Source organism: Shewanella dokdonensis, from assembly GCF_018394335.1.
In the GTDB taxonomy this organism is placed as follows: Bacteria; Pseudomonadota; Gammaproteobacteria; order Enterobacterales; family Shewanellaceae; genus Shewanella; species Shewanella dokdonensis.
The window spans coordinates 2,363,098-3,285,843 of record NZ_CP074572.1 but is presented as its reverse complement, the minus strand read 5'-3'; the positions used below and the strand labels follow the sequence as shown (position 1 = coordinate 3,285,843).

Below are 922,746 nucleotides of genomic sequence, written 5' to 3'. Positions count from 1 at the left end.
CGTCTGTTAACAGCGTACCTTTGTCCCCAACCTGCCCGCCTGATTCGCCGTAAAACGGGGTATTGTCGAGAATAACCACCGCTTCTTGCCCAGCTAATACCGCATCGACTGGCTGACCATTCACATAAATGGCTTGTACTTTACCTTGGCCGTTTAGCGCCTCGTAACCACAGAAATGGCTATCGATATCGCTTTTAATACCGGCGTTATAATCAGCAGCGAACTGACCGGCAGCCTGCGCACGACTCCGCTGTGCTGCCATTGCCACATCAAAGCCTGCTTCATCCACCTTGATATTACGTTCACGGCAAACATCCGCCGTTAGATCCAGTGGGAAACCATAGGTGTCATAGAGTTTGAATGCAGTTTCGCCATCCAATATGTCACCTTTGATCTCCGCTAAGGCGCTATCAAGGATCCCCAGACCACGCTCCAGTGTACGGGCAAACTGTTCTTCTTCTGCTTTTAACGCATTTTCTACAATGCTCTGGGTAGCTTTGAGATCTTTGGCAGCCTCGCCCATCACTTCAATCAGTGTTGGCACAAGCTTGTAGAAAAAGGTATTGGTAGCGCCAAGCTTGTAACCGTGACGCACTGCTCGCCGAATAATACGGCGCAGTACATAACCACGGCCTTCATTAGAAGGCATCACCCCGTCTGCCACTAAGAATGCACAAGAGCGAATATGGTCAGCAATCACGCGTAAGGATTTATCTTCCAGATCTGTAACACCAATGATCTCAGCAGTCTTGGCAATCAGAGTTTTAAATACATCGATTTCATAATTGGAATGTACCTTCTGCATAATCGCGGCGATACGTTCCAGCCCCATGCCGGTATCAACAGAAGGCTTAGGCAACGGCAGCATGGTACCGTCAGCCTGACGGTTGAACTGCATAAAGACGATATTCCAGATCTCGATGAAGCGGTCACCATCTTCTTCTGGCGTTCCAGGACGTCCACCCCATATGTGGGCACCGTGATCGTAAAAATTTCAGTGCAAGGACCACAAGGACCAGTATCGCCCATCTGCCAGAAGTTGTCTGACGCATATGGTGCACCCTTGTTGTCACCAATACGGATAATGTCTTCTGCCGGGATACCGATTTCTTTATTCCAGATATTGAAGGCTTCGTCATCATTCTGATAAACGGTAACGCACAGTTTTTCCTTGGGCAGCTTTAGTTCTTCAGTGAGAAAAGTCCAGGCAAAACGAATGGCATCATGTTTGAAATAGTCACCGAAGCTGAAATTACCCAGCATTTCAAAAAATGTGTGGTGACGTGCGGTATAACCGACGTTATCCAAATCATTATGCTTACCGCCAGCTCGCACACAGCGCTGAGCAGTAGTGGCACGGCTGTAGCTGCGTTTTTCATTACCGAGGAACACATCTTTAAACTGGTTCATCCCGGCATTGGTAAACAGCAATGTCGGGTCATTGCCCGGCACTAAGGAACTGCTGTCTACGACCTGATGACCATTCTTTCGGAAAAACTCCAGAAAAGCACTTCGCAGTGCGGCGGTGGTCTGATACATGAAATCGTCCTGAATAACTTAAGCGGTAAACGACAAAAAATGGCCTGGAGCTAAGCTTCCGGCCACTGTTACATATAATATGCCTGCCATTATATGCGTGCGGGGAGAGAATACCAATTAGAATCACCGCCAGCACCTTTGCCGAGAACAACATACAGAGAAAGATCAATAGGAATGGAAGTCGTTATATCCAATGGAAAGGGCAAGTCCGGCAAGATAACAATCGTCCTGATGAAACATAACACAACATATATACAACTGCGTAAACGAAGAAATTAGGCGGGGAAAAACAGAAAACAAAGCATTCTAGGCGCCAATTCAGAGTTTAATCTCTGTTATGCCATTACTACGAAAATCTACTCGTAGGGATCATAATCCAAGGCGGCGGCAATCTGCTCATAGCTGAACCCCTGCCCCAGTAAATGGCGGATACGCCTAGCACGCTCCTTACTATCAAGGGGGTCATTAGTAACTGCATATTTTTTCTGCACTCGCTGCCGCGCCAGTGCTACCCAGTCACAATCGGCAACGTTTATTGCCGTATCAACACAGCTTTTAGATAAACCTTTCTGCAAACCACTCTGGCGGATCCGTGCAGGGCCATGCCCTTTAGCTATCTGCGAACGAACTAAAGTATTCGCATAACGTTTATCGTCGACAATGCCTTGCGCTTCCAGTTTATCGGCAAGCTGCTCTATCTCGGTTTTCGCAAATCCTTTAACTGCCAACCGGGAGCACAACTCGCCCCGGCTGTAATCGCGGCGCGCCAGTAACGCGACCGCGGTATCCATCAATGAATCGCTCAGAAGATTTCTCCAGTTTCCATATCGATATTATCTTCACCGGAGGTTTCGCTAGCAGCCGTGGCACCAATGCCACCTTTGTGTAGCAACATTTCACGCAACTGGGTATCAATCTCTTGAGCGATTTCAGGGTTATCTTGCAGGAATTTACCGGCATTGGCGCGACCCTGACCGATTTTATCGCCTTTATAACTGTACCAAGCACCTGATTTTTCGATGAGCTTATGAGCAACACCCAGATCGACTAATTCACCGACACGGTTAATGCCTTTACCATAAAGAATTTGAAAATCAGCCTGTTTAAAAGGTGCGGCAACTTTGTTCTTAACCACCTTAACGCGGGTCTCGTTACCCACAACTTCATCGCCTTCCTTAATAGAACCAGTACGACGAATATCCAGACGTACAGAGGCATAGAATTTCAGCGCATTACCACCAGTCGTGGTTTCTGGGTTACCGAACATTACCCCGATTTTCATACGGATCTGGTTGATAAAGATCAGCAAGGTGTTGGATTGTTTGAGGTTACCGGCAAGCTTACGCATCGCCTGGCTCATCATACGTGCGGCCAAGCCCATGTGAGAATCGCCGATTTCACCTTCAATCTCAGCCTTGGGTGTCAATGCGGCAACTGAATCCACAATAATGACATCCACAGCACCACTGCGTGTCAACGCATCACAGATTTCTAAGGCTTGTTCACCAGTATCGGGCTGAGAACACAGCAGATTATCAATATCGACACCTAATTTACGGGCGTAGATTGGATCCAGCGCATGCTCGGCATCAATAAAGGCGCACACCTTACCTTCGCGCTGAGCAGCGGCGATCACTTCTAGTGTAAGCGTGGTTTTACCTGAAGATTCAGGTCCGTAGATTTCGACGATACGTCCAAGTGGTAAACCACCTGCACCTAATGCGATATCCAGAGAAAGCGAACCAGTGGAAATTGTTGCCACATCCATGCTTCTGTCTTCACCCAATTTCATAATCGAGCCCTTACCAAATTGTTTTTCAATCTGGCCCAGCACGGCGTTTAACGCTTTCTCTTTGTTCGGATCAATCTTCATTCTGATTCCCTCTTACAACCGCCAAATGGTGGTCTGAAATGCCTGTCATCACCCGGACGGGTATCAATCGTTGTAACGTTTAGTCAGTAGTATACTGTACAATCATACAGTATCAAGCCCTGTGCATGATTAATTTATCCGTGGTGACAAAGCCAGCAGTAATCTTTGCCCATGTTGTATAACCAGAGATAAAATTTGCCACACTCAACGTCATCGCCCCCAAATACCTGTTAATATTGCCAGCCAGATTGCCAAGATAATCCCTCAAATAACTAATGGAAAACAGCGCAAGCTTATGATGCAAAACACAGCTGCCAGCCTAGATGACGATTTCGAAAAACATACGCCCATGATGCGTCAATACCTGTCGATGAAAGCCCAGCATAGCGATATGTTGTTGTTTTATCGGATGGGGGATTTTTACGAACTGTTTTATGACGATGCCCGCCGCGCTTCCGAGTTGCTCGGTATTTCGCTAACTGCTCGCGGAAAGAGCGGTGGCGAGCCCATTCCTATGGCTGGCATTCCATACCATGCGGTAGAAACCTATCTGGCCAAATTGGTACAACAGGGAGAATCGGTTGCCATCTGTGAGCAGATTGGCGATCCGGCATTGGCTAAGGGCCCGGTTGAACGCAAGGTGGTACGTATCGTCACACCAGGGACGTTAACCGATGAAGCGTTATTGCAAGAGCGACAGGACAACCTGCTCGCAGCGGTTTACGAAGGCAAAAACGGTTTTGGTTATGCCACGCTCGATGTAGCTTCTGGTCGCTTTATTATCACTGAACTGGAAGATCTTGAGAGCCTTGAAGCTGAACTGCAACGAACCAAACCTGCCGAACTGCTTTACAGTGAAGATTTTTCCCAGCTACAACTGCTAAATAGCATTAAAGGTAAACGTCGCCGTCCTGAATGGGAATTTGATTTTGATACGGCCATGCGCTTATTGCTGGATCAGTTCGGCACTAAAGATCTGCATGGTTTTGGGATTCAACAAGCTCGTTTATCACTGCAGGCCGCGGGCTGTTTAATGCAGTATGTGCGCGACACACAGCGCACCGCACTACCACATATTAATGCGATTCATCAGTTTAATCCCAGTGACAGCATAGTACTGGATGCCGCCACCAGGCGCAATTTGGAGCTGACCCAAAGCCTTTCCGGTGGCCGGGAGAATACCTTAGCCGCAGTGTTAGATGCCACAGCGACGCCGATGGGCAGTCGCATGTTACAACGCTGGCTCCATCAGCCGTTACGCAGCCGCGCTTTGATTGAAGCGCGACATCAGGCGGTGGCTGAATTACTGACATCAGGACAACACGAGTCGCTGCACCAGTTGCTTAAATCATTGGGCGATGTAGAACGAATTATTGCCCGTTTGGCAATCCGCAATGCCCGCCCACGGGATCTAGCGCGTTTACGTCAGGCATTGGAGCTGTTACCGGACATCCAACAACAATTATCGACGCTGCAACAGCGTCATCTACAACAACTCAGTGAACAGATCAGTGAGTTTCCAGAGGAATTGTCGCTGCTGCAACGTGCCATTGTGGATAACCCACCAGTGCTTATCCGCGATGGTGGTGTCATTCGTGAAGGTTACAACGCAGAACTCGATGAGTGGCGCAGCCTGAGCGATGGCGCGTCTGATTACCTGCAACAACTGGAAGTTCGTGAAAAAGAACGCACCGGAATTGCCACGTTGAAAGTGGGCTTCAACCGGGTTCACGGTTATTACATTGAAGTATCCCGTGGCCAGTCTGCGCTGGTGCCGCTGAGCTACCAACGACGGCAGACCCTCAAGAATACCGAGCGTTACATCATTCCCGAGCTGAAAGAGTACGAAGAAAAAGTGCTCTCTAGCCAGGGAAAAGCCCTCGCGCTAGAAAAGCAGTTATGGGACGAGTTATTCGATCTGCTACTGCCTAAACTGTACGCATTACAATGCTTTGCTATGGCTGCATCAGAATTGGACGTATTAAGCAACTTTGCCGAACGAGCCGAATCTTTCAACTACTGCCAGCCAGTATTAACTGACAATACGGGCATTGATATTGATGAAGGGCGGCATCCCGTTGTTGAACGCGTGAGTCAAACCCCGTTTATTGCCAACCCAGTGGTGCTTAACCCTAACCGCCGCATGTTGATTGTGACTGGCCCCAATATGGGCGGTAAGTCCACTTACATGCGGCAAGTGGCTTTGATCACCCTGATGGCTCATATTGGCAGTTTTGTCCCAGCATCCAGTGCGACTATCGGTCCGATTGACCGTATTTTTACCCGTATTGGCGCTTCGGATGACCTCGCATCCGGCCGTTCCACCTTCATGGTTGAAATGACAGAAACTGCGAATATTCTGCACAATGCGACCGCCAACAGCTTGGTGTTGATGGATGAAATTGGTCGTGGCACGTCAACCTACGACGGCATGTCATTGGCCTGGGCTGCGGCTGAATATCTCGCCCGTAAACTGGGGGCTCTGACATTATTCGCCACCCATTATTTTGAGTTGACACAATTATCTGAGTTGTTACCCCAAGTCATCAACGTTCATCTAGATGCGGTAGAGCATGCCGACACCATAGTGTTCATGCACGCAGTGCAGGAAGGCGCCGCCAGCAAGAGCTACGGCTTGCAGGTTGCTGCCCTTGCAGGGGTTCCAGCGCATGTGATTAAAGCTGCCAAAATGAAATTGCAGGAATTGGAAGCCAGAGATAGCCATTCGGGTAATCATACTGCTGCACCAGTACAGTCAAAGCTACCGTTTGAGAATGAAACTTCAGAAGTGGAGCTAGCACTACAACGGCTTAATCTGGATGAGCTTACACCTAAAGCCGCACTGGATTTGTTATATAAATTAAAGGCGTTAGCTAAATCTAACTAACGCCGAATGACGGTTTTGCGATCAACAAAGCGCACATAATCGTGCGCTTTGTGGCGTTTGGCTAAGCGTTACATCTTAAACAATGCTTCTACCGATAGTCCTTGGGCAGAAATCATGTCCCGTAACCGTTTTAACGCTTCTACCTGAATTTGCCGAACCCGTTCGCGGGTAAGGCCAATTTCCATCCCCACATCTTCCAGTGTTGCTGGCTCGTAACCTAGCAGTCCAAAGCGACGGGCCAAGACTTCCCGCTGTTTGGTACTCAACTCATTCAGCCACTTCACTACAGATTTGGAGATATCCTCATCCTGAACTTGTGCATCAGGGGTATAACTATCGTCATCAGGCAACACATCGAGCAATGCTTTCTCGTTGTCACCACCGATAGGAGTATCCACTGAGGTGATTTTTTCGTTCAACTTTAACATGCGACTGACATCGGCACTTGGCAAGTCGAGTTTTTCAGCAATCTCTTCGGCGGTGGGTTCATGATCCAGCTTATGCGCTAGTTCTCTGGCGGTACGCAGATAAACATTGAGTTCTTTGACAACATGGATAGGCAAACGAATGGTGCGAGTTTGATTCATGATGGCGCGTTCAATCGTCTGACGGATCCACCAAGTTGCATAGGTGGAGAAACGGAAACCACGTTCTGGATCAAACTTCTCAACCGCGCGGATTAAACCTAAATTGCCTTCTTCAATAAGATCCAGCAGCGCCAGACCACGATTGTTATAACGGCGGGCAATTTTAACCACTAATCTCAGATTGCTTTCAATCATTCGGTTACGCGATTTTTCGCAACCACGGAGAGCTTTACGCGAGAAGAAAACTTCCTCTTCGGCAGTCAATAAGGGAGAAAAACCAATTTCACTGAGATACAACTGCGTAGCATCAAGGTTTTTCTGTAAGTCGTCCTGCACCCGTTCAGCAAGTGCTTCAACCTGCTGCAACTCCATCTCAGTAGGAAAATCTGTATACTCTTGCACGGAAGCTTTGGTGTTATTTCGGCTCATAGTGTGCTCTCCCAAAAGTTTTTGACAACAATCTACATCTGGCGTTTTCCTCCAATGCCAAAGTGGCCCCAAACCATCAACGTTTGGGCAAATAATTCAGTGGGTCAACAGACTGTCCGTGGTAACGGATCTCAAAATGCAACATTACCCGGTCAGTGCCTGTACTTCCCATCTTGGCAATAGTTTGTCCAGCGGACACATTTTGTTTTTCCTTAACTAAGATCTTGTCAGCGTGTGCGTATGCACTCAGATAATCATCACTATGCTTGATAATGACGAGATTCCCATATCCTCGCAAAGCATTACCCGCATAAACAACCCGACCATCTGCTGCAGCTTTTATGATATCGCCACGATTACCCGCAATCTTAATTCCTCTATTGCCTTGTTCTGTACTGGAAAAAGTTGCTATCAGGGCGCCATTAGCTGGCCATAACCATTGACTGACGTTATCAGGTAAAACCACACCTGAGCCGCTGACAATTTCATTAACAACTTGTTTACCATTGGTTACAGAGTACGCAGAGTTATGAGCGGAATCAAGTGTTTTTTGTGACGTAGATCGTGCAGATTGAACTTTGACTATTTTCTTATTATCTGTTTGTTTTTTATTAATTTTATTGTCTATTTTTTTATATTCTTGTTTGGAGTATTTGCTCGATTCACGTTTGCTATGAGCGGAAGCGGTTGCCACCAGCTTTAAAACCTGTCCGGGATAAATGGTATAGGAGGCATCAAGTCGGTTGAGCTTTGCCAAATCGCGATAATCTTTATCAGCAGCCCACGCAATGGAATAAAGGGTATCGCCTTTATTGACTTTGTAAGTTCTCGCGGAAGTAAGATAGCCCTTCTCAATGATGGGACGGGAACCATTAACAGAATATACGGGGGCGGGACGGTGGGATTGAAAACTACACGCGGAGACGATTAACAGCGCTGCACCAAGCAGCACACCTTGGCGAACCCAATAGTGCAACACATGAACAACGAAATAACATGTTCCTTGGGACACTCCATTCCTCTCTGTTTGACGGGCAAAGCTACTCAGGCCAAAGCGCCGCTGACCAAAGGTACAAATCTAACCGCTTCAATCACATTAGAACTATATTTGTCCCCTTCACGGACAATTCGCAGCAGTTGTTGGTTGTCTTCACCTACTGGCACCACCAGAACGCCACCATCCGTCAATTGCTGTAAGAGTGCTTCGGGGATCTCTGCGGCCGCAGCGGTTACGACTATCGCATCAAACGGTGCCCGGTTTTCCCACCCCTGCCAACCATCTCCGTACTTGAACGAGACATTGTGCAAATCTAGGCGCTTGAGCCGTTGCCGAGCCTGGATTTGTAGGCTCTTGATCCGTTCTACGGTATATAACTGCGGCACCAGTTGCGCCAAAATTGCGGCCTGATAACCAGAGCCCGTACCAATTTCCAATACCTTGGCTGGGTTAGTCGCCAGTACCAGCTCCGTCATGCGCCCCACTATGTAAGGCTGAGAAATTGTCTGACCCGAGCCGATAGGTAGTGCGGTATTCTCATAGGCCTTATGTGCCAACGCGCCATCAACAAACAGTTCCCGCGGAGTAGCGGCCAAAGCCTGTAAGACCCCGGGATGAGAGATCCCTGCCTCACTGAGTTTACGGCTTAACTGCAATGCCGCTGATGCTGAAGCCACGCGACTCATAATTTCTCAATCCACTGTTGCAATTTTGATAGCTGTCGATAAGCGGTCAGGTCTACGGTTAACGGCGTAATAGACACATAGCCCTGAGCCACCGCGTAAAAATCGGTATCTTCCGCCACATCCAGCTCTATTCCCGGAGGACCAAGCCAGAAGATCTCTCGCCCGTGCGGATCCGTGGTACGCACCATATCCTCGGCTTTATGTCGGGTTCCCAAACGGGTCACCCGAATCCCCTGAATCTGATCCATGGGTAAATCCGGCACATTGATATTGAGGATCTGATCGGAAGCAATAGGGAATCGCTTCAGTCCTTCAATAATCTTCAGTGTATAGGCAGCGGCTGTTCCATAATGGGTTAATGTGCGTCCGGCCAAAGAGACAGCGACGGCCGGTAACCCGAGAAAACGCCCTTCCATCGCGGCCGCGACTGTCCCTGAATATAAGGTGTCATCTCCCATATTGGCGCCCGCGTTAATCCCCGAGACCACCATATCGGGTTCGCCATTACAGAGTTCGCGAATAGCCAGATGCACACAATCCGTAGGCGTACCGTTTACTGCGATATAACCGTTATCTAACTTATTAATCCTTAAAGGATTAGTCAAGGTTAACGAATTACTAGCACCAGAACAGTTGCGATCAGGGGCCACCGTCAGCACATCTGCCAGTTGTGACAAGGTTTCTGTCAGCACTTTAATTCCCGGAGCGGTCACACCATCGTCATTACTGACCAGAATTTTCATTGTTGCTTACCTGTCCTGTTGTGCTTCTTTTTCGGCGACAGCCCGTTGCCAACGAGCTTCGGCTACGTCGGTATAATCCAGAACTTCTCTGAGCACTGAGGTTGCGTAGGCACCTGCGGGCAACACAAAACTCACCCGTAAACCTTCAGGAATAACCGCCCAACTCATTGCCTGCGGACACAACATTAATGGCCGTCGTTCCTGCGACAATCCGGCATGTTCCAGAGCATCGAGATCTGCCGCATAATCTGCCAGCACGCTAGACTCAAACGCTAGCGCATCAGAGGTAGCCAGCGCTCGACCGCGGCCCCACAATGGCGCCGACAACTGAATATCCTGTGCGGCCAAGCGGTTTTTAAGCACCTCGTCCCACTGCTCAGCCACAAAAAAGCTGTTGCTGCCTGCCAGCATCACACAATCACCGGGCAACAGCGTTTCAGGATATTGCTGCAATCTGGCAGCGACCACAGTGTTAAACAACAGGGAACGCAATGCTGAAAGATATAGAGAACGCTTATTACGATCCTTGACCTTTTTACCAGCCAACATCTCCCGCGCTTTATCTATATTACCGCCATGATGACCAAACCGCTGCTCACCAAAATAGTTAGGAACACCATGCTCACGGATCTGCTGTAAACGCTGTTGCACATCGTCGATATCAGTAACATCTCGCAGAATGAGCGTAAAGCGATTACCGGTGAGTGCGCCTATTCGCAATTTTTTGCTATGCCGCTGGCTGCTGAGTATCTGTAGGTTGTCACTGTTCAACTGTTGCCAATCCGGGGTTTCTTTCCCGGGAATGCGTACGCCAAACCACTGCTCGGTCACCGCATTTTTGTCTTTTTGTCCGGCAAAAGTTACTTCTTTCGGATGTACACCGGCAAATTTTGCCAGTGATTCCGCGACAAAAGCAGTATTCAGGCCACGCTTACGGATATGCAGTAAGTGATGTTCCCCTTCTCCGGTTGCTACAAAGGGCAATAATTCCTGTACCAGAAAATCTTCGTTAACGGTACGCAAGTTACCGCGGCTAACGGGTTTTCCATAAAGATAATGCAGAGCTACCACGCAACTTGCTCCTCACCATAGGCTTGCAGTAACACCACGGCTTCAACCGCAATTCCCTCTTGCCGACCGGTAAAACCGAGTTTTTCTGTCGTCGTTGCTTTTACGTTAACAGCGTCCAGTTCTGCCTGTAAATCATTCGCCAATACTTCACGCATTGCCGCAATATGCGGTGCCATTTTCGGTGCTTGCGCAATAATGGTCACATCCAGATTTCCTAGGGCATAACCGCGCTGTTTGACCAGCTCAAAGCAATGGCGTAACAGTACCCGACTGTCGGCCCCTTTAAACTGGGGATCGGTATCTGGGAAGTGTTTGCCAATATCCCCCAGAGCCATAGCCCCCAACAAGGCATCTGCCACCGCATGCAACACGACATCACCATCAGAATGTGCAACCAGACCAGTCACATGAGGCACAACAACGCCCCCAAGCACTAGCGGTTGCTCGGCACCGAATTTATGGACATCAAACCCGTGTCCGATACGTATTTTCATCAATTTCTCCAATTGTGTTGCCCACGCAATGTTACTGCTGCTGATATTGCAGAAACAGCGCGGCCAACGGCAAATCTTCTGGATGTGTTACTTTAATATTATCGCTACGCCCGGCCACCAATCCTGGATGCACGCCGGCCCATTCCATTGCCGAAGCCTCGTCAGTGACCGGCACACCCGCTGCAATGGCCTGTGATAAGTTATGTCGCAATCGTTGCACCGGAAACAATTGTGGCGTCAGCGCATGCCACAAAGCCTCTCGGGATACGGTTTCACTGATACAGCCATCCGCGGCCGCGCGCTTCATGGTGTCACGCACTGGTGCCGCCAGAATGGCACCTTGTGGAAATTGTTGCCTTGCGGCCAGTAACTTATCGATATCAGCATGGGTGAGACAGGGCCTAGCAGCATCATGCACTAACGCCCAAGCATCCGCTTGGGAAAGTGTATTCAACGCCGCCAGCACTGAATCTGCCCGTTGTAAACCGCCAACAACGGTTACTATCTTGGGATGGTTGGCCTGCGGTAACTGGTTGAAATACTGATCTTGTGGGTGCAGCGCCACGACAACCTGCGATATGGCAGGGTGATCCAATAACAGCTGTAGTGTGTAACCAAGGATGCAACCATCCAGCAATGGCAGATACTGTTTGGGGCAATCGGCCCCCATGCGGCTACCAATGCCCGCGGCAGGGACAATTGCCACCACAGATTTAGACGCATACGGCATACGCTCAACCGGTAATTCAGATTGATTCATGGTGTCCTGCGTTAATGAAAATAACCAAGGTAAAAAGCTATCAGTTATTGGAAACTGTCATAGAGCGCTGCTCTCCGCCCACAACTCGATAAAAAGTCTCACCTTTTTTAATAAATCCCAGCTCATTTCTAGCCCGCTCTTCAATGGCTTCTTTACCGCTGCGCAAATCGAGGATCTCCTCCTTCAGCGCTTGATTCCGTGCATCGAGTTCATCGTTATTCTGCTGCTGTTCGGCAATTTGATGTTCCAGGTGAAAATACTCAGCAAGGCTATTCTCGCCCCACCACAGCCGATACTGCATCAGACCAAGCAACAGGCATCCTAACAAGAGCAAAGGTTTCATAGGCAGCGGATTACCATTCCAGGCAAAATGTTCTGCGACAGATAGTACAACAAAAAAGGCCACCAAGTGGCGGCCTTTTTGCGTCCGTTTGTAGCTGCTAGCTAAAAAACAGACTTAGGCCTGCCCTTTTATCGCAGATAAACCATGATAAGGGGCTTTTTCACCTAACTGCTCTTCAATACGCAGCAACTGATTATATTTGGCAATTCGGTCTGAACGGCACAGTGAACCGGTTTTAATCTGCCCAGCAGCCGTGCCCACCGCCAAATCGGCAATGGTGGCGTCTTCAGTTTCACCGCTGCGATGTGAAATCACTGCGGTATAGCCCGCGTCTTTTGCCATACGGATAGCCGCCAGTGTTTCGGTTAACGACCCAATCTGGTTGAACTTGATCAAAATAGAGTTACCGATGCCCTGCTCAATACCACGCGCCAGGATTTTGGTATTGGTCACAAACAGATCATCACCGACCAACTGGATCTTATCACCAAGGATCTTGGTCAGATAAGCCCAGCCGTCCCAGTCGGATTCATCCAGACCATCTTCAATAGAAACAATCGGGTATTGTTCGGTCAGTGACTTAAGGAAATCAGAGAACTCTGTTGCCGTGAAAACTTTACCTTCCCCGGCCAGATCGTATTTACCCGCTTTGTAGAACTCTGACGCTGCACAATCCAAAGCCAGAGTCACATCTGTGCCCAGCTTATAACCCGCCGCCGCAACCGCTTCTTTGATCACCGCCAACGCATCCGCATTGGATGACAAGTTAGGTGCAAAACCGCCTTCATCACCTACCGCAGTATTCAGCCCTTTGGCCTTGAGGACTTTTTTTAAGTTATGGAAAATTTCCGCGCCCATACGCAGTGCTTCGCGGAAGTTTTTAGCGCCTACCGGCTGAACCATAAACTCTTGAATATCAACGTTATTATCAGCATGTTCGCCGCCGTTGAGAATATTCATCATTGGCACTGGCATACTGTACTTGCCAGGAGTGCCATTCAGTTCAGCAATATGGGCATACAAAGGAATACCTTTAAATGCCGCTGCCGCCTTAGCCGCCGCTAGCGAGACCGCCAGAATTGCATTGGCACCGAGTTTATCTTTGTTATCGGTACCATCAAGCGCAATCATGATGCCATCAAGTTCAGCCTGAGCCGTTGCATCTTTCCCCAGCAAGGCGTTGCTGATAGGGCCATTGATGTTGGCCACCGCTTGCAATACCCCTTTACCTAGGTAGCGGCTTTTGTCACCATCTCGCAGTTCCAGCGCTTCACGGCTGCCTGTAGATGCCCCAGATGGCGCTGCTGCCATGCCAATAAATCCACCTTCCAGATGCACTTCCGCTTCTACAGTGGGGTTGCCACGCGAATCCATGATTTCGCGGCCAATGACTTTAACGATCTTAGCCATAATGTCCTCAGTTCAAAGATAAAATAAAAGAAAAACCCATACCCATATAGCGCCCAGAATATGGGTATAGGGCTCTCGCTCATGCAACGATGTCCCATCATACGACATTATCAGAGGTTTGATGAACCATCGCGGGAATAAAAAAGCCGGTGCAAAAGTGAATGCACCGGCTTGCTGTTTTAGCCTAATTTGCTTTTTTGGTAGACACTGGCGGCGGCCACAAATCCCTCAAACAATGGGTGTCCATCACGCGGCGTAGAGGTAAATTCCGGGTGGAACTGGCCCGCAACAAACCAAGGATGATCGGGTAATTCAATCATCTCGACCAACTTGCGATCAGAGGACAGGCCACTGAACACCAGTCCAGCTTGCTCCAGTCTAGGCACAAAGGTGTTGTTTACTTCGTAACGATGACGATGGCGCTCAACACACGTATCGCTACCGTAGGCAGCAGCGGCTTTGGTGCCAGGGATCAGATGACACAACTGAGCCCCTAAACGCATGGTACCGCCAAGATCTGAGGCTTCATCGCGGTGCTCTACGTGCCCTTCTTCATCAATCCACTCAGTGATCAACCCCACCACAGGGTAAGGCGTTTTAGGATCAAACTCGGTAGAATGCGCGCCTTCCATACCAGCTACATGACGGGCAAATTCAATCAAGGCTACCTGCATGCCCAGACAAATACCGAAATACGGCAGTTTATGTTCACGGGCATACTGGGCAGCCATCACCTTGCCTTCGATACCACGGGAACCAAAACCACCAGGCACCAGAATACCATCAAGCCCTTCAAGCACTTCTACGCCTTTGGCTTCGACGGTCTGTGAATCGATATACTTAATGTGCACTGAAACACGCGTTTTGATGCCCGCATGCTTCAAGGCTTCGTTAACTGACTTATAGGCATCTGGCAGTTCGGTATATTTACCCACCATGCCGATAGTGACTTCACCATTGGGATTGGCTTCCTGGTAAATCACATTTTCCCATTCAGACAGATCGGCTTCTGGGCATTGCAAGCCGAAACGTTTCACCACTAACTCATCCAAGCCCTGTGAACGCAGCAAGGCAGGAATTTTGTAGATGGAGTCGACATCACGCAAGGAGATAACGGCTTTTTCTTCAACATTACAAAACAGTGAAATTTTGGCGCGTTCAGTGGCGGGAATAGCCCGGTCACCACGACACACCAGAATATCCGGTGCAATCCCGATAGAACGCAGTTCTTTCACGGAATGTTGGGTGGGTTTGGTTTTCACTTCCTGAGCGGGGCCAATAAATGGCACTAAGGTCAGATGCATGAACATGCTGCGCTCACGGCCCAGTTCAACCCCTAACTGACGAATCGATTCAAGAAATGGCAACGACTCAATATCGCCTACGGTGCCACCGATTTCCACGATGGCAACGTCATGGCCTTCACCGCCTTCCAACACTTTTTCCTTAATGGCGTTAGTGATGTGCGGGATCACCTGAATGGTGGCTCCGAGATAATCACCACGGCGTTCCTTGCGCAGCACTTCTTCGTATATGCGGCCGGTAGTGAAGTTATTACGACGGCCCATCTTGGTGCGGATGAAACGTTCATAGTGCCCTAAATCCAGGTCAGTTTCGGCACCGTCTTCAGTGACAAACACTTCGCCGTGCTGGATTGGGCTCATAGTGCCAGGATCAACGTTGATATAAGGATCCAGCTTCATCATGGTCACATTGAGGCCCCGTGCCTCCAATATTGCAGCTAACGATGCTGCCGCAATGCCTTTGCCTAGTGATGAAACCACACCACCGGTTACGAAGATATACCTTGTAGTCATGCTGAACCTGAGAAAAAGAGTAAGAATTCAGCGCTTGGAATTAAGCGCCAGGACGGGGCGACAGTATATCAAAGGCCGCCTGATTTACCAAACCGCCAGCGACAGAAATTTGCCTGATTATGAGATTAATTGAAGCGGACTCAGCGTCGTTCTTGCTGTTTCACCTGTTCCCAAAACTGGTCCAACGAGGTCAAACTATGCTCTTTAAAGGATTTTCCTGATGTTTGCACGCATTGTTCTACACCACGAAAACGCCGCTCGAACTTATGGTTGGCCTGCCGCAAAGCTTCTTCTGGATTTACCCCCAGATGCCGTGCCAGATTAACCGTTGCGAATAGCAAATCGCCCATTTCTTCTTGTAATCTTGCCGGATTTTGCGGTGATAACAGGGCTTCTTCCAACACCTCGTCCAGTTCTTCACGTACTTTATCGACCACTGGCGGCAGTTCGCCCCAGTCAAAGCCCACTCGCGCAACCCGCTTTTGGATTTTCGCGGCGCGTGTTAATGCCGGTAGGGCATTAGGAATATCATCCAGAATGGAATCCAACTGCCGCGCTTGCCGTTCGCCCGCTTTGAGGTTTTCCCAATTTTCGTGCAGATCCTCAATCGCCGCATTGGCAAACACATGGGGATGCCGATGCAGCAGCTTGTCACAGATCCGTTCAACCACAGTCGAGAAATCAAACTGCTGTTGCTCTTTGCCCAATTGCGCATAAAACACGATTTGGAACAACAAGTCGCCTAATTCGCTGGGCAGTTCCTGCCAATCTTCCCGCTCAATGGCATCAGCAACTTCGTAGGCTTCCTCCAAAGTGAACGGAATAATAGAGGTAAAGGTCTGTGTTTTATCCCAAGGACATCCGCGCTGGGGATCGCGCAGTTGTGCCATTATGTCTAACAGGCGTTCAATATCAGGCTTACTCACAACCGTTACTACCTCAAAATTGGGTCTTCATCTTACTGGCATTTACAGACGCCGCGCTTCCAATACGCCATCGACGAGATTGAGTTTCGAAATCACCCGCGACAACCCTTCGACGTTGTAGAGTTCCATTTCTAATTCGATGGTAGCAGTCTGGGTTTTCACATCCGATGAGGTGTTCATCGCCAACACATTGGACTTTTCAGCGGCCAATACTGACGTCAAGTCACGCAGCAATCCGGTACGATCATTGGCCAGTACCCGCAACCGCACTTTATAACCACCGGAGTAATTTTCACCCCACACGACATCAACCACCCGCTCTGGGTGTGCCCGCATCAGCTCTTTTACTTGTTCGCAATCAGCACGATGCACTGAGATGCCGCGACCTTTGGTGATAAAACCAAAAATCTCATCTCCAGGAACCGGCTGGCAACAACGGGCCAGATGGCTCATCAGGTTACCAACGCCATTGACTTCAATCCGATCCTTGCCGCCAGCGGTGACTTTCTGGCCACCTTTTTTAACCAAATCTTCAATGGCATCCTCGGCTGATGGCACCTCTTGCCGGAACTGCCCCTGAATATAGTTCACCACCTGATTCAGCCGGACATCGCCGCCGCCAATGGCCGCCAGTAAATCCTCCATGTTGCCCAGATTAAAGCGTTCAACAGCAACAGTGGCATCTTTAATCGCGAGGCCAATACGCGCCAGTTCCGCTTCCAGCATTTCGCGGCCGGCAGCCAGATTCTTGTCGCGATCTTGTTGCTTCAACCAGTGCAAAATTTTGCTTCTGGCGCGCGAAGTCTTGATATAACCAAGGTTAGGGTTAAGCCAGTCACGTTTAGGATTCGGCGTTTTAGAGGTGATGATCTCTACCCGTTCACCGGTTTGCACCTGATAGGTAAACGGCACGATACGGCCATCAACTTTGGCACCGATACAACGATGGCCAATTTGCGAGTGGATATAATAGGCAAAGTCGAGCACCGTTGAACCACCGGGCAAATCCACCACTTCGCCGGTGGGGGTAAACACATAAACCCGGTCTTCAAATACTTGGGAACGGATCTCTTCAACCAAGTTGCCACTTTCGGCCACATCTTCTTGCCACTGCAAGATTTTACGCAGCCAGTTGATTTTTTCTTCATAACCGGTCTGTTTTCCGGCAGTACCTTCTTTGTACTTCCAGTGAGCCGCCACCCCCAGTTCAGCATCTTCGTGCATCTGTTGAGTTCGGATCTGGATTTCCACGGTTTTGCCTTCTGGCCCAACCACAACGGTATGAATTGACTGATAGCCGTTAGGCTTGGGGTTGGCAATGTAATCGTCAAATTCGCGCGGGATATGATGCCACAGGGTATGCACTACACCGAGGGCACCGTAGCAATCCTGTAAACGCTCGGTGACGACTCGCACGGCGCGCACATCAAATAATTCATCAAATTTCAGATGCTTACCGCGCATCTTGCGCCAGATAGAATAGATGTGCTTCGGGCGACCATAAACTTTAGCGCGGATCTGCTCGGTATCCAGCTTCTGCTGCAACTGCGCCACAAAATTATCAATGTAGACTTCGCGATCCAGCCGTTTGCCATCCAGTTGCCGGGCAATCTCTTTGTAGGTATCGGGATGCAGATAGCGAAAAGACAGATCTTCCAGTTCCCATTTGAGCTGGCCGATCCCTAAGCGGTTTGCTAAAGGCGCGTAAATGTCGGCAATTTCCCGTGCCAGTAACACCCGAGTTTCTTCGTCAGCGCCTTTTACCTGCCGTAGCAAATACACCCGTTCGGCCAGTTTGATCACCACTGCCCGCACATCTTCGACCATTGCTAGCAGCATTTTACGGATATTATCAATCTGCGATTCGGCGGTTCGGCTATCATGATTCAGTTGCAGATAGCCAATAGCATCCATGGTTTTTACACTGCGAACCAGCGCTGCCAACCCTGTAGAACATTGTTCCTGTAAATACACATCGTTGAGTAAGCCGGCCTCAAAGTAGACAAATAAGACCGATGCCAACAAGGTATCAATATCCATGTTCAGCGGTGCGAGGATCTCAATCAGCTCCCGCGACTTGGCCTGTAGCTCTGTCAGCGGGATGCGACACTTACCGAGTGGCAAACTCTCCACCTGCTGGAATAACACCAACAGCTTTTGAGCGTCCTCGGGTTGGGCGACATGGCGTTTTACCCAGTCGTCCAACGTAAAGTCCGGATCCTGAAAATGCGCTTCGCGAACAGATACCATCTTTGCTTCCTTTTGTTGGCCTGATAAACAGACGCGTCAAGACTCTCTATCTTGGGTATTGCTTACAGGAAGTCAAATCCCTTGTAGCGCTTTTTGGCAAATTAGCTGTAAAGCTGTCGTTTATTTGTGCGTAAACAAGGCGATAGCTTCAATATGATGCGTCTGAGGGAACATATCCAGCAATGCCAGTTTGTGCAGTTGATAGCCGTGCGCTACCAGCTTGGCGCTATCACGCGCCAGATTGGCTGGATTACAGGACACATAAACCAATGCACGGGGAGCCAGCAAGGGTAGCTGCGATAACAACTCCCAGGCACCAGCACGGCTCGGATCCAACAACAGTTTATCAACCGCTTGTAACCACGGTTGACCGTGCAGTTCACCATTTAGATCAGCACAGAAAAATTGGCAATTAGGCAGTCCAGCGGCGGCAGCATTACTGCTTGCCTGCTGCACCAGTTGTTGCACACCTTCCACACCGGTAACCTGCGCGCCAGAGGCCGCCAATGGCAAGCTGAAATTCCCCATACCACAAAACAGATCCAGAATATGTTCACCCGCTTTAGGGGCTAACCATTCGAGCGCTTTGGCCAGCATCAGGCGGTTCACGCCGCCATTCACCTGAATAAAATTACCTGGGTTAAAGTGCAGCGTCAGCGGCGGATTTAGCTGTGTAAATTGATAGAAAGGCTGAGCGCCGCGAAGATACTCATATTCATCTTCAGCGCTTTGTAATACGAGCTGACAGTCAAGATTTTCAGCCAAGCTTAGCAAGCGCTGCCGGTCTTTATCCGATAATTCTTTGGTTATACGCAGCACCACCAGCACGCCGCTATCGGCAGCGATTAACTCCACATGACCTAAACTAGCAACCCCTGCAACTGCGCCAATGCTGCGGCTAACGGTTTTATCAATGCGGATAATGCGGGCTGCAACACCGGACATTCGGTGATGGCAATCACTTTACTGCTTTCTTTGGCACGGAAACCCAAGAAAAAGCGCTTATTGGCTTTATCGTACCAAGTGGCTAACCGCGCCTTGCGCCGATATGCCAAAGGAGCATCACTTAACACTTCTATGGGCGGTAATTCAGCAATATCGGAAAATTTACTGAACAGCTCTCGTAACACCTGCTGCTTATATTGGCGCTGCTCCGTTATCTGCAAATGCTGTAAATCACAGCCGCCACAACTGCCATAATATGCGCATGCCGCCTCGCATCTATGGGCAGAAACCTGCTGTAGCTTCAGCAGTTGCGCCCTGGCATATTGCTTTTTGTCTTCGATCACTTTTACATCGGCGCTTTCACCTGGCAATAATCCAGGAACAAACAACACCTTGCCGTTAAACTGGGCCACGCCAGCGCCAAGATGATCCAGCGTATTGGCTGTCACTTGGATCTTTTGTTGACTCATTGCCGATGTTTTTGGTTTTGCTTTAAAAATTGTGCCATGCAGCTCTCTTGGGCAATAAAAATACTGGTAAAAGTGACGCCAAATCTGGCAGTCTAGTGTCGTTTAACTCTGTTGCGGAATAGCCTTTGTCGATGAAAAGTACCAACTATATGACCAAATACAGCCTGCGCTCCTGGGTGCTGGTGCTGGCGTTGGCACCGACAATACTGGTGGGTATCCTGCTGGGGGCTTATTTTACCATAAATCGTTTTTATGAGCTGGAAGATACGCTACGGGAACAAGGCAGCAATATCATTGAACCGTTAGCGATTGCCGGGGAAGCCAGTCTGATGAGCAATAACCGCGAAGCGGCCAAAAGATTGCTAGCAGCAGCGCAACTGAATAAATCAACGCTAGTGCAATCCATTGCCATTTTTGATGCCGACAACCAGCTGTTTGTTACTTCGCATTACCATAAAGATTTTGAGTTGATGCGTTATCAGCAGGATATTGCCAGTCTGAATCAAACCCAGTTTGAGCAAGTTGGTGACAGCCTAATTGTGCGCACCCCCATCTATGCGACCGGAAATCTGCTGACACTGGATGATGTACCAGGCGTCACGCAAGCCGACAAACCGGTTGGCTATGTGGCCATGCTGCTGAATAAGGAACGGGCGCTGTTAGAACAACACCGGGCGGCGTTAGCGGCTTTTATCATAGTGCTGATTGGGGTGCAGCTAAACCTGCTGTTTACCTTTCGCTTAGTGAAAAACGTCACCCAACCGATCACCGAGATGGTTCGAGTCGTGGCAAAAATTCGTGAAGGTAAACTCGATACTCGGGTCGGCGGTAATCTTATCGGTGAACTCGATCTGCTCAAACGTGGTATCAATGCCATGGCCGGCTCACTGTCAGAATATCACGATGAAATGCAGCAAAATATCGATCAAGCCACCTCAGATCTACGTGAAACCCTGGAACAGATTGAGATCCAGAACGTCGAGCTAGATATGGCCAAGAAACGGGCGCTGGAAGCCAGCCGGATCAAGTCCGAGTTTCTTGCCAATATGTCCCATGAATTACGCACACCGCTGAATGGTGTTATCGGCTTCGCCCGCCAGTTATTAAAAACGCCGCTACACGCCAGCCAGTTAGATTACATCCGCACCATTGAACGCAGTGCCAGTAATCTGCTCAGTATTATCAACGATATTCTCGACTTTTCTAAGCTGGAAGCGGGCAAAATGGTGCTGGAGAATATGCCGTTTTCACTGCGGGAAAACCTTGATGAAACAATGCTGTTACTATCCGTACCCGCCCATGAAAAACAACTGGAACTGGTGGTGGACGTTATGCCGGAAGTCCCAGATGCCGTCAGCGGTGATGCGATGCGTGTCAGCCAGATCATCACCAACCTGGTAGGCAATGCCATCAAATTTACCGACAAAGGCAGCATATTATTGAAGGTGGATGTCAACGGGCTGCAAGAAGACCGGGTGGAACTGCATTGCGAGGTTTCTGACACCGGGATTGGTATTGAAGAAGAGCAACAAGAGTTGCTGTTTCAGGCTTTTGGTCAGGCCGATTCATCGATTTCAAGACGCTTTGGCGGCACCGGACTTGGACTTATCATTACTAAACGCCTGATTAATCAGATGGGTGGACAGATAGGTTTTACATCACGCCCTGGGAAAGGCTCGACCTTCTGGTTTACCTTGCCACTGGCACAAAGCCCCTATCCACTCGGCGATCACTTACCCTTGCAGCAACTTTCTGGGAAACGGATACTGCTGTTTGAATCCAAATCCCTGTCGGCAACCGTGTTGCAACGGCGGTTGCAATACTGGCAAATGCGGGTTGAAACGGTCAGCAGCACCGCGGCGCTCAAAGCCTTACTGGCAGGCAATCCTTCCTATGATTTTATGCTGTTATCCTGTCACGATTATGATGATATCCCGGCCTTAGGGAAAATGCTGAGCGCGGCTCGGCGCTGTACCCAAGTGCTGATAGCGCTTACTGACAGTCACGACCAGCAGTTACTCAACAATGTTATCCGGCCACAGACCGATCTGGTATTGACCAATCCGGTTGGCGAATATGCCTTGGCGAGAAATCTGCTCGAATTACAGATAGCGCCAGCGCCGGTGATCATTACACCGTTGGCCCCTCCAGCCACAGCCAAGCTCCCAATGACGGTGCTAGCGGTTGACGATAATCCCGCCAATCTAAAACTGATCGATGCTTTGTTACGCGAATTAGTCAGTAATGTGCATACCGCCACTAACGGTGAGCAGGCAATAACACAAGCCAAAGCAACGGCATTTGATCTGATTTTCATGGATATTCAGATGCCGGGTATCGATGGCATCAAAGCCACGGCGGCGATTCGGGCTGACAGTGCCAATCGTAATACGCCTATCATTGCGGTGACCGCACATGCAATTAACGAAGAGCGCGAACGCATACTGAACAGCGGTATGGATGGTTACCTGCCAAAACCCATCGATGAGGTTGCACTCAAAGCCATACTCAACCGCTGGCACCATAATCTTGGGCCGGAAGGACATGACTCCCGCACATTGAATTGGGAACTGTGCCTGACACAAGCCAACAATAAAGCCACCCTAGCGCAGGAAATGTTGCAGATGCTGCTGGATTCAATACCTGAAACTCGCAGCAACATTGAGTCGGCACTAGAACAGCAACAACTGCTGCAATTACTGGCCGTTGTACACAAACTGCATGGCGCCTGCTGCTATTCGGGAGTGCCAACGTTACAGCAATTATGCCAAACCGTGGAGACGGCCCTTAAAAAAGGAGCTCAACTGCTGGATGTAGAACCCGAAATTCTAGAGTTGCTTGATGAGCTGACTAAGGTAGAATCAGCGGCCCAAAAGTTACTCTCCTCATTCGTAACGGACTGAACCATGAATGCAAAAGCGGGATTTTTTAAACGACTTAAAGCATTAAGCCTGCCGCAGAAAAAACTGTTTGCCATCGCACTATGCCAGCGCATGCTGCCCAACTATCAGTTGTTTGCTGAAGTTTGTCATTTTGGCAATCCGGCAATATTGGAGACACTGTTACAACTGCTGTGGCAGTCGCTCTATGACCCAAAACTCAAACTGAACATTGAGTTACAGTTAGCCAAGCTGGAAGAAAACACCCCAGAACCGGAAGATTTTGATGTTTATGGCGTCTACCCAGCGTTAGATGCCGTGGTAGCGCTGTCATCTTTACTTGGGGCGCTGGAGAGCAAAGTTGAAGACGATATGATCAATATCTCCAAATTATCCTCCGCCACTGTGGCCAATTATATTGAGGCCATAGCACCTGACGAGCTGACGGAACAACAGTTGGAAGATTTTGTTTTTGAGCATGCCGTCATGCAAGAAGAGCGGCAGGTACAAGAGTCGCTATTGGCTCTTGTTGAAGAACAACCGCAGGCGAATGCAGAGTTTATCAAAGAGTTGCGCAAAGAGATCGCCACTAGCGGTATTTCCAACATAGGTATTTCACTCAACTGACAGCGCAGGCTTTGTCTCTGCGACACGCCATTAGTAATGGGTTAAATATGAACAGGCCGGGGTTCCCGGCCTGTTCATACCCGATAATACGCATACATCTCAAGCATTCAACAACTCGCGCGCATTGGCTAAGGTGTTATCAGTAATAACATCGCCGCCCAATAAGCGCGCTAGCTCATGTACTCTCTGCTCATGATTTAACGGCACCATAGAGGTTTCAGTCATACCACCTTTACTCTGTTTGGCCACATACATATGTTGATGCCCATTACCGGCAACCTGTGGCAAATGCGTCACACACAAGACTTGGGTCGATTCGCCCAGCGAGCGCAACATACGCCCCACCACCGCGGCGGTTGGCCCGGAAATGCCCACATCCACTTCATCAAATATCAGTGTCGGCGTGGCCACTTTACGCGCGGTAATCACCTGAATGCCCAAACCAATACGTGACAACTCACCACCAGAGGCAACTTTCGCCATGTTTTCCAAGGGTTGCCCTGGGTTGGTACTGACGCGGAATTCCACCTCATCACAACCATGCAGAGACATCTGCTGCTGATTAAATTGCACGGCCACCACAAACTTGGCTTTGGGCATGTTGAGTTCTCGTACCGAATCGGTGACCAGTTTTTCCAGCTCTTTGGCGTAACGCTGCCGACTTTGGCTTAATTTCTGAGCCTGGACAAAATAGTTGTCACGACTGGCCGCCAATTGCTGTGCTATCTCTTCCAGTCGAGACTCATCAGCATCCAGTGTTGTCAGTTCCAATAATAATGACTGGTGATGCTGATACAACTCCGTAGGCGCTACATGGTGTTTGCGGCTCAGTTGCATCGCTTTTGACAGTCTTTCTTCAATCTGGGCAAAGACTTCTGGATCCAGTTCCAGCCGTTCCAGATACCGTTGCAATTCACCGCTGCTCTCTTGCACCTGGATCAAGGCGTCATTGAGCATATGCCCGATAGAGGCCAGCTTGGGGTCAAAGCCTTCCAGTTCCGCCGCAACATGCACGGCCTTATTCAGCAATGACTCGATATTCATCTCCTCACCATCACTGAGCAGATAAATGCCTTGTTGGCAGGCTTCCATCAAGGCGGTACCGTTAGCCAGCTTTTTATGTTCTTGCTCCAGCTCAGCAAACTCCTGTTCACCAAGGGCGAATTCGTTAAGCTCCTCCACCTGGTAACTCAGCAGTTGCTTACGGGAAATCCGCTGTTGTTGTGAATGCTGTAATTCCTGGAGTTGTTGCTCTGTCTGGCGAAAACGCTGGTAGGCGCTGCTGACAGCGTCTAACAAGAGTCTGTGGTTGGCATAACTATCGAGTAACAGCAGTTGCTGCTCACTCTTCAGCAACGCATGATGGGCATGCTGCCCATGAATACCAACCAATAGCGGCCCCAGTGCTTTAAGTTGAGCTAGAGGTACGGGATTGCCGTTGATATACGCACGTGAACGACCATCGTTACTGATTGTCCGGCGCAGGATACATTCATCGTCCAGCTCCAGATCATTATCTTCCAGCCAACGTTTGGCTTGCGGCACATCGGCAAGTGAAAAACGGGCGCTGACCTCGGCTTTGTCGGCACCTGGTCGCACGCTGCTGGCATCTGCCCGGTTACCCAGACATAATCCCAGCGCATCGATAGCAATAGACTTACCGGCGCCCGTTTCGCCAGTAATACTGGTCATGCCCGCGCGAAAATCCAGTTCCAAAAAACGCACAATGGCAAAATTGTTGATGCTGAGTTGGCAAAGCATAAAATATCCCCAAAGCACTGTATTAATGCACAGTATATACTGATTTTTTATACAGTAAATAGCTGTTGATTATTTATGCTATCACAGCAGATTAACGAGCCATGACGAGCTTCTCGTCATAGTGCTATTAAATTGTTCCCGCAATCCGCTATCATGAAGACTCAGTTTTAGTGAATGGTTTAACTCAGTAATCATATGCCGTCATCTCCAGAACTTCAGCTTATCTACTTGTTTGTGCATCTGGTAAATGCCGGCAGCTTCTCTGCCGCAGCGCGCCAGTTGCTTATGCCGGTAGCAACTGTCAGCCGTAAACTGGCACGATTGGAAGAACAGTTGAACCAACAGTTGCTGATGCGCAGCACCCGAAAACTGCGCCTTACCGAAGAAGGGCTGGCGTTATATCAAAAATATCAAGAAGTGGTTGCCCAATTTGATGCGCTCAGCCACAGCGGTAGCCCAGAAAAGCCTGAAGGTACCTTACGGCTGGCAGCACCGATTTCCATTATTGCCAATCTGCTTATTGGCTGCCTCACCGAGTTCTGTGAACTGTATCCAGACATCCAACTGCACATTGCTCAAAGTAATGAAGAGTTTGACTTAGTCGATAAGGCCATTGATGTCGCGATTGTTGGCGGCACTCAGCCGGACTCTTCATGGATCGCCTGCTCTCTTGGCGTTTTGGACTATCGCATGGTGGCATCCCCAGACTATCTGCGCCACGCTCCGGCATTACAACATCCACAGCAGTTGCATCGACATAAGATCATCAAAGCTTGGCCATTTTTTAACTGGACGCTACGCCATGCAAACGGTGATGCGTTTTACTATGATGGCCCGGCCAATCTTACGCTGACCGATCTGAATGGTGCCATCCGCGCGGCAGAACTTAACGGCGGAATTCTTTATGGCCCAGAACTGTTTGTAAAACAGCAGTTACGTGAAGGCAAACTGCAAGTGCTATTGCCGGAATGGCGCTGTGAGAAACGGCGGATTTCCTTGCTGTATCATCAACGCGGTCAACAGCCGTTAAAGGTCAGACTGTTTATTGAATTTATGCAGTCCAAAGCTGCAACGCTGTTTTCAATAAATGATGAAGCTGTGCCGTCCTAAGTATCCCGCCCTAAGATAGGCAAACGATAAAGCCCATCACCACAGCGACGGGCTTTATGGAGCAATCCACAACGCACTACAGCTGGATGCCGGCCTTGGCGAGATCTTTTTCTATCACGGTTTTTGGCAGCGGTACATAACCATCTTTTTCAACCACCTGTTGCCCCTGTTTTGACAGGATATAGCGCAGGAATTCGCGCTGCATGGGTGGCAACTCCTGATTAGGATGTTTGTTCACATAAACATACAGATAACGGGATAGTGGATAAGTACCTGTTGCTGCATTTTCCGCTGTGGCAGGGATGTAATCTTGCCCCTTTTTCGAGATAGCGACAGCTTTCACCCCGGCGGTTTTATAACCGATACCTGAATAGCCCACCGCATTTAGTGATTGCGACACTGACTGTACCACCGAGGCACTGCCGGGCTGTTCGTTAACACTCGGCTTAAAGTCACCTTTGCACAAGGCGTGTTCTTTGAAGAACCCATAAGTGCCAGACACTGAGTTACGGCCATACAGCTGAATATCTTTGCTCGCCCAGTTTCCCAACAAGCCCACATCGCCCCAGCGAGTCAAATCACTGGAACCACATTTGTGGGTTGAAGAGAAAATCCCATCGACTTGTTCAAGACTTAACCCTTTGATTGGATTGTCTTTATGCACAAACACAGCCAAAGCATCAATAGCGACCCGGATACGCGTAGGTTTGTAGCCATAATGTTTCTCAAAAGCTTCTTCTTCATTCGGCTTCATTGCGCGGCTCATAGGGCCAAACTGAGAAGTGCCTTCCGTTAATGCTGGCGGTGCAGTAGATGAACCTGCCGCTTGGATCTGCACATTGACGTTCGGATACATCTGTTTGAACTCTTCGGCCCACAACGTCATCATATTAGCCAGCGTATCTGAGCCCACCGAGGAAAAGTTACCGGAGACACCACTGGTTTTTTCGTAATTTGCTAATGTGGGATCAACGGCAGCCGTTGCAGCCGCTGAGAATAATCCGACGGTTAAGGCCATCGCGCCAACAAGCTGTTTCAGTTTCATGATTTGCTCCCGTTCAAGTGACCACACAGTTATCTGCGGTCAGTATTGGTCAATACAGTGAAAATTCTATGATCTTTTGATGACAGTTACATGACAGAGACCAAGCCAAGAAGAAAAAATAACGAGCAAAATCAACAATCAAGATTTTCAGTCATGGCAGCTAATTAGCATTTAATCGTCCGCGCCAGCTACTGTGCCAACAGATGTTGTGGGATCACAAAACTAAAGGTACTGCCTTTACCCGGCTCGCTCATCACCAACAACTCACTATGATGATGATTCAACGCGTGTTTCACAATGGCGAGACCAAGCCCAGAGCCACCCGTTTGCCGCGATCTGGCATTATCAACCCGGTAGAAACGTTCGGTCAGCCGGGCGATGTGCTGCGGCGGGATACCGATACCACTGTCACGAACACTGAACATGGCACCGGTAGCCACTTTCTTCCAACTGATGTCGATGGTGCCGCCAGGTTCCGTATAGCGAATTGCGTTAGAGATCAGATTGGAGCAAGCACTGCGCAGTTGCAGTTCATTGCCGTGGACATGCAGTTTGGTATCAAAGTCGAAATGCAGCTGGTAGCGTTCACGCGATAAAGCCTCTGCCTCGGTCCGCAGCACCGCCAGCATTTTGTTCATATCAACCACATTTTCGAGGTTAATCTCTGCTGAATCCTCAATTCTGGACAACATCAACAGTTGCTCGACCATCGACTGCATCCGCCCGGTCTGCTGCTGCATCAGTTGTAGCGCTTTGCGGTTAGGATCTGTGGCATCGGCCATGCTTTCCATCATTTCCAGATAGCCTTGCAACACCGTCAGTGGCGTCTTCAGTTCATGAGAAACATTTGCCACAAACTCTTTGCGCATGCCTTCCAGTTGCCGCACCCGGGTGATATCGCGAGCAATCAGCAGTAACTGACGATCGCCATAGGCCATTAAGCGCACTTCCAGCAGGCGTTTTTCCGAGACGGGAGAAGACAACTCTAACGGTTCCTGAAAGCGGCCTTTTTAAGATAAGCGGAAAAGTCGGGATGGCGAATAAGGTTATCAACCCGCTGGCCATTATCCTGAGGCCAAACGAGCCCCAACATCAGTTGCGCCAACTTATTGCACCACAGAATATTCAAACTGGAATCGAGCACCACTGCCGCATCAGGCAGCGCTTCTGCTCCCTGACGAAAGCGGCCTAACAATCCAGCCAACTGACTGATACGTTTACGGTTTTTCCCTTGAAGCCGATAAATACCGTTAAACACACCTTCCCAACTGCCACTGCCCTGAGGCGGGGTTAGACGGCGATCTTTCCATAACCAGTAATTGAGACGCATCAACTGCCGATAGTGCCAGGCGAGCATCAGAAAAGCACCAATGCATAACACCAGCAATACTTGACCAAATACCAGCCCAAGTAACACACAGCTCAGCAAATACAGTACCAGTCTGGAAAACAGCCGATAGCCAGAGTATGCGTCAAACATAAAAGAAAGCCCTGAATTCAGGCAGATGGGGCACAAGATAGCGCAAAATCGGCACTGTGCCCATCCCGGAATACTCAGCTACGAGTAGAGAAACGATAACCAGCACCGCGCACAGTTTGGATTAACCCGTCATGACCCGAGGGTTCGATGGCCTTACGCAAGCGGCGAATATGTACGTCAACAGTGCGGTCTTCCACATAAACATTGGTGCCCCACACATTATCCAGCAACTGTTCGCGACTGTAGACACGTTCAGGATGTGTCATAAAGAAGTGCAATAACCGGAACTCGGTTGGCCCCATATCCAGCACAGATTCACCGACTGAGACTCGATGACTGACGGGATCCAGTATCAACCCTTGCACTTCAATGGTGTCTTCCAGACGCGTTGGCGCCGCGCGGCGCAATACTGCTTTAATTCGCGCCACCAGTTCCTTCGGTGAAAAAGGCTTAGTGATATAGTCATCGGCACCCACTTCCAGCCCTTTGACCTTATCTTCCTCTTCACCTCTTGCCGTCAGCATGATGATAGGAATTTTACGGGTAAATTCGTCTTGCTTCAGCGACTTTGCGAACTGAATGCCACTGCCACCTGGGAACATCCAGTCCAGCAAAATCAGATCTGGATAAGGTTCCTTCAGTTGTGCCATGGCAGAATCAAAGTCTTCTGCGCCGCTGGCAGCAAAGCCATGTTGTTCCATTACAAAGGTGAGCATTTCCCGAATGGCAAGCTCATCTTCAACAATCAAAATCCTTGCGGTCATAAGCGTTTCTGTCAGTGAATTAACACGCAGCTATTATTGGTCAGATTTGTGACAAAATTATGAAACCGTGTCACACAGCCCCATTATTTGCCACCATTGTGTCACAAAAGTCGGCAAGAAGGCGCGGTTACCAGGAAAAATGTCACCCTGCGTCAGCATAGCCCGCAAGCTGCATCATGTAAGTGTCATAATACGATGGCGTCATTGCCAAGAAAAAGCCAGTCTAATGACTGGCTCGATAGCGTGCATTAATCTTAGAACTTGTGTTCCAGACCAACGCCAAAGTATTTGTCATCATCCGCGGCATCATCCATAGAGCGGCTGGTGTAGAAAGCGAATACTTTGGTTGGTTTAGCCAGCTTGTAATCAGCCCCTACTGACCATGAATCGCCAGTATCTTCCATATCCTGATACTGAGCTTTCAAAGTCACTTCTTTGATATCGTAGGCAGCGCTTACCAGGTAACCGTTGATGCTGTCGTTATCACCTTCAGATTTTTCCTGAGTCTGGTACATACCGCCCAGTTTGAAGTCGCCCAATTTAGCCTGCACAGAAGCACGCAGAACATCGTAGCCTTTTACTTGGGAATCATAAGCAATCGCTGCATATATTGGGGTTTTCTTGAGGTTTGCATCACCGTACATCAATGCAGTAGAAAAACCGTTGTCGCCAGCCTGGGCACTGTCAGCATCCGCGGCATAGGTCGCACCGAAACGGAAATCACCCATGGCAGGACTCAAATAAGTCACAGTCTGTGCCATACGGTTATCGCCCTTAAACAGGTGCTTAAGGTCACCAGACAAATCATTGAACTGATCAATTTTACCCTGAGAATTCTTCAGCATGGTATCGTTACGACCAACAGAAATCGCACCGAAATTACCTTTCAAGCCAACGAACTGGTTACGAGCGACGAAGTTGTTGCTGCTACTGCTGTCAGTGGCAACTTCATACTCAACGGTGTAAAAAGCAGACAGTGAATTACCGAGGTCGTAATCACCCTTAACGCCGAAACGAGAGGCGTTGCTTTGCACAGAGGTTACAGAATCTTCGCCGTTCTCATCGTTGTTCTGAACAGTGACGTTCAACTTACCGTAAACGGTCAACGGATCAGCCGCATGCGCAGAGGCAACAGAAGCAGCAGCGATGGCAGAAGCGAGTAGGGTTTTGCAAAATGCGTTCATCATTGTTTCCTTTCGACGTTCTCTCGTCTTGGTTATTGGTTTGGAACGAGCGCAAGTGTGCAATGAGCTTGTTGCAGTTTTATTTCATTTTTTCGCGGCTGTGTGACAGCGGTTTGGCGACGCGGTTGTCGCCGCTAAAAATCCCTTAATGGCGGGGTTTGTCAGGTTTTTCTGTACTTTATGACATTTTGGTTAAATCTGTTTTGTTCGTTAAAAGCTGTGCTACTGCCATGGTTTACCCCCGCTCAGGATGGCTTACACTGCGGCTTTATTTTTATCAGAGCCGTGGTTATGTGGTTTAAAAATCTCACCCTATATCGTTTCAACAAGCCTTTTGCCATCACCGCAGAAGCGCTGGAACAGGCACTTGTTGGTTATCCGTTTTCCCCTTGTTCCAGCCAGGACATCAGCAAATTTGGTTTCAGTAATGCGCTGGGAAAATTGGGGCAGGCCTTGGTACATGCTGCCAATAACAGTTATCTGATCTGTGCCACCAAAGAGGAAAAGATCCTGCCATCCCAAGTGATCCGTGAAGCGCTGGATGAGCAAGTGGCCAAACTGGAAGAGCAGGAACAGCGTAAGATCACCAAGAAAGAAAAAGAGTCACTCAAAGAAGATATCACCAGCACTTTACTGCCCAGAGCCTTCTCACGCCGCAGCCAGATCCACGCATTACTGCTGCCAGAGCAACAGTTATTGCTGGTAGACAGCTCCAGCGCCAATAAGGCCGAAGAGTTGCTGGCATTATTGCGCAAAGCCGTCGGGTCGCTGCCAGTGGTTCCCGTGAGTGTCAAAACGCCGATTGAAGTTCAACTGACAGAATGGCTGAAACAGGGCCATGCGCCAGCACCATTTGAAATTCAGGATGAAGCCGAGTTGAAGTCCGCCAGCGATGAAGGCGGTATTGTCAAATTCAAGCAGCAGGATCTCGCTGAAGAAGAAGTGCTGGCACACCTGGAAACCGGTAAGCAGGTACACAAGCTAGCACTGCATTTTGAACAATCAATTGCATTGCTGCTGCAATCTGATGCCAGTGTCAAACGGCTGAAATTTGCGGAAGAGTTCCGTGCCCAGACCGATGATGTGGCGGGTGAAGATCCCGCCGCCAAGGCCGATGCCGATTTCGCGCTGATGAGCAGTGAGCTGCAAGCCTTAGTGCTGGCTTTAATCAACGCGCTTGGTGGCTTGGACGACGCAGCGCTGTAGCTTAAGCACCAGGGAAAGGTGCCGCGACACCTTTCCTGCACCAACCGCGCTACCGAGCTGGCGCGATAATTCAGGCCTTAAAATTACCTTTGTTATCAAAGGGCCAATCGATTCCCAACCAAGCTTTAAAGAAGGCTTTTTGATGCCGGGAAACCTCTTTTACTGGCTGCAATTGCAGCGTTCCTGAGGGTTGCTGCCCCAACACCACTTGATGGCTGACCAAAGTATCATTGCTGAACAGCGTCAGGGTAATCGTCTCTCCCGCCTGAAAGTCATTGAGCCGCTTACCAAAACTTTCAGCAGTCACCTTGATACCATTCACGGCAATCAGTTCATCGCCAGCCCCAATCCCGGCCTGCCAGGCAGGACTATTACGTGCCACCCGTTTCAGGGTTAAACCATCACCTAGGCTAATGCCAAGATAGGGCTGCATTTTGCTGTCGTTACCATAGCTCAACTGTAACCCGGCTTGAGCCAGCAATGCCGCGAAATCCAAGCTCAAGGGTGAGTCCACATGCTGCTGCCACCAGTCATGATAATCGCGGCCACTCAGTTGTTGCAGGATCTGTAGTACATCTGCGACCTGGTAGCCTTTAGGCACTCGATAATCTTGATATAGGCGCTTATGCACCTCCCGGTAAGAAGCCTTCAACGCTGTGTCATGCAACAGGGAAAAATCCAGCGCCAAAGATGCCATATAACCTTCTGAGTAGATATTCACACTGTTATTGGCAGCATAGTCGCCCCCACCGCTAGTCCATTGATTCAGACTGGCCGCCGCCACTGACTGCACCTCGCGACCTGGCGTGTGCTGATTCGCTTCTATGCGTTTTGCCAGATCGTCCAAAAACTCTTTTGGCGTCATCACCCCTGCACGCAACAGCAACTGATTCTGGAAATAGCTGGTAGAACCTTCCGCAATCCACAACAGCGGGGTCATGTTCTCCTGTTGATAGCGATATGGCACCATCGCGGCTGGGCGGTAAGCTTTCACGTTCCAAGTATGGATAAATTCATGGGCCGCCGTGCTGATAAACCGCAGGTAGTCCTTGCGCTCGCGAAAATTAAACCGTGGCAACTGAATAATCGTCGAATTGATGTGTTCGGTGGCACCGCGAGCGCCACTGGTGGCATGCACCATAAACACGTAGTGATCGAATGGATAACCGTGCCAAATCGCTTGGGACTCGGCGGTAACCTTTTGTAGATCACTCACTATCTGCTCTAGGTTGTAGTTGCCTTCGCCCCAGACCACCAATTGATACGCTTTCCCATCCGCCTCAAAACTGCGCTGCTGGCTGATACCGCTTTCAATGGGAGAATCCACCAGCACATCATAATTTGCTGCACTAAATTGCTGCGCCCCGAGGCGGCCCATACCAGAATAACTTTGCCAATGGTCGGGAACACGCAAGGCAACTTGCACCGGTTCCTGACGAAATTCCGGGCTGTAGACCAAAGTACCACTGGCATCCAGAAACGCATGGGTGGCATCAATATGCCGTACCCGTTGTCCAAGTTCGTTAGCATACAGTTGATAAGAGATGGTAACCGCTGTCGGTTTGTCGAGTTGTACCTGCCACTCACCAACATCGGTTCGCTGCCAAGACAGTGCTTGCCCCGCGGCATCACGCGCTTCGAAATGCCGCACACCATCCGCCAGCGGCAACACTTGATAACGGCCAGTACGCCATATGGGCAGATTGACATGCAGTATATGACTATCGGTCTGAGGAAATAACGCCTGCACTTGGGCCAGATGGTGCTCTGGTGACGATAAATCTATCTGATACTGCACCTCGGCGGCGGCCTGAGACATCCCCCTAATGCAAGTAACGAGGTTAACGACAACATTGACAAACTGCTGATTTTCACTCGTAATTCCATCCTAATTCATTGTTATTGTTTAAGCGGCTGATTATATCAAGGGAAGAGTGCTGGCTCAGCTATTCCACATAAAAGCTAACAATTAAAATCCCTTTTCGCTTCGAGGCCTGTAACATGCGTTTTTGGACAGCAGCATTGCTGCTTTTTATGATGTGCTGGATACCACAAGCATCGGCTCAAACTGCTGATGAAACTGAGATAGCCCTGCGAGAAACGCCGCAGGCGCTCTACGAAAGCATCATTAAAGATTACCCTACGGATTTACAATTCAGTTCCCGCGCGCAATTGCAGCAACAAGCCAAGGCGCTACGGCTTGATCCTCAAACGCTGCTCAACAATATGATGCTGTTAGTGCGTCTCAACTTAGATGTTCAAGTCAAAAAAATAATAAACAGACTGAAGCGCGGCAACTCTTGGATCAACTGCAACTGGTTGTGCAGAGTGATGCTGAAAAAGCCATGCTGTTAAATCTTGAAGGTCGCTATCAAGGAAGGATAAAACAAGATTACAATCAAACGATTACATTAAATAACCAGGCACTATCGCTGCTACAAAACAAAGACGATCCCGCCTCCTTAGTGCTTAAATTTGTCGTTTACGAAGATCTCGGCGTTGTCAGCCTTATGCTCAAAAAGCAACAGGCAGCACTGAATAATCTGCTCCAACTAAAAAAGTTGCCGAACAACTTCACAGTCGTTATCTGATTGCGGAAGCTGAAACCAAACTGGGTAAATATTTCCGTTCCCAAGATAAGCTAGAGCAGGCATTAAAACACTATATAGCCGCTTACCAGTTATCTTCCCAAGAGAATTCGTTATACCAAAAGGCGGTGTTACAGCTCAATCTCGCCAAGCTTTACCGCGATCTGGAACAATGGGACGACGCGCTCAATTATAGTCATCAGGCCATAGATTCTTTTAAAAAGCTGAATTTTGACGCTTACTTGTCCAGTTGTATGACAGTGATTGCCACCGTTTATGCACACCAAGAAGAGTGGAATAAAGCCATTGATTATTACCTCAATGCCCAACAGATAGATGCTAAGTTACAAAATATCATCGCCCAAGGACTGAATTTTCATAATCTCGGTGAAGCCTACTTCAAACTGGGCAACCCTGAAAATGCGCTGGACTATCTGCATCAGGCTAACAAGATATTTCGTGAACGCCACAGCAATCACTATCTGGTGTACAACGAACTGCTGATCGCCCAGGTAGCAAATGCCAGTCACACCTGGGAATTAGTGCTAGATCATGCTCAAAAAGCCGAAGCGCTAGCGCAGCAACTGCACCTCGATGCTGAACTTGCCGAAGCCCTTGGTTACCAGGTTAACGCTTACAAAGCCAAAGGTGACAACCAAACCGTTGTGGCGCTACAGGATAAATTGCTCACGCTAAAGCAATCCCAAATTGCGCAACAGCAAGACCAGCAACAACAGCGTCAGAGCGGCGAGCTGAACGAGCAACAACTGACGCTAAAAGTCACCCAGTTACAGCAACAAAACCAGCGCCAGCAAGAGATACTCAATACCCGAGATTACTTTATTGGGGCGATTCTGCTGCTGTTAGTGGTCGCGGGCAGCTATTGTCTGTACCTGCTGCGAGAACAATATCGGCACAAACGCCAACTGGCAGTCATACGGCAATGCAATACCACGGACCCAATCACCGCCTTACCTGGGTTTCGTGGTTTCTGCGAGCAAATATATGAGAATTGCACAGCCATCGCGTTATTGGCAGTAAAGACAGAGTTTGCCGCAGATCTGGTTCGTGGTCACCATCAAGCCAGCAAACGGCAACAAACCCTGCTACACAAACTGCGCCACCTGAGCAAAGCCCAGGTATACAGCCTGCGGCCCGGACTCTATGGACTGGTCTTTGAAGAAGCACTCAATGCCAAACAATTACAACATCGCCTTGACGGACTGACCTTGGACGAACAGCCGCTAATGACCGACTTCGGCTTTATCCCCCACCCTTTGCTCGCCGATACCGATGTACAACTCCCGACGGCGATCCTCTATGAAACCCTGCAACTGGCGTTGTCTGCCAGTTTGAGTTTACCCTCGGCAGAAAGTCATTATGTGGCATTGTCGGCGTTGGATTTCACCCCTTCGGGGATCTTTTCGAACCCATTATATGAGCAATTAGAAAAAGGCATCGACCGTGGCTTTATCCGAATAGAGACCAACGGGAATAAGAGCGAGATCCACTGGCCGCCCACAGTAATGAGTGCCATATCAGACAATCACGATATTATTTGATCAACCTGTCAAAACCAAAGTGGCAAATATATTAGATCATTTGCAGCGGCAATGGTTTGCTATAACATTAGCGATAGGCGAAGCGCCACACGGTAGCGCCTGCATAACCAGCAGTATTTCCGATGCCTAGGGAACTCAACAGGAATGAATGACGACAGTTCGAGCGTGTCACAAGTTAGTCTGTTGAAACAGAAATTACAGGCTACCAAAGTGGCATTGGAAGAGATCAACGAAGACCGTAACAGCAAATTGATGGCGCTGGCACAGTTGATCACCCAAATGAGCCTTGCCTGTAAGGGGCACAATCTTGAACTGGACAATAAACTCGCCAAACTCCGCATCAATGTGGGCAATTTTGAGCATCTCGATGAAGTCTTGCCAGAGTTGCCAGAAATCGAGCGTTTGCTGAAAAATCAGTACCATTTAGTCACGGGAAAACTGGAACAGAGTCGCACCGGACTGACCAATTTTAGCCGTGAATTACAACGTATTGATAGTCTCCCTGAAAAGCTTTCCCGCGAGATCAGTATCTTCCGCCAAGAACTGAGTAAGCCGTTTCACAGTATCTGGGAATATATCCCAAAAGTAGAGCAACTCATCGGCTACTACGAACAGGTACTGTTAAAGCAGCAACAAGGGGAAGTGCTGGAACTCCTGCCTATCCATCGGCAGCTTTCCCATGAACTGGCACAGTTAATTACTGACATTGAATTTCCCAAACCACAGCGTGCACAGGTATTGCAACTGAAAGAGGTGCTTTCCAGCGACACCTTACAGGTTGAGGAACTACTGAGTGCCTATCAGACGATTCTCCGATTATTGCTGGAAAATATCGCGCGCGAGAAATCCACGTCTCAGGAGTTCTTGCAAACCCTCAATGATGCGCTCACCTCGGTGAGAGACATTGTCAGCGATTCATATAGCCAAACCCAGCACAGCCAACAGTCAAAGCAACGACTGAATCTTGAGATCAATAGCCAAGTCAACAATGTACTTGGCAGCATCAATGAGATTGATGAAATCTCACTGCTGAAGCAAAAAATTACCGAGCACCTGAGCGCCCTTCAAAACAGTCTGGCCCGCAAAGAGGCGCTGGAACAACGGGAAACCGCCTTGCTGCAGAAATCTGTCAATACCCTGCGTAAAGAGTTAGCGGATCTGTCAGCCGAAACCCTGTCTTATAAAGAGCGCCTGTTTGAACAGCAAAAAATTAACCAGCTTGATAGCCTGACCCAATTGCCCAACCGCGCGGCCTTGGATGAACGCATGGAGCAAGAGTTCCGTCGCTTCCAACATAACCAGAGTACACTGTGGATTGCCGTGGCCGACATCGACCATTTCAAGCTGATCAACGACAGTTTTGGTCACAGCACCGGCGACAAAACCTTGCAGGTGATTGCCATGGCGTTGAAAAATTCCCTGCGCGATACCGAATTTGTCGCCCGTTATGGCGGCGAAGAGTTTGTACTGTTGATCCCCGATGTTTCCGCCAATGACATTACCCAGTTATTAAACCGGGTACGCGAAAAAATTAAAAATATTCCGTTTAAATTTAAAAATCAGCGAATTACAGTTACATTATCTATCGGTGCAGCACAGGTGTTCAACGGTGAGCATATCTTGGACACCTTTGAACGTGCTGACGCTGCACTCTATAAAGCCAAACACGAAAGCCGGGACCGGGTCATTATCGACTAATCTTCATGAGGCCAGTCCGGCACAGGAGTCATGATGATTGTCAAAGTAAATCCCAGAGGCAGCATGGATCAGCTGTCGCAGCTGGAAGTCGATCTACTCAAGCAAAGCGCACAAAGTGAACTGTACCAGCTCTATCGCAACTGCTCATTGGCAGTGCTGGCCTCAGGCTCAGAAACCGACGATGCCCGCGCCCTCTTCAAACAGTTTGACGATTTTGACATCAACGTCGTCCGCCGCGAACGTGGAGTAAAGCTGGAGCTGCATAATCCTCCCGCGTGCGCGTTTGTCGATGACCAGATTATTGTGGGCATTCAGGAACATCTGTTTGCGGTACTGCGCGATATTATTTACGTCAGTAACAAATACAGTCATGTCACCCACTTGGACTTCAGCAATTCCAACCATATCACCAATGTGGTCTTCGATATCTTACGTAATGCCCGCGTGATCTCGCCGATGCTGGAGCCGAATGTCGTGGTGTGCTGGGGCGGACACAGCATCAGCGAATATGAATACAAATACACCAAAGAAGTGGGTTATCAGTTAGGACTGCGCAAACTGGATATCTGTACCGGTTGTGGCCCTGGCGCAATGAAAGGGCCAATGAAAGGTGCGGCTATCGGCCATGCCAAGCAACGCATCCACGATGCCCGTTACATCGGGCTGACAGAACCCGGGATCATTGCCGCTGAACCACCAAACCAGATTGTCAATGAATTGGTGATTATGCCGGACATTGAAAAACGGCTGGAAGCCTTTGTGCGGATGGGACACGGCATCATTATCTTCCCAGGTGGCCCCGGCACCGCAGAAGAGCTGCTATATCTACTGGGCATTTTGCTCAACGAGCAAAACAAGGACATCCCCTTCCCGCTGGTACTGACAGGTCCTGCTGGCAGCGCCGAATATTTTGCCGAAATTGACGCGTTTATTGGTGCAACCCTCGGCCAGGAAGCACAAAACCGCTATCGCATTATTATTGATGATCCCGAGGAAGCCGCACGGGTGATGCGCTTTGGTATGGAGGATGTCAAAGCCCATCGCAAGCTCACTGGTGATGCCTATCAATATCAGTGGGGCCTGAAAATCGATGCGGATTTTCAATTACCCTTTATTCCCACTCATGAGGCAATGGAAAATCTCGACCTGCATTTTCAGCAGGATAAAGCTAAGTTGGCGGCCAATCTGCGCAAAGCTTTTTCCGGCATTGTGGCCGGCAATGTCAAGAAAGACACCATTCTTAACATCGAACAACATGGTCCCTTCAATCTCAGTGGCGATGCCAAGTTAATGTCGATGATTGATAAGCTGCTCAACGCCTTTGTGCGCCAAGGCCGCATGAAATTACCCGGTAGTACTTATGTTCCCTGTTATCGGGTCTGCCAATGAACCGATTGTTGATCATTGATGGCATGAATCTGGTACGCCGTTTATATGCGGCGCAGCCAGATGAACAAGATCTGGCAGGACTGGCGCAACGCTCCATCAGCGCCTGTCGCAAACTCTGCCTGCACCATCAGCCGTCCCATCTGGCAATTGTCTGGGATGGCGAGCAAGAATCCTGGCGCAAAAAGTTATACCCGGACTACAAAAAGGTCGGAAACCGATGCCGCAACTGCTTGCCGACTATCTGCCGCAGTTAAAGCAACTGTTAGCCGCAGAAGGCATGGCATCGGTCAATGCCGACTCAGAAGCCGATGACGTAATAGCCACACTGGCCAGTAAAATCTGCCAACATGGTGGCGAAGCCGTGATTGTTTCAACCGATAAGGGCTTCAGTCAGCTACAGTTTAAAGGGTTGCAGCAGTGGGATCATTTCAGCAACGCGTGGCTGGATGTGGCGGCGCTGGAGCAAAAACTCGGGATCAGCCGCCATCAGTTACTGGATTTTATGGCACTAAGCGGTGACAGCGGCAACCGCATCCCTGGCATTCCCGGCATTGGCCCTAAATCAGCTGCAGAGTTGCTGAAAAGTTTTCGATCGCTGGCCAACATCTATAATGCACTAGATAAACTGGGTAGCAAACAGGCTGAAAAACTGCGCAACGGTTATGATATGGCACGCCTCAGTTACCGTTTAGCCAAACTGCGCACTGACTTGGATTTGCACATTAATCTCAGTGATTATCGCTGGCAGTCACAATAAATACCGGCTTACAAATCGCCGATTTACTTGTGAGATCTCGCGGTGTTTGATGATAAAGCTGTTATCTAAACGCATTTAAGGAAAGTACATGAAGAGCAAAATCCCGGTGGTTATCGGCACCTTATTTCTGGCTTATATCGCGTTTGTGGCCGTGGTGGTATTAGTTTACAAGCCCAACCCAGAAGATATGAGTTGGGAAGACCGCCAAATATATAACCAGGGAAATTGACTGAGCTTAAATTGGGGCAAAGTGGGGAAAGCGTGCTAGCGCTGATGGGGCGTCCCGACTTTAGTGAAGCCAAACTCAGCCAAGGGCAAACGCTAAACATTCTGTTTTATCGCACCCACCAGACCAAATCTGATGGCATCACCACCAAGGATGAATGTACCCCGCTGTTATTTCGTAACGATCAACTGATCGCGTGGGGGGATGACACCTATCAGCAATATCTGCAACAAGCGGTAGACAGCAAACCCACTCAAGATAATGCCGCGACCACCACAGCGAAATCGAGCGACAATCATTAGCTTCATTCGTCATATGGCTGTGGCAAACAACAGGGGCGAATTCGCCCCTGAGTTTATTGCATCTTAATCTTCTGCTGCCGGCTCGCGGTAGGCTTCGCCAGAGATCATCCACTGTGGTGCTTTGCGGCCTTTCAAGTAGTGATCAAAGAACTGTTTCATTCTGATCGTGTAATCCAGCTTATTGGGATATTGCTTCAGATGATGTGGTTCGTCCTTATATTGCAACATGATTACGTCCTTACCGGCACGCCGCATCGCCATATAGAGTTCAATCCCCTGCTCCCACGGTACCGCATCATCACGATCGCCAAACATGATCAGCAGCGGCGTATGAATGCGCTCCACATAAAATACCGGAGAATTCTCGATATATTTTTGTGGTGCCTGCATCAGGCTCTCGCCGATACGGCTTTGCCCAGTTTCATATTGGAACTGACGCGCCAGCCCAGTCCCCAGACGGATGCCACTGTAAGCACTAGTCATGTTGCTCACCGGCGCCCCGGCAACAGCAGCCTTAAAGATATTGGTCTGGGTAATATCAAAGGCGGTTTGATAACCACTCCAAGAGTGTCCCTGTAAACCAATAGCATCCGGATCGGCAATGCCCAATTCAATCAGCTTTTGTACTCCCGCGGTCAAAGCCTTAACCGAACTAATCCCGGGATAACCTACTTCAAAACGGATATCCGGCAAAAAAATCACGTAATCATCTGCCGCATACCAGGCAAAATTGGGACGGTGATTGATTTTCATATCCGGGAAAGCAAACAATCTGTCACTCATAAAGCGGTAGTAATAAACCAGCACCGGATAACGCTTGCTTGGCTGATAATGTGGCGGTTTGATCACCACACCATCCATTACCCGGCCATCGCCATCACGCCAATGCACCAGTTCCGCCTTGCCCCAAGGTAGTTGTTGCCGCTGCTTATCTAGCGTGGTCTGCTGCTCGGCGCGCTCTGGATGCAGCACCTCGGCAGTATAAAGATCGGGATAGAGATCATAACGCTGCTGGCTGAATACAAAGGTGGCCGCCGCATTGGCTCGCGCTAACACCTTGAGCTTTGCCGGGGCATCCAACAGCACTTTTACCCCGGCCTTACCGATTTCTGCCCGATAAAAAGCATCGGCTTTTGTACGTTCACTGTATCCTTGCAACAGCACTGACTCACCATCCTTCACCGTGGGAGCGAATGCGGCATCGGCTTGTGCCAACGCCTCCACCCGGAAGCTCCGCTGCTGTTTGCGCCCGGCTCCGGCGGTCAGCATGAAACCGTGATGGCTCGTCGTATCAAATTGCCAGATATCGTATTTGTCATACACCAAAATTGCTGAATCATCGGCTAGCCAAGGGCCAAAACCGTAACCAGGGGCCGCCGAAGGATAGTCATGATCTTCATCGGCAAACGGTGTTTTGATATCGCCACTTAACAGAGATTTTCGACCGTCAGCAATGTCATACAGGTAAATCTGTCCACGCTGATACCATGCCAGATATTTGCCAGCAGGCGAGTAAGTTGGTTCACTGTCGCGCGGTTGTTGCGCCAAAACTTGTGTTTTATGGCCAGTATTCACGTCCACCAGATAGAAATCCCGGAAAAAACCCGCCCAGGTAATCATTTTACGGTAAGGAATATCTGAACTCGCTAACAGGAACCGCTTGTGTTCTGATAGCTGCACATCCGGCACTGTGGTGTCGGCTAACTGCACCACATTACCCGATGATAAGTGCAACACGGCCAGATATGTCCGCTGTTGTTCCTTAGCGTACTGTTTGATTTCATTAGGTTTAATCAGTGGATCATCACCATGCCAAATATTCAGACCACGCTGATCCGTAATGAGCTGCTCGCGGTAAAGATCCGCTTCTTGAGTTACCTTGGGTAGATGAAACTGCTGGCTGATCTGCGGCACCCGTCCGAAAAACAGTCGTTGACCATCTGCCGAAAAATTCAGTTTGCTGTAGTGATTCAACCACCAGCCATCGGCACTTTTGTCGGCACTTTGAATTGCTGAAAACTTTCCGGTTTCCAGACTGTAAAGCGCTAAACGGTACGGACGTTCCGCAGCCACAACTGCCGCATTACCCGCAGTGTAAGCCAAATGCGCGGCGTCACGGCTCAGCGCCACGGCCCCTATCTGCTCAGATTGGCTGTTGACCAATTCTGCTTGCTTAAAACTGTCCAGTCGCAGTAAGAGCAATTTATGCAGCTCACTGGCGGTGTCGTTTTGCGCCAACGTCAGGTAGCGACTGTCATATGAGAATGCCCAATCGGTAACATTCGCAAAATGCTGCGACTTACCCGTTGCCAGATTAAGCACGGTGAACTGACTGCCAGCATCTTCCTTCGCGGTTTTCTGGCTGGCGTTACTGGCCGTTTCGGCCGCATTGTCACTGTGGTCGGCTTTATCGTCTTTTTTAGCATCTTCTGGCTCAAACCATAGCGCTAGAAACTTGCCATCTTCAGAAAACGCCTGGGCTTTTACTCGCTCAAACTGCTGCACTGCACCATTTTGATTATCCAGCAGTAACACGCCAGACTTGAGTTTTTTACGCGCTTTCGCCGTGGATTTTTCCAGCTCAAGTAATGACGGTTTAACCGTAAACAGGGTGAAACGACCATCATGACTGATGATAGGATCTGAGCCGCCCGCCGCGGTAAACAGCTGCCCGTCACTCAGGCGTTTAACAAAACCCTGACTATCACCACGATCTGGAGCGGTACTGTAAGCCAACACTTTGCCTTGAGCATCCAGCGTTTGCGCCGTGAGCGACTGGAAATGCATAATATCTTCCAGCGAGAGCGTCTTGTTGGGTTGCGCCTGTAGTGTCCCCGGCAGAATTGTCAGCAGCAGCAATGAAGCAAGAGTCGAAAACTTCAAGGTGTTCCTCTCGTTCTTGAAACGGCAATCAGTCGCAGTAATCTGCGCTGGCATGATTGCCTAATGAAAATTTTGTAACGTTTAGCCTACATAAAAAGGCGGGGCTTTGCTCACTAATTTCCTGTGAAAAGTGTTTAAAAGTGTTTAGAATAAAGGAGATCTATATCACAGAATTTTCTAACACTAACCGTGTTCACCACACGGTTGTTTATTCGCCTAAATGCTAACCCGTGGAAGGATTCTCCATGTCAAAAAGAACCATTACCGTGATCCCCGGCGACGGGATCGGTCCAAGTATTATTGAATCAGCACTACAGATTTTAGATAAAGCAGGATGTGATTTTGAGTACGAATTTGCCGATGCAGGTTTAGCGGCTCTGGAAAAACAAGGTGAGTTGTTACCGCAACGAACATTAGATCTCATCGAAAAAACCGCATCACCCTTAAAGGCCCGCTAACCACGCCTGTCGGCGAAGGCTTCACCTCCATCAACGTTACCCTGCGTAAGAAATTCAGCCTCTATGCTAATGTGCGCCCCGTCCTTTCTTTCAAAGGCACAAAAGCACGTTATCAGGATATCGATATCATCACTGTGCGTGAAAATACCGAAGGGATGTACTCAGGTTACGGCCAGAAAGTCTCTGAAGATGGTAGCACCGCCGAAGCCACCAGTATCATTACCCGCCATGGTGCCGAACAGATCACCACTTTCGCTTATGAACTGGCGCGCAAGGAAAACCGCAAAAAAGTCACTATCGTGCACAAAGCCAACATCATGAAATCTACTTCTGGGTTGTTTTTGAAAACTGCCCGCGAAGTCAGCCAGCGCTATCCAGATATCATCACCGAAGAGATGATTGTGGATGCCACTTGCATGAAGTTAGTGATGAATCCAGAAAACTTCGATGTCATTGTCACCACCAACCTGTTTGGTGACATCCTGTCGGATCTGTGTGCGGGCTTGGTTGGCGGTCTGGGGATGGCTCCCGGTGCTAATATTGGTAAAAATGCGGCCATTTTTGAAGCCGTACATGGCAGTGCGCCAGATATTGCCGGTAAGAATCTAGCCAACCCAACTTCCGTTATTCTGGCATCGGTACAGATGTTGGAATACCTGGGAATGTCAGATAAAGCGGCCCAAATCCGCAATGCCGTGGCCGCAGTGATTGCCGAAGGTGACCGAACCACTCACGATTTAGGTGGCAGTCATGGCACTACAGATTTCACCCAAGCAGTGCTAGAACGTCTGTAAATTGCCAACGGCTGAGACTGGGGCCATAAGGCCCCTTTTTTATGCAATGCTGCGGCTGACTTGATCTCGTGGACATAGACGCTCAAGATAAATACAGAGGTAATAGATCTTGGAGGCAACGTGTTTAAAGCCAGTCTTGCCAATCTCAGAGGCAGCAAACAAACAGTGCTTGAAAGGGAAATTGCCAAAGAGCAATCAACCGCACTGGGGAAAGCGGGCCGTCGTTTAAAAGCCACACTGGATGCTTATCAGACCGATAGCGCCTGCCAATTTCGCCGACATACCGAAGCATGGCACATCCAGCAACTCACGGACGCCGTCTATGCGCTGATGGTCACCCGTGAATTTCTAGGATTTGTTGATTGCAATCTGGAATGGATCTGCCAGCAATATCCTTTGCCACAAGCCGTGCTCGAAAACCTAGCACCAGCCAAGCAACTGGAATATTTGCAGCAGGAATGGCACTACCGTTAAGCCACCTGCTGCGGCAATTCTTAGGAATGACGCGGAGGACGTAAACACAGGTGTACCGTCACTTCATCACGATCATGGTACAAGTGTTTACAACGTAACTGAAACTGATGAAAACCATGTTGCTGCAGGACATCTGCCATCCGGCTAAGAATGGTAGTGACTTCTTTATAGCGACTCTTCATCGGCAGTTTCAGGTTGAAAATAGCCTCCTCAAACCAGCCGTTTACCGCCCACTGCTCCATCAACTCCGCCACTCGGGACGGTTTTTCCACCATATCACACACTAACCAGTAGATGTTCTTGCGCTTAGGTTCAAAACGAAAACCATCTTCCCGGTAATGCGTCACTTGCCCGGTTTGCATCAAGCTATCGGCCATGGGCCCATTATCAACGGCGGCCACGAACATGCCACGGCGTACGAGTTGATAAGTCCAACCGCCGGGACAAGCCCCCAGATCAACCGCATTCATACCACTGTGTAAGCGGCTTTCCTGTTCGTGTGGTGCAATAAAGTGGTTAAAGGCTTCGTCCAGCTTAAGCGTGGAACGACTCGGTGCCACTGATGGGAACTTCAGCCGCGGAATGCCCATAAAAAATGGTGAACTGTTATTGCTGTAGGAATAGCCAGCGTAGGCTTGCGTGGAGCCCAGAAAACACACATGCACAATAGGACGCCGTGCATTCTCGTTCGCCAGTAACACCCCTTGCTGCTTCAGTGCTGCGCGCAGCGGCACCGTGAATTTACGGCAGAATGTCAGCAACTCTTTGGCTTCGTTGGTATCTGGGGTTTCGACCCGCAGCTCGCCGCCATTTTCCAGAGAAGACAAGGCATCAACCACTGGCGTTACCCGATCGTCAACGGGCAAAGCACCGAGCAACTCGCCGCAGACAAACATCTGCCGGGCAAAAATCAAGGTATCCAGCGGTAGTTCACGCGCTAATTTATCCGCGTCACCTTCAGCAAAACACTGGAACACTACATAGGCATTATTTGCCGCTGCTTTCACAAAACCTGCAACACCTATCTCAGCGGCACGATCCTGAATTTCAGCGGCACACTCTTTCTCGTAACCTGCACGACAGAACAAAAACAGATTGTTCATGGATAATCCTGTAACCAGCTTTTCAGCAAAGGCGCCAAGTATATCAGAACTTAGCAGTTACAGATCGTCACTGCGATGACGCCACATTGAGGAGGCAAGTAATGCCCAACCGACCAAGAAACAGAAGCCACCAAACGGCGTGATGAGTCCCAGCATTTTGACACCGGACAAGGCGTACAGATAAAGCGAGCCAGAAAATAGAATAATCCCGATGATAAATAACCACGCAGCCCAGTTCAGCAAAGGCGACTTAACCCAATGCCCAGCCAGTGCTACCGCGATCAACGCGAAGGTGTGATAAAACTGATACTCAACCCCCACGTCAAAGATTTTAATCAAATCCGGGGTGGTCACCGCTTTCAAACCATGTGCGGCAAAAGCTCCCAGCGCCACAGCCAGAAAACCACTGATAGCGGCCAACATAAACAGGCCTTTTTTCATAACAAACTCCTGATATATAACAGTGAACCATGGATCACTGCGGTGAGGTTATCGTGCAACGTCACGCTAGCACTTTTCCTGGGCAGGAAACTGTGGTCACCATCGCTAACCCATTGCAATTGCACCGCCGCGGGCAGTGACCACTGTTGCAGTTGCTGCTGAGTACCAAAACTGTCGCGTTCACCTTGGTAAATCAGCACGGGCAAACGACAGTCCTGTAATGCGGCCAATCGCGGCGCAGTTTTTCCTTTTGGTAAAAACGGATAGCCCAGGCAGATAACGCCGCGCACCCGCGCAGGCAACACATCGGCAGCCAGCATAACAGCCATCCGACCGCCCATGGATTTGCCCATCAATATGATGTGAGCCGGCTGCAATAGTTCAATGGTCAATTGTAGTTGTTGCTGAAAATCCGCCAGCAACACCGGCGCACGATTGGGTGGTCGGCGCTTGCCGTCAAGTTGACTTTGCTGCATATAGGGAAAGTTAAAGCGGACAACGTCAACACCACCAGCAGCTAGGCCTTGGGCAATGGTCGCCATGAACGTATGTTGCATGTCGGCACCAGCACCGTGGGCAAACAACACCAAGGTGTTGCTCGCAACCTGGCTTTTATCGACGCACCAGTTATCCGGGTAACAACTCACTACGGGATTCCTCAGCAAACATATCCAGCATCCATTCGCGGAAAGCCACAATCTTGCCTAATTCTGCATGCTTTTGCTGACACACCAGATAGTAGGCATCTTTGCTGACCAGCACTTCCTGAAATGGACAAACCAGCCGTCCGGCCAGAATATCAGGACGCGCCAATACGCTGTAGCCCAGCGCCACCCCTGGCCATGCGCTGCCGCCTGCAACACCAGCGAGGAATGGCTGAATATAGGCCCCTGATTGACATTGATATCGGTCACGCCACATTGACGAAACCATGCCTGCCAATCGTGCCGGCTCATGTCATGCAGCAAGGTATGAAACTTCAGATCAGCAGGTTTTTCCAGCGGTTTGGGGCCTTTCAACAATAAAGGCGAACACACAGGAATCAACACTTCATTACGCAGCTTATCCGCACGTAACCCCGGCCAGTTGCCCTGGCCATAATAGATGGCCACATCAACATCATCCGACAGTGAATCAGTAGCACTATCAACCGCTTTGATACGGACATCGATATCCGGGTTTTTCTCACTGAATTTGGCCAAACGCGGCACCAACCATTGGATTGCAAAACTAGGTGGCATGCTGACAGTTAGCGAGCCAATGGCGCTGCGGGCCAACAACCTGTCCGTCGCATCAGCTAACTGTCCAAAAATATCTTTTATTTCAAGAAAATAACTTTGACCTTCTTCTGTCAGCAACAGCGAACGGTTCTTACGCCGAAAAAGTTTCAAGCCGAGAAAATCTTCCAGCGCCTTAATTTGATGGCTAACTGCTGCTTGCGTCACAAACAGCTCTTCTGCCGCACGGGTGAAACTGAGGTGGCGAGCAGCCGCTTCAAATGCTTTCACAGCATTGAGTGGAGGAAGTCGCTTAGACATGAGCATCCATTCCAATTTTATAATTAGTTTTTCTAATCCATATTGTTACATTTAATCATGTAACAGCGCCAGCAGTTTTATATGGCACAGGTTAAATCTGCTAGCAATAGCGGCTTTTTGCCACAACGGCGGCAAAATGGTTGGTTTGCGCCAATGTTGCAAAAATAAACGTTAATACCGAACTTGGCTGGCATGAGGTATTGGGGATATCGATTGAGGCCACCAAATGCATGTGGCATCAGCATATTCATAAAAAGCCCCGAGTATTGGCGGGTATACCATCACCAAAACTCAGGGCAATTTGCGCAATATTACACACGCTAGGCTAATTGTTCAGATGTTGCTGTAACGCCAGTTGATTTTTTTGATGTGCGCTGACATAACGACCATGCAAGAAATGGTACGACACTAGGCACATCAGCATGACTACCGCTAACAATTCATACATACCGGAAAACTGCAGCAGCGGGATCACTTTTCCCAAGAGCAATGGCCCTAATCCCACACCGAGATCCATAAAAATGAAAAAGGTTGAATTGGCTTTGCCTATGCTGTCTGCAGGTGACAGTTTAATCACTATCGCTTGTGAGCAAGACATAAAAGTACCAAAGCCCATGCCAATCAAGGCTCCGGATGCCAACACTGCGATATTGCTGTCAGAGAATCCCAACAAGCATAAGCCCGCCGCAAAAAGCACAAATGAGGGCACCATGACAATATTATCGCCTTTACGGTCGAACAATTTGCCCGTTAGAGGGCGACTGATCAGCGTAAAAATAGCATACATAATGAAGAAGAATTTACCGCCGGTCTCCAAGCCCTTACTCGCGGTATAAGGTGAAATAAAACTCAGCAATGACGCAAAACCGATAGAAACAAAAAAGGTGATAGCTGACAGCGGCAGTGCTTTCATTTCAAAGAAAGATGATAGCGAGAAGCCCATTTTTTGGTTGCTGCGGCAGTTGCTGGCAGCACACTTTTAGGGGGAACAAGCATAAAGGTCAGCACACAGCCAATCAGCAGTAATATTGATGACAACATGAGGTTAAGGCTCAAATCGCCATCTTGATACGCGTACAAACCAGCGAATGGGCCAATAGCGGTAGCCAAAGTAACAAACATCGAAAAGTAGCTGGTGCCTTCACCACGGCGTTCACTGGGAACCATCTGCGCCATGATAGTGGCGGTGGCGGTAGACGCCGCCCCAAACCCTACACCTTGAATAAATCGCACCAGGCATAGCAACACAATATTTTGTGTCCATAGGTTAGCAATCGCCGACAGTAAAAATACGAGCAACCCAACATACAAACACAGCTTGGTGCCAATTCGTTCAATAGAGCGCCCGACAAACAGCCTAGCGGCTAAAGCACCCAAAATAATAATGCCGCAAGCCAATCCCGCCACACTTAGCGAAGCATGCAATGTGTGCAGGGTGTAGTCAGTAATCACAACCATTGTCAGGTAGTAGGCCAGATTAATTAAAAAGCAGATAACACAATCAATAAGATAGTTTTTTGTCCATAGGACACTTTTGGTCGTAGTCATATTTATTACGTGATTTCGAAGAGAATAGAGGATTATTTGATGATCAGTACTGGGACTAAAGAATGCTGCACAACCGCATGGCTGACACTGCCGAGGAATTCGCGGATCCCGGTAAGGCCACGGCTGCCAAGAACGATAAGATTGCAATTGTGTTCTTCGGCAAAACGCAGCAGCACGTAGGAAACATTTTGCCCACGCAAACGATGCAGTTTTACCGTTTCCGCCGCGGCGACTTTGTCGCGTAGTTGATTGAAAATGGCATCGCGTTGGCGTTGTATATCTTCATCAACCACTTCAACCCCGGTGCGTAACGGCGCCACTTCCTCAACAAATACCACATCAACACTGATTTGCGGATTTTCCCGTAACTGCTGCAAGGCGGTATCCAGCGCTTTAGCAGAAAGCTCCGCGCCGTCATATGCCACTAAAATTCGTGTTCCTAACATAATTAATTCCAAGATTGTTGTTCTCAAGGCAACACGCCGCTCCCAGCAAAAGGCAAGCTTTACTGTATTTGTTATCGAAGGGATAGCCTTGAAAAGTGCTAAAAGAAGGTAACGCTGGGAGTTATATCATTGATATTTAATAATTAAAAATATATATTTTTAAATGTATTGATATACTTTTGGTTATTAAAAATGACGTTAACCCAATTAAGAGCATTTTTGGCTATTGCCGATATTGGCAATATGACCCGCGCCGCCGAACGCCTGCATGTCGCACAACCCGCGCTCAGTAAAACATTGGCAAATTTGGAACAAGAGTTGGGAGTAGCCTTGTTTGATCGACAAGGACGACGGCTGCAATTAAATGCCTTTGGCAAGGTATTGCTAGAGCGCAGCAAGCGGGTATTTAGCGAGTTAGAACAGGCCAAACAGCAGTTAACCGATATGGCAAGCAACAATGCGGGCCACGTCACCGTAGGGGTGACCACCTCGCAAATTCTGCCCAACATTTTTGTCGACTACCTATCGCAGCACACAGATGTAAAATTCAAACTGTTTCAGGTAGCTGGCCGCTATGAAATCGCGCGGCAGCTGCGCGATGGCGTGTTTGATCTGTGTATTACCTCCTGCCGATTACACAACTGTCGGGTAACAACACTGTCGCAGAACGAGAACTGTTCACCGAAGAGCTATTCTTAGCCGTACGCACGGATCATCCACTGGCAAAGCGGCAGCAGGTGGCACTTAGTGAGATCGCCCAAGAAAAACTCCTCAGCTATCCGCGGGAAGATGGCTTTCGTGAAATCACAGATAACTTCTGTCGGCAAGCAGGCTTTCGCGCCAATGTTGTCTTTGAAAGTTTCGATACTGCGGTTATTGCTGATTTAGTGCGTGCCGGCGCGGGAGTCGCAATTCTGCCAACGCTATGGTGGGATGTTGGCAACAGTCAGCAACTGGTCAAACTGCCGATCAGCAGCCCACACCTCAAACGCAGTATTCTGTTGTCGTGGATGGAAAATCGTTATCTGTCACCTGCTGCCCGCAATTTCGGCGACTTTGTGAGCCAATATCTGCAAGGCAAGCACAGCCAGCATTCATACAAATAAACGACTTAGCTGAGAACATCTTTTATCCGTTCCAAACAAGCAGCAAGCGGTAAGCGGCATAAAACAGTGCGGCGCCATAGCATAGACACCGCAACTGAGTATAAGAGGTTAATTGTGGCTGCTAATTTAACGGGCCACATCCACGGATGCGGCCATCAAACAACGCTTAAGGGCGATAAACCTTCACATTGTTATAGCCCTGCTCCAGCAGATACAGCGCTTGCAGTTTACTCATCACGCCGCGCTCGCAGTACAGCAGATAGGTTTTACTGTTATCAAGTTCAGCAAAGGCACTGGACAGCTTAAAGAATGGAATATGCTGCACTTCGGCCCCGGCCACTTGTAGCGGACGGCGTTCCTCTTCTTCTGGCGCACGAATATCCAGGACTACCTGTTCCGCAGTAACGCTGGAAACGGTTTCGGTTTCGGTGACTTTGATGTCCATAGCTTTTGGTATCTCCCGGATATCAATAACTTCCGCAGCCTCCAACACCTTATCCAGCAGATCCGGCGAAAACTTCAGCTCTTCGGCTTCCACTTTCGCTAATACCGCTTTAACCGTAGGACGCTGAGAGATCACTCCGCAGTACTCCGGCATTGACTTGGCAAAGTCCTCAGTACCGATTTTGCGGCTTTCATTGATGATATCTTGCTTATCCATAGTGATCAGCGGCCGTAAAATCAAGGTATCGGTACAACGATCTATCACGTTAAGATTAGTTAAGGTCTGGCTCGACACCTGTCCCAAGCTCTCGCCTGTCACCAAGGCTTGAACGCCCATGCGTTCTGCAACCCGGCTCGCCGCACGCATCATACAACGTTTAAGGATAACGCCCATCAGGCCATTGTCGATACGCTCAAGAATTTCTGTGACCACTGGCTCAAACGGGATGGTGATAAATTTCACCTTATGGGATTCACCATAGGTTTGCCATAAATGGTAAGCCACCTGCTTAACACCTATCTCGTGCTGAGCGCCACCAAGATTGAAGAAACAGTAGTGGGTACGGGCACCTTTTTTGATGAACTGGAAACTGGAAACCCCAGAATCAAACCCACCGGAAATCAGTGACAACACATCTTCTTGGGTGGCCATTGGGAAGCCACCGAGTCCAGGCACTTTTTCTCGACTAAATACAGTTTGTCATTATTGATTTCCAGATTGACGGTGATTTCCGGGTTCTTCAATTTAACCCCGGCAGCATCGGTATGCTGATTCAGTCCGCCACCCACGTATTTTTCGACATCGATAGAGGTAAAATCATGATGGCCACTACGTTTAACCCGCACACAAAAAGTCTTTCCCGCTAGCTCATCGCCAAATGCTTTCAGCGTGTGCAGGTAAATATCGTGCACTGTCTCGAACCCGTATTCATTCACCCGCGCCACCGTGGCAATGCCGGGAATACAGGTCAAGCGATCACCAACAAGATCCAGTAACTCAGGAGTATCTTGTGGCACGCCCACCATGATGCGATCCCACTGTCTTACGACCGTGACACCTTCATCAACTTTTTCAGGACATTCCGGATATTGGATTCCAACATTTTGGTGAAGCGCAACCGTACAGGTTTGCTCTTCATCATGATTTCGGGGTACAGCTTAACGATAAACTTCATGGATTTTCCGCAGCATAAAACATGGTCAAAAATGCAATCGCGGGATTATAGCAAAGTGCCGGGGTCAGTCCCAGCAAGGAGGTTAAAAACAGCAACCAGCACATTGGCTGGTTGCTTGCAGACGGGTATAGCTTAGCGGTTGGGAGTAACCTGCAGTTCGTCAGACTGTTTGGCTTTGCCCTGCTCAATGGCAATTTCTACCCGGCGGTTACGGGCGCGATGTTCGGCTGAATCATTGGCGACCAATGGATTGGTATCGGCTAGGCCAACTACTTTCATCCGTTCCGGGTCAAAACCTTTTACCCGAATAAGTTCATGTGCCACGGCAAGAGCCCGTTGTGCCGACAGATCCCAGTTTGACTGATACAGCTCATTGCTGATCTGCATATTATCGGTATTTCCAGAAACGGTGACAATACCGGGAACATCCTTAAGCAACTCGCCAATGGCGCGGATCACCGGTTTAAACTGCGGTTGCAAGAACCCTGACCCCGACGCAAATGAGCCTTTTTCGCGAATACGAATGATGATCTGCTGGCCGAGTGACTCAATCTCAATGGCACCGTCAACAATCTCTTTGTCGAGCTTCTCTGCCATTTTCTTAACTTGTTCATTAAGCTGTTGCTGGGTGGCTTCATTTTGCTGGGTGCGTTTATCTTCAGCCTGCTCCTGCGCGGTTGCCGCCGCATCACCGCCGCGCTGTTCCCCTTTTTGTTGCTGAATGCCACCCGAATTATCATCATCACCGGCTTGAAATGTCAGTGTGGGTTGCGTCATCTCATTGGTTTGCTGATTAATCACTTCAATGGGCGATGGATCGGGACGCCCCGGCCGGAACTCCAGTGCAATGACCGACGTCCCTTTCGGGATATCTTTCACTTCCACCTTGTTCTGTACCCCAAAAGCGTATTTCATCGACCCCGCGATCTGCTTGAACTTGAGTACGTCCATCTCTGAAAAAGACAGCAGTAACACAAAGAAACACATCAGCAGCGACATCAGATCAGAAAATGTCGCTAGCCATGGTGGCGCGGGTGGCGGGCAATCAGGACACTTTGGCTTGGCCATTGGCTATTCCCCACCAGTGGTGTCTATCTTGCGTTTTTTCTCAGCCAGATAGTTCTTCAAAAAGCTCTCAATCACCCGGGGATTTTGACCATCCTGAATCGCCAATACCGCATCCATGATCAGGTTACGGTTAAGCATCTCTTCGTTCATGCGTAGTGCCAGTTTGTCGGCAATCGGCAATGCCACTAGATTTGCCAGCAGTGACCCATAAAGGGTGGTTAACAATGCCACCGCCATCGCCGGGCCGATTGACTTAGGGTCATCCATGTTCGATAGCATGGCAACCAGACCGACCAGAGTCCCAATCATCCCCATGGCGGGGCCGACGTCGCCAAACGCTTTAAAAATCGCGATCCCTGATTTATGCCGTTCTTCGGTGAGCACAATATCTTTTTCCAGCGCTTCGCGTACCACGTCACCGTCGTGGCCATCCACCAGCATATCCACCGCTTTTTGCATAAAGGAATTCGAGATCTGCGCTTCTTCCAGCGCTAGAAAACCACCTTTACGGGCAGCATCCGCCATAGTGACCGACTGTTCGATGAGATCTTCTGGATTATCCAGCTTGAACATGAATGCTTTGGCGGCAATTTTCATGGCACCGAGGTATTGTTTGAGATTGAATTTCATCATCACCACAAAGAGGGAACCGATGAAAACAATCAATACTGAGGGGACGTCAACGTAGATAGAGATGCCGCCAGCACTGACCATGGCCCAGATCATCACACCAAACGCGCCAATAATGCCTATCAGGGTTGCTAAATCCACTCTTGCTCCTCAATTTTCTACAGTCGTGTCATCCATCAACGAACCGGAATGATGCGCTCTCCGGGGAACGGTTTGCGATGTTACCCTAGAAAAGGGAATGTTACGCTTTTCAACGGCTTCTATTTTGGTTTATCGGATCAAACTTAGGCAAGTTTAGAGGGATTTTAACCACGGAAGAAAATATTTTTGTGGCAAAGCGTGCTTTTGAGCAAATAACCAACGCCCACATTTGACCCATATCAACCGCTGCTATAACGTGTGTGCCAATATGGTTGCCGCCAGTCCTGCTCCGAACCCTCTGCTGACCCAGTCTCGATTCCCATTTCCGATCGCTGGTATACTCTGTCGCAGTGTAATCTCAAGGAAAACAACGTGGCTAAAAAACCTGAAAACCTCAGCTTTGAAGAGTCCCTGAACGAGTTAGAACAGATAGTAACCGAACTGGAACAGGGGGAAGTCTCTCTGGATGATGCACTGAAGCAGTTTGAACGCGGTATCGGTCTGGTACGCAGCAGCCAAAGCAAACTGGAACAGGCGCAACAAAAAGTTGCTATTTTGCTGGCAGATGATCCCCAGGCACCGCTGAGTCCATTTGATGTTGAGGAAGAATAATTGCTAACGGAAGCCATCAATCGTTGCCAGCAACGGATCAATCAGCATCTGGAGACGATTTTCGACGCCATTCCTGAAAACGAACCCAGATTAAAAGCCGCCATGCGCTATGGCGTGTTGCTTGGGGGCAAACGGGTTCGGCCATTTTTAGTGTATGCCGTGGGCGAAATGCTCGGACGCAAAGCCGAACAGCTAGATAACTGCGCGGCAGCCATTGAGTGCATTCATGCCTATTCATTGATCCACGATGATCTGCCCGCCATGGATAACGATGAATTACGCCGTGGGCAACCAACCGTACATATCGCCTTTGATGAAGCAACAGCGATTCTAGCCGGAGATGCATTGCAGACGCTGGCGTTTGAGCTGATCACTCAAAATAGTCAGGAACTGAGTGCCAAGCAACAGTTGCAAATGGTGCAGGCACTGGCAAAAGCTTCTGGTTATCAGGGCATGTGTGGTGGTCAGGCGTTGGATCTCGTGGCCACTGACAAAGAGATATCACTTACTGAGTTAACCCGGCTACACCAACTGAAAACGGGAGCGCTCATCCGTTGTGCGGTGGAGTTAGCGGTTATTGCGGCAGATATCGCTGATACCGAAAAACAACAGTTAATGACCTATGCCGAAGCCATTGGCTTAGCATTCCAGGTGCAGGACGATATTCTGGATATCACCGCCAGTACCGAAGAACTGGGGAAACCCCAAGGTTCAGATACCCGCGCCAATAAAAGTACGTATCCCAGATTACTGGGTCTAGAAGGGGCAAAAGCCACTGCCGAGAAACTGCTGCAAGAGGCACTATCGGCCATAGGTAATTTGCCCTACAATAGCCGACTAATTGCTGAATTCGCACGCTATATCATTGAGCGGCGAGTATAAAAAGAGACGAAGTAGCTCCCTATGAGTCTGGATATCACTCAATTTCCAGTATTGGCACAGGCTAATACACCCGATGAGTTGCGCCAGTTGCCACAGGCATTGTTGCCGCAACTAGCCGACGAACTCAGAGCTTTTTTGCTGCAATCTGTAGGACAGTCTAGTGGCCACTTTGCCTCTGGATTGGGCACTGTAGAGCTAACCGTAGCACTGCATTATGTGTACAACACGCCGTTTGACCGACTGGTGTGGGATGTGGGGCATCAAGCCTACCCGCATAAAATTCTGACCGGTCGCCGCGATCAGATGCACACTATCCGTCAGAAAGGTGGTTTGCACCCATTCCCTTGGCGTGGAGAAAGTGACTATGACACCTTCAGTGTCGGTCATTCCAGTACCTCCATCTCTGCCGCCTTGGGCATGGCCATTGCCGCCGACAAAGAACAAGCGGGTCGCCGGGTAGTTGCCGTGATAGGTGATGGTGCCATGACCGGTGGTATGGTGTTTGAAGCCATGAATCACGCAGGGGATTTGCACAAAGACATGTTGGTGGTACTCAACGATAACGAGATGTCTATCTCGGAAAACGTAGGTGCACTCAACAAGCATCTGGCACAGTTAATGTCTGGCCGCTTCTATTCCAGCATCCGCGAAGGCAGTAAAAAAGTGCTGCAAGGCATGCCGGTCATCAAAGAGATGGCGCGGCGTACTGAAGAACACCTTAAAGGTATGATGGTTCCCGGAACCCTGTTTGAAGAACTCGGTTTCAATTACATCGGTCCCATTGATGGCCATGACGTCAACGCTTTGGTAGAAACCCTGCGTAACATGCGCAGTCTCAGTGGTCCGCAGCTACTGCATATCATGACCAAAAAAGGCAAAGGTTATGAGCCAGCAGAAAAAGACCCTATCGGCTGGCATGCGGTACCCAAATTTGACCCCAGCCAATTCCGCAAACCCGCCACCAAGGCAGGCTTGCCTTCTTTCTCCGACGTATTCGGTAAATGGCTGTGCGACATTGCCGCCCAAGATGAAAAAGTTGTAGGTATTACTCCGGCAATGCGTGAAGGCTCAGGCATGGTGGAGTTTTCGCAGAAGTTTCCCGGACAGTATTTTGATGCGGCAATTGCCGAGCAACATGCGGTGACCTTGGGTGCTGGCCTTGCCTGTGAAGGTTATAAACCTGTAGTGGCCATTTACTCGACATTCCTGCAACGCGCTTATGATCAGGTGATCCACGATGTGGCCCTGCAAAAACTGCCGGTGCTGTTTGCTATTGATCGCGGCGGCATTGTAGGAGCCGATGGCCCGACCCACCAAGGGGCTTTCGATATGAGCTACCTGCGCTGTATCCCTAACATGGTGATCATGGCGCCTTCCGATGAGAATGAATGTCGGCAAATGCTCTACACTGGCTATTGTTATCAAGATGGCCCGGCGGCGGTACGTTACCCTCGAGGCAGTGCCACCGGCGCGCATCAGCAAGAGCAGATGACAGCCTTACCCATTGGCAAAGGGGTGTTAAAACGGCAAGGTAAAAAGCTGGCGATTATCAACTTTGGTACCACGCTGGCAACCGCGCTGGCAGTTGCAGAAACCTTGGATGCCACCGTTGCTGACATGCGCTTTGTTAAACCCTTAGATGAAGCCTTGTTACAACAACTGGCAACTTCACATGAAGTACTGGTAACACTCGAAGAAAATGCCATTATCGGTGGCGCTGGTAGCGGCGTACTGGAATATTTGGCCAGAAAACAGTTGCGCAATCCGGTGCTGCAACTGGGGTTACCCGATGAATTCATCAAACATGGCAGTCCGCAGGAGATCCTGGCAGAACTGCAATTGGATCAGCCGGGTGTACTCGCACAAATCAATAGCTTCATGACCCGTCTTGAAGGCTAGAATAGAAAAGCCAACCGACTAAAAAGGTTGGCTTTTTTATGTCCTCCGTCCACCTGTCCAGAAGCTTTAGCGCTATAGTTACACCATAAAGCATAATAATGCGTACGGCTAAGCAGGTGATGGGGAATGGCACTAAGGGAAAATTGTGCATTAATGTTAGGGGGCGGCGGTGCCCGAGCCGCTTATCAGGTGGGCGTGCTAAAAGCGCTGGTGCAGCTGTATCCCCGTAATCATGGTATTCCTTTTAACGTAATCTGCGGCACTTCTGCTGGCGCTATTAACGGCACCGCCATGGCAACGCATGCGTCCTGCTTTCACCTCGGGGTTAAAAAGCTCGAGTGGATCTGGCGTCATCTGCACACCAGCCGGATTTACAAGGCGTCCATTCCCGGAGTTCTGCAACACCTTGGCACTATGATGCTCAAAGGCATGCAAACGGATCTGGCCAATACCGATGCGGGCAGCTTGCTCGATAACGCCCCGCTGCGCGGCTTACTGAATGAACTGATCAACTTTGAACGTATCGACCGTAACATCCAGAACGGCTACCTCACGGCCATCAGCATTGATACATCCTGTTATAACACCTCGCAATCGGTGAGCTTTTTCAGGGCAGTCGTGACATGGAAAACTGGCAACGTGCACGGCGCAGTGGCCTACGTACCCGGCTGAATACCGAACACCTGATGGCCAGTGCCGCAATTCCCATGGTGTTTCCTTCAATCCGCTTAGGCAAGTGGTACTATGGCGATGGTTCCGTGCACCAGCTCGCACCTTTATCTTGCCCCATTCATCTCGGCGCAGATCGCATCATGGTGATAAATCTGGAGAGTCCACATAAGCAGCAACCCAAAGATCTGGAATATCATCCCAAGACAGCAACCATAGCGGGTCATCTGCTCGATACGATATTTTCTGACACCTTGAACAGCGACATGGAACGCCTGACCCGTGTTAACGGCACCCTGGCATTAATTCCCCCAGCAGCCGCGAGTTATTGAGTCTGCGTAACATAGATACCCTAGTGCTCAAACCCAGTGAAGATCTGAGCGAGATTGCGAAACGCTACTACATGGAAATGCCGTTTGCTATCCGTCGACTGTTGGGGTTGATTGGTATCAATAGCCAGTCAGACACCAGTATCGTGTCTTACCTGTTATTTGAAAAAGCCTATACCGGCACCTTGATTGACTTAGGCTATAAAGACGCCATGCACCAACTGCCAGAGATGAAAGCCTTTTTTAATATCGGCTAACGTGCCCGGTGGTCACAGTCAAATGACTGCACGCTGTCAAAATACTGGCACAACACTGACGACTAACGGCATCTAACGCCCGAAATCCCTTGTATTATCGATAAAAATAAAACAGGCACAGACTTTGCTTAACCACCGCTAGAATATGTCAGCAGCAGTGGAGTACTCCATTTGGCTTATATTGGTAATATCGGTGGTTATAGTGGCTCATTAGAGCAATGGCATGATGATGCGCACCATATCACCCACCAGCCTGATCCGTTACAACTGTTACAGAAGCTACATGCCAGCCTTGACCCGCGGACAGTATTTGCCTGTTATGGCAAACAACTGCAGCTATATTTGCCGCTATCAGGCATGTACTGCCAGTGTGATGAGTTGGAATTGCGTTGGGGGCGACTCAAGGGCGTTAAACTAGCACATGACGTGCAACTGGGAGATACCACAGCCAGTCTAGAATACTATCTGCCAATGCCGCTTAGCCTGGGTGAAACGCTGCATCTGCAACAAATGGAAGCCTTATTGCCGCAACCATTATTCAACGCCGTGCGCTATCAAAAGATGGCAGCACAGGCAATGTTCGATGCCTTAACCAACTTGGGAAATCGCCATTTTTTTGGTCAAGCCTTTCGCACGGTTCTGGCACGGGCACAGCGTTGCAACGACCAAGTTAGCCTCTTGCTGTTAGACCTGGATAACTTTAAGCAACTTAATGACCTGATGGGCCACCACTACGGGGATAAAGCCTTGGTACGCTTTAGCGAAATAATCCGCCGTAGCACCCGTCGCTGCGACCAGCCTTTCCGTCTTGGTGGCGATGAGTTTGCGGTGCTGGTGGAAGGTGATACCTCCGCTGCCGTCAGTATTGCCAATCGGGTATTACAGTTTTTGCAAACTGACGCCTTGTTAAGTCAGCATAATGTCGGCTGTAGTATGGGCATTGGTGGCTGGCTGCCCCACTTGAACCAAGATCAACTGTTCAACAACACCGATGCCGCCCTCTATCGAGCCAAAGCCGCTGGCCGTAATGGCTATGCGCTGGCAGAGTAGCGCTAAACATAAAGGCGCCAAAGGGCGCCTTTATCAAGCAATAAAGCCAATTACAATCCGCGCAACTGGATCCGCCGCAGGAACTCAGTCATGATACGGTCGTACAGCAGATCGCCATAAAACAGATCTTCAATACCATGATCAATACTTGGATTATCGTTGATTTCAATCACATAAGGCTGACCATCCACCTCTTTCAAATCCACGCCATAAAATCCAGAGCCAATCAGATTAGCGGATTTCAAAGCAGTATCGACTATCTGTGATGGCACACGTTTAAGATCCTGCGCATCGTAACTACCGCTACTGAATTTACCGTCTTTGTGGTGTTCATATATCTGCCAGTGACCACGGCTCATGTAGTAGCGACAAGCGTATATGGGCTGCCGATTCAGTATGCCGATACGCCAGTCAAACGGCGTTGGCAAATATTCCTGCGCCAGGATCAGGGTACTGTGTTCAAAAATCCGTTTGGCTTCGGCTCGTAAACTATCAATATCCTTAACCTTAACCACCCCGAGGGAAAATGCGCCATCCGGTACTTTGAGAACTGCCGGTAGTCCTATCTCCTCCAACAAGGTTTCTTCCCAGTGCGGATCTGATTCATTGAGGATCAAACTCTTAGGCACGGGGATCTTGTGGTTCAGCAACAATTCTGTCAAAAATACCTTGTTGGTACACTTCATGATGGATTCAGGATCATCCATCACCACTAACCCCATCTGCTCGGCATTTTTGGCAAAACGGTAGGTGAAATTACTGATGTTAGTGGTCGCACGGATAAAGAGCCCGTCAAATTCACCCAGACGACTCATATCACGACGCCCTAGTAACTGCATATCCATGCCAATACGGTTGGCAGCCCTAATGAAGCGTTTGATGGCACTATTGTTAGATGGTGGCATTTTTTCATGCTCATCTACTAGCATCGCCATCTCATACCGATAAGACTTTTTACGCTTAGGCGCACGCCACACTTTACGGGAAAAAGCTTCCAAGTAAATCGCAAACAGATCCTGCTCAGGATCCGTCAACTCTTGGAATGGAAAGGGGGCGATATGACTGACTTGCCATTTATCGCCCCCTTTAACCAACTCGACATCCAGCACTGGTACGTTAAAGCGTTCAAAAATTTTGTGTCCAATCCGTTCCAGTTCCTCACGCTCGCTGTGTCCAAAAACAGCTTAAATCGCAGACGAGTTTGTTCCGGCGACAGTCGATCCAGCCCCGACTGCGGCAAACTGAAGAATCTGTCCTGTGACAGATCATTAATCGTCATCACTGACGGGATCACTCGATGCCCACGGGCTTCCGCCATCAACGAGCAATAATACCCGGTAGTGAGGTAGTCGTAACTGCGGCACAAATTGAGTACCTGCACACTGTTGTTGTCGGTAAACGCCCCCATATTAAGATAGTCGTTTACCGTCACCATACTGTCGCTAGGCAGGTACGGTCGCCAATCACTGGCGTCGTCGGTTACGATAAGCAGTTGTGCCATAAATAATTGTTGCCTCCCATATTGGTTGGGGATTAAATATCAGAAGTTTGTCTTTTATCTAAATATCATGGAAATACGTGCCGCTACACAGGCCGAACTTTCAGCGCTCGATCAACTGGAACTCTCCGCCTTCAGCGGTGACCGCATCAGTCACCGCCAAATGAAACGTTTTATTCAATCACCTCATGCTCGGCTATTTGTCGCGATGGATGATGGCCTGCTCGCAGGTTATGCCCTGTTGCTATTTCACCGGGGAACTAACTTAGCGAGGTTATATTCCCTGGCAATTGATGCCAAATGGCGTGGTCAGGGGCTCGCTCAGCAACTGATGCACGAGTGTGAACAGGAGGCCATTCATAAAGGCTACATTACGTTACGCCTGGAGGTGCGCAATGACAATATTGGCGCTCGCCGACTGTATGAAAAATTAGGCTACAAGGTATTGAAAGCCCTGGTGCATTATTATGATGACCTGGCCGATGGGGTGCGAATGCACAAACGGCTAGATCCACCAGGCCCCAGTACCGTGCTCAAGATGCCCTTGTATGCGCAAACCACAGCATTCAGTTGCGGCCCTGCCAGCTTGTTAATGGCTTTTGCCGCGTTGAAGGTGGATGCAGTACCGAGCCGCATCGAAGAACTGCGACTGTGGCGTGAAGCCACCACTATCTTTATGACCAGTGGTCACGGCGGCTGTTCAGCACACGGCTTGGCGTTATCTGCACTAAGACGTGGTTTTGGGGTGAAGCTGTTCAGCCGTTCCGAATCTGTGCCCTTCATTGATGGGGTGCGTGATCGCAACAAAAAAGCCGTGATCCAACTGGTGCATGAAGATTTTTGTCAGCAACTGCAACAGCAAGGTGTCATCGCCCAAGCACGCGCGCCCTCCCCTGAAGAATTACGCCAATTTCTGGCGCAGGGAGCGGCAGTATTGCTGATGGTGAGTAGCTATCGCTTTAGTGGTGAAAAAGGCCCGCATTGGATTGTGCTGAGTGGCTGTAATAGTCAATTTTTCTTTTTCCACGATCCTAATGTAGAAAAGGCCCGCGATGCCATTGGTTCGACCTATGTTCCCATCAGTGATGGCGAGCTGTTACAGGTGATGCGTTATGGTCGCCAGAAACAACTGGCATGTGTGGTGGTATTTCCGTCGTTAGCGAAAGGCTAATGAACCACTGACTGACCATCGCAGTAAGTGATAACTAACTAAGCTCGAGGGTAATACCGGGCTGCTGTGCCGGTGCTAATGCCTGTTTGTCAACGAACAGGCCCGCTATCGCCAGCACAGCACCATCGGCAGCAGCCAGTGCTGGCAGCCGCGGCCGCAACCAGTAAGGTACGCGAGCTTCCTGCCAGATTTTCTTCAGTTCGCGCGCTTTGCTACGGTAATGCGGTTGGCATTTTAGGCTACCCGGCAACCCATAGCTGAGCATTAACGGCGCAGCCAATGCGGCGAGTGCCACACGGGGACCGGTATCAGTTAATTTGCCACTGAGGCTGTGCCAAGGCGCGGTTAACGGCAAGTCTAAATGACCTTGTAGCAATGCCTGCTGCTGTTCAACGGTAAGTGGGGTTGATAGTGGGAGCGCTGGCAGCTCGGTCATCGCATAGATGTAGTCATAAGCTCGGCGCAGTTCTAGCTCTGCAAACTGCAAATGCACTTTGGCATCATCATCGCTATGTAGCAGTTGCTGCAATGCTTCGTCCAACTGCACCATGGACGGTAATGGCAAATTTTGTTGCTCAATAAAAGCGCGCAATAACTGCCGCTGCCAACGCACAGGAAGTTGCCTTAAGCCTGCGATCGCCAGCATGGAAACGCCAGTAAACGGGCACGTCTGCACTAATGGTGACAGTTTTTCCTGCGTCACTTCGTCTAATAATTGCTGTTGTTCCGCACACAAAGCGGCACTGCGACTGACGGTAACGGGCAATTCCGGCCAACGCATCTTTAATTTTGGCACTATGTCTCGGCGCAGAAAATTGCGGTCATAACGGATATTGTCATTGCTCTCATCGTGCACATAGCTGAGGGCTAACGCACTTACCCGGCTGAGAATCTGTGCCCGGCTGACATGCAGCAACGGCCGTAATTGCCAGCAGTGTTCCGCAAACTGTTGGCAACTTCCCATGGCAGCTAAGCCTTTCGGCCCTTGCCCACGCTTGAGTGCCAGCAATACGGTTTCCAGTTGATCATCCTGATGGTGTGCCGTTAACAGCACATCCCCAGACGCCATCTGCGTTGCCAGCGCCTGATAACGCGCCCGACGGGCTTCGGCTTCGACACTGACCCGAGACCCGAGCTGTAATTGAATACGCAAGACCCGACATTCCAGCGCGGCTTTTTGTGCTGAATCACAGCAGTGCTGCGCCCAAAGATCGGCGTGTGGACTCAAACCATGATGCACGTGTAGCAGATGAATGCGTGCGCGCCATTGGGGAAACTGTGTGGCAAACAGGCCCAGAATATAGGCCAGATATTCGGAGTCAGCCCCACCACTGTAACCCAACCATATGTGACCGGGTAATTGTGGTAAAGCAGCTAACAGGCGCTGCAATTCAGCGATAGCGGCAGACTCCGAGAGTCTCATTGAAATAAGATCCTTACCTTATCGGTACCAAACAGAGTTTCCAGCGCCAGCATCAATTCATCAGAGGGATTCACCCGCCAATCGTCGGCAAGTCGCAACTTACCTCTGGCATCAGCCATAGTGTAGTTGATAAGCATTGGCACCGTACCATTACGCCAAGGAGCAACCGTGTCATACAACTGGCTCAGCCGTTCATCAGTTAACCCATCATGCGCTAAGGTTAGCTCCAGCGCTGAGGCAAAGTGACTACGCGCCTCGCCCATATCAATAATTTGCCGCGCCGTCATGCGGTTACCACCGGAAAAATCATCAAAGCTCACTTCCCCTTCACAGATGAGGATGCGATCTTTTTCCAGCAGGTGATGGTATTTCTCAAACGCCTCGGTAAACAACATCACTTCGAGGCGACCACTTTTATCATCCAGAGTAACCAACCCCATTTTAGAGCCGCGCTTAGTGGTCATCACCCGGCAAGCCACCACCAGCCCAGCGACTTTGACCGTTTTACCGCGCTCGGTAGGGTGAATGTCTTTCAGTCGCCCAGAAGTGTAGTGTTTCAATTCCGGCAAATATTGATTAATCGGATGACCGGTCAGGTACAAACCCAGCGTTTCGCGCTCGCCTTCGAGCCAGATTTTATCGGGCCACGGCGCACATTCAACAAACTGCTGGCGGCAATCTTGTGGGTCGTCATTGAGCAGACCAAACATATCATCCTGACCAATGGCGGCATCTTTGGCATGCTGCTCTGCGGCTTTCATCGCTTCGGGCAAAGTGGCCATCATGGAGGCGCGATGTGGCCCTAGCGTGTCGAGCGCGCCCGCGGTAATGAGTTTTTCCATTACCCGACGGTTAAGTTTCTTCAGATCCACCCGCGCACAGAAATCGAATAAGTCTTTAAATGAGCCAGATTTTCGCGCCTCAATAATCGCCTCGACTGGGCCCTCACCCACCCCTTTAATCGCGCCAATGCCATAAACGATGTTCTGCTGTTCATCTACGGTGAATTTAAACAGCCCTTTATTGACATCGGGGGCAGGATCTTACAGCCAATGCGCTCACACTCATCGACCAGCGTGACTATCTTATCGGTGTTATCCATATCCGCAGACATTACCGCCGCCATAAATTCTGACGGAAAATGCGCCTTCAGCCATAACGTGTGGTACGACACAATCGCGTAAGCGGCTGAGTGCGATTTATTAAAACCGTAACCGGCAAATTTCTCCACCAGGTCAAAGATCTTCATCGCCAGTTCAGGGTCAACCCCTGACTAATTGCGCCTTGGCGGAACACATCGCGCTGCTTGGCCATCTCTTCCGGCTTTTTCTTGCCCATGGCTCGACGCAACATGTCGGCCCCGCCGAGGGTATAGCCCGCCAGCGCCTGGGCAATCTGCATCACCTGTTCCTGGTAAACGATAACGCCATAGGTGGGTTCCAGGATCTCCTTTAGCGATTCATGTTCGAAGTCCGGATGCGGATACGCCACTTTTGCCTGACCATGTTTACGGGCGATAAAGTCATCCACCATGCCGGATTCCAGCGGCCCCGGGCGGAATAACGCCACTAACGCGATCATGTCTTCAATGTTGTCGGGTTGCAGGCGTTTGATCAGATCTTTCATACCACGGGATTCCAACTGGAACACCGCTGTCGTTTCGTAGCGTTTCAGTACCCGGAAAGATTCTGGATCATCCAATGGAATGCTAGCGGTATCGATGGGAGCTTTCCCCTCCCGCAGCATGCGTGGATTGATCATTTCCAGCGCCCACTGAATGATGGTAAGTGTTCGCAAACCCAGGAAGTCAAATTTCACCAGCCCGGCGTATTCCACATCGCCTTTATCGAACTGGGTCACTGGGTTCTTCCCTTCGGAATCACACAACAGTGGCGAAAAGTCGGTAATGGTGGTTGGTGATATCACCACCCCACCGGCATGTTTGCCCGAGTTACGGGTGACACCCTCAAGCTTGCGGCACATGTCGATAAGATCTTTTACTTCCTCATCGCTGTCGTAGGCTTCCTGCAACGCTGGTTCTGCGGCAAAAGCTTTCTCCAGCGTCATGCCGGGTTCTGCGGGCACCAGTTTGGAGATACGATCAACAAAACCGTAAGGATGGCCCAATACTCGCCCAACATCGCGGATGACCGCCTTGGCCGCCATGGTACCAAAAGTGATAATTTGCGATACCGCATCGCGACCATACATCTGCGCCACGTGTTCAATGACTTCATCCCGACGATCCATACAAATATCGACATCAAAGTCGGGCATGGACACACGTTCTGGGTTAAGAAACCGTTCAAACAGCAGGTCAAACTCCAATGGATCTAGATCGGTAATTCGAATGGAATACGCCACTAACGAACCGGCACCAGAACCTCGACCGGGGCCAATGGGAATACCGTTATCTTTAGCCCACTGGATAAATTCCATCACGATAAGAAAGTAACCCGGGAACCCCATCTGATTGATAATGCCGAGTTCATATTCAAGCCGGGCATCATAGGGCGGACGCTTGTCAGCGCGAACTTGTGGATCTGGATATAAAAACGCTAGCCTTTCCTCAAGACCCGTTTTGGCTTTGTGCACCAAAAAGTCAGCGGTGGACATATCCCCAGTGGGGAAATTAGGCAGAAAATACTCGTGCAAACGTACGGTGACATTACAGCGTTTGGCGATTTCAACGCTGTTGTCTAACGCCTCTGGAATATCAGCAAACAGCTCACACATCTCATCTTCAGATTTAAAATACTGCTGTTCGCTATATTTTTCGGGCGGCGGGGATCGGCAAGGGTAAAACCGTCATGAATAGCCACGCGGATTTCGTGCGCTTCAAAGTCGGCCTTGTTCATGAAGACCACTTGGTTGGTCGCCACCACAGGCAAAGCATTGGCAGCGGCATGGGCCACCGCCAGATGTAAATAGCGTTCTTCGTCTTGGCGCCCAGTACGGATCAATTCTAGGTAATAACGGTCAGCAAAGTTTTGCTGGTAAAACTGGGTCAGTTCTTCCACTTGCTGCTGATTGCCTTTGAGCAACGCCTTTCCCAGATCGCCTTCACGGCCACCCGATAACAACAAAATACCGGCGTTATGTTCCAGCAACCATTGCTGATCAATCGCTGGCCGATCGCGAATATAACCGCGTAAATAGGACTTACTCAGCAGTTGTGTGAGGTTCTGATAACCTTCGTTGTTCATCGCCAGAATAGTGAGATGGCAAAAATCATCTTCAAATCCTGGGACACACATCCACACATCAGCGCCGATTATCGGTTTGATGCCACTATCGTTGGCAGCGCTGTAAAACTTCACCAAACCACACATATTGCCTTGGTCAGTGATAGCGACTGCCGCCATGTTTTCGCTGACAGTTTTAGCAACAATCGGTTTGACCTTAGCCAGACCATCACTCATCGAAAAGTCAGTGTGAACACGCAGGTGTATAAAACGAGGTTCGGCCATAAGTTGGTTGTCTGTTTAACGATCGTCTGTGGAATAATTACCTTGCCGTTATGCTAAAACCTCACGGCGAGGACAACAAGTCTGTTTTATTCGAGTCCCAGTGCCTGTCGCACCGGGCGGAAGCTACGGCGGTGCTCTGGCAATACACCATATTGAGCAATTGCCGCAAAATGCGCTTTAGTCGGATAGCCTTTATGGGCCGAGAAACCATACTGTGGGAAACGACTGTCCAGCTCCACCATCTCCCGATCTCTGGTCACTTTAGCAATGATAGAGGCAGCGCTAATGGCAGCGATGAGCCCGTCACCTTTGATAACCGCATCGGCTGGGATGCCAAAATCTGGAGTGCGATTACCATCAACCAATACACGTTCGGGCCGCTTGCTCAAGCCGGCCACTGCCCGCTGCATTGCTAACATGGTGGCATGTAGAATGTTCAGTTGATCAATTTCAGCGGGGGTTGCGGCACCAATCGCGACACAGAGCGCATTGTCCATGATAAGTTCAAACAGCGCATCGCGTTTTTTCGCTGAGTTTTTTAGAGTCGTTCAGACCGACTATCGGCCGCAGAGGATCAAGGATCACCGCAGCGGTCACCACATTGCCGACTAAAGGCCCGCGGCCGACTTCATCGACCCCCGCAATGAGTCCCTGCCCCAGCGCCAAGGCGGCGTCCTTAGATAAATCACGGTAGATAGTCATCGGCCAGGTTCCTGTAATAACGCGGTCACCGCATCGGCGGCACGTTCGCTGGCATTTTGCCTGAGCATCTCATGTAATCGAGTAAATTCTGCCAGCAACGGCCGCGGATCTTGATTCAGTTGGAGGCTAACCGCATCGGCAAGTTTCTCTGGGGTGCAGTCATCCTGAATAAGTTCCGGCACCAGTGTTTTACCAGCGAGCAAATTCGGTAAGGAAAAGGTGCGGATTTTGACCAGCCATTTCGCCAATTGATAAGTCACCGGGCTCACCCGATAACCGACCACCATTGGCCGTTTCACCAGCATGGCTTCCAAAGTCGCGGTGCCTGAAGCCAGTAAGATACAATCAGCCGCGGCCATCACCTCACGGGAATGCCCCTCAACCAGGTGAATTTCCAAGTCTGGCGCGTACTGTTGCAACGCCGCCATAAACTGCTCACGGCGGTGAGCATTAACTAACGGTGTCACGAAGCGAATATCGGGAAAGCGCTGTTTGATAAGCATGGCCGCTTCAACAAACGGCTGCGCCAGCATTTTAAGCTCACCGCCACGGGAACCCGGCAAAATCGCCAGATATTCGGCTTCAGCATCCAGCCCTAATTCCAGTCGTGCGGACTGTTTATCGCTGTGCAGAGGAATCGTATCCGCCAAGGTATGGCCAACAAAGGTACAGGGCACCTGATAGCGATCGTAAAAAGCTTTCTCAAATGGCAATAACGCCAGCACCATATGGGTTGCCTTGGCAATCTTGAAGATCCGCTTAGGCCGCCAAGCCCAAACAGACGGGCTGACGTAGTGGACGGTGGTAATACCACGCTGTTTGAGTTGCAGCTCAACCCCAAGGTTAAAATCTGGCGCGTCAATGCCAATAAAGCAGTCAGGTTGCAGTTCACTGATTTGACGGATCAGTGATTTACGCAGTTTCAGTAACCGTGGCAAGTGCGCCAGCACTTCCACCAACCCCATCACCGCCAGCGCTTCCATGGCAAACAGGGATTCGAACCCCAATGCTTCCATGCGCGGCCCGCCAATGCCAATAAAACGGGCATCTGGGTAGCGCTGCTTGAGCGCAGCCACTAAACCTGCACCTAAAATATCGCCGGAGACTTCTCCGGCGACCATGGCAAAAATCCGTTGCGAGTGTTGCGTCATAGGCTCAATGGTCTCAGCGGATAATGCCCCGCTCTGAAGCAATCACAAAATCAAGGAACTGTTTTACTTTGGGCTGAGCGGCGGCATCTTCCGCGAGCGCTGCCACAGCCTCGGCAATCGTCATGCTGCTGCGATATAAGGTTTTATAGGCTCGCCGCAACGCTAACTGTTCATCTTTGGTGAAGCCTCGGCGTTTCAGCCCTTCAATGTTTAGCCCTCGCGGTGCAGCTGCTTGCCCTGAGGCCATCACAAAGGGTGGCACATCTTGCAGCACCAGTGAACAACCCGCGGTAAAGGCGTAAGCACCGATATGAACAAACTGGTGCACACCGGTCATGCCACCAAGAATGGCCCAGTCATCCACATGGCAGTGACCGGCAATAGAGGCATTGTTAGCCATAATGATGTTATCACCCAGCACACAATCGTGCGCTACATGCACATAGGCCATCAGCAGGTTGTTCGAGCCAATACGGGTGACCCCTTGATCCTGCACAGTACCGCGATGAATAGTCACCGATTCACGGATGATGTTGTTATCACCAATCTCCAGCCGGGTTGGTTCACCTGCGTATTTCTTATCCTGACAGTCTTCGCCAACAGAGGCAAACTGATAGATCTTATTGCCTTTGCCAATAACGCTTGGGCCCTTGAGCACCACATGCGAGCTGATCCAGCAGTCATCACCAATTTCGACGTTTGGGCCGACATAAGTCCATGGGCCAATGGTGACATTGTTGCCAATTTTGGCATCGGGATGAACAAAAGCTAATTTATCGATCACGAACGAATCTCTCTACGGGCACACATAATTTCTGCAGAGCAGGCCAACTCCCCATCGACCGTGGCTTCACCGTAAAACACGCCAATGCCACGGCGTTCCTTGATCATCTTGACCTCAAAGCGTAACTGATCCCCGGGGCCAACCACACGTTTAAAGCGAGCATTATCGATGCCTGCAAAAAAATACAGCACATTAGGTGAGGGAGTTTCACTCATGGTTTTAAACGCCAGTAAGCCAGTAGCTTGTGCCATAGCTTCTAGGATTAACACTCCCGGCATCACGGGTTGAATGGGGAAATGTCCCTGGAAAAAGGGTTCGTTAATCGTGACGTTTTTAATGGCTGTCAGCGTTTCACCTGGCGTAAAATCCAGTACGCGATCAACCAATAAAAATGGATATCTGTGTGGCAAAAATGCCAAAATTTCCTGGATATCCATGGTGTTCAATTCATTAGACACGGGCTCTTTTCCTCGCGCCGCTAGGCGGCGTTTATTCTTCTGTATCCAGCCGTTTCTCCAACTTTCTTACCCGTTGGAACAATTCATCCAACTGCCGGAAACGAACTGTATTTTTACGCCACAGACGATTATCCATGGCCACAGTGGCGGAAGAGTATAACCCAGGTTCCTTCACATCGTTAGTGATGTTGGTTGCACCAGACAGATGTACCCCATCAGTAATGGACAGATGTCCAGAAATTGCACAACTGCCGCCAATGATACAGTACTTACCGATAGTCACACTGCCCGCTAACACGGTACAACCGGCGATAGCGGTATGTGCCCCGATAATATCATTGTGCGCAATCTGCACTTGGTTATCGATAATCACACCATCATGGATTTCAGTATGCTCTAACGCGCCGCGATCCACAGTGGTATTGGCCCCAATTTCAACTTGGTTACCAATACGAACCCCACCGGTTTGCGGGATTTTGATCCAGTTACCACGCTCATTTGCATAACCGAAACCATCAGAGCCTAATATAACGCCAGAATGAATAATACAATTCATCCCTATGTGGACGTTATGGTACACAGTCACATTGGCCCACAGGCGGCTACCGGAACCGATAATCACATCAGGGCCAAGCACACTACCAGCGCCAATCTGGGTATTTTCACCAATCACTGTGTTGGCACCAATAACCACGTTCGCCGCGATGGCAACGCCTTCCCCAGTTTCACTGATGGATGGATCTGCGCTGAAGGATGGATCCCTTCGGCTGCATTAGGCGTACTGTCCAGCAACTGTGCGGTTCTGGCAAAACCGACATAAGGATCTTTCACAACTAAAGCATTGCCGGCATATCCTGCGGCCATTTCTGGAGTGAGGATAACGGCACTGGCAGCAGTCACATCTAACTGATGCCGCAATTTAGGATTGGACAAAAAGACACTTGTCCAGACACAGCTTTGTCGAGCGGTGCCACTGAGGAAACGACCTGTTCGGCATTTCCATGGAGTTCAGCACTCAGATGCTCGGCAAGCTGTTTAAGAGAAACACCATTCATTGATTACTGGCCTTTGCTCAGAGCGTCAACAACCTTGCTGCTGATGTCCTGCTCAGGCTTAACATAGATCACCGCGCCGCGCTGCAATACCATGTCATAGTTTTCTTTTTTGGCGATATCGTTGATAGCTTTCTGTACTTTTACTAACAGTTTGTTCTGTTCTTCACCCTGACGGCGACGTAAATCTTCATCCAGCGCCTTACCTTTTAACTGGTAGTCTGCTTTCAGTGATTCCATCTTGCGTACCAGATCAGTTTTCTGGGCATCGGTCATCAACTGGGCATCACGCTGCTGTTTTTCCAACAAACCTTTCAGCTCGTCCTGAAGTTTCTGTACTTCAGCCATACGATCACCAAATTCGCTTTTCAGCTGTTTGGTCACCTGTTCGCGCTGTGGGATCTGTTCGAACACGGCGCCCATATCAACTACAGCCAGCTTTTCCGCATAAGCAGCCATGGGTGCGCCTATTAACATCAGCGACACCAGTGCGCCGTTCATTAGCTTTTTCAAAGTAAAACTCCTTGTGTTGTGGTTCAGCAATGCTTGCCGAGTTTATGTGTTTTAGAATGTTTTGCCAATATTGAACGAGAAGATCTCAGTATCATCATCATCGAACTTCTTAATTGGCCAGGCAAGGCTGAACACCATGGGTCCCATGGGTGACAACCACTGCAAATTCAGCCCCCAAGACGATCTGATTCGTCCTGGATCACTGTAATCAGCCAGCTTAGCAAATTCCTCTGCTGGCAAAGTACGATAAGCATCGTAATTAAACTCTGTATCCCAGACGTTACCGGCATCGACAAAGAAACTGGTACGTACGGAGTTGGAATATGCTTCATCCAAGAATGGTGTTGGCACAATCAATTCCATACTGGCTGTTGCCAGCGCATTACCGCCAGAGGAACGGCCAGTACGGATATAAACTTGATTAATATCCCCTGGTAACGAACATCCATCACCGCTAGGATCTGGTGCACAGTTAGCGCTATCACGATACATGTAGAATGCTCGTGGGCCTACTGAGTTGGACTTGAAGCCACGCAGGTAAGAACTACCACCTGTGTAGTAGTTTTCCCAGAACGGCAATATCTGATCATTGTCATTGTACTTACCGTAACCGTTGCCATAAGCCAAGCGGGCACGGGTCAGGAATACAAAACTGTGTGAGCGATTCAACGGGAAATAGAAATTGGTTTCAAAATCTGTCTTGAAGAACTGCAGATCTGAACCCGGCACTGTCATACGGCCACTAAGGCGCTGTGATGAACCATCGGTTGGGAAAGTACCACGGTCCAGCGTACTACGCGACCAACCCAAGCTTATTTCAAAGTTATCAAAACTCAAGTCTGAATTCGCCGCATCCATATTGCGGTAGATATTATAAAAACGAACCGCTTGCTCAGATTCAGTGGCATCAGAAATGGTGTTATGGCGATACCCCACACCGAAATTGATACGGTTAGTTTCGTTAATGGGGAAGCCAAGGTTGGTCATGACACCGTAAGAATCATTCTTATAGCGTTCCAGATAGGCTGAGTTAGCATCGAATGCACTCCAGAACACGCTGCCACCCAGACTGATACCATCTTTAGTGAAGTAAGGATCGGTATAAGACAGGTTGATGCTCTTGGAATACTTATTGGTATTCAGGGTAATACCCGCTTGGTTACCCGTACCTAAGAAGTTGGACTGCGAGATACCAAACTGCAAGCTCAGACCAGAAGCGGTACCGTAACCAATACCAGCGTTAAATGACCCAGAAGGCTGTTCTTTCACCTTAAACAACACATCAACCAAATCGTCAGTACCGGCGACTTTTTCAGTTTCTGTGTCAACGGTTTCGAAATAACCTAGACGATTCAGACGTGTCTTGGACTGTTCTACCAAGGCGGAGTTCAGCCAAGCCCCTTCCATCTGTCGCAACTCACGTCGCATCACTTCATCTGCGGTAACGTTATTACCGGTAAAGTTAATAGAACGCACATAAACCCGCTTACCAGGATTGATATTGATGTTAAGGGTCACCTCCTTATTTGCATCATCAATCTCAGGCATGGTCTTCACTTCTGGATAAGCGTAGCCAAAGCGGCCGAGGAATTTGCTGTACATCTCCTCGGTGAACGTCACATCTGCACCGTTGTACTGCTCACCGGCTTTCAACGGCAGAATGGTTTTCAGCACATCCTCGCGACCCATCAAATCGCCGGTCAGATTTACCGCCTTCACTTTATATTGTTCACCTTCACTAACATTGATGGTGATATAAAGTCCCTTACGATCAGGGGTCATTGACACCTGGGTTGAGGTCACATCAAAGCGGATATAGCCGTGGTTGTGATAGAAGGTTTTGAGGGTTTCCAGGTCTGCTTGTAGTTTCTGTTTCTGGTAGCGGCGCTCACCAAAAGATTCCACCAAGCGACAAAGTCTTTCAATTCTAGCAGATTGGCTAACTCTTCATCACTGAAATGTGTGTTACCGACAAAGTTGATCTGGCGAATTTCCGCAGCCATCCCTTCGGTAAACTTAAACTTCAGTTCCACGCGGTTACGGGGCAAGTTAATGACCTGGGCATGCACCTTAGCGCCGTATTTACCCACGCCGTAATAGAAGTCCTGCAACGCCTTTTCGATATCAGACAGCATGGTGCGATCAAGGGACTCGCCCACTTTTACACCACTATCGTCCAGACTCTGCTTCAACTGTTCTTCTTTGATATCTTTATTACCATCAAAGGTAATGGCACTGATGGTTGGTCGCTCACGCACCTGGAGTACTAACACATCACCATCACGGGAAGCCTGAATATTTTCGAAGTTACCCGAGGCATACAGGCTCTTAATGGCCTGCTGCAATTTCAGTTCATCGACCGTATCCCCGACCTTGACCGGCAAATTCAGCAACGCGGCCCCCAAGGCGACCCGTTGTAAACCTTCGACTTGAATGTCTGTGACCTTAAAAGGTTTGAAAGTTTCGGCCCAACTATTCCCTGAAAAAGCGGCGCCGACCAGTAACATAGAGGCAAAAAGTTTATTTATTCGCATAGAGCACTTCTAATTATTTGTCAGTCCTTGCTCAGAGTCGGGCAAAATCATTGAAGAGGGCAATGCTCATCAATACCAGCAGCAACGCCGCCCCAAATCTGAATCCAATTTCCTGGATCCGTTCGGATACAGGCCTACGTGTAATAGCTTCAATCACGTAATACATCAGGTGTCCCCCATCCAGCACTGGCAACGGCACCAAATTAATGATGCCGAGGTTGACGCTGATTAACGCGAGGAACCCCAGAAAATATACCAATCCAAACGAGGCGGTATTACCTGCCCCTTGCGCAATCGAGATTGGTCCACTCAAACTCTTCAGGGAAACATCCCCGGTAAACAGTTTTCCTAACATCTTGACGCTAACAGCGGTGAGCTGCCAGGTCTTCTGTGCCGCCATAATGACAGATTCCAGCGGGCCGTACTGCAACTCCAGTTGCATATTATCTGGCCACTTAGGCGCAACAGGCGAAACGCCTAAATATCCCTCAATGGCACCATTGGCCCCTTTATGTTCAGCAGGCGTCACTGGTATTTGTAGCTGTTCACCATTACGGCGGATAGTCAGTTGTAGGGTTTTGTTAGCAGCCGCTTTTATCTGGGTCACAAAATTTTGCCAGTCTGGCAAGGTGTTGCCATCAACCGCAAGTAAAGTATCACCCACCTGTAAACCGGCCTGAGCCGCCGCGCCGCCACTGACAACTTCGGCCAGTACCGGCACCACTTTAGGGCGATAGATCTCAAGTCCAAGCGTAGTAATAGGCGATTCTTTATCAGGATCAAAATGCCAATGGCTGATATCTAATTGATAGGTTTTACCATTGAGACGACCTGCATCATCGGGGCTGCTGATATCACTCACAGGGGATAAGGTCAGAGACAAGGACTGTTCCCCGATATGGCTCACAAGGGCAAGGTTCACTTCTTCCCAGTTTCTAACGGTTTGTCCAGAAACGGCCACTATCTGCTGCGGTTGTTGCAATTGCATCACTGCGGCGGGACTAGCGGAACGAGTAGCATCGATAACGGGTTTTACCGCTGGCACGCCAATGAGATACATAAAATACAGGGCGATCACGGCAAAGATGAAATTGGCAATGGGGCCAGCGGCCACAATCGCCATACGTGCCCAAACACTCTTGCGGTTAAAGGATTCATGCAGTTGCTCTGGCGGCACCTCTTCTACGCGCTCATCCAGCATTTTAACGTAGCCACCGAGAGGGATCATCGCGACTACATATTCTGTACCGTCTTTACCAACGCGCTGCCAGATGGCTTTACCAAAGCCGATAGAAAAACGCTGCACTCGCACACCACAACGGCGGGCAACATAAAAATGGCCGAATTCATGGGCGGTGATCAAAATCCCTAGCGCAACAATAAATGCGCCGAGATTCCATAAAAAAGCTAACATCAGCCGTCAATTATCCTCAATAGCAAAGCGCCAGTCCCTTACGGGCACAGACGCGGGCTTCACTGTCTAGCGCAAGGATATCAGCAATCGAGTCAAGTGGCGATTGCACGACCTGTTCCAGACAAAATTCATTAATTTTTGCGATATCGGTAAAACGGATCGCCCCTTTCAGGAAATGCTCAACTGCCACTTCATTAGCAGCATTGAGCACTGTGGTCGCCTCTTGTCCGGCACGACATGCTGCCATCGCCAGCTTCAAACAAGGGAAACGCGTATAGTCCGGTTCGCAAAAGCTCAATTGTCCGACTTTGAAAAAGTCTAAAGGTTCCACACCGGAGACAATTCTAGCGGGATAGGCCATACAATGAGCAATAGGTGTACGCATATCAGGATTGCCTAACTGTGCGAGTACACTCCCGTCTTGATACTGCACCATTGAATGGATCACGCTTTGCGGGTGAATAACCACCTGTAACTGGTCAATGCCGGCATTGAATAACCAGCGAGCCTCCACATATTCCAAACCTTTGTTCATCATAGTGGCAGAGTCGACAGAAATCTTCGGCCCCATCGACCAATTAGGATGTTTAATCGCTTGCGCTGGAGTTACCGCGGGCAGACTGTGGAGATCGGCGTGGAGAAACGGCCCACCAGAACCGGTGAGTAATATTTTAGCAATACCGGCGGCTTGCAGGTCACAGCGACCTAACTGCTGCTGCGCTTCCCGCGGCAGGCATTGATAAATAGCGTTATGTTCACTATCAACCGGTAACAAGGTAGCGCCATATTGGGCGACGGCATCGATAAATAACCGGCCAGACATCACCAAGGCTTCTTTGTTGGCCAGCAGCACTCGCTTCCCCGCTTTAACGGCGGCTAACGTGGGTGCCATTCCAGCGGCACCAACAATGGCTGCCATCACTGAATCCACTTCTGGTCGAGACACTAAATCTGCCAGTTCAGACTCACCACTGGTAACTTCAATGTCCAAGTCAGCAATTTCTGCCTGCAATTGTTGGGCAGCATCAGCATCAACCATATGCGCGACTTTTGGGTGATGTTGGCGACATAATGCGACCATCTTGCCAACATTAGTATGGGCTACCAAGGCGAACACATTGAAGGCTTCGGGATTTTCCGCTATCACACTCAGCGTGCTGGTTCCGATTGAGCCGGTCGCGCCTAAAATAACCATATTTTGCATTTTCATTACATCCAGAAAGCAATATACAGGAGGGTAAACACTGGCAATGCCGCGGTCAGACTGTCAATACGATCGAGCACGCCACCATGGCCCGGCAGAATATTGCCAGAGTCTTTGATCTGCGCAACGCGTTTAAACATGCTTTCCGACAAGTCTCCCAGCGCAGAGGCTAACGCAGTAAATAGCACCACCCCCATCACCAGTCCTAACTCCTGCTCAGGAGAAAAATACATGACAATGCCGACAACTATGAGAGTGGTCAGCAAGCCACCGATAAAGCCTTCCAGCGTTTTGCCTGGGCTAACATGTGGCGCCAACTTTATCCGCCCCAGCGCCTTCCCGGCAAAATAAGCGCCGGAATCAGCGGCCCACACAATCAGCATCACCAGCAATACTAACACCCCGCCCCAATAGGGTTCAGTCGCGGTACTTAGCGATTTGAGCGCAATAAAGGAGGCAAATCCCGGTAACAATGTCAGTTGCCCAAACATGGATTTAAGCATGGGGCTGCCTTGCCACCAATTGGCGCTACGAGGATAGAACACGACCAACAACAATGATAGCAGCCACCAACAGGCTCCCACCAAAATCACGGCGAGTACAATAGGATGCAGATGGCCTCGGGTCCATACTGCGTCAGCGGGAACTAGCAGATTAAGCGCGATTAGCACCACGCCGAGCGTCACAGTGAAACTCCATTGGGTCACGGTACACGCTTTATCTATGATATGCCCCCACTCTTTGGCAGCAATCAAAAACACCGGGACTAGCACCCAAGAAAAATAGTTGGCAGGCAACAGAAAGATGGCGCCAAGCACCAGTGGGATCAGCCAAATTGCCGTTATTATTCGTTGTTTTAGCAAAAAAATTCCTCTTCCTGGGCTATATGTTGCGTATTTTTTCAATCTGGTTGCCAGTCAATCCAAAGCGTCGCTGACGACTGTTGAACATCTCTATCGCCTGACAAAACGCCTGTTCATCAAAATCGGGCCAGAGCGTATCCATAAACACCAACTCGGCATAGGCGGCCTGCCATAAAATAAAATTACTGATGCGATAGTCGCCGCCAGTGCGGATCATTAAATCAACTTCGCCCTGGTTTTGCATGCACAAATGCTGCGCCAAGGCAGCTTCGGTGAACTGACTGCTGGTCATTTCACCAGTTGCCACCTTTTCTGCCAGTGTTCTGGCCGCCTGCATGATGTCCCAACGGCCACCATAATTAGCCGCAACATTCAAGGTCAGCCCTTGGTTGTCGGCAGTATAGGCTTCAGCCGCACGGATCTGTTTCTGTAAACGTTCGGAAAAACGGCTGGTATCGCCAATGATGTTAAGCCGCACACCGTTGGAGTGCAGCACCTTGATCTCACGCCGGAGCACGGTAAAAAACAGCTCCATCAACAGGCTGACTTCCTGATCGGGTCGCCGCCAGTTTTCGCTAGAAAAGGCAAACAGGGTTAATGATTTGACCCCGAGTTTTCTGGCGGTACTGACCGCTCGCCGCACAGCTTTGACCCCCGCACGATGTCCCACCACCCGCGGTTTACCCTTGGCCTGAGCCCAACGCCCATTGCCATCCATGATAATAGCGACATGATTAGGGATCGACTGCTTCACCAAATCGGACAACTGCTCCGGTAAATGCTCCGATGTCTGACATTCCTTTGTTAAGTCATTAGACGGCGAAGCGGCGTCCATGTTGGATGACATCTGGTTACAACCCTTATAAATAGACAAACGCCGTGTAGTATAACGCTACACGGCGCTTCAACTCTAGTTTAACAAGCCAATATCAGACTTCCATCAATTCGGCTTCTTTTGCGGTCAGCAGCTCGTCAATCTTCTTGATGTGCAGGTCTGTCATCTTCTGGATCTCGTCTTCACTGCGACGCACATCATCTTCAGTACACGCTTTATCTTTTTCCAGCTTTTTCACTTCAGAGTTGGCATCACGGCGTACGTTACGCACGGCGACACGGCCATTTTCCGCTTCGGCACGAACGACTTTTACCAGATCTCGACGGCGCTCTTCAGTCAACGCTGGCAGAGGGATACGGATAACTGCGCCTGCTGACATAGGATTCAGGCCAAGATCAGAGGACATGATGGCCTTTTCTACCGCTTGGATCATGCTACGGTCAAAAACACTCACGGCTAACGTACGGCTGTCCTCGATAGAAATACTACCGACCTGCTTCAGTGGGGTCATAGTGCCGTAGTAAGAGACCTGAATCGAATCCAGCAAGGCGGGATGTGCACGCCCGGTACGAACCTTGGTCATCTGGGCTTTGGTCGCTTCCACACATTTTTCCATGCGGGACAGAGCATCTTTTTGAATGGTATCAATCACGTTAGAGTTCCTTTTAATGCAAATTCAGATCAAGCTTTTACCAGCGTACCTTCTGACTGATCGCCCATCACCACCCGCCGTAATGCGCCGGGTTTGTTCATGTTAAACACCATGATAGGCATATTGTAATCACGCGCCATGGTAAACGCCGCTAAGTCCATGACTTTCAGTTCTTTATCAAGTACTTCATTATAGCTGAGCGTCTCATACTTAGTAGCATCGGGATTTTTCATCGGATCATCCGAAAATATCCCGTCAACTTTAGTGCCTTTTAGCACGACTTCCGCTTCGATTTCAATCCCACGCAAGCAGGCTGCAGTATCGGTCGTAAAAAACGGATTCCCGGTTCCCGCAGATAGAATCACTACCCGGCCAGACTTCAACAAACTGATAGCTTCAGCCCAGTTGTAAGCATCACAAACACCGTTTAGCGGAATGGCTGACATCAGACGAGCATTAACATAGGCACGATGCAGCGCATCTCGCATTGCCAGACCGTTCATGACGGTCGCCAGCATACCCATGTGATCACCCACCACCCGATTCATACCGGCTTTGGCCAGACCTTCGCCACGGAACAGGTTACCACCGCCAATAACCACCCCGACCTGGATACCGAGTTCCACCAGTTCTTTGATCTCCTGGGCCATACGATCCAGTACTTTAGGGTCGATACCGAAACCTTCATCGCCCATCAGGGCTTCACCACTGAGTTTCAGCAAAATACGTCGAAATGCAGGTTTGGGATTGGTGCTCATGTTATTTATATCCTGGTCATAACAAGACCGCAGCGGTTGCTGCGGTCTTCAAGGTCACTGTGACAGTCGATTAAGCCTTTTTAGAAGCTGCAATCTGGGCAGCCACTTCAGCGGCGAAATCTTCTTCTTTCTTCTCAATACCTTCACCCACTTCAATACGGGTAAAGTTGATGACATCCGCGCCTTTCTGTTTCAGCAGATCAGCAACGTGTACAGAAGGATCTTTCACAAATGGCTGACCGGTCAGACTGACTTCACCGGTAAACTTGGCCATACGGCCAGCAACCATCTTCTCAGCAATCTCTTTCGGTTTGCCACTCTGCATCGCGATTTCGATCTGGATCTCTTTTTCCTTCTCAACAACCTCAGCAGGTACGTCTTGTGGTTTAACGTACTGAGGGTTAGAAGCCGCAACATGCATTGCCAAATCTTTAGCAAGCTCGTTGTCAGAACCAGTCAGTTCGGTGACCACACCGATACGACCGCTGTGGATGTAGACACCTAGGTTTTCGCCTTCGAAACGGAAGATACGGCGAACGTTGATGTTTTCACCGATTTTAGCAACCAGTGCAGCACGCGTATTTTCTACGGTGTCGCCGCCTAAATCAGTAGCCATCAAAGTTTCGATATCAGTGATATTGTTTGCCAGGGCCAACTCAACCACTTTGTTACCAAACGCCAGGAAGCTGGTATCACGGGCAACGAAGTCAGTTTCGCAGTTAACTTCCAGCAGTACAGTCACATTGCCAGCACTCTTTGTCAGGATCACGCCTTCAGCAGCGATACGGCCAGCTTTTTTAGCTGCTTTAACCGCGCCGTTTTTACGCATGTTCTCAATTGCCAGTTCGATGTCACCGTCAGTTTCGGTCAGCGCTTTTTGCAATCCATCATGCCAGCGCCAGTGCGTTCACGCAGTTCTTTAACTTGGGCAGCAGTAACAGCCATTGTTAAATCCTCAATTGATAATTCGACAAAAGTTACCAAGTTATCTTATAAAACAGGGGCCATATGACCCCTGTTAACCATCTGATACCTCGGTTAATAAGGGGATGTTGCCATCACGCCTTATTAATTACTCAGCTTCGATGAAACCTGCTTCTTCAGCTTGTACAGCCAGATCCTGACCGCGACCGCTGTTTACCGCTGCAGCAACTGAATCAGCGTACAGACGGATAGCACGCATAGCATCATCGTTGCCTGGGATAACATAGTTAACACCGTCAGGAGTAGAGTTGGTATCTACTACTGCAACAACTGGGATACCCAGGTTGTTGGCTTCTTTGATGGCGATGTGTTCATGGTCAGCGCCGATAACGAAGATGGCGTCAGGCAGGCCGCCCATGTTTTTGATACCGCCCAGAGATTTTTCCAGCTTGTCCAGCTCACGGCTGCGCATCAGAGCTTCTTTCTTGGTCAGTTTGTCAAAAGTACCGTCAACAGACTGAGTTTCCAGATCTTTCAGACGTTTGATTGACTGACGAACGGTTTTCCAGTTAGTCAGCATGCCGCCCAACCAACGTTTGTCGACATAAAACTGTTCACAAGAAATGGCCGCTTCCTTGATGGATTCGCTAGCAGCACGCTTAGTGCCTACGAACAGGATTTTACCTTTTTGGAAGCGATGTTGCTCACGAAAGCCAGCGCTTCGTTGAACATTGGCACGGTGTGCTCGAGGTTGATGATATGTACACCGTTGCGAGCACCAAAGATGAATGGCTTCATCTTAGGATTCCAGTAACGGGTCTGGTGACCGAAATGTACGCCGGCCTGGAGCATATCGCGCATAGAAACTGTAGTCATTTTCTCTACCTTAAGTAAAAGGGGTTATACCTCCACGAATCCCATATTCCCGACCCTGTGGGCACCCCGGGAAATGTGTCGACTCGTGTGTGATTTAGTATTTAAAAATTTGCCATGTATAATGGCCGTCAGCTTGTCTCAGGACGTGAAACACTTTCAGGCATCAGCCCGAAGTCACTGCCGCCCAAGAGTCAAACATAACGGCGCGCTTTATACCATAAAAGCCCGGAAAAGACAAACGCGAAAGGCCCTACAAACGCGGTCTTTTTAGATGAGTCAAACGAGCGTATTATTGTTCACATCCTGATGTTTTAACCTGATTTAACCGGTCGCCACTCTAGCTGGGGTCCCGGTGCTGAGAAATCGCTATGAGTATTACAATCAAAACTACTGAAGAAATTGAAAAAATGCGCGCTGCTGGCAAGCTGGCGGCAGAAGTGTTGGAAATGATTGAACCCTACGTTAAACCTGGGGTCACCACCAACGAACTGGATCGCCTTTGTGCCAAATTTACTGAAGACAATGGAGCAATTTCTGCACCACTGGATTATCACGGCTACCCCAAATCCATTTGTACCTCCATCAATGAAGTGATCTGTCATGGCATCCCCAATGATGAGCCGCTGCAAGACGGCGACATCATTAATTTAGATATCACAGTGATCAAAGATGGCTATCATGGCGACACCTCACAGATGTTTCTGGTGGGCGAAGTCAATCCCAAAGATCGCCGCCTGTGCCGCATTGCCCAGGAAAGCCTGTACGCCGCTATCCGTAAAGTACGCCCCGGCATGCAGTTAGGCGAAATTGGCACCATCATCGAAAAACTGGTGAAATCCAGTAAAAGTGGGGCAGACAAATTTTCTATCGTGCGTGACTATTGCGGTCATGGCATTGGTAAAGGCTTCCACGAAGAACCCCAGGTGGTACATTACCGCAACAATGATCGCACCATTCTCAAACCCGGGATGTGCTTTACCATCGAGCCGATGATCAACGCTGGTCGTTACCAAACCGTGCTTAATGAACAAGATGGCTGGACTGTCACCACTGTGGATGGTAAAAAATCGGCTCAGTGGGAACACACATTACTGATCACCAATACCGGCGTAGAAGTGCTGACGCTGCGCAGTAACGAAGATTTCCCACGGTTCATCAATCATGTGTGATGTCATCAACTAAGGACAATAATGGCCACTGCGCAAGCCGCCAAAGCCGCTCTTGGCGAAAACCTGCAGCACCTGCAACTCAGATTTGCCAATCGCGATAAGATTACCGAACTGGTGGCTGAGCGCAGCCGCTTTGTTGACCAACTGCTGGTACAGCACTGGCAACAGCTCGGGCTGAGTCATGCAGGAATTGCCCTGATCGCGGTGGGTGGCTACGGCCGCGCTGAGTTGCTGCCCCACTCTGATATTGATTTGCTGTTTCTGATGCCCGAGCATGCGGGCGCAGAAGCCGAAGCCAGACTCAGCGAGTTTATCGCGTTTCTGTGGGATACCGGGCTGGAGATAGGCCATAGCGTACGCACGCTGGCGCAAACACTGGAACAGGGCCGCGCCGACATCACGATTGCCACCAATCTGTTAGAAGCGCGCTTGCTAGCTGGGCCTGAAGCCGCCTTTGACTTGCTTTACGATAAGATCCGCGAGCAAGAATTCTGGCCTTCCAGTGAATTTTTCCGTGCCAAACGCGATGAGCAGCGGCTACGCCACGCCAAAGCCAACGCCTTTGATCTGGAACCCAACATCAAAACCTGTCCGGGTGGCCTACGTGACATTCAGACCATTGCCTGGGTTGCCATTCGGCACTTTAATGCGGCCAACCTGCGCGAGCTAGTCGATCATGAGTTCCTCGAACCCACGGAACTTGACGAATTACTGGAATCTCAGAATTTCCTGTGGGAACTCCGTTTTGCCTTGCATATCGCCACTGGCCGCGATGAAAACCCTGCTGTTTGATGTGCAGCGACAAGTCGCCGAGCTGATGGGCTATGAAGATGCCACGCAGCTCGCCGTTGAACAGATGATGAAGCGCTATTACCGCACGGTACGCCGGGTAATGGAGCTGAACGAAATGTTACTGCAACTGTTTAAACGTGCCACCTTGGGCGATGGTCGGGCACTGGAAATTCAACCCATTGACCAGCATTATCAACGCCGAGGCCCCTTTATCGAGGCGTTGCAGGCATCGCCGTTTCAGCATCCTGAAGAGTTGCTCAAACTGTTTCTTTACGTGGCACGCAACTCCAATATTCTCGGGATTTATGCGCCAACATTAAGAGCGCTGCGTAATGCCCGGCGCGACCTAGTGCAACCCTTAATGGAACACGAACTGTGCCGCGAAGCCTTTATGGAGATCCTGCGGCATCCCCGTGGCATAAAAGCACTGTCGCTAATGCACAAACATGGCATTTTGTCTGCTTATCTGCCAGCTTGGCGCAACATTGAAGGTCAAATGCAGTTTGACCTGTTTCATGCCTATACCGTGGATGAACATACCCATAGGTTACTGCTTAATATTGAGCACTTCTCGCAGCAGGAACAGCGTGATGAATTTCCGTTAGGTTCAATCTTAATCAACCAGTTGCCTAAAAAAGGTTTGTTGGTTCTGGCCGCGATTTTCCATGATATTGCCAAAGGCCGTGGTGGCGACCACAGTAAACTTGGCGCTACCGATGCGCTGGAATTCTGCAAACTACATGGTCTTAACAGTCATGATGGGCGGCTGGTCAGTTGGTTGGTAGAAAACCATCTGGTGATGTCTATTACGGCTCAGCGCCGCGATATCTCTGATCCAGAAGTGGTAGCCGCATTTGCGGATAAAGTCCGCGATGCCTCGCACCTTAGCTACCTTTATTGCCTGACGGTAGCTGATATCTGTGCCACCAATGAACACACCTGGAACAGTTGGAAAGGTTCATTGCTCAGGGATCTATATTTCTCGGCACAGCGGGTTCTGGCTCGGGGTAAAGAGAAACCGGTAGATATCCGCGCCAGGGTGAGAGAACACCAAGCCAAAGCTAAAAAAGAACTGTTGCGGCGGGGACTTAAAGAAAAATCCATCGAAAGTCTGTGGCAACGCTTTAAGGCCGATTATTTCCTGCGCTATCAGCCGAACCAAATAGCTTGGCATGCCGAAGCTATCCTCAAACATCGGCAGGATGAACCGCTGGTGCTGGTCTCCAAACATATGACCCGCGGTGGCACTGAGCTGTTTATCTATTGTAAAGACCGACCGCGCCTGTTCGCGACCGTTATGGCAGTGCTCGACAACAAAAATATCAACGTCCATGACGCGGGCATTATGACCACCAAAGACAACTTTGCCCTCGACAGCTTTGTGATCCTGGAACAAGATGGCACGGCGGTACAAGCCCTATCAAGGATCCAAAGTATCCGTAAAGCGTTGGAAAAAGCCTTGTCCGGCGATACCACCAAAATGCCCAAATTCCGTAAAATGGCACGCATTATGAGACCGTTTAGTGTGCCAACACAGGTCACTTTTCTGCCCAGCCAGAAGCACAGCACCAGCATGATGGAGCTGATTGCACTCGATGCGCCTGGACTGCTCGCCAAAATTGGTGACATTCTGTACCGTTGCGGCATCACGCTGCAATCCGCCAAAATTACCACCATAGGTGAACGCGCAGAAGATTTCTTTATCCTACAAACCACGGAAGGTCAGGCGCTGGACGAAGTCCGCCAACAACAGCTCAGGGAAGTGCTAATTAGTACCCTTTCCAATCAACAGACACAGTAAAGACGGGAGTAAGTTATGGAGGCTTTACGCCAACGTATTGAAGCGGCATTTGAAACCCGCGCACAGATAAGCCCAGCAACGGTAGATGCCGCCCTACGCGCGGATGTGGAACACGTCATCGATATGCTGGATCGCGGTGAAGTTCGTGTTGCCGAAAAAATCGATGGCGCTTGGCAGGTACATCAGTGGCTTAAAAAAGCCGTGTTACTGTCCTTCCGGATTTTCGATAACGGCATCATTGACGGCACTGAAACCCAATATTTTGATAAAGTGCCGATGAAGTTTGCCAGTTATGACGAGGCGCGTTTCCGCGCGGAAGGCATTCGCGTGGTACCACCAGCCGCCGCCCGTAAAGGCTCGTTTATTGCCAAAAATACCGTATTGATGCCCTCCTACGTGAATCTTGGGGCTTATGTCGATGAAGGCACTATGGTCGATACTTGGGCCACTGTGGGTTCATGTGCCCAGATTGGTAAAAATGTGCATCTCTCTGGCGGCGTAGGTATCGGTGGAGTGTTGGAACCGCTGCAAGCAGGCCCAACCATCATCGAAGATAACTGCTTTATCGGCGCGCGTTCTGAAATTGTAGAAGGAGTCGTCGTTGAAGAAGGTTCAGTGATTTCAATGGGCGTCTTTATTGGACAGAGTACCAAAATCTACGACCGTGAAACCGGAGAAATTCATTATGGCCGAGTACCTGCTGGCTCGGTCGTGGTTTCTGGCAGCTTGCCATCAAAGTGTGGCAACTATAGTTTGTATGCCGCCATTATCGTGAAAAAGTCGATGCCAAGACCCGTGGCAAAGTCGGCATCAACGAGCTGTTGCGTATTGTTGACTGAACAATAACCGCATAAAAAACTAAACCCGCTACCTGTGATATACCGTCACTTTGCAGCGGGTTTATTTTTCCGATAACACAACAACTCGGTATTATTTAAACACCAGCGTCTTGTTACCGTTGACCACCACCTGATTATTGACCACCAAAGCTAACGCCCGACTCAGCACGCTTTTTTCTACGTCACGCCCGGCCTTAGCCATATCCTCAGCACTGTAGCTGTGATCTACCGGGATCACGTCCTGTTTAATGATTGGCCCTTCATCGAGACTGTCATTCACAAAGTGCGCCGTAGCTCCGATAATTTTCACGCCACGTTCCCACGCCTGTCGATAGGGATTGGCACCGATGAACGCCGGCAGAAAGGAGTGATGAATATTGATGATCCGGCTCGGATAATGACTGACAAATCCAGGAGTCAGCACGCGCATGAATTTAGCCAAGACTACATAATCCGGCTGATAGGGTGTGAGCTGTTGTAGTAAAGCTTGCTCGTGTTCTTCGCGCGTCAAACCTTCATGCGATACGAAATGAAAAGGTACATCAAACTTGTCTGCTAATGGCGCCAACGTTTGATAATTACCAATCACCGCAGCGATATCGACCTCTAAGGCGCCGTAATAAGCCTTCATCAGTAAATCGCCAAGACAATGGGCTTCTTTGGTTACCAACACAACCACCCGCTTACGCCCAGCATCGATCAGCCGCATCTGATTTTTAGGTGGTAAAACTTGCTCAAGATCCGCAAGTAACTGCGCCTCGTGAAACTCACCTTCCAGTTCGGTTCGCATAAAAAAGCGTTGTTGCTGATTATCAACAAACTCGCTGTTTTTGATGATATTTAACTGATGTTTGAAACAGACACCAGTGATTTTAGCAATGAGGCCGTGCTCGTCGGCACAGTCCGTCATCAGGATTTTACGCTGCATTTCCTTCCCCAAAGAATATCTGGACTGAGGAATATGCCATACCAAGTCGAAAAATGCCGCACAAATCCTAATAAAAATTGATTATTATTATAAAAAATCTAACCAGTACGCTGATCCAAGTAACGTTGCATTATCTGGCGCATCGCTTCTGCCTTAGTGCCAAATACCACCTGAACGCCCAAGCCCATCACAATGACACCTTTAGCACCCAATGCTAACAGGCGAGATTTGTCCACCAGCAACGGGTCGATAACATTGAGCCGCAAGCGTGTCATGCAAGCGCCTAAATAGTGGATATTGGCAGCACCGCCCAAGGCGCTGATAAGCAGTTGCGGTGTGACATCGGTTGCTGACAGTTGCCGCGCTGACAAATTAGCGTGTGTTAACGGCTCTAGCCGCCCTGGCGTCTTCAGATTAAAAATCATGATGGCGGTACTGAAGATGGCGTAATAGAGCACTGCGGTTAATGGTCCCAGAATTAACAACCAACCCGCATTAGAGGAGTTGTGCCACATCAACACCAGATCCAAGGCCCCCTGAGAAAAACTGATACCATAATGAACCCCTAGCATCACACAGATCAGATAGGCCAGGCCACACAACAACGCGTGTAGCAGATAAAGCAAAGGAGCAACAAACAAGAAGGCAAATTCAATCGGCTCGGTGACACCGGTGAGCCAACTGGTCGCAGCGGCAGACAACATAATCCCCGCAACGCGGTTACGTTCACTTTTATCCGCGCAACGCCACATGGCAAAGGCTGCCGCTGGCAACCCCCACATTTTGATCAGATAGCCACCGGCGAGATTGCCAGCCTGAGGATCGCCTGCCAGATAACGGGCAATCTCACCCCGGATAATCTCACCGTTTGCGGGATACTGTCCGAACTCCAAAAAAACGGCGCATTCCAGATGTGATGGAGCCCGAGAGGCAACAATAGCCGTTCAACCGTGCCATACAGTGCAAACGCCCATTGCGGTTTTTGGTAAACCGCCCAATCGGAAAACTGTTGGATGTAATGTGCCAACGGGGGCCAGATATACGCAAACAACCATGCGAGTAGCAATGCTAACGGCAACATCAGCAGCGGGCCACTGCGCCGCCCTTCAAAAAATGATAAGACCGCGGGTAGCCTGACAAACTGACTCAAGTACATCGCCAAGCAGGTAGCGGCACCGAGCACCATGCCGCCGGCAATACCGGTATCGAGCGTATTTATTCCAAGGATCATGATGCCCGGCAGGTGTTTATCTGCAACCAACACCCCCAAGCCCGCCGTAAATACGCCGTAGCCAAATACCGCGCTGATAGCGGCCGCACCTTGCTCGCGGCAAAAGCCGACCGCAATCGCCACGGCAAACAGTAAGGGCATGATGGCAAAAATAAACTGTCCGACATTAGACAGCAGCTCAAAAAGCAATGCCGGCATGGCAAAAGTAAGGAGCCTGCCAGCCCGATCATCAACCCCGCGGCGGGCAAAATGGCAATAGGCGCTAATAACGCCTGACTAAGATTTTGGGCGAACTTAAACCAGTGTCTGTTGAGCCAGCTTATTGATCGACGGAAGTAGCCAGCGGTAGCCAAGTTTTGAGCCATTTTAGTGCCTCAGTTTCAGGTTCCATGGTTTCACAGGCATCAATTTCTAACCGTTCCCCAACACGCTTTGCGCCCAGTTCACTGAGCAGCGCATCCATCTGTTTACCGCCACCACAAAAGGTATCGTAGCTGGAGTCGCCAAGAACGATAACAGCGTAATGCAGTTGCGGTAAATAAGGCGCACTATCTTTCATCATCGCAAACCACGGCAAAATATTCTCGGGCAAATCACCATCGCCAGTGGTTGAAGTGACCACGAGTAACAGCTCATCTTCGGGTGGGATAAAAGCAGCTAGCTGTTCTGGTTGCCACAATTGCACTTGCCAGCCAGCTTCAGCTAACGCCGCATCCAAAGTTTCAGCAACATATTGCGCACTACCATAAACAGATCCGAACACTATATTGATTTTTTCATGCTATACTTCGCGACCGGGAAATCACCTTCCCAACATACTTTATCGACTGCCCCGCCTGCAAGTAGACCAAAGCAGCCGAACACTTTTAGTCCATAAAGGAACGCAGTAAATGCGCCAGAGTAGCCGCCAGAAATTGTTGAAACAGCACCAACGTATCACCCACACCCGCAAAATCTGTTACTTCAGAGCCGTACGCCAGCAGGATGAACATCATCATCACTTTACACTTGATGCCTACATGCCACTGCTGGACATGATGCAACAACGCAATAAGTAACTGCTTAGCACTATGTTCCGGCAAGCGTCCACGGTTTGCCGGAACATAGTTCATCATCGCCCCAGCCCAAGGCGGTAAATATTTGCTGCCATTCTGCTTCTGGTTCTGTCACAACAGATAGCTCAGCGCCAGTCACTGGATGTGTCAGTGACAGTTTTTGCGCCAGTAACCACATCCGATTTACGCCGAAATGTTCACGAAAAAAACGGTTCTGCTTACCATCACCATGGGCAGTATCGCCGATGATCGGATGTCTTAGATGATCCATATGGCGCCGTAACTGGTGTTTACGCCCGGTTAATGGCTGCAACCGCAATAAAGCAAACCGAGATGTCTGATAACGTCCTGATGGTACTGGAATTTCAGCATTGAGCAACGGTTCATAACGGGTAATAGCCGATTGGGCTTGCCGTGGCTGAGAGGCCATTTTGTCGGCCACATCATCCAGTTCTTCTTTTAATGGATAATCCAGCAGGCCAGCTTCCAACATATTGCCACGCACCAAAGCCAAATAGTATTTACGCACCTGGCGTGACTCAAACTGGACACACAATTGATGCGCAACAGCACTGCTTTTGGCAAACAACAACACGCCAGAGGTAGGCCGATCCAACCGATGCACCGGATAGACATGACACCCCACTAAATCACGGGTCATCTGCATGGCAAAATATTTTTCATGACGGGCAAGGTAGGTTTTATGCACCAATAAACCAGCCGGTTTATGGATAGCCACCAGATGCTCATCTTCAAACAACACTTGAATTTGTGGTGCAGTTTCTTCAACTAATGGCACATCATTTACCACTGAGCAGCTCATCCAACATCTCCAACACATTAATTAAGTCACGCATAACTGGCCGCTGTGCCCACACATAGTGCGCCATAGGGGCTATGGCAATTTCCGTAGGCAAAGGTAGTTGTTGTTCAACTAATACCTGCATCTTGGGCAGAAAAATAAACTGGAGCCAATGCTCAAATGGCAAGGTGTCACAGGCAAAAGGAGCTGTGCTGGCAAGCGCTACCGCCGATGGATGGGTGTCGCTCCACAGTTGCAAACGCTTAAGCTCATGTTCAATGGTTCGCAGATATTCTGCCGTCTGCCGGTAAGACATAATTTCCGCCGTTCCCTGAATAATTAAGGCCATATCATACCATCCGCAACCGCTTATCCCTATAATGCCCGGCAGTCTTAGCTGGCATCATGGATCTCTTATGCACACAATTTCTACGTTTGGCGAACTGTTAAACGCCGCCAACAGTCAATACCTGATCTACGATATGGGCCGGAGGGTTCAACCACTTGATGTTATGGCTTTTCGGCAAATTGAAGCCCTGGCCGCCCCCTACCCTTACCCGATACAGGGACATGCTTGCTTCGCACTGGTATTCTGGGAACAGCCTTCAGCACCTTTTATCTGGTTTCTGAAACTACCGTTAGATGAACAAGGCTTGCTGAATCCGGCGGGACGTAGCCAATTCATTGAAATGTTGCTTGCGGCGATGGGGAAAAACCTTCAGCAAGCGCTGACCGAAGCACAACAACAGCAACTGGCCAGCCACCCTTTCAGTTATCGGCCCGCCCAAGAGAAACTGGCATTGTTTAACGCCTTAGTGCGCCGTCAACTCGGGCAAGCCGCATCTAGCCAATATGAATATGCCTGCCAGTATCTGTCTGGAAAGGTAAACCGCGACCAATGGCAAGCCGTAGGACTTCAGGGATTGGCCGACATTTGTGCCAGAGCAGATCTACTGGATCATCCGGCGATGTTGTTAAATGCCATAGCTTCCACGGCAAAAGAAGTGCAAATCGCTTTATGTCAGTTATTGGAACACATCACCATTTCACCGCAACTGGCACAACACATTACCCAAGCGCTGCCACAGCAGGAAGACGCTGTCCAAGCCTATTTTTAAGAGCCTTAGCCTCCCAGCCACAATACTGCATCCGCGCAATAACCAGCATAGCCTCACAGCAAAAACTGAGTCAGGAGTGCTTGTTGGCAATTGCCGCACGCTGCTGGTTAGTGCTGAAACAAGCGCCATGCCGCAAAATTTTCCTAGAATCCCTGGCGCTGCAAACTCAGGACTTCTTTAACGGGATCTTTGCTGATATTGTGGCGATCCCGGCGATTCGTCCGCTGCTGTTAAGCGAGTTACGTAATCCAGATCGCAGTGTGCAACTCAGTGCCGCTATCGGCGGACTCTTCAGGAACACGCAGAAATGATGACTGATTTTCTTTTGATGGCAGGAGTGGTGGTAATTGCGGCATTTTTCTGGCAACTGCGCCAAATGGCTGAAATTTGTCGCCAATTTGCTGAACGTGAAGTACAGCGCCAACGCGTGCAGTTATTGTCTGTGGCTATGGCGTCGGCTCGTCCGAGTCTCGGCGGTGCGGGCTTAGGCTGGAAAGCCAGTTTTCAATTTGAATTCAGCACCGATGGAATTAATCAGTTTAAAGGGCATATCCACATGCTTGGGAAACGCATTCAAAAAATTGAGTGGCCGATATTTCCCGAACCAGACTGGAGCCAAGCACCAACTAATCGCGGTAAGGTCGGAGGCGGTTGCGGCGGCTGTAGTTCCGGCGGCTGCCACTAAGTAGCAACAGTTATCGCCCACACAAAAAGAATGGGCGCGACTCACCGAGTCGCGCCCTTCTATCACTTTGCTAAGCCTTCCCGCTATGCAATTGCTTCCCTGCTCCATCCTTGCGAATGAGATGCGTCCATTGCTCCCTTACCGTCCTGGTGAATCCCTGTACCCTAGTACCAGTCCCTTTCAGCCGATAGTTCCTTTTATCGGTCGTTGCTCTGTCCGTAAGCGTGTCCCATTTCATCCATGAGCATCCTGCGGCAACATCCTGTACTTTGTCCTGATAATGGCTTCGTCATGAAACCATTTTAACGTCCTTATTTACCTGACTTCATGTCAGCATACATTCCCTGTATCATCCTTGAACACTGCATCCTTTCAGTTGACCGTCATCCTGACAATCTCCTTTAAGTACCGTTCCTTGGACGCTTCAAATATTACCCTAAAGGGGTACAAAAATAGCGGCCAAACGGATTAACAACATCTGCCACATAACTGCAACACTCGAAAATAACAAGCTAATAGATTGATTTTTATTAACTTACATAAAAACAGGACGACATGTCAGCCGCAATTTTTCTGATATGTCTTACACACTTGTAAGACATATCTCACAAGCTGTCAGGCTATTATGGAAAGCCATATATAAGACACACCATATCGCTGATATGCCTTCGACTGGATATCAGTATAAAGAGTACCGCTAATTACTTTGGTGGTGGCGGGTGAACGGGCTAACAGTTGATATACTTTATTTATTGATTATCGAATGGAGCAAAATAATGGATACCAGTCTGAATACCATGGCGGCACTGTTCCAACAATTAGGGCTTGAAAGCAGCGATACCGCAATAAAAGATTTTTTAAACGCCATTATCTGCCCCAAAGCGTCCGGCTGGAGGATGCCCCATTCTGGACACCAGCACAAAGCGCCTTTTTAAGAGAGTCTTTGGATGCCGATGCCCAATGGGCGGAAGTGATCGATCACTTGGATACATCACTACGACGCTAAGCTTTAAAGCTGTTCGTACGCTTTGTCCCCCAGCCGAGCAGCTGCTGTTGCTTGAAAATGAGCGGCGTACACTCATCTTTTGTGGTCTTGCCATCACTGTGTACATGTCGAGTGCGGTAGTACAATACCTGTACTGCATCGCCATGGGCCATAAAGGCTTCGCTAAACTCTGCCGGACCCATAATCTCTTGTACTTTTTGTTGAGACATCCCGAGTGTTAATTGTGAAATCAACTGCTGATTCTTATGTTGCAGTGCTTTCCATGAACTATCATCATGCCAGTCTTCATCGCCGCCCACATTGACCACACAAGCACTTAAGCCTAAGCTGGCAAGCCCCAGCAGGGGTAATAATGCTTTATTCATTTATTCTCCTTGGTATCAGTTAATATTTCATCCACGAACCTCATAACAGGCAAATTACAGACCAATATTTTTATTGTTTATTTTCAATATGTTATATTTAATATCATTCTTGCTATGACTTTTTAGACTAATGAGTGAGGTTTTCAACCACTATGTCACATGAACTAACCCCAGTGATTGCCGCTGCAATTACCATCAGCCAAAATGGTCAAACACCTACATTAGCGCTGGTAAAAGCGAAGGTCGGCAGCAAGATGCCACTGCCAATATTGGTTGCGGGGTTGCAACGATTTAAAACCATGTCAGAGAGTGAAATCGCTAGTTTTTCAGCAATACCCAACATGACGCCGATTAATGCACCATCGTCACCATCGGCTATCGAACAACAAGTTGAAAACATGCAAAAACAGCTCATTAGCTTGCAAGAATACTGTCAACAATTGGGACAGCGACTGCAGCGACTAGAAAACGCACCGAGGGAGCAGAACTGATGTTTGTCTGTGAGTTGCGCTTTGATTGCTTTGCAGATACCACCATTTCACTGGCGGAACAGGCGATTAATCATCTGCTTGAAGCCTGGCGGGCTAACGGTCAAGTGCTGGGTAGAGAGTTCGCGGTGGCATTACATGAAGGTTCTTTTCGCGTACGATTGCTGTTACCAGAAGAACACAGTTTAGCGCATCGCCATAACAGCCCTTGGGCCAAACAGGCGCTTGCTCAGTTATCGAAGGCCAAACTACTAGCACCTCGGGAAAAAATCCTCGGTCAGGATATTAATTCAGAGATCAGTTGCAGCGAGCCACCATCCTGGCAATTGCTATACACCAGTTATGTCCATATGTGCTCGCCACTACGGAGCGGCGACTCCTTATTACCAATCCCTTTATATCAGTTACCCGCTACCTTCAATGGCGACCATAAACAACTCATCCGCTGGCAAACCGAATGGCAGGCTTGCGATGAACTGCAAATGGCGTCAGCCACCGCCGCTGAATTTGCCGCTTTACATGAGTTAAGTGATATCGACAGTGACCTATTCCGCCGGGGCTGGGATCTGCGTGGACGCATTGAATATCTTACAAAAATACCGACCTACTATTATTTATATCGGGTTGGAGGGAAAGTCGCGAACAGGAGTTACTGCGCCCCTGCCCTCGCTGCGGCAATCATCACTGGTACCAGCCCGAACCATTGCTGGAATTGTTTCACTTTCGTTGTGACAACTGCCGGATAGTCTCTAATCTTTCATGGGACTTTCAGTAAGTCTTAACGCTTACCCAACAAGTTATGCCACATACGTTTAAGGCTGTTAAAAATACCAGGATGCGCAGCATCCGATTGCGAAGCACCAAGTTCCTGATAACGTTCGGCTGGCGCCACACGCGGACTCAGTAGCGTTAAAAATACCGCCAGACTATCCGCGAGCCGCTCACTGGCCACTTCGCCAGGGCGTTCGCGCCATACAGAGCCATCCTGGTTATCTACCGTCAACATGTCATCTTGCTGATGCAATATTCCTACAAACCATGTGGGGGCCTGTTTGAGTTTCTGTTTCATCATCAGATGACCAATAATGTTCTCCTGCAGATACTCAAAGTCTTTTTCATTCCACACCTGCAGTAGTTCACCACTGCCAAACGGCGAGTCAAACTGAATTGGGCCGGCAAAAAAATGCCCATAAAAATGTTCAATATCTGGATGCAGAGGCAAGGATAACGCCTCACTGACATTGGCAAAGGATGCGGCTGGTTGCCGACTCACGGCCTGCCATTGCACAGGATCTTCTTGTTCCCCAGCTAAAATACAACGGGAGGCCTCACCTTCGGCGTAGTAACGAGGGAATTCCCCCAACACTGACTGATAACATTGCTGGTACCGCGCAAATAATTGTTCAAGAGCCTCTGTACAAGACACTTAAGACCTCGTGTAATTAAGGTATAATGTTTTAATATTTTGGCATGAAATCACCATTGATGACACAGAATCAACCCCTTATGACAACGCTGAGGCGCTGGCTAATCTGACTCTCGGCAAAGCGACCCGATATCAAGAACATTACTCACCAGCGTTGCTGCAACCTGTACCCCGCAAATTAAACCGGGATGCGCTGTCGCTATCAGAGCCTATGCCTTTTCACGGCGTAGATATCTGGAGCGCATATGAACTGTCTTGGTTAAATAGTAAAGGCAAACCTATGGTGGCCATAGCTGAAGTGCGCTTGGATGCCAACAGTCGCAATCTGGTGGAATCAAAATCGTTCAAGTTATATCTCAACAGCTTCAATCAGACCCAAATTGAATCGATTGAAAAACTCCAACAACTGTTAGAAGAAGATCTGTCCCGCTGCGCCGAGGGATCCGTCGAAGTGCATATCATAGAACCAAAACAGTTTGCTTCTTTGCGGATTAAAGAACTGCCAGGGACGTGTATTGATGATCAAGATATTGAAGTTGTTGAATATTCTTTTAATGCTGATTGGCTACGAAATAGCACTGACAGTAAACAGATGGTAGCGGAAACGCTTAATTCCAATCTGTTAAAATCCAACTGTTTGATCACCTCACAACCCGATTGGGGCAGTGTGATGATCCGTTATCAAGGGCCCAAAATAGACCGGGAAAAACTGCTGCGTTACTTGATCTCCTTTCGGCAGCACAATGAGTTCCATGAGCAGTGTGTAGAACGCATATTTACTGATCTTAAGCGCTACTGTAACTGCAGTAAACTAACGGTATATGCCCGTTATACTCGTCGTGGCGGCTTGGATATCAACCCGTTTCGCAGCGATTTTGAGCATGCTCCGGAAAGTAATCGTCTTGCTAGACAATAGCCTCTGGCACACTGGGAGCAAACTGCCACTGTTCAGGACCGAGTTGCTCCACCACAAAAATTTGCAACTCAGGCCCACTCCCGCTCGCCACAGGATGGGGCTCCCCAACCGTTAGCCCCACATGCCCGCTGCCCCAAGGGATATAAAAATGGCGCCACAAATAGTTATCATCCACCCCACGGCTATCGACCACTTCCCACTGAGGAACTGGTCGTTCGGCGGCGATGACCGGACTGAAATTGAAGGCGCTAAGAGCTTGGGTCAAACCGCGCCCAGTAGCTTTCACATATGACTCTTTCAATACCCATAAACGGTAAAAGGCAGCCGTAGCAGCTGTGCTTGCTAACGCTTGCAGCTGTGTCCATTCACTCTCAGCAAAACAGTGCCTAGCAATCTCCAGTGTATTACGTTTGGCCTTCGGCACTTCAACATCAACCCCGATTTGGGTCGAAGGCGCAGCCCTTCGGCAACCGCCAGCACTAGCCAATGCTGACTATGGCTTAAATTGAACTGTAATTTATAACGAAGCTGCTGCGCCATAATAAGTGCAGGCTTACCATAAGCGCCAACTTCAAACTGCCAATCTTGTGGTGTACCAGTGGTGTGATGAGAAAGGCACGCCCGTAAGAGTTGTTGCCTGAATGCTTTGCTAGCCGTTCCCGATGTCGTTACTCGCGCAGGGCAGCCAATTGCCACACGATAACAGTACAGGCTGATAACCATATAAAACACGCTTGAGACGATTACAGAGTAGCAAAGTGTAACACACTACCCTCGCGCAATAGGTCAGTGCATCACCATTGCCACAGCGGCAATTTACTATACTGAAAACGCATCCGCTAATGATTGTAAAACAGCCGAAGTCGCTTAGCTGCATCTAGTGTTCAGTGTTCAGTGTTCAGTGTTCAGTGTTCAGTGTTCAGTGTTCAGTGTTCAGTGTTCAGTGTTCAGTGTTCAGTGTTCAGTGGAGGTTAAGTATGTTCGACTTACGGTGTAAACCGTTTTAAATGTTTGTAAATACCTTTTTACAACACAGATGGTTTAAATGGAGAAACTCGATGACACACAGCAAACTTACAGTTCTAACGCCAGTCATTACCTCATTGATGCTGGCCGCTTGTGGTGGCAGTGATAGTCCCGCGTCCGTCAACACCGCGAAGGTGTCTTTTGCCGTATCCGATGCCCCAGTAGACAATGCCCAACAGGTAGTCATTGCCTTTGATAAAATTGAGCTGGTCAAAAATGGTCAGGATAATATCGTGCTTGATGTCACAGGCCCAAATGGCGCCAGCTATCGGCAGTTGGATCTGATGCAATATCAGGGGACTGACAGCAGTACGATCATCACAGATCAGAGCATTCCCACCGGTACTTATGACAACCTCATCTTACATATTCTTGATGAATCCACGGGCTCAGATCTGAGCTATGTCGTCGGTGAAAATGGTCAAATTCCGCTTAAACAACCCAGTCAAAAACTACAGCTAGGCAGCTTTACCGTCAGTCAAGATAGCGTGCAAAGCTTCACTATCGAGTTTGACCTCCGCCAATCCTTGGTTGAAAACCGTAATGGCGGACGTTACAACCTAAAACCCCACGGGGTGAAAATTCTCAATAATGCCGCCGTTGCAGCATTATCGGGCAATGTTGACGTGAACTTGTTCAATGCCGGCAGTTGCAACAACGACACCGGAAATTTTGTCTACCTCTACCCAGGGCACAATCTGGATCTGACCAAACTTGCAGACAACTATGATCCCGCAACCAATACCACCGTATTACCTGAGGGAATCATTGCCCCCTATGCCTCCACCGATGTCATGTGGATCTCGGGAAACTACGGTAGTTATAGCTTCGGTTATTTACCTACCGGAGATTATACGGTGGCATTTACGTGCAGCAGCGAAAATGATGATCCGGATCAGTTTGACGGCATCAGCATCCCAGATCCCACAACACAATTTCATGAAATCTCAATCACCGCAGGCCAAAACCTGCAACAGGATTTCAATGCCATCGTTCCCCAGCAATAGCCCTAGCATCTGGTAGTGACCGCAGGCGTGACAATTGTCGCGCCTGTTACTAATGTTGGCGAAAATACGACTAGCAAACATTCATCGCCCCCTTCTGAAGGGCAGTATTCCGCTATGGCTGATAGTTCTGCCACCCATTTAAATTGCTTACAATATAATTGTTCGCAATGTTATTATCTGGCTATACTTTGCTAAGACCAATAACTAGGCAACATCCATGTATAACAGCATTTATGACTTTGAAGTTACCGATATAACAGGCAATACCGTTAACCTTTCCCGCTATAAAGGCAAGGTATTGTTAATCGTCAATACCGCGAGCAAATGCGGATTTACACCTCAATATGCCGGACTGGAACAGCTATATCAAACATACGCCGCGCAGGGGCTGGTCATTCTGGGATTTCCCTGTAACCAGTTTGGCTCACAAGAACCGGGTAGCAATGAACAGATAAACCAGTTTTGCCAGTTAAACTATGGGGTTAGCTTTCCTATGTTTGCCAAAGTTGCTGTCAATGGGCCAGACACCCACCCGTTATATCAGTGGTTAAAACAGCAAGCACCCGGTTTTCTTGGGTCACAGGCAATAAAATGGAACTTCAGCAAATTTTTGATTACACGAGATGGCAAAGTTGCTGGTCGCTTTGCTCCCACCACCAAACCAGCAGCGATAGAGACACAACTCTCTGAATTATTAGCCTTAAAATAAAATTGATTTATTTTTAAATAATTTCTGGAACCTTTTCAGATTCAACGGTTCCAACTATGTGAGCAGAGATTATTTGTTCATCATTCTCCCTAGCGGGGCTTCTAGCGCAGCCCCAATTGATCCAGATGGATCAGAAGGCAATCCGATGTGATTGCCTTTTTTTATATTTTTTACTGCTTATGGAACTGACCATTAGCCCGACGGTCTTAATTACAGAACCGATAATTCCGGTGTTCCCTTTTAACCGGATGTCCCACTATCGGATTCTACTCCTTGTAAATTCCTTCTTTTTCGGCAACCGGATGGTTGCCGTTTTTTTCACTATCAACAATAACGAGAAAATTTTTATTTATACGGGAACTTTATTGCTAGCAACTTATCTTACTAAGTAAGACATGGTCTTGTGTTTCATCATCTCCCTTTTGGCAAGCATTGTTCTAGCGCACAGTGATTGTCTGTTCCAATGTGATTGAAGTTGCGGCAACCAAATGGTTGCCGTTTTTTTGGAACAGCGAAAACAAAACAAGAAATTTTTATATTAAAATCAATTAGTTAAATATTAATCGCTAAATATTCATTTTTTTATGCAAAAACACCCGATGGCGATGAACTATTTAAGATCCTGAGAGTCTTACTTTATGAAACGAATTTTCGTGTTCATCATTGTCTCCCTTGTAAGGTGTATGGTTCTAGCGCACTTTACACCTTTAGTTAAATTTTGTTGGCAACCCTTTGGGTTGCCATTTTTTTATGTGTCATTTACGAAGGATTAAAAGGCCGAAGTGCAGACTCGCGGAGCCTCTCAGCTATTTTTATAAATTAAAGTGCAGATATGGGAACTAATTTGGTAGGAAGGAATCATAACAACCGATAGGTTTTGATTTTCATCATATCCTCCCTTTTGAATAGCGCGATTTTCAGAATGTGTGTCTGAAATGTTAAGCGACCCGTTTGGGTCGCTCTTTTTTAGCTCAACTGTACATCAGCCCCAGAAGTTGTCTGAAGCCACAGCAGTGATTTTGCTAGCTTGTCCAGCAATGTGCGCACAGCCACGGGCAAACGTTGTAAATCAATAGCCAACAGTAGATTTTTCACTTCAAGGCCCAGTTCAGTATCACCTTCAATACACAAACGGCGCTGAAAAAACAACGTGTCAGGATCTTCCTTACCGGCTACAACCAGTAGCAAGTCACTGCTATTGGCACTAAAGGTCACTTTAGGGGATGTCACTGGTCGCACCGTAAAATGCTCATTAAAACTGACTTCAAATGACAGTTGCAGATCAGGGACTTCCACCGCAACCCAGTTTTCCACCAGAAAATCCAGTTCGCCATCGTTAATCTGCTCGGCCAACAGATGTTGCAATAGTTGTTGCAACACCTTGGCTTTCACGACAAAAGGAACAATACCCAGTGGCTTTGACGCTATTTTAGGTGCCATATTCAACAAGTCTTTGGCCATTTGAGACAATAGCTCACCACGCATTCTCTTTTCTCCATAAAGGGTTACCAACTTGGCATTTTAGCCAAAATTTATGATCTCAAACCTGTTTTACATCAATTCTTCAGGGATCAAACACCGATACACTTGCCCCTTTCATATTAGTTAAGGGAGCAGTTTAAGACATGGAACTTCTGTGCCCCGCAGGCAATCTAGCGTCGCTCAAAGCTGCACTGAATGCTGGGGCTGACGCGGTATATTTAGGCTTAAAAGATGATACCAATGCTCGTTCATTTGCCGGGCTCAACTTTACACCGCAAAAATTGCAAGAAGCCGCAAAACTGGTCAATAGTAGTAAACGCAAATTCTATTTAACCATTAATACCTTCCCGCAACCTGGTCAGGAAAAACGCTGGTATCAGGCCATTGATTTAGCGGCGGAAAGTGGTGCTCATGGCTTGATTGTGGCGGATATCTCATTACTGGATTACGCACACCAGCATTATCCAGAATTACCGTTACACCTTTCGGTGCAAGCCAGTGCAACTAACTTGGCAGCGCTCAGTTTTTACCGGGAGCAGTTCAATATTCGGCGTGCGGTGCTGCCCAGAGTATTATCAATCAAGCAGGTCAAAGACCTCGCAAAAGTCAGTCCGGTGGATCTTGAAGTCTTTGCCTTTGGCAGCCTCTGTATCATGGCAGAAGGCCGGTGCCAGTTATCCTCTTATGTAACAGGGGAATCCCCCAATTCTGGAGGGTCTTGTTCCCCAGCTCGCCATGTGCGTTGGCAAGAACAAGACGGCAAGCGACTGACTAGGCTCAATGACGTATTGATTGACTGCTCCGGCATTAAGGAACAGATGGGCTATCCGGTGGTCTGTAAAGGCCGATATCTCACCGAGGATACGACCAATCCGCAATTTTTGCTGGAGTCACCAACAAGCCTCAGCACGCTGGATCTTATCCCTGAACTCGCCGCTGCGGGTGTCGTGTCGCTAAAAATTGAGGGGCGGCAACGTAGCCCAGCCTATGTGGAACAAGTCACCAAAGTGTGGCGGGCCGCACTGGATAAATATCTTGCGGCACCAGAATGTTTTCAGGCACAAGCAGATTGGCAAGCAGCCTTAGCTAAAGTTTCCGAAGGGCAAACGACCACACTTGGAGCCTACGAACGTAGCTGGCAATAGGAAATATTTGATGCAAATTTCATTAGGGCCACTCATGTACTGCTGGCCTAAATCCAATGTATATGCTTTTTATGAAAAGGTCGCCGAGAGTGATATCCCTTTGGTTTATTTGGGCGAAACTGTCTGTACCCGACGCCGACAGGTAAAATGGAGTGACTATTTAGCACTCGCCAAACTGTTGCAAGCATCGGGCAAGCAGGTGATCCTCTCCACCCTTGCTCTCATTGAGAACAGCTCAGAACTCACCGAACTGCGCAAACAAATAGCGAATGGTGAGTTTATGATTGAGGCCAACGATATGGCCGCAGTCGCGATGGCCCGCGAACTGAAGTTACCTTTTGTCTGCGGCCCCAGTCTCAACAACTACAACCGCGCCACACTGGATAAAATGGCCACCTGGGGCATGCAGCGCTTTGTGATGCCGGTTGACCTATCTCGCGACTGGTTACGCCAAGTATCAACCCCAGCCACTGACTATGAAGTAGAAGTCATAGGTTATGGTCATTTACCGCTGGCGCATTCGGCTCGCTGTTTTACTGCTAGGCTAAAGGGATTAGCGAAAGATGGCTGCGACATGGCCTGTGTACAATATCCTCGCGGAGTATTGGCCCAGACCCAGGAGCATCAACCTTTGCTACGGCTAAATGGCATTCAGACGCAATCGGCGGCTTGTTGCGACTTACGCCAGCAGTTCTCAACGATGGCTACTATGGGCGTATCGTGGTTCAGAGTGTCTCCGTTCTCTGACGACTGCATTGCCGTTGCTAGCGCATTAATGGCGGGAGAAATTGGGGAGGTAACAACTGATGCATGTAACGGCTATTGGTATGGTGAGGCGGGAATGAAACTGTCTGTCCAACCCTAGTCGCTCATTCCCGCGAACGAAAACGCTCATATAGCAGTACCGCTAACCACAACAGAAAACAACCAAGACTGATCCATTGCAGCAGTGCCGGCCACCAGAGCGCCGGCCTTGTCCCTTCCAGCACCATCTCATGATAGAAAGGCCGATTGCCTTCGGTAACATCCAGTTCAAACAAAGGCAAAAACAGGAACATAGCGAAACTGATGCAGCTTAATAATGCTGGCAGGCAGCTCCAACGCATACCGCTTGGCGGTTGTGTTAACGTCTGATTCACCAAGTATACCAAGGCACTGATACAGCTGAAGATAAAGAACCATTTCAACATGAAGACATGCAAATGGTAGACATTGACCGGAAAGAGTCCGATACCGGCCAAGCTCATGCAACTCAGCGCTAGGGAAAAGAAGCTGATGGCACCAGTAAGACTGCGGGAAAGCTGCAACGAGTACAGGCTGAATAACACCAGACACAAGCTACCAAAGAACAGTCCACCGTTTAACGCAACAGCAAAAGGAGAATGGCCGTAATTACCCAACTCACTCATCGTATAATTGGTGAGATTAAAATGCTCATCACCCAAAGCATCGTATCCAATAATCGAGATTATCAGACCAAGTAATAGTCCCAGTAGTCCAATGACCCCGAACCCCAGCGCTAGTTTGATCAGACGCTGTTTTTTCCATCGTAATTATCGTCCCCACTATGCCAGTCAACAGTTTACGCCCCACACATATCACTGTTCCCGGGATATACCGGATAGCATCCACCAAAGGTACATTGTTACAAGCTGATATGCCACTTGGCAAAGTAACAATTCTTAGTGATCGTTGCATAAATGAGGACTTTTGCTCATTTATAGCAAAAAATATTGAAAACTTTTTGAATTACAAACAGCTGTCATCTCATCAATAGGAGATCTGCAGTCTATTCAACAACGCCGCCTTGGCGGCAGGTTTAATCACAATGCAACGCCTAAAATTCGCCGCCATGTGGTGAGATGTGAACGACAGCAACAGACAAATTTACATGTTCGGCAAGAGGCGGTAACCTTGTGTCTTTAATGCGAACATTTTGCATAATTTTGCAGGCCGACAGGCCAGATTTGAATAATAACAACAGGCCTTAACGTGACCGGATCCCAAACTCGTAGTCTGAAAACCGTCTTAACCTTTATCATCCCATCCCTCATCGGCGTCTTGCTGTTTATGACTCCCATGAGTTTTCAGGGGCTATTACAATCCCAGTCGCGATTCTGGCAAAGATGTTACAGCATCTGCTAAGCGACTGGTTAACGACCATCATTCTGACAATTTCACTGTTTATGGCGCTGGCCACACTACTCACTAAGCTGTTTCGGCCCAAAGTTATTCGTACCCGCCATTTTCTCAATACCTTGTTGAATATCAGTCCGTTCTGGCTGCTGGTCAGACTGACCGGAGCAGTATTTATCACCTTAACTTTTTTGGTATCGGTCCTGAAGCCATTCGCTCAGCAGATACTGGCGGACTGGTAATGAACGACCTGCTCCCCGTGTTATTTTGCGTGTTTTTCTTTGCCGGGTTGTTGCTGCCACTGTTACTGAATTTTGGCTTACTGGAATTATTCGGCACCTTGTTAACCACGGTTATGCGGCCATTATTCAATCTACCAGGGCGCAGCGCCATTGACTGTATGGCCTCCTGGTTAGGTGATGGCAGCGTTGGTATTCTCCTCACCAGCAAGCAATATGAAGACAACTTTTATACACAACGGGAAGCCGCCATTATTGGTACTACCTTCTCGGCGGTTTCAATCACATTCAGCTTGGTGGTTATCACCCAAGTGGGGTTGGAAGCGATGTTTGTGCCCTTTTATCTGACTGTGTGCCTAGCGGGTGTCGTAGCCGCTATTGTGGTACCGCGGTTGCCGCCGCTGTCGCTTAAAAAAGATCTGTATTTGAATGGAACGCCCCGAAAAAAGACGATGAAACGGTCCCTGCTGGTCACCATGCTTTGTCTTGGGGCATACATCTGGCACTCAATAAGGCGGCGCATATTGGTGGCCCCGCCAAAGTTGTGGAAGAAGGCATTAAAAATGTCATCGACATGGTTTTTGGCATCATCCCGGTCGTGATGGCTATCGGCACCATCGCGTTGATGATTGCTGAATATACCCCAGTTTTTGATTACCTCGGCATGCCATTTATTCCACTGCTAGAATGGCTACATATCCCAGAAGCTACCGCAGCATCGAAAACCATAGTGGTTGGATTTGCCGATATGTTTATTCCTTCCATTCTTGCCAGTAATGGTATTCACGCCGAAATAACTCGCTTTATTATCGCGGCGCTATCGGTCACACAACTTATTTACATGAGCGAAGTGGGCGCCTTACTTATTGGCAGTAAAATTCCAGTGAATGCCTGGGAACTATTCATTATTTTCCTATTACGCACTTTGGTTACATTACCGGTCATTGCCGGTATGGCTCATCTATTTTTCTAAACATGTCAAGGAGCAGCCAACCGTGGTTGCTCCTAAACTGCTTTAGCCTGTCATAAGACTGCCATTCCACCTTCATACGACGGTCACTATCTGTGCTTATTGTCTGACTGAATATGCCTGAGGTGTTTTTACTTCAGGGCACTCGACTCCTCAGTTTGGGACATCATCATGATATTTACTGTCGATAAAGTCATCGAAGACAATCTGCCGCAACTGAATAATGCTCCCTGGCTAGCAAAGCCGACAAAAGCGATGTTGCGGTATCTGCTCAATGAGCGACAGTGTAATGAAATAGCAACCCAGTTCAGCCACTTACAAGGTGTTGATTTCGTTGAACAGGTATTACAGACCTTCAATATCAGCTACACAGTTCCCGATGTACAACTGGAAAACATTCCCCCTCAAGGAAGAGTCGTCATTTTCGCCAACCACCCGATTGGCTCTCTTGATGCGCTAGTACTGATAAAACTATTAAGCGAAATACGTTCCGATCTGAAGGTGGTGGCGAATGAACTGCTGATGGCGTTAGAGCCATTGCACAATCTGCTGCTTCCCGTGCGCAATATGACAGGCGGAACCCCCAGACATTATCTGGAAAATATTCACGAACACCTGCTGAATGAAGGTGCGGTGTTAATTTTTCCTTCCGGTGAAGTTTCTCGATTGCGTCCAAATGGTGTGCGAGACACACGCTGGCACAGTGGCTTTCTGAGGATGGCGATCAACTGCGATGCCCCGCTACTTCCCATGTTTGTTGATGCGCGTAACTCACCGACCTTCTATGGTGCCTCCATGCTGTACAAACCTTTGGCCACACTGTTACTGGTCAAAGAGATGTTTAAGCAGACCAACCGTAATCTACCAATCCGGATTGGAGAACTGATCCCAGCTGAAGCGGTTAACGGTAACGATTTTCCACTTAAAACCAAAGTAACCTTGCTGAAAAATCACTTGTATCGCATTGGCAAGAATCGCCCTGGGCTGTTTCGTACGCAACGAGCCATTGCGCATCCAGAAGACAGATTAGCACTGCACAAGGCACTATCTGAGTGTGAGCTTTTAGGGGAAACACAAGACAACAAACAGATATATCTATATCGCCACCAAGGAAGCAATCCTATTATGCGGGAGATTGGCCGCTTGCGGGAGATTGCGTTTCGAGCCGTTGGTGAAGGTACGGGGGAGCGACGAGATACCGATCCGTATGATCCTCATTATTTGCATCTAGTATTGTGGGATCGCTCCGAAATGGAAATCGTTGGTGCCTACCGTTTTGCCAGCGCACAAGCACTTCATGATAATAATCAAACACTTTATAGTGAGTCACTGTTTCAATACCAACCGCAGTTTTCTGCATATTTCCGCGATGGTTTAGAGTTAGGCCGCAGTTTTGTACAACCTAAATATTGGGGCAAACGTAGCCTAGATTATCTGTGGTATGGCATTGGCGCATATCTCGCTAAAAATCCGCAGTACCGCTATCTGTTTGGTCCGGTGACCATCAGCAATCAGTTGCCAGCCCCCGCTAAAGAGATGCTGGTTCATTTCTATCTATCACAGTTTCCCGCGCAAGACCTCGCTGATTCGTTTCACCCTTATGTATTACCGCCAACCAGAAAGTGGGAATTAGACGAGATTTACCAAGGCATGGACTATGAACAGGCGTTTAAGCAACTAAAACAAACGCTAGCGAGCATGGGGGCTGCGGTGCCAACACTATATAAACAGTATGGTGAACTATGCCAACCTCACGGGGTACAATTCCTGGCATTTGGCATTGATGCTGATTTTGCTGACTGTATTGACGGGTTAGTATTAGTCGATCTTGAAAAATTAAAGGATAAAAAGCGTCAGCGTTATATTAATGCGCAGCAATTGTAGAGGCGGGAGCATGAGCTTACGCCTGCCACAACACTAACTCAACGCAGCGTTTGTTTATCTAACGCCTGAGCTTGTGCCGATGAAAACGCCTCGGATAAAAGTACGCATTCTTTTACATCCTTGATGTAGTATGTCTTACCTTGGTTATCTTTGCGCTTGGTCGCCACCAACGCAGCCTGTTTAGTCGGCAAGTCCGGTTCATTCCAGCGATAAAAGGCGATCTCCTCGCCTTCGGTGGTCAGCAGATAACACTTATAACTCTGCTTAGCTGCCTGCACCTGGGTACAGCCAAGAGCCAACAGCGTCCCTAAAAATATATTTATTCATTTCCAACACTCCGCAGAAGGGCCTTTTACCCCGGTATCGGTCAGCGTAATAGTAGGACATTTAGTATCTCGCGTCGCCTGAGAGCCTTGCGGGGTAGCCGTTAAGGTAAAACTGCTGGTACCAACCGAATCCACACGATATAACTTACTGTCGGTAAGATATGGATCTGCCCCTAGCCCTAATTTGGTCATATCTTCAGCATAAGTGCGATTGTCCAGATAATACTGTTCCTGCAGATTAGCTACGCGCAACAACGCCGCCTGCCCCTCTGAACGATTACTACGCGTCACATAATCAATGTATGATGGATAAGCAATTGCCGCCAAGATCCCAACAATCACCACCACTATCATCACTTCGATTAAAGTGAATCCGCTCATTTTGTTTGTACGCTTAATGCTCATTAACATGGTAATAAATCTTGTTTGTGGTTAATCCTTGGCCCAAATTCACCGTGCCGGTACACTGCCCGTCAACACAATTGCCTCTACCTATGATTAGCGATAGTGGAGGATTGTCAGTGCCGTCATTAGAAATTGGGGGAGTTATTAGCTTAGGTGGCTGCGGAATACAGTCCTCACAAATATCAATATACTCCTGGGAAGAACGTCCTCCCTTATGTAAATCAAAGATATAAAGGCGCCCTTCAGAAGAGATTTGACAAGTATTCTGCGGGTTATCTAAAGACGGTGTAAAGGAAGTGAAATACACTTTTCCTTTAAAGATTGTTGAAGGTGACAAACTTTTCTCGCCAACGCCACTGAAATTAAAATACCAGCCTAATTTGGTTCCAAAAGCCAAATTATCAGCGTCGGTTGTGGGTGATGCAGAAGTCACATCATACAAATTGGTCAACGTAATTGCGTCCGGGATCGCCGTTCCTCCAGTACCGAAGGTCTTGGTTACAACGTTACGATCTTGTAGCACAAAAAACATATCATCCGTCGAGGTACCGAGTGGTGACGCCCGATCACCACTTCCCAAAGTGACGGCGTCATATGGCACATTTTGAGAAGCAACGGTAGAGGTAGTTCCGCCGGATGCATCTGTGTAGGTAACGGTAGAAACGTTAGTAAACACCGTCTGCGCCAGTACGGGTTCATAGAAAAAACGTCTATTGTTTGTAAGTGAACCACCTAATGACGCAAATTTAAAGGCGCTCCATGAGCTAGTGTCAGTTGATGGCATATCGATACGCCAGACATTGCCACCTAAGTCAGCGGCGTACATTCTATCGGTAACACCATCACTATTACTGTCCAGCAGCGCTATCGAACCTGCAATACTATCGGTAATGCCAGGAAGAGCAGTTTGCCCACCAACACCGAAGGTGTATTGCAATGCACCAGTTGCCGCATCGACGATATAAACATTCCGTCCTATAGAGTTACTACCACTGCCTGAGTCATAGCCGATATTATATCCCCCGCCAAAGATAATAACTGGGTTGTCACTCCCTGGGACTTTAGTAACAACTGGGGTTGACCACGTCTGTCCAAGTTCAGATAAACCAGTTGAACTACTATCTATGTGCCACATAAGACTAGGAACATCTGGATTGGTAACATCTAGTGCATAATATGAACTTCCACCTCGGCGTAATCCTACAAATAACCAAGCTTTCTCTATTGTTCCATTTCCGGCTCTTTTAATATACGCCACCGGCGAACCATCGATTCCATATACATTATGACCATTAGAATAATTGTTATCTCTTAATGTTTGGATATTGGCTAGCATATTAAATGGCATAAAAGCCCAGCTTTCACTCACGGATGTGTCAGTGTCCTTAAATGCATGAAACATCCCTTCATTCGTCCCCACAAAAATATAAACACCTTTAGTGCCGCCATAATCAACCGCAAGTGGTTGAGAATGCATCGGGTCACCCATAATATCCCCACGGATACCATTATAATCGGTAGACATAGGTGCACCGTCACTATCAATATCGACATTAAACCCCTTTATCCACTCAAATGCTTTATCTAATTGAGCTGAAATAGTTGAATTAGGATTTTCACTCATATTCATTAACGAGAAGAGATTTGCATCGCCCCCGGCATAACTTGATGCTGTGGATTTATTTAATGGAGCTAATACCCCAGATGCTCCTATATTACTAAGAAGATTCCGGTGCTCGGGATCAATTTGACGCGCTGCCCCACCATCTTCAACATAAAAACCGTCAGGTTTAGGACTACAACTGCTCCAAAAACTACACGCGGTTTCTTTAATACCACCAGTTGCAGAAATGGCATTGTTACCATTTACATCAACCAAGGTGCCACTAGCATTAATTTTAAATTTCTTTAAATTACCCGCCCAACGAGGGCCATGATTAGGTTCAAACAACGCATAATATGCAGCATCTAGTGTCCGGGTTGGATCCGCATTACTATATGCAACCCCTGGAGCCGAAAATCGCTGACCTTCATAGGTAATTTGATCTAAGGCATTACTAATAGCACTTTGTAATGATGTAACATTATTGGCGGCATAATATTTACCGCCACCTCTTTTAGCAGTTTCAATTAATAATGGTTCAGCAACTGAATTATCATCTAAAGCAAATCCTATTGTATAGGTTTTCACTTGTTGAAAAGTATCTGTTGTTAAAACCTGATCATGCCAATACATATAACTGGCTAATGCTGGCATGTAGCTTTTTATTGCTTGCCCGTATTGGTTATAACTATATGTATAAGCTGAATAATCACCATTATCTGTTTTTTTATCCTGAGTTGTCTCTATACTTCGGCTACCCACAAGGCTTTGAATTCGCCTATCGGCGGACGTATCAAGCGTAGGCTCACCATCAGTGATATATATAATGTAGGCGATATCACTACAGTTACTCATGGGCGAAATATAACGGCCGCCAGATTCGACACTGGTATCGTAAGGTGGTTTATTCCCTTTATAGTTTAGGCTACTGTAATTACTATCAGCATGACCAAAGGTCACACTATTACCGCTAAAATAACTGTATGCCTCGTATAGTGTTTCACACAAGGGGGTATTGGTTTCAGCGGGCAAACCTTCAATGGTACTAATTAAACTCTGTTTTTCTGAAGCATTTCTAGGACGAATACCAGCAATAATACGTCCACCATCTCTATCCCCTTCATTGGGATAATCTAAATTAAATACCGCCAAACCAAAATCTACGGCTGACATACTGCTAATAACACCAGTAATCGCTTCTTTGGCTATATTTAATCGCGTAACATCAACCGCACCAGTATCTGTTCCATGATACCAACGTAAATAATTATCAGTGTATAAAGTGACTAATGGGCCACTGGCAAATTCGTCACTCAAATTTTGTTGGGATGGACTGCCCCAAGGATAATATGTTCGTGTTCCTCCCCATCCACCAGAACCGGTATAAACATTATCTTGGGGGAAACCATCATCATAGCCAGTTACTTCTTGATTATTACTAGAATTGTTAGCATCAATATCTTCAAAACATTCGACTGGATTATTCGTATTGGCGCCACTGTTATTTGCTAAAGGTTGCCAAGTTCCCCGGTTTCGACCAGAACTGTAATACTCTCTGACATATCCGGTAAAGCGTCCATAAGTCGCTAATGCTTCTTTAGCGGCAGCACAACCATTAAGTAATGCATTAAAACGGGTAGATTGGGATGGGCTGTCAGGGTTGGGAAGTGACATATTGTCTGTCCCTGTACCAACCGTCGCATAGATCATATTACTTTGATAGGAATGTGAACTGCCAATAGGAGGGTAAGTAATAGTTGGATCATAGCTACCTTTAATCTCGGTTTCTAAGGTTCCCATAGACGCGGAGTTATCAAAAATAATTAATACTTTTGATTTGCCATTATTAACCGGCGCTATCAAGTATAAATCGGTATCATCTGCCCAACTTGCGCCTGAAGTTACGATGAAAGCAACAAATAAAGCATAAATTACTTGCTTGAGTTTCATGATCCATTGCCCCCTAGAACTTCTTGCTCGATACCTTGAGTTACCTCAATGAACCCCATATTATCTCGGCCATAGGTAACAGAACTTTTTACTTCCGATCGCCGACACGGAAAGGTTGTGCCATTGGCAGGTTGTGTACGATGGCAGTCCACATTTACCGATGGAGCGCCTTCTGGAAGTGGGGTTAACACTTGTCGCCCACCAAATAGCGTACTGTTTTGTGCAGTCGATAGTGACCCCAAAGTTGCTGCAGTGGTTGCATTCATAACCGCCGCCAAACCGCCATCCGCAGCAGCCTTAGCTTCCATCCGTTCGGAACCCGCACCCGCCATCCGCAAAGATTGTCCGGCATTTACCGCTAGCGCGACACCTATCACCGTCATCACAACAAGTAAGATCAAAGCAAAAAAAGCACTACGCCGGATTGTCGCTTTAAACCTTTCATATCAATTCCTAATCAATACTGGGTTTTCGAGCACGATGGTGGTGGACAACACCTTGCGACGAAAATGGTCGTTAAAAGGGCCGAGTTCTTTGTCGCCAAGCTCATACTTAACGTCGTTGGTATAACTGTTATCCTGATCTACCGTACGCACTAACAAGAAAATCTTAACAGCAACAATGCGCTGAAATGATTGGTTATCCCACATCATATCTGTGACGTTTTCCACCGGTAAAAAACTATCAGCAGTATCATCACCATCATCATCGTAGCCGTACAGAATTCGCATATTTTCTATGCCTTCAACCAGTTGTTCCTCATTATTCATACCGCTTTCGGACAAGGCTTTACGGCTAAGCACCGGCACACCGTTTATATTTTGAATAAAATAAACATGGTGTTGATATTCCCAGACTCGCTCATTAATCAGTGCGGGATCCGCCGCAAGCCCAAAAACACGATCTCAGAGGAAGTGGTGGCAACACGAAAGCCCGAGGTTGCCCCAGCTGGCCCGACTAGCCGCTTTATCTGAATAACATCAGTCCCATTTACCGCATCATTCACGCAACTGACCGACTGCCCACTCACGCCCGCCTCATACCCCCAAATCCGCCGAAAATGTACTAATGGGTTGTTCGGCAGCGTAGCATTATTCAACCCGCCCCCAACACAATCTGCAGCAATGACACCAGTGACTGTAGTATTCGTGCCGGGGATGAAATCAGTCCCGGTCACATCCCCAAAAAAGGCCACTTGCTCGATATCCGGAGACATAATCGCTAACGCAATACGGCCATTTTCTTGTAATTGATTATACTGACCCGTAGTCGTGACATTGGTTGCCGACATGCTAAACATAGCAAAAACACCTAAGGTCAAAAACAAGCTGATGACCATAGCAACCATCAGCTCGACCAAAGAAAAACCAGCGACGTACCGCCCACTTATCATGGTGTATTATCCCTGCCCGACAACTGTACTTAATACGTAAAGACGCCGTTTTGCCCCAATTGCTGCACCACAGTTAGACGCCGTATTGGTCGTACCTGCGGTTCCCTGTATGCCTTTCCAGGCAATAGCAATTGAGATAATGTCGTTAACATCATCAACCGTAATACAGGCCGTAGTTGAGTCCAGTCCGCCAACATTAGCCCCTGCACTGTTGATTTCGGCACCGCCAGAAAACAACCAACGCCACTGATATATATCCCACAACGCCATTTCAGCGGGAGAACATGCAGCCCCCGCACCATCACACGAAGTTGGTGCGCTCTCGCCACCCAAAACGCCGTATTCACCAACATAACTATCTAATACTGTTCGATTTAACTTCATACGATTAAGAATATCGCTCGCCAGATAAGCCGCCTGTGTCTGCTCAAAAGATTCAAAACTGGCACGTTTGGCCACAATATGAAGATTAAATATCCCAATTAGGCCGATCACCAAAATAACCAACGCCACCATCACTTCGATGAGAGAGAGCCCTATCATCTTACTTTTCATTAACGTCAAATCTCCGGCGACTGCCAAACCCATGACAAGAATATTTATAAATATTCTTTATTTTTCTGTCAGTTATAGAGTGACACAACGATACCAGTTAATAATAGTTAATGAAATTGTGATTGGCTAGTAATAAAGATTAAGGGAAATCCAGCGATTTAGATAAAATAGAAATAACCACAGCAGCAGGTTTGTGGGCAGAAATCGGCGCTATCCAACTTCATATTAATAACTTAATGATTTTATTTGGTTAAAATCATAGTGTTTAAAGAAAATGCCGGGATATCCCGGCACCAGTACAGCTCTTTGTTATCAATGGCTAAATGCTGCGGCAGAGGAAGGCTCTACCGTCTGAATATATTGGCGTAACTCATCAAACACCTGATCATCACTGCTAAACAGTGGATCATCTATCAATTTCAAGGCGCAATTTTGCTCAATCTGCTGCCAATCGGCATCCGTCAGCTTGCGTTGTAATTTGGGGAAAATGTATTCCTCTTCATACAATAGATGCTGTTCCTGTAAGGTGACGTAGTCCCGCAGTTCTTGCACCAGCTTTTCCTTCGCGACCACAATATCATTGAGGATAAGGTTTAACGTGGACGCTAAAGCGGCTGAAGCAGCGGCAACCTTGAGGTGCTCATCGATCAGGCGTTTAGTTGATTCCTCTTTGGCAAATTTTCCTACATAGTACTCGTACACTATGTCTTCGACAGGATGATGACTGTGTTCGGCATATTCTTGCATATACTCAACCACATCGCGCACTAGGCAGAAATTGACCTGCTCCCCATCCGAAAGCTTTTGGTACTTTCCTTTAAGCAAATTGAGCAATACAGCTATATGCTTGTGATCATTCATTAATCTTTGCAGCATAGAGGCTCTCCTTCATTTTGGGGCCGTTTACTCAATAATAGCAGCAAACAATCCAACGAATTTTAATGGTAACCAGTGTTGTTTATTTAATACATGACAAAGATCAAGGAAAACCTGCTACAAATTGCATAAAGCACCGTGCAGAGTCACATAATTAATCAATTTTTTAGGCACAAATTGCTGTTTATTTAATCACTACAAAGTGTTAGCCGTGACGGATAACCAATCTCTTAAGTAAACTAACACAACATGACAGTTATGAGACAAACAAGATGCCACATTCACGATGGGTCGGGGCCCATGTCAGCGCACAGGGCGGCGTTGCTAATGCACCACTAAACGCCGCAACAATAGGGGCAACCGCTTTTGCCCTCTTTACTAAAAATCAGCGACGCTGGAATGCAGCACCATTAACGGCCGATGAAATCGCAAAATTTCGGCAAAATTGCAACGAACACCACTTCAGCCCGGCGCAGATCCTGCCTCACGATAGTTACTTGATTAATCTCGGGCATCCTGAGCCAGAAATGCTGGCTAAATCACGCGAAGCATTTTTAGACGAGATGCAGCGCTGTGAACTACTCGGGCTGGCATTGCTGAACTTTCATCCCGGCAGCCATTTACGCCAGATCAGTGAAACGCTATGCCTGCGTAACATTGCAGACTCTATCAACTGGGGACTGGAACAAACGTCTGGTGTGACAGCAGTACTGGAAAACACCGCGGGACAAGGGTCGAATCTTGGTCATCGTTTTGAACAACTAGCAGAAATAATTGCACGAGTTGAGGATAAATCACGAGTTGGCGTGTGCCTAGATACCTGCCATCTGTTTGCCGCTGGTTACGATTTGCGCACCCATGAAGCGGTAGCCAAGATGTTTACCGAATTTGAGCAGATAGTTGGCATAAAATATCTCAAAGGCATGCATCTCAATGACTGCAAAAGTGCCTTTGCCAGCCATGTTGACCGTCACGACTCCCTAGGTTATGGAACCATTGGCAAAACGGCTTTCAGCGCCATCATGGCACACCCAGCGACCATGCAGATACCACTCATATTGGAGACCATTAGGCCAGAAATCTGGCCTGACGAAATCGCATGGCTGCAGTCTCAGAGTTGCTGAAACCACATCCAGCCCCGTGACGAACGGGGCCAACCACACCCGCTAAAGACTATGACAGCTCGGCCAACATGTGCGCCTTCAGTGCCGCAAAATCTGCTGGCAATACCGCTGACAGCACAGGTTTTTCCTTCACCCGCTGCAACGCTGGTGGCAGGGGTAATGCGGTGCCCAGTTCCCGATCCACCACATCCTTGAATTTTGCAGGATGAGCTGTTGCCAGAAAAATCCCGCGTTCATCCTCTTTCAAACAAAGCTGGAGCGCTTCTGCCGCCACCGCTGCATGAGGTTCGGTCTGATACCCCAACGTTTGCAGCGATAACATAGATGCATGTGTTTGCTGCTCAGAAATCGCCAATCCGGTCAATTCGCTCAATGGCCATTTCATCTCACTGAAAATAGCTTCTACCCGCGGCCAGTTACTAGGTTCAGAAACATCCATCGCATTTGACATAGTCGCCATCGTTTGTCTCGGCGCCCAATCGCCAAAAGTGAGATAACGCGGCACCGTATCATTGCTGTTGGTCGCCGCAATAAAACGCTTCACAGGTAACCCCATGGCCTTTGCCAGCAAGCCTGCCGTCAAGTTACCAAAATTACCACTGGGTACGGCAATCACCGGAGAGTCGTGATATTGCTGGCGATAGCGCGTCACCGCTTCAAAGTAATAACAGATTTGCGCAAGTAGCCGGCTGATATTAATCGAGTTGGCAGAATTCAAACGTAGGCCATCACGAATGTCATGGTCTTCAAATGCTTGTTTCACTAATGTCTGGCAGTCATCAAAATCCGACTCAACAGCAACTGTGTGAATATTACCACCGAGAGTAGTGAACATTTTTTCCTGCAATTCACTGATCTTGCCTTTCGGGTATAACACCATCACCTGTACGTTATCTAACCCGTAAAAAGCATCGGCCACCGCTGCACCAGTATCCCCAGAAGTTGCGGTTAAAATAGTTAAGGGTTGATTGCCACCCAAGGCATTAAGGCATTGCGCCATAAAACGTGCGCCGAAATCCTTAAAAGCCAGCGTTGGGCCATGAAACAGTTCAAGACTGCTACGCTGCGCATCAACGGTAACTAGCGGCAACGGGAAGTTGAATGCTTTTTCAACCAAGTCATCCACCAGCGGCTGCCCCAATTCATCCGCCAACCAAGCCCCCAATACCCGTTTGCTACGCTCGATAAACGGCAGCGCCAGCAAAGCGTCAACATTTGCCAAACGGGGAATTCGAGCAGGGAAAAATAACCCGCGATCAAGCCCCAGACCTAACTTAAGTGCCTCTGAAAAATTCACCCTTTGCGCAGGATGTTTGAGATTGTACAGTTCCATATCAATTTGCCCTTGCTCTTAATCAGTATTGACCTTGTGGCAATACTCGCCCCCAAATTATCCAAGCGACAGATGTGACTAAAGCCACCCGCTTCCGTCAAATAGTGTTGTTCCAGCCAGTTTTTCGCCCGTTCAGCCGTTGGCAGATCCCGACACACCGAAAATAACGTTGGTCCGCTGCCAGAAATCCCCGTGGTCATCATGCCCAATTCTGCCAAGGTTGACCGAGCCTGTTCGTAACCAGGAATAGCAGGTGCGCGATAGGGTTCGGCCAGCACATCTTTAAGCACCGCTATCGCTAACGCTTCATCCTGACGATAGCTGGCATGCACAAATGCACTGAGATTGCGACCAAAATCGATGACCACAGGTCGCTCGTATTGCACTGGCATAAGTGCCCGCATTTTGGCAGTTGATAGTGAAATACCGGGATAAGCCACCACCCAATACCATTGTTCAAACGCAGGAATGGGTTCGCAGATCCGTTGTGGCAAATCCAACATCAACTGTATGCCACCCAAGTAACAAGGGGCGACATTGTCATAGTGTACAGCACCGCTGATACGGCCTTCGAATTCGCCCATCAATGCCAGCAACTGTTGAGGATTACAGGGCTTACCGAAAAATTCGTTAAGTGCCAACAGCGCTGCCACCACGGAACTGGCACTAGAACCAAGACCACTCCCCACGGGCAAGTTTTTGCTAAGCGTTAGTGAAACGCCACCTTTAATGGCAAAGCGTTGCAGAAAAATTCAGCACACTGAAAAACGATATTCTGTTGCGGTGAATCGGGCAACTTATGCGCCCAAACACCCTGCTGCTGTAAATGCACACCGGTATCAGCGTGGGTAATCGTGACCGTATCGCCCAACAAGCTACCATCAATAGGCGTTAATGCAGCGCCTAATAAATCAAAACCTACGCCAACATTGCCCATTGATGCCGGGGCATAAACGGTTAAAGACTCAGCCTGACTCATAGATCCACCTCACGAGTCCAGTTCAAGGTACGCAACAGATCAGCAAAAACACCGGCTGCCGTCACTTCCGTACCCGCGCCATAGCCTCGCAACACAAAGGGAATCGGCTGATAATAACGGCTATAAAATGCCAAGGCGTTTTCGCCCTCTTTAACCCGGTACAATGGATCATGCTCATCTACCGCGCGGATCCCGACCCGGCAACCTTCGGTGGTAATTTCACCAACGTAACGCAGCACTTTGCCTTGCGCCTGTGCCGCAGCAACTTTTGCTGCCATCCAGGCATCCGCACTACTCAAGCGCTGCATAAATGCGGCAACGTCACCGCTACTGTCAAACTCAGGAGGCAACACGGGTTCTACTACAATGTCTTGCAATTCCAGTGGCATTCCGGCCTCACGCGCCAAAATCAACACCTTACGCGCAACATCCATCCCATTCAAATCCTCTCGGGGATCGGGCTCAGTAAAATGCTTTTCTCGGGCATGGGTGGTTGCTTCTGATAGGCTCATTCCCTCTTCAAGTTTACCGAAGATATAGGACAACGAACCTGACAGAATTCCTTTAAAATGCAGTAACTTATCGCCAGCAAACATCAATTTTTTGAGATTATCTATCACGGGCAAACCAGCGCCGACATTCGTTTCATACAAAAACTGCCGGCGTTGCGCCAATGCACTTTGGCGTAACTGCCGATAAAAGGCCATATCACGGGTATTGGCTTTTTTGTTGGGAGTCACCACATGGAAACCAGCAGCCATCACTTCGGGATACTGTGAAGCAATCTCGTCCGAAGACGTACAGTCAACAAATACTGGCGTCAGTAACTGCTGCTCTTTGGCCCAAGCCAGCAGTTTTGGCAAATCAAATGCTTCACCAGCGCTCTCCAGCAAGGCTTGCCATTGATCCAACCCAATGCCAGCGGCTTGCAGCAGCATACGGTTAGAGTTGGCAATGCCACACACCCGGATGCTGATGTTCTGGCTGTACAATAGTTGCTGCTGATGGGCTATTTGTGCCAACAGCCCTGCACCTATGTTGCCAGCCCCCACCAGAAATACATCCAGATATTGCTGCACATCAAAGAATCCCTGATGACAGGCTTTGATAGCATGTGGCGTTTTACGTTGCTCAATAACGGCAGAGATAGAACGTTCAGAAGACCCTTGGGCGATAGCGATAATATTCACGCTCGCCTGTGCCAATGCTTGAAAGAACTTGGCCGCCACGCCTTTGTGTGTGCGCATACCATCGCCGATAAGAGACACAATGGCCAGTTGATGCCGCATCACCAAAGGCTCCAGCAGTTCACTTTTAAGCTCTAGCTCAAACTCCTGCTCTAACGCCCGTTTTACCCGTTTGGCTTCAACCGTTGGCACACAAAAACTGATGGAGTATTCACTGGAACTTTGGGTTATCAATGTCACCGAGACGCCACTGCGGGCGATAGAGGCCAGAATCCGAGAAGCCATGCCCACCATGCCTTTCATCCCTGGGCCAGAAACATCCACCATTGTCTGATTATCCAGGTTTGAAATTGCTTTTACCTGTAAGCCAGTTTGATCGGGATGGCTGGACACCAAAGTGCCCGGCGCCGCGGGATTAAAACTGTTTTTGATATAGCAGGGGATCTGGAACTGGGCGATTGGAGAAATAGTACGAGGATGCAATACCTTGGCACCAAAATAAGAAAGCTCCATTGCTTCCTGATAGCTTAATTGAGACAAGAGTTTCGCATCAGGCACCACTCGCGGATCGGTATTATAAATGCCGTCCACATCGGTCCAGATCTCGCAGCTTGACGCATCTAAACAGGCTGCCAATACCGCCGCGGAATAATCGGAACCATTACGGCCGAGAGTCACTACTTTCCCCTGCTCATCTGCGGCAGTAAACCCAGGCATTACCCATACCCGTTTTTCATCAAGCCCCAACAAGCGAAAACGCGGTTTGCTGACACCGATATCGACAGTGGACTCCATAGGCGTCCCGTGTGCCAGAAATAACGCTTTGGGATCCAAAAGCCCGGCACTAAGCCCTTTAGCTTCCATAACGTTGACCATGAGTGCCGCAGATAACTTTTCCCCGGCAACCACAATGTCGGCTCTGACACTGTCAGGACATTCGCCAAGCAGCATGATGCCTTGCAGTTTCTCAGACCAATAGCTTAACTGTGCATCCAGTAACTGCGTCAATGACTGTTGTGTTTCTTGGTGATTTAACACTGCAAATGCCGCCCCGTAAAGGCTACGAAAAACAGTTTCGACTTTACCTAGGGCGGCGGCCACATCACCTTTTTCCAGTGCGGTATCCACCATAGCTAACAGCCCGTTGGTCACTGTGGCTGGCGCCGATAATACGGTTGCAACGCTTTCTTCCTTGGCCGCATCCGCAATAATGCAAGCTGCCATATCAAACCGTTGCCAGTTTGCCAAAGATGTACCACCAAACTTCATCACCTTCATTGTCTATCTCCTGTACCCCGCCGCCCCAGAAACAAAAAAGCCCGCTCCTGGGTGGGAGCGGGCCTGATTTCTACACTTCCTTAAGGATGCGTCAGCCCGCCCCCACACCGGTAATGGTGGTGGTTGTAATAATGGTGGTAATCACAACGCTGACGTACATCATAAGGATTCTGTGTTTAGTGTTAATTGAATGTGTAAATAAGTATGTCGCACAGAATTGCTTTTTTCCTGCAACCTTGTCAAGCGCTTTTTGACATCTATATCAACAAAGCCGTCATTCACTTAAGAGAACATCATAAAATAGCCGACTTTATTAGATAATTATTAATGTCCGCCGCTCGTCATTTACGCAGCAATCGTTTTTATTCTTCAAAAAACCATCCACTCGCTGATGATGACAAGAGGAATTGAATGCCCTGAGTGCAAACAATGTGCAGCAGCTAGCATTCGCTAATAACAATGGTCGCCAGCCTTGCATTTACACGCTATCATGCGCCGACACGATTAACGGGAGGCGATATGCAAATCACCCAAAACCATGCGGTAACGATTCACTACCGCTTGACTGACGCCAAAGGCCAACTGCTTGAGAGCTCCTTTGACGCCGATCCACTAGTTTATCTTCATGGCATGGGCAACCTGATCCCAGGTCTTGAAAAAGCGCTGGAAGGCAAAACTCAGGGCGAACAGTTTGAAGTCACAATTGATTGCGAAGATGCTTACGGTCCTTACCATGATGGTCTGCGTCAAGAAGTACCTTTAGAAGCTTTTGGTGATATTCAGGATATCGTTCCCGGCATGCGCTTTATTGCTGAAACTGAAATGGGTCAGCGTCCGGTACAAGTAACCGAAGTACTGGAAAATGCTGTTATTGTTGATGGTAACCACCCACTGGCTGGCCAGTCATTGACATTTGCCGTAGAAATTCTCGACGTCCGTGAAGCGACTGCGGAAGAGTTGGCTCATGGCCATATTCACGCCGGTGGCCATGACCATGAAGGCGGCTGCTGTGGCGGGCATGATCATGAAGGCGGTTGCTGTGGTGGTGAACACCAGCACGGTGACGGCTGTTGTGGTGGTCACGACCACAAGGAAGAAGGTTGCTGCGGTGGTGGCGGTAACGGCGGCTGCGGTTGCCACGGCTAATCATAAGCCACTATCAATAATAAGAGCCCATTATGGGCTCTTATTATTTGGAGGCGGATAAAATCAGTTGTCTTATCTGTTCCCGTCGTTCTGGCGGCATATTTTTCAAGTAATTAGAACATCGGGTAATGGTCGCGATACTCACGCCATAGTCTGCGGCAATCTGACGTTGGCTCAATGAGCCATCAAGCAATAACTGAAACACCTTTAACCGTCCGGCAATCGCCTGACGTTCATCTTCCGTCAGTAACAATTCAAATAAGCAGTCCAATTGCTGTGGATTTTGCAGTACCAATTGCTGTACATCATGCCAAAGAGGCCGCATAAATAACCGTCTTCATGTAATGCTACGTGACGACAGTATATCCTGCACTGAAAGCGAAAAAAGCAGGTGAACCAAGTCGTTGCTGAAATACGCTAACAGGCTACTGATAACGCCTCCAATGTGTTGTCTCAGCAAAATTAATCGTTGGCAGACAGCGCCATCACAGATACCCAGCAACAAGTTCGCCCTATTTTCTTGCGGGACAACAGCACGGTGAGCCCGTGATACGGCGACTTAGGAATGGTCAATACTCACACTTTCGGCAGCAGATGCTTCTCTCAATTTATGCCACAAATTTGCCATTAGCCCACAGTGCTAACGACAAAGTATTCGCCTACGCTTAACTAACGGCAGAAGTAACTGACAAACGGACGTGGATCTGCAATCGCGGGAGTAATGTGGGGTAGCAACACCGGAGCCATTCCATCAAATATGACCAGTTGCGCGCTATGATTCAAGCTTTTTAACGCTTCCGTTGTTGATCTTGCATGGAGGATCAAACTTCTACCGTGAGGTTATTTTAGTAAAGATAATTATTGATCCAGGTCACATTTCAGCCTGGTGCAATTGGTAATCTGAAACCACGGAAATGAAAGAGGGTTAGACAATATGCTAAAAATTACCAGCAAAGAATTCAATGTCACCGACGCTATCCGCAACCGTATCGAAAGTCGGCTTGAGAAACTTGATCGTTACGATGTGCAATTAATTAACCCCCATGTCATCATCCTTACCGAAGGGCCTTTGTTTAAAATCGAAACTTCAATCAAATTAGGTAACGGCCAGTTATTTGCCCAGGCCAAGCACCAAAATCTCTACGCGGCCATCAACGCTATGGGGCAGAAACTGGAAAAGCAGCTGAATCGACTGACACACAAACCCGCCAAACGCACCCTGTTAAATGGGGAACCGGCAGAAGAATATGCCACTGAATATGCGGCCTAAAGTGAGTCAGCGTTCGAGCGCCCCTGCGGGGGCGCTTTTTTATGTTTGAAACAATGAGCGGATTTTTTCGTTGACAGGGTACGCCCTTCGTTTTAGTTTTAAGCCCATGCATACAGTAGACTCATTCTTTTTCACTTTCTTTTTTACACCTCAGCTCCGGAGGCGGTGTTAGCGTGTAACTATGATAGTGAAAAACACCAAGCCTCCCAAACGGGAGGCTTTTTTGTCTTTAGCCGCGACGACCATAAACAGAGGTTGGAATGAAAAAAGCGCCGCAACTTAACCAAATCCGCGAACAAATCACCAGCGTAGATAAATCGCTGTTGGAATTACTGTCGAAGCGGCGTCAACTCAGCTTAGAAGTGGCTCGCAGTAAAGAGATAGATGTGCGCCCTATCCGCGATACCCAACGTGAAAAAGAACTGTTATCGAGGTTAGTGAAACAAGGACGGGAACAAGGCCTTGATGCTCATTATGTGCTCAGTCTGTATCAAACCATTATTGAAGACTCGGTGCTCAACCAACAAGCCTACTTGCAGTTACGTGCCGATCAAGCAGGACGAAAACCAAACTACACCATCGCTTATCTAGGGGCTCGCGGTTCATATTCCTATCTTGCCGCCCACCGTTATTGCGAACGGCGGGAGATGGAGATGCAGGACATGGGTTGCCATAGCTTTGACGAAATAGCGAAAGCGGTGGAGTCTGGTCACGCCGATTATGGTTTTTTGCCAATTGAAAACACCTCGTCGGGCTCCATCAATGAAGTGTATGACCTGCTACAACACACCAATCTGTCGATTGTGGGTGAAACCACCATCGACGTTAGTCACTGCCTGCTGGTAAAACCGGGTACCAGCGCTGAGCAAATCACAGCTATTTATGCGCATCCTCAACCTATAAGTCAGTGCAGTCGTTACCTCGCTCGCCATCCCCAGGTAAAGCTACACTATTGCGCCAGCAGTGCCGAAGCAATGGAACTGGTCAGCCGAGGCAATAATACCATGGCTGCTATCGGTAGTGCCGAAGGTGGAACGCTCTACCAGTTGGAGCCGTTAGAGCAGGATCTAGCCAACCAAAAAATTAATCAAAGCCGTTTCATTGTTGTGGCGCGTAAAACGGTTGTTGTTCCAGAACAACTTCCCGCCAAAACCACTTTGATTATGGCCACAGCCCAAAAGCCTGGCGCACTGGTTGAAGCGCTCTTAGTGCTGAAAGCACATAATCTCAACATGAGTAAACTCGAATCTCGGCCGATTCCCGGCACGCCATGGGAGGAGATGTTTTACCTTGATATTGACGGTAATGTCAGTCATGAAGACGTGCAACAAGCCTTGCAGCAATTGGAACGGATCACCCGCTTTATCAAAGTTTTGGGCTGTTATGCATCGGAAAACGTTAAGCCTACTCGTCTGGAAAACAGCCAGTTAATGATTGAGCCCAACAGTTCCCGGCAAGCGCTAGTCAACGACTGTGACCAAGCTCGTTACTCCCGAGAATTTAAGACCAGTGTGACAGAAGTGCTCAGTGGCGAATTACATCTCGGTAATGGCAGCCTGACCGCTATTACGGCGATAAACGCTGAAACCTTATTGCCAAATCCCGGTCAACATGCGCACGCGCTACGTGAAGCCGGATTCCAAGCGGTGCTCATCAACTGCTTAGAACCGCTCGCTACAGATGAATTAATGCAACTCAAACAGCAGCTTAATAATGCGGGCTTACAATGTATTTTCAGCATACAGCAACCGGCAGACTTAACCATCTTACCAGCGTATGCCGATCTGTTATTGCTTTCAGGCAAACAGATGTTCAATAAAGAGTTACTCACCAAGATGGGGGCGTTGAATATACCGATTATTCTTGAGCGTAACACGATGGCGAGCGAACAAGACTGGTTGAATGCAGCAGACCTCCTCCTTGCCGGAGGTAACCAGCAACTGGTGCTGTGTGAAGCTGGGGTTCGCAGCTTCAGTCATCCAGAGGAGTTAACGCTCGATCTTGCCGCATTGGTCAATATTAAAGCCCGCAGTCATCTGCCGATAATGGTCAATCTGTGTAACATCGACGTGCAACAGCAAGCGCAACTCGCCTGTGCCGCCAATCAGTTACACACGGATGGGCTCGTGCTACCCGCAGCCGATCTTACGGCACAAAGACAACAACTGGCACAACTCTATCAGCAGCGCTGTCAATAGCATTGCCTAACACTTGTCTATGTCCCGTCCTAAGATAGGTTGACAGTTTTTCAGGACGGGACACTATTAAACAATAAAGCCCTGAAAGTTCAGGGCTTTAATTTACTTAAAAACAAGTTTTACATGGCTACACCATCTGTTAGGTTCAACCATCCTTTAAAAATCCGGTAGCTAAACCAGATAACCCCTAAGGCAAAAAAACTGAGGCTTAACCACAGTGCATTACTCCAGTATCCCAGCGCCATCAATAGCAATAATCCAAAAATACTGCGGCGCTGCCACCGCAAGTGGCTCCCCAATAACGATGTTGACACAATATGCCGTTGACTGAAATTGATCAGCAGACTCAATACGACTGGCAATAAAAACAGCGGAAAGGCACACATCAGCCCATACAGCAGATGTCCGAGGCTGCGGTCTTCAGCAAGTATCAATTGCGAGGGGGATCCGGTCATAGTTTTTCTCCAGCCAACGTCTGTGAAGAGAGGGCCACCAGTAGCCCCGTACCTTAACCATACTTTGTGATCACAGATTGTGCAATGCCCTAGGTTAAATCTTAGCGAACCGTTAGCTCACAATAGCAATTTAACATCGGACAATGGCCTACTGGAGCACGCCAGTACCATGCCCGCGGCAATTTCTTCCGCCGTCAGTGTCTGTTGGCTACTGGAAACCACCTCACCTTCCACCACCCGACATTTACAGGCACCACATACGCCACTGCGGCAAGCGGCAATAATAGGCAACTGCATCGCCTCAATGCCCTCAAGTAAGCTCTGCTCTGCTCGCAACTGGGTGGACTGCTCAGCCACGCTCAGAGAATAGAGTGCTGTTGTCGCATCAGCGGATGGCGCGGGCGTGACCATTCCAAAGTTTTCTTGATGATAACGCGCCATATCAAACCCAAGTGAATCAAACAGGCTTTTACAGGCTTTCATGAAACGTTCTGAGCCACACACATACACGGTGCGGTCATGGAAATCCGGGGCTAATTGTCGCAGCAATGGCTCATCCAGATAACCTTGAAACCAGCCATCAGCGGCCAATAATGAGGGTGTTGATTCATGTTGCAGTAAGATGCCCAGCGAAAGTCCGCCATAATGCTTTGCCATCGCTTGTAAACTGTCACGATAAATCACATCGTCCTGCGTTTTTGCACTGTGAATAAAACAGATATCCGCCTCTGGCCCAAGCGTATCGGTGAGATAACGCGTCATCGAATACATAGGTGTTATGCCACAGCCGGCGCTGAGGAACAGATAGCGCGGTGCTGGAATATCTACCAGGTTGAACTCACCAAACGGCCCCATAGCTAGCAGACTGTGGCCGGGTTGTAGGTTATCCAGCAGATAATTAGAGACCTTGCCCCCGCTAACCCGTTTAATGGTCACCATCAATGAATGCGGCCGAGAGGGCGAAGAAGATATTGTATATGAGCGATGCAATATCTCATCACCAATCGCCAACTGGAAGGTGATAAACTGGCCGGGTTTAAAACGAAATTTCAACGGCTCGGCCGCCCGGAAACGGAAGCTCACAACGTCTGGAGTTTCTTGCCAACGCGCAGTACAGATCAGCCGAAGCTGGCCTGACTGCCAGTCTTCAGCCACAAAGCGTGCGGTCGCGGCATCAAGCGTCTGGGCAGAAATAGTCATCAGACTCCTCCTTATCAAAAATGGGCGCCGCTAACCGCCACGCCCACATACGACAATTAAGCCGCGCCAAGAATACAATCGAGGTCTTCAGCGACTGTGCTGACGTTACGCAAACCAAATTTATCTTCGAGGATTTTCAGCAGGTTCGGCGTCAGGAACGCGGGAGGAGTTGGGCCTGTACGAATATTTTTGACCCCAAAGAAAGCAGTGTCAGCAAAATGACGATGGCTTTCTGCTCAAACCAAGATAACACCAGACTCAGCGGTAATTCATTTACGCTGCACTCAAATACTTCAGACAGCGCCAACGCCAACTGAATAGCTGAGTACGCATCGTTACACTGCCCAATATCTAACAGCCGGGGAATGCCATTGATATCACCGAACTCCAGCTTGTTAAACTTGTACTTACCGCACCCTAAGGTAAGGATCACGCTGTCTTTCGGCGCCGCCTTAGCAAAATCGGTAAAATAACTACGTTCCGCCTTATCACCATCGCAACCACCCACTAGGAAGAAATGACGAATACTGCCATTTTTCACGTTTTCAACCACAGCAGGCGCCGCATTCATCAAGGCGTTACGGGCAAAGCCTATGGTGATCAGATGAGGAATTTCATCGTACTTAAAGCCATCTAGCGCTAATGCTTTCGCTATCACCGGGCTGAAATCATCACCTTCCAGATGACACACGCCAGGCCAACCAACAATACTGCGGGTAAAGATACGGTCGGCATAATGGCCAACATTGGGGTTAATGATGCAGTTGGAGGTCATTACCACTGCGCCAGGGAAATTGGCAAACTCTTGCTGTTGGTTTTGCCAGGCACTGCCATAGTTGCCCACAAGATGTGGATATTTCTTTAACTGCGGATAAGCCAATGCTGGCAGCATCTCACCGTGGGTATAAACATTGATGCCTTTATCCTGTGTCTGTTGCAGGATGAGCTCTAGGTCTTTCATATCATGACCAGACACCAGAATCGCTTTGCCTTTCACGGGCTTGGTATTTACCTGAGTCGGCTCAGGATGACCAAATGCGGCAGTTTCACCGCTATCCAGCATGGCCATTACTTGATAGTTAAGCTGACCAATATCCATCGCCGTGGCAAATAGCTTGTCAGCATCTTCACTATCGGTTGCCAAAAAGCCCATGATTTCGTGGAATTTTCCCGCAATTTCGTGACTGGTTTGCCCCAGTACGCGTGCATGTTCCATATAAGCCGCCGCGCCTTTCAGGCCATAGAGGCATAACAGCCGCAAACCTAAAATGTCTTCATTAACTTCACCACGGTTAGGCAGCGCCTGTTTGGCTTGCGCCAATAATTCAGGCTTGGAAGTGGCCAATAACAAGCTAGCCGCGGCGGGAAACGCCTCGAAGGCGATGCCATTTTCGTGACACAGGGATTGATACTGCGCCTGTAATCGATCCCGTAACACTGCTGCAGTACGAGCGTATTCAACAATTCGCTCATCATCAAAGTTTACATTGGTCAACGTGGAGAAAAACGCTTTCGGTACAAAGGTATCCACTTCCGCATCGATAATGCCAAAAGGCCTTAAACGCGCGGCGTACAGGGAAACCCCTTGCAACATGTAAATCAATAAATCCTGTAAATCTGAAGTCGAAGCCAACTTGCCACACATTCCTTGGGAATAACTGCAGCCGTTACCCGCTGGCGTTCTGATAGTTTGCTCACACTGAATACAAAACACGGTTGTTCTCCTTATTTCATGTATTTATTTTACATGTTTTAATTTAGTGTACTGAACTCAGCCATCAGGCCAACAAAAGCTTTGTAAAAGGGAGAGGCAGATCACTTTACTTTTTCAACCACCCTCGATAAAAAAGTAATTAAGATTATGAAATTAAATAAAAAAATGTCCTTAATATCGGAATATTAAGGACAACTAAAGAACCAGGAAGGTTGGAAGAAATAAATTGTTTGTTCAGTGACTCTTCATATCGTTAACAGATTGCAGCATCGCTCGGCTCTCATGCTGAAACTGTGGTGCCAGATCGCCAAACCATTGGGCGACTTCGCGGAAACGTCGAATGAATTCATCGCGATTGCCGGACTCCAGTACCGTGAGTGCCTCAGCATAATTTGCCAGATAATCCGAGATGGCTTTGAGACTGTCTTTTTGCGCAAAGATAATGTCGGCATACAGCTCTGGACTCTGGGCAAACAACCGCCCGACCATAGCGAGTTCCAGCCGATAAATAGGCGAACTGAACTGCAACAGGCTCTGCATATCTGCCTGTTCCCGACATAGATTGAGGCCATAAACAAAAGTGGAGAAATGGCGCATCGCCTGTACCAGTTGCATCGCCTTGTCGTGTTTTATCGCTTCGGCTTCAACCAACCTGGCACCCCAGATTTTTATCTGTTCCAGCAACCAGTCATAGGCCGGCGCTTCCCGGCCATGGCACACTACCACCACCTGTTTGGCAAAACTGCCGACATCTGGACCAAACATGGGATGCAGTCCCACCACTGGCCCCCGGTGCGTCTCTAACATAGCCGTCATCGGTGCGGTTTTAATTGAAGTTAAATCAGCCAGAATGCAGGTCGCCGGCAATTGCGCCAGCTTCTCGCGAATAAGCTCGCAGGTGACGGCAATTGGCACTGTGACCAACACCAGTCCAGCCCCCACAAACATGGTGCTAGCCCGATGCCAATCGTCTTTATCTAACAGATGCACTTCATAGCCAGATAAGCTGAACATTTGGGCAAACAGTTGCCCTAACTGCCCCTTACCACCCACAATGACAATTTTGCCAAGATCTTCTTTAACTTGCTTAAATCCAACGTCTTTTTCATTGAGATAGGATTCGCGCATCAAACGCCGCAGCACATCTTCAATCAGTTGTGGCTGGATCCCCATGGTTTCAGCTTCTGCCCGGCGTTTAGCCAGCATGGCAGCTTCACGTTCCGGGGCATATATTGGCAAGCCAGCACTGTGCTTAACCGCCCCCACCTGCGCCACTAAATCTAGCCGTTTGCGTAGCAACAACAACAGTTGCTGATCCACACCATCAATAAGATCCCGGAGTTTTTCTAACTCGGCGGTGGTCTTCTCATTCATATCAAATCTTCCATCAGGCATTGGCAGCTCTGAGCATATCAAATCGGCCCGGCAGGATCGAAGCCAGTTGTGCTGCGCCCTGACATAACAATGACTCAGTTGCCGCCCAATCAATGCAGGCATCGGTCACGGAAACACCGTATTGCAGTTCAGCCAATGGCTTGTCACATTGCTGATTACCTTCAAACAGATGGCTTTCCAGCATGACGCCGATAATCGATTTATTGCCGTCAGTGATTTGCTGGAAAATATCCCGGCACACCAGCGGTTGACGTCGATGATCTTTACTGGAATTGCCATGACTGCAATCGATGATCAAACGCGCGGTCAATCCCGCTTTGTGCAAAGCCGCAGCACTTTGAGCCACACTGTCAGCGTCATAGTTGGGTTGAGCGCCACCGCGCAGGATCACGTGTCCATCGGGATTACCACGGGTTTGCAACAACGCCACTTGTCCCTGTTGGTTAATGCCCATGAACCTATGTTTACTTGCTGCTGATTTGAGCGCGTTAATGGCAACATCCAGATTGCCATCGGTGCCGTTCTTGAAACCGACGGGCATAGACAAACCTGATGCCATTTCACGATGCGTTTGCGACTCGGTGGTACGCGCACCAATCGCTGACCAGCTGATAAGTTCCGAAATATATTGTGGACTGATAGGATCCAGCGCTTCGGTTGCTACTGGCAGTTCCAACTCAGCCAAAAACAGCATCAACTCGCGAGCCTGGCGCAGACCTTTTTCCAAATCAAAAGACTCGTCCATGTCTGGGTCGTTGATCATGCCTTTCCAGCCCACTGTGGTACGCGGTTTTTCGAAGTACACCCTCATCAAAATGTAAAACTGATCCTGGAGTTCATCCCTTAATTTTTTGAGTTTTAACGCATATTCTTTCGCTGAGGCGAGATCATGGATAGAACAAGGCCCGGTAATCACCAGTAACCGACTGTCACGTTTATGGACAATATCGGCAACCGTCTTGCGGGCATTGAGGATGAACTGATGGGCCTTTTCTGAAAGCGGTAATTCCTGCTTCAGTTGTTCAGGAGTAAACAACACTTTTTCAGCATGGATCCGCACATTTTCCAGCGGATTGACTTGTACTAATTGCTCTGACACTGACTTCACCTAAGATCATTTATTCACAACGATAACTGTACCGCTGTAACGTTACACCATTACAATGACTGTCAGTTTGCCCGGTTCCAATTAAAGGATCAAGCTTTGTTTTTAATTTCCGCCAATAAAACAAAAACCCGCCATATAGGCGGGCTTCTGTGCGAACACTTGCGTTAACGGGGTAACTGGCTTATTTAGTGGCCAGTTTTTCACGGATACGTGCAGCTTTACCTGACAGATCACGCAGGTAGTACAGCTTAGCACGACGCACGCGACCACGGCGTTTAACTTCGATGCTGGCAACCAGAGGGCTGTGAGTCTGGAACACACGTTCAACGCCTTCACCGTTAGAGATCTTACGCACAGTGAATGCTGAGTGCAGGCCACGGTTACGCTTAGCGATAACCAAACCTTCGAACGCCTGCAAACGTTCTTTGTCACCTTCTTTAACACGTACCTGAACGACTACGGTATCACCGGCGCCAAAAGCTGGTACGTCTTGTTTCATTTGCTCATCGTTGAGCATTTTGATGATTTTGTTCATTTGTATCTCCGTTCTAGAATTAACTGAGCTTGACCACGCTTAGTCCATTTGCTCAACGAACTGCGCTAACAGAGTCTTTTGTTCGTCAGTCAGAGCTAGAGTTTCAAACAATTCCGGTCGTCGCTTAAGAGTTCTAATAAGACTCTGCTGCAAACGCCAGCGTCTAATTTGTTCGTGGTTGCCACTGAGCAACACTGTCGGAACATCATAACCTTCCAGCACTTCTGGCCGGGTGAAATGAGGACAATCGAGCAATCCGTCAGAGAAGGAGTCCTGCTCTGCCGAGGCTTGTTTTCCCAGCACACCGGGCACTAACCTAGAAACCGCATCGATTAAGGTCATAGCAGGTAACTCACCGCCCGAAAGCACGTAGTCTCCGACTGACCATTCCTCGTCAACTTCTGTTTTGATGATGCGCTCATCGATACCTTCGTAGCGACCACACACCAAAATCAATTTAGAAGCCTGAGCCAACTCAGCGACGCCTTGCTGTGTCAGTTTGCGTCCCTGAGGTGACAGATATATCACCTTAGCACCTTCGCCCGCTGCTGCCTTGGCGGCATGAATAGCTTCACGAAGTGGCTGTACCATCATCAACATTCCGGGGCCACCGCCATAAGGACGGTCATCCACAGTGTTGTGGCGGTCATACGTAAAATCACGAGGATTCCACGTGTTGAGTTCCAACAGGCCGTTTCTAACGGCGCGACCCGTAACACCAAAATCGGTTACTGCTCGAAACATCTCCGGGAACAGGGTGATGACCCCTAACCACATAAGCTGTTTCCTCGATTTAAAAGTCCGGATCCCAATCCACGGTTATCTGTTTTGCCGTCAGGTCCACCTGTTTGATGAACTGTTCGGTGACAAAGGGAACCATACGTTCCTCTTTGCCAAAGGCATCTTTGGCATTGGCCTTGATCAACAACACATCGTTGGATCCTGTTTCCACGATCTGATCAACTATGCCCATGTTGTAGCCTTGAGTGTTTATCACTTCACAGCCGATAAGATCACGCCAGTAGAATTCATCTTCCGGCAGCGACTTCATCTGCTGCGGCAGAATGCCGATGTCACAGTTAGTAAGCATCTGCGCCTGCTCGCGGGTTTCCACACCTTCCAGTAATGCAATCACTGTATTGCCATGAAAACGCCAGCGGTCAATCTTCACTTCACGCCATTCACCCTGTTGCTGGATCAGCCAGGGAGAATATTCAAAAATACCTTCAACAGCATCGGTATAGGCGGTGATTCTCAGCCAACCTTTTACACCATAACTGGAGCCAATTTTGCCCAGCACGACTGGTTCGGGGTTACTGCTCATCAATCTATACCTTTATTATGATCAAGCTGCTTTAGTTGCGTCTTTGATCAGTTTTGCAACACGTTCGCTAGTAGCTGCACCGTTAGCCAGCCAATGCTGAACACGGTCCATATCCAGACGCAGTGCTTCTTCCTGGCCACGAGCCAGTGGGTTGAAGAAGCCAACACGCTCGATGAAACGACCGTTGCGTGCGTTGCGGCTGTCTGCCACTACGATGTTGTAGAATGGACGCTTCTTAGCGCCACCACGAGATAAACGAATGGTAACCATGCGTTCTAGTTCCTCTGTTTGATTTGCTTGCCAGCAAAATAAAAACTGGAACCCTGTGTTCGCCAAGAGTCCCAGCATAGAAAGCCGGGGAATTTTACCTGACTTTTAGCCAATTGCAACCGCATCAAGCCAAAATAACCCCGTCAAAACCGTTATCCGCTGCGTGTTTAGCGCCCGGGAAAACGCATTCCTGGTGGCACCATTCCACCCAGGCCGCGCATCATCTTGCTGATGCCACCTTTACCCGACATTTTCTTCATCATTTTCTGCATTTGGGTAAACTGTTTCAGCAGGCGGTTAACATCTTGGATTTGGGTGCCGGAACCCACGGCAATACGGCGTTTGCGTGAGCCTTTGATAATATCGGGGTTGCGGCGTTCGCCCGGTGTCATGGAGTTAATAATAGCTTCCATTTGCCCGGTCAGCTTACCGCCTTGCAGTTGTGCCATGGCATCTGGCGGCAATTTCCCCACTCCGGGCATCTTTTCAATCATGCTCATCATGCCGCCCATGTTTTTCATCTGCTGTAGCTGCTCGCGGAAATCCTCGAGATCAAAACCACCGCCAGATTTCACTTTCTGCGCCAGTTTCAGCGCCTTTTCTTTATCAACTCCACGCTCAACTTGTTCAATCAGCGACAGCACATCGCCCATACCCAGAATGCGTGATGCGATACGATCGGGATAGAATGGCTCTAAAGCGTCAGTCTTTTCACCAACACCTAAAAATTTAATGGGCTTGCCAGTAATATGGCGAATGGATAGTGCAGCACCGCCACGGGCATCGCCATCGACTTTGGTGAGGATCACCCCGGTAAGCGGTAAGGCATCATTAAACGCTTTAGCCGTATTGGCCGCGTCCTGCCCGGTCATCGCATCCACAACAAACAGGGTTTCAATGGGATTGATGGTCGCATGCAGCGCTTTGATCTCGTCCATCATCGCTTCATCAACATGCAGACGACCCGCGGTATCCACGATGACCACATCGATAAATTTACGTTTGGCATGTGCGATCGCGGCACTGGCGATATCAACCGGCTTTTGGCTGACATCTGACGGGAAGAATTCTACTTCGACTTCCTGAGCCAAGGTTTCCAACTGTTTGATAGCGGCGGGACGATAAACGTCGGCACTAACGACCAACACCGATTTTTTCTGGCGGGTTCGCAGGAATTTCGCCAGTTTAGCCACACTGGTGGTTTTACCTGCCCCTTGCAGACCGGCCATCATCAACACGGCTGGCGGTTGTGTTGCCAGATTCAGTGCTTCATTGGCTTCGCCCATGGCTTTTTCAAGTTCGTTCTGGACGATCTTGATAAATACCTGCCCTGGGGTCAGGCTCTTAGTGACTTCCTGACCAACAGCGCGTTCTTTAACGCTATTAACAAACTCCCGCACCACAGGCAAAGCAACGTCGGCTTCCAGCAGTGCCATACGCACTTCGCGCAGGGTATCCTTGACGTTATCTTCGGTGAGACGACCACGGCCACTGATGTTTTTCAGCGTTCGGGAAAGGCGGTCAGAAAGATTCTCAAACATGGTGTGATCTGTTCCGTTTTTCAATTTCTGCAGTTGGGGCGTATTATAACTATGTCGAGGCAAGATGCCACCAAGCAAGCTGATCGCGATAGAAGTGTTAGCTAAAGATGGAACTTCTCGCGCTAATCCACTACTAAAGGTTGCGAGCAACTTAATTTTTGTTGTCTGTGTCACTGCCCAAGCATGTATCACTCATGTTATTCTTACGGCAACAATTTCTTGCGGTTTACCGCAGTAATTTTCATCAATAAAGGAATAGGTTAACGTCTGATGGTCATTCTTCCTGCTGTTGCAATGGTGTTTTACGCCGTGGCACTGATTCTGGTGACTAGTCGCCTTTTTCACCCCGAAGGCCCGAACAGGAAACTGGTGACAATTTTTGCAGCCATTGCGGTGGTGTTGCATGCCTTTGCCCTGTATCCCGCCATTTTCACCGATAACGGCCAGAACTTCAGTTTAACCAATGTGATTTCTATGGTGTGCTGGATAATTGCACTGACGTTTACCATAGTGATGTCGCACATTAAGGTGATAGTGCTGGTGCCGGTGGTGTTTGCCTGTTCCATTATTGGCGTAGCATTGTTATGGCTGGTACCACCACAATACATTTTGCACTTTGACCAACACCCGGAAGTGCTGGTGCATGTGGTGTTATCACTGATGGCCTATAGTGCGTTGCTAATTGCGGCGCTGTACGCTGTGCAGTTAATGTTCATCCAGAACAAACTGAAAAAGAAACAACCGCTGATGGCTCATGCCATTCCACCCTTGCTGACGGTTGAGAAGCAACTGTATCACTTGGTAATCATAGGCTTGATCCTGCTCAGCTTGTCGCTGGCGACAGGGTTTATCTTTATGGATAGCATGTTCTCTAGTGGTCAGGGACACAAAGCCGTACTGTCAATCATGGCTTGGTTTGTCTATATCGCCATGTTGTGGCAGCAGTACACTGTGGGTTGCCGCATCAAAACTGCGGTGATCTACACTATTTCAGGTGCGGTGCTGTTATCACTCGCCTATTTTGGCGCCCGTGCGGTAAAAGAGCTCATCCTCAACTGATTGAAAATGACCGGTGACAGTCAATCTGTTACCGGTTTTCTTGACACCTCAAATAAATCCCAGTATTTACTAGGCTTATTATTCCTTACGGAGCCCATTTTTGGACGCTATATCGACCGGCGCGCTGCTACTGATCCTGCTAGTCCTGATCCTAATTTCAGCTTATTTCTCCGGTTCAGAAACCGCTATGATGACCCTAAACCGTTACCGACTGCGCCATCTCGCCGGCAATGGTCACAGGGGAGCCCAACGGGCCTTAAAACTGCTGGAACGCCCTGACCGCCTGATTGGTCTGATCCTGATTGGTAACAATCTGGTCAACATTCTTGCTTCTGCTGTCGCCACCGTTTTAGGTATGCGCTTGTATGGTGATGCTGGCATTGCCATCGCTACCGGGGTACTAACCTTTGTTGTACTGGTATTTGCGGAAGTGACTCCAAAAACGCTCGCCGCCCTGCGCCCTGAGCCAGTGGCATTTCCTTCCAGCATTGTGCTGAAGGGGCTGTTGTGGATCATGCTGCCGTTAGTCAAGGTGATGAACTGGATCACCTCGTTCATTTTGAAGTTGATGGGCGTGAAGTCGGTCAAGCACAGTGATGCACTGAGTCAAGAAGAACTGGCAACTGTAGTGCATGAAGCTGGAGCACTGATCCCCCGCCGCAACCGCGATATGCTGTTATCGGTGTTGGATCTGGGCAATGTCTCAGTAGAAGATATTATGGTGCCGCGTAACGAGTTATACGCCATCAACATCAACGACGATTTTAAGAGCATCAATAAACAGATTATTCAAAGTCCGCATACTCGGGTTTTGCTCTACCGCGATAATATTGACGATACTGTGGGTTTTGTACATTTGCGAGACGCCCTACGGTTACAATCCAAAGGACAATTCAGCAAATCCTCTTTGCTGCGGGCAGTAAAAGAGATCTATTACGTCCCGGAAGGCACGCCGTTAAGTGTGCAATTGGCTAATTTCCAGAAAAACAAAGAACGTATTGGACTGGTGGTTGATGAATATGGCGACATCCAAGGATTGGTGACACTGGAAGATATTCTGGAAGAGATCGTTGGCGATTTCACTACCTCCATGATCCCAACGGCCAGCGAGGAAATTACCCCGCAGCAGGATGGCACTTTCTTAATAGATGCCACCATCAATATCCGCGATTTGAACAAAGAGAAACATTGGAATTTCCCCACCGATGGCCCCAAAACCCTTAATGGGCTGATCCTAGAGTATCTGGAAGATATTCCAGAAGCCAACACCGGACTGCGACTGGCGGGTTATCCGATGGAAATCATTGAAGTAGCTGATAATATGATAAAAACAGTCAGAGTCATGCCACAGTATTATCGGCCTCAATAAGCTATCAACACATAAACAAGTAAGGCATCTTAGGATGCTTTACTTGCCATAATTTTCAATCTATCACCCGCCTAGTTTTTATCTGTTCTAGCAGTAAACGCTTGTCTCTGGCTAACGGTGTAATACAGCGCTCCAAACTGCTCGCCCAACCTAACATGAAGTAGATTTCAGCCATCAGGAAAAATGGGCCAATAAATAACTGATTGATATCATCCAGAAAAGCAGGTTTAGCTTGCTCATAATGATGGCCAATAAACTGAAAAATCCACCCCACAATAAAGACCAGCAACGCTAGCCAAACAGATGCCGCTCCCATCTGCGAAAGCCATTCGGTACTGGCAACAACAGGCACCATAAAAACGGCCATGCCAATAGCCAGGCGCCAGTGCAATAACAGGTAATACAGCATGACTGGAACCAACAACAGCACACTGCCACCGATCTCAATGCCGACAACATCTATGCGCAGCAGCGACAACAACAGAAATATCGACCAGATAATCAACGGGATCCCCACAAAGTGGGTTTTTAGATTCGTGGAGTTAAGATGGACGCTTTTGTAGTTTGCAAGCTGTTCAATTGCGGATTTCATCCATTACCTGCCCATAAATTATTCATCCTTGATATATACCATAGCGCTATTTCAGCAGCACAGCCAAAATGAGAAATGAAATAATCTGCATAAGCTTTACCGGGCTGGACTGCATGTTAAACTGGCGGGCTGAACGATAGTTAGAGGTAATAGCAATGTGTGGTTCGCATTCCCACATTTTTTCACAATCGCCCGTCGCCGCAGTCAGTATTCACCTGCCAGATTGGGTAAATGAGTGGGTTGACTGGCAACATCCGTTATTAACGGATCAGGATAAGATGGCGCTAGCATTGGCACTGGCGCAAGAAAATGTTCAACGCAAAACCGGCGGCCCATTCGCCAGTATTATCGTACACCGGCAATCAGGGCTGTTACTGAGTGTTGGCGTGAATCAGGTGGTGCCACAAAATAATTCTACACTGCATGGTGAAGTCATGGCCATTATGCTGGGAGAACAACGTTTGCAGCAATTCAGCTTGGGGCTGGCAGATGAGTATGAATTATTTACCTCTTGTGAGCCCTGTGCCATGTGTATGGGCGCCGTATTGTGGTCAGGCGTAAAACGCTTAGTGTGCGCCGCCACTGGCGATGATGCCAGAGCCATAGGTTTTGATGAAGGGCCAGTTTTTGAAGCCTCATATGACTACTTGCAACAAGCGGGTATTCAAGTACAACGCCAAGTGTTACAACCACAAGGGCAAGCCGTACTCGCTGCATATATCGCGAACGGTGGGCAACTGTATAACGGCGCAGATTGATAGTGCCACCAAAGCGCTTTGTACTCTTTGGTGGTAAACGCTAACTCAATACCACAGTGGCAACAGCGTAATGCCGCTCATCAGCAATAGACAGCAATGCAGAGGTCGCACCGAGTGATTGCAACTGCGCCAGTGCCCCGTCAGATAAACTGAGCTGCGGCGCGCCAGCGTCATTGTTGGACACCTGCAGATGCTGAAATGAAACTCCGCGCCCAATACCAGTGCCCAACGCTTTAGCCGCCGCCTCTTTGGCGGCAAAACGTTTAGCAAGGAAACGCGCGGGTTGTTTGTGAGCACTGAATTGTTGCAACTCGACAGGCGTCAGCACCCGTGCAGCCAAACGCTGCAAAGCCGCTTCTGACATATCGCTGAAGCGGCTAATCTCGACGATATCTGTGCCTAACCCCAAGATGGCCATTACTCGCCCCGGCGCCCTTCCAACATCAGTTGTTTCATATCGGCAACAGCCTTAGCCAAACCATCGATTACGGCTCGGGCAATAATGGCATGGCCGATATTCAGCTCATACAATTCGGGGATAGCGGCAATTGGCTTCACATTGTGATAATGCAAGCCATGTCCGGCATTTACCAGTAAGCCTTTACTATGGGCATAAGCCGCCATGTCTCGGATCCGCTGTAGCTCGCTTTGGGCTTCTGCGGCTGTTTTCGCGTCAGCGTAATGCCCGGTATGGATCTCAATCACGGGGGCACCTACGGCAACCGCGGCATCTATCTGCCGTTGATCAGCATCGATAAACAGCGACACGCAGATCCCGGCATCCGTTAAACGCCGCACCGCATCAGTCATCTTGTGCTGTTGTCCAGCAACATCCAAACCACCTTCAGTCGTCAGTTCTTCACGTTTTTCTGGCACCAAGCAACAATGCGGCGGTTTAATATCACAAGCAATGGTCAGCATCTCTTCCGTCACCGCCATTTCAAGGTTCATGCGTGTTTGTAGCGTCTTTGCCAGCAAGTAGATATCACGATCTTTGATATGGCGGCGATCTTCCCGCAAATGTACCGTAATACCTTCAGCGCCAGCGTGTTCGGCAACAGCTGCGGCATGCACCGGATCGGGGAAATCTGTGCCACGAGCATTACGCAGTGTAGCGATATGATCGATATTGACGCCTAACAAAATTCTTCCCATAACCTCTTCACTCCAGCTGACGATGCTGTGCCATCAGCATCCTTTATTCTTGATTCTTTGGTGCTTCTCGGTTGCGAAACAGTTGCCGACTGAGCAATGGTCGCTCACCAACGACAGGTTGTAACAGTATGCGGGTAAGCCGTTTGGCGTGTGGCCAGTCAGCTTCCTCAAGCTCTCTAACCGCAAGCGCCAGCAATACTCGCCCAGGGAACACGCCATCGCCCGGCAAAAAACCCGCTTCGGGCAACCAACGATAGAGCTGTGTGGCATCTAATGCTGACCCATTGGCATCGTGCGTCAGTGATGGCATACAGCCAAGTTCTTCCAGTAAACTCAACTCAAAAAAACGTAGTGGTGTTTGGCTAAATTCGCGCGCCAGCGTCATCAGCGTCTGATGATAAGGCACAAATAGGGATTCACCGCTTTGTATCTGCGCCAACGCTCTCACTAGCAATTCGTTGAGATAGATAGCCGAATATAACGCGTCCCCGGTCAGCGGTACTGCCGGGGACGCACTTTCAATCTGGCTCAGGCTCCGGAGTTCACCGCGCCCGGATAGTTCAAACAATAAGGGTTGAAACGGCTGCACTATGCTCTTGAGTGAACGTTTGCCACTGCCGAGTCTAGCAACGGCATCGACGCGTCCCAAGCCATCTACCAACAGCTTTAACAATACGCTGTTTTCACGGTAGGGTTTAGCATGCAGCACATATCCCCGGTACATAACAGGTTAATCGTCACCATATCCCAAACTGCGCAGAGCCCGTTCATCATCCGCCCAACCGGACTTCACTTTCACCCACACTTCGAGAAACACTTTATTGTCGAAAAGTTTTTCCATATCTAAACGGGATTCGGTGGCAATAGTGCGGATACGTTCACCGTTTTTACCAATCACCATGCGCTTTTGCCCTTCCCGCTCGACCAAGATCAAGGCGTTAATCTGGTAGACCCCGTTTTCCATCATCTTGAACTGTTCGATTTCAACCGTAGCATCATAAGGCAGTTCATCCCCCAGATAACGCATCAGTTTCTCGCGCACAATCTCTGACGCCATAAACCGCTGGGAACGGTCGGTAATATAGTCTTCGGGGAAAAAGTGTACGCTTTCAGGCAAACTCTGGCGCGCCAGCGACATCAACTTGCCAACATTGGTACCTGACTTGGCAGAAATAGGCACTATGTCATCAAACGGGAATTTTTGTGCCAGTTCCTGCAAATGCGGGAACAGCGCTTCTTTGTCTTTAATGTGATCGACTTTGTTAACGGCCAGAATGGTTTTGCGCTCATTGGCACCACGCCGCAGTTTGTTCAGCACCATGTCATCATCGGCCGTCCAACTCAAACCATCGACGACAAAGATCACCATGCACACATCGGCAATCGAGCTAGCCGCCGCACGGTTCATCAAGCGGTTGATAGCCCGTTTCTCTTCCATATGCAGCCCAGGGGTATCGATAAACACCACCTGCGAATCGCCGTCGGTATAGATCCCCATAATCCGATGCCGCGTGGTTTGTGGTTTACGGGAAGTGATACTGACCTTCTGCCCCAGCAGCCGATTCAATAATGTTGATTTACCCACATTGGGACGGCCCACAATCGCCACCATACCGCAGTAGGTTTTGTCATAGTGCTGCGCCTGAGGCTGATTTAACTTGGCCAGTAAATCATCCAGACTCGGTTCCTGCGGTGGCATCTGTGGGGTTTTACTCATGTTTTATCAACTCCAGCACTTGTGCGGCAGCTTGTTGCTCAGCCTTGCGCCGTGAACTGCCCGTTCCGGTAACGACAGCAGCCAACTCAGCCACCCGACACTCCACGGTAAAGGTCTGATCGTGAGCTTCACCCTCAACCTTCAGCACCTGATATTCCGGTAACGGTTTTTTGTGGCCTTGCAACAATTCCTGCAACTGGGTTTTGGCATCCTTCTGCCCTTCGCCAGGTTTAATCATCTGTAAGCGCTGTTCGTACCAGTGCAGCAATAATCCTCGCACGACTTCGAGGTCTGAATCCAGATAGATGGCACCAATAATCGCCTCAACCGCGTCTGCCAGAATGGATTCGCGTCGGAAACCACCGCTTTTCAGTTCACCTGGCCCTAAGGTCAAATAATCGCCCAATTTGAACTCTTTCGCCATTTTGGCCAGCGTATCACCACGTACTAATGTGGCGCGCATACGGCTGAGATCACCTTCGGTTACTTTTGGAAACTGATGAAACAGCTTATCGGAAATAATCACGGACAGAATAGAATCACCTAAAAACTCTAGCCGTTCATTGTGCTTATTGGCAGCACTGCGATGTGTCAGTGCCTGCTCCAATAACGCCAGATCTTTAAATTCATAGCCAAGTGTCCGACATAACCTTGGAAGATTCTTAATAGGTTCCATCAATGTAACCCCCAACACGGTTGAAACGCACACCGGTCGGGATCCAGCTTGGCAAAAAGTCATCTGGTTTACGATCGAATTCAAAACTGATCCAGATACAAACAGCCCGGCCCACCAGATTTTTCTCAGGAACAAAGCCCCAAAAGCGGCTGTCGGTGCTGTTATCGCGATTATCGCCCATGGCAAAATATTCACCTTGAGGCACCACAAATTCACCTGCGGGCAAATCGTCCTGACGGAAGTAAAATGCCGTAGGTTCGCCGCGCGCCGGATCGATAAGAATATCATGGGTGACGTTTCCTAACAGTTCGCGGTAACGGATCTGCGGCACGCCATCAAGACTGAACTCCCCGGTTTACCTCGGCGCGGTCAACCAACCTCGGTTCAGGACACGGACTCTGCCCACGGCAGGCTTCCTGAATATACAGCTGTTTGTTGCGATAAATAATGCGGTCGCCAGGTAAACCAACGACCCGTTTGATGTAGTCAACAGCTTCATCTTTGGGATATTTGAAGACAATAATATCGCCGCGTTTTGGCTCGCCAGTGCTGATCATCTTGCTGCGAAAAACCGGATCTTTAAGACCATAGGCAAATTTCTCGACCAGAATAAAATCGCCCACCAGCAGTGTCGGCATCATGGAACCAGAGGGAATTTGGAAAGGCTCATACAGAAAAGAGCGCAAGATCATCACAAATGCGATCACCGGGAAAATCGATTTAGCGGTTTCAACAAATGCGGGTTCCTGCAGCATCTGTGCTTTAGCCGGTTCGGTCAGATCTCCCTGACCTTCGGCTAAGGCTAAACGTGCTCGGCGTTTGGGAGCCAGTAACCAAGCATCCAGCGCCCAAATAATACCAGTAACCAAAGTCACCAAAACCAGGAAAATCGAAAAGTAGGCTGCCATGGGTCAGTTATACTCCTGCCTTGAATTCAATAAATACACACTCTTCCTGTCAACTTTGGTTAGTGTACCCAGGTTAGGCATACTAACCAAAGCGCCGCAGATTGCGGCGCCAGGACAAATGCTACTATCAGCGCAACAACACTCAGATCACTCGTTGAGTTTTAATACCGCCAGGAAAGCTTCCTGAGGCACTTCAACGTTGCCCAACTGTTTCATCCGCTTTTTACCTTCTTTCTGCTTTTGCAGCAGTTTTTTCTTACGGGAAACGTCACCACCGTAACACTTGGCGGTCACATCTTTACGCAATGCTTTCACGGTTGAGCGAGCAACCACCTGACTCCCAACAGCGGCTTGAATGGCAATATCAAACATCTGCCGCGGGATCAGCTCTTTCATCTTGTCCACCAGCGCAATACCACGGTGACGAATGTTGGAGCGGTGCAGGATCATCGCCAATGCATCCACCCGGTCACCATTGATCAACACATCCAAGCGCACCATGTCCGCTGGCTGGAAATAGACAAAATTATATTCCAACGATGCATAACCACGACTGGTAGACTTCAGTTTATCAAAGAAATCCATCACCACTTCTGCCGCAGGGAGATGATAGGTCAACGCCACCTGATTACCGTGATAAACCATGTTTTTCTGCACCCCGCGTTTTTCCACACAGAGGGTGATCACATTGCCTAGGTAATCTTTTGGTACCAGAATATTAGCTTCGACAATAGGTTCGTGAATTTCTTCAATATTATTAATTGGTGGCAGCTCAGATGGGTTATCTACATAGACAGTTTCGCCATTGGTCAGCACCACTTCATACTCTACCGTTGGTGCAGTAGTGATCAGATCCAGATTATATTCACGTTCCAGACGTTCCTGGATGATCTCCATATGCAGCAGACCGAGATAACCGATACGGAAACCAAAGCCAAGGGCCGATGAGGTTTCTGGTTCAAACTGCAGTGACGCATCGTTAAGACTCAGTTTGTTTAACGCATCGCGGAAACTTTCATAGTCATCAGTCGATACGGTAAATACCCCGGCATACACTTGGGGTTTGACTTTTTTAAAGCCTGGCAATGGTTTGTCGGCGCCATTCTTGGCGTGAGTGAGGGTATCCCCCACCGGAGCGCCGTGGATCTCTTTAATACCCGCGACCACAAAACCTACTTCACCGGTTTGCAACTGATCTTTATCTGTCTGCTTGGGCGTAAAGATCCCAACCCGCTCAGCAATGTGATTTTGCCCCGTGGACATCACCTTGAACTTGTCGCCTTTCTTCAAGCTGCCGTTCTTGATACGTACCAAGGACACCACCCCGAGGTAGGAGTCAAACCAGGAGTCTATGATCAACGCCTGCAACGGTGCATCAGGATCGCCCTTAGGCGAAGGGATCTGCGCGACAATGGTTTCCAGCACTTCGTCTACGCCGACACCGGTTTTAGCCGAACAGCGCACGGCATTTTTGGCTTCGATACCGACAATATCTTCAATTTCAGCGGCAACACGCTCAGGATCGGCCTGCGGCAAATCGATTTTATTCAGCACGGGCACGACATCCAGATTCATATCCAGTGCGGTATAACAGTTTGCCAATGTCTGCGCTTCAACGCCTTGACCGGCGTCTACCACCAAGAGCGCGCCTTCACAGGCAGCCAAGGAGCGTGAAACTTCATAGGAAAAGTCCACGTGCCCGGGAGTATCAATGAAGTTGAGCTGGTAGGTTTCACCGTCTTTAGCCTTATATTCCAGCGTCACGCTCTGGGCTTTGATGGTGATCCCGCGTTCCCGCTCAAGATCCATTGAGTCCAAGACCTGTTCCGCCATTTCGCGGTCGGTCAGGCCGCCGCAAACTTGGATCAAACGGTCGGAAAGTGTGGACTTACCATGGTCAATGTGGGCAATAATCGAGAAGTTTCTGATGTGATTCATCATGCTGCAGTGACTAAGCTCTAGGTTAAATGTGTCAGTTAAAGGTGCGAAATTGTAACTGATCGCGGAGCTAATACCAATCAGAATCGGCGATGTCGCCTAGGGATATCAGGGATGACAACAGCCATTAGAGTCAACGTCTTCGGTGGTCAGCGAGCGGCCAAGATTGGCCAAGATCACCGGCTGGGCTGAAGCTTCCAGTAACCGCGCCTGACGCTTACCCAAAAACCAAGCACACAGAGCTACCAGCACGGCTAGCAACAAGCTTGTCGCATCGCTATTAACGTTGAGCACGCCCGCCAAGATATTGCCTAAAGTACCGCCCACAAACATACCGATCAGCGGTAACAAATAGACCAGTGCGGCAGCTTTCAGCACCACGCTCTCAGGTAACCCTAAGCGCAGCAAGGTACCTTTTGGGTAAGTTTCCGTCGCGGGTAATGAAAATTGCTGAAATTTACTGCTAAATGCTTTAGCAACCGCCGAGGTGCCACAACTTTCACCCTGTGAGCAATGGCTACAGGCGCTTTTCATCTCCACCTGCACAGTTACCCAACCGTCAGTGTCGGCACCAATGACTTTAGCAACCTGCTCCATCATAAGCGGATCCTCAATCGAGTCGTAATCCAGAAGCGATACGCACCAACGTCTGTGTTGGCACTTTACCCACGGCAACCACTTCCAAGTTTCCCACCCGTTCTGAGGCCATCGAGATACCATCACGAGTCATCAGCTCTTCTGGTATGGGGGCATCACCTGAGCGGGCAACGTATATCGAAATATTACTCAAGCCGTCAGTCAGTGCAATATATTCAACCGGTTCATGGGTTCCTATCAAACGGTGGTGATCTCGTACAATGACCTTGAACCCAGCAGGGAGCCAGTTAAATTGCCAGTTTTGCCCATCTTCACGCTCAGATGGACTCATCACCGGTGGCCATTCCTGTTTATAGGCTTCTTCCAGAATGGGCGCTGGCGTTTTACTTTCCACTAACTCAATAACCAGCAATTGCTCCAGCAACTGCTTGTCCTGCGACAACATGTCATAACGTAACGGCAAATAAGTGTCTGTATCGACCCACACTTGGAAGGCATAACGATATTCATCGTTCGGTACCAGACGGATCATCTGCCCGGTACGCCCAGCAATACGGGCACGGCCACCTAATACCAGGTTATATCCCTTTTCCAGTTCGGAGACATCATCGGCAAACGCCGCAGGAATAACCCCTTGAATACGGTTGGCCGTCATACTGTAAGCGGGTTGATCGTGTTCAATAAAGGTCACGGTATTACCAACACGCACAGCATTTTTGACCGGGCCGTTTAGGTGTTCAAGAAAGGCAACCTCTTTCCCTTCCACTTTGCCATGGATATAGATCAGCGGCCGAATACTATCGACCTGTAACTGGATAAGCGAAATTTTGAACTGTTTTTCGCGCAAAGCCTGACTCATATTTTCGAGCCAGGCCTTGGCAGAGAGTTGCTCCTGCGCAAACGCAGGCAGAGCAAAGGCCAGGAAAGCCAACAGGATGAGACGCAAAAGACTTCCTTATTGATTCAGCGGAACAGTAACGACCTCGTTATTGTTATCCATAACCACACCAGCATTCAATCTCTGTTGCAACATATGATCTTGGATATAACTGTTGATGCGGCGACGCTGTTCATTTAACTGCTCATTCGTGTAGCCAGGACGCTGTTGCTGAAACTCGCCTTCCTGATAACTGACAGGCGATGCGCCCCCAACCAATGGCCGAGTCATCAGCACTGGTGAAGCTGCACCATCACCGCTACCAGAATTTGAATAGTTCTGCACCCCAACAACAGCAACTAAGGCAACCGTAGCGGCAATCGCATACTGACCAAACTGCTTAAAGAAGGGGATCACATTCACGGGATGTGATACTGACTTCTGAGGCTGCTCAACTGGGGCCAAAATGGTGGGTTCCTGTTCCAGCGCTGCCGCAATACTGTCAGACAGGTCCAGTTGCAGTGTCTGCGGTAACTCGCCCCGCATGGCGTCACCAATAAGATGGTAGTTACGCCACTTATCATGAGAAGATTTATCACTGGCCAAATCTGCCAGAGCCTGAGGGCCGGCTTCACCGTCCACTGCAGCGGAAACCCACTCCTGACCTAATTTATCCATTACTCAACTCACCTGTTAGTTTAAGGGTCATCTTTCCAGCAACGGCTGGAGCTTTTTGTCGATGGCTTCACGAGCCCGGAAAATCCGCGATCTCACCGTACCGACCGGACAATCCATCACGTTCGCAATATCCTCATAACTCATACCATCGAGTTCCCGCAGAGAAATTGCCATCTTCAATTCTTCAGGTAGCGATTCCAATGTCTCGAATACGACCTTTTTGATCTCATCCGACAACATCAGCCGTTCCGGAGACGCAAACTCCTTTAACGCATCACTGCCATCATAATATTCTGCTTCATCGGCATCGACATCATTGGCTGGCGCTCTACGCCCTTGCGATACCAGATGATTCTTCGCCGTATTCACTGCTATGCGGTACAACCAAGTATAAAACGCACTTTCACCGCGGAAATTCGGTAACGCTCGATAGGCTTTAATAAAAGCTTCTTGCGCTACGTCTGCTACATCGGCCTGATTTCTCACATAGCGGGAAATCAGATTTATCACTTTCCCTTGGTACTTCTGCACCAAAAGGTTAAATGCGTTTTTATCGCCCCGTTGTACGCGCTCAACTAATTGTTGATCACTAGTCTGTCCACTCATCCGAGCCGACTTCTCCCAACTCTTATAATGCTGATTTTTAAGTCGCTCGAATCATATTCACGTATGTAGACCAGCGCCTTTATGAAAAGTTCTTAATGAAATTTTAAAATTTCACCATAAATGTGTTTTGGGTCAAAATTTATACCCAACATAGTGCAGTTGGTTTAGGATAAGCCCTCTACCAATCGGCCCATGATACCCTATGAAACAAGCAGTTGAACACCAAGCCGACATACTGATTATCGGCAGTGGTGCCGCAGGTCTGACATTGGCACTACATCTGGCCGCGCATAGCAATATTATCGTACTGTCTAAGGGCGCGCTCAGCGAAGGCTCAACCTATTATGCTCAGGGCGGCATTGCCTCTGTTTTCGATGCAGAGGATACCATAGAATCCCATGTCGCTGACACGCTGGTTGCCGGGGCGGGTCTTTGTGATGAAACCGCCGTCACCTTTACCGCCAAAAATGCCAAAGCGGCCATGAAATGGCTTATCGAATGCGGAGTTGCTTTTGATAAGGATGAGCTACCGGATGGCAGCATTGATGAATCCAGTTATCACCTGACCCGAGAAGGCGGTCATAGCCACCGCCGCATACTGCATGCCGCAGATGCGACGGGCAAAGAGGTGCAGACCACATTACAGCAGCAAGTGCTGGCGCATCCCAATATCACAGTGTTAGAGCGTTATAACGCGGTTGATCTGATCACCACCAGAAAACTCGGTCGGCCAGGGAATAGAGTGCTAGGCGCGTATGTCTGGAACCGCGCCCAGGAACAGGTGGAAACCATCAAAGCCCGCTTTGTTGCACTGGCAACCGGTGGCAGTTCCAAAGTATATCAATATACGTCTAATCCAGATGTGTCATCGGGTGATGGTATTGCCATGGCTTGGCGCGCCGGTTGCCGGGTTGCCAACATGGAATTCAATCAGTTTCATCCCACCTGTCTCTATCATGCCGAAGCCCGTAACTTTCTGCTGACCGAAGCACTTCGCGGCGAAGGCGCATTACTGAAACGGCCTGATGGCAGCCGATTTATGCCGGAATATGACGAACGCGCCGAACTGGCACCGCGAGATATTGTTGCTAGAGCTATCGACCATGAGATGAAAAAACTTGGGGCCGACTGTGTATTTCTGGATATTTCCCATAAAGCGCCAGAATTCATTATCAAACACTTCCCAACGATTTACCGCCGTTGCCTAGAACTGTCGATTGATATTACCAAGCAAGCGATACCCGTGGTGCCAGCTGCGCATTATACCTGTGGCGGCGTGATGACAGACTTGCACGGACAGACCGACCTCAACGGTTTGTACGCTATTGGCGAGGTAGCCTATACCGGTTTGCATGGTGCCAACCGTCTAGCATCAAATTCGCTGTTGGAATGTCTGGTGTTTGCCCGCGCAGCGGCCAGCGATATCGTCAGTCAACTGCATAAATTACAGCAGCCGGGCAGCATTCCTACGTGGGATGAAAGCCAGGTGTCTAATTCAGATGAAGAGGTCGTCATTGCCCATAACTGGCATGAACTCAGATTATTTATGTGGGACTATGTGGGCATTGTCCGCTCCGACAAACGTTTACAACGTGCGTTACGGCGCGTCTCAATGTTACAACAGGAAATTGAAGAGTATTACAGCAACTTCCGTGTCAGCAATAATCTGCTGGAGCTGCGTAATCTGGTACAGGTAGCTGAGTTGATCATTCGTTGTGCCATCAACCGTAAAGAGAGTCGCGGCTTACATTACAATATCGATTATCCCAATAAATTGCCGCAGCCTAAGCCCACCATTCTTCAGCCAGAATAAGGGCTGTCACGATGAAGTAACAGACGGCACAGATGGCGATAATCTGTGTCGTCAAACATATCGCGAAACAGATATAAACGGTGAAAGCCGTCCGTCTGTATGCAACTGAAGCTCACCAACCATGGGGTTACCAGTACAGGCGCGCCGACAGTAAACATCTGCTCAGCGCCAAACTGACCCTGACCATTATCACTGAGCCAGAAGCGTATCTTCCAAGTGCGTAAACGCCATAGTTGATAGCAAAAATAACAGGCCAGAACCCCGAATAAGCCCCAGCGGATAAACGGATAATAGCGATAATCCAGCGCTGGCCAAAAGCGGAAACTCAGTAAGCAGATAACAGCCAGCACCAATAACGCGAGGTACTGGCCAAAAGAGGATGTAACGGTAAAGCTATGGTGCCGCACGCCCACGAACCTTGGCAACCATGTCCGCTAACAACGGATCGGGACATTTCTCGTGCCCCATAAACCAAGCAAATAGCTGAGGGTCTTCACATTCCAACAAACGTACAAAGCAAGCTTTGTCTGTATCACTCAGATCTTGATAATACTTATCAACAAACAGCTGAAACAACACATCAAGTTCTAACATACCACGACGGCACGCCCATTTTACCCGGGCAAAATTCATTAAATCAGCCACCAGTTAACTCCCCAATAATAAATGCTGCGGCAAGTTTACCGCGTGCGCCAGTGGCTGTCGAATCACTAAAGTTTCTGAAGTCGCACATCCATTCCAGAAAAAAGCTCTTCAAAATCAGTATCCAGTAAACTCTTCACCGCGGGATGCTGGATCATCCGCTCCGCAAACATCACGTGATACTCTTCACGCACATCCAGCGTAGTTCCCAGCAAGCGCACATCATGGTTGAGAATATCCTGCTGATAAATGGAAGGGGCCACAAAAATACCACGGCCAAAGTAGCCAAACGCTTTCATCATGGCGGCATCATCAAATTCACCAAGAATGGTGACATTGAGATTTTTTCATCAAACCAGCGGTACAGCTGTTGTCCTAACGACGAACGCTTGCTTGGCAATAAGATGGGCGCTTCTGCCAAACATTCTGGAAACGCCTGTTGCAGCGGCATGGCCGAAAAAACGCTACCCCACATTCGCCGAGTTTTTTGAGAGGATTTCGGGATATTTCAGCGATTCACCGGCACAATCAGACAGGATCATGTCGAGTTTATGTTCCCGCAGCCGCGCCATTAAACTCTCGTGAGTCGCCTCATAACACGCAAGCTGCATCGTGCCATCACGAGGGATCACCGACATCAACACCCGGCTGGCCAGTGTTTTAGACAATGCATCGGCAATTCCCACTTCAAACAGCAGGCTGTTATCCTTGGTGTAATTGAGCACGTCCAACATTTCATACGATAAAGTAAACATCTTGTCGGCGTAACGAAAAACCAGTTCGCCTAATTCCGTGGCTTCCAAACGCCGACCATTACGTTTGAACAAATTGCCTTTTAGCCGTTCTTCAAAAGCCCGGATCTGGCCAGTGACCGTCTGCGGCGTTAAACACAAGGTTTCAGCCGCTTTGGTCACCGACCCTTTTTCTGTACCATCCAGAAATAATACAGGTGGTTATAGTTGAGATGGGACATGCGCGACAGGTTCTCCTATTGTAGGCGCTGGCAATCCAGTAAGCTAAATACTGCCTCCTGTAGACTGGCACTGTCGGTGACTTCGCCGCTACCAAACGCCTCGGTCAGGCCGTTCACCAGATGGCCTCTGTCTGGCAAGCGCTCTAAGCAATATTGACGATTAGCTTCTTGAAAACGTTTGCCACCACGGTATTTCAGCGCTCGCGACTGGTAATCGTTGCTTTCCAATCGCGCCCCGACCGCCCGAGGCTTATACATCAAAGCGCCATCAACAACACCTTCAAGGTAACTCTGACACATCGCATTTTCACTGGCTGCCCTACAGCTTTCAATTTGTGACGCATGTGCCACCGGCAGCAAACTCGCTAACAGAAAACTGGTTAAATACAGTGCCTTCATGCTTTTTCTCCTGTTTCCGGTAAAACCTTTGACAGCCACAAATACCCCAAGGTTGCTGCCATCATTGAGCCGAGCAAAATACCGAGCCGAGCCAAATCGCCATACAACACGCCACCGTGTTCAAACGCCAGCGATGCAATAAACATCGACATGGTGAAACCAATACCGCACATCACGGCGACCGGGGCGATATGACGCCAGCCTATGCCCGCCGGTAATTCCGCCAGACGAAGTTTGACCGCCATGTAGCTAAACAGCATCACCCCCAATGGTTTTCCCAGCAGCAGACCTAATGCGATGCCCATAGGTACTGGCGATACCAAGCTCTGTAACGACATTCCGCCGAGAGAAACACCCGCATTGGCGAAAGCAAATACCGGTAAGATCAGAAAGGTACTCCAAGGATGCAAGGCATGTTCAAGATGTCGGGAAGGCGAAGCGCCATCGGCAGCACGCAGCGGAATAGCAAAAGCAATAATCACCCCGGCTAATGTGGCATGTACGCCTGATTTAAGTACGGCCACCCACAAAATGGCCCCCACCACACCATAAGCACCTAGCGCAGTGACACCTTTACGGTTAAGCAGGATTAACCCTAATACCGCAAAAGCGGCCACCATCAGGCTGATAACAGACAAATCACTGCTATAAAACAGCGCGATGATGACGATAACCCCAAGGTCATCGATGATGGCCAACGCCAACAGAAAGACTTTTAACGCCACTGGCACTCGGCTGCCGAGCAACGCCATGATCCCCAGTGCGAACGCAATATCAGTTGCGGCGGGAATCGCCCAGCCACCAGATGTAATGGGATCGTGATAATTAAACAGTAAATAGATTGCCGCTGGCGCGATCATGCCGCCGATTGCCGCAAAAGTAGGGAGTGATGCTTTAGCGACGCTGGACAGCGCGCCTTCTACCAGTTCGCGTTTAACTTCCAAGCCAATAAGCAGAAAAAACAGCGCCATCAGGCCATCGTTAATCCAAAGTAATAACGGCTTATGGATATCCAGCGCCCCCACTCGTAACTGTAGCGGCATATCCAATAATCCCTGATAAATACCCAGCAATGGTGAATTGGCCAATACCATCGCCAACACCACAGCCACCAGCAGCAAAATACCACCGGCAGATTCCTGGCTCAGGAAATCCCGAATCACTTTCTCCATGACAAACTCCCAAAATCAGTAATTCGTCAAAGTGTAGGCGATGGTTTTAAGTAAGGAAAATCGAAAGTATCTGCCATCAAACTCGGAAATTCCGAATTTAATGGCAAAAACTAATCACATTAGATGGCAACAGGGGCCTTGATATGGGGATGAGGGTCATAGCCCGACAGTTCGAAATCTTCGAACTGATAATCCAATATGGATGCGGGTTTTCGGGTTATGGTCATGGTTGGCAACGGGCGTGGCTCACGCGTAAGCTGCAAACGGGCCTGTTCTAGGTGATTGGAATAGAGATGAGTATCGCCACCTGTCCAGACAAAATCGCCCAGTTCCAGCTCACATTGCTGTGCCACCATCATAGTCAACAATGCATAGCTGGCAATGTTGAATGGTAAGCCGAGAAAAATATCACAACTGCGCTGATACAATTGACAGGACAACTTACCATCAGCGACATAAAACTGGAAAAACGCATGGCAAGGCGCTAATGCCATTTTATCCAGTTCCGCAACATTCCAAGCCGAGACGATCAATCGCCGCGAATCTGGTTGCTGTTTGATCTGATTGATAACCTGACTGATCTGATCGATATGCTGCCCATCAGGCGTTGGCCAACTACGCCACTGCGCGCCATAAACAGGCCCAAGATTACCCTGTTCATCGGCCCATTCATCCCAAATAGAGACCTTGTTTTCCCGCAGGTAGGCCACATTGGTATCGCCTTTTAAAAACCACAATAACTCATGGATAATCGAGCGAAGATGACATTTCTTAGTGGTCACCAACGGGAAGCCCTTACTCAGGTCAAAGCGCATCTGGTAACCAAAGACCGACAAGGTGCCAGTACCCGTACGATCGGTTTTTTCTGTGCCGTTTTCCAACACATAGCGCATAAGGTCTAAATATTGCTGCATTACTGCTTTCCTTTCACCGGAGTATTCGCCGGCGCTTTACGAACCAGCAGGTAAATCCCAAAAACAATCATCGGAATCGATAAGATTTGCCCCATAGTAATATCACCGAGGAAAAATCCCAACTGCGGATCTGGCTGTCGTACCAGTTCCGCAACACAGCGGAAAATGCCATACCCCAGCAGGAACATACCTGACACAGCGCCACGTTTATCTGTTTTACGGCTATACCACTGCAATAGGATAAACAAGGCCACGCCTTCGAGTGCAAATTGATACAGCTGTGATGGATGACGCGGTAACGGCCCGCCGCTGGGGAACACCATGCCCCAAGGTAAATCGGTCACTCGGCCCCACAACTCCCCATTGATAAAGTTGCCGATACGCCCGGCACCAAGCCCGATAGGCACGACCGGAGCCACAATGTCGGCCACTGCAAAAAGCGTCGTTTTTGCTTATGAGCAATATAAAACATGGCCAAGATCACCCCAATAAGACCGCCGTGGAATGACATGCCGCCTTCAGTGATTTTAAACAGATATAAGGGATCGGCGAGGAAATAATCCAAGTGATACACCAACACATAGCCGATACGGCCGCCGAGGATCACCCCGAGAAAACCATAAAAAAGTAAGTCAGAAACCTGTTCACGGCTCCACAGCCCGTGAGATCTGTCGGCTTTGCGGTTAAGCAAAAACATCGCCGCCATAAAACCGAGTAAATACATAAAACCATACCAGCGCAGTGCTGGGTTGAATGTCTGGCCGAAAAGTTCAAATGGGCCGAAAGAAACGATTACCGGATCAATATCGGGGAATTGCAACGCCATAACAGAAGATTACATCCTGGAAATTATGATTATTGTTAGCTCAACATCAGCTTGAGACCCACCACAAGCAGCAGAGCCGCGAAAATTTTCTTTAATACGGGAGTCGGCCAAGTGCTAGCCGCCTTGGCGCCTACTGGAGCCAACAACATGGAAGTCACCACGATGCCGACCAGAGCAGGAAGATAGACATATCCAAGTGAACCCAAAGGCATTCCTTGAATGTTCCAACCGGCGATAACATACCCTAAACTGCCCCAAAGTGCGATGATCAGGCCATTAGCTGAAGAGAAACCGACCGCCTGTCGCATCTGCAACCCACACCAACATAAAAAAGGCACAGTCAAAGTGCCGCCACCGATTCCCATCAACCCTGAAATCACGGCAATCAATGCAGACACCAGAAACAGCAACGCCGCTGAAGGCAACTTTTTCTCTACCGCCGTGGGTTTGTAAGGGAAAGCCATGTTAACTGACATCAGTATCACAAATACGGCAAAACCACGTTTCAGATCTGCGCCAGGGATCAGTTCCGCAATAAAACCTGCGGCTAAGGCACCCAAGATAGTGCCTGGCAACATTGGCTTGAACAGCGACCAATCAATATTGCCGCGCTGATGATGCGCCCTAGCGGAAGAAAAAGAGGTCAGAATAATGGCCGCCAACGAGGTGGCAATGGCAACATGAGGCAAATAACCAACCGGAACATTCACCATAGGTAACAGATAAATCAATGCTGGCACGGCAATCAAGCCACCACCTATGCCCAATAATCCTGCCGAAAAGCCCACCACAATCCCTAATAACAAGCAGGCACCAAGCAACAGTAATAGGCTTTCCACTCTCGCCTCTCTTTAAATTGGTCTGGAAATACCGGCAGCTAGCCCTAGTTAAGGATGGCCGCCAGCTCTTTTTCTGCAAGATAGCTGCGTAACAGCTCTCGGACTTCGGCGCCACAACGCAAATTCAGCGCCTGTTGCAGCAATGCCTGCAGTTCGTCCATACGAACACGCCGCATCAGATAGTTGATCCGAGCCAACGCGCCCTGATTCATACTGAGCTCTCGGTATCCCATGGCGGACAACAACAAGGCTCCGGTGGGCTCACCAGCCATTTCACCACAGACACTGATCCCCAAGTCATACTGCTGGCAAAGCTCCAGAGCCGACTTTAAGTAACGCAGCACCCCGGGGTGATAGCTGTCAAACAACGAGCTAACTCTTGGATTATTGCGATCAACTGCTAGCAGATATTGAGTTAAATCATTAGAACCTACCGACACAAAATCCACCCGTTTGGCGACTTCATCCAACTGATAGAGCAAGGCCGGCACTTCTAACATCACCCCTAGCTGAGGCCGGGATAAATTTGGATTAACATCTGATTTCAGCTCATTATAGGCCTGTTCAAAGTACTCCAACGCATGGTCAATCTCTTCGATATTACTGACCATTGGCAGCAGGATCTTCAGTTGTTCACTATTACCATTCGCCTGCAACATTGCGCGAATTTGTACCAGAAACAGCTCAGGATGATCCAGCGACAACCGAATGCCACGCCATCCCAAGAAAGGGTTATCTTCTTTAATCGGGAAATAGGGCAAGGGTTTGTCGCCACCGACATCCAGCGTCCGCATCACCACCGGACGGCCAGCCACCAGATTGAAAACTTGTGCATAAACTTTGATCTGCTCGGATTCACTGGGAAAACGCTGCTGCAACATAAACGGGATTTCAGTACGATAAAGACCGACACCGTCAGCACCCTCCGCCAGCTCTGAAGCAAGGCCACTGAGCAACCCTGCATTGATAAACAGGTTGACCCGCTCACCATCCAGTGTTTGCGCCGGTAGTTGCACTTCCTGCATGTATTGTCGCTGTAGTGCTTTTTCGGCGTTAAGCAAACTGCGATATTCACTGATCACCGCCCCCGATGGCGACACCATCAGTTGTCCCCGGGTAGCGTTGAGTACCACCATTTTTTTATCAATGTTAGAAGCGAGTACTTGCTGTACCCCGGTCAATGCGGGTAATCCCAGCGCTCGAGCCAAAATTGCCGCATGGGAATTGACCCCACCCAATTCGGTCACTATCCCGGCCAGCTTAGCGCGCGGAAACTCGGCCAGTAAGGTGGTATCGGCTTCTCTTGTCACCAGGATCACTGGTTTGTCAGAATCCAGCACCCATTTATCAGGTTCAATTAGCTGGCGCAGCACTTTCTGTCCAAGATCCCGGATATCACTGGCGCGTTCTTTAATGTAGGGATCGTCCATCGACTGAAACTGTTCGATGTAACGTAGCGATACTCGGCTGATAGCGGATTCAGCACTCCAGCCCTGCTCGACTTCTCGCACATATTCACCACCGAGGCTGGAATCATCCAACAGCAGGGTTAACGCGGAAAAGATCGCGACAACTTCCTGATCCTGCTCCCGGTCAAAACGTTGTGACAGGTTGCCAAGATTATTGCGGCAGCGGCTGACCGCGGTGCTTAGACGTTCCAGTTCCACCTTAACATCGGCAGCCTTGCGATTAGGTTGCTGCAATGAAATCTCGCCACCGAGCACCAGCACATGGGCAATAGCAATACCGTTAGAAGTCGGTGTTCCCTGAAACAGGATCTGTTTTTCTCGCCCTTTTACACTGGCTTTTTGCTTCAAGCCCCGCACCGCCATTGCCAACTGGGCGGCCAGCGTCATCAAAAAGGCTTCTTCACCTTCACTGAACTGGCGAGCACTGGCCTGCTGCACCACAATGACGCCTAACAGTTGCTTTTGATAGATGATGGGAACGGCGAGAAAGGCACGATATTCTTCTTCTGCCGCTTCGGGGAACAGTTTGAAACGAGGGTGCTGACGGGCATCGGCCAAGTTGATAGCCTCTTCCCGCTGTGCCACCAGCCCAACTAACCCTTCGGTAATTGACATCCGCACATTACCGACAGCCGAGGGCTTTAGCCCATCGGTTGCAGACAAGATCAGTTCATCTTTATCCAGAATGTAAATGGAACAACACTCGGTTGCGATGGCAGTTTTGATCTGCTTAACCAGTAATTCCAGCGCTGTATCCAAATCTCCGGCACTGGCGACTGCCTGAGTAATATCCCTGAGAGTGTTTAACAACGCTTTCCTCCCACTTTATTCCTGTCAGCGAGACGGCCGATTACGGCCTTTACGGCGATAGGGTTCCCGTTGCTGCTGCAATGCCAACGTTGTTGCCGCAAATTCTTTCATTACCTTACGGTAGACATCACGTTTGAACGACACCACCTGCCGCACCGGATACCAATAACTGACCCAGCGCCAATCATCAAACTCAGGGTGGCCTGATGCGTTCAGATTTACCGCGCTATCTTGACTCTTCAACTGTAGCAGAAACCACTTTTGCTTCTGCCCGATACACACAGGTTGACTGTCCTGCCGTACCAACCTTTTGGGTAAGCGATACCTGAGCCAGGAGCGAGTAGAAATCAGGATCTGCACATGTTCAGGTTTCAGACCGACTTCTTCATAGAGTTCCCGGTACATGGCCTCTTCTACCGATTCGCCTTCATCCACGCCACCTTGTGGAAATTGCCATGAATGCTGGCCGAAACGACGGGCCCACATCACTTGCCCAATTTTATTACAGATGATTATGCCCACATTTGCGCGAAAGCCATCGCTGTCAATCACATGGACTCCGAAAACTTGAGAAATTTCAATGCATCGATTGTTTCACAAAGCTCGCGTGGCAGCAATTAGCAGTTATCAATGCTTATGTTATCTGTCGCCACTTTATGCACATTATTTTGCCCACTTTCGGTATCCGCCACACTGTCCACAATATCTGTGGACAAGTTTGTTAACTACCGGGAGAAAACGTTGGACAGTTGCTCGATACCAATTTTATTGCGCTGACACCATGCCAACTTAAAACTCTAACATATTAAAATTATTAAGATTAGTTTTATGACTGCTGGCTAATTAGGGAGTCTTAATACGACAGGTGAAAATTTCACCAGGCGTAACTTCGCGTATATTTCCAAGTGCTCTCAGCATAGTTACCGGACAATAAAATCAAAAACAAGATTAGAATTAAAAATATAACTATAAATACCGATTATAGCCATCCCAGAGAAATCGCTAGCTGAATTTATCCCATAAACCTGTGGATAAAGATGTTGGCAACTATGGAAAATCCAGCGGGTAAGTGGGGAAAAATCATTACCCACTTTAGTGCAAATCATAAAAATTGATATAAATTAATATGATAGATAAAAAACTCTGATATCTTGCTGCGGTTTTAACAACGCTGAACAGTTTTTGAACGCCATTGTCTCTAAGGCAAATTCAGGTAGAATTCGTCCAATGAACAGCATAATTCCCCCGCCAGAATCCATTGAGCAGCTACTGCAACGTGCCGAATCCCTTGCTGGACTGACACTTGGGCAAGTGGCGCTGTCGCTTGGACAGAAAGCACCGCCAAACCTGCGCCGAGATAAAGGCTGGCCAGGGCAATTGTTAGAAATAGCATTGGGGGCCAATGCCGGTTCCAAACCTCAGCAGGATTTTCTGCATTTGGGGTGGAACTCAAAAGCATTCCGGTGGATGCTCAGGGACTACCGCTGGAAACCACCTATGTTTGCGTGGCGCCACTCACGAATATTGCCGGGTTACGCTGGCAGCAGAGTCTGGTTTATCACAAGTTACAACAGGTGCTGTGGATACCAGTTCAAGGTGACAGAACGCTTGCGCCAGCAGACAGACGCATCGGCATGCCGATCCTCTGGCGCCCGGATGCTGAACAGCAACGCCTGTTGCAACAGGACTGGGAAGAGATCATGGAGTTGATCAGCCTCGGTAAAGTCGCCAGTATCAGTGCGCGTCATGGCGAAGTGTTGCAGTTACGCCCCAAAGCCGCCAACAGTCGGGCATTGACGGAAAGCATTGCGGCAGATGGCAGTCTGCAACTGACTAATCCGCGTGGCTTTTATCTGAAAACCGCCTTTACTCGCCAAATACTGCGACAATATTTTGGCTAACCACACAAAAGATGTGAGTTTGATTTGATATAGATCACATTTATCACTGGAATCGCCCTGTTGATATCGATAAACTACCGCCTCTTGTATAAGCCAATGTCATTGTAGGATCTGTCCCATTCTGTGAGAGCACGTGTACAGGCAAAAAAACTTCTGTTCGCCATTCTGGCTTGGACCGGAGCAATGTCAGCCTTCGTATTTTTCCGCTATTCCCAATCAACTGAATTGCCTCAGTGGGCTGTCGGTTCTGGGGATTTGGCTACGCTCGCAATCTATATGGGGATTATTTTCGGCAGCTTGCACTGGATGTCGAACCTGATTGCAGATTTCAGTGCCATCAACCGCCTGCCTTATATCTTTTCAGTCATCTTTAAAGGCTTATTCTTGCTGTTAGGTGCCACCACGTTGGCATACATGACCCAGTATCTGAATATGTGGGCGATTGAAAACCATATTGCCACCTTACGGCAGATGCTGACCATACATATTCTTTACAGTCCCTCCTTCCAGGCGTTAATGATTTACCTGGTGGTGGTGCGGGTTGGGCTGGCATTCATTGAACAGATGGCGCTGCTGGTTGGGCCACGCATTCTGTTGAATATTGGCATGGGGAAATACCATCGCCCCCGTTACGAACAGCGGTTGTTTTTGTATATCGATATGGTGGCATCCACCACCCATGCAGAATCGCTGGGTGATTATCGCTTCAGCCGCTTAATCCAAGACTGTTTCAGTTTATTGTCAGAAACCATCACCAATAACGATGCTGAAATTTATCGTTATATGGGCGATGCAGTACTGATCCATTGGCCCTTGCCACAAGGGATCATCAATGACCGCTGCATGAATGTATATTTTGAATTTAGCCAACAGCTCAACTGGCAGCGCCGCTATTTTGAAGAACAGTACGGTTTTGTGCCTAAGTTCAAGGCCGCAGCGCATTGCGGGCAAGTAGTTGCCGCCGTGGTTGGCGTTCAGAAACAAGAGATTAGCTTCTTTAGTGATGTGATCAACACGCTGGCCCGCTTGCAGGATCAATGTAATCCATTAGGACAGCGTATGTTGTTGTCTGGTGCGTTAGTGGCACGGCTGGAAAATGACCACAGCGAGTACCAACTCACCAATCTTGGCCCGGTAAAACTCAAGGGCAAACAACACTCTATCGAAGTTTTCGGGGTCAAACCCAAGCAAGGCTAGTGAGAAAAACGCTACATTTTCTGTTGCAGTAATTTCTGAACTTCCAGCCCCAGGGTTCTAAAGGTACGAATGCGGCTGGTTGTCTGTCGCCACACCAGACCAATTTCCCGAAACGGTGAGTCGCCTGGCGGTGCCAACACAGTCAAATCCGTATCATTGAGAATGCCAGCATCGATAGCCATTTGTGGTAAAAAAGTTGTCCCTAATTTGCTGTTTACCATCTGTACCAGCGTATGCAGGCTAGTGGCAGCAAACGGATTAACCTTACGGCTATCGCCCAACTGGCAGGCACTGATGGCATGGCCGGTAATACAGTGCTCAGTTTGCAGCAAAAAGATACTTTCATCAGGCAAGGTCTGATAATCCACAGGTTCATGCACTGTGTTGGCCAGATCCTTGTGGATCACCATCTTAAACGGATCTATCCCAACCTTCATGCTGTGGTAGCCCGTCACATCAGCAGGCAGCGCCAGCAATAACAGATCCAACTCGCCTTTCCCCAGAGAAGCGAGCAATCTTTCGGTCGTATCTTCTTTCAGCAACAAACTGAGTTGGGGATAATTTTCATGGCATTGCTTGAGCAAACGGCTCAACAAGAACGGCGCAATGGTAGGAATACATCCAAGGCGAATTTCACCGGTCATCGGCTCACCTTGATTTTTGACCAGTTCCACCAAGTCATCAACATCGGTAAGAATTTTCAGCGCTCGCTGCACAACTTCTTCACCAATGGCGGTAAACATGAATGATTTATGATCACGTTCAATCAGTTGATAACCGAGTTGTTCTTCCAAATTCTGGATGCCACTAGAGAGGGTCGATTGACTAACATGACAGATACCAGCGGCACGATTGAAATTCTGTTCCTGATGCAGATTTACCAAGTAATAAAGGTTTTTCAGACTAGGCAAAGGTTTCATCAATCCGTTTCCGACGAGTAATTTCTGAAGGAGATGTGTCCAAATTACCACAAAAGCACTGACGGGCAGTAGTCAATCTCAATGACCAAGGCTCAGAAACAGGCACCATCACACAACTGCACAAGCGGAATTGTCTATGATGCCCAGAGCTGCAACTAACTGTGTTAGGCTTTAGCTTCCAGAAATGCTTTCAGTTGTTGTAAATCCGCAGCCACGAGGGACAAGATCTGCTCAAGCCAGCCTTGATGCTGCCCATCCCATTCAGGATCTTCACCATGCTGTAATAACTCAGCGAAATGATGAATACGCTTCAGTCCCACTGAACCCGCCGCGCCTTTGAATTTATGAGCCTCAGAGCAAAGCAGTTCTTTATTGTTTGCTTCAGCGGCCTGCCGCAGATTACCCAGATACTCAGGTAACAACTGTTCGAACAACACCACACTTTTCAGCAGAGTCCCTGCGCCAATAGCGCTGCAATATTGTTCCAGCGTGTTAAGGTCCAGTATCGTTTCCAAATCCGGGGTAGCCATACAGGCGCTCCTTGACGTCTAAATTTACCACATCATACCCAGTAAAAAGCTGAGTGCAACTTAAAAGCCAGCAATTCCTGTTGAACAAACAGCTGTTAACAATATGCCGACAAAATCCATAAAAAATTTTAAAATCAGCGAGATAATGCAGTTCCTTGGCCACCCAAGCGTGCCAGATTATTGACCACTGCATTCAACCCTTTCCAGCGACTGCTACACCAGTCTGGCGCAAGTAGCACCGGCGGCTTAGCGTACGCCGTAACACGATGAAATATGACATCTTTAGGCGTATGACGGATTAATTCACCGGCACTGGCGGCGTACTGTTCCATGGTTGGCGGCAATAAGCGCCCACAGCGCCATGCCTTTGCCATGGTACTGCCATCTACAATATGTAACGGGTGCAGTTTTAGGCCATCAACCCCCACCGCCAGCACGCGCTGTAATGTCTGCAAGTGCATGGTGTTATCTTCACCAGGTAAACCGAGGATCAGATGGGTACACACTTTCAGCCCTCGCTGACGGGCACGCTCGACAGCATCTACATACGTAGCAAAATCGTGACCACGATTAATCCGTTTTAAAGTAGCATCGTGGGCACTTTGCAATCCCAGTTCTAGCCATACTTCGTGTCCCTGCTGCTGATACGTCAGCAATAGATCCAGCACCTTGTCGGGTAAACAATCCGGGCGACTCCCAACACATAGGCCGACCAGATCTGTGCTGGCTAACGCTTCATCATAGCGCTGTTGCAATATGGCGTACTCTTCATAGGTACTGGTATATGCTTGAAAATAAGCCAGAAATTTCGAGGCCTTAGCGCGGAGTCGCTGTTTCCCCTCAGACAACTGGGTTGCAATCGATTGCTCGCTACCGAGCACATAAGTAAACGATGCCACATTACAAAAAGTACAACCGCCACGACCTAATGTGCCATCACGGTTTGGACAGGTGAAATTGGCGTCTAGCGTCAGTTTCTGTACACCTTGACCAAAGCGCCGCTGACAATACATCGCAAATGTTGAGACAAAATCATCCAGTCCCATAAATTACTGTACTACTCTAAAAAGGCGGCAGCATAACAACCGTTGCCAAACCGCGCATTGCCCCACATCAAACTTCGCTGATATACGTTATGTATGCTACGCCTTAGCTCTTTTTGCATAGTTACTCACACAAATTGACTAATTAGTTATTATTTTTTTGACTAAAAAATCAGCAAACGCGTCTACAATTCCGCTACAATAGCGTGTTAACTTAACGTATCTATTTTTTTAATCATTTTATAAATTTCTTTTTATTCATAATGTTATACACGCAAAAATACAGTTGACGTTAACGGCATATGATTAGAAATTCTTTATAAAATACCGTTATTTTAATTCTATATATGCAATTTTTTGGTTTGACCTTTGAAGAGTCTCAGGATAATTTGGTTCGTTCGGGTGCATATCTATAGAATTTTGTTGCTATAGCGCAGTATGTGGACGTTTAGTTGGGGGTTTGTATGAGTTTGTATCATCCCAGTTTCGAGCGGGAAAACTGTGGATTTGGTCTGATTGCGCAGATGGATGGTGAAGCCAGCCATCGTATCGTGCGTACAGCCATTCATGGTCTTGACCGGATGAAACATCGAGGAGGGATCGCTGCTGATGGGCGCACCGGTGATGGGTGTGGTTTGCTTATGCAAATGCCTGTCAGTTTTTTGAAGCCGTTGCCGCAGAAGAAGGCTGGCATCTCAGCCGCAAATTTGCGGTGGGAATGTTATTTCTAAGTCAAGACGAAGAGCGGGCAGCAACCGCCAAATATCTGACCGAACGGGAACTGGAAAGAGAAACCCTCAGTATTGCAGGCTGGCGTAAAGTCCCAGTGAATAGTGATATTCTTGGGGAAATAGGAAAAGCCAGCATGCCACAGATCTGGCAGGTGCTGGTGAATGCTCCCGTCGGCTGGCGTATTGAAGATGTGGAACGTCGCCTGTATATGGCTCGGCGCCGTCTTGAGCAACAACTGCTTGATGACAAAGACTTCTATGTTGCCAGCTTGTCCGGTCAGGTGATGGTTTATAAAGGTCTGATGATGCCGGCCGACTTGCCGGCATTTTATTCGGATCTGGCAGATATGCGCTTACAAAGTGCCATCTGTTTATTTCACCAACGGTTCTCCACCAATACTTCCCCCAAATGGCCGTTGGCACAGCCCTTTCGTTTTCTTGCCCACAATGGTGAAATCAACACCATTACTGGTAACCGCCAATGGGCACGCGCCCGCGCTTACAAATTCAATTCCCCGTTATTGCCGGATCTACAACAAGCAGCGCCATTTGTGAATGAAACCGGCTCTGACTCATCGTCCCTCGACAATATGCTGGAAATGCTGCTCGCTGGCGGCATGGACTTGTATCGCGCCATGCGCCTATTGATCCCACCTGCCTGGCAAAGCAATCCAGAAATGGATGAAGAGTTAAAAGCGTTCTACGACTTTAACTCCATGCATATGGAGCCGTGGGATGGCCCTGCTGGTATTGTCATGACCGACGGCCGCCATGCCGCCTGTGCGGTAGACCGGAATGGCCTGCGTCCATCCCGATACGTCATCACCAAAGACCGCATCATTACCCTCTCTTCTGAAGTGGGGATCTGGGACTATGCGCCCGATGAAGTGGTTGAAAAAGGTCGAGTCGGCCCTGGTGAGTTACTGGTGTTGGACACGGTTCGCGGTCGTCTTTATCAGTCTTTTGAGATTGATAATGACCTTAAACGTCGCCACCCCTATAAAGAGTGGATGGCCAAAAACAGCCGGACCTTGATCCCCGCTGAAGACTTACCAGTTGAACAACTTGGCGTCAGTGAATTTGATGAAGCCACCCTGCTCAAGTACCAGAAGATGTTTGGCTACACACGGGAAGAGATGGAGCAGATCATTTGGGTTCTCGCCAGCAAGGGGAGGAAGCCCTTGGCTCCATGGGCGATGACACGCCAATGGCGGTGCTGTCACGCAAGCAGCGTACGCTCTATGATTACTTCCGGCAGAAATTTGCGCAGGTGACCAACCCGCCCATTGACCCGTTGCGTGAAAAGCACGTGATGTCTCTGGCAACCTGTATTGGTAAAGAGCAGAACCTGTTTAATGAAACCACTGGGCATGCCTATCGGGTAATGTTTAACTCGCCAGTGCTGCTTTACAGTGATTTCAATCAATTACTAGGGCTCGACAGTACCTACTATCGCGCCAATATCATTGATTTGGCTTACAGCCCGGATGAAGGGCTGCAAAATGCAACCAAACGTATCACTGATGAGGCAGAAAAACTGGCTCGCAGTGGCACAACACTGGTGGTGCTGTCTGACCGCAACATCAGTAAAGAAACGCTGATTATCCCTATGGTCATGGCGGTAGGCTCGGTCCAGCAGATGCTGGTCAACAAAAGCCTGCGTTGTGATACCAACATTATTGTTGAAACCGGCAGCGTACGTGATCCACACCATTTTGCGGTATTGCTTGGGTTTGGTGCCACCGCAATTTATCCATATCTGGTATATGAAACCATTGCTCAGCTAGCGAAACAGCACCAGCAGGACGAAATCATTACGGCCATGCTCAACTACCGCTATGGTATCGAGAAAGGACTGCGCAAAATCATCTCTAAAATGGGCATTTCGACAGTGGCATCATACCGTTGCAGCCAACTGTTCGAAGCCATAGGCCTAGCCGATGAAGTGATTGAACAGTGCTTTAAAGGCGTGGTCAGCCGTATCCAAGGGGTGGGTTTTGCCGGCATTGAGGCTGATGTCAAACAGCGCACCCAAGCGGCCTTCCGGGCTCATCAACCTGTAGCTCAAGGCGGCTTGCTGAAATATGTGGAAGGTGGTGAATACCATGCCTTCAACCCAGACGTGGTAAATACGCTGCAAACGGCGTTAAATCAGCAAGATTACGGACTGTACAAGCAGTTTGCCAAATTGGTAGATGAGCGGCCCGTAACCACTTTCCGCGATCTGATGCGCATTGAAGGCCAACAATCACCGCTAGCATTAGCGGAAGTTGAACCGGATAAAAATCTTTATCCTCGATTTGACACCGCAGCCATGAGTATCGGCGCACTGAGCCCAGAAGCTCACGAGGCATTGGCCATTGCCATGAACCGCCTCGGAGGCCGTTCCAACTCAGGAGAAGGTGGCGAAGACCCACGCCGTTTTAATACCGAGCGTAATTCCGCCATTAAACAGATTGCCTCAGGTCGTTTTGGGGTCACAGCTCACTATCTGATCAATGCTGACGTCTTGCAGATCAAAGTCGCGCAAGGTGCCAAGCCTGGCGAAGGCGGTCAGCTCCCCGGCCATAAAGTCAGTGTGGAAATTGCCACATTGCGCTATTCACGCCCTGGGGTAACGCTGATTTCACCGCCACCACATCATGATATCTACTCCATTGAAGATTTGGCGCAGTTGATTTTCGATCTGAAACAGATCAATCCCAAAGCAATGATCTCGGTAAAACTGGTCTCCGAACCCGGTATCGGCACCATTGCCACCGGGGTTGCCAAAGCCTACGCCGATATGATCACTGTTGCCGGATACGATGGTGGCACAGGTGCCAGCCCGCTGACGTCAGTGAAATATGCTGGCAGCCCGTGGGAATTGGGATTGTCAGAGGTTCATCAATCGTTAGTGCAAAATGGTCTACGCCACAAAATCCGCTTGCAAGTAGATGGCGGCCTTAAAACCGGTACTGACGTGATTAAAGCGGCGCTGCTGGGTGCCGAAAGCTTCGGTTTTGGGACTGTGCCAATGATTGCACTTGGCTGCCGTTATCTGCGGATCTGCCACCTCAATAACTGTGCGACTGGGGTCGCCACACAAGATCAGAAGTTGCGAGACAAACATTTCCACGGCTTGCCGGAACGCGTCATGACATATTTCCAGTTTGTCGCTGAGGAAGTTCGAGAATGGATGGCCAAACTGGGCGTCTCCCGCTTTGAAGATCTGGTAGGTCATACCGAATGGCTACAGCTGCTACCGGGTGACACAGATAAACAACGAGGCCTGGATTTATCACCGATTCTGTACCGGCCAGAAGTCCGTGCAACAACCGCCCTCACCTGGCAAGAACTGAATGAACCTGCGGATAAAGGCCTGCTGAATCAAGAGTTACTGGCTAAATGCAGCGAACTGGTAGATAACGGCGAAGGCTTTGATGCCTGCTTTACCATCAACAATACCGACCGTTCTGTGGGAGCCGCGCTGTCTGGCTATATTGCCAGCAAGTGGGGGCTGAAAGGCTGCCCACAACCGCTGCAAATCCGTTTTAATGGTAGTGCTGGCCAGAGTTTTGGCGTCTGGAACAGTCCAGGATTGGAACTATCACTGTGCGGCGATGCCAACGACTATGTGGGCAAAGGGATGTCAGGCGGCAAGCTAAGCATCTATCCACCTCACGGTAGCCCGTTTAAATCTGAACGCAGCGCAATTATTGGTAACACCTGTTTATATGGTGCTACTGGCGGTAAGTTATACGCCGCTGGTCGCGCGGGTGAACGTTTTGCGGTGCGCAATTCTGGTGCATTAGCTGTAGTTGAAGGCGTGGGTGACAACGGTTGCGAATACATGACAGGCGGTATCGTTGTGGTTTTAGGCACCACGGGGGTCAACTTCGGCGCCGGCATGACCGGTGGTTTTGCCTATGTCTTTGACCAGTTCGGCCGTTTTGGTCGGCGCGTCAACAAAGAGATGGTTGAATTATTGAAAGTGGATGCGCCTATCCATCAACAGCATCTTAAGAGCCTGATTGAAGAACATGTGGCAGAAACCGGCAGCGAGCATGCCAAAGCCATTTTGCATGACTTTGAAAACTGGCTGGATTGTTTTGTGCTGGTCAAACCCAAAAATATTGCAGCGGCAGATCTGCTTAAAGCAAATTCGCCCAGCCCTGAACTGGCAGTAAAAGCGGGGTAATGAGTCAAATGAGTAACAACTTTCAGTTTATTGAAGTAGACCGTGTCGACCCTGACAAGCAGCCAGTGGCACTGCGAAAGACACAGTTTATCGAGATTTACCAGCCATTTAGCCAGCAACAAGTGAGCCAACAGGCTGACCGCTGTCTGGATTGTGGTAATCCATACTGTGAATGGCGCTGCCCTTTGCATAATTACATTCCTAACTGGCTGGATCTCGCCAAACAGGGACGGATTATGGAAGCGGCTGAGCTGGTGCATGAAACCAATACCTTGCCGGAAGTCTGTGGCCGCGTCTGCCCACAAGATCGCCTCTGTGAAGGTTCTTGCACGCTCAATGCTGAATATGGCGCAGTGACCATAGGTAACGTTGAAAAATACATCACAGATACCGCACTGGCTCAAGGATGGCGCCCAGACATGAGCAAAGTAACGGCACGCAAGGAGCGTGTGGCCATTATTGGTGCGGGTCCGGCTGGCCTTGGCTGTGCCGATATTCTGGCACGTAACGGCGTAAAAGCCGTGGTTTATGACCGCTACCAGCAGATTGGCGGCTTGCTCACTTATGGTATTCCAGCCTTCAAACTGGACAAATCGGTCATGGATACCCGCCGCAAAGTGATGGAAGGCATGGGAATTGAATTCCAGCTTGGCACTGAAGTGGGCAAAGATGTGGCATTCAACGAGTTGCTGGATGAGTACGATGCAGTATTCCTTGGAATGGGCACCTACAGCGCCATGACCGCGGGGCTGCCGGGCGAAGACGCGCAAGGCGTTATTCAAGCGCTGCCCTACCTTATTGCCAACACTAAACAGTTGTTAGGTGAAACCGATCCACAGCAACCATACATCAGTCTGCAAGGGCAGAAAGTCGTGGTGCTCGGTGGTGGTGATACCGCTATGGACTGTGTGCGTACCGCTATCCGTCAGGGTGCCGAGTCTGTCACCTGTGCCTATCGCCGTGATGAAGCCAATATGCCAGGCTCTCGCCGTGAGGTGAAAAATGCCCGCGAAGAAGGGGTAGAGTTTCTGTTTAATCGGCAGCCCACCGCGATTAAAACTGTGGAGGGTAAAGTGGTTGGGATTGAATGCGTAGAAACCCGTATGGGCGATGCCGACAGCAGTGGTCGCCGCCGCGCCGAACCTATTCCCGGCAGTGAACAGTTGTTAGCAGCCGATGCCGTGATCATCGCCTTTGGGTTTCAACCTAGCCCAGCCAGCTGGTTTGCCGATTACGGCATCGAAGTCGATCAATGGCAACGAGTGAAAGCGCCAAAAGATAGCGATACGCCGTTTCAGACCAGCAACCCGAAAGTGTTTGCCGGTGGTGACATGGTACGCGGCTCAGATCTGGTGGTCACCGCCATCGCCGAAGGCCGTGAAGCCGCTCGCGGTATTCTCAACTTCTTCGATTAGTGATAAAGCCTATTTTTATACGCTGCTGCGCATCCGGGTTACCGCGATGCGCATTTTTTTGTGGGCGCCATTCACTATGGTATATTGAGCCGTTTTCTCTCTGAATTAATAAAGGTTTATCCATGAAAATTGGGATCATCGGCGCGATGGAGCCGGAAGTTGCACACCTAATTGCCGAACTGCAAAGCCGCCACTCAGTCACTATTGGTGCCGTGGAATTTATGAGTGGCCGTCTGGCAGACAAAGAAGTGGTTATCACCCGTTCGGGGATTGGCAAAGTAGCGGCAGCGATGGCAACTAGCCTGCTTATCGAAAAATTTGCCGTCGATGCCGTGATCAACACCGGCTCAGCCGGGGGCTTCGTGGATGAACTGCATATCGGCGACATCGTCATTTCCAGTGAGCTGCGGTATCACGATGTGGATGTCACTGCTTTCGGTTATGAGATTGGTCAAATGGCGCAGCAACCAGCGGCCTTCATTGCCGATGACAAACTGGTTAATGCCGCAAAACAAGCGATTGCGGGGTTAGGAGAAGTAAAAGCCGTCACAGGGCAGATCTGTACGGGGGATAGTTTTATCTGTGATCCTGAACGCACCGCCACCATGCGCCGCCATTTTCCCAAGATGGCCGCCTGTGAAATGGAAGGTGCCGCCGTTGCCCAAGTGTGCCATCAGTTTCAGGTGCCATTTGTGGTGATCCGTTCACTGTCTGACAACGCCAACAATGATTCTCCCGTCGATTTTGACGCTTATCTGGTGAAAGCCGGTAAGCATTCAGCATTGATGGTGCTCGGCATGTTGCACCACCTCTGAGCCATATCCATGCTGGCGACCTTTATCGACAAACTGCTGACCGAAGATGGCGAATTACTGCGGTATTTTGCCACTATGCTGCTGCCGCTACTGGCAGTAAAACTGTTACCACTCCCAGTACATTTACAACCACTGCTATGGCTGGGCGAGCTAGCAAATGCGCTTACAGCAAAAGTGCTGCACACCAATCGCGCCGCCAACCAGCAGGCGTTGGCGGGAATATTGGCGCTATTGCTACTGGTATTGCCATTTTGGGTCATTAGTTCGCTGCTGTTGTATCTGGCGGTGTATCCCTGGTTCTTTGAAATGTTGATCTTGTACTTTTGCCTGCAAGATCTGCGTTTTATCCGTATCGCCTCAGAGATAAGCCACACATTACAGGCTCAGGACAAAGCGCTTGCCAGACGCCGCTTATCATCCTGGGTCATCCGCGATACCCAAGAGTTGTCTGAGACCGGGATTGCCAAAACCACCATTGAGTTATTAGTAACTCTGCCCGCTTATCGACTGTTGGCCAATTTACTGGCTTATGTGTTATTAGGAGCCCCGCCTGCCTACTGCTTGCCATGCTGTGGCAGCTACAACAATGTTGGTGGTCTCAGGCGCCCAAATACCGTTATTTTAGCCAGGCATTGAGCTGGGCGAACCAACTCCTGTTTTGGCTACCTTTGTGGTTATGGCGGCTATCCTTAGCGATTAATGGTGGCTTCCTTGGTTGTTTAAGCGCTTTGTAATAGTGCAATATCCTGAGCTGACAGGTTATCAGCAACTGTGCGCCTTGAGTGCCGCCATGTTGCATATTGAGTTAGGTGGGCCACAGAAGTATGCCGGAAATAAGATCAACAGCAATCGCTATTGTTTTGGTAATTTGCCGTCGGCACCGGATATTGATCGGGCACTCAGTTTGGTAAAAGCTGCTATGGCATTTTGGTTGATCCTGCTCAGTGCAATTCCGGTGATTTGGATTGCATTACGCTGGTTTTACGCGCATTAAAAGCTTTTTATAATGCAAATTCGTGGCGCATGACTTGGGGAGCATATCGTGCTGGAACAAATGGCTATATCACTAACCACACCGGCGCTGTTATTCCCGGCCATCTCGCTGCTATTGTTGGCTTATACCAACCGTTTTTTCTCACTGGCAGCATTGATCCGTAGTCTGAGTGCCGCAGAAAAACCCGTTGCCAGTGAACAACTTAAAAATCTGCGCCGGCGGATTGTGATCATCAAACGCATGCAGGAAGCGGGAGTTTCTAGCTTTGCTTTATGCGTATTATGTATGATATTGATTTACCTTGGTTTCAATCAGACTGGCTCACTGGTGTTTGGCGGCAGTCTGCTATTGTTGCTGTACTCGTTGATCTTATCTGTGCTCGAAATTCGTATTTCGGTGGATGCGCTTAACATCCATTTACAGCAAATGGACGATCTTTAAACATCACAGATACAGTATTGTGGCAGTTTTCTCAGGATTGACCATTGGTTACATTTCCACGCGTACAGAGGCTTGATTAGCTTCGGAGCAAGAGGCATTATGCCAAAGCTCTCCGGGTTTTTCTGCTGACAGTATTTTTTATACAGCCCGGACGACACCACCCACAATGGCAGCTATGCCACAGCGTTTTGTATCATCAACATTTTATCTGGAAGAGATTATAGTTTGCGTTATCTGTGGTTGATTTTAGTCCTGATAGCTTACCCTTTGTTGGCGGATAATAGCGAAATGCCGCGAGAACAACAGATGGCAATGAGTTATATCGACGCCTATACCAGCCACGACTACCAGCAACTCGAAACCTTTTACAACCGAGACAGCGTATTTGTTGACGTTACCGCAGGGCGCAGCTACACCGGCGGCAGACATATCATAGAATTTTTGGAACGGGCCCACCGCGGCGTCCTGGAATACGAATTCAATATTGAACATATGTTCAACTCTGGCTCACTAGTCGTCATGATAGGTAACTATCACTTCAAAGGCCCCGGCGAACAGTTCGGGAAACCGGGGAAAATTATCGATATTGCGATTCCTGGAGTCACAACCCTCAATCTGGATTTGTTAAATCATCGGGTCACCAAACACCAGGATTTCATCGACTACCAGACCATGGCTGACCAATTAGCCGCACAGTAATGCCATTACCACGGAAGGAACTCCCACCCGCAACAACTGTCCCATTAAACAAAGGCCATAGCTCCCGCGTAGTATGCAAGAGGTGTTCATGGGGCGTTTTCTTACCATAGCAAGTATAGGCTGGTCGCTGCTTTATTGTGGCAGTGCGGCCGCCACATTAGAGACGGTTGCCAATCCTGCCCTGCCAGAGCCACCCATGGTACTTTCCTATGCCACGCAGCCGGTCAGTCATTTCAATAAAACGTTAGCGCAAGCCCAGCAACAGCAAAAAGCCTGGAGCCATGATCCTGAACTCATCAGCCAGCGATATGCTGGCGCTAGTTTTGAGCTGGTTAAATCAAAGAAATATCAGGGACAACTCATTACCTACAGTGTCCGTCCACCCAAACTTGGGCATCCGCAGATGTTACTGATCTTGGCTCTCGACAGAAAAAATGGGCGTTGGGAACTGCATAAAGCCCGCTTGAGTTGGCGCTGTGCTAAAGATGATTTCTTTAGCACCAACCACTGCAAAACCAGTGACATTCCTACCACCGGAGCCGCTGAATGAGGCAAATAACATCACTTTGAGTGGTTGCCAAAACGTCCGACTGACAGCACATTCACCGGCTAATGCTGACTTGAATGGTAACTCACCGGTTAGATGACATTGACAATTCACACTTGTGATTCATGGAGGTGAGCTTAAATGCTGGGACAGTTAAACCGGTTTTCTCATCCAGCGTAGTGCAAATGCCACCGGCGTTAACCATTGACGCTGCCATCAAGAACTTTCGGCCAGAGTGCCTATATAACACAACTCTGGCCGGGAGATACGTCATTACAATGGCAGGCTGAAACCTATACTGATAGTACGGCCCATCCCCTTGAAATACCGACTATTGCTTGGAACTGTTTGGGAATAGTAAGTGTAATAGTCTTTGTTCAGCAGGTTTTGCAGCCCCAACGACATTTCCCCCGAACAAGGGCAAAGCAAGGCTAGCGTCGACCGTTGTATAACCATCAAATTCGGCGTATCGGTCGCCATTTTTATCGGTAAAGTGACGATCCATAAAGTAGTTGGCCTGAATTCGGCTGCTCATCTCGTCTGAAAATCTGTGTTCCCAGTATAGGTTCAGTCGATTAGGCGCGATGTTTGAACCATCCAGATCGGTATCAGTACTACCATCTTTATCTGCATCATACTCGCCGCGCTGGAGCGCCAGTGAGCTACCAAGATCATCATCCTGCCCAAGGAAAATCCGCAGACTAGCTTCCAGTCCCTCAATGGCACTTTTTTCCCGGGCCACCGTATAAAATCCATCCGCATTGCGCGACAAACGAGCACCGTTATCTGAGGTGGAACGATAAAGTGCCAGTTTGCTGGCAAATAGGCTGCCTTGATAATCGACCCCAAACTCATAGTTGTCGGTCACTACTGGTGTCAACGTCAGCGAGCGATTAACCGAAGGAGCATCGCCGGGGAAACTATTACCATCACGCAGGATCCTACCAATATCGGCCATACTGAAACCTTGGTTAAAACTGCTATACAGTCGCAGTTCTTCGGTAAAGTTGTAGCTGATACCAATATTAAACAACGTCTTATTAAAATCAGGTTTGCCACCCGTAACCTGTTTATTACCTGAGGCCCAGAGAGTTGCAAAATCATTGATATCCAATTGCGCATATTCATAACGTAGCCCGCTAGAGAGATTCAGTGCTTTTATCGGCGAGTAACTCAGTTGCAGGTAAGGTGCAATATTGTTGTATTTGGTTTCTGGTACCCAGGATCTTCCAGTCTGCAGCAGATCCTGCTCGGTGGTATCACGAAAGAGATCTAATCCGTACGCCACATCTACCGCAGAATCCGCAATATTATTGGCAATGAGTGATGTCTTCAGCCCCCATTTGTTTGACTTGTTACGGGACTGCTCATAAAACAGCTGCTCACCATCGTTCCCCGCACCACAGCGGGTCAGATTGCTATCATTTGCATATGCCGGATCGTAAAAACTGGCAAAACAACCCCCGCCATAAACGCCTTTAAAATTCTGATTAAATAGCTGGATTTCTAATTGCTGTCCGGCAACAGCCAGATTTTTGTAACTCAAACTACTGGTGGTAACCTTATTGTTCGCGGCGTCCCACGGTTGTTTTTGTTTTACGGCGGCGGTAGGGATGTTATTGGTATAGTCGCCATTGACTGGCATCCAGTCACCATTATTAGCCATGTCATAATGGTTAATCATCAGTTGCAATTGCGAGCCGCCTAAGTCATACGCCAACTTGAGGAAGAAGTCTTTGCTCTGACTATCCATTGACTCACCCTGGGTGGTATCAACCCCTATCACTTTGCCGTCAGCATCGTAATAAACACCCGAACTCTGATATCCAACCGACCCCAACATGTCCAGCTTATCTGCGTGACCAGAAAAAGCGTAATTGGCACCATAGCTCAGTCCATCGGATTCATAATCGGTCGGCGCACTGACATTGAAACTCACCCTATGTTCATTGCTACCTTGAGGCTTTTTGGTGATGTAATTAATAATCCCGCCTTGAGCACCAAGACCGTGAAGCGCATTCGCGCCATGAATAATCTCAATCCGCTCAATCATCGCCGGATCTATGGTTTGCCCCGCGCGACCACCACTGCGTAATGGATTAGACTGGGGAACGCCATCAATCATGATAAGCGGCGTGCGGCCTCGCAAGGTTTCACCGGTATTGCTCATTTTCTGCCGACTAGGTGAAAAGCTGGGGGCGAGATTTCCCAGTATTGACGATAGATCCCGACTGGCAGCCAGTTGCTGTTTAAGCTGCTCTTGGTCAATAACTGTCACCGTATTGGGGATGGCACTTAAGGGTTTATCCATCCGGCTTGAGGTGATGATCAGTTTCTCAATCGGCTCATTCGCAGTGCTATTAGCAGTTTCGGCATGAAGCATGGGTGACACAAGTAACTGGACAACGGCGACAGCAGCATATGTGTAAACGGTATTCATGAGTTCTCTCTGGGGCAGATGGGAAATTAGGAGGGTTCGCGTGGCGATAAAATAGCTAAATGAATAGAGAATGTAAATTATTATTATTTACATAAACTAAAAATAACAGACAGGATAACAATATGAATACACCCAAAGTGGTGCTTATTACCGGTGGTGGCCGAGGTATTGGTGCAGCAACGGCACGACTCTTTGCTCGTCATCACTATGCCGAGTGTATTAACTATAAAACCAATTCAGAAACAGCAACTAAACTCGCTGATGACATCATCGCCAACGGCGGTAAATGCATTACGGTTAAAGCGGATGTTGCTCAGGAAACGAACGTTAGGCGTTTGTTTGACACCATTGACCAAACATTGGGCAGGTTATCTGTGCTGGTAAATAATGCCGGGATTATCAAGAAGCAGATGCGCTTAGAAGAGATGAATGCAGAGAGGATCAATACCATCTTCATCAACAATGTTACGAGTTACTTTCTTTGTTGCCGTGAGGCCATCAAACACATGTCCACCCGTCATGGCGGCGTAGGTGGTGTTATTGTCAATGTTTCATCTGGCGCTGCTCGTTCTGGTTCACCTAATGAGTACATCGATTATGCTGCATCAAAAGGCGCCATAGATACTCTGACTAAAGGCCTATCGTTGGAAGTTGCCGCAGAGGGTATTCGAGTAAACTGCGTGCGCCCTGGGCTCATTTATACCGACATGCATGCTGATGGTGGCGAACCGGGAAGAATTGAAAGGCTTAAAGATAAAATTCCGCTACAACGAGGAGGTTTAGCGGAAGAAGTTGCTGAAGCCATCTATTGGCTAGCAACGGAAAAATCCTCATTTTCGACAGGTAACTATATCGATGTTACCGGCGGCTTATAGAGCGTGATTCTTGTCTGCGGGGTTAAAGTAAAGAGTGTATTTTGGGTAGGCCACAATGCACCACTGCGGCGCTGCTAGAGATTCAAAGTCAATTGCTGCTCTTGCACTGATACACCAATTGTGGTGCTAGTATTCAGCCCTGCTGCAACACCCACTAAGCGAATGCCTCGCCCTTCCGCACGTTGCAGGGCTTGCACCAACAAGTTGTCTAACATCTGTACTGACAATGTTGAGGTGCGGCTTTCAATGGTGGTCTGACGAAAATCGGCAAACTTAAGCTTTACCACCAGTTTTCCTATTTGCCGTTCATGGGCATGCCGCTGCAACCTGGTCGCCAGTTCTTTTATCAGCCCCTGCATCACTTGTCGGCATTGTTCTAGGTTAAAGATGTCTCGAGCCAACGTTGTTTCAACCCCTACCGACTTACGGATACGATGAGGATTTAATTCCCGTTCATCAATACCAAACGCCCGTTGATACAAGATGTGACCAAATTTGCCAAATAATTCCACTAACTTATATTCAGGGAAACGCTGCACATCGGCACAAGTATGTAATTGCATCTGTGCCAAGCGGCTGGCGGTCACATGACCAACACCTGGAATTTTTGCTAATGGTAATTGAGCAATAAACACTGGCAACTGTGCCGGAGTAACAACAAACTGACCATTGGGCTTGTTCACTTCTGATGCCACTTTAGCCAGAAACTTCACTGGTGCAACCCCGCCGAAGCGGTCAGCCCGGTTTCCGCCAAAATGTCTCGCCGAATAGCGTCGGCAATCAGCGTTGCAGACCCTTGATACAGAAGCGATTCGGAAACGTCCAGAAAAGCCTCATCCAGCGACAATGGTTCAATTTTATCGGTATAACGCTGGAAAATAGCCCGGATCTGTTGCGAAATAGCTTTATACAATTCCATCCGCCCCGGCAGCAAAATCAGTTGAGGGCATAGCTTTAAGGCGTAACCCGTTGCCATAGCAGAATGTACACCAAATTTTCGGGCTTCGTAGTTACAGGTACTGATCACCCCTCGGCGCTCACGACTGCCACCTACCGCCAGCGGTTTCCCCCGATATTCAGGAAAATCACGCATTTCAACGGCTGCGTAATAGCAATCCATATCCACATGAATGATTTTCTTCATCGCGTTTTTACCTGAAGCTTACCGTCAAATAACTGTACAAATAAACAGTATATTTGTAAAGAAAGGCGGTAAAAAAGGAGCCGCAGCTCCTTTAATATTGTCAGTCAGGCGTCAACTAGTACGAAAACGACCGATATTGTCAGTCAATGCGTTACTGACAGAACGAAATGCCTTCATCTGTTCAACTAACTCCTCGCTGGCCGTGAGTGATTCATCCGAATGCTCACGCACCTCTTCAATATTGCGCGCCACTTCATCAGCCACTACCGCTTGTTGCCCAATTGCGGATGTCATTTCTGCAGTTTGCTGTTGGATCTCGTCAATTGCAGCCGTAATTTCAGCCAGTACGGCTTCGACCTTGACGGTCAGTTCTCTACCGTTATTAGCTTCTTCGACCCCGCTTTCCATCACCTGCTCAGCTTGCAATGCCTGAGATTGTAGCGTCTGAATAATATCCTGAATATTGCTGGTAGAATCCTGGGTTCTTGAGGCTAACGTGCGAACTTCATCGGCAACCACAGCGAAACCACGACCTTGTTCACCGGCTCTAGCCGCTTCAATTGCCGCATTAAGTGCCAACAGATTAGTCTGTTCTGCTATGGCACGGATCACGCTGAGAACCTCACCAATTTCTTCAGAGCTGTGCTTAAGCTCACGAATAACCGCCGCTGCGGAGTTAACTTGATTAGACAGGGTGTACATGCCACTAGCCGCTTTCTGTACTGTTTGGGCACCCGCTAAGGATTGCTTCTGCGCCGCATCGGCAGAATCGGCAGTACGCTGAGCACCTACCGCCATTTCCTGGCTGGTATGGGCCATTTCTGTTGCAGCGGTGGCAACTGATGCAATCTGCTGTTTCTGTGCCCGTACTGAGCTGAGGGCTTGCTCACAAACGGCTACCGAACCATCAACGCCACGATCAACCTCTTCAGTTAACTGACGGGTCTCTTTCAACATATCTTCAACTTTGGCGGCAAATTTATTGAAAGCCCCACTTAAGCGCCCTAGTTCATCTTCGCGTTTCATCTGGATCCGCCGAGACAAGTCTCCCTCGCCTTCTGCAATATCTTCTAAGGCGTGCAACAGCTCTTTCAGATGATGGCGGAATGGTTGTAATACCAGACTGATGACTAAACCCACGAGTAAAATAATGCCGATTGAGATCAAACTGGTCTGCCAGAATTTATGTTTAACGGGTGCCTGAAACACCGCATCTGGCAACATAAATCCTAAATACCAACGAACCTGCGGATAATCGCCACTGATATTGACATAGCTGACATGCTGTAACTGCCCTTGATAAGTCACCTCGGCCACACCAGTGCCTTGTGCTTGCATGGTCTGCTTTAGTGCCGAAAACCCATGATTGTCAGGGGAAAGTGCATCAACCTGTAGCAAATCTGTGCCCGGCGTAAAGGATTTATTAAAACCAGGGAAATACACCAGCTTCCCCTGTTCAGTCATCAAGAATGCTTGCCCTTCACCTTGGTATTTAATGGGTGACAACAAGTTTTTTCCAATGGTATCGATAAGAATATCCATGCCACCGATACCAATCAGCCGACCTGAACTATCTTTGACGACCGTTTTTACCGTGGCCGAGACAGTGCCATCGTTAGCATCAACAGCGGGATCGGCCACAAACAAGCCATTTTTATCAATAGCTTCCTGCCACCAGGGGCGCTTATTGGTGTAATAATCAGGATCACCATCATAACGGCCGTTCAAATCAAAGTATTCGAAGGTATTCGCCGACCCCAGAAATACAGATTTGATGTCCTTATCGCGTTCTGAGAAAAAATGGAAGTATTTGATCAATTCATGGTATTGGCTATCGTTCGTCAGATCTGCACCGCGTGCTTGGTAGTTCGAGAACCAATCAACCACCCATGGATTGGAAAAAATCGTATGGATGATCTGCCCTTTGGCATAAAAATAACTGCCGATTTCCTGGGCTTTTAGATCCAACATGGATGAAATATCGCTATCGATACGAGTACGGGTTTCATCACTGTCGGTCTTAACAATAAGAGCAGCAACTAAAGTCAGCAATATCGCCAAAGCGCCGGCGATTGTCATGACTAACTGTAGGCTTAATGAACGTCTAATTTGCAACATCAGGGCTCCTGCTTTTGCTTTTTTTATAGCGGAAGCCTCAATGTATCAAAAGCTGTAGCACACTTTTAGTTAAAATTTACGTAACAATGTATTTATATGTTAAATAAATGGTGTTTATCAGAATAAAGAAAAGATATAAGCCAGTTCTTCTTGGCTCACAATCGGCGGCTGAGGGGCGGGAGCTGTTGCCGTTTTTTTACAACAACTTTGCTGGCAACGGCATCATCCCGATGTCGATATTTAGCAGTATGCGCAGAGGAATGTCGGCGGCTTCGCAGTGCGTTCATAAGCAATTTCCTTCTGTTATTGGTTAAACAATATACAGAAACAACTGAATATGAACTGAACACCCACGTAAAACACCGGTCTAGCAATGTAAAGCCACAGCCAACATTCCGCTCATTAAAATTACATCTTCGACTGCAAGTAATTATGTAAACCAATTTTCTGGATCAAGCCCAGCTGTTTTTCCAACCAGTACATATGGTCATCTTCCGTATCTTCCAACAATACTTCCAATAATTCACGAGTCTGGTAATCGGCTAACTGCTCACATAATGCAATACCTTGGCGCAAAGATGCCGCAACCTTATATTCGTACTGCAGATCGTTATGCAGCATCTCTTCAACGTTGGCGCCAATAGTGAGCGCGTCCCGGCTTGCTATATCAGGTTTTCCTTCAAGGAATAGAATTCTGGAAATTAACTTAGCGGCGTGCCCTCTCGTCTAGCGATTCATGATTGATCCGTTCGTATAGTTCATGTAGCCCCCAATCCTCGTACATATGGGCATGAACAAAATACTGATCCATTGAAGAGAGCTCGCCAGTCAACTGTTTATTCAGCATCTCGATGATCTGTGGATGTCCTTTCATAGTGTCCTCTTAAGCTTCTTCTAGTTGAGATTGCAGATAATTCTGAATGCCGGTTAAGCGTATAAGTTCAAATTGAGATTCTAACCAGTCCAGGTGTTCTTCCTCGTCTTCCAAAAGATCTTCCAGAAGATCTCGGCTTACGTAGTCATGCTCAGCTTCACATAAGTGAATAGAATCGCGCAATAGCTGCAACTGAGCTTCGAGCATCAGTTTGTCACAAGACAACATCTCTTCGCTATGCTCGCCAATTCGCAATTTATCAAGCTGTTGCAAATTGGGCAGGCCTTCAAGAAACAACACCCGCTCAATCAGCTTATCGGCATGCTTCATATCCTGAATGGATTTTTTATAACTGCGATGATTCAGGCCTTCAAGCCCCCAGTTTTTAAACATTCTGGCGTGAAGAAAGTACTGATTTATAGCGGTAAGCTCACAAGTCAGCACTTTATTAAGTTGTGCGACTACTTTGGGTTGACCTTTCATAACACAGTTCCTTGTAGAAGATTGTTTGATCTATATCAATTTTTAAGAGTAACCTCAGCACTAAAAAATAGCAAATTACACTGTAATTTCATACAGTTAATAACAATAATTACTATTTACAATTAGATGAGCAATAACCGTTGCAACATTAGTCTTCAAAAACAAAAAAACGGCCACAAGGGCCGCCTTCGCAAACGATATCAACATCAGATGATACGGTGCTTAGCCAGATATTCCTGCCGTTTGGCTTCTTTTGCGTCTCTGGCCTTACGCCGATCGCAAGGTTCATCACAATCACAGGCTTTGGCAATGCCTAACGCCCCAAGTCCGCCACAACTTCCTTGCACAGTCTTACGCTTAAGCAAGTAGCCGATGGACATCAGCAGAAAAAACACCAGCAAAAATAGAAATGCAGCTATGAATGTACTCATCATGATTCCTCTTGCTTTAGGTATGATTAATTAAGCACACTGGCATTATACCTCAAAGCGACACATCATTTCATTGTCAGCGACAACGGCTAAAGCCACTTGTACCAACACACCCCACAAAAACGCTGAGTAAGCAGACCCATGACAACAGTAAAAAAGGCACAGCTAATGCTGTGCCCCATAACGATTTACTTAACCGCCGAAGTCATCCAGCAGAATATTATCGTCTTCAACACCAAGATCTTTCAACATGGCAATGACGGCAGCATTCATTACTGGAGGGCCACACATGTAGAACTCACAGTCCTCTGGCGCTTCATGACTTTTTAAATAGTTTTCATAAAGCACATTATGAATAAAGCCAGTGTAGCCATCCCAATCATCTTCCGGTTGCGGGTCTGACAGCGCGACATACCAGTTAAAGTTATCGTTTTCTTTCGCCAGCATATCGAAATCTTCCACATAGAACATTTCGCGTTTAGAGCGAGCGCCATACCAGAAACTCATCTTACGCTTGGTCTTGAGACGTTTGAGCTGATCAAAGATATGTGAACGCATTGGCGCCATACCAGCACCACCACCGATAAACACCATCTCAGCATCCGTTTTCTTAGCGAAGAACTCACCAAACGGACCAGAAATAGTCACTTTATCACCGGGTTTGAGACTCCAGATATAAGATGACATTTTGCCGCAAGGCAAACTCAGATTACGTGGTGGTGGCGTTGCGATACGGACGTTCAGCATGATAATGCCAAACTCTTCTGGGTAGTTCGCCATTGAATATGCACGGATTACCGGCTCATCAACTTTAGACTCCAGTTTGAAGAAGCCAAAATGATCCCAGTCCTTGCGGTACTTCTCTGGGATATCATAGTCCTTGTAGTAGACGTGATGGGCAGGAGCCTCAATCTGGATATAACCACCGGCACGGAACGGTACAGTTTCGCCGTCTGGGATCCCCAGTTTCAACTCTTTAATAAAGGTGGCTTTGTTGTCATTGGAGATAACCGTACATTCCCACTTCTTGACACCGAAGATAGATTCGTCCAGTTCAATGTCCATGTCAGATTTTACGTTGACCTGACATGACAGACGACAGCCCTCGCGAGCCTCACCTTTATTAATATGGTTGAGTTCTGTTGGCAGAATATCGCCGCCACCAGACTTCACCTTCACCCGGCACTGGCCACAGGAGCCACCGCCACCACACGCTGACGAAACGAAAATGCCATTATCCGCCAAAACGCCAAGCAACTTACCACCTGCCGCAGTCTTGATGGCTTTTTCCGGATCGCCATTGATAGAAATTGTAATATCACCGCTGGAGACCAGTCTGGATTTGGCGAATAGGATCACCAATACCAGCACCAGTACAATGGCGGTGAACATACTCACACCGAGGTAAACCTCAAGTGGAGTGGACTTAAAAATACCAAGAATATCCATTAACTTATCCTTAGAAGGTCCAATTCAGGAAGCCACTGGCCGCATCAGAGCGACACACCAGAGAACGACATGAAACCCAACGCCATCAGACCAGCGGTCAGGAAGGTGATCCCCAACCCGCGCAGCCCTGCTGGCACATCTGCATATTTGAGTTTCTCACGGATACCAGCCATCAACACAATAGCCAATGCCCAGCCTGCACCTGAACCGAAACCAAATACTGCACTTTCACCTAAGGTGTAATCACGCTCCACCATGAAGGATACCGCACCAAAAATTGCACAGTTCACGGTAATCAACGGCAGGAAGATACCCAAGGCGTTGTAAAGTGGCGGGAAGTATTTATCCAATGCCATTTCCAGGATCTGCACTAACGCCGCAATCACCCCAATAAAGGTAATGAACTTAAGGAAGCTCAGATCGGCATCAGGAAAACCGGCCCACGCCAAAGCGCCTGGAGCCAGCAGTCCCTGATAGATAACCTGGTTGGCGGGTACTGAAATGGTCATTACCACAATAACCGCAATTCCCAACCCCATGGCCGTTTTTACTTTTTAGACACCGCCAGGAAAGTACACATTCCCAAGAAAAAGGACAGCGCCATGTTTTCGATAAAGATCGAACGGATCAATAAACTCAGATAGTGTTCCATCATGCTTATCCTTTCGCTTCAACCTGTTCGGGTTTCTTAGTACGAATGACCCAAATCAGCATACCAATCAAGAAGAAGGCGCTGGGCGGTAACAGCAGCAAGCCATTGGGCTGATACCAACCGCCATCAGAAATCTTCTGCAGGATCTGTATACCAAACAGGGAACCACTACCGAAAAGCTCACGGAAGAAGCCTACGGTTAACAGCACGGCACCATAACCTAAGCCATTACCAATCCCATCCATAAAACTCATCAATGGTGGGGATTTCATAGCATAGGCTTCAGCGCGCCCCATAACGATACAGTTTGTGATAATGAGCCCCACAAATACTGATAACTGTTTGGAGACGTTATAGGCATAAGCTTGCAGTAATTGATCAACCACAATTACCAGCGAAGCGATAATCGTCATCTGTACGATAATACGAACACTGCTAGGGATATGATTACGGATCAACGAGATAAACAAGTTAGAAAACGCAGTTACCGCAGTGAGCGCCAGCGCCATCACTAATGCAGTTTCCAGCTTACTGGTGACCGCCAAGGCACTACAAACCCCCAACACCTGCAACGCGATTGGGTTATTATTGAGGATAGGTCCAGTCAGAACCTGTCTCAGTTCTTTGGTATCAGCCATTAGCTCAATCCTCCATTGCGTACTTTTTCAATGAAGTGGGCGAAACCTTCATTACCCAACCAGAATGTCAAGGTGTGTTGCACACCGTTACTGGTCAAGGTCGCGCCTGACAGCGCATCCACGCCATATTCAGATGCTGCCACGGTAGGGTTCTTGGTCACTTTAATCGCAATATTGCCATTTTCATCAAACAGCTTTTTGCCATCCCACTTCGCTTTCCATTTCGGATTCTGTACCTCGCCCCTAACCCTGGGGTTTCCCCTTGGTTGTAATAAACCAGATTTTGTACTGTGTTCATATCGGGTTTTACCGCGAGGAAAGCATACATAGTCGACCACAGGCCATAACCGTGTACTGGCAAGATAACCGTTGTGAGTTTTCCGGCTTCATCGTGCACCAGATATACCACCGCGTTATCAGCAACACGTTTAACAGAAGCGATATCGTGCTCCGGTACAAAAGATGTTGCAGGGTCACGCGAGGCTTTCTGCTGGTCATAAGTGTCGCCATCAATACCGGCTACCACATCACCCGTTTTCAGGTCTACGACCTTGGCTTCTACATACTTTTTATAGGTATTGAGGATCTCTTTCTTGCTCAGTTTAGCCTGAGAATCAATCAGTCCTGCTGCCTCAAGAATATACTTTTGTTTATCCAGCAACCTGTTTTCTTGTTGGGTCGGTTTCAGCAATACCGCCGCTGTCGATACAAAGATAGAGCAGATCAGACACAAACCGACAACGATAAACAGCGTCCTGGCAAATGAATCTTTGTTCTTAGCCACGAGCAATCCTCCGCTTGATATTCGCCTGTACCACAAAATGGTCAAATAACGGTGCAAACAGGTTGGCGAACAAGATTGCCAACATCATTCCTTCTGGGAACGCCGGATTGATAACCCGGATAAATACCGCCATGGCACCAATCAAGATACCGTATGCCCATTTGGCTTTATTGGTGAAGGAAGCCGATACCGGATCCGTGGCCATAAACATCATGCCGAAAGCAAAACCACCCAACACTAAATGCCAGTACCAAGGCATGGCAAACATAGGATTGGTGTCAGAGCCCACCGCATTCAACAACAGTGACACGGCAATCATACCGACCATCACGCCGCCCACAATGCGCCAAGACGCGATACGGGTGTAAATGATAATCAAGCCACCGATAAGAATTGCCAGTGTGGAAACTTCACCTGTGGAGCCGGGAATAAAGCCAAGAAATGCGTTCCACCAGCTCTGATCAAAGGCATAACTCAACTTACCTGCCGCCGCCTGACTCAACGCAGTCGCACCTGAATAACCATCAGCCACAACCCAAGAGGTATCACCAGACATATTGAGCGGATAGGCAAAGAACAGAAATGCACGGCCAGCCAACGCTGGGTTAAGGAAATTACGGCCAGTACCGCCGAAGACTTCTTTAGCCACCACAACACCGAAAGTGATACCTAACGCAACCATCCACAACGGAATAGTGGGCGGCAGGATCAGCGCAAACAGGATAGAAGTAACAAAGAAACCTTCGTTCACTTCATGTCCACGCACCATGGCAAATAACACTTCCCATATACCGCCGATGGCAAAAGTCACAGCATAGATAGGTAGGAAGAAACAGGCGCCATACCACATCAGTGTGGTCCAGCCCGCATTAGCGGTGAGTTGGGCACCAAACAACTGAAACAAACCAACCTGCCATACGTCTGGAGTCCCATGATCCGCAACTAAAGCCAGCTGTGCCTGCAAGCCGATATTGTACATGCCCACAAACATTGCCGGGAACGTACACGCCCACACGGTAATCATCATGCGCTTCAGATCCAGATTGTCGCGCACATGGGTTCGCCCAGTGTTCACCTTACCTGGCGTGTAAAGAATGGTCGCTGCGGCTTCATAGAGCGCATACCATTTTTCGTATTTACCGCCCTTTTCAAACTGCGGTTCAATACGCTCAAGAAAATCTTTCAAGCTCATAGGCCTTCCCTCTCAATGGTATCCAAGCAGTCACGCAGGTAGGAACCATAGTCATACTTACCAGGGCAAACGAAAGTGCAGAGCGCCAAGTCTTCTTCATCCAGTTCCAGCGCACCGAGCGCCATGGCGCTGTCAGTATCGCCAGACAGCAGATCCCGCAACAGCATGGTGGGCAGAATATCCAGCGGCATTACTCGTTCGTAGTTACCGATAGGCACCATTGCTCGTTCAGAACCGCCTGTACTGGTGGTCATATTGAATAAACGAGAAGGTGTTAAATGACTAAGGAAAGCACGAGTAATAGAGAACTTATCGGCACCAGGCATTACCCAGCCAAAAAACTCCTTCTCGGTTCCTTCTTCCACCAATGACAGTTGAGAGGTATAGCGTCCAAGATAAGCGTGAGGACCCGTTGCTGTTTCCCCGTACAACACAGATCCAGCAATGACACGTACCTGACCATCGGCTTTTTCATTAACCACCAGCTCATCAGTACTTGCCCCCAACAGAGTACGGATAAGACGGGGAGATTTAGCTTTAGGCCCGCCAATGGCGATAACACGCTGGCTGTTCAATTCACCGGTAGTGAATAACTGGCCAATGGCAATGACATCCTGATAACCAATATGCCAAACCGTACGTTTAGCAGAGGCTGGCATTAGGAAATGAATATGAGTCCCTGGTAACCCTGCGGGGTGAGGACCGGCAAACTCTTCTACCTGCGCATTAGCTGCAGGAATATCCGCCCCGGGCGCTTTACACAAAAACACCTTGTCGGTAAGTCTGGAGAGCACTTTCAAACCATTGGCAAAATCGTCTTTATGTTCAGCAATAATAACTTGAGGATCCGCCGCCAATGGCTGAGTATCAATGGCCGTAACGAAAATAGCGGAGGTGGAGGAATCTACTGCAGGAACCTTACTGAAAGGTCGAGTGCGAAATGCCGTCCATAAACCGGACTCAATCAGGTTTTCCCTAACTTGGGCAGGTTCCAGCGAGTCAATAGTCGTGGGATCATACTGAGCAAAAGAGACAGCTTCGTTCCCTTCTACTTCAATCACCACCGACTGTAACACTCGTCGGGCGCCGCGGTTGATATCTGCAACAGTGCCACTGGCAAAAGCGGTATATTTAACGCCGGGGTTCCTTTTATCCTCAAAAAGAACTTGGCCCTTCGCTACTTTGTCGCCCACCTTGATCTTCATCGTTGGACGTAAGCCAATATACTCTTCACCCAATGTAGCAACGTGTTTAATGGCTGGGCCATCATGGATAACTTGCTTTGGTTTACCTGCAAGAGGTAAGTCCAATCCTTTCTTGATTGTAATCATATCCACATGCACTACGGTTGAAGGAAAGACAATGCGCCGCGTTCCTGCCAATCCAGGGCATCACACAACAACTATGCCAAGCATTGAGTTAGCGCAGATTTATCTCAGAAATGCGATCGCAATCACGTTGTTCGGCGGGCATTCTACCCCAATTAAAATGCTATAGCCACGAAAATTGTAGTATTTTTGTGCCTGTAAGCATCACTAAAAAACCAATTTAAACAATAAATTCGCAACAAGTTACTTACAAACAAACACAACAGCCCGTCATTGCTGCATTTATGAGCTAACTCATTCTTTTAAAAATAGATAATTTTGTGATTTTAACCACTACAAAAAATTAAATTTGCCTTAGATCACAGTTAACAGATTTGAATACTCACCCACATCACAGCAAAAGAGCTTATAGACGAATAACGCAGCTTGAGCTGATACCGTACACCTTAGTGCAATTGGTATTACCATTACTATTACACTTTAGTAAGTAGGCGCTAAATTGGCAGAAAAAAACGGCATGAATTTACATCCATGCCGTTTCCCAAAATTTTATATTGATGTCGCTTATAGCGTCTTCAAAATAGTATCGCTTAGTTTCAGCTCTTCGTTGTGATTAACCCGAACACCGGCGGCAATCACATCCTTTGCTATCTGTTGCGCCTGCTCCAGTGAATGCATGGTATAGGTACCACACTGATATTGATTAAGTTCTGGGATAGCGGATTGATCTTTTACTTGCAACACATCCTGCATTGCCGCCAGCCAAGCATCTGCAACACGTTTTTCATCCGGAGTCCCGATCAGACTCATATAAAAACCGGTACGGCACCCCATGGGCGAAATATCAATAATCTCGACGCCGTTGCCATTCAAATGGTCACGCATAAAACCGGCAAATAAGTGTTCCAGCGTATGAATACCACGCTCGCTCAATATCGCTTTATTTGGCACGCAGAAACGTAAATCAAACACGGTGATCTTATCACCCTTGGGTGTGGTCATCTGTTTAGCGACCCGCACCGCTGGTGCCTGCATCCGGGTATGATCCACAGTAAAACTATCTAATAGTGGCATAACAGCCTCCCTCAATTCATGCTTTGATGACAAACCTCAATGTTGCCACCCAAAACGTTCAAACTAATCAATATCAACCGCGGCATTTAGGCGATGTGGGCACCTCTGCCAATGCCGCCCATTCTTCAGGGGTGTAAGTGTGCATAGATAACGCATGAACACCGTTGGCTAACTCATGGGCTAATGTTTCATTAACCTTTCGATGACGCGCCAACAACCGCAAGCCAGCAAATGCCTGACTAACCAGAACCACCTTGAAATGTGTCTCAGAATTTGGCGGTACATGATGATTATGACTTTCATTGAGCACTTCGATATGCTCTGGTAGCAAAGCTGCCTGTAATTTCTGTTGAATGATTTCAGCAACTGACATAAATAACGTCCCCTACGGGTGATAACTGCCGGCAGGTTACTTGCTCAGCATATAAAGATCAATCAACAAGCAATACGCTATTGGGGATCAATCACCGTGAAAGAAAGGGATTAACTGCCTGAAGGTAAAATTTAACCTAGGCTGACGCAATGTCAGTCGCTTTGGCACAGAATGCTGCCAAAACTGTTGCATTGGCCAGCGCATGATTAATAAATCACCGCTAGACAGTACCAGTCTTATTTTCTCCCCACTATGTCGATGACGAATATCAAAATCCCTCGCGGCGCCGATTGTCACTGATGCGATGTCACTTCCAGGTTGCAGTTCCGGTTCATCATCACTGTGCCAGCCCATACAATCGCGCCCATCTGCATAGTGATTAACCAGCACGCCATTGCTTGGCAACTGAAACTCACGCAACAATTTATGCCGTAGCCGTTCACAGTATTTGGGCCAAGGCAACGCCTTTACCATCAAGCCCGAATACAGATAATCGCACCCTGGATCGCCAAACCATACTTGCGTTCGAGGAATCGGGTGAGATTTACCAAAGACCTCCACTGTAGGCTTTTGCAGCGGATATTGCTGTGCTTCTGCCCACAGCGCCTGTTGCTGAGCTTGATTGAGGAATGCTCGAACCAACAACATCGGCGGTTGCAGATAAGAAGTTTTGCCCTGAGCAGGGTTACAGTCATGAGCAAGTAGTTCAGCTTGTGACGAAATATTCTGCATAAAAAATCAAACAGCCATTGGTGAAAGTCGCTATTACTGAAGGCTTCTGCGATAATCCGCCGCAGATTTTTCAGTTGACGCAACGCTATCATGACCCAGTTTGCCTTTGGAAACCATGTCCTCGAATTACATCGTTATCCTTCAGCACAGCAGACAAACCTGCAAGCATGGGATGCTGCTGACGAGTATCTGCTACAAGTATTGGAAGAAAAAACCATTCTTGGCAATGTACAAGTGATAAACGATAGCTTCGGCGCCTTATTATGTGCGTTAAAAGCTATACATCCACAGCTATGTTGTTTTTGGGTCTCAGATGCTGCTACGTCACATTTCGGTGCTCAACAAAATCTTAATCTAAACCAGCTCACCACCACTGATATTCATTGGTGCCAACAGCCATCAGCAGACGCGTCATCGGTGCAGTTAACCTTGATGAAACTGCCTAAAAACCTGAATTATTTTGCCTGGCAATTAACCCAGTTATCTGGATTGCTCCCCGCAGGTAGTGAATTACTTATCGGTGCCAAAGCAAAATCGATCAACGCATCGTTACTGCAATTAATTGCGCAACACTTTGGCCCAGCCAGTGCCAGCCTAGCTTGGAAGAAAACCCGAGTTATTAGCGCTACCGCCGATGGACACATAAGGCCTGAACCACAAGTTGAACAATGGGCAGTACCTGAATATCGCCTGCAACTAAGTAACCTGAGCAATGTGTTTGCCGCCAGCAAATTAGATATCGGTGCCCGCTTGATGCTGCAACATCTGCCCCAAGGCGAGTTTCATGATGTTATCGATTTGGGCTGTGGCAACGGCATTTTAGGTCTCAGAGCAGCACAACTGTACCCCAGCGCCGATATCCATTTTGTGGATGACTCCGCCCAGGCGATCACATCTGCCAAACAAAACTGGCAACAAAATACGGGTAACGACACCCAAGGACATTTTTACTGGGATGATTGCCTGAGCCATCTTCCCGCCGATATTGAAGCCGATTTAATTCTCTGTAACCCGCCATTTCACCAAGGTGAAGCGATTACCGATCATATTGCCTGGCAGATGTTTGTCGATGCCCGCCGCCGATTACAAGCTGCCGGTAAATTGCAGGTAGTAGGCAACCGCCATCTTGGCTACCACACCAAACTAAAACGTCTTTTTGGCAACTGTCACACGGTGGCGAGCAATCAGAAATTTGTCGTCCTACAGGCGATTAAATAATCCGCAGAACTATTAATGATGCTTTAATTGACGATATACACCACTAAAACAGATACAGCAGAGACAGAAATAATAAAACAACGGCTTGGTAATCCAGACCGTTGTTTTAGCAAAGGTTAACGTCGCCGCCAAGCCAACATCGCTAAGGCTAACACGCCAAACATAGACAAGCTGCCAGCGCTGACGGTTACGATTGCCCCGCCATTATCGTAATTATCGCGGTCACGGCTCTGCAACGGCAGTGCATAAAGGCTGTTAAGTTCATCGCTGCTGATGGTAGCCACAATATCACTGTAGCCAACTTCATAGAGATCGATTAATACATCATAGTGATCGCTGGGATAACCGGTTTCTAATGCGGTAGAAACCTGATAACTGTCATAAGAACTGTTACCTTGCAAATAAAACACATCCGTGGTGTATAAATGCAGCCAATCACCACCGTTGCGGCTCAGATATATCTCAGCGTACACCGGCACACTTTCTGTAGGTTCTGCGCCGTACACATCCGCATCAATATCCAGTGAAAAACTATGGAAAAAGCCATCATAGTTATCATCATCCAATAAATAAGTGGCCACATCGTAAAAGCTAAATTGATGATAGTAACTGTGAGCTGCAAACGATGAAACATTTTGCACCGCTTTGCTACCTGTCACCGTAGCCGCTTTAGTGGCTATTACCTGATCCCGAGTTTTCACAGGTAGCGTGAGGATATCGGCCCGTTGTAAGCGTTCACTTGCTTGCTGACGTAACTGTAGCTCATCTGTCGCTTGCGGCATTTGGTAATCAACAGATCGAGTGGTTGCAGCAAAACTGTGACTGTTCCATAGCAGTATCACCGCCCCGAAGGTAATGAAACTCAGCTTGTTCATAGAAGTTACCTCTTCATATCAATGCTGTTAGTCATTAAAACGATATATGGATGAATACAACATGAACGAAAATGGTCAGCCAACGTTCATCTTAACTTGCTGATAATGACGCTCTCGAAGAGGTGTTACTTTTTATCTGAAGCACAGGTTTGCACACCGAACAGGATCTTTTAAACTGGTCGCATTCATCCAGACAGGATTGCAGCATGAGTTTTAGCAAACGTCACCATCCCAGCAAAAAACGCCTAATAGCAAGTTTAATGGTGCTGTTGGGGTTGGCGTTATCAAGCCCCACGTTACTGGCCAAGCAACCACAGAATAATCGTCAGGACAAGCAACAGACGCAGTTAGTCGTGCGCAGTGGCAACCAAGCGGCGCAAATGGTGAAAAGCCGCTACGGTGGGAAAGTGTTGAAAGTCGACAACACCAGAGTCAATGGCGCGCCGGGTTATCGGGTGAAATTGCTGACTGAAAATGGCCGAATTATTTATGTTTCAGTCAACGCCAGCAACGGCCAGATTAACCACTGACAGGGAGAACTTTATGCGCTTATTATTGGTGGAAGATGACAGCGCGCTGCAAGCTAACCTGAAACAACATCTGGAAGAAGCGAATTTTGGTGTTGATTGTGCGGCCGATGGTGAAGAAGGTCTATTTTTAGCCAGTGAATATCCCTATGATGCGGCAATCATCGATGTGGGGCTACCTAAGCTCAATGGCATTGAATTGATTGAAGCGATGCGCAAACAGCAGTTTGATTATCCAGTATTAATTCTCACTGCGCGCGATAGCTGGCAGGACAAGGTTGAAGGGCTTGATGCCGGTGCCGACGATTACCTAACCAAACCTTTTCATCCTCAAGAACTCTTGGCTCGGGTTAAAGCATTGATCCGCCGCGCTGCCGGCAAGGCCAGCCCCTTACTCGAAAACGGTCCGCTGACGATAAATACCAGTGCGGCCGAAGTCCGGCTCGGCAATCAGCTAGTCAATCTAAGTGCTTCCGAATACCGTTTGCTTGAATACCTGATGCTACATCAGGGCGCAGTGCAAGCCAAAACTGTGCTGATAGAGCACCTTTACGATCAGGATTTCGATCTTGACTCTAATGTTATCGAAGTATTTATCCGCCGCCTGCGCCGCAAACTAGATCCTGATAACACCTTAGGATTAATAGAAACGCTTAGGGGTCAGGGATATCGCATGAATAGTGTTGGTAATAAGGCCAAAGCATGAATGATTCTGGCGTGGCCCGAAAGCATTGGTTATGGTTAACGGGCTCGCTAAAAGCGCGCCTCATAGCCAGTGCTATCTTGTTGAATCTAGTGTTACTGCCGTTAATCGGCATTACCCTGACAGATGCCTTTCGCGTACAACTCACCGAAGCGGTCAAAGACGAACTCAGCGCTACTTTGTATGGCATTCTGGCGTTAGCTGAAGTCGAGCAGGGAAAGTTGGCATTACCCCAGTTGCTACAGGACAGCCAGTTTAACGTGGATCAGTCCGGACTCTATGCCATTATCACCGATGATGATCAAGATGATGTGCTATGGCATTCCCAGTCGTTCATCGGCTTGCCGCTGCCCAAAAATCTGCCAGCTCCGCCGTTGGGCGAGAGTCAGTTCAGCCAGATAGTCATCAACGGTAAACCCCATTTTATCTACAGCTTCAGTGCCAGTTTTGCCTCAGCCTCACCGGGAGGCAGCGACCTGCCTTTTTGTGTTCATATCCTAAAATCTACTGACAGCTTTGAGGCAACATTACAGGAGTTTCGCCATCAGTTGTGGCAATGGTTGGCGCTGCTGATGCTGGCACTGCTACTGATCCAAGGTGGCTGGCTATGGTGGACACTAAAGCCTTTAGCGCGTTTTCGCAGTGAATTAGCCGCAGTACAGCTTGGCAAACAGCAACGTCTTGGAAGCCACTATCCTGCCGAACTAGAACAGGTGGCGTTGCAACTCAACACGTTGATAAGTAACGAACTCCGCCAGCGTCAGCGTTATCGTAATGCACTGGCAGACTTAGCGCATAGTCTGAAAACACCGCTGGCAGTATTGAGCAGTATCAAAGCTCTGCCGCCAGAAGCTCAGGAGCCGATCAACAGCATCAATAGCAGTATCAGTCGGCAATTGAAACGGGCGCAAGCCGCTGGCGATAGCGCTTGGCATCAAGGGCGAAAAGTACAACCCATCGCCGAAAAGCTGTTGCGAACGCTCAGAAAAATATACCAACAGAAAGCGTTGCAACTCACCGAACAGTTGGACGACCAAGCCATGTTTTTTGGGGATGAAGCCGACTTCAGTGAAATTCTTGGTAACCTGCTGGACAACGCTTTTAAGGCCGCAACACACAAGATTATAGTCAGCATCAGTAGTGATCATCAGCGTCTGCTGTTACAAATTGAAGATGATGGCCCCGGTGTAAATGACCAGCAACGCGAGCAGATTTTCCAGCGAGGGATCCGTGCTGATACTTATGAACAAGGCCACGGTATCGGCTTGGCGATAGTCAAAGACTTACTACAAAGTTATCAGGGTAGCTGGCAAATCGACACATCCCCAACCTTGGGTGGCGCCCGTTTTAGCATCACCCTACCCCATTATCGTCAGCCGCTGTAAATTAAAAAAACGCTTTCAGCTTATGTTCATCTTGTGTTCTATAAGCTGTACCTCAATAAATGGAGAAACCGGCAATACTTGCTGGTATCCGGCTTGAAAGCGGAGGCAGATATGAACACTCTCAGCCAACATGCAAAACGCATGGCAGCCCAGGGCATGTTACTGTTGTTATTGGTTTTGACCACCATTGGCTTTAGTGGTCGAGCATTTAGCGCCGAAGCGGGTAACGACAGATATTATACCGATGCCCAACTGGCACAAATGCTAGCCCCCATCGCCCTGTATCCAGATTCATTGTTAACACATGTTCTGATCGCCAGCACCTATCCGCTAGAAGTGGTAGAAGCCCAGCGCTGGCGTAAACAACATCAGGAGTGGAGTAGTAATCGGCTAACCAGTGAAGGGGCCAAACAAGGCTGGGATCCAAGCGTAGTGGCCCTGCTGGCGTTTCCCAATATCCTCGACAAAATGAGCCAGGATCTCAACTGGATCTCAGATTTAGGGGAAGCATTCGTGGCCGATGAAGGGCGAGTGATGGATAGCATCCAAGATCTTCGCCAGGCCGCTTATGATGCTGACAGTTTGCAGAATGTCAGTCAGATCCAAGCCAAACGGGAAAATGACCGCATCATCATAGTTCCGGCAGATCCTCAGGTGATCTGGGTGCCTTATTATGATCCACGTGTGGTATATGGCACTTGGCGCTGGAGCGCTTACCCACCCTTTTATTGGGATCCGTTTCCTGGCTACGTAGTTGCACCGCATTCACTGTTCTACTGGCATAACGGTGGCGTCCATATCTCATTTAACTTCTTTTTCAGTACGTTCCGCTGGCACGAACGCACGGTATGGGTCGATTATCGCCACAACCACTATCGTTATGTGCCTTATCGCCATTCAATTAGCAGTGGTGGACAACGCTGGATACATCGGCCGGAGCATCGCCGTGGTGCACATTATCGCCACGAAAGCTTGCAGCAACGCTATGAACCCAGCTATCGCCGTGACAATAACCGTTACCAGCAAGTGCAACACTCGCTGCAAAATCGCCCGCAACCACGCGATAACACTAAGATGAAACATCCGCAGGATTATCGGCAACATGGGCTAACCCGCGACAACAGAACACACAACAATGTACGGCCAACAGATGCTAAAAAATGGAACACTATCAACCACGGCCACAGCAGCAAGCGCTGAACAGTCAACATTTACCACAGCGCCATGAGATTCACCCTAGCAAGGGCTATGATACTCATAACCGCCAACTGCCTGCGGTCAATAGTGCTGATAGACGGCGCACAGAACCCTTGCCGACACGGCATCAGGGGACACCGGCAGTAAAACTGGCACCGCAGGTAAAAACTCAGCCGACAAGGATAGAACCACCCAAAAACCAAAATTTTTCGCATCAGCAACCACAGCGATCAACGCCGAGTTATTCGCATAACCCACCGCGGCAACGGATAGAACGTCAGGCACCAACCCGTTCATTGCAACACTCGGCCCCCGCCTCTCGCAGTAATAATGGTGTGAGACAGCGAGAAAAGTAACACTAAAAAAGCCGCCATTCGCTCAAAAACGAATGGCGGCTTTTTCGTCGTCGGTTACACCCTTATACGGCAATATCGTCATATAAGCGCACACGGGTTAGCGCGGCCACTTCATCAATATAGCGGCGAATATGGGGGCTAAATTCAATTCCCTTCACCATGGTTAGATTACGTAATCCAGGAAATAGCAGTACATCATCATAACTTAACTGGTTTCCAGCTGATGATGGCAGACGAATCGATTCCAACAACGGCCAACATTTATATAAACCTTCAAGATATGTCTTGGTATTGGCAAATGCTTCCTCAAAACTGATACCAATAATGGCCGATTTACTTTGAGTGAACCAATCAATTGCGGCCGCTGACGCAAATTCAGGTAATCCCAAACGCACATCTCGCGGAAAAAGTAAGCGGCTACTAGTGTAGGAAGATTCCGTCAGATAATCTTGAATGACTTGCTGCTGGGTCGCAGGCTGTAGTACGGGCTTAGCATCGACATGATCCAGATAAGCGACGATGTCCAGGCTTTCCGCCATATAGCTAGCATCATCTTTCTGTAAAATCGGCACCAAATTAGCACCGACTTTATCGACTCTTGACTGCACATCATCATTCTGCAAATAGACCCATTGCACATCCAGTTGTTTGAGTCCAATGAGCATCATGGCTCTGACACAAAAAGGACAATGATCGAAAAGAAACAGCTTCATTGGCGACTCCATGACGTCCAATTACGCACAAAAGGGAACCAGCTTAACCGAGTTTTTCGACAAGATCACCGTCTCGAAGGCTCACCAAACAGCAAAAAAGTCTTCTGCAATACCTGGTTGTTGCTTTACGGGTTGCTGTTGGCCCGCGCCATCACGTACCCAGCCATCAAACATACCGCGATAATGCCGCCTTAATATCCGATGGCGAATACCCCGCTGATACCACTGGAAATTACCGGTTGGGGTAAACCACAAATCCAGTTCTTCACGTTCTGACCAGATACGCCAGCGACCTTCATTCCCGTCATGATGATCGACATTGAAATGTACTGGGGTCAATAGATGCCGAGCACCAGCCTGCCACAATACATTCTGGCATGAACCGGTATCATTAATGCCACTCGCCAGATTTAACGCTATCGGTGCCGTGGCATAATCACCATTAACACAGATCCAGCGCCAACGACTTTGACCCGCGGTATAACCGGCCCAAAAACCATAACCACCACGAGCCCGTGCTAATGGCTGGGGTTCATGATTGATTGACAAATGACCTGAAAGTTTCAAGCCGCTATGTTGCTGCGCATAACTCCAGCCATTGTAACCACTGGGACAACATAAGCTCATAGGCAGGCTAAGTGCACCCGGTGTTAAAGTCAGTTCAGCGTCAATATCTAAGCCTTGTAGCGATAACGCCAGTATTAACTGCCATTGTCCCTGTTCGCGTTTAACGACAACGCCCTTTCCTTCACTACGGCCCTGCCAAGGCGAATGTGCCAAATGCGCTTTAAATGCGAACGGATGATGCCAATGCTGCTGGAACAGCTTGCCGGAAACCTGATCAAACAGGTAACAGTAACCGCTGTTGCTATAGCCGACATCCGTTAAACCTATTCCAAGCAGGTAGCGACTGCTGTGTATTGAGATAAATTCCTGTTGCTTGAAATGCAGACGCTGTTGCCAGCGTGGCAATGGTTTGTCCCGCTCATTAGTCAGATGAAACTGCTCCAGCCCAAGCGTTTTTACCACACCATCGAAGTGGCCAAACACAGGCATGCCCCCCATAACTAGCGACGTCGGGGCTTGCCGGGTAAACACGCCACTGGCAGGGTTCTTAACCGGAGTAATATCTTTAGACCACATGGGCAATACTCTTGCTTACTGCCATACACTTAGCGCCACTCTACCCTGCGGTTGCCAACATTAAAAGCAGTTGCCGTTTAGCAGACTTTTGCATCGCCGGAAATCTGTTATGCTGTTCGCCTGCGTCGATACAGATGAGTCTTGATATGAAAAGTATTATTGCTGCGCTGACCATCGGCATAATGTTGTCAGCATGTGCCAGTCAAGGACCGGATAAAATCGCCCTCGGGCCTGAGTCACCTCAAGTACAGGTACAAACCCAGCAGCCAACACCATTAGCGCTCAGTGCAAGCGATCTGCGCACGGTCAATTATGTGGTGCGCTTTGATGACGAAAAGTCACCCCGAGTCATTGGCACCATGCAGAATATGCGCGACCTGACTGAACAACTTTTTCGTAAAGGGTTCAGCAATGCTGGCTACCAGATAGATCCCGCCAGTGGCACCACGTTGGAGATGCGTTTAGAACAACTACAAACCGATGTGGACGAATCCATGTTGGGATTCGAAGCCGTCACCAACCTTGCCTTCAGCGTCCAGGCCAGTAATAGCCAACAGACGTTCAGCAAGCGTTATTCGGCAATCAGCCGGCTCAAGGGGCCACTCAATGCCGACTTTGCTACCCTGGAGTTAGACATCAACAAACTGATGACTAAACTATCGGCACAAATTATCAGTGATCCGGAACTGAACCAATTTCTGCAACAACATTAATCACTGCCCGACAAGGAATATGTAATGATCCGTTGGCTTATTGCTCTGCTATTGCTCGCCAGTTCCACCTCGGTACTGGCGCTGAATATTCAAAAAGACAACCTGTACCCCAAAGTAGAACTGGATACCAGTATGGGCAAAATCGTTGTAGAACTGGATCGCAGCCGGGCACCAATTACAGTGGACAACTTTCTGACTTACGTGGTCAGAGGGGATTATGACAATACAATTTTCCACCGTATTATCAAAGACTTTGTTGTCCAAGGTGGCGGTTATGACCCGCAACTCAAGCCACTGCCAGAAGACAAACCGATTTTTAATGAATCCGGTAATGGCCTGTCAAACGCGCTCGGCACCATAGGCATGGCGCGTGAGACAGACCCATATACAGCGACACGCCAGTTCTACTTTAACGTAGCGGACAATACCAAACTGGATCCCTCCCTAAACGTTGGGGCTATGCCGTTTTTGGTGAAGTCACTGAAGGGCTGGAGGTGTTGCAGAAGATGGCCCAAGTGCCAACCGGCGCCAATGCCGCCCTGCAATGGGAAGATGTGCCATTAAGCCCGATTATTCTCAAAAAAGCGACGCTGCTCCCAGCACCATAATCTGCGACGACCATGAGCAATAGCGGTGACTATACTCATAATAAAGATGATTATCAGGATAAGGATTGATGACAACGGATGACTTCATCCAGCTAAAGGCGCCCCAGCTTGCCGCCTACGGCGAAGGATTTTATCAGCAACAAATTTCCCTAACCGAGTTACGTTTGTATCTATGGGACACCTTAGAGGAATGGTTTGTACTCGGCAAAAATGGTGAAGCCCAATCAGATATTGAGCGGGTCTTTTGGTTTTTGCTGTACAGTTTTGAAAAATGGCCAGAGTGGGCGCTGCTGGGTAATCAATATTTAAGCCAACAGTTACGCCAATGCTGCGCCTTTCTTGCGGGCAATGGCGATTTGCCCGACGGCTGCGCCGGTGTGCGCCCCACGGCCAAAGTCAGCTAGCTTGTAGCGATTTCAAGTCCAAAAACCAATAATTGTGCGGCACCGGCTTGCAGTCACTGATGCAGGCTTTTAAGCTAGGGCCTTCATCTCCCAGCCGTATCATCATGCCCATTAGCCGCTTATCAACGCTCAAAAAGACGTTTGCCATCTATCTGCACCGCCGGGTGTTGGTTTTGCTGTTGCTAGGATTTTCCTCCGGGCTGCCGCTAATGCTGGTGTTTTCTACCCTATCTTTTTGGCTCAGAGAAGCGGGCGTCGATCGCGCCGAAATCGGCTATTTCAGCTGGATAGCGCTGATGTATGCCTTTAAATGGGCCTGGGCCCCCTGGTGGATCGGTTGCAATTACCGCTGCTTAGCCGTTGGTTTGGCCGCCGTCGCGGTTGGATGATGTTATCGCAACTGTTGCTGATTTTAGCCATTCTGGGGATGGCCAGCAGCGACCCGCGCAGCGACCTAACACACTTGGCAATATGTGCATTGGCGGTGGCCTTTGCCTCGGCAACACAGGATATTGTCATCGATGCATTTCGCATTGAATCGGCACCAGAAGGCATGCAGGCCGCCTTAGCTGCCGCTTATCAAGTGGGTTATCGCAGTGCCATGATCATCGCCACTGCTGGCGCGCTCACCATTGCGGCATGGGTGTCACCCACACCTGAGAGTTATGATCTCCAGAGCTGGCAAACGTCCTATTTAGTTATGGCGGGACTGATAGCGATTGGCTTAGTGACCAGTTTTTTTGCCAGTGAACCGCAAGTCGATGTGCGTCAAGCCTGTGGCGATGAAATCCGCATGAAACAGCATTTGCGCCAACAACATTCACGGCCAGTTGCCGGGCTGCTGGCCTGGTTATATGCCGCAGTAGCACTACCGTTTATTGACTTTTTCAACCGCTATGGCCGCCATGCCATTATTATTTTGCTGTTGATCGCCTGCTACCGTATCTCCGATATTGTAATGGGGATTATGGCCAATGTCTTTTATGTCGATATGGGGTTTTCCAAAGAAGAAATCGCCACGTTGAGCAAGGTGTATGGGCTGATCATGACATTGGTGGGTTCAGGGGTGGGCGGCTTATTGGTGGCGCGTTACGGCACCATGAAAATCCTCTATATCGGCGCATTTCTGGTGGCGATCACCAACCTGCTATTCGCCCTGCAAGCTTATGTCGGTTATAACGTGCCGTTGCTGACAGTGGCGATCTCTGCCGATAATTTCAGTGGTGGGCTAGCCACCGCCGCCTTTATTGCCTATCTGTCGAGCCTGACCGGCACCGGCTACAGTGCCACACAATATGCCTTACTATCGTCAATTATGCTGTTATTTCCGAAATTTGTGGCGGGCTTTTCCGGAGAGTGGGTCAATGCTTTCGGCTATGTAAATTTCTTTATCAGTGCCAGCATTATCGGCTTACCTGTGCTGTTACTGGTGAAACTGGCAGATCGCCAGCCTCCAGCCACAGCAAAGGCTGAGGCCACACCAGAGCAACAACCCGATGATTAATCGCGAAAATTGTTAAACTGAAACGGCTGACCAAGCTCAGCATTACGCGCCAGCGCCATCACCGCCTGTAAGTCATCGCGTTTTTTCCCGGTAACTCGCACCGAATCGCCTTGGATCTGCGCTTGTACTTTCAGCTTGCTGTCTTTAATCAACTTCACCAGTTTTTTAGCGGTTTCTGTCTCAATGCCCTGCTTGAAGCGTACTTTCATGGCAAAGCTTTTACCGGTGTGGACGATTTTTTCATCTACTTCCATCGCTTTAGGATCCACATTGCGTTTACTCAACTGTGTGCGCAAAATGTCGACCATCTGCTTGCACTGAAAATCTGATTCTGATGACAGAGTCACCACAAAATCTTTTAATTCAACGTCATATTCCACGCCACGGAAATCAAAGCGGGTATCCAGTTCTCGCCGACTGTTATCGGTGGCATTGCGCAGTTCCACGGCGTTAACTTCTGACACAATATCAAATGAAGGCATAATCTCGTCTTATTCCTGTCCCAATTTGGCCCTTAGTTTACTGCATGTTGAAGATCAGCTGAACTGATGTGCGTTTACGGATGACAGCTTGCGTGGCTTTTGCATATTATGAATAGCAGATTTCTCTGACATCGATGTGAACGTGATTAAACGACAGTTAGTTTTCCGCATAGCTTTACTGGCCGCAGTGTTGCTGATCAGCTATCTGGTATTCTCCAAACCCAGTTATCCGCAAAATATTCCTAACCTTGACAAGGTCGGCCATATTGGCAGTTTTTTCATACTGTCATGGTTGGCGTATCTGGCTTATCGGCCGCGCTGGTACTGGATTGTATTAGAGTTGGCGTTTTACGGCATAATGATTGAATTCATCCAGTCGTTTCTGCCCTATCGCAGCGCCGATGTGAAAGACTTTATGGCCGACATGGTAGGCGTAGCACTGTTTTATTTACTGCTGGGTATTTGGCATCTGGTGCGCCGCAAACCGAGTGGACACCGCGCATGAGCATTGCCATTCTCGGCGCAGGTGCTATTGGGCAATTGCTGGCACAGCAACTGGCAAATGGCGGCTGCCAGCCTGAATTCATCGTACGTCCAGACAAGAGCCTGCCACCACAGCAGCTCTTCACGCTGGAAACCACCACAGGTAGCTACAGCCGCCCCTTCTCATGTTTATCTACCGAAGCAGCGGCCGCTGAGTTCAGTCATCTCAGCTTAGTTATCGTCACCTTAAAAGCGTATCAGGTGGTGGCCGCCTTATCGGCATTGCTCCCGAAACTATCGTCTCACTGCCAGTTGCTATTGTTGCACAATGGTCTTGGCCCTCACCGCCAGATAATTCCACTGTTGGCTGGACGAGGATTATCCTTAGGCAGCACCAGCCAAGGCGCGCTGCGCTTAGGTGAACGTCAGATACGCCACACCGGCAGCGGTATTACCCAATTTGGTCATATAGCCGGGCCAACCATGCCTGATGAGTTGAAGTTATTGTTATTGCGGGCAATTCCTCACAGTGAATGGTGCGATGATATTATGCTGGCGCTATGGGGCAAACTTGCCGTAAACGCAGCAATTAACCCGCTGACAGCTATCGATAATATACCCAATGGCGCGCTGGCTGACGCACATTACCAACAACATATCCAGGCAGTGATTGCCGAACTGGTCGAAGTTGCCCAATGTGAAGGCTTAACCTTAGAGAACGAGGCTCTGCTACAGCGGGTAAACCAGGTGATTAAGCTTACCGCTAACAATTACTCGTCAATGCAACAGGATGTGCTATACCATCGTCCCACTGAAATCGATGCAATTAACGGCTATCTGCTGCAATTAGCGCAGCAGCATGATATTGAACTGCCCGTCAATCAAGCGCTAGTCACGCAGGTGAAACGCTTATAGATTCACCCAATCCTTTGTAGCCACTGGCCGCATGCCCAGGCGACAAAATTCGCCCAAGCATAGCCAAAAACCGCAATCAACACGGCCAATGGTACTAAAGCTTTGTTGTAGGCACTGGCAACTACGGGCGCAGAAGCCGCCCCACCAAGGTTACACTGGCTGGCTATTGCCATATAACTAAATGGCAACCGGAAATACCAAGTAGCCAATAACATTAACGCAATATGGATCAGTAGCCAGACCGCGCCTATCACAAAAAACCAAGGCAATAGCAGCAACATGGCAATATTCATTTTCAATCCCATGATGGCCAACATCAGATACAAGCAGACCGAGCCTAATTTATCTGCCCCATAAACGGCCAGTTTTCTGGCAGGGCTCAGCGATAACAGTACACTGCCGGTCGTAAGAATGACCACTCGCCACAAGAAAGGCGAATGCAGTTGATACTGACCAGCCGCCGGCCAGGCTACGACACACCACTGCGCTAGCGCCCCGGAAATCGCATGGGCCAAACCACCGAGACACAGAGGCAAGCACAGCAACAACATCAGATGGCGTAAATCGGCGATACGCTCGGGTTCATTAACGGTTGTGGTCACTGGTGTGACAGAAGCGCTTCGCAGCCAGCGATTGAGCTGTGCTTCATGGGGAGACAACAGCAGCAGTAACGACATCCAGATCCCCGACAGCAGCACATTGACCGTCACGAACACGCCAAAAATATCATCGCCGACATGAAATAACTGCTTGATAGCCATCTGATTAGCGGTGCCACCCACCCAGTTTCCCGCAAGTGTTGCCATACCGCGCCATAAACTGTTATCGCCTTGTTCCAGTAACATTTCTGGCCGAAAATAGGTCACCGACAGCAATGCCAATGGCCCACCGATGAAAACCCCAAAGCTGCCAACAAGGAATAACAGCAGTAGTTTACCGCCACTGCTAAATACCGCGCGGAGATCTAATCCCAATAGCAATAAGCAAAGACAGGCGGGCATCAGATAATCCCGCGCCAGGAAGGTCAAATGTGAATTGGAGATCTGGATAAGGTGGAAGGTATTCAGTAATGAAGGCAAAAAGTAACAAGCCACCATCACCGGCATGAGCTTGTATAACCCAACAAAAAGCGGTTCTTAAGCCCTGCGGTATAAAAGATGATGCCAAGGAAGAGACATATAATGCCAAACAACTGAAAGTCGGTGGTGATCTTTAGCATAGGTGCTGCAGCGTGCCGCAGTTGTCGCTGGCAAACTCCCTGAAATTACAACATGCAGGAGATAAGGTTTCATCCGCTCGACAGATCATCCAGTAATTACGTTCAAAATCCCAACCGGGTACGGATAACTCCACTAGGTCAGCACGCGCTAACTCCGCATCAATCGCCATATATGGTAATACGCTCACGCCATAGCCGGTGGCGGTAGCACGCTTAATGGCACCAAGCGTGGTCATCGTAATATTCTGGGATGGCACAATTCCACAACCGTGCAACAACTGAATAGCGCGCACTCGCGAGACGGTGGCAGACTCATCGAGATACCACACCTGCTGTGATAGAAGCGCTGTGGAAATAGGCTGTTGCGCCAACAGGTTATCGGCACCACACACGATACAGATGCGATCGCGCAACCACAGTTCACTGCAGACAGAGGCTAAACTGGGTTTGGCATCAACAAATGCCAAATCCACTTCCCGCTCCACCAGCATCCGTTCAATGCTATTAGAATCTTTGATGACCAGCCGCAGTTGTGTGGCAGGGAAGCGCATATGAAACAACGGCAACATCCGTGATAACACATAGTTGCCAGCCGTCTTACACGCGCCTATCGTCACACTGCCAACCACACCAGAAGCCGCGGCAGAAAAACCTGTTCCAGTTGCTCACCAGTTGTCAGCATCTCATTCGCATAAGGTAACAATAACTCGCCTTGCTGATTCAACAACAAGCCACTGCCGGTCCGTTCAAATAAGCGACTTTCCAAAATACTTTCCAGTTCTTTGAGTGCCATACTGACCGCAGGTACCGACATATGCAGCTGCTTTGCAGCCTTAGAGATCTGTCCCTCCTGATAGATAGTTTTAAAAACCAGCAACTGTTTTAAGGTGACTTTCATTAGCCAATTCCACATCGGTTTATTGGCAAATACTAACAACTAGGCAACCAACAAACCTTGATCAGTGCGACGAATACCCTTATACCCAAACTGCTGTTTTCTAAAAAATCTGTTTCAGGTAAACAGTAAACTGGCTGTCGTCATAATCCTGATAACCATTTTTATCAGTCACATCGCCATTGAGATAGCTGGCAATAATCCCTATGGTAGTCGCTTTGGATGGTGCATAATCCAACCCCAAGGACACCAAATAACTGCTGGCATCAGTTACGCTCTTCTTATCTGCCACATTGCTGGTGATCTTGCCTAGCCCTGATTGATCATACAGGTACTGCAATTTCAGTTGATACTGTTCAAATGGCCATGCCGCGCTCAACAAATAACTGTTACCACTGAGGTTTTCATACTTATCTGATTCAGCATGTTGGAACAATGCCCCCAATGTATGCCGGCTAATTTCACGCCACCCACAACACGATAAGCATCCATTTGGTTTAAACCATCAGCATATGCCAATGCCATATAATAGTTATTTTTCTTAAAGCGACTATCACCCAGCGTTGCACTCAACGCATAATTGCCAGAACTATTATCTACGTTGTCAGCAAATTGATAGCTGGAACCGAACTGAATACCTGACAATTTAGGAGAATAATAGGTAACAGAATCACCTAGACGATCATTACCTGCAATTAATTTAGCCATATCCGCAGAGGTAACATTAAATAGATCGACTCGCCCTTCTGTTTTCTTAAATACGGTATCATTGCGACCAAAGACTATTGAACCATAGGTTCCAGCCACACCAATATAAGTATTTCTTGGTTTAAATAGTTCTGATGTTTCATAATAACCTTCAGTACCCGCTTCAGCTACATAAATAATTTTTAAATTATCATTTAATTTCTCTTCTCCTCTTAGCCCGATGAAAGAAGCAAAATTTTCAAGCTGCGTGCCATTCTCTTTACGGTTAGAAAGTAACCCGTTATCTGAGTATGTTAGCCCCAGCCATGCTCGACCATAAAACTGTGCCTCACTGGCAAAAGCATGAGTAACTGGGGAAATCGCAGAGATAAGGCTAAGCGCTAGAATTGTTTTTTTCATTGAAAATCATTCCTGTAATGACTATAAAAATCGCGGCAAAGAATAGAGAAAATAGTCAAAAAAAGAATTACAACTTGATCACAATTAATTAGTCGAACCACCATGTTAACAATTTCAAAAACATTATTAAAAAATATTTAAAACCCGAATTAAGTTTTATTTAAACCTTGTTAAATATTAAATAAACCAAAAATAAAATAGATCTATTTCAACTTTTCAACAGGAAATATTCTGCACGCTATATAGCAAATTTTATCTGTACAATAAAAAAGGAACATCATGAAATTTGCAGTGTTAAGTGGGCTAATTCTGGCATGTCTGGCAAACGTGAGTATTGCCGAAGCTAAAGTAAACGATTTAGCTTCATTTCATAATGATAAAGGCAATGGCTGTAAAACTTGCCATAAAGTCGCGGGGAAAGTCGCTGACGATAGTGAGAGCTATATTAATCAACAGTGTAAAAGCTGTCATGGGGGGTATGACAAGCTCAAAAATCCACAATTAGCCATCGACCCACACAATTCACATCTGGGTGATATCAATTGCACCAGTTGCCATAAAGGCCATGAAAAACCAGTGTTCTATTGCAATGAGTGTCACTCATTTGATATCGGTGCAAAAATTCCTTTTGCCGATGCCAAAGCCAAGGAACCTTGGGACGCGAAATGGGATCAGGAAAAATCCAGCAAGCTATCGCCGCCGGTCCCAAAGAGCAGACGGATGTCATCGTTATCGGTGCCGGTAGCGCCGGCTATAACGCCGCCATTACCGCCAAACAAGCGGGCGCCAAAGTGATTCTGTTAGAAAAAGCGCCATTTTCCGGCGGCAATTCAATGCTAGCGGCGGGCGGAATGAATGCGGCGGGCACCGCTCAGCAAAAAGCACATCATATCAATGACTCGGTTCAATCATTTATCAATGACGCCATGAAAGGCGGCCGCTACGCCAATGACCCCAAGCTGGTAGAAATTCTGGCAAAACAGTCAGCTGATGGCATTAAATGGCTGGAATCCATGGGAGTAAACATGGATGACCTTAAGCGCTCAGGCGGAGCCAGTGTTGATAGAACTCACAGACCTCATGGCGGGCTAAGTGTTGGCCCCACCATTATTCAGCATTTACGCAAAGCCGCTGATAAATTTGGCGTTGAAACACGCCTCAATTCCCGTGCAGAAAAACTAGTTGTTGATGATAACCAGCAGATAGTCGGTGTTGTAGTGCACGGCAAACATTCCGGTTACTACCTGCTCGCAGCCAAATCAGTAGTGCTGTCAACTGGTGGCTACGGCTACAACAAACAGATGATTGCCTACTACCGTCCTACCTTCCAAGGCATGACCAGCTCCAACAATATTACCGCCACTGGCGATGGCATCACGCTGGCAAAAGCAATAGGCGCTAGCATGACAGATATTGACTGGATCCAAGCTCATCCAACCATCGGGGTCGACAGCCGCATCCTTATCTCTGAAACCGTCAGGGGTGTGGGTGCCATCATGGTGAACCAACAAGGCAGCCGTTTTATTAATGAGCTGACCACCCGTGACCGTGCATCCGATGCCATCCTTAAACAACCGGGACGATTTGCTTGGTTGGTGTTTGATAACCAACTGTATAAGAAAGCAAAAATGGTAAGAGGCTACGATCATCTGAAGATGCTGAAAAAAGCGGATTCAGTAGCGGAACTCGCCAAACTTACCGGTATGGTTCCCAACACATTGGAACAAACCGTAAGCAACTACAACAGCTATCAAAAGAGTGGCGATGACCAGGCATTCCACCGCGATAACATGCCGCTGAACCTAACACAGCCCCTTATTACGCGGTGAAGGTTGCCCCAGGGATCCATCACACAATGGGTGGCGTTGCCATTGATACCAAAGCCGAAGTGCTCAACTTACAGAGCTGGCCAATCAAGGGGCTTTATGCCGCCGGAGAAGTCACTGGCGGGGTACATGGCTATAACCGTCTTGGCGGTAACGCGATTGCCGACACTGTAGTGTTCGGTCGTATCGCGGGTGAAAACGCTGCCGCAAACGCGTTGAAAAAATAACGTCCCTAAGGCACTTAAGTGCCTACTCTCGCAGTCCGCTTTGGCGGACTGCACCTTGAACAACTAAGGATGACACTATGAAAGGTATTTTTTATCGTTTAGGGCCAGTATTGTTGGCTGCGATATTAAGCTTAGGTAGCTATGCTGCTGAAGCCGCAGTAAAACTTAAGGTCATCACCTCTGGTGGCTTTGCTGCCACACTCACGGCGATGGAACCACAACTGGAAAAAGATACAGGGCTAGATATCGATATTTCCTATGGTTCCTCTTCTGGTGGCGCCGTAGACTCAATTCCTGAGCGCCTCAAGCGTGGTGAACAATTTGATGTGTTAATCCTGTCCCGGAGTTCGCTGGATAAGCTGACCAATAAAGGCTTTGTCACCCCAGATAGCCGCACTGATCTGGTGCGTTCACGCATCGGCATGTGTGTTAAAAAAGGGGCTGCCAAACCCGATATCAGCACCCCAGAGTCATTTATCAAAGTGCTGCATGAGGCGAAGAGTATTGGCTATTCCGCGAGTGCCAGCGGTACTTATCTGTCCAACAAGCTCTGGCCTAAAATGGGTCTGTGGCAAATGATTGAACCTAAAAGTACCCGGGTATTAAGTAAACGCGTAGCCAGCTTAGTCGCTGATGGACAACTGGAAATTGGCTTTCAGCAGATCAGCGAAATCCTGCCCATTCAAGGTGCCGAGCTGGTTGGGCCGATTCCAGATAAATTTCAAAAAGTGACTACCTTCTCACTGGGTGTAACCAAGAGTAGCCTGCACCCGCAAGAAGCAGCGGCGTTGATCCACTATCTGGCATCTGATACACCTTACGTCATCAATAGTATTCGCCATGCGGGCCTAGACCCTGTCGTGGCTGAATAACTAATTCCACAGCACCAAAATGGCGGCCAATGCAATCAACAGCAGGCCGCCAATCTCCTTAACTCTGACTTTTTCCTTAAGCCAGAAGTAAGAGATAAACAACATGAAAAACACTTCCACCTGACCGAGCGTCTTAACATAAGGCACGGCGGTTAATGACATGGCGCTGAACCAGCCCAGAGACCCCATAAAACTGCTGACACTCGTCGCAAGGGTCAGCTTGGGTCGCTGCCAGAGCGCGTGTAAGGTATGGCGATCCGTCAACCACAACCACAGTAGCAATAGCAGCGTTTGCGTCAGGATCACCAGCAGTAACACCCAAGCCGCCCGATGAGGGAAAGGCAAGCCCAGCACCAGGCTGGCTTCGCGCACCCACAAGGAGGTCAACGCCAGGCCACTGCCACACGCCAGCCCCAGCAACACAGTGGACCAAGATATGCTGCGCCAACTGTCACCGACACTCAGCAGAAATACCGCCAGTGCCCCGATAAAGACACCAACCCACCCCAGAAAACTCAGGTGAGTACCGAAAATTAACGTTCCGAGGATAGCGGCAACCAACGCTTCGCTTTTTGCCAGTCCAGCACCGACCGCAAAGTTGTTAAGTTTGAACAGCTTTACCATCAGCGCGGTGGCAAGAATTTGCATCAAGGCCGCGCCCAAGATATATAGCCCCCGCTCCCCCAGAGTTTTGGCCAAGGCGCGGGGTGCCACAGATACAACATGCCCAGATAAAGTGCCGCTAGCGGACTGGCATATAGAAATCTTGCCAGCGTTACCCCGACAACTTTAACCTCACGACTTAGCCGACTTTGAAAAGCGTTGCGCCAAGCCTGCATAAACGCCGCCATCAGGGTAAACAGAATCCACATGATTTGATCCAGACAAGAATTTGAAAACTGACACAAAAATGCCCAGCAACTGCCGGGCATTTGAGCATATCACAGGTGGTGGTGACTGGCAGTTATTTACTGGTATCCAATACCGGGAAAGACTTCACTAAATCATCAACTGCTTTCATTTGGCTAAGATAGGCTTGCAACAGATGCAGTGGCAATGCACATGGGCCATCACATTTAGCGTTATCCGGATCTGGGTGCGCTTCAATAAACAAGCCAGCCAGCCCTAATGCCATACCACTACGCGCCAATTCGGTAGCCTGCGCCCGGCGGCCGCCTGCTGAATCGGCCCGTCCGCCTGGCCGTTGTAATGCGTGGGTAGCATCGAAGATAACCGGATAACCCGTTTGCTTCATCTCATCCATCCCCAGCATGTCCACCACCAGGTTATTGTAACCGAAGCAACTACCACGTTCGCACAACATGATTTCATCATTGCCAGCTTCATTAAACTTCTTGATGATGTGGCGCATTTCGTGCGGTGCAAGGAACTGTGGCTTCTTGACGTTGATAATCGCCCCAGTCTTGGCCATGGCGACCACCAGGTCAGTTTGCCGAGCCAGAAATGCTGGCAACTGAATAATATCCACCACTTCCGCCACTGGCGCACACTGATAAGGCTCATGCACATCGGTGATCAATGGCAAGTTAAAGGTATCTTTAATCTCCTGAAAGATCTTCAAGCCCGCTTCCATACCCGGGCCACGATAAGAGTTGATAGAGGAGCGATTTGCCTTGTCAAATGACGCCTTGAATACGTAGGGGATCCCCAGTTTCTGAGTGATTTCGGCATAGGTTTCCGCAATCTGCATGGCCAGATCCCGCGATTCCAGCACGTTCATGCCACCGAATAAGACAAACGGCTTATCGTTAGCTATCTCAATCTTACCGAGCTTGATGTTTTTAATGGTCATCACCGCATCTCTCTCAATGGCTGCCCTTGCAGCACATGAATGTTGATAAATTCTTCTATCAGTTCGCTACCACTTGTAACAGCTGACCACAGAGCCAAGCCATATACGTTCCCACGGCATAACCTAAGACCGCGAGTAATACCCCCACGGGGGCCAGGGCCGGATGAAAGGCCGCAGCGACCACAGGTGCCGAAGCCGCACCGCCCACATTGGCCTGACTGCCCACCGCCATGTAAAACAGTGGCGCTTTGATAAGCTTGGCGACCAGCAACATCAGCGCTGCGTGGACTATCATCCAGATGATGCCCAAGAGGAAATACTCCGGTGTATCCATTATCTTAGTCACATCCATATGCAGGCCAATGGTTGCCACCAACACATACAGAAATGCGGAGCCCACTTTGGAAGCGCCCGCGGCCTCATAATGCCTTAATGGCGTGAATGACAGCGCTAGGCCAATCGTTGTCACTATCACCACCAACCAGAAAAATGACGAGGTCAGGCTGTATTTTTCCGTCCAAGGGTAGTGTTCACTGAAGAAAGGCGCTAACCAGTCGGCGCACATGTGGGCAATGCCCGTTACCCCAAAGCCGATAGCGACTATCAGCATGAGATCCCGCAGGCTGGGGATCCGAGCATTTTCAGCATGGTACTGCTCCACTTTATGGCGCAAGGCATCAATCGCCCGAGTATCCGCCCCGGTCTTGCTATCGATTTGTTTGGCGTTGGAGGCCAAAAACAGTAGTACCGCCATCCAGATATTGGCAACAATGACGTCCACCGTCACCATCACCGAAAAGATATTGCCGCCCACTTCATAAACTTCTTTCATCGCCGCTTGGTTAGCGCCACCACCAATCCAGCTCCCCGCCAGGGTGGTCATGCCGCGCCATACCGCATCCGGGCCATGACCGCCAGTCAAAGACGGGTCTATCAGCGACATCAGCAGCAAGGCGACCGGCCCGCCAATGACAATCCCCAGCGTGCCCGTGAGAAACATCACTAAGGCTTTTGGGCCAAGGCTGAGAATCGCTTTCAGATCCACACTCAAGATCAGCAGCACCAGACACGCTGGTAACAGATAGCGAGAGGCGACGAAATAAAGTTTGGAGCTGTGACCATCGACAATACCAAAGGTATTCAGTAAGGACGGCAAAAAGTAGCAAAGGAGCAGCGCCGGGACAAAACGGTAAAATTTTTGCCAGAACGGATGTTCACTGCTGTTGGTGTAAAAAACAAACCCCAGTATGGCGGCCAAAATTCCCAGCGCGGTTGCGTCGTTGGTAACCAGAGCGGTCGTCATAAGGCAGAGCCTCTCCCTAAATTGTGATTATGTTCCGTGTAGATATCATAGTGTAATCGGCACAGTTGCCTTTGGATATCAGTGAAATACCTGGGTTTCTTCCCCAGTTCCTGTAACTGCATCTTCACCAGTTCAACAATCGGATCGTGCGGGTTGTTATCAATAAAATATTGCAGATCCGCCGTTGCCACTTGGATAGCGCCCAACTGCTGCGCAATAAAGGCGCGTTCACGGTGCAGGTTGAGATCATCGGGATACCAGTCCAAGATCAGGTTACAGCACTCCAACGCCGACTCAAATTTACGCTCAACAATACAACCGGCTTTCAGTTCATGCAGCATCCGGGTCAGTACCTGTTTCGCCGTAGCGGGCTTGAGGTAGTTATCCCGCATCGGAGCCGAGTTGCCCAGTTCGCCACGCACCAGCGCATGCAGTTGCTCGCGGTTAAGACGCTTACCGCTTAATGGGTCAATATAGTGGAGTTCACCGGCTAGCTGACAAGACATGACGGTCGTTCCCGGCAGCAAGATCAGTGCGGTTTTCAGATCCAGTTCTCGCCCGAGCAGCATCAGCGCCGTTGCAAGCGTGGTGCTGTTACCTTGACGGCTTTGCAGACAACGCCCTAGATCCGCTGCATCGCGGGAAAAGTATTCGGTTTTCTCACAGAAGCCTAAATCCTGGTAGAACCATTTCAGCAACGCAGCAAACCGCTGTTCTTCATCAAACAGATAATGGCTCAACACCGCCCCAGAAAGCTCATACCACGCCCACTGTACCTGTTTGAGGTCACTGAACCCCAGATACTGACACATCTCAAATGCGGTTTCCGGTAGGGAAAGCGCTTTGTCGTCTGAAGGAAATCTTTGCATTACCCAAAAATACCGCTTGTTTGATGTAAGCCACTTTGGCCGCAAATACCAGCCAACCTAAGGCACCAAGGAAAGCAAAGATGCGGAATAATTTACCGCGGAGCTTTTCATGGCAGCGGTGGCCAACACGATATATGCCACGACTGCCGCCAGTTTTTCAGTCATCCAGCTATCAACAAATGGATATTGCTTGATCATAAAGCACAGGATTACACCGGACAGTAGCAACAGGGTATCGATCACATGCGGAGCAATCCTTAACAGCTTTTTCTCCATCCATGCAGACTGCCCAAGCTTGAGCACAAAGCGCACACTGAGAAAGGTGACGCTAAGGCCAATCATCAGCAAGTGAAAGTACTTAATTCCCGAGTAAACACTGTAAAAATTATCCATTTGTAAACTGCCGTTACGAAAAGAAGGCGCCAGTTTACCCTATGGATGTCCCGCATCCAAACCGATTGTCTGGTTACGGGTTCCACAATCAAGTAGATGGTGGCTAAGTAGGCAGTTTTCAAGGGGCTACCGCTTAGCCCGGCCAAAAACCTAAGGTACAACGTTCATTGGAACCGAAGTCGCGCACGGTGGCCACTTGCAGATAACCCAGTTCATTGAGTTTTTCACGCAGGTGTCGCCCTTGGGTAAAACCATGCTCTAACAGCAGATAACCGCCCGGCAGTAAAAATTCGCGGGCGTGTTCGGCGATATGGAACAAGGCGGCAAACCCTTGCTGACCCGCGGTCAGCGCACTACGGGGTTCAAACCGCACATCGCCCTGCGCCAGATGTTCGTCGTTTTCTTCAATATAAGGGGGATTTGATACGATCAGCTGAAATTTACGCCCGCTCAGCTCGGCAAACCAGTCACTTTTAAGGATCTCAACCTGAGGCAACGCCAGATTCTCACGGTTAGCCTTCGCCAGCTCAACAGCAGCACCGACATTGTCTACCGCACACACCTGCCACTGAGGACGTTCATGCGCCAAGGCCAGCGCAATCGCGCCCGTACCAGTTCCCAAATCCAGTACTGCCGCGCTGTCAGCCAGTGGTAGATTTAAAGCCGTCTCCACCAAGATTTCGGTATCTGGTCGCGGGATTAAGGTAGACTCATTCACAATAAAGGGTAAAGACCAGAACTCGCGCTCACCCACAATATGCGCCACTGGCACACCTTGCGCCCGGCGCTCCACCATCTGTTGCAGTTGTTTGTACTGCTCGTCGGTTAACTGGCGTTCTGGCCAGGTATAGATAAAGCTGCGGTTTTTACCGAGGCAGTGCAGCAACAAGGCTTCAGCATCCACATGGGCGGATTCTGAACTGGCTAACAATACCGAGGAAGCCCATTGCAGGGCTTCTGCGATTGTGGTTCTGGTCACGACATCAGTCCTTATTCTTCGGAGAGTGCGGCCAACTGATCGGCTTGATATTCCTGAAGTAACGGGTCAATCAGTTGATCCAGATCGCCTTCCATTACTTCATTCAACCGGTACAACGTCAGGTTTATGCGGTGTTCACTGACACGCCCCTGAGGGAAATTATAGGTGCGAATACGTTCAGAACGATCACCGCTACCCACTAATGAACGGCGGGTCGAGGCTTCTTCGCTAGCACGCTTCTCATCTTCTCTCGCTTGCAGACGCGCCGCCAGTACACTCATGGCCCTCGCTTTGTTTTTATGCTGCGAACGTTCATCCTGACATTCCACCACTAACCCGGTCGGCAAGTGAGTAATGCGGATGGCAGAGTCGGTTTTGTTTACGTGCTGACCACCAGCACCGGAGGAGCGGAAAGTATCGATACGCAGATCAGCCGGATTGATTTCCACCGCTTCGGCTTCTGGTACTTCATGCATTACAGCGACCGTGCAGGCCGAAGTATGTACCCGCCCCTGCGACTCGGTTTCTGGTACCCGTTGTACCCGATGACCACCGGATTCAAACTTCAAGCGGCCATACACACCATCACCGCTGACTCGGGCAATCACTTCTTTAAAGCCACCGTGCTCGCCTTCATTAGCGCTGACCACTTCCACCTGCCAACGCTGGGCTTCGGCATAGCGGCTGTACATACGGAACAGATCGCCAGCAAACAACGCGGCTTCATCACCGCCAGTACCGGCGCGCACTTCTAAAAAGGCATTGGTGTCATCGTTGGGATCTTTGGGTAACAGCAGGATCTGCAATTCACCTTCAAGCTGTTCCAAACGGGCTTTGGCAGCTTTTAGTTCATCCTGCGCCATTTCGCGCATATCAGGATCGTCTTCCTGCAGCATATCTTCAGCAGTTTGCAGATCGGCCTGCGCCTGCTGAAAATCACGGAATCCCTTTACCACATCTTCGAGTTGCGAGTACTCGCGGGACAGGGTACGAAACCGCTCCTGATCGCTGATAACATCTGCTTCGCTGAGCAGTGCCTGCACTTCTTCATAACGCTCCTGCAAGCCTTCCAGCTTGCGGATAACGGAATCCTTCATTCAGTTGCTAACCTTAGTCTTTATCTAAACCGAGCGCGGTTCTTAACTGACCAAGTGCATTGAGATCACCGTGACGACTGGCGACAGTTAACGCCTGGGTCGGTGCATGAATAAGCCGGTTAGTGAGGCGGTTAGCCAGCTCGCGCATGACCTCTTCAGCATCCGCGCCCTGCCCCAACCGATTCATTGCTCTCTCTAACAGCTCGTCCTTAATATCCATGCAGTGGGTTCGATATTCTCGAATGCTGTCAACGGACTCTAGCGAGCGCACCCACTCCATAAACTGCAGTGATTGCTCTTCGGCGATAAGTTCCGCTTGCTCGGCGGCCTCACGTCGAGAGGCCATATTCTGTTCCACTATGCTTTGCAGATCGTCAACCGTGTACAGATAAGCCGCATCAAGATCGGCGACTTCTGCTTCAATATCACGGGGAACCGCAATATCAACCAGTAACATAGGTTGATGGCGGCGCTGCTTCAGCGCTTTTTCCACCAAGCCTTTCCCCAGTATAGGTAACGGGCTGGCGGTAGAGGATATCACGATATCGGCTTTAGGGAGAAAATCTGGGATCTGTTCTAAGGTGATAGCTTGGGCACCAAACTCTTCACACATGGCTTCGGCACGTGACAAGGTACGGTTTGCCACCACCATACTGGCAACCCCATTTTCTTTGAGATGGCGCGCCACCAGCTCGATGGTTTCACCGGCACCAATAAGCAAGGCTTTAGTGGTCGCCAATGACGAGAAAATATGTTTTGCCATGCTGACCGCAGCAAATGCGACAGACACAGCTGCAGTGCCGATTTCGGTTTCAGTGCGAACTTTCTTGGCGACCGAGAAGGTGTTCTGGAATAGGCGATCCATGGTCATGGCCACGGTACCAGACTCTTTAGCTTTGACAAAAGCCTGTTTCACCTGTCCGAGGATCTGGGGTTCACCCAACACCAGTGAATCTAGGCCAGAAGCAACCCGCATCAGGTGCTGAACTGCTTTCTGCCCTTCAAATTCGTAAAGACACGGTGCCACTTCGTCGTGGCTCAGAGCATGATACTGCTCCAACCAAGAAACCACCCGCGCCACATCCTGAGTGTTGCAGTAAAGCTCAGTACGGTTGCATGTGGACACTATCACCGCTTCACTCGAAGCCGTCTCTTGGGCGAGGCTTCTCATGGCTTCATGGATCTTGTCCGGGGCAAAGGCTACTTTTTCACGCAGGTCGACAGTGGCAGTTTTGTGGTTAATACCAATTGCTACAAGGCTCATCTGACTCGTTCTGGACTCTTGGCGTCTTGTTAAGATGCGGCCATTCTACTGAATTGCCCCAGCTAAAAACAGAATACGCTTAACAAAACCGAATAAAGGTTTATTAGTGAATAAAGGGTTAGTTTTATCAGACAATTACCACCGATAGCCCGGCAAACCGCGCTATAACAGCGATTGCTGATGAAAAGGCCATCACACACAGGTTGTGTCTGACCGCTAAGCCCCCGTATCATAGGCCATCATTTATGGTCGATGAGTGGCGAATATTTTGACCCACATCACAAATTGCACATCCTACCGCCTAACAGTACCGCTATTACTCTGGATTATCGTGAGCGTATTCATCAGCGGTTGCAGTAGTCTGGCCGATAACAACTGGGTCGCCACCCAAGTCAGTACCCCTGCTGCGGCCAGTGCCTGGGAACTGCAAGGGAAGCTGGCGGTAAAATCTCCCCAAGAAAGTTTCAGTACCAATTTATACTGGTTACATACGCCCGTTAACGACGAGCTAAAACTGACCACTATGCTTGGAACCAGTGTGCTAACACTCAGCAACCGTGAGGGTTATGCCAAACTGGAAGTCGATGGTCATAGCTACGAAGGTGATGATCCACAAACCTTGCTGAACCAACTCAGCAATTGGCAATTTCCGCTAACCCAACTGCCCCAATGGATCTTGGGAATCATCAGTGATGATTACCACGTCAGCCGCGATATTAAAGGCCGCCCGCTGCAACTCACCGATACCAGTGTTATGCCGCCCTGGCGTATTCAATATCAGGGCTGGCAGCCGCAAAGTGGCACCATGGTGCCTCGACTATTACGCCTTGACCGCGGCAATCTACAGTTAAAAATCCAACTGAATCAATGGCAGGCACTCACCAATGTGCAAGTGCCCATGGACAATCAGCGTTTATGACTCAAACACTTTCTTTAGGCTGGCCAGCACCCGCCAAACTCAACCTGTTTTTGCACATCAATGGCCGCAGAGATGATGGCTATCACGAATTACAAACGTTATTTCAATTTTTAGAATATGGCGATCTACTGGATTTTAAGATCACCACCGATGGCAAAATCGCTCTGCACTCCAACCTTAACAGCAGTATTGCAGATGCCGATAATCTGATAGTGAAAGCCGCCAGATTATTGCAGCAACACACAGCAACCAACCTAGGTGCAGAAATCTGGCTAGATAAAAAATTGCCGATGGGCGGTGGTGTTGGCGGCGGCTCCTCGGATGCGGCCACCACCATAGTGGCACTCAATGCGCTGTGGCAAACCGGGCTCGACCAGCAGCAATTAGCGGCATTGGGACTCAAGCTTGGGGCTGATGTGCCAATCTTTATTTACGGCAATAGCGCATTTGCCGAAGGGGTGGGTGAAAAACTTCAGGCCGTTGATATTCCGGAACACTGGTATCTGGTATTGGCACCAGATGCCCATGTTTCTACAGCAGAAATCTTCCAGCATCCTGATTTACCAAGAGATACACCGAAGGTTTCGCTGACAGAACTATTGTCCGCAAACTGGAAAAATGACTGTCAAGCACTGGTGTGCCACGCCTTTCCTCAAGTTGCCAAGGCGTTAGCGTGGCTGCTAGAATATGCCCCGTCAAGAATGACCGGAACAGGTGCTTGTGTGTTCGGGGAGTTCGAAACGCAGCAACAAGCGCTGGAATGTCTGGCAAAAATGCCAACATCATTCCGCGGATTTGTGGCAAAAGGAACAAATATTTCGCCGTTACAGCACCGCCTGATGCAGTGCTGAACAGTTTCTTCAGGGGCACAGCTTGTCACTTGTCCCTCCAGATCACAATAATGCAAACGCCTGAGGTTCATTAAAGTGCCCGACATAAAGCTCTTTGCTGGGAACGCTACCCCCAGTCTCGCTAAAAAGATAGCAGACCGTCTGTTTTGTAAATTAGGAGACGCCACGGTAGGCCGTTTCAGCGATGGAGAAATCAGTGTCCAGATCAACGAAAACGTTCGTGGTGCTGATGTCTTTATCATTCAATCCACCTGTGCCCCAACTAACGACAACCTGATGGAACTGGTTGTGATGGTGGATGCGTTGCGCCGTGCTTCTGCCGGTCGTATCACCGCAGTGGTTCCTTATTTCGGTTACGCCCGTCAGGACCGCCGAGTTCGCAGTGCCCGTGTGCCGATTACCGCCAAAGTCGTGGCTGACTTTTTGTCAAGCGTTGGTGTTGACCGCGTGTTGACCTGTGACCTTCACGCTGAACAGATCCAGGGCTTCTTCGATGTCCCAGTGGATAACGTGTTTGGTAGCCCAGTATTGTTAGAAGATATGCTCGACAAGAACCTGGAAACACCCGTGGTGGTATCACCAGACATTGGTGGTGTTGTGCGTGCCCGCGCGATTGCCAAACTGTTGGATGATACCGATCTGGCCATCATCGACAAACGCCGCCCACAGGCAAACGTTGCCCAGGTAATGCATATTATTGGTGATGTTCAAGGCCGTGATTGCATCATCGTTGACGACATGATCGATACTGGCGGCACCTTGTGTAAAGCGGCTGAAGCGCTGAAAGAACATGGCGCTAACCGGGTATTTGCTTATGCCACTCACCCAGTATTCTCCGGTTCTGCACTGCAAAACATCACCAGTTCCGTGATTGATGAAATCATCGTGACCGACACCATCCCACTACGGCCGGAAATTGCCGCAAGTGGCAAGGTAAAACAACTGACCATGTCCGGTATCCTCGCCGAAGCGATCCGCCGCGTCAGCAACGAAGAATCTATCTCCGCAATGTTCCACCAATAATTGCCTTGAGATAACAAAAAACGCACCTTGACTAAGGTGCGTTTTTTTATGGGCGAAATTAATTAACAATACTGCCGTTCAGAAAGCAAAAAGCCCGTCTTTATAGACGGGCTCATTGAACTGGCTGGGGTACCAGGATTCGAACCTGGGTGTGCCGGAATCAGAATCCGGTGCCTTACCGCTTGGCGATACCCCAAAAATCGGGTCATAAATATGGCTGGGGTACCAGGATTCGAACCTGGGGATGCCGAGATCAAAACCCGGTGCCTTACCGCTTGGCGATACCCCAAAAATCAGCGTAACACGTTTAAGTACCTAAACTTCACTGTAGGCACAATACAGTACAACATGGTGGCTATGGCGGGACTTGAACCTGCGACCCCAGCATTATGAGTGCTGTGCTCTAACCAGCTGAGCTACATAGCCATATTGGCTGGGGTACCAGGATTCGAACCTGGGTGTGCCGGAATCAGAATCCGGTGCCTTACCGCTTGGCGATACCCCAAGGTAATACAAAGAAAAATGGCTGGGGTACCAGGATTCGAACCTGGGAATGCCGAGATCAAAACCCGGTGCCTTACCGCTTGGCGATACCCCAACTGCAAGTTATCTCAATGGTTGCTTTCCATTAACTGGAAAGATGGTACGGGAGGAGAGACTTGAACTCTCACACCTTACGGCACCAGAACCTAAATCTGGCGTGTCTACCAATTTCACCACTCCCGCATTTTTCTCTTTTGACATCCGAGAAGGATGGTGGCTATGGCGGGACTTGAACCTGCGACCCCAGCATTATGAGTGCTGTGCTCTAACCAGCTGAGCTACATAGCCACGATAACTTTATGCCCCTCCACCGAGAGGACGGGGCGTATTATGCTTATTCAGCTATTACAGGTCAACAGCTTTTTCGGGCTGAAGCCCGGCACTACCGCCGTTCGCTTAGAATCTCACCAAACTGCACAGCAGATACGCAAATATCGGCAGTTTGGCGAATTTTTATGCATCTTAAACGTTGAACAGGAAATGCATCACATCACCATCTTGAACGATGTAGGTCTTACCTTCAACCCGCAATTTACCCGCTTCTTTCGCACCATTTTCGCCTTTAAACTGCACAAAGTCGTTGTAAGAAACCACCTGCGCACGAATGAAGCCACGTTCAAAATCGGTATGAATTTTCCCGGCGGCCTGAGGAGCTGATGCCCCCACGGGAATGGTCCAGGCCCGCACCTCTTTCACCCCAGCGGTGAAATAGGTTTGCAAATCCAGCAGCTCATAACCGGCGCGGATCACCCGATCAAGACCGGGTTCTTCTAGCCCCATATCGGTCATGAATTCCTGACGGTCTTCGTCATCCATTTCTGCCAATTCAGATTCGATAGCCGCACAGACAGGCACCACAACGGCTTTTTCCTTGGCGGCGATGGCGCGCACCACATCCAGATGCGGATTGTTTTCAAAACCATCTTCTGCCACGTTGGCGATGTACATGGTGGGTTTTAATGTCAGGAAATTTAGGTAAGCCACGGCTTCGAGCTCTTCTTTTGAGAGATCGAGAGTACGCAACATGTGGCCTTCATCCAATACTGGTTTGAGCTTTTCCAGCACTTCTACTTCAAACTTGGCTTCTTTATCGCCGCCTTTCGCGCGTTTTTGCTGCCGCAGTATGGCGCGTTCGCAACTGTCGAGATCCGCCAGTGCCAGTTCCGTATTGATCACCTCAATATCATGCGCAGGGTTCACCTTATTGGCAACGTGCACTATGTTGTCATTTTCAAAACAGCGCACCACATGACCAATGGCATCCGTTTCACGAATGTTAGCCAAGAATTTATTGCCAAGCCCTTCGCCTTTAGAGGCACCAGCGACCAGACCGGCAATATCCACAAACTCCATGGTAGTTGGCAGGACACGCTCTGGATGTACTATGTCAGCAAGCACTTGCAAGCGGGCGTCCGGTACCGGTACAACCCCAGTGTTTGGTTCAATGGTACAAAAGGGAAATTCGCCGCTTCGATACCGGCTTTGGTTAACGCATTAAACAGAGTCGACTTACCGACATTGGGCAAACCAACGATGCCGCATTTAAAACCCATGATAGTTACCTTATCTCACTGTAATTTCCGACATTGTTGCGCCGGACAGCCACTGGTGTGCCAGCGGCCTTATGTCATTGATCCGTTATTCGGCCTTGAATGCATGTAAGCGATTCATGGCTTTGGTTATATCTTCTGTGTACACAATATCGGTGGCACGTAAGGCTTCGTCAATGGCGGCATCAATGCGTTGTTGCTCTGCCTGAGGCGGCTTACCAAGTACGTAGCCACTGACCTTATTCTTGTCGCCTGGATGGCCGATGCCGATACGCAAGCGATAGAAATTTTTGTCGTTCCCGAGGCTGGCAATAATATCTTTCAGACCATTATGGCCGCCATGACCACCACCGAGTTTGAACTTAGCCACGCCGGGTGGCATATCTAATTCATCATGCGCGACTAAAATCTCGTCAGGCGCAATCCGGAAAAAACTGGCGAGAGCGCCCACCGCCTTACCACTGAGGTTCATATAAGTAGTGGGCACTAACAGCCGTACATCCCGGCCTTTGATGGTAATGCGGGCGGTAAGCCCAAAATATTTACTCTCTGGCACTAAGCTAGCGCCATAATTATGCGCCAGTTGTGCCACAAACCAAGCGCCGGCATTATGCCGGGTCTGGGCATACTCTGCACCAGGATTACCAAGCCCGACAATCAGTTTTATGGTGGTCATTTTTCCTGTTGTTCTCATTTAGCTATCGCGGAAAATAACAATGCCGCGACTCAAGCGCGGCATTTTAGCACTGCAATTACGCTGGCAACAAATTATCAGGACAAACCAAGGGCGTATCTGAGTACCTGCTGTTTCACTGGGGTATTGATATCGGCCAGTTTCAAGCCGAGATTACGCACCAGTTTTAGCGGTAGAATGTCATTGCTAAAACCGGCATAAAACAGATCCATACCCGTCATCATCAATTGGTTATCATACCAGCGCCGCCGCTGATAGCGCGCTAACACCACGCTGTCCCACCACGGGCAATTGCTGTCACTCAATGCCGAAGATACTTCCTCTAACAGCGTATCTACGTCTTTAAATCCGAGGTTAACCCCTTGTCCTGCCAGTGGATTAATGGTGTGAGCGGCATCGCCGAGCAGCACCAGATTGTCACGATAATACTGTTTGGCATGGCGTCTGGTTAATGGAAAGCTACCGCGATCCAGTACCTCAAAATCACGATTGAGCCGTTCGGGGAAATGGTTATCAATCGCCTGTTTCAACTGCTTGGGTGATAACTGCATCAATCCTTTAATGGTCTGAGCGTCATCATACCAAACCAGCGACGCGTGATGTCCCGGCAGTGGCAGTAATGAGCGCGGCCCATTGGGAGTAAATTGTTGCCAGGTGATATCTTGTTCTGCCTCGGCAGTTGCAATATTGATGAGCATGCAGGACTGGCTGTAATCCCAGCCAGCGACCCCAATCCCAGCCCACTGCCGCACCAGTGAATTAGCACCATCGGCGCCCACCAGCAGATGACTATCCAGCACCCGCCCATCATCCAGGCTGACTTCAATACCACTGCAACTGCGCACCATGCGGGTTACCCGCGCCGGACAACAAACAGTAAGATTGTCGTATTGCGCAAACTGTTGCCATAACGCCAGTTGCACCAAGCGGTTTTCGACAATATGACCAAGATGCGACAGTTTCAGTTGCTCGGCATGAAAACGGGTGATGCAACCTTCCATCTCCCAGGTTTCCAGGCCACGATAGGCCACCTGTCGCATCTGCAACAAACCTTCAAGTGCCCCCAGCCGCGCCAGCAGATTTTCTGATGCCAGCGACACTGCCGATACCCGCACATCCAGAGCTTGTTCTGGGTCATAAGCTTCCGGGGCAGATGCTTCCACCACGGCGACGTTCAATCCAAGTTGTGCCAGTCCCACAGCTGCGGCGGCACCCACCATGCCGCCACCGATAATGACAATATCCTGCTGCTGATGTTGTTTTGTCACTGTTGCATTCCTGCTGTTGTAATTTTGTTTGCTGCGACCACCGACTCGAATAGCGTCGACCGTTCCCCGAAAACGAAATAATTCACAATTTAATTCCAACCTAATGATGGCAATCAAGCGTCTTATTTTAGTAACGCCTGAGCAGTGCGGTACAGGTTCATCCCATGAATAACCCAGGAGAAAACTATGGCAATCGCATCCTTTGGCCGCTTTGCCGCAAGCGCCCTGATAGCTGTCGGCGCATGGTTACCACTGCCTAGCACAGCCGCAACAGCGCCGCAAAAATGGAAGTCATCACTGTAACCTACATAGGTTCGGTTAATTATGCCTTATATCAACAATTCGCGGAAACCATGAGTGAATTGCATTTTGCCTTAGTGGCAGATATTCATGACACCGCCAAAAACCATAACCAGCAGATGGCACAGCAATTTATGACCAACCATGCCACCTTGCTGGCAAAACGTGAAGCCACAATAGAAACAACAGCTTATGCCAACAACCAACGCTGGCGCGCCAGGTAATGCAGTTTTGCACCAGCAAACGTTGGCAAGCAGCGGTAACTGTAGGTAAAATAGCGCGCTATTTTCCTAGAGGTACGAGAGAGCGGCACAAAACTGATGAGTAAGAAACTCCATATCAAAACCTGGGGCTGTCAGATGAATGAGTATGACTCAGCCAAGATGGCCGATCTGTTGAACGAATTTCAGGGCTATACCCTGACAGAAGCAGCAGAAGATGCCGATGTGCTGCTGCTCAATACCTGTTCAATTCGTGAAAAAGCACAGGAGAAGGTGTTCCATCAGTTAGGTCGTTGGAAAGGTCTCAAGGATAAAAATCCCGATTTGATCATCGGCGTGGGTGGCTGTGTGGCGTCGCAAGAAGGCAAAGCCATCAAAGAACGAGCACCATGTGTTGATATTGTTTTTGGCCCGCAAACCTTGCATCGCTTGCCAGAGATGATCAATGAAGTGCATGGTGGCAGTCATGCGGTTATTGATGTTAGCTTCCCGGAAATCGAAAAATTTGACCGACTGCCCGAACCCCGTGCCGAAGGCCCCACCGCGTTCGTGTCTATCATGGAAGGTTGCAGCAAGTATTGTTCTTTCTGTGTTGTGCCTTATACCCGCGGTGAAGAAGTCAGTCGCCCAATGGATGATGTCATTCTGGAAGTGGCACAACTGGCACAGCAAGGGGTACGCGAAGTCAATTTGCTGGGGCAAAACGTTAATGCCTATCGCGGTGCCAAATTTGATGGCGACATCTGCTCCTTTGCCGAACTGTTGCGCTATGTTGCCGCCATTGATGGCATAGATCGCCTCCGCTTTACCACCAGCCACCCGATTGAATTCACACAAGATATTATTGATGTCTATGCCGATACACCGGAACTGGTGAGTTTCCTGCATCTGCCAGTACAGTCAGGCTCAGACCGCATTCTGACGCAAATGAAACGCGGGCATATGGCGCTTGAGTACAAGTCGATTATTCGCCGCCTGCGTAAAGCTCGGCCAGAGATCCAGATCAGCTCCGACTTTATTGTTGGTTTCCCCGGTGAAACCGCCGCAGATTTTGAAGACACCATGAAGCTGATTGAAGAAGTGAATTTCGACCATAGCTTCAGCTTTATTTACAGCGCCCGTCCCGGCACACCAGCGGCTGACTTGCCAGACGATGTGGATCTGGAAGAGAAGAAGCAACGTCTCGCCAGATTGCAAGACACCATCACCCATCAGGCGATGCGCTACAGCCGGCAGATGTTAGGCACAGTGCAGCGCATTTTGGTCGAAGGCCCATCGGTGAAAAATCCGCTGGAACTGCGTGGCCGCACGGAAAACAACCGCGTGGTTAACTTTGAAGGTCAACCACAACACATAGGTACCTTTGTCGATGTGGAGATCACCGATGTTTATCCTAACTCGCTGCGTGGCAAGTTCATTCGTGGTGAAGATCAGATGGATCTGCGGCGCAATCTGCGACCAGTGGATATTCTGGCTAAACACCAGAGTGCCGATGAACTTGGGGTAAAACGCTACCAACCATAGTGATGATAAAAAGGCGGCCACGGTCGCCTTTTAGCTTGCTGACCTATGACATTTTTCTCATGGCATTTCGCCAATGAGGCTCGTAAACTGAGCAATGTAGCGCAATTAGTATCGGAGTTTTATTTGTCCCATAAATTAACCGCCATGGATCTGTATCTGGAGCCAGCGGACAGTCGCCGACTGGCGTCCCTGTGTGGCCCATTTGATGACAACATCAAACAGCTCGAACGCCGTATTGGTGTCGAGATCAGTTACCGCAACAACCATTTCAAGATTGTCGGCCAACCACAAGGCTGTCTGACCGCCAGTAATCTGTTGCGTACTCTGTATGTGGAAACCGCCCCGCTCAAAGGCAGCACGCCAGATTTAGAACCAGAAAAAGTGCATATTGCCATTCAGGAAGCTATTTCGATAGAAGCCGACCATGACAGTGAGCAGCCACAAGAGCACTTTATCAAAACCCGCAAGGGCGTGATTAAACCGCGCAATCCGAACCAGAGTCAGTATGTGGTTAACATCGTCCGTCACGATATTGCATTTGGTATCGGCCCGGCGGGCACAGGCAAAACCTATCTGGCGGTGGCCGCAGCAGTAGATGCACTGGAACGCCAAGAAGTACGACGTATTCTGTTGACCCGCCCGGCAGTAGAAGCGGGCGAGAAACTCGGGTTTCTGCCCGGCGATCTGAGCCAGAAAGTCGACCCTTACTTGCGGCCTTTATATGATGCGTTATTTGAGATGTTAGGCTTTGAAAAAGTCGAACGTCTGATAGAACGCAGCGTGATTGAAATCGCCCCGCTGGCCTACATGCGTGGTCGTACCTTGAATGACGCCTTTATCATCCTTGATGAAAGCCAAAACACCACAGTAGAGCAGATGAAGATGTTCCTGACCCGTATCGGCTTTAATTCCAAGGCGGTCATTACCGGTGATATCACCCAAATTGACCTGCCGCGCCATGTGAAATCAGGCTTGCGCCACGCCATTGAAGTGCTTGGCGATGTGGATGAAATCAGCTTTAACTTCTTCCAGTCAAAAGATGTGGTGCGCCACCCGGTCGTGGCAAGAATCGTAGAAGCTTACGAGTCTTTTGAACAACGGCAACAAGCCGCCAGCGGCCGTCACGATAACCAGTACAAACTGGCCGAACCTTCTGATATTACGGAACCTTCCGAACATGAGTCTTGAGTTGACACTGGATTTACAGATTGCCTCTGAATCCACCCAATTACCGGCTGAAGCCGACTTTTTACGCTGGGCTACAACCGCCCTTGATGGCCGTCTGGATGAAGCCGAAATGACGATTCGGCTCGTAGATGAAGCCGAAAGTCACCAGCTGAATATGGATTATCGTGGCAAAGACAAGCCCACTAATGTGCTGTCTTTTCCCTTTGAAGCACCACCCGGCATTGAACTGCCACTGATCGGGGATCTTGTTATTTGTGCCCCGGTCGTTGAGAATGAAGCGCAGGAACAACATAAACCATTAGAAGCTCACTGGGCGCATATGGTTGTGCATGGGTGCCTGCATCTGCTAGGTTATGATCATATCGACGACGCCGAAGCTGAAGAAATGGAAGCCATTGAGACAGAACTCATTGAAAGCTTAGGTTTTTCTGACCCTTACAAGGAGCAATAAAAGTTCGTCTTCCACGAACTGTGACAGCACTATGAGTGATGATATCCCCCGAGTACAAGCGCCCACAAGAAGGGCTGGTTTGATCGTGTCAGCCAGTTGTTCATGGGCGAACCCCAGAATCGCGACGAATTAGTTGAGGTGATCCAGGACGCAGAGCAACGTGACCTTATCACCGAGGATACCCGCGAAATGATCAAGGGTGTGCTAGAAGTATCAGATCTGCGAGTCCGCGATATTATGATCCCACGGGCGCAGATTGTTGCCATTCAGTATAACGATTCTGTCGAAGATGTACTCAACACCGTTATCTCGTCAGCCCACTCCCGCTTCCCTGTGGTTAATGAAGACAAAGACCATATCGAAGGCATCTTGTTAGCTAAAGACCTAATTAAATACGGTTTTGATAACAGCGATGAACCGTTTTCGTTAGAAAAGGTCATCCGTCCTGCGGTAGTGGTGCCCGAAAGTAAACGTGTCGATGTGCTGCTCAAAGAGTTCCGTAGCCAGCGTTACCACATGGCGATTGTGGTTGACGAATACGGCGGCGTCTCTGGGCTTGTGACCATTGAAGATATTCTGGAAGAGATTGTCGGCGACATTGAAGACGAGTTTGACCATGATGCGGCCGAAGAACCGGATATTCGGAAAGTCGGCAGCAAGGTCTACATGGTCAAAGCACTGACGCATATTGAAGACTTCAACGAAAACTTCAACACCCACTTCAGTGATGAAGAGTTTGACACTGTTGGTGGCTTGGTCAGCCATGCGTTCGGCCATCTGCCGGAACGCAATGAGAAAGTCACCATCGAAGGGATTGAATTTAAGGTGATTAACGCAGATACTCGGCGCTTGCTGCAGTTACGCGTAAAACTGCCCGACGACAGTAACAACACTGAAGAAAACAACCCATAGTGATCTTATCTGCCAGCCGTATTCGGCAATCTCCTTGGCTTAATGCCGTACTTGCCTTTGTTGCTGGTGCGGCCACCAGCCTTTCCTTTGCGCCTTATGATCTGTGGCCTATTTATCCACTAGCATTGGCGTTAGTCCTGTGGTTAAGCTGCCGTGAGCAGCCCAAACGTGCTTTTTATCTGTGGCTCAGTTTTGGCTTTGGCAGCTTTGCCTTTGGCATCAGTTGGGTACATGTCAGCATCTATCAATATGGTGGCATGCCACTACCAGTATCTATGTTGTTGATGGCACTGCTGGCGTTGTACCTCGCGTTGTATCCAGCGCTGGCAGGAGCACTATGGGCTAAGTTAGCTTCCCGCTGGGCGTGGCACTGGAATGCGCTGGCATTGTTTCCGGCGCTGTGGGTACTCACCGAGTGGCTGCGTGGCTGGATGCTCACCGGGTTTCCTTGGTTGTGGGCGGGGTATAGTCAGAGTAGTGGCCCACTGCAACCGCTGGCAGCGTATATTGGCACCTTGGGCATCAGCCTGCTGTTGGCGATGTTCGCAGGCAGCTTGGTGTTGCTCTTGCGTAGACGTTGGATAAGTCTGCCAATACTCATGGCTCTGATGGCCTTAGCCGTGTGGCAAGCACCACGTCATAACGGCATTGAACGCACAGGCCAAACGGTCAGTGTTGCGCTGGTACAAGGCAATATTCCGCAAAGCATGAAGTGGGATCCCAATGCGCTGTGGCCTACGTTGCTGAAATATATGGATTTGTCGCGGCCACATTTTGATAAAGATATTATCATCTGGCCAGAAGCGGCAATCCCAGCGCCTGAATCTATGGTCGAACCATTTCTGGACAATGCCAATAAAGTTGCCAATCTTAACGACACCGCCATTATCTCCGGGATCGTGAGCCTTGACCAATCGGATTTCTATAACTCCTTGATAGTGCTCGGCAATGCCCATCAACATCAACAAACTGCTGGTGATTATCAAGTCAATGGCAGCAATCAGTACCGCAAACACCACCTGTTGCCTATCGGCGAATTTGTGCCGTTTGAGTCCCTGTTGCGGCCGCTAGCCCCTTTATTCAATCTGCCCATGTCCTCCTTCAGTCGCGGTGCCTATGTGCAGCCCAATTTACAAGCTGGAGGGTTCCGTTTAGCACCAGCTATCTGTTACGAAATCGCCTTTCCCGAACAACTGCGAGATAACGTAACCGCTGACACCCAACTGCTGCTGACGGTCTCCAATGATGCCTGGTTTGGTGCCTCTAACGGGCCATTGCAACATCTGGAAATTGCGCAAATGCGTGCAGCAGAACTGGGGCGTCCGTTACTGCGGGATACGAACAATGGCGTGACGGCAATTGTCGATGAACATGGCAATATCAGCGCTAAGCTGCCGCAGTTTCAAGACGGCGTGTTAACCGCTAACGTAGCCTTAGTCAGTGGGATTACCCCTTTCGCTAAATGGGGGCAATGGCCAGTATTAATATTCAGTCTGCTGCTGTTACTGTTCAGCCTTTTATTGATTGTTAACAGAAAACACAAATAAATTCATATAATTAATAAAATAGCGATCATTAATTAAATCTGAATTTCATAAGTATTCCTTAAGCTGACTCCGCTAGGGTGAATCATGAGATATCACCAGCGGAGTTCTCTTTATGTTCCAGCAATTGCCGCAAGTACCGTCGGTAGCCATAAATTCTGGCGCGCACTCCATACCCAACATAGGGCTGATTACCATCGCGCATCAACAGCGCCCAGCGGTAGAGCAATTTATTGCATCCAAATTCCAACAGGTGCATCACGCACAGCTCAACAGTTTTCTCCCCTGGCTCATAGACATCAGTTACCACGGCCGCACTGTCGGCGCCTACGGTTTGCGTCCCGGGCAATATCAACCATTATTTATTGAACAATATCTGCCTGCTGCAATCGAACAACTAGTGGCTGAAGTCGCCAAACGTCCGGTTGTGCGCGACAGCTTGATCGAGATAGGTAATCTGGCTTTAGAGACAAAAGCCTTCGGGCCGATGTTAATGGTTACCCTGGCGCAAATGCTGGCAAGTGCCGGTTATGAATGGATGGTATTTACCGCAACCGAACAGGTACAACATTTAATGCAACGTCTTGGGTTTGAACCTCACAGCCTGTGCTCTGCGGATCCAGCCAAACTTGCCAGGCGACTACAGTATCTGGGGCAGTTATTACCGCAATAATCCGAGCGTCATGATAGGAAATCTGCAGCGGGCAAGTGAAATCATCAATACTGACCCGCGCTTAGCAAAAATTGCTGCAACCTATAGTAACCAAACCGCCACTGTCGCTACTGCCATCCGTCGTAAATAAGAGGCAACATGAATAATATTGTAGAGTTTATGCGGCAAACGGCGCAGGGTTCGCCTGCCCAGATTGCGCTTGAAGACAGTCAACAACAGCTCAGCTATCAACAACTGGCGCAACGTGTTGAGGTTTTGGCAAATTGGCTGCAACAGCGACAGGTCTCCTGTGTCGCGCTGCACGGGGGCAACAGTGCCGATTGGGTCATCGTCGATTTAGCCTGCCATGTCGCCAATATCGTCTGCCTGCCATTACCGTTATTTTTTACCCCTCAGCAAATTCGTAACTGCCTTGAACAAGCGGGAGCGGAGCTGCTGCTCAGCGAAGAACTGCTACTGCCAGGACAATGTAAACTGGATCTGGAAGAGGCCTTACCTGGTGTCGCCGCCTGGGCGCTACCGGAACGTTTCCATTGCTGGGAGTTGCCCTTCAACAGCAGCAACCAGCTACCGGAAGGCACCCAAAAAATTACCTTTACCTCAGGTTCCACCGGTCATCCTAAAGGTGTTTGTCTCAGTCGCGATCACCAATGGCGCGTGGCACAGTCACTGGCTGATGAGATCGCGATTAAACAGCCAAGGCACCTGTGTCTGCTGCCACTAAGCACACTGTTAGAAAATATTGCAGGCGTCTACAGCCCGCTATTGTGCGGGGGAACCGTTGTGATACCGAGCGATGCACAGCGAGGCATGCTGGGCAGTTCCAATCTGGATAGCTGGCGGCTGTTGCAATGTATTAGCGAAATAAAACCGGATTCAATGATCCTGATCCCGCAACTGCTGCGCTTACTGTTAGCGGCCAGCCAACAGGGATGGCAAGCGCCCACCTCACTCAAATTCGTGGCAGTGGGCGGTGGCAGAGTCGATCCGCAGTTACTGAGCAAGGCCCGGCAACTGGGCTTACCGGTATACGAAGGCTATGGCTTGTCAGAATGTGGCTCGGTGGTTGCCCTCAACACACCTGCCAATCAACGCATTGGTGCAGCGGGGAAAATTCTGGCGCATTGTCAGGTTCGGATTGAAAAACAAGAAGTGGTCGTAAGTGGAGCCTGCCATCTTGGTTATGCGGGGATGCCCGACAGCTGGTATCCCCACGAAGTTTATACCGGCGATCTCGGCCATTGCGAAGAGGATTGGTTATTCATTGATGGTCGCAGTAAGAACCTGCTGATCTCCTCCTTTGGCCGCAACATCAGCCCCGAGTGGGTAGAGTCAGTGCTGATGTCTGAACCCTTGCTAAATCAATGTATGGTGGTCGGTGACGACAAACCTTATTTGTGCGCCTTGCTCAGCGCCTCATCCGCCGTGAATGAGCAACAAATTACCAATTGGATAAAAACGGCCAATGCCCAACTCCCAGACTATGCCCAGATCCGCCAATGGCTAAGGCTGGAAGATAAACAGTTATTACCCTATATAACCGCCAATGGGCGCCTGCAACGTCTAGCGCTGTTGCAAGCGTTTGATACACAGATTGATTCGCTGTATCAGTCCCATCCACAGACCAACTGAGACGAGATAGCTTATGGCTTTTTACGATGACTTACAGTTACACACCGCAGCCGGACGCCAATACCTGTTGGAGACGCCAATTATCAATCATTGTCTGGCAGGCAATGTCACCTTACCTGAGTATGTGGCATTTTTGCAGCAGGCCTATCACCACGTGAAGCATACCTCCCCGTTATTGATGGCGGTTGGCTCACGCTTACCGGAAAGCAAAGAGTGGCTGCGAGAGGCGGTAGCCGAATACATTGATGAAGAAAAAGGCCATCAAGAATGGGTGTTAAATGATATTGCCGCCTGTGGTTTTGACAAAGAAAAAGCTCGCCACAGTACCCCCAATTTTGCCACTGAGCTGATGGTAGCTTACGCCTGGGATATGGTCAGCCGTGTTAATCCGCTGGGATTTTTCGGGATGGTCAATGTCCTCGAAGGCACAAGCATCAATATGGCGTTGATGGCGGCCGACAAGATCCAGGCAAGTCTGGGTCTCCCCGAGAGTGCGTTCAGTTATCTGAAATCCCACGGTGAACTGGACAAAAAACATATGCAATTTTTTGAAGGTCTGATGAACCGCATCACAGATAGTGCCGAACAGCAGTTGATCATCCATGCGGCTAACAACTTTTACCGTTTGTACGGCAACGTATTCCGCGAACTCGATGCCAAACAAGCGGCAATGCTCGACAACAACACACTAGTCAGCAAAGCGGGATGAGGTGACACATGACATTACCTCGTAGACGAGTCGTCATTTCCGGTGCCAGTGGTGGCATCGGCAGTGCCATCGCCAAAGCCCTTGCCGTGCAAGGGCATGAACTGCTGCTCTGTGGTCGCAACAGCAGCAAACTCAACCAGCTCAAAGAAGAACTTGAGGGAACTGGCCATCAGTTGCTGACAGCCGATCTTACCACGGCGGCAGGGCTCAAAACCCTGTTGGCCGCGGCACAGGCATTTGATGCTGATACACTGATCAACTGCCTGGGTGTCAATCAGTTGCAAACGCTCAGCGCCACGAGTGCCGCCGATAGTGAGCGGATACTCAATACCAATCTGCTAGCGCCCATTAATATCTGCCGTACCTTGCTGCCGCTGTTTCAGCTGAAACCATCCACCATAGTAAATGTGGGGTCGATTCTTGGCAGTATCGGTTATGCGGGCTCGACCCTGTATTGCGCCAGCAAAGCTGGATTACATGGCTTTACCGAGGCGCTACGGCGAGAACTTGCGGACACCAAGATTTCCGTACTGTATTTGGCCCCACGCGCAACCGATACCGAACTCAATAACCAAGAAATGCAGCAAATGAATCAGCAACTTGGTAATAAAACCGACAGTCCAGAGTGGGTTGCCGAGCAATTGTGTCAAGCACTGGCACAGCGCCGCCAAGGGGATCTGTATCTTGGCTGGCCAGAATCGCTCTTTGTACGAATCAATGCCCTGTTACCACGTGTGGTAGACAAGTCACTGTTAAAACAATTGCCCATCATCAAACGTTTCTGCCAGGGAACAACCCCGGCACCGCAAACCGCAGGAGAACGCCATGAAGTATCTTAATCTGTTGTTAACGGCCTGCGTGGTGTTTGCCACCAGCGCCAATGCCAGCGAGGCCAGTGACCAAGCATTACAGCAGCTGCAACAGCAGTGGGCGGTCAATAATTACACGTTAAAAGGTGATGACCAAGAGAAAGCCTTTGATGAGCTACTGAAGCAAGCGGATAACGCGGTAAACACCTACCCAGACGACACTGCTATCGTCATCTGGCACGGTATCATCAACTCCACTTATGCCGGCGTCAGTGGCGGACTCGGGGCACTAAAATACGCCAAAATTGCCAAAGCCGATTTTGAAAAAGCAATTGCCAAAGACCCCGATACACTGCAAGGTTCGGCGTACACCAGCCTTGGCGTGCTTTATTTCAAAGTGCCTGGCTGGCCCATCGGTTTTGGTGACGATGACAAGGCTGAGGAACTGCTAAAGAAAGCCCTCACCATCAATCCCGATGGTATTGACGCCAACTATTTTTATGGCGAATTTCTGCTGGATGATGACCGTTACGCTGAAGCCGAAAAATACCTGCAAAAAGCGCTACAGGCAGCTCCGCGCCCAGGCCGGGAACTGGCAGATAGCGGCCGTAAGCAGGAGATAATCGCAGCACTAGATAAATTGAAAAAACAACAGAGTTAACCACAGCTAACAAACGCAGCCTTGGCTGCGTTTGTGTTATTGGTAAGTGGCGGCACTCAAGGCATCAGCGGTTCACGGGTAAACTCTGCGTGGTCGCACTCAGGGCAATCTGGGATCACATCAGTAAATTCAATGTCCATTTTATAACCGCAATGAGTACACGTCAGCGTGCCTTGGGTCACAATGTCACCACTGTGGTAAAGCCCTTTTTGACTGAACTGCTGCGCTAATTCATGCCACTCCACTTGGCTACGGTCACTGATCTCACCCAGCCAATGCCAAAGGGTATTTTCCAAGGTAATGGCAGTTGGGCTATAACTCAGATCATCTTCGGTTTGCGCCGCGATAAAACTGGCAATATCCCGCTGTAAAAACTCTTCCACCAGTTGCAGTTGTTCTTCATCAGCATGGCGCTTTAATGCCAAATACTCTTTACCTCGCTTAATGGTGCTGAGCAGGCTTTTAACAGTGAGAGAGCTATCCTGCTGATAGATTTCCTTCACTTTCTGAAACAAATCCCGATACAGCTGCAGCAATTCCTTACTTTTATCACTCATGGCGCTACTCCTTTAAGACGAGTCTTGGTGAATGACTCACTTCTGGTTTATTCTATGCGGATTTAAAATGCGCCGCATAGCGCGTATCTCTCAAATTTATGGGCGGCAATGCCGAAAAACCTGATGCAAGAGCAATACAATCCCTCAGAAATTGAGGCCCGGGTTCAACAGCACTGGGCAGACAACAAAACTTTTGAAGTCACCGAAGATAACAGCAAAGAGAAGTTTTACTGCCTCTCCATGTTTCCCTACCCTTCTGGTCGCCTACACATGGGCCATGTACGCAACTACACCATAGGTGATGTTGTCGCACGTTTCCAGCGTCTGCAAGGTAAGAATGTCCTGCAACCTATCGGTTGGGACGCCTTTGGTCTGCCAGCAGAAAATGCCGCCATCAAGAATAAATCAGCGCCAGCCCCTTGGACTTACGCCAACATTGATTACATGAAAAACCAGCTGAAAATGCTGGGATTTGGCTATGACTGGAGCCGTGAAATTGCCACTTGCACCCCGGAATATTATCGCTGGGAACAGTGGTTTTTCACCAAGCTGTATGACAAAGGCTTAGTTTACAAAAAGACCTCTTCCGTCAACTGGTGCCCGAACGACCAGACCGTACTGGCCAACGAACAGGTGGTAGACGGTTGCTGCTGGCGTTGCGATACCAAGGTTGAGCAGAAAGAGATCCCGCAGTGGTTCATCAAAATCACCGCGTATGCCGAAGAACTGCTCAACGAAATCGATAACCTGGACGGCTGGCCGGAACAGGTTAAAGCAATGCAGCGTAACTGGATTGGCCGCTCCGAAGGGGTGGAAATGACCTTCCAGGTCGCCGACAGTGACGACACCTTTGATATTTACACCACCCGTCCCGACACCGTCATGGGCGTTACCTATGTGGCAATTGCGGCAACGCATCCGCTGGCACTGCAAGCGGCAGCTAACAATCCCGCGCTGGCAGCATTTATTGAAGAATGTAAACAAAGCACTGCGTCTGAAGCTGACTTAGCCACCATGGAGAAAAAGGGGTGGCGACTGGCCTGTATGCCATCCATCCGCTGACCGGTGACAAAGTGCCGGTATGGGCAGCTAACTTTGTGCTGATGAACTATGGCACCGGGGCGGTGATGTCTGTGCCAGGACATGATCAACGCGACTACGAGTTTGCCACAAAGTATGGTCTACCTATCAAGGCAGTGATCAAAGCCGTTGATAGTGAACCAGATTTGAGCCAAGCCGCGTTTACCGATAAAGGCATTCTGTTTAATTCTGGTGAGTTTGACGGTTTGGCGTTTGACGCAGCCTTTAATGCGATTGCCGACACGCTTGTAAGCCAAGGCAAAGGCAAACGTCAGGTGAATTTCCGTTTGCGTGACTGGGGCGTAAGCCGTCAGCGCTACTGGGGTGCACCGATCCCTATGGTTACCATGCCTGATGGTAGCGTGATCCCAACCCCCGCCGAGCAATTGCCGGTCATTCTGCCAGAAGATGTGGTGATGGATGGCGTGCAGAGCCCGATTAAAGCTGACAAAGCGTGGGCCAAAACTACAGTGAACGGCCAGCCAGCACTGCGGGAAACCGATACCTTCGATACCTTCATGGAATCTAGCTGGTATTACGCCCGCTACTGTTCACCAAAAGCCATGCAGATGCTGGATACTGACAAGGCCAACTATTGGCTGCCGGTAGATCAGTACGTTGGCGGCATTGAACACGCCTGTATGCACCTGCTGTACTTCCGCTTTTTCCACAAATTACTACGGGATGCCGGACTGGTTAACAGCAACGAGCCCGCCAAACGGCTGCTGACCCAAGGCATGGTACTGGCCGATGCCTTCTACTACACCGATGAGAAAGGCGCGCGCGTCTGGGTATCACCACTGGATGCCGAAGTGCTGGAACGTGACGACAAAGGCCGTATCAGCAAGGCGGTGGACAAAGAAGGTCATGAACTGGTGTATACCGGCATGAGCAAGATGTCCAAATCCAAAAACAACGGCATCGATCCGCAGTTGATGGTGGAAAAATACGGTGCCGATACCGTGCGCTTGTTTATGATGTTTGCCGCGCCACCAGAAATGACCCTGGAATGGCAGGAATCTGGCGTTGAAGGCGCGCATCGTTTTATCAAACGTTTGTGGAAACTGGCCTCAGACCATATCAATGCTGGTGCAGCCGAAGCACTGGATGTCAGCCGTCTCAATGCCGAGCAGAAAACGCTGCGCCGTGAACTGCACAAAACCATCGCCAAAGTCACCGATGATATCGGCCGGCGGCAGATGTTTAATACCGCAGTTGCCGCGGTGATGGAGCTGATGAACAATCTGCAAAAAGCATCACTGGAAAGCGCTCAAGACCGTGCGCTGATGGCTGAAGCGCTGTCTGCCGTTGTGCGTTTACTGTACCCCATCACCCCACACCTGAGCTTCAGTTTGTGGCAAGCACTGGGTCACACCAGCGATATCGAAACGGCGGCTTGGCCAGAAGTAGATACTGCGGCGTTGGTTGAAGACAGTAAACTAGTCGTAGTGCAAGTTAACGGTAAACTGCGCGCTAAAATCACCGTTGCCGCCGATGCCGAACAGGCACAGGTGGAAGCACTGGCGCTGGCAGATGAACAGGTACAGAAACACACCGAAGGCAAGAGCGTTCGCAAGGTGATTTATGTACCTGGAAAACTGTTGAATATTGTAGCGAACTAACATAACTCATTGATGCACAGGACATTCATGCTGACACTTACTAAGTCTATGCGGCAATTGATGTTCTCGGCGCTGGCACTGGTGCTCATGACCAGTGCCGGTTGCGGATTTCATCTGCAAGGCAGTTACTCAATTCCGCCTGAGCTCAGAACGCTCAGCCTTACCACGCCAGACCAGTACAGTGAATTAAGCCGGCTGGTGCAAGATCGCCTACGGCTGCACAACATCAGCATCAAACCTGCGAGTGCCAAGTTACCGCGACTGACACTGATGAAAGACTCGCTGGAACGTTCTACCCTGTCAATTTACTCCACAGGTAATGTGGCAGAGTACGAACTGATCTACCGGGTGTTTTTCAGTGTCGCTATGCCAGATAAAGAAGCGCAGAGTTTCACGGCTGAAGTGCGCCGTGACTACCAAGACGATCCACGTACCGCGCTTGCCAAAAGCCGCGAAATGGATCTACTGGTAAAAGAGATGCGCATCCAGGCTGCGGATTACATTATTCAGACGCTGGCCGCCACCGAGGTGAAGTGATGCGGGTGTATCCGGATCAGTTTGCCCGGCAAATAACAGTGCTTAAGCCCTGTTATCTGCTATTTGGCGACGATCCTTGGCTACTGGATACCACTAAATCACAACTGTTGGCAGCAGCTCGTGCGCAAGGGTTTGAAGAGCGCGTTCAACTCGAGCAGGAAAACAGCTTCAACTGGCAGGATCTCTACAATGAGTGGCATGCCATGAGTCTGTTTGCCAGCCGCCGGATCATTGAGTTACAACTGCCGCAGGCTAAACCAGGAAGCGATGGCAGTGCCATGCTGCAAGCGCTATTGGCACAGCCTAATCCCGATACTGTGTTGCTACTCACTGGCCCCAAATTGGCACAAGAACAACAGCATAGCAAATGGTTTAAACTGCTGGATAGTAAAGGCATTTTCGTTCCCTGCACCACACCGGAAGGGCCGCAGTTTCAGCGCTGGTTAGATAGCCAAATCCAACACTACCAATTGCAGCTACAAGCCGATGCGCGGGCGATGCTCGCCAATCTGTATGAAGGCAACCTTTTGGCAGCAGACCAGGCACTGCAACTGCTACAACTACTGGCGGGACAGCGTCAGGTCAACGCAGCGGAGCTATCACACTATTTCGAAGATCAATCACGCTTCAGTGTGTTTCAGCTCACCGATGCCTTGCTCGCCAACCAACAGGACAAAGCCCAGCACATGCTGGTGCAACTGAAAGCAGAAGATACCGCGCTGCCAATCGTCCACTGGGCGCTACAAAAAGAGCTGACACAATTATGGCAGCTACAGTCAGCACTTTCGGCTGGACATAACCTTAATCAACTGTTTGGACAATACCGGATCTGGGATAAGCGTAAACCCCTTTATCAACAGGCACTAAAACGCTTATCACTGGCCGCGATAGAAAATATGCTTGGCGTCAGTTCTCAGCTGGAACTGGCACTTAAACAACAAGGGCGTGAGGACTGGATCGGCATCAGCCACCTGTGTCTGATGTTTGATGCTGAGGCTCATCGGCAGTTACAGCAATTTGAGTTAAGCTGATGCGAATAGGGATTTTAGGCGGGACATTCGATCCAGTACATTATGGTCACCTGCGACCAGCAGCGGAAGTATGGCAACAGCTCCAGCTCGATCAGCTGTGGCTGATGCCCAACAACATTCCCCCACACAAGCAGCAGGCCAGTGCCAGTGCAGAGCAGCGCTTAACAATGTTGCAACTAGCCGCGGCTCACTTCCCGCAATTGACCATCAATGCGGTGGAGCTGGAACGTACCACCTTGTCTTACAGCGTCACCACCTTACAACAGCTGCGGCAAAAACATCCGCAAGATATGTTTTATTTCGTCATGGGCACAGATTCACTGGTGTCGTTAACCAGTTGGCAAAGCTGGCATGAGCTGTTTAACTTATGCCACTTGGTGGTGTGCTATCGCGATGGTTGGCAACTGCAAGCCGACAACCCGCTTTATGGTGAATGGCAACAGCGACAACTAAGCCCGGCGCAGCATCTGGCCAATATCCGTCAAGGTCGCGGCAAAAACAGCGGCGACATCATTATGGTGGATGTGGCACCACAGCCCTACTCGTCAACCGCCTTGCGTAAAGCCATTGCCACCGATGACTGGCAACTATGCAAAGAAGCGGTTCCCACCGAAGTGCTGGATTACATCTTGGCGCAACAGCTTTACCGTAACTGAGGCTGATCCTGCCAGCAGTTTAGGTATATACTACGGCGCTTGAACATTTACCCCATGAGGAATAACAGCTTGCAGAGTGCGGAGTTGAAACAATTCGTTGTTGATAAGGTCGAAGACATCAAAGCCAAAGATATTGTGGTGCTTGATGTACAGCAAAAATCCAATATTACCGATTACATGGTGATATGTACCGGAACCTCAAATACCCATATCAGTGCCATTGCCCAACATGTGGTCAGCGAAGCCAAGCAAGCGGGTATGTTGCCATTGGGGGTCGAAGGCCGCGATGGCAGCGAATGGGTGTTGGTCGATCTTGGCGACGTGATTCTGCACGTTATGCTAGAGCAGGCTCGCGAGCATTATCAGCTGGAAAAACTCTGGACTGAAGTGTAGCGCTGATGAAGTTACAACTCATCGCGGTCGGCACCAAAATGCCAGACTGGGTCAGTAAAGGGTTTACCGAATACCAACGCCGTTTCCCGCGGGATATGGCGTTGGAACTGCTGGAAATCCCGGCGGGGAAACGCGGCAAAAATGCCGACATTGCGCGCATTTTGCAAAAAGAAGGTGAAGCCATGCTTGCCGCCGTAGCCAAGGGGAATCACATCGTTACGCTAGATCTACCGGGCAAGAACTGGACCACACCAGAGTTAGCTGAAAATCTGGCGAAATGGCAACTGGATGGTCGCGATGTCAGCCTGTTGGTGGGTGGGCCCGAAGGGTTAGCGCCAGCATGTAAGCAGGCGGCGGCACAAAGCTGGTGTCTGTCGGCACTGACATTACCACATCCACTGGTACGGGTCGTGGTTGCTGAAAGCCTGTACCGCGCCTGGAGCATTAACAACAACCATCCCTATCACCGGGAATAACCGCTGACGGAGATCCGCGAGTGCAGCAACGAAAGCGAATTACCATGCACGACCATGCCGCCGAGGCCGCTTTATTTCGGCGCCGTGCAATGTTCACTTTCATCTGTGTGGCAATTCTACTGCTGATCTTGGTAGGTAACCTTTATCACCTACAGATCACCTCATATAAAGACTATGCCACCCGCTCTAACGACAACCGCATCCGAGTGGTACCACTGCCGCCTAGCCGCGGGTTGATCTATGATCGTCATGGTAAACTTCTGGCAGAAAATCAACCGTTTTACTCGTTGGAAGTGATCCCGGAAAAAGTCAAAAACATGGACGCCATGCTGGATGAGCTCAGCAAGGTGGTGCCATTGTCAGATGACGAACGGCAAAGTTTTACTGATGCGCTGAAATTTCATCGCCGCTTTAAGCCATTAACACTGAAAAGCCATTTAACTGAGCCAGAGTTAGCCGCGTTCAGCGTCAATCAATATCGTTTTGAAGGCGTATCGGTAGAAGCGGGGCTGAACCGCTATTATCCTTATGGTGAGCTGCTGACCCATGTACTGGGTTACGTTGGTCGCATCAATAACCGCGATCAAAAGGCATTGGAGCTTTCCGGTGACTGGCCCGACTATGCCGCCACCAATGACATCGGCAAACAAGGCGTAGAAAAATTTTATGAGAGCCTGCTGCACGGCAAACCTGGGCACCTGGAGGAAGAGGTCAATAACCTAGGGCGCCACATCCGTACCCTGAAAGTTGAAGCCCCAGAACCCGGCCAGGATATCTACCTCACCATCGACCTGGCATTACAACAAAAAGCGATGGAACTGCTGGCGGGACGACGCGGCTCTATCGTCGCCATTGATCCACGCGATGGCGGGATTTTGGCAATGGCCTCCAGCCCCAGCTACGACCCCAATCAGTTTGTCCATGGTATCACGGCCAAAGCCTACAGCGATTTGCTAAATTCCCGTTCGCGGCCGTTGATCAACCGCGCCACCCAAGGGCAATATGCGCCAGCATCAACAGTTAAACCGTTCCTAGCCTTGATGGGGCTGGAAGATGGCATAGTCAATGAAAAGACCCGAGTATGGGATCCAGGTTTCTGGCAAATTCCCGGGGTAGAACGCAAATATCGTGACTGGAAACGTTGGGGACACGGTTGGGTCGATGTCTATGGCGCCATTATTAACTCCTGTGATACCTATTTTTACGATCTGGCCTACAAGAGCGGTGTTGACCGCATCTCTAATTTCATGACCCAGTTTGGTTTTGGTGAAAACACGGGTGTTGATATCTATGAAGAATCGGCCGGGAATATGCCCTCCCGCGATTGGAAACGGCTGCGCTATAACCAGCCGTGGTATATCGGCGACACTATTTCCGTGGGGATTGGCCAGGGTTACTGGACCACAACGCCACTCCAGTTAGCCACTGCCGTCACCATTCTCGCCAATAAAGGTCGGCGTTTACCGCCGCATCTGCTGAAATCCATCAAAGACAGCACATCGATGATCGATTCGCCCGTAGAAGAACGGCCACCACTAGAGCTGAAAAATCCCCATCATTGGGAAGTGATTGCCGATGCCATGCGCCAGACTGCACACAAGAGTCGTTTCAGCGATGCCAGTTATACTGCTGCGATGAAAACGGGTACGGGTCAGGTATTCAGTGTGGCCGAAGACGCCAAATACGATGCGGATACCATCGACGAACACCTGCGGGATAACGCCTTGATTGTGGCCTATGCGCCATTTGAAAATCCGAAAATCGTCCTGACGGTGATTCTCGAAAATGCCGGTTGGGGTGGGCAGAATGCGGGGCCGGTCGCCAGAGCGATGATGGATGAATATCTGCTGCGGGATAAATGGGAGTTGACTCATGCACAGCCATAAACCTACCTTCTGGCAGCGACTGCATCTGGATTTGCCACTATTGCTTGGCTTGCTGGCTCTGATGTGTTTTGGTCTTTTTATCATCTACTCGGCCAGTGGTGAAGACCCCGGGATGTTAGAGCGGCAGATGATCCGCATGGTACTGTCACTCGGGTTGATGTTCGTGCTGGCCCAAATAAACCCCGAAGTCTACCGCCGCTGGGCCTTGCCTATTTACCTCACGGGTGTGGTGTTTTTGGTCGCGGTACACTTTTTTGGTGAGATAAACAAAGGGGCACAACGCTGGTTAAATCTAGGGTTTATGGAATTTCAGCCATCGGAACTAATGAAGCTAGCATTTCCTATCACCATGGCTTGGTACATCAGTAAATTCCCCTTGCCGCCCAAGAAGCGTTATCTGGCAGGTGCCGCAGTGTTACTGGCAGTACCCACCTTATTGATTGCCAAACAACCAGATCTTGGCACCTCGATTCTGGTGGCCGCTTCTGGGGTATTTGTGCTATTTCTGTCGGGCATGAGCTGGACCATAGTCGGTGGCGTCATTGCCGCACTTCTGGCGTTTTTGCCAGTGTTATGGTTTTTTTGATGCACGATTATCAACGCAATCGGGTGCTGACACTGCTCAATCCAGAAGCCGATCCCCTCGGTACGGGTTACCACATTATCCAGTCAAAGATCGCGATTGGCTCTGGCGGACTCTGGGGCAAGGGCTGGCTAGACGGCACCCAATCACAGCTGGAATTTCTGCCAGAACGGCATACCGATTTTATCTTTGCGGTCATAGGTGAAGAGTTTGGCCTTATCGGCAGCCTGTTTTTATTAGCATTATATCTGTATGTGATTGGCCGCGGACTGGTGATTGCCTCTCGCGCCCAGACCAGTTTTGCCCGTTTGCTGGCAGGTTCAATCACCCTCACCTTCTTCGTATATGTGTTTGTTAATATCGGCATGGTGTCCGGTATTCTACCCGTGGTGGGAGTTCCTTTACCTTTAATCAGCTATGGCGGCACCTCCATGCTGACTTTGCTAGCGGGTTTTGGCATTCTAATGAGCATTCATACTCACCGACGCTTCATCGACAGATAGGAATACCTAGTTCATGCCGATATCAAAACAGTTGCTCGCGTTGCTACTGCTGGCAATAACGCCCCTGGCCAGCGCGGCTACCACGCCCACTTATGAGCAACTGCAACAACAGTTTATTGAAAAACAACAGCAGCAGGGCTTTACGGCTAAAGAAGTCACACAGTTTTTGGCGAACGCTCATAAAAACCAGCAGGTACTGGATGCGATAGCCAAACCTTGGGAAGCTAAACCTTGGTACCAGTATTATCCGCTGTTTTTGACCGACGAACGCTTACAGGCCGGGCTCAACTTCTGGCAACAGCATCAAGAAGCGATAAACCGCGCGGCCAAACAATATCAGATTGAACCCGAGATCATCGTTGCCATCATTGGCATAGAAACCTTCTACGGCAAGTTTCTGGGCAACTATCCGGTCGTGGATGCCCTTTACACGCTGGGGTTTTATTACCCGCCTCGCGCCGATTTCTTCCGTAGTGAACTGGGCAAACTGATGGTGTTATTGCGCCAAGAACAACTCGATGGCAGTAGCCTTAATGGCTCTTACGCCGGCGCCATGGGTTTTGGTCAGTTTATTCCCTCCAGTTACCTAGCCTATGCGGTGGATTTTGACCACGATGGTAAACGTGATCTGGTAGGCAGTGCGGTTGACGCCATTGGCAGTGTTGCCAATTATTTTCATCAGCACGGTTGGCAACAGGGGCAAGCGGTTGCGGTGCCACTCAATGTCACAGGCCAGCCCGCAGCGCATATCTGGCAACCGCAGGACAAACTGACACAAACTGCCGCCGATATTCTGGCACCAAATGTTGCCTTGGCCCAGTCGATGGATTTAGACATCTCGCAACCGGCCATGCTCATTCAGTTGCAACAGGCAGAAGCCAACGAATACTGGTTAGGGTTGAACAATTTCTATGTGATCACCCGCTATAACCGCAGCCCACTGTACGCCATGGTGGTATATCAGTTCAGTCAACAGTTGAGACAGCATCATGCTACGCATTAATTGGTTGCTTCCTTTGTGTGTGTTGCTATTACTGGGGGCTGTGCCAGCGAGCCAGCAAACCGCAATGATGGCCGCTACAGCATGAAACACGACCGACCGCCGGAAAATCCGCCAGACTTGTCGCAAGTTAAAGACGCGACGCCGCGTTATGAGCCCTATAGCAAACAAGGCAATAAAGACTATGAAGTGCTGGGGAAATCCTACGAGGTAATGCCTTCCGGCAAAGGCTTTGTGCAGGAAGGTTTAGCCTCTTGGTATGCGTCGAAATTTCATGGGCATAGCACCTCTAATGGCGAGATTTATGACATGTATTCCATGTCCGGTGCCCACAAGACCTTGCCCATTCCAAGTTACGTGCGAGTCACTAATCTAAATAATAATAAGAGTGTGATTGTACGTATCAATGATCGTGGCCCATTTCATTCCAACCGGATTATTGATGTGTCTTATGCCGCCGCCTATAAGCTGGATATGCTGAAAACCGGCACGGCGCCAGTGCGGTTGGAGGTTATCTATAACGATAGCCCCGAACATCAAGCCGTTGCGGCGATTAACAGTGGCAAAGCGGTTTATTACGTGCAGATTGTGGCGGCCAGTTCCAAAGAGAAACTCCAAGCGTTAGCCGTTGAACTGGAACAGAAATTTAAGATACAGAGCCGTATCACAGCGGCTGAAAACCTGTACCGTTTACAATTAGGGCCGATGGCCAATGAAGATCTCGCCAACCGCATGCTGGACACTATCCGCAGTGACGGGTACCCACAGAGCTATCTGGTGCGCGACGCGGCCACACAAGGCGGTTGATATTTGAGCGGTTCTTGTAAGATTAAGGAACCTTCACTGATATCGCTGGTCGACAAATGATATACTGGCTGTCTTTAGGCAGTTTCACTCCAACCATTAAAACGTATCCAGTCAATGATGAATTTCGCAAAAAAACCGCAACCGCACTATTCATGTTCACTGGCGTTGTCTGTGCAGGCGCGCTGGCTGACCCGGTTTCTCCAACGCCGATCCCCAATAATCCATCACCATCGTTAACCGCGCCCAGGCCAATGGTGATCCCTGATGCCCCCGAAGTGGCGGCGAAAGCCTACGTTTTAATGGATTACAACTCTGGTCAGATCATTGCAGAGAATAATGCCCATGAGCAACTGGACCCCGCCAGTCTCACCAAAATGATGACCAGTTATGTGATTGGACAAGAGATAAAACGTGGCAATGTCTCGCCCGATGACGAAGTCACCATCTCGCAAAATGCCTGGTCAAAGAATTTTCCAGATTCATCCAAGATGTTCATTGAAGTCGGGAAAAAGGTCAAAGTCTCCGACTTGAACCGCGGCATTATTATTCAGTCAGGTAATGATGCCTGCGTGGCAATGGCAGAACATATTGCCGGTACTGAAGGCGCATTTGTGGATCTGATGAACAGCTGGGCTAAACAGCTGGGCATGAAAGACAGCCACTTCGAAAATGCCCATGGCCTGCATGGCGAAAATCATAAAAGCACCGCCTATGATTTGGCATTGCTAGGCGCCGCGCTGATCCGTGACGTCCCCCATGAATACAAGATTTATGATGAGAAATCATTTACTTACAATGGCATAAAACAATACAACCGCAATGGCCTGTTATGGGATAACAGCCTCAATGTGGACGGGATCAAAACCGGTCATACCTCAGAAGCAGGCTACAACTTGGTAGCTTCGGCGACCAAAGACGGTATGCGCCTGATTTCCGTGGTATTGGGCACCAAGAGTGAATCAGCCCGTAAAGCAGAAAGTAAAAAACTGCTGGAATTTGGTTTCCGTTTCTTCGAAACCGTAACGCCATATAAAGCTGGCGACAGCTTTGTCACTCAGAAAATCTGGTACGGTGACAAACCAACCGTCAATTTGGGGGTGGTAACAGATACACCGCTTACCATTGCGCGTGGTCAGGCTAAAAACCTTAAAGCCAATTTCGAGCTGACGAAAGAGTTGACCGCTCCGATAGCCAAAGGTGAAACCGTGGGTCGGCTCTACTTCCAGTTAAACGGCAAAGACATTGCACAGTATCCACTGGTATCACTGGAAGAGGTCAAGGAAGGCAGTTGGTTCAGCAAGCTGATTGACTACTTTAAGCAGATGTTTTCCGGATGGTTTAACTAATCCGCTAAAAAGCCGCCTCCGGGCGGTTTTTTAATGCAGTAAGCCGTAGTTAGCGAACCTCATCCCCGGCTTGGTTACGGTTAACATTCCCTGGCCGCTGGATTTTTGCTATACTCCGCGGCCGCCTTGGTTCTGTAGCGCTAAAAGGCATTGGGCATCACGGCTTGAACACAGGAAACGTCACATGAAATTTGAATCTTACAGTTTTGCTCCCGAGATCATTCGCGCCGTCAGCGAATGCGGTTATGAGGAGATGACCCCGATTCAAAAACTGGCAATACCGCCGATCCGTCGCGGTCAAGATGTGTTAGCCAGTGCCCAGACCGGCACCGGGAAAACCGCCGCGTTCGTGTTACCGCTGCTACAGCGCATATTCGATAAACCCTGTGAATTACCCGCCAGCGTCATCCGCGTCTTGATCCTCGCCCCGACCCGTGAACTGGTGGCGCAAGTCGCCGACAATGCCAAGGCGTACAGCCGTTACCTTGATACCCGTGTGGTGTCGCTGTTTGGTGGGGTAAAGACCGCTGGCCAAGCCAATAAATTAAAAGCGGGCGTGGAACTGGTGGTGGCAACGCCAGGACGGCTACTGGAACATCTGCAAGCAGGTAACGTCAATCTATCGCAGGTTGAAGTGCTGGTACTGGATGAAGCCGATCGCATGCTAGATATGGGTTTTATCAAAGATATCCAGAAGATCCTGCAAGCCACCAACAAAGAACGGCAAACACTGATGTTTTCTGCCACCTTTTCTGGTGGGGTTAGGCAGCTTGCCGAACAGATCTTGCGACGACCGAAAGTGCTTGCCGCCGATCGCCAGAACACCACCGCATCTACCGTCAGCCAAGTGGTCTACCCGGTAGAACAGCGACGAAAACGGGAATTACTGGCCGAACTCATTGGCCGTAAAAACTGGCACCAGGTGCTGGTCTTCTCTGCTACCCGTGAAGACGCCGATCAACTGGCCGATGAACTGAATCAAGACGGCATCCCAACGGCGGCTGTACACAGTGAAAAAGCTCACGGCAAACGCCGCCGCTCACTCAAAGAGTTCACTGAAGGTAAAATTCGGGTACTGGTATCGACAGAAGTCGCCGCCCGTGGTCTGGATATCCCTGACCTCGATTACGTAGTGAATTATGACATGCCGTTTCTGGCGGAAGATTATGTACACCGCATAGGTCGTACCGGGCGAGCAGGCAAAACTGGCGTAGCGATTTCTTTCGTCAGCCGTGAAGAGGAACGGATCCTGGCCGATATCGAAAAACTCATTGGTCAACGCCTGAAACGCATCATGATGCCGGGTTATGAAGTGAGCAACCGCGATGTATTGCTCAAACAGTTGCAACGTCGCCGCTTTGGTAAACATAAACCAGACGCCAGCAGTGCCAGTGAACAAGTGGCGGCAGAAAAATCGATGTCAGGACGCCGCGTAAAGGTCAAAGTGGGCGGCAACCAGCAACACAAAAAACTCAAGTAATTCGTTATCCAGCACTGGCGCGCTCAGGATTCAAAACGAATGGCGCGCCAGATCATGCCCTCACGTTGCAACAACAACACGCGAGTGCCAGCTTCAAACGCCGTATTGTCTTCCTGAGGTTCCACCAGCACATAATGAATACGGTGTTGGTCATCGTGTACCAGCGCCTCTGCCGGACAGCCTTTAATCGCTTTGCCTAACGTCAAAATACCAATATTACCGCACAGATTGTCGTCCTCATCAGGTTCGACCACGGGCCAAGCAAGCCGTCGTCCCAGTAAGTGACAACTCAGCGCCGTGAGCGCAAATGCGGGCCACACAGAAATTTCCTGCGGCAACAGCGTGTCGGCCGAAAACCACACCAACAGATTCATCAGAAAACCACCGATGGCAAATGAAACCAGCGCCAGAATAAACCACAGTAAGACGGGAAGACGATCTAGCGCTAACCACGAAGCTAGGGACGGCTCTTCAGTAAACTCAGCCTCCTGGCGCTGTAACGCCAACGGCTCATCCATCAAGACACCAAGACTCCCACCTGCCACCCGCGCCATCGCTTCAACAACACCCAGCATAACCACCACGGTTGAACATACCACATATGGCAAGTTGTCATTGGCCAGAATGAAATCCAGCACTTTGCTCCTCCTTGAGGCAATCTGCATCCTGCAGTTGTCTCTATCCTTAATCCATTAACAACTGACTCTGTAAAATTTTAGACGGGGAGCCATCAACCCGCCAGCAGGGTTGTACGACATTCATGACCAATGGCAGTTGAGAACGCCAGGCAACCCCGCCAGCATGATAACAATATTGTGATTGCACAGGTCAAGTAATGAGCAGTAAATCCCTTGCCGCCTAGCGGTAACTCACTGACCATTTTCAGAAAATATCTCGTTTTTTAACTTGTTGCCGTCTTAGACGATTGGGCTCAGGCAACTATGATGCCGTCAGGCGGCAGTGATAACCGCGCTGCGCGCGGGCAACACTGGCCCGCCATATTTATACGCTGAAAAGCATTCTGGAACTAGCCGATGGGTTTTAATGAAGCACACATGGCACTGGCACCTTAGTACCCCAGGCAAGCCGTGTGCTCCTTATCCCTTTAATCCTGAACATCTGTCCCCACGCAACAGCGTTATCTGAGTTAATCCCGCCGAGAAACTGGTATACTGGTGGCACTCATCTCTCAGGTTGTGAATCATGCTTATTCGTGCCATCAAGACCGGTGACTGGCCGGCAATTGCGACAGTACAGCAACAAAGCTACCACGATATAGCACCGGAACCACTGGCAGTACTGCAAAACAAATGGCAACTGTCACCCGACAGTTGTTTTGTGATGGAACTGCGTGATCAAGTGCAGGGATATTGTCTCGCCCATCCATGGATTGAAGGCGATCCGCCAGCACTTTACAGCATGCTCGAACCCTGTCTCCATGCCGATACACTGTATCTGCACGATATAGCAGTAAGCCCGGCGGCGCGCGGTCATGGCTTTGCGACTCAGGCTTTTCGGCGCTTGGTACAGTTTGCCCTGCAACAACAGCTGGCCACCTTATCTTTGGTCGCAGTACAAGGCGCGGCTGATTACTGGCAAATGCTTGGATTTCGGCCCTGTGCCATCGAAAAATCCCTAGCCAGTTACACCGATGATGCCTGTTATATGCGTTACTCCTTGTCGCGGAATGTCTGAATGCAACCAACGCTTATCACTATTGGCCTGCTATGCCTGAGCAATATTTTTATGACGTTTGCTTGGTATGGTCATTTACGAATGCTCGGCAGCAAACCCTGGATCATTGCCGCACTCGTCAGTTGGGGCATTGCTCTGTTTGAGTATCTGTTGCAAGTACCAGCCAATCGTATTGGCTATAGCGTAATGAATGTGGGTCAGTTGAAGATCCTGCAAGAGGTGATCACACTCAGTATTTTCGTGCCCTTTTCTGTGTTTTTTTTGCGAGAGCCACTGAAACTCGATTATCTCTGGGCCGGGCTGTGCCGCTTGGCGCGGTATACTTTATTTTTCGCAGTAAGTTCTGACCGTTACAGGAGTCATTATGGCCAGATTGGTGAGCTACGAGTTTCGTGGCCAACAGAAAACCATCAATTTCGCTTTCGATAAATATCGCGATATTTTTGAAGCGGCCGCCGCTGCTGAAGGGGTTGATATCAGTGCGTTTCTGAAAATGGAACAACAAGTCGCACTGACCGCCAAAGGTGGTGGGGCGCTAAAAAGCTTTCGACTGCACGAGTTTGCCCGTATGGGTTTTAGCAATGTCCGCCTGTTAAAAACTGAAGACTGAATGACTGAAAAACACACGCCTAATTACCAGCTAGCAAACCTGCCGCGTGCCAGTTTAGGCAGGCGTCTAGGGGCGGCGCTTTATGATTTACTGTTAGCGCTGGCAATCTATAGCTTTGCCGGCATCATAGGTTTTGCACTATTTGCGTTGTGCCATAAGGTAGGCTTGTTCGTTATCCCAGAAGGAACACTGCTGGCAGACAATCTGCGCCAAAATGTGCTTTACCACGGTTTATATCAATGCTGGCTACTGTTGGCGGTTGTGGCGTTTTATAGCTATTTCTGGAGTCACGCTGGCCAAACCCTCGGGATGCAGGCATGGCGCTTAAGAGTACAACACCTCAATGGGCAAAACCTCAGCCTCATTACCGCCATCGCTAGGCTCTGCTGGTCATTGTTTGGCATTGGCAATCTATGGTTACTTGTCAGTAAGCAGCAATTGGCCTTACAAGATAGAGTTACCCACTCCGAAGTAGTGGTATTGCCAACGCATCGCCATAAAAGCTAACTGCCCTGCTAACAGGGCAGATTCACTTGCGAATATAGTAGATGGCCGCGCCCGTAAACAACAGACTCGGCATAATGGCCCCGACAACGGCAGGCATGTTGTAGACGATGCTCATCGGCCCAAAAATCTCGTTGCTGATATGAAATACAAAACCGGCAACCACCCCAAGCAGCACCCTCGCCCCCATGGTGACATTGCGTAGCGGCCCAAAAACAAACGATAGAGCCACCAGCATCATCACCGCCACGGTGACGGGCTGCATCAATTTGTGCCACAGTGCCAATTCATAGCGGCTGGCATCCTGGTTGTTGCCTTTCAGATATTCCATATATCCGGCCAACCCCTTGATTGGTAAAGAGTCAGGATCAACCGATACCACACTGAGTTTGTCCGGCGTGAGGCTGGAAGGCCAACGATCTTCGGCCAGATCATTAACGACTACCTGTTCATTTTTGATGCTGGTACGACGCACATTCTGTAACTGCCAGTAATCGTGTGCATAAAAGGCTGCGGCCGCATGCACCACACTTTGCAGACGTTGATTATCATCAAATTCATATAGCGTGACATCACTGAGATGTTCAATGGTTTCTATCTGGCCGATATTAACAAACAGATTGCCATCTTTGGCCCAAACACCACGGTGCGACTTGATAAGGTTACCACCAGAAATTTTAGTGGCCTTGAGTTCACTGGCTTTCATCTGTGCCACCGGGGCGCCCCATTCCCCCAGAGCCATCACCAGCAACATCAGCGGTACGGCGGTTTTCATCACTGATAAGGTAATTTGCAGCCTGGATAATCCTGACGCCTGCATCACTACCAATTCTGAATTGGACGCCAGCATTCCCATACCGATGAGGGCGCCTAACAGCACGGCCATCGGGAAAAAGGTTTCAATATCACGCGGCACTAGATACAGCACATAAACAGCGGCGTCCATCATGCTGTAGCTGCCGCGGCCCACTAAACGCAGTTGGTCAACCCATTTTATGATACCGGACAAGCCCGTCAGAATTAGCAAACACAGCGCCGAGGAACTCAGCAACGCACGGGCAATGTACCAATCGAGGATTTTCATCATGCTGCGGCTCCCCGACGTCTAAATAGCCCGGCGATGCGCGCGCCAATAGGACGTTCTTTACTTAACAACAAAATTCCCAATAACAATGCCGAGCCGTGGATCCACCACATCCCCAGCGACAACGGAATGATATTATCCTGCAATGCTTTGCGCCCAGCGACCAACAACCCAAAATAGCCCAGATAGAGCAGCACCGCGGGGAACAATTTGCCGAATTTGCCCTGGCGGACATTAACTCTGGCTAAAGGCACCGCAATCAGCGTCATCAACGGGATGGCAATAGGGATCGCCAAACGCCACTGCAATTCAGCAACCGCAGTGCTGTTATCCTGTTTTAGCAGCTCCTCGGTAGACAACGCCGACATACGCCGATCTGTCTCATCGATCTCCCGTTCCTTAATCTGTGTCTGATAGCTGCCAAATTCAATTATCTGTACATCCTTGCGATTAGCCGCGCCCTGATAACGCACGCCATTGTCGAGTTTCAGGCTTTCCGCACCACTGGCATCTTCGGTCACCCGACCATTTTTTGCTACCACCAGATTCGCCTGTCCTGACTCTTTTCCGGCCTCAGGCATTTGTGCTACAAACACTTTTTCCAGTTCGTTGTCTTTACTTATTTTTTCTACAAAAATAACCGCGCGGCCATTGGGACTGGTTTGAAAACGGCCTTGTACCAACGCCGCCAATCCGGCTTCAGATTTAGCCTTTTCCAGCACCAGTCGCTGTTGCTCCTCGGCCCAAGGTTTGCCATACATGGACAACCAGAAAGTGAACAGGCAGTTCACCAGCGCCAGCAACAAGACCACGCGCGTCACGTACCATTCACTAATGCCCACACCATGCAGAACCACCATCTCATTTTCGGCATACATACGGCCATGAGCCAGCAGGATGCCGAGAAATAAACTCAACGGCAAAATCAATACAATCAAACCGGGCAAGTTAAGCCCGATTAAGGTCATCACTAACGAAGAGGGAAATTCACCGTCGGAGGCATCGGCCAGAATTCGTACAAATTGTTGACTGACAAAAATGGCAAGCAGCACAGTCAACACGGCAATCTGCGTTTTGAGCACTTCACGGATTAAGTATCTGAATACAATCACAGGCTGGGTCCTGTATCTAAACTTATCTTTTTGCTGATATCAGAGTATCTTTTATGTAAACTGTCCACTTTTGACAGTTTTCTGTCCAAACTGGCGATGTCAACACTCATTAAGGTAGCCCATCGCTGCGGATAGGTGTTTCAGCACCCTCTGCTGCCGGATAAAAATCCGCCCCAAATGCAGACGGGCACGAGCTGGCATTATCCAATAAATCAAAAAGTTTGTCTTTAAAAGAATCTAGGAGAGCTCATGGAGTTTAGCGTAAAGAGCGGTAGTCCTGAGAAGCAGCGTTCCGCCTGTATCGTGGTTGGCGTATATGAACCGCGCCGCCTATCAGGTATTGCTGAACAGCTGGACAAAATTAGCGGTGGCTATATCAGTAACCTGTTAAGACGCGGTGATCTCGAAGGCAAAACCGGCCAAATGTTACTGTTGCACCACGTTGATAATGTTCTGAGTGAGCGGATACTGCTGGTCGGTTGTGGCAAAGAACGAGAGCTTGATGAACGCCAATACAAACAAATCATCGCCAAAACCATCAATACACTCAACGAAACTGGCTCAATGGAAGCAGTATGTTTCCTCACCGAGCTTCACGTAAAAGGCCGCGATACTTATTGGAAAGTGCGTCAAGCCGTGGAGACCACCAATGCCGCACTTTACTGCTTTGATGCGCTAAAGAGCCGTAAAGGCGAGGCTCGCCGGCCATTGCGTAAGTTAGTGTTTAATGTGCCAACCCGTCGCGAACTCACCTTAGGGGAACGGGCGATCACCCACGGTTTGGGCGTTTCAGCGGGCATAGAACTGTGCCGCAATGTGGCTAACATGCCGCCTAACATTTGTAATGCTGCCTATCTTGCGTCCCAGGCAAAACAGCTTGCTGAAGTGCACCACAATTTAAAAGTCTCCACTATTGGCGAAGAACAGATGGCACAGTTAGGCATGAATGCCTACCTGGCGGTGGGTCGTGGTAGTGCGAATGAATCGATCATGACCATCATGGAATATCGGGGCGCCGTTGATAATACGGCCAAACCTGTGGTGTTGGTTGGCAAAGGACTGACGTTTGACTCTGGTGGTATCTCCCTCAAACCTGGCGAAGCCATGGATGAGATGAAATACGACATGGGAGGCGCTGCCGGGGTTTTGGGTACCATGAAGGCCATTTGCGAACTGCAATTACCGATTAATGTCATCGGTGTTCTAGCAGGTTGCGAGAATATGCCATCAGGTAACGCCTATCGTCCTGGCGATATTCTCACAACCATGAGTGGTCAGACAGTAGAAGTGCTCAATACCGATGCCGAGGGCCGTTTAGTATTGTGTGATGCACTCACCTATGTGGAACGTTTTGATCCTGAGCTGGTTATCGATACCGCAACACTGACAGGTGCCTGTGTTATCGCCCTGGGTAAACACGCCTCAGGCCTATTCTCTAGCCATAATCCTTTGGCCCATGAAATATTGAATGCCGGAGAGCAAGCGGGCGATCGCGCTTGGCGTTTACCATTGTGGGAAGAGTATCAGGAACAACTGGAAAGCCCATTTGCCGATATGGCCAACATTGGCGGTCGTCCAGCAGGCTCAATCACCGCCGCCTGTTTTCTGTCACGTTTCACTAAGAAATATAACTGGGCCCATCTGGATATCGCGGGCACCGCCTGGACCAGTGGGGCGAACAAAGGCGCTACCGGACGCCCGGTGCCAATGTTGACACAGTTTATTATCAACCGTTCTGGCGTAGAACAGGGCGAGTAATCTAGTTGATAACCACCTCAAAAGCGAAGCTTAAAGCTTCGCTTTTTGTTTTTAGCGGGTTATGGCGGTGATACATCGTAAATGGTGATAAAGCTGCAATGTTCCGGCAGCAACGAAGATGTTTGCGCCGTAACGGTTAGCTTATCCGCTTGCCGCTCACCGGCCCACGTAGACACTGGCACGCGCACCAGTTTAAAACGCATCTGCGTGTTCTGGGTTGATAGCGTGCCGTTACCTTGTGCATTTAGACTGTAATTGCCTTTGAGCAAGGGATATTCATCCCCTCTATCGAGGGTGAAACTGTGAGTATCGGCATCGGTTTGCAACACCATATATTGACCAGCACAATTATCAGTCTGCATGACTACGGGCATATTGATACTAAATGATGAAGGCAGATACAGCCCCACATTATAGCCATTATAAAAGTGTTGTGCCGTCTGCATCGATATCACATCAACCGTAGCGTATCCCTGCTGCTGTATAGCACGCACAATGCCATTGATATAAGCGTCATCAAACAGCAATGGACTCTTAATCAGCAATGGCTGCGTTAATTTATAGGGTGGTGCCACATTGATGACAGTAACGTCATAGCCCTGCTGTTGTAATTGCTGTTGGAGCGCATCGATCTTGGCGGGAATGACCTGAGCACGTGACAAAAACACCTGCTGACTGCTGCATCCGCATAGCAGGCAAAGCCATAATGCCTGCCGCATTTTCTTCAAAATCACTAGGGTGCAACGAGGCATAAACATGCAAAATTCCATCGATTTTCGTATCTTAACAAACCAGATACAGCGTTAATTGACCTTGATGAGTAACATCCATCTAAAAATGTAATTTAAGTAAAAACAATAAATTAATCAAAAATCAAGGAAGCTCATGCCCCCAACCTCATACTTTGTTACTAAATCTTCACTGGACGCCGCCGAGTGAAACAAGTAACGTGCTGCCGTTATAACAGATTGTCCTGAATCGAGATGTTACGTCGAATATTACCGCAAAACAAAAAGTGGCTGTGGTTGCTGCTGGGCGTTTGGCTGACTGTATTGCAGTCGGTTGCGGTCGTGCATTCTGCGGAACATGGGTTGGTTCATGAACATTCCCACTGTCTACTCTGTAACTTCAGTAACCATCCGAGTAGCGGCCCCACAGCAGTATTGCCAGTTGCCGCGATTCAAGCCTTAGTCATTAAAGTCGCCGGGCCGTTATACATTCAACCCGCACTACCTTGGTTACGTACCCTTTCAACCCGTGCACCGCCCTATCTGTCCTGATAATTCTTTAAAAATTTATCTATTTTAATGCTTATCAAAAAGGACAGGCATAATGAAACTTAGCGCTTTATTTGTAGCACTGGCGTCCGTCGGTGTGAGCACTACGGCTTTGGCCGCACAATTACAGGGGAAAGTAACTGACAATCGAGGCAATCCTGTAGCGAATGCCTTGGTCAGTGTTGATGGTGGTAACCAAGTGACAACCGATGCCCAAGGGCAATATCGCTTACAGATCGCCGACAACAGCCATCTGCATCTGCATATCAGCAGTGACAAGTTCAAACACAGTGAACAGGATCTAAAAATCAGTCACGGCACTATTACTCAGGACTTTACCTTGAGCAGTAGCCAGATAGAGAACATTGTGGTGACCGCCTCACCTTTAGGCCGTTCTGCGCTGGAAAGTACAACGCCAGTTACCGTGCTTAGCGATGACCAACTGAAGCTCAATACCGAACCAACATTAGGCGATACGCTAGATAAACTACCCGGGGTGCAAGCCTCTCACTTTGGGGCTGGCGCCAGTCGTCCAATCATCCGCGGTATGGATGGTCCCCGAGTCAAGATCCTTGAAAATGGCTTATCTGTCGGTGACGCGTCTACAGTATCAGCAGATCATGCGGTAACTGCCGAAGCCGCTTCTGCCCAACAGATTGAAATTCTGCGCGGTCCAGGCACGCTACTCTATGGTAATGGCGCCATCGGTGGTGTGGTCAACGTGGTAGATAAACGCCTGCACGAACAACCTGTAGATAGCTTCAACGGTGAAGTAGGCGCGCGTTACGATAGTGCTAATGATGGCAAAACCCTAAATGCCGATTTGAATGGCGGTAACGGCCAGTATAACTGGCACCTTGATGGCACCCGCCGCCGCACCAATTCTTATGATATTCCGGGTAATGCCATTGCCGATGACACAACCACTCATGGCACGGTCGATAACAGCCAGCTACAACTGGATGAATATGCCGCTGGTGTAGGATATACCGGAGATAACGGTTTTATCGGTGTATCTGGCGCCCGCACAGAATCCAATTACGGCATTCCTGGCCGTGGTGAAGAAGGCGCGCCGGATATTACGATTGACCTAAAGAAAACCGCTTGGCAGTTGCATGGTGGCCTGTTAGATCCTTTTGCGGGTTTCTCCAAAGTGCGCCTGGATGCTGGATATACTGATTATCAGCATGCTGAAGAGGAAGATGGCGATGCCGATACTTTCTTCTATAACAAGCAGACAGAAGCCCGGCTGACGCTGAATAATAACCCTTGGGGTGAATGGCAAGGCGCTATGGGGCTGCACTTCATTCACCGTGATTTTTCGGTAGAGGGCGCTGAACAGCTAACCCCTAATAGCAATACCGATACCATTGCAGCGTTTATTATGCAGGAGCGCAAAGTGGATGATTTCCGCTTTGAACTGGGTGGGCGCATTGAGAGTTATCGCCTCAAACCTGAGGCCATGACGCTAGATACGCTGGCCGGAGAAGAAGCGTATCAACCGCAGAAACTGAGCGACGTGAATGGCACCCTATCAGCAGGTGTAGTATGGGACTTCGACCCGTCCTACAACTTGAGTGTGGCGTTAACTAGAGCAGAACGCTCAGCCACCGCCGAAGAACTTTACAGCTATGGCCCCCACGATGCGACCCAGAGCTTTGAGCTGGGTTCTGAATTCCGGGTAGAAAACGGCCAGATTATGGTCAATGCCGGGGATGCTGATAAAGAGATTGCCAATAACCTCGACCTGACCTTACGTAAGATAGAAGGTAGCTGGACGGGCTCATTGAGCATGGCCTATAACCGCGTTAATAACTTCTTCTACGAGGGTAATACTGGCCTTATCGCTTCTGACTTGGTTAACAGTGATGAAGAAGGCGATCTACCGGTTTATCAGTATGCTCAAGCAGATGCTGAGCTTTATTCGGTAGAGGCTCAGGCCAATATTCCGTTCAACGATCTTTGGTCATTGGCGCTGTTCAGTGATTATACTCGTGGCAAATTGGTGGATGGTGGCAATCTGCCGCGGATCTCGCCACTGCGCTTCGGCTCAACCCTGAATTTCGATCTGGATCAGTGGCATGCGGATGTCGGCATGATCGCCTACTCTCGGCAGAGCGATGTGGCTGACAATGAAACAGAAACCGCCGGATACACCCTCGTCAACGCTTCTGTCACCTATCGTCTGTTCAGTGATAATGGCGACATGCTAGTGTATCTGAAAGGTAGCAACCTGACCGATCAGCAAGCGCGCCCACACACCTCATTATTGAAAGATTATGCGCCTTTGATGGGACGTAATCTGATGCTAGGCGTCAGCTATTCATTCTAAAGTCAATTGTTTGATTTAGTATGGGATCAGCAAAAAGCGAAGCCAAATGGCTTCGCTTTTTTATTAAATGACTCGAATCATTGCACCTTTTAGGGACTCACTAGGGAAAACTATTGCATTATGGTGCAGGATTTGGCTCACTGTGATGCACCATAATACAACATAAAATTACATTGTTATAACATTCAATCAGTTAACGACTGGCATAGTTAATGCTCATGCAAACTGATAACAACTACCACAAGGAGCAAATTCAATGGCAGACAGCGACATAACTAACGTGCAGCGGCGCCAATTTTTAAAATTTTCTGGAGTGCTGATGGGTGGCGCAGCCGTAAGTGGTCTGAGTCAACCGGTACTGGCAAAAACCGAACTTAGCCCAACGTTCACCCCGCCCAGTGCTGATAACCCCATCCGTATCAACTTCAATGAAAACCCGCTGGGGATGTCACCAAAAGCTCAGGCTGTTGCCAAAGAAACCGTTGCCATCTCCAATCGTTACCCGATGGGAGAGATGTTTGAACTGCGTAAACAGCTGGCAGATCAATATGGCATGCCAGAAAAAGCGGTCATTCTTACCCTCGGGGCAACCGAAGGCATCCGCGTGGTAATAGAAGCACTGGCCGCAGCCAATGTACAGTTAGTTGCACCAGAACTGACCTTCAGCGCCGCTGAAGATTACGCCCGCAGCAATGGCATGAAAATTACTCGTGTACCCATGACCAAAACATGGGATATCGATTTAGCCGCCATGAAAAAGGCCGTTGCCGACTATAAAGGGCCGTCAGTGGTATATCTGGTCAACCCGAATAACCCGACGGGAGCCATTTGTAAAGCGGCAGAAGTAGAAGCCTGGATCAACAGTAAACCCGCGGATACGCTTTTCATGATGGATGAGGCTTATGCCGAATTTGCTGACGATCCAAATTTCCGCTCGGTTGCTCCATTGCTCAAAGCGGGTGCCGAAAATGTGATTCTGCTGAAAACCTTTTCCAAATTATTCGCCATGGCCGGGATGCGTGTAGGTTATGCGGTGGCCACACCGTCATTGATTGCCAAACTACAACCAAAAATCGGCGATAACCTGCTGAACTACTGTGGGATTAAGGCTGCCATGGTGTCATTGAAAGATGAAGCCTTCATCAAGTACAGCCGGGCAAGTAACGATACCTCGCGCAAAATTCTGCTACAGGCATTGAATGCACTGAAAATTTCCTATGTGCCCTCCAACACCAATTTCATTTTCCACAAACTCAACGTGCCGTTGGCAGAGTATCAGGAACATATGAAACAGGCGGGGATCTTGGTAGGCCGGGCATTTCCACCAGCAGATGATTATTGCCGGGTGTCCTTAGGAACACCGGAAGAGATGACTTACGTTGCCAAGGTCATGCTGGAATTTGGCAAAAAAGGCTGGATTTAAGCGGTCATAGAGAGACAAAAGCCAGTGCACTGCACTGGCTTTTCTTTAGGCATCAGCTATTAAGGTCTTGGAAGAATTTCTTCACACCGTCAAACCAGCCTTCGGCCTTGGGACTGTGCTTACCGCCACCACTGAGGGTGTCTTCAAATTCACGCAACAGCTCTTTCTGACGCTCAGACAGGTTTACCGGAGTTTCCATGACGACCTTACATAACAGGTCACCCACGGCATGGCTACGCACGGACTTCACCCCTTTGCCGCGTAAACGGAACATGCGCCCGGTCTGCGTTTCCGGTGGGATCTTCAGACTGACCTTGCCTTCGAGCGTTGGTACTTCGACTTCACCGCCCAATGCTGCTTTGGCAAAGGAGATCGGCACTTCGCAGTACAAGTTATTGCCATCACGCACAAAAATCGGATGCTCGCGCACCGTTACCTGGACATACAGGTCGCCCGCTGGCGCGCCGAATTCGCCGGCTTCGCCCTCGCCCGCCAGACGGATGCGGTCGCCGGTATCCACCCCGGCCGGGATTTTGACCGACAGGGTTTTGCTTTTCTCCATGCGGCCGTCGCCATGACATTTGCTGCAAGGCTCCTTGATAATCTTACCGCGACCATGACATGTCGGGCAGGTTTGCTGAACCGCAAAGAAACCCTGACGCATCTGTACCTGACCACTGCCATGACAAGTGCCACAAGTCGTAGCAGAGGTACCCTTTTTAGCACCTGAGCCACCACAAAGATCACACGTTGCCAGGGTGGGGATGCGCAATTCTCGGTTGATGCCGCGAACCGCTTCTTCCAGTGACAATTCGAGGTTATAGCGCAGGTCAGAACCGCGGGCCGGTTGTCTGTGTCCACCACGACGACCTCCGCCGAAGATATCCCCGAAGACATCACCGAAAATATCGCTGAAGTCTGCGCCATTCCCCCACCAAAACCTCCGGCACCACGGCTGGGATCGACCCCAGCATGACCGAACTGGTCATACGCGGCACGCTTGTCGGCATCGGTCAGGATTTCATAGGCTTCTTTGACTTCTTTGAATTTGGCTTCGGCTTCTTTATCGCCGGGATTGCGGTCCGGATGGTATTTCATCGCTAGGCGTTTATAGGCCTTTTTGATGTCCCGTTCACTGGCGTCCCGGGCGACGTCTAATACTTCGTAATAATCTCGCTTTGACATAATCTCTCACGCGTTCTTGGCTGGAGCAGAACGAGCGGGCGTTAGGGTCACCCCATAACGCCCGCCTAATTAATCAGGGAAGATAGCCTGATTATTTCTTGTCGTCTTTAACCTCTTCAAACTCAGCATCAACGACATCATCGGCAGTGGCGTTACTGTTGTTACCCTGATGGGCTGATTCAGCACCACCCTGAGCCTGTTGCGCCTGCGTTTGAGCCATTTCTACCAATTTACCAGAGGCTTCAATCAGTTCCTGAGTGGCTTTTTCGATAGCTTCTTTATCGCTGCCTTTTACCGCAGCTTCTACCTTGCTGATGGCAGCATCAATTTTCGCTTTATCGTCACTGCTCAGGGCTTCACCCGCTTCGGCTACCTGTTTCTTGGTAGCGTGCACCAGACCATCAGCCTGGTTACGGGCACTGACCAGTTCTTCAAACTTCTTGTCATCTTCTGCGTGAGCTTCAGCATCACGTACCATTTTTTCTACTTCATCGTCAGACAGACCAGAAGAAGCTTTAATGGTGATGGCCTGTTTCTTACCGGTTTTCTTATCGGTAGCAGACACATTCAGAATACCGTCAGCGTCGATATCAAAAGTCACTTCAATCTGTGGCATGCCGCGTGGTGACGGTTCAATACCTTCCAAGTTGAACTGACCTAGAGACTTGTTGGCACTGGCCTGTTTACGTTCACCCTGCAACACATGGATAGTCACAGCGTTCTGGTTATCTTCGGCTGTTGAGAACACCTGCTGCGCCTTGGTAGGAATAGTGGTGTTTTTCTCAATCAGCTTGGTCATTACCTGACCCATGGTTTCGATACCCAGAGACAGTGGTGTTACGTCCAGCAGCAGCACGTCTTTCACGTCGCCAGCCAACACCCCACCCTGAATTGCCGCACCAACCGCAACCGCTTCGTCAGGGTTCACGTCTTTACGTGGTTCCTTACCGAAGAAGTCAGCCACGGCTTGTTGTACTTTAGGCATACGAGTCTGACCACCCACCAAGATCACTTCGTTGATCTCAGAGACTGACAAACCTGCATCAGACAAGGCGACTTTCACAGGCTCCAGTGAGCGGGTGATCAGGTCTTCTACCAGCGATTCCAGTTTGGCACGGGTGATTTTCACCACTAAGTGCTTAGGACCGGTAGCATCTGCGGTGATATACGGCAGATTAACTTCAGTCTGAGTAGTACTAGACAGTTCAATCTTGGCTTTTTCAGCCGCTTCTTTCAGACGTTGCATCGCCAGCGGATCATTGCGCAAGTCGATGCCCTGTTCTTTCTTGAATTCGTCAGCCAGATAGTTGATCAAACGGTTATCGAAGTCTTCACCACCTAAGTGAGTATCACCGTTGGTTGCCAGCACTTCAAAAGTCTGATCGCCGTCATTGCTGTCAATTTCAATGACAGAGATATCGAAAGTACCACCACCAAGGTCGAACACGGCAATCACATTATCGCCCTGTTTCTTGTCGATACCGTACGCCAGTGCCGCAGCAGTAGGTTCGTTGATAATACGTTTTACTTCCAGACCGGCGATACGGCCAGCATCTTTAGTCGCCTGACGCTGAGAATCGTTGAAGTATGCAGGCACGGTAATAACCGCTTCGGTCACTGGTTCACCGAGGAAGTCTTCTGCAGTTTTCTTCATTTTCTTCAGCACTTCGGCTGACACCTGAGGAGGGGCCATTTTCTTGCCACGGCTTTCTACCCAGGCATCACCGTTGTCGGCTTTGATAATTTTGAACGGCATGATGCTTACATCACGCTGTACTTCATCGTCAGTAAAACGACGACCAATCAAACGCTTAATTGCGAAGAAGGTGTTGGCCGGGTTGGTCACTGCCTGACGTTTGGCCGGCTGACCTACCAGGGTCTCATCTTCGGTATAAGCAATGATTGAAGGAGTGGTGCGATCGCCTTCAGCATTTTCCAAAACCCGCGGTTTGCCACCTTCAAGAACGGCAACACAAGAGTTAGTTGTGCCTAAGTCGATACCAATAATTTTACCCATGAGGTCCTCCGAAAAATCTTTTCTTTCGAACTAAAATAATCATCTGCTATGGATCTGGGGGCAAAGTTGTTGATTTCAAGGCCTTTGCCAAACTACCCAAATCGCGCCTTAACCCCTATATAGGGGCGCGATTTTGCTTTACAAGGGCTCGGTTAAAAAAATTGATCTTAAACGCAACCTTTTTCATAAAGTGCCGCTAAAATACGCGCAACTTACCGCTAGCACTACAACCGTAGTGCGGCTTTTATCCCTGTGTTACTGAGTTGAGTAGACATCGTTGAAAACATCCTCCCTGGCTTTTGCCTATGGTCTAGGGGCAGTGCTGCTGTGGTCCACAGTTGCCACTGCGTTTAAAATTGCCCTGACTTTTTTACGCCACTGCAGTTGGTGTTTGTGGCCACCATTGTGTCCTCACTCTGCCTGTTATTAATTCTGGGACTGCAGCATAAACTGCCGCTGTTGTGGCAACAGTTTCGAGCCAGACCATTACTTTATTTACAGACAGGCATGCTCAGTCCGTTTCTTTACTATCTGGTACTGTTCAAAGCCTATGATATCTTGCCGGCACAACAGGCGCTGTCGCTGAACTACACCTGGGGCATTTTACTGCCGCTATTGTCGGTGCCCATGCTGAGTCAGAAACTGCGTGCCGCTGATATCATCGCCGCGCTCATTGCTTACTTTGGGGTACTGGTGATAGCGACTGAAGGCAATATCGCCACCATGCACTTTGAAAATCCGCTAGGGATTGGGCTGTGTTTTACTGGCACTTTGCTGTGGTGTCTGTATTGGATTGTTAACACTAAGGATAAAGGCGATCCTGTAGTCAGCCTGTTACTGAGTTTTCTGGTAGCATTGCCTTGTATCACCTTGATGCTGGTATCCACCCAGTCACTGCCACATTTAAGTGTAAAAGCACTTTTGGCAGGCACCTACGTGGGGTTGTTTGAAATGGGCATAACCTTTGTGCTGTGGTTAATGGCACTAAAAACGGCTACCCGTACCGCCAGCATCAGTAATCTGGTGTTTTTGTCACCGGTATTGTCGATGTGTTTTATTGCCGTGATCTTGGGTGAAACTATTCTGCCATCAACCCTTGCTGGACTCGGGCTGATTATCCTGGCGTTATTGCTGCAGCAGTTATTACCGCATCTGGGCAATCACCGTAAACCGCGGATCCGGCGTACCTTGTGACAAGCACCCTCTGTGTTAATTGGTTTAGGAGGTCTGTGTGACACCTGCAATCGATCTTGCCAATAAAGCCAAGATTAGCTTCAGCGTGCACGAATATCATCACGATAAAAATGCCGCATCTTATGGGGAAGAAGCTGCCAGCGCGCTTGGATTAAATCCGCAGCAAGTGTTTAAGACGCTACTGGTCAGCAGTGATGAAAAAGGCGCGCCATTAGCAGTAGCCTTGGTGCCAGTAAACCACCATTTGAGTCTGAAAGCCGCCGCTAAGGCACTGAAACAGAAAAAATTGGTGATGGCCGATCCACAACTGGCGCAAAAATCCTCGGGTTATCTGGTCGGCGGGATCAGCCCGTTAGCCCAGAAAAAACAGCTGCCAACCCTTATCGATAGTAGCGCCAAGGATTTTGCTGAAATCTATGTCAGCGCCGGACGTCGTGGTCTGGAAATCTGTCTGGCACCAGAAGCACTAGCGGCGTTATGTCGCGGCAGTTTTGCTGAGATCAAGAGCGAATAAACGGTTGTATTCATATATGATAAAGGCCCTTTTGCGGGCCTTTATCATAGTGTAATAGCAGTTACAGCATTAACTGCGGGAGGTGTAATCCCCGACCGCCAACCATTTGTAGGTGGTTAATGCTTCGAGCCCCATTGGACCACGCGCATGTAACTTCTGGGTGCTGACGGCAACCTCTGCCCCTAAACCAAACTGACCGCCATCAGTAAAGCGGGTGCTGGCATTAAGGTACACCGCCGCCGAATTCACTTCATTCATAAAGCGCGTCGCAGCGGTAATGTCATTGGTAAGAATCGCTTCGGAGTGACCACTGGAATACTGCCGGATATGGGCAATTGCTGCGTCCAAATTAGCCACCACTTTTATGCCAAGTGTTAAAGACAACCACTCGGTGTTGTAGGTTTCGTCACTCGCCGGACGCACCTCATAAGCCAGGCAGCAAACGTTGGGTGGTTTCACAGCCCACCAAACTCACCCCTTCGGCGGACAAAGCCGCAGCCAGTTGTGGCAGATAATGCTCGGCAATGGCTTCATGTACCAGCAAAGTATCCAGTGCATTACACACAGTTGGCCGCTGCACTTTAGCATTGATGATCACCGACGTTGAACGCGACAGATCAGCCGCTTTATCCAGATACAGATGGCAAATTCCTATGCCCCCAGAATAACGGGGATGGTTGCTTGCTCAGCACATAAACGCTGCAGTTTACTGCCGCCACGCGGCACTATCATGTCCACGTATTGATCCAGTTTTAGCAACCCGGTCACCAAAGTCCGATCTGGATTATCGATGAGCTGCACCGCATCTTCAGGCAAACCAAACTTTGCAATTCCAGCCCGGATAGCTTTTGCCAGTGCCAGATTAGAATTAACAGTCTCCTTACCACCTCGCAGGATCACTGCATTACCGGTTTTTAGCGCCAGCACGGCAATATCCACCGTGACATTGGGCCGAGCTTCGTAGATCACCCCGATAACGCCCAGAGGAACAGTGCGGCGACACAAGCGGATACCATTGTCGAGCAAGCGCGAATCGAACTCGCGGCCGATAGGATCTGGCAATGCGACCACGTTACTAATATCGGCAATCACGGCCGCCAGACGTTTATGATCCAGCAGTAAACGGTCAATCATCGCGGCATCTAAACCCGCAGCTTGAGCGGCGGCAACATCTTTGGCATTAGCCGCAACAATATCATTGCTCGCCAATTGCAGTGCATCAGCAATCGCTTGAAGTAACTTTCGTTTATCAGCAGCGGTGAGATTTGCCAAAGCGAAACTTGCCTCTTTCGCCCGCTGCCCTAGCTGTTGCAGGTATGTATCGCTCATAAAACCACCATATCGTTGCGGTGTACGATTGCGTCACCATGATCATAGCCCAGCAGCGGCTCAATATCGTCAGAATGTTTACCGGCAATAATACGCAGAGCCACCGCACTGTAGCGGCTGATACCCCGCGCAATTTTATGGCCGTTTTGATCCATGAGTTCCACGGTTGCCCCACGTTCAAAATTACCTTCGACAGCGGTAATGCCTTTAGACAGCAGACTACGGCCTTTTTCTGATACCGCCTTGACCGCGCCAGCATCCAGCAGCAAGCGTCCTTTAGTCTTAGGCCCGGCAAGGATCCATTGTTTGCGGCTTTCTAGCGGGTTTTCGGTGGGGCTGAAATGAGTCCCAACCGCTTGATGACTACTCACTTTGATAATAACGTCAGGATGATGACCCGACGCTATCACTACCTCGATCCCCGCACGTCTGGCGATATCCGCCGCCTGTAGCTTGGTTGCCATGCCGCCAGTACCGAGACCAGATACCGAGTCGCCCGCAATTTCTCGCAGATTGTCATCAATATTAGCCACTTCACTGATCAGGTGTGCCCCGGGATGCGTACGCGGATCGGCATCAAACAAGCCTTTCTGATCGGTCAATAACAGCAGCAAATCGGCATCGCACAGCAATGCCACCCGCGCTGACAGGTTGTCATTGTCGCCCACTTTGATCTCATTAGTGGCAACCGCATCGTTTTCATTAATGATGGGAATAATGTTCTGTGCCAGCAGTGCCGTTAGCGCATCCCGAGCATTCAGATAGCGCTCGCGATCGTGCAAGTCGGCACGGGTCAACAACAGTTGCCCAACATGCAGCCCGTAAATGCTGAAGAGTTGCGCCCACGCCAAGATCAACTGACTTTGCCCTACCGCAGCCAGCAACTGTTTATTAGCAATGGTATCGGGCAGATCTGGATAAAGCAGATGTTCACGTCCGGCCGCAATAGCCCCGGAAGTACATAACACCACTTCGACACCGCTACGCATTAAGGTCGCCATCTGTCGGGCTAATTCCACCATATGTGCTTTATCGAGCTTTTTACTGCCAGATGTCAGCACGCTGGTGCCCAGTTTTATCACTACCCGTTTGTAGCGGCAGTTTGAAAGGTCCATCGTCTACTGTAAAAAAATGTTTCAGGGACTCATCTTATACCCAATCCCCGCCAAGATTCCTAGCGGCTAAGGGCAGGAAATCGCTGAAATCCCCATAAAAAAAGCCGCCAGAGCGGCGGCTTTAGTGATTATGCAGTTCAGGCCCAGATAAATTTGCCAATAAATAACAACGCCAGCACGACTACCCCAACGTTGAGATCCTTGAAACGGCCACAGAGAATTTTGATTGCAGCGTAAGTGATAAAACCGCAAGCAATGCCGTTAGCAATCGAATAGGTAAACGGCATGATCAGCGCAGCCACTACCACAGGCGCAGCTTCTGTTAAATCTTCCCACTCCACATGCAGCAAGCTGGAGGTCATCAGGATCGCCACATAAAACAGCGTGCCCGCAGTGGCATATGCTGGAACCATGCCCGCCAACGGTGAAATAAACAACGCAGCCACAAACAGCAACCCCACCACGACCGCCGTCAATCCGGTACGGCCCCGGCACTGACACCCGCAGTACTTTCAATGTAACTAGTGGTGGTTGAGGTACCTAACGCCGCCCCCGCAATAGTGGCCAAACTGTCGGCGGTCAACGCCCGATTAAGCCGGGGTAAACGACCATTTTGGTCAAGAAAGCCGCCACGATGTGCCACCGCTACCAGAGTACCTGAGGTATCAAACAAATCCACAAACAGAAATGCAAAGACAATGGAGATCATACTGATGTCCAGTACGCCCGCCAGATCCATCTTCATAAAGGTAGGGGCAATCGATGGTGGCATAGAGACAATACCGGAATACTTCACATCACCAAACAGCAGCCCGAGTACGGTAATCGCCAGAATACTCATGATCACCGCCGCTTTATAACCACGGTGCACAAAAGCAATAATCAGCAGAAACCCGAGAACGGCCATCACAGCATGAAAAGAGGTCAAATCGCCTAAGCCAACTAAGGTGGCTGGATTATCCACAACAATCCCGGCACCGCGCAGACCTATCAACGCCAGAAACAAACCAATGCCCGCAGCAATCCCCATCCGCAATGACATAGGAATTGAATTCACCACCCACTCACGAATACGTACCAGTGATAAAATCAGGAAACAACAGCCCGACAGAAATACTGCGCCTAGCGCCGTTTCCCAGCTGTAGCCCATGTCGCCAACTACTGTGTAAGTGAAAAAAGCATTCAGGCCCATTCCCGGCGCCAAGGCAATTGGGTAATTCGCCAGTAAGCCCATCACCAAGCAGCCAACAGCCGCGGCAAGACAGGTGGCAACAAAAACCGCGCCCTGATCCATACCGGCATTTGCCAGCATGCTAGGGTTGACGAAAATAATGTAAGCCATAGTCAGAAAGGTGGTGATCCCCGCCAGCACTTCCTGCTTAAGCGATGTCTGATGTTGTTTAAGTTTGAATAGTTTTTCCAGCATGGAACCAGGTTCCTTGAATATTATGTTATGTAGGGTAAGGGTTAGTAACAGTTATTTAACAAAACTGTGTGGCAGCCGCCGATTATAAAAACTTTGCCCAAAGCACACCAGACAAAATAGCGGAAGAATTGACGATGTTATGCAATTGCCTGGCTGATCACAAAACCACCAGCCGAGATTTTGGGCAAAAAAACCTGCTCATAGGAGCAAAAAAAATGTTTTAAACGCCCATAGACTTGGGGACTATTTGCACAAACAGACTAGCTAGACAGAGGAATTCCCCTGCTATGAAATCTGTATCAACAAGCAACCACTAACGTGGCCAAATAGCGATGGGGATGATTTCAGAAAGATGGAGTGCTTTCTGAGCCCAGTCATATGCTTAGTCGAAAAGGTTTAACAGCATGCTGTTAACACGGTGGATTTTACGCTACCAGCCCAAGAATTGATTGGGGACGCTTCAAGAGTTGGAGCAATACACCGTGGACGACCACTCGGCCAACCAACAATGACATCATCGCTAACAGCTAAAAATAATACGCTTATGAAATTTAATTACAAGTTTACGCGCAAAATAATTTCATTTTGAAAGTTTTTTGTATTTTAGTTACAAATAATATTGTTTTTATGGTGTTAACATGCTGCCAATAAATCTAAATTTATTGAAATACTACTGATTTTAATCAATTTTCTATAATTCATAGCATTCAACGCGAATTGGAAAAAATCAACAAATAGAAGTCTTACGCTTAAACAATCCATCTCGGCCACAACATGCAGCAAGAATTGCCCCGAAGAAAATCAAATGCCGCAGACGTTGAGCCTCAACGCCGATTGAGATAACGCCACAGCGCCAGCAGCTGGGTTGCCGTAGGCTTACCATAATCGGGGTTGCCACTGATGGCTGCCCCGGCAATATCAAGATGGCTATAAGGTAATGGTATGTCAGCGTTGCCACCATGCGCCGCCAAACCTGAGGCTCGCAACATAAAGGCAGTCGCCAGTTGATGCCCGCGCACCACTTGCGAAGAAGCCACAGGTTTAGCCGAGCTCACATCCGCAGCGGCAGAGACATCTGCCACGTTGGCAAAATCCTCTTGTTGTCATGGTGATATTGCTGCCGCATCGGTCACCGCTACAAACGTTAACTGCACGGCTCCTTCGCGTTATTTTTCTAGCGTTATTGTCCTTGCTGATAGCATTTACCATGACAATTCCGTGCAACATTGCCGTGGTCAGAACAGGCACCCAGCAACAGATTATGGTAAACTCGCCCACAATCGTTACGCTGGTAATCCAGTGTCATTGTTCAGAAACATTTAAGTTCAGGAGTCTCACGTGTCCGATCTCAGCCAGTTAGCCCCCAGCCTCTGTGGCAATGGTTTGAAAAGATTTGTAGCTTCCCGCGTCCGTCTGGACATGAAGCCGCGCTCAGCCAGTTCATCCAAAACTGGGCCAGAGACAAACAGCTAGAAGTGATTGAAGAAAAAGTCGGTAATCTGATTATCCGCAAACCTGCCACCCCTGGTATGGAAAACCGTAAACCCGTTGTGCTCCAAGCGCATATGGATATGGTGCCACAAAAGAATGCTGATAAAGTACATGATTTTACTAAAGATCCTATTGAACCTTGGATCGATGGGGATTGGGTCAAAGCCCGCGGCACAACCCTAGGTGCCGACAACGGTATTGGGATGTGCTCAGCGCTGGCAATCTTACAAAGTGACGATATTGCGCATGGCCCGTTGGAAGTCTTGCTAACCGTGGATGAAGAATCTGGCATGACTGGAGCCTTTGGTTTGCAAGCAGGCGTATTACGTGGGCAAATTCTGATCAATACCGACTCAGAACAGGAAGGCGAAATCTACATGGGCTGCGCCGGTGGTGTAGATGCAGCATTAACCCTGCCGTTATCCCATCAACCTGCCAGTAAAGACAGCCACAGTTTCCGGCTGATGCTTGCCGGCCTCAAGGGCGGGCATTCCGGCGTAAATATCCATCTTGGACGAGGCAATGCCAATAAACTGCTGGCGCGCTTCCTGTTCGAACAGTCTGCTACACTCGGGCTGCAATTGATTGACTTCCAAGGTGGCACGCTGCGCAATGCCATTCCACGCGAAGCCGATGCCAGCTTCAATGTCGCGGCGTCCCAGATAGCCGCATTGCAGCAAGCCGTCAGTGAATATCAAGCCTTGTTACGCAGTGAATTGGCGATTGCGGATGCCGATGTCAAACTCACCCTCACCGAAATTCCTGCTGCTAATGAAGTGATGACCGCAGCCACGCAACATCAGTTGTTAGCACTGCTTAACGCCTGTCCTAACGGCGTTATCCGCATGAGTGACGAGGTTGAAGGCGTGACCGAAACCTCACTGAACCTTGGGGTTGTCTCCATGACGGAGCAGCAGATCACCGTACTGTGTCTGGTGCGTTCCCTCATTGATTCTGGCCGTGATTATGTGTGTGGCCAGTTATCAGCACTGGCTTCGTTAGCTGGCGCAGAAGTGAAATTCAGCGGCGCTTATCCTGGCTGGAAACCTGATAACAACTCACCAGTGATGGCCATTGTGCGTGACACCTATCAGGCGATTTACCATAAAGAACCGGTGATCATGGTGATCCACGCAGGTCTAGAGTGTGGACTGTTTAAAAAGCCTTATCCTGAAATGGATATGGTTTCCATCGGCCCCACTATTCGCTTCCCCCATAGCCCAGATGAAATGGTCAATATCACCACCGTAGGCCAATATTGGCAGTTATTGCTGGCAGTGTTGCAGCGCATTCCAGAAAACGTCTAAAAATCTCCATAACAATATAAAGCCATCGTCTGGTGGCTTTATATTGCTTTTTCAAAATCCTGCTACAATGATCTGGTCGTGATTTTTGAAACATCAAAAATGACACAATAGCTGCATGGATGCCTGCGACAGCCTAAATGCCGTATACCGTTGCAGCCATCAGATAACCGCCTTGCTGTTATCTCTCAGGCAACGGTTAATGGAAAAGGCCTAGACTCTTAATCATCAATCACCCGGAACGTTGCCAATGACATTTACTCTATTCAAGAAGTCACCAGACAACAAAGCAGTAAAACTCCAGCAAGAACAGCAAAAGCAGCTTGCCATTCTTGGTTCCATTAAGCAGCACATGGCCTGTATCTTTTTTGCCCTGGATGGCACCATCATCGAAGCCAACGCACTGTTTGCTGATGTTTCTGGCTATGACATCGACAAACTGCTGAATATGAAACATAAAGACTTATGTTTTCCTGAATATGTTGCTTCCCGTGAATACAGTACATTTTGGGAAAAGTTACGGCAGGGGAAAGTGTTCCGTGGCGTAGTGCCTCGGCGTAACGCTGCCGGGCAGCAAATATGGTTACAAAGCACTTACTTCCCGATTATTGAAAACAACCAATTAGTGGCGGTGATGAAAATCGCCGCCGATGTCACGGCCGATCACGACAGTAACCTCAACCAACGGGCGGTGACCGAAGCGCTCGGAAAATCTCAGGCGATTATTGAATTTGACCCGCAGGGGAAAATACTATATGCCAATGAGAATTTTCTTAGTGTCATGGGCTATAGCGCCAAAGAGATTGAAGGTAAGCATCATCGGATTTTCTGTGAAGATGCGTTCTACCGTGAAAACCCGAGTTTCTGGAATGATCTGGCTAAAGGTCAGTATAAGTCTGGGCTGTTTAAACGACTGGATAAATTTGGTCACGTGATCTGGTTGGAGGCATCGTACAATCCGGTACGGGATGCTTCCGGCAATATCTATAAAGTCATTAAATTTGCTAGCAATATTACGGAACGAATTCAAAAGTCTGAAGCTACCCGCGAAGCCGCCAGTATTGCGTTAGACTCCGCGATTAGTACTACTGACAAAGTGCAGCAGGCATCCGGTCTGCTAGAAACCGTTACACGCACCTCCAATGCCAATTTTGAACAGGTACAGAAAGCCACTAAAGCGATTGAAAAGCTGAACGAGCAATCCCGCAACATTGAGGCCATAGTGTCCACCATCAGCGGTATTGCGGATCAGACCAACCTGCTGGCACTGAATGCCGCCATTGAAGCGGCCCGCGCCGGTGAGCAGGGGCGCGGCTTTGCTGTGGTAGCGGATGAAGTTCGGCAACTGGCAGCGCGCACCAGTACATCGACCAAAGAGATTTCTGAGGTGGTAAAACAGAACGGCTTATTTACTGATGAAGCAACTAAAAGTATCTCATCCGTCGCCACGGCCACCCAGCAAGGTAAGGAACAGTTAGTTTTAGTCGAAGACGTCATGCAAGGGATTCTACAGGGCTCTCGCAATGTAGCGGATACCGTGTCTGCACTGACCACAGATAACCGCCGTTAATATCGGCGCTGTCGCCAAAGGGAGCATTGCTCCCTTTTTTGTTAGGCCACCCGCACACTTATACCGAGATACACAGGTATTTCAATTCCAGATATTCTTCGATGCCATATTTAGAACCTTCGCGCCCGAGTCCAGAGGCTTTTATACCGCCAAAAGGTGCTACTTCGTTGGAAATCAGACCGGTGTTAATGCCCACCATCCCGTATTCCAGTGCCTCAGCAACCCGCCAAACCCGAGATAAATTATTGGCATAGAAATATGCGGCCAGACCAAATTCGGTATCGTTCGCCATGGCGATAACTTCCGCTTCATCATGGAAACGAAATAGCGGCGCAATGGGGCCAAAGGTCTCCTCGCGGGCAACTTTCATCTGGCTGGTAACTTCGGTCAGCACTGCTGGCGTCATGAAATTGCCGGCTAACAGTTGCCCACCACACAGCAATTTTGCGCCCTTATCCAGCGCATCATGCAAGTGCGACTGCACTTTTTCCAAGGCTTTGCCATCAATCAACGGGCCGATAACTACGCCATCATTAATGCCGGCCCCCACTTTAAGCGCGGTAACTTTAGCGGCAAGTTTTTCAGCAAACGCCTGGTAAACCTTGTCGTGAACATAAAGGCGATTAGCACACACGCAGGTTTGACCAGCATTGCGGTATTTGGCAATGATGGCTCCGTCTACGGCCGCATCCAAATCTGCATCATCAAACACAATAAACGGAGCATTTCCGCCCAACTCCAGCGAGAGCTTTTTCAGGGTTGGAGCGCACTGCGCCATCAACTGTTTACCCACGGCGGTAGAGCCGGTAAACGACAGCTTACGCACTATCGGGCTGTCACATAACACCTGGCCGATGGCGATAGCATCGCCGGGAACCACACTGAATACGCCCGCCGGAATGCCCGCTTCTTCAGCCAGTTGTGCCAGCGCTAATGCCGTTAACGGCGTTTGTGGGGCGGGTTTGAGGATCATGGTGCAGCCGGCAGCTAATGCTGGAGCGGCTTTGCGAGTGATCATCGCTGCCGGGAAATTCCACGGCGTAATGGCAGCGGTAACCCCAACGGCTTGCTTTAATACTAACAGCCGCTTATCGGCGAGATGCCCAGGAATGGTATCACCATAAATTCGCTTAGCCTCTTCCGCAAACCACTCGATAAATGACGCGGCATAAGCGACTTCTCCACGCGCTTCGGCTAATGGTTTACCCTGTTCGCTGGTCATCAACAGTGCGAGATCGTCGGTATGCTGAATAATCAATTCAAACCAGCGCCGTAAAATGCTAGCACGCGCTTTCGCTGTCAGCGCCTGCCACTTAGGCAAGGCGGCTTGAGCGGCATCAATCGCGCGTTGGGTTTCGGCCGCCCCGAGTACCGCTACTTGGGCTAAGGCTTCACCGTTAGCCGGATTTGTCACAACTTGGCATTGACCATTATCAGCGTCACACCAACGGCCATTAATGTAAGCCTGTTGTCGCAACAACTGGGGATATTGCAGTTCCATGTTAACTCCTCGCCATTGGCAATACACAATTCAGCGGCATCTGAAATGGCAACCGATACGCTTGGTATCGCCTTATTTGAGATGGGTGCACGTTAACATAAACCGCCGTTTTTCCCCAAGCTAACCGCAGCTAAATAGATGTGATACGGATGTGATGTAAGCAGCAGTAAGCAGCGAGTTCTGTCGTTATATTCATCAAAGATTTCACTGAGTCACTGCATGCAAGGAGTCCAGTCATGGCCTATGCGCTGAAGATCCTGTTTATTGTCATTGCGCTGTTTATTATCTACAAACTGGTTTTTGCCGGGCGTCGAGGTTCGCGCACACTGTTTGAAATGAAGTTTAAGCAGGGGCGCTTGGTATCGCATTACGGCAAGATCCCAGAAAAATTTGCGCGGGAATGCCGTAACCTGGCGAAGTCATCCAAACTCACCTGTGTTATCCGCGCCGAACAAGTCAGTGATAAGGTGCAATTGCATGTATCTGCCAATGCTGGCGATCAGCATATTCAACGGCTGCAAGCCCTGTTTCCGCAGCAGTATTACACCCAAAATGCCCAATAGTGATGAGTGACGAAATACCGCGACCAAGATGACAATGGTCGCGGTTCCATCAGCCTTTTTCAGTACGGCTAACGCGGTTAAAGCGCGTACGCGCGCCGCGCTATGTTCCACTATTGGTGCCGGATAATGCTTGCCAACCAGGCGGTTGCCAGCCTGGGGCCGATGCAATTCTGCTAGCGGTACCGCGGCAAGTTCAGGGAGCCAGTGCCGAATAAAGCTGCCATCCGCATCAAACTTTTCACTCTGGCTGATGGGGTTAAAAATACGAAACCAGGGCTGAGCATCACACCCAGTGCCAGCCGACCACTGCCAGCCGCCATTATTTGCTGCCAGATCGCCGTCGAGCAATTGCTGACGAAAGTATTGCTCTCCCCAACGCCAATCAATCAGCAAGTGTTTACTGAGGAAACTGGCGACTATCATCCGCAAGCGATTATGCATCCAGCCGCTAGTGTTCAACTGCCTCATGGCGGCATCGACTATCGGGTAACCGGTTTTTCCGGCGCACCATGCTGCAAACTCGGCTGGGTGGTTACGCCAGACAATGGCATCTGCGAGCGGGTTAAAATTGCCACCTTTACTCAATTGTGGAAACGCCACCAGCAAATGCCGATAGAATTCCCGCCATATCAGTTCTGCTAACCAACAGCGTCCAGGGCTGGTATCATCATTAAGGACTTCCGGGAAGCGAGCCAATAATGCGGCAAAACATTGTCTTGGGCTAAGCACGCCCAAGGTCAGATATGGTGACAAACTGCTGGTCGCCGCCAAGGCGGGAAAATCCCTTTGCTGTTGGTAATCACTCACATCGTCCCGCATAAACTGCTGCAACCGCCGTTTAGCCTCACCTTCGCCAGCAGCCCAGGCGCGAGTGTCGGCCTCATTGGTAAGCGGTTGAAATAACTGTTCTATCCGCGCCAGAGTGGTCTCAAGCTGGGCATCATTCAATGCCGTAGCGATAGGCGTGGGTGCAGGTAATGGCACAATAGCAAAACGCCTCGCCTGTTCACGCCAGCGCCGCGAAAAAGGCGTGAATACACGATACATTTCACCGGTTTGATTCAGCACATGCAAAGGCGCTAACAAACAGTGCTCGTCAGTCAAATAGAGTGGCAGCCCCTGTTCCAACAACTGCTGATCGCGGCAGATTTCATTGAACTCCGGCTCTTTACCCGCATGGATTGCCACGCCATGTTGTTGCTGCAGTTGCTGCTGCCACAATGAGGCGACATCACGATAGCGAGCACAGTGCCAGAGTTCAAACTCCACCCCAAGCAGCGCTAAAGAACGCGCCAATAGATGAAGATGACGCCGGATAAAGTCCAGTTGTCTAACCCCAACATCATGCAAACGCCATTGTTCGGGTGTTACCAGATACACAGCTTTGACTTTGGCATTAAGGGCGCGGGCCTGCTCACAGGCAGCCGTTAATGCTTGGTTATCAGTTAGCCGCAAGTCGTTGCGAAACCACATGAAAACCGTAGTATCTGACCGGGAATTACCCATGACTCACTCCGCTAAGTTGTTGGAGTACCGTGCAAACATCGTCGTCAGCTTGCAGCAGATGAAATACGGCGGAGCTTGTTGACACCAAAGGTGCAAACTCGCCACCAAGCAATAGCGGACACGCGATTTCCTGCGCCAATTGGTTAAGTTGCGCTACAGTTTTGGCGCTACTGGATGCGGCAGGCAACAGCAATACCGCACAGAATGGTTGCCGTTCTCCCAGCAGTTGCAACGTTTCAACATTCACAATTTCCCCCAGCACATGCGGATAATAGCCTCCCAGCACCAAAGACAGCGTAAGCAACCACTCACTCCACTGAGGCTGCCCGCCCAATTGACACAGCAATACGCTAGGGGCTTTCTGGGTTAACAGTTTGGCGGCGCGCCACCACAGCCATTGCTGTAACTGATGGTGTAGCCAAGAGCTCAGCAGTTGCCCGTCAATCCGTGCAGCCAGCTGCTGGCGCAAAAGTGACAGCCATTGTTCAAGATGCTGCAGCAGCACCGCTTGTGGATACAGACTACTGGCTTCATCAAGACGCTGCTGCAATGCCGCGGCCTGCAGTTGCAGAGTTGCTTGGGTGAGTGCCTGTGCCAGTTTAGCCCAGTCGCTGTCAACTTCAGCAACAGGCGCTGCCTCAGCGTATGCGCTGCCTTCCAACAGCGGTTTCACCTTGCTAATGGCTACACCGCGTTCAAGCCAGTGGCGGATCTCCACTATCTGCTGCACTTGGGCCTCGCTGTATAACCTGTGTCCTTTGGGGGTACGCGCTGGCACTACCAGTCCAAACCGCCGCTGCCAAGCTCGCAGCGTAATAGGATTTACCCCGGTACGTCTGGCCACTTCACCAATAGAGAGATACGACATTTCATCAGTAGGCATAGCGTAACTTCAGCTCCTGCGGGTGAGGCTTAAGATAAACCTGTTTTGAGATGTAAGGACTGGGGAATTCCAGCAAGTAATGGTTAATCAAGGTCAAAGGAGCCAATAATGGCTGTAACCCCTTGCGATAATCCATAATCACCCGGCTCAATTCTGCTTTTTGTTGTTTATTCAGGAATTTTTTAAAGTAGCCTTGAATGTGCTGCAAAGCACTGGTGTGATTATTACGGCTGGCCTGATGACTTAACGCCGCCATGAAGGTTACGAAGTAACGCTCAGACACCAATGCCAACGGCAAGCTGGTATCGGCTAATAACGGCCCAAGCGCTCGGTACAGTTTTGGGCAATGAGCCAACAGCAGATATTTATAGCGCGCATGAAAGTCGGTGAGTTTATGGCGGCTAACACCTGACTGCTGCAGTATTTGCCAATCGTGATAAGCATAAACCCGGGTGAAAAAATTTTCCCGAATAAGCAGATCATTTAATCGCCCTTCTTCCTCTATTGGCAATTGCGGCCAGCGTTGCTGTAAAGCAGCAGCCAGCACGCCGACGCCAGATTTACTGCCGTTGTTAGTCCCATCCTTATAAACAGTGACCCGTTCCATGCCACAGGTGGGCGATTTGGCACAAAGAATATAACCACTCAAAAAATCTAGTGTGGCCACTTTCTGCTGGCAGTAACGCTGTAGCTCATCGGTAACATCCAGTTCCCCTTTCACATTCTGGATGCGGATCTGCTCGGCAACTTGTACTTGCCGGATGCTAGGTCTAGGAGCGCCGAGACCTATCGCCATTTCAGGGCAAACGGGGACAAACTCAAAATGACGCGTTAACTCACGACAATATAGCGAGCGTTTATGACCGCCATCAAAACGTACCTTTTCACCTAACAGGCAAGCACTGATGCCAAGTCGTATAGAATGAGGCTCAAACTTATACATATCTCTTGCTCCTGTATAACTTTATACAGCAAGTAAGACACAAACTTATACAGAATTCAAATATTGTATAAGTATATTTTGGCATAAACCTTCATGCCACATCCCCGACATCTATGGCCTTGGATGAATACATATATGAGACATGGGCTTATGTTCTGCCGCGGCCAGTATAGTGGCTCTTAAGGCCTGTAGGCCTTTCCTGTTAAAACCACATTAAAAGATCAACAAATCAACAATAGCAGTCAGCTCAAGTTGCTACAGAATTTGGCTTAGGGATATGAGACAAACCAACGCAGCAACTCCAAGCTCCCGTTTCTCCGCCAAAAGAGCAATTACTGGGACTCGACGAAAGCGCTAATGCCTGAGCACCCCTTTACATCCATTGATGTAGCAGTGAGATGAGCCGGCCTGGTGGTGGTGATTTGCTGGCGGATGTTTCCACCTCAATACTGCCGGTCATGCCCGCTGCCAACACTAGGTTTTGCGGGAGTTGCTCAAACGCAATCCGCACCGGAATTCGCTGCGCCAAACGCACCCAACTAAAGCTAGGCTCCACGCTCGGCAGTCCTTGGGCATCGACTTGCTGGTTGGCGTCAGTGATGCCGCGTCCGATACTGACCACTCGCCCCGGCAGCATCTGCTCAACGCCCATTAATCGGATCTGCGCAGCAGCCCCAGGGTGAATACTATGCAGTTTAGTTTCTTCAAAATAGCCGGTAATCCAGAAACTATTAGCGTCTATCAGTGCAATATTTGGCTCGCCGGCCACGGCATAATCCCCTTTATTTAAGCGCAGGCGTGTAATGTATCCATCAACAGGGGCATGCAAGACAGTATGTTCCATATCCAGTTTTGCCATCGCCACTGCGACCTGGGCGCTGCGTTGTTGAGCTTGGGCGATGGCCATGTCCTGCGTGGCACGCTGAATATCCTCTGCAGACACAAAACCTTCCATGCGACGGCGTCGCCTAGCATCCTCGGTTTTTTGGCGTAACGACGCGTTAGCGGCAGCTAACTGCGCTTCCGCTTGAGCCAACGATAGTTGAAAATGGGCGGGATCTATACGGTAGAGTACGTCGCCCTTTTTGACGAACTGATTATCAGAGACCGAAACATTCAATACCGTGCCAGACACTTCTGGCGCAATCCGCACAATCTGCGCACTCACGCGGCCATCGCGCGTCCAAGGGCTGAGGACGTATGCATCCCAAAGAGCGTTCAACAAAACGCCAGAGACAATAACCACTATCAATGTAACACCTGCGCGGACCACAGACTTTAATGGCAATAAGCGAGCAACCATAATGAATCAACACCTAAACATAAAGAACCAATATCGAGACTAAGCAAAGGGAAAGCGCAAACTCGAACAATCCCGGATGCCAGACCCAGCGAAACACACCAGCGCGCGCGAGCAGGAAACGCATGCCTAAGAAAATCGGCAACGCCACACACGCATAGACGAAAAAGGGTGGCAAGTAGATGCCAGCGATAGCAAACTCACTCAGCATTAGCGTGAACTCCGGGTCGTTGAGTAAAGTAATTTGCATGTTTTTCAAGTAATGTCGCAATATTGAGAAACACAATGACGAGGCGCTTTCCCTCATCTAGAGCGGAGTTCTCTTGCGACAGTAAACGTGACAACGACTTTGCCGCTCGGCGGGCATGCTTTGCGGCTAGCGCATACTCAGCAGCACGGCGACTGATGTAACGCCAAGCGGTGGTAATCAAGTGACGCGACTCCGACTCTAGGGCTGTTTGCCGCAACCAATGCCGTAAGCGCAATAGCTCCCGTCCCAAATGGATGCTGCCCATAGCATTCGCCACATCCCGCGCCATCAGCTCAGGTTGCGTTTTGAGCAGTGCCCCCAGTTGCGCTGTACGATGCTGTTGACGCCATTGCCAAGCACTGGCACCGATGGTTCGCTTACCTTTCAAGATGGCGAGGGTGTCATCGCGAATCGTAAGGCGCAAACGCGCTACATCGCGTGAAAAATTACGTGGCAGAATGATCTGAAACCCAAGCAGCGTAAAAGATGTCGCCAGAATCCAGGTCACTGCACCATTCAGAAATAGTGGAAAGTCATAGTGCATCGGGTTATCAGTTGCAGCCAGCGTCGTAAAGGCAACCAAATAAGTTACCCCAGCCAAGCCATAACGGGGCAAGGTCGTGGCGTAAATTCCTGGCAACCAAAACAGTCCCATGATCACCAACAGTAACGGCAACCCAGAGACATAAGGCAATACCAAAAAAGTACAGATAAATGCCATCACCACCGCAATCACGGTGCCTTTGATGAACTCAACAGCACCAAGCGCCGGATTGGGTGCCGTGGACAACAATGCGCAGGACGCCGCTAATCCGGCCAACATCAGATTACCGTACGACCAGCCAGTGACTATCCAGAATGCCCCGCCCAGCACTACCGTCAACAACGCACGCAGGCCATTTTGTAAGGCTGCCGACTTGTCACGACTGAACGGTACCGAAACTGATGTGGCTATCGGCCGCCATTGATGGAATCGGCTGATACCTTTAAGTGCTCCAAGATAGTCATCGAGCTGTTCAAGCAGTTGCTCGCCAACAATCACTAATGCGGCATACTCAGACTCATCATTGGGGATATGCTCAGTGAAGATGGTGCGCAGTTGCACCCGCAGTTCAGACAATAACTGCACAGCACGTTCTACGCCAGCAGCATCGGCGGGGTCTTTAAGGACATGGCTGACATGCTGCCAGGTCTGTTCCCATGTTGGCTGAAACGCCCTCAATGCCCATAAATTAGCAGTGTATTGCCACATTGGCGCACCACCAACCAAGGCGGAAAATAAAGACACCATCGCATGGCGAACGGTCGCGGCCCGTTGCGCCAAATCGGCGGATTCAGCTTTACCCTGCGCCAGCAGATCATCCACCCCATAGATTTCAACAATAAGCCGCAACCTGCCAGCATCTAGGGGTTGTTCCCTCCATCGCCTTTACAATGAAGTACGCTAAGATTGGTCGCTAGGATCTCGGCTGTGGCCGATGCCAACCGATGCAACTGAGTCTGCAGACGAGCGCGTATGCTACGAGCACTGAAGAGCGTGGAGACAACAGCAAGACTCATCACACCTATCAGCACGGAAGTACCGCGCCCCATGATTTGATCGAACGCCAATTCTGGATGTTGCATCGCGCCATAAGTCGCCAGCCCCACGGTGTATCCCGCGAGGGTTGCGCCGTAAGCTCGAAAATGACGTAACAGCGTCATTCCCATGACGCAGAGACCGAGCCAAAAACCAAAACCCAGCATAAACAACCACGGCATCTGACCAAATTCTGCAATCAGAATAAATGCTGCCAGCATGCCGATAAGGGTGCCGATGACCCGCCACACGCCCTTACCGATAACGGCACCTTGAACCGGGTTGATCACCAAAAGTACACTGGATGCCGCAGAATATGGTGCATCGATATCCAACCAATAGGCCAATACCAACGCCAGACAGGCAGCAAGAAGCGAGCGCATTACGTAAGTCGCACGCGGCGTTGTCAGATCTAGATATGGTAGACAACGAATGGCCTTTTCCCAACATCGACAAAGACTAGCGGAAGAAAAGCGGGTAACTGTGGATAACAGATTCACAGAACGCACATTTGCGGCCCTCTACAGTGAATTATTTCCACCACTGTAGATGAGGCAAATAGTTTCGAAAAGTGAACTTATCGCATCATTATGATTGCGTTTTACGCACTTATTGAAAAGCAAAATCTGTCATGGTGTTATCAACTTCTTCGCCGAAGTTTCATACTCGTTGCACAAAGAGTGAATGGTATTTCGCAGCCATTGATGGGCGGGATCGCTATCTAGGCGTGGATGCCATGCCTGCGTCAGCAACACAGTTTCCAGAGGCGTCGGTAGTTCAAACAAACGAATGTGCAGCCCTGCAGCAAGCGCGCTGCTGGCTAGGTGTTTTGGCAACGGCAGCAATAAGTCTGAATCCTGCAGTGCAAACAATGCGGTATAAGGGTTTGGTACAATCAAAGAGACATGTCGATGCACACCATATTTTTCTAACGCTGTATCGATTGGGCCTATGGATTTCCCGCGCCGTGACACATTGATATGCTCCCAACGAGTGATACGTTCAAGGGTAACGTCACCGTCGAAAATCGGATGATCCACTCGGGCGACACCAACAAAGGTGGTAGTGAACAGCGGCTGGACACGGATTTCCTGACCGAGTTTACGCGAACCGCTGATAAACAGATCGATACGTCCACTGCGCAACGCCTCTTCATCTACGTCATCTTCCTCTGGAGAAAAACGCAACATCGCTCGGGGCATATCTGTCGCCATAGCGCCCAAAAGCTGGCCCAGATAGATACTCAAGAACTCATCAGTCGCTCGAACATTAAAACGTCTATCCAGCGATTTCAGGTCAATCTCGCTATCAGACGCAAATACCTGTGTAGCCTGGGCCACTGCCTGTCGCACCTGTTCGCGAAGCGCTAAAGCCTTGGGGGTTGGCATCAGTTTGCGACCAACTTGTTCAAATACCGGGTCACCCAAAGCCTCCCGAATACGACTTAGCGTGCGACTCATTGCCGGAGGACTCAGATTCATCCGCCGCGCTGCGCCTATCACACTCCCTTCATCAAGCAGTACATCTAACGCCAACAGTAAATTAAGATCTGGACGCGCCATAATTGGTTCTCATCATTAATTAAAACGCAATCATATTTCACTATAAATAACATAAAAAGCATTAATTACTGGAGAACTGTAATACTGTCAGCTCCTCAACCAAAAACGAAACGGTTGTTTGGCTAGGTGCCAGGTTGAATCAGTGCTGATACTCAATGGTAACGACTTACTATGGTGGTAACGTGCGATCTTCGGTTTTGAGGTTGTCACTGGTTTTCCACGTCATCAAGCACAGCGCCTGTGTGCTGGCATAATGCCAGTAATGTTGTTATGTTTTACCTATAAAGCAGACCCCAAATCCCAGGTTGCCACGCTATCTTGCGTTGTTGGCTTACCACTCAAGTGCGCAGTGCGTCCAGTTGCTAATGGAGGTGGGTTAACCGGATTTGACCAACCTAGACTTAGAAACCTGTTGGAGCCCAGCGAATGGCGGTAATACGTTGTGTCGCAAAACGGCAGAAATTGACACCTCGGCACTTATCGCGAACAGTTTGCCCACTCGCTCGGGTGTCATCTAACGAAATCCAACAGAACCATATCGCATAAAAACGCCCGCAAGCGCTTTTAACACCCGCCAGATCATTTATGACGATTGCGACTGCCCAGATAATCCAAGGCTAATACCAACACAATAGCGGCAATGGCACAAACCAACGCCAATGCCAGTTGATGGGAATGACCCGTAAGCTGTTCATAAGTAAATGGCGACAGATCCTGTTGTTGCAATGCCACCTGTTCACCATGCGAGTTAGTACGCCAACTAAGCGTTTGTTTCCAAGGCCAGATTTTACCCAAAGTTCCTAGCATCAGACCGGTGAGAAATATCAGCGTGGCATCCCGGCAGCGCTTCAGTAACATCGACAATAGATGACTGAAACAGAGGATCCCCAACACTGCGCCCACCGCAAAACAGCCAAGAATATCCAACTGCAAGTTTTTGGCGGCACCAAGCACCGCAGGATAAAGCCCCAGTAACAACAGGATAAAGCTGCCAGAAATCCCCGGCAAAATCATGGCGCAGATAGCAATCGCACCACCCAAGAAGATATTCAGGTAACTGGCTTCCACCTGCCCAGGATTAATCACGGTAATCGCCCAGGCAATCACTACGCCGACGGCAAATAAACCGATGCGCGATAAGGAAAAACCGCCCCGCACCTGCCGCAGCATATGGTACACAGAAACCAAAATCAGCCCGAAAAAAATGACCATACCGGAATGGGATGTATTGCCAACAACCAGGAAATAAGTTTTGCCAGTGTAAAAATGCTGGTCAAAATACCGGCCAACAAGCTCACCAGAAAACCGCCATTGATGTGTGCGATAACCCCTGGTAATCCCTGCTGCCGAAACACTGACCACAGAGAGGGATTAATACGGCGGATACTTTCCAGCAGTTTGTCGTAAATCCCGGTAATAAAGGCAATGGTGCCGCCAGATACGCCGGGAACAACATCAGCCGCCCCCATGGCGAGCCCTTTTAGATAGGTCAACAGATAGTTCACACAATGTTCCTGATAACGTGAGTCTGAGGCGGATTATACGTAACTCAGTCAACAAAGCTAAGTGAAGCTTTCACTGCGAGCGCAATACTGCTATGGCGGGTCAAATTGCAACAAGTCATGTCATTTAGTCACAGAGTTTATATTTACGGCCATTCATCAAAAAACTTAAAATATTGAATAAATTTAATTTTATTAAAATTTACTGTTTTACACTGCGCCACAGAAGCATCCATGACATTTCCAGCAACAAGTCACAGGGTTTCACCTGCTGAGGATCTTTGTTACAACGAAACCACCTGTAATACCAAAACAATCATTGCAACGGAGTATTCCATGCGTCAATTACCTCTGGCCTCACTGTTGTGTGCCAGCTTATTGATGGCCGCCCCTTTATATTCCTATGAAGCGCTGGCAGCTGATCAAGCACAACCCACCCCATCGACTCAGAAAGCCGAACAACCGCAAGATAAAGCGGTCACGACTGAACACAGGATCAAAGTCAACGGTGACACACTGAAATATCAGGCGACCACCGGCAATATGATTATCAAAAATGATAAAAATCAACCGTCTGCCAGCGTGTTTTATGTTGCCTACACCATGGAGTCGAAGAAAGACCAACCACGGCCCATCACTTTTGTATTTAATGGTGGCCCGGGTTCATCTTCACTGTGGCTGCATATGGGCTCATTTGGCCCGGTACGCGTTGAAACCACCAATGCAGCACCGACACCACCCGCACCTTATAAATTGCTGGATAATCAGTACACCTTGCTAGACAGTACCGACTTAGTATTTATTGATGCGTTTGACACCGGATTCAGCCGCGGTATTGCCACTGCCGATGCCAAAGACAAGGCAGGCAAAGATGAAAACCCAGCGAAGAAATTTTTTGGCGTTGACGAAGATGCAGACGGTTTCGCGCGTTTTATCACCCGTTATGTAACCTCCAATAACCGCTGGAATTCACCTAAATATCTGCTGGGAGAATCCTACGGTACCGTGCGCGCACCTGTATTGGCAAATCAGTTACAACAGGACGGCATGGCATTCAATGGGGTGATTTTAGTGTCCAGCATTCTAAACTATGGTGCCAATGCGCCAGGTCTGGATCGTCAATATGTTGGCCTGCTGCCAACATTTGCTGCCGTGGCTTATTACCATAATAAACTACCGAATAAACCCGCCGAGCTGGCCCCTTTTCTACAGCAGGTACGCACCTTTGCCGAAGGTGATTTTGCCAAGGCGCTAGCTGCTGGTCACACTCTTCCAGCCGCTGAACTGGATAAGATTGCCGAGCAGTTACACCAGTACACCGGCTTGAGTACTGAATATTTGAAACATGCCAACTTACGCGTTGGCCAAGCACAGTTCCGCAAAGAATTACTGCGTGATGAAGAGCGAACCATGGGGCGTTATGATGGCCGATTCACCGGTATGGACAAAGACGCCATCGGTGAAACCCCAGATACCGATCCATCTGATACCGCGCCGTCTGCCGCATTTGTGGCGACCTTCAATGACTATCTGGCTAACCAGCTAAACTATCATCCCGATGATACTTACCGGGTCTTTAGCTTTGATGCATTCCGCAACTGGGATTGGCAACATCAAATCGGCCGAGGTTATAAGACTCGTTCCCCTTATGTGGTCGATGATCTCGGTAATGCCATACGCACCAACCCTAGCCTGGCAGGTATTTTCAGCCAATGGTTACTTCGATATGGCAACCCCTTCCATGCCACTGAATACGATTTGGCACATATGGAGTTAGACCCATCACTGATTGGCAATGTGCATTTTGGCTATTACCCGTCAGGCCACATGATTTATCTGAATCCAGAAGCGCTGCAATCACTGCATCAGGATTTGGAAAACTTTTATAAAAACACTCAGCACCAATAACTGATGCAGTGTCGTGTAAGCCCTGAACGCTAGCGATAGTATCAGGGCTTATTTATTGCGCTCATGCGCGAGTGCCAACGCGGGTTTGCGCCTTAATAACCACGCCATATAGCCAACAATCAACAGATTGACAGCCAAGGTCGCAATGCTCAGCCAGTTATGATGCACCACCACTTCATAAGCCTCAAACGGCAAGTAAATACCGCCGCTGACCAACGCAAACCATTCGGTCCACACCATGCTGTGCCACAATCCGTAAGCTTCAATAAAACGGATACAGGAATAGAGCAATGCGCCAACGGCAATGAGCGTCAGATTGATATTTCCCAGCGACTCGGCTGCATGCAGAAAAATCCCCGGGAGGTGACTGGCTGGATTCAGGTGCAGATGTGTCAATAACTGCTCACAAGCGTGTTTAAGATCTTTACCCGCTAAGGTATGGATCCCCAGTCCAACAATCAATGACAATACACCTTTTGTGGCTTCGAGTAGTGCCACTGCCCGTAACCCTTTGGCGGCTTTAACCATTGTCACCTCTTGAACCGTATTTTCTCACACAAGGACGCTAATACTGCCGTCAACACTAGCGGCTTTTCAAGTGTCGCTCGGTGATATTTTCTTCATCATGCGAGAGTCCGCAGGCTGACACGCCATTGCGAAAGGCAGTGACCCATACCAACGTAGAAACGTCAGCGAGTCATGCCCCGCAACCGATAGCAATAATTCGCCGCGGTGGATACCATTGGCACAGCGCATTTTTTCTAAGAACAGGACCCCATGCTAACAGCAACCGGCAGTGCCATAACCCCGCAGCCGCATCAAGCGGTTGCCAGAATCGCCAACATAGATGCCGTGCGAGGCCTGGCGGTGCTGGGCATTTTCTTTCTGAATATTTTTAGTATGGGTATTAGCAGCTATGAGTATGTGCCAACTGTGACGGCAACTGTGGGCGATAGCTTCGGTCAGGCCCTGTATTACCTGCTGCTAAGAGACCGTTTTATCACGCTGTTTTCAATACTGTTTGGCGCGGGGCTATACATTCAGTGGCAGAATTTCAGCGCCCAAGGCTTGGACGCAAGAGCCAAGGTGAAGTCACGCTTGTACTGGTTGATGCTGTTCGGCTTACTACATGGGCTTTTACTTTGGCCCGGTGACATCCTGCTAAGTTACGGTCTGTGTGGCCTGTTGCTATGGCGTTATCGGCAACTCCCGGTTGCTGAATTGCTACGTAAAGCACAACTGTTTATTGCCATTGGCCTGTTGGTCATGTTGCTGATGGCGTTAATTCCCATTGAGGTGTCGCCAATGGTGCGCGGTTCACCTGAGTATATGGCGGAATATCGGTTGTGGACGGGTGACTACGGTGTGCAATTGCAACAACAATTGCACACCGTTGTTATCAGCTTACTGGTATTTCCGATGACTTATCTGTGGATCCTCAGCGGGCTGATGTTGTTAGGCATCTATTTGCTACGCCAAGGTTGGTTCAACGGCCCGGTTTCCAGAGTTGGCTATTTATTCTGGGGATCATTGCTGCTGTCATTACTGGCCTATAGCTGCAGTTATGGTCACAGCCAACTACTGCAGAATCTAGCACTGGTGATCGTTGTCATAGCCGCCATTCCTATGGCATTGTGGTTTTTACAGTTGATAGTACGTTATTGTGGCAACCAACCACAGCGACTTAAATCACTACAGGCCGTAGGCCGAGTCGCCTTAACACTATACATATTACAGTCAGTAGTGGGCGTCAGCTTGTTTCGCCATATTGCACCAGAACTACTGCTGACCATGGATTTTATGGATTATCTGCTGCTGGCGGTTATCTGGTCAGCTATACAGTTGGCACTTGCCCGCTGCTATCTGCATTTTTTAAGCAAGGCCCGTTAGAATGGCTTTGGCGCAAGCTGGCCTACAACCAAGAAGGAAGCTAATTTTGCCACCAAAATCCGGCAAGCCTCGACGCATGTTGTACTGGCGACGATCACTATTTTGGCAAATTCCCAATGCTTATAAAGTAACGCTAGTATTTGCCGTGTATTTGCTGTTATTGGTCAGCAACCAAGTCTTATCTTGGTGGTTTATCATCTGGTATCTGTTACTGAGTTTGACGACTTACTGGCTATACGCCAATGATAAGCAGGCGGCGATTAAACACCTGCCGCGTACCTCCGAACGCAAATTACAGTTATTTGGGTTACTTGGCGGTTGGCCCGGTGCCTTGATAGCGCGTCATAGATTGCGTCACAAGACTATTAAGCTAAGTTTCCGAGTACTGTTTTGGAGTGGTGTGGTGATAAATCTGCTACTACTGCTCACCATAGCTCAGTATGCAAGGCCACTGTCTTTGGCTTATTGGTAATCGCTGTGAAGCCGCGGCGCAAACTGCTAATATACCGCGGCATCTGCAATTGCAGACGGAGATACAGGAAGGGTGAATGAAGACAATTATTGGCGTAATACTGGCATCAGCAGTGGCAATTGCCATGTACTTTTATCTGAACTCGTTGGCAAATCGTGGTATTGCAGAAGTTGCGGCTCAGGGAGATGCCTTTCTGGCGGCAAACAAGACTAAGCCAGGCGTGTTCACCACTGCCAGTGGTCTGCAATATGAATATCTCACCCACGGTAAGGAAGCGTACATCCCAGTGCCGAAGATACGGTTAAAGTCCATTATGAAGGTCGGCTCTTGGACGGCACGGTATTTGACAGTTCATTCAAGCGTGGCGAGCCTTTAAAGTTTCCGCTGAATCGGGTCATCAAAGGCTGGACTGAAGGTGTACAACTGATGGTGGAAGGCGACAAGGTGCGCTTTTTTATTCCCAATAATCTGGCCTATGGCAATCGTTCTGCGGGCCCAATTCCTCCCGGTGCGGCACTGATCTTTGATATTGAGTTGCTGCAAATCAATCCGTAGTCAGCATTTAATCTGCGCCAGTTAACATCGCCAGCAAGCCTCGGCATACCAGGGTTTCAGAATCATCGACCCGACTGATCTGACACAAACCAGACATTGCTGGCGAGACCATCTCCCGGATATTGGCAACACAACCTTTGTAATAATCGGCATTGGCTATGGTACTGCCTGCCAGCCATAAATGCTGCGGGTTGAACAGGTTGATTGCCCAGGCGATGCCCATTCCCAAATAAGCGCCAGAGCGATAAAGCTCCACCGGGTTACGCATACGCCGCTGGCGAATCGACTCACCGCTAGCCATCTGCTCTAGGGTAAATTCACCAGATTCGGTCATCACCCAACAATTGCCTAAATCGCCCGCTAACCCATTAGCACCAGTAAATACCTTGCCGTGACTGGCAAGTGCCAACCCCATGCCTTCAGAACACATGACTAATAGTTCACAGGCATATTTATCACTTGCCACAGCATGCATTGCCGCTTGTACATCATTGCTGACCACCGCCAGTTGACCACGGGTTTGTAACTTTTGCAGATTCTGCCCGGCCAGCCCCGGCAGATGCTTACAGGAAACCAAGGAATGATCTCGCACCATGCCGGGAAACGCTAAGGCTAGCTGGTAGTCCCGCAATTGGTAGTCATTCTCTAAATCAGCGATTTGCTGGTTTAGTTCTTCTAAGGAAAAGCCTTCTCCGGTAGGGATTTTGTACTGTTCAGTACTCCCCGCATCACTGAACAGAAACAGCGCCGTTTCCGAACCGACTTCAATTGTTAACTCTGCCATGCAATCCCCCGAAAGCTTTACCGCAGCACGCTATTCGCGGCAATAGTAGCACAGGCGCTAACCATGCGGCACTGTCAATAACTTAACATATTGCTTTTACGACAGTTCTAGTTGAATTATTGCACTCAAACAGCGGCAGCTTAGCGGCTAATCCGCTGAATTCGCCACAGCAAATGCTGCACCTGGCAAAGCTATTTACCGCTGTGAATAAGACTGACGCTTGCGGATCCGCTAAGCAGCTTGCGATAATCCAATCATCAATATTGCATAGCACCAGCACGCCATTCTGATAATGCTGGTATATAATGGAGTCCCTATGTCCAGTAACATTGCTGCCCGCCTTACCGCCGTCCGCGGTGAGATGGCTAAGCTTAATCTCGATGCTTTTATCCAACCCCGCGCCGATGAATATCTCGGTGAATACGTCCCGGCCCATAATGAGCGTCTGTTATGGCTCACGGGATTTACCGGTTCCGCGGGCATGGCCATTGTGATGAAAGATAGCGCCGCAGTGTTTGTTGATGGACGTTACGTCGTTCAGGTGCGTCAACAGGTGGACGCCAAGCTTTACCGCTATGAAAGCCTTACCGATATGCCACAGTATCAATGGCTGGCAGAACATCTGCCCAGCGGCAGCCGAGTTGGGGTTGACCCACGTTGCCATACACTCGCGTGGTTCAACGAGGCAGCAGCCACTTTAGATAAAGCGGGCATCGAACTTATCGCCTTGGACAACAATCCCGTCGATATTTGCTGGCACCCACGCCCAGCGCCCACCAAAGATCTGGCGCAGTTATTCAGTGATGCCGCAGCAGGTAAAACCAGCCTGCAAAAACGTAGCGAAATTGGTGAGCGGGTGCAAAAGGCCGGAGCCGATGTCGCACTGATCACTGCCCTTGATTCTTTCTGCTGGCTGCTCAATATCCGCGGCCAGGATATTCCCCGCATTCCGGTGATCCTTGGCACCGCGCTGCTATATGCCGATGGCGCGATGGTGCTATTTACTGACCTGGATAAACTGCCACCAGATATTGCAGCCCATGTAGGTGCCAATGTGAGTTTTAAGGCAGAAGCCGAACTCAATGGCGCGCTGGCATCACTGAAAGGCAAAAAATTACTGGCGGACCCCAACAGCGCCAACGCCGCCTGCCAGCTGCAAGCTAAAGCTGCTGGTGCCAAACTGATTGCTGGCGCTGATCCAGTCGCGATCCCCAAAGCCTGTAAAAATCCGGCAGAAATGCAGGGGATGATCGACAGTCATATCCGCGATGGGGTAGCCGTTAGTCGTTTCCTCGCTTGGTTAGATAACGAAGTTGCCAATGGCCGACTGTATGATGAAGCAGCGCTGGCTGAGAAACTGGAAGGTTTTCGCAAACAACATGCCCTGTACCGCGAACCCAGTTTTGACACCATTTCGGCCGCGGGTTCCAATGCCGCCATGTGCCATTACAACCATCTGAACGGTACCCCTAAAATGCTGGAAATGAACAGTATCTATCTAGTGGATTCCGGCGCGCAGTACCTTGATGGCACCACAGATGTTACCCGCACCATTGCCATTGGCGCGGTAACTGACGAGCAGAAAAAGCTAGTAACACTGGTACTTAAAGGTCACATTGCACTGGATCAGGCTCGGTTCCCCAAAGGAACCACCGGCCAACAACTGGATATTCTGGCGCGCCAATACCTGTGGCAGCAGGGCTTTGACTATGACCACGGCACAGGTCACGGCGTTGGCCATTATCTGAGCGTACACGAAGGCCCGCAACGCATTGGTAAAAACCATAATGCCGTACCGTTGGAGCCTGGCATGGTGCTGTCTAACGAACCCGGTTATTACCGTGAAAACGCCTTTGGTATCCGCTTGGAAAATTTGCTGACAGTAAAACCTTGTGCAGAACTCGCTGGGGCAGAACGGGAAAGCTATTGCTTTGAAGCCCTGACCCTCATCCCAATGGATAAGCGTTTGTTTGATAAAAAGCTCATGACCGATGCTGAAATCGACTGGGTAAACCGTTATCACCAACGCGTTTACACCACCTTGTCACCCATGCTGGCTGGCGCCGATTTAACCTGGCTACAGCAAGCCACATCGGCACTATAATCTAGGTATTACACGTCTTAAGGGGGAACAGATATTCCCCCTTCGTTTGTTCGCTACAGATCCTGCCCTTGAATTCAGTTATACTTGCCGCCATATAAGCGGCAGTAGCGTTTTTAGAGAGTCATGCAGATGTTAAATACTGAATTTGATAAATATCTGGAATTTCCTACGTCATTTCCGTTTAAAGTGGTAGGTGATTACAGTGAAGAACTGGCCGAGCAAGTTGTCATGGTGGTACAGAAACATGCCCCCGGTGATTACACAACGTCCTCCAAAACGTCCAGTAAAGGTAGTTACCTGTCGGTAACCATCAGGGTACAGGTAACCAGCAAAGAGCACATTGAAACCCTGTACACTGAACTTGCCGCCATCGAAGGGGTTCGACGGGTGTTATAACCCGTCAAGAAATGTGATCTAGATTACATTTTTACCAACTCTGGGTATAATGCCCAGCAGATCCACAGGGAGAGATGTTGCCCTTGTCTGAGAAAACCTTACACGTGTTCCATCTGGGTAAGATGGATTATGAAACGGTATGGCACGCCATGCAGCACTATACCGATATCCGTGACGATAATAGCCGTGACGAGCTATGGCTGGTGGAACATCCACCCGTTTTTACCCAAGGTCAGGCGGGTAAAGCCGAACATATTCTGGCGCCAGGAGATATCCCGGTGGTGCAAGTAGACCGCGGTGGTCAGGTGACCTATCACGGGCCAGGACAGATGGTTGCCTACCCACTGCTCAACGTGCGTAATCTAAAAATTGGCGTACGGCAGTTGGTTACCGATATTGAGCAATCCGTCGTTGGGGTACTGGCGCGTTTCCAAATAGAGGCTTACCCCAAAGCCGATGCACCTGGCGTCTACGTTGACGGTAAAAAGATTGCATCTTTAGGGCTGCGCATCCGCCGAGGCTGTTCCTTCCACGGCGTGGCATTTAATGTCGATATGGACTTGGAGCCGTTTCACCGTATCAACCCCTGTGGCTACGCCGGACTGGAGATGACACAGTGTAAAGATCTGGGTGGTCCCACCACGGTTGAGCAAGCCGCCAAACTCTTCAGCGAAATTTTCAGCCAGCGACTTGGCTATCAGCAATTACAGCATTACCAAGGATTACCAGAGTCATGAACAGGCCAGAAAGATTACAACCCGGCGTAAAATTGCGTGACGCCGACAAAGTTGCCCGCATTCCCGTAAAGGTTGTCCCGTCTGAACGTGACACTATGCTGCGTAAACCTGACTGGCTGCGAGTAAAACTGCCAGCGTCCAATCAGCGTATTCTGGATATCAAGCAGGCGTTGCGTAGCCACGGTTTACATTCGGTTTGTGAAGAAGCGTCCTGCCCAAACCTAGCGGAATGCTTTAACCACGGCACAGCCACCTTTATGATCCTCGGCGCTATCTGCACCCGCCGTTGCCCGTTTTGTGATGTTGCCCATGGTCGGCCACTGAAACCCGATCCCGAAGAGCCATTACAGCTAGCCCGTACCATTCGTGATATGAAGCTGAAATACGTGGTGATCACCTCAGTGGACCGCGATGATTTACGCGATGGCGGAGCGCAGCACTTTGCTGACTGTATCCGTGAAATTCGTAAACTCAGCCCTCATATCAAGATAGAGATTCTGGTACCGGATTTCCGCGGTCGTATTGAACAGGCGCTGGATATTCTGGCAACTGAGCCGCCGGATGTGTTCAACCATAATCTGGAAACAGCGCCAGCACATTACCGTAAGGCTCGTCCGGGAGCTAACTATCAATGGTCCTTGAACCTGTTACAACAGTTCAAGCAACGCCACCCAGATATCCCCACTAAATCCGGCTTGATGATGGGACTTGGCGAAACCAATGAAGAGATAGTCCAAGTATTAAAAGATCTGCGTAGCCATGGCGTGAACATGCTGACATTAGGACAATACCTGCAACCTTCCCGCTTCCATCTGCCGGTAGAACGCTATGTAACACCGCAGGAATTTGATGAACTACATGACATCGCCGTAGAGCTGGGATTCACGCATGCCGCATGCGGGCCACTGGTACGCTCCAGCTATCATGCTGATCTGCAAGCCCAGGGGAAAGAAGTGAAATAAGCTTGCTTAAATTAACAAAGCCGCCTGAGGGCGGCTTTGTTGTCTCAGGCGATCATGCCTGAATATCGCAATGTAGTCTTAGCTCCATCAAGATGGCATCTTCTCGCCCATTCGCCGTGTGATAATAATTTCTACGGCCGCCAGTTTCGATAAACCCCAGATGACGGTAAAGGCCGATGGCAGCGGTGTTACTGACTCTCACTTCTAACAATAACACCTCAACATTTTGCGCTTTTAACACTGCAATTGTCTGCTCCAACAACAGCTTGCCAAAACCCTTGCCTTGATGGCTAGGCATTACACAGATATTCATCAAGGTTGCTTCTTCAAACAAACATTGCAGAATGCTGAAACCTATTAGTTGTCCATCATCATCAAACAATCCGAGCTGCTGATAAAAACGACCGAAACAACTTTTTAGCGTCGCCGCATCCCACGGATAAGGATGCGCCTGCTGTTCTACTGCCAGCATTTGTGGCAATTGTTCTAGCGAAAGAGGTAGTACCTGAGCCATTACTGCACACCATCCAAATGAGGCCACAACTGCTGCCACAAGGCTCGTTTTGCCTGACTGCTTTGCTGTAACTCTGCCAGTGTTGGTGTCGATATCATCGCTTCAGCTGGCATCGCATTACCAAAGCACCATAACACCGGAGTAGCAGCGCTGGCATGAGCCGTCACTTGGCAAGTGTCTGGCGCAATCCCCAGTTGTGCTAACACAGTCGCCACGATTGGATGTTGTAGTAGCGTCTGATCATCATCAGCCAGCAATAACAACGTGGGAGCATCAGCCCTCGCCTTAAGACGCCATTGGCTAATCCCCATGGCATACAGAAATTTATTCATAAAAACACCTGATTATACCGTCACCACAGGATATCAGTTCTCAATTTTGCTGTCCCAACAACTATCAAATACCCATACTTTTTCAGTGTATATCGATTAAGGGTATCTGTTTTATCGACTTTCATCCTGCTATTAAGGCGCTATCATGGACCGGTAGCCAAAAAGGAGGGTTATATTATGAGTACAGTAATCAATATCGGTATCAATCAGGCAGATCGTGTGGAAATAGCCAACGGCTTGAATAACCTGTTGGCAGACACTTATAGCCTCTACCTCAAAACCCACAGTTTTCACTGGAACGTTACAGGCCCCATGTTCAACACCCTACACCTGATGTTTGAAACTCAATATACAGAGTTAGCCACAGCGGTAGATGTCATCGCTGAACGGGTGCGTGCACTAGGCGAGCGGGCACTGGGTTCTTATAGCGCCTACGCGAAAGTCACTGGCATCAAAGAAGATAATGGTGTCACCGATGCCAATCAGATGTTACAGGAGCTGCTGGAAGGCCAGGAAGTCGTTATTCGTCGTGCCAGAGCACTCTATCCATTGGTCAATCAAGCGGATGACGAAGCCACCGCAGACCTACTGACACAACGTATCCAACTGCACGAAAAAACTGCATGGATGCTCCGCAGTATGTTAGCAAAATAACCTTGTTGATATCTGAAAGCCGCCACTCAAGGCGGCTTTTATTTACCTGCTACAAAAAACCACGCTGTATTTTTAAATTATGCCGTCATTAATTTATTGAATCGAACTTAACGTGACAGACCTCTTGTTCATTCATATTTTAAATAACAGTTTTTTGACAAAGATTGTGAAAGTTATAACATCAATTTGTTAACACATTGATCTGGGGCATAAAATGGAATTTATCGAAAAACTGGAGCAAATCGCAAAGCGGATACCGGCAATTTCTGCAAATCTAACCACCGAAGAAGCCACTAAGAACGCGTTGATTATGCCGTTTCTTAATCAAGTTCTTGGATACGACATATTTAACCCGTTAGAAGTGGTGCCAGAGTTTACCGCAGACACACCAAACAAACGCAACGAAAAAGTAGATTATGCACTGATGATTGATGGCAAGGTGCAAGTACTTATCGAATGTAAGCGCTTTGATGAGCAATTAGCGATTAAGCACGCCGGGCAATTGTTCCGTTACTTCTCAACCACCAATGCCAGGATAGCTATCCTAACAAATGGTGTTGAATATCAATTTTTTACTGATATAGACGCACCTAACAAAATGGATGAAAAGCCATTTTTAAAGTTGGATTTGCTGAATATTGATAAACACGTCATAAGCGGCATAGCAAAACTCACCAAGGAAGCGTTTGACCTTGATTCAATAGTTAATACCGCTGGGGACTATAAGTATCTAAGTCAGATAAAGAAGCTCATTGAGGAACAAGTTAAAAATCCTGATGATGATTTTGTTCGCTTCTTTGCTGCAAGAGTATACGATGGCGCCATAACAGCAAAAGTAAAACAGCAATTCTCTGAGCTTACGATAAAAGCCTTCAGCCAATTCATCAATGACAGCATTAACGCCAGACTAAAAACAGCACTTCATAATGATGAAGCAAAACCAGATAGCGCCACTGCCGAAATAGATGACGATGAAAACAAGATCATCACCACTGAGGAAGAAATTGAAGGTTTCAACATCGTCAAAGCCATACTACGGCAAAAACTCGATGTAACCCGTATTGTGTCAAGAGATCAGCAAAGCTACTTCGGTATATTGCTAGATGACAATAACCGCAAACCTCTATGTCGACTCCACTTCAACACCAAACAAAAATACATTGGTACGTTTGATGAAAACAAAAAGGAAACACGCCACCCAATCGAATCGCTCGATGATCTCTTCAAATTTGCAGATCAATTATTGGCAACAGCTGCGCATTATTTAGCTTAGACTCGCGAAGAACGTGGAAGCATTTTCTGGAGGTATTACCAATAATCTTTGTGAGCAACAAGTCAGGCCGCGGCATGTTAACAGTTGTTGGCGTAGGGCTACGGATAGGATGACGGTTGAATACCCTGACATTGAACGCACATTTACGCTTCATGATATCAAGGCTAAAGGCATTTCGGATTTTGAAGGGACACTAAGTGAAAAACAGCAATTCAGTGGTCACAAAACGCTAGCGCAAGTTAACGATTATGACCGTCGCACAGCGGTGGTGCCCACCATTGGTAGCCGTAAGAAATGAATAGTTATTCAAAAAGATGTTTAGTCTTTTCTAACAACATTTCTAACCGAAACGAAAACGGCTCGCACATGATATGCAAGCCGTTGAAATTATTGGCAGGGGTGACAGGACTCGAACCCGTAACCGTCGGTTTTGGAGACCGCTGTTCTACCAATTGGAACTACACCCCTACGGAACGACGGGCATTATGCTAAAACCCTGGTAAAAGGTAAAGGACTTTTTGCCATAACAAGCGCTGACTGCAGTTTTTTCAGGCAAAGATTAGCTATTTTGCCATTCTAGCTAATGATCTACAGCGAAACGTCCATTTATCTATAAATAGACAGAAAAACTGTACGGATTTTATTAGAACAGAGTCATGATAATAAGCAGCAATCACCAAATAAATCATGCTGTTATTTAAAAAACTAGAAATTATAACTGAAAAGCAAAAAGGCCTCAGTATTCACTGAGGCCTTCGCTTTAAATAGGCGCTTGGCGATGACCTACTCTCACATGGGGAGACCCCACACTACCATCGGCGCGATTGTGTTTCACTTCTGAGTTCGGGATGGAGTCAGGTGGGACCACAATGCTATTGTCACCAAGCAAATTCTTACTGGTTAATTGTTCGTCTTACGGTATTGTTTCCTCGCTCCAGTACTCATGTACATCTGTACACTCTGTCCTTCACTCGTCACGGCTTTGTCAGCCAAACAATTCCCTGCGTCATTAACACGTTCATTTGGAAAGCTGTTGCTTCGATATTGGTGGTCGCTACTGGGTTCGAACCAGTGACCCCCTGCTTGTAAGGCAGGTGCTCTCCCAGCTGAGCTAAGCGACCTTATCTTGTCTGTAGTAGACAGTTCTCTTACTTCAATCAAGCCTTGTCATTCATTCAAGGTCCTTCGAAACCCATCTGGGTTGTATGGTTAAGCCTCTCGAGTCATTAGTACAGGTTAGCTAAACGCCTCACAACGCTTACACACCCTGCCTATCTACGTCCTGGTCTCGAACGGCTCTTTAGTGGACTTATGTCCAAGGGAAGACTCATCTCGGGGCTCGCTTCACGCTTAGATGCTTTCAGCGTTTATCAATTCCGAACATAGCTACCGGGCAATGCCATTGGCATGACAACCCGAACACCAGCGGTTCGTTCACTCCGGTCCTCTCGTACTAGGAGCAACCCCCTCAATCTTCCAACGCCCACGGCAGATAGGGACCGAACTGTCTCACGACGTTCTGAACCCAGCTCGCGTACCACTTTAAATGGCGAACAGCCATACCCTTGGGACCGACTTCAGCCCCAGGATGTGATGAGCCGACATCGAGGTGCCAAACACCGCCGTCGATATGAACTCTTGGGCGGTATCAGCCTGTTATCCCCGGAGTACCTTTTATCCGTTGAGCGATGGCCCTTCCATTCAGAACCACCGGATCACTATGACCTGCTTTCGCACCTGCTCGACGTGTCTGTCTCGCAGTTAAGCTGGCTTGTGCCATTACACTAACCGTACGATGTCCGACCGTACTTAGCCAACCTTCGTGCTCCTCCGTTACGCTTTAGGAGGAGACCGCCCCAGTCAAACTACCCACCAGGCACTGTCCCTAATCCCGTTCAGGGACCCAGGTTAGAACATCAACACTGCAAGGGTGGTATTTCAAGGTCGACTCCATCAGGACTGGCGTCCCAATTTCATAGTCTCCCACCTATCCTACACATGCAGGGTCAATGTTCAGTGCCAAGCTATAGTAAAGGTTCACGGGGTCTTTCCGTCTAGCCGCGGGTATACGGCATCTTCACCGCAATTTCAACTTCACTGAGTCTCGGCTGGAGACAGCCTGGCCATCATTACGCCATTCGTGCAGGTCGGAACTTACCCGACAAGGAATTTCGCTACCTTAGGACCGTTATAGTTACGGCCGCCGTTTACCGGGGCTTCGATCATGAGCTTCTCCTAAGATGACCCAATCAATTAACCTTCCGGCACCGGGGGCGTCACACCGTATACTTCCTCTTGCGAGTTCGCACAGTGCTGTGTTTTTGATAAACAGTTGCAGCCAGCTGGTATCTGCGACTGCCGTCAGCTCGGGGAGCAAGTCCCTCCACCAACAGCAGCGTACCTTCTCCCGAAGTTACGGTACCATTTTGCCTAGTTCCTTCAGCCGAGTTCTCTCAAGCGCCTTGGTATTCTCTACCCGACCACCTGTGTCGGTTTGGGGTACGATTCCTGCTAACCTGAAGCTTAGAAGATTTTCCTGGAAGCTTGGCATTAACCACTTCATCACCTTAGTGACTCGTCATCAGCCCTCAGTATTATGTGCCCGGATTTGCCTAAGCACACTACCTACAGCCTTAAACGCGGACGACCGACGCCGCGCTGGCCTAGCCTTCTCCGTCTCTCCATCGCAGTTAGCAGCAGTACGGGAATATTAACCCGTTTCCCATCGACTACGCCTTTCGGCCTCGCCTTAGGGGTCGACTCACCCTGCCCCGATTAACGTTGGACAGGAACCCTTGGTCTTTCGGCGTGGAGGTTTTTCACCCCCATTATCGTTACTCATGTCAGCATTCGCACTTCTGATACGTCCAGTGTGGGTTACCCCTTCACCTTCATCCGCTTACAGAACGCTCCTCTACCGCTCATCCATAGGATGAACCCGTAGCTTCGGTGAATTGCTTAGCCCCGTTACATCTTCCGCGCAGGCCGACTCGACTAGTGAGCTATTACGCTTTCTTTAAATGATGGCTGCTTCTAAGCCAACATCCTAGCTGTCTAAGCCTTCCCACATCGTTTCCCACTTAGCAATTACTTTGGGACCTTAGCTGACGGTCTGGGTTGTTTCCCTTTTGACGACGGACGTTAGCACCCGCCGTCTGTCTCCCGAGTAGTACTCATTGGTATTCGGAGTTTGCAAAGAGTTGGTAAGTCGGGATGACCCCTAGTCTTAACAGTGCTCTACCCCCAATGGTATTCGCTCGAGGCGCTACCTAAATAGCTTTCGAGGAGAACCAGATATCTCCCGGTTTGATTGGCCTTTCACCCCCAGCCACAGGTCATCACCGTCTTTTTCAACAGACGTGTGTTCGGTCCTCCAATTGATGTTACTCAATCTTCAACCTGCCCATGGCTAGATCACCGGGGTTCGGGTCTACACCTAGCAACTATTCGCGCAGTTAACACTCGGTTTCCCTACGGCTCCGCTATTCGCTTAACCTCGCTACTAAATGTAAGTCGCTGACCCATTATACAAAAGGTACGCAGTCACGGTCTCAAGAACCGCTCCCACTGCTTGTACGTATACGGTTTCAGGTTCTATTTCACTCCCCTCACTGGGGTTCTTTTCGCCTTTCCCTCACGGTACTGGTTCGCTATCGGTCAGTCAGGAGTATTTAGCCTTGGAGGATGGTCCCCCCATCTTCAGACAACATACCACGTGTGTCGCCTTACTCGTTTTCATCATCGGTTAGCTGTCGTGTACGGGACTATCACCCTGTACCGTGGTGCTTTCCAACACCTTCCACTAACACCCCAATGACTTAAGGGCTACTCCCCGTTCGCTCGCCGCTACTAGGGGAATCTCGGTTGATTTCTTTTCCTCGGGGTACTTAGATGTTTCAGTTCTCCCGGTTCGCCTCTGCATGCTATGTATTCACATACAGATAGTTGCTTATGCAACTGGGTTGCCCCATTCGGATATCTGTGGCTCAACGGGTTTTATCACCTCACCACAGCTTTTCGCAGATTAACACGTCCTTCATCGCCTCTGACTGCCAAGGCATCCACCGTATACGCTTAGTCGCTTAACCATACAACCCGGATGAGTTTCCTCTACCGAATCGTATCAACGACCCATATTGGTTTTTCTTTCGCCTTGATGTGTTTCATCGCTGAAACACTAGAATCACAAAACACTTGATTGAAGTATTTTGAGAACTCATTTCGATTAAATATCGCTATTTAATCTCTACTATCAGCTTTCCAAATTGTTAAAGAACAAACATCACTTCCGTAATGCCGGTTTGAGACAAACCTATCTGTGTGAACACTCACAACAAATTTCATCGTTTAGGTAAGGAGGTGATCCAGCCCCAGGTTCCCCTAGGGCTACCTTGTTACGACTTCACCCCAGTCATGATCCACAAAGTGGTAACCGCCCCCTAAGGTTAAGCTAGCTACTTCTTTTGCAAACCACTCCCATGGTGTGACGGGCGGTGTGTACAAGGCCCGGGAACGTATTCACCGTGGCATTCTGATCCACGATTACTAGCGATTCCGACTTCATGGAGTCGAGTTGCAGACTCCAATCCGGACTACGAACAGCTTTTTGGGTTCCGCTCCACGTCGCCGCTTTGCTTCCCTCTGTACTGTCCATTGTAGCACGTGTGTAGCCCTACTCGTAAGGGCCATGATGACTTGACGTCGTCCCCACCTTCCTCCGGTTTATCACCGGCAGTCTCCCTACAGTTCCCGGCATTACCCGCTGGCAAGTAAGGATAAGGGTTGCGCTCGTTGCGGGACTTAACCCAACATTTCACAACACGAGCTGACGACAGCCATGCAGCACCTGTCTCAGAGTTCCCGAAGGCACCAATCCATCTCTGGAAAGTTCTCTGGATGTCAAGAGTAGGTAAGGTTCTTCGCGTTGCATCGAATTAAACCACATGCTCCACCGCTTGTGCGGGCCCCCGTCAATTCATTTGAGTTTTAACCTTGCGGCCGTACTCCCCAGGCGGTCTACTTAATGCGTTAGCTTGAGAGCCCAGCGTTCTAGACGCCAAACTCCGAGTAGACATCGTTTACGGCGTGGACTACCAGGGTATCTAATCCTGTTTGCTCCCCACGCTTTCGTGCCTGAGCGTCAGTCTTCGTCCAGGGGCCGCCTTCGCCACCGGTATTCCTCCAGATCTCTACGCATTTCACCGCTACACCTGGAATTCTACCCCCTCTACGAGACTCTAGCTTGCCAGTTCGAAATGCGATTCCCAGGTTGAGCCCGGGGCTTTCACATCTCGCTTAACAAACCGCCTGCGCACGCTTTACGCCCAGTAATTCCGATTAACGCTCGCACCCTCCGTATTACCGCGGCTGCTGGCACGGAGTTAGCCGGTGCTTCTTCTGCAGTAACGTCAATTCGGTTACGTATTAAACCACCTTCCTCCTGCTGAAAGTGCTTTACAACCCGAAGGCCTTCTTCACACACGCGGCATGGCTGCATCAGGGTTTCCCCATTGTGCAATATTCCCCACTGCTGCCTCCCGTAGGAGTCTGGACCGTGTCTCAGTTCCAGTGTGGCTGATCATCCTCTCAGACCAGCTAGAGATCGTCGCCTTGGTGAGCCCTTACCTCACCAACTAGCTAATCCCACCTGGGCTTATCCATTCGCGCAAGGACCTAAGTTCCCCTGCTTTCCCCCTTAGGGCGTATGCGGTATTAGCAGTCGTTTCCAACTGTTACCCCCTCGAATGGGCAAATTCCCAGGCATTACTCACCCGTCCGCCGCTCGTCATCAAACTAGCAAGCTAGTTCATGTTACCGCTCGACTTGCATGTGTTATGCCGCCAGCGTTCAATCTGAGCCATGATCAAACTCTTCAATTAAAAGTTTTTGACTCTAATGAATGACTGTTCTATTTCGAACACTCTTCAGTGAGTTTTAAATCGTTTTGCGATTTCATTCACTGCGAGTGCCCACACAGATTTGCTTGTCTCATCAATTGTTAAAGAGCGTTGCTCGGGGTTCTCTCCGAGCAGGGAGGTGCATTCTACACCACCCCAACTTGGCGTCAAGTGGCTTGCGCCAATCTTTTTCGCCCAGACAAATCAGCGTCTCCGCCTTGCCTGCCGCACCGCCAGCGTGTCGCTGTTGCCGTGTCAGTGGGTGCGCATTATAGGGAGCTTAATCTTTTGTGCAAGAGGGAATTTCTATTTATTTTTTAATAGTTGGTTTTGCGAGCAAAACCATATAAAAAGCAACCATCCATATACACATTGATCACATTTGACCGGGTGTTAGCAGTAAAAGACCATAAAACGGTCTTTTACTGTTTCGCTTTTGGCAATTTACTTCTTCTGCGGCTCATCAGTAGCAGATGGGTGCTTATCCGCCTCGGCATCGGGGATGTCACTCTGAAATAGTTCAACTTCTTTGTCACCCACGACATCGGAAACTTTGAGCTGTTTAATATTACGCATGGTCATCACCGGGCCAGAGCAAGCATAGATGTAAAACAAACAGCAAAGGATTAAGGCGGGATCGACAGATACCACCACAAATACCGCAACGACTAGCAGAATGACCAGAAAATTGACTTTACCGCTCCAGTCTACTTGCTTAAACGAATGGTAGCGGAAATTACTAACCATCAATAAACCGGAACCGGCGGTAATTAACGCAAATAGCCAAGATACGCTGTTACCTGCAATGCCGTAGTCCTGCCCAAGCCAGACACTCCCCGCAATGATGGCCGCTGCGGGGCTTGCTAATCCTTGGAAATAGCGCTTATCGGCAACGCCAACTTGGGTATTGAAGCGCGCCAAGCGTAAGGCCGCCCCGGCACAATAGATAAAAGCCGCCAGCCAGCCAATTTTGCCGATATCGGCCAGCCCCCAATTGTAAGCAATCAGTGCGGGAGCCATTCCGAATGACACCATATCGGCCATCGAATCATATTCCGCACCAAAACTACTTTGGGTGTTAGTCAGCCTTGCTAATCGTCCATCCAGTCCATCGAAAATCATCGCGACAAAAACTGCGATGGCGGACGCCTCAAAGCGGCCATTCATTGATGCGATCACTGCATAGAAACCGGCAAACAACCCAGCAGTGGTCAATAGGTTAGGTAACAGGTAGATCCCTTTGGATTTAACTGTTGGCTTAGTGATATTTTGCATACACTTAACGAGTCCACATGTTTGCTTTAATGTGTTCAAAGATAACACAGTTGTGATAACCCTGAACCTCTGGCAGCAACGGAATTTGATTATGATACGGATTGGCCTGATATCTGCGATATTGGTAATACTTTACAGCCCGCTAGGGTTTGCCACCGACATCTATACATGGGTAGATGATAACGGCGTCACCCACTACAGCCAGCAACCACCTGCGGGTGAGCAGGCGAAGACGCTCAACAGTCAGGCTATTGAACCTGGGAAGATAGGCACAGTTGCGCCGGTACAGAGAGAAGAAAAACCGGAACTCAGCAACGCGGAACAAGATGCCGCCGCCATAAAGGCGCGGGATCAGGCTCAAGCACAGAAGCTATGTGACAGTGCCAAGTTTAACCTTGATGTGTTGCAAACCCATACCCGACTGCAACGTAACGATGACAAAACCGGAGAGCCAGTGCGCATGACGGAAGAGGAACGGCAAACCGCGATTAAAGAACAACAAGAACGCATTCGCTTGTTCTGCACTAAAAAATAACAGATATAAGAAAGGAGCGTTGGTACGCTCCTTTCTTTACTCAACCCATCTTAAGACGAGACAACCGTTACTGATGAAACGAGAGTTCATCCCCCTGTAAATCCACCTTGATAGGTTGCCCTGGCAGTAATTTACCTTGCAACAAGCGTTGGGCTAACGGATTTTCCACTTCCTGCTGAATAGTACGCTTCAACGGCCGCGCACCATAGACTGGGTCGAAACCAGCTCTGGCAATGTATTCCAGCGCTGCTTCACTGACCTGCAAGTCATATTCTTTTTCCAGCAAGCGCTTACGCAGCAGCTCAACCTGGATCCGCGCAATATTCTTGATATGCTCGGCACCCAACGGATGGAACACCACGGTTTCGTCAATTCGGTTAAGAAACTCCGGCCGGAAGTGATGCTGTACCACGCCCAAAACCAAGGCTTTCATTTCACTATAGCTGTGTTCAGCAAAGCCTTCCTGGATTAAATCAGACCCTAGATTAGAGGTCATGATCACCACAGTATTGCGGAAATCCACCGTACGCCCCTGACCATCAGTCAGTCGCCCATCGTCCAATACCTGCAACAGGATATTGAACACATCAGGATGCGCCTTTTCCACTTCATCCAGCAGGATGACAGAGTAAGGTTTACGGCGCACGGCCTCAGTCAGATAACCCCTTCTTCATAACCGACATATCCTGGAGGCGCACCGACCAACCGTGACACTGAGTGTTTTTCCATAAATTCTGACATATCGATACGCACCATGGCGCTTTCAGTGTCAAACAGGAATTTTGCCAGTGATTTACACAGTTCAGTTTTACCCACCCCGGTTGGCCCCAAGAACAGGAAAGAACCAATCGGCCGATTAGGATCAGCAAGGCCCGCGCGGCTACGACGAATGGCATTAGCGACCGCATCGACCGCTTCATTCTGGCCGATCACCCGTTCATGCAGCGCTTCTTCCATATGCAGCAGTTTTTCACGTTCACCTTCCAGCATCTTAGAAACCGGAATACCGGTAGCCTTTGACAACACTTCGGCAATTTCAACATCGGTAACCTTGTTACGCAGCAGTTTCATATCCTGCATTTCGGCCTGCGATGCTAGATCCAACTGTTTTTCCAGTTCGGGGATCCGCCCATATTGCAGCTCAGACATACGTGTTAGATCGCCAGCACGCCGTGCCACTTCCAAATCCAGTCGCGCCTGTTCCAGGTCAGCCTTAATATGTTGCGTACCCGCCAGCGCGGCTTTTTCGGTGTGCCAAACTTCGTTTAGCTCTGCCGCTTTTTCTTCCACCTCGCGCAACTCGCTGCGCAAGTGTTCCAAGCGTTTGCGACTGGCTTCATCGTTTTCTTTCGACAGCGCCTGTTCTTCCAGTTTCAACTGAATAGCTCGGCGTTCCAAGCGATCCAGTGGCTCAGGTTTTGAGTCAATCTGCAATCGGATGCTGGACGCCGCTTCATCGATCAGGTCGATAGCTTTATCTGGCAACTTACGGTCAGAAATATAACGGTGCGACAGCGTAGCCGCTGCCACAATGGCTGGGTCAGTAATTTCCACATGATGATGCAGTTCATAGCGTTCTTTCAGCCCACGCAGGATAGCAATGGTATCTTCAACGCTCGGTTCATCCACCAGCACTTTCTGGAAACGCCGTTCCAACGCGGCATCTTTTTCAATGTACTGCCGGTATTCATCCAAGGTTGTTGCACCAACGCAATGCAGTTCGCCACGTGCCAATGCCGGTTTAAGCATATTGCCCGCATCCATGGAACCTTCAGATTTACCCGCGCCAACCATAGTGTGCAGTTCGTCGATAAACAGGATCACCTGCCCTTCTTCCTGCGACAGCTCGTTCAGCACTGCTTTTAGCCGTTCTTCGAACTCACCACGATATTTGGCACCCGCAACCAGTGCGCCCATATCCAGTGACAATACCCGTTTGTTTTTAATGCCTTCCGGCACTTCACCATTAATGATACGTTGTGCCAAACCTTCAACGATGGCGGTTTTACCAACACCAGGCTCACCGATCAACACCGGGTTATTTTTACTGCGGCGCTGTAGCACCTGAATGGTACGGCGAATTTCATCGTCACGACCAATCACAGGGTCTAGCTTGCCTTGTTCGGCACGCTCCGTCAGATCAACGGTGTATTTCTTCAATGCTTGGCGCTGATCTTCAGCGTTTGGGTCATCCACGTTCTGCCCACCACGCATCTGCTCAATGGTTTTTTCCATCAATTCTTTAGTGGCACCGGCCTGTTTTAAACAGTTAGCCAGAGTGTCACTGCCTTCCAACGCTGCCAGAATAAACAGCTCGCTGGAGATATATTTGTCTTTACGCTTCTGCGCCAGTTTGTCGCAAAGGTTCAACAGCCGGATCAACGCCTGTGATAACTGCACGTCACCGCCAGTGCCTTCCACCTGTGGCAAACGTTCCAGCTCTTTGGTTAGCAACGAACGCAAGCTACTGACTTGGATCCCGGCCTGGGTCAATAAGGGATGAATCGAGCCAGAATCCTGATTCAACAAAGCCATCATCAGATGGATAGGTTCAATGAACTGATGATCACGTCCGAGCGCCAGTGATTGAGCATCTGAGATAGCAAGCTGAAATTTATTGGTCATACGATCAAGTCGCATACAGCCTCCTGAAAATCTCAAAATAAGGGGGAATAACTTTGTTACCTTAAAGATGGGGATAGCTGGCGCCAATTCAAGTAAAAACCACAGAAAAAGTGGTTAAAATTCACGCCAGATAAGTGAGGCCATACGCCCGGTGTCGCGCTCGCGACGATAAGAGAAAAACGTTGCGGCTGACTGTAGGTACAGGCAGATGCCGCATAAATCTGTGAGACACCCGCCGCCTGCAAACGCAAGCTTGCCAGCGCTTCCAACGAGGCCATAAATTTATCGCCATGTGGGGTAAAACAACTGGCGGCACCTGGCGTAGAAGCAATAAACGCCTCGCGCACTTCCTTCCCCACTTCAAATGCCTGTGGACCGATTGCGGGCCCGAGATAAGCCAGCAGTTGTGAGCCTTGGCGGAAATGGGCGATGCCCGCTTCTAACACCCCGGCATTCAAGCCGCGCCATCCAGCATGTAAAGCAGCAACTTGCGTCCCCTCACGGTCACATAGCAGCACCGGCAAACAATCAGCCGTCATGACAACGGCAACTTGTCCGGCAGAATCGGCATAACTGCCATCAGCAATACGGTTATCGTCCTGCCCCAGATGCACCACACGGGTGCCATGCACCTGCTCCAACCAAGCGGGTTCACTTGGTAATTGCAGTTGCTGCTGCAACAAGTGGCGATTGTGTTTTACTGCCACAGAATCATCACCGACATGCGTTCCCAGATTCAGGCTGTCGAAAGGCGGCAGACTGACGCCATCGAGCCGGTCAGTCATCGCTATTCTGATATTTGGGGGAAGTGGCCAGTGATGTTCCAATATCACAACATATCCTCGGGATGCTCTTCAGTATCTTTACGCAAGGCTTTGGTTAGTTGCACCATATCATCGGGGATCGGCGCTTGCCAGCTCATCACTTCACAGGTTAACGGATGCGCCAGTTCCAAACGCACCGCATGCAACGCCTGACGCTTGAAGTTTTTCAGAACTTCAATAAATTCGGCACTGGCCGCTTTTGGCGGACGTGGACGCCCACCATAAACCGGATCGCCCACCAGCACATGCCCAATATAAGCCATATGTACACGGATTTGGTGTGTCCGGCCAGTTTCCAAACGCAAACGTAACCGTGTATGCGCGCGGAATTTTTCTGCCACACGATAATGAGTCACCGCTGGCCGCCCAGAGTGCGTTACTGCCATATGCGTGCGTTTGGTGGCGTGACGGCCAATGGGTTCATCCACCGTGCCGCCCGCCGTCATGGTGCCTATGACAATAGCTTCATATTCACGGGTAATTTCACGCGCTTGCAAGGCAGTGACCAGATGCGTTTGCGCTTCAACGGTCTTGGCTACCACCATCAAGCCAGTGGTATCTTTATCCAAGCGATGCACAATGCCTGCACGTGGCACATGTTCAATCGCAGGGCAATGATGCAGCAAAGCATTCATCAATGTGCCATCGCTGTTACCTGCACCGGGATGAACGACCAGTCCGGCCTGTTTGTTGATGACGATGATAGAGTCGTCTTCATAGACAATATCTAAATCGATCGCTTGCGCTTCTGCTTGGGTTTCTTCTTCAATAGTGGCGTTTACTTCCACTAATTGAGACTCCAATACCTTCTCCCGGGGACGCGTAATCGCCACCCCATCAATAAAAACATTTCCCCCAAGATCCAGTCTTTGATGCGGGTTCTAGAGTAGTCAGGGAATAATTCTGCCACTGCTTGATCCAATCTCTGACCAGTTTGGGTTGCTGATATCTCGCTTTTTAGATTAATCTCTTGCGTCATAGGAACCGTCCCCAATTATTGGGGTCATAGAACTGTGTTATCGGTTTAACACGGAAATTTGCTAGTTTATCGTGAATTGGCGGATTTCTTAACTACAACTTTCAAAAAAGAACCTGATTCAAGTATGCATAAATTTGTCAAAGGCGCTGCAATAGCCTTTTTTCGCTGGCCATTGTAGCCTGTAGCAGCAAACCCGACGAAGAGGAATTACTTGCCGGCAAGCAGACTCCGGAAGAACTCTATTCTCAGGCCCGTAACTCCATGGAACTGGGAAACTTCGCGAAAGCCGTGAAGACCCTTGAGGCGCTGGATTCTAAGTATCCTTTTGGCCCTTACAAAACCCAGGTTCAATTAGATCTGATATACGCATACTACAAGCAGGACGATACCGCGAATGCGATTGCCAATATCGACCGATTTTTGAAGCTGAACCCCACGCATCCAGATGCGGATTATGTCACTTACATGCGTGGTCTGGTAAATATGCAAGCCGACAGTTATATGCTGCATTCGCTGCTGCATATTGACCGCACCGATCGTGATCCGCAGAACGCTAAAGACGCTTTCAAAGATTTCGCAAAATTACTGAAAGCCTATCCTGACAGCAAATATGCCGCCGATGCCCGGCAGCGGATGCAGTATCTGAAAAATCGTTTGGCCAGTTATGCCATCAAAGTTGCCGAGTATTATGTCAAAATGGATGCTTGGAGCGCTGCGGCAGTACGTGCCCAAACCGTGCTAGAAAGCTACTCCGATACGCCGTATGTGGAAAAGGCGCTGGAAATCATGGCGGAAGCTTACGGCAAATTAGGCCAAAATGAGCTGAAACAGCATGTGCTGATGGTGATGAAAACCAATTACCCAGATAACGACATGTTGAAACAGGATTGATTTTTTGACACGAAGCCCCGTATTGGGGCTTCATTGTTTTGGCCTTTCGAAGTGTTTTTCCGTTAAGCCGCAGATTCTGTCGTGACTCCCACCGTTGAACTGCCTGTCTGCCACAATTTAGCTGCAAGGACATTAGCGCTAACCCCTGTAATAGTGCGGTTTTCGAGCGATTGCTGCTCAATATCTGAGGTTACGAATAAAACTTGCACAAACGCGCGATGTTTTGAAATATTTAATAGAAAACTGTTGACTCAAATCAGCAAAAGCCGTTTAATGCACGCCGTTGCCCGAATAGCTCAGTCGGTAGAGCAGCGGATTGAAAATCCGCGTGTCCCTGGTTCGATTCCGGGTTCGGGCACCACCTTGATTTGTAAGGTGTTCAGCTAACAAAAATACGTAGCAGTACAGTGCAGGTGTGGTGGAATTGGTAGACACGCCAGCTTCAGGTGCTGGTGCCCTTACGGGCGTGGAAGTTCAAGTCTTCTCACCTGTACCAACTACGTAAATTGGGTTATGCTGAAATTCACTCTGTTATGTGCAGGTGTGGTGGAATTGGTAGACACGCCAGCTTCAGGTGCTGGTGCCCTTACGGGCGTGGAAGTTCAAGTCTTCTCACCTGTACCAATTCAGAGTGAACAATAAAATATATCGTGCAGGTGTGGTGGAATTGGTAGACACGCCAGCTTCAGGTGCTGGTGCCCTTACGGGCGTGGAAGTTCAAGTCTTCTCACCTGTACCAATCTTTAAAACCTCGTTTAAGCGAGGTTTTTTGTGCCCCAAATTGGCCGTCCACTGGCCAGTAAGCTCCCATCACTGGGGCTTAAACACGAAACTGTCCAACCACTTGTTGTAGCTCGTTGACTTTTTCTCGCACCTCTTCCGAAGCCGTGGCATTGGCCGCAGCGGCCTGAGCTGACAGCTCGGCAATATCCCGGATAGCAATCACATTGCGATTAACCTCGGCAGCCACAGTACTCTGTTCCTCAATTGCTGCGGCTATTTGGGTATTCATATCCATAATATCAGTGACATCGTGAGTAATTTTACCTAACAAGCCACCGGCGTTAGCGGCCTGCTGCGCGCTATCCCCACCCTGCCGCTGACTGAGTTCCATCGCCTTGACAATACTTTGAGTACGATTTTGTAATGTGGTGATAATGCCAGCAATCTCTTCGGTAGATTCTTGGGTACGCATGGCGAGACTGCGCACTTCATCCGCCACAACCGCAAAGCCTCGGCCTTGATCCCCGGCCCTTGCGGCTTCAATGGCAGCATTCAGCGCCAACAGGTTGGTTTGCTCCGCAATGCCCCGAATAACCGATAGCACATTACCTATGGTCTGACTGTCGGCTTCCAGTTGCTGCACCACCTCAGCGGATTGATTAAGCTGACCGGCCAAGGCTTGGATCTGGCGAATACTTTCTTCAACTTCCTGCTGACCTTTTTCAGCATTGAGGTGAGTGGACTCTGCCTTTGTGGCCGCCTCCTCGGTATTTTTGGCGATGCCGTCAATAGTTGTGCCCATTTCGGTGACCGCCGTTGCCACCTGATCAGTTTCTTCAAGTTGGCGACTCACACCATCAGATGCTTGTCTGGTGTTTTCGGCCAGCTCATGACAGGCACCGCTCATAGTATTAGTGGCGGCCATCACCTGCTTGATCACCTGCTGGAAACTTCCGACCATGTTGTTAAATGACTTACCAATCAATGCCAGTTCATCATCACTGAGCGTACTGCAACGAAGTGCCAAATCTTTGTGCTGGGCTATCTCGGTAATGGTATTGGTGATGTTTTCCACCGGGCGCATAATGCTGCGAATAATTAACCAAGTCGCCCAAGATACTGCGACAATGATGAGCGCAAAACATATCACCCCCACCAGAAGGTTGAGCGTTTTTCGGCATCAATACGGGCTTGGGTCTGAGCTAAAAGTTGCGCTGAGGCATCTTCGGTTGCAGCAACCGCGTTGCGCAATTCCGCCATATGGCCCGAGGTTTCATCCAGTCCCAGTTGCTGTTCGGCATCGACCAGCGCCAGAAATGAACCACGATATTCATCCATCAATTTGCTTATCTGTGACTGAACATCTGCGTTTAACCCCGACTGCGCCAACTCTTGCTGAAAAGCCTGAAAATTTTTCTGGTAGGTATCAACGTATTTGATTTCTCGTCGCAACATGAAATCCTTCTCGTTGCGCCGCAACTGCAACATGATCACCAGTAATGGGGCATTGTTATGTTGCTTCACTAGGCTTTCCACATTATGAACGGCATCACGCAACTTACCGTAAAGCCCCGACGTTGGTGTCAGTCCTATCTGTTGTTGTAGCGTCACCACCTTATGGAACAGTTGGCCGTAACTGTTCACCGCGCTATTCAGTGTGGCCACTGCGGTGCTGTCTATATCGTAATGGTTGAAAATACCTTTTAGCTGGTCAGCAACAGGCGACAAACTTTGTTCTGTTTGTTGATGCTGTTCGACATATTTCATGTCCAAACGGCTAAAAAATCCTTTTCATGTTTACGCAGGATCAGCACTTTATTTTCCAACTGCAGCACCAATTGTTGTCCTTGAGAAAGCTGTTCCTGCGCCGCAGCGGAATATTCCTTTAATATGAAGATGATAATCAGTGAGCCCACAGACACCGCTGCACTTAACAACAATTTATGACGGATCAGCATAGTGAGAAAATCTCCCCAAACAGGTTGACGCGGAGTAATTCAAAAATAGTGCATCAGCACTCACTGTGCTAGGCAATACCGACAATCTTATGCTCTGACACCACAAATCTATGGCAGATGTGATAACAGCGCGCTTTTTGCCATTTTTGATCTTTTACTCAAAAAGTTTACGCCGTCATTCAAACCTTTTGCTAACGTGGCTCTGTCATATAAGTAACTTTTAACAATAACGAGCAAGGAAGTGCCGTGGACGCCAGAAGCAATGGGGAACTGACAGCAGTTTCCACTGTGGATGAGACAGAAATGCAGTTGATCCAGCGTGCGCGTATCGGGGACAAACTGGCGTTTGCCGAAATCTATCGTCTGCATCACCAACGGGTATATGCACTATGTCTGCGTTTGGCTGGGCAATCTTCGCTGGCAGAAGAGATGACGCAAGACTGTTTTATCCGCCTTTGGGAAAAGCTCGATCAGTTTCGCGGTGAAAGTAAATTCAGTACCTGGCTGCATAGCCTTAGCGTTAATCAGGCGCTGACCAGTCTGAAGAAACATCGCAGCTTCTGGGCGCGCTTTCTGCCGCTATCGGACAGCAGCGCCGAGACATGCAGTGGCGGCACTGAAATCCCAGACACCTCGTTACTGGACAAGAAAATTATGCTGTTACCGGAAAGAGCAAGAATCGTCTTTGTGCTGTTTGCCATAGAAGGATACAGCCACGAAGAGATAGCCGCGCTGATGCATACCACCGAAGGCACCAGCAAAGCTCAGTACCACAGGGCGAAAGCGTTGCTTAAGGAGATGTTGTCATGAGCAAGCCATCACTTGATGAAATGATTGAACAGTTACCAAAAGAACTCACACCTCAACGCGATTTGTGGCCGACAATTGCCCGCCGGATTGAACAGGCACAGCCGCAGCGTAGCAGTTGGCAAGGCTCGTGGAAGCAGTTTGCCGTTGCCTGCAGTTTATTGCTGTTGGGTGGCTTTGGTTATCGTATGTGGTTTGCTGAGCCCCAAGCGGTCAATGACCCACAAATGTTGGCAATGATGGCGCAATTGCGGCAGCAACACGAGCAACAGGTAAATCTCATCGAAAAAAACAGTCATTTTAACCAATGGCAACATGCCAGTTTGACCGAGCCGTTAAGCCGTGGTGTTGATGAACTGCGCACCGCATCAGAACAGATATATCAAGCACTACAGAAAGATCCCAAAGATCAACAGTTGTGGCAGCTATGGCTTTGGGCTCAGCAACGAGAAATCGAATTATTGACCCAAGGGCAGCAACTGCCAGAAAAAATTTACGCTGATAAAAAAGGAACCCGCATATGAAACCGTCTTACTTAGCCATCACGCTACTTACGTTAGCCCTCACCAGCCCTTGGACAATAGCCGCGGAGCAAGTGGACAAGAGTGCGCAGTTGGCCCCTGGCAGTAAACTGGATATCCGTATTCAGCGTGGAGAGGTCAAGGTCCAGGGTTGGGATAAAGCCGAGGTAGCCATCAAAGGTACGCTGGATGAACTGAGCCAAGGGCTGGTATTTGCCCAGGATGGTGGCAGTTTTGTGATTGAAGATAAACTGCCGCGCAGTTACTCCAGCCACGATGAGAAAGGCTCAGAGCTACAGATTTATCTTCCCACCAAAGTAATTGTGAAAATGAAGGGGATCTCAGCCAATTACGCCTTAAACGGCATCAATGGTGAGGTAACCACTGGCATCATCAGCGGTGATGTTGACAGCGACGCGCTGCGGGGAGAACTGACGATAAAAACAGTGTCAGGCAACATCAACGCCCGTAACAACAGCGGTAATATCCGGCTGGAAACCGTCTCTGGCGATATTCATGATGAAGGCAGCAGCGGCACAGTCAGTTATCAGTTGGTCAGTGGCGATCTAACCGCCGACAGTCAGGCCACAAAAGTTGCCGCAGATTTGGTGTCTGGTTCTGCTGAATTGCAGTTACAGCAAGTGGACAGTCTCAGTCTGCGCAGCGTGAGTGGCGATTTAAAAGTGATGCTGAAATCGCTGGACACCAAAGCACAGTTGGACAGCGTCAATTCCGATATCGACCTGGTATTTGATGTGATGCCAGATGCCGAATTCAATATTAACGGTGGCCCTGGTGGCAAAATCTTTAACGCACTGACTGATGCCAAACCGGTGACCACCAAATATATGCGCAGTGAAATACTGAAATTTCAAACTGGCTCTGGCAAGGCCGATGTGAATATCACCACCATCAGCGGCGATATCAACATCAAGAAACATTAATGTTATCCACGGACAGAGGCGATCTCCGCCTCTGTCAATGCGCGCCACTCCCCCAATGCCAAGCTTGGGTCCAGCTCAATGTCACCCACAGCTTCCCGATGCAGCCCCACCACTTTATTGCCAAGCGCCGCAAACATACGTTTCACTTGGTGATATTTGCCTTCGCTAATGGTCAGTAACACTTCGGTTGCCGACAATCGTTGCAACAGCGCTGGCTGCGTTAGCTCGCGCTCGCCATGCAGTTGCACCCCGGCGGCAAACTGAGCCTCAGCCGTATCAATCAGCGGCTCGGCCAACTGTACCCGGTAACGTTTACCACAGATTTTTTAGGTGATGTTACACAGTGTGACCACTGGCCATCATCGGTCAGCAGCACCAGCCCCGTAGTATCGGCATCCAGACGCCCGGCGATATGCAACAACTCAGCGCGAGGAATATCCAGCAAGCTAAGCACGGACGGGTAATACTCATCGATAGTGGAGCATAAGGTATCTTGCGGTTTGTTCAGCATCAGATAACGAGTGCCGGGCAACGCCAATGGCTCCCCGCCAACGTCACCTGCATGCCGTCAGTCACTTTAAAGCCAGGGTCTTTTATAGAAATTGCATCGACTGCAATATCACCACGATGTAACGCCTTCTTTGCCAGAGACCGGGTTAATCCGGTGGCGTCACAAATGAATTTATCAAGCCGCACGATTGCTATCCTTACTACTGCTAAAAACGCCGCCATTATCGGTGATTGCCAGTGAGCAACCAAGCAATATTAGGTTACAGCAGCCGCACTATGTAAATTTTGCTTACACATCACTACCACATTAGACTGTGCTCCGGCTTGAGCGTATGTGTAAACAAGCTTTAACATAATCCGTCACGCTGCCACCATCAGCCTTGCAATGGTGAGTGGTAATAACAATGTCGGCATACCGACACCTATTAAGCACTCCAACAAATGAGAGTGAAAGGAATCCATATGAGAAAAATCCTCATTGGCGGCTTATGTGCCACCATGATCGCCGGTCTGGCCGCTTGTAACGACAAGCAGACTGAGACTAAGGCTGCCGCCGCCACAACACCACAAACCACCCAAACCGCCACTGCCGCAGCCGTTTCTAAAGCGCTGGGCTCCGGCATTGATTTTGCCAACTTCGATAAGTCTGTACGTCCACAGGACGATTTTTACAGCTACGTCAACGGCACCTGGATCAAGAATACTGAAATTCCAGCTGACCGCACCAGCACTGGCGCCTTCTATGATCTGCGCGAAAAATCCCGCGATGATATCAAAGCCATTATTGAAGAAGTTGCCGCACAGAAAGATCTGAAAGCGGGCACAGACGAACAAAAGGTTGCCGACCTGTATCGCGCCTTTATGGACACCACCACGCTGAATAAACTCGGCATTGAGCCACTGAAACCAGAGCTGGCAAAAATTGAAGCGCTCAGCAACAAAGAGCAGCTGATGGCTTATTTTGGTAGCAGCCAGATCATCGGTGGCGGCACACCTATGGCGTTTTATGTGGATGTTGACGCCAAGGATTCCACCCGTTATGCCACCCATCTCTGGCAATACGGTTTGAGTCTGCCAGAAAAAGATTACTACTTTAACGATGCCGAACGTTTCGTGAAAATCCGTGAAGCGTTTGTAGAGCACATGCGCAAGATGTTCAAACTGGCCGGTTTTGAACAGCCACGTAAGAGCGCTGAAGCGATCATGAAGTTGGAAACCGCTATCGCTAAAGATCACTGGGATGTAGTGGCGAGCCGCGACAGCACCAAAACCTATAATAAGTACGCCTTGAAAGACTTGGCTGAACTGGCCCCAGGCGTTGACTGGAATGCCTATCTGGCAGCTTTAGGCGCCGATAAACAAGCGGACATCATCATCAACCAGCCTAGCTATATCACAGGTCTGGCAAAAATCATCAATGACACAGATCTTGCCACTTGGAAGACCTACCTGCGTTGGCATCTGCTGACCAGCTATGCCGGTGATCTGGGTGAAACATTTGATCAAGAAAACTTCGATTTCTACTCTCGTATTCTTAACGGTCAGGAAGAGCAACAACCTCGCTGGAAACGTGGTGTGAGCAAGGTTAACGGCCTGCTGGGCGAAGTGGTTGGTAAAGTTTATGTGAAACGTCACTTTACCCCAGAAGCCAAAGCGCGCATGGAACAGCTGGTGGAAAATCTGCGCCAGGCATATGCCGATAGCGTAGACGAACTGGACTGGATGACCCCAGAAACCAAAACCGCTGCCAAAGCCAAACTGGCGAAGTTCAACCCAAAAATTGGTTACCCTAACAAGTGGGAAGATTACAGCCAACTGACAATTAGCGCTACCGACCTTGTGGGCGATGAAATGCGTGCTGGCGAAGTTGAGCACCAGAAAGATCTGAAAAAACTGACCAGCCCAATCGATCGCGACGAGTGGCATATGACCCCACAAACCGTGAACGCCTACTATAACCCGACCATGAACGAAATCGTGTTCCCGGCCGCAATCTTGCAACCGCCATTCTTCAACATGGAAGCTGACGACGCAGTTAACTACGGCGGTATCGGTGCAGTGATTGGTCATGAAATGGGACATGGCTTTGATGACCAGGGTGCCAAATTTGATGGCGATGGCAATATGCGTGACTGGTGGACTCAGAAAGATTTGGATGCCTTCCACGCTAAGACTAAGGCACTGGTAGCCCAATACAATGGTTACTATGTGTTCCCAGATCTGCACGTTAATGGCGAGCTGACCTTGGGTGAAAACATTGGCGACCTGTCAGGCGTTACCATCGCTTATAAAGCCTATAAGAAATCGCTGGAAGGCAAAGAAGCACCAGTGATTGATGGCCTGAGTGGCGATCAACGTTTCTTCATCGGTTTTGCGCAGATCTGGCGCGCCAAGGTGAAAGAGGAAGCGCTGCGTAACCGTGTTGCCACAGATCCACATTCACCGGCCAAGTTCCGCGCCATCGGTTCACTGGAAAACATGCCACAGTTCTACGCCACCTTTGATGTAAAACCGGGCGATGCTATGTATCTGGAACCCGCTAACCGCGTAAAAATCTGGTAAGTTTGCCAAGTCAATAGCTTAGGGCACCATGAGGTGCCCTATTTTTTAACTCATCCGCCCTTGTGCCAGCACGGTAAGCCGCTATACTCTCGCAGCATTGCCGCCTCGGTTTTATATCGCTTCGGAGATATGCCATGCATGACATTATTGAACAACTTCAGCAACTGAACCAGCCGGTGCCCGTGCCTTTAGAGCTGCCTGAATTTGATGATATTGTCGATGTGGAAGAACAACTGCTGTTACCACTACCTGCTGAACTCAAAGAATACCTGCTGGAAGCCAGCAATGTTGTTGTTGGCAGTCTGGAACCGGTTACTGCGGTAGATCCCAACTCCTATACCTATCTGCCAGAAGTTGCCGCCTACGCGTGGTCCATCGGCTTACCGCGCTATTTGGTGCCTATCTGCCAGCTAGGCGACAGTTTTTACTGCATGGATGAAGAAGGCTTAGTGTATTTCTGGGAAGACGGTCACCTAGATGAAGATGACTACTGGGAATCATTCTGGCAGTGGGTCGAAGAAGTATGGCTGCCAAGCTAATCCCCAGTTACCAAACCTGTTAATCCTACTCACGGAACCTATTTATGTCTGCTCACCCGTTAAATCCCACCGAATTTCGCGCTTTGCGCTGGTCGCTTGGTCTGAGTGAAGAACTGGCGGCACAACTGCTGAAAGTTAGCGTTGAAACCCTCAAACAATGGGAAGACGGTAGCTTGCCCGCCCCTGAATTAGCGCAAAAACAGCTGCTGGATATTGATGACATCATTGAAATGCAGGTACTCAATACCTGTGATGGCATTGAAGCGATGTTCAAGAAGGAACCCAAACGAAGACTAGCCTTTGTGGTATATCCTTCGCAAGCGATATACACCCAATACAACCCAGAATTTCTCAGCTCATTACCACTGACTGAGCTCTACACCACCGCCGCCTGGCGCATCAAAAAGAGTGTAAGCTGGTGCTAGAAGTTGAAATCGCGCTGGTGCCACTGGATGTTGAGTCCTACAAAGCTTTCCGCGAACAGGCTGGACTTGGCGAGAGCCGCGAAAGCCGTGCAAAATGGGCCGCCAGCCAACTGTCATAACCGAAAACAAAGCCGCAGTCGCTGTCCACGCCGTTATGATGTGTTGTTGCTGATAGCATTGTTGGCAGAAGTCCTGCTTTGGTGCATCGGCCTGGCTGCCAGGCATCAGGGATGGCGATAGCGGTTTCAAGCCAATATGATACGTGGCAAAAACCGGCTATCTGTGCTCAGATTTCTTAAATGGGTTGGTAATCATCCCATTCTTAATGGACGTTAGAAGTAGCCGGTTGCGTTATTAAAGCTTGTTTGCATATTTGAAAACTAATGCCCCTACTGCCATCGTTGAGCCACATGCAAACATATACCCTATTTGCTTAAAGACCATATCAAGCGTAGCTCCGTTTAGCTCCTTACTCATTTTCAATGTGACTCTCTACAATCAACACTTTGCAAAGGTGCGACTAACTATCACAAAACCCGAGAAAAACCATCGTAATCCCTAAAGTCAACCAAACCCAAAATGTCAAAGGTTAGCCGTCACTCTTAAGCAATTTGGTAGTAGCAAATCGCGCACGAAGCTCAAAGCCAAACAAAATTAGTGCACCAAAGCTAAAACTGAGGATATGCCCAAGCTTAGGAAGGTGGTGTTCACTAAAAATCAGATCCAAAGCAAATACAGGCAAAATAGTTAAGACCAAGACTAAAAGCGTAATTCGACCGACAACCTCCCCTTTCAGGAACTTAACTAACCCTGCTGCGGCCAAGCCCAAAACAGCTTGAGAACCACCTGTCCCCAAATTCCAAGGCTCTGGCACAGTGAACGTACTAGCAAATGTACCGATGGAGCCTGCCACCAACCAAATTGAGATAAAAGCCGCAGATCCTATTTTACGTTCGAATATAAACCCGATAGCAACGAGAGATAATACGTTGTAAATCATATGAGGCTGCTTTACATGAATTAACTGTGAAACAATTAATCTCCAAAACTCGTAGTTCAATACGTGCTCAAGCGTATAGCCACCATATGGTTCCAATTCGGGTACTTTGACTTTTCCAAAGAATGAGCCCGAGATCAAATAGTTCACGGCCAGTGATACTATAACCGTAGCGAGTGCCAATAGAATAGCCATGTACGGTAAACGACGGAATGTCACATTTGCCTCCCGCTCAAAGCAAGCGCGCGGTACGTGTCGCTTGCCTTTACTTGTTATAAACCACTTTTCTCACTTACTGTCGCCGACATCTTTTTTAAGCACCAGCACCGCCAGATAAACTAGACCAAACAGTGGAACAACAGAAAGCAACACTCCGAGCAAACCAGCCAAAATCGGAGTTTGTGTTTTACGACACCCCAGGTAGTAACAGACGGCGCCCATGATTATGGCGAACAATTGCGATGCCCAACTTACCGCAATGTGCCGTAAACACAAAACCGTTTGGAATTGGAAATGCCACGCGTTGGCTGTCTGCTTGAACCGATTGTTAACTGCCTGATCTATTTAGTAATGATAACGACATGACAGGATTGTTATTGCTTGATCGTCTACGGCGTAAACTAAGCGATTTTTATCGTCTATTCGCCGTGACCAAAAACCAGCTAAGTTCTCCTTTAGAGCCTCCGGTTTACCGATACCCTCAAAAGGAGCACGTTTAACATTTGTGATTAATTTATTGATCCGTTTTAAGGTTTTCTTATCTTGTGGTTGCCAATACTCATAGTCGTTCCAAGCTTCATCTGTCCAGGACAGTAAACGACTATTCATCAATCAAGTCCCGTAGTGTTGTTTGACCAGCTTTGTATTGGGCAATTGAACGATTCAAATGCTCGGCATTGGCTGGAGAACGCAACAAATGAACAGTTTCCATTAGGCTGTTGTAATAATCTAAGGACATAACTACAGCATCTTCAGCATCTCGGCGGGTAATAACTGTTGTGTCGACATCATTAACCACACCATCTAAGACACTTTTCAAACTATTACGAGCTTCAGTAAAAGATACGATTCTCATAATAACCTCCACATGTACAATTAACAGAACAAGTATATAGGTTCCATCTAAACATGTACAGATAACTGGACATATGAACGCTACCGCAGTTAACGCTTTCCTAAGGGGCTGCACCAAGCGCAGCTTAGGCTGTCTGTCGGAGAGTACTTGAGCAACCCTCGACGGCGTTAAGCGATATCAACTCGCGTCCCTAGACAGAGGCAAGGCTCCAACGGCGTAAACAAGTCATGCGGATAACCAAACCCGCGACTTTTATTGGCAATGAAGAGAGCAAGGTCAACCGCCGAAACTGATTTGCCAAAGATCACTCATTCAGGTTCTTTCTGGCCAGACAAGGCTTCTGGACAAGAAAGCTATGTGCCTATTGACTAAGGGAATCATATCAACGCCGCCATATGAGGCGCGAAAAAGCTTGGCTATAATTAGCGACGAAGGAGCGCAGCCAAGCTTTTTTGCGTCCCTTTATGATGGATTTATTAGGTATTTTGTATTTTACGATTAATTTCTAATAATTTGGATAGACAATCATTTACCAATTGATTAGTTTTATTAACAGGAGTAAACCCCGAACTAGTTGGTGTAAGTAAAACTGTATGCTCAATTGAGTCTATCGTGTAAACAATTTTAATAAAATTCAACTTAAAAGGTTTAGCTATGCGTGAGTAGTTAGACATCTCAATGTTTTTTATTTCATTATAGTTAATTGAATAATTAGATTTTGAGCCTACAAATTTTAAACCATCATCTGTGAGTGAAAGCTGACCTTTATCTGTGTATATATAAATATACTTACCGTAAAAAGTACTCTGATGCTCTGGCGTAGAAACATAGCAAAATTGATTTTTAAATTCCGAACTCACGTAATACTCCTTTACTTGTGAAAAGACCTAACAGTATTAGACGACAAAATGTCGGAATTTATCACGACATTTTGTCGTTTTTCATGATGAGTTATTGACCAATTTATGCGTTTATCTCTTTGAACACAATAGGGTAATAACTTAAAGGCAAGGTTTATGCTCCGCATGAAAAACGACATTAGAGGTAGAAATATGGGCAAAAAGCGACATTGATAAAATTCGGGGGCCGCCGTGAATTGAGGGCACGTTAATCATTGATACAGATGCTTAACCACTGACAGACTATGGTGCCCAAATGCCTGCATACTGCCATAACACAGCAGGCTAAACACGGCACATTCCAAGACGGCGCTGCCACTATCTGAAAGTTTTATGAGTTGGTCATACGACCAGCAAAGCCAACTGCCTAGTTTTGAAACTAAAAACTCACCAGCACCCACACTAAAACCTAACAAAGGTCACATTTCGTGCTACTCTATGGCGACCTGGATCACAGAATTCCAGCTAATCAAACAAGACGCCAATCGAAGGTTCGCTATGGACGATAAAAAACGCCCGCTGTATTTGCCATTTGCGGGTCCTGCACTTCTTGAAGCTCCACTCATTAACAAGGGCAGCGCTTTCACCGAAGAGGAACGGATGTTCTTCAATCTGGATGGATTGCTGCCCTACTACATTGAAACCATTGAGGAACAGGCATCTCGTGCCTACGACCAATTCCGCAGTTTCAATAACGATCTGGATAAGCACATTTATCTGCGCAATATTCAGGATACCAACGAAACCCTGTTCTATCGTCTGGTACAGAACCACATCAGTGAAATGATGCCGGTGATCTACACACCAACGGTGGGGCTGGCTTGTGAACGCTTTTCTAAGAACTGGCGCCGCAACCGTGGGTTGTTCCTGTCTTATCCTTATAAAGATCGTATCGACGATATCCTCAACAATTCCACCCGCCATAAGGTAAAAGTAATTGTAATGACCGATGGCGAACGGATCCTGGGTCTTGGGGACCAAGGGATTGGTGGCATGGGGATACCTATCGGTAAATTGTCGCTGTATACCAGTTGTGGCGGTATCAGCCCGGCTTATACCTTGCCAATTACACTGGATGTGGGTACAGACAATCCACATCTGCTGGAAGACCCAATGTATATGGGTTGGCGCCATAAACGTATTGGTGGCGACGAATACTACGAATTTGTTGAAGCCGTTATGCAGGCCATTCACCGCCGTTGGCCTGACACCTTGATCCAGTTTGAGGATTTTGCCCAGAAAAACGCAATGCCAATTCTGGAGCGCTACAAGGATAAGTACTGCTGTTTCAACGATGATATTCAGGGCACCGCCGCCGTGACAGTGGGTTCCCTGCTGGCCGCTTGTAAAGCCGCCCACAGTAAACTCAGCGAACAACGCATTGCCTTCTTAGGTGCAGGCAGTGCGGGTTGCGGTATTGCCGAAGCGATTGTGGCGCAGATGGTGTCGGAAGGCATCAGCGATGAACAAGCGCGGCAGCAGGTATTTATGGTGGATCGTTGGGGTCTGTTGCAGGATAACATGCCAAACCTGTTGTCGTTCCAGCAAAAACTGGCACAGAAACGGGATGACATTGAACACTGGCAGAATTTCTGTGACAACATCTCCTTGCTGGATGTGGTTAACAATGCCAAACCGACCGTGCTGATTGGGGTATCCGGTGCGCCAGGGTTGTTCACCGAAGAAATTATTCGCGCCATGCACAGCCACTGCGCGCGGCCGATTATCTTCCCGCTGTCCAACCCCACCAGCCGGGTTGAAGCAACACCAAAAGATATTCTGCATTGGACTTCGGGCCAGGCATTGGTTGCCACTGGCAGCCCGTTTGAACCAGTGGTAATTGACGGCCAAACCTATGAAATTGCCCAGTGTAACAACAGCTATATTTTCCCCGGTATTGGCCTAGGGGTGTTGGCAACGGGTGCCAGAAGAGTCACTAATGAGATGTTGATGGCATCCAGCCGAGCACTGGCGGCATGTTCACCACTGGCCATTAATGGCGAAGGCTCACTGTTGCCACGGCTGGAAGATATTCATAAAGTCAGTAAGCATATCGCCTTTATCGTTGGTAAAACCGCTATAGAACAAGGTTATGCCTTGCCAACCACCGATGAGTTATTGTTGCAATCCATCGACAATAACTTCTGGCGGCCAGAATATCGTCGCTACCATCGCACCTCATTCTGATCCCGCGTTATTGTAAGGGCAGAACATCCGTCACTTTTGACCGATGTTCTGCCTTTTTATTTTCACAACACCGCTAAATTAATTACCTGTTACTTAGAACTATAGTTGCAGGAAGTAAAATCAACGCTTTCAAACTGTTATATTAATTTTAACATTTAGCCGCTTCATAGTTATTGTTTTAAATATAGATAAGCTATTATTTAATTTACTTAAAATATTGTTTTTATTAAAAATAAATAAGAACAATCTCTTTTAGCCATTTAATTATTGGTTAGTTTATATGTAAATAATTTTGCAATATTTTCACAACATATCCTTGCTAGAGTCATTTACCATCCATAACATGCTTGGTTGCTTAATAAGCAAAATCAAATAAGGAGCAAGGATGAAACTCAACCCCTCAATTTCGGCCATTGTCTGGTCGTTGGTCAGTCTTTATACCGTAACGGCACACGCAGAAGTCCCCACGCTGTTTATTTCCGAATATCTCGAAGGTGCCAGTAATAACAAGGCGCTAGAACTTTATAACAATACCGACAGCAATCTGATACTGGATAACTACCGTATTGAAATCTATTTCAACGGTAATACATCGGCGGGTGCCACCATCAAATTAAGTGGTACGCTCGCCGCCGGGAAAACCTATGTTATTGCCCATTCATCTGCATCATTTGCCGATACTGCGGATAAAACTTCTGGGTCACTCAGCTTTAATGGTAATGACGCAGTAGTTCTGAAAAACGGTGACAGCATTCTTGATAGTATCGGGCAGATTGGCAGCAGTGATTACTGGAGCAACGGCAGCGGTACAGTAAGCACCCAGAATATGGATCTGCGCCGGTCAGCCACAGTTACAGACATAGATCCAACCGATGTGTTCGACCCAGGTGCCCAATGGACCGACTACTCGCTGGATGATTTTTCCGATCTTGGTATCTATGGTGCTGATGATGGCAGTAATGGCGACGACGGGGGTGATAATCCCCCATCACGGAACTCAGCTGTGATGATGCCACGCTTGCCATTGGCAGTGTGCAAGGTAATGGCTTAGCCACACCGCTAGCCGGGCAGCAAGTAGAGATTGGGGGAGTGGTAACTGCGGTATTCCCAGGCTTGAGTGGATTTTATGTGCAGGATGCTGGGGATGCGGATGACACAACCTCGGATGGTATTTTTATCTATGCGGGGGCAAAAACACTAGATAACGTTACCGTAGGCGATACATATGTAGTCAGCGGTATCGCCGCCGAGTATTACGATAATACCCAGCTGACCAACCCGGACTGGAAACAATGTGGTGTTGGGAGTTTGCCTGCGGCGGTGAACGTTACACTGCCTGTCAGTGACTTATCGACCCTAGAAGCACTGGAAGGCATGCTGGTGCATTTTGACAATCTCACCATTAATGATGTTGATGATCTGGCTAACTATGGCGAGATGACATTAAGCAACGGTCGGCGGATGACTCCGACTCAGGTTGCCGAATCCGGTGAGGCTGCTGCCGCAATTTACGATGAAAACCGCCGTAATGCAATTGTGTTGGATGAAGGGGTATCAGGCAAAATCAATGGCACAACACCGCCTTATCCATACCCTGGTTTCTCTGCCAATAACTCATTACGAGTTGGCGACACCGTCAGCAACATCACCGGGCCACTGTATTACTCGTTCAACCAGTATCATGTCTCACCGATTACACCAGTAACATTTGATAGCAGTGTTAACCCTCGCAGCGATTACCCCGAACTGCTGAATGAAGGCAATATACGGGTTGCCTCGTTTAACGTATTGAACTTCTTTAACGGTGATGGAGCAGGCGCCGGGTTTCCAACCTCGCGCGGCGCATCCACCTATGAAGATTTCCTGAAACAGAAAGCTAAAATTGTCGCCGCACTCAGCAATATGCAAGCCGATGTCATCGGCCTGCTAGAAATCGAAAATGATGGCTATGGTGCACAATCTGCTATTGCCGAACTGACCGAAGCGTTATCAGAAGCCAGTGGTCAGCATTGGGCATACATCAATCCGGGGTTGATCAGCTAGGTACCGATGTGATTACCAGTGCCTTTATCTATCGCCCTGATGTGGTCACGCCTATCGGTGCGGCTAAATATCTGGATAAAACCAACTCAATAGTGGACGAAAACGGTGTACCGCTGTTTAACAGTGACAAAATGCGCCCTACGCTGGGACAGACCTTCAAGCTCAACAATGAAAAGGCCATCTTGACCACAGTAATTAACCACCTGCGATCTAAAGGCGGTAGCTGTGGTGCTGGTGATGATGACAATAGTCTTGGCGGCTCCGGTGCCTGTAACGGCACGCGTAATCGTGCGGCAACAGCCATTGCCCAATGGGTGTCCGATAACTACGCTGATCAACCAGTGCTATTGATGGGTGACTTTAACGCTTACGCTAAGGAAGACCCGATCCTGACACTGGGAAATGCTGGTTTTGAACGCGTGAACGATATTGTGGGCAACAGCGATAGCTACAGTTATGTGTATGACGGGTTAAGCGGTCAACTGGATCATGCCCTTGCCAACGATGAACTAGCCTGTGCCGTGGTTGCAGTAACTGAATGGCACATCAATGCCGATGAAACCTCATCATTGGAATATGATAACAGCTACGCCGATGACAGCCTGTTCCGTTCCTCTGATCATGATCCTGTGGTGCTGGAACTGGCGCTACATAAACTCCACGGTGTAGGTCATTACCTGCGTGGTAATCACCATGGTCACGGCTATGGTTATGGTCATTTGAAAGGGAAAGGCAAAGGCCATCAGCAACGCGGTCATAGATTCTGAATCTAAACCAGCGATAGTGCATAATAAAATCAAGCCCCGTCATTGATGGGGCTTGTTATTACTGCGGCAAACCTACCACTTGTCGCATGCTATTGAGTAAGCGTCTGTCGGTTCGCGCTTTTTAAGTTTGCGCACGCTTTCCCGCAGTGCTTCTTTGGCAATCCGTGCATAAACTCCTGCGTATTCTTGCTCATCAATGCTTCGTTCACCTTCGGCCTGCTCGGCTAGCCGCTGTCCAATCATGCTCAGTTGTAGCCAGGCAGCCGCGATATAAAAGCCGTGGAAACAAGATTTGGGTAGCAGTTTGCTGGCACTCGCTGGCAGATTTACCCAAGCCTCAGCAAACTGGGCATCCTTATCTACCAGTAGTTCTTCAAACAGACTGTCATAGGCGTCTTTCAATCCTGCGGGTAACTTATCCATTGGTAGTACAGCAGCGCAGATATTGATGGCGGCGGTGTGGGCCTGTTCACGATACGCGGTATCGACTTGACTCATAAAAAACTCCGAAAACCAGAAAATGGGCGGCAGTATAGCACTCAAGTATCAGACAAAGCAGCGTTGCCGATTAGGCAGTCACTGCGAGTATTGGTATGATCATGCTCAGTCTTTTATCGCTGTCCAAATACCATGTCTGCCACCGCTATAGATCCTCACTGGTTAAATCAGCTGGCCCGGGATATCAAAACCTGGGGCCAACAGCTGGGTTTTGCCAAAGTGGGGATCTGTGATATCGATTTAAGCGCCGAAGAGCCCAAACTACAACAGTGGCTAGCTGCCGGATTTCACGGTGAAATGCAGTATATGGAGCAACATGGCATGATGCGGGCAAGGCCAGAGGAACTGCATCCCGGTACTGTCAGAGTGATCTCAGTACGTATGGATTACCTGCCGCCAGAGGCCGGGTTTGCCAGTAACCTGAGCAATCCAGAAATGGCCTATATCTCGCGCTACGCAGGTGGACGCGACTACCATAAATTATTGCGCAACCGCTTGAAAAAACTTGGAGAACGGATTGATGAAGCGCTGACAGCAGCCAATCTTGGCGACTGTGGTTTTCGGCCTTTTGTGGATTCTGCGCCAATATTAGAACGGCCACTGGCAGCCAAAGCCGGTATTGGTTGGACCGGCAAACATTCGCTATTACTGAGTCATGAAGCTGGCAGTTGGTTTTTCTGGGAGAGCTGCTCATCAACCTGCCCTTGCCGGTAGATATTCCGCTGGCAGAAGGCTGTGGCAGTTGTGTTGCCTGTATGACCAGTTGCCCAACCGGAGCCATCGTTGCCCCTTATACGGTAGATGCGCGCCGCTGTATTTCCTACCTGACCATTGAACTGGCAGGCGCGATCCCCGAAGAACTGCGCCCGTTGCTGGGCAACCGTATCTATGGCTGTGACGATTGTCAGTTAGTGTGTCCGGTAAATCGCCAAGCCCAGCTGACCCAAGAAACCGATTTTTATACGCGCACGCCGCTACAGCAACCACAATTACTGACGTTACTGGGTTGGGATGAAGCGACTTTTCTGAAAAATACTGAAGGCAGCGCTATCCGCCGTATCGGTTATGAGCGTTGGCAGCGCAATATTGCGGTGGCACTGGGCAATGCCCCGGCCAGTGAGCAGATTATTCAGGGGTTGCAACAGCGCTTGCAAGGGGCGAGCGAACTGCTGGCAGAACACCTGCTCTGGGCGTTGCAGCAACAGCAAGGGGTAAACGCCACAGACACCACGCAGCAACGCAAAACTCAGCGCTTGATACGCACTGTTCGCAAAGGGTTGCCACGAGACGCTTGAGCCAAGGGGTTAGTCATCAGCATCCAGAGTAAAGCCAATCTTTATGGTCACCTGCCAGTGTGCAATCACGCCGGCTTCCAGATGTCCTCGGGTTTCAGTCACTTCAAACCAACGCAGGTTGTGCAGCGATTGAGCCGCTGCCGCTATCGCATTTTTAACAGCCTCATCAGAGCTGATAGGTGACGTGCCCGTGAGTTCAATAATCTTGTAAACATGACTCATAACATCCTCCTGAACGTAAGCCGCTAGCAATGGCCTGACTTGAGTATAGCCACAAAAAAACCGTGACAGCGGTGGTTAGCCTTTTGTATATTTCTCAATAGGATAAATATGAAATGCAGGGAACAGGCATGACTCGACAACACTCTGGTTTAGGGATAAGTTCTTTCATCGTCAGTTTGGTGGCAGCCATCTTAATTTTTGTCACGCTGGTGATTGCCGGGAATCTGGCTAATACAACCCCGGAGGGCTGAATGAAGACAGCCGTGCCGCCATGGCCATCGGCTTTGCCATTATCGGTCTAGTGTTGTTGTCACTGGTAGCCTTAGGGCTGGGGATTGCCGGTTTGTTTCAGAACGATCGCCAGAAAGTATTTCCGATTCTGGGCACGATTTTTTCCAGTTTCACCATCCTTGGGACTATCGGCTTGATCCTGCTGGGCTTGTCGATGACCTAAACCGGCCATCGACAAAACATTTGTTAACCCAATTGCCGTCTGAGTTCTCTGGCGGCGGCCACCATATTCTGCAACGCGGGTTCTACTTCATCCCAACTGCGGGTTTTGAGACCACAATCTGGGTTCACCCATAACTGCCGCACGGGGATCCGCTTGGCCGCTTGCTGCATCAGTGCCACCATCTCAGCCACCGTTGGAATGTTCGGGGAATGAATATCATAAACCCCAGGGCCGATTTCGTTGGGATATTCAAATGCCTCGAATACGTCCAGCAGCTCCATATGGGAGCGAGATGTCTCGATGGTGATCACATCAGCATCCATCGCCGCAATGGCTTCAATGGTGTCGTTGAACTCGCTGTAGCACATATGGGTGTGGATCTGGGTGTCATCCTTAGCCACCGAGGCGCTGAGCCGAAACGCCGCTACCGCCCAACGTAAATACTCTTGCCAATCACACTGTTGCAGCGGCAAACCTTCACGGAACGCGGGTTCATCAATCTGGATAATAGTAATGCCCGCCTGTTGCAAATCGGCCACTTCATCGCGGATAGCCAACCCTAGTTGATAGGCAATGGTTTCTCTGGGTAAGTCTTCCCGCACAAACGACCAATGCAGAATCGTGACAGGCCCGGTCAGCATGCCTTTAACCGGTTTATCGGTGAGACTTTGCGCATACTCGGCCCATGCCAAGGTCATCGGTTGTGGCCGGCTGACATCCCCATAGATCAATGGCGGTTTAACACAACGCGAACCGTAACTTTGCACCCAGCCAAAGCGGGTAAACCCAACGCCATTGAGCTGTTCGCCAAAGTATTCCACCATATCGTTGCGCTCGGCTTCCCCATGCACCAGCACATCCAGCCCCAGTTTCAGTTGGCGCTCAATGGTGTCGCGGGTGATCTGTTGCAGTAAACGAGTGTATTCTGCTGCGGCCAGCTCACCACTGCGCCAACGGTTACGCAACTGCCGAATCGCCGCGGTCTGAGGGAAAGAACCGATAGTAGTGGTTGGCAATAAAGGCAAGCGGAACTTAGCCTGCTGTTGCACCTGCCGCTGAGGGAACTCACTGTGCCGTTTAAAGTCAGCGTCATTCAGTGCCGCCACTCGTGCGGCCACCTTAATATCTGCCGCGGCTGCCTGCTGTGCTCGCCGCTGCTGGCAACGGGTGGCAATCGCAAGTGCATCGGCACTGGTTGGATGTTGCAGCAACAGTTGCAACTGCTGTAGCTCCGCCAGCTTCTGCCGCGCAAACGCCAAACGGGATTTCAATTCAGGTGCTAGCTCGGTTTCCAGCGCTAAGTCCACCGGGCTATGCAGCAAAGAGCAAGACGGTGCTAACCACAAGCGCTCGCCTAATTGCTGGGCATAGGGTGCTAACGTTTGTGCCAGCAGATCCAGCTCTGCCGCCCAGACATTACGGCCATTGATCACCCCGGCCGACAACACCTGCTCGTCCCGTAACGCAGCAACAAACAGCGGCAATTGCTCAGGTGCTGTCACCAGATCCAAGTGCAAGCCCGCAACCGGTAATGCCGAGATCAGTGATTGATGATGTGCCACACTGCCATAGTAGCTCGCCAATAATAGTTTCACCGGAGCGGCTTGCAGCGTGGCATAGGCGGTTGCATAGGCCTGTTGCCAATCAGGCGCTAACGCCAGAGCCAAGGCTGGTTCATCCAGTTGCACCCACTCAACACCCAGTTCAGCAAACTGCGCCAGTAACTGTTGATAAGCCTGCAGTAACTGCGGCAACAGTTGTAGCTTATCAAACGCATTTCCTACGGTTTTGGCTAAGTGCAGAAAAGTGATTGGCCCAAGCAGCACGGGTTTTACCCGATGCCCCAGCGCCTGAGCTTCTTTCACTTCATCAAACAATTGTGGCCAACTGATGCTGAACTGCTGTTCACTGCTCAATTCCGGCACCAAATAATGGTAATTAGTATTGAAGTATTTCGTCATTTCCGCAGCGGCAGCAGGCTGACCACTTGGCGCACGGCCTCGTGCCACACGGAACAAAGTATCCAAATCGATGGCGCCTTGCTGATGCCGCGGCGGGATCACGCCTAAGGTTGCACTTAACGTCAGCACCTGGTCGTAATAAGCAAAGTCGCCCACTGGCAACAAATCAATTCCGGCATCTGCCTGCCACTGCCAGTGAGTGCGCCGCAGCTCGGCGGCCTGAGCCAGTAACTGCGGCTGCGTCAGTTCACCACGCCAATACTGCTCCAGGGCAAATTTCAATTCGCGGCGACGGCCGATACGGGGAAACCCCAGATTATGTAATGTCATGCTTAAACCTCATTGCTTGCGATAGACAAACGACGCCAGATTAAGCAAATCAATCTAGGCGTCTAGACGTCCAGAAGTTTATTGTGATAGTCTCTGGTTAAGCAAACGAATTGGCTTCAACACCAACATGAGCGGGATTCATACGGGATGAGCATGATAGAACTCAGACATTTGTGGACACTGTTAGCACTAAAAGAGAGCGGTAGCCTAGCGGCGGCGGCCAAAAAGCGCTTTGTGACACAATCAGCATTGTCTCATCAGATTAAAGAACTGGAGACCCGCATTAACTCTTCGGTATTCATCCGCAAGAGTAAACCGCTGGCGTTTACTGAAGAAGGCACCCGGCTATTGTTACTGGCGGAAGAGATCCTGCCAAAAGTACAAGAAACCGAAAACCTGCTAAGACAGGGTACTAATAGCATTCAAGGGCCATTGCGAGTAGGCATTGAGTGCCACTCCTGCTTTCGCTGGTTGATGCCCGCAATGGAAGCCTTTAAGCATAAATATCCAGAGTCACGACTGGATCTTTCCAGTCGTTATCTATTTGATTCATTAGAAGCTTTGGAAAACGATGAGTTAGATCTGGTGCTAACCTCAGATCCGGTTGCCAGCCATACCCTCGCCTATCAGCATCTGTTTGAATTTGAAGTTAAATTGGTGGTCAGCAAGGAACACCCACTGGCAAAATTTGACTATGTATTGCCGCAGCAATTGCTCAAACAACCCATTCTCAGCTATCCGGTGCCCTTAGAGCGGCTGGATCTGTTCCGCTATTTCCTGGAACCCGCAGGCATTGCCCCTGGGCCACAAAAAACCAGCGATTTGACCAATGTATTATTACAGCGGCTAGCTTGTAATGAAGGGGTGGCAGCATTGCCCAACTGGTCAATGCGCGAGGCACACGGACTGAGCCTAAAAGCACTACGACTTGGCAAAGATGGCCTGAAACGGCCACTGTTCGGCGCTTATCGGCGCAACGCCAGCAACAGTAAATTGATCCAGCATTGGCTGACACTGGTAGCGGCAGAAGCCGTCACCCCGCAAGATAGCCATTGACCACTCAGAGTGAATTTAGCAGCAGACCACGTTGTGCCAGAATGCGCCGTAACACCAGCCCCGGCGAGTTAGCATCGCGGGTCTGACGCAAATTATGGGCAATCATAAACTCATGCTGTAATTCATCATCCAGACCAAGCGCCTCAAAAGCACCTAGCGTCAGCGATTTCTGTTGGGTATCAATCAAACTCTTGATGATACTTAACGGAAAACACTGCTCCTGCTCGGCATTCAGGTAAGCAAACGCGGTCAGCGCAATAATCTGTCCAAACACGCTGAACAACGCCAGCGTCTGTACTTCATCGGCATCAATACTCACACCCTGCATCTGATGCAGACTGTCGACCGCGTCGGTCGCAATCGCCTCCGTCAACCGCCAGTAACCTTGTACCAGCTTCCGATAAGGCTGTGGCAGCTCATCCAGCTTTTCTTTGAGATAAAAGGTAAATGCGTAGCGGTAAATATTGACCTGTCCCAGACGTACCAACGCATCTTTGAGACTGCGATTAGGGTGCAGCGATGGCGCCATAGCACAGTTACTGCGCCACAGCAGATGTGCAGCTAATGCAGGATCAGTAGAAACGATATCAATGACATTGCGAATATCACCGTCAGCAATAATGGCTTTCTTTAGCGGCACCAAGGTAGCACGCCGACCAATCACCTGCTCCTCATTGGCAATAATTGCACGGACCTCTGAGAAAACCTGCTGCTCAAGATCTGTCATAGAAAATTAATCCGTTGTTATTAGGACGATCAGTCCATTTTTTACAAAAGATTTACCCACAAATGCCACCCAAGGGTCAAGCCCATTTCGATGATTTTAGACATGACTTCGCGGATCAGAAAGCGCCAGCCTCTTTAAGCTTGTGGTAGATCGCAGTTGCTAACTGCTGATAGCCTGGCGGCGTTTAGGTGCACAGCGTCAGATTTCAACGCTGGCGAAGACAATAACCCACGCAGCACATCGTCCATCAACAAGCTGTCATGCTGCTTTGCCAACGTCTTATAAAACGGTGCCGATTGCAGCAACACCTGCTTTTGCGGCACCGCAATCAACAGCACTGGCACCGCCATACTTTGAGCATCCAACAACATCTGCTGCAAATTATCCTGGATCTGCTGCGACGGCACGCCACGTAAAATATCGTTACCACCTTCCAGCAGGATCAGCAGATCTGGCTGCATTTCATCTAAAAGCGCCGGTAATCTTTTGCGACCCTCGGCCGTCTGTTCCCCCGAGATCCCGGCATTCACCACTTCGCACCCACACAGTTTAGCCAATTGTGCAGGATAATCCTCATCTCTGGCCGCCCCTTCCCTACGGTCAGACTGTCACCAAAAGCCAAAATGCGCCCATCAGGGCCAAGATAGGGTAATGATGGATCTGAGCAGGCGCTCAAGCCCAACAGCAAGAGAAAGGATAAGGCAACACGCGGTAACATAAGCATCTCCATTGCAACGATTGCCAGCATAACGTCATCATGCGCATAAAAAAACGGACAAGCAAGCCCATTTAGCCATCGGCATCAGCCATAGGCTTTAACGCATTTTGCTGTATGGATGCATTTCGGAGTTGGATTCGCGGTCGAATCGAGATAAATTATTGACATAATTGGGTGGCGAACAATATTATCCATAAAAATTAAATTGCTGGGATCAGTGGTTTTCTCAACGAGCTAACAGTATTTTTGCTGAGGATATATCCTCAGTAGCTCAACACGTTGCAGTATTTAGTCTATTTCCTTACATATTCAAAAGACATGAATAGCGTTGAGAAGATAGTGTCCACTTCCCATTAATGATGAAATTTAGTAGGTATTAATCCAATAAAAAGAGTTATAGTATGAAACCGTTAAGATTTTTGCACATACCGAAAACTGCAGGTACTACATTTACTGACGTTCTTAAACTTCAGTATTTTAGACAAAAGAAGTTTGAATTCTCTGGTAATAGAGTATTGGACATCAAGAAATTTGAGTCGTTACCGGAAAGTGATAGAGAAAAAATCGTATTGTTTTACGGACATGCACCAATTGTAACGGGGGTAAATCACGCTGATAATGCTACTATCATCACGTTCATTCGGGAACCTATAAATCGTGTAAAATCTTTTTGTCAACATGTTTCTGAAGGCAAAAGCTCATGTCTAATTGATGATTTTCCTCCAAAGACTTTTAATTTAGACACCTTTTTAGAAAGCGGATATGGAGAGCTATCCAACCTACAAACCCAGATGCTGATCAATCACTGGGGAAAATCTGAATCTTCGATCTCGATTAATAACATGCCAGCTTCGGAAGCAATAGATATGGCATTATATAATTTATTTAATAGAGTATCGTATTTTGGTCTTCAAGAGTATTTTGATGAAAGTTTAATAATGTTCAGTTCAGCTATGAATTGGAGACTACCCTTGTATAGTGCTGGGAACAAGAAAGATAGTAGAAAATTAATTCAATTTGAAAGTCGTCATATAGAAAGGATCGCAGAGTTGAACGCAATAGATATAGAAGTATATAAAATTGCTAAAGAGAGATTCTTATCTAACATTAATAGTGCTACATTCGATAATAAAAAATTGAAATCGTTTCAACTTATGAATATTCCCGCATCAGTTTTTATAAAAAGTGGGATAAAGATTATGCGACTAAGAAAAGATTTAAATCGTTCTTAAACATGAATTTATCTATTTTCCCTAAACTGACAAAAATATAAATGGATTGGGGGTGTTCAATATTCTGTGTCAGCTTAGTCACAGATCGATATGGGCGTCTAAGCGCGCCTCGAAGTGTATCGACAACCGTGACAGTGTTAGATTCCTGTTTTGCACTGGGTGCGTCCAACGCTCAGATGCCCGCAATATACCGGCATAAAGCAGCTTAAGCAAACTGTTTTCATTGGCAAATCCGCCCTTAGTTTTGGTCAGCTTACGGAACTGGCGATGCACAGCTTCTACCGCGTTGGTGGTGTAGATAGCGGTTCTAACGTAGTCCGGGTATTTAAAATAGGCTGACAGCGTCGGCCATTTATTACGCCAGGAGTTAATCACCTCTGGGTATTCCTCACCCCATTTGGCTTCAAGCTCGTCCAGCGCCAACTCTGCGGCGTTTAACGTCGTTGCATTGTACACGCACTTTAAATCGGCCATAAAGGCTTTCTGGTGCTTGCTAGCCACGTGCTTAAGTGAGTTACGTACTTGGTAGATAATGCAGTGCTGTATTTCAGTCTTGGGGGTAAATGTTCTCAATTGCTTCAGGAAAACCCTTGAGGCCGTCAACACAGGCTATCAAGATGTCTTTCACGCCACGGTTGTGCAGGTCTGTCAGCAAGCTTAGCCAATGATGGGCGCCTTCGTGTTCAGACAGCTACAGCCCCAGTAATTCCTTTTTACCTTCGACATTTACCGCCAGAATGCTGTAAATAGCTTTGCTGATGTAGCGGCCATTTTCTTTGATTTTGTAGTGAATAGCATCGAGCCACACGATGGGATAAATCGGGTCTAATTCCCGCTCACGCCACGCCTGCGACTCAGGTAGCAGCTTGTCGGTTACCGCATTAATGGTTCCGTTAGAGACGCTGATACCGTACATCTCTTCGATGTGTGCCCGAATATCCTGATAGCTGGTGCCAAGGGCAAACAAGCCGATGATATTACGCTCCAGCTCGTCGGTGAGTTGGGTCTGGTGCTTTTTGACAATTTGCGGCTCAAAGCTACCGGCACGGTCTCTGGGAGTATTTAATTCAAAGTTGCCAGAGGTGCTTTTCATGGTTTTGGCAGAGCTGCCATTTTTACGATTAGGGGTTCACCTCGCTCAAGGTGCTGCTCTAACTCAGCCTGCATTGCGGCTTCAATCAATTGTTTAATTAACGGAGTTAAGATACCGTCTTTGCCAGACAGGCCCTTGCCATCACGTAGCGCTTGAATGGCCGCTTGCATATCGCAAATAGGATTGGTCATGTGTCATCTTGTTTTCGTTTAGTTTAATGAAATGACACAGAATTTTGAACACTACCGATAATATCTAGAAGGTCTCTCGTTTTGGAGTATACAGTAAAAATCATGTCTATTTTCGTGTGAGTGAGTGACGAACCTTTACTAGCAATGCCTTCTTGAGAAAGCTATAAACCTCGCAGTGATCGACATTGACTCTAAGCCAAAACCATAGCAAGTACGCTCACCCTGCTATAAAATCTAAATTTAAACATATTGTTATGCAACCTACCAATACAAACCGGGCAATCAAGCCCGGTTTTTTATGGGTTACCGTTACTCAGTTTAGAAGCGGTAGCTGATGCTGGCTTTGATGTTGCGGCCGTCACCGACATAGTAGCCATTGCCCCAACTGCTGTAATAGCCGGAGCTGACGTAATCCTTGTCAAACAGATTGTCGATACGCAGGCTGGCTAGCCAGGCGTTACGGCGGTAGTTCAGCGCCAGATTACCCAGCCAGTAGCTGTCAATCTGTTTCCCTTCGTTGGCATCATCACCTTCCATATAACGTTTACCAAGATATTGCGCTTCTAGGTACAACTGCCAGTTACGGGTCATATCAACACTGGTGTAAGCACGGCCAGCATGTTTGGCAACCCAGGATAGCTGTTTACCATCGTTAGCCCCAGCGGTGAACTCAGCATCCACATAATGGTATTCGGCGCCCAGTTGCCACAGGCTGAACGGTTGCCAGTTCCATGACACATCGGCACCATAGCGGCGGGATTTATCGGCATTAACATTGGCACCATCGAACAGACCACCCACAGGTTTTTGGGCACTCATGTCATAGACAATTTCATCTTCCAACTTGAGCCGATACAGTTTCACCCCTAACTGTTGGGTACTTGCCTGCCAATCCCAACCTGCTTCAATAGAATTACCCGTTTGAGGTTTCAGGCCATTGACCCCTGGTGAGGTATAAGCCTGTTCATCCACTTTAGCGAAGCGGAAATTCTGATCCGCGCGCAGATAAAAACGCTGGCTGGTGGTGGGGCGGTAGTTGACCCCCAACTCCAGCGCATGAGCATGTTCATCCAGCACTGTGCCATTGGCATATACGGCGGCATCACGCAGTTCATCCTTCACCTTGGCATAGCGACCACCCACCACATATTCCAGTGTGGAAGTTAACGGAACTGTGGCTTGAGCATAAGCGCTGGTCATGGTCTGGGTGTTACTGCGGTTGGTGCTTGTGAGATCAAAATCGGCTTCGCCACGATGTAGATCGGCGCCTAACACCCATTTCAGATTGCCCGCATTAACCGCGTAATTTGCCAGGAATTTAGGGTTGAATTCCAGCAATGAGCGGCTGTTTTGGCCACGATTGCCATAGCTGACACTACTTACCTGCGAGTCACTGTAGTTGAGATCGGCGACCATCTGCCAATGTGTGTCCAACTGCTGTTGCAACTGGGCACGCCAAGCATCGGTCATTTCATGGATATAATCATCAGGCTGGTAGATTGACGCCTGCCGCGGGTTACGGTGCAATTGCTCTTCGGTCAGCGCACCGGGATTTTCACGTTTATTGTCGTAATAACTGCCTTCAACAAAAAATTGCCGTTCATCGGTACGGTATTGCAGCCGTCCTAACACTGAACCTGTGTTGTTGGTGTTGTGATCACGGTAATTATCACTGCGGTTATAGGCCGCAGCCAGATAGTAACGCCAGTTATCATTGATGCTGCCCGCCACATCGCCACGGCCTTCAGCTTTATGGAAACTACCTGCCGCTAATGTTACATTAGCGCCGCTCGCTTGTGGGGCTTTGGTGATGATATTAATCACCCCGCCCACGGCTTGGTCGCCATATAACACCCCGGCACTACCAGAGAGGATCTCGACCCTTTCTATCTGGTTGAGCGGAATGGCGCTGAGGCTGGCAGCCGCGATATCCATATTGTTGAGGCGACGCCCGTCCAGCAGGATCAAGGTATTATTTGCCGCTTGTGTACCGCTAAAACCACGCATTGCCAGCGTTGGCCCAGTATTGCTGTCTGATACCTGAATGCCACTGCGACCCCGCAGCAGTTCAGTCAGGGATGTCACACCGCTTTGCTCAATTTCGGCGGCATCAATCACAGTAACATTGGCGGCAATATCCAAAGGGGTTTCCGCCTGGCGGCCAATCACCACTATGGTGTCATCGACTTTCTGGGGTTCGGCATAGACGGTGCCGCAAATGGCGATGCTACAAAACATCGCCAGAGAAGAAGGTTTGAATCCCATTTCCTTAGCTCCTTAAGGGAACGGGGCAAGATGCCACGGCGAGTGCAATAGCCACTGCCGCATTTCGCGATATGCCCACCGAAATCAGCGAAATCCCTTCTGGGCCGGTCTCCGGACTTTGGCTATGCAGCAATGCTGCGCGACAAGCGACTTTAAACGTTTCCATTCAGCGGAAACGCGCCTTTGTCTCACCATTTACCGTTGCGGGGGCAGTGCCGGAATTACACCGGCTTCCCGATTATCCCAACCAGTAGTTGTTGGGCACCACAGAAAGTTGACGAGTATGTTATCCCTCAGTTGAGGGGACGGGCATTATAGACATCTAGGCGTATAAAAGTCTAACTAACCACCGTTTTCGCCCACAAAAAAGCAGACGCTGGTCTGCTTTCCTTTGGGTTTACTGTGGGCAGGAGACGTTATTCAAGCACCGCATCCATGGCTTTAGGGTTGCTGCCATATTCGTTATCACCGGCATCACTGTCTTGACACAGAAAAACGACCACTACAATCCAGCCAACAATCGGGATCAACCAGAGCAACTGCCACCAACCGCTGCGGCCCGTGTCATGCAGACGGCGCGCCGTTACCGCCAGAGATGGCAGCAGTAACACCAAGCCGTAAACGATACCCAACCAGTTGGAATTACTGGCGACATCGATGGCAGAAAGGATCAGCGAAATGATGTTGTAGATCAGCACATACATCCAGAAATTCCGGCGGCGAGTGCGCCCGGTAAAATCTGCATAACGCCGGATCGGCTCTAAAAAGTACTCCATAGTAACTCCTGTTTTAATGAAGACCTGACTCAGGCAAGTATTGCTCGGTTAAGCAATAAATATTAGCTAATTCAAATGGATATTTTTATTAGTGCAACCACTTTACCACAAGCAAAAATGTTTAAAATCTGTTAGCGGCAATTTTTTAATGAGCATAACACGCTGTACAGTAAAAAAGCCGCAACGGCGGCTTTAGTGCTAAAAGATGGTGAACCGTGGCTCAGTTGGAGGGTGAGCCCTGCTCATGGCGTTTTTCTTTGAGTTTTTCAGCAAACTCTTTTTGCAATTCGGTCATCTTAGGCAAAATGGCCCCCATAAACGACTGGGATACCGTCATGCTTTCCTGCATTACCTGCGGCATTTTAGCCACCATGGAGCGACCGCTTTCGCTGGCATAAAATGCCGCCATATCGGCGATTTCCTTGTCGGTGTAATGCTTAACATAGATATCCACCAGCGGCTGTTTCATCTTGTCCCAACTGAGTTCCTCGCGCATCATTTTGGTATATTTATGCGCAAACTCTTCAAACAAGGGCTTTTCATCTTCGCTGATATTGAGTTGCTGCTGCATATTCAGCAGCACCTGTTCCATCTGGTCATATAAACTGTTGAGCGTGGCATCCATGTGCATTTCCAGCAGCAACTGCTCTACCTGCGCCCGGCGATTATTCTCATCAGCGTGCGTCAGTGGTGCTAACAGCAAAGATGCCCCAAACAGCAGCACCGCCAAACTTTGATACGATTTCATCTTGCCTCCATGGCATATCTAAACTGCAAGCAATCTAGCACAATTTTACCGGTGTGAGCCAATCGGCAATACGCATTACCTGCGCCCAGCATTGGCATGATAAGAATTGAGTACCAACCAGTAAAAACGGAAACCACTGAGCACCAGTTGATTGGAGAAAATAGAAGGCGGGCCGCCGCTCCACAAATCTTCCAACATAGTGGGTTCCACATAAGCAGCCTGGCGCAGTTGCTCCAAATCAACCCGTTGCGGCTCGGCCGACAAGTTGGCAATCACCACCACTTTGTCGGACGGATTGGTGTAGTTGTAACGGACATACCCAAACACTGCATCGTTACCGAGTTCCAGTAAGTCACGATTGTTGAAATCAGCAAACGCATCGGTTTGCTGACGCAGACGGATCAGCCGCTGCATATCGCTGAAAATCTGGTTTTCCAGCGTGCCCGCTTGCTGGCGCCGCGCCATTTTCTGCCAGTCCAGTGTGGGGCGATGTAACCAGCGGCTGTCACTGGATTTATCGGTATCGCGTTCATAGTTGTAATCATTGAGGGTTGCCACTTCATCGCCGTAATACAGCAAGGGAATGCCCCCAAATGACATAATCAGACTGTGCAACATAATGATGTGTTTATGGCTGTTGCGAATGAGCTGTTCATCGCCCGTTTCAATCCCGGCCTGTAGCCCCACCAGCGACGCCAGCGAACCGGAGATCCGTGCATCACCCGTCTTGTCGTTTTTCCCAAACGGCCGACCGCGCGCCGAACTGTGATCAAAGTCGCCAGTAAAGTAATCCACCAGAAACTTGCGGTGCAATGCCGGGTTATAGCCAACACTGGCGATATCCCGGTCATCGAAGCCAAAGCCGATGTCATCATGGCAACGCAGATAGTTGAGCCAAGTGGCGCGCTCCAGTTTCATCGGCAGGCTCTTGAGTCCTTGATTCAGCAGTTTGGCATTTTTGGTGGCAACGGTTTCCCACAGCAGTGCCATAAATGTCGCGTTATAGGCAATGTCGCACTCTTTGGCGACCACCGCATCTTCACCGAAATATTTGATTATCTCCGAGGGCGACACAATGGCTTCGGCAATGAAAATCACCCCTGGAGCCACCACCTGACAACAATCTTTGAATAGCTGCAAGACCTTGTGGGCTTCGGCTTCATTCTGGCAGGCGCTGCCAATTTTCTTCCACAGAAACGCCACCGCATCCAAGCGCAGGATATCCACGCCTTGATTGGCCCAGTACAGGATCACATCCAGCATCTCGATAAATACTTCGGGATTGCTGTAATTCAGATCCCATTGGTAGTTATGAAACACCGTCATCACCCATTTCTGTGCCTGCTCATTCCAGCTAAAATTTCCTGGGTCGGTTTCTGGAAAGATCTCCGGCATGGTTTGCTCAAACATATCGGGAATGGTGCGGTCATCGAACATATAGAAATAGTTTTGGTAACGCGCATCACCAGCCATCGCCTGTTTCGCCCAGGCGTGTTGATCTGAGGTGTGATTGACCACAATATCCAGTGCAATCAAGGAAGATTGCCGATGCAGGCCATCGATTATTTGTTGTAATTGGGCATTAGTGCCCATGCGAGAATCCACTTTGCGAAAATTGCTGACCGCGTAACCTCCATCACTTTTGCCCAGTGGGCATTCACAGATAGGCAGAATGTGCACTAGGTTGACGCCCAGTTCGGCAAAATAGTCCACTTTGCCAACTAAATCGCTGAGATTTTTGGCAAAACCATTGGCATATAAGGCCATGCCCACCCAACGCTGATGCAAAAACCAGTTATGATCGGCTTCACGTTGGCGATCGACCTGTTTCAGCGCACTACTGCGCGCGATGTAGTTGCGCGCCATCACCGCCACCAGCGTGCCCAACTGTTGTTCAAAGTCGCGACGGTTGCCATACAAACGCTGAAATAACTTATAGATACCGTAAAAGTTGGCACCGAGACGACTGTAAAAGAACCGCAGATCTTTGGGTTCAATCGCGGGTTTGAGTTCATCCAATATCCGGTTCAGCAGGGTATGAGATACCTCTTCATACATAATCTTGCCCTCGTTGCTGGATTAAATCAGGCCCCACAGGCGTTTGAAATCGCAATAAATGGCGGGATTATCCGATAGCGCCCCCTGCTGCCCCACAATGAAACCGGCAAATTGCTGTGCCCGCTCAAGCGTGGTACGCCAATCCCACTGGTGCAACATGCCCAGCAACAATACCGCCGAAAAAGCATCGCCAGCACCCACGGTATCCACAATATTGCTGGTTTGTGGCGGCAGTTCTGGCGTTACCACATTGCCCGTTTCATCCACTAAAAGGCCCCTTCGGCCCCAAGCGTCACAATCAGGTGAGTGATGTTATTGGTCAGCCGGTAATTGAGTGCAAGTTCTTCAAGGGCGTGGCGTTCGCTGGGCGTATCATCAAGTTCAGCCAGTTGCGCCAGTTCATGTTGATTCAGTTTTACGCAGTAGGCACCATGCACTATCGAGCGTAGCCAGGCATGTTCCCACCAAGGTGCCCGCAGATTAACGTCGATAAACGTCTTTTGCCCCGGCGGCATGCAGGCTCTCTAGGGCTGCACGACTGCTGGGACAACGAGCCGCCAGAGAACCGTGATATAACAGGTGTTCACCGCTAATCTGTGGCAATTGTTGCTGCTGGATATGATCATAAGCCGCATTAAGCACAATATCGTAACTAGGTTCAGCCCCAATAATGGTGACATTCACCATCCCGGTTTGATGCTGCGGATCTTGCTGGATCTGCGCCGTATCCATGCCCCATTGCTGCATTTTCTGGCAAATATTTTTGCCCAAGGCATCATCACCAACCGCGCTGATCATCACTGGCGCGACACCAAAGGCTTGTAGATGCCAAGCCACATTGAAAGGCGCACCGCCTAACAGGGTTCGTTTTCAGGGAAGCAGTCGTATAACACTTCCCCGAACACATACACAGGTAATAATTCATCCATTGCCTTGCCTCTTCGCCGCCAACCAAGTTTTCAATTCAGGGAAAAAATGCCACAACCCTTCAACAATACCCGCACTGTAATTGCCATTAAGTCCTAGCTCCGGCAGCCCTTGTGCCAAATACAAACAGTGCTGAGTGCCCTGCGCCTGACTGCCTTGCAACGCGCTAGCCACCACATCAGTTGTCGCATTTTTTACCAGTGCAGTACGATAAGGGCTGATCAACACATCTAGATCATTACCGCTATCGCCACTAAAAAGATCTGCGATGCGGCCAATGAAAGCGACTGCACCAAAAAATCAATCGCCTGCCGCTTACCTGCGCGCTGAGGCAGTAAATCTACCAGCCCCATATTACTGGTTTCATCAATACTGCTAATCAGCCGCACATTGATTGCCATCGCTAACAGTTGCTGTTGCAGCAGCGCAATATCTTCTGCCATCGCGGTAGCCGGAACAATTTGATAACTCAACTTATATTGTTGCTGCTGTTGTGCTGGCTGCAATTTAAGGTGCGGCAGTTCTCCAATAGTGTGAGCTAAGCTCTGGCTGTTATGGCTACCCCAGTCTGCCGCAATATAATGCTGCCAGCCTGGTAGCGGCCGATAATGTTTGCCTTCTCGTCGATAAATCAGGCTGCCAACATCCGTAATAGCAAAGTCCGGCAAGGGTAAGTTGTATTCAACGATTGCCTGTTGCATCAACGCCAAGCTGCGACCACTGACATACGCCAGTTGCAACCCAGGATAATTGACCGCCTCAACAAACCACTGCCGAGCATTAGGCGATTCCGCCTGTAAGCCGTTCGGCAGTAAAGTGCGGTCAAGATCGGTACACAGCAATATTTCAGGCATCTGGCGCGGCTACCTCGACCCCGGGAATTTCATCAAAAAAATGGTAATGCTCAATCGCTTCCAGTATGCCCAAGGCATTCGGCTGGGTTGCAAAAACACATTATGCCCTTCTACTTGGTTTTCTAACGTTTCATGCTGGCGATTGTGCACCACCACAGATAAGGTGTTGCCAGTGATCATATCTTCGTCGGTACCCGCCCCGGCCGCCACCAACACCCGTTCTAACGGAATGCCCCAGATTTGTGCCACATAGCGCAAGGCTAACCCTTTGGAGACTCGCGCGGGGGTGATATCCAAATTTTGTCCAGCAGAAACAAACACATTGACGCTCTGTTCTTCCTGGCGCAGCAGTGACACGATTTTTTCCTTGGTGAGTATGCCCTGCTGTGAGGGATCAATATGAAAGGAGATTTTTAACTTACTTTGTTCCGAATCTTCCTGTAGCTCTAGCCCAGGGATATCACGCAAAATACGGCGGATAGCACGTGGATTCCAATCATGATCCACATGGGTTTCCCAGTCCGTGCTTACCTCCAGTTCGCGGCCATAATGAATTTGAGAGCCAAGACTGGAGATCAAGATATCCGGTTTGGGGATCCGATATTTTTTCAGCAGTTTCAGCACCGCATCTAGCCTTCTCGCGGTGGCAATCCCAAACGCCACCTGTTTGCGACGCTCCCGCAACATCTGGCAAAACTCCCGTAATCCGGTGGGATTACTCAGCAAGGTTTTATCCAGATCCGACACAATCAAACGGTCAGCAAAGCGGGAGGCGCGCAAAATAGCCGGCGAGTATTGCTGCGGTTTATGGGCGGCCACCAAGGGCCTTATCTGTTTCAGATAACTGCGCGCATGAGCATCCCATGAATATTTCAGGGCCACATTTTTGATGCCATTGGCTGAAAATTTGCGCCAGAGTTCACCGTCCAGCAGCAGCGTTTTCATGGCTTTACCAAGATCGTTAGCACTGAGCGGATCCACCAAAATGCCCGCTTCACAGTTTTCGACAATATCCTGTGGGCCGCCGTTTTCCGTGGCAATAAAGGGTAATCCGGTTGCCGCCGATTCCAGCAACGTCAGACCAAAAGGTTCGGTTAACGCCGGATTAATGAAAATGCCGCAAGCGCGCGCCGCCATCCGATAGATGGCAGGCACTTCACTGGGCAGATGTTTTTTCGGCAACGCCAATTTGCCATACAGATCGTAGTAATCGAGCAAGACCAAAAGCTCGGTCAATACTTCCTGAGCGCCGTCATTCATTTCCCGAATATCGTCACGATTCCCCGCCACAATAACCAGATTCGCCATCTCCCGCAGCTCAGGCGATTCGCCATAGGCTTGTACCAGGGTAGCAATATTCTTGCGTGGATCGGGCCGCGACAACGCCAGGATCATCGGTTTATCTGGCTCATCCAAAAACGGCGAATGGCACTGGCAATCTGGGTCGGCGCTTCACCCAACTGTGGCGGATGGAACTGGCTTAAATCGGTACCGGGTGGAATGACCCGCATACTCTCCGGGCAATAGTAATCGTATAACTCGTACTGGGATTCAATCTCCTGGCGAGTACTGGTGATCACCAGATTGGCATTTGCCAGCACCTGCTCTTCTGCTTCAATGCGGCGCTGCATATTGTATTTCTGTTCGACTTCAAAAGATGGCATTCCAGAGGCCATTAGGCGTTTACGTTTGTCGCGTCCTAAAGAGTGGCCAGTGTGCACCAGCGGCATGCCCGAAATATGACTGATTTGCGTGGCAACATAACCGGCATCCGCATAATGGCTGTGAAGCAGATCCGGCATCCGCTGTTGTTGCTGAAAGAACCGCAGCAGGTTGTCAGAAAAAGCATCGAGGTGTTCCCACAGTTTCTCTTTGGCAACGTATTGTTTGGGGCCACAATCAATACGGATGATCTGCGCGCCCGCTGCCTCTAATGGTTCGCGCTCTTCGCTGTAACTGCTATCGAGACGCTCATCGATGACCCGCCGGGTGATCAGATCGACCCGAGAAATCCCCGGTTGCCGCGCCAATGCATTCGCTAGATCCACTACATATTTGGTTTGCCCGCCAGTATCCGCATCACGGCCAAGTTCCAAATCGCGCCCCCGGATCAGCCCATGAATACTGATGAGTGCTATGTATAAACCATCAGCGGCGCTGTTGTTCAGATTTTGCTGCATAGACGTCTTCTCCGTAAGATTAGTCAATATGCGCTGCCTGGGCAGAAAGGAGCTTCGACTCCCCGAGAATGAAACAGGCATGCAGCCCGTTGTGACATCTGTTCCAAAAATAATGGCCGTGTTGAACGCTTTGATGGCGTTCGATTATCACCAAGAAAACAACTGAGGTAGCGCTGGTTAGCCACAGTCCGCCGTTAGCAGTCATGGCTGACAGATATGGTGAAAAAACCACCATAACTGTGGCTTTTTTCACCCTAACATAAACAATCTGGATTACCAAATAGCCTAGCGCCACTCGATGAGCCGCACGCAGAGACACAAATCAGGGAGCAACGGGAGAAGATTTAGAGCCGATAATGATATGAAATTTAATCAGTTATCATGATTAAATGGTGGCTGAGCAGCAGAGACAATCGCCGTTGCCTCTGCTACAGCTAGCGTTACTTGTTCGTTTCAAAAAATGGCAGAGTGCTGTTAGGCAACATGGTGCTTGGCAATTTGCCGTCCCAATTTTCCGCTTTTGTCAGTTCGATCAGATCTTTATTTTTTGCCAGCGCATCGGCACGGCTCTTGATGGCAGACGCTTCTGCCTCACCCTTAATACGAATGGCTTCGGCTTCAGCTTTTGCCCGTGCCAGTTGTGAATCAGCTTCCGCCTGGGCTTTGGTGACGGCAATCTGAGCACTTACCCGTTCTTTTTCCAGATTTTGTTTCTGAGTCTGAACTTCCACTTCAGCACGCATACGATCTTCAACTGACTTTTCGTAAGCAGATGAAAAATCAATATTTTCAACTTGTACTGACGTGATATCTATCGGGCCATGCACCGAATTTTTCAGTGCTTGGTTAACATCCATAACAAATTTTACGCGCTCTTGTACCGCAGAAATAGCCGTGTATTGCCCAAAGATATTCTCAATCTGTGTTGGCACTTGACGGTCAACGAGCCTATCGACCATACCGTCGATACTTTTAAAATCAGCATACACTTGTGTCACTTTATCTTCCGGCACGCGGAAAGTGACAGACACCCGAATGGTTGCGGGTTGCTGATCACGGCTATAGGCCTGTAACTTGGGATAACTGACGGTATGGGTCTGAGTGGAAATTTTAACTATCTTATCAAACAGAGGCAGCTTAAACCCCATGCCCGGCTCGGCAGTGCCGATCACTTTACCATTACGCAAGTGTACTCCGCGCTCCCCTTGGTCGACGGTAAACCAACTGCCAAACGCGGTGATAACCAGCAGAATAATCACCAATAATGGCACCAGCTTGGCCACACTAAAACTTGCAGGAGTATTATATTGAATCGCCATTACAGCTTCCTTTTTCTCTCGCAAGGCTTAGTCCCTGCGCCGATTATTAGATTGAATGCTTTAGCATATTCAGCCAACATAAATGTTAACCATATGAAATGAATTAACTATTTAACCACAACCCGGTTAACTTTGCGCTGCCTGTTTCACTTTTTCAGCACTATGGTGCGCTGCCCTAAGCGCCGCTTACGCAAGTGCGCAGTCTCAATCAAGAACCGCTCGGCAACTGCTGGCAAACTTAGCGCAGTTTCTGCAAAGGGAAAGACCATGAAAGCACTCAGTGAACGACATCAGCAAAGCATTCTGCGGGTATGTGAGTATATCCAACAGCATCTGGATGATGCGCTGGACGCCGAACAGCTGAGCGATGTTGCCGCCTGTTCCAGGTTTCACTTTCATCGGGTATTTATGGCGTTTATGGGCTTGAGTACCACCCGCTACATCCAGTTAGCTAAACTGCGCCGGGCGTCTTTTAGATTGGCGTTTGAACAACACAAGATCATCGATATTGCGTTGGAAGCAGGTTTCAGTAGTAGTGAAGCCTTCACGCGGGCGTTTAAAAACTGTTTTGTACAGACTCCTCCCAATTCAGGAACCAACCTAACTGGCAACACTGGCATAGCGTGTTGCAGTTACCGTCCATCCCTAGAGAGGAAATTATTTTGAACGTAAAAATTGTGGATTTTCCCACGAAGCAGATCGCGTATGTGCAACACTGTGGCGCACCGCAACAGGTACTGGACAGTGCCGCCAAGTTTATTGCCTGGCGTAAACAGACTGGCTTGTCTCCCATTGAAAGCAGTGAAACCTTTGGCATTCCCTACAGTGACCCCGATACTGTTGCCCCAGAAGCATTCCGATTGGATATCTGTGGCACCATCAGTCAAACCGCCATACCAAGCAACCCGTTTGGTGTTATAGCAGGCACGATTCCAGGTGGTCGCTGCGCGGTAGCACGGCATTATGGCAGCCATGACAATATCAGGGATACTGTCTATCAGCTGTATCGAGAATGGCTCCCGAACAGTGGTGAGGAGTTACGGGATTACCCTTGTTTCTTCCACTGGATAAACTTCATCCATGATGTGGATGAACGCGAGTTATTGACCGATGTCTATTTGCCCATTAAGTAATATACCGGAGGGGCCGCGAGCCCCTCTGACAATCACCAGCCGCGTTTCATTTTCTAGCGCGCAAGTGACGATAAGTTAACACCAACAAATGCAGCAGTAATAACCCAGAAAAAGCACAACAGAAAAACAGCAATGCAATGGAATTAACCGTACGCGGAGTTGTGTGATACAGCCAGTACCATAAGGGCCAGCAAGTAGCTGACAACCCGGCGAGCTGCCACATACAGGCCTTATAGCGCCCAAGCTTACGTCTAAAAATGGTGCCGAAGCATTCTTCACATGCCATATTGGGATATCCGTTGCCAAGCCAATCTTGCAACATATTACCCGCTGACAAGCCATAAATCTGTTAATCACCAGCACAATTATCTGCAACAACACCGCTAGTGTGCTCACAACTTTTAGCGGTTACCAGATGACGGCTGATGGCCAGTTTGTTACCAAAAAGCCTCACAAAACGCCAACTTAAAAGTGGATAACTTGGCAGGATCGGAGAATTTTTCCTAGACTGCAAAATGACGTTTAACCTGGATATGGATATCAAGTAGGCCAAGATGCGAATTCATTCAATCAGATTTAAAGTAATTCTGCCGATTGCGTTTCTGGCAGTGATTCTGGTGGGACTCTTCAGTTTTATGCTGTTGATGACCAAGCTACAGAACGAGGCAATCCGCAAACAAGCTGAGCACTATTTCGAAGCAGTGTCTGTGGTACTCAATGCCGACCGGGATCTGTATCAGGCGCGTATTGCCAGAGAAAAATTGCTGCACGGCGAAGGCAAAGCTGAAGACAACCTCAATGACTTTAACGAAAATGCACAGCAAGTACATGATCGTTTTAATAAATTCCGCGAATATTTGGCTGATGAACCAGAGGTCTTTCAACCGTTCCAACGCTTTGATGCCCTTTATGACAAATGGCTGAGTGCCAGTAAAACCCTATTACAATCCAGCCAGTTACAAATAGAACAAAACAATGGTTTGCAGCAACTGGAACAACAGTTTCAGGCTATCAGGGTCATGCTCAGTGATGCCGGGGATGCGCTCAGACAGCACACGCGCGATGCCCAAGTGCAACAGCAGCAGGATCTCAATCTCTATGTGGAAGCCATTTCAGAGGTACTCAATGCCGATCGCGATGCCTATCAAGCCCGGCTAGCGCTGCTAAAGCTGCTTAATGGCACCGGTTCTGCCAACGAAAATACCCAAGATTTTGAAGAAAATGCCGCGCAAGTCCTGCAACGTTTTCACAATTATCGCAGTTACCTTATCCGCGAACCGCAGTTAGTAGCACCGTATGAAAAATTCGACACTTTGCTGGATAACTGGTTGAACAATTGCCGCCAGTTGCTCAAAACCACCCATCACCAGCAGCAACAACTGAGCAATGAACAGCGGGAGGCTGATGTAAGTTTTGCCGATATCCGCCAAGTACTAGATGAGGCGGGTGAAGCGATACGCCAACATGCTAGAACCGCCAAAGAAGATGTGAAGCATACCATCGACAATTATCAGAAACTTGCCATGGTAATTATTGGTATTGCCTTCATTATTGCCTTGCTGTTTGGCTATTTTGTCCCGCTACGCCTGACCCAACAGGTTAATAACATGACGCTGCGGATCCGGGAAATTGCCGATGGTGATGGCGATTTGACCCAAAGGATCAACTCCACCGCCAAAGATGAACTGGGTGATTTGGCCAAAGAGTTTGATGGGTTTGTCGAACACCTGCGGAACATTATTCTCAATATTCAAACGCAATCTGCGGCACTGGGGAATACCACACAACTCTTGAATCAGGTGGCAGATCAGGCGGGCAATATCACCTCGGCGCTGGTAAATGCTTCCGACTCTATCGTCAGTGCTAGCAGTGAAATGAGCATGTCAAACCAGCAGATGGCAGAACTTGCCAAAGGCACTGCCGCTGAATCCGATAACTCCAGCCAACTGACAAATGACGGTATTAACGTGGTCAGCCAGGCGAACAATGCGATTGAAGCACTGGTCACCGATATTGAAACCGCTCAGCGCAGTGCTGCCGAACTGGAACAGAGTTCCGATGCCATTGCCTCAGTGCTGGAAGTGATCCGCAAGATTGCCGAGCAAACCAATTTGTTAGCTCTCAATGCCGCGATTGAAGCAGCCAGAGCGGGAGAACAGGGGCGCGGCTTTGCGGTCGTTTCTGACGAAGTTCGGGTACTCGCCACCCGAACCCAAGCCAGTACCGACGAGATTGAAAGCATGATTGAACGCCTGCGGCGCAGTGTCCAGCAATCGTCGCATACCATTCATAACAGCCGTGGCAATGCTGACAACACGGTTGAAAACTTCAGCGCGGTGATCCGCATTTTCAACACATTAAAATCCTCTTTTGACGAGGTTCAAGGCATGGCTGAGCAAACAGCACAGGCCACAGAAGAACAGTTCACCGTAGCCAACCATATCAACCAAAATCTGGTGTCACTGAAAGAACAAACCGACAGTGTTCGCACTATGTCAGCACAAGTGCAGCAGCAATCGAATCATCTTTCAGAGCTTTATCAACAACTTAGCAAGCAGGTAGAAAGTTTCCGAGTATAATATTGCCATAATGTGTACCATGGACGACTTGGGGAATAAAAAAGGGACAGTTATGAAAATCACAGTGATTGGTGCTGGCGGTGTTGGTGGTTACTTTGGCGGCAAGCTAGCGGCAGCAGCGAAGACGTCACCTTTGTTGCCAGAGGTGCACACCTGCAAGCAATGCAACAACATGGATTGAAAATTAACAGCCCATTGGGCAATGTCTGGTTACCTGAGGTTAATGCTGTCGATCATCCGGCCAAAGCGGCGGCCGCAGATCTCTACATTGTAGCGGTCAAATTGTGGGATACGGCTGATGTGGCAGCGCAGCTACAACCCCTGATAACAGGGGATACCGCTGTACTTTCGTTACAAAACGGGGTGCAGAAAGATGACATATTGCAACGCTACCTGCCGCAACAAAATATCATTGGTGGCGTTAGCTATATCGCGGCCGCCATCGCCGAGCCCGGAGTGATCCATCACGGTGGCAAACTGCAAAAACTGGCATTTGGCGAATATGGTCAGCCAACATCTGCACGTTGTGAAGCCTTCCAGCAAAGTTGCCAAAAAGCGGGCATTGAAACCGACTTCAGTGACGATATCGCCCTGCGGATCTGGGAAAAATTTATATTTCTGGTGGGATTTTCCGGCACGACTACGCTGTTTCGCAGTAACATCGGTCCGATCCGCAGTGACCCGGCTAAAAGGCAATTATTCCGGGACGCTATGCAGGAAGTCGCCGATGTGGCACAAGCCAAAGGTATCTCGGTTCGCCCTGATTTTGCTGAACAACTCTTACAATTTACCGATACCCTACCCGCTGATATGCCATCTTCCATGAAAACAGATCTGCAACGTGGCAAACGCCTAGAATTGCCGTGGCTCAGTGGCGCGGTGGTGGATATGGCAAAACAGCTGGGATTAGCAGTGCCAGCTAATCAACATATCGTGGAGCAACTGTTACCTTGGGCGATGGGGCCTGCCTCGCACTAACAAGCCAGCGGCCTCAACCAGAGGCCGCCGCTAATAGCACTTAATCGAGCCCAGCCGCCAACAATGCTGCGCCATAAGCGCCAATAAACTGTGGCTGAGGCGGCACCAATACTTGACGTTGCAGCGTTTCCGAAAGGAAATGCACCATGCAAGCATTGTTAGCAACACCGCCAGTGAACACAATATCGCCATCGTTTGAAACCCGATTGAGCATGGTTTTCACCCGTCGAATCACGCTCTGGTGCAAACCTCTAGCAATGGCCTGACGGTCTTGTCCACGGCCAATTAACGAGGTGACTTCCGACTCAGCAAACACAGTACACATGCTGGAAATATTGATATCACTGGTGGCCGCCAGAGCTTGTGCACTGAACTCCGCTAAACTGAACCCCAGTGCTTTTGCCATAATCTCCAGGAATTTCCCCGTCCCCGCCGCACAGCGATCATTCATTTCAAACTTTTTCACCCGACCGTTGGCAAACAGGGCTATTGCCTTACTGTCCTGCCCGCCAATATCCAGTACCGTTTCCGCCGTCGGGAAACAGGCCCTGGCCCCACGCGCATGAGCTTTTATTTCAGTCACTGTTGTCGCGTCAAACGAGATCTCAAACAGATTACGCCCGTAACCCGTCGCCATAATCTGCTGATACGACAACTGCGCCAACATGCGTTTAGCCTCGGCCATAGGGTCAAACCCGGTATCGGCCTGCAACTGTTGCAAGACCTCACCGTTGGCGTCCACCAGCACCAGTTCTATCGAACGCGAACCAATATCAATTCCGGCAAAACCACTCACGGCAGCCTCCGTTATTTCAGCTGTTCGATAAAGGCTTCAACGCGGGTTTTTAACTGGCCCATGTCCTCCATACTGTAATCGGTTTCAATGCGCAGACAGGGAATATGCTTTTGCTCCAACGCTTTCTGCACTGGTATGGACTCCATCAGATAGGGCGTACAGAACTGTAAACCGTAGTGGATAACGCCGTCAGCATGGTAGTCTTTTGCCATCTGTTCAATATGTTGCAAACGGTCACAGTTAGGCGTGAAGATGGCGCAGTCCACTTTGAAATAGCGCTCAACAATGGCGTCTAGCATTTCATCAAGGGTTGTGCCAGATTCATCCACCAGATTGCGCACCCCGCGTTCGCCCACGCAGGATTCTTCACCGACAATCACCGCACCAGAAGTTTCAATGATGGCGGGCAGTTTCCAATTAGGCATTGCCTGTGGGCAGCCAGAGACCAAAATCCGTGGCATTTTTGCCGGAAAGGCACCAGTGTTGTCCTTGATACGCTGTTCCAGCTCGTCACAGATCTTGTTCACCGATGCCGTGAAACGTTCAGGGTTATCGTAGAAAAACACCTGATTTGCCAGTAAGGCATCAAGACCAGAGATCGGCGCCGGATCGGCTGCCCGCAGTTGGTATAAGCGCAACATGGCGGCCCGTTTGGCATTCACTAACTTGATGGCGGCTTTCAGTGAGTCCACTGTAACACTCACACCGGTCAGTTGTTCCACCGCTGCCTTAAAGCGTACATATTCGGCTTTGAGCAATGCCTTGCCGTTAGCCGACTTCACCTGCGGCAAATCCATTACATACAGATTATTGATAATCTCGCTGAATGATTCATAAGCTTTCTTTTTCCATCACAGGTGTTTTCCCCAACGACCATGTCGGTGGTTTCCAGGTATGGGCACACCCGGCCGAGTTTAAAACCAAAGGCCGATTTAATCAGCGCGCAGGTATTACGCGGCAAGTATTTCTCTACTTCTTCCGTTGCGAAATCAGCACCAGTACACAAGCCAATCAAGGTGGCGTTAGCAGCCAGCGCAATCTCTTCTGGCACAAACACACAATAGGAGCCAATGATCTTGCGCCCAGCCGCTTTCTCATCCAAGAGTTCCTTGATACGCAGCCCATGAACTTCACTCATCACAAAATCAAAGTAACTCATGGCCTGTGGACGCTGATCCTGAGCCATAAAGATATTCTGGTAGGCTTCAGACAATACCCCCAACAAGGCGTCATGTGCCTTGAGGTCGAGGCCAAGTTCAGTCCACATCTGTTGATAGTTTTCGCTCATGACACACTCCAGTTATTGTTTTCATCCATTAATTACCGTGGCGCGACACCAACCTTAGCGTTGGCAGCGCCCAGCCGCATGACTGCAAAATCATCGGCGTACGCCTGGCAAAAGCGGATTAACGGAATGGAAAACTTGCGGATATGGGAAATCACCATGAGGCTTGCAAAATACTCAGACCAATACCCTAGCACCATCGGTTAACCGTTGGTTTGCCATCAGCTTGGTCCGGCATGTTCTGCTTTTGCTGTTTTACTGACGCATGCTGCCACTGAATTAAATAGGACAGAGATGCCATGCTGTTATCAACACGGATAACAAAAGTGCCAGTGCAAAAGAAGAACGAGTTCTCACAGACACAAAACTTCTGTCACAGAAGCTGCACCAGTCTACGCAGTTACCGTGATGGGATAATTGATATAGATAAAGGTTTTGTCCGATAACACTCACCGCAGCGATATGCTGTCCGACAGGGGCTATCACTAACGCTTGTAAAAATAACGTGAGCCCACAGAAGGACAGATAACAGCATAAATATTTCAAATATCACTTACAAATTGAAAATATTTTCTATCGCATCGCCATTATCCCTAATAAATAGCAAGGTTATTCTCCAGCGTTCCCGCTATCTTGATAGCAGTTGATTTTATGAGGTCATAGTGGATGCGCACTGATTTGTGGGAGCTGTTTATCAATACGGTTAAGGCTGAAGTGATCCCGGCCTTGGGGTGTACCGAGCCGGTTGCGGTAGGACTGGCAGCCGCCATTGCCCGTAGTAAATTGCAGGCATTACCGGAATCGATTCAAGTCGAAGTGTCACCGAACCTGATGAAAAATGGCATGGGTGTCAAAGTACCTGGCACCGGCATGACAGGTCTGGCAATTGCCGCGGCCGTGGGAGCCATTGGTGGTGATGCGACTGCGGGCCTGGAAGTGTTCCATAGCCTCAACGATGCCAAAGTCACCACAGCTAAACAGTTGTTAGAAACCGGCAAGGTAAAAGTTACCGTAGCCGACACCCAGCGGGTACTGTTAGCCAAAGTGGCCGTGTTTGCCCAGCAGCGTTGGGTACAGGTGACGATTGCCGATGAACACACTAACGTGGTGGCGGTGGAAGAAAATGGCGTCACAACCTTCATGCAGCAACCAGCCGTAGCCGGGAACCCTATAGCCAAACTGCCATCGCACACAACCGTGCAGGACATCTATCAATTTATTACCGAAGTGCCCGTTGCCCGATTGGCATTTATCGAACAGGCCAAACAGCTTAATGAGGCCCTGTCCCAAGAAGGACTCAGCGCTGACTACGGTTTACAAGTGGGCGCGACCTTGCAACGCCATGTCGCCCGAGGGCTTATCAGTGGCGGTTTGCTGACCGATGTGATCAGCCGTTCAGCCGCAGCATCGGATGCCCGTATGGGGGAGCCATGTTGCCCGCCATGAGCAACTCAGGCTCTGGCAATCAGGGCATTGCCGCCACTATGCCGGTGGTAGTCGCAGCGGAGTATCTGAAGTCTTCTCACGAACAGTTGTTACGGGCATTAATGTTGTCGCATCTGCTGGCAATTTACATCAAACACCAGCAACACAAGTTGTCAGCCTTGTGTACGGTAACCACTGCCGCCATGGGCTCGGCAGCCGGGATCACCTATCTGCTTGGTGGTGATTATCAGCAGATAAGCTACGCCGTCAGCAGCATGATTGGGGATGTGGCCGGGGTGATTTGTGATGGTGCTAAAAATGCCTGTGCTATGAAGGTGTCATCCTCTGCGGGAGCTGCGGTCAAGTCGAGCCTGATGGCGATTGATAATATTCATGTCACCGGCCAGGAAGGGATAGTGGCCGATGATGTAGACAGCTCCATTCGTAATCTGTCTGCTTTAGCTAACGGCGCTATGAGCCACACCGACCAGCAGATCCTCGACATCATGGTGCAAAAAGCGCTGTAACCTTATAACGGTAACGCTGTGGTGTATTTCAACGATTCCATGGCAAAAGTCGAGGTGACTTTCGAAATGCCCGCAACACTGTTGACGAGTTTTTTATAAAACTCGTCAAAGCTCTTCATATCCGCCACCTGCACTTTCATCATGTAATCGTATTCGCCCGCCATACGATAGAACTCCATGACCTCCGGAAATTCGGCGACCGCATTGACGAAGCGGACATACCATTCATGGGAATGATCGTTAATTTTCACCATCACAAAGGCGGTCAGCTCTAAGCCGATTTTTTCCGGATGCAGCAACACCACACGTTTATTGATAACGCCCGCATCTTCCAAGCGCTTCAAGCGTTTCCAGCAAGGGGTCGTCGTCAGATTGACGGCTTCAGCTAGCACGTTCAACGAGATAGTGGCATCCTGTTGCAGCATCTGTAGCAAGGTTTTGTCGGTTTTATCCAGTTCCATCTTGTCGGCCAACGCAGTACACATTGCTGCATCATAAGAATTTCATTTATCAGCGGCAATCTATAACGTTATTTTTATCACTCACATTTCTAGAGTGTAATTTTCTCTGTTATTTGCTTATCGACAAAAGATATAACTCTTAGCCATTTTCTTTAAGCACCACCACTTGAAAATACATGCAACAAATCTCATATAAGTAACAGCATGATTGGCAGCGTTTCGGGAGCAGACAGATGACGCAGACAGGCACAGTACAACTGGTATGCCCACATTGTGGCGTAATCAACCGTATACCTACCGACAGACTTAATCAGCAGCCTTTGTGTGGCAAATGCCACGATGCGCTGCTCAATGGTCATCCGGTTATGGTGAATGACAGTAACTTCCAGCGTTTTATTGATAAAAACGAGCTGCCGCTCGTCGTCGATTTTTGGGCACCTTGGTGTGCGCCATGCCGCCAATTTGCGCCGATATTCAGTGAAGTTGCTGCCGAAATGACATCACAGGCGACGTTCGCCAAACTGGATACTCAAGATAATCAGCTGACGGCCTCCCGGTTGCAGATCCGCTCGATCCCAACCTTGGCGGTGTATCATCATGGCCGGGAAATTGCCCGAATTTCTGGCGCCTTGCCCAAAGGTCAATTCAAACAATGGCTACAGCAGTATTTATAACGAACCTCGAGCAATAACGAGAAGTGTTGCAGGAGGCAAGTGTTTGGCAGCAAACACCACGCTTGCAGCCAAACATAGGCAAAACGACGCAGTCGCCCGCATGCTTCATATATTCATTCATGCGGGCAAACATTTCCCGTCATCCCCTCACGGTATAGCGCGAACTGACATTTATGCCTAAGCCGCAATATGGGGGTTGGAATGGTTTAGATGCCATCACCATCCCAAGCGCATAATGCCTGCCGGACAATGCTTTCCAGTTCGTCACGATTGGCTCCATCTCGCGCCTGTAGTGATATCCCCCTGAACCGCCAGGATAAAGCGTGCTAGCCCTGTTGCTTTTGCGGCAGGTAACTCACCTTCTGATACCGCACGTGCTAATCGCTCGTCCAAATGTTGTAAGGTCTGCGCCCGAGCATCCCGCACTATCTTACCGAGGATTGCATTACCTTCTTCGCCAACCGCTGACAAGGCCAACATACATCCGGCGGGATAATCCGCCGCTGCCGCACCACCAAAGAGCCTAACGGCATTCATAAGATACGCGGTAATCGCCTCACGGGCCGTTGCGGCCTCATCAAATCCAGCCCATAGTTTGTTGCCAAAACTTTGCCGATAGTGCGCTAACGCCTCAGCATAAAGCGTTTCTTTTGAACCGAAAGCGGCATAAAGACTGGGCGGAGAGATGCCCATTGAGGACGTCAGATCACTCAGTGATGTCGCAGAAAACCCTTTGCGCCAAAACAGTCGCATCGCCTGATCCAACGCCGCCTCTCGATCAAACAAGCGCGGTCTTCCCCTAACAGCCCCCGCCGCAACTGACTTTTCTGGCTGGTGAGTATTTTTCATCACATAAATCCTTTGATCTTTCAATCTAATCTGATTATATAGTGATTATGTAATGATCACTATATAATAAATACCAATAGCAAACACCCGTAATTGAAAAGGAAAATAACATATGAATCAACAAACCACGATCACCCATCATAGCGCGTATGTGAATGGTATCAGACTACGCTACGCCATTTGTGGTGCAGGCCCTGTAGTGGTGCTTATCCATGGTTTTCCCCAAAGTAGTCACGCTTGGCACAAATTGATGCCGTTACTGGCATCCCATTACACTGTTATCGCGCCCGATATGCGCGGTGCCGGTAATTCCGATAAACCCGGCTACGGTTATGATAAATGTACCATGGCCAAGGATATTAACGAGCTGGTACACCAGTTGGGGTTTGAAAAAGTACGTATTGTTGGTCATGACATCGGCATGATGGTGGCTTATGCCTACGCAGCAAACTATCCAGACGAAGTGGAGCAACTGGTGGTAATGGAGGCCAGCTTGCCGGGTCTTGGGCTGGAAATGTTATGGGACAATGCGGCCTTTCCTAAATTGTGGCATTTTGGCTTTTTCCGCGCGTCTGGTGTTGCCGAGGCGCTTATCACTGGCCGGGAACATATTTTCTTCAGCTATGCCATGAAAGAATTGGCGTACGATCCAAGTGCTATTAGTGAGAGTGATATTGCAATCTACAGCCAAATCATGGCTGCACCAGGCGCGCTTCAGGGAGGTTTTGGTTACTATCGCGCGATGGATCTCGATGCTCAGCATAACCAAGAGTTAGCCAAAACCAAGCTACGGATGCCGGTCTTGGCCATCGGCGGTAAATTCTCTACGGGCACTGAAGTGGGGCGAGTCATGGAACAAGTGGCTGAAAATGTACAAACCGTGGTGATGGAACGCTGTGGGCACTGGATTGTTGAGGAACAGCTTGAAGCGGCTACCGAGCTGCTCAGCAAATTTTTCCAGCGCTAGTTTATCCGCAACGAGGTGACTAAAAGGCCAGCTGTACCAGCCACTTAGTCACCTTGCTAGGTTTAGTTACCGCTACCAGCGAAATCGCCTGTTACGACTGACCACGCCAGCAAAACCAACTGAACAGTAACACCCAAATGGGCTGCTCACGAAGAGTGTGATCGCGCCTATACCCGCGGGATCTTACTTCTGCTATGCTTTGACTCGTTAATTTTGGCACTGAAAGGAGATATTGATGATTGTATTACTGACCCACCCGGCAAAGGTGTCCGAGTAGATATCGTTTAGTATTATCCTGCTGCTTGCCCCATTTGCCCGGTGTATTCTCAACCGGGAACAACAACCTGTCTTATTGCGGTTATTCAACAACCGCTAGCTTATAGTTCCCGCAACATTCGCTGATGTGCGCTCATCATTATGATGTGCGTAAGGAATGCATATGAGTTCAGCAATTTCAATTAACCGACTGGGATGGCAAGCTTTTTTCAACAACAGCTCAACCTAGAAGAACTGGAATACACAAACATTGCCAGAGTCTGTGGTCACCACAGAAATGGCTATCTGTTACACACAATACAAGGCACGTTGACGCTCCACGCTAATCCGGCATTGCCAGAAATGACACTAGGAGACTGGTTACTGCTTGATCAGCAACAGCATTTTGTACGTCTGCTGGAGCGTAAATCACTGTTCAAGCGCAAAGCAGCTGGCACGAAAGTCACCGAGCAGCTAATTGCCGCTAATGTCGATACCTTATTCATTGTCTGCTCGCTCAACCAAGATTTTAATCTGAGCAGAATTGAACGCTATCTAGCATTGGCACATGAGGCAGCCGTCACGCCGGTAGTGGTATTAACCAAAGCGGATTTATGTGCCGCTGCGGCGGAGAAATGCCAGGCGGTACAGGCACTCGACCCATTCTTAGCGGTAGCATCCGTCAATGCGCTTGATCAAGACAACTGTGCCGCGTTACTGAGTTGGTGTGGCACAGGGCAAACCCTGTCATTATTAGGTTCATCTGGTGTTGGTAAATCCACCTTGGTCAATAGCCTGTTGGGGCACGATATCCAGAAAACTGCGGCCATCCGCGAAGATGACAGCAAGGGCCGTCACACCACCACAGCGAGAACCATGCACTTTCTGCCAAGTGGCGCCGTGCTTATCGACACACCTGGGATGCGCGAGTTACAACTGGCTGAATGTGAAACAGGCGTCAGACGGACATTTGCCGATATCGAACAACTGGCGCAACAGTGCCGTTTTAGCGACTGTCAGCATCAAAGTGAACCTGGCTGTGCCATTCAACAGGCCATTAGCTCGGGAGCGCTGGAACCGAGACGATTGAGCAACTATCAGAAACTGCTTGCTGAGCAGGCGCGAAATAGTGCGTCGTTGCAACAACTGCATGCTCAGGATCGACAGTTTGGCCGCATGGTAAAAACGCTTAGCGCGGCATCGCGTAAATTGAAAAAAGGTTATTAACCTGTCATGCCGTCCCGGCAGCGTCTGCTGGGGCGGTATCATCTACGGTTCCAGTGACGGCTAACTGAACAAGCTCTTCATCCTTCAACCGAGTCGTTACTCGACCTTTCTGAATCAGGCTGTTAGCTGCGGTATAAAACATATCCATATGAAATTATTATCATTAAGTAGCAAAGCGTTATCCATACACAAAATTGGCTATGCTTAAAGCGCGAGATAACGAGGATGAAAGGAGGTTTTTATGCTCGCCACAGAGATACAACTTAAAATTGATGCCAATAGTGCCCAGATCAAAACTATTGCTAACCGCATTCAGCTGCTAGAAGAGGAGCATCTGGCCGAACCCGGTAATGCCGATTATGTCGAGTTAAGAACCCAGCATAAAAAACTGGTAGATGAAAATCGCCGGCTCATGGACAGCGCCACGTCAAAGTAATAGTTGGCACAATGATTTTATTCCGTAACCAACGTTAATGGCCGCTGTCTCACAGCAGCAAGCAACAATGTGGTTTATCCTATTGCAAGTGTGGTAAGGATAAATTGCTTGTTGCTTATCAGCGGCGCTTACTCTCCACCTCAAAACAGCATGTTAAAATGTTACAAAACGGTTTCATTAATTGCATGCTTACTTGAGAGTGTTTATCCTTCTCAGTCCTGTGAAAATCCGAGCGCGGCAGCCACAGGGAAACCCTAACGCCCATCACGCAATGAAAAGGTAATGTCTTATGCAGTTTGCGCGCACTTATCCTCTGCGCTTAGTCATAATATTGCCTTTTTCCTTTTTGTTCTTTGTCGCGGCGGTGGTCTTTTCTTTTATTTCTTATGAGAACAGCCAAGCACTCGCCCGCGCTATGGGGCAGAATTTTGCCCATGAACTAGCACACCGCATCAGTCAATATGTGCAACATCTGACCAAAGTGATGCCTGACATCACCGAAACCAATGCGAACCAACTGTTAAACGGCAATCTTTCGTCTACACAACTGGCACAAAATACTCCCTGGTTACTTGCACAGTTAAGGCAAAACCAGCAGTTAAGCTTTGTCAGTATGGCCTTTCCGGATGGGCGTTATATTGCTGCGGCGCGCCCGCCCAACAACCCTGAGCAGATTGAAATTGCGAGCAATGCGTTCAATCAACAACATCACCTTATTGGCTATCTGCCAGACGGTAGCGATCATCCCGGCAAAGCGATTGAACAGATAAAAATTGCCTACGATCCGCGGCAACGCCCTTTTATGCAGTGCGCTTTACAGCAACCACAACAGCCCTGCTGGGGCGAAGTTTATCGTTACGTAGAAAGCCAGATATACGGCATTAGCTTGTCAAAAGCGGTATTCGATCCACAAGGAAACATGATTGCGGTAGTGGCTGCAGATATTGCACTAAACCGGCTCAGTCACTTTATGACCCAACTCAACATTGGCTATGGTGGTGTGGCATTTTTAGTGGAGCAGCACAGTGGTAAGTTAATTGCGTCTTCCAACACTCAGCATATTCCAGTGAGCGCTGCTGACGGCAATCGTTATACCTTAAAAAATCATCCCTTAACCTGGTTACGAGATCTGCCCACTACACCGCCAGATAATCTGAACCAAGCGCCATTCCGGGCTGCTGGCGCCGCTTACTTATTGCAAACCAAGCAAATCCCCTGAGCGAACAACAAAGTTGGCAACTGATAGTGATACTGCCAACGCAGGAGATTGCCGCCCCAATTATTGCCCAAGTTTGGGATACCTTACTCATCACCCTATTGTTATTACTGCTGCTGATTTTTATTGGTGCCAAGTTGGCGAAGGAAATAGCCAGACCGATTGAAAAAATGGCGAAAAATGCCAGTAATAATTCATTAGAGCAGTTGGCTCAACAGGTTGAAAATCATCATCAATGTGTGGAAGTCGCTCATCTGTCACACAGTATGGCAACGCTTGCCAAAGCACAATTAGACTCAATTCATACGCTGGAACAACAAGTTCATCATCGTACGCTGGAGTTGCAAAAGGCCAACCAACGGCTGACCACATTGTCGGAACAAGATGCCTTAACAGGCATTGCCAACCGCCGGGCATTTGATAAACGGCTGCAATCAGCCTGGCAACAGGCGATCACCACAAACACGCCGTTAACCGTCATTATCTGTGATATCGACCATTTCAAATCGTTTAACGATTATTATGGCCATCAGGCGGGTGATAAAGCCCTGAAAACAGTAGCCCAGCACTTGCAAACGCATGTCCGCCAAGGCAGTGATTTACTGGCTCGGTATGGTGGGGAAGAGTTTGCACTGATCCTGCCAAATACTGACTTAATTCAAGCAGGAAAAGCTGCTGAACACCTACGCCAAAGCCTGTTTGCCACAGCGATTCCGCGAGAAGACATGGCCCCTTGGGTGATTTCGTTGAGTCTTGGCTACGCCAGCCTCTATCCGCAACACAACCAGCAAGTAGCAGAGTTAGTACAACAGGCAGATAAACAGCTGTATATGGCTAAAGCCAACGGCAGGAATCAGGTACAACCGCCAAGCGCCGCCAGCATATAAGTAACAGCGCTTGCCGTGATAACAGCACTCTATAACGTTGAGCCGCTATCAATACCCTTGTTGTTTGACAATATTCACAACTCTTAGGCTTTTTTCACAAACTCAGATTTAAGCTGCATTGCCCCAATGCCATCAATTTTGCAATCGATATTATGGTCGCCATCCACCAAACGGATGTTTTTCACTTTAGTGCCCACTTTAACCACCAATGAGCTGCCCTTCACTTTCAGATCCTTAATCACGGTGACCGCATCGCCATCACTTAACAGAGCACCATTGGCATCCTTAACCACAAGTCCATCGTCTGCTTCAACGACTTCGCCGGCTATCCATTCATGGCCACATTCTGGGCACACCAAGGTGCTGCCGTCTTCATAGGTATAGTTGGAGTTACAACTTGGACAATTGGGTAAATCACTCATCAATCAGTTCTCTATGTCTTTGGTAGCTAACAAAAAATAGACACCAAGCGACTGCTAAAATGGCTACCATTGCAGTTTTTTATTTTTGGAGTCATATAGTTAAGGCCGCATTTTACAAAATGTGTGGATGATTTACAAAAAACAATGGATAAGTACGATTTAATACAAATAAATGACAGATTACGGAGCAAGTTTACCGATATTAGTGTGATGAAAAGACAGTGATTACCTCACTTAACGAACTTACTCAACATCAGACAAGTTAACCGTTCAAACAAGCCTAGGTGTTGGCACTAAGGTTTAATTTTGTCATGCTCTGGTTTCAGTAAAAATAGATAGTTCGGAGAAACTAATGATCCCTAAATCTACCAAACTCAGAGTTGCCCGCCCAACCGATAACCTGGCAAAAATTACTGAAATGTATATCAACGGCCTGGGATTCAAATTACTTGGTGCTTTCGAAGGCCACAATGGTTTTGATGGCTCTATCATCGGTCATGAGAACCATAATTATCATCTGGAATTTACTCATCACAAAGGGACAACTGTTGGGAAGGCCCCGACTCAAGACAATTTGCTGGTTTTCTATTTACCGGAACATGATGAGTGGAGTCAGTGCTGTAAACAAATGGAGCAAGCAGGATTTGTTGTTGTCCCCTCCTACAATGACTACTGGGATGTTGTAGGCAAAACCTTTGAAGATATAGATGGTTATCGAGTAGTGCTGCAAAACCGTGAGTGGCTAGCTTGAGCTAGCGCCTGTCATTGCCGAACCCCAGAGGTCGTAGATTTCGACCTCTTTATTGCGCACCAGCCCAGTAGCCATTCTCACTCGGCTAGTTTTCAACATATCAACGGCAGTAACAACGCTAGTCAATGTCGTGATAACCACTCATTAACACCTGTAGTGATAAACTCAACATGGGCCACTAAAAACGAGAATCGCACCTCGAAAACCTTGTTTATCGGCCAGAATAGTCGCTATTCTTCCCTCCTCGCTTAACTGGATATTTTATGGATAGTAGATTGATCAATAAATATTTTTTAGCCTCGTTGCTTCTTGGCATAGGGTATCACTTCCCCGCTTGGGGTAAAACAATGCCCTTCCCTGCACCTCTTGCACAACAGTTGGCGACTATCGAGCAAAATAGCAACGGGCGCTTAGGCGTTGCATTGTTAGACACCAAAGATCATACGCTGTATCAGTACCGTGGCACCGAGCGGTTTCCGATGTGCAGCACCAGTAAGGTGATGGTGGCTGCCAATCTATTGCAGCGCAATGAACAACAACCGACCCTATTGCAACAGGCCATATTTATCCAACCAACCGATATTGTCAGCTACAGCCCAATAACAGAGAAACATCTGGGTAGCACTATGACGATTGCCGAACTCAGCGCCGCAGCATTGCAATACAGCGACAATACCGCCATGAACAAACTGCTACAGCAACTGGGTGGCCCAGCAAATGTAACTCAGTTTGCCAGAAGTATTGATGATAAGGATTTTCAGCTGAACAGAATGGAGCCCGAGCTGAATACGGCAATCCCCGATGATAAGCGGGATACAAGCACCCCGCAGGCAATGGCAACCAGCCTATATCGGCTAACCTTGGGTGATGTGTTGGCAAAAGAACAGCGAGCACAACTGGTGCAGTGGATGAAAGGCAATACCACCGGCAACGCCAGTATTAAAGCCGGTACACCCAGCAACTGGGTGGTTGCAGACAAAACCGGTAGCGGCAGTTATGGCACCACCAATGATATTGCAGTGCTATGGCCCGACAATCGCGCGCCATTAGTCTTAGTGGTCTATTTCACCCAGCGGCAGCAAACCGCAACCCCGAGAAAAGATATCCTGGCCGCAGCCACTAAAGCCGTGCTCCCGCTTAAATAATCATAGAGTTTTATTGGGTATAAATAGCAACTCGAGCAGCCTTGCTTGGCAACAGACATTAGCCATTATTGGCTGCTCGATGATTGGAAACTGCCAGATCTGCTCTAAGCTAGTACATATTATTACAATACACAAAATGAAAAGTTAGTTTTAAACTATATCACCTCGTAGACGTCTAAAACTAACTTTAAAATATCATTTCTTACTAATTATCAGCAAGCTGTTGGGTCTACCCTACAGATCTGACATATTCCATTATATAAAGCACAGGCTGATGAGTCAGGATCTTCAGCACAGATTTTTCCTAATGTTTCGCATGAACCTGCATCTGGGGCTGAGATTGCGTTATTAATACCGAAACCTAATGTAAGGCCAAATATAACTAAGAAAGCTTTTAATTTACTATTCATATAAAAATTCCTTTTTTGTAGTTACTTCAGTTTTGAGGTGATAACTCATTTAATTCAGAGCCGAGTAATTTTTCATCAAACCCGATAAGAACTTTTCCTTTAAGTACTATTACTGGTATTGCTTCCTTATTAATCGATGCATATAGTCTATCTATTTTTTCATCATGAATTTCAATATCTCTGTCTTCATAGGCAATCTTTTCACGATTGAGATATGCTCTAAGTTGCTTACAATACGGACACCATTGAGTAGTATATATAACAATTTTTTTATCCGTACCTAAAAAATGGGCGTCAGTATTTTTCTCAAAAACTTTGCTCGGTGTGTTATACCAAGCATAAGCTTGCTTTACACCATAACCAGAAAATATAGCTGCAATTAGAATTAAAAAATATAGCAAAAATTCCTTTATTAATTTGGTGTTCATATTATTACTGTCCTTAGCATTTGAACTTTACAGATTAATAAAAACAATCGTTCTAACTTCACATCTGTTTTGCTATGACACAAGTTTACGTTTGTAACATTTTGTAAATAATTTACACTATTAATTACACCATAAATGTAACAACAATACATATAAGACTATGAAGGAGAAAACGTTTCCCTCTCTGACTTAAGATTAAATGACAATAGGAGCAGCCATAACGAACCTATGAACCACTCATAAAATTTTGTGGTTGTCCTGATTTTCAACATTCCAAAGCCCATCCGGCAGTTGCTGTTGAATATAACTCGATTTGGCACGATAGTGCGTCACGTTAACCGTAGCAGTGACATCGTTTGCTCAAACGCGTATGTTACTCAATTCCACCATCAACATATTTCGTTGCTATCCGAACTTATGCCGAAGCAAACCTGTGTCAATATAGTTTTGTGTTCTCTCTTGCTGCTCACTGCGGGCTGTGTTGCTGCGCCCGATAGTGTGCCGTTATCCGATCGTGATTATTGCGCAGTGCAGCAAACTAGCACCACTCAGACGCTCTCTGAGTTTACCGCACCCTATGCCACTGAGATGCAGCAGAAGACCGGTGTTTATGTCTTGGAACAAGGCACAGAGGCGATGATGTCGCGGGCTTGGCTAGCCGAGCGGGCGGAGAAAAGCATCGACGTACAATACTTTATCTTTTCAATCGATAACGTGGGTTTGATAGCTACCGACTATTTAGTACGGGCGGCTGAGCGCGGCATAAAAGTGCGGGTGTTGGTGGACGACATCATGTTGGAAGCACGCGGCGACGAGCTGTTAATGTTAGATGCCCACAAGAATATTGAGATTAAAATCTACAACCCAAACGTCAACTTGGGTAAGAATATCGTACAAAAGGTTACCGCACTGCTGACCGATTTCCACGGCATCAACCAACGGATGCACAACAAAGTATTTCTGGTTGATCAGCAAATCGCCATTACCGGCGGCCGCAATATCGCCGATGAATATTTTGGTTTCGACCACGAATATAACTTTAGGGACCGCGATGTTTTTCTGGCCGGTAAAGCGGTTCAGTCAGTGGAAAACTCTTTTGAGCAGTATTGGCAAAGCAAGCTCAGTGTTTCTATCACCGATCTGTTCGATAAACTGCCATCCCCAGCCAATCCCGAATTTTCACGGCTACATTCCTACGCCTGCAACCCCGCCAATTTCAGCCCAGAGATTAGGGCAGAGATTGAAGACGTACCTGCCACCTTCAAACAGCTTGCAGATGAAGGTAAGTTTTTATTTATCAATAACGTGGAATATGTGGCCGACATGCCGGGCAAGAACGATCGCAGCCATTTCCTCGGCGGCGGCAGCATCACCCACGATAAATTGGTAGCACTGGCTGAAAGCGCCAGCGACAGCATAGTGATTCAAACGCCCTATTTGATTACCACCAAAAGCGACCGAGCATTCCTGCGTAAATTGGTTAAGCAAGGTATCAGCATTAAAATTCTCACCAACAGTCTGGCCTCCAACGACAACCTAGAAGCGTTTAGCGGTTATCAACGCAACCGAGCCGCATTGCTAGATACCGGCGTAGAAGTGTATGAATTCAGACCGGACGCCAAAATCAGGCAAAGGGTGATGTCGGAGCACATGTACAAACGCTCGCCAACCGTGCCGATATTCGGCCTGCATGCCAAAACCATGACCATTGATAACCACATCACCGTAATTGGCACCTACAACTTTGACCCGCGCAGCACCAACCTGAATACTGAAAGTATCACAGTGATCGACTCGCCAGCGATCACCCAAGAGGTAAAAGCCTCCATGCTAAAAGAGATGGAAGCCGACAACGCCTGGCAGATCACCAAAGACTTTAACCCCGACAGCGAGGAGAGTTTATCCAAGCGCATCGGAGTGAAATTACGCAGAATTGTACCGAAGAATATTTTGTAGATTTGGGGTTAGGCTGAGGTAGATAGCAACGGCAGGCAAAGTAAATCAACATCGGCTTCCGCTGATTTGTACCAGCCCAATTCGGTACGCACTGCGTCCCAATTGGGAAGATGAGATAAAAACTGCGCGTATTTCGCCCGAGCTTGTCGGTGCCGCTCATCTTCCACAATAAGGCGGAAAATTTTCCCAGTAGGTTTGCATCATGGCGCTATTAACTGCTTACACAGCCTTTTTGCGCCCTTGGGTAAGTAGAACACGGATTTAATGAGCAACGCGTTGAACGCTTGCGGTAAATCGTTACTCATTACGCTTCCTTCATTTCGCTATCAAATTCAAAACAGCCACGAATTAGCGACTTTTCAAACCTGTACTAACACATGTAAAGATCTCAATGCAAATATTCGCTAGAATCTCACACCAAAATCACGGCAAATACTTACAAAGTCATTCTTGAATGAATCAGATAGAATTCGACCATTAGCATTGGCACTATAATCAATGGCTGTAATGGCTCCATGCGTTTCATATTTGTCACTCGTATATTCTTCTTTTTTAAGAGTCGCAGATATAATAACCTGATTATCTAATGACTCAAAAGCGTCAATCATTTTCATTTCTTTTAGACTAGACAGTTCACGATCTCTAAATGAATCAATAACTATTGGAAACTCGTGTTTCATAACTAAAAGCAATGCGTAAACCCTTGAAAAATAGAACTCTTGCTCTTCACTACCAGAATAATTAACTGATCTTTTGGTAAACAAATCATGAAATGTTTGCAAACCATCCTCATCAATCACTCTATAAATTTTATTCATTACTTTAACTATTTCATCAATTAGTTTTCTTTGCTTTTCTGAAACCCCTTCTTTTTTGACATTTGATTCATTTATCTGCCTAGTAACTAACTCTATTTCCCTCTGTTTTTCTTGAAGTTCTTTATCTAACTTCCCAGTACCATTAAGCTCATCTCTAAACAAAATAACATCTCTTAATGTAGGAGAGACCTTACCTAAATTATCCGACATTTTTTCTTGTAAACTTGACAAATCATAATCTATTCTAGAAATAGCTTCCTTTTTATAATCTATAGTTCCTTTCAGAGATTTTAGAATGGATTTCCTAACCTCTAAATTGCTGATATCAAAAGTGATATCTTTTGACTTATATGTAATATTCTCACTACCACAATCCTCGCATGAAACACGCCCAAAAGAAATGGCTCGATTCAGAGAGTTAAGTTCCAACTCTAAATTAATATAGTTATTCAACCTAGAAACTTCAGAATATCTCTTCTTTCTGATTTCTGAAATTCTTCCATGCAGTTCTTTAAGGAATTTCTCTTGCTCTTGGAACTCTTTAAAACTTGCTGATTTTTTAACATTTTCAAGAACAGCTTTATTAATGTTAAAACGATCAATCTCTTTTACAAGTTTTCTCTCACTTATTCTTAACTGCTTCAATCTATCCTTAAGTTCAGTTATCTGTTCATTAGATAATTCACCGCCGTAAACCCCTTTCAAAGAAAATAACATATCTATGAAGTCTGATTTGTTATAATACCCACTATTAAAAATACTAGAAGTATCCCGCTTATCCTGACCGACAAAAAACATTTGTATGAAAAGACTTAAGTCAACTAACTTTGGTAATTCTCTATGAACAATTTCTGGCAGTTTATAAATATTTTCATCAAAAAAATATTTGAATTCAGATGTGGATTCAAAAATACTCAAACCATTCTCACTAATTATTGAGAATGTATTATTTTTCCTTAATATCCTAAATAAATTCCCATCATGAATAAATTCAATATAAAAATAGTAGTCTTTATAATCAAATCCAGCAGGGAATATTGGTTCATTCCCTAATGAAAACATCATCCCTTGCAATACCAATGTCTTACCTTTGTTATTGTCATCACTAAAGATAATATTTACGCGTTCGCTAAGCCTTGTTTCAATAAACGCTTCAATTTCATTTCCGAATGCAAACTTTTTAATTTTCAATTATCAAACCATCCCTTACTATTGCAACTAGAAACCTAGTTGAATCCATATCCATGTGCTCTGTACGTTCAATTAATTTTTCATCTAACTCATTAATTACCTGAGAAACTTTCTTCCGTGAATCTTCAGAAAATGATAGAAAAATACTTTCAAATAGTTTCCAAAAATTTTTCTGATTACTTTTATCAAAAAAAGCTTTGCTCAAAGATGCATTTTGTTTAAAAATATGATCCTCAATTTCCTCATCATCTAGCCCATTAACAAAGGAGCTATAACTTAATGGGATTGAGTTCCTTTTGAAAAAATATCACCACCAACCAACCTATTTAAAACAAAAACCTGTAAATCCTGACTAGTTAAATGCCTAGCTAATTTTAGAACTTCTTTCGGTCTAGCCACTTGGGTATTTTCAATATACGAATTCTTAAGAACTGTCTGTTTATCCCTTATTTCTTTGAACATTTCAGAGTAAAAGTTTTGATCATTTAATTTAGATGATTTAAATTTCATAATCCCTTTTATATATGTGCTTTCATTTGTTCTATCTTCAACAAAAAGCACTTTTTTAAAAAATCATCCATAACATGCTGTTTGGAAGAACAAACGGACAAAAGTCCTTGAGTAATTTTATCCTGATACTCATCCTTAAAATTATCAAAACCGTAACTCGACAAGGAGGAATCGAACAAATATCTCTCTTCAAGTTTAGGCATAAAGAAAATAAATTCCTTATAGAACTCGCTGAATTCTGACATGTGATTTTCATAGAGAGTAATTAAGTATTTACCAATTTTCATTGGTGTAAGATTCTTCTCTCCTTTAGCTTGTACATCCCACAATTCTTCAGTATCACTCATACCTGCCACATCATTAAAACAATCGATAGTCAATACGCTAATATCTTTGTATTTCTTATTAGATGATGCCAAAAACAAAAGAGACTTAGTCTCAAAGGTTGAAGCTTTTAAATTATTTCTCTCTGTTTTTGTAAAAGTATATACCATACCAAGTTCCAATTATCCAAGATGACACCTTGTATCATTATCTATGCTTAAACTAATGTTAACATTAAAATTATTCAACCTTATTTCTGTTTTGTAGCTATTCAGCAACGCAATCTATATCACATATTTGCCAATTGATAAAAAAGGCGAACCTTTCGGTTCGCCTTCAAAATATCCAATCTATGCAACCAAGCTAAATGCCGTGACTGCCGATGCAAACGCCATGTTAGCAAGGCTAAGTCGCCATGAACAGGCTACTTATAGTCTTCCATCGGCACACAGCTACAGAACAGGTTGCGGTCGCCGTACACGTCATCGATACGATTCACGGTCGGCCAGAACTTGTTGGCACGCACGGCATCGCATGGGAACACAGCCAATTCACGACTGTAAGGCCGTTCGTCAAACGCTGGGTCCATGATGTCAGCCATGGTGTGCGGTGCGTTGTGCAGCGGGTTATTGTCCGCTGGCCATTCACCGGCTGCAACTTTAGCGATTTCGCTACGGATAGACACCATGGCGTCGATGAAGCGATCCAGTTCCACTTTTGATTCAGATTCAGTTGGCTCAATCATCAGCGTACCCGCGACTGGGAAGCTCATGGTTGGCGCATGGAAACCGTAGTCGTTCAAGCGCTTAGCAATATCCATTTCAGTGACACCGGAAGCTTCCTTGAGCGGACGCAAATCGATGATACATTCGTGTGCCACGCGGTCGTTACGGCCACGGTACAATACGGGATAGTGCTCAGACAGCTTCTTCGCCAGATAGTTAGCGTTGAGCATGGCATTCTGAGTGGATAACCGCAGTCCTTTGGCGCCCAGCAGTTTGATGTACATCCAACTGATGGGCAGGATGCCAGCGCTACCGTACTGCGCCGCCGCAACCGCGCCATTGTTATCACAGGCTTTACCCAGTTTTACCACGCTGTGACCAGCAACGAACGGTGCCAGATGTGCTTTGACACCGATAGGGCCCATGCCTGGGCCGCCACCGCCGTGCGGGATAGCAAAGGTTTTATGCAGGTTGAGGTGTGACACGTCAGCGCCGATAAATCCGGGTGAGGTAATGCCCACCTGCGCGTTCATGTTGGCACCGTCGAGATACACCTGACCACCGTGCTGATGGATCACTTGGCAGATATCGCGGATGGTTTCTTCATACACACCGTGCGTTGAAGGGTAAGTGATCATGATGCAGGACAGATTGGCGGCCATATCACTCGCCTTGGCACGAAGGTCGTCCATGTCCACGTTACCCTGCTTGTCACACTCCACCACTACCACCTGCATGCCCGCCATGTGAGCGGATGCGGGGTTAGTGCCGTGGGCAGACTGCGGGATCAGACACACGTTACGGTGTGCTTCACCACGGGATTGATGGTATCGACGAATTGCCAGCAAGCCAGAGTACTCGCCTTGGGCGCCAGAGTTTGGCTGCATACATACGGCATCGTAACCGGTGATTTCCACCAGCCAGTCACTCAGGTTCTGTACCAGCTCGTGATAACCTTCAGCCTGAACCTGTGGGCAGAATGGATGCAGATTAGCAAATTCTGGCCAGCTGATCGGTTGCATTTCCACCGCGGCGTTGAGCTTCATGGTGCAAGAACCGAGGGAAATCATTGAATGGTTCAGCGCCAGATCTTTGTTTTCCAGGTGCTTGATGTAACGCATCATCTCGGTTTCGCTGTGATAGCGGTTAAACACCGGATGGGTAAGGATGGCGTCATCACGCAGTAGTGCAGCAGGAATCGAATTGCTGCCCGTCGCCACAATTGCGGTATCCAGCGCGGTGATATCCAGCCCGTGACCAGTACCGAGGATGATATCAAACAGCGTAGCAACATCGGCGCGAGTGGTGGTTTCATCCAGGCTCACACCCAGGGCACCATCGGCATCAATACGCAGGTTGCTTTGTGCCGCCAGCGCGCGGGCGATAACCGCGTCTTTGTCTGCCACCTTGAATGTTAAGGTATCGAACCAAGTGCTATTTAGCAGTGTTACGCCTTTGGCTTGCAGTCCGGCAGCCAAAATATCGGTCAGCCGATGAATGCGATTAGCGATGGTTTTCAGACCATCGGGGCCATGGTACACGGCGTAGAAAGATGCCATGTTGGCCAGCAGGATCTGCGCCGTACAGATATTGGAGTTAGCTTTTTCACGGCGGATATGCTGTTCACGGGTCTGCATTGCCATACGCAGTGCCACGTTACCGCGGGTATCTTTAGATACGCCAATGATGCGGCCAGGCATAGAGCGTTTATGTTCGTCTTTAGTGACGAAATACGCCGCGTGTGGGCCACCGTAACCCATAGGCACACCAAAGCGCTGGGTGTTACCAAAGGCGATATCTGCGCCCATGCTGCCAGGAGACTTCAACAGCACCAGCGACATGATGTCAGCAGCGACGGCAACAACGGCTTTCTGTTGGTGCAGTTGGGCAAACAGTGAGGTGTAATCACGGATAGCGCCCTGCTTATTGCTGTACTGGAACAGCGCGCCAAAAATTTCGTGGTTAACGGCTTCGTCAGCCGGGCCGACCAGCACCTCAAAACCAAAACATTCGGCACGGGTTTTCACCACGTCGAGTGTTTGTGGGAATACATCATCCGCCACATAAAAGATATTGGCTTTTTTGGCTTTGGAAATACGCTTAGCCATGGCCATAGCTTCGGCAGCGGCGGTGGCTTCATCCAGCAGTGAGGCGGAGGCCAGATCCAAACCGGTCAAATCCATCGACAGTTGCTGGAAGTTAAGAATGGCTTCCAAACGGCCTTGGGCAATTTCGGGTTGATACGGTGTGTAAGCGGTGTACCAACCGGGGTTTTCCAGCACGTTGCGCTGAATAACCGCTGGCACTTCAGTACCGTAGTAGCCCATACCGATATAACTTTTGAACACTTTGTTCTTAGCAGCAATCAGCTTGATTGACTCAGTACCGGCGGCTTCGCCACAAGCGTCATCCAGTGCCAGTTCCCGGTTCAGACGAATCGATCCTGGGACTATCTGCGCGGTCAAATCGTCCAAAGACTCGGCACCGACATAATCCAGCATCTGCTGTTGCTGGGTCTCATCGGAGCCAATATGGCGGCGGATAAAGAGATCGTGCTGCTCTAGCTGAGTGAGGGTTTGCTTGGTCATGATTAACCTTAGTTTCTGTAATCGCCGATATGTTGCCGTAGGGCGGCGCTGTATCGGTCTCTTTTTAAGCGCACGAAGCCCTTAAAAGGGCTTCGTTGACAGCAACGATTATTCTTCGTCGATGACAGCCTGATAGGCTTCTGCGTCCAGCAGGTTGTCCAGCTCAGACGCATCGGAAGGCTTGATGCGGAAGAACCAGCCATCACCGTAAGCATCACTGTTGACCAGCTCAGGGCTGTCTTCCAGTGCTTCGTTAACCGCAATCACTTCGCCAGACAATGGCGCATAGATGTCGGATGCGGCTTTTACAGATTCAGCCACGGCGCAATCATCACCGGCATCAATGGTATCGCCCACTTCTGGCAGCTCTACAAATACCATGTCGCCCAGCAGTTCCTGTGCGTGTTCAGTGATACCGATGGTGTAGCTGCCATCAGCTTCCTGGCGTACCCACTCGTGCGAAGATGTGTACAGTAATTCGTTAGGAATATCGCTCATTCTTATTGTTCCTTTCCCGTGTTTCAGAATGCTTGTTTGCCGTTGCGCACAAAGCTGGGCGCAATCACTTTAACTGCTACGCGTTTTTTACGCATTTCCACCTCGGCCGAATCCCCGATTGATGCAGGAACCCGTGCCATGGCAATAGAATAGCCTAATGTGGGCGAGAAGGAACCACTGGTGATCACGCCCTGCTGCTCGTTACCTGCCGCATCAGTGAAGAATACTGGCATGTCGTGGCGCAATACGCCTTTTTCTTCCATCACTAGACCCACTAATTTATCGCTGCCCTGCGCTTTAATGGCAGTCAGCGCGGCGCGGCCGATAAAGTCACGGTCGGCAGGTTCCCAAGCAATGGTCCAGCCCATATTGGCCGCCAGCGGATTGATGGTTTCGTCCATATCCTGACCGTAAAGATTCATCCCGGCTTCCAGACGCAGAGTATCACGCGCGCCTAAACCACAAGGTGCTACGCCAGCATCTTTCAGTGCTTGCCACAGTGCGGCGGCTTCGTTTTCTGGCACCATGATTTCGTAACCGGCTTCACCGGTGTAACCTGTGGTGGCAATAAACAGGTTCTCTGCCTGTACGCCAAAGAAAGGTTTCATGCCAGCAACGGCGGCTTTTTGGGCATCACTGAAAACCGTGGCCGCTTTGGCCTTGGCATTCGGGCCCTGCACGGCAATCATCGCCAACTGTGGCTGTTCGGTGATGGCAACGGCAAAAGCTTTGGCCTGAGCATTGATCCATGCCAGGTCTTTTTCACGAGTAGCGGAGTTCACCACCACCCGATAATAGGTGTCGCTCAGGTAATAAGTGATCAGGTCATCAATCACCCCGGCCTGTTGGTTCAGCATGCCGCTGTACAAGGCTTTACCAGGCTGTTGCAGTTTGGCCACATCATTGGCCAGCAAATAACGCAAAAAGTCACGGGCACCATTGCCAGTTACGTCTACCACTGTCATGTGGGAAACATCGAACATACCGGCGTCATTACGGACAGCGTGGTGTTCCTCAATCTGGGAACCATAATGCAGAGGCATGTCCCAACCGTGAAAATCAACCATCTTGGCATTGCTTTCAAGATGCTTGTTAAAGAGTACAGTTTTATTAGCCATTGTTATCCCTTTCTGTCGGGGCCTTCAGGTATTTAGCACACCTGACATCGGTTTGAAGTGCTGGAAAAGTATACCTTGCGTGATAAAGATGTATACATGGGAAATTTCTAATCCGAAAGTTTCGGATTAGTTTTTTTAATCAATAGCCTGAATATAATTCACCTAGATGCGCGGTTATAAACGAAAACAGCCCGGAAACTGTGATTTTCCGGGCTGTTTTTAAGGGGTTACTGAAATTTATTCAACTCTCTTGATCGACGCGACACAGCGGCGGTAAGTTGAATTTTTGTCCCATGGCCTGTTGCATGAACACTGTTTTCACAGGAGCAGTATTATTCACCAGATTGAGGCCGATATCGCGTAACGCTTTTTTCAGCGGATGACTACCACTGAACAACTGCTTCAGGCCTTCCATCGCACCAATCATCTGCATCGCATCGGCTTTACGCCAGCGCTCCAGTGATCGTAGGTTTTCATAGGCGCCGATATCTTTACCTGCATCGTGCAATTTGGCGACTGTGTCGATAATCGCCGCCGCATCCAAAAAGCCCAGATTCACGCCCTGTCCGGCCAGCGGGTGAATGGTATGCGCGGCATCTCCCGCCAGCAGCAATCGATGCCGGGCGAAATGGCGGGCATAACGCATCCGTAGCGGAAAACTCTGACGTTCACTAACCAGTTCACATAACCCCAGTTTGCCATCAAATGCGGCCGTTAGCTGTTGGCTGAACTGCGGTGGTGTTAACGCCAGTAGTTCATTGACCTGCTCCGGCGGCAGTGACCAAACGATAGAGCACAAATGCGCATCATATAACGGCAGAAATGCCAGCGGGCCTGCGGCTGAAAATACCTGACGGGCACAATTGCCATGCGGTAACTGGGTGCGGATAGTGGCCACTATGGCGTGGTGATCATAATCCCAGAACGTCAGCGGGATCTGACATTGCTGCCGCACCCAGGAATTGGCACCATCGGCGGCAACCACCAGTGTCGCTGACAGATTGTCGCCATTTTCTAACGTCAACCAGGCTTCGCGCTCGCCAAACGCCAACCGTTGCAGGCGCGTATTTTCCAGCAGTGTCAGACTGTCTAGCTCAGCGGCGCGCTGTGCCAAAGCATAATGGATAGCATCATTCTCGATAATGGCACCGAGACTATCGGCACTTAACTGTTCAGCATCAAACTGAATACTGCCCATGCCATCCTTGTCCCACACAGCTATCTTGCTATAGGGTGCCAATCGCGCCGTTGGCAGGTAACTCCAAGCGCCAAGATGCTCTAATAACGTGCGGCTAGCCGCGTTGATAGCGCTGACCCGCAGCTTAGGTTCACCGCTGACGGCTGTGGCTGCCGAGGCATCAATCACTAATACAGATAATCCGGCATCGGCCAAACCACAAGCGGTCGCCAGCCCCACCATGCCACCACCCACAATGGCCACATCATAGCTTTGCGATTTAAACATCATCGACTCCTTGCTGAGGCAATACAGGCTTCGCGGCCGTGCCAACCCATCGCCCGATGTGCCACGGGAACCTTTAATGGCGGCAACCAAGATAACAACCGCAAACCGAGATTACGACCAGCCACTAACGGCCAGTACTGGTTGGAAAAACCACGTACCAGAAATTCAATACTGTTAATGGTCTGCCGCCGATCATTTTCACGACAGGCCAGATATTGATGGATCACTGTCACCGCCCCCACATCACCGCCCTGTTGCAGCACGGGCGCCAGCACCGCCAGCAAGCCGCTGATATCTCTGAGTCCTAAGTTAAAACCCTGACCCGCAATGGGATGCAGCGTCTGCGCCGCATTACCAACATACAAGGTGCGATGAAACGCTGGCCGCGGCATATAACTTAATGCCAGCGGATAGCTATGACGGCTGCCAACGGCAGTAAACTGTCCGGCGCGATTGCCAAAAGCCTGCTGTAATGCGTCAAGAAAGTCGTTATCGGCTAATGCCAAGCGCTCCGCCACCGCCTGTTCCGGCATAGCCCACACTAGAGACAGTCGCGGCTGACCATTACTATCGGCCATCGGCAATAGTGCAATCGGGCCGTGTTCGGTAAAACGTTCCCAGGCCATGCCCTGATGTGGACGCTTGCTGGCAACATTGGCAATGATGGCACTCTGGCCAAACGCACTGATTTGCTGCGGCTGTTGTTGCAGTTGCCGTACCTTGGAATTAGCGCCATCGGCAGCCACCAGCAATTTACAGCGCAGTTGCTGACCATCGCTCAAGGTCAGGATATGCCCTTGTGTTTCGCTAGCGATGCTAGTGAGTTCCGCAGGACAAAAAACCGCAATATCTGTTTTTGCCAACGCAGCAAATAGCGTTTGCCCCACCCGTTCCAGCTCTACCACTGCGCCTAAGGCATCGAGGTTAAAACTGCGGCAGTTGATTTCGGTCATGCCGAAATGACCACGATCAGACACGTGGATATCATGAATTGGGGTAGCAAGATGTGCCAGTTTCGGCCAGATCCCCAGTTGTTGCAGGGTATGACGCGAGCCATGTGCCACCGCAATGGCGCGGGCATCAAATCCAGACTCGCCAGTGCCGGGTTGATGGCGTTCAATCAGTGCCAGTTTTAATGGTCGTTGTAGCTGACGGCCAAGATTATCCAACGCCAGTGCCAGCGAAGCGCCCACCATAGCGCCGCCAACAATGGCAATATCAACGTCAGTGGATTGCGGATTCATTCATCCTCACTGGGCCGCACAAGCGACCAGTATTAATGCAGTATGCCCTGCTCCTGAGACTCGGTATCTGTTTGTTGATGCAGTACAAATTCGGAATAACACAAAATAGCGGACATACGCACAAACTCCAGCAACTCCTGGAATGCCTGCTCACACTCATCGTCTTCAGTGACATTAAGATCGACCTGAGTGATCTCTGCCAGATCCTTGATCACTTCGCGCACATCTTCTGATGCCTGATTCAGTCCCGGCTGCGCGATGGCGATTCCGGTCAGAAAACTCTGGGTCCACAAAGACAAGGCTTCCAAACGCGTTGCTAAGGCTTCTTCCTCTTCTGGTAACAGCAGGGCAAAGCCAAATTCAGCATCTTGCAAGCGATTAACGGTATCTTGCGCCAACTCTTGGATCAGTCCAGCCAAATCCTGGGGCAACGGTTGCCCGTCATTCATTAATTCCAGCAATGGTTGATGCCAGTCCTGCGACTTTACCGCGCCGCCACAGATGATACCTACCAGCGCCCCATGCACCTCTACCGGATGCTGGCCGATTTCGGCGTTATCCAGTGCTGACTGGAGATTGTCAATGCGTAGTGAAGGAGGAGTTGCCATAACCAAATTGTCCAATAGGTAAATACCTTGCCATGCTATCAGAACTGTGACTTTGCACCAAGGGCAGCAAGGAAAACTGCGGTTATTAGCATGATTCTCAGCGACTGCTCAGGGAATCGGCAATCACGCGGCAACAGTGACAAACTGAGCCCAGGCAACTTGCACTTTAGCAGCGAGGCTTATATAGTCCGCCCCAAGAGCCTGACAAAAGGAAAGCCCCGCAACAATGAGTAACTGTGCCGTAGATATCACCCTAATGGGGCGCACATACTCGATTGCCTGTCCGAAAGGACAAGAGCAGGCCTTGCAGAGTGTTGCCCGACAATTAGAGCAGCAACTGGAACAGATTAAAGCCCGCACACCTAACCTTAGCCGTGAAGATATGGTGTTGATGGCGGCGCTCAATATTGGTCATGAACTCTATGTTGAGCAGCGTAAAAATCAGGATTATATGCAGCAGATGGATGACCGTATCCGTTTGTTACAACACACTCTGGAGCAAGCGCTAGTTGAGCGCAGCCACAGAGAAGACTAAACTGAGATTAAGGGTTAACCCCAACCGAATTTGCTCCCTGGGGTGTACGATAGTCGGTAATGTCCCTGTGCCGATATTTTTGAAAAAGGGCTACTTTCTTACTGACATTGCGCATGCTCGGCTTGACCGAGAAGCCTTAGGAGGTAACCAGCAGCCCGCCTTGAACTGTTAGGTTCAAGGGCTTACACCGACACCGGCATCGCCGGGGAGCATCCTAACTACAGCGCCTATGACTTCTTTGCCTACGGCCATCAGCCATCATGCCCAACATCAGGATTTATGGCCTGAGCGTGATGAGGCGTGTCTGCAACTCCGGCGTAATATCCGCAAACAACGGCGCGCGCTGAGCCATGAGTTTCAGCAACAGGCGGCCGCACAAGCACAGCAGCGGTTGTTGCAGTTGCTGGATGAACTGGCGCTGAGTGGACGAGCCGTCAGTACCATGTCGCTGTATTTCAGCTGTGATGGCGAACTGGATACCAGCGCATTATTTACCGCGCTGTGGCAACGCCAGATTCAAACCTATCTGCCAGTGCTGCATCCTTTCTCTCCTGGTAATTTGCTGTTTCTGCGTTATCAAGCTGACACCCCAATGTTCCGCAACCGTTTTGGTATTCCAGAACCCCGCTTGGATGTACGGCAACTCCTGTTACCGTCACAACTGGAGCTGCTACTCACGCCGTTAGTTGCCTTTGATAGCAAGGGCAATCGTATAGGCATGGGCGGTGGCTACTATGACCGCACCTTAGCCAATCCACAGCTGCAAGCATTGGCCGTGGGTTATGCGCACGATTGTCAGCAAGTTGCAACGCTACCATTAGCACCTTGGGATCAACAATTACCAATCATTGTTACGCCGACCCGCCTACTGGATAACCGCACTCCACTTTTGGTTGATTGCTGAACCTGTTATTTAAGGATAAGCTGAAAAGGTGTCATAGATCACACTTTTACGTATTATTTCACTGTGATTACATCGTTAACCAATGGAGAGGTTTATATGATCAGAAAATCAATTGTTACCCTCGGTTTGGCATCACTGCTGTGTTCTACTGCGACCATGGCCGCGGAGGCAGAAGTCAGTGTGTCCCTGCTCTCCGATAAAGGTAATACTCCTGTGGGTACCGTGACCTTGAGCGATTCTGCCTATGGGCTGGTACTGACACCCAATCTGCATGAGCTGACCCCGGGGTACATGGCTTCCATATTCATGCCAATGGCAGCTGTGATGCTTCAACTAAAGATGGCAAAACCGTGCTGGGTGGTGCGGCTGGCGGCCACTTTGATCCCGATAAAACTGGGAAACATGGTTACCCATGGACCGATGGCAATCACAAAGGTGATCTGCCACCGTTAGTCGTCACTGAAGATGGCAATGCCACAGTGCCTGTATTAGCGCCCCGATTGAAAGTGGCCGATGTCAAAGGGCATGCACTGATGATCCATGCTGGCGGTGATAATTTCTCCGACAATCCAAAACCATTGGGTGGTGGTGGTGCTCGCATGGCGTGTGGTGTCATCGAGTAAATTTGACCGTTCATAACAAACGCTGCTACGGCAGCGTTTGTTAGCCAAAATCTGACAAGTTATTTAGCGCTAAATTTGGCGCGTAACCCGCCCAGCACTGTCATCACGATTAACACTAAAGCTCCGGCTATCAGGCCATAGATAATTTGCAGCAGTAATGGCAATAGATGGGATAACAGCCCGCCATAGGTAGCCACTGCGGCTACGGCGTCTGTTAGGTGATGTTCCAATGCCGCCAATGGTGCAATGCCGTGAGCCAGGATACCGCCGCCGACCAGAAACATGGCAATAGTGCCAATCACCGTCAGAAACTTCATCAGCTTGGGTGCCGCGCTCACTAACGTCAATCCCAAACGTCGCAACAACGACATCAAAACCGAATGCCCTTTACGGCGACTGAGATAAAGCCCAACGTCATCCAGCTTCACAATGGCAGCAACGACGCCATAGACTCCGGCTGTCATCACCACGGCAATAATCACCAGCGTTGCCAATTGGGTAAAAACACTTGGTCGGCCACAATGCCGAGCGTCAGTACAATGATCTCCGCCGACAGGACAAAATCAGTCCTGATGGCACCTGTTACTTTTCGCGCTTCCCACGCTTGCAGATCTTTCACTTGTTCCAGAGCCTTTTCGGCTTTGGCTGCTTCGTCAGCACTGTTTTCTGTGGGGTGCGTCAACTTATGCCAGACCTTTTCAAACCCCTCGAAGCTCAGAAATAAGCCCCCTAACATCAACAACGGCAAAATTAACCAAGGCACCTCCGCGCTGATCAACAATGCCGCAGGCACCAAAATCGCTTTATTACGCAATGAACCTTTGGCCACAGCCCATACCACGGGTAATTCGCGGTCAGCGCTAAAGCCGGTCACCTGTTGTGCGTTCAGCGCTAAGTCATCACTCAGCATCCCGGCGGTTTTCTTGGCAGCCACTTTACTCATCACGGCCACATCGTCCAGAAGGGTAGCAATATCATCCAGCAACATCAGCAGACTTGCTCCTGCCATTAAAAACTCCCCGTTATTATTCAGTTTTATGCAATCTTGGCTCATGTTACCCAAGCGCCAAGATCCGCGCAGTATAAATCCACATTTATCGGTAAAAGCTGCCGCAATCTGTGCCCGGACAGTTTATAATGGCGGCAGCGAATTTCCTTCTCTAATGGATTGCAAACATGACCCAAGATGAACTGAAAAAAGCGGTCGGCTGGGCTGCCCTGAAATATGTAGAATCCGACAGTATTGTGGGTGTAGGTACCGGTTCCACCGTTAACCATTTCATTGATGCGCTGGCCACTATCAAGGCTGACATTGAAGGTGCGGTATCGAGCTCAGAAGCCTCTGCTGCCCGCCTGAAGGCCGCCGGCATTCCGGTATTTGACCTGAACAGTGTCGATTCACTGTCGGTTTATGTCGACGGTGCAGATGAGATCAATCATCACAAAGAGATGATCAAAGGTGGTGGTGCGGCGCTGACCCGCGAAAAAATCGTGGCAGCGGTTGCCAAAAAGTTTGTTTGTATCGTCGATGAAAGCAAACAGGTGGATATTCTTGGCGCATTTCCATTACCGGTGGAAGTGATCCCGATGGCACGTTCTTACGTGGCACGAGAACTGGTGAAACTGGGTGGCGATCCGGTATATCGTGAAGGTGTTATCACCGATAACGGCAACGTGATCCTGGATGTGTACAATCTGAAGATCCTTGATCCTAAAACGCTGGAAAAACAGATCAATAATATCGTGGGTGTGGTAACCGTTGGCCTGTTTGCAGCCCGTGGCGCCGATACCGTACTGGTCGGCACCCAGACTGGGGTCAATACCATAGAATAAGTGCAGCGCCTTGTTCATTAGCAAAACAGCCACAAATGTGGCTGTTTTTGTTGGATGAGCATAATGGTTGGCGCGTATTTATCGATAAAACACCGCCAGCCAGATGGTCAGTTGCTGCGGTGCCGTCCAACTAACCCGATGCCGACAATGCGCTGGTATATCGACACTATCACCCACATTAAGAATAACTTCGCTGCCATCTTGATACTGGATACGGCCCGCACCTTGTAGCACCAACACCCATTCGTGTTCAACTTGATCGTACCACTGCTCAGCGGGTGTCACTTGCCCGTAAGACAGAATACGTTCAACCCGGACGTTGGCTCTCGACAACAGCTCATCAAATTGCTCAGCCATCAGTTGTGCTGGCAATGATGCAAACAGATTCAACGTAACATCTCTGAGTTGCCCGCGGCTAAATCCGCTTTGCCGATATCCATCTCCCGATTATCAATCATGGTGATATAGCCGTTATCGGGATCCAGCATCAACTTCACTGTGTATTTGAAAGGCTGCGGCGGCGTATGTTTATCAAACACTACGTTGACATCGCAGTTATATTTTTGCCCTTTCAGCAGCGCCCTGCAACTTGACAAAATTCTGCTGGGCCTGAGGAGACAGCTCATACTGGTAGCGGGCACGCACCTGTGTGGTAAAAATCCAGCTTTTACGTACCGGCAGGATCTCTTTGGAAATCAGTTTTAGTGGGAATTCTAACTGCTGCACACCTTCGCTGGCGTTAATTTGCGCCTTCAAGGTAATGTCCTTGAGTTTAACAAAATCATCCACCACCAACCGCGCGCGGATCTGCCCGGGATCCAATGCAGCAAAGTCCTGCTCGTCAAAAGTGGCAAAATGCGTCAGTGTTGACAAGGGTACGGCAGAACAGCCAGATAACAACAGTAATACCACAAACAAATACTTCATTTAACTTTCATCTCCTCGCACCGATCCACCGCAGGATCGCACGGTCAACTCGCCCCTGAGACAATACACAGGATCTTGTGAGTGTTGTAAAGACGTAAACAAATTATTTACATCTTTTCTATTCTGTGAGGAATTATTGATGAAAATTGTGGTCTGAGTTCGGTTATAACCCCGAAAAAACGCGCTTTTTTGATCTTGATTAACTTTTAAGCGGTTCCAATTGCTCCACTAACAATTGCAAGCTGCTGTTGCCGCGAAATTCATTGACGTCCAGCTTGTACAACAATCTAACGCGCTCAATGCTAGCATCTGGCCAGATGTTTAAATCAACATTGAAAGCAATCGCATCCGCCATCACTGTGCCGCACTCGGTTTCTAAGACTAATTTCAGATGTTTCTCACCCACCAGTCGCTGTTGCAGTATTCGAAATGTGCCATCAAAACTTGGTTCGGGAAACGCTTGGCCCCAAGGCCCAGCATCACGCAATAGCTGGGCGGTATCCAAGGTGAAATATTCGGTTGCCAGTTCACCGTCTGACCACAGTTGCCCTTGCAGGTCTTCTTCCGCTAACAGCTCGCGTACCGTGTCGTCAAAAGCCCGCGCAAAGTCGCTGAATGCTGCTTTGGCTAAAGTGAGCCCGGCCGCCATAGCGTGTCCGCCAAATTTGATGATCATCCCCGGATGACGGCTGTTGATCAGTTCCAGCAAGTCACGCATGTGTAACCCGCTGATGGAACGCGCTGAACCTTTGATCTCGCTGTCAGAGGCTTCAGCAAAGGCAATCACCGGACGGTGGTAACGATCTTTGATACGCGATGCCAGAATACCAATTACGCCCTGATGCCAATCTGGCTGATATAAAGCGATGCCCCACGGCAGTTGCTGCTCAGCAAAATCCATCGCGCGAAGGAACTTCAACGCCTCTTGCTGCATTCCGGCTTCCAGCTCACGGCGCTCACTGTTCAGACCATCCAGTTCTGCCGCCATCCGCCGGGCTTGGTAAAGCTCATCACACAGTAAAGTGGCCACACCTAAGGCCATATCATCCAGTCGACCTGCGGCATTAAGCCGTGGCCCCACGGCAAAACCAAAATCTGCCGCAACCAGCCGTTGCGGTTCGCGCCGGGCCACTTCCAGCAGGGCGGTAATCCCCGGACGACACTGCCCGCTCCGTACCCGTTTAATCCCTGCTTCTACCATAATCCGGTTGTTGGTATCCAAAGCGACCACATCAGCTACCGTGCCCAAGGCCACTAAATCCAGCAATTGCCCAAGGTTAGGCATCTCTATGCCGTGGCTGGCAAAATACCCCCGGCCACGTAATTCAGCCCGTAACGCTGTCATCAGATAAAATGCGACGCCAACGCCCGCGATGGATTTCGACGCAAATTGGCACCCCGGCTGATTGGGATTAACGATGGCATCGGCGACCGGCAGTTGCTGCCCCGGCAGATGATGGTCAGTAATGATCACCGTCATACCCGCCGCTTTAGCCGCAGCGACACCTTCAATAGAGGAGATACCGTTATCTACGGTGACCAGCACTTCAGCCGCTTGCGCCGCAGCAACGGCAACTATCTCGGGGCTGAGTCCATAACCATAATCAAACCGGTTGGGGATCAGAAAATCACAGTGGCGAGCCCCCATCGCCCTTAATGCCAACAGGCAGACACTGGTGGACGTGGCACCATCAGCATCAAAATCCCCCACAATCACAATCCGCTGTTGTTGTATCAGGGCATCAGCCAACAGTTGCGCCGCATGGGTTAATCCCAGCATGGTCTCTGGCCGTAACAGCCGAGACAGCAGCAGTTCGCAATCCTCGGAACAAAGACCGCGACTCGCGTAAATCTGTTTCAAAAGTGGCGGCAAATAGGCGGGTAAATGACTGTCATCCACATGGGGACGGCGCACAATTTTCTGGTTCAAGGCGATTTCATTGGCTTACAAATGCTGTAGGCAAGATAGCAAAAAGGCGAGCATTTTGCTCGCCTTTTTGACCCGCCACTTTATTGCTTAGTGTGCACTCAAGCTTTGCAGTAACTGCTGCGGCGGCAGATATCCCGGAACCATTGAACCATCTTCCAAAATCATCGATGGAGTGCCAGTGATGCCCATTTTCTCGCCTAACTGATATTGCCCAGCAATATCGGCATCGCATTTGGCAACAGTAATGTTTTTACCCGCTTTGGCTTCATCCATGGCCTTTTTGGGATCTTTGGAGCACCAAACGGCTTCCATTTCATCGGCCACGGCGGATGGAACCCCCTGCCGCGGATAAGCTAAGTAACGAATGGTGATGCCCAAATCGTTATACTGCTGCATCTGACTGTGCAGTTTGCGGCAATAGCCACAGGTAACATCGGTAAACACGGTCACCACATGCTTCTGATCTTTGGCTTTATACACCAGCATCTTGTCTTCAAATGGCTTAAGCATTTGCAAACGCGGCCCGGCCATTGCTGCCTCGGTAAGGTTTGCCATGCCATTGTTCAGGTCATAGATATTGCCATGAAACAATTTGCTACCATCTTCACTGACATACAATACGCCATGGCTGGTAAGCACCTGCAATAGCCCAGGGATTGGCGCGGCAGTGAGCGATTGCACTTCAACCCCTAGCGCGCTAGTTAACTTTTGTTTCAGTTGCTCGGTCTGGCCCGAAGATTCAGCATGCACCAGAGGTGCCACCGCCAGCGCCAAACACAGAGAAAGTGTACGGGAAAACTTCATGATAATTCCTTGGTTATGGTCTGCAGTACACCTGTTATCACTTCAGACCGATTCATTGTGGGAAAGTTACAGCCAAGTGTGCAATAAAGCAACTCACTTAACCTCGCGGATGATGTGCCGTATGCAAAGCCTGTAAGCGTGCATTAGCAACATGGGTGTAAATTTGGGTAGTCGATAACGAACTGTGTCCCAGCAGCAACTGCACAACCCGTAAATCGGCACCGTGATTCAGCAGATGCGTAGCAAAAGCATGGCGCAGAGTGTGTGGTGATAACGCTTTGCTTATCCCGGCTCGCTGGGCATATAACTTGATGCGGTACCAAAAAGTCTGGCGGGTCATCATGCGGGCGCGATTAGAAGGAAAGACCACATCACTCTGACCATATGCCAGCAGTGCGGGGCGATTCTGTTGCAGATAACGCTCCAGTTCGCTAATAGCCATTTCCCCCATGGGCACCAAGCGCTCCTTGCCCCCTTTACCGGTAATTCGTACCAGCCCCTGTCGCAGACTTATCTGCTCCAAGGTTAATGCCACCAACTCACTCACACGTAAACCGGTGGCATACAGCAGCTCCAACATCGCTTTATCGCGCCCTTCCACTGTGTCTTCGTTGTTTGGTTCGGCCAGCAACGCTTCCACATCCGCTTCACTTAGGGTATCCGGCAGCTTGCGCGGCAGTTTAGGAGAGGCTATCAGCGCTAGCGGATCATCCGTAATCATCTGCTTGGTGAGCAAAAAGCCGTAAAAACGTCGCAGACTGGAGAGCAAACGGGCACTGGACGTACTGGCGGCACCTTGGTCAAAGCGCCAGCCAAGGTAATCTTGGATCACCTCGCGTCCCGCATCACGTAATGACACCTGACGTTGTTGCAGAAATTCATCAAAATGCTGCAAATCGCTGCGGTAAGCACTGAGAGTATTATCACTGAGCCCTCTGGCAGACCAGAGTTCATCAAGAAAACCCTCAATTAATGGATCAGGATAGTAAGATGGCTGTGCCATAAAATCAGAAACCTTCGCTGCGATAACGGCCAACAGCATAGCGCCGTCAACGCAGCGATACTATATCAGTGGTTAACGGCCGTTTTTTACCGAAGAAGAAACAGACTAGGATCACCAGCAGTGTCGGCACCAGCCAAGCCATCCCTTGATCATACAATGGCATCTTCGACATCACGGGTGAAACCGTTTCGACAAAATGCACCAGTGCGGTGGCAACTGAACTTTCTGATTTTACATCAAAGGACTGCAAGGATGCGGCCGCCACTTTAAGCCCATCAAAAATCCCAAAAATCAATGCCACAGTGAGTGCCACCCGGTGCGCCAACTGTGGGTTGCGGAACCAGTTGTTAACAAAGGTGACCAGCACTAAGGCAATGGCCACGGGATAAACCATCATCAATACCGGAATACTGATAGAGATCAACTGACTCAAACCAACGTTTGCCACAATGGCACAGACAACACTTAACAGTACCACTAACATGCGATACGTCAGTCCGGGGATCAAGGTGCTGAAAAAATCGGAACAGGCACTGACCAGCCCTACTGCCGTGGTCAAACAAGCTAGGCTGACCACCACAGACAAGGCAATCGTTCCAGCAAAGCCGAATTGATGGGTCACATAATTAGTTAAGATCTGACCGCCATTTTCTGTTCCCTTGGCCAAGTCACCGGCGGTAGCGCCCAGAATAAACAGCGACACGTAAACAAACGCTAGACCTGCGGCGGCAATAAATGCAGCGCGGATCAGATAGCGGGTTTGCAACTGGGTATCATGAATATCTTTTTGCCGCAGTAGGTCAATAATCAACACCCCAAACATCAGCGATGCCAATGTATCCATGGTGTTATACCCTTCCACAATCCCTTTACTCAGAGGATGTAACACATAATCTCCGGTGGCCGCAGGCATGGGATTGCCAATAAAGCCCACCACAGATAACGCTAACGCGACCAACAGCAGCAACAACACAGGCGTTAACACCTTGCCCACACTATCCATCAACCTGCCAGGAAAAGCGGCTAACAGCATTACCACCACAAAAAAGCCGCAGTGAAGTACAACTGTGCTTCATTGAGCACTAGCCCCCCAGCGTGAGCGTGCTTGCCACATCCGACAAAAAAGGCCGGGCACCGATTTCAAAAGCGACCAAGCTGGTACGTGGTGCAGCAAAAGCGGGGCCAATAATAATGTAGATGGCCGCCGCAAACAGCGTCGCAGCAGTGGCAGGCAACATGCGCATCACCCGCCCCTTAGCTTTGGCAACCGCAATCAATCCTGCCAGTGGCAATCCCACGGCGGTAGTCAGAAATCCCAGCATAGCGGTATAGCTGTGATCACCTGCCTGATAGCCAGCGAAAGGCGGAAAAATCAGATTACCTGCGCCCAGAAAAAGGCGAACGTCATGAATCCCAGGCCCAGGATGTCACCGACCGTCAATTGTTTATCTTGCAAAAGATGCCTCTGTCTTTTTATGTTCTTATATAAAGTTATGGTTATAAACGGCATGAATGTCAGCAGTTTGCCATCTGAAATCGGCTGAAAACATCATCAGCGAATTAACCTTCAGACAACAGACAAGCCTCAGAAAACTGACGGCCCCACAGCTGCTGACGCTGTTTTGTTTCATATATGTGTCTTTGCGGCTTTCACTATTACCAAAGCCAATCGACAGGGGCAAGAGCACCCAGATAAAAAAATCTGCTGTCGCGACTATGGCCGCTAGCGTTAGCCGCCGCATCAAACAGCAAAACATAGCCGTTGCGACTATCGCCGCAGGACAAAAATGTCATCACCGATTACAATGCGCTGCCGAAATTTTTGTGTTTCAGGATGTTAATCGTGGGCTTCAGTTTCAAACAATTCCATGTCGATGACAGCGGTTGTGGTATGCCAGTGAGTACCGATGGTGTACTACTGGGTGCTTGGGCACCACTGCAACACGCCCAAAAAGTGCTGGATATTGGTGCTGGCAGTGGTTTGCTGAGTCTGATGGCAGCGCAGCGCAGCCAAGCGCAGATTGACGCGGTAGAAATTGATCCTCAAGCCGCAAGCGTCTGCCTGAAAAATTTTGCGGCTAGCCCCTGGCATCATCGGCTACAACTGCATCTGTGTGGTATCCAGCAATTCACCGCATCGGCCTATGATCATATTTTGTGTAATCCGCCCTATTTCGAAAACGGCCCACAGGCGACAGCCGCCAGCCGCGCCAGTGCCCGCCACACCGATTATCTGAGTTATGCGGATCTGGCCGCCGCCCTAGCAAGGTTGTTACTACCGCTGGGGCAAGCCAGCCTGATCCTGCCCTGGGATCAAGTCGCGTCACTGAACCGCCAGTTACAACTCGTTGGTCTGCATCTAGCGCAACGACAAGATGTGAGCGGTCGCCCCGACAAAGCGCCTAATCGCAGCCTATTGCTGGTCAGCAAGCAAGCGGTTATTGAGCCACAGGCAATGCCAGTCATCTCGATCCGCGCTAGTGATGGCCGCTATTCCACCGCCATGCAGCAGCTCACCCGCGATTTTTATCTTAAGCTCTGACGTTAAACTGCACGGCTAAGCTATAAAGATCACTGGCGAGCAGGTATACTGCCGCGCGATATTCACAGAGAGTTCCTGCATGCAATTTGAAGAGTTCGAACTGGAGCCAGAACTGCTGGCATCCTTGAAAAACATGGGGCATAACACCCCGACAACGATTCAGCAACTGACCATTCCGTTGGCAATGGAGCAGCGTGATCTATTAGCCCATGCCCCTACAGGTACGGGTAAGACCGCCAGCTACTTGTTGCCAGCGTTACAACATCTGCTGGACTTTCCAAGACGGCATCCAGGTCAAGCGCGGGTATTGGTATTGACACCAACGCGGGAACTCGCCAGTCAGGTGCACCGTTATGCCAGCCATCTGGCAACCCATGTTGAGCTCACAATGGGCATAGTGACCGGAGGCGTTCCCTACGGGCCACAGGAACAGGCTTTGCGCGGTAATATCGATCTGATGGTCGCTACCCCTGGCCGCTTGCTGGATTACATGGATAAAGGGCTATTCAGCGCCACCGAAGTCGAAATACTGGTGATTGATGAAGCCGACCGCATGCTCGATATGGGCTTTGCTCAAGTGGTGAAATCCATTGTGATTGAAGCGCAAAAACGTAAGCAAACGTTACTGTTTTCTGCCACCTTGGAAGGAAATGGTGTCCGCAGTTTTGCTAACGAATTGCTGGAAGATCCCGTTTTTGTCGAAGCCGAACCGCCGCGCAGTGAAAAAGCTAAGATTCATCAGTGGGTGCACTTGGCCGATGACAAAGAGCATAAATTTGCGCTGCTGTGCCATATTCTCAAACAGGAAGACGTAAGCCGCGCCATTGTCTTTGCCAAAACCCGCGAAATAGTGGCAAGTCTTGAAGGCCAACTGCTACAGGCTGGTATTCCCACCGCCTTTATGCGCGGCGATATGGAACAGAAAAAACGCTTTCAAGCGCTGGGACGTTTTACCAAAGGTGAAGTCAAGGTATTGCTTGCCACCGATGTTGCCGCCCGCGGCATTGATGTGGACGATATCACCCATGTAATCAATTTTGATATGCCGCGTACCGCCGATATTTACGTGCACCGCATTGGTCGTACTGGCCGCGCGGGCAAGAAAGGCACGGCAATATCACTGGTCGAAGCCCACGATATGTTAGTGCTGAGTAAAATCGAGCGCTATACCGAGCAGAAACTGAAACGTCGCGTCATTGAAGCGCTGCGCCCCAAGCATAAAGAAGCGCGAGTGCCAGTGAAAAAGAAAGTGAACAAGGCTAATACAAAAAAACTAAATAAAAACAAAGCAAAAATTAGCAAGTCTTAATATATAAGTGAAAAAGGAACCTCTGGGTTCCTTTTTTCCAGGATGGTCATTATCCCACCAATGCGCCGTTAGTTTTTGATACATTTACTTTACAAAAACTCGTTTATCGGCCGTGGTGTCTCTGGTAATTTAGGCCGCAGATTCGCTGCCAATATGGACAGAAAAAGCGTATGAATATCTTTTTGAGACGAGTGCTCCCTCCTATTGCAATTATCCTAGTGGCGATTGTTGTAGTCGGTGTGTTGTTTGCCACTAAAAAACACCACCGCAAAAGCCGGAAGAAACCCCAATCCCGGTGGTGGATGTGTTAACGGTGAAGCCACAAACCGTATCACTGTCATTGCCATCCTATGGCACTGTTAATCCCAAGTTCAAAACGCAACTGGTCAGTGAAGTAAAAGGCCGTATCGTCACTATTGCGCCAAGCTTTGTTGCCGGTGGTATGGTCAAAGCTGGTGATGAACTAGCAGTGATCGAACCTTTTGATTATCAGGCCGACCTGCGTCAGGCAGAAGCCACGCTGGCACAAAACAAAGCGGCACTGGATGAAGAGATCGCCCGCGGTAAAGTGGCCAAAGTGGATTTTTCTGGCTTTAAAGGCGTCCCGCCGGAACTCGGCTTACGGGTACCGCAATTGAAAGAAGCCCAGGCGAATGTCAAATATGCGGAAGCCGCCCTGGATCGTGCCAAACGTAATCTGGAACGTACCGTTATCCGCGCGCCGTTTGATGGCTTGGTTCACAGCCGCAATGTGGATTTAGGCCAGTATGTCAGTGTGGGTAATGAACTGGGTGAACTGTATGACACCGCCATCGCCGAAGTGCGCTTGCCACTGGCGAACAAAGATCTGGCATATCTGGAATCCATCGATCATCCATTTACCGAAGTCACACTCAGCACTCAGCTTGGTGGCAAAACCCTCAACTGGCGCGCTACCGTGGTACGGAGTGAAGGGGTCATAGATCCAGACAATCGCATGGTGTATCTGGTTGCTGAAGTAAAAGATCCCTATCTGCGCCAATACCGTGAACCCGGACAACTGCCGCTGAAGTTTGGCAGTTTCGTCGATGCGGCAATTCAAGGGCGCTCCGTAGATGATGTTGTCAAACTGCCTAGCTATCTGGTGCGTAACAATCAAGTGGCCGTTATTGGCGCAGACAGCAAGGTGGAGATGCGTAAGGTCAATGTTGTCCGTACCGATCTGGACTCCGTCTATGTAAAAGACAGCTTGAAAGACGGTGAACGGGTATCGCTGACAACGCTCAACAATATGAGTACAGGTCAGTTGGTAAAGGTGGCGGGTCAAGATAAAGGCTCCTCCCATTCACCACAGGACGCACCGGATGAGCAGCGTCTAGCTAATGCCGGGGAACGCTGATGGAAAAGGAAACCGGAATTATTGCCTGGTTTGCCCGCAACAACGTTGCGGCCAACCTGTTGATGTGGATCCTCATTATTGGTGGTCTGGTATCAGCATTTACCATCAATAAAGAGGTGTTTCCCACTTTTGATCTCAACTATCTGCGGATTTCAGTAGCCTACCCAGGTGCCGCACCACAGGAGATTGAAGAAGGGATCACCATTAAGATTGAAGAAGCCTTGCGGGATGTGCCTGGCATCAAAAAAATCACCTCGGTTGCTGGTGATGGTGTAGGTAACGTCACCCTTGAAGTGCAGGATGGTTATGATCCCAAAGATGTTCTGGATGAAGCCAAACTGCGAGTGGATGCGATTTCCACCTTCCCGGCTGCCATTGAAAAACCCAACATCTATCGCATTCGGCCGGAAAATAACGTTATCTGGGTCTCTGTATATGGCGACTTAGCACCGCATGAGATGAAAGAGCTGGCCAAGACCATTCGTGATGAACTCACCAGTCTACCAGCGGTAACCCAGGCGAAAGTCACCGGGGTACGGGATTACGAAATCGGCATTGAAGTTTCTGAAGACAAGATGCGCGAATACGGGCTGACCTTTACTGAAGTGGCCCAGGCAGTACAGAACTCCTCTCTAGATTTACCCGGTGGCGCGATTCGTGCCGAAGATGGTGACATTCTGCTGCGTACCAAAGGGCAAGCTTATACCGCCGACGATTTTGCTAAAATCGTGGTAAAGACTCGGCCTGACGGCAGCCGCATCATGCTGCCCATGGTGGCAGAGATTAAAGATGGCTTTGAAGAACGGCTGGACTACACTCGTTTTGACCAGAAACCTGCGGCCATCATTGAAGTCACCAGCATTGACGATCAGAACGCGCTGACGATTGCTGATCAGGTGAAAGCCTACATTGCCAAACGCAAAGCCACCCTGCTGCTGGCGCGCAACTGGACTATTGGGGTGATTTAACCCATTACCTCAAAGGTCGCCTCAGCATGATGTTGTCCAATATGGCCTATGGGGCACTGTTGGTATTCATCATTTTGGCCTTGTTCCTCGATATCAAACTGGCCTTCTGGGTGATGATGGGATTGCCAGTCTGTTTCCTCGGGTCGCTGGCATTGATGCCGCTGGAGCCGTTTAATCTGTCGATTAACATGTTGACGCTATTTGCCTTTATTCTGGTGTTGGGGATTGTGGTAGACGATGCCATTGTTATCGGTGAAAGCGCCCATACCGAAGTGGAAGAGAAAGGTTTCTCAGTTGACAATGTTATCCGCGGCGCTAAAAAGTGGCGATGCCAGCAACCTTTGGGGTACTGACCACGATTGCGGCGTTTATCCCGATGCTGATGGTGCCAGGGCCGATGGGCATCATCTGGATCTCTATTGGCTTGATTGTCACCTTGTGTCTTAGCTTCTCGTTGATTGAGTCGAAATTCATTCTGCCAGCGCATCTGGCACACATGAAACAGAACCACGCCAAGCCAGGCTGGATGGGGCGCTTCCGCCAGGCATTCAATTCCAGAGTGCAGCACTTTATCAACCACAGTTACCGCAACTTTATGGAGCGGATGATCCCGCATCGCTACAGTGTGGTTGCGGTATTTATTGGTATTTTGCTGATCTCCATTGCCTTAGTGCAAACCGGCCATGTGCGCTGGGTGTTTTTTCCGGATATTCCTTCTGATTTCATTCAAGTACAGCTAGAAATGGATGAAGGCAGCTCCGAAACCAATACTCTGAAAGTGACGCAACAGGTAGAAGATGCGCTGTATGCCATGAATGACAAGATGGAAAAAGAGCTGGGCTACCCAGTGGTCAACCATAGTTTCATCAACATGGATAGCCGTACCTCTGCCTTCATTTTTGCCGAACTCACCAAGGCTGAAGACCGTGCCGTAGACGGTGTGGCGATTGCTGATGCTTGGCGAGCGCAACTGCCAGAAATGGTGGCGGTGAAAAACCTCAATATCAATGCCAGCACCAATGGTGGCGGTGGTGATATCTCTTTCCGGCTGATTTCAGCCAATCTGGAAGAGTTGTCAGCGGCGGCAGCGGAACTGAAACAGAAGCTCGCAACTTACGATGGTGTGTACGATATTGCCGATAATTTCTCTTCTGGCAGTCATGAAATCCGCTTGAAAATCCGCCCTGAAGCGGAAGCGCTGGGATTGACCTTGTCAGACCTTGCCCGCCAAGTACGTTACGGCTTTTATGGTTACGAAGCCCAACGTATTCTGCGCAACAAGGAAGAAGTGAAAGTGATGGTGCGCTATCCGCAGGAACAGCGCCGCACTGTGGGTTATCTGGAAAACATGTTGATCCGCACCGCCAATGGCAAATCTGTGCCGTTCAGCAGTGTGGCCGCCATTGAAATAGGTGACTCCTACAACTCGATTACCCGGGTGAATGGTCGCCGTGCAATCACCATTACCGCCAATGCTAACAAGCAAAAGGCTGAACCAGCCAAGATAGTCAGTGAGATCCAAGAGCAATTTATTCCGCAACTACAGAAAAAGTATCCCGATCTCGCTACTACCCTAGACGGTGCCAGCCAGGATGAACAGGACGCAGTTGTCGGTCTGGCCAAGGGCTTTATCTTCGCCATCTTCACCATTTATGCTCTGATGGCAATTCCGCTGCGCTCATACAGCCAACCGCTGATCATCATGTCAGTTATTCCGTTCGGCATGATTGGTGCGCTGTTTGGTCACCTGATACTTGGACTGTCGATGAGCGTGCTGAGTCTGTGTGGTATTGTGGCGCTGGCCGGGGTGGTGGTAAACGACTCACTGATTTTGGTGGACTTTGTCAACCGAGCAAGGGAAGAGGGCCACTCCACGCTGAAAGCGGCGATTAACTCAGGCTGTGAGCGGTTCCGGGCCATTATCCTGACGTCATTGACCACCTTTGTCGGGCTGGTTCCTATCATTATGGAAAAAAGCTTGCAGGCAAAAATCGTCATCCCCATGGCGGTGTCGCTGGCCTTCGGGATCCTGTTTTCTACCGTGGTAACACTGATCTTGGTGCCCATGCTCTATATTATTCTAGAGGACATTAAACGGGGGTTCCGCCGTTTCTATACTTGGTGGTGGAAACCCGCAGCCAAAGTCACAACACCTGTGACGGAAGAGCAATCCTAATGTAAATGCCGGTCCTTTGACCGGCATTTTTATCACCGCCTAGGAGAAACGCCATGCCAGCTCATGAGAAACTGAATTATCTGGAATTTCCAGCGGTTGCCCCCGAAGCCACCAAAGCCTTTTTTGCGGAAGTCTTTGGTTGGCGCTTTGTGGATTATGGGCCGGACTACTGCGCTTTTGACGGTGCCGGTATTGATGGCGGCTTTTACCGGGCACCAATGGCAGCCACCACCAGTAATGGCAGTATGCTACTGGTGTTTTATAGCCAAGATATTCTGGCAACACAGGCGAAAATTACTGAACATGGCGGCCGCATCATCAAACCGTTATTCAATTTTCCCGGTGGCTGCCGCTTTCATTTTCTGGAACCAAGCGGCAATGAGTTTGCGGTCTGGTCTGAAACCGTGGCTGAGTCCTGATTTTCTGATCCGGGTGACATTCACATCCAGCGAGAGGCACTACACTGCTGGCATCCATTTTTATTGCCGTTAACTATGAACACTCAAGCAAACAGTACCTTGGTCTATGATATCCGCCAAAGCCGTTATCTGAATATTACTGGCCGCTGCACCCTGCGCTGCACTTTCTGCCCGAAAAATAACGGCAGCAAGCAGCTCCACCAGTACCAACTGGCGTTAGACCATCAGCCATCGGCCAACGAAATCACGCCACTATTAGGTGATGTTAGCCAGTTCATTGAATATGTTTTCTGTGGCTATGGCGAACCAACACTCAATTTGCCAACCTTGTTGGCGGTCGCCAAGGAGATCAAACAACGCGGCGGTAGAGTGCGCGTCAACACCGATGGCTTGGGCAATCTGTTTCATCGACGCAATATTCTGCCGGAACTGAGCGAGTGGGTAGATGCCTTATCCATATCGCTCAATGCCCAGAACGAAGCCTTATACCAACTGCATTGCCAGCCAAAACTTAAAGGCAGTTGGCAAGCAGTGAATGCTTTTATGCAGCAAGCGCCACACTATATTGCCGACGTTCAAGTATCTGCCATTGATGGTCTGGAAGGGGTAGATATTCACGCTTGTCAGGCATTGGTAGAAGCTGCGGGCTGCCGTTTTAAATACCGCAAGTTAGGCGCGCTCGGTTGAGAGTATAAGCAGCACTGGCTGTTCGCCTTTTTCGTGTTAACATAACTGCCATCTCTGGTCGCCGTTCAAGCAGTTTGATGTTGAAAAAGAATCCCACTTCAGCGGACTCGCGATTGTTGTACCACCTTCGCGGTGTTCACTGGTCCCGTCAAAGGTTATTGGCTATTGCCAGTCAGCTGAGCATGCTGATCATCACCGTTTTTTTGATCACCAATGTGCTGATCACGCTAGGTGAACGCCGTTTGCAGGAAGAATGGGCGGTACAACGTTACAGTGAACTACAGACGGTTGGCACCCTGCTGGCTGACAAAATCTCCTTTCAGCAGTTTCGTACCCAGATGTTTTCACGCGCGGAGCCACTCAAACATTATCTCGATAATCCTGGCCATCAGGAAGAACAGCGGTTGCAGCAGAGCTGGCAGAGCCTAAAAAACAATATTCCAGAATTGATAGATATTGCCGTGTATGACGCCAACGGCAAATTGCGCCTTGCCAGCAGCGGTAATTTTAGCAACACCCCGTTATCAAAGACCTTGCTGGACAGTATCCGCAGTATGGGTGGCAATGATATTTACACCTCAACAGTGGAATTTGCGCCAGTTGAAGACAGATTAGAAGCCTATCAGATGCAGATGGCTTGGCTGGAAAATGCCGATCAGAGCATTCGCGGTTATCTGGTGACTTATAACTCTGTCAGCCAGATGCTACAGTCCATCAAGCCGGCATTTTCCAGCAACGACTCCCCGCTTTTATTGCTGGATGAACAGGGGCAGCTCTATGCTGGCGCCTCTAACCTCGACCCGTTGACAGGGATCCCAGATACACTCGGCAGTAGTCTGCGCCAGAGTTACCCACAGTTATGGCGGGATTTAGCCACCAATAATTTTGGTGAGTTTCATGGTGAACAAGCCACTTTTGTCTATCTGAAAATCCCTTTGGCATCCGCCAGCCAAAAAGACAGCGAATATATGTTGCTGTCTTATATTCGCAATGAAGATATCAGCGCCCGTTTTGCGCAGTGGCGCAACATTCTGCTAGTGACCGCAGTGGTCGTCACATTGCTGGCGGCGCTGGCGATGATCTTTATGCATCTGTTCCGCTTGGAGCAACGAGCCCGCCTCGGCAGTATTTTGCTGGCTGATGGACTGTTTCGTGCCGATTTTGGCTGTCTGCTGGTCAACGAAGGTGGCCGAATTATCTGTGCTAACGACCGGGCGACCGAGATCCTCAAACAGCGCCAGCAAGAGATTGAAAATCGCAGTCTGCAAAAATTATTAGAGCAAGATCAGCAGTGGTATGAGTCTGTGCGACAACAACTGCAACAGAACAAGGTCTGGCATGGTGAAGTCCAATTACAAGCCTTGGACAACATAGTGCTGCGCTTCAATATTCGGGTAGTAGGCGAAGGCCGCGATGGCTACGCGCTGATCTCCTTTGAAGATATCAGTGAACTCAAACAAGTACGTCAGGATGCCTTCCTCAATCAGTTGCTCAGCGATTCAGCCGTTGCTACCGCACTGCTCACCCCCACTGGCAAATTGGTACGCGTCAACGATACCTTCGATCAGTTGCTGCAACTCGACGGGAGCTTGCAACACACGCTCAGTGAATTGCTACAAAACGACCTAGATAATCAATGGCCACGCATCATGCAGCTAGTATCAACCCATGGACTGTGGCAGGGACAGATCCTCTGCCAAGAACACCGTCCCGGCTGCATACAGGCCACATTGAAGAGCTATCAGGACCGAGAAGGCGAGCTGAGTTATCTGATATGTACGCTTGAACGTGCCACCAATGTGCGGGAATTACCGGGCCCGCGCATTCCGCATCGCACCAAGGTGATGCCTGAACTGGAAGATCTGGAAAACTTCTTCAATGCCATGTCAGTGCCAGAGCAGCAACACAGTTGTCTGATGTTATTGGATATCAGTCCTGAAGCGCTGCTGAGCCATATGAGTGAGATTGAGTCGCTGGAAAGCCGCCAGCAGCAGGTGGAAATTCAGGTACTCAACGATTTGCCACGGGGCTATCAGATGGTGAACTGGCAGTTAGGCAAAATTGTGGTGCTGGTACCAGATACCGATGCGACCGCATGCCATCACTTTGCCGCCGCGACCTTGGAAAATCTTGCGCAGCACGGTTTGGCCGATGGCATCTGTATCGGCATTGCCGCCTATGTGACGGGGCAGACGTTGCAACAGTTCCTCAATAACGCTGAAATTGCCCTCAAACGCGCCAAACAGAGCGGCGAGCGCAATATCTGTCAGGCATTTACCCGTCAGGCTTGATGGCTATCTTTAGCGGCGCTATCACCATTTGCCGGGTAATCGCTGATGCGCGGCGCCGTACTATTATCCAGCCGGGTGGTTGCCGCCGGTAAAGTGGCTTCGTCCACCAGCTCATCAATCATAGGCAGTGTGTCGGGAATATCACTGAGACTTAAATCCACGATTTGCGACCAGTTCATGGTGATTTTGAAACGGGCATATTGTGGCGGTTGTTTCTCTTTCCGGCAGACCACCACCAAATTGATCTGATAACGCCGTTCCACCGCTTCTGAACTGATAGTGCCGTTGTCTTCCGAGTAGATTTTGTCCTTACCCCGTTCCAGATAGCGGGCAAACGGCACTAGGCTGAAGATCACCTGTTCCTGAATGGTGTTATATCCCGACAGAAAATCAGTATCTTCCACCTTGGTACTGATCCCATAATGCAGGATCTCCGCCTCAACTTTGTTCTGACTATGGCGCCGCCGCAGGATCTCCTGCACCGCCTCGGGTAAGTCCTTCTGGCGCATGAATTCGAGCCAAACCAACTGTTTGGCGATAAGATTCTGCGTGGTAGTGTCGCGCAGGATGCGGCTCCACCGTGGGCGCCCGCGCTGCACATAACGCCACATGGCATTACGCACATCATCTTTAAAGATTTCACGAGCGCCGTAGATCAGCGCTAACACCAACACCATCACCATGGTGACACCGTTAAAAACCCCTGCGCTTTGATGATAAGGGATGACACCACCAGCATCACCAAGGCCGTAGCCAAACCCGTAGTCAGTTTTTTCAGGCCAACGCCTAAGGGTTTGAGTTCCTCTTTAAGCACAACCCCTTGCTGGATTAAGCGCCGCAGCAACAACATCTTATTGGCGATGCGGTTAGGCTCGGTCATCGTCTGTGACGAGTTATATTTGTGATTTTCACGGTGATGCTGCTCCATGTGACACAGCGACAACACCTTGCCATGCACATGTTGGTATTGCTCCGGCTGCGGCGCATCTTTCAACAATTTCAGCAGTTGCTGCTCGCAAAACCAGGAAAGGTAGTTATCGGCATTCTCAAAGTAATGTTTCCATTTGGTATCGGCAGGCGCATTACGGCGGAAACGGCGCAATAATGTGGCACAGTGTACCGTCAGCTCATTGAGATCCTGATAAAACTGTGGTGTATCCGTCTGGCGCGACAGCTCCTTGGCATCATTTTCCATCGCCACCACAAACTGATAAGCGAACAGGTTCATGTACAGACGATACTCTTCCAGCGTGCGCTTTTTCTGACTGATGAAACGCGATTGCACCAGTGGCAGGTGTAGCCCTTGGGAATAATAAGAACGGCGCCCCAACACGGCACTGAAGTAATATTCTTCTTCGTCTAGGCTCTGCGGGCCAATCCCCATCTCTTTGGGCAACGAAAAGTACAGATCCAGCTTACGCCGTTCACCCACACCTAACAGATGGCTGAATTTAATGGAAAGCTGTTCTTCCTGCTTGATCCGTAGTTTTGACACGCTGCCTGACTTCTCCCACAAAATTCTTATGAATCATCATAATAGTTCAATAATGAGAGGAGAGAATAGCGGGTTTAGGGATGCAGTTAAAGGGTTATTGCTGTAGGCGACAAGCATAAACACCATTACCCGGCTGTACCCGCACCACGGCGTAATGTTGTTTGTCGTCAGCATCCAGCACTTCCAGCGTCATAGGATGTACTGCACGGTTTTTGAGGTTAAGACCACTGATATAGGACAGGTACTGCATGTGCTCAGGTGCTGGGCCATTAGCCTGCTGCTCCTGTTTATCACTCACCGCAATCTGATAGTTGATACCCGCCGCACCACGGGTGAGCTGGCCGTGCATCATCACACTGCCCGCGGCAGAACCATCGGTGTGAAAGTAGCGATAATTGACCAGCGCATCACGACCCGATGCCTGTAAGTCGAACAACAGAAAATACTGGGTCTGCTGCTGGTCATCATGATCATACAGCTCAGAACTGCAATTAAGCAGCAACTGACGCGGCTGACGCTGACCGCCATAATAAGTATTGGCTACCGCCACTAATGCCAATAACGCCAGCAGTAGCCAGGGCCAGGCTTTAGTCACAGAGATGAACCCCCTGGAGCCATTGTTGATTGATAAACCCCACTTGCCGACCGCTATCACCCGCCTTGATATTACGTAAGACTAAGTGACCATTACGCTCACCCTTGAGGCTGATATTCAGTATCTGCTTCTCATGGGAAATCGACAGATAGACCTGCTGCCAAGGTGATTGATGGCACTGGAGTAAGGCGGCAGAGACAGTATTGGCGGTGGCTTGCAGCAAGTGATTATTCACTCTGCTATTGGCAAACAGCAACAACTGCACTGATTGTCCAGATGGCAAAGTAACGGTTTGTTGTGCCAACGGCAATATCGCGTCACTGACCGGAAATTTCTTAATGAAATAGACGCTAATTCCGAGCATCAGCAGCAACAACATGATCACCACCACCATACGAGGTGCGGGATTGATTTGCTCACCCAACACATACTTTGGCGGTTGGGGCTGAGATAATGAGTTAAGCATAAATTTCGGGATCGTTTCCGTTATCAACATAAGGTTGCGGCAGCCACCCGTGTGATAGGTTTTTGCCATTGGCGCTCAGTATAGGCAGTGAAAACTAGCGGTACTGTGATCCTGGTAACCGGAAATCATGTGATTTACAGATCAATTTGCGAAATAGTGATCCATACCAAAGGTTGGTAATTTAGCTTGGGGAGCACTGGATTTAACAGACGTTGTGCGTCTCATGACAGGTGCAGCTATGACGCAGGAGAGTATTGCGGCATTGGCAACAACAAGCCGGATGCGCACTATGCTTAACTGACTGGGCTAACGCAGGCGTATCTGATGGATGATGCGACCACCAATCAGGCGTTTCTCTTGGCAGTTGCCAGAGCATAGTCATCACCAACAGCGCCATCGCAATAATAGCGCCATAGTGTTGCCACGAAATCCGCAAGCCACCGAAACCTCCGCTGTTAAGCCGCGGCTGCAGCTGTTGATGCAGGATATAGCCTTCTGTAGCAACGCGTTCCAACAGATGCCCCTGCGGATCCCCCAGCTTTTGCTGTAGTCGAACGATGCCGCGCACCAACAACTGCTCATTGGTGGACCCCAGACTCTGCATCAGCTGATAGCGAGATACCACTTGTTCCCGATGTTGCAGCAGGGCGTTCAATAAGCGCCGTTCAGCCAGCCGTAACCGCTGACATTCATTGCCAGCCAGAGAACGCAGTTCGCCCTGTTGTGCGGCATACCAATAGTTACCGAGTTGCATAACCCACCCGTGATTGTTAATGCCACGATTATAAAAAAGCAACGGCACCGAAACTGAGTGATCCAGCACGGTGCCGTCGCTTTATTCGAGAAGCGTGATCCACTTCTCAAGCTGTCGGACTGAGGCTAAAACTGCCGACAAGTTTTTGAAACAAGCAGTTAACTAAAACAGCCCACTGTTAAGCAGACGGTGCACTACAATACTCGCGATGTAGCCAAGTGCAATCACTGGTGTCCAACGCAGGTGTGAACCAAAGGTATAAATACCACGGGCTTGTCCCATCAGCGCTACCCCAGCAGCACTACCGATAGACAACAAGCTACCACCGACACCTGCGGTCATGGTCACCAACAACCACTGGCCAGTAGACATATCGGGGTTCATGGTCAAGACCGCGAACATCACCGGAATGTTATCGACCACAGATGACAGTACACCGATGGCAACGTTGGCATAGGTTGGATTCCAGTGACCATACAGAGCCTCTGAAACACTCGCCAGATAGCCAATAAAGCCTAGGCCACCGACACACATGATCACGCCATAGAAGAACAATAGTGTGTCCCACTCAGCGCGCGCGATACGGGAGAACACATCGAATGGCACCAGTTCACCCACATTTGCCAGACGTTTTTCATCGTGTGCACTTTCTGCTTCTTGGCGGATACGCGCCACCGCTTTATTAAAGTTACGACGCAGATAGAAACCAAAGCATTGTAACAGCCCCAAACCAGTCATCATCCCCAATACTGGCGGCATTCCCATGAAGGAGTGGGCACACACAGCTAAACAGATGGTGAACAGGAACAGCGCCACAATACGTCGAGCACCGGGTTTCATATGGACTTTCTCAACCATCGCAGAACTACCATGGTTAGAGATAAAGAAACTCATAATGGCGGCAGGGACAACAAAGTTCACCAGTGAGGGGATAAACAGATCAAAGAACTGCGAAAACTCAACAACACCTTTTTGCCATACCATCAAGGTAGTGATATCGCCAAAGGGGCTAAAGGCACCGCCAGCATTGGCGGCAACCACTATGTTGATACAGGCCACCGTAATAAAGCGTTTATCGTCGCCGGCCATTTTCATGACAACAGCACACATCAGCAGTGCGGTGGTCAGGTTGTCAGCGATAGGTGAAATAAAGAATGCCAGGAATCCGGTAATCCAAAATACCTGCCGCAGTGTAAAGCCTTTGCCCACCATCCAGGCACGCAAAGCATCAAACAATCGCCGCTCTTCCATTGCGTTGATATAGGTCATAGCCGCCAGCAGGAACAGGAACAGCTCGGCATACTCTTGTAAATCATCTTTGAACACGGTTTCCGCAATATGCGGCATGCCGTGCTGAGTATAGATAAAGCCGATAACACCCCAGATTAATCCCGCCGCCACAATCACTGGCTTGGATTTTCGGATGTGTAGTTTTTCCTCCATCATGACCATCAGGTAGGCCAGGACGAACATCGCGACTGCGAAATAGCCTACGCCGGAGTGGGTCAGTGACAACTGTGCCTCAGCTTCAGTACCTGCCAATACGGCGGGAGAAACCATGGCCAGCAAGCACGCCAGAACGACTGCAGGTCCTCGGTACATATGCTTCAACTTCATTTTTATCTCTCATATGGGAAGGGATTTTTATTAGAAACTACCATAGCCCCGCAGTGGTCGTGATGGATGATCAGTCAACTTCTGGTGACTCGGCATAGCAGATAATCTGTTATCCAGCCACGCGATCAACTGTTTTTTGTGGTCATGATCCCATGCTGAGACCAAGATCACAAAGGCACCCGAAGGTGCCTTTTAGTTGATCACAGAATAAGCGCCTGAACTCAGAAAGAGTACAGTAGCGTCATGTTGGTTTCTGTATCAGTGCTTTTCTTGTCATCCAGCGGATCACTGTTGTAGCGTACAACCACAGCAAATTTCATCGCCAGTGCGCCGATGATGTTAGCCGTGATGGAAGTTTCAGAACGGGCGTCCAGTTTATCACCATAATCGGCAACAAACATCTGCTTGAACTTGGAAGTTTCACTGATCTCAAGTTCATAGTTCAATACGCCGTGGGCCACCCAACTGGCTTCAGAGGTATAACCCAGTTCCTGGCGCTGCTCACTGTCCAAACGCTGATACTGATAGCCAGGACCGATTTCGCCATCAAGGAAACTGCCGTTGCCTTGATACAGACGGTAGCCGTAACCTGCCGCGGTATTGAATTTGTAGTCATAACCCGTAAAAGGGTCAACTTCGTAGCCACCCGTAGCAAACAGATAACTGCGGCCATCAAAGCGATAGTTGCCCTGGATACTGCCAAGATAACGTTTGGCAGTGACTTCGTCGGTGTCTTCCTTGTACAGACCTTCAATAAGATACTGATTTTCCCAGTTGCCGAGTTCTTGCTTCATTGCCAGTCGGCCTTTAACTGAGGTGGTATCAGTGTTACCTGTGGTCACTGTGGCACCTAACTCAGCTTCGCCGGCAAAGGTTGCATCGCCTTTCACAAAGTCGGACGCCGCATGGGTACAGGGGGCAATGGCTAACAACGCGGCCATCCCGAGCAGTGATTTCATATCATTCTCCAATTGTAAAACAGAAAGTTATCCCACTAAAAACGCCCGGATCTTAACATTCAACCGCAAAAATTGTGAAATAAACTGCAGTTATCCACAGCAAACCATGTATAACCGCAACATTATTTCAACACCCAAATAATTTTTAGCGGCAAACAGCTGGATTTATTTGCCAGTGAGTTACAATAACCGGGTCATGCCACACGCCGTCAGCACCTGTGCCCACAGGATGTTATGGGTGGCATGTTCGGATAGTTACTGCCGGGTTCCCGGTTATCTTGCGCTGGAAATTTTAATGCACACCCCACATCGTCAGGGGCCAGGCTCGCTGTTTATGCTGAGCTGGCCGCTATTTATTGATCTGTCGTTACACTTTCTCACTGGCGCTATCAACACCTTTATGGTCAGCCATATCTCCTATCGGGAAGTGGCAGCATTAGCCGTCGGCAACCAGGTGTTCAGTCTGGCTATCACCTTATTCAGCTTTGTCAGTATTGGCACCAGCGTGGTGATTACGCAGTATCTCGGGGCGGGTAACAGAACCAAGGCCCGTACGGTGATCCACACCGCAATCAGTTTCAATCTGGTGGTGGGGCTACTCGCAGCCATTGGGGTTATCAGTGGTGCGGCACCTATCTTGACCATGATGAACCTGCCACAGGATCTGCTGGCAGATGGTCGTTTATACCTGATGATTATCGGTTTGTGTCTGTTGCCAGAAGCCGCAGCGCTCTGTCTGGCAGCCACCTTGCGTGCCCACAGATATACCCGCGAGGCGATGTATGCGACCGCCTTGGTCAACTTGATCACCTTTGGCAGTAATCTGCTGCTGCTTTACGGCTGGTTTGGACTGCCGCAGCTGGGCGTTGCCGGTGTTGCCATCAGTACCGTTGCCGGACGCCTAGTTGGCTTGGTGCTATTAGTCTGGTTACTGCAACGCAATACCGGTATTCGTTTGTTGCCCGCAGAGCTGTTGCGCCCACGGCGCGAAATGCTTGCCAAAGTCTTGAAAATCGGTCTGCCCGCAGCCGGAGAGAATCTTTCCTGGTTACTGCAATTTATGGTGGTCACCTCATTTGTTGGCCTGATGGGCGATAAAGCACTGGCAACCCACTCTTACTATTTTCAGATCTGTACCTTTATCATGCTGTTCGGTTTATCCATTGGCATGGGTAATGAGATCATCATTGGTCACCTAGCCGGAGGCCGACTGTTTGAACTGGCCTATAGCAGATTATTAAAGACCCTCAAGCTCGGGCTGTTTGCCACTGTGATTATCGCATTATGTTTCGCGTTGAGTGGCCGTAGCATTATCGCCTTGTTTACTGGCGATGAGGGCGTGTTATCGCTGATCGCCCCACTGTTTGTGATCAGCGTATTCATGGAACCGGGCCGGACGTTTAACTTGATTGTGATCAACGCACTCAGAGCGACTGGTGATGCCCGTTTCCCGTTGATGATGGCACTGTTTTCCATGTGGGGCATTGCCGTACCGCTGGCTTGGTTACTGGGCATTCATTTGGGCTATGGCCTGGTGGGGATCTGGCTGGCATTGGCGTGTGATGAATGGGTGCGCGGTCTGGCCATGTACTGGCGCTGGCGCAGCCGCCGTTGGCAAAGCAAAGTGTTGGTAGAACCGCTACCATCGGCGGGTCATTGATCCCCAAAAAACAAAGCCCTGATAGGGCTGTCAGGGCTTTGTTAATCAGTGATGACCTGTGATTAGTGAGTGATTACCATTTCATCCACTAGGTTGTCGGCATGGTCAAGATACTTCATCACCCACAACATATAACGACTGTCGACATGGATTGAACGGTTGATGTTATCGTCATAATTCCAGTCGCCAATAATGCTTTCATACACCCCATCAAACAGTAGGCCAACCAGCTCAGCCCGGCCATTTAGTGTGGGCGAACCAGAGTTTCCGCCGGTAGTGTCCACGGTCGACAGGAAGTTAACTGGCACGGAATCCAATGATTTCACATAGAAATCCCCGTAAGCTTTGTCTTTGATGAGCTTCAACTCAGCCTTGGGCGCATCAAACGGCTCAACGCCGGTGTCTTTCTGGGTAATGCCCTGCAAACGGGTGAACGGTACTGCGTATAGACCATCTTTAGGCGAATAGCCTTTCACGTTCCCATAAGTGACCCGCAGGCTAGAGTTGGCATCGGCATACACAGGTTTGCCCAAGCTCTTATAGTAAGCAATGATTGCTGCCATATAGTGCGGCCGCACTTTCGTCAGTTCACCCTTTAACTGTTTGTCAGCATCACGCAACTGTTTGTTGGTGTCATACATGGCAACGGCAAAACGGATCATCGTTAAATAAAAGCCGGGCCGAACCCGACTTTAACACAAACATAACAGCTGCACTGTAGCCTGAAAAACTCGCTTACAAGACAGTGGCTATGGACAAACTTGCTTACAAAGCGCGTTAAGTTGCGGCATACAGTTGCGCCACGATGATCACTATGCCCAGCAACATCAGCAACCACAACGCCAGATTACCACCGCTTACCTGATAGCCCGCTGCCCCCTGTAACCGTTGTTTCATAGCAATAATGACAGGCAAAAAGATGGTTATCACCACCAGCGGTACGGCGGCGAACCCCAGCAAAGCGATAAAACCTTCCGGGACAAACAGCGCACAAGCCAGCGGCGGCATAAAGGTTAGTAACCAGGTTTGTGCCCTGCCACTCCAAGAGTCGCGGGCACGGATCAGCTCGGCGTTAAAATCAAACAAACTCATGGTGACACCGAGGAACGAGGTGATCAGCGCAAAATCGGCGAACAAACCAATAAATTTGCTGATCAACGGTTGTGAGGAGATCTCCTGCAAGGCACTGATAAGTTTCGATAACGATCCATTAAACCCGGCAATAGCTTCCCCCCACAGTTCCGAGCGTCACCAACAACCACAGTACATAGCAAAATAATGGGATGGTGGAACCAATCAGCAATACCTTGCGTAATGAAGCTACGTCACCGTCCAAGTAACGCACTAGCGTGGCAATACAGACATGGAAACCAAAAGATGTCACCACCACCGGGATAGCACTGAGCCAGACGGCGGTCAGAGAATTGGTTGCCGCCCGCTGTGCCAGAGCGCTAGGGCTGACCTCAGGTAACAGAAACACTAATACCAGCGCCAGCAGAACCACCATGGCAGAAAAAAGTGCCCGCGACAGTTTATCAATCCAGTGCACGCCCAATGCCGCAAAGCCACCCAGAACAAAGGTAAACAGTAACACCGCCGTTTGATTGCTTAACTCAACATCAAACCAGGCCTTAGCTTTTAGCGTCAGCAAATCCGCACCACCAGTGAGATACGCCGCCGTTAACGCAAACAGCAAACTCAGAAACGACAGACTCTGGATTATCTGGCCCTTACGCCCAAGAGATTTACCGGTAATCACGTGCAGATTGTCACCGGTACCGGAGCGTAAATTCACTTCCAGCATCAGCAACGAGGTATATGCCGAAATTGCCCAGACCACTATCATCAGCAGTAAAGCGGGCATTAGGCCCATGGCCGCAGTAGCCAATGGCAAGGCCAACATACCGGCACCAATGGCAGTACCGGCCACGATCGCAATCGATCCAACTATTTTAAGATTCACGGACTAGATCCTGTTGTCATTGTTATTTTTCTGATGGCCGGATTTTCCATAACGGAATGCAGTTAGAGTACGTGCTCAGAGCAAAAATGCCTGAATGCTATTCCGAAAAATCGACACGGTTTTGACATTATCAGAGCCATTTGCTGCGGGCAAGAACAGATTTACCTTTAAAATCGGAAAAAATATCGTCGATTATAAGAACAATCTGCAATTGATGATTGCCGCAGATAAATATCTGGATATAATGAGCGCCTCTCTAGTTCTTGGGGGAGTAGCCGCCTCACTGTTTGTGAGGGCATTCATCAACAAACTTGGCCACATGCCATGGTGAATGCAGCAAGTCTGACTTGCCTGGCAAGACCTGAGCACAGCGCACCATTTAACAGGGGTGAATGGCGTGTTGTGCCCGGTTAAAGGTCACCCCTGAGGATTGCATTTTGGAAGCGCTGTTCACGTCTGCTCTCTCTGTTGCTATTGCTGAAATTGGCGATAAGACCCAACTACTGGCACTGTTATTAGCCGCCAGATTCAAAAATAAAACGGCAATTATCGGCGGGATCTTGCTATCAACACTGGCAAATCATTTGTTGGCAGCGTGGTTTGGTCATTGGGCGATTACCTGGCTAACACCAGAACTCGCCCGTTATCTCGTGGCCTTTAGCTTCTTTGCCATCGCCTTATGGATACTCGTGCCAGATAAAGCTGACGCTGAAGACAGCCGCTTCTATCGCAATGGCCCATTTCTGGCAACCTTTGTCTTATTCTTCCTGGCCGAAATGGGCGACAAAACCCAAGTTGCCACTGTGGTGTTGGCGGCTAAGTATCAATCCTTAGCTTGGGTAATTGCCGGAACAACCTTAGGCATCTTGCTGGCCAATGTGCCAGTGGTGATAGCCGGCAGCATGGGCGCGGGTAAGTTACCAGTAACCCTTATTCATCGGATCTGTGCCGTGCTGTTTTTCTTGTTGGGTATAGCAACGCTGGTGTGGGCGTAAGTAAGCCTTACGGCCTGATTCGTTTGCAAAAAAGAGGCTTCCGAGCCTCTTTTTATTGATGCTGATGCTGCCTACATTTTTTATGAATGCTGCAACATTGCTTTGTTGCCCGGCAGCGATTACTTGCCTGGCCGCAGGCTTATGCACACGCATCCATGTGGCGCGCTGCAAGTACCTCCATGTAAGCTCGACGCCAGCATCCATGCTGGCGACAGCCACAAGTCCGCATGTGCTGGGAATTATCAGAGTACTTCTCCTAGATCAACTGTACTTGAACGTTAAGCTACTCCATTCACACAAATTGAAATTGCCATTACACAATAATGTGTATGTTAGTTGACCAAATTTTTTTATCGTCACATATTAACTATCAATTGAGGAATAACTGGAAAGGTAACAACAAGGAACGTTATGAATAACATTCTCGAAATTGATTTAGACAAGAAATTAGAAATAAAAATCAACAACCGAAACCCAGTAGCTCTTAAAGATCTTTCACTTTCACTACTTTCTTTTAATCATCAGTTTCATAAATTCATTGAATCTGAAACATCGAAAGAAACAGAAGTAAGTACAGAGCTCCTAATTAAGGAAGTACGAAAGGGATCAATAGTTATCGAACTTGTGTCTCAAGCAGCTCCTATTGTTCCTTTACTTTGGGAAGGGGAACGCTTTCGCAATGGTCAAATATTGTCCAAGGCATTTGTAACTGGTTACTGGGCAAGACCAACAATCCCCCAAAGAAGTCACAAAGCAAGACCTTCAAGAGTGGAATAAATTTGTTGAACCTGTCGCTAAAGATCATGGCTCGCAACTTAATATCATAGTTTCTGATGGTGGAACTGTAATTAACAACTTTACAATCAATTCAACCCAAGCTAATGCCATCCAGAATGAAATTAGTAAAAAAATTGAGCAAATAGATGAGCCAGAGGATCACATCCATCGTCGAAAAGTTATGTATTGGTATCAAGCAAAGTTTGACCCTAACTCAGAAACAGGTAATAGAGCCATCATTGATGATATTTCCAAAAAGAGCATGAAAGTGATTTTTGAGAATAATGCTGTAAAAAATGAAATGCTTCATCCGCCAGAACATCTAAAGAAGCAGTGGCATGAATTAGCTTATGTTGTCGATGTTGAAGTGGAAACGGTGAGAGGGGTTCCCAAAATTTATAAAGTGCTCCAGTACTACCCTGAATACACATTTGATCCAGAAGATGAGTAAAGTTAGCCAAAATCAAATTCAACAGGACTACACCATGATTCCTCAGCACAGATGAACCAGTGACCGTCCGAGGAATGGATTCCGAGGCCGAGCGCCCATGGATGGGTTCACAGCGTGTCACTGGAGCATCTGTGCATACGCCCGCGGCAGGCGATTTAGTGCGACTAGCTCTCAGCGAACTCAAATTGCGAAATGTAACCGCAGAAACAAGCCGCCGACTTCCCCGCATCGGCAGATGCAAAAAAGCCCAACGTTACCGTTGGGCTTTCTAATCCACCTTAGGCAGAGCTAAGTTACTTAGCTAATCCCGCCATTACACGAGCCCCATAGTCGGCATCGGCTTTAGTGAAATGCGCCACCATCTGCAATTGCACATCGCGGCTTGCTTGGCTCAAGGTGCCACAGATATTGCTGACCAGCCGCGCTTTTTCCGCTTCACTGAACAAGCGATACAGATTACCCGCCTGAGTGTAGTCATCCTGATCGTAACGGCTATAACGCGCCGCTTCCCCTCTAGCTGTAATGGCGGTTCACGGAACTCGGTAGCATCCTGCAAACTGTTGGCGCTGGAGTTCGGGCCGTAGTTAGCGCTACTATCCGCACCAGTCTGGCTGTGATGGTATGGGCACTGCGTTCCGGCCATCGCCCCGGCACGTTGATGATGGTTAGCAGTGGTCGCGTGTGGGCAATTCACGGGCAGTTGGTTGTAATTGGCGCCAACGCGATAACGCTGGGCATCGGCATAAGCAAACAGACGCGCTTGCAGCATTTTATCCGGTGACGCACCCACCCCTGGAACCATATTGCTCGGCGCAAAAGCCGCCTGGCTCCACTTCAGCAAAATAGTTCTGCGGCAAGCGGTTCAGCTCCATCACCCCGACTTCAATCAATGGGTAATCCTGGTGCGGCCACACCTTGGTCAGATCAAAAGGATTGATATGATAATGGTTAGCATCAGCTTCGGGCATGATCTGTACCTGCAATTTCCAGCGTGGGAAATGACCATCACTAATGGCGGCCACCATGTCACGCTGAGCATGATCGGGATCGATACCTTTCATTTTGGCGGCTTGTTCTTCGGTCAGGTTGGCAATGCCCTGCTCGCTCTTAAAGTGAAATTTCACCCAGAAGCGCTCACCTTTGGCATTCCAGAAAGAGTAGGTATGTGAACCGTAGCCGTGCATCTGCCGATAGTTTGCCGGAATACCCCGATCAGACATCAGCACAGTTACCTGATGCATCGCTTCTGGATTCAGTGCCCAGAAATCCCACATTGCCTGGCGGATCTTTAAGATTGGTGTGCGGATTACGCTTCTGTGTATGAATAAAATCTGGGAATTTGATGCCATCCCGCAGGAAAAACGTGGGGGTGTTATTACCGACAATATCGTGATTACCGCGGTTGGTGTAAAAGCGCACGGCAAAACCGCGAGGGTCACGCTCGGCATCGGCAGAGCCCATCTCACCACCCACAGTAGAAAAACGCACAAACACTTCGGTCTGTTTACCCACGCCGTTGAAATGCTCGGCAATGGTGTAACGGCTCATATCATTGGTCAGGGTGAAGGTACCATAAACCCCGGTGCCTTTGGCATGCACGACCCGCTCAGGGATCCGCTCGCGGTTAAAATGTGCCAGTTTTTCAATCAGATGAAAATCCTGTAACAACAATGGGCCACGTTCACCAACAGACAAAGAATTCTGATCATCGGCAACGGGGGCACCGTTCTGGCTGGTAATATAGTGCTGGGTCATCTTGCGCTCCTTACGATTTTTTCTGGTTTAACCAAAGTTCGATTAAATCAACGATTGTGGCCATACGGCCTCCCTAAACTGCGAGTTAAAGCATCAGGCGTTGAGAGCATGGTAGAGAAAGTCAAACAATCAATAAAACGATTAAAATTGATTACTACAATCCAATATTTGAATTAAAAACCAAAACTAATGGGCGCAGATAAGTTTAGAAGCGTGGGCGTGAAAGAGAGTAAAAATCTGTTGCTGGGCCACAATGACCGCATCCTAGGCTGCGGTCATTAGCTATCAATGCTGATTAGCCCGCATGTTTGCTGTCGGGACGGCGCACAACAGCGGCCGTCATTCGAGATATGCAGGTCAGTTCCCCAGCACTGTTGTAAATCTGGATCTCCCATACTGAGGTACGTTTTCCTAGATGAATGGGGCGAGCTACCGCCTTCAGTTCACCATGCCGGGCAGCGCGGATATGATTAGCGTTGATCTCCTGCCCGACGCAGTAATATTGTTCAAAATCCACAGCAAAGTTAGCCGCGTAACTGGCAACGGTTTCTGCCAGTACCACGTTGGCACCGCCATGTACCATACCGATGGGATTGTGAATAGCGGGTGTGGCCGGCATGGTCGCCACCAGATAATCGTCACCTATTTCAGTCACTTTGATGCCTAAGGTCTGCATCAGGGTACCTTTGCCGCCCTGCCCTAAATCTAGGCGGGCACAATCTGCAAGCGTGACATCTCTGAACCAGATACTCATATGTGTGCGTTTCCTTATGATAATGTCCCAGGCTAGTCTAGCGCCTGCTCAGCGCTTGGGTATCACCAATTTCGCTAATTGACGGTCATGAGTCGCCGACAGCGTCAATACCGCACAGATAGCGCCGATCAAGGCAAATAACATGTCAGACTGGGTATCCCAAACATAACCTTGAGTGCCCAGGAAGGCTTCGGCGCCATCGTTGGTTAACACCGCCACCCACCACTCCACCAGCTCATAAAACGCCGACAGCGCCAGGGCAAAACAGCAACAAAGAAAGCTACACCAGGCCCCCGGGCGTAGCACTTGTTTACGTAGTAATACTTCTCGCGCAATCATGGCCGGGATAAAACCTTGGGCAAAATGCCCTAATTTGTCGTAATTATTGCGGCCCCAGCCGAACCAGTCTGACAACCAGTCAAACAGCGGCACCTGCGCATAGGTATAGTGGGCACCAACAAACAACACACAGCAGTGCAACAGAATTAATAGTGACAGCAGTGGCGTTAATGGAAATACCCGCCGACACCATAACAGCAGTGGCACGGCGATTAATGCCGGGATAGCTTCCATCCACCAGGTAACACCATCATTTGGCTGCCATGCCGACCACAACAGCACCGCCCCATAAAATGCCAGCCAAATCAGTGGATTCTTCAATATCTGCCCCAAATTACGGATTGTTCATGATCTAAAATAAACACTTTAGCCATCCAGACCTCCACAGCAGCAAAAAAGGTGCTAACGTGAGCTGACAGCTTGGGGAAGCTTAACACACTACACTTTGTTCACTAGCAGATTCATAAATTGAGGGGTACCGATATCATGGCGAAACACTCGCTGGACAAGGATAAAATCAAGATCCTGTTGTTGGAAGGCGTTCATCAATCAGCCTTAGATGTGCTGAAAAACTCCGGTTATAACAATATTGAGTACCACAAGGGCTCGTTATCCGGTGATGAATTGGCAGCGGCCATTAAGGATGCACATTTTGTCGGTATTCGCTCTCGCACTCACCTCACCAAGGAAGTGCTGGATCAGGCTGAGAAACTGGTGGGTATCGGTTGCTTCTGTATTGGCACTAACCAGGTAGATCTTAAAGCCGCAGAGTTGCTGGGGATCCCGGTGTTCAACGCACCGTTTTCCAATACCCGCAGTGTTGCCGAACTGGTTATTGGCGAAATCATCATGCTGATGCGCGGCATTCCACAACGTAACGCATCTGCTCACAAAGGTGGCTGGATCAAGAGTGCCAAAGGCAGCTATGAAGTCCGCGGGAAAACCCTCGGGGTGATTGGTTATGGTCATATTGGCACCCAGCTCGGCATTCTGGCCGAGACTTTAGGCATGCGCGTGGTGTTCTACGACATTGAAGACAAGCTGCCACTGGGTAACGCGCACCAGTTGCGGTTTATGAACGAATTGCTGGCGCAAGCGGATGTGGTAAGCCTGCATGTACCGGAAACGCCCCAAACCAAGTTGATGTTTGGCGCAGCGCAGATTGAAGCCATGCGACCTGGCAGCTTTCTGATCAACGCCTCCCGCGGAACAGTCGTGGATATTGACGCGCTCGCCGCGGCACTGGAATCCAAGCATTTAGCAGGGGCAGCAATCGATGTGTTCCCGGTTGAACCTAAATCTAATGATGATGAATTCCAGACTCCACTGCGCGGTTTTGACAATGTCATCCTGACACCGCACGTGGGTGGTAGCACCGAAGAAGCCCAGGAAAACATCGGCATCGAAGTGGCAGGGAAACTGGCAAAATACTCCGACAACGGTTCGACAGTAACCGCCGTGAACTTCCCCGAAGTATCACTGCCACAGCAACACGGCACTTCACGCCTGCTGCATATCCACCGCAACCGCCCCGGCATACTGCTGAAGATCAACCAGGCGTTTTCCGAAAAAGGCATCAACATTGGCGGCCAATACCTGCAAACCACCGCTGACATAGGTTATGTGGTGATGGAAGTCCATACCGATCAGGCGGCAGAAGCCCTAGAAGAGCTGAAAAACATCGAAGGAACTATTCGTACCCGCTTGCTGTACTAAGTTGCGGCATCGGTGAATGTTTTGACGGGGCGCCCATTTGGCGCCCTGTTTATTTACGCCAAATCCGTTACAATCGAAGCACTTTTGCTGTTGTTAATATCAGGATGATCCTATGAGTCTCACCGCTCCTCAACTTTCCTGGGCACCCAATACCCAGTTACCGGAACTGCTGATCTCCCCTGTCTCATCTCGGCCTGATCCAGGTGACCGGCGAACAGAATCGTAGTTTTATTCACGGGCAGATTACTGCCGATGTTAATGCGCTCGCGGCTACCGACTGGTGTTGGGGCGCGCATTGCGACCCTAAAGGCAAGATGTTGTCAGCCTTTCGCCTGTTTGCGGTAGCAGACACATTAATGTTGCTGATGCCACGAGATACGGTTGCCAGCGACCTGCCAGAATTTCGTAAATATGCGGTATTTAGCAAAGCCGAACTCGATGATGTCTCAGACGCGTGGACGGTACTTGGTGTTACCGGAAACAACGCCGAATCATGGATTAAAGGCCATTTCCCAGCATTTAGCACTGCACATCAAGTATGTGCTTTGCCACAGGGCGTAGTGCTGAACGATAACGGACGTTTTCTGTTAGTGTTGCCAACAGCCATTGCCACCGAACTGCTGCAAGCGCAGTCACTGTATCATCACAGTGCTTGGCAGGCATTGGAGATGCTGGCGGGCTATCCTGGCTTATCGGCGGCGCATCGAGGCCAATTCGTACCGCAAATGTGTAACTTGCCAGGCACTAGACGGTATCAGCTTTACCAAAGGCTGTTACATGGGGCAGGAAACTGTGGCACGGATGAAATACCGTGGTGGTAATAAACGGGCACTGTATATTCTTAAAGGCCAAGCGAGCGTGTCGGTCACTCCTGAGTCCACGTTGGAACTGGCATTAGCCGAAGGTTTTCGTCCACAAGGTACGATTCTGGAAGCGGTGCAGATTGACGGTCAGTTGCTGCTGACAGCTGTGCTGCCAAACGACACGGCAGATGATGCAGTTTTCAGGATTGCCGAAGATCCGCAAAGTCAGTTGACGCTGCAACCCAGACCTTATGTGCTGGAAGAGTAATAACATAAAGGGCGTCAATGACGCCCTTTTCTTACCTCGCCAAGAGTGCGCTTGTGTCACCCACCACTGTGCAGCGCTGTTTCCGGATATTGATCTCGCACATCCGTCACCTGCGGCAGGATCTCACGGAACTGGCGCACCAATTCAGGATCGAAATGTTTGCCCGCCTGTTCCTCAATATAAGCCATGGCGTCAGCAGTGCTCCACGCCTGTTTGTAGGGTCTAACGGAAGTGAGGGCGTCAAACACATCGGCCACGGCCACAATCCGGCCTTCGATAGGGATCGCTTCGCCAGTCAATCCTTTAGGATAACCGCTACCATCCCACTTTTCGTGGTGCGTCAGGGCGATGCTACGCGACAGTTGCAATAGTGGATCTGGGTGCTCACCGATAATTTCTGCGCCAAATTCTGCATGGCGTTTCATGATGACCCACTCTTCGGCGTCCAGCTTGCCCGGTTTACGCAGTATCGCATCAGGAATGCCTATCTTACCGACGTCATGCATGGGCGCCGCGTTATACACCAGCTCGCAAAAACGTTCTGGCAACCCTAGTTGGATTGCCAGCAAACGGGCATAGTTACTCATGCGGATAACATGTAAGCCAGTTTCGTTATCCTTATACTCGGCAGCCCGCCCCAAGCGGCGGATAATTTCCAAACGGGTTTCCCGTAACTCGTGGGTACGTTCCTGTACCTGCTGTTCCAACAGCCTTTTTTGGTCATATAACGCCAGGTGATTTTTCACCCGCGCCTGCACAATGGGAGCACTGACCGGTTTGGTGATGTAATCCACCGCCCCTAACTGAAAGCCCAAGGTTTCATCGGCATCTTCCGACAAGGCCGTCACGAAAATCACCGGAACATGGGCGGTGAGCGGATCTTTTTTAACTCGCTGCAGACATCATAGCCGTTCATGCCTGGCATCATCACATCCAATAACACCAGATCTGGCGGATCACGCTTGGCCACGGCGAGAGCTTTCGGGCCATCAATGGCGACTTTGAGCTTGTAGTCATTACCGAGGATCCCCACCAGAATATCGATATTTTCTGGCGTATCATCCACCACTAAAATGGTCGCCTGTTCCATCCACGTCTCTCCTCCACCTGCTTGTCGGGCTCTCCGGCAAAGTATATTTTCCAAGTATCGGCTTACAGCTGCTGCAACAACGACTGCACCAGGGTCTGCGCCTCGTCAAAACGATAATTAGCCACCATGGTGTTGACTGGCTGTAACTGTTGCCACAGTTGCTTATCCACCCGACCATGAAGTTTTTGCAGCTGTGGCACAGCGCTAGCGTCCGCATCCTCCAGCAGCAATAACAGTTGTTCCAACTCCTGCTTTAATACCTCTGGAGCCAACAAATCTGCCGTGTTGGCATCTGGAACATCATTAAGTTGCAACCAATGTTCAATAGCCACCACCAGTTCATCCACCAACACCTGTGTCTGTTGTAAAATCGCTTCACAATCCTGTTGCTGTTGCAGTTGCGATTCCAAAGTCCGCGCCAACACCACCAGTGGTTCACAGCTCAGATTCCCGGCAACGCCTTTCAGAGTATGAGCCAGTCGCACTGCGGTTTCTTGTTCGCCCTGTGCCAACGCTTTACGGATCTTATCAACCACCTGCGCTTGCCCTTGGAGGAAGCGCTCGAAGATACGACGATACAATCGTTCAGAGTTCTGCACCAGTTGCAGACCGCGGTCGATATCCAGCAAGGGATGTTCCGGCCAGGCGATCACTACCGCGGCCGCAACGGATGGGGCTTCGAATGACGGCGAATCGTCCCCCAGATACTGCAACAGCATGTTGTACAGCAAACTCACCTCTATCGGTTTGGAAATATGGTCGTTCATTCCCGCTGCCAAGCATTTTTCGCGGTCGCCCGCCATCGCATTGGCCGTCATGGCTACCACTGGCAGTTGCTGTAAACCGTCAATTTTTCGCAGTTCCCTCGTGGCCTGATAACCATCCATAACCGGCATCTGACAATCCATCAGCACCAGATCGAAGCGCTGGCGTTGCAACTGTTCCAACGCTTGTTGGCCATTAGCCGCTAACGTCAGCACGATTCCCACTTGTTCGAGGAACTCGCAAGCCACTTCCTGGTTCATCTCATTGTCTTCTACCAACAGCACATGTTTGCCCTGCAACTGCTGCAACAGCTTACTGTCGAGATTACCAGGGCGACGCTTCACCGGCAGACGGCCACCCTTGCCCAGAGCCAACATAATGCTGTCCAGCAAGCGCGAAGCGCTGACAGGCTTCGCCACATAACCACTGATACCATAGCTGGGCAATTGCCTGATGAAATCGCCACTGGCATGGGCTGAAATCATGATGATCAGTGGGCTGTTATCCAGTTTGCTGAGCTGTTGTGCGGTGGCGATACCGTCCATTTCCGGCATTTTCCAATCCACCAGTGCCATACCGTAGCGTTTCTCGGAAAATTTCTGCAAGGCTTCGGCACCGCCACGCGCGGTATCAACCAGGAACCCCATACTCTCCAATGTAGTACGTAAAATATCGCGAGCGGTGGCGTTATCATCCACCACCAGCAATTGCATGCCTTCCAGCTCTTGCGCCACCTTAATGCCTGTATTATCAGAGACTTTCAGCTTTGCCGAGAAGAAAAAGGTGCTGCCATTGCCATACAGGCTCTCGACACCAATTTCACCGCCCATTAATTCCACCAACTGGCGACTTATCGCCAGCCCTAGACCGGTTCCACCATATTTACGGGTGGTAGAACTATCGGCCTGACTGAACGAATGGAATAATTTCTGCTGCTGCTCGCGGGTCAAGCCGATGCCGGTATCGCGCACGGCAAACCTTAAGGTCACCTCATCCCCTTGCTGTTGCAGCTGGTGGATAGATAACTCAACTTCGCCCTGTTCGGTGAATTTGATGGCGTTGCCGATAAGGTTGATCAGGATCTGATTCAGGCGCAGCGGATCGCCTTCCAGTAAGGTGGGAATATTGGGGGCGACTGAAAATAACAGTTCCAGTTGTTTGTCGGCGGCGCGTACGGCAAACATATCGGCCAGATCTTCCAGAATGGCATCCAACTGGAAGGGAACGGATTCCATTTGCAGTTTACCGGCCTCTATCTTAGAAAAATCGAGGATATCGTTGATGATCCCCAGCAGTGACTTCGATGCACGCTCAATTTTTTCAACATAGTCCCGCTGCTTATTATCTAATGCCGTCTGCAAGCATAATTGCGACATGCCGATAATGGCGTTCATCGGGGTACGGATCTCGTGCGACATATTGGCTAAGAAATCACTCTTGGCACGGCTGGCGGCATCGGCGGCATCTTTCGCATTCATTAATTCATCAGAGAGATGTTTCAGGTCACTAATGTTAGCCACCGCCAGCACTACCGAGTTGCCCCCATTCTGATGTTTCTGGAGCAACGTGGCATTCACCGCCGCCCACATCATTTCACCATTGGCATTCAACAGTCGCCATTCACCGGAAATGCTATCTTGCTGACCATTCACTAACGCATCAAACGTAGCAATCGCGTCCTGTCGCTGTTCCGGCAACAGCAGATCGCCGATAAGTTTACGTTTTAATACCTCTGGCGTGCTGGCCATGTAGTGACAGAAACAGTCATTGCAATCCACTATCATGCCCTGCTCGTCGAGATTGACGATGCCGATAGCGGCGTTGTCAAACAGTGCCCGGAAATGAGCTTCGCGCTGCGCCAATTCGCGTTCCATCTGTTTGCGGTCGCTGATATCCATCAGGTAACCATTCCACAGAATTCCCCCGCTTGAGCCAAACCGCGGGCACCGGCTTCCAGCCAACGCACCCCACCCGAAGGATATTGATAACGGAAGGTGGTATTCCACTGCAATCCTCGGCTTCCCCGCAGTAACTCCAGCAACTCTTGGCGTTCACTCTCGGGGATACGTTCGGCGGCAATGTTAAAGTTGTCCATAACCGCCTGTCTTGGCAATCCTAGAGTGACTACCGCAGCGCTAGAGAGAAAGGTAAAGCGGCGGTTGTCACTGTCACTCCACAACAATTGATAGACAGTGCTCGGCAAGGATTCGGTAATCGTTTCCAGTTGCTCTTGCGATTGTCGCAACCGCTCTTGTGACAACTTGCTGTCGGTTATGTCATTGAGACTGCCATCAAACCACTGCGCCTCGCCTTGTTCATCGTACGTGGCCTTGGCTTTTTCATGGATCCAGCGGATGCTGCCATCCCGGTGACGAATACGATATTCCACATCAATTGGGCGTTGTTCAACTAATGCGCCATTGATGGCATAAGCGCGTTTAGGCAAATCCTCTTCCACAATAATGGTGCGGTAGGCTCGACGCTTGTTTTCAATAAAGGTAGCTGCGGGGTAACCACTGATATCGGCGATATGATCACTGATATATTCGAGGATCCAATCCCCTTCAATACGGATGCGGTAAATGGCGCCGGGGATGTTGGCAACAAGGCCACGAAAGCGACTTTCACTGTCACGAATTTTTTCTCTACCGCCAATTGCGCAGTCATATCCCGGATAGAGGCTGCCGCTTGACGCTTGCCATCAATGGCTAGAGGTAAATGACTCAATGCTATTTGTGCCGGGAAGGTCTTACCGTTCGCCCGTTGCGCAGGGAATGTTCGGTCAAGGCCCATGGTTCGGCTATTGTCGCCGTTAACAAAGTTGTTATTGAGCCGTTTGTGACCTTCACGAAATTGTGGCGGCATCAGATCTTCCACTGATAATGCCAACATTTCGTCTGCGGTATAACCAAACAACTCCTGACAGCGGCTGTTGCTGTAAACTATGCGGCTATCTTCATCAACGATCAGCATCGCTTCTGGGGCGGCTTCTAGCACCGCCTTGGACCAGGCAGCGGCAGAAAACTGCTCGGTGACATCGTTGAACAGCATCTCCACCGACACCACCAGTCCATGTTCATCAATGAACGGCTGCATAAATACATCCAGACGCCGCAACTGCCCATTGGCGACCTGCATCTCCACCTGATGTGGTGGTACATTTTGCCCCTGCAATGCCTGGCTCCATGTATTGCCAGTTCTGCTCGTTAATGGCACTGCTGGAAAACAACCGCTGGTATTTACGTTTCAGGGTATCGGCATTGATGCCCAGCACCTTTTCCACCCCATCACTCACCTGGATTAACTGACCATCGGGCGCCATTGAGCAGTAAAATGACGTGTCGCTCATGCCATCAATCAGGCTAGCAAACCGATTGCCACGGGAATCCAGTAACGCTTGTTCCCGCTGTTGCAAGACATCCGCCAACTCGTTGAACTTTCTGCTGAGGCTGGCAACTTCCTGAACGGTTCGGCGGGTCGGCGGAGTTAAGCGGAGGAGTTTTCCCTGGCTGAAATCTTCGATGCCCTGAGCCAACTGCTCCAGTGGCTGAGTCAGCCGTCTGGCGGTATATAAGCTGCTGATCAGCAACAGCAAAATCACCCCCAGCAACACAAATGTCAGATAGGCAGAATCGCCTAATACGGCAGTTAACAGGTGCTGCTCCGGCGTCAACACCACCACATGCCATCCTAAAGGCTCAACAGGGGCAATACTGGCTAGATAAGCAACGTTATTCCTGTCCGTCAGCTGCATTTCATGGATCTGCGTGGTCGCCAAGGATGGCAGATCGGCAGTTGCATTTTTTGCCAACCAGTCTGTCAGGGCGATCTGTTCGGTGATGCTGGCGCCAGGCCGATAGATCAGCATACCGTTGTCATCCACCACCAGTAGCTTATCCGCCGCGACGCCAAGCCGCTGAGGCAATAATGACAACGCCAAATCGGTAGTGACAACCCCAAACCAATTGTCTTCATTGCCGAAAGGCTGTGAAAAAGTGATCATCAAGGTATTGCCAGCACCAGAATCAAAATACGGTGCCGTCCATACCCCGTTAGGGTGTTTTAACGCTTCACTCCACCACGCCCAGTTTCCATCGGTATAGTCATAAGCATCCATCCCAATATCCATGGTGACAATGCTGTTATCGCGCCGAAAAGCATAGGGGGCAAAACGTTTGTCATGACCAAAAAAGCCCTTGCGAAACGCAATGGCCGAACCATAAAACTGCGGATAACGCTCCAGCCGTTCCGTCAGCATGGCGTAGAGATAATTAGGCTGGATATCGCGACTTTTACCATCAAAATTGTCGAGACTGGAAGCCAACGTCTGCGTGTCAGCTTGCGCCAGCTTTAATGAAAATTGCAGTTTCTGCGCGGCGTTATGGGCGGTTGCCCGCAATTCAGCAAAATAAGCTTGCTGTTTTTCCTGATAGTTAATCCAGCCAGCAATCCCACATAGCAGGGTCATCATGATGATAAGCGGCAATGCCAAATGCGAAATAATACGGTGGCGAAACGTTTGAAAAGAGGCTAACTCAGGCATCTGGCAATTCCCTGTCTTGGCTGGGTCGCATTACCACGGGATGATGTGTTTTACAGATGACAACAGACGGCACATCACATCTGCGACAAACGGAATTTATTTAATCATCCAGTGGCTATTTGCGCAAGCAACTTGATGCGTAAAAACGCTAATAACTCAATGACAAAACAGCTTTTTCTTATAAATAATCGCGTTCAATTTTAGTGCGCAGACTCACAGCTAATAATCGTTTTTAACTTAACTGTTTTGCCCTCAGCAGATAAACTAGCGCCCAAGGATAGCTTGCCGCCACTGGCAATTGTTGTAAGGACAAAGAATGCCCATCGTCCCCCAGCCACCACTGGTGCAACTCTCACAGGTCTGTAAAGGGTTTAATGATGGAGATCAGTACCATAGGGTACTAGATTGCCTTGATCTGTTGATCCACCCAGCTGAAACCGTAGCCCTTACGGGCCCCAGCGGCAGTGGTAAGAGTACGCTACTCAATATTATCGGTGGTTTTGAATATCCTGACAGTGGTCAACTGTGGCTACAAGGTGCCGATTGCAGCCATTGGCACGATCCACAATGGAGCCGTTTTCGTCGCCAACATCTGGGAGTGATCTTCCAGCAATTCAACCTGCTGACACCACTGAATGTACATGACAATGTCCTGTTTCCGTTGTCGCTGCTCGGGCAAAAATGGAATGACTGGTGCGATTATCTGTTGCAAAAACTCAGCATCAGCGAACTGGCGCAGCGTCCGGTAGAACAGTTATCAGGTGGGCAACAGCAACGGGTTGCGATTGCTCGGGCGCTGGCACATCGCCCAGCACTGCTATTGGCCGATGAACCCACAGGTAATCTGGATGCTGACGCCGCAGAAGAAGTGATGCAGCTATTGTGCAAACTCGCCGCCGATGCTGGCAGCGCCATTTTGATGGTAACCCACAGTGATAGCGCCGCCGCCCACATGCAACGGCGCTGGCACCTGCAACAGGGTAAAGTCCATGAATGACTTATCCCTAGGCTGGCAAGCGCTAAGGGTGTATCTGGCGCATTATCGCCAGGCACCGTTGCAAGCAGGCGCTATTTTGCTGGGGGTAGTGTTAGCCGTAACTCTGCTTATTGGGGTTAAGGCAACAAACGATAATGCCATCCACAGTTATCAGCATGCGGGCGAGGCGTTGGCGCAACAGGCGAGCCTGTTTATCAGCGCAACCGGAAGAGATGCCACCCTTGATGAATCCCTGTATTTTGCGCTGAAACGCCAAGGCATAGCCGCGTTACCGATCGTCAGTGGTGTCATTGAAGACAGCCAAGGCCGGAAGTGGCAGATAGACGGCAGCGATATTATCGCGGCGTTGCACAGCTTGCCACAACACACGCCCAGTGATGGTGGTGAGTTACCGCTAACAGCATTGCTTAGTGGTCAGCCCTTAGTGCTGGTGAGTCACAGTCAGTATCGGGCAATGGGCTTTAGCGATAATGCCCCGGCACAACTTGCTCTTGGTGGTCAGTTATTACAGGTAAAGTCATTACCCGACAGCATGAATTTGGGAAATCGCTTGTATCTGGATATCTCAGTGGCACAACCGCTGCTGCAACTTTCCGGTCGTTTAAGTTATATCGCCTTGTTCGGTGATGCCGCACAACTAAAACACCAGTTGGCCCAAAGCCAGCTGCCGCTGAGCGGACTACAGCTCACCGAGCAAGATCAAGGCAAAGCGCTGACCGATCTCACCCGCAGTTTCCATCTAAATCTTAACGCCATGGGGATGCTGGCATTTCTGGTGGGTTTATTTATTGCCTACAACGGTGTGCGTTATAGCCTGATGAAACGGCAGCGCCTGCTACTACAACTGCTGCAACAAGGGCTCAGCCGCCGGGCACTGATGTTGTCGCTGCTACTGGAGCTGTTACTGTTGGTGGCCGTTGGTTCCTTTATCGGTTTTTTGTTGGCATTACAGCTCAGCCATTGGCTGCAACCTATGGTAGCCGTCACTCTTGAGCAACTTTATGGCGCCACCCTGTTACCCGGCAATTGGCAATGGTCTTGGCTGGCACAAGGTGCTGGACTAACGCTGATTGCCGCCTTGTTGGCTTGTGTGCCGTTATACCGGCAGTTGTGTCAACGTAGCATTGCCCAAGGCACCCAACGTTTTGCACAGCAGGAGCAGCATCGGCGGATTCATCGGCGACTGTTTATGTTGGGAACACTGCTACTGTTATTGACGGCGGCGCTCTATCCCTTCAGCCGTGAACATGCGCAGAGTCTAGCATTGATGGGGCTGCTCACCATTGCTATACCACTGCTGCTTCCGCAAATATTACAGACCAGTCTCAGCCTATTAACGCCCTTGGCTCCCGCAGGTTTGCCGCGTTATGCCATTGCGGAAACCCGCGAACTCACGGCGCCATTGGCGCTGGCAATGATGGCGTTGCTACTGGCGTTATGTGCCAACATTGCCATGAATACCCTAGTGGGCAGTTTTGATAGTACCCTGCGCAGTTGGCTCAATACCCGCTTGCACGCTGATCTGTATATTCGCCCTGGTAGCGGTGAAATGGCGGCATTGCAGCAATATCTCGATGTCAATGAGCCTAAACTAAAGCGTTACTACCAGTGGCCAGGCACCATATTATGTGGCCAGCGGCAATAGTGTGCAGGCACTCAACTTGCTGAGCCGCGACCCCACATCGATTGCACAAACCACGGTATTTAAGCAACCGGAGGGACGTTCACAACAGCAGCAAGCAGTGCAACAAGTCGGAGCTGGCGCCGGGATTTTTATCAGCGAACCGCTGGCGCTGAAACTGGCTGTACAGGTTGGAGATAAGGTTCGTTTGTGTCAGGACCGCCAATGTCAGCAGCCCCATCTAACACAAATAGCCGGGGTGTATTTTGACTATGGCAATCCCAAAGGTGAAGCGTTAGCGGCACAGACTTTATGGCAGCAACTGCAGTTGCCCGCACAACCCTATAGCTTGGCACTTGGAGGCATAGAGGGTGGACAACAAGCCATTGATAATCTTGGTCAGCAGATAGGTAATGCGTTGGGACTAAACCCGGCACAAATATACAGCCAGCAGAAGATCCGCACACAGGCGCTTAAGGTATTTAACAAGACCTTTAGTATCACGCTGGTGTTGAATACCCTGACATTACTGGTCGCCGCTGTAGGGCTATTCAGCGCAGTATTGATGCTGACCCAATCAAGACAAGCGCCATTGGCAATCTTGCGTAGCTTAGGGGTACCACAAAAACAGTTGTGGTTGATGCTGCTCTGCCAACTGCTGCTAGCCGTGTTGCTCACCTGTTTATTAGCATTGCCGTTAGGGGCGATTCTCGGCTATTTGCTGATCCATAAAGTCACCTTGCAAGCCTTTGGCTGGACCATTATGCAGCACTGGGACTGGCTGGCATATGGCCGAGTGGTTAGCTTGTCATTAGCATGCTGTCTGTTGGCAGTACTATTACCGCTTTACTGGCAAAGCCGCCGCTCGATGGTGTCAGCACTGCAACAGGAGGTACTATGAAGTTAACCCCTACTTATGGCTCTTATGTTTGCTGTTAACCGCCTGTAATCCTGCAGAAAAAAACACGCCAATGGGACAGGTTTTAGGCCGGACTGATAGCGGTTTTGCCCAAGTATTGCCGGGCAAAGCGCTGGTATTTCCAGAAGATCACCAGGCACATCCTAAGTTTCGTCAGGAATGGTGGTATCTCACCGCCAATCTACACACCGATGACGGCACGGCGCTAGGGTTACAGTGGACCCAGTTTCGCATAGCACTGTCGGCAGCATCGCCTGAAAATCCATCACCGTGGGCCAGTAACCAGTTATTTATGGCACACGCCGCACTGACATTTAAGACTCAGCATCTCACGGCAGAACGCTGGGGACGCGCAATGCACAACGCGCAAGCACCCGCACTGATCTCTGGGCCGCCATTATTGGTACGACTGGATGACTGGCAATGGCAGGCACAAATGGCACCCAATACGCCTAATAACGGCCTGCTACCTGCAACGCTTGCAGTAACTGACGCGCAATTTGCCTACCAACTACAACTTTCCGCTAGTGCGCCCTTGATTCTGCAAGGCGATCAAGGCTATAGCCGAAAAAGTGCCGATGGCAAGGTTGCATCCTATTACTACAGCCAGCCATTTATTCAGGTAGATGGCAAAGTGCGGCATCAGGGAGATTGGCAACATGTCAGTGGTGTTGCCTGGTTAGATAGGGAATGGAGTTCTGAATTTCTCAGTCGGCAACAGCAGGGCTGGGACTGGTTTGCGCTGCATCTTAACGATGGCTCAAGTCTGATGTTGTTCCAGCTAAGAGGAAGTGGCACAAACGATAAGCCGTTTTATAGCGGCAAACGTATGTTCCCTGATGGTCGCAGCCGACAACTCAGCGCCCAGGATATCAGTATGCAACCAACCGCTTGGCAGCAAACTGCTAGCGGCCGTTACCCGGTAGATTGGCATCTATCCTTGCCCTCAGAACAACTGGAACTCGATATTACCGCGCTTAATCGCAATGCGGTCATGCCGTTGTCGGTTGCTTACTGGGAAGGTCCCATCAGTATCAGCGGCAGCCAGCAAGGCGTCGGCTACTTGGAACTTACCGGCTACTGAGTTCAGCCACCGCACCACTTACATAGGACAGCGGCTTTCACTATGTTCAAGCGGGTCATAGTAACACTGGTCAGACTCATTGTTGACATTTTCGAGTTAAAGCCTTAACTCTAATTGTCTGTTTTGGATTAAATTTTCTATGGTTTAACGCCTCAAACACCGACGGCGCGTAGCAACAGCCGCGCGCTTTGACTTGTTATGTGTGGCCTCAGACTCATTGAATTAACCCATTCAATTGTTCAAACCAGCCATTCACTTCATCGTATGCTGACAAATCCTTAAGTAGATCGACTGTCATTAGTGGCGCTGCCTTACTGGAAAGGATTCGTTTTATTGAACTTTGCCCTTCGTCTGTAATTTCATTGTTACCATTTGCTTTAAGTTGCTTCAAGAATGAGGATAGTTCCTTCGGAATATTTTTAGAACTCCACTCTTCTTGCCACTCACCTTGTGTAGGAAAGAATTCTTCTTGAATATGGTAGACCTGAGATATCAGTGATGGATGAATATAGTTTTCCATTTCACACATATTGGTGAGTGTTCCCCAACCGTTACCTCTTGCATTCACTTCATCAATAGCCAATTGATATTTGGAAACATCGTTATCATAAATGTGAATTTCGGGCTTATTTAGCTTTGCTAGATAATTTTTATTTACCCAATGCATCAAAGTCCCACCACCCAAGCACAGAACTAGAACCCTGCCATCATTTTCTAGATCAATACCAAAAAGCTTGCCAATGTGATTAAAGAATTCAATATCAGAAGGCCCTTCAACACATAATATTGCTTTAATTCCGTTGCTTTCTAATGTAATTGAAACATTAGGAAGAAGCCCAAGAGTATCGGCGATAACTTGAAGATTATCGTTGCCACCTTTCTTGACTTTGATATCCTGCTCATTTTTGTATACAAACAATATATTATCTGGGCACACAAGCCCAGCTAAAGACGGGCTATGAGTTGTTATGAGCACTTGAGTGCTTGGATTTTCAGAAAGCTCAACAAGTGCATTAAACAACTCGACCTGCCAATCAGGATGTTGAGATGTTTCTGGCTCCTCAATTGCATATATTACGTTACGTTCCTCTGAGTTTTTTCTTTCTGCTTCAGCTCTGAAGTAGTTTAAAAGTATTAAACGCCGTACTCCGCTTCCTCGTTTGTTAATCGGAATACCATCATCACAATTAAACGAGAAGGAGAATAGAGAATCCCATGCTTTATTAGTCATTTGCGGAGTAAGGACTTCAGCGATTTCTGGGTTCATTTCCTTTAGTTTTTCTAAAGTTCTATTACCTAGATTTTCAGCTTTTATTCGTATTTGTTCTTTTACTTTCTCTAATTCTTGTTCGAGCTGACCAATTGCTGTTTTTGTTATAGCCTTTAATGGATCTTGAACTTTTTTATCGGAATCCTTATTGGCACGGTCAGATTGAAATATAAAGAACAAGGGGAGGTCAAGTTTAAGAGAATCCCATATTTTCTTCCCATCTTCTTTATCAATCGGAATGTCTCTAAGCGAAAATTCTGCCATATCCTCTACTTCATATATCGCTTGTCTAATAGATGAACTCTTATTCTTTTTAACCTCTTTAACATCCAGTTTATCCCCATAAGAATCTAGCATTTTCTTAAGGTCGGCAATTTTTAAAGATATTAAAGGCTCTTCGAATACTTTTGGGTAATTAGCAATTATATAAGTTTTTAATGATGTGGCAGTCAGTTTATCTTTCGAGCAATCCCAAGACTTCTTAATGGTTAGTTCACCGTTTTCATCGAGGAGATACTCTCTATGTAAATCGGTTGGCACAGTGTCTATGGTATATTGCTTATCGTCTGGGCTGAAAGAGACTTGAATAGACATCTCTGGGTCAGCCACATGAACATTGTGATCTCCTATGTCTATTTTTACTGTCTCGTTATTAAAGAATATTTCCAATGCTTCAAGGATTGTCGATTTACCGACATCATTCCTACCAATGATGACATTGAAATTATCATCAAATTTCACAAAAACATTGCTATAAGCTCGAAAGTTCTTAAGTGTTAAACTGGATATTTTCAATGTTCACTCTCCATTACTGAGTATCTATGGTTCGTCTAGCTGGACACATAACGCAACGGCGCGGTTTTCCGTGTCCGTTGCTGTGGCTTGTTTTGTGAGTGACAGATTACGTAGGAGATGTGCATGATGATGGGCTTTTTGACTTCCTTGTATCTGAACTCTCCGTATTCCGCCAACATTGAGAATGTTTGTTCCTCACTTGAAGCTGGCTGGCGGTGGCTGCGTGCAAGCTCTTTTCACCTGCGACGCTAACGCTTCAAGTGTGCCTGAAAACAAAAAGCTTGATCAACTTTGTCTCATTACTAAAATTTGGTCAATCATGGCGTGTAAAGGTTAGTCGAGAATCACACTGCTAAATCATCTTGGGGCATTTAGTTATCGCTTTTATCACCACGATTAATGAAATAGTAGATAGCAAATAAAACAATATTAACTATTATCACTCCCAATGCCCTAAAACCACCATCAATAGGTAACAACAGCAAAACAACAAAAAACAAATATCCACAAAGCATATAATTATTGATATTACGCATTCCTTTACCTTGAAGCTAAGTCCTTTCAATAAATCCAGTATAAAGATCTTGAACCATGTCACTTGATACACTATTCAGTTCATCAAAGGATAATTCTTTGAACTGCCGCCGATTCCATAACGACTTTGTATCATTACAAAAAGTTGAGCAACTTGTTGCTTACAGAGTGGGTTACCAGTCACACAAATTAAGCAGAATAGGGCAAAATTTAATTTGTAATTAGTGACCATGATATCGCCGATATCCACCTTTGAGTATGAGAGTTTAATCCCCAATAAGAGACTTCATCCCTCACCCACAATATATTTCAACCGCGTTGCGTAGCTGCCTTGCTCAGTCACGGGTATGTTTTAACAGCAGCCAGATTTTCTTGCGGATATTGTTGACCCGCACACCCCAACGTTGCCGTCCATCGTCCTTTTGTAGCGGATAACGTAATTTTAGTTCATTGATTTTACTGCAAATTGACTCAAGCAATGCAGCAGTATCTTTGCCGGCCCAGAATTGTAAGTCGGTGCCAGTCAGCGAGGGATCCGCAATAATAATCTCTCTTTTTAGCTGATTGAAATCAAAGCCTTCTTTCCTCAGCCGTTGGTATTCCTTGAGCGACAGCTGGTCGATCACCGCTGCCAAAGGAACCCCATCACGCCCCACCATTTCCAGATAAATCAGATTGTCTTTTAGTTCACCGAGCAAGGCACGCGTATCACCACGGGATTTTTTCCACCAATCGGTGATGGATTTAATCGCTTTACCCGCGCTGGATAATGACGACAGCAACGATGGGATCGAGAGAGTCATGGCAGTGAAATCCTTATACTTTTGCCAGTTACTGCAATAAGTTACCGCTGTTGACAATAACACAATCAACAAAGATTTCGAGATCATCAGTCGCTTTTTAGCCATTGGGAAATACTGCGGACAACCGTGCTGAGTAACCTCATTGTCATAAATCTTGCCTACCATCGCCCGTTAGCAATATCGATTCGATAAAAGGTGAACTCAGTGAAATACACGCTGTTAACAGCATTATTACTGCCGCTTTTGGCCTCGGCAGCCAACAACTCCGACTGGCTAAATCGCACAGCCAATGGTGACTTGACGCAAACGGGTGGAGCCCGGCGCTTACAACAAGATATTACGGCCAATCTTAAAGCCTCGCTCAGTGATGCTAAGGTAAAAAATGTCATTCTGCTGATTGGTGATGGCATGGGCGATTCAGAAATCACCATCGCCCGTAACTATGCGCAAGGTGCTGGCGGTTTTTTCAAAGGTATTGATGCGCTGCCACTCACCGGACAATACACCCATTATTCGCTGGACAGGCAGACCCATAAACCCAATTACGTAACAGATTCAGCGGCTTCTGCTAGCGCTTGGAGTACAGGGACGAAAACTTACAACGGTGCGCTGAGTGTTGATGTCTTTGGGGATGCCCATGTCACACTGCTGGAACTCGCTAAAATGGCGGGGCTGGCGACCGGTGATGTGTCAACAGCCGAAATTCAGGATGCCACCCCAGCCGCACAATATGCACATATCTCTTATCGCAAATGCTACGGCCCCAAGGTAACAGCGGAGAAATGTCCAGAAGCATTAGCAGCCAATAGCGGTTTGGGTTCCATCACCGAGCAGTTACTGAATGCCAGACCGGATGTCACACTGGGTGGCGGCCGAGCTAGCTTTGATGAGCTAGCCACCAGTGGTGACTGGCAGGGTAAAACGCTGCTGCAACAGGCCAATGCCCGAGGCTTTACCGTGGTCGAGAACCTGGCGGCGCTGCAACAGGTACCACAGGCCAATCAACAACAACCCTTGTTGGGGTTGTTCAGCCCGGGCAACATGCCGGTGCGCTGGCAGGGGCCCAAAGCCTCCTATCATGGCAATATCACGCAACCGCCAGTCACCTGCAAAGCCAACCCAGAGCGTAGCGCTGCACTACCGACGCTGGCACAGATGACGCAAAAAGCCATTGAACTGCTACAGGTGAACCCCAAAGGGTTTTTCCTGCAAGTAGAAGGGGCTTCTATCGATAAACAAGATCATGCCGCCAATCCTTGCGGACAGATCGGTGAAACCGTGGATTTGGACGAAGCGGTGCAGCAGGCGTTGGCCTTTGCCAAAGCCGATGGTCATACGCTAGTGATTGTAACGGCCGACCATGCGCATTCATCACAAATCATCTATCCAGATGCCAAAGCACCCGGTCTTACCGAGGCATTGCTTACCAAAGATGGCGCGGTGATGAGTGTCAGTTATGGCAATTCAGAAGAAAAGACCATGGGCCACACTGGCACCCAACTGCGCATTGCGGCCTATGGCCCGCAAGCCGCAAATGTCACCGGGCTAACAGATCAAACCGATCTGCACTTTACTATTGCCCGGGCTCTGGAGCTAAAACCGTAACGCTCAACCGTATTAAATACCAAGTAACGGCGCCCATACGCTGTTACTTGGCCAAGCAACCATTTAGCGGCTGTGTTGCTGCAAAAACTGCATAAACTGCGCTGCAGGCATGGGTCTAGCCACATAATAGCCTTGCACCTCATCGCACTGATATTGCTGCAACAATGCCATTGCCGCAGCAGTTTCCACGCCTTCGGCAATGGTTTTCAGCCCTAGGCTTTTAGCAATCTGTACTATCGCCCGCACAATGGCAGCATCGTCTTCATCTTCGCAAATATCACGTATAAACGATTGATCGATTTTGAGTTTATCGACATCGAACTGTTTAAGGTACTGTAGACTGGAATAGCCCGTACCAAAATCATCGATGGTGAATATAAAACCTTTTTGTTTTAACCGCTTAACTGTCGCCAATACCCGTTCGGTATTGTGGATCATGATTGACTCTGTCAGCTCAAGCTCCAACATCTGTGGCAAAATCCCAGCATCAGCCACCGCGTTGCTAATGGTCTGTTCAATGTTACCGCGAGCAAACTGTAGCGCCGATAGATTTACTGCCACAACCGGATGATGCATGCCAGCATCTCGCCACCGCGCGACCTCCCGACAAGCCTCTTGCAACACCCAGTCACCAATGGGAACAATTAACCCCGATGCCTCTGCTACCGGAATGAAATGCGCAGGTGATACCATGCCAAATTCGGGATGCTGCCAACGGATCAGTGCCTCAGCCCCCACCAGTTTGCCACTGATAATATCCAGTTGCGGCTGATAGAACAGTTGAAATTGATCCAACTCCAATGCCTTACGCAGCCCCACTCGGATATTGAGTTGTTCGGTGGCTTCGTAGTTCATCTCTTCGTTAAAAAAACGATAAGTATCACGCCCTTCCGATTTGGCACGATACATCGCCATATCGGCCTTTTTCAGTAGCGTTTCAAATTCATCACCATCCGCAGGACTAAGGGCGATGCCCACTGACACCGACAGCCGCAATTCGGTATCGGCCACAAAGTAAGGTTCAGCCAGCTTGGCCATCAGTCGGCTGACCACTGAAATACAGTCATCCGCATGGGATATTCCAGGCAACAACAGCAAAAATTCATCGCCGCCCTGGCGACTGACCGTATCAACATCACTGATTTCTTCAAGAATACGTGCGGCGGCCTGCACCAAAAGTTGATTACCAACACCATAGCCTAGAGAGTCATTGATGGTTTTAAAACGGTCGATATCGATCACCACCAATGCCACCTGTTGATGGCTGAGATTGGCTAAAAATATCGCCTGCGATAGTCGATCTCTGAGTAACTGATAATTGGGTAACTTAGTGAGTGAGTCATGGTGGGAAAGAAACAGGGCTTTGTCTTCCGCGAGTTTCAGCTCGTTGACATCGTTAAACATCCAAATACTGCCACGTTCTGGGTGTTTAGGTTCATAAAGCTGCCCCGTTAACTCACAGAGAAATTCTGAACCATCGGCGCGCCGTAGCATCACCCTGGCGGTATATTTGGCACCGTCTTTCATGGTGCGATACGCATCATCGCCAAGCGCCGTATAGGTGTCTTCTTCCTGGTACATAATGCGTGTACTTTTGCCAATTAAGCTCCCTGACGGATAACCCAACATCTCTTCAAAACGGCGATTACAGGACTCAAACAAGCGGTTGCGAACACTCACAATGCCCACTAAGGCGTTGTCCAACAATGCCGCCTTTTCTGACAGCAACTTGTTCATCAGTTCGTCATTACGCTTACGTTCCGTCACATCACGGCCAACCAACACACCGTAACTTTGCCGATCAACGCTGGCCATTTTGAAACTCAGCTCTAGCCATTTCGGGCTATTGGCATCGCCACCTTGCGAAATCAACGAATGGTTGCGGTGGTTGAAGTAGGCGTGGCTGTCCATATCCCCTTGTAGTAATGCCACAACGCGCTGGCAATCTTTGCAAAATGACAGCGACTTAAAGGGAGTACCGATGATGTCATCAAGGCTCATCGCCAGTAACTGGGCAAAAGCGGCATTAGCATCAGAAATTAAGCCATCAGGCATACTGATCAACACCACAAAATCCGAGGTATAGTTCAATAAGGTATGAAACCGCTGCAAACGCTCCATGTTCTGCCGTAACTGCGGATAATAACTTTTGCGAACCGAACGATCCCCTAGCCCGATAATGCTGGCCTTGCGTTGTTCTCGTAGCCGTTCTTCTTCAGAGCGCTTCGCCATAAATTACCTTGAGATCGTGAACAGAAGCGTGACGAGGATTGGTAACCAAACAGGCATCGCGTACCGCATGATGGGCCAGATCTGGGATATCGCCATATTTTACGCCCCAGTGACTCATCTTCTCAGTAAGCCCGAGCATTTTGCGTTTAGCTGCCAGCGCATTGGTTATCAGCACAGCACGTTGCGGCTCATTAAGATCCTGTACATTCAATCCCATGGCCGCTGCAATACGTTGATAACGGTCTGGGGCAGCTCGGATATTGAAGCGGATGACATGATCGAGCAGTAAGGCGTTACAAGCGCCATGCGGCAAGTCCAGATACCCGCCCAGTGAATGCGCCATCGCATGCACCGCCCCCAGACTGGCGTTAGAAAATGCTAGCCCCGCCTGCAAACTGCCAAGCAACATGCTTTCACGGGCAGATAAATCCGTGGGTAACATGACGGCGGTGTCTAAATTACGCCACAGCAGTTCAATCGCCGCTAAGGCATGAACATCAACTATTGGTGAATTTGCAGTAGAAACAAAGGCTTCAATAGCATGAGTCAGTGCATCGATACCCGTACAGGCCGTCAGGCAAGGATCCAGCGTCACTGTGGTTTCGGGGTCAACTAAGGCGACATCCGGCACCACACTCTTACTGATAATTGCCATTTTGTAGCGTTCTACCGAATTAACTATGATACAGAACTGCGAGATATCTGCCGATGTACCAGCAGTTGTGGGAATACAGATGAGCGGCGGGCCGGGAATATCCACATTATCGACCCCTTCAAAAACATGTACCTCGCAGTTGTTGGCATGCACAATGCCGATAGCTTTGGCACAGTCGATAACGCTACCGCCGCCTAATGCCACAATCACATCACAGGCATTTTCTTCGTAAAAGCGGGCCCCCGCCATGACTTCAACGTCTTTTGGATTGGATGTCAGTTGACTGAACACCGCATACTCAATCCCGACTTCCTGCAAGTCCTGCTCAATATCCTGCAACCATCCAGCAGCGATAACCCCCGCATCAGTCACAATAAGCACGCGCTGCGCCTGCATAATACGTGCATAAAAACCAACGCGGTGTCGCGCCCCCACCCCGAAAATAAATTCAGGTGCCACAAACTTTCGCATCTCATACAACGGCATTTTCACCTCGCCACTCAGCTTCAGCATGTACATACAATCAGTGTAGACCAGCCAACCGAAGTCAAAACTCAAAACCGTATTATTAATGCCGCAATAGCGAATGGCAGGAGTAACAGGAAGAAACGCCAGGATGGCCGCGTAATGAGCCATCAGAAGGAATGATCTACGAAGGGAAAGTAATCATGCTTGGGGAGTAACCCCTTTCCCCCAAGAAGCCTGTGACAGAATCGTTTTTACTATTCTTTCAACTTTTGTCGGTTGCGTATCTGCGGGAACATCACCATCCAGGCGGCCACCACGACCAGAGTTCCCACACCCCCAATGACGGTGGCACCAACAGCCCCCACCAGTGCCGCCAATACCCCGGATTCAAATTCACCCAGTTGATTAGAAGTATTGATAAATATCGAATTAACGGCGGTCACACGGCCACGCATCTCATCTGGCGTTTCCAATTGCACCAATGCGCCGCGGATCACCATACTGACCATATCAAAGGCGCCCAGTGCCGCCAATGCTACCAGAGACAACCACAAGTTAGTTGACAAGGCAAACACCAGCGTCGCCACCCCAAATCCGGCAACCGCACCAAACATGGTCATGCCCACCCGCTGTTGCAGCGTATGTCGCGCCAACCAGAACGACATCAACAATGCACCAACGGCAGGAGCAGCACGCAATAACCCCAGGCCCCAAGGGCCGGTATGCAGTATGTCGCGCGCAAATACAGGTAATAATGCCGTGGCACCACCGAGCAACACAGCAAACAGATCGAGTGAGATGACCCCGAGGATCACCGGCCGCGCCCGGATAAAACTCACACCGGCAAACAGGGTATTTAACGTCATGGGCTGACGCACGGCCGGCACATAGTGATATTGCAGTTTCAGCAGCACAGATAACGATACCAGATACAGCAGTGCCGAAAGTCCATAAGTCAGTACCGGGCCACCAATATATAGCAGCCCGCCGAGTGCCGGGCCGGCGATACTGGCCATCTGCATGCCAGAAGCATCCAGCGCCAAGGCTCTAGGCAGCAAACTTTCAGGTACCAGCGATGGCACCATAGATTTTAACGCCGGGAATTCAAACGCCTTAAAAGCACCGATGATAAATATCAGTGTCAGGATCAATCCTTCATTAAGAAACCCCTGCCAACTGCCAATCACCAATAACAGCAGCGCCAACCATTGGCAGCTTTGTGTTATTAACACAATTTTTCGCCGTGGGAATTGGTCCGCCACATGCCCAGCAGGCAATGCCAACAACACTGAAGGAACAAACTGTGCCAGACCAATCAGCCCGAGATCCAGCGGATCACGGGTGATGTCATACACCTGCCACCCCACGGCAACCGATAACACCTGAAATCCAAAAGATGACGCCAATCGCGCGCACCAGTAACGCATGAAGGCCGGATAAGCACGTAGCGACTGCAAGGCATCGGCCGTAGAGGGAGCACTCATAATAGGAAGTTGATGAAAGTCTTATAGAAGCTTGATGCTACCACAGGCAGAAATTGAGCTGCCAGTAGCAAATAGCGACACCACGGCAAACAGCTTTAACCAAGCGAGCAACGACCACATTTTCTAGGTTCTAGGATGTTGTCGAGCCAGGTTACGTTATGGTGTTATCCAAAGGATCGCCAGTGCTAGTCTGAACGAATACAGAACCGCTAGTTTCACAATTCGAGGGCATTCAGATTTATACAAAATTTCACTAATCTAAATTCTGTAAAAACTTCAAAGATAATTCTGATACAAGTGATAGCTAATTAACGCAATATCCATGCGTGAAGATAAGATACCGTTCAACGGTCAACCCAAGCGTTAAATTAACCGTATAGTTTCTTTATTGCCTTTGCCTAATGGTAAAGAAATTTTCTGTAGTCCGATCTGCTGAGCAAAACCGCCCACTTTAACGGAAAGAATAGCCCGTGCATTTGATTCAATCGATGCAGTAATTCTTGAAATACAAGCCATTGCTCGTCCTTGTTCAAAAATAAAATTACTTGAATGCATACCAGCAAGATATTTGGTTAAATAACATGCTAATGCACCACTGGCACTGCCGGTTGCAGACTCTTCGGGAATACCAACCAAGGGAGCAAAATTTCGGCAACTTGCTGTCAGTTCATGGTTGCCCTCACACAACTCAAATGCATGAAGACCCACAACCGCATGTTTTTTACAGAAGTCACTGAGCAAATATTCATTAACGTTGAGTTTATCTAGATACCCATATGGCACGGGAACTATGAGATCAGGCAAGCCTGTTGAAATAGCCTCAATAGGTAACTGAGTCAGTGCCAGAATGGTCGGCTCAATTCCAATTAATGCTGCTATCTCTTGGTAATTAAACCTTCCACAGTGTTCAGGTAACCGCTGCTCCATAACAACTTGACCGTTAGCCCCTACAGTTACGGCAAGTACACCAGCTTTCGTCCTTTGAACATATTGCCCTTCAGTAACAATTCCCTGCTGATACATTATGGAAAATGCTGCTAATGTTGCGTGACCACAGAAATCCACTTCCCCCGTGATAGTAAAAAAAGACAAGGCAAAGTCGACTTCATCATCTTGAGACACAAATGCAGTTTCAGAGTATCCCACCGCTTGAGCGATTGCTAATTTGTCCTCATCAGACAGATTATCTGCGTGCAACACTACGCCAGCAGGATTTCCTCCAGTACCATTTACAGTAAAAGAATTAACCAAAAAAGCTGTCACTTCCATCAATATCAATTTCTCTGTGTCTACGCCACCACACTCGGCGACAATAAGCGTTCGCGATATAGTAGCTGGTTATAGAGTTAAAATCTGTTAGTTAACGATTTCCTAATCATATATACCATCAAAGACTACACATGCCTAAACAGGTGCAACAATAAAATAGAAAATTGTTATCGCTAGAATGCCAAGAACTAACTAGCTGGTTCTCGTGACAATAACATTGCCAATCATTGCCTTTGACAGGATTAGATTAGGCAAACATTGGCACTCACCATGATGAAATGCCTTTTCACTGACTGATTTTTCGGAAATTAAAGTGCCGCAGCGAACATTGCCAATCACACAGTCGTCTAAACTTTATCAAGCAAACATTATTGTCTGTTACAGTCCCTGCGCACCACATTACTGAGTGGCAGAATTATTTCTACGTGATGAAATAACATCTGCAGTTAAACAGATTAAAATAATTTTGCAGCAGCTACTGGTGATTTCCCATATACTATATTATGTTTCAATAGGTTAATCACTCAGATGGCTTCTGGGAGATCATGTCAGCCTGAGCGAATACTGTTCAATTAAATGCTGTTAACAGGTACGCTATGTCATCGAGACTCAGTCGTAAAGAGAAGCTGTTCTTTTTGCTCTTCAGCCTCATATTTGCGCTGACATCAATAGTTATTGTCCGCACCATGACCCAGCTATTTATTGATAAGGAAATTGGCTTTAAAAAAGAGGAAGTGAGAAACCATCTCGCACTGGTACGCTCCAACATTGAAACGATTATCTATAAAGATACCTATCTGGCCGACAGCCTCGCAACAGTTGTGACTCTCGATCATACTTTTGCTACCAAGAACTGGTCAATGATTGCAGAAAAACTGCTGAAAAAGGCGTTATATGTGCGTAACGTTGGCTTAGCTCCTAATAATGTTATTACCCACATTTACCCAATCAAAGGTAACGAAAGTGCCATTGGTTTTGACTTTCGTACCCATCCAGAACAACTCAAAACCGTACAGCTAGCCGAAGAGTTGCAGGGCGTTTATATTGCCGGGCCGCTAGAGCTAGTACAAGGCGGTATTGCTCTTATTGCACGTTACCCAATTTTCTCTGATTATCCGCTTAACAAGGATTACTGGGGTACCGTCAGCGTGGTGATAGATTATCATCTGCTGTTGCAAAAATCCGGTATCAGTGATTTTCAAGGCGCTGATATTGCTATAAAAAAACAGTCACTCACCCCTGACACATTAGATAAAGTATTTTATGGCACTAGCGAAATATTCCAACAGGCGGATGCGCTGTATCCGATTAATCTACCTAACGGCAAGTGGTTGATGGCGGCCAAAATAGATCTGAACAGCATTGGCGATCTAACGCTCCACCGCCGCATACTTAATGCTCTGGGCACGATTACCGCTATCTTGGCATATCTTTCGGTGGTGCTGCTCTATCGAAACTATCAATATGCCCACACTGCATCATTACAGGATGAACTCACCAAACTGCCCAATCGCCGTTTTGTTATGGAACAGTTAAAACGAGCCATCAACAAACGAGACAATGATGCTGGTTTTACCCTGCTTAATATCGATCTTAATGATTTCAAACGAGTCAATGACGAACTCGGACATGAAGCCGGTGATGAGTTATTGCGCCATGTTGCTGATAAACTTTCCGATAATATCCGAGCCACAGACACGGTCGCCCGCATTGGTGGTGACGAGTTTTTAGTGATCCTGAACGGCATTACTGATGACACGCTAGCAACGCATATCGTGCAGAAATTACGCAATCGGGTAGAAGCCACAGCCATGCAATGGCAAAACGACCAGATTTTCCCCTCGCTCAGTATTGGCAAAGCCATTTATCTTGGGCAAAAAATCACGGTTAAGCAGCTACTTACAGCTGCTGACGAAGCCATGTATCAAGCAAAACAACAACGCAAACACGCCGACTGGACAATTTAACAGCTTGTTTCACAAAGAGCTTTTATCATAGTGATGGTTCGAAACTCCCCACCATAGAAACACTCTGTCACAAAGGTGGCAGTAATATCGTCATGCAAGCCATTATAATGGCCCACGAACTTATACCCGATTGGAGTCGTAATGCGTTTTCGTTTTTTATGTCTGTGTATGCTCGGGCTCAGCCTTAATGCCCATGCCGCCTTTTCCATTCCCGGATTTGAGCTAGTGCAAACTGCGCCAGTGGAGACCTCACTGAATAATCCCGATCTGGCAGATCCCGTGACTATCTGGTGCCAACAGTTCGATGCGGCCAAAACGACTATTGATATTGCCCAGTTTTATGTGACGGGTGAAGCCGGTGAACCGTTAGAGCCTGTCCTTGAGCATTTGCGCAAAGCGGGTGAACGCGGAGTAAAAATTCGTTTTCTGATGGATCAACATGGTCTGCGAATGTCCAATGAAGCGACCTTAACTGCCATCAAAAGCATCCCCAATCTGAACTTTCAACTGATTGATTTTGGCAAAATCGGCGGCGGCATTATCCATGCAAAATATATTGTGGTTGATGGCAAGAGTGCTTTTGTTGGCAGCCAGAACTTCGACTGGCGCGCGCTGAAACACATCCATGAAACTGGACTGCTGATCAGCGACAGCAAAGTCGCAGCTCAGGTACAAGCCATTTTTAATGTGGATTGGCAAGCGCAGCAACTGCTGGCCGAAGGTAAGCCAGTACCTGTGTTGAATCAGCAAGTGGTAGCGGCCGATGAATCCCAAAGTGCCTATTTGGTATCTAGCCCCAATGCCTACAATCCAGCAGGAGTCGGCGATTCTGAAACTGAGTTACCAAAACTTTTGGCGAAAGCGCAGCAGGAAGTCTATATCACTGTAATGACCTATGCACCGCTGTCTTACAGTGTTAAAAAACCCGCGCCCTACTATGCGGTCATCGATGATGCGCTACGCGCCGCCGCCCAACGTGGGGTGAAAATTCACCTGATGATCTCCGCCTGGAATACTGGCAAACCTTATATTGATTACCTAAAGAGCCTGCAAGTGCTGCCTAACATTGACGTGAAAGTGGTGACCATACCAGAAGCCAAGCAAGGCTTTATTCCGTTTGCCCGCACCTTGCACAGTAAAACGATGGAAATTGACGGCAAGATAGCCTGGATTGGTACCAGCAACTGGGAAGGCGGTTACATGAATACGTCTCGGAATCTGGAATTAGTCATTCAAAATCCAGCGATGGCGAAACGCTTGGGCGAGTTGCAACGGCAACTGTGGAATAGCCCTTACGCTGCGGCACTGGATATCAACAAAACATATCCGAAGCCACATCCGGCAACGGCAAAATAGCCAAGCGATAACACAAAAGCCGCTGAAATTCAGCGGCTTTTTAATTTACTATCAACTAGTTAGCTATTGGCAACTCAAGATTAGAAGAGTGGAATACACTCATGGTCGCCTTTTGATAATCCGCTGGCTTGGCATAGAAGATATTATCGACAAACGTCTGCGGGTTACGGTCATACAGCGGGAACAGGGTTGACTGCACCTGCACCATAATCTTATGCCCTGGCAGGAATACATGATCCACATTCGGCAAGCCAAAACGGTAGTGTTCCACCTTGCCTGGCGTCAGCGCCGCCGGTTTGTCAAAACCATGCACATAACGACCGCGGAAAATCTCAATGCCTATTGGTAATTCAAAGCCGGTCATTTCTGGGCCAACCGCGCCTTGTGCTGCACCTTCAGTCGTGCTGTTGGGATACACATCCACCAGCTTCACTACCCAGTCAGCATCGGTGCCAGAGGTAGCGGCAAATAGGTTCACCATAGGTGCGCCCATGATATGCACTGGCTTGTCTAGCACATCACTGCTATACACCAGCACATCCGGACGGCTGGAGGCAAAACGCTGATCCTGCACCAACCAAGGCTTCCATTGGAATGGGTCTTCCATATTGATCGGCCGAGGAATAAACGGCACAGGTTTGGCCGGGTCAGAAACATAATCATCGTGTGCCTTGGTATCGGCAGATGCGCTAAATGACAAGCCCATATTGGCGGTCATATAAAGCTTTTTGGGGGTTCCCATCGGCCATTTCGGTGATACGTTCCAATGGTTTTCACCTGTGGCATAGGTCAGCACTGGTGGCGTTTTTGGATCTGGCGCGCCTTTCAGATAGTGATCAAAAAATGGCTTCATGTATTTCACCCGGAACTCGCGGGCGGTATCGCCAGTGAAGGTCAAAGCGCCAAGATTATAACCATAATGATTCACGCCAGAGTGGCGCCACGGGCCAATCACCAGAGACACCTTATCGTTGTGTTTATCTTTAGGTTCCATCACCTTATATACCGCTGGGGCGCCGTATGAATCTTCTTGATCCCACTGTCCAACAACCAGCATAGTCGGCACTTTTAAAGGCTGCTGCGCCATGATTTTGTCAACGGCCTGCAACGACCAAAAATCACTATAAGCCGGGTTCTGCACCATTTTTTGAATAAACGGATAGTGTTCAAAGCCCCACTTTTTCAGATAGTCACCGGTAGAGCCAGCTTCCAGGAAACGGCTGTAATCATCACCTGCGCCTACCGCAATGCCGCTACTTTCCGCTTTGGCAGTGCCCTGCTCGACTGAGTAGCCAATATTAACGTTACGAAAAGCCCCGTTGTGGAACCAGTCATCGCCGATCCAGCCATCCACCATCGGGCTCTGAGGAACCGCAGCCTTCAGCGCTGGATGTGGGTTGATTTCCGCCATCAACGCAGTAAATCCCAAATAAGACGAGCCGACAATGCCAACATTGCCATTAGCTTCAGGCACATGTTTTACCAGCCAGTCGATGGTGTCATAAGCATCGGTAGATTCATCAATGCCGGTATTATTCAGCGGGCCAACCAAAGGGCGGTTAGTCACATAATCACCCTCAGAATTGTGCAGACCACGAATATCCTGATACACCCGAATGTAGTTATCTTCCACAAACTCTACATCCATGACATCCACTACTTCATGCATAGACTGGCTACCGCTGCGCTCAAAAGCGCCTTTGGCATCATACGGCGTACGGCTCAGTAAAATAGGCGCGTTCTTGGTGCCTTTTTTCATCAAGATAACGGTATAGAGCTTAGTGCCATCACGCATCGGTACCATCTCTACCCGCTTGATAAAATCGGCTTGCGGACGGATTTTCTCATAACTGGCAACACCATCGGGTGTCATCGGCGTGACCTTATCAGCAGCAAAAGCCACGGGAAATACTGTGCTTGCAGCAAGTGCCAGCATCAGGGGATGCAATCTCATTAATAACCTCATTGTTTTTATTAGATTAAGTGTAGGGAATCAAGCATACGCCTACAGTAGCGCGATAATTTAGCAACAGCAAAAAACAAAAATGTTACATGGCGTGAACACTGCCTAGCATCATGCCCAAAAACCGCTAGCTCAAGACAAAACGCCTCGGGGATAGCTCACGCGCCACGGTAATCTCACAGCACCCAAGCGCGAAAAGACTTGCCCTTAAGCTTACCTTTGGACAATTTTGCCGCTGCTGCTTTGCCCAATTGGCGTGTTACAGCCACATAGGACCAGATATCATGCACCTGAATTTTACCCACATCACTGCCACTGATATCGTTGCCAGCGGTTAGCGCGCCAAGAATGTCACCGGGTCGCAGCTTATGTTTTTTGCCGCCTTCGATACGAATGCAACTCATGTTGGCTGTCAATGGCGTGCGGTCGCTAACCTCGGGTAATTCGGCAAAAGTCAGTTGACCGTATCTGTCTTCTAATAGTGCCAGACGCATATCATCGTTGGCAGCCACCAAGCTCAGCGCCATCCCCTTGGCTCCGGCACGGCCGGTGCGACCAATACGGTGAACATGAGCTTCCGCTTCAAACGCCAGTTGATAGTTGATCACCAGATCCAATGCATCGATATCCAGCCCCCGCGCCGCCACATCGGTTGCCACCATCACCACTGCACTTTTCAGCGCAAAGGCCACCAGCGCCTGATCGCGTTGACGCTGATCCAAGTCACCATGTAGCGCTACTGCATCAAAGCCTTTATCACGCAGCAGATCGGCCACATCCTGCGTTTCCTGTTTGGTATTACAGAACACCACCGCGCTTTGTGGCCGCTGTTGCAACAGTAATAGATATACCGCTTGGCGGCGGCTTTCGGCATTAGTAATGCGGTAAAAACGTTGCAGGATATGGCTATGGTCATCAACGTCATCTACCTTAACTTCCACTGGCTGCTGCAACGTTTGTTTCGCTAACGCCAGAATAGCGTCTGGGAAAGTGGCGCTAAACAACAGATTTTGCCGCTGTTTTGGCAAGTAACTGCGGATCTGGTCTAAGGCCTCAGTAAAGCCCATTTCCAGCATGCGATCAGCTTCATCCAGCACCCACTGTTTTACTTCATCGAGATTTAAGCGCCCCTGTTGCAGATGTTCCAGCACCCGTCCTGGGGTGCCGACAATAATATGGGCACCGTGTTCCAAGGAGCCAATTTGCGGGCCAACCGGTGTACCACCACACAAGGTCAGAATTTTGATGTTATGAATACCACGCGCAAATTTACGCAGTTCACTCGCCACTTGATCCGCCAGTTCGCGGGTAGGACACAACACTAGCGATTGTACCCGGAAACGGCTCACCTGTAGCTGCTGTAAAATCCCCAAGCCAAAGGCACAGGTTTTACCAGAGCCAGTTTTTGCCTGCGCCAGCACATCCCGGCCTTGTAAAATGGCGGGCAAACTGCGCGCCTGAATAGGAGTCATTTGTACAAACCCCAAGTCGGCCATCGTGGCAATGAGTGAATCATTAAGTGGCAGAGCGTCAAAATTGGTGGCAATAGTTGTCAAAATCAAACCTGCTGAATACTGAGTAAGGGGCTATTAGTTACAGCAGTTATTGTACAGCATTTCCCAGCAGTACACCTTTCAACAACGATAATCACTGTGAACCATACTATGGATGAGCCATCATAGTTACCCTGTTACATCCAGTAATCATATGCTCGGTGAAAATTTCAACGAAGACTGCCGTGAATTTTAGCATCCCATCATTTCTGTCTCAGATGTATTTGACAAGTTATCACCTCAGTGATTATCCGATATTCATCTACTTTAGCTATCACTGTGCTACCAATAAGATGCCATTAAATAATCAGCTACAACAGTGTATTAAATAGATCACTATCCAATAGATCTGCTATCTCACTTTATATAAAATAATCACCTGAAAGCACATAGACGGTATATTTAAATTATTATATAATTCGCAAGACTTAAATTCACAGATATTAAAGGGATATACATCCATGAAAATAAGCAATAAAGTTTTACTTGTAGTTAGTTTGTTATGTTCATACTCGGCAGTTGCATCGGATTGGTTACAAGGTGTTTACATCAATAATGATAAAAATAGTGGCATGGATGAAGTTATCTTTTGTGATGCAGGTAAAGCATATGCGGGCATGGCCCACCGCCAATATACTATTGAAACTAAAGATGGTCAGCAGATTGTAGAATTATCATCCAACGGGAAATTTCATTTCATTGTGACAGATAATGGGGACAAATTATTACCTGCCGATAGTTTTACTAAAGACTGGTTTACCTCTTCCTCATTAACTAAAGACACTACCAGAACAGACACATGTAATTGGTGATCGATATTAGTTAACCTGGTCTTTAAAAGAGAATGCTTAATTAAGCATTCTCTACTCTTTTACATATAAAAATCACTCACTAAGCGCTACCCATTGATATAATGCCTTTCACATATTTTCTTATAGGAACAATCTTCTACGTCAGATGTTGATAAGCCAAATTTAGCTGATAACTCTTCCAACTCTTTTCTATATAGGGATAACTTGCTTTTATCATCTGTCATTATTGCAAACTCAGCAAAATGACCAATTCCGACTAACGTATCAACAGTGAGATGGTATTTATCTATAAAGTAAATACTCCGAATCTTTTTTACTTGGAGAACTTTATGATAGCCAAGCGTTTCCAACATGCTTTCAGCCTTTGCTGCATCAGTGATATTTGTTGCTTCACATCTATCATGCTCTGGCCCCTTTACTATCCACAACTTAATCCCAGAGGGTTCCATTGTGCGAATGCATAAACTTTTATTTTGAGCTGATAACGCATTATTCTCTGTATCAAAATACCAATCTGACTCTGTATTTTCTTCAAGCATAATCTCATAAGTTATGCGTTGAAGGTATTCCATGAATCTTGCTTTTGATTTTAATCTAAACTTCAACTCTACTTCATACTTTCCATTGAAATGTTCATTATTCATACAAATACATCACTTATTTTTCATATACTCACTATTATACTTTAATTCAGTCTTCTTTAAGTTACTGTGTCATAATACTCAAGATTCGCAATTTATTCTTGTAAGAATATACCTTACTGTGTAGCTATAACTGTTTTTGGAAAAGCATTAAAAGTGAGCAGTTCAATTATGCTTAAACTTCAATAAAAGACAGAATCTCTTTCACCTGAGCTGCCGGTTCCTCTTCAATCACGAGATGATCGGTATTAGGAATCTTAGTATCAGTTTAGCCTCTGTGATTTTACTTTGAACATATAAGCCTGCTCACATGCTATCCCAAAGAGTACCATGTACTAAAACCAAGGGGTCGCCCTTCCCTTTAATAGCATATTTGACTTTCTGCCATAAAACTCAAATAAGTAAGGAAGATTCCAATTTTTTCAAATCTACTCATTAAATATCATTTGCGACTTTTAACAGCATGAAATATTATGAGATAACTATTTCTAAATTTTCTATTAAATCAGAAATCACTATATTTTCACCATTCGCTGACGAAAAGAATACTTTATTTTTAGCGCCACTATTAATGTTAAATTCTTTCTTTAAACTTTCTGAAACCTCAGTTGCAATTACCATACTTTTAAAATTCCCGATGTGGTAATTACCACCAGCATACTCAGCGAATTCATTTTTAAGACGTTCAACCCAACCGCTAGTATCAAAATGATATTTAACAATGAAAATTGTAGGAAATACATCATTTTCTGCTATTGGCAAAGTTGTGTGAGCCTCACATGCTTCACCAACACGGTGATTTATTTTCGCCACATTCAACCTTTTTATGATCTCTTCTAAAGAGTCCATGGTTTTATAGGCAATACCACTAAACCCCTTAAATTTTGTATTTTTAATGCCAAATCTAAGTTTAAACTTTATGAATTCTATATTAATATCGCCAAAATTAACACCTATACTAGTGTATTCATCTTTTTCAACCAAAGGCCAAGCCAAGGGTAAAGCTAGCCGAGCTACGACATTATTAGCAGTTTCTAAGGGGTCATCAACTTCAATCATAAGATGATCTATTTTAAACATTTATTCCTTCCAATTAACATCTATCAGTAGGTAAAAAATCTGTATTGGGTAATGGGCTCAGTTACTCACCAATACAGAAATGTTTCACTGAAATCTAGCGAGGTTTCCACTCGCAATAGAGCTAACTCATGTAGAACTCACCGTCACATTGTAAATTTTCATAAAATATCAACATTATATTAAATATATAGTTGCTATTTTACATACTACCGCTTGTTATCGGTTATTGCCTGGCCAATGCAGATTTCACAACGCTAAAACCAATAGCACCTAAAATCACCCCAGTTATTTTATCGATGTAAAAAGCAACTTTGGTGAATTTTTTACGCACACTATCTCTAGATAACAAATAAATAATAGTAACGTCCCATAAAAAGACTACTAATGTCATCCATACACCCAGTATCAGTTTAAATTGAAAATTGATTTCTGGCGTCAGCGCAACTGTGAATAAGCTAAGATAAAACAGCAGATTTTTGGGGTTTAAAATGCCAGATAAAAATCCTGTCACAAACTCTTTTAGAAAAGAGAACGATGAAAGTATAGGCACATTTTCTGAGTCTACGATTAAGTTTTGGTAGGCATTTTTAGGTGCTTTTACCGCGTGAAAGGCTAGGTAGATGAGGAATAAACCGCCAATCACTTTAAGCGCAATCATTAACGAAACTGACGATGCCAGAATAGCGCCAACACCAATCAAGCATAAACCGATGTAAACCGCATTTGCGGTTGCAATGCCCAATGCAACACCGATTGCATTTTTACGATTACCTTTAAGTGCACTTTTTACAACGAGTATAAAATCCGGCCCGGGGCTGAGTAAGGCTAAAAAATGAGCGATAGCAACCGCTGCAAAAATGCTGACTAAACCGATCTCCATAATTTCCTCTTTCAATAACACATAGATAGTTTAAGAAAGAATAACACCGTACACTGTAGCAACTAAATAAGCACTGCTTTTGATGTCACAGAAACCGATAATAACGGCTGCTACCGCTTGTTTGTATGCGCATACCATCAACACACTCACTAGAGGTGTCAGGCTTGGAGCGACTGGTTATAACCGCTTCCCGTAAAGATAGTTAGAAATTAACTGCCAGCATTTTCTCGTAAAACCCTAACTCAATAAGCGTTTTCATATAACTCTCTGGCTTACGCTTCAGTTGATCTTTTAACAATAAAATAAACGCTTCAGCGAAATCTAGTCGCGGGTAAGTTGTGACAATTTCAGTGAGTGTCTTTGGATGTATATCTTTGTGCCACAAAGCCGCCACATCTAGCCCCGCGCCATAGTGGATTAGCGCCACTTCGGGTTCGTGAGCTTGAGCAACGCCGATAGAGTCATGTAAGGCGACCATCTCGTGAATGAGTTCGGCTTTGGGGATCTCGATACCTTGACTGATGGCAAAGTTATAGGCGCTTTTGGCACCGTCACATTCAAACGTGCCGCCATGATCATGTTCTTTGGTCAATCCAAGGTCATGCATTATCGAACCGAGGAATAAGACTTCCTTGTCATAGTTTTTCTTCACCTTATGTGACATGGCGACACCAAAGGCGTAGCTGCGAAAACCATGGTTCAGAAGGAACTCTGGACTACAGTCCCGTACTAACTCGATGGCCTTCATACATGCAGGCGTATCTGGAACCGCATAATTCTTCTTTGCGACGTACTGTAACGTTTTTCCATCCAGCCGACGCTTAACCCTTGCTAAACCATCATAGATTTCCCCTTTGACCATATGATGCAATAAACACAGCTTGGATGGTGGTGATTTCGTATTTGTTAATGACATGAGTTTCCTACTAAAGTATATTTTGTACATGCCAGTACAAAATATACTACAGCGTAATTTTATGCAAGATCGTACAAAAACAAAATCCACCCGAGGTAGGCCAAGAGCGTTCGATAAAGAACAAGCTTTGCAAGCGGCTACGCGCCTTTTTCAAGAACAGGGTTATAGCGGTACATCGCTGGATGAACTCGCCAATGTCATGGGGATTAAGCGCTCCAGTCTGAACAATACTTTTGGTAGTAAATCAGAATTGTATCAACAGACTTTGGCATTCTATGAACAGCGCATGGGCGCACAGCTAGAGCAAAGTCTCTTTGACGGTAATGGGTTGCAGACCTCATTGCGAAACTACTTCGCCAAGTTGCTCGAGATTTACTGTCAAGATGAGGGTCAGGGATGTTTTTTCAGTACATCCTTACCTTGTATTGTCCGAAACGAACCAGCATTTAAAGATGTTTTTCTGGAAAACCAGAATAAACTCGAATCCATGTTTTTGGCTCGGCTTGCACAAGAGGGTGGCGGTGATAAAACCGATCCAGTTACAGCGCAATTGTTGGTCGGATTGCAGCATACGCTGTCTTTACGTGCGCGGGCCGGCATCCCAGAAGCGATGTTACTTGAGCTTAGCCAGGCAGCCTTAGCACGAATTTTGCTGCCACACGCATGCCACCCCACGGAACAGCCCGGTGCTTAGGATGTTTAGATGGGTTTGATTGTTTACCCTAAATTGATGCGTTTGCTAGGGTTTGGGCAGCCATTGTCGGCAGTTTACGGCAGTGCTCATCTCTACCCATGCTGATTGCCGCCGTTTACGCTTATCGCTTTCCGGCTCATAGCTTTAGGAAACAACCAGGCTGTGGATATTGCTATCTTTCCCATCAGCAGCATTATCCGCAAAGCCGCCAAATCAAAGCGGTTGGCAGGCACTCATCAGCATAGCCCCTGTTGCCAACCCGCCTCAGGCGACGGTTTGCTGCGGCACTGTTTGCTGCGGCACTAAGCGTGACAAGGCTTTTTCTACTTCACTGTAATGGCACAGCTCCAACCGTCCATCACGATGTTCCAGTACCGCCGTGCAATTCTCAACCCAATCGCCAGTATTGATATACAGTTGCCCTTGCAGGTATTGCAGTTCTGGATGATGAATATGACCACATACCACTCCGGCCACCTGCGCCTGAGCGGCCCGTTGCAGTGCCGCAGTACGAAAACGCTGCATGGCTGACTCCGCTTTGCTAGAGCACAACTTTAAGGTACGCGCTACCGACTGGTAAGGCAGTCCAAATAATCGACGTCCAGCATTCCACACGCGATTCAGCAATAGCACCAAGTCGTAAGCATTATCACCTAACCAAGCATCAAAACGGCTGGCACACAGTTGGCGATCAAATTCATCACCGTGGATCAGCAGTAATTTACCGTGAGAGGGACTGTCGTAAATGTATTCACGGTGGACTTCTATTTTGTCTACCAAGCCGCCATCAAATCGCCGCATCGTGGCATCGTGATTGCCTGGTACATAAATCACTCGTGTACCGCTGCGGGCCTTATCCACCAGCAATTGAAACACCTGTTGATGGGCTGCTGGCCAGTACCAACGACGGTTAAGCGCCTGCATATCCACAACATCTCCGACTAAAAACAAAAAGTCACTTTGATGCTGTTTGAGGAAGGTCAATAGATAATCGGCGCGGCAGTGTTTTTCACCAAGATGAAGATCCGACAGCCAGATAGCCCGGCAATAGCGGTTGGTTGAAGTTGCGGCTGAGGTCATGGCTAGGTCCTGTACCTGACTGAAATTCAACGGGCACAGATTAGTCACTGGGTTTGACGCGCTTGTTACCGGGGCTTGATGCTTTTGTGACAATCACTGCAAATGGTGGGAGCCATCACGGTTGGCCAGAAGGAAATTGTTGCGACTGAACAACACTGCATTAAACACTAACGCGCAGTTGGGCTTGGCTGTCCACTCGCATTAAATGCAATCCGGTAACCAAACAGACCACGTTCACTATTGTCAGCCGGTATGCGGAACCAGAATCCCTGTTCGGGTGCAGAGACCTCAGGGCCACGGCCAAAATCATCCATAAACTGCTGTAATTGCTCTTTATTGTGGGATTCAAAATATCCCATACACAGATCGTCATTGCATGCCAATTGATAATCGCTGAGATAAAGGCTCTGAGGCCGTTGCTGCACAAACTCATGAAGTTGTGCTTCAAAAGCTCCAGCAGTAACGGATTTATGTGTATCAGCCAGATGCATGACCAGTTCGCTGTAACCTGACGATAGCAGCACCCGCTGCATCAGGCGGCTATCAACTCGCTGCCCACGATGAACCAGTTTGGCAAAGTTGAAGCGCCAAGGATTGATCTCTCGAGCACGCTCGGCCGCATCTGTCACAGGTGTGAGTGGCGGCTCATTCATCTTCTGAGTGTTAGCCGATTCAATGGCGGGCGGTTCGCTGTGATGGAACCAAGGAACCCTATCGCCGTTTTTCACCTTGATTAATACCACTATGAGTAACAAGGCGATAGCGATATAAGTAAGATCGTTAAACGGTTTCATCCACAATTCCTTTTGTCTGAAACATCTATCAGCCTTCTAAGGCGTTGCCCATGCCACTATTTTCCGGGAAATCACTTAAAACACAAGCCCAGTAGTTACGGTTAACCGCCGCCGTAACGACTGGGATGGCAGCGCTTAGCCGCCAAAATCGTCCAGTAAGATGTTGTCACGCTCCACCCCTAGACCTTCCAGCATGGAGATCACCGAGCTATTCATAATGGGCGGGCCACACATGTAATATTCGCAATCTTCTGGCGCTTTGTGCTGTTTGAGGAAATGTTCATACACCACGTTATGGATAAAGCCGGTATAGCCCTGCCAGTTATCTTCCGGCAAGGGTTCCGACAAGGCGATATGCCATTCAAAGTTAGGATGGGTACTCGCCAGTTCATCAAAATCTTCCTGATAAAACACTTCGCGCAGCGAGCGCGCGCCGTACCAGAAGGTCATCTTGCGTTGAGTTTGCCGCGATTTCAGTTGGTCAAAGATATGCGAACGCATGGGAGCCATGCCTGCACCACCGCCAATAAAGACCATTTCCGCCTGAGTGTCTTTGACGAAAAATTCACCGAATGGCCCCGAGATAGTCACGCTATCCCCCGGCTTCAGATTAAAGATGTAAGACGACATCTGCCCTGGAGGAATTTCAGGCTTAGGCGGTGTCGCAATGCGAACATTGAGCATGATGCGACCTTTTTCTGCTGGGTAATTCGCCATCGAGTAGGCGCGCATCACCGGAGCATCGACCTTAGATACCAGTTCAAACAATCCATGCTTCAGCCACTCATCACGGTATTTTTCATCAATATCAAAATCGCGGTAATGTATTTCGTGGACAGGCGCTTCAATCTGAATATAACCACCGGCTTTGAAGTTCACCTCTTCACCTTCCGGTAATTTCAGCAACAACTCTTTGATATAGGTGGCTGTATTACGGTTAGACAGCACCTGGCATTGCCATTTACGGACACCGAAGATCTCTTCTTCCAGCTCCAGTTCCATATCGTTTTTCACGGCCACCTGACAAGCAAGGCGACAGCCCAGTTTGGCGTCTTTTTTGCTGATATGCTCCATCTCTGTTGGCAAAATATCGCCGCCACCAGACTTGATAATCACCCGGCACTGGCCGCAAGTACCACCGCCACCACAGGCTGACGGCACAAAAATCTCCTTGGATGCCAGCGCCGCTAACAGCTTACCGCCCGCCGCCACGGTAACGCTTTTGCTGGCATCATCATTAATGGTCAACTGCACATCGCCGCTTTGTACCAAACGGCTTTTGGCAAATAGGATCAACGCCACCAGCAAACACACCACCAAGGTAAACATGCCGATGCCAATTAACATTTCCATCTGTATGCTCCTTTGCGGTTACAGCGTGATGCCAGCAAAGGCCATAAAGCCTAATGCCATCAAGCCAGTAGTGATAAATGTGATGCCAATGCCTTGCAGATTCTTAGGGATAGCATTGAATTTCAATCGTTCGCGGATGCCTGCCAGCAGTACAATCGCCAGCGCCCAACCACTACCGGCCCCAACACCAAACACAATGGATTCGCCAAAGTCGTAATCGCGGTTAGCCATAAAAATCACCCCGGCAAAAATAGCGCAGTTCACCGTCAGCAGTGGCAGAAAAATCCCCAAGGTCTGATACAGTACCGGCACATAGCGATCCAGCACCATTTCGAGGATCTGCACCAACGCCGCTATCACGCCGATAAAGGTGATCAGTTGCAGATAGCTCAAGTCCAGATTGGGTAATCCGGCCCAGGCTAACGCGCCCGGTTTTAGTACATAGCTGTAGATCAGTTGGTTCAGCGGCACCGCTAACACCATCACCACAATCACTGCGATGCCAAGGCCAAAAGCGGTCGACACCTTTTTCGATACCGCCAGAAAGGTACACATGCCGAGGAAAAACGACAGCGCCATGTTGTCGATGAAGGTCGCCTGAATAAACAGATTGAGATAGTGTTCCATAACGCCTCCTTAACGCTGCCGATTGCGGGCGATGTTGATCAACCAGATGATCACGCCGATCAGAAAAAATGCACTCGGAGGCAACTTAAACATCTCGTTTGGCAAGTACCAGCCACCATCAGCCACGGTTTGCAGCAGTTGTTTGCCAAACAATGTGCCCGCACTCAAGAGTTCGCGGACAAAGGCCACCGACAACAAAATAAAACCGTAACCGGCCGAGTTGCCGAGTGCATCCAGCACCGCTAGGTGCGGCGGTTCCTTCATGGCGAAGGCTTCGGCGCGCCCCATCACAATACAGTTGGTAATGATCAGCCCGACAAACACCGACAGCTGTTTTGACAGCTCAGGGGCTAAATCTTGCAGCACCATATCCACTACAATCACCAGCGAGGCGATGATGGTCATCTGCGCAATAATGCGCACGCTGTTGGGAATAAGGTGGCGGATAAGTGAAATAAACAGGTTGGAGCAGACCACCACGAAGGTCACCGCCAAGGTCATCACCAAGGCCGTCTGCATCGAGTTGCTTACCGCCAGCGCCGAACAAACGCCTAATACCTGCATCGCCACCGGATTATTGGCAAACACCGGCTGCCACAGCAGTTCCCGCGGGGTTAATGTTGCACTCATTTGGCGGCCTCCATCGTTTTTAACTGGTTAAGCAGTGGCGCAAACCCTTCATCACCAAACCAGAAACTGATCATATTCTGTACCCCGGCACCCGTTCGGGTGGCACCGCTAACACCATCTATGCCATTGAGATCGCCTGGCTTCGCACCACCCTTAACAATTTTCAGCGCGACCTTGCCATCAGCATCAAACAGCTGCTTACCGTGCCATTTCTGACGCCAGTCTTGGTGGCTAATGAAATCACCAATCCCCGGCGTTTCACCGTGTTCATAAAACACTACAGCTTCGATGGTATTGAGATCCGGCGTTAAGCCAATAAAACCGTAGATAATTGACCACAAACCTTTGCCATAAATCGGCAGTACCCAGCTCTGTAACTTGCCCTGTGCATCATGTACCCGAAAGATGCGGATCTGATTGGCGCGGGTCTTGATACGGGCGGTATCTTTGGCAATCTTGCTGGAATGCTCCGGATTGATAGCGGCCATGCGCTCGTCATAGTCCAGCAGATCATCTTGGGGAATCGTCTGTCCATCCGCCAGCGTTACCAGCATGGGTGTCACCCGGGTGCTGAACAGGGTTTTAAAGTTGCTGTTATCACTCGGAATATCGGCGGCCAGCAGTACATTCTGCATCAGCTCATTGCGCTGCTTTGCCAGCTTGCGTTCTTTCAGCACGCCCGCGGTGCCAGTGATCATAAAAGAGCACAGCAGACACAGTACGATGGTAAACAGGAAGGTACCGGCAACACTGTCTTTATTAAAGGCCATTGCGCTTGCTCCTCCGTCTGATGTTAAAACGCGCCACCAGCGAGTCCATCAACGGCGCCCACAGATTGGCAAACAGGATTGCCAGCATAATACCTTCCGGCATTTTGACGTTGGCAACGCGGATCACTACGGTCATAGCGCCTACCAGTAAGCCAAATAGCAATTTCCCGGGGCGGGTGTAAGCCGTGGTAACCGGATCCGTCGCCATAAACATCATCCCTAAGGCAAAACCGCCAGTGACCAGATGCCAAGTCCAGGGCATGGCGCTCCAAGCACTGCGACTGTTGCCAAAGTAATTGAACAGTAAGCTAGTGACGATCATGCCCAGCATCACCCCGGCCACAATGCGCCAATCCGCCAGCCGGGTCAGCAGCAACAGACCACCACCTAACAAGATTGCCAGCGTGCTAGTCTCACCGATGGCACCGATTTCGAAACCGAGAAATGCCTGCCACCAGTTGCTATCGCTAAACGCCTGATACCAAGCATAATCGCTGAAATGCAGTTTATTGGCCGCCACCTGTGCTAGCGTGGTAGCGCCAGAATAACCATCAACCGCCACCAACTGCGCGCTAGTCGTAACTTCAGAAGGATAGGCAAAGTAGATAAATGCCAGTCCCGCTAGGGCCGGATTGAGAAAGTTGTAGCCCATGCCGCCAAATAACTCTTTGGCCACCACCACCCCAAAACTGACGCCCAGCACCACCAACCACAGCGCAATGTGCGCGGGCATACACAGGCTAAACAGCAAGGCAGTAACGAAAAAACCTTCATGCAGTTCTTGTCTTCGCACCTTGGCAAACACCATTTCCCATAGCAAGGTGGTCAGCAAGGCACTGAAATAAATCGGTAGGAAAAAATCAAGCCATAGGTGAAGGTACTAAAAAACCAGACGCTACATTCAAAGGGCCAAACATTGATGTAAACAGCGATGCCTGGCCAGCCGCTAGCGGCGCTGGCTCCGGCAATTAACGCCAGCTTGGCTTGCAAGCCGGTGTTATAAATACCAAACAGAATAGCGGGCAACAGACACATTCCCACCAGCGTCATGGTACGTTTGACATCGATGGCGTCCCGCACATGGACAGTATCCTGGGTGCTGCCACCATGACCGATGAATAACGAGCGGAAAAAGTCGCGGATGGTTGAGCCCGGGGCATAATAGGCTTCCTGAATTCCCGGCTTGGATTTTTTCATCAGCCTTCCCTCTCAATAATGGTCAGGCAGGCACGTAATTCCTGACCGTAATCATATTTACTGGGGCAAACAAAGGTGCACAGCGCCAAGTCTTCCTCATCTAACTCCAGCGCTCCCAATAGTTGTGCTTCATCGGTATCCCGCACCACCAAGTCACGCACTAGCAGTGTCGGCAAGATATCCAGCGGCATCACCCGATCCAATTGTCCGAAGGCCAACATAGCACGTTTGCCCCCCCGATATGAGTAGTCATGGCAAACAGCTTGGGTGGCAGGAAGCGTGACAACACCGCGCCAGTGACCGAAAACAACGATTTGCCAGGTCGAACCCAAGGCAAGACGCTGGCACGGTGATCTTCTTTAAGCACGGAGATCTGCGGGCGGAAACGGCTGAGATAATCCAGTTCGGCCACCGCGGTAAAACCACCCAATACCGAGCCAGACACCACCCGGCAGAGTTCCGGTTGCAAGAGTTCTCCGCTCACCAGCTCACTGATGCAGACACCGCTGATGGTTCGCAGCAAGCGGGGATTAGCTACCTGTGGCCCGGCCAACGAAATCACCCGGCTGTTATCCAGTTCACCTGTGGTAAACAACTGCCCGATGGCAATCACATCCTGATAGCCGATATGCCAAACCTGCCGTTCACTACTGACGGGCAACAGATGGTGAATGTGAGTACCCACCAACCCGGCAGGATGCACGCCGGTGAAGTGCCAGTTTTCGACCTGCGCTAACTCTGCGCCCGGCAGTGGTTCTGGCTCGCCGTCCTGACATAAAAACAGTTTGCCATCCGTCAGATGTGTCAATACCTGTAAGCCAGCAACAAAATCATCGGCAGCGGCATTAATGATGGGGCGGGGATCTGGCGCCAACGGGTTGGTATCGGTAGCAGTGATAAAAATGGCAGCAGGCGTACTATCTGGTTTTGGTGCCCGTGAAAAAGGTCGCGTGCGCAACGCCACCCACAACCCGCTTTCCAGCAACTTTTGCTGCACCGCGTCACGGCTGAGCGCCGTTAAATCGGCTTCGGCACCGAAGTTAATATAGTCATCCCCATCCAGAGTTATCACCACCGATAGCAACACCCGCCGCTCACCACGATTAATGGCACTGACAATGCCACTGGCGGGCGCAGTAAAACGCACCCCGGGGTTACTCTTATCCTCAAATAGCGGCTGGCCTTTACGAACCCGTGCGCCCTCTTCTACCAACATGGTTGGTTTCAAGCCCACATATTCGTGCCCCAGCAAGGCAACCTTAGTCACAGGATTAGCGGCTTCTATCACTTGTTGTGGCGCACCAGCAATGGGCAAGTCCAGGCCCTTATTAATCGTGATAACACGCTCAGTTGCACTCGACATAGCGTTAGCTCTCATGATTTTTAATTAACTTGATGCTACAGAACCTGTGCCTAAATTACCGCCAACTGCATCACACTAGAACGATATATGTAATATAAATACGTAAATTTCACGCATCAACCCAGACATTACGCCTTAATCCAAGCTTAAAAAGTAATAAACTTACGTTGTTAATTTCCACAATATCTCATCAGCCAGGCACAGGCGCATCTCGCAGCCTTGACGCGCAAACCGTTGCCCTGTCTTATCGACAATAAACCACCGCGATGATGCTCTGATGTCAGTTGCTGGCGTTAACACCCGGCTTGCGCCATAGCAACTTTAACGCAGCGGTAATTACCGAAATTGCGAACAAGATCACTATGAAAACTATGATCCTGATCGCCTATCCTCTGGATTACCTCTTGCGGGGTATATCGCCCTAACTTTGCTAAGTTCTAGACTTTTTGCAAATACCGACCCTCTGGCAAATACCAACATCGGCAAGCCACGGCGCTACATTCAAAGCAGGTCGAATATGCAGCAAGCAACACCGCAGGAATACCACATCACCAGCCTGGTGATCCACGCCGAACCCGGTCATGTCCGCCAGGTTAGCACTGATATATCGCTATTATCTGGCACCGAAATCCATGCCTGTACTCATGAAGGCAAGCTGGTGATCACCATTGAAGGGGATGACCAAAAAACCGTGCTGGATCGCGTGGAAACCATTAACCGACTGCCGGGCGTGTTGTCCAGCAGCCTTGTCTATCACCAGGTTGAAACCTTCAGCCATTAATAACGATCATAAAAACGAGGAAACACTATGAGCATTAGTCGCCGCGAGTTTCTGAAAGCCAATGCCGCTGTAGCGGCGGCTTCGGCCATTGGCGCCACACTGCCAGTGAAAATTGTTGAAGCCGCGGAACACGGTGACGACATCAAATGGGATAAAGCCCCCTGCCGCTTCTGTGGTACCGGTTGCTCAGTACTGGTAGGCACCCGTGATGGCAAAGTTGTCGCTACCAAAGGGGACCCTGAAAGCCCAGTCAACCGTGGGTTGAACTGCATCAAGGGCTATTTCCTATCAAAAATTATGTACGGTAAAGATCGGCTGACCACGCCATTGCTGCGAATGAAAGATGGCAAGTACGACAAAGAAGGCGAATTTACCCCTATCAGTTGGGATAAAGCCTTTGATGTCATGGCTGAAAAGTGGAAACATGCAATCAACACCAAAGGCCCAACCAGTGTGGGTATGTTCGGCTCTGGCCAGTGGACCGTTTGGGAAGGTTATGCGGCCGTCAAACTGCATAAAGCGGGTTTTCTGACCAATAATATCGACCCTAACGCCCGCCACTGCATGGCCTCGGCGGTGGGGGATTTATGCGTACTTTCGGTATTGATGAACCCATGGGGTGCTATGACGATCTGGAAGCCGCTGACCACTTTGTGCTGTGGGGCGCCAATATGGCCGAGATGCACCCGGTACTGTGGGCGCGCTTATCTGACCGGCGACTGAGCAATCCCAACAGCCGAGTACATGTGCTGTCAACTTTCCAAAATCGTTCCTTCGATCTGGCGGATAACCCGATTGTATTTAAGCCGCAGACTGACCTTATCATCCTCAATTTTATCGCCAACTACATTATTCAGAATGGCGCGGTTAACCAAGATTTTGTCAGCAAACACACCAAGTTTGCCAAAGGTGTGACTGATATTGGTTACGGGTTGCGGCCAAATCATCCGCTGGAACAAAAAGCGAAAAACCCAGGCAGCGGCAAATCCAGCCCAATAAGCTTTGAAGAATATGCCAAGTTTGTTAGCAGCTACACACTAGAGTATGCCGCCAAGATGAGTGGCGTTGAGCCAGAAAAACTGTTGCAACTGGCAAAAGCTTATGCCGATCCTAACATCAAGGTGATCAGCCTGTGGACCATGGGCATCAACCAGCATGTGCGTGGCGTATGGGCAAACAATATGCTGTACAACCTGCATCTGCTGACTGGCAAAATCTCCACTCCCGGCAACAGTCCTTACTCCCTTACTGGTCAGCCTTCTGCCTGTGGCACCGCGCGCGAAGTGGGCACCTTTGCCCACCGCCTGCCCGCCGATATGGTGGTTGCCAATGACAAACACCGCGCCATTGCTGAAAAAATTTGGCAATTACCAGAAGGCACAATCCCCGCCAAACCGGGTTACCACGCAGTGCTGCAAAGCCGCATGTTGAAAGATGGCAAACTCAACTGCTACTGGACCATGTGTACCAACAATATGCAGGCGGGCCCTAATATCAACGAAGAGATTTACCCCGGTTTCCGCAATCCGGAAAACTTCATCGTAGTGTCCGATCCATATCCGACCGTGACCGCCATGACCGCCGATCTGATCCTGCCAACCGCTATGTGGGTGGAAAAAGAAGGTGCCTACGGCAATGCCGAACGCCGCACGCACATGTGGCACCAGCAGGTAAAAGCGCCACAAGGTGCCCAGTCCGATCTGTGGCAACTGATGGAATTTGCCAAACGTTTCAAAGTGACCGAAGTGTGGCCAGCCGAACTGGTGGCAAAGAAACCAGAATATGCTGACAAAACCCTGTTCGATGTACTGTTCGCTAACGGCGTGGTCAATAAATTCCCGGTCAGTGACTGCAAAGTATCACTCAATGATGAATCACAGCACTTTGGTTTTTACGTGCAAAAAGGCCTGTTTGAAGAATACGCCAGTTTCGGTCGTGGTCATGGTCATGACCTGGCCGACTTTGATGCTTACCACGCCAGCCGCGGTCTGCGTTGGCCGGTGGTTAATGGCAAGGAAACCCTGCGCCGCTTTGTGGAAGGCGCAGATCCTTATGTTAAAGCCGGCAGTGGCTACCAGTTCTACGGCAAGCCGGATGGCAAAGCGGTGATCTTCGCCCTGCCTTATGAACCTGCGGCAGAAGAACCAAACGCTGAATACGATCTGTGGATGAGTACCGGCCGCGTGCTGGAACACTGGCACACCGCCACCATGACTGCCCGAGTACCTGAGCTATATCGCGCCTACCCAGATGCACAGATTTTCATGCACCCGGAAGATGCCAGCGCCCGCGGACTGAAACGCGGCGATGAAGTCATGGTCGCCTCGCCTCGCGGTCAACTGAAAACCCGCGTTGAAACGAAAGGCCGTAATAAACCGCCTCGTGGGGTGGTGTTTATGCCGTTCTTTGACGCACGGCAGTTGGTGAATAAGTTGATGCTGGATGCCACCGATCCACTGTCCAAAGAAACCGACTTTAAAAAGTGTCCGGTTAAAGTCATGAAAGCTTGAATGACAGTACCGTCAATAACAGGAGACCGAAAATGTCCACGCAGTCGTCACAGCTTAAAGGGGTAAATCGCCGCCAGTTTCTGGCAACGACCGCCCGTTATGCCTGTGCTGCCGGATTGGTTGGCAGTGGTCTGGTGGCCATTGCCCGCGCCCAGCAATTGGGGCCGCAGGCATTGCGCCCCCGCGGCCTTGGCTGAAGCAGATTTTCTGTCAGCCTGTGTGCGTTGCGGCCTGTGTGTTGAAGCGTGCCCCTATGACACCTTGCAACTGGCGCGCTGGTTTACGCCAGTGCCCATGGGCACGCCTTGGTTTAGTGCGCGCGCAATCCCTTGCGAAATGTGTGATGACATCCCCTGTGTCAAAGCCTGTCCATCTGGCGCACTAGATCCTTCGCTGCATGATATCAATGACGCGAAAATGGGGGTTGCGGTCCTGATCGACGAACAAGAATGCCTGAATTTCAAGGGGCTGCGCTGTGATGTGTGCTACCGCGTTTGCCCGTTGCTGGATCAGGCTATCAGTATCGAAATGAGCCGCAACCATCACAGTGATCATCACGCCATGTTTATTCCAGTCGTGCACAGTGACAAGTGTACCGGTTGTGGTAAATGTGAACATGCTTGTGTACTGGATGTGCCAGCCATCAAGGTATTACCGCCCGCACTGGCCAAGGGAAAGCCGCCGCTCACGACGCGTATCAGGATACAGGTAGCGTGACGTTAGAGATGTTGAATGGAGGATTCAAGCCATGAGCCATCCGTCTAACCGTTTTGCCGCAGCGGCGATTGCCCGTCTGGGATTCTGGAAAGCGCACCGTTTTTGCTGCTGCGCCGAGCCAGCCAACTCACAGTGCTGACGCTGTTTGCCATCGGGCCGTGGGCCGGGATTTGGCTGCTACGCGGTAATCTTTCTGCCAGTCTGCTGCTCGATAGCGTGCCCTTGGCAGATCCTCTCACCACCTTGCAGGTATTGCTGGCCGGTCACCTGCCACAACCACACTTATTGCTGGGGGCGGTGTTGATTGGGCTGTTCTATGGTCTGCTGGGAGGACGGGTGTTTTGCAGTTGGGTTTGTCCGGTCAATATGGTCACGGATTTTGCCGCCTGGTTGCGGCGGCGTTTCAAGCTGCCGCGCACGCCAGAACTACCGGGGAAGTTCCGCTACTTTATGCTGGCACTGGTACTGCTGCTTCCGCTGCTAACAGGCCTGAGTGTCTGGGAATGGCTCAATCCAGTGCCGATCCTCTACCGCGCCTTACTGTTCGGTAATGTCACTGGTATCAGCATTATTGTTGCCATCTTTCTGGCCGATCTGCTGCTAGCCGAACGGTTATGGTGTTCCCATGTCTGCCCCACCGGCGCGCTATATGGCCTGCTAGGAAAACTAGCACCCGTGAAAATTGCCGCCGTCAAACGGCAAGCCTGTAACAACTGTATGGATTGTTTCAGCGTTTGCCCAGAACGACAGCTGCTAAAACCGGCACTCAAAGGCCAACAACTGCTGATCAACGATGCTGATTGCACCCTGTGTGGACGTTGTATCGATGTCTGCGCGGTTGAAGTCTTTCAATATAAAAACCGATTTAACAAAGAGTTCCAACGATTTGCCCACAAGGCGGAGAACGAGCAATGAAAAAACCTCACCTTAGCTGCACTATTGGTGGTTATCGCCGGTTGTAGCGGCCAACAAGCTGCCAGCGCAGCCAAACCTGTTAATGTTGCCTCACTTGGCGGCAAAGCCCCAGTAACCAGCAACGCTGCCGCTGACAGCGAAGCACAATTTCCAGCAAAAGGTAGTGCCATCCAGCGGAATTTTGCTGAGCAGCCGCCACTGATCCCCCACAACGCTAATTACCCCATCACCCTAAAACACAATAGTTGTCTTGGTTGCCATAGTTGGGATAGAGCCGCTAAAATGAAGGCCACTCCGGTGGCAAAATCTCATGTGCTTGATGCTAAAGGCACATTGAAAGGCGAGAATTACTTCTGTACCCAATGTCACGTACCACAGGCAGACAACAAACAACCGTTGGTTGGCAACAGTTTCAGCCAGCAGTAACTAGGCAAGAATCACCTTATCTGGTGTTCCTGGGATAAAGTGATCAGGCAGGGCTCCCACGGATTGGGAGCCACGTCTTTTGCAATCTAGGAAAGCATTGTTATCACCGCATCAGTCGCTATGTTTCTGCAATATCACCACCCGCCGTTCATCATGAAATAGCAAGGTCAGGCCAAAGTGTTCACAGATCCATTGAAACGTGTCGAGATGGAAAAAACTGCAATGGGTAGGGTCGCGGGTGTAGTGCCAGTCATAAAACTGTTCAGGCGTCTGCCAACGGTCTGTCATTATTCCAAGAATTCCACCAGCAGGCAGAAGATTACATAAGCGCTGTAATTCGATGGCGGGCTGGTGAAAATGTTCAAAGCATTCACTCGCCAGAATAAAATCATACTGAGTTTGTAAAGCGATAGGAAAAAACGCCGGATCATAGTCATCACAGGCAATGCCTTGACGTGCCAGTAACTGCGACATAGTGGGCCCAGGGCCACAGCCAAAGTCGAGTCCGTGCATGGCAGGTGACAGCCATGGCAAAACGGGCTGCAACAGGCGCATAAGAAACGCCACATAACCCGCATCATGGATGCTATTTTCATGGGTGGCGTAATAAGCGCGCTCGTCCACCAGCGTCAATCTATCGGTAGCGAGTAGCGAGATCAACCTGCAGTGGGCACAGCACTGATAGCGCCGGCCAACCCGCGCGGCAATCGGCTGTTGCTGCTCACTCGCACCACAAAGAGGGCAAATCTGCGCTGACAATATCACTCCGCTTCACCTGAGAAAAGGCGACACTTTACCATATTGGCAAACGCTTTTACGCAACGATTCTGCCTGTCAGCGCCATTTCAGTAACCCAGCTCCTGACAAAGGCGACTGAATCCCTCGGCAACCTCCTTGCTTTCAATCATCGCCAACAGCACCTCGGCGGCTTTGGCACCATCCAGCATCAGTCGTTTTCCCAAAAACAGCATGAAGGCCATTTTTCCTTCTTCAGAATCTTCATTGGTGGGCAGATCCTGCATCATTAACGTCTGGCAAAACGCCTGTGGATAGCCCCATAACGTCAGAATATAAGCACTCAGCAGGGTGGAGTCTTCAAAGTCACTGCGGCTTTCGGGCAGTTCTTCGGTTGCGGTCAGTTTCAAGGTTTCCAGCAACAGCTGACCGATAGCACTGAGCAAGGCCGCCGAAAACAACATGTCCCGTTGCCCCACCGACATACCGGCATACTGTGCCAAACGGCGACAGTAGTTGGCATGGATAAACGCCTGATCATTGATATGGTTGTGCACCGATGCTGGCAAACGATGTTTGATATCTTCACCTATCAGCAAAGTGGTGATGATCGATTCTGTCAGTTTGGCGCCCAGACGCACAATGGCTTCTTGCAATGAGGAGGTCTGGCGCGTATAGCCCAGCAACGCCGAGTTAGCACTTTGGATCAGCTTGCCACTGACCACCGGGTCATGCACCACCAGTTCAGCACAATCACTGAGATCTGATTCTGGATCGGCCAGCACCTGCCGCAGCTGCATGATCAGTTGCGGCATAATTGGCAACTGATTGATGCGCCCTACCCGCCGTCGATCCTCCAGCGTAAACGGCAGTTTCTGCAACCGTTCCGCACAATTGAACAGATGTTCCAGATCCGCTTCACGAAACGGTTTGGAGAACACAAAATGGCTATAAGACTCTAACTGCTGGAACACCTCGGAAGAGGCATCTGCCGTCAGTAACACGCGAATGGCCACCGGCAATTTATGGCTGGCCTGTTGGAGGATCTGATTGCCGTTAATGCCGGGCATCACGTAGTCACTGATCACAATATCAGCGCTCAGCTCTTGGCCGCCAGCACTACAGAATTCCAACCAACGGCTAGGCTGATCACACAGAATAAAATCCCACTCGGGTCGCAACCGTCTGGCCACCCGCAGCAATGCTTTGAGCATCAGCATATCATCGTCGATAAAAACGACTTTGAGTTGACTCATGTGCGGTTTCCCTCCTGCAGCGTAAGTCACTCGACTACCATAAAGGTTACGACACTATCTGTCGCCTATATTGTCAGATGCTCATATCACACTTTAGTTTTATCAGCGCCTGACCAACTTGCTAGTATTCATTTTAGATCATAAATTTAACTGGCAACAAACATGTGTACCAGCGACCGGGAGTAAGGAGCCTGCTGATGATAGAACTGGCTGATGATGCCCCAGCGACCATTCTGTGTGTTGACGATGAACCCTGTATCCTTAAAGCACTGCAAAGGTTATTCCTGGGTCAACCCTGCACCCTGCTGTTGGCCGAAAGTGGTGAGACCGCACTGGCACTGATGCAGCAGCATACCGTGGAAATTATTATCTGTGATATGCGCATGCCGCAAATGAACGGTGCTGAATTTCTGCAACAGGCCGCCAAGCTGCAACCCAATGCTTACCGTATTCTAATGACGGGCTACGCCGATTTGGCATCAACTATTGCCGCCGTCAATATTGGCCGGATCCACCGCTACATCCAGAAACCCTGGGATAATGCCGAACTGCTAGCCGCCGTAGATGAGGGGCTGGATTACCACCGTTTACTGCAAGCCAACAAACAGCTGACCGCCCAAGTTGAGCAACAAAATAAGCAACTGAAACAACTGAATCTGTCGCTAGAAGAACAGGTGCAGCAACGTACTCGGCAACTGCGGCAAAGCCTGCAACAGTTAAAGTCTTTGCTGGCGCAAAGAGAAAGTGAAAACGATGCCATTTTGCAGTTGTTGTATAACATCATCTCCATCAATCCTTACCTGAGTGGCGACTATGCCCGGCGTGTTAGCCAAACCTGTGGCGATCTGGCACAGGCATTGGGCTTAAGCCATGAACAACAACAGTTGATCAGCAATGCAGGGTTGTACAGTGAGGTAGGCAAGCTCGGTTTCAATGCTTCTTTGCTGGATAAACCCTTTCACACGCTGGGATCTACCGATCATCGGCTGTACCTGTTTCACCCACAACTCGCCGAAGAGATTATGGCTCCCGCGCTGCACCTGCAACCTATGGTTGAGATCATCCTGCATCAATATGAGCACTATAATGGAACTGGGGTACCTGATATGCAGAGCGGGCAGAACATTCCTTTAGGCTCACGCATATTGGCGGTTGCCCGCGACTTCTGGGCGCTGATGTTCAAGCGCCTCAGTGAAAACGTACATACGCATGAAGAAGCCATTGCATGGCTGCAACGGCAACAAGGCTCGGTTTACGATCCCCAACTTATCGGCACCATGGAAACACTGCTGCGGCAGCAACAACTGGATAACCCTACCGTCGATGACGTGCAAGGCGTGACCATAGATCAACTGCAACCTGGGATGCAATTAAGCCATAATTTGTACAATCGTAATCAGATGCTGTTACTGCCCAAAGGCCATGTGTTGACCCAACAATCGCTGGACAAACTGCGGGAATACCAGACCAAGCACAAAACCGTGCTACGGCTGCAACTGGAATCCGCTGACAAAGCCAAATCAGCCAATGCCTGAAGCCGTTAGCAACGGCAACAGGCAGGAGCAACTATGAATAATCATTCGCTGGCGTCACTGCTGGATAAACTGCCATTAGGGATCTGCATTGTTGACCGCAAATACCGCATCCTTTACATCAATCTGCGCTTCATCAAAGAACTGCAACTGCCGGCGGAAATCCGTCTAGGCGCCTCACTATTACAGCTATGCCAAGCACAGGCACCTTTGTTACAGCAGCATCTGGACAATGTTGCTGGCCGCACCGGTGACACCTTTCCATCTGACATCCATCCACCAGAAACATTTGAGTTTATCCCTGAAACCGACACGACAGTACCTGGGGTCTATGCAATACTGCATATGGAGATAGTCCCGCTGTCCATCAATGATGGTGAGGTCAAAACGCTATGCCTGCTGCTGGATGCGGGGAGCAGTTATACGCAGGCGAAACAGAAGATGGCGCAGGAACTGGCCGCTGAACATGAACAGCAACAGCAATTGCTGGACAAGCTGGAAACCGCCAGAGGCCAGCTGGTACAGGCCGAAAAAATGGCGTCCATCGGCCAACTGGCTGCCGGCATTGCCCATGAGATTAACAATCCTATCGGTTTTATCAGCTCAAACCTGCAAAGCCTGCAAGACTATGTTGGCCGGTTACTGAGCATAATTCACGATAGCGAAAGTCTGCTCAATGAACAGCAACGGCAACAGTTGCAGCAATTGATGGAACAACAGCAGTTCGGTTTTATTCGTGAAGATATCAAAGAGTTACTGGAAGAATCCCTCGATGGTGTCAACCGCGTGGCCACCATAGTCAACAGTCTGAAATCCTTCTCCCATGTGGATAACAGTGATTGGCAGTATGCTGATCTGATTGATGGGATGGAAAACACCCTGAAAATTATCCATAACCAGTTGAAGTACCGGATACAACTGCACAAGGATTATCAAGAAGGGTTACCACTGCTTTATTGCCAACCAATGCAGTTAAATCAGGTATTTATGAACCTGTTAATGAACGCAGCGCAAGCGATTGAAGGCGATGGTGATATCTGGATCTCCATCCATACCATGCCGCAAGATCAAGGCATGGAAATCCGCATCAAGGATAACGGCTGTGGTATTGAGCCGCAAAACCTCCATAAGATATTTGAACCCTTTTATACCACTAAACCCGTTGGTAGCGGCACTGGCTTAGGACTGTCACTGTCTTACAGCATCATCCAAAAACAGCACGGTAAAATCAGTGTCAACAGCAAAGTCGGCGAAGGCACTGAATTTGTGGTGAGACTGCCATTGCAAGGTGAACGCCGTCTGCGGCAATGAGTCCTAGCATTTAGCTTCTTGCATAAAAAATGGCGCTATCACCGCGCCATTTTCTTATGTCTCACGTTGTTACGGTTGCGCCAACCGATTCAATACATAGGTCAGCACGCCGCCAGCATGGTAATAAGCGATTTCCATCTCGGTATCCAGACGACACAACAAACTGATCTGCTTGCTGCTGCCAGCGGCATAGTGAATTACCGCCTGGATATCCTGATTGGGTTTAAGCGGTTCTGCCAAGCCGAGAATATCGAAATGTTCATCGCCACTGAGTTGCAGCGACTGGCGGTTGTCACCGTCTTTAAACTGCAATGGCAATACCCCCATGCCCACCAGATTGGAGCGGTGAATACGCTCAAAACTTTCGACGATTACCGCTTTTACCCCCAACAGCAAGGTGCCTTTGGCAGCCCAGTCACGGCTAGAGCCGGTGCCATACTCTTTACCGGCAACTACCACTGTGGGTATTTGCGCTTGTTGGTAAGCCATAGCCGCATCGTAGATAAACCGCACTTGCTGCTCACCACTCATGCGGGTTACCCCACCTGTGTGCCCAGGCACCATCTCGTTGCGGATACGAATATTGCCAAAAGTGCCGCGCATCATCACTTCATGATTACCACGGCGAGAACCGTAGGAGTTAAAGTCCTGCTCCGCGACACCGTGACTGCGCAAATACTGCGCCGCCGGACTGTCCTTAGGGATCACGCCCGCGGGGAGATATGATCTGTGGTCACTGAATCCCCTAGCAGCGCCAGAATAGCGGCACCGTTAATATCGGCCCGATTACCGGCATATGCGGCGTCAAAAAACGGCGGCTGCTGAATATAGGTGGAATTCACATCAAACTGGTAGGTACTGCCAGCCCCGGCATCAATCGCGCGCCAATTATCATCACCATGGAACACATCGGCGTATTGCTCGCGGAACTGTTGCCGAGTGATATCTGCCAGCAATGCCGCAATCTCGGCATTCGATGGCCAGATATCTTTGAGGTACACCGGATTACCCGCAGGATCCTGGCCGATAGCTTCCTGCGACAGATCAATGCGGGTGGTACCCGCCAGCGCAAATGCCACCACCAGTGGCGGCGAACACAACCAGTTGGATTCCACTAGCGGATGAATACGGCCTTCAAAGTTGCGATTGCCAGACAACACTGAAGATACATGAATTTTCTGCTCGCTGACCGCCTGAGTCACCTTCTCCGGCAGCGGCCCCGAGTTACCGATACAGGTGGTACAGCCATAACCCACCAGATTGAAGCCCAGCGCATCCAGTGCCGGTTGCAGTCCCGCTTTTGCCAGATACTGAGTCACCACTTTGGAGCCAGGAGCTAATGATGATTTCACCCAAGGTTTACGTGTCAAACCTTTCGCGAGAGCTTTTGCGCCAGTAACCCGGCCGCCAGCATTACCGCCGGATTAGAGGTGTTGGTACAGGAGGTGATGGCAGCAATCACCACATCACCGTGGTGCATCGGCAAATCAGTGCCTGCTAAGGTAAAGGGCTGTGACAGATCATCACGCCCAGAAAGTTTAATGGCATCTTCGGCGGCCTGTTTCATGGCCGATAATGGCACCCGATCCTGCGGCCGTTTCGGCCCCGCCAGGCTTGGGTCAACCGATGCCAGATCCAGACTCAAAGTTGCCGAGAACTGCGGTGCTGGCGCCCCGCTTTCACGCCACAATCCCTGCGCTTTGGTATAGGCTTCCACCAAGGCAATGGTGGTTTCATCGCGACCGCTTAAACGCAGATATTCCAAGGTGTTAGCATCAACAGGGAAGAAACCACAGGTGGCACCATATTCTGGCGCCATATTGGCAATGGTTGCCCGATCCGCCAGTGGAAGTTGATCCAGACCGTCACCATAGAACTCGACAAACTTACCCACTACCCCGTGTTGACGCAGCATCTGCACCACACGTAACACTAAGTCGGTAGCGGTAATGCCTTCATTAAGTTTGCCTTTAAGTTCAAACCCCACCACATCCGGCAACTGCATGGAGATCGGCTGTCCCAGCATCGCGGCTTCGGCTTCAATCCCCCCACGCCCCAGCCCAAAACGCCAAGCGCATTGATCATAGTGGTGTGACTATCCGTGCCCACCAGCGTATCAGGATAAACCAGGGTGCCAGCATCGGTTGTCTGGCTCCAGACACCTTTCGCCAGATATTCCAGATTCACCTGATGGCAGATGCCGGTGCCCGGCGGTACTACCGAAAAATTATCAAAAGCACCTTGGCCCCATTTCAGAAATTGATAGCGCTCTTGATTGCGTTGCATCTCAATTGCGACGTTCTCCTGATAGGCGCTGCTGCTGGCAAACTTTTCAATACTGACGGAATGGTCAATCACCAAGTCCACTTTCGACAGAGGATTGATTTTTTGCGGATCGCCACCACGGGCCACCAAGGCCGCGCGCATTGCCGCCAGATCGACAATAGCCGGCACGCCAGTGAAATCCTGCATCAATACTCGCGCTGGATGATAAGCAATCTCCTGGGAGCTGCCCTTGCCATGACTGTTGGCGACAGCTTCCAATGCCGTCAGCTCACAATGTTCGGTATGCAGATGTCGCAAAATGTTTTCCAATAGGATTTTGCTGCTAACGGGTAGCCTCGCGACATCGTGATAAGCCGCTAGCGGGCCATCGGTAACAGAATAATACAGGTAGGTGTTAGCGCCGACGTGCAACTGGCGTTTGGCTTGTGCCTGAAACTTGAGTTTGGACATTACTACTCTCCCTGAGTTGAGTTCGTCTGAATCCTCATGGTGTTTCCAGCATATGGGATCTCCCCAGCTATCTCAAGACACAATACAGTTTTAATAATTAAGAATATATTACGTAAAAGAATTTATAGATTAGAGTGGCTAAAAAAATCGCCCGCGATAGGCGAGCGATTCTGGGCTTTTGTAACTGGATGGATTAAGCTGCTTTAGCTTTTTTGTGGAAATGGAAACTGCCTTTCCACGAACCCTGGTTATTGACCTTGGCGGTTTTAGCCTTGGTTTCAGGGACTGCAGTAGTCGCAGCTTCGTAAAGGGCGCTTACCCAACCACACTGTGCGGATTTCATGGCAAATTCCTCTGTTCTTTATCTGTATACGACTTTAGTATTAGAACAGCTATAGGTAAAATGAATTAATTCCATAGGTAGGATTCCATAGAAGAATGAATATCCCAATCAAGACATTGCATTGCTTTTTACGACTGGTGGAGATCGGCAACTTTACCCGCGCCGCTGAACAGCTGTATCTGACCCAGCCAACACTGAGCAAAATGATCCAGCGACTGGAAGAAACCCTGGATCAGCAGTTGTTGATCCGTAGCAACCAGAAAGTGGAGCTGACCCAGGCCGGGCAGATCTTTCACGCCAGTGCCAGCCAGATCATCGGGCAATGGCATCGAATGGAACAGGATCTGGCAAATCTATCGGGGTTGAAGTCAGGCCATCTACGTTTGGGCGTATGTCCGATGATGAGCACGCTGACGATAGATCTGCTGACCAAGTTCCGTCAGACCTATCCCGGTGTTGAATTGCATATGCAGGAATACGGCGGTTTTGGTTGCGAGCAAGCGCTGCTGGCCGACTCACTGGACATCGCGTTTACCGCCCTACCCGTGACCAATTCTGAACAGCTTTCAGCGTCACCGCTACAGGGATATCCACTCAAAGTATGCCTGCCGAATGAGCACCCCTTGACGGCAAAAGAGCGCATTAACTGGCAGGATCTGGCGCAATATCCGTTCATTCTGTACAACGAAGATTTCTCGCTGGCCAAGTTGTTTGCCCGCCTGACGAAAGAAGCCGGAGTTACCCTCAACATCGCCTTTCGCAGTGGTCAATGGGATTTTCTCGGCGCAATGGTGGAAGAAGGCATGGGCCTAGCTATTTTGCCAGAACCCATCTGTAACAAGCTCGACAAAACACGACTGGTATTCCGGCCGATGGAAAAAGAGCTGTTCTGGCAGATTGGACTTATTTGGCGCAATAACCTGCCACTAACCCCCGCAGCAGAAGCGCTGCTGGCACTGAGTCGTCACCGACCTTAAACTGACATCAGCTACTGCTTGGGATCACCAACACATTACTACGGCTACGCTGTAAAATTTGTTCGGCAGTATTCCCAAGCATCCAGCCCATCAGTCCCTGACGTTGCCGAGCCCCCATGACCAGATAATCGCTCTTGAGCCGACAAGCCAATTGATACAGACACAAGTCTGGCTCACCGCTGAGAATGTGGATCTGTTCTTTGGGCAAGCCGATCTCGGTGAGTAGTTGTTGATGACGCCGATAAGCATTCTTCACCAACTGCTGAATATTTAATACTTCCAGATCGCGGATCAATCTGGGCACCCGCAATATATAAGCAAGATGCAGTTTGCCTCTGGTGGCCGCAGCGAGGGTTTTAGCATGTTGCAGCACCTGCCGATTTAATTGCTGTTTGTGCAGATTATCGGTATCCAGATCCAGCGCCATCAACACGCTATTGCCCCGTTGTAACGGATTCTGCGTCAGTAGCATCACCGGCACTTTAGTGGTACGCAATAATTGCCAATCGGTCGGCAGCATATGCTCGCTGGGGTGGATGCCCTTCACCACCAGATCAAAGCCTTCATTGGCGGCATATTCACAAGCATGTTCATACAGGTATTTACACCACACCACATGCACGGGCACATCGCCAGCCTCCAGTTGCTGCAAGCGTTCCATCAATTGCTGCTGCTTGTGTTGCAGCAGTTGTTGTTTGACCTCTTCATAGATGATCGGATCACCTGAAAAATACTCATAGCAGTAGGCAAAAATTTCGGGAGTTTTACCCAACATATTTGCCAGTTGCAGCCCCTCGGTGATGACATCGGTGTGCGCAGATTCGTGCGGTTCGACAATAAATAGTTTACCCATCTGATTTCTCCCGTATTTCTACTGGTGTTTAGGCAGAAATTGGACTCTACTCAATAGGTAGGGGACTAACGAAAACCCTGTTAATAAGTGTATCAAAGCGGGGGCAAAACGTGCCGATAGATGACCTGCTAATCGCGTTGTTTTTGATCTTGCTACTGTCCCGGTTACTGGGAGAAACCTGTCAGCGCTTTGGCTGGCCGGGAGTGGTCGGTGAAATTGCCGCTGGAGTATTGCTCGGGCCATCGGTGTTAGGTTGGCTCGCGCCAAATCCATTACTCGCCAATATTGCCGAGCTGGGGATCATTCTGCTGTTGTTCAGCATCGGCACTGAGACCTCCATCAAACGGCTATATCATGCGGGGACACAGGTTCTGCTGGTCGCCTTAAGTGGCATTGTCTTACCACTGTTGTTCACCGGACTGGCAGCGTTTTATTGGCTGTCACTGCCCCCGTTTGCCGCACTGTTTTACGGCTGTGCGCTGACCGCCACCAGTATTGGCATTTCGCTACGAGTGTTGAAAGATGCCGGGCAACAACAGCAACACAGCAGCCAGATTATTCTCGGCGCGGCGGTGGCGGATGATATCGCCGGGGTGATCTTGCTGAGTCTACTGTTTAGCAGTGCCACTGGCGCAGGCTTTGCGCCACTGCCACTGCTCAAACTGGTGCTGACCTTGTTGGTATTTCTGGTATTTGCCCCGCCGCTAGGCCGCTTGTTGATCTATCTGCTACGTTTTGCCAGTGGTCATGCCCGCAATGAAGGTTATGAAGCCGTGGTGATGCTGGCGCTGATCTGTTTGTTTGCCTGGCTGGCGCATCATGCGGGGGCGCCAGCGCTGCTCGGTGGTTTTTCTGCTGGCCTGGCATTATCGCGACAGTTTGTCTGGCCTTGGCAACGTTATCTGCAAAACCCGTTTGCCTTCACCAATAAGCTGGAACATGCCATGCAACCGCTCACTGAGGTGTTTGCGCCAGTATTTTTTGTTTATGTGGGCATTAGTATTGATGTCAGCCAACTGCAACTCAGCAGCACCGACTTACTGTGGTTAGCTGGCATAGTATTGTTGGCACTGGCAGGTAAACTACTGGCGGGCTTGGCAGTACAAGGCCCGTGGCGCGATAAGTGGTTAGTGGGCTGTGCCATGATCCCGCGCGGCGAAGTTGGGCTGGTATTTGCCCAACTCGGCTTGCAATTACAGATTATCACCACCGATATTTTTACCGGACTGGTATTGGTGATTGCAACCACCACCTTGTTGGGGCCGCTGCTGTTAAAAGCCTTGCTGCCCCATAACCACGTACAAAAAACGCCGCAGTAGCGGCGTTTTTGGTGACTGACCTTGTGGTTATTGCCGCTTGAACTGCCGCTCCAGAAAATCGGTCAGCGATTTATACAGATGCGTTTTGACCTTATTGCCACGCATGGAATGCTTGGCGCCCGGATAGTTGATCATTTCAAACAGCTTACCGTCATCTTGCAACGCCTTGTATACGCGAGTGCTGTTTTCAAACAGCACGTTGTCATCCGCCATGCCGTGATACATCAATAAACCACTTTGATAACTGCCGATATATGGCAGCACACTGCTTAAGCGATAGCCTTCGGCATTATCATGGGGATTGCCCAGATACCGTTCAGTGTAGTGGGTATCGTACAGCGACCAGTCGGTCACTGGTGCGCCGCTGATCGCCACCTTGAAGTAATCCGGTGCCTTCAACTTACACATCAGCGCCATGTAACCACCATAACTGTGACCATATACGGCAATCTTGTTAGCATCCACCCATGGCAAAGTCCGCAGATAATCAACGCCTTGCTTTTGATCGGCCACTTCGGCAACCGCCAAGTGTTGATAGATCACCTGTTCAAAGCGCAGACCGTGATGGCCAGAACCCCGATTATCCAACTGGAACACGGCAATGCCCTGTTGCAACAGATATTGGGTGAAGTAATCCTGACTGCTCCAGCTGTTCACCACCATCTGTGCATGTGGACCACCATACACCCGCACTAACACCGGATATTGCTTGTGCGCATCAAAATTAACGGGCTTGAACAACCGATAGTGCAAGGTCTGCCCATCTTCAGCCGTCAATGTGCCGAACTCGGGCAACTGCCACAGGCCAGCATATTGATATAAGGGGTGCCCTGGTTTGACGGCATTTTGTTCCACCCACGCCAGACGCTTACCCTCAGCATCATGCAAACTCACCTGCGGCGGCTGTGATAGCGAGTCAAAGTAATCCAGATAGACGGCTTTATTATCGGCAAATACCGCTTGGTGCATCCCATGTTGGGTTGATAAACGGGTCAAATCACTGCCATCAAAACGCACTTTATACAGCTGCTTCTCGACATCACTGTCTTTACGGCCGGTGAAATACACCCAGCCCTGTTTTTCATCCACATGGCTAATACTATCGACTGCCCAGTCTCCGTGAGTCAGTTGCTGTGTTACCTTGCCGTCGGCGGCAAACAGATAAATATGCTTAAAGCCGCTGCGCTCAGACGTCCACAGGAAGCCGCCCTGCTTGAGGAAATGCAGATCGTCATTGAGATTAATCCAGATGTTATTGCGTTCAGCGACCAGCGTTTGCGGCGCTTGGTTTGAGTGCACATCCACAACGCGCAGGTCTAACTGCTGCTGATTACGACTTTGCCACTGGAATGACAGATGACGGCTGTCGGGCAGCCATTTTACTCGCGGCAGGTAAAAGTCAGTGTCTTGGCCCAAATCAATCCATGTCACCGTTTGCTGCGGCAGTGCAATCACGCCCAATTTTATCTGCACGTTTGCAGTGCCCGCTGCCGGGTAACGTTGCTGAGTCAGCTTGATTCCATCGGCATAGATTTCATTACGGGTGACTTCTTCTACCGGTGATTCATCCACCCGGTTAAAGGCAATTGCCGATTCATCCGGCGCCCACCAGTAGCCGGTCATGCGCCCCATCTCTTCCTGCGCCACAAATTCGGCCATAGCGTTTTTAATCACGCCGCCACCGTCTTTAGTCAGTTGCGTGAGCTTGTCGTTCGCCAGTGTCAGTAGCCATAGATTCTGCCCGGCAACAAAAGTGACATAGTGCCCCTTGGGTGACAATTTGGCATCGGTGGCAAAACCATCGCCAGTTGGCAATAACCGCACTTTGCCATCGGCCAGCGTGTAATAATAGAGTTTACCGGATGACGGGATCAGCAGTGCCTTACCATCATCGGCCCAGGCATATTCCATGATGCCTTCACCATAAATCCGTTGCCGTTCGCGGCGGGCTTTTTCCTCATCGGATAATTCGCCCTGTTGCAGTTTGGAAGCATCCAGCAACATACTAACCTTGCCGCTGGCGACATCCATCTGCCATAAATCGTAAAAATGCAGATTATCCTTACGCCCCACCAAAAAAGTCGCGCGCGCGCCATCCGGTGACAACTTCAGTTGCCGCGGACTACTGCCTGCCAAATCCGGTGAATCGTAAAGTCTATCAACGGTGAGTGGTTCGCTACCACCGCTAAGGGTTTGCGCGCTGCTGGCCGCGCTGCCAAGTGAAAATGGGATTGCCATAAGTACCGAATAAATCCAGTGTCGGGTCATGTTATTGTTATTCCATCAGCTATGTATCAGAAACCGCCTGATAACTTCAGGGCTCCATTCTGCCTTATTTTTCCCGGTTGGACAAACCCGCCATGTAACCGCTGAAAACTGTGGATTTTTGCGCTATGATTGCCACCCAGGATCGGCTCCCGAATTCACATAAGGAAACAGCATGCAAACCCTGGCTCAAACCCTAGCCAATCAAGCTATTCCGGCATCGCTGGCGCAACTGCTCCAGACCCTCGCCTCGACCTCTGTCGCTATCAGCAACGCCGTGCGCCGTGGTGCATTGGCTGGAGTGCTCGGCAGCACTGACCACGAAAACGTGCAGGGTGAAACCCAGAAGAAACTGGACGTGATCACCAATGAAATGCTCAAAGAGGCATTGCGTGCCGACGGTACGGTGCGGGCATTGGCGTCTGAAGAGGAAGATTTCCCGGTAGTGCTTGGCGATCACGGTGATTATCTGGTGTGTTTTGACCCACTGGATGGTTCGTCCAATATCGACATCAACTCGCTGGTCGGCACTATTTTTTCAGTATTGCCAGCACCACAAGGTGAGGTGAGCGAGCAGAGTTTCCTGCAAAGTGGTCGCCATCAAGTGGCCGCCGGTTATGTATTGTATGGCCCGGCAACCATGCTGGCACTGACCACAGGCCACGGTGTGCAGCTGTATACCCTCGACCCACAAAACGGTGAATATCTGCTGACCAATCCAGCGGTCAGCATCCCTAAAGACACCGCCGAATTTGCCATTAACATGTCTAATCAGCAGTTCTGGGAAGCCCCAATGCAGACATACATTGGCGACCTGCTGCTGGGTAAAATCGGCCCACGTGAAAAATCTTTCAATATGCGCTGGATTGCCGCCATGGTGGGAGATGTGCACCGGGTGCTGAGTCGCGGTGGTATTTTTACCTACCCCACCGACAACAAAAATCCGCAAAAACCTTACAAACTGCGTTTGATGTACGAAGCCAATCCTATGTCATTGCTGGTGGAACAGGCGGGTGGTAAATCCAGTACCGGCTATCAGGATATTCTCGACATCCAACCACAAGCGATTCATCAACGGGTGGCGGTTATCCTAGGTTCTGCTAACGAAGTGGCGACCTGCCTGGAATACCATGCAGTCGACTACAGCGAAGAACCCGCGCTGTAATCGGTAAACTCTGGCGGTTTGCCAGCGTTGGCAAGCCGTCAAATCGCGTTATAATAGCCGCCACATGACGCTAATCGCGGCGATATCGCCAAGATTCCACTGAGAGTGAAAGGACAAATAAATGAGCTTACTTGCTGTGCCTGCGGGCAAATCCCTGCCAGACGATATCTATGTCGTGATCGAAATTCCTCAGAACCACGATCCCATCAAGTATGAAGTAGACAAAGACACTGGTGCCCTGTTTGTAGACCGCATGATGACTGCACCCATGTTTTACCCATGCAACTACGGCTACGTGAACCAGACCCTGAGCCTGGACGGTGACCCAGTTGACGTACTGGTGCCAACCCAGTACCCACTGCAACCCGGCAGCGTGATCCGTTGCCGCCCGGTTGGCGTGTTGAAGATGACCGACGAATCTGGCGAAGATGCCAAAATCGTGGCCGTACCACACGACAAAGTCTCTAAAGAATACAAACACATCCAAGATGTGAACGATCTGCCAGCACTGCTGAAAGCCCAGATCAAACAGTTCTTTGAACACTACAAAGATCTGGAAGAAGGCAAATGGGTAAAAGTTGACGGCTGGGAAGATGCCGCTTCTGCCCGTGCGGAAATTCTCACCAGTGCCGAACGTTACAATCAAGGTAAGTAATTTACCTTTGGTTGGCCGTTCGCTGGAAAAAGCCCGCCTTGCGGGCTTTTTTGTTTTTGTAGACTAACGGCAATGGCTTACGCCATACCAAGCTGCGCTTGGCAGAAGCTATCACTGCGTGATTGCAAACTGCGTTTGCGAAAGTCGTGAGCTGTCGCGCTCACACTACGAGACAAGGGGGCTGATCAGCCTCGAATAACATCCATGTTTAACGGCCAGCTCAATGAAAGGGACTCCTCCCCCTCTGCTAAGCTAGCAGATACGGTATCTAAGTACCCAAATTGGGCAGGAGGAGTCATGAGTAAGCTTAATGTCATTGGAATTGATTTGGCAAAGAACATTTTCCAAATTAGCTGCGTCGACAGCACTCAACGAACAGAAGTTCTCAACAAAGCCATTAAGCGAAAAGACCTGCTCAACTTTATGCGTAACCAGCGTAAAAGCCGAGTATTTATGGAAGCCTGTGGTGGTGCTCATTATTGGGCACGACAGATTCAACTGTTAGGGCATGAAGTTCATATGATTGCCCCACAGTTTGTTAAACCGTTTAGAAAAGGCCATAAGACAGATGCTAATGATGCGTTAGCCATTGCTGAGGCTGGTATGCGTGTCGATATGCGCTTTGTGCCGTTAAAAAACCTTGAACAACAAGATGTTCAAGCTATTCATCGAGTGCGAGAACGTCTGATAAAACAACGGACGCAAATCATTAATCAGACACATGCCATATTGCTCGAATTTGGCATCGCTAGTGCCAAAGGTCAGCCAGCACTGAGAAGAACGGTACAGCTAGCTTTAGAGAATGCTGAAAACGAGTTGTCGCCAGTGATGCGAGCATTACTAAGCGAAGAGATGCAGGAAATTAATGTATTGAACGAACGACTTAAACAGATGGACTTGCAGGTCTCGCAGCTTAGTCGCTCAATTAGTGCATGTGCTTTGATCTCCGAGCTAGAAGGTATTGGTCCAGTGACAGCCACCATGCTTTATAGTGCATTAGGTGATTGCAGAGCATTCAAGCGAGGCCGAGAAGCATCCGCCTACATCGGTGTAACGCCAAAACAATTTAGCAGTGGCGGTAAAGCTAACTTGATGGGGATTGGACGAACACGGCATGTGACGTTACGAGCAGCTTTAGTACGGGGAGCATTAGCCGTCATAAAAATGCTAGGTGATAAAGAAGATGCAAAAAGCCAATGGCTAAGAGAGCTAATCGCTCGGGCTGGCAAGAACAAAGCGGCGGTTGCTTTGGTAAATAAGACAGTTAGAACAGCCTGGGCATTGATGAGTAAGCAAGAAACCTACGATGCACATTATCGTGAAACTGTTGGTGCATAAGATACTGACAAACCAAGTTGTTGAGCAACAATCGATGAGAAAATAGGTTAGACCTTCCCATGTAAAACCTGTTGGATGACGTGGCAAGAAATGCCGAATTCTCGCTAAGGAACATGGGAGCGCGCCATTCATTAGGGTCAGGAGATCGCAACTCCAATAAAAGACCGACTATACGCACGCTCGACTTATTTTTATCAAAGATCGCTGTTCACAAACGGGAGGAGTCCCTATACGTCATCCATGACTCGATTGCTCAATGGCTGCCCAACACTCCCTCGCCACGCTCTAACTGCTTGTCGTCACAGCTGCCGCCTTAGCTCAATGTCGTATTTTCTGCAGCGCTTCTATCAGACAGTCGCTTTTCCACCGTCTTCTAGATCAATTTTTATACGTTTTTCTATTGTGTTCAGTGAGATATGCGCATAAGTTGAGCGGTATGGATGCGTGAAATGCGACATCGTGTCGTGATTAATTCCGACAGCATGTCGTCTAAATACTGTTATAGCGAAGGAGAGCTTATGGAACCACCATATATTGCTATAGATTCAACTTACAAAGTTTTAGAAAATGAGGCTGTTACATCAGAAGTTATTGATTCCTATATTCAAATGACCTCTATGAACATGCTTGATGTGGAGAAGAGGATTGAACATGTTTTAGAGTTGATTACCTATAGAATGGACTACTGGGAAAGGCTAATTGACGGCGCAGATTCACTTCTTTGGATCAAATCTAAAGGTCATGGCTGGGCAATGTACAAGCAAAATGTTGGCTGTGGTTATATTCGACTATACAGGCTGCAGCCTTCTCCTAAGATGGATCACCGTAGAGACTCTCCATGGACGAGAGGTAATTGGATAACGCTTAACTCAGAACGAGAGCTTTTTAATCTTATTGACTCTCAAGAAGCAAGTTATGTATTTAATGCATGGAAAGAACACAAATTAAAAGTACTAGAACAGCCCACTAAATTTGCTGAAGGAAGACTTGCCAACACTAGTGTTGAGCAAGTAATTGTTGCTTCCAAGGGGGATGGTTGCGCAATATGTGGAGACAAAGCTACACATAGAGCTGCGACTACCATGGGTGATGATTCGGCTGTAATGATTGAAATTTCATTGTGTAAATCTCATGAATATGACGTGAACGAACATTCGTGTGTGTTAGCCTTTTTCGGTACTCTATTTTTCTTAAACTTGGAAATCCCTGACCTCATAATGTTGGACCATATTCCTGATAAACTTATAGAGCCCATTTTTTCTATCATTTCATCAAACTTAGGAGCAACTTTCACACCTCCCCAAAAAGGTAATAATGGTTGGGAATCACGCTTTGTTATGGACGACGGTTGGTATTGGTTACTTCGATTAAACAATCTAAAAAGTTATGCTTACATGCTTTTCGATGACTCAAATAAACAGTTGCATAGAATCGACTCTGCGCCAGATCACCCTGACATCCCATTTGGACCAGATCACCAGCATATAAATCCAACAAAGAAAAATCACAAAATTGAACCTAGCTTTACTTATGGAATTCCCCTTTTGATTTCCCTTTATTACATAAAAGTAAGCGAATGCATCAAAATTCGCTATAACAATCAATTTAATAGGGATTCTCAACGCTTGGCATTTTTGGTTCTACTTCAAATTTAGTGTTTATGACACAATGCTTTAGGTGAGGTGGTAGCGTTGTTCACCCCTTAATTGGGCGTTAGGCTAAGTCGAGAAAATATATGACAAGATTTGGATTGTTTTTAATAGTGGCGGGTGTTATTGGCATCGTTTTTAACGGTTATACGTATCTTAAATTTCGTCAAATAAAGAAGGCCATAGAAAGTGACGGTGATTCCTTTGAGGGTTCCGCACCATTCATCGAATACAATGCCTCTATGTTCTGGATAGCTAGTGTTTGTGTTCCAGCCGGTTACTACTTGGCTTTTGTTAAAAGTGGTAATTGGCTAAACATTCTTGGGTTACTTTTCGGTTTATACGGAGTAAGTGGTTTTATCCAGTCGTTTCGCGTTCACGACACTATGAATGAAATAATAAAGGCTGGCCGTGAGCCGAATTCTTTACAGTCATCACTTTGGTCTACTCGTATTATAGGAATTATATGTATCTCAGTAGGTGCGTACCTATTTTTGTAAAGCCTAACAAAACCAGCTACAAACGCCAGCCAGCTGGACTCGCACCTATGGCGCTCGCCTGAGCTGGCGTCGTTAGACCAAATTTAATCAATGAGAATATGATGACACTAACTAAAGACATTCAAAGGAAAGAAGAAGAGCTTTCTTCGCGGCTTGAATGTATGCGCGAGGAAGCGTTGGTTCGCTTTTCCCAAATCGTTGGTTGCAAATCGAATGTTCATCAAATGCACGCTCACATTGGTAGAAATAACAACACCTTTGTAGACAGTGTGCGGATGCAATTTCACTCTCCAGAAGACTTTATCGCGCGGTGGCTTAATGGGCTTACAAAACAAATAATTGAGCGAAAAGAGGATATCGCCCGTCGTCGCCATTTCGGGGATCGCAAACGAACAGAAGAAATAATCCCAGAGATGCTTCAGAACGAGCTTCTCCGTGAATACATTCATCGATTTTTAGAGAGGAATTTCTACCGTAATTTTGAAGCACGAGTGAGAGCAAAACCCGATCAAAACCTTTGGCAAGTCTGGTTTGGTTCGGGGAAGCTGGTATGGGGGCTTTTGATCTCACCGACACATCGATTTGGCGAATGGACAAATGATAAGAGCCAGATGCGACGTGAAAATTATGCATACTGGACCATCGAACATGTTTTGGAGACTGGCTTGATAGCCCCAGAAAGTGAAGAGCCTGTGATATTTCCAGATATTCAGGCGTTCCTAACCTTTTACCAAACGGTATTGGCTCGTGTCTCTAATTCGGAGTATGAGCAAGCGATTTCAACGCGATATCTGGACTACATCAGGGAAAGCGACGCCCCAGAGTCTGTACCTTTGTTAATTCCAGAGCTTCGGTACGCAGGTAAAGAGGCCAAACACCTTTATCGCTTAGATTTTTCAGTACTTAACTCGTATACTATGAGAATGGTTGCTTTTGAAATAAGCCCGGCATCTTCGCATATGTCGATTGCTGGGAGTACTAAAAAACTCAAAAGACATTCAACGAAGAGCTTTCGGTGAAGTGGAGTAAAGAAGCAGATAAACGCAACGCTTATTTTGAAAAGTACGGTATAACAACCGTCACTTTTACCGACACAGATTTATCTGACGTAGATCAGTGTTGGGAGCATATAAAAGGTATCCTAGAGGAAAGGTCTTCTGGCCCATTGACGGTAGAAGGTGCTGAACGCGAGCTACAAGCTGCTTATGCTTTTGTGTCAATCTAACAAATGCGACAACGGGATCGATTTGTCCCTCTGTGCGCCACAAATTGGTCTAGTACGCAGTCGTTATATTTGTAATCAGATTTGGTGGAATTAATGAGTAGTGTCAATCAATATGCAACCTGGGAGCTGTTTTTAGGCGAAGTTTCTCGGAATATTAGCCCAAATAAAGAAGACATTGTTGCATCGTTATCGTTTCTGCAAGAGCGCCAACTTTGTTCAAAAGAGAGATTTGATGCAATAGTGGCTGTTCGGTATAGATGAACAAGCCATTAATGAGTATCTTCATCCTCCAATGGACTTTAAGCAAGCGAATATTAAAGCCGAGTTAATACACTTCGGTAGCGTTTTTGAGGGGTTGCTTGAGGTGTTGGTGGTTAATTTATACAAAAATAAAAAAATCACCCTAGAAAAGTACAATAATTGGATTTCTTCATCAAAAGCTAAAGAATTGGTTATCAATGGTGAGCGACTAGCCAAGAAAAATAATAGTGGTAGAGTTCAAGCCATGACCTTTAAAGCTGCCATAGATAGTTTAAAAGCATGGAATAAGCATGAAAATAATGAAAACTCAGATATAGCCGACCTAATTCGAGTGATTGATATGTTGCGACAAGAGCGTAACTCTGTGCACATTAATCAAATGGTAGAAACAAGTATTCAACATGAAGAGTACAGGTTAGTTGAAGTCCGAGAAAAGTGGCTTAAGTTTGTAAACATCGTAAACAAACAAATATAACAAAGCATTTAAGAGTGATTCGAAACGCTCCCCATTTTCGTTTCGTTCAAAGTATAGGCAATAGCCGCTCACGCCTTAATGCGGCGTTAATTGGAATGAAAACATTCACCTATTTTTCCGCGCTTAACACACTGAATTGTCAGACAACACCAATTCCCCTTGGCGCAGCGCAGGTGCGTTGGGCAGCCATTGAGCAATCGAGGCATGGATGCCGAAGAAGCCGCGCCGAGGAATGGATTCCGAGTTGGTGGCGATTTGTGAAAATGGCCAACCATAAGCCCGTAGTGTTTTGCGCCGTGGGGCGGTATGGGATTTATAAGGGCGAATACTCATCTACGATGAGTGCGCTTATGAGCGCGAGCCACGGATGGCGAGCTGGCCGTTTAACATGGATGTTATTCGAAGCCGTCTAGCCCTTTATCTCGCAGTGTGAGCGCGACAGCTCACGACTTTGCCAAGCGCAGCTTGGTAATGGCACCAGCCATCAAGCTTATCAAATGTGCAACGTTCAAACTAAACTCATACCTTTTGACTTCACTGGCCGGTTAAAATATTAAACATGGTAACTTTGCTAACCTCTAATTCAGTTTGGTAAATTGAAGGAATTGTTTTTTCTGAAGCTTTAAAGGCGCAAATTTGGTATGAGATTCGCTTAAAATCACCATTATTTTGCTCTAGTTTATCTTCTAGCTCTTCAGGCGATTTATTTAGTTGCTGTGATGATCTTATTTCTTTTAATAAACCATCTTTAATTCTTTCATAGCAAATATAAATGGTTAATTCCTGTGTTCCATATGCTCTAAAGAGTTTCAGATATCGGCCACGCAATGAGAATATCTTCTTACTCATCTCATTTGAAAGTTGCTTCAATTTATTATTGGAAATGCCTTTACTGCATGCCGCATTCAAGTATTCATCAGTAGCCGACTGAGCTTTATAATACGCATCCATATAATTTTGATAGATACCATTATCCAGTCCTAACCTTTGATAAAGAGGGGCAAGTTTTTCAATTGATTTTTGCTGTATATCTGAAACACCTTTTTTGAAGTCTGCAATGTCAGATCTGACATTTTTGTTGAATTCATTTAAGGCATTGGCTTTGCACGATAATGTTGCTGCCGAACTATTAACACTGAATAAAAGTGTAAGAATCAAGGATACTAAAATAAATATTCTATTTTGCACATTTACCTCCACTGTAGATGACATTCTATATGAGTAGTAGACATCAACTATATAACATATCTTTAACGATACAGTAAAAATGGAGACAGTCACTAATTTGAGATCAGCGAACACACTGACTTCTCGGACGACACCAATTCCCGTAGCATTTTGCGCCGTGGGGCGGTATGGGATTTAGAAGGGTGAATACTCATCTACGATGAGTGCGCTAATGGCGCTAGCCATCAAGCTTATCAAGCTCGAACAGTGCAACGTTCAAACGCTAAACGAGCTGGCAACACCAATTCCCCTTGGCGCAGCGCAGGTGCGTTGGGCAGCCATTGATCAATCGAGGCATGGATGCCGAAGAAGCCGCGCCGAGGAATGGATCCCGAGTTGGCGGCGATTTGCGAGAATGGCAAACCAGAAGCACCGCAGCGTTTTGCGCCGTGGGGCGGTATGGGATTTATAAGGGCGAATACTCATCTACGATGAGTGCGCTTATGAGCGCGAGCCACGGATGGCGAGCTGGCCGTTTAACATGGATGTTATTGATGGACGAGCATCGCCCCTTGGTCGCAGTGTGAGCGCGACAGCTCACGACTTCACCAAGCACAGCTTGGTATGGCGCAAGCCATCATGCTTATGCAGCAACCGCAGGTTGCAATCACGCAGTGATAAATCTTAGGCGCACCAGTTGGCAGGGCGCGGCCTACAAATCCAACCTTCGGCTGAAATCCCAAATTTCAGACAAAAAAAACCGGTGGGGGAACCACCGGCGTAAACGCAACATGAAAACCTGAGAGACTCAGGATTGATATGCCTGATTGGGGTTTCAGGCGACGATTACCAAATCCCAGAGGACGGTAATCAAACCGTGAGTCACCACCATTGGCAGTGACTGCAAAACATTATGAAAAAATCCACGCAAACACTGGCGCACCAATCACCATGGTGATGCCAGCAAATATCATAGTCAGGCTGGCAACCACGCCTTCTTGTTGGCCGATTTCAGTGGCCTTAGCAGTGCCAGAACCATGAGCCGAGGCGCCTAGTGCCACCCCTTTACCCAAGGAGGTGTGGATATGCGCCAAACGAAACAGCGGCTCACCGATTACCATGCCGATAATCCCGGTTAACATCACTAACATAGCAGTCAATTCGGGTACGCCACCAAAAGATGTGGTCGCCTGCATGGCAAACGGAGTAGACACCGAACGTACCAATACGCTGTGACTTAACTCGGCCGGTAGTGGTACCACTTGTACCAATAACCAAGTCGAGGTCAACCCAAAATCACCCCCGCCAGCACTCCGAAACTGATAGTGATGGGGTACTTACGGATCAATTGCCGCTCACGGTAGATAGGCAAGGCAAAAGCCACGGTGGCAGGTGCCAGTAAGGTCACCAACCAATGGGTATATTCAAAATAAGTAGGTAATGGAATAGACAGCATTACCACCATCACAATCACTACCACTGGCGCCATAATACTGGGCAGTAACCACCAGGTTTTATGACGACGATACAGAGCCTTGGCTGAATAATAACTGGCGACAGTTACCGCCAAACTTAACAGCGCCAACAATGTCGACTGGCTCATAAATTGATGTTACCTCGTGCTTTTTGCCGCGCCATCTGCCGTTTAAGGTTTAATTTCCGTTCAAAACGGAATACCCTGTCCACCACAAAACCGGTGCTGAGCAACACGCTGGCGGAGCCAACCACTAGGGTGAACAGAATGTTCAGGCCGTATTGCTCTAACAGATTTTCGTACTTCAACACTGAAATCATAGGTGGAATAAAGAACAGCAACAGGTCACCGATAAACCAAGCGGCACCGAGTTGCAGTGCTTTTTCCGGAATAATTTTAAGTGCCAGTGCCAGCAACACCACAAATAAGCCGATCACGCTGCCAGGGATTGGCGAGTGGATCGCGGTTGCAACGGCATGTGCACCCCAGGCCAATAAGCAGATAAAACCAATCTGCAATAACGCCGCACTGTAGTGCTTGCTTTGAGCAAGCAACAAACGGCAGCGATGACCGTGGGACGAACGAAGATAGCTTTGCATCACACCACCAAAAAATTCCTTATTGGCTGTTATTGTAGGGTGGTATTTTAGATAAAAAAATGAATATTAATAATAGATAGAATTCCTGTAGGTTATTGTATGGACCTCAAAGTTATTCGCTATTTTATTGAAATTGTCGATCACTGTGGTTTTGCCAAAGCCGCAGAGGCAATTCATATCACCCAGCCGGCCTTGTCTAAAGCGATCAATCAGCTGGAAGACGAGCTGGACTTAATCCTATTGGAACGCGGCAAACGCGGTAGCCAACTGAAACCTACTGCCTCTGGTGAAGTGGTATATCGCTACGGAATGCAGCTATTAAAAGTAAAACAGGAGATGCACCAGGAGCTGGAAGCTCAGCGCAGCCTCAACGCCGGAGAATTGCATCTGGGATTGGCACCGCTGGGCAGTGCCGAGATTTTTGCGCCAGTAATCGCCCGTTATCGCAGCCTATATCCTAAAATCGCCATGCAACTGTTCGTGCGTGGTGGCATAGAGCAAACAATAGCGTTGAAGAAACGCGAAGTAGAGCTGGCAACGGGCATCATCTCATTTGATGAAGAGTTTGAAGGTTTTTGTATTCGCCGTAATCCTATGGTGGTGGTAGTTCCCAAACAGCATCCGCTAGCGAGCCAGCCACAACTGACCCTGAAACAGTTGGAAGACACACCACAAATTCTGTTTGATGAAGAGTATGCCTTACATGAACTGGTGTTCAGCGGTTGTGTTAAAGCCGGGTTTATTCCTAAGGTTGCCACCAAGGTCAGCCATCCAGATTTTGGGATAACACTGGTGGCTGCGGGAACTGGCGTGATGATTATGCCGGGATTCATCGCGGAACGACATGCCGTTGCCGGTGTCAGCCGCGTACCATTATCCACAGACGACCTGATCTGGGAACTGTCATTGTTCTGGCGCAAAGGGCATCCGCTCTCTTTTGCGGCACAGGCGATGGTAGCCCTGATCCGTGAACAGTTAGCCGCCGAGCCCGTATGACAACGCCCCCAACGCTACATATTGGTATGGCCATGTGGTCTCACCACCGCTGGCAAGACAGTGTTTATGGCGGTAATGCGGCCACCACTGAGCGACTAGCACGTTATGCCCAAGTGTTTAACAGCGTTGAAGGTAACACCAGCTTTTATGCCACCCCACTGAAAACCGTTGCCGCAGATTGGGCAGCAGCGGTTCCCGCATCATTTAGGTTTACCTTTAAATTACCCCAGACCATTACTCATCAGTTGCAGTTACGCCATTGCCGTGATGAATTGCGCGCCTTTTTCGACGCCATGGCGCCGTTAATACCAATCACCGGGATGTGGCAAATTCAACTACCGGCGGCTTTTGGCCCAGAAGCGCTGCCACAACTGCAAGCTTTTTTGCCGTGGTTGCCACAAGGTTTGACGCTAGGCGTAGAGGTGCGCCACCCGGCATTTTTTGCCAAGGGCACGGCAGAAACCCAGTTAAACCGCTGGTTACTCAGCGAAGGCGTAAACCGTATCATCATGGACAGCCGTCCGCTATTTGCCGCCAAGGCAGATAACCCAGTGATCCTGGACGCACAGCGCAAAAAGCCCAGAGTGCCAGTACATGCCATTGCCACAGCCCAGCAACCCGTAGTGCGATTTATTGGGCAACTGGATCTGGATAACAGTGAACAACTATTCACGCCCTGGCTGGCAAAACTCAGTCAGTGGCTGGATGAAGGTCGTACACCCTACTTGTTTGTACATACCCCGGATAATATTGCGGCACCGCAACTGGCCGCCCGTTTATGGCAGCGTTTAATCGATTACCGTATGGCTCACGGCTTATCCACGCTCGAAGCACTGACTCTCACCCATACCACCCGACCACAACTCAAGCTGTTCAGTTGATCTCACAACTCTCAGTGATAGCGACATTTCCAATAGTAGTGGCTGATACTTAACACATTTCCCTAGCAACTGTGTAGGAGTGCATTAGACTGGTAATAACAGCCAACGATGGGGAGATGCAATGTTTTCGTTGATGCAGATGCAAGCAATGCTGGCAGCATTGCCAGATCCTGTATTCATTCTCACCCGCAGTGGTAAATATGCCTATATTTTTGGCGGAACAGATCAGCGTTACTACCACAATGGCGCCTGCCTGATTGGCCGTTTTTTCTCAGAAGTATTAGTCGCTGAAAAAGCCGATTGGTTTATGCAGCAGATAGCGCAGGTGTTGCAATCTGGCAAGATGATGATCGTGGAATACCAACTGGCGGGTGCTGATGTGCTGGGGTTAGAAGATGGGCCCGATGACGCAATTTGGTTTGAAGGTCGGGTACAACCGCTGGGATTTCAGATAGACGGCGAAGACGCGGTGTTATGGGTGGCCAGTAACATCAGCGCGCGGCATATGTTGCAGCAACGGCTGCAACACTTAAGTGAAGTCGATGAGCTGTCCCACCTGTACAACCGCCGCAAGCTACGCAGCCAGCTTAATCGTCAGCTCAGTCTGTTCCACCGTCACCACACCCGCTGTAGTTTATTGGTATTCGATCTCGACTTTTTCAAGCAACTCAATGATGCCTGCGGTCACCCAACGGGTGATAGTGTAATTGAAACCGTTGGCCGTATCTGCCTACAAACAGTACGCGAAGAAGATCTCGCGGCCCGCTACGGTGGTGATGAATTTGCGGTACTGATGCCACATACCGATACCCAACAAGCCTGGTGTCTGGCAGATCGCTTGCGCCGAAAAATCCAGCAGGTGTTGTTGCAGATGGATCTACCGCAGATCTGTACCAGCATCAGTGGGGGATCAGTGAATTTCTGCCACTGGATGACAAAGTTGAAGCCCTCGTTCAACGGGCAGATCGCGGGCTGTACATGGCGAAGAATCTGGGACGCAACCGCATCTGTTGTGAGCATCCCGACTAAATTCAGCCACAAAAAAGCCGACATATCGTCGGCTTCTGTGGCAATCAGTTCATCAGGCTTCTGGGCGCATTGCCGGAAACAAGATCACGTCGCGGATGGTGTGGCTGTTGGTGAACAGCATTACCAAGCGGTCGATACCAATGCCTTGACCTGCGGTTGGTGGCAAGCCGTGTTCCAGTGCGCGGATATAATCACCGTCATAGAACATCGCTTCATCGTCACCCGCATCCTTGGCCTCTACCTGCGCTTTAAAACGTCGGTCTTGATCTTCGGCATCGTTCAGCTCGCTAAAGCCGTTCGCCACTTCACGACCACCGATGAAAAATTCAAAACGGTCGGTGATGAAATCGTTGTCATCGCTACGGCGCGCCAGCGGTGAAATATCTGCCGGATAACCAGTGATAAAGGTTGGCTGCATCAGTTTTGGTTCAGCAGTTTCACCAAAGATCTCTTCCAGCAGTTGACCACAAGTCCAGAAAGATTCCAGTTCCACACCCACATCTTTCGCCAACTGCCGCATAAAGGCTAAGTCTTTGACGTTTTCGTAAGTCATCGCCTGAATGGTGGCGTTATTTGGGTTGTAGTGCTGAATCGCTTCCAGCATGCTCATGCGCGCATAGGGGCCACCAAAATCAATGGTGTGTTCGCCATAAGCCACTTTGGTGTCACCCAGCAGTTTACGTGCAATGGATGACAGCATCTCTTCGGTGAAATCCATCAGATCGCGGAAATCAGCGTACGCCATATAGAATTCCATCATGGTGAATTCTGGGTTATGGCGTGGTGACAAGCCTTCGTTACGGAAGTTACGGTTGATTTCGAACACCCGCTCAAAACCGCCCACCACCAGACGTTTCAGGTACAGTTCTGGGGCAATACGCAGGTACATATCGATATCCAGCGCATTGTGATGGGTGATAAACGGCCGGGCAGATGCGCCACCGGGGATCACGTGCATCATGGGGGTTTCCACTTCCATGAACTCTTTGCTTTCCATAAAGCTGCGGATAGCACCCACCACTTTAGAGCGCATTTTGAAGGTGTTGCGAGATTCTTCGTTAACGATCAGATCCACATAACGCTGGCGATAACGGGTTTCCTGATCGGTCAGGCCGTGGAATTTTTCTGGCAGCGGCCGCAGGGCTTTGGTCAGCAGTTGGTACTCTTCCATATTGACGAATAGGTCGCCTTTATTGGAACGGTGCAGTTCACCTTTAACACCAATGATATCGCCGAGATCCAGCCCCTGATATTTCTCTTTCAGATCTGCCTGAACCGCTTTATCAGCGTAAACTTGGATGCGACCGGAAACGTCCTGCAACACCATGAACGGGCCGCGTTTGGCCATCACCCGCCCTGCAATAGCGGTGTGAAAGCCCAAGGCTTCAATTCTTCCTTGCTCTTATCGCCGAACTGGCTTTCCAGCTCGCCGGATTTGTGCGTACGACGGAAGGTGTTAGGGTGACCATTGGCCGGGCCGGTTTCACGATAATGTTCCAGCTTGGCACGACGCTCGGCAATCAGCTTGTTTTCATCCAGTTGTTCAGTCATTTCAGTTTCTTCTCTACTTACAGCCCGGATTTAAGGCTGGCTTCAATAAATCTGTCTAAATCACCGTCAAGCACCGCTTGGGTGTTACGGGTTTCTACACCGGTACGCAAATCCTTGATGCGGGAATCATCCAGCACATAGGAACGGATCTGGCTGCCCCAGCCGATATCGGATTTCAGCTCTTCGGCGGCCTGTTTTTCGGCGTTTTTCTTTTTCAACTCCAACTCATACAGCTTGGCTTTCAACTGTTTCATGGCCGTTTCCTTGTTTTTATGCTGGGAACGGTCATTCTGACACTGGGTCACGGTATTAGTAGGAATGTGGGTGATACGCACCGCGGATTCGGTACGGTTTACGTGCTGACCACCGGCACCAGAGGCACGGTACACGTCAATCCGCAGATCGGCCGGATTAATATCAATATCAATCGAGTCATCAATTTCGGGGTAAACAAACACCGAACAGAACGAGGTATGACGGCGACCACCTGAGTCAAATGGTGACTTACGCACCAACCTATGCACCCCAGTTTCGGTACGCAACCAACCGTAAGCATATTCACCGCTGAACTTGATAGTCGCGCTCTTGATACCGGCGACTTCACCGTCCGAGACTTCAATCAGTTCTGGACTGAATTGGTGTTCTTCACCCCAGCGCAAGTACATACGTAAAACCATTTCGGCCCAGTCCTGCGCTTCGGTGCCACCGGAGCCGGACTGAATATCCAGGTAACAATCGGAAGCATCGCTGTCACCAGAAAACATCCGGCGGAACTCCAGTTCTGCCAGTTCCTTTTCCAGTTTGTCCAGCTCATGGCCAGTCTCGTTGAAGGTGTCTTCGTCATCTTCTTCAACCGCCAGTGCCAGCAGCTCTCCCACATCGTCAAGGCCCTGATCCAGATCATCGATAGTTTCGACCACCTTTTCGAGGGACACACGCTCTTTACCCAAGGTCTGTGCCCGTTCCGGGTCATTCCAGACATCGGCGCTTTCTAGCTCGCGGACAACTTCTTCTAGACGCTCTTTCTTGGCGTCATAGTCAAAGATACCCCTAAGGAGGTCGGTACGTTCCGCCAGTTCCTTGATTTTGTTTTTTACCGGATTTACTTCAAACATGTAGACTCTACTTTGCTTAATTTTAACGTTAACACTATATGCAAGCCGCGCATTTTAACCCAAGCGTCCGCTGAAACCTATCACGACAATCCAGATTGCCGAAAAAATCCCACTCTTTAGCTGGGACAAGCTCAGCAATACAAAAAAACAGCGCCCGCAGGCGCTGTGAATAGCTGGATTAACCGGTTAGACGCGGAACTGCCCGACCAACTTGCCAAGACGTTCGCCGCTGCCAGACACCATCTCACTCATGTGGGAAGCTTCTTCGCTGGACTGGGTCAGTTCAGAGACAATCTCTTGGATCTTATAGATATTGTGATTGATTTCCTCAGTTACCGAGCTCTGCTCAGTAGCCGCAGTGGCAATCTGGGTACTCATATCGTTAATCGCCGTGACCGATGAAGTTACCGCTCCCAGACTTTCGGAAATTAACCGTGAAGACTCAACGCTGCGTTTACAGTTCTGCTGGCTTTGATCCATCGCGGCAACCGCCTGACCAACCAGTGTATGCAGTTCACTGAGCATTTCATTGATCTCTAGCGTGCTGGATTGAGTACGGCTGGCCAGATTACGCACTTCGTCGGCCACCACCGCAAAACCACGCCCCTGTTCACCGGCGCGCGCAGCTTCGATAGCGGCGTTAAGTGCCAGCAAGTTAGTCTGCTCGGCAATGCCGCCGATAACGGTCAATACGCTGTTGATTTTCTGTGATTGCTCATTCAGTGCCTGAATATGCGCCGCCGCGTTATCAATCTCGCTCATTAAGCTCGACACTTCTGTCAACGAGGTATCGACACAATCCTGAGCTTTCGCCACCTCAGCAGTTGCTTCATGAGTAGCTTCAGCAACCTGATTGGTATTGCTGGCAACTTCCTGCGCAGTAGAGGACATTTCGGTAATCGCCGTCACCACTTGATCGGTTTCCTGATTGTGGTTAAACAGCTGCTGGGCAATGGCTTTGCTCTGGGCATTGATATGGTGCGCAGCATCATTCAGTTCGCGGGTACAGCTAGCCACATCCTGCATAATGCTTTGCAGCTTGTCGACAAACTGATTGAACGCTTTACCCAAATGGGCAATTTCATCGTTGCCGGTCACCTGCAGCCGTTTGGTCAGGTCGCCCTCACCTTTGGCAATATCATCCAGATTGCGCAGCATATTGATAATGGGGTTTACCATCCGGCCCGACAGCAAGTAGACGACTATGGCACTGGCAAACACTATCAAGGCGATGGCACCCAGTACCACCCAGATCTTGTTAATGATTGCTGCCTGTGCATCATCACGGTAACTGGCCACAGTGGCATCAATATCATCGATGTATGCCCCAGTGCCTAAGATCCAGTCAGTTCCTGGAACGGTGACAACATAACCTATTTTATCCACTAACCCGGTAGTGCCTGGTTTCTGATAATAAAAGTTTAAAAAGCCATCGCCACTACGAGCGGTTTTAAGCAGACCCTGCACGATTTTGATCCCTTTCGGATCGGTCATGTTTATCTGTTCGGTGCCTTCCAGTTTTGGCAAGAGTGCGTGGAACAGGTTTTTGCCTTGTCCATCATAAATATAGAAGTAACCCGCCTTGCCAAAACGTACATTACGTAATGCGGCGTTCACATCACCATTATGTTCACGCTGATAAGTAACAATCTCCTTCGCTACCTCAGTTACGTGCACTAATTCCTGACGGCGCTCATTAATCAGCTTGCCGCGGAATTCCTGCACCGTTTCGGTCAACGAAGCCGATTCCATTACATAAGAAAATATGGCAACTGCAATCCCCCCAACAGCAAAGGTAACAGCGCCAACAACAAAACCTTATTGCGTACACCTAGATTCATCACTGCAAAATCCCCGGTCACGGATGGAGTGATTGAAGTATAACGTATTAGAAAAATATGTTGTTAATACTTTGGTAAAAAGGTGCTGATTTTACTTAATTAATGTGATCAATATTGACACACTTATACAGCCTAAAATCAGGTAGACAATATGCAGTTTCCATAATCGCAACAGCAGCATACCGACAACAACCAGCGCCATTTGCCACGGCTGTTGCACCGCCGAAACAAACACTGGCTGGTATAGGGCACTCAGCAGTAATCCGACCACTGCGGCATTTATTCCCGCAATAGCCGCCGCAATGTTTGGACGTTGTTGTAATGCCTGCCAACCGCGGTTAAACGCCAGTACCAGTAAAAAACCCGGCAGAAAAATCGCGCAAGTTGCCAGTAGCGCCCCTATCAATGGTTGGCTTTGCCATAACTCGGCACCAAGAAATGCCGCCAGACTGAACATTGGCCCAGGGACGGCTTGTGCCAAAGCATAACCACTGAGGAACAGATCGGCATCCATGTTTCCAGCTACCCGACTTTGCAACAGCGGCAGCACCACATGACCACCACCAAACACCAAGGCGCCTGTCTGATAAAAGTCACTGCACAGCTGCCAAATACCGCTGCCACTGAATGACAACAGCAGCAGTACACCGAATAACCATAACGGCCACCAGCGAATATTGGCAGACGAAAACCCTGAACTGGCCGTATCAGTGCGGCAAGCTAAGCGCCCCAGTAATGCAGCCAGCAGCAATACCAGTAGCTGAACTACGGCAAATGGCAGCAACAGCACAATGGCTGCGGTTAACAAGGTAATAGTGGCCGTAACACGCTGCTGACAATACTGGCGCGCCATACTGATAACGGCATCAGCCACCACCACAACCGCCAGCAATTTTAACCCCTCGATTGCGGCGGCAACCAATGGTTGGCCACTAAGAACCAGACCAAAACGTGCCAGCAGATACATGAGTAAAAATGACGGCAGGGTAAATCCAATAAAGGCGGCGATTGCCCCAGGTAACCCACCGCGCAGATAGCCCAGCGAAAACCCTACCTGACTGGAACCCGGCCCCGGCAAAAATTGGCACAGCGCCACTGTCGCCGCATACTGCTGTTCGTCGAGCCAGTGCAGCTCTTCCACAAATACCCGCCGGAAATAACCGATATGGGCCGCCGGGCCGCCAAAACTGACCAGCCCCAACAATAGAAAGCGGATAAAGATCTGCCACATAGCATGACTCCCAAGAAGACCTGCTTTAGCATAGCCTCGATTGTGATAAATACTGTGGCAGAAAGATGACAGCGAATCTGTCAGGCAATACGGCTCAACAATGCCAACACTTCAAAATGCTCGGTATGGGGGAACATGTCGAACAGTTGCACCCGTTGTAAACGGTATCCGTCAATGACCGCCAGATCTTGGGCCAAGGTTTTTGGGTTACAACTGGAATACAGAATATGAGCTGGCGCAAACGCACTGAGCTGGCGGCATAACGTTTCACCAATGCCGCGCCTAGGGGGATTAACAATCACGACATCCGGGACGTCCAGCGCCGCGTTACCCAGCGCAAAGTCGGTAGAGTCTAATGCCTGAAAACTGACATCTGCTAGCCCCAATTCTGCGGCCGATAACTGTGCGCAGGCGATTGCCTCAGCCTCAATCTCAATACCAGTCAAATGGGTGCTTGCAGTAGCACAGTGCAACCCAAAGCCGCCCACGCCACAAAACAGATCCCAAATAGCCGTTGCCGCCAACGGTTGCAACCAGTCGCGGGCACTTTGATAAAGCGCCGCAGCAACTTGCGGATTAGTCTGAAAAAGCTTTTGGGACGAATGTACAGCGGCACATCGTTGAACACCTCCCGTAACCGTGGCGCGCCAGCCAGCCAGATCTCCTGCTCCCCTTCTAACCGCGCCATATGCACAGGTTGCAGATTTACCGTTACCACTTTGATAGCGGGAAACGCCTGCAACAATGTGGGCAATTGCTGTTCTATGCGGGCAATAGCATCGGCCGAACGCAGCACAAAACGCAGCATAAACTCACCACTGACTTGCGCTCGCGTCAGCAGGATATATTTCAGCTCACCTTTAGCCTTATCTACTCGGTAGGGCGGTATTCCGGCTTGTTTAACAAATAGTTGCAAGCGCTGCAGCAGTTGCTGCATATCTGCCGGGTACAAAGGGCAATCACACAGATTGACCGGTTCGCCATCAGGGCCGGGGATCCCAAGGACTGGCTGATGTGCCGCACCCAATACCACCATTTTGGCCTTGTTGCGAAAGCCACTATCCGCGCCACTGACGGGGGCAACCATTCGGCTGCCGCAAACGGTAATAACAACTGTTGTAATGACGCCTGTTTGGCCGCTAATTGCGCCGATATTGGTTGTTGTATATGGCGACAGGACAGACAACGCCCCGCTGAAAAATGATGGCAAATCACAATAAATCCCGAAGCTGAAAAGATATTTTGCCGCTGCAGATCGGCTCGCGGCACACTTTAGCGGCTTTAACCGCAAAAATCACCCCAACTGCAGATTATCCACATCGGCAACCCATTGCCGACGCCCGAGCTGTTGTTCAATCCGTAACAATGCCTGGCTTGGCCGTACTGCGAAAAGTGGTGAGCTTGCCACCATACAAAGACAGAATATGCGGATGTGACGGCTGGCTTAGGAACTGGACTTCACGTGTGCGAGAAAAAGCGGAACTGCTCCCGCACGGCAATACACGCATGCCACTAAAACTACTTATAATTTTGCTTTCCAGCGTGTCCGTCCCCCCGCCAGCGGGAAATAATGGCAATAAATGCCCAGCAGATAGTAGGTTTCTTCCTTGGTGAGTTGAGGCTCAGGCGTGTCACAATGCGTTTCGGTAGTGCCCAACAAGGTTTTGCCATGCCAAGGCATGACAAAGACCACCCGCTCATCAAAGCATGATTCCAGATACAATATTCCTGGAGGCGCGGGTAGGTCCAACAGCAGATGACTGCCCTGCACCCATTCAATGGCCGGGGCCGTCAGTGCTGGCTGCACGCGTGCTAATAGTTCATTGACCCACGCGCCAGTGGTATTGACCAGCATATGGCAATAGACCTCATGCGCCACGCCATGCTGCTGATATTGCACCAGACAACCTTTGGCATCGTGCTGAATTGCCGTGCATTCACTATGCTGCCAGACCTCAGCCCCCAACGCCGCAGCACTTGCCACCACGGCTTCGGTCAACCGTTTATCATCGGTCTGGGCATCCCAATACTGAAACAAATGGGTCATGCCTGCCAGTTTCAGACCTGGGAACTGCGTCCACGCCTGCGCTGGTATCGACTGAAAGCGACCAAGCGGATCTGGCTGGCTCAACATGCCATATAAACTCAGTCCCGCACGAATGGTAAACGCGCTACGCCGACTATCACGATAAATGGGAATGTAGAACTTAACTGGATGCACCAGCGAGGGCGCCAGTTGCAGTAATTCACGACGTGCCTTGAGCGCTTCGTAGACCAAAGGGAGCTGCCCGCTTTCCAAATAGCGCAGACCACCGTGGATCAGCTTGCTAGATTGTGAGGAAGTCCCCGCCGCGATAGTCGATTTGTCCAGCAACATCACAGAGTATCCCGCCGCGGCAGCCCGTTGGGCGATCCCCGCGCCATTAATTCCGGCACCAACAATCAGCAGATCCAGCACTTTCATCAACGGTTATTCCACTAACTGTGACCATAACTGGTCACATAACTGTTTAAGTTCGGTTAACTGCGCCGGTGCTAACCCGGTGCGACAAAACATCTGTCGCGGAATACTCATTGCCGATTCCCGTAACGCCAGTCCATCGGCTGTCAGTTCCAGCACTCGCATCCGTTCATCCTGTTGACTACGACCACGGCAAACCAGCCCTTTGGCTTCCAAACGTTTTAGTAGCGGTGTTAGCGTTCCAGAATCCAAATGTAGCTGTTCACCTAACAGTTTGACGCTGATGCCGTTTTGCTGCCACAGCACCATCATCGCCAAATATTGGGGGTAAGTCAGTTGCAACTGCTCTAAGTAGGGACGATAGGCACGCACCATGGCATTGGCGGCACTATACAGCGAGAAACACAGCTGATTTTCCAGACACAACGGATTTTCCGGCAATGGTTCACTCATACAGGCACACTCACAAAACCACATCGAATTGCACACAATATACTGGTATCTGCTGCAAATATCGATCTCCGACCATGAGCAGTAGCAACCCTGCAGTGAAACAGTTGGCTAAGCCATATTGGCTATCGCTGACTTAGATAACCGCAACAGGTCAAAAAACTGACAAGCCAACGGATAGCGGCAGGAATCCGACAAAGCGGTACATCCGCCAAATTATTGTCTAACATATTGTTTTTAATGATTATTTATTTAAATTTACAAGATCGGCAATTGCTTTTAAAGCAGCGATCAAGTAGTTTGCCTATATCTGGATGATTGGCCCAATGGGTTCCACAAGGAGGGGATAAATGCGTTGTTTGGCACTTGGCACAATCTTAAGTTGCTTGCTGTCAGGGCCGGTGATAGCCGCCTGCTCGGACGAGCAGAAACTAGGTCAAATCACTTACGCTAACAACAGCTCCTATTTTTCACCTGCTGATAGCCGCGATCTAGAGCAGATCAAACAGCAAGCTAGCGATAAAAAACAGGGCTATCTATTGTTGGAATTCAATCTGTTCCCTAGCGCTGATGATAAAAAGCTACAGCAATATAACCTGTGGTTGGCCAATCGTCGCATTGAACGGGTCAAAAACTACCTGTCTGCCGCTAATTTGCCACTGCCCATAATCACCCGCATTCGCACCGCCGCCCCTGAAGAGAGGCGGGATGTGGATATTTTGTGGTGCCCCAGCTCAACCTTGGCAACTAACGAGGGCACCGAAAAGCGCTGACACGCTTTACAAGCGGAAACGCCCGACTTCCTGTTGCAGTGACTGCGCCAGCTCCGCCAACATCTGCGCTTTATCTGCCGCAGTTACCGAAGAAGCAGACAAGTTTTCAGATACTTCCCGGATAGCCTCGGTGTTACGGTTGATTTCACTGGTCACCGATGTCTGTTCCTCTGCGGCGGTCGCTATCTGGCTCGCCATTTCAGAAATCTGGTTAATAGCGTTGGCAATCTGCTCCAGGCTGGCACTAGCAGTTTCGGCATCCATCACACTGGTCTCGGCCATCTGATGGCTGCTGTTCATGGAATCCACGGCTTTAGCGGCTGTCCGTTGCAGCGTTTCGATCATTGTCTGGATCTCCTGAGTCGAGTCATGGGTACGCTGTGACAGCACTCTGACCTCATCCGCCACCACTGCAAAACCTCGTCCTTGATCCCCCGCACGAGCCGCTTCAATCGCCGCATTCAGTGCCAACAAGTTGGTCTGCTCAGCAATGCCGCTAATAGTCAGCAATATGCTGTTAATCTTTTGCGAATGCTCATTGAGTTCACCGATAATGTGCCCGGCAGTGGCCACTTCGGTTGCCAGATTACGAATAGACGCTTGACTCTGCATGACCTGCTGTTGCCCACTATTGGTAAGATTCACCGAATCCTGAGCGGTGTGAGCTGTCAGTTCAGCGTTACTGGCTATTTCGCCAGTGGCACTGGACATTTCTGTTACTGCGGTGGCAACCATGGTGATCTCGTCCTGCTGCACCGCAATACTCTGACGATTGTTTTCCGCCGCATGACGCAGGTCGTCTGACTGTACCCCCAAGTTTTTCGCAATATCGCTCATGCGGGTGATCATATCGTGCAGCCGCACCACAAACTGGTTAAAACCTGTCGCTAACTGGCCAATTTCATCATGCTGATTCTTGGTGGAAATTCTTACGGTCAGATCCCCTTCCCCTTCGGCGATATCCTGCAATGCTGCCGCGACTTTCTCCAGATCGCGGAATTGAAGACGAAATACGACAAACAAAATGCCCGCAAATACCAGCAAGAAGACCAAGCCAGTACCAATCATAGACCAAGCCAATCCGGTTGCTTCGCTCATAATTTTTTGTTTATCAATCACAAACAGCAACATCCAGTTGGTGTGTGGCAATTCCGCAACATACAACAGCTTGTCGGCACCCTCGTAGGTCATCTGTTCAAGCTCGTCAGAATCGGCCCGTTTTTTTAACCAATTGCTGGTAAAACGGTTATCAGCCTGCGCAATGTTTTTACCATTCAATGCCGCATCTGGATGGCTGATGATCACCCCACTCTGTTCCAGCAAAATACCGTAACCATCACCGGGAAGTTTTAGTTTGCGCACCGAATTTGTGAGTTTATCGATCAAGAGATTGGCCGCAGCAACACCCCGCAATTGACCATCAACCTTTACTGGTTCAGCAATCGTCACCACCATGGCTTTCAGCGTTGCACTTTCAAACGGCGCCGTGACAAATAAACCGTCAGCGTCTTTGGCCCCTTTATACCAGGGACGGATGCGTGGATCGTACCCCGCCACGAATAGCGTGGGGTCTTGTCGTAACATCTCACCTTGTTCACTACCGTAATAGGTCAGCCCGAAGCTCAAGGCTTCATGGACTTCCAATAGATAGGGGTTGGATCTTCATTAATGTGGCGAGACAGTGTGGCGGCTAAACTCTTCACGGCATTTTGCCGGTCATACATCCACTGCCCTTTTTCAGCAGCAAAGGTGTTTGATAGTTCTCGCACCTCTCGTTCCGTGTTAGAAAAAGCACTATTACGTATTACATAAGACGACAGGCTAACCATTAACACCAGTATCAACAACACAGACAGCACACTGGCAGCAAGCAAACGGGTTTTCAGGGTAGTTTTCATGTTTATTGTCCATGGCGGTTTATCGTTATAAGTCTTGTTAAAACAGTAAGGTATATATAATTGTACGAGAAGCTGACCAAAAAAAGCACCACAGATCCTCTAGCCTCTCACTTTGACAACTTTTACGATGCCGCTAACAGATTTACCCTGCCGACGTTAAGCATGTGCTGTAGCTGTTGTACATTGAATATCGGTAAGTTTTCCTCTTTATTGAGGGAAACAGATTCTTTTAATTTTTCACATGAGCAGGATTTATATGTTCAGAACATTGATGCTCTGTCTACTGCTGAGTTGCGGTTTGGTGCTGAATAACGCAGCTGCTGCTGAAAATACCCTTGTGTGGCACAAAGTGGATGCGCAAGGACAACTGAAAATCCCCTTGTATTTTGTCTGGTCTAAGACCTGCCCACACTGCAAAGAAGCGCACCCGTTTATTGATTCACTGCCGCAGAAGTATCCGTGGATTGAATTACATACTTACATGGTAGGCGACGCTGGCACACAGGAGATGTGGCAGCAATTAGCTGACGCAACGAACACTCAAGCCCGCTCAGTGCCTTTTATGGCGGTTTGTGGAAAAACGGTCATCGGCTATTCCAGCCGAGAAGTTACCGGTGAATTTTTACTGAATCGTCTTAAAACCTGTTATCTGGAACAAGGTGGCAGCTTGGCTGCGGCAGAGATGCCTGATGCCAATGCGGCAAGTGCGCCGGCGGTGACTGCCGATGCTGAATCGCCATTTGGCACCTGCGCCAGCGATAGCGGCGATGGCACCTGTGATGCTACCGCTGTGACGGCCTCCGACATACAGCCCGTTGAGCTGCCGTTATTAGGTGTGGTGACACCCGATACCATGTCGATGCCAATTCTGACGCTGGTGTTGGCGGGTGTTGATGCGTTCAATCCCTGTGCTTTCTTCGTGCTGCTATTTTTATTGTCCATCATGGTAAACGCCAAGAGTCGCAGTCGCATGTTACTGGTTGGCGGTATTTTTGTGTTCTTTTCCGGCTTTATCTATCTGTTATTTATGAGTGCTTGGCTCAACGTGTTTGAACTGTTAGGCGCCAGTGATGGCAGCATGATTATTCTGATAGCCGGGTTGTTGGCGCTGGTCGCTGGCGCTATCAATATCAAGGATTACTTCTTTACTAAAGGTGAAGTCAGCCTGTCTATGTCTGCGGAAAACCGCACCAGCCTGATCAAACGCATGGGGAAACTGTCCAGCGCTTCAAGTCTGACCACCATGATCATAGGTACCACAGTGCTGGCGATTCTCGCCAATGCCTATGAGCTGTTGTGTACCGCTGGCTTCCCAATGATTTATACCAGCGTGTTATCAATGCATAACTTCCCCACAATGGAACGCTATATGTATCTGGTGTTTTACAATGTGGTGTACGTTATCCCATTGATTGCTATTGTGGTTGCCTTCAGTATGACGCTCGGCAAACGCAAACTTACTGAGAAAGAAGGCCAGACATTGAAACTGATGTCCGGGATAATGATGTTGGGATTAGGCGGCACGCTGGCAGTTGACCCGACCGCGTTACAGAATGTTACCGTTGCCATAGGTTTAATCCTTGGGGCAATCATAGTCACTATCATTATTGCGGTTACTCGAAAAATTTTAGAGAAGAAACAAAAAGCTAAGCGTATTTAAGTGTTGCTTTTAGATAAACCCAGCCTTAGCTGGGTTTATTTATTTTAGTATTCATACTAAAGTTACCCTCAGGAACTCAATAGCAGGAATCCTTAATGCCAGTGAATCTCAATGCACCACCAGCTTCAGGGGATATACAATCCTCCCTTGCCGTGAAAGTGGCACAATTAGCTAAACAGCAGATGCAGACTCAGGGACAGATTGCAGTTGATTTGGTCAATGCGAGTGCCGCACCACAGCAAAACGACACACTAGAAACATCCGGGCGAGTGGGAACTTTGGTAAATACCACCGCTTAATGCAGTCTCATCTACCTTGATAACGATATGACTAGCAATAAAAAAATCGGCAAATGCCGATTTTTTATTGTGTTGATGCTAGATCAAGCCGCTTTATCTTCAGCTGAGTGACGGATCAGATAATCAAAAGCACTCAATGCTGCCGTAGCGCCTGTCCCCATTGAGATAATGATCTGCTTGTAAGGCACAGTCGTTGCGTCTCCAGCGGCAAAGACACCGGGCATGGATGTCGCCCCTTTGGTATCAACTATCACCTCGCCAAAGCGGGTCAGTTCAATCTCGCTTTCTTTGAGGAAACCGGTGTTAGGCACCAAGCCTATCTGTACAAAAATCCCCGCCAAAGCCAGCTGTTTTTGCTCGCCACTGTTGCGATCTTGGTAAGCCAGTGCGGTGACTTTACTGCCATCACCAATCACTTCGGTGGTCTGGGCGCTGGTAATAATATCGATATTAGTCAGTGACTTTGCTTTTTTCACCAGCACATCATCAGCGCGCAATGTGTCGGCGAACTCCAGTACCGTCACATGTTCCACAATACCGGCCAGGTCGATAGCAGCTTCAATACCTGAGTTACCGCCGCCAATCACAGCGACTTTCTTACCTTTATAAAATGGGCCGTCACAGTGCGGGCAGTAAGCCACGCCTTTGGTACGGTATTGCGCTTCACCCGGCACGCCCAATTCACGCCAGCGTGCCCCAGTCGCCAGGATCACACTATTGCTTTTAAGGGTGGCACCGCTTTCTAATGCCACTGCAATAGTGCTATCGCGACTCACATTGGCAGCACGCTGCCCGGTAATGATATCCACGCCGTATTCTTTCACGTGCTGTTCCAGTGCCGCAGACAGTTTTGGCCCTTCGGTATAAGGCACAGAGATAAAATTCTCGATGCCGACAGTATCCATCACCTGACCACCAAAGCGTTCGGCAACCAGACCAGTACGAATGCCTTTACGTGCGGCATAAATTGCTGCGGCGGCCCCGCAGGGCCACCACCCACGACCAACACGTCATAAACCGGTTTGTCATTCAGTGCTGCCGTTTTTTGTTCAGCGGCACCGCTGTCAACTTTGCTGACAATCTCTTCCAGTGTCATACGCCCCTGACCGAAATGTTCACCATTGAGGAACACGGCAGGTACGGCCATCACGCCACGTTGATTGACCTCTTCTTGGAACAACGCGCCATCGATCATCACATGCGTGATATTCGGATTAAGGCTTGCCATCAAGTTCAATGCTTGTACCACATCGGGACAGTTGTGGCATGACAGCGAAATATAGGTTTCGAAATGATATTCACCCGGTAAATTGCGGATCTGCTCTAACAGTTCCGGAGCAGCTTTAGACGGATGGCCTCCAGCTTGTAACAGTGCTAATACCAGCGAGGTAAATTCGTGCCCCATCGGCACCCCGGCAAAGTTAACGCGAGGAGATTGCCCTTTGGGCGCCACTGCCATGCTTGGTACACGCGCATTGTTCACCTGTGTCAGCGAGATCTTGTCGGACATTGCCGCCAGTTCCTGTGCCAACTCCAATACTTCGCGAGATTTATCACTGTCGTCACTGGACACGCTAAGCGCAATCGGCTGCTTGATATACTGCAGATAGCTGTCCAGTTGTTTTTTCAAATTAGCGTCTAACATGAACGTGTCCTGTGAAAAGAAAAAGTATTAAAAGGGCCGGCCCGCCGCCGTAACGGTCGAGCCGGAAGGGACGCAAACTTAGATTTTGCCTACCAGGTCCAGAGATGGTGCCAGAGTGGCTTCACCTTCACGCCATTTTGCTGGGCAAACTTCACCTGGGTGAGCAGCAACATACTGAGCGGCTTTGATCTTACGCAGCAGGTCTTCAGCATCACGGCCGATACCTTCAGCGGTCACTTCGATGGCTTGAATAACGCCTTCTGGGTCAATCACGAAGGTAGCGCGATCTGCCAGGCCTTGGCCTTCACGCATCACACCAAAGTTGTTGCTGATGGTGCCAGTCTGGTCGCCTACCATGAAGTATTTGATCTTGGCGATAGTTTCAGAACTGTCATGCCAAGCTTTGTGAGTAAAGTGAGTGTCAGTAGACACTGAGTAAACTTCAACACCCAGTTTCTGTAACTGGTCGTAATGATCGGCCAGATCACCCAGCTCAGTTGGGCATACAAAAGTAAAATCTGCGGGGTAGAAGAACACGACAGACCATTTGCCGATCAGGCTCTGTTCGGTAACTTCAACGAATTCACCATTGTGGAATGCAGTAGCGGTAAAAGGTTTAACAGCAGTATTCAGTGACTGAACCATGTGAAAGCTCCCATATTTTTGGTTGGATACAGAGGACAACGTCCGTCGTTGCCCTTTTGCTTGGAGCCATAATAGTCAGTGGGGAGCAGAGAATAAAACAGATAAAAGCTATTGTTATAATCGATTTTTCAGAATCAGGTCTTTTGCCAACGTCCAAACCTGCTTAACGAGGGTTGCAACTCGAACCCCAACCGCTGCGAGAGCTGTGACGCTTGACGTTTCAATTCTGCCTGAGCCGTGGGCAATGGTTTGGCAGAGGCAAACACCACCCAGTTACCACTGCCAGTAAGACAAGCATAAACCTCTGGAAACAATGTTTGCAATTTAGCCAACAGTGCCGCATCTCGGCTGTGTTCTTTCCAGCAGTTCAGCACCAAGATACCATCAGCTTTCAGTTGCCGCTGGCAGTGTTGTAAGAAAGCTGTAGATAACGCACCGGCAGCGACGCCATGACTATCAAAGAGATCGCAGAACAGTAGATCGACACGCTTGTGTGGTGACTGAGCCAGATAAACCAGGGCATCGGCTTCTATCAGTGTGAGTTTTTCGACAGCGGTAGCCGGAAATAACGCTTACAAAAATCAATCACCAGCGGTCTTAACTCAACGGCGGTAATGCGGATGGCCGCATCAAATTGGCGTAAAGCATGGATGAGAACACCACCACCCAGTCCTAACACCATAACACTACGTGGCTTAGCAAACAGTAGCACCAGCAACATTGCCCGCAGGTAAGTATGTTTGGGAATGTGCGGCGTGGCTTTCAGCAGTTTGCTTTGTTCATCGTGCTCACCAAACGCCAGTAACCGCTGCTCGGCATCTTCCAGTACCGTTACGGTTCCCCATTGATCCTCAGCTTTGACCAGCGTCCGATATTCGCTCATTAGTGCATCACTCCGCTACAGCAAACTTTAAACAGGGGGCACAAAGCCGTTAACATGGAGGCACAGCATACAGGTTAATCTTAGGGGAGTCGAAACTCATGATGACCAATATCCTAATCGTCATTTTATATCTGACCGGCTTTGCCTTTATTCAGCGCCGACTGACCAAAGGCGTACGTGAATATGGTCAGCTTAAGCACATCAATACCGCTAGGGTTAGTCTGGTGAGCAAATTCATCACCCTGCTGCTGTTTTTCCTAACGCTGTCCTTGATGGCAATTTCGCTGGGATTGGGATATCAAGACGTATCCTTGTTTGTATCCTCCGCCTTTGCGGTATTGGGGGTAGCACTGTTTGCGCAGTGGTCGATTCTCAGCAATTTGACTGCCGGGGTTTTGATTTTCTTTGTTTTTCCCTACAAGGTGGGGGAACGCATTCGTATTGTGGACACCGATGAAGATATCAGTGGCATTCTGCAAGAAGTGGCGCTGTTTCATCTGTTGATCAAACGGGATAATGGCGACACCATCACCTATCCTAACAGCTTGGTATTACAGCGTGCAGTGCTGAAGTTAGCGCCTCAGCAAACCGCAGTTTCTGAGCCAAAGACATTGCAGGAAGAGGAACATCGCCAGGCTTAATGCCTGGCGAGTGGTACCGATATGCTCAGAACAATTCATTGTTACAGGGCTGACCATCAAGCACCTGCTGCACATTGTTGAGCGTGGTTTCCGCAATGTTCTCCAGCGCTTCACGGGTCAAAAAGGCCTGATGCCCGGTGAAAATCACGTTGTGGCCAGGCCGATAACCGACGAAATACATCATCGAGGATCACTTCATTGGATTTGTCTTCGAAAAACAGCTCTTTTTCATTTTCGTAAACATCCATACCCAAGGCGCCAACTTGCCCGAGTTTCAGCGCTTCCATGGCGTCTACAGCGTTCAGCAAACCGCCACGACTGGTATTAATCACCATCATGCCCGGTTTCATCCTGGCAAAACTGGCGGCATTGAGTAAATGGTGGTTATCCTTGGTGAGCGGACAATGCCAGGCTGATGATATCGCTTTGGCTAAACATGCTGTCCAGATCGGTATAAGCCGCGCCCAACTCGGCAACGATTGGGGTTGGATACGGATCAAAAGCCAACACTTTACAGCCAAAACCCCGCAGGATCTTGATGGTTGCCAGCCCAATTTTACCCGTGCCGATCACGCCAACCGTTTTACCGTACATATTAAATCCCACCAGCCCTTCCAGTGAGAAATTAGCATCACGAGTACGCTGATAAGCTTTATGAATTTTACGGTTCAGGGTGAGCATTAAGGCCACTGTGTGTTCGGCAACAGACTCTGGTGAGTAGGCGGGTACATTGACCACCTTTAAGCCCAAGCGTTTAGCCGCATCGAGATCCACATTATTGAACCCAGCACAACGCATGGCGATCACCCGAGTGCCGCTGTTATACAGTTCAGTTAGTGTATGCTCACACAAATCGTCGTTAACAAAGGCGCATATCACTTCAAAGCCCAACGCCAGCTTCACCGTCTGTTGACACAGTCGATAATCGAAGAACTCTATTTTTGCAGCCAACCCCAAGCGGGTATTCATGTCGGAAAAATGCTGAATGTCGTAACGTTTGGCGCTAAAAAAACCAATTCTCATCTGTTATTCCTATAGTGGCTGCTCAGTGCAGTGTATTGAAAAAATGGCCAGCTGTCTTGGGCAAGCTTGAGGCTCTTCAGAAAAAGTAAAAGCGGACAACTGACTGCCCGCTTTTAATGGTGGCGATGTTATTGCTAACCTCGCCATGTCGTACTAGCGCTTATCTTAGTTTGCTTTGACAAATTTTGCTGCGGAGGCTCCTGCAATTCGGCCAAAGGTCACAATATCAGAGATGGCATTACCGCCCAGACGGTTAGCGCCATGCACACCACCGGTAGCTTCGCCTGCGGCAAACAGACCTTTAATGGTCTTACCCTGTTTATTCAACACTTCAGCCTGAGTGTCAATTTTCACCCCGCCCATGCTGTGATGCACAGCTGGCTTAACCTCTATGGCATAGTAAGGTGCAGTGGCCAGTTCACGCGGCAGATTAGGACGGGCAAATTGGCTATCCTTACCCGCCTTAACAAAGCCATTATAGGACGCGATGGTTTTTCCAGTTCCGCGGCGGGCATGTTAAGTTGCGCTGCCAGATCGGCAAGGGTTTTACCTTCGTTCACGATCCCCAAGTGAATATAGTTCTCGATTTTTTCAGACTCTTACGTACTGAGTCATCAAATACCAAGAAGGCACTGGTACCGGTTTGTTGCAAAATAGCCGCAGACGCTTTATCGCGGGTAGTGATTTCGTTGACAAAGCGGTCGCCTTCACGATTGACCAAAATAGCCCCATTACCACGCACAGCTTCTGTTACCATAACTCCGCCCACAGGCGACCAAGTAGGATGAGCCTGGATATATTTCAAATCACGGGTATCGGCACCTGCTGCCATGGCGACATCCAAACCATCACCAGTGGCACCAGGATGGTTAGTTGCAGCAAAGCCTTTCAGTGCCGGATCGTACTTAGCAACACGTTTGTTATTCTTGGCAAATCCACCAGTGGCCATAATCACCGCTTTGGCCTTGATCACGTAGTAACCTGTGTACTTGCCTTCAACCAATACGCCAGTCACATTGCCCGCTGCGTCTTCCAGCACTCGCACTACTCGGCTATTAAAACGCATGTCGGTACCACTTTTTACCGCAGCGTTATACAACACTTGCGCAACGTGGGCCCCGACTCCGGCACCACCGGTTGGTCGATGTGAACGGTTAACACTGGCGCCACCCATACGGCCGACATCACTCATATCGGCCCCTAAAGCGGTCAACCAATCGATAGAATCTGAAGAGTCTTCTGCCAACACTTTCACCAACGCTGGATCATTAATGTTGTGACCGCCCTTCATGGTGTCATCAATCATGATGGAAACTTTGTCTTTAATGCCCAACTTGGCCTGGAACTTAGTTTCAGCAGCATTCATACCACCCGCCGCCAGCTTAGTATTACCGCCTGCTAAGGGTTCTTTTTCCAGCAGAATAACCTTGGCACCATTTTCATGCGCAGATACCGCCGCCGCTAGGCCAGCACCACCGGAACCGACAATCACGACATCTGTAGTGTCACGTGGTGCCGCCGCAATGGCTTTTTCCTGAGCGTCTTTATTCACATCGATAGGAACAAACTTACGTTGCCATTTGCCACCAAAAGGCATATCAAAACCAAAGCTGTGGCAGGCATCACAATAGGCAACAGACTTTTCATGGCCTTTATGGCAGCTGGTACAGGCAATATCACCAATCAGGTGAGATTTATGGGGAGAAACCTTTAGTTTCTTTTCAGCATCCTGTGCCGCCAAATCAGCTAGTGAGCCATGACAGCTAACGCACTGTTGATTCTCATGCGTTAGGTTGTCATCAGTCGGGCCTTTCTTGGAAACGTGACAAGTTGTGCAGTCGCCCATCTGTTGATGGAAATCTGCTAATACTTCCGGAGCTGCATATGCCGAGCCGACGAGAAAACCAGATAGCGCCACCGCTAAGCTGGTTCGTTTCAGAGTTGCCGAGAACATAAAATGTTCCTCCAAATAATCTCTAACGCAATAATAATAGTCACACCAAACAGGATTTGTTATTAGTTGAACGATATATCACCATTTGGCATATCTCCCGAAAAAACGATAGCATTTAGGCATAAATTGGTTATTTAACTTCATCACAAAAAGATCTGTGAAATACTTTCGTAAGTAATATTCGTGACGTACCAATTAAAATTTAAGATTCAATTCATTTTAAATCTTCAAAAAAATTACATATTTAACACATTAATTAATTTAAACTTAAACAATTCATGTAATTACGATATAATTAAATTAGTAATATCCATTAAAGCCTAGGATATAAAATGAGTACATACGACCCACATGCAGAGCGTTTCTTCCAGTTAAAACGTTTCACCAAAACCACACTGAGAGGATTACACATACTAGGCGTGGTGGGTGCAGGTGGTGGAATCCTGCTACAAGTTGCTGATAAACAATGGCTTAACTATTGGATCATGGCCATGGTCACGGGTTGTCTGCTGATGTTATGGGAAATCGTAAGAGACTGGCGCTGGCTTATTCAGATGAAAGGCGTACTCACATTAGTTAAATTAGGAATATTGATGTGTTTCACAATAATTCCTGAATATAAACCAGCGTTAGTCACAATTATTATTTTATTGTCAGTGTTCGTTACTCATGGTCCATCATCATTAAGACATTACTCAATTATTCATCGTCGTCAAATACACAGTAAGGAAGAAATAAAAGGATGAATACTGCTGATTTAATTACCACATTCCCATGGGATAATTATCCTCCATTAAACTCATTAAAGATTTTAGACCTTGCCTGTGGCTCTGGCCGCAACGGGCTATGGTTTGCAAAGAGAGGCGCAGATGTCACTTTTGTTGACAGAAATCCAGAAGCGTTTAGTTCATTACTCGAAGCGTTTCCTCACTGCCACTGTTTGCAGGTAGATCTGGAATCCGGCTCGCTGCCAGCGTTAGGACAATTTGATGTTGTGCTGGTGTTTAATTATCTACATCGCCCGTTGATGCCTTGGATTAACCAGCGACTAGCCAATGGAGGATTACTCTTTTATGAGACCTTTCATCAACGGCAAGCGGCATTGGGTAAACCAACTAACCCAGACTTCCTGTTGCAAGATACCGAGTTACTGCGCACATTTGCCAAACTAGAGACATTGCATTACTTTGAGGGAAAGCTAATACATAACAACACTCAGTCACAGGAAAAAGCGCAGCTGATTGCCCGCAATGCAGCTAAGTTCGATGACTGAAGATGTAAAGGATATCCGCATGTTTTTCCTTATCCAGAGCAGTATCGGCTAGCGCTTCCGCCGATAATTACCGCATTTATGGTGTTTTGGTCGCTCGTTGGACATGCCATTTTTGGTGATGCTAATCAGTTTGCACTCGCAATACTGCTGCTATTATTTCCATTGATCCTGGGACTGCACCTTTACCTTATCTGGGATGCTGGCGGACTCAAACGGCTGGATCAGGCATTCTACGGTTTTGTCCATGGCACATTGGCGTTTGTTGTATGGACCTTTTGCATCATGCATCTTGCCGGTAACAGTTTTGCCTGAATCTTGGAGAGATTAAGCCGTGATTGATGCCACTTGCATCAACTACGCCTGACGGGTACATTTGCTGTCCGTTTTGCGCGAGACCCGTCAGATGAGTGACTTTAGCTACCAACCACCACGCCTACCTTGGCTCGATATTCTGTATCAGGACAAGGATATTTTGGTACTCAACAAGCCTTCTGGGTTGTTATCCGTGCCAGGACGTGAAGCCAAACATCATGACAGTGCTTTCAGCCGAGTGCTACAACTGCAACCACTGGCGCAGGTAGTGCACCGTTTGGATATGGCAACTTCAGGGATTTTGCTGTTAGCGTTAAGACGCAATGCCGAACGCGAATTAAAGCGCCAGTTTCAAGAACGTGAAACCCATAAAGTCTACTTTGCACGGGTGTTTGGTCACCTTGAAGGTGAAGGTACGGTTGATTTGCCGCTCATCTGTGACTGGCCCAATCGCCCCCGGCAAAAAGTGGATTTTGAAGTAGGCAAACCCTCTGTCACGCATTATCAAGCAATCTCTTATGGCCAACAATCAACCTTGGTCAAGCTGATGCCGGTCACTGGCCGTTCACACCAACTGCGGGTACATATGATGGCGCTGGGTCATCCTATCCTTGGTGATGGTTTTTACGCCGACCCGCCCGCCAAAGCGCTCGCCCCCAGACTGTTACTGCATGCGGCAGAACTCAGCATCAAGCATCCCTATTCTGGCGAACCCATGACGTTTACAACTCGAGTTCCCTTTATGGAAGCCACATCTGCACAATAATCGTAGCATTATTTCTTTACATGACATCTGCCATAAAATTGCACTGTTAGCTGGTAAAATGACAATAAAAAACGTAAATTTGTGCCTGATAAAAAAAACAAAAGGCAAGTGATTGTGGATACATCATTTCAAAGAGACCAACTGGACAACCAGATCCTTGAAGCGCTGATGCAGGATGCTCGGACACCGTTCGCCGAATTAGCCAAACGTTTTAATGTCAGTGCTGGAACCATCCATGTGCGGGTGGAAAAAATGAAACAGGCAGGCATTATCACCGGGGCACAGATTACCGTGAATCCCAAAGCACTCGGTTATGATGTGTGTTGTTTTATCGGCATCAATCTTAAGAGTGCCGGTGACTACCCCGCCGCCATATCAAAATTAAATGCCCTTGAAGAAGTGGTAGAAGCCTATTACACCACTGGCAATTTCAGTATTTTTGTCAAAGTGATGTGTCAGTCGATTGAAGCGCTGCAGCATGTGTTGATCAATCGCATCCAGTCTATTGACGAAATTCAATCCACCGAAACCTTGATCAGCCTGCAAAATCCTATTGTGCGCGCGGTCAAGCCTTAACACTGGCTTAGCCAACAATAGGTTGCCACGCAACCTATTGTTACTCCTCATTATATTTTGGTTGCTCGGGTCATGATCTTATAGAGTTCAGTGCCTTGCTGCACCGCCGCCGAAGCAAAGTGCAAAATAGCAATTCCGCTCTCGGGGGCGGTCAATAGTTGCTCTTGTGCATCTTCTGATAAATCTAAACGCAGCAAGCGTACCAGCGGTTCTCCCTGCTTTACCTGACTGCCTGGCGCGACCAGATACTGCACCAGTCCAGCTTGCGGAGCATGGAACTTACGATAGTTGCTCAGCTTAGTGGCATATCGTGGCATAACTGCCGGAGCTAGCGATTCAGCCACTATCCCACGTTGGGAGAGAAAGGCCAAAATACCTTGAGCATCCTGTTGCGCCTGCGTCATATCAAGCAGTTCTTGATCCCCCAGCTCTAGCGTAAACGCGGCCACCGGCACCTCTAGTTGCCGCCCTTGTGATGCCAAATAATCGCTTAGTCGCCACCAAGGACAGAAAATAGCTTCATCCATGGCACCGCCAAACAGATTGGGGATAAGCAGCGTAAAGGGAATCGAAAATTCCGCTATTGCGTGCCTTTGATATTCAGGACAATACAGGTGGCGACAGGACTTAGGGCCGGTATGCAAATCCAGCACAATATCTGCCTCTGTTGCCAGTAACTGCAACGTATACGCTAGCCGCTGCCCAGTAGTAACGCCCCACGGACTCTGTAATCGCGTTTGTAGATTGGCCTTTAGCGCCTGCCGATAGGTGGCAATCAATTCAGCGTCGGGATAGTGTTGGCGCTCCGACAACCACTGCGGCAATGGCAACTGATTATCCAGATACTGCCGATTCCAATTTTCGCCAGTCACAGGGTCAAAGCGCCCCAAGGTAAACTCGCCGCTTTTTTGATTGATCCCCAGTGGGTTTGCCAATGGTACTAAGGTCACATCACCTTTAGGCGGATGCTGCCGCAAATACCGCAGCAATTGCAGTATTACGGCATTGCCCTGAACCTCAGCACCATGCACATTCGCTTGGATATACACTGAAGGTGCCGCAGGATCGCTCCCGATAAATTGATACACTGGCACCGTCAGTGTCTGTCCCGCAGCAAGTTCGCCGACGGCCAGCAGTTGCGGCTGCATCAGGCAGCCTCAGCGGTATTTTCAAAAAGGGCCCGATGTAATGCTGCCACCACATCAGCGGCTTCTGCTTCGTGTACCAGCACACACAAGTTATGAGGGCTAGCCCCTGACATATCAACCTGACGTTGTGCGGCGCAAGCACCCCGAACACCTGCTGACAAATACCAGGAGTTGACGCAATCCGGTTACCGATAATGGCTACCAGCGCCAACTTATCTTCAACCCGCACCCGACAGTGCTGCGATAATTCCTGCAATAAGGCTTCCGTCAACAAGCCCTGACCGCTGGACTCTGAACCGGTTTTGTCCAGTGTCAGCGACACGTTCACCTCTGACGTTGTAATCAGATCCACGGAAATTTTGTGGCGCGCCAAAGTCGCAAAGGTTTCGGCCAAGAAACCTTGCGCGTGCAGCATCTGTAAACTGTGCAGATTCAGCAGGGTTTGATCCCGTCTTAAGGCAACCGCCCGGTAGACCGGCGGGTTTTCGACCTGATGCCGGATCCAGGTTCCGCCTTTTTCTGGTTCCTTGCTGGAGCCAACAAAGACTTGGATCTGCTGCCTTACCGCCGGCAGAATAGTGGCGGGATGTAACACTTTAGCCCCGAACGTGGCCATTTCTGCCGCTTCATGGAAACTGATTTCAGCAATGGGTCTGGCGTTAGCTGCTAAACGGGGGTCCGTGGTATAGATCCCGGCAACATCCGTCCAGATTTCAACAGCATCAGCATCCAAGGCTTCCGCCAGCAGTGCTGCCGAATAGTCACTGCCGCCACGGCCAAGCGTCGTTGTCTGTCCCTGCTCATCAGCGCCAATAAAGCCCTGAGTGACCAGTAATTGCTGTGTTAGCTGAGGCAACAGCTGTGTTTGGGTTAGATGACGAATGTCTGCAATCTGTGGTTCCGCCTTACCAAAATGACTGTCGGTACGCAGTACCTGGCGCACATCAAAAGCACTGGCCAATGCGCCTTTTTCTCTTAAAACTGCGGCAAACAGTACCGAAGAACAGCGCTCGCCTAGTGAGAGTAACTCATCGACCAGCGCTTTATCTGACTGCTGTAGTAGTTGCTGGCTCAAAACATCAACCCGAGTCAATAAGGTATCAATCGTGGCAGCAACATCATCGCTACGGGGTAGCTGGTCAACAATGGCATATTGGATGGCGGCAATTTTTTTGAGCACGGCCAAGCGCTGTGGCTCAGTGATACCCGGTTGTGCCAGTTCTACCAACAGGTTCGTGACACCGCTGGAAGCACTGACCACCACTAACCGAGTAGCGGGGTTAGCAAGTACGATATCGGCACAGCGGCCCATGGCAAAGTAATCGGCGACGGATGTACCGCCAAATTTGGCAACGACTAAAGACATTACCGCACCTCCGCTAATGCGAGAGGTAATAAGAAAAACTGCGTTAAATTCATGATCAGCTCCGAACAAAATTCGTTCGAAGAGCCTGGCGCTGATACAAAGGCACCCTGAGAAGGGAAAAGTGATCCTCACCAGAAGCTCTCCACCAAAACAAGGTGACAGTCATCAGGATTCAGCCTGAACGACCGGCCAAAGGATCTGCCAATAATCCTGTAGCCTCGGCGCTAATCTCCCTCATGAACCTTCACCGGAGAATGGCCTCCTCGGGTTCACTACCTAGTTAACGCTCCTCTTCTGTTCCCACTGATAGCAGTGGGGATGCCGACATTAACAACAATCGCTGTTGGAAGTCAACGACATTTTAGCCCGCTGGAAATTTATCAACAGTAACCTGAAATTTAGTCACAGATTTCAGGTAACTCAGAGACAATCCGCACCCGCTGCCTGAAATCGCCGATTTGCTGTTCCTGCACGCCAGCCAAACAAGGCACCAGTGACAACACATTGTCTGCGACATAATAGAAGGCATTCTGCTGGTACTTTTTTGCCAGTTCAGCGGCTTGTACTTTACTGACAAATACTGCCCAACTCTTTTCCATATGACTGAGATCGGCAGCAGTGCCAATAATAATCCGATAAGGCACCAGCAGTTGCTCAATATCGCCTTGTAAGGCGCGGTCACGCAACCGGTTCTGACAAGGTTCCAGCACCTGTCCCAAAGGATTGTGGGCGGTAATAATCGCAAAAGGTAATGAAGAAGAAAGTGGCTGACTCAATAAAAAGCAGCTATCGAGATAGTGTTGCCAAAGCTGTGCAAATACGTCATCCATTAATCAGCAGCCTCTGAAGTAATCTGCGCTAGTTTAACAAAAGCTGGGCGACTCACCTAGTATCTGAAACATTGCGTTGTAAATTTGCTACTACTCTATGGTTTTTTGCTGTCTATTCGCTGAATCGCGTTGTCATTTGTTAACATTTCATTTGTTAACAAATGCACAATAAGAGTACAATGCTACCACTAATCACATTTCGGTCATGTTTGTGCTGACTGTCGGATACGACAGCCACAGTGTCTGACCAAAACGCTCTGAGTCATCATCTGGGTCTCGGAGACAAATAAACTGGATATCCATGAAAATCAGGAACTAAATTCATCTTGGGATATCTCAGTTAATACAATTCGCGTATCGGTAACAACCGTATGCCCAAATTCAACTAATCATGAAGTGCCGACGATGTAACTTGGTTTTTCACCAATACGCAGGTATGAAGCCGTTAGGATTCATAGAACAACAACTGGACATGAGCTCCGCTCGTGGTTAGAACCATCTGATTTATTAGGTAAATGATATGCAGAACCCACACATTCTTATCGTAGAAGACGAAGCCGTTACCCGTAACACGCTGAGAAGTATTTTCGAGGCTGAGGGATATGTTGTTACCGAAGCCAATGACGGCGCAGAAATGCACAAAGCCCTCCAAGACAACAAGATCAATCTGGTGGTTATGGATATCAATCTGCCTGGTAAAAATGGTCTGTTGCTTGCCAGAGAATTGAGAGAAATCAATAACATCGGTCTAATATTCCTGACCGGTCGTGATAACGAAGTAGATAAAATCCTGGGGCTGGAAATCGGTGCTGATGATTACATCACCAAGCCATTTAACCCACGCGAGCTAACTATTCGTGCCCGCAATCTGCTGACCCGTGTGACTACTGGTGGCGCTGAACCGGAAGAAAAATCTGCGGTTGAGAGTTATAAATTCAATGGCTGGAGTCTGGATATCAACAGCCGCTCACTGGTAAGCCCAGAAGGTGAATCCTACAAATTGCCACGAAGTGAATTCCGCGCCATGCTGCACTTTGTGGAAAATCCCGGCAAGATTTTAACCCGCGCCGACCTGCTACTAAAAATGACTGGCCGTGAACTAAAACAACATGACCGGACAGTTGATGTGACTATTCGTCGCATCCGTAAACATTTTGAAAGCCACCAGGATACCCCGGAAATCATTGCTACCATTCATGGTGAGGGTTATCGCTTCTGTGGACATTTAGACGACTAAATGCCATCATAGCTATAGAAAACCGGCCTTTCGCGCCGGTTTTTTTATGCGTATATTCTCAGCAATATGTGCATCTCTGTATGCGTCCCGGCGGGAGGAATAAGGCTAATATGGGCGCTACACTGCATCTTTGAAATCACCGTATCGAGTACTACTAGTCTTGAAGCGCTAATGCTCAATATCAAGCAAGACCGCTATACTTTAGCACCCACACAGGATTTAGCTTGCCCCAACAGTTGTTCAAGTTTCGCCCACATCGCATACCCAGAGGTGGGGTCTAGCGTCCGCCCCATGCGCTCAATGTTAGCTCGTTGCTGAGAAACTGCCGCTGAATAATTGATAGGAGTATTATCGATTTGCTCGCGTTCAGCACTGGTGAAGGGGACAAACTCACCATTGGGTCCCACCTTTCCCAAAGGGCCAATCATTTGCAAGCTAGTCATCGCATCGAAATCAATGGCACCACTCTTACGCATATCGGCAGAGATTGTCCGCATCTGTTTGGGAGTAAGATTAGTGAAATCGACATTGCGCCAGTTGGCTTGTGAGCTGTTATCAACGGACATATTTTTATCGGCGGCCATTTTCTTCTGCCCCTGCAGAATGTCAGCAAAATTTGCCGCTGATTTATTCGAGCTAGTGGCAGTAGCAGATGTTGAGGCAGATTGTGCTATCGGGGCATACACACTATTGATATTCATACGAAAGCTCTTAATGATAGATTTCGCCTAATACAGCATAAACCATACCAATCAAGTAGATAGCAGCATTGCGTCGCCTAACCCTGACGACACCACATGTAGCAGACTAAAACAGGCAAAGTTTTACCTAGCGCGGCAATTTTCTGCCTAAGCTAACTGCCCAAATCCTATAGCCTTGATGGAATAACTAAACAACCGTGCAGCATTCTTCTGTATTGTTACCAATCCATTTGGCCTTTATGTGACTGCCCGGCTACCAAGAACAAAACAAGAACACACTGCTCTATAGTGGGGTAACTGACATCATTATTTTATGGGCATAAAAAAGGCCCGTAAATACGGGCCTCTTCATCACACTAAGACTTACTTAGCCGCTTTTTTCGCTTTGGTTTCAGCAATCACTTTTTCTGAAACGTTAGCAGGACATGCTGCGTAGTGAGAGAACTCCATGGAGAACTGACCACGACCAGATGTCATAGTACGCAGGTTACCGATGTAACCGAACATTTCTGCCAATGGCACATCAGCCTTAACGCGCACGCCAGTCAGACCAGCTTCCTGATCCTTGATCATGCCGCGACGACGGTTCAAGTCACCGATCACGTCACCGACGTTAGCATCTGGTGTGAACACGTCAACCTTCATGATAGGTTCCAGCAACTGTGGGCCGGCTTTTGGCATACTTTGACGGAACGCCGCTTTAGCTGCAATTTCAAACGCGATAGCGGAAGAGTCAACTGCGTGGTAAGCACCATCAATCAGCTCAACTTCTACGTCCAGCACTGGGAAGCCTGCCAGTGGACCTTCTTTCATCATGGATTCAAAACCAGATTCAACGGCTGGCCAGAATTCACGAGGTACGTTTCCGCCCACAACTGAAGACACGAACTTGAAGCCAGTGTTGGCTTCACCTGGTTTGATGCGGTAATCAATCTTACCGTACTGACCAGAACCACCAGACTGTTTCTTGTGGGTGTAGCTATCTTCAACGGCTTTAGTGATAGTTTCACGATAAGCCACCTGTGGTGCACCAACGCTCAGTTCAACACCGTGAGTACGTTTCAGGATGTCAACTTTGATGTCCAGATGCAGTTCACCCATCCCTTTGAGGATGGTGTCGCCAGTTTCTTGGTCGGTTTCTACCTGGAATGATGGATCTTCAGCCACCATTTTACCCAGTGCGATACCCAGTTTTTCAGAAGCGCCTTTGTCCTTCGGAGTCACAGCGATAGAGATCACTGGATCTGGGAAGATCATAGGTTCCAAAGTACATTCGTGCTTAGGATCACACAGAGTATGACCGGTCTGAACGTTCTTCATACCTACTACAGCGATAATGTCACCCGCCTGTGCGTAATCGATTTCGCTACGGTCGTTTGCATGCATCATCACCATACGGCCGATACGTTCGGTCTTGCCAGTCGCACTGTTCAGTACTGTGTCACCCTTCTTCATCACACCTGAATAGATACGAACGAAGGTCAAGGCACCGAAACGGTCATCCATGATCTTGAATGCCAAAGCGCGCAGTGGTTCATCCACAGAAACAGTGGCAACTTCGCCAGTTTCTTCACCAGTTTCTGGGTCAGTCAGAGGCTGAGGCACAACTTCAGTTGGAGATGGCAGGTAATCAACTACCGCATCCAACAACAGCTGCATCCCTTTGTTTTTGAACGCAGAACCACAGTATGTGGGGAAGAATGCCAAGTTGATTGTACCTTTACGGATACAACGTTTGATGTCTTCAATAGAAGGTTCTTCACCTTCCATGTAGGCTTCCATCAGATCGTCATCCTGCTCAACGGCAGTTTCGATCATCTGTTCACGGTATTCTTCAACCAAGTCCACCATGTCGGCAGGCACGTCTGCCACTGTGTAGTTTTCTGGCAGACCTGAGTCGTCCCATATATAGGCTTTACGAGTCAATACATCGACTACGCCAGTGAATTCGTCTTCACGGCCGATAGGCAGAGTCATTACCAATGGAGTTGCCGCCAAAACACGTTTGATCTGACCAACAACACGCAGGAAGTCTGCACCCATACGGTCCAGTTTGTTTACGAAGATCAGACGAGCAACTTCTGATTCGTTCGCATAACGCCAGTTGGTTTCGGACTGAGGTTCTACACCGCCGCTACCACAGAACACACCAACACCGCCGTCCAATACTTTCAGAGAACGATATACTTCAACGGTGAAGTCAACGTGCCCAGGGGTGTCGATGATGTTGAAACGGTGATCTTTCCAGAAGCAGGTGGTCGCAGCTGACTGAATGGTAATACCACGTTCAGCTTCCTGATCCATGAAGTCCATGGTTGAAGCGCCATCATGTACTTCACCTATTTTATGGATCTTACCAGTGAGTTTCAGGATACGCTCGGTGGTGGTAGTCTTGCCCGCGTCAACGTGAGCGAAAATACCAATGTTTCTGTATTTCGATAAGTCAGTCATGATTCAACTTCATTATGAGTTAGTGAATAGGAGACGGAGTATGCCACTTCGTTGCTGCGACAGACGGAACCCCATAAATTAAGGCGCGTATTATAACACCGAAATCCCCGTATCCTGCAATGAGGAGTTTCAAATTTCGCCAGTGGCTTAAAGACTAGCCCTGACTTTACTCAGTAAACTATAAAAAATAGTTTATTTTTATATAGTTAGCTTTCTTTTTTAACATAGAAATACGGATGTCCTTACGGCCATATCCTATATTCCCGCAAATAACGGAAACTTTTATGACATTTTTTGCCAGAACGGCCGTAATCTATACAAACAAAAGAATGATGTCACCTGTCTTTAACAGGAAAATTGTAGCCGAGGGCTCCAGACAAAGAAGCCCGCGGCTGCGGGCTTCTTTAAAAACACTGTGGTTACTCGTCGACCGGTGACACAACAAATAACAGATCCCCTTGGGAAACCTGTTGGCCATTGCTGTTGAGGATCCGTTCAATACGGTATTTTTTATCTTCTGGATACAATACCGCACCTTTACGGTTGAAACCGGCCAGTGTCATCTGCGAGAACATCTTCATCGCCTCTGTCAGTGCCAATGTCTGTTCAACCGTCACTATGTCGCCTTCCTTGACAAAATCTGCTTCGCCAGGAGCCGGTGAGGTGTAGAAGATACCAGCGCCTTGAGCCAGCACTTTCAGCTCATTGGATTCGCCGACACGCAAAGAGGCAGTATCCACTTTCTGCGTTTCAGCGGCGGCTTCCATTTCTGCGATCAATGCCGGGATGTCCAGTTCGGCCATCAGGCGTGGCAGATAGTTGGTGTCGTACACACCATCACGGAAAGTACGGTCGCTCAAGATGCGTTTCAACAATGGGATATTGGTGGCAATTCCTTTGATCACTACGCGATCCAAGTAATCCAACATCTTATTGATGGTATCTTCACGGTCTTCACCATGGATAATGATTTGGGCGATCAGGCTGTCGTAGTAAGGTGAAACTTCTTTACCTTCAGCAGCAATAGCGATCACTTCCACATTATCTTGTGGTGGCAACACACACTCACTGATTAAACCTGGATTTGGCACTAGCTGTAATACGCCGTGGCTGTCCAGCGCCGCCTTTTCAGCTGTCACGCGCACTTCGATGGCATACCCCAGTTCTTTGGGCTGCAATTTCTCGATTGAACGCCCAGCGGCAATATCAAACTGCGCACTGACGATATCAATACCAGAAGTGACTTCGGTTACCGGATGTTCTACCTGCAACCGGGTATTCATCTCCATGAAATACACTGCGTTGGCATCCAGGTTATAGATGTATTCGACAGTACCGGCACCGGTGTAATCGGTCGCATTCCCCAAAGCTTCAGTGTATTTCATCACCTTCTGCTTCAGTTCTTCCGGCAACATGGTAGAACCGGATTCTTCAATCACCTTCTGGTTATTGCGCTGTACCGAACAGTCACGAATGCCCAACACCTTGGTGTTACCAAAGCGGTCACGCAACAACTGTACTTCGATGTGGCGCAGGGAAGTGACATATTTTTCCAGATACAGATCGCCGTTACCAAAGGCCGCAGCTGCTTCGGTAGATGTTTTCTGGAACAGACCAATCATTTCTTCAGGACGACGTACTACCTGAATGCCTTTACCGCCACCACCTTGTACGGCTTTCAGCAGCACCGGATAACCGATTTCGTTAGCCACATTTACCGCCTGCTCCGCATTAGTCAGAATACCGTGTGACCCAGGTACGACTGGCACGTTCTGCGACTGAGAGGTTTTAATGGCGTTAGACTTGTTACCCATGGTGGTCATGGAGTTAACGCTAGGGCCAACGAAGTTCACGCCGTTGTTGACACACAATGCGGCAAATTGCGGACTTTCAGAGAGGAAGCCAATCCCTGGATGCAACGCATCAACTTTCTCATAATCCGCCACACGCAATACGGAATACGCATTGAGGTAAGATTCGTCAGAGGTGTTACCACCAAGACATACCAGCTTATCGTTGTCATTCAACATTTCTGCCGGAACGGCTGTCATATCGGGATCGGACGCCACCAGCACCACGTTGATGTGGTTGTCGTGCGCTTTACGGATCAGTTTGACGGCCGTACAACCACGGGCATGGATCAATACCTTGTTGATAGGTTTCATCAAGGCTCGCGGATCATCCTGCACAATTTCATCGGCAGTTGTTTCGTGAGCGGTTGCCACCAGCGATGACAAAGCACCGGCAATGACTTCTTCGATACTTTCTGTTGGCATTGGCATCAAAGGATCAATGCTTTGCAACTGTTCATCGAGGCTATCGCTGAACGGATTCAGTACCAGACCATTCATTGCCTCGGGCACTTTCGACAGATAGTTAGACAAAGTGGCAGTGGATGGCAGATAAGCGGGCACTACCATTTGTCCGGCAAATGGCATGTTGGTGCCAGACATGTAATAGGTCTGCACCAGTGGATGTGTCACAAAAGAAGCCTGCGCGCCACCGGTACAATCACCGAAACCAAACATCAGCACGGGCAATTCGTTATCACGAATGAAACGAGTCAGACGGTCATTCACTACCGCCATAGAAAATAGTGCGGCAGCGCCTTCTTTGGTCTGCATCCCACCAGAACTGATAAAACAGATCACTGGCAGACGGCGTTTGGCGCATTCAATCAGCAGTGCCGAGAATTTCTCGGCGCTGGCCATATCAAAAGCCCCCGCCTGGAACGCGGTATTGGACACAGCAACACCCACGCGGATCTTTTTGCCATCGTGATTGAAATTCGCTATGCCGGTAATCAAGCCACAAGGACGAATACCTTTATCTAGCGCATCTTCGATAGATAAACGGAAACCTGGGAAATTCAGCGAGTTAGCTGTCATTTTATCACCGTTCAGTTCGTCAAACTTACTGAAGAACTTGTCGATGATGTTGTTCCAGGTCATCTTGCCCGCTTTCTTCTCTTCGCGTAGAACCTTCTGGATCAGCAGATCCTGATAACCCATGGTGAGGCGGTTCCAGAAGTCTTTGCGCCGACCAATACGCACGGGGTTAATCGCGCCAGTGTATTTGGTGTTGTCGTCTTCGCTATCGAAATATTCAGGCAGCAAGCGTTCGAAGAAATAAGTCAGGACCACAAACAAGCTGTCATTCAATTGTGGGAAGCCCACACTTTTCCACTGCTCGGTTTTGGTCAGCAACTCGGCACGATTGGACTGAGACATAAAATATTTCAGCCACTTATAGAACTTGCTCTTGTCGTTGGCGGTATCTTGGGTCGAAATCGCCCGGTCGATGGACTTATGCAGTAAACCGTCCACAGATGAACGCGACAGGCTCTTGTTCATCATGGCTTCTTTAGCAATAGAGGCTAGGTTGCCCACCACATTGTCATACAGCGCATTGAAGATCAGGATGTTGTAACACTGCCAGATAAAGTCTTCACGCAGCTCTTCATTCACCACCACATCCAGCAACGTCAGTTGGTTCAGTTCTGGCCAAGGTGTCTGGGTGACTTCCGCTGGCAGAGTTTCCAGATAATGGATCAACCCTTTGAAGTTATTAGCGGCGTTGCTCTTCCAGCGGTGATACAGACTCCAGCCAATATTGAACAACAGCGCCTTACGGGCTTTTTGTAGTTCTCTTTTGGCTCACCGAGGATCAAACGTGTCAGCATGTTACGTTCAGTGGCAATGCCATCACGCTTGGCAATGAAATTATTCCACAGTTTTGCCAGTTCTTCGTCATATACCAGTTTATCTGGGCTTGATAGCCAAGATTGGAACACCTTTTCCTGCTCTTTCTGGATACGCGCACGCAGATCGCCTTCCGGCACACTGACCTTAGACAGACGACCGTATTGCTCCATCGAAATCGAATGGATACGGCTACGCGCGGTAAGATAACGCAGATAACGATAAGCACTGCCGAACAGGTTCAGATGCATGGTCGGGCTGCTTGCCAGCGACATATGCACGGCATCTTCCAACGCTTGCAGATTTTTTGACGGATACAGGAAACGGTGCAGGCTGCGTTTATAGTGTTCACGCAAGTCTTCAGACTCTTTCACAAAAGCCACTGCCGCGCGTTCAACCGCTTCGATGCCGCTAATGATGGCGCGGCGCAAATTATGCTGACGTTCATCACGATCAGAAGGTGAGAAGTCAATAATGCCGTCAATGCAACCTGTGGTATATAGCTCTTCTGGCGACACACCCACTGATTTAGCGCATTCCTGCCAAGAAAGATTGTATTTGCGAGCGATACTCTGCAAACCTTGAGGCTGGATAGTATTAAAAATACCGTCACGCACCGATAGTAAAATATTGGCGGCGGCCAAGGGAATCGCGCCACCGGAATACCCGGCACCAATCACGATACCAATGGTTGGCACGTCCACGTTGGCGCTTTCGGCAATTGCCCGGGAGATTGAATGAGCCTGATTATGGCTGTTAGCCAGTTCACCAGCATCGGCCCCGGGAGTGTCGATGAAATACACAATGGGCATCGACAGTTCCGCAAAATGGCGGATAGCTTCACAACACATCAGGTGATGTTCTGGCATCCACGCCCCATTGGCGGTGCTACGCTCTTGGGCGATAAAACCAACACGGCGGCTGCGACCAGCAAAATTCAGTTCCACTTCTGCGGAATAGAAAGGCCCGTTGTGTTTTTCAACAATCATTTTGCCTTTCAGATCGGCAATGATGCGTTTAGCCCCTGGACGATTTTTATCCAAGGTAGGTTGAATCACTTTGGCAACGTAGCCATCCACGTCCAGTTGTGCCAATGCCTTGAGATTGCTTTGGATGTCGTCGTCATCCAATAGTCCGTTGATTTCTTCAGACAGACTTTGCTTACTATGCTCTGGAAATAGAGAGAAGTCCTTGGCCAGATGTTCTGCATGGAGAAACAATGGATCCGGCGCTTGGGCTTGAGTCGAGTTTTCGGGCTGCTTATTGGTGCTCATCAAAAAGATCCTCTGCTAAGCCTCTAAGTTATATATGTACAGCCGGTAAATATAACTTTGTTATCAGCTGAATTGCCATTAAACTGCCTTGGACGCTTTGTTCCATTTTTGAGACAGTTAGAAAAATATGCCAGATTTGAATGGGATGCTGCTATTTGCCGCAGTGGTCAGAGCAGAAGGATTCTCTCAGGCGGCGCGTGATACCGGGCAGCCTAAGTCCACCATCAGCCGAAAAATCGCCCAGCTTGAACAAGAGCTCGGCGTACGCCTACTGCAACGTAATACCCGCTCAATCAGTCTGACGCAGGTTGGTGCCCTATTCTACCAGCATTGCCAGACAATCTGTAATGAAGTTGATGCAGCACAGGCCACGATTGAAAATACCCACAATGATGTCTCAGGGTTGCTACGGATTGCGATTCCGGTGTCATTCAGTCAGGAAGTGATCGCGAATCTTTGCAGTGGCTTTATGCGACTGTACCCAGCCGTAGAACTGGATGTCCAATTCACCGATGGTGAGGTGGGCTTGGTTGGTGAAGGCTATGATATCGCCATCAAATATGGCCCACTGCAATCTTCGGATCTGGTGGCAAGACTATTATTTGAACGTCAGCCCATACTGGTTGCCAGTCCAGGTTACCTCAAAGCTCACGGCACCCCGGCGACCCCTAAAGATTTGGAACAACACGATGGCATTTTGATGGGAACCCTACGCTCGGCACCTATCTGGCCACTGGGTAAAGGCAGCCGTAAGACCATGGCCAGCTTTAGGCGTAGAGCCCGAGTTAACAGTGCCGTCATGGTAAAACAGCTGGCGCTGGATGATTTTGGGATTGCTATGGTCTCCCACGCCGTGTGTAAAAATGAGTTGGCGCGCGGTGCCTTAGTGCCACTTTTACAGGAATGGCCCATTGAATCGTTTAAAGTTTATGGGGTGTATTCCAGTCGTCGCCAACTGGCAACCAACATCAGCGTGTTCTTAGATTTCTTTACCAAACGTTTCAACAGTCAGGAGTCGCTACAGTCGTTAATGGTGTAAGCCTTTATTCAGTCTGGAAAATCTTGATGGTTTGTTGGCGCTCGACCGTGACTGGTGCATACTTAAGTTCAACGATTAGATCACTGACTTATAACAATGTTGTTCAAAGGAACTGTCATGTTGAAGCTCTGCCCCACCGCGGCGCTGCTAACCGCATTATTGTTGTCATGCTCGGCAACTGCTGGTGTTGAAGAAGATAGACTGCCCAAAGCCCAACAAGCCATGCCTGAGGTTGTCAGCCGCTATAGTGCCATTGTGGATGATTTAGGGACTAAATATCAGCGCCAGACAAATGAACTGCAAGTCACCCAGATGGTTGCCCACGAGGGACAACGACTGTGGCAACAAGCGGTCAGGGACGTCAGTTCCGGCCATTATGATGATCGCTCGTTGTACTGGAGCCGATTACAGATGCGCACATTGCTGCAACAGCAGCGTCCGGCATTCAATATTGCAGGCTGGCAAAAAGAGATCCTGACAAAAGCCGTTGAAAAAGCCTCGCGTGGGTTTAGTGACATCAATTACGCCGATGACGCCCAGATCCGAATTCTGCTTACCGGTTTTGATCCCTTCTTCCTCGATCGACATATCGAACAAAGCAACCCTTCGGGGATGGCGGCACTCGCACTGGATGGTTATCGTTTTCGAGTCAACGGCAAACAAGTACAGATAGAAACTGTGATGATCCCGGTGCGCTTTGCTGATTTTGATGCAGGCATTATCGAGTCACTGCTGACCCCGGTTTATCGAGATAATCAGGTTAACATGGTGATTACTGTCAGCATGGGACGCAGCGATTTTGATATCGAGCGTTTCCCTGGCCGAAACCGCTCCGCCAAAGCACCGGATAACCGCAACGTCATGACGGGTGCCGACAAAGAGCATCCGCTGCCGCCAAAACTGGATGGCAAAACCCTAAACGGGCCTGACTTTGTTGAATTTTCGCTGCCCGTTGCTGCCATCCAAGCGGTGAATGGCCCGTGGAAAATTCATGATAACCGCACAGTGACAACATTAAAGCGCGGCACATTTGCTGCCAGCAGCCTCAGCGAATTACAACATAGCACCGCGGTTGAAGGTTCTGGTGGTGGTTATCTTTCAAATGAAATTTCTTACCGCGCCATATTGTTACAACAACAGCTCGGTAGCCGCATTGCCACCGGCCATATTCATACCCCCAGGGTAGCCGGTTACGATGCTCAATCAGAACAGCAAATGGTAGATCAGCTCAAAGCCATGTTGACGGCAGCCGCTGCGACATTGTAGTTTGCCTCTCAAGCCGCGGGCACTTGCCCGCGAGAGGTTTAATTACGCAGTACAGATAAGTTTATGTGGCATCTCTTTTCCAATCGTTCACCGCAGGCGCTTGCTGCTACAAAAGTTACCAGGGTTTCACCGCTTGAACAGCAATTGCTGCAAGCGGTTGAGCACTGTTATCAAGTCGCGGAACAACACTTACAGCGCAGCTTTCCACGACCAGAAGTTAACTTCAAACTCAGAGGTAAAGCCGCAGGCACGGCCCATCTGCAACTAAACAAGCTAAGGTTTCACCCGGTCTTGCTCAGCGAAAATAGCAACACTTTTATTCGTGAAGTGGTGCCGCATGAGGTTTGTCATCTGCTGTGTCACCAGCTTTATGGCAAAGTTAAACCCCATGGTGCAGAGTGGAAGCAACTGATGCAGCAGCTATTCCAGTTGCCAGGCAACACAACTCACCAGTTTGACACCACCTCAGTCACGCCTAAAGGTAAACGCTATCGCTGTGCTTGTGGCGAGGTGGAACTAACACTGCGGCGACATAATAAAATTGTTCGCGGACAAGCACGCTATCGCTGCCGCCATTGTGGACAATGGTTGCAACCAGCAGCGTAACTATGACCCATTTGCCAAGCACCAGCGCTTCTTTTACTATCTGCGCACTATTACAAGCCAGAAACAATCACATCATAGGCTGGCATTACGTTGTAGCTTTAGGGGAACAGATTGATCGATTTATATCGCAGACACTTGTTGTTGTCTGCCCTGCTGTTATTTGTTTGCCAACCCGTTTTTGCCAAACGCGCCGATAATTTTAATCAAGCCAAACGACAGGCGCTGGCGTTATATGCTAAGCCAGGCAGTCAATCAGACGTTCTACTGCGGTTGCCGCATCGACAGTCAGCAGAAAAAATGGCAACCCGATTGGCATTCCTGTGGTTTTCAGCCACGAAAACAACCTGCCAGAGCCACCAGAATTGAATGGGAACATATCGTACCAGCCTGGGAATTTGGCCATCAACTGCAATGCTGGCAACAAGGTGGCCGCAAAAATTGCGAACATACCAGTAAACAGTTCAATCTGATGGAAGCCGATCTGCATAATCTGGTGCCCGCGATTGGTGAGGTAAACGGTGATCGTTCCAATTACCGCTTCAGCCAGTGGAACGCCAGTGCCGGACAATATGGTCAGTGTGAGATGGTAGTAGATTTTAAAGCACATAAAGTTCAGCCGCCTGAACGGGCCAGAGGTGCTATCGCCAGAACTTACCTCTATATGCACGATACTTATCAGCTCAAGTTAGCAGCGGCCCAACAAAAATTGTTCAGTGCCTGGGATCACAAGTATCCTGTCAGCCAAGACGAGTGCCGTCGGGACGAGGCTATTGCCAAAGTGCAGGGAAATCACAACATCTATGTACAATCACACTGTTTACGTGGTGCTATTTCCGGCAAAATAGCGCAGTAATTTACCAGGAACACACTATGAGAGTCCCGAGAGTCTATCACAGCGGTCACATTGGCAACGGCCAGCAATTGCAACTGGAAGAGGAAGCTGCGGCCCACATTGGCCGAGTGCTACGTATGAATGCCGGCGAGCAGATAACCCTGTTCAACGGTGATGGACAGGATTACCTGGCGCAGATCCAGTCGGCAGATAAAAAGTCCGTGGTGGTAACAATTCTTGCAGCACAGGTTAACGCGACTGAATCGCCACTGCATATTCATCTTGGGCAGGTGATATCCCGAGGCGATCGGATGGATTTCACATTGCAGAAATCTGTTGAATTAGGTGTAGATACTATCACCCCATTGTTTTCAGAACGTTGCGGCGTCAAACTGACGGGTGAACGGTTAGATAAAAAATCCAGCAATGGCAGAAAATCGTGATCAGTGCCTGTGAACAGTGTGGTCGCAGTAAGCTCCCCGAGGTACGCCCAGCGATGGAACTGGCAGATTGGTGTGCTGAAAATGATGGCGCCCTGAAACTGAACCTGCATCCGCGCGCCAGTCATGGTATTAATGGGCTGACGTTACCCAATCATAAAATCAGATTGTTGATTGGCCCTGAAGGTGGTTTATCTGCTCAAGAGATTGCCATGACCGAACAACAACATTTCACCGATGTGCTGTTAGGGCCAAGGGTGTTACGCACCGAAACCGCCGCCATGACAGCTATTACCGCACTGCAACTGCGTTTTGGTGATTTGGGTTAATCCCGATAAAGGAAAGCAAAATGATCAAACTCGGCATCCTGATGGATCCCATCAAAGATATTAACATCAAAAAAGACACCAGTTTTGCCATGCTGTTGGCGGCGCAAAAGCGCGGCTACCAGCTGTACTACATGGAAATGCAGGATCTGGCGATGATTTCTGGTACGCCGGTAGCAACTATGCGTACGGTCACTGTGCGTCAGGATCCACAGGATTGGTTCACCCTAGGCGAGCCTCAGGAATTACCGCTGAGCGAACTTGATGTGATCCTGATGCGCAAAGACCCGCCGTTTGATACCGAATACATCTACGCCACTTACATGCTGGAACGTGCCGAAGAAGCTGGCGTTCTCATAGTCAACAAACCCCAGAGCCTGCGCGATGCCAATGAAAAGCTGTTTACCGCATGGTTTAGCGAATTCACCCCGACAACCTTGGTGACCCGTGATGCCAAACGCATCCGCGAATTTCATCAGCAATATGGCGATATCATTCTCAAACCACTGGATGGCATGGGCGGCACCTCGATTTTCCGCGTAAAGCAAGATGATCCTAACGTAGGCGTGATCATTGAAACACTGACCCACTATGGCCATAACTATGCGATGGCGCAGGTCTACATTCCCGAAATTACCCAAGGTGATAAACGTATTTTGGTCATAGACGGCGAACCAGTACCTTATTGCCTAGCGCGGATTCCCAAACAGGGAGAAACCCGCGGTAATCTCGCTGCTGGTGGTTCTGGGGTTGCCCGGCCTCTGTCAGAAAGCGACTGGAAAATAGCCAAAGCCATTGGCCCAGAGTTGAAAAAACGCGGGCTGATCTTTGTCGGGCTCGACGTCATCGGCGATAAGCTGACAGAGATCAACGTGACCAGCCCAACCTGTGTTCGCGAAATTGAAGCAGCATTTACCGTGGATATTACCGGCATGCTGATGGATGCGATTGAGCGTAGGCTCGGCCAGCAATAACAAGGATTTAGCATGAAGTTCAAACAACTGTCTGTACTGGCACTGGCGCTGCTATTACCGTTTGCGGCGCTGGCTGAGGATATGTTAGCCCCATCGCTAGTACCTTCTCGCCCGAAAAATCTGATCATCATGATTGGCGATGGTATGGGCCCAGCTTATACCTCCGCCTATCGCTATTTTAAGGACAATCCAGATACCGAAGAGGTGGAACAGACAGTGTTTGACCGCTTGTTGGTCGGCATGGCCAGCACCTATCCGGCCAGAGTGAGTGGCTATGTCACCGACTCTGCCGCAGCGGCAACCGCATTGGCAACTGGCAGCAAGAGTTATAACGGCGCGATTTCGGTGGATACACAAAAGCAGCCACTAGAAACCATTATGGAAAAAGCCAAAAAACGTGGACTCAGCACGGGGGTTGCGGTCACCTGCCAGGTGAACCACGCCACGCCAGCGGCCTTTTTAAGCCATGATGAAAGCCGCAAAAACTATGATCAAATTGCCGCGAGTTATATCAACAGTAATGCTGACGTGATCCTTGGTGGTGGTCAGAAATACTTCACCCCGGCGATGCTGGATGCCTTTACCACCAAGGGCTATCAAGTGTTAAATGATTTCAGTCAGTTAGCCGCAGTGAATCAAACTAAAGTGCTGGGATTGTTTGGCGAGGTACAACTGCCATGGGCAGTGGATGAACCCGATGCACATCGGCTGAGTACCATGACCAATAAAGCCCTGACATTGTTATCACAAAACCCCCAAGGGTTTGTATTGATGGTGGAAGGTAGCCAGATTGATTGGGCCGGCCATGCCAATGATATTGTGGATGCCATGGGAGAAATGGACGAATTTGCCCATGCGGTTGAAGCGGTTGAGCAATACGTTCGCAGTCATCCTGACACGCTGATGGTTGTCACCGCAGATCACAATACCGGTGGCATGTCGATTGGGCGTGATGGCAAATACGCTTGGTATCCAGAAGTCATTAGAGCGGTGAAGGCCAGTCCCGAGACGCTGGCAGCCAAAGCCTTGGCTGATGACAACTGGCCACAACTGCTGGCCGATGGCTTAGGATTTACCCTGGATGATGATCTCAAAACGCGTTTTGAGCATGCCAGGATGCAAGGGAAAGAAGTGCTGGCACACGCCATAAAACATGAGATAGACCTGCGCTCGAACACCGGCTGGACCACTGGCGGTCATACCGGCGTTGACGTACAGGTATTTGCCACTGGCCCCGGTGCCGAGCTATTCATTGGAAATCAGGATAATACTGACATCGCCAATAAGCTGATTAGCTTACTGCCGAAACCCAAAAAGGCTACGGCGACCACTGTTCCGGTGCCGCAAGCCGCCCCAGCACCTACCACCGTTCCCGCGCAAGCCGCCCCAGCGCCTACCATTCCCGCGCAAGCCGACACGGCCATCAACGGCCATTAGTCATCAAGTGTTGTTAACAGAGCTGCCATTGGCGGCTCTGTTGCTATCACATTCCCATCGAGATAGCGCTTTGGCATAATAGCCGCCTTGCAATCAAAACAGGACTCTGTCAGTGCTGACCGCCCCATCGCAACTACTATTACGTAACAGTGAATATATCCACGGTAAGCTACTCTTGCTCAACCATGAAAATGACCTGGGCGCTGTCGAGTTGCAAGCACATGGCGATTCAGTGACCACACTGGCGCTGGATTTTAATCATTACCTAGCACTCAAGGCAGCCAGCCACCCCAAAGTGACTAGCTATTTTGGTCATCAACTGCCACAGCCAGACCTCTTTGATACTGTGGTGATCTACTATCCCAAAGCTAAAGCATTGATGGGATATTTGCTGCAACTGGCCGCGGTTTATCTCAGAGAAGGTGGGCAGGTATTAGTCATCGGCGAAAACAAGGGCGGGATCCGTTCTTTCGATAAGCAACATAGTGCTTGGTTTGAGCTTGCGCGCAAACGTGATAACGCACGCCATTGCTTACTATATACTGCCGAACGTAACGCCATCCCCGCACAAATAGACCTTGAACCTTTCTTCAGCCACTATCAACTCACTACCGCCAACGGCAATTTGACCATCTGTAATATGGTCGGCGTGTTCAGTGAAAAACAACTGGATCAAGGCACTGAATTGCTATTACAACATCTGCCGCCGCTCAATGGCCGCGTGTTGGATTTTGGCTGTGGTGCCGGGGTGATCAGCGCGGCATTATTGCAGCAAAACCCACAATTGCAGCTGGAATGTGTCGATATCAATGCCCTAGCATTGCTGGCTTGTGAACGCACCCTTGCCGCCAATGGCCTCACCGCCCGCGTATATCCATCTGATGGATTAGCCCAGGTTGAGGAGAGTTTACTGCAATTATCTCCAATCCACCGTTCCATGACGGACTCAACAGCACCACGGATATTGCCACCCGCTTTGTGGCAGACAGCCAGCAGCGACTCAAATCCGGTGGGCTATGGCAAATAGTCGCAAACCGTCATTTGCCTTATGCTGACGCCATCGCCCGCTATTTTGGGGAGGTCAATATCATTGCCGAGACCAATAAATACAAGGTGTACAGCAACCACAACTGAGCAAAAATACCGCAGTTTGCGACATTGACAGCAGAATTAATAGAGGGTTAGCTGTTTGTAAGTAAAAGGGTTCGTCGTCCAGTAAAGTGTTGATATACTCGGTCAGGATCACGTAAAACTATAATGAATTTACCCTGGATAACATCATGCTGACGCCAGAACTGCTCCACTTAAGCAGCGACAGTCAGTTCGCTGAGTTAAGGATTGTCCCCCAAAGTCACGGACCTATCACCGAGGAAGCCGTGCGGCAACTACTGAAGTTGCCGGAATTTGCTGCATTATTGCCGCTTGAACAAGCACTCAAAACGGCAGTTAAAGATGTCAATAACCTCTCGGGCAAGGACGAAGGGAGTCATGAACTTTTCTTTCGCATTGCCGAACGCCGCGATGGTCAAGTCACCCTAGAAACCACCAAAGATAAAATGCACGCCAGCATGACGCTCGTGGCACCTTGGGGTGGCAAGGCCGTTACCTTGCCAGAGGTTTTGCAGCAACTGAAGCAGCAGAACATCTGTATGGGGCTGTCGAAACAGAAAATTGAAGCGCTGTTACATGCTGCTGACAAGTTGCAACCGGGCGAGAGAGTCGAGGGCATCATCGCCGTTGGCAAATCGGCCATGAATGGCACCCACGCCAAACTTGAACGCAAAGTTCCCCTTGCGAGGGAACGCCTACTACAGCCGCAAGAGCGGGAAGATGGCACCGTAGACATGCGCAATCTAGGGTCTGTCGTCATGGTTCGTCCCAAAGATCTGTTGATGGTGAAAACACCGGCCACCGATGGCACTAACGGTTATAACGTCAACGGTGAAGTCATTCCGGCCAAAGCCGGTAAAGATATTGAACTCAAAGCCGGTGCCGGCACCGAAATCTCGCCCACCAACCCCAATATGCTACTGGCAGCAACAGCCGGGCAACCGGTGGAATTCCGTGGCGGTATGCAAGTTGATGATGTTCTACAAATCAAAGATGTCGATGTTGGCTATGGCAACGTGGATTTCAAAGGCAGCGTACTGATCAGTGGCGATGTTTGTGAAGGCATGCGAGTACGCAGTTCTGGTGACATCACCGTCATGGGCTTTGTGGAATCAGCTTATCTTGAAGCGGATGGTGATATCACTGTCAGTAAAGGGGTGCTAGGGCGTCAGTTGGGTGGCAATGACGTTTCAACCCATCTGCATGCTAAAGGGCAGATCTCTGCGCAATTCGTCCAATATTCACATCTAGAATGTACCGGCGATGTGTTGATAACCAAACAGCTATTGCACAGTCATACCATGACCGATACCAAACTTATGGTCAGCGACAGCAGTGGCCGCCGAGGCGATCTGGTCGGTGGTTGGGTTAAGGCCGAACAGGGTATTCAGGCGGTGACTATTGGCGCAACCGCCGATACCAAGACTGAGCTCTACTGTGCCATGCGATTGGACGAGCTGAAACTGAAACTCAAGGAACTGGATGAAAGTATCCGCCAACTGGTAGTTGCCAAGCTGGACATGGAATCACGTCTCAGAAAACTGCCCCCGAAAGCGGAATGGCAACAAGACGCCGTGATGGTCGAACAGGTCAAAATGATGTTGGAGCAGAAACACACCATTGAGACGGAATTGAAACGGGAAGAAACTGAAGCCGAACTCATGCGCGCCGACAGTGACAGTTATTATCATCGCAATCACATCGAAGTGAAACGCCACATGTACGCCAACGTGGAGATCCACATTGGTGGCACACAACACAAAACCCAGCGGGAACATGGGCCCTGTATTGTGGAAAATCAAGGGGCTGAAATTACCTTTGACTACAGTAACCGCAATTGAAGCAACTGAAGTAACATCAGCGCCCCACTGGCCGGCACTATTGCAGCAGCAAGGCGTTGATGAGTTGCTTTATCTGGAGAATAAACAAGCCTGGGCGCAGCAACTGACCGCGGCTTATTTGCTTAACCCCGGGGACAGATTACTCGATAGTACGGGAACAATCTGGGTGCTGACATTCCACCATAAACAACCGCAATGGCACATGTCCGGCACTATCCAATTGCATGAATTACAGCAACTAATACAAGCGCATGCAGTGGTTGACGGCAACTGCTGCATCAGCAAACTACAGCTCAGTTCTATTGCCGAAGCGCTGCAATTCGTCAAATCGCTACGGTAAACACTTCTGTTCTGGCGCATCAATGTGCATAATCGCCCTCAAGTTATCGGATGACGGAATGTCATGGAATTATTAAATATTGAATGCCTCGGGAAACCACTACGCTTGGAAGGTTCTCTGGCGGGTTGGCAGCAACTTTTTTGGGATGACCAACTGGTTTCACAAAAGGCAGCGAGCAGCGACAGTGAAGGGTTAAAAGTCCATGTATTTCAACTGCATCAGCAAGGTAAACCCCAGCCTTTAGAAGTGCGTCTTGAAACAGATGTACGCTGGCAACCCTTTGTGCTGGATTACCGATTGCAAGTTGACGATAACATCTGTGCCGAAGGCCGTCGTACAGAAAAAGATATGGAGCGCCAAACGCCACCGCCACAGGCTAAAGCCACCAAACCCGGCACCTTGGGTCTGCTGTCATTGTTATTTAAGCTGTTCAAAAGTGCCAAGGTGATTAAAGTGGTGCTGGCAGGCGCCAGCATTGCGGCATATTCCTGGTTATTCTCGTTCCAATTTGCCCTGGCGCTGCTGGCATGCCTGATGTTTCACGAGTATGGCCATATCCGGGCAATGAAATACTTTGGGATGAAAACCAAGGGCATCTACCTTATCCCCTTCATGGGGGCTGGCATTATCAGATGATAAGATCAACACCCGCTGGCAAGATGTGGTCATTTCGCTGATGGGGCCATTTTTCGGCTTGTTACTGTCACTGGCAGCGCTGGTGGTCTATCACCTGACCGCCAATCCATTTTTTGCAGCGTTGGCAGGTTTCAACGCATTGCTAAACCTGTTCAACCTGTTACCCGTGCTGCCGCTTGATGGGGGTCATGCCATCAAGAGCATCAGTTTTTCCCAAAATCGCATCATTGGTTTACTGATCTGTTGTGCGGGCCTAGTGCTAGGCGTTTACCTCAGTTACCGTTTGGGGCTGACGCTACTGGGATTCCTGCTAGCCATTGGTGGATTGGAGATCATTGCTGAGTGGAAACAACGGCTCAACAGCCATTTGATCCCGCTGGATCGCTATGGCCAGATTGTCTCGGCCACTTGGTATCTAGTTACCGTGATTGCGCTGGTTGGCGTTATTTGGCATTTAGCAGGCAGCGGTGATGACATGCTAGGATTGCCACTGCAAATTCTGCAAAGCTAGCCGTAACCGGAGTAACAAGACCAGAAATTCCGGTCTTGTTACTTTAGTCATCACACGATTTCACCAAACTGACCACTCTGATAATCGTTGATGGCCTGCATGATTTCTGCTTGGGTATTCATCACAAACGGCCCCATCTGTACCACTTTTTCACCAATGGCATTGCCCGCTAACAACAGCATGCCAGCGCTGGTATCAGCCGCACGCAACTGCAACGGCTCCTGAGGGTCTAGCAGTAACATATTACCGGCATTCACCGTGCCACCATTAGGGAGCTGCAACTGCCCTTGGTACAGATACAATGCCACAGTGCTGAATTGTGACAAATCGAGTTGAGACGATGCTCCTGCCGGTAATGTCAGATCGGCAATCGCAGCACCAGCAGCCAGCCCCATTAACGGCGCATCGGCTTGCTCGTTGCCATATTGCCAATGTCCCGCCAGCAAATACAGCTGCCCCTGACCATCAGAGAGCCTTGAGTGCTCACTAGTGCCTGAGTCTTGATACTGCGGATGACGCATCTTGTCCTTGGCTGGCATGTTGAGCCATATCTGGAAACCATGCAGCCCGCTATTAGCGTCAGCCAACGGCATTTCAGAATGGATCACACCACGCCCAGTGCTCATCCATTGCACTTTCCCGGCACGGATAGCCCGCACATTGCCCAGTTGATCCCGGTGTTCAAAACCCCTTTACGGATATAGGTAAAGGTTTCCATGCCACGGTGGGGATGCGGCGGAAAGCCACCGATATAATCTTTCGCATCGTCCGAGCGGATCTCATCCAACATCAAATAAGGATCCAGCGCTAACCGCTGGAAATCAGCAACCCGCATGATATTAACACCATCGCCATCGCGACTGGGCTGTGCCCGTAGCTGTTGTATGACTTTCATGAATGTCTCCTGATAGTGGTAACTGGCTACCAGCTTAGTCGTATGCAGATAGAACGAAAAGCGACATTTCCGACTAGAAACCTTCTATTTTATTGAATCATCAGCATATAGTACTGTAAATATAATCTTTTGAAGATCTATTTTAAATTAACGTGTTAATTCGACTTAATAATTGCTTACGAACCTAAGCTTATTTCTGTTGAGGATCCGACATTTTTAGAAATATTTACAATCTATTTCACCATTCTAACTGAGTCCACAAAAGGAACTTTCCTAGAAACGGTATTCACGTATACCATTTATCTCTTTTTTATTTGCAGATTACAAACGGATACCTCTAGCGTTAGCATTCTTTGGTATAGCTCTTCTCAAACGCGCTCCTTATCCGATGGATAATTTATAAGATGAGAAAAAACTCCCGTGTTATTACACAGGAGTTTTATTCAACAACGCGAGCCTAACTCAGCGCTCTCGTACGCTCTTCTTAACGGAAGGTATAGTTAATACCAGCAAAGAATGAGCGACCATTAGTATCATAATAACCATCGCTATTATCATAGGTGTATGGATTACGAGGTGGCTCTTGATCAAATACGTTCAACACCCCGAACCTAACCTGCAGATCATCATTTATCTGATACTTCGCTGACATATCCCATAATGTCTGAGACGGGATATTATTGTAACTAACGTCCTTAGCTGTATAGTCGTTATCTAAAACACCACTACCACGATAGCTAGCAATTGCGCTAACAGACCAATCGGCATAGTGCCAACCCGCTGTAAAACGTCCTTTCCAGCGAGGATCTGTATATTCACCGACGTAGACATCTAAATCGGAGGCGAATCCAGTTGGGTTATAACGCCAGTCATCCAAATAAGTGGCAATTAAGTTAAAGCTGAACAGACCCATAGATTCAGTATCATATGAGTAGTTAGCTTCAATATCTAGACCTTTAGTCTTATAGGTAGCTACGTTAATAGGACTCTGAACAAAGCTGACAATATCACCGCTCGCATCACGAGTGAACAACGAACAATATGGATTATCCAAACTTTCTGAGTCATAACAATACTTCACCGCTGTTCCCACACCAATAGATGTAATGGCATTAGCAATATCGAAACTCCACCAGTCAGCAGTCAAACTAAAGTTTTCAAGGAAGGATGGTGTATATACAAATCCCATCGTCCAAGCATCAGAGGTTTCTTCCTTCAGATCTGCATTACCAGCATTGTAACCAGGGTGGTTAGAATGGTACCAATCGTCGGAAGCACTCCAACCTTCTGGTAGCCCTACAGCCTGACAGTTCTGTTTGCGATATGGGGAATCACCAGCATCGATATTATTTGCGTCACACACATCGGTGAAACTTTCGTATGTCTGACCAGCAGCCTGATATAGTTCTTCCACTGACGGTGCACGAACAGATTTAGATTTGGTTGCACGCAACTTCAGATCATCTGTAACAGCCCAGTTCAAGCCCAGTTTCCACGCATCATTATTGCCAACGGAGGTGTAATCCATGTAACGATAGGCCATTTCAACACCAACCTGCTTCATCAGGAAAACATCTTCAACCAATGGTACAGAAACCTCAGCGGCCCATTCATTAACTTCATAGGCACCAGAGTATCCAAGTGACTGGTTACCGAAAATTCGTCCTTCTTGCATATTTGCATCTGGTTCTGTACTAGCTTCTTCACGACGCCACTCACCAGAAAGCGCAACATTCACGGGACCAGCTGGTAATTCATACACTGGACCAGTAAACGTAAAACCAGCATTTTTCTGCTTAGCATCAGCTTTACGGTATGCTGAAGCAGAAACCCAATCAATGGCAGCCTGACTTGCCTGACCTTCACCAAAGATATTTAGTGGTTGACAACCATTAGATTGATCTCGGCAGACAATGTTACCACTACCATCACTCACCGCATCAATTGCCAGGAGGTAGTTATCATCATACACCTGACCATACCAATGAGTATCCTGATCTAAGCGACCTTCTTGATAGAACACGCTGTAGTTCCAGTCACCGATATAACCATCAGCACCAATCAATGCGCGTTTAGTTTCACGTTTCTGATTGTAGGTACGATCACCAAACTCTGTATCCATACGGTATATGTAAGCACTTCCACCATCAGCATCAATGATGGCACGAGCTTCATCTGACAAGAATGGGTTTTCTGATGAAACTTCTACTCCCTGATGGAATACCGGACTAGAGATACCATCGGCAGTATAATGAGAATAGGTCAGTTCTGTGAATAATCTTAAATGATCATTGACTTGATAGTCTGCGTTAAGGTTATAAACCTGACGTTCCAATGGAATACGTAGCTGAGTGTAATTGACTGGATCATAGCCTTCACAGTCACCTGTACAATAGTTACCATTGGTTCCTGGGCCTTCTAATACCCCATCTCCCATATCAAACGGGTGGAAAGTCCCATTTTTATCCCATGAGTAAGTATCACCAGCATCATTCCAGAATACCCCCTTCACTAATCCAGTTCAGCTTACGGCGGCCAGTATACGTGATTCTGCGAGGTTCATCGTTATCTGCGGTGTACGCCGGGTTATACATGGTATAAACAGGATTTTTCGTGTAGTCACGATCAGTAGCCATAACACCTTTTTCTTTGGCAAATACTGCACTGAACATCACATGACCGCGCTCTTGCGCAAAATTGGTACCATAAGCAAATGAATATTGGGACTTCTCCCCACCACTTTGCTCAGGTTGAGTGTAGGATGCATCTAACTCAAGACCATCGGTCTCTTTTCGGGTAATTATGTTAACGACCCCAGCAATCGCATCAGAACCATACACAGCTGATGCACCACCAGTAACAATCTCAACTCGGTCAATCATGGTTGATGGAATGTTGTTAAGATCAACAGCTGTGTCCCCAGCACTCCCGCCAACAAATCTACGACCATTTAACAATACCAGAGTTCTTGATGAACCAAGCCCACGCAAATCTGTCTGGTTAAGACCACTTGCAAAGATAGTGCCGGTTGAACTTTCTGGTGATAAACCCACTGTTGATTGAGGCATCTTGTTTAACAAGTCTCCGACGTTAACAATCCCCATTGCAACAATTTGATCTTTGCCGATAACAGTAAGCGGTGTAGCAGAAATAGTCCCCATCGGGGGTAATTTAGAACCTGTTACTTCAATTTTTTCAATTTTATCAGATTCTTTCTGTGATTGATCATTTTGAGCAGCTTCATCAGCCGCAAATGACAGTGAGGTGAATGCTACACTCGATACAGCAGCAGCAAACAGACCTCGGCGTACAGCCTTGGCTGTTAAACTAACGGAAATCATACTTAGTCTCCCTTGACAATGTTATCTAAAAAATGCCTCTGTCGTTCCATTATTTTGTTCTATGGATTCACAATAATCGCATTTTCACAACGATAATCCAAAATGAGGTTAACATTGTCAACAATATAAATACTCAACAGGTAATAAGATAGTTGTCGACAAGCAAGATCAAAACTTAATGTATTGTTTTAATTGATTTTCAATTATTACATTTTGAAACAATTACATATACAAAACAGCGTTGTTGATCAAATAATTGCACGAGTTGCAACAGTCCCAAGCCATTGCACGGTTTAACGACTTACTCCCCGAGAAGGCATACCCAGGCTCAGCATTTTGTTCATTGCCTTTACGCCAGCCAAGGCTTCGCCAACCTGGGCATTGTAATCTTGCAGACTCAGTTTCGGGCTTATCAGTTGCTTGTAACGGTACATCGCGGTTTCTGCCAGTGACCTTTTCCCGTACTCATGTTGCTGCTTCCACTCCGATAGACAACCTGCTTTCAGTGCATCAACAGCTTCATTGCGGATATGCCCCTTCGGACCAGTACCTTGTATTCGACCTCGGGGGTATTACTGCCTTTATGCATCTATTTTTGAGTAGCTTATGGCAAGCTTTGGTGTCATACACGCCATCGGCAGACACTTGTTCGATGTGACGGCGAAGTGGCTTGAGTAAGGTGCCCAGCACTTCATTGTCGGCCACGCTTTCGAGGCTAACTTCTGCCGCAATAATGGCATGAGTCTTTGCATCGATGGCCCGGCGCTTTTCTTTGCCATGCTTACGGGGTTCCCACTCGCCTTCGCCAAAGACCTTAAGGGCTGTGGCATCGATAACAACATGGGCAACAGTGCCACAGCTTGGCAAGCGATAAGCCATGTTGACGGTTTTAGTTTAGCTCGCTTGCTGATGCAGCTATAGTCCGGTGAAGCCAAGGGAACATCCATTAATTGAAACAAGGAATTAATAAACCCTTCAGTGGCTCGCAGCGACAAGCTAAAAACGCTTTTCAGCATCAGAGCGGCTCAATCGCTTGGTCAGTAAACTGAAAGCCGCGTCCCTGACCACCATGATGCTGATGGCATAGCCAGCCTTTGATGGCTGCTTCATATCAATCCCAAAGGTTAATGAGCCGCGATTGTGCAAACTCTGGTTGTACTCAGGTTAGTGAGTGATGCGGTGCTTAGCTTTACCCATGATGCCTCTCTGTCAGTCTGTACTGAAAGATCTGATCACTGTTGGCTGAAATGGTTCAAAAGGATTTAGTCAACAACGCCATATAATTATCAAAAATGAGCATTCGATAGGATGTCCGTCAAATATTAGCTGCCATAAATACCCATATTAATATAAGTAATATATAATTTTAAAAAAATGTAATTACTAACCAATAGATACTTCACCAAAAAATAACCGCACAATTTAAATTATATATTTATCATATAATTACAATTTAAAAATAATATCTTACATAAGCTTTTATAAGTTACAAAACGAGTTAAAAGGCAAAAAACAAACAAAGTTACATATGAATTCCCCTCGCCAATTTTAATTTGGTTTTCAGTTAATGTTATTCCCGTAACTCAGGTAATAACCCACGACAAAAGTAATTTTTACCAAGTTAAACGCAATAATCCTATTAATTAAAATTGGTGCTTACCATGAATAAAAAAATCATCTCATGGCTAATAATCCTGGTTGTAGCCGTTGGTATCTGGCTGACGCCTGCGCCTGCCAGTGTTGATCCTAAGGCCTGGCATCTGTTGGCGATCTTCATTGCCACTGTGCTGGGACTGATCCTAGAACCTATTCCCATGGGGGCCGTGGCTATCTGCGGTATCACAGCTACCGCCGTCACTGGAACCTTATCCATTAAAGAAGCGATGACAGGCTTCTCTAATACCACTATTTGGCTGATTGTAATGGCGTTCTTTATTTCCAGAGCGTTCATTAAGAGCGGACTTGGGGCCCGCATCGGTTACATCTTTATGCGCCTGATGGGGAAACGTACCTTGACCCTGTCCTATGGCTTATTGATGACAGATTTTATTCTGGCACCAGCTATTCCATCCAATACCGCCCGTACCGGCGGCATTGTCTTCCCACTGGCAAATTCAGTGGCTGATGCTTACGGTTCCCGCGCCGAAGATGGTACTTCTGGCAAGCTTGGCAGCTTCCTGATGACGACTGTATTCCATGGCACCACCATTACTGGCGCTATGTTCCTGACCGGGATGGCAGCTAACCCGCTGGCAGCAAAACTCGCGGCCGATATGGGTATCGACATCAGTTGGGGTCAATGGGCCTTAGCCGCCATTGTTCCCGGTCTTGTTGGTCTGCTGCTAATGCCACTGTTCGCCTATATGCTGAACAAACCTTCGATCACCGCCACACCACAAGCGCCACAGATTGCCGCAAAAGCGCTGGCCGAGATGGGCAAGATGAAGATGTCTGAGTGGGTAACACTCGGTACTTTCATCGCCTTGATAGCACTGTGGATCGCCGGCCCCTCTTTTGGCCTGCATGGCACCACTGCCGCTATGATCGGTTTAGTACTGCTGGTGAATGCCAACGTGTTGACCTGGGATGACGTATTGAAAGAGAAAGGTGCCTGGAACACATTAACTTGGTTCTCAGCGCTGGTAATGATGGCCACCTTCCTCAATAAACTGGGGCTCATCAAGTGGTTCGGCAGCAGTATCGCCGCTAACCTCACCGGGCTCGACTGGCCGGTAGCGCTGCTGGCATTGGCACTGCTTTACTACTACATCCACTACGCTTTCGCCTCTTCCACTGCGCATGTTGCCGCCCTGTACTCAGTATTTCTGGCAGTTGCCGTGCAGATGGGCGCACCTGGCGTGATGGCAGCCATTATCTTCGGGGTAATTTCTAACCTGATGGGCGGCGTCACTCACTACGGTACTGGCCCCGCACCAATTCTGTTCGGTGCAGGCCACGTATCACTGCCTAAATGGTGGGGCTTGGGCTTCATCATGGGACTGCTGCAACTGGTCATCTGGGCCGTTGTCGGCGGGATCTGGTGGAAAGTAATCGGTCTTTATTAATCACCAACGGGCGTTACTGAAGAGCTAACGCCCGTATTTCATTGATAACAGCAAAGGGAACGCCATGACTATTATCAAAAAAGCGGACTTCATCGATAGTATCGAAGACGCACTGCAATATATCTCTTACTACCATCCGCTGGATTTCGTCAAAGCTATGGAGAAAGCCTACTACGCGGAAAAAACCAGGCGGCTAAAGATGCCATTGCGCAGATCCTGATCAACTCGCGTATGGCGGCCGAAGGTCATCGTCCAATCTGTCAGGATACCGGTATTGTGACCTGTTTCGTGAAGATCGGTATGAATGTCCAATGGGACAGCGATATGACCGTTCAACAGATGGTCGATGAGGGCACCAAACGTGCCTATAACAGCACCATTAACCCACTGCGTCAGTCTGTTGTTGCTGATCCAGCGGGCGCCCGTAAAAACACCAAAACTAACGCGCCAGCGGTAGTGCATGTGGAAATGGTTGCGGGTGATAAAGTTGACATCATGATCGCCGCCAAAGGCGGTGGTTCTGAAAACAAAACTAAAATGGCGATGCTGAATCCCTCTGATGATATCGCCGCTTGGGTAGAAAAACCGTACCGCTGATGGGTGCCGGCTGGTGTCCTCCAGGTATGCTGGGGATTGGTATCGGTGGTACTGCCGAAAAAGCCGCGCTGATGGCCAAAGAAGCGCTGATGGAACCGGTTGATATTCAGGAATTGCAGGAGAAAGGTGCCGAAACTGCTGAAGAAAAACTGCGTCTGGACATCTTTGACCGCGTCAACAAACTCGGTATTGGTGCTCAGGGTCTGGGTGGTGTGACTACCGTCGTCGACGTGAAAATCAAGACCGCGCCAACTCACGCGGCGTCCAAGCCAGTGTGCATCATTCCTAACTGCGCCGCCACCCGCCATGTGCATTTCACCCTGGACGGCAACGGCCCTGCCACACTGACACCGCCAAAACTGGCAGACTGGCCAGAAGTGACCTGGGAAGTGGGTAACAACGTACGCCGAGTTAACGTTAACGAACTGAAAAAGAAGATGTTGCTGCATGGAAAGCCGGTGAAACCGTGCTGCTGTCAGGCAAGATTCTTACTGGTCGTGACGCTGCCCATAAACGTATTCAGGACATGCTGGCAAAAGGCGAATCTTTCCCAGTAGATTTCCAAAATCGCTTTATTTACTACGTTGGCCCTGTTGATGCCGTTGGTGATGAAGTGGTTGGCCCTGCGGGCCCAACAACCTCTACCCGCATGGACAAGTTCTCTGACATGATGCTGGAACAGGCTGGCCTGATGGGCATGATCGGTAAAGCTGAACGTGGCCCGGCGACAGTAGCATCTATCAAGAAGAATAAGGCGGTATATCTGATGGCCGTCGGTGGTGCTGCGTATCTGGTCGCCAAAGCTATTAAAGCCGCGCGTACCGTTGCGTTTGCTGACTTAGGGATGGAAGCTATCTACGAATTTGATGTCGAAGATATGCCAGTCACCGTAGCCGTGGACAGTGAAGGTAACAACGTCCATCAAACTGGTCCAGAAATCTGGAAAATTAAAATTGCTGAAATGAATGCCTAATAAGGTCTTCATCCGCCGTCACTTTTATGTGTTCCTGAACTGCGGCGACTAGCAAAAAAGGACGGCCTGTAATGGAATACAGGCCGTCTTTTTATATGGCGGATGCGATACGCACCACAGCAACCCGACTTAAACCATCAATCCAGCAGATTGATATCTGTCAGCTGATATAACCGCCGCGGCCGACCACCGGTCTTATAATTGAGCACCATTTTCACCACGCCTTCCGACTCCAGATATTCCAGATAACGGCGCACCGTGATACGGCTGACATTCATGCGCTCGCTCATGTCATCCACGGAGAAATCCGTGAGTTTTTCCTCTTTGAGGATTTTCTTCAGACTATCGAGGGTGGTGACATCAATGCCCTTGGGCGTACGTCGAACCGGCGTAGAACTGCGTTTTCCTAGGATCTGATCGATGGCGCCTTGATCCACAGTTTCATGAGTGGCGAGTTTCTGCCGATACAACTTGTAATCATCCAGCGCTTGCCGCACCCGCGACATCCGCAGCGGTTTTACCAGATAATCGCTGATCCCCAGTTGTACTGCCTGCTCCACGGTTGACGCATCGCGTTCCGCTGTGGTCATGATGAAATAACAGTTAGCACCATCACGGCGCAGTTGTTGGATCACATCAATACCGTTGCCATCGGGCAAGGTAATATCCACAAATACCAGTTGTGGCTTATAAAGTTCATAGTGCATCAGTGCATCGGCGCAGGTTTCGCTGACGGCTACCACCTCAAAATCCGAGTGCTGGTTAATAGTCGATTCTAGAGCATAACTGGCCCGGGAATCGTCCTCAATAATCATGGTAGTGACTTTCTGCTTCATAGCGCTTGATTTCACTCTTATCTAGGTAGATGGAGAACAAGGTGGCATTATCCTCAGTGCGTTCCCAGTCAATACTGCCACGAAACTGTTTTACCAGTTCGTTAACTAAGTATAAACCCACGCCTGTCTGCTCCTGTTCCGCTTTACTGGTAACACCAAAATCGAGAATATTATCAGCGAGTTCCGATGCAACACCAGCGCCGGTATCCTGTACTTCAAGAATAACATGTTGACTGCGATCGCTAACATAGACATGTACCGCTGGCGGCACATTCTGCCGATTATTCCAAGCAGCGAGGATCGCGTTATCGATGAGATTACCCAGTATGGTCGCCAGTTTTTCTGACACCAGCTTACTGTAATCTTGCAGGATATTGTCATCGTCTAGTTCATACTTGATGCCTATCTCTGCCGCTTTGTTGTATTTAGCAAGCAACAGCGACGCCACTAGACTGTTCTGAATCGAACGCACCAAGTTGCCAATAATGTGCTGATGACCTTTGCTTTCACGATCGATGAACTCTATCGCGTCATCATAGTGTTTGAGCTGCAACATTCCGGATAACACATTGAGTTTATTAGAATATTCATGAGTTTTACTGCGCAGTAATTCGGCGTAGTTTTTATAATAAATCAGCTCTTTCCTGAGATCGTTGAGTTCCATATCCGCGAGGAAAAAATCACATAACCATGCTGTTCCTGCGCGGCCTGCAACGGATAGATACACACTCGGTAATCCAGTTTTCCCAGACGTAAATTGCCGGAATACGCCTGTCCATGCCCAGCTTTGGCAATCTTGTCCAAGGCGGACGAAAAACGAGACAAGGGCTGACCAAGGTAATCCTGCTTGCCCATACTGCCCATTGCCAGAATTTTGGTGGCGATATCGTTGATGGCGGTTATCAAAAAATGATTATCGATGGAGATAATGGGATCGCGGATGGCGTTAAAGATGCGGTCATGCTCCATCAGGCGATTAACCACCAGTTCGGGTTCCAGATCCTGCATGGTGCGTTTCAATTTGGACAGTACCACCACAATCAGCACCACGGTAATAATCAATACCAGCAGCACCAGCAATAACAGATGGGCATGCCGCTCGATAAACAGGTGGCTGACTTCCCCTTTCAGAATACCGACACAAACCGCCCCGACTACTTGACCGTTAACCATCACTGGCGCAAAACTGCGGATGGCTAATCCTAACGATCCCACAGCATAAGTGCTTTGTTTAATTCCTTGTTTCAGTACGGGTTTAATATCATCGCCAACGAATTTCTTACCCACTTTGGGGGCTGCCGGATGGCTTAAGCGGATAGCATCCTTGTTAACTACCACAATAAAAGATACTTCGGTTTCGGCCCGTAAATTTTCAATGTAAGAACGGATAGAAACCCCGGGCTCCCGGTTCGCACGCTCCACCGCTTCTATGACTACTGGATCTCGCGCCAAGATACTGGCCATTTCCAGCCCGCGCTGTTTCAGGCTTTCATCATGGGTGGATTTCAACAACTGGAACACCATTATCGCCATAATGGTGATGATCCATGCCATTGCCAGCAAGATACTAGTGATGAAATGCTTCTTGAAATTCATCGGCTTACGGAAGTGAAAACGCGGGAATACAGCCATAAATCATCCTGTAACGTCTGGAATAAGCCGTAACACATCTGTTGCTGTAAGCATAATGTAAGCCCCGGATTTTATAAACAAACAAGGGTGCCGCAGTGACGAAATGGATGATCCCGCCGCTTTGGCACCCTGAACTGGTAACGGTAATTAAGCCAGCATAGCCACCCAAATTACAGCTAACAGAGTTACCACGGCGGCAACCACATAACAGGCATATTTGCCAACAGCTCCCACATGAACTTGCAAGTCATGTAGTCCGTGATGCACCCGGTGCATGGCATGCCACATGGGCAGCGCTAGTGTCAGTACCGTGAAAATGGCTCCAACAGGCGAACTGACCAAATTGACCAGTTTGTCGTAGCTCAGATCGATAAGCCCCAAACCATGCAGCGGCAGCAAAATGCCCATCAACAACACAGTGACTGGCGTCAGGATAGCAAACCAGGTGCCACCAGCACCGAACAAGCCCCACCAAATCGGTTCATCAGAACGTTTAGGCGCATAATTCATCATAATCTTGTTCCTCTTACACCAATGCCAGGATGGCAACAGAGAGCACCAGCACCAATAACCATTGAACGGCCACAACAGTATGGTCCGAGACCTTTTTATCACCCACTTTGATGGGCAGCACTTTCGGCATCATGCTGAAGAAAGTCTTGGCATGATATAACGCACCCAACAGTGCTAAGACGTTGATAATCAGCATCAGCGGATGCGATGAGAATGCCACCCAGGTATTGAACGCACTCTGACCTGATACCAACGCAAACAACCCGGCGGTCAAATTCAGGGTGAAAATGATCAACGGCACAATGGTTAATTCACGTACCATGTACCAGCTGAAAAAGTTGTTTTCGGCAAACCAGGTACGCGGAATAGGCCGGACATAAGGTTTACGGTTTTGCATGTTAAGCCTCCTGTGGTCTCAGCATGGCGATCAGGAAGTCCTTAGAGGACTCTACCTTGCTCTGGTTTACGGCAGAGGCCGGGTCAACGTGTTTGGGACAAACTTCAGAGCAATAACCCACGAAAGTACAACCCCAGGCACCGTCTTTGCCGTTAATGAGCTTCATCCGTTCGGCTTTGCCGTGATCACGGCTATCCAAGTTATAACGGCGCGCTAACGTCAAGGCGGCTGGGCCGATAAACTCAGGGTTCAGACCAAATTGCGGACAAGCGGCATAACACAAACCGCAGTTGATACAACCAGCGAACTGTTTGTATTTCGCCATCTGTGCTGGTGTTTGCAGGTTAGGGCCATCTTCTGGCTTACGATCGTTACCGATAATGTATGGCTTGATCGCTTCCAGACGTTCGAGGAACGGGGTTTTATCCACCACCAAATCTTTCTCAATGGCAAAGTTTGCCAGTGGTTCCAACGTCAGACCTTCTGGATAATCACGCAGGAAAGTCTTGCAAGCCAGCTTGGGAACATTATTGACCATCACCCCGCAAGAACCACAGATCGCCATACGGCAAGACCAGCGGTAAGACAAGGATTTATCCAGATTGTCCTTAATGTAGGCCAGCGCATCCTGTACTGAGGTGGTGTCGTTGGCCGGTACCTTAAAGGTCTCCAGATAGGGTTGTTCATCTTTCGCGGGATCGTAGCGAAGGACGTTAACTGTTTGCAGCTTATCCATTACGCTTTCTCCTGTTGTTTAGCGGCATCACCATACAGGCGAGCTTTAGGTTGAGACTTGGTGATTTTCACGTCGCCATATTTGATGGCGGGCACTTTGCTGTCTTGATAGAACGCCAGTGAATGTTTCAGGAAATCCTGGTCATTACGTTCAGTGCAGCCGGCGTCGAGACGCTGATGCGCACCACGAGATTCACGACGTTGAATCGCGGAATGGGCCATCGCCGTTGCCACATCCAGACCAAAGCCCACTTCAATGGCGTACAGCAGATCGGTGTTGAACACCTTGCTCTTATCGGTTACCTGAATGCACTTATAGCGTTCATGCAGCTCGGCCAACTTGTCGACGGTGGCTTGCATACCTGCTTCATCGCGGTAGATACCACAGCCGGCTTCCATGCTCTTACACATGTCAGTGCGGATATCTGACCAGTTTTCAGTACCTTTCTGCTCCAGCAAGGCATTAACGCGGGCTTCGGCCGCTTCAGCCTGTTGTTCAATGGCTTGGAAATCCCAGCCCTGGAACTCGGCGGCACGCTGTGCGGCGGTTTCACCGGCAAGCCGACCAAAGACCACCAGCTCAGCTAGCGAGTTAGAACCCAACCGGTTAGCACCGTGTAGCCCCACAGAGGAACATTCACCAACCGCGAACAAACCTTTGATACTGGTTTCCGTGTTGCGGTCTGTTTCTAAGCCACCCATGGTGTAATGTGCAGTTGGGCGAATAGGGATAGGTTCTTTAACCGGGTCAACGTTCACATAGGCTTTGGCCAGTTCACAGATGAAGGGCAGACGTTCTTTGAGGTAATCCGCCCCCAGATGGCGCAGATCCAGATGCACGACATCACCCAGCGGATGCTTGATGGTGTTGCCTTTTTGCTGTTCATGCCAGAACGCCTGAGAAACCTTGTCACGAGGACCCAGTTCCATGTATTTGTTTTTCGGATGACCGACTGGCGTTTCCGGGCCGAGGCCGTAATCCTGCAAGTAACGGTAGCCATTCTTGTTGACCATGATACCGCCTTCACCACGGCAACCTTCGGTCATCAGAATGCCGGTGCCTGGCAGACCGGTTGGGTGGTATTGCACAAACTCCATATCCCGCAGTGCTACGCCGTGACGATAGGCAATGGCCATGCCGTCACCCGTCACGATGCCACCGTTGGTATTGAAGTGATAAACCCGCCCCGCACCACCGGTGGCCAAGATCACCGATTTTGCTTTGAAGCACACCAGTTCGCCTTCGGCAATAGACAGGGCGATGACCCCTTGAACTTCATTGTTAATCACTACCAGATCCAGCACGAAGTATTCGTCATAACGGACGATACTCTGGTACTTCATAGAGGTCTGAAACAACGTGTGTAACATATGAAAACCGGTTTTATCGGCCGCAAACCAGGTACGCTCGATTTTCATCCCACCGAAACGGCGCACGTTTACTTCACCGTTAGGTTTGCGGCTCCAAGGGCAGCCCCACAGCTCTAATTGGGTCATTTCGCGAGTCGCATTTTCGACGAAATATTCCACCACGTCCTGTTCGCACAACCAATCGCCACCAGACACAGTGTCATTGAAGTGGTTATCGAGACTGTCTTCTTCTTTGATAACGGCGGCAGAGCCACCTTCGGCTGCGACAGTGTGAGAACGCATTGGGTAAACTTTAGATATCAGAGCGATATTCAGTTCAGGGTTGGCTTCTGCCGCGGCGATTGCTGCACGAAGACCGGCACCACCCGCTCCGACAACCGCCACATCAGTGGTTATAGTTTTCAAAATCACCCCTCCAGCAGGAATTAAAAATCTGTGCGTCAAAGCGGCTGCTGATTTAGCCGAATTGCCGAAACTTATTCAGGTAGTTTCCCAGTAACATTGCTGTTCTGATTAAATTCGAGGCGAGTATAACAACGGCGAAAAATAGGAAAGCGGGGGTAGATTCAATCGAAACTAAGAAGCACTTTTGTAACTTATAGATCCTTTAACAACATATTTAATAACCATATATAACAATGAGTTATTAATTTACTATTCAATTTTCAGGGTATTAGCAGAAGTATAAACGCCATATCAAGTGGGGCCGACTTCACTATATGGCACACAACATCACAATATTTAATCTCGTCACCCATAGGCTAAAAACCAACAAAACAATAATGCATCACTCGACAGCAAGGTGAAGTTGCTCACCGAATCTGATTGCAACCCGTTAACTGATGGATTCGTACGCATGACAACCACCTGAGTGCCATATCCCAGCGCCAGCAAGGTTAATACTCAGTTTTCCAGCAGCAAGCATGGTATTAATCTCTAGATAACCTCATGAATTTAAATTGTAAGAATCCTAAAATCCAGCCGTTATCTCATGCAAATGACAGCGGTGCCTGTGATATGCTCGCACCCTATGAGTGTTTCTACATTTTTCAAAGAGTGGTCGAATGCAAGATCCAGAAAACGAACACGTATTTTTAGAAAGGGTTTTTGATGATCTTTTTCCCATTTGTCGTTCTATCACCGGGCCGGGACTGGAGAAGTCACTCGCGTATCTTGGCCAGTTCATGCCTTTATCTGTAACGAAAATTCCCTCTGGTACACCGGTTTTCGACTGGGTCACGCCACCTGAATGGCACTTTACTAGCGCTAAGTTATGGGGCCCTGATGGTCAATTGATATGTGACGCCGGTAAAAACAATCTGCACGTGGTTAACTACTCAGAACCCGTAGATACCGAAATCGCTTTAGAGGAACTTCAGCCATTTTTACATTCGTTGCCCGCATTACCTGATGCCATTCCCTATGTCACCAGCTATTACAATCGGACATGGGGATTTTGCTTGTCACATAAACAACGGCAAGCGCTCATGCCGGGTCACTATCGAGTAAAAATAGAGAGTTGTTTTAAAGAAGATGGTGGGGTTCCGTTCGCCCAGACGCTCTTACAAGGCGACAGTGAACGGGAAATTCTATTAAGCAGCTACTTATGTCATCCGTCTTTAGCGAACAATGAACTCAGCGGGCCGCTTGTATTACTTGGCCTGTACCGAAGATTGCTGAAGTGGCCCAAACGGAGATTTAGTTACCGTTTTGTATTAAACCCAGAAACGATTGGCTCACTATGTTTCCTGTCGGAGCATTACCAACATCTCAAACAACATTTGGAAGCCGGATTAATCCTAACCTGTTTAGGTGGGCCAGCCACCAAGCTTAGGTATAAAGCCAGTAAAAGAGCTGATTCACTGTTTGATCAATACATCAAAAGACTCGCCGAGCGGGACGCATGGGAGATGATCCCCTTCACGCCGTTAGGGGGTCTGACGAACGCCAATACTGTGCTCCAGGTTTTAACCTGCCGATGGGCCAAGTTGCCAGAACCGCATATGGAAGTTATCAGGGCTACCATACATCGCTGGACGATAAACAGTTTATGACGATAGAGGCAGTTGTGGATTCCATCGATCAACTGGAAAAGCTGTTGTTAGATATCGAAATTGCCGGGAAAGCACTTAACCTAAGGCCATTTGGTGAACCGCAGTTGGGGAAGAGAGGTCTGTATCCCAATATGAACTCGCCACTTAACCGTAAAACCTCGAGTGACAGTCTGTTAGATGGGCGCCAAGAACTCAACGCCATCCTTACGATTCTGAGCGATTCAGATGGCAAGACCACTATGATAGAGATAGCCGACAAACTCAATTTACCATTAAGTGCGCTACAAGAAGTAATTGAGAAATTAGAGGTTCATCAATTGGTTAGTTTTAATTCAGGAAGAACGTTATGAGCATAGTGTTTATCTGCGGCAACCATCCCCGTCACGCTTTCATTGCACGTTGTCTGGCTAAAACCGGCAAGCTGTCTTTTTTGATAATCGAAGAGCGCGAACAGTTTACCCCGCAACCACCGGCGAATCTGGACGAGCATTTAGCCGCTTTATTCACGTTCCATTTTAGTGAGCGAGAACGGATTGAATCACAGTTTTTTGGTACGGCAGAATGGCCCGAAGTGGCAACACTCAAGATCCAGGCTAGCGAACTCAACAGCCAAGCAGTGATTGATATCGTTAGCAAACATGCCACAGCTTTACTGATATCTTACGGTTGTCATAAGCTCAGTTCCCAATTACTGAATGCAGCGCCCAAACATAAATGGAACTGTCATGGAGGTTTGTCTCCGTGGTACAAAGGCGCAATCACACATTTTTGGCCGAGTTATCTGTTAGAACCGCAAATGACAGGCATGACAGTACACCAATTGTCGGAGCAACTTGATGCCGGAAACATTATCCATCAATGTTTAGCGCCGCTCGTCAGAGGTGACACGCTGCACATGTTGGCGGCAAGAGCGGTGATGGCATTAGGGGATGATTTACCGCGTTTGGCTGAACTGGCTATCGCACAAGAAAGCATTGCTTTCGCACCGCAGTCTAGTTCTGGCATGCTTTGGCGCTCCAGCCAATGGCAACCACATCATCTGCCAATGATTTATGACGTTTACCAAGATCGCATTGTAGATGCCTATCTGGATGGGAAACTACTCCACAAAGAACCGAACGTATTCAGGCAGTTCTGAGTTAGTACAATTCAGTCGTTGGTAAGTGATTGTCATAGGCTCGGTGATATTGCATAGCGTTGCTCCCTAAATCACATTAGTGAACAACGCCCTTACATAATGGCTTAAATATTAAACTATTTTATGGATTACCAGCGTACCGAACCCCATCAGCTTGCTAACACCTTGAGTACGGTGTATGTCGCCCATCTGGACGTTTATAACGTTTCGTACTCAAGGTCCTTGTAGCTGCTTTAGCTGGTATATCACCCGCTGAATCTCGGGTATGCCGATGATAGTTGTATATCTTCTCCACTTTATTTGAGCCATAAAGCTACTGCCCACTCACAGCTAAATTGATTCGCTCACCTTTCCCCCAATAACGCAGATCCCGCTTTGGACAGAGTCAGCATTGAGACGTGTTTTCATCTAATAGACAGACGTGTATCACGCTTTTGAATTGTAGGCAGCATTCCATATATGTTAATAATTTCCTAAAGATTTCGAAGCACATTAGATATCACTTTCCGGTATGTAGCAGCTATCGAGCAGTGGCATTAAAACAGCCTATCAATATCATGAATGTGACCACGACGGCTGCCAGTTATTAAAATCCAGATAAAGTTACGCTAAAGGAGTAAAGCCAAGAACAGATCGCGAGTTGTAGAGCCCCATACTCCTTAAGTTTGCGATACAAGGTTGCCAAACTCATCCCTAATTTTTCTGCGGTCTGAGTCTTGTTGTTATCCAGTTTTTCCAACACCGCTAAGATGTAGTCTTTCTCCACTTCATGTAACGCTCGAATATCACCTGCTGCTGACGGCAAGCACAAAGTATCTCGAATTTCGTGGGGTAGATCTTCCGGCATAATCTGCGGCCCAGCACTGAGAACTACGGCATGTTCGATAGCATTCACCAGTTCCCGAACATTTCCCGGCCAATTATGGCTCAGCAATAAGTCAGCGGTCTTATAATGAAATCCTGTATGAGACTTATCTAGCTCCTGATTGAATTTCATCAGGAAGTAACGGCTTAGAGGTAAAATATCTTCCGTTCGCTCACGTAACGGGGGAATATTAAGTTCAATCACCTTAAGACGATAGTACAGATCCTGTCGAAACTCGCCAGCGTCTACTGCCGCTTCCAAGCTTTTATTGGTAGCAGAGATGATCCGTACATCAACATTGATAGTCTCGGTATCACCGAGCCTGCGTACCTCTTTTTCTTGCAGTACCCGCAGTAATTTCACTTGAGTGGCAGGAGACAGTTCAGCCACTTCATCCAAAAATAAGGTACCACCATCAGCGGCCTCAATCAGACCGCTCTTACTGCAATCAGCCCCAGTAAATGCTCCGCGCACATGACCAAACAGCTCATTTTCAAGCAGCGTTTCATTGAGAGCTCCGCAGTTTATCGCCACGAGTGGCTTATTACTTCGTGGTGAATTTGTATGAATATATTGCACTAGCTTCTCTTTACCCACACCACTCTCACCAGTGATAAGCACCGAGGTGGGCACTTTGGCAACGTTCATCGCCATCTCCAGTAAGCTGCGCATTGCGTAGCTGTTGGAAACAGGATAACCGTCCTCAATAGCGGTCAGCTTTAATGACAAGTTAATCTTGTCCTGCATGTTGCGCGGCAACGCCTCATCCGAGCGCAGTACATCGGCTAATTGAGATGCCACGGTTTCGTTACAAATGCCATTGTAAACTGACAGATAAGGGGTAATTTCGTCACTCCACTGTTCCAGAAAATTTCCGCGCAAATGACAATAACTGTCGCCTTTGGCCTGACACTCATCCTCAATAAAGTACACAGTCCGACCTTCAAGATTAGAAACATAACCGCTGGCAAAACCTATCTGCTCCCAACATACGGGAACCTTGCTCAAACCATGCATCCGTAAATGCTGTTCCGCTTCGTACAGGCTAATAAAATAGGTTTCCACCAAGGGGGTAGTTTGAATACCATCCTGGCGCTGGCTGCTCAACACTTCACCGAAGCCATACATAGAGCAGAGCAATGGTCCGAGTTTACCTTTACGGGCTTCCGCCCATGCGTCGGGCATCTGCCGTTTTATGCGTTCGGCTACCAACCATCCTTTAGAAAAACCAGCACGAACGATGATTGATTGGGTGATTTCCGGCCCCAGCGTGCGACATAGCTCCATCTGCTGCAAACCATGCGAAAACAGATCGGTCAGATACATGCGCTGGCCAAGGAAACTAATGGCACCACCCCGGGGCTTAAAAGACAACAATTCCCTTAAATCAAGTTCTGAGGTATTCATGCTTATTTCCACGTCCGGATGGTGTATTGACAATATATGTCAGCCACAAAAAAAACGCCGTGACTGTCTTCAATTAATAATGTGTTAAAAATATCCCCGCCTGGGAGCAACCGGCGGGGATATTGACGACACCCTGTTCAGGGGTTAAGGCACTTTAAAATCAAACTCATGACAGTTGTTGCAATAATTTTCTGACACCTCGTGTTCGTGGTGGCAGTTATCACAATCCAACGTTGGTCCATAGTGTGGCGAATCATGTTTATCAGGAGCCCCACGATAATCGGTCTTCTTCTGGGGTAGCTGATGGCATTTCACACACTGCTCCGTCGATACCGCTTGAAATGGCGTTGTCACATGGCAACTATTGCATTTTAACCCGGCGGTTTGATGATGCGGTTTCATGGTATTACCTGCAAATGCCGGAGTTCCCAGAACTGCAGTCATGACCAATGCCGCTTTCAAGATCAATTTAAACATGGTTACTTACCCGTCTAAAGCAGCGATGATACTAAAATGAATACTTAATATAGGTCTGAAAGCGTGTCATATCGCCCTCATCTCCCGCCATATTTTCAACTTTGCCGGACATCACCCCAACGGCATATTGCAGCTGTTTGGTAATATCCCAGTAAAGATTGCTGTGCCAGGAAAAAGCTGTTTTATTGGCAATAGCGGTCAACGCGCCGATGTCATATCCCTCTTCATCCTGTTTTGAATAACCGGCGCCTACGGTCCAACTGACATCATCACTCAACGCCAGAATCACCCCGCCCATGATGCTTTTGAATTTCAAGGTTTCAATCTCATTCGCTGTTGTTAACCCAACCCCGGCATTAAAACCCAGTCCGGCATAACGACCGATACCATCACCATACATCATGCCGAGCACCGCTTTATGACCAGCACCGAATTTCACACTGGTGTTCAGAGCCAGACCATAGCCAAATGCAGATTGACCATCTATCTCAAACCGTCTTAACACTGCCCGAGGAGACACGGTAAAGGTCTTATTACCGTAAAAGTACTTAACAACCATGTCTGGCAGTTTATCTTCAGACGAACCACTATTAACAAACACTGCGGGTCCAGCGTTACAGAAACCTAATGATGGGTTTTCCAAACTGACGGACGCGTAGTTTCCTGGCGCAAAATCGTATTGGTAACGCACTTGAGACTGGCGAACAAAGGGATTACCTGCATCTGATGAAAAGTCCATCGATGGCATAATGCCGGCAAAATCCATAAAGTTGGACCAAGTCTGGCCAGCTAAAATGGACTGTTTGCCGTTTTGTAGTTTCATATAGGCGTGACGAATACGGAAACCGTTGCTGTTAGACCAGGTAGGACCATCGGCATCAATATCTGCAAAGAAGTCGCCCTCGATGTGAGAAGTCAGAGTACCATATTCAGTTTCTGTCGCCGTTTTCACAAACAGTCGGCTTTCTCTAGCAGTCATGTCCAGATCGGTTTTATCCGCATTAGCGGAGCCATCAATTGGCGTTGAGTAAACGCTGTAAAGGTCACCGTTATAAGGTGCAGTTACCGTACCGTCGGTATCATAAATCACCATCATTTTGGCATAACCACCAAAGGTGAGCTTAGTGCCATTGACATCAAAATCCAAAGCACTGGCACCGCTGCTGGCAAGTAACATAGTGGCACTAATGGCGAAGGCAACAGTCTTCATACGTAAATTACAGATAGTTGTTTTCATTTGTAAATTCCCCAAATCCAGAAGAATGCCCGGAGTTAATCCCGGGCAAAATGCCTTACGCCTTGACAACTTGCTGCCCGGCGATACGACCAAAAACAATGCAATCAGGTATCGCAACCGTACCTAAACGACAGGCACCATGAGTGCCACCGGTGATCTCACCTGCGGCGTAAAGGCCAGGAATAGGTTTGCGGGTTTCGATATTGACCACACGAGCCAGGGTATCGATTTCAATACCGCCCATGGTGTGGTGAGCTTTAGGCCAGAAACGCACACCGTAGAAAGGTGCTTGTCCCAGCAATTTCTGTCCCATATCGAATGGTTTGGAGAATTCACCGTCTTTGCCCTGTGCTACAAAACTGTTGTAGCGCTCAGCCTGAGCTAACAGTTCTGCTTCGGGGATCTTGTAGAATGCGGCCAGTTCCTGAAGAGTATTAAATTTATGTACTACCTCTCGTTCCAGCAATTTGCCCATCACATGCTTGGCTGGTTGCATCCCTACTTCATCGCAAATACCGACTGCTGGATGCCCCGTTTTGATGATGGCATCAGCACGAATTTTACGATCTGCAAGTTCGTTCACAAAGCGCTTACCTGTTGTCGGATCCACCATGATGCCGTTAGGGTAGGCTGCGTAGCCGGCAAAAATAGGTGCTAAGCCAAAACCCTTTTCATCTGGAGATGCCCATGGGCCTAATTGGATCCAAGAAAGCTGAACAGGATTACCACCTACACGGATCAACTCCTTGAGGCATTCGGCGGTAGCCCCTTTATGGTTGGTTGTATCTAGTTCAGCACTCAAACGTGGATCCTGAGTGGTACGATAGAGCACATCCGCAGCAAAGCCACCGGCGGCCATCACCACCCCTTTGTTAGCTTTGATGAACTTAACATTGCTAGCGTCTTCTTTCCCCTGACGATAGTTAGGGATCACTTCCAGTCCTACAACCCGTTCACCATCGACAATCAACCGTTTTACATAGACTTTTTCTGCAACTGCACGCCCAGTTGATCGCATTTTTGTAGCATTGGTTGCACGATGCCAGAACCGGATTGGATCGTGGTGGTATGTGTACGAGGAACCGCATGGCCACCAAAATGTGCCAGCGTATCTTTGAATTTCACGCCCAAATAGTCACGACACCACTCAAATGCTTCATTACTTCTCTCAGCCACCATCCGTGCCTGTTGTGGGTAATTAAGTCCCAGACCAGCTTTGTACATATCGGCCAGCATCAGATCTACGGAATCTTTAACACCATGAGCCTTTTGCACATCACTGCCAACGACTGCCATGCCACCACCATTGATGGTGGAGTTACCACCTGGCACGGGCATTTTCTCCAGCACGATAACGCTAACGCCAGCCTTTCTGGCCTCAATGGCTGCTGATAGGCCAGCAAAACCACTGCCAATAACCACCACATCACAGGTTTCATCCCAGTGTTTTGGTACACCGACATTCTGTGCAACAGTTTCAGTACTCAGTCCAGCTAAGAGTAAACCGGACGTCGCAGTAGCCGCGCCAGAAAACTTAAGAAATTTACGTCTGGATAAATCTGTTGTGTTTTTAATAATTTTCATACTCGCCTCATTATTTCATCTTTTATTAATTAATTAGTTATTCAATTTAATTTGTTTTTGAACAACCAAGTCTGGAGACAATTATGTAAAGGCAACAAACATGCCATATTTAAAAAACACAACTAATTGATAATTAATATTTAATTTTCAATTAATCAGAATAAAATTTTAATATTGAGAAAAGTTTTATTAAAATAAAAATGATTATAAGACATAAAAAAGTGAGTTAGATCTAGATATAATCCTGCTAATTTAAAATAAATAGCTGAATGACAAATATCACATAAAAAGTCATTTTATGAGCCACTTTTAATTTTGTTATATATTATCTAGCAAGAAATACTATTATATGAAATGATTAATTAATTACGTTAAATAAAGCTAATAAATTATCAGTATTGATAATGGTATCAATACAAAAAAATAAAGGGTGAAATCTCACCCTTTATTTTTGATAATCACGTTTGGCGTTTACCACACAGTGGCTACCAGCCCTTTCAGATAAAAGCCTTCTGGGAAAGCCGCGGCTATAGGATGATCGGACGCTTGACTCAAACGCTCGGTAAACTGCGCTTCGCGTTTGGCATCCAAAGCAGCATCTGCCACGATTTTCTGGAATAGATCGGCAGGCATCAAACCAGAGCAGGAAAATGTCAGCAAAGTGCCACCAGGCACCAGCAATTGCATCGCTAACATATTGATATCCTTATAGCCACGGCAAGCGCCCGGTAATTGCGCTTTGTTGTCGGCAAATTTGGGCGGGTCCAGTACCACAACATCAAATGTTCGCCCTTCGTCGCGGTACTGCCGCAATAGTTTGAAGACATCGGCTTCCGTATATTGCACCTGGCTATCATCGATGCCATTAAGCGTCATATTGGCTTTAGCCATTGTCAGCGCCAATGAAGAAACATCGACGTTTTCAATACTGGCGGCACCACCTTTGGCCGCATAAACGCCAAAGGTGCCGGTATAACAGAAGCAGTTAAGCACAGATTTGCCAGCGACGGAGCGCGCCGCAACCGCTCGGTTGTCACGTTGATCCAGATAAAATCCGGTCTTGTGCCCGGTGGTCACATCCACCGCAATCTTGACGCCATTTTCTTCAATCACCACCGGCATCGGCGGCAACTCGCCATGCAACAAACCAGTCGTCAGTGCTAGCCCTTCTTTTTCCGGGAGTCCACGTCCGAGCGTTCATAAATGGCACAGTCTGGATAAAGCTCCGCTAACACTGACACTAAGGTTTCTCGCCAATAATCGGCGCCAGCAGATAACAACTGACAGACAAGCACGTTAGCATAGCGATCTATGGTGATCCCCGGCAGTCCATCGGACTCGGCAGCAATCAAGCGATACCCGGTCAGACCTTGGCGGGCAATCAATGCCTCCCGTCCCAACTGCGCGCGTTGGATGCGTTGCAGAAAAAACGTCCGGTCTATCTCTTGTTCACGATCAAAAGTCCAGATACGCACCTGGATCTGCGATTCTGGCGACCAGGCACCACGGCCCAGCCAACGCCCATCATGCGCCACCACGTCGACAGTGGCTCCCGCAACTGGTTGCCCCTTAATGTTGTGAATACCGCTGGAGAATATCCAAGGATGATGGCGATCGAGCGATTTTTCGCGCCCTGGTTTAAGTTTGATCCTGTCCACTATGCGATGCCCTTTGGCTATGAAAATGAGCTGATACAGCGAGTAATAATGCGTTATCACCACAGCTGTTCAATGGCGCGCATCATACCTTAATTCTGTCTTGTCCGGCAGCGCTTCTTAAGGGTGTCGCAAACTGATGGTGGCGGTCACAGGTGTATGATCGCTGGCCATGACATCCAATTGATAATTTGGCCGCAGCAGATGATCGTCATAAACCCGGTACGCCTGCACCTGTCCCAAACTGTGCTGACTGGCGCCGTTGAATTCCTGACTCAGCAGAATATGATCAACGGCGCTGCCACTGGCACCATGAAAATGGCTCACCGGCCGTGTATCGGTAAGTTGCTGCTGCTGTTGCCATAATGCCCAGGCATCGTACAGCCGATAGCGGCCAATACGCTGTTGCAGTTGTAGCTCGTCTAATGCAGCCAAGCCTGCGGCCCGTAAGTCTGCCGCAAACAGGCGACTACTATCGGTCATTAACGCCCGCATCTCACTGCTGTCGATGGTGGCATTAAAGTCGCCCATCAGCACCATGGCGTGGCCGCTACGGCTGCGGCGTTGCAGCATGGCCTGATATAACAGTGCCGCTTCAGTCCCGCGTTTTACAATGGAAGCCCAGCGACCAAGGGCGCTACCCGCCAGCAATGCTGGCACTCCTTCGAGATGACTATCTTCAGCCGTTAACAGCGAACGTGGCGATTTAAAATGCACCACGTAAATATCGGTACTACCAATTCCGGGGAGCACGGCTGTTGCCCGCAGGAAACTGCGACTGGGCGCAAAATCGTCGGTCAACCCCATAGCTGCAATCAGTTGCCGGTCAATTTCAACTTCGCTGACGTCGGTTAACGGATAACTGCTGGCAAGTGCCACCACACTCTGATGCGCCACAAATCCTTCGATTTGCGGCTGGGCTATCGTAACAAAATAAGGTAACCCACATTGGTCACATAGGGTTTGCAACGCCTCTGGGCTAAACACTTCCTGCATTGCGAGTAGTTGCGGTTTCGCCGCGCGTACCCAACGGCTGATCCAATCACATTTTTGCCGCCATTGCTGCTGACTATAGATGTTATCAAACTGGTGGTAGGCCAATGGTGGCGCGGCAAAATTATAGAGATTGAGGGTCGCAAGCGTAAAATCGTCAAACATAATGCGGCTGTCAGCAAAAAAGGCTTTATTGGCATCTTATGCTGTCAGCCACATTTGTCCAGTTATGCGGATGACTAACGGTTAACTCTGAGCTGCCATCACCACTGTTGGTGTGCCGGCGAGCACATAACCCTGGCGTTGTCTGGCTGACACTTCGGTAAAGTTACTCGACAGGATAGTATCCACAAAGTACCAAGTTGCGGCTGCACGTTCAGCACTGAGATCCAATAGCAAGTAACCGCGTTGCAGCAAATTGGTGTATTGCAAATCAGCCACCATGCCAACCACCGCTTGTTCATAACTGTCGATTTGGCTGGGATCCAATGCCAAATAATCTTCCATCCCCGGCGATGTCACCGAACTGGTGGCAAATTCTACCGCTACCGCATTACCATCCTGATCCCGCAGATTGTTGGCCCATGCATTATGGGTGTCGCCTGCTAGCACCACAGTATTCTTACCCAGCGCCCGTATTGTCTGAAGTAATACTTCACGCTCATAACCGTAACCGTCCCAAGCATCCAGGTTGTAAGGAATATTGGGCAATTGCAGTAACGCTAACACCTCAGGGGTGAGTTTGGCCTGATTCGCCAGCAGATAATCCAATTCAGCCTGCGTCAGTGTTGGATCTCCGGCCTGGGCTCTTGCCGCCAATTGTGCCAGTTGCCCCAACTCAGCATAATCGCTGATGGACATCTGTTGGGTGGCCACGGCGGCAGGTAACAGCATCCGCCCCATCAGTACCTGTTGTCCGATAACTTGCCAAGTGGCGGTAGAGGTTTGCAACTGTTGCTGTAACCATGCCAGTTGCGTTTGCCCCAGCATGGTACGGCTGCTGTCCGTGAGTGCCGCCATCAACCCGGTTTGATCAAAGTTACCATTTGCATCCAGATAATCGGCGTAGTCCAACTGTTTGTCGCGAGCCAGTAAACGAGTATCCAGCATGTGCAGATCTAATAAATCACCGAAACTGAAACTGCGGTAGATATCCTGGTTATCGCCTGCCTGCCACGGCCGAATTGGCAACCATTCAAAATATGCCTGCATTGCTGCTTCTTTTCGCAGTTCAAAGTCACCTTCACCATCGTTATGGTTTTCGGCGCCCTCTTTCCAGGCATCATTGGCCACTTCATGATCGTCCCAGATGGTGATAAAGGGCACCTTGGCATGTATTTTCTGTAGGCTGGCATCACTGCGGTATTGCGCGTAGCGAGTACGATAGTCGCTGAGCGTCAGCAGTTCATTAGCTGGTAACACCTCGCGCCCCAGTTCTGCCGCATGTTCACTGGCGTACTGACCTCGGCCATATTCATAGATGTAATCCCCAAGATGCAGTAAAGCGTCCAGATCATCTCGCTGCGCCGCCAGCTCATACACATTGAAGTATCCGGCCGGATAATTGGAGCAAGACATCACCGCCAACTTCACTGACGCGACACTCCCTTCTGGCAGGGTTTTAGTGATACCGGTTGGCGACTGTTGCTCACCTACGGCAAAACGATAGTAGTAACGAGTGCCAGGCTTAAGCCCTACCGCATCGATTTTCACCGTGTAATCCCGTGCGCTATCGGTCAGCGTTTCACCATTGGTCACCAGTTGTGAGAAGGCGGCATCTGTCGCCACCTGCCAAGAAACTTTCACCTTAGCGTCAGCCACCGGAGTGACTCGAGTCCACAGGATCACGGCATCGCTCAGCGGATCGCCGCTGGCAACACCATGTTTGAAAGTGGCTGCTACGGTATCAGAGTCATCATCATTGCTGTTACAGCCCATCAGCCCATAAGAGACAACGGCAGCACCTATGCCTTTAGCTGAAAGTGCCAGAAAACGGCGGCGGGAAAACGAACGGGTCATGAATCATTCCTTATTTAGCTATCCTTGAATGACCCGAATTGTCAGCAGCGGCGGTTACTGATGTGTGAATTTATCATTAAGTTTATAAGAAACCGCTGATTATTCATTTATCTCCAGTGCTAGCGTATGATAGGACAACGGCCAACCAAGACCCAGGCCGACACTGAGACAAGGGAAACACCATGAAAGTACAGGACATAATGACAGCTAATGTGGTGTGTATCAGCGACGGCGCCACTATCAAGGATGCGCACCTGTTGATGCAAAGCCGCGGGGTACGCCACCTGCCAGTGATTTCAGAAGCCAATGGCACTTTAGTCGGCTTGTTGACTCACAAAAAAATGGTCACAACCGTCATAGGATTACTCAATCGTTACGGCACGGGAGCGCTGGATCGACACGAGCGCTATACCCCGCTGGCAGAACTGATGGAAACCGATTTCACGCCGTTGACCACCGACACCGCGCTGACCGATGTAGTGGACTACTTTATCAGCAATAAACATGGCTGCTTGCCGGTCGTCGATAGTGAACGCAAGGTGCTGGGAATTGTGACCTCGTCTGACTTTGTTAAATTGTGCAGTAAGTTGCTTAAAGGCTAGTAGCAACGATTCCTCGACCAGAAACAAAAAAGCGATGCCGAAACAGCATCGCTTTTTTGAATTCGTCTTGTTATGACGCTTTTTCGGGCTGATGGATCACGCCCGTATAGCCAGTCTTCGCAATCGCCTGTAGCAATTTATCGGTATCGAAGCCCGCTGGCACTATCACTACTGCCTGACGGGTTTTCAGTGACGACTTGGCTTTGATCACCCCATCGGTTTGCCGCAACACTTTATTGACCACAGTAACACACAACGGACAAGTCATGGCTTCCACGTCAATAATCACTGTTTCGTTGGCGGCCCAAACCGCCGGGCTGCATAGCAACAGTAACATCAGCATTAAACGTTTCATTCAAACTGCTCCAGAATCCAAGGCAATACATAAGGATAAAGCTGAAAAGCCAGCACCAATGGTACCGCCAGCCAGTACAGAATTAACATCTTGGTGCGACTAAAAGTGCCGCTGCACAAGGGCCGACGTGAAAAATACAGGCGCCAGAATCCCAGTGCAATTAACCCCACCGATAACAGCAGCATCGGGTAATGCAGCCAAGTCAGTTGTTCCACGCCAGACAGGCTGGCCGCCGAGATCCCAAATACCAGATATAACAAGGGCCCAATACAACACAGGCTAGAAGCAACGGCGGCAATGACCGCAGTTGCCACAGTAGCCACAAAGCCGCGCGTGCTTGGCTGGACGTTAGCGCTGCTCGGTTGACTGGTAGTCATAAGCAAACACTTTTGGATCGTAGAAATTCACCGGATCGCCATCAACTTCGGCATACGGATAGGCAAAATCATTGATTGGCGTCTGTTCCGCACTCGGATACAAGTCGAAATCACGGCCATAGTTAAAGGCTATCCAGTTCATTTCCCAGTTACCAAACAGATAGTCGTTGACGGCCTGAGAGGCGGGATCCTGTTTATCCTTTTTCTCAACCAGGCGCATTTTCGTCACATCCCCGGATCAGCTGGCAACCAACCGTAACCCGCCAGATAGAACATCGCCCGGCAATGCTGCCCACCACTGATTTTGGCAACGCCGTTATCATCGGCACTACCAAACGCTTTATGGGAATATTTCCCCATCTTAATGGCTTGTCCAACGCGGATACCGAACACTTCTTTCGCCGGGATCCCTGCCGCCCGTGCCAACGCCACAAAGACGGAGCTGATATCGGTACACTTGCCGCCCATGTTGCCGGTTTTCAGAATGGTTGCCACATCGCCAGTACCACAGCCGATAACATCGTTGTCGCGGAACATGTTATCCGTCACCCACAGGTAGAGTTTATGGGCTTTTTTCAGCGGGTTAGTTTCAGCGCCGACGATTTTATCAGCGGTCTGTTTTACTAAACCATCGACCGGAATATGGGATGTTGGCAGCAGATAAGGTTTAACTTCGGCTGGATACTGAATCACCTCAGGCACTTTATAGTTATCCAGCTCACCGTTTTTACGCGGTTCCCAATCCTGGGTTTCAATCACAAATTCCAAGGTTAGGGCCAGTTTATTTTTAGCATCTGGCCAGGTGGCAAACAGCGTTTTGGCACCATAAGCATTACCAGTTGTGATATAAGCATCTTGATAGTTGCCTTGGTATTGCAAACTGTCTACATGTTGAAACGTCATATCAACAGGCAATGGGATCCACAGTTTCACTACACCAGCGGAACCTTCCGGCGCTTTTACATCATAGTGTTGAGTGACAGTAAAACGACGGCGGCCTTCTGTTGCGGTGGCAGCCGGTTTAGCCTGTACCGAGGTTGCCAGCAAGGGGCTGATCACCCCCGCGGTAGATAACAGCGCAGCATTCTTTAAAAAATCACGTCTTTGCATCGTTGAATTCCTTTATGGTTCCTACGTCAAGAAGCAACCTAAGCCGTGCGCCGGCTACAGAGCCTTTCATCATGGCGCAACCAAGCAAACAAGTGCTTTCCGACATTAAATGGATTAGTTGAGACAACTCTCAGTGGCTGAGCATTACAATACACAGCCCACTGAAAATGAAAACAGTCATTATGTCCCGAGGAGAAAAGAATATTAGCGTTCGCTCACAAAACCTCAACGCAAGTGCAATACCCGCCGTCATCATGATGACAACAGGCATTTTATCCGCAGTAAATGTTTGCCGCTATCAGCGCAGCCCCACTTCGACGTCACGGATAATAAAATTACCGGAGTAAATGGGGTGAGCTTCGCCCAAAGGTTCTAGGTCAAAAAATTGTTTGTGTTCGTCGCTAAGCCCCTCAAAACCACCGATGACCTGGAACAACCAGCTTTCGGCATCCCATGGCAACTGTTGCGACTCAAGATACTGCAATGCCGACTGGTTACGACCGGAATCGATAACCGCACAGAAATACTCTTCTACCGCCTGTTTCAACGGATTATCTGGAATATCAAAGGCTTCAGCGGCAACTACAGCCACAGGTTGCGCCTGTTGTAGCGTATGCGTTGACGAGCTTTCACGGCTGATAGCTTTCACACTGGCAACCAGTTCCAGCAGTTGGGGTTCATGCTGCGGGTTATGCACATCCACCGCTGCCGGTGCCAGTAAGGATTGCGCTTGATTAAACAACTGTGGGATCTGCTTATGAGCCACATGGTCGGCCACTTCGTAATCCGGGTGCAGATCGGTATATAGCAACCAGCCCTTGAGCAAACGGGTGCGCCCCTGAATTTTACGAAAACGTCCCAACAGTTCCAGCAATCGCCCCTGTACCACGCTGAGTTCCTGGGCGCAGGAGCTAAGGGTTTCTTGCAAACTGGTGACCAGCAAACGCCGCAGTTCTCGGATATCCCCCGCCAATTCGCCCAGTTCGCTGAACTCAAACATTTCCAACCCGTTCAACAGCTCGGTGACTTGGCTCTGTGCCAGCTCGTTCTCACGGATTTTGGCACTGATCGAACCGACATAGCCAAACTCGTTATTGATACGGCCCCACAAGACACGGATGGAGTAACGCAGACTTTCGGTAAAGCTGTACACCTGCTCAGACAAATCCCCCAGATAAGCTTCAGCAGCGCTGTAATCGACACTGGCGCGCGCTTCGCGATAATGACTCGCCAGCGTTTTAATCGTTGCCAGCGCCGAACCAACGTTAGCGTTGATCTGGCGATTACGTTCATCTTTCAGGCCGTCTTCCAACAGTGCCCGCACATTGCGCGACAAACGCAGCTGTTCGCCGGGTTCTGGACGCCACAAGATGCCGCTTTCGGTGAGTTTTTTAACAGCTGCCGGTTCCAGCTTCTCTTCGTCGATGCTGCCACCCAGATAGGTGTCCATCACCAGTTCGGCATGGCGGCCAAGCAAGCGCAGTAACTTGACGCCAGCCTGATGCAGATTGCTGCTCATAGCAGTTCCCTCTGGCTGGCGGTTTCTGCCTGCGCCTCCAGGCTCAGGCTCTCGGTTTCGTCAATAAAACGGATCACTTCATACAAATAATCCAACTTGCCAGTGGCGAGATAAATCTGCTTTTCCGGGTTTGGTCGTAATAGATAACCCAGTTCCACCAGCCGTTTGAACACCAGTTTTATCTGTCCGTCAACGCTGCTAGAGCTGGAACCAAACAAGCGATATTGGCTCAGTTTAGCCAGTTGTTCCCGAAACGCCGGCGTATCTTCAATGCGGGTCTGCAACTCGGTTAAACGCACCGGTGCACCTTCTGTCAGTGGCGCGTCCTGACCGCTGGCTTCCTGCACCAGCACCAGCCATTCCACTAGCGGGATCAACGACTGGCAGATCTCACGGAACTGTGCCGAAATGATTTTGCGTTCATTGTCGCCAAGATTAACGTAGCCACAAAAGAACACCTCGCCTTCAGCAGCCTGGGCCACCGTGCGGTTAATCTGGTTTAGATAGGCTTCGACTCGGTCGCGGGTGGCCGGATTTTTTAAGGCACGCCAGCCGTCTTCAAAGCTGGTACGGCAGATAAATTCGCCCCGCAACAGGCGCTCAATCAGTTCACCGTTGGCTATGATTTCGCTCATTTACACCGCCTCCTTCGCCAGACGTTCACTGAGTTTTTTGGCAATCGGGTCCAGTTTCGGTTTCACCAGCTGTAAGCGCTTAGTCTGTTTATTGATGATGTAACGGTTAACGAACAGGTTGAGCACTTCCGATTCCGGATTCGGGAACGCCCCGAGCACGCAGATATTGTTGTTTTCACAGGCATCAAAAATCTTCTTCACGTTGCTGTGATGCAAGGTGCCCAGTTCATCAATCGGCCAGTGAATGGTTACATCAGCCTTGCCACGCAGCAGCCGGGTAAAGGCCAGCAGGAATTTACACAGAATTAGATAAGCCATGCCGTGACTGGAAGATTCATTGAGTTGACGATCGGTACGGATAATCAGGTCAGAGTTACCTTCTTTCAGGCGCAGTTCAATCTCCAGCAACTTGGCAATGCCACCGGTCAGTGCAGAGCGACCGATAATATCCAGCGCCCGGCGCATACTGTCGGTGTAGTGTTCATCCGGTAACTTGCTGAAACCATCGGCTTTCCAGGCGCGGAACGCTTTGACGAAGGTTTCCAGTTCCGGCCAGAATTCCAGTTCGCTGATACGGGAGCGGATCTTCACCGCCGAATCGGAAACCCCTTCGAGGAACAGCTCTTCGCCCACTTCACGGGTAATGCGCGCACTTTGCGAGGCAATGCGGCGGTCGATATCCGCCAGCACATCGTAAAACGCGGTGAGATCCACACCGAAAATACGCCCCTGTTCCCGTAAGGCGGTGACCGACTGCGGCACCATCACGTTTAACAGTTGCTCCAGTGCCGGCACCAGCTTGCGATAATCCAATAAGCGAATGCCCTTATCGGTAACATAGCTGGAATCTTCACGGGCCCGTTCCCAAGTTTCGGCCAGGCTGGAACCCGATTTGGCAGCAATGACTTGATCGAAATGATCCACATACTGTTTGACTGAGCCCAACAGGTAATCGCGTTTCAGTAATAACTCTTCGCCCTGTCGCAGTCGTTCGCTGATGCTGCCCGGGGTTTCTTCGTTATTTTTTGGCAGTTTCAATTCGCTCAGTTTACGCAACAAGCCGCGCAATTTACTGAGGTTTTCGGAGGCTTCCACCTGCGCTGCATGGGACTGACGCAAGCTTGTTTCCAACTGCTGCCGTTGCTGTTTTACTTCACTGGCACGGTTTTTTAGCTGTTGCTCCAACGCAGATAGCGCTTGTTTGACCTTCGCCAGTTCACTCACCAGCTTAGGTTTGCGCTGTAGCCAGGTGTGCTGATACCAGTCTTCGTAACGCAGCACTTCACTGCGACGTTGTTCGGCGCTGGCAATCTGGCTGTCCAGTTCGCGCATCTGCCGTTTCAGCGCCACGATTTCATCTTCGTTGATACCGCGAGACTTAAGTTCATTGCGATACCAGCTATCGCAAGCTTTTTGTTCCTCTTTGGCGCGCTCGCGGCGCTGTAAAATACTGTCGCGAATCGTCTGTAACTGCTGCTCGATAGCACCAATGACATCCTGCCAGTACACCTGATTTTCCATGCGCGCTTCTAGCGCCAGCGATTTTTGTTCCTCAACCCATTCGAGATGCTGGTTGTGCAGCTGTTTCATCTCATAGTCGAGCTGTGTTAACCGTTTGCCAGCTTCGGCTTTACGCGCTGCCAGCGCCTGATTGATGGCGGTTTGGGCATTACGCCGCTCTTCCATCAAACGCCGCAAATCTTCGCGCAGATTCTTGTAGCTGGTGCGCGCCATGGTCAGCTCACGCCCGAGACTATCCAGCGCGCTATTGGCGTCGACCAGTTGCTCTTCGGCGGCTTGTTTCAGTGCCTCGGCATGTTGCAGTGCATCTTCGGCCTGCGCCAAGCGCGCCCGCAGTTCCGGCTCACTGGCGGCGTAAGCCGGAATATCCAGTGCTGGCAAATCCAGCGTTAACCCATAAAAGTTGTCGCTTTCGCCCAGATAGCCGGGGTGCAGATCGCTGCGATGCAGCAGTTCCGGATTCACCACCTTGCCCAGATGTTGTTCCCAGCCCGGCAGTTCACGCCGCAAAAATTCCAGCAAGGTATGTGACTGCGGAAACAGCATTTGCCGGATATCATCCAGTTCACCTTGGCGCTCATTGACCCTCAGTGAGGCCAGTCGCAACGCTTCGGTCACCTGCTCGCGCTGCGCTTTGAGTTTGCGCTCTTCACTACCGAGGCGTTCCACCTTAACGTTAGCCGCTTCCTGTTCGGTATCGGCGCGTTCAATACGTTCATCAAACACCGCCAGCGCCAGCTTTTCCTCTTCGGTATAGCTGACGTTGTTCACCAACAGTTGCTGCTCAGCTGCCGCTAACTTCAGTTGGTATTGTTGTTCCTGAAACTTGGCTTTGCCCGCATCAATGCGCTCACGCCATTCATTATCAAGCTTGGCGGTGTCTTCACTGGCAAGTTGTTTTTGCTTATCTAGCTGTTCCCGCTGTTCATCCTGTTGTTGATGCAGTTTTTCCAGTTCGCGGTTGAGCTGCTCACCGATTTTGCTGCGCCGGGCGTTATAAGCGGCTTCAACGTCCTGATGTTTTTCGGTCAGCAGTTTATGACGCTCACTCAGGCTTTCCAGATCGGCGCGCCACAGTGGCAGTTGTTCCAGATGCGCTTTTGCCTGCTCGATATCGGCATCCAGATAGGCATTCTGCTGGTTTTCAATTGTGTCGAGTTCATCTTCCAGTTTGTTGGCATCGCCTTTAGCGGCCGACAGTTCCTGGTTGATCTCATCGCGCTGTTCTTTCCACTGTTCGTCCAGGGTTTTCAGGCGGAAATTACACTCTTGCGACAAGGTTTGTTGTTGCTCTTGCCGCTGACTTTCCAGCACTTCGTCATGCCGATAGCCCTGTGACAGGCTGGCTAAACGCAGCTCGGCGGCTTGCAGTTCATTGAATTCCTGATCCAGTTTGTCGAATTCTGGGCGAATTTTTTCAAAACCGGCAATCAACTGACTTTCGCGGATCCAGGATTCGACCCGTTGCGGATTGATGCTGGAGGTTGGCGGATTGACCCCGTCTTCTTCCAGAATGGCGGCAATCATCGACTTGACGGTTTCCATCTTGCCCTCTTTCGAGTGCACCGCCTTGGCCAGTTTTTCTATGTGCCGTAATGAATGGTCGGTCTCGCACAGCGAAAACTGCCGCGCGTAATTGCGCAGTTCACTGCGGTTGCTGCCGGTATTCAGCAAACTGCGATCATTCTGTATAATGGCGCGATATTCGCGGGTGTTGAGCAGATTGGTGTACGGTACGTTCAGCTTACTAAAAACATCCCTCAATTTGCCCATGGTGTGGCAGATAATAGTGTCACCATTCTGTGACTTGATGTAGTCAGCTAATTCAAAACCTTTGCCAATAAAGCGGTAGTTAACCCCTTTGCCATCCCCCGCCGAAGCCAGCACCGCCTGATACAGCAAGCCATCGGCTTTCTGGTATTCGTAAATGATGTAGCTGGACTCGCGTGGCAGATACCAGCGCTCGAAGCTGTCACGGGTCGATGGCACCACCCGGCTGGGGTATTCGCCGTAAAATACTGGCACCAAGCGCTGCAAGGTGGTTTTACCGGAGGCGTTAGTCCCACAAATATTGGTATGGCCGTCGAGGCGCAGTTCCACTACGCCCGGCAAGTGGGTGTCGATCAACAGAATTCGGATCAAGCTTGGCATATTTGTCCTTGTTATACAGAGAGAACGGCGGCTCACGGCAATACCGTTCACGCAGGCGGCTTCTGGCCGCTTTATCTTAGCTGGTTAAAGTAAAGGAAAGCCCTGATGTTGGCAATGTCAGGGCGGTAGCGGCGTGACCGAGATTATTCTGGCTTAAACAGGCCGATCACTTGCCCCTGTGCCTTATCGGCGACTTTGGCTTCCGTCTGTTGTTCATGGTAACCACATTCAGTACATTCGACCGTTTCTACGCCATTATCCTTATATAGGACGATGCTATCGAGCGCCTGACATTGGGGACAACGGGCTCCGGCAACAAAACGCTTTCTGGATTTGCTCATTTTTTACTCAACCACAGATAACATAACGGCTATTTTGCCACATTCTGCGGCGTTAACGTAAGTTTGCCGCATCTGCACTATAGCGGAAGCCGCAGCTTGTGGGCTATGATCGGCGTTTTCATTTGTATCACTATTGCGTTAGCCCATGATCACCATATCCCACGCGCAACTCATCCGCGGCAGTAAAGTACTGTTGGATGATGCTTCCGTCACCCTTTACCCCGGTCACAAAGTGGGGCTGGTCGGCGCCAACGGCACTGGCAAATCGTCACTGCTGGCACTGATCATGGGCAAACTGCACCTGGATAAAGGCGATATCAGCGTACCCGCGCAGTGGCGTATTGCCACTGTAGCCCAAGAGACTCCGGCGCTAGACATGGCGGCACTGGAATATGTGCTGGATGGCGACCGCGAATTTCGTGATTTAGAGAGCCAGTTAAAACTGGCAGAACAGCGCAACAACGGAAATAGCATTGCAGAACTGCACGGTAAGCTTGATGCCATTGGTGCTTATAGCATCCGCGCCAGAGCTGGCAGTCTGCTGGCAGGTCTGGGATTTAGCGAGCCCCAGCAAAGCCAGCCGGTAAAGAGTTTTTCCGGTGGTTGGCGTATGCGCCTCAACCTCGCCCAAGCATTGTTGTGCCGCTCAGAACTGTTGCTGCTGGATGAACCCACCAACCACTTAGATCTGGATACCATGTTCTGGTTGGAAGGTTGGCTCAAGAGCTATCAGGGCACGCTGGTGCTGATCAGCCACGACCGTGATTTCGTCGATGCCATCGTGGAAGAGATCATCCATGTCGAAAACCAGAAGCTGAATTTCTATCGCGGCAATTACACCGCCTTTGAAGCCATCCGTGCCGAACGCATGGCGCAGCAGCAAGTCGCTTATGAAAAACAGCAGCGCGAACGCTCACATATGCAGTCTTACGTCGACCGTTTCCGTTACAAGGCCAGTAAGGCCCGACAAGCGCAAAGCCGCCTTAAAGCACTGGAAAAAATGACGGAGTTGTTGCCAGCCGCAGTGGATAATCCGTTCCAGATGGAGTTTCGTCCACCTTCGGCACTGCCCAATCCGTTAGTGATGATGGAAAACGTGGCCGTTGGTTATGGCGATACCACTATCCTCAACTCGGTACATCTCAATCTGGTTCCGGGAGCCCGTATCGGTTTATTGGGGCGTAACGGTGCCGGTAAATCAACCTTCATTAAACTGCTTGCCGGACAACTTGAACCGCAACGCGGTAAATATCAGCCTAATCCCGGCCTCAATATCGGTTACTTTGCGCAGCATCAGGTGGAATATCTGCGCCTGGACGATACCCCATTACAACACCTACAACGGCTGGCACCAGAGCAACGGGAACAGGAGCTGCGAGACTTTCTCGGCGGTTTCGGTTTTCAGGGCGATATGGCACTGTCACCGGTGCGGCCATTCTCTGGTGGCGAAAAAGCCCGGTTGGTATTGGCGTTACTGGTGTGGCAGCGCCCAAATCTGTTGCTGTTGGACGAACCCACCAACCACTTGGATCTGGAGATGCGTCACGCGCTGACCGTGGCCTTACAGGATTTTGAAGGCGCAATGGTAATTGTGTCTCACGACCGCCATCTGTTACGCCTGACTTGCGATGATTATTATCTGGTCGATAGTGGCAAAGTCGAGCACTTTGCTGGCGATCTGGAGGATTACCATCAGTGGTTACTGGACGCGGCCAAAGCCGCCAAGCCACAATCGTCAACAGACAACAAACCCCAGCAAGACAAAAAGTTACAGAAACGTCAGGCCGCGGAACTGCGGCAAAAACTGTCGCCACTGAAAAAACAACAGAGTAAGCTGGAAGATGAACAACAACAGGTGACCGAACGCCTGGCCGAGCTAGAAAACCTGCTAGCCGATACCGAACTGTATGAAGAGCAACATAAGGCCAAACTGACCGACGTCTTAGCCGAACGCGCCAAACTCAACCAACAACTGGAACAGAGTGAATTGGGTTGGCTCGAATTACAGGAACAGATTGATGGTATAGAACAAGCCGCCTCAGCCTAACCCTGATGGATGAGCATAGTCAAAGCAAGGAGCACAACGTGTCATCACAAAGTATTTTTACGCCGTCATTGTGGCAGACATGTGAACAGTATTATCCCGCGATAGAAGTCACCGCACAGCAGTTACAAGATCAGCATGGTGTTATCATCAATCTGCTGTTACTGGCACTGGAGCTGGATCATCAACAATTGCACTTACCCAGCCAGCGCTGGCAGCAATTACACGAATTTATCGACCAATGGCAGCAACGTATCCTGGTGCCCTATCGGCAACTCAGGCGACTGGCCAAAACCCATATTGATAACGATGACTACCAGCAGATGTTGCAGTTAGAGTTGCAGTTGGAGCGTAAAAGCCAACTGGTTATTTTACAGCAGTTGAGACATGTAACGCCGGAGCCACAAATGGCGGATCAATCTAACTTGCAAGATTATCTGACGTTATTACAACTGGATCTGCGGGATTTTCCGGAACTCATACAGCAAGATAATTGCTGTGATAAACTCGCGATGAGTTTGTAATTCAAGAGTCGTTATGCAGCCGTTATTTGCACCGCCCTGGTGGGGCAGCAACCCACATCTCCAGACCATTCTGCCAGTACTGACAAAAGTCGCCAAAGTGGCCTTACAGCGCGAGCGGCTGGAACTGGCTGATGGCGATTTTATCGATCTCGACTGGTTATCACCGCCCCATGATGGTCAACCCTTGCTGGTACTGCTGCACGGTTTGGAAGGCAGTGCCAATTCGCATTATGCCAGGCGAATGCTAACAGCCTGTGCTCAGCAACAACTGGCCGCAGTGGTGCACCACCATCGCGGTTGTTCTGGGGAACCCAATCGGCTAGCACGCAGTTACCACAGTGGTGATACTGCGGATATCAGCCACACATTACAGTTGCTGCGGCAACGTTACCCACAATCACCATTACTGGCGGTAGGCTACAGCCTTGGGGGTAATGTTCTGGCAAAATATCAAGGGGAACAAGGAGATGCCAGCTTGCTCAGCCGTGCAGCAGTCGTTTCTGCGCCACTTGAGCTGGCCGGCTGTTCCCGCAAACTGGAACAGGGATTTTCCCGGTTATACCAGCGCTATTTGTTACGACAGTTACAACAAAAGATGCAGCATAAGAGAACTCAGACACCCACAACGCTGCCAGATAACAACGCGATTCGGCAACTGAACACTTTTTATAAATTTGATGACCAGCTTACCGGCCCGATGCACGGTTTCTCAGGCGCCGACGATTATTATCAGCAGGCTAGCGCGCTACCATTGCTTGGTAATATCCAACGGCCAACCTTGTTTATTCATGCCGCAGACGATCCGTTTATGAGCCGCTCAGTGATCCCGGATATCGACAGCTTGCCTAGCTGTGTACAATATGAGTTATATCACCACGGTGGTCATGTAGGTTTTATCAATGGTGGCACGCCATGGCAGCCCAAATATTTTCTAGAGCAACGTCTGTTGCAATACCTGCTGGAGGATGAGCATGCTGGTTCCCTATGAGGCGCTCTTGCAACTGTCCGCCGCTACTTTAGACAATTTAATCCGTGAATATTTGCTATCACAGATAGAAGATGGCAGTTTCAGTGACTTGGATGAAACCGCGGTTCAGCGGGCAAGCGAGCGATGCCGCCACGCGTTGCAAACCGGCGAATTGGTGGTGGAATATAGCGAAGAAGATGAATCTGTAGCTATCCGCTCCCGGGAACAGATTATTCAGCGAACCAGTACCAGCGAAGATTGACCGGACCGGCTCAGTGCCGTATAAGTAACTGCCTGCCGTTACAGTATCATAACATTTGGCCACCCAGTTCCGGCAAGTGACCGCTTCAGACACAGGTAGCAATCATGTCAGCAAAACATCCCATTATCGCCGTTACCGGCTCGTCCGGCGCCGGCACAACCACCACCACCACCGCCTTTAGTCATATCTTCCGGCAGTTAGGGATTAATGCGGCTATGGTAGAGGGCGATAGTTTTCATCACTATACCCGTGCCGAGATGGAAGTGATGATCCGCAAGGCCAAAGCGGAAAACCGTAACATCAGTTATTTCGGGCCAGAAGCTAACGACTTTGACCGTCTGGAAAAATGTTTTGCCGATTACTCAGCTAGCGGTCAAGGCGAAACCCGCTCCTACCTGCATACCTTTGACGAAGCGGTGCCTTACAATCAGATGCCGGGGACGTTTACCCAATGGCAACCGTTACCCGATAACACCGACATGCTTTATTACGAAGGCCTGCATGGCGCGGTGGTGACCCCGAAAACAACGTGGCACAACACGTAGATTTGCTGATTGGCATGGTGCCTATCGTCAACCTGGAGTGGATCCAGAAAATTATCCGAGACACCAGCGAACGCGGTCATACCAAAGAGAAAGTGATGGGTTCTATCGTGCGTTCGATGGAAGATTACATCAACCATATGACGCCCCAGTTTTCGCGCACCCATATCAACTTTCAGCGCGTTCCCACGGTAGACACATCGAACCCTTTCAGCGCCAAAGACATTCCCAGTCTGGATGAAAGCTTTGTGGTAATCCGTTTTCGCGGCGTAGATAACGTCGACTTTCCCTTCTATCTGCAGATGATCCAAGGTGCATTCATGTCTCGGGTAAACACGCTAGTGGTGCCTGGCGGCAAGATGTCATTGGCGATGGAATTGATCCTCACCCCATTGATTAAAGCCTTGATGGATAGGCGAATTGGCACCTTAGAACAGGAACTGGAATAATCGCTTTGCCAGTTAAATAGATTAAGTTTGCTTTAAGCCCTTACCGCTATATTGTCAGCTATCGGGCTTTCAGAGCAAATCTGAGTGCTGACCGCCAGGTGGGAGTGATTCCCCCTCAAGATCTGTTTGTTTCTACCCGGCTAAGTCGGTAGCCCGATTCATATGTGTGGATGACTTTTTCTCTCATATTTTTGCCCATTTTGGGCATTTTTTTTAGGTTTAATCCAAGGGTAATATTTCACGGTAGGGTTTGTGTTGCAGGTAATCCTGCAAACGCAATTGGAACTCGCTTTCCTTACCCTGGATTTTCCCTTTATCGGCCTGCAACGCAGCAATCGCCTGCCGCTGGGTTTTAACTGCGGCCGAGAAATTTCCTATCTCAGCATAAGCCGCGGCCAGATTATCCAGGTTGGTTGGATCCTGTTGGTCAGTTTTCAACAGATCCGTTGCCAGTTGTAGCGCTTTTTCGCCATTGCGATACTGTTTTTCTGGGCAAGTTGCGAGGATCCACGCGGCATTGCCCATAGATACCTTATCGCCGGCAGCCGTGAAATATTTCACCGCCTTACCACAATGGCGGTTGACGCCATCCCCGCCCGCCGCATAAATAAAACCGAGACGGAAACGCGCCCAGCGGTCATCATTGTCAGCCAGTCGCAGATACCAATGTTCTGCCAGCGACAGATCGCGTTTGATCAGTTTGCCCTCAAAAGCGAGATCCGCCAGCGTTTTCTGTGCATTAAGCTCGCCACCATCGGCGGCTTTCTTGAGCCAGGAGATCCCCAGAGTCTTGTCAGTCTTCACAAACCGCCCAGAGACATACATCAATCCCAGCAAATATTGTGCATTTACCTCACCGTCTTCGGCATTGAGCTGCACATAAGCCACTTTGCTGTCGATCAGCTCTTGCTGTGGCTGCGGAATAGAAAATGCCTCGGCGTCTGTCGCTAATGTCAGCGTCAGCCCCGAAACAAGCCCAAGTAATAAATGCGGATATCTCACAACAGTATCCCTGCGTATATCAAACCGACTTCAAAGTTAGCCAGAATTAACTAGCAAAGTCGAGCATTAAGCTACGGTAGCTGTATAAAAGATAAACGGTACAGCATACAGAGATTCGTCCCCATGCAAATCCAAGCTGCAAGTTGTGATTTGCCCTGCAAGACTGGCATCTGGTGCGCTGCTAAGCAGAGGTAATTATTGACTTATGTCACTAAAGTATCAGAATGTTGTAATTATTAAGCAGTTATTAATTTTTAAGGTGCGCAAGGATTGCAGCACGAAGTTGGTCACAGGATAGATTTGGGCCGATTGACTCAAGATCATTATTTAGCATACTCTAACTTTACACTAAACAATTGAGGAACAAAGGCATGGCTCTGATTGGTAAGCCAAAACCGGATCCGACTTTGGAATGGTTTTTATCTCACTGTCACATTCATAAATATCCAGCCAAGAGCACATTGATCCACGCCGGTGAAGGTTCTGATACCCTCTATTATATTGTGAAGGGTTCCGTCGCAGTTCTGATTAAAGACGACGAAGGCAAGGAGATGATCCTGTCTTATCTGAACCAAGGTGACTTTATTGGTGAATTAGGCTTGTTCGAGGAACAAGCGGAGCGTACTGCCTGGGTTCGAGCGAAACAAGCGTGTGAGATTGCCGAAATTTCCTATAAGAAATTCAAGCAATTGATCCAGGTAAACCCAGAAATTCTGATGAAGCTGGCAGCGCAGATGGCGCATCGTCTGCAAAACACCAGTCAGAAAGTCGGTAATCTGGCGTTTCTGGATGTGGCAGGCCGTATCGCCCAAACATTGCTGCATTTGGCTAAACAGCCCGATGCGATGACTCATCCAGACGGCATGCAGATCAAGATCACCCGTCAGGAAATTGGGCAGATTGTGGGCTGTTCCCGCGAAACCGTTGGCCGTATTCTCAAGATGCTGGAAGAGCAAAATCTTATTCAAGCACACGGTAAGACCATAGTGGTATACGGAACCCGTTAATCGCTGATTCAGATTGATTTAATCCTGATTTATTAAAGTGGCCGAGATGTAAATCTTGGTCACTTTTTCGTTTTTCAGGAGTGTTGATGAACCGGCTAAATCAACTGTGCTGGGCAGGTCTGTTACCTGTTATCGCCCACGCCAATGTAGCCAGTTTACACTTACAAGCGGATCACAATATTGCCAAGGAACTCGTGCGCAACGGCGAAATTCTCTCCCTCGATACCACCTTATCTAAGCTACAACATTTCTGTTACGGCCAATTGGTTGACGCGCATCTCTACCAGCAAGACAACAAATGGCGTTATGATTTACTGATTAGAATTGACCAAGACACCCTAGTGCGACTGGATCTGAATGCCAGCACTGGTGAACATGATGGTCAACCGTTACCTGAAGAGTGCCATCCTTATGAAACTGCTCCTCGTTGAAGACAATGATCTGCTGGTGACTGAATTGGTTAAGCAGTTGAAAGTTGCTGGCTATGTGACTGATGTTGCGGCCAAAGCAGTCGATGCTGACTATCTGATCAAAGAAACCCAGTATGATTGTGTGATCCTGGATATCGGTCTGCCTGATGGCAATGGTTTGGAACTTTTGCAGAGCTGGCGTCAGCGCGATATTAACACCCCCGTGATTATGCTAACGGCTCGCAGCCAATGGCACGAAAAGGTGGAAGGCTTTAATGCGGGTGCCGACGATTATCTCGGTAAACCATTCCATACCCAGGAACTGCTGGCGCGTTTACAGGCCGTAATCCACCGCACCCACGGTCGGGCAACCACCCCCAGCAAACAGTTGAGCTTTGGCGGCGTGGTTTTGGATGAAACCGAACAGACAGTGACGGTGAATGAGCAGTGTTTTGAACTGACCGCCATGGAATTTCGGCTGCTGCGGATATTTCTGATGTCGCCTAAGAAACTGTTATCCAAGGCACAACTGAGTGACAAGCTGTATCAGTTTGACGATGAAAAAGAGAGTAACGTCGTTGAAGTCTATGTAACGCACCTGCGTAAAAAATTGGGCAAAAGCGCCATAGAAACTCGCCGCGGCCAGGGCTATATCTTCCACGGTACGCAATTGTCATGATGTCGATAAAAACCAAGCTGACCTTGTGGCTAACAGCCTTAGTGCTGCTCAGTTCACTTATTGGGCTTGGTTTTATTGAATCAATGCTACGCCAGGCATTCCACGACTCCATCATTGACCGTCTGCACGAAGATTTAGAGCAGGTAATTCTCGCCAGCAATATCAGTAATGACGATGTCTTGGTCGACAAGAGCCAACTCTCCGGCTTCTATAATCCCGCCTACTCCGGCCGTTATTACCAGATCAACATAGGGGATATTGAAGTTCGCTCCCGCTCCCTATGGGATAAACATCTGAATATCACGCCACTGGCACCGGGAGAAAGCCGAGTATGGCAGACCAAAGGGCCACAACATCACGACATTCAGCTGTTATCTAAAGGATTAACGCCCATCGCGGGTCATGGCAATCCGACGATAACCGTAGCGCAGGATCTCAGTATTGGTCGCAAGGTCTTCACCGAAGTCTATGGAGCCAAGCTGACCGTTAATATGACAACGCTGCTGGTGATGATCCTCGGCATCTTTTTGATCCTGCGCCAGTCCTTTAAGCCGGTGACCAAAATGAAACACGCCTTAGCAAAACTACGGGAAGGCCAGAGTTCATCGTTATCGCTGGAAAGTGTTCCTGCCGAGATCAAGCCCTTAGCTGAGACTTACAACGAACTGCTGGAATATACCAGCAATCAAATTCAGCGTAGCCGTAATAACCTTGGCAATCTGAGTCATGGATTAAAAACACCGTTAGCTGTGATGCGCCAACAGGTAGAAGTCCTCGGGCTGAAAGACCCGGAAACGGCGGCGGCATTGGAGCAGCAACTGGATCAAATCCATAAAATGATCGAGCGTAAACTGGCTGCCGCTCGCATTACTGGAGATATGCTGCCCGCGGCACAGATGGTGATCCCGCGCGATTTAGACAGTTTATGTGTCACCATGGGCAAGGTGCACCACCATAAACAGGTCAAATATAAATTTGATATCAGTGAACAAGTCTCTCGGCTGCCAATCCACCGTGAAGATGGTATGGAACTCTTTGGCAACCTTTTAGATAACGCCTCCAAATGGGCCAACGAAACAGTGCTAATCCGCATCTGGCTACAACAGGGCGAGATTCAGATAACCATTGAAGATGATGGCCCAGGGGTACCGCAAGTAGAACTGCATAAACTCATGCGGCGCGGTAAACGCCTAGATGAAGAAGTTGCCGGGCATGGTCTGGGACTCTCTATCGTTAAAGATATTTGCGACCAGTACCAGCTGCAAATCAGCTTTGAAGCTAGCCCATCATTGGGCGGATTAAAGGTTTTATTACAGGTGCCCAAGCACTAAAAATCGTGGTTTCCACAGTTATTGACCCGCCAGCACTACCACCATTTTTTGATTAACACGGCCAAGCGTGATTAACAGAGCAAGGAGCGCCCCAAACAAGGCTCAGGCGCTAGCGAGTCAAAAAGCTCTCACCGGTCAGCCCCAAAGCCTTCTCAATAGAAAGCTCTCGCCTATACGCTGCTTAGCTTTTCGCATTGGTGCTTTCAAAAATCTTATCTGCTGACGCCGCCACAAACCCGGTATACAACTTGCCATCGGCTTTCGGATAACGCAGCGCAAATTCATAAAAGCAGCTGGGGATTTCCATCGTACGATCACCAAAGGACACCGGAATACGGTCAGCCATGGTAGACGATTGCTCCAGTAGTACCGCTGCCGAGCCTTTAATCTCGCCGCCAGCGCTATTCAACACAAAACCGGCGGTCTTTAGCGCCTCATTCACCGCTTGCAGCGTTGAGAAGCCAGCCAAATGATTCACCGACACCGTAAAATGGTTGGCGCGATAGCCAAAAGCGGCCACCCAAGCGGCATATTCGCTCTCTTCCAGCAACCGTGAATAGGTAGCGTAATCCATCGCCCAATGGCGACCAGAATAGAGAAAATCATCGGCAGTCGTGACATCCTCGGGGATCTGCGCCACCAGCTGCGCCACTGTCTGCTGCAACCAGGGTGAAAACTCGTCCACCAGCAGTTCGGAGATAAACACTTTGGGTTGAGTATCATCGGGATGTTCGAAGTGTTTAGCCCGCAGCTTTTTCTGTTCAAACACATAGTCGCCACAGGCCTGATATCCCAACGCTTCAAAATGCGCCGCCAGTACCTGCAACGCCACTTTGGGCAAATTGAACGTGCGTAGCGCAATATGATCGTTGATGATCGCCTTGCCATGGCCTAGCAACTGATGCACCTTGGCTGCCGAGGGTGTCATGGAGATGTAATCCTGCCACATGGCGGCAAATAGATTGTCGATGTCCTGATGCATATATCCTCCTGATGTTGACCAATTGCCGCTACATCGCGCCCCCGCAACGGCTATAAAAAGGGAAGCAGCAAATGGCTTCCCTGGCAAATTTACAGCGTTAAGCCTGGGCTCAGCGTTGCTGGCAGGCTCAAAGTATCAGATTCCATAGAAGCGACCGGATAAGCACAATAGTCCGCAGCATAGAAGGCGCTGGGGCGATGATTGCCGGAATCCCCGATACCGCCAAAGGTGCTGAACCGGCAGCACCGGTGATCTGTTTATTCCAGTTAACAATTCCCGCGCGGCTACGTGCAAAGAAATAGTCAAAATCGGCGCGGCTATCGGCCAGCAAGCCGGCAGACAACCCGTAACGAGTGTTATTGGCCATCGCTATCGCATCATCAAACTGTTGATAACGGATCAATTGCAATAACGGGCCGAAGTATTCTTCATCTGGCAATTCAGTTACTGCACTGACATCAATAAGCCCAGGTGACACCAGCCCGGTACCCGCTTGCAACTGCTGCATCACCACTAATGACTGACCGCCCAGTTGCTGTAACCGTTGCTGCGCCGCCAACATGCACAGTGCGGCCTTTTCTGACACCATAGCGCCCATAAAGGGCTGCGGTTCAGCATTCCACGGCCCAACTTTTATCGCGTTAACCGCTTTAACCAACGTAGCGATTAGCGCATCGCCCTGAGCGCCTTGCTGAACATACAGGCGGCGGGCACAGGTGCAACGTTGCCCCGATGAGATATAGGCTGACTGGATAATCTCGTGCACCGCCGCATTAATGTCGCTAACGTCTTTGACAATCAACGGATTATTGCCGCCCATCTCCAATGCCAAAATCTTACCTGGGCGTCCGCCAAACTGCTGATGCAACAATTGTCCTGTGCGGCTACTGCCGGTAAAGAACAAGCCATCAATATCATGGTGCCCAGCCAGCGCTTTGCCGGTTGCCACTTCCCCTTGCACCAGATTGATAACACCTGCTGGCAAACCGGATTGCTGCCACAACTGCAACATCAACTCCGCCACTTTTGGGGTCAGTTCTGAGGGCTTGAACACGACTGTGTTACCGGCCAGCAAGGCCGGCACGATATGGCCGTTGGGCAGATGTCCCGGGAAATTATACGGGCCAAACACCGCCACAACACCATGGGGCTTATGACGTAACACCGCCCGAGCCGCGGGTAACTCACTCTCGGTCATCCCGGTACGCTGTTGATAAGCCTTGGCTGATAGTGCGATTTTACCAATCATTGCCGCCGCTTCGGTGGCGGTTTCCCACAACGGTTTACCGGTTTCTTCGGCAATGGTATTGGCTAACCGTTCACGATTGGCTTCCAGCTGTGCACGGTAGGCTTCAATTTGTTGCAAACGCCCGTCGAACCCCAGCATGAACCAGTCAAACTGCGCGGCTCTGGCCGCAGCCACTGCCGCATCAACCTGTGTTGCTGAGGCCGCGTTGCCTTGCCAGAGTATCTCGCCGTTAGCTGGATTGTATGAAGTCATCTTATGACCATCACCTTCAATCCAGTGACCATTGATAAACTGCGTCATGGGTTTCCTCCTAAATAGGTAAGATCCGCACCTGCTGTCCAGACTGGACTCGTAATGCCTGAGCATATTGAGGCGACAAAGAAATTTGATTGCTTTCAGCCGTTAGCGTCAGCGGTAGTGCTGCCGCACGGAAATCAGCCACTTGAGTATTGGCAACTATGTATTTGTCGCCGCTTGCGGCCATCGGGCCAATGGTGACGGTCAGCAAACGGCTATCGCGTACAGCGCGGATCTCCTGCAGATTACATTCAACCGTTGGGCCACCATCAAAAATATCGACATAGCCACGGCAGCGAAAGCCTTCGGCTTGCAGTAGGCTCAACGCTGGCCGGGTATTGGTATGCACTTCACCAATCACTCGTTGTGCTGCCTCTGGCAACAGACAAACATACACTGGGCTGCGGGGCATCATCTCCGCCATAAAGGCTTTCTGTCCCAGCCCGGAAAGATAGTCCGCTTCAATAAAATCGATACCAAGAAAATGTTGCTGCAACCAGCCATAGAAAGGTGAGTGACCAGCGCTATCACTAACCCCCGCATCTCGGCAATCACAGTGTCACCAAAACGTGATGGATGCTGCGCCAAAAACAGAAAACGGCAACGTGAAAGCAGACGGCCATTCGAGCTCTTACGGTAATCCTTACGCAAAAATAGGGTGCACAATTCAGCCGCGCCGGTATAGTCGTGGCACAGGGTGAGTGTTTCCACTTCATTGCGCACACCAATCTGCGCCGAATGATACACTTCAGTGCCAATACGGTAGTGATAGAAGGCATCTTCCATCCCTACGGCGCCTTCAATACCACAAGTTCCCACCACTTCGCCGCTGTCAGTATCTTCCATGACAAACAGGTAACTTTCATCAAAAGGCTTGCTGACGGGCTTGCCGAATGATGCTTCAGCGCGACGGATTTTCGCCGCCAGCACCTCATCATTGACGGGCAAAGAGGTAAAGCCGTGGCCTGAAGCTTCGGCAATGTAACGCAGGGCAGTAAAATCAGCCTGGCAAATAGGCCGGATTATCAACATGGTTAACTCTCCTGTGTCCCCACTGAGTATCCGACGCCGTAGCGCCGGATACGGGGAAAAGCGTAAAGGTCAGGTACCACAGCTTCCTGAACGCTTTAAGCTGCAACTATCTGGGCGACAGCTTTTTCCAAGCGAGCCATGCCTTCAGCAATGTCTTCCTCGGGAATGATAAGTGAGGGGGCAAAACGCAGTACATTAGCACCAGCAACCAGTATCATCAGACCATTGTCGATTGCCGCCAACAGGAAATCGCGACTGCGTCCCTGATATTTTTCGTTCAGTACCCCGCCAATCAACAGCCCTTTACCACGCACCTGAGAAAACACATGGTATTTGTCGTTGATGCTATTAAGACCATCGCGGAACAACTGTTCACGGCGTTTAACCCCATCCAGCACTTCTGGGGTATTAACAATATCCATCACCGCGTTACCAATGGCGCAGGCCAATGGATTACCACCGTAGGTAGATCCGTGAGTGCCCACCTTAAAGTGTGCAGCAATTTCAGTGGTTGTTAACATGGCGGCAATCGGGAAACCGCCCCCAAGTGCTTTAGCGGTGGTGAGAATATCGGGCACTATGTCGGTGCCCATATAGGCATACAAATCACCAGTACGCCCCATGCCACTTTGCACTTCATCAAACACCACCAGGGCGTTGTATTTATCGGCTAATTCACGCACCTTGCGCAAAAATGCGGGGTCGCCGTTAATAATGCCACCTTCACCCTGCAATGGCTCCAGCATGATAGCGCAGGTCTTTTCTGACACTGTCGCTTCCAACGCGGCGATATCATTGTACGGAATGTGAGTAATCGCCTGAGGTTTAGGACCAAAACCATCAGAATAGGCCGCCTGACCGCCCACACTGACAGTGAAAAATGTGCGGCCGTGGAAAGCTTTATCAAAGGCAATGATCTCGTCTTTCTCTGGGCCATAGTTGTCTACTGCGTAACGACGAGCCAGTTTCAGTGCCGCTTCGTTGGCTTCTGCACCAGAGTTGGCAAAATAAACTTTTTCAGCAAATGTCGCATTAACCAACTTAGTTGCCAGCGCCAGTGCCGGTTCGTTGGTCATCACATTAGACAAGTGCCACAGCTTTTCGCCCTGTGCTTTCAGTGCCCCAACCAGCGCCGGATGACAATGTCCCAAACAAGTCACCGCAATACCACCGGCAAAGTCGACATACTCTTTATCTTGCTGATCCCACACCCGGCTGCCCTGACCACGCACAGGGATTACCGGAGATGGTGCATAATTAGGCACCATCACTTCATCAAACTGAGCACGGGTCAGATTCATTTTCACACTCATTCCTGAATATCCTTTATGATTTCAGACAGCGTTGTAACCGCTGTCCCTTCGCAGTTAATCTCTCTTTATCGTCTAGTATTACTGCGGTTCGGTGTTTTAGATATGTGACATTAATAGCGAAATTGTGATCAAAATACCAGATTGATCAGGGTCGGCGCTTAACTCTTCGAAGGGTAAGTGCATAAAGATCTGATTTTAGGAAGTAAAAAGGCAATTAGCCGATATTTCCAGGCATAATTAGTCACAAAAAAACCAGCCGAACCACAAACGGTTAACTATTCGTTTAAAGTGAATAGTTAACCAGAATAATAGCAGTAGTTGCGATTGGGTAGAAGCCGAGATTAGCTGAAAAAATAAAGAAATTTTGCTGACTTGTAACCCAGAGCGTCAACCCAGCTTGCCAGTCATTAGGACTATCAAAACAGCGTTAGTTTCCGGTAGTTCAGCCCTTGCAGCCGGATAAGCTCCTGTTCGCTCATTGCATAATAACTATACAGTAGTTGTTTATCGCGAAAACTTAATTGGTTTGCCTCTTCAAGCAGCAGGCTCTGTGCATAACAACTGGCTTTAGCGGCTAGTTGTGCCGTTAGTGGCATCTGTGCAAAGCCGTCACGATCCTGTAACACCTGTAACTGTGAGACCAGTTCACTGTCAGCAAAACCTAACCACTGTGGCAATTGCCAATTCAGTTGCATACAGTGCTCTGACACCAGTTGACAGATCTCAGCGGCCGGGAAGTCGCTAACCGCCACCGCATCATACAGCTCTTTATCCCGCGCTTTACTGGCTTCTCTCAACCAGTTACCACGCAGCTGTTCAAAAATAGTCGCGCCAATCCCCAAGATCACCGAGGTTCCCATTTGCCGCATCAGTGCCAAGCTATACAGCAAGGCGCCATCCTGTTCATGCAGCACAGCGAGAGCCCTGGCCGCTACGCCTTGGATCTGTGCATAACGCCACAACTTGCGGTTAATCCATAACAGGCTAGCATGTCCGAGCGGTAACCAGTGACGGCAAATATAAAACGGGATCAGCAACCGCAGATTATCCAAGCCGATATAACCGAGCACCAGTTTTAAGTCAGTCACCTGTAAGTCACTGTTTTGTGGCCTTCTGGCACCAAATACCGGACTATTGACCATATTGGTTAAATCCTGAACTAACCAAGTTTGGCTCGCGACAGCTAGCCGTAAACTACCGAGATCGAGTTTTGGGGAATTAAGTAACTCCAACAGTAATAGGTGTTTATCTGACACTGGACTTTGGCGTTGGATGACTGCGGCAGAGGCCAACTGGTTTGCCAGCTCGGTTTTCAGGCTCATATGCAGTTGGCTGTTAATCTGCTGTGCTAACTGCTTGTTCTGCTGCTTTTTAGCAATCCGCAGCAGTGCGGCTTCCCGTTCAACCTCTAATTTGAAGGCAACGGCTTCCAGCTCCGGTTCCGGGTCGTCCCACACCGGGGTATTAGTTGGCGTTCCCATAATCAACTGTTGCAGGAACTGCTGTTCCAGTGCTGCCACTGGTGCGGGTTTAAGCCCGCCGGAAACCGACGCTACCACCTGTGTAATTGCCCTCTTGGCTTGCAGCCAATGAAAATCTGCATCATTAATATATTTTATATGTACTCCTGCCAAGAAACGCCAGTGATATTGCGCTAACACCTGACATTAACTAAAAAACAGGCTCCATAAGGAGCCTGTTATCACGAGTACACGTTTATTTTATTGGTGCTTAAGATCCGTTTCGAACAACCGCAGGATACGGCGGTATTCATCCAGCCAACTGGATGGCTGACGGAAACCATGATGCTCGACCGGATAGTAAGCCATATCGAAGTGCGGGTTCTCTAACTCAATCAGATGCTGCACCATGCGCACGCTGTCCTGGAAGAACACATTATCGTCTTCAATCCCGCCCAATATGAGCAGATGATTTTTCAGCCCTTGCGCGTGTTCAATCGGCGAACTGCGGCTATAAGCTAGCGGATCATCATCGGGAGTGTTGAGGATATTGGAGGTGTAAGGCGCGTTGTAATGTGCCCAGTCGGCCACGGGTCTTAATGCCGCACCACATTGAAATAGATCCGGTGTAGTAAACAGCGACATAAAGGTCAGGAAGCCGCCGTAGGAACCACCGTAAGTGCCGACCCGTTTGGTATCAATATTGGCATGTTGTGCCATCCAGGCGACACCATCTTTAAGATCGTCAACTTCTGGGTGCCCCATATTGCGATAAATGGCAGTACGCCAGTCACGCCCATAGCCTTTAGAGCCTCGGTAGTCCATGTCCAGCACCACATAACCGCGCTGCGCCAACAAATTGTTGAACATGAACTCACGGAAGTAGTCGGAGAAACCATAATGCACTTCTTGCAGATAACCGGCGCCGTGGTTGAAAATCACCGCCGGGTATTTATCTGCCCGTTTAGCATCAAAGCCTTGTGGCAGATACAATCTTGCATAGACTTTACCAGCGCCATGACTGGAAGGAACTTCAATAATCTGTGGCGCTTGCCACGGATAGTCGGTAAACGCTTTACTGGTGTAATGTGTCAGCTGTTTTAGCTCACCGCCTATGGGTTGCAGATACAACTCTTCTGGGTGTGTCAGCGCTGAGGCCGTCAGCAGTAAGGCATCGCCCTTGGGACTCAATTGGTAATCCAACGTGCCCGTCCAGTGTGTCAGCTGCTCATCTTTACCGCTGTGCAGATTTACCCGGTAAATATTGTACTTGCCGGGATGTGCCTTATTGGCTTTGTAATATATGTACTGGCTGTCAGGGCTCAAGGTGATGTCGCTCACCACAAATTTACCTTGGGTAAGTGCCTGTTCCTTGCCGCCTAGAGGTTTCAGGTAAAGCTGAGAATACCCTGATTTTTCAGATAAATAATACAAGGTATCGGTGCCTGGCAACCAGCCATATTGATTGTGGTCATAGTTGATCCAGGCATCATCGTGCAGACGATCTTGGGTGTGAAACTGCCCTTTATTGAGATCGACGGTAGCCAGCCAGCGATCCTTGTTGTCGGTGGCTTCCAGCATCACCGCCAGGGTATTTTTATCGGTATGCCATTGAATGGCGCTTTGGTTCCAGCCCCAATCTTCCAGCACGCGGATATCACGTACTTTTTCTCGCTCTTATAATCCTTACCCTGGGCTTTGGCATTTTCTGCCTTCACCGCTGCCAACACATCCTCGTTATAGCCGTTTAGGCCTTCAAGCGTCACATCTTTCTGGCTGTGTGACTTAAGATCCAGCACGACAAATCGCTGTCCCGGCAGTTTATCTTCTGCCACCCGCGCGCGCACCGGCACCATACCGATATGGCCTTGAGGATCAAGATAATTAGGCATTACATCAGCATCAGTACGCCCTTGATAACTTTTATCCTGCAGCACTAAAAACAGATAGCGGCCATCGGGTGACACACTCAACTCTGCCAAGGTATCTTTTTCGCCCAGATAAAACGGCTTGGTCACCAATGTAGGATCTTGCTGTTGCAGTTGCTCTTGGTATTGTTCCAGCGCCTTAGCATTATCATGCTGTTTGGCGACGAATTTGATCAAACGCTGATTCTGTTTTGCCAAGAAAGTATCTGGGTCTTTCACGCCTTCGGGAGCCTTAGCAAACTGGATATTTGCCAGTTGTTCCACCATCCCGGAATCTTGGTGAATACGAAATACTTGGGCGCCCTGCCAGTACACTAAGTCACCGTTAGTGAGAAAACGTACGCCGTCTATGCTATTGCTTTGGCGAGTCAACTGCGTAATCTTGCCGCTATCAAGCTGCTTCACAAACAGGTTGTGCTGGTAAATATAGGCCTTACGGCTTTTATCCTCACTGAGTACGCCATCGCGCTGCGATGCCAGATGCAATTCACTGAGTTTCAGCTCTTTTGTCACCCCATCCGCAATTCCAAGACGATAATAGTTACGTAGAGGTGAGGCACTTGGCTGCCGATAAAACAGCGCCGATTTACCATCATCGCTCCAGTAAGCACCGGCAGCACTGACCCCCATCCAATCTGGATCAGCCATGATCTGTTCCAGTGTCAGCGCGCTATCGGCGCTAGGAGGCGCCAACAGCGGTTGGCTGACAACCGTATTAACCACCGGCACTGGCGCAGCCGTCTGAGTGGCCGCGCAGCCACTGAGTACTGCCAAGGTCAAGGCACTGAGCCCTAAATGACGCACGAGGGTTTTCATTCGCATTCCTTTTATTGTGAGATTTTCCGGCATAGGCAACCGGAGCAGGACTTGTTAACCAGGCCTGTTATACCATATCGAAGACGGTGAGTGAGCGCCGTGCGCGGGGAAACTTGTAAAGGCTTGTTAGCGAGCCGCATCATCCCGAGCCGCCACGGCTAAAAAATTTGCCAGCAACTCGTGCCCCTGCTGGGTCATAATCGATTCTGGATGAAATTGCACACCAAACAGCGCCTGCTGTGGATGACTGATCGCCATGATTTCCTGCCCCCACTGCGGGTCATCACACCAAGCATCCAGGGCAAAACCTGCAGGCAATGACTCCACCAGCAACGAGTGATAACGGGTTACCGTGAGCGGTTGCGCTAGCCCCTGAAACAAGCGTTGCCCATTGTGCTGAATAGTGGATGTTTTACCATGCATCACCCGTTTGGCTCGCACAACCTTTGCGCCAAACACCTGCGCAATGGCTTGATGACCAAGACAAACCCCCAGCAACGGAATTTTCCCCGCCAGTTGTTCAATTAATGCCAGAGAAATGCCCGCATCGTCAGGCGTGCAAGGGCCAGGAGAGATCACCAGCCGCGTTGGTTGCAATGCTAATGCCTCAGCCACAGTGAGTGCATCATTGCGATACACCACGGGGCGGCCCCTAACTGCTGAAAATACTGCACCAAGTTGTACGTGAATGAATCGTAATTATCGATAACCAGTAACATTTTAAATATAACAAATTGATTTTAAATGGATTAAATGTTTGAACAGCCATCATGTCTGTGACTGATAACAAACGGAGAGCAGTCGGCTTATTTATGCGGCGGTAATATTGTGCCAAGCCGGCCCGACTTGCGACTCAGGTGCAGCGAGTTGGAGGGCCGATCATAGCCAACAACCGGCGGTAAGTCAGCCACCAATGGTACTTGTCTTTACTACCGCAACGTCCATCCGCACCTTGGTAACGGCGGCAGGGTTGGCCGCACCACATGCCAGCAGAATTGACCGCTATCGACAGCCAGCAACATTAAGCCGCTTAACCTGCGCGAATACACCAGCGATAACCACAGCAGTTGGCTCAATGGCACAATTTTTCACCGAACATCACATAATTTTCACAGTTTGTTTGTAATTGATAATCAATATCATTTATATTTGCGCAAAATTCATGTTTAACTACGCCATGAGGCATTAAGGCTTATGTTCAAACTCAATACCATTACCGCAACCCTTCTGCTTTCAACCGCCATAGTGAGTACCTTTGCTAACGCCGATAGTGCAGATACAGACATTGAACGCATCAGTATTACGGGCACCCGTGACAATCGCGTTAGCGCCGGAGCCACAGGTCTGATGTTGGGGATACAAGATACACCTCAGTCCATCAGCTTGATTGATAACGATACTATGTCACTGTTTGGTGCCGATAATATCAATGATGCCTTGGATTTAGTTACCGGGGTGAGTGTTGAGCGTTGGGAAACCAACCGTACCAATTACCTGTCACGTGGATTTGAAATTAAAAGCACCCAGATTGATGGCGTAGGACTGCCCAATAGCTGGGGCATAGTGCAAGGTCAGGTCGACACCTATGGCTATGAACAAATTGAAGTGATCCGTGGCGCTAATGGCCTGTTAACCGGCGTAGGTAACAGTTCCGGCACTATCAACTATATTCGGAAACGTCCCACCAACGAACGCCAGGGGCAGATTGGCGTCAGTATAGGTTCTTATGCAAATTATCGCATCCAGGCAGACTACTCCACACCACTCACAGAAGACAAATCCTGGGCTGGCCGTGCGGTAGTTGCCGCAGAAAGCGCAAACTCTTATCTACGCGGCTATTCGTCTGATCGCCGCTACGCATACGGCACTGTAGATGGTCAATTAACGGAAAACAGCGATATTGCTTTCGGGTTCTCTTACCAGCGTGATAATACCGACGGCGCCATGTGGGGCGGCCTGACATTAGTCAACGCTGACGGCACTATGGCAGAGTTTGATGTCAGCGCCTCAACCGCCCAGGACTGGACGTACTGGGACACTGAAAATCTCAATGGATTCATTGAGTATAACTATCAACTATCCGCCGATTGGCAGCTGCAATTAAGCTACAACTATCGTGAAGCTAACACCGATAGCAAACTGCTGTTTGCCTATAGCTACACCGGACTAGATACAGAAACGGGGGAAGGTTTAGTGGGCTGGCCGGGGCGTTATCCAAGTAAAGGCAATGCCAATATCTTTGAAGCCAAAGTCACCGGATATTTTGATCTGTTTGGTTTTGAACACCAACTGCTGGCGGGTGCCTCCCGCGCCAAAAATACCAATGATGAGTATTACTACGAGGTAGATGCCGCCGAACCCGCCTTTGGCACATTACCCGCATTTCCTTACGACTTTGATTCAATCCCCGAACCTCAGTGGGGCGCCAAGGCGCTTGATACAACCACCGAAGACACACTTACCCGTTATTTTGTGGCAACACAGCTGAACTTCGGTGACTGGGGCTTTACCTTGGGGGCAAACGCCATTGAATATGAGCGCCATTCAACCTCGTTGGCAACCGCGTTGGATGAATCAGAGCTCAGTCCTTACGCCGGTATCGCCTACCATGTGACCCCCGACATTATGCTGTATACCAGCTATTCCGATATCTACGAACCACAAGATTACTACGATGAGCATGGTGATTTTCTAGCACCAACGAAAGGCGAGAACTACGAAGCTGGGATTAAAACCAGTTGGTTAGACAAACGCTTAGCGGCCAATTTTGCGGTGTTTAAAGCCAAACAGATAGGCTTAGGGATTTACGCGGGTCTGAATATGGAAACTGGCCAGTACTACTATGTGGGAGCCGATACTTACTCCGAAGGTGCCGAGCTGGAAATCACAGGCAAGCTTGATGAGCAAACCGTTGTCAATCTTGGTCTGACTTACACCGATATTGAAGATGAAGCGGGTGCCAGAAGCCACGCTTGGGTACCGCATACCGTGGTGAATTTTTCACTGCGTCACACCTTAGACGCACTACCACAATTGACATTTGGCCTGGCAGGTAAGTGGCAGAGTAAAACCTCCAAAGTAGAAAGCTACACCGGTTACACTGTGACCCAAGACAGCTATGCCAAACTCAACCTATTTGCCGCCTGGGAAGTGTCTGATAACGCTACGCTGCGTTTCAACGTTGATAACCTGACGGACAAGAAATACATCAGCAGCTTATGGGAAATCGGTTACTACGGTGCGCCACGCGAATATAAACTGAGCTTTGATTACCGTTTCTAAAATGAACAGTTATCACCCGGCAAGTATTTTGGCTACCGGGTGATAACCATCAAGTATGATCAAAATCAACTCAGGTAATAACATGTAAATTATATCTATGTATATTCAATATGATAACGATACATATAGATTTAAAATTAAAACAAATAATACTTTCATAATAATAATGTGATCCATCCGCTAGCAGCGGTATGACTTTTTAGAGAAAAATAACACCCAAGATTTTAAGCCATTTAACCAGAGACCATGGCTAAATTAATAACGTACATTTTTCTCTCATACTGCTTTTGGTTACTTATGGTTGTACCCAACCACCCGCCGCCGATCGCCTAACGATTAGCGGGCCATTTGAACCCATCAGTCTCGATCTCGCCAAAGCTGGCTACATCTTCAGTCGCTTACAGATTGTTGAAACGCTGGTAGATATCGATAACCAAGGTCAGTTACAAGCAGGGTTGGCAACTGCCTGGGACAGTAATCCGGATGCCAGCGTCTGGCGTTTTCACTTGAGAACCGATGTCAGCTTCCACAATGGTTCACCGCTGGACGCCAACGCCGTGGTAACAAGCTTGCGGATTGCCCTCAACAAACCCGCACCTTTTGATCAGCAAATCATCGCCAATGTTAAGGCTGTTGACGCCCATACGGTCGAGTTCCAGCTACACAGCAGTTATCGCCCATTTGCTGCGATCCTGACCAACTACACCACGGCCATTCTGGCTCCAGCATCATTTGGCAGCAACGACAGGATTGTCAGTTTAATTGGCACTGGGCCTTACCAACTGACAGAGTTTGACCCGCCCCACATGGTCAGCGTCAGCCGCTTTGATGGCTATTATGGTGCTAAAGCCTATATTCCTTACGTTGACTACATTACTGGACATCGTTCTGAAAGCCGGGCGCTGATGGTACAAGGTGGCAGTGCTGATATTGTTTACAATCTCGATCCCGCCAGCGTGCAGCTGTTACAACAGACAGCCAACGTCAAGGTCAACACCACGCCCATTCCCCGCACTATTCTTATCAAACTCAACTTGGCCGATCCGCTATTAGACTCGGTCAAAGTACGCCAGGCATTGAGTCTGGCGCTTGATCGCCAAGGCATTGCCGAAGGCATCATGCATCAACCGGGAGTAGAAGCTAACCAACTATTCGGGCCAGCGATGGGCATTTGGCACGTCAATTCCCTGCCGCCACCAAGGCTCAATCTCGACCGTGCACGCGCCCTGATGGCTGAAGCTGGTTGGCAGCCCGATAGCACCGGCATACTGCAAAAACAGGGCAAGCGCTTTACCCTGAGTATGGTGACATATGCCAATCGGCCAGAACTGATTGTGATTGCCACCGCTATCCAAGCCCAGTGGGCTCGGCTTGGGGTCGCCTTGGATGTGCAGATGGAAAATGCCAGTGCCATCCCGTTAGGCCACGTTGAAGGTTCACTACAAACTGCGCTGATGGCGCGTAATTTTGCCAATATTCCCGATCCGCTAACGGTACTGCTGGCTGATTTCAGCTCTCCGGCTGGAGGGGATTGGGGGCCAATGCACTGGCAAGACCCAGCATTTTTCGCCCAGCTTAAGCAAACCACACAAGCCACTGGTGCTGCCTATCAGCAAGATGTACAGCAACTCAGTCGCCATCTGGCCCAAAGCTTACCCATGATCCCGGTGCTGTATTACGTACAACAGTCAGCGGTGGCTGATCGAGTGCACGGTTTCAGTTTCGATCCCTACGAACGCTCGTTCCGCATCACGGATATGGTGTTGCAGCCATGAAAAACATCCTGATAAAACGCCTGCTGCAACTGTTGATGATGGTGTGGAGTGTCGGCAGTATCACCTTTGTACTGAGCCGCATGTTGCCAGGCGATATGGCATACCGCATCGCCGCCGGGCGCTATGGCGATGATGCAGTAAGCGCGGCGGCGGCCAATGCCGTGCGGCAAGAGTTAGGGCTGAATGATCCCGTGTGGCTGCAATATCTGCATTGGCTCGGTGAATTACTGCAATGCAATCTAGGCACCAGTCTGGTGAGTGGCAATCCAATCACGGCCGAGTTACAGCATCAGTTGGGTTACACCTTGCTGCTGGCCGCTGCCGCCATGTTTTTGTCGGCCGTCATTGCCATACCGTTAGGGTTGATTTGTGGTTTTCGGGCCAACAGCTGGCTCGATCGCGGCGGTTTACTGCTATCAACCTTGCTGCGCTCGCAGCCGGTATTCTGCTTGGGACTACTACTGATCTTGCTGTTTGCATTAAAACTTTCCTGGTTTCCAGTAGCAGGTTTTAACGCCTTAGCGCACCTATTCTTACCGGCATTAACGCTGGGGCTCAGTTTGGCGGCGCTCTCCAATCGCGTCATTCGCAACAGCACGTTGCGGGTGAGCCGTAGCGATTACTACCTGTTTGCCAAAATCAAAGGCTTAAGTGACTGGCAGACCTTTAAACGTCATGGCATCCGCAATATTGCCCTGCCTGTGGTTGCCTTCATGGGGATCCAACTCGTTGGACTCATTGAAGGGGTGATCATGGTCGAAAGCCTGTTTGCCTGGCCGGGGATCGGCCACGCCTTGTCACACGCCGTATTCTCCCGCGATATCCCGATGTTGCAGGGAACAGCACTCACCTGTGGGGTGCTGTTCGTGAGCATCAATACGCTAGTAGACGGCTGCTGTTATCTGTTGGATCCCAGGAGCAACCGCACATGCTAACACCTTTACCTAAGCTCAGTTATGGCCAATGGCTGGGGGCGGCAATTCTATCACTGCTACTGCTGTCGGCCTGGCTAGTGCCATTGTTAGGCCACCATCAACCGAACGTGCAGCATTTACAACACAGTTTTGCCCCTATCAGCACCGCACTGCCGCTGGGTTCCGATCAGTTTGGTCGCGATATGCTGGCGCGGTTGGCGGCTGCCGTCAGGTTGTCATTTGGACTGAGCCTGTTGTGTGTCACCTCTTCGGCGCTGATTGGCGTAGCCGCTGGCGTTATCGCCGCTTGGGGCGGTCGACGACTCGATGCTTTGATCAATTTTATTGCCAATACCGTAATGGCGTTGCCCGGACTAGTGCTGGTGTTGCTGATCGCCGGGATTGCGCCAGGCTCCTTTGCCATGCTGTATCTAGGCATTTCACTGACACTGTGGGTGGAATACTTCCGCGTGGTCAGAGCCAGTGTGCAACCGCTGCTCCAGGGGCCTGAGTTGCAGTCCTCTTTGATGCTGGGGTTTAGTCGCTGGTATCTGTTTCGGCGCCATATCTGGCCGGCCATTGCCAGCAATGTGCTAACACTGGCGGCATTTGGTGCCGCCACATCGGTACTGATGATGGCTTCCACCGGCTTTGTTTATGCCGGGCTTAAGCCACCTACAGCGGAACTTGGGCTGATGATCGTCGAACTATTCCCCTATTTTTCTGAAGCAAGTTGGGTGTTATTGCAGCCGCTATGTGTACTGCTGTTGATGGTACTGGGGTTTAATCTGCTGGCAGGACAAAAAGCATGAAGCCACTCATTACCATTAACGAATTAACGATTTGTGCCAGCACCACGACCTTGCTACATCCATTGTCGCTGAGCCTCCATCAAGGCGAACCACTGACGATTCTGGGGAAACCGGTTCCGGTAAAAGTCTGCTCGCACAGGCCATTATGGGCACCCTCCCCCCGAGCTGACGAGTCATGGCAGCATTGCCATCAATGGCCAGCCGCTTACGGCAACGCAACGGCGCAGCTTCTGGGGGCGTCAGCTAACCATGTTGCCACAGGAACCCTGGCAGTCACTGGATCCGGTCATGCCGAGTCTGCAACAGGTGGCCGAGGTCTATCATGAAGTATTAGCGCTCCCGGCAGCTCAGGCGCTGAAAACCGCCAAAGCCCAACTGACAGCACTGGGACTGAGCAACTGCCAGCAGCAGTTACCGTCACAGTTATCCGGCGGCATGGCACAACGCCTCGCCTTTGCTGCGGCAACCGCCGCCGGAGCCAGTATCGTCATCGCCGATGAGCCCACAAAAGGCTTAGATACCCGGCAGCGGGACAGCATAGTGCAGTTGTTGCAAACACAAACCCGCACAGGCGGACTACTGACCATTACCCACGATGTGGCGGTGGCGCAACAACTGGGTGGCCGCATTATGGTGATGCGTCAAGGTCAGGTGTTGGAGCAAGGTGCCGCAGCAGCGGTGCTGACACAGCCGACGCATCCTTATACCAAAGCGCTAATTGCCGCCGAGCCAAGTCACTGGCCGCCACTGACATCCAACAACCGCGGCGAACCCCTGCTAACCGTTCAGCAGTTGGCGCAGCAACGTCAAGGGAAAACGCTGTTTCGTGAGCTGTCATTTTCACTGCATCGCGGCGAAATCGTCGGGCTATTTGGTGACAGTGGCTGTGGTAAAAGCACCCTTGGCGATACGCTGCTGGGGTTGCTGCCCCCAGTGCTGGCAGCATTATCTGGCACACGCAAGTGCCAAGGCATCAGAAACTGAAACTCTATCAGGATCCGCCCAGCAGTTTTAGTGCCTCGGTATCGCTGCAAACCCTGCTCGATGACGTGCGGCAGCGGCACCATCTGACCTCGGCACCAATACCGCAATTACTATCACAGCTAGCGCTTGATCCTTCGCTGCTAAGGCGTAGCAGCCACAATGTCAGTGGCGGAGAACTACAACGGATTGCGTTACTGCGGGCGCTGTTACTGGCACCCAAATTGTTAGTTGCCGATGAACCAACATCAAGACTCGATCCCATCACCGCCAAACAGATCATTCAGCTGTTAGTGCACACTGCCCGCCAGCAGCAGTGTGCACTGCTGCTGATAAGTCACGATGAAATGCAACTTAGCAAAGTCTGCGACCACATTATCTACCTTCAGGATTATGCCCGTGAAAACGTTAATCGCCAGTTGGCGTGACCACACTTTATATGGCCAATTTACCGCACTCAGTAGCGCTTTATTGCTATGTTGCTGGCCCGGATGCAGCGCAGCAAATACTACCGAAGACAAGAATGCCGCAACTGCGGACACTAGCCAAAGCCGCGAGATTGAAAGGATTAGCGTGGTGTCACAACGCATGCCTTTTCGCGGTGATGTGCCGCTCAGCGCGCTGCCACAAGCCATTAATGTCATTACTAGCGACACGCTCAATGACCAAGGGCTCAGCGATTTTCAGAACACCATTGATTTAGCCAGTGGTATCTCCAGACAAAATACCTTAGGCGGATTATGGGACAGTTTTGCCATCCGTGGTTTTGCCGGGGATGAAAACCTTCCTGGCGGCTATCTCATCAACGGCTATAGCGCCGGGCGTGGCTACAGTGGCAAACGAGATACTGTGAATATCCAGAGCATCGAGGTGCTAAAAGGCCCAGGTTCAGCCTTATATGGTCGCAGTGAACCGGGTGGCACTATCAACATCATCACCAAAAAACCGCAGTTTTCACCCGCAGGTTATGTGCAGCTCTCGGCGGCGAGTTATGACCACTATCGAGCCGAAGCCGACTATACCAATGCTATAAATGAGCAACTGGCATTCCGGGTGAATGGCGCCTATGAAGATAACGGTAGTTTTCGCGACACGATTCATTCCAAGAAATGGTTTTTCTCGCCGTCAGTGGATTACCTTATCAACGACCGCAGTAAACTCAGTTATGAGTTGGAACTGCTGGATCAAAAGATCCCCTTCGACCGTGGCGTTGTGATCCAAGACAACCACTTCAAGCGGGCCAATATCCAGCGTTTCTATGGTGAACCTGCGGATGGGCCGATGCACGTGCAGGCTTCGGGGCACCAACTCACCTTGACCCATGAGCTAGGCTATAGCTGGCAACTGCTTGCAGGCCTAGGGTTTCGAGATTCGTCACTGGAAGGCTATTCTTCAGAAGCTGAACTTTCCAGCGCCAGACAACTGCTGTATCTGGATGGCACCACGCTGTCCAGACAACGGCGTTGGCGCGATTACGATGCCCAGGATCTGTCCGCCAAACTGGAAGTCAGCGGTGCCTTGCAGGCGCTGGTAACCCACCACATCTTATTGGGCGTTGACGGCTATCACTACCAATTGGACTCGCTGTTAAAACGCTGGCGAGTGACACCTGGAGACAATCGCTATAGCATAAACATCGAGCATCCCCGCTACGGCCAAACGGCCCCCGCACTGTCAATCACCAATGATGATCATGAAAAACAGCGGGCAACAGGTATTTATCTACAAGATCAACTTGACCTGTCCGCACGCTGGAAAGCGCTATTAGGTATGCGCTTTGATCACTTTGAGCAGCGGATTAACAGTAGCCTCACAGACCTCAGTACCCATCAGACGCAAAATACCCTTAATCCGCGCGCGGGGCTGGTATTCAAGCCGATGCTAACGTGAGCTTATATGTCAGTTATGCCGAAGGTTTCCGTCCTAATACAGGAACGGATGTGAACGGCATTGCGTTCGATCCAGAAAACAGTAAGTCTTGGGAAATCGGTACTAAATTTGCGCTATTTGACAACAACGTCAGCGGCACACTGGCGCTGTTTCGTGCCGAAAAATCTAATATTCTGGCAGCAGATCCCGTCAATACCGGTTACACCGCCGCCTTAGGCAAAGCCACCAGCAAGGGCATAGAGCTGGATCTTAATGCCTGGCTCACCGACAACACACAACTAGCGATTGCCTACGCCTACACCGATGCGGTCACCGCCAATGCCATTATCAATGCCGATTGGGGAGTGAATATCCCCAAAGGCAGCCCGCTCGTGAATATTCCCAAACATAAACTGAATCTGACCCTGACGCAGGACTTTGCATTATTTGGCCACAGTGCCAGAGCTGGCATTAACACCACCTATGTGGACCAACGCCTAGGCGACTCAGTGTCACCCGCTTACGAACTGCCGCAATACACCTTAGTGCGTATTTTTGCCACTCAGCACCTCGGGCAAAACTGGCAAGTGAATGCGTCAATCAACAACTTATTGGATAAGCGCTACTTTGTCAGTTCGTATGCCGCGCTATGGACACAACCTGGCGAGCCAAGAACGGCCACCATTAGCATCAAATATAACTTTTAAAACCCCCGTTCACAGACAATAGCAAAGCCGCCGCATCATCAGTCGGCGGCGGTTATTGACGCCGCGGCCAACATGACAGCGCTCATTGTTGTTTCACCATCGGGCAAAACCGCCATCCCTTGATTCGTAACTCAGCGCCAAACGGCAAGAGCCACGGCGGATCTTTATAGCGTATTGATGCGCCCATCCTTGCCAGACTGTTTTGCTCGTCCGCCAGTCATGAATCACTACCGCCATAAGACCTAACCAACACACTTTTGATACCTCAGATGCGATAACCCGGACAATGATCACAAATGATAATAATTATCATTAATATTTATTTAATATTGTGTATGATTTGCTCCTTGATAATTCAAGTGAATGAGCTGAATGCACATTTTGCTCTTTGATTGATTTGGATATGACCCCAGACGAAACAGGTAATGAAAGGAAAGTTCCGATGGATAAAACTTGTACTAAAACACCAGATGCTATGAGTCATCATTCTATTACATGCAAATGCCCCCATAAGCTTTCTCTTGTTTCGTTTGCCATTTCGCTATTGCTCAGCAGTAATCTGGCGGTTGGACAAGAGCCAGATAAGGAGCAACGGGAGGACAAAAAGAAAGATATTGAAGTGGTTCTGGTGGAAGGGAAATACATTGTTAATGATAAACTGGATACCGCTACCGGGTTAGGACTGACGCTACAGGAAACCCCACAGTCCGTCAGTATTATCACAGATCAACAGATTATTGATTTAGGACTGGGTTCACTCACCGATGTTATTAATAGTGCTGCCGGTGTTTCATCGCGAGCCTTTGACAGTTCCCGCAACTCCTTTTCCTCACGCGGTTTTGACATTGATAACTATCAAATTGATGGTATTCCGGTGAACTGGTCAGGAGGTTCAAGTGCAGGTGAAACCCAAACCGATACCGCACTTTATGAGCGAGTAGAAATTGTGCGTGGCGCCACCGGCTTGTTAACCGGTGCTGGGCAGCCGTCGGCATCAATCAACCTTGTCCGCAAACATGCCGATAGCGCAGTGTTTGATGGTTACGCCTCGGTCAGTGCCAGCCGTTGGAATACCTATCACGCGGAAGTAGATTTAAGTAATGCACTGAATGAATCCGGCTCCATTCGCGGCCGTACCGTTATGGTCTATGAAGACGGCGATTCTTACGTGGATTACGCCGGAAATAAAAAATCGGTGCTTTATGGGGTGGTGGATGCGGATATAACCGAGCAAACGCTGCTGAGCATCGGGGCCAGTTATCAAGATAACGATCCGACTGCATCACAATGGGGCGGCCTGCCGATTTTCTTTAGTGATGGCAGTCGTACCGATTGGGATCGCTCTAAAACCGTGGGGGCCAACTGGACCTCATGGGCAACCAAGCATAAAACCTACTTTGTAAATCTTAAACATCAATTCAATGACCATTGGGCCGCCCGCTTCAATTACAATCGCACGCAAAGTAGCTCAGATATGAAGCTGCTGTACCTGTATGGCTTACCAGACCGTGAAACCGGCATGGGGATGGGCGCAATGCCTGCCCGCTATGATAATAAACGCGTACAGGATGACTTTGGTGTCCGTTTAACCGGGCAATATGCACTCTTGGGGCGCGAGCACGAGCTGGTGTTGGGGAGCACCCACAGTAAGCAGGATTTTGATTACTACAATTACACTTACAGCAACGCGGCCGATGTGGGCAACTTTTTTGAATGGGATGGTAATTACGCGGAACCGAGTTGGGATAATCGTGCGCCTTATCAAGCGGAATCGACCAAGCAAACCGGATATTATTTAGCAACCAGGCTGTGGCTCACAGATGATTTCAAGGTCATTGCGGGAAGTCGTATCGCCGACTGGGAACGCGTTGATCATCTGGCAGATGACAGTTACGGCAACAATGGGGTGGTGGTGCCTTATTTTGGCGCGCTCTACGATTTGACGGAAAACTATACGCTGTACGCCAGTTACACCGAGATATTTCAACCGCAAAATGCCAAGGATGCCCAAGGCCGTTATCTTGATCCACTCACGGGCATTAACTACGAGGCCGGCGTTAAAAGTCAGTTTTTTGATGATGCCTTACATTTTACTGTCACGCTGTTTCGCACCGAGCAGGAAAATTACGCTGTCGAAGACACTGACTTTACCCCCACAAACGAACAACTCATTGCCTACCGAGCCGCCAAAGGTGTTACCAGTAAAGGCTTCGAGCTGGAGATGGTGGGCGATATCACCGACAACTGGAAAATCAGTGCTAACTATACCCAGTTTGACGCATCTGCAGAAAATGGCGATGGTGAATCCAATGCGGTAAACACGCGCTTTCCTAACAAACTATTCCGTTTATTTACGACCTACCACTGGCAAGGCTTAACTGTCGGCGGCGGTGTTAACTGGGAAGGTAAAAGCTATACCGATGTCACGAATGAAGGAAACGGAATGAACGAGCGCGTGACGCAAGGTGCTTATGCACTGGTAAATCTGATGGCGCGCTATGACATCAATTCGAATCTATCTGCACAGTTAAATATCGACAACCTGTTCGATAAAACCTATTACAGTCAGATAGGCTTCTATACCCAACTTGCCTACGCCGAGCCAAGGAATGTGACCTTGTCGCTCAAGTACAAGTTTTAACGGTTGATAATGCGCAGCTCGCTTTCTGACTGTGGGTAACCCATCCAGTGCGTCCAAGCATCAGATAGCGAACCGCAATGTGATGATAGTGATGGTGATTAAGTTAGGTTAATCACCATTCACGTCGAGATATTGGTGTTACTGCGGTAGCAGATTTGACAGGTTGCTCTTGTTTATCAGAGCCACCATAAATACCTCAAAGCGTATGTAAAAAGCGCTCTGGTCGTGGCAGATAGTAGTTATCGTAGTTCAGTGACATCACCACACTGCGGCTACGTCCAACAATCTCCTGTCGCGGCACAAAACCGATGACCCGAGAATCAGCACTGTTATCGCGGTTATCACCGAGTGCCAGATAATAGCCAGCTGGCACAGTCACCGCCGGAAAGCTAGAAAGTGTCGAGCCATTATTGTGAATGCGAATAAGATGTTTGATGCCCGCCAAGTCTTCTTGCACATCAGTGGTGTGGTTATCACCATTGAGCGCCTGATAACTGAGCGCCTTACCGTTAAGGTACACGCGGTTATGATCCATCGCGACTACATCCCCGGAATGGCAACCACGCGCTTAACCAGCTTTTTACCCGCGGCCGCCGAGTCAAACACAATAATGTCGCCACGCTGCGGGTCGGCCAGTTTTACCAGCGAGATATGGGTAAAGGGTAAACGGATATCATAAGCCGCTTTGTCCACCAGAATCCTATCACCCTCAACAATGGTGGGTTTCATTGAACCAGTAGGCACGGTATTCCAGTCAGCCACCGCGCTACGGAACACCGACATCAGCAAAATAAACAGCAGTAACGAGCGATTCTCGCGTAGCAATTTACCGACAAAATTGCGCATAGTGTAGTTCCTTCTGTCAATTGGCAGGCAGTACCATTAACGGTTGTTGAAGTGTCTGACCATTGGCTCGTGGCTGGGTTCAATCTGGCCTAGGATAAACTGTCTAGTGGCTGCCCCAAGCGGCAAGACAACTCGTGACACAACTGCTGGCGTTGGCGTTTAGACAAGCACAAGTAACCAAATTCCACCACACTGCCATCACCGAGTTTAAGTTGAAACTTTCGCGGCCAGAACAACCCCTGCTCGATGCGGTACGCTCGCAGTTCCGACCAGGCAATAAACTGCGACTCACCATAGTGGATAATACAGATACCGGCATTATCCAGACGCACGCCAAACTCTATCAGCTTGCCATCACCGCGGTTAAACAGCATCAGCCAGAGCGTGATGACGCCAAACAACACCAGCATGCTGGCTGCTGGAAGCACCCATGCTAGCAACAAAGACAGCGGATAATGCCAACACACGACAGTCACTGCCCCGAATAACATTAGCCAGAACTTTTCCAGCAGCCATGCACCGCGATAACAGATATTTTGCCAACGCGACTGCACCAGTAAGATTTCAGCTCCTAGCGTCTTTGACGGCACAGTAGTTAACATGGTATCGACTCCCTGATATTTTGTGCTGTAACAGCTTCTCTTGCTTAAACTATCGCTTCAATAGAAGAGATTCAATATGTTAGTTAATACCGATTCAATAATTGACGTGCAATCTGCTACAGTAGGCAGCAGTTACGACATCCACATTTTTAAGGAAAGAAAATGAGTTCTCTGCTCGTGTTAGTCATTTTGCTTGCAGCAGCAGTGCTGGCAGTTATCGTGATCCACAATAGTATTATTGGCCGTTATAACGCCACGCAGCGCGCCTGGAGCGATGTCATTGCGCAAGAGCGGCAAAAGAACAAGATCCTGCCATCGCTGGAGCAAGTGGCGGCGCAGTACAGTGAATATGAAAAAGGCTTGCTAGAAAAAGTCACCGCACTGCGCAGTGCCTTGGCAGCGCTTTCCAGCGACACCATCGACACTAAAAGCTTGGCTAAGGCTGAAGGCCATATGAGCGAGGTAGTTAAGGGCTTGAATATTGCTGTTGAGGCCTACCCGGAGTTAAAAGCCAATGAACTGTTCAGCAAACTGATGCATGAAATCACCGAGCAGCAAGAAAACATCGGCGCGGCAGTACGCATCTTCAACCGTAATGTTGAACTATTCAACACCGGTATTGAGGTGTTTCCCAACAGCATGATAAACAACATGTTTACGCACAAGCATCGGCTGGACACATTCGATGACAGCGAAGCATCAGCCGGATTCGAATATAAGCCCAACTTCTAATGGCATAACCGTGAACCACTGTCTTATGGCCAGCACCGTGCTGGCCAGTGTTTATCTCATCAGCAGGATAGGGCCACATGCCTGACAGATAGCCGTAATGACCACATCCAATAACCAAAAAATCGATCAGTTGCTGCGGCACATGAAGCAATCTCTCGCTGGCGTTCATGATGAAACCGGCCTGTATGCCTTGCTGCAACCCGCGTTGAATTTTCACGGGCCAATCCGTTACAACAATCGCTGGCCCTGGAGCATGACGCTTGGCGGACTGCTGCTCATTCTGCTGCTATGGCTGCTGGACAGTGGTCAGCTCAATGCCTTGCCGCCTGAAATGTTGAATAGCCTGTGGTGGCTCATTCGTCCACTATATCAGCTCCCCTTTGGCCCTTGGTCGCCATTTGTACTGCTAACGGTTATTGGCACCTGGTTGTTGCTCTCCCGCTATCAACGGCTCAAGGGACTGGTCGATGCCATCTGGCATAAAAATCTATTGTTGGATAATCAGTTACAAGAATTATCCTGTCAGCCAGAAACCAAAGCCCGTGAATTTGAGCGGCGTTTTTGTGAGTTCAATCGCGGCAACCATAAGCGCAGCATTGACTGGTTATGCCAAGGGCATTACCAGGGCGAACAGCATCAGTTTGACTATCAGCTGTTCGATTTTCATTACGTGGATAAACACACCACTACCACAACGGATAGCAAAGGCCGCAGCCACACCCGTACCACCTACACGCATTACCACCGATATGGCGTCATAATGTCCTTTGGTTTTACCCGCGATCTCAACATCCTCGGTTACAGCAATAGTGGCCAACGCGGCATAAAATGGGAACCAGCATCACTGGACTTTCGCAAACAATTCAAAGTGTTGGCCGGATCAGAAATGACAGCTGCCAAATTTTTCAAACCCGCCGTGGTCGAACAACTTCAGCAGTTGGGGCAAAAACTGCGCAAGCTCAATCTGGAGTTCAACTCACAAGCCGAGTTATGTCTAACAGTGGCCGACAGCGATTTTGCCAATGTCCCCTGCCCGCTGGGGCTTGAAGACGCGCAGGCATTTCTCAGCTTACTGCAACAGCAGACCCGTCTGGTAAAACTGGATGCGGCACTGCACACAATCCATCAATTACTGGTGTATAACGACAATAACTTCTGACGGTACATCGCACAAAAAAGCACAGCTAAAGCTGTGCTTTCATCGTTACCGCTATGGTTATCCGCCGTGATGCCCGCCATTCCCCATACCGCAACGATGGACGGTTTCGGTGCCGCCAGTTGTTCCGGCGTCTATGGTGACACTACCAGCATCGGCATACATGCTAAAGGAGCCGTTCGTCGTATCATCCACTTGTGGATCATCCAGATGGCCTAAACAGCTATAACCGACTCGGTAGGTTCCAGCGGGTAAAAAGCCCATGCCAAAGTACCAGTTGCCCTGGTCATCCTGCCGTAGCGGTGCCACCGCTATCGGCGCAGTACTGCCAGCCGCCGGGGTTGCAGACACATCAGCCATCTGACTCATGCTAGTTACAGTGGCCGGGTAAAGATATGCCAGATGGGTAAATACACTGCCCACTGGCGCCAATGCCGCATTGTCAGCCTCACATTGCGCCACCCATTGCGGATCCATCTCGCCTAACAGGTGCCCCATGGACATATTGTTTACCGCCCACATACCATCGTGGTTCAGGTTGTAGTCGTACTGGTTGTCATGTTGCAGCCCCAGATACAGATCCACTTCCATGGTGTAACCGTAGTGCTGACCGGCAGCCACACTAAAATCCATCAGTGGTAATTGGCCGTCTTGTACCTGTAAGGCATGACGGCCCTGTCCATCTTCCACATAACAGCCGTTATTGCCATCGCCCTGAACCACGGTCATGTAAACGTTATGGTAGCTGCCGACAGGCACATCCATATTATCAACGACTGTGTGACTGAGTTTGCCTGGATAATCCAGCAAATTCATGGTCATATCACCCAATGAATAACGGTGTTCCACGCCATTGCCGTCAGTCATCACCAATTCGTGCAGATGTAACCCAACGGCGGTTACGCCGCTCATTGGCGCATCAGAGACCGCTAATGATAACGTACCGGTTTCCGTGGGTTGTGGCGCTGGAGCAGGCTCATTGCTGCTACCGCCGCCACAAGCTGTCAGCAATGCACATGCTGACATGGTTAGCCAATGCCTATAACTCATGTTGTGTCCTCCACAGGCAGTTTCGCGTAACACAGATGTGAAGCTAGAGTCTTGCACGATAAATATGTCGCTTACCTGATTTGTATCAAGTTTGTTACATATTTAATTAGAAAAATACGATTGACTGAGTCGCCACTAACCGCCGCAATTTAGATAACAGTTAATCACGTGGTCGGTGCCACAAAGGTGATAGCACTTCATGCTGCTGAAACCAAGGCTGCTGTTTGAGTGCCTGTAAACGTAAGATCCGTTCGCGAGTCTGCGGATGGGTGCGCAATGCAGCTGGCAGTGATGTCACCTGCCCAGGCACAAGTAAGCGCCGCAGCCAGCTCTGCTGTTGCCGCTCAATTTTTGCAAGCGCGTTGGCAAGGCCATCGGCATCGCCGGTCAACTGCACCGCATTCAAATCCGCATCGTACTCACGGGTTCGGGACAAGGCCAGTTGCGCCAGCACACTGAGTGCCGGAGCCAACAACAGTAACAAGATTGCCCACCAGTTAATGCTGGCAAAACCCAGCATAATCAGGGGCAAGTTGAGCAGCAGTAATAGCTGTCCCATGGTTGACAGTAATGAAGTCCCACGGCTAAACATATCCGCCAGCGCCATCACTTGCAGATCATTGCTGCGAATATGGCTGATCTCATGCGCCAAAACTCCGGCTAATTCATGCCACTCAAGCTGCTGCAATGCGCCTTCCGTTATGGCAATTAATGGCCGTTGCTGGCTACCGATGCTAAACGCATTCAGTAGCGGCCCGGGGAGCAGAAACAGTTGCGGCAACTGCGTTAATCCGGCACGTTGAGACAACTGCTGCAACAACTGCCACAATGCCGGAAACTGGGCGGGCATTAACGGGCTCGCCCGGTACAGCCGCATTACGGTCAAAGGTGAGATCGAACGGCGAAGCCCCCACAGCAACAGGCCGCCAAGCAGTAATAGCAACAAGCCACCACTGCCCGCAAATAGCCAGCCCAGCAACGCCATAAACACTGCCATTCCCAACAACAAGAGTGCCGAATGCCAGCGATTGCGCCACGAATGTTGCTGCCAGCGCACTTGGTCAATCATCTTGGCCCTCCAGCCGCCGGATCCGCGCTCGCAGCTGTTGTAACTCATCTAGCAGATCCAGCGCCAACGCCGCCCCAGCAGTATTTAAGCCTAAATCCTGTTCAAGACGGCGTGCCCGATGGATGCGGGTCAATGCTACGCCACTGAAACGCCAGTGCGTTGGTCGCTTGCCACGAGGTTCAACAACGCCGTATTCCACCAGCTCGAAAATCTGTTCTGGGGCCAGATGGCTGGCGCGGCAAAGTTGCGCCAAGGTTAATTTACAATGCTCATCTAGCACTTCTGCCGCATATAGTGTCAGTAATTCCTTACTCATGCTCTGCCTCCCCAATTGGCCCGAGGATCAAAGTCCAGTGTTTCCTGGAAAGTGTGATAAGCCTGTTTAGCAGCAGCGCTGTTGGCTGCTGGCAATACCACACTCAGTTCCACATAAAAGTCACCGGAATCTTTGCCCGGGATCCCTTTGCCTTTTAAGCGCAAGCGCCGACCATTGGCCGAATTAGCCGGGATTTTTAGGTCGATACTGCCTTCCGGTAATGGCACAGTAACCGTTGCCCCCAACGCAGCTTCCCAAGGTGCTACCGGCAAGGTCAGGTACACATCGCGACCTTCGACTCGATACAAGGGATGGGGTCGGAAAGAGACTTCCAGCAACAGGTCACCGTTGGCACCGCTCCCCATGCCAGGATTGCCCTGGCCTGCCAGACGGATATGTTGCCCCGGCAGCACACCGCGAGGAATACGCACGTTCAAGGTGCGGGCCTGCCCACCGCTGTCACTGCCGAGAGTGATGCTACGGGTTGTGCCACGATAACTGTCTTCCAGATCGATCTGGATCCGCGCCCGCAGATCCTCGCCAGGAAAATCAAAATGAGCCCGAGAACGCTGACGGCCACCTTGAGTGTGTGCACGGCCACCAAACATTGATTGGAAAACATCATCAAAGTCGAACGGCTGCTCACCGGCGCTATTGCCCTGATATTGGTAGTGATGAAAGCCTTGCGATTCCGCCTGCTGCGCGTTCTGCCAATCGGCACCATATTGATCATAGGCCGCACGTTTCTGGACATCGTGCAACACATCGTAAGCTTCTTTTACCTCTTTGAAGCGCGACTCTGCATCGGTTTCCTTGCTGACATCTGGGTGAAATTTACGGGCAAGACGATGGTACGCCCGCTTGATGTCTTTATCTGTGGCGTCACGGGCGACGCCCAGGATCTGATAATAATCTTTGAACGCCATAATGCTCCAAGCCTGTTTTAAGTGAATAAACACAGTCAACTTCAATGATTGCGAAGACTGGCTGTCACTCTATAAATCTGGGCATTATTTGAGCGTTTTCAAGGACTGTAATGAAAATATTCGCGGGATTTGGCTCAACCTAGCGACTTAACGCGCGCCTGTTGCAAACGCTGCACCGTAATACGGCTCACTTCCCTATGACCATCTTCAATATGTTCACTGATATAGGCTTTTGCTGCCACCGTACGTCCTGCGGCGATGAGATCGAGCAAGGCCACATGTTCGTCATAGGTCTGGTAGATACGACGATCAAACTCAAAGTCTAACCGCCGCATAATACGGATGCGTGCGGTAATATTGCTTAAAATCGCCACTAACTCATCGTTACCAGCAGCGCGCACTAACTCCAGATGAAAATCTTCATCTAACGCAGCAGCTTGGCTAATATCCGTCACTTGCTCCGCTTTAGGTAAGCGCCATAACAACCCCAGTCGATCGATGACACCACGATCAACCCGGGCATCCGCCCCCAAACATAGCTGTTCTACGGCATGTACTTCTATCAAGGAACGGGTTTCGTACAGATTGGTGAACACGGTAAAGTCAATGGGGACAACTTCCCAGCCACTGCGAAAATAGCATTTCACCAGGTTCTCATTTTGTAACCGAGTTAGCGCTTCCCGCACCGGTGTGCGGGAACAACCGAGCTGTCTGGCAACATCGCTTTCAGTAAAACGATCGCCAGGCAGTAAGCGAAAAGCAAATACGGCTTCACGTAATTCACGGTACGCCCGCTCAGCCTGAGATAAGCTGCGCGGAGCGCTATCGGTCAAAGTGATCATAGAGTCGATCTTCCCTTATCTCACCATCTTAATGCTGATTAGCTTCTATAAAACGTTTGCGCCAGGGTTTCAGTACCCACAGCGCCAGCGCCGCGGTCAGGAAATCTGCGCCAATCGCCATGGAGAACACCAAGTTCCATCCGCCAGTGTGCTGATATACCATGGCGGCTAACGGCCCGCCCAAGAAAGAACCCACACCCTGCGCGGTATATAACCAGCCGTAATTGGCGGTGGCATAACGGGTACCAAAGGTATCGGTCAAGGTTGACGGGAACAGTGAAAAGATTTCGCCCCAGCCGAAAAATACCACGCCAGACAGTAACACGAACAGTAATGCATTGTCTTTACATACCAACCATAAGGTCATGGCACAACCTTCGAGGGCAAACGCAATAAACATGGTGTTTTCACGGCCAAATCTATCAGAGACAAAACCAAACAGTGGCCGAGTCAAGCCATTGGTAAACCGGTCAATTGTCATTGCTAATGGCAATGCCGCCATGCCCAATACAGTCACTTGAGTGATACCAAAATCAGCCGCGAAAGTCGCCATCTGCGATACCACCATAAGCCCTGAAGTCGACATCACCGCCATCATCAGAAACATCAGCCAGAATAACGGATGTTTCAGCATTTCTGTCGGCCGATAATGCCGTTTCCCCTGTAAGATGCGGGAGCTGTTATCGGCAGCAACATCATTGCTGTTTTCACTGGGCATCTTCAAGCCCTGGCTGGCAATGAACCCCACCACAGCAAACAAAATACCAAACATCCACAAGGTTTGTTCCAAGCCATTTTCTTTAAGACTGATAGAGATAGGAAAAGTCGTAACAATGGCACCCATACCGTAACCCGCCGCCACCATACCTGCGGCAAATCCCCGGCTATGAGGGAACCAGCGTACCATCAGCCCGACAACCCCCACGTAAACAATCCCGGTACCGAGCCCACCTACACAGCCGTAGACCAGATACAACATGCTGAGAGAATCCACCTGAGAGGTGAGGATCCAGCTCATACCGGACAATAGTGTGCCGATGGAGATCAGTAATCTTGGGCCAAAGTAATCAATTAATCGTCCCTGAAAGGGTGAAAAAATGTTTGTAAAATAATCAGCAGAGAAAACGTCACCTGCAATTCGGGCAAGGCGACACCTAACTTGGCCGCCATGGGTTTGGTCAGCAGGGTCCAGACATATTGTGGGCTGGAGATAGCTGCCATACAGACCAAGCCCAGAAACAGCTGGATCCACTTGGTACGCACTGAAGTGCTTACCGACAGATTCATTGTTGTCATGCTTAACTCCTCTTCAATCGCAGTTCCAATTGCCGTGTTACGCACGGGGAAGGAATCTGGTTAGTTGTTGCGGCTAACTCGCAGCCGCATTAATGGCCAACAAGGCCGGGTTCACATCATGCGAGTGCCACACCACCGTCACTGCGTGGGTCATAACCCGCCTCGACGGCTCCCGATGAGAAACGTCTGATCGCACCGGCGTGGCCCATCATGTCGTCATAGGGAGGGTAAATTTCGAGGTCGTGCCCCAGAGCACGAAGATGTTCTAGCGTGGAGGCTGCAACGCGGTTTTCCAGCTTCAGGGTGTCGCTGGTTTGTCCCCAAGTCCGTCCCAATAACCATCTTGGGGCTGCAATAGCGTCTTGAGGAGACATGCCGCGATTAATAATGCGTTCAAAAACAATAGCCTGAGTTTGTGGCTGACCATCGCCGCCCATACTGCCGTAAGGCATCACGCTACCATCGTTGAGTCGTGCCAGTGCGGGGTTAAGCGTATGGAAGGGTCTACGCCCCGGCATGAGCGGATTTAATGCCGCAGGATCTAACGAGAAACTGCTGCCACGGTTTTGCCAGGTAATACCGCTTTGCGGCAGTATCAAACCACTGCCAAATTCATGATAAATACTTTGAATGAAGCTGACGGCAACCCCATGGCGGTCAACCACGCCCATCCAGATAGTATCTGCCGGGCCTTTACCTTTATTCCACGGTCTGGCAGATGTCATTGAAATACGAGAGGCTAACTCGGCTAATGCGCTATGACTCAACAAGGATTGCGGCGCTACCGACATATAATCGGGATCAGTAATACAACGATCACGCACGTCAAATGCTTGTTTGGTTGCCTCAACCACTTGATGAATAAAAGCAGTTTCATCATCGCGACAACCACTCAGATGCGGTTGCGACAACAGCCCTAGGATCAACAGCGATACCAACCCCTGAGATGGCGGCGGTAGGTTGTAAACTGTGCCACTCGGCAGTTCAAGAGCTAACGGCACCACCTGGCGGGCATGAAACTGCTGCAAGTCGGCCAATCTTAACGGACTGCCGGCCTGTGCTAATTCAGTAGCAATTAACGCCGCCAGCTCGCCTCGATAAAAATCATCCAGACCATTTTGTGCCAATAAAGTGAGAGAGCGCGCTAACGCAGGCTGCTGGAACAGCGCCCCCGATGGCAACGGTTGTTGTTGCGGCATATATAGCTGAGAAAATGCCGAGAACTGACCAAGTTCCTGTTGTTTGGCCAGCAAGCAACGGGCTAACCCTGTTGTCACTGTGGAGCCCTGCTGGGCAAAACGAATGGCATCGTCCAGTAACCGCGCGAGCGATAAATTGCCATGCCCAGATAGCGACTGCTGAGAGTAATCCAGTGCTAATTGCCATCCAGAAACCGTGCCTGCCACGGTATTAGCGGCCAAAGGGCCACGCACTGGCACCTGTTTCAAACCCTGTTGCTGATAGAATTGAATGTCAGCTAATGCCGCCGCAACACCACAAGCTTCTATCGCAACAGGTGCTTGTCCGGGGGCGGCAATCAACCAAAAACCATCGCCGCCAATACTGTTCATATGCGGGTAGACCACCGCGATGGTCGCGGCGGCGGCCACCATAGCTTCGACCGCATTACCGCCATCTTGTAATACGCGCAGAGCACTGGCAGCGGCATCTTGGTGTGGTGCGACTGCGGCACCGTAATTCGGAATGGTTAAAACCTTTGATTGCACAGAAACCTCAACAGTCATCATCTTGTATACATGTTTGTAGACAAAACATATGCCACATATAAAAAACTAGAATATGACTTTGTATTTACAATATTTTTTGTAAGAAACCGGCATCTGACTCCAATACGTTTTAATCAATTGCTGTCTATTTTTGGTGCAAAAATGGGCTATTGTGGTGCAGAGTAAAGCCGGTGGTGGTGGTGTCGTATTGCAGGCAAACAACACGCTTGAGAGATAAGGTGTCTAACCTGATTAACAGGTTTTTTCGCTACCATGAATTGCCTGTAGTAACCTCTTACTACCACGGAAGCCAAAGAACTTGGTAAGTTGATGCAACTGCAACCGCAAGGAGAAAACAACATGGCTAAGGTATTGATTATTGCCGGTGACTTTGTAGAAGACTATGAACTTATGGTGCCATTTCAGGCGCTTAGCATGGTGGGACACCAGGTGAGTGTGGTGTGCCCCGACAAATCAGCCGGAGACAAAATAAAAACGGCCATCCACGATTTCGAAGGCGACCAGACCTACACCGAAAAACCGGGGCATCTGTTTACCCTGAATGCTGATTTTGCTGGCAGCAACGCCGATGATTTTGATGCACTATTACTACCCGGTGGCCGGGCCCCAGAATATCTGCGGCTCAATGCCCAAGTCATCGCGCTGGTACAGGCATTTGCTCAGCAGCAGAAACCGATTGCCGCCATCTGCCACGGGGCACAGTTACTGGCTGCGGCCAAGGTGATAAAAGACAAGAAAATCTCCGCCTATCCCGCTTGCGCACCAGAAGTAGCATTGGCTGGCGCCGAATATGCCGATATCGAAGTCGACCAGGCCGTTACTGACGGTTTATTTGTAACCGCGCCAGCTTGGCCCGCACATCCCGCCTGGCTAGCGCAGTTCAACAAACTGCTGGCTTAGACTAAAGAGGTAATGACATTTGCCGCCCCCGGATTAGGCTGGGACTACCAACCAGCGTGGGGGCGCAATATGTGTGAAATCTATTCCGGCACAGAAGCCGAACTGTTTGAACTGCAATCCCGCTCGGTGCGGATTGATGGCGTGGTCACCAGCATTCGCCTCGAAGCGGTCTTTTGGAAAGTGATTGAAGATATTGCCAAAGATGCCAGCATTTCGGTGGCGGAATTTCTCACCCGCATCCACCGTGAAGTGCTGCTAAAACGCGGCGACATAGGGAATTTCACCTCACTGTTGCGTGTTGCTTGCACCACTTATCTCAATGGTGGCAAACGGTTAACGCTATGATCAGGCTTTACGCTGCGTCACCCGAAACAAACGCCGCGGCAAACGTCCTTCGGTAAACTCCTCTACTGCCGCAGCCTGGTATCCCTGCGCCAGCAGCGCGACTTTATCGCGGCTGAAAAAGTGCACAATAAAACCATTGTTTTCATACATATCATCACCGCGATGGATGCCTTTTCCATAATCCGCATCGCCGGTGTGGCGCACGGTATAAATGTGCAAACCGCCAGGACGCAGCACCCGCAGTACTTCGCGGGATAACTGTTGCAGCTCCGCCGTCGTCAGCGCCATACAAAACAACATATGCGAAAAACATGCATCGACACTATTATCGGCTAACGGCAATGGCTGGCGCACATCATGACATGTCAGGTTAATCCGCGATGCCAACCCACTGTGCTCCGCTTTGGCTTGGATAGCCGCTAACCCACTCGAAGAGTAATCCAACACATTGACAACGAAGCCATTAGCCGCAAAAAATAAGGTGTCGCGCCCTTGACCTGCGCCCAGTTCCAATAACTGCGATTTGCCTTCTTGTTGCAAGCGTACCGCCGCCCATTGTGCAGGCGCGCTGGCAGCAGCACCGAACATATCGCCGTTATTACAAAAGCTGTTGTCCCAATGCTGTCGCTGCGCATTTAGAATAGTGTCCAACTGCCACCTCAGATATTTGTGCACCTTTCTGCTGTTAATCATCGGAAAAAAACAGCCGTTATACGTTGAGTTATCACAAATTTTGCAAAGACAACACGATAGACAACCGACTTTGACATGACTTTTCTCTGTACTGTTACATGTGGCTTGATGTTACCTGCTATTGGCAATTAACAACTTACAACAATTGAAAAGAAAAAACTGGCTACGTGAGACATGCTCACAACGGGTAAATTCACATAACTTATTCTTGATAAGCACTTTTTCGTTGCGTAAGCTAGCGCCGCGAAAAATTGTGACAATCACGCAAGTATTGTAATAAATGGATACCAGACTATTGTTTGGCAAAGGGAAAACAACAGAAGGTCAACATTCGCACAGTTTGTTGCTGAGGATAGCTTGCACCAGTACTTTCTGGCTAGAATATTAGCTTGTAGGTCAGTACAATATTTCAGATATATAGATGGAATAGGCCTTAAATAGTTGGTATTTTCTTGAAATAAATGATTAGCAATGACACATGATTGCTATTTTATATGGAGATAATTGTGAATAGTAAAGTTATTATTTGCTATGTTGCATATGGTAGAAAGCTTGAAATATGTCAGCAATTATATTTTTCAATATTATCTTTGCTAAAATATGATACAAATAAATTTGATATTCATATTTTGACAGACAGCCCAGAACATTTCTCCAGGCTTTCAAAATATTGTATTATTCATATGATAACTGCACAAAATATATCTGACTGGAAAGGGCAATATGATTATCACTTTCGTATCAAACTAAAAGCGTTAACGCTGTTAACTGAGAGATATCCTGAAAATGATATTCTTTTTGTTGATACAGATACCTTTCATTACGCCGCACCTGATCCTTTGATTACACTGCTTCAGCAAGGGGTAGCCGTTTTTCACTGCAATGAGGGGAAACTGGTAAAGAACCGTGACAATTCCCTTTGGGCCCCTCTTAAATATAAGGAATTTTCGGGTATTGAAATTAATCATAATACTTATATGTTCAATTCAGGAGTGATAGGATTACCTGCATCAAAAGCTAAAGAGATACTACAACATGCTATCAATGTATGTGATCAGATGTGCCCTGAATTGAAAATAAAGGGTGTAGTAGAACAGTTAGCCATTTCTGTTGTTGCCCAGGGAAAATTAGATTATCAATTTGCAGATAAGTCTATTTTACATTACTGGGGGAATAAATCGCAGTGGAATGAGTTGATCCGTGCGCATATGGCTGAGGTATTTTTAAAAGATTATGATATCACTAATGAATTATCTTTATTAGATAATTTCGATCCAATTAAGATTCCCATCTATAAAAGAACACAGATTAATAATCAGCGCTTAAAGTTCCTCGCCGATGTAATGTTTCCCAAAATACGAGCCAAGTATTTCTCACCTTTAAAGTAAACGAACTTAGCAAGCGGCCATTGCCAGCCCAAACCAGTGAAGAGGCGATACATAAACCGTCATCGGCATCGATGATAGGTACCGCCCCGAGCCACTGTCGGTTACTGCGGTGCTTTGGCAAACGACCAGTGTGTCTGAATGATCTGCCAGCCACTGGCTGTTTGTTGATAAACCTCAGTACAGTTCCAATAATGGCTACCTTTGGCATTGGTTGAGATGAAGTTAAACGTCAGCACGGCGGCAGTGCCAAGCAACTGCACTTTGGGATTGAGCATCTGATAATGATCTGCATGAATTTTGCCGCGTAGCGTTTCATAGTAAGCGGTCAGCGCCGCTTTACCATCCAGCCGCTGCGACAAGAAGGGGTCGAAGTACACCACATCGTCAGCCGCTAGTTGCAGGAATCCAGATGGATCGCCACTTTCCCATAAAGCCAGCGCCGCTTGTTCATGGGCGATAATGGTCGCTTCCGGTGTAACTGTCGCCGCCATTGCTGGACTTACCGTTGCCCAAAAAGCAGGCAGCCTGTTAACCAAGATTTCATATCGACGCCTTGTCATCATCAACCAATGTGCTAGCTAATCTAACGGTTTTTGCCTGATGATTTATTTAAAGAAGTCACGTTCTGCGGCTTAAGTGAGCACAGCTTCTGGCATAAGTAAACGAGACAGCCACTGTTTTTGCAGATACTTCTTGGCACGTTCATTATGGCGTTGCACCAATAGTGGCCATGCTTCATGAAAGGAGGCGATTTTAGCGGGTTTCATCTCGTTATACTGTACCAGATGAAAGCCCAGTTCCGTTTCGATGGGAGCACTCACTTCTCCTATCTGCAATAAAGGCAATACCGCTGCAATTTGTGGAAACAACTTGTCCTCTTCACACCAGCCCAGCAATCCCTGCTCCATGGCGCTGGGACATTCAGAATACCGCAGCGCCAGCTCGGCAAAATCCTGACTATCCGTCAGTTCGCGCACCTGGCAGATACGGCGATAAGCAACCTCTTGGCTATTTTCGGCGTAGTCGTTATTTACCGTGATCAAAATCTGCTTTAGATACCACAAGCGGCTGCGGCTAAACTGTTGCGGGTGCGTCAGGTAATATTCATAAGCTTGTTGGCGCGGCAACGGCGGCAAATCGGCAGTAACTTTATCCAAGATCGCCTCGCACAATAATTCATCATATAACGCACTGCGCAGCCCCGGTTCCGAGAGCCCCTGCTTTGCCAATGAAGCAGTAAATGCCGCAACGGATTCAAAACGCGCAGCACACTCAGCCACGGCAGTCTCCAGTTGTTGTGGCGCTAACACCACCTCGGCCGCTTCTGGCGCACCGATGATCGCCTGTTGTAAGCGCCCAAGTTGCTTTACCTGCAACTGCACCTCGGCCTGGCTGAGCGGCTGACAGAAATTCTGGATTCAGGTTGAAGCGCTCGGTGGCGACTTTGGCGGTCAGATAGCGTTGCTTTTGCGTCTCCATCGTAAATCCTCTGCGGTTGAATCCGGTTGTAACAGCGCCCGATCCGGCACAGTCACTTGCATGTTGTTATCCAGCAAAATGTCATAGCTGATGCTGCCGCTGTCGAGATCCCGCTGCGGCCACTGCACTTGAACCCTCGCCCCTTTTTGTGCCACCAGGTCACCATCAATACTCAACGATAACGCCAGTTGCGCCATATCCAGTGAGCGGAAACGGCACGGTTGCCATGGCAATGCCGCATCGATCACTTCCACATCACGCAAGCCAATCTGCCGACCATTATGAGGAAAGAACACCTCGTAGATGATCTGCTCCTGCAAAAACCAGCCAAAGCTGCGCACCATGCCTACGGCGCCTTCTTCCACCAGCAGTTCACCTTTTTCTAGGCCGTAGAAGCTGCCATCGTTACGCACATCGCGCACCACGCGTACTTCGCTACCCGCCGCAAAACGGTGCACTTCGCTGTCGATAATGGTGTCAAACATTGCCGGAGTTGCCATACGCGAGTTCCCGTCAGACGTTACAGCCGCTGCAATCGCCGCAGCCCATGTCAGCAAACGCTAACTCCTGCCCCATTGCTAATGAACCGTAAGCGATACGTACCGCTTTGCGATGATGCTCCTTGGTCAAGGGTGGATCGTAGCGTTCAAGAATGGCGTGATACAGCCGCAAAATCTGCACCCGTTTGATGCTGACTAATTCCGGGTCGTACTTGACGTTAAAGTAGTCCAGAAAATCCTCTGCCGTCAGTAAGGATTCCGGCAACACTGTTGCTGCTGGGCCGCGACGGTCATGCCAAGAGGCTGCCGGTTCTACCGTGATAGTTTCTGCCTGAATGGTTTCCATGAAGATCTCCTGAGTTAAGCATCGGCATAAAGAGCCTGCATCAATGGCTGCGCCAGCGCCCGCAAATCGGCTTCGCAAGGTGAGCATTTACGGCTTTCTGACCATTGCCGTAACTGACTGCGCAGCAACTCGCACTGCTGGTCATTAAGTTCAATTCCTAAGCGGTGATACACTTCCAGAATGGCACTGACGCCAGAATGTTTGCCAAGTACCAAGGTATGCTGGCGCCCCACTAATGCCGGCGCAAAGCCCTGATAGTTATTAACATCTTTCAGCAAGCCATCGATATGAATGCCAGATTCGTGGGTAAATACCGCCTCGCCGACAATGGCTTTCTGGGGTGACAACAGACGCCCAGAAGCTGCCAAGGCAAACTGGCAAATGGCGGGGAGTTGTTGGAGCGTAATTCCGCTATTGCCCTTGTTAAGCACTTGAAGTGCCACGACCACCTCCTCCAACGGTGCATTACCGGCCCGCTCCCCGAGACCGTTAACCGTGGTATTGACGGAGGTGGCCCCAGCATCAATAGCGGCCAGTGTGTTAGCGGTCGCTAACCCCAAGTCGTTGTGAGCATGCATTTCAATCTGTAAATCTGTGTGTTGTCTCAGACCGGTGATCATCTCGCGGGTGCGAAATGGTTCGAGGATCCCCAGCGTATCAGCAAAGCGTAAACGGCTAGCCCCAGCAGCTTGCGCAACGGCCGCCACCGAATGCAGCATATCGGCATCGGCGCGGGAAGCGTCTTCCATCCCGACACACACCTGAAACCCCAAATCCAGCGCCTGTTTAATGTAGCGATCACAACGGGCCAGTACCTGCTCTGGGCTGATGTTCAGTTTGTGGCTGAGCTGTTGCCGCGATACCGGGATCGACAAATCGACCCAGTCCAGCCCCAGATTCAGCGCCTGACTGATATCCAGTTCGCACATCCGGCACCAGGCCATGGTGCGGGTTTGTGTCAGCGACGAGGTGATAGCCGCAATTGCTTCCTGCTCCTGCGCCCCCATTGCCGGAATTCCCACTTCCAGCTCTGGCACGCCAGCCGCTTCCAGCAACTGCGCTAAGCGCACCTTTTCATCCGTGGTAAACGCCACCCCGGGTGACTGCTCGCCATCACGCAGCGTAGTATCGTTGATAATCACAGTTAGCGGCTTGATATCACCCATAGACACCTCAAGCATACGCCGGGGTAAACATTTCGGCAGAGCCGCAGTTATTGGCGTTATCCCAATAGGGGGACAACATCCGCAGCCGTTCGACAATCGGCGGCAACTGCGCCAGCACATAATCCACATCATCGTCGCTGGAGAAGCGCGACAACGAGAAGCGCAAGGTGCCGTGGGCGGCGGTGAACGGGATCTGCATCGCTTTCATCACATGCGAAGGTTCCAGCGAACCAGAGGTACAGGCCGAGCCGGATGAAGCGGCAATCCCCACTTGATTGAGCATCAGTAGCAATGCCTCGCCTTCAATATATTCGATGGCAATATTGCTGGTATTGGGCACCCGCTGCTGCGGATTGCCAGTCACAAAAGTGCTGGGGATCCGGGCGAGGATCCCCTGCTCTAATCGGTCACGCAGCATCGCCAAGCGGGTCATCTGTTGTGGCAAGGCTTGATACGCCAGTTCTGCCGCAACGCCCATGCCGATAATCGATGCGACATTTTCTGTGCCAGCACGACGGCCGCGTTCCTGATGCCCACCACGCAGCAATGGCCGGAAACGGGTGCCGCGGCGCAGATACAAAGCGCCAACACCTTTAGGCCCATGGAATTTATGACCAGAGATCGACAGCATGTCGATATCGCTATTCTGTACGTTGATCGGATACTTCCCGGCCACCTGCACCGCGTCGACATGAAACTGCGCGCCAACTTCTTTCGCCAGCTTTGCCAGCATTTCTATCGGAAACAAGGTGCCAGTTTCGTTATTGGCCCACATGATAGATACCAGCGCCACTTGCTCACTCAGCGCCCGGCGATAAGCCTCCACATCGAGCCGACCTTTACGGTCAACCCCAATCCAGTGCACCTTGTAACCTTTACGCTCCAGATGCTGGCACAACTGTAAGGTGGCCGGATGTTCCACAACTGAGGTGATGATTTCCCGCCGCTCCGGCATGGCCTCAACGGCCGACAAAATCGCGGTACTGGTGGCTTCGGTGGCGCAGGAAGTAAACACGATTTCGGTGCTGTATTCGGCACCTAGCAGCGTCTGGACTTTTTCGCGGGCATCTTCCAGTGCGTGACCGACCTTAGCCCCCAACTGGTGGATCGATGACGGGTTACCATAGTATTCCGCCAGAAACGGCCACATAGCTTCCAGCACTTGCGGATCTAGTTTGGTGGTGGCGTTATTGTCCAGATACACCATCTCAATAGCGCTTTCCGGTTTGCGGATGAATGCTTCAACAGTCATAAGTGGCCTCCTTTTTGGCAACGGGTGCAGTCTCCTGTACCGGGAAAACGGTGTAAGGCTCGCCTAAGGCTTTGGAGATTTTCACTTCCACATTGGCCAATGTCAGCCCAGACAAACCGCAACCGGTGCAAGCGCCCGACATGCTGACAAACACCAGATTATCTTCCACATCCACCAAGCGAATATCGCCGCCATCGGCCTGCACCGCCGGACGTACTTCGGCAATCACCTGTTCAATCACCGTGATTTTTTCGGCCAGCGCGGCATCAAATTCCATAGGAATGTCTTCTACTGGAATGTCTTGCACTACCGCAGATGCCTGCGCCGCGACTTGCAACGGTTTGGCCGATGCTTCACCCGCCATTTCCGCCAGACAGGCATCCAGTACCCATTCAATTTTTTCATGACAAGCGGTGCAGGCGCCGCCAGCCTTGGTGTAATTGATCACCTCAGCCACGGTGGAAAGGCCATTGGCTTTCACCACCCGTTTGATCATCAAATCATCGACTGCAAAGCATTTGCAGATTAGCTCACCCTCTTCATGGTCATCTTCTAGGCTTTCCCCGCGATAATTCGCCGCGGCGGCATGTAAGGCTTCCATGCCCATCACCGAGCAGTGCATCTTTTCCGGTGGCAAGCCATCAAGATAATCGGCGATATCCTGATTGGTGACTTGCAGCGCTTCATTGAGGGTTTTGCCGATAATGATTTCAGTCAGTGCCGAAGAGGAGGCGATGGCGCTGCCACAGCCAAAGGTCTGAAAACCGGCATCTTCAATCACTTCGCTGTCGGGATTGATCTTCAAACTCAGACTCAGTGCATCACCGCAACTGATGGAGCCCACATCGCCTCTGGCATTGGCATCACTGAGCAGTTTGGCATTTTTCGGATTGAAAAATGCTGCTTCACTTTTTCGGAATAATCCCACATATACACTCCTCGCGTTCTCCATCAGCAAGTGCTTGGCACTTGCCTTAGCAGAAGCCCTCAAATCCAGCTTGTGTATTAGGGATTGCAAATGTCACACCAGCAGTGTGTGATTTTTAAGCTATTGAAAAAGTGCGAGATTAGTCAAAATTTATGGTGATAATACAGAGGAGTTGTCGGTTGTGGCTGACATTTGTCGGAGGTTTGTATCAAAGATGACAATTTTGTCAGCCAGCGTTTTGTCGCACTCATAACAAAGCGACACCGCCATGACGCATGAGTGCTCGTCACAAGTAAAAGCCTGCCCGTTATTGGCGCAGGCTTGGGTTATCTGGCAACAACCTTGCGCTGTCTCGACGTCAGCCGCTTATTTTGAGAGCCATTGTCGCAGATCTGTCGAGAATTGCTGCAAATTGGCCGCCACTGTGTATGCCATGTGTCCGCCGGCGTAATAATGCAAATGCACCCGAGATGCAGGCCAGTCGTTCTGCTGTAACAGGTATTCGGTGGCGCCGGTGGTGGTCAGCGTGTCGTAATACCCCACGCCCAACACTAGTTGCATTGCTGGAAAACGCGTGAGTGCCGCGCTAATCCCTTCGGCATAAGGCCAATTACCAAAAGGCCCCGCTTTAGAGCCCCAGTCCCATTGCGCCAAACTCGATACCGGGGACGACACGACATAAGGCGCATCACTGTTAATTCCCAGCATGGTCTGTTTATAACTCGCAAAGGCGTTAAATATGGCGGGATAGATGGTCGCCGAGCCATCCGGCACATCGCCAGCACGCTCTGGCTTAGCGGTATAGCGGCCATCTGACGCGCCCAAGATCAAATTATCCGCTTTCAGCAATTCAACCCTGAACTGGTTTTTACTCATGCGCAGATGGTATTGCTGCTGCACCTTAGCAGGAACCCCGGTCAACGCGGCTAAACGGTCAGCAACGGCCTGGTTTTCAGCGGCAGATGCCCGATTTCCCGCGAGCAACACCTTGAGATAATCCCCTTCGGCGAACTGGCCGACTTCATCCATAAACGCCTTAAAACTGCGGCCGTTATGGGCAACTTTTCCGTGATACCAAGCTAAGGCTGCCAAGGTTTTTAGTGATACAACGTAAGTCATGATGTTGGCGGGGCGTTGCGCTGTTTCTACAATATTCAGAGCCTGACCAAACAGATAAATGCCTTTCAGATCCACCGGCTGCGCTTCGGCACTCAGTTGTTGCGCCACCGCAGCGGCGCGCATGGTGCCGTAGCTTTCTCCCAAAATATAGACGGGCGATGAGCTGCGCTGATGACGTTGTAGCCACGCATGCATAAAGGCAACAAACGCTTTGGCATCATTGGTGTTACCGAAATATTCGGCAGACTTTGCCGGAGCATCAAAGTGGCTGTAACCGGTGCCCGCTGGGTCGTAAAACACCAAATCTGCTTTATCCAAAGGGCTGTCTGGATTATCGGTCAGTTGAAAGCTGGCAGGATCGGCATGCAGATCATCGGGTATTGCCAGCCGTTTAGGGCCCAATGCCAGCATATGCAGATATACCGAGGGTGAAATCGGGCCACCGTTAAAAGCAAATAAGACAGGCCGCTGCGGGTTATTGCCGACCAGATAACTGCTACTGATAAGTGTCAGCGGGTTGCCTGGCAACGGTGTCAGCGTAAAGGCTTCCACGACTGAACGGTAAGACAGCGATTTGCCATTAAAGGTGCCGTGATGGTCTTTTACCAAGGGGGCTGGCAGCGTTAGCACTTCAGGCGACTGTGTTTGTGCCGCCAGTGTCAGCGGCAACGTCAGTGCCAGCAACATGACCCATTTTATGGAAAACGTCATAAGTACCTCAGCTCAGATATGACATGCCGCTGGGCCTTGTGGACTGAACTGCCATTGCCAGCCAGCCACCAATGGGCCACGGGGAAGATAGTGAAAAGACAAGGTCTTACCATGCCGACTGACACTGATAACCATCAGTTTACTGGCGTCACGTCTGAGTTCATCAAGAGCCGTCAGCTTGAGAATGGTGTCACCATTTTGCAGGCCAACTTTGGCGGCTTCGCTGTCTGGGCGCAGTTTCGTCACTTCCCCCAAACGCATCTCATCAAACCCTAAGTCAAATGGTCGATAACTGACTGGCTGAGCCTGTAAACAGTGAAAGGCCGTAGCGGGTGGCACCTGTACCTCGCCTTGAGTCATGGCATTAAAGTCGCTGACAGCGGCGTCACCCAGTTCACGCTTGAGTATCTCGCGCCATTGCGCCAGACCTATGATTTCGCCTTGTTGCTGTCGCCGATAAACCTCCAGCACCAGATCGTCCACGCTGCGCCGCCCTTGCGAGTATTGTAACAACTGTTGATTCAGCTTGAAGAAATACATAAAGCCACGGCCATAAGGCACTTTCTGCGCTCTGGCATCTTTCCAGAACAACCCACCCGCAGCGTGATTATTCAGATGCAAATAAGGGTTGGCATAGTAGGCAGTCGTCCGCAGATTAATCTGCCGCAACAGCTCTTCAGCGCTAGATATCCCCGCACGCTGTGACATCACAATGGCATAGTATTCAGCCGTACCTTCGGTGTACCAGGCAGTTTCTGCATGCGGTTCATCACCATTAAGAGTCGGCCAAGTATGGGACATTTCATGGGCTAGCAGAATTTGCACACCTTCGGCGATGGTCTGCCCTTCACTGCCGTAGCCAAACATAAACGAATGCGCCAACCCAGTACCACCGCCCGCTGGATAAGGATTCGAACGGGCAAAGACCCGGTAATCGTTTTGATCGCCAAAAAACTGTGCCATATAGCGATAGAATTTTGCGGTCTGCATTGGCAACTGCTGCATGTCAAACGGTGGTTTATCCAGCCAGTACATGCTGAAATGCGCCGCGTTATCCGACCATCGATGCAGTAAACCAGCAGCGTAGTAGGAAAAACGCAGTAACTCGGCCGGGGCTATCTGCTGCTGAGTATGTTCACCACCACTCCAAACGCCCAAACTGCCCTTGGGCATGGCACTCAGATCCCAACCAAGCTCAATCGAATAGGGTTGAGTCCCTGCGGGTAACGCCAAGAAATACACGCCAGCGCCCATCATCCCCTGTTGCTGACGTCGCAGGTCAAATAACGGGCCGTTGCGGGTAGTGGCATCCACCACTCTAGGGGCCGTGTGATAGTGATACTTGATAACGCCTTGAGTGGCCCGCGCCGCATAATAACGGCGATATTGCCCAGAAGGTGTTGCCGGGAGATCTTCACTTTGCAGTGGCAAACTCCCGCTGGCATCCGATGCGCTGATCTGCTCGGCGCTATAGGCAGCTGTCGGGGTAGACACCAGCGTGATAGGCATAGTTAACAGCGTTTCCCCAGCCGCCACTCTGGGACTTTCTACATTGAGGCTAACCGCCACATCTTCGATAGTACCGGCCACCATAGTTGGCGCTAGCTGTAGCCATAAATGCGGCGGCTGTCCGCTGGCAAATACCGGTTGGCACAAGCACCACAGCAAACACCCGGTGATACGCAACGCTCTCATTTGGCCTCCGCGGGGACATAAGCAATACATTCCATTTCAGCGGCGGCGCCAAGTGCTAAGCCACTAACCGCAAAAGCACTGCGGGCGGGAAGATGATCCGGTTTGAAATACGTCATGTAGATTTTATTGAATTGTGACCAGTTACCCATGTCATCCAGCATGACGGTACACTTCACCAAGTCATCCATTGAGAGACCCAAGGCGGCTGTACGAGCCTTGATATTTTCCAGCAACTGCTGGATTTGGCTGGCAAAATCACTGGGCAGCTTGCCATCGGCAGTAGCGCCAATCATTCCCGACAAATATAGAGTATCGCCCGCCCGCACCGCTTTCGAAAATGGGGCGCCAGGCGCGGGATAAAACACTGGCGAAGCAGCACTGGCACTGCAACTGCCAAGCAGTGCTAACATGGCGATGAGCGCCTTCATGACAATGCCTCAATCAGTTGTTCCACGTCATCTAGCGTGTTGTAAAAGGATGGCGAAATTCGGAAATAGTGGCGGTAGACAGTAACCTCAACTCCGGCAGCTTGCAGTTTCGGATAAATTTTGTCAGCCGCATGTTCATATTGAAACGAGATGATCGCGGACTTGGAATCAACTGGCGTCATGCTGGCAAACCCCAGCGGGGGCAAGGCTTCATGTAATCGTTTGAGTAATGGCTGGCGCCAGGCTTGGATATTGTCAATGCCGAGCTTTTTGAGATAGCCCAAGGAATAGGCTAAGGCCGATACCGCACCGTTCCCCAGCGTACCAACGCCGATAATTCCCGCCAGGCCTGAAGTTGCCTGCGTTTCAATTAACGGAGTGCCCGGCTTATCAAATGGCAAATAATGGGTCACCACTTGGCCTTCTTGGCGGAAACCTATCTGGCTGCGTTGTAACAAATGCTGGCGGTCTCGGCGTACATAAACCAGTCCAATACCAAAGTCACCCATCAGCCATTTGTAGGTGGAACAAGCCGCAAAATCGACGCCACTGCCATGCAGATCAATCGGGGTGTTACCCGCCGCTTGAATGATGTCCGCAAATACCAGCACGCCCTTGCTGTGGGCCATATCGCATACGGCTTTAAGATCGTGTTGAAAACCGCCCACGTTTGACACCAGCGTCAAGGCGATCAGCTTGGTTGCCGGGGTGATGGCGCGCTCCAGATCTTCGATATGAATACGGTTATCTCTGGCAGCTACCAGTGAGTATTGCAGCCCTTGTTTGGCAAACTCGTTGTACATGAACAGCGAACCGCTGAAATGGTAAACATCGGTCACCACATGGCCTTGCTGGTGCAGCCCCAAGCCTGAAACCACCAGATTTTCAGCCACTGTAGTACTGGGCACCCAGGTCAGCTCATCTGCATCGGCATGGAATAATTCACCAAACAGCGTTATCGCTTTATGACGATCACCGCCCATATCAACCTCGGCGGCGGCACTATTCATCAACCGTGCATTGAGATAATGCTTGATAGCATCTGCCGCACCAATAGTGACCGGATGCATATAGGCACCATTAAGGTAAGTCGATGCCAAGGCAAAATCATCACGCGACCCCATCAAGCCTTTACCTGTCAATGGCTTAACTGGATTACTGGCGAGCACATTACCAGCCATCATGGCTACTGGCATCGCCGCGATGCCGGTTAATAACTGGCGCCGGGAACAATCAAGTTGCCGTAAGTTATTGGGATTCTCTTTGCTCATCAGTAATTCCCCATCTCATCGGCGGGATAAAGTTCCACTTCCCCTTCGATTTCCACCGGGATCCCAAAGGGTAAGGAGGTCATGCCCACCGCTGTGCGACTGTGTTGTCCACGCTCTTGACCATATAACTCAATGATCAGATCAGAAAAACCATTAATCACGTTTGGCTGCCTGGCAAAATCACTGCTGGCGGCCACCATGCCAAAGATGCGCCCCCAGCGACTGACCCGATCCAAGCTGCCAAGTGTCCGTTTGAGGCTGCCTAAAATTGACAAAGCGGTCAAGCGCGCCGCCTGATACCCTTCAGCTTCCGTCAACTCGACACCAATTTTTCCAACATAGGCGGTCATCGTGCCATCAGCCGCCTGTGGCCCATGACCAGAAATCAATGCCCGGTTTCCCAGAACCCGCACCATAACAAACGGCAACACAATACCTGCCGGGGCTTGAATAGCAGGCGGCAAGCACAATCCGAGTTCCTTTAACCGCTGTTCAATTGAATCCATGTTTTTCCTCACATCAGAGTCAACAATTGCTGCCGGCAAAAGAACAAAGCAACCTGACTCTGAAAATGCTACAACGGCAGCAGGCCGGCCCCCTGCTACCAACATATTGTTTGTTATAATTTATTTGGTGGCAGGGCGAACGGGCTCACTCCCAATGCCTGATAGATCTCTGCCGGAAAGTAGTAACTGTCATCCTTGATCACCATCTGTGCGCTACGAATGTTGCTGATATTGTCTAGCGGGTTATCCCGCAGCAGTACCATATCCGCCCGTTTGCCGACCTCCAGACTACCCAATTGCTGCTCGCGGCCCAAATAGCGTTCGCAGTCGAGGGTTCCGGCACGCACAGCTTCGGCGGGTGTCATCCCAGCTTGCACATAGAGTTCTAACTCCCGCAATACCGTAAACCCAGTGGTGTCATCCGTTCCCGGCAACAGCTGGAGCTGCTTGTCATGCATCATGCCTAACAGCGCGATCATTTTGTTGAAGGCTGCGTGATACTGTTTATCCAATGCTGGAGTTAATCCCGGAACAAAGGTGCGCTGACGGTAACGTTGATAACCTATGGGCATGTGCGACAGGTACGGTTTATCCCCCGCCGTAACCGCGCCTGCACGGCTCAACATCAGCCGCTCCAAAATCACCGCAGTGGGGTCCAGCGGAATATGATGCTGCTGCATCAATGACAACGTGCGTTGCACTTGCTCGCTGTTAAGATCGAGATCAGCTGCGCGCACCATCGCGGTCAAACGTAAAGGTGTACGGGTGTCTTCATCGGCGTGCAACAACCAACCCAGCATCAATTGGTTAGCGTGAGTAATTTCATCATAACCCGCCGCAATCATCTGATCCGGCGAAGTAAACGCGGGGATATGGCCGGTAACTGTCATTCCCAAGCGGTGGGCTTCACGAGTAATGGCGGGCACCCATGCCGGATTCATGGAGTTGTAGATTTTGATCTGCCAGTAACCGTGTTTCTTGTACCAGCGCACCTTTGCCACGGCGTCTTGTTCACTGTCGACCACAAAGCCATCACGGGCAGAATAGGGACTACGCCCTTCCAGGAAGCCATTGCGCACAATGCGAGGGCCCGCAATTTCACCGCTATCAATTCTGGGGATCAAATCCAACAGAAACTGATTATCGTTGCCCATATCTCGGGTACTGGTAATCCCCGCTGCCAGATACCAAAGGCCGGAGTCCAGCGTAGAATGGGAGTGCATATCATGCAGGCCAGGGATCAGCGTGCCACCGTTAGCGTCGTATACCGTTTCACCGGGATAATGCTGACCGGCGTGCCAAGGTTCTATTGCACTGATCAAACCATTTTTGATTTGTAGCGACATCAAACCAGTGCGCTGCCCCTGTTGTACCTGTAACACATGTACATTGACCAATCGCAAGGGTTGCGCTGACGGCTGATGCGCCAGTTGCTGTTGCAGTTCTCGCATCCGCGATGTTTCTAAGTCTCCGGCCAGAGACTGCAACCATCCGGCTTGCGCTTCATAGCCCTGGCGCAGCGTCACACCAGTTGCTGAAAACACCGCAAACAACTGCTGTTGCTGATCTAACATCAAATACGATGGCTGCAACGACAATCCGGTTAAACGGTAAACCTGTAAGGTGAGTTGCTGCGCCCCCGTGCCCAACACCTGCTGCGGCAAAGACTGCAACGACAACTCACCGCTAGGGAGTACCTTGAGCCGATGCTGAGGCTGCGCCAATAAGGCTCTGGCGTAAACGCCCAACAACCAAGGATTACTGTCATTGACAATATATAGCCGAGGTGCCGTCAATGACTGCTTGCCACTATCCGCTTGGCTTTGCCATTCGGCCACGCCTTGATGATAACGGTAATGTTCTGCCACCTGACCGCCCATCAAAGAGGTGCCCGTTACCGACAGCGACAGCGGAATACCCGCGTCCCCGAGTTGCAGTTCAGTGGTCAGTTTAGGGCCGCGACCATTGTCATCGACGCGATAGACTATCTGGGTTTTGCCCTGCTGTTCGCTCACAACCACACTGCCTACCACTTCGCCATTGGCCACCACAGATAACGGCTCGGCGGCACGCAGGGCAGGGATCACCAACATGGTGGCGGTAATAAGTGGCAACAGATAACGCCAACTTTTCATTTCAAAAACTCCGTCAGTTGTGGCTGCAGTTGTTTCCGCACCGAGGGATCGGCAAAGATCGAATGCCCCGCAGGCAATATTTCATACTGCATCTGGGCGGGCGATACACCGGCATGAACCAAGGCATACCAAGCGGCTAATGCGGGCACGGCTAAGTCGTAATAACCACTGAGCACCATAATTTTCATCGTCGGCTGTTGCTGCTGCAATGCGGCGATATTGGGGTGGGATTGAAGTAGAAAATCGGCGTATTGAAACCCGGCGGACGTTTGTCCACATACTGCCAGTGAAAATTGACATTGAGGTTTAGCGCCAGATAATCGCGCGACATCTTAATCCCGGTCAGTTGCTGTAACTCATGAGCAATAGCTGGCGACTTGATCACTAAGCCACCTTTAAGCCCCAGCGCGGGATCATCAAGGGCGGAAGGACGATCTTTTTAGGCGTTGGCTTGGCGGCTAACACCCGACTGTCGAGCCGACCAAACACCTGGTTATCCTCCGCCAGCAGCATATTGCGAAAGTCTTCAGCGCTGATCCTCAAGTTATGTTGCAACCAAGTGCTCGCCGCTAACCCGGTATAACGGGCAAGCGCTTGTGCCAGTTGGGTTGCTTGCTCCGCGGGTATCGCATTGCCTAGCATCAACGCTGGCGCATACTGCGTTATGGCAAACTGCTTCGCCTGTTGAAATAGCTCGGCCACTGGCATCTTGGAGTATGCACCTTTGCCTTGGGTCGCGGCAGCAACCGCCAAAGACGGCAACGCCATCACAAAAGGCAAGTCATTACCTTTGGCGTCTTCCGCAGCGCTGCCATCCAGCAGCGGGGAAACCAGCAGTAGTCCCCCCATATTCAAGTCATCAAGCTGCCCAGCCAGCGTAGCCAAGCGATAACCACCATAACTTTCCCCGGCAATAAATACCTTGGCGTCTTGGCGCTGGTGTTGCGCTAACCATTGATGCATAAACTGATTAACGGCTTTGGCATCTCCGGCAGTCGACCAGTAAGCGGCTTGCGCCTGTTCATCTTGCGGGCTCTCGCTGAAACCCGTTCCCGGCGGATCGATAAACACCAAATCGGCAACCGCTAACAAGGTCTCTGGATTATCTTGCAGATGTTCCTCGCCCTGGGCATCGCGTGCTTTGAGTTTGGGCCCCACCCCGCAAAATGCAGTGACGATGAGGAAGCACCTGGCCCGCCGTTGAATAAAAACAGCACCGGACGCGGTTTTGCCTGTTGTGCCACATAAGCGGTGGCACTGATACTCGCGCCTTCCAGTGCTAACGCCTCAAAGCAGGGATGGTAACTGAGCTGGCCATCGGGCAGTTGCAACTCACGGCCACAGTGACTCGACCATGGGTTAGCCGTGGCGGCAACGGCAGAAGGCACCACGGCAACGGCCAATGCCAAGCTCAGCAGCGCACGCAAATGACAGGTTATTCGCGGCATTGTGCTTCCTTACCACTGACATCGGTTTTCAAGCGCCACTGATAGCCCTTGGTCAGCTTGCCGGTGGGCACAAACGCAATCGAGGTTGGTACGCCATTACGTTCCACTAGCAGAGTCAGTGGTGACGAGGGTTTTGACTGCTGTTCATCCAGTCCAACGGACTTCAACACCTTGTCACCTTCTCTAATGCCCGCTTTGGCGGCGGGTGAGTTAGGGTCAAGCCCATGAATAACTCGCGGAGTCTGCATCAGGCTGCTGATATCAAAACCGAGTTCAAACAGTGGCATAGTTACCTGCTCACGGGTAAAACAACGCCCGAAGGCTTCTGGTTCTGGCACTAAAAAACCACCGTTTTGCATCGCGGCATAATCGCTATCGGCAGCATCGCCAATGTAACGGCGCACCAGTGCTACCCAATCTGCCGCCGTAACGGCTTTACCCGCGCGTTCCTGTGCCAGAAAATCCACCAGCAGTTGGTCGAGATTATGTTTACCGGCAGACGCTTGGCGAATGCGCGAATCGGTCACTATGAAGTACAGCGCCCCGCGAAAATAAGGCTGCAAACGTGCCCGCGCATCGGTCCAGAATGCGGCGGTTGCGGCCTGCATATCCATGTCTTTACGCACATTACTGTAGTAAGTCAGCAGCGTGTTGTTGACCGCTTGCAGATAGGTGGCACTGTCGGTTAGCCCCAACGCATAAGGCGCCCGATTCTCATACATCACCGCTAAGCCTTCTTGAAACCAACTCGCGCCCTCCAAACCGTGCAGGTACACATGCACCATCTCGTGAGAGAGGATCTGCGTCATCTCTTTCAGCGAAATATCGTTATTGGCAGCGACCATCAAGGCATCCGGCAATTCGGTTCCACTTTTGGAGATCATTGGATTGCTACGGAAGGTCACAGTAAAAGGCGGCAATTCAGGAAGCCAAAGAAATCGCTGTATTTCACATAGGCATCATGTGCCCAGGTCAGCAGCGTTTCTTGGGTAAATTGATTGCTATCGGCAGTAGATGCGGCACGAAATGGCCCTTTGGTATCGCCATTGGCCGGATAACGGTGCAACTGCCCCGCCATATAATAAGTGGCGGCAATTCGTTGTGGTAACGCCACACCATCAAAGGGCAAACTGTCAATGGCGCTGGCACCTTGACCTAAGGCGGTCAGATCCCAGCTCAGTTGCACCTGATAAGGCTGAGTTACCTGCGGTAATAACAGGAAGGTGTTACCGGCGGCACTGATCCCGCGGGGTTCACTGCGCAGTTCCCAAGTCGGGCCAGGGGTAGTTTCTCGCGAAATATCCGCGCGATAACTTACGGTCACCGCCCCTTGGTCGCACGGTTGGTCTTCCAAGCGCGAGGGAGTTTACCCAGCGTATCAGGAATATCTGTGGTGGTCGGTTGGAGCATGACGGCTCCGGCCGCATCGCTAACCTTAATGCTATGAATACGCTGATCAATATGTTGCAGCGGCCCCAGTGTTTGCGCAATCGTCAATGGCGGTAACGTGCCGTCCAATTGATAGACTTCAGTGACATCCAGCGCAACGGCCTGACCATGTTCAACAACTGGGGTGAGTTTAATAAAAAGCTGCGGTTCCGCCGCCTGTGCTGCCATCGAACTTGCAAGTATCGCTGGGGCACACAGGGAAAGTACCGCGAAGGGAGAATATAACTTCATCATCACCTCTTGGGTAAACAGCCGCCCGCCATAACACCGGGCGGCTTAAAGGATTACATCTGCCAGGACAATGTCAGACCTACGGTCTGTGGTTGAATAACCACTGCGCCATAGTTAACGTCATCGGTGGCAGTAGCGGTACCACGGCGGTTAGCACTGATATAGCCTTCCTTATCAAACAGGTTGTTGGCGTACAGTGTCAGCGCCCAGTTGTCATAACTCAGTGTAGAACTGAGCCCAACAGTGGTATAGCTGGGTAGATGAATACGAGAGATAGCGGATGACTGGGTAAACTGCATGTAACGGTCGCCCATATAGGTTACGTTGCCACTGAAGGACAACAACATGCCATTACCTAGGTCGAAGTTGTGGCTCAGCGATGCTGTACCTGAATTTTTCGCTGAGAATGGCATGCGATCACCGTCTTTACCGTAAGCGGTAGAGCCGTCAACATACCCTGGGATATCCTCAGCCAATGAAGCATCGGTATAAGCGTAGCTGGCATTGAATTGCCAATCTTCCAGGAAGTTATAACCCAAGCTGAGCTCTAAGCCCTGACTGGCGGCTTTACCGGCATTGGTGGTGTAGTTGGAACCATAAGTCAAATCAACCTGGCTGATCTGCAAGTCTGACCAATCGATATAATAAGCGGTTGCATTCAATGTCAACGCACTGTCAAAGAACCCGCCCTTAAAGCCCAGCTCATAGCTGACCAGTTTGTCGGAATCATAACCCGCGGGAATACCTGGCACCAAGTTGCCGTTACTGCCACCAGCACGATAACCTGAGGCAATGCGAGCGTACATCATCATCTCTTCATCGAAGTGATAACGGCTGGATAACAGATAGGTAAATATGTTGTCATCGTAGCTTTCATAAGTTTCATCGGCATCGACCAACATGCCACCTGTGGTGCTATCACCGTCCATCTTGTATTTACTGAAACGACCACCGATAGTGACATCCAACTTATCGGTAATCTTGTAGGTGGTATTGCCAAATACCGCCGTTTCACGATAACGATCATCGCCCATAGAGATCAGCAATGGTGACGCCGCGAAGTAGTTGCCCGTCACATTGTCGCCCAGATAGAAGTTCTGGGTGCTGTTCACATCCTCACGGGTATAGAACAACCCCACCTGCCATTGCAGCCGCACATCATCTTTTGAAGACAGACGGAATTCCTGACTCAGCTTATCCTCGTCATAGCGGTTATCAATAAAAGCCCCGGCTTCTTCATAATCCAGGCCCATCATACCGGCAAACATTGGCGCCAAAATGCCAATAGAGGTATAGCCTACATCCTGCTTGGCCGCCGCCCGGTGCTCGGTATAGCCGGTAATGGAGTCCAGTGTTCCCCAGCCCAGATCGCCCGTGATCTTAGTGGTATAAAAACGCGTCTGACCTTCGTAACTATCAGTGCCCACCATCCGATTATGTTGATAATCGTCGTACACGGGTTGCAGTTCAGGGGTTACATCAACAGTGGCGGTATTATCCTGAGTGGTATTCTGGAACATCGCCGATGAGCGGATAGTGACTGTTTCTGACGGATACCAAATCATCGCCACCCGGCCACCTTTACTTTTAACACTGTTATCGGAACCATCACGGGTGTTGGTAACAAATGAAGGGTCTTCACGTTTGAAGGCGCTGGCACGCAGTGCAAAATCCTCCGAAACAGGCACATTGCCAGAGGCCCGGACACTGTAACCATTGCCACCATGAGCCACAGAAGAACCGCCGACTTCTAGCCGACCTGTGGCATAACTGGCGTTGGGATCAACAGAAACATACTTCACCAACCCGCCCATGCTGCTGGCACCATACAGCGTCCCTTGCGGGCCTCGTAGCACTTCAATCTGTTGGATATCAGACGGGTCTAAATCAGGAATTACCCCGGTATTGGTCGCTGAACCATAGGGCACGTCATCAATGGTCACACCTGAGGTGGGGCGAGTACCAATACCAGCATCGGTGCCAACACCACGCATTACAATCGTGCTGCTCATGGCACTGGACACATAACTCAGGCCAGGGATTTCAGCAAAATAGTCCGCAAGTTTATTCTTACCGTTTTCAGCCAGTTGCTTGGCATCCAACACTTCCATCGACAGCGGTACATCCTGCAAACGTTCATTACGTTTGGTTGCCGTCACAACAATCTTTTCAATACTTTTGTTATCGCTAGCGCTTGGGTCTTGGTCAGGCACGGCTTCATCGGCCAGCGCCTGAGTGGATAATGACAACGCCACTAGGCCAAGCGACAGACCGATTGCTTTGGCCAGAGGGCTTTTCTTTTCCAGAGATGAGGGTAAAGGCAGCATACACATTCTTCCAATTAACAATTTGTTGAATTTATTTAGAAAGATGTTAATTACATCTGTCCGCTTTGCATTTTTCTGGTCGCTTGAGTCTCAGCAATCCATGCAACAAACATCCACAAAGCTAGCAACCATTTATTTTTAATAGTTTTATAAAAAAAATTGCCACTATTATTGTTATATGACAGTTTTCATGTGACGCGCCCCCAGGCGAAACCAGCAGCTTTATCGCTCAACAATTTCTTAACGTCCGTTTATAAATTACACATTTTGTGTATGCGATCAACACTTTTATGTTGATTGGATAAACAATTTGTTTAAATTTGTAAAATAGGCCAATATAACAGGCATGATTTTTGGGGGTTTAAATCGGCCTAAAAAATACAAACAGCCTTGTTTTTAAACATTCACCTTAAGTGCTGTTTTATGGAAAAACTCAATGAATACAAAAACAAAAACTGAGCCACTGAACTTTCGAACGCAGTTTTGCCTTACCGAAAGACAGTTAGTGATCAATGTGTTGATGACAGTGGTTGATTTGTTGAATGAAGTGCTGAGCGATAATGTTGAGGTTGTGCTGCACGACATGACCCGTCCAGAAAATTCCGTGATCGCCATTACTCATGGACATGTGACCGGTCGCGGTGTTGGTGATTCAATCCTCGCCGGCCCCAAAGGTGATGCGGGGTTTGCGGCGGCTCGCGATGTTGCCGATGCCATTGGTGAACAAAACAGCATTATTGCTAGCTACAATACGGTGACTAAAAACGGGGTAACGCTGCACTCCTCTACCGCCATTTTCCGCGATAGCGATGGGATGCCATTTGCCGCCTTATGTTTTAACTCCGATATGACTATTCCCCATATGGCCCATGCCTGGTTAAGCCGCATGTTGGGCAAAGATATCAAGCAGCCAGCCCCGAGTGATCATCAGCCCGCCAAAGTCGGCAACCTGATGGATGACATAGTGGCAGGTTCCTTAACTACGCTGGGGAAACCAATCAATCTGTTGACCCGTGAAGAGAAAATTGCCGCAGTTGAACACATGCAAAGCAATGGGATGTTTGTGGTTCGTGGCGGCGTTAACCGGGCAGCCAAAGCGCTTGGGGTCACGCGCTATACCATTTACAACTACCTTGATGAGCTAAAAAAGCGCAACTTGACCGAATAACCGCTTACACACCTCACCCATGGATTGGGTGATAAAAATAGTAAAGTGATGGACTTAACGACCGTAGATTATAGGGTTATGAGCCAGTAAAAATGGCCGCGCCCCGGATAATGGCCCCAGGAATAATCGAGGTCGTTAACGCAACAACTGATAGCTTTTACATGGCAGCAATTGCACCAATAGTAGTGCAAACGGCTGCCTGCATGATGAGCTAGCCTTTCAGCCCAGGTTTGCTGGGCACATCAACTTTCAACTGCTCAAGCTTGTAATGCTTGTTGATCTGCTGGCCATCAGCCGACGTATCCACAATGGTCAACTTATCCTCATTGGCCGCAAAGGTAAGTTGCGCATCTTTACTGCTGGTTTTCCAGTGGCCTTTTTCAGTTGCCCAAATGGCTTTAGTGCCTTCAATTTTGCAACGGTAGATATCGTGCTTCCAGTTATCCTGTTCATGATAAGAGACATAAACAAGCTTACCGTTAACATCATCCACATTAAAAATTGACGGGTCTTTATGTAGCGCCGTAGCCACAGAAGCGCGGCAGATTTCGGCATCACTGAATTGGCCTTTGTTGTTACCACAACCGGCTAGAGAACCCGCCAGTAACAGCGATGGCAACACAACCAAAGTTGCACGGGTGAACATAACTCCTCCATAAAATACCACAATGAAGTGCGTCATTTCAGAGATGGCAGGCAGCAACCACATTGCAGCAAGAACATTGATTTTTTAGTCTCTACCTATCCGCCGTCAAAATAAATCAGAGAAACATGTCTTTTTGTTCATGTTTATGCCAGCTAAAGAATGCTCACCTGTATCGCCACACTCGTACTCACCCGCACCGGTTCTACTATCTAATAGAAGTGCTCACTCACTGCTTTATCACTCGATAGCTCGAAATGGGCACAGATGACAAGCATAAGAAGGTTGTCATAGCCGTTACTCACACAAAAAAGGCGCAAATGCTGCCACTTGCGCCCAGTAAACCACGGCCATTTAGCTTAGGAGCTTTTTAACTCTGACAACTTATATTGGTTGGTATGCTGCTGACCATTACCGCTGGTCTCAGTGATAGTGAGCTGATTGTAATTGGCTATAAAGGAGATTTGCCCTTCTGTTTGGTTTTGCCACTGCCCTTTGTTTGGCGCCCATAACACATGGTCACCATCGAGCCGACAACGATAAATATTTTGTGATGAATCAGTGGGATCAGTGTAAGACACGTAAACCAGCTTGCCGTTTTTATCCACCAGGCTAATGGTGGAAACATCATGCTGTAACGCCGTTGCCATAGTGGCTTTGCAGATCTCGGTGGCAGAAAACTTGTTTTGAGTCTGCACATTATCATCGCATCCGACCATCACCAGTGCGACCGTTAATGATGAAAGTGCAACCCAAATTTTACTTAGCGCCATATATCCTCCAGGAATCAGCAGCTGAACTCGCTAATAACATGAGAAATTGTCGTCAAATTAAGTACATTTGTGCCCACAGGCATAAACGACGGCGGCAACAAGCATTTCAGCAACACTCAGGCTTGTGCTAAATCACGCCATTAAGACGTCAACGCTATACAGCCGATACCAATGCCCACAACACAGCAATACTCCGAATACACACCACAACTTCCACATTTTGTGCATGCGTAGTGAACTAAGTTATAGACGCTCAAACCGCGAGGTTCATTACCTATAGACTAAGGGCTAATAGCCATTTTTTAAGAATTTGTGAACGAGGCGGTAAGAGATCTTGGATAAAATCAAGACTGAATTTTGTTACATTTGGATTGGTGAACAATGTGAAACTACCCAAACAAGAGTGATGTTCAACCTACTGCATCACAGGAGGAATTAGAATTATCTGTAATTCCATACCAACACTTTTCAGCGGATTAGAAGTTAACATCAAAATATGCAGCTAACTGCCACCCCACAAAACTTGACTAATCTTTTACAAAACTACATAGTGGAACACACAACTACTGCAATTTAAGGGAATGAATTAATGGGTGGTATCAGCATCTATAGCGTAATGCTTGTCACTGTTTTGGCTCCACTTCTGCTCACAGTATTTTCAAAACGAACCAAAGGCGCTGCAAAGCTTGGTTGGGCCATTTTAGTGATTGTTTTTTCGTGGGTAGGATATGCAATATTTCTAATCGCCACGACATACCTAAACAAAAATAGTAATCAACAAGCCTAATATCTATATACAGGGCATCTATTTAAAGCTTACTAGTGTTCCAATGGAGTAACAAACTTTAAAAAGATGCCCACTAATTATCATTCATTACATTTTCAATAATATAATCAAAAATAACTAATCATCAATCCAATAGATAAGTAACTCTTAGATTGTCAAAACTTAATTATGTAGACTCCAGTTATTTATGTTGTAATATTTCTTGTATTATTAACAGTAAAATACTGTCCAAATGTGCAGTTACCAGTATTCCCGTTCATTCAACTCAGAGAAAACAAAGACCCTTAACTCTTGACTTATAATGACAAAAACATTAAAAATTTAAGATTAAATAACATTAATAGGAAATAAGCATGACACTCAAACCATGGTGGATATTATGTATATTTTTTATCTTAACCAGCATAAAAACTCAAGCTTCAGAATTAACTGAAAGTTATATAGTCAATACATTTCATTTGCAAGGTTATGATGTAAAATACCAAAACATGAAAGGGGAGTATATCTCTGGGCAAGACTTTATTACGCATTTAAAACAAGACTATCTCGAAGCAGAAAAACAAGAAAAAACAATAAGTTTAAAAACCATCAAGGATGATAATAAGCATATTGCAGTAGTTAAGGTTGTTTTTGAAGAGAAACAGAAAGTAACCAATTTAAATCCTGGTGATTTAATTCCTTCAGTTAGTGGAGCTAATTTATTAGGGAATAGCATAGTTAATGATTTTTCGAAAAATAATTTTACGCTTATTACAACATTCTTTGCAGAATGCGTCGCCTGTATTCAAGAAATTCCTGCTATTAAAGATTTTATTAACCATCATCCAGATGTGAGCGTGTATTATATTACATTCGAAGGTCCTGCACAGACTCGAGATTTTGTTAAAAAATACCATATAAAAGCTAATTTCATTAGCAAGGCAAAACCTTGGTTAGATGATATTGGAGTAAAGACCTACCCGACAATTATGTTGGCGGATAATGCCGGAAAGCTACTAGTCGCCCGAACAGGTTATAACATGGATGAAGGTCTTAAATTTATCGACAAGTTCTTATCAGAGAAATAATTTTTATAATTTAGTCCCACTTCAAGTCTCCTGGCGAATATTGTGCTTAAGGACATCTCTGACACGTGCCAAACGATATACTTACGATTAGGGGCTGACCAATTACATGGATGTAATTAGCTGACGTCGAGTTTACCAAAATGTATTGCCCGGCAAGCCATAAAAACGTCGATGTATAAACATGCTGTAGGCAATTCATAGGTACAGAAATATCATAGCCGTCCACACGCCGTAAAATTGCTTAAGCGGCAACCGCGGCGAAGCTCTGGCAGCCTTTGGGACACACTTTGGCGCAGGATTGGCAGCCGATGCAATCACCACCATCGGCGATGTCCATCACCATCATCACCTCTTCGCCGTAGTCATCATCTTCTGGTTCGCGTTCCACCAGATCGAACACATTACGGGAACAGACTTTGAAGCAGCGGCCACAGCCGATGCAGTTCGCTTGATCCACAGCCTGAATAAATTGCGGCTCCCAGTTTTTACCGCCTCGGGTTGTGCCCACGATATTGCTCATCACGCCATCCTCTTATTATCATTAGTAAAAATGCTTACCACTCTTCATCCATTAATGCCTGCAACCGCTCACGGCCATCTTGTTGCGGCGGAGCCTCCAACTGTTTCAGTGAACGGGCCAGCCAGCCCATCGGGGTGCCGTTGAGTTCCTGACGGATATCTTCCAGCAGTTGATGAATGTCGCAGCCTTCTGCCACCTTGACCGGGTGAATGCCTTGATCCAGCAACTGCCGAATGGCCGAGGCGCCACAAGCGTTGCAGAAGATAGCTGCGCAGTGGCTCAGATCGCGGATACGCGCGGGCAGTCGGTCGTGGGTACGGCTGTCATCCTGTGGATATTCAATGGCTTCCAAAATGCTCCATTGCTCATGCCCGACACCGTATACCAGTACGCTACGAGCGCTGCCAAAGTGCTGATCCACATGGCGACGATCTAAGGTGGCAAAGGCAACTTTTATCTGAAATTTGGCATCGGGCAGCGGCTCCACATGCAGTTTGCGTTCACTGTTAGATTTGGGGAAAGTCGCACTCATGACGCACGCTCCTTAGGCTGCACTGCATCGGCGCCAAAGCGATAGGCGCTGATATGCGGTGCCACTTCATCGTGATGCTGCCGCAATTGCAGATTAGCAAGGGCAAACAGCCGCTCACGGCAGCCTTCGTAACCAAACTGGCGGATATCCATGTTGCCGAACTGGTCGTGACACGGATACCCCGCCCGCAGCACTGGCACTTGCGGTTCAAACATGGCGGCGGCGTGGCTGTTGCTGATAATGGTAGAAACCTGCCCGGCCACGGCATTCAAAGAGGCTAAATCACCAATCACCACTTCGGCGGCGCTGAGTTCGGCTAACCCCGGCGCATCGGCCGTGGTAACAATCCGCGGCAACCGAATGCCCATGCTGGCTAACAGCTTGCCATATCCGATGGCGAGATCAGGTTCTAGCGCGATGGCAATCTGTTCATTACTCAACACAAAATGGCAATCAAGCATGGCATCTTGCAAACGGCGGCGAGCGCGGTCAATCCAGTCTGGCACGGGCTTGCCGCTTAACTGTGACAAAGCCAGCACCAAGGCATCCATTTGCGCCATGTCCATGCCCATATCCAAACTGATCAGCGGAATGTCGAAGCGTTGCTGTAGCCAAGTTGCGGTGGGCAGTAATGAGCGCCCAAGCACCAGCGTGGCACAACTGTCGGCCATCAGTTCAATTTCTAAAATGGAGGTGCCGCCAGTGGAACAAGCCGCGTAATCACTGTCATCCAGATGCCCGTCGAGCGACAGCGATAAATCCGGCACCATAATGGCGTCCAGCTCAAAAGCTTCCAGATAACGTTTAAGGGTTTCAATATCTGCGGCGGTCATACCGATAGAGCACAACACATTGAGCTGTTGCCGTTTTTTCTGGCGGCCACTGGGGGCGAGTACCGTTTGCCGCACCACCGCATCGACACAACTGGCATAGCCAGTTTGCATCGAGCCGCTGAAATCCGGCGTACTCATATTGATGATGCGCGTTGCGGCATATTGTGGATATTGACTGCGAAAATCGTGAATTACCCGATAAGTATCGGTGCCCTGCATTTCGGTAAGGCCGGTGGTCATCACAGTGATTAACTGCGGCGCTTCTTTGTCGCAGAGAGTTTTCAGCGCGGCAAACAGGTTGTCGTCACCACCCATCACTGCCGCGACCTGATCGATAGCGGTGTTCTGCAATGGAATGGGTTCACGCAGGTGCTGAATAAGGTAAACCTTGGCAAAAGCGCCACAGCCTTGCGAGCCGTGCAGCAGCGGAATAGTTTTCTTCAGTCCCATGCTGGCAAGGGTCGCGCCGGTGGCCGGGCTGGTTTTCAGCGGCTGAGTCACCAGCGGCGTGTTCTGTTTAATGATGGTCGCCATAACCGCCTCCGCTTATTGACCGTAAAGTGCTGCGACTGGCTCAGCACCAGAATTTTGTTGCCAAGGCGCCTGACTGCGTACCGCGCCCCAAATCGGGCTATTGAGAGTACGCACCAATTCGGCTGCCAGAGTGATCATGCCTTCGTAGCCAGCATAGGCGTGGTGCCGTTCTTGGTTGATGTCGAGAAACGGCAAGCGGCCTTTCAGCGCGGTGTACATGTTGCGGCCACCAGCAATCATCAAGTCAGCGTTGTGCTGCCGACAGGTATTGAGCAGTAAGCGGGCACCACCTTCGTCCAGCATCAGCGCGTTTTCGCCCATGATCTCGGTGATACGTTGTTTATCGGCCTGGGTGGATTTTTTAGTGCCAGTAGCCACCACTTCAATGCCAAGTTCATTGAGCGCGGAAATCACTGACCAAGACTTAACGCCGCCGGTGTAGAGCAGCGCTTTTTTGCCTTCGAGTTGCTCGCGATATGGCCGTAACGCGGCGCGCACCCGGTCTTCTTCACGGGCGATCACTTGTTCAACATGAGCACTGAGTTGGTCGTCATGCAGTAACGCGGCAAAGTGACGCAGCGCAGCCGAGGTGTCGGATATACCGTAGAAGCTGCCCTCAAACCAAGGTACGCCCCACTGTTCTTGCAGCAGTCGTGCGACATTGATTTGCGCTCTGGAACACACCACCATCGCCGCATCGGCGCGGTGCATGGTCTGAATTTGGTGAAATTGAGTATCGCCCGCCATACAGCACAACACCCGCAACCCCAGTTCTTCCAACAGCGGCGACACATGCCAAAACTCGCCGGCGATGTTGTACTCACCAATCAACACTATGTCGTGCACATGGCGGCTGGGGTCATGTTTCATTAAGGGTTTGGCCGGAGGCTCGGCGGTGCCGATGACATATTTCATCATCACACTGCCAGCAATGCGGTTACCAAAATTTTTGTTGCCATAGAATCCGGCGGCATCGACCGGCACCACCGGAATGCCCCAACGTTCCTGCGCCAGTTTGCAGATAGCGGCAATATCGTTGCCCTCCATTGCGGGCACGCAGGTCATATACACAAATACTGCTGGCGGATTATGTTGTTCAATCAACTGCTTGATAGCGTGTAACAGGCGTTTTCGGCGCGGCCCATAATCACGTCTTGCTCATTGAGGTCAGTGGTAAAGCCTAAACGAAACAGGTTAGCACCGATGGCGCGAGTACCGCGGTTGTTCCAACTGTTACCGGCACAGGCGATAGGGCCGTGCACTATGTGGCCCACATCGGCAATCGGCAACAGGCTGATCTGCGCGCCATCAAAACAGCAACCACCGGATGTGGCACCGGGCTTGGGACGGGAACAACCACTCTTTTTACCACTGTTGTGTTCGCAGGCTGGCTCGTCCTGTAGCAGCCGGATCTCAGATAGTTTCATGCTCCCTCCCTACTCGGTTACCGTATCATCCGCACAGATTGTTAGTCGGATACGGGGTTACAGGTAACAGTGCAAATCCGAAGCCAATAACTAAGCCATTGTTTTATTTATGTTGTTAGTTTGTCAGCTAACCAACAAAAAACGCCTTTGTCGTATATGCGACAAAGGCGAACACTTACAGCCCAAAGCGACAATATGTCAGGCGCTATGTAGCGCAATCAAAATGCCAGAACACTGTTCCGGCCAGGGAGTGAGGCTGGCACAGCCGGTTGTTGACAGGCGTACCAGATGTAGATCGAAGCCATTGAAGCTGAGATAGGGCTCACGTTCGCCGGTGTCATCTTCACTGCATAAGGTGAAGCGCCACTGCGGGTAAGCGGCCCGCATCCGGCTCAGCAGTGCTTCATCAATGGCTGATTCTTGCGCAATACGTGAGCCAATGGTTTCTATTTCATGCTCAAGCGTCATCCCATTGCTCCTCGAATTGCAGTTCATTCTGGCTGGAGGTGATCCCCAACAGCTTGCAGATCCAAGGTGGCGGATTGTGGCTGAGCACCAGGCTCAGTTCCGTTAATGCTTCAGCGGCGGCGACTGGCATCATTTTTTTCACCGGGTGGATATTGGCACGGGTCACTTTGGCTGCGGCTGGGCCACCGATGGATAGGGTAAACAGCATCTGACACCCCTTGAGCTGGTTCAGCATATATTCGGCGCGGGCTTCGCCCTGCAAACCGCCATCAATATTGCGCACATCCACCAACTGATGAGCATAGGCATTCACTTCGTACACCAGCACCCGCATACAGGAGCCGTAATGACCGTTGATCATTTCCCCTGATTGGAGGTAATCGCCACCGTGAGCTTGGGGCCGACTAACGGCGGTAACAGCCGCAGTTGTGGCGCATCCAGTTCCTCCACCTCACTATTGGTAAGGATTGCCAACGCCGATGACACATCGCGGCGAGTGGGCGCTTCGCTAAGTGAAGACACCATCACCCGAAACGATTTAGGTGAAATAGCCGCCAGTTTTTCTGCCGATAAAGGTTCGCCCAGATGCTGCAACAGCAGATCCAACAGCGCGCCTAATCCCACATCCGGCAAGTTCCGTACTGCCAGGGCAATGCGCAGCGCGGCTTCATCGGAAATCAAAGGTTGTTGCATCATCGCCCATTCCTCCTTTACGCGGCTTGGAGCCGTTTGGCACGCACGGTAATCGGCAACCTTTCCGGTGCCGGGATGGGATCGATATAGTAAATAGCGCCGCCCGCCAGATGGACTTCTCCGCCCCATTGCTCGGCAGTGTCGAATTCAAAGTGGGTGATCGCTTCTTCCAAATCCTTTTTCGGCAGGTACAGACACAGCGCGCCCTGCTCGTTGTACTGGATCATCACATTTGCCATGGTGTTTTCCTCAAGCCGTTACCAGAAATATTGCCGGTGGCATCGCTGTCACCGGCGTTTTGCTTAACGCACCAGGTCAAAGGCAAAATCTGTTTTGCCCAGTTCCATCGTGTCGCGATCCAGCTTGGCCAGCACTTCGTTCACCAAGGTAGTGAGGATGTACATGGCTCCTTCGTAGCCCAGAGTCGATTGACGATGCAGGTGGTGACGGTCAAAGATCGGGAAGCCGATACGGACCAAGGGTACTTCAAACTCGGCCCCCTTGGCTTTGGTATCACGCTCGATGAATTTACCGTAGGAGTTGCCGATCATCAGATCCGGTTTTTCAGTAAACATCAGCGAACGGAAGTGCCACAAATCTTTGCCAGTAAACACCTGCGCATCTTGGCCGTAAGGGGTTTCCGCCAGCAGGGCTTCCATCTGCTTACGCCAGCGCTTGCTGCCGTTATGACACAGTACGTGTTTCACTTCGCAGCCCAACTCGGTGAGGAACTTGCACATCCCGGTGAGATAGTCTGGGTCACCAAACAGCGAGATAGTCACGCCGTGCAGCCAGGTGTGAGAATCGGTCATCATGTCCACCAGCCGGCCACGTTCCTTGGTGATGGACGCCGGAATGGGCTTGCCGGTCAACTCCGCCACTTTCATCACGAAGTTGTCCGTCCATTCCAGCCCCATTGGGATTTGCAGGTCTGGGACTTCCTGCTTCCAGGTGTCAGTGACAAACTTTTTGGTTTTTGACAACTGATCGGGTTGCAGCAACAACGTGGTAATGGCATTGGGTGCATCTTTCAGCTCAGCCAGCGGCGTGCCACCGGCATACATGCGATATTCGCCATCGGCAGGCGTATCTAGCACTTCTGAGGGGTCGCACAGGAAGGAGTAGTCCACATCCATCTCTTTCAGCATGCGATGGATGACGCGATAGTTGCCAAGATAGGTTTCAAAGCCCGGCACAATGTTGATTTTGCCGTTGCTACCGACCGTCTTGTCAGCCATCTCGTTGAGCGTGAAATAGCGTAGAAAACCTTCAAACATTCCATCCCAACCGGTGACATGGCTGCCCACAAAGCTTGGCGTATGGGCAAACGGGGTTGGCACGCTTTCCGGCAGATGACCTTCTTTCTTGGCGTTACCAATGAACGCATTAAGGTCATCACCAATCACTTCGGCCATGCAGGTGGTGGATACCGCGATCACTTCCGGCTTATAGAGCGCATAAGCGTTTTCGAGACCAGCAAACATGTTTTTCTGGCCGCCGAATACCGCAGCGTCTTCAGTCATGGAGTCGGAAACACAGGCGACCGGCTCTTTGAAGTGACGGTTGAAATAGGTTCTGAAGTAAGCCACACAACCCTGGGACCCATGCACATAGGGCAGAGTATTTTCAAATCCCAGGGCACAGAGTACCGCCCCCAATGGCTGACACGCCTTGGCGGGGTCGATGGTGATGTGCTTACGGTTAAAGTTAAGCTCTTGGTATTCCTTGGTTGTCGTCCAGTCAAACACCTCTTTGACTTTGTCGGCATCTACGCTTTCTTCAAAAGCATCCCGCTTACCCGCGAGTAGCTCCTGATATTCCGGTTGCCGGAACAGGGCATAACCGGTTTTGATATCTTCAACTTTTTGCGTCATGACTCTTCTCCTGCCGTGCCACTAATCCGTGAACCCCGGCTCGGTTATCCGGGCTGAACATAACTCAGCCTGTCTTATGCTGACTGTTGCAAACTGTCAGCTTCCGCCTTAACCCAAGGGGCCTGCATCTTGCTCCAGCATGGATTGTTGATGGTCAGATCCATATCGCGGGCGAAAATGGCAAAACCATCCACACCGTGGTAAGGGCCGGAATAATCCCAGCTGTGCATCTGGCGGAACGGAAAGCCCATTTTCTGGAACACATACTTTTCTTTAACGCCGGAACCCACTAAATCGGGTTTCAGCTTTTTGACGAAGGTTTCCAGTTCGTAAGCACTGGCATCGTCAAACAGTAAGGTAGCTTCCTTCAATTCAGGCGCGGTTTTGACATAGTCATCGTTGTGGGCAAATTCATAACCCGCACCGACGATTTCCATGCCCAGATCTTCATAGGCACCGATGATGTGACGTGGCCGTAAACCACCGACGTACAACATGACGGTTTTGCCTTCTAGACGTGGACGGTATTTGGCAATCACCTGATCCCACTGTGCCTGATAGCGCTTAATGACGGCCTCCGTTTGCGCCTTGATCTTGTCGTCAAAGAAGGTGGCAATCTTGCGCATCGATTCGGCAATTTTGGTGGGGCCAAACAGGTTGTATTCAATCCACGGAATACCGTTTTTCTCTTCCATGTAGCGCACGATATAGTTCATAGAACGATAGCAATGCACCAGGTTGAGTTTGACATGCGGGGTGTTTTCCATCTCGGCTAACGTACCGTCACCAGACCACTGCGCCACCACGCGTAACCCCATATCTTCCAGAATGATGCGGGAAGACCAAGCGTCACCGCCGATGTTGTAATCACCAATAATGGCAACGTCATAAGGCGTGGATTCAAACGCTTTGTCAGCGGATTTTTCCAACACGTGATCGCGGATGGTATCGTTGGCGATATGGTGCCCTAACGACTGCGATACTCCGCGGAAACCTTCGCAACGCACCGGCACAATGGTTTTGCCGATTTCAGCGCTTTTGGTTTTGGCCACCGCTTCGATATCGTCACCGATAAGCCCAACCGGACATTCAGATTGAACCGAAATGCCTTTAGACAGCGGGAACAGTTGTTCCAACTCATCAATGGCAGCGGCGAGTTTCTTGTCGCCACCGAACACGATGTCGCGTTCCTGAAAATCGGTAGTGAAGTTAAGGGTGCCGAAACTGTCTACCCCAGTAGTGCCAGAATAGTAGTTACGACGACCGGCGCGGGAATACTGACCGCAACCGATAGGCCCGTGAGAGATATGGATCATATCTTTTACTGGCCCCCAAACTACCCCTTTAGAACCGGCGTAAGAACAACCACGAATGGTCATCACCCCGGGCAGGGATTTACGGTTAGAGGTGACACATTTACTACCGGCTTGCTCTGGGTCGTTTACCGCCAAATGCTTAGCGCGATCCTTTTTCGCCGCCGCCGGATAAACTTCCAGTACCTCGTCAATCAAGGCCTGGGTTTCTGCTTTGCTCATCGACATCGCTGATTCCTCATTAACTGATGCAGGAGAGGCTGAAAACCACTGACCTTAGGCCGCGTTTTCTTCCGCCGCAGTTTTACCGATGATGGTTTCATCTTCCTCTTCGAGGATACCGAACTCCATCAGCAGATCTTCCAGTTCATCCATGGTGACCGGATTAGGTACCACGAACATTTTGTTATCGATGATCTTGCGCGCCAGCGTGCGATACTCATCCGCCTGCTTGCAGTTAGGATCGTATTCAATAACCGTCATACGGCGGATTTCAGCGCGCTGTACTATGTTGTCGCGCGGCACAAAATGGATCATCTGAGTGCCAATCTTGGCCGCCAGCGCCATGATCAGTTCATCTTCACGGTCAGTGTTACGAGAGTTACAGATAAGCCCTGCCAAGCGCACACCACCCGTGGCTGCGTACTTGCAGATACCTTTAGAGATGTTGTTAGCGGCATACATCGCCATCATCTCACCAGAGCAGACGATGTAGATTTCCTGCGCTTTGTTTTCACGGATGGGCATAGCGAAACCACCGCACACCACGTCACCCAACACGTCATAGAAAACAAAGTCCAAGTCGTCTTCATAAGCGCCCTCTTCTTCGAGGAAGTTAATCGCGGTGATTACCCCACGACCCGCACAACCAACACCTGGCTCTGGGCCACCTGATTCCACACAACGCACATCGCCGTAACCGATTTTCAGTACATCTTCCAATTCGATATCTTCTACCGAACCGGCTTCTGCTGCGGTTTCCATGATGGTGTTCTGCGCTTTGGAGTGCAGGATCAGACGAGTCGAGTCGGCTTTAGGGTCACAACCGATGATCATGACTTTCTTACCCAGTTCGGCCAGTGCCGCTACCAGGTTCTGGGTGGTGGTGGATTTGCCAATCCCCCTTTCCCGTAAATCGCACATTGACGAATTGCCATCTTGGTTCCTCCCATGTTGGATAAAAACAATTCGGCAACGGTTGTGCGAAAATTAAGCCAATTAACAAAATTTAAACATACTATTGAATTTAAAAGGTTTTATTTTTGTTAGTTAACGAACAATGGGAGTGGCAGACAACAAAACCCAAGGGAATTGTCGTGTTTGAAACAAGTTTGTTGGGTCTGCTGGGTCAGTTGAGTTTGCTTGTGCGGCGGACTTGTCACATTGGTGGGTGGATGACTCAGGTCATCCTGCGCGGAGTTTATCACTGCGTGATTGGATTGATGGCAAACTGCGTTTGCGAAAGTCGTGGAACTGCTCGTTCCACACCAGAGCCAAAGGGCGATGCTCGTCCCGCAACAACATCCATGTTTAACGGCCAGCTCGCCATCCATGGCTCGCGCTCATAAGCGCACTCATCGTAGATGAGTATTCGCCCTTATAACCCCGACGACGCCCCACGCCGCGAAACGCTACGGGCTTATGGTTTGCCATTTTCGCAAATCGCACCGATTCGCCCTCCATGGCTCAACGTTGCTTCTCGATATCTGCCGGGCAGGAAGCCCAAATGTCGCGAAGGACATGGATGTCCAAGAGCGGCCATATCTCGATTGCTCAATGGCTGCCCAACGCTCCTTCGCCGCGCCGAAGGGGGAATTGGCGTTGTCTGAAAATTCAGTATGTTAGCCGAGGTTAAATTGGTGGCTGTCCCCATTTTTCGCCAGTCCCATTTTTCGCCAGTTCCGTAAGCTGACCAAAACCAAGGGTGGATTTGCAAATGAAAACAGTTTGCTTAAGCTGCTTTATGCCGGTATCTTGCGGGCATCAGAGCATTGGCGCACCCAGTACAAAATCGGAATCTGTCACTGTTGTCGATACACTTCGGGGGCGCTTAGATCCTCATATCGATCTGTGACCAAGCTGACTCAGAATATTGAACACCCTCGGAATGGCTACTGGACTCGCAACTATTGGCACAACTTCTATGGCTGTAGCTCTCGGTGGTGCCGCCGCATTTACTGGTGGAGTGTTTGTAATAGCAGCTGTTGGTCTTTATTATCTGACACAAAAATAATTGGAGTAAACCATGGAATTGTTAACTTCTGAAGATTTGAACTGTGTATCTGGTGGTGAGATTAATGCCGAGAATACCATTAGTTTTATGGGGGCTGTTAGTGCATTAGGTGGTGCTTTTGCTAAATCAGCAGCGGCTCCGGCGTTAGCAGTTGCTGCTGCATTTACCTCGGGCTATTGGCTTGGTTCAGCAATGAATCAAATGGCAACTAAGTAATTGATATAATGTCCCCCCTCCTTGTGACGGAGTTTATGGTGAAATTTAGTGCTAGCATGTTGGATTTTATTTATATATTAGTTGTTTTCTTATGCTACATGATTTCTAGCAACATCATTTTTTCTTCGGCCTTTTTATTGGTGTATATGGCAATTGTTTTGGCTGGATTTAGAAAATCTTGGAAAATTGCTATGAATCTAATAGCTTTAGCTTTCTTATTTAAACTGATGTTTTTATGAGTTAGATAGTTTTTGCTAGATAAAACGCGGTAAAAATGAGGACAGCTAAAAATGAGGACAGCCACCAATTTAATCCAACTAACACACCGAATTTACAGGCAACACCAATTTCCCTTGGCGCGGCACAGGTGCGTTGGGCAAACATCGAGCAGTCGAGCCATTCGCCGTGTAATAACTAAGAACAACACAGACTTGGCAGGAGTACGCCGAGAATTCTAAACACGGAAACTTCAAGCAGCATTCGCAAACAGCGTTTGCGATAAAAGCTCGAAACCGTTTCGCGCCCCCAAACGGCCTTAGATGTGCTACACATCAATTTGCTCTGTGCTAACTATCTGCATACGATTGGAGCGTTGTCTAAAGCAATTGCTGACAACAGCTTTCATCTCTTCTGGCATATGCGAGTCATTGATAACTGACAGCACCTTGTCAGCCTCTTTAGGAAAATCTCGCTGAATAATGGCCAAAGCGAATTTCTCGCTTAAGCCGATGCCTTTGGCAAACTGCAAAAAGTCGATCCCGAGGTATTCGCCATAGGCAGTTTCAAACCCTGGCGCCAGTTGCTGCTCACCTTCTTCGATGGTTAAAAGTGGCAAAGCAAGGTAACCAGAAGCGAAGTAAGTGGGATATGGCGCAACACTGACAAAATCATAAACAGGAGCGAGTCTATTGAGCGCCACAATGCCGAAATTACGCAGGTGTAAGTCGTTATTACCCAGTAAATATGCGTAGGCCACCCGACGAAAGAAATCGCGCACATCGACCAAGGTTTTTATTACGTTGTGGTCTTTTAAAAATCGGCCAATGGTCTCATAGCTAACCATCTGCTTGCCCGCATCAATTCGGCCATATTTTTCCGCTATATTCATGGCCCCATCTAACTGCTCTTGATGAATTTTGCTGCCATCTGCGGCACGATCAAATCGCTTGATGACAAACGCATACTCAACTGCTTTGCCCGCCTCAGGCGCAAATTGCAACATACCAAACGGCGGCACAACAAACTTAAGTTGTTTCATCACCGACATAATGCAGTGCTCGTTCTCTGCCAAATAAGGAAATTCGGGTGGTGAGGGCTTAAGTATGAAGTCGCCTTGGCTGTCGATAATATCAAAGTGTCGCTTGGCGACATCGAGTGTTAACTGTAATTTGGGTTGCGCGCCAGAAATGCTCATGCCTTTCTGCTTCGCTGGTTTTTGTTGTACAAATTCGGCAGCGGTGAACGGCAGTTCAAAGCTAATACGGGATGCCCCCGCTAACGCCTTCATCCCCGCTTTGGAGAAGCCGGTTTTCTGCTCGGCGGGGGTCAACAACGTTTGCAGCGTAATGCGACAGTTAGACATGTCAGTACCCTTTTATCTGGATTGCACCCAAAAGGTTGTCACCGTTTTCCATCAATATGCCCAGCAAATCGTTTTCATCAATTTTTTGTTGGTTGCTATACACCCGGCGCAGCCATCCCTCAGGTGCTAAAGATGAAAAATAGGGATGCAGTGCCCCCTGTGAAACATAGGGTTCAGTTCTTACGGGCAGGCTGAGGGAAATGCGGGGGCCGGCGTAGTCGGCAAGATACTGAAATGAATACTGATCGTCCTGCTGGGTAAGATCTCCCGCATGAACGCCATGCAGCAACACCATCACTTTGCGATACATAATTTGCCTCCAAGCGCCTCGACAACCGTTAGCACCGTGGCGATGGATGTGCCTTTGGGATCATCAAGGATACGGGTAATCGTGCCTCTTGAAGCGTCTGACTGTAGCGCAAGATCTGACACTTCTATCCGCTCCTTGATGCGGAATTCTGCCAACAGTTTGCCAAGCTCCGATGTATTGGAAATCTCATAGAGCGATTGATACTTATGTTGATCAATGGAGCGGGTTAACTCTCGCTTCATTTCGTCCAACTGCTTCACAGACTCAAGCAACTGCCGCTGTAGCCTTTCAATATTCTCTAATGCGTCGTTATTCATGCTGTCCCCAACGTGCTGATTGAATGCCGCCGTCTGATGAATTGCTTGAACGCCTGTTTGTGACTAAAGCAGTAACAAGCAAGGTAGCTGCTCGTTCATATTAAGGCGCTTTCGTGCACAAAAAATGAACATATAACCAATATTTATCTTAAAATATATAAAATTATATACACAGATAGTCAAATGATAAATATTTTATACAAAAACATATAAATTTATTAATTTGTTCAAAATTATAAATTTTCAATATAAAAACATCAAAATTATATACATATATGATAATTATTAGTTTTTAAGCTCAAAATTATGAACGTAAAAGGGTAATAGAGAGCAATCCCTGGCTCTAAGAAGAATGGATATCCAAAGGCAAATCTGAGCGATTTATGGCGTTACTTATGACAAGAGAAAAGCGCGAAACCCTTTCGCGTACTCAAATGCCACCGTCTTTGATTGTCTCCAGCCGCAAAAACAAATTTCTCGCTCCATAAATCAATAAACCTACATTTTATGTCGCTAATATTAGTGTGAGCACTGCTGTATGCTGCTAAGCAGAGATTGCGACGAAATGAGGAGTACGGTGAGCGTCATCGCCAATTGCAGTCACTCACCACCTGATGAAGTAAGCCTATATACACCCGCTGATTTTACTGGGAAGGAACAATAACAATGGAACTGCATTTGCTGACCGAAAACCAAGTTTACCTTCGCTCGAAAATACGTTGGGCAATCATGTTGCCCTTACTCAGCAGCCTACTTACGGGTTGTGGTGGCGGTGATGATAACGCCGAGGTTGCACCGCAGCCCGCACCACCGGTGACAACACCGGAACCTGAACCGGGTGAGACGCCAGATCCTGAACCGGGTGATACACCGGTGACGCCAGTCCCCGAAGATGAAAATCTGCCGCCATTGGAGGCTCCAGCACTGACCAGCGCCGTACCCTTGCCTCGCGCAGATGCGCCCTCATTACCACCACCGCCCGCGAGCTTACGCTTGCCCGCCGACTTCCAAGTGGGTCAGCAGCGCCAAGCAGCTAAATCGACCCGCAGTGCGGTGATTGCCGCGACCGAGGCAGCGTTGATCACGCCAGTGGCAGCGACCTCTTCGGGCGATGAAAATGACACCAATACCGCCGCCAAAGCCATTGATGGCGACCTGCAAAGCCGATGGGAGAGTGCGTGGAATAACACCGCCATTGACCCTGACGCGGCGTGGTTACAGTTTGATTTTGGCAGTAAAACCGCGATTGGCTATATGAAGCTGCTGTGGGAACGCGCCCATGCAACGGAGTATGCCATCTACATCTCTGATGATGCCGAGACTTGGTATCAACTGCGTTATGTGGTCGATGCTCAAGGCGACACTGAGCAGTTCTACAATTTGGGCATTTATGCCCGTTATCTCCGTTTGCAGGGAATAAGCCGCGCCACGCAATATGGCTATTCGCTATTTGAGGCGGAGTTCCGCGCGCCTGCGGCCGATAATTCGCTGCTGCCGCTGGCAACCTCTGCGATAGCGTTTCCGATGTCTGGCGCGGGGCTAACGCCACTGCCGCAATTTGCTGAACCAATCGAATCAACACAGTTTTCGCTGCCTGATGGCCGTTTAGTGACGCGTTTTGGCATGGTGGGCCGCTCTCGTCATGCGCGGGAACGTGGTGAAGACTGGAACGAAATGGGCTATGGCGTGAATGATACCGTCGATGCAGCAGGTAATCCGCGCGATAAAGGGCCCGGGGCACATCTCAATTTTGTAGCTAACTATTTTCAGTTGCGCACTTGGGGCGTAGAGATCATCGACGACAGCAATGTCGCAGGTGTGCTCCATCCTAAGTTAGTGGTTAACCAATACTTTCAGCAACCGCAAAAGGTGGCGGACACGTGTTTGTCCGCGGTTTTGATAATCCCTATGTGACCGGATATGGCTGGATGAGCCCCGGTGATTTATTGGATGATTCCACCTATCTCACCGATGGCGCGCCCTGTCCGGTCGTTGCTAAGCCCGCCAATGGCGCACTGCTACGCCCTGACAGCGGCTACAACGATGTTATTGGCGCTAACGACGGTTGTAGCGTGTTGTTCGATACCTTTCCCGGCCACCGCGACAATTCGCCCGATGCCAACGGTGTCATGGCACCAAATGGCAACACCATTGACTCTCGCCCATTGGTCAAAGGCGATGTGTTGGAGTTCTCCAGTTCGTTTTTTACCACCCGTGAGATTATGGATGCGGCGGGTGACCGTCACGGCTATCGCTATTACACCAACGAAATGACCTACGTGATGGGCCAAGGATTGCGTCCTTGGTATGGCGTGCAGCCACGCCTGAAAAACCAACCATTACCAGTGGAAACCCTGCAAGGTGGCACGGGCTCCATCTCCTATGATTACGCCGATAACGCCGCATTTATGTTCCAACAACCGCACACCACCATTGCGATGGAAAACATGCAGCGCTTTGTTGAGGGGCGCCGCTGGATCCACACCAATTTATGGACTGGCGAACATAATGAGGCGGATAACGATCGCAATGATGCCGGCATGCAGCTGCAAGGACCACGCTTTAACCAATCGTCCTGTTTTGGCTGCCACATCAATAACGGCCGCAGTGCCGCGCCAACCGTAATCAATCAACGGCTCGATACCATGGCAGTGCGCACGGCTGAGTCAACCGCCGCTGGCACCTACTGGCCAGATAGCCATTATGGTGTTGCGGTGCAGATGAACGCCCGTTCGACCACTTCTGGCGCAGTCGAAAACTGGGGTAATGCGGTGTGGCTAGCGGGATTTGAGTATTCCTCCGCCGTACTGGGCGACGGTACTGTGGTAGAACTGCGTAAACCCAAAGTGGCGTTTGAAGGCCCCACCCCGGCGGTGTATTCGGTGCGTTCGGCGCAGCCGATGATCGGCATGGGGCTGTTGGAAGCTATCCCCGATGCGGAGATTTTATCCCGCGTGCGCAGCACGCCTGATGAAGATGGCGTGCAAGGTGTCGCCAACTATGGCTATGACCCAGAAACTGGCGCGGTACATCTTGGCCGTTATGGTTGGAAAGCCAGTAAAGTGAGCTTGCGCCATCAGGTCACCAATGCTGCACTACTGGATATGTCAGTCACCTCAGCGGCTTATCCTAATCGGCAATGTCTGGCAGGCTCGGCACATTGCAACGCCGCAGCCGGTACTGAAGTGGGTCTTTCTGCGGAAGCCGTAGAGCGTATGACGCAGTATTTGCAGCTGTTGGGGGTTCCAGCACAACGTAGCCTTGTTAGTGGTTTCCCCAAAGGCGTGGCGCCGCTGGCCTATCTGGATGTCAATCCAGAGTCGATTACCAAAGGGCAGCAACTGTTTAGTGATATCCGTTGTAACAGCTGCCACGTGGTGGAGCTACAAACCGGTGCCACGTCCGAGTTCGCCGAGGTGCGTAATCAAACCATCAAACCCTATACCGATCTGCTACTGCACGATATGGGTGACGAGCTAGCTGATGACTTTGAAGAAGGTTTGGCACGCGGCAACATGTGGCGTACCTCACCGTTGTGGGGGATCGGCTACACTGAATATGTCGCCGCGGGTACACCTGTGGGCTACTTGCACGACAGCCGCGCACGCAATCTCACCGAAGCGATCCTATGGCATGGCGGCGAGGGAGAAGCCAGTAAACAACGGTTCGCCGCGCTCACCGCACAGGAGCGACAAGACTTGCTGGCTTTCCTTAAATCTTTGTAATGGCTTCTTACGCTGGTCAGCCTTGCGTTGACCAGCGTTTTTGTAATCGCTGTGACTCAGAAGAAAAATGAGGACATCCACCAATTTAATCCCAAGTGGTTGAAGCATCTTTTATATCTAGGATTAGTGAGGTTAGTCAAAACCTCGTTTTGATCTTTTTGTTTATGGCTTGCAGCCATAAAGGTGTTGCCTTGACGATATGGCTATTACCAATATGCTCTGTCGTACTAAATCGCCTGCAGCGGGCGCATGCACAGATGATCCAGTGACACGCTGTGAACCCATCCATGGGCGCTCGATCCTCGGCGTCCTGCCTCGGACGGTCACTGGTTCATCTGTGCTGGGAATTACGCTATTTCCCTGAAAAATCTGATCAATGAAATGAGAATGAGCACAATTTCCCAGTTGAAGACTGAATTTGAAAGTACCACGAAAAAAGTTTTTATGCCCATTTGTTAAATTAAAACATACAGTAAGATTTAATATCAGCTGTTAGATATTCCAGTTCTGGAAATATTGTTGAATGATGAATGCCACACATCCTTAATTCATAAAGAATGTTTTCTTTAGATGTGGCTGGAATGGTATATGATTTTATCATTTCTGGACATGCTTCTTGAGCATCTACAGTGGGTATTAGATCGCGATTATAAATGTATTTTCCTGTATGTATAGTAAAGCATCCAGCCTGACTAATAAGTCTCTTATTAATCATTGGCGGTTGATATAAAAAGATAGAGTCATTTAATCTACTAATTGAATCGCCCACTTCAAAAGTTAGATTTACGGGATCGTCATTTGTACAATAATGATTCTCAAGACTGCCTTTAATTTTAACTATTTCGTCAAATTTTAAATCATTAAAGTATGTATGTATCTTACTATTTACCTTGTCTTCCTTGATTTGCAACTCAATTATCTTGTTAATTAGCATCTCTTTAGCACTAAGAAACGAAAATACAATTTCATTTCCATCTAATATTACTAAGGTTTCCCAGAAATCAATATTTGAAATTAAATATTCAAAGTTTTCAAATTTTCTTTTTTTAGAATCTAAAATAAATAGGTTGCCATCTTTGTGATTTTTAGATGAACATGCAAAATATAATGCAACTAAAAGGTTTTCTGTCCAGTCTAATAATCTTGTAGGTAGCCCATAATGCTGAGCATAAGTGAGAAGTTCTAGTATGTTATTATGCTTATCTTTAGCTTCTGGATTTCTTCTAATAAACTCCTTAATTAGCCTTGATTCATCATAGAGCTTTCCATCCATATTTCTTAACACACTTGGTATTAGCTTATAACTGATGTCTGAGTGTCCTCTAAACCATAAGTTACCACCTATGTTTTTCGTTACATCTATAGCATCTGAAAGACTATTAATTTCTACCATAAAAATCCATTTAAATTTCTATAGATATTAGAATTAATAACTATAGCATGGATAAATCACTTATTAATAACATAAAAAAATGGAGGCTAAAAAATGGGTGCGGCCACCAATTTAATTCCAGCTAACACACTGAATATTCAGGCAACACAAAATTCCCCTTGGCGCTGCCGCAAGCGTTGCAGAAAATGGCGTAGCCGAGACATGGATGTCGAGGCGCGAAGGTCGAACAAGGATGTGAGTCCTGAGCATAGCCAGATTTTCTGGCATAAGCTGGCGGAGTTTTCAGCGACGTGGGGCGTCGTCGGGTTTCCAAAGGGCGAGGGACGAGCATCGCCCTTTGGCTCAGGTGTGGAACGAGTAGTTCCACGACTTTCCGCAAACGCAGTTTGCACGTAGGCGCAGCCTATTTAGCCGTAGTGTGAGCACGCAAGCTCACGACTTTCACAAGCGCCAGCTTAGTGAGCAAAAGTGGGGACAGCCACTAATTTAATTCCAGCTAACACACTGAATATTCGGGCAACACAAAATTCCCCTTCGGCGCTGCCGCAAGCGTTGCTGAAAATGGCGTAGCCGAGACATGGATGTCGAGGCGCGAAGGTCGAACAAGGATGTGAGTCCTGAGCATAGCCAGATTTTCAGCATAAGCTGGCGGAGTTTTCAGCGACGTGGGGCGGCATGGGGTTTGACAAGGGGATGAGGCCGTCCAGTCCCCTTGTCCTCAGGTGTGGAACGAGTAGTTCCACGACTTTCCGCAAACGCAGTTTGCACGTAGGCGCAGCCTATTTAGCCGTAGTGTGAGCACGAAAGCTCACAACTTTCACAAACGCCAGCTTGGTATGGCGCAAGCCATCACGACTTTCCGCAAACGCAGTTTGCATAGGTGCAGCCTATTTAGTCGTTGCGTGAGCACACAAGCTCACAACACACACTCACTTTTGTGCTAACAGCTGCAACACTGCACCAGTGCCTGTGTGTTTAACACCTTCAATCACCTGCCGATCTAACGCTTGCAGATGCAAGATATTCAGCGCCGCTAATTCGCTAGCGACTTCATCTTTATCCAACAGCATTTCTACGGCCTTGGGGCCGCCAGTACCGAATTGTAATTGTCTGGCTGTATAGCCTTCCAACAGGAATACGCCGCCCGGTTTTAAGCTATCAATCACCTGCTGATGCACACGTTTACGTAGCGCAGCTGGCAGATGACAAAAAATAGAGACGATGCCATCCCACTGCTTGTTGCCAAAGCTAAAATCCGCCAGATCGGCCTGAATATAGTCAACATTGACCTCATATTGCGCCGCGAGTTTCTTCGCTTTAGCAATACCAACAGCGGACAGATCGACGGCGGTGACTTGGTAGCCTTGTCGTGCCAGATACACAGAGTTACGGCCTTCGCCATCACCAATACACAACACCCGCCCTTGGGGCAGATCGGCACTGTGCGCCCGCAAAAATTCGTTGGGTTCACTGCCATACACATAGTGTTCGGCATTGTAGACATCATCCCACATACTACTTCCTTGGTTTTTGTAACACTCATAACAAGGGTTACGACAACAACAGCGGCGGCCACCGCCGCCTTCTATAAATTTTTTCTAATGTATCATAAACCACGAACAAGCGCACAGGCTTAACGGTTAACGTCCACCAGCACCCGTCCCTGAACTTTACCGGCTAACAAATCACTGGCGGTGGCAATGGCTTCGCTCAGGCCAATTTCACGGGTGTTGTGATCGAGCATGGCTTTATTAGGCAACCACTGGGCTAACTGCTGCCAAGCGGCAATGCGCTCAGCCTTGGGACGGGTGACGCTGTTAATGCCCAGCAGGCTAACACCACGCAAAATAAACGGCGCGACCGTTGCCGGGAAATCCATGCCCTGCGCCAGACCACAGGCAGCCACGGCACCATCGGCTTTGGTAGCAGCACAGGCATTAGCCAGCGTGTGACTGCCGACCGAATCCACCGCCGCCGCCCAGCGTTCTTTGGCTAAAGGTTTCCCCGGTTGGCTCAGTTCACTGCGGTCTATGATGGCACTGGCACCTAAGGCTTGCAGAGAATCTGCCAGTTCAGGGCGCCCGGTGGCCGCCACCACCTGATAACCTTTGGCAGCCAGCAAGGCGATGGCAAAAGTACCGACACCGCCGTTGGCACCGGTCACCAGCACCTCACCTTTTTCGGGGTTAGCCCGTGTTTTTCTAGCGCCATGATACATAGCATGGCGGTGTAACCGGCGGTGCCAATCGCCATAGCATCGCGCGCCGAGAAAGCCTCTGGCAATGGGATCAGCCAATCGCCGTTAAGACGGGCAAACTGTGCTAAGCCGCCCCAGTAATTTTCACCAACGCCCCAGCCATTTAGCAGCACTTTGTCACCCGCCTGATAATCTGGGTGGGCACTTTCGATAACAGTCCCTGCGAGATCGATCCCCGGCACTAACGGGAATTTACGCACCACCGGCCCTTGGCCGGTAATCGCCAAGCCATCCTTGTAATTGAGTGTGCTGTAAGCCACTTGTACCAACACGTTTTCGGGGGCAATTGCGCGTCTGCAAGCTGTTGTAATTCACAGCGGTAACCTTGTTCATCTTTATTGATTATCAATGCGTTGAACATCTAGAACTCCCTGAACCAGGCGGTAAATGTGCCCAGCAGTGTAACCAGTTTTTTATGCAGAAATGAAGTTAGCGATTAGTCCCATCAAATCCGCCCCTCGCGCGTATGTGTTATAGACGACCACCGCGAGCCTTGTGCCTAAGACCGCCATTGATAAGGAATAAGGAGTGATTATTCAAGGTCGGCACGGGGTAAAACATGTTGGCATGTATTCCGTAATAGCGAACACAAAAATAATCCGGTGACTGCACCGGATTATCTAAGTTGTCGTTAACTGATAGAGACAGACGATAAACGCTTAACGGAACCAGTTAGTCTTGCTTAATTCGACAATTTCATCACCACGGCCATTGATAATGGCTTTCATCATATACAGGCTAAAACCTTTGGCATGTTCAAACTTGATCTGTGGCGGCATGGCCAGTTCCTGCTTGGCAGTATCCACTTCCACCACGACCGGCCCTTCATCATCGAAGGCATCCTGCAACGCTTGCGGCAAGGCTTTAGGATCGTCCACGTGAATACCGCGAACCCCGCAAGCTTCTGCAATCGCGGCAAAGCTGGGGTTTTGCAAGTCAGTGTCGTTGGAGAGGTAACCACCCGCCTTCATTTCCATCGCCACAAATCCTAGCGAACGGTTATTGAATACCACGATTTTCACTGGCAATTTCAACTGCCGCAGCGACAGTAAATCCCCCATCAGCATGGAGAAACCACCGTCACCACACATGGCAACCACTTGCCGTTGACGGTTTTCGGCCTGAGCGCCCATCGCTTGTGACAAGGCATTGGCCATTGAGCCGTGGTTAAAGGAACCTATCAGCCGCCGTTTGCCATTCATCTGTAGATAACGCGCAGCCCAAACCGTCGGCGTGCCCACATCGGCAGTGAACACCGCATCTTCGGCGGCAGTTTCACTGATCAGCCGTGCCAGATATTGTGGATGTATGAGGTTGTGGGAGGTTTTGCCACTGGCTAGGTCGTCCAGATCTTTTCTGGCTTCATGGTAGTTTTTCAAACACTGATCCAGATGGCTACGGGAGCGACCCTCATCGATCAGCGGCAACAATTCATCAATGGTGTGTTTGATATCGCCCAACACGCCGAAATCAATCTGGCAATGACGACCAAGCGATGCCGGGTTGTTATCCACCTGCAATATGCTGGCTTTTTCTGGATAAAATGCCCGATAAGGGAAGCTGGTGCCAAGCAACAGCACGGTCTCGGCCTGGCGCATCGCATGGTAACCGGAAGCGAAACCGATAAGCCCAGTCATGCCCACATCGTAGGGATTATCGTATTCCAGATATTCCTTACCGCGCAGCGCATGGACAATAGGCGCTTGCAGTTTGGCGGCCAGCGCCACTACTTCATCATGGGCATCAGCACAACCAGCACCACAAAGCAGCGTAATCTTGCTGCTGCCATTCAACCGCTGCGCCAGTGTTTCAATATCGGGCATAGCAGGAAGATAGGTGGCGGGCTTTGGCAAACTCCACTTGGGGTCAACCCCTTCCGGCATCGGTTTTAACGCTACATCGCCGGGCAGCACAATCACAGCTACGTCACGATGCAGTATCGCTTGTCGCATGGCGGTTTCCAGCAAGTAAGGCATCTGTTCTGGATTAGACACCAGTTCACAGAACACGCTGCATTCTTTAAATAATTCTTGCGGGTGGGTTTCTTGGAAATAGTTGGTGCCGATTTCAGCGGAAGGGATATGGGCGGCAATCGCTAGTACGGGAACGCGGTTGCGGTGACAGTCAAACAAGCCATTGATCAGATGTAAGTTACCCGGGCCGCAGGAACCGGCACAGACAGACAATTCACCGGAGATACTGGCTTCCGCCCCCGCAGCAAAGGCCGCTGTTTCTTCATGACGAGTACCAAGCCATTCGATGGTGCCGATTTTTCGCAAGCTATCGCTGATACCATTCAGCGAGTCGCCAGTAACACCCCACATGCGCTTGACACCCGCTTTACTCAGGGTGTCAGCGATGAAATACGCAATACTTTGCCCCATAACAATACACTCCACTGTTTTTAATCACTGATAGCAGTTTATTAATTCAGTGACTCGCTAATTTATAGCTGAATAAATTGAAATTTTCTTACAAAACATATCATCCCTCGCTTCAAAAATGTGCGCAAGATCAAATTTATGCACTATTAGGGCAAGTTTTTATATGGATATAGCTATGGATTCTATTAAGGCATAAAAAAGCCCTTCAAATGAAGGGCCGGAATGAACTTCTCAGAGATTGAGAAACTCAGGGTTCAGGACACGCAGTAACGACCAGGTTTGTGGTTAACTGCGAGTACAAAATTGGTGACCACGGCGCCAAACACTGACAGCGCTAGCAACCATGGACTGATAATAAAGAACGAGGCAATGACGATGGCACAATCCAGAACCATCTGTAACTTGCCAGCACGGATATTAAACTTGTCCTGCATATACAGGGCAAAAATGTTAAATCCGCCGAGACTGGATTTATGCCTGAACATAATCAGCAGTCCCATTCCCAACAGCAAGCCACCCACTAATGAAGCGTACAAGGTGTTGAGTTGAGTGAATCCCAGCACAGCCTCTAGGTGATCACTCATGACCGATACCACCACTATCGAGATAAAGGTCTTTAACGTAAAACTCCGCCCCATCTTGCGCCATGCCAGCCAGAAAAACGGCAAGTTCAGTAACACAAATAATTGCCCGAAAGACAAAGGGGTCAGATAAGTCAGCAGCAACGATAGACCCGCGGTTCCACCGGTGAGCAAACCTGCCTGACGTAAAAAACACGCCAAGCGACACAAAACAACTGCCGATAAACAGGGCAGTAATATCCTCGAGCAAGGAATGACCTTGCTTGGGAGCCGTAACAGATTCCATGAAAACACCGTTTATTATAATGATTAATTTTTCACTTTAAGTGCTATTTTAGTCACCACTTTGCATAAAAAGATAGCAACAGAATAAATCTGCGATCCGCGGTAGTGGCAAATTAACTGAACACTTTTGTAACATTATGGTGCGTTCAAGGAAAGTCCATATTTGAGAACAATGAGTTCAACAAGTCAAGATTTTTTCGCTATAAACCGCATCATTACGAAAAACAGTACATAAACAATACATTCCACATACGACTTTTCCAAAGATAGCACTGCGCTAAGCAAACTAATCAACCACAGTTGAATAGTTTTCATTGGGATATCACTGAGGGCAGATTTTGTTATCAGCACAGTTGCATAACCTGGGTAAAGATAAACACAAAAATGTTTAACTTTGCAGCAACATTAGTGTCATCTGAATCGCCCAGAATCGGCGCTGACCGACATGATTGTCGGCACAAAATCACAACAGGAATAACGCGAGGATAGCAATGAAAACCCTACCCCAGGTTCTGGCCGTGTTGACCACGGCTGTCGCAACCGCGTTGGTGAGCAGTGTGGCCAATGCCGCCGTTTTGCCCGCTTCACAAACGCAAAGCAGCTGGTTCACCGCCGGTGCGGAAGCTGTCGCGGCCAAAGTCGCCGAAGCACGTAATACTGGTACCGCTAAAAATATTATTTTCTTTGTTGGCGATGGTATGGGGGTATCAACCCTCACCGCAGCCCGTATCTATCAGGGACAGGTTGCCGGTAACAGCGGCGAAGAAAACCGTTTGAGTTTTGAGACCTTCCCCTACAGTGCATTGTCAAAAACTTACTCAGTGAATCAGCAGACTCCAGATTCTGCGCCAACCATGACCGCCATGATCACTGGCGTCAAAACGGAAGATGGCATGCTGTCGGTATCCTCCGAATCCATTCGCGGTAACTGCCTGTCCAGCAAAGGCAATGAGCTGAAAACCGCCTTGGAACTGGCAGAAGACTTGGGCAAATCCACTGGGATTATCTCTACCGCCCGGATCACCCACGCCACTCCCGCGGCAACCTATGCCCACACGCCAGAACGTGACTGGGAAGCCGACAGCAATCTCACCGCTGAAGCCGTTGCCAATGGTTGTCACGACATCGCCTACCAGTTGGTGATGGACGCGCCAGGTGATGGTCTGGAAGTCGCCTTGGGCGGTGGTCGCAGTTACTTCCTGCCCAATACCGTAATCGACGGTGAAGGTGCAAAAGGGCGCCGTGCCGATGGTAATGATCTAACAGCAGCCTGGGGTGAGAAATTCACCAATGCAGCATATGTCTGGAACAAAGAAGCCTTTGATGCGGTAGATGCCAGCACCACTGACCACTTGCTGGGGCTGTTTGAAGCGTCACATATGCAATATGAAGCCGATCGTGCTGACGATACCGCTGGCGAGCCATCACTGGCTGAAATGACCAGTAAGGCGATTGATATTCTTAAGAAAAATGACAAAGGTTATTTCCTAATGGTAGAAGGTGGCCGCATCGACCATGCGCACCATGCGGGTAATGCGGCGCGCGCACTGGCAGATACCGTTGCCTTGTCTGACGCCGTACAGGCCGCCATGGATAAAGTGGATTTGCAGGACACCTTGATCATTGTTTCTGCTGACCACAGCCATACCTTCACCATTGCCGGTTACCCAGCTCGCGGTAACCCAATCCTCGGGTTGGTGCATGAGCCTAATGACGAAACCATCAGCACCACACCTGCGATGGCTGCTGACAACCTGCCATACACCACGCTCGGTTACACCAATGGTCCTGGCGCCAAAACCGGAGCCAGAGACGACTTGACCGCAATAGATACCACCGAGGTGGATTTCCTGCAACAAGCACAAGTGCCTCTGAGCAGTGAAACCCATGCGGCCGAAGATGTCGCGATTTATGCCGCAGGTCCTGGGGCCTGGCTGTTCCAGGGTAGCGTTGAACAGAACGTCATTTTCCATGTCATGAACCAGGCAGGCGCTCTGGGTGGCAGCAAGTACTGATTTGAGGGATGCAAAGATGAAATTGAAAGCAATTGTACTAGCCATGATGACCTTGTCAGCGCTGACGTTAGTCGGCTGTGGCAGTGATGGCGATAAAGGTGATACGGGAGCCACCGGCCCTGCGGGAAGCGATGGCAGCAATGGCCAGAATGGCACTGATGGCCGTGATTACACGGCTGCTAACGAGTGGTTTATGGCCGGCCAAGCCGCCGTTGCCAACGCCAGCAAAAACAGTGTCAGTGACCCGGCAGGTAAAGCCAAAAACGTCATTTTGTTCGTAGGTGACGGCATGGGCATTTCTACCTTGACCGCCGCCCGCATCTATCAGGGGCAACAACAAGGCAACAGCGGTGAAGAAAACCGCCTGAGCTTTGAAACCTTCCCCTATTCTGGGCTGGTGAAGACGTATTCTGCCAACCAGCAGACACCTGACTCGGCACCAACCATGACCGCAATCGTCACGGGCGTGAAGACCAAAGATGGCATTATTTCGGTATCTGATGCCGCAGTCCGTGATGAGTGCAGTACCAGTTCTGGTCATGAAGTGATGACCGCGCTGGAACTGGCCGAAATCGCAGGGATGAGTACCGGGATTATTTCTACCGCCCGCCTGACGCATGCGACACCAGCGGCAACCTATTCCCATTCGGTTGAACGTAACTGGGAATCTGACAAGGAGATGTCACCAGCCGCCTTGAATGCCGGTTGTAAAGATATCGCCTCACAGCTTATCGACTTTCCTTACGGAGATGGGCCGGAAGTGGCCATGGGCGGCGGCCGGACTTACTTTATGCCAAATACTGCAACGGATCCTGAGTATGGTAGCGCCGGTCGCCGTAACGATGGCCGCGATCTCACCGCCGAATGGACCAGCAAATACAGCGATGGTGCTTACGTTTGGAACCGCGACCAGTTTATGAGCGTGGATACCAGCAGTGTCAAACATCTGTTAGGACTGTTCGAAAACAGCCATATGCAGTATGAAGCTGACCGCGTTGATGGCGATGGTGCTGGTGAACCTTCACTGGCAGAGATGACCAGCCGCGCCCTGGAAATGCTGAAGCAAAACGATAAAGGCTATTTCCTGATGGTGGAAGGTGGCCGTATCGACCACGCCCATCATGCCGGTAATGCCGCTCGGGCACTGGAAGATACAGTGGCATTGTCAGACGCTGTACGCGTTGCCATGGAAAAAGCCGATAAAGATACGCTGATCCTCGTGACCGCTGACCATAGCCATGTGTTCACCATTGCCGGTTATCCAGTACGCGGAAACCCGATTCTGGGGTTGGTACGTGGGGTTAATGAAAGTGGGGAACCCGCAACCACTTACAGCACCGACAGCAACGGTATGCCATACACCACTTTGGGCTATGCCAACGGCCCTGGTTTTGGATTTGATAGCGATCCAATTAACCAGGATAACCACCGCCCAGACCTGAACCTGTATAACGTCACCGATGTGGACTACCGTCAGGAAGCCACCGTGCCGTTAGGCAGTGAAACCCATGCTGGGGAAGACGTTGCTGTTTATGCGATGGGCCCTGGCGCGCAATTGGTTACGGGTTCAGTGGAACAGAACATGCTGTTCCATGTGATGAACTACGCAGCCAATCTGGTAGGTCGTGCAGAAGCGGCACAGACACAAAACTGATGCATCGGTAACGGAACAGCGGCGGTCAGCTGCTGTTCCTTTTATTCTTTGGAGTCTTATATGAAATTGCTTCCAATGCTGTTATTACTGCTGCCAACCATCGCCAGTGCCGCAGAATTTTGCCCCAGTAGTGCGCCATCCAACACTTGGGGCATACAGTACCAGCTCAGCGGCGAAAAACAGGGCACCTTGCTGTTACTGCGCCAGCGGTACAAACAGTCTTCTACAACCCGCAAAACCAAGTGGCCGAATGGTGGAACTTTGATAATCCGCAACATCCACAATTCAGCCGGGTATTTGGCGAGGCCAAGCGCCGCATCGATTACTACATGGGCGATCTGAGAACCCTAGGAGTGCAGGTATCGCAGACAGAGATTGAAAGCTTCGCCGCAGCGCATTTGCGTCAAGTATTAACCAAAGAGCCACAGTCAGCGTGCGCAGAGGCCGAAGCCTATGAAGGCGATTATCATCAAGTGCATTACCGCATGTTATGGAGCACCGCGCTGCAATTACCGCTGTCGTTAGAAACAACAGTACAGGGCAAAGTTAGCCGTTGGCAGGCACAACAATTTGTTGCTACTGACGATGTGACTCAGCATTTTCAGCAGTGGCAAACTTATAAAAGCACCGACTTTGCCGACGTTGGTGACAATGAACAGGATCCGTTCCTGGCGAAGATGATCAATCAGGGCTTTGTCGAGCATAGCGAGCACGCCGCCTATGATAGTCACGGTAATCCGCTGGGTAGCCATCACCATTGATAAATAAGGTTAAAAGGCCAATGCCCTGACATCGACCTTTTAACCTTTATAAACTAGAAATGATAAGTGACCGACGCGTAAAGCCGCCGATGTTCACCGGGGAATTGTCCAGTGCGATTGATCAGACCACTGACGGCATATTCCTTGTTAAACAAATTCTTGATGTTGAGCTGGAACTGCCAGTTTTGCCAGTGGCTCTGCCATGAGGCATCAAATACTGTGTAAGGTTTGATGCGGCCACCTTCTTGATCAAACTGCTCGCTGACATAGTCAGCACCAAAGGCAATGGCGGAATTGAGCGCGGTAATATCGTAACGACTCCACAAGCCTAACTGATGGCGCGGCGCGTTGGAAAAGCGATCGCTATACGCCCGGCTGATACCATTGGTGGCATCTTTTACCACGGTATCATTGTAGGCATAGCTTAGATTCAGTACCCAGTGCTCGGTCAGATCCCCCAGCACATCGAGTTCCAGTCCACGACTGCGCACCTTCCCCAAAGCCTCCAGTTTGTCGGTATCCGATGGATTGGTTTGCAGAATGTTTTCACGCACTATGTGATAGGCCGCAACATTGATATTTATCGCATTATCAAACCAGAAGCTACGAACCCCCGCTTCCGCCAACTTGCTTTCCTCTGGATCAAACGGCCCGCCCTTGCTGCTGAGCTGGCTGGCAGCATCCTGCGGCACAAAGCCCGTGGCCCAAGTCACGTACGGATGCAGATGTTCATTGATCTTGTAGGTGCTGCCAATGCGGTAACTGATACCGCTGTCATCATAGTCATCCCGGCTGACCTGGAGATTGTCGACCACTTTGTCATCAAAACCATCCAGACGCACCCCGGTCAGCACATCCCAAGCCTCGGTAATGCGCCATTGATCCTGGAAGTACACCCCATAACGTAACGCGGTGGTATCAGAGTCTGTATTCAGCTTTTGCTGATAACTGGCCACATCCGTTACACCATACTGCGGATCAGTGTAACTCAGCCCCAGCACCCCGCCGGATGCGGTGGCGCGCAGATAATAAAACCCTTCCTTCTGCCGGAACAGATCACCGCCGAGCAGTAAAGTATGTTGTCCTAATTCCGCCACCAAATTACCCGTCACCGATCCGGCCTTGGTGTCACGCGTCTGGTTGCGATACTGGCGAGCTGCCCAGTCTGCGACACCGTCAGCATCGGTATCTTCCATGCTCGTTGGCTCATGATATTTCTGCTCTTCGGTGTTTTCGAAATAACGCAGCGTCACATTACCACTGAGCCAACTGTTGATATCCTGCTCCAACCGTGCCTGATAAACAGTGGCATCCAGCCGCTGATAGTCGGATTTTTCATTGCTGTTCCAACGCATACTGGCGAGGAAATTCCCGGCGCGATCTGCTGGGATACCTCGTAACCGCGCACCACCATAATTCTGTTTTACATCCGTCAGTTGTAATGTCAGCGTAGTGCTATCACCTAAGTCAAACGCGTAGCCAGCATCGATAATACGGTTGCGCACATCGGTGTTGTAGCGATACGGATTTTCATGATCCTGATAAACGCCTAATCGATAACGTTGATCACCCTTCTCAGTCACCGGGCCAGTCAGCTCGACACTGCCATTGGTAAAATCATCATTGCCTAAGCCCAGCTTGATGCTGTTATTGTGCTGATATGCTGGTTTCTTGGTGACATAGTTGATCAAGCCACCAGGAGAACCCGCGCCATAAATAGCGCCACTAGGCCCTTTAAGCACCTGTACTTGTTGAATATTGAATAGTTGCGGGATGGCAAAACCATTAAACGGATCGCCACGCACACCATCGTAGAGGATCTCATCTTGACGAAATCCGCGAAACGTCACCGCCGAATAAGCATACTGGCTAACACCGCTAATAGAGCGGTATAAATCGGTGACTTCAAGTGCGGCCTGATCTTCAATCAGGCTTTCCGGCAAAATCTGGATTGATTGTGGGGTGCGTTCGATCGGCGTGTTGGTGCGGGTAGCCAACGAACCATCATTGCTACGATACAAAGACTGCGCCCGACCAACCACAGTAACACGTTCAATATTGTTATCAGACGCTTTGGCCATCTCATCAGCCAAACTAGGGGTAGCGTATAACGCACTGAGTACAGCAACAGAAATCAGTGAAGGAAACTGCATTTGACACCTTAAAAACAGCGGGGAAATGAAATTTTGCAAAATCGTAAATGATAGTAGTTATCATTTCAATTAATATCTTTGTTTTTGCTGTTTTATGCGATGCAAGCTAAACGGGCGTTAGATGTCACGTAAAACCTAAGGTTTTGCAACAAGATACTGTAAGCAAAAGGTTTCAGCAGTCACAGGTCGGGAAAACAAGTAGCCCTGATAACAATCGCAATGAAGATTGCGCAAGTAGACTTTTTCATCAATGGTTTCTATCCCCTCAGCCACTGTCTTTAAGCCCATGGTGATACTGAGTGAAATAATGGCGCTAACAATCCCCTGCTTCTTACGATTGTGGGTAATGTCACTGACAAACGCTTTGTCAATTTTAAGCGTATCGATAGGAAAATCATAAAGATATGCCAGACTTGAATAGCCAGTTCCAAAGTCATCAATAGAGATGCTGACGCCCACTTGTTTCAATGCCCGCAAGGTGCTGACGGTATAATCTAAATCGCCCATCGCCACTCGCTCGGTCACCTCTAATTCCAGTAATTCAGCCGGAACCTGATAACGCTCGAGCAAGTAGATCACCTCATCGACAAACTGAGGCCGCTGAAACATAGGCAGTGACAGGTTGAGTGCTATCGGCAACGGCTCAAACCCCGCCTGCATCCAGTCACTGAGTTGTCGAATAACCGCTTCCAGAACCCAGCGGTCGATCATCACGATCTGGCCGGATTCTTCAGCCAGCGGAATAAAGCTCCCAGGCGCCAACTCTCCCCGCTGCGGATGATGCCAGCGCACTAAGGCTTCGGCACCAATCAACACATCATCCTTGATATTGACCTTGGGTTGAAAATGCAGACACAGTTCATTGTTGTCTATCGCCAGCGCCAGATCATGTTTGAGGTTGAGTTTTTCCAGGGCATCGGTCTGCATGTCTGCCGAGAAAAAGCATAAGTGCCGCGGCCGGCACCTTTGGCGCGATACATGGCAGCATCAGCACTGCCCACCAGTTGATCTATGGTCAGGCCATCAGAGGGCGAAATGGCAATGCCAATACTACAACCGATATTGATCACCTTACCGCCAATGGTGAAAGTCTTGCTGACAGAAGCAATCAACGACTGTGCTAGCTCTATGGTGCCAACACTGTCATACGGCGATAACAGCAAAAACTCATCGCCGCTGAAACGGAACAAGGTGTCATCCAGATCTATCTGCTGTTGCAAACGGTCAGCAACCGCTTTTAACACTTCATCGCCAAACTGATGCCCCATGGCGTCGTTAACATGTTTAAAATCATCCAGATCGATGAACATTACCGCTAGCGAACGCCGTTGTTTCTCGGCCTGATTACTGCTTTTGAAAAACACATCATTGAGTTTATTGCGATTGGGCAACCCTGTAAGCGTGTCAAAATTTGCCAAGCGCCTGGCGTATTCTTCCGCCTGCTGCTGCCGGGTCACATCTTCCATCACCGCAATCAGATGTTTTACCTCGCCGCGCTGATCGGTCACGGTCGAGATAGTCCCGCGCTGCACGTATAGCTCGCCATTTTTGCGCTTGTTACAAAATTCACCTGACCAGCTGCCCTTTTCTAGCAAGGTCTGCCACATCTCGCGGTAAAACTCATCAGACTGCTTGTTAGATTTCAAGAGCCGCGGATTATGCCCCAGCGCTTCTTCTGCGCTGTAACCAGTAATGCGGCTGAAAGAGGGATTGACGTTGATAATATTACCTTGAGGGTCGGTGATGATAATGGCTTCCTGGCTGTATTCAAACGCTTCATACCCCAATTTCAACTGGATGTGATCATCCAAAGAGGTCAGCGCAAAGCTGATATCTTTCACCAAATCCTCAAACAAGCGGTGCATATCAGCATCAAAAATAAAACCGTTGCCATCGAATACCGTAAGCACGCCATGTATATGACCGGAACGATAGATAGGGAAGGATTTCATCGTTTCATATTGACGATACCAACCGCAGCCAGAGCAACAACCGCTGTGCTGTAACGCCTTGAAGCCATTGGCTTCGGAAATACGACTTAACTCTATCGGAAACACGCCGCTACCGTGAGAACAGTCATGTTCCGGGAACACATAGCGCCAGGCCACCTTGTAGGTATGGGGCGCATCCACACGCCCAGTATATGGCTGGAAAACCATCACGCAGGTCTGCTCCAACCCGATATCTTCGGTAATGATACGGCAGACTTTACTGAAGATTTCCTGTTCACTGCTGTCAAAGCCAATCAGGTTTTGATTCACACTGCTGAGCACTTCAAACATCTGACGACTACGGCGACTCTTATTAAACACCATCACTTTTTCGTTGATCAACACACAGACCGCCAATTTGACACTGAAGATGACAAAGATAAAAAACGCGAGCAATACAAAATCGTTGAGGCGCTGGTGTATATCATACTCGGCCGCCCGTAACTGCAACGACCAAAGCGCCACCAGACCGACGCTACAAAGTACCAAGCTATTAAATTTGATAGAAAAACTCACAGCGTACAAGGCAAGCATGAACACCAGTAACAAGCATTGCAGGGGATTTGATGTTCGCTGAAAGGAAACTGGCTGAAAGTCCAAGCGGTAACGGTCAACGCCAAAGCCCAATATAACAAGGACGGTAACGGTGCATCCTGTTTGGCAAAACGGTTACGCGGTAATACCACGCCATAAACAAACAGGGGAGTGAATAATAATGTCGACAGCCCGAGGTTACTGAGCCACCGCGACCAGCGCAGTACATATTCCTCGACACCGTTATAAGGCAGTAATGCGGGGATATGACTACAGATAAAGCAGGCAGAATGGCACCGATAAACAGCAACTTTATCATGCCTTCAAAACTGTTCAGTTCCTGTTGCTGGTGACCAAACCATGACAGTAACCAAGCACCAAGTAATCCTTGCATCACGACCGTTGCCGAAATCAGTGCCGCCTGCGGCAAAGGCTCACGATAGAATATAATATTTGCGATGATGCTTAACAGCAGTATGCCGATGATAAGCCAGAAATCAGCACCAACAGGCTTGGGTTTTACACATTTTAATGCCAAAACCAAGGCACCGGCCGCATCTAAATGCACCAGAAACAATGACTGTTGAAACAATATCCCCAAAGCTGCGGCCAGCATTCCATAGGCGAGCAGCCAAAGAATGCCTGGCAATTGCGCAGAGCTATCACTGAATTCCTTCAGTTGTTCCACCCAATGGCGAATCATGATTCATCCTTAATTTTGCCGTGGATTATGCGGTCAAAACTCCTTACTACGACTGCGGCTTGGTTGTCCATCGACACAGATAGCAAACGCTATTCAATTGAAAAACCATAACTTATTCATAGGTTTTAAACAGCAGCCTAACATGCCCGTTGAATATTCGCTATGGGGAATATTCAGGGTACGACCAGTGTCATAAATTTGTGGTTTTTCGGAGCAAGATAGCGCTTTCGTCAGTCGTTAGTCGCAGATCCAGTGGCGCAGATGTGGAACTAAACACGCATATTTTAGCAAGATGGCCTCGAATATCAGCATTATCGCAACTTTAAATATGCAACTAAGCTCACATTCAGTTACCTTGACATAAACCGTTATTTTAATAGCATACCGCTATATATAGAAGTATATAACGAAATGACTTCGGGACTGATAGGTTTTATGGATGTTCAGCGCCGTTTATTAATACAGGGACTGGCAGGATGTGGCGTTCTGGCAGCGTTTCCACAACTGGCAACTGCCGACCCGCAGTTGTTATTACCCTTTGGCAACATGCCTGCCCCTGGCAGCATACGCCAAGTGCTAAGCGCCGGGGCGCCAGCGGATATGTTGTTACTGGCGTTAGCGCCACAACTGCTTACCGGTTTTTCCAGCTTTGATCTGCGCCAAGGTGCACCATGGTTAGCACCATCGATAAGAAACCTGCCCAAACTAGGGCGACTTGCCGGACGGGCGAGTACCTTGTCGCTGGAGCAGTTACTGGCACTCAAACCCGACCTGATTATTGATTGTGGCAATATCAGCGATACCTTCCGTTCTGTCGCGCAACGGACAGTCGCGCAAACGGGCATCCCCTATCTGCTGGTCAGTGGCAAGCTGGCTGATTCGCCGGCACAACTGAAGCAAACGGGAGCCGTACTTGGCGTCGATTCCCAGGCAGCACAATTAGCAGCTACCGCAGAACAGATCCTCAGTGATGCCAGAACCTTCGCAGCCAGTACCGGAAAAAATCTGAGTTTCTATGCTGCGCGAGGCGCCAGAGGGCTGGAAACGGGCTTGACGGGCTCGCTGCACACGGAAGCGATTGAACTGCTGGGATTGCGAAATGTGGCCGGAGACAGTGATCGTAAAGGACTGGCACAAGTGTCATTGGAGCAATTGCTGCTGTGGCAACCGGATCTGATCATTACGCAAGACGAAGCTACTTGGCAGTATATCCGCCAATCACCACAATGGCAGGGAATTCAAGCAGTAAAACAACAACAGGTACTGTTATATCGACGCTTTCCGTTTGGTTGGCTCGATGCGCCACCGGGAGTGAATCGTCTGTTGGGGCTGAGAAGACTACAAGCCCATCTGGATAGTGGTTTGCGTCCGGCCTTTAAAGCAGAAATGCAGCAGTTTTTCCGGCAATTTTTCCATAGTACGCTCAGTGATGAGGATTATCAGACACTGGTAACCGCGATATGAAGTATTTTCCCATCGCCGCCGTTGTGGGGTTATTACTGCTGGCAGGCATGATATTAGCGCTGACAGCCGGTAAATATCCGCTGAGTCTAAGCGATATCAGCCAACTGCTATTGGGTAATCAGCCGCAAGATCCCCGCCTGTCGATTGTCTTTTGGCAAATCCGCATGCCACGCATGTTGGCCGCATTAGTCATTGGTGCAGGGTTAGCGGCAGCAGGTACCGCGTATCAAGGGATGTTCCGCAACCCCTTGGTATCACCGGATATTCTAGGGGTTGCCGCTGGCGCAGGTATGGGCGCAAGTATTGCGATACTGCTGGGATTATCCATGCTGTTTATTCAGGGATTAGCATTTGCCGGGGGCTTATTGGTGGTGACACTCGTTTGTGTTATCGCCCGTTTCACGCGGCGCCAAGATCCTGTGCTGTCGCTAGTGCTTATCGGTATCGCCATCGGTACTCTTTGCGGCGCCATGATCTCATTGATCAAAGTGCTGGCCGACCCTTATACCGAGCTACCGTCCATTACCTTTTGGCTGCTTGGTGGGCTCAATACCATTACCGCCAGTGACTTACAGATTGCCGCACCGCTGACACTATTAGGCATATTGCCGCTGTGGTTGCTGCGCTGGCGTATGAATCTGCTGAGTTTGCCAGATGAAGAAGCCAGTGCTATGGGGGTCAATGTCACTCGCTTGCGAGTCATTTTTATTGTCAGTGCCACCTTGGTCACCGCCAGTGCCGTCGCCATTGCGGGCATCATCGGCTGGGTGGGGCTGGTAGTGCCGCATATCTGTCGCATCATTACTGGTGCCAATAACCAACGGCTCTTACCTATGTCAATGGCAGTAGGTGCCATTCTGTTACTGGTGACCGATACCTTGGCGCGGACGGTAAGCACGGTAGAACTGCCACTGGGGATTATTACCGCCATGATCGGCGCCCCATTTTTCCTACTGCTATTGATGCGGAGGGAACGACTGTGACGCTAGTGCAGTTTGCCAATACGGCCATCGGTTACCCACAGCACCCGGTGCTACAGCAAATCTCGTTTAACATCGAAGCGGGTGAGGTCTGTTGTCTGCTGGGGGCTAACGGTTGCGGTAAAACCACCTTAATCCGCAGTTTGCTGGGACGGTTAGCACTGCAAGGCGGCAATATTCTGTTGCAGCGACGTCAGATAAGTGACTGGCGAGCACCTGAATTAGCGAAATGGATGGCTTATGTCCCGCAAGCACACGATGGGCCGTTTGCGTTCAGCGTATTGGATATGGTGCTAATGGGACGTAGCCCCCACCTGAACCTATTTGCCTCCCCGGCAGCAAAGGATCGGCGATTGGCACTGGAACTGCTGGAAAATCTAGGCATAGTGCATCTGGCGGCGAGGCAATATCCGTCACTCAGTGGCGGTGAACGACAATTGGTATTAATTGCCAGAGCACTGATCCAACAACCCAAGTTGCTAGTAATGGATGAACCCGCAGCGAGTCTCGATTTTGGTCACCAGATCACCCTGCTTGAGAAGGTGCGCCAGTTAAAAAGCGAAGGGATGACCTTGCTGATGTCCACGCATCACCCGCTACACGCCCGAGCAATCGCGGATCGGGTGGTGCTATTGTCGGCACAAGAGGGAGCACAACAAGGCAGCGCTGCGGCCATGCTCACAGGACAAAAACTGGCAGCGCTCTATGATGTACAGGAAGCCGATATCAGACACCATCTGGGAATCGAAATTTAAGATTATGAGGAATCACTAAATGGTACTGGACGAGTTAGACTTTGCCGAACTATATCGGCAACAGATGCAACAGGCCGGTCGCAGCACTAAAGCACCGGAACACTGGGATGCGCGCGCAGAAAAAATGGCAGAAGTATGTGCTAACCCGCAAGATCCCTACCTGCTGCAACTACAACAGAAAATGTCACTGCAAGGTGCTAGCACGCTGCTGGATATTGGCTGTGGTCCGGGTTCTGTATGTCTTAATCTGGCATCATCACTCACCCATGTGTATGGGGTGGACTATAGCCGCGGCATGCTAGAAGTAGCGGGCAAACGTGCCCATGGCATGGGGCTGAACAACGTCACGCTGATCAACAAATCTTGGGAAGATGACTGGTCAGAAATTCCAGAATGTGACATTGCTATCGCATCGCGTTCTACGCTGGTGGCAGATCTGCGTCAGGCGCTGGTCAAACTAAATAACCACACCCGGCTGCGCATTTATACCACCCATACGGTGGCAACATCTTTTGTGGATGTCGCCGTACAGCGCGCTATTGGCCGCCAGGTAGTAGAACTTCCCAATTACATTTTTGCTGTGAATATTCTGTATCAGCTGGGCATCAACCCTAAAGTTGACTATATCCGCGGCCCCAACTGCCAGAACAAGACAGATACGTTTGAACAGTTCGCCGATTCTGTCAGTTGGTCACTGGGAACATTGGATGAAGTAGAACAGCAACGTCTGTTTGATTTCTATCAGCACAAACGCCGCTTGGGAGAAACTATCGTGCCGCCGTCCAGAGACTGGGCGCTGGTTTATTGGGATAAAACCCAAACCCTGTAAAGCAATCCAGATCAGGCTTGCCGCAGGTTAGATAGCGGGCAAGCCACTATAAAAAGGCAATTTTCTAATTGCCACTGTGATAATCACCGCCTTTCAGCTCTCTGATAGGCAGCTTTTACTGCCATTCTTTGGCATAATCATCGTTATATAGTAAAGTATATAACGATATTGAGGTTCATTATGAAATTTAACAAACTATCGTTGATTATATTTATTGCTATCTGTGGTCAACAATATGCCATGGCGGATGACGACAGCAACACCGAACGCCTGACCATATGGGGCAGCCAGATTGCCGATACCAGCGCCAGAATTGATCAGCAAACCCTTGAACAACTAGGTAAAACCAATGTTGCCCAAGCATTAAGCGTGATCCCTGGGGTATCGCTGCAAAAGTCTGGCAGCCGTAATGAGTTACAAGTTAAGGTTCGTGGTTTTGATAGTCGGCAGGTGCCAGTGTTTTACGATGGTATCCCAATTTATGTCCCCTATGACGGCAACCTAGATCTTGGACGTTTCCTCACGTCCAATCTGGATTCTGTTGAGGTTTCCAAGGGGTATACCTCGCTGTTGCAGGGGCCCAACCAGATGGGGGTGCCATCAACCTCAACACCCATAAACCACAAGAGCCCTTTGAAGCTAGCGCCGCTTACCGGGGGTTCACCCGCAATAAGAGCAATGCCTACGACGCGAACCTGTCACTGGGAATGCGCAGTGACCTTGGTTATCTCCAGTTTACAGGCAGCCGCCTGAAACAAGATTATCTGGGATTACCTTATGGTACCGATAACGAAGTTGCAGGCAGCGATGGCAAGATGATCAACTCCGCCGCCGATGACAAACGCGGCATTATCAAGTTAGGGATCACACCTAATAGCACCGATGAATACACCTTCACCTACATCAAACAGGATGGAGAAAAACAAAATCCACCTTATGCGGGTAACAGTGGGCAGAGAGCACGTTACTGGCAATGGCCAGACTACAACAAAGAAAGTTACTACTATCAGGGATTTACTCGGTTAAATGACATTTTCACGTTAAAAAGTCGTGTTTATCATGATGTCTTTACCAACACCCTGATGATGTACAACTCGCTATCTGCGCTGCAACAGAAAAACGGTTTTTACAGCCGTTATGATGACTTCAGCAACGGTGCAGGTTTGCAACTCAGCGCCGATTTGCGACAGCGGGATCAACTGTCCTTTGCCGCACATTGGAAAGAAGATGTACACCGTGAAAAAGATGCGCCAGATGGCCTCTATGATCGCTATAAAGATCGCACAATCTCTCTGGCATCCGAATATCAATGGGCAATTTCTGAACAATTTGATGCAGTTGCCGGTATCAGCTACGACAAACGGAAAAGTCTGGAAGGGATGCAGCATGAGGATGATGGCAGTATCACCCAATATGACGATAACGATCAACACGCCTTCAACTGGCAGGCGCTGCTGAAATACCATGTCAACGACACGGATTCACTGGCATTTTCCGTCTCTGATCGCAGTCGATTCCCGACCTTAAAAGAACGCTATACCACCTCTAAACCGGCAACCGGCCAAGTGGCACTGGTAAACCCACAGCTGAAACCGGAACGGGCACGAACCTTCGATATCACTTATAGCGGTCTCATCAATGCGCAATGGAGCTATGAAGCCAGTGCCTATTACAACCGTGTGGATGACGCCATTCTTGCGATTAATATCGATGCTAACACCCTGCAAAACCGCAACAGTGGACAGGTTGATTACAGCGGGGTCGATCTCGGATTAAAAGGCAAGATCCTGGATATCGCCGAATTGGGTCTGAGCTATAGCTACACACACGCCGATGTGAAGCGTAAAGAGATTGGCGAGATCACCGGCTTACCGAAACAGATGGCGAATGCCTGGATCAAAGTTACCCCTTGGGAACCACTGAGCCTGACCTTGTCTGAAGAAATCCGTGACTCTAGTTACGGCAATAACGATGGTTCACAGATTGCTGCCGGATTCGCCCTCACTAATCTACGTGCCGACTACCAGCTACTTGAAGGACTCAGCCTGAACGCCTCGGTTAACAACCTGTTTGATCGCAGTTATGAATATTCTGAAGGCTTTATTGAACAAGGCCGAAACTTCTGGCTGGGGATTGAATATCGCCTGTAGTAAATACCGGTTGTAGCACAGCAACCTGTTACCTCGTCTGTTCATCTGTGCAAGCAAAAGCCGGTGATTACTGGTCATAATCACCGGCTTTTTTATGTCGATTATTAACGGTTATTTTTCAATGAAATAGCGGAAGACATAACACACCCATTATCCCTTCACTATCGTTATCGTGGCATGTTGAATATTTCAAACCAACATGAGCCCGCCCAAAACACCAATGCTTAATGTTATGACTACCAATGAGTCAAATCGCTTAAGGATATCTCGCAGGATGTGTTAATAATTTATTAATATTCACCCGTCACCATAGCGGCACAATACACGATAACAGTAGTCGGAATTCTCCAACGGATGAGTAACCGCCTAATCAATCAAGCAAAAAATACCTTAAGCCTGACCCCGCTGACATTCCTCGGTTTGACGTGTTTAGTGGCACTCATGCTAATAGCGGCACATTTGTGGCTACGGCCATTAATGCCAGTCGATGAAACCCGATACGTTTCGGTTGCTTGGGAAATGTGGCGCGATCATAACTGGCTAGTACCCCATCAGAATGGCGAGACTTATGCCCATAAACCACCACTACTGTTTTGGTTAATCAATCTGTTCTGGCTCATTTTTGGTGTTAACGAGTGGCCTGCGCGTCTATCGATTCCTTTGTTTTCCTGCCTTAATTTTGCTTTGCTCTATGTATTAGCCAGAAAATACTTTCCACAATCCGAAAATGCCGCCAGCTACGCGCCGGTACTGTTATTGGCATTGGCAGGTTGGAATTTTTATCTGCCGACTGTCATGTTTGATTTGGTACTGAGTGTCTTTGTGTTGCTATGGCTGCTCAGCACCTTAGGTTTTAGTTACACGGGTGCCAAGCGCTTTATGCTGCTTGGGGGCTGGCTATTGGGCTGGGGTTACTGACCAAAGGGCCCGTCATGCTGCTGTATGCAGTGCCATTTATGTTGCTGCGCCCTTGGTGGCAACCACATAACAGCATGACTAACGGCCAGTTTTTTCGGGGCAGTCTTATCGCGATATTATTGGGACTAGTGCTTTTGAGTTGCTGGGTTATACCAGCCGTAATCGCCGGTGGCGGAGCGTATGAGAACGAACTTATTTGGAAACAAACCGCTGGCCGAGTAGTAACTGCATTTGCTCACGCCCGGCCTTTTTACTGGTATCTCTATCTGCTGCCGGTGTTATTGCTGCCCATACCATTACTGGGTGGTATCTGGCGTAGCCGGATATTCCACTTACGCGATAACCGTGAGCAAGCACTGCTGTGCTACATCCTCATCATAGTGCTGTGTTTTAGCCTGATCAGTGGCAAACAGTTACATTATCTATGTCCGCTAATGCCGCTAATTGCGTTATTTTTTGCGGCCAAGCTCCAGCCAGAAAAATTTGCACCTAGCTATCTGCTGGCAGCACTCTGCGTAATGGTGATATTGCTGCTGGGGTCGTTGCCGCTATGGGCTGACAAAGTGTTCAAAAACCTAGATGATCCCAAGATTGCACTCTGGGTAATAGTGATCCCACTGTTACTGCTGTGGCTGTCACTATGGCGTTGCAAACAGCAAAGATTAGTGCCGTTTGTGCACTTGCTGGTGTTTCCGCTGTTAATAACCAGTATGCTCTTGGCGGTGAGACAACCGTTACATGAAGCCTATGATATAACCGCAGCGGCACAGCAAGTGCGACAGCTACAGGAGCAGGGAAACAAGTTGGCATTTTGGGATAAATACGACAACCAGTTTCAATTTGCCGGTCGATTACAGCAACCGATTGTGGAATTACAGGACGCAGACATCAGTAAGCGTCTGCATTGGTTGAAAGAACATCCACAGGCGATAGTGATCTACCCGGTCAAACAGCCTGCGGATGTTATGTTGAAACAAGCGCTCTATAGTCAGCCATACCGCGGTCGCGTCTTGTTACTGCTCAGAGCCGCTGATTTTGTACCGTTAATGTCTGTTGCACATTAATACGGTATTAAAAAGCGGCGTGGGTGAATGCCGCTTACTGCCATCAAAATTTAGCCATTGTCATCTGAAAAGTCTTAAAACCCCCAGTAAGGTTGCGCACCTTAAAGCCATGCTGGCGTAACATGCGGTAGGCGACATGTCCACGCAAACCCACCTGACAGGCGACCAGAATTTCCTTATCCTTTGGCAACTCACTTAAGCGTTGACGCAGTTGATCAACAGGAATGTTCAGCGCCTGAGGAAACGCCCCAACGTTAGTCAGTTCTGGTGGATTACGAACATCCAACACCAATTGCTCAGCAGAAGGATTAGCAACCTCATCAGCATGGCATACCTGCTCATCACCATCTAGCACGTTAGTCGCCACCATTCCCGCTTGATTTACCACATCGCGGGCCGAGCCAAACGGTGGCGCATAAGTCAGTTCCAGATCCTGCAGATCTCTGACGGTCATACCGGCACGCTGTGCTACCGCCAGCACATCAATACGCTTATCAATGCCATCCATGCCAACCGCTTGAGCGCCCAAAATTTTGCCATTGTTGGGATCAAATAACAGTTTTAGCGTGACCGGATGCGCCCCAGGGTAATAGCCTGCGTGACTGGCGGTATGCACATAGACCTTTTCATATGGTAATTGCAACCGCAGCAGGGTTTTCTCATTGAGGCCAGTGCTGGCAATCGCCAAATCAAACAGCTTGCAAATAGCCGTGCCTTGAGTACGCCGATATTGTTTATCCAACCCCAGCATATTATCGGCAGCAATGCGTCCCTGCCGATTTGCTGGCCCAGCTAATGGCACCAAAGCCGCATTGCCGGTGACAAAATCTGGCGTTTCGACAGCATCGCCAACGGCATAAATATCAGGATCTGAGGTGCGCATAGCCGCATCAACTTTAATGCCACCACGTTCCCCCAAAACTAAACCCGCGCTATTTGCCAATGACACTTCGGGTTTGACGCCAACCGCCATAATGACCATGTCAGTTATCAGGGTCTGCCCCGAAGACAGGGTTAATGCCAATGCAGAGTGATGGCTGGAAGGTTTATCGTAAACATCGGTAGCTTCTGGTTCTGATGGCAAACTGCTGTGGCTGTTGACCTCACTAAGCCCGGTACTTAACCGCAGCTCAATCCCTTTATTGAGTAATTCACGGTGTAGCACATTGGCCATTTCTGCATCTACCGGCGCCATAACCTGAGAGGCCAACTCCAGTAATGAAATACGAATACCGCGCTGATGCAAAGCTTCTACCATTTCCAAACCGATGAAGCCGCCACCGACCACGGTGGCATGTTGCGGTTTATGTGCCGCCAGCGCGGCAATAATGGTATCCATGTCGGCGATGTTGCGCAAGGTAAATACGTGGGGGTTATTGATGCCGGGAATAGGTGGTTTGACAGGCGCGGCTCCTGGACTCAATAACAGCTTGTCATAACTTTCTTCGTAGCTATCCCCCGTCAGCAGATTTTTTACCTGCAATTTTTTATGAGCAGAATCCACTGACAGCACTTCGTTGAATACCCGTACATCAACATCAAAACGTTTTTTAAAGCTTTCGGGCGTCTGCAGTAACAGCGCATCGCGGGCGGTAATGTCGCCACCGATATGGTACGGTAAGCCACAATTAGCAAACGACACAAATTCCCCGCGTTCCAGCATGATGATCTGTGCCGTTTCCGACATTCTCCTTGCTCGTGCGGCAGCCGATGCCCCACCGGCTACACCACCGACAATTACTATTTTAGTCATACCCACTCCTGTTCTTGCGCGACTAAGATTTCTGCAAAACGCATAAAAATTGTTAAATCAAATAGATAAATTATTTGCATCGTCAACAGTTAAGCATTGCTGTCATCTATAGCCACCTTCTACTCGCCAACACCTGACGATGTTGATTGGCTCAAAGCTGCCATCCATAAGAATAAACTTATGGACTAAATGCAACCCTTTTGCACAAAAAACGCGATCAAATGCGGTTATAAAAAGTAGAGGGCCATCGATAAGCGCTCGCCCCTTGGGAGATGTTTACAATTGGCAAAAAAAGCCACTCAATCTTTGAGTGGCCTTTAACAACAAACCGCAGTGCCAGATAGCCAGCCTATCGGCAGCGGCGCCTTTGTTACCTGGCCGCTTGATACTGACTTAAGTGCCGGTAATAAAAGTGCTGAGTCTCAACGACCAACCTTTCTCCTGTACGGCATAAAGAGGTTACACCACCGTTTGCATGGCCTATTTAGACCAGAGCAGTCACTCTGTAAGTAACTTAGGCATGCGCAACAGCCTCCACATGAGTGTGAGCTTGTTGATGGTTTGCCGCCAGCAGGGTGTAGATAGTGGGCAGCACAAACAGGGTAAACAAAGTACCAATCAGCATCCCCATCACCACTACAATGCCGATGGCAAAACGGCTGGCGGCACCAGCGCCAGCAGCAAACAGTAATGGCACGAGTCCTGCGACCATCGCCGCAGTGGTCATGAGCACTGGTCGCATCCGCACCGCGGCCGCATGTCGAATCGCCTCTAATTTGCTCATCTGTTCACGTAGCTGCATCTCATTGGCAAATGACACCATCAAGATCCCATGTTTGGATATCAACCCAATCAGCGTGACCAAGCCTATCTGGGTATAAATATTTAAAGTGGTAAACCCCAAATATAAAGGGACTAAGGCACCACACACCGCAAGCGGCACGGTTACGAGGATCACTAATGGATCGCGGAAACTTTCAAACTGTGCAGCTAAGACGAGGAAAATCACAATCAAGGCAAAGACGAATGATAGCGTCAGTCGGTTACCTTCATGCACAAACTGGCGACTGTTTGACAACCAGTCTACAGTAGCGCCATCAGGTAACGCTTGCTGTTCCAAGAAAGCCACCGCTTGCCCCATAGTTACCCCTGGCATCAATACCGCTGATAAAGTTACAGCATTCATCTGATTGAATTGCGGCAATTTATTGGGCTGAGGTTTAACATCAACTTTCACGACTGTTGCCAGTGGCACCAATTTCCCCGCCCCGGTGCGCACATAATAGTTACCGAGATTATTCGGGGTAAGACGATCATGTTGAGGTACCTGTGTTATCACATCATAGGAACGATCGAACCAGTTAAAGCGATTGATATAGTTTTCGCCCACCAAAATTGCCAGAGTGTCGGCAATCTCGGTCATGCTGATCCCCAGTTCGCCTGCTTTATTACGATCAATACTGAGATGCGCTTCTGCGCTGTCAAACGCCAAATCACTATCAACAAACGCAAACAACCCACTGCCCCAGGCTGCACCTTTTAACCCCATCAGTGTTTGGTAAAGTTCACTGAAATCCGCAGACGAGCGTATCACCATTTGTACTGGTAGACCGCCAGTAGATGCTGGTAAAGGGCTGGCCTGAAACAATGAGGTGTAAACCCCGGTGACCCCGGCGGTATAACCCGCCAGTTCCGCTTGTATTTGATCTGCATTACGGTGGCGTTCCGACCAATCTTTGAGGATCACGCCACCAAAACCTATGTTGGCATCATCGGCAGCAATGGAGAAAAAGCTGCGGTCAAATTCAGGCAATTTCTGAAAGATTTTATCGACTTGTCTACTGTAGTTCGCGGTGTAGTCAACATTGGCATATTGTGGCGCCTTGGTTTGTGCGAAGATATATCCCATGTCTTCGGCTGGCGCGAGTTCACGTTTAGCGCCACTGAACAGCACAGCAATTGCCACCAAAATAATCACGCCAGCTAACAGCACTGCGGGCCGCGACCTTAAAGTAATGTCGAGCAGACGAACATAGGTGCGGGTGAGTGCCTCCATGTCGTGTTCAATCCGTTGCGCTAACCGGGATTCAGACTGCCGCGAGTTAAGCAATTTACTGCTCATCATGGGGGATAGCGTCAAGGCGATGATGCCCGACACAATTACCGACCCGGCAAGAGTAAAGGCAAATTCTCGAAATAGTGCGCCAGTCAGCCCGCCCATCATGCCGATAGGCGCATAAACCGCCGCCAAGGTGATAGTCATGGCAACCACAGGCCCAACAATCTCACGAGCACCTTTCAGTGCGGCATTAAAAGGCGTAAGTCCTTCTTCTATGTGGCGATGAATGTTTTCCACAACCACAATCGCATCATCCACAACCAAACCAATTGCTAACACCATTGCCAGCAAGGTCAGCAAATTCAGTGAGAAACCAAATAATAGCATCAGCACGGCGGTTCCCAGCAGTGACAGTGGAATGGTCACAATTGGGATGATTACTGCGCGAAATGTACCAAGAAACAAAAAGATAACTATAACCACTATGATAATCGCCTCAACGAGAGTGTGTTTTACCTCGGCAATAGAGGCTTCCACAAAATGTGCGACGTCAAATTGGTTGAGCACTTCCAGCCCCGGCGGCGCAACCCGCTGCATCTCGCTCACCAACCCAGCGATCTGGCTGACAATATCCAGCGGATTACCGTCAGGTGTTGGTGAAATAGCGACAGACACCGCCTTACGGTTGGATGCCAGCATTCCCGAATCATAGTTCTCTCCACCCAGCTCTATGGTGGCGATATCCTGCAACCGCACTACCCCGTGCTGACCTTGCTTCACAATCATTTGCCGAAATGCGTCTATATCGCGCAAGTCGGTGGCGGCGGTTATATTCAGTGCAGTTTCACTGCCCTTTAACTGTCCAGGGAGGCTTGGATATTATTGCTGCGTAATGCACTAGCAATATCACTGGCAGTCAGCCCCCGTGCCGCAAGTTTTACAGGATCGACCCACACCCGCATCGCAAATGAGGAACCCCCGACAACCGTTGCCGAAGCAACCCCAGGAACCGAGGTGATCAATGGCTGGGCCACTCTGGAAATAAAATCGACAATCTGCGGAGGGCTAAGCGTATCGCTGATAAATGCCAAGTATTGAATTGCGGATGCACCATCGGTAATTTTCGCGATGACCGGATCCGTAACTCCCGCAGGTAACCGATATTTAACGGTTTGTACTTTTGCTAGGATTTCTGTCATGGCGCGATCAGCATCGGCATTTAACACCAGTTTGGCCGAAATATGACTTTTGCCTTGCTTCGAGGTCGAGGTGATATATTCGATACCGTTTGCCGTGGAGATTGCCTGCGCAATCGGCGTGGTAACAAACCCTTGCATCATATCCTGAGTAGCACCCGGCAACGATGTATCGATAGTGATCGTCGCACTTTCCATCTTAGGATATTGGCGAATGGGCAAGTTATAGGTGGCACTGAGACCGACGAGCAATATCATCAGGCTCACCACGGCTGACAATATGGGACGTCTAATAAACAGGTCAGTAAAAAGCATGCTAGTTACCCTCCGCTGGGACAAGCGACTGCACAATCACGTCAGCCCCTGGCTGTAAACGGTTTTGACCAACCGTGACCACCACGTCACCACTTTTCAAGCCATGCACAATCTGGATCTGGTTATTGCTCCGTTTGCCAATCTCTACACTGACAATCTCGGCGTTACCATGCTGCTCGGCATTTTTACCTTTAACCACCACCACGCTATAACCTTGTGCTGAAGTTTCCACCGCAGTGGCCGGCACTAAAATTGCGTCAGCTTGTGGCGGCAGAACCAGGGCAGCATTGACATACATGCCCGGTCGCAATTGATTGTTGGGATTGTCCAAGATCCCCTGGATCCGAATATTACGGGTTTCCGCATCAATCTGAGGTTCTATTGCCTGAACGGTTGCAGTAAAGCGGCTATCGGGATAAACATCTGAGCTGAATTCAACTTCGCTACCGATCTTAATCGCCGAGAATTGCTGCTGAGGTAGGGTAAATTCAACATAGAGCTTATTGAGCGCCGTAAGTGTTACCACTTCCTCCCCAGGATTCAGATATTGCCCAAGGTTAACCTGGCGGATACCAAGCTCACCCTCAAACGGGGCAATGAGCTGTTTTTGGCGGATCAGTGCTTGAACCTGTTTTACTTCCCCTTGCGCTTGCGCCAGTGCCGACTGGCGCGCTTGTAACACATCCAGCGATTCCGCGCCGGAAGGCGTTAATTGCCGAGAACGTGCTAACTGCTGTTCCGCGTAGTGAGCTTTGGCTTGAGCCGTTAACAATTGTGCTTGTTCCGGGCCGTCATTGAGTTGCAGCAAAAGCTGCGAGGCACTGACCTTCTGCCCCGAATGAAAGCTGAGCCCGGCCACCCGCCCCGCCACTTCAGCAGACAGAGTTACTTGCTGCACAGCCTTCAACACAGCAACGGCATTGAGATATTGTGGCAGTGTTTGAGGGACAACTGTCATTGCAGTGACAGGCACCGCCTGCGGTTGCCACGTGGCGGCATGGCTTTGAAGATATTGTTTCCATTGAAATAATCCGCCAAAAACTAGCAACAAGAAGATAACAGTCGCTAGCATTGTCAGTTTTAAGTGTCGATTGTCACGGGTTGGAGTTTCTGGTAACTGTACGCCTTTACTCATCGCGCCCTCCACGTATAACAAGCATGGATTGCGCTGGTAACTCGATAATCATATTGATGCTAGGGGGATAGAAACTATTGCGGATAACGCTATTCATGTCGGCTCCTGAGTGCGCTTGTCATAGGTTATCTATGACTTGAAAGTGACTGCCGACGCGAATAATATGACCTCAAGCTTACTTGAGGTCAATAAGATTTTTAACATATGAACAACTCAGCTTCTCTGTCAGTTGGCGAGGTAGCCAAACGCAGTGGTGTCGCGGTTTCCACCCTACATTTTTATGAAACTAAAGGCTTAATCAGCAGTTGGAGAAATGCGGGTAACCAGCGCCGTTATGAGCGTAATGTGTTGCGTCGAATCGCCATTATCAGAATCGCTCAGTCGGCAGGTTTACCTCTCATTGAAATCAAGCAGCATCTGGATAAGTTTCCCAATACCACCATTTCTACCAAAGAATGGCGCCAGTTAAGCAGTGAATGGCATACTATGCTGACCGAGAGGATCGCAACGCTGGTCACCTTACGCGATCATATGGAAGGTTGTATTGGCTGTGGCTGCTTATCGTTGCAGGACTGTCCGTTACGCAATCCTGATGATGTCCTCGCAGAAAAAGGCGCTGGCGCCCAATTACTATTTTCATCAACACAAGCTACTGATGAATAATAAAAACTGTTTATATATTCTTGAATTTATGCGCCGTTGATTAGATTTAGCCTGTATAAGCCATGCGCAGCATTGCCCAGCACCAAGCAAACAATACCGCGGCTTGCACCAATGAAAAAGGCTACCCATACGAACATCTTGAAGATACATCAACGCAATTCACATCGTTGATACAACTGCGGATTGTCGTATGGCGACGGATGGCGCATTTCACCTAACAGATAACGGAGTATCACCATGTCATGTGGGGTTAACATGTTAAAAACACTCGGCATTACGCTGAGTCTGCTGGCGCTCACAGCATGCAACACAGTTTCCATCAGCGCTTTGAATTTACAGCAAGCGCGCATTGCTCCCGCAACTGCGGTAGTGGACGAGCAGCTATATGTTATTGGCGGTCAGAACCTGCAAGGGCCCCAAGGCACCATCGAAAAAATTGATCTGCAAAAACAAACGGTCACGCCACTTGCCACGCAGTTGCTACCCCGAACTTATGCGGCGGCGGTCAACGACGGTAATGGTCTGATTTATGTGCTAGGGGGCATAACCCGTTATCGTTTACAAGGATATGAGACCAATCCCACTGTAGAAGTGTTCAATCCTCAAACCAATGAAATACTCTACAGTCGGCCGTTGCCCCATCCCAGACGCGCCGCCAGCGTAGTCCGGGTGGATGACAAGATATATGTAATTGGTGGCTCAACCATGGTTTCAAGGCCGCTATTCCGTATAGCTCCCAGTGCTAAAGTTGATATTCTCGATCTCAAGACACAAACCTGGTCAACCGGTGCTGATATGCCCCAAGCCGCAGAGACAAAAGCCGTTGTTTATAAAGGCCAAATCTATATTGTTGGCGGTTATAACTTTGTCCATACCTTACCGCTATTTGCGCGCTTTGATCCCCAGCGCAATACATGGCAGAAGCTGGAAAGTTTACCCTTTGGCATAAGTGCCGAGTCAGCCGTAGTTGTACAAGATAAGCTGTTAACTTTTGGCGATTATCGGAAGCTGGAACTGGTCATGGAGTATGACTTTAACAAGCAGCAATGGCAGCGGCTGGAAAATATTCCATTTCGCCCGTCACGCCACCAAGGAGTTGCAAGGGTCGATGACAATGTCGTGATAGTCGGTGGGACGATTTCTGGCAAAGATTACATGGATGATATTCAAATACTGCCGGAAGCGATTTTTAGTATTCACTAAAACTGTCGACACATCGTAAGCAAGGGCGAGCACTTACGCCCTGCCTTACCAAACACTACTCTAGTGGCTTTTCCTGACTCTCAGGCGTCATCATCAGCGCTTTACCGTGCATCAGACAATCGGTCATTTTGTAACGCGCAGATTTAACCAGATTAGCCAACGTCTGACGGGAAACCCCCATCTCTTGAGCCATGCTGCTGCTGCATTCCCTGAAAATCCACCAATCGCAATGCTTCAAATTCGTCAGAGGCCAAATAGACCCGAGGTAATTCCGTCATCGGGATACCATTGGGTTTAAAACATGAGTCTGCCGGTCTACCACAGATCCTGCGGGGAATTTTCGGACGCCCCATAGCTGCTCCTAAAAATTAAGGTTATTTTAATAGAGTAAGCATTCAGCCACATGAGTAAAGCGTTATCTTTCGGTACTATGACCTGTATCGACAGCCGCGGTCATCCAACAACATGGCATCCAATAAAAAACCAGTCATCACGACTGGTCTTTTAGAATAGGAAGCGTTTATTTGACGAGGGTAAGATGGGCACGACGCTTAGTCTTATCTGCCGCTGGAGTCTCCGGCGCATCGGCCTTGTCATCCACATCCGGCGCATCGGCCTTGTCATCCACATCCGGCGCAGAGTCCTCAACCACATTGAGAAACGACTCTTCACCCTCTTCCAGCAGATAGGCATCTTCCATGTCAAACACAGTGCCAGCACCATTTTCCCGGGCATATATCGCGACGATAGACGCCATCGGTAATATCACCTGTTGCGGAACTCCACCAAATCTCGCATGAAATTCCACAAAATCATTACTCATCTGCAAGTCGCCAACCGCAGAGGCCGCAATATTCAGCACTATCTGCCCATCTTTAACATACTGCAGCGGCACTTGTGTGCCTTGTACATTGGCATCGACCACCACATGTGGCGTCAGATGATTATCCATCAACCATTCATAATACGCCCGTAACAGATACGGGCGACTAGGGTTAAGCCTTTCATTACAAGCCCATGCGCATTTCGCGCTCTGCTTCAGTCAAGGATGCTTTGAACGAATCCCGTTCAAATACGCGAGTCATATACGCTTTAATATCCTTGGACGATTTACCGTCTAGCTCAATACCTAACGCAGGCAAACGCCATAATAATGGGCCAAGATAGCAGTCTGCCAGACCAAATTCTTCGCTCATAAAGAAAGGCATTTCAGCAAATACAGGGGCAATAGAAAGGATGCTTTCCAGCAACTCTTTACGTGCTTCATCAGCACGATCGCCCTTACGGATGCGGTTAACCAAACTGTACCAATCCCGATCGATACGGTGCATCATCAAACGTGTCTGTCCACGGGATACTGGATATACCGGCATTAAAGGTGGATGTGGGAAACGTTCATCCAGATATTCCATGATGATACGGCTTTCATACAACACCAGTTCCCGGTCAACCAAAGTCGGCACTGAGTTGTAAGGATTGAGTTCCAGCAGATCTTCCGGCAGATCATTTGGGTCAACCTGCAATACATCCACTGTCACCCCTTTTTCAGCCAACACAATACGTACTTGATGGCTATAGAGATCGTCAGCCCCAGAGAACAGGGTCATGATAGAGCGTTTATTGGCAGCGACAGCCATTGATACCCTCCAGAATCGAAAAAAACAAATGTAAACGAGGGGCTAAGCCCCCGTTTACATTATGCGGATGATATATTCTACCTTGTAACCGCAGTTAGTGTACATCTTTCCAATACTCTTTCTTGAGCATCCACGCCAGAAACAGGAATAACAGCAGGAAAGCCATCACCCATAGGCCAATATGTTGCCGTTGCTGTTTCATAGGTTCGGCGGTGTAAGCAAGGTAAGCCACAAGATCCCGAACCAAACGGTCATATTCTGCACTGGAAAGCTGACCACCTTGGGCAGCCGTCACGCCGACAACTTTTTGTTTACTGCGGCCATCAACCGTCTCGGTTTGATAGACAGGCTCTGCCAATCCCTGCAAATCCTGCAACACATGCGGCATAGCCACATAGGGGTACTGCACATTATTCACGCCAAATGGCCGTTTAGGATCATGGTAAAAACCGTGCAAAAAACGGTATAACCACGCGTCACCGCGCACTCGAGCGACTAAGGTAAGATCCGGCGGAGCCATACCAAACCAACGGGCAGCATCTTTCTTAGACATGGCATTTTCCATTAACTCAAATGGTTTAGCGTCTGTCATTGTAGATGACTGCAACTGAGCTTCTGACAGCTGTAAATCGGTAGCGACTTGGTTATAACGTTGATAGTGCATGCTATGGCAACCAGCGCAATAACGCTGAAAGGCGTAAAAACCACGTTGCAGCGCCGGGAGTTCGGCGCGTCCGAGATCCGTTGGTAATGGCGGCATAGCATCTGCTGCCTGTGCCCACATAGGCAACAACAATAACAAAGTCAGTAATGGCCTCATTTGAACGTCACCCTCTCTGGCACAGCTTTGGTCGGTTCTCGTTTGCTGTAAAACCACAGCGCCACAAAAAAGCCAAAATAACCAACGGTCAAAATACGGGCGAGCACTTTAAGTAACAAGGTCTCCGGCATCAAACCTATTACCCCTAATGCGATGAAACAACTCGCAAACTGGATGAGGTTAAGCTTGTGCCACCAACTACGGTAACGCACAGATTTCACCTTACAGCGATCCAGCCAGGGGATCACAAACAACATGCCGACAGCCATTGCCATTACCACCATGCCGCCTAATTTATCGGGTATGGCTCGCAACATGGCATAGAACGGGGTGAAGTACCATACAGGCGTGATATGTTCTGGTGTTTTCAGTGGATCAGCGGCTTCAAAATTGGCGCCCTCCAGCAACAGACCGCCACCTTGGGGCATGAAAAAATCAGGTAGCAGAACACCAACAAAAATCCGGCAATCCCCACTAGGTCCTTAACGGTATAGTAAGGATGGAACGGAATACCGTCCACCGGCCAGCCATCTTCATCTTTATACTTTTTAATCTCAATCCCATCGGGATTATTCGAACCGACTTCATGGAGCGCAATCAGGTGCAGAAAAACCAGTACTACCAGAATTAATGGCAGCGCAATCGCGTGTAATGCGAAAAAACGATTTAAGGTAGCGCCGGATACCACATAATCTCCACGCACCCACAACGCCAGATCATCACCAATAATCGGTATTGCCCCAAACAGTGAAATGATAACCTGCGCCCCCAATATGACATCTGCCCCCACGGCAACAGATAGCCCATAAAGGCTTCCATCATCAGCACTAGGAAAATCACCATGCCAAAGACCCACAGTAATTCTCGTGGTTTTTGGTAAGAACCATAAAGCAGGCTGCGGAACATATGCAGATAAACCACGAAAAAAACGCCGAGGCACCGGTAGAGTGCATATAACGCAACAACCAACCATACTGCACATCTCGCATAATGTATTCGATAGAAGCAAAAGCACCTTCTACGGTGGGGACATAACTCATGGTCAACCAGATCCCGGTAAGTAACTGATTCACCAAGACCAATAGTGACAAGGCGCCAAAAAGATACCAGAAATTGAAATTTTTAGGGGCGGGATACTGACCAATATGCCTTTTGTAGGTTGCACTCACCGGCAGGCGTTCATCGAGCCATTGTAGCAATCTATTCATCAGCCAACGTCCTCATCTACCCCGATGAGTACCCGCGCATCGTCCAGATAACGATGCGGCGGTATCACCAAATTCAGCGGCGCGGGCTGTCCTTGAAACACCCGCCCTGCCATGTCAAATCCAGAGCCATGACAAGGGCAAAGGAATCCTGCGGCAATACCGTCCATTTGCCCTGAAAAGCCGTCTCTTAGATAAGTAGGTGAGCATCCAAGATGAGTACAGATACCGACAGCAATAAAAATCTCCGGTTTAATCGAACGGGTGGCATTAGTGGCATAACGAGGCTGTTGCGGTTCTTGTGATAACGGATCGCGCAATCTGTCATTGTGGCGCGCTAAATCTTGCAGCATTTCCTGAGTACGGCGCACCACCCAAATAGGTTTTCCCCGCCACTCGACACGGATCATCTGCCCCGGTTCCAGCTTACTGATATTGACCTCAATTGGTAATCCCGATGCCTTTACCCGTAATGAGGGATTCCATGATTTGATAAATGGAATAGCGGCGGCCGCTACACCTGCACCACCAACGGCCGTAGTCGCTATAGCCAGAAAGCGGCGCCGACCGTTATCAGTTGCTGCATCACTCATCCATTATCTCCACAACGTCTTGGTATTCAGTTATTTTTCTTGGATTGTTAACGCCCGATTACCATGTAGGCAGATATGCGGCGCATTATAAAAAAATCTGATATAAATCATGAGAAATACACTAAAGGTCTGCGCTGCTTACTCTCGATTCAATGAGCAAACATGCGTTAGGCGCGCTTACGGATTGATTTATTTGATGTTGCCATAAAGAAGTCCTCGTTATGGCAACCTATTTCGGATCGGGCAATTGACATAAAAACGCCCAGTGTAGTCACCGGGCGTTTTCAAATAACAGCCTTTAAATAACAGCTTAGTTATCTTCTTTCTTCATATACTTGAAGAAATCGCTATCGGGCGCTAACACCATCACGTCAGATTTGCCGTTGAAGCTAGCACGGTAGGCATCCAAGCTCCGTAGGAATCGATAGAATTCCGGATCTTTTTTGTAAGCATCGGCATAGATCTTAGCAGCAACGGCATCGCCCTCACCGCGCACGACCTGCCCTTGGCGCCGAGCATTTGACAGTGTAACCACAACGTTAGCATCGGTACGAGCGCGGATTTTCTCCGCTTCTTCCTTACCTCGGGCACGATGTTCTTTTGCTACCGCCTGCCGTTCAGCGCGCATACGCTGATAAATACTGTTGCTCACATTCGCTGGCAGATTGATTTGCTTCACTCGCACATCAACCACTTCAATACCTAAATCTGACGCACTCTTGGCGGCATTTTCCAACGCCTGACGCTGCAGTTCGTCACGAGTACTACCTTCGCCCTGACGGCTGGCATCTTCACTGACCCCGGAAACAATTTCCTTGATGGTGCGTTTACCAAATTCCGTACGCAGATCGCTATTGATCTTGCGCTGTAATAGCGCTTCAGCGTTTGATTTAACACCACCATTGGTGGCGAGATAGTACATTTCAAAATCCTTGATACGCCACTTCACGTAAGAATCAACCATCAGGTCTTTCTTCTCTGAAGTCACGAAACGATCCGCCGCGCCATCCAATGTCTGGATACGGGCATCCAAATAACGGATCTTATCGATCATCGGGATCTTGATATGCAACCCTGGGGTGTATACCCGGGTCACCATTTTGCCATCAATATTGTCTTTGAGGACTTCACCGAAACGCGCCACAATGGCCCGTTCACCTTCATTCACCACCATCAGTGAAGACAGCACAATCCCGATACAGAAAACAGCAACTACCAATAAAATTCTGTTCATGGATTATTCCCTCCCCTGGCGAGTACGATCTTCACGGGGAAGCCGTCCAGAAATACTGGTATCGCTGTCACCAGCATTACGAGACTTCATACCGAAACTAGTGACTGGATCACCACCATGATTGTCGGTTGCGGCCGATGTTGGCGATGAAGTTGCAGCATGTTGTCCTGATAACAATTTATCCAGCGGTAGATACAACAAATTGCCATTGTTTTTAGTATCGACCAAAACTTTGCTGGTATGGCTGTAAACATCTTGCATCGCATCCAGATACATACGGTTACGAGTGACTTCTGGTGCCAGTTTATATTCAGGCAACAACTTCTCATACCGAGCCACAGCACCTTCGGCATCCTGCACTACCTGCTCTTTATAAGCACGCGCATCTTCACTGATACGCTGCACTTGACCACGCGCTTTAGGTTCGATTTCCCGTTCGTAGGCTTCAGCCTGACGAATGTAAGTCTGCTCATCTTCCTGTGCAGCGATGGCATCATCAAACGCTTCTTTTACTTCTTCCGGCGGTCTTGCCGGCAAAAAGTTTACGTCAACAATGGTCAACCCCAGATTGTAAGATTTAACAATCCGATCGATTTCCGCCCAGGTATCGTCACGGATCTGTGCCCGGCCAGTGGTCAGGATATCATCCATATTTGAGTGTCCCACAACGTAACGTAGGGCACTATCAGTCGCTTCGCTGAGACTGGAACGTGGATCTACCGCACTGAACAAGAACTGATAAGCATTAGTCACTTTGTACTGTACATCCAGCTCCACCTGCACCACGTTTTCATCGCCTGTCAGCATACTGCCAGATGCTGGCAGTGAACGAACAGTGGCAATATCCACTGGCATGACGCTATCGATGAATGTCGCTTTCCAGTGCAAGCCTGGACCAACATCGCCAATGTGCTGTCCAAAACGCAGTACTACACCGCGTTCAGCTTCCTTGATGGTGTAAAAACCAGAGAAGGCCCACACCGCGACGGCAATTGCCAACACAATCACGATGGCACCGAGGCTGAAACCAGAACCGCCACCTTTCCCGCCAAACCGTTTGGACAGATTACGGAACACTTCGTCCATATCTGGCGGCCCCTTATCATTGCCGCCCTTATTTCCCCAAGGATCATTACCCTTGTTACCGGGCTCATTCCAAGCCATTTAATACTCCGTTAAAGGATGAATTAAAGAGAATATTAACAGACAACATTATCTTCTTCAGGAATGTAGACCAAACGCATGATCTCGCCTTCACTCTGTTTGATAAGCCGCTGCCAATCCGCTTCAGGCAAACGCACGGACAAAATACAGTTCCCCAAGTCGTCATACGATTTCTGCTGTATCGCGTCCAGGTTATAAAATTGGCCAAGATAATGGCCTTTCGCGGCGGGGATTTTCAGCGTTGCACTGATAATAGCGTTACCAGTGATCTGCTCAATTGCCTGCTTCAACAGATCCAGTCCCACGCCTTTTTGTGCCGAAATCCAGACCCGATAGGGGCGGCCTTCAGCATCAGTATCTATTTTGGGTTCTACCTCTTCCAGCAAATCAATCTTATTACAAACAACCAGTTGTGGAATTTTATCGGCATCAATTTCATGCAAGACGTCCTGTACCTGGGCAAAATTGTCATCCATGTTGGCATCGGCACAGTCCACAACGTGCAACAATAAATCTGCTTGCCGCGTTTCCTGCAATGTTGCTTTAAATGCGGCCACCAGCTCATGAGGCAGATGGCGGATAAACCCCACGGTATCCGCTAAAAATACTGCGCCATGTTGCAGTTCCAGTTTACGTAATGTTGGATCTAACGTTGCAAATAACTGGTCTGCTGCATACACAGTAGACTCAGTCAACATATTGAAAAGTGTAGATTTACCCGCGTTGGTATAGCCCACCAACGAAACCGTGGCAAGATCGCTTCGCTGTCGGGAACGACGGCTTTGCTCACGTTGCTTATCCACTTTTTCCAGGCGGCGATTGATATACTTGATACGACCACGCAGCAAACGACGGTCGGTTTCCAACTGGGTTTCGCCGGGACCACGCAGACCGATCCCCCTTTTTGCCGTTCAAGGTGGGTCCAGCCACGTACCAAGCGCGTTGACATGTGGCGCAATTGCGCTAGCTCCACTTGCAACTTACCTTCGTGGGTACGGGCACGTTGGGCAAAAATGTCCAAGATTAGTGTGGTGCGATCCAACACACGGCACTGGCACAACATTTCCAGATTGCGCTCTTGAGCCGGGCTAAGTGCATGGTTAAAAATCACCACATTCGCACCAGTCGCCGCCACCATCGCGGCGAGTTCCTCGGCTTTGCCGGTCCCTACAAAATATTTGCGATCGGGTGCTTTCCTGCTCCCAGTGATCACCCCAACCGACCGAGCGCCGGCGGACTCCACCAGTAACTGCAGTTCCAGCAAATCTTCCCGACTATCTTCATCGGTAAACTCGATATGCACCAGAACGGCAGTTTCCCCGCTTCATAGCGTTCAAACAAGAAGCAACCCCTCGCTATTACTGCTCGCTACTGCTGTCATCAGTGCCGCTGGCGCTATAACCAGCTTGCCCGCCTTGATGACCACTCCCCATATTAAAAGGACGGGAAGGCACCACTGTTGAAATAGCGTGCTTGTACACCATCTGACTTACAGTGTTTTTCAGCAGAATGACAAATTGATCGAAAGACTCTACCTGCCCCTGCAACTTAATGCCGTTAACCAGATAGATTGAAACCGGAACACGCTCACGGCGTAACGCGTTCAAAAATGGGTCTTGTAAAGATTGCCCCTTAGCCATTTTTTATTTCCTTTTTGCTTTATATATATTAATCCAACAATGACACTTTCTTATTTAGTTTTAGTATTATACAGCAAGGGCCATTAAGCTAGCGGCATTGACGTATAAGTGTAACTAAATTTCCCGCTGCACCGCTTTCCAGCCAATTCAGCCCGGGCCACCCCGCAACCATGTTAATTGACGCTTAGCCAATTGCCTAGTGGCGGCAATGGCTTTTTCTACCATAGCGGTGTAATCATAATCACCGTCAAGATATTGCCAGCATTGGCGATATCCGACACATCGCATCGATGGCAAATCCAGATGCAGATCGCCCCGAGCTTTTAACTTAATCACTTCATCGATAAATCCAGCGGCTAACATCTGTTCAAAGCGCCAGACGATGTTTTGATGTAGCTGCGCCCGCTGGGCAGGCGCCACCGCAAATTGCACGATGTCATAAGGCAACGCATCGCCTTTTATCTGTGTCAGTTCAGTCAAGGTCTTACCACTAATACGGTAAACCTCTAATGCGCGTGACAAGCGCTGCGGATCGTTCGGATGGATCCGCGCAGCGGCCACTGGATCTATTTTGGTCAGCTCTTGGTGCAATGCCAACCAGCCTTTGCTGGCAACGTCTGCGGCAATCTCAGCCCGCACTTGGTCGTCAGCCCCAGGTAACGGCGATAATCCTTCCAAAAGAGATTTGAAATACATCATAGTGCCGCCCACAAGCAGTGGCGTTTTCCTTTTGCCAGAATCGCTTCAATCTCACGCAGACAATCTGCGCGAAAATCCGCCGCGGAATAGCTTTGCAACGGATCTAAAATATCAATCAAACGGTGCGGTGCCCGCTGTAGTTCTGCTGCTGAGGGTTTCGCCGTACCTATGTCCATCTGCCGATAAATCAGGGCAGAATCGACAGAAATGATTTCACAGTTATGCTGCTCTGCCAGCGCTAGCGCCAACGCCGTTTTTCCGGACGCTGTCGGCCCCATTAAGGTAATTACTCTGGGTAATGCCGTCTCACTCACGCTACTGTTCCAACCATTTACGCCAAGGCAATACCTTAGCTAACTTATAAATCTGTGCCTTAGAGGCTTCGTCTAACATCTCCAGCACTTGCCAGATAGCCGGTGCGGAAACAAAACCTTGCGTACTCTTTGTGGCCAACCATTGCGCTAATTCGCTATCTTCTGGAACGCCTTGCTGTAACCACTGCAACAATTCCGGCAGCAACTTCGCCAGTTGGGTGTCTCTGAGATATGGGGGTACTTTTTTGATTATCAACTGTTGATAGCGAATATTGAGCTCTAACCCCAAGCGTCTCAGTAACGCCTCCTGTTCCTGTAATAATGCTTTCCATTCATTGACGGCATCGATTGCAACAGGCATCAATAATGGTTGTGAAGGTAATCCTTGCGGCAACTTATCCGCTATTTGCTGAAATTTAAGCTGCTGAGCCACTGGCTTTACCGGCAACAACAACAGATTACCTGCATCAGTCAATACCCAGAATTCACCATCCAACAGCGGCGGCATTGCCGCAGCGACTTCTGAGACGTCATTGACCTGCCCAGGAGTGCTTAACAAGGCACCATAACTGTGTAACGCCGCTTTAGACGGTGTGGCTGACGTAGCCGCAACTTTCCCAGCCCCGGCATATGTCGCACTTGCTGTTGAAACCGCCGGTTGAGAAGGCGCGTAACCCTTGTGATTACTGCGTTGCGCCGCCAATTCCTGGGGCGGTTCACTATACGGATTCTCGCTTAATTGCGGCTTAATGGGAAATGGATCTGCTGGCAACAATGCCGCTGATTGTTCCAGTGCAGACGTGAGTGCCTGCAAAATAAAATCGTGTACATAACGTGCCTGATGGAAACGGACTTCGTGCTTGGCTGGATGTACATTCACATCGACCTGATGGGGATCTAGCTGCAACATCAGCACATAACCGGGTTGCTCTATCTCATCGAGATCAGCAAACGCCTGCCGCACGGCGTGGTTGACCAGCCGATCACGAACCAAACGCCCATTCACATAAAAATAATGGGTATCTTGGGGTTCTCGCTGCTGGGGGATTGCAGATAACCACTCAGGTACAGATCGTCATGATGGCATTCAACCTTGACGGCTTGCTCAGCAAAACTGCGGCCAGTGACCTGGGTTAAACGTTGCAGAAACTGGTTATCAGTATTGGCTGGACGATAATGCCGTACCTGCTTGCCATTATGTTTAAGGGTCAACTGAATATCTGGACGCACTAACGCCATGCGTTTCAGCCATTCATCAATATGGGTAAATTCGGTTTTATCACTCTTTAAAAAACGTCGACGAGCAGGCGTATTGAAAAATAGATCGGCCACTTCCATCGTGGTGCCCACTGGATGCGCAGCAGGTTGCAGTTTCACCGCCATTTCAGAACCTTCAGCGTAGGCCATCCAGGCTTCAGACTGTTCTTCAGTACGGGATGTCAGCGTCAAGCGCGAAACAGAACTGATGCTGGCCAGCGCCTCGCCGCGAAAACCAAAGCTGAGAATGGCTTCCAGATCATCCAGTGTATGTAGCTTTGAGGTGGCATGCCGCGACAGCGCCAAAGGTAAATCACTTTGTGCAATGCCACAGCCGTTATCTTGGATACGGATCAGCTTGGCACCGCCTTTCTCAATCTCAATATCGATGCGGGTAGCGCCAGCATCAAGACAGTTTTCCACTAACTCTTTAACCACCGAAGCCGGACGCTCCACCACTTCACCGGCCGCAATCTGGTTAGCCAATTGTGGCGGTAATATCTGAATAGCCATGTCAACCTCAGGCTCTGGGAATGATCAACTGCTGACCGATACGCACAACGTCAGATTTAAGATTATTGGCTTTCTTAATCGCCGCCACTGACACCTGATAGCGCTGCGCAATAATGGATAAAGACTCGCCACTGGCCACCTTATGTTTGATATTGCCGCGTTTTGCCAGCAAAGTACCTTCCGGTGGGTAACTCTCAAAATACTGGCGGATACCCTGCGCCACGGCATCAGCCAGTTGTTCCTGATGTTTCGGACTTTTTAGCAGTTTTTCTTCGGTCGGATTAGAGATAAATCCGGTCTCCACCAGCAGTGATGGAATATCTGGCGCCTTCAGTACCGCCAGACTGGCATATTCTGGACTCCGTTTATGTAAGCGGGTGACTTTTCCCAAATCATTCAGAATATTACTGGCGACTCGATAGCCGGTAGAGCGGGAATTATCCATTGACATATCGATCAATGTCCGCATCAAATACTGTTCGTTATCGGTATTTTGGACGATTTCACCAACGCCACCGAGCAGATCGGACACCTTCTCGCTTTGCTCCAGCAAACGTCCCATCTCACTGTTAGCCCGGCGGTTGGATAACACCCACACCGATGAGCCCCGAGGCTGCGGTGAGGTAAAAGCATCGGCGTGAATCGACACCAGCAGATCGGCTTTAGCTTCACGAGCCAGTTCTGAACGCCGATTGAGTTCCACAAAGTAATCGCCCGCGCGAATACGCACGGCCTTGATCCCTGCAACCGTATTCAATTTGGCAGCAACGCGATTCGCAATCTGTAGCGCCACTATTTTTTCATAGGTACCAGATGGGCCGATCGAACCGGGATCATCGCCGCCATGTCCCGCGTCTACGGCGATGATAACATCCCGATCGCCTTCGGCCCGATTATCCACTTCACGGGCGATGCTACTGGAACCGCCTTGTTCAAAGTCCACCACCAGCCGATCGCCATAGGGGCCAGTGGGGGCAAGGAAAACATGTTTGCTTTCGCCGGTTGGTTCAGATCGACCACCAAGCGTAATGTGCCTTTTGCCGGCGGCGAACTGAAACGAACACGTTTCACCAGTTTGCTGTTATTGCTGAGCTTTTCGAGGATTGACTTGGCGCCACGGGTATCGCTGAGATCAATCACCAGACGTTCAGGACTTTTCAGGGTAAAAGAGTCGTATCGAGGTTTCGCCGCAAGATCAAATACCACTCGCGTAGAATCTGGTGCCGCCCAGATCCGCACACTATTGAGGGTATTGGCCGCCGCGGCAGGAAAAACCACCGTAAAAAATAGGAAAAAAACTATGTATTTTAATAAGATGTTATTAGTTCTAGGCATCATTCTGTAATTTTTCTAATAGCATCCTTCCGGAATCCGAGCAGGCGCTGATGACAACTTCACGCTCAGTATTAACATACTTAATATGCAGCTGTATATCTGCTGGCGGCAAACAACCAATACCCCGTTCTGGCCACTCAACAATGCACACACTGCGGTCGTTGAAATAATCGCGGATCCCCATGTACTCCAATTCTTCAGCCGAACTCAGCCGATACAGATCGAAGTGATAGACATCCACATGTGCTAGCTCATAAGGCTCAACTAATGTGTAGGTCGGGCTTTTTACATTGCCTTTATGGCCGAGCCCCTGGATCAACCCACGACTGAATGTTGTTTTACCAGCCCCCAGCTCACCAGTGAGATAAATGACGAGAGGCGGTACCAATAATCCCGCCAGATGCTGCCCTAAAGCCACGGTTTGTTGTTCATCATTAAGGTGCAAAATCAATGATTGCTGGGTTGTCATTCTCTCAGGGATCCAAGCTAAGGGCCAATAGGCCCATGTTATTCAGTATTCACCAGACGGCGGATCCAAGGCATCAAATCACTTGCGAGCATCCCACGTTCACCATCGCGGGCGGCGAGATCTGCTGCCTCACCATGCACCACGACACCGGCAACCGTTGCCCGGCAGTTATCCAATCCTTGCGCCATCAGCGCGCCGATTATACCAGATAACACATCGCCACACCCACCACTGGCAAGGCCAGGATTGCCCACTGGCGCCACGTACAACATTTCGCCATCACAGATCAGTGTGCCGGCACCTTTCAGCAGTACGGTACCACCATATTTTTGCTGCAATTCACGTACAGCGGCAAATCTATCGGCCTCAACGGTTTGACCATCACAGCCGAGTAACCGAGCTGCTTCCCCGGGGTGAGGTGTCAACACCCACTTAGGTTGCTGTTCCGGTTCACTGCTAAGCAAGTTGAGTGCATCCGCATCCACAACCGCGCGTTTATCTGTCAAACCCACCGCTTTGAAAAGGTTATAACCCCAGTCCTGACGCCCAAGACCTGGCCCCAACACTAACACATCAGCCCAACCAAGACGCTGATAGACTTCCATATCAACCAGTTCACAGCCACGGAACATCAGTTCTGGGCGGCCATCGTTGATCGTCAACTGATGCTCAGGACGGCTAATCACAGTCACCAGACCGGCACCCGCTCGCAAACAGGCTTCACCAGCCAAACGAATAGCGCCCGCCATGCCGTGATCGCCGCCGATAACGGTCACCTTACCTGACTGTCCTTTATGACTGTCGCGTGGCCGCGCTTTAAAGCAGGCTGAGAGAAAATGACGATCCACCCGCAACACCTTAGATTCGGGCAAGTAGGGTGTCAGACCGATATCGGCAAACGACAACTCACCGCAACAATGACGGGCGCGCCCGGTAAGCAAACCTTGTTTGAGCGCGCCCATAATAAGGGTGATATCCGCCATGACCGCGGTACTGGTGGCAGCGCCGGTATCGGCCACAATGCCAGAAGGTAAGTCCAGACTAAGTACCCAAGCTTGACTACGATTGATGTGCTCGATCAGCGCGGCGACCTGTGGTCGCAGTTCGCCACGCACACCGGTTCCCAGCAAACCATCGACTATGATATCGGCTTGCGGCCAGTTGTCTGCACTAACCTGGGCGAACTCAAATGCCTGTAATTGCTGCCAAGCTAGCTGCCATTCTGCGGTAGGCTTGCTGGCAGGATGTAGCAGTAGCGCAGTATCAACGCCAGCTTGCAGCAGATGCCGCATACACACCAGCGCATCAGCGCCATTGTTACCTTGTCCAGCAACGACCAGCACTTTCTGAGTTAATTTAAGATGTTGCTTGAGCAGTTCAAAAGCCGCTTTACCGGCACGCTCAACCAGTTGATAAAGCTGCCCTTCACCCGCAGCAACCCAGGCAAATTCCGCCTGTCTGACCGCCGCGGCGCTATACAAATGGGAAGGTAATTGCGACAAGTCCTGTGCCATTGCTATTCTCCGAAACGCCCTGCATTGCCGAGATTATACGCTCTCTCAGCTTATTGCTGTTGCTATCTTAACCAGACTAGCAACCCTGTCATCAGCGGTTTATGACCTATATCAGAAGATCGTGCTATTACCATAAAAAAGCCCGGCAATATAACCGGGCGTGACAAAATGCTATTTACCAGCGGTAAGCATTTAAACTTAAATGTCTTCCATTCTGATAGTGCTGTGAACCAAACGGTGTTGATGAATTTTCTCCACCCGCACTAGGTCTTCCAGCGCACTTTTTACTTCCGTTGAAGTAGAAGAAGCAGCGGTTTTCTCAAGCAAGGCAATCAAAGCATTGTCGAGTTCCAGATGTAGCTCAAGCACATCATCTTCACTCATGTTGGCGGGCAACATCACATCCTGACAACGCTTTTTAAAATCTTCAAACACGAAATCTTTATACCAGGCATCCAAAATCTTTGACGGTGCCGCGTCGATATAGTCTTCCAGATGCTGGGCCACATCTTTCTGGTGTTTTTCAAAATATTCCAGCACCAGTTTCGCCCGGGAAGAATCAGCCTGATTGTGTAATCTGTGATACATCTTGGCCATGTCAAGACGGCATTCAGCGACATAATCCAGAAGTTCACGCAGTTGTTGGATACGCATCCGGCACCCTCCATTTTGGTAGCGATTTGCTGAGGTTGATTCGAATTGTGTTCATTATGAAAGCAAACGCCCACTGAATACATGACTGGTGTCATAATTTACAAGTAACGGTCAGCCGTATATTAGTAATTATGCAATAAACCTGCGGTGGATCACGAAATCCGTGCCATCATTCCAGAACACAGGCGTGGCAGTTCTGCACCAGTATCATCTGCTAAAAAAGAAAAGCCAATATATACAGCGAATAAGCAATTGCTATTGCCGCTGCCATGGCTAGCTAAATCGGGCTAGAAAGGGAAGATTGGAGCGACATACCGGGTTCGAACCGGTGACCTATACCTTGGCAAGGTATCGCTCTACCAACTGAGCTAATGTCGCAAAGAGAAAAGCACCCGAACTTGGAGCGACATACCGGGTTCGAACCGGTGACCTATACCTTGGCAAGGTATCGCTCTACCAACTGAGCTAATGTCGCATCTACTGTCAAAACAGTAACACTATTCGGGAGTTGGAGCGACATACCGGGTTCGAACCGGTGACCTATACCTTGGCAAGGTATCGCTCTACCAACTGAGCTAATGTCGCACCGCATTCCTACAGGTTTGTGAACCAGCAGGAAGGTGAGGCCGCATTATAGGCAAATTTCTACCCCTGCAACCCCCTGACCATAATTATCTGTCAAACGCTCAAATTTTAAATACCCGTTGCCGATAAAACTTTAACTCGGCGATAGACTCCTGAATATCCTGTAGTGCCTGATGGGTATTTTGCTTTTTGAAATCTTTCATAATTTCCGGCTGCCAGCGCCGTACCAGCTCTTTGATGGTACTGACGTCAATATTGCGGTAGTGGAAATAGTTTTCCAGCTCTGGCATGTATTTGTTCAGGAAGCGCCGATCCTGACCTATGCTGTTGCCACACATGGGAGACACACCTTGCGGCACATACTGCTGCAAAAATGCAATCGTTTCACGAATGGCATCCTGTTCACTGTAGTGGCTGGCCTGCACCCTGGCGATCAAGCCAGATTCGCCATGATGTTGCTGATTCCAGTCATCCATAGCAGCGAGCACTTCATCACGCTGATGAATGGCTATCACCGGGCCTTCCCCCACAATATTTAACTCTTTATCCGTCACCAAGGTGGCAATTTCAATCACTCGGTCGGTTTCCGGTTCCAATCCGGTCATTTCCAAGTCTACCCAGATGAGGTTTTCTGCATTGGCTGCCATAGTGCACCCTTCTCCCAGCTGCCATATTCAGGCTTTTTTATTCAAGACCGTGTATCATACTGCTTTTTTAAGCCAGTCAACAAACCAAGGTATCCGTGAGCAAAAAGAAGCTGACCCATGGCCAGTTGCGCCGTATGAAAGCAAATCATGAAAAACGTTTGCAACGCGGCAATAGCACTGAGACTACAGCCACTGAATTACAGGATAATCTGCTGGGGCCAGAACAGGAAGGCACGGTAATATCGCGCTTTGGCCAACATGCTGATGTGGAAACAGACAGCGGTGAGCTCGTACGCTGTAACCTGCGCCGTACTATTGGCAGTTTGGTGTGTGGTGACAAGGTGGTTTTTCGCCAAGCGATTGATGCTAATCACACAATTCCAGGGATCGTGGAAGCCGTGCATGAGCGCCACTCTAGCCTTACCCGCCCCGATCTTTATGACGGTGTGAAAGTGGTGGCGGCTAATATTGATCAGATCCTGATTGTCTCTTCCGTCGTCCCAGCATTTTCCAGCCAGATCATTGACCGTTACCTAGTTGCCGCTGAAGATTGTGGTATTCCGCCGGTGATAGTGCTCAACAAGATTGACTTGCTGACGGAAGAACAGGCTCCCGCAATTGATAAAGCGTTAGAGCAGTATCGCGCTATTGGTTACCATGTGTATGAAGCCAGTGGCCGCACTGGCGCTGGCATTGAAGAGTTAAAAGCTTTGCTGGATGACAAGGTCAGCATCTTTACCGGCCAGTCAGGCGTGGGGAAATCGTCACTGATCAATGCGGTGTTACCCAATGCTCAGCTGCTGATTGGCGATGTGTCAGACAACTCTGGGCTGGGTCAACATACCACGACAACATCAAAACTATTGCACCTGCCATCAGGTGGCGATCTGATTGATTCTCCCGGTGTCCGGGAATTTGCCCTGTGGCATCTTAATGCCGAGCGCGTTAGCTGGTGCTTTGTGGAATTTCGTGATTATCTCGGCGGCTGTAAATTCCGCGATTGTAAACATCTGGACGACCCCGGCTGCCGATTGCGAGAAGCCGTCGAGCAGGGCAAAATCGCCCGGGAGCGTTTTAACAACTACCACCGGATTATTGCCAGTCTTGATGAACAGCGTCATGCACGCCAGTTCCGCGCTGGTGTCGATGATTTTTAAACCTCGTAAAGAAGGAACTATACCTTGGACAAACTGAAGATTGCACTGCAATACCTGTTGCCCAAACATCTACTTTCAAGAGTGGTTGGCAAATTGGCGGCTGCGGAAGCAGGTGCGTTGACAACTAGCGCCATTCGCTGGTTTATCAAACATTACGGCATCAATATGGCCGAAGCGCAGATTACTGATGCCGAAGATTACCGCAGTTTCAATGCATTCTTTACCCGAGCGTTAACAGCGGGAGTCCGGCCACTGTGTGATGACCCACAGTATCTGGCCCATCCGGTAGACGGCACCGTTAGCCAATGTGGCGCCATTGTCGATGGCAGGATCATTCAGGCTAAGGGACACGACTACAGCGCGCTAGCCTTGCTGGGGGAAAGATGCAGTTGCCGCCCGTTTTGACGGCGGAGACTTCGCGACCATTTATCTTGCCCCCAAGGATTATCATCGCATTCACATGCCGATTGATGGCGTGCTGTCAAAGATGATCTATGTTCCCGGTGAACTGTTTTCCGTCAATCCACTGACCGCCCGCCATGTGCCAGGGCTGTTTGCCCGCAATGAACGGGTGGTCGCAATTTTTGAAACTCGCATTGGCCCGATGGCGATGGTGCTGGTAGGTGCTACCATAGTCGCTAGTATTGAGACCATCTGGGCTGGCACGGTTACACCACCGGCCGGTGATAAGGTGTTCGTCTGGGATTATGACACTCAGGGCGACGAAGCCATCACCCTGCGTAAGGGCGAAGAGATGGGGCGTTTTAAACTCGGTAGCACAGTGGTGTTGCTGTTTGCCAAAGATGCACTAGCAGAATTTGCCGAAGGTGTTGAAGCAGAAGCAGTTACCCGTATGGGAGCAGCATTTGCCAAGATTGCTGACAGCACTGAAATCTGAGCGGAAGTACTGTGATGTTGGGGCTATCGACATCACTATAAAAGGCTGATGTGGTTGTGAGAGGCTAATATGTTGGTTTTTGCACATCGTGGTGCCAGTGGCTATGCGCCAGAAAACACCCTCAAGGCGATGATGTTAGCAGCAGAGCTAGGTGCCGATGCGGTAGAGCTGGATGTACATAATGTGGAAGGTGAGCTGCTGGTGTTTCATGACCGGCAGTTGGCTCACAAAAGTAGTGGCAGTGGCCTCATCCACCGTAAAACACTGCAAGAGATTGCCGAGTTACGCGTAGGCGGTGAACCGATCCCGACACTCAAACAAGTGCTACAAGCGCTGAATCGCCGTTTGTTGGTCAATATTGAATTGAAAGGGATTGGTTGTGTGGCACCATTTCTGGCGCAATATCCTCAGTATCTTAACGAGCTCGGATATCGTCCTGAACAATTATTGGTTTCCTCCTTCAACCACCCTTACCTACGCCAGGTAAAGTTACAGTATCCAGAGGCCCATGTTGCACCATTGCTGGCCAGTATTCCTGAAGATCTGGCGGCCTGCGCCAGTGCCTTAGACGCTGTGGCACTGCATGTGGATATCAACTTTATCAGTCATCAACTGGTCACCGACACTCATAGGCGCGGTCTAAAGATACATGTTTATACCGTTGATGATGTAGAGGATATTCGCGCACTTAGACAGCTTGGTGTGGATGGCATTTTCAGTAATTTTCCGGATAAGGCCAAGCAAGTCCTTGCGGAGACTGGCGCAGAGAATTACAGCGATTGGTTTGAGTAAACTCAGCTTTGGTTATTACGCTGCGCCCAACTCCCCACCACAATGAAGGTGGCAACCACCAGTAAAAACATCCACATCGCTGGCATGTGGGCCAATTGTCTGGCAAGCCAAGGACTAGCAACAACAATTAACATGCCGTAGCCAAACGCGTTAAGCACAATGAAAATCAGCGTGCGCACAACAAAGTTGCGGGCACCTAGCTGACGCCGCAACCAACGGTTTACATCGGCACCAAACACCAGCACGATACATGCAACCATAGCGGTGGCAATTTCGCTCAGCCAAGGATGCAGCATAGCGCCAAGTTTGGTTAAATATTCAACAAGATAATGCATCTTATAACAAGCTCTGGTCGTAGATGGTTGCCAGCATATAGGTATCAGAAATGGTTCACAAGTTACTGTTGCTTACCCGTGAAAATTGCCACTATCAGACATTACTGCAACAACTGGCATTACCGGAGCTGATGTTACTGGATGACGCGCCTACCGCAATTTGCGAAGCTGATATCTGGTTAGCCGAACCTGCGCTAGCAGCGCCGTTATTACCTCTCGCCCACAAACTGCAGTGGCTGCAATCGACTTTTGCCGGGGTGGATAAATTGCTTACGTCCAAGAGTCGTCAAGATTATCAACTGAGCAATATCAAAGGGATTTTTGGCCCATTGATGAGTGAATACGTTTTTGGTTATCTGTTAGCACACTGTCGGCAACAGCAGTTGTACCGAGAGCAACAGCAGCAAGGGTTATGGGCACCGGCGGCATATCGGAGTTTGCAGAACCAAACCATGTTGCTGTTAGGCACCGGGTCTATCGGCAGTCACATTGCCACCACCGCGCAACATTTCGGTATGAAAACCATCGGCATGAATCGCAGTGGTCGCCCAACAGCATCGTTCCATCAAATCATTAGTGAAATTGAGCTAGCACAAGCGTTGGCAGACGCCGATGTGGTCGTCAATACCTTGCCAGCATCGGCTGCCACCACGGAAATACTCAGTGCAGAACGCCTTAATTGCCTGAAACAAGGCGCATTACTGTTTAATATCGGCAGAGGCAGTGCTATCAACTTACTTGCATTGCATGAATTGCTACTCAGCCGTCCTGATGTCACCGCTATCCTGGATGTATTTCCACAAGAGCCGCTGCCAGCCAATCACGACTTATGGCGGCAGAACAACGCAATCATTACACCGCATATTTCGGCACCGAGCTTTCCAAAACAAGTGGTGCAAATTTTTGCCGATAACTACCAGCGTTGGCGGTGCCAGCAACCACTGCAATACCTAGTTGATTTCAATCGCGGCTACTAATATTGCTGGCGGTAATGCGATTCCTGATAACAACAGCAACTGTAACATAATGAATTTTATGTAAATTTGATAACCTGACGTGATCTAGTTTGAAATTTAAACAAACAGTATTGTTATTGATAACTATTTTTATTTATAATAAAAGCAATTCCACTCTTCAGTGCTTCCGGAGTTCAGCAGTTATGTACGTTTGTCTGTGCCACGCCATTACGGATACTCAGATCAGACAGGCCGTCAGCCAAGGAGATACCAGCCTTAAAGAAGTTCGCCAGCGTTTAGGTGTTGGTGATCAGTGCGGTAAGTGTAGCCGTATGGCAATGCAGATCATCCAACAGCAACTAGATCTAGAACCTAACTACTACGAAGTCGCTTGACGTCAATTCTTAGTAATGAAAAAGCCGCAGAGAATGCGGCTTTTCGTTATGTTTCAGTCATTCTCTAGCGGAACATCGCTACTGGGATCTTCCACTGGTGCATCCTGATTGATATCAACACTGTCTACCCGCTGTAATCCTCTTGGCAATTTGGCACCACGGCGCCCACGTTCACCACGATAATATTCCAAATCGCTGCTCTTCAATGTCAACTTACGTTTGCCAGCCCACAAGGTCACGCTAGCGCCCTGTGGCACCAGAGACAGATGCGTCAACAGTTCTTCCCGCAGTTTTGCTCGCTCTGAGGGAATACCGATAATCTTGTTTCCCTTCCCTTTAGCCAGTTGTGGCAGCGCATCTACCGAGAACAACAACATTCGTCCTTCGTTGGTAATGGCCAGGATAGAATAATCCACACCGCTTTCCAGACGTTGCGGAGTTAATACCTTGGCATTAGCAGGCAAACTCAATAACGCTTTACCCGCTTTATTACGTGAAACCATCTCCTTGAATTCACAAATAAATCCATAGCCAGCATCACTGGCAAGGAGGAACTTGTTGTCATCATCACCGAGCAGTACATGTTCCATGGTTTCACCCGGCACTAAATTAAAGCGGGTGGTGATAGGCTCACCTTGGCTGCGGGCAGAGGGCAAGGTATGGGTCTCGGTAGAAAACGCTCGGCCAGCACTGTCAATAAACACTGACTGCTGATTGCTACGCCCCATAGCTGCACACAGGAAATTATCGCCAGCTTTATAGGAGAGCCCGGCGGCATCGATGTCGTGGCCTTTGGCGCAACGCACCCAGCCCTTTTCCGAAAGAATGACGGTAACAGACTCGGTAGGAACCAACTCCTGTTCAGACAAGGCTTTGGATTCTGCACGCACCACCAGCGGTGAACGTCGGTCATCACCGTAAGTATCAGCATCGGCTTGCAACTCTTTCTTGATCAAAGTCTTGAGACGACGTTCTGAACTCAGCAACAGTTGCAGATGTTCGCGCTCTTTTTCCAATTCGTCCTGTTCGGCACGAATTTTCATCTCTTCGAGTTTGGCCAAATGCCGCAGTTTCAATTCCAGAATGGCTTCTGCCTGTTTATCACTGAGGCTGAAACGGCGCATCAATTCTGCTTTGGGTTCCTCGTGAAAGCGAATGATCTCAATGACTTCATCAATATTGAGGAAGGCGATCATCAAGGCTTCGAGAATATGCAGTCTGGACAAAACTTTATCTAAACGAAATTCCAGACGTCGACGAACAGTGGCGGTACGGAAAGTCAACCATTCCGTCAGCAGTTGCTTCAGGCCCTTCACCTGTGGCCGGCCATCCAATCCTAAGACGTTAAGATTGATACGGTAGCTTTTTTCCAGATCGGTAGTGGCAAACAGATGTGCCATCAGTTGTGCACAGTCCACCCGGTTTGAACGTGGCACAATGACCAGTCGTACCGGATTTTCATGATCCGATTCATCACGCAGATCGGTCACCATCGGCAGTTTCTTGGCTTGCATCTGCGCCGCTATCTGTTCCAGCACTTTGCTGGAACTGGACTGATGCGGCAATGCGGTCACCACGATTTCACCATCTTCCACAACGTATACGGCGCGGGCTTTGATACTGCCACGACCAGATTCGTAGATTTTACTAATCTCATCCGGCGGAGTGATAATTTCAGCGGCGGTCGGGTAGTCGGGGCCGGGAACAAACTCCATCAACCGCGGCAGATCGGCGGCGGGATTGTCCAGTAGTTCAATACAAGCCAAGGCCAATTCGCGAGCATTATGGGGCGGAATATCGGTGGCCATGCCCACCGCAATACCGGTAATGCCATTTAGCAGAATATGTGGCAGACGCGCGGGTAACACCAAGGGTTCTTTCAGTGTTCCGTCAAAATTGCTGCCCCAATCCACAGTGCCTTGACCCAATTCACTGAGCAGCACTTCTGAAAAGCGCGACAAGCGCGCCTCGGTGTAACGCATCGCGGCGAAGGATTTAGGATCATCCGGCGCGCCCCAGTTCCCCTGCCCGTCCACCAGCGGATAACGATAAGTAAACGGCTGCGCCATCAGCACCATGGCTTCATAGCAGGCACCATCACCGTGAGGATGATATTTACCCAGAACATCACCCACAGTACGAGCAGACTTCTTATATTTAGCAGTGGCAGACAGCCCCAGTTCGCTCATCGCGTAGATAATGCGCCGCTGCACTGGTTTAAGGCCATCACCTATATGAGGCAGGGCGCGGTCCATAATGACGTACATGGAGTAATTGAGATAGGCATCTTCTGTGAAACGCCGCATTGGGATCTGTTCCACGCCATCCATACTCAGGGCCAACGGATCGCTCATGATAGTTTTCCTGTACCGTAGTTATGATTGTTATTCATCAGCTTCATCTGCACTATTGCCTTTATAAAACAGTCGATAGATGTTGCCTTTTAGATCGTCAGAAATATACACCGAGCCATCGGGAGCTAATGCCAAACCGTAAGGGCGTGCCACCGGGAACTCTCCATCAAGAAAACTCACCAGGGTAGAACGGCTGACCACCTTATCGCCGTCCATTTTTAACAGCACAATCTGGTAACCCACTTTACTGGAACGGTTCCAAGAACCATTTTCTGCGACCAGCATCTGCTGCTGGTATTCTTTGGGGAATTGCGTGCCGTTATAAAACAGTAATCCCATGGGGGCGACATGTGCCGGCAGCTCAAACACAGGCAGCTCAATCTTGAGGTTTTTCGGCTGGTTATAAGCGGGTTCTTTGATCGATTTACCGTGTATATATGGAAAGCCGAAATGCTCACCTGAGGCATCAATGCGATTAATCTCATCGGGCGGAATATTATCGCCCATCCATTCTCGGCTACTGTCAGCAAACCACAGTTTGTTATCGAGCGGATTCCAGTCGAAACCCACTACCTGACGAATACCAGTCGCAATCTGCTGCGATTCACCGGTATTTACATTCAGCGCAATGATGCTGCCAAAAGGCACGACAGGTTCGCATACATTGCAGGGCGCACTGATTGAAATATACAGCCGCCCATCAGGGCCAAATTTAATGCCACGAGTACTCTTACTGCCTTTACCAGGCAGGCGATCATAAATTTCCTTGGGTCGGCTTGGCCGCTTCAGTCGTTGTTCAATATTGTTAAACACGACGATACGATCATCCAGCGCGGCATATAGATCGCCATTATGAAATGCCAAGGCTTCTGGATATTCCATATTTTTTGCGATCAGATAGCGACGATCCACGCGGCCATCGTTATTACTGTCAACCAACGCGGTGATAGTGCCACTCTTGCGCGAGCCAACAAATAGCGTGCCTTGATCACCGACCGCAATCTGTTTGGCATCACCTAATTCGGTGGCATACAGGGAAACGCCAAAGCCCTTGGTAACGGTGATCATAACTGACTGAGCGGCATTAGCCGTCCCGTAGCCGAAAGTAGTTCCCAGCAGTAACAAACCTGCACCGGCCTTCCTGCCGATTCTGTTACAGAAATTCATCATAACCTTGCCTTTGCTCTTGGTTTCAGGCATTCGTGCACTCAAAACTCGGCCAGATCTCCCTTAGTCTCCAGCCAGGACTTGCGATCGCCAGCCCGCTTTTTGGATAACAACATGTCCATCATTGCCACAGTTTCCTCGACATCATCAATCGTCAGTTGTACCAATCTACGGGTATTGGGATCCATCGTGGTTTCCCGAAGCTGCAGTGGATTCATCTCACCCAGCCCTTTGAATCGAGTCACCTGCACTTTACCTTTTTTGTTATCTGCCGCAATACGGCTGAGGATGCTTTGTTTTTCTTCTTCATCCAGTGCGTAATGCACCTCTTTACCTATGTCGATACGGAAAAGTGGTGGCATCGCGATGTGAATATGTCCTTGTTCAACCAGGATTTTAAAATGTTTTAAGAATAATGCGCACAATAAGGTCGCAATGTGCAAACCATCAGAGTCGGCATCTGCCAACACGCAAATCTTGTCGTAGCGTAACTCAGAAATATCATCACTGTCTGGATCGCAACCTATAGCCACGGAAATGTCGTGCACTTCTTGCGAGCCCAATACCTGCGAACCGTCAACTTCCCAGGTATTAAGGATCTTACCGCGTAACGGCATGATGGCTTGAAACTCTTTATCCCGCGCTTGCTTAGCACTACCACCGGCCGAGTCACCTTCCACTAAAAACAGTTCTGTACGATGATTGTCCTGGCTGGTGCAGTCCGTCAGTTTTCCTGGTAATGCGGGCCCGGCGGTGACCTTCTTACGGGCAATTTTCTTAGCGGATTTCAAGCGTTTCTGTGCATTGCTGATACACATTTCAGCTAACAGTTCGGCTTGGTCAGTGTGGCTGTTAAGCCATAGACTAAAAGCATCACGCACAATGCCAGACACAAAAGCAGCACATTGACGGCTCGACAGCTTCTCTTTGGTTTGCCCAGCAAACTGCGGGTCTTGCATCTTGACCGACAGCACAAATGAGGCTTTATCCCAAATATCCTCTGGGCTCAGTTTCACGCCACGGGGGATCAGGTTCCGAAACTCGCAAAACTCACGCATGGATTCCAGCAACCCTTGCCGAAAGCCGTTCACGTGCGTACCGCCCAGCGGAGTGGGGATCAAATTGACATAACTTTCATTGAGACATTCGCCACCTTCAGGCAACCAGGTAATGGCCCAATCGGCAGCTTCAATCTTAGTGCTGATGCTGCCCACAAACGGCTCTTCCGGTAATGTAAGCGCATCTTTAATTGAATCTTTTAGGTAATCGGTAAGACCGGCTTCATAGAACCATTCTTGTTCTTCACCCGACTGTTTATTGACAAAACGAATGCGCAAACCGGGACACAACACCGCTTTAGCACGCAGCAAATGAGTCAGTTTGCTAATGGAATAATTAATAGAATCAAAATATTGCGCTTCTGGCCAGAACTGTACACGGGTGCCGGTATTACGGCGCCCACAGCTACCAGTGACATGCAAAGCTTCAACACGATCGCCATGCTCAAAGGCAATATCATAGACTTGACCATCGCGGCGAACGGTGACTTCAACCCGCTTTGACAGCGCATTGACCACTGAGATACCTACACCGTGTAACCCACCGGAAAATTGATAGTTTTTGTTGGAAAATTTACCACCGGCATGCAGTTTGGTGAGGATCAACTCAACCCCTGGGATGCCTTCTTCTGGGTGAATATCCACCGGCATCCCACGGCCATCATCGATGACTTCCAGGGAGTTGTCTGGATGCAAAATCACATCAATTTTACTGGCAAATCCCGCCAACGCTTCATCGACACTATTGTCGATCACTTCCTGTCCCAAATGGTTGGGCCGCGTGGTGTCCGTATACATGCCAGGACGACGTTTGACCGGATCTAGTCCGTTCAGCACTTCAATGGCATCGGAGGTGTATTGATTTGTCATAGCGTATACTTTTTTATTTTTCCGGCCATCGTGGGCCGCACAGATCTGATTGTCAAGGCAAGCACAAAAAGCGACTCACCACATCCAGCTTATCGCCATAGCCCATAAAGCTGTGATTGCCGCCAGCTTCCAGCAGCATCTCACAACAATGGTATTTCGCCAATGCCTGACGATAATCCAACACTTCATCGGCGGTTTGTAACAGTACCAAAAATCGCTCAGGATTGAGAATGACCTGTGTATCATATTGCCGCAACTGTTGCTGATGTTCCGGCAACAGTTGATAGTGTTCGCCGGTATAAGGGTTAAATTGAGGCCCGAGATAATCTTCAAATAATTCGTAGGGCTTTACTGCCGGATTAACCAGCACGGCTCGTCCACCATACTGCTGAACTAGCCAACTGGCAAAATAGCCGCCGAGTGATGAACCGATAACACACAGTTTTTCGCCAGCGGCCAGCGCTTGTTCCGTAATATTTTGCAGTAAGGCCATAGCAGGCTGTGGTGCACTGGGCAACTGTGGCGCCTCAATACGCAGTTCAGGAAACCGTTGCTGCATATACGCTTTGGTCACTCTCGCTTTATCGGAATCGGGAGAACTGTTAAAACCGTGAATGTAGAGCAGCATAGTTCCTCACACTGGCAGCCACGCTGAGGAACAGATCAGTAGCCACTCGCCTGAATATCTGGGGCAAAACGCTCGCCGGGGATTCGGTGCACATTGGTCAGCATGCTACCATCTGCTCGCAACTCCAGCAATCGGTAGCCAGGTTGCAGCACGTCCAGTGCAAAATAGGGCGATTGCGGTTTGAATTGGATGCAAGTGGACGGCGTTGCCATCAACGCAATTGGCTGATGCTCGCCTTGATAATGACTATCAAGCTGCTGATGCACATGCCCCCACAGCATGCCTTTCACCTGAGGTAATGTTGCCATCTGCTGCAAAAATTCATCACCGTTATCCATCCAGTGTTGATCGAGCCAGGCACAGTTCACTTTTATCGGATTGTGGTGCATCACCAGTAAGACGTGCAATTCAGGTGCAGTCTCAATAGCACTACGAATGATGGCAAACTCTTCTTCGGCCAAATGGCCGCCCGGCTTTCCCCGCACGGTCGAGTCCAGCAAAATAATCTGCCAATTACCCGCCAATATCCGTCGTTGGCCAAAAATCTGCTTTCCCTGCATATGCAGGTGCATTATGCGCGGGTCGTCATGGTTACCCGGCAGGTAATGACAGGGGAGATTGAGCGGCGAGATAGCTTTAACAAAATTGTGATAGGACTCGCCCGAAAAGTCCTGGCTGAGATCGCCCGTTGCCAGCAACAGATCTGCCGGATAACTGAGCGCCTTGATGGTATTGATAACCGCTTCAAAACTACTGGCAGTGTTGACACCCAACAAATGCCCTTCCGCATCGGCAAACAGGTGAGGATCGGTAATCTGCACTATGCGTACGCTATGATCCTTTGGAATACGATAAGTGATAGCCTCTTTCAGCACATTGATTACCCAATACTATGACTGACAAACAAGGCGCGCACGACAGTCGATTTTCAACAACTCCTCCAGAAAGGCGTTAACCTGATACTTTTCATTCCGATGATGCATATGCAGATTTGGATAATCGTACACTGGCTGCAGTCGGGAAATCTGTTGACTGCTTAACACTTCTGCTAATTTAGCATCATGATAAACTCTTACAGTAACTTGTGGCACTGGCACTATAGTGGCGCCAGCCATTGGCCGCGAAATACTCACCACCTGCGTATAGGGCGTGCTTTCCAATAAGCTGACATCCAAACAACCAAAATTCCCTTCCACTTGCCACTTTGCACCTGTGTGACAATCTTCGGGTAGCCAACGGGCGATATGGGCGTAATTACGCCCACACAACGCCAGAAAGCGGCTGACATCCGGTTGATACTTATCTTTTATTTTTTGCATCCGAATCCATCAGTTGTTGGTAATTAAGCTGCAACCATTGTAACCCTAAAACCGTCGACGCATTGTCAATACGCCCATCGGTGGTCATGGCATAAGCTTGCTGCCTGGGTAACACCATCACCCGAATATCTTCATGCTCGGAGGCTAAGCCATGTACCCCATTGGCCTGGCTGGCATCAACTGCCGCCCAATAAAAATAAAAACGTTCGGTACAGCCCCCGGACTGGAAAGAATACTGTTAACCAGTTGCATACTACTTGCCCGCAGGCCGCTTTCTTCCAGCAGTTCTCGATGGGCTACCTGCTCCGGGGTTTCACCGTGCTCAATCATACCGGCGACCAATTCTAGCAACCAAGGTGAATCAGTAGTCATTAGCGCGGGGAAGCGCAACTGTTCGATCAGCACGACCAGATCTGTCAGCGGATCGTAGGGTAATACCACTACCGCATGCCCACGTTCAAATACTTCGCGGCGCACCTCACCACTCCAACCACCAGCAAACAAGCGATGACGGAAGCGGTATTCTTCCATAGAAAAGAAGCCGGAATAAAGTGTTCTTTTGCCTAAAACCTCAATATCATTTTTGGAGAATTTTTCAGATTTCATTATTGCTCCGTTTCTGCCATAACTTATCTCCACTGCCACAGATCTTTCGTCACAATTGAGCTGCATCATTAATTCATAAAATCTGTTACACTTCGGAGTTGACTGGAAATCAGATGGTTTTTAGTATTTCTGCCAACAAGTTTTGCTGTATCGGGAAGCGTCGGGAAGCGCAAACCGCCTTTTTAAGGCATTAACAGTCTAACGAAGTTAAACCACCTGTACAGGGTGTTTGTCTATAAGGACAGCTAATGAAATTCAAGATCCGCACTTTATGCGCGGCGTTAACGCTCGCTGCTTCTGCACATTCAGCGCACGCCGACGATTTGCTTCAGATTTACCAGCAGGCACTCACTAATGATCCGGTGGTTTTGCAGGCTAAAGCGCAACGCGACCAGCTTTATGAAGCCATTGAAGAAAACCGTGCACCATTGCTGCCAAGTATCAGTGCTTCCGTCGGTTATGATAAAGCATGGCTAGATCCAGGTAATGATACTCGGGGTTTGACCGGTAGCGTCTCTCTGAGTCAAGTGATCTATAATCACTCCGCTTGGGTCGGTTTGAGTCTGGCTGAAAAAGCCGCCTCTCAGGCTGATGCCATTTATGCAACATCACTGCAAAGCCTTATCACTCGGGTGACCACGGCTTATTTCAACGTGTTGTTGGCTAACGATACCTACGCTTATCAGATTGCTGAACAGCGTGCGATTGAGCGGCAGTTGGAACAAACCAAACAGCGTTTTGCCGTTGGTTTGACCGCGATTACCGATGTCCATGAAGCACAAGCCCAGTATGACTTAGCAACAGCGTCTGTGATTTCAGCTAAGAACGAACTGACCAACAGTTACGAAGCATTGCGTGAAATCACCGGGCTAGATCACTCAGATCTGAAAGTACTGGATACCCAACGTTTTTCAGCTTCTATGCCAACGCCAAGTAAAACTGACGAATGGCAAAAAATTGCTGAAGATAGTTCACTGTCATTGCTGACAGACAGAATTGCCAAGGATATTGCCCAAGAAACAATTACACTGCGCAAAGCTGGTCATCTGCCATCTGTGAGTTTGAGTGCCGGTTACACTAAAGGGCTGGATCAAAACACCAATGGTGCTAGCCAACCTGACTACGATCAGAGCAGTGTGGGGTTGAATCTGAGCATCCCTATCTTTGAAGGTTTCAAAGTAACGTCTCAGGTCAAACAGGCACAGTTCGCTTATGTCGAAGCCAGCCAAGCACTGGAACAGACACACCGTCAGGTGATCAAGAGCGTGCGTAGCGACTTCAACGATGTTGCCGCTGCCATCAGTTCTATCAAGGCTTATGAACAGTCAGTGATCTCTTCTGAAAGTGCACTCAAGGCTACCCAAGCAGGGTTTGAAGTGGGTACACGTACGATTGTAGACGTACTGAACAGCACCAGAACGCTGTATAACGCCAAGCGTCAGCTTGCCAGCGCTCGTTACAGCTACATCAACTCAGTGATGGCGCTGAAACAAGCCGCAGGTACATTGAATGAAAACGATGTCGTTGGCATTAACAATGGCCTGACCGCTGAAGCACAGCCGCAGCAGTAAGCTCGCCGAATATAAAAAAACCGCCATTTGGCGGTTTTTTTATAACTTTAGTAGTGTTAAAAAACCACTTCAACACCGGCAAAAACACCATCAAACTTCATGTCAGCACTGGCGCCATCAAAATCATTAACATCAAAGTTGAAAGTACGATAGCCCGCATGAATTCGGGTATCCAACGCTATCCCATCAAACTGCCAACCAAGCCCTAGCTGATAGTCATAAACACTGGATTCATCAATGCCGGTCAGAATGTCTGCATAGGCAAACAGCCCGGAGCCCGGTAGTCCAAGTTCAGCATTGGCGTACCCCATAAACACCCCTTTACTCAACTCTAAAGTCGCCGATTTACTGCCCTGATAGACACGAATTGAGCCATCAAACTTCTTATATGCGGCGCCCACATCCAATGACAGAATGTCGTTATCCAGCAGCTCGTAATAGCCAATAAAATCGGTATTTCCCAAATCAACATTAGTGTAGGTTTCGCCGGTATAGTGAATACCACTAAATGACATATCGGCATCAGCTAACGTGCCATCTTCTTCCAGATGATTTTCGCGGATCTTCAGGTTTGGCAAAAATGGAATTGGATGTTCTATCGCCAGCCATAAACTGTAACGCGCTGAAGAATCATAGCCAAATTCCTGTTGTGGCTGACCTTTTTCTGCAAATGTACCACTGGCATCCGCATTCCAATAATCGCCACCGACCTTAAATCCCAGCACTGTGGCGGCCGGTACAGAGGTAGCCGTTAGAGATCCCAACACCGCCATTGCCATCAACGTTTTTTTCATCACTTAACCCTGTGAAAGTAAATTGGTTAAATCTATCACCGCCGCATTAGCGCGAGAGACATAGTTAGCCATCACTAACGAGTGATTAGCCACAAATCCAAAACCTGAGCCATTGAGGATAATGGGACTCCACACGGTTTGTTGGGTGGACTCCAACTCACGAATAATCTGCCGCAGGCTCACTTCGGCATTTTTCTTTTTCAATACATCGGCAAAATCGACTTCGATGGCCTTCATAAAATTCAGTAGCGCCCAAGTGGAGCCACGCGCCTCGTAAAACACATCGTCAATCTGCCACCAACTGGTTTTTACCTGCATTTGGGATTGCGCTGGTGTTGACTGCCGCGCCGCACTATCGCCCGCAAGATCGGTATTTAACCGCTCCTGACCGACACTGGCAGACAATTGTTGTGACAGGCTGCCTAGGCGTTTTTGTACCTCTTTCAACCACTCATTTAGATTGTCAGCACGCGCGTAGAACTGAGCATCTTTATTTTGCGAGTCAGCCATGCGGGCACGATACAGTTTCAGCAGTTTAACAGCATCGCGATATTCACTTTCAGCACTGGGAACTAACCAGCTAGTGTGATCGATATTGAGTTTAGAATGGGCTTCAAGCAGATCTTTATCGGCCGTTGACTGGGACTGAGAGCGGCTAAACTCTTTACGCATCACCAATGCTAAATCGCGGATTTGCTCCAGCGCACCAAACTCGAATGCTGGCATATTGTCCATCATCACCGAAGGCGGCATCACGTCATTGGACAACCAGCCACCCGGCTTATCTAGCAAAGTGTCGATGGTGTCGATCAGTGCTGTTGTCGTAGCGTAACCAATCACTGGCTGACCACTGCTATCGTTAAGCACCTGCGGTTCCAGCACGTCCGGCTCCACACTCCACCAGACACTCACTATATACAATACGGCTGCCAATAAAACGGCAGTTCCGGCAGCATATTTCCACTTTGCTTGCATCCTGTGCATTCTCCTTTATGTGACATGCGGCGATTGCTAGCGCTGATCGACACACGAAAGTACATCACTCGTTGATACCGCAAGAGAAAATCAAACAAGTGTTTGAATATCTAACGCCATGCCTTACACTGCGGATCAGGCAACCTAACTATCAGGGCAGATATTATGACCACTATCCAGGTTCACGACACTCAAGGAGTACGGGTTCTCAAGTTCAACCGCCCGGACAAACGTAATGCAATCGACCTCGGTATGTACCAGCAACTGACAGAATACCTGATCCAGGGGGACAGCGACAACGGCATCCATGCTTTCCTGCTATGTGGCAACAGCGATTGCTTCACTTCTGGCAACGATGTTGCTGAATTTCTGCAACATCCCGATCTAGGACCAGAACATCCCGCCGTCCGCTTCTTATATTGCCTTACCGAGCTAAAAAAACCGTTGTTGGCGGCAGTCAGTGGTGCAGCGATTGGCATAGGCACCACCTTGCTATTACATTGCGATCTGGTTTATGCCGATGAAACCGCCCGTTTTAAAATGCCATTTGTTGACTTAGCACTAGTGCCTGAAGCCGGAGCCAGTCTATTGTTACCACAGCTGGTGGGCTATCAGAAAGCGGCGGAGCTGCTGCTACTCAGTACCAGTTTTGACGCTGTCCAGGCACATCAGTTGGGACTCGTCAACCAGGTTGTCAACGCAAGCCAGCTATATGACTTTGCGTTAAGCCAAGCGGTAACAATTGCGGCGAAATCACCCAATGCCGTACAGCAAACTAAGGCGTTAATGCGCATTGGCAAGCAAGCCCTGCAACAGCAGATGCAACAAGAACTGGCATGTTTTGGCGAACGACTGCAAAGCCCGCAGGCTAGAGCAACATTCCTAAAATTTCTGCAGCGTTAGTCTTTAATTACCCATACGAACCAGGCTTGAGGTGGCTACTCTCGAAAAAGCGGCCAACTCAAGCTTGGTTGTCTGTCTGCAATGTTTTACCTACGCCCCAAGCGGCCAGCACCAATAACAACAGTGGCCATAACAGTGAAAAACCACTCAGCAACATCACGATTGCCACACCACTACAAATAACAACCACTAACGCCATCAAACTGAATGCAGCAAAGATCCACAACAATAACAACAGCGCGGTTAGCCCCACTAATAATAAGGTCCAGATACCATCATCCAACCATAATAGACCAGAGGGGTCGAATAACATGGTTGCGCCACTATGACCAAAGACCATTGCTAGCAAGATAAGCACACCGACAAAACCCCACACCAGAAATTGCGGGCGCCGCCGGTAACGCCGATAACGCTTCATCAGCTAACTCCTTATTTTGGGATAAACAATCCCACCTGCGATGTACAACACTACACCCCACAGCGGTGACAACAGTGTCATAACCACCCAAGCAAGTCGCAGCCAGAAAACAGACCATCCAAGGTCACTGGCTAATTGACCACACAAGCCACAGATCCACTTACTCGGATCACGCAAACGTTGTTCTAATCTCATTGGTTACTCCGAAATCCGTTGTAGCACAGCAAGTCCAACAGCGTTATTTCTTGGCAGTTAAATCGGCTACCGCAACGTTATTTGCGGGAGTTTCTGCAATGGTATCCAGTGTTTCTTGTACCAATTCATCAGTGACTGCCGCGATACTGTTACCTAATTCCCGCTGCAGCGAAGCCATGATTTCAGCTTTAGCGCTGTGCAATATTTCTTGGGCTTGTACGGTTAAAGTAGTGCTTACCGCTGATAATACGGCGTCTTGGCTAGGCAAATTGTCATCTGCCATGGCAGTGCTACACATCAGGCTCCCAGCCAGGACAGCAGTTACAGCAAATGTAGAAGTTAAGCGTTTCATGATTGTCATCCTTTTCCAGTTAAGCTGAATTGTTTCAGCGTTCGCAGGAGATAATTCAAGCTATGTGCCAACTTGAAAAATATTAAATAACATCATGTTTAATAACAGGTTTATTTTATTTTTTAGACTTAAAAATAAAACCCAAAGAGAAAGATAAGGATGGAATGGCGAGAATCACCAGATCTGTAGCAATTTTCGCCAAATTTTGTCGTTAGCGTTGATAAACACTATTCCTGGCCGCTAACAGCACCTCAATACCAGCATCAGCTTTATGAGCGTTTTCACTGAGATAACGGCGCCAACTGCGCCCCCAGCAACACCTTGATAAAGTCCGGTGAGATGCCGAGTAATATGGTTCAGACGACCACCGGACTGCAAATGTTGCTCAACATAGGGCAAAATCGCCTCCACCACCTCATCACGGTTCAGTGGCGCTTTATCACTGCCAAACAGCCGTTGATCAACTTCGGCTAACAAATAAGGGTTCTGGTAGGCTTCACGGCCGACCATTACACCATCGAGTTGTGACAGATGTTCGGCAATATCTTCCCAACGCTTAACTCCACCATTGATGCTGATATTCAGCGCCGGAAAATCTCGCTTCAGTTGATATACACGCGGGTAATCCAGCGGCGGAATTTCCCGATTTTCTTTCGGACTCAATCCCTGAAGCCAAGCTTTGCGGGCATGAATGATAAAAGTATCACAGCCAGCCTCACTTACTCGGCCGACAAAGTCGGTAAGAAACGAATAAGAATCTTGCTCATCAATACCAATACGGGTTTTCACCGTCACTGGAATGCTGACCTGTTGCCGCATCGCATTGACACAATCCGCCACCAACTGTGGCTCGGCCATCAAGCAAGCCCCGAAACGACCATTCTGCACTCGGTCTGAAGGACAACCCACATTCAGGTTGACCTCATCATAACCTCGTCCCTCGGCAAGTCGCGCGCATTGCGCCAGCGCTTGTGGATCACTGCCGCCCAACTGCAACGCCAACGGATGTTCCGCATCGTTATATGCCAGATAATCCCCTTTACCAAATAAAATGGCACCCGTTGTCACCATTTCGGTATACAGCAAGGCTTGCGATGACATCAATCGAGCAAAGTATCGATAGTGTCTATCAGTCCAATCCAGCATCGGTGCAATGCTGAACCGTCTATTCCGTGAAATATCAGTAATAATGCGGCTTTCAGCCTTATTTTCAGTGGTTTTCTGCAATGGTCAATTACTCACTTTTTGCGCTATTTTGCCATATTTTGCTACGTTTTCCGATGTAGTATGATCCACATATGATCCATAAAAAGTAGGACGATATGGCTAACTACACTATTCAACCCCGCAAAACCGCAAAGGGTGATACTCGTTATCGGTGCTTAGTTAGAGCTTCTGATGGTCGCAGCGAGTCCAAGACTTTTGGCAAGCATCAGATTGCTAAAGAGTGGGGCATTTTACGCTGTACAGCAATTGAAAACGAGGCCATTACAGAACAGCACAAAACTAGCACCATTTTTGAACTGCTGAATTTATTCTATGAGGATCATGATCTATGGAGTAATACCGGCAGAACAAAGCGTTACGTGATCCAGATGTTAATGGACTGCGATATTGCTCAAGTGCGCACTGATCAGCTCAAAGCGTCTGACATTATCCAGCACTGTAAAAATCGCCGAGAAGCTGGCGCGGGGCCTGCAACTATTTACCATGATGTGGCATATCTTCGCAGCGTGATGAAAAAAGCAAAAGCGGTTTGGGATATAGAGGCTAACTGGCAAGTTTTTGAAGAAGCAGTTCCCGTTCTAATAGACATGAAGCTCGTCGGCAAAAGCCAAAAACGTACCAGACGCCCGACCACTGATGAACTGAATAAATTACGAAAAGGCCTACGTCAACGTATGGGCAATGCTCACGGTGGCGCTATCCCTTTTGTCGATATTCTTGATTTCAGTATCTTAACCTGTATGCGCATTGGCGAAGTCTGCCGGATCACCTGGCGCGATTTAGATGAAAAGAATAAGACCGTGATCGTTCGTGATAGGAAAGACCCGCGCAAAAAAGATGGGAACCACATGGTAGTGCCATTGCTTGGTGACTCCTTCAAAATTATTAAACGGCAGCCTAAATCCGACGACCGGATATTCCCCTACAACGAAAAATCTGTCACTGCTGGATTTCAACGTGTCCGCAATGCCCTTGGCATCACTGATCTGCATTACCATGATCTACGGCGTGAAGGAGCCAGCCGATTGTTTGAAGCAGGTTATTCCATTGAGGAAGTCGCCCAGGTAACAGGGCATAGAAATTTAAATATTCTTTGGCAAGTCTACACCCAGCTCTACCCTCATAAGCTGCATGACAAGTTTAAGGCTGTCTGATCCTTTTCAGATCGTTTTTGCGTAGTTTTGCGTAGTTTTCCGCTTAGCGATCTTTCCGCTTGCCCCTGCTGCAGGCCTGAGTTTATCAAACTGAGTAACTGCGTTCTTTTCATTCGATAAAGCGCGCAGGCGCGGCGTGGGGTCGAGCGCGCGCGCTGGGGGTTGTCTGGGGTAAAATTGAGGCAAAAATAAAGCAGCCCAAGCTGCTTTATGTGAATATCTTTTGATAGAGAGAAGTATGGACAAAAACACAACCCGATATACTAAGGCCAAGCAAGGATCGCTGGAAGCCTAGGAGATGATACCTAACGATAAGCAGAAACAGCGCATATTGATTAGGATGTCAGCATCATAATGGGATGTTATGTCACGCTATCAAATAGCCGTACTCTGATGGGACATACCTACCTGTTAGTGTTTAGGGATAAACGCTGTCGTTTAAAAGAGATGCCATCCTTGGTGACTATCTTTTTCGAGAGACTGATCCACCATAATGTGCCGTTTTCGATAAAAACTTACACTGATATTTATCCAAGGGAAACGATTGATAAGTACATACAACTCATTTCTGAGTACCGCATCATCTACGCAAAATTTTACTTGTTGCTTCTGGCAATCACACTCATAGTCATACCAGTTATCGAGGTATTTAAACAGTACATCCTTGCACACTGAGGAGTCCTTTGGGTAACTTAAGGTCAATATCGCCATACTCAACTCCATCGTACCAGTGATACTTTGAGTATATGCAGATTTTTTACATCCTACATAATCGACAACTATCGAAAGATTTGAAACGCCCTATCATGTTCAAGTTGCTACACGCTGGCACCGCCCTGCACCAGCGTTTGCCAAGTGTTTAATCACTGACTGATGCCACCAGACTAAACGCCTTAAACCGGATAATCTCTTCCCCTGCCCAGTCATTGATACTGAGCAGGTTCTGGCGGATGCACTCGAGTTCGTTGGCATCGAACACCTTGGCGGCTTTTTCCACATCCCCAAAGCCGCCGGTGTTGTTGGGCATGATGCCCATCAGTTGTGGGGGTACCCGGTGGGCGCCCAACTGGTCATCGCGTGATACGTTCTTGATGGATAGAAACTCATCCTTGGCGGCCACTTCGGCTACGGGGATCAACTTCATGCCATCCTTATTACCCCCAGGCGAGTGCAAAAACAGGTTACGGAAGTTGCCGGGGCCTTTGCTTTCTTTCAGGCTCTTGCGCAGGGCGTCCACGTCCTGGTTGTTCACATTGGCGTCAGTCAGATACAGGATAAAGCCGGCGTGACTGCCGTTCTCATAGTAGCGGCGGCGAAACAGCGTGGCCGATTCATTCAGCAGGCTGGAATTCATACTGGCAACATAATCCGGCACGCCATAAATCTCCTGATTGATATCCGCTTCCATCAGGTGAAACAGCTCATGGGGCTGAAATGCCAGTTCATCGGCCAGGTTTGGTACCCACCAGTATTGGTTCGGCTTGACGCCCACGCGGGTGTATTTGGCGGGGCTCACCTGATAGCTGGCCGTGCCGCCGGTGCGGTTAGGGATGCGCTGCAGGTAGGCATTGGCAAAAATCAACAAATCCATCACCAGTTTGGTGAACTCATGCAGCGACAGTTTGGGATGCGGGATAAAACACGCCTTGAGAATGTTGCGCTTCACCTGAATGGCGGAGGCGTGATGCACCGCGGCGCGGTAGATGCGCGCCAGACCATTCATCGACAGCGGCGGTTCGTACCATTTGCCGTTGCTCATGGCTTCCAGGTAATCAAAAATCTCCCGTTGCGATAACACCGGCATCGGTTCCCCAAAGGTAAATACCTCAATGCGGTGATTGGGTTCGGTTGTTTCAAGTGTGTCGTTTGACATCAGTCGTAAATCTCCATCATTGAGGTGGCGTTGTCGCTTATATCGAGCGGTTCGTTATACAGCGCGTGAATGGTGGCCCAGGCAATATCGGCATGGCTGGTTTCTTCACTGCGCGAGGATTCATAGGTCACTTGCCGCTGTGAGGCGGTGAGGGTTTTGCGGATGGACATAAAGGCTTGTGCTAAATCCGTCCAACCGGCATCAAACTCCAGTCGGCCCTTGCTGATGACGTCATAGGCTTTGATGACCATCTGCGCTTTCAGTGACGGGGTATACAGGAACGGCGTGGCCGGGAAGAACTTCTTCACCAGTTGGTACACCGACTCGCCAAGGCCGGTGGTATCAATCCCGATAAAGGTAACGTTATAGCGCCGGGTCAGCTCACGGATTTGGTTGGCCTGCGCCTCAAAGTCCATCCCAGCCCAGCGGTGTTTTTCAATAATGCGGTGTTTGCCGCCCTTCACGGCCGGCGGGCAAATCACCGAGCAGCCAGCACTATCACCCTGCCCGCCTTTGGCCGGGTCATAGCCAATCCACACTTCACGCATGCCCATCGGCCTTGGCGCAAACGGTTTGTAATCGGTCCACACTTCCCAGGCATCTACCATGCAGCGCTGCATCATCTGCATCGGGAATACCGACTGCGAATCATCAATGAACTCGCACATCAACAGGTTCTGGTACTCTTCTGGGCTATATTCCAGGTGCAGGGTGTCCGGGTCAAACAGGTTACAGCCCTGGCGGATGGCATCATCCACGGTGACCACCTGGCGCCATTGGCTGTCCTCGCAGGCTCGGCCATTGGCTAACGCCGGGTGACTCACATCCAGGGTGATACGTTCGGCCTTGGGTCGGCCGCGGTTAAACAGCGCCCCGGACCAGAACGGGTACGCATCATGGTTCAGCGATGACGGGGTGGAGAAATAGGTCTGACGCCACTTCTTGTGCATCGCCATGCCGGAGGCCACTTTGCGAAACTCCTGGAACTTGTGGATCCAAAAGTATTCATCCAGGTACAGATTGCCGTGGTAGGACTGGGCGGTGCGGGCGTTGGTGCCGAGAAAATACAAAATGGCGCCGTTGGCGAGCACAATCGGGTCACCGCTCAGCTCCACTTCGGCCACATCCCGCGCAAACGCCAGAATGTACTGCTTGAACACATGCGCCTGCGCCTTACTGGCGGAGAGGAATATCTGGTTGCGCCCGGTATCAAGCGCATCCAGCAGCGCTTCATGGGCGAAATAATACGTCGCACCGATTTGCCGCGATTTGAGGATGTTGCGGATACGGTGACTTAAACCCGCCTGATACCAGGTGCGCTGATAATCAAACATCTGCGTATTGAAGGCGGACCACAACTTGTCGCGCTGTTCATCGGTGATAAGGTTTTTCACCGGCTTGCGCTTATCGCCGGCATTGCGGTGATGCACCTTGGGGTTCAAATCTGCTTCATTGCCGCCATTCTGGTAGCGGGTGATACGGGCAATGCGCTCGAGCTGCCGCCCAAGCAAATCCATCTCTTTAAAATCGCGCCCGTCTTTATCGGCTTTGGCAATAAGCTGCACCATGCGCATTTCCAGCGCCGCATCCACCCGGTCAATGGGCTTGGCGTCATCCCAGCCATCGCGTTTTTCCAGGAAGACACGGTGGTTTCTGGTACAGCTAAATGCTGGCTGATATCCCGCACATACCAGCCCTGCCAGTACAGGTGTTTGCTGCTGGCGCGGGCTGGTTTGCAGGAGCGACTCGGCGATATCGGGCATAACAACTCTGGGCAATCACACAATAGCGCCAGTGTAAAAGCGTGGCGGCCAGAGTTTGGCTCATGGGGGCGGTAGCTGCTGTGTGTCACCCTCCGGCTACGTTGACCCCTTTAGCCCCCTTCTGACCATAGCAACAGTCACGTCCGAGCCACTTATGCCAAAGGGTTATCATGAAAAAGTCCAAATTCTTCCGGGTGTTTACCGAAGGCGACACCACTGACGGTCGCGAAATCCAGCGCAACTGGATTGAAGAAATCGCCGAAAGCTACAACACCGCCAAATATGGCGCGCGTATCTGGCTGGAGCATATTCGCGGCATCCTGCCGGATTCACCGTTCAAGGCCTATGGCGATGTCACCGCCGTCAAGGCTGAAAAGGTCGAAGACGGCAAGCTGGCGCTGTTTGCGCAAATCTCCCCGACAGAAGACCTGCTGGCGATGAACAAGGCGCGCCAGAAAATCTATACCTCGGTGGAGATTGACCCCAACTTTGCCAAAACTGGCAAGTGCTACCTCACCGGGCTGGCGGTCACCGATTCGCCGGCTTCCTCGGTACCGAAATGCTGGCGTTCTCGGCCAAGAGTGAACACAACCCGCTGGCCTCGCGTAAGCAGAAACCTGACAACCTGTTTACGGCGGCGGTAGAAACCACGTTGGAGTTTGAAGACGACGAGCCGCAAACCTCGGGGCTGTTCAACCGCGTCAAGGCCCTGCTGGGAAAGCCAGCAAGGTGACCAGTGACGAATTTAGCGATGTGCATCAGGCGGTCGAAGCCATTGCCCAGACCACAGCCGATGTTGAAACCCGTTATGCCCAGCTGCAGCAGCAGTTTACCCGCCAGCAAACCACGCTCAGCCAAGTGACCACCGAGCTAGAGCAACTCACGGCCAACTTCAACACCCTGAAACAGCAGCTGGATAACGAACCCGGTCACCACAGCCAGCGCCAGCCTGCAAGCGGTGGCGATAACACAGTAAAAACCGATTGCTAGGAGTCTTCTACATGCGCAACGAAACCCGTCAACTGTTCAACGCCTATACCCACCAGTTGTGTGCCCTCAATGGCGTGGACAGCACTAACACCAAATTCACCGTCACCCCCAGCGTGCAGCAGACGCTGGAAACCCGGATGCAGGAAAGCTCCGAGTTCCTGACCCGCATCAACATTGTGCCGGTGAATGAAAAGAGCGGTGAAAAGCTGGGGCTAGGCATTAACAGCACCATTGCCAGCACCACCGACACCACCAAGCAGGACCGTCAGGCCATCGACCCGACCGATTTGGATGCGGCGGGTTATGACTGCACCCAGACCAACTTTGATACGGTGCTGCGTTACGCCAAAATCGATATGTGGGCCAAGTTTCCCGACTTTCAGGCGCGTATCCGTGACACCATTTTGAAACGCCAGGCACTAGACCGCATCATGATTGGCTTTAACGGCACCAGCCGCGCCGCCACCTCTGACCGTGGCACCAATCCCCTACTGCAGGATGTGAACAAGGGCTGGCTGCAGAAAATCCGTGAGTACGCACCGCAGCGCCACATGAAAGAAGTGGTCGCCGATTCCGGTAAAATCATCATCGGCACCGACTACGCCAACCTGGATGCGCTGGTGTTCGACATGGTCAACAACCTGATTGAACCCTGGTACCAGGACGACACCGAGTTAGTGGCTATCTGTGGCCGCAAGCTGCTGGCTGACAAGTATTTCCCTATCGTCAACAAGAACCACGAACCCACTGAAACCCTGGCGGCCGATTTGATTATCAGCCAGAAACGCCTCGGCGGCTTACCGGCCGTGCGCGTACCGAGTTTCCCGGCCAACGGCATTCTGGTGACCCGCATGGATAACCTCAGCCTGTACTGGCAGGAAGGCGCGCGCCGCCGGCACATCGTGGACAACCCGAAACGTGATCAGATTGAAAACTACGAATCCTCTAACGATGCCTACGTGGTGGAAGACTATGGCTGTGCTGCCTTTGCTGAAAACATCACCTTTACCCAGGGAGCCTAATCATGATGTCACCTGCCCAAGCGCATCGCGACCGGGTACTGGCGGCCAAGCGTGGCGGGGATAACCCCGCCCTCGACCAAAAGGCCCTCAACCAGTACGAACTGATGTTGATGCAGCTCACCGAGCACCGCCGCGCGCTGAAAACCTTGCAGTCCATCGACCGCAAAATTCAGGCGAAGCGCCAGTTTCTGCCGCAGTACACCCCGTATCTGGACGGGGTACTCAGCGCCAACCGCGGCCAGCAGGATGAAGTGCTGACTACAGTCATGCTGTGGCATATCGATGTGGGCGACATTGCCGCCGCCATCAGGCTTGGCCGTTATGCCATCCAGCATGACTTGACCATGCCGGACCGCTTCGAGCGCGGTCTGCCCTGCACCTTTGCCGAAGAGGTCGCCGATGTGGCAACGCGGCTGCTGGGCAGCGAGAACGCGGTCAGTAGCGCCCTCATTGCCGAGGTGATTGCAATGACCACCGACAGCGACATGTACGACGAAGTGCGCGCCAAACTCTATCGCGCCTATGGCGAAGCGCTGGAAGCGGAAGAACAACTGCAACCGGCTTTCGATGCGTACCAGACCGCACTCAAATACAACGACAAGGTAGGCGTGAAAAAGCTGATGGAAAAGCTTGGCCGCACCTTGGGCACCTCACAGCCAGACAGCGGTAGTCATACCGCCAGCTAACCGAGCGACCACGCGCACCGGACGGCGCCCGCCTGATGAATAGATAACGATTTCATGATGGCGGGCCCACCGTCCTCCCCTGACACGATAGCGGAGGCCACATGAGTTTTATTGCCACAGCACCGGCCAGTGAAGGCACTGTCACCAATGATGGCTTTTGGCCGGAGATTGATTTAGCCGCCCTGCAGCTCACCATGCGCCTGGATGGCACCGTCACCGCCGAGCGGCTGCAGCATGCCGCCATTAACGCGATGATTTTGGTCAACCGCGATTTGGCTCAATGGCAGCAGCGTCAGCAGGATAACGGCTATGCCTCAATGGACGCGGTACCGGCGCGCACTATCAACGGCAGCTCAGAGCGGCAATACCTCTACCTACGGGCGGTGTACTGCCTCACCAAAGCCAATCTGAGTGAGCGCTATAGCGATTACGACAGCACCGCTGCCAAGCAGGATGACGGCGACAACCTGCAGAGCACCATTGACGACCTTAGGCGCGATGCGGCCTATGCCATCCGCGATTTGATGGATATCCCCCATGTGACGGTGGAGCTGATTTGATGGGCATGACCGTCTACAGCCAGCAGGGCGATACCCTCGACTTATTGTGTCAGCGCCATCTGGGCACGACCCGCCGCGTCACCGAAAAGGCGCTGCAGCTCAACCCGCACCTGGCAGACAAAGGGCCGGTGTTGCCGCTGGGCACGGCGGTTCTGCTGCCAGCGCTCAGCGAAGCGCCCGCCATTACTTCACACATTCAGCTATGGGACTGAACATGAGCGAACCCGTTACCACCTCAACCGCCACTGCCTACGTTTTTACCGCCGGCCTGTTAACCCTGCTGCCCGGGGTGGACCCCGGCGTGGTCATTGGTGCCTTCACTGGCTCACTGCTGTTCATCATCAGTGATGACAGCTCCGGCCATTGGCGTAAGGCCAGCCTGTTTATCATCTCGTTTCTGGGTGGTTTGCTGTGTGCCCAGTGGGCCGCCAATCTGCTCAGCCTGGCACTGCCCAGCACCATTGCGGTCAATCCGGCCATGGCGTCCATTATTGCCGCCGCCAGTGTCGTCAGACTGCTGCAGAAGCTCACCAGCGAACCTGACACCTTGCTTGATTTCATTCGTTCATTCAGGGGGAAGAAATGACCACACTCAACGCCCTCATCTGTCTCGCCATTGCGCTGCGCCTGGCGCTCTTTGTCAAACGCCGTTATCGGCCGTGGATTTCGGTACTGGCCTATCTGTTGACGGTCGCCTGTGGCAGTCAGACCCTGCTGGCACTGCTGCATGTGGGCAACGCCACCCACTGGAGCGTATTACTGGCAAACGCGGTGTTAGCCGTGCTGGTGTTTAGCGCCAACGGCAATCTGGCGGAGCTGTTCAAGAGCAGCGCTGCCCACTCACGGTTGTCGAGCTGGTTACTGCATCAAAAACCCGTTAAGGAGAAAGCATGATGTTGCAATTGGGGGCCAAGGGGCACCAGGTCAAATGGCTGCAACAGCAGTTGCTGCAGCAAGGCACCGTGATTGCGGTGGACGGCGATTATGGCGAGGCCACCCGTCAGGCGGTCCTGCGTTATCAGTTGGACAACGACTTGCCACCCACTGGCAGTGTCGGCCCGCGCATGCTGGCACGGCTTGCGGGCAAGGCCAGACCGGAGTTGCTGACCCTGCGGGATTTGCAGCAGGCGGCAAACACGCTGGAGATTGCGCTGGCGACCATGGTGGCCCTCGCCAATGTGGAATCCCAAGGCAACGGCTTCTTTGATAACGGCAAGGCGGTGATTTTGTATGAGCGGCATATCTTCTATCGCCAGATTGCCGTTACCGACCAGGCCCAAGCAAATGTGCTGGCCGAGCGTTACCCGAATCTGTGTAACCCCAAGCCCGGTGGATACATCGGCGGCGCCAATGAATACAGCCGCCTGCGCGCAGCCTGCTCTCTCGATATGGACGCGGCCATTGAGGCGTGCAGCTGGGGCATGTTCCAGATAATGGGCATGCACTGGCAATCTCTGGGCTATGACTCAGCCATTGCCATGAGTCGCGCCATGGCCGCCAGTGAAGCCGAACAACTCAATGCCCTGGTCAAGTTCATCATGGCCGACAGCAAACTGCACCAGGCATTGCAGCAACGCAAATGGGGCGAGTTTGCCAAGCGCTACAACGGCCCCAACTATCAGGCCAACAATTATGACATCAAGCTGGCGCGCAGTTATCAGCAGCTCGATGTGCTGCTGAAGGAACAAGGTTATGAGTAAGGCGCTACTGGCAGGCATCGTCTATGCACTGCTGAGCCTGGGGGCCATGTACTGGCTCTATACCGATTTGCTGGATACCCGCGAGCGCGCCGGCAAGTTAGCGCTTGCGGTTGCACAGTCGCAGCGCAGTATCGATGCCATCCAGAAAACCGCCCAGCAGAACCAGGCAGCGCAGGCCGAACTGCGCCGCCGCCTCAATACTGCCAACAACCTTGCGGCCACCCAGTCGCAGCAACTGGAGCAACTGAAACATGAATACGCCGATGTTAAAGCCTGGGCTGATACTGCTCTGCCCGCTGCTATTATCCGCCTGCGCCAGCGACCAGCCCTTAGTGGCAGCGCCGCCTATCGACAATGGCTGTCCGCGCGTAGTGCCCTGCTCGCTCCCACCGGCGAACCCGAGAAGCAACGAGGGGCTCAGTCAGGAGATTGACCAGCTAGAGCCAGGCCTGGCACGCCTGCGCCGCCCAGGTCGACATGATAGTGGAATGCCAGCAACAGCAGGAGCAAAAGGCGCATGAATAAACCGCAGCAACTGCGCGAACTGCTGAGCCAAGCGGTACCGCATCTGCGCCATCATCCCGAGGCGCTGCATATCTTTGTCGAGAACGGCAATATCATCGCCACCGCCGCCAAGGGCAATCTCAGCTATGAGTACCAGTTCAACTGCATCATAGTGGTGACCGATTACCGTGCCCATGCCGATACCTTGATTGTGCCCATCTTGGGCTGGCTGGCGACCGAGCAGCCAGAACTTTTAAGCAATCCCGATAAACGCGCCAATGGTTTTAAGTTTCGGGCGGAGCTGATTAACCACACCACCTGCGACATTGAAATCACGCTGGCACTCACTGAACGGGTGAAAGTGAGCACGCAAGACGGCCAGCTCACCGCCGAACATCTGCCGGAGCCTCAGTTTGATGAAGCCGGCGATTACACCCTGTATGTCAATCAGGAACTGACCCCATGGCCGCCGATAGCTTAAGCCACCTTAACGACCAGTTTGACGGACTGATTGAGGCGCTATCACCACAAGCGCGTAAGCAACTTGCCAAACAGATCGCCGCCACCCTGCGCAAGTCTCAGGCGCAGCGTATCAAGGCCAACAAAAACCCGGATGGCAGCGCCTACATCCCACGCAAACCGCAACCGGGGCACATCAAACGCAAACTGATGTTCCAGAAACTCATCCGCAGCAAGTGGCTCAAGCAGCAAGCCACACCCAACGCCGCCACGGTCAGCTTTACACCGACCATTAGTCATATTGTGCGAGCGCACCAATACGGCCTTAGGGGAAGATTAAAAGGCTATATCGAGGTGCAGTACCCGCAGCGTGAGCTGCTGGGGTTCACGAAAGAAGAACTAGCAGCAGTGGAAGAACTGCTGCTGGATTGGCTGAATTCTTCAATACGGTAGTTTACTGCACCTACTTATCAACAATCTTTGGAATGTCCGGTCTACAATGATGAAGTCGACCAAATCTTCGTAATGGCATAAAGTGACTATTTAAGTGCTTAGATTTGCAGCAAGCGCATCTTAATGTGTTATTAGACGGTCAAGGGAGAAGATATGCCAGAATGGGTATCCATGGTTTTTGGTCAAGTGATCTTAGCAATCCTAACGGGCCTAGTATCCAGCGCGATGTTTTTCTTCTTTCTGTCCAGATTTAGGCCTCAGATTGAAATTTCCCCTGAAATTGCACGCGGCATCAGCACCAAAAATGGTGAAACAACCTATGTAATAAAAGTCATCAATAGAACAAGAGATGATATAACGGATATTAATGCTCAAATGCACCTGTTTAAGTGTCATCAAACAGCAACAGGGAAAATTTGGAAATCTGATGAAGTTGTATTGAAAAGATCTACGCCTATATGTATCGACAAATTTGACAAAAAAGATAAGAACGCAAATTACGCTTATCGATTCTTAACCTATGAAAATCTGGACGCAAGGTGGAGTGATGAAAACACCCAGTTTATTCGTTTTCGTATAATCGCTAGACATGCGACCTCTGGGTTTGGAGGGGCGTTCAAAAGAGATTACCGTATAAAACAGAAAACTATCGTAGATGGCACATTTTCAAAAGGAAACACATTTAAGATCGTATTGAAACAAACGCAAACTGATGAGCAGTAAAGGCCCCTACGCTGCTACAGATAGCTATACGCCGACCATCAGCCGCATGGCACGCGAACACCAATACGCGCTAAGAGGAAGATTGAAAGGTTATATCGAAGTGCAATATCTACGACGCGAACTGCTGGGGTTTACGAAAGAAGATCTAGCAACAGTGAAAGAACTGCTGTTGGAATGGGTAGGAGACTAATTTCGTCATTTATAAAGATGTACGAAACTATATTTAATCAATTATTTGCTTAATCTCACAGATTTCATTTTTTTGGTTCAACGATGCTTGAATGGTGAGTAATTAACTCCATAGAACATATGAGACGTTTCACTAAAGGTCTCATAACCATTGAAATGTAAAGAGGACAAAAATGTCGAATGAAGAAAAGGTCACTAAGTGGCTAAAAGAGAACACCGATCTGTCTTGGACTCGAACAGGCGGAGATTCGCCAGCAGTTAAAGAAGATCGTGAATACATAAACCGTAGCGAAGGCTATGAAATTCGGGACTTTATTCTTAAATATTACAAAGAGTGCGGCCTAGAACACAGTGATAGCAACTACGAAATAACTTTTAACAAAATCAATAATTTCAATCCCGGTAAAAAAGTGAAAACAGAAGATTTACTTGCTCACCTTTCTGCGAAACATAAATAGTTCAAAACAATACGAACAGATGCCATACCTCCGATAGAGAAATCGTGATGGTATGGCCCCTTCTAAATTAGAACACGATAAGAAAACAATTAACTAACGCTTATAAACCACTAAGTTTATCGAGTCCTAATCTAATAGCTGAATAAAACAACATTAAGTAAATCAGCCAAAAACACAGTGTCAACCCAAACTTATTAATTGTCGATATAGTTAATTCATTGATTGCTTTCCCTGCCTCAAAAGCAGAGCACAACCCATACCCCACAGCAAAAAAGGTTAACAACAACATAAAAAAATAAATTAATAGATGATTTGAATCCGGTGCTTTCAACCCAAAGCTGACAACAGCCGCAGCAACAAGCATAGTTACAGGCACAACAAGCCTTTTGATTGCAAGGTCAAAAATATCTAAGCCAGCTTTTAAATTATTATCCATACCCATACCCATAACGAAAAATTAACAAATTTACTTTTATATAGCGACATTACTGACCAAGAACATTAAAAGTCTAACCAATATCTAGCTGAATCCAGTCACCTCCTCAACCACTTGCCTCACTGATTTACTCCCTCGACCATGATGGCTATGAATGCCATCACCCTGTTGGCCGATCTTCGTCGGCGTATTGATAACCTGCTGCGCCTGGGCACTGTTGAAGCCGTCCGGGCCGGTGAGTGCCGGGTAAAATCCGGTGAACTGCTGACTGATTGGCGCCCGTATCTCACCCAACGTGCAGGCTCGGCCCGCAGCAGTTGGCGCCCCACCAAAGGTGAGCAGGTGTTGCTGCTGTCGCTTTCGGGCGATGTTACCAACGCCTATGTGTTGCCAGCACTGTATTGCGATGCGCTGCCCGAACCTGATGACCACCCGACCCGCAACCGCACTATCTATCCCGATGGTGCGGTGATTGAGTATGACCCCGAAGTTGGTGCCCTCACCGCCAAGGGTATCAAAACCGCACGGGTGCAGGCGTCCGAAAGGGTCACCATCGATACCCCCAACGCCGACTTTACGGGCAATGTCTCTATTGCCCAAAAGCTCACCGTTAACCAAGGCGTATCGGTTAAAGGCGCGATTGACCATCAGGGCCAGATGACCAACCAGGGCGGCGTCAGTATTGATGGCATTGCCTTCGGGACGCATAAACATGGCGGTGTAGATACCGGCAACGGCACCTCGGGAGGCCCACAGTGAATGTGACCACCGGCCAGCGCCTCAGTACCCGCGACCATATTGCCCAGAGCATCCGCGACATTTTGTGTACACCCATTGGTAGCCGGGTGATGCGCCGCGACTACGGCTCAGCGCTGTTTGAGTTAATCGACCAGCCACAGCATGGTGCCACCCGCTTGCGCTTGATGGCGGCGATTGTCGATGCCCTCACCCAATGGGAACCCCGGGTGCGCATTACCGCCGTTACTCTGGGCAACAGCGCCTTGGACGGCAAGCTCATTATCACGCTGGAAGTGCAACGCAGCGACACCCAGAGCAATGAGCAGTATCAAGTGAATTACGGGTAAGTGCGGCCACCGCACTGCCAAGCACCAATAGGGCTACATCATGAGTGTCATCAATTTAAACCAGCTGCCATCTCCCAACATTATTGAAGCCATTGATTATGAGACCATCCTCAGCGAGATGACATCATCCTTAATCGGCCTCGACCCGAGCCTGAGTGAGGTGCTGGCGCTTGACTCCGAGCCGCTCAACAAGCTGCTGCAGATTGTCAGCTACCGGGAAATGCTGCTGCGCCAGCGCGTCAACGAAGCGGCCAAGGCGGTCATGCTGGCCTATGCGCTCGATGCCGATCTGGATAACCTCGCCGCCCTGCTTGGGGTCAAACGCCTGGTGATTGATGCAGGTGACCCCACCGCCGCCACGCCCATTCCGCCGACCTATGAAGAAGATGAACCCTTCCGCCAGCGTATCCTGCTGTCACTGGATGGCTTATCGGTGGCCGGCCCCGCCCGCGCCTATATCTATCACGCGCTCAGTGCCGATGGCCGGGTGCTGGATGCCAGCGTGGAAAGTCCACAGTTCACCACCTACACCCTGCCGGAGGCATTGGCGGCACAGTTGCCCAGTAACGTCATGGTGCTGCAGTGTACCTATGATGCCGGGCTGCCCCATCCTCGGCCGGGCGATGTGGCAGTGACCGTGTTATCGCGTGAAGGTAACGGGGAACCCAGCAGCGAGCTGGTTGATACGGTCAACACCCGCCTGTCAGGCGAAGACTTGCGACCATTGACGGACAACGTCTATACCCGCAGTGCCACGATTGTGAATTACCGGGTGGATGCGCAGCTCTATACCTTCGCAGGTCCCGACCCTACGGTGGTGGTATCGTCCGCCATTACCGCAGTAAAAGCCTACATCAACGATAACCGCCGCCTCGGACGCAGTGTCACCCTGTCCGGGTTATATGCAGCGCTGCATGTGGGCGGTGTGCAGCGGGTTGAGCTGCGCTCACCCACCGCGGATGTGCATTGCAGTATCAACCAGGCGGCCTTCTGTGACGACATTCAGGTGGTCTATGGAGGTATCGCGCAATGAGTCATTCACTATTACCGCCCAATGCCACCGCGCTTGAGCGTCATCTGGAAACCGTGTTGCTGCGCGCCACCGAACTGCCGACCCCGCTGCGGGAGATATGGAACCCCGACACCTGCCCGGTGGCCTTGCTGCCCTGGCTGGCCTGGTCTCTTGGGGTGACCACCTGGAAGTCCTACTGGCCGGAGTCCGTGCGCCGCAGCATCCTGCGTAGCGCTATTGAAACCAAACGCCGACAGGGTACCGCCCAATCGGTGCGTACCGTGGTGGAGTCCTTTGGTGCGGCACTGGCACTGCGGGAAAGCCGTGAAGGCGCGCCCCATCACTTTGATATCACCATTAACGCCCCGGAAATGGACGGCGCCAGTATTACCGCCCAGTTTCAGCAGGACATCATTGATGAAGTGACGCGGGTGAAACCGGCGCGCTCATACATGACCGTCCAGGCTTCATTGACTGCCGACACCCGTTTATTGCTGGCCGGCGCGGTGCGCGCCGCCAATTACACCCGCTTGGAGTTAGCTGTATGAACCTCACCATCACCGCGGCGGGCCGCGCCGCCCTTATCAACGCCCAGAATACCGGCACCAACGCCATCACCATTACCGCGATTGGCCTGAGTGAAACCGCCTTTGACGCCACCCCCGACGTCACAACGCTGCCAAAGGAAATCAAACGCCTGGACACCTTTGCCGGCGAACTGGTCGATGATGACACGCTGCATGTGACCATCCGCGATGAATCTAATGATGCTTACCAGTTAATCGCCTTTGGCCTCTATAGCGATGATGACACCCTGTTCGCGGTGTATTCACAGCCGGAAGTCATTCTGGAGAAAACTCCGAGTGCCGTGGCCTTGCTGGCGGTGGATATCAAGCTGTCCGCTGCCGATGCCGCGCTTATCAATATCACCGGCGATACCAGCTTCATGCTACCGCCGGGCACTGAATCCGTACCGGGGCTGCTGCAGTTGACACAGGACAGCTCACCTCTGGATGACCGCCACCTGGCCGTCCACAGTGCGCGCGTAACCCAGATGATTAACCTGCGGTTTGCTGACAGCGGTCTGGACGATGTGGCCCACTGGAATGCCGCCTGGCACTGGGGCAATCATGCAGTGGCCGGCTATCGCTATGCTGGCACCGGTAACGAGCAGGTGCGCAATAACAGCCAGCTCGATGCCCGCTATGTGCAGCAGGCCAGCCGCGGGGTCGCTGGCGGCGTGGCAACCCTGGATGCCAACGCCAAAATCCCGCTCAATCAGATCAACGATTCAGTGTTAGGTCAGGTCGAATACAAGGGCGTGTGGGATGCGGCCAATAACGTGCCGGCGCTGCCCAGCGTGCCCGCCAAGAAAGGCGATTATTACATTGTCAAAGTGGCCGGCAGTCAGTTTGGCCTTACCTTCGAGCTAGGCGACTGGCTCATCTCCAATGGCAGCCAATGGGACAAGGTGGATAACACCGATGCGGTCTCTTCGGTGAATGGCCGTACCGGCCATGTGTCACTGAATGCCGCCGATGTGGGTGCTGCGCCCACCACACACAGCCACAGCTGGAGTCAGGTGTCCGGTATCCCTGCCACTGCCAGTCGCTGGCCGTCCTGGAGTGAAGTGAGCAGCAAACCTGCCAGCTTTCCCCATCCGGGCACAGCCACACGGAATTGGGTGGTAACAACTATATATCCGGGCTTGGCGGCGCCGTCCTTCTTTGGCTCGGGCAAACTGCGCTACCAGATGCTGGGCAATGGCAGTAATGGTCTGGGGGCGTTCCAGGTATAAGCTGGAGTGATTGCCTGTGGATCTCAGCTTACAGCGGCACCGATGTAAAGGTGTCCAACCTGCTGTGCATGGACAAATCGGGCGCGGGTCGCATCGGCTTCAGACAGCAGGCGTATGACGCCAGCACCTGGGGGCCGTTTAATGAGCTCTACCACACCGGGCACAAGCCCAGCTACGCAGAAGTCGGTGCCGCCCCCGCCACACACAGCCACAGTTGGAGTCAGGTAGCCAATATCCCGGTGACCGCCAGCCGCTGGCCCGCCTGGAGTGAAGTGAGCAGCAAGCCCGCCACTTTCCCCCCGGCGGCCCACACGCACGACTATGTCCCGACCGCCCGCAAGGTGAACGGCAAGCCCTTGACTGCCGATATCTCACTGTCTGCTGCCGATGTGGGTGCCGCGCCATCCTCGCACAGCCACAGCTGGAGTCAGGTGTCCGGTATTCCCGCCACCGCCAGCCGCTGGCCGTCCTGGAATGAAGTCAGCAGCAAACCGTCAAGTTTCACACCCTCGGCCCATAGCCACACCGGCAAGATGACCTTTACCCTGCTGTTAGGTTCTGCCGTTGCACAGGGAAACTTCACCCTGTCCGCGCCGTACTCCAGTTTTGATGGATTGGTGGTGATTGCCGGCGGTGATGACAGCTCCTATGCAGCCATGAGCTTTCTGCCCACCGACATGCTCAATGCGGTGAGGTCGCTGGGACTGGATGTGTGCCTGCTACAGTCTGATGGCATTCGTTTCCGGGGCTATTTCAGCAGTAACAACCAGACCTTTGTCACCACCTCGGAAAACGCCAAGGTACACCGCATTTATGGCTACAAATACACAGTGAGTTAACGCCGTCCATTACCCCGCGTGAGTCACCCCTCAAGCCTTTGCCTGGCTCCTGATGGGTTTGCAAGCTAACGCTGCTAATGCTGAGTTTGCAAACCTCATGGAGCCCACTTTATGTCTGATTACCACCATGGTGTGCGTGTCGTTGAAATCAACGAAGGCACCCGCACCATCCGAACTGTTGCCACATCGGTGATTGGGATTGTCGCCACTGGCGATGACGCCGATGTTGACCAATTTCCGCTGAACCAACCGGTGCTGCTGACCACCCCGAAAAATGCCATTGGCAAGGCCGGTAAAACGGGCACCTTGAAACAAACCCTGACGGCCATCACCAATGTGGTCAATACCATGGTGGTCGTAGTGCGGGTTGCCAGTGGTGCCGATGACGCAGAAACCTCTGCCAACGTGATTGGTACCGTCACCGAAGACGGCCAATACACCGGCATACAGGCGCTACTGGCAGCGCAGTCACAGCTTGGCGTGAAACCCCGTATTCTGGGGGTGCCGGGACTCGATACCCTGCCAGTGACCACCGCCTTGTGTACCGTTGCCAAGAAACTGCGCGCCTTTGTGTATGCCTATGCCCATGACTGCGCCACCAAAGAAGCGGTGGCCGCCTACCGTGAGAACTTTGGCGACCGCGAACTGATGCTCATTTGGCCGGAGTTTATCGAATTCAACACCGATACCGCACAAAGCAGCGCCGTGCCGGCGACCGCCTATGCTCTGGGCTTACGTGCTTACATTGACAAGACCGTGGGCTGGCACAAGACGCTGTCCAACGTCACCGTGCCGAACGTCACCGGTATTTCCAAGCAGGTATTCTGGGACTTGCAGGACCCCGATACCGATGCGGGTACCTCAACAGTCACGATATCACCACCCTCATCCGGCAGGACGGCTTTCGCTTCTGGGGCTCACGCACCTGCACCGATGACCCACTGTTTGCCTTTGAAAACTACACCCGCACCGCGCAGGTACTGGCCGACACCGTGGCCGATGCGCATCTGTGGGCCATCGATAAACCGCTGACACCCACACTGGTGAAAGACATTATCGAAGGCATCAATGCCAAGTTCCGCGAACTCAAGGGCCAGGGCTATATCGTTGATGGCAGCGCCTGGTACAACGAAGACCTCAACGAAGCCGCCACCCTCAAGGCGGGCAAGCTGTACATCGATTATGACTATACGCCGGTACCGCCGCTGGAAGATTTGACCTTCCAGCAGCGCATTACTGACACCTATCTGGCCGATTTTGCTGCCGCCGTGGCAGCGGCATAAGGAATTCCCATGGCATTACCCCGTAAGTTAAAACACCTCAACGTGTTCATTGATGGCGAAAGCTGGGTTGGTGAAGCAGAAGAATTCACCCCGGCCAAGCTGACCCGCAAGTTTGACCCCTATCGCGGTGGCGGTATGCCCGGTGCCGCCAATATCGATATGGGGCTGGATGATGCAGCCCTGGATATCGAGTTTGTGTTCGCTGGTTACAGTGAAGCCATCACCAAACGCCAGGGCGCCAGCAAGATTGATGGCGTACCGCTGCGCTTTGCCGGGTCATTCCAGCGCGATGACACGGGCGAGGTATCCACCGTCGAAATCGTCTGTCGCGGCCGCTTCAAGGAGATTGACCGCGGCACCTTCAAGAATGGTGAAAACAGCACCTCCAAAGCCAGCATGAGCTGCACCTATTACAAAGAGGTGCTGGATGGTCAGGTGCTGCATGAAATCGATGTCATCAACATGATTGAAATCGGCCCGGATGGTGTTGACCGCATGGCCGAGCACCGCAAAGCCATTGGCCTCTGATTGTTCCCGCCCCGTGCCCGCCTTGGGCATGGGGATTTTTAGCGTTTACCTTTGAGGAAATCCCATGAGCACTGAAACCGTCACGCTCGATAACCCTATTTCGCGCGGTGATACACAAATTACCGATATTACCCTACGCAAACCCAAAGCCGGCGAACTGCGCGGCCTGAACCTCAATGACATTCTCAACATGGATGTCAATTCCCTCACGATACTACTGCCACGTATCTCCAGTCCGATGCTCACCAAAGACGAAGCGCGCCAGTTGGAGCCGGAAGACCTGCTGCTGTTAGGGGTGCCGTTGCCAATTTTTTGTTGCCGAAGCAGCTGCGGGAACCCAGCTCCCCGGATGCGTAGATGAGCTGATGGCGGATATCGCCATCATCTTTCACTGGCCGCCCAGCGAAATGGCGGCCTTTACCCTGGATGAACTGCAGCACTGGCACACCCTGGCGGTGAGCCGCTGGAACCGAATGAATAGCGCCGAGAATGCCGATGAATAGATTACAGCTCCAGGTGATTTTAGCCGCCGTTGACAAGGTCACCGCCCCACTGAAAAAGATGCGCGGCGCCGGTTTAAAAACCCAAGAAGCTTTCAAAGAGACTCGCGCCAAGGTGAAGCAGCTGGAGCAGCAGACCCGGCAGGTACAAGGCTATCGCAACACCGCCAAGCAGCTAGGCATGACCTCGGTACAGCTTAAAGAAGCGCGGGACCAGATGGCCCGGCTGGCGCAGGAGATGAAGGCCAGCACCGCACCTAGTAAATCCCTGACCCGCAGTTATGCGGCCGCGCAGCACGAAGCGGTACGGCTCAAGACCCAGCAGCAACAGCTGGCAATTTCACAGCAGCGGCAGCGCACTGCCCTGCGTGAAGCGGGCATTGATACCCGTCACTTAAGCCGCTATCAGCGGGAACTTTCCGCGTCACTGGCACGTGCCAATGACCAGCTCCAGCAACAAAAAGACCGCTTAGAACAACTCTCTGCAAGGCAGAAAAAGCTCAATGCTGCGCGCCAGCAACTGACCAACAGCCGAGCCGTTGCCTCAACCCTCGCTGGCAAAGGCGCTACCGCCATGGCAACCGGTGGCGCCGGGCTTTATGCCGGGGCGCGCTTGCTGGCACCCGGGGTGGAATACCAGACCGCCCAGTCCAAGGTACAGGCGCTCACCCGCCTGGATGCCAACAGCCCACAGCTTAAAGCGCTACGCCAGCAGGCCCGGCAACTGGGGGCCGATACCAGTTTTACTGCCACTGATGTGTCCCGCGGTCAGGCGTTTCTCGCCATGGCCGGCTTTACCCCTGAGAGCATTCGGGCGGCCATGCCGTCCATGCTCGATTTGTCCAAAGCGGGCGATATTGACCTGGCCCGCACCGCCGATATCAGCTCTAACATCCTGTCCGCATTCAAGCTGCCAGCCAGTGAGATGACCCAGGTGGCCGATGTGCTGGCACTGACCATGACCACCTCTAACGTGGACTTGGAGATGCTGGCCGAAACCATGAAGTACATGGGGCCGATTGCACAAACGGCGGGCATGAAGCTTTCCGAAGCGGCCGCCGCGGCGGGCCTGCTCGGTAACATCGGCATCCAGGCATCCAACTCCGGTACCGCACTGCGCGCCATGCTCAACCGTCTGGCCGGTCCTACCAAACAGGCCAAGGCACTGTTTGAGGAACTAGGCGTCAACACCAAAGACGCCAAGGGCAATATGCGCAACATCATCACGGTGATGACCGATGTTGCCAAGGCCACTGAAAAGATGGGCTCCGCTGACCGCCTGAGCATCTACAAGACCCTGTTTGGTGAAGAAGCCGCCAGCGGCATGAATGAACTGATAGGCCAGGCCGGCAGCCAGGGCTTTGCCAAGTATGCCAGGCAGCTTGCCACCGAAAGCCGCGGCGTAGCCAAACAGATGTCGCAGGTGATGACCGATAACATCAAAGGCGATTTAGATACGCTTTATTCCGCCGTGGATGATGTGCGTATCCAGCTGTTTGAAGGCGATAGCGATAACCTCCGAGGCCTTGTCCGGGACATTACCGACGTGGTGCGTGCCATCGGCGGCTGGGTAAAAGCCAACCCGGCACTGGCGAGCGGCCTGCTCAAAGGGGCACTGGCTATCTCCACCCTGGCCGCGGCCGGCGGCGGGCTGGCGGTGATGATAGCCGGCTTGATCGGTCCCTTTGCCATGCTGCGCTACAGCACCAGTGTGCTCGGCATCAAGTCACTGCCCGCCCTTGGCCGTGGGCTGGGACTGGTCACCGGACTGTTCAAGGGCTTGCTGCTGGGGATACGGAGCCTGTCGCTGGCGCTGCTCACCACGCCGTTTGGCTGGATAGTGCTGGGGATTGCGGGGCTGGTGACCGCCGGCTACCTGCTAGTCACCCACTGGGACAGTGTTAAACAATACCTGCTGCAGTTCTGGGACGCCATCAAGCCCGGATTCGTGGCTGGCTGGAATGTTATCAAGCAGGTGTTTAGCTGGTCACCCATGGGATTTATTGCCAGTCACTTTGCCGACATCAAAGCCTTTCTGGGCAGCTTGCCGCAGCAGTTCAGCACCTTGGGCGGCCTTATCATGGATGGGCTGATCGCCGGCATCCAGGGCAAGTTTACCGGTCTCAAGGATTCACTGGGCAACATCATCAACGGCTCGGTGGCTTGGGTGAAAAACCTGCTGGGCATTCACTCGCCGAGCCGGGTATTTGCCGCCATTGGTGACTACACCATGCAGGGCTTATCGCTGGGGCTTGAGCGCTCGAGCGACACCCCGCTGCAATCGGTGGCAAGTCTCAGTAAAACCCTCAAGGCCACCACGCTATCGCTCGGTCTTGCCAGCACCCCGATGCTGGCAACCGCCAACGAGACGGACCAACCCACGCCCGGCGCGCAAGAAACATCACCACTGACCCTGACCCACGCGCGGGGTGCCAACCCTCGGCCGAGCCAACCCGCAGCGGTTTACATCGATGCTGGTATCAATGCGCCTATCACCATTCAGACGCAACCCGGCATGGATAACCAGGCCATCCTGACGCTATTGCATCAAGAGCTGGACCGCCGTGAACAACAGCAGCAGGCACGCCTTCGCAGTTGCCTGCAGGATTTGGAGTAACCACCATGATGATGACCCTGGGGTATTTTGTGTTTAGCCGTAAAACCGTGCCGTTTCAGAGCACCGAGCAGACCATGCTGTGGCGCCACCCCAGCAATGCCCGAGTCAATGCGAGACCAGTCAGCCAGTTCCTGGGACCCGGCGATGAAACCCTGACCCTCAGCGGGGTACTGGTACCGGAAATTACCGGCAATGACCTCACGCTGGGACTACTGGTGAAGATGGCCGACAAAGGCGCGCCCTACCCGCTGATTGATGGCACCGGCAAGGTCTATGGTCATTACGTCATTGAGAAAATCAGTCGCAGCCGTAGCGCCTTTTTTGATGATGGCGCACCGCGCAAGATTGAGTTTTCCATTGAGTTAAAACGGGTGGACGAGCAGGACCTGCCCGGTCTGCTACAACTGACCAGCAGCATTAACCTGCTGCGCGATTTGAGGAACCTGTAATGCAGCCGGATTACCGTATTGTGGTGGACGGCAAGGACATCAGCAGCAAACTCCGGCCACGGCTTATCAGCCTGACTCTGGAAGACAAACGGGGCTTTGAGGCAGATACCCTGGAGCTGCAACTGGATGACAGTGACGGCCAACTGCAGTTACCCCGAAAAGGGGCCAGCATGCAGGTACTGTTAGGCTGGCAGGGGAAGGACTGGTGGATAAAGGCCGCTACACCATTGATGAAATCAGCCACAGCGGTCCCCCGGATGTGCTTACCCTACGCGGCAATGCCGCCAATCTGCGTGGCAGTCTACAAAAATTGCAGGAGCAAAGCTGGCATGGTGTCACCGTGCAAACCCTGGTGGATACCATCGCCAACCGTCATACGCTCAAAGCGGTGGTGACCCAGGCTCTTGCCAGCGAACTGATCGACCACATTGACCAGGCCAGCGAATCCGATGCCGGCTTTCTCACCCGGCTGGCGCAGCAGTTTGATGCCATAGCTACTGTCAAAGCTGACAACCTGCTGTTTATCAAAGCCGGCCAGGCCCAAAGCGGCAGCGGGCAAGCGCTTCCGGTCAGCACCATTACCCGCAGCAGCGGCGACCGTCACAGCTTTAACGTGGCCGACCGCGAAAGCTATTCTGGGGTGATTGCCTACTGGCAGGACACCAGGGGCGCAAAACGCCAGAGCCTCACCGCAAAGCGACAATCAGCCAAGAATGACAAACAGGTACTGATTGGTGATGACGACAACGTAAAAATCCTGCGCCACATCTATGCCAGCAAAGAGAACGCCAAACGTGCCGCCCGGGCAGAATGGGACAAATTGCAGCGCGGTGTGGCGCGTCTGCAGTTAACGCTGGCAAAAGGGGATCCGGCGCTGTTTCCCGAATGTCCAGTGACGGTATCAGGCTTCAAGCAGGAGATTGACCAGCTCGGCTGGCTACTGGTCAATGTGCGGCATGAGGTCAGAGACTCAGGTTATACGAGTCAGTTGGAGTTTGAGGTAAGAAACAACTTATCAAATGACAGTAAAAACAATTCAAATTGATTTTTAAGACTTATTCACATGGTTGTTTTTTGATACAATATATAAATAAATTAACCAATTATCATGCGTTACAGATGTGCGCAGTAACAATGAGGACTTAGTAACATGAGCAAAGGTAACGGAAATGGTATGTACTGTCCTAACTGTGGGGGCCGGGCTCACTTGCGCCGAACTAAACAAATGAGTGACTGTACTCGTGAACGTTTGTACGTGTGCAGCAATATCGAAGGTGAAAAACCTTGTGGTATGTCGTTTGTTGCAATTGAAGAAGTGCAACGAATGGTAGTGCCACCGGCCATAAAAACCCCTGGCAAAGTAACACTACCTATGAGCCACTGCGCACAGCGGCTATATGGGAACAAAGACGCTTCCGCCTCAATTTAAGCTGCACTCTCACTATGCTCTTTACTACGTGCTAACTCGCGCATTGCTGCTATCTGCAAAAAGTTGCTGCGGCTTTTATATTCGGGCATCTGCTTAACGATATCATCAATGCGTTTTGTCACTAAAGTTGGTAACGTGACATTGATTTTCGCAGCCTTACCCATGTATGGCTCAATGTCTACGTCCACAACTGCCCACGCCCAGCCCTGATATTCAGGATCTTTCTGCCATGTTGCCAAATCACCTGCTTGAGGCGGTAATTTTCCACGTTCAGCCAAGTCTTCTAAATACATCTCCGCGGCTTCTTTAGCATTGGATAACGCCTCCTCTAAAGTGTCACCCGCAGAGAAGCAGCCAGCCAAATCAGGAAATGCCACACCATATGCCACGTCGGTATCGCCAATTTCAATTGCAATGGGATATAACATAACTTTGCTCCATTACTTACTTCTATCAGTTCAGTGAGGGATAAGGAGGGGCTTATAGCCCCGCCTGCCGTTTTAGCTTTTGAACCAATCCCTTACCTAAATCTTTCTTTGGGTGAGGAACTACCACAGGATCTTCGTAATCTGGATGTCTAAATTTATGGTGACTTCCTCTTACGCTGACAAGCTGCCATCCATTGGATTCCAAAAGCTTAATCAGGTCTGCACTCTTCACTAAACCTCCCACCTGTTTAATGTGGAGTTATAATAACCCCAATTGACCATATCGTCAAATCAGAATAACCCCAATAACTCTACTTCAATAACTATTTGATGATCATGGTTGACGAATAGCCGTTTTATAATGTTCCACAATCAACACAAAAAGGCTGATGGCTATATCTTTCTCTCTCTCAGTGGTAGCACTTTCCATGGCGCCAATTACGATATCCAATTGATCTATCAGCATGTGCATATTCACAACTCCGTCTGATTACTACGATCCGTTACATTTTGATATTAATACTTTTTCTCAGACACAAACCGCAAAAAGCTGCTGGCACTCCTTTTAATTTCGGTAAAATTCTACGGCTCAAAGTCATCCTTCACAGGAATGTGCGTAATATGGCAATCAGATTTGCTCTGATCGGGAAACGGATTAGCCATCATAGAAAGCGGCTTAAAATGACTCAGTTAGAGCTTGCAACAGAAATCGGAATTGGGGAACGAACAATGGGGAAAATCGAAGGCGGTTATGACATGCGTTTATCTGTTTTGCTGGCAATTGCTGATGTGCTCAACGTGCCGTTGGCTGAATTATTGGATTATGAGCAGACAGCTCCACTATCGCTGTCTGCTCAAGAACGACAAAAAATTATGTATCACCTAAAGGCCATTACTGACCTGTTGCCGTGACACTGCTTGGGCTCGTCGGTGTTTTCAATGAAAACTCCTTGCAAGGCGTAACTGATATTTCTGCAATTAATGCATTAGCAGCATTTTTATCACTCTCAGAAACGGCCGTATTCGCCATTAGTTCAGCCAGCAAACCGATCTGCTGTAGCTTCAAGCATATACACATAAGTACAACTCCTTACTTGTTCATTCGCCAAATGGCATAACCTATTATCCACAGATTTTTAATCGCGCAACTATGTGCATTTCAATCGCAAAAGAAGCTGCGTGTGGATATCTAAACATGTAAAAACAAGTTAATGATCGTTCGGCTGAAACGAGCTAATAAATACCGTTTTCATTGAAAACGATGTTCGTTTCAGTCGAAGGGTTGCACGGTCTAAAAAGTGTGGTATGGGGCGTTTAGTGCTTTCATTACGGTGAATATTGCGCTGTCCAGCTCGGTAGCTTTGCGCAATACTTCGCTAATCTCATGCCCGCCAGCTACGGTGTAATCTACAACTAGGTTACCGTTTTCTATACGCAAACTATCTGCAGTGACATTCATCCGCAGCCAAAACTGATTAAGCCTAGCGGTGGTAATGCGGTCTATCTCTTGCTGACTAATATTCACTTGAGTGGTAGCGGTGATGATCACTGGTTTACCTCCATTTGCAAATTGTTCTGAGTGAACCCATAACCTTTTCGTGCATTTTCTCGTTCGTTGATGCGGTACACGATCATTGCTTTGGCTTCTAATGTAGCTTTTGCGGTACCTAAGTTGCCTTTAGTTTGGCCGTTCAAGGCGGCAGCTGTGGTCAAGTTATGGCCGCGCACGTAGTAATCTACTAGGCCGCCTATAATGCCTTCGCTGGTAATATCAGTGAGGCTGATTAAATCCATGATCGTCGCTTCCTGTTCGATACCTCTGAGCAATGTTTGCATCATGTATTCATCTCCGCTTTTGCTCTGCGGCCATTTTTAATGTCGTTAAGTACCTGTCGGCAGCGTTCCCGTTCTGCTGGCTGCAGGCAGTCTAACCAGGCGATGATTTGCTGGCGTGATCTGCTGCTGTCGAGCATATTTCTACAGCGCTGGAAGCGCTCAAAGCACTGGCGGCTTTTAAGCTGCTCTGCGGCGTATCGGTCTCTGTCTTCTTGTTTGTTCATGTCATAAATGCAGCTAGAAGTCGGCATAGTCTTCAACGTCCTCCCAATATTGTTGCTGTGTTTGCTGGCGCTGGCGTTTGTTGTGCATTGCGGTTTCGATGCGCTCCAGTTCCAGCACGTCGGTAAGTTGTTCGATGGCGAGCTGCGATAGCTCAATGCTGCTCTGGTTGTTGATCCAGTCCTCTATGTCGCCGTCTTGGTGTTCTTCCATCAGCTTCCACGCTTCGCGGCGTAGGCGCTGGCGTTCTGTGGCGATGTATTGGCGCTGCTCGGCCTCGGTGATGGCGTCTAGATCATGAAAATCGGCGTTATTTTCTTCGGCGGCATCGGTTGCGCGGCTGACGATGAGCATTTCAGCCCCGGTTTGACCTGAGCGGCGCAGGCGAATTAAGGATCCCTCGGAATTGATAACGGCCCCCTGTCGCAGTAGCGCAAGATCACACGCTTCAACCCCCAGTTTTTTAAGTTCAGCGATCAATCGTTGATCCTTTTCTGGTGTTTTTGATCCTCGCGTACAGTTATTGTCAGAACTCCAAGCTGCGCGGCTGTCGCCGCTTTCAAAAGCAACAGCGGAGCCGTCTGTCTGCCCGAGTCCCTGCCGTGAAATCTCCCAGCCTTCAATTCTGGTGATCGCCCCTAACGTGGCGGACATGACACCGCGCAGGCGGGTGATATCTTCCCCGTACTGGTTTGCGGCTTCATCTATCGCTTTCATTAGCTTTACTGGGCGCAGGGCACGTGGCAGGCAAGCGCCGCCCATGGTTTCAATGAAGCGCTGCCAGTCGGCGTTATCGGCAGTTCGACGAATAGTTTCGAGAATGTCTTCACTGTTCAGGGGTTCGCGGATTCGGCGTAATTCACGCCATGCTGTGACAGATGGACCGCCAATTTGTTGAAACTGACGCAGCCCCCAAAGACTCGCCCAGGCGGCTACACCTTCGGCACCATGAATACCTGAGCTTTCAGCCTCAAAATCATCTGCAACATATGCACCGTCGATATTCTTGGCGATATATTTGGCAATGTAGCCCGTGGCGCTGCCACGCTCGGGGTCAATGGTTTTAAAGTCGAAGCGTGGGCGGTATCCCTGAAAGTTACGACCACGATGGCCCTTCGGTGGTGCTAGCTCAGCTTTGTCATGCTGTAGGGCATAGCGGCGCATAATGGAACGCAGCAAACGCAACTGCTCTGGTTTCACAAATAGAAGCAAGTGCCAATGTGGAGTGCCATCATGATGCGGCTCTACTACACGGAAACCGAAAAATTTAACCTCATTACGTGCCAGCGCAGCGCGACATTTAGCCCACTGGTGGCATAGGTAACGCTGGGTAACTCTTGGGCTGGCGCCCTGATAACGCTTGTTGGCGTGACTCGTTCCCTTTTACTTTTGACATAACTGTGGAATCGGCTCGGTGCCGTCCAGGTGTAGAACTCGCCAACGTAGTCATTATCCTTAGCGTATTCTTCAAAACCACGCATCCGCACCATGAGTTCATTACGGCGATTCTGAGGATTGGCAACACTGGTAGCCACAGCATCAGCTAACAACATCTCCAAGTCATGATCACGGTTGATCACAAAGTTGCCGTTCAACCATGCCTGCGCTATCTGTTTTCGCGCTTTGTAGTCGCGCAGTGACTTGTTAGAAACATAAGGCGAGACTCCTGAACGGACTTTACCAACGACAATGGCGGCATGTTCCTGATATCGGCGAAACATACGCTCAAGCTGACGAGTCCACCATTTATCGTCTGTCAGACGGCAAACAGCCCCTAGCACGGCATTATAGAAACTTGGATCGCGTTCAAACTCACCCGCTGCTTTACGCGCTTCATAGTCTTCAAATGATGGCAATGCCGGGCAGATACCCCACTGGTCAGCCGGTTGACGCACGGCAGAGATCAGCGCTTTTGCATCTACCTGCTTGTGTCCGTAGTCGGTCATTTGGTGCAGCAGCAACTGGCAGCGGTCGGCCCATTCCCGCGCCAATGCCGCTCGGCGAGTTTCGGTACTCATATGAAACAGTGGTACAGGAAACCGCTTGAGGATTTTGTGCATGGTTTCGCATCGAGTACGCAACCATATATTGGCGCTGCGCTCGTTGCGTTTATAACGGCTCAGGTAATCAACAAATAACGTGGTGGCAATGTCTTCCGGTAGCCATTCCAATTGCTGCAAGCACCAGCGCAGATCATCGCGCTGTTTGTAGTTAATAAAAATGGCCGAGGTAGCTAACCCGGCCTGGCGCTCAAATTTAGCGAGGTCCATCAATCTTCCTCGCCTGTGTCAGCAATGATACATGTGCCAGCGACAGGGGTAGCTGTTCTACTGCGCCAGTCTTGCCCGATATTGGCATCCAGATAGGCTTCCGCCTGCGCAGTTCGCTCTGCCAGATTGCGGCTTTCTATGTTTAGATGACAAATGACATAGTGCAGTAGCTCTGCTGCGTAGGTGGTCATAGGCCACCTACCTCGTCAATCATATCGTCAAAATAATGGCCTTTTGCTGGGCCGTTGGTAATACGTAGGGAAAATTCTTCATTGGTTTTCATACCATCCTCCGCACTTTTCAATCAGCTGCGCAAAGAACTGCTCCAGGCGGTTTACTTCATCGATAGAACGCTGCCAGTTATCAACGACAGTCTTATGCTCCCCATTTAAAGCTGCTCTATCGCGTATCTCTGAATAACGATTACTTTGTGTGACACACTGTATGCGTAAAAACTCGTATTCGATTGGTTTAACCTTTGGAATCAAAACACTTTCCAACACTGATGTGTCTTGGGTGGTTACAATCTCAGATAGCGGATTTTCTTCTGCCGGTTTTGCTACAGCTTTAATAGATTCCAAGTCGCCTGCATTGGCTAGCTTTGCGATGATGTCTATTATGTTATTGGCATCGATCAGGGAGTCGCAAAGTTCAATAACTAGAGGGTGTTTAGAAATATCTACCCGCAGGCGTTGTGCTGTTGTTGCTAGCTCATGGCGCTGTTTTGGTGTCAGCGCAATATTGATAATTGTACTCATAGTGCTATTTCCCCTAGTTCCCGAGGGCTGCAACCAAGTGATTGCGCGATAGCAATGCGCTCCTGATGGGCTTCAATGCGGCGACGAGCAGCAGCCTTACGGCGCTGCGCTTGGCTAACTTTGCGCGCGGGTTGTTTCTCACTGAAACAGGCCGCAAGGCTGATGGCAGAGTTGAATGACGGCCGCAAATGCAGCCGTTCTAATATTTCATAATGCTGGCTCATGCACTGGCCCTCATGTCACTAGCCCGCGCCTCACCTGCCCAGTGTTGTGTGTTCGACCGCTTACTGGCAATAAAGGCACGGTCATGCTGGTACATGTGTTCATGTACTTCGAGGCAGGCGTCAGCAGCCGCGTAATCCACTAATACCGCAGCACAAACGCGGCTTATACCTACGGCCATGCTCTGGTAAATCTGCGCTGACTCAACGCCCTGAGTGTGCAAACAGTTGGCATGTAACCCAACCAGCTCAGCCAGCAGTTTGCGCAGGCGGCGGTGTTGAATGTTGTTCATATCCAATTGCATAGTTACGCCCCCTGCTGGATCAACGGAACATGAATACGGTTGCGCAAGGCTATCAGCCTGACATTGATGTGCTTGGCTACCGTTGGCGCAATGCTGCTGGCAACGGCGAGCAGTGAATCCAGTGCGGCTTCAACGCTGTCGCGTGAGGCCGGTGTAGTGAAATACAGTGACCGGATCACGTCATTGGCTTCTCTTGCAATTGCCTGTTCCGGTGTTATGCTCTGCAGTGACATATGGTTACCTCCCATTTGTTGGCCGACTGTTGGCGCAGTCGGCACCTTTCTTACTAATTCGCGATAATTTCCCATACCTGACTTCATGCCCGTTTCCTCTGTGCTACATCTGCGGCTAACTCGGCAGCTAACTCACTGATATCGATTGTGTGATTGGTATTGGCCGGAGTGCTTGGCTTGATCTGCTTTGGCTTACGCTGAGGGTGTTCGGTAATAATCTGCTCACGCCCATTCGGGACACCTGCCATGGCATTGCCCAAACTGGCGATACTGATGATTGCCATACGTACCGCCTCACGCTGGGCCATAGGCAACTGCAACAGCGGTGTGTCTATGGCTGTTGACGGTTTGATGCGGGCAGCAAACAGCACGATGGCGCGCTGCTGACCCGTTAGCTTGTCGTAGGCGGCCGCCAAACTGGATTTGCCCAGTTGTTTGCGCATAGCGGCAATTGCCTGCTCTCCTGTCATTTTGAAACTGGATAGCGGCACCATGCCGTCGCGCGTCTTTACCGTTTGGCAACTGTTCATCTGATGTTCCCCTTAGCGTGCTGTATGGCGTCCCAGTCACGTTTCGCGGCGGCGTGACGGGCATCGATAAAAGCGGCCAGGTCTTCGATTTTGACCATGGTGGGTGCCTTACCCGAATCGCGCAGTTTGAATGTAGGTACTGGCAACTTTTGCGCGGCAGCGTGTTGCTCTGCGGTTTTGGCATTGATGCCAAAAAACTCCAGGCAGATTTTGCGCAGCTCCACGGCTGGCGTTTCAAAACGGGCGGCAAGTAAAAATGCGGTATTCATCTGGAGCCTCTTACGACAGGCCAGGCATTGGCATGCCTGCTTGAAATACATCGCTGGCAACTGACAGCACAGGTATGGACTGACAGCGGGATTCAATTTCGGACATAAAAACGGCTAAGGAACTCATGACCAGCGCAACCCTGCGCGCAGCCTCGTGCCTCATGCGGTTAGTAACACCGCGCTTTGTTTTGGCATCCAGTGCGATACTGCCCAGTTGTCCGGCATTAGCTGTTATCTCTAGAGCCCGGTCTGTCAGTGACATGTTCGCTGTGTCTTGCAGCTGCTTAATGCCCACTGACGGCGCACATTGCAGCTCCAGCAGAATGCCATCCACCAGACAGCGGTTGCCGCTTGCCAGCGTCACCTTTACCAGCTCGTGAATCGTCAACTGGTGAGGTTGTTCTGCTAACAGCTTGTTACGCAGAACCTGCGCTGACCGCAGCCCTGCCCGGTCTGCTATTTCATTAAGGTTTTCGGCATCAGCGAACTGGCGCATAGCACCCAGCACATGCGGCTGTCCTGCGCCTTTTTGTATATTCATCTGAGTTGCATACATGGCGGCTTTCTCCCTATTGCGCGATGCTGTAACTGTGTTATGCGGTGTGTTGATGTGCTGAAAGTGGATCAGCGACTGGCTTGGAACCCGCTTCCTTGTGCAGCGCAACAAGGTTGATCATGGGTTTTTCTTTGGGATTGTTTTTCTCCCGAACGGGCAAACGGCCGTCATAAACCATGCGTTTGACGGTGTTGTAAGGTAGCCCTGTGATCCGTGCAAATTCTTCATATGTCACATATGGAGTAGGCACTTGCAGCTGAATATCAGGGATTGTTTCTGACATTGTGATATCCTCGATTGTTAGCGCTCTGCATCTTGGCGGATTGTGGCGCTCGTTTATCAAACAAATGGATTGTTGATCATATGAATTTTAATTGCAATGATAAAACAAAAAATAATTCAATAGAATTAAAGTCGCCAGTTAGATGTGATGGTGGGAAGACGCTTATATCTCGACTTGTTCACTTGTTTAACTTGAGGGGTAGAGGCGATCTTAGTGAGTTAATCGGGGTAACACCCGGCACAATCTCAACATGGATGACAAGAGACAGCACTCCTTTCGAATTATTAATACGCATTCATTTGATTACAAATGTTCCAATGCAATACCTTTGTTTTGGAATCCAGTTAGATGGGATGCCAGATAAATATTCATTTGATGAAAAAGAGCGAAATCGACAGACACTTTCTCAGCCGATAAATGCGGATGGAGGTCGTACATTAATCAAGCGATTAATCCACTTGTTTAAAGTCAGAACACGAATTGAACTTGGCGAGTTGTTGGGGATAACGGCTGGTACATTTTCAACTTGGACGACAAGAAATACAGTGCCACATGAACTGCTAGTAAGAATTCATCTTATCACTGGCGTTAGTCTTAAATACTTGTGTTTTGGTCAAGGAAACGAGTTCCCTAGTGTATCCCCATCCACACCATCCGTAGTTGCGCCAGTGAGTTCAGAGGAACACCAACCGCAGACAAGCCTAAGCGTTTTCCATATTGAAAACGGTCAGTTGGTTCCCAGCCAGGACTATCACTTCAACCTAGAAGCAGTACAAGCTTTTGGCTTAAACCCCAAACACAAGGCGTTAGTGCTGCAATCAGCAAACAAGTTACTTTTCGTATCTTGCGCTGAAAAGACAGTCACAGAAGGCACATACCTGTACCGGATTAATGATGTTTACAAAATCGGCGAGATGCAGTTACTTCCAGATGGTAAAGTGTATCTACTCGACAACGGGGAACGTTACGCAGTTAACAGCGAAACCACCCACATTCACGGTAAGGTAGTGAGCGTTTTAGAACGCTGTTAACCACAAATGTTTCAGTTTAAGAGTTAGTCACTCTTTTTGGCACTGTTCGACTAACCTGGTATAAACAGGCTTTTCAGAAGGGGTAAGGTTTAATTGGTAGAGTTTCAGCACCCTAACGAATCTAGCTATGTACTGGCACTTATTCGCAGGAGGAACCCACTCATCAAGTCCTTTATCGCCTTTCTGACGATTAAGAGACGCTTCTACTGCCAGCAGATTTCTCTCATCATTGGCAAAACTTTCTCTTCGTGTATTACTCCACTCGCTGGCACCATGTTTCCAAGCCCATGAAAGTGGCACTACATGGTCAATATCAATTTCTGAGGCAGACATTATCACTTGCCCAGAGTACATCGATATCCACCGACCTTGTTTTACTTTTCCTGAAGGGCTCAGCAAAATCTGTCCTGTATTTTGCGAGATCAAGACTTCTTGACGTGTGTCTTGTCCATCGTGATCGGTATCACTCCAACCACTGCCAAACTTATCCCGCGAATATTCCTGATCCGAACTAACGCTGGTAGTAACAGCGATTCCTTTATAATTCTTCGGTAGCCGCCCACCGTCAGCCAGACAACTATCCAAATCCTTATATGATGTGTAATTCTTAACCCGAGAATAATACTGACTCCCAGAATTATGGCATATTCCACTATTAGACATCTTCACAACCTCGGCGTTAACGGCAAAGGTCATGAACATAAGTAGAATAACAAGTATCTTCTTCACACTATTTATCCTTCCATGAAATATCCATATGCTAACATATTAGAATATTTACAAAATCGGCGAAATACAGCAGCTTCCAGATGGTAAAGTGTATCTACTCGACAACGGGGGACATTAAGAATGTTAACGGGTATTACACTTCACTATCCTAAATAAAACGCCCTATGTGGAGCCGCATGCAGGAGTTGTGGGGGCTTGGGGCTAGATACCTCCGGCTACCATGTTATTAATCATTGCTGAAGTATTTGTTGTTAAGCAAAACAAAAGACCAAGCCAAAATTGCTACGCCGGTTACTCTACTAAATGGTACTTGGAAATCTACAAACTGTTCAGGAAATAGCCCGGCAAAACCCAATGGCATTATAAATACAGCGATAATTGGAGCAGCATCATCTCCGCTGAAAAGATAAATGCTTATATATGTCATGGTAAAAAATATGACGCCAGCGAGTAGAAAACCACCAAAAGCAACAGCTAGATAGGTCTCAACTAACCCTGCATTTCGCCAACTTTGATATGCAGGACCAAATTCAACTAATAACGAAGCAATCAGCGCAGGAATGAAAATTTTACCAGCAAGATCATCTATTGCTTTTGCGTAGGTAGTAGCGAACGATTCAGTCATCAATAAATCCTTTTAGATGGATAACGCCACATTCAGCGGCTTATCCGCTGCAATGCTTTGTTATGCCAAATAGCTAAGCAAAAAACTCTCTACGTCACGGATCATATTTTCTACATCTAGATCGATAAACTCTTCTGGCCTACCGTGCGCAGCGCTGTTCCGTATATCGGCGATTGCCGTTATGCGTTTTTGTTGAAGCCTGTTATAGACACCGGCTTTTGCTAGTTGCGCATTCATTGTGTCTAGCTTGCCGTGTGGAATTGCATTGCTGTCACATAGATCTCGTAAAGCAGTTTCTAGAACAACGCCACAAATAACAGCAGAAGCCAATTTATAACCACTAGAAAGCAGCTCTTTTGCTTGCTCTAATTCACTATCGAAAACCTCCGCTTGAACTAAATATTTGAGAGAAGCTAAATACCCACCATCAAAATCTTCTTTGGCAGCCAAGAATATAGCGCCAAGTCGTTTCTTAATGGAGTAATTTGACTCCATAGTGCCACGTTTCTCGCCTCTCTCGAAAGCAACAAAATGCTGTGAATTCTCGCCACAGGCGGTGGCCAATAAGTTCTTGACCTTTACTTTCCATCCGGTAAAAAGATCATAATCAATAGTTTCAGTGTCCCCGTATACTCCATTAACAGATTTCTTGGTTTTTTCAATTTCATCTAACTGAGCTTCTAGCTCAGAGAATCTTTGCTGTAGTTTTTTATTCACAAAGCACCTCTTAATGTAATTGGTCTTACACAGGCATAACGTCCCAGTGACTGGCCTTGTTAAGCAATTTTATCTCCAATGCGCCGCCACTCTTTATTATCAATTAGTGAGGACTTTCCGACTTTAACCTTCTCACAACCACTAATATTTTTGATGGTATCCTTTATGACTTTGAAGAAAGCATCTGGTGCCCATGGATTAACCGACACCTTTCTAATGATATCCATCGGTATTTGTATATGTTTGCAACCGATATCCCTACACGATGGATGAATAATCCTGTACTCAGACTCATCACTAAATGCGAATCTTTTCATAAATGGCAAATCTTCTATCCCTACGCCATATTTTCGCACTGTAGATAGCATCATATACTTAACGGGACCATGCATGATATTTTTTTGCGTGTCCAAATGAGCTTCTAATTTCTTTCTGTCAAAGACAATGCAGACACCATTTTCCCTAGATGTAAAGACACTCCAATGGTGATAAGTTTCATTTTTCTCAGTTAGACACAATGCTAACGTGCATTCCAGGGATTTCCTTTTTGTATAGAGCTTAAGATAATAGGAATCATTTCTATCATCCCAAGTCGCTGGATCTAGTAATGTAAGTTGCTTGTTTGTTAACATGCATAGTAACGAAGGTAGATTCGTGTACCTACGTAGCATTCCATTGTTCAATGACACCTCCATATTATATATGTGCCTCAATAATCGGTTGACTCGCCAAAACTTCAATAGATGACTTTTTGCTTCATTAAAATACTTAAGTTCAGACTCTAAAAAATATTATTAAGACATTTCTTTTTTTAAAATATATTCACCATCATTAAAAATTCTAATATTAGCGTTATCCAGATCATAATCTTCCAACTCTTTAGAACTTATACTAGTAGCGACAATTACTTGTCCTCCAATATCTATTAACGAACTGGATTTATTCAATAATGAAGCAAAGCTTGCTTTGTCAGTTTCATGTTGCCGAGGCTCGTCAAAGACAACAAAACCTCCATGTTTAACAGACTCGTGAACAATGCCTAACTCCAAAAGAGCTAGAGTATATGACCATATGATTCTGATATAATCACTTGCTGAAGAATCCGCAACAATATCAAACCCATCTAACTCCGGACGCAGTGTCTGCTCAGAAATTTGAATATATGTTTTATTAGCCGAATTATAGCCAAATTCGGATAAATTAGTAATCATCTTATTTTTTAGCTCATTACGAATTCTGAATGAAACATCCTCATTTTTCTTCTTAGTAATTTCAGTATATTCAGATGAGATATTAATCCAATCTTCATAATAGCCTTTCGCTCTATTATTTAATTCATTTTGTTTCAGCAGTAACTTTTTTAACTCTCTTATTTCATTTTCTAATTCTACTTTTCTCTTTAAATCTTGACCATATAGCTCAATAAATTGCGATTCATCAGACTTCAAATTAATAATTCTTGATTGAACATTATCCATGTAATTCTGATTTTCAATTAACTTTACTTCAATATCTTTGATATCATTTAATTGTTTATTATTAATGCCATTATAGAATTCAATTTGATTCTTTAAAAAATCTATGTTTTGCTCGACAGAAAGTGGTTTGGCTCGGACAGGAACTTTAGATAAGCTATCATAAAGATCAGATTCACAGATAGGGCATGAAGTAATTTCTGTTTGAAAATTTATTTCACTACCAACATCATGCAAACGTTTCAGTTGCTTATACTTATCCAACTCCTCTCTTAAATTCTCTATTTTTGCAGATGATCTATTTATAGAAATTAAAATCCCTTCTTGCTTTTGTTTTAATTCATCAAAAACTCTCAGCAAAGACCGTTTCTTTGCTGCCAATTCAGAGACTTCATTATATAAAGGCCAAGTCTTAATATTGCTTAAAATATCTGATAACCGCGATTCTAATCCATTTACGTATGATTCTAAATCCGTATATGAATCCTGATGAGGTACTTGAAATGAAACTAAAGGAAAGAAGCTCTCTTTTTCAAGGGTACAACCAAGTTGTAATTTCAGGCCACTAAACTCAGCTAATGAGGCTGCGCTCCCTATAATCTGATCCCAAGATTGCTTGATATCATTCTTTATCGCCATTAACTCAGCAAGTCTATTTTTCTGCTTATATGATTCTACTCCTAAACAAAATTCTAGCGCTGCTTTTTTTACGCCTTTTATTCCATAGTAAGTTGGGGTATTGGCCTGTATTTCTGACCATCCTCTCTTTTGCTCAATAAAAAAAGTGGGAAAATACATTCTAAATAGAGTCTAGTAGGTTTACCATCGTGAGTAACTAAGGTAGGCATCGTCCAACCGATAAATCTCTCTAGCCAATAGTGGAATCCTTTCTCGCTCTTTGCAGAACCAACAGAGCCCGCACTTCCCAAGAAAAAATCACTGACGTTATTACTATTATCATAGACAGTAACCTTCTCTGCATTACCCTCTACATCTCTTTTAAACTTAGCCCATCTGCCATTTTTATTTTCAACCTCTAGTTCGACAAAGGATCGTTTAACAATATGAGGAGTTGGATCTTCTTTAGATGCTTCCAAAAATTGGTGCATCGATCTAGGAAAAGGCTTTCTTCTACCGGGTCCTAAAACAGCATCTAAGCCCATTGCATAGGCTATTGAGTTAATACATGTGGACTTACCTGACGAGTTTTCTGCCCGTAAAATATTTAAACCTTTACTAAAATTTAATACTACAGAATATGTACCATCATTTGTTACAGAGGTTACCTTCAAACATTTTAATGTAAGTCCAAGCATTTTATTTCCCCCAAAGACTCTTAATATATTTATCGGTAACCTTATTTTTTATTGATTCAACAAATTCAACTTCATTTTTGAAGATATCAATCTCAGATATTAAATCTATTAGTCGATATCCTTCTGAATCTAGAACCAAAGAATCTGATTCCAACTTCACAAATCCTTTTGCAATTGCAATCTCAATAGCCACATCTGTGGATTTATCGGAAGACATTGAAAAAACAGATGAATTATATGCATGTAATGATTCATAGTAACCGTCCCACTTTTTTGGTCTAATCAACATCCATAGAAACACTCGTACTTTATTTAATTTTAAAGAGTTATCCGATCCAACTATGCTAATAGCTAAACACATCAAAGCTATGCGCCATATCGGCCTTAATTCTATCGGTAGAGGATACCCTGCATCACTAATAACAGGTTTAGCCTTTTTCTTACTGTCTATGTTACTGATATCAGTCATCTAAAATAAAATCCATCTTACATTGAGCTAACCATTGAGCTATAAATCCACTAGAAAAAAGCTCTATATTAGCACCAGATATAGTTTTCTCAATTTCTTTAAAAGTTTTTCGATTTTTTCTAACAAAGAAATCATTATTTTTCTGGGTTCTTCCTTGATAAAAAGATTTTGATTCCTAAGTTCATCCAAATTGACTAAGGCTATATTTGTAATTTCTGTATATAAATCTGGGAATTGATCTCGATAAGCATCCATCAAATCCTCTATTTGTATATACTTTTTAATAAGTTCTGTTCGGACACTGTCCAAGTTAGCATCGGTTATTTTAGCTGTTTTTCGACATAAGTTATCGAAAAAATAATTATTATTTTCTTTCCAGACATCTGTACTTTCAGCTTGAATTTCCTGAATCGGAATATTTATCTCTTCACCAATATAAGTTCTAGAGAACAACGACCCCTTTGGGAATGTATCATCTGTCTCAATTTTGACAGTTATTCCTGTTGGCGATGAAAATGAAAGAGTTGGAATCTGTTTTTCTTTAATTTTACAAAATTTTAGTAAGTCTCTTGATTTGATAAATGGAATTAATAAAATCCATGTGGATATTTTTACTTCGCCAAGCATATCTTGTATATCAAGTTCATATTTTTTAACTTACCAAGATCAGTGGTAATCTTTTTTCACATGATTTTTATAATCCGCCATAGAATAATTCGGATCAGGGTAATAACATTGAAAAATAACACCACAATTTGTAAAAAACTCAATGCCATGATCCCCCTATCGTAATGAGGGACACTAGTAAAGTTCTTCCATCCGAACTCATACCGAAGCATTCTTTCACAGAAACCTTCCCAAAGGTCTCCATCCATATTCAATTTGAAGCTCAATCTCGATCCTTGTGATTAATTCTGACTATATATCAACACCTTATTAAACATCAGATTGCTGAATATATCAATATATGATGGTTCACAGATGTGAGTCTGCACTATCTGCACTATCTGCACTATCTGCACTATCTGCACTATCTGCACTAGTGCTACTTTGAGATATTAGTAATACGTTGGTCAATATTACTTCGTTGAAGTGGGTCTCAGGTCACGCCAATACAACAGAATAGCCAAAAGTACTACTGAGCACAGTAGTTCGGCAAAATGTATAAAACATGATCCACAGTTATGCTAATGAACCATATATGATCCACAAATCCGGCTAATCTCCACTAAATCATTAAATCCGTCCAATCCAGCATCGGTGCAATGCTGAACTGTCGGTTTTTTGCCAAATCTATGATTTTTTCATAGGGTTATCTTTCATCTACTGGCCAAATACCTGGCATCATGAATACTTTCATTGTAAGGTGCCGTACAGCACGCAGTAAAAGCGTTACACTGCAGTATGCAGCTATAAAGCGTAAATTTTGCAGGGGCGCGATTATACACAAGAAGCGCAGAATAATCAGCCGTTGCAAATAGGTAATGGCGACATAAATAGCCGACACGGGAGTAAAAATGCAGGATAAACGGGCAGTACAGGTTGCTGTTATCATTGTGGTTACCTTGGTGATAGTGCTGGTGCTGTACTTTACCTCGACACCGAGTAAAGATAATTTCCGTCCTGCACCACCCAAAACGAGTGTTACTGCTGAAGTTCCCGCGATTGAATCCCGCCCTCCTGCGGTTGACATCAACCGCAGTTGGCCAACCCCGATTGCAGCGCTAGCTCGGCGGGCAATGTCTTATGAAGTATTGAGTTCAAAGATTGATACTGAGGCTGGTCGGCCACAACTGCGGGTAGTAATTACCTCGACTTACGCTAACAGCTATGAACAATACCTAGGTACGGCGATTAAGGTGGCGCGCACTATGGCCATCAACCGTGACGCAACTGTGGTGCATGTGATACTAGAACCCAACAAAGATTTGACGGGCAAAGGTTACCAATTGGCCGATGTGGTGTTATATACCGATGGCAAAGGCGATGATGGTAAAAGTTTTAATGGTGTGTATTGGCAAGCCTCGGCAGTGCAGGTGCCTTACTCACCACAACAGCTACAAGTGGCCAGTTTGTGGTTTCAACATCTGCATGAATACCAGACTGCAAACGGTAAAGTCGATGAAGCCGCACTCACCCGCTATATAGCCGCACAGCTGCATATTCCCGAGTTAGCAGTACAATTACCACAGCCTAAGCGGATACCACTGAAAGCCGATAATCAACTGGCTGATTGAGCCAACACATCGGCAATGGCGGCATATGTGAGCATCAGCTCTGCCAGCGAATCGACCTGCATCCCCCGCATTAAATTCGCTCGATGAATTTCCACCGTCCGTACAGCGATGAATAATTCATCGGCAATCTGCTGATTTTTATAACCTTTGGCGATCAGTTTCAGGATTTCTCGTTCTCGCGGCGTCAGCTTTTGATACGTCTGTAGTTGCTGCTGTCTTAGGGCGTTAGCCTGTGAGCTTTGCATCGCCTTGGTAACCGCTTGTGCCAGCATGGCGCCATCTGCCGGTTTCTGGAAAAATCCACGGCCCCCTGTTTTAACGCATCCACCGCCAGAGGCACATCGCCATGCCCGGTCAGATAGATCACTGCCAGTGGACTCTGATGTTGCCTCAGCAATTGATGCAGCTGTTGGCCACTCAGTCCAGGCATCCGCATATCGAGGATCACACAGCCAGTCTGTTGCCAAACCTCTGCGGCAATGAAAGCTTCTGCACTGACAAACTCATGCACCTGGAAATCGTAGCTTTCCAGCATGAAACTCAGTGAACGCAACACGGACGCATCGTCATCCACCAAATACACCGAGAGTTTATCTTCAACCATCCGCTTGTTCCTTTAAAGACAGAGTCAGCTGTACCAGGCAACCACCTGAATCGGCATTATTCATCGACAGCTTACCGCCGTGGCTTTCCACAATTTCGCGGCAAATCACCAATCCTAACCCCAACCCTTGGCGTTTGGTGCTGGTAAATGCCTGCATCAGTTCACTGGCATCACGGCTTAGCCCAGGGCCATTATCCTGGATCTGCACCATGACCTGCTGCGGCTGGCAGTAATCCAGCAACACCTCAATACGTTTATCTGTCTGTGGACATTCTGCCAGCGCATCAATGGCATTTTTCAGCAGATTAACTAGCAGTTGTTGGATGGCGACAGGTTCCAGCCATTGCCGCTGTTCTCGACCCAGCAACTGCCACTGCAACTGGATCTGCTGTTTATCCAGTTCGAATTGCAACAGTTCGACCGTATCCAGCACCAACGGTCGCAATAACTGCTGCTGTTTCGCGGCGGGCTGTTTTTTCAATAGACCGCGCAATCGTTGAATAATCGCCCGAGCGCGCCCAACTTCAGCATCTATCTGCTGTAATGCTTGCGGCAACTTTTCCAGTTGTCCTTGTTGCAAACGCACACTGGCACCGTGGCAATAATTACCAATGGCCGCCAGCGGTTGATTCAGTTCATGGGCCAGACTGGCGCCTAATTCACCGGCAACCGCTGCGCGCTGAGCGTGTTCCAGCAGTACCAGATTTTCACTGAGTTTACGTTGTGCCCGCGCCAATTGATGACCGCGGCGGTTGAAGCGATATTCCAGCCAGAAATGGTAAGCATTAAGCGAAATTAGCAGTAGCAGAATACTCCAACCCCACTGGCTGTGTTCTTTAAGCCACACCATCGCCCGTTGCCACCAAGGAGCCTGCAATGGATGCATGTCGAGATCTTTATACAATCGATCTATGGTCAGTTGGCTCACGGCGGTGGTCCAGCCGAGTGAATCCGCCGCAGTAGCCGCCGCACTCTGTTCCGGCAAAGCTAGCAATGCTTGCGTTACCTGTTTTGCCAGCTTCTGCCCGGCACGACTGGTCTTGGCCAATGACCAGTTAGGATACAGTGCAGTGGAAACCTTGCAGCCAAAACCCGCGGGAGTGTGGTCTTCCACTATTCGGTAATTATCGGCATTAAGTAAATGCTCAGCAGCCATCTGTTCTAGCTGACACACAGGCACCACAGCGGCATCGGCTTTACCATCGCGCAAGGCGTACAACAGATTGTCCAACGGGAATCCTATTGGCAGCAACTGCGCGACCGTATTAGGCAGATCAATCTGCTGTTTCCAAGCCGCATACACCAAAGTCAGATAGCCACCAAAGGCATGTGGGGAGACAATAGCTAAACGTTTATCTTTTAAATCCGCAAATGCTTGGATCGGCGAATCGCGCCGCACCACCAGCGCTGACCCCACCTGCATCGGCTGACCGCCGTTGAGGCGACTCTTCAATGTCGCCAGCCAGCTCAGTGAATACTGCCGCGCCAGCAATACCGACTGTCCAGGATTGGTGATCACAAAATCCAGATCCTGCGCGGCGACCGCATCAGACAGTTCATCTAGCGTCATCGGATGCAAACGGAAGTAAGTGCCAGGGATCTGCTGCTCCAGCCACTGCATGGTCGGTTGCCAGCGGTTGATACTATCGCGGTAACCGCGAATAGCCAGCACACCAACATCCACCAGTGCGTATTGGGTTTCATCCACCGGCAGCGTATCGGCTGTTACCGACGCGTTTACCGACAGTAATGGCACTAGCAACATCCAAAGACACAAGCAGCCCAGCTGAGTGGTTTTGCGCATAGCGGTGACGTTTTCCCAAAAATTTTACTCAGTTTGCCGGTCATTCTAGCGGGATTTTATTGTTCTGGATCAACCCTGCGCCCGGTATGTGGAAAACCACTATAGAGCCGTGCCTGTCACTCTGCCGAGAATATGCTCAAGGCGCCCGCTATGGTGCCGCCAACCAAGCTTCAAGGAGTGTGTAATGGATACTTCAAAACGCCGGTTACTGGGGCAGATTGCCGCCATTACCGCCGGTGCGGTGTTTATCCCATTGGCTGAGGCCAGTGGTGACGACACACCGACCAAAGGCAAGCGCTATGGGATGTTGATTGACCTGCGCCGCTGTGTGGGTTGTCAGGCTTGTACCGTCGCCTGCACTATTGAAAATCAACCACCGCTAGGCCAGTTTCGTACCACAGTGAATCAATATGAAGTAACTGAAGGTGACAACAGCGCCTTTATGATGCTGCCGCGCTTATGTAATCACTGCGAAAATCCGCCCTGCATTCCGGTCTGCCCCACGGGTGCCACCTTTCAGCGTCAAGACGGCATAGTAGTAGTCAACAACGACTGGTGTGTTGGCTGTGGCTATTGCGTACAAGCCTGCCCTTATGATGCGCGTTTTCTCAATCATGAAACTAACACCGCCGATAAATGTACCTTCTGCGCCCACCGTCTGGATGCCGGATTACTGCCTGCTTGCGTTGAAACCTGTGTCGGCGAAGCCAGAATCATCGGTGATCTTAACGATCCTGACAGCCGCATCAGCCAACTGCTGACACAACACCGCGATGATATCAAAGTACTGCGGCCCTCCATGGGCACCCAGCCCCGGGTGTTTTACCTTGGCATGAACCAAGCGTTTGCCGAACGTATCCGCGGTGAAGCACCAGTGCGGACGCTAATGACCGACACTGGCAAGGAGTTGCGTCATGGACATTAAAGAACTATTGACCCCGGACTTTGCTATCACCTGGCTGCCGTGGGCCGTGCAGTATTTTTTCTGATTGGGTTGGCCTACACCTCGGTATGGATTGCCGCCATTGCGGTGCTGTGGCCGGGGCAACGGCAACAACGCTTGTTAACGCTATGCGGCAGTCTGATTTTCAGTGCCGCGATTGTTGCGCCAGTGGCACTACTGGCTGATCTGCATCAGCCGCTGCGTGCTTGGCATTTCTACATGCAACTGCGCCCCGATTCCTGGATGTGGTTTGGCGCCTGGCTGTTACCGCTGTTTATGGGCTCAGGTTTATTGTTTGGCTATCTGTTGCTGCGGCCGTCACTGCCGACCACCGCCGATGACCGTTGGAGCCAGATTGGCTGTTGGTTGCGCTTTGGCCGTTGGTCAGAAAAACCCTTGTTAAAACCAGTAGCGGTATTGGCCTTTCTCAGCGCTTGCAGCATTGCCTTGTATACCGGCATGGAAACCATGGCGGTGCAGGCTCGACCACTGTGGCACAGTAACTGGTTGCCGCTACTGTTTGCTGCTAGTGCGTTGTTGGCTGGCAGCGGCATGCTGGTGTGGCTCAATTTTCTGTTTAAAGGCCATAACACCAATACCGATCGCTATTTGCTGTTGTGGTTGCGTGCCGCCTTTACCCTGTTTGGCCTATTACTTATCGGCTGGGCGCTGGCGGGCGGCAAAAGTGCCGCTGAAGCACGAATGCTGTTAAGCCACAGCCCGACTTGGCAACTGGCCGCAATCTGGGTCTTGAGCACGTTAGCGGTGCTGGCGCTATTGCTGGCTAGCCGTCGCCAACCACACTGGTTATTGCTGCTCGCAGGTTTTGCTGCCGTGCACCTCGCTTGGGGATTGCGCTGGCTGGTACTGATCCAAGCGCAGACCGACCCTAAATATGGCGCAGGTACCTATTTCTATCAGTTACCTTGGGGCCCCGAAGGCTTGCTGGGCATTCTTGGCACCTTCGGCCTGTGGCTAGCATTAATCACCCTGATTTCTGAGTTAGTACGTCAAACCTCGGTGACTCAGGAAGGAGCAGTATAATGGACAAGAGCAAACGCAGATTTATTAAAGGTGCGGCCATCACTGGCGGCGCCGGTTTATTTGTCGCCGGTTACAGCCATACGCTAGGGCAACTGGGCAAAGGTATTACTACCGGCAGCTCAGGCACAGTCACTGACTCGGCGATTCACGGTAATTCGTTAGCGCCTGAACTACAAATCGACCTGAAAACCGGCACCATGACCGCCAACGCCGAACAACGCTTGGCGAACTCTATGTGCCTTGGCTGCTGGACTCGCTGCGGCGTACGTACCCGCATTGACAATAAAACAGACAAGATCCTGCGCATTACCGGAAATCCTTACCATCCACTGTCCGCCAGAGACCATCTGGATTTTGACACCTCCATCAAAGACTCGCTGTTACATACCAGCGCCTATCAGGAGCAAGGGCTGGATGGCCGCTCTACCGCCTGTGCCCGCGGTAATGCCATGCTAGAACTGCTGGACAGCCCGCATCGGGTCACCCACTGTTTAAAACGTGTTGGCCCTCGTGGCAGTGGCAAGTGGCAAACCATTGCATTTGAACAACTGCTGCACGAAGTGGTGGAAGGCGGCAATCTGTTTGGCGAAGGCCACGTAGATGGCCTGCGGGCCATTCGTGACATCAAAACACCGCTGGATGCAGATAACCCAGAATATGGACCAAAGGCGAATCAGCTGTTAGTCACCAATGCCTCAGATGAAGGCCGCGATGTCTTTATCAAACGCTTCACCTTTAACAGTTTTGGTACCCGCAACTTTGCCAACCACGGCTCCTACTGTGGTTTTACCTATCGAGCGGGAGCCGGTGCTTTACTGGACGATCTGAAGAAATATTCCCATCTGAAACCTGACTGGGATAAAGCCGAGTTTTTACTGTTTATTGGTACTTCTCCGGCGCAATCTGGCAACCCCTTTAAACGGCAAGCTAGGCAACTGGCACACGACCGCACCGAGCGTAACTTCAGCTATGCGGTGGTATCGCCAATGCTGCCTAACAGCTCCAGCCTAGCTGCGGCACCGGATAACGTTTGGCTGCCCATTCGCCCTGCCACTGATGCCTCGCTAGCCATGGCGATGCTGCGCTGGATTATCGATAATAAGCGTTATGCGGCGGCCTTCCTTAGCGCACCTAATGCCAAAGCCGCTGCGGCGGCAGGCTACCGAGGCTTCAGCAATGCAACCTTCTTGATCCATAGCGATCAACAGGATCCGCGTTATGGCCAATATCTGCACGCCAGCGAACTCGGCTTACCCTTTAGCGGCGAAGCTTTCGGCAAAGAAGACCCAATACTGGTGCTGGATAATGACAGCGGCAAACCGGTGGAGGCAGGTAAAGGCAATCAGGCACGGCTAGAAGTGAATGAAATCATCAGCAACGGTACCATCAGAATCCGTTGCCAGAGCAGTTTCAGCCTGTTGGCAGCATCAGCCCGCAGCCAGACCATTGAGCAATACAGCGCCGAATGTGACATTCCGGTTGCTGACATTATTGCCTTAGCTGGCAAATTCACCAGTCATGGCACCAAAGCCGCAGTAATTACTCACGGCGGCACCATGAGCACTAACGGCTTTTACAGCGCTTGGGCGATCATGATGCTGAATGCCATGATAGGTAACATCAACCAGCCAGGCGGCGCGCTGGCCAAAGGCGGTGCCTATCCAGCTTTCGGCAACGGCCCACGTTACAATCTGGCGGAGTTTGACGGTATGGTACAACCTAAAGGGGTGTTTCTGTCCCGCTCAAAATTTCCTTATGAGAAAAGCTCTGAGTTCAAACGCAAAAAGGCCGCAGGTGAGTCACCTTACCCCGCGAAGGAGCCCTGGTTTCCGATCTCTTCGCCGCTACTCAGTGAACATCTGACCGCCGCCGTGGCAGGATATCCTTATCACCTGAAAGCCTGGATTAACCACATGGGTAATCCGCTATATGGACAGGCCGGATTAGTCACCGCCATTGGTGAGCAATTGAAAGATCCCAAAGTGCTGCCACTGTTGGTCAGCATTGACAGTTTCATCAACGAAACCTCAGCACTTTCTGACTATATAGTGCCCGATACGCTGACCTATGAATCCTGGGGCTGGACGTCTGCCTGGCATGGTACCATGACCAAAGTATCAACTGGGCGCTGGCCGGTAGTCACCCCCAGAGTAGAACACACCACCGATGGCGATCCTGTGTGTATGGAAAGCTTTCTCACCAACGTTGCCCTCAAATTGGGGTTGCCTGGGTTCGGTGAGCATACGGTACAGGCCGCTGATGGCTCGCTGCACCCATTGACTCACGCTGCCGACTACTCAGTTTACGGTGCTGCAAATGTGGCTTGGGCCGGTGAACCCGTACCCGATATTGATGACGAAGATCGGCGCTGGTCTGGAGTTGAGCGCATCATCCCCGAGCTCAAAGCACGGTTGCAACCCGAAGAAGTTGCCAAAACCGCCTATTTGTTTGCCCGTGGCGGTCGCTTTGAACCTATGGCAAAAGCACGCGATGCCGATGGCAACCCAACCCATGTCTGGCCCAAACCATTGATGTTATGGAATCCCGAAGTTGGCAGTCGTCGTAATAGTCAGAACGGTGAATTTCTCAGTGGTTGCCCACGCAGTTACGGGCCGCGACTGGCCAATGGTCAAGCCTTGCGTGAAGCCTTTAGTCACGAGCAATGGCCCTTGTTGCTGTCCAGCTACAAATCCCATGTGCAGAGCGCTATGAGTATCGGCTCTGATCGGTTACGGCAGGTGCATCCCAACAACCCGGTGCGAATTAACAAAACCACCGCTGAACGGCTTGGTATCCACACTGGCGATACCGTGCGTATCAGCACCCCTAACGGTAGTGTTATCGCGCTGGTAGAGTGTGTCGCTGGTGTGCATCCAGAATGTATTGCGATAGAACATGGTTTTGGGCATAAGGAGTTAGGCGCCCGAGATACCGTCATTGATGGCAAACTGATTGCGGCAAATCCGCTGATTCAGGTTGGCGTTAATCTGAATGACCTATCGATTCTGGACCCTAGCCGTCACGGCCGCTATCCACTCGTAGACTGGGCCAGTGGTTCTGCCGCACGTCAGGGATTACCCGCCAACATCGAAAAAATTACGATATAATTTTCTCTAAATAAATACTCATGATGTAAAAAGCCCAGCAGATGCTGGGCTTTCTTTAGGTTCAGATGACTGAATTAGAAGGTGTATTTAACACCCATTTTCAGATACCAAACTGACTGGTCATCATCAAATGAGTTATTTGGATCCCAATCCTTAATCGGACGATACACAACGGTGCCATCAGCAGTATAGTTAGAATTAATTAAATTCTTGTAACTATTGCTAACGTACTGCTGTCTACCCCATTCGTTATTTAACAAATTCAGGAAATTCTGAATGGTGACATAAAAAATACCTTTATGACCTTCCGCAAAACCAGGAACTTCCTGTTGGAAAGACACATCCATGGTAGTCACCCACGGTAAGCTATCAGACATTTTTGGTACAAAACCGCCGGCATATTTGCCTAGGCCAGCAGGAGTTACATATTGATCCATAAAGGTCTGATAAGTTAAACCATCGGCATATGTTACATTTGGATCATCTGGACCGGTTGGAATATATGGGGCATAGTTTCCATAAACACCGCTTTCATCACCAATGGCATAGGCATTTTGTTCAGCATTGGGAATGTAGCTACCATCTGCATTTTTATAGGAACTACCCAACAACCAGCTATATGGCAGACCCGAACGACGTTCAAAGAATGCATTAACTTTAGTTGCATAACCAGGGAAGAACTCATGAGAGTAACCCAAGGAGATCTTAAAGCTATGCTTAACTTCGTAGTATCCCGTACCAATCTGATCTTCGTTACGATTAATAACGTGGTTATATTTCCAGTTAGAAGCAGACTGAGAGCTAGTTCCAGGATTACCTTCATCAATATCTTGGTGGGTATAGGACATTGTCAAATCGATGCCATTATCCCACGCTTTATACAAACTGGTGGTGAAGATCTTGGATTTACCATCTTCATCAGCATTCGTTAGCATAATATCCGGTGATTGGTGGGTCGCATCAACTGGTGCATAAATGATACGTCCATCCGATGTAGTCTTGCCGGTATCGTTACGGTTTAGATCGCGCCAAGCCAAATCATCTTGCTTCTTGACGTAGATGAATTCGGCAGACCATGTGTAGTTGTCACCTAAGCTTGGGATATCAAACTTATAGTCATACCCTACACTGGCACGCCAATCAGAAGGGATCTTGAAGTTGGGATCAATAACATCCGTTTCGCCGTCACCAGTTGTTAAAGCGTCCTGATACTGCTGAGCAACAGATGTGATATCCGCGTCTTTAACATTTTTCCATGTTTTGTCTGATACAGTGACACCGTCTTTGCTGAAGGAGTTAGCCACCCATACGTTTGGTTTTCCGCCAGCAAAACGGCCCACACCACCGCGAACAGTCAAAGCATCAGTAGCGTACCAAGTTAAACCAACTCGAGGTAACCAGATATCCATACCGTCCATGTTTTCCTGGTTGGAGAAATCATAACGATCGTAGAACTTCTGGTTAAAGGCAGGAGTATCTTTGTTAAATACCCTTTCATAACGCACACCGTAGGCAATATCTACGCTGCTTGACAGTGACCATTCATCCTGAGCATAGGCTGCATATGTGCCCATGGTGAAATTCGCAGCGCCATCAGCCGCATTATTGGTAGTTGCATTACGATATAGATATTGATAAGCATCGCCACTTTTGAATTTATCGAAAGTATCGAATGTCCACACACCCAGCGAAGCGTCCACAAACAGATTGTAAATATCGATGCTTTCATACTGTACGCCAAAGCCTAGTTTGTGATCGCCCAGCAAATAATCAGCATCAAAGTTTACGGTATAAGTCTTGGTTTCCAGTTCGTTAGCATGGCGGTATTGGTCGGGACCAAATTCGATACTGTGCTCATCGGAACCAGCAAAGTTAGAAATTTTTACTGTCCCAATAGCTTTAGTCCCAGGAACCTGTCCGGTCTTAACCTCTTTATAAGCGACTGCAAATTGAGTTGAAAAATCGGGGGTCCAGTCAGAGAACAGCTGCAGGGAGTACGCTTCCATATCCTGAGTATTGTTATACCAGTTTGAGGAAGGTTTAAGAGGTTTCTTACTGGAAGTCATATTACGGATCTGATTACTTTCCACCTTGTTGTAGGTAAAAGCCGCCCGGTGATCCTGATTGATGTTCCAGTCCAGTTTGATCAGATATTTCTTGTCGGTTTCATCCGGTGCTGACGATGTATCACCGATATTAACGCCGTAAGTATCCTGAACATATTTCTGGATTTGCGTAAACTCATCTTGCGTCATATTTGTGGAGTTAGCAGCACCGGCCCCCTCTGGCCCCCAGTCAGAAACTACCGGTTTTTTGTAATCTTCATAGTTCACAAAGAAAAACAGTTTGTCTTTGATCAGCGGACCACCTAGATTCAGGCCCCAAGTATCACTGTCGATACCTTTAACTTTAGTTTTCTTATCAGTGAACGGATTTTTAGCTTTCCCTGCCCAAGAGTCATCAGTTCTTTCATAGAACACGCCGCCATGAAATTCATTAGTACCCGATTTAGTTACTGCATTTACACGAGCGCCACTAAAACCACCAAATTTTGCTTGGTATGGGTTAGTTTCAATGCTTACCTGATCCAGAGCATCTACAGAAATTGGCGCACGTTGAGTGGGATAACCATTAGAATTCAAGCCGAAGTCGTCATTAATACCGACACCATCAACACTGATACTGTTGAATTTAGGATTCTGACCCGCAACAGTCAGTGAATTATCAGAACCACCTAAGGTAGTTGCTAATGGGTTCTGGCGAATAATGTCTTTGATATCACGGTTAAATGACGGTGTATTCGCAATTGCATCAGCACCAAAATTGCTGGAACTACCAGCATTTGAGGTATAAGCAATCTGACTGCCGGTAACAGTAATGCGTTCTACGTTCTGGTTAGTCGTCAACTGTTCGTTGAAACGATAAGTCTGACCCAACTGCAGGAAGATATCTTCTTTCACTGCGTCTTGATAAGTGTCAGAGTCAATAATCACTTCATAAGGACCACCTACACGCAAACCTGACGCGCTGAAAGCACCGGAGTCGTTGGTAGTAACTTCAGTAACTGTACCTGAAGGTTGGTGAATAAGAGTGATTTTAGTGTTTGGCGCTGGTTTGCCATCTGGTCCGGTGATGGTACCACGCATAGAAGATGTGGTATCAGCAGCATAGGCCATTGAAGACGCACCGAGAGCCAATGCCATAGCGAGGGCCAGACGGCTTTTGGTAAATCCCTGAATCATCATTAGATCCCCTGAGTTTTATTATTTGATGTTCGTTGTCGAAACAGTTAAGTTCGTAACTAAACCGTTGGGCCGAAAAAAGCTGGTCCAACGAGCGCGTTTTATAGCACAAAAACGTTACACTTTTGTTTAACACACCCCCACTAAACACACAATTGTTTCTTTTTTGAGCGGCAAAATAACGTTACGCCTATTGCAGAATAAAAATTTCATACGGGGCATGGATGGTTTATCGTCATGGTCAAGCGTGGAAAAATATCTGTCTGTTTTGCATGATGTTTACAACAGGAACTGCGATGGCTGCTGAGTTAGACACTTTGAGAGTTGCAACGTTTAACGTCAGTATGGAAGGCGGAAACTATCTAACAGACGCCCAGAAAATCCCACAGCCAAATACCTTGTATAATTTGTTACAAAATAATGACAACCCACAGATCCGTAATATTGCAGAGATCCTGCAACGGGTACGGCCAGACATAGTATTACTCAATGAGTTTGACTATATCGCCGAGCCAAAACAAGGGGTTGAAGCTTTCACTAGACATTACTTAAACCAGTCACAACATGGTGCTGCGCCTATCGATTACCCCTATTACTATGTCGCGCCGGTAAATACTGGGGAGCCATCACCTTATGACTTGGATCATGATGGAGTGGCGTCAGGCAAAGGGGCTGATGCCTGGGGATTTGGCTGGTATCCCGGCCAGTATGGCATGGTATTACTCTCTCGTTTTCCGATAGACACCGCCAATGTCAGAACTTTTCAATTGCTAAAGTGGTCAGCAATGCCTGGTGCTCGCAGGCCAATAGACCCAACCACAGGCAAAAGCTGGTATAGCAATGAACAGTGGCTGGCGTTACGTTTATCTTCCAAATCCCACTGGGACATTCCCGTTAAGGTCAATGAACAGTGGCTGCACATACTGGCGTCACATCCAACGCCACCGGTATTTGATGGCCCCGAAAACCGCAATGGACTGCGCAACCACGATGAGATCCGCTTATGGGCTGACTATCTGAGTGCTGGTAATAACGCCGCGTATATTGTTGACGATGCAGGGCACCAAGGTGGACTAGCACCCAATGTGCGATTTGTGCTGCTGGGCGATATGAATTCCGGCCCACAAAAAACGGCCGAGCAAAGTGGCGCGGTACGCCAGTTGCTGGATCATCCCCGCGTTAACAGTCAATATGAACCCGTCAGTCTAGGCGGCGCAGAACACGCGCCCAATATTGCGGCAGCCAAAGCCTTTACTGCCTCTTGGAAGGAACGGGCCGATTACGTGCTCCCGTCAAAGCTAGGATTCACTATCAAAAGTGGCGGCGTATTCTGGCCAGCGAAACATCAACCGCTATATCGGCTGGTCGCAAGCCGTAGCGCATCATCTGACCACCGTTTAGTATGGCTGGATCTGCAATTACAACCGTTAAAGCAGTAGCTGTAGCCCACTCTCATTGCCGTCGATGAAAACCAAAAGAACCCCGAGTATCGACTACTGCGGGGTTCGGTTCACTGGTTTTTTCTAGCTCAAGCCGAGGTAAAAACTTACTGGCCGTTCCATGGTTTTAAGCTGTCGTTACGCAGCTGCGCTTTTTGTTCTTCGCTCAACTGGTAATAACCTTTTCCCAGTCCTGGTTCCCAATCACCATAGGAGGGATTGGGTAACAGAATGAAACGGCGGCCAAACTCCTGTTGATGCGCATCGGCAATCGCATTACGTTCAGTATTCAGCTGATGATAAGTTTTCAACTCGGGGAAATCATTCAAGTTATCGCCTAACAACAAGACCACCTTGTAACCATCGGCTTCAATAGCTTGTAACCGTGGCGCTTTGTCTGAAGTCTCTTGCTTAAGTCGCAGAGTTACTTTACTGACATTGGGGAAACCATCCTTGATCAGATTGGCTTTGGTTGCTTCAAAAGTTCGGTCAGAGCGGTTCGATACATAAAACATGGTGCCGCCATGCTCAGTCACATAGTTGGCAAAAGCCACCGCGCCGGGAAGCGCTGGAGTTTGCACCGCATTTACCCAGTTATTCCAACTAACGGTTTCATAGGATTTATGTTGCTGGATTTGCCAAGCAGCATAAGGGGAGTTATCCAGCATGGTTTCGTCTAGGTCTACCATCACCGCCAGTTTGCCCTGATGCTTGGCCTTAGCGAGGTCAAAAGCCATCATGGCAGTGTTATAAGCCTGATAACACAAGGCGCGATATTCACCAGCATTTTGCATCCATAAAACAGCCTGGGTATTCTGCACCGCCAGATCTGTCGTTGGTGGTGTGGTCTTCGCGAATGAGGTGGCAGCAACTAATAACAGCGGCAATACGGAGATCAAAGCTTTCATTATTTCCTCAATATAAATAATTAGGGGTTCAATACGGGTAGCAAAGGCGTAATGCTACCATCGATAGGATGAGTGATCGGCAACCTGAGAATATGGGCCACCAACGGATAGATGCTGACGTTATCAAACGGAGGCAACATCAGCCCTTGTTTGAATGCTGGGCCTTCCGCGACAAATAGCGCCCCCATATCTTTGATATAGCTGTAACCATGGTTGCCACCGCCATGACGTTCCGCCAGTGGTTTTTCGGTAAAATAACTCGGAGCATCGACTTCCAGAATAATATCGGCCACCCGCGGGCTACCAGTATAGTGCCGCGCTTGAAGGTACTCATCGGTCAACACCCGATAATGCCCAGCGGCCACCTTAGATAACTGTTGTCTTAGTGCCGCCACCTGCTGCGCACTGGTTGCTGGTTTGGCATAAATCAACAACCGAGTTGAGGCATTCACCACTTGAAATTGAGTTTCATCAATGGCTAATTCGCGAAAATCAAACGCCTTTTTATCATCAATGGCTGTCATGCCATGATCTGCCAGCACAATAAGATTCACCGGATAATCCAAGGTTTGAATCCCCGCTCGCAGACGGCCAATCATGGCATCGACCTTAGCAACCGCTTGTGCCACTTGCGCTGAATCCGGCCCAAATTCGTGTCCCATGGTATCCACCAACGAAAAATACCCGGCAACAAAGTGTGGTCGCGTGGCGGCAGGCATTTTCAGCCAGTCGATGATCTGGTCAATCCGTGCCTCGTAATTTGCCGGTTTTGAATAGTGGTAATAGTAGGATGGCGTCATGCCGTTGATCCGGGCATCTGATTCCGGCCAGAAATAAGTAGCGGCTTTTACGCCATTGATTTCAGCCAGATTCCATAACGGGATCCCCGATATCCAAGTGGAATCATCTTTGCCCATGCCCATCTTGTAGCATTGCTGACGTTCTTTATCACAAAAACGATTATCCACAATGCCATGATGTACCGGGTATAGACCGGTAATTAACGTCAAGTGATTGGGAAATGTCTTAGTGGGATACGCCGGACGCATCTGCTCAGCGCGCACGCCGTTGGCAGCAATGGCTTGCAAATGTGTGGCATGGTATTTCTCGATATAGTCCCAACGAAAACCATCTAGGGACATCATCACCACTGTTGGTTGTGGCGAGCGCGGAGCCGCGGCAGTCACAGGCAAAGTGAATGACAGCAACACCACAGACAATAAGCCCCATAAGGACAAACGGCATTTATTCATATTGATTAACTTATTATCAGAACAATAGGTCAACTTGGGCGAACAGTATAACCGCAAATCATGACAGAAATGAGCCCCTTATTTGTCAAAAAACATGTCTACGTCAGCAAGCTAGGCAAACTCGCCCTAAGGTGAGAACTGAGCTTGTCACCCCTAGGTCAAAATGAGAAGGCTAGATTGAGATGATTTTTGACACAAAAAAACCGGTGATCGACGAGGATGACCACCGGTTATATCACCAATAAAAGCTTAGAAGCGGTAATTAAAACTCAGGGTAAAACGGCTGTTATGTTAGTGACTGACTACGATGTTTCCCACGGTGACAAAGGCAAGTGTTTATATACCACGGTATTTCAACCTCGCAATTAACATTAAAACAAATTGGTAATAATTCTTATTTATATTCACATGTAAACAATGTTGATTGCGAATGAAAGTTGCTATTTTCTAGCCGAGATCAAATTTGTCGGTTTAATTGCCCATTAATTAATCAATATTGGTCGTCTGAGGTAGGAAACATGTTAGGTGCCAGCGCCAGAGTCGAAGCAAGTGCGGCACCCGATATCGCTTCACCTAGCAAACGATGTCGCATCATCCCCATTTGACATGGTGGTTGACTCAATGCCTGTGGTGTCACTCCCCAGCTTTTCATGGTAGGTTGCACTATCAATGCGCGATTGTAATAAGCGATTGGCTGAAAAGGATATTCAATGCAGTTTACCGTACACGTTACTTTTCGTATCGGCAGTCGTTGCCGTAGCCGCCATTACCAGACCGAGATAAGTGCTAAACGCGGTATCTATAAGTGGCTAGAGAAAAACCAGCATCAGCCGGATATCAGCGCCAGTTATTTTTCGCCAGAATCTGGGCATCAGTCATTTCAGCAGCTTGAACAACTCAGTGAATTTGCGCCCAAGCCAGTAGACAATTTCTATTTGTCTCGCGCCTGGTTGGATCTGCGTCATGAAGTGCTTAGCAGCCGTGAGCACCGCTGTAATCTGTGCCACCGCAGCGTTGCCGAACACGCGATTGCGCTGGAGGTAGATCATATTCTGCCGCGTTCTCGATATCCTGAATTAGCATTAGATATCAATAATCTGCAAATCCTCTGTTATGAATGCAATCGCGGTAAACGGGATAAGTAATCTGCGGCGGTAACACAGTTCGCCATCACCTCATTTTCAGTTAAATTTCAGAAACACTGGTTATAAAGGCCGCTTGCCTTGACGCCACCGCCGGCTAACTATTGCGTTTTGTACCCTTTGCGGGTTGTTACAAAAAGGTTGCTGCAAAGCTCAGCACTTTTCCTTAGCATGAGCCTCTGACATGCGGTGAATCGCTGATAGAGGTTCTCCGCGATGGCGTCATCCAATACTCAGTAACTATAACGACAAGGATATTCATGGCATCGACCTCCACCGGAAGCTGGCCGCGCCAGATCCCCTTTATCATTGCCAGCGAAGCCTGTGAACGCTTCAGTTTCTATGGCATGCGCAACATTCTGACCCCGTTTTTAATGACCGCGCTGTTGCTGTCAGTGCCGGAGGAACTGCGGCAAGGGCAAGCTAAAGACGTATTTCACTCATTTGTGATTGGGGTGTATTTCTTTCCCTTGCTGGGCGGCTGGATCGCTGACCGCTTTTTTGGCAAATATCATACAATCTTATGGCTCAGCATCGTTTATGTAATTGGTCATGCGTTTCTGGCGATTTTTGAAACCAGCAAAACCGGCTTTTATTCCGGGCTGTTTTTAATAGCCCTTGGCTCTGGTGGCATCAAACCTCTGGTGTCGTCATTCATGGGCGACCAGTTTGATCAAAGCAATAAGTCATTGGCGCAAAAAGCCTTCGACATGTTTTATTTCACTATCAACTTCGGTTCCTTTTTCGCCTCATTATCAATGCCGCTTATCCTCAAATTCTTTGGGCCAGCGGTGGCATTTGGTATCCCCGGCGTGCTGATGTTTATCGCAACGGTGTTTTTCTGGTATGGCCGTAACCGCTACGTGCATATTGAACCCAATGCCCACGACCCACACGGCTTTTTACCTGTGGTCAAAAGCGCAATTTTAACGCCGGTGCAGGGACAAGCGAATAAGGGCTTATGGCTTAGCATCACGGGCATCTTGCTGGCGCTGGTTGCGCTCAGCCAAGTTCCACTGCTAGGGCTGGTGACCAGTTTGTGCTTGGCCTTAGTGTTAGTGATGGGCTTTGTTGGGGTCGGCGCCTCAATGCAGTTACAACGCGCCTTAAGCCAACATCCCAGTGAAGCAGTTGAAGGGGTTAAATCGGTGTTTCGTATCTTGATCCTGTTCGCACTGGTCACACCGTTTTGGTCGCTGTTTGATCAGAAAGCCTCCACCTGGATCCTGCAAGCCAATCATATGGCAAAGCCGGAGTGGTTTGAGCCAGCCATGATGGCAGGCACTGAACCCATTGCTGGTAATGTTACTGATCCCCTTCAACAATTTTGTGTTGTATCCGGCATTGCAACGCGCTGGCGTAACACTGACAGCCCTTAGAAAAATGGGCGCCGGGATTGCCTTCTCTGGCCTGTCGTGGATTGTCATCGGCAGCCTCCAGTTAATCATGGATGGCGGCAGTGTCATCGCCATCACTTGGCAAGTATTGCCCTATGCGTTATTGACCTTTGGCGAAGTGCTGGTATCGGCAACCGGATTAGAATTTGCCTACAGCCAGGCGCCGAAATCTATGAAGGGTAGCATCATGAGTTTCTGGACGCTGTCAGTCACCGTTGGCAACTTGTGGGTACTGCTGGCCAATGCCAGTGTGAAAAGCGAGTCAGTCACCAATAAGATTGCCGAAACAGGCATCAGTGTTACCGCTTTCCAGATGTTCTTCTTTGCCGGATTTGCCCTGCTGGCAGCATTGGTTTTTGCTTTGTATGCCCGCTCTTACACTATGCAAGATCACTACCGTAGTACCACGCCATAGCGATGTTCAAGGCAGTTATCACATATTTGATAACTGCCTAATAAAAAACATGTTTTACTTAAACGGATCTAAGGGCAGCAATCTTGCCCCTTAAGTCGATAGCGGATGTTTACGCCCGCATAAAATCGACCATCACGGTCGCAATTGTCAGCCCATCATGGGGCTGCTGATAGCTGGCAAGCGCTTGCTGCGCCCGCAGCTCGCCAATATCCCCGCGGCGTTTCAGCAATAGGGCCTTACCATATTCGGGTGAAAACTCTGGATGCCCCTGAAACGCCAATACCAATTCGCCAATATTGAATGCCGCGATTGGGCAAAAGTCGTTACTCGCTAACAGTGTGGCACCTTCTGGTAGTTGTGTGACCTGATCGCGATGGCTACAGATCAGTCGGAAATCGGCATTGGCGGTACGCAACCACTGCGGTTGACTGCGCCACTGGTAATCCATCACACCGACACCCCAGCCATTTTCAGCCCGCTGCGCCCTACCGCCGAGCGCATGTGCCAACAACTGATGTCCAAAGCAGATCCCCAGCAACTTTTGCCCGGCGCTATAACGTTGCCGCAGATATTCTGACAAGGTATTAATCCATGGCAAGTCACTGAAAGCATCGGCTTTAGAGCCTGTCACCAGCATGGCATCGAACGCGTCGGTTTGAGCGGGATAGACACCCTCAACCACATTGAAAATTTCACTTTCCAACGCCATGCCAGCATTGGCAAACATCTGTTGAAACATGCAGCCATAACCCTGATATTGCGCTAAAAATTCAGGATGTAACACATCTGTTTGCAGTATTGCGAGTTTCACTTTTTACCCCTTAACTGAGCACCACTCATGATTCCGCTCATCGCTTGTCTTATTGTTTACATCGCATGGAGGCAGACCGGACTACCACACGGTTTTCATCTTGCCACCATCAATGGCTAACGTCACGCCAGTGATATAACTGGCCGCAGGCGACAACAAAAATGCGGCGGCATTGGCAAACTCCTTTGGTTCACCATAACGACGCATTGGCAGTTCCGCCTCCTGTTGTTGTTTCACGGCATCTGCAGTGATATTCAACACTTGTGCCCGTTTTAGATTCAACCCCTTAAGGCGATCGGTATTGATAAGACCCGGCATCAGGTTATTGAAACGGATGTTGTCCGCCGCATATTGCTGTGACAGGCTTTTCAACAGAGAAGTCACACCAGAGCGCATCACATTGGATAACAACAGAATATCTATCGGTTCTTTTACCGAGGAAGAGGTGACCGCAACCACGGAGCCGCTGCCCAAGGCTTGCATTGACGGCAACACGCCACGGATCAAGCGCACGGCACTCATCAGCGTTAATTCAAAAGCGGCCTGCCAGTCGGCATCACTGAACTGTTGAAACTGCCCAGGGGTGGTCCACCAGCATTGACCACTAGCCCGGAAACCGGGCCGAAATCCGTCAGGGTGGCTTGCACCCAGGCATCGATACTGTCCGCGGATTTGGCATCAAAACAATAGCCCTGTACCCGCGCGCCGGTCTGCTCGGCAATCTGCTTTGCCGCGGTGCTAATGGCATCTGGATCGCGGCTGGCCATCGACACGTTGGCGCCTTCGCGGGCGCATTGCAACGCAATCGCATAACCTATGCCCTTGCTGGCGGCCGCCACCATGACGGTTTTCCCCTGCAGCTGTAAATCCATAATCAGCATCTCCTGTTATTGGTTTTCAAAAACAGTAACACCTGTAACGTTGTGAGTCATGTCGCTTGCTGATGAAAATCATTAAACCAATAGCTCAGTGGTGTGATCGCTATCCAGCAAAAAGCCGGGGCTATTGGCTCCCGGCTGTTTTCTAGTGCTAAGCTCGCGCTCAGACAATCTCGACCAATACTTCGCCAGGGTTGATGCGGTCGCCCTTTTTCACATGGACAGCCGCCACTTCACCGGCAATTGGCGCGGTAACTTCGGACTCCATCTTCATCGCTTCGGTAACCAGCAACGCCTGACCAGCCGTCACTTTATCCCCGACTTTCACCAGAACATCCACAATATTGCCTGGCATAGAGGTGGTAACATCCCCCGGGGCACTGGCCTGCTTCCGCTTGCTATTATCGGCCACCAATTCGTTCAGCGGTTCAAACACCACTTCTTCGGGGAAACCATCAATAGACATGTAGAAATGCCGCTTGTTCGCACTCTTGATACCAACACCTGTGATATCGATGTGATAGGTTTCACCATGCACATCAATAACAAACTCGGTGGGAACCCCTTCTTTCTGTGGCATAGCGGCAGAAGCGGCACTGGCAATCGGCAGTAGCGGTTCCGGCTCCAGCGTACCTTCGGCGCGTTCACTGAGGAACTTACGGCCAATTTCGGGGAACATGGCAAACGTCAGCACATCTTCTTCCGATGTTGCCAAGGCTCCAATATCGGCGCGCAGTGCCTGCAATTCAGGTTTCAACAGATCGGCGGGGCGCACATCAATGATCTCTTCCTTGCCAATCGCCCGCTGTTGTAGCTCGCGGTTGATCTGACTTGGGGCTTTACCGTAACGACCTTGCAGGTACAGTTTGACTTCATTGGTGATGGTCTTGTAACGCTCGCCAGCCAACACGTTAAACACCGCCTGGGTGCCAACAATCTGCGAGGTTGGCGTTACCAGCGGCGGGAAACCTAAGTCCTCGCGCACTTTGGGGATCTCGGCAAACACTTCGTTGATGCGATCCAGCGCGCCTTGTTCTTTCAGTTGGTTTGCCAGGTTAGACATCATACCGCCCGGCACCTGATTCACTTGTACCCGTGTGTCTACACCGGTGTAAGCACTCTCAAACTGGTGGTATTTCTTACGTACTTCGTAGAAATAGCTGCTGATCTCTTGCAACTGCACCAAGTCCAAACCCGTGTCATATTCAGTGCCTCGCAAGGCCGCCACCATAGATTCAGTGCCCGGATGACTGGTGCCCCACGCCATGCTGCCGATAGCGGTATCAATGTTATCGGCGCCGTTCTCAATGGCTTTCAACTGACACATAGTCGCCACACCCGCGGTATCATGGGCGTGCACAAAGACTGGCAAATCAAAATTGTCTTTTAAGGCTTTGACTAATTCACCGGTGGCATAGGGAGTCAACAGACCCGCCATATCCTTCACCGCGATAGAATCAATGCCCAACGCCACCATCTCCCGCGCCTGTTGTACAAACTTCTCAGTGGTGTGTACCGGACTGGTGGTGTAACAGATAGTCCCCTGTGCATGTTTGCCAGAGAGTTTTACGGCTTCAATCGCGGTTTTCAGGTTCCGCACATCATTCATGGCGTCAAACACCCGGAAAACATCAATGCCGTTCTCCGCGGAGTGCTTAACAAAAGCCGCTACAACATCGTCACTGTAATGACGATAGCCCAGCAGGTTCTGCCCCCGCAGCAGCATCTGTAACCGGGTATTAGGCAAGGCTTTACGCAACTGCCGCAAACGTTCCCAAGGATCTTCTTTCAGAAAGCGCAGACAGGCGTCAAAGGTGGCGCCGCCCCACACTTCCAGCGACCAAAAGCCCACCTTATCTAGTTTGGGGCAGATAGGCAGCATATCTTCAGTTCGCATTCTGGTCGCCAGTAAAGACTGGTGGGCATCGCGCAATGCAGTTTCGGTAACAGTGATTCTCTTGCTCATGTGTTGTTCTTCCTGAGCTGGTTTCAAGTGACCAGCAATCATCAGTTATAACCCGGCGTTCGCCGCAATGGCGGCGGCAATGGCTAGCGCCAGTTGTTCTGGACGACGTTTTTCTGAGTAATCCAGCAGTTCCGGATGTGTCTCAACAAAACTGGTGTTGAACTGACCGGTACGAAATTCTGGATTACGTAAAATCTGCTGATAATAGGGCGCCGTGGTTTTCACCCCTTGCACTCGCATGTCATCCAACGCTCGCAGGCTGCGATCTAGCGCGTCTTCCCAGTTCAGAGCCCATACCACCAGTTTCAGGCACATGGAGTCGTAATAAGGCGGAATGACATAGCCGGTATAGATTGCCGTGTCGGTGCGCACACCTGGGCCACCTGGCGCGTAGTAACGAGTGATGCGGCCAAACGATGGGAAAAAATTGTTCTTGGGATCTTCAGCATTGATACGAAATTGCAGCGCAAAACCCCGGTGGCGGATATCTTCCTGTTTCACCGACAGCGCTTGACCGGAGGCGATGCGGATCTGCTCCCGCACAATATCAATCCCAGTGATCTGCTCGGTAATGGTGTGCTCCACCTGCACCCGGGTATTCATCTCCATGAAATAGATTTCATCGCCGGACAGCAGAAACTCCACCGTACCAGCGTTTTCATAGTTCACCGCTTGCGCGGCCCGCACTGCCATTTTGCCGATATAAGCCCGCTGTTCCGGTGTCAATTGGGTGCTGGGGGCAATCTCAATCAGTTTCTGATTACGCCGCTGGATAGAGCAATCACGCTCAAACAGATGCACTGTGTTACCAAAACTGTCAGCAAGGATCTGCGCTTCAATGTGTTTGGGATTGATAATGCACTTTTCCAGGAACACTTCCGCAGAGCCAAAAGCTTTGGTGGCTTCGGAGATAACCCGCGGAAACTGCTGTGTGAGTTCTTCCGGATTATTACAACGACGAATACCACGGCCACCGCCACCTGATGTGGCTTTCAGCATTACCGGATACCCAATCCGCGCGGCTTCACGCAGGGCTTCTGCCAGATTTTCCAGATTGCCTTCGGTGCCGGGCGTACAAGGCACACCCGCGGCCATCATGGTACGGCGCGCCTCGGTTTTATCACCCATACGGCGGATAATCTCAGCATTAGGGCCGACAAACTTCACACCACGCTCGGCACACAGCTCCGCCAGTTCTGGGTTTTCTGACAAAAAACCATAACCGGGATGCAATGCATCGCAACCGGTTTCAACCGCTAAGCTCACCAAACGTTGCGGGCTTAGATACCCCGCCAAAGGATCGTCCCCGAGGCTATAGGCCTCATCAGCACGTTTTACGTGCAGCGCATGGCGATCGGCATCTGAATACACCGCCACCGAACGAATACCCATTTCGGCACAGGCACGAATAATGCGCACCGCAATTTCACCGCGATTGGCGATGAGAATTTTTTGATCACAGAAAGTAACCTCTTTGTTACTAAATTGGATGATCCTTAGAAGAAGTAAGCTACTTCGATTTTAAAAATAATTAAAATTAATATTTATTTTGTCTATCATAAGGAATTATTTATACATGTGGAGATACTTGTGCAAAATTCCTACATGCGCATTACCCTGCGGCAATTACTGGTATTTCGTACCGTATGCGAACAACTCTCTTATAGCCGCGCCGCCGAACTGCTGGCCCTGACACAACCGGCCGTCAGCCTGCAAATCCGGCAACTGGAAGAATTACTGGAAGAACCTTTGTTTGATTATGTCGGCAAAAAGCTCTATCTCACTGAAGCAGCTGAATATTTACGGACAACGGCTAACGATGTTTTCCAACGTCTGGACGTGCTGGATATGCAGTTGTCCGAATTACGCGGCACCTTAAAGGGGAGTTACGCATTGCCGCAGAATCCAGCGCTAAGTATCTGCTACCGCATCTGTTAGCCGCATTTCAACAACGCCACCCCGACATTCATCCCATTCTTAACGTGTTTAATCGGTCACAACTGATCCGCCGTCTCAACGAAAATCGCGATGACTTAGTGATAATGACAGAAGTTCCCGATGAAATGGCGCTGGAATTTATGCCATTTCTTAATAATCCGATTGTAGCGGTCGTCCCCGCCGGACACCCTCTCGCCACAAGCCCGGCACCAGTACCGCTAAAATCGTTGCAGCAATACACGCTAGTCCGCCGCGAAAACGGCTCCGGCACCCGGCGGCCTGCGAGGCCTTTTTTGCCCAGAAACATATCCATTTTAACAATGTCGTAGAGTTCAATTCTCATGAGGCGCAGCGCGAAGGCGTTAGCGCTGGATTGGGACTGGCCTTTTTGCCGCGCTACTGTGTTTACCGTGAGTTACGGGATGGTTCCCTGCTGGAATTACCGATTAAAGAACTGCCAATTGTGCGGAGCTGGTGTTTGGTGCATCCCCGTAGCCGCCAGTTGTCCCCCGTAGCACAGGCGTTTGAAAATTTTATTCTGCAAGAGCGGCAGTTGATCAGTACCATTGCCGCCAAATTTGAAAGCACACCAACCGCAGTCACGACCCTTAGCTGATAACGGCTTGAGGCCAAAACTATTCGGCTGTTTAAAACAGCCTTGGCAGATAACGGCGGCATTAAACACAACTCACCCAGGCCAAGTATGGCTTGGGTTTCAAACCAAACATCAACAACGATGAAGCCAGTAATTTCCCTTATTCACTCAACCACCAACAAATAACATCCCAATAAAACACAAATTTTTGAGCTACATCACCTCTTTCCAAAATATGTGTCATGAACCTTACTTATCGTTTGAAATATTATTGATAGTGGTTATCATTTGCGTTCAATTTCTAACGCCTCTTGCAAATTCATACGTGGTATCGAGAGTGATGAAAAAATTTACTTATTCCCCATTAACACTAGCACTGATGACTAGTGTATTTTCGGCCCCTTTATGCTGCCCAACCGACCAATAAAGTAGATGAGGTTATCGTAGTCACCGCCAGTGGTATCGAGCAAAAAATAGTTGATACACCCGCATCCGTTTCAGTTATCAGCAATGAAGAGTTAGCGCAAAAAAATTATCATGATCTTGCCGAAGCCTTGAGCGGCGTAGAAGGCGTGGATATTCGTGGCGCTACCGGTAAAACCGGTGGATTGGATATCAGTATTCGCGGCATGCCCAGCAATTACACCTTGGTGCTCGTAGATGGCGTACGGCAATCAGCCAGTTCTGACACCACACCGAATGGATTTGGCAGCATGAACACTGGCTTTATGCCGCCGCTTAACGCTATCGATCACATTGAAGTGATACGCGGGCCGATGTCCACACTTTATGGTTCAGATGCCATTGGTGGCGTGGTCAACATCATCACTAAAAAATATGCGGATAAGTGGGCAGGAACGCTCAACCTTGGTCATGCCGTACAGGAAGACGATAAATGGGGCGACAGCTCATCCGTGGGATTTTATACCTCAGGGCCGCTGGTCGCGGATACGCTGAGCATGACTCTGCGCGGCAATCTTAAACATCGCCAAGGCACCAGTATGGAATCGCTGAGTGAAACCAGCGCAACCCGTACCCCGTTTCCAACCGAAACTGACAGTTATACCGTGGGCACCCGGGTAAACTATAAAGCCAGCGAGCAGCACCATTTTTGGCTCGACACTGAAGTGGCACAGCAGAAATTTGCTAACGACAATAGTCAGTTAGGCCCAGTCGGCACTTCTGGCGGTGGCTATAAGGACACGCTCTACTACCAACAACAAAAGTTTGTTTTGGGATATGACGCCGACTTAAGCTTTGCCAGTTGGAAATCAAACTTGCTGTACAGCACTACTGAAAATAAGGGTCGTTTACTCACAGGTTCCAGTCTACCGGCCGAGTTATCATCCCTCATCGGCGAAGACCGTGAACTTAAAAACCGCAATATCATCCTTAACAGCAAACTTATCGCACCATTAGGCGACACGCACCTGCTCACCACTGGGGTTGAATATTGGAACGCGCAGATGAAAGACGGCATTGTGCTGGCAAACAATGGCGGTAAGTTTAAGCAGGACAATTACTCACTCTATGCCGAAGATCAATGGCAACTGTGGCAGCCACTCACAGTTACTGTGGGTGCCCGCTATGAAAAACATGACGACTTTAGTGGCCATATCAGCCCTCGGATCTACGCGGTCTACGATTTGGCCGATAATTGGACGCTTAAAGGTGGCCTCAGTACGGGTTATAACACGCCGTCATTGAGCCAGTTACACAAAGGGATTAGCGGGATTACCGGTAACGGTACCATCAACACCGTGGGTAATCCGGATCTGGAACCTGAAACCTCGACCAACTATGAAGCCGGGCTATATTACGATAACAGCATGGATTTTCAGGCTAATATCACGGTGTTTTACAACAAGTTCAAAGACGCCATCGAATCATACACCATTAATAGTGATACCAATTCATACCGAAATGTTGGCCGGGCCCGTGTTGATGGGATTGAGTTTGCCACATCGTTTCCAGTCATTATTGATGATTTGAAATTTATGCTGAACTACACCTATAACAACAGTGAGCAACAAGGGGTGAAAACGATGGTGCGCCCTTCAATGCCACCGCCAAACACATGGCCAACGCTCGCTTACAATGGCAGATTAACGATGATTTTAGCGCCCGGATTTCTGCCGAATATCATGGCAAGATCCCCCGTTATACCAGTATCTACGATAACCTCACCGCAGTTCAGCAAGAGGTCTATGATGCACTAGGCAGCGAAATGAAGGCCTGGACGGTGGTAGATCTTGGAGCATCTTACAAGATGACTGACACTATCACGCTCAATGCCAGCATTAACAATCTGCTAGATAAGGACTTTTCTGAAGTACAGCTTTATGGCTCTGGTAGAAATACCGAATATGCCGGCGACTACTTTAGCACCTCCCGCTCAACCACCGGCTATGTCAACCCTGGCCGCAATTATTGGCTCTCAGTGACGCTCAGCTTCTAACGAAAGCACCCTAATCCAAAGGCGGGAAAATTCCCGCCTTTTTGCTAACACCCACCTATTCATGACCGTTTTATCTTCTACCATTTCTGGCTCTCGCCTGATAAAACCTTGCCTGTTACACTATTACTTTCATATTCACTAATACAGTTCATCATTGCTTATTGGAGCCCCCATGCGCCCACTTATCCGCTTATTTTTCTTTGTGTTACGCCGCCTGCTTATGCCCTTTATGTTGCTGTATGCCGCGCTCTCAAAACCCAAACCAGTTAACCGTGATGCCGCCGCGCAGGCACAGATTGACGCCGATTGCCAAGGGCTGACACTGTACCAGTTCAATACCTGTCCGTTTTGTATCAAGGTGAAAAAAGAGGTGCATCGGTTAGCGTTGCCAATCACCATGGCGAATATTCAGAAAGACAGCAACGCTAAGCAAAAATTGCAACAGGAAGGTGGTAAGTCACAAGTGCCCTGCCTGCATATCGTAGACAATAATGGCAATGAACAATGGCTGTATGAATCGGCCGAAATCAATCGCTATCTGCAACAGCGGTTTGCGGCTTAATCTAAGGGATTAACATTCAGGAACTAGCGGTGACGACCCCCGCGTAACCGCTAGCAAGTCTTCTGGAACGCTAACCTGGGTGAACCATCGCGGACGTAAATAACACCGCAGTAGCGATAGCCGTTTTTCTCCAGCACTCGCCGCATTGGCAGGTTGTTTTCGTGAGTATCAATGCGCATATTGCCCGTCTGGGCAAAACACCATTGTAGACAGAATGAAGCAACACCTTTTTTGCTGCTACGCACCGCAATGCGGTGTAATACGCCGTAAGGCAACTCATTGAGCCACTGGCCACCGTCAATGCGTTGATAGGTCGGCTCAGATTCCACCGCAAAATAGAAGGCTGCCACCACCTCCCCCGCATCCACGCCCAAGTAATAGTGGCGCTGTTCAATACCGCTAGCAATCAACTGAGGTTGCGGGTAACCATCCGCCCACTGCCCTGCATTGCCATTAGCGACCATAAACGCCTTGGCATGTTCATAGATTGACAAAATCACAGGTAAATCAGTTAACTGGGCAGACACTATTTGCACGGGTTGTTCCTATTTGGCCGCTAGCACTGCACGAGCGTAACTGGGTCAGCCACATAAGTCTAGGTTGCAGCAAAGTGTGGATACAGACTAATGGGCATAACGTTGTAACCACTGTGTTATCTGCTGCTGGCTACGGCCACCAAGGATTTTGGCGCGCCGTTGTAGCTCCTGCTGCCATGTGGCGTCGCTGACAGCTGCGGCGCTTGGAGGCGCGTCTCGACTGACATCCGCCAGATACAGATAGGCATCAGCAATAGCCGCCATAGCCGTGTCATCCTGTGCGGCAACGCGGCCAGTTAGCTGACGCAAGGGGATTTGTCCCAATGAGGAGCCCGCTAATGGCAATAAATAAGGGGCAGCATCCGCTATGGCAACTACCTGGTCGCCAGCCATGCGCGGCCAAATCACATAGATAAGATCTGGATAACTGCGGCACAAGCTAGCCACTAACGATGTAAACTTGTCGGCACTGCGACCACTGAGTTGCACTGGCTGTTTCATCAAATGAAAAGTGCCAAACAGCAAAATAGCACGATGTTTTTTGGCAATAACCTGCTGTTCAATCAGCCGTTGATAACCCGCTTCTCGTTCCGCCACATGTTGTTGCCATGCGGCAAGATCCAATGTCTGCCAGTCAAGCTCCGGTTCTGTCAGCACTAAGCGCACTTTATGTGAACGCTGCAAATTCCACTCATGCAACTGCACGACTAGCTGCTCATATACAGCATACTGCCAAGCCATAAAATACAAAGTATTACGCCAGATAGCGCGCACATCAGTCAGTGGTAACGCCTCGCCCTGCAAGATATAACGGTCAGCCAAAGCCTGATAACGCTGATTACCAAACTCTACCGCAATATCATCCACTTGCTGCCAGTTTACCTCATCCGCAAGAAAGTCCAGCAGTTGCTGCACCACGAAGGGGGAACCATGCACATCGCCAAGCGCCACCAGTCGACCTTGAGACAACTGCTGATGCATAGTGCGGTTCACTGATGTGACACCACTGACTGGGAAATAGTTTGCGCCAAAGCGCCTTGGGCACATAGCGCCAACAGTAGTGCAAGAGATTTAGCAAAGGCAGACAAGGGAATTTCCTACCGCTATCAACAACTGCCGCTCACCTTAACCCGTTTCTACAAGAGACTCAATGCGAATAAATCTTATTTACAATAAAATACCGCATAAAGTGCCCAGATCCTAAACAGGCTCGCATATTCTCAGAAACACCTTGGAACCAACGCGCACAGAAGACGGTTCAATACTGCGGATGAATATGCTGATGGCTAACGTCGACCAGCAACAACAAACAATTAGCCAGTTCCTGCTAAAAATAAAGCCGGACCACCACGATGAGAAAATCGCTGATTAGCGCCAGTTAATTATTTAATCTTTTTTATCACTACGCGTGTTTTTGCTGGGTAATTTGAGATCAACTTTATCATCGTCACCAATAGTGGTTTTCGCACCAATAGCAATATAGCCATTAGGGGTCTCTTGCCCAGTATGAGGATCAATTTTGGTTTCAGTACCGGATTCATGGTATGGCGTCCAATTGCTACATGCTGGAAGTAACGCCAGTAATAACAGCGGCAAAATTATTTTCATACAATAGCACCCTTGGTTAATTACGTTACGATGAACCAGTGTTAATGTATCCTAAACATCACGGCTTTGATATGACTTAACATTTACAATAAGAAACAGAGTGTTACGAAATATGATGGGATCTTCCAAAAATCACATCAATGGAAACCCACTTTAAAACTTGCTGATACAGCATTCAGGACGCCCTCGTTACGCAATTATGCCTGTGCAAAGGCCTCAAGTGCTTCCCCCGCTAAACGATAAATAACCCATTCGTCCTGGGCTTTGGCGCCGATGGACTCATAGAATGCAATCGCCGATTGATTCCAGTTCAACACGCACCATTCAAAACGCCCGCATCCGCGTGCAACCGCCAACTTCGCTAGATATTTTAGAATTGCTTTTCCTGCGCCAATGTTGCGATATTCCGGTGATACATATAAATCTTCAAGATAAAGACCTTGCTTACCTAACCATGTCGAATAATTGTAAAAATACACCGCAAAACCGATTGCTTCATTATTAATCGAGCAGATGATTGAGTGAGCGGTTGATTCGGTAGAAAAAGACTTTTTCTATATCTTCAATGGTTGCTTTTACTGCGTGTTCTGCCCTTTCATAACTCGCTAGTTCAGTGATAAATCTCAATATAGTAGAAGCATCATTTATCGTTGCTTCTCTGATCTCAACTGCCGCCATTGATTCTCCGTTTAATACATACGCACGTCAGTGAATAACGCTACACAAAAGTGCGAAACAACACCATAGATTGAATTGCATAGCCAATATAAGTACATGCTCGCTTTACATATTTTATTGATAGACAACCTGAAAATGCTCTAAAACCAACAGCATATCTTCATGAGGAATAATGCCTAATGCGGCGCATTCTTTTGAGAAAAACGCCCAGTGGCTTTCACGCCACCACGTTAACGTTCTATCCCCCTCGCCTTCCGCCGCCGCAAATTCTGCGGTTACGTCTTTGTATTTACACTCAGATACCGATGTGATTTCAACAATACAAACAGGTTCTCCGCTCCAATTGGTAACCACGAGGAGATGCCCCACTTTAGGCCGTTCTTCACCTTCATGGCTATACCAATATTCCATGCTGCATGACGCTTGTTTCTCTCCACGTAAAATTAAATCAGCGCATAAATTGGCATTGTATTCGTCGGCACAAAAATAGTCAGAGCTGAAAGAGGTGTACTTTTCAGCAACTTGAGATGGAATGGAACTCAAATACCTATTCAAATACGCTTTACTTCTTTCGTCCATCTAATCCTCGATTTTGCTTGAGACCTAATTCAGGGTTACATCTACACCGCACAGAAGTTTTAGGCTGTAGATGAGCGACGACAATTACTTCCCTCAAGAATTCATTCAATTACAGATAACAACGCTTCCCTTATAGATCCCATAAAATAGTGGACTTGTATAAAAACAAAGCCCCCGAACTTGCATTCGGGGGCTTCGTCAACGCTTTTGAGTGAGAACCAAAGCAAGCAATGCCTCAGTTCATCACAGGTGGGTGATGTAAATTAAATTACATCATCCCCCCATGCCACCCATACCGCCCATGCCACCCATATCAGGAGCAGCAGCTTCATCTTTTGGCAGTTCAGCCACCATAGCTTCAGTGGTGATCATCAGACCAGCGACAGACGCGGCAAATTGCAGTGCAGAACGGGTTACTTTGGTTGGATCCAGAATACCCATTTCCAGCATGTCGCCATAGGTGTCGTTACCAGCGTTGTAACCAAAGTTACCGCTACCATCTTTCACCTTGTTAGCCACAACAGAAGGTTCTTCACCCGCATTGGCTGCGATCTGGCGCAATGGCGCTTCCATAGCGCGCAGTGCGATAACCACACCGTGTTTCTGATCTTCGTTAAGTACTTCAACGTTGTGGATTTTAGAAGCTGCGCGAACCAGGGCGACACCACCACCGGCAACCACGCCTTCTTCAACCGCGGCGCGAGTAGCATGCAGCGCGTCTTCCACACGTGCTTTCTTCTCTTTCATTTCCACTTCGGTAGCGGCACCGACTTTGATCACTGCCACACCGCCGGCCAGTTTAGCCATACGTTCTTGCAGTTTTTCTTTGTCGTAATCAGAAGTAGATTCTTCGATTTGCTGCTTGATCTGTACCACACGAGCTTTAATCTGCTCTTCAGCACCGTTACCATCGATGATGGTGGTGTTGTCTTTGGTCAGCACCACGCGTTTAGCGGTACCCAGATCTTCCAGAGTGGCTTTTTCCAGTTCCAGACCGATTTCTTCAGCGATAACAGTACCGCCAGTCAGGATAGCAATATCCTGCAACATGGCTTTACGACGGTCGCCGAAACCTGGAGCCTTAACAGCAGCCACTTTCACGATACCGCGCATGTTGTTCACAACCAAAGTTGCCAGCGCTTCGCCTTCAACATCTTCGGCCACAATCAACAGTGGTTTTCCTGACTTAGCCAAGCCTTCCAGCACTGGCAGCAGTTCGCGGATGTTAGAGATTTTCTTGTCAACCAGCAGGATGTATGGGCTATCCAGTTCTACGCTGCCAGTTTCTGGTTTGTTGATGAAGTAAGGAGACAGGTAACCACGGTCGAACTGCATACCTTCTACAACATCCAGTTCGTTTTCCAGTGCCTGACCTTCTTCAACGGTGATAACACCTTCTTTGCCAACTTTTTCCATCGCTGTGGCGATGATCTGGCCGATAGATTCGTCAGAGTTAGCGGAGATGGTACCTACCTGAGCGATAGATTTGGCATCTGAACATGCCTGAGACAGGGATTTCAGTTCTTCAACAGCGGCCACGACTGCTTTGTCGATACCACGTTTCAGATCCATTGGGTTCATACCCGCAGCAACTGCTTTCAGACCTTCGTTAACAATGGCTTGAGCCAATACGGTAGCGGTAGTGGTACCGTCACCGGCGGCATCGTTGGCTTTGGAAGCAACTTCCTTCACCATCTGAGCGCCCATGTTTTCGAACTTGTCTTCCAGTTCAATCTCTTTGGCTACGGATACACCGTCTTTGGTGATCAGCGGAGCGCCGAAGCTCTTGTCCAGCACCACGTTACGACCTTTAGGGCCCAGAGTAACTTTTACTGCGTTAGCCAGAACGTTTACACCCGCCAGCATTTTTACGCGGGCATCATTGCCAAATTTTACTTCTTTAGCTGCCATGTTGATTATCCTTCGATTCTTTGTTGAGTTGGAATGTCGTAATGGGAAGCGTGGTTTATTCCATAATGGCCATCAGATCAGATTCAGACAAGATCAAGACTTCTTCGCCGTCGATCTTTTCTTTCTTGACGCCGTAGCCCTCATTGAAGATCACGACATCACCAACTTTCACATCCAGTGGCCGCACTTCGCCATTTTCCAGGATCCGGCCATTGCCTACTGCTAGCACTTCGCCGCGGGTAGACTTTTCGGCCGCGCTGCCGGTCAGTACGATGCCACCAGCTGAAGTGGATTCCACTTCCAGACGTTTGACGATCACGCGGTCATGTAATGGACGAATATTCATTTATGGATTCTCCTAATGACGTTTTGCCCAACATATTCAGGCGAGTTTACAGGTTAATAAATACGACAGCGGTTAATCACTGTCGCCAGATGTAGCTCTATATGGGGCTAATTTTCACAGTTCCAAGTGCGATCGAATAAAATTTTTAAAAATTTTTTGGGGCCAAGCGGTATTTGTACAATCCGGTTTTGCCGCTTGCCCGCTTCCTGTTAGAATCGCCGCGCAACAGCAATTCTAATTTCTTCGCTCATGGAGTCGTAGACGATGAGAGACAGACACGGGCTGCTGAGTCAGCCTATCGGTCGTGTGCTGCTCAACATGAGTCTGCCCAATATGCTGGGTATCCTGACCGTGCTCGGTTTTAATCTGGTTGATACCTTTTTTATCAGCCGACTGGGGACTGAAGCTCTGGCGGCCATTAGTTTTACCTTTCCGGTGACCTTGATCATCTCCAGTATTGCCATTGGTATAGGCGCTGGTGTGTCCACCAATCTTGGCCGATTGATCGGCGCGGGTCATGCGCCCCAAGCCAAGGTATTTCTGCACGATGCATTATTGCTAACATTTTTGCTGATCAGCGGCCTAGCAACACTTGGCAGTTTGTTCAACGATGGGTTATTCACCTTGATGGGCGCTGCCGATGGCATTCTGCCGCTAGTGCACCAGTACATGCAGATCTGGTATATCGGTGTGCCACTGCTGGTACTGCAAATGGTGGGCAATCAAGGCTTGAAAGCCACTGGCGATACCCGTCTGCCCGCGCAAATTCTGGCATTGGCGGCCGTGATTAATCTCATCCTCGACCCGCTACTCATTTTTGGTATTGGGCCATTTCCACGGTTGGAGTTACAAGGCGCGGCGATTGCCACTGTGGTGTCATGGGTGGTAGCGCTGTGTTTTTCCGGTTATCTGTTGGTATTAAAGCGGCATTTGTTGGTGGCAGCCCCCATCAGTATTAGCCGTTGCTGGGCCAACTGGAAGCAACTGGCCCATATCGCCCAACCAGCGGCAGTGATGAATCTGATGAACCCGCTGGCCAATGCGCTGATTATGGCGATGCTGGCGCGTATTGATCATGCCGCGGTGGCCGCCTTTGGCGCGGGAACCCGGCTGGAATCGGTGTTACTGATAGTCTCGATGGCGTTGTCATCCAGCGTAGTTCCGTTTGTGGCACAAAATTTAGGGGCTTGCCAGAAACTGCGCGCTCGGGCGGCGGTGATCCTATCGCTGCGATTCGTGTTAGTGTTTCAGACCTTGTTATACCTGCCATTGGCGCTATGGGCGCAGCCACTGGCGCGATTGTTTTCGGATGATCCGCTGGTACTGGAATGGCTGACGTTTTACATTCGGGTATTGCCACTCGCTTATGGGCCGCTCGGCGTGGTGATCATTGTGGCGACCGCATTAAACGCTTATCACCGCCCGATGGCGTCACTGATGCTTAACTTATGTCGGCTGTTTGTGTTGATGTTACCCTTGGCTGCATTAGGTGCTTGGGGCATGGGAGTTAAAGGTTTATTGCTGGCACTGCCCATAAGTAACTTACTGATGGGATTAGTGAGTTACCTTATCGCCTTGCGTATGAAAGAACCGGCTAACATGCCGCATCCCAGTTATTTTCAAGACAGCGATTGGAGCGGTAAGTAAATACAGCGCTGTCAGGCGCTATTTTCTCAGGTGTTGGCATGTAAGTTATTGCCGTTTGTCGTCGTCACCGTTGTGTAGCTGATGACTTTCGGGCCGTTTGTCTGATGGATCAGGTTTATGTTCGTATTCGCCGTCAATGACATCATCTTTACGCTGTCGCGGCGAGTTAAAAGGTGGTCGCCGATGCTGCGGTGCCATCACCACGCGTAGCTGCATGCGTTTATATAAAAATCCTGCAATGGGTGCCCGGCAGAAGGGGGTCAGTAACACAACACCGACAAAATCGGTCACAAAGCCGGGGATCACCAACAGTATTCCGGCAACGCCCAGCAGCATGCCTTCAACAATTTCCTGCCCGGGAGCTTCCCCTTGCGCCAATTTGCGTTGTACCGCCATCAGCGTATTCAATCCCTGGCTTTTCACCAGTGAAACACCGACCACTGCGGTCAGGATCACCAAGGCAACGGTGTTAAATGTTCCCAGAACATCACCGACCTGCATCAGCACCGACAGTTCTACCATCGGCAAAAATATCACTGCCACCAGTAAGATTAAAAAAGGCATCTAGATCTCGTTTACTTACTACTTGAAAAAACTTTATGGGGCCACCACGGTCTGAATTCAAGACCAGCATTGCTGCCAAAGTTCACTGTTTTAGCAACTGCTTAATGCAACAACAGGACAAACCACGTAAAGTAAGCGCTCGGACTGTCCTGCCGACGGCCATCCGTTAATTAACAGAGTGACACAGATGCACAGTATAACGCCAGAATTCCTGTTGGTATTCTGTAGTTGTCCCGATCATGACACGGCATTAGATCTTGCCAGATTGCTAGTGGATGAAAAGCTGGTGGCCTGTGCGCAGATTTCTGCGACGGTGACATCAGTATATCACTGGCAAGGGCAAAGCTGTGAAGCCACTGAGGTCAGCTTGCAACTAAAATGTCTGGCGGCGGTTTATCCGCAACTGCAGCAACGCGTGCTGCAACTACATCCCTATGAAGTACCGGAGCTGATTGCCGTGAATATCCAGCAAGGGCTACCGGCGTATCTGGACTGGATAAAAGACAACACAAGATTATGAAACGACTCATCACCCTGCTGTTTGCCTCATTGATGTTATTACCACTGGCACATGCCAGTGGCCTAAGTGATAAATTCCCTTTTCTCAAAAGCGAACCGGAACTGATGCCAGTGGATAAGGCGTTTGCCTTTGATGCGGTGCAGGATGGGCAGGTAGTGAAAGTCAGTTTTGTGATTGCTGATGGTTACTACATGTATCGCGACAAATTGCAGTTTGCGATAGAGGGCGGAGAATTAGGGGATATCGCCAAGCCTCGCGGTGAAAGTCATCACGATGATTATTTTGGCACCCAGGAAGTTTACCGCAGTTACGTGGAGATCCCGGTTGCCATCAAACAGGCGGGCACCGAAGCCACACTAAAAGTCACTTACATGGGTTGTGCTGAAGGAAAACTGTGTTTTCCCCGACCACCAGCGCTTTGGTGCTGAAACCGGTAGCCGAAAACGCGGGCACACTCGCGGCGGCGACTGCGCAGAGTGGCGATAACGCAGCAACGGCAGCCAGCGTTGATTCAAGCGCCAAGCAACCGCTGACCGAGCAGGATTCACTGCTGAATAAACTGCTGCACAGTGACAGTAAACTGCTGACATTGCTGACCTTCTTTGTACTGGGCATTGGGTTGGCACTCACCCCTGTGTGTTTCCTATGTATCCCATCCTGTCCGGCATCATTGTCGGGCAAGGGCAAAAAGTATCGACTGCACGCGCCTTCACGCTGTCAATGACCTATGTGCAAGGCATGGCACTCACCTATTCGATTCTCGGATTGGTAGTCGCATCAGCGGGCATGAAATATCAGGCCGCATTACAGAGTCCACCAGTGCTCATTGCCATTTCGTTGTTGTTTGTGCTGCTGAGTTTGTCCATGTTCGGCGTCTATGAACTACAGTTGCCCTCATCTTGGCAACAAAAGATGAATACGCTTTCTAATAAACAGCAGGGTGGCAAGCTCACTGGCGTATTTATGATGGGGGTGCTTTCCGGGTTGGTGGCTTCGCCTTGTACCACAGCGCCTCTGTCTGCAGTACTGGTTTACGTGGCCCAAAGTGGTGATCTGCTGCAAGGCTTTATCACACTCTATATTCTCAGTATGGGCATGGGGCTGCCATTGCTGCTGATTGGCACCACTGGCGGCAAACTGCTACCCCGAGCTGGCGCTTGGATGGAGATCATCAAACATATCTTCGGGTTCTTACTCATCATGGTGGCGATCATCATGCTGGGTCGTATCTGGCCCGGGTTGGTATCTGATCTGTTGTGGGCGCTGTGGGGCATTTGTCTGGCGGGTTATCTGATCCATGAAAACAAGACTACAGCATTCACTTGGAAACAAACCGTACGCGGCGTACTACTGCAACTACTGCTGATTGGTAGCTTTGCTTACGGAGTACAATCGGTAATGCTATCGCTAGGTTATGGTTACAGCAGCAATACTGTCAAAACAGGTGCGGTCGAATTTAAACACATCAGCACCTTGGCCGAATTTAAGAGTGAGATAGCCAAAGCCCAAGCTGAGAGCAAGCCAGTAATGTTGGATCTCTATGCCGATTGGTGTGTGGCCTGTAAAGAATTTGCCAATATCACTTTTAAGGACGCCGCCGTACAGCAGCGGATGTCACAAATGGTGCTGCTGACCGCCGATGTTACCGCCATGAATAAGCAGGACGAAGAACTGCTGAATGCCTACGATGTACTGGGGCTGCCAACCTTGTTGTTGATAGGTGCGGATGGGCAACTGCGCGATGATTTAAGGGTCACAGGTTTTATGGCACCAAGTGAATTTGCGCCGCATCTGGATCACTTGCTCAACTAAGCCGAACGTTTTACCAAAAAGGCGGCGTCTGCTACGAGCAACTCCGCCTTTTTATTTATGGTATTGAATGCCTTATAGTAGGGAGCAGGAACTCTACTTGCTTACGGTATCGCGTTACCATGGAACCCGCCATTCTTGTTATTACCCTCGCCTGTGGTCTGCTGGTCAGCCGGATCAATCTACCGCCATTAATCGGTTATCTCGCCGCTGGTTTTGTGCTTTACATCATGGGGATACAGAGCGACAGCCTGCCATTATTAAATGCCCTTGCCAGCCTTGGGGTGACACTGCTGCTGTTTGCTATTGGCCTAAAACTGGATATTCGCAGCCTGTTTAAAGCTGAAGTCTGGGCCGGCTCCGGACTACACCTACTCTTATCGATAGTGCTGTTTGTACCACTGTTGAAGATTTTGGGCATAGTCGGTCTGAGTCAGATCACCAGTCTTAGCGTGGGACAACTGACATTGCTGGCGTTCGCCTTGAGTTTTTCCAGTACGGTTTTTGCGGTAAAAGTGCTGGAAGATAAAGGTGATATGCAGACCCTTTATGGTCGGGTCGCCATTGGCATCCTGATCATGCAGGATATTTTTGCGGTATTGTTTCTTACCATTTCTAAGGGCAATTTCCCGTCGCCATGGGCATTGGCGTTGTTGTTACTGCCGCTGGCCAAGCCGCTGATTTACCGCGCCTTTGATCGGGTGGGCCATGGCGAACTACTGGTATTGTTCGGACTGGTGATGGCACTGGTAGTCGGAGCCTGGTTATTTGAAGCCGTAGGACTGAAACCGGATCTCGGCGCGCTGGTGATCGGGATTTTACTGGCAGGACACGCAAAAGCCTCAGAGCTAGCCAAGTCACTGTTTTACTTTAAGGAACTTTTCCTGGTCGCGTTTTTCCTCACCATAGGACTCAATGGCTTACCTAGCGCTAGCGATATTCTGCTCGCGCTGTTGCTGGCACTGTTGATCCCGCTGAAAATCCTGCTGTTTGTCTGGCTGCTGACGCGTTTCAAACTGCGCTCGCGCACCGCCATGCTCAGCGCCTTTAATCTGGGAAATTTCAGTGAATTTGGTTTGATAGTGGCGGCGGTCGCCGCAGCCAAGGGCTGGTTACCGGCACATTGGCTAGTGATCATTGCTGTGGCATTGAGTATCAGCTTTTTATTGGCGGCACCGCTCAATGCATTGGTGGGCAAAGTCTATCAGCGCTTTCAGAAAAAACTGGTGCGGCTGGAACGCAAGCCACTACATCCAGAAGATCGCCCGATCCCCATTGGTAATCCACGTTTTCTGATCCTCGGTATGGGGCGTATCGGCAGCGGCGCTTACGATGAGCTGAAAAACCGCTTTGGTGGTGAAATTCTCGGGATTGAACATAAACAGGAGTTGGTGGATTTCCATCGGCAGCACGGTCGTAATGTGGTCAAAGGCGATGCCGCCGATACCGACTTTTGGGAGAAACTCGACCGCGCCCCCAACCTGGAACTGGTGCTGCTGGCGATGCCGTATCATGCCGGTAATCTGTTTTCAGTACAGCAACTGAAGAAGCTGGATTATCAAGGCAAGATCAGCGCCATCATCCAATACGGCGAAGACGCCCAATCACTACGAGAGCTTGGGGTTCATAGCGTCTATAACCTGTATGAAGCAGCCGGTGCCGGTTTTGTCGACCATGTGGCAACTGAACTGCTGCCAATGGACGCGAATGCTGTGGATGATACGCCAGCCGCCTGACCGACAATGGCCTGAGGCGGGAGCCATAAATCCCGCTAACGTTAGCCGCCACAGTCGTGATATAACAGCAGAGTAAATAAGTCTGTGCCAGACTTTGATAATTAAGTTGTTTTTGTGGAATCACCTGGAAAATGTCGAACCCTGCACCCAGTGCCACCAAGCTGTTTGTAAAAACATTTGGTACTAAACCCGATGTCCTTTTCAGTGCCCCGGGTCGCGTCAATATTATTGGCGAGCACACCGATTATAACGATGGTTTTGTATTACCTGCGGCCATCAACTTCCATACCGTGATTGCGGTAAAAGTCCGTAATGACGACCAGTTTCGTGCGGTTGCCGATGAGTATCCAGACATCCGCCAATGGCGTTATGGTGCCGAAGGGCAGATGGCAGATGGTGATGGCTGGATCAACTATCTCAAGGGATTCAGCTCAGCAGTAGCACTGAGTGGCCTACCTGCTAAAGGGCTGGATCTGGCGGTAGTAGGCAATGTGCCCGCCGGAGCCGGGTTAGCATCATCCGCCTCACTGGAAATCGCTTTTGGTACGGCAATTAACGATACCAGCCAACTGCATCTGTCGCCGCTGGCGGTGGCACAGTTAGCACAACGGGGTGAAAATCATTATGTGGGCCATGCCTGTGGCATCATGGATCAGATCACCTGCGCTATGGCGGAAGAAGACTGCGCGCTGCTGATCGACTGCATGGATCTTGAGTGCCAACCTGTGCCCATCCCCGACAGTCTCAGCCTGTTGATCATCAACTCGGGTCTGCCTTCAGTACGCCACAGCGAAGAATTCAATGAACGACGCCAGCAATGTGAACAAGTGGCCGCCCATTTTGGGCTGGATACCTTGCGCCACCTGACACTGGCGCAACTGCAACAGCAGCAAGCACAACTGGATCCCGTCGCCTATCGCCGGGCACATCATGTAGTTACGGAAAACAATCGCACCCAAAGGGCAGTCCGGGCACTGACCAAAGGCGATATCGAGCGGATTTCGCAACTGATGGCAGAATCCCATGACTCGATGCGGGATGATTTTGCCATTGTGCCGGAAGCTATCGATACGCTGGTGCAGATTATCCGCCGCCCGCTTGGAACGCATGGTGGTGTGCGTATGACCGGCAAAGGTTTTGGTGGCTGTGTTATCGCCCTGGTTGAACACGAATATACCGACAAAGTGATCGCTGCCGTTGAGCAGGAATATCACCGCAGTACCGGCCTAGAGGCACAAATTTATCTGTGTAGCCCAACCGCTGGCGCCGCCAGAATAGGCAAGTAATCCAATATAGACAAGGCGTAAGGAATGAACCAAGGACAGAGCACAACGGTAAGATTCAGTGTACTTGAACCCTGGCAAGACCCGCGGGGGGCAGATAGAACGTATCCGCCTCGACAACGGCATTCTGGCACTGGAGGTGCTCAGCCTTGGTGGCATTATCCGCTCGCTGTGGAGCCCAGATCGCGAAGGCAACCGAGCCAATATCGTGCTGGGCACTGATTCAGCCGCCGCTTATTTAGCACAAACAGCCCATCTAGGCGCGGTGGCTGGCCGTTACAGCAATCGCATCGCAAACAGCCGTATCAGTTGGCAGGATCGTAGTTATCAGTTGGACGATAACTTTCACAGTCACTGCCTGCATGGCGGCCACGAAGGTTTCAGCCGCAAGTTATGGAACATCGGCACCTTACCCGATGGCCTGCGCCTGACTCTCAACAGCCCAGACGGTGATATGGGATTTCCCGGAAACTGTCAGGTCCAACTCGATTATCGCTTAGCCGGTAATAATCTCTATGTCGAGTTTGTCGCGGCAACCGATGCTCCGTGCCCGATCAGCCTGACTCAACACAGCTATTTCAATCTGGACGGCAGCCGCGATGTCCGTCAGCAGCAGGTGCAATTAATGGCCGATAAGGTACTGCTACCTGACGAACTCGGCATCCCGCACGGCACCATGGCAGTAGCAGATTCGGCTTTTGATCTGCAACGTCCCATCAGCATTGGCCAGCGCCTGCAACACCCAGAACTGGCCGCCACCAAAGGTTATGATCATTGCTACATCATTGATAATCCGCAACAAACATTGCAGCAGGTAGCATCCGTTTATAGTCCACTATCCGGGCGCCAATTAACGCTGCATACCAATCAGCCTGGCGTGCAGTTCTATACTGCCAATTTCTTGAGCGGCACCCCGGGGCGTCGAGACACTGTGCTACAGGATTATCAAGGCTGGTGTCTGGAGCCACAAATGCTGCCAGACTCCCCCAATCAGCCACTGTTACCGGGCAACCCTTGGGTACTGCCGGGACAGACTTATCACCATATCAGCCGCTACGAATTGACCACTCGTTGACATGAATCTGCATTTTAATAGTGAGGATTTGGGGCAGATCAGTATCGGCGCATTTGCACTGTCGGTACCGATTGCCTTTTCACAGGAAGCCTGGGATTTAGCCGCATCACTGCCGCTAGGGAATATGATCCTAGTGGTGTGCCTCAGCTTGGGATTTATTGCGTTATTTGCTTATCAGAGTGTGTTTCAAGCGCGGATCCGCACCCGTATAGCCGTCTTTTTATTGCGGATTGTGTTGGCCTACACCTTGACGCTTATCATCGTCAGCATCGTACTGCTGGCATTGGATAAGTGGCCGATTGTCACTGCGCCCTACTTGGCATTGAAACGGACATTACTGATTGCCATGCCCGCTTCAATGGGTGCCATCATAGTCGACAGTTTTGACAAAGAATAACTAGTGCAGATTACTCTTCGTAATCTTCATCTTCCCAGCTGTCATCACTATCTTCTTCAAAATCATCACCGATGATTTCGTCACCACCGCCTTCTTCATCATCGAGCTGCGGCTCAGGTTTCGCTTTGCGCACCGGAGCTGTGTCTTTGATGTTAGCCAGATTGATGCGGGCAGAATGTTTCTGCATAAATTCAGCGCGGGCAGATTTCCAAGCACCAGCGAACTCGCTTTCAGCAGTTTTTAACTGCTCATCACTCAGTTCGTAGAGGTTTGGCTTCACGATAGCTTCCACGTACTCGACGATAGCTTTACGCTGTGTATTGTACAGGTAAATACGGCCAGCAGAGGCCTCGGGTAACTGATTGTCATGGATGACGATGGCGTTTCCTCGCGCGGTTCTCAGTTCGCCATACCAAACTTGTTTTTTAGCAGTGTTATACATATATGCCAATACCCTTAAATCAACACATATACCAAATGAATAAACCAGAGATGCACACTTGAACCGATGTTTTCGTCCGCCACAGTGCACCGGTTATCGCCAGCGTTCAGCCAGAGCGTATTCTTGCAGAATCTTTTACAGAATCAACGGCAAAAAGGTGATATTTCAAGCAAAAATGCTGTTTTTTTCACCCGGTTTTTTCTGCTCTCTGGCGTCAGATGGGAATTTAGCCTAAAAAGCCGCTAACGCAAACGAATTTGTGCGAGAAAAATCTTTTAATTGCTATAAGCGGCGAATTTTCAGCTATTACTGCTGGAATAAAGACATCCAGTGTCACAATGTCAGCACCACTTTTCCCATATGCATGCCAGACTCCAGTAACTGATGAGCCGCAGCGGCCTGTTCCAGTGGTAAGATTTTATGGAGGGTAGGTTTCAGTTGTCCGCGTTCTAGCAAGGGCCACACCATCTGCCGCAGCTGGGCGGCAATCTCGGCTTTGGCGGCCACCGACTGCGGCCGTAATGTCGAGCCGGTCCAAAGAATGCGCTTAAACATCAGCAATGCCACATCCACTTCTGCCATCCGGCCCTCTCGGGTCGCAATAGAGAGCAAACGGCCATCCAACGCCAGCACTTTCAGATCGGCATTGATAGTCTTGCCGCCCGTAATATCCAGCACCACATCAACACCACGCCCTTCAGTAAAGGCCAGCGCAGGTTCCACAAAGGCCCCATTGTGATAATCAAATGCCGCATCAGCACCGAGCGCCAAACAGTAGTCACGTTTTTCCTCGGTGCCACTGGTAGCTATCACCCGGCAACCAAACGCCTTGGCCAACATGATGGCGGTTGAGCCAATTCCCCCAGAACCGCCATGCAGCAACACGGTTTCACCCCGTTTGAGGCCACCGCGCATAAACAGGTTACCCCACACGGTAAACAGCGTTTCAGGTAGAGCTGCCGCCTCTGTCATACTCCAGCCCTGCGGCAACGGCAGGCAATGCCCCGCCCAGGTCAATACATATTCACTGTAGCCGCCGCCCGGCACTAGGGCACACACGTAATCGCCCACTTGCCAGCGGGTTTCGTTTTCCGCCACCGCAACAATTTCACCCGCAACTTCGAGGCCAAGGATTGGTGATGCTTCTGGTGGCGGTGGATAAATGCCCTGACGCTGAAATAGATCCGGCCCATTCACGCCTGCCGCCGCGACTTTGATCAGCACCTGTCCGGTCATTGGCTGTGGCACCGGCGCGTCGGCCACATGCAACACCGAAGGTTCACCTGGGTTATCAAACTGTACCTGTCGCATCTCATATCCTTAATGTGCTATTAGCATTCAGCCCTACTGTAGCAGCGCCATTGTGGATACGTCAGTAACTTGCCATAAAAAAGCACCGCCATTGCGGTGCCAAGTCGTGTTCTACCAATAATCAGCCGTTAACGCTGGATCAGATAACGGATAGTCGGGCCGTTCTGCTCGATCTGCAGCACCTTGTAACCGTGATTTTTAGCGTCTAACGGAATGTTATTGATGGACTGAGGGCAATCGCTGATCACTTCGAGGATCTGCCCCGGCTGTAATTGCGGCATAGCTTCCAGTGTTGCTACGGCCGGGTATGGGCAGGGTTCACCCACCATATCCAATTGATAGTCAGGAATATATTGGGTCATTATGCAACCTCCGCAGCAATTTTGGCAGACATCCCGCCCTTACGACGGAAAAAACGTTTTTCCCAAAGCAACATAGCGGCAAATGCCAACGCCAACAGCAAGTAAGTCAACAACAAGCCACCTATCGGACCAAAGCTCTGTAACAGGTTTACCTTATCCCAACTGGTTGCCAACGGTGTTGCCAGATCATCCCAGTAATAGGCGAGGATGGTGGAGCCAATCACGTTGCCAATCCCCACAAACCAGAAGTGTACCTGTCCTTCGACGGCACGATACATCCAGCCAGTTTCACAGCCGCCCGCCAGCACAATGCCAAAACCAAACAACAAGCCACCGATAACGGCATTGGGGCCAGCCCACATAATTTTAGGTGACACACCAAGTTGCACGTAGCTGTAGATGCCGATGGCGCTTACTGCCATTCCTAGAATGATCGCTTTCGCCATGTGAGTTCTGCCGGTGATCCACATATCACGGAAAGCAGAGGTAAAACAGATTTGTGCCCGTTCAATCAATAGACCAAAGCCCACACCACATAACATCGCAATGCCGAGTTTGGGATGGTCAGCCATCGTCAGCAGCCCCCAACCGATCACCGCGACAAACACCAACATACCAATACGGAACCGCCGCTTAGCCTGCTGCTGATCTTGGGCAATGTTACTGGCTTTATCGACCTTCTTCAGTTTTAGCGGCACACGGAACATAGGTAGCAAAGAGAATTTGGCACCAAAGTAAGAACCCACAGCCGTTGCTAGCGCAAAGAACCAAGCATGTAAGGAAAATTGTGGGATCCCAGTAAAGAAAGCTGCCAAATTACAGCCCATCGCTAAACGAGCACCGAAACCGGCAATAATGCCACCCAGCAAAGCCTGAGCGATACGAATGCGGCTTTGTGGCAGCCGCAGCTTAACGTTATTGGCCCACAACGCTGCCGCAATACAACCGCCAAACATACCGATGATCATCATGCCGTCGATACGGTCAAGTGGGGTACCTTTCAGGCCAATAATCTTAAAATAACCCCAGTTGCTGGGATCTATCCCCACCAGTTGTAACAAGTGGCCGCCCCAGCGGGTAAATTCACCGGTTACCGCCCAGAAAGTGCCCGTTAGGCCAAAGTAATAAGTCGAAAGGATCCCCGCAGCAATCACCGCAGGCATAGGTGCCCAGAAGCGCACCAGATAATCTTGTTTAAACTGTTGCCAGGTCATAAATTGACTCCCAAAAAGTACAACACTCCCAAGGCAGCTGCGTTTATGCAGCTGCCCATACGGTTTCTCGACACGAGAATACGGATTGGATGGTTTTTACCGGGCGAGCGTGTTTTGTAGCCGGAAACTATGGCAGTAAACGTTGGCGCGGCCATTACGGCAAAAACCGACGAGGGTGATATTGCTCTTTTCTGCCAGATCCGCGGCCAGTGCAGTGACGGCCGACATGGCGAACAGGATTTGAATACCGGCACTGGCGGCCTTTTGCACCATTTCAAAACTTGCACGACTGGTTAACAACACAGCGACAGGCTTCTCCGCATTACGGCGGGAAAATGCCCCGATAAGTTTATCCATGGCAATATGTCTGCCAATGTCCTCGTATATATAGATAACTTCTCCTTGATTATTTAACCCTAAGGCAGCATGTGTTGCCCCAGTTAATTCAAAATTACTCTGTTTCTTTTTTGCCTTATCTAAAATAGATGGCAACAGTTCCATATTAAAAACTGCATCTGAATCAACAGTTTTAATTGGTTTTACCGCATCATCAAGTTGTGCAACACCACATAAGCCGCAGCCAGTACGCCCGGCCATACTACGCCGATGTTCTTTCAAATCAGCAAAGCAACGCTGAGTGATTTCGATGTAAATGATGATACCGCTCTCAACGTACTCAACATCAACACCTTTGATTTCATTGATATTTGAAACGATTCGTTCAGACAAAGTAAAGCCGATGGCGAACTCTTCCAAATCCTGTGGACTGGCAAGCATCACTGTGTGTGAAATGCCGTTGTAGACCAATGCCACCCGCACTTCATTCGCGAGTTTATCGGTAAATTCTGAACATTTATCACGTTCAAAAAGGGTGATATTTTTTCAACTACAACATCTGCGCAATTATCGTACATAAGCACCCCATGAACTACTGTTTAATTAAAAAGCTATGTGAAAAATATAAATGATTATCCCGATCACAAAGGATGTCTGAAAATAAAAGTTTCGTTGAATAATGTTCAATCATTATTTATTATCTCTGTGTCTTTCAGAGGAAGAACGTCGTCTCCGGTGAGGCGTCCGGACTTCAAATCCGGGTGGGGCTGCCAGCAGTCCCGGGTAGGTTCGACTCCTATGTTCTTCCGCCACTCACCTCGATCCCGAAATAATTCCCCATCCCGGATATCACGGCTGTTCGAACGATACTTGCGGCGAGTAAAGCCACTGCGATCAAAAAATTCCAGTAACTGAATCGCCACTTTGCGGCCAAGCCCTGCCAGCGCTTTAAACTCCGCAGTTTCCAAGGCGTCATGGTAACGGAAATGTTCACGGATGGAATCGGCGATCTCACACAATCGAAAATTAAGCATATAGCGGTCTTTGACGATGGCACTGATATAGCCTTGCTGTACCAACTGGATACACCAAGGGCGAATATGGTCTGAATCGACCGCAAGCGCATCGGCCATATCGGTTACCCACACGGGGCCAGATTGCTGCAACAACCACGGCAACAACTGCTGCCAAAAGGCCTCTGCGTCCGCGGATAACTGCTGTTTATGCTGCGGTAAATGCAGCATAGTGCCACGATTCAACAAACGTTCTTGGTGGATTAACTGTGCCACCAGGGTTTTAGCCACGTCATCGGGCAAGGTACAGTGGCACATCCGCAGCAACCGACTTAATCCCACCCCTAATTGATCGGGGGCCTGTTGGTGATATTCTGCCAATACCTCAATAAAGCGCGCAGCTTCCTGTTCCAGCAATGCGGGAGCAACCAGCCATTGCGCAATTTTTTGCAGTCCGGTCTGCGCCAGTAACTGCTGTAAGCCGTTTTCACTCAACTGCCAGCGCCAGATGACCTCATCCACAGGCAGTGCTGCGCTTGTCGCCAGTTGTTGCAAGGCGGTAACCGCATCGGTAGCTTGCGCCAATGCCCATAAGGATCCCAGCCGTTGCGGTGTCCGTTTGCGACGATTCGGCACGCTGAGCGCCAATACTCGGCCAGCGCCTAGTGTCTGCTTGCCATTAGCATGACGCAGGATCACCCGGTCGTTTTGACACAATAATAGCGGCTGTTCTAACACTAACTCCGCCAGTTGCTGACCTTGAGGGCCAGGTTCACCTAATAACGACAGGTGTGCCAGCGTATGTTCCGCACCATGATGGCAATGCACGCTCTGCCAATGCCCCACAGGTTCACGCGCATGGATCACCACCACTGGCCGTTCACTGGGGGCGGAACTGGGATACTGCTCAGCCAATCACCTCGCTGTGGCGGCCGATTGCTGTCAGTACCCGCTAAATTTAATGCAACCCGATTACCAGCTGTTGCCGACGGCGTTTCTTGTCCCTGGGCATGCACGGCTCGAACCCGCAGCGCACCTTGCTGCGCCGAGCTGTAAAGAGCATCCCCGACAGTAACCTGGCCGCTGATCAGCGTGCCTGTTACCACACAACCCGCGCCTTTCACGGTAAAAGCCCGGTCTAACGCCATCCGAAATAGCTGTTGTTCATCGGCTGGATCGGCCGATAAGCCATAAATATGCTGCCGCAGGTCATCAATACCATCGCCCGTCAGCGCCGAGACAGGAAACACACCAGCGGCTTCCAGTCCATGGGATTGCAGTAACAGTAAAGCATCGTTAAGCACCTGTGCCTGACGTGGCGGTTCCACCAGATCGATTTTGGTCAGCACCAACGTCAGACTCAGCAGCGGCAACAATGCCAAGATTTCCAGATGATCACGGGTTTGTGGCATCACCCCATCATCGCAAGCGATAACCAGCAAGGCATGACGCGCATGGCTGACGCCAACTAACATGTTATTGATAAACTTCTCATGCCCTGGCACATCGATAAATGCCAGCCGACTGCCATCTGGCATAGGTAAAAAAGCATAGCCAAGGTCGATGGTCATGCCACGGCGTTGCTCTTCTGGCAGCCGATCGGCATTCATGCCGGTAAGCGCCTGGATCACCGCGGTCTTACCATGATCCACATGGCCGGCAGTGACAATAATCATAAGGCTGTCCCCAGGGTTTGCAGGTCAGTCAGTAATTCATCAAAGTCATCGGCGCCACGCAGATCCAGCAACAACTGTTCATTGGCAATGCGGCCGATCACCGGGCGGGTTGCCGTTTTGAAATGTCGCTCTAGCGCTAGAATAGAACCGCCATCTGCTGCCTGAAAAGCTAATGCCACTGAGGGTAAAAAGGTATCTGGCTGTGAACCACTGCCCACTTGAGTGTGGCATTCCATGCTCTGCAGCTGGTAAACCGGAGCGTAAATGGGCGCAAGGGCCGCGAGCAGACGTTCAGCCTGAGATTGCAGTTGCACTTTGGTGCGCGCGAACTTCGCCATAATCGGCAACTCGCGATCTAGGGTTTCTGGGTTCAAATAGTGGCGTAATGTGGCTTCCAGTGCCGCCAGGATCAGCTTGTCGCAGCGCAATGCCCGCTTCAGTGGGTGACGCTGTAACTGGTCAAGCAGCGATTGTTTACCCACAATCAACCCAGATTGCGGCCCCCAAAAGTTTGTCGCCAGAGAAACTCAGCAAATCCACGCCATCTGCCAGCATCGCTTGTGGTGTTGGTTCCGGTTTCAGACCAAAGCGGCGCATATCCGTGAGCGCACCACTGCCGAGATCGGACAGCAGCGGCAAACCGCGCTCATGCGCCAATTTCGCTAGCGAGGCTTCATCCACCGCCGCCGTAAAGCCACTGATATGATAATTGCTGGTGTGTACCTTCATAATGGCACCAGTGTTTTCGGTAATGGCCGCTTCATAGTCACGCAGATGCGTACGGTTGGTGGTACCAACTTCCACCAGCGTACATCCGGCCTGACGCATAATGTCAGGAATACGAAATGCGCCGCCAATCTCCACCAGCTCACCACGGGAAACAATCACTTCCTTACCCGCAGCAACCGCCGACAGCATCAATAACACCGCCGCGGCATTGTTGTTGACGACACAGCAGCATCAGCGCCCGTCAGACGGTGGATAAGTTCGCTGACAGTGGTGTCACGATGCCCACGTTTACCCGCTTCCAGTTCAAATTCCAGCGGTGTGGGATAGCGCATCACTGAAACCACGGCGGCAATTGCGGCCTCAGACTGCTGCGAGCGCCCAAGATTGGTATGCAGTATCGTGCCGGTAAGGTTCCAAACCGGCTGTAAACTATGGCGATGGCTCGCCTGCAATTGATCAGCTAAATACTCGAAAATCTCCGTATCGTCACGCAACCACGCAGGTAATTGCTGGCACGCAGCAATCTGCGCCCGCGCCGCTACCAGCATCTGATTCAGTGCCTGTTTGAATGCCGCCTTACCATACTGCTGCAATAATGGTTGCAGCGCCGCCATGGTCAGCAAAGCATCCATAGAGGGCAATGCACGGTAGAGCTTTTCTGGAGTCTCAAATACTTGGGTCATCATCTGTCACAAATAGCAAAACAATAAAGGGAGGGCCAACGACCCTCCCGGGTATTCCAGGCTGCCGTGCCTACGACTCATGCGCCAGCAGTAATGGGTTCAATGTGGTAGCACTGTACCCTTTGTCACTCAGTTGGCTATCCAGTCCCAGCGAAGCCAGATCGTCTGCCACCACTTCCATACGCGGATCTTTGGCAACAAACAGCATCTTGGTATAACCATGGCAATGATCGCAGGTTTCGATGCGGATGTTTGCCTGGTGATCATCAAAGGCCCACAACGACAACTGCTTGGCGTCATCACAGTTAGTACACTGTGCGCGCACATAATGCCACTGTGTTTCGCATAAACTGCAATGCAGATAACGCAATCCTTCCCTTGGCTCCTCGCGGATCACACTGGCCACCGGATGACTACCACAAACCGGACAGAGTGCGGTCTGTTTGATAGCCGCTATATCCATCCGTGAAATCACCATAGGTGCCCAATGGGCCCAATAGGCTGACAAAGCTGCCCACAGAAACAGGCTGTACTGAGCAGGAACATCACTCAGATGCCCTTGGCGCAAGCTGTTACCATAGGCGGCTTGTTGCTCCGGTGTCAGCGCCATCAATTCGCGGATCACCCCGGCAACCGCTGCCGGTGCCAATGGCAACATCTCACTTAACAGTGATTGCAGTTGCACCAGCCAGTAGCGGTTATCGGCGGTATATTGCAGCGACAACGGCATGGGCTGCGTCATATCCAGCTCAGGTGCCGGACCGAATTCGTCCGCCTGAGCTAGCTTTAACTGAGTGGTCACTAACGACCGGCACAGCTTGAGATAGTCTGCCAGCGGCGACCCTCGGCTAATGTTTCCAGCCGTTCGGCGCGGTGACGATAAATGTCCTGTGGCTTGGCCGCCAACAGCGGCTTGAGTGCCAAGGGCGATTTATCACCCAGACTCAACGGGATCTCACTGGCAAATGTCATCTCTACTTCTCCTCTTCTTTAAAATCGTCCAACATCGCCGGATGATGTTTACGTGCCCAGGCTTTAGAAACCTTGCCGTACAACATGCCGGTAATGGAACCTTCGATCCAGGTCGCCATCCAGAAGTGCACCACGATGGCAATCAGCATCAGAATGGCGCAGGCCGCATGGATTAGCGTTGCCCAGTTAACAGTGGAGGCCTCAAACAGAGGTGCAAAGTACGGTTGCCACATGATCACGCCGGTCACGATAAAGGCGATCACAAAGATAACGAAAGCGCGGAACAACATCTTCTGTCCGGGGTTGTAATGTCCCACCGGCGGAATGTTTTCCTCTTTCTGCAACAGTACCCACACCACGGCTTTCATCCAAGGCCAGTCATACTTATCCCATTTGTTATGGTGGTAATAACGGATCAGTAGCAACCCCAGCAGCAAACACATCGCAATCCCAAAAACGGGTGCAGCACTTTGGCTAACTGCGGTGTTCCCACAATCCCACCAAGCCACTGAAACGACGGGTAGAAGAAGGAAAAGCCGGTAAGAAAGGTCACTAGCCCAACCACAACAATGGTCCAGTGACATAACCGGTCAAACAGCTTATGACGCACAATCATCTCTTGCTTGTTCATTTGCTGTCCTCCTCGTTCTCGGCCGCAGCATCAATGTAGCCCGGTTGATCTTCCTCCACGATATTGCGCCCCACGGTGATGCGGTGCATCAACGCAAAGGCGGCAGTAGCGATAAGCCCCGCGGTGCCTAATGGTTTGAGCCAGTCCTGACGGACTTCGGTTGCCAATGGCACTTGGGGATCTTTCGGCATGTAGTAGCTTTCAGGATCATTGATATCATGGAAGATCATCATCATCGCAGTGCCACCCACGCCTTCAGGGTTATACAATCCGGCATTTTTGTGGCCGCGCGCCTTGAGTTCCTCCACCCGTTTTTCCGCATAGAACAGCATGTCCTCGCGGGTACCATAACGCAGTGCGCCAGTGGTACAGGTCTTGACACAGGAAGGCTCCAGCCCAACAGCGGTGCGGTCGGAACACAAGGTACATTTGTAAGCCTTGTTGTCCTTGGCACTGATCTTCGGAATATCAAACGGACAAGCACTGGCACAGTAACCACAGCCAATGCATTTGTCCGAATCAAAATCCACCGTGCCGTTGGCGCGCTGAATAATCGCGCCAGCGGTAGAACAGGCCTTCAAACAAGCCGGATCGGCACAGTGCATACACGCCGAGTGAGTAAACTGCCAACGTAACTTGCCAGCCTCCTCAATCTCGTTGTACTTCATCAAGGTCCAGCATTCTGGCGACAGTGATGGTGGGTTCTGGTAAGAACCACTGAACTCACCAACCTCTTCACGTAGATCGTTCCATTCTGAACAGGCCACCTGGCAGGCTTTGCAGCCATTACACTTGGTCGCGTCGAACAGTTTGGCAACTTGCTTCACGCCGCCAACACGCGCCTGCGAGGCAGGCGTGATGTCGGTGGTGCCAGAGCGGCGAATGATATCTTGTTCAGCCATAATCAGATGCCCTCCGCCTTTTCTACGTTAACCAAGAACGCCTTGTACTCAGGTACGCCGGTGTTGGCATCCCCCATTTCGGTGGTCAGTACGTTACAGGTGTAAGCCTTCTTGATCAGTGCGTTGTGACTGCCATGACGCGGGATACCCAAAGTGTGCACTACCTGGCCGTTTACTTGCAGTGGCCGCAACCGTTTGGTCACCAGCGCTTTGGTGATGATATGACCCCGTTTGGAGCTAACCTTCACCCAGTCGCCATTCTTGATGCCCTTCTCGGCGGCCAGCACTTCATTCATTTCCACAAAAGTTTCCGGCATGGAAATCGCAGCCAGTCGGCAGTGTGTGGTCCAGAAGTTAAAGTGTTCGGTCAGCGAGTAGGTGGTACAGGCGTACGGGAACTCCTCTTTGGTGCCGATAGTCTCTTTAACCCCTTCAAACCAGCGTAACACTGGGCTGTGCACCACCTTAGGATGCAGCGGGTTAGTACCAATGGGAGACTCAACCGGTTCGTAGTGTTCCGGGAACGGTCCTTCTTTCAGCAGCTTCAGGGCGAACAGACGACCCACACCTTCAGGCTGCATAATGAATGGACTGGCGGTTTCTTGTGGGGTCAGCTTCATGTTGAAGTCACCCACGTCGATACCGTGCCACTTACCATCTTTCCATTCGACGATGGTACGTTCTGGATCCCACGGTTTACCATTGATATCACAAGAAGCGCGGTTGTAGAGTACCCGGCGATTCATCGGCCATGCGAAGGTCCATCCCGGCGTGATCCCTTTCCCTGATGGGTCATGGTTATCACGGCGCGCCATGTTATTACCTTCTTCGGTCCAGGAACCAGCATACAGCCAGCAACCACATGCGGTACTGCCATCGGCTTTCAGTTCACCAAAACCACTGACCTGACGGCGGCTAGCAACATCGTAACCGTTCAGCTCTTTGGTGAGTTCTTCTGAACTTGGATTATGCTCAACGGCATAGTGCCAGTTCACCGCTGCCACAGGTTCTGGCAGCACGCCAGCTTCGTCACGATAGAGCTTTTTCAGCTCCAACATGATGCCTGAGACGATTTCGGAGTCGGCCATCGCTTCACCCGGCGCATTAGCGCCTTTCCAGTGCCACTGCATCCAGCGACCGGAGTTAACGATGGAACCTTCTTCTTCAGCAAAACAGGTAGTTGGCAGACGGAACACTTCGGTCTGGATCTCCGCGGTGTTCACTTCGTTGAAGCCAGGTTCATTTTGCCAGAAGGTCGCAGTCTCAGATGACAGGTTATCCAGCACCACCAGATACTTCAGTTGGCTCAGAGCCTTCAGCGTCTTATTGCGGTTCGGCATGGAGTTAATGGCGTTAACCCCTTGCACCAGCAGCCCGTTAACCTGGCCGCGGTACATCATGTCGATGTGCTTACCGAAGTCATACATCTGATCCCATTTTGGCAACCAGTCGTAGCCAAAATCGTTCTCAGCAGTGGCGGCATCGCCCCAGAATGATTTCAGCAGTGACACGAAGAACTTCGGATAGTTTTGCCAGTAGTTGGTCTGGCCCGGACGTAAAGGTTTAGGCGTATGTGCGGTTAAATGCGCTGCCAGTGTCGGTTCTTTATCACTTGGCAGTTTCAGATAACCCGGCAGGCTTTGTGCCAGCAGCCCCATGTCAGTAGCGCCCTGCACGTTAGCGTGACCACGCAGCGCATTCACGCCGCCACCCAGCTGACCGATGTTGCCCAGCAACAGTTGCACCATCGCCATAGTACGGATGTTCTGTGCACCTTTGCTGTGATGGGTCCAGCCCAGCGCATACATAAAGGTGGCCACCCGATCTTTGGTGTGAGTGCTGCCGATCATTTCGCACACCGTCTGGTAATCATCTATCGGCGTTCCAGTAACGTTACTGACGGTCTTGAAGTCATAACGTGCCACATGCTGTTTCAGCAGGTTCCAGACGCAACGAGGATGTTGCAGGGTGTCATCGACTTTCGCGTAGCCCTGTTCATCCAGTTCGTAATACCAGGATTCGGTGTTGTAAGCGCCTTTTTCTTCATCAAAGCCGCTGAACAGACCATCATGGAAATCAAAGTCTTCGCGGATGATATAACTGGCGTTGGTATACGCTTTCACGTAGTCGTAGTTCACCTGTTTGGTGTCGATCAGATAACGGATAACCCCCAGCAGGAACGCGATGTCCGTACCGGAACGTATGGGTGCATAGTGATCGGCCAATGCGGCACTACGGTTAAAACGGGGATCGACCACGATTAATTTGGCATTATTGTGTTGCATCGCTTCTGTCACCCAGCCGAAACCGACAGGATGTGCTTCCGCAGCATTACCGCCCATAATCACGATCACATTGGAATTCTTGATATCGATCCAGTGGTTGGTCATGGCACCACGCCCAAATGTTGGAGCAAGACTTGCTACCGTTGGGGAGTGTCAGTTACGCGCAATAGTATCGATCGCGACCATGCCAAGAGCACGGGCGAATTTCTGGGTCGCAATACCGCTTTCGTTCGACATACCGGACGAAGTCATCATCCCGGTAGTGAGCCAACGGTTGACGGTGACACCCATAGCATCTTTCTGCAACAGGTTGGCATCGCGATCCTGCTTCATCAGGCGGGCAATGCGTTTGAACGCTTCATCCCAACTGATACGCTGCCATTTATTGCTACCGGCAGCACGATACTCTGGATATTGCAGACGGTGAGGACTGTTAACATAGTCCACCAGACCAGCACCTTTCGGGCATAATGCGCCACGACTTACTGGATGGTCTGAATCACCTTCGATATGGAAAATTGCATGTTCTGAGTTTTTGCCGCCGCTGTTTTGACTGTACATCAACAGGCCACAACCCACTGAGCAATAAGGGCAATTATTGCGGGTTTCTTTGGCTCTGAGCAGCTTGAACTCTCGCACTGCGGCATAGGCCTTGTCAGACATCAACCCCAGCGCAGAAATCGCTGAAGTTGCCGCCCCGGCTGCACACAGTTTGAAAAACTGTCGTCTGTTCATAGGAGATCTCACACTTGTTGTTATGAGTACGATTGGCAGTCCGCAGACCACCCGTTCGGAAAGCAGCCAATAGCGCCACTATCCGTGATCTAATTATCCGCAAATGGAAAATAGATAACAAATAACGACAAGTGACATTGATCACATATGATTTTTGACAGAATCAAACATAGATAAATAGTTTTATTTAAGAATATTAAACTGTTTATATCTTAATTTTAGATTTTAACTCCATTTATTAACAAATTTGCTATGAGTCATTTTGTCTTAGCTATAGTGGTAAAGATGTCGCATATTGATAAATGACTAATATTAAATGTGATATTGATCACTAAAAATGCCAATTCAACCGATATTCATAAACGCTCAACATCATTAGCATCGGCCAAAAAGTACTGATGGGACATTTTTACCCTAGCAGACGCCACACTGCATCATTATTGTCAGCAGGCGACAGGCACTGTCGACGACGAACAATCGCCAGCAACAGTACCGCCAAAGTCACCAGAGTCATCGCTGGAACATCTGTGGTTAGTGATTAGATAACTATCTGGTTAAAAGAAAAAGCAGCACCCATCGGCACTGCTTTTGGCGATTACTGTGTCCCGCTAGTGAGTGGGTTGCAACAGATATTTTTCGAAGAAGCGGGTCTTCAATGTTTGCAGGTGCAAGCTTGTCCCCTCACCTTCTTTAAGCGCGTGGGTGCGGTTTGGGTATGACATAAACTCAAACTGCTTGTTGTATTTCACCAGCTCGTTGATCAGCTCTTCAGTGCCCTGATAATGCACATTGTCATCACCGGTGCCGTGCACCAGCAGCAACTTGCCAGTGAGATTTTTGGCAAAGCTGATGGGTGAACTCTGGGTATAGCTTGCGGGATCTGTATTCGGATTGCCTGAGTAACGCTCCTGGTAAATTGAGTCATACAGCCGGATATCCGCCACTGGCGCAAATGCAGCGCCGACCTTAAATTTATCACCATGACGGAACAGCAAGTTCAGCGTTGAGCTACCACCACCGGAATGCCCCCAAACACCCACGCGCGCAGTATCGATTTGCGGCCAGCGTTTAGCCATGGCATCCAGCGCATCCACCTGATCGCGCACAGTCACTGTGCCAATTTTCTTATAGATGGATTTACGCCAATCACGGCCCTTAGGCGCACGGGTGCCACGGTTATCCACCGACACCATGATAAAACCATGCTGCGCCATCATGCTGGACCACAAATAGTTATCGCCGCCCCAGGCGTCTTGCACCGTTGAGCCCCAAGGTTCGCCGTAGACATAAAAAATAATCGGGTATTTTTTGGATTTATCCATATGCGGCGGCAACATCACCCAACCATCCAGCACCACGCCATCACGCGCTTTGACCTGGAAAAACTGATGTTGCGGTAGATCCAGTTTGGCGAGTTTAGCCTTTAGCTCTGCATTATCGGTCAGCGCTTTAATGGTTTTATGACCATCGACTTTGATGATTTCGCTGGAAGGCGGCACATCAAAGCGGCTGTGAGTGTGCATCGCTAGGCTGCCATCTTTGGCAATGTAGTAACGGTTATTGCCGCTAAATTGTTCTGGAGTAATGCGGGTCACTTGGCCGCTGCCATCGAGACTGGCCTTAAACAGATAGCGTGCTTCTGGATGATCGGGTGAGGCGGTGAAATAGAGACTGTTGGTGGCTTCATTTAAGGTCAGCAGTTCGACCACATCATAGTTACCCGGCGTTAAATCGACCACGCTTTTGCCGTCGCGGGAAACTCGATACAGGTGGCGCCAACCGTCACGTTCACTGTGCCAGATAAAATGACTGCCGTCTTTTTCCCACTCGGCTGGATAAAACCACTCCAAAAACGCCGCATCATGTTCGGTCATAATGGTGTGCAGTTGCTGCTTTTGCCAGTCAAACAAGCGCAATACATTGGTGTTCTGTGGCCGATTCACATCTTGGATCAACACCGCTTCACTGGTGCCAGCCCAACTAATGCGCGGCACATAGCGGTCACGGTTATCCCCCGGCAAAGGTGCCCAGCGGGTTTTGCCGTCCTTAACATTCACCACCCCAATACGCACGGCGGAATTCTGTTCACCGGCTTTCGGATAAGGGAACTGGGTAATCGTTGGATACAGCCCGGCGGTGTTGTTGATCATGGTGAATAACTTCACGCCGCTGCTATCGAGCTGCCAATAGGCGATATTCTGGCTGTCAGGGCTCCAGAGGAAACCATCCTTGATGCTGAATTCCTCTTCATAGACCCAATCAAAATGGCCGGTGATTAAGGTATCGCTGCCATCATGAGTGAGCTGCGTTACCTTGCTGCTGCCCAGCGCCTCTAGGTAGATATTGTTATCTTGAACATACGCCACGCGTTTACTGTCGGGCGAGAATTTAGCAAACATCAGCTTTTTAGCCGCGGGTTGTGCACCGCCCAATTGGTACAATGTGTTGCTCTTGAGATTTAACACCCAGAAATCACCGCGGGAACGGCTGCGCCATACCTTTTGTCCATTGGTGAACACCAGCAACCATTGACCATCATCTGACCACTGATAATCTTCAATGGTGAGCGCCTCTTTGGCCCCCTTTGGCGTTAATTGTTCCAGCGACACCAACACCTTTCGACCGCTACCATCGGCTTGATAAAACACGATGTCGCTACCTTTGACGCCGTGTTCTTCTTCAGCTACGTTGGGCTTGGCGTCGGCTTGTTTATCGCGGGGCTCCAGCACGGTATAACCACTGCCATCATCCAGCCAACGAAAGTAAGGCGCACGTTGCAGTTTGAATGCTTTATCTTGATAAATACGTTTGAGGGTGAGTGCAGCGCTGCTGTCTGTGGCAGTGCCAGAAGCGGCACAACCACCAAGACCCAGTAGCAAGGGCGCAACACATAGTAGAGATTTATAGATATTCATGAGTTTTGTTATTGAATTTATTACTGAAAGAATCAGCTATTCATTAACATAAATCACATATTTTATACAATATTTTGTCAGCTAAACTTCGTTAGCAGATGTGTACCGTCCTTGGTACTAACGCTTAATGACTATGAAAGAAAGGTGGTTTAGCAAACCAGATAATCACTATCAACCCCGCAAACATCCAGCCCAGCAGCGTGAAGTAGTCGATGGTTGACATCATTACCGCCTGCTGTTGCAGCAAGCGTTCAACTTGTGCCAGATTACTTTGGGTAACCCCGCCCAGCTGCTGTAAATAATGCTGTGCTTTATCATTTAACAAACTGATATTTTCGTTGAGCTGCGCCCGATGGAATATTTCGCGCCGATCCCACAACCAGATACTGAGCGACGAAGCAAAACTGCCCCCAACACCCGCAGGAAAGTGGCAAGCCCAGAACCATCGGCAATCTCATGGTGTTCCAGATTTGACATTAAAATGGTGGTCAGCGGCATGAAAAACAACACCACGCCGATGCCCATAAATAACTGCACTAACGCCACCGTGGCAAAATCCACCTGCAAATTAAAGCCGGCCCGCATAAAACTAGACGCCCCCATCACAATGAAGGACCCCGTCACCAGCAGCCGTAGATCAAACTTGTGCGCATATTTTCCCATCAGTGGCGACGTTAATAGCGGAATAACGCCCATTGGTGCTACCGCTAATCCCGCCCAGATGGCGGTATAGCCCATGTTGATTTGCAACCACTGAGGCAAGATAAGCGCGATAGCAAAAAAGGCCGCGTAGCCCAGCACCAGCGCAATGGTACCCGCAGTAAAGTTACGGTCACGGAACAGCGACAGATTCACAATAGGATGATCACTGGTGAGCTCCCAGATAACAAAAGCGACCAGCGACACCAGCGATATCAGTCCCAATGACACAATAAAATTGGACGAGAACCAATCGAGGTCATTGCCTTTATCCAACATGATCTGCAATGCTCCGACGCCAATGACCAGCAGCGACAGCCCGCCAAAATCGATGGGGTTGCGCACCGTGTCTTCTTGGCGACCACGGAGTTGAATAAACACCAGCAATGCAGCAAAAATCCCAATGGGAACATTGATATAAAAGATCCAGCGCCAAGAGTAATTATCGGTGATCCAGCCGCCGGTTATTGGCCCAACGATCGGCGCAACCACAGTCACCATGCCGATCAACGCTAGTGCTAACCCCCGCTTATCTCGCGGGAAAATCGCCATCATCAGCGTCTGTGACATCGGGAACAACGGCCCTGAGAAAAACCCCTGCAATGCCCGAAACAGGATCAGCTCATTCATTGACTGCGCGATACCACACAGGAACGAGGTAATCGCAAACATGATCACTGAGATAAGAAACAGCTTGGTTTCGCCAATCGTACGCGATACCCAGCCGGTCAACGGCAGCGCAATCGCATTACAGACCGCAAAAGAAGTGATCACCCAGGTACTTTGATCTGATGATACCCCGAGGTTACCCGCAATGGTGGGCAATGCCACGTTGGCAATGGTGGTATCCAGTACCTGCATGAAGGTCGCCAACGACAATCCCAGTGTCGCCAGCGCCAAACTCTGCGGCCGGAACTGATAGTTGCTCATCCGTTAGTTGCCCTTACTTTCAGCGGTGACGGCTACATCAAGGTTGATACCATTTTCCTGAAGGATCTGGTTAACCAGTTTATGGGCATGTTGCAGTTGATCGTCGTAAATATCGGTGCTGAAACGCGGCTTAGTCACTGGTGTTTGCGCCAGCAATGGACCATTTTCATCCTTGAGGTGCACAGTCACTAACGTTGACAGCCCAATACGCAACGGATGTTGCTTAAGCTGCTGCACATCATCCAGCACGACCCGCACCGGCAGACGCCGCACGATTTTGATCCAGTTGCCAGTGGCATTTTGTTCCGGTAACAACGCAAAGGCACTGCCGGTACCAAGCCCTAGGCTAGCGATATGCCCATTAAAATGCACATCATCACCATAGAGATCCGCCACGATATCCACCGGCTGACCAATGCGCATATCCGCCATCTGGCTTTCTTTAAAATTGGCGTCAATCCAAACCTGCTGCAATGGCACCACCACCAATAACGCATTGCCAACGGTCAACTGTTGCCCAACCTGCACCGCACGTTTGGCAATATAGCCAGACTCTGGTGCCTTAATCTGGGTGTACTGCAAGTTAAGATAGGCATTCTGCAACTGGGCAATCGCACTCTTAATCGCCGGATGATTGGCAATAGTGACACCTTCGGTGAGTGCCAGCTTAGCGTTCAGAGCCTGTTTTACCGCGGTTAACTGATTCTCGGCGGCTTTCAGGCTGTCATGGTAATGGATGACTTCTTCATCAGAGATCAGCTTACTTTTCGCCAGTTTAACCCGCCGCTGATAATCGGCTTGCGCCTGCCGGTAATTGACTTCCTGCACCTGCACCTGAGCCTGGTAGTTGTCGACATCGTTATACAAACCACGAGTCTGACGCACCACATTGGCTAGGCTTGCTTCGGCGCTGTCCAGTGCAATCCTAGCATCACTGGGATCCAGCTTTACCAGCGTCTGCCCTTTCTCCACATAATCCCCTTCGTCGGCAAAGACTTGAGTTACCGTCCCAGCAATTTTAGGGGCAATAGAGATAAGATTACCTTGGACATAAGCGTCATCAGTGTCCTCATAAAACCGGCCATATTCCTGATGGTAGACGTATGCCCCAATGCCTGTTGCGGCAGCAACCAGCAACAATCCCAACAGGTATGTCTTACGTTTGCTGGGTTTTGCCGAGGAAGGTGCTGCTGGCTGTTTGTCTGTTGTTTGCTCAACCATAAATGAAATGTCTCGTTCGATATTCAGATAAAGGGTTATTCCGGTTGCGGCTCCAGCACACCACCGGCGATAAGAATTTTGCGCAGCAAGTGTTCCAACTGTGCAATGTCTTGGTCATCCAGTCCCTGGGTGAATTCGTTCAACTCTTCGGCAATCACTTCTGGCATCTGCTGACACAAAGCATGGCCACTGTCGGTAAGTTGCAGTGCAATGCGTCGCCGGTCATCGTCATGTCGTACCCGCTGTAGTAGCTGTTTCTGTTCCAGCCGATCTAACATGCGAGTAATCGCGCCGCCATCAATAGAAAGACGCTGGCTCAGCACTTGGCAGCTTTCAACATGATCGCGGTGGAGCAACATCATCACTCTGAACTGTTGCGCCGTGATATCCAGCGGCAATAAGTGCCGGGTGAGTACCCGGTCTTTGTATTGGTTCACCAGATGCAACAGGTGACCCAGCGAAAATTGGGTTTGTTCTATCTTGTCGGCGGTAAAGTATGCCATGCGAATATTTGCCTAGGCAATTAAATAAAAACGAATATACGCCTACGCTGCTGCTGATGCAACTGCGATAACTCCGCACGCCCCTTACTGATGAGGAATATTGCCGCCTTGAGTCTGTTAAGGTGGTAGCGCAATGCCTGTCGCGCTACCCATCACGCTGACACCAAACTGGCATTACATTGCCACTGGCGCGGCAATCTGTTTAAAACGAAATGACCTAAAATGTGTGTATTGGAAAAGAAAAGAAGTAGATGACCTTGTTCTCGCGACATAAGGTCTATACAGCATGTATAACCCGCACACCACTGAGATAACCGCCGCCAATATTGAGAAATATTTCAAACATAGCATCATAGCTCCCAGTGGCAATGCAGCATCCCAGTTACAGGCACTGCCCCAAAGCTTACAAAACAAGGCCGAGGTGTAACTCGTATCTGTCTGCTCCCTAATGCTGTGGAGAATATGGATGCCCAAGCACGGCTTATCTCGACTACGGCATCTTTCAGTAAAAGCCTTGGCAATTCCGAAGAAGAAAAGGCGTTGTCTGTATTTTCGGAGTTGAATTCGCGGGTAGTGGTTCCTTAAAATTTACACGTCACCACATGTTTCGCCCCACCTTTCTAATGAGGTAAAATGATTGGTAGTGATAGATATCAGATATATTTGTTCAGTAATATTAACAAGGACTGAGAATTAGGTATTTACTTGCTAAAGAATGTTAGACAATGTTTAAAAACATGAAAATATATTATATATAAATAAGTTACAACCAAAAAACATTAAATTATTACACTATTTAACTTCACGAAAAGTTACAGTGTTAGATTTTCTCCATTTATATTTATTGCGAAATTGAATCGGAGTCATTTTTAAACTTATTTTAAAAGCATCATTAAAAGATCTAATACTATTAAAACCACTTTGTTCGGCAATGATTGGGATAGGTATTTGTGAACAGGCAAGTAAGTTTTGTGCTTTTTTCAACCTAACCTGGCGATACAGGTCAGTAAAAGTAGTGTTTAATTCATTCTTTATCCAGCGCTTTAATGTGGATTCACTCATGTTTAAGGCTTTAGCACAACTAGAAAGAGATTTCTCGTTTTGACCTTCTAAAAAATCAATCAGTTTTGTCACATTTCTGTGAGGATGGTACATAAAAACTTCATTGTACAGTTGAGTATCATTGAAAAATTTATTTAACACTGATAGTAGGGTTGTTACTCTTTCAAAAGATGAGGTTTTCTTTAATTTTATCAGTGGCTCGATATAACAATCATAATGAATACTTTTTTCTAGTGTTAGCGATACACCGTTATGTATATCATTTAGCCAATGCTTTAATGAGTACATTTCTGGAATATTGAGGTTTAATAATTCCTGACTAAATAAAATGATAACCACATGTTCGGCATTATAAGTTGAGTCCCAAGTATGAGGCATAAAAGGTGGGATAAGAATTAACTCGTCTTTACTGCTTTTGGACACATCATCACCAATGTAGCGATTACCTGAACCACCAATCAACATCAACAACTCAAAGCAATCGTGAGCATGCCAATCAAAGATGGGAGCCCTATCCCTTAGATGATGTACCCGAATCGAACTGTTAGGGGCAAACTTAGTAAGTTGAATTTTCGCCATTTGAGCTAATTCTTCTAGTAATCGAGCTAATACTGCCGATACTAACATGTTTTACATTTTAGTCTATAGCCAATCCTAAACACGACTTTCTTATTTAAGAAATTATAAGCAAGAATTTTGGATTTAACTTAATGGGTAAAATAAACATATGAAAGTAGCTTTAAATAATAAATTAAATATTGTTTTTGACTTGGATGGGACTGTAATAAAAAATGGCGTAAAAATGCATGATACGATTAGTGATTACATACTGAATTTATCAACATATTTTAACGTTTTTTTGCATCAGCTCGTCCGGTTAGAGATATGTTACCTTTAATTCCTAATACCTTACATAACACTATATTAGTTGGATGTAATGGCGGACAGGCATGGTATAACGGAAAAATAATTATTTCCAATCACTTTAAAAATGATGATGTAAATAAAATTTTAGAGTTATTGAATCATATTGATATGTCATATGTTCTAGACACTGACTGGAATTACTCATTTTCAACTAAAGCTCACGAATTCCACGACTATATACGTCAGCTTTCTTTAGGTGAGATAGAGGAAAGAGAAGCGATAAAGCTAGGTATCACTAAAATTCTTATATTAGATGGAAAATATAGCAATTTAATTAAAGAACATCTTGAAAATAATAAAATACTCAATGAGATTAATTTCCATAAAAATGAAGGAATTTTTGATATTACTCCCCAGCACACAGATAAAGAGAACACTCTTAAGTTATTAGGGATTGACTTTAACCATACAATATCATTAGGCAATGACAAAAACGATTTCAAAATGTTAGGAAGTTCATCAATTTCATTATTTGTTGGTGATAAAAAAGATTATAGCCATGCTACCTATTATTGTGATATGGATACATTGTTACCGACATTAAATCGTGCAATTAAAAATTTCGGCATTAATTATAATGGTTAATCGTTTTTATAATAATAAAGAAAGAATATTTAATAACAAGTGGAGAATTCAAGTCTGGCTTGAACGTCTGGATTTATATCGCTCAAAGGCTTTGCTGTGATGGACACCGCCTTTCAAGCCTTGCTGTAGCAAACTTTAGCTACCGTCAGAACAGGAGTAATCAAGGTAACGAGGAAAACGCGCATGTGCACTAATATAATGTTAGTGTATTTGCTTAACTACACACTTGGAGCGGGTGAAATCTATGATCGACCATATTTCAATACCAGTCAGAGATTTAAAACGTAGTGAAAACTTCTACTCAACCGTGCTCGCTGTATTGGGCTATACAGTACTAGAGAAAAAGACGGGCACGGTAGGATTCGGGAAAAATATCCAGAATTTTGGATTAATGAACGGAAAAATATCTCTACAGGTCAGGTTAGTGACGGGTTTCATGTGTGTCTGAGAGCTAAATCTATTGATATGGTTGATACATTTTACAAAATCGCAATGGAGCTTGGTGCAGTAGCAGATGGCGCACCTGGATATAGAGAGCAGTATGGTGCTAACTATTACGCTACATTTATTGGTGATTATGATGGTAATCGGATAGAAGTGGTTACGTTTGCATAGTTGTTTTGTAGCGATTATCCGTTTATGTACACAAACAATCCGATGCACGCATCGAGAATAAGTCGCTGGGCTATTACACTATTGACGTACACTACTGACGTACACGATTGACGAAGTCGCCTCAAAATCTGGATTGGCTTCAGCTCACATCTTACGGCTCGGTATATCTGGCGCAATTACTTCCCTATTATTGAGCATAAGCCTAAGACAGCTCGCATTTGCCCGAACGCAATTTAACAAGAAGAAAATGAGAAAAAATCATTTCCTACGCTTGTTGCTCACCAAATTAATGCCAAACAACAGCAATAGTTTTTCAATCACTATCGCCAGTACCGACAATACGACAATAAAGCTGTATAAACCTTCATCTGTTGCTGTCCAATGGCCGATAAATGAATTAGGTGCAAAGTACCGTGCGGTAGATGCCAGCAGCAAGCTCACCACAAATACAACACCAAATACCAGCCCATGTTTGGTAATGACGCTGGTAACAAACTCATTGGACGACGTTTTACTTAACTTCCGTCCCAGCATCAATCCTGGGACTAGCAATACCACGCCCAGTACCAAAGTCACCGCACCTACAACAAAAAATGCTTTCCAATCCATGTATACAGCTCCATGTTTTCATCGTCTACCAGCGCCACTGTGCCGATGATATAGCAATTTGACGTTGAAGGATTACATTACCCATGCCCGCATGCTGGGCCCGATTTAGCTATTGCGATATGCCACCCGCAAGCCATAAGAGCATGTATCTTAGTTAAAATTTCTTATATTTTCAGTGGGTAAATTTCAAAAATAGCAACATTATTGTTCAGGGAAGGCTGTCTTATATCGCAAATGTTGGCGGTTTTATTGCAGAGTCACCAATGATGCTCACCTGGGGCAAGGTAAACACAAAGATGCTGGTAACGGCATTGGCATTCGCACGCGATTTGCGTTAGTTTATGCGGCTTTGTTTGCGGCAATACGGGAATAACTGATGTTTATCGGGTTTGATTACGGCACTTCCAACTGCTCGGTCGCACATATGCAAGATGGCGAGCCACGGCTGTTACCACTGGAAAATGCCAGCTTCTATCTGCCATCAACGCTGGCAGCACCGACCCGCGATTCAGTCTCTGAGTACCTGTTGCGGCATTATCAGATCCAGCCGCTGGATGCCGTTGGTCAACAGTTGCTGCGCCGTGCCGTTGCAACCAACCGCGAAGAAGGTATCGACCTGCAAGCGGATGATCTGCTGTTTGGTCAGGCGGCATTGGACTTGTATCTGGCGCATCCGCAAGACTTATATTACGTCAAATCCCCTAAATCATTTCTCGGTGCGATGGGCTTGCATGAGGTTCAGCTAAGCTTTTTTGAAGATCTAGTGTGCGCCATGATGGCTAACATCAAACGGCGGGCGGAACAGGTTAGCCAGCAAGTCATCGACGATACCGTTATTGGTCGGCCAATTAACTTCCAAGGCAGCGGCGGCGAAGAGTCTAACCGCCAAGCAGAGAACATTTTGCGCCGAGCTGCCACTCGAGCCGGATTCCGGCAGATTGAATTTCAGTTTGAACCGGTCGCCGCCGGGCTGGAATATGAAGCCGGGTTGACGCAGCAACAAACCGTACTGGTGGTGGATATCGGTGGTGGTACGACCGACTGTTCCTTGCTGCAAATGGGGCCTAACTGGCGTAAACAAAAAGATCGCAGTGGCAGTTTGCTGGCACACAGTGGCCAACGTGTTGGCGGTAACGACTTGGATATTCATCTGGCGTTTCGGCAACTGATGCCATATTTCGGCTTGGGCAGTTTGCTGGACTCTGGGCTAGAAATGCCAATGAAACAGCTGTGGAATCCAGTAGCAATTAACGATCTGTCAGCACAAAACGATTTTTACGCTCAGCGCAATCTGGCAGAACTCAAACTGCTACACAAAGAAGCACAAGAACCACAAAAGCTGGCACGCCTGTTACAGGTGTATCACGACACCCTCGGTTATAGCCTGGTACGCCGCGCCGAAGAAGCTAAAATTGCGCTGTCACAACTGCCGGAATTTCACAGTACGCTGGAGTTGGCGACTGAAGCGCTACCACTCACCATCCATTACGATGAGATGCTGCAAGCGTTAGATGGCCCCAAACAGCAGATCATAAAACTGGTGCGAGAGGCCTTAACCTTAGGGGGCTGTACGCCAGATGTGATCTTTATGACCGGCGGTTCCGCGCGGTCACCCGTCCTGCGCCAAGCAGTAGCCGAAGTGTTACCACAGGTGCCTTTGGTGAGCGGTAACGACTTTGGCTCAGTCACCGCTGGGTTGGCGCGTTGGGCCGAGGTATGTTTCGGCTAGCGTGTCGCTAATGTATGGCTATGAAACCACATTGCTAGGCGTTCAATCAGCAAAGTTGCGGGGGCCCAAGGCCGCAATCAGGAAATCGATAAACGAACTAATCCGCGTAGACAATGCGGTATTGCGATAATACACCGCATTGATCGCTTGGCGAATTTCCAGCGTCTGCTCCTCAAATAACTCGACCAGCTGACCGGTTTGTCGGTCGTTACGCGTCATAAAATCCGACAGACACACAATCCCCACGCCTTGCAGCGCTAACTGCCGCAACGTCTCGCCATTGGACGATGCAATACTGGGAACAATCTTCAATAACTGCCCATCATCCCCCGGTAATGGCCATAAATTCAGTGAGTCCGGCTGGGTAAAGCCAAGCAAACAATGCTGTTGCAACTCACTTGGCTGCGTTGGCATTCCGGTGCTGGCTAGGTAGTCAGGACTGGCAAGAATGCGAATACGGCTACTGGCGATGGGCCGGGCATGCAGGGTTGAATCCTTAAGTTGGCCGATACGAAATGCAACATCAGTGCGCCGCTCCAGCAGATCGGTAATGCCTTCATTACTGTTCAGTTCTAGCACTACTTGCGGATACTGCTGTTGATAGTGTTTCACTAATGGCGTAATCACATGCAGCATAAACGGTGTCGCGGCATCCACTCGCAGTAAGCCTGATGGCTGGCCTTTTCGGAGGGCTAACATCTCTTCTGCGGCCTCTACTGCTTGTACAATCTGCCGCACTTCTGTCAGATATGCCGCGCCTTCTTCCGTCAGTTCCAACCGCCGAGTTGTGCGGTTAAGCAAGGTCGTGCCCAGCTTATTTTCCAATTTCGCTAAGGTACGGCTGGTTGCCGATACCGTCTGATCCAGTCGTTCAGCTGCGGCGCTGATAGTGCCGCTGTCTGCCACCGTTAGTAATACTTGCATTTCATCTAATGTAGCTTTCATTTGCACCTGTTATTTTTGACTTTTTATCAAATATGTTTGGATTAAATGTGACTTTTTAGAAAAGTATCTAGCAGGCAAACTCTTGTCAACTTTCATTAGATTTCAGGAATCAGCTTTATGCCTTTAGCTCTTTTAGCGCTGACACTGGCAGCATTTGCCATAGGCACCACAGAATTTGTGATTGTCGGTTTGCTGCCCACTATTGCAGCAGATCTGCAAGTAAGTTTGCCCGCTAGCGGTCTGCTGGTCAGCCTCTATGCCATTGGCGTTGCCGTTGGTGCACCATTATTGACGGCGGCGACAGGACGCATCCCCGGAAACCACTATTACTGGCGCTAATGCTACTGTTTACCTTGGGTAATCTGCTCGCATGGCAGGCGCCGGGTTACTACAGCCTGATTATGGCGCGGATCGTTACCGGGCTGGCACATGGTGTCTTTTTCTCCGTGGGATCAATCGTTGCGACCAGCCTTGTGCCAAAACATAAAGCAGCCAGCGCTATCGCCACCATGTTCAGTGGCATGACCGTTGCGTTTGTGGTGGGCATTCCACTCGGTACATTTATTGGGCAGCATTTTGGTTGGCGCGTCACCTTCCTGGTGGTTGCATTATTTGGCCTATTGGCGTTGTTGGGCACGTTATTACTGGTACCTAACCACATTGCCCATAAGCCACCGGCAGCGCTGCATCGCCAGCTTGGTAAATTGTTACACCCAAGATTACTGCTGGTGTATGCCATGACCGCAATCGGCTACGGTGGCTCACTCATCGCCTTCACTTTCCTTGCGCCAATCCTACAGCAGCATGGGGCTCAGTGACAATGCCATCAGTTTGGTGCTACTGGCCTACGGTATTTCGGTGGCGTTCGGCAATATCTGGGGCGGCAGACTGGCAGATCGTCATGGGCCAGTGAGTGCTTTAAACACCATATTCCTAGCGTTAGCCCTAGTGCTGTTAGTCCTAACATTTACCGCCACCAATCCGCTGCTAGTGGTACTGACGGTTTTGGTATGGGGCGCAGTGGCCTTTGGTAATGTACCGGGATTGCCAGGCTTATGTGGTACAGCAGGCAGAAAAGGTGGCACCACAAGCCGTCGATGTCGCTTCAGGCTTTAATATCGCCGCCTTTAATGTGGGGGTTGCCGCTGGTTCATGGGGTGGTTCGCTAGTGGTGGCCCATCTTGGCCTGACACATACCCCCTGGATTGCCGCAGTGGTGACATTGGTTGCCTTGTTGCTCACGCAACTTAGCGGTCGACTAGATCGGCGCAACAATCTGCAACTCGACAGTCAAGTGTCTTAATAATCACAGCAATTGGAGCATCTTAGTATGACCATTCCTCTTTTTGGTGTTGGTACTTTCCGCCTGAAAGACCAAGTAGTGATTGATTCAGTATCGACCGCTTTAGCGCTCGGTTACCGCGCCATTGATACTGCGCAGATTTACGGTAATGAAGCCGAGATTGGAACCGCAATTGCTGCCAGTGGTATCCCGCGGCAACAGCTGTTTCTTACGACCAAGATCTGGACGGAAAACTACCGCCACGACAAGTTGATTGCCAGTCTTGAAGAAAGCCTGCGCAAACTGGGGACTGATTATGTTGATCTGACGCTCATTCATTGGCCAGCCCCGGAAATGGCGTGGCACTTACCGAGTACATGACGGCATTGCAGCAAGCGCAAAACCTTGGTCTTACCCGACAGATTGGGGTTTCCAACTTCAATATTGCCTTGTTACAACAGGCGATTGATGTGGTTGGCCGTGAAACAATTGCGACCAATCAGATAGAACTGAGCCCCTACTTACAGAACCGCCAGTTAACGGCCTTTATGCAGCAACAGCAGATCCCAGTGACCTCATACATGACGCTGGCTTACGGCAAAGTGTTAGCCGATCCGCTATTAGCCGAGATTGCCCGTCAACATCAAGCAACCCCGGCGCAAATCGCGCTGGCTTGGGCGATGCAACTGGGATATGCCGTTATCCCATCCTCGACTAAACGCGCCAATCTAGCCAGTAACCTGCTAGCACAAAAACTGCGACTTACTGACCAGCAGATGGCACAGATTGCCACCCTTGAGCGCAATGGCCGCGAAGTCGACCCAGAAGATCTCGCCCCGCTTTGGGACTAACCCGTTAACTCATCATCCGCAGTGAATACCGCGATGCACTGCGGCCACACATCAATATATTTGGAGTAAATTATGCAGCAAGATCCCTTGTTTAGCCCTTTACAGTTCGGAGAATTACAACTGCCTAACCGGGTGGTAATGCCACCAATGACTCGTTCTCGATCCAGCCAGCCTGGAGATATCGCCAACGAGTTGATGGCCACTTACTATGCCCAACGTGCCAGCGCTGGATTGATCATCACCGAAGGCACTTATATTTCAGCATTAGCCAAAGGTTACGCCTGGACGCCAGGGATCTGTAGCGATGCGCAAATCGCTGGCTGGCGCAAAGTGGTTGATACTGTGCATGCCGCAGGGGGCGAATCTTCGCGCAATTATGGCATGTGGGTCGACTGAGTCACACTAGCCTGCTGGACGGTGAAGCACCTGTGTCTTCCTCAGCGATTCAGGCACCTGGAGTAAAAGTCTTTATTGATGACAATAGTACCAAAGGATTTGTAGAAGCTTCGATGCCCCGTGCGTTATCGGTGGCCGAAATTCAGCAGGTTATCAACCAATATGCACAGGCGGCACGCAATGCCATGGCAGCAGGTTTTGATGGTGTAGAGCTGCACGCGGCTAACGGTTATCTGGTAAACCAGTTCCTAGATTCCAACGCCAATAACCGCACCGATGAATATGGTGGCTCACTGGAAAACCGGCTGCGTTTTCTGGATGAAGTTGCACAGGCGCTGGTGGAGGCTACCGGCCAAGCCAATAAAGTTGGTGTGCGTTTAGCCCCATTGACTACGCTAAACGGTTGTGTGGATGCAGATCCACAAACCACGTATACGGCGGCAGCCAAACGCTTAGGGGAGATTGGTATCGGCTACTTGCACATTGCTGAGGCTGACTGGGATGACGCACCAGACATGCCGTTGGCATTTCGACAGACGCTACGCCAAGTATTTCCTGGGCTGATGATTTATGCCGGAAAATATACCGCCGAGCGTGCACGGCAGGCGCTAGAACAAGGCTGGGCCGATCTTATTGGCTTTGGTCGGCCATTTATTGCAAATCCAGATTTGCCACAGCGATTACAAACAGGGGCACCGCTCAATGAATATCAGCGCGAAACCTTGTTTGGCGGCGGTGCCGCAGGGCTGACCGACTACCCGACACTAGCACAAAGCGGATATTAAGACGCGGCACAACCACAGGTGCTTAAGCCATGCTATAGGCTTGAACTTGCTACCGACTTACTAACGGTGGCAAGTTCTTTACCGCCGGCATCACCGCGACTAAGGTTTGAAAAAATATTCTGCCAACACTTGCCGCTGCTGACCCCATTCATCGGTAACACCAATACCTAAGCCGATGATTTCACCGTTAGCACTCGGTACTTGCTGCTGCATCAACTGCTGGAATGTTGCCAGTTGTGGATTTTTCTCGGCGGCCAGCAACGTCAGATGTGGCTCAAAATTCTGGAACACATTAGGGCTGCCATAACGCTCAAATGCCGCCAGTTTACCGGGGTAAGCTTTCACCCATTCGGGCAACGCAGGATGGGGATCGCGCAGAGGTTCTAGTGCCAGCGTCACTTTATCAGCAAGCCGTTGCAGCTCTCGGCTGCGCGCCACATCAATAAATGCCCAGTTACCTTTGGTCACGGTAAATCCTTTGGCGCTAAGCGGCACGGGCTGATATTGCTGACTCAGTTGCTGCACCACCTGTTTGATGGCAGCGTCACTATCATCAGGGAAAGTCGTCAGATACAGCGTGATGTGTACCGGGCGCCCCTGCTGATAAAAACTCTGCATGCCATAAGTGGCTAATTGCTTGCTGGTGTCACTCACCAGTTGCACTATCGGTTTAGACGGAATGGCATATACATCCAGCGTCTGCGCCGCTTGCCCGCTAGCCGTAACCAGCCCGAATACCAACACGGCTAAACGGTGCCAGCGGTTAGTGTTACGCCTGCGACTTTGTAATCCGTTCACCTTACTCTCATCAATTGGCGGCTTATTTGCCGCGATTATAACGGGTTATCCCGTATGCTGATACTTACCTTACACCATCAATCACAGCAATAACCTCTGACAATATTGCGTTTGTCGCCAGGGATAAATGTCGTTAGCATCATTGCAACATCAATATGCTTTTATATAACAATCATGAAGATACCCAACCTGTTACCTCTAATACCGCTGGCTTTCGCCTTGCAGTTACCTGCCCAGGCCGCGCCACAGCCTTTGAGCCATGTACCTACCAGTATTGCCATGTGGCCCGGTGCCCAATACGACAGCCAGATCCCCACCATTGAACAGATACTTGGCTACAAGATTGGCGAGCGTATTACCAGTAATGAAGACATGCTGCGCTACTTCGACGCGCTGGCACAAGCCGCACCAGAGCGCATCAAAATCTTCAACTATGGTCAGAGCTGGGAAGGCCGCAAATTAATTTATGCGGTGATTGGCAAGCCAGAAACTATCGCCCACCTCGAACAATTTGCCGCAGATATGCAAACACTGGCCGATCCCCGCAAGCTTAATAACCAGCAAGCTAAAGCGCTGATCGATAAGTTGCCCTCCTCTGTGTGGCTGGAGCATAGTGTGCACGGCAATGAGATCAGCAGCACCGATGCCGCCATGATGACCACTTATCACCTGCTGGCAGCACAACACGACGCAGTGATAGATAAGATTTTTGCCAACACGCTGGTGTTTATTGACCCACTGCAAAACCCTGATGGCCGCAATCGTTTCGTAAACTATTACTATCAGAGTGTGGGAATGGTGCCGAGCAGCGACCGTCTGAGTGTTGAGCACAACGAGCCTTGGCCCGGTGGCCGCAGTAACCATTACCTGTTCGACATGAATCGTGACTGGCTGGCAATCACCCAGCCGGAAACCGCCGGACGAGTTAGTGCCCTGCTGCATTACAAACCCAATATTGTCATTGACTTACATGAAATGGGCGGTGATTCCAGTTACTTCTTTGTGCCCGCTGCCAACCCGTTTAATCCCCATATGAATCAGGCGCAGATCGCCAATAACACCTTAGTCGGCAAAAACAACGCCAAATACTTTGACCACTTCGGCTTTGATTACTTCACCCATGAAGTCTTCGATGCTTTTTATCCCGGATATGGTGATAGTTGGCCAACCTTTTATGGCGCTTCTGCCGCTACTTACGAGGTGGCTTCCGCCCGTGGCGATAGCTTCCGCACCGTTACCGGTAACACCATTACCTATCCGCAAACGGTACAAAAACACTTTGTTGCTGCTATTGCCACGGCCGAAATGGCAGCGGATAACCGCCAGAAACTACTGAGCGATTTTTATCAGTATCAGCAACAGGCGATTAGCGCTGGCAAAGATGACAGCAAGGAGCGCACCTTTATCATCCCCGCTGTGCGTGATGCGGCCGGCAGCTACAAGCTGGCAACGCTGATGGCAAAACATGGGGTAGAAGTGCAACAGGCTGACAAACCGTTCAGTGCCTGCGGTAAAGATTATGCGGCGGGCGCTTATATTATTGATACCGCTCAGCCACGCGGCCGCTTTGTTAAAACCACCTTTACCAAACAGGTGGATATGGCGCAGGATTTCTTGAAAGAGCAGGAACGGCGCCGCGCCCGCAAACTGGATGACGAAATCTATGATGTCACCGCCTGGTCGCTACCGCTGATGTTCAATATCGATACCGATGCCTGCGGCAAGGCCGTTGCCGTCAGCAGCCATCAACTGACCGCTGACACACCTTTGCTGGGCAAGGTCACCCACGCAGATGCCAAAGTTGCATATCTGGTACCGTGGGGCGATATGGCCGCGGGCCGTTTTCTAACGGCTGCCCTACAAGCAGGCTTAACCGTTAAAAGCGCCGATAAAGCCTTTGTCACCGGTGACAATAAGCACTATCCGGCGGGTTCATTGATTGTGGAAGTGAAAGCTAATCCTGAAAATATCGCCGAGCTCGTCAATCATATCGCCCATAACAGTGGGGCCCAAGTCACAGGCGTTGATAGCAGTTGGGTCAGCCAAGGCCCAAGTTTTGGCAGCGAAAACACCATCACCATGACCGCCCCCAATGTTGCTATGGCATGGGATGAGCCCGTCAGTTCACTCAGCGCGGGTGCCGCCCGTTTTGTGGTGGAACAGGAATTCCACTGGCCAGTGACCGCCATTCGTTCCGACAAACTCGCCAGTGCCAATCTCAGCCATTATCAGGTGTTGATTCTGCCATCCGGCGATTACAGCAGCGCCTTGGGTGAAGCAGGTGCAACTAATCTGAAAACATGGGTGAAACAGGGCGGTGTGTTGATCACCTTTGCGGATGCCACCCGCTTTGCCACCCAGCCCAAAATCAGCTTGCTGGATGTGCAACAGGAACTCGCCTATAAAGCACCGCCGGCTACAGCCGAAAAATCCGCGGCGACCCCCAGCAAAAACGGCGCAGACGATAAAGACAGTAAAGATAACCGCGTACCGGGGCAGTTGCTCAAGTCAAATGCCGAACTTATCAGCGCCATTGAAAATGACAAGGAAACACCAGATAACGTGGCCGGAGTGCTCGCTAACGTCGAGGTGGATCAGGAGCATTGGCTGACGGCTGGGGTTAATCCGCAAGTGGTATCGCTGGTCAGTGGCCATGATATTTACACACCAATTAAACTGGCTTCGGGTAAAAATGTCGCCTGGTTTGCCGATGAAAAACACCTGCTCGCCAGCGGTTATTTGTGGCAGGAAAACCTGCAACAACTAGCTTATAAACCATTTTTGATTTACCAGCCCAGCGGCAAAGGCATGGTCATTGGCTACACCGAAGATCCCACCAGCCGCGCCTATCTCGATGGCCTCAACGTGATGCTGATGAACACCATCTTCCGCGCCGCTGCTCACGCCACACCGCTGCGGTAACCAAACATTTCAAGGATAAAATGGGCCTTCATGGCCCATTTTTTGATGGCTTAAATGCCTAGGGGAATACTGAATAGTAAGTTGGGCAACAACAGTTTCGAGCCGAAATCCAAGATGACTAACATCAGCCCCAATAAAAACGTAACTCATTGACATTAAAATAAATATTTTCAAAAAATAACAAGTATTAAAATAACGGTGACCACATCATCACGAAACTACTACGCGCGATGTAGCGAGGTAAACATTCGCGCCCAAAGTGTTCTGACACTTGTCGATTAAACACCAGCGATTAAGTGGGCAACAATTCCTGCGCCACCAAGCTGGACTCGAGCACATTGCCCCCAATTCAGCCTCATGGCAGCAAATACTTAACGCAGCGCTAACATCCAAAGTGCACTCATCTATATTCAAATTTGTCACCACACCGCGCTGCTTTGCCAAAGGACAGCTGCGCTGGCGAGTCAATAGCACATCATCCATTTGCAAAATTACCGGACGATTTCTTTCGAAAATGTTGCTCTTTTTTAGCAATAATTTGATTTGATATTCAAATTATATGGGCAAATAATAGCCTCATTCGGGTCAGGCTCCACCGCGTCCATTGTCACGCCCTAGAGGATGAGCACTGCGTTCACAGTCATCACCACCACCATTAATTTCCCAGACTCGAATTTGTTCGAGGCAAGCCAAAAGCAATGAGACAAGCTAACGAAACACAACAAATAACAACAGCTAATGTTGGGCTCCTGCGCACCGTTATGTATCTGTTGCATTGCCAGCAGGTTAAAAGCAGCTTGCAGGTGACCCCTTTAGCTTCATTCCGCAATGAGTTTCTGGCCGGGGCACAAACTGGCCTGACTGCGGTCATTGCGCTGATAGTTGTGTACTTGTCACCGTGGTCACATATGGTTGGCTTTGCCGGGATTGGTTCGTTGATTGCGCTGTATGGTCGCTTTGAATCACCTGCTGGGCGTAATCGTATGCTGCTCCAAGCAGCGGCGATCCAGACCGCCTCAGTGCTGATTGTATCGTCTGCTAAATTCGCCGGGCTGCCAGAAGCGGGGTTGCTTCTGCTGCTGGCGTTCATGTGCGGCATCTACCTGTTTATCTGTGTCACTGGCCGCTATGGCGCACCTGGGCCACTGATTTTTGTCTTCGCCGCCGGCTCCTGCATTGGTGGTGATGTTACCCCGCAAGTGATCCTGGAACGCACATTAGTAACAGGTGGCGCGACGCTACTGGGTTGGTTTATCTGCATGGCTACTGCGTTTTTACGTGAGGTGCCAAGCCCTGGGCGAGCTTTCCCAAAGCGCCTCCGGCACCGCCCGTCAGCCATCGATTAATTGCATCTACCCGCACCGTTATCAGTACAGCTGTTGCCATGTTTATTGTGCGCTATGGCTTTGATGTTCACTACCCCGCTTGGGCTGGCATGGGCGCACTGGCGGTGACTCAAGGGGCATACCTGCATGTCAGTATGAACCGCGCGCTGCAACGTATGGTTGGCACCACGATTGGCGCCATGATGGCCTGGGGAGTATTGCAGCTTGAACCAAACATTTGGGGCTTAATCGCTTTTGTTGGCGTGTTCCAAACCGTGACTGAAATGGTGATTGGCAAAAACTACGCCCTTGGTCAGATGTTTGTTGCCCCCACCGCATTGTTAGTAACGCATCTGGCCGCGCCATGGATCCCCAGCGACACCATGGTGCCAGAACGGGTATTGGACACAGTGATCGGCGCCTGTATTGGCATGGTGGTCGCGGTGGTTCTTTCGACTATGGATGACCGCCGTTACCTCGACCGGCTGCGCCGCACGTCCGGCGAGCAACAAGCGTAACGGAGAAGCTATGCCAGCTAATTGCCGGATTTATCAGTTCGCTGCCACATCAATAACTGATGTTTGCCATCACAACACAATGTGGCGAGCAGAAGGGATATTAACCATGCCCAGATGCAGTCACCCCGTTGGGGGTTATGATAGCAATGGACATAAAAAATAACATTTAAAAACAATAAATTAGATCGACAGGTGGATGTATGCAATAACGAATTCTAGATGTTTTTCAGGTAAAGCAATCCATGAATGGATACCACGGCATACCAATGGATACCGGCAAGATCGCGCCTATTGGTCGTCGCTTTAGAGCCTAAAGAGGAAGTAAATATGTCTACACAAACATTCGACTATATCATTATCGGCGCCGGCTCTGCCGGATGTGTTATCGCTTATAACCTGTTAACTCGAGGCAAAGGTTCGGTACTGTTGCTCGAAGCCGGTGGTAACGACAATAACCTGTTTATCAAGGCACCAGGCGGTATGGCGCTGGTGATCCCTAAAAAATCTTGGCCATATAAGGCTGAACCAGAACCCTATACCAAAAACCGCTCTATGGATGTGCTACAAGGCAGAGTGCTCGGTGGCGGTTCCTCTATCAACGGCATGGTGTATGTGCGCGGTCAACGTTCTGACTACGATGCGTGGGAAAACGACTTTGGTGCCACTGGCTGGAATGGCGACACCATGTTGCACTACTTCAAAAAAGCCGAAAACAACGAAGCCATGGCCAATGAATACCATGGCAACAGCGGCCCACTGTATGTTTCCGAAAACCGTTATCGTCACCCCATGAGTGATGCGTTTGTACGTGCGGGCCAACAGGCCGGGTACGACTATATCGTCGATCATAACGGCGCCCGAATGGAAGGTGTTGGCTTCTACCAAACCACAACCCATAACGGGGAACGTGCTTCCACTGCGCGTACTTATCTGAAACGGGTACGCGATGATAAAAACCTCACCCTTGAACTGAATGCCATGGTTTCTCGCGTAGAAATCGACAATGGCCGCGCCACTGGCGTGACTTACAAAGTGCATGGCAAAGAAGTGACCGCCAATGCCAAACAAGAGGTGATTGTTTGTGCCGGTGCAATCGGTTCAGCCAAAGTGCTGCAACTGTCAGGTGTTGGCCCTGCCGATGTACTAAAACGTGCTGGCGTAAAACAAAAATTTGAGCTGCCAGTAGGTAAAAACTTCCACGACCACTTACATATGTCAGTGAACGCCACCATCAAAGAACCGATTTCGCTTTATGGTGAAGACAAGGGATTGAAAGCTCTAGGCCATGGCATCGAATGGGTGTTTAGCCGCTCCGGGGTCTTAACTTCTCCAATTCTGGAAGCCTTCGCCTTTATCGACAGTACAGGTTCAGGCCACCCCGATGTGCAATTCCACTTTTTGCCAATCCTAGACACCTGGGATGACCCAGATCTGAACCAAAAAGGTCACACTCACGGCATCACCATTAAAACTGGTCACTTACAGCCAAAATCTCGCGGTGAAGTAGAAATTCGCTCGGCAGATCCCGAAGAGTTACCACGCATTCGCGCCGCATATTTGGAAAAAGAAGAAGACGTTCAAGGCCAAATTCGAGCCACTAAACTAGCGCTGAAATTCTTTGAACAACCAGCACTGAAAGAACACGTAGTTGAAGTGTTTAACCCCACCTGTTCTGCCGATGACGATGCCGCCATTGAGGAATATGTACGCCGCGTATCCCGCACGGTTTATCACCCAGTGGGTACCTGTCGTATCGGTCAAGACCCTGCGATTTCTGTGGTTGACCCAGAACTGCGCGTACACGGCATTAAAGGACTCCGTGTCGCCGATAGCTCAGTGATGCCACATATTCCATCCGGCAACACCAATGCCCCAACTATCGCTATTGCTGAAAAAGCCAGCGATTTGCTCTGTGGCATCAGCGACCCATTTAGCAACACCACCGCAGCTAAAACCGGCACTCGTAGCAATGCCGATGCTGCCGTGGCAACCCATTAATTTTTAACGACCATAAGGACATAATATTATGGCTAAAGTACAGCTACTGCCTGAAGTCAAAGCGTTTCTAGCGCGTCAGCAAGGTCATTTTATCAATGGTAAAGCGGTTCCCGGTTCAGCCGTTGACCGCGAAGAGATCCGTAACCCCGCTAATGGTGAATTAGTGGGGACCGTTGCCCGCGCCACTCACGATGAAGTGGAACAAGCCATTGCCAGTGCCCATGCCGCCTTCAAAGGTGCCTGGGCAGACACCACCCCGCACAAAAAGAACGCATTTTGCTGCGCTTTGCTGACTTGATTGAACAGCACGGCGAAGAAATTGCCCAATTGGAAACCCTGCAATCAGGTAAATTGCTGTCGCTGTCGCGGATGATTGAAGTGGGTTGGGCCGCACAATTCCTGCGTTATTACGCTGGATGGGCCACCAAAATTGCGGGGCAAACGCTGACCCCATCAGTGCCATCGGCAAACGGTGAAAAATACACTGCCATGACCCTGCGCCAACCACTGGGCGTGGTGTTCGGGATTATTCCGTGGAATTTCCCAGTGATGATCCCTATCTGGAAACTCGGCGCAGCCTTAGCCACAGGTAACACCGCACTGCTGAAATCTGCCTCTCCGACGCCATTTTCACTGCTGCGTGTCGCTGAACTGGGTAAAGAAGCGGGTCTGCCTGACGGTGTCCTTAATGTCATCAATGGCCCCGGTAAATTAGGCGACCAAATCATCCCTGATGACCGTATCGCTAAAGTGTCATTGACTGGCTCAGTACGTACTGGGCATATCATTGCCGATGCGGCGATGAAAGCGAACCTGAAACACGTTACCCTCGAACTGGGTGGTAAGAATGCCGCCGGATTTCTGCCCGATATGAGTGTGGAAGAGATAGTTAACGGCATGTTCGAAGCCAGGCTTTATGCATACAGGGCAAATCTGTGCCTCTGCCGAACGTTTCTTGGTGCATACCAGCCAAATCGATGCGGTTGAAGCGGCTATCCGTGCCCGTTTGGAAGGTATTGAAGCTGGCGATCCAATGGATGAAAACGCCCAGTTTGGCCCAGTAGCCACTGAAGATCAGTACAAAAAGTGATTGAAGCCTTTGAAACTGCCACCGCCCAAGGTGACCGTTTTGTTGTCGGCGGTGAAACTTACAATCGCCCAGGCTTCTACGTTAAACCAACGGTGATCCGTGCAAAATCCCTCGACAATGCGTCATGGCGTGAAGAAGTCTTTGGCCCAGTGGCAACGCTTGCCACCTATGACACCGAAGCAGAACTGATCCACAAAATGAACGACACCCCGTATGGTTTGACAGCCTCTATTTGGACACATGATTTGTCTAAGGCGTTGCGATTAGTGCCACAGGTTGAAGCAGGTACAGTTTGGGTGAATATGCATACCATCGTCGATCCAGGTGTGCCCTTTGGTGGTGCCAAAGGTTCAGGTATCGGCCGTGAATATGGTTCCGCCTTTATTGAGGATTATACCGAGCTGAAATCAGTAATGATCCGCTACTAAAAAGCAGCAGTGAGTGGCGTGGATATTGTCATCTACGCCTTAAACAAGCGCCCCACGCATTGGTGCCGGGGCGCAGTTTAGCGAAGTCAGTGTCATGACCGCGCAACACCTCAATAGTTTTTCAACACTCAACAACATTACGATGCCAAACATGACGACCTTGCTCCGCTTACTCTTATTCGATTTACATTCCAACCCCAGTTGTTAATAATGGCCCCATGACAACATTTACCACTACCCGCTCCCGTTTTGGGTTGCATTTTTCCTTGATCGCCCGCCAATGGCGCCGGGTGATGCAAACTCAGTTAACGTCAATCGGCCTCACCGATACCACCTGGGTACCACTGGTGCACCTCAACGAATGCCCAGGACTTACCCTAAAAGCACTCGCATTGAGAGTAGGCGTTGACAGTTCTAGCCTAGTGCGCGTTATTGACGCACTAGAACGTGACGGCGTTGTAGAACGCAAGCGTGATATTGCCGATGGCCGCTCCAAACAACTCTTCCTGACGGAGAAAGGCGAGCAGCGGGTGGCATGTATCCGTGGCGAACTGTGCCGTTTCGAAGAAACCATGCTGATCGACATCAATGACGATGAAATCGAGGTGATAAAAACCTTGTTTGATCGCTTGCAACTACGCTTGGACGCTTTTGAAAACAATAACGACCCTGAATCATCGTCTTGAGCTAATCGCGCCACGAGCACTTAGCCAATTACCATCAATCCCCGTTATCAGTGACACAGAAGACCGCAGCAGTCATGCTCTATCTCAATGGCCTTAACACCTGGTTGATGCATACCGTTATACCACAGTTACACTACAGGCCACGCCGTTGCGACTAACGAGAAGTGCACGCGGTACAGCATCAGCAACAACAAACGCTTAGGCCAAGCAAACAACCGTCAATACAGGCACAGCAAAATGAGAAGTGCGTTGTCACCACCTTTAGTAATTGGCAGTGACAATCCCGTCATTACACCATCTCTAGGTTTGCCGCTCCTGCCCATGCAATAGCATCTGCCCCTGCGGGTAACAACATTGGCGCAGTCGGCGTATTGACTAGGTGCCACACAGCCTTGGCAACATCTTCAGCATAAGTGACAGGTTCAGTCGATTCTTGCCACCCAGAAAATACGTCCTGAGTTAACGCCAAGTATGGCTCTGGAAATTCCAGCATTTGCACACTGGCATTTTCGCCAAAACGTGTACTTGGAGCACGGCCAGGTAATATCGCCCCGCCCCTAATGTTAAATTGTGCTAGCTCTAACGCGAGCGACTTTGTAAAAGCATTCACTGCCGCCTTACTCGCCGTATAGATAGATAAGAGTGGCAGTGATTTCAGAGTAACGCTGGATGTGATATTCACAATCACACCGGATTTCTGCGCGCGGAATTGCGGTAATACCGCCTGAATCATTGCCATAGTGCCAAAAGTGTTGGTTTCAAAAATCTCGCGGATTTTTTGTAGTGGCGTCCCCTCCAATGCATTCAAGAAACCAATTCCGGCATTATTCACTAGCACATCAATTGTCCCCGCAGCTGCAACCGCTTTATGGATTGAATCGATGTCAGTAACATCCAAAGGCAGGATCCTTAGTCTATCAGAATTGGGCAAAATACCATCGCAAGGGGTACGCATAGTCGCGATGACCTGCCAATCGCGCGCAAGGAAATACTTGGCAATTTCAAGGCCAAACCCTGAAGAGCATCCGGTAATCATAACGGTTTTCATGTGGTAAACTCCGGCTGAAAAATGAATGTTTAGAAAGCATTTTTAGTAACAAACACAATTACGATACATTATAGTTTCGAAACTAACAAGTATCGAATTAAAAGAGGCATGCATGACTCCCCCAGAAAAAGCCACAGCGACAGTAGGGCGAAAACGCAATCACAAACTGGATGAGGCTATTCTTGAGTCCGCTATCGATATCCTCGCCGCAGCGGGTTTTGATGGTATGACCATGGATATGGTGTCCACCCAGGCAAAAGTAGGTAAAGCAACGGTCTATCGTCGCTGGTCTTCCAAAGCGGAACTCGTACGTGATGCCATGGTTCACATGAGTCGAAATTCCCTTAATACCGAACATCTCCCCGATACAGGGACACTCAAAAACGACCTGATGGCGCTGCTCAAGCCGCATTCACTAGAATATAGCGAGCGAAAACTGAAGGTACTTGCGGGGCTGGGGTCTTTCTACGCGGGTTACCAGAAAATAGCGGAAGATGCCATGCAGGGAATTTTCGAGCCATGGAGCGTACTCAACCGAACATTGATGCTACGGGCTCAAGAGAGAGGGGAAATTTCGCCTCAGGCAGATATTGATATGGCGTGTGAAATAATTGTCGCCATGGTGGCCTATCACAGTCGCATCGAGCACCGCGTTTTTAGCAAAGAAGACTATGGCACCTTACTGGACCATATTTTGTTGCCCGCCCTCAAACACGCAGAAAGCTAATCGATAGCCGTGACTTATGAGTCACAGCCCATCAGTCTTCAGCGACACAGAAGACCGCTGCAACTATAGCGGTCTCAATGGCCACAACTGGATACAGCAAACACCACTTTGGCAGCGTACTATCTAAGCGGTAAAGCAGGTAAAAGTTGCAACCTGAATGAGAGCGATTGGCGGCAGCGGTGCGAGCAACCCTCGACAGCGTTAAGCGATATCAACTCGCGTCTCTAGACAGAGGCAAGGCTCCAACGGCGTAAACAAGTCATGCGGATAACCAAACCCGCGACTTTTATTGGCAATGAAGAGAGCAAGGTCAACCGCCGAAACTGATTTGCCAAAGATCACTCATTCAGGTTCTTTCTGGCCAGACAAGGCTTCTGGACAAGAAAGCTATGTGCCTATTGACAGAGGGAATCATATCAATGCTGCAAATAACCGGTGCAAATGGAGCGCAGCGGAATTTGCATCCGAGTTAATTTACCTTGTTATATGGGGTTCCTTAACTCCCACACCAATATGGATAGTCCATTTGTTTCGAAATTCTAATTCGGGCGTCCACACCAGCCAATCGCTCAACAAGAAAGAGGCCTAAATCAATAGATGACGACACGCCCCTTCCAGTCACCACATCACCTTCATCAACCACGCGCTGGTCAACTACAGTGTCGCAATAGGTCTCCAACTCACCAAACGCATTCGGGTGGGTTGTCGCACGCTTTCCGGCAAGAAACCCGGCTGAACCCAATAGGAGAGCCCCGGTGCAAACCGAAACCTTTAATTTCGCAGAACTGCCCGTTTTCAACCAGTCCGTAAAACCACGGTCAAATTGAAGGGAACGAGTTCCAAAACCACCGGGCACAAAGATAAGGTCATACCCAACCAATGTTTCCCCAACCTTGTCAGGAAAAAGCCGTAGCCCCTTATCGTCGGTTACCTCTTTTGTGAATGAACAAATATCCCACTCGAACTCGGGAAGAATGTTCATAGATTTCAAACGGGTTAGCGGATCATAGGCTCCGATCAGGTCCAATGTGGTCATCTGATCGAAAATGATGAATGCAACTTTCATAAAAGTCCTTACAATTCGTGAGTATCAGTAACTGACCATATAACGCCCGCGTCTAACGAATCCCCTCATAAATTAAAGCAGATTCAATGATATAGACACGCATGGTGCAATTTGATCTAATTCATCTCGCCAAAAACATACCAGAACAATACACCATGCGTGATATCTCTATCTTACATGATTTGCTTAAAAATCAATGCGCTAATTTGTATCATAAACGGCTTTCCTCTCTGATGTTGGCTGTGCAATCGTTGCTTGATGGACAGCAACTTTCTCTTACCGAACTGGGCCGAAATATCACTGGACCCGTTGCGGCTAAGCACAACATTAAACGTATCGACCGATTGCTTGGTAATCGCGCGTTGCACAACGAAAGACTCGATATTTATCGGTGGCATGCCCAACTGCTCTGCGGGGCAAATCCGATGCCGATAATTCTTATTGATTGGTCTGATGTAAGAGAACAGATGCGCCATCAAACCTTGCGTGCTTCTGTGAGCTTTGAAGGGCGTTCAGTCATCCTCTATGAGCGGGTATTTCCATTTTCTCAATACAATTCCCCGGTCAGTCACAATCCCTTTCTACGAGAATTGGCTGCCATATTGCCTGAACGATGTTGTCCTCTAATAATCACCGATGCGGGCTATCGCAACACTTGGTTTCGTGAAGTTGAAAAACTTGGGTGGTTCTGGCTTGGACGTGTCCGTGGTGAAGTCGGCTTTCGTGAACATGGTCAGTCCAAATGGCGTAGCAACAAGTCCTTTTATCCTTCTGCCAACGCCAGAGCACGTTATCTCGGTATGGGTGATCTGGGTCGGAAAAGCCCCATTAAAGCCTGTTTACACCTGTTTAAAGCTAAATCCAAAGGACGTAAAGACCAGCGTTCCTCCAAAGCAGGGCGTCATCACAATGCACAACAAAATTATCGTGACAGCAGTAAAGAGCCCTGGCTACTCGCAACGAATATCCCCGCAGAATCGCTGACATCAAAGAAACTCGTCAATCTCTACGCCAAGCGAATGCAAATAGAAGAAAGCTTCCGCGATATTAAAAGCCCACAATACGGACTAGGATTGCGTCACAGCAGAACACGTTGCCCTAAACGGTTCGATATCCTGTTGCTCATTGCAATGCTTGCCGAATGGCTACTAAGGCTTATTGGAATAATTGCGCATAAGCATAATTGGCAGCGCGACTTTCAGGCTAATACTATCCGGAACCGTCCGGTCCTATCACTAATAAGACTAGGTAGAGAAGTTAGAAAACGACGGCAGAATTACCCCGTTGCAATCTCTGAAATTCGATGGGCAATAACTTATTACATCCGGAGAGTTCACGTTACCGCATTGCCTGAATTATGAGGGGATCCCCCAGCGCCTTGCTAAGCTGCTGCTAACGCAATACCTAACTTACAGCAATGCACTGTAAGCACAAAACTTTTTGGAACTGAAAATGCCACGCGTTAGCAGTCGGCTTAAGCAATTTGTTATGTACGCTTACAACTTAAATTTTTTGAACAATTTATTTCTTCTACTAATAGGAAGAACAAAGTTAACACTAAAATTGTTCACTTTGGGATTGTAAGACTCTAACAGTTTCGCAAAAACATCATGATACACATCATCAATTACGTCATCATTATAAATGAAATCCATAACATATCTGGACATAAATCCTGCTAATACATCAGCCAATTGAACTCCTGATACTTTTTTAGAGTCAGGAAAATGAATAGATATCTCATCCTTTATATTAAAGTCAGTTGTAGGATCGAATTGATTTTCACCACTAAAATTTCTAATTTGTTCGGTACAATATACTAAAATATCATCAAAATGATCTTGCTGATCATGAAAGAATGCAACATCTGACATATCTCCTTTGTGGTGTTTGTTCACTTTAGCCATAATATTAAACCAGCAATGCACATGAGGAAGAAGATGAATATCACTTCCTCTTTTACTTATATCTGGTATTGGAATTAAATTTTTAACTAAATCAGCCTTATGCGATTTATTATTGTGATAAAACTTGATGGTTTCTTGTACACAATTTAGAGCTTTGCTCTTATATTGGAATGTACACTCCTTACTTCTGAAATAATTCCTCAACTCTTTCATTGAGTTAAGAAGTTTTGATTCAGATTTATCTATACATGCTTCAAAAATGCATCATAACACTTTAAAGGTAAATGCTCGGCCAAATAGTCAGCCAGTTCATTTCCAAAACCAATAGCCTGCTGCTCATTATCAAATTGTTGAAAATATGGAGGGACAATTTGGTGGTTAACCATCGAAGTTGTAATACAATATTTTTTATCTACAACTTCAACATAGAAAGGAAGATTTTCCTGTTTTATGTAATGAAACAAATCAATTATAAATTTTGGTTTAGACTTATACAAATTTTTTGATTTTAACTCATCACCTTGAACTTTATGTTTTTTCTTCAAGGCTTCTATGTATTCATTTAGATCTTCACAGCTTTCAACCTTAACGCAAGATAGCGAAAAAAATGGTTGATTAGCAAAGTTAATATCAGCAGGTAATTTTACTAAATCGCCTGTATTTCCACTTTCATCCAAAAAATACTTGTTTGTCACTTTTTACTCCTAGTACATAACGACCAAATAACGGGCTAAGAAAACTTGGCTACAATTGACGACCAAAGGGAGGAAAGCCAAGTTTTTCGAGTCCCGTTGATTTGCTTGTTAGGCTTTATTTTAGTATGAACCAATTCAATAGGATCACCGCCAGCTGCAATTTCAAAATTTAGCTTTTTTAAGGCGTCGATAGCTATTGATGATTTTCTGTAACAACGAGCATAAATTTTACTATTTTGATTTTTAGAAATAGTGTCTTGAACTAAATAAGTAAAACAGCCTTTTTGTTTGAAAGGCGTTTTTGTTCCAGCCAAATGAACTTCAACTTCGTTATTTTCTTTGCAACAAACAAGAAATGACGAAGGAGAGCCATCAATTTCAGCTACAGACAACTCCATTGGTACAAATACTGGAGCTTGAATACTGTTACGAAGTTTGATCATCTGAACTCCACCATGCTCAATAACAGAGTTTAAATAACCTTCGGCTTGCATTTGCATTGTTGGTAAAAAATGTCCGTCTCTAGCGCCTTCTTTTAATAATTTTACTATCCAGCGTAGATCACTACTTGAACCCTTCCTGATTTCCATTACGACCTCTGGTTATAGATAAAGCCTAACAGTGTATTAGACGACAAAATGTCGTGTTTAATTCCGACATTTTGTCCAAATTCGTGAATTTACATAAAGAGATATTACTGACATTCTTTTGATAAATAAAAATATTTTTATTTTTTGAGCAATGATTCGTACATCAAAATACGTCGAAATGTCTGAAATCTGCCTATTTTGCGACATCTGGACGATACAGTATATCTATCCAGTTTTAACACATGGCTGGAAACTTCCACTAAACGGTATATAGATGAGAATTTTTGGGGCATAAAGTCCGTTTGTTGCTTGCTCCACCAACACCCTGCTAACTCACTTTCGGGCAAACATGCGACTATGTCGTGCGCTCCCAACATTGGAAAATAACCCTGAATTAAATTTGATGTAAACGACACCAATCTCCCCAGCCGCGCTACTGAAATGCGGAGTAGCTGAACTGGGCTGCTCCACGGCATTTGGGCATCCTGCCCGGCAAATACCGAGCGACGAAGGTTGAGCATGGGCGAACGAGACAACGTCTTGAATCTGTATGTGTGAGGCCAGGATCGACAAGGGTGATGCTTTCAAGGATAGAAAACCGTGAATCCTGAGTGTAGCCATTTTCAGCATAAAGCAGAAGAGTTGTCAGTGACGTGGGGCGTCCTCGGGGTTATAAGGGCAAATATTCATCTTCGATGAGTGAGCTTATGAGCGTGAGCCAAGGATGTCGTTCGAAGGACGAGTATCACCCTTTGGCCACAGAGTGAGCGCGGAAGCTCGCGACTTAAGCAACGCAGTATAGGCATAGATTCCTTCAGCTCAGAATGGAACGATGAATCCCCCATTACGATAGTCACTCTATTACATTACTATGAGTCAACTGACTCATGACTACTATGGGTACGGTAGACTGCGCTGACTTTAACTGGGCAGTATTGCACAGATATTTAGTGTTTTAACAAGACTGATATTTAATCACAACGCTCCTTATACTTAGCCTTGATCTAATCCTACATAAGGGTGTTTTTGTGAAAAATTGGCTGTTCTTAACTATTGCGATACTCGGTGAAGTAATGGCGACGACAACATTAAAGTCTACCGATGGTTTTACTAAACTACTTCCTTCCTTTGTTGTTTGCCTTGGCTACGTTATTTCTTTTTATTTCCTATCGTTATCCCTTAAAGCGATACCCGTTGCCATTGCCTATGCGGTTTGGGCTGGCTTAGGGGTAGCTTGCGTCACTGTGATTGCGTGGATTGTCTATGGACAGAAAATGGACGCATGGGGATTTTTTGGCATCGGATTAATCGTATGTGGTGTTGCTGTACTTAATCTGCTGTCTAAAACTAGCACTCATTGAGCCAACAGTGAATCGCACCGTTACTCTGTAGCATCACTAAAATTTGCTCAATAGACTTGGAACTCACCATTACCAAAGCAGCACAGAATGGGGCAAAGGTGATTACTCCGCAAGTGCAGACAACGCCATTTCCCCTTCGGCACAGCTGAGGATGTTGCTGAAAAATGGTGTGGCTGAGGCATGGATGCCGAAGCGCGAAGGTTGAGCAGGACGCGAATCCTGAGTGTAGCCATTTTCAGCATAAAACCGAAGAGTTGTCAGTGGCGTGGGGCGTCCTCGGGGTTCCAAGGGGCGATGGACGAGCATCGCCCTTTGGCCGCATTGTGAGCGCGGTAGCTCACGACTTTAGCAAACGCAGTTTGCATAGGCATAGCCTATTCCTTTGACTCAGAATAGAACGATGTGAATCGCCACCGTTACTCTGTAGCATCACTAAAATTTTCTCAATAGGCTTTGGAACTCACCATTACCAAAGCAGCACAGAATGGGGCAAAAGAGCTGTATTACTCCGCAAATGCAGACAACGCGACCCTGGCGACGCGAGGATGTTGCTGAGAAATGGTGTAGCTGAGAGGCCATTCTTGGACATCTATGTCCGCCAAGGCATTTGAGCTTTCTGCCTGAGATTATCTTCACATCGAATGATATGCGGCGCCCTAAACAAAGTTTGGGTCTGGATTAACCCGACAAAAAAGCCACTGCGAACAGTGGCTTTTCCATAGAAACTGACACGGTGAATACTCACCAACCCCATCCTAGAACGGGATATCATCATCCCAGCCATCATCCAGATCTGGTGTGTAATTCTGCTGTGGCTGCTGTTGTGGTTGCTGCTGAGGTTGTGGTGCAGGGCGCTGCTGCGATTGCGGTTTAGGCGCATAACCACTGTTCTGCTGTGGCTGTTGATAAGCCGGAGCCGCCTGTTGCGGAGCATTGTACTGCGGTGCTGACGGCTGTGGTGCCGCGTACTGTGGCTGGGATTGCTGTGGAGCAGCATACTGATTACCGCCCTGAGGCGCAGTATAACCACCGCCCATATTACCGCCCTGCGCTGGTGCGCCACCTTGATTCTGCTGACGACCACCCAGCATCTGCATGCTACCCTGCATATCGATAACCACCTCGGTAGTGTAGCGATCCTGACCACCTTGATCCTTCCACTTACGGGTTTGCAGGCGACCTTCCAGATATACTTGCGAACCTTTACGCAGATATTCCCCGGCCACTTCAGCCAGCTTGCCGAAGATGACCACACGATGCCACTCGGTACGTTCCTGTTGCTGTCCCTGCTGATCCTTCCAGGTATCACTGGTCGCCACGGTGATATTTGCTACAGCATTGCCGTTTGGCATATAGCGCACTTCGGGGTCCTGCCCCAGATTGCCTACCAGAATTACCTTGTTAACACCACGACTGGCCATGAAAATCTCCTGCGATTCTTAATCTTTTATGTTGAGCTTAATTGGCAGAGCCTAGCACAGCTCGCGCTGCCGTTAAATCGAATTGATCGTTGACCTTGAGGTAAGCAACCTTTTCTTCAAGCACAACAATAGCTTCGGCAACCCCTTCAAGTTGAGACAATTTGGCGGCCATCTGCTGCGCTTGCTCACGTCCCTTAACTGCGGCTTCCAGCGTGTAACTTTTGAGCAGTTTGGGATTACGCATACCAAAGGTAAGTCCAATCCAGATCAACATCAGCACCACAGCTACCATAAACACGCCAGTAGACCCCAACCATTGGTAAGCACCACCACCAAAAAGGCCGCCACAGAATGCCCCGAGGAACTGACTGGTGGAGTAAACGCCCATTGCGGAGCCTTTAGCGCCTACTGGACAAAACTTGGAGATTAAGCTTGGCAGTGAGGCTTCTAGGTAATTGAAGCCAGTAAAAAAGGCAATAACGGCGACACTCAACGCCACCAGATTGTGCGGCAAGGATGCCATCAGCGCCAAGGCTAACACCATAATCACCAAGGCTATCTGGAACATCTGTTTGGTATTTTGCCGTTTCACCCCGATGATGATCATCGGCACCATCAACATAAAGGAACAGACAAACGCCGGGAAATACAGCAACCAGTGTTTTTCTTTCACAAGTCCGGCGTCCACCAAATCCAGCGGCAGCGCCACAAACACCGCGGTTAAGACCAGATGCAGCAAGAAAATCCCGGCATCCAAGCGGAACAGTTGTGGATCTTTCAGCATCTGCCACAGTTTACCGGCCTGCGCCGAAGTATCCCCGCAGGTGCATGGTGTACCGGATTAGGCACCAACAGCTGCATGATCCCCATACCAACAAGTGCCAGCACGCCAGTGAGTGCGAACAAGCCAGCGAGCCCCAGATGTTGCGCCACGATTGGCCCCAACAGTAAGGAAACCGCAAAAGAGCCACCAATACACATGCCGATAATGGCCATCACTTTAGTGCGCTGCTCATCACGGGTGAGGTCGGCAGCCAAGGCCAGCACCGCTGCGGCAATAGCGCCCATGCCTTGTATGGCTCGTCCCGCCACCACGCCGTAAATTGTAGTGGACATGGCCGCCACCACACTGCCGATAGCAAATAACACTAGGCCACCGAGGATCACGGGTTTGCGGCCAATTTTATCGGACAGTATCCCCATTGGGATTTGCAGTAATGCTTGTGTCAACCCGTACGCGCCGATGGCAATTCCCACCCACAGTGGTGAAAATCCTTGTAAGTGCTGCCCATAAAGTGCAAACACCGGCATGATCATAAACAGGCCCAGCATGCGTAATCCAAACACACTGGCTAAAGAGAAGGCGACTTTTTCTCAGTTCCGGAAAGTCCAGCATTGGCCATGTTGTTTTTGCCCTGAGTTCAGTTTTATTTAAGGAAAGGAGGTGCAGTTTAACACGAAGCTTTTTCCCGCCCAAAGGGAAATCCCACCGTTGCGATCACGATTCGGTAGTAAAAGATAAATTAGCGAGTTATCAAAAAGATAGTTTGATTAAATTGCGTTAATGTTATTGCCCTTATCAGCCAAGCTGCAACACCGCAGTGGCCAGAGTAAAACACCCGCATGGCGCGGGTGTTGCTGGCAATATCACACGCTTACAGGGATGAACCAGTCCCCGAACCATGATAGCGGGATAACCAATAGGCATACTGCTCTGGCAGCACTGAGGCGGGTTTTTCAACGCCGAGAGCTTGGGCTATCTGCATCGGATAATGAGGATTAACAAGATGGGCACGCCCAATCATCACCAATTCAATCTGTTTATCTGCCACGGCCTTTTCTGCCATTAACGGATTATCAAGACACCAGCCAGTGGCTACGGCCAGTTCGGCTTCACGCCCGACTTTGGCTGCAATTGGCACCATAAAACCTGGCCCCCACGGGACATTCGCGTTCTGGGTGGAGAAGCCCATGCTGACATTGAGCATATCCAAACCAGCATGTTTAAACTGCCGGGTTAACTCAATAGACTCCGCTAAGGTTTCTTCATCGTGGCCATCGAACTCAATCACCCCAAAACGGGCAGTCAGTGGCAGATGCTCAGGCCAAACTTCACGCACGGCTTGCAGCGTTTCCAGTAAGAAGCGGCTACGTCCGGCAAAATCACCGCCATAAGCATCTGTACGCTGATTAGCTGCACGTGAAAAAAGGTCTGCGCCAGATAACCGTGGGCAAAATGCAGTTCCAGCCACTCAAAACCGGCAGCAAGCGCCCGCTGGGCAGCCGCGACAAAGTCCGCTTTAACCCGCTGGATATCATCAAGGGTCATGGCCTTTGGCACCTTGGATAACCCACCGCCAAACGCGATGGCTGATGGCGCAATGGTGTCCCAACCATTGGGCTGATCAGACGGAATATGATCGTCCCCTTCCCAAGGTCGGTTAACACTGGCTTTACGCCCAGCATGACCGATTTGAATTCCAGGAACCGCGCCACCAGCTTTTATCGCTTTGGCAACCCGCGCCATCCCCTGGATCTGCCCATCTTCCCAAAGTCCGGTACAAGCAGGAGTGATCCGGCCGTCAGGAGAAACCCCAGTAGCTTCAACAATCACCAGCCCAGCACCGCCGCGAGCAATAGCGGCATAATGCGCTTCATGCCAGTCGGTGGTGTAACCATTGACAGCGCTGTACTGACACATAGGAGGCACGGCAATACGGTTACGCAGTGTCACACCTTTTAGGGTGTAAGGAGAAAAAATTGCAGTCATAACTACCTCATCAACGGATGCAATACCAAAAATTTAATCGTATCAGTCTAGGAAGTTATAACTATAATATGAACCGGTATTAAATTATGGCTTCAATAAATTTTACTTATGATTAATCCACTGTGGTTACGCACATTTGTGGCACTGAGTGAGATGAAAAATTTTACTCGCACCGCCGAACGTTTGGGGATTACGCAAGCAGCGGTCAGCCAGCAGATGCGACAACTGGAACGGCAGTTTGGCACCTTGTTGATCCGCCGTGGCCGCGAGATGCAGCTAACGCCCGCCGGTGTAGCACTGCTGCACTATCAGCAAGAGATGGAAACGGCCGAAAACCGTTTACAGATGCGCTTAACGGAGGCGGAAGCCACTTGCGGTGACATTGGTATTGTTTCGCCTGGCAGTATCGGTCTGCGCTTGTATCCGCTGTTATTAGATCTGCAACAGCAGCATGCGGGGCTGATCATCCGTCACCGTTTTGCTCCCGATACCGAAGTGCTGCAAGCTGTGTTGAGTAATCACTATGAGCTTGGTTTAACCAGTACCAAACCGGACGATGCCCGCCTCAATGCCAGCTGTTTTACCAAAGAGCCGTTAGAGTTGGTGATCCCCGCCAACAAAACGATTGAACACTGGCAAGACTTAATGCAACTGGGGTTTATCGATCATCCTGATGGTCGCGCCATGGCGACCCGCCTGTTAAGCCGCTGTTTTCCTGGTAATCCCGGCATTAGCAGTTTACCTGTCACCGGCTTTAGCAATCAGGTAAGCCTGTTATTGGAGCCGGTCGCCAGGGGCTTAGGATTTACGGTACTGCCTCATTTTGCGCGGATATCTTTTGCCAACCAACAGGCCATTAAGGTCGTAGAAACCTCGGTATCCGTGGTCGATACACTATGGCTGATCCACCGTCAGGAATGGCCCTTATCCAGCCGTGCGGAAAAAGTGGTGTGTTACCTGCGGCAGGCGTTACATTGTACCGTAGATGAACCGGAATAGCGTTTAAAAACCGTTACTTTGATAGGGATTTAGCGCCAGGCCATGACGGCTCGCTAGTTGTTAAAATAGCGGGCAATCACTAGGAGATGGCGGCAATTTATGCGATACTGATCGTCTTTTTCTTCGGCCAGCAGTCAGCAATTTCAGCGATGGATAAGATAGAAATCCGCGGTGCCCGCACCCATAACCTAAAAAATATCAATCTCACCATTCCCCGCGATAAATTGATTGTTATCACCGGGTTATCTGGTTCCGGCAAATCCTCACTGGCGTTCGACACGCTCTACGCCGAAGGTCAGCGCCGCTATGTAGAATCCCTGTCAGCCTATGCCCGACAATTCCTAAGCCTGATGGAAAAGCCCGATGTGGATCATATCGAAGGCTTGAGCCCGGCGATCTCCATCGAGCAGAAATCAACATCCCATAACCCGCGCTCTACCGTCGGCACCATTACCGAGGTGTACGATTACCTGCGCTTGTTGTATGCCCGCGTTGGCGAGCCGCGCTGCCCGACCCACGGCGAACCCTTGGCCGCGCAAACCGTGAGCCAGATGGTGGATCAGGTGCTGGCACTGCCAGAAGGTGAGCGCATGATGTTGCTGGCGCCCGTGGTACAAGGCCGTAAAGGTGAGCATGTCAAACTGCTGCAAAATCTGGCGGCACAAGGCTACATCCGCGCCCGTATCGATGGTGAAGTGTGTGACCTTTCCGATCCGCCAGAGCTGGAACTGCAAGTCAAACACACCATTGAAGTAGTGGTGGATCGCTTTAAAGTCCGCGCCGATCTGCAACAGCGTCTGGCTGAATCCTTTGAAACCGCACTGGAACTCTCGGGCGGTATTGCAACGGTTGTCAGCATGGACAACACCGCAGCGGCACCGTTGCTGTTCTCCGCTAACTTTGCCTGTAGCCAGTGTGGCTACTCTATGGCGGAACTGGAACCTCGGCTGTTCTCCTTCAACAATCCGGCGGGCGCTTGTCCTACTTGTGATGGTCTGGGAGTCCAGCAGTTTTTCGATCCAGAAAGAGTCATTACCAATGATGAACTGTCGCTGGCGGGTGGTGCAATTCGCGGTTGGGATCGACGTAATTTCTATTACTTCCAGATGCTGACCTCGCTGGCAGAACACTACCACTTCAAAGTGGAAACCCCGTTTTGCGAGTTACCGGAAAAAATCCGCGATATTGTGCTGCACGGTTCTGGGGAGGAGAAAATCGCCTTCCGTTATATCAATGACCGTGGCGATGTGGTGATACGTAATCATCCATTTGAAGGCATCCTCAACAATATGGATCGCCGTTATCGCGAGACCGAATCTAACGCGGTGCGTGAAGAACTGGCTAAATACATCAGCAACCGCCCTTGTAAAACCTGTGGCGGCTCGCGTTTGCGTGAAGAAGCGCGCAATGTGTTTATCGGCGATGTTAGCCTGCCACAACTGACCGATTGGTCTATCGGCCATACCAGCCGTTATTTTGCCGAGCTGAAATTTGATGGGCAGAAAGCGCAGATTGCCGAAAAGGTACTGAAAGAGATCCAGGATCGACTCGGGTTTCTGGTCAATGTTGGACTGAATTATCTTACGCTGTCGCGCTCTGCCGATACTCTCTCAGGCGGCGAAGCTCAGCGTATCCGCCTGGCAAGCCAGATTGGCGCCGGGTTAGTGGGCGTGATGTACGTGCTGGATGAACCGTCCATTGGTTTGCATCAACGCGATAATGAACGGCTGTTGAGCACCCTGACCCATCTGCGCGATCTCGGCAATACCGTGATTGTGGTAGAACACGATGAAGATGCTATCCGCAGTGCCGATTATATTGTGGATATTGGCCCCGGTGCTGGGGTTCATGGTGGTGAAGTGATCTGCGCTGGTGACCTGAATACCATCATGCAATGTGAGCAGTCACTTACCGGGCAATATCTGTCTGGCAAGCAAAAAATTACTGTGCCCGGCCCCCGTACTGCATGTGATCCCAACAAGATGATCAAGCTGTATGGCGCCCGCGGTAATAACCTCAAGAATGTTAATCTGGAAATTCCCATTGGGCTGCTGACCTGCATCACCGGGGTATCTGGCTCTGGTAAATCGACGCTGATCAACGACACCTTCTTCCGTATTGCCCATAAGATGCTCAACGGCGCCACCGCCAACGAACCCGCGCCTTATGACCGTATTGAAGGCATGGAACTGTGCGACAAAGTGGTGGATATCGATCAGAGCCCGATTGGTCGCACTCCGCGTTCCAATCCTGCCACTTACACAGGCATTTTTACGCCGATCCGTGAGCTGTTTTCTGGCACGCAGGAAGCGCGTACTCGCGGTTATCAGCCAGGGCGTTTCTCCTTTAACGTTAAAGGCGGTCGCTGCGAAGCCTGTCAGGGTGACGGTTTGATCAAGGTAGAGATGCACTTTTTGCCGGATGTGTATGTGCCCTGTGATGTGTGTAAAGGCAAGCGCTATAACCGCGAAACCTTAGAAGTGAGATACAAGGGCAAAAGCATTCATGAAGTGCTGAACATGACGGTAGAAGAAGCCCGCACCTTCTTTGATGCTGTGCCGGCCATTGCCCGCAAACTGCAAACTTTGATGGATGTGGGGCTTTCTTACGTGCAACTCGGGCAGAGCGCCACCACGCTGTCTGGCGGTGAAGCGCAGCGGGTGAAGTTAGCCAAGGAACTGTCTAAACGCGATACCGGCCAGACCCTGTATATTCTGGATGAACCCACCACAGGGCTGCACTTTGCCGATATCCAAATGCTGCTGGATGTACTGCATAAACTGAAAGCCCAAGGCAACACTATTGTGGTGATTGAGCATAATCTGGATGTGATCAAAACCGCAGACTGGATTGTAGACTTAGGGCCAGAAGGCGGCTCAGGCGGCGGCACCATTCTGGTAGCGGGCACACCGGAACAGGTGGCCGAGCATGCGGAATCACATACCGCCCGCTTCCTCAAACCACTGTTGCAATAACGTTTTTTTGCTGTGCACACCAAGGCCCTAAATGGGCCTTGGTGTTATCAGAGACTCACCTGGTTGTAAGTCGTCCAAGCCACAATATTGCCCATCAATGGCACCAGCCATACGGCGGTTTTCTGGTCGCTATAGATACGGTAAAAATACAGCTCTTCATCGCGGATATCGTGTTTGCGGATCTCCCGGTAAAAATCCATTGCTGAGTGACTGACGTTATCTGGCTTAATCAGCTCTTTTTGGGTCACTGTCACTTGGAACACATCCGCTGGCTGGCCGGAAATTTCACTACGATACTGCTGAAAACGGCCACGCAACTGGTATTTGATAGGGGTAGTGATGCAGTTCTGATCGGTCAGACAGGCAGAAAAATAGAACTGGCCGCTATCACTATTTTCATACACCAGCGACATGCTGAGATCGGTACGTACCAACAGTTCGCCCGCCACCGGGAAATAGATATCGGCATGGTAGTTATGTTCAGTAACTTCAGCGTTACTTTCAGCTGGCGGCAAAATAATCCGGTTATAGCGAATGCGCTGCTCCATCTGCTTACTGAGCGGAATAAACTGCTGCATATTCAGCCCGGCAGGCTCGGCCTTGATCGCAGTGATATTGATAATGCCCTCGCCAGCACATTCACCGGTATCAGCACCGGGGCAGATAGTGAAGGAATAGTTATTGCCATCTGTTGCGGCAAAAGCACCGAAGTGGGTCATCCCCTCAATTTGGTTACCTTCCGGTGCCAGATGCTTCTGCCACATTGACGGATGTAACGAGGTAACACTGTCGAGATGATACAGCCGTGCCATGCCGTGAAAACCACCGACATTCAGCAGAATTTGCCTATCAGCCTGGCCAATGATGCAGATGTTTGAGCATGACATGGGCATCACTGAAGTACCACCACAGACATAAAACCAGCGTCAGCAAGGTGATACCAAACAGTTTCACCGACCAGGACACACCCACCAATGCTTTGCGGATCGCCCGACCATCGTTGAGCGCCAGCATATGCACATGAGAACTAGCGGAGATGGTCAGTTCATAACCACGGCGCGCCACCGTCTTTAGCTGGATCTCGGGATAAGGTTCCAGCTTTTTCCGCAAGGTACTAATACATTGCGTCAGAGAAGTCAGAGCCACGACCCGGTCGGGCCAACCGACGGCCAGCAATGCCTCTTTACTGAAAATCGCCTCAGGCTTTTCCAGCAAACAATGCAGGATCTGCGCTTCCGAATAAGACAATGGGATCACCGAGTTATCCCGCTGATCCAGTAACTGCTGAGCCTTGTTATCGAGCGCCAAATAGGGAGTGAGCGGTTGCATCATAACTCCTTGATAATTTTAGCAGACTCGGCTCCTTGAGCCAGATATACAACGGCGCATAGTAACGGTAGAACCACCCAGATAATGTGATGATTTGCGCAAATACCCCTTTGGCTAACATGGATAAACATCGCAGCGTTAACCCGGTCACAACTGCCGCTGGCGAAATGCTCTTAGCGCCAGCCACCATAACCCGGCAAGCCACAACCAAGGTTGCAGGTATAGCAGTAATGACGGCAACTGGCGAGGGTGTTGATTGAGTAATCGAAAGCCACTGGCGGGATTCAGCAGTTGCAGCCATTGCAGCAGTTCTGGTGCCATATGGCTGTCGCTAGCCACGGCTAAAATCAGCAAGGCCAGATCGTACAGCAACACCAGTAATAACCAGAGCAGCAGTACCCAGGCCAATGCCTGGTTGCGGCTGCGCACATGCAGGCTGACCCAGTAACCCGCCAGCAGACAGATAAGCGTCAGTAGCCAGCCGCTCCAAAGCAAGGTTAACAATGGCCGCCACAGCTGTTGCCAATGAATGGACGACCATAATGGTAACAACCACAGCAGCCCGTAGCCCACCAGACAAGCCAACAGTAAAGCGCTGCCCTGCCCTAACAGTTTACCCGCCAGCCACTGCGCCTTGCTGATGGGATACGTCAACATCAGCAACATAGTGCCAGCTTCCGCTTCAGCAACAAACGCATCGGCCGCCAGCAACAAGGCCAACAGCGGCAGCAGAAAACAGCTCAGTGTCACCAGAGAATTCATCAGTTGTGGCAATGGCGGTAACCGCAGTTGCCCACTGACAGCGCTGCTGCCAAAGGTGACGGCCAGGGTTAGCAAGGCAAAGATGCAGGCCGCCAGCCATAGCCAGCGACTGCGACGAGCTTCCTGTAATTCCCGCCATGCGATAACACAGACCATATTTTTCATACCGCCTCCGCCAGTGTTGCCCTTGCATCTGTGCCAGCTAAAAAGTGGCAGAAGAGCTGACGCAGATCCGGTGGCTGCAACTGGTAATCAACACAGTGCCAATGCTGAGTCAGTCGCTGGCTTAATTGCGGCAGTAATGATGCCGGAAAGAGTAACTGCTGCTCACGCAGCCAAGGCGCCAACAGCGGATCGGTATGCCAAGCATGACCCGATGGCAGCCGGATCTGCCACGGCAGTTGCGCCTGCTGTTGCAGCGCTGGCAATGTCCCGCTGGCGGCCACTCGCCCATGCTCTAATATCAGCAGTTGATCCAACACAGGTTCCACCAGCGCCAGTTCATGGGTGCAGACGACTATGCTGCAACCTTGGGAGCGCAGCGTTTGCAAGGTCTGGTACATAAAAGTTGAGGCTAACGGATCGAGCCCAACCGTGGGTTCATCCAGCAGCAACAGCGCTGGCTGACTCAATAATGCCTGAGCTAACCCCAGCCGTTGCCGCTCCCCTTTGGAACATACGCGTAATGGTTGTTTGGCACAGTGCTGCAAGCCAAACTCTGCCAGTAACTGTTTGACTCGACGGCGATTAATCCCTTTCAGATCCGCAAAATACTGCAATAGTTCACCCAACTGCATCTGTGGATAAAAGCTGACATTTTCAGGCAGATAACCCACCTGCAACGGCTGTCTGCCGGGTTTATCCCCCAAAACGGTTAGCGAACCACTATCTGGCTGATACAGCCCTAATAACAGTTTGATTAACGTGGATTTACCGGCACCGTTGTGCCCAAGCAGCGCCAACAGCTCACCACTGTGTAACTGCAAGCTGACCTGTTGTAATCGCGGCTGACCGCCGAGGCAAATCGCCAGCTCGCAGGCATTAATGGTCTGCATCATTTATCTCCTGCCACGGTGCGGGTTGCATCAATGGATACGAATCGGTGATACCCACATTAGGTTGCAATGCCAGCGCGCTGCTGAGCCAACGCAGTAGCTGCACAATCGGGCTCTCAAGCAGTTGCTGGGCTGATGGGTACAACCACAGCAATCTATCCAGCGCATCGTTGGGCTGATAGGGCTGCTCACCCACACCATCGCCATTGAGATCCCAACCCTGATAGCTGCTCCAGTAATTGCCGCGTTGTTCATGGCTCCATTCCAGTGCTTGAGTGCCGATATAGCGCACCTGGATCTGGTTGTTGCTAATACTGTTGCCGTAGAAGTGATTGCCCTCGGCACCCAGGGCCACGCTGATGCCGATATCACTGTTCGCAAAATCATTACCGCGGATCACATTGTCGTGCGCATCATAGATAAACAGGGCCTTCCCCAGATTGCCATCTTCTGCTTTACCTCGGGAGTTACGCACCTGTACCGCCCGATTGCCCAGCAGTTGGCTATCGCGGGTAACATTCAGCAAAATGCCAAAGTCCACCGCCTCGCTGACTTGGTTGTCCTTTAAGGTAATGGCTCTGGAACTCATCAAGGCATAACCGCCACTGACCGCTTCGGCACGGTTCTGCCAGGCTAAGTCATCGTGGGTATACATATAGTGCAGGCCATATTGCAGCCCTTGGAACAGGTTGTGGCTAACACGGCTGTGGCTGACATCTTCCAGATAGATGCCATCGCGCACATCCTGCATATGGTTGTGATGAAGCTGCGGCGCCTCGACGTAACGCATGGCGATACCATCACCACGATCCAGCACATACAGGCGGTGTTCGCCCAGAATGCGGCAATTTTCGATCACCGGTGCGATGAGTTTTTCGGCATAGATGCCATAACCTGGCCCTTGCAAGGTCAAGCGGCTCAGGCGCACACGGTCGGCCCCCGGCAACAATTGCACGCCGGCATCTAAGCTGAAAACATCACTACCCCAATTACGGATGGTCAAGCCGCTGACCTGCGTATCTGCGGCGCTGATCAGCAAAGCACTGCCACTGCCATCCGCAAATAACGTCGCACCGGGCACCGCATGTATGATGAGCGGGTGAGAAATCGTCAGTGGCCCTGGATAGCGCCCGGCGGGCAACACTAGGGTGTCACCGGCAGCGGTGCTGTCCAGCAATGGCTGCAGTGCTTGCCCAGGCTGTGCTTGCCAGTTGGCCGCTTGGCACCAGCCGCAACAGCATAAGCATCCGATAAGCGCCCAACGCATCATCTGCCTGAGCGCATTAATGCGCCCTCCAACAAACTGAGGTTAACCTCTTGATAGCTCAACACCTTTCCGCCCCAAGACGCGGCAAAAGCCTCGGCGGCCTCGCGATTGGAGAATGGTGCTAATGACGGCCCCATGGCACCTTTACGGCGCGAACCATAGACATACCAAGCTTGGGATGCATCGATAAAGGCACTGTCGTCTGGATGTTCCCAATCGGTACGCCCAGCATCGTGTACATACATCGCCTTGATGCGCCGCTGGTTTTCTGGCTGTAAAGCAAAGCTGAACATATCGCGGGTCGAGCAAAACTTGGGCACTAAGCCGTCACTCATCAACAGTTCGCCCTTGGGGCCAGGATGTTGTTGGATCACCATGCCACACAGGTGGCAACGGTCATGAGCCTGAATGGCTTCAGGCATATAGGGATTTTGCGGTTCTGCTGGGCTGCAGCCGCATAACAACACAGCCGCCAAAACTAACCATTTGATCATAGTATTGTCCTTATCCTTGTCTGAGGTTGTCGGCCACCAGCGTGCGGTTGGATGATTGGCGCAACAACTTACGGGCATGCTCAATCGCCGTCTGCAACGGCTGTTGGTAATCGGCATACTGTGGCTGCGCTAACAGCCACTGCCACTGCGCAATTGCCGGCAAATATTGCTGACGTTGAAACAGCGCGTTCGCCAGCAACATACGAGCTTGCAGCTGTGCCGGTTGTTGACGGAAGACTTGCCCCAGCAACTCACAGGTACTGTCGCTGAGTTGCCGCTGATCGCGGTAATATTGCAGCTCCGCCAACTGCGCTAACAGCTCAGGTTGTTGGCCTTGGATCTCAATCAGTTGCTGTTGCAGCGCCACCGCTTCTGGGTAGAGCCCGCCTTGGTTGTATAGCGCCACCAGCTCCAGCATCAGTTGCGGTTGCTGCGGTGTTTTAGCTAACTGTCGCCGGGCCTCGGTGATGCGCCCGGCCAGTTGCAAGTCGATGTGCTGATCGACATAAGCCTGCTGCCATTGGCCAAAAGCCCCCAGTTGAACATAAGCCAAGGCGCTACAAATACTGATGCAGAGCACCAGCCCCAAGCCCCCGAAACTGGGTTCTTGAGTGCCACTATGACGCCGCGCCAACCACCACAGCAGCAGCGGCAACAGCAGTATTAACAGCAGCAGAGCAGTTTCCATCGCCGTCTCCTGTTACATGCCCGGCATCATGCCGCCATGACTCTTGGCCGGTTTTTCCACTTTGACCAGCTCTACATCGAAGATCAGCGCCGCTTGCGGTGGCACCTCGCCAACACCATCGGCTCCGTATGCCAGTGCCGCCGGAATAAAGAAGCGAGCTTTACCACCAGTGTGTAATTGGCGGATCCCCTCTTCTAATCCTGGGATCATGGTCATCAGCGCAAAACGTACTGGTTGCTCACCGCTGTTTTCAAATTCAGTACCATCCAGCAGCGTGCCACGGTATTTGGCGGTCACGACATCTTCTGGCTTGGGCACATCGCCAGTGCCTTGCTGCTGCATTTGATACTGCAAGCCACTTTTGAGAGTGGTAACACCGGCAACCTTGGCATTTTTTTCAAAGAAGGCCGCGGCGGCGGTGCGATTGTTTTCCGCCACTTGTTTACGCTGGGCAGCGCGTGCCTGATTTAAGGTTTCTGCGCGTTGGTTCAACAGGTTAACGGTTTCATCATCGGTCAGTTTGCCCTGGTTTTTCAGTGCATCGACGAAACCTTCAATCACCAGTGCCACATCGGCCTTGGCTCCCAGTTGTTGCTGTTGATAAAGCTCGTTGGACAGGTAATTTCCCAAGGACAGTCCCATGCTGTAAGACTCTTTGTCCTGTTGGGTTTTCAGTTCACCTGCATAGCTGGCGACACTGACGCATAATGCCAGGCCACTCAGCCAAAATATTCTGTTACGCCACATAGTAATGACTCCTGCTTGTTGCCATGTTATTGCTCGTTAAAAACGAGATCAGGGTTTGGCTACCGGTCGCCCGGAGATGCGCCAGCCGTAGATCCCATCTGGCATTTGTCGTACATCGGTATAACCCAGTTTCATCACCGCTCTGGCCGCTAGCACGCTAGAGGTACACAGGCGGTTAACGCAGTAAAACACCAGCGTTGCCTGCTTGTTTTCCGGCAGCAGTTTTTTCCAGTCACGCACATTAAAAAACACCGCCCCGGGGATATAACCATCGGCCCAGATTTCCAGAGTATTCACATCGTAAAAATGCACGCCGGGTTGCCCCAGCAACGACTCAGCTTCCCGCATCGAAATCTGGTTTAATTCTTGGTCATAGCGCACTGCTGGACGCGGTTCACCACCGCCCCCGCCCACACATTCATGGCGGTCAGCCCCAGCAGTAATACCCAACCACAGCACTTGCTCATGATTCCGTCCTCCTCAGGCTTCCGGCATCACACCGGAAGCCTGGCTTTGACATTTACAGCTTGCTACTGCCCTTGATAATGGCCTGCGCTTGTGTGACGTAGGTCAATGCGGCATCCAGACGCTGACGGGTGTAACGCGGTGCGTGAACCCCCAGGAACCGTCTTTTCTGACCAGCTCCAGTGCATCGCTGGCTTTTTCAGTCAGCAACAACACCTGAGTCTTGTCAGCCACTGACAGATTGGCTTTCTGCAACTGGCGATTGACCTGTTTGACCGCACTTTCCACTTTGGCAAAGGTGTCTTTTACCGGGGTCTGCCAAGCCATCACTTTGCCGTAGATCTGCTGTTGATCTTTGAACTGCAGTGAAGCGCCCATGTTGGACTGGAACTGGCTATGACAGCCTTTGTTGTCTACCACGTCGTGGTCAGAAACCGAGGTACGCGCACAGCTCCACATCAGGTCGATATAACCGTGACCGTTTTCATCCTTGGCAATGGTCCAGCCTTTGGTAGTGCTCTTACGTGGCTGGCCCTCTGGCGGATTCAGACTCTTGCGATCTGGACTGATGTCAATTTTCCACAGGTGAGACTTACGCACCGCATCGAAACCGGCATGGTCTGGATACTGAATTGCAGTGAAGTTTTCACAGCTACCCATATTCGGCATATGGCAAGCAGTACAGCTAGATTTGCTGTGAGTTGTAGTATTACGCGCCATTTCCGCCTGCGCTTCGTGGCAATCCACACACTGTTTCTTCAGCCCTGGCACGGTGAAACCCGATTTCCAGTCGTTAGCGGTCACTTCGTGTGGGTCGTGACAGGTAGAGCAGCGCATGCCTTTGTCATAATGTTCAGACATAAACATCTGCGCCCCTTCAGTACCACAGGAAGGACAAGCAGACTTGAACTTGGCGTTAAAGGCATATTCCAGTTTGTCTTTGCCCTGTGGAGTTTCGGCCTGCGCATCTATGTAATTGAAGCGCTGGTGACAACGTTCGCAGTTGGAAGGCATTCCGCCGCCAATACCGCCGGCCAGATGACCACCGGCGCCATGACATTCTTCACAAGCGATACCACGGCTGATGGTGTGTTCTTGCAGTTTCTTGGCATCGCCAAGTGCGGCAAAAAATTCATCTTTAGTTTTGAAGTCAAATTTGAAGGTGTGGCACACCTCGCAGTAGGAACTGGCAGGCTGGAACAGGAAGTTCTTGCCATAGCTGGCGCCGTAGGAAGTCATCCCCCATTGGTGCGAACCACTGCCGCCGAACTCTTTCATTTCGGTTGGGAAATCAGGAATCACTTTTTTGATCTTTTTGGCCATTTCTGGGGTCAACCACTCAGCCCAGCCACGGGAGAACTGGTTACCACCGGCCACCAAGGTGCCAGTACCGTCTTTCAGCAAACCGCCTTCAATATGGTAGGAACCGCGCACCAGCCAGTTATCGATATAACCGTATTTGGTACGTGGTGTGCCAATGGTGGCATAGATGGTGTCAGGGGTGATACCGTCCGCCAGAATTGATGCCTGCGACCCGTACAGTTTTTTCTTCAGATCGTTATCCACTTCTGGATGTTCACCTGGGAAACGGATTGATTGGGCGTGACGTGAACGTTTCCACTTTTCATACTGCACTTGGTGACACTCGCCGCATTTTTCCGGCCCAACAAACTTGTTGGGATAATCCAGAATCGACTTAGCCCCCAGACGATATTGCACGGCGGCAGGATGCCCGACACGTTTGGCGTATTTGGCACTGCCGCCCGCTTCCAGGTACTCTTCGCCGCGGTCAGATACCTGATATTGCCCTTTATCCGGCCTTCTGCGGCATATTTAAAGATAGGATGGTGCTCAAACAAAAAGTCGAACAGCTCCTTTTCCTGCACTACATAATCGTCCAGCGTTTTCACGCCGCGGGTGGGTTCTGTCAGATCCGGGTGAGCAATCACTTCCAGCGCGGCTTCGCTCATGCTCTTGTTGTTATGTCCCGGTTTACTGTCAGAGTTCGCCATCACTGGGCCAACTGCTATAGCAGTGCCCAGGCAAAACAGTGCACCAGCAACTGTTTTGGGGTTCCATGGTTTCATCACTCTCTCCTCGCATATTTTTAAATGATGTTGGTCTGTTCCGGAACAGCCAGTGCCCCACAACTAGCCTGCATGTTGGTCACTCCCGGAGCCGACACCGGGCAATAATGGGCAAGCCTCCACCGTAAAAATCTGCGCTGGCGCACACTGAAAAATCTGTCACATCTCAGAAATTCTCAAACGATAAAAACTGTTTTATTTCAATGGGTTTAATTTTTATCACTGTGAAGAATTCAGTTGTAAAACCACGGTTTTTAACTCTCAAAAAATCTCAAAATCCGGCTGAATTTGTGAAAAATTCACAAGCCTGATGGCAACCGCAACGGGATCACAGTTTGCTGATGGATATCCGCTAGATTCAGCGGCAGTAGCAGGACTTCCGGAACAGAACCGGGAAACAAGGAGACGGACATGACGGCGGAAACCGGACACTTATTACTGATCCTGGCGACAGCGCTGATGTGGGGCACAGCGTGCAGTCTGCTATGGCTACCACACAACCGCAGCAACTTCAGGCTGAGTCAGTTGCTGGCCGATAGTGCCACGCTGACACTGACGGCCAGTTATCTGTTACTGAGTTACTGCTTTATTACTGATGATTTTTCAGTGCGTTATGTTGCCGATAACAGCAACAGCCAGCTACCGCTACTGTATAAGGTGGCCGCCGTTTGGGGCAGTCACGAAGGTTCATTGCTACTGTGGTTACTGCTGCTTGGCGGGTTACTACAGTATTTTCGGCGCAGCCAGTTGCCACAACTACAACGGCAAGCGCTGGCGATCTTGGCGGCGTTAAGTGGTGCATTTGGAATAGTGATACTGCTAACCGCTAATCCCTTTGCCAGACTGTTGCCCGCCGTGCCACCAGAGGGGCGCGATCTCAACCCGATTCTGCAAGATATCGGTTTGATCCTGCATCCCCCTTTGTTATTTGCGGGCTATGCACTGCTAGGCGCGCTGTTTGCCATCTGCGTGGCTATTTTACTGGATGGCAGATTTCATCAGGCGTGGCGCGCGCTCAGACAATTGAGTTTGCTGAGCTGGTTATTCCTCAGTGCGGGGAATGTCTTGGGTGCTTGGTGGGCTTACACTGAACTGGGCTGGGGTGGTTGGTGGTTCTGGGATCCGGTAGAAAATGCCGCGTTTATTCCCTGGCTGTTGAGCAGCGCCCTGTTACATTGCCTGTTGCCCAAACAGCCGTCACCACAACTGGCACGGCTCAGCCTGCTGCTGGGGATCATCACTTTTGGCAGTTGTCTGCTGGGCACTTTTCTGGTGCGTTCAGGGATTGTGCAATCAGTCCATGCGTTTACCAGCAACAGCGGAAGAGGCGCATTACTGTTGCTGTTGATGGCGTTGTTTCTGCTACCTGCGTTATGGCTCTATGGCAGACGCTGCTCACAGCTGAAATGCTATGGCGAAGCCGCTGCAATTCCGTTGCTATTAGGCATTGCATTACTGCTGGCAGCCGCATTTTCCGTGCTGCTTGGAACGCTATATCCATTGTTCTGTGACATGTTGGGATTAGGCACCTTGTCGGTCGGTGCGCCCTATTTCAATATGATTTTTGTCCCGCTACTGTTGCTGATGACATTGCTGATGGGCTGGAGCTTTGTGCGACGACATGGCAATGCTTGGCTGCTACTGCCTTGGCTGCTACTCAGTGGGCTGTGGGTGTTGCTGTTTCCGGGTCACAGCCCAGGGTTTACTTTTCTGGGCATTGCCGCCGCCAGTTGGTTATTGCTGGCAGAAATCCAACTGTGGTTTTACCCACATGCCAAGCACCCCGCCATTGCTGGACGCATTGCCCATGTGGCGGTCGCCATTGCAATTTTGGGTGGCACTTGCAGTAGTCAATACGAAACCGAAGCGCTGCTACGCATGAGTGCCGATCAGGGACGCACGCTGCATAGCAGCTTTGGCAGCTACAGTTTTGTCTACCGCGATACCTTGACGCTGGAGCAACGGGCTTATCACGCCATTGCCGCAGAAATAGAACTGTATCGCGGCCAAGAGCAGTTGCTCACTAAGTTACAGCCACAGCGACAGACCTTTCGCAGCAACGGTATGGAAGTCACCGAAGCGGCGGTATACCACGGCTGGCTACAAGATTTTTATGTCTCGCTTGGGCAAGAGTTGGAACCCGGCGTTTATCTGGTGCGTATCAGCATCAAACCCTTGATCAGTTGGCTGTGGCTAGGCGGATTGTTACTGCTGCCAGCCGCTTTGTGCGCCTGTTGCCCGCGCATTTATCGGCGGTTGCCGATTGTCATCCCCCATAAAACCATGCACCAAGGAGTGGCCTATGAGTCACCATAAGCGGCTATCGCTACTGCTGGCCTTGGCACTGCTATTGAGTTTGCCGCTAGCAAGTGCCGAGCAAAACCTCATCCGCCTCAGCAATGACATTGCCAAGGCGTTACGTTGCCCAGCCGCCATCAACCAGAGTCTGTATGAATCGGAAGCGCCTATTGCCGCAGAGCTGAAAGCACAGATTTACCAAATGCTGCAACAAGGCCAAAGCCAAGAGCAGATCATCGACTTCATGGTGCAGCGCTATGGTGAACGCATTCGCTACCAACCGGCACTGACGCCAGCAACAGCACTGCTATGGATAGCGCCGGTCTTGCTGGTTCTGGGCTGCGGCAGCTTGTTAGTACTCGGGCGCCGTCAAGGAGAAAAAACCGCATGAAACGTTATTTAAGTTGGCTATTGCTACTGCTATGGCTACTGTCGGTAGATTACGCACAAGCCAACGCGCATACGCTGCCCAAGCCTATGGTGCTGCGGCAGTTGGTAACGCTGCAACACCCGCAACCTTTAGCACCGATTACGCTGAGAGACTTGCAAGGCACACCCCATACATTCACCGAAAATAATGGGCGCATGACAGTGCTCAGTCTGTGGGCCACCTGGTGCACTTTGTGTGTGCGTGACTTACAGCATCTACAACAGTTAATACCGCAACTCGATCCACAGCAGCTCAGCGTAGTGCCACTATCGATTGATGAAGATCTGACCTTAGTGCCGCCATTTCTGCAACAGCACCAATTACAGTTTCCACAGTTATGGCTCGACCCACAGCAGCAAGTGGCAGACATTCTGCCCACCGATGTCGTCCCGGCCACATTTTTACTGAATGGTAATGGAGAACTCGTTGGCTTTGTGCGCGGGTATGTTGACTGGGCGGATGCCAGCGTGGCGCCATACCTGCAACAGCTGGCACAACAAATAACTGAGGAGCAACCATAACGCATGCGCTATGGTCGGTAGCGCAACTTGGGCCACAGCTAGCGCCGTTACTGGCACTAGCGTGTTTTCGCCAGCTTCCTTACCCAACACGCCAAGGGTAAGGAAGTGTTCTTTTTCTACAGACTGGTGGCGAATTTACACTATACTTTGGCAACAGCGCTGGATATTTGTTGCGCATAGCGTTATAATCCGCCGCTTTTGAAATGGAAAGTCGACGCGGGGTTGATTTTCCTGCTGTAAAATTCTTTTGCGTTTTCAACGCACCCACAAGGCTACAATCTAATGTCATCCAGTGAACTGACTTTCCGTGAACTCGGGCTTTCCGAGGAGTTGCTGCGCGCCCTGAACGAATTGGGCTACGAGCATCCAACCCCTATCCAGGCCGCCAGTATCGTACCTCTAATGGAGGGTAAAGATATTCTGGGCCAGGCTCAGACTGGTACCGGTAAAACCGGTGCTTTTGCTTTACCGTTACTCAACGCCATTGATCATAAATTAACCGCCCCGCAGATTTTGGTATTGGCGCCAACCCGGGAACTGGCCGTACAGGTCGCAGAAGCTTTCACCAGTTATGCCAAATACCTTAAGGGCTTTCATGTACTGCCTATCTATGGTGGGCAAAGCATGCACCAACAGTTACAGGCGCTGCGTCGCGGCCCTCAGGTAGTGGTTGGTACACCAGGTCGGGTCATGGATCACATGCGCCGCGGCACACTCAAACTCGATACCATCAAAGCGTTGGTACTGGATGAAGCGGATGAAATGCTGAAAATGGGTTTCATCGATGATATCGAATGGATCCTTGATCAGACTCCAGATGACCGCCAACTGGCGCTGTTTTCTGCCACCATGCCTGAGCAGATCAAACGTGTTGCTAACAAGCATCTGGCCAGTCCAATCAACATCAGTATTGCCTCTAGCCATGCGACCGTTGACTCAATTGAACAGCGTTTTATTCAGGTGTCACAGCACAACAAACTGGAAGCCTTGGTGCGAGTGCTGGAAGTGGAAAACACCGAAGGTATTATCATCTTCGTGCGTACCCGTAACTCTTGTGTTGAGTTGGCTGAAAAACTCGATGCCCGCGGTTATGCCTGTTCACCGCTGCATGGTGATATGAACCAGCAAGCACGTGAACGCGCCGTTGACCAGTTGAAAAATGGCAAACTGGATATTTTGATCGCCACTGACGTAGCGGCACGTGGTCTGGACGTAGAACGTATCGGTCATGTGATCAACTACGATATCCCTTACGATACCGAAGCTTACGTACACCGCATTGGTCGTACTGGCCGTGCTGGCCGCAGTGGTATGGCGATCCTGTTTGTGACTAATCGTGAAATGCGCATGCTGCGGATGATCGAAAAGGCCACTAACAGCCGTATCTCACCGATGAAAGTCCCAAGCCCAGAAACCGTAGCGGAACGTCGTTTGTCCCGTCTTGGCGATCAGGTGGCTGAAGTCATCAATGGTCAACAGCTCGACTTTATGAAAGGCGCGGTAGCACAGCTATGCCAGCAACTGGAAGTCGATACCGATATCCTAGCCGCGGCTTTGTTGTATCAGGTACAGCAAGAACGTCCACTGCAACTGCCGGCCATGCAGGAGCGGCAGCGTGATGTGCAAGACAGCAAGTTCCAGAGCGGTGATGACCGTAGCAACCGTCGTCGCAGCAGCAATCGCGCCACGCCAACCGATCTTGGCAGCGCTGACACGCTAAAAGACAATCCAGACATCAAGATGTGCCGTTACATGCTGGAAGTAGGCCGCGATCATGGGGTTGGTGTAGGTAACATCGTTGGTGCTATTGCCAACGAAGCCAATATCGACAGCCGTTACATCGGCCAGATCCAACTGTTTGATCAGATCACCACCATAGATCTGCCAGCCGGTATGCCAAAAGATATCCTGCTGCACCTGAAAAAAGTGCGCGTTTGTGGCCGCCCGATCAATATCAAAGAAGTCGGCACCCAAATGGATACTGGCAGCAAACCCCGTCGCAGCCGTAAGCACGACGACGAAGGACACGGCTATTCTGAGCGCGAACGCAGCCCACGCACTGAACGTAGCAAACCTCGTGTTGAAGGCGAACGTCGTCCTAAACGCCGTGAGCGCAAAGAGTAATACGCTCAAGTTCCAATACTAAGGAGCCTTCATGGCTCCTTTTTCATGGCCGAAAACCGCTTATTGCCCGAAGCGGGTAGCGTCAAAGCTATTAAGCAAGCGATGGATTAAGTAGCAGATACACAGCGTGCCAACAATGGCGCCCATGATGCTGGAGATACGGTATAGCGCGCTAAAGAACAGGTCGTTGCCGGGTGTCAGATACTGACCAAACAGAATACCTAAGGTGGTCATGGCACCAAAACCTACACCTGAGCCTGCGGCTTCTTTCACATGCGCCTGCGCAAACAACATGGTGCCCAACCATAACAGCGGCGCGACCAGCAGCAGTAGCCCTGACCAGTCATACAGTAATAACTGCACCAACAGCCCATAAATCACCCCAAGAATGGTGCCCATCGCGCGTTTTTTGGCATAGCCCAGCGCACCATTCCAGTGCATGGGAAATAACAGCAGCAAGGTGGTTGCCTGCGCAGACAATGAGTCTTTCAGATCGCACAGCTGAAACACCAGAAATGAAATCGTTGCCATGCTGGCACCGAGCAGCGCTTCATGCCGCATCCTATGGGGTTGCTTGGGTTCAGCGCTGTGGGCGGCGCGAGCTGTCACATCAGGAAATAATGCCGTCATCAGATAGGCAATAATTACGGACAGCACGCAAGCCAGCAGATTGCTACAGATCAGATCGTTCAGATCTGTCACCGGGTAGCTGGCAAAATGCAGCATGATACTGAGGTTAATGACGCCATTGGCGCCAAACAGGAACAGACTGCCCTTCGACATACAGGCAAAACGATACAGAAACAACAGGAACACCAGCGGTGTCATCAAGCCTGGATGCCCACCGAACAGGCCACCGACAATCCCCACTTCAATACCACTGACAACCCCGGCGGCCAGTAACTGCCGCGCGGCATGGCCATTCATGGTCGGCACCAGCCCCAATAACAGCATGGGGGTCACTACATAAAATACGCCGTAGTTCCAGTTCATCAACTTACAAAGAACAAAACCCAGAGTGGCACCAAAGGCCACTCGCAGGCACTGTCGCAGATCATTTGCCGTCAACGGCTGATTACGCAATAACATCTGCGGCCTCAGTAGATATAGTGCAGCAAACTAATGAACTTGATCTGCAAGTGCGCCAGAAACCGCAAGACCCCGTGTTCAGGCAGCAACTGCACGGTCGCACGCGCTCCGGCGGCCAACTGTAATTGTTCGTGCTGACGCAAATCCAGGTGCAGTCGCAACCGTTGCGCGTCACGCACCCAACGGTCAGATTCCGTTGGCGTTGCCAGCGAACCATCGGCGGCAAACTGGCCGGCGCTAACGCCCGCATCAATACTGCTGACGGTTGCGGCATACAGACGCCCAGGTTCACCATCAAATGCGACCCAGGCTTCGCTGCCAGGAGCGATATCCTTAAGGGTTTTCTCACGAAAATCCGCAATAATATCGGTGTGTTGCGACACCAAAGCCAGCACAGGCGTTGCCACGTTAACCACACTGCCCTGCTGTAATTGCAGGTTGGTGACCACCCCGTCTTCAGCGGCGGTCACACGGGTATAGGCCAGATTCAATTGCGCTGTCGCCAGTTGATTCTGTGCCTGGCGCAGTTTCAGATTCTGCTCCCCCGGCAAGCCACGCGAAACTCGCAGCTTTGCCAGTTGTGCATGTGCCGATGCCAACGCCGCCATCTCAGTACGTACTGTGGTCTGCGCCTGTTCCAGACTCTGACGCGACACACTGTGTTCATCATACAAGGCGGCCAAACGCTTAGCCTCGCGCTGGGCTTGTGCCAGCGCTGCATCACTGGCAGTAACACTAGCCTGCGCCGCCGCAATAGAGGCGTCCAATTCGGCGTTATCCTGCTGCGCTTGTTCCAGCGCTAATTGGGCCTGCTGCAATGCCAGCTGATAAGGCTGTGGATCAATCACAAACAACAACTCACCCTGCTGTACCTGCTGGTTGTTATGCACGGCCACCTGCACCACCTTGCCAGCCACCTGTGGTGCAACTTTAGTGACTAAATGAGTAGCCATCGCCTGCGGTGTCAGCGGAATTTTCAGATCCGCCAACATGAAATAGGCAAACGTCATCGCAAACCCGAACATGGATAATTTGATCATGCGGGCAAACTGTTGGTCTGGCGTCATAGAACGGGTAAATCTCCTGAATCTGTTATTTTTTAGCCGCTAACTTGCGTTGAGCATTGTGGCTAATACGTTGCAATGTCTGTTCAAACTGGCTTAATTCGGCTTCGCTGATACCTTCCAGCAGCTCTAAACGCACCTGTATAATCAGGGTTTCCATCTGCTCCAGCAGTTGCCGTCCGGCATCGGTTAACCAAACAATACGGGCACGTTTATCCTGATCACAGCAATGGCGGCGGATCAGCTGTTGCTGCTCCAGTTGTGCCAAGGTACGCATTAACGATGGCAGTTCAATCTCCAACTCATCTGCCAACGCTTTCTGAGCAACACCATCGCCCATACGCCGCAGCTTCCACAGCGCTGTCCAACGTGGATGGGTTAATCCCAGAGGTACCAGTTCCGCATCCGCTGCCATGCGCCATAATCTGTGGCTACGCCCCAGATGTTCAGCCAATGACAGTTCGCGCAGATGATCGCGCATTTTATCCATCATGGGTTCCTAAATATTTAGCAGGCTAAGTATTATATTTATTTAGCTTGCTAAGTAAATAGCCCGCCGTAAAACCAGAAAGGTGATCTACGGCGAATATTGCGTATCTCCCCACAAATAACATTAAAAAAGCAGTTGTTTCACACACTTGAGAAAAATCTGACTGTTTATACTTGGTGCTTATTGAGTTGTTTTCTGTCCGGAGGGTTGACTGTGTTTTCCAGACTAAAGGTAGGCACCCGCATCATTCTGGGGGTATGTGTCATGTTGTTGGTGGTGATGACGTTCATCATGCCACTGGTGTTATCCCAGTTCACAACACAAATCGCGCGGTCGGAACAGCGGGAACTGCAAAAGCTGTATCAGACGGCCACTGCCGAAATCCAGAGTTCAGGCAAGCTAGCCGAAGCGCTGGCAACTGTGGTCGCCAATACCCCAGAGATGCAAGCGGAGTTTGCCAGCGGGCAGCGGCAGCAACTCAATGCCCGGAGCCAACTGATTTTCAAGCCGCTGAAACAGGAATTTGCAGTGCAACAGTTCCAGTTTCACACCCCACCTGCCACCTCATTTTTAAGGGTACATAAACCCGAAAAGTTTGGTGACGATCTGTCTTCTTTCCGTGAAACCGTCGTGCAGACCAATAACACTCGCCAACCGATAATGGGGCTGGAAAAAGGCGTTGCTGGACTTGGTATCCGTGGATTGGCGCCCGTCAGCTATAACGGCAAACATATCGGTTCAGTGGAGTTTGGCATGTCATTTGGGCAGCCATTCTTTGATGAATTCAAGCAAAATTACCAAGCAGAAATTGCCTTGCTGATCCCTAATGGCAGTGATTTCAAGCGCTTTGCTGGCACCTTTGAACTGCCGCAGTTTACCAACAGCAAGTTGCTCATGCAGGTGATGCAAGGGCAAACAGCACATTTTCGTAGTGACATTAATCACCTCAGTCATGTGGTTTATCTGCATCAAGTTCAGGACTTTTCCGGTAAAGCCATTGGCGTGCTGGCGATCGCTATGGATCGCAGCCATACCGAACAGGCGCTGTGGCATATCAACCTTAAATTAGCAGGGATTGGTTTGCTGGCCTTGTTGATTGGTGCGACCATTGCGGTATTTATCGCCCGCAGCATCACCGGCCCTATCGGCGAAGCCACGCGTGCCATGAACAATATTGCGGAAGGTGAAGGTGATTTGACCCTGCGCATCAAGGTGCACAGCAAGGACGAAATTGCCGAGCTGGCACAGGCCTTCAACCGCTTCGCCAGCAAAATCCACAGCACCATGCAAAGTGTGGCGCAGGTGACCGAATCGCTGGCAACCTCTGCTGAGGAAATGTCGGGGATCACCGGAGATAGCCGCCGTAGTACCGATAAGCAGCAGCAAGAAACTGAGCAAGTGGCCACTGCCATGAATGAAATGGCAGCAACAGTGCAGGAAGTGGCACACAACGCCACCGATGCGGCAACCGCAGCGGAACAAGCCAATCAGGCCAGTGATGCTGGTAAACAGGTGGTGCAGCAGGTGGAGGCACATATCGATAGTCTGGCACAGGAGATTGGTAACGCGGTTAATACCATCGACCAACTCGCGCAGGACAGCCAAGCGATTGATACCGTGCTGGAGGTGATCCGCACCATTGCTGAACAGACGAATCTGCTGGCGTTAAATGCGGCGATTGAAGCGGCGCGCGCCGGTGAACAAGGCCGAGGCTTTGCGGTAGTGGCCGACGAAGTTCGTTCGCTGGCGAGCCGCACTCAGGCATCCACCGCAGAGATCCAACAAATCATCGAGAATCTGCAACAGGGTGCCCGTTCGGCGGTAACGGTAATGCAGCAGAGTAATCAGACAACCGATGAATGTGTACAGCAGGCGGGTAAAGCCGGTGACGCACTGGAACAGATCCGCAGCGCCGTTTCAACCATCACTCAAATGAATATCCAGATCGCCAGCGCCGCCAATCAACAGGTAGCGGTATCGGCAGAAATCAATCATAACGTCAGTAATATCAACGATGCAGTGGCGCACAGCAGTGATAGTGCCGCACAGATTGCCGAAGCCAGCGGTGAACTGGCAAAACTGTCCGCCAGGTTACAGCAATTGCTGGGGCAGTTCCGCCTGTAACCCGTGTCATCAGCAACCAAAAAGCCTGGCAATTGCAGGCTTTTTCAGCAGCAGCCGAGGCTTATTGCGCCGCTTTCGGACGAACCCCGAGGATATGGCAGATAGCGTAAGTTAGCTCTGCCCGGTTCAGGGTATAGAAATGGAAATCTTTCACACCTTCACGCGAAAGCACCTTCACCATATCGATAGCCACACTGGCACCCACCAGCGAACGGGTGGAAGGATCTTCATCCAGCCCGTCAAACTGCTGGTGTAACCACCCCGGCAGATTAACGTTGGTCATGCCCGCAAAACGTTTGAGCTGTTTGAAGTTAGTGACCGGCAAGATCCCCGGTACGATTTCCACATCAATGCCCGCCGCAACACAACGGTCGCGAAAGCGCAGATAAGCTTCAATGTCGAAGAAAAACTGGGTGATAGCCCGGCTGGCACCAGCATCAATTTTTCGTTTAAGGTTTACCAAATCCGCCTGCGCGTTGGCCGCATCAGGATGCACTTCAGGATATGCCGCCACCGAGATATCAAAGTCGGCCACGCTGCGCAGCAAACGCACCAAATCGGCCGCAAAACGGGTGGGCTTGGCGCTGCCTTCTGGCAAATCACCCCGCAACGCCACTATGTTACGGATGCCACTGTTCCAATAGTTTTTTGCCAGTTGCAGCAACTCTTCATCACTGGCGTCCACCAGTGTCAGATGGGGCGCTGCGACCAGGTTGGTTTCTTTCTGGATGCGTTCAATCACCCCATGGGTGCGGTCACGGACACCGGAATTAGCGCCATAAGTCACCGAGACAAACTTAGGTTGCAGTGGTTGCAGACGCTGGATGGAGTTCCACAGCAAGGTTTCCATTTCCTCAGTGGCTGGCGGAAAAAACTCAAAGGAAACATTGATATCGCCGTTAAGCTCGGCAAGGCTCTGATTCAGCGAGCTGGCATATTGGGCGTGGTGAAAAGCCATCGAAATCTTCCTCAATTTATCTATCTGGACGTTTGGACGTCTATATGGCCGTATACTAGAGAAACTCACGTCGAAGTCAAGCCTAAAGATCGCCACCATTGCAGAAAGCAGTGACTCATAATGGGTAATGATGATCCATCCTGAGTACTAAAGTATTGTCTGAAATGGTCACATTCCGATTGGATGTTGCCGTCTTTAACATGAAATATCCCATTCTGTGCTGAGACCTTTCCATGGTGACGGTTATGTCCTGAACTATTGACCCAATTTTAGTAATGCTACAGAGTATCTACAATTAGCCGCTTACAACATGAATTGGACAGATTTAAATATGGATATTGCACTGCTATTTATGCTGGTTTTTATCGTTCTGCTCGTCGCTCCACAGCTTTTAGGTAGTAAACCGCATCAAGCCGCATACTCATATCAATCAACGCAATACTTACTAACAAAAGCTGAACGTTCTTTTTTTGGCGCATTAGTTCAAGCAGTAGGAAATGATGCTTTGGTATTTGCTAAAGTGCGGATTGCAGATGTGCTGGTGCCTATATCAGGAATGAATCGAAGAAACTGGCAACGGGCATTTAATAAAGTGTCGTCAAAGCACTTTGATTTTGTTCTATGCAATAAAGACGATTGCTCGCTAATACTCGGCGTTGAACTTGATGATGTGAGTCATAACACCAAAAAGCTCAGCAACGTGATGAGTTCGTAAATAGTGCATGTGCATCAGCTGGATTTTCTTTACTCAGGATTAAAGCCGCAAGAGCTTATGTCATTGCCGATCTTAGGCAGCTGATTAAAGATGCAATAAGCACTTCAGACCGTATCGCAAATAGCGAGGTTATCATTGCGCCAGAAGCCTATAGTGATGGAAATGAGACCAACACTGCGCAACTAACATCACATGTTATGGATGAAGCAGAAGTTCATACACAAAAAATATGCCCTAAATGTGGCAAGCCAATGGTACTTAGAACAGTGAAATCAGGCAGCAATGCAGGACACGAATTTTGGGGATGTAGTTCATTTCCCAAATGCCGCTGCATCTTAGATTAAGAATGCCCCAAAGCGAGTTAACTCGTTGTCTGTGACGTAGTCAAACGCAGACATTCTCGCCTATAACTTTTCACTCATTTCACTCAAATGTTGCCATTCTTTGCAATGCCTAAAAGCTGGACAGGCATACAGTCATATTCAAATGATGGCGATATTGAACAATTTTTATCCTACCTTCGTGCGCGTTTTCACATTTCAGCCCAAATAAATAGGCTTAAAATCAGTCACCTATAAATTTCACGGATTAGATAATAGGTTTGGGAAACGCGCGTGCGCGTTTTTCCAGATAGTATATTTAACAGAATGCTGATAAGTTTTTTGTATACAGATAGTTAACTGTGCGCGTTTTCACTGGTCCAACGAGGTAAACGCGCATGCGCACTAATAAGCTGTTACGTTGAAGGGGTAAGTCGACTATCATGAGCATGAAAGAGGCATTGCCCTACATAAGCATCTGCATTTCGGTGGCAAGCCTTTGCATTGCCTTCTACGTCATGTTTCGTGATCGGACAAGTTTTGATGTATCTGGTTCATATAGGGAAAGCTTTGACAATATGGTCGATGGTATTTACATAAAAGTCGTGAATTCCGGTCGAAGACCAATAACGCTGTATTCCCTTGTCTTTACTTGTACAGACGGGCAAGTTCATAAATTTAGAATCACTAACTCTATAGGCCAGAGAGCGGATTCACCTTTTGAGAATCGTGATCTTGGCCACCCATGCTTAAGCGAAAGCCAGTTTTTTGAATTCTTGCTAGATAGTACCAATTTCGATTTCGGAACTTGTAATTTAGAGTCCGTAGCTTCCATCGAGGTTGAATCTTCAACTGGTGCTATGAAACAAGTTAAAGGCCTGGCGGAAGAGGTTAAAAAGAATGCGCATCACCTCAAGTCATCAATGTAACAAGCGCTGGCACTTGGACAAAATTTTCGCTGCGCTCCAATTTTTCCCGTGCTGCGGGCGTTATGTTTAATCAGGAGAAATACCATGGTCAGTTCCCCAAGAGAAATTGTTAAAGAGTTTATTTTTCATGTCGATGGCATAGAGGAATCTTTAAAGTCACGGATCATGCGTGATTTGGAGCCTATAGCTAATATGGGTGCTTACTCTTGGGATATTAGTCATTTATGGGGCGGCTATAGCCCATCGTCTCGACATGCAAAAACATATGAAGATGCAGAGTCCTCTATGATGGCTTACGCAATGTCATTTAGCGTGAAGAACGGAGTGACAAAAAATAAGTATTTTTAATTTGTATATTGCTTGGGTAAATTAAGGAGAGATAGATTGCGGATTAAAGATGTTGAACAAGCAATTTCTGATGCTACTAAGCCAAACTTGACGTTAGCCGAATATAATAGGTTAAAAACATTTCTACTTAGTTGCCAAAGTCAATTTACACCTCCAAATACTTTAATTCCACGGGTTAATTCTGCACTTGCCGCGCTTGAACATCATAAACCGAATATTTTAAGTTGGTATCAAAAGCCTGCTGGATTAATTTTTATAGCTGTTTGTGGTGGCGTACTAACATACGCTGTTTTGCTTTTGCTTGGTTGGGTTCAATTACCCAAAACATAACAAACAAAATTTAACGCCAGCAAAAAATGCTGGCTGCGACGTCAACCAGCTGCGCGGCTTTCCGCGCTAAATTTAGGCGTTATGTGTGAATGAACATGGATTGGCGTCAGTTGGAAACTTTTAAGGGTATTGATCTAAATGACTCTTTCATTTTGGATTGGAGTCATGAAAGTGATCGTTTGTCTTTTGAGTTGGAAGTGAGCATATGGCCAGATTCAGCGTATAACGTTGAACCAAAACCCGATGAATATACTTGCTATCGTAAAGCGATCTTATGGTTTGAAAATGTAAAAGCAGTATCTGGTTTAAAGGCAAAAGATGCAGTGATTACATCCACAGATGCTGGTGGTTCAGTTGACTACGGAAACATAGATTCTTTAATAGTTTTAAACGAAGGATTTGTGCTTGAAGGCGATATCGGTTGCATAAAAATATTCGGCAGGGAGCTTCGATTTGAAATTCACACATAACAAGCCGCGTCATTCGGGGTCTACGTCCCCCTGCGGCGCTCACACGTTCGCGCACATACGACCCGAAATAATAAGGCTCCCTCAGGAGCCTTATTTGCATAGAAGAATTGGCACATCGGTGCCATATTAATCTTCTAACAAATCGCGGCAGATCTGTACGAGATCTGACTGCACTGCCGCGGCGGTGACTTCACGGCCAGCGCCGGGGCCGCGAATGATCAGCGGGTTGCCCTGATAAAACGCGCTGCGGATAACAAACACGTTATCGCCAGGTGTCAGGTTAGCGTAGGGATGGCTCGGTTCCACCCATTGCAGTGCCACTTCAGCGTTGGCGCCCTGCTCGGTGCGTTCCAATGCCGCCACATAACGCAGCACCTTGCCCTGCTCATTGGCCGCTGCATACTGCTGTGCCAGTTCGCTATCCAGCTCAGGTAGCCGTTGCAGGAAATCCGCGGTTGAAATCTCGGCCAGATGTGCGGGCACCAATGAACTGAGGCGGATATCTTCCAGCTCCAGTTCCAGGCCGATTTCCCGAGCCAAAATTAACAGCTTGCGCTGCATATCGCGGCCAGAAAGATCATCGCGAGGGTCTGGTTCGGTAATACCCAGCGCTTTGGCTTCTAACACCAGTTCCGAGAATGGTCGCACCCCATCGTAGTTTTCAAACAACCAGCAGAGTGTGCCGGAAAAGATCCCGCCCACTGCCTGCACCTGATCGCCGCTATTATGCAGATCATTGAGCGCATGCTGCACCGGCAAGCCAGCGCCGCAACTGGCATTGTAGCGCCAGAACAAACGGCGATTTCCCAACATCTGCTTCAGTTCACGATAGAAGGCCAATGGCCCAGAACCGGCCAGTTTGTTAGCGCTGACCATGTGAATTCCGTGAGCAAAAACTCCGGGTACTGCAAGGTCAAACTAGCGCTGGCGCTGATGTCGAGTGCAATCAATTCATCACATGAAAGCGCATCCGCTTGTTCAAACAGATGCTCGTATTGCCACGGTGTGGCTTCTGCCTCAAAGCGTGCCTGCCAATCGGTGACTGCGATACCCGCATTGCAAAACAGAGCTTTGCTGGAGCTAGCCAATCCCACTAGCGCCACATCGGCTTCCAACTGGCGGTTGAGTTGCGCGGCAGATTTGCCAAACAATGTCACCCAGGCTTCACCAATATTACCAACGCCCAGCAAAATGATGCCGACACGTTTGCGCGGGCCCGCACAGCGACGATGGACTTTCTGGGTCAGCAAGGCCACCTGTTGTAGTGGCACTAAGGTCACCAGACTTAAAGCATCCTGATACAAAGGCCGGGCTTCGCGGCTCAGCAACCGTGCAAAACTGCGCCGATATTGTGCTGCTGCGGCACTCACTAGCGCCACCAACCCAAAACCGGTATGGCTTTCAATATCGCTGATCCCTAGCGTGTCAGTGAGTTGCTGTAACAAGGCCAACAGCTGTTTACGGGATTCCAGTGTGTATGCCAATTCATGTTTCTGTTTACCCAACGACCAATGTGCTAAGGGTTGCAACCCGGCATGTTCTAACGCTTCGGCCAGTGTTTCCCATGAGGATTGCAGTTGCAGCGTAACCGTCAGCACTTCATCGAGGCTAGTCACAACCGGTGCGCTGGCAACATCGTTGTGCGGCGCCACCAGCGTAAAATCGGTTTGCGGCGCATAACTGGAACGCACCGCCAAACTCACTTGCGTGTTATACAGCGGTTGCAAGGTGCGGGAATGCAATACCGGGGAACCTAGCCGTGCCAACCGATCAGCCTCTGCCAGCGACATGCTTTGCAGTAATCTGGCGTCCTGAATTTTGTTAGGATCGGCGTTAAACACCCCTTCAACGTCAGTCCAAATTGTTACCCGATCAATGTCGGCCAGACTGGCAATCAAGGTGGCACTGAAGTCAGAACCATTACGCCCCAGCAGTAACATCTCTCCGGCCGGATTGGCGCAGATAAAACCGGTGACCACCAGCCGTTCATCGGGGTGTTGTTGCAGCATTTGCTGCACCTTGGCGCGGGATTCTTCGACACGGATTTTCGGCACGGCGGCTTCATCGGCAACCAGCAGACCGCGCGCATCAATGTTGCTGGCGGCCACGCCAGATTCGCGTAACAATGCCGCCATCAGCCGGGCTGACCAACGCTCACCAAAACCCACCACTTGGTTGCACTGATAGTCGCTACGTATATCCAGCGCCAGCAGACTCATCAGCGTGGCGCGATCATTGGCTAAGCGTTCCCGCAACTGCCTTGCCTGTGAGTTACTCAATAACTGCTCAATCAGGTTTTGCTGATAGCTCATCAGCACCTGCAATTCTTCCTGCCACAGTTGGCCTTGCTCACGCAGTGCCAGCAGTTTGTACAGGAAGTTAGTGGTTTTGCCTGCGGCAGAAACCACTATCAGATCATCAGGCCGCCCGTGGGTCAGCAGGATGTGGGCCACCCGCCGGTAACAGTCAGGATCGGCAAGACTACTACCACCAAATTTATGTAAGTGACTACGTGCCATCAATCAATGCTCCCCAACTCAACAAGCGGCAACTGCGGCTAAACCCGCAGCAATGTCGTCCAACAGATCCTGCGGATCTTCAATGCCAACAGACAAGCGAATAAGTGTATCTTTAATACCCGCTTCGGCGCGAGCAGCGGGCTCCATCGCCCGGTGAGTCATGGTGGCGGGCACGGCGACCAGGCTCTCCACACCGCCGAGGCTTTCTGCCACAGAAAAATAGTGTAAAGCACCGAGAAATGCGGTGACTTCAGCATCGCCACCTATCAGTTCAAAACTGACCATGGAACCAAATCCCTGCTGTTGTTTGGCCGCAATTGCATGACCAGGATGCTCTGGTAATCCCGGATAATACACCTGCTGCACCTGGGCACTGTGTTGCAACAGTTCGACGATTTTAGCGGCATTACTCTGGTGCTGCTGAATACGTAATGCCAGTGTCCGTAAACCGCGCAACGTCAGATAACTGTCAAAAGCACCACCGGTTAGCCCTAGCGTATTAGACCACCAGTGCAGCTGTTCAGCCAGCGCTGGATCTTTGGCGATTACCGCACCACCGATGACGTCACTATGACCATTGATATATTTGGTGGTGGAGTGCACCACAATATCGGCCCCCAACTGTAATGGCTGCTGCAGCGCGGGTGACAGGAAAGTATTATCGGCCACCAGCAGCGCGCCCACTTTTTTACAGGTTGCGGCCACGGCGGCTATATCAATGACGCGCAGCAAAGGATTTGATGGAGTTTCAAGCCACACCATTTTAGGTTTACGGGCAAGCGCCTGCTGCAATGCTTCGGTGTCGGTTTGATCTACCACAGCCAACTGGAACTGGCCTTTTTCGCCAGATTGGTAAACAGTCGATAACAACCACCGTAACAGTCGTGAGGCACCACCAGCAGGTCGTCTGGCCCCAACAGGCTGACCACCAAAGTCACGGCTGCCATGCCGCTGGCAGTGATCACCGCTGGGCACCCTTGTTCCAGCTCACCAATGGCATTGCCGAGAATATTGCGGGTGGGATTACCGGAACGGCTGTAATCAAACTGCCGTGGCTGCTTATGGCCGTCAAAAGCATAGTTGGTCGAAAGATAGATGGGCGGAACCACTGCACCATGCTGGCTATCGGACTCAATACCCTGACGGACAGCGATAGTGGCCATTTTCCGTACTGTCATTTTCGACTCCTTAAATTCTTTTCGAGAAACACCATAAAGATGTCTGGATGGCTAAATTCTACCAAGTCACCCTTTGGCGTCAATAGGCATAAAGACGTTTAGACGTCCAAATGTATAGAATTCCGTTTTTGTGATACAGTATTATGGCTCTGTATTTGACTGTAGGGTGTAAGAGTTTAAAATCGGCAGCGAATTAGCGACATAGCAGGTGCAACATGACTGAATGGAATGGCGAGTACATCAGCCCTTACGCTGAACACGGGAAGAAAAACGAACAAGTAAAAAAAATCACTGTGTCTATTCCGTTAAAAGTACTGAAAGTGCTAACGGATGAGCGCACTCGTCGCCAGGTCAATAACCTGCGCCATGCCACTAACAGTGAACTGCTTTGTGAAGCATTTCTACATGCTTACACAGGGCAGCCATTACCCAATGATGTCGATCTGTCCAAGGATCAACCAGACAGCATCCCGTCAGAAGCGAAAAAGATGATGGAAGAGATGGGTATTGAATGGGAAGAAATGGAGTAAATGTATTGCGCCCCCAAGCTTATCCACTTTGTTAACTGCCGCAGACGTTCCGGCAATCCCCCGCAGTTATGTGGTCGTTGATTGATCCTGTTACCTTATTGCTGGCATCGCTGATTATTGTCATCGGTGCCGTCACCCAAAGCTTGCTAGGCTTCGGTCTGGCAGTAGTTTCTACCCCGCTGCTTTATATTGTTGACCCAGAACTGGTGCCCGTGCCGGTGATTATGCTCAGTTTTTCCATTGCTCTGCTGACGCTACTGCGTGAACGCGGCAATTTGGAACTGGGCGGATTACAGTACGCGCTGGCTGGCCGGATCCCCGGCAGCTTGTTAGGGGTCTCTTTGCTATTGGCACCTCGCGCGGTGCTTGGCTTGATTATTGCGGCCATTGTTGGCGCGGCAGTAGTGATGAGCCTGAAAAATTCAGCGTGGCGGTCACTCGCCGCAACTTGTTTATTGCCGGGGCTTTTTCAGGCGTTTTCGGCACGGTCGCCGGTATAGGCGGCCCACCAATGGCGTTACTGCTCACCGGGCGTGAAGCTGGGAAATTTCGCGCGGCATTGTCGGCCTTCTTTATGGTCAGTACCTGTATCAGTCTGCTGGTTCTGACGTTCTCCGGTATGGTCAGTTGGCGTGATCTGCTGCTATCAATGTTGCTATTACCAGCGGTAGTGCTCGGGTTTATCGCCTCAGGCATCTTGTTACCCCGAGTAGATAAACGCCGCACCCGTTTGCTGACATTAGCGCTGTGTGGCGCCAGCGCGTTACTGCTGGCACTCAAATCCCTGTGGGCGTTGCTATCCTAACAACGCCCATAGAGCAGCAGTTTTAGAAGTGATACGAGGTCTGTAACGCGCCGCCGATAGCGTTATCGCTGCCAAACATCCCGGTCAGATCTAATCTAAAGAACTTGCCGATAGCGATACCCGTTCCCACTGAATAGATATCGGTGGTGACATCGTTGAGGTCCTGCCGATAACCGAGCCGCACAGCCAACCAGTCAGTAGCCTTGACTTCACCACCAACACGCCAATATTTCGGTCCTTCCAGCTCGGCAAACTTGTTGTTTTCCGTCAAGTCGATATCGCTGGTCAAGGTCACGGCCCGCCATTCATAAGCGACACCTGCGGTTACCATGGGTTTGATCTGGTAAGTGAGTTGCCGACCTTCCGAAACCATGGTTTGCAGATCTTGCTTCACTAGATTACGACCGCTGAGTCCCAAAGTCAGCCCCGGCATGGGTTGCAACGCGACCCCAACATCCAGGTTAAAACCTGTGTCATCGTTACGATAATCGTCACTGTCGAAATCATTGACATCAAAATTGTTGGCAGACACCGCATAATTGAACGTATCCAGCCGCTGCAATTTAGGAGTAATCCCAACGGTGAGCGGCATATCTGCCACAGTGAAGCCACTGCTCAACGCCACCCCAACATCAGAAACCGCCCCGGCAATCACGCGCCCTTGAGACGACAAGTCATCCAGCGACGGCGGATTTAACGGATCCAATGTACTCAGTAACGACAGATCGGACTCACTGATATCGGCCAACGCAAAGCCATCGAGATAACTCTTGGCGATGATAGCAACCGACAAGCGCTTACTAGAGGGCAGGACCACGGCAAGCCCCAAACCAGCACTGGCGTAAGCGCTATTGCCGACTAATGACTGTAGGTTTCCCAAGAGCTGATCGCGATAATGGATCATTCCCTCAACATCGCGGTTATCTATCGCCAGTTCCAAAGCATCATAGTTATCTTGCACATCATCAAACTTGTCGACCATTTTGTCTTTATCAGCACCGTCTGCGCCTAAGGTTGGCAACAGCAGACTGACGTCATCGCTTTGGCGCTCCGTTAGGCTCAGTAATGCCGGGTTGATAAAGCCCGCTACCATTCTGTCGCCTGCCGCCACACCAGCACCACCCATAGCATCGGTTCTGGCTTCATACACATCTTGTCCGGCCCATAATGGCCCACAACTCAATGTCGTGGCGCATAGTAACGCCAGTGTCTTCAGTTTCATCCCGTCTCTCCCCAGCCGCTGTTTGTTCAATTAAAGATAGTTGTTACCCAATGACTCTTCAGAAAAAGCGACATAAAAAAGCCCTCACTGAAGCGAGGGCTTTGATTTTCATCACATAAATGATTTAGCCAAGGTAACTTTGACCGGCATACAGGATGAAGTGTCTTAGTGCCAGCACCCCGGTTAGGCTACACAGCGCCCCTAACAACATCACGCCTTTGCCATGACGTTGCGGTGCCGGTAACAGCAATGATAACAGCGGAACCCCAAAACCAACCGCTACTACTAGCGTCCAGAATACTGCCGCCCAAGTGCCAGTTGTCAGCGATGCCAACGCCAGCGCTGCGGCGCCACCCTTGAAGTACAGGCCACAAAACAGCATAAACAGGAACAGAATCTCAATGCCAACAACGGGCAGTTCAATCCCATGCAGGCGACCAAGCTCATGATCATGCGCCGGGGTTTTGAACAACAGCAATGCAACGACAGCATTGGCGGCCGCACCAGCAGAAATCCCTGACACCAAGAACAGCGCTGGCAAAATTGCAGTATTGAGCATCGGATAGATATTCATCGCTGAGATCAAGAAACCAGTGTAAGCACCCACGATCACCGCCAGCGCAAACAACAAGGTTTCAATTGGTTTTCTGAGACCATTCAGTACATCGGCCAGCCCCTGAAGGAAACCTAAACCGATAGCTGCCAGTTGCCCACGGAATACCACCAACGCATAGAGGAAGCTCAATGGAATAAAGACCAGTAGCGCCAGCACCCCGATAGACATCACCGAAGTGAAGTTATAGTGGATAAGAATCAACCAGAAATGGAACGGCCGGGTCAGGTCAAAGACCAGACATAGCATCCCCAGACAGATAGCCACGGGTGCAATGAGTGCGGCGGCCTTGAGGATGGGACTCTCCTCACGGTCACCCTTGACCCAGCGCATCACAATGGCGATCAGTAAACTGCCTGCAGAAAGCCCGGCCAGAAACAGGTATACGGCAATCACCCAATGCCAGGTCACAGGATTGTACTGTGACATATCACCCCAGATATTGTTCATGCTTCAATCCCTCCTTTGCGGGCAGGAATACGGTAAACCCTTGGTTGCGTACCAAGATGGACTTTTTCGCGGTAAGTTGGCGCGCTGTTCAGCAGTTGGCTCACTTCACTATGAGGATCATTGGCATCGCCAAACACCAGTGCATTAGTGGGGCACACGGTGACACAGGCCGGTTGTTCGCCGCGCGCTAGCCGGGTATCGGCACAGAAATTACATTTTTCAGCGGTGTGGCTGAGCGGATTGATAAAGCGCACTTTGTAAGGGCAGGCAGCGATACAATACTGGCAGCCAACGCACTTATCTTGTTTAATCGACACGATACCATCGGCAGTGACATATGCCGCCCCAGTGGGGCACACCTTAACGCAAGGCGCGTCTTCACATTGCTGACAAGACACCCGGTTATATTTGAAATGCAATAAAGGCACGTCACCGAATGGGCCTTCGACCCTAACTTGCAGACGGGTGACGCCTTCTGGCACTTGGTTTTCACTGCGGCAGGCAACATTGCACGCCTGACAGCCGATGCACTTGTTTTCATCATGCACCATGACATATCTTTTGCTCATCGTCGGCCTCCCGTTATGCCTTTTCCAATTTCACACCAGTAGTGTGTACGCACATACCACAGACAGGTGCCGTTGCATGTGGCAGCAGATTGCCACAATGCAGCCCCTTACCGCTGGCACGGGTCAGTTCCTTGTTTTTGGAACCAAAGCCCATGTAAGCAAATACGGTGTCTGGGCGAATGCCCTTGGTGACCAGCGCATGGCCGATTTCGCTGCCAACACTGGAAGTTAGACGGATATTGTCACCACTATTGATGCCATGTTTGGCCGCAGTATCTGGATGGATCCACACGGCGTTATCTGACATAAGATTGGCAAGCATAGGCACATTGTGAGTGGCACCATTGGTATGCACAGCCACCTTGCCCTGAATGAAGTACAGCTCATCGGGCTGCTTCAATTTAACATCGTGGTAAGCGATAAGGCCGCGCCCTGGCGCCATCGCTTCCACTTCGGCGGAGTAAAGCTCAATTTTGCCGCTCGGGGTTTTGAATTTTACGGCACTGCCATAAGTACCGTCTTCATCGGCCACCCGAGCGCCAGGATAGGCCGTCACAAAGTCAGCCACCATCTGCGGTTCACGCAACATCAGTGGCTTACCGTAGCTGACATAGCCTTTAGTTTTGATGAGTTTCAGCAGCGCATCATCTTTGTTGACCTGAGCCAACTGCAAGGTTTGGATATTGTCCCACGGATAGTAGGCTTGTAAGCCCAGCTTAATGCCTAATTCACGGAAGATCTGCCAAGCGGGTTTAGCCTCGCCAATCACATCAACCACCTGTTGGCGCACGTAGTAACCGGGGTTTTTGCCTGACTTATCGGCAATCTCCTCATCCCGTTCCAGATAGGTGCATTCCGGCAGGATATAATCGGCAAACGCCGCGGTTTCACTGACATACAGATCGCAGCAAACGACCAGTTCCATCTTCTGCAGCGCCTGTTCCACCTTGCTGCGGTCTGTCACAGTCTGCATCGGGTTGGTACGGGTCATCACCCAGCCATGAATCGGATAAGGTTTGCCGCTTTCTACGGTATCAATAATCGATTGGTAAACGCCGCCCATCTTCCAAGTCAGTGCGTATTGTTCGTCCAGTTGATCGATACGTTTGGCTTCAGGTTTAGGAATTTTCACGCCTGGATTTGCCAGTGACGGCGCAACCTCAGCCCCGGCGAATTTGTTGTAGCTGCTAGCCTTTTTGCCAGTGTACAACCCCCTTTGCGCTCAAAATTGCCAATCAGCACGTTAGCGGCATAAATTGCCCGGCGCAGCTCAAACTCTTCTGGGGTAAAGGTGCTGCGATGACCAAAATCGACCACTGCGTGTGGCGCCGCTTTCGCCAGTTCATGGGCAATCCGGCGGATATCCTTGGCACATCAGAAAGTTGCTGCGCCCATTCTGGCGTGTATCCAGCCACCTGTGCGGCAAACTGCTCAAAACCGTCCACATAGCGTTCAACAAACGCCTTGTCATAGAGATTATCAGCAATCAACACTTGGCTGATCGCCAGCGCCACTGCAACGTCACTTCCAGGGCGAACCGGATACCATTCATCAGCTTTTGAGGCTACCACTGAAAAACGCGGATCAAACACCACCAATTTGGCATGTTTGTCCATCTGCGCCTTCATCAGCGCCCGCGTTTCGGACATGTTGATCCCCTCATAGAGGTTATGACCGAAGTTGATGATGAACTTACTGTTGCTTAAATCGCGTTTGAGCTTAGTGCCATAGATAGCATGAGCGGCGACTTCATAACCACCAGGGCAAGTGGACAGATGGGTAAATGTATTCGGGCTGCCAAAAGCGTTCGCCATATTGAAGATATGGGTGTGTTCTGAACCAGACTTGGAAGAAAACACCACGGTTTCTGGGCCATATTTGTTTTTCAGTTCGTTCAGTTTGGTGGCAATTTCGCTGTAGGCATCTTCCCAACTGATGGTTTGCCATTTGCCTTCACCACGCTCACCCACGCGTTTCATCGGCTTAACAATACGCTGTGGGTCATATAGCAAGCTGTGGCCAGCACCACCGCGGGCGCAGACTTTACCGCCGAAGGCTTTGGCTTCAGCGTTCCCCTGGATGAATACCGTTTTACCATCCACTACTCGAGCAGAAATGGGGCAGCGGGTGGAACACATTTCACAGATACTGGGTACCGCTTCGGCGCTGCCACTCAGTGCGGGCGCACCGACAGCGGCAATGGAGCCGGGGATCACACCGGTCAAGGCACAGGATGCACCTGTGGCACCGGCACCTTTAAGGAAAGCCCGTCGATCAAGCTTTATCATGGTTAACCTCCATCATCTTCCACGGAAGACGAATAGTTCTCTCGGAATCGTTTTTACTCAGACGCATTACACGGGTTGTATTGCAACTGCATCTGCGCGGATTTCGAGTAGATTGTTAATCCATGAATATTATGTGGGTATTGTGGTAAACCACAATGTGCCGGTGGATGTGATCCAAGGCATAAGAAGTTCGGCTTTATGCCCTCAATATGTGAACGGAATTACATTCTATTTACGCATTAACTAAAGCGTAAAATAGTTATTTAGCTGTCTACAAAATAGCTAATATTAACTTTTGTTAACTTCGTCACCCCGATAAAAATGTGATATCACTTGCAATATCTATTTTCTATAATTTAATAAATTAAAACATATCATATTGATTTGTTTAAATATTATATATTAGAAATATTGTTTAATTAGATTTTTTCAATGATATTTTTTTCAATTAGAAAAATTCATGAAAGTGATCACCGTCAAATCCTCATATTTATCCCTCTGCTAAATTGTTAACCGAAATAAAACAACAGCAACATCCGTAAAGGAATGATGCATTAATTCGCAACATGAGGACTTTGATGATGAAAACCACAATCCAGCTCGGTGTATTACTGCTGGCCACAGTGCTGGCGGCAGGTGCCAACGCTGCCGATGGCGGCAATCCCAAGAAAGGCAAACATCTGTACAAGAAAGAGTGCAAAGTCTGCCACAGTAAAAGCGATGCTGCCGGAGAACTGACTCCTATGAGCAAGACCATGGCGCAATGGGATCGTTTCTTCGATAAAGACAAGCATAAAGCTAAACCAGAAGTGTTCCAGAAACTGAGTGAGCAGGATCTGAAAGATATTCAGCAATTCCTGTATGACCATGCAGCGGATTCTGCGCAGCCCCAAACCTGCGGCTAATCCCGGCACCTAAGCCCAAAACCATCCGACAAACTGACAGCAACACGATGGAGCATGCTCCAGGGCCTGTTGCTGCCTGAAAAAGACCGGGGCTTCCGGTCAGGAGATAAAATATGCGCACGTTAGTCGCAATTGTTGTCGCCCAGGCTTTAGGACTTGCCGCCATGGCTAGCCCTGCTGTTTATGCCGCAGAAGTAACTGATAACGCCAAGATTGCTGAGCTGAAACAGCAACTGGCGGAGATTACCGAAGAGTTAGAGAGCCTCAACTCCCGGGTCAATAAAACCGAACGCCACGCTGCCCTTGACCGCATCACTTTTACCGGTGATTTTCGTGTTAGAGCCCATTCACTGCACTATCAGGATGTCACCTGGAATCCAGCAATATTGATGAATTTCAGTGACTTTGGCGCCCGCGCTATGGCTGGAGAATATGGCGATCCTGCCAACGTCAATTCACCATTAGGGAAAATGATGGCCGCCAATCCGGCACTGGCAACTGCCTTCCAGAGTGGTCAATTGAGCGGCATCATGCCTTATGTGCTGGCCGCCAAGAGTCGGCAGGATATCGATAACGATATTTACTATAACACCCGCTTGCGGCTGAACATGAAAGCCCAAGTATGGGACAACGTAGACTTTGCTGGCCGTCTCAGCATGTACAAAAACTGGGGCGATTCTACCGGAGTGCAGGTGTTCGATTCCTGGCGCGCATTCACCATGGATGGCACCGACTCGTCGAATACCTCAGGTGACTGGCTGCGGGTAGAACGCGCCTATTTTGACTGGCGTAACATTGGTGGTTCCGAGTTTTATCTGTCCATTGGCCGTCGGCCTTCCACCTATGGCCCGCCCAGCCATTACCGTGAAAACGAACTGCGTGGCGGCACACCGTCTGGGCATCTGGTTAACTTCAACTTTGATGGCATGACTATCGGTTACAAACTCGGTGAATTGACCGGGGTTGAAGGTCAAGTCGTGCGTTTCTGTTATGGTCAAGGCTTTGAATCACAGTGGGGCAATGGTGAGCTGTTTGGTGACACCATTACCAAAGATACCCACTTGGGTGGCTTTAACATTGATGCCATTAACGATGGCAATCACTTCCTGCAATTTACCCTGTTCGCGGCCAAAGATATCAATGACGGTTTCAAAGGCACTATGGCCTTTCCTAACCAGTTGGCCTCTATCTTTGCACCGACCATGTATCAAGATCTGCAGAAGTTTGACAACTTCAATTTCGTCACGCGCGTCCAACCTAGCGGAGTGATCGGTGATATGTATCTGGGTGGCGTAGGTTACTCCTACGAAACCGATGATGAGATGAAGTTCTTCGCCTCATTCGGTTGGACCCGTACCGTTGGTAATGGCTATGCTGGCATGTTCGGCGGCTTGTTGTCCGATGCGGTATTTACCGCCGAACTGAACAATGATGGCAGCGAAATCATCATGTCACCATCCACCGCTGACAGTAACGAAAATCACGATGGCTACGGCATTTATGTGGGCATGCAGATCCCCGCGCCATACGGTAAATTTGGGCTGGAATACAACTACGGCTCCAAATACTGGACACCATTTACCCAAGCACAGGATGACCCAATCGGCAGCAAACTGGCCACTCGCGGTCATGTGGTTGAAGGGTATTACATCTTTGATGTTAACCCCCATATGTTCATCAAGCTGGCGGGGCTTTACTACGACTATGAATACACCGGCAGTGGCACTCCTGTAGGTGCGCCACAGAAAGTCAGTGATGTGCTTAATGGCACCGCTTATTCACTGTTACCCGTGATTGACACCGCGTTTGATGTCAACGCGTCGCTGACCGTTAACTTCTAACCCCATACAACAGCCCCGGGCAACCGGGGCAGGAGACACACTTATGAGATCACTTGCGTTACTCCTGTTGCTGGCGGCCGGAAGTGCCAGTGCGTCAGCGCCACACCAAGAGGTACTAAAAGGGCCCTATGCCAACGGCCCAGAAGTCACCAAAGCCTGTCTGCAATGTCATGAAAAGGAAGCAAAAGATGTGATGAAAAGCTCTCACTGGACTTGGGAGCTGCAACAGCAATTACCGGGCCGCAGCGTAATACGTGGCAAGAAAAACGCGATTAACAACTTCTGTGTATCTATTGCGGGCAACCAACCCCGTTGCACAGTCTGTCACGCAGGTTATGGCTGGAAAGACAACAGCTTTGATTTCACTGACGAAACCAAAGTGGACTGTCTGGCCTGCCATGACACCACCGGCACCTATACCAAAACCGTTGCGGGTGAAGTGTTTGAAAATGTCGACTTGGTAAAAGTGGCACAAAATGTTGGTAAGCCGGTACGTGATAACTGCGGTTCCTGCCATTTCTACGGCGGTGGAGGTGATGCAGTAAAACACGGCGATCTGGATTCTTCCATGGCCTACCCAGACAAAAATCTGGACGTACACATGGATGCCGATGGTAACGACTTCCAGTGCCAGGATTGCCACCACACCAAAGACCACGATATCAGCGGCAATGCCATGGGCGTATCGCCTGGCGGTGAAGATCATATCGGCTGTACTAACTGTCACGATGCCGCGCCACACGCTAATAAGCGCTTGAACGCCCATACCGCTACGGTTTCCTGTCAGACCTGCCATATTCCGTTCTATGCCCGCCAAGAAGCCACCAAACTGACTTGGGACTGGTCAACTGCGGGTGAAGACAGAGAAGACGCAGTGGATGAATACGGCCGTCATACTTACCTCAAGAAAAAGGCTCGTTCACTTGGGGCAAGATGGTGAAACCCAGCTACGCCTGGTACAACGGCAAGGCAGATGCCTATATGGCCGGAGACAAGATGGACCCAAGTAAAGTCACTAAACTGGCTTATCCACTGGGCGATATCAAAGATGCAAAAGCCAAGATCTATCCGTTCAAGGTATTTACCGGTAAGCAGATCTACGACAAGAAGAACCATATCTTCCTCAATCCGAAAACTTACGGTAAAGGCGGTTACTGGAGTGACTTCGATTGGGATAAAGCCGTACGCTTGGGTATGGCAGAAAGCGACCCGATGAAGGCAGTAGGGGCGACATATAGTGGCGAATATGGTTTTGCGGCAACCGAGATGTGGTGGCGCATCAACCATATGGTGTCACCTAAAGCACAAGCGCTCAAATGCGCCGATTGCCACAGTGCTAATGGTCGTCTGGACTGGAAAGCACTGGGTTATCAAGGTGATCCGATGAAAGTGAAAGGTATATTGCATAGCAAATAAAGCGTAACAAACGTTCCTTGTTTGGTCGGACATGATAAGTGCTCCCGACTAGGACCAGTTCCAATCCCTGCTCAGGAACTGGTCCACCTTTCCAGACAATAAGACCAAACCTTCAGCCAAACTGTCCCAGCGCAGCTAAACTCAAAGCGTAAATGCCAGAAAATTCCGGAATCTACGGCATTAACACCGCTAAAAAACTGGCACTGTTATTGCGGTTATTGTGGCATCTGTTACAACGGCAACCTATATGACTCCATCCAGTCCTGTTTCTGTCAACTTCAACCGCACACTAGGGGAATTCAGTGGCGCGTTTGCCGATCTGGGCACCTTTCTGCCGTTAGTGCTGGGGCTGATTGCCCTAAACCAGTTTTCACCCCAAGGGATCTTTTTCGGCTTCGGTATTTTTGCGCTGGCTGTAGCGCTGTTCTACCGGCGCCCAATCCCAATCCAACCGATGAAAGTGATCTCGGCGCTGGTGATTGCTCAAGGGCTGACACCGGGGATCATGCAGGCCAGCGGCATCTTGATGGGCGCAATTCTATTGTTGTTAGCCTACAGTGGTGCCATTACCTGGCTATCTCGGCAGATTTCCCAGGCCATCAGCGTAGGGATCCAGTTTGCCATCGGCATCCAACTGCTGTTGATGGGCGGTAAGATGATGGCGGTTACGCCCCTCATAGGTTTTGGCGCATTTGCGTTGATTTTCCTGTGCCGTTTTATGCCGCTGCGTTATGTCTCCATGCCGCTGGTATTGGTTGCCGGAATGTGGTGGCAATATCAGCATGGCGGCGATGTAGCCAGTTTTCACTTTAATCAGACTCCGTGGCAACTCCACTGGCCGTTAGCCGCAGAGTGGTCGCAAGCTCTCACGTTGCTGGTACTCCCACAGTTGGCGATGACACTGACCAATGCGGTGATTGCCACATCAGCCGTGGCTAAGGAAAAATTCCCTGAAGAAGCCGAGCGCTTCACGCCCAAAGCCTTTGCCACCAGTTCTGGGCTGGCCAATCTGTTGTTGGCACCATTAGGCGCCATTGCCATGTGTCACGGTGCGGGAGGTTTGGCCGTGCAATATCATTTTGGCGCACGGCGGATGTGGGCACCGTTAATCTTTGGCCTCAGTTGTGTCGCGATTGCCCTGAGCTGGGGCGAGTCTGTCGCTTGGCTACTGAGTCTGATCCCGATGGCAATTCTTGGCAGTTTGCTGTCGATTGCTGGCTTGCAATTGGCTTGGTCAAAACGGCTACTGGATGGTCGGCCATTCTGCATGGCGGTCATCGCTGCCACGGCCATTGTCAGCTTGACGGTTAATCCGGCCGCCGGACTACTGGCTGGCCTGATAGTGGAATTTTGTCGCAGCCGCTGGGAACTGATCCAAACTATCCGCTAATGGTTAGTTGCGCTGGTATGGCAGCCACAACCGCGCCCGGCATCCTTGGCGGTCAAGACGGTTTTCCAGTTGCAGTATCCCTTGGTGTTCGGTCATGACTTCTCGGCAGATAGCGAGCCCCAAGCCAAGGCCATGTTCCTTGGTGGTGGCAAAAGATTCCATTAACTGGCTAACCGGCGCCGTTAAGCCACTGCCAGTATCTTTCACTTCCAACAATAACCAAGGCTGCTGCAATGCCTGCTCCCGCTCGCTCGGAAATGCCTGATAATCGATGCTAATGTGTAGCTGCCGCTCGCGGCTATTTTCCATGGCGTCCAAGGCATTTTTCAGCAGATTCACCAGCACCTGACTCAGTCCGACGCTATCACCCAATATGGCTTGCTCATCGCCGTTGATGTGCAGTTGCATTGCGACTTGCTGCTGCGCCATTGCGCGCTGAAACAGCGCCAGCGCTTCTTGCAATAACGGTAAGATCAACAGTGGCACGTTGCCATTACGGCGACGCCGCAACAGTCCACGAATACGATGTACTACCCCACCAGCGCGCATCGACTGGTTATAGATTTTCGTCAGCACATCATGCAGTTGCTGGTGATCTGGGTCATGTTGTCCAAGCCGTTCCAACGCCATTAAGGCGCCTTCACTGTACTGAGTAATCGCCGCGATAGGTTGGTTGAGTTCGTGGGCCAAGCCCGCCCCTATTTCCCCAACAATGGCGGCACTCTGCATCCGTTCCAGTTGCAGCTCTTTATCCTTGAGTTGCCGTTCGGTCAGCAGCAAAAACTCGTTTTTCTGGCGAATTTTATATTCCAGCCATAAATGGTATAGCGGTGCCAAAAAGAAAATCGCCAACAGCAGCATGGCCAGATCCCGATGCAAGCGAAACCACTTGCGAGCCGCATCGTACAAAGGGGCGGCCCACCATGCAGTTGCAGTTCGTCATACAGTTTGATCACCGCCAGTTGGCTCACTGGTGCAGTCCAGCCCATAAGGTCGGCACGGATAGCGGCCTCCGAATCGGCGGGCAATTCAAACAATGCTTGCGTGATGGCTTGCGTGATGTGGCTAGGTACTTGATCTGAGGCGGCAAAAGACCAGTTGGGATACAGCGGAGTGCTGGCATCGCAATCATAACCTTCTGAGCGCTGGCGATTGATCACCCGGAAATCTTCACGTTTCACCAAGCCCCCATCGACCATCTCTTCTAAAGTACAGTAAGGCGTGATGGCAGCATCAACCGTACCGTCACGCACCTGATACACCAAGGGCTCCAGTGGGAAACCTAGGAAATGGATGTCACCAAAAAAGAGCGGGCTTCAATGCCGCGCCGATTAAGCAGCCCCACCGCCGCCTGATAGCCTCCGAGCGCCTGGGGATCGCTGCCCACCACAGAGGCTCCGCGCAGATCCTCCAAGCGAGTAATCGGGCTGCTAGCACTGACAATAATGGTGGAGCCAATGGCATAAGTTGCGCCGTTATGTTTACGGCTACGCATGGTGGCCAACCAAGACAAAGGTAATTGGTTGCTGAGGCTGAGGTACTGGCCGGGATTGGTGACAATAAACTGAATACGGTGATCCAGCAGTTGCTGGTCCATCTGGGTAAAATTCAGCGGCACCACTTCGAAACGATTTCCCGGCAGCCGGTTACTGAGATAATCCATCATCGGCTGCCAGCGCTGTTTGGCCTGCGCTTCACCATGATTGGCCAGCACCGCCACCCGAAACACAGCTTCAATGGGATCATCCCCATTTCACCATCGGCAATGGAGTGCATTGCCTGACTCTGACTGCTGCACAACCACCATAGCAGCATCCACCAGTACCGCTTCATAATCGCCCCATTGGATTTAGTTGCATTCAGCCTAATACAGCCGTTACAGCAAATCCTTGAATCACTGCAAACGCTTAGTAAAAAGCGGGTGATCTGTGTCCAAAAGCCAGCGTTTCTGATTTGTGGCGATCGCGGGGGCGCATTACTCTTGAGGCAATAATGAGGATGAGAGCCCCGATGCAACAAACAATCTATCTGGTGGATGATGATGCCGCCATCCGTGATTCACTCAGTTTCATGCTGGGCCAGTTTGGTTATCAGGTACAAGGATTTGCCGATGGTATGAGTTTTCTGGCGCACTGCCCGCTACAACAACCCGGCTGCGTCATTCTCGATGCAAGAATGCCGGAAATCACCGGTCAGGCGCTGCAACAGCGGTTACTACAGTGTGATAGCCCGTTAGGTATCATTTTTCTCACGGGTCATGGCGATCTGCCAATGGCAGTAGAAGCTTTCCGCCGTGGCGCCTGTGATTTTTTCAAAAACCCGTCAATGGTAAAGCCTTGGCCGCGGCCATCGACAAGGCACTGGAAAGCAGTCGTAAGATCTGGGAGGAACAACAACTACAGGCGCGTTTTAACACCCTCAGCCCCAGAGAACGGCAGGTATTGCAGTTACTGATCCAGGGGCAGACCAACAAACAGATGTCAGAAGCGCTGTTCTTGTCGCTGCGGACTGTAGAGGTTCACCGCGCCAACACCATGAAAAAACTTGGGGTGCATGCCCTAGGTGAATTGATGAAATACACCCCACTGTTTTAACCGTGCGGCGCGGCAAAATATCGCCACCACGCTTGCTCCTGGGCTAATGCGCCAGGATATGTATCCTCGCCACTTAAGCCGGAGATGCCGCCAATAACGCCAGTAGCGCTTTGGCCGTACCCGTTTCGCCGAGCCGAGGGAAGATCCGCTGAATACTGTTGCGATGGGTTTCCTGATTGAGATCTGTCATCGCATCTGTCACTAAAGAGACATGGTAACCCAGCTCAAACGCCTGACGGGCGGTGGACTCAACCCCAATACTGGTAGCGATGCCGATGACCACCACCTGCGTAACGCCAAGCGCTTGCAGTTGCTGGTGCAAATCCGTGTTAATAAAAGCGCCCCAGTTGTGTTTGGTCACCAGAATATCCGTAGGAGCCTGAGCTAATTGAGGCACCAGCGTTGCCCAATTGTCGGGCAAGGTGCCACCGCGCACCGCTTGCTCGGTACGCCCCGGCGCCCCACCAGCCACATTCACCAGCACCACAGGGCGTTGCTGCTGTCGAAACGCTTGAATAATTTGCGCCGCCGTAGTGACAACCGCATTGGCATCACCACAGGTAGGCAAAGCAACAATGCCATATTGCAGATCGATAACAATCAATGCAGTGTGGGGATCGAGGCGAGAAAAAGTCATCTAACACTCCTTAGACACGAACCTTAAACACAAAAAACACCAATAATGCAGAACACTGACGAACTAGCTATCGAGCGCCAGCTCTGCGGCGAGACCTTCACAGTCAATATGCCGTAGTTCGCCATTGAGCGGATCGCGGTAACTCAGCTCGCAGGCCACCAGTTTTAATGGGCGAGAAAAATCATCGGCCTGAAGCGGTTGTAGCTCTGGATAGTAACGGTCATTCAGCAACGGCATGCCCAGCGATAACATATGCAGTCGTAGCTGATGGGTTTTACCTGTGATCGGCTGTAGCTCAAACAGACCGATATCCGCTTTCACCGCCAACAGACGGATCTCTGAATGACTGTTAGGTACACCGTCAACGATGCGCATGGTGAACCCAGGTTGGCCCCGTTCAATACGATTTTTGACCGTCCAACAGCGCGGCGTCGATAACCAGCCTTGCGGCAGCTGTTGCTGTATGGCGGGCGTTAAGCGTGCCAACGCCTGATAACGTTTGTGGATCTGCCCATTACGAAACAGCCCATGATAGGCATCGCGACTAGCGGCACTGACCGACAGCAACATCACCCCGGCAGTATCACGATCTAACCTGTGTACTGGGACAATCGTATCGATGCCAGTACGAGCACGCAGTCTGGCCACTAGGCATTCATTGACGAAGTGCCCACCAGGTGTCACAGGTAAGAAATGGGGTTTGAACACCAGTAGCGATTGCGAGTCCTGATACAGGATCTGTTCCTGAAACGGGATATGGGGTTCACTTGCCACTTCGCGGTAATAATACACCCGCTGTGCGGGTCGGTACGGCGTTAGTTCGTTGATCCGCTCACCGTCCTGCCAATGAACCTTGCCCTGTTGCAGTCGCTGGCGCCAAGTAGTTTCACTAATAGCCGGGAAACGCGCCAATAGAAAAGCCAACACGGTAGGCTTGTCAGTTTGTTGTTGCGGCAATACCACCCAAGATGGATGCACCGCTCTGACCGTTTGATTCATGAAATTCCTGCTTATCTGCGTCAACGCGATTGTAGCGCAAAGCATGAAGCTGGCCTACAGATGCCGCAATCGCGGCAGACCTTTTGTCAGATTACCGCAGCCTGTCACCACGAGAAAAAACCAATAACGTCCTCAGAGGAAAATTTACATTTTAAGGTTCAATTAAAAATTGATGGTGAGATTTTACACAATGCTCAATGTTACAATCGTTAAATTGATAAAAATGGCATATACAATACCTAAACCCTGCATATTATAAATAAAATTCAATTTTTTACTGTTTACATAGTATTAACAACAAATTGGTAGCTTTTTTCTCTTGATTTTTCATTCCTTAATTTGTTATTAACTGTTGTGAATAAGTAACAAAAATGACATAACAAATAGAAACTGACTCAAAGTGAAATAAGGGGTTGTATGCGTCTCTCTGTCATCTCTCTGGCGGTTGCCAGCCAGCTCGTTCTGCCAGCAGTCTACGCGGCGGACAATAATAGCAACATCGAAAAAATCTCTGTGGTAGGTTCCCGTCTGGCGGTTCGCAGTGCCACAGATACTGCGGTACCTGTCGATATTATTTCAGCGGAACAGCTGGAAGCCACCGGGATGACTGAAACCGCGAAAGCCCTGCAATTTGCCGCACCGAGCTACAGTTTTCCATCATCATCCGTTACCGATGGTACTGATGCGGTACGGCCAGCCAGTTTGCGAGGACTTTCGCCAGATCACACACTCGTGTTGGTCAACGGCAAGCGTTATCACGGTTCGGCACTGGTGCACCTCAACGGCACCGCAGGTCGTGGCTCTTCGAGCGTGGACTTGAACACCATCCCGATGTCGGCCATTAAACGCATCGAGATCCTGCGCGATGGCGCCTCTGCACAGTATGGTTCCGATGCTATAGCCGGGGTGATAAACATTGTGCTGAAAGACGCCAGCGAAGGCGCTGAAATTTCACTGCAAGGCGGGCAAACCTATGCTGGCGATGGCGAGCAGTGGCGCGCAGGTCTTAATAAAGGCATAAAGTTCAGTGAAAACGGACATGTGGATATTTCACTGGAAGCTCACCACAAGAATCCAACCAATCGCGCCGGATTGGATCAGCGCCAACAATATCCTTCACTGGCAGATAATAGCCCTGATCCACGGGAAGCCACTTTCGACCGTAAAAACCACCAGATTGGTGACGGCAAGTATGAAAACTTGGCCTTGTTTTTTAACGGTGCGCAGTATTTTGGCGATGATAAACTGTATTTCTTCGGTGGTATCAGTCACCGAGAAAACGAATCTGGCGCGTTTTATCGTCGCGCCTTAGATGCGCGTAACATCCTGGATATTTACCCAGACGGCTTTTTGCCCAAATTGGCCCCTAAGATTAAGGACTACTCTGCCACCGTCGGCTATGCCTTTAGTGTGGGAGAATGGAAACTGGATGCCGCCGCAGGTTTTGGCCGTAATGACTTTGAATACTATGTTAAAAACAGCCTCAACGCGTCTTATGGCCCTGACAGTCAGACCAGCTTCTACGATGGCACCTTGACCACCGAAGAAACCAACCTGACGCTGGATGCTTCGCGCTACCTGCCATTCTATAATGATTCGGAGCTGCTGCTGGCGCTGGGTGTAGCTTATCGTAATAACACTTATCAGATTGAAGCGGGTGAAGCCGCCTCCTATGCCAATGGTGGTTACGATAACCGCTCGGCGGGCAGCCAGGGCTTTACCGGGTTCACGCCAGCCTCAGAAGTGGATGAAAGTCGTCACAATACCGGGCTTTATGCTGAAGTGGAAAACCAGCTGACGCGAGATTTCTACTGGGCAGCAGCGGTGCGTTATGAAGACTATTCTGACTTTGGTAGCAATACCACTTGGAAACTGGCCGGACGCTATGATCTGACCGATAAGTTAGCCTTCCGCGCCACCGCCAATACCGGTTTCCGCGCCCCCAGCGTGCAACAGTTATATTTCACCAATATCTCGACCTTGTTTGTGTCCGATCCTGATACCGGAGAGCTAGTCCCAACAGAATCCGGGACGTTCAACAGCCTGTCACCCGTGGCACAGGCACTGGGCGTCAGCGAACTGAAACCGGAAAAATCCACCTCGTTCAGCGGTGGTCTGGTGTATACCGGAGATAACGGCATGACGATCACACTGGACGCCTACCAGATTGATATTGATGACCGCATTATCTTGTCCAGTTCACTGACACCGAGTGACTCAGCAGCCGTTGCCGCGGCACTTTCAGGCACTAATGCCGAATCTGCCCGCTTCTTTATCAACGGTGTTGATACCCGCACTAAAGGGGTAGATCTGGTGGTTAGCCAGAACTTTGAACTCGGAAGTTACGGTGATCTTGCCGCCAGCATGGTGTACGCCTATAACAAGAATGAGATCCGCAATATTCATCTGCCATCGCTGTTAGACGGCCTGGAAGACCAACTGTTTGACCATGTTGAACAGGTGCGAATGACCGATTCTTCACCGCAGAATAAAGGCAGTCTGAATTTGACCCACCACTATGGTGATTTCAAAACCAATCTGCGCTTCAATTTCTTTGGTGACTATAAAGTGGGCTTGTCCACTGGTGCTGACCTTGATTATGGTGCCAAAACCACCACAGATCTTTCTGTGGCTTATACGGCAACAGATAATCTGACTCTCACGGTTGGTGCACAAAACCTGTTTGATGTGTATCCAGATAGAGCCAAGACCGAACCTACCGATCAGAGCTTTGGCGGGATCTTCAAATACCCAGTAGGTAACACCCCGTTTGGCATGAATGGCGGTTACTACTATTTGCAAGCACGTTACACTTTCTAAGCCTTGTTGCAGATAACCCAACAGGTCGACAGTTGTCGGCCTGTTTTTTTATGTGTGGCCATACACTTTTATGGCGGCAAGGATATACTAGGCGCGCTTTCGCTAGGAGAACATGATGATCATCGACACCCTCACCAACCGCGCCTTATACGGTGCGCTACATCCACGCATTGCTACAGCACTGGAATATCTGGCTGCGACCGACCTTAGCCAGCTTGATAACGGCGTCTATGAACTTGAAGGTAAAGCACTATTTGCCATTGTGAGTGACTACAGCACTGTCGCCCGCGGTACCGAACCTTTTGAAGTGCACCGCAAGTATATTGATGTGCAATATATTGTCAGTGGCGAAGAGGAATTTGGTTATCTGCCACTACCGCAGCAGCAGACACCTTGTACCGCTTATGACAGTAGCCGCGATTTTGAAGAGTTCAGTTACTCACAAAACCAGGCGCGTGCCAGCTATGTCGCTTTACGCAGCGGTATGTTTGCCCTATTTTTCCCTAATGATGCACATATGCCTTGTTGTCATCTAGACGGCGAATCCAGGGTAAAAAAAGTGGTCATCAAGGTTAGAATTGAAGACTGACGCATAAAAAACAGCATGTGATATGCTGTTTTTTATGTCGCCATTAAGCCGTTATCAATTAATTAAGACCATCCGCTTTTTTATGGCATTGGGTTTCGGCAACTTTATCTCCCCAGCGTAATGTCAACCCACCCGCATGTTCCCATAGCAAGTGCTGAGCATCTTGGTATTTAGCACCGCTGGCGCTGGGCACCTGATACAACAACACTTCATCGTTGCCCACCTTGGCACGCACCACATTCGGCTCGGTATCAAAAAACTGTGCAACTAGCCAAGTTGATGGAACATTATCACAGACATAAGTGAACGGGCCTTGTGACGGCACCAATTGATAGCGCGCCTGCAGGGTGGCGATCCGCTGCTGATAATGACGACGACCACACACATCTGCCTGAGGCGCTGACATACAGGCATCACGTGCCCGAGCCCATTGCTGTTGGTTACTGTCGAGCAAGGGCAAATCTTCCAGTGCTGTTTTAGCCTGAACTTGCTGATAAATATAGGCTAATTTACGATCTAACTGCGCTAATAGCGGATTGCCACATACCCATTTTTTAACATCGGAACTCGCCGTCTGCGTTAAGTTACAGTCAAACGAAGGTGCTTCAGCGTTCGCGGCCATTGCTGAGGGAGCAAACAGCCATAGTGCCGCAGCACTCAGTATTACGCCTGTTATACCTTTCATCATATATCCTCCTGCAAGTCCGCCCGTTAACAACAGCTGATAAACTGCCACAGAGGCGTTCCAGCCCATTATTTATAAGGATAATCACAATTATTCAGAAACGATTCTTTATTAAGGATAATTCATTTATAACCACACACTTTATATATCTTTTTATAAGGTTAAGTGTAATTTTTTATAATCATATGCTCTGATTTATCACCATTATGTATACCGCCCCACATTGGTGCAGTGGTAAGCTTGCGCACAAAAGATGGGGAGTATTAAGAAGTTACATAATATGAAAGGTTATAATTTAGTGGCATTGGCCATTGCCGGCCAATTAATCACACCCGCAGTATTGGCAGCAGATAATGCCAACAACAGCGATATCGAAAAAATTGCAGTGATTGGTTCTCGCATCGCGGTGCGGACAGCAACTGACAGTGTCGCGCCGGTAGACATCATTACCGCCGAGCAACTGCAAGCAACAGGCTTGACCGAAACTGCCAAAGCGTTGCAGTTTGCGGCACCCAGTTACAGTTTTCCATTTTCCGCGGTGACGGATGGTTCTGATGCCGTCAGACCAGCCAATCTACGTGGTCTGTCACCCGACCACACGCTGGTGTTAGTCAATGGCAAACGTTATCACAGCTCAGCCTTGGTACATCTTTCCGGTACTGTTGGTAAAGGCGCCTCCAATGTGGATCTCAACACCATTCCAATGACCGCTATCAAACGGATTGAAATATTACGTGATGGTGCGTCAGCCCAATATGGTTCCGATGCCATCGCCGGCGTCATCAATGTGGTACTGAAAGATGCCAAAGACGGCGGCATGATCACCACTCAGTTAGGCCAGACTTACCAAGGTGATGGCGAACAATGGCGAGTAGGTGCCAACAAAGGGATTAGTTTCAGTCAAAACGGTTTTGTGAATGTATCGCTGGAGGCTCAGCACAAAAACAGCACTAACCGTGCCGGATTAGATCCCCGAGACCAGTATCCACGGCTGCCAGATGGCAGTAAAGATCCTCGGGAAGCAACCTTTAACCGTAAAAACCATCAAGTAGGTGATGCGGAATACGACAACGTTTCACTGTTTGCCAATGCAGCCCAGTATTTCGGGGACAGTGGCAAACTTTACGGCTATGCCGGTTATAGCCAGCGTGAAACCAAGTCTGGGGCGTTCTATCGGCGCGCGTTACAAGCTGGAAATGTCCCAGAAATCTACCCTGACGGCTTTTTGCCGCAGCTTGCACCTAAAATCAAAGATTATTCGGCACTGCTGGGTTATGAGTTTGACTGGGGCAAGTGGCATCTGGACAGCTCTGCGGGTTATGGCAAGAACAGCTTTAATTACCGGGTAGAAAACTCCCTCAACGCCTCACTCGGCCCGACCAGCCCAACCAACTTTGATGCTGGGACGTTATCTACCGATGAATACGATCTGACATTAGACGGCTCACGCTATTTTGATTTCTTTAACGATTCAGAAATCATGTTGGCGCTTGGAGCGGCTTGGCGGCAAAACGGTTATCAGATCCAGGCTGGCGATGAAGCATCATATGCTAATGGGGACTATCAAGGCAAACCCAGTGGCAGCCAGGGATTCAGCGGTTTCACACCTGAATCGGCAGTTGATGAACAGCGCCATAACACCGCCGTCTATGCCGAGTTGGAAAACCAGCTAACCGATGACTTTTACTGGTCGGCGGCGACACGTTATGAAGACTATTCCGATTTTGGCGATAAAGTCAGTTGGAAACTGGCGGCTCGTTATGATCTGACAGAACACTTTGCGGTACGCGCAACAGCAAATACCGGGTTCCGCGCACCTAGCGTGCAACAGCTGTATTTCACCAATATCTCCACGCTGTTCAATCCTGATCCTGTAACTGGCGATCTGGTGCCCACCGAATCAGGCACCTTTAACAACCTGTCTTCTGTCACTCAGGCATTACAGGTGGGCAAGCTACGTCCGGAAGAGTCAACTTCATATAGTTTGGGGTTGGTTTACACCGGAGATAATGGCCTGACGGTGACACTGGACAGCTATCAGATTGATATTGATGACAGAATTGTACTCTCAAGCTCATTGACACCGGACGATTCAGCGGTGGTCGCTGCGGCGCTTGCTGGCACTAATGCCGAATCGGCACGTTTCTTCATTAACGCGGTAGATACCCGTACCCGTGGGGTAGATTTGGTTGTCAGCCAACGCTTTGACCTCGGCAGCTTTGGCGATTTGCAGACCAATCTGGCGTACGCGTACAACAACACAGAGATTCAGGACATCCACCTGCCCACTATCCTTGATGGATTGCAGGATCAGCTGTTTGATCACATCGAACAGGTGCGTATGACTGATTCTACTTCACACCATACTGGTAGTTTAGGATTCACCCATCATCTGGGCGATTTCACCACCAGTCTGCGCTTCAGTTACTTTGGCCCTTATACCATTGCCTACAGTAGCGAAGATGTAGAGTACAAAGGTAAAACCACAGTGGATTTGTCTGTTGCCTACCAAGCTACCGACAACTTCACCGTCACAGTGGGTGCACAAAACCTATTTGATACTTACCCGCAGAAGCGGCCAGCAGATAATAATTTTAACGGCATCTTTGTTTACCCGCTGACCAACACGCCTTTTGGCTTTAATGGTGGCTACTACTTTGTTGAAGGTCGTTATACCTTCTAACTCACCAACTTTGCCCTCTACTCGAAAGACCGGTATCCACCGGTCTTTTTTTGTATTACTTATACTTGTCTATAATTACAGAGAATATTGCTGCATCATTGACAACCGTTAAACTGACAATGAAGGGAATCGCACCACAGATTTACCACGAAAGCTGAGGAAACCACTCATGTATTTCTTGCGAGCCTGCACAATTACACTCTTGATGTTGCTGGCACTCCCTACGGTCGCGTCTACCTCACCACAACCGCCACTGCGTTTTGCTACCCTAAACTATCCTCCCTTTATCTATGAAGAAGATCACCGCGCGAAGGGATTGGTAGCAGACATTGTGTGCGAGGCCTTCAACCGCTTACAACAACCCATTGTGATTGAGTTTTTCCCGGTTCCTCGTGGCTTGCTGTTAGTCAACCACGGAGAGGTAGATGGTTACTTCACCCTGAAAAAAACACCCGCTAGAGAAAACAAGCTGTTATATACCCACCGCCCACTGATCCGCCAAACATTTGTATTATTTGTACGCCGAGAGTCGCCACTGCAATATAGCGGCAGCATCGAAGAACTCGCGCAGTATCGGATAGGGATTGTCAGTAAAACCTCTTACGGGCCGCTATTTGACAACGCCGTCAACGACAAAAAACTACAGCAAATTGAAGAAGCTAGAAATTTCACCATCAACTTCAAGAAGTTATTAGCAGGACGAGTGGACATGGTGATCAATAGTCGCGATGTTGGCATGGCACTACTAAACCAATTGCAACAACAGGACAAGGTTAGGATTCTGCAACCCGCAGTAGAAACCGTTAACAGTTATCTGGCGTTCACTCGCCAGCGAGATTTCCAGTCACTGGCTGATAACTTCGATAATGTGTTACAGCAAATGATTGCTGATGGTACCGTCGAAAACATTAAGCACCGCTACCCCGCTGAGGTATCTATTGGTTATTAACCGTACTCTCAAATTCCAGGCAAAAATTGCCCGGCTCTGCGGTTGTAAATTAGCGGCGATAAAGGAATAAATACTGCTTAGACAAACACTTATGACTGTATAAGGTGCTCTCTGATAAGATTCAAGTGTAATATCAACACTGAGTCCTGCTGTAGCCTTGAACAGGCAGGGAAGGATATGCTCCCTGCCCGGTATTCCAACAACAAGTTATAACGCACCGATCCTAACAATAGGTTTCAGGGTAATACCTTTTTCACTATCAATTGCGGCCTGATTAATCTGCTCGAACGGGTAGAATTTCACCAGTTTATCAAACGGGAAACGCCCCTGCTGATAGAGTTGTACCAATTGTGGGATAAACTGTTTAGGAGTGGAATCCCCTTCCACGATACCGCGAATAGTTTTCCCGCCCAACAGGAGTTCATTCACATCAAATTTGGCTTCAGTTCCTAAAGCAGGAGCCCCCACAACACCAATAGCACCAAGGAGTCCCAGACTGTCGATCCCCTGACGCAATACCGCCGGAATACCAGTAGATTCTAGGGCATAATTAACACCCCCACCGGTAATTTCACGGATAGCCGCAACCGGATCCTGCTCCTTACTATTGATCACATGGGTTGCCCCTAGTTCTTTGGCCAGCGCCAACCGAGATGGCACCACATCTACGGCGATAATGGTGGTCGCGCCAGCAACTCTAGCCGCCAGTACGGCTGACAACCCTACAGCGCCGGCTCCAAATGACACAAAACTACTACCAGGGCTGACCTGTAGGGAATTGATCACTGCACCAGCCCCTGTCTGAATACCACATCCCAGCGGGCCAAGCAGTTCTAGTGGTGCATCATTGGGAACCTTCACAGCATTGGATTCAAGCGATAAGGCATAGGTTGCAAATGAAGACTGAGCAAAGAAATGATCGTGCAGAGCTTGACCATTGGCATCGGTAATGGCGGTTTCTCCATGAGGATCCGCACCACTAAAATTACGCGGATAAAACTCATCACAATATGCTGCATGGCCAGTACCGCAATGTTCGCAGTGGCTACAATAGCCGTAAGTCAGCACCACGTGATCGCCTACTTGCAAGTCTTTCACCTGAGAACCGACGGCGGCGACCACACCGGAGCCTTCATGACCGAGCACAGCGGGCAATGGCACTGGATAATATTGATCACGCACTATCATGTCAGTGTGACACATACCTGTGGCCACAATTTTTACCAAGACTTCATCATCTTTTGGTGCACGGATGCGAGCATTTTCCAGCACAAAGGATTCACCTTTGCCACGCACAACAGCCGCTTTAATATCATAGAAATTTTGTGTACTCATAGACTTGACTCCTTTCGGTTATCAACATCACAGGTGTCATGCTGATGTCAGAGACGCTGTCACCATAATAAATCACGTTGGCGGAGCGTTTTTCTGCAGGTAGCACTGGTGTTACCCGCAACAACGGTTCAAATCGAACTCACATTGACAACCGTTTTTGTGATCTCAATCGAGAGCATAACGCTATTGAGAAACAATAAAAAATGGGGATTTTTGGCGGAAATAGTTCTACTAAATAGAAAGGTATCGGCAGCGTTCCTGGATGATATACCGCAGAATCTTGTGACTGGCAGTGACCGCCCTGCGAGTCCGGTGGCGACATCACAGACTGGCTAGATTGAGCGCACGTTTCACCTTGCTTTGATTGCGTTGCTATATAAGCGGGGAAACTAATTCATGCACAGGTAACCCCTTAAGGCCTATGAGCAAGCAGCCATATGTTCGGCCGCCAACGTCATTGAAAATACCGCAGGCGAGAGGCCGCCGGTATTTAAGTCAGCATGAGCAACGGATGCTTCACGCTCACGAAGGCACTTAACAACATAGCGCCGCCAGCGCGGCTCTGGCAGCCAGCATCTCGCCATGCATCAATAACGGTTCAGCCGCAGTGTAGTCGTTGACCCCTTCGACGGTATTGTCACCATAAAGCACCACATTATTGAGCACCGCAGCGACAGCGACTCCACGTATGCGGCCAACCGTCAGCAAGGCGGCGGTTTCCATATCGGCAGCTAACACCCCTAGTTGGTGCCAACGGCGACAGATGTCCAGCTCTTGATCGGTATAAAAACTGTCATGGGAGCGCACAATCCCGAGATGATGGTGCTGCTGATGCTGCCGCAGATAGTCACTCAAGCCGTTAACCAGTACTCGGTTTGCTAGCGCCGGATAGGCAACAGGAGCATAGCTGGCCGAACCTCCATCATCACGTACGGCCGCTTCCGCAATAATCAGTTCCCCGAGCGCAATATGAGATTGCAGTGCCCCCGCGGAGCCCACGCGGATAAAGCGTTTGCCACCACATTTGATCAGTTCTTCTAGCGCAATAATGGCAGAAGGAGCACCAATCCCGGTACTGCAAATAAGCAGTTGATGCCCTTGAAACTCGCCACTAACACTGGTGAACTCGCGGTTGCTGGCCAACGGTTTAACATCGGCGAGTAAGGTGGCGATCCTAGCTACCCGCGCCGGGTCGCCACAAAGGATAACTCGCTCACAAGCCTGCGCGGAGGTTAGCTGAATATGGGGTTGTATGTTCATATTGATGCGCCTCTGGCAAAGCCGTGTGCACTGCCATTGCTACGTGCTGAGGCTATCCATTCTCGGGTACCGTTAGCCGCGATAAACAACAAGATAGTGTATTCAATCGCCATGGCATAAACCCCCTGCGCGGTATAAATCCCGATACTAACCAGGTTGATCAACACCCATAAAATCCAGTTTTCTACATATTTACGGGTCATCAGCACTTGTGCCACCACAGACAAGACGGTAACCATGGCATCCCAGAACGGGAATGGATCGGGTTGTAATTCAGGTAATGGTACGGTGATACCTAACCACTGCAGCCCGGCAACACTCCAATGAGCCAAGCGGAAAAACACCGGGTCGATATACATGGTCAGGGCGATAACTGCGATACACACCAGCACACTTGTCAGTAGCAACTTGCGGCGTGGCAGCCAGCGCACCTGTAATAGCTGGCCCTGTTGCCCGGCCGGATGCGTCCAAGCGTACCAGCCGTAAACATTGGCGCAGAAGAAAAACAGTTGCAGCAATAGCAAGCCATAAAGCTGGATTTGGAAAAAATCATCGCGAACAGACTGACGTTGATTAAGCCGAACAGATAATTGATAGTCTTTTCTTGGCTGGCAAACCAGATACACAATAAGCCGAACACGGTTCCGACCGCCTCAATCCATGACATGGCATAGCCAGCCCCAATGGGAATATTGACCAGCGTGTTACTGATATTGAACCAGCTTGCTATATCCATCTGTTTTCCCTGCTTATCCGCTTATATGCAATGCTGCTGCCCAACGCCTATTTGACCACGAACAAGCCCGGTTTGCCATGTACAGTCGCCAACAGCCACCAGTGTAACTGTCGGCGACGGCAGGGATTATTGCGGCCGTGCACGCCAGCGATAAAGCGCCAGATAAAGGGTTGGCAATACCAGCAACGTCAGTGCAGTTGAACTCAACAATCCGCCCAATACCACGATGGCTAAGGGCCGTTGAATTTCACTGCCGATACCGGCAGAGAACAGAATAGGTATCAGCCCCAAGGCAGATGTCATTGCCGTCATCAAAACCGGGCGCAGTCGCGCAACCGTTCCCTCATAAACGGCCTGTGACAACGCCTCGCCAGCCTCACGTCGTTGATTGATCGCATCCACCAATACCACACCATTGAGTACCGCCACCCCAAACAAGGTGATAAACCCAATAGCACTGGGGACTGACAAATAAGTGTTACTCAACCAGAGTGCCAACACGCCACCAATGAGCGCCAACGGCACATTGGCCATGATCAGCCCCACCTGCCAGACACTACCGAATGAAAAATATAGCAATAGTGCAATCAGTACCACAGATAACGGCACCACGAATGTCAGACGTTGTTGCGCCCGTAGCTGATTTTCATATTGTCCGCCAACCACCACGGTGTAACCGGGGGCAACTCGGCTTTAGGCACCAAGGCATAAATATCCGCGACTACAGACCCCATGTCTCTTCCCGCTACATTGGCCTGCACCACTACCCGCCGCTGTACATCATCGCGGCGGATATTCGGCGGCGACAGCTCCACATCAATGTCGGCCACTTCCCCTAAGCGCACTACAGCACCATTGCTTGCAGCCAACTGCAAATCTGCCAGAGCATCAGGGCTACTACGATAGGCGGCGGCCAGACGTAAATTGATGTCATAGCGCGCATTACCATCAATGATCTGCCCGGCACTACTACCGCCCACACCAGTGCTAACCAAGGTCATAATCTCAGCCACGCTGATACCATATCGCCCCAGCAACTCCCGTTTGGGACGCACCACCAACTGCGCCTCGCCACTGACCTGCTCCAGTGCAACATCTACCGCACCTGGCACCTGTTCCACCAACGCCGCCAACTGCTGCCCTTTACTGGCCAACACAGTCAAATCCGGCCCGAACAGCTTAATCGCCAACTGCGATTTGACCCCAGACAGCAACTCATCCACCCGCGTTGCTATCGGTTGCGAGAAAGTCAGCAGCAGTCCTGGAAAGGCATTGAGTCGCTGTTCCATCAGTCGTTGCAATGACGGGCGATCGGCTGCTGAACGCCACTCAGATATCGGTTTAAGGCCGATATAGATTTCAATATTGCTGACTGGCTCTGGGTCGCCGCCGAGTTCTGGGGCACCGATACGCGACAACGCATATTCCACCTCTGGAAATTCCAGTAGCATTTTTTCTAACTGCGGTGCCACTTGTAGTGCGGTCGCTAAACTGGCAGTCGGTGCCAATGTCACCCGCAGGTTAATAGTGCCCTCTTCCAGTTCTGGAACAAACTCGGTGCCCAACTGCGGTAACAATGCCAAACAGCCCAACAACAGCAGTAACGCCGCCATCAATGTGGTTTTGGGGCGTTGCATTACCCGCAACAAACACTTTTGGTAACTTGGTGTCAGTAACGCCAGCAATGGACTAGTACGTACTTTTACACCACGCCGAAATAGCAATACCGCCATCGCCGGGACGACCAACAACGCCACCAGCAACGCCGACAGCATTGCCAACATAATGCTGATCGCCATAGGTTGAAATAATTTGCCTTCAACACCTTGCAGAGCAAACAAAGGGGCAAACACCACAATGATGATGGCCGTGGCAAAAAATACCGGACGACAGACTTCTTTTGCCGCCTGCAAGACACAGGAGCTAATACTGTCAGCAGGCAAACTGGCCGATGCAGACATTGCGGGTGACGCGGAGGACTGCGAGAGACGTTTGAAGATATTCTCGACCATCACCACCGAACCATCGACCAACATGCCGATGGCAATCGCCAGTCCGCCGAGAGACATCAGATTGGCAGATACCCCAAAATACGCCATGACCAGCAATGCCAGTAAGATGGATACCGGAATAGAGATCAGCACCAGCAAGGTGGCACGCAGATTCACCAAAAACAGCGCCAGAATCACGATGATCAATAAAAATGCTAGTAACAATGCATCGACAACTGTCGTTACCGCTTTCTTGACCAGTTCAGACTGATCATAAAACACCTCAAAGCTAACACCGGGTGGCAACGCCTGACGAAGCAGTTGCTCTCTGGCGACCAAATCGTCAATGGTGGCCTTGGTATTCGCGCCCATGCGTTTTAGCACCACGCCAGCCACCACTTCACCAAGGGGCTCGATCGCACCATTATCTGCCCGGCGAGTCATAGTG

737 protein-coding genes, 17 tRNA genes, 3 rRNA genes, 1 other RNA gene, 157 pseudogenes, 3 riboswitches and 1 other annotated feature (2 of these 919 cut by a window edge) are annotated in these 922,746 nt (G+C 49.4%); of the genes and pseudogenes, 380 read left to right on the top strand and 535 right to left on the bottom strand.

Annotated elements, in window-relative coordinates; genetic code table 11:
* From alaS to recA, 3 genes and pseudogenes are all read right to left on the bottom strand, one after another.
* Positions 1-1,539 (bottom strand): annotated as a pseudogene (gene alaS, locus KHX94_RS15805) (alanine--tRNA ligase) (it extends 1,082 nt beyond the left edge of the window).
* A 356-nt stretch (positions 1,540-1,895) separates the two neighbouring features.
* Positions 1,896-2,330, bottom strand: a complete 435-nt coding sequence (locus KHX94_RS15800; protein WP_342345773.1) for a regulatory protein RecX — start codon at positions 2,328-2,330, stop codon at positions 1,896-1,898.
* Between the two features lie 11 nt (positions 2,331-2,341).
* Positions 2,342-3,412, bottom strand: coding sequence for a recombinase RecA (gene recA / locus KHX94_RS15795; RefSeq protein WP_213681356.1), 1,071 nt, complete (start codon positions 3,410-3,412; stop codon positions 2,342-2,344).
* 298 nt (positions 3,413-3,710) lie between these two features.
* Here recA and mutS point away from each other — a divergent pair, with 298 nt between their 5' ends.
* Positions 3,711-6,299 (top strand): DNA mismatch repair protein MutS, encoded by a 2,589-nt coding sequence (mutS, locus tag KHX94_RS15790; RefSeq protein ID WP_213683481.1) that lies wholly within the window; start codon positions 3,711-3,713, stop codon positions 6,297-6,299.
* A gap of 68 nt (positions 6,300-6,367) precedes the next feature.
* Here the strand turns inward: mutS and rpoS are convergent, their stop codons facing one another.
* The 13 genes and pseudogenes from rpoS to rlmD all read right to left on the bottom strand — a co-directional run bounded on the left by rpoS (position 6,368) and on the right by rlmD (position 20,227).
* Positions 6,368-7,315: an RNA polymerase sigma factor RpoS gene (rpoS, locus tag KHX94_RS15785; RefSeq protein ID WP_213681355.1), complete on the bottom strand. Its 948-nt coding sequence runs from the start codon at positions 7,313-7,315 to the stop codon at positions 6,368-6,370.
* A 76-nt stretch (positions 7,316-7,391) separates the two neighbouring features.
* The gene (locus tag KHX94_RS15780) at positions 7,392-8,291 is read right to left on the bottom strand and encodes a peptidoglycan DD-metalloendopeptidase family protein (RefSeq protein WP_213683480.1); all 900 of its coding nucleotides are present in this window, start codon (positions 8,289-8,291) and stop codon (positions 7,392-7,394) included.
* A gap of 68 nt (positions 8,292-8,359) precedes the next feature.
* A complete protein-coding gene (locus KHX94_RS15775; RefSeq protein ID WP_213681354.1) occupies positions 8,360-8,998 on the bottom strand; it encodes a protein-L-isoaspartate(D-aspartate) O-methyltransferase in 639 nt (212 codons plus the stop codon).
* Positions 8,995-9,741: a 5'/3'-nucleotidase SurE gene (surE, locus tag KHX94_RS15770; protein WP_213681353.1), complete on the bottom strand. Its 747-nt coding sequence runs from the start codon at positions 9,739-9,741 to the stop codon at positions 8,995-8,997. The genes KHX94_RS15775 and surE overlap by 4 nt, the downstream gene beginning before the upstream one ends.
* Before the next feature lie 6 nt (positions 9,742-9,747).
* The gene (truD, locus tag KHX94_RS15765; RefSeq protein WP_213681352.1) at positions 9,748-10,812 is read right to left on the bottom strand and encodes a tRNA pseudouridine(13) synthase TruD; all 1,065 of its coding nucleotides are present in this window, start codon (positions 10,810-10,812) and stop codon (positions 9,748-9,750) included.
* The gene (gene ispF / locus KHX94_RS15760) at positions 10,806-11,306 is read right to left on the bottom strand and encodes a 2-C-methyl-D-erythritol 2,4-cyclodiphosphate synthase (RefSeq protein ID WP_213681351.1); all 501 of its coding nucleotides are present in this window, start codon (positions 11,304-11,306) and stop codon (positions 10,806-10,808) included. The genes truD and ispF overlap by 7 nt, the downstream gene beginning before the upstream one ends.
* Positions 11,307-11,337: 31 nt before the next feature.
* Positions 11,338-12,066 carry a 2-C-methyl-D-erythritol 4-phosphate cytidylyltransferase gene (ispD, locus tag KHX94_RS15755; RefSeq protein ID WP_244859195.1) on the bottom strand — a complete coding sequence of 243 codons (729 nt, stop codon included), beginning with the start codon at positions 12,064-12,066 and terminating at the stop codon, positions 11,338-11,340.
* Between the two features lie 40 nt (positions 12,067-12,106).
* The gene (ftsB, locus tag KHX94_RS15750; protein ID WP_213681350.1) at positions 12,107-12,409 is read right to left on the bottom strand and encodes a cell division protein FtsB; all 303 of its coding nucleotides are present in this window, start codon (positions 12,407-12,409) and stop codon (positions 12,107-12,109) included.
* 114 nt (positions 12,410-12,523) lie between these two features.
* Entirely contained in the window at positions 12,524-13,819 is a 1,296-nt protein-coding gene (eno, locus tag KHX94_RS15745) for a phosphopyruvate hydratase (protein WP_213681349.1), read from the bottom strand.
* 179 nt (positions 13,820-13,998) lie between these two features.
* Entirely contained in the window at positions 13,999-15,636 is a 1,638-nt protein-coding gene (locus KHX94_RS15740; protein ID WP_213681348.1) for a CTP synthase, read from the bottom strand.
* A 140-nt stretch (positions 15,637-15,776) separates the two neighbouring features.
* Positions 15,777-16,562: a nucleoside triphosphate pyrophosphohydrolase gene (mazG, locus tag KHX94_RS15735; RefSeq protein ID WP_280529583.1), complete on the bottom strand. Its 786-nt coding sequence runs from the start codon at positions 16,560-16,562 to the stop codon at positions 15,777-15,779.
* Between the two features lie 42 nt (positions 16,563-16,604).
* Entirely contained in the window at positions 16,605-18,812 is a 2,208-nt protein-coding gene (gene relA, locus KHX94_RS15730) for a GTP diphosphokinase (protein ID WP_213681347.1), read from the bottom strand.
* Positions 18,813-18,932: 120 nt separating this feature from the next.
* Positions 18,933-20,227: pseudogene (rlmD, locus tag KHX94_RS21545) on the bottom strand (23S rRNA (uracil(1939)-C(5))-methyltransferase RlmD).
* 131 nt (positions 20,228-20,358) lie between these two features.
* On the opposite strand from rlmD, the gene barA reads away from it, so the two are divergent.
* Positions 20,359-23,130: a two-component sensor histidine kinase BarA gene (barA, locus tag KHX94_RS15720; protein ID WP_213683477.1), complete on the top strand. Its 2,772-nt coding sequence runs from the start codon at positions 20,359-20,361 to the stop codon at positions 23,128-23,130.
* Positions 23,131-23,133: 3 nt separating this feature from the next.
* A complete protein-coding gene (locus tag KHX94_RS15715) occupies positions 23,134-23,733 on the top strand; it encodes a YjaG family protein (protein WP_213681346.1) in 600 nt (199 codons plus the stop codon).
* Between the two features lie 99 nt (positions 23,734-23,832).
* On the opposite strand, the gene recN is transcribed toward KHX94_RS15715, so the two are convergent.
* Positions 23,833-25,494 (bottom strand): DNA repair protein RecN, encoded by a 1,662-nt coding sequence (recN, locus tag KHX94_RS15710; RefSeq protein WP_213681345.1) that lies wholly within the window; start codon positions 25,492-25,494, stop codon positions 23,833-23,835.
* Positions 25,495-25,689: 195 nt separating this feature from the next.
* On the opposite strand from recN, the gene KHX94_RS15705 reads away from it, so the two are divergent.
* Entirely contained in the window at positions 25,690-26,604 is a 915-nt protein-coding gene (locus KHX94_RS15705; RefSeq protein ID WP_213681344.1) for a LysR family transcriptional regulator, read from the top strand.
* A 76-nt stretch (positions 26,605-26,680) separates the two neighbouring features.
* Here the strand turns inward: KHX94_RS15705 and KHX94_RS15700 are convergent, their stop codons facing one another.
* The 4 genes and pseudogenes from KHX94_RS15700 to KHX94_RS15685 form a co-directional block, all read right to left on the bottom strand.
* Positions 26,681-27,649, bottom strand: coding sequence for a PstS family phosphate ABC transporter substrate-binding protein (locus KHX94_RS15700; protein ID WP_213681343.1), 969 nt, complete (start codon positions 27,647-27,649; stop codon positions 26,681-26,683).
* 188 nt (positions 27,650-27,837) lie between these two features.
* A pseudogene (gene phoR, locus KHX94_RS15695) lies at positions 27,838-29,129 on the bottom strand (phosphate regulon sensor histidine kinase PhoR).
* Positions 29,130-29,203: 74 nt separating this feature from the next.
* Positions 29,204-29,893 (bottom strand): phosphate regulon transcriptional regulator PhoB, encoded by a 690-nt coding sequence (gene phoB, locus KHX94_RS15690; protein WP_213681342.1) that lies wholly within the window; start codon positions 29,891-29,893, stop codon positions 29,204-29,206.
* Between the two features lie 254 nt (positions 29,894-30,147).
* Entirely contained in the window at positions 30,148-31,080 is a 933-nt protein-coding gene (locus KHX94_RS15685) for a porin (protein WP_213681341.1), read from the bottom strand.
* A 288-nt stretch (positions 31,081-31,368) separates the two neighbouring features.
* Here KHX94_RS15685 and rdgC point away from each other — a divergent pair, with 288 nt between their 5' ends.
* On the top strand, positions 31,369-32,283 hold the full coding sequence (gene rdgC, locus KHX94_RS15680; RefSeq protein ID WP_213681340.1) for a recombination-associated protein RdgC: 915 nt from the start codon (positions 31,369-31,371) through the stop codon (positions 32,281-32,283).
* A 70-nt stretch (positions 32,284-32,353) separates the two neighbouring features.
* Here the strand turns inward: rdgC and KHX94_RS15675 are convergent, their stop codons facing one another.
* Positions 32,354-34,102 (bottom strand): M61 family metallopeptidase, encoded by a 1,749-nt coding sequence (locus tag KHX94_RS15675; protein WP_213681339.1) that lies wholly within the window; start codon positions 34,100-34,102, stop codon positions 32,354-32,356.
* Positions 34,103-34,583: 481 nt separating this feature from the next.
* Here KHX94_RS15675 and KHX94_RS15670 point away from each other — a divergent pair, with 481 nt between their 5' ends.
* From KHX94_RS15670 to KHX94_RS15645, 6 genes and pseudogenes are all read left to right on the top strand, one after another.
* Positions 34,584-34,874: a hypothetical protein gene (locus KHX94_RS15670; RefSeq protein WP_213681338.1), complete on the top strand. Its 291-nt coding sequence runs from the start codon at positions 34,584-34,586 to the stop codon at positions 34,872-34,874.
* Positions 34,871-36,433 carry a tetratricopeptide repeat protein gene (locus KHX94_RS15665; protein WP_342345846.1) on the top strand — a complete coding sequence of 521 codons (1,563 nt, stop codon included), beginning with the start codon at positions 34,871-34,873 and terminating at the stop codon, positions 36,431-36,433. Before KHX94_RS15670 ends, KHX94_RS15665 begins: the two co-directional genes overlap by 4 nt.
* A 144-nt stretch (positions 36,434-36,577) precedes the next feature.
* The gene (locus KHX94_RS15660; protein ID WP_213681336.1) at positions 36,578-38,131 is read left to right on the top strand and encodes a GGDEF domain-containing protein; all 1,554 of its coding nucleotides are present in this window, start codon (positions 36,578-36,580) and stop codon (positions 38,129-38,131) included.
* 33 nt (positions 38,132-38,164) lie between these two features.
* Entirely contained in the window at positions 38,165-39,520 is a 1,356-nt protein-coding gene (ppnN, locus tag KHX94_RS15655; RefSeq protein ID WP_213683476.1) for a nucleotide 5'-monophosphate nucleosidase PpnN, read from the top strand.
* Positions 39,517-40,277, top strand: a pseudogene (xni, locus tag KHX94_RS15650) (flap endonuclease Xni). The gene ppnN and the pseudogene xni overlap by 4 nt, the downstream one beginning before the upstream one ends.
* Positions 40,278-40,365: 88 nt before the next feature.
* Positions 40,366-40,805, top strand: a pseudogene (locus KHX94_RS15645) (DUF3192 domain-containing protein).
* A gap of 63 nt (positions 40,806-40,868) precedes the next feature.
* Here the strand turns inward: KHX94_RS15645 and KHX94_RS15640 are convergent.
* Complete coding sequence (locus KHX94_RS15640; RefSeq protein ID WP_425314019.1) at positions 40,869-43,688, bottom strand: S9 family peptidase; 2,820 nt, start codon at positions 43,686-43,688, stop codon at positions 40,869-40,871.
* Positions 43,689-43,933: 245 nt separating this feature from the next.
* On the opposite strand from KHX94_RS15640, the pseudogene KHX94_RS15635 reads away from it, so the two are divergent.
* Together KHX94_RS15635 and KHX94_RS15630 are read left to right on the top strand one after the other, a co-directional pair.
* Positions 43,934-44,940 (top strand): annotated as a pseudogene (locus tag KHX94_RS15635) (isocitrate dehydrogenase).
* Positions 44,941-45,060: 120 nt separating this feature from the next.
* Positions 45,061-45,414, top strand: a complete 354-nt coding sequence (locus KHX94_RS15630; protein ID WP_213681333.1) for a hypothetical protein — start codon at positions 45,061-45,063, stop codon at positions 45,412-45,414.
* Positions 45,415-45,434: 20 nt separating this feature from the next.
* Here KHX94_RS15630 and rlmM read toward each other — a convergent pair whose 3' ends face one another.
* From rlmM to KHX94_RS15595, 7 genes and pseudogenes are all read right to left on the bottom strand, one after another.
* A complete protein-coding gene (rlmM, locus tag KHX94_RS15625; RefSeq protein ID WP_213681332.1) occupies positions 45,435-46,517 on the bottom strand; it encodes a 23S rRNA (cytidine(2498)-2'-O)-methyltransferase RlmM in 1,083 nt (360 codons plus the stop codon).
* Positions 46,518-46,574: 57 nt separating this feature from the next.
* Positions 46,575-46,958 (bottom strand): DUF423 domain-containing protein, encoded by a 384-nt coding sequence (locus tag KHX94_RS15620; RefSeq protein WP_213681331.1) that lies wholly within the window; start codon positions 46,956-46,958, stop codon positions 46,575-46,577.
* The gene (locus tag KHX94_RS15615) at positions 46,955-47,605 is read right to left on the bottom strand and encodes an alpha/beta fold hydrolase (protein WP_213681330.1); all 651 of its coding nucleotides are present in this window, start codon (positions 47,603-47,605) and stop codon (positions 46,955-46,957) included. Before KHX94_RS15615 ends, KHX94_RS15620 begins: the two co-directional genes overlap by 4 nt.
* Positions 47,586-48,496 (bottom strand): annotated as a pseudogene (locus tag KHX94_RS15610) (transcriptional regulator GcvA). Before KHX94_RS15610 ends, KHX94_RS15615 begins: the two are co-directional and overlap by 20 nt.
* A 325-nt stretch (positions 48,497-48,821) precedes the next feature.
* Entirely contained in the window at positions 48,822-49,439 is a 618-nt protein-coding gene (locus KHX94_RS15605; RefSeq protein ID WP_213681328.1) for an MFS transporter, read from the bottom strand.
* A complete protein-coding gene (locus KHX94_RS15600; RefSeq protein WP_280529582.1) occupies positions 49,406-50,044 on the bottom strand; it encodes an MFS transporter in 639 nt (212 codons plus the stop codon). Before KHX94_RS15600 ends, KHX94_RS15605 begins: the two co-directional genes overlap by 34 nt.
* A gap of 32 nt (positions 50,045-50,076) precedes the next feature.
* Positions 50,077-50,490 carry a universal stress protein gene (locus tag KHX94_RS15595; RefSeq protein ID WP_213681326.1) on the bottom strand — a complete coding sequence of 138 codons (414 nt, stop codon included), beginning with the start codon at positions 50,488-50,490 and terminating at the stop codon, positions 50,077-50,079.
* A 192-nt stretch (positions 50,491-50,682) separates the two neighbouring features.
* On the opposite strand from KHX94_RS15595, the gene KHX94_RS15590 reads away from it, so the two are divergent.
* Positions 50,683-51,189 (top strand): LysR family transcriptional regulator, encoded by a 507-nt coding sequence (locus KHX94_RS15590; RefSeq protein ID WP_244859192.1) that lies wholly within the window; start codon positions 50,683-50,685, stop codon positions 51,187-51,189.
* Positions 51,105-51,596, top strand: a complete 492-nt coding sequence (locus KHX94_RS15585) for a LysR substrate-binding domain-containing protein (RefSeq protein ID WP_213681324.1) — start codon at positions 51,105-51,107, stop codon at positions 51,594-51,596. Before KHX94_RS15590 ends, KHX94_RS15585 begins: the two co-directional genes overlap by 85 nt.
* Before the next feature lie 166 nt (positions 51,597-51,762).
* On the opposite strand, the pseudogene thiI reads toward KHX94_RS15585, so the two are convergent.
* The 3 genes and pseudogenes from thiI to pomA all read right to left on the bottom strand — a co-directional run bounded on the left by thiI (position 51,763) and on the right by pomA (position 55,054).
* Positions 51,763-53,215 (bottom strand): annotated as a pseudogene (gene thiI / locus KHX94_RS15580) (tRNA uracil 4-sulfurtransferase ThiI).
* 132 nt (positions 53,216-53,347) lie between these two features.
* Positions 53,348-54,283 carry a flagellar motor protein MotB gene (locus KHX94_RS15575; protein WP_213681323.1) on the bottom strand — a complete coding sequence of 312 codons (936 nt, stop codon included), beginning with the start codon at positions 54,281-54,283 and terminating at the stop codon, positions 53,348-53,350.
* A 3-nt stretch (positions 54,284-54,286) separates the two neighbouring features.
* The gene (gene pomA / locus KHX94_RS15570) at positions 54,287-55,054 is read right to left on the bottom strand and encodes a flagellar motor protein PomA (protein WP_213681322.1); all 768 of its coding nucleotides are present in this window, start codon (positions 55,052-55,054) and stop codon (positions 54,287-54,289) included.
* Between the two features lie 372 nt (positions 55,055-55,426).
* On the opposite strand from pomA, the gene xseB reads away from it, so the two are divergent.
* The 5 genes and pseudogenes from xseB to KHX94_RS15545 all read left to right on the top strand — a co-directional run bounded on the left by xseB (position 55,427) and on the right by KHX94_RS15545 (position 60,752).
* A complete protein-coding gene (gene xseB / locus KHX94_RS15565) occupies positions 55,427-55,666 on the top strand; it encodes an exodeoxyribonuclease VII small subunit (RefSeq protein ID WP_213681321.1) in 240 nt (79 codons plus the stop codon).
* Positions 55,667-56,548, top strand: a complete 882-nt coding sequence (ispA, locus tag KHX94_RS15560) for a (2E,6E)-farnesyl diphosphate synthase (protein WP_213681320.1) — start codon at positions 55,667-55,669, stop codon at positions 56,546-56,548. It abuts the gene before it with no gap.
* A gap of 21 nt (positions 56,549-56,569) precedes the next feature.
* Complete coding sequence (gene dxs, locus KHX94_RS15555; protein ID WP_213681319.1) at positions 56,570-58,447, top strand: 1-deoxy-D-xylulose-5-phosphate synthase; 1,878 nt, start codon at positions 56,570-56,572, stop codon at positions 58,445-58,447.
* A 126-nt stretch (positions 58,448-58,573) separates the two neighbouring features.
* Positions 58,574-59,702 (top strand): annotated as a pseudogene (locus tag KHX94_RS15550) (patatin-like phospholipase family protein).
* 171 nt (positions 59,703-59,873) lie between these two features.
* Entirely contained in the window at positions 59,874-60,752 is an 879-nt protein-coding gene (locus KHX94_RS15545; protein WP_213681318.1) for a GGDEF domain-containing protein, read from the top strand.
* A 50-nt stretch (positions 60,753-60,802) separates the two neighbouring features.
* Here KHX94_RS15545 and KHX94_RS21230 read toward each other — a convergent pair whose 3' ends face one another.
* A complete protein-coding gene (locus tag KHX94_RS21230) occupies positions 60,803-61,885 on the bottom strand; it encodes an ATP-grasp domain-containing protein (RefSeq protein WP_280529661.1) in 1,083 nt (360 codons plus the stop codon).
* The gene (locus tag KHX94_RS20665; protein WP_280529581.1) at positions 61,783-62,253 is read right to left on the bottom strand and encodes a RimK-like ATPgrasp N-terminal domain-containing protein; all 471 of its coding nucleotides are present in this window, start codon (positions 62,251-62,253) and stop codon (positions 61,783-61,785) included. The genes KHX94_RS21230 and KHX94_RS20665 overlap by 103 nt, the downstream gene beginning before the upstream one ends.
* A gap of 67 nt (positions 62,254-62,320) precedes the next feature.
* Here KHX94_RS20665 and KHX94_RS15535 point away from each other — a divergent pair, with 67 nt between their 5' ends.
* Positions 62,321-63,421 carry a GNAT family N-acetyltransferase/peptidase C39 family protein gene (locus KHX94_RS15535; protein ID WP_213681317.1) on the top strand — a complete coding sequence of 367 codons (1,101 nt, stop codon included), beginning with the start codon at positions 62,321-62,323 and terminating at the stop codon, positions 63,419-63,421.
* A gap of 34 nt (positions 63,422-63,455) precedes the next feature.
* On the opposite strand, the gene tilS is transcribed toward KHX94_RS15535, so the two are convergent.
* The 17 genes and pseudogenes from tilS to rpsB all read right to left on the bottom strand — a co-directional run bounded on the left by tilS (position 63,456) and on the right by rpsB (position 83,034).
* Positions 63,456-64,844 carry a tRNA lysidine(34) synthetase TilS gene (gene tilS / locus KHX94_RS15530; RefSeq protein ID WP_213681316.1) on the bottom strand — a complete coding sequence of 463 codons (1,389 nt, stop codon included), beginning with the start codon at positions 64,842-64,844 and terminating at the stop codon, positions 63,456-63,458.
* Positions 64,841-68,314, bottom strand: a pseudogene (dnaE, locus tag KHX94_RS15525) (DNA polymerase III subunit alpha). Before dnaE ends, tilS begins: the two are co-directional and overlap by 4 nt.
* 86 nt (positions 68,315-68,400) lie before the next feature.
* Positions 68,401-69,016 (bottom strand): annotated as a pseudogene (gene rnhB, locus KHX94_RS15520) (ribonuclease HII).
* Positions 69,013-70,167, bottom strand: a complete 1,155-nt coding sequence (gene lpxB, locus KHX94_RS15515; protein ID WP_213681315.1) for a lipid-A-disaccharide synthase — start codon at positions 70,165-70,167, stop codon at positions 69,013-69,015. Before lpxB ends, rnhB begins: the two are co-directional and overlap by 4 nt.
* A 13-nt stretch (positions 70,168-70,180) precedes the next feature.
* The gene (gene lpxA, locus KHX94_RS15510) at positions 70,181-70,951 is read right to left on the bottom strand and encodes an acyl-ACP--UDP-N-acetylglucosamine O-acyltransferase (RefSeq protein ID WP_213681314.1); all 771 of its coding nucleotides are present in this window, start codon (positions 70,949-70,951) and stop codon (positions 70,181-70,183) included.
* Positions 70,948-71,409, bottom strand: a complete 462-nt coding sequence (gene fabZ, locus KHX94_RS15505; protein WP_213681313.1) for a 3-hydroxyacyl-ACP dehydratase FabZ — start codon at positions 71,407-71,409, stop codon at positions 70,948-70,950. The genes lpxA and fabZ overlap by 4 nt, the downstream gene beginning before the upstream one ends.
* Before the next feature lie 31 nt (positions 71,410-71,440).
* Positions 71,441-72,464, bottom strand: a pseudogene (gene lpxD, locus KHX94_RS15500) (UDP-3-O-(3-hydroxymyristoyl)glucosamine N-acyltransferase).
* Between the two features lie 3 nt (positions 72,465-72,467).
* Positions 72,468-72,962: an OmpH/Skp family outer membrane protein gene (locus KHX94_RS15495; protein ID WP_213683475.1), complete on the bottom strand. Its 495-nt coding sequence runs from the start codon at positions 72,960-72,962 to the stop codon at positions 72,468-72,470.
* A gap of 63 nt (positions 72,963-73,025) precedes the next feature.
* Positions 73,026-75,508: pseudogene (bamA, locus tag KHX94_RS15490) on the bottom strand (outer membrane protein assembly factor BamA).
* A gap of 31 nt (positions 75,509-75,539) precedes the next feature.
* Positions 75,540-76,922, bottom strand: a complete 1,383-nt coding sequence (gene rseP, locus KHX94_RS15485) for a sigma E protease regulator RseP (RefSeq protein ID WP_213681312.1) — start codon at positions 76,920-76,922, stop codon at positions 75,540-75,542.
* A gap of 16 nt (positions 76,923-76,938) precedes the next feature.
* Positions 76,939-78,126 carry a 1-deoxy-D-xylulose-5-phosphate reductoisomerase gene (gene ispC / locus KHX94_RS15480; RefSeq protein ID WP_213683474.1) on the bottom strand — a complete coding sequence of 396 codons (1,188 nt, stop codon included), beginning with the start codon at positions 78,124-78,126 and terminating at the stop codon, positions 76,939-76,941.
* 5 nt (positions 78,127-78,131) lie between these two features.
* Complete coding sequence (locus KHX94_RS15475) at positions 78,132-78,989, bottom strand: phosphatidate cytidylyltransferase (protein ID WP_213681311.1); 858 nt, start codon at positions 78,987-78,989, stop codon at positions 78,132-78,134.
* 19 nt (positions 78,990-79,008) lie between these two features.
* Positions 79,009-79,824 (bottom strand): polyprenyl diphosphate synthase, encoded by an 816-nt coding sequence (gene uppS / locus KHX94_RS15470; protein WP_244859458.1) that lies wholly within the window; start codon positions 79,822-79,824, stop codon positions 79,009-79,011.
* Positions 79,825-79,918: 94 nt separating this feature from the next.
* Positions 79,919-80,440, bottom strand: coding sequence for a ribosome recycling factor (gene frr, locus KHX94_RS15465; protein WP_283104973.1), 522 nt, complete (start codon positions 80,438-80,440; stop codon positions 79,919-79,921).
* A gap of 65 nt (positions 80,441-80,505) precedes the next feature.
* Positions 80,506-81,234 carry a UMP kinase gene (gene pyrH / locus KHX94_RS15460; RefSeq protein ID WP_213681308.1) on the bottom strand — a complete coding sequence of 243 codons (729 nt, stop codon included), beginning with the start codon at positions 81,232-81,234 and terminating at the stop codon, positions 80,506-80,508.
* 70 nt (positions 81,235-81,304) lie between these two features.
* A pseudogene (gene tsf, locus KHX94_RS15455) lies at positions 81,305-82,179 on the bottom strand (translation elongation factor Ts).
* A 127-nt stretch (positions 82,180-82,306) separates the two neighbouring features.
* A pseudogene (gene rpsB / locus KHX94_RS15450) lies at positions 82,307-83,034 on the bottom strand (30S ribosomal protein S2).
* A gap of 368 nt (positions 83,035-83,402) precedes the next feature.
* Here rpsB and map point away from each other — a divergent pair.
* The 3 genes and pseudogenes from map (at position 83,403) to dapD (ending at position 87,635) form a co-directional block, all read left to right on the top strand.
* Complete coding sequence (gene map / locus KHX94_RS15445) at positions 83,403-84,203, top strand: type I methionyl aminopeptidase (RefSeq protein WP_213681307.1); 801 nt, start codon at positions 83,403-83,405, stop codon at positions 84,201-84,203.
* A gap of 21 nt (positions 84,204-84,224) precedes the next feature.
* Positions 84,225-86,796, top strand: a pseudogene (gene glnD / locus KHX94_RS15440) (bifunctional uridylyltransferase/uridylyl-removing protein GlnD).
* 15 nt (positions 86,797-86,811) lie between these two features.
* Positions 86,812-87,635, top strand: a pseudogene (gene dapD, locus KHX94_RS15435) (2,3,4,5-tetrahydropyridine-2,6-dicarboxylate N-succinyltransferase).
* A gap of 91 nt (positions 87,636-87,726) precedes the next feature.
* On the opposite strand, the gene purU reads toward dapD, so the two are convergent.
* From purU to KHX94_RS15420, 3 genes and pseudogenes are all read right to left on the bottom strand, one after another.
* Positions 87,727-88,563: a formyltetrahydrofolate deformylase gene (gene purU / locus KHX94_RS15430; protein ID WP_213681306.1), complete on the bottom strand. Its 837-nt coding sequence runs from the start codon at positions 88,561-88,563 to the stop codon at positions 87,727-87,729.
* 98 nt (positions 88,564-88,661) lie between these two features.
* Positions 88,662-90,159, bottom strand: a pseudogene (locus KHX94_RS15425) (PTS transporter subunit EIIC).
* Entirely contained in the window at positions 90,114-90,557 is a 444-nt protein-coding gene (locus tag KHX94_RS15420; protein WP_244859190.1) for a flavodoxin, read from the bottom strand. The pseudogene KHX94_RS15425 and the gene KHX94_RS15420 overlap by 46 nt, the downstream one beginning before the upstream one ends.
* A 127-nt stretch (positions 90,558-90,684) precedes the next feature.
* Here KHX94_RS15420 and KHX94_RS15415 point away from each other — a divergent pair, with 127 nt between their 5' ends.
* Positions 90,685-90,852 (top strand): hypothetical protein, encoded by a 168-nt coding sequence (locus KHX94_RS15415; protein WP_213681305.1) that lies wholly within the window; start codon positions 90,685-90,687, stop codon positions 90,850-90,852.
* A 10-nt stretch (positions 90,853-90,862) separates the two neighbouring features.
* Here KHX94_RS15415 and truC read toward each other — a convergent pair whose 3' ends face one another.
* The gene (gene truC / locus KHX94_RS15410; protein WP_244859189.1) at positions 90,863-91,672 is read right to left on the bottom strand and encodes a tRNA pseudouridine(65) synthase TruC; all 810 of its coding nucleotides are present in this window, start codon (positions 91,670-91,672) and stop codon (positions 90,863-90,865) included.
* The gene (locus KHX94_RS15405; protein WP_213683472.1) at positions 91,650-91,967 is read right to left on the bottom strand and encodes a YqcC family protein; all 318 of its coding nucleotides are present in this window, start codon (positions 91,965-91,967) and stop codon (positions 91,650-91,652) included. The genes truC and KHX94_RS15405 overlap by 23 nt, the downstream gene beginning before the upstream one ends.
* Before the next feature lie 100 nt (positions 91,968-92,067).
* Here KHX94_RS15405 and KHX94_RS15400 point away from each other — a divergent pair.
* The 3 genes and pseudogenes from KHX94_RS15400 (at position 92,068) to KHX94_RS15390 (ending at position 94,460) form a co-directional block, all read left to right on the top strand.
* Positions 92,068-93,080: pseudogene (locus tag KHX94_RS15400) on the top strand (DUF3549 family protein).
* Positions 93,077-93,454, top strand: a complete 378-nt coding sequence (locus KHX94_RS15395) for a DUF3301 domain-containing protein (protein WP_213681303.1) — start codon at positions 93,077-93,079, stop codon at positions 93,452-93,454. The pseudogene KHX94_RS15400 and the gene KHX94_RS15395 overlap by 4 nt, the downstream one beginning before the upstream one ends.
* Before the next feature lie 776 nt (positions 93,455-94,230).
* Positions 94,231-94,460, top strand: a pseudogene (locus KHX94_RS15390) (DUF2789 domain-containing protein).
* On the opposite strand, the gene KHX94_RS15385 reads toward KHX94_RS15390, so the two are convergent.
* Entirely contained in the window at positions 94,457-94,825 is a 369-nt protein-coding gene (locus KHX94_RS15385) for a DUF3192 domain-containing protein (protein WP_213681302.1), read from the bottom strand. The pseudogene KHX94_RS15390 and the gene KHX94_RS15385 sit on opposite strands and share 4 nt — an antisense overlap.
* 152 nt (positions 94,826-94,977) lie before the next feature.
* Here KHX94_RS15385 and KHX94_RS15380 point away from each other — a divergent pair, with 152 nt between their 5' ends.
* A complete protein-coding gene (locus KHX94_RS15380) occupies positions 94,978-95,316 on the top strand; it encodes a hypothetical protein (RefSeq protein WP_213681301.1) in 339 nt (112 codons plus the stop codon).
* Positions 95,316-96,088: pseudogene (locus tag KHX94_RS15375) on the top strand (Zn-ribbon-containing protein). Before KHX94_RS15380 ends, KHX94_RS15375 begins: the two are co-directional and overlap by 1 nt.
* Before the next feature lie 3 nt (positions 96,089-96,091).
* On the opposite strand, the gene syd reads toward KHX94_RS15375, so the two are convergent.
* Positions 96,092-96,739, bottom strand: a complete 648-nt coding sequence (gene syd, locus KHX94_RS15370) for a SecY-interacting protein (RefSeq protein WP_213681300.1) — start codon at positions 96,737-96,739, stop codon at positions 96,092-96,094.
* Between the two features lie 59 nt (positions 96,740-96,798).
* Here syd and queF point away from each other — a divergent pair.
* Positions 96,799-97,655, top strand: a pseudogene (gene queF, locus KHX94_RS15365) (NADPH-dependent 7-cyano-7-deazaguanine reductase QueF).
* Here the strand turns inward: queF and KHX94_RS15360 are convergent.
* The gene (locus KHX94_RS15360) at positions 97,645-98,142 is read right to left on the bottom strand and encodes a 4'-phosphopantetheinyl transferase family protein (protein ID WP_280529580.1); all 498 of its coding nucleotides are present in this window, start codon (positions 98,140-98,142) and stop codon (positions 97,645-97,647) included. The pseudogene queF and the gene KHX94_RS15360 sit on opposite strands and share 11 nt — an antisense overlap.
* Positions 98,143-98,713: 571 nt before the next feature.
* Between KHX94_RS15360 and KHX94_RS15355 the strand changes: the two genes are divergently transcribed.
* The gene (locus tag KHX94_RS15355) at positions 98,714-99,688 is read left to right on the top strand and encodes a DUF4382 domain-containing protein (protein WP_213681298.1); all 975 of its coding nucleotides are present in this window, start codon (positions 98,714-98,716) and stop codon (positions 99,686-99,688) included.
* Positions 99,689-99,905: 217 nt separating this feature from the next.
* Positions 99,906-100,397, top strand: a complete 492-nt coding sequence (locus KHX94_RS15350; RefSeq protein WP_213681297.1) for a glutathione peroxidase — start codon at positions 99,906-99,908, stop codon at positions 100,395-100,397.
* Between the two features lie 966 nt (positions 100,398-101,363).
* Here KHX94_RS15350 and ubiT read toward each other — a convergent pair.
* A complete protein-coding gene (gene ubiT / locus KHX94_RS15345) occupies positions 101,364-101,882 on the bottom strand; it encodes a ubiquinone anaerobic biosynthesis accessory factor UbiT (protein ID WP_213681296.1) in 519 nt (172 codons plus the stop codon).
* Positions 101,883-102,022: 140 nt separating this feature from the next.
* On the opposite strand from ubiT, the gene ubiU reads away from it, so the two are divergent.
* Complete coding sequence (gene ubiU, locus KHX94_RS15340) at positions 102,023-103,024, top strand: ubiquinone anaerobic biosynthesis protein UbiU (RefSeq protein ID WP_213681295.1); 1,002 nt, start codon at positions 102,023-102,025, stop codon at positions 103,022-103,024.
* Positions 103,025-103,034: 10 nt separating this feature from the next.
* Complete coding sequence (locus tag KHX94_RS15335; protein ID WP_213681294.1) at positions 103,035-103,889, top strand: U32 family peptidase; 855 nt, start codon at positions 103,035-103,037, stop codon at positions 103,887-103,889.
* 4 nt (positions 103,890-103,893) lie between these two features.
* Here KHX94_RS15335 and KHX94_RS15330 read toward each other — a convergent pair whose 3' ends face one another.
* Positions 103,894-104,517 (bottom strand): DUF998 domain-containing protein, encoded by a 624-nt coding sequence (locus KHX94_RS15330; RefSeq protein ID WP_342345844.1) that lies wholly within the window; start codon positions 104,515-104,517, stop codon positions 103,894-103,896.
* Between the two features lie 577 nt (positions 104,518-105,094).
* Here KHX94_RS15330 and KHX94_RS15325 point away from each other — a divergent pair.
* Positions 105,095-106,372 (top strand): annotated as a pseudogene (locus KHX94_RS15325) (YjiH family protein).
* Positions 106,373-106,540: 168 nt separating this feature from the next.
* Positions 106,541-108,253: a bifunctional ornithine lipid synthase OlsF gene (gene olsF / locus KHX94_RS15320; RefSeq protein WP_213681293.1), complete on the top strand. Its 1,713-nt coding sequence runs from the start codon at positions 106,541-106,543 to the stop codon at positions 108,251-108,253.
* A 38-nt stretch (positions 108,254-108,291) separates the two neighbouring features.
* Here olsF and KHX94_RS15315 read toward each other — a convergent pair whose 3' ends face one another.
* The 7 genes and pseudogenes from KHX94_RS15315 to KHX94_RS15285 form a co-directional block, all read right to left on the bottom strand.
* Entirely contained in the window at positions 108,292-108,552 is a 261-nt protein-coding gene (locus KHX94_RS15315) for a TapY2 family type IVa secretion system protein (RefSeq protein ID WP_213681292.1), read from the bottom strand.
* 24 nt (positions 108,553-108,576) lie between these two features.
* The gene (locus KHX94_RS15310) at positions 108,577-108,960 is read right to left on the bottom strand and encodes a type IV pilin protein (RefSeq protein ID WP_280529579.1); all 384 of its coding nucleotides are present in this window, start codon (positions 108,958-108,960) and stop codon (positions 108,577-108,579) included.
* 13 nt (positions 108,961-108,973) lie between these two features.
* Positions 108,974-112,537, bottom strand: a complete 3,564-nt coding sequence (locus KHX94_RS15305; protein WP_213681290.1) for a pilus assembly protein — start codon at positions 112,535-112,537, stop codon at positions 108,974-108,976.
* The gene (locus tag KHX94_RS15300; protein WP_342345771.1) at positions 112,534-112,938 is read right to left on the bottom strand and encodes a PilX N-terminal domain-containing pilus assembly protein; all 405 of its coding nucleotides are present in this window, start codon (positions 112,936-112,938) and stop codon (positions 112,534-112,536) included. The genes KHX94_RS15305 and KHX94_RS15300 overlap by 4 nt, the downstream gene beginning before the upstream one ends.
* A 45-nt stretch (positions 112,939-112,983) precedes the next feature.
* A pseudogene (locus KHX94_RS15295) lies at positions 112,984-113,930 on the bottom strand (PilW family protein).
* A 6-nt stretch (positions 113,931-113,936) separates the two neighbouring features.
* Positions 113,937-114,473 carry a type IV pilus modification protein PilV gene (pilV, locus tag KHX94_RS15290; protein ID WP_244859188.1) on the bottom strand — a complete coding sequence of 179 codons (537 nt, stop codon included), beginning with the start codon at positions 114,471-114,473 and terminating at the stop codon, positions 113,937-113,939.
* 324 nt (positions 114,474-114,797) lie between these two features.
* On the bottom strand, positions 114,798-115,361 hold the full coding sequence (locus KHX94_RS15285; protein ID WP_213681288.1) for a hemerythrin domain-containing protein: 564 nt from the start codon (positions 115,359-115,361) through the stop codon (positions 114,798-114,800).
* Positions 115,362-115,633: 272 nt separating this feature from the next.
* Here KHX94_RS15285 and nfo point away from each other — a divergent pair, with 272 nt between their 5' ends.
* Positions 115,634-116,485, top strand: a complete 852-nt coding sequence (gene nfo, locus KHX94_RS15280) for a deoxyribonuclease IV (protein WP_213681287.1) — start codon at positions 115,634-115,636, stop codon at positions 116,483-116,485.
* A 49-nt stretch (positions 116,486-116,534) separates the two neighbouring features.
* On the opposite strand, the gene thrC is transcribed toward nfo, so the two are convergent.
* The 3 genes and pseudogenes from thrC to thrA form a co-directional block, all read right to left on the bottom strand.
* Positions 116,535-117,818: a threonine synthase gene (thrC, locus tag KHX94_RS15275; protein WP_213681286.1), complete on the bottom strand. Its 1,284-nt coding sequence runs from the start codon at positions 117,816-117,818 to the stop codon at positions 116,535-116,537.
* Positions 117,779-118,797, bottom strand: a pseudogene (gene thrB / locus KHX94_RS15270) (homoserine kinase). Before thrB ends, thrC begins: the two are co-directional and overlap by 40 nt.
* Entirely contained in the window at positions 118,794-121,262 is a 2,469-nt protein-coding gene (gene thrA, locus KHX94_RS15265) for a bifunctional aspartate kinase/homoserine dehydrogenase I (protein WP_213681285.1), read from the bottom strand. The pseudogene thrB and the gene thrA overlap by 4 nt, the downstream one beginning before the upstream one ends.
* A gap of 519 nt (positions 121,263-121,781) precedes the next feature.
* Between thrA and slyD the strand changes: the two genes are divergently transcribed.
* Positions 121,782-122,408, top strand: a complete 627-nt coding sequence (gene slyD / locus KHX94_RS15260) for a peptidylprolyl isomerase (protein WP_213681284.1) — start codon at positions 121,782-121,784, stop codon at positions 122,406-122,408.
* A 43-nt stretch (positions 122,409-122,451) separates the two neighbouring features.
* Here slyD and trpR read toward each other — a convergent pair whose 3' ends face one another.
* Positions 122,452-122,733: a trp operon repressor gene (trpR, locus tag KHX94_RS15255; protein ID WP_213681283.1), complete on the bottom strand. Its 282-nt coding sequence runs from the start codon at positions 122,731-122,733 to the stop codon at positions 122,452-122,454.
* Positions 122,734-123,342: 609 nt separating this feature from the next.
* On the opposite strand from trpR, the gene hpf reads away from it, so the two are divergent.
* Positions 123,343-123,678 (top strand): ribosome hibernation-promoting factor, HPF/YfiA family, encoded by a 336-nt coding sequence (gene hpf, locus KHX94_RS15250; protein WP_133038066.1) that lies wholly within the window; start codon positions 123,343-123,345, stop codon positions 123,676-123,678.
* Between the two features lie 113 nt (positions 123,679-123,791).
* Positions 123,792-123,906 (top strand) — a sequence feature (Phe leader region).
* Between the two features lie 32 nt (positions 123,907-123,938).
* On the top strand, positions 123,939-125,876 hold the full coding sequence (pheA, locus tag KHX94_RS15245; protein WP_213681282.1) for a prephenate dehydratase: 1,938 nt from the start codon (positions 123,939-123,941) through the stop codon (positions 125,874-125,876).
* A 119-nt stretch (positions 125,877-125,995) separates the two neighbouring features.
* Here pheA and KHX94_RS15240 read toward each other — a convergent pair whose 3' ends face one another.
* The 10 genes and pseudogenes from KHX94_RS15240 to ffh all read right to left on the bottom strand — a co-directional run bounded on the left by KHX94_RS15240 (position 125,996) and on the right by ffh (position 135,418).
* Positions 125,996-126,331 carry a hypothetical protein gene (locus tag KHX94_RS15240; protein WP_213681281.1) on the bottom strand — a complete coding sequence of 112 codons (336 nt, stop codon included), beginning with the start codon at positions 126,329-126,331 and terminating at the stop codon, positions 125,996-125,998.
* Positions 126,332-126,448: 117 nt separating this feature from the next.
* Positions 126,449-127,531, bottom strand: coding sequence for an FAD-binding oxidoreductase (locus KHX94_RS15235; RefSeq protein ID WP_213681280.1), 1,083 nt, complete (start codon positions 127,529-127,531; stop codon positions 126,449-126,451).
* Positions 127,532-127,587: 56 nt separating this feature from the next.
* Positions 127,588-129,245: pseudogene (gene hcp / locus KHX94_RS15230) on the bottom strand (hydroxylamine reductase).
* A gap of 234 nt (positions 129,246-129,479) precedes the next feature.
* Entirely contained in the window at positions 129,480-130,619 is a 1,140-nt protein-coding gene (gene tyrA / locus KHX94_RS15225) for a bifunctional chorismate mutase/prephenate dehydrogenase (protein ID WP_213681279.1), read from the bottom strand.
* A gap of 13 nt (positions 130,620-130,632) precedes the next feature.
* Entirely contained in the window at positions 130,633-131,739 is a 1,107-nt protein-coding gene (locus KHX94_RS15220; RefSeq protein ID WP_213681278.1) for a 3-deoxy-7-phosphoheptulonate synthase, read from the bottom strand.
* A 190-nt stretch (positions 131,740-131,929) separates the two neighbouring features.
* Entirely contained in the window at positions 131,930-132,283 is a 354-nt protein-coding gene (gene rplS / locus KHX94_RS15215) for a 50S ribosomal protein L19 (protein ID WP_213681277.1), read from the bottom strand.
* Positions 132,284-132,322: 39 nt separating this feature from the next.
* Positions 132,323-133,060: a tRNA (guanosine(37)-N1)-methyltransferase TrmD gene (gene trmD, locus KHX94_RS15210; protein ID WP_213681276.1), complete on the bottom strand. Its 738-nt coding sequence runs from the start codon at positions 133,058-133,060 to the stop codon at positions 132,323-132,325.
* A 16-nt stretch (positions 133,061-133,076) separates the two neighbouring features.
* Positions 133,077-133,607 (bottom strand): ribosome maturation factor RimM, encoded by a 531-nt coding sequence (gene rimM / locus KHX94_RS15205; protein ID WP_213681275.1) that lies wholly within the window; start codon positions 133,605-133,607, stop codon positions 133,077-133,079.
* Between the two features lie 21 nt (positions 133,608-133,628).
* Positions 133,629-133,877, bottom strand: coding sequence for a 30S ribosomal protein S16 (rpsP, locus tag KHX94_RS15200; protein WP_212593984.1), 249 nt, complete (start codon positions 133,875-133,877; stop codon positions 133,629-133,631).
* A gap of 167 nt (positions 133,878-134,044) precedes the next feature.
* Entirely contained in the window at positions 134,045-135,418 is a 1,374-nt protein-coding gene (gene ffh / locus KHX94_RS15195) for a signal recognition particle protein (RefSeq protein ID WP_213681274.1), read from the bottom strand.
* Between the two features lie 270 nt (positions 135,419-135,688).
* Here ffh and KHX94_RS15190 point away from each other — a divergent pair, with 270 nt between their 5' ends.
* Together KHX94_RS15190 and KHX94_RS15185 are read left to right on the top strand one after the other, a co-directional pair.
* The gene (locus KHX94_RS15190; RefSeq protein ID WP_213681273.1) at positions 135,689-136,477 is read left to right on the top strand and encodes a cytochrome C assembly family protein; all 789 of its coding nucleotides are present in this window, start codon (positions 135,689-135,691) and stop codon (positions 136,475-136,477) included.
* A 100-nt stretch (positions 136,478-136,577) separates the two neighbouring features.
* Positions 136,578-137,846 carry an HlyC/CorC family transporter gene (locus KHX94_RS15185; RefSeq protein WP_213681272.1) on the top strand — a complete coding sequence of 423 codons (1,269 nt, stop codon included), beginning with the start codon at positions 136,578-136,580 and terminating at the stop codon, positions 137,844-137,846.
* Between the two features lie 55 nt (positions 137,847-137,901).
* On the opposite strand, the gene KHX94_RS15180 is transcribed toward KHX94_RS15185, so the two are convergent.
* The gene (locus tag KHX94_RS15180; protein ID WP_213681271.1) at positions 137,902-138,438 is read right to left on the bottom strand and encodes an Mpo1 family 2-hydroxy fatty acid dioxygenase; all 537 of its coding nucleotides are present in this window, start codon (positions 138,436-138,438) and stop codon (positions 137,902-137,904) included.
* A gap of 155 nt (positions 138,439-138,593) precedes the next feature.
* On the opposite strand from KHX94_RS15180, the gene KHX94_RS15175 reads away from it, so the two are divergent.
* Positions 138,594-139,196: a nucleoside deaminase gene (locus tag KHX94_RS15175; protein ID WP_213681270.1), complete on the top strand. Its 603-nt coding sequence runs from the start codon at positions 138,594-138,596 to the stop codon at positions 139,194-139,196.
* Positions 139,197-139,236: 40 nt separating this feature from the next.
* Here the strand turns inward: KHX94_RS15175 and acpS are convergent, their stop codons facing one another.
* The 11 genes and pseudogenes from acpS to rpoE form a co-directional block, all read right to left on the bottom strand.
* Positions 139,237-139,614, bottom strand: a complete 378-nt coding sequence (acpS, locus tag KHX94_RS15170) for a holo-ACP synthase (RefSeq protein ID WP_213681269.1) — start codon at positions 139,612-139,614, stop codon at positions 139,237-139,239.
* The gene (gene pdxJ / locus KHX94_RS15165) at positions 139,614-140,351 is read right to left on the bottom strand and encodes a pyridoxine 5'-phosphate synthase (protein ID WP_213681268.1); all 738 of its coding nucleotides are present in this window, start codon (positions 140,349-140,351) and stop codon (positions 139,614-139,616) included. Before pdxJ ends, acpS begins: the two co-directional genes overlap by 1 nt.
* Positions 140,352-140,394: 43 nt before the next feature.
* On the bottom strand, positions 140,395-141,075 hold the full coding sequence (gene recO, locus KHX94_RS15160) for a DNA repair protein RecO (protein WP_213681267.1): 681 nt from the start codon (positions 141,073-141,075) through the stop codon (positions 140,395-140,397).
* A gap of 6 nt (positions 141,076-141,081) precedes the next feature.
* Positions 141,082-142,068 (bottom strand): GTPase Era, encoded by a 987-nt coding sequence (era, locus tag KHX94_RS15155; RefSeq protein ID WP_213681266.1) that lies wholly within the window; start codon positions 142,066-142,068, stop codon positions 141,082-141,084.
* On the bottom strand, positions 142,061-142,744 hold the full coding sequence (gene rnc, locus KHX94_RS15150) for a ribonuclease III (RefSeq protein WP_213681265.1): 684 nt from the start codon (positions 142,742-142,744) through the stop codon (positions 142,061-142,063). The genes era and rnc overlap by 8 nt, the downstream gene beginning before the upstream one ends.
* Positions 142,731-143,652: pseudogene (gene lepB, locus KHX94_RS15145) on the bottom strand (signal peptidase I). Before lepB (KHX94_RS15145) ends, rnc begins: the two are co-directional and overlap by 14 nt.
* Positions 143,653-143,799: 147 nt before the next feature.
* Entirely contained in the window at positions 143,800-145,590 is a 1,791-nt protein-coding gene (gene lepA, locus KHX94_RS15140) for a translation elongation factor 4 (RefSeq protein WP_213681264.1), read from the bottom strand.
* A 108-nt stretch (positions 145,591-145,698) separates the two neighbouring features.
* Positions 145,699-146,190, bottom strand: a complete 492-nt coding sequence (locus KHX94_RS15135) for a SoxR reducing system RseC family protein (protein WP_213681263.1) — start codon at positions 146,188-146,190, stop codon at positions 145,699-145,701.
* 10 nt (positions 146,191-146,200) lie between these two features.
* A complete protein-coding gene (locus KHX94_RS15130; RefSeq protein ID WP_213681262.1) occupies positions 146,201-147,133 on the bottom strand; it encodes a MucB/RseB C-terminal domain-containing protein in 933 nt (310 codons plus the stop codon).
* Positions 147,134-147,142: 9 nt separating this feature from the next.
* Positions 147,143-147,742, bottom strand: coding sequence for a sigma-E factor negative regulatory protein (locus KHX94_RS15125; RefSeq protein ID WP_213681261.1), 600 nt, complete (start codon positions 147,740-147,742; stop codon positions 147,143-147,145).
* Positions 147,743-147,769: 27 nt separating this feature from the next.
* The gene (rpoE, locus tag KHX94_RS15120; protein WP_133038041.1) at positions 147,770-148,348 is read right to left on the bottom strand and encodes an RNA polymerase sigma factor RpoE; all 579 of its coding nucleotides are present in this window, start codon (positions 148,346-148,348) and stop codon (positions 147,770-147,772) included.
* A 202-nt stretch (positions 148,349-148,550) separates the two neighbouring features.
* On the opposite strand from rpoE, the gene nadB reads away from it, so the two are divergent.
* The gene (nadB, locus tag KHX94_RS15115) at positions 148,551-150,161 is read left to right on the top strand and encodes an L-aspartate oxidase (protein ID WP_213681260.1); all 1,611 of its coding nucleotides are present in this window, start codon (positions 148,551-148,553) and stop codon (positions 150,159-150,161) included.
* Here nadB and KHX94_RS15110 read toward each other — a convergent pair.
* The 10 genes and pseudogenes from KHX94_RS15110 to rppH form a co-directional block, all read right to left on the bottom strand.
* Positions 150,149-150,568, bottom strand: coding sequence for a protein YgfX (locus KHX94_RS15110; protein WP_213681259.1), 420 nt, complete (start codon positions 150,566-150,568; stop codon positions 150,149-150,151). The genes nadB and KHX94_RS15110 overlap by 13 nt on opposite strands.
* Positions 150,555-150,794, bottom strand: a complete 240-nt coding sequence (locus tag KHX94_RS15105; protein WP_213683469.1) for an FAD assembly factor SdhE — start codon at positions 150,792-150,794, stop codon at positions 150,555-150,557. The genes KHX94_RS15110 and KHX94_RS15105 overlap by 14 nt, the downstream gene beginning before the upstream one ends.
* Positions 150,795-150,871: 77 nt before the next feature.
* A pseudogene (gene nhaR, locus KHX94_RS15100) lies at positions 150,872-151,776 on the bottom strand (transcriptional activator NhaR).
* Between the two features lie 15 nt (positions 151,777-151,791).
* Entirely contained in the window at positions 151,792-152,175 is a 384-nt protein-coding gene (locus KHX94_RS15095; RefSeq protein ID WP_213681258.1) for a hypothetical protein, read from the bottom strand.
* Positions 152,172-153,347 (bottom strand): Na+/H+ antiporter NhaA, encoded by a 1,176-nt coding sequence (gene nhaA / locus KHX94_RS15090; RefSeq protein WP_213681257.1) that lies wholly within the window; start codon positions 153,345-153,347, stop codon positions 152,172-152,174. Before nhaA ends, KHX94_RS15095 begins: the two co-directional genes overlap by 4 nt.
* A gap of 119 nt (positions 153,348-153,466) precedes the next feature.
* Positions 153,467-154,261, bottom strand: a complete 795-nt coding sequence (gene thyA / locus KHX94_RS15085) for a thymidylate synthase (protein ID WP_213681256.1) — start codon at positions 154,259-154,261, stop codon at positions 153,467-153,469.
* A pseudogene (gene lgt, locus KHX94_RS15080) lies at positions 154,261-155,087 on the bottom strand (prolipoprotein diacylglyceryl transferase). The gene thyA and the pseudogene lgt overlap by 1 nt, the downstream one beginning before the upstream one ends.
* 35 nt (positions 155,088-155,122) lie before the next feature.
* Positions 155,123-155,926: a sulfite exporter TauE/SafE family protein gene (locus tag KHX94_RS15075; RefSeq protein WP_213681255.1), complete on the bottom strand. Its 804-nt coding sequence runs from the start codon at positions 155,924-155,926 to the stop codon at positions 155,123-155,125.
* Between the two features lie 44 nt (positions 155,927-155,970).
* On the bottom strand, positions 155,971-158,205 hold the full coding sequence (gene ptsP / locus KHX94_RS15070) for a phosphoenolpyruvate--protein phosphotransferase (RefSeq protein WP_213681254.1): 2,235 nt from the start codon (positions 158,203-158,205) through the stop codon (positions 155,971-155,973).
* 24 nt (positions 158,206-158,229) lie between these two features.
* Positions 158,230-158,757, bottom strand: coding sequence for an RNA pyrophosphohydrolase (gene rppH / locus KHX94_RS15065; RefSeq protein WP_213681253.1), 528 nt, complete (start codon positions 158,755-158,757; stop codon positions 158,230-158,232).
* A gap of 675 nt (positions 158,758-159,432) precedes the next feature.
* Between rppH and mutH the strand changes: the two are divergent.
* A pseudogene (mutH, locus tag KHX94_RS15060) lies at positions 159,433-160,106 on the top strand (DNA mismatch repair endonuclease MutH).
* Positions 160,107-160,229: 123 nt separating this feature from the next.
* Positions 160,230-161,303: an adenylate/guanylate cyclase domain-containing protein gene (locus tag KHX94_RS15055; protein ID WP_244859187.1), complete on the top strand. Its 1,074-nt coding sequence runs from the start codon at positions 160,230-160,232 to the stop codon at positions 161,301-161,303.
* An 11-nt stretch (positions 161,304-161,314) separates the two neighbouring features.
* On the opposite strand, the gene oxyR is transcribed toward KHX94_RS15055, so the two are convergent.
* The 3 genes from oxyR to mnmL form a co-directional block, all read right to left on the bottom strand.
* Positions 161,315-162,223 (bottom strand): hydrogen peroxide-inducible genes transcriptional activator OxyR, encoded by a 909-nt coding sequence (gene oxyR / locus KHX94_RS15050; RefSeq protein WP_213681252.1) that lies wholly within the window; start codon positions 162,221-162,223, stop codon positions 161,315-161,317.
* A gap of 164 nt (positions 162,224-162,387) precedes the next feature.
* Positions 162,388-162,753, bottom strand: coding sequence for an Hpt domain-containing protein (locus tag KHX94_RS15045; protein WP_213681251.1), 366 nt, complete (start codon positions 162,751-162,753; stop codon positions 162,388-162,390).
* A 134-nt stretch (positions 162,754-162,887) separates the two neighbouring features.
* A complete protein-coding gene (gene mnmL / locus KHX94_RS15040; protein WP_213681250.1) occupies positions 162,888-163,799 on the bottom strand; it encodes a tRNA modification radical SAM protein MnmL/YtqA in 912 nt (303 codons plus the stop codon).
* A 461-nt stretch (positions 163,800-164,260) separates the two neighbouring features.
* On the opposite strand from mnmL, the pseudogene gltB (KHX94_RS21870) reads away from it, so the two are divergent.
* The 9 genes and pseudogenes from gltB (KHX94_RS21870) to KHX94_RS15000 all read left to right on the top strand — a co-directional run.
* A pseudogene (gene gltB, locus KHX94_RS21870) lies at positions 164,261-165,477 on the top strand (glutamate synthase large subunit); the annotation flags it as partial.
* A gap of 200 nt (positions 165,478-165,677) precedes the next feature.
* Positions 165,678-168,707 (top strand): glutamate synthase large subunit, encoded by a 3,030-nt coding sequence (gene gltB / locus KHX94_RS15035; protein ID WP_425314018.1) that lies wholly within the window; start codon positions 165,678-165,680, stop codon positions 168,705-168,707.
* 8 nt (positions 168,708-168,715) lie between these two features.
* Positions 168,716-170,122 (top strand): FAD-dependent oxidoreductase, encoded by a 1,407-nt coding sequence (locus KHX94_RS15030; protein WP_280529578.1) that lies wholly within the window; start codon positions 168,716-168,718, stop codon positions 170,120-170,122.
* A 122-nt stretch (positions 170,123-170,244) separates the two neighbouring features.
* Positions 170,245-170,937 carry a 5'-methylthioadenosine/adenosylhomocysteine nucleosidase gene (locus KHX94_RS15025; protein WP_213681248.1) on the top strand — a complete coding sequence of 231 codons (693 nt, stop codon included), beginning with the start codon at positions 170,245-170,247 and terminating at the stop codon, positions 170,935-170,937.
* Between the two features lie 9 nt (positions 170,938-170,946).
* Positions 170,947-171,573, top strand: coding sequence for a cobalamin biosynthesis protein (locus tag KHX94_RS15020; RefSeq protein ID WP_213681247.1), 627 nt, complete (start codon positions 170,947-170,949; stop codon positions 171,571-171,573).
* Between the two features lie 79 nt (positions 171,574-171,652).
* Positions 171,653-171,931, top strand: a complete 279-nt coding sequence (locus tag KHX94_RS15015) for a hypothetical protein (RefSeq protein WP_213681246.1) — start codon at positions 171,653-171,655, stop codon at positions 171,929-171,931.
* 60 nt (positions 171,932-171,991) lie between these two features.
* A complete protein-coding gene (locus KHX94_RS15010; RefSeq protein WP_213683467.1) occupies positions 171,992-172,372 on the top strand; it encodes a DUF2721 domain-containing protein in 381 nt (126 codons plus the stop codon).
* Between the two features lie 225 nt (positions 172,373-172,597).
* Entirely contained in the window at positions 172,598-173,071 is a 474-nt protein-coding gene (locus KHX94_RS15005) for a nuclear transport factor 2 family protein (RefSeq protein ID WP_425314017.1), read from the top strand.
* An 88-nt stretch (positions 173,072-173,159) separates the two neighbouring features.
* Positions 173,160-173,621, top strand: a complete 462-nt coding sequence (locus tag KHX94_RS15000) for a hypothetical protein (protein ID WP_213681245.1) — start codon at positions 173,160-173,162, stop codon at positions 173,619-173,621.
* A gap of 270 nt (positions 173,622-173,891) precedes the next feature.
* Here KHX94_RS15000 and KHX94_RS14995 read toward each other — a convergent pair.
* A pseudogene (locus KHX94_RS14995) lies at positions 173,892-176,001 on the bottom strand (TonB-dependent receptor).
* A 179-nt stretch (positions 176,002-176,180) separates the two neighbouring features.
* Between KHX94_RS14995 and KHX94_RS14990 the strand changes: the two are divergent.
* Entirely contained in the window at positions 176,181-176,933 is a 753-nt protein-coding gene (locus KHX94_RS14990) for an SDR family oxidoreductase (protein WP_213681244.1), read from the top strand.
* 74 nt (positions 176,934-177,007) lie between these two features.
* Here KHX94_RS14990 and dinB read toward each other — a convergent pair.
* From dinB to KHX94_RS14920, 14 genes and pseudogenes are all read right to left on the bottom strand, one after another.
* Positions 177,008-178,077: pseudogene (dinB, locus tag KHX94_RS14985) on the bottom strand (DNA polymerase IV).
* A 111-nt stretch (positions 178,078-178,188) separates the two neighbouring features.
* On the bottom strand, positions 178,189-180,195 hold the full coding sequence (locus KHX94_RS14980) for a methyl-accepting chemotaxis protein (RefSeq protein ID WP_213681243.1): 2,007 nt from the start codon (positions 180,193-180,195) through the stop codon (positions 178,189-178,191).
* A 408-nt stretch (positions 180,196-180,603) separates the two neighbouring features.
* A pseudogene (gene bfr, locus KHX94_RS14975) lies at positions 180,604-181,069 on the bottom strand (bacterioferritin).
* Between the two features lie 9 nt (positions 181,070-181,078).
* Positions 181,079-181,552 (bottom strand): bacterioferritin, encoded by a 474-nt coding sequence (gene bfr, locus KHX94_RS14970; protein WP_213681242.1) that lies wholly within the window; start codon positions 181,550-181,552, stop codon positions 181,079-181,081.
* Between the two features lie 206 nt (positions 181,553-181,758).
* Positions 181,759-181,983 (bottom strand): (Na+)-NQR maturation NqrM, encoded by a 225-nt coding sequence (gene nqrM, locus KHX94_RS14965; protein ID WP_213683465.1) that lies wholly within the window; start codon positions 181,981-181,983, stop codon positions 181,759-181,761.
* A gap of 192 nt (positions 181,984-182,175) precedes the next feature.
* Positions 182,176-183,432: an NADH:ubiquinone reductase (Na(+)-transporting) subunit F gene (gene nqrF / locus KHX94_RS14960; RefSeq protein ID WP_213681241.1), complete on the bottom strand. Its 1,257-nt coding sequence runs from the start codon at positions 183,430-183,432 to the stop codon at positions 182,176-182,178.
* A gap of 44 nt (positions 183,433-183,476) precedes the next feature.
* Positions 183,477-184,084 (bottom strand): annotated as a pseudogene (gene nqrE / locus KHX94_RS14955) (NADH:ubiquinone reductase (Na(+)-transporting) subunit E).
* Positions 184,085-184,089: 5 nt separating this feature from the next.
* Positions 184,090-184,722 (bottom strand): NADH:ubiquinone reductase (Na(+)-transporting) subunit D, encoded by a 633-nt coding sequence (locus KHX94_RS14950; RefSeq protein ID WP_213681240.1) that lies wholly within the window; start codon positions 184,720-184,722, stop codon positions 184,090-184,092.
* Positions 184,722-185,506 (bottom strand): annotated as a pseudogene (locus tag KHX94_RS14945) (Na(+)-translocating NADH-quinone reductase subunit C). Before KHX94_RS14945 ends, KHX94_RS14950 begins: the two are co-directional and overlap by 1 nt.
* Positions 185,499-186,698 carry an NADH:ubiquinone reductase (Na(+)-transporting) subunit B gene (locus tag KHX94_RS14940; protein ID WP_213681239.1) on the bottom strand — a complete coding sequence of 400 codons (1,200 nt, stop codon included), beginning with the start codon at positions 186,696-186,698 and terminating at the stop codon, positions 185,499-185,501. The pseudogene KHX94_RS14945 and the gene KHX94_RS14940 overlap by 8 nt, the downstream one beginning before the upstream one ends.
* The gene (locus KHX94_RS14935; RefSeq protein WP_213681238.1) at positions 186,695-188,029 is read right to left on the bottom strand and encodes a Na(+)-translocating NADH-quinone reductase subunit A; all 1,335 of its coding nucleotides are present in this window, start codon (positions 188,027-188,029) and stop codon (positions 186,695-186,697) included. Before KHX94_RS14935 ends, KHX94_RS14940 begins: the two co-directional genes overlap by 4 nt.
* 561 nt (positions 188,030-188,590) lie before the next feature.
* On the bottom strand, positions 188,591-189,100 hold the full coding sequence (luxS, locus tag KHX94_RS14930) for an S-ribosylhomocysteine lyase (RefSeq protein WP_213681237.1): 510 nt from the start codon (positions 189,098-189,100) through the stop codon (positions 188,591-188,593).
* Between the two features lie 73 nt (positions 189,101-189,173).
* A complete protein-coding gene (locus tag KHX94_RS14925; RefSeq protein ID WP_213681236.1) occupies positions 189,174-189,473 on the bottom strand; it encodes a BolA family protein in 300 nt (99 codons plus the stop codon).
* An 87-nt stretch (positions 189,474-189,560) separates the two neighbouring features.
* Positions 189,561-190,205 (bottom strand): alpha-ketoglutarate-dependent dioxygenase AlkB family protein, encoded by a 645-nt coding sequence (locus KHX94_RS14920; protein ID WP_213681235.1) that lies wholly within the window; start codon positions 190,203-190,205, stop codon positions 189,561-189,563.
* 87 nt (positions 190,206-190,292) lie between these two features.
* On the opposite strand from KHX94_RS14920, the gene KHX94_RS14915 reads away from it, so the two are divergent.
* Positions 190,293-191,423 (top strand): methyltransferase, encoded by a 1,131-nt coding sequence (locus KHX94_RS14915; protein ID WP_425314072.1) that lies wholly within the window; start codon positions 190,293-190,295, stop codon positions 191,421-191,423.
* 116 nt (positions 191,424-191,539) lie between these two features.
* Here the strand turns inward: KHX94_RS14915 and KHX94_RS14910 are convergent, their stop codons facing one another.
* A complete protein-coding gene (locus KHX94_RS14910) occupies positions 191,540-192,298 on the bottom strand; it encodes a choice-of-anchor H family protein (RefSeq protein WP_213681233.1) in 759 nt (252 codons plus the stop codon).
* Between the two features lie 206 nt (positions 192,299-192,504).
* Here KHX94_RS14910 and KHX94_RS14905 point away from each other — a divergent pair, with 206 nt between their 5' ends.
* From KHX94_RS14905 to KHX94_RS14885, 5 genes are all read left to right on the top strand, one after another.
* Positions 192,505-192,828 (top strand): PepSY domain-containing protein, encoded by a 324-nt coding sequence (locus KHX94_RS14905; RefSeq protein WP_244859186.1) that lies wholly within the window; start codon positions 192,505-192,507, stop codon positions 192,826-192,828.
* Between the two features lie 13 nt (positions 192,829-192,841).
* Positions 192,842-193,531 (top strand): response regulator transcription factor, encoded by a 690-nt coding sequence (locus KHX94_RS14900; RefSeq protein ID WP_213681232.1) that lies wholly within the window; start codon positions 192,842-192,844, stop codon positions 193,529-193,531.
* Positions 193,528-194,913 (top strand): ATP-binding protein, encoded by a 1,386-nt coding sequence (locus KHX94_RS14895; RefSeq protein ID WP_213681231.1) that lies wholly within the window; start codon positions 193,528-193,530, stop codon positions 194,911-194,913. Before KHX94_RS14900 ends, KHX94_RS14895 begins: the two co-directional genes overlap by 4 nt.
* Before the next feature lie 111 nt (positions 194,914-195,024).
* Complete coding sequence (locus KHX94_RS14890; protein ID WP_213681230.1) at positions 195,025-196,113, top strand: DUF3300 domain-containing protein; 1,089 nt, start codon at positions 195,025-195,027, stop codon at positions 196,111-196,113.
* Positions 196,074-196,466 carry a hypothetical protein gene (locus KHX94_RS14885; protein ID WP_213681229.1) on the top strand — a complete coding sequence of 131 codons (393 nt, stop codon included), beginning with the start codon at positions 196,074-196,076 and terminating at the stop codon, positions 196,464-196,466. Before KHX94_RS14890 ends, KHX94_RS14885 begins: the two co-directional genes overlap by 40 nt.
* Before the next feature lie 62 nt (positions 196,467-196,528).
* Here KHX94_RS14885 and grxB read toward each other — a convergent pair whose 3' ends face one another.
* Positions 196,529-197,179, bottom strand: a complete 651-nt coding sequence (grxB, locus tag KHX94_RS14880) for a glutaredoxin 2 (protein WP_244859185.1) — start codon at positions 197,177-197,179, stop codon at positions 196,529-196,531.
* Positions 197,180-197,260: 81 nt separating this feature from the next.
* Positions 197,261-198,322 carry a DUF2804 family protein gene (locus KHX94_RS14875; protein ID WP_213681227.1) on the bottom strand — a complete coding sequence of 354 codons (1,062 nt, stop codon included), beginning with the start codon at positions 198,320-198,322 and terminating at the stop codon, positions 197,261-197,263.
* 146 nt (positions 198,323-198,468) lie between these two features.
* On the opposite strand from KHX94_RS14875, the gene KHX94_RS14870 reads away from it, so the two are divergent.
* From KHX94_RS14870 to KHX94_RS14855, 4 genes and pseudogenes are all read left to right on the top strand, one after another.
* A complete protein-coding gene (locus KHX94_RS14870; protein WP_213681226.1) occupies positions 198,469-199,035 on the top strand; it encodes a YajG family lipoprotein in 567 nt (188 codons plus the stop codon).
* 24 nt (positions 199,036-199,059) lie between these two features.
* Positions 199,060-199,643, top strand: a pseudogene (locus tag KHX94_RS14865) (peptidylprolyl isomerase).
* Positions 199,644-199,711: 68 nt separating this feature from the next.
* A complete protein-coding gene (locus tag KHX94_RS14860) occupies positions 199,712-200,047 on the top strand; it encodes a hypothetical protein (RefSeq protein WP_213681225.1) in 336 nt (111 codons plus the stop codon).
* A gap of 104 nt (positions 200,048-200,151) precedes the next feature.
* Positions 200,152-201,551, top strand: a pseudogene (locus tag KHX94_RS14855) (AmpG family muropeptide MFS transporter).
* Here the strand turns inward: KHX94_RS14855 and KHX94_RS14850 are convergent.
* Entirely contained in the window at positions 201,548-202,033 is a 486-nt protein-coding gene (locus tag KHX94_RS14850) for a YajQ family cyclic di-GMP-binding protein (protein WP_213681224.1), read from the bottom strand. The pseudogene KHX94_RS14855 and the gene KHX94_RS14850 overlap by 4 nt on opposite strands.
* A 142-nt stretch (positions 202,034-202,175) precedes the next feature.
* Here KHX94_RS14850 and KHX94_RS14845 point away from each other — a divergent pair, with 142 nt between their 5' ends.
* Together KHX94_RS14845 and KHX94_RS14840 are read left to right on the top strand one after the other, a co-directional pair.
* Positions 202,176-202,538, top strand: a complete 363-nt coding sequence (locus tag KHX94_RS14845; protein WP_213681223.1) for a VanZ family protein — start codon at positions 202,176-202,178, stop codon at positions 202,536-202,538.
* Complete coding sequence (locus tag KHX94_RS14840; protein ID WP_213681222.1) at positions 202,535-203,431, top strand: ketopantoate reductase family protein; 897 nt, start codon at positions 202,535-202,537, stop codon at positions 203,429-203,431. The genes KHX94_RS14845 and KHX94_RS14840 overlap by 4 nt, the downstream gene beginning before the upstream one ends.
* A 2-nt stretch (positions 203,432-203,433) precedes the next feature.
* On the opposite strand, the pseudogene KHX94_RS14835 reads toward KHX94_RS14840, so the two are convergent.
* From KHX94_RS14835 to KHX94_RS14820, 5 genes and pseudogenes are all read right to left on the bottom strand, one after another.
* A pseudogene (locus tag KHX94_RS14835) lies at positions 203,434-204,543 on the bottom strand (DUF819 family protein); the annotation flags it as partial.
* A gap of 100 nt (positions 204,544-204,643) precedes the next feature.
* Positions 204,644-205,267, bottom strand: coding sequence for a LysR substrate-binding domain-containing protein (locus KHX94_RS14830; RefSeq protein WP_244859183.1), 624 nt, complete (start codon positions 205,265-205,267; stop codon positions 204,644-204,646).
* The gene (locus KHX94_RS20660) at positions 205,264-205,548 is read right to left on the bottom strand and encodes a LysR family transcriptional regulator (RefSeq protein ID WP_244859182.1); all 285 of its coding nucleotides are present in this window, start codon (positions 205,546-205,548) and stop codon (positions 205,264-205,266) included. Before KHX94_RS20660 ends, KHX94_RS14830 begins: the two co-directional genes overlap by 4 nt.
* Positions 205,549-205,648: 100 nt before the next feature.
* Positions 205,649-205,981 (bottom strand): hypothetical protein, encoded by a 333-nt coding sequence (locus KHX94_RS14825; RefSeq protein WP_342345843.1) that lies wholly within the window; start codon positions 205,979-205,981, stop codon positions 205,649-205,651.
* Positions 205,921-206,652, bottom strand: a complete 732-nt coding sequence (locus KHX94_RS14820; protein ID WP_213681219.1) for a porin — start codon at positions 206,650-206,652, stop codon at positions 205,921-205,923. The genes KHX94_RS14825 and KHX94_RS14820 overlap by 61 nt, the downstream gene beginning before the upstream one ends.
* A gap of 279 nt (positions 206,653-206,931) precedes the next feature.
* On the opposite strand from KHX94_RS14820, the gene KHX94_RS20655 reads away from it, so the two are divergent.
* From KHX94_RS20655 to KHX94_RS14810, 4 genes are all read left to right on the top strand, one after another.
* Positions 206,932-207,447, top strand: a complete 516-nt coding sequence (locus tag KHX94_RS20655) for a cytochrome c3 family protein (protein WP_244859181.1) — start codon at positions 206,932-206,934, stop codon at positions 207,445-207,447.
* A complete protein-coding gene (locus KHX94_RS14815; protein ID WP_280529660.1) occupies positions 207,333-208,481 on the top strand; it encodes a flavocytochrome c in 1,149 nt (382 codons plus the stop codon). The genes KHX94_RS20655 and KHX94_RS14815 overlap by 115 nt, the downstream gene beginning before the upstream one ends.
* Before the next feature lie 26 nt (positions 208,482-208,507).
* Positions 208,508-208,705: an FAD-binding protein gene (locus KHX94_RS21225; protein WP_280529577.1), complete on the top strand. Its 198-nt coding sequence runs from the start codon at positions 208,508-208,510 to the stop codon at positions 208,703-208,705.
* Between the two features lie 77 nt (positions 208,706-208,782).
* Positions 208,783-209,577, top strand: a complete 795-nt coding sequence (locus KHX94_RS14810) for a molybdate ABC transporter substrate-binding protein (protein ID WP_213681218.1) — start codon at positions 208,783-208,785, stop codon at positions 209,575-209,577.
* Here the strand turns inward: KHX94_RS14810 and KHX94_RS14805 are convergent.
* The 8 genes and pseudogenes from KHX94_RS14805 to hemA form a co-directional block, all read right to left on the bottom strand.
* Positions 209,578-210,449: pseudogene (locus KHX94_RS14805) on the bottom strand (EamA family transporter).
* 92 nt (positions 210,450-210,541) lie between these two features.
* Positions 210,542-211,390, bottom strand: a complete 849-nt coding sequence (gene kdsA, locus KHX94_RS14800; protein ID WP_213683463.1) for a 3-deoxy-8-phosphooctulonate synthase — start codon at positions 211,388-211,390, stop codon at positions 210,542-210,544.
* Positions 211,391-211,448: 58 nt separating this feature from the next.
* Complete coding sequence (locus KHX94_RS14795) at positions 211,449-212,693, bottom strand: DUF819 family protein (RefSeq protein WP_213681217.1); 1,245 nt, start codon at positions 212,691-212,693, stop codon at positions 211,449-211,451.
* Entirely contained in the window at positions 212,690-213,562 is an 873-nt protein-coding gene (locus tag KHX94_RS14790; protein ID WP_213681216.1) for a SirB1 family protein, read from the bottom strand. Before KHX94_RS14790 ends, KHX94_RS14795 begins: the two co-directional genes overlap by 4 nt.
* Positions 213,507-213,955, bottom strand: a pseudogene (locus KHX94_RS14785) (SirB2 family protein). Before KHX94_RS14785 ends, KHX94_RS14790 begins: the two are co-directional and overlap by 56 nt.
* A gap of 133 nt (positions 213,956-214,088) precedes the next feature.
* The gene (gene prmC, locus KHX94_RS14780) at positions 214,089-214,934 is read right to left on the bottom strand and encodes a peptide chain release factor N(5)-glutamine methyltransferase (RefSeq protein ID WP_213681215.1); all 846 of its coding nucleotides are present in this window, start codon (positions 214,932-214,934) and stop codon (positions 214,089-214,091) included.
* Positions 214,935-214,945: 11 nt separating this feature from the next.
* A complete protein-coding gene (prfA, locus tag KHX94_RS14775) occupies positions 214,946-216,031 on the bottom strand; it encodes a peptide chain release factor 1 (protein ID WP_213681214.1) in 1,086 nt (361 codons plus the stop codon).
* A 13-nt stretch (positions 216,032-216,044) separates the two neighbouring features.
* The gene (gene hemA / locus KHX94_RS14770; RefSeq protein ID WP_213681213.1) at positions 216,045-217,295 is read right to left on the bottom strand and encodes a glutamyl-tRNA reductase; all 1,251 of its coding nucleotides are present in this window, start codon (positions 217,293-217,295) and stop codon (positions 216,045-216,047) included.
* Between the two features lie 331 nt (positions 217,296-217,626).
* Between hemA and lolB the strand changes: the two genes are divergently transcribed.
* From lolB to KHX94_RS14755, 3 genes are all read left to right on the top strand, one after another.
* Positions 217,627-218,214 (top strand): lipoprotein insertase outer membrane protein LolB, encoded by a 588-nt coding sequence (lolB, locus tag KHX94_RS14765; RefSeq protein ID WP_244859180.1) that lies wholly within the window; start codon positions 217,627-217,629, stop codon positions 218,212-218,214.
* Positions 218,211-219,065, top strand: a complete 855-nt coding sequence (gene ispE / locus KHX94_RS14760; protein WP_213681212.1) for a 4-(cytidine 5'-diphospho)-2-C-methyl-D-erythritol kinase — start codon at positions 218,211-218,213, stop codon at positions 219,063-219,065. The genes lolB and ispE overlap by 4 nt, the downstream gene beginning before the upstream one ends.
* A gap of 75 nt (positions 219,066-219,140) precedes the next feature.
* On the top strand, positions 219,141-220,088 hold the full coding sequence (locus tag KHX94_RS14755) for a ribose-phosphate pyrophosphokinase (protein ID WP_213681211.1): 948 nt from the start codon (positions 219,141-219,143) through the stop codon (positions 220,086-220,088).
* 121 nt (positions 220,089-220,209) lie between these two features.
* Here the strand turns inward: KHX94_RS14755 and KHX94_RS14750 are convergent.
* From KHX94_RS14750 to KHX94_RS14705, 10 genes and pseudogenes are all read right to left on the bottom strand, one after another.
* Positions 220,210-220,284, bottom strand: a tRNA-Gln gene (locus tag KHX94_RS14750).
* Positions 220,285-220,302: 18 nt separating this feature from the next.
* A tRNA-Gln gene (locus tag KHX94_RS14745) sits at positions 220,303-220,377 on the bottom strand.
* A gap of 60 nt (positions 220,378-220,437) precedes the next feature.
* Positions 220,438-220,514, bottom strand: a tRNA-Met gene (locus tag KHX94_RS14740).
* A 4-nt stretch (positions 220,515-220,518) separates the two neighbouring features.
* Positions 220,519-220,593, bottom strand: a tRNA-Gln gene (locus tag KHX94_RS14735).
* Between the two features lie 18 nt (positions 220,594-220,611).
* Positions 220,612-220,686, bottom strand: a tRNA-Gln gene (locus KHX94_RS14730).
* A gap of 43 nt (positions 220,687-220,729) precedes the next feature.
* A tRNA-Leu gene (locus KHX94_RS14725) sits at positions 220,730-220,814 on the bottom strand.
* Between the two features lie 28 nt (positions 220,815-220,842).
* Positions 220,843-220,919 (bottom strand) — tRNA-Met (locus KHX94_RS14720).
* Positions 220,920-221,093: 174 nt separating this feature from the next.
* Positions 221,094-222,184 (bottom strand): annotated as a pseudogene (gene ychF / locus KHX94_RS14715) (redox-regulated ATPase YchF).
* An 85-nt stretch (positions 222,185-222,269) separates the two neighbouring features.
* Positions 222,270-222,857, bottom strand: coding sequence for an aminoacyl-tRNA hydrolase (gene pth, locus KHX94_RS14710; protein ID WP_213681210.1), 588 nt, complete (start codon positions 222,855-222,857; stop codon positions 222,270-222,272).
* 95 nt (positions 222,858-222,952) lie between these two features.
* Complete coding sequence (locus KHX94_RS14705; RefSeq protein ID WP_213683461.1) at positions 222,953-224,095, bottom strand: FAD-dependent monooxygenase; 1,143 nt, start codon at positions 224,093-224,095, stop codon at positions 222,953-222,955.
* A gap of 401 nt (positions 224,096-224,496) precedes the next feature.
* Between KHX94_RS14705 and KHX94_RS14700 the strand changes: the two genes are divergently transcribed.
* The 11 genes and pseudogenes from KHX94_RS14700 to KHX94_RS14645 all read left to right on the top strand — a co-directional run bounded on the left by KHX94_RS14700 (position 224,497) and on the right by KHX94_RS14645 (position 234,767).
* Complete coding sequence (locus tag KHX94_RS14700) at positions 224,497-224,667, top strand: hypothetical protein (RefSeq protein ID WP_213681209.1); 171 nt, start codon at positions 224,497-224,499, stop codon at positions 224,665-224,667.
* A gap of 96 nt (positions 224,668-224,763) precedes the next feature.
* Positions 224,764-226,188: a tRNA (N6-isopentenyl adenosine(37)-C2)-methylthiotransferase MiaB gene (gene miaB, locus KHX94_RS14695; RefSeq protein ID WP_213681208.1), complete on the top strand. Its 1,425-nt coding sequence runs from the start codon at positions 224,764-224,766 to the stop codon at positions 226,186-226,188.
* Between the two features lie 123 nt (positions 226,189-226,311).
* Positions 226,312-227,376: a PhoH family protein gene (locus tag KHX94_RS14690; RefSeq protein ID WP_213681207.1), complete on the top strand. Its 1,065-nt coding sequence runs from the start codon at positions 226,312-226,314 to the stop codon at positions 227,374-227,376.
* Positions 227,366-227,827, top strand: a complete 462-nt coding sequence (gene ybeY, locus KHX94_RS14685) for an rRNA maturation RNase YbeY (RefSeq protein ID WP_213681206.1) — start codon at positions 227,366-227,368, stop codon at positions 227,825-227,827. The genes KHX94_RS14690 and ybeY overlap by 11 nt, the downstream gene beginning before the upstream one ends.
* A 31-nt stretch (positions 227,828-227,858) precedes the next feature.
* Positions 227,859-228,739, top strand: a pseudogene (gene corC / locus KHX94_RS14680) (CNNM family magnesium/cobalt transport protein CorC).
* Entirely contained in the window at positions 228,739-230,286 is a 1,548-nt protein-coding gene (gene lnt / locus KHX94_RS14675) for an apolipoprotein N-acyltransferase (protein ID WP_213681205.1), read from the top strand. The pseudogene corC and the gene lnt overlap by 1 nt, the downstream one beginning before the upstream one ends.
* A 112-nt stretch (positions 230,287-230,398) precedes the next feature.
* Complete coding sequence (locus tag KHX94_RS14670; RefSeq protein WP_213681204.1) at positions 230,399-230,956, top strand: thermostable hemolysin; 558 nt, start codon at positions 230,399-230,401, stop codon at positions 230,954-230,956.
* Between the two features lie 138 nt (positions 230,957-231,094).
* Positions 231,095-232,588: an AMP-binding protein gene (locus KHX94_RS14660; protein ID WP_213681202.1), complete on the top strand. Its 1,494-nt coding sequence runs from the start codon at positions 231,095-231,097 to the stop codon at positions 232,586-232,588.
* A gap of 13 nt (positions 232,589-232,601) precedes the next feature.
* The gene (locus KHX94_RS14655) at positions 232,602-233,297 is read left to right on the top strand and encodes an iron-containing redox enzyme family protein (protein ID WP_213681201.1); all 696 of its coding nucleotides are present in this window, start codon (positions 232,602-232,604) and stop codon (positions 233,295-233,297) included.
* Positions 233,298-233,305: 8 nt separating this feature from the next.
* Positions 233,306-234,136, top strand: a complete 831-nt coding sequence (locus tag KHX94_RS14650; RefSeq protein WP_213681200.1) for an SDR family oxidoreductase — start codon at positions 233,306-233,308, stop codon at positions 234,134-234,136.
* Positions 234,123-234,767 (top strand): tetratricopeptide repeat protein, encoded by a 645-nt coding sequence (locus KHX94_RS14645; protein ID WP_213681199.1) that lies wholly within the window; start codon positions 234,123-234,125, stop codon positions 234,765-234,767. The genes KHX94_RS14650 and KHX94_RS14645 overlap by 14 nt, the downstream gene beginning before the upstream one ends.
* Positions 234,768-234,823: 56 nt before the next feature.
* On the opposite strand, the gene KHX94_RS14640 is transcribed toward KHX94_RS14645, so the two are convergent.
* Positions 234,824-235,324 carry a zinc ribbon-containing protein gene (locus KHX94_RS14640; protein ID WP_213681198.1) on the bottom strand — a complete coding sequence of 167 codons (501 nt, stop codon included), beginning with the start codon at positions 235,322-235,324 and terminating at the stop codon, positions 234,824-234,826.
* Positions 235,325-235,447: 123 nt separating this feature from the next.
* Between KHX94_RS14640 and leuS the strand changes: the two are divergent.
* The 12 genes and pseudogenes from leuS to KHX94_RS14580 all read left to right on the top strand — a co-directional run bounded on the left by leuS (position 235,448) and on the right by KHX94_RS14580 (position 248,724).
* Positions 235,448-238,026, top strand: a pseudogene (gene leuS / locus KHX94_RS14635) (leucine--tRNA ligase).
* A 27-nt stretch (positions 238,027-238,053) separates the two neighbouring features.
* Entirely contained in the window at positions 238,054-238,563 is a 510-nt protein-coding gene (locus KHX94_RS14630) for an LPS-assembly lipoprotein LptE (protein ID WP_244859179.1), read from the top strand.
* Positions 238,563-239,594 (top strand): DNA polymerase III subunit delta, encoded by a 1,032-nt coding sequence (gene holA / locus KHX94_RS14625; RefSeq protein ID WP_213681197.1) that lies wholly within the window; start codon positions 238,563-238,565, stop codon positions 239,592-239,594. The genes KHX94_RS14630 and holA overlap by 1 nt, the downstream gene beginning before the upstream one ends.
* Positions 239,594-240,250: a nicotinate-nucleotide adenylyltransferase gene (gene nadD, locus KHX94_RS14620; RefSeq protein WP_213681196.1), complete on the top strand. Its 657-nt coding sequence runs from the start codon at positions 239,594-239,596 to the stop codon at positions 240,248-240,250. Before holA ends, nadD begins: the two co-directional genes overlap by 1 nt.
* 69 nt (positions 240,251-240,319) lie before the next feature.
* Positions 240,320-240,643 carry a ribosome silencing factor gene (rsfS, locus tag KHX94_RS14615; protein ID WP_213681195.1) on the top strand — a complete coding sequence of 108 codons (324 nt, stop codon included), beginning with the start codon at positions 240,320-240,322 and terminating at the stop codon, positions 240,641-240,643.
* 5 nt (positions 240,644-240,648) lie between these two features.
* Entirely contained in the window at positions 240,649-241,119 is a 471-nt protein-coding gene (gene rlmH / locus KHX94_RS14610) for a 23S rRNA (pseudouridine(1915)-N(3))-methyltransferase RlmH (protein ID WP_213681194.1), read from the top strand.
* A gap of 20 nt (positions 241,120-241,139) precedes the next feature.
* Positions 241,140-243,005: a penicillin-binding protein 2 gene (gene mrdA, locus KHX94_RS14605; RefSeq protein WP_213681193.1), complete on the top strand. Its 1,866-nt coding sequence runs from the start codon at positions 241,140-241,142 to the stop codon at positions 243,003-243,005.
* Positions 242,992-244,091 (top strand): annotated as a pseudogene (gene rodA / locus KHX94_RS14600) (rod shape-determining protein RodA). The gene mrdA and the pseudogene rodA overlap by 14 nt, the downstream one beginning before the upstream one ends.
* A gap of 13 nt (positions 244,092-244,104) precedes the next feature.
* Positions 244,105-245,094 carry a lytic murein transglycosylase B gene (mltB, locus tag KHX94_RS14595; protein ID WP_213681192.1) on the top strand — a complete coding sequence of 330 codons (990 nt, stop codon included), beginning with the start codon at positions 244,105-244,107 and terminating at the stop codon, positions 245,092-245,094.
* Positions 245,095-245,898 carry a septal ring lytic transglycosylase RlpA family protein gene (locus KHX94_RS14590; protein ID WP_244859178.1) on the top strand — a complete coding sequence of 268 codons (804 nt, stop codon included), beginning with the start codon at positions 245,095-245,097 and terminating at the stop codon, positions 245,896-245,898.
* Positions 245,899-245,954: 56 nt separating this feature from the next.
* Positions 245,955-247,244, top strand: coding sequence for a serine hydrolase (locus tag KHX94_RS14585; RefSeq protein WP_244859177.1), 1,290 nt, complete (start codon positions 245,955-245,957; stop codon positions 247,242-247,244).
* Between the two features lie 184 nt (positions 247,245-247,428).
* Positions 247,429-248,724 carry a DEAD/DEAH box helicase gene (locus KHX94_RS14580; RefSeq protein WP_213681191.1) on the top strand — a complete coding sequence of 432 codons (1,296 nt, stop codon included), beginning with the start codon at positions 247,429-247,431 and terminating at the stop codon, positions 248,722-248,724.
* A gap of 23 nt (positions 248,725-248,747) precedes the next feature.
* On the opposite strand, the gene KHX94_RS14575 is transcribed toward KHX94_RS14580, so the two are convergent.
* Entirely contained in the window at positions 248,748-249,362 is a 615-nt protein-coding gene (locus KHX94_RS14575; protein ID WP_213681190.1) for an OB-fold-containig protein, read from the bottom strand.
* 565 nt (positions 249,363-249,927) lie between these two features.
* Between KHX94_RS14575 and KHX94_RS14570 the strand changes: the two genes are divergently transcribed.
* From KHX94_RS14570 to KHX94_RS14555, 4 genes and pseudogenes are all read left to right on the top strand, one after another.
* Entirely contained in the window at positions 249,928-250,419 is a 492-nt protein-coding gene (locus tag KHX94_RS14570; protein ID WP_213681189.1) for a GNAT family N-acetyltransferase, read from the top strand.
* Positions 250,420-250,766 (top strand): annotated as a pseudogene (locus KHX94_RS14565) (DMT family protein). It begins immediately after the preceding gene.
* A 17-nt stretch (positions 250,767-250,783) separates the two neighbouring features.
* On the top strand, positions 250,784-251,029 hold the full coding sequence (locus KHX94_RS14560) for a DUF2960 domain-containing protein (protein WP_213681188.1): 246 nt from the start codon (positions 250,784-250,786) through the stop codon (positions 251,027-251,029).
* The gene (locus KHX94_RS14555) at positions 251,030-251,536 is read left to right on the top strand and encodes an RDD family protein (protein WP_213681187.1); all 507 of its coding nucleotides are present in this window, start codon (positions 251,030-251,032) and stop codon (positions 251,534-251,536) included.
* Positions 251,537-251,558: 22 nt separating this feature from the next.
* Here KHX94_RS14555 and lptG read toward each other — a convergent pair whose 3' ends face one another.
* Together lptG and lptF are read right to left on the bottom strand one after the other, a co-directional pair.
* Positions 251,559-252,617, bottom strand: a complete 1,059-nt coding sequence (gene lptG, locus KHX94_RS14550; protein ID WP_213683457.1) for an LPS export ABC transporter permease LptG — start codon at positions 252,615-252,617, stop codon at positions 251,559-251,561.
* Positions 252,617-253,729 carry an LPS export ABC transporter permease LptF gene (gene lptF, locus KHX94_RS14545; RefSeq protein WP_213681186.1) on the bottom strand — a complete coding sequence of 371 codons (1,113 nt, stop codon included), beginning with the start codon at positions 253,727-253,729 and terminating at the stop codon, positions 252,617-252,619. Before lptF ends, lptG begins: the two co-directional genes overlap by 1 nt.
* A 249-nt stretch (positions 253,730-253,978) precedes the next feature.
* Here lptF and pepA point away from each other — a divergent pair, with 249 nt between their 5' ends.
* Positions 253,979-255,487, top strand: a complete 1,509-nt coding sequence (gene pepA / locus KHX94_RS14540) for a leucyl aminopeptidase (protein WP_213681185.1) — start codon at positions 253,979-253,981, stop codon at positions 255,485-255,487.
* 59 nt (positions 255,488-255,546) lie between these two features.
* Here pepA and KHX94_RS14535 read toward each other — a convergent pair whose 3' ends face one another.
* Positions 255,547-256,245, bottom strand: coding sequence for a hypothetical protein (locus KHX94_RS14535; RefSeq protein WP_213681184.1), 699 nt, complete (start codon positions 256,243-256,245; stop codon positions 255,547-255,549).
* A 225-nt stretch (positions 256,246-256,470) separates the two neighbouring features.
* Between KHX94_RS14535 and KHX94_RS14530 the strand changes: the two genes are divergently transcribed.
* The 3 genes from KHX94_RS14530 to KHX94_RS14520 all read left to right on the top strand — a co-directional run bounded on the left by KHX94_RS14530 (position 256,471) and on the right by KHX94_RS14520 (position 260,519).
* Entirely contained in the window at positions 256,471-256,767 is a 297-nt protein-coding gene (locus KHX94_RS14530; RefSeq protein ID WP_213681183.1) for a hypothetical protein, read from the top strand.
* 52 nt (positions 256,768-256,819) lie between these two features.
* A complete protein-coding gene (locus tag KHX94_RS14525; RefSeq protein ID WP_213681182.1) occupies positions 256,820-259,096 on the top strand; it encodes a TonB-dependent receptor in 2,277 nt (758 codons plus the stop codon).
* Positions 259,097-259,352: 256 nt separating this feature from the next.
* Positions 259,353-260,519 (top strand): pyridoxal phosphate-dependent aminotransferase, encoded by a 1,167-nt coding sequence (locus tag KHX94_RS14520; protein WP_213683456.1) that lies wholly within the window; start codon positions 259,353-259,355, stop codon positions 260,517-260,519.
* Between the two features lie 52 nt (positions 260,520-260,571).
* Here KHX94_RS14520 and dnaJ read toward each other — a convergent pair.
* Positions 260,572-261,704 (bottom strand): annotated as a pseudogene (dnaJ, locus tag KHX94_RS14515) (molecular chaperone DnaJ).
* A gap of 91 nt (positions 261,705-261,795) precedes the next feature.
* Entirely contained in the window at positions 261,796-263,721 is a 1,926-nt protein-coding gene (gene dnaK, locus KHX94_RS14510; RefSeq protein WP_213681181.1) for a molecular chaperone DnaK, read from the bottom strand.
* A gap of 277 nt (positions 263,722-263,998) precedes the next feature.
* Between dnaK and KHX94_RS14505 the strand changes: the two are divergent.
* Both KHX94_RS14505 and ybaK read left to right on the top strand, forming a co-directional pair.
* Positions 263,999-264,915: pseudogene (locus tag KHX94_RS14505) on the top strand (DMT family transporter).
* A gap of 37 nt (positions 264,916-264,952) precedes the next feature.
* Positions 264,953-265,429 carry a Cys-tRNA(Pro) deacylase gene (gene ybaK, locus KHX94_RS14500; protein WP_213681180.1) on the top strand — a complete coding sequence of 159 codons (477 nt, stop codon included), beginning with the start codon at positions 264,953-264,955 and terminating at the stop codon, positions 265,427-265,429.
* A 69-nt stretch (positions 265,430-265,498) separates the two neighbouring features.
* Here the strand turns inward: ybaK and KHX94_RS14495 are convergent.
* The 4 genes and pseudogenes from KHX94_RS14495 to KHX94_RS14480 all read right to left on the bottom strand — a co-directional run bounded on the left by KHX94_RS14495 (position 265,499) and on the right by KHX94_RS14480 (position 270,381).
* Positions 265,499-266,758 (bottom strand): annotated as a pseudogene (locus tag KHX94_RS14495) (glutamate-5-semialdehyde dehydrogenase).
* Positions 266,755-267,873 carry a glutamate 5-kinase gene (proB, locus tag KHX94_RS14490; protein ID WP_213681179.1) on the bottom strand — a complete coding sequence of 373 codons (1,119 nt, stop codon included), beginning with the start codon at positions 267,871-267,873 and terminating at the stop codon, positions 266,755-266,757. Before proB ends, KHX94_RS14495 begins: the two are co-directional and overlap by 4 nt.
* 137 nt (positions 267,874-268,010) lie before the next feature.
* Positions 268,011-269,299, bottom strand: a pseudogene (locus KHX94_RS14485) (NCS2 family permease).
* 824 nt (positions 269,300-270,123) lie between these two features.
* Positions 270,124-270,381: a hypothetical protein gene (locus KHX94_RS14480; RefSeq protein ID WP_213681178.1), complete on the bottom strand. Its 258-nt coding sequence runs from the start codon at positions 270,379-270,381 to the stop codon at positions 270,124-270,126.
* 222 nt (positions 270,382-270,603) lie between these two features.
* On the opposite strand from KHX94_RS14480, the gene KHX94_RS14475 reads away from it, so the two are divergent.
* The 3 genes and pseudogenes from KHX94_RS14475 to KHX94_RS21860 all read left to right on the top strand — a co-directional run bounded on the left by KHX94_RS14475 (position 270,604) and on the right by KHX94_RS21860 (position 273,664).
* Entirely contained in the window at positions 270,604-272,097 is a 1,494-nt protein-coding gene (locus KHX94_RS14475) for an aminoacyl-histidine dipeptidase (RefSeq protein ID WP_213683455.1), read from the top strand.
* A gap of 247 nt (positions 272,098-272,344) precedes the next feature.
* Positions 272,345-273,124, top strand: a pseudogene (locus tag KHX94_RS21865) (PAS domain-containing protein); the annotation flags it as partial.
* A gap of 66 nt (positions 273,125-273,190) precedes the next feature.
* Positions 273,191-273,664, top strand: coding sequence for a methyl-accepting chemotaxis protein (locus KHX94_RS21860; RefSeq protein ID WP_425314071.1), 474 nt, complete (start codon positions 273,191-273,193; stop codon positions 273,662-273,664).
* 58 nt (positions 273,665-273,722) lie between these two features.
* Here the strand turns inward: KHX94_RS21860 and gabD are convergent, their stop codons facing one another.
* Positions 273,723-275,165 (bottom strand): NADP-dependent succinate-semialdehyde dehydrogenase, encoded by a 1,443-nt coding sequence (gabD, locus tag KHX94_RS14465; RefSeq protein WP_213681176.1) that lies wholly within the window; start codon positions 275,163-275,165, stop codon positions 273,723-273,725.
* 236 nt (positions 275,166-275,401) lie between these two features.
* Between gabD and KHX94_RS14460 the strand changes: the two genes are divergently transcribed.
* Positions 275,402-275,728, top strand: coding sequence for a DUF3634 family protein (locus tag KHX94_RS14460; RefSeq protein ID WP_213681175.1), 327 nt, complete (start codon positions 275,402-275,404; stop codon positions 275,726-275,728).
* A 108-nt stretch (positions 275,729-275,836) separates the two neighbouring features.
* Here the strand turns inward: KHX94_RS14460 and phrB are convergent.
* The 9 genes and pseudogenes from phrB to KHX94_RS14415 form a co-directional block, all read right to left on the bottom strand.
* Positions 275,837-277,234 (bottom strand): annotated as a pseudogene (gene phrB / locus KHX94_RS14455) (deoxyribodipyrimidine photo-lyase); the annotation flags it as partial.
* Complete coding sequence (locus tag KHX94_RS14450) at positions 277,227-278,117, bottom strand: MerR family transcriptional regulator (RefSeq protein ID WP_213681174.1); 891 nt, start codon at positions 278,115-278,117, stop codon at positions 277,227-277,229. The pseudogene phrB and the gene KHX94_RS14450, both read right to left, overlap by 8 nt.
* Positions 278,107-279,060, bottom strand: coding sequence for a YbgA family protein (locus KHX94_RS14445; RefSeq protein ID WP_213681173.1), 954 nt, complete (start codon positions 279,058-279,060; stop codon positions 278,107-278,109). Before KHX94_RS14445 ends, KHX94_RS14450 begins: the two co-directional genes overlap by 11 nt.
* A 373-nt stretch (positions 279,061-279,433) precedes the next feature.
* Positions 279,434-280,363 carry an efflux RND transporter periplasmic adaptor subunit gene (locus tag KHX94_RS14440; RefSeq protein WP_213681172.1) on the bottom strand — a complete coding sequence of 310 codons (930 nt, stop codon included), beginning with the start codon at positions 280,361-280,363 and terminating at the stop codon, positions 279,434-279,436.
* A gap of 13 nt (positions 280,364-280,376) precedes the next feature.
* Positions 280,377-280,571: a DUF1656 domain-containing protein gene (locus tag KHX94_RS21855; RefSeq protein WP_189618059.1), complete on the bottom strand. Its 195-nt coding sequence runs from the start codon at positions 280,569-280,571 to the stop codon at positions 280,377-280,379.
* A complete protein-coding gene (locus KHX94_RS14430) occupies positions 280,561-282,003 on the bottom strand; it encodes an FUSC family protein (RefSeq protein ID WP_213681171.1) in 1,443 nt (480 codons plus the stop codon). The genes KHX94_RS21855 and KHX94_RS14430 overlap by 11 nt, the downstream gene beginning before the upstream one ends.
* An 11-nt stretch (positions 282,004-282,014) precedes the next feature.
* Entirely contained in the window at positions 282,015-282,572 is a 558-nt protein-coding gene (locus KHX94_RS21220; RefSeq protein WP_213681170.1) for an FUSC family protein, read from the bottom strand.
* A 246-nt stretch (positions 282,573-282,818) separates the two neighbouring features.
* Positions 282,819-283,751, bottom strand: coding sequence for a LysR family transcriptional regulator (locus tag KHX94_RS14420; RefSeq protein WP_207569930.1), 933 nt, complete (start codon positions 283,749-283,751; stop codon positions 282,819-282,821).
* A gap of 579 nt (positions 283,752-284,330) precedes the next feature.
* Positions 284,331-285,220: pseudogene (locus KHX94_RS14415) on the bottom strand (polyprenyl-phosphate transporter).
* Between the two features lie 369 nt (positions 285,221-285,589).
* Here KHX94_RS14415 and KHX94_RS14410 point away from each other — a divergent pair.
* Positions 285,590-287,161: a S10 family peptidase gene (locus KHX94_RS14410; protein ID WP_213681169.1), complete on the top strand. Its 1,572-nt coding sequence runs from the start codon at positions 285,590-285,592 to the stop codon at positions 287,159-287,161.
* A gap of 48 nt (positions 287,162-287,209) precedes the next feature.
* On the opposite strand, the gene KHX94_RS14405 is transcribed toward KHX94_RS14410, so the two are convergent.
* Positions 287,210-287,689, bottom strand: coding sequence for a DUF2127 domain-containing protein (locus tag KHX94_RS14405; protein ID WP_213681168.1), 480 nt, complete (start codon positions 287,687-287,689; stop codon positions 287,210-287,212).
* Positions 287,690-287,938: 249 nt separating this feature from the next.
* On the opposite strand from KHX94_RS14405, the gene KHX94_RS20650 reads away from it, so the two are divergent.
* The 3 genes and pseudogenes from KHX94_RS20650 (at position 287,939) to bamJ (ending at position 290,078) form a co-directional block, all read left to right on the top strand.
* Positions 287,939-289,051, top strand: coding sequence for a DUF418 domain-containing protein (locus KHX94_RS20650; RefSeq protein WP_244859175.1), 1,113 nt, complete (start codon positions 287,939-287,941; stop codon positions 289,049-289,051).
* A 46-nt stretch (positions 289,052-289,097) separates the two neighbouring features.
* Complete coding sequence (locus tag KHX94_RS14395) at positions 289,098-289,523, top strand: DUF1294 domain-containing protein (RefSeq protein WP_244859174.1); 426 nt, start codon at positions 289,098-289,100, stop codon at positions 289,521-289,523.
* 124 nt (positions 289,524-289,647) lie between these two features.
* Positions 289,648-290,078, top strand: a pseudogene (gene bamJ / locus KHX94_RS14390) (BamJ family beta-barrel-assembly machinery protein).
* 7 nt (positions 290,079-290,085) lie between these two features.
* Here the strand turns inward: bamJ and KHX94_RS14385 are convergent.
* Complete coding sequence (locus tag KHX94_RS14385) at positions 290,086-290,862, bottom strand: ROK family protein (protein ID WP_213681166.1); 777 nt, start codon at positions 290,860-290,862, stop codon at positions 290,086-290,088.
* 316 nt (positions 290,863-291,178) lie between these two features.
* Between KHX94_RS14385 and KHX94_RS14380 the strand changes: the two genes are divergently transcribed.
* From KHX94_RS14380 to lipA, 4 genes are all read left to right on the top strand, one after another.
* Positions 291,179-292,966, top strand: a complete 1,788-nt coding sequence (locus KHX94_RS14380; protein ID WP_213681165.1) for an aminopeptidase P family protein — start codon at positions 291,179-291,181, stop codon at positions 292,964-292,966.
* A gap of 129 nt (positions 292,967-293,095) precedes the next feature.
* On the top strand, positions 293,096-293,362 hold the full coding sequence (gene ybeD, locus KHX94_RS14375; protein ID WP_213681164.1) for a DUF493 family protein YbeD: 267 nt from the start codon (positions 293,096-293,098) through the stop codon (positions 293,360-293,362).
* Between the two features lie 83 nt (positions 293,363-293,445).
* Positions 293,446-294,099, top strand: a complete 654-nt coding sequence (gene lipB, locus KHX94_RS14370) for a lipoyl(octanoyl) transferase LipB (RefSeq protein WP_213681163.1) — start codon at positions 293,446-293,448, stop codon at positions 294,097-294,099.
* A complete protein-coding gene (gene lipA, locus KHX94_RS14365) occupies positions 294,096-295,061 on the top strand; it encodes a lipoyl synthase (RefSeq protein WP_213681162.1) in 966 nt (321 codons plus the stop codon). Before lipB ends, lipA begins: the two co-directional genes overlap by 4 nt.
* 52 nt (positions 295,062-295,113) lie before the next feature.
* On the opposite strand, the gene rimI is transcribed toward lipA, so the two are convergent.
* Entirely contained in the window at positions 295,114-295,575 is a 462-nt protein-coding gene (gene rimI / locus KHX94_RS14360; protein ID WP_213681161.1) for a ribosomal protein S18-alanine N-acetyltransferase, read from the bottom strand.
* A complete protein-coding gene (locus KHX94_RS14355; protein WP_213681160.1) occupies positions 295,575-295,907 on the bottom strand; it encodes a DNA polymerase III subunit psi in 333 nt (110 codons plus the stop codon). The genes rimI and KHX94_RS14355 overlap by 1 nt, the downstream gene beginning before the upstream one ends.
* Positions 295,908-296,084: 177 nt before the next feature.
* Between KHX94_RS14355 and KHX94_RS14350 the strand changes: the two genes are divergently transcribed.
* The 3 genes from KHX94_RS14350 to KHX94_RS14340 all read left to right on the top strand — a co-directional run bounded on the left by KHX94_RS14350 (position 296,085) and on the right by KHX94_RS14340 (position 298,132).
* Entirely contained in the window at positions 296,085-296,561 is a 477-nt protein-coding gene (locus KHX94_RS14350; RefSeq protein WP_213681159.1) for a Dps family protein, read from the top strand.
* A 214-nt stretch (positions 296,562-296,775) separates the two neighbouring features.
* On the top strand, positions 296,776-297,834 hold the full coding sequence (locus tag KHX94_RS14345; protein WP_213681158.1) for a type I restriction endonuclease: 1,059 nt from the start codon (positions 296,776-296,778) through the stop codon (positions 297,832-297,834).
* 109 nt (positions 297,835-297,943) lie between these two features.
* Positions 297,944-298,132, top strand: coding sequence for a site-specific integrase (locus tag KHX94_RS14340; protein WP_213681157.1), 189 nt, complete (start codon positions 297,944-297,946; stop codon positions 298,130-298,132).
* A gap of 93 nt (positions 298,133-298,225) precedes the next feature.
* On the opposite strand, the gene KHX94_RS14335 is transcribed toward KHX94_RS14340, so the two are convergent.
* From KHX94_RS14335 to pssA, 6 genes are all read right to left on the bottom strand, one after another.
* Positions 298,226-298,302 (bottom strand) — tRNA-Trp (locus KHX94_RS14335).
* A 302-nt stretch (positions 298,303-298,604) separates the two neighbouring features.
* Positions 298,605-298,720, bottom strand: a 5S ribosomal RNA gene (gene rrf, locus KHX94_RS14330).
* Positions 298,721-298,879: 159 nt separating this feature from the next.
* Positions 298,880-298,955, bottom strand: a tRNA-Val gene (locus tag KHX94_RS14325).
* Between the two features lie 84 nt (positions 298,956-299,039).
* Positions 299,040-301,922 (bottom strand): 23S ribosomal RNA (locus KHX94_RS14320).
* A 264-nt stretch (positions 301,923-302,186) separates the two neighbouring features.
* Positions 302,187-303,713 (bottom strand): 16S ribosomal RNA (locus KHX94_RS14315).
* The 16S, 23S and 5S rRNA genes sit together here with 2 tRNA genes alongside, the layout of an rRNA operon.
* Positions 303,714-304,175: 462 nt before the next feature.
* Positions 304,176-305,006 (bottom strand): CDP-diacylglycerol--serine O-phosphatidyltransferase, encoded by an 831-nt coding sequence (gene pssA / locus KHX94_RS14310; RefSeq protein ID WP_213681156.1) that lies wholly within the window; start codon positions 305,004-305,006, stop codon positions 304,176-304,178.
* Positions 305,007-305,097: 91 nt separating this feature from the next.
* Between pssA and KHX94_RS14305 the strand changes: the two genes are divergently transcribed.
* Entirely contained in the window at positions 305,098-305,541 is a 444-nt protein-coding gene (locus KHX94_RS14305) for a DUF4124 domain-containing protein (protein WP_213681155.1), read from the top strand.
* 67 nt (positions 305,542-305,608) lie between these two features.
* On the opposite strand, the pseudogene clpB reads toward KHX94_RS14305, so the two are convergent.
* The 3 pseudogenes from clpB to rluD form a co-directional block, all read right to left on the bottom strand.
* Positions 305,609-308,181: pseudogene (gene clpB / locus KHX94_RS14300) on the bottom strand (ATP-dependent chaperone ClpB).
* 99 nt (positions 308,182-308,280) lie between these two features.
* Positions 308,281-308,996 (bottom strand): annotated as a pseudogene (gene pgeF, locus KHX94_RS14295) (peptidoglycan editing factor PgeF).
* Positions 308,996-309,969, bottom strand: a pseudogene (gene rluD, locus KHX94_RS14290) (23S rRNA pseudouridine(1911/1915/1917) synthase RluD). The pseudogenes pgeF and rluD overlap by 1 nt, the downstream one beginning before the upstream one ends.
* 124 nt (positions 309,970-310,093) lie before the next feature.
* Here rluD and KHX94_RS14285 point away from each other — a divergent pair.
* From KHX94_RS14285 to KHX94_RS14265, 5 genes and pseudogenes are all read left to right on the top strand, one after another.
* Positions 310,094-310,860, top strand: a pseudogene (locus KHX94_RS14285) (outer membrane protein assembly factor BamD).
* A gap of 285 nt (positions 310,861-311,145) precedes the next feature.
* Positions 311,146-311,221: transfer RNA gene (locus KHX94_RS14280), tRNA-Phe, on the top strand.
* 48 nt (positions 311,222-311,269) lie between these two features.
* A tRNA-Leu gene (locus KHX94_RS14275) sits at positions 311,270-311,356 on the top strand.
* 41 nt (positions 311,357-311,397) lie between these two features.
* Positions 311,398-311,484 (top strand) — tRNA-Leu (locus KHX94_RS14270).
* Between the two features lie 28 nt (positions 311,485-311,512).
* Positions 311,513-311,599, top strand: a tRNA-Leu gene (locus KHX94_RS14265).
* 81 nt (positions 311,600-311,680) lie between these two features.
* Here the strand turns inward: KHX94_RS14265 and KHX94_RS14260 are convergent.
* Positions 311,681-313,541 (bottom strand): annotated as a pseudogene (locus KHX94_RS14260) (methyl-accepting chemotaxis protein).
* A 303-nt stretch (positions 313,542-313,844) separates the two neighbouring features.
* On the opposite strand from KHX94_RS14260, the gene KHX94_RS14255 reads away from it, so the two are divergent.
* The 3 genes from KHX94_RS14255 to KHX94_RS14245 are packed head-to-tail and all read left to right on the top strand — an operon-like array spanning position 313,845 to position 315,813.
* A complete protein-coding gene (locus KHX94_RS14255) occupies positions 313,845-314,351 on the top strand; it encodes an RNA polymerase sigma factor (RefSeq protein WP_213683453.1) in 507 nt (168 codons plus the stop codon).
* A complete protein-coding gene (locus tag KHX94_RS14250; RefSeq protein WP_213681154.1) occupies positions 314,348-314,872 on the top strand; it encodes a hypothetical protein in 525 nt (174 codons plus the stop codon). The genes KHX94_RS14255 and KHX94_RS14250 overlap by 4 nt, the downstream gene beginning before the upstream one ends.
* Positions 314,869-315,813: a DUF4097 family beta strand repeat-containing protein gene (locus tag KHX94_RS14245; RefSeq protein WP_213681153.1), complete on the top strand. Its 945-nt coding sequence runs from the start codon at positions 314,869-314,871 to the stop codon at positions 315,811-315,813. Before KHX94_RS14250 ends, KHX94_RS14245 begins: the two co-directional genes overlap by 4 nt.
* A 2-nt stretch (positions 315,814-315,815) precedes the next feature.
* Here the strand turns inward: KHX94_RS14245 and rsuA are convergent.
* Positions 315,816-316,545: pseudogene (gene rsuA / locus KHX94_RS14240) on the bottom strand (16S rRNA pseudouridine(516) synthase RsuA).
* Between the two features lie 240 nt (positions 316,546-316,785).
* Here rsuA and KHX94_RS14235 point away from each other — a divergent pair.
* The 4 genes and pseudogenes from KHX94_RS14235 to KHX94_RS21850 form a co-directional block, all read left to right on the top strand.
* Positions 316,786-318,885 (top strand): M13 family metallopeptidase, encoded by a 2,100-nt coding sequence (locus KHX94_RS14235; RefSeq protein WP_213681152.1) that lies wholly within the window; start codon positions 316,786-316,788, stop codon positions 318,883-318,885.
* Positions 318,886-319,019: 134 nt separating this feature from the next.
* Entirely contained in the window at positions 319,020-319,424 is a 405-nt protein-coding gene (locus tag KHX94_RS14230; RefSeq protein ID WP_213681151.1) for an SMI1/KNR4 family protein, read from the top strand.
* A gap of 44 nt (positions 319,425-319,468) precedes the next feature.
* Positions 319,469-319,968, top strand: a pseudogene (locus tag KHX94_RS14225) (DUF4447 family protein).
* Between the two features lie 4 nt (positions 319,969-319,972).
* Positions 319,973-320,167 (top strand): annotated as a pseudogene (locus KHX94_RS21850) (IS4 family transposase); the annotation flags it as partial.
* A 271-nt stretch (positions 320,168-320,438) separates the two neighbouring features.
* Here the strand turns inward: KHX94_RS21850 and KHX94_RS14220 are convergent.
* The 4 genes from KHX94_RS14220 to KHX94_RS14205 form a co-directional block, all read right to left on the bottom strand.
* Positions 320,439-321,065: a rhomboid family intramembrane serine protease gene (locus tag KHX94_RS14220; RefSeq protein WP_213681150.1), complete on the bottom strand. Its 627-nt coding sequence runs from the start codon at positions 321,063-321,065 to the stop codon at positions 320,439-320,441.
* Positions 321,066-321,410: 345 nt separating this feature from the next.
* Positions 321,411-321,674: a Txe/YoeB family addiction module toxin gene (locus KHX94_RS14215; RefSeq protein WP_213681149.1), complete on the bottom strand. Its 264-nt coding sequence runs from the start codon at positions 321,672-321,674 to the stop codon at positions 321,411-321,413.
* The gene (locus KHX94_RS14210) at positions 321,667-321,921 is read right to left on the bottom strand and encodes a type II toxin-antitoxin system Phd/YefM family antitoxin (protein ID WP_213681148.1); all 255 of its coding nucleotides are present in this window, start codon (positions 321,919-321,921) and stop codon (positions 321,667-321,669) included. Before KHX94_RS14210 ends, KHX94_RS14215 begins: the two co-directional genes overlap by 8 nt.
* Positions 321,922-322,397: 476 nt before the next feature.
* The gene (locus tag KHX94_RS14205; protein WP_213681147.1) at positions 322,398-322,781 is read right to left on the bottom strand and encodes a hypothetical protein; all 384 of its coding nucleotides are present in this window, start codon (positions 322,779-322,781) and stop codon (positions 322,398-322,400) included.
* Positions 322,782-323,318: 537 nt separating this feature from the next.
* On the opposite strand from KHX94_RS14205, the gene KHX94_RS14200 reads away from it, so the two are divergent.
* From KHX94_RS14200 to KHX94_RS14185, 4 genes are all read left to right on the top strand, one after another.
* Entirely contained in the window at positions 323,319-325,007 is a 1,689-nt protein-coding gene (locus KHX94_RS14200) for an NAD-dependent malic enzyme (RefSeq protein ID WP_213681146.1), read from the top strand.
* A 385-nt stretch (positions 325,008-325,392) separates the two neighbouring features.
* The gene (locus KHX94_RS14195; RefSeq protein WP_213681145.1) at positions 325,393-326,058 is read left to right on the top strand and encodes a lamin tail domain-containing protein; all 666 of its coding nucleotides are present in this window, start codon (positions 325,393-325,395) and stop codon (positions 326,056-326,058) included.
* The gene (locus tag KHX94_RS14190) at positions 326,040-327,050 is read left to right on the top strand and encodes an ExeM/NucH family extracellular endonuclease (RefSeq protein WP_213681144.1); all 1,011 of its coding nucleotides are present in this window, start codon (positions 326,040-326,042) and stop codon (positions 327,048-327,050) included. Before KHX94_RS14195 ends, KHX94_RS14190 begins: the two co-directional genes overlap by 19 nt.
* A gap of 8 nt (positions 327,051-327,058) precedes the next feature.
* The gene (locus tag KHX94_RS14185; RefSeq protein ID WP_213681143.1) at positions 327,059-327,817 is read left to right on the top strand and encodes an endonuclease/exonuclease/phosphatase family protein; all 759 of its coding nucleotides are present in this window, start codon (positions 327,059-327,061) and stop codon (positions 327,815-327,817) included.
* A gap of 72 nt (positions 327,818-327,889) precedes the next feature.
* Here KHX94_RS14185 and KHX94_RS14180 read toward each other — a convergent pair whose 3' ends face one another.
* Entirely contained in the window at positions 327,890-328,315 is a 426-nt protein-coding gene (locus tag KHX94_RS14180; RefSeq protein ID WP_342345770.1) for a DUF3069 domain-containing protein, read from the bottom strand.
* 132 nt (positions 328,316-328,447) lie between these two features.
* Here KHX94_RS14180 and queG point away from each other — a divergent pair.
* Positions 328,448-329,610, top strand: a pseudogene (gene queG, locus KHX94_RS14175) (tRNA epoxyqueuosine(34) reductase QueG).
* 9 nt (positions 329,611-329,619) lie between these two features.
* Here queG and KHX94_RS14170 read toward each other — a convergent pair.
* On the bottom strand, positions 329,620-329,832 hold the full coding sequence (locus KHX94_RS14170) for a dodecin (protein ID WP_213681142.1): 213 nt from the start codon (positions 329,830-329,832) through the stop codon (positions 329,620-329,622).
* Positions 329,833-329,960: 128 nt separating this feature from the next.
* Between KHX94_RS14170 and KHX94_RS21215 the strand changes: the two genes are divergently transcribed.
* Positions 329,961-330,083: a hypothetical protein gene (locus tag KHX94_RS21215; protein ID WP_280529575.1), complete on the top strand. Its 123-nt coding sequence runs from the start codon at positions 329,961-329,963 to the stop codon at positions 330,081-330,083.
* 20 nt (positions 330,084-330,103) lie between these two features.
* A complete protein-coding gene (locus KHX94_RS14165) occupies positions 330,104-330,286 on the top strand; it encodes a hypothetical protein (protein WP_213681141.1) in 183 nt (60 codons plus the stop codon).
* Between the two features lie 23 nt (positions 330,287-330,309).
* Here KHX94_RS14165 and metE read toward each other — a convergent pair whose 3' ends face one another.
* Complete coding sequence (gene metE / locus KHX94_RS14160) at positions 330,310-332,577, bottom strand: 5-methyltetrahydropteroyltriglutamate--homocysteine S-methyltransferase (protein WP_213681140.1); 2,268 nt, start codon at positions 332,575-332,577, stop codon at positions 330,310-330,312.
* Positions 332,578-332,730: 153 nt separating this feature from the next.
* Here metE and KHX94_RS14155 point away from each other — a divergent pair, with 153 nt between their 5' ends.
* Entirely contained in the window at positions 332,731-333,633 is a 903-nt protein-coding gene (locus KHX94_RS14155) for a LysR family transcriptional regulator (RefSeq protein WP_213681139.1), read from the top strand.
* 4 nt (positions 333,634-333,637) lie between these two features.
* Here the strand turns inward: KHX94_RS14155 and KHX94_RS14150 are convergent, their stop codons facing one another.
* Both KHX94_RS14150 and KHX94_RS14145 read right to left on the bottom strand, forming a co-directional pair.
* On the bottom strand, positions 333,638-334,360 hold the full coding sequence (locus KHX94_RS14150) for an HDOD domain-containing protein (protein ID WP_213681138.1): 723 nt from the start codon (positions 334,358-334,360) through the stop codon (positions 333,638-333,640).
* A gap of 134 nt (positions 334,361-334,494) precedes the next feature.
* Positions 334,495-334,917, bottom strand: a complete 423-nt coding sequence (locus KHX94_RS14145; RefSeq protein ID WP_244859173.1) for a GDSL-type esterase/lipase family protein — start codon at positions 334,915-334,917, stop codon at positions 334,495-334,497.
* A gap of 562 nt (positions 334,918-335,479) precedes the next feature.
* On the opposite strand from KHX94_RS14145, the gene KHX94_RS14140 reads away from it, so the two are divergent.
* A complete protein-coding gene (locus KHX94_RS14140; RefSeq protein ID WP_213681137.1) occupies positions 335,480-336,310 on the top strand; it encodes a sulfotransferase family protein in 831 nt (276 codons plus the stop codon).
* 78 nt (positions 336,311-336,388) lie between these two features.
* On the opposite strand, the gene KHX94_RS21210 is transcribed toward KHX94_RS14140, so the two are convergent.
* From KHX94_RS21210 to KHX94_RS14075, 14 genes and pseudogenes are all read right to left on the bottom strand, one after another.
* A complete protein-coding gene (locus tag KHX94_RS21210) occupies positions 336,389-336,916 on the bottom strand; it encodes a transposase (RefSeq protein ID WP_280529574.1) in 528 nt (175 codons plus the stop codon).
* Positions 336,858-337,403 (bottom strand): annotated as a pseudogene (locus tag KHX94_RS21205) (IS256 family transposase). The gene KHX94_RS21210 and the pseudogene KHX94_RS21205 overlap by 59 nt, the downstream one beginning before the upstream one ends.
* Positions 337,400-337,594, bottom strand: coding sequence for a hypothetical protein (locus KHX94_RS20645; RefSeq protein ID WP_244859172.1), 195 nt, complete (start codon positions 337,592-337,594; stop codon positions 337,400-337,402). The pseudogene KHX94_RS21205 and the gene KHX94_RS20645 overlap by 4 nt, the downstream one beginning before the upstream one ends.
* 318 nt (positions 337,595-337,912) lie before the next feature.
* Positions 337,913-339,859, bottom strand: coding sequence for a TonB-dependent receptor (locus KHX94_RS14130; RefSeq protein ID WP_213681136.1), 1,947 nt, complete (start codon positions 339,857-339,859; stop codon positions 337,913-337,915).
* 85 nt (positions 339,860-339,944) lie between these two features.
* A riboswitch (cobalamin riboswitch) is annotated at positions 339,945-340,143 on the bottom strand.
* Positions 340,144-340,275: 132 nt separating this feature from the next.
* The gene (locus KHX94_RS14125; protein WP_213681135.1) at positions 340,276-340,635 is read right to left on the bottom strand and encodes a DUF805 domain-containing protein; all 360 of its coding nucleotides are present in this window, start codon (positions 340,633-340,635) and stop codon (positions 340,276-340,278) included.
* A gap of 220 nt (positions 340,636-340,855) precedes the next feature.
* Complete coding sequence (locus tag KHX94_RS14120; RefSeq protein ID WP_213681134.1) at positions 340,856-341,383, bottom strand: DUF2059 domain-containing protein; 528 nt, start codon at positions 341,381-341,383, stop codon at positions 340,856-340,858.
* Positions 341,384-341,458: 75 nt separating this feature from the next.
* Positions 341,459-343,441 (bottom strand): amylosucrase, encoded by a 1,983-nt coding sequence (locus KHX94_RS14115; RefSeq protein ID WP_213681133.1) that lies wholly within the window; start codon positions 343,439-343,441, stop codon positions 341,459-341,461.
* Positions 343,442-343,462: 21 nt separating this feature from the next.
* Positions 343,463-343,708 (bottom strand): PfkB family carbohydrate kinase, encoded by a 246-nt coding sequence (locus tag KHX94_RS21200; RefSeq protein WP_213681132.1) that lies wholly within the window; start codon positions 343,706-343,708, stop codon positions 343,463-343,465.
* Positions 343,708-343,956, bottom strand: a complete 249-nt coding sequence (locus KHX94_RS21195; RefSeq protein WP_213681131.1) for a PfkB family carbohydrate kinase — start codon at positions 343,954-343,956, stop codon at positions 343,708-343,710. Before KHX94_RS21195 ends, KHX94_RS21200 begins: the two co-directional genes overlap by 1 nt.
* Positions 343,922-344,278: a carbohydrate kinase family protein gene (locus tag KHX94_RS21190; protein ID WP_213681130.1), complete on the bottom strand. Its 357-nt coding sequence runs from the start codon at positions 344,276-344,278 to the stop codon at positions 343,922-343,924. The genes KHX94_RS21195 and KHX94_RS21190 overlap by 35 nt, the downstream gene beginning before the upstream one ends.
* An 84-nt stretch (positions 344,279-344,362) precedes the next feature.
* Positions 344,363-345,222, bottom strand: a pseudogene (locus KHX94_RS14090) (HAD-IIB family hydrolase).
* A 9-nt stretch (positions 345,223-345,231) separates the two neighbouring features.
* Positions 345,232-346,617, bottom strand: coding sequence for an HAD-IIB family hydrolase (locus KHX94_RS14085; RefSeq protein WP_213681127.1), 1,386 nt, complete (start codon positions 346,615-346,617; stop codon positions 345,232-345,234).
* Positions 346,614-347,402 carry a glycosyltransferase gene (locus tag KHX94_RS14080; protein ID WP_213681126.1) on the bottom strand — a complete coding sequence of 263 codons (789 nt, stop codon included), beginning with the start codon at positions 347,400-347,402 and terminating at the stop codon, positions 346,614-346,616. The genes KHX94_RS14085 and KHX94_RS14080 overlap by 4 nt, the downstream gene beginning before the upstream one ends.
* A 440-nt stretch (positions 347,403-347,842) precedes the next feature.
* Complete coding sequence (locus KHX94_RS14075) at positions 347,843-348,721, bottom strand: prohibitin family protein (RefSeq protein WP_213681125.1); 879 nt, start codon at positions 348,719-348,721, stop codon at positions 347,843-347,845.
* A 267-nt stretch (positions 348,722-348,988) separates the two neighbouring features.
* Between KHX94_RS14075 and KHX94_RS21535 the strand changes: the two genes are divergently transcribed.
* Positions 348,989-349,387, top strand: a complete 399-nt coding sequence (locus KHX94_RS21535) for a helix-turn-helix domain-containing protein (RefSeq protein WP_342345769.1) — start codon at positions 348,989-348,991, stop codon at positions 349,385-349,387.
* Positions 349,384-349,854: an AraC family transcriptional regulator gene (locus tag KHX94_RS21530; RefSeq protein WP_342345768.1), complete on the top strand. Its 471-nt coding sequence runs from the start codon at positions 349,384-349,386 to the stop codon at positions 349,852-349,854. Before KHX94_RS21535 ends, KHX94_RS21530 begins: the two co-directional genes overlap by 4 nt.
* A 46-nt stretch (positions 349,855-349,900) precedes the next feature.
* Here KHX94_RS21530 and KHX94_RS14065 read toward each other — a convergent pair whose 3' ends face one another.
* Positions 349,901-350,140: a DUF3624 domain-containing protein gene (locus KHX94_RS14065; RefSeq protein WP_213683452.1), complete on the bottom strand. Its 240-nt coding sequence runs from the start codon at positions 350,138-350,140 to the stop codon at positions 349,901-349,903.
* Between the two features lie 268 nt (positions 350,141-350,408).
* Here KHX94_RS14065 and KHX94_RS14060 point away from each other — a divergent pair, with 268 nt between their 5' ends.
* The 3 genes from KHX94_RS14060 to KHX94_RS14055 are packed head-to-tail and all read left to right on the top strand — an operon-like array spanning position 350,409 to position 353,411.
* Complete coding sequence (locus KHX94_RS14060) at positions 350,409-352,433, top strand: methyl-accepting chemotaxis protein (RefSeq protein ID WP_213681124.1); 2,025 nt, start codon at positions 350,409-350,411, stop codon at positions 352,431-352,433.
* A 52-nt stretch (positions 352,434-352,485) separates the two neighbouring features.
* On the top strand, positions 352,486-352,614 hold the full coding sequence (locus KHX94_RS21185) for a 2-dehydropantoate 2-reductase N-terminal domain-containing protein (protein ID WP_280529573.1): 129 nt from the start codon (positions 352,486-352,488) through the stop codon (positions 352,612-352,614).
* A complete protein-coding gene (locus KHX94_RS14055; protein WP_244859171.1) occupies positions 352,611-353,411 on the top strand; it encodes a ketopantoate reductase family protein in 801 nt (266 codons plus the stop codon). The genes KHX94_RS21185 and KHX94_RS14055 overlap by 4 nt, the downstream gene beginning before the upstream one ends.
* A 40-nt stretch (positions 353,412-353,451) precedes the next feature.
* Here KHX94_RS14055 and KHX94_RS14050 read toward each other — a convergent pair whose 3' ends face one another.
* The 3 genes and pseudogenes from KHX94_RS14050 to KHX94_RS21180 form a co-directional block, all read right to left on the bottom strand.
* Positions 353,452-354,207, bottom strand: a complete 756-nt coding sequence (locus KHX94_RS14050) for an acyl-CoA dehydratase activase (protein ID WP_213681123.1) — start codon at positions 354,205-354,207, stop codon at positions 353,452-353,454.
* Between the two features lie 11 nt (positions 354,208-354,218).
* Positions 354,219-355,345 (bottom strand): annotated as a pseudogene (locus KHX94_RS14045) (double-cubane-cluster-containing anaerobic reductase).
* A gap of 182 nt (positions 355,346-355,527) precedes the next feature.
* Positions 355,528-355,653 carry a hypothetical protein gene (locus KHX94_RS21180; RefSeq protein ID WP_280529572.1) on the bottom strand — a complete coding sequence of 42 codons (126 nt, stop codon included), beginning with the start codon at positions 355,651-355,653 and terminating at the stop codon, positions 355,528-355,530.
* A gap of 505 nt (positions 355,654-356,158) precedes the next feature.
* Between KHX94_RS21180 and KHX94_RS20635 the strand changes: the two genes are divergently transcribed.
* A complete protein-coding gene (locus KHX94_RS20635) occupies positions 356,159-356,938 on the top strand; it encodes a hypothetical protein (protein ID WP_244859170.1) in 780 nt (259 codons plus the stop codon).
* A complete protein-coding gene (locus KHX94_RS20630; RefSeq protein WP_244859169.1) occupies positions 356,923-357,444 on the top strand; it encodes an L-serine ammonia-lyase, iron-sulfur-dependent, subunit alpha in 522 nt (173 codons plus the stop codon). The genes KHX94_RS20635 and KHX94_RS20630 overlap by 16 nt, the downstream gene beginning before the upstream one ends.
* A gap of 2 nt (positions 357,445-357,446) precedes the next feature.
* Here the strand turns inward: KHX94_RS20630 and KHX94_RS14030 are convergent, their stop codons facing one another.
* A complete protein-coding gene (locus KHX94_RS14030) occupies positions 357,447-357,929 on the bottom strand; it encodes an Lrp/AsnC family transcriptional regulator (RefSeq protein ID WP_342345767.1) in 483 nt (160 codons plus the stop codon).
* A 209-nt stretch (positions 357,930-358,138) separates the two neighbouring features.
* Between KHX94_RS14030 and trxC the strand changes: the two genes are divergently transcribed.
* Positions 358,139-358,579 carry a thioredoxin TrxC gene (gene trxC / locus KHX94_RS14025; protein ID WP_213681121.1) on the top strand — a complete coding sequence of 147 codons (441 nt, stop codon included), beginning with the start codon at positions 358,139-358,141 and terminating at the stop codon, positions 358,577-358,579.
* 264 nt (positions 358,580-358,843) lie between these two features.
* Here trxC and KHX94_RS14020 read toward each other — a convergent pair whose 3' ends face one another.
* On the bottom strand, positions 358,844-359,428 hold the full coding sequence (locus tag KHX94_RS14020; protein WP_213681120.1) for a TetR/AcrR family transcriptional regulator: 585 nt from the start codon (positions 359,426-359,428) through the stop codon (positions 358,844-358,846).
* Positions 359,429-359,540: 112 nt separating this feature from the next.
* Here KHX94_RS14020 and KHX94_RS14015 point away from each other — a divergent pair, with 112 nt between their 5' ends.
* Positions 359,541-360,395 (top strand): alpha/beta fold hydrolase, encoded by an 855-nt coding sequence (locus tag KHX94_RS14015; RefSeq protein WP_213681119.1) that lies wholly within the window; start codon positions 359,541-359,543, stop codon positions 360,393-360,395.
* A 471-nt stretch (positions 360,396-360,866) separates the two neighbouring features.
* A complete protein-coding gene (rsgA, locus tag KHX94_RS14010) occupies positions 360,867-361,877 on the top strand; it encodes a ribosome small subunit-dependent GTPase A (RefSeq protein WP_213681118.1) in 1,011 nt (336 codons plus the stop codon).
* Between the two features lie 4 nt (positions 361,878-361,881).
* Here rsgA (KHX94_RS14010) and KHX94_RS14005 read toward each other — a convergent pair whose 3' ends face one another.
* Positions 361,882-362,025, bottom strand: a complete 144-nt coding sequence (locus KHX94_RS14005) for a hypothetical protein (protein ID WP_213681117.1) — start codon at positions 362,023-362,025, stop codon at positions 361,882-361,884.
* Positions 362,026-362,118: 93 nt separating this feature from the next.
* On the opposite strand from KHX94_RS14005, the gene KHX94_RS14000 reads away from it, so the two are divergent.
* The 3 genes from KHX94_RS14000 to KHX94_RS13990 all read left to right on the top strand — a co-directional run bounded on the left by KHX94_RS14000 (position 362,119) and on the right by KHX94_RS13990 (position 364,416).
* A complete protein-coding gene (locus KHX94_RS14000) occupies positions 362,119-362,313 on the top strand; it encodes a hypothetical protein (RefSeq protein ID WP_213681116.1) in 195 nt (64 codons plus the stop codon).
* A gap of 289 nt (positions 362,314-362,602) precedes the next feature.
* Positions 362,603-363,532 carry a cache domain-containing protein gene (locus KHX94_RS13995; RefSeq protein WP_213681115.1) on the top strand — a complete coding sequence of 310 codons (930 nt, stop codon included), beginning with the start codon at positions 362,603-362,605 and terminating at the stop codon, positions 363,530-363,532.
* A gap of 26 nt (positions 363,533-363,558) precedes the next feature.
* On the top strand, positions 363,559-364,416 hold the full coding sequence (locus tag KHX94_RS13990) for a GGDEF domain-containing protein (protein ID WP_213681114.1): 858 nt from the start codon (positions 363,559-363,561) through the stop codon (positions 364,414-364,416).
* Positions 364,417-364,499: 83 nt separating this feature from the next.
* On the opposite strand, the gene KHX94_RS13985 is transcribed toward KHX94_RS13990, so the two are convergent.
* Positions 364,500-364,838 (bottom strand): zinc ribbon domain-containing protein YjdM, encoded by a 339-nt coding sequence (locus KHX94_RS13985; protein ID WP_213681113.1) that lies wholly within the window; start codon positions 364,836-364,838, stop codon positions 364,500-364,502.
* Positions 364,839-365,190: 352 nt separating this feature from the next.
* Here KHX94_RS13985 and KHX94_RS13980 point away from each other — a divergent pair, with 352 nt between their 5' ends.
* Together KHX94_RS13980 and bla are read left to right on the top strand one after the other, a co-directional pair.
* A complete protein-coding gene (locus KHX94_RS13980; protein WP_213681112.1) occupies positions 365,191-365,589 on the top strand; it encodes a VOC family protein in 399 nt (132 codons plus the stop codon).
* A 263-nt stretch (positions 365,590-365,852) separates the two neighbouring features.
* Positions 365,853-366,734, top strand: a complete 882-nt coding sequence (bla, locus tag KHX94_RS13975; protein ID WP_213681111.1) for a class A beta-lactamase — start codon at positions 365,853-365,855, stop codon at positions 366,732-366,734.
* A gap of 212 nt (positions 366,735-366,946) precedes the next feature.
* Here bla and KHX94_RS13970 read toward each other — a convergent pair whose 3' ends face one another.
* Together KHX94_RS13970 and KHX94_RS13965 are read right to left on the bottom strand one after the other, a co-directional pair.
* On the bottom strand, positions 366,947-367,144 hold the full coding sequence (locus KHX94_RS13970; protein WP_213681110.1) for a hypothetical protein: 198 nt from the start codon (positions 367,142-367,144) through the stop codon (positions 366,947-366,949).
* A 26-nt stretch (positions 367,145-367,170) separates the two neighbouring features.
* Positions 367,171-367,572, bottom strand: a complete 402-nt coding sequence (locus KHX94_RS13965) for a glutaredoxin family protein (protein WP_213681109.1) — start codon at positions 367,570-367,572, stop codon at positions 367,171-367,173.
* 459 nt (positions 367,573-368,031) lie between these two features.
* Here KHX94_RS13965 and KHX94_RS13960 point away from each other — a divergent pair, with 459 nt between their 5' ends.
* Complete coding sequence (locus KHX94_RS13960) at positions 368,032-369,528, top strand: phospholipase D family protein (protein ID WP_244859168.1); 1,497 nt, start codon at positions 368,032-368,034, stop codon at positions 369,526-369,528.
* Positions 369,529-369,932: 404 nt separating this feature from the next.
* On the opposite strand, the gene KHX94_RS13955 is transcribed toward KHX94_RS13960, so the two are convergent.
* The 9 genes from KHX94_RS13955 to KHX94_RS13915 form a co-directional block, all read right to left on the bottom strand.
* The gene (locus KHX94_RS13955) at positions 369,933-371,537 is read right to left on the bottom strand and encodes a hypothetical protein (RefSeq protein WP_213681107.1); all 1,605 of its coding nucleotides are present in this window, start codon (positions 371,535-371,537) and stop codon (positions 369,933-369,935) included.
* 276 nt (positions 371,538-371,813) lie between these two features.
* Entirely contained in the window at positions 371,814-372,047 is a 234-nt protein-coding gene (locus KHX94_RS13950; protein ID WP_213681106.1) for a hypothetical protein, read from the bottom strand.
* Positions 372,048-372,055: 8 nt separating this feature from the next.
* Entirely contained in the window at positions 372,056-372,541 is a 486-nt protein-coding gene (locus KHX94_RS13945) for a hypothetical protein (protein WP_213681105.1), read from the bottom strand.
* A 254-nt stretch (positions 372,542-372,795) separates the two neighbouring features.
* Positions 372,796-375,684, bottom strand: a complete 2,889-nt coding sequence (gene gcvP / locus KHX94_RS13940) for an aminomethyl-transferring glycine dehydrogenase (RefSeq protein ID WP_213681104.1) — start codon at positions 375,682-375,684, stop codon at positions 372,796-372,798.
* A 108-nt stretch (positions 375,685-375,792) separates the two neighbouring features.
* Complete coding sequence (gene gcvH / locus KHX94_RS13935; RefSeq protein ID WP_213681103.1) at positions 375,793-376,182, bottom strand: glycine cleavage system protein GcvH; 390 nt, start codon at positions 376,180-376,182, stop codon at positions 375,793-375,795.
* Positions 376,183-376,205: 23 nt separating this feature from the next.
* The gene (gcvT, locus tag KHX94_RS13930; protein WP_213681102.1) at positions 376,206-377,300 is read right to left on the bottom strand and encodes a glycine cleavage system aminomethyltransferase GcvT; all 1,095 of its coding nucleotides are present in this window, start codon (positions 377,298-377,300) and stop codon (positions 376,206-376,208) included.
* A 241-nt stretch (positions 377,301-377,541) separates the two neighbouring features.
* Positions 377,542-378,765, bottom strand: coding sequence for an FAD-dependent monooxygenase (locus KHX94_RS13925; RefSeq protein ID WP_213683448.1), 1,224 nt, complete (start codon positions 378,763-378,765; stop codon positions 377,542-377,544).
* Complete coding sequence (gene ubiH, locus KHX94_RS13920; protein ID WP_213681101.1) at positions 378,765-380,009, bottom strand: 2-octaprenyl-6-methoxyphenyl hydroxylase; 1,245 nt, start codon at positions 380,007-380,009, stop codon at positions 378,765-378,767. Before ubiH ends, KHX94_RS13925 begins: the two co-directional genes overlap by 1 nt.
* Before the next feature lie 32 nt (positions 380,010-380,041).
* Positions 380,042-380,617, bottom strand: a complete 576-nt coding sequence (locus KHX94_RS13915; RefSeq protein ID WP_213681100.1) for a UPF0149 family protein — start codon at positions 380,615-380,617, stop codon at positions 380,042-380,044.
* 226 nt (positions 380,618-380,843) lie between these two features.
* On the opposite strand from KHX94_RS13915, the gene KHX94_RS13910 reads away from it, so the two are divergent.
* The 4 genes and pseudogenes from KHX94_RS13910 to sodC all read left to right on the top strand — a co-directional run bounded on the left by KHX94_RS13910 (position 380,844) and on the right by sodC (position 382,679).
* On the top strand, positions 380,844-381,152 hold the full coding sequence (locus KHX94_RS13910) for a cell division protein ZapA (protein ID WP_213681099.1): 309 nt from the start codon (positions 380,844-380,846) through the stop codon (positions 381,150-381,152).
* A 31-nt stretch (positions 381,153-381,183) separates the two neighbouring features.
* Positions 381,184-381,365: non-coding RNA, 6S RNA (ssrS, locus tag KHX94_RS13905), on the top strand.
* A gap of 16 nt (positions 381,366-381,381) precedes the next feature.
* Positions 381,382-382,056, top strand: a complete 675-nt coding sequence (locus KHX94_RS13900; RefSeq protein ID WP_213681098.1) for a 5-formyltetrahydrofolate cyclo-ligase — start codon at positions 381,382-381,384, stop codon at positions 382,054-382,056.
* Positions 382,057-382,212: 156 nt separating this feature from the next.
* Positions 382,213-382,679: pseudogene (sodC, locus tag KHX94_RS13895) on the top strand (superoxide dismutase [Cu-Zn] SodC).
* Between the two features lie 59 nt (positions 382,680-382,738).
* Here sodC and KHX94_RS13890 read toward each other — a convergent pair.
* Positions 382,739-383,688 (bottom strand): annotated as a pseudogene (locus KHX94_RS13890) (DUF808 domain-containing protein).
* Between the two features lie 167 nt (positions 383,689-383,855).
* Between KHX94_RS13890 and rpiA the strand changes: the two are divergent.
* A complete protein-coding gene (gene rpiA, locus KHX94_RS13885; RefSeq protein ID WP_213681097.1) occupies positions 383,856-384,512 on the top strand; it encodes a ribose-5-phosphate isomerase RpiA in 657 nt (218 codons plus the stop codon).
* A gap of 78 nt (positions 384,513-384,590) precedes the next feature.
* Here rpiA and KHX94_RS13880 read toward each other — a convergent pair whose 3' ends face one another.
* The 7 genes and pseudogenes from KHX94_RS13880 to brnQ form a co-directional block, all read right to left on the bottom strand.
* On the bottom strand, positions 384,591-384,902 hold the full coding sequence (locus KHX94_RS13880; protein WP_244859167.1) for a cupin domain-containing protein: 312 nt from the start codon (positions 384,900-384,902) through the stop codon (positions 384,591-384,593).
* On the bottom strand, positions 384,899-385,051 hold the full coding sequence (locus tag KHX94_RS13875; RefSeq protein WP_213681096.1) for a hypothetical protein: 153 nt from the start codon (positions 385,049-385,051) through the stop codon (positions 384,899-384,901). Before KHX94_RS13875 ends, KHX94_RS13880 begins: the two co-directional genes overlap by 4 nt.
* Before the next feature lie 16 nt (positions 385,052-385,067).
* Positions 385,068-385,439: a hypothetical protein gene (locus KHX94_RS13870; RefSeq protein ID WP_213681095.1), complete on the bottom strand. Its 372-nt coding sequence runs from the start codon at positions 385,437-385,439 to the stop codon at positions 385,068-385,070.
* Positions 385,440-385,638: 199 nt separating this feature from the next.
* A complete protein-coding gene (gene recJ, locus KHX94_RS13865) occupies positions 385,639-387,369 on the bottom strand; it encodes a single-stranded-DNA-specific exonuclease RecJ (protein ID WP_213681094.1) in 1,731 nt (576 codons plus the stop codon).
* Between the two features lie 87 nt (positions 387,370-387,456).
* Positions 387,457-388,173, bottom strand: a complete 717-nt coding sequence (dsbC, locus tag KHX94_RS13860) for a bifunctional protein-disulfide isomerase/oxidoreductase DsbC (RefSeq protein WP_213681093.1) — start codon at positions 388,171-388,173, stop codon at positions 387,457-387,459.
* 97 nt (positions 388,174-388,270) lie between these two features.
* Complete coding sequence (xerD, locus tag KHX94_RS13855) at positions 388,271-389,176, bottom strand: site-specific tyrosine recombinase XerD (protein WP_213681092.1); 906 nt, start codon at positions 389,174-389,176, stop codon at positions 388,271-388,273.
* A 46-nt stretch (positions 389,177-389,222) separates the two neighbouring features.
* A pseudogene (gene brnQ, locus KHX94_RS13850) lies at positions 389,223-390,632 on the bottom strand (branched-chain amino acid transport system II carrier protein).
* Positions 390,633-391,019: 387 nt separating this feature from the next.
* Between brnQ and KHX94_RS13845 the strand changes: the two are divergent.
* The 7 genes and pseudogenes from KHX94_RS13845 to KHX94_RS13815 all read left to right on the top strand — a co-directional run bounded on the left by KHX94_RS13845 (position 391,020) and on the right by KHX94_RS13815 (position 400,946).
* Positions 391,020-391,718, top strand: a complete 699-nt coding sequence (locus tag KHX94_RS13845) for a tRNA1(Val) (adenine(37)-N6)-methyltransferase (RefSeq protein ID WP_213681091.1) — start codon at positions 391,020-391,022, stop codon at positions 391,716-391,718.
* A gap of 79 nt (positions 391,719-391,797) precedes the next feature.
* Positions 391,798-393,027: an ATP-dependent RNA helicase SrmB gene (srmB, locus tag KHX94_RS13840; RefSeq protein WP_213681090.1), complete on the top strand. Its 1,230-nt coding sequence runs from the start codon at positions 391,798-391,800 to the stop codon at positions 393,025-393,027.
* Positions 393,028-393,197: 170 nt separating this feature from the next.
* A pseudogene (locus tag KHX94_RS13835) lies at positions 393,198-394,405 on the top strand (efflux RND transporter periplasmic adaptor subunit).
* Positions 394,405-397,549 (top strand): annotated as a pseudogene (locus tag KHX94_RS13830) (efflux RND transporter permease subunit). The pseudogenes KHX94_RS13835 and KHX94_RS13830 overlap by 1 nt, the downstream one beginning before the upstream one ends.
* A 53-nt stretch (positions 397,550-397,602) precedes the next feature.
* Entirely contained in the window at positions 397,603-397,968 is a 366-nt protein-coding gene (locus KHX94_RS13825) for a VOC family protein (protein ID WP_213681089.1), read from the top strand.
* Between the two features lie 75 nt (positions 397,969-398,043).
* Positions 398,044-398,655: a TatD family nuclease-associated radical SAM protein gene (locus tag KHX94_RS13820; protein WP_213681088.1), complete on the top strand. Its 612-nt coding sequence runs from the start codon at positions 398,044-398,046 to the stop codon at positions 398,653-398,655.
* A gap of 77 nt (positions 398,656-398,732) precedes the next feature.
* A complete protein-coding gene (locus tag KHX94_RS13815; protein WP_213681087.1) occupies positions 398,733-400,946 on the top strand; it encodes a PAS domain-containing protein in 2,214 nt (737 codons plus the stop codon).
* A gap of 98 nt (positions 400,947-401,044) precedes the next feature.
* On the opposite strand, the pseudogene KHX94_RS13810 reads toward KHX94_RS13815, so the two are convergent.
* From KHX94_RS13810 to KHX94_RS13785, 6 genes and pseudogenes are all read right to left on the bottom strand, one after another.
* Positions 401,045-402,441: pseudogene (locus KHX94_RS13810) on the bottom strand (hypothetical protein); the annotation flags it as partial.
* 94 nt (positions 402,442-402,535) lie between these two features.
* Positions 402,536-403,036, bottom strand: coding sequence for a hypothetical protein (locus KHX94_RS13805; protein ID WP_213681086.1), 501 nt, complete (start codon positions 403,034-403,036; stop codon positions 402,536-402,538).
* Positions 403,029-403,502 carry a hypothetical protein gene (locus KHX94_RS13800; RefSeq protein WP_213681085.1) on the bottom strand — a complete coding sequence of 158 codons (474 nt, stop codon included), beginning with the start codon at positions 403,500-403,502 and terminating at the stop codon, positions 403,029-403,031. Before KHX94_RS13800 ends, KHX94_RS13805 begins: the two co-directional genes overlap by 8 nt.
* A 202-nt stretch (positions 403,503-403,704) precedes the next feature.
* Entirely contained in the window at positions 403,705-404,256 is a 552-nt protein-coding gene (locus KHX94_RS13795) for a helix-turn-helix domain-containing protein (protein ID WP_213681084.1), read from the bottom strand.
* A gap of 162 nt (positions 404,257-404,418) precedes the next feature.
* Positions 404,419-405,873: a sodium:proton antiporter NhaD gene (nhaD, locus tag KHX94_RS13790; RefSeq protein ID WP_213681083.1), complete on the bottom strand. Its 1,455-nt coding sequence runs from the start codon at positions 405,871-405,873 to the stop codon at positions 404,419-404,421.
* Positions 405,874-406,094: 221 nt separating this feature from the next.
* Entirely contained in the window at positions 406,095-406,832 is a 738-nt protein-coding gene (locus KHX94_RS13785) for a DUF481 domain-containing protein (RefSeq protein WP_213681082.1), read from the bottom strand.
* A gap of 238 nt (positions 406,833-407,070) precedes the next feature.
* Here KHX94_RS13785 and KHX94_RS13780 point away from each other — a divergent pair, with 238 nt between their 5' ends.
* Positions 407,071-408,492 carry an MATE family efflux transporter gene (locus KHX94_RS13780; protein ID WP_244859166.1) on the top strand — a complete coding sequence of 474 codons (1,422 nt, stop codon included), beginning with the start codon at positions 407,071-407,073 and terminating at the stop codon, positions 408,490-408,492.
* 62 nt (positions 408,493-408,554) lie between these two features.
* Here KHX94_RS13780 and KHX94_RS13775 read toward each other — a convergent pair.
* Positions 408,555-409,151: pseudogene (locus KHX94_RS13775) on the bottom strand (S46 family peptidase); the annotation flags it as partial.
* 118 nt (positions 409,152-409,269) lie between these two features.
* Positions 409,270-410,455 (bottom strand): annotated as a pseudogene (locus tag KHX94_RS13770) (aromatic amino acid transport family protein).
* Between the two features lie 254 nt (positions 410,456-410,709).
* Positions 410,710-410,808, top strand: a riboswitch (yybP-ykoY riboswitch).
* Between the two features lie 84 nt (positions 410,809-410,892).
* Here KHX94_RS13770 and KHX94_RS13760 point away from each other — a divergent pair.
* The 3 genes from KHX94_RS13760 to KHX94_RS20620 all read left to right on the top strand — a co-directional run bounded on the left by KHX94_RS13760 (position 410,893) and on the right by KHX94_RS20620 (position 412,678).
* Entirely contained in the window at positions 410,893-411,450 is a 558-nt protein-coding gene (locus KHX94_RS13760) for a TMEM165/GDT1 family protein (RefSeq protein ID WP_213681080.1), read from the top strand.
* Between the two features lie 411 nt (positions 411,451-411,861).
* On the top strand, positions 411,862-412,227 hold the full coding sequence (locus tag KHX94_RS20625; RefSeq protein WP_244859165.1) for a hypothetical protein: 366 nt from the start codon (positions 411,862-411,864) through the stop codon (positions 412,225-412,227).
* 181 nt (positions 412,228-412,408) lie between these two features.
* Positions 412,409-412,678: a hypothetical protein gene (locus tag KHX94_RS20620; RefSeq protein ID WP_244859164.1), complete on the top strand. Its 270-nt coding sequence runs from the start codon at positions 412,409-412,411 to the stop codon at positions 412,676-412,678.
* Between the two features lie 293 nt (positions 412,679-412,971).
* On the opposite strand, the pseudogene katB reads toward KHX94_RS20620, so the two are convergent.
* The 3 genes and pseudogenes from katB to KHX94_RS13740 all read right to left on the bottom strand — a co-directional run bounded on the left by katB (position 412,972) and on the right by KHX94_RS13740 (position 415,847).
* Positions 412,972-414,433 (bottom strand): annotated as a pseudogene (gene katB, locus KHX94_RS13750) (catalase KatB).
* 295 nt (positions 414,434-414,728) lie between these two features.
* Positions 414,729-415,187 (bottom strand): PaaI family thioesterase, encoded by a 459-nt coding sequence (locus KHX94_RS13745; RefSeq protein WP_213681079.1) that lies wholly within the window; start codon positions 415,185-415,187, stop codon positions 414,729-414,731.
* Between the two features lie 48 nt (positions 415,188-415,235).
* Positions 415,236-415,847, bottom strand: coding sequence for a DUF2238 domain-containing protein (locus KHX94_RS13740; protein ID WP_244859162.1), 612 nt, complete (start codon positions 415,845-415,847; stop codon positions 415,236-415,238).
* 165 nt (positions 415,848-416,012) lie between these two features.
* On the opposite strand from KHX94_RS13740, the gene serA reads away from it, so the two are divergent.
* Positions 416,013-417,242: a phosphoglycerate dehydrogenase gene (gene serA / locus KHX94_RS13735; protein ID WP_213681078.1), complete on the top strand. Its 1,230-nt coding sequence runs from the start codon at positions 416,013-416,015 to the stop codon at positions 417,240-417,242.
* 112 nt (positions 417,243-417,354) lie between these two features.
* Positions 417,355-418,313, top strand: a pseudogene (ygfZ, locus tag KHX94_RS22035) (tRNA-modifying protein YgfZ).
* Between the two features lie 56 nt (positions 418,314-418,369).
* Here ygfZ and KHX94_RS13725 read toward each other — a convergent pair.
* Together KHX94_RS13725 and KHX94_RS13720 are read right to left on the bottom strand one after the other, a co-directional pair.
* Positions 418,370-419,403: pseudogene (locus KHX94_RS13725) on the bottom strand (HD domain-containing phosphohydrolase).
* 62 nt (positions 419,404-419,465) lie between these two features.
* Positions 419,466-424,711, bottom strand: a pseudogene (locus KHX94_RS13720) (PAS domain S-box protein).
* Between the two features lie 316 nt (positions 424,712-425,027).
* Between KHX94_RS13720 and KHX94_RS13715 the strand changes: the two are divergent.
* The 4 genes from KHX94_RS13715 to KHX94_RS13705 all read left to right on the top strand — a co-directional run bounded on the left by KHX94_RS13715 (position 425,028) and on the right by KHX94_RS13705 (position 429,332).
* A complete protein-coding gene (locus KHX94_RS13715) occupies positions 425,028-425,708 on the top strand; it encodes an ABC transporter ATP-binding protein (protein ID WP_213681077.1) in 681 nt (226 codons plus the stop codon).
* Positions 425,701-427,353 (top strand): ABC transporter permease, encoded by a 1,653-nt coding sequence (locus KHX94_RS13710; RefSeq protein ID WP_244859161.1) that lies wholly within the window; start codon positions 425,701-425,703, stop codon positions 427,351-427,353. Before KHX94_RS13715 ends, KHX94_RS13710 begins: the two co-directional genes overlap by 8 nt.
* Positions 427,337-428,230, top strand: a complete 894-nt coding sequence (locus KHX94_RS20610; RefSeq protein ID WP_244859160.1) for an FtsX-like permease family protein — start codon at positions 427,337-427,339, stop codon at positions 428,228-428,230. The genes KHX94_RS13710 and KHX94_RS20610 overlap by 17 nt, the downstream gene beginning before the upstream one ends.
* Positions 428,231-428,300: 70 nt before the next feature.
* Complete coding sequence (locus tag KHX94_RS13705) at positions 428,301-429,332, top strand: lipocalin-like domain-containing protein (protein ID WP_213681076.1); 1,032 nt, start codon at positions 428,301-428,303, stop codon at positions 429,330-429,332.
* Between the two features lie 214 nt (positions 429,333-429,546).
* Here KHX94_RS13705 and KHX94_RS13700 read toward each other — a convergent pair whose 3' ends face one another.
* The 3 genes from KHX94_RS13700 to KHX94_RS13690 form a co-directional block, all read right to left on the bottom strand.
* Positions 429,547-431,397 carry an ATP-binding protein gene (locus KHX94_RS13700; protein ID WP_213681075.1) on the bottom strand — a complete coding sequence of 617 codons (1,851 nt, stop codon included), beginning with the start codon at positions 431,395-431,397 and terminating at the stop codon, positions 429,547-429,549.
* A 371-nt stretch (positions 431,398-431,768) separates the two neighbouring features.
* Positions 431,769-431,933: a hypothetical protein gene (locus KHX94_RS13695; RefSeq protein ID WP_213681074.1), complete on the bottom strand. Its 165-nt coding sequence runs from the start codon at positions 431,931-431,933 to the stop codon at positions 431,769-431,771.
* Between the two features lie 333 nt (positions 431,934-432,266).
* Complete coding sequence (locus KHX94_RS13690; protein WP_213681073.1) at positions 432,267-432,899, bottom strand: hypothetical protein; 633 nt, start codon at positions 432,897-432,899, stop codon at positions 432,267-432,269.
* Positions 432,900-432,938: 39 nt separating this feature from the next.
* Between KHX94_RS13690 and phoA the strand changes: the two genes are divergently transcribed.
* Positions 432,939-434,339, top strand: a complete 1,401-nt coding sequence (gene phoA, locus KHX94_RS13685) for an alkaline phosphatase (protein ID WP_213681072.1) — start codon at positions 432,939-432,941, stop codon at positions 434,337-434,339.
* Positions 434,340-434,402: 63 nt separating this feature from the next.
* Here phoA and KHX94_RS13680 read toward each other — a convergent pair whose 3' ends face one another.
* The 4 genes from KHX94_RS13680 to KHX94_RS13665 all read right to left on the bottom strand — a co-directional run bounded on the left by KHX94_RS13680 (position 434,403) and on the right by KHX94_RS13665 (position 440,447).
* Positions 434,403-436,571, bottom strand: a complete 2,169-nt coding sequence (locus KHX94_RS13680) for a bifunctional diguanylate cyclase/phosphodiesterase (protein ID WP_213681071.1) — start codon at positions 436,569-436,571, stop codon at positions 434,403-434,405.
* Complete coding sequence (ercA, locus tag KHX94_RS13675) at positions 436,555-437,862, bottom strand: alcohol dehydrogenase-like regulatory protein ErcA (RefSeq protein ID WP_244859158.1); 1,308 nt, start codon at positions 437,860-437,862, stop codon at positions 436,555-436,557. The genes KHX94_RS13680 and ercA overlap by 17 nt, the downstream gene beginning before the upstream one ends.
* An 86-nt stretch (positions 437,863-437,948) precedes the next feature.
* Positions 437,949-439,178, bottom strand: a complete 1,230-nt coding sequence (locus KHX94_RS13670; protein ID WP_213681070.1) for an MFS transporter — start codon at positions 439,176-439,178, stop codon at positions 437,949-437,951.
* A gap of 363 nt (positions 439,179-439,541) precedes the next feature.
* Complete coding sequence (locus KHX94_RS13665; RefSeq protein ID WP_213683443.1) at positions 439,542-440,447, bottom strand: PhzF family phenazine biosynthesis protein; 906 nt, start codon at positions 440,445-440,447, stop codon at positions 439,542-439,544.
* Positions 440,448-441,043: 596 nt separating this feature from the next.
* Between KHX94_RS13665 and KHX94_RS13660 the strand changes: the two genes are divergently transcribed.
* Both KHX94_RS13660 and KHX94_RS13655 read left to right on the top strand, forming a co-directional pair.
* Positions 441,044-442,414, top strand: coding sequence for a diguanylate cyclase domain-containing protein (locus tag KHX94_RS13660; protein ID WP_213681069.1), 1,371 nt, complete (start codon positions 441,044-441,046; stop codon positions 442,412-442,414).
* A 141-nt stretch (positions 442,415-442,555) separates the two neighbouring features.
* Positions 442,556-443,770 carry a phospholipase D-like domain-containing protein gene (locus tag KHX94_RS13655; RefSeq protein WP_213681068.1) on the top strand — a complete coding sequence of 405 codons (1,215 nt, stop codon included), beginning with the start codon at positions 442,556-442,558 and terminating at the stop codon, positions 443,768-443,770.
* A 55-nt stretch (positions 443,771-443,825) separates the two neighbouring features.
* On the opposite strand, the gene KHX94_RS13650 is transcribed toward KHX94_RS13655, so the two are convergent.
* The gene (locus KHX94_RS13650) at positions 443,826-445,724 is read right to left on the bottom strand and encodes a CocE/NonD family hydrolase (protein WP_213681067.1); all 1,899 of its coding nucleotides are present in this window, start codon (positions 445,722-445,724) and stop codon (positions 443,826-443,828) included.
* Positions 445,725-445,909: 185 nt separating this feature from the next.
* Positions 445,910-447,289 carry an ATP-dependent RNA helicase DbpA gene (dbpA, locus tag KHX94_RS13645; RefSeq protein WP_283105034.1) on the bottom strand — a complete coding sequence of 460 codons (1,380 nt, stop codon included), beginning with the start codon at positions 447,287-447,289 and terminating at the stop codon, positions 445,910-445,912.
* A gap of 458 nt (positions 447,290-447,747) precedes the next feature.
* On the opposite strand from dbpA, the gene KHX94_RS13640 reads away from it, so the two are divergent.
* A complete protein-coding gene (locus KHX94_RS13640) occupies positions 447,748-448,098 on the top strand; it encodes a hypothetical protein (protein ID WP_213681066.1) in 351 nt (116 codons plus the stop codon).
* Positions 448,099-448,184: 86 nt separating this feature from the next.
* On the opposite strand, the gene cyaB is transcribed toward KHX94_RS13640, so the two are convergent.
* The 4 genes from cyaB to KHX94_RS20605 all read right to left on the bottom strand — a co-directional run bounded on the left by cyaB (position 448,185) and on the right by KHX94_RS20605 (position 451,615).
* The gene (cyaB, locus tag KHX94_RS13635) at positions 448,185-448,742 is read right to left on the bottom strand and encodes a class IV adenylate cyclase (RefSeq protein WP_213681065.1); all 558 of its coding nucleotides are present in this window, start codon (positions 448,740-448,742) and stop codon (positions 448,185-448,187) included.
* A gap of 468 nt (positions 448,743-449,210) precedes the next feature.
* Positions 449,211-449,819, bottom strand: coding sequence for a hypothetical protein (locus tag KHX94_RS13630; RefSeq protein WP_213681064.1), 609 nt, complete (start codon positions 449,817-449,819; stop codon positions 449,211-449,213).
* Between the two features lie 223 nt (positions 449,820-450,042).
* Positions 450,043-450,699: a LysE family transporter gene (locus KHX94_RS13625; protein ID WP_213681063.1), complete on the bottom strand. Its 657-nt coding sequence runs from the start codon at positions 450,697-450,699 to the stop codon at positions 450,043-450,045.
* Between the two features lie 202 nt (positions 450,700-450,901).
* Positions 450,902-451,615 carry an HD domain-containing protein gene (locus KHX94_RS20605; RefSeq protein WP_244859157.1) on the bottom strand — a complete coding sequence of 238 codons (714 nt, stop codon included), beginning with the start codon at positions 451,613-451,615 and terminating at the stop codon, positions 450,902-450,904.
* Positions 451,616-451,643: 28 nt separating this feature from the next.
* Between KHX94_RS20605 and KHX94_RS13615 the strand changes: the two genes are divergently transcribed.
* Positions 451,644-452,309: a TetR/AcrR family transcriptional regulator gene (locus KHX94_RS13615; RefSeq protein WP_213681062.1), complete on the top strand. Its 666-nt coding sequence runs from the start codon at positions 451,644-451,646 to the stop codon at positions 452,307-452,309.
* 264 nt (positions 452,310-452,573) lie between these two features.
* Here the strand turns inward: KHX94_RS13615 and KHX94_RS13610 are convergent, their stop codons facing one another.
* The 8 genes and pseudogenes from KHX94_RS13610 to KHX94_RS13575 form a co-directional block, all read right to left on the bottom strand.
* Positions 452,574-453,389 carry a UDP-2,3-diacylglucosamine diphosphatase gene (locus KHX94_RS13610; RefSeq protein ID WP_213681061.1) on the bottom strand — a complete coding sequence of 272 codons (816 nt, stop codon included), beginning with the start codon at positions 453,387-453,389 and terminating at the stop codon, positions 452,574-452,576.
* Between the two features lie 167 nt (positions 453,390-453,556).
* On the bottom strand, positions 453,557-454,183 hold the full coding sequence (locus KHX94_RS13605) for a hypothetical protein (protein ID WP_213681060.1): 627 nt from the start codon (positions 454,181-454,183) through the stop codon (positions 453,557-453,559).
* Positions 454,184-454,318: 135 nt separating this feature from the next.
* Entirely contained in the window at positions 454,319-455,536 is a 1,218-nt protein-coding gene (nqrF, locus tag KHX94_RS13600; RefSeq protein WP_213681059.1) for an NADH:ubiquinone reductase (Na(+)-transporting) subunit F, read from the bottom strand.
* Positions 455,537-455,554: 18 nt separating this feature from the next.
* Positions 455,555-456,163, bottom strand: coding sequence for an NADH:ubiquinone reductase (Na(+)-transporting) subunit E (gene nqrE, locus KHX94_RS13595; RefSeq protein WP_213681058.1), 609 nt, complete (start codon positions 456,161-456,163; stop codon positions 455,555-455,557).
* A gap of 9 nt (positions 456,164-456,172) precedes the next feature.
* The gene (locus KHX94_RS13590; RefSeq protein ID WP_213681057.1) at positions 456,173-456,793 is read right to left on the bottom strand and encodes an NADH:ubiquinone reductase (Na(+)-transporting) subunit D; all 621 of its coding nucleotides are present in this window, start codon (positions 456,791-456,793) and stop codon (positions 456,173-456,175) included.
* On the bottom strand, positions 456,790-457,563 hold the full coding sequence (locus KHX94_RS13585; protein ID WP_213681056.1) for a Na(+)-translocating NADH-quinone reductase subunit C: 774 nt from the start codon (positions 457,561-457,563) through the stop codon (positions 456,790-456,792). Before KHX94_RS13585 ends, KHX94_RS13590 begins: the two co-directional genes overlap by 4 nt.
* A pseudogene (locus KHX94_RS13580) lies at positions 457,553-458,760 on the bottom strand (NADH:ubiquinone reductase (Na(+)-transporting) subunit B). Before KHX94_RS13580 ends, KHX94_RS13585 begins: the two are co-directional and overlap by 11 nt.
* Positions 458,760-460,123 (bottom strand): annotated as a pseudogene (locus tag KHX94_RS13575) (Na(+)-translocating NADH-quinone reductase subunit A). The pseudogenes KHX94_RS13580 and KHX94_RS13575 overlap by 1 nt, the downstream one beginning before the upstream one ends.
* 517 nt (positions 460,124-460,640) lie before the next feature.
* On the opposite strand from KHX94_RS13575, the gene KHX94_RS13570 reads away from it, so the two are divergent.
* From KHX94_RS13570 to KHX94_RS13550, 5 genes and pseudogenes are all read left to right on the top strand, one after another.
* Positions 460,641-460,904, top strand: coding sequence for a chaperone NapD (locus KHX94_RS13570; protein ID WP_213681055.1), 264 nt, complete (start codon positions 460,641-460,643; stop codon positions 460,902-460,904).
* 27 nt (positions 460,905-460,931) lie between these two features.
* Positions 460,932-463,414, top strand: a pseudogene (gene napA, locus KHX94_RS13565) (nitrate reductase catalytic subunit NapA).
* Between the two features lie 32 nt (positions 463,415-463,446).
* A pseudogene (napG, locus tag KHX94_RS13560) lies at positions 463,447-464,166 on the top strand (ferredoxin-type protein NapG).
* Positions 464,163-465,046, top strand: a pseudogene (gene napH, locus KHX94_RS13555) (quinol dehydrogenase ferredoxin subunit NapH). Before napG ends, napH begins: the two co-directional pseudogenes overlap by 4 nt.
* A gap of 24 nt (positions 465,047-465,070) precedes the next feature.
* A complete protein-coding gene (locus KHX94_RS13550; protein WP_213681054.1) occupies positions 465,071-465,472 on the top strand; it encodes a nitrate reductase cytochrome c-type subunit in 402 nt (133 codons plus the stop codon).
* 111 nt (positions 465,473-465,583) lie between these two features.
* Here KHX94_RS13550 and KHX94_RS13545 read toward each other — a convergent pair whose 3' ends face one another.
* Positions 465,584-466,231 carry a class I SAM-dependent methyltransferase gene (locus KHX94_RS13545; RefSeq protein WP_213681053.1) on the bottom strand — a complete coding sequence of 216 codons (648 nt, stop codon included), beginning with the start codon at positions 466,229-466,231 and terminating at the stop codon, positions 465,584-465,586.
* 86 nt (positions 466,232-466,317) lie between these two features.
* Positions 466,318-467,463, bottom strand: coding sequence for an HDOD domain-containing protein (locus KHX94_RS13540; protein WP_213681052.1), 1,146 nt, complete (start codon positions 467,461-467,463; stop codon positions 466,318-466,320).
* A gap of 197 nt (positions 467,464-467,660) precedes the next feature.
* Here KHX94_RS13540 and nosR point away from each other — a divergent pair, with 197 nt between their 5' ends.
* Together nosR and KHX94_RS13530 are read left to right on the top strand one after the other, a co-directional pair.
* Positions 467,661-468,998: a response regulator c-di-GMP phosphodiesterase, NosR family gene (gene nosR, locus KHX94_RS13535; protein ID WP_213681051.1), complete on the top strand. Its 1,338-nt coding sequence runs from the start codon at positions 467,661-467,663 to the stop codon at positions 468,996-468,998.
* 33 nt (positions 468,999-469,031) lie between these two features.
* Positions 469,032-470,306 (top strand): sensor histidine kinase, encoded by a 1,275-nt coding sequence (locus KHX94_RS13530; RefSeq protein ID WP_213681050.1) that lies wholly within the window; start codon positions 469,032-469,034, stop codon positions 470,304-470,306.
* Positions 470,307-470,375: 69 nt separating this feature from the next.
* Here KHX94_RS13530 and acnA read toward each other — a convergent pair.
* Positions 470,376-473,042, bottom strand: a pseudogene (gene acnA / locus KHX94_RS21845) (aconitate hydratase AcnA).
* A gap of 193 nt (positions 473,043-473,235) precedes the next feature.
* Positions 473,236-473,385 carry a hypothetical protein gene (locus KHX94_RS13520; protein WP_213681049.1) on the bottom strand — a complete coding sequence of 50 codons (150 nt, stop codon included), beginning with the start codon at positions 473,383-473,385 and terminating at the stop codon, positions 473,236-473,238.
* A gap of 95 nt (positions 473,386-473,480) precedes the next feature.
* On the opposite strand from KHX94_RS13520, the gene KHX94_RS13515 reads away from it, so the two are divergent.
* On the top strand, positions 473,481-474,362 hold the full coding sequence (locus KHX94_RS13515; protein ID WP_213681048.1) for a LysR family transcriptional regulator: 882 nt from the start codon (positions 473,481-473,483) through the stop codon (positions 474,360-474,362).
* Between the two features lie 7 nt (positions 474,363-474,369).
* Here the strand turns inward: KHX94_RS13515 and KHX94_RS13510 are convergent, their stop codons facing one another.
* Positions 474,370-475,215, bottom strand: a complete 846-nt coding sequence (locus KHX94_RS13510) for a universal stress protein (protein WP_213681047.1) — start codon at positions 475,213-475,215, stop codon at positions 474,370-474,372.
* Between the two features lie 110 nt (positions 475,216-475,325).
* Here KHX94_RS13510 and KHX94_RS13505 point away from each other — a divergent pair, with 110 nt between their 5' ends.
* Positions 475,326-476,534, top strand: a complete 1,209-nt coding sequence (locus KHX94_RS13505; RefSeq protein ID WP_213681046.1) for a cation:proton antiporter — start codon at positions 475,326-475,328, stop codon at positions 476,532-476,534.
* Positions 476,535-476,561: 27 nt separating this feature from the next.
* Here the strand turns inward: KHX94_RS13505 and KHX94_RS13500 are convergent, their stop codons facing one another.
* Positions 476,562-478,772, bottom strand: a complete 2,211-nt coding sequence (locus KHX94_RS13500; protein ID WP_425314070.1) for a S9 family peptidase — start codon at positions 478,770-478,772, stop codon at positions 476,562-476,564.
* A gap of 202 nt (positions 478,773-478,974) precedes the next feature.
* Here KHX94_RS13500 and KHX94_RS13495 point away from each other — a divergent pair, with 202 nt between their 5' ends.
* The 8 genes from KHX94_RS13495 (at position 478,975) to KHX94_RS13460 (ending at position 486,067) form a co-directional block, all read left to right on the top strand.
* On the top strand, positions 478,975-479,964 hold the full coding sequence (locus tag KHX94_RS13495; RefSeq protein ID WP_213681044.1) for a class 1 fructose-bisphosphatase: 990 nt from the start codon (positions 478,975-478,977) through the stop codon (positions 479,962-479,964).
* A 121-nt stretch (positions 479,965-480,085) separates the two neighbouring features.
* Positions 480,086-480,619 (top strand): inorganic diphosphatase, encoded by a 534-nt coding sequence (ppa, locus tag KHX94_RS13490; protein WP_213681043.1) that lies wholly within the window; start codon positions 480,086-480,088, stop codon positions 480,617-480,619.
* Between the two features lie 297 nt (positions 480,620-480,916).
* On the top strand, positions 480,917-481,957 hold the full coding sequence (locus tag KHX94_RS13485; protein WP_213681042.1) for an IS110 family RNA-guided transposase: 1,041 nt from the start codon (positions 480,917-480,919) through the stop codon (positions 481,955-481,957).
* Between the two features lie 518 nt (positions 481,958-482,475).
* The gene (locus KHX94_RS13480; RefSeq protein ID WP_213681041.1) at positions 482,476-483,612 is read left to right on the top strand and encodes a toxin-antitoxin system TumE family protein; all 1,137 of its coding nucleotides are present in this window, start codon (positions 482,476-482,478) and stop codon (positions 483,610-483,612) included.
* 80 nt (positions 483,613-483,692) lie between these two features.
* Positions 483,693-484,106: a hypothetical protein gene (locus KHX94_RS13475; protein ID WP_213681040.1), complete on the top strand. Its 414-nt coding sequence runs from the start codon at positions 483,693-483,695 to the stop codon at positions 484,104-484,106.
* Between the two features lie 98 nt (positions 484,107-484,204).
* On the top strand, positions 484,205-485,125 hold the full coding sequence (locus KHX94_RS13470) for a hypothetical protein (protein ID WP_213681039.1): 921 nt from the start codon (positions 484,205-484,207) through the stop codon (positions 485,123-485,125).
* Entirely contained in the window at positions 485,122-485,331 is a 210-nt protein-coding gene (locus KHX94_RS13465; RefSeq protein WP_213681038.1) for a hypothetical protein, read from the top strand. Before KHX94_RS13470 ends, KHX94_RS13465 begins: the two co-directional genes overlap by 4 nt.
* A gap of 292 nt (positions 485,332-485,623) precedes the next feature.
* A complete protein-coding gene (locus KHX94_RS13460) occupies positions 485,624-486,067 on the top strand; it encodes a hypothetical protein (protein WP_213681037.1) in 444 nt (147 codons plus the stop codon).
* 123 nt (positions 486,068-486,190) lie between these two features.
* Here KHX94_RS13460 and KHX94_RS13455 read toward each other — a convergent pair whose 3' ends face one another.
* The 4 genes and pseudogenes from KHX94_RS13455 to KHX94_RS13440 all read right to left on the bottom strand — a co-directional run bounded on the left by KHX94_RS13455 (position 486,191) and on the right by KHX94_RS13440 (position 489,307).
* The gene (locus tag KHX94_RS13455; RefSeq protein ID WP_213681036.1) at positions 486,191-486,400 is read right to left on the bottom strand and encodes a hypothetical protein; all 210 of its coding nucleotides are present in this window, start codon (positions 486,398-486,400) and stop codon (positions 486,191-486,193) included.
* 201 nt (positions 486,401-486,601) lie between these two features.
* Complete coding sequence (locus tag KHX94_RS13450) at positions 486,602-487,255, bottom strand: hypothetical protein (RefSeq protein WP_213681035.1); 654 nt, start codon at positions 487,253-487,255, stop codon at positions 486,602-486,604.
* An 890-nt stretch (positions 487,256-488,145) separates the two neighbouring features.
* Positions 488,146-488,837: pseudogene (locus KHX94_RS13445) on the bottom strand (LrgB family protein).
* Complete coding sequence (locus KHX94_RS13440) at positions 488,834-489,307, bottom strand: CidA/LrgA family protein (protein ID WP_213681034.1); 474 nt, start codon at positions 489,305-489,307, stop codon at positions 488,834-488,836. Before KHX94_RS13440 ends, KHX94_RS13445 begins: the two are co-directional and overlap by 4 nt.
* A 99-nt stretch (positions 489,308-489,406) precedes the next feature.
* On the opposite strand from KHX94_RS13440, the gene KHX94_RS13435 reads away from it, so the two are divergent.
* The 3 genes and pseudogenes from KHX94_RS13435 to KHX94_RS21500 form a co-directional block, all read left to right on the top strand.
* Entirely contained in the window at positions 489,407-490,303 is an 897-nt protein-coding gene (locus KHX94_RS13435) for a LysR substrate-binding domain-containing protein (protein ID WP_213681033.1), read from the top strand.
* Complete coding sequence (locus KHX94_RS13430; RefSeq protein WP_244859156.1) at positions 490,300-491,184, top strand: DUF72 domain-containing protein; 885 nt, start codon at positions 490,300-490,302, stop codon at positions 491,182-491,184. Before KHX94_RS13435 ends, KHX94_RS13430 begins: the two co-directional genes overlap by 4 nt.
* A 121-nt stretch (positions 491,185-491,305) precedes the next feature.
* Positions 491,306-492,085, top strand: a pseudogene (locus KHX94_RS21500) (GGDEF domain-containing protein); the annotation flags it as partial.
* A 180-nt stretch (positions 492,086-492,265) separates the two neighbouring features.
* Here the strand turns inward: KHX94_RS21500 and lysS are convergent.
* From lysS to ohrR, 7 genes and pseudogenes are all read right to left on the bottom strand, one after another.
* Positions 492,266-493,764: pseudogene (gene lysS, locus KHX94_RS13425) on the bottom strand (lysine--tRNA ligase).
* Between the two features lie 17 nt (positions 493,765-493,781).
* On the bottom strand, positions 493,782-494,879 hold the full coding sequence (gene prfB / locus KHX94_RS13420) for a peptide chain release factor 2 (RefSeq protein WP_213681032.1): 1,098 nt from the start codon (positions 494,877-494,879) through the stop codon (positions 493,782-493,784).
* A gap of 186 nt (positions 494,880-495,065) precedes the next feature.
* A pseudogene (locus KHX94_RS13415) lies at positions 495,066-496,723 on the bottom strand (methyl-accepting chemotaxis protein).
* 88 nt (positions 496,724-496,811) lie between these two features.
* Positions 496,812-497,951: a chromate efflux transporter gene (gene chrA / locus KHX94_RS13410; RefSeq protein ID WP_213681031.1), complete on the bottom strand. Its 1,140-nt coding sequence runs from the start codon at positions 497,949-497,951 to the stop codon at positions 496,812-496,814.
* A gap of 80 nt (positions 497,952-498,031) precedes the next feature.
* Positions 498,032-499,166 (bottom strand): annotated as a pseudogene (rlmC, locus tag KHX94_RS13405) (23S rRNA (uracil(747)-C(5))-methyltransferase RlmC).
* 79 nt (positions 499,167-499,245) lie between these two features.
* Positions 499,246-500,415, bottom strand: a pseudogene (locus KHX94_RS13400) (glycerol-3-phosphate dehydrogenase/oxidase).
* A 6-nt stretch (positions 500,416-500,421) separates the two neighbouring features.
* Positions 500,422-500,865, bottom strand: a complete 444-nt coding sequence (gene ohrR, locus KHX94_RS13395) for a transcriptional regulator OhrR (protein ID WP_244859155.1) — start codon at positions 500,863-500,865, stop codon at positions 500,422-500,424.
* Between the two features lie 347 nt (positions 500,866-501,212).
* On the opposite strand from ohrR, the gene KHX94_RS13390 reads away from it, so the two are divergent.
* Entirely contained in the window at positions 501,213-501,635 is a 423-nt protein-coding gene (locus KHX94_RS13390) for an OmpA family protein (RefSeq protein ID WP_213681029.1), read from the top strand.
* Positions 501,636-501,641: 6 nt separating this feature from the next.
* On the opposite strand, the gene KHX94_RS13385 is transcribed toward KHX94_RS13390, so the two are convergent.
* Both KHX94_RS13385 and KHX94_RS20595 read right to left on the bottom strand, forming a co-directional pair.
* Positions 501,642-503,261, bottom strand: coding sequence for a methyl-accepting chemotaxis protein (locus KHX94_RS13385; RefSeq protein WP_244859154.1), 1,620 nt, complete (start codon positions 503,259-503,261; stop codon positions 501,642-501,644).
* Positions 503,258-503,533 (bottom strand): hypothetical protein, encoded by a 276-nt coding sequence (locus tag KHX94_RS20595; RefSeq protein WP_244859153.1) that lies wholly within the window; start codon positions 503,531-503,533, stop codon positions 503,258-503,260. Before KHX94_RS20595 ends, KHX94_RS13385 begins: the two co-directional genes overlap by 4 nt.
* Positions 503,534-503,789: 256 nt before the next feature.
* Here KHX94_RS20595 and KHX94_RS13380 point away from each other — a divergent pair, with 256 nt between their 5' ends.
* The gene (locus KHX94_RS13380) at positions 503,790-505,193 is read left to right on the top strand and encodes a cytochrome C biosynthesis protein (protein WP_425314016.1); all 1,404 of its coding nucleotides are present in this window, start codon (positions 503,790-503,792) and stop codon (positions 505,191-505,193) included.
* A 95-nt stretch (positions 505,194-505,288) separates the two neighbouring features.
* The gene (locus KHX94_RS13375) at positions 505,289-505,492 is read left to right on the top strand and encodes a cytoplasmic protein (RefSeq protein ID WP_213681027.1); all 204 of its coding nucleotides are present in this window, start codon (positions 505,289-505,291) and stop codon (positions 505,490-505,492) included.
* Between the two features lie 83 nt (positions 505,493-505,575).
* Here KHX94_RS13375 and ahpF read toward each other — a convergent pair.
* The 3 genes and pseudogenes from ahpF to KHX94_RS13360 all read right to left on the bottom strand — a co-directional run bounded on the left by ahpF (position 505,576) and on the right by KHX94_RS13360 (position 508,665).
* A pseudogene (gene ahpF / locus KHX94_RS13370) lies at positions 505,576-507,137 on the bottom strand (alkyl hydroperoxide reductase subunit F).
* Positions 507,138-507,215: 78 nt separating this feature from the next.
* On the bottom strand, positions 507,216-507,782 hold the full coding sequence (gene ahpC / locus KHX94_RS13365; RefSeq protein ID WP_212594291.1) for an alkyl hydroperoxide reductase subunit C: 567 nt from the start codon (positions 507,780-507,782) through the stop codon (positions 507,216-507,218).
* Between the two features lie 134 nt (positions 507,783-507,916).
* A pseudogene (locus KHX94_RS13360) lies at positions 507,917-508,665 on the bottom strand (spermidine synthase).
* 101 nt (positions 508,666-508,766) lie between these two features.
* On the opposite strand from KHX94_RS13360, the gene KHX94_RS13355 reads away from it, so the two are divergent.
* On the top strand, positions 508,767-509,306 hold the full coding sequence (locus KHX94_RS13355; protein ID WP_213683439.1) for a mechanosensitive ion channel family protein: 540 nt from the start codon (positions 508,767-508,769) through the stop codon (positions 509,304-509,306).
* Positions 509,307-509,331: 25 nt separating this feature from the next.
* On the opposite strand, the pseudogene KHX94_RS13350 reads toward KHX94_RS13355, so the two are convergent.
* Together KHX94_RS13350 and KHX94_RS13345 are read right to left on the bottom strand one after the other, a co-directional pair.
* Positions 509,332-510,329, bottom strand: a pseudogene (locus KHX94_RS13350) (2-hydroxyacid dehydrogenase).
* Between the two features lie 165 nt (positions 510,330-510,494).
* Positions 510,495-512,283 (bottom strand): annotated as a pseudogene (locus KHX94_RS13345) (flavocytochrome c).
* Between the two features lie 332 nt (positions 512,284-512,615).
* Here KHX94_RS13345 and KHX94_RS13340 point away from each other — a divergent pair.
* The 5 genes from KHX94_RS13340 to asnC all read left to right on the top strand — a co-directional run bounded on the left by KHX94_RS13340 (position 512,616) and on the right by asnC (position 515,210).
* Entirely contained in the window at positions 512,616-513,029 is a 414-nt protein-coding gene (locus KHX94_RS13340; RefSeq protein ID WP_213681026.1) for a hypothetical protein, read from the top strand.
* Positions 513,026-513,556 carry a class I SAM-dependent methyltransferase gene (locus tag KHX94_RS13335; protein ID WP_213681025.1) on the top strand — a complete coding sequence of 177 codons (531 nt, stop codon included), beginning with the start codon at positions 513,026-513,028 and terminating at the stop codon, positions 513,554-513,556. Before KHX94_RS13340 ends, KHX94_RS13335 begins: the two co-directional genes overlap by 4 nt.
* Before the next feature lie 78 nt (positions 513,557-513,634).
* Positions 513,635-513,868, top strand: a complete 234-nt coding sequence (locus KHX94_RS13330; RefSeq protein ID WP_213681024.1) for a hypothetical protein — start codon at positions 513,635-513,637, stop codon at positions 513,866-513,868.
* Between the two features lie 91 nt (positions 513,869-513,959).
* Complete coding sequence (gene rluA / locus KHX94_RS13325; protein ID WP_213681023.1) at positions 513,960-514,634, top strand: bifunctional tRNA pseudouridine(32) synthase/23S rRNA pseudouridine(746) synthase RluA; 675 nt, start codon at positions 513,960-513,962, stop codon at positions 514,632-514,634.
* A 114-nt stretch (positions 514,635-514,748) separates the two neighbouring features.
* On the top strand, positions 514,749-515,210 hold the full coding sequence (gene asnC, locus KHX94_RS13320) for a transcriptional regulator AsnC (RefSeq protein ID WP_213681022.1): 462 nt from the start codon (positions 514,749-514,751) through the stop codon (positions 515,208-515,210).
* 50 nt (positions 515,211-515,260) lie between these two features.
* Here the strand turns inward: asnC and KHX94_RS13315 are convergent, their stop codons facing one another.
* The 3 genes and pseudogenes from KHX94_RS13315 to KHX94_RS13305 all read right to left on the bottom strand — a co-directional run bounded on the left by KHX94_RS13315 (position 515,261) and on the right by KHX94_RS13305 (position 518,554).
* The gene (locus KHX94_RS13315; RefSeq protein ID WP_213681021.1) at positions 515,261-516,358 is read right to left on the bottom strand and encodes a succinylglutamate desuccinylase/aspartoacylase family protein; all 1,098 of its coding nucleotides are present in this window, start codon (positions 516,356-516,358) and stop codon (positions 515,261-515,263) included.
* Positions 516,358-517,724: pseudogene (lysC, locus tag KHX94_RS13310) on the bottom strand (lysine-sensitive aspartokinase 3). The gene KHX94_RS13315 and the pseudogene lysC (KHX94_RS13310) overlap by 1 nt, the downstream one beginning before the upstream one ends.
* A gap of 127 nt (positions 517,725-517,851) precedes the next feature.
* Positions 517,852-518,026: riboswitch (Lysine riboswitch) on the bottom strand.
* A 96-nt stretch (positions 518,027-518,122) separates the two neighbouring features.
* Positions 518,123-518,554, bottom strand: a complete 432-nt coding sequence (locus KHX94_RS13305; RefSeq protein ID WP_213681020.1) for a DUF3293 domain-containing protein — start codon at positions 518,552-518,554, stop codon at positions 518,123-518,125.
* Between the two features lie 520 nt (positions 518,555-519,074).
* Here KHX94_RS13305 and arcA point away from each other — a divergent pair.
* A complete protein-coding gene (gene arcA / locus KHX94_RS13300; protein WP_213681019.1) occupies positions 519,075-519,791 on the top strand; it encodes a two-component system response regulator ArcA in 717 nt (238 codons plus the stop codon).
* Positions 519,792-519,985: 194 nt separating this feature from the next.
* On the opposite strand, the gene KHX94_RS13295 is transcribed toward arcA, so the two are convergent.
* The 3 genes and pseudogenes from KHX94_RS13295 to KHX94_RS13285 form a co-directional block, all read right to left on the bottom strand.
* A complete protein-coding gene (locus KHX94_RS13295) occupies positions 519,986-520,492 on the bottom strand; it encodes a hypothetical protein (RefSeq protein WP_213681018.1) in 507 nt (168 codons plus the stop codon).
* A gap of 363 nt (positions 520,493-520,855) precedes the next feature.
* Complete coding sequence (gene fusA, locus KHX94_RS13290; protein WP_213681017.1) at positions 520,856-522,943, bottom strand: elongation factor G; 2,088 nt, start codon at positions 522,941-522,943, stop codon at positions 520,856-520,858.
* Between the two features lie 419 nt (positions 522,944-523,362).
* Positions 523,363-527,918, bottom strand: a pseudogene (locus tag KHX94_RS13285) (ATP-binding protein).
* A 127-nt stretch (positions 527,919-528,045) separates the two neighbouring features.
* On the opposite strand from KHX94_RS13285, the gene KHX94_RS13280 reads away from it, so the two are divergent.
* The 11 genes and pseudogenes from KHX94_RS13280 (at position 528,046) to KHX94_RS13230 (ending at position 539,276) form a co-directional block, all read left to right on the top strand.
* Positions 528,046-528,957: a LysR family transcriptional regulator gene (locus KHX94_RS13280; protein WP_213681016.1), complete on the top strand. Its 912-nt coding sequence runs from the start codon at positions 528,046-528,048 to the stop codon at positions 528,955-528,957.
* A 117-nt stretch (positions 528,958-529,074) separates the two neighbouring features.
* Positions 529,075-530,223 carry a pyroglutamyl-peptidase I gene (locus KHX94_RS13275; protein ID WP_213681015.1) on the top strand — a complete coding sequence of 383 codons (1,149 nt, stop codon included), beginning with the start codon at positions 529,075-529,077 and terminating at the stop codon, positions 530,221-530,223.
* Positions 530,224-530,286: 63 nt separating this feature from the next.
* On the top strand, positions 530,287-530,829 hold the full coding sequence (locus KHX94_RS13270) for a SprT family zinc-dependent metalloprotease (RefSeq protein ID WP_213681014.1): 543 nt from the start codon (positions 530,287-530,289) through the stop codon (positions 530,827-530,829).
* A 232-nt stretch (positions 530,830-531,061) separates the two neighbouring features.
* A complete protein-coding gene (locus KHX94_RS13265; protein WP_213681013.1) occupies positions 531,062-531,682 on the top strand; it encodes an endonuclease in 621 nt (206 codons plus the stop codon).
* Positions 531,683-531,699: 17 nt separating this feature from the next.
* Positions 531,700-532,430: pseudogene (rsmE, locus tag KHX94_RS13260) on the top strand (16S rRNA (uracil(1498)-N(3))-methyltransferase).
* A gap of 20 nt (positions 532,431-532,450) precedes the next feature.
* A complete protein-coding gene (gene gshB / locus KHX94_RS13255) occupies positions 532,451-533,401 on the top strand; it encodes a glutathione synthase (protein ID WP_213681012.1) in 951 nt (316 codons plus the stop codon).
* 12 nt (positions 533,402-533,413) lie between these two features.
* Positions 533,414-534,838 (top strand): alkaline phosphatase, encoded by a 1,425-nt coding sequence (locus KHX94_RS13250; RefSeq protein ID WP_213681011.1) that lies wholly within the window; start codon positions 533,414-533,416, stop codon positions 534,836-534,838.
* 112 nt (positions 534,839-534,950) lie between these two features.
* Positions 534,951-535,972 (top strand): annotated as a pseudogene (locus KHX94_RS13245) (methyltransferase).
* Positions 535,973-536,118: 146 nt separating this feature from the next.
* Positions 536,119-537,789 (top strand): flagellar assembly protein A, encoded by a 1,671-nt coding sequence (locus KHX94_RS13240; protein WP_213681010.1) that lies wholly within the window; start codon positions 536,119-536,121, stop codon positions 537,787-537,789.
* Positions 537,767-538,129 (top strand): DUF4144 family protein, encoded by a 363-nt coding sequence (locus tag KHX94_RS13235; RefSeq protein WP_213681009.1) that lies wholly within the window; start codon positions 537,767-537,769, stop codon positions 538,127-538,129. The genes KHX94_RS13240 and KHX94_RS13235 overlap by 23 nt, the downstream gene beginning before the upstream one ends.
* 63 nt (positions 538,130-538,192) lie before the next feature.
* Positions 538,193-539,276 (top strand): annotated as a pseudogene (locus KHX94_RS13230) (site-2 protease family protein).
* 50 nt (positions 539,277-539,326) lie between these two features.
* Here the strand turns inward: KHX94_RS13230 and KHX94_RS13225 are convergent.
* The 4 genes and pseudogenes from KHX94_RS13225 to KHX94_RS13215 form a co-directional block, all read right to left on the bottom strand.
* Positions 539,327-540,171: pseudogene (locus tag KHX94_RS13225) on the bottom strand (pirin family protein).
* Between the two features lie 484 nt (positions 540,172-540,655).
* Positions 540,656-542,683 (bottom strand): TonB-dependent receptor domain-containing protein, encoded by a 2,028-nt coding sequence (locus KHX94_RS13220; protein WP_244859152.1) that lies wholly within the window; start codon positions 542,681-542,683, stop codon positions 540,656-540,658.
* On the bottom strand, positions 542,661-543,512 hold the full coding sequence (locus tag KHX94_RS20590; RefSeq protein WP_244859151.1) for a TonB-dependent receptor plug domain-containing protein: 852 nt from the start codon (positions 543,510-543,512) through the stop codon (positions 542,661-542,663). Before KHX94_RS20590 ends, KHX94_RS13220 begins: the two co-directional genes overlap by 23 nt.
* 293 nt (positions 543,513-543,805) lie before the next feature.
* Positions 543,806-544,658 (bottom strand): annotated as a pseudogene (locus tag KHX94_RS13215) (IS5 family transposase).
* Between the two features lie 515 nt (positions 544,659-545,173).
* Between KHX94_RS13215 and KHX94_RS13210 the strand changes: the two are divergent.
* Both KHX94_RS13210 and KHX94_RS13205 read left to right on the top strand, forming a co-directional pair.
* Entirely contained in the window at positions 545,174-546,577 is a 1,404-nt protein-coding gene (locus tag KHX94_RS13210) for an anion permease (RefSeq protein WP_213681008.1), read from the top strand.
* Positions 546,578-546,641: 64 nt separating this feature from the next.
* Positions 546,642-548,147, top strand: a pseudogene (locus KHX94_RS13205) (fumarate hydratase).
* Between the two features lie 137 nt (positions 548,148-548,284).
* Here KHX94_RS13205 and KHX94_RS13200 read toward each other — a convergent pair.
* The 7 genes from KHX94_RS13200 to frdA all read right to left on the bottom strand — a co-directional run bounded on the left by KHX94_RS13200 (position 548,285) and on the right by frdA (position 554,036).
* Complete coding sequence (locus KHX94_RS13200; protein WP_244859150.1) at positions 548,285-548,983, bottom strand: response regulator; 699 nt, start codon at positions 548,981-548,983, stop codon at positions 548,285-548,287.
* Positions 548,952-549,647 carry a sensor histidine kinase gene (locus KHX94_RS20585; protein ID WP_244859149.1) on the bottom strand — a complete coding sequence of 232 codons (696 nt, stop codon included), beginning with the start codon at positions 549,645-549,647 and terminating at the stop codon, positions 548,952-548,954. Before KHX94_RS20585 ends, KHX94_RS13200 begins: the two co-directional genes overlap by 32 nt.
* Complete coding sequence (locus KHX94_RS20580; protein WP_244859148.1) at positions 549,617-550,615, bottom strand: sensor histidine kinase; 999 nt, start codon at positions 550,613-550,615, stop codon at positions 549,617-549,619. The genes KHX94_RS20585 and KHX94_RS20580 overlap by 31 nt, the downstream gene beginning before the upstream one ends.
* 147 nt (positions 550,616-550,762) lie before the next feature.
* Entirely contained in the window at positions 550,763-551,128 is a 366-nt protein-coding gene (gene frdD, locus KHX94_RS13190; protein WP_213681007.1) for a fumarate reductase subunit FrdD, read from the bottom strand.
* 13 nt (positions 551,129-551,141) lie between these two features.
* Positions 551,142-551,525, bottom strand: coding sequence for a fumarate reductase subunit FrdC (gene frdC, locus KHX94_RS13185; RefSeq protein WP_213681006.1), 384 nt, complete (start codon positions 551,523-551,525; stop codon positions 551,142-551,144).
* 1 nt (position 551,526) lies between these two features.
* The gene (locus tag KHX94_RS13180; protein WP_213681005.1) at positions 551,527-552,261 is read right to left on the bottom strand and encodes a succinate dehydrogenase/fumarate reductase iron-sulfur subunit; all 735 of its coding nucleotides are present in this window, start codon (positions 552,259-552,261) and stop codon (positions 551,527-551,529) included.
* Complete coding sequence (gene frdA, locus KHX94_RS13175; protein ID WP_213681004.1) at positions 552,261-554,036, bottom strand: fumarate reductase (quinol) flavoprotein subunit; 1,776 nt, start codon at positions 554,034-554,036, stop codon at positions 552,261-552,263. The genes KHX94_RS13180 and frdA overlap by 1 nt, the downstream gene beginning before the upstream one ends.
* Before the next feature lie 659 nt (positions 554,037-554,695).
* Between frdA and KHX94_RS13170 the strand changes: the two genes are divergently transcribed.
* Genes KHX94_RS13170 through KHX94_RS13160 form a run of 3 tightly spaced genes read left to right on the top strand, consistent with a single transcriptional unit; the run spans position 554,696 to position 556,823 of the window.
* On the top strand, positions 554,696-555,685 hold the full coding sequence (locus tag KHX94_RS13170; RefSeq protein WP_213681003.1) for a DUF4910 domain-containing protein: 990 nt from the start codon (positions 554,696-554,698) through the stop codon (positions 555,683-555,685).
* A complete protein-coding gene (locus KHX94_RS13165; protein ID WP_425314015.1) occupies positions 555,610-556,035 on the top strand; it encodes a winged helix-turn-helix domain-containing protein in 426 nt (141 codons plus the stop codon). Before KHX94_RS13170 ends, KHX94_RS13165 begins: the two co-directional genes overlap by 76 nt.
* The gene (locus KHX94_RS13160; RefSeq protein ID WP_213681001.1) at positions 556,032-556,823 is read left to right on the top strand and encodes a formyltransferase family protein; all 792 of its coding nucleotides are present in this window, start codon (positions 556,032-556,034) and stop codon (positions 556,821-556,823) included. Before KHX94_RS13165 ends, KHX94_RS13160 begins: the two co-directional genes overlap by 4 nt.
* 586 nt (positions 556,824-557,409) lie before the next feature.
* On the opposite strand, the gene KHX94_RS13155 is transcribed toward KHX94_RS13160, so the two are convergent.
* The 8 genes and pseudogenes from KHX94_RS13155 to KHX94_RS13125 all read right to left on the bottom strand — a co-directional run bounded on the left by KHX94_RS13155 (position 557,410) and on the right by KHX94_RS13125 (position 567,060).
* On the bottom strand, positions 557,410-559,095 hold the full coding sequence (locus tag KHX94_RS13155) for a sigma-54-dependent Fis family transcriptional regulator (protein WP_213681000.1): 1,686 nt from the start codon (positions 559,093-559,095) through the stop codon (positions 557,410-557,412).
* Between the two features lie 144 nt (positions 559,096-559,239).
* Positions 559,240-559,572: a cytochrome c3 family protein gene (locus KHX94_RS13150; RefSeq protein ID WP_213680999.1), complete on the bottom strand. Its 333-nt coding sequence runs from the start codon at positions 559,570-559,572 to the stop codon at positions 559,240-559,242.
* Positions 559,573-559,603: 31 nt separating this feature from the next.
* Entirely contained in the window at positions 559,604-560,809 is a 1,206-nt protein-coding gene (locus KHX94_RS13145) for a DcaP family trimeric outer membrane transporter (RefSeq protein ID WP_213680998.1), read from the bottom strand.
* Between the two features lie 58 nt (positions 560,810-560,867).
* Positions 560,868-562,202 (bottom strand): annotated as a pseudogene (locus KHX94_RS13140) (FAD-binding protein); the annotation flags it as partial.
* A 128-nt stretch (positions 562,203-562,330) separates the two neighbouring features.
* Positions 562,331-562,393, bottom strand: a pseudogene (locus KHX94_RS21840) (twin-arginine translocation signal domain-containing protein); the annotation flags it as partial.
* 471 nt (positions 562,394-562,864) lie between these two features.
* Positions 562,865-564,054, bottom strand: a pseudogene (locus tag KHX94_RS13135) (class I SAM-dependent rRNA methyltransferase).
* 114 nt (positions 564,055-564,168) lie between these two features.
* Positions 564,169-565,206 carry an endonuclease/exonuclease/phosphatase family protein gene (locus KHX94_RS13130; protein WP_213680997.1) on the bottom strand — a complete coding sequence of 346 codons (1,038 nt, stop codon included), beginning with the start codon at positions 565,204-565,206 and terminating at the stop codon, positions 564,169-564,171.
* 81 nt (positions 565,207-565,287) lie between these two features.
* Complete coding sequence (locus tag KHX94_RS13125; RefSeq protein WP_213680996.1) at positions 565,288-567,060, bottom strand: alkaline phosphatase D family protein; 1,773 nt, start codon at positions 567,058-567,060, stop codon at positions 565,288-565,290.
* Positions 567,061-567,242: 182 nt separating this feature from the next.
* Here KHX94_RS13125 and KHX94_RS13120 point away from each other — a divergent pair, with 182 nt between their 5' ends.
* A complete protein-coding gene (locus KHX94_RS13120) occupies positions 567,243-567,662 on the top strand; it encodes a CBS domain-containing protein (protein ID WP_213680995.1) in 420 nt (139 codons plus the stop codon).
* A 70-nt stretch (positions 567,663-567,732) separates the two neighbouring features.
* Here KHX94_RS13120 and KHX94_RS13115 read toward each other — a convergent pair whose 3' ends face one another.
* The 8 genes from KHX94_RS13115 to KHX94_RS13085 all read right to left on the bottom strand — a co-directional run bounded on the left by KHX94_RS13115 (position 567,733) and on the right by KHX94_RS13085 (position 575,671).
* On the bottom strand, positions 567,733-568,017 hold the full coding sequence (locus KHX94_RS13115; RefSeq protein ID WP_213680994.1) for a heavy-metal-associated domain-containing protein: 285 nt from the start codon (positions 568,015-568,017) through the stop codon (positions 567,733-567,735).
* Positions 568,014-568,331 (bottom strand): mercuric transporter MerT family protein, encoded by a 318-nt coding sequence (locus KHX94_RS13110; protein WP_213683437.1) that lies wholly within the window; start codon positions 568,329-568,331, stop codon positions 568,014-568,016. Before KHX94_RS13110 ends, KHX94_RS13115 begins: the two co-directional genes overlap by 4 nt.
* Before the next feature lie 34 nt (positions 568,332-568,365).
* Entirely contained in the window at positions 568,366-568,614 is a 249-nt protein-coding gene (locus tag KHX94_RS20575) for a hypothetical protein (RefSeq protein ID WP_244859146.1), read from the bottom strand.
* A 5-nt stretch (positions 568,615-568,619) separates the two neighbouring features.
* Positions 568,620-569,504: a transglutaminase-like domain-containing protein gene (locus tag KHX94_RS13105; RefSeq protein WP_244859145.1), complete on the bottom strand. Its 885-nt coding sequence runs from the start codon at positions 569,502-569,504 to the stop codon at positions 568,620-568,622.
* A 298-nt stretch (positions 569,505-569,802) separates the two neighbouring features.
* Positions 569,803-571,023 carry a phosphoenolpyruvate carboxylase gene (locus KHX94_RS13100; RefSeq protein WP_213680993.1) on the bottom strand — a complete coding sequence of 407 codons (1,221 nt, stop codon included), beginning with the start codon at positions 571,021-571,023 and terminating at the stop codon, positions 569,803-569,805.
* The gene (locus tag KHX94_RS13095; RefSeq protein ID WP_213680992.1) at positions 571,020-571,658 is read right to left on the bottom strand and encodes a hypothetical protein; all 639 of its coding nucleotides are present in this window, start codon (positions 571,656-571,658) and stop codon (positions 571,020-571,022) included. Before KHX94_RS13095 ends, KHX94_RS13100 begins: the two co-directional genes overlap by 4 nt.
* Positions 571,659-575,330, bottom strand: coding sequence for an ATP-binding protein (locus tag KHX94_RS13090; protein ID WP_213680991.1), 3,672 nt, complete (start codon positions 575,328-575,330; stop codon positions 571,659-571,661).
* Between the two features lie 143 nt (positions 575,331-575,473).
* The gene (locus tag KHX94_RS13085; RefSeq protein ID WP_213680990.1) at positions 575,474-575,671 is read right to left on the bottom strand and encodes a YheV family putative zinc ribbon protein; all 198 of its coding nucleotides are present in this window, start codon (positions 575,669-575,671) and stop codon (positions 575,474-575,476) included.
* A gap of 145 nt (positions 575,672-575,816) precedes the next feature.
* Between KHX94_RS13085 and KHX94_RS13080 the strand changes: the two genes are divergently transcribed.
* The 5 genes and pseudogenes from KHX94_RS13080 to KHX94_RS13060 all read left to right on the top strand — a co-directional run bounded on the left by KHX94_RS13080 (position 575,817) and on the right by KHX94_RS13060 (position 580,459).
* Positions 575,817-577,718: an ABC transporter ATP-binding protein gene (locus KHX94_RS13080; RefSeq protein ID WP_213680989.1), complete on the top strand. Its 1,902-nt coding sequence runs from the start codon at positions 575,817-575,819 to the stop codon at positions 577,716-577,718.
* A 38-nt stretch (positions 577,719-577,756) separates the two neighbouring features.
* Positions 577,757-578,239, top strand: coding sequence for a TIGR02444 family protein (locus tag KHX94_RS13075; protein ID WP_213680988.1), 483 nt, complete (start codon positions 577,757-577,759; stop codon positions 578,237-578,239).
* Positions 578,240-578,252: 13 nt separating this feature from the next.
* A complete protein-coding gene (locus KHX94_RS13070; RefSeq protein ID WP_213680987.1) occupies positions 578,253-579,227 on the top strand; it encodes a hydrolase in 975 nt (324 codons plus the stop codon).
* Positions 579,211-579,468: a YheU family protein gene (locus KHX94_RS13065; protein WP_213680986.1), complete on the top strand. Its 258-nt coding sequence runs from the start codon at positions 579,211-579,213 to the stop codon at positions 579,466-579,468. The genes KHX94_RS13070 and KHX94_RS13065 overlap by 17 nt, the downstream gene beginning before the upstream one ends.
* A 104-nt stretch (positions 579,469-579,572) precedes the next feature.
* Positions 579,573-580,459, top strand: a pseudogene (locus KHX94_RS13060) (phosphoribulokinase).
* A gap of 219 nt (positions 580,460-580,678) precedes the next feature.
* Here the strand turns inward: KHX94_RS13060 and KHX94_RS13055 are convergent.
* Positions 580,679-581,461, bottom strand: coding sequence for a tetratricopeptide repeat protein (locus KHX94_RS13055; RefSeq protein WP_213680985.1), 783 nt, complete (start codon positions 581,459-581,461; stop codon positions 580,679-580,681).
* 371 nt (positions 581,462-581,832) lie between these two features.
* Here KHX94_RS13055 and crp point away from each other — a divergent pair, with 371 nt between their 5' ends.
* The 4 genes from crp (at position 581,833) to KHX94_RS13035 (ending at position 584,888) form a co-directional block, all read left to right on the top strand.
* On the top strand, positions 581,833-582,468 hold the full coding sequence (crp, locus tag KHX94_RS13050; protein ID WP_133039871.1) for a cAMP-activated global transcriptional regulator CRP: 636 nt from the start codon (positions 581,833-581,835) through the stop codon (positions 582,466-582,468).
* A gap of 86 nt (positions 582,469-582,554) precedes the next feature.
* The gene (locus tag KHX94_RS13045; protein WP_213680984.1) at positions 582,555-582,899 is read left to right on the top strand and encodes a PepSY domain-containing protein; all 345 of its coding nucleotides are present in this window, start codon (positions 582,555-582,557) and stop codon (positions 582,897-582,899) included.
* Positions 582,880-583,557 (top strand): response regulator transcription factor, encoded by a 678-nt coding sequence (locus KHX94_RS13040; protein ID WP_213680983.1) that lies wholly within the window; start codon positions 582,880-582,882, stop codon positions 583,555-583,557. Before KHX94_RS13045 ends, KHX94_RS13040 begins: the two co-directional genes overlap by 20 nt.
* The gene (locus tag KHX94_RS13035; protein WP_213680982.1) at positions 583,554-584,888 is read left to right on the top strand and encodes an ATP-binding protein; all 1,335 of its coding nucleotides are present in this window, start codon (positions 583,554-583,556) and stop codon (positions 584,886-584,888) included. Before KHX94_RS13040 ends, KHX94_RS13035 begins: the two co-directional genes overlap by 4 nt.
* Positions 584,889-585,069: 181 nt before the next feature.
* Here KHX94_RS13035 and KHX94_RS13030 read toward each other — a convergent pair whose 3' ends face one another.
* The 7 genes and pseudogenes from KHX94_RS13030 to KHX94_RS13000 all read right to left on the bottom strand — a co-directional run bounded on the left by KHX94_RS13030 (position 585,070) and on the right by KHX94_RS13000 (position 594,684).
* The gene (locus KHX94_RS13030; protein WP_213680981.1) at positions 585,070-585,870 is read right to left on the bottom strand and encodes a DUF1338 domain-containing protein; all 801 of its coding nucleotides are present in this window, start codon (positions 585,868-585,870) and stop codon (positions 585,070-585,072) included.
* 89 nt (positions 585,871-585,959) lie between these two features.
* Positions 585,960-587,419: pseudogene (astD, locus tag KHX94_RS13025) on the bottom strand (succinylglutamate-semialdehyde dehydrogenase).
* Positions 587,420-587,429: 10 nt separating this feature from the next.
* Positions 587,430-588,448 (bottom strand): annotated as a pseudogene (gene astA / locus KHX94_RS13020) (arginine N-succinyltransferase).
* 95 nt (positions 588,449-588,543) lie between these two features.
* Positions 588,544-589,761, bottom strand: a complete 1,218-nt coding sequence (locus KHX94_RS13015; RefSeq protein ID WP_213680980.1) for an aspartate aminotransferase family protein — start codon at positions 589,759-589,761, stop codon at positions 588,544-588,546.
* A 416-nt stretch (positions 589,762-590,177) separates the two neighbouring features.
* A complete protein-coding gene (locus KHX94_RS13010) occupies positions 590,178-591,395 on the bottom strand; it encodes an HDOD domain-containing protein (protein WP_213680979.1) in 1,218 nt (405 codons plus the stop codon).
* Between the two features lie 87 nt (positions 591,396-591,482).
* Positions 591,483-593,965: pseudogene (locus KHX94_RS13005) on the bottom strand (S9 family peptidase).
* A 126-nt stretch (positions 593,966-594,091) separates the two neighbouring features.
* A pseudogene (locus KHX94_RS13000) lies at positions 594,092-594,684 on the bottom strand (anthranilate synthase component II).
* A gap of 475 nt (positions 594,685-595,159) precedes the next feature.
* Between KHX94_RS13000 and KHX94_RS12995 the strand changes: the two are divergent.
* The 7 genes and pseudogenes from KHX94_RS12995 (at position 595,160) to KHX94_RS12960 (ending at position 606,946) form a co-directional block, all read left to right on the top strand.
* Positions 595,160-597,247, top strand: a complete 2,088-nt coding sequence (locus tag KHX94_RS12995) for a TonB-dependent siderophore receptor (protein WP_213680978.1) — start codon at positions 595,160-595,162, stop codon at positions 597,245-597,247.
* A 287-nt stretch (positions 597,248-597,534) separates the two neighbouring features.
* Positions 597,535-599,022: an ABC transporter substrate-binding protein gene (locus KHX94_RS12990; RefSeq protein WP_213680977.1), complete on the top strand. Its 1,488-nt coding sequence runs from the start codon at positions 597,535-597,537 to the stop codon at positions 599,020-599,022.
* The gene (locus KHX94_RS12985) at positions 599,019-599,957 is read left to right on the top strand and encodes an ABC transporter permease (RefSeq protein ID WP_213680976.1); all 939 of its coding nucleotides are present in this window, start codon (positions 599,019-599,021) and stop codon (positions 599,955-599,957) included. The genes KHX94_RS12990 and KHX94_RS12985 overlap by 4 nt, the downstream gene beginning before the upstream one ends.
* On the top strand, positions 599,951-600,748 hold the full coding sequence (locus KHX94_RS12980) for an ABC transporter permease (protein ID WP_213680975.1): 798 nt from the start codon (positions 599,951-599,953) through the stop codon (positions 600,746-600,748). Before KHX94_RS12985 ends, KHX94_RS12980 begins: the two co-directional genes overlap by 7 nt.
* A gap of 165 nt (positions 600,749-600,913) precedes the next feature.
* Positions 600,914-602,157 (top strand): annotated as a pseudogene (locus KHX94_RS20570) (ATP-binding cassette domain-containing protein).
* A pseudogene (locus KHX94_RS21495) lies at positions 602,072-604,305 on the top strand (TonB-dependent siderophore receptor). Before KHX94_RS20570 ends, KHX94_RS21495 begins: the two co-directional pseudogenes overlap by 86 nt.
* A gap of 442 nt (positions 604,306-604,747) precedes the next feature.
* The gene (locus KHX94_RS12960) at positions 604,748-606,946 is read left to right on the top strand and encodes a TonB-dependent siderophore receptor (protein ID WP_244859143.1); all 2,199 of its coding nucleotides are present in this window, start codon (positions 604,748-604,750) and stop codon (positions 606,944-606,946) included.
* Between the two features lie 196 nt (positions 606,947-607,142).
* Here KHX94_RS12960 and lepB (KHX94_RS12955) read toward each other — a convergent pair.
* A pseudogene (gene lepB / locus KHX94_RS12955) lies at positions 607,143-607,792 on the bottom strand (signal peptidase I).
* Between the two features lie 89 nt (positions 607,793-607,881).
* Positions 607,882-608,394, bottom strand: a complete 513-nt coding sequence (locus KHX94_RS12950; RefSeq protein WP_213680972.1) for a hypothetical protein — start codon at positions 608,392-608,394, stop codon at positions 607,882-607,884.
* A gap of 162 nt (positions 608,395-608,556) precedes the next feature.
* Here KHX94_RS12950 and KHX94_RS12945 point away from each other — a divergent pair, with 162 nt between their 5' ends.
* Together KHX94_RS12945 and KHX94_RS12940 are read left to right on the top strand one after the other, a co-directional pair.
* On the top strand, positions 608,557-609,126 hold the full coding sequence (locus tag KHX94_RS12945) for a LemA family protein (RefSeq protein WP_213680971.1): 570 nt from the start codon (positions 608,557-608,559) through the stop codon (positions 609,124-609,126).
* A gap of 97 nt (positions 609,127-609,223) precedes the next feature.
* The gene (locus KHX94_RS12940; protein WP_213680970.1) at positions 609,224-610,285 is read left to right on the top strand and encodes a hypothetical protein; all 1,062 of its coding nucleotides are present in this window, start codon (positions 609,224-609,226) and stop codon (positions 610,283-610,285) included.
* A gap of 57 nt (positions 610,286-610,342) precedes the next feature.
* On the opposite strand, the gene KHX94_RS12935 is transcribed toward KHX94_RS12940, so the two are convergent.
* The 8 genes from KHX94_RS12935 to KHX94_RS12905 form a co-directional block, all read right to left on the bottom strand.
* Complete coding sequence (locus KHX94_RS12935) at positions 610,343-611,332, bottom strand: DUF4382 domain-containing protein (protein ID WP_213680969.1); 990 nt, start codon at positions 611,330-611,332, stop codon at positions 610,343-610,345.
* A 160-nt stretch (positions 611,333-611,492) separates the two neighbouring features.
* Positions 611,493-612,401, bottom strand: a complete 909-nt coding sequence (locus tag KHX94_RS12930) for a zinc metalloprotease HtpX (RefSeq protein WP_213680968.1) — start codon at positions 612,399-612,401, stop codon at positions 611,493-611,495.
* Entirely contained in the window at positions 612,394-612,717 is a 324-nt protein-coding gene (locus tag KHX94_RS12925; RefSeq protein ID WP_213680967.1) for a chaperone modulator CbpM, read from the bottom strand. The genes KHX94_RS12930 and KHX94_RS12925 overlap by 8 nt, the downstream gene beginning before the upstream one ends.
* The gene (locus KHX94_RS12920; RefSeq protein ID WP_213680966.1) at positions 612,714-613,643 is read right to left on the bottom strand and encodes a DnaJ C-terminal domain-containing protein; all 930 of its coding nucleotides are present in this window, start codon (positions 613,641-613,643) and stop codon (positions 612,714-612,716) included. Before KHX94_RS12920 ends, KHX94_RS12925 begins: the two co-directional genes overlap by 4 nt.
* Before the next feature lie 134 nt (positions 613,644-613,777).
* Positions 613,778-614,485, bottom strand: a complete 708-nt coding sequence (locus KHX94_RS12915; protein WP_213680965.1) for a GntR family transcriptional regulator — start codon at positions 614,483-614,485, stop codon at positions 613,778-613,780.
* Positions 614,486-614,513: 28 nt separating this feature from the next.
* Complete coding sequence (gene oxlT, locus KHX94_RS12910) at positions 614,514-615,530, bottom strand: oxalate/formate MFS antiporter (RefSeq protein ID WP_244859451.1); 1,017 nt, start codon at positions 615,528-615,530, stop codon at positions 614,514-614,516.
* Between the two features lie 26 nt (positions 615,531-615,556).
* Complete coding sequence (locus KHX94_RS20555) at positions 615,557-615,781, bottom strand: hypothetical protein (protein ID WP_244859475.1); 225 nt, start codon at positions 615,779-615,781, stop codon at positions 615,557-615,559.
* Between the two features lie 116 nt (positions 615,782-615,897).
* The gene (locus tag KHX94_RS12905) at positions 615,898-617,529 is read right to left on the bottom strand and encodes a gamma-glutamyltransferase family protein (RefSeq protein ID WP_244859142.1); all 1,632 of its coding nucleotides are present in this window, start codon (positions 617,527-617,529) and stop codon (positions 615,898-615,900) included.
* Between the two features lie 339 nt (positions 617,530-617,868).
* Between KHX94_RS12905 and KHX94_RS12900 the strand changes: the two genes are divergently transcribed.
* Together KHX94_RS12900 and KHX94_RS12895 are read left to right on the top strand one after the other, a co-directional pair.
* Entirely contained in the window at positions 617,869-618,429 is a 561-nt protein-coding gene (locus KHX94_RS12900) for a DJ-1/PfpI family protein (RefSeq protein ID WP_213680963.1), read from the top strand.
* Between the two features lie 12 nt (positions 618,430-618,441).
* Complete coding sequence (locus KHX94_RS12895) at positions 618,442-618,774, top strand: ribbon-helix-helix domain-containing protein (RefSeq protein ID WP_244859141.1); 333 nt, start codon at positions 618,442-618,444, stop codon at positions 618,772-618,774.
* Here the strand turns inward: KHX94_RS12895 and KHX94_RS12890 are convergent, their stop codons facing one another.
* The gene (locus tag KHX94_RS12890) at positions 618,775-619,425 is read right to left on the bottom strand and encodes a class I SAM-dependent methyltransferase (RefSeq protein ID WP_244859140.1); all 651 of its coding nucleotides are present in this window, start codon (positions 619,423-619,425) and stop codon (positions 618,775-618,777) included. It lies immediately after the preceding gene.
* Positions 619,426-619,973: 548 nt separating this feature from the next.
* Here KHX94_RS12890 and KHX94_RS12885 point away from each other — a divergent pair.
* On the top strand, positions 619,974-620,855 hold the full coding sequence (locus KHX94_RS12885; protein ID WP_213680961.1) for a hypothetical protein: 882 nt from the start codon (positions 619,974-619,976) through the stop codon (positions 620,853-620,855).
* A gap of 101 nt (positions 620,856-620,956) precedes the next feature.
* Here the strand turns inward: KHX94_RS12885 and KHX94_RS12880 are convergent, their stop codons facing one another.
* The 21 genes from KHX94_RS12880 to KHX94_RS12780 form a co-directional block, all read right to left on the bottom strand.
* Positions 620,957-621,346 (bottom strand): YybH family protein, encoded by a 390-nt coding sequence (locus tag KHX94_RS12880; protein WP_213680960.1) that lies wholly within the window; start codon positions 621,344-621,346, stop codon positions 620,957-620,959.
* A 141-nt stretch (positions 621,347-621,487) separates the two neighbouring features.
* Positions 621,488-622,237: a peptidylprolyl isomerase gene (locus KHX94_RS12875; protein WP_213680959.1), complete on the bottom strand. Its 750-nt coding sequence runs from the start codon at positions 622,235-622,237 to the stop codon at positions 621,488-621,490.
* 69 nt (positions 622,238-622,306) lie between these two features.
* Complete coding sequence (locus KHX94_RS12870; protein WP_213680958.1) at positions 622,307-622,891, bottom strand: nitrogen fixation protein NifZ; 585 nt, start codon at positions 622,889-622,891, stop codon at positions 622,307-622,309.
* Positions 622,848-623,180: a nitrogenase-stabilizing/protective protein NifW gene (locus KHX94_RS12865; protein WP_213680957.1), complete on the bottom strand. Its 333-nt coding sequence runs from the start codon at positions 623,178-623,180 to the stop codon at positions 622,848-622,850. Before KHX94_RS12865 ends, KHX94_RS12870 begins: the two co-directional genes overlap by 44 nt.
* A 14-nt stretch (positions 623,181-623,194) precedes the next feature.
* Positions 623,195-624,346 carry a homocitrate synthase gene (gene nifV, locus KHX94_RS12860; RefSeq protein WP_213680956.1) on the bottom strand — a complete coding sequence of 384 codons (1,152 nt, stop codon included), beginning with the start codon at positions 624,344-624,346 and terminating at the stop codon, positions 623,195-623,197.
* A gap of 7 nt (positions 624,347-624,353) precedes the next feature.
* The gene (gene nifS / locus KHX94_RS12855) at positions 624,354-625,598 is read right to left on the bottom strand and encodes a cysteine desulfurase NifS (protein WP_213680955.1); all 1,245 of its coding nucleotides are present in this window, start codon (positions 625,596-625,598) and stop codon (positions 624,354-624,356) included.
* Positions 625,588-626,526: a Fe-S cluster assembly protein NifU gene (gene nifU / locus KHX94_RS12850; protein WP_342345763.1), complete on the bottom strand. Its 939-nt coding sequence runs from the start codon at positions 626,524-626,526 to the stop codon at positions 625,588-625,590. Before nifU ends, nifS begins: the two co-directional genes overlap by 11 nt.
* Positions 626,527-626,892: 366 nt before the next feature.
* Positions 626,893-628,356: a S10 family peptidase gene (locus KHX94_RS12845; RefSeq protein WP_213680954.1), complete on the bottom strand. Its 1,464-nt coding sequence runs from the start codon at positions 628,354-628,356 to the stop codon at positions 626,893-626,895.
* A gap of 12 nt (positions 628,357-628,368) precedes the next feature.
* Positions 628,369-630,051: a M61 metallopeptidase family protein gene (locus KHX94_RS12840; RefSeq protein WP_213680953.1), complete on the bottom strand. Its 1,683-nt coding sequence runs from the start codon at positions 630,049-630,051 to the stop codon at positions 628,369-628,371.
* Entirely contained in the window at positions 630,048-630,479 is a 432-nt protein-coding gene (locus KHX94_RS12835; RefSeq protein WP_213680952.1) for a RidA family protein, read from the bottom strand. Before KHX94_RS12835 ends, KHX94_RS12840 begins: the two co-directional genes overlap by 4 nt.
* Complete coding sequence (locus KHX94_RS12830) at positions 630,476-631,750, bottom strand: aminotransferase class V-fold PLP-dependent enzyme (protein ID WP_213680951.1); 1,275 nt, start codon at positions 631,748-631,750, stop codon at positions 630,476-630,478. The genes KHX94_RS12835 and KHX94_RS12830 overlap by 4 nt, the downstream gene beginning before the upstream one ends.
* Positions 631,750-632,256: a RidA family protein gene (locus KHX94_RS12825; RefSeq protein ID WP_213680950.1), complete on the bottom strand. Its 507-nt coding sequence runs from the start codon at positions 632,254-632,256 to the stop codon at positions 631,750-631,752. The genes KHX94_RS12830 and KHX94_RS12825 overlap by 1 nt, the downstream gene beginning before the upstream one ends.
* A 113-nt stretch (positions 632,257-632,369) precedes the next feature.
* On the bottom strand, positions 632,370-634,391 hold the full coding sequence (locus KHX94_RS12820) for an amidohydrolase family protein (protein WP_213680949.1): 2,022 nt from the start codon (positions 634,389-634,391) through the stop codon (positions 632,370-632,372).
* Positions 634,388-634,579, bottom strand: coding sequence for a hypothetical protein (locus tag KHX94_RS12815; RefSeq protein WP_213680948.1), 192 nt, complete (start codon positions 634,577-634,579; stop codon positions 634,388-634,390). Before KHX94_RS12815 ends, KHX94_RS12820 begins: the two co-directional genes overlap by 4 nt.
* Positions 634,576-634,776, bottom strand: coding sequence for a hypothetical protein (locus KHX94_RS12810; protein ID WP_213680947.1), 201 nt, complete (start codon positions 634,774-634,776; stop codon positions 634,576-634,578). The genes KHX94_RS12815 and KHX94_RS12810 overlap by 4 nt, the downstream gene beginning before the upstream one ends.
* Positions 634,776-635,549, bottom strand: coding sequence for a S10 family serine carboxypeptidase-like protein (locus tag KHX94_RS12805; protein WP_213680946.1), 774 nt, complete (start codon positions 635,547-635,549; stop codon positions 634,776-634,778). The genes KHX94_RS12810 and KHX94_RS12805 overlap by 1 nt, the downstream gene beginning before the upstream one ends.
* On the bottom strand, positions 635,477-635,839 hold the full coding sequence (locus tag KHX94_RS12800; protein ID WP_213680945.1) for a hypothetical protein: 363 nt from the start codon (positions 635,837-635,839) through the stop codon (positions 635,477-635,479). Before KHX94_RS12800 ends, KHX94_RS12805 begins: the two co-directional genes overlap by 73 nt.
* On the bottom strand, positions 635,827-636,723 hold the full coding sequence (locus KHX94_RS12795) for a M61 metallopeptidase family protein (protein ID WP_213680944.1): 897 nt from the start codon (positions 636,721-636,723) through the stop codon (positions 635,827-635,829). Before KHX94_RS12795 ends, KHX94_RS12800 begins: the two co-directional genes overlap by 13 nt.
* Positions 636,724-636,740: 17 nt before the next feature.
* Positions 636,741-637,163 carry a hypothetical protein gene (locus KHX94_RS12790; protein ID WP_213680943.1) on the bottom strand — a complete coding sequence of 141 codons (423 nt, stop codon included), beginning with the start codon at positions 637,161-637,163 and terminating at the stop codon, positions 636,741-636,743.
* Positions 637,160-637,522, bottom strand: a complete 363-nt coding sequence (locus tag KHX94_RS12785) for a hypothetical protein (protein ID WP_213680942.1) — start codon at positions 637,520-637,522, stop codon at positions 637,160-637,162. The genes KHX94_RS12790 and KHX94_RS12785 overlap by 4 nt, the downstream gene beginning before the upstream one ends.
* Before the next feature lie 50 nt (positions 637,523-637,572).
* The gene (locus tag KHX94_RS12780) at positions 637,573-639,846 is read right to left on the bottom strand and encodes a TonB-dependent receptor (RefSeq protein WP_213680941.1); all 2,274 of its coding nucleotides are present in this window, start codon (positions 639,844-639,846) and stop codon (positions 637,573-637,575) included.
* Between the two features lie 436 nt (positions 639,847-640,282).
* Here KHX94_RS12780 and KHX94_RS12775 point away from each other — a divergent pair, with 436 nt between their 5' ends.
* On the top strand, positions 640,283-641,014 hold the full coding sequence (locus KHX94_RS12775) for a helix-turn-helix transcriptional regulator (RefSeq protein WP_213680940.1): 732 nt from the start codon (positions 640,283-640,285) through the stop codon (positions 641,012-641,014).
* A 211-nt stretch (positions 641,015-641,225) separates the two neighbouring features.
* Here KHX94_RS12775 and KHX94_RS12770 read toward each other — a convergent pair whose 3' ends face one another.
* Both KHX94_RS12770 and KHX94_RS12765 read right to left on the bottom strand, forming a co-directional pair.
* The gene (locus tag KHX94_RS12770; RefSeq protein ID WP_213680939.1) at positions 641,226-641,660 is read right to left on the bottom strand and encodes a hypothetical protein; all 435 of its coding nucleotides are present in this window, start codon (positions 641,658-641,660) and stop codon (positions 641,226-641,228) included.
* 356 nt (positions 641,661-642,016) lie between these two features.
* Positions 642,017-642,430, bottom strand: a complete 414-nt coding sequence (locus KHX94_RS12765; RefSeq protein WP_213680938.1) for a hypothetical protein — start codon at positions 642,428-642,430, stop codon at positions 642,017-642,019.
* Positions 642,431-643,019: 589 nt separating this feature from the next.
* On the opposite strand from KHX94_RS12765, the gene KHX94_RS12760 reads away from it, so the two are divergent.
* A complete protein-coding gene (locus KHX94_RS12760) occupies positions 643,020-643,217 on the top strand; it encodes a hypothetical protein (protein WP_213680937.1) in 198 nt (65 codons plus the stop codon).
* Positions 643,218-643,570: 353 nt separating this feature from the next.
* A complete protein-coding gene (locus KHX94_RS12755; RefSeq protein ID WP_213680936.1) occupies positions 643,571-644,284 on the top strand; it encodes a TlpA family protein disulfide reductase in 714 nt (237 codons plus the stop codon).
* Positions 644,285-644,525: 241 nt separating this feature from the next.
* Here KHX94_RS12755 and fdxB read toward each other — a convergent pair whose 3' ends face one another.
* From fdxB to nifH, 12 genes are all read right to left on the bottom strand, one after another.
* Complete coding sequence (gene fdxB / locus KHX94_RS12750; protein WP_213680935.1) at positions 644,526-644,804, bottom strand: ferredoxin III, nif-specific; 279 nt, start codon at positions 644,802-644,804, stop codon at positions 644,526-644,528.
* Between the two features lie 34 nt (positions 644,805-644,838).
* Positions 644,839-645,336: a NifB/NifX family molybdenum-iron cluster-binding protein gene (locus KHX94_RS12745; protein ID WP_213680934.1), complete on the bottom strand. Its 498-nt coding sequence runs from the start codon at positions 645,334-645,336 to the stop codon at positions 644,839-644,841.
* Entirely contained in the window at positions 645,333-646,703 is a 1,371-nt protein-coding gene (gene nifN, locus KHX94_RS12740; RefSeq protein WP_213680933.1) for a nitrogenase iron-molybdenum cofactor biosynthesis protein NifN, read from the bottom strand. Before nifN ends, KHX94_RS12745 begins: the two co-directional genes overlap by 4 nt.
* Positions 646,704-646,715: 12 nt before the next feature.
* Positions 646,716-647,807, bottom strand: a complete 1,092-nt coding sequence (locus KHX94_RS12735) for a nitrogenase component 1 (protein WP_280529571.1) — start codon at positions 647,805-647,807, stop codon at positions 646,716-646,718.
* Positions 647,804-648,130: a nitrogenase component 1 gene (locus KHX94_RS21175; protein ID WP_280529570.1), complete on the bottom strand. Its 327-nt coding sequence runs from the start codon at positions 648,128-648,130 to the stop codon at positions 647,804-647,806. Before KHX94_RS21175 ends, KHX94_RS12735 begins: the two co-directional genes overlap by 4 nt.
* Before the next feature lie 198 nt (positions 648,131-648,328).
* Positions 648,329-648,598, bottom strand: a complete 270-nt coding sequence (locus KHX94_RS12730) for a DUF6129 family protein (protein WP_213680932.1) — start codon at positions 648,596-648,598, stop codon at positions 648,329-648,331.
* A complete protein-coding gene (locus KHX94_RS12725) occupies positions 648,588-648,959 on the bottom strand; it encodes a NifB/NifX family molybdenum-iron cluster-binding protein (protein ID WP_213680931.1) in 372 nt (123 codons plus the stop codon). The genes KHX94_RS12730 and KHX94_RS12725 overlap by 11 nt, the downstream gene beginning before the upstream one ends.
* The gene (locus KHX94_RS12720; RefSeq protein ID WP_213680930.1) at positions 648,956-649,294 is read right to left on the bottom strand and encodes a dinitrogenase iron-molybdenum cofactor N-terminal domain-containing protein; all 339 of its coding nucleotides are present in this window, start codon (positions 649,292-649,294) and stop codon (positions 648,956-648,958) included. Before KHX94_RS12720 ends, KHX94_RS12725 begins: the two co-directional genes overlap by 4 nt.
* A 14-nt stretch (positions 649,295-649,308) precedes the next feature.
* The gene (gene nifT / locus KHX94_RS12715; protein ID WP_212594380.1) at positions 649,309-649,530 is read right to left on the bottom strand and encodes a putative nitrogen fixation protein NifT; all 222 of its coding nucleotides are present in this window, start codon (positions 649,528-649,530) and stop codon (positions 649,309-649,311) included.
* Between the two features lie 63 nt (positions 649,531-649,593).
* A complete protein-coding gene (gene nifK / locus KHX94_RS12710; protein ID WP_213680929.1) occupies positions 649,594-651,165 on the bottom strand; it encodes a nitrogenase molybdenum-iron protein subunit beta in 1,572 nt (523 codons plus the stop codon).
* Positions 651,166-651,239: 74 nt separating this feature from the next.
* Complete coding sequence (nifD, locus tag KHX94_RS12705) at positions 651,240-652,706, bottom strand: nitrogenase molybdenum-iron protein alpha chain (RefSeq protein ID WP_213680928.1); 1,467 nt, start codon at positions 652,704-652,706, stop codon at positions 651,240-651,242.
* Positions 652,707-652,754: 48 nt separating this feature from the next.
* Positions 652,755-653,621 (bottom strand): nitrogenase iron protein, encoded by an 867-nt coding sequence (gene nifH, locus KHX94_RS12700; protein WP_213680927.1) that lies wholly within the window; start codon positions 653,619-653,621, stop codon positions 652,755-652,757.
* Between the two features lie 119 nt (positions 653,622-653,740).
* Here nifH and KHX94_RS12695 point away from each other — a divergent pair, with 119 nt between their 5' ends.
* The 3 genes and pseudogenes from KHX94_RS12695 to KHX94_RS12685 all read left to right on the top strand — a co-directional run bounded on the left by KHX94_RS12695 (position 653,741) and on the right by KHX94_RS12685 (position 654,927).
* Positions 653,741-654,046 (top strand): hypothetical protein, encoded by a 306-nt coding sequence (locus KHX94_RS12695; protein ID WP_213680926.1) that lies wholly within the window; start codon positions 653,741-653,743, stop codon positions 654,044-654,046.
* Between the two features lie 319 nt (positions 654,047-654,365).
* Positions 654,366-654,552: pseudogene (locus KHX94_RS12690) on the top strand (IS256 family transposase); the annotation flags it as partial.
* 171 nt (positions 654,553-654,723) lie between these two features.
* Complete coding sequence (locus KHX94_RS12685) at positions 654,724-654,927, top strand: hypothetical protein (RefSeq protein ID WP_213680925.1); 204 nt, start codon at positions 654,724-654,726, stop codon at positions 654,925-654,927.
* A gap of 544 nt (positions 654,928-655,471) precedes the next feature.
* On the opposite strand, the gene KHX94_RS12680 is transcribed toward KHX94_RS12685, so the two are convergent.
* From KHX94_RS12680 to KHX94_RS12670, 3 genes are read right to left on the bottom strand one after another with little or no spacing between them, the layout of a single operon-like run.
* On the bottom strand, positions 655,472-656,509 hold the full coding sequence (locus KHX94_RS12680) for a HipA domain-containing protein (protein WP_213680924.1): 1,038 nt from the start codon (positions 656,507-656,509) through the stop codon (positions 655,472-655,474).
* Position 656,510: 1 nt separating this feature from the next.
* Complete coding sequence (locus KHX94_RS12675) at positions 656,511-656,819, bottom strand: HipA N-terminal domain-containing protein (protein WP_213680923.1); 309 nt, start codon at positions 656,817-656,819, stop codon at positions 656,511-656,513.
* The gene (locus tag KHX94_RS12670) at positions 656,804-657,136 is read right to left on the bottom strand and encodes a hypothetical protein (protein ID WP_213680922.1); all 333 of its coding nucleotides are present in this window, start codon (positions 657,134-657,136) and stop codon (positions 656,804-656,806) included. The genes KHX94_RS12675 and KHX94_RS12670 overlap by 16 nt, the downstream gene beginning before the upstream one ends.
* Positions 657,137-657,802: 666 nt before the next feature.
* Here KHX94_RS12670 and KHX94_RS12665 point away from each other — a divergent pair.
* Together KHX94_RS12665 and KHX94_RS12660 are read left to right on the top strand one after the other, a co-directional pair.
* Positions 657,803-659,050 (top strand): discoidin domain-containing protein, encoded by a 1,248-nt coding sequence (locus KHX94_RS12665; protein WP_213680921.1) that lies wholly within the window; start codon positions 657,803-657,805, stop codon positions 659,048-659,050.
* Positions 659,017-660,861, top strand: coding sequence for a di-heme oxidoreductase family protein (locus tag KHX94_RS12660; RefSeq protein ID WP_213680920.1), 1,845 nt, complete (start codon positions 659,017-659,019; stop codon positions 660,859-660,861). Before KHX94_RS12665 ends, KHX94_RS12660 begins: the two co-directional genes overlap by 34 nt.
* 460 nt (positions 660,862-661,321) lie before the next feature.
* Here the strand turns inward: KHX94_RS12660 and KHX94_RS12655 are convergent, their stop codons facing one another.
* The 5 genes and pseudogenes from KHX94_RS12655 to KHX94_RS12635 all read right to left on the bottom strand — a co-directional run bounded on the left by KHX94_RS12655 (position 661,322) and on the right by KHX94_RS12635 (position 667,686).
* Entirely contained in the window at positions 661,322-662,254 is a 933-nt protein-coding gene (locus tag KHX94_RS12655; RefSeq protein ID WP_213680919.1) for an FRG domain-containing protein, read from the bottom strand.
* Positions 662,255-663,183: 929 nt separating this feature from the next.
* The gene (locus KHX94_RS12650; RefSeq protein ID WP_213680918.1) at positions 663,184-663,768 is read right to left on the bottom strand and encodes a class I SAM-dependent methyltransferase; all 585 of its coding nucleotides are present in this window, start codon (positions 663,766-663,768) and stop codon (positions 663,184-663,186) included.
* 119 nt (positions 663,769-663,887) lie between these two features.
* Positions 663,888-664,872: pseudogene (acuI, locus tag KHX94_RS12645) on the bottom strand (acrylyl-CoA reductase (NADPH)).
* A 298-nt stretch (positions 664,873-665,170) separates the two neighbouring features.
* Entirely contained in the window at positions 665,171-666,895 is a 1,725-nt protein-coding gene (poxB, locus tag KHX94_RS12640) for a ubiquinone-dependent pyruvate dehydrogenase (RefSeq protein WP_213680917.1), read from the bottom strand.
* A gap of 254 nt (positions 666,896-667,149) precedes the next feature.
* Complete coding sequence (locus KHX94_RS12635; RefSeq protein ID WP_213680916.1) at positions 667,150-667,686, bottom strand: YitT family protein; 537 nt, start codon at positions 667,684-667,686, stop codon at positions 667,150-667,152.
* A gap of 566 nt (positions 667,687-668,252) precedes the next feature.
* On the opposite strand from KHX94_RS12635, the gene KHX94_RS12630 reads away from it, so the two are divergent.
* The 3 genes from KHX94_RS12630 to KHX94_RS12620 all read left to right on the top strand — a co-directional run bounded on the left by KHX94_RS12630 (position 668,253) and on the right by KHX94_RS12620 (position 672,191).
* Complete coding sequence (locus tag KHX94_RS12630; RefSeq protein ID WP_213680915.1) at positions 668,253-669,776, top strand: alkaline phosphatase family protein; 1,524 nt, start codon at positions 668,253-668,255, stop codon at positions 669,774-669,776.
* Positions 669,777-669,792: 16 nt separating this feature from the next.
* Positions 669,793-671,430 carry an alkaline phosphatase gene (locus KHX94_RS12625; protein ID WP_213680914.1) on the top strand — a complete coding sequence of 546 codons (1,638 nt, stop codon included), beginning with the start codon at positions 669,793-669,795 and terminating at the stop codon, positions 671,428-671,430.
* A gap of 242 nt (positions 671,431-671,672) precedes the next feature.
* Positions 671,673-672,191, top strand: a complete 519-nt coding sequence (locus KHX94_RS12620) for a hypothetical protein (RefSeq protein ID WP_213680913.1) — start codon at positions 671,673-671,675, stop codon at positions 672,189-672,191.
* A gap of 53 nt (positions 672,192-672,244) precedes the next feature.
* Here the strand turns inward: KHX94_RS12620 and KHX94_RS12615 are convergent, their stop codons facing one another.
* The 4 genes from KHX94_RS12615 to KHX94_RS12600 form a co-directional block, all read right to left on the bottom strand.
* Positions 672,245-674,344: a TonB-dependent siderophore receptor gene (locus KHX94_RS12615; protein ID WP_213680912.1), complete on the bottom strand. Its 2,100-nt coding sequence runs from the start codon at positions 674,342-674,344 to the stop codon at positions 672,245-672,247.
* A 135-nt stretch (positions 674,345-674,479) separates the two neighbouring features.
* Complete coding sequence (locus tag KHX94_RS12610; RefSeq protein WP_213680911.1) at positions 674,480-675,271, bottom strand: putative bifunctional diguanylate cyclase/phosphodiesterase; 792 nt, start codon at positions 675,269-675,271, stop codon at positions 674,480-674,482.
* Positions 675,214-676,869 carry a sensor domain-containing diguanylate cyclase gene (locus tag KHX94_RS12605; protein WP_213680910.1) on the bottom strand — a complete coding sequence of 552 codons (1,656 nt, stop codon included), beginning with the start codon at positions 676,867-676,869 and terminating at the stop codon, positions 675,214-675,216. Before KHX94_RS12605 ends, KHX94_RS12610 begins: the two co-directional genes overlap by 58 nt.
* Before the next feature lie 76 nt (positions 676,870-676,945).
* Entirely contained in the window at positions 676,946-677,572 is a 627-nt protein-coding gene (locus tag KHX94_RS12600; RefSeq protein WP_213680909.1) for a hypothetical protein, read from the bottom strand.
* A gap of 411 nt (positions 677,573-677,983) precedes the next feature.
* Here KHX94_RS12600 and KHX94_RS12595 point away from each other — a divergent pair, with 411 nt between their 5' ends.
* From KHX94_RS12595 to KHX94_RS12560, 8 genes are all read left to right on the top strand, one after another.
* Positions 677,984-679,036 (top strand): ABC transporter substrate-binding protein, encoded by a 1,053-nt coding sequence (locus KHX94_RS12595; protein ID WP_213680908.1) that lies wholly within the window; start codon positions 677,984-677,986, stop codon positions 679,034-679,036.
* Entirely contained in the window at positions 679,033-680,019 is a 987-nt protein-coding gene (locus KHX94_RS12590) for a FecCD family ABC transporter permease (RefSeq protein WP_213680907.1), read from the top strand. The genes KHX94_RS12595 and KHX94_RS12590 overlap by 4 nt, the downstream gene beginning before the upstream one ends.
* Positions 680,016-680,771 carry an ABC transporter ATP-binding protein gene (locus KHX94_RS12585; RefSeq protein ID WP_213680906.1) on the top strand — a complete coding sequence of 252 codons (756 nt, stop codon included), beginning with the start codon at positions 680,016-680,018 and terminating at the stop codon, positions 680,769-680,771. The genes KHX94_RS12590 and KHX94_RS12585 overlap by 4 nt, the downstream gene beginning before the upstream one ends.
* A gap of 19 nt (positions 680,772-680,790) precedes the next feature.
* The gene (locus KHX94_RS12580; RefSeq protein ID WP_213680905.1) at positions 680,791-681,600 is read left to right on the top strand and encodes a class I SAM-dependent methyltransferase; all 810 of its coding nucleotides are present in this window, start codon (positions 680,791-680,793) and stop codon (positions 681,598-681,600) included.
* A gap of 180 nt (positions 681,601-681,780) precedes the next feature.
* Positions 681,781-682,353 (top strand): TonB-dependent receptor plug domain-containing protein, encoded by a 573-nt coding sequence (locus tag KHX94_RS12575; protein WP_213680904.1) that lies wholly within the window; start codon positions 681,781-681,783, stop codon positions 682,351-682,353.
* Positions 682,308-683,750 carry a TonB-dependent receptor plug domain-containing protein gene (locus tag KHX94_RS12570; RefSeq protein WP_213680903.1) on the top strand — a complete coding sequence of 481 codons (1,443 nt, stop codon included), beginning with the start codon at positions 682,308-682,310 and terminating at the stop codon, positions 683,748-683,750. The genes KHX94_RS12575 and KHX94_RS12570 overlap by 46 nt, the downstream gene beginning before the upstream one ends.
* 354 nt (positions 683,751-684,104) lie before the next feature.
* Positions 684,105-684,668, top strand: coding sequence for an ArnT family glycosyltransferase (locus KHX94_RS12565; RefSeq protein WP_213680902.1), 564 nt, complete (start codon positions 684,105-684,107; stop codon positions 684,666-684,668).
* 14 nt (positions 684,669-684,682) lie between these two features.
* Entirely contained in the window at positions 684,683-685,732 is a 1,050-nt protein-coding gene (locus tag KHX94_RS12560; protein ID WP_213680901.1) for a hypothetical protein, read from the top strand.
* A gap of 43 nt (positions 685,733-685,775) precedes the next feature.
* Here the strand turns inward: KHX94_RS12560 and KHX94_RS12555 are convergent, their stop codons facing one another.
* The 4 genes from KHX94_RS12555 to KHX94_RS12545 form a co-directional block, all read right to left on the bottom strand.
* The gene (locus KHX94_RS12555) at positions 685,776-687,485 is read right to left on the bottom strand and encodes an FAD-dependent oxidoreductase (protein ID WP_213680900.1); all 1,710 of its coding nucleotides are present in this window, start codon (positions 687,483-687,485) and stop codon (positions 685,776-685,778) included.
* Between the two features lie 514 nt (positions 687,486-687,999).
* Positions 688,000-690,357, bottom strand: coding sequence for an efflux RND transporter permease subunit (locus KHX94_RS12550; RefSeq protein ID WP_280529569.1), 2,358 nt, complete (start codon positions 690,355-690,357; stop codon positions 688,000-688,002).
* A 41-nt stretch (positions 690,358-690,398) separates the two neighbouring features.
* Complete coding sequence (locus KHX94_RS21170) at positions 690,399-691,055, bottom strand: efflux RND transporter permease subunit (protein ID WP_280529568.1); 657 nt, start codon at positions 691,053-691,055, stop codon at positions 690,399-690,401.
* A 1-nt stretch (position 691,056) separates the two neighbouring features.
* Complete coding sequence (locus tag KHX94_RS12545; protein ID WP_213680899.1) at positions 691,057-692,190, bottom strand: efflux RND transporter periplasmic adaptor subunit; 1,134 nt, start codon at positions 692,188-692,190, stop codon at positions 691,057-691,059.
* A gap of 204 nt (positions 692,191-692,394) precedes the next feature.
* Here KHX94_RS12545 and soxR point away from each other — a divergent pair, with 204 nt between their 5' ends.
* Together soxR and KHX94_RS12535 are read left to right on the top strand one after the other, a co-directional pair.
* On the top strand, positions 692,395-692,853 hold the full coding sequence (gene soxR / locus KHX94_RS12540; protein WP_213680898.1) for a redox-sensitive transcriptional activator SoxR: 459 nt from the start codon (positions 692,395-692,397) through the stop codon (positions 692,851-692,853).
* Between the two features lie 255 nt (positions 692,854-693,108).
* A complete protein-coding gene (locus KHX94_RS12535) occupies positions 693,109-694,056 on the top strand; it encodes a Kelch repeat-containing protein (RefSeq protein ID WP_213680897.1) in 948 nt (315 codons plus the stop codon).
* 55 nt (positions 694,057-694,111) lie between these two features.
* Here the strand turns inward: KHX94_RS12535 and KHX94_RS12530 are convergent.
* The 21 genes and pseudogenes from KHX94_RS12530 to orn all read right to left on the bottom strand — a co-directional run bounded on the left by KHX94_RS12530 (position 694,112) and on the right by orn (position 710,336).
* Positions 694,112-694,409: pseudogene (locus KHX94_RS12530) on the bottom strand (DUF134 domain-containing protein).
* Positions 694,410-694,576: 167 nt separating this feature from the next.
* Positions 694,577-695,008, bottom strand: a complete 432-nt coding sequence (locus KHX94_RS12525; protein ID WP_244859139.1) for a ClpXP protease specificity-enhancing factor — start codon at positions 695,006-695,008, stop codon at positions 694,577-694,579.
* Between the two features lie 55 nt (positions 695,009-695,063).
* Complete coding sequence (gene sspA / locus KHX94_RS12520) at positions 695,064-695,693, bottom strand: stringent starvation protein SspA (protein WP_213680896.1); 630 nt, start codon at positions 695,691-695,693, stop codon at positions 695,064-695,066.
* Between the two features lie 94 nt (positions 695,694-695,787).
* Positions 695,788-696,513, bottom strand: coding sequence for a cytochrome c1 (locus tag KHX94_RS12515; protein ID WP_213680895.1), 726 nt, complete (start codon positions 696,511-696,513; stop codon positions 695,788-695,790).
* On the bottom strand, positions 696,510-696,920 hold the full coding sequence (locus KHX94_RS21835) for a hypothetical protein (RefSeq protein ID WP_425314014.1): 411 nt from the start codon (positions 696,918-696,920) through the stop codon (positions 696,510-696,512). The genes KHX94_RS12515 and KHX94_RS21835 overlap by 4 nt, the downstream gene beginning before the upstream one ends.
* Positions 696,881-697,721 (bottom strand): annotated as a pseudogene (locus tag KHX94_RS12510) (cytochrome b). The gene KHX94_RS21835 and the pseudogene KHX94_RS12510 overlap by 40 nt, the downstream one beginning before the upstream one ends.
* Complete coding sequence (gene petA / locus KHX94_RS12505; protein ID WP_213680894.1) at positions 697,721-698,311, bottom strand: ubiquinol-cytochrome c reductase iron-sulfur subunit; 591 nt, start codon at positions 698,309-698,311, stop codon at positions 697,721-697,723. Before petA ends, KHX94_RS12510 begins: the two are co-directional and overlap by 1 nt.
* A gap of 310 nt (positions 698,312-698,621) precedes the next feature.
* Entirely contained in the window at positions 698,622-699,545 is a 924-nt protein-coding gene (gene hflC / locus KHX94_RS12500; RefSeq protein ID WP_213680893.1) for a protease modulator HflC, read from the bottom strand.
* A 3-nt stretch (positions 699,546-699,548) separates the two neighbouring features.
* Complete coding sequence (gene hflK / locus KHX94_RS12495; protein WP_213680892.1) at positions 699,549-700,709, bottom strand: FtsH protease activity modulator HflK; 1,161 nt, start codon at positions 700,707-700,709, stop codon at positions 699,549-699,551.
* 35 nt (positions 700,710-700,744) lie between these two features.
* Positions 700,745-702,050 (bottom strand): annotated as a pseudogene (hflX, locus tag KHX94_RS12490) (ribosome rescue GTPase HflX).
* Between the two features lie 17 nt (positions 702,051-702,067).
* Positions 702,068-702,349 carry an RNA chaperone Hfq gene (hfq, locus tag KHX94_RS12485; protein WP_213680891.1) on the bottom strand — a complete coding sequence of 94 codons (282 nt, stop codon included), beginning with the start codon at positions 702,347-702,349 and terminating at the stop codon, positions 702,068-702,070.
* An 88-nt stretch (positions 702,350-702,437) separates the two neighbouring features.
* A pseudogene (miaA, locus tag KHX94_RS12480) lies at positions 702,438-703,326 on the bottom strand (tRNA (adenosine(37)-N6)-dimethylallyltransferase MiaA).
* 37 nt (positions 703,327-703,363) lie between these two features.
* A pseudogene (gene mutL / locus KHX94_RS12475) lies at positions 703,364-705,132 on the bottom strand (DNA mismatch repair endonuclease MutL).
* A gap of 7 nt (positions 705,133-705,139) precedes the next feature.
* A pseudogene (locus tag KHX94_RS12470) lies at positions 705,140-706,467 on the bottom strand (N-acetylmuramoyl-L-alanine amidase).
* The gene (gene tsaE, locus KHX94_RS12465) at positions 706,460-706,936 is read right to left on the bottom strand and encodes a tRNA (adenosine(37)-N6)-threonylcarbamoyltransferase complex ATPase subunit type 1 TsaE (RefSeq protein ID WP_213680890.1); all 477 of its coding nucleotides are present in this window, start codon (positions 706,934-706,936) and stop codon (positions 706,460-706,462) included. Before tsaE ends, KHX94_RS12470 begins: the two are co-directional and overlap by 8 nt.
* 38 nt (positions 706,937-706,974) lie before the next feature.
* On the bottom strand, positions 706,975-708,450 hold the full coding sequence (locus tag KHX94_RS12460; RefSeq protein WP_213680889.1) for an NAD(P)H-hydrate dehydratase: 1,476 nt from the start codon (positions 708,448-708,450) through the stop codon (positions 706,975-706,977).
* Positions 708,451-708,648: 198 nt separating this feature from the next.
* On the bottom strand, positions 708,649-709,104 hold the full coding sequence (locus KHX94_RS12455) for a ferritin family protein (RefSeq protein WP_213680888.1): 456 nt from the start codon (positions 709,102-709,104) through the stop codon (positions 708,649-708,651).
* A 302-nt stretch (positions 709,105-709,406) separates the two neighbouring features.
* Positions 709,407-709,482 (bottom strand) — tRNA-Gly (locus KHX94_RS12450).
* Between the two features lie 21 nt (positions 709,483-709,503).
* Positions 709,504-709,579: transfer RNA gene (locus tag KHX94_RS12445), tRNA-Gly, on the bottom strand.
* A 34-nt stretch (positions 709,580-709,613) separates the two neighbouring features.
* Positions 709,614-709,689, bottom strand: a tRNA-Gly gene (locus KHX94_RS12440).
* Positions 709,690-709,790: 101 nt separating this feature from the next.
* Positions 709,791-710,336, bottom strand: coding sequence for an oligoribonuclease (gene orn, locus KHX94_RS12435; RefSeq protein WP_213680887.1), 546 nt, complete (start codon positions 710,334-710,336; stop codon positions 709,791-709,793).
* Between the two features lie 95 nt (positions 710,337-710,431).
* Between orn and rsgA (KHX94_RS12430) the strand changes: the two genes are divergently transcribed.
* From rsgA (KHX94_RS12430) to KHX94_RS12420, 3 genes and pseudogenes are all read left to right on the top strand, one after another.
* Positions 710,432-711,493 carry a small ribosomal subunit biogenesis GTPase RsgA gene (rsgA, locus tag KHX94_RS12430; protein ID WP_213680886.1) on the top strand — a complete coding sequence of 354 codons (1,062 nt, stop codon included), beginning with the start codon at positions 710,432-710,434 and terminating at the stop codon, positions 711,491-711,493.
* A 24-nt stretch (positions 711,494-711,517) separates the two neighbouring features.
* A pseudogene (gene asd / locus KHX94_RS12425) lies at positions 711,518-712,391 on the top strand (archaetidylserine decarboxylase).
* 69 nt (positions 712,392-712,460) lie between these two features.
* Positions 712,461-713,183: a glycerophosphodiester phosphodiesterase gene (locus tag KHX94_RS12420; protein ID WP_213680885.1), complete on the top strand. Its 723-nt coding sequence runs from the start codon at positions 712,461-712,463 to the stop codon at positions 713,181-713,183.
* Between the two features lie 2 nt (positions 713,184-713,185).
* On the opposite strand, the gene KHX94_RS12415 is transcribed toward KHX94_RS12420, so the two are convergent.
* Entirely contained in the window at positions 713,186-713,518 is a 333-nt protein-coding gene (locus KHX94_RS12415) for a DUF3392 domain-containing protein (protein ID WP_213680884.1), read from the bottom strand.
* A gap of 50 nt (positions 713,519-713,568) precedes the next feature.
* On the opposite strand from KHX94_RS12415, the gene KHX94_RS12410 reads away from it, so the two are divergent.
* Together KHX94_RS12410 and KHX94_RS12405 are read left to right on the top strand one after the other, a co-directional pair.
* A complete protein-coding gene (locus tag KHX94_RS12410) occupies positions 713,569-714,495 on the top strand; it encodes a D-2-hydroxyacid dehydrogenase (RefSeq protein WP_213680883.1) in 927 nt (308 codons plus the stop codon).
* Between the two features lie 182 nt (positions 714,496-714,677).
* Complete coding sequence (locus tag KHX94_RS12405) at positions 714,678-714,869, top strand: bacterioferritin-associated ferredoxin (RefSeq protein ID WP_213680882.1); 192 nt, start codon at positions 714,678-714,680, stop codon at positions 714,867-714,869.
* Between the two features lie 53 nt (positions 714,870-714,922).
* Here KHX94_RS12405 and parC read toward each other — a convergent pair whose 3' ends face one another.
* From parC to nudF, 7 genes and pseudogenes are all read right to left on the bottom strand, one after another.
* Positions 714,923-717,223: a DNA topoisomerase IV subunit A gene (gene parC, locus KHX94_RS12400; protein WP_213680881.1), complete on the bottom strand. Its 2,301-nt coding sequence runs from the start codon at positions 717,221-717,223 to the stop codon at positions 714,923-714,925.
* A gap of 30 nt (positions 717,224-717,253) precedes the next feature.
* Positions 717,254-718,291 (bottom strand): PQQ-dependent sugar dehydrogenase, encoded by a 1,038-nt coding sequence (locus KHX94_RS12395; protein WP_244859450.1) that lies wholly within the window; start codon positions 718,289-718,291, stop codon positions 717,254-717,256.
* Positions 718,292-718,431: 140 nt separating this feature from the next.
* Entirely contained in the window at positions 718,432-720,318 is a 1,887-nt protein-coding gene (gene parE, locus KHX94_RS12390; protein WP_213680880.1) for a DNA topoisomerase IV subunit B, read from the bottom strand.
* Positions 720,319-720,370: 52 nt separating this feature from the next.
* Complete coding sequence (locus KHX94_RS12385) at positions 720,371-720,946, bottom strand: YqiA/YcfP family alpha/beta fold hydrolase (RefSeq protein ID WP_213680879.1); 576 nt, start codon at positions 720,944-720,946, stop codon at positions 720,371-720,373.
* A 35-nt stretch (positions 720,947-720,981) separates the two neighbouring features.
* Positions 720,982-721,821, bottom strand: coding sequence for a 3',5'-cyclic-AMP phosphodiesterase (gene cpdA, locus KHX94_RS12380; protein WP_213680878.1), 840 nt, complete (start codon positions 721,819-721,821; stop codon positions 720,982-720,984).
* Between the two features lie 15 nt (positions 721,822-721,836).
* Positions 721,837-722,265, bottom strand: a complete 429-nt coding sequence (locus KHX94_RS12375; protein WP_213680877.1) for a DUF1249 domain-containing protein — start codon at positions 722,263-722,265, stop codon at positions 721,837-721,839.
* A pseudogene (nudF, locus tag KHX94_RS12370) lies at positions 722,246-722,871 on the bottom strand (ADP-ribose diphosphatase). Before nudF ends, KHX94_RS12375 begins: the two are co-directional and overlap by 20 nt.
* 248 nt (positions 722,872-723,119) lie before the next feature.
* On the opposite strand from nudF, the gene tolC reads away from it, so the two are divergent.
* Positions 723,120-724,442, top strand: a complete 1,323-nt coding sequence (tolC, locus tag KHX94_RS12365) for an outer membrane channel protein TolC (RefSeq protein ID WP_213680876.1) — start codon at positions 723,120-723,122, stop codon at positions 724,440-724,442.
* Between the two features lie 56 nt (positions 724,443-724,498).
* Here the strand turns inward: tolC and KHX94_RS12360 are convergent, their stop codons facing one another.
* Positions 724,499-725,236, bottom strand: a complete 738-nt coding sequence (locus KHX94_RS12360; protein ID WP_213680875.1) for a TIGR04219 family outer membrane beta-barrel protein — start codon at positions 725,234-725,236, stop codon at positions 724,499-724,501.
* A gap of 3 nt (positions 725,237-725,239) precedes the next feature.
* The gene (locus KHX94_RS12355; protein WP_213680874.1) at positions 725,240-726,211 is read right to left on the bottom strand and encodes a DUF2333 family protein; all 972 of its coding nucleotides are present in this window, start codon (positions 726,209-726,211) and stop codon (positions 725,240-725,242) included.
* A gap of 165 nt (positions 726,212-726,376) precedes the next feature.
* Between KHX94_RS12355 and KHX94_RS12350 the strand changes: the two genes are divergently transcribed.
* Positions 726,377-727,114 carry an enoyl-CoA hydratase-related protein gene (locus KHX94_RS12350; RefSeq protein ID WP_213680873.1) on the top strand — a complete coding sequence of 246 codons (738 nt, stop codon included), beginning with the start codon at positions 726,377-726,379 and terminating at the stop codon, positions 727,112-727,114.
* A 58-nt stretch (positions 727,115-727,172) separates the two neighbouring features.
* On the opposite strand, the gene KHX94_RS12345 is transcribed toward KHX94_RS12350, so the two are convergent.
* From KHX94_RS12345 to dusA, 4 genes and pseudogenes are all read right to left on the bottom strand, one after another.
* Complete coding sequence (locus tag KHX94_RS12345) at positions 727,173-727,532, bottom strand: hypothetical protein (RefSeq protein ID WP_213680872.1); 360 nt, start codon at positions 727,530-727,532, stop codon at positions 727,173-727,175.
* A gap of 3 nt (positions 727,533-727,535) precedes the next feature.
* A complete protein-coding gene (locus KHX94_RS21830) occupies positions 727,536-727,727 on the bottom strand; it encodes a PspC domain-containing protein (RefSeq protein ID WP_213680871.1) in 192 nt (63 codons plus the stop codon).
* A gap of 43 nt (positions 727,728-727,770) precedes the next feature.
* Positions 727,771-728,079, bottom strand: a complete 309-nt coding sequence (locus KHX94_RS12335) for a hypothetical protein (protein WP_213680870.1) — start codon at positions 728,077-728,079, stop codon at positions 727,771-727,773.
* 211 nt (positions 728,080-728,290) lie between these two features.
* Positions 728,291-729,225: pseudogene (gene dusA, locus KHX94_RS12330) on the bottom strand (tRNA dihydrouridine(20/20a) synthase DusA).
* Positions 729,226-729,401: 176 nt separating this feature from the next.
* On the opposite strand from dusA, the gene KHX94_RS12325 reads away from it, so the two are divergent.
* On the top strand, positions 729,402-730,460 hold the full coding sequence (locus tag KHX94_RS12325; RefSeq protein WP_213680869.1) for a tyrosine-type recombinase/integrase: 1,059 nt from the start codon (positions 729,402-729,404) through the stop codon (positions 730,458-730,460).
* 859 nt (positions 730,461-731,319) lie between these two features.
* Here KHX94_RS12325 and KHX94_RS12320 read toward each other — a convergent pair.
* Entirely contained in the window at positions 731,320-732,333 is a 1,014-nt protein-coding gene (locus KHX94_RS12320) for a phage portal protein (protein WP_213680868.1), read from the bottom strand.
* Entirely contained in the window at positions 732,333-733,907 is a 1,575-nt protein-coding gene (locus tag KHX94_RS12315) for a terminase large subunit domain-containing protein (protein WP_425314013.1), read from the bottom strand. Before KHX94_RS12315 ends, KHX94_RS12320 begins: the two co-directional genes overlap by 1 nt.
* A gap of 359 nt (positions 733,908-734,266) precedes the next feature.
* Between KHX94_RS12315 and KHX94_RS21825 the strand changes: the two are divergent.
* The 15 genes and pseudogenes from KHX94_RS21825 to KHX94_RS12245 all read left to right on the top strand — a co-directional run bounded on the left by KHX94_RS21825 (position 734,267) and on the right by KHX94_RS12245 (position 741,840).
* A pseudogene (locus KHX94_RS21825) lies at positions 734,267-735,086 on the top strand (GPO family capsid scaffolding protein).
* Positions 735,080-736,108 (top strand): phage major capsid protein, P2 family, encoded by a 1,029-nt coding sequence (locus KHX94_RS12305; RefSeq protein ID WP_244859136.1) that lies wholly within the window; start codon positions 735,080-735,082, stop codon positions 736,106-736,108. Before KHX94_RS21825 ends, KHX94_RS12305 begins: the two are co-directional and overlap by 7 nt.
* A 2-nt stretch (positions 736,109-736,110) precedes the next feature.
* The gene (gene gpM / locus KHX94_RS12300) at positions 736,111-736,794 is read left to right on the top strand and encodes a phage terminase small subunit (protein ID WP_213680867.1); all 684 of its coding nucleotides are present in this window, start codon (positions 736,111-736,113) and stop codon (positions 736,792-736,794) included.
* A gap of 101 nt (positions 736,795-736,895) precedes the next feature.
* Positions 736,896-737,354 (top strand): head completion/stabilization protein, encoded by a 459-nt coding sequence (locus KHX94_RS12295; protein ID WP_213680866.1) that lies wholly within the window; start codon positions 736,896-736,898, stop codon positions 737,352-737,354.
* Entirely contained in the window at positions 737,354-737,566 is a 213-nt protein-coding gene (locus KHX94_RS12290; protein ID WP_244859448.1) for a tail protein X, read from the top strand. The genes KHX94_RS12295 and KHX94_RS12290 overlap by 1 nt, the downstream gene beginning before the upstream one ends.
* A gap of 2 nt (positions 737,567-737,568) precedes the next feature.
* Complete coding sequence (locus KHX94_RS12285; RefSeq protein WP_213680865.1) at positions 737,569-737,940, top strand: putative holin; 372 nt, start codon at positions 737,569-737,571, stop codon at positions 737,938-737,940.
* Complete coding sequence (locus tag KHX94_RS12280; RefSeq protein WP_213680864.1) at positions 737,937-738,248, top strand: phage holin family protein; 312 nt, start codon at positions 737,937-737,939, stop codon at positions 738,246-738,248. The genes KHX94_RS12285 and KHX94_RS12280 overlap by 4 nt, the downstream gene beginning before the upstream one ends.
* Positions 738,245-739,054 carry an N-acetylmuramidase domain-containing protein gene (locus KHX94_RS12275; protein ID WP_213680863.1) on the top strand — a complete coding sequence of 270 codons (810 nt, stop codon included), beginning with the start codon at positions 738,245-738,247 and terminating at the stop codon, positions 739,052-739,054. Before KHX94_RS12280 ends, KHX94_RS12275 begins: the two co-directional genes overlap by 4 nt.
* Positions 739,047-739,427 (top strand): annotated as a pseudogene (lysB, locus tag KHX94_RS12270) (Rz-like lysis system protein LysB); the annotation flags it as partial. The gene KHX94_RS12275 and the pseudogene lysB, both read left to right, overlap by 8 nt.
* Complete coding sequence (gene lysC, locus KHX94_RS21820) at positions 739,318-739,575, top strand: Rz1-like lysis system protein LysC (RefSeq protein ID WP_425314012.1); 258 nt, start codon at positions 739,318-739,320, stop codon at positions 739,573-739,575. The pseudogene lysB and the gene lysC (KHX94_RS21820), both read left to right, overlap by 110 nt.
* Complete coding sequence (locus tag KHX94_RS12265; RefSeq protein ID WP_213680861.1) at positions 739,572-740,039, top strand: phage tail protein; 468 nt, start codon at positions 739,572-739,574, stop codon at positions 740,037-740,039. The genes lysC (KHX94_RS21820) and KHX94_RS12265 overlap by 4 nt, the downstream gene beginning before the upstream one ends.
* On the top strand, positions 740,021-740,470 hold the full coding sequence (locus tag KHX94_RS12260) for a phage virion morphogenesis protein (RefSeq protein WP_213680860.1): 450 nt from the start codon (positions 740,021-740,023) through the stop codon (positions 740,468-740,470). The genes KHX94_RS12265 and KHX94_RS12260 overlap by 19 nt, the downstream gene beginning before the upstream one ends.
* 153 nt (positions 740,471-740,623) lie before the next feature.
* Positions 740,624-741,193 (top strand): hypothetical protein, encoded by a 570-nt coding sequence (locus KHX94_RS12255; protein WP_213680859.1) that lies wholly within the window; start codon positions 740,624-740,626, stop codon positions 741,191-741,193.
* Positions 741,183-741,383 (top strand): phage virion morphogenesis protein, encoded by a 201-nt coding sequence (locus KHX94_RS12250; protein WP_213680858.1) that lies wholly within the window; start codon positions 741,183-741,185, stop codon positions 741,381-741,383. Before KHX94_RS12255 ends, KHX94_RS12250 begins: the two co-directional genes overlap by 11 nt.
* Before the next feature lie 172 nt (positions 741,384-741,555).
* Entirely contained in the window at positions 741,556-741,840 is a 285-nt protein-coding gene (locus KHX94_RS12245; protein WP_213680857.1) for a hypothetical protein, read from the top strand.
* A gap of 100 nt (positions 741,841-741,940) precedes the next feature.
* On the opposite strand, the gene KHX94_RS12240 is transcribed toward KHX94_RS12245, so the two are convergent.
* On the bottom strand, positions 741,941-742,276 hold the full coding sequence (locus tag KHX94_RS12240; RefSeq protein ID WP_213680856.1) for a hypothetical protein: 336 nt from the start codon (positions 742,274-742,276) through the stop codon (positions 741,941-741,943).
* Positions 742,277-742,426: 150 nt separating this feature from the next.
* On the opposite strand from KHX94_RS12240, the gene KHX94_RS12235 reads away from it, so the two are divergent.
* The 15 genes from KHX94_RS12235 (at position 742,427) to KHX94_RS12170 (ending at position 753,816) form a co-directional block, all read left to right on the top strand.
* A complete protein-coding gene (locus KHX94_RS12235; RefSeq protein WP_213680855.1) occupies positions 742,427-743,035 on the top strand; it encodes a phage baseplate assembly protein V in 609 nt (202 codons plus the stop codon).
* Positions 743,032-743,361 (top strand): GPW/gp25 family protein, encoded by a 330-nt coding sequence (locus tag KHX94_RS12230; protein ID WP_213680854.1) that lies wholly within the window; start codon positions 743,032-743,034, stop codon positions 743,359-743,361. The genes KHX94_RS12235 and KHX94_RS12230 overlap by 4 nt, the downstream gene beginning before the upstream one ends.
* Positions 743,362-743,401: 40 nt before the next feature.
* Positions 743,402-744,394, top strand: a complete 993-nt coding sequence (locus tag KHX94_RS12225) for a baseplate assembly protein (protein WP_244859135.1) — start codon at positions 743,402-743,404, stop codon at positions 744,392-744,394.
* The gene (locus KHX94_RS12220; RefSeq protein ID WP_213680852.1) at positions 744,391-744,921 is read left to right on the top strand and encodes a phage tail protein I; all 531 of its coding nucleotides are present in this window, start codon (positions 744,391-744,393) and stop codon (positions 744,919-744,921) included. Before KHX94_RS12225 ends, KHX94_RS12220 begins: the two co-directional genes overlap by 4 nt.
* The gene (locus tag KHX94_RS12215; protein ID WP_213680851.1) at positions 744,918-746,171 is read left to right on the top strand and encodes a hypothetical protein; all 1,254 of its coding nucleotides are present in this window, start codon (positions 744,918-744,920) and stop codon (positions 746,169-746,171) included. The genes KHX94_RS12220 and KHX94_RS12215 overlap by 4 nt, the downstream gene beginning before the upstream one ends.
* A gap of 68 nt (positions 746,172-746,239) precedes the next feature.
* A complete protein-coding gene (locus KHX94_RS12210) occupies positions 746,240-747,010 on the top strand; it encodes a hypothetical protein (RefSeq protein ID WP_213680850.1) in 771 nt (256 codons plus the stop codon).
* Positions 747,011-747,121: 111 nt separating this feature from the next.
* Positions 747,122-748,042, top strand: a complete 921-nt coding sequence (locus tag KHX94_RS12205) for a phage tail sheath subtilisin-like domain-containing protein (protein WP_425314011.1) — start codon at positions 747,122-747,124, stop codon at positions 748,040-748,042.
* Complete coding sequence (locus KHX94_RS21815; protein WP_425314069.1) at positions 747,952-748,293, top strand: phage tail sheath C-terminal domain-containing protein; 342 nt, start codon at positions 747,952-747,954, stop codon at positions 748,291-748,293. The genes KHX94_RS12205 and KHX94_RS21815 overlap by 91 nt, the downstream gene beginning before the upstream one ends.
* A 9-nt stretch (positions 748,294-748,302) precedes the next feature.
* Entirely contained in the window at positions 748,303-748,821 is a 519-nt protein-coding gene (locus tag KHX94_RS12200; protein ID WP_213680849.1) for a phage major tail tube protein, read from the top strand.
* A 64-nt stretch (positions 748,822-748,885) separates the two neighbouring features.
* Positions 748,886-749,182: a phage tail assembly protein gene (locus KHX94_RS12195; protein WP_213680848.1), complete on the top strand. Its 297-nt coding sequence runs from the start codon at positions 748,886-748,888 to the stop codon at positions 749,180-749,182.
* A gap of 4 nt (positions 749,183-749,186) precedes the next feature.
* Positions 749,187-749,324 (top strand): GpE family phage tail protein, encoded by a 138-nt coding sequence (locus tag KHX94_RS12190; RefSeq protein ID WP_213680847.1) that lies wholly within the window; start codon positions 749,187-749,189, stop codon positions 749,322-749,324.
* Positions 749,317-751,938 carry a phage tail tape measure protein gene (locus tag KHX94_RS12185; protein ID WP_213680846.1) on the top strand — a complete coding sequence of 874 codons (2,622 nt, stop codon included), beginning with the start codon at positions 749,317-749,319 and terminating at the stop codon, positions 751,936-751,938. Before KHX94_RS12190 ends, KHX94_RS12185 begins: the two co-directional genes overlap by 8 nt.
* A gap of 5 nt (positions 751,939-751,943) precedes the next feature.
* Positions 751,944-752,387, top strand: a complete 444-nt coding sequence (locus KHX94_RS12180; RefSeq protein ID WP_213680845.1) for a phage tail protein — start codon at positions 751,944-751,946, stop codon at positions 752,385-752,387.
* A gap of 205 nt (positions 752,388-752,592) precedes the next feature.
* Positions 752,593-753,432 carry a contractile injection system protein, VgrG/Pvc8 family gene (locus tag KHX94_RS12175; RefSeq protein ID WP_244859134.1) on the top strand — a complete coding sequence of 280 codons (840 nt, stop codon included), beginning with the start codon at positions 752,593-752,595 and terminating at the stop codon, positions 753,430-753,432.
* Positions 753,433-753,537: 105 nt separating this feature from the next.
* Positions 753,538-753,816, top strand: coding sequence for an Ogr/Delta-like zinc finger protein (locus KHX94_RS12170; protein WP_213680844.1), 279 nt, complete (start codon positions 753,538-753,540; stop codon positions 753,814-753,816).
* On the opposite strand, the gene KHX94_RS12165 is transcribed toward KHX94_RS12170, so the two are convergent.
* Together KHX94_RS12165 and KHX94_RS12160 are read right to left on the bottom strand one after the other, a co-directional pair.
* Entirely contained in the window at positions 753,813-754,244 is a 432-nt protein-coding gene (locus KHX94_RS12165; protein ID WP_213680843.1) for a type II toxin-antitoxin system HicB family antitoxin, read from the bottom strand. The genes KHX94_RS12170 and KHX94_RS12165 overlap by 4 nt on opposite strands.
* A 52-nt stretch (positions 754,245-754,296) precedes the next feature.
* Positions 754,297-754,476, bottom strand: coding sequence for a type II toxin-antitoxin system HicA family toxin (locus KHX94_RS12160; RefSeq protein WP_213680842.1), 180 nt, complete (start codon positions 754,474-754,476; stop codon positions 754,297-754,299).
* A 389-nt stretch (positions 754,477-754,865) separates the two neighbouring features.
* Here KHX94_RS12160 and KHX94_RS12155 point away from each other — a divergent pair, with 389 nt between their 5' ends.
* Positions 754,866-755,156, top strand: coding sequence for a helix-turn-helix domain-containing protein (locus tag KHX94_RS12155; RefSeq protein WP_213680841.1), 291 nt, complete (start codon positions 754,866-754,868; stop codon positions 755,154-755,156).
* 379 nt (positions 755,157-755,535) lie between these two features.
* Here the strand turns inward: KHX94_RS12155 and KHX94_RS12150 are convergent, their stop codons facing one another.
* The 14 genes and pseudogenes from KHX94_RS12150 to KHX94_RS12085 all read right to left on the bottom strand — a co-directional run bounded on the left by KHX94_RS12150 (position 755,536) and on the right by KHX94_RS12085 (position 761,727).
* On the bottom strand, positions 755,536-755,793 hold the full coding sequence (locus KHX94_RS12150; protein ID WP_213680840.1) for a hypothetical protein: 258 nt from the start codon (positions 755,791-755,793) through the stop codon (positions 755,536-755,538).
* Positions 755,790-756,083, bottom strand: coding sequence for a hypothetical protein (locus tag KHX94_RS12145; protein ID WP_213680839.1), 294 nt, complete (start codon positions 756,081-756,083; stop codon positions 755,790-755,792). Before KHX94_RS12145 ends, KHX94_RS12150 begins: the two co-directional genes overlap by 4 nt.
* The gene (locus tag KHX94_RS12140) at positions 756,080-756,304 is read right to left on the bottom strand and encodes a hypothetical protein (RefSeq protein WP_213680838.1); all 225 of its coding nucleotides are present in this window, start codon (positions 756,302-756,304) and stop codon (positions 756,080-756,082) included. Before KHX94_RS12140 ends, KHX94_RS12145 begins: the two co-directional genes overlap by 4 nt.
* A 13-nt stretch (positions 756,305-756,317) precedes the next feature.
* Positions 756,318-757,613 (bottom strand): annotated as a pseudogene (locus KHX94_RS20535) (replication endonuclease); the annotation flags it as partial.
* Complete coding sequence (locus KHX94_RS21165; protein WP_280529658.1) at positions 757,550-758,248, bottom strand: replication endonuclease; 699 nt, start codon at positions 758,246-758,248, stop codon at positions 757,550-757,552. The pseudogene KHX94_RS20535 and the gene KHX94_RS21165, both read right to left, overlap by 64 nt.
* A gap of 323 nt (positions 758,249-758,571) precedes the next feature.
* A complete protein-coding gene (locus KHX94_RS12125; protein ID WP_213680835.1) occupies positions 758,572-758,763 on the bottom strand; it encodes a hypothetical protein in 192 nt (63 codons plus the stop codon).
* A 78-nt stretch (positions 758,764-758,841) separates the two neighbouring features.
* Positions 758,842-759,330 (bottom strand): hypothetical protein, encoded by a 489-nt coding sequence (locus KHX94_RS12120; RefSeq protein WP_213680834.1) that lies wholly within the window; start codon positions 759,328-759,330, stop codon positions 758,842-758,844.
* The gene (locus tag KHX94_RS12115) at positions 759,327-759,554 is read right to left on the bottom strand and encodes a PA3496 family putative envelope integrity protein (RefSeq protein ID WP_213680833.1); all 228 of its coding nucleotides are present in this window, start codon (positions 759,552-759,554) and stop codon (positions 759,327-759,329) included. Before KHX94_RS12115 ends, KHX94_RS12120 begins: the two co-directional genes overlap by 4 nt.
* On the bottom strand, positions 759,551-759,844 hold the full coding sequence (locus tag KHX94_RS12110) for a hypothetical protein (RefSeq protein WP_213680832.1): 294 nt from the start codon (positions 759,842-759,844) through the stop codon (positions 759,551-759,553). Before KHX94_RS12110 ends, KHX94_RS12115 begins: the two co-directional genes overlap by 4 nt.
* A gap of 14 nt (positions 759,845-759,858) precedes the next feature.
* Positions 759,859-760,089: a hypothetical protein gene (locus KHX94_RS12105; RefSeq protein ID WP_213680831.1), complete on the bottom strand. Its 231-nt coding sequence runs from the start codon at positions 760,087-760,089 to the stop codon at positions 759,859-759,861.
* An 83-nt stretch (positions 760,090-760,172) separates the two neighbouring features.
* Positions 760,173-760,619 (bottom strand): hypothetical protein, encoded by a 447-nt coding sequence (locus KHX94_RS12100; RefSeq protein WP_213680830.1) that lies wholly within the window; start codon positions 760,617-760,619, stop codon positions 760,173-760,175.
* Entirely contained in the window at positions 760,616-760,888 is a 273-nt protein-coding gene (locus KHX94_RS12095; protein WP_213680829.1) for a pyocin activator PrtN family protein, read from the bottom strand. The genes KHX94_RS12100 and KHX94_RS12095 overlap by 4 nt, the downstream gene beginning before the upstream one ends.
* A 10-nt stretch (positions 760,889-760,898) precedes the next feature.
* Positions 760,899-761,429, bottom strand: coding sequence for a phage regulatory CII family protein (locus KHX94_RS12090; RefSeq protein WP_244859132.1), 531 nt, complete (start codon positions 761,427-761,429; stop codon positions 760,899-760,901).
* Positions 761,430-761,481: 52 nt separating this feature from the next.
* A complete protein-coding gene (locus KHX94_RS12085; RefSeq protein ID WP_244859131.1) occupies positions 761,482-761,727 on the bottom strand; it encodes a regulatory phage cox family protein in 246 nt (81 codons plus the stop codon).
* An 80-nt stretch (positions 761,728-761,807) separates the two neighbouring features.
* Between KHX94_RS12085 and KHX94_RS12080 the strand changes: the two genes are divergently transcribed.
* The gene (locus tag KHX94_RS12080; RefSeq protein ID WP_213680827.1) at positions 761,808-762,758 is read left to right on the top strand and encodes a helix-turn-helix domain-containing protein; all 951 of its coding nucleotides are present in this window, start codon (positions 761,808-761,810) and stop codon (positions 762,756-762,758) included.
* Positions 762,759-762,785: 27 nt separating this feature from the next.
* On the opposite strand, the gene KHX94_RS12075 is transcribed toward KHX94_RS12080, so the two are convergent.
* From KHX94_RS12075 to KHX94_RS12040, 8 genes are all read right to left on the bottom strand, one after another.
* Positions 762,786-763,487, bottom strand: a complete 702-nt coding sequence (locus KHX94_RS12075; RefSeq protein WP_213680826.1) for an HNH endonuclease family protein — start codon at positions 763,485-763,487, stop codon at positions 762,786-762,788.
* Between the two features lie 226 nt (positions 763,488-763,713).
* Complete coding sequence (locus KHX94_RS12070) at positions 763,714-764,112, bottom strand: hypothetical protein (RefSeq protein ID WP_213680825.1); 399 nt, start codon at positions 764,110-764,112, stop codon at positions 763,714-763,716.
* A gap of 60 nt (positions 764,113-764,172) precedes the next feature.
* Positions 764,173-764,829: a DUF4145 domain-containing protein gene (locus KHX94_RS12065; protein ID WP_213680824.1), complete on the bottom strand. Its 657-nt coding sequence runs from the start codon at positions 764,827-764,829 to the stop codon at positions 764,173-764,175.
* Between the two features lie 59 nt (positions 764,830-764,888).
* Positions 764,889-765,461, bottom strand: a complete 573-nt coding sequence (locus KHX94_RS12060) for a DUF2971 domain-containing protein (RefSeq protein ID WP_213680823.1) — start codon at positions 765,459-765,461, stop codon at positions 764,889-764,891.
* Between the two features lie 162 nt (positions 765,462-765,623).
* On the bottom strand, positions 765,624-767,102 hold the full coding sequence (locus tag KHX94_RS12055; RefSeq protein WP_213680822.1) for a hypothetical protein: 1,479 nt from the start codon (positions 767,100-767,102) through the stop codon (positions 765,624-765,626).
* The gene (locus KHX94_RS12050) at positions 767,021-767,620 is read right to left on the bottom strand and encodes an ATP-binding protein (protein ID WP_213680821.1); all 600 of its coding nucleotides are present in this window, start codon (positions 767,618-767,620) and stop codon (positions 767,021-767,023) included. Before KHX94_RS12050 ends, KHX94_RS12055 begins: the two co-directional genes overlap by 82 nt.
* A 1-nt stretch (position 767,621) precedes the next feature.
* The gene (locus tag KHX94_RS12045; RefSeq protein ID WP_213680820.1) at positions 767,622-768,089 is read right to left on the bottom strand and encodes a hypothetical protein; all 468 of its coding nucleotides are present in this window, start codon (positions 768,087-768,089) and stop codon (positions 767,622-767,624) included.
* Between the two features lie 63 nt (positions 768,090-768,152).
* The gene (locus tag KHX94_RS12040; RefSeq protein WP_213680819.1) at positions 768,153-768,716 is read right to left on the bottom strand and encodes a hypothetical protein; all 564 of its coding nucleotides are present in this window, start codon (positions 768,714-768,716) and stop codon (positions 768,153-768,155) included.
* An 890-nt stretch (positions 768,717-769,606) separates the two neighbouring features.
* Here KHX94_RS12040 and KHX94_RS12035 point away from each other — a divergent pair.
* Entirely contained in the window at positions 769,607-770,326 is a 720-nt protein-coding gene (locus KHX94_RS12035) for a DUF4875 domain-containing protein (protein WP_213680818.1), read from the top strand.
* Here the strand turns inward: KHX94_RS12035 and KHX94_RS12030 are convergent.
* Together KHX94_RS12030 and KHX94_RS12025 are read right to left on the bottom strand one after the other, a co-directional pair.
* Positions 770,311-770,930 (bottom strand): annotated as a pseudogene (locus KHX94_RS12030) (response regulator transcription factor). The gene KHX94_RS12035 and the pseudogene KHX94_RS12030 overlap by 16 nt on opposite strands.
* Complete coding sequence (locus tag KHX94_RS12025) at positions 770,923-772,695, bottom strand: sensor histidine kinase (RefSeq protein WP_244859447.1); 1,773 nt, start codon at positions 772,693-772,695, stop codon at positions 770,923-770,925. The pseudogene KHX94_RS12030 and the gene KHX94_RS12025 overlap by 8 nt, the downstream one beginning before the upstream one ends.
* A gap of 223 nt (positions 772,696-772,918) precedes the next feature.
* On the opposite strand from KHX94_RS12025, the gene dsrO reads away from it, so the two are divergent.
* From dsrO to KHX94_RS12010, 3 genes are read left to right on the top strand one after another with little or no spacing between them, the layout of a single operon-like run.
* Positions 772,919-773,659, top strand: a complete 741-nt coding sequence (gene dsrO, locus KHX94_RS12020; RefSeq protein WP_213680816.1) for a sulfate reduction electron transfer complex DsrMKJOP subunit DsrO — start codon at positions 772,919-772,921, stop codon at positions 773,657-773,659.
* A gap of 39 nt (positions 773,660-773,698) precedes the next feature.
* Positions 773,699-774,721, top strand: coding sequence for an NrfD/PsrC family molybdoenzyme membrane anchor subunit (nrfD, locus tag KHX94_RS12015; RefSeq protein ID WP_244859130.1), 1,023 nt, complete (start codon positions 773,699-773,701; stop codon positions 774,719-774,721).
* Positions 774,721-777,828 (top strand): tetrathionate reductase subunit A, encoded by a 3,108-nt coding sequence (locus tag KHX94_RS12010; RefSeq protein ID WP_213680815.1) that lies wholly within the window; start codon positions 774,721-774,723, stop codon positions 777,826-777,828. The genes nrfD (KHX94_RS12015) and KHX94_RS12010 overlap by 1 nt, the downstream gene beginning before the upstream one ends.
* A gap of 74 nt (positions 777,829-777,902) precedes the next feature.
* On the opposite strand, the gene KHX94_RS12005 is transcribed toward KHX94_RS12010, so the two are convergent.
* Complete coding sequence (locus KHX94_RS12005; RefSeq protein ID WP_213680814.1) at positions 777,903-781,073, bottom strand: TonB-dependent receptor; 3,171 nt, start codon at positions 781,071-781,073, stop codon at positions 777,903-777,905.
* Positions 781,074-781,366: 293 nt separating this feature from the next.
* Between KHX94_RS12005 and KHX94_RS12000 the strand changes: the two genes are divergently transcribed.
* Positions 781,367-782,509 (top strand): endonuclease/exonuclease/phosphatase family protein, encoded by a 1,143-nt coding sequence (locus KHX94_RS12000; protein WP_244859129.1) that lies wholly within the window; start codon positions 781,367-781,369, stop codon positions 782,507-782,509.
* A 107-nt stretch (positions 782,510-782,616) separates the two neighbouring features.
* Here the strand turns inward: KHX94_RS12000 and KHX94_RS11995 are convergent, their stop codons facing one another.
* The 3 genes from KHX94_RS11995 to KHX94_RS11985 form a co-directional block, all read right to left on the bottom strand.
* Positions 782,617-783,417 (bottom strand): 5'-nucleotidase, lipoprotein e(P4) family, encoded by an 801-nt coding sequence (locus tag KHX94_RS11995; protein WP_213680813.1) that lies wholly within the window; start codon positions 783,415-783,417, stop codon positions 782,617-782,619.
* A 20-nt stretch (positions 783,418-783,437) separates the two neighbouring features.
* The gene (locus tag KHX94_RS11990) at positions 783,438-784,670 is read right to left on the bottom strand and encodes an alkaline phosphatase family protein (RefSeq protein WP_213680812.1); all 1,233 of its coding nucleotides are present in this window, start codon (positions 784,668-784,670) and stop codon (positions 783,438-783,440) included.
* A gap of 490 nt (positions 784,671-785,160) precedes the next feature.
* A complete protein-coding gene (locus KHX94_RS11985; protein WP_213680811.1) occupies positions 785,161-785,322 on the bottom strand; it encodes a hypothetical protein in 162 nt (53 codons plus the stop codon).
* Positions 785,323-785,380: 58 nt separating this feature from the next.
* On the opposite strand from KHX94_RS11985, the gene KHX94_RS11980 reads away from it, so the two are divergent.
* The 3 genes from KHX94_RS11980 (at position 785,381) to KHX94_RS21155 (ending at position 787,624) form a co-directional block, all read left to right on the top strand.
* Entirely contained in the window at positions 785,381-785,815 is a 435-nt protein-coding gene (locus KHX94_RS11980; protein ID WP_213680810.1) for an HNH endonuclease, read from the top strand.
* A gap of 257 nt (positions 785,816-786,072) precedes the next feature.
* On the top strand, positions 786,073-787,191 hold the full coding sequence (locus tag KHX94_RS21160; protein WP_280529567.1) for a POT-type proton-dependent oligopeptide transporter: 1,119 nt from the start codon (positions 786,073-786,075) through the stop codon (positions 787,189-787,191).
* Positions 787,115-787,624: a POT-type proton-dependent oligopeptide transporter gene (locus KHX94_RS21155; protein ID WP_280529657.1), complete on the top strand. Its 510-nt coding sequence runs from the start codon at positions 787,115-787,117 to the stop codon at positions 787,622-787,624. The genes KHX94_RS21160 and KHX94_RS21155 overlap by 77 nt, the downstream gene beginning before the upstream one ends.
* Positions 787,625-787,733: 109 nt before the next feature.
* Here KHX94_RS21155 and KHX94_RS11970 read toward each other — a convergent pair whose 3' ends face one another.
* The 4 genes and pseudogenes from KHX94_RS11970 to KHX94_RS11950 form a co-directional block, all read right to left on the bottom strand.
* Positions 787,734-788,435: an amidotransferase gene (locus KHX94_RS11970; protein WP_213680809.1), complete on the bottom strand. Its 702-nt coding sequence runs from the start codon at positions 788,433-788,435 to the stop codon at positions 787,734-787,736.
* 81 nt (positions 788,436-788,516) lie between these two features.
* Positions 788,517-789,277 (bottom strand): annotated as a pseudogene (locus tag KHX94_RS20530) (SDR family oxidoreductase).
* 199 nt (positions 789,278-789,476) lie between these two features.
* Positions 789,477-791,279 (bottom strand): sodium-extruding oxaloacetate decarboxylase subunit alpha, encoded by a 1,803-nt coding sequence (gene oadA / locus KHX94_RS11955; protein ID WP_213680807.1) that lies wholly within the window; start codon positions 791,277-791,279, stop codon positions 789,477-789,479.
* Between the two features lie 45 nt (positions 791,280-791,324).
* Positions 791,325-792,722 (bottom strand): acetyl-CoA carboxylase biotin carboxylase subunit, encoded by a 1,398-nt coding sequence (locus KHX94_RS11950; protein ID WP_280529656.1) that lies wholly within the window; start codon positions 792,720-792,722, stop codon positions 791,325-791,327.
* Between the two features lie 147 nt (positions 792,723-792,869).
* Here KHX94_RS11950 and KHX94_RS21150 point away from each other — a divergent pair, with 147 nt between their 5' ends.
* From KHX94_RS21150 to KHX94_RS11930, 5 genes and pseudogenes are all read left to right on the top strand, one after another.
* The gene (locus KHX94_RS21150) at positions 792,870-793,217 is read left to right on the top strand and encodes a LysR family transcriptional regulator (RefSeq protein WP_280529566.1); all 348 of its coding nucleotides are present in this window, start codon (positions 792,870-792,872) and stop codon (positions 793,215-793,217) included.
* A pseudogene (locus tag KHX94_RS21810) lies at positions 793,142-793,833 on the top strand (LysR substrate-binding domain-containing protein). Before KHX94_RS21150 ends, KHX94_RS21810 begins: the two are co-directional and overlap by 76 nt.
* A gap of 365 nt (positions 793,834-794,198) precedes the next feature.
* Positions 794,199-795,836, top strand: a pseudogene (locus tag KHX94_RS11940) (TonB-dependent receptor domain-containing protein); the annotation flags it as partial.
* A gap of 53 nt (positions 795,837-795,889) precedes the next feature.
* The gene (locus tag KHX94_RS21140; RefSeq protein WP_280529565.1) at positions 795,890-796,270 is read left to right on the top strand and encodes a TonB-dependent receptor; all 381 of its coding nucleotides are present in this window, start codon (positions 795,890-795,892) and stop codon (positions 796,268-796,270) included.
* 172 nt (positions 796,271-796,442) lie between these two features.
* The gene (locus KHX94_RS11930; protein WP_213680805.1) at positions 796,443-796,832 is read left to right on the top strand and encodes a glutaredoxin family protein; all 390 of its coding nucleotides are present in this window, start codon (positions 796,443-796,445) and stop codon (positions 796,830-796,832) included.
* Between the two features lie 50 nt (positions 796,833-796,882).
* On the opposite strand, the gene KHX94_RS11925 is transcribed toward KHX94_RS11930, so the two are convergent.
* From KHX94_RS11925 to KHX94_RS11895, 7 genes and pseudogenes are all read right to left on the bottom strand, one after another.
* Positions 796,883-797,368, bottom strand: coding sequence for a GNAT family N-acetyltransferase (locus KHX94_RS11925; protein WP_213680804.1), 486 nt, complete (start codon positions 797,366-797,368; stop codon positions 796,883-796,885).
* An 87-nt stretch (positions 797,369-797,455) separates the two neighbouring features.
* Positions 797,456-798,361 carry a hypothetical protein gene (locus tag KHX94_RS11920; protein WP_213680803.1) on the bottom strand — a complete coding sequence of 302 codons (906 nt, stop codon included), beginning with the start codon at positions 798,359-798,361 and terminating at the stop codon, positions 797,456-797,458.
* Between the two features lie 393 nt (positions 798,362-798,754).
* Complete coding sequence (locus tag KHX94_RS11915; RefSeq protein WP_213680802.1) at positions 798,755-798,976, bottom strand: hypothetical protein; 222 nt, start codon at positions 798,974-798,976, stop codon at positions 798,755-798,757.
* A 197-nt stretch (positions 798,977-799,173) separates the two neighbouring features.
* Positions 799,174-799,654 (bottom strand): annotated as a pseudogene (locus KHX94_RS11910) (GNAT family N-acetyltransferase).
* 114 nt (positions 799,655-799,768) lie between these two features.
* On the bottom strand, positions 799,769-800,233 hold the full coding sequence (locus tag KHX94_RS11905; protein WP_213680801.1) for an ASCH domain-containing protein: 465 nt from the start codon (positions 800,231-800,233) through the stop codon (positions 799,769-799,771).
* Between the two features lie 273 nt (positions 800,234-800,506).
* A complete protein-coding gene (groL, locus tag KHX94_RS11900) occupies positions 800,507-802,144 on the bottom strand; it encodes a chaperonin GroEL (RefSeq protein WP_213680800.1) in 1,638 nt (545 codons plus the stop codon).
* 55 nt (positions 802,145-802,199) lie between these two features.
* The gene (locus KHX94_RS11895) at positions 802,200-802,490 is read right to left on the bottom strand and encodes a co-chaperone GroES (RefSeq protein ID WP_213680799.1); all 291 of its coding nucleotides are present in this window, start codon (positions 802,488-802,490) and stop codon (positions 802,200-802,202) included.
* A gap of 264 nt (positions 802,491-802,754) precedes the next feature.
* On the opposite strand from KHX94_RS11895, the gene KHX94_RS11890 reads away from it, so the two are divergent.
* Positions 802,755-804,137: an MATE family efflux transporter gene (locus KHX94_RS11890; protein ID WP_213680798.1), complete on the top strand. Its 1,383-nt coding sequence runs from the start codon at positions 802,755-802,757 to the stop codon at positions 804,135-804,137.
* Between the two features lie 45 nt (positions 804,138-804,182).
* On the opposite strand, the gene KHX94_RS11885 is transcribed toward KHX94_RS11890, so the two are convergent.
* Positions 804,183-804,701 carry an FxsA family protein gene (locus tag KHX94_RS11885; RefSeq protein ID WP_213680797.1) on the bottom strand — a complete coding sequence of 173 codons (519 nt, stop codon included), beginning with the start codon at positions 804,699-804,701 and terminating at the stop codon, positions 804,183-804,185.
* Between the two features lie 196 nt (positions 804,702-804,897).
* Here KHX94_RS11885 and cutA point away from each other — a divergent pair, with 196 nt between their 5' ends.
* The 6 genes and pseudogenes from cutA (at position 804,898) to KHX94_RS11855 (ending at position 811,521) form a co-directional block, all read left to right on the top strand.
* Positions 804,898-805,221 carry a divalent-cation tolerance protein CutA gene (cutA, locus tag KHX94_RS11880; protein WP_213683427.1) on the top strand — a complete coding sequence of 108 codons (324 nt, stop codon included), beginning with the start codon at positions 804,898-804,900 and terminating at the stop codon, positions 805,219-805,221.
* A pseudogene (locus tag KHX94_RS11875) lies at positions 805,218-807,033 on the top strand (protein-disulfide reductase DsbD). Before cutA ends, KHX94_RS11875 begins: the two are co-directional and overlap by 4 nt.
* A gap of 119 nt (positions 807,034-807,152) precedes the next feature.
* A complete protein-coding gene (locus KHX94_RS11870) occupies positions 807,153-808,766 on the top strand; it encodes a cation:proton antiporter family protein (RefSeq protein ID WP_213680796.1) in 1,614 nt (537 codons plus the stop codon).
* 131 nt (positions 808,767-808,897) lie between these two features.
* Positions 808,898-810,052, top strand: coding sequence for a galactokinase (galK, locus tag KHX94_RS11865; protein WP_213680795.1), 1,155 nt, complete (start codon positions 808,898-808,900; stop codon positions 810,050-810,052).
* A gap of 24 nt (positions 810,053-810,076) precedes the next feature.
* Positions 810,077-811,124, top strand: a pseudogene (locus KHX94_RS11860) (aldose epimerase family protein).
* 1 nt (position 811,125) lies between these two features.
* The gene (locus KHX94_RS11855; RefSeq protein WP_213680794.1) at positions 811,126-811,521 is read left to right on the top strand and encodes a DUF2391 family protein; all 396 of its coding nucleotides are present in this window, start codon (positions 811,126-811,128) and stop codon (positions 811,519-811,521) included.
* Between the two features lie 10 nt (positions 811,522-811,531).
* On the opposite strand, the gene KHX94_RS11850 is transcribed toward KHX94_RS11855, so the two are convergent.
* The 5 genes from KHX94_RS11850 to fdhD form a co-directional block, all read right to left on the bottom strand.
* A complete protein-coding gene (locus KHX94_RS11850; protein ID WP_213680793.1) occupies positions 811,532-811,963 on the bottom strand; it encodes a hypothetical protein in 432 nt (143 codons plus the stop codon).
* A gap of 333 nt (positions 811,964-812,296) precedes the next feature.
* Positions 812,297-813,274 carry an NAD(P)H-quinone oxidoreductase gene (locus KHX94_RS11845; RefSeq protein ID WP_213680792.1) on the bottom strand — a complete coding sequence of 326 codons (978 nt, stop codon included), beginning with the start codon at positions 813,272-813,274 and terminating at the stop codon, positions 812,297-812,299.
* A 128-nt stretch (positions 813,275-813,402) separates the two neighbouring features.
* Positions 813,403-813,636 carry a sulfurtransferase-like selenium metabolism protein YedF gene (gene yedF / locus KHX94_RS11840; RefSeq protein WP_213680791.1) on the bottom strand — a complete coding sequence of 78 codons (234 nt, stop codon included), beginning with the start codon at positions 813,634-813,636 and terminating at the stop codon, positions 813,403-813,405.
* On the bottom strand, positions 813,636-814,850 hold the full coding sequence (gene yedE / locus KHX94_RS11835) for a selenium metabolism membrane protein YedE/FdhT (protein ID WP_213680790.1): 1,215 nt from the start codon (positions 814,848-814,850) through the stop codon (positions 813,636-813,638). The genes yedF and yedE overlap by 1 nt, the downstream gene beginning before the upstream one ends.
* A gap of 96 nt (positions 814,851-814,946) precedes the next feature.
* On the bottom strand, positions 814,947-815,726 hold the full coding sequence (gene fdhD / locus KHX94_RS11830; protein WP_213683426.1) for a formate dehydrogenase accessory sulfurtransferase FdhD: 780 nt from the start codon (positions 815,724-815,726) through the stop codon (positions 814,947-814,949).
* Positions 815,727-815,903: 177 nt separating this feature from the next.
* Between fdhD and KHX94_RS11825 the strand changes: the two genes are divergently transcribed.
* Positions 815,904-815,998 (top strand) — tRNA-Sec (locus tag KHX94_RS11825).
* Between the two features lie 114 nt (positions 815,999-816,112).
* Here the strand turns inward: KHX94_RS11825 and KHX94_RS21805 are convergent.
* A pseudogene (locus KHX94_RS21805) lies at positions 816,113-816,541 on the bottom strand (selenocysteine-specific translation elongation factor); the annotation flags it as partial.
* A 166-nt stretch (positions 816,542-816,707) separates the two neighbouring features.
* Here KHX94_RS21805 and KHX94_RS11815 point away from each other — a divergent pair.
* A complete protein-coding gene (locus KHX94_RS11815) occupies positions 816,708-816,887 on the top strand; it encodes a hypothetical protein (RefSeq protein ID WP_213680789.1) in 180 nt (59 codons plus the stop codon).
* A gap of 2 nt (positions 816,888-816,889) precedes the next feature.
* On the opposite strand, the pseudogene KHX94_RS22030 reads toward KHX94_RS11815, so the two are convergent.
* The 14 genes and pseudogenes from KHX94_RS22030 to KHX94_RS11760 form a co-directional block, all read right to left on the bottom strand.
* Positions 816,890-817,027, bottom strand: a pseudogene (locus KHX94_RS22030) (hypothetical protein); the annotation flags it as partial.
* A gap of 35 nt (positions 817,028-817,062) precedes the next feature.
* A complete protein-coding gene (gene selB, locus KHX94_RS11810) occupies positions 817,063-817,875 on the bottom strand; it encodes a selenocysteine-specific translation elongation factor (RefSeq protein ID WP_213680788.1) in 813 nt (270 codons plus the stop codon).
* Positions 817,872-819,290: pseudogene (gene selA, locus KHX94_RS11805) on the bottom strand (L-seryl-tRNA(Sec) selenium transferase). The gene selB and the pseudogene selA overlap by 4 nt, the downstream one beginning before the upstream one ends.
* A 67-nt stretch (positions 819,291-819,357) precedes the next feature.
* A pseudogene (fdhE, locus tag KHX94_RS11800) lies at positions 819,358-820,259 on the bottom strand (formate dehydrogenase accessory protein FdhE).
* A 2-nt stretch (positions 820,260-820,261) separates the two neighbouring features.
* Positions 820,262-820,702, bottom strand: coding sequence for a formate dehydrogenase subunit gamma (locus KHX94_RS11795; protein ID WP_244859125.1), 441 nt, complete (start codon positions 820,700-820,702; stop codon positions 820,262-820,264).
* On the bottom strand, positions 820,675-820,890 hold the full coding sequence (locus KHX94_RS20520; protein WP_244859124.1) for a cytochrome b family protein: 216 nt from the start codon (positions 820,888-820,890) through the stop codon (positions 820,675-820,677). Before KHX94_RS20520 ends, KHX94_RS11795 begins: the two co-directional genes overlap by 28 nt.
* Complete coding sequence (gene fdxH / locus KHX94_RS11790) at positions 820,887-821,792, bottom strand: formate dehydrogenase subunit beta (protein ID WP_213680787.1); 906 nt, start codon at positions 821,790-821,792, stop codon at positions 820,887-820,889. Before fdxH ends, KHX94_RS20520 begins: the two co-directional genes overlap by 4 nt.
* 2 nt (positions 821,793-821,794) lie before the next feature.
* The gene (fdnG, locus tag KHX94_RS11785) at positions 821,795-824,812 is read right to left on the bottom strand and encodes a formate dehydrogenase-N subunit alpha (RefSeq protein ID WP_213680786.1); all 3,018 of its coding nucleotides are present in this window, start codon (positions 824,810-824,812) and stop codon (positions 821,795-821,797) included.
* 608 nt (positions 824,813-825,420) lie between these two features.
* Positions 825,421-827,727: a S9 family peptidase gene (locus tag KHX94_RS11780; protein WP_213680785.1), complete on the bottom strand. Its 2,307-nt coding sequence runs from the start codon at positions 827,725-827,727 to the stop codon at positions 825,421-825,423.
* A gap of 124 nt (positions 827,728-827,851) precedes the next feature.
* Complete coding sequence (locus KHX94_RS21135) at positions 827,852-828,052, bottom strand: hypothetical protein (RefSeq protein ID WP_280529564.1); 201 nt, start codon at positions 828,050-828,052, stop codon at positions 827,852-827,854.
* Positions 828,046-829,356, bottom strand: coding sequence for a DHA2 family efflux MFS transporter permease subunit (locus KHX94_RS11775; RefSeq protein WP_280529563.1), 1,311 nt, complete (start codon positions 829,354-829,356; stop codon positions 828,046-828,048). Before KHX94_RS11775 ends, KHX94_RS21135 begins: the two co-directional genes overlap by 7 nt.
* 3 nt (positions 829,357-829,359) lie before the next feature.
* On the bottom strand, positions 829,360-830,577 hold the full coding sequence (locus KHX94_RS11770) for an HlyD/EmrA/EmrK family protein (protein ID WP_213680784.1): 1,218 nt from the start codon (positions 830,575-830,577) through the stop codon (positions 829,360-829,362).
* Between the two features lie 35 nt (positions 830,578-830,612).
* Positions 830,613-831,080, bottom strand: a complete 468-nt coding sequence (locus KHX94_RS11765) for a MarR family transcriptional regulator (protein WP_213680783.1) — start codon at positions 831,078-831,080, stop codon at positions 830,613-830,615.
* Positions 831,081-831,872: 792 nt separating this feature from the next.
* On the bottom strand, positions 831,873-832,769 hold the full coding sequence (locus KHX94_RS11760) for an AraC family transcriptional regulator (protein WP_213680782.1): 897 nt from the start codon (positions 832,767-832,769) through the stop codon (positions 831,873-831,875).
* Positions 832,770-833,012: 243 nt separating this feature from the next.
* Between KHX94_RS11760 and KHX94_RS11755 the strand changes: the two are divergent.
* Positions 833,013-833,654: pseudogene (locus KHX94_RS11755) on the top strand (HAD hydrolase family protein); the annotation flags it as partial.
* 873 nt (positions 833,655-834,527) lie between these two features.
* Here KHX94_RS11755 and KHX94_RS11750 read toward each other — a convergent pair.
* Positions 834,528-834,878, bottom strand: coding sequence for a hypothetical protein (locus tag KHX94_RS11750; RefSeq protein WP_213680780.1), 351 nt, complete (start codon positions 834,876-834,878; stop codon positions 834,528-834,530).
* Between the two features lie 376 nt (positions 834,879-835,254).
* Between KHX94_RS11750 and yegD the strand changes: the two genes are divergently transcribed.
* Positions 835,255-836,607, top strand: coding sequence for a molecular chaperone (gene yegD, locus KHX94_RS11745; RefSeq protein ID WP_213680779.1), 1,353 nt, complete (start codon positions 835,255-835,257; stop codon positions 836,605-836,607).
* A gap of 42 nt (positions 836,608-836,649) precedes the next feature.
* Here yegD and KHX94_RS11740 read toward each other — a convergent pair whose 3' ends face one another.
* Positions 836,650-837,552, bottom strand: coding sequence for a LysR family transcriptional regulator (locus KHX94_RS11740; protein WP_213680778.1), 903 nt, complete (start codon positions 837,550-837,552; stop codon positions 836,650-836,652).
* Between the two features lie 117 nt (positions 837,553-837,669).
* On the opposite strand from KHX94_RS11740, the pseudogene KHX94_RS11735 reads away from it, so the two are divergent.
* The 4 genes and pseudogenes from KHX94_RS11735 to KHX94_RS11725 all read left to right on the top strand — a co-directional run bounded on the left by KHX94_RS11735 (position 837,670) and on the right by KHX94_RS11725 (position 840,866).
* Positions 837,670-838,855 (top strand): annotated as a pseudogene (locus KHX94_RS11735) (MFS transporter).
* Positions 838,856-838,882: 27 nt separating this feature from the next.
* Positions 838,883-839,215: an aldo/keto reductase gene (locus KHX94_RS20515; protein WP_244859123.1), complete on the top strand. Its 333-nt coding sequence runs from the start codon at positions 838,883-838,885 to the stop codon at positions 839,213-839,215.
* The gene (locus KHX94_RS20510) at positions 839,194-839,685 is read left to right on the top strand and encodes an aldo/keto reductase (RefSeq protein WP_244859122.1); all 492 of its coding nucleotides are present in this window, start codon (positions 839,194-839,196) and stop codon (positions 839,683-839,685) included. Before KHX94_RS20515 ends, KHX94_RS20510 begins: the two co-directional genes overlap by 22 nt.
* A 72-nt stretch (positions 839,686-839,757) precedes the next feature.
* A pseudogene (locus KHX94_RS11725) lies at positions 839,758-840,866 on the top strand (alkene reductase).
* 99 nt (positions 840,867-840,965) lie between these two features.
* On the opposite strand, the gene KHX94_RS11720 reads toward KHX94_RS11725, so the two are convergent.
* Positions 840,966-841,664, bottom strand: a complete 699-nt coding sequence (locus tag KHX94_RS11720) for a 2'-5' RNA ligase family protein (RefSeq protein WP_213680777.1) — start codon at positions 841,662-841,664, stop codon at positions 840,966-840,968.
* 174 nt (positions 841,665-841,838) lie between these two features.
* Here KHX94_RS11720 and KHX94_RS11715 point away from each other — a divergent pair, with 174 nt between their 5' ends.
* From KHX94_RS11715 to KHX94_RS11675, 7 genes and pseudogenes are all read left to right on the top strand, one after another.
* Entirely contained in the window at positions 841,839-844,586 is a 2,748-nt protein-coding gene (locus KHX94_RS11715) for a M14 family zinc carboxypeptidase (protein ID WP_213680776.1), read from the top strand.
* Between the two features lie 803 nt (positions 844,587-845,389).
* The gene (locus tag KHX94_RS11710; RefSeq protein ID WP_213680775.1) at positions 845,390-845,932 is read left to right on the top strand and encodes a hypothetical protein; all 543 of its coding nucleotides are present in this window, start codon (positions 845,390-845,392) and stop codon (positions 845,930-845,932) included.
* 38 nt (positions 845,933-845,970) lie between these two features.
* Complete coding sequence (locus KHX94_RS11705; protein WP_213680774.1) at positions 845,971-846,429, top strand: FUSC family protein; 459 nt, start codon at positions 845,971-845,973, stop codon at positions 846,427-846,429.
* Between the two features lie 327 nt (positions 846,430-846,756).
* Complete coding sequence (locus tag KHX94_RS11700; RefSeq protein WP_213680773.1) at positions 846,757-848,427, top strand: GMC family oxidoreductase; 1,671 nt, start codon at positions 846,757-846,759, stop codon at positions 848,425-848,427.
* A gap of 28 nt (positions 848,428-848,455) precedes the next feature.
* A pseudogene (locus tag KHX94_RS11690) lies at positions 848,456-849,414 on the top strand (aldehyde dehydrogenase family protein).
* A pseudogene (locus tag KHX94_RS11680) lies at positions 849,344-849,945 on the top strand (aldehyde dehydrogenase family protein). The pseudogenes KHX94_RS11690 and KHX94_RS11680 overlap by 71 nt, the downstream one beginning before the upstream one ends.
* A gap of 218 nt (positions 849,946-850,163) precedes the next feature.
* Positions 850,164-850,631, top strand: coding sequence for a MarR family winged helix-turn-helix transcriptional regulator (locus KHX94_RS11675; protein WP_213680768.1), 468 nt, complete (start codon positions 850,164-850,166; stop codon positions 850,629-850,631).
* A 289-nt stretch (positions 850,632-850,920) separates the two neighbouring features.
* Here KHX94_RS11675 and KHX94_RS11670 read toward each other — a convergent pair whose 3' ends face one another.
* Positions 850,921-851,679 (bottom strand): SDR family oxidoreductase, encoded by a 759-nt coding sequence (locus tag KHX94_RS11670; RefSeq protein ID WP_244859120.1) that lies wholly within the window; start codon positions 851,677-851,679, stop codon positions 850,921-850,923.
* Positions 851,680-851,791: 112 nt separating this feature from the next.
* Between KHX94_RS11670 and KHX94_RS11665 the strand changes: the two genes are divergently transcribed.
* The gene (locus KHX94_RS11665) at positions 851,792-852,406 is read left to right on the top strand and encodes a TetR/AcrR family transcriptional regulator (protein WP_213680767.1); all 615 of its coding nucleotides are present in this window, start codon (positions 851,792-851,794) and stop codon (positions 852,404-852,406) included.
* A 496-nt stretch (positions 852,407-852,902) separates the two neighbouring features.
* Here KHX94_RS11665 and KHX94_RS11660 read toward each other — a convergent pair whose 3' ends face one another.
* A complete protein-coding gene (locus tag KHX94_RS11660) occupies positions 852,903-853,472 on the bottom strand; it encodes a DJ-1/PfpI family protein (protein WP_133040172.1) in 570 nt (189 codons plus the stop codon).
* 155 nt (positions 853,473-853,627) lie between these two features.
* On the opposite strand from KHX94_RS11660, the gene KHX94_RS11655 reads away from it, so the two are divergent.
* Entirely contained in the window at positions 853,628-854,833 is a 1,206-nt protein-coding gene (locus tag KHX94_RS11655; RefSeq protein ID WP_213683424.1) for an IS4 family transposase, read from the top strand.
* A gap of 135 nt (positions 854,834-854,968) precedes the next feature.
* On the opposite strand, the gene KHX94_RS11650 is transcribed toward KHX94_RS11655, so the two are convergent.
* From KHX94_RS11650 to KHX94_RS11640, 3 genes are read right to left on the bottom strand one after another with little or no spacing between them, the layout of a single operon-like run.
* On the bottom strand, positions 854,969-855,592 hold the full coding sequence (locus tag KHX94_RS11650; protein WP_213680766.1) for a DUF3800 domain-containing protein: 624 nt from the start codon (positions 855,590-855,592) through the stop codon (positions 854,969-854,971).
* A gap of 29 nt (positions 855,593-855,621) precedes the next feature.
* Positions 855,622-856,074, bottom strand: coding sequence for a DUF3800 domain-containing protein (locus tag KHX94_RS11645; RefSeq protein ID WP_213680765.1), 453 nt, complete (start codon positions 856,072-856,074; stop codon positions 855,622-855,624).
* A gap of 35 nt (positions 856,075-856,109) precedes the next feature.
* Positions 856,110-856,664, bottom strand: a complete 555-nt coding sequence (locus KHX94_RS11640) for a hypothetical protein (RefSeq protein WP_213680764.1) — start codon at positions 856,662-856,664, stop codon at positions 856,110-856,112.
* Positions 856,665-857,692: 1,028 nt separating this feature from the next.
* Between KHX94_RS11640 and KHX94_RS11635 the strand changes: the two genes are divergently transcribed.
* A complete protein-coding gene (locus tag KHX94_RS11635) occupies positions 857,693-858,025 on the top strand; it encodes a DMT family transporter (protein ID WP_213680763.1) in 333 nt (110 codons plus the stop codon).
* Positions 858,026-858,780: 755 nt separating this feature from the next.
* Here the strand turns inward: KHX94_RS11635 and ssb are convergent.
* The 3 genes and pseudogenes from ssb to KHX94_RS11620 all read right to left on the bottom strand — a co-directional run bounded on the left by ssb (position 858,781) and on the right by KHX94_RS11620 (position 862,216).
* Positions 858,781-859,446 (bottom strand): single-stranded DNA-binding protein, encoded by a 666-nt coding sequence (gene ssb, locus KHX94_RS11630; protein ID WP_213680762.1) that lies wholly within the window; start codon positions 859,444-859,446, stop codon positions 858,781-858,783.
* 37 nt (positions 859,447-859,483) lie between these two features.
* Positions 859,484-860,849: pseudogene (locus KHX94_RS11625) on the bottom strand (MFS transporter).
* Positions 860,850-861,101: 252 nt separating this feature from the next.
* A pseudogene (locus KHX94_RS11620) lies at positions 861,102-862,216 on the bottom strand (NADH:flavin oxidoreductase/NADH oxidase).
* A 108-nt stretch (positions 862,217-862,324) separates the two neighbouring features.
* Here KHX94_RS11620 and KHX94_RS11615 point away from each other — a divergent pair.
* Positions 862,325-863,215, top strand: coding sequence for a LysR family transcriptional regulator (locus KHX94_RS11615; protein WP_213680761.1), 891 nt, complete (start codon positions 862,325-862,327; stop codon positions 863,213-863,215).
* A gap of 149 nt (positions 863,216-863,364) precedes the next feature.
* Positions 863,365-866,190, top strand: coding sequence for an excinuclease ABC subunit UvrA (gene uvrA / locus KHX94_RS11610; RefSeq protein ID WP_213683423.1), 2,826 nt, complete (start codon positions 863,365-863,367; stop codon positions 866,188-866,190).
* Between the two features lie 47 nt (positions 866,191-866,237).
* On the opposite strand, the pseudogene KHX94_RS11605 reads toward uvrA, so the two are convergent.
* The 9 genes and pseudogenes from KHX94_RS11605 to KHX94_RS11565 all read right to left on the bottom strand — a co-directional run bounded on the left by KHX94_RS11605 (position 866,238) and on the right by KHX94_RS11565 (position 875,084).
* Positions 866,238-867,519: pseudogene (locus KHX94_RS11605) on the bottom strand (winged helix-turn-helix domain-containing protein).
* Between the two features lie 147 nt (positions 867,520-867,666).
* The gene (locus tag KHX94_RS11600) at positions 867,667-868,446 is read right to left on the bottom strand and encodes an ABC transporter permease (RefSeq protein WP_213680760.1); all 780 of its coding nucleotides are present in this window, start codon (positions 868,444-868,446) and stop codon (positions 867,667-867,669) included.
* The gene (locus KHX94_RS11595; RefSeq protein ID WP_213680759.1) at positions 868,443-869,339 is read right to left on the bottom strand and encodes an ABC transporter ATP-binding protein; all 897 of its coding nucleotides are present in this window, start codon (positions 869,337-869,339) and stop codon (positions 868,443-868,445) included. Before KHX94_RS11595 ends, KHX94_RS11600 begins: the two co-directional genes overlap by 4 nt.
* On the bottom strand, positions 869,323-870,606 hold the full coding sequence (gene nosD / locus KHX94_RS11590; RefSeq protein ID WP_213680758.1) for a nitrous oxide reductase family maturation protein NosD: 1,284 nt from the start codon (positions 870,604-870,606) through the stop codon (positions 869,323-869,325). Before nosD ends, KHX94_RS11595 begins: the two co-directional genes overlap by 17 nt.
* A complete protein-coding gene (locus tag KHX94_RS11585; RefSeq protein ID WP_213680757.1) occupies positions 870,603-871,097 on the bottom strand; it encodes a nitrous oxide reductase accessory protein NosL in 495 nt (164 codons plus the stop codon). Before KHX94_RS11585 ends, nosD begins: the two co-directional genes overlap by 4 nt.
* Before the next feature lie 10 nt (positions 871,098-871,107).
* Positions 871,108-871,785, bottom strand: a complete 678-nt coding sequence (locus KHX94_RS11580; RefSeq protein ID WP_213680756.1) for a tetratricopeptide repeat protein — start codon at positions 871,783-871,785, stop codon at positions 871,108-871,110.
* Positions 871,786-871,797: 12 nt separating this feature from the next.
* Positions 871,798-872,532: an FKBP-type peptidyl-prolyl cis-trans isomerase gene (locus KHX94_RS11575; protein WP_213680755.1), complete on the bottom strand. Its 735-nt coding sequence runs from the start codon at positions 872,530-872,532 to the stop codon at positions 871,798-871,800.
* Positions 872,533-872,580: 48 nt separating this feature from the next.
* Positions 872,581-872,991 carry a rhodanese-like domain-containing protein gene (locus tag KHX94_RS11570; RefSeq protein WP_425314010.1) on the bottom strand — a complete coding sequence of 137 codons (411 nt, stop codon included), beginning with the start codon at positions 872,989-872,991 and terminating at the stop codon, positions 872,581-872,583.
* A 61-nt stretch (positions 872,992-873,052) separates the two neighbouring features.
* Positions 873,053-875,084 (bottom strand): annotated as a pseudogene (locus KHX94_RS11565) (multiheme c-type cytochrome).
* Positions 875,085-875,495: 411 nt separating this feature from the next.
* Between KHX94_RS11565 and KHX94_RS11560 the strand changes: the two are divergent.
* From KHX94_RS11560 to KHX94_RS11545, 4 genes are all read left to right on the top strand, one after another.
* The gene (locus KHX94_RS11560) at positions 875,496-877,400 is read left to right on the top strand and encodes a heme lyase CcmF/NrfE family subunit (RefSeq protein ID WP_213680754.1); all 1,905 of its coding nucleotides are present in this window, start codon (positions 875,496-875,498) and stop codon (positions 877,398-877,400) included.
* Positions 877,387-877,773, top strand: a complete 387-nt coding sequence (locus KHX94_RS11555; protein ID WP_213680753.1) for a cytochrome c-type biogenesis protein — start codon at positions 877,387-877,389, stop codon at positions 877,771-877,773. The genes KHX94_RS11560 and KHX94_RS11555 overlap by 14 nt, the downstream gene beginning before the upstream one ends.
* Positions 877,770-878,333: a TlpA family protein disulfide reductase gene (locus KHX94_RS11550; protein ID WP_213680752.1), complete on the top strand. Its 564-nt coding sequence runs from the start codon at positions 877,770-877,772 to the stop codon at positions 878,331-878,333. The genes KHX94_RS11555 and KHX94_RS11550 overlap by 4 nt, the downstream gene beginning before the upstream one ends.
* Before the next feature lie 282 nt (positions 878,334-878,615).
* Positions 878,616-880,457 carry a DEAD/DEAH box helicase gene (locus KHX94_RS11545; RefSeq protein WP_213680751.1) on the top strand — a complete coding sequence of 614 codons (1,842 nt, stop codon included), beginning with the start codon at positions 878,616-878,618 and terminating at the stop codon, positions 880,455-880,457.
* Positions 880,458-880,517: 60 nt separating this feature from the next.
* Here the strand turns inward: KHX94_RS11545 and KHX94_RS11540 are convergent, their stop codons facing one another.
* Genes KHX94_RS11540 through KHX94_RS11530 form a run of 3 tightly spaced genes read right to left on the bottom strand, consistent with a single transcriptional unit; the run spans position 880,518 to position 883,103 of the window.
* Positions 880,518-881,546, bottom strand: coding sequence for a DUF2955 domain-containing protein (locus tag KHX94_RS11540; protein WP_213680750.1), 1,029 nt, complete (start codon positions 881,544-881,546; stop codon positions 880,518-880,520).
* Between the two features lie 8 nt (positions 881,547-881,554).
* Positions 881,555-882,613, bottom strand: a complete 1,059-nt coding sequence (locus tag KHX94_RS11535; protein ID WP_213680749.1) for an HlyD family secretion protein — start codon at positions 882,611-882,613, stop codon at positions 881,555-881,557.
* A 25-nt stretch (positions 882,614-882,638) separates the two neighbouring features.
* Positions 882,639-883,103: a MarR family transcriptional regulator gene (locus tag KHX94_RS11530; RefSeq protein ID WP_425314009.1), complete on the bottom strand. Its 465-nt coding sequence runs from the start codon at positions 883,101-883,103 to the stop codon at positions 882,639-882,641.
* Positions 883,104-883,313: 210 nt separating this feature from the next.
* Here KHX94_RS11530 and KHX94_RS11525 point away from each other — a divergent pair, with 210 nt between their 5' ends.
* Complete coding sequence (locus KHX94_RS11525) at positions 883,314-885,224, top strand: methyl-accepting chemotaxis protein (RefSeq protein ID WP_483315917.1); 1,911 nt, start codon at positions 883,314-883,316, stop codon at positions 885,222-885,224.
* A 61-nt stretch (positions 885,225-885,285) separates the two neighbouring features.
* On the opposite strand, the gene metF is transcribed toward KHX94_RS11525, so the two are convergent.
* Positions 885,286-886,182: a methylenetetrahydrofolate reductase gene (gene metF, locus KHX94_RS11520; RefSeq protein WP_213680748.1), complete on the bottom strand. Its 897-nt coding sequence runs from the start codon at positions 886,180-886,182 to the stop codon at positions 885,286-885,288.
* Between the two features lie 310 nt (positions 886,183-886,492).
* On the opposite strand from metF, the pseudogene KHX94_RS11515 reads away from it, so the two are divergent.
* From KHX94_RS11515 to KHX94_RS11485, 6 genes and pseudogenes are all read left to right on the top strand, one after another.
* Positions 886,493-886,932: pseudogene (locus tag KHX94_RS11515) on the top strand (DUF2726 domain-containing protein); the annotation flags it as partial.
* Between the two features lie 162 nt (positions 886,933-887,094).
* Positions 887,095-887,241 carry a topoisomerase DNA-binding C4 zinc finger domain-containing protein gene (locus KHX94_RS21130; protein WP_213680746.1) on the top strand — a complete coding sequence of 49 codons (147 nt, stop codon included), beginning with the start codon at positions 887,095-887,097 and terminating at the stop codon, positions 887,239-887,241.
* Between the two features lie 419 nt (positions 887,242-887,660).
* On the top strand, positions 887,661-888,146 hold the full coding sequence (locus tag KHX94_RS11500; RefSeq protein WP_213680745.1) for a hypothetical protein: 486 nt from the start codon (positions 887,661-887,663) through the stop codon (positions 888,144-888,146).
* 84 nt (positions 888,147-888,230) lie between these two features.
* The gene (locus tag KHX94_RS11495) at positions 888,231-888,494 is read left to right on the top strand and encodes a hypothetical protein (RefSeq protein WP_213680744.1); all 264 of its coding nucleotides are present in this window, start codon (positions 888,231-888,233) and stop codon (positions 888,492-888,494) included.
* Positions 888,495-888,530: 36 nt separating this feature from the next.
* Entirely contained in the window at positions 888,531-888,824 is a 294-nt protein-coding gene (locus KHX94_RS11490) for a hypothetical protein (protein ID WP_213680743.1), read from the top strand.
* A gap of 95 nt (positions 888,825-888,919) precedes the next feature.
* Positions 888,920-889,294: a hypothetical protein gene (locus tag KHX94_RS11485; RefSeq protein WP_213680742.1), complete on the top strand. Its 375-nt coding sequence runs from the start codon at positions 888,920-888,922 to the stop codon at positions 889,292-889,294.
* 126 nt (positions 889,295-889,420) lie between these two features.
* Here the strand turns inward: KHX94_RS11485 and KHX94_RS11480 are convergent.
* Both KHX94_RS11480 and metB read right to left on the bottom strand, forming a co-directional pair.
* Positions 889,421-891,813, bottom strand: a pseudogene (locus tag KHX94_RS11480) (bifunctional aspartate kinase/homoserine dehydrogenase II).
* 18 nt (positions 891,814-891,831) lie between these two features.
* Positions 891,832-892,991: pseudogene (gene metB / locus KHX94_RS11475) on the bottom strand (cystathionine gamma-synthase).
* Positions 892,992-893,206: 215 nt separating this feature from the next.
* On the opposite strand from metB, the gene metJ reads away from it, so the two are divergent.
* Both metJ and KHX94_RS11465 read left to right on the top strand, forming a co-directional pair.
* Positions 893,207-893,521, top strand: coding sequence for a met regulon transcriptional regulator MetJ (metJ, locus tag KHX94_RS11470; protein WP_213680741.1), 315 nt, complete (start codon positions 893,207-893,209; stop codon positions 893,519-893,521).
* Between the two features lie 68 nt (positions 893,522-893,589).
* Positions 893,590-894,326 (top strand): annotated as a pseudogene (locus tag KHX94_RS11465) (sulfite exporter TauE/SafE family protein).
* Positions 894,327-894,348: 22 nt separating this feature from the next.
* Here the strand turns inward: KHX94_RS11465 and KHX94_RS11460 are convergent.
* The 4 genes and pseudogenes from KHX94_RS11460 to phsA all read right to left on the bottom strand — a co-directional run bounded on the left by KHX94_RS11460 (position 894,349) and on the right by phsA (position 899,468).
* Positions 894,349-895,548: a conjugal transfer protein TraF gene (locus KHX94_RS11460; protein WP_213680740.1), complete on the bottom strand. Its 1,200-nt coding sequence runs from the start codon at positions 895,546-895,548 to the stop codon at positions 894,349-894,351.
* Between the two features lie 124 nt (positions 895,549-895,672).
* On the bottom strand, positions 895,673-896,611 hold the full coding sequence (gene nrfD, locus KHX94_RS11455; protein ID WP_213680739.1) for an NrfD/PsrC family molybdoenzyme membrane anchor subunit: 939 nt from the start codon (positions 896,609-896,611) through the stop codon (positions 895,673-895,675).
* A complete protein-coding gene (locus KHX94_RS11450; RefSeq protein ID WP_213680738.1) occupies positions 896,608-897,180 on the bottom strand; it encodes a 4Fe-4S dicluster domain-containing protein in 573 nt (190 codons plus the stop codon). Before KHX94_RS11450 ends, nrfD (KHX94_RS11455) begins: the two co-directional genes overlap by 4 nt.
* Positions 897,181-897,193: 13 nt before the next feature.
* A pseudogene (gene phsA / locus KHX94_RS11445) lies at positions 897,194-899,468 on the bottom strand (thiosulfate reductase PhsA).
* A 578-nt stretch (positions 899,469-900,046) separates the two neighbouring features.
* On the opposite strand from phsA, the gene KHX94_RS11440 reads away from it, so the two are divergent.
* The 4 genes and pseudogenes from KHX94_RS11440 (at position 900,047) to KHX94_RS11425 (ending at position 905,020) form a co-directional block, all read left to right on the top strand.
* Entirely contained in the window at positions 900,047-900,373 is a 327-nt protein-coding gene (locus KHX94_RS11440) for a c-type cytochrome (RefSeq protein ID WP_213680737.1), read from the top strand.
* Positions 900,374-900,486: 113 nt separating this feature from the next.
* Positions 900,487-902,214 (top strand): DUF3373 domain-containing protein, encoded by a 1,728-nt coding sequence (locus KHX94_RS11435; RefSeq protein ID WP_213680736.1) that lies wholly within the window; start codon positions 900,487-900,489, stop codon positions 902,212-902,214.
* Between the two features lie 43 nt (positions 902,215-902,257).
* Positions 902,258-903,630, top strand: a pseudogene (locus KHX94_RS11430) (tetrathionate reductase family octaheme c-type cytochrome).
* Positions 903,631-903,877: 247 nt separating this feature from the next.
* On the top strand, positions 903,878-905,020 hold the full coding sequence (locus KHX94_RS11425; RefSeq protein ID WP_213680735.1) for a putative sulfate/molybdate transporter: 1,143 nt from the start codon (positions 903,878-903,880) through the stop codon (positions 905,018-905,020).
* 3 nt (positions 905,021-905,023) lie between these two features.
* On the opposite strand, the pseudogene KHX94_RS21125 reads toward KHX94_RS11425, so the two are convergent.
* Positions 905,024-906,758: pseudogene (locus KHX94_RS21125) on the bottom strand (sensor histidine kinase).
* Positions 906,759-907,012: 254 nt separating this feature from the next.
* On the opposite strand from KHX94_RS21125, the pseudogene KHX94_RS11415 reads away from it, so the two are divergent.
* Positions 907,013-907,614, top strand: a pseudogene (locus tag KHX94_RS11415) (response regulator transcription factor).
* Between the two features lie 73 nt (positions 907,615-907,687).
* On the opposite strand, the gene KHX94_RS11410 reads toward KHX94_RS11415, so the two are convergent.
* Positions 907,688-908,251, bottom strand: a complete 564-nt coding sequence (locus tag KHX94_RS11410) for an isochorismatase family protein (RefSeq protein WP_213680734.1) — start codon at positions 908,249-908,251, stop codon at positions 907,688-907,690.
* 63 nt (positions 908,252-908,314) lie between these two features.
* A complete protein-coding gene (locus KHX94_RS11405) occupies positions 908,315-909,250 on the bottom strand; it encodes a pseudouridine synthase (RefSeq protein WP_213680733.1) in 936 nt (311 codons plus the stop codon).
* Between the two features lie 417 nt (positions 909,251-909,667).
* On the opposite strand from KHX94_RS11405, the gene KHX94_RS11400 reads away from it, so the two are divergent.
* A complete protein-coding gene (locus tag KHX94_RS11400) occupies positions 909,668-912,070 on the top strand; it encodes a TonB-dependent receptor plug domain-containing protein (RefSeq protein ID WP_213680732.1) in 2,403 nt (800 codons plus the stop codon).
* A gap of 115 nt (positions 912,071-912,185) precedes the next feature.
* Positions 912,186-912,659, top strand: a complete 474-nt coding sequence (locus KHX94_RS11395; RefSeq protein ID WP_213683419.1) for a NanQ anomerase/TabA/YiaL family protein — start codon at positions 912,186-912,188, stop codon at positions 912,657-912,659.
* Between the two features lie 58 nt (positions 912,660-912,717).
* Here the strand turns inward: KHX94_RS11395 and KHX94_RS11390 are convergent, their stop codons facing one another.
* The gene (locus KHX94_RS11390) at positions 912,718-913,347 is read right to left on the bottom strand and encodes an MliC family protein (protein WP_213680731.1); all 630 of its coding nucleotides are present in this window, start codon (positions 913,345-913,347) and stop codon (positions 912,718-912,720) included.
* Positions 913,348-913,624: 277 nt separating this feature from the next.
* On the opposite strand from KHX94_RS11390, the gene KHX94_RS11385 reads away from it, so the two are divergent.
* Positions 913,625-916,027, top strand: a complete 2,403-nt coding sequence (locus KHX94_RS11385) for a TonB-dependent receptor plug domain-containing protein (RefSeq protein ID WP_213680730.1) — start codon at positions 913,625-913,627, stop codon at positions 916,025-916,027.
* A 169-nt stretch (positions 916,028-916,196) separates the two neighbouring features.
* On the top strand, positions 916,197-916,976 hold the full coding sequence (locus KHX94_RS11380) for a substrate-binding periplasmic protein (protein WP_213680729.1): 780 nt from the start codon (positions 916,197-916,199) through the stop codon (positions 916,974-916,976).
* Between the two features lie 207 nt (positions 916,977-917,183).
* On the opposite strand, the gene KHX94_RS11375 is transcribed toward KHX94_RS11380, so the two are convergent.
* The 4 genes and pseudogenes from KHX94_RS11375 to KHX94_RS11360 form a co-directional block, all read right to left on the bottom strand.
* Positions 917,184-918,311: an NAD(P)-dependent alcohol dehydrogenase gene (locus KHX94_RS11375; RefSeq protein ID WP_213680728.1), complete on the bottom strand. Its 1,128-nt coding sequence runs from the start codon at positions 918,309-918,311 to the stop codon at positions 917,184-917,186.
* A 534-nt stretch (positions 918,312-918,845) separates the two neighbouring features.
* On the bottom strand, positions 918,846-919,571 hold the full coding sequence (locus KHX94_RS11370) for a nucleoside phosphorylase (protein WP_213680727.1): 726 nt from the start codon (positions 919,569-919,571) through the stop codon (positions 918,846-918,848).
* Positions 919,568-920,238: pseudogene (gene pnuC / locus KHX94_RS11365) on the bottom strand (nicotinamide riboside transporter PnuC). The gene KHX94_RS11370 and the pseudogene pnuC overlap by 4 nt, the downstream one beginning before the upstream one ends.
* A 195-nt stretch (positions 920,239-920,433) precedes the next feature.
* A pseudogene (locus KHX94_RS11360) lies at positions 920,434-922,746 on the bottom strand (efflux RND transporter permease subunit) (it continues 842 nt past the right edge of the window).

What these genes read in the sequence shown, in the direction of transcription:
- KHX94_RS12315 (WP_425314013.1), bottom strand. Translation starts at nt 733,907, where the DNA reads ATGCGCATGGTGCAGCTTATTGCCAAAGCCGATAAAGACGGGCGCGAT.
- KHX94_RS12255 (WP_213680859.1), top strand. Translation starts at nt 740,624, where the DNA reads ATGCCAGAATGGGTATCCATGGTTTTTGGTCAAGTGATCTTAGCAATC.
- KHX94_RS20635 (WP_244859170.1), top strand. Translation starts at nt 356,159, where the DNA reads ATGCGCACTGATTTGTGGGAGCTGTTTATCAATACGGTTAAGGCTGAA.
- ercA (WP_244859158.1), bottom strand. Translation starts at nt 437,862, where the DNA reads ATGGCTCATTACGCGGCCATCCTGGCGTTTCTTCCTGTTACTCCTGCC.
- KHX94_RS13650 (WP_213681067.1), bottom strand. Translation starts at nt 445,724, where the DNA reads ATGAGATTGCATCCCCTGATGCTGGCACTTGCTGCAAGCACAGTATTT.
- ahpC (WP_212594291.1), bottom strand. Translation starts at nt 507,782, where the DNA reads ATGGTTCAGTCACTGAATACTGCTGTTAAACCTTTTACCGCTACTGCA.
- ftsB (WP_213681350.1), bottom strand. Translation starts at nt 12,409, where the DNA reads ATGAAACCTTTGCTCTTGTTAGGATGCCTGTTGCTTGGTCTGATGCAG.
- KHX94_RS12055 (WP_213680822.1), bottom strand. Translation starts at nt 767,102, where the DNA reads ATGTATTTTCCCACTTTTTTTATTGAGCAAAAGAGAGGATGGTCAGAA.
- KHX94_RS12050 (WP_213680821.1), bottom strand. Translation starts at nt 767,620, where the DNA reads ATGCTTGGACTTACATTAAAATGTTTGAAGGTAACCTCTGTAACAAAT.
- gabD (WP_213681176.1), bottom strand. Translation starts at nt 275,165, where the DNA reads ATGGAACTGCAATATCCCCAGTTGTTGCGACAACAGGCTTACATTAAT.
- nqrF (WP_213681059.1), bottom strand. Translation starts at nt 455,536, where the DNA reads ATGGAAATGTTAATTGGCATCGGCATGTTTACCTTGGTGGTGTGTTTG.
- KHX94_RS12100 (WP_213680830.1), bottom strand. Translation starts at nt 760,619, where the DNA reads ATGAACAGTTGCCAAACGGTAAAGACGCGCGACGGCATGGTGCCGCTA.
- KHX94_RS11385 (WP_213680730.1), top strand. Translation starts at nt 913,625, where the DNA reads ATGAAAGGTTATAATTTAGTGGCATTGGCCATTGCCGGCCAATTAATC.
- KHX94_RS14820 (WP_213681219.1), bottom strand. Translation starts at nt 206,652, where the DNA reads ATGAAAAAAACAATTCTAGCGCTTAGCCTTATCTCTGCGATTTCCCCA.
- KHX94_RS12930 (WP_213680968.1), bottom strand. Translation starts at nt 612,401, where the DNA reads ATGATTGACCAAGTGCGCTGGCAGCAACATTCGTGGCGCAATCGCTGG.
- rimM (WP_213681275.1), bottom strand. Translation starts at nt 133,607, where the DNA reads ATGAGCAGTAACCCCGAACCAGTCGTGCTGGGCAAAATTGGCTCCAGT.
- KHX94_RS11750 (WP_213680780.1), bottom strand. Translation starts at nt 834,878, where the DNA reads ATGGATTGGAAAGCATTTTTTGTTGTAGGTGCGGTGACTTTGGTACTG.
- pilV (WP_244859188.1), bottom strand. Translation starts at nt 114,473, where the DNA reads ATGATAGGGCTCTCTCTCATCGAAGTGATGGTGGCGTTGGTTATTTTG.
- KHX94_RS12590 (WP_213680907.1), top strand. Translation starts at nt 679,033, where the DNA reads ATGAAGTATTTTCCCATCGCCGCCGTTGTGGGGTTATTACTGCTGGCA.
- pyrH (WP_213681308.1), bottom strand. Translation starts at nt 81,234, where the DNA reads ATGAGCACCAATCCCAAACCTGCATTTCGACGTATTTTGCTGAAACTC.
- KHX94_RS11770 (WP_213680784.1), bottom strand. Translation starts at nt 830,577, where the DNA reads ATGGTTGAGCAAACAACAGACAAACAGCCAGCAGCACCTTCCTCGGCA.
- KHX94_RS15335 (WP_213681294.1), top strand. Translation starts at nt 103,035, where the DNA reads ATGCAAATTTCATTAGGGCCACTCATGTACTGCTGGCCTAAATCCAAT.
- KHX94_RS12005 (WP_213680814.1), bottom strand. Translation starts at nt 781,073, where the DNA reads ATGATGATTCAGGGATTTACCAAAAGCCGTCTGGCCCTCGCTATGGCA.
- KHX94_RS20515 (WP_244859123.1), top strand. Translation starts at nt 838,883, where the DNA reads ATGACCATTCCTCTTTTTGGTGTTGGTACTTTCCGCCTGAAAGACCAA.
- KHX94_RS15800 (WP_342345773.1), bottom strand. Translation starts at nt 2,330, where the DNA reads ATGGATACCGCGGTCGCGTTACTGGCGCGCCGCGATTACAGCCGGGGC.
- KHX94_RS11540 (WP_213680750.1), bottom strand. Translation starts at nt 881,546, where the DNA reads ATGTTATTGCGTAATCAGCCGTTGACGGCAAATGATCTGCGACAGTGC.
- KHX94_RS21160 (WP_280529567.1), top strand. Translation starts at nt 786,073, where the DNA reads ATGGCATCGACCTCCACCGGAAGCTGGCCGCGCCAGATCCCCTTTATC.
- fdxB (WP_213680935.1), bottom strand. Translation starts at nt 644,804, where the DNA reads ATGAGCAATATCGTGGGCACAACCCGAGGCGGTAAAAACTGGGAGCCG.
- KHX94_RS13390 (WP_213681029.1), top strand. Translation starts at nt 501,213, where the DNA reads ATGCGTTGTTTGGCACTTGGCACAATCTTAAGTTGCTTGCTGTCAGGG.
- KHX94_RS13795 (WP_213681084.1), bottom strand. Translation starts at nt 404,256, where the DNA reads ATGCAACTCGGTAACTATTGGTATGCCGCACAACAGGGCGAACTGCGT.
- KHX94_RS13695 (WP_213681074.1), bottom strand. Translation starts at nt 431,933, where the DNA reads ATGCGTAATATCAATAATTATATGCTTTGTGGATATTTGTTTTTTGTT.
- KHX94_RS12185 (WP_213680846.1), top strand. Translation starts at nt 749,317, where the DNA reads ATGAATAGATTACAGCTCCAGGTGATTTTAGCCGCCGTTGACAAGGTC.
- KHX94_RS12385 (WP_213680879.1), bottom strand. Translation starts at nt 720,946, where the DNA reads ATGCTGCTCTACATTCACGGTTTTAACAGTTCTCCCGATTCCGATAAA.
- KHX94_RS13340 (WP_213681026.1), top strand. Translation starts at nt 512,616, where the DNA reads ATGAGTACATACGACCCACATGCAGAGCGTTTCTTCCAGTTAAAACGT.
- KHX94_RS15700 (WP_213681343.1), bottom strand. Translation starts at nt 27,649, where the DNA reads ATGAAACTGAAACAGCTTGTTGGCGCGATGGCCTTAACCGTCGGATTA.
- KHX94_RS13915 (WP_213681100.1), bottom strand. Translation starts at nt 380,617, where the DNA reads ATGGCAACTCCTCCTTCACTACGCATTGACAATCTCCAGTCAGCACTG.
- KHX94_RS15310 (WP_280529579.1), bottom strand. Translation starts at nt 108,960, where the DNA reads ATGAGCGGATTCACTTTAATCGAAGTGATGATAGTGGTGGTGATTGTT.
- KHX94_RS11440 (WP_213680737.1), top strand. Translation starts at nt 900,047, where the DNA reads ATGATGAAAACCACAATCCAGCTCGGTGTATTACTGCTGGCCACAGTG.
- KHX94_RS11410 (WP_213680734.1), bottom strand. Translation starts at nt 908,251, where the DNA reads ATGACTTTTTCTCGCCTCGATCCCCACACTGCATTGATTGTTATCGAT.
- KHX94_RS15305 (WP_213681290.1), bottom strand. Translation starts at nt 112,537, where the DNA reads ATGAAACTCAAGCAAGTAATTTATGCTTTATTTGTTGCTTTCATCGTA.
- KHX94_RS20590 (WP_244859151.1), bottom strand. Translation starts at nt 543,512, where the DNA reads ATGATTTCCGTTAGTTTAACAGCCAAGGCTGTACGCCGAGGTCTGTTT.
- KHX94_RS11995 (WP_213680813.1), bottom strand. Translation starts at nt 783,417, where the DNA reads ATGAAAGCTTTGATCTCCGTATTGCCGCTGTTATTAGTTGCTGCCACC.
- KHX94_RS13080 (WP_213680989.1), top strand. Translation starts at nt 575,817, where the DNA reads ATGATCACCATATCCCACGCGCAACTCATCCGCGGCAGTAAAGTACTG.
- KHX94_RS12555 (WP_213680900.1), bottom strand. Translation starts at nt 687,485, where the DNA reads ATGACTAAAATAGTAATTGTCGGTGGTGTAGCCGGTGGGGCATCGGCT.
- KHX94_RS12610 (WP_213680911.1), bottom strand. Translation starts at nt 675,271, where the DNA reads ATGCAGACCGATGCCCTGGAAAAACTCAACCTCAAACATGATCTGGCG.
- KHX94_RS12170 (WP_213680844.1), top strand. Translation starts at nt 753,538, where the DNA reads ATGAGCAAAGGTAACGGAAATGGTATGTACTGTCCTAACTGTGGGGGC.
- KHX94_RS13145 (WP_213680998.1), bottom strand. Translation starts at nt 560,809, where the DNA reads ATGAAAACAACTATCTGTAATTTACGTATGAAGACTGTTGCCTTCGCC.
- KHX94_RS11980 (WP_213680810.1), top strand. Translation starts at nt 785,381, where the DNA reads ATGCAGTTTACCGTACACGTTACTTTTCGTATCGGCAGTCGTTGCCGT.
- KHX94_RS15620 (WP_213681331.1), bottom strand. Translation starts at nt 46,958, where the DNA reads ATGAAAAAAGGCCTGTTTATGTTGGCCGCTATCAGTGGTTTTCTGGCT.
- KHX94_RS14350 (WP_213681159.1), top strand. Translation starts at nt 296,085, where the DNA reads ATGAGTACAGTAATCAATATCGGTATCAATCAGGCAGATCGTGTGGAA.
- KHX94_RS12600 (WP_213680909.1), bottom strand. Translation starts at nt 677,572, where the DNA reads ATGATTCGCCATTGGGTGGAACAACTGAAGGAATTCAGTGATAGCTCT.
- KHX94_RS11400 (WP_213680732.1), top strand. Translation starts at nt 909,668, where the DNA reads ATGCGTCTCTCTGTCATCTCTCTGGCGGTTGCCAGCCAGCTCGTTCTG.
- KHX94_RS12040 (WP_213680819.1), bottom strand. Translation starts at nt 768,716, where the DNA reads ATGCTTGGCGAAGTAAAAATATCCACATGGATTTTATTAATTCCATTT.
- KHX94_RS12785 (WP_213680942.1), bottom strand. Translation starts at nt 637,522, where the DNA reads ATGATGAAGTTATATTCTCCCTTCGCGGTACTTTCCCTGTGTGCCCCA.
- metJ (WP_213680741.1), top strand. Translation starts at nt 893,207, where the DNA reads ATGACTGAATGGAATGGCGAGTACATCAGCCCTTACGCTGAACACGGG.
- KHX94_RS15095 (WP_213681258.1), bottom strand. Translation starts at nt 152,175, where the DNA reads ATGAAGGCACTGTATTTAACCAGTTTTCTGTTAGCGAGTTTGCTGCCG.
- KHX94_RS13680 (WP_213681071.1), bottom strand. Translation starts at nt 436,571, where the DNA reads ATGGCGAAGCGCTCTGAAGAAGAACGGCTACGAGAACAACGCAAGGCC.
- holA (WP_213681197.1), top strand. Translation starts at nt 238,563, where the DNA reads ATGCGGGTGTATCCGGATCAGTTTGCCCGGCAAATAACAGTGCTTAAG.
- KHX94_RS11640 (WP_213680764.1), bottom strand. Translation starts at nt 856,664, where the DNA reads ATGGAAATCAGGAAGGGTTCAAGTAGTGATCTACGCTGGATAGTAAAA.
- KHX94_RS20660 (WP_244859182.1), bottom strand. Translation starts at nt 205,548, where the DNA reads ATGAAAGTCACCTTAAAACAGTTGCTGGTTTTTAAAACTATCTATCAG.
- KHX94_RS14900 (WP_213681232.1), top strand. Translation starts at nt 192,842, where the DNA reads ATGCGCTTATTATTGGTGGAAGATGACAGCGCGCTGCAAGCTAACCTG.
- KHX94_RS12105 (WP_213680831.1), bottom strand. Translation starts at nt 760,089, where the DNA reads ATGTCACTGCAGAGCATAACACCGGAACAGGCAATTGCAAGAGAAGCC.
- KHX94_RS20580 (WP_244859148.1), bottom strand. Translation starts at nt 550,615, where the DNA reads ATGGCTGTATTCCCGCGTTTTCACTTCCGTAAGCCGATGAATTTCAAG.
- rpoS (WP_213681355.1), bottom strand. Translation starts at nt 7,315, where the DNA reads ATGAGCCGAAATAACACCAAAGCTTCCGTGCAAGAGTATACAGATTTT.
- KHX94_RS13815 (WP_213681087.1), top strand. Translation starts at nt 398,733, where the DNA reads ATGTTGAAAAAGAATCCCACTTCAGCGGACTCGCGATTGTTGTACCAC.
- KHX94_RS15685 (WP_213681341.1), bottom strand. Translation starts at nt 31,080, where the DNA reads ATGATGAACGCATTTTGCAAAACCCTACTCGCTTCTGCCATCGCTGCT.
- KHX94_RS14405 (WP_213681168.1), bottom strand. Translation starts at nt 287,689, where the DNA reads ATGGTTAAAGCCGCCAAAGGGTTACGGGCAGTGGCACTACTCGAAGCC.
- ispF (WP_213681351.1), bottom strand. Translation starts at nt 11,306, where the DNA reads ATGAAAATACGTATCGGACACGGGTTTGATGTCCATAAATTCGGTGCC.
- KHX94_RS14630 (WP_244859179.1), top strand. Translation starts at nt 238,054, where the DNA reads ATGCTGACACTTACTAAGTCTATGCGGCAATTGATGTTCTCGGCGCTG.
- KHX94_RS12845 (WP_213680954.1), bottom strand. Translation starts at nt 628,356, where the DNA reads ATGACGTTTTCCATAAAATGGGTCATGTTGCTGGCACTGACGTTGCCG.
- dsbC (WP_213681093.1), bottom strand. Translation starts at nt 388,173, where the DNA reads ATGAAGTTTTCCCGTACACTTTCTCTGTGTTTGGCGCTGGCGGTGGCA.
- KHX94_RS15105 (WP_213683469.1), bottom strand. Translation starts at nt 150,794, where the DNA reads ATGAATTTTGCCCGGGTAAAATGGGCGTGCCGTCGTGGTATGTTAGAA.
- KHX94_RS13430 (WP_244859156.1), top strand. Translation starts at nt 490,300, where the DNA reads ATGACAACGCCCCCAACGCTACATATTGGTATGGCCATGTGGTCTCAC.
- truC (WP_244859189.1), bottom strand. Translation starts at nt 91,672, where the DNA reads ATGAGCTGCTCAGTGGTAAATGATGTGCCATTAGTTGAAGAAACTGCA.
- KHX94_RS12515 (WP_213680895.1), bottom strand. Translation starts at nt 696,513, where the DNA reads ATGAGGCCATTACTGACTTTGTTATTGTTGTTGCCTATGTGGGCACAG.
- KHX94_RS12825 (WP_213680950.1), bottom strand. Translation starts at nt 632,256, where the DNA reads ATGGATTCAATTGAACAGCGGTTAAAGGAACTCGGATTGTGCTTGCCG.
- KHX94_RS21175 (WP_280529570.1), bottom strand. Translation starts at nt 648,130, where the DNA reads ATGAAACTATCTGAGATCCGGCTGCTACAGGACGAGCCAGCCTGCGAA.
- nrfD (WP_213680739.1), bottom strand. Translation starts at nt 896,611, where the DNA reads ATGAACAATATCTGGGGTGATATGTCACAGTACAATCCTGTGACCTGG.
- nhaA (WP_213681257.1), bottom strand. Translation starts at nt 153,347, where the DNA reads ATGGAGAAAGTGATTCGGGATTTCCTGAGCCAGGAATCTGCCGGTGGT.
- KHX94_RS12800 (WP_213680945.1), bottom strand. Translation starts at nt 635,839, where the DNA reads ATGCCGCGAATAACCTGTCATTTGCGTGCGCTGCTGAGCTTGGCATTG.
- KHX94_RS21855 (WP_189618059.1), bottom strand. Translation starts at nt 280,571, where the DNA reads ATGCTGAGTGAGTTTGCTATCGCTGGCATCTACTTGCCACCCTTTTTC.
- KHX94_RS11600 (WP_213680760.1), bottom strand. Translation starts at nt 868,446, where the DNA reads ATGAAAAATATGGTCTGTGTTATCGCATGGCGGGAATTACAGGAAGCT.
- KHX94_RS13120 (WP_213680995.1), top strand. Translation starts at nt 567,243, where the DNA reads ATGAAAGTACAGGACATAATGACAGCTAATGTGGTGTGTATCAGCGAC.
- KHX94_RS14670 (WP_213681204.1), top strand. Translation starts at nt 230,399, where the DNA reads ATGTTCCAGCAATTGCCGCAAGTACCGTCGGTAGCCATAAATTCTGGC.
- KHX94_RS12820 (WP_213680949.1), bottom strand. Translation starts at nt 634,391, where the DNA reads ATGAAAAGTTGGCGTTATCTGTTGCCACTTATTACCGCCACCATGTTG.
- KHX94_RS14245 (WP_213681153.1), top strand. Translation starts at nt 314,869, where the DNA reads ATGAAACCGTCTTACTTAGCCATCACGCTACTTACGTTAGCCCTCACC.
- KHX94_RS15380 (WP_213681301.1), top strand. Translation starts at nt 94,978, where the DNA reads ATGTCACATGAACTAACCCCAGTGATTGCCGCTGCAATTACCATCAGC.
- KHX94_RS15000 (WP_213681245.1), top strand. Translation starts at nt 173,160, where the DNA reads ATGGGGCGTTTTCTTACCATAGCAAGTATAGGCTGGTCGCTGCTTTAT.
- lepA (WP_213681264.1), bottom strand. Translation starts at nt 145,590, where the DNA reads ATGAATCACATCAGAAACTTCTCGATTATTGCCCACATTGACCATGGT.
- tyrA (WP_213681279.1), bottom strand. Translation starts at nt 130,619, where the DNA reads ATGAATGAGAAGACCACCGCCGAGTTAGAAAAACTCCGGGATCTTATT.
- KHX94_RS13510 (WP_213681047.1), bottom strand. Translation starts at nt 475,215, where the DNA reads ATGGGTAAACTATTTATTGTCGAACCGCACGAATCTGCGCACACCGAT.
- KHX94_RS15740 (WP_213681348.1), bottom strand. Translation starts at nt 15,636, where the DNA reads ATGACTACAAGGTATATCTTCGTAACCGGTGGTGTGGTTTCATCACTA.
- thyA (WP_213681256.1), bottom strand. Translation starts at nt 154,261, where the DNA reads ATGCAGCAATATTTAGACCTTATGCGCTATGTGTTGGAAAACGGCACA.
- KHX94_RS12090 (WP_244859132.1), bottom strand. Translation starts at nt 761,429, where the DNA reads ATGAATATACAAAAAGGCGCAGGACAGCCGCATGTGCTGGGTGCTATG.
- KHX94_RS11655 (WP_213683424.1), top strand. Translation starts at nt 853,628, where the DNA reads ATGCGTGATATCTCTATCTTACATGATTTGCTTAAAAATCAATGCGCT.
- prfA (WP_213681214.1), bottom strand. Translation starts at nt 216,031, where the DNA reads ATGAAGGATTCCGTTATCCGCAAGCTGGAAGGCTTGCAGGAGCGTTAT.
- KHX94_RS11990 (WP_213680812.1), bottom strand. Translation starts at nt 784,670, where the DNA reads ATGAATAAATGCCGTTTGTCCTTATGGGGCTTATTGTCTGTGGTGTTG.
- trxC (WP_213681121.1), top strand. Translation starts at nt 358,139, where the DNA reads ATGACGCAGACAGGCACAGTACAACTGGTATGCCCACATTGTGGCGTA.
- KHX94_RS14520 (WP_213683456.1), top strand. Translation starts at nt 259,353, where the DNA reads ATGGCAGACAGCGACATAACTAACGTGCAGCGGCGCCAATTTTTAAAA.
- KHX94_RS14860 (WP_213681225.1), top strand. Translation starts at nt 199,712, where the DNA reads ATGACAACGGATGACTTCATCCAGCTAAAGGCGCCCCAGCTTGCCGCC.
- KHX94_RS12980 (WP_213680975.1), top strand. Translation starts at nt 599,951, where the DNA reads ATGCTAACACCTTTACCTAAGCTCAGTTATGGCCAATGGCTGGGGGCG.
- KHX94_RS11870 (WP_213680796.1), top strand. Translation starts at nt 807,153, where the DNA reads ATGGAACCCGCCATTCTTGTTATTACCCTCGCCTGTGGTCTGCTGGTC.
- purU (WP_213681306.1), bottom strand. Translation starts at nt 88,563, where the DNA reads ATGCAGCGTAAAATCCTGATGACGGACTGTGCCGACGAGCACGGCCTC.
- rlmH (WP_213681194.1), top strand. Translation starts at nt 240,649, where the DNA reads ATGAAGTTACAACTCATCGCGGTCGGCACCAAAATGCCAGACTGGGTC.
- KHX94_RS12200 (WP_213680849.1), top strand. Translation starts at nt 748,303, where the DNA reads ATGGCATTACCCCGTAAGTTAAAACACCTCAACGTGTTCATTGATGGC.
- KHX94_RS12355 (WP_213680874.1), bottom strand. Translation starts at nt 726,211, where the DNA reads ATGCAAGCAAAGTGGAAATATGCTGCCGGAACTGCCGTTTTATTGGCA.
- KHX94_RS12180 (WP_213680845.1), top strand. Translation starts at nt 751,944, where the DNA reads ATGATGATGACCCTGGGGTATTTTGTGTTTAGCCGTAAAACCGTGCCG.
- KHX94_RS12295 (WP_213680866.1), top strand. Translation starts at nt 736,896, where the DNA reads ATGAGTTTTATTGCCACAGCACCGGCCAGTGAAGGCACTGTCACCAAT.
- rsgA (WP_213681118.1), top strand. Translation starts at nt 360,867, where the DNA reads ATGGCAAGCTTTTTTCAACAACAGCTCAACCTAGAAGAACTGGAATAC.
- KHX94_RS20520 (WP_244859124.1), bottom strand. Translation starts at nt 820,890, where the DNA reads ATGAACAAGCAAGAGATGATTGTGCGTCATAAGCTGTTTGACCGGTTA.
- chrA (WP_213681031.1), bottom strand. Translation starts at nt 497,951, where the DNA reads ATGTGGCAGATCTTTATCCGCTTTCTATTGTTGGGGCTGGTCAGTTTT.
- KHX94_RS11700 (WP_213680773.1), top strand. Translation starts at nt 846,757, where the DNA reads ATGTCTACACAAACATTCGACTATATCATTATCGGCGCCGGCTCTGCC.
- KHX94_RS13970 (WP_213681110.1), bottom strand. Translation starts at nt 367,144, where the DNA reads ATGAATAGTAAATTAAAAGCTTTCTTAGTTATATTTGGCCTTACATTA.
- nifD (WP_213680928.1), bottom strand. Translation starts at nt 652,706, where the DNA reads ATGTCGATGAGCAAAGCAGAAACCCAGGCCTTGATTGACGAGGTACTG.
- KHX94_RS14870 (WP_213681226.1), top strand. Translation starts at nt 198,469, where the DNA reads ATGAAAAGTATTATTGCTGCGCTGACCATCGGCATAATGTTGTCAGCA.
- metF (WP_213680748.1), bottom strand. Translation starts at nt 886,182, where the DNA reads ATGGCTTTTCACCACGCCCAATATGCCAGCTCGCTGAATCAGAGCCTT.
- KHX94_RS12665 (WP_213680921.1), top strand. Translation starts at nt 657,803, where the DNA reads ATGGAACTGCATTTGCTGACCGAAAACCAAGTTTACCTTCGCTCGAAA.
- KHX94_RS13065 (WP_213680986.1), top strand. Translation starts at nt 579,211, where the DNA reads ATGCTGGTTCCCTATGAGGCGCTCTTGCAACTGTCCGCCGCTACTTTA.
- KHX94_RS15705 (WP_213681344.1), top strand. Translation starts at nt 25,690, where the DNA reads ATGCCGTCATCTCCAGAACTTCAGCTTATCTACTTGTTTGTGCATCTG.
- bfr (WP_213681242.1), bottom strand. Translation starts at nt 181,552, where the DNA reads ATGAAAGGTCAACCCAAAGTAGTCGCACAACTTAATAAAGTGCTGACT.
- KHX94_RS13435 (WP_213681033.1), top strand. Translation starts at nt 489,407, where the DNA reads ATGGACCTCAAAGTTATTCGCTATTTTATTGAAATTGTCGATCACTGT.
- KHX94_RS11435 (WP_213680736.1), top strand. Translation starts at nt 900,487, where the DNA reads ATGCGCACGTTAGTCGCAATTGTTGTCGCCCAGGCTTTAGGACTTGCC.
- serA (WP_213681078.1), top strand. Translation starts at nt 416,013, where the DNA reads ATGGCGAAACACTCGCTGGACAAGGATAAAATCAAGATCCTGTTGTTG.
- KHX94_RS12830 (WP_213680951.1), bottom strand. Translation starts at nt 631,750, where the DNA reads ATGAGCAAAGAGAATCCCAATAACTTACGGCAACTTGATTGTTCCCGG.
- KHX94_RS14125 (WP_213681135.1), bottom strand. Translation starts at nt 340,635, where the DNA reads ATGGAGTACTTTTTAGAGCCGATCCGGCGTTATGCAGATTTTACCGGG.
- rluA (WP_213681023.1), top strand. Translation starts at nt 513,960, where the DNA reads ATGAGTGACTTTAGCTACCAACCACCACGCCTACCTTGGCTCGATATT.
- KHX94_RS12780 (WP_213680941.1), bottom strand. Translation starts at nt 639,846, where the DNA reads ATGCTGCCTTTACCCTCATCTCTGGAAAAGAAAAGCCCTCTGGCCAAA.
- KHX94_RS12350 (WP_213680873.1), top strand. Translation starts at nt 726,377, where the DNA reads ATGACCACTATCCAGGTTCACGACACTCAAGGAGTACGGGTTCTCAAG.
- KHX94_RS15415 (WP_213681305.1), top strand. Translation starts at nt 90,685, where the DNA reads ATGCGCCAGAGTAGCCGCCAGAAATTGTTGAAACAGCACCAACGTATC.
- fdxH (WP_213680787.1), bottom strand. Translation starts at nt 821,792, where the DNA reads ATGGCTGAACAAGATATCATTCGCCGCTCTGGCACCACCGACATCACG.
- KHX94_RS14385 (WP_213681166.1), bottom strand. Translation starts at nt 290,862, where the DNA reads ATGGCAGAGTTAACAATTGAAGTCGGTTCGGAAACGGCGCTGTTTCTG.
- KHX94_RS13015 (WP_213680980.1), bottom strand. Translation starts at nt 589,761, where the DNA reads ATGAGTGTGAAAATGAATCTGACCCGTGCTCAGTTTGATGAAGTGATG.
- KHX94_RS13035 (WP_213680982.1), top strand. Translation starts at nt 583,554, where the DNA reads ATGATGTCGATAAAAACCAAGCTGACCTTGTGGCTAACAGCCTTAGTG.
- mutS (WP_213683481.1), top strand. Translation starts at nt 3,711, where the DNA reads ATGCAAAACACAGCTGCCAGCCTAGATGACGATTTCGAAAAACATACG.
- era (WP_213681266.1), bottom strand. Translation starts at nt 142,068, where the DNA reads ATGAGTAAAACCCCACAGATGCCACCGCAGGAACCGAGTCTGGATGAT.
- dsrO (WP_213680816.1), top strand. Translation starts at nt 772,919, where the DNA reads ATGGATACTTCAAAACGCCGGTTACTGGGGCAGATTGCCGCCATTACC.
- KHX94_RS12580 (WP_213680905.1), top strand. Translation starts at nt 680,791, where the DNA reads ATGGTACTGGACGAGTTAGACTTTGCCGAACTATATCGGCAACAGATG.
- tsaE (WP_213680890.1), bottom strand. Translation starts at nt 706,936, where the DNA reads ATGACAACCCAGCAATCATTGATTTTGCACCTTAATGATGAACAACAA.
- KHX94_RS12225 (WP_244859135.1), top strand. Translation starts at nt 743,402, where the DNA reads ATGAGTGTCATCAATTTAAACCAGCTGCCATCTCCCAACATTATTGAA.
- KHX94_RS13945 (WP_213681105.1), bottom strand. Translation starts at nt 372,541, where the DNA reads ATGGTATATACTTTTACAAAAACAGAGAGAAATAATTTAAAAGCTTCA.
- slyD (WP_213681284.1), top strand. Translation starts at nt 121,782, where the DNA reads ATGCAAATCACCCAAAACCATGCGGTAACGATTCACTACCGCTTGACT.
- KHX94_RS13090 (WP_213680991.1), bottom strand. Translation starts at nt 575,330, where the DNA reads ATGCCAAGCTTGATCCGAATTCTGTTGATCGACACCCACTTGCCGGGC.
- KHX94_RS13125 (WP_213680996.1), bottom strand. Translation starts at nt 567,060, where the DNA reads ATGACCCGTTCGTTTTCCCGCCGCCGTTTTCTGGCACTTTCAGCTAAA.
- KHX94_RS11905 (WP_213680801.1), bottom strand. Translation starts at nt 800,233, where the DNA reads ATGGACGAAAGAAGTAAAGCGTATTTGAATAGGTATTTGAGTTCCATT.
- KHX94_RS12115 (WP_213680833.1), bottom strand. Translation starts at nt 759,554, where the DNA reads ATGAGCCAGCATTATGAAATATTAGAACGGCTGCATTTGCGGCCGTCA.
- miaB (WP_213681208.1), top strand. Translation starts at nt 224,764, where the DNA reads ATGAGTAAGAAACTCCATATCAAAACCTGGGGCTGTCAGATGAATGAG.
- KHX94_RS12405 (WP_213680882.1), top strand. Translation starts at nt 714,678, where the DNA reads ATGTACGTTTGTCTGTGCCACGCCATTACGGATACTCAGATCAGACAG.
- nifH (WP_213680927.1), bottom strand. Translation starts at nt 653,621, where the DNA reads ATGTGCGATTTACGGGAAAGGGGGATTGGCAAATCCACCACCACCCAG.
- KHX94_RS14440 (WP_213681172.1), bottom strand. Translation starts at nt 280,363, where the DNA reads ATGGTTGCTCGCTTATTGCCATTAAAGTCTGTGGTCCGCGCAGGTGTT.
- KHX94_RS14525 (WP_213681182.1), top strand. Translation starts at nt 256,820, where the DNA reads ATGAAACTTAGCGCTTTATTTGTAGCACTGGCGTCCGTCGGTGTGAGC.
- KHX94_RS13105 (WP_244859145.1), bottom strand. Translation starts at nt 569,504, where the DNA reads ATGCAAAGACGTGATTTTTTAAAGAATGCTGCGCTGTTATCTACCGCG.
- KHX94_RS14305 (WP_213681155.1), top strand. Translation starts at nt 305,098, where the DNA reads ATGATACGGATTGGCCTGATATCTGCGATATTGGTAATACTTTACAGC.
- KHX94_RS13130 (WP_213680997.1), bottom strand. Translation starts at nt 565,206, where the DNA reads ATGTTTGACGATTTTACGCTTGCGACCCTCAATCTCTATAATTTTGCC.
- KHX94_RS12035 (WP_213680818.1), top strand. Translation starts at nt 769,607, where the DNA reads ATGCAGGATAAACGGGCAGTACAGGTTGCTGTTATCATTGTGGTTACC.
- KHX94_RS13485 (WP_213681042.1), top strand. Translation starts at nt 480,917, where the DNA reads ATGAGTAAGCTTAATGTCATTGGAATTGATTTGGCAAAGAACATTTTC.
- KHX94_RS12925 (WP_213680967.1), bottom strand. Translation starts at nt 612,717, where the DNA reads ATGAGTAAGGAATTACTGACACTATATGCGGCAGAAGTGCTAGATGAG.
- KHX94_RS14445 (WP_213681173.1), bottom strand. Translation starts at nt 279,060, where the DNA reads ATGTATAAGTTTGAGCCTCATTCTATACGACTTGGCATCAGTGCTTGC.
- KHX94_RS15595 (WP_213681326.1), bottom strand. Translation starts at nt 50,490, where the DNA reads ATGTTAGGAACACGAATTTTAGTGGCATATGACGGCGCGGAGCTTTCT.
- KHX94_RS13965 (WP_213681109.1), bottom strand. Translation starts at nt 367,572, where the DNA reads ATGAACACCAAATTAATAAAGGAATTTTTGCTATATTTTTTAATTCTA.
- pssA (WP_213681156.1), bottom strand. Translation starts at nt 305,006, where the DNA reads ATGCAAAATATCACTAAGCCAACAGTTAAATCCAAAGGGATCTACCTG.
- frdD (WP_213681007.1), bottom strand. Translation starts at nt 551,128, where the DNA reads ATGATGAATTATGCGCCTAAACGTTCTGATGAACCGATTTGGTGGGGC.
- KHX94_RS14450 (WP_213681174.1), bottom strand. Translation starts at nt 278,117, where the DNA reads ATGCCTACTGATGAAATGTCGTATCTCTCTATTGGTGAAGTGGCCAGA.
- grxB (WP_244859185.1), bottom strand. Translation starts at nt 197,179, where the DNA reads ATGAAGCTGTTTCTTTTCGATCATTGTCCTTTTTGTGTCAGAGCCATG.
- KHX94_RS12615 (WP_213680912.1), bottom strand. Translation starts at nt 674,344, where the DNA reads ATGCAGTTTCCTTCACTGATTTCTGTTGCTGTACTCAGTGCGTTATAC.
- KHX94_RS12565 (WP_213680902.1), top strand. Translation starts at nt 684,105, where the DNA reads ATGAGTAACCGCCTAATCAATCAAGCAAAAAATACCTTAAGCCTGACC.
- KHX94_RS15575 (WP_213681323.1), bottom strand. Translation starts at nt 54,283, where the DNA reads ATGGCCAAGCCAAAGTGTCCTGATTGCCCGCCACCCGCGCCACCATGG.
- KHX94_RS12995 (WP_213680978.1), top strand. Translation starts at nt 595,160, where the DNA reads ATGTTCAAACTCAATACCATTACCGCAACCCTTCTGCTTTCAACCGCC.
- KHX94_RS15600 (WP_280529582.1), bottom strand. Translation starts at nt 50,044, where the DNA reads ATGACTACGACCAAAAGTGTCCTATGGACAAAAAACTATCTTATTGAT.
- ybeD (WP_213681164.1), top strand. Translation starts at nt 293,096, where the DNA reads ATGTTAAATACTGAATTTGATAAATATCTGGAATTTCCTACGTCATTT.
- KHX94_RS14895 (WP_213681231.1), top strand. Translation starts at nt 193,528, where the DNA reads ATGAATGATTCTGGCGTGGCCCGAAAGCATTGGTTATGGTTAACGGGC.
- KHX94_RS13250 (WP_213681011.1), top strand. Translation starts at nt 533,414, where the DNA reads ATGAAGTTCAAACAACTGTCTGTACTGGCACTGGCGCTGCTATTACCG.
- KHX94_RS12950 (WP_213680972.1), bottom strand. Translation starts at nt 608,394, where the DNA reads ATGTTAACTACTGTGCCGTCAAAGACGCTAGGAGCTGAAATCTTACTG.
- KHX94_RS13470 (WP_213681039.1), top strand. Translation starts at nt 484,205, where the DNA reads ATGATGACACTAACTAAAGACATTCAAAGGAAAGAAGAAGAGCTTTCT.
- rdgC (WP_213681340.1), top strand. Translation starts at nt 31,369, where the DNA reads ATGTGGTTTAAAAATCTCACCCTATATCGTTTCAACAAGCCTTTTGCC.
- KHX94_RS12070 (WP_213680825.1), bottom strand. Translation starts at nt 764,112, where the DNA reads ATGACTGAATCGTTCGCTACTACCTACGCAAAAGCAATAGATGATCTT.
- KHX94_RS12920 (WP_213680966.1), bottom strand. Translation starts at nt 613,643, where the DNA reads ATGGCGTTCAAAGATTATTATCAGATCCTGGGCGTCGCCCGTGACGCC.
- KHX94_RS13155 (WP_213681000.1), bottom strand. Translation starts at nt 559,095, where the DNA reads ATGAATACCTCAGAACTTGATTTAAGGGAATTGTTGTCTTTTAAGCCC.
- KHX94_RS13475 (WP_213681040.1), top strand. Translation starts at nt 483,693, where the DNA reads ATGACAAGATTTGGATTGTTTTTAATAGTGGCGGGTGTTATTGGCATC.
- dxs (WP_213681319.1), top strand. Translation starts at nt 56,570, where the DNA reads ATGAGTCTGGATATCACTCAATTTCCAGTATTGGCACAGGCTAATACA.
- yegD (WP_213680779.1), top strand. Translation starts at nt 835,255, where the DNA reads ATGTTTATCGGGTTTGATTACGGCACTTCCAACTGCTCGGTCGCACAT.
- recO (WP_213681267.1), bottom strand. Translation starts at nt 141,075, where the DNA reads ATGTACCGGGGATATGTGCTGCATGCTAAACCCTACCGTGAAAACAGC.
- KHX94_RS12460 (WP_213680889.1), bottom strand. Translation starts at nt 708,450, where the DNA reads ATGGCACAGGACTTGTCGCAATTACCTTCCCATTTGTATAGCGCCGCG.
- KHX94_RS21220 (WP_213681170.1), bottom strand. Translation starts at nt 282,572, where the DNA reads ATGCGCTCGCTTCTTGCTGCCTGTCTGGCGTTGGTATTGGCCTATTGG.
- nosR (WP_213681051.1), top strand. Translation starts at nt 467,661, where the DNA reads ATGATAGAACTGGCTGATGATGCCCCAGCGACCATTCTGTGTGTTGAC.
- KHX94_RS13745 (WP_213681079.1), bottom strand. Translation starts at nt 415,187, where the DNA reads ATGAGTATCTGGTTCAGAGATGTCACGCTTGCAGATTGTGCCCGCCTA.
- KHX94_RS12560 (WP_213680901.1), top strand. Translation starts at nt 684,683, where the DNA reads ATGCTGCTGTATGCAGTGCCATTTATGTTGCTGCGCCCTTGGTGGCAA.
- KHX94_RS14585 (WP_244859177.1), top strand. Translation starts at nt 245,955, where the DNA reads ATGATATACTGGCTGTCTTTAGGCAGTTTCACTCCAACCATTAAAACG.
- KHX94_RS13275 (WP_213681015.1), top strand. Translation starts at nt 529,075, where the DNA reads ATGTTGAAGCTCTGCCCCACCGCGGCGCTGCTAACCGCATTATTGTTG.
- map (WP_213681307.1), top strand. Translation starts at nt 83,403, where the DNA reads ATGAGTATTACAATCAAAACTACTGAAGAAATTGAAAAAATGCGCGCT.
- KHX94_RS15045 (WP_213681251.1), bottom strand. Translation starts at nt 162,753, where the DNA reads ATGGCTACCCCGGATTTGGAAACGATACTGGACCTTAACACGCTGGAA.
- KHX94_RS15025 (WP_213681248.1), top strand. Translation starts at nt 170,245, where the DNA reads ATGAAAATTGGGATCATCGGCGCGATGGAGCCGGAAGTTGCACACCTA.
- pth (WP_213681210.1), bottom strand. Translation starts at nt 222,857, where the DNA reads ATGACCACCATAAAACTGATTGTCGGGCTTGGTAATCCTGGTGCAGAG.
- KHX94_RS12935 (WP_213680969.1), bottom strand. Translation starts at nt 611,332, where the DNA reads ATGAGTTATAGGCATTGGCTAACCATGTCAGCATGTGCATTGCTGACA.
- KHX94_RS13710 (WP_244859161.1), top strand. Translation starts at nt 425,701, where the DNA reads ATGAATGACTTATCCCTAGGCTGGCAAGCGCTAAGGGTGTATCTGGCG.
- KHX94_RS20575 (WP_244859146.1), bottom strand. Translation starts at nt 568,614, where the DNA reads ATGCGCCTGGTTGAGAAAAAGGATAAACAGGATCCCGCCTCTCAGGCC.
- KHX94_RS21225 (WP_280529577.1), top strand. Translation starts at nt 208,508, where the DNA reads ATGGGTGGCGTTGCCATTGATACCAAAGCCGAAGTGCTCAACTTACAG.
- KHX94_RS12415 (WP_213680884.1), bottom strand. Translation starts at nt 713,518, where the DNA reads ATGCATTATCTTGTTGAATATTTAACCAAACTTGGCGCTATGCTGCAT.
- KHX94_RS21185 (WP_280529573.1), top strand. Translation starts at nt 352,486, where the DNA reads ATGAAAATCACAGTGATTGGTGCTGGCGGTGTTGGTGGTTACTTTGGC.
- KHX94_RS11845 (WP_213680792.1), bottom strand. Translation starts at nt 813,274, where the DNA reads ATGCGACAGGTACAGTTTGATAACCCAGGTGAACCTTCGGTGTTGCAT.
- rlmM (WP_213681332.1), bottom strand. Translation starts at nt 46,517, where the DNA reads ATGAACAATCTGTTTTTGTTCTGTCGTGCAGGTTACGAGAAAGAGTGT.
- KHX94_RS13240 (WP_213681010.1), top strand. Translation starts at nt 536,119, where the DNA reads ATGCTGACGCCAGAACTGCTCCACTTAAGCAGCGACAGTCAGTTCGCT.
- kdsA (WP_213683463.1), bottom strand. Translation starts at nt 211,390, where the DNA reads ATGACCATTAAAAACATCAAGCTCGGTAAGATTGAGATAGCTAACGAT.
- nfo (WP_213681287.1), top strand. Translation starts at nt 115,634, where the DNA reads ATGCCACATTCACGATGGGTCGGGGCCCATGTCAGCGCACAGGGCGGC.
- KHX94_RS12545 (WP_213680899.1), bottom strand. Translation starts at nt 692,190, where the DNA reads ATGAGTAAAGGCGTACAGTTACCAGAAACTCCAACCCGTGACAATCGA.
- KHX94_RS11485 (WP_213680742.1), top strand. Translation starts at nt 888,920, where the DNA reads ATGGATTGGCGTCAGTTGGAAACTTTTAAGGGTATTGATCTAAATGAC.
- KHX94_RS12575 (WP_213680904.1), top strand. Translation starts at nt 681,781, where the DNA reads ATGAAATTTAACAAACTATCGTTGATTATATTTATTGCTATCTGTGGT.
- KHX94_RS14120 (WP_213681134.1), bottom strand. Translation starts at nt 341,383, where the DNA reads ATGAAATCGTATCAAAGTTTGGCGGTGCTGCTGTTTGGGGCATCTTTG.
- KHX94_RS15350 (WP_213681297.1), top strand. Translation starts at nt 99,906, where the DNA reads ATGTATAACAGCATTTATGACTTTGAAGTTACCGATATAACAGGCAAT.
- KHX94_RS14875 (WP_213681227.1), bottom strand. Translation starts at nt 198,322, where the DNA reads ATGTGGTCTAAAGATATTACTCCGGTTAAGAACCCTGCCAGTGGCGTG.
- KHX94_RS14420 (WP_207569930.1), bottom strand. Translation starts at nt 283,751, where the DNA reads ATGGCGCGTCCAGATCTTAATTTACTGTTGGCGTTAGATGTACTGCTT.
- KHX94_RS11895 (WP_213680799.1), bottom strand. Translation starts at nt 802,490, where the DNA reads ATGAATATTCGTCCATTACATGACCGCGTGATCGTCAAACGTCTGGAA.
- KHX94_RS13670 (WP_213681070.1), bottom strand. Translation starts at nt 439,178, where the DNA reads ATGAGTGCTCCCTCTACGGCCGATGCCTTGCAGTCGCTACGTGCTTAT.
- KHX94_RS13500 (WP_425314070.1), bottom strand. Translation starts at nt 478,772, where the DNA reads ATGGCAATCCCATTTTCACTTGGCAGCGCGGCCAGCAGCGCGCAAACC.
- KHX94_RS15235 (WP_213681280.1), bottom strand. Translation starts at nt 127,531, where the DNA reads ATGACTATTTCTGCCCAGACGCTTGATGCCGCGACCGCACGCTTTGTG.
- ispD (WP_244859195.1), bottom strand. Translation starts at nt 12,066, where the DNA reads ATGAATCAATCTGAATTACCGGTTGAGCGTATGCCGTATGCGTCTAAA.
- KHX94_RS14250 (WP_213681154.1), top strand. Translation starts at nt 314,348, where the DNA reads ATGAGCAAGCCATCACTTGATGAAATGATTGAACAGTTACCAAAAGAA.
- rpiA (WP_213681097.1), top strand. Translation starts at nt 383,856, where the DNA reads ATGACCCAAGATGAACTGAAAAAAGCGGTCGGCTGGGCTGCCCTGAAA.
- KHX94_RS13295 (WP_213681018.1), bottom strand. Translation starts at nt 520,492, where the DNA reads ATGAATATCAATAGTGTGTATGCCCCGATAGCACAATCTGCCTCAACA.
- KHX94_RS13705 (WP_213681076.1), top strand. Translation starts at nt 428,301, where the DNA reads ATGGGACAGGTTTTAGGCCGGACTGATAGCGGTTTTGCCCAAGTATTG.
- KHX94_RS12770 (WP_213680939.1), bottom strand. Translation starts at nt 641,660, where the DNA reads ATGTTCACCCGTGCAACTTTGGTTGTGTTGCCATCGCTGTTACTGGCG.
- KHX94_RS14925 (WP_213681236.1), bottom strand. Translation starts at nt 189,473, where the DNA reads ATGTCAGTTGCTGAAATCATTCAACAGAAATTACAGGCAGCTTTGCTA.
- yedF (WP_213680791.1), bottom strand. Translation starts at nt 813,636, where the DNA reads ATGACCCAATATATTCCTGACTATCAATTGGATATGGTGGGTGAACCC.
- KHX94_RS12720 (WP_213680930.1), bottom strand. Translation starts at nt 649,294, where the DNA reads ATGATGCAACAACCTTTGATTTCCGATGAAGCCGCGCTGCGCATTGCC.
- KHX94_RS11855 (WP_213680794.1), top strand. Translation starts at nt 811,126, where the DNA reads ATGAATCTGCATTTTAATAGTGAGGATTTGGGGCAGATCAGTATCGGC.
- KHX94_RS14180 (WP_342345770.1), bottom strand. Translation starts at nt 328,315, where the DNA reads ATGAGTCAAGTCGATACCGCGTATCGTGAACAGGCCCACACCGCCGCC.
- uvrA (WP_213683423.1), top strand. Translation starts at nt 863,365, where the DNA reads ATGGATAAGATAGAAATCCGCGGTGCCCGCACCCATAACCTAAAAAAT.
- KHX94_RS15715 (WP_213681346.1), top strand. Translation starts at nt 23,134, where the DNA reads ATGAATGCAAAAGCGGGATTTTTTAAACGACTTAAAGCATTAAGCCTG.
- phoB (WP_213681342.1), bottom strand. Translation starts at nt 29,893, where the DNA reads ATGACCGCAAGGATTTTGATTGTTGAAGATGAGCTTGCCATTCGGGAA.
- parE (WP_213680880.1), bottom strand. Translation starts at nt 720,318, where the DNA reads ATGACAAATCAATACACCTCCGATGCCATTGAAGTGCTGAACGGACTA.
- KHX94_RS12205 (WP_425314011.1), top strand. Translation starts at nt 747,122, where the DNA reads ATGTCTGATTACCACCATGGTGTGCGTGTCGTTGAAATCAACGAAGGC.
- KHX94_RS11985 (WP_213680811.1), bottom strand. Translation starts at nt 785,322, where the DNA reads ATGAAAAGCTGGGGAGTGACACCACAGGCATTGAGTCAACCACCATGT.
- KHX94_RS13305 (WP_213681020.1), bottom strand. Translation starts at nt 518,554, where the DNA reads ATGGATGACGTATTTGCACAGCTTTGGCAACACTATCTCGATAGCTGC.
- KHX94_RS21180 (WP_280529572.1), bottom strand. Translation starts at nt 355,653, where the DNA reads ATGGTGATTTCCCATATCCGCAAGTTTTCCATTCCGTTAATCCGCTTT.
- KHX94_RS11775 (WP_280529563.1), bottom strand. Translation starts at nt 829,356, where the DNA reads ATGAGCAACTATCAGTTCCGGCCGCAGAGTTTGGCGCTGGCGACACTG.
- KHX94_RS14580 (WP_213681191.1), top strand. Translation starts at nt 247,429, where the DNA reads ATGAAATTTGAATCTTACAGTTTTGCTCCCGAGATCATTCGCGCCGTC.
- KHX94_RS20665 (WP_280529581.1), bottom strand. Translation starts at nt 62,253, where the DNA reads ATGGCACAACTGCTTATCGTAACCGACGACGCCAGTGATTGGCGACCG.
- KHX94_RS14170 (WP_213681142.1), bottom strand. Translation starts at nt 329,832, where the DNA reads ATGAGTCATGTTTACAAGATTATTGAACTCACGGGCACGTCACCTATC.
- nifT (WP_212594380.1), bottom strand. Translation starts at nt 649,530, where the DNA reads ATGGCAAATGTGATGATCCAGTACAACGAGCAGGGCGCGCTGTGTCTG.
- KHX94_RS13530 (WP_213681050.1), top strand. Translation starts at nt 469,032, where the DNA reads ATGAATAATCATTCGCTGGCGTCACTGCTGGATAAACTGCCATTAGGG.
- KHX94_RS15125 (WP_213681261.1), bottom strand. Translation starts at nt 147,742, where the DNA reads ATGGATAAATTAGGTCAGGAGTGGGTTTCCGCTGCAGTGGACGGTGAA.
- KHX94_RS11390 (WP_213680731.1), bottom strand. Translation starts at nt 913,347, where the DNA reads ATGATGAAAGGTATAACAGGCGTAATACTGAGTGCTGCGGCACTATGG.
- recA (WP_213681356.1), bottom strand. Translation starts at nt 3,412, where the DNA reads ATGAAGATTGATCCGAACAAAGAGAAAGCGTTAAACGCCGTGCTGGGC.
- KHX94_RS13660 (WP_213681069.1), top strand. Translation starts at nt 441,044, where the DNA reads ATGTCATCGAGACTCAGTCGTAAAGAGAAGCTGTTCTTTTTGCTCTTC.
- KHX94_RS13335 (WP_213681025.1), top strand. Translation starts at nt 513,026, where the DNA reads ATGAATACTGCTGATTTAATTACCACATTCCCATGGGATAATTATCCT.
- gcvP (WP_213681104.1), bottom strand. Translation starts at nt 375,684, where the DNA reads ATGACCAAGCAAACCCTCACTCAGCTAGAGCAGCACGATCTCTTTATC.
- KHX94_RS13165 (WP_425314015.1), top strand. Translation starts at nt 555,610, where the DNA reads ATGGGCCAAGTTGCCAGAACCGCATATGGAAGTTATCAGGGCTACCAT.
- KHX94_RS13980 (WP_213681112.1), top strand. Translation starts at nt 365,191, where the DNA reads ATGATCCCTAAATCTACCAAACTCAGAGTTGCCCGCCCAACCGATAAC.
- nqrF (WP_213681241.1), bottom strand. Translation starts at nt 183,432, where the DNA reads ATGGATATTCTTGGTATTTTTAAGTCCACTCCACTTGAGGTTTACCTC.
- KHX94_RS13800 (WP_213681085.1), bottom strand. Translation starts at nt 403,502, where the DNA reads ATGCTTAACTCATTATCTCAGCCCCAACCGCCAAAGTATGTGTTGGGT.
- selB (WP_213680788.1), bottom strand. Translation starts at nt 817,875, where the DNA reads ATGATTATTGTCACTGCCGGCCATGTGGATCATGGTAAGACCGCGGTG.
- barA (WP_213683477.1), top strand. Translation starts at nt 20,359, where the DNA reads ATGAAAAGTACCAACTATATGACCAAATACAGCCTGCGCTCCTGGGTG.
- KHX94_RS12410 (WP_213680883.1), top strand. Translation starts at nt 713,569, where the DNA reads ATGGTTCACAAGTTACTGTTGCTTACCCGTGAAAATTGCCACTATCAG.
- oxyR (WP_213681252.1), bottom strand. Translation starts at nt 162,223, where the DNA reads ATGAAACCTTTGCCTAGTCTGAAAAACCTTTATTACTTGGTAAATCTG.
- KHX94_RS14000 (WP_213681116.1), top strand. Translation starts at nt 362,119, where the DNA reads ATGCTCGCCACAGAGATACAACTTAAAATTGATGCCAATAGTGCCCAG.
- KHX94_RS13170 (WP_213681003.1), top strand. Translation starts at nt 554,696, where the DNA reads ATGCAAGATCCAGAAAACGAACACGTATTTTTAGAAAGGGTTTTTGAT.
- KHX94_RS12125 (WP_213680835.1), bottom strand. Translation starts at nt 758,763, where the DNA reads ATGACCACCTACGCAGCAGAGCTACTGCACTATGTCATTTGTCATCTA.
- KHX94_RS15175 (WP_213681270.1), top strand. Translation starts at nt 138,594, where the DNA reads ATGTGTGGTTCGCATTCCCACATTTTTTCACAATCGCCCGTCGCCGCA.
- KHX94_RS15355 (WP_213681298.1), top strand. Translation starts at nt 98,714, where the DNA reads ATGACACACAGCAAACTTACAGTTCTAACGCCAGTCATTACCTCATTG.
- KHX94_RS21195 (WP_213681131.1), bottom strand. Translation starts at nt 343,956, where the DNA reads ATGCCGCCGGGGCAAAAGACGTTTATCGACGTTAATCTGCGGGCACCT.
- rnc (WP_213681265.1), bottom strand. Translation starts at nt 142,744, where the DNA reads ATGGAACCTATTAAGAATCTTCCAAGGTTATGTCGGACACTTGGCTAT.
- KHX94_RS11370 (WP_213680727.1), bottom strand. Translation starts at nt 919,571, where the DNA reads ATGAACATACAACCCCATATTCAGCTAACCTCCGCGCAGGCTTGTGAG.
- KHX94_RS13985 (WP_213681113.1), bottom strand. Translation starts at nt 364,838, where the DNA reads ATGAGTGATTTACCCAATTGTCCAAGTTGTAACTCCAACTATACCTAT.
- trpR (WP_213681283.1), bottom strand. Translation starts at nt 122,733, where the DNA reads ATGCGGCCTCTTTGGCATGATGTACAGCAATTGGTACTGCAAAATCCA.
- KHX94_RS15285 (WP_213681288.1), bottom strand. Translation starts at nt 115,361, where the DNA reads ATGCTGCAAAGATTAATGAATGATCACAAGCATATAGCTGTATTGCTC.
- KHX94_RS13825 (WP_213681089.1), top strand. Translation starts at nt 397,603, where the DNA reads ATGCCAGCTCATGAGAAACTGAATTATCTGGAATTTCCAGCGGTTGCC.
- KHX94_RS13690 (WP_213681073.1), bottom strand. Translation starts at nt 432,899, where the DNA reads ATGGTAGGCAAGATTTATGACAATGAGGTTACTCAGCACGGTTGTCCG.
- KHX94_RS14910 (WP_213681233.1), bottom strand. Translation starts at nt 192,298, where the DNA reads ATGAACAAGCTGAGTTTCATTACCTTCGGGGCGGTGATACTGCTATGG.
- ohrR (WP_244859155.1), bottom strand. Translation starts at nt 500,865, where the DNA reads ATGAGTGAACCATTGCCGGAAAATCCGTTGTGTCTGGAAAATCAGCTG.
- crp (WP_133039871.1), top strand. Translation starts at nt 581,833, where the DNA reads ATGGCTCTGATTGGTAAGCCAAAACCGGATCCGACTTTGGAATGGTTT.
- KHX94_RS11915 (WP_213680802.1), bottom strand. Translation starts at nt 798,976, where the DNA reads ATGAAAATAATTTTGCCGCTGTTATTACTGGCGTTACTTCCAGCATGT.
- KHX94_RS14655 (WP_213681201.1), top strand. Translation starts at nt 232,602, where the DNA reads ATGGCTTTTTACGATGACTTACAGTTACACACCGCAGCCGGACGCCAA.
- KHX94_RS20650 (WP_244859175.1), top strand. Translation starts at nt 287,939, where the DNA reads ATGCTAACAGCAACCGGCAGTGCCATAACCCCGCAGCCGCATCAAGCG.
- KHX94_RS12060 (WP_213680823.1), bottom strand. Translation starts at nt 765,461, where the DNA reads ATGTTAACAAACAAGCAACTTACATTACTAGATCCAGCGACTTGGGAT.
- mltB (WP_213681192.1), top strand. Translation starts at nt 244,105, where the DNA reads ATGCCGATATCAAAACAGTTGCTCGCGTTGCTACTGCTGGCAATAACG.
- KHX94_RS12210 (WP_213680850.1), top strand. Translation starts at nt 746,240, where the DNA reads ATGGACAAATCGGGCGCGGGTCGCATCGGCTTCAGACAGCAGGCGTAT.
- uppS (WP_244859458.1), bottom strand. Translation starts at nt 79,824, where the DNA reads ATGGACGCCGCTTCGCCGTCTAATGACTTAACAAAGGAATGTCAGACA.
- KHX94_RS13995 (WP_213681115.1), top strand. Translation starts at nt 362,603, where the DNA reads ATGCAGTTTGCGCGCACTTATCCTCTGCGCTTAGTCATAATATTGCCT.
- KHX94_RS12960 (WP_244859143.1), top strand. Translation starts at nt 604,748, where the DNA reads ATGGATAAAACTTGTACTAAAACACCAGATGCTATGAGTCATCATTCT.
- KHX94_RS12915 (WP_213680965.1), bottom strand. Translation starts at nt 614,485, where the DNA reads ATGATCACTTTGACCGATAGCGCTCCGCGCAGCTTATCTCAGGCTGAG.
- KHX94_RS13615 (WP_213681062.1), top strand. Translation starts at nt 451,644, where the DNA reads ATGCCAGTACAAAATATACTACAGCGTAATTTTATGCAAGATCGTACA.
- ubiU (WP_213681295.1), top strand. Translation starts at nt 102,023, where the DNA reads ATGGAACTTCTGTGCCCCGCAGGCAATCTAGCGTCGCTCAAAGCTGCA.
- KHX94_RS14705 (WP_213683461.1), bottom strand. Translation starts at nt 224,095, where the DNA reads ATGGTGGGTGCCGCCGCAGCTGTGGGACTGGCACAACTTGGATTGAAC.
- KHX94_RS11615 (WP_213680761.1), top strand. Translation starts at nt 862,325, where the DNA reads ATGATTAATCCACTGTGGTTACGCACATTTGTGGCACTGAGTGAGATG.
- frr (WP_283104973.1), bottom strand. Translation starts at nt 80,440, where the DNA reads ATGGAAAAATGTGTGGAAGCGACCAAAGCCCAGATGACCAAGGTTCGT.
- KHX94_RS11705 (WP_213680774.1), top strand. Translation starts at nt 845,971, where the DNA reads ATGTTTATTGTGCGCTATGGCTTTGATGTTCACTACCCCGCTTGGGCT.
- KHX94_RS14980 (WP_213681243.1), bottom strand. Translation starts at nt 180,195, where the DNA reads ATGTTGCAAATTAGACGTTCATTAAGCCTACAGTTAGTCATGACAATC.
- KHX94_RS14150 (WP_213681138.1), bottom strand. Translation starts at nt 334,360, where the DNA reads ATGACAGATCTTGAGCAGCAGGTTTTCTCAGAGGTCCGTGCAATTATT.
- KHX94_RS13480 (WP_213681041.1), top strand. Translation starts at nt 482,476, where the DNA reads ATGGAACCACCATATATTGCTATAGATTCAACTTACAAAGTTTTAGAA.
- metE (WP_213681140.1), bottom strand. Translation starts at nt 332,577, where the DNA reads ATGACATTACATAATCTGGGGTTTCCCCGTATCGGCCGTCGCCGCGAA.
- KHX94_RS13180 (WP_213681005.1), bottom strand. Translation starts at nt 552,261, where the DNA reads ATGGATAAGCTGCAAACAGTTAACGTCCTTCGCTACGATCCCGCGAAA.
- KHX94_RS14790 (WP_213681216.1), bottom strand. Translation starts at nt 213,562, where the DNA reads ATGCAAAGATTTCCTTCAGACGACAAAGCGCTTTCCCTACCGGAAACC.
- nadB (WP_213681260.1), top strand. Translation starts at nt 148,551, where the DNA reads ATGAAACAAGCAGTTGAACACCAAGCCGACATACTGATTATCGGCAGT.
- KHX94_RS13095 (WP_213680992.1), bottom strand. Translation starts at nt 571,658, where the DNA reads ATGAGCGAAATCATAGCCAACGGTGAACTGATTGAGCGCCTGTTGCGG.
- KHX94_RS12195 (WP_213680848.1), top strand. Translation starts at nt 748,886, where the DNA reads ATGAGCACTGAAACCGTCACGCTCGATAACCCTATTTCGCGCGGTGAT.
- KHX94_RS13640 (WP_213681066.1), top strand. Translation starts at nt 447,748, where the DNA reads ATGAAAATAAGCAATAAAGTTTTACTTGTAGTTAGTTTGTTATGTTCA.
- KHX94_RS15010 (WP_213683467.1), top strand. Translation starts at nt 171,992, where the DNA reads ATGGCTATATCACTAACCACACCGGCGCTGTTATTCCCGGCCATCTCG.
- KHX94_RS11765 (WP_213680783.1), bottom strand. Translation starts at nt 831,080, where the DNA reads ATGGCATACTTTACCGCCGACAAGATAGAACAAACCCAATTTTCGCTG.
- KHX94_RS20630 (WP_244859169.1), top strand. Translation starts at nt 356,923, where the DNA reads ATGTTGCCCGCCATGAGCAACTCAGGCTCTGGCAATCAGGGCATTGCC.
- KHX94_RS12625 (WP_213680914.1), top strand. Translation starts at nt 669,793, where the DNA reads ATGAAATTGAAAGCAATTGTACTAGCCATGATGACCTTGTCAGCGCTG.
- KHX94_RS13520 (WP_213681049.1), bottom strand. Translation starts at nt 473,385, where the DNA reads ATGAAATCCGCACAGTGTGGTTGGGTAAGCGCCCTTTACGAAGCTGCG.
- KHX94_RS14015 (WP_213681119.1), top strand. Translation starts at nt 359,541, where the DNA reads ATGAATCAACAAACCACGATCACCCATCATAGCGCGTATGTGAATGGT.
- KHX94_RS11460 (WP_213680740.1), bottom strand. Translation starts at nt 895,548, where the DNA reads ATGAAACTGAAGACACTGGCGTTACTATGCGCCACGACATTGAGTTGT.
- KHX94_RS12815 (WP_213680948.1), bottom strand. Translation starts at nt 634,579, where the DNA reads ATGAAAATTATGGTGCTCAGTGGTTATTACGACTTAGCCGTGCCCGCA.
- KHX94_RS13085 (WP_213680990.1), bottom strand. Translation starts at nt 575,671, where the DNA reads ATGAGCAAATCCAGAAAGCGTTTTGTTGCCGGAGCCCGTTGTCCCCAA.
- nhaD (WP_213681083.1), bottom strand. Translation starts at nt 405,873, where the DNA reads ATGAAGTTGAAGCATATGTACCGAGGACCTGCAGTCGTTCTGGCGTGC.
- KHX94_RS11815 (WP_213680789.1), top strand. Translation starts at nt 816,708, where the DNA reads ATGACCTCATCCACAGGCAGTGCTGCGCTTGTCGCCAGTTGTTGCAAG.
- rimI (WP_213681161.1), bottom strand. Translation starts at nt 295,575, where the DNA reads ATGGCTCAGGTACTACCTCTTTCGCTAGAACAATTGCCACAAATGCTG.
- KHX94_RS20595 (WP_244859153.1), bottom strand. Translation starts at nt 503,533, where the DNA reads ATGAAAACTACCCTGAAAACCCGTTTGCTTGCTGCCAGTGTGCTGTCT.
- KHX94_RS11670 (WP_244859120.1), bottom strand. Translation starts at nt 851,679, where the DNA reads ATGAAAACCGTTATGATTACCGGATGCTCTTCAGGGTTTGGCCTTGAA.
- prfB (WP_213681032.1), bottom strand. Translation starts at nt 494,879, where the DNA reads ATGTTTGAAGTAAATCCGGTAAAAAACAAAATCAAGGAACTGGCGGAA.
- KHX94_RS14935 (WP_213681238.1), bottom strand. Translation starts at nt 188,029, where the DNA reads ATGATTACAATCAAGAAAGGATTGGACTTACCTCTTGCAGGTAAACCA.
- KHX94_RS11580 (WP_213680756.1), bottom strand. Translation starts at nt 871,785, where the DNA reads ATGGAAACTGCTCTGCTGCTGTTAATACTGCTGTTGCCGCTGCTGCTG.
- poxB (WP_213680917.1), bottom strand. Translation starts at nt 666,895, where the DNA reads ATGGGGCAAAGTATTGCGTATTTCATCGCTGACACCCTGAGTAAAGCG.
- pheA (WP_213681282.1), top strand. Translation starts at nt 123,939, where the DNA reads ATGAAAAAAGCGCCGCAACTTAACCAAATCCGCGAACAAATCACCAGC.
- KHX94_RS21165 (WP_280529658.1), bottom strand. Translation starts at nt 758,248, where the DNA reads ATGACCGACTACGGACACAAGCAGGTAGATGCAAAAGCGCTGATCTCT.
- KHX94_RS13375 (WP_213681027.1), top strand. Translation starts at nt 505,289, where the DNA reads ATGCCAGTGAATCTCAATGCACCACCAGCTTCAGGGGATATACAATCC.
- KHX94_RS14340 (WP_213681157.1), top strand. Translation starts at nt 297,944, where the DNA reads ATGACGGTTGAATACCCTGACATTGAACGCACATTTACGCTTCATGAT.
- KHX94_RS21215 (WP_280529575.1), top strand. Translation starts at nt 329,961, where the DNA reads ATGACTCGACAACACTCTGGTTTAGGGATAAGTTCTTTCATCGTCAGT.
- srmB (WP_213681090.1), top strand. Translation starts at nt 391,798, where the DNA reads ATGCAATTTGAAGAGTTCGAACTGGAGCCAGAACTGCTGGCATCCTTG.
- yedE (WP_213680790.1), bottom strand. Translation starts at nt 814,850, where the DNA reads ATGACCTGGCAACAGTTTAAACAAGATTATCTGGTGCGCTTCTGGGCA.
- KHX94_RS13280 (WP_213681016.1), top strand. Translation starts at nt 528,046, where the DNA reads ATGCCAGATTTGAATGGGATGCTGCTATTTGCCGCAGTGGTCAGAGCA.
- KHX94_RS13380 (WP_425314016.1), top strand. Translation starts at nt 503,790, where the DNA reads ATGTTCAGAACATTGATGCTCTGTCTACTGCTGAGTTGCGGTTTGGTG.
- KHX94_RS12190 (WP_213680847.1), top strand. Translation starts at nt 749,187, where the DNA reads ATGGCGGATATCGCCATCATCTTTCACTGGCCGCCCAGCGAAATGGCG.
- KHX94_RS12755 (WP_213680936.1), top strand. Translation starts at nt 643,571, where the DNA reads ATGACACTCAAACCATGGTGGATATTATGTATATTTTTTATCTTAACC.
- KHX94_RS13570 (WP_213681055.1), top strand. Translation starts at nt 460,641, where the DNA reads ATGCAGCAAGCAACACCGCAGGAATACCACATCACCAGCCTGGTGATC.
- KHX94_RS14345 (WP_213681158.1), top strand. Translation starts at nt 296,776, where the DNA reads ATGGAATTTATCGAAAAACTGGAGCAAATCGCAAAGCGGATACCGGCA.
- KHX94_RS12655 (WP_213680919.1), bottom strand. Translation starts at nt 662,254, where the DNA reads ATGGTAGAAATTAATAGTCTTTCAGATGCTATAGATGTAACGAAAAAC.
- nifK (WP_213680929.1), bottom strand. Translation starts at nt 651,165, where the DNA reads ATGACGCAAAAAGTTGAAGATATCAAAACCGGTTATGCCCTGTTCCGG.
- KHX94_RS13900 (WP_213681098.1), top strand. Translation starts at nt 381,382, where the DNA reads ATGACTTCTTTGCCTACGGCCATCAGCCATCATGCCCAACATCAGGAT.
- hflC (WP_213680893.1), bottom strand. Translation starts at nt 699,545, where the DNA reads ATGAACAGAATTTTATTGGTAGTTGCTGTTTTCTGTATCGGGATTGTG.
- KHX94_RS12000 (WP_244859129.1), top strand. Translation starts at nt 781,367, where the DNA reads ATGGCTGCTGAGTTAGACACTTTGAGAGTTGCAACGTTTAACGTCAGT.
- KHX94_RS15385 (WP_213681302.1), bottom strand. Translation starts at nt 94,825, where the DNA reads ATGAATAAAGCATTATTACCCCTGCTGGGGCTTGCCAGCTTAGGCTTA.
- KHX94_RS13625 (WP_213681063.1), bottom strand. Translation starts at nt 450,699, where the DNA reads ATGGAGATCGGTTTAGTCAGCATTTTTGCAGCGGTTGCTATCGCTCAT.
- KHX94_RS13160 (WP_213681001.1), top strand. Translation starts at nt 556,032, where the DNA reads ATGAGCATAGTGTTTATCTGCGGCAACCATCCCCGTCACGCTTTCATT.
- KHX94_RS12145 (WP_213680839.1), bottom strand. Translation starts at nt 756,083, where the DNA reads ATGATGCAAACATTGCTCAGAGGTATCGAACAGGAAGCGACGATCATG.
- KHX94_RS11850 (WP_213680793.1), bottom strand. Translation starts at nt 811,963, where the DNA reads ATGTATAACACTGCTAAAAAACAAGTTTGGTATGGCGAACTGAGAACC.
- KHX94_RS15180 (WP_213681271.1), bottom strand. Translation starts at nt 138,438, where the DNA reads ATGAAATCCGCAATTGAACAGCTTGCAAACTACAAAAGCGTCCATCTT.
- KHX94_RS12335 (WP_213680870.1), bottom strand. Translation starts at nt 728,079, where the DNA reads ATGAAACGCTTAACTTCTACATTTGCTGTAACTGCTGTCCTGGCTGGG.
- KHX94_RS12680 (WP_213680924.1), bottom strand. Translation starts at nt 656,509, where the DNA reads ATGTCTAACTGTCGCATTACGCTGCAAACGTTGTTGACCCCCGCCGAG.
- sspA (WP_213680896.1), bottom strand. Translation starts at nt 695,693, where the DNA reads ATGGCTGTCGCTGCCAATAAACGCTCTATCATGACCCTGTTCTCTGGG.
- KHX94_RS12220 (WP_213680852.1), top strand. Translation starts at nt 744,391, where the DNA reads ATGAGTCATTCACTATTACCGCCCAATGCCACCGCGCTTGAGCGTCAT.
- KHX94_RS11715 (WP_213680776.1), top strand. Translation starts at nt 841,839, where the DNA reads ATGAAGATACCCAACCTGTTACCTCTAATACCGCTGGCTTTCGCCTTG.
- nosD (WP_213680758.1), bottom strand. Translation starts at nt 870,606, where the DNA reads ATGATGCGTTGGGCGCTTATCGGATGCTTATGCTGTTGCGGCTGGTGC.
- KHX94_RS21170 (WP_280529568.1), bottom strand. Translation starts at nt 691,055, where the DNA reads ATGCTTTTTACTGACCTGTTTATTAGACGTCCCATATTGTCAGCCGTG.
- gcvT (WP_213681102.1), bottom strand. Translation starts at nt 377,300, where the DNA reads ATGGCTAATAAAACTGTACTCTTTAACAAGCATCTTGAAAGCAATGCC.
- KHX94_RS12215 (WP_213680851.1), top strand. Translation starts at nt 744,918, where the DNA reads ATGAACCTCACCATCACCGCGGCGGGCCGCGCCGCCCTTATCAACGCC.
- KHX94_RS12745 (WP_213680934.1), bottom strand. Translation starts at nt 645,336, where the DNA reads ATGAGTGCGACTTTCCCCAAATCTAACAGTGAACGCAAACTGCATGTG.
- KHX94_RS12120 (WP_213680834.1), bottom strand. Translation starts at nt 759,330, where the DNA reads ATGAGTACAATTATCAATATTGCGCTGACACCAAAACAGCGCCATGAG.
- KHX94_RS13040 (WP_213680983.1), top strand. Translation starts at nt 582,880, where the DNA reads ATGAAACTGCTCCTCGTTGAAGACAATGATCTGCTGGTGACTGAATTG.
- KHX94_RS12605 (WP_213680910.1), bottom strand. Translation starts at nt 676,869, where the DNA reads ATGCTTGCCTTGTACGCTGTGAGTTTTTCTATCAAATTTAATAGCTTG.
- galK (WP_213680795.1), top strand. Translation starts at nt 808,898, where the DNA reads ATGTCGAACCCTGCACCCAGTGCCACCAAGCTGTTTGTAAAAACATTT.
- KHX94_RS13665 (WP_213683443.1), bottom strand. Translation starts at nt 440,447, where the DNA reads ATGGAAGTGACAGCTTTTTTGGTTAATTCTTTTACTGTAAATGGTACT.
- KHX94_RS12250 (WP_213680858.1), top strand. Translation starts at nt 741,183, where the DNA reads ATGAGCAGTAAAGGCCCCTACGCTGCTACAGATAGCTATACGCCGACC.
- arcA (WP_213681019.1), top strand. Translation starts at nt 519,075, where the DNA reads ATGCAGAACCCACACATTCTTATCGTAGAAGACGAAGCCGTTACCCGT.
- KHX94_RS12725 (WP_213680931.1), bottom strand. Translation starts at nt 648,959, where the DNA reads ATGATCAACGGTCATTACGGCTCCTGTATGCGGGTGCTGGTGTACGAA.
- KHX94_RS13630 (WP_213681064.1), bottom strand. Translation starts at nt 449,819, where the DNA reads ATGTTTAAAATAGATCATCTTATGATTGAAGTTGATGACCCCTTAGAA.
- KHX94_RS12570 (WP_213680903.1), top strand. Translation starts at nt 682,308, where the DNA reads ATGCGCAGTGACCTTGGTTATCTCCAGTTTACAGGCAGCCGCCTGAAA.
- KHX94_RS12900 (WP_213680963.1), top strand. Translation starts at nt 617,869, where the DNA reads ATGGCTAAGGTATTGATTATTGCCGGTGACTTTGTAGAAGACTATGAA.
- KHX94_RS12730 (WP_213680932.1), bottom strand. Translation starts at nt 648,598, where the DNA reads ATGACGCTTGAGCATGAAATAGAAACCATTGGCTCACGTATTGCGCAA.
- KHX94_RS13460 (WP_213681037.1), top strand. Translation starts at nt 485,624, where the DNA reads ATGGACTTTAAGCAAGCGAATATTAAAGCCGAGTTAATACACTTCGGT.
- KHX94_RS14195 (WP_213681145.1), top strand. Translation starts at nt 325,393, where the DNA reads ATGAAACTCAACCCCTCAATTTCGGCCATTGTCTGGTCGTTGGTCAGT.
- KHX94_RS11495 (WP_213680744.1), top strand. Translation starts at nt 888,231, where the DNA reads ATGGTCAGTTCCCCAAGAGAAATTGTTAAAGAGTTTATTTTTCATGTC.
- KHX94_RS15190 (WP_213681273.1), top strand. Translation starts at nt 135,689, where the DNA reads ATGGTCATTCTTCCTGCTGTTGCAATGGTGTTTTACGCCGTGGCACTG.
- KHX94_RS12840 (WP_213680953.1), bottom strand. Translation starts at nt 630,051, where the DNA reads ATGAGAGCGTTGCGTATCACCGGGTGTTTGCTGTGGTGCTTGTGCCAA.
- eno (WP_213681349.1), bottom strand. Translation starts at nt 13,819, where the DNA reads ATGGCTAAGATCGTTAAAGTCATTGGCCGCGAAATCATGGATTCGCGT.
- gpM (WP_213680867.1), top strand. Translation starts at nt 736,111, where the DNA reads ATGATGTCACCTGCCCAAGCGCATCGCGACCGGGTACTGGCGGCCAAG.
- KHX94_RS13870 (WP_213681095.1), bottom strand. Translation starts at nt 385,439, where the DNA reads ATGAAGTATTTGTTTGTGGTATTACTGTTGTTATCTGGCTGTTCTGCC.
- dnaK (WP_213681181.1), bottom strand. Translation starts at nt 263,721, where the DNA reads ATGGGTAAAATTATTGGTATCGACTTAGGCACAACTAACTCTTGTGTT.
- KHX94_RS11545 (WP_213680751.1), top strand. Translation starts at nt 878,616, where the DNA reads ATGTCATCCAGTGAACTGACTTTCCGTGAACTCGGGCTTTCCGAGGAG.
- cyaB (WP_213681065.1), bottom strand. Translation starts at nt 448,742, where the DNA reads ATGAATAATGAACATTTCAATGGAAAGTATGAAGTAGAGTTGAAGTTT.
- KHX94_RS12275 (WP_213680863.1), top strand. Translation starts at nt 738,245, where the DNA reads ATGATGTTGCAATTGGGGGCCAAGGGGCACCAGGTCAAATGGCTGCAA.
- lysC (WP_425314012.1), top strand. Translation starts at nt 739,318, where the DNA reads ATGTTAAAGCCTGGGCTGATACTGCTCTGCCCGCTGCTATTATCCGCC.
- KHX94_RS20585 (WP_244859149.1), bottom strand. Translation starts at nt 549,647, where the DNA reads ATGGAACTCAACGATCTCAGGAAAGAGCTGATTTATTATAAAAACTAC.
- KHX94_RS13030 (WP_213680981.1), bottom strand. Translation starts at nt 585,870, where the DNA reads ATGCATCAGGACATCGACAATCTATTTGCCGCCATGTGGCAGGATTAC.
- KHX94_RS12010 (WP_213680815.1), top strand. Translation starts at nt 774,721, where the DNA reads ATGGACAAGAGCAAACGCAGATTTATTAAAGGTGCGGCCATCACTGGC.
- ubiT (WP_213681296.1), bottom strand. Translation starts at nt 101,882, where the DNA reads ATGCGTGGTGAGCTATTGTCTCAAATGGCCAAAGACTTGTTGAATATG.
- KHX94_RS14885 (WP_213681229.1), top strand. Translation starts at nt 196,074, where the DNA reads ATGGAACACTATCAACCACGGCCACAGCAGCAAGCGCTGAACAGTCAA.
- KHX94_RS14990 (WP_213681244.1), top strand. Translation starts at nt 176,181, where the DNA reads ATGAATACACCCAAAGTGGTGCTTATTACCGGTGGTGGCCGAGGTATT.
- nqrE (WP_213681058.1), bottom strand. Translation starts at nt 456,163, where the DNA reads ATGGAACACTATCTCAATCTGTTTATTCAGGCGACCTTCATCGACAAC.
- KHX94_RS14890 (WP_213681230.1), top strand. Translation starts at nt 195,025, where the DNA reads ATGAACACTCTCAGCCAACATGCAAAACGCATGGCAGCCCAGGGCATG.
- hpf (WP_133038066.1), top strand. Translation starts at nt 123,343, where the DNA reads ATGCTAAAAATTACCAGCAAAGAATTCAATGTCACCGACGCTATCCGC.
- KHX94_RS14235 (WP_213681152.1), top strand. Translation starts at nt 316,786, where the DNA reads ATGAGAAAAATCCTCATTGGCGGCTTATGTGCCACCATGATCGCCGGT.
- KHX94_RS14165 (WP_213681141.1), top strand. Translation starts at nt 330,104, where the DNA reads ATGGCCATCGGCTTTGCCATTATCGGTCTAGTGTTGTTGTCACTGGTA.
- hfq (WP_213680891.1), bottom strand. Translation starts at nt 702,349, where the DNA reads ATGGCTAAGGGGCAATCTTTACAAGACCCATTTTTGAACGCGTTACGC.
- KHX94_RS11795 (WP_244859125.1), bottom strand. Translation starts at nt 820,702, where the DNA reads ATGTGTTTGCTGCTGGGGTTGCTACTGATCCGTTATTACCACCATAAC.
- KHX94_RS13540 (WP_213681052.1), bottom strand. Translation starts at nt 467,463, where the DNA reads ATGAGTCAACTCAAAGTCGTTTTTATCGACGATGATATGCTGATGCTC.
- KHX94_RS13515 (WP_213681048.1), top strand. Translation starts at nt 473,481, where the DNA reads ATGAATATCCCAATCAAGACATTGCATTGCTTTTTACGACTGGTGGAG.
- KHX94_RS15395 (WP_213681303.1), top strand. Translation starts at nt 93,077, where the DNA reads ATGATGACTGATTTTCTTTTGATGGCAGGAGTGGTGGTAATTGCGGCA.
- KHX94_RS11660 (WP_133040172.1), bottom strand. Translation starts at nt 853,472, where the DNA reads ATGAAAGTTGCATTCATCATTTTCGATCAGATGACCACATTGGACCTG.
- KHX94_RS12245 (WP_213680857.1), top strand. Translation starts at nt 741,556, where the DNA reads ATGTCGAATGAAGAAAAGGTCACTAAGTGGCTAAAAGAGAACACCGAT.
- KHX94_RS11890 (WP_213680798.1), top strand. Translation starts at nt 802,755, where the DNA reads ATGAGAGACAGACACGGGCTGCTGAGTCAGCCTATCGGTCGTGTGCTG.
- KHX94_RS13455 (WP_213681036.1), bottom strand. Translation starts at nt 486,400, where the DNA reads ATGAGTATTCGCCCTTATAAATCCCATACCGCCCCACGGCGCAAAACA.
- frdC (WP_213681006.1), bottom strand. Translation starts at nt 551,525, where the DNA reads ATGCAAAACCGTAAACCTTATGTCCGGCCTATTCCGCGTACCTGGTTT.
- KHX94_RS15030 (WP_280529578.1), top strand. Translation starts at nt 168,716, where the DNA reads ATGAGTAACAACTTTCAGTTTATTGAAGTAGACCGTGTCGACCCTGAC.
- KHX94_RS12670 (WP_213680922.1), bottom strand. Translation starts at nt 657,136, where the DNA reads ATGAATAACGACGCATTAGAGAATATTGAAAGGCTACAGCGGCAGTTG.
- KHX94_RS14640 (WP_213681198.1), bottom strand. Translation starts at nt 235,324, where the DNA reads ATGAGTGATAAAAGTAAGGAATTGCTGCAGCTGTATCGGGATTTGTTT.
- KHX94_RS13315 (WP_213681021.1), bottom strand. Translation starts at nt 516,358, where the DNA reads ATGCAGCCGCAACTGCTGGCCGTCGGCGAACTTGCTGCGGGACAGACA.
- KHX94_RS12535 (WP_213680897.1), top strand. Translation starts at nt 693,109, where the DNA reads ATGTTAAAAACACTCGGCATTACGCTGAGTCTGCTGGCGCTCACAGCA.
- KHX94_RS15135 (WP_213681263.1), bottom strand. Translation starts at nt 146,190, where the DNA reads ATGATGGAGCAGGTTGCTAAAGTCATTGGTGCCGACACTGACGGTTGG.
- ybeY (WP_213681206.1), top strand. Translation starts at nt 227,366, where the DNA reads ATGAGTCTTGAGTTGACACTGGATTTACAGATTGCCTCTGAATCCACC.
- KHX94_RS11425 (WP_213680735.1), top strand. Translation starts at nt 903,878, where the DNA reads ATGACTCCATCCAGTCCTGTTTCTGTCAACTTCAACCGCACACTAGGG.
- gcvH (WP_213681103.1), bottom strand. Translation starts at nt 376,182, where the DNA reads ATGAGCGATATTCCTAACGAATTACTGTACACATCTTCGCACGAGTGG.
- KHX94_RS12865 (WP_213680957.1), bottom strand. Translation starts at nt 623,180, where the DNA reads ATGGAAACCATTCAGGCAGAAACTATCACGGTAGAACCGGCAGCCTCT.
- KHX94_RS21830 (WP_213680871.1), bottom strand. Translation starts at nt 727,727, where the DNA reads ATGAGATTAGAACAACGTTTGCGTGATCCGAGTAAGTGGATCTGTGGC.
- KHX94_RS14795 (WP_213681217.1), bottom strand. Translation starts at nt 212,693, where the DNA reads ATGACGACCGCTCTGGTTACCAACGACGCAACCGCGCTGGGAATTTTG.
- KHX94_RS12285 (WP_213680865.1), top strand. Translation starts at nt 737,569, where the DNA reads ATGAGCGAACCCGTTACCACCTCAACCGCCACTGCCTACGTTTTTACC.
- KHX94_RS15535 (WP_213681317.1), top strand. Translation starts at nt 62,321, where the DNA reads ATGGAAATACGTGCCGCTACACAGGCCGAACTTTCAGCGCTCGATCAA.
- KHX94_RS12880 (WP_213680960.1), bottom strand. Translation starts at nt 621,346, where the DNA reads ATGGCGGCGACAGTTACACCGGAAGCGACCATTATCGCCCATGAACAA.
- groL (WP_213680800.1), bottom strand. Translation starts at nt 802,144, where the DNA reads ATGGCAGCTAAAGAAGTAAAATTTGGCAATGATGCCCGCGTAAAAATG.
- nadD (WP_213681196.1), top strand. Translation starts at nt 239,594, where the DNA reads ATGCGAATAGGGATTTTAGGCGGGACATTCGATCCAGTACATTATGGT.
- soxR (WP_213680898.1), top strand. Translation starts at nt 692,395, where the DNA reads ATGAACAACTCAGCTTCTCTGTCAGTTGGCGAGGTAGCCAAACGCAGT.
- KHX94_RS12240 (WP_213680856.1), bottom strand. Translation starts at nt 742,276, where the DNA reads ATGGATAATAATTTAAAAGCTGGCTTAGATATTTTTGACCTTGCAATC.
- KHX94_RS20645 (WP_244859172.1), bottom strand. Translation starts at nt 337,594, where the DNA reads ATGACCAATCCTATTTGCGATATGCAAGCGGCCATTCAAGCGCTACGT.
- KHX94_RS14920 (WP_213681235.1), bottom strand. Translation starts at nt 190,205, where the DNA reads ATGCAGAATATTTCGTCACAAGCTGAACTACTTGCTCATGACTGTAAC.
- KHX94_RS14530 (WP_213681183.1), top strand. Translation starts at nt 256,471, where the DNA reads ATGTTACGTCGAATATTACCGCAAAACAAAAAGTGGCTGTGGTTGCTG.
- KHX94_RS13270 (WP_213681014.1), top strand. Translation starts at nt 530,287, where the DNA reads ATGTGGCATCTCTTTTCCAATCGTTCACCGCAGGCGCTTGCTGCTACA.
- KHX94_RS11560 (WP_213680754.1), top strand. Translation starts at nt 875,496, where the DNA reads ATGACGGCGGAAACCGGACACTTATTACTGATCCTGGCGACAGCGCTG.
- KHX94_RS14355 (WP_213681160.1), bottom strand. Translation starts at nt 295,907, where the DNA reads ATGAATAAATTTCTGTATGCCATGGGGATTAGCCAATGGCGTCTTAAG.
- KHX94_RS20605 (WP_244859157.1), bottom strand. Translation starts at nt 451,615, where the DNA reads ATGTCATTAACAAATACGAAATCACCACCATCCAAGCTGTGTTTATTG.
- KHX94_RS12095 (WP_213680829.1), bottom strand. Translation starts at nt 760,888, where the DNA reads ATGAATACCGCATTTTTACTTGCCGCCCGTTTTGAAACGCCAGCCGTG.
- KHX94_RS13210 (WP_213681008.1), top strand. Translation starts at nt 545,174, where the DNA reads ATGAATAAAAAAATCATCTCATGGCTAATAATCCTGGTTGTAGCCGTT.
- KHX94_RS12455 (WP_213680888.1), bottom strand. Translation starts at nt 709,104, where the DNA reads ATGCGTATCCAACAACTGCGTGAACTTCTGGATTATGTCGCTGAATGC.
- KHX94_RS13590 (WP_213681057.1), bottom strand. Translation starts at nt 456,793, where the DNA reads ATGAGTGCAACATTAACCCCGCGGGAACTGCTGTGGCAGCCGGTGTTT.
- KHX94_RS14660 (WP_213681202.1), top strand. Translation starts at nt 231,095, where the DNA reads ATGAATAATATTGTAGAGTTTATGCGGCAAACGGCGCAGGGTTCGCCT.
- KHX94_RS12985 (WP_213680976.1), top strand. Translation starts at nt 599,019, where the DNA reads ATGAAAAACATCCTGATAAAACGCCTGCTGCAACTGTTGATGATGGTG.
- ssb (WP_213680762.1), bottom strand. Translation starts at nt 859,446, where the DNA reads ATGGCCAGTCGTGGTGTTAACAAGGTAATTCTGGTAGGCAATCTGGGG.
- parC (WP_213680881.1), bottom strand. Translation starts at nt 717,223, where the DNA reads ATGAGCGATCCGTTGGCCCTGAGTATGGATGGCGTGGAACAGATCCCA.
- mnmL (WP_213681250.1), bottom strand. Translation starts at nt 163,799, where the DNA reads ATGGGACTGGATGATTTTGTCTCAACATTTGCGATGTATTGTCAGCGG.
- KHX94_RS14905 (WP_244859186.1), top strand. Translation starts at nt 192,505, where the DNA reads ATGAGTTTTAGCAAACGTCACCATCCCAGCAAAAAACGCCTAATAGCA.
- KHX94_RS11530 (WP_425314009.1), bottom strand. Translation starts at nt 883,103, where the DNA reads ATGATGGATAAAATGCGCGATCATCTGCGCGAACTGTCATTGGCTGAA.
- KHX94_RS12320 (WP_213680868.1), bottom strand. Translation starts at nt 732,333, where the DNA reads ATGTCAAACGACACACTTGAAACAACCGAACCCAATCACCGCATTGAG.
- ispE (WP_213681212.1), top strand. Translation starts at nt 218,211, where the DNA reads ATGACTCAAACACTTTCTTTAGGCTGGCCAGCACCCGCCAAACTCAAC.
- KHX94_RS12525 (WP_244859139.1), bottom strand. Translation starts at nt 695,008, where the DNA reads ATGGATAATCATCTGACGCCACATGTGGTGGTCGATGCCAATGTACAA.
- KHX94_RS14030 (WP_342345767.1), bottom strand. Translation starts at nt 357,929, where the DNA reads ATGTGTACTGCGTTGGCCGACAAGATGGAACTGGATAAAACCGACAAA.
- KHX94_RS14940 (WP_213681239.1), bottom strand. Translation starts at nt 186,698, where the DNA reads ATGAGCTTGAAAGATTTTCTTGAGCGTATTGAACCGCAGTTTGAAAAG.
- KHX94_RS13925 (WP_213683448.1), bottom strand. Translation starts at nt 378,765, where the DNA reads ATGTTTAAATCGCAAAGCTATGATGTGGCCATTGTGGGTGGTGGCATG.
- relA (WP_213681347.1), bottom strand. Translation starts at nt 18,812, where the DNA reads ATGGTATCTGTTCGCGAAGCGCATTTTCAGGATCCGGACTTTACGTTG.
- KHX94_RS15590 (WP_244859192.1), top strand. Translation starts at nt 50,683, where the DNA reads ATGACGTTAACCCAATTAAGAGCATTTTTGGCTATTGCCGATATTGGC.
- KHX94_RS13150 (WP_213680999.1), bottom strand. Translation starts at nt 559,572, where the DNA reads ATGTTTAAATTGATCTTGAAAGCGGCATTGGTCATGACTGCAGTTCTG.
- KHX94_RS12905 (WP_244859142.1), bottom strand. Translation starts at nt 617,529, where the DNA reads ATGATGACTGTTGAGGTTTCTGTGCAATCAAAGGTTTTAACCATTCCG.
- pepA (WP_213681185.1), top strand. Translation starts at nt 253,979, where the DNA reads ATGGAGTTTAGCGTAAAGAGCGGTAGTCCTGAGAAGCAGCGTTCCGCC.
- lpxB (WP_213681315.1), bottom strand. Translation starts at nt 70,167, where the DNA reads ATGACGCAACACTCGCAACGGATTTTTGCCATGGTCGCCGGAGAAGTC.
- KHX94_RS14080 (WP_213681126.1), bottom strand. Translation starts at nt 347,402, where the DNA reads ATGCAGCAAAATCTGAACAACAGCGCCGCTGATGGTTTATACATAGCA.
- KHX94_RS13585 (WP_213681056.1), bottom strand. Translation starts at nt 457,563, where the DNA reads ATGGCCTTTAATAAAGACAGTGTTGCCGGTACCTTCCTGTTTACCATC.
- KHX94_RS12685 (WP_213680925.1), top strand. Translation starts at nt 654,724, where the DNA reads ATGGAATTGTTAACTTCTGAAGATTTGAACTGTGTATCTGGTGGTGAG.
- KHX94_RS12650 (WP_213680918.1), bottom strand. Translation starts at nt 663,768, where the DNA reads ATGTGGGATGATGTCTACAATGCCGAACACTATGTGTATGGCAGTGAA.
- luxS (WP_213681237.1), bottom strand. Translation starts at nt 189,100, where the DNA reads ATGCCACTATTAGATAGTTTTACTGTGGATCATACCCGGATGCAGGCA.
- KHX94_RS20620 (WP_244859164.1), top strand. Translation starts at nt 412,409, where the DNA reads ATGTATTGGTATCAAGCAAAGTTTGACCCTAACTCAGAAACAGGTAAT.
- KHX94_RS15775 (WP_213681354.1), bottom strand. Translation starts at nt 8,998, where the DNA reads ATGAGTCGCGTGGCTTCAGCATCAGCGGCATTGCAGTTAAGCCGTAAA.
- KHX94_RS13605 (WP_213681060.1), bottom strand. Translation starts at nt 454,183, where the DNA reads ATGAAACCGTTTAACGATCTTACTTATATCGCTATCGCCTTGTTACTC.
- KHX94_RS12420 (WP_213680885.1), top strand. Translation starts at nt 712,461, where the DNA reads ATGTTGGTTTTTGCACATCGTGGTGCCAGTGGCTATGCGCCAGAAAAC.
- KHX94_RS12360 (WP_213680875.1), bottom strand. Translation starts at nt 725,236, where the DNA reads ATGAAAAAAACGTTGATGGCAATGGCGGTGTTGGGATCTCTAACGGCT.
- orn (WP_213680887.1), bottom strand. Translation starts at nt 710,336, where the DNA reads ATGGCAGCCAATGCAGAAAACCTCATCTGGGTAGACTTGGAAATGACC.
- KHX94_RS14215 (WP_213681149.1), bottom strand. Translation starts at nt 321,674, where the DNA reads ATGAATAGTCGTTTACTGTCCTGGACAGATGAAGCTTGGAACGACTAT.
- rplS (WP_213681277.1), bottom strand. Translation starts at nt 132,283, where the DNA reads ATGAACAAAATCATCAAAATGCTCAACGATGAGCAAATGAAACAAGAC.
- KHX94_RS12940 (WP_213680970.1), top strand. Translation starts at nt 609,224, where the DNA reads ATGACCACATCCAATAACCAAAAAATCGATCAGTTGCTGCGGCACATG.
- KHX94_RS11405 (WP_213680733.1), bottom strand. Translation starts at nt 909,250, where the DNA reads ATGAATCAAACGGTCAGAGCGGTGCATCCATCTTGGGTGGTATTGCCG.
- KHX94_RS11740 (WP_213680778.1), bottom strand. Translation starts at nt 837,552, where the DNA reads ATGAAAGCTACATTAGATGAAATGCAAGTATTACTAACGGTGGCAGAC.
- KHX94_RS11500 (WP_213680745.1), top strand. Translation starts at nt 887,661, where the DNA reads ATGAGCATGAAAGAGGCATTGCCCTACATAAGCATCTGCATTTCGGTG.
- nifV (WP_213680956.1), bottom strand. Translation starts at nt 624,346, where the DNA reads ATGGGTGATATCAAGCCGCTAACTGTGATTATCAACGATACTACGCTG.
- ppa (WP_213681043.1), top strand. Translation starts at nt 480,086, where the DNA reads ATGAGCTTACTTGCTGTGCCTGCGGGCAAATCCCTGCCAGACGATATC.
- KHX94_RS12085 (WP_244859131.1), bottom strand. Translation starts at nt 761,727, where the DNA reads ATGTCAGAAACAATCCCTGATATTCAGCTGCAAGTGCCTACTCCATAT.
- KHX94_RS14700 (WP_213681209.1), top strand. Translation starts at nt 224,497, where the DNA reads ATGAGTGAATTGCATTTTGCCTTAGTGGCAGATATTCATGACACCGCC.
- acpS (WP_213681269.1), bottom strand. Translation starts at nt 139,614, where the DNA reads ATGGCCATCTTGGGGTTAGGCACAGATATCGTCGAGATTAGCCGCTTC.
- KHX94_RS21140 (WP_280529565.1), top strand. Translation starts at nt 795,890, where the DNA reads ATGGCCAACGCTCGCTTACAATGGCAGATTAACGATGATTTTAGCGCC.
- KHX94_RS13200 (WP_244859150.1), bottom strand. Translation starts at nt 548,983, where the DNA reads ATGAAGCAGAAAGTCACTACCATGATTATTGAGGACGATTCCCGGGCC.
- KHX94_RS21155 (WP_280529657.1), top strand. Translation starts at nt 787,115, where the DNA reads ATGTTACTGATCCCCTTCAACAATTTTGTGTTGTATCCGGCATTGCAA.
- KHX94_RS13910 (WP_213681099.1), top strand. Translation starts at nt 380,844, where the DNA reads ATGAGTAACTGTGCCGTAGATATCACCCTAATGGGGCGCACATACTCG.
- KHX94_RS14230 (WP_213681151.1), top strand. Translation starts at nt 319,020, where the DNA reads ATGCATGACATTATTGAACAACTTCAGCAACTGAACCAGCCGGTGCCC.
- KHX94_RS14130 (WP_213681136.1), bottom strand. Translation starts at nt 339,859, where the DNA reads ATGGGATTCAAACCTTCTTCTCTGGCGATGTTTTGTAGCATCGCCATT.
- KHX94_RS15605 (WP_213681328.1), bottom strand. Translation starts at nt 49,439, where the DNA reads ATGGGCTTCTCGCTATCATCTTTCTTTGAAATGAAAGCACTGCCGCTG.
- KHX94_RS13440 (WP_213681034.1), bottom strand. Translation starts at nt 489,307, where the DNA reads ATGCAAAGCTATCTTCGTTCGTCCCACGGTCATCGCTGCCGTTTGTTG.
- KHX94_RS12165 (WP_213680843.1), bottom strand. Translation starts at nt 754,244, where the DNA reads ATGTTATATCCCATTGCAATTGAAATTGGCGATACCGACGTGGCATAT.
- ffh (WP_213681274.1), bottom strand. Translation starts at nt 135,418, where the DNA reads ATGTTTGAGAATCTTTCTGACCGCCTTTCCCGAACGCTGAAAAACATC.
- KHX94_RS11535 (WP_213680749.1), bottom strand. Translation starts at nt 882,613, where the DNA reads ATGACGCCAGACCAACAGTTTGCCCGCATGATCAAATTATCCATGTTC.
- KHX94_RS14200 (WP_213681146.1), top strand. Translation starts at nt 323,319, where the DNA reads ATGGACGATAAAAAACGCCCGCTGTATTTGCCATTTGCGGGTCCTGCA.
- KHX94_RS12045 (WP_213680820.1), bottom strand. Translation starts at nt 768,089, where the DNA reads ATGACTGATATCAGTAACATAGACAGTAAGAAAAAGGCTAAACCTGTT.
- hemA (WP_213681213.1), bottom strand. Translation starts at nt 217,295, where the DNA reads ATGAGCCTTGTAGCAATTGGTATTAACCACAAAACTGCCACTGTCGAC.
- trmD (WP_213681276.1), bottom strand. Translation starts at nt 133,060, where the DNA reads ATGTGGTTAGGGGTCATCACCCTGTTCCCGGAGATGTTTCGAGCAGTA.
- KHX94_RS12110 (WP_213680832.1), bottom strand. Translation starts at nt 759,844, where the DNA reads ATGAACAACATTCAACACCGCCGCCTGCGCAAACTGCTGGCTGAGCTG.
- KHX94_RS12140 (WP_213680838.1), bottom strand. Translation starts at nt 756,304, where the DNA reads ATGAACAAACAAGAAGACAGAGACCGATACGCCGCAGAGCAGCTTAAA.
- KHX94_RS15660 (WP_213681336.1), top strand. Translation starts at nt 36,578, where the DNA reads ATGAATGACGACAGTTCGAGCGTGTCACAAGTTAGTCTGTTGAAACAG.
- KHX94_RS14570 (WP_213681189.1), top strand. Translation starts at nt 249,928, where the DNA reads ATGCTTATTCGTGCCATCAAGACCGGTGACTGGCCGGCAATTGCGACA.
- KHX94_RS13785 (WP_213681082.1), bottom strand. Translation starts at nt 406,832, where the DNA reads ATGAAATCACTGCTCGGGATGGCCGCGTTGTTAGCCATTGCCCCCTGT.
- KHX94_RS14650 (WP_213681200.1), top strand. Translation starts at nt 233,306, where the DNA reads ATGACATTACCTCGTAGACGAGTCGTCATTTCCGGTGCCAGTGGTGGC.
- KHX94_RS11575 (WP_213680755.1), bottom strand. Translation starts at nt 872,532, where the DNA reads ATGTGGCGTAACAGAATATTTTGGCTGAGTGGCCTGGCATTATGCGTC.
- KHX94_RS14210 (WP_213681148.1), bottom strand. Translation starts at nt 321,921, where the DNA reads ATGAGAATCGTATCTTTTACTGAAGCTCGTAATAGTTTGAAAAGTGTC.
- thrA (WP_213681285.1), bottom strand. Translation starts at nt 121,262, where the DNA reads ATGAAGGTGATGAAGTTTGGTGGTACATCTTTGGCAAACTGGCAACGG.
- KHX94_RS14060 (WP_213681124.1), top strand. Translation starts at nt 350,409, where the DNA reads ATGCGAATTCATTCAATCAGATTTAAAGTAATTCTGCCGATTGCGTTT.
- KHX94_RS11780 (WP_213680785.1), bottom strand. Translation starts at nt 827,727, where the DNA reads ATGAATATCTATAAATCTCTACTATGTGTTGCGCCCTTGCTACTGGGT.
- tilS (WP_213681316.1), bottom strand. Translation starts at nt 64,844, where the DNA reads ATGAGACTCTCGGAGTCTGCCGCTATCGCTGAATTGCAGCGCCTGTTA.
- KHX94_RS13355 (WP_213683439.1), top strand. Translation starts at nt 508,767, where the DNA reads ATGACCAATATCCTAATCGTCATTTTATATCTGACCGGCTTTGCCTTT.
- tolC (WP_213680876.1), top strand. Translation starts at nt 723,120, where the DNA reads ATGAAATTCAAGATCCGCACTTTATGCGCGGCGTTAACGCTCGCTGCT.
- ppnN (WP_213683476.1), top strand. Translation starts at nt 38,165, where the DNA reads ATGATTGTCAAAGTAAATCCCAGAGGCAGCATGGATCAGCTGTCGCAG.
- KHX94_RS14005 (WP_213681117.1), bottom strand. Translation starts at nt 362,025, where the DNA reads ATGGATATGTTTTATACCGCAGCTAACAGCCTGATTCAGAAAGGTCGA.
- ispC (WP_213683474.1), bottom strand. Translation starts at nt 78,126, where the DNA reads ATGCAAAATATGGTTATTTTAGGCGCGACCGGCTCAATCGGAACCAGC.
- KHX94_RS13495 (WP_213681044.1), top strand. Translation starts at nt 478,975, where the DNA reads ATGCAAACCCTGGCTCAAACCCTAGCCAATCAAGCTATTCCGGCATCG.
- proB (WP_213681179.1), bottom strand. Translation starts at nt 267,873, where the DNA reads ATGGACCTTTCAAACTGCCGCTACAAACGGGTAGTGATAAAACTGGGC.
- KHX94_RS11665 (WP_213680767.1), top strand. Translation starts at nt 851,792, where the DNA reads ATGACTCCCCCAGAAAAAGCCACAGCGACAGTAGGGCGAAAACGCAAT.
- fusA (WP_213681017.1), bottom strand. Translation starts at nt 522,943, where the DNA reads ATGACTGACTTATCGAAATACAGAAACATTGGTATTTTCGCTCACGTT.
- recN (WP_213681345.1), bottom strand. Translation starts at nt 25,494, where the DNA reads ATGCTTTGCCAACTCAGCATCAACAATTTTGCCATTGTGCGTTTTTTG.
- KHX94_RS13100 (WP_213680993.1), bottom strand. Translation starts at nt 571,023, where the DNA reads ATGAGCAGCAATCTGCATCAGGCTGGCGTCAAGTTACTGCGCTTGCTT.
- KHX94_RS11395 (WP_213683419.1), top strand. Translation starts at nt 912,186, where the DNA reads ATGATCATCGACACCCTCACCAACCGCGCCTTATACGGTGCGCTACAT.
- KHX94_RS11550 (WP_213680752.1), top strand. Translation starts at nt 877,770, where the DNA reads ATGAAACGTTATTTAAGTTGGCTATTGCTACTGCTATGGCTACTGTCG.
- KHX94_RS12775 (WP_213680940.1), top strand. Translation starts at nt 640,283, where the DNA reads ATGAATACAAAAACAAAAACTGAGCCACTGAACTTTCGAACGCAGTTT.
- KHX94_RS12080 (WP_213680827.1), top strand. Translation starts at nt 761,808, where the DNA reads ATGAATTTTAATTGCAATGATAAAACAAAAAATAATTCAATAGAATTA.
- KHX94_RS21535 (WP_342345769.1), top strand. Translation starts at nt 348,989, where the DNA reads ATGAAAGCACTCAGTGAACGACATCAGCAAAGCATTCTGCGGGTATGT.
- KHX94_RS12630 (WP_213680915.1), top strand. Translation starts at nt 668,253, where the DNA reads ATGAAAACCCTACCCCAGGTTCTGGCCGTGTTGACCACGGCTGTCGCA.
- KHX94_RS15495 (WP_213683475.1), bottom strand. Translation starts at nt 72,962, where the DNA reads ATGAACGGCGCACTGGTGTCGCTGATGTTAATAGGCGCACCCATGGCT.
- KHX94_RS13330 (WP_213681024.1), top strand. Translation starts at nt 513,635, where the DNA reads ATGGTGTTTTGGTCGCTCGTTGGACATGCCATTTTTGGTGATGCTAAT.
- KHX94_RS14410 (WP_213681169.1), top strand. Translation starts at nt 285,590, where the DNA reads ATGCGTCAATTACCTCTGGCCTCACTGTTGTGTGCCAGCTTATTGATG.
- KHX94_RS11760 (WP_213680782.1), bottom strand. Translation starts at nt 832,769, where the DNA reads ATGTTAGTATCGGCAGTATTAGCTCGATTACTAGAAGAATTAGCTCAA.
- KHX94_RS11375 (WP_213680728.1), bottom strand. Translation starts at nt 918,311, where the DNA reads ATGAGTACACAAAATTTCTATGATATTAAAGCGGCTGTTGTGCGTGGC.
- KHX94_RS11885 (WP_213680797.1), bottom strand. Translation starts at nt 804,701, where the DNA reads ATGCCTTTTTTAATCTTACTGGTGGCAGTGATATTTTTGCCGATGGTA.
- nifN (WP_213680933.1), bottom strand. Translation starts at nt 646,703, where the DNA reads ATGGCGACCATCATTAAACAGAACACGCCGCTGGTGACTCAGCCGCTG.
- KHX94_RS14065 (WP_213683452.1), bottom strand. Translation starts at nt 350,140, where the DNA reads ATGGCATGTGAAGAATGCTTCGGCACCATTTTTAGACGTAAGCTTGGG.
- KHX94_RS12155 (WP_213680841.1), top strand. Translation starts at nt 754,866, where the DNA reads ATGGCAATCAGATTTGCTCTGATCGGGAAACGGATTAGCCATCATAGA.
- KHX94_RS11650 (WP_213680766.1), bottom strand. Translation starts at nt 855,592, where the DNA reads ATGAAAGAGTTGAGGAATTATTTCAGAAGTAAGGAGTGTACATTCCAA.
- KHX94_RS14140 (WP_213681137.1), top strand. Translation starts at nt 335,480, where the DNA reads ATGAAACCGTTAAGATTTTTGCACATACCGAAAACTGCAGGTACTACA.
- petA (WP_213680894.1), bottom strand. Translation starts at nt 698,311, where the DNA reads ATGAGTGATGCAGCAACTGATAACGGTCGGCGCCGCTTTCTGGCTATA.
- KHX94_RS15405 (WP_213683472.1), bottom strand. Translation starts at nt 91,967, where the DNA reads ATGTCTTACCGGCAGACGGCAGAATATCTGCGAACCATTGAACATGAG.
- KHX94_RS13610 (WP_213681061.1), bottom strand. Translation starts at nt 453,389, where the DNA reads ATGACCTCAGCCGCAACTTCAACCAACCGCTATTGCCGGGCTATCTGG.
- KHX94_RS14115 (WP_213681133.1), bottom strand. Translation starts at nt 343,441, where the DNA reads ATGTATGAAGAGGTATCTCATACCCTGCTGAACCGGATATTGGATGAA.
- rpoE (WP_133038041.1), bottom strand. Translation starts at nt 148,348, where the DNA reads ATGAGTGGACAGACTAGTGATCAACAATTAGTTGAGCGCGTACAACGG.
- KHX94_RS11595 (WP_213680759.1), bottom strand. Translation starts at nt 869,339, where the DNA reads ATGATGCAGACCATTAATGCCTGCGAGCTGGCGATTTGCCTCGGCGGT.
- KHX94_RS14850 (WP_213681224.1), bottom strand. Translation starts at nt 202,033, where the DNA reads ATGCCTTCATTTGATATTGTGTCAGAAGTTAACGCCGTGGAACTGCGC.
- KHX94_RS14560 (WP_213681188.1), top strand. Translation starts at nt 250,784, where the DNA reads ATGGCCAGATTGGTGAGCTACGAGTTTCGTGGCCAACAGAAAACCATC.
- ubiH (WP_213681101.1), bottom strand. Translation starts at nt 380,009, where the DNA reads ATGAATCCGCAATCCACTGACGTTGATATTGCCATTGTTGGCGGCGCT.
- KHX94_RS14380 (WP_213681165.1), top strand. Translation starts at nt 291,179, where the DNA reads ATGTCCAGTAACATTGCTGCCCGCCTTACCGCCGTCCGCGGTGAGATG.
- KHX94_RS12260 (WP_213680860.1), top strand. Translation starts at nt 740,021, where the DNA reads ATGGCCGCCGATAGCTTAAGCCACCTTAACGACCAGTTTGACGGACTG.
- KHX94_RS14155 (WP_213681139.1), top strand. Translation starts at nt 332,731, where the DNA reads ATGATAGAACTCAGACATTTGTGGACACTGTTAGCACTAAAAGAGAGC.
- KHX94_RS12395 (WP_244859450.1), bottom strand. Translation starts at nt 718,291, where the DNA reads ATGATCACCGTTACCAAGGGCTTTGGCGTTTCCCTGTATGCCACCGAA.
- KHX94_RS11380 (WP_213680729.1), top strand. Translation starts at nt 916,197, where the DNA reads ATGTATTTCTTGCGAGCCTGCACAATTACACTCTTGATGTTGCTGGCA.
- hflK (WP_213680892.1), bottom strand. Translation starts at nt 700,709, where the DNA reads ATGGCTTGGAATGAGCCCGGTAACAAGGGTAATGATCCTTGGGGAAAT.
- KHX94_RS12760 (WP_213680937.1), top strand. Translation starts at nt 643,020, where the DNA reads ATGGGTGGTATCAGCATCTATAGCGTAATGCTTGTCACTGTTTTGGCT.
- KHX94_RS14810 (WP_213681218.1), top strand. Translation starts at nt 208,783, where the DNA reads ATGAAAGGTATTTTTTATCGTTTAGGGCCAGTATTGTTGGCTGCGATA.
- thrC (WP_213681286.1), bottom strand. Translation starts at nt 117,818, where the DNA reads ATGGAACTGTACAATCTCAAACATCCTGCGCAAAGGGTGAATTTTTCA.
- KHX94_RS13045 (WP_213680984.1), top strand. Translation starts at nt 582,555, where the DNA reads ATGAACCGGCTAAATCAACTGTGCTGGGCAGGTCTGTTACCTGTTATC.
- KHX94_RS20625 (WP_244859165.1), top strand. Translation starts at nt 411,862, where the DNA reads ATGAATAACATTCTCGAAATTGATTTAGACAAGAAATTAGAAATAAAA.
- bla (WP_213681111.1), top strand. Translation starts at nt 365,853, where the DNA reads ATGGATAGTAGATTGATCAATAAATATTTTTTAGCCTCGTTGCTTCTT.
- KHX94_RS11585 (WP_213680757.1), bottom strand. Translation starts at nt 871,097, where the DNA reads ATGATCAAATGGTTAGTTTTGGCGGCTGTGTTGTTATGCGGCTGCAGC.
- KHX94_RS21130 (WP_213680746.1), top strand. Translation starts at nt 887,095, where the DNA reads ATGGATGAAGCAGAAGTTCATACACAAAAAATATGCCCTAAATGTGGC.
- KHX94_RS11555 (WP_213680753.1), top strand. Translation starts at nt 877,387, where the DNA reads ATGAGTCACCATAAGCGGCTATCGCTACTGCTGGCCTTGGCACTGCTA.
- KHX94_RS14020 (WP_213681120.1), bottom strand. Translation starts at nt 359,428, where the DNA reads ATGAAAAATACTCACCAGCCAGAAAAGTCAGTTGCGGCGGGGGCTGTT.
- KHX94_RS13070 (WP_213680987.1), top strand. Translation starts at nt 578,253, where the DNA reads ATGCAGCCGTTATTTGCACCGCCCTGGTGGGGCAGCAACCCACATCTC.
- KHX94_RS12835 (WP_213680952.1), bottom strand. Translation starts at nt 630,479, where the DNA reads ATGAAGGCGCTCATCGCCATGTTAGCACTGCTTGGCAGTTGCAGTGCC.
- KHX94_RS12795 (WP_213680944.1), bottom strand. Translation starts at nt 636,723, where the DNA reads ATGATCTCCAAAAGTGGAACCGAATTGCCGGATGCCTTGATGGTCGCT.
- pdxJ (WP_213681268.1), bottom strand. Translation starts at nt 140,351, where the DNA reads ATGGGAAGAATTTTGTTAGGCGTCAATATCGATCATATCGCTACACTG.
- surE (WP_213681353.1), bottom strand. Translation starts at nt 9,741, where the DNA reads ATGAAAATTCTGGTCAGTAATGACGATGGTGTGACCGCTCCGGGAATT.
- KHX94_RS14085 (WP_213681127.1), bottom strand. Translation starts at nt 346,617, where the DNA reads ATGATCCTGGCGTTGTCGCGGCCCGATCCACGCAAGAATATTGCTACC.
- xerD (WP_213681092.1), bottom strand. Translation starts at nt 389,176, where the DNA reads ATGGCACAGCCATCTTACTATCCTGATCCATTAATTGAGGGTTTTCTT.
- KHX94_RS15675 (WP_213681339.1), bottom strand. Translation starts at nt 34,102, where the DNA reads ATGTCTCAGGCCGCCGCCGAGGTGCAGTATCAGATAGATTTATCGTCA.
- KHX94_RS15020 (WP_213681247.1), top strand. Translation starts at nt 170,947, where the DNA reads ATGCTGGCGACCTTTATCGACAAACTGCTGACCGAAGATGGCGAATTA.
- KHX94_RS11930 (WP_213680805.1), top strand. Translation starts at nt 796,443, where the DNA reads ATGCGCCCACTTATCCGCTTATTTTTCTTTGTGTTACGCCGCCTGCTT.
- KHX94_RS12375 (WP_213680877.1), bottom strand. Translation starts at nt 722,265, where the DNA reads ATGCAAAAAATAAAAGATAAGTATCAACCGGATGTCAGCCGCTTTCTG.
- KHX94_RS12325 (WP_213680869.1), top strand. Translation starts at nt 729,402, where the DNA reads ATGGCTAACTACACTATTCAACCCCGCAAAACCGCAAAGGGTGATACT.
- KHX94_RS12345 (WP_213680872.1), bottom strand. Translation starts at nt 727,532, where the DNA reads ATGAAGCGTTATCGGCGTTACCGGCGGCGCCCGCAATTTCTGGTGTGG.
- KHX94_RS12025 (WP_244859447.1), bottom strand. Translation starts at nt 772,695, where the DNA reads ATGTTGCTAGTGCCATTACTGTCGGTAAACGCGTCGGTAACAGCCGAT.
- KHX94_RS13950 (WP_213681106.1), bottom strand. Translation starts at nt 372,047, where the DNA reads ATGAAATTTAAATCATCTAAATTAAATGATCAAAACTTTTACTCTGAA.
- oadA (WP_213680807.1), bottom strand. Translation starts at nt 791,279, where the DNA reads ATGAGCAAGAGAATCACTGTTACCGAAACTGCATTGCGCGATGCCCAC.
- nifS (WP_213680955.1), bottom strand. Translation starts at nt 625,598, where the DNA reads ATGACTGTTGAAGCATTCATCCGCAAACCGGAAAGCGCTATTGAGATG.
- gshB (WP_213681012.1), top strand. Translation starts at nt 532,451, where the DNA reads ATGATCAAACTCGGCATCCTGATGGATCCCATCAAAGATATTAACATC.
- KHX94_RS14535 (WP_213681184.1), bottom strand. Translation starts at nt 256,245, where the DNA reads ATGTTTATGCCTCGTTGCACCCTAGTGATTTTGAAGAAAATGCGGCAG.
- KHX94_RS14555 (WP_213681187.1), top strand. Translation starts at nt 251,030, where the DNA reads ATGACTGAAAAACACACGCCTAATTACCAGCTAGCAAACCTGCCGCGT.
- KHX94_RS12765 (WP_213680938.1), bottom strand. Translation starts at nt 642,430, where the DNA reads ATGGCGCTAAGTAAAATTTGGGTTGCACTTTCATCATTAACGGTCGCA.
- KHX94_RS12235 (WP_213680855.1), top strand. Translation starts at nt 742,427, where the DNA reads ATGAATGCCATCACCCTGTTGGCCGATCTTCGTCGGCGTATTGATAAC.
- KHX94_RS12290 (WP_244859448.1), top strand. Translation starts at nt 737,354, where the DNA reads ATGGGCATGACCGTCTACAGCCAGCAGGGCGATACCCTCGACTTATTG.
- KHX94_RS12895 (WP_244859141.1), top strand. Translation starts at nt 618,442, where the DNA reads ATGACATTTGCCGCCCCCGGATTAGGCTGGGACTACCAACCAGCGTGG.
- KHX94_RS14255 (WP_213683453.1), top strand. Translation starts at nt 313,845, where the DNA reads ATGCAGTTGATCCAGCGTGCGCGTATCGGGGACAAACTGGCGTTTGCC.
- KHX94_RS13820 (WP_213681088.1), top strand. Translation starts at nt 398,044, where the DNA reads ATGAACACTCAAGCAAACAGTACCTTGGTCTATGATATCCGCCAAAGC.
- KHX94_RS13265 (WP_213681013.1), top strand. Translation starts at nt 531,062, where the DNA reads ATGCTAAGCCAGGCAGTCAATCAGACGTTCTACTGCGGTTGCCGCATC.
- lipA (WP_213681162.1), top strand. Translation starts at nt 294,096, where the DNA reads ATGAACAGGCCAGAAAGATTACAACCCGGCGTAAAATTGCGTGACGCC.
- KHX94_RS13115 (WP_213680994.1), bottom strand. Translation starts at nt 568,017, where the DNA reads ATGAAACGTTTAATGCTGATGTTACTGTTGCTATGCAGCCCGGCGGTT.
- nqrM (WP_213683465.1), bottom strand. Translation starts at nt 181,983, where the DNA reads ATGAGTACATTCATAGCTGCATTTCTATTTTTGCTGGTGTTTTTTCTG.
- KHX94_RS11450 (WP_213680738.1), bottom strand. Translation starts at nt 897,180, where the DNA reads ATGAGCAAAAGATATGTCATGGTGCATGATGAAAACAAGTGCATCGGC.
- KHX94_RS12595 (WP_213680908.1), top strand. Translation starts at nt 677,984, where the DNA reads ATGACTTCGGGACTGATAGGTTTTATGGATGTTCAGCGCCGTTTATTA.
- KHX94_RS12265 (WP_213680861.1), top strand. Translation starts at nt 739,572, where the DNA reads ATGAATAAACCGCAGCAACTGCGCGAACTGCTGAGCCAAGCGGTACCG.
- rseP (WP_213681312.1), bottom strand. Translation starts at nt 76,922, where the DNA reads ATGTTAGCTTTTTTATGGAATCTCGGCGCATTTATTGTTGCGCTAGGG.
- KHX94_RS12675 (WP_213680923.1), bottom strand. Translation starts at nt 656,819, where the DNA reads ATGTATCGCAAAGTGATGGTGTTGCTGCATGGCGTTCATGCGGGAGAT.
- KHX94_RS14645 (WP_213681199.1), top strand. Translation starts at nt 234,123, where the DNA reads ATGAAGTATCTTAATCTGTTGTTAACGGCCTGCGTGGTGTTTGCCACC.
- rpsP (WP_212593984.1), bottom strand. Translation starts at nt 133,877, where the DNA reads ATGGTTACCATTCGTTTATCTCGTGGTGGCGCTAAGAAGCGTCCATTC.
- KHX94_RS12945 (WP_213680971.1), top strand. Translation starts at nt 608,557, where the DNA reads ATGAGTTCTCTGCTCGTGTTAGTCATTTTGCTTGCAGCAGCAGTGCTG.
- olsF (WP_213681293.1), top strand. Translation starts at nt 106,541, where the DNA reads ATGATATTTACTGTCGATAAAGTCATCGAAGACAATCTGCCGCAACTG.
- KHX94_RS14950 (WP_213681240.1), bottom strand. Translation starts at nt 184,722, where the DNA reads ATGGCTGATACCAAAGAACTGAGACAGGTTCTGACTGGACCTATCCTC.
- KHX94_RS14075 (WP_213681125.1), bottom strand. Translation starts at nt 348,721, where the DNA reads ATGGCGATTCAATATAATACTCCTGCAAGTTTTAGTGTGGCCAAGCTG.
- KHX94_RS15240 (WP_213681281.1), bottom strand. Translation starts at nt 126,331, where the DNA reads ATGACCGGATCCCCCTCGCAATTGATACTTGCTGAAGACCGCAGCCTC.
- KHX94_RS11675 (WP_213680768.1), top strand. Translation starts at nt 850,164, where the DNA reads ATGACAACATTTACCACTACCCGCTCCCGTTTTGGGTTGCATTTTTCC.
- KHX94_RS20555 (WP_244859475.1), bottom strand. Translation starts at nt 615,781, where the DNA reads ATGACAACAATGAATCTGTCGGTAAGCACTTCAGTGCGTACCAAGTGG.
- KHX94_RS14840 (WP_213681222.1), top strand. Translation starts at nt 202,535, where the DNA reads ATGAGCATTGCCATTCTCGGCGCAGGTGCTATTGGGCAATTGCTGGCA.
- KHX94_RS20655 (WP_244859181.1), top strand. Translation starts at nt 206,932, where the DNA reads ATGAAATTTGCAGTGTTAAGTGGGCTAATTCTGGCATGTCTGGCAAAC.
- KHX94_RS14460 (WP_213681175.1), top strand. Translation starts at nt 275,402, where the DNA reads ATGGCCTATGCGCTGAAGATCCTGTTTATTGTCATTGCGCTGTTTATT.
- KHX94_RS12280 (WP_213680864.1), top strand. Translation starts at nt 737,937, where the DNA reads ATGACCACACTCAACGCCCTCATCTGTCTCGCCATTGCGCTGCGCCTG.
- KHX94_RS13655 (WP_213681068.1), top strand. Translation starts at nt 442,556, where the DNA reads ATGCGTTTTCGTTTTTTATGTCTGTGTATGCTCGGGCTCAGCCTTAAT.
- KHX94_RS13715 (WP_213681077.1), top strand. Translation starts at nt 425,028, where the DNA reads ATGCCCATCGTCCCCCAGCCACCACTGGTGCAACTCTCACAGGTCTGT.
- lptG (WP_213683457.1), bottom strand. Translation starts at nt 252,617, where the DNA reads ATGAAAATCCTCGATTGGTACATTGCCCGTGCGTTGCTGAGTTCCTCG.